Origin of the sequence: Haloarchaeobius amylolyticus, from assembly GCF_026616195.1 — an archaeon.
GTDB classification, from domain to species: Archaea; Halobacteriota; Halobacteria; order Halobacteriales; family Natrialbaceae; genus Haloarchaeobius; species Haloarchaeobius amylolyticus.
In genome coordinates this window covers 880,878-1,766,422 of sequence record NZ_JANHDH010000001.1, presented here as the reverse complement: position 1 = coordinate 1,766,422, position 885,545 = coordinate 880,878, and the positions used below count along the sequence as shown (strand labels likewise).

Sequence of the window (885,545 nt, the reverse complement as noted above, 5' to 3'; positions counted from 1 at the left end):
GGCACCGCTTCGCCGGCGCGGGACCCGGGCCGCCGGCGAGATACGGACCGGCGAGGGCGGCGCGGGGCTCACCTTCCACGCGACCCGCGAGTACCGCCGCGGCGACCCCCTGTCGCGCATCGACTGGCGGCGCTGGGCCCGGACCGGCGAGTTGGCGACCGTCGAGTTCGAGCGCGACCGGGCCGCGACCGTCGTCTTCGTCGTCGACACCCGCGCCGCGAACTACGTCGCGCCCACTCCGGGCGACGAGCACGCGGTCGACCGGTCGCTCGCCGCCGTCGCGTCGCTCTCGCCCGCCCTCACGGCCGCGGGGAACCGCGTCGGCCTGACGGCCGTCAGTACGACCGACTGCTGGGTGCCGCCGGGGCTCGGCCGGGACCACCGCGTCCGCCTGCGCGAGACGCTGGCGACGCACCCGGCGCTCACCGCGGCGGGGCAGGGGGAGAACCTCGCGGCCCGCCGGGCCATCGAGCGCCTCCACCGCCGGCTCCCGACCGGGGCGCAGGTCGTGCTGGTCTCCCCGCTCTGTGACGACTACGCGGCCGAGGTGGCCCGCCGGTTCGAGGTCGGCGGGCACCCGACGACCGTCGTCAGCCCGGACCCGACGACGACCGACTCGCCCGCTCGGACGCTCGCCAGAGTCGCCCGCCGGAACCGCGTCCACGACCTGCGCGAGGCGGGCGTCCGGGTCGTCGACTGGCGGTGGGACGAGCCCCTGCCGACCGCCCTCCAGCGGGGTGACGGCCGATGCTAGAGTCGCGGCCCTCCCGAACTGAGGCGTGGGCCAGTCTGCTCGCCGGCGGGCTGGCGCTCGTTGTCGCGGCCGCGGCGAGCTGGCCGAGCACCCTCCTCGCGGGCGCCGGGTTCGCGCTTCTGGGGTGGGGTATCTGGCGCGGGGACTCGCGGGGCATCACCGGTGGCGCGGTCGGCCTGTTCGCCGGGGTCGCCCTCGCGGGGACGACCCTGTCGGTTCTCCCGACGCTGCTCGGCGGTATCGGGGCGCTGCTGGCGTGGGACGCCGGTCACCACGCTCGCGGGCTGGGGCGGCAACTCGGTCGCGGCGCGACGACTCGCAGTGTCGAACTCGGGCACGTCGGCGCCTCGCTGGCGGTCGGGGTCGGGACGGCGGGGGTTGCGTACGTTGGGTACCTGCTGGTGGTCGGTCAGCTCGGCGGTACCGGGGTGGCAGCCGGGGCCGCGGCGGTCGGCGTCCTGCTGGTGTACCTCGCGTTCGGGTCTGGGCGGTGAGGGCGGGGCAGGATGGTCGGTTCCAGGTCGCGCTACACGTCGCGCTCGACCAGCGCCTCGCGCGTCTCCCGGATGACCCGGGCGACCCGGGTCACGTCGGTCCCCTCCTCGGCGATGTACTCCGCCAGCGACTCGGTCGCCGTCAGGAGCCAGGCCGCGCGTTCGGCGATGCGGCGCACGTCGCCGGGGCCGACCCCGTAGCGTTCCGCGACCGTGTCGGCGTCCGCGCCGTCGGCCCAGTCGGCGAGCATCCGGGCGGTCTTGAACACGTCCAGCCACGCCTGGAAGTCGCCGTCGAAGTCCATGACGGACTTCGTGAGTTCGTTCTCGCGGCGCATCGCCTCGTCGGTGAGCCGGCCGGCCTCGTCGTTCCGGGTGTAGAGCTCCGGCATGTCGGTGGTGTCACAGACGAGTTCGAGCACCGTGAGCGAGGTGAGCCGCGGGTTGTCGGCGGCCCGCCCGAGCGCGTCGATGACGGAGGCGCCGGTGACGGGGTCGACGTAGACCCGGGAGACGAGCGAGCCGAGCTTCGTGGCCCGGAGGCCGTCGCTGCGGTCGAGCATCGCTGCACTCTCGAGGTAGGCGAGCACGTCGTCGACGACGGTCCCGAGGTCGCTGCCGGCGCGCTGGTGGCCGTAGAAGGTCTCGTCCAGCAGTTCGAGGACGGCGGCGCGGGAGTCCGCGAAGCCCGAGGCGACCGTCGAGAGGACGTGGGTCCGCAGGGACACCTCGCTGTCGAGCTTGGAGGTGACGCGCTCGGGGTCGGCCCCGATGTAGCGCTCGCGGAGCGTGTCGGCCTCGCCCTCGCGGGCGACCAGCATCGCCTCGCCGTAGGGGTCGAGGTGGGGGCGCCCGGCCCGGCCGAACATCTGGTGGACCTCGAGGACGGGCAGGGGCTCCATCCCGGTCCCGTCGTAGCGTTCGTGGTCGCGGACGACGACCCGGCGGGCGGGGACGTTCACGCCCGCGGCGAGCGTGGGCGTGGCGACGATGACCTTCAGGTCGCGGTCGCGGAACGCGGTCTCGACCAGCCGGCGGTGTTCGGCGGAGAGGCCGGCGTGGTGGAAGGCGACCGCGTTCGCGGCACACCGGGCGAGTTCCATCCCGGTGTCGGTGGTGGCGCTGACGCGCAGCTCCTCGGCGACCTCGGGGGCGGTGTCGAACCACTCGTCCACGAGGTCGGTCGCGAGGCCCTGGGCGGCCCGGCGCGAGGAGACGAAGACGAGACACTGCCCGCCGTCCTCGACCGCGTCGCGGGCGAGTGCGACCGCGGCGGGGTCGCCGCCGGTCTCGACCTCGCGCGCCTCGCCGTCGTCGAAACTGATGGTCTCGTCGGCGTACACCCCGGTCTTCAGCTCGACCGGGCGCCAGGTGGAGTGGACCAGTTCGGCGTCGAGCCAGTCGGCGATCTCCGCAGCGTTGCCGACCGTCGCGGAGAGCCCGACGAGCTGGATATCCGGGGTGAGGCGACGGAGCTTGGCGATGGTCACCTCCAGCGTGGGCCCGCGGCCGTCGGCGTCGAGCAGGTGTATCTCGTCGACGACGGCGCAGTCGATGGCCTCGACCCACGACGCCCCGTTCCGGATGGCCGAGTCGACCTTCTCGGAGGTGGCGACGACGATGTCGTGGTCGGCGAGGTCCTCGTCGGTCGCGTCGAAGTCGCCGGTCGAGATGCCCACGGAGACGTCCGGCAGTTCGCAGAACTCGTCGTACTTCTCGGTCGCGAGCGCCCGGAGGGGGACGACGTACAGCGCGGGGCCGTCGCTGGTGAGCATGGCCAGCTGGGCGACGAAGGTCTTCCCGGAGGCGGTCGGGACCGCCGCGACGACGCGCTCGCCCTCGCAGACGCCGGCCTCGACCGCCGCGACCTGTGGCGGGTAGAGGTCCTCGACGCCCTTCGCGTGAAAGTGGTCGACGAATCGGTCCGCGAGGGGCAGGGCCGCGACATCCATTGCCATGACGTTGTGCGTCCCGGTATAAAAATTGGCGTAGTGATAGGGGGCTGATGTTTCGCGGGACGGCTGCGGGGTTCGACCGTCTGCAGGCTCGGTCTCCCGCACCGAGACGGACCGACGTCCAGACGTGGGACGTCGAACCGAAGTGACAGGTGGGTGACCGACGGCCGGCAACCGTCTCCCACGGGCGGTGCTGTGGCGGCCGGCGCCACCGCGACAGGGCCTCTCGACTTTCGGAACAGAGAACGGTGAAAATATACAAGAACGTGGTTATTTTGCGGCTGAATTTCCGAAAGGCTTTAATTTACAAATTCTGTGGTTGGTCGTACGTGCATTATGGGTTCAAGTGAGAGCACGGCCAACCAGACCCAGTCCACGGGTGGGGACAGCTGGTTCGCCGACTACTTCGGCTTCGCGGAGCACGGGACAGACCTCAAGACAGAGATCGTGGCGGGCATCACGACGTTCCTGACGATGAGCTACATCGTCGCCGTCAACCCCGCCATCATGAGCAACGCGGTGCAGATTCCGGGGTACTCCCAGGGACAGGTCATCCAGATGCTGGCGGTCGTGACCATCCTGGCGAGCGTCGTCGCCACGACGGTCATGGCGTTCTACGCGAACAGACCGTTCGCGCAGGCACCCGGACTCGGCCTGAACGCGTTCTTCGCGTTCACCGTCGTCCTCGGGCTCGGTATCCCGTGGCAGACCGCCCTCGCCGCGGTCTTCGTGGAGGGGCTTCTCTTCATCTTCCTCACCGCCATCGGCGCGCGTGAGTACGTCGTCGGGCTCATCCCCGAGCCCGTGAAGTTCTCGGTCGGGACGGGTATCGGCCTGTTCCTCGGCATCATCGGGCTGCAGGCGATGGGCGTCGTCGCCGCCGACGAGGCGACGATGATCACGCTCGGGTCGCTCGCACAGAACCCGGTCGCCATCGTCTCCATCCTCGGGCTCTTCCTCACCATGGGCCTCTACGCCCGCGGCGTGAAGGGCTCCATCATCGTCGGCATCGCGCTGACGACCGTCGCCGGTTTCGTCCTCTCGTACCTCGGCTACGCGCCGGAGGCGCTCTCGGGCGCGTTCATCACGGAGGGCGCGTTCGTCGCGTCGAAGCTCCCCGCGGCGACCTACGACATCTCGCCGCTGGTCGGGGCGTTCCTCTCCGGCTTCGGCAACGTCGAGGGCTTCACCTTCGCGCTCGTCGTGTTCACGTTCTTCTTCGTCGACTTCTTCGACACCGCCGGCACGCTGGTCGGCGTCGGGCAGGCGGGTGACTTCCTCGACGAGGAGGGTGAACTCCCCGACATCGACAAGCCGCTGATGGCCGACGCGGTCGGCACGACCGCGGGCGGCATCCTCGGCACGTCGACGGTCACGACGTACATCGAGTCCGCGACGGGCGTCGAGGAGGGCGGGCGCACCGGCATGACGGCGCTGGTCGTCGCGGTGCTGTTCCTGCTCTCGCTCGCGTTCGTCCCCCTCGCGGCGGCGATTCCGATGTACGCCTCGCACCTCGCGCTGGTCGTCATCGCGGTCCTGATGATGCGCAACGTGGTCGAGGTCCAGTGGGACGACATCACGCACGCGGTGCCGGCCGGCCTGACCATCATGGTCATGCCGTTCACCTACTCCATCGCGTACGGTATCGCGGCGGGCATCCTCAGCTACCCGCTCGTGAAGGCGGCGGCGGGCGAACTCGACGACATCTCGGTCGGGCAGTGGGTGCTCGCCGGGGCCTTCCTCGTCTACTTCGTCGTCCGCACCGGCGGCATCGTCGGCTGAGTCCGCGAACAACTCACGTTCGCTGCGGCACACATCGCGGTCTCGTTCACCGCGTAGATGGTCACGGCCCCGCTCTCGTGGGCGACCGTGACCCCCGGTTTCTTCTCGAAGTTCACGAGCTGCCGGTTCGGCTGTGAGAACGTCGGGTCGTCGTACCGGTCGCGCTCGTCGGGGCCGACGTAGACGTACTCGACGTCGTACGCCGCGAGCAGGGGGGCCGCCTCGCTCCAGTTCCCGGTGTACATCGTCGCGGTGTCGTTCACGCGCTTCTCGTAGGGTTCCAGCCCGCGGTAGCCGGCCTCGTGCTTCCAGCCGACGACCGTCGGGAGGGCGGTCAGCGTCGCCGGCGCGGAGTGCCACTGGTACGTCTCGTCACCTGCCTGCGTGAGGATGGTCGGTGTGCCCTCGCGCTCGTCCAGCCAGTCGATGGCCGCGGCCTCGTCGCCGTAGTAGTCCTCGACGTACCGGATCGCGTCGAGCGAGAGGGCCGCCTCGTCGGGGTTCGAGACGGCCGGGCCGACCTGGTCGTCGTAGACGAGCGCCGGGAACGCGCCGGCGGAGACCAGCAGCGAGACGAGCAGGACGCTCGTCAGTGCGGTCCGCGAGGGCGCGGCGGGGAGGTCACGGTCGCGGCCGAGCGCCCGGAGCGACCGGTCCAGGCGGTCGTGCCACCGGCCGAGGACGATTCCCAGCCCGACGCCCCACAGGACCCAGACCTGCATGGATACCTTGTACACGGTGTTCCAGCGCTCCGGGCCGCCGACGGGCCAGACCCGGGCGTAGGCGAGTTCGACGATGCACAGCAGGCCCGCCCCGGCCAGCACCAGCACGGCCGTGAAGTCGGCGCGGGCCCGCGAGACGACCCAGCCGGCGAGCAGGAGCGGCCCGAGCACCGCGAGCGCCGCGAAGTCGACCGCGAGGCCGGCCACCGACGCCACGAGGGCGACACCGACGAGCGCGGCACGACGGCGCGAGCCGGTCACCCACGACCGAACCCGTGGGAGCAGGGCAGCCGCGAACGGAATCGCGAACAGGCCCCAGGCGATGAGGAAGGGGACCAGCGCGCTCCGGGGCGGGAAGAGGCCGACGCCGCGGCTCACCGGGGTGTGGTCGAGCAGGAACGGGGCCGCGACGAGCGCGCCGCCGAGGCCGACGGCGACGGCACTGACACCTGCCGAGAGGTGTCGGGTGACCTCCCGCCGCCAGCGTGGACCGTGGTCCAGCCCGGGGAACGGGTGCTCGCCGGCGCAGGCGACCGTGAGGGCGACGAGGCCGCAGGCGGTCGGGACACTCCAGAGGTTCGTCAGGCTGAGCAGCCCCACGACCGGCGCCACGGCCAGCAGGCGCAGCCAGCGCCGCGGGTCGGTCCGGGGCGTGCGCCACCAGGCGAAACACAGCGCCGCGACCAGCAGCAGGAACGGCGGCGCCATCATGTGGGCGTGGAGGTCGCCGTTGACGTACTCCCACGAGGGCGAGACGACGAGCGTCCCGTCGAGGACGTACCGGGTGTACCAGTAGCCCCAGTTCGAGGCGCCGATGACGCTCTGGAAGGCCTGGTCGGTCGGTGCCCTGATACCTGCGACGGCGGCCCGCCCGTACTCGGCCACGAGCGAGTCCGGCAGGTAGCCGAGGAGGATCCTGACGACGGGCGCGAGGTTGTTCCCGAACGCGACCACGACGGCCGCGGCCAGCCCGGCGGCCCGGGGCGACCGGTCGCGCCAGTCGGCGACGCTGCCGGCGAGGCCGTAGGCGCCCGTGGCGATGCAGGCGAAGAACGTGGCTATCGAGAGGTTGTAGGCGTACCTCGCCTCGACGCCGGAGAGCGTCGCGACGACGCCGGCGGTCAGGTGGCCGCCGTAGTAGTAGCGCAGGCGCTTCCCGGCGAACCAGAAGTCCTCGGGCGGGAGCCGGTCCGCGCGCAGGACGGCCCGGAGCAGGCCGTAGTCGAGGAACTTCTCGCCGCCCTGCGGGATGGCGCCGGGGTCGACGAGCCGGAGCGCGAGCATGGCGCCGAAGGCGACCGCGAACACCGCGGCTGTCTCGAGGGCGGCACGACGGGGGATCGGTGGTGCGACTCGACTCGCGAGCACGCTCAGCCCGGCGAGCAGCACGACCGCTCCGGCGACCGTGATGGTTCCGAAACTGACCTGTCCGACCCAGTAGGTGAACAGGGTCACCACGACCAGTGCGATGGGGAGGGCGAACGCGACGCCGCGGTCGTGAGACCGGGGGAGGGCGGCGGCCGCGAGCGGGGTGCCGACGGCGGCGAGCAGGGCGAGTACGATGAGCCACACCACGAGTGGGCTCACCAGCACGTAACTGATATATCACGGGATGGGACGTAAGTGTCTTGTGCACTGGCGGGCCAGCCGCCGTCGGTGGTCTGGCGGCAGGGACACACACGACCGTCGACCTCTTTATATGCGGCGCCGTAGAACCCGCCAGCCATGACGACCCTCGAACTGTACGAGTTGCCTGGTTGCCCCTACTGCGCGAAGGTGAAGTCCAAGCTCGCCGACCTCGACCTCGAGTACGAGTCCCACGAGGTACCGCGCTCGCATTCCGAGCGGACCGAGGTCGAGGAGATCAGCGGCCAGACGGGCGTGCCCGTGCTGGTCGACACGGAACACGGCGTCGACGGGATGCCGGAATCGGACGACATCGTCGCCTACCTCGAGAAGACGTACGGCGACGGCGCCGGGGCCTGAACCGGTCGCTGGGCTGGTCGCTGCTTCTACTGCACAGACGAGAATCTGGTCGAGTAGCAGCCGCTCAGGCCGGCTCCTCTTCGAGGTCGGTCCGCTCGCGGATGAGGTCGCGCAGGTCGTCGGCGTCGCGCATCTGCTCGACCTCCTCGCGCTCGATGATGGCGGTCCCGTCGACGGACTCGCGCTTCGAGCGGTCCACGAAGTAGACCGACCGGGTGCGGGTGACCGACCCGATGGAGCTCATGATGCGGGCGCGTTTCTTCGCGGCCTCCGTGAACTCCGAGTGGCCGGTCAGCAGCGTGTGCTCGCGGACCTCGCGGTGGGAGACCGGTCCCTCGTCCTCGGCCTCGTTGTCCTCGCTGACGGCCTTGAACGGCGAGCGAAGCGTCGGATGGACGTCGTAGCCGACCCGGGTCATCACGGTGACGATGGGTTCGTCGTCGGGGTCGGCCTGGGGGTCATCCGGCGTCGGCTCGGCGTCGCGCACCTCGTCGGCCCCGTCCATCACGTCGACCGGGGCGGTCAGGGGCGCGTCGAACATCTCCTCCAGGCGCATCGCCACGTCGACGGAGGCGTTCATCCCGTCCTCGTACTTCGAGACGGTGCGCCGGGAGACGCCGAGTTCGCTCGCGAGCTGACCGAGGCTCATGTTCTGCTGTTCGCGCTCGTCGGCCAGCAACTCGCCGTCGATGTTGACGTACAGGCCGCCGGGGGCCGCGTAGATGAGCGGCGGCACGTCCTCGACGAACAGCGTCATCGCGGTGTCGGGTGCCATGACCGGCACGCCGTGGCGGAAGTACACCACGTCCGGCTTCAGGTCCTCGTCACGGGTCCGGAGACCGATGACCAGTGGCGTCGCGTCCAGGTACATCCCGAGTCGTCGCATCTCCGCGCCGGTCGCCGCGTCGAAGGCGTCGATGTTCGAGAGGATCTTGACGAGGACGAGGTCCTCGCCCCGGCGGGCAGCGAGGTCGAAGCTCTTCGGACGGATGACGCACCGGTCGCTCACCCGGAACCCTGCGTCCTGCAGCATGGCGGTGAGGTTCTCGACCAGTGCATCCCGAGACATACCGACACGTAAGCTTTTCCTCGCATATATGTGTTGTGTCGTCCTCAAGGCTTCTGAGGCGGGCGATTAGGGGCATCTGGGCGTCGCGGGAAGGGCCGCGACCGACGACCGGTTTATACCACGGGGGCGGACCGCCTGCTGGCAGTCCCCGGACGGGCCCGTGGTGGACCGAACCTTGAAATGCGTCCTGCTCCCCGGTTCGACCAGCATGAGCGAGGTCGGGTCGTCCCAGAAGAACGTCCTCGGGACCGCCGACAGGCTGGAGTACTCGGTGCTCGGCATGGCCGTCCTGCTCGCCGCGGTCGCGAACCGGCTCGGCTGGGGCGGTTCGCATCACGTCGTCGTCGCGCTGGTCGTCGTCGCCGGCAGGGGGCTCGTCGTCTCCGTGGTCCGGCGGGTCCTCCACGACCGCGCGAGCGAGCACGCCGCGGCGGTCGTCAGCGGCGTCGTCCTCGCCGCGCTGGTCGTCCTGCTCTCGGGCTACCGCGCCCGGTCGCTCCTGATGGCGGCGGTCCTGCTCGCGGGGCTGGGCTACTGGGCCTACGACGACCTGCTGCGCGACCCGGAGTCGCCCGTCTCGCGGCTCCACGACGGCGACCTCCGCGGCGCGGCCGCGGCGCTCTCGGCCGACCTGCTGGGCGTCTCGATGGTGGTCGGCGGGCTCGGCGGCGCGCTGGTGTTGCTCGCGCTCGCGCTGGCCTGAGTCGAAACCCCGATAGCCGTCGCCCCGCTCTGCTCACACGATGACGGTCATCGGGCTGGACGACACGGACTCCCGGACCCGCGGGATGTGCACGACCTACGTCGCGAACCGGGTCGCGTCGCGGCTCCGGGAGTCGGGTGCGACGGTCGAGCGCCTGCTCCTCGTCCGGCTCAACCCCGCGGTCGAGTTCAAGACCCGCGGGAACGCCGCCCTCGCGATTCACACCGATGCCGACCCGGAGACGGTCCTCGCGCTCGCCCGCGAGGAACTCGCCGGGGCGGCCGAGACCGACGACCCGATGACCAACCCCGGCCTCGTCGTCGCTTCTGGGAACCCCGCCGAGGTGCCCGACGCAGTCGCCACCTTCGCCCGCGACGCCCTGCGCGAGATCATCCCGGTCGCCCGCGCCCGGGAACTGGCCGACGATTGCGAGTACGCCCGCGCCGGCTGGAAGAACGCCCAGGGGCTGGTCGGCGCGCTCGCCGCCGTCGGTTCCTGGGCCGCCTTCGACGACTGGACCGCAGAGCACATCAGCTACCGCGAGCCCGACCGCTGGGGCACCGAGCGCGCGGTCGACTACGACTCGCTCTTCGCCGCGGCCGACGAGTACTACCCCCGCGCCTGGGACACCGTGGACCGCGTCGAGGGCGAGGCGGTCTGTGTGCCCCATACGCCGTGTCCCATCCTGTACGGCATCCGCGGCGACGACCCCGAGGCCTGCCGGGCACTGGCCGGAGCCATCGACTCGGAGCCCGTCTTCGACGCCGCGACCTTCGTGACGAACCAGGGCACCGACGCCCACCTCGCGCCGGGTGACATCGGGTCGCTCCGGGAGTACCGGGCCTACCGCGTCTCGGGTGTCGTGACCTCGGAGCCGGAGACGAGACGCGGGGGGCACGTCTTCTTCGAGTTTTCAGCACCCGACCGCGACGCCGCCATCCAGTGCGCCGCCTTCGAGCCCACGAAACGCTTCCGCGACCGGGTGCGGGCACTTCGGGAGGGCGACCGCCTCACGGTCTGTGGCGAGGTCACCGGCGGGACGCTCAAACTGGAGAAGTTCGCGGTCCGCGAGCTGAACCGGACCGCCTTCCAGACGCCGCGCTGTGACGGCTGTGGCAACACGATGAAATCGGCGGGTCGGAACCAGGGCTACCGGTGCCGGGACTGCGGGACGAGCGCGCCCGGGAAGGTCGAGGTCGAGATAGAGCGCGAGTTGGAGCAGGGCTGGTACGAGGTCCCGCCCTGTGCCCGGCGACACGTGGCGAAACCGCTCGTGAGAGGGGGGTTCGACGCCGAGACGCATCCCGAGAGATGAGGCAGTAATGCTGGCCGTGTCTGTCTCTCGCTCGCCGGACGGGGCTGGTTCGACCTCGAAGACTATCGCTGGCGTCGATGACCGCGACCGCACCACAGCCTCCCCAGCCGACTCCCGCCGTTCCACTCCGCGTTGCTTCGTTTCACTCCGGTCGTCCCTCGCACGGTCCGACGGACACCTCGCTATCGCTCGGTGACCGTCTCCATCGCGCGCCGCCCGCCGCCGCGAGAGGGGAACCCCTCTGCTTCCACTCCACCCTGACTACCCAAACCGTTCCCACGCGAACCGCAGGCGCTGGGCGTGGTCCTCGTGCAGGACCGCGTCGCTGGCGGCGACCGACTCGGGCGTGAACCAGCCCACGTCGAGGACCTCGTTCAGGGGCTCGGGCTCGCCCGTCGTCTCCTCGGCGCGGACCGCGAACCCGATGGAGACGATGTACTTCCCGGCGAACGGCCCGGTCGTGAACGTCTCGAGGAGGGTCAGCGCGTCCGGGTCGACGCTGACGCCGGTCTCCTCTTCGAGTTCGCGGGCGGCGGCCTCCTCGGGGGTCTCGTCGGCCTCCATGTGGCCGCCGGGGACGCCCCACTCGCCGACGCCGGGTGCGACGGCGCGCTGACCGAGCAGCACACCCTCGTCGCCGACCACGGCGACGCCCGCGGTCGGGATGGGATTGTGCCAGACCACCTGCTCGCAGGCGGGACAGAACCGGCGGTCGCGACCGTCGACGTGGCGGCTGGTGGTCGCGGTCCCGCAGTCCGGGCAGAAGGCGGCGGGCTGCCTCGTCACGGCTCAGAGCGTCGTGAGGCCGCTCCCGGTGAGGGGAACGACCACGTCGTCGTCATCGTCGACGACGCCCATCTCGCGGTACTTCGTGAGCGCGGCGGGCGCGGTCGCACAGGTCGGTTCGACGTAGAAGCCGTTGCGGTGCAGGGCGTCCAGCGTGTTCTCGACGATGTTCTCGCCGAGGGCGATGCAGTCGCCGCCGGTGGCCTCGAGGGCGTCGACGAGCTGGTCCGTGCGGGCGGGCTCGCGGATCTGGATGCCGTCGGCCATCTCGTTGGGGTGGTCGTCCTCGGCCTCCACGTCGGCGTGGAAGTGGTCGGCGATGGGGGCGTAGCCGGCGGCCTGGGCGCCGAGCAGCCGGGGCATCGAGTCGATGATGCCGGCGCGTTCGAGCACGTCGAAGCCGCGGTAGGCCCCCAGCAGGAGGGTGCCGTGACCGACCGGGGTGACGACGGCGTCGGGGGCGCTCCAGTCGCGCTGGGCGGCGAGTTCGATGGCGAACGTCATCGTGCCGGCGTAGAACGCGGGGTTCCAGGCGTGGCTGGCGTACCAGCCCTCGCCGTTCTCGACGGCGTCGATGGCCGCCTTCGTCACGTCCTCGCGGGTGCCCTCGACCCGGACCGGGCGGGCGCCCGAGCGCTGGATGGCCATGAGCTTCGACTGCTTCACGTCGGCCGGGACGTACACGTCGGCCTCGATGCCGGCGCGGGCCGCGTAGGTCGCGATGGCCGAGCCGGCGTTACCCGAGGAGTCCTCGATGACCTTCTCGACGCCGAGGCCGGCCGCCCGCGAGAGCGTCGTCGTCGCGCCGCGGTCCTTGAACGAGCCGGTGGGCGAGACGTACTCCAGTTTGAACTCGGCGTCCCAGTCGGGCGCGTCGACGAGGGGCGTGAAGCCCTCGCCGAGGGTGACGCGCTGTTCGACCGGGATGAACTCGTGGAAGGTCCAGAGGCCGCGGCGGGTGTCCAGCTGGCTGACGGGCAGTGGGTTCCCGTCCGGGAGCGGGGGTGTCTCGAGGTCGAGCGCGTGGCCGTCGCGGGGACAGCGCCACGGTTCGTCGGGGCTCGCTTCGTGTTCGGTGCCACACTCGGGGCAGTAGAGGTGCTGCATGGGAATCAGTAGGAGTCGATGTCGGTGCCGACGGAACAGACGTACTCGCCGGTCGCGACCTGCGGGAGCCGGCGGGCGCGCCAGAAGATACCGGTCGAGTCGGCGGTCACTTCGGCCTTCAGCTGGCCGAACGGGTCGGTGACGGTGAAGAGGACGTCGCCGCGGTCGACCTCCTCGCCGAGGTCGTGCTCGAACCGGACGAGGCCGCCCGCGGGCGAGCCGTACTGGTCGAATCCCTTCGCGCGGGTCTGGGTCTCGGTCGTCGCCTCCTCGTCGAGGAAGTCGTAGTACTTCAGCACGTTGAACACGCCCTCGACGCCGATGCGGATGCTCTCGTGGTCGAAGCCGACGGTCCCGCCCAACTCGGGGTCGATGGTCGGGATGCCCTCGTCGGGGCCGGCGCGTGCCAGCTGGCCGTCGGGGCCCTTCTGGTCGAGGATGTGGCCGGCGCCGAACACCTTCGCGAGTTCGAGGCACTTCTGGTGCAGGCGGTGGCGGCGGCCACAGCGCACCCGCGTCTCGTTTATCATCCGGCTGTCCGACCCCTGGTGGAGGTCGAGGATGAGGTCGGCGTCGCGGGCCGCGTCGAACGTCGCGGCGGCGATGCGCTCGGAGGAGGTGCCGTCGTGGTCGCCGGGGTAGGTGCGGTTGAGCTTCGTGTCGTCGATGGGGTTGCGGTGGGAGTCGATCTGGAAGCCGTGGTAGTTCACGATACCGACGACGCGTATCTCGCCGGCCAGGGCCGCGGGGTCCAGCTGGGGGAACACCTCGCGCACCACGCCGACGCCGTTCAACTCGTTCCCGTCGCTCACGGCCTGCATGTAGAGGGTCCGGCCGTCCCGCTCGCCGTTGACCACGGCGACGGGGAGGCCGACCGGGCTGCCGTCGCGGGTCTCCCCGACGGTCAGGCGACCGGTGTCGACCTCGCCGGGGGCCGCGCTCGCGGTTCCCAGGGTCGTCATTGCCCTACAGAAAGGTCGGTCGCCCTTTAGGTGTTCGGTATGTGAACCGACACGCGGCGGCGCCACCCGCGGGTTTCCGGCTCATCGGGTCCGGCTCACCTGAGCTCGCGGTTGACGTACTGTGCGCCGTTGAGCATCATCGAGACGCCGGTGCGGCTCCCGAACTCGCGGGTCGCGCTGGCGTCGTCGGCCTCGCCGAAGGTCATGGCCAGCCGCCCGTTCTCCACCCACACGTCGAGTCGGCCACCCGTCCCGATGGCCTGCGGGAGGCGCTCGAAGCCGAGGTGGCCCGTCTGGTCGTACATCGAGAGTTCGGCACCGGCCGGGACCGGGTCGCCGCCCTCGTGGGTGACGGTGACGACGCGGCGGTCCTCGCCCATCGAAATCTGCAGTTTCGGGCTGCGTTCGCGGGCCTCGGCTGCCCACGACGGCTCCGAGACGCTGGTCGCGCCGACCTCGCTGGTCTCGAGGCGGGCGAGCAGGGACTGCTCGGTGTCGTCGTACTCGGAGTCGAACGCGAACTCGGCGACGAGTTCGTCGACGATACCGCGCTCGTCGACGGTCAGGTCCGCACCGAAGGTGTTCACGCTGGTCGCGCCGAATCGCTGTTCGAGGGGGCCGGGGTCGGCCAGTGCCTCGGCCTCCAGGTCCCACGTCACCACGTCGCCGCCGGTGTCGGGGGCCGCAGGCGGGCCGAAGTCGCCGGCCCGGAACAACTTCTGGAGGAGGCGGTAGCCGGTGAACTCGCGGCGGGGGAGCGATATCGGGTTCGCGCCGAAGCGCACGCTGCCCTGGTGGGTCTGGCGCCAGACGACGCCGCGGCTGCTGTGGTACTTCTCGACCTCGGTGTTGAACTGGGTCGTCACTCGCGCCGTGCCGTCGCTGGCGACCCGGTAGAGGTCGTTCTCCCACGTCCCGCCGTGGTTCTGGTCGACGATGCGCCGGCGGAGCGTGAACGACTCACCGGAGAGGGCGCTGCTGTGCGTGTCGGCGAGGTAGGGCTTCAGGCCGTCCTCGTCGACGCCCGCGGGGTAATCTGGGACCGCGGCGGCCGCGTCGGTCTCGCCGGCGGTGTCCGACTCGGTCGCCGTCGAGGTCTCGGTCGTGCTCACGGTGGTCGCGGCACCCGCGTCACCCCCGTCCTGGCCGGTGCTCGCGGCTGCGGAGTCCTCCAGTCGGAGACAGCCCGCGGTCCCGGCGAGGACGGCGAGGGCGCCGAGGACGTGTCGGCGTTGCATACCGACTGTCTGCGTAGCGACCCGAGTAAACGTATCGGCCGTTTCAGGTGTCGAGTCGAGGGCCGAGTGCCGGACGGCGCCGGTCTTTCCCCACCGCTGTCACTTCGGCAGCTCGATGTTGCCGAAGTACTCCGCGCCCTCGCGGTGCATCCAGAAGCCGTACCGGCCGTCGAGGGTCGTCGGGTTCGCGTCGCCCGGTCTGCTCCCGCGGTTCCAGCGGAACTCGCCGTCCTCCATCCAGAGGTAGAGCGTGGTCCCGGCCTCGACCGGCCGGTCGAGGTCCCGGTAGCCCCAGTTGCCGCGGTCCTGCTCGCCGCGGCCGTAGAGGACGACGGCGGTCCCGGGCAGGATCGCGGTGCCCCCGGCGTGTTCCATCCGGATGAAGTTCCCGTCGTCGGTGATGCGGGCGGACACGTCGGGTGCCTGCTCGACCGCGGTCCCGTACCAGTCGGGCTTCGAGGCGTCGGTCGACCCCACGTCGGTCGTCAGGTAGTCGACCCGGACCTTGAACAGACGCTCGCCCTCGTCGTCCTGGCGGAGGTACGAGAACTCGGCGGCCAGTTCGGCGATGATGCCGCTCTCGAGGACCTTCCCCTCGGCTGCGTAGGACTTCAGCTCCGAGCCCTCGTACTCGTCCAGGAGCGCCTGGGGTTCGCCGATGCCGTCTGCCGTTATCTCGAAGGCGCGGTCGTCGGTCTCCTCGGGGGCGTCCCACTGCCCCGCGAGGATGAGCGTCCGGAGGTCGCGCGCCCGGATGAGGTCCTGCCGGTCGAAGGCGTACCGGTGGTGGCCGTAGGTCGACCGGCCGCCGACGTTCTGGCGCCAGTACGAGCCGTCGGCGGTGCGGTACATGTCGATGGCGCTGCCGTCCTGCCAGCGTTCGAGCGCGCCCGCCTCGCCGACCATGGCCTTCCGGGCCTCGTTCGTCTCGCCGCGGGTCAGGTTGGTCGAGCGGAACGAGACGGTGAAGGAGGTCCGCGAGAGGGCGTTGACGTGCGAGTCCGCGAGGTAGACCGCGACCCCGTCGCCCTGCAGCCCCGGTGGCCGGTCCAGCGGCTCGGTGGTCCCCGAATCGGTCTCGGCGCTGGTCCGCGTCCCGGTGTCGGTCACCTCGAGCGTCGGCGGTCGCGTCGTCTCGGATCCTCCCCCGCTGAGTCGGAGACAGCCGGCGGAGCCGACCAGTGCCCCCACCGTTCCCAGTAGTCGGCGTCGTCTCATGTTGCTGAACGGTTGGGAGGACACCATATAAGTAGCATGGCCAGTCAGGGCGTTCGATATGCCTCGATAGCACACAGTAGGGACCGACCGAACCGGTTTTGTCGGATTCGCGCGCACCACGACCTACGTGTGACAGAAAGAGACACGCCGGGGGCACTCACGTACTTCCGCCAGTTCTTCGCGCTGGAGCGCGACGTGTTCGTGCTCTCGGTGGCGATGTTCGCGTTCAGCCTCGGCTTCCAGATGACGGGCCGGTACATGGGCGAGTACATCGTCGCACTCGGCGGGACCTCGGTCGTCGTCGGCCTGTACGGGAGCTTCGGGAACCTCATCGGGGCGGTGTATCCCTACCCCGGCGGGGCCATCTCGGACCGTATCGGCTCACGGACCGCCCTGACCGTCTTCGGGTTCGCCTCCGCGGTCGGCTTCGCCCTGTGGCTGTTCGCCGAGCAACTGGCCGTCGGCCCGGTGCCGGCGTGGGCGTGGATCTTCGTCGGCCTCGTCTTCGCGCAGGCGTGGAAGTCCTTCGGCCTCGGTGCGACGTTCGCCATCGTGAAGCAGTCGGTGCCGAACGACCGGCTCGCCACCGGCTTCGCCAGCACCGAGACCTTCCGGCGCGTGGCGTTCCTCGTCGGCCCCCTCGTCGCGGCGGGGCTCGTCGCCGCCTACGGGTTCGACCTCGGCTTCCGGTACGTCATCGGGGTCGCGCTGGCCGCGGCGGTCGTCGCGACCGTGGCACAGCACATCCTCTACGAGGCCGAGGGCGACTCCTTCGGCAAGGAGTTCGCGGGCGTCGCCCAGATACGCGAGGACCTCGCGAGCCTGCCCGACCCACTGCGCCCCCTGCTCGTCGGGGACACCCTCGTCCGGTTCGCCAACGGGATGGTGTACGTGTTCGCGGTGCTGGTCGTCACCAGAGAACTCCGGACCACGGCGACGATATTCGGCGTCTTCCTCGCCCCCGAGGCGCTGTTCGGGGTGTTCCTCGCGGTCGAGATGGCGGTGGCGCTGCTGACGATGGTCCCCGTGGCGAAGTTGACCCAGCGCTCCGGGCTGGTCCCCGCTGTCGGCCTCGGCTTCCTCGTCTACTCCGTCTTCCCGGTGCTGCTCGTGAACGCGCCCGAGGGCGGCCTGACCGTCGCCGGCGTCGCCCTCTCCGAGGCGGTCGTCGTCGGCGCCATCTGGGCGTTCTCCGGGCTCCGGTTCGCCGGCCTCCCGGCGCACAAGGCGCTCATCGTCGGCCCCGCCGAGAAGGACGCCGGCGGGCGCGTCACGGGGTCGTACTATCTCGTCCGCAACGCCATCACCATCCCGAGTGCCGCGGTCGGCGGCTGGCTCTACAGCACCGGTGGGCTCGCGCTGGCTGGCCTCGCCCTCTCCGGACCGCAACTCGCGTTCACCCTCGCCACCGGGGTCGGCCTGCTCGGGACGGCGTACTTCCTGCTCCGTGGCGAGGAGTTCGAGGCGTACGCCTGAGGGACCCGTCGGCTCACCGAGACCGACGCGGATTTGTGCCCAAGTTCCCAAGAGTCGGGCGTGAGCGAGAACACCGACACCGGCGAGGACCGCCCGGGCCGGCCGCCGATGGTCCAGTTCTTCGCGGCGCTGGGCGCCGGCCGGAACGTGAAGATCGGCGTCGCGAGCGGCCTCGTCCTCGCGTTCGCCCTGTTCGCCTTCTTCGTCGCCCTCCCGGGGCTCATGGCGGACGTCCGCCCCCGGACCGGCTCGCCGCTCCTGTACGTGGTGCTCGGGTTCGTCGTCTTCGTCTCGACCGCGATGTTCGTCGCGACCGTGCTCACGGCGCGGAACGCCGTCGGCGCGGTCATGTCGCCGCCGAAGTGGGTGCGCCGGGGCGGGACCGTCGGCGCGCTGGGCGGCCTCGTCTGGCTCGCCCTCACCGACCTCGCGGTGCTCGCCGAGACGACCTCGCTGGTCGGCGCGGCCCCCTCGGCCGCGACGCTGTCGGCCGCCTCGCTGTTGCTCCTGCCGGGTATCTGGGCGGTCTACACGAAGGTGAAGTTCGTCGCCGGCGACCTCGGTCGGCTCGCCGCCGTCGTCTCGGTCGTCGGCCTGTTGACGGTCCACGTCGGCGCGCTGTTGACCCCGGAGCCGGTGCTGGCGACGACCCGGACGCCGATCGCGACCCCGTTCGCCATCGGCCTCGGCATCCTGCTCGCGGGGACGGGCCTGTTCGGGCTCGCGGCCCGCGACGAACTCGGCGGCATCGCGCTGGTCGCGGCCGCCGCACTGCCCGTCTCCGCGGTCGGGTTCGCCGCCGTCGCGGTCGCGTCGCCCCCGGCCATCGTGGGCCTGTTGACGGTGCCACCGCTCGGGCTCGCCTGGGTACTGCTCGGGAAAGCGTGCCGTGACGCCCCGACGCCCGCCGGCTGGGAGCCGGCCGACGACGAGGAACTATTCGAAGTCCTCGAGTGAGTCGTCGCCGACGAGTTCGGCCAGCCGGGTCGCGCCGGTGCGGGTCCCCTTCGCCATGAACACGTCGCCGACCCGGAGCTCCGTCTGTGGGCCGGGCATGATCTCCCAGTCGTTCCCGGCGTCGTCGCGGTGTCGGACCGCGATGACGCGCATGCCAGTGTCGGTCCGGACGGTCTGCTCGCCGAGCGTGGTGCCCGCGAGCTGGCTGCCGGCGGCGACCGTGAGCCGGACGATGACCTCGTCGGACTCGAAGACCGCCTCGGCCACGACCGGGTGCGTGCCCATCCCGCGGAGCACGCCCTCGGAGATCTCGAGTGCGGCGTCGCTGATGACCTCGGTCGCGCCCGCGAGGTGCATCAGTCCGCGCAGGTCGACCGGGTCGTCGACCCGTTCGGCGGCCTGCAGGACCCACGCCTCGAAGCGCGATTCGAGCGCGTCGACCTCCGCCTCGAGTTCGGCGACCTCCTCGGCCAGCGCCTCGCTCCCGTACAGCACCGAGCCGTAGGCCACGTCGACCGCGAGTTCGCTCATGTTCTTCATGAGGACGATTGAGTCGACGGCGCGTTCGAGGTCGTCGATGCCCTCCTCGACGGCCTCCGGCGGGACGAACTCGCCGCCGGTGACCGTGGCGTACACCGCCGCGACGTTCTCCTCGGCGCCGCGGAGCAACAGCACGTCGCTCGTCTGGAGGACGGTGTCCTTCCCCGGGCTCAGGAGCCAGTCGCCGCCGCGGCGCATGGCGATGACCCGGACGCCCGTCTCGGTCTCCAGGTTCAACTCGCCGAGGCGCTGCCCGGTGAACCGGGAGTCGGCGGTCAGGCGCGCCCGCACGACCGTCTCGACGGCCTCCGGCAGCGTCGTCCGGATGGCGTCCGGAAGGCCGATCTCCTCGAGGACGACCTTCGCGATGTCGCCGGTCGCGTCGCTGATCTTCTCGGTCGCACCGACCATCCCGAGGACGGGCGCGAGTTCCTCGGCGTCCTCGGGCGAGCGCGCCGCCATCATCAGGCTCATGCGCGCCCGCATCTGCAGCACGTCCATCCGGTCCTCGAGTTCGAGCACCTCCTCGGCGACCTCGCTGCTCCCCAGCAGGACCGCGGAGAACGAGAGGTCGATCATCAACTCGGCGGTGTCCTTCATCTCCGCGAGCACCTCCTTGACGCTCACGGGCTCGTACTCGACGTCACCGGCGTCCATGGCCCGACGTTGGCCCGGCCGCGAGAAAAGCGTTGCCCGGGGCCACCGACTGGGCGGTTCGCTGCCCAGAACCCACAGTTTCATGTCGTGTAGGGAGGCTGTCGGTGGTATTCACCATATCGCCGGTGTCTCCATCGCGGTCGCGCTCGTAATCTTGTGGACCACCTGCCGCGGTGTCCCGACCGGTCCTTTATCTACGGGTGCCGTCCCGACGTCGTGCGTCGAATATCATGGAAAACGATGCAGATAGCGCGTCTCGACGCCGACTTCGCGGTTCTCGCGTTCCGGCGAGGCGCCCGCGTTGGGCACTCTTCCAGCAGTAACGGCGTAAACGACAATACTTTTCGGGGGGCGTGCGCAAGCCTCAACGTATGTCTGACGACCTCAAGAAAGGGCTGGAGGGCGTTCTGGTCGCCGAATCGGAACTGAGCTTCATCGACGGTGACGAAGGGCGTCTCATCTATCGCGGGTACGCCATCGAGGACCTGGCCCGCGACGCCAGCTACGAGGAGGTCCTCTACCTCCTCTGGCACGGGACACTTCCCAATCGCGAGGAACTCGACGACTTCACGGCGCAGATGGCCGCCGAGCGCCACGTCGACGACGGCGTGCTGTCGACGGTCCGCGAACTCGCCGAGCAGGACGAGGAGCCGATGGCCGCGCTCCGGACCGCCGTCTCGCAGCTCTCCGCGTACGACCCCGACGCCGAGGCCGACCCCACCGACGAGGCCGCGAACCTCCGCAAGGGTCGCCGCATCACGGCGAAGATCCCGACCATCCTCGCCGCGTTCGTCCGCATCCGCGACGGCGAGGAGCCGGTCGAGCCGCGCGACGACCTGAGCCACGCCGCGAACTTCCTCTACATGCTGAACGGCGAGGAGCCCGACGACGTGCTCGCCGAGACGTTCGACATGGCGCTGGTGCTCCACGCCGACCACGGCCTGAACGCCTCGACGTTCACCACGATGGTCATCTCCTCGACGCTCGCGGACGTCCACTCCACGATTCCGGGGGGCATCGGCGCCCTCTCGGGGAGCCTGCACGGCGGCGCGAACCAGGACGTGATGGAGGCGCTGCTCGAACTCGACGAGTCCGGGAAGGACCCCGTCGAGTGGGTCGAGGACCGCCTCGACGCCGGCGAGCGCGTCCCCGGGTTCGGCCACCGCGTCTACAACGTCAAGGACCCCCGCGCGAAGATCCTCTCGGAGAAGTCCGCGGAACTCGGCGAGGCCGCCGGGACGCCCCAGTGGCACGACTACTCGGTCGCCATCGAGGAGTACCTCACCGAGGAGAAGGGCCTCGCGCCGAACGTCGACTTCTACTCCGCCTCGACGTACTACCAGATGGGCATCCCCATCGACATCTACACGCCTATCTTCGTGATGAGCCGCGTCGGCGGCTGGATCGCCCACGTGCTGGAGCAGTACGACGACAACCGGCTCATCCGGCCGCGTGCGCGGTACACGGGCCCGATGGACGAGGAGTTCGTCGACGTCGACGAGCGGTAACGTTCGACCACAGAATCGTTTTCTGGCTTCTTCGAGGTCGTCGCAGTTCCCGGAGCCGTGCCGCCAGCACCGCACCGCAGGAACCCCTCGGCCAGTCACGAGTTCCCCCTTTTGCCAATCGTGCCTATTCTCTGTGTATGCGTGCCAGACGACAGTTCCTCGCGGGCCTGGCGACCGCCGGCCTCGCCGCGCTCGCGGGCTGTACGAACCTCGGCCTCGGCGGCGGTGGCGGCGGTGTCGCCTGTTCGAGCCGGGGCTCGATTCCGAAGCCGGGCCCCATCGGGATGGTCCGGGCGATGGCCGACGGCTCGCGGGTCCTGTTCGTCGTCGCGGTCAAGAGCGAGGCGGTCGAGAACGAGGCGGTGGTCCGCCTCGGCGTCTTCGACCAGGAGGATGGGCTCGTCACGGACGTGCCCGTGATGGACAACCGCGAGGAGAACGACCTGACGGTGACCGGGCTGGACCCGGGCATGGTGCCCTACGCCATCGACCTCGGGCGGGCGCCCGTCCACGGCTGGTACCGGGTCGTCGCCTACGACGGGGAGGGCGCGGTCGTCGGGGAGGCCGTCGAGAAGTTCAACTGCTTCGTGGGCGGGACCGTCTGAAGTCGCGTCGCCAGGGCAGTCGACGCCGGTTCTGGCCGCGCTGCCCGGTCAGTCCCCGGTCAGTTCGCGGGTGAGCCGGACGATGCCGGCGAGCGAGAGCGCCAGCAGCACCAGCGCGAAGGCGGCCTGCACGAGCGGGACGAACTCGTCGGCGACCCAGAGGCCGATGAACCGCGAGGCGTTCGCGTAGAACACGCCGAGCATGAACAGCGCGACGAGCGTGAGCACGCCGAGCGCGAGCCAGTACAGTTTCGTGCGCACGCCGTTCTCTCGGTCGTCGTCGGAGCTCGCCGGGCGGTTCGCCCCGGCGGCTTCGCGGGTATCGGCCGGGGGTTCGGTGCTACCGTCGTCGGTGTCGGAGTCGGTGGCCATGGTCTCGGTCGTGGGATGGTCGCTGTCGGTCGGTCGCTCGTCGCGCTCCTCGTCGCCGGAATCGCCCGGTGGCGTCTCGCGGCTCATCGGCCGACCCTCCACGCGAGCAGGCCGGTCCCGAGCAGGGCGGCGACCGCGGCGGACAGGCCGAAGCCGGGTTGCCCGCCGGCGTCGGCGCCACCCTCGGGTTCGGTCGGCGGGGCGCCGCCGTCGTCGGCGCCGTCACCGGTCTCGAAGTCGCCGGTCTGGAAGCCCGCCTCCGACCGGGTCCAGTTGACCGTCAGCCCCTCGCCGGGGGCGAGGTTGGCGACGGACCGTTCGGTCCCGACGATGGTGTCGCCCTTCCAGAGGATGGCGTCGAGGTAGTAGTTGTAACCGTCGGGGACCGTCAGGTCGGCCGTCGGCGTGACGGTCTGGCCGGGCGCGACCGAGCCGACCTGGACCGTGGTCTGGTCGGCGACCACGTTCGAGCCGTTCTGGCGGGCCTTCAGCACGAACCGGAGGTCGTCGGCGGGTTCGTCGCCGGTGTTCGTCAGGTAGGTCGAGACGGCGAGGGTCGCCCGGTCGTCCTGGACCGAGTCGACCCGGTACTCGATGACGGGGAGGTCGGCCGCCTCGAACTCGTGGAAGCCGACGGGGGTCCGGGCGTACTCGGGGGTGAGGCTGCCGACGCCCTCGACGGTCCGGGTCCCGACCGTCATGCGCTGGCCGTCGCGGTAGAGGATGGCCTCGACGCGGTAGCCGCCCTCGCGCGGGACCGAGAGGGCGGCGGTCCGGTTCAGCTCCGTCTCGTTCCGGAGGTCGCCGAAGGCCAGCCGGTCGGTCGCGGTGACGAGGCCGGAGTCGGTGTCGACCGCGCGGAGCACGACGGTCACGTTCGGGGCGACGTTACCGCGGTGCTCGACGTAGGGCGTCACCTGCAGGGTCGCACTCCCGCCGGAGACCGCGCCGGCCGAGATGGTCATCTCGGTGAGGGCGACCCGGCCGGGGCGTTCGACCGGCTCCTCGTCGGGTGGCGGCTGGAGGGCCCCCGGGACGGCGGCGACGACGGCGGCGGTGACCAGGAGCGTGACGACGACGAGTGCACCCAGTCCCGTCTCTGGTTTCATACAATCTGATACCATCGGTTTTATTAAATGTCTTGTGCAGGGAGGGGTCGCGGTTCGGGGGCCGAAACCACTTTGTCGACCAGTCACATGGATGCTGGTAGTTATCGGACCATCAGATTCGTGATGAGAGCGCACGACACTCCCGCCGTCTCCGTCCTCTACGTCGATGGGGACGCGGACCGTCGCCGGGCCGTCGTGGGGAGCCTGGCGGGGACACCGCACGAGACCGAGACGCAGACGGTGGAGACAGCGGCGGCCGCCCGGGACCGGGTCTCGGACCCGGCCGACCGGCCGGACTGCGTCCTCCTGGCGACCGACCGTGCCGACGCGACGGGCGTCGAGAGCGTCGAACTCGTCCGGGAGGCCGACGCGACGGTCCCGATCGTGGTCGGCACGGACGACCGGGCCGGTGTCGCCCCGGCCGCTCTGGACGCGGGTGCGACGGACGTGGTCGAGTGGAGCGATGGAGTGGGCCGGCGGCTGGCCGCCCGGCGGGCCGTGGCAGCCGCCCGACAGTTCCGCGCCGAGACCGGTCGCTCGGCCGACGCCCGGGTCGCGACCCTGTTCGAGAACACCAGCGACGCCATCGTCGAGGCACGGGTCGAGGGGGACCGGGCCCACGTCGTCCGGGTGAACGAGTCCTTCAGCGAGGTGTTCGGGTACGACGCCGAGGAGATGGTCGGTCGGGACCTCGACGAGGTGATACACTCGCCGGACCGCCGGGACATCGGCCGCGAGTACAACCAGCGGGTCGCCGCCGGCGAGTCCTTCGAGGCCGAGGGGGCCCGGATGACCGCCGACGGCCCCCGCGAGTTCCTGATGCAGAGCGTCCGCGTCGGCGACGGGAGCGACCGGGCGTACTTCGTCTACACCGACATCACGGAGCGCAAGCAGCGCGAGAAGGTCCTGCGGATGATGCACGACGCCACCCGCGAGATGATGCTCGCCGAGACGAAGGCGGACGTGGCGGACCAGACGGTCGCGACGGGGGTGAACGTCCTCGGCCTCCCGCAGACCACCGTCTTCCTCGTCGAGGGGGACGTGCTCGAACCGGCGGCGACGACCGCCATCGAGGGCGTCGACCCCATTCCGCTGGACCGGGAGAGCGAGCCGGGCGAACTGTACACCACCGGCGAGACCGGGACCTGCACGCTGCCGGGGCCCGACGACGCGACCGTCCTCGCGGTTCCACTGGGGGCCCACGGGGTGTTGACGGCGGGGCCCCTGCCGGCGGATTCGGTCGACCGCACGACCCTGCAGGTCGCGGAACTCCTGGCGACGAACGTCGTCTCCGCGCTGGACCGGGCCGAGCGCGAGGACCTGCTCCGGGAACGCGAGGCAGAACTGAAGGAGCAGCGCGACCGGTTCGCGGCGCTGTTCGAGAACGTCCCGGACCCGGCGGTGTCGTACGTCTTCGACGCCTCGGGCACCATGCAGGTCCGGGCGGTCAACTCGGCGTTCGAGGACGTGATGGGATACGACGAGGCGACGGTCGTCGGCGAGGACCTCGACGAGTTCATCATCCCGCCCGCGCAGGCACGGGAGGCGGCCGACTTCAACGAGGAGCTCATGGCCGGGAACTCGTTGCACACCGAGGTCCGCCGCGAGACCGCCAACGGCGTCCAGGACTTCCTGCTCCACGGGGTCCCGGTCGCCCTCGGCGAGCGCAGCGTCTTCGGCTTCGCCATCTACACCGACACGACCGAGCAGAAGGAACGCGAGCGACAGCTCCGCCGGCAGAACGAGCGCCTCGACGAGTTCGCCGGCATCGTCAGCCACGACCTGCGCAACCCGCTGACGGTCGCCCGCGGGCACTGCGACCTGCTGGCGGCGGAGTACGAGCACGAGTCGCTCGAGGACCTGGAGTGGGCGCTCGACCGGATGGAGGCGCTCATCGACGACGTGCTCACGCTCGCCCGGAAGGGCAAGAGCGTCGAGGACCCCGAGCCGGTGCGGTTCGACCGCGTCGTCAGGAGCGCCTGGGCCGGCTGTGACACCCCCCGGTCGGACCTGGTGCTGGCCGAGGCGTTCCCGCCGGTGCTGGCCGACGGGGAGCGCCTGCGGGCCCTCTTCGAGAACCTCTTCCGGAACGCGATGGAGCACGCCGTCACCGACGAGCGCGACGGCGTCACCGTGACGGTCCAGCAGCATCCCCGTGGTTTCGCCGTCGCGGACGACGGGCCGGGCATCGACCAGGCAGACGTCGACGTGGTGTTCGAGCAGGGCTACACCACGGCCGCGGACGGGACCGGGTTCGGCCTCGCCATCGTCGAGGACATCGTGGAGGCCCACGACTGGTCGGTCTGCATCGACGAGGCCGCCGACGGGGCCCGGTTCGTCTTCTCCGGCGTCGAGTGGTGCGACCCCGAGCAGGTCGGCGAGGACGTGGGGCGCCCGGTCTGACTAGTCGGCGGCGCTCCCCCGGTCGGCCATCATCTTCGCGGCCCGCGTCGCCCAGTCCCCGCGCCAGAAGCCGACGGCCACGAGCACCGCGGCGAGCCCGTAGTAGCCGACGATGCCGCCGTAGGCCCCGAGGACGCCGTAGCCCAGCGTCACGCCGACGACGTAGCTGAAGCCGAGGAAGAACACGACCAGCCCGAGGAGTCGGGCGACGAACGGGGTGCGCGTCTCGCTGCCGCCCTGCAGGCTCCCCGAGAACACGACGAAGCTCACGAGCGCGGGCGCGGCCAGCCCGTAGGCGCGGGCGAAGCCGACCGCGTAGTCGACGGTCGCGGGGTCGCGGGTGAAAATCCGGACGAACAGGGGGGCGCCGGCGACCAGCGCGAGGCCGATGGTCCCGACCGTCACCAGGCCGAGCGCGGCGGTCGCGATGCCGTTCTCCTTCGCGCGCTCGGGCTCGCCCTCGCCGAGGGCCTGCCCGACGACCACGCTTGCGGCGACGCTCAGCCCCCGCGAGAGCGGCCCGGTCACCTGCTGGTAGAGCCGGCGGCCGACCTGGAAGGCGGCGTTGACCTCGGTGCCGAAGCCGAGCAGCAGGGCGTTGAACGGGAACTCGGCGAGGGTGTCGGCGAAGCCCTCGACGACCCGCGGGGCCGAGACGACGACGAGCTGGCGGGCGATGACCGGGTTCGACGGGACCGCGAAGCCGGCACTGGTCGCGCCGACCCACATCACCGCACAGAGGACGACCGCGGTGAACACGTTGCTGCCGGCGGTCGCGAGGCCGACGCCGACGATCTCGTAGCGGGGGACCCCGAACAGGCCGAGGCCGAGGACGACGCTCCCGACGATGTTCAGCCCGTTCGAGACGACGTTGACGTACATCGGGGTCCGGGTGTCACCGGTCCCCTGGAGGGAGCGAGCCGCGATGAGCGACACCTGTCTCGCGGGGGCGGTCGCGAAGACGATGGCGAGGTAGGTGCCTCCGAGGGTGGCGACGCTGTCGGACGCGCCGAGGAGCGCGATGGCCTCCCGGCCGAACAGCAGGCCGAAGACGACGAAGGGGACGCCCGCGACCAGCCCGAGGAGGATCGCCTGCGTGACGGCCTCGTCGCGGTTCGCCTGGGCGCCGGCGCCGGTGTCCTGGCTGGAGAGCGCGATGGCGCCGCCGCCGAGGCCGAGGCCGATCCGCAGGGGGAAGCGGGCGTAGAGGTCCGCGAGGCCGATGGCGGCGATGGCGGCCGGCGAGAACAGCCCGGTGACGATGATGTCGGTGGTGCGCATCGCGGTGCGGAACGTCTGCTCGACCATCACGGGCCACGAGAGGCCGAGGACGCGCCGCCACACCGACAGCAGCCGACCGCGATTCATGGTCGGCCTTCCCGTCCTCGGGTCTTTTAGGCGTCGGAAGCGGAAGCACCGACATGGACTGCTTCGTCTACGGGACGCTCACCGACCCCGACCGGGTCGCCGAGGTGCTCGACGACTGGACGTTCGGCCCCGACGCGGTCCTCCGGGGCGTCCACCGGGTCGCGGGCGAGTACCCGACGCTCGCCCCCGGTGGGAGAACGACCGGTCGTATCCTCCGGACCGACGCGGTCGACACGCTGGACCGGTACGAGGGCGTCGACCGCGGGCTGTACGTCCGGGTACCGGTCGCGTGGGACGACGAGGCCGCGGCGGCGGCCGACACCGGTGCCGATGCGGTGCAGGTGTACGTCGGCGACCCGGCGGAACTCGAGGTCGACGCGCCCGTCGCGTGGCCCGGCACCGGCTCCTTCGAGGAGCGCGTCGGTCGGTACGTGGCCCAGGAGTGTACGGTGAGTCTGCGCGACGACTGAGCGGGGGGCTGCTGTCGCGCACCCCCGGCGACGGAGACGACGTGTGGCGGACGCGCCGCCGACGCGTGTCACACACCTGCGTCAGACGCCTGCCGCACGATTCCGGATGACGGCCGGCAGACGACCGTCTGACGCCCATCGAAACCCGCCGCAGTCTGGCGATTACACTTTCAGTCCGCTTGGCTGGCGTTTATATGTATCCCGCCCACTTCTCCACCTGCACGTCACACGCGTGCTCCCCCCGTATTCCCCTTTCAGACCAACACCCCGGAGCCGTCGGCTCGGCGAACCGGCGACGGTCGCGCTGGCCTGTCGCAGCTGGCGACCCTGTCGCCGGCTGGCGGTCGCGTCGCACCGCCGGAATCCCGGTGCGAAAACCATTAACAACGGGCGCTCCGAGTTTCGGGTATGCTCGAACTCGACGACGTGTTGGACGCGCTGCCCCGTGTCCGCGAGACATCGCGGCACACACCGATCGAGTACTCCCACACCTTCTCCGATATGACGGGAGCCGCGGTCCACCTGAAGATGGAGAACTTCCAGCGGACGGGGTCGTTCAAGATCAGAGGCGCGACCAATCGAATCATGACGCTTTCGGATGACGAGAAATCTGCCGGCGTGGTCACCGCGAGCGCCGGGAACCACGCCCAGGGCGTCGCCCTCGCCGCGACCCGCTCCGGCGTCGACGCGAAGATCGTCATGCCCGAGTACGCGCCCATCTCGAAGATCAAGGCCACCCAGAGCTACGGGGCCGAGGTCGTCCTCCACGGCGCCGACTACGACGAGGCCGCCGAGAAGGCCCACGAACTGGAAGAGGAGGAGGGCCGGACCTACGTCCACGCCTTCGACGACCCCTACGTCATGGCCGGACAGGGCACCATCGGGCTGGAGATCCTCGACGACCTCCCGGAGGTCGAGACCGTCGTGGTCCCCATCGGCGGCGGCGGGCTCATCTCCGGTATCGCGACCGCCATCAAGGCCAAGAGCCCCGAGACGCGCATCGTCGGCGTGCAGGCCGAGGGGGCCTCAAGCGTCGCCCAGTCCCTCCAGAAGGGCGAACGCTACGAACTCGACACCGTCGATACCATCGCGGACGGTATCGCGGTCCGCGGGCCCGGCACGCAGACCTTCGAGGTCATCAAGGAGCGCGTCGACGAGGTCGTCACCGTCTCCGACCCGGAGATAGCCATGGCGCTGACCTACGTCCTCGAACGCGGGAAGACGCTGGTCGAGGGCGCGGGTGCGGCCCCCCTCGCGGCCATCCTGTTCAACAAGTTCGACTACGACGAGGGCGAGGTCATCGTCCCGGCGATGTGCGGGGGCAACATCGACCTGAACATGCTCACGACGGTCGTCATGCGCGGCCTCGTCGCCACCGGCCGGTACGTGAAGATCAAGACCGTCCTCCGGGACCGCCCCGGCTCGCTCGAGGAACTGCTGCACATCATCGCCGAGAAGAAGGCGAACATCTACGCCATCCAGCACGACCGCACCTCCCGGCAGATCGGCATGGCCGACACCGAGGTCGAGGTCGACCTCGAGACGAGAGGGCACGACCACGTCGAGGAACTGCTGGAGGCGATCCGCGACGCGGGCTACGAGGTCGAGGTGCTGGTCTGAGCCGCGAACAGGCGACCCCCACCCCGTCTCCTGGCGTACGCCTGTCCTGACGCGGCTTCGACCTGACTGTGCAAGCCCATCAGGAGGAATTCTTAATCGTGATTCGAACGAACTACTAGCATGAGTTCCCCCGTCCTGTCGCGGGCTTCAGTACTGACAGTCTTCGACAGCCTCGACCCACCAGGGACCCCGGTCTCGGTCGGGGAACTTTCGAGCGAGCTGGACTGTGCAGAGCCGGCGCTCTTCGACGTGCTCGCCGACCTGGTCGAAGCGGGCGAACTACAGACGAAGACGGTCGAGTCGGGGGACCAGCTCTGGTGGCGGCCACCGGGGCGGCACCGCCAGCCGACGGATTCCGTCGCGGCACCGCGACTCGACATCTCGATGTTCCGCCAGCTGTTCGAGACCGGGCCCGAACTCGCGCTGGTCGTCGAACCCGACGACTACGAGGTCGTCGAACCCGACGACTACGAGGTCGTCGAACCCGACGACTACGAGGTCGTCGAACCCGACGACTACGAGGTCGTCGAACCCGACGACTACGAGGTCGTCGAGGCGAGCGATGCGTACCTGGAGGCGACCGCGGCCGAGCGCGACCACGTCGTCAGGCGGTCGCTCCCGGTGGTCATCGACGCCGCACTCGAGGTGGGCGACCCGGAGAACCTCCACCGCATCCTGGCGTCGCTCGACCGGGTGACGACCAGCCGGCAGGCCGACGTGCTGCCGGCGATGCGCATCCGGCTCCCGCCGAACGAGTTCACCGACGACGAGGCGACCGAGCGCTGGTGGTGTCTGCTCTGTACGCCCCTGTTCGGGCCGAGCGGGGACATCGACTACATCGTCCTCCGGTTCGAGGACGTCACCGCGGTCGTGTCCTACGTCCGGTCCGAGGAGGGGTCGGACCTGCTCGAACGCTTCGGGCTCGAGGAGAAGTACAGCCCCGGGAACATCGCGTTCCGGGGCCGGGAGCTCTACCGGGCGAAGGAGTACGCCTACGACCGCCTCCGGGAGAGCGAGGAGCGCTATCGCACGCTCTTCCAGTCGATCGAGCAGGGCTACTGCATCGTCGAGATGCTGTTCGACGAGCACGAGGAACCGGTGGACTACCGCTTCCTCCTGACGAACCCGGCGTTCGAGGAGGAGTCCGGGCTCGTCGACGTCGAGGGGAAGCGCATGCGGGAACTCGAACCACTGCACGAGGAGTTCTGGTTCGAGATCTACGGCGAGGTGGCCCTGACCGGGAAGTCGCGGCGGTTCACGAGACAGGCGAGGTACCTCGACGAGCGCTGGTTCGACGTCTACGCGGTCCGGGTCGGTGACCCCGACGAGCACAAGGTCGCGATCCTCTTCGAGGACGTCACCGACCGGAAACAGACCGAGGCCGAGAACCGGGCGCTCCGGGACCAGCTGGCGACCGAACTGTCGGCGATGACGCGACTGCACGAGTTGACGATGCGACTCGTCGAGACGGACGACGTCCAGGAGATGCTGGAGGAGATCCTCGACGCGACCATCGCACTCCAGAACGCGGACTACGGGAACGTCCAGCTCTACGACGCCACGCACCAGACGCTGACGATAGCCGCCCAGCGCGGCTTCCCGCAGGAGTTCCTCGACCACTTCGCGGTCGTGCAGACGTCCGACACGTCCATCTGTGGACGGGCCCTGCGAGGGGGCGAACGCGTCGTCGTCGAAGACGTCATGGCCGACGAGGCGTTCCGCCCGCACCGCGAGGTCGCCGCCAGCGTCCCGTATCGCGCCGTCCAGTCGACCCCGATAGTCGACAGCTCCGGCACCCTCCTCGGGATGCTGTCGACGCACTTCAGGAACCCCCACCGGCCCTCGGAACGCGAGCTCAAGCTCACGGACCTCTACATCCGACTGGCCGCGGGACTGCTCGAACGCGTCGAACGCGAGCGCGAACTCGAACGCAACGTCGAACGGCTGGACCGGTTCGCGAGCGTGCTCAGCCACGACCTGCGGAACCCCCTCGGCGTCGCGAAGACGAGTCTCGAACTCGCGAGGGAGGACGCTCCCGGGGCCGCGGAGAACCACGACCGCATCGCCCGGGCCCTCGACCGCATCGACGACCTGGTGTCGTCGCTGCTGACGCTGGCCCGCGAAGGGGAGATGGTCAGCGAGTACCAGACGGTCGAACTCGCCGCGGTCGCCGAGGACGCGTGGCAGTCCATCGACGCCCCGGACGCGACCCTCGTCGTCGAGGCGGACGACGTGACGCTGGAGTGCGACCCGGAGCGACTGCGCACGCTGTTCGAGAACCTGTTCCGCAACAGCGTCGAGCACGGCTCGACGAGCGAGCAGACAGCAGAGAATCCCGGCGACAGCGTCGAAGACGGTGGGTCCGGGGTGACCATCCGCGTCGGGGTCGAAGACGGCCTGTTCTTCGTCGCGGACGACGGCCCCGGCATCCCGCCCGAAGAGCGAGACTGCGTCTTCGAGCACGGGTACTCGACGACCGGAGACGGCACCGGCTTCGGGCTCAGTATCGTCGAGAGCATCGCTGCCGCCCACGACTGGGAGGTGTCGGTCGAGGAGAGCGAGGAGGGCGGTGCACGGTTCGAGTTCGCGCCACGCTCCGAGATAGAGTGACCGGTCCCGCTGACCCGGTCTCCCCTCCCGGCTCGTGGGGTAGCCTCACTCGATGGTCAGGTCGCCGCCGTCGCTCCCGTCCTCGTCCCACTCCAGTTCGAACTCGAGTTCGATTTCCGCGGACCCGCCCGACTTCGAGGTCTCGCGTTCGACCTCGACCTCGAACTCGATGCGCCCCGCCGGCGCGAGCGTCACCGACTCACCGCCGGATTCGAGGGTGAACTCGTCGCCGGATTCGAGGTGGTCCGCGACCGTCCGGAGGTAGCGTGCGACCTCGCTCGTGCTCATGTCCCGCTCGAACTCGAACAGCGTCTCTTCTGGCATTCGTCCCGCTACGACACGCATGGTATTGACTCTGCGTGTCGGCGCAACTGGTGCAGGGGTCGACCGGGCAGCAGCCGCTGCCCTGGGTCACTCCCGGGCGTCGCTCGCTGCCACCGCGGCGTACCTGACCGTCAGGAACTGTCGGCCGGCCAGCCACATCTCGTGGGTCGCGACGACGGTCGCGTCTCCGACCCCGGTTTCGGGTGACTCGGGCGCGTCCGGCGCCCCGGCGACGTCTGCCGGCCACACCCGGAACCGCTGTCGCATGGGTAGTTCGACGGTTCCCAGGGGTGTCACGAGGTAGAGCCCCGGGTCGCCCGGGGCGTCGGTCGTGAGCTCGACCGCGCCCGACTCGCCGAGCTGCCGGAGCGACAGCACCGTCGAGAGGTTCGCGAAGGGCAGGGGGACGCCGATGTTGACGAATCGCTCGCCGTCGTCCTCGTGGGCGGCGTACATCGCGGTGAACACGCCTTCGCCGGTGTCGCGGTCGGTCCGGACCCAGGCCCGGGCACCCTCGCGGGGGTCGGCGGCCGGGTCGAGGCGCTCGAAACGGCTCGTCAGGTGGCGGACCCGCGAGTCACCGGGCGCGGGCAGGTTCAACTGTTCGAGGTAGGTCGTCAGGCGACTCGCCAGCCACGCCCCGGTCCGGAAGGGGCGGTGCCACTCGGCGGTCAGGGCGAGGTCGTACCGGGCGGTCTGCTCGTAGAACCGTCGGACCGCGGGTGCGACCAGCCCGGGGTCGAAGTCGGGGCGGGCGAAGGCGTCGAGGTCGTCCATCTCCCCGGGCAGGGCCTCGCCGGTGCCGACCCCGGTGCGGACGACCCAGTCCGGGCCGACCCGGCCCCGGGCCGTGAGGGGACAGAGGGGAACGTCGGTGACGCGCGCCGCGGCCAGCCGGGCGACAGCGACCGCCAGCCCGGCCGCGAGCGCGAGCATCGCCACGGCTCTGCGGCGGGACGACGGGGAGGAGTCCATCACGAGAACACGTTCGGGGGAACACTGAAAACCCCGCCGGTTCCCGGGGTCCGGGAATCGCCCCGGCGGTTGTAAGTCGGGTGTCCATAGGGGTGAACAGCGACCGGTTCGCCCTCCACCCGGTCGGTGAGACCGCCCATGGTAGACCCCGTACTCGCAAGTCGCCTCCAGTTCGCACTGACGACCATCGTCCACATCATCTTCCCCGTGATGTCGATGGGCCTCGCGCCCTTCCTCGTCTACTTCACGTGGAAATCCATCCGGAGCGACGACCGGCTCTGGGAGCAGCAACGCCGGTTCTGGACGAAGATTTTCGCCGTCTCGTTCGTCGTCGGGACCGTGACGGGCATCGTCCTCGAGTTCGAGTTCGGGACGAACTTCGCGGCGTTCTCGACCGTCGCCGGGGAGCTGTTCGGCGGCCCGCTCGCGGTCGAGGGGATGATGGCGTTCTTCCTCGAGGCGACGTTCCTCGGGGTGTTCGTCTTCGGCCGCGAGAAGGTCGGCGACGCCCTCTACATGGTCTCTGCCGTCGCGGTCGGCGCCGGGACGTGGCTCTCGGCGGTCTGGATCCTCATCGCCAACTCCTGGATGCAGACACCCCGCGGGTTCGAGATGGTCCAGCAGAGCGGCCAGTCCATCGTGACGCTGGTCGACCCCTGGGCGGCCTACCTCAACCCGCGGTTCCCGTGGATGTTCGTCCACATGCAGTCGGCGGCGGTCATCTCGGTGTCGCTGTTCATGCTCGGCGTCGCGGGCTACCACCTCTGGCGCCACCGCGACACCCGGTTCTGGCGCGTGACGATGAAGCTCGCGCTGGTGATGCTGGTCGTGATGGCGCCCTTCCAGGTGGTCCACGGCGACTCCTATGCCCGCCACGTCGCCGAGACCCAGCCCCAGAAGTTCGCCGCGATGGAGGCCCAGTACGAGACCGAGGCGCCCGCGGCGCTGCACGTCATCGCCATCCCGACCGACCCCGCGGCGTTCACCGACCCCCGCGCGGAGAACCTCTGGACGGTCGACATCCCGGCCCTCGCGTCCGTCCTCGCCAGCGGAGGTGACCCGACATACGAGGTGATGGGCCTCGGCGAGTTCGAGGACTCGCCGCCCGTCGCCATCGTGTTCTGGGCGTTCCGGCTGATGGTGCTGCTCGGGCTCTGGTTCGTCGCGCTCGCGCTGTGGGGTGCGGTCCGGTGGCGCCAGGGCCGGCTCTTCGAGGACACCCGGCTCCACCAGGCGATGGTCGGCTCGTCCCTGCTCGGCATCGCCACGACCGAACTCGGCTGGCTGGTCACCGAGGTCGGCCGCCAGCCCTGGGTCATCCAGGGCGTCCTCAGGACCGAGGATGGCGTCTCACCGGGGCTCACCGGCTTCGAGGCGACGCTGACGCTGGTCGGGTTCGCGCTGGTCTACACCGGCCTGCTCGCGCTCTACAGCTACGTCGTCTGGCGAATCATCCGGAGGGGTCCGCCCGAGGTCGGCGTCGCCGAGGACGAGCCGCGGCCGAGCGACCGGCCCGAGATACCGGTCGCGGAGGTGCCCGCGGATGACTGAGTACCTCCTCGGGCTTCCGCTGCCGGCCATCTGGGTCGGCGTCGTGTTCGCCTTCCTCGGGACGTTCCTGTTCCTCGACGGCTTCGACTTCGGGGCCGGCGCACTGTTCGCGACCCGCGAGGCCGAGGAAGAGCGCGAGCACGTCCTCGCGGCCATCGGGCCGTTCTGGGACGGCAACGAGGTCTGGCTGGTCGTCTTCGGCGGGGGTCTGTTCGCCGCCTTCCCCCGCATCTACGCCACCCTGTTCAGTCGGCACTACCTGCTGCTGTTCGGGGTGCTCGGGACGCTCATCCTGCGCGGGCTCGCCCCCGAGATGTACGAACAGCGCGAGGACGCCGCCTGGAAACGCTGGTGGGGCCGCGCCTTCGTGGTCGGCTCCATCGGCTCCCCGTTCCTGCTCGGGGTCTTCACCGGGAACTGGCTGCTCGGGACGACCTTCGCGCCCGAGGCGCTCGTCGTCGGCCTCGCGGTGGTCGCGCTGACGGTCGTGACGGGCGCGGCGTTCCTCGCGATGAAGGTCGGCCGACCCGCGCCCGGAATGGCGGCCGAGCTGCGTCGGTGGGGCCTGCGGGCGGTCGTCGTCTACCTCGGCCTCGTGGTCGTGACCCTCGGCGGGTTGCTCCTGCGCCCCGCGGTCCGCGAGGCCCTGCTGGCGCCCGTGCCCATCGCGCTGGTCGTCGGCTCGGTGCTCCTCGCGGGGGCGTACGCGATGACCATACGAACCGAACGCGACCTGCTCGCGTTCCTCTCGGCCGGAGGGCTCACCTACGCGCTGGTCGCCCTCGTCGGCGTCCTGCTCTGGCCCGTGCTCGACCCGGCGACCGGTCTCACCGCCCGCGAGGCCGCCGTCTCGCCGCTGTCGATGAACATCCTCACCGGCGCCTCGGCGTTCTTGCTCCCCCTCGTCCTGACCTACTTCGGCGTGCTCTACGCGACGTTCGCCGGCCCGGTCGAGGAGGGCGGGTACGGGCACTGACTGTCGGTCGCGCCGGTTCGATGCCGGTGCGGACAGCTATTTCTCGCCGGCCCGCGACTCGGGGCACGTGAACGAGGAGCACTTCCGGAAGCTCGAACGCATGTACGACGCGGCACCGGTCAACGACCACTACGACCCGGAGCTGACCGTCCGCGAGGGCGAGGCCGAACTCGTGACGCCCGTCGACGAATCCCACTTCCACGCCCTCGGTGGGGTCCACGGGTCGGTGTACTTCAAGGTGCTCGACGACGCCGCCTTCTTCGCCGCGAGTTCGCTGGTCGAGGACGTCTCGGTGCTGACGACGGAGTTCAACATCTACCTCGAACGACCCGTCTCGGAGGGCGAGATACGCGCGGTCGGCGAGGTGGTCAACGACAACCCGCGCCAGCTCATCGCGGAGGCAGTAGCGTGGGACGGCGAGGGCAACGAGATCGCCCGCGGGAGCGGGACGTTCCAGCGCAGCAGCATCGAGTTGACGCCCGAGGTCGGCTACGAGTGAGTGCGCTGTCGCGACCCGAAACGTTGCGGGAAGTCGAGGGTTTTTAAGACGGCGGCGGTCGTCGCCCCGAGTATGAAGCGCGTCATCAGCACGGACGAGGCACCGGCCGCGGTCGGGGCGTACAGTCAGGCGACGACCAACGGCGACATCGTGTTCACCGCCGGCCAGATTCCCATGACACCCGAGGGCGAGTTGCTGGACGAGGAGTCCATCACGGTCCAGACCCGGCAGGCACTGGAGAACGTCACCGCCATCCTCGAGGAGGAGGGCTGCACCATGGAGGACGTGCTCAAGGTGACGGTGTTCATGGACGACATCGAGGACTTCGACGAGATGAACGACGCCTACAAGGAGTACTTCATCGACAACCCGCCGGCCCGCTCGGCGGTCGAGGTCGCGAACCTCCCGAAGGGCGTGGGCGTCGAGATCGAGGCCATCGCGTCCAGCGAGTGAGGGTGGACGAGCGAACGAAGTCGGCCCTGCTGTGGGGCGCCGTCGGCGTGTTCGCGTTCCTCGTGCTCTACCAGGGGTACGTGCTGTTCGGGAACGACAGCGTCGGCTTCCTGCCCGCGTTCGGGGTCGCGCTCGTCGTCGGCGCTGGCGTCGCCGCGGCGGCCTACGTCGCCGAGATACGGCTGCTCGGCCGTGGCCGCTAGCCCTTCGCACACTCCCCGACGAAACAAAGCCGTTAAATGCAACACCCGGTAACTCTCGGGTGAAGCCAGGATGGCCGAACGGTAAGGCGCACGCCTGGAAAGCGTGTTCCCTTTCGGGATTCAGGGTTCAAATCCCTGTCCTGGCGCTCCTGCGAGCCACGGACGCTGTTCCTTCCGCTGATTCACTCACCGCCGAGCACCGCGACCCCCCAACCCCTTCGTTTCCACTGCAGGTTGAACAGTCAGGCCGGAATCTCGTCCGTCCTCCTCGCCACCTTGCGGCCGCTTTTGTGGTTCCCACGCGTACGCAGGCGCATGTGTGGTCGCTACAGTCTCTTCGTGACGCCCGACGAGTTGCAGGAACGCTTCGGCGTCTCCGTCCCCGACGACTACGGGCCGCGGTACAACGCGGCGCCGCGGCAGGACCTGCCGGTCGTCCGGGCCGACACCGACGACGAGCTGACCCGGGCGAACTGGGGGTTCGTCCCGTCGTGGACCGACGACCCCGACGACGCGCCCCGGCCGATCAACGCGCGGTCGGAGACCGTCCAGGAGAAGCCGATGTTCCGGACCGCGTTCGCCTCGGCCGGGCCGGGGGCCGACCTCGCGACGGCCGGGCGGTGTCTCGTCCCGGCGGACGGGTTCTACGAGTGGAAACAGGAGGGTGACGGCAAGCAGCCCTACCGCGTGACGCTGACCGACGAGGCGCCGTTCGCGATGGCCGGGCTGTACGCGGTCTGGGAGGGCATCGAACAGCAGACCGGCCTCGACGCCTTCGCGGGCGGCGAGGCGGCGGAACCCGCGACGAAACGAATCGTCTCCTTCACGGTCTGTACGACCGAGCCGAACGACCTCGTCGCCGACCTGCACCACCGGATGGCGGTCATCGTCCCCGAGGGCGAGGAGGAGACGTGGCTGCACGGTGACACCGACGAGGCGGTCGGGCTGTGCGAGCCGTACCCGGCCGACGAGATGCGGGCGTACCCGGTGTCGACGGCGGTGAACGACCCGGCGAACGACTCGCCGGCGGTGGTCGAGGAACTCGGCGCGAACTGAGCTGGTCGGGGCGAGGAAGGGGGTCGCCGCGAGGTGCCGACGGGAGTCGATTCGTCGTATATAAATGCGTGTGTTCGGCGACCAGATTGCCGGCTCGTGGTTTGGTACGGATGCGCATGATTCCGGCGGTGTCGTGCCACTGTATTGCGATTATGCGTGTCGTCTGCTGGTGTGTCCGTGTCACCGGCTGCGACCTAGAACCAAATTTTTATATAGAAGCACAATCAATGCCTCGTCTGTACATGAGCCAGCGAATGCAGCAAGGTCAGCCGATGATCGTGATGTCCGAGGAGTCCCAGCGCGTCAAGGACCGTGACGCGCAGGAGTACAACATCCAGGCGGCTCGCGCAGTCGCCGAGGCCGTGCGTTCCACACTCGGCCCGAAAGGGATGGACAAGATGCTCGTCGACTCGATGGGTGACGTCACCATCACGAACGACGGCGTAACCATCCTGAAGGAGATGGACATCGACAACCCGACGGCCGAGATGATCATCGAGGTCGCCGAGACGCAGGAGGACGAGGCCGGTGACGGCACGACGACCGCCGTCGCCATCGCGGGCGAACTCCTGAAGAACGCCGAGGACCTCCTCGAGCAGGACATCCACCCGAGCGCCATCATCAAGGGCTTCCACCTCGCGAGCAAGCAGGCTCGCGAAGAGGTCGACGACATCGCGGAGAACGTCGACGCCGACGACGAGGAGCTCCTGCGCAAGGTCGCCGAGACCTCCATGACGGGCAAGGGCGCCGAACTCGACAAGGAGCACCTCGCAGAGCTCATCGTCGAGGCCGTCCAGTCCGTCACCGTCGAGGGGCAGGTCGACATGGAGTACCTCAAGATCGAGACCCAGACCGGCCAGCCCGCCTCCGCCTCCGAGCTCCTGAAGGGCGCGGTCATCGACAAGGACCCGGTCCACGACGACATGCCGAAGTCGGTCGACGACGCGAAGATCCTCCTCCTCAACGAGGCCATCGAGGTCGAGGAGGCCAACGTCGACACCGAGGTCAACGTCACCGACCCGAGCCAGCTCCAGCAGTTCCTCGACCAGGAGGAGAAGCAGCTCAAGGACAAGGTCCAGTCCATCGTCGACTCCGGTGCCGACGTCGTCTTCTGCCAGAAGGGCATCGACGACCTCGCCCAGCACTACCTCGCGAAGGAGGGCATCCTCGCCGTCCGCCGCGTGAAGAAGTCCGACGTCCGGTTCCTGCGTGAGATCCTCGGCGCGTCCGTCGTCTCCGACCTCGACGACTTCGACGCCTCCGACCTCGGCGCTGGCTCCATCAGCCGCGACGCCGAGGACGAGCTGTTCTACGTCGAGGGTGCCGAGAACGCCCACGGCGTCACGCTCACCCTCCGTGGCTCCACCGACCACGTCGTCGACGAGCTCGAGCGCGGCGTCACCGACGCCCTCGACGTCGTCGCCCAGACCGTCTCCGACGGCCGCGTCGTCGCCGGTGGCGGCGCCATCGAGGTCGAGGTCGCCTCGCGCCTCCGCGACTACGCCGACTCCGTCGAGGGTCGCGAGCAGCTCGCCGTCGAGGCGTTCGCCGACTCGCTGGAACTCGTGCCGCGCGTCCTCGCCGAGAACGCCGGTCTCGACTCCATCGACATCCTCGTCAACCTCCGCTCCGAGCACGAGAGCGGCAACAAGCGCGCCGGTCTGAACGTCTTCTCCGGCCAGATCGAGGACACCTTCGACGCTGGCGTCGTCGAGCCGGCCCACTCCAAGGAGCAGGCGTACACGTCTGCCACCGAGGCCGCGAACCTCGTCCTCAAGATCGACGACATCATCTCCGCCGGTGACCTGAGCACCGACAAGGGCGACGACGAAGGTGGCCCCGGCGGTGCTGGCGGCATGGGCGGTATGGGCGGCATGGGCGGCGCTATGTAAAATCGGGCGAAGACCGATTTTCATAGGCCGTCAGACGGAGTCTGACGAAGCCGATGTAGATTTCGAGGAACGAGAAATCTCATCGCACGGCCGAGGTTTCCTCGGCCAAGGCTATGTGAAGTTCGGCGTAGAAGAACTTCCATAACTTCACCCCCCGAACCGCTCCCGAAGCCGTATTCGGTCGAAGAACCGTTTTCTGCTGCGCAGGTCGCACAGCTCCTGCTCTTCGTTCCCCTTACGGCTTCGCCGCGTCCGCGGAGTGCTCGCGTGCCTTCTCGACAGCCGAGACGCGGTCGGCGGCGTGCAGTTCGCGTTCCGGGTCGTCGTCGAGCTCGAACGAGGTGACGATGCGGCCGTCGCCGGCCGCCTCGTGGGCGGCCTGGACGGCGGCGAAGGCCTCGGCCGCGGTCTCGGCCTCGACGATGGTGTCCATCGCGGTCGTCTCGTAGGTGACGCCGAGGTCGTCCAGCGCGTCGAGCGCGCGGGCGATGGACTCGGACATGTGCTGTTCTCCGACGGGCAGTATCTCGAATCGGGCGATGACTGACATGGCTGTGGTGTGGCGGGTCGTTCGGGCGAACGATTCGAGCTAGCATACACCACGGCCGCGAAAATGGTTTTCTTGGGCTATCGAGACGCCTCACCGACGTGGAGTATCTGGGCGCCGACGATGTCGCTGCCGCGACGGTGTCGCCGTCGCTGGCCACCGCGGGCGCTCGTGCTCGTGGGTGGTGCGTTACTCGATGTCGAGTTCGAACTGCTCGTTCTCGCAGACCGGGTTCAGGACGACCGAGGTGTTCGACTCCTTGATCTCCGGGTCGGTGAGCAGGCGCTTGATCTGGGTGTTCATGCCGTCGGTGTCCTCGAACTTCCCGATGGCGATGACGTCGTAGTCGCCGGTGACCTCGTACACCGACACCATCTGCTTCTCCTCGCGGAGGCGTTCGGTCACGTCGGGCAGGGCGCTCCCCTCGACCTTGAGCTGGACGACGGCGGTGACGTCGTAGCCGAGCTGGTCGTAGTCGATCTTCGGCGTGTACCCGCGGATGACCCCTTCGTCCTCCAGCGCGGAGACGTGGTTCGAGACGGTCGTCACGGACACGTCGAGTTGTTCTGCCAGACTGCGAAGACTCGCGTCGCCGTTGTCCAGAAGTGCATTCACCAACTTCGCGTCGAGATTTTCGTACGTCATTACGTCCAACCTCCGTCTCCAGCCATTAGAATTTTACGAATATCCACTTCGGGTGTGGTGAGGGCAGAATTGCGTATAACAGTAGGGTTTTTGTAGTGGGGATAGTTGGATTACTCGACCAGAAAGATGACAAGCGGAAACCTGTCTGCAGAAGAGGAAGCGGTCATCGAGCAGATCGAAGAACAGAACGTGGACTTCCTGCGCCTGCAGTTCACCGACATCCTCGGGACCGTCAAGAACGTCTCCGTCCCGGCCAGTCAGGCCGAGAAGGCGTTCACCGAGGGCATCTACTTCGACGGGTCGTCCATCGACGGCTTCGTCCGCATCCAGGAGTCCGACATGCGCCTGGAGCCGGACCCGACGACGTTCGCCGTCCTGCCGTGGCGCAAGACCGAGGAGAGCGCGGCCGCACGTCTCATCTGTGACGTGATGGACACCTCGACCGGCGAGCCGTTCCCGGGCGACCCGCGTGGCGTCCTCAAGCGCGCCATCGACCGCGCGGACGAGATGGGCTACGAGATCAACGCCGCGCCCGAGCCGGAGTTCTTCCTGTTCGAGGAGGACGAGGAGGGGCGTGCGACGACGAAGACCAACGACGCCGGTGGCTACTTCGACCTCGCGCCGAAGGACCTCGCCTCGGACGTGCGCCGTGACATCATCTACGGCCTCGAGTCCATGGGCTTCGACATCGAAGCCTCCCACCACGAGGTCGCCGAGGGCCAGCACGAGATCAACTTCACCTACGACGACGCGCTGTCGACGGCCGACAACGTCGCGACGTTCCGCTCCGTCGTCCGTGCCATCGCGGCCGAGCACGACCTGCACGCGACGTTCATGCCCAAGCCCATCCCGCGCATCAACGGGTCGGGCATGCACACGCACATCTCGCTGTTCCAGAACGGCGAGAACGCGTTCCACGACGACGACGACGAGTTCAACCTGAGCGAGACGGCCAAGCAGTTCACCGCGGGTATCCTCGAGCACGCGCCGGCCATCACGGCGGTCTCGAACCCGACCGTGAACTCCTACAAGCGCCTGGTGCCCGGCTACGAGGCACCCGTCTACGTGGCGTGGTCCGACCGCAACCGCTCCGCGCTCATCCGGAAGCCGGCCGCCCGCGTCCCGGCCGCGAGCCGCATCGAGGCACGCTTCCCCGACCCGTCCTGTAACCCGTACCTCGCGTTCGCCGCGCTCATCCACGCGGGTCTCGACGGGATCGAGCAGGGCCTCGACTGCCCGGACCCGGTCCGCGAGAACATCTACGAGTTCGACGAGCAGAAGCGCGAGGAGTACGGCATCGACACGCTGCCGACCAACCTCGGCGAGGCCGTCGACGCCCTCGAGGAGGACGAGGTCATCGCGAACGCACTCGGCGAACACGTCTACGAGAAGTTCATCGAGGCCAAGCGCGCCGAGTTCAAGGACTACCTCGTGGACGTCTCCGACTGGGAGATCGACCGGTACCTCGAGAAGTTCTAGGCGCAGGAGACCTGTGGCCGACTGCGGTCCTTTTTCGCGGGCGACGGTCGAGGTCGCGTAGGCTGCTCGCTGGCCAGCCCACCGACCCACCCTGCGGCCGTTCGTCACCGACGGTACCGTCGCCAGACAGCCGCGACGACGAGCAGGTAGCTCGCCCCGAGCGCCACGCCCGCGACCACGTCGACCGCGACGTGTGCGCCGAGGAACACCCGCGACCAGGCGACGAGGCCGACGACCGTGGCTGCCAGCCCGATGCGGGCCCGGCGGGCCGCGAGCGCGGCGCGGAGTCGGTCCTTCCCGGGCCGGGTCCCGACCGCGCCGGGCCACGCCAGCTGGAGCCAGACGACGGTCGCGGCGACGACGTGGCCACTGGGCAGCGCGTAGCCGTCGCTCGCGGCCTCGCGCTCGTACAGTGGTCGGAGGAGCGACGGCAGGGACTCGGCCGCGACCGGCGGCGCTGTCGCGGTCCGGGCAGGGACCGCGAGTGCCGTCTCGACACCGAGGGTGAGCGCGTAGCCGCCGAGGGTCACCGCGAGGACCGGGACCCAGCGCTCGCGGTCGAGTACTGTGAGACCGGTGACGAGCGCGAGCAGCAGGGACGGGTCGCCGAGCAGCGAGACGAGCGTCGCGAAGACGGTGAGAACGAGGGTGGCGTCCCTGCCGAGCGTCGCACCGGCTACGACCGCCATTCCTGGACGCGGTCGCGGAGGCGGCCGGGGACGCCGAGGACGCTGAAGGTGACGCCGACGATGACGAACAGGACGTAGAGGCCGAGGACCGAGAGCCAGATGACGATCATGGCGAAGACGACCCAGAAGTCGCCGTCCATCTTCGGGGCGTAGAGCAGCCCGAGGGTCATGGCGGTCCCGTAGAGCAGGACGAGGTAGGGACCCCAGCCGCGGGCGTGGCCGCGCCGGAGCTTGCGCCGGACGTAGCGCTTCAGGTCGGACTCGACCTCGTCGCGGTCGACGGTCCGGGACTCGACGTCGTCCTCGAAGGATTCGAGTTCCTCGCGCAACTCGGCGACCGACGCCTTGCTCGCACGCTGGCCCTCGACCTCGTCCTCGAGTTCGGCGAGGCGTTCGTAGAGCCGCTCGATCTCGGCCTCGCTCACGTCGGTCGGGTCGCCGGCGGCGTCGGGCGCCGGGTCGTCGTCGGACGGCTGGTCGGTGCCGTCGGGCGAGGCGTCCGGGCCGCCTGCCGGGTCGGGCTGGTCGCCACTGTCGGCAGGCTCACGTTCCCCTTCGTCGGGCCGGTCGTCGTCCGCCGGCGGCTCGTCCTCAGACATCGTCCTCTGTCGCTTCTTCCTGTCGCAGCCCCGCGCTTTGAAGGTGCCGGTCCACGGTGGCTGACAGGTCCGGGTCGAGGTTGGTCGTCCGCCCCGCCAGCACCGCGTTGAGAGCCGCCCCGAGCAACAGCACCAGCGCCCCGAGGTAGAGCCACGTCACGAGCAGGAGGATGGCCCCGAAGAACCCGTAGAGGGAGGTCGCACCGGCGTACCCGGCGTAGAGGTTGAACGCGACGCTCATCACGGTCCAGCCGGTGGCCGCGAACAGCGCGCCGGGGACCGCCTCGCGCCACTCGACGGTCTCGTCGGGGAAGAGGTAGTAGAGCGGATAGAACGCGAACGCGAGCGCGAGCAGGCTGAACACCGCCCCGAGCAGCTCCTCGAAGGGCAGGTCGACGAGCTGGACGACGGTGATGGCGGCGAGGGCGACGAGCGCGGCCGCACCGACGGCGGCCAGCCCGAGCGCGGCGTCGGTGAGCTGGTCGACGATGGAGTCGCCGTTCCCGTTGCCGTACACCTCCGAGAAGGCCTGGTCCATGCCGCGGAACACCTTGAGGCCACTCCACAGCAGGACGACGAGGCCGACGACCGTCGTGGCCGACCGGCCCTCGGTCGCGGTGAGCACGTCCGTCAGCACGTCCTGGCTGGCCGGCGTGAGCACGTCCCCGGCGGCCTCGGCGACCGCCGTGGCGAGCGCCTCGCCGCCGAGGCTGGTGGCGACGGCGACCGCGAGGAGCACGAGCGGGACCAGCGAGACGAACGCGTAGTACGCGATGGCGGCCGAGAGGAACGTGAGCTGTTCGTCCCGCGCGAGCGCCACGACGGCGAGGAGGACCGACTTCGCACGCTGGAGCCGGGGTGGCAGCGACTCGACTGGTGGCTGGGACACGGGTGTCGCTACGCCGAGTAGCTACAAAAAGACCAGCCGACGGTCGATTGGTGGGGTGGGAGTCGGTCGCCGGTGGGCCCTTCGGGGGGTCGGTCGCCGGCGTGCCCGGCCCGGCTCGCTCAGTCGCTGGTCGCGTCGTGCATCTCGGGGATCGACGCGTCGGTCTTGAACGTGGTCCCGCCGTAGTGGGCGCGCTCGGCCGCGTGGCCCGCCTCGCGGAGGCGGTCGAGGAACTCGTCCATGCCGCTCGCGCCGCGGCCCCAGAGCTTGCAGAGCTTGTGCTGGTCGTAGTGGGTCGGCTCGTCGAGTTCGTCCTCGACGGTGGTACAGAGGTCGCGGGCCGTCTCGGCGGTGCCCATGTCGTCGGTGACGTGTGCGCGCACGTCGGCGGTGAAATCGCGGTCGCGGTAGGGGCCGAGCCAGACCGGTCCGGCCTCCAGCAGGCGGTTCGAGTCGCACTCGGGACACGTCTCGGGCGGGTGGGCGATGAGGCCGGACTCGGCCTCCCGGAACAGGCAGTCCTCGCAGTGGTAGAGGTAGCCCAGTTCCTCGAGGCTCCGGTTCGCCGCGCTCGGCTTGTGGGTCAGGTCGAGGTAGGTGCGGACGTAGTGGCTCGTCGCGTGCGTGAACAGCGGTTCGATGCCCACGTCGAAGCGGGCCGCGCTCCGGGCGAGCGCGCCGAGCAGGACCCGGACGCCCATCTCGGCGTGGTACTCCGTGTTCCGGGGAATCGCGCCGTAGGAGCGTACGCCGGACTGGAAGTGTGCGCCACACAGCGGCGCGGTGTCGGTCGCCGTGATGCAGGCGAGGTCGCGGGTGTTCGCGAACACCGCGTCCGCGAAGGGCATCGGCGTCCCGAACGGGTCGAGGTCGGTCACGTCGACGTACTCGTCCCAGAGGTAGGCGTTCGCGTCGCGGTGCAGGACCGAGGCATCGCAGTCGTTGCGCGCGAGGTTCTCGCGGGCGAGGTCGACCGCCTCTGCCTCGACGTCGCACATGGTGACGTCCCAGCCGTCGGCGGCGGCCCGCACGCCCCGGATGCCCGAGGCGGTCATCGCGTCGAGGTAGGTTTCGGCGCGCTCGTCGTGGTCGCGGTAGGCGCGCAGGACGGCGATGGTGAGGTCGCGATTCAGTTCCTGTTTCGGGTTGAAGAAGACCGACTCCGTCTTGCCCGACCCGTCCTGCTCGGGCACCGCGACGGTGACCTGGCCCTCCGTGACGTCCATACTCCCCAGTCGCCGAGGGAAGCCGTTAAACCGCTCGATACGTCGGGGCGCGCTCTTTATCGATGCACGGCACCTCCCCTTAAATAGGGTATGGCAGCGAGCAGCGAGGGGCAAACACGGCGAATCGCGATGGTCCACGTCGACGACGAGCCGTCGTTCGGCGAGGTCTCGAAGGAGTTCCTCGAACAGGTCGGGGACGGGTTCGAGGTGCTGTCCGTGACCGCGGGAGCGGACGCACTCGACCTCGTCGCGACGGGCGTCGACTGCGTCGTCAGTGACTACGACATGCCGGGGATGGACGGACTGGAACTGCTCGCGAAGGTACGCGAGATAGACCCGGACCTCCCGTTCATCCTCTTCACCGGGAAGGGGTCGGAGGAGATCGCCAGCCGGGCCATCTCGGAGGGCGTCTCCGACTACATCCAGAAGGGCCGGGGGACCGACCAGTACACCATCCTCGCGAACCGCATCGAGAACCTGGTCGGGCGGTACCGGACCGAGCGCACCCTCGTCCGGCGCCTGCAGGCCATCGAGACGGCGAACGAGGGCATCGCCATCATCGACGCGGACGGCGTCTACACCTACATGAACCGCGCCTACGCGGCGGTGTACGGCCTCGACCCGTCGGAGATCGTCGGGGAACACTGGCGGATGCTGTACGACGCGGACGAGGTCGACCGCTTCGAGACCGAGATCCTGCCGCGGATGGAGGAGGAGGGGTCCTGGCACGGCGAGGCGGTGGGGAAACGGGCCGACGGGTCGACGGTCCCCGAGACGGTCTCGCTGGCCCGACTGGACGACGGCGGCCACGTCTGCGTCGTCCGCGACCTGACCGAGCGGCGGGAGCTCGACGCGTCGCTGCAACAGGAGCGCGACCTGCTGGACCGGCTCTTCGAGACCAGTCCGGTCGGTATCGTCCTCGTCGACGCGTCCGGGACCATCGTCCGGGCCAACGACCGGGCGGCGTCGCTGCTCCGGCGGGACCTCGAGGACATCGTCGGAACCACCTACGACGACCCCGGGTGGGGACTGTCCACGATGGACGACGGTCGAACCTACCCCATCGAACACCATCCGACGTTCCGGGCGCTGGACACCGCCGAACAGGTCGTCGGGGAGCGCATGGTCGTCACCCGCGGGGACGGCGACCAGTTCGAGTGCCAGGTCAACGCCGCGCCCCTGACCGGGTCGGACGGGACGGTCGAACACGTCGTCGTGATGTTCGAGGACATCACCGAGTTCGAGACGACCCGTCGGGCGCTCGTGGCCGTCCTGGACCAGCTGACGGACGCGGTCGCGCTGCTCGACGACGAGGTCTCGCCCGGTCTCGCCGTCGCCCAGAGCCACCTGCAGCGGGCCCTCGACGACGACGCCGGGCGCGACCACGTCCGCGCGGCGAAGGGGGCGGTCGAGCACCTGCTCCCGGTGGTCGAGGACCTGCACGACCTGCTCGACTCGGCGGAGGAGGCGGTCGTCGACGAGGAAGAACCGCTGCCCGGACAGGACTGAGTCCCGACCCGTCACGGGAGAACAGTCGAACCTGTTTTCACGGGGCCGTCCGTACGTCCGCCAGTGATTCCGGTGTCCGGGCCCAGGTGGTGGGCGTGAGCGGGGAGGACGCGGTCGCCGAGTGGCACCGCCTGCTGGAGGAGGCCGAGAGCCTCACGCCCGACGCGGTCCAGCGCATCATGCAGGTCCACGGCGACCGTGGCCACCACGCCATCGAGGCCGTCTCCGAGCGCCGGGTGAAGCAGTACCGGGACTTCACCGTCGTCGTCGGCTACGAGGACGAGTACATCGTCGAGGCCGGCGGCTGCAACTGCAAGGACGCCGAGTACAACCTCGACCCGGACGACCCGACCGAGCAGTGCTGGCACGCGCTCGCGGTCGCCATCGCGGAACGGGTCGGCGCGGTCGACCACCACGACATGTGGTACTCCGAGGTCCGGGAGTTCCTCTGATTCTGTCGGGCGACCGCGGACACTTTTACCCCCGCCCGCGTAGTGTCACGTATGGACCAGTTCCGACACCTCGGCGGCGCGCTGGTACTGGCGGCACTGGGCAACCTCGTGCTGGGTGTGGCGACCCTGGTGGCGGGCGACGGGACGTTGCTGTTCGTCGTCTCGCAGTTCGCCGGGGCGGTCCTGCTCGCGGTCATCGGGCTGTCCGTGGCGACCGGGGACAACCATCGCGACTGGGCGCGGACCCCACTCGGGTCGCACGGGCCCGAACTCATCGCGGTCGTGACCGGGGTCGTGGGCGTGGTGTTGCTGGCGACCGGGGTCTCGAAACTGCTGGCGGTGCTGTAGGTCTCGCGACCGCGGCCGGTCGCCTTCTTTTATATTCCAGGCGGGTGCACCCTTCGTCCATGTCGTCCCTGTCCACCCCCGCGAAGATCGTCGCGTTCGGTATCCAGCTGACTGTGCTCGGGGCGTTCCTCGCCGCGTTCGGCGGGCCCCCCGCGGTCGCGAGCTTCCCGCTCGCCGTGTTCGGGACGGTCGTGGTCCTCTACGGGCTCTTCCTCTGAGGCAGGAAGACGAGTGTGCCGACTACTGCTCGGCGCAGATGTCGACGAAGTTCCGGAGGATCTGCAGGCCGGTCTCGCCGCTCTTCTCCGGGTGGAACTGCGTCCCGAAGACGTTGCCTTCCTCGTTGGCGACGATGGAGGGGAACTCGACGCCGTACTCGGTCGTCGCGACCGTCGCGTGCTCGTCGTCGGGCGCCGCGTAGTAGGAGTGGACGAAGTAGGCGTACTGTCCGTCGACACCCTCGACGAGGGGGTGCTCGCGCTGCACGTCGAGGTCGTTCCAGCCCATGTGCGGGACCTTCTGGCCCTCCGCGAACCGGAGGTTCGTCCCCGATATCAGGTCGAGGCCGCGCACGTCGCCCTGACCCTCGCGTTCGGCCTCCTCGCTCGAGGTCAGGAGCATCTGCATGCCGAGACAGATGCCGAACAGGGGCTGGCCGCGGTCGGCCACGGCGACGAGTTCGTCGCGCACCGACTCGGCGTTCTCCATCCCCTCGCCGAAGGCACCGACGCCGGGGAGGACGACGCCGTCGGCGGCCTCGAAGTCGGCCGGGTCGTCCGATATCTCCACGTCGGCGCCGGCGCGTTCGAGCCCCCGCGTCACGCTCCGGAGGTTCCCGAGCCCGTAGTCCACGACGACGACCGAGGCGAGCGTCTCGCGCTCGTCGGTGACGGACTGCTGTGTCATGTCTCACCATCGTTCCTCCGGTGGCAAGTCGGTTTCCTTTCCGGCCATCCAGCAGGTTCCCGCGGCCACGGCCAGCGCCTCCGAGCAGCGTACCGACCTCGCGACCGCCGACCTCTCCGGCGCGCGAGCGGTCGTCGTGGCGACACCTTCGCGTTCGTCCATCAGTGCCGAGGTCACGGCGCTCTCGGAGTCCGCCGCCGGGGGTGGTGCGGTCGTCCAGTGGGGCGCCTGACCGGGGGCCGCGTCCGCCCTGAACGACCTCGCCAGCGAGCTTGGAACCGACCCCCGGCTCGGTGCCGCGGTGCGCCACAGCACGGACATCCTGGCCGCCGACGAGCTCGTCCCGACCACGAGCGCGTTCGACGGTTCGGCCGGGCTCCCGGGACCGTACAGTTAACGCCGGCCACAAACTTTATTTTCCGTAATGATTTTTGATTTTTTCGCCATCGAATTACTAATGTAATCTAAATAGTCTCACGTAGACAGATTAGGAACTTTTAAGGTCGGCATCAAGAACTATGAATTGATTCGCTATGGAAAGTCGACGCGATTTCCTCAAGGCAGCAGGTGTGGCGGGGGCAGCAGCCCTCACCGGAACAGCAGGGTGTCTCGGTTCCTTCGGCGAGCAGGCGTACGGTGACGGGACGGTCCAGTTCATGATGTCCCCGTCCGAGCCGCAGAACTACATGATGAAACAGTACGGCCCGATGCGGGACTACCTCGACAAGGAACTGGGCGACACGGCCGACGTGAAGCTCCAGTACGCCGCGGACTACTCCGCGGTCCTGCAGGGCCTCGGCAGTGGCTCCGCCGACATCGCGGAGACCGGCCCGTTCGCGGCCGCACTCGGTGTCAAGGCCGACAAGGCCGAGATCGCGCTCCAGCGCCACGCCTACGGCTCCTGGACGTACACCAGCGTCATCGTGACGCGCAAGGACAGCGACATCAGTTCGCTGTCGGACCTCGAGGGCAAACGCATCGCCTTCGCGGACATGACCTCCGCGAGCGGTTCGCTCTACCCGCTGTACATGCTGAAGGACGCCGGCCTCGAGATCGGCGAGGCGCCGGTCAGCGACAACGGCGCGGACTTCACCGGCACCTGGTCCGGCCACGCCGAGGCGTTCAAGGCGCTGCAGGACGGCCAGGTCGAGGCCGCCGGCGTTGGCAAGTTCATCACGCAGGGTGACGACGGCTACGTCGAGGGCATCGAGCCCATCATGGACTACAAGAAGGAGTACGGCAAGGGCATCCCGCGCGCACCGATGGTCGTCAGCCCCGAACTCTCCGAGTCCGAGAAGGAGGACGTCGTCAACGCGCTCAAGGACGCCCCGGACAAGGCGTACCTCGGCGAGAACGGCAAGCCCAACTCCGAGACCAACGCCGACAAGGAAGGCGTCGTCGAGGACGACCTCTGGTTCGACGGTGTCCGCCCGGCCAAGCTCGAGGACTACCAGCCGGTCATCGACGTCGCGAACCAGCTCAACCTGAGCACCGACCTGCTCGACTCGGCATAGGCGGCGATTTCCGACGCAGTCGAGTCCGAAACAAACTAACCTTCCTTCACGAATTATCTGGTAATGACAGCGATACAGGTGGAGAATCTCACGAAACGATACGGCGACACGGTCGCGCTCGACGACGTGTCGTTCACGATCCCCGACGGGGAGTTCGTCGTGCTGCTCGGGCCCTCGGGCGCCGGCAAATCGACACTCCTGCGGCTCCTCAACGGGCTCGCAGAGCCCACGGAGGGCAGCGTCTACATCGGTGATTCGAAGGTCACCGGCCGGCGCAGTGACATCGGGATGGTGTTCCAGATGCACTACCTCGTCGAGGCGATGAACGCCTACAAGAACGCGCTCACCGGTGCGCTCTCCCGGGAGGACCTCATCGGGAGCCTCCTGACGCGGTACGACCGCGAGGACAAGGTGAACGCACTCGAGGCGCTCGACACCGTCGGGCTGCTCGACGAGGCCAGCCAGCGCGCCGGCTCGATGTCCGGCGGGCAGAAACAGCGCGTCGGCATCGCCCGCGCGCTCGTCCAGCAACCGTCCCTGCTCCTGGCCGACGAGCCCGTCGCCAGCCTCGACCCGAAGGCGGCCGAGGAGGTCATGGGCTACATGCGCCAGGCGGCCGACGAGCGGAACCTGACCACCATCGCCAGCCTCCACCAGGTCGGCCTCGCCCGCGAGTTCGGCGAGCGCTACATCGGCCTGCGCGACGGTAAGAAGGTGTTCGACGGCGGCAAGGAGGACCTGACGATGGACATCGTCGACGATATCTACTACAGCGAGGGCGGAGAGATGTCGGCCGCCACGGCCGGGGAGGTCACCCAATGAGCGACGACCGGACCGCAACCGACGGCGGCACCGTCTCCGGGACCGACCCGCGCATCGAGGAACGCCTCGAGATCATCGAGCGCCAGCAGCTCATCCGGCGCGGGCTGTTCGCCGGACTGATCGTCGCGGTACTCGCGCTCACGGGCGTCGGCCTCACCTACCTCAACTTCACCGTCGCGGCGGTCGTCCGGCAGGGGCCGGAGTTCATCTCCAACCTGCTGACGTTCCTCAGCCCCGACTTCTACTTCTTCACGCTGTACTCCCAGGACCAGGGCCTGCACGGCTGGGAGGCCTTCTTCGGCAGTCTGACCCACCCCGGCTCGTTCGTCGAGGCCGTCCTCCAGCGCGAGCAGGCGACCTCCATCGTCGGCGCCAGCGTCGTCACCATCGTCGTCGGCGCGACCGGGACCATCGTCGGGTTCCCCCTCGCGCTGTTCTTCGGTGTGCTCGGCTCCGAGCGCGTGACGCCGTTCCCGTTCAACTTCATCTTCCGTGGCACGATGAGCACCATCCGGGCCATCCCGGCCATCGTCTGGGTGCTCTTCTACATCCCGGTGTTCGGCCCGACGCCGCTGTCGGCGATGTTCGCCATCGCGACCGACACCATCGGGAACATGGGTCGGCTGTTCACGGACGAACTCGAGGAGGTCGAGGACGGCCCCATCGAGGCCATCTCCTCGACGGGTGCCGACCGCTCGCAGGTCATCACCTTCGGGATGCTGAGCCAGGTGTTCTCCTCGTTCATCGCCTGGGCGCTGTACATCCTCGAGATCAACGTCCGCATCGCCATCTCGCTCGGTGTCGTCGGTGCCGGTGGCCTCGGCCAGTTCATCAAGGGCCAGCTCGCCCAGCTCGCGTTCCGCCACGCGGCCGCGGGCATCTTCATGGTCATCGTCATCGTCATCTCCGTCGAGCTGTTCTCCTCCCGGCTGCGCTCGCGCCTGCGCCCGGACGAGGAGGTCTCCGAGGGCTTCTTCGAGAAGATCCGTGGACTCGCCGACGGGAACAAGTGGATGGGCCGCAGCGGGAACTAGAAGTCGCCTAACCGCGACTGCCCACCTTCTCCACCGTTGTCGCGCACGCCGGCGAGCGACGCGGCTTCGGCGAGCGTCTCCGCGAACGGGTCGCGCTGGCTCCGGTCGTACAGCGTCGCGGCCGGGTGCAGACAGAGCATGACCCGGCGCGGCTCGCCCGCGATGCGGACCTCCTCGACGCTGCCCGTCTCCTTCGTCACGGCGACCGACCGGTCGAGCAGGTGTTCGGCCGGAACCTTCCCGAGCGTGACGACGACCGCGGGGTCGACGAGGTCGATCTCGCGTTCGAGGTACGACCGGCAGTTCGCCAGCTCCTCCTTGTAGGGGTCGCGGTTGTCCGGCGGCCGGCAGCGCACGCAGTTGGTGATGCGGACCGTCTCGCGGTCGAGCCCGACGTTCCGGAGTTCCTCGGTCAGCACGTCGCCCGACCGGCCGACGAAGGGCTCGCCCTCCTCGTCCTCCTGTGCGCCGGGCGCCTCGCCGAGGAAGAGCACGTCGGCGTCGTCGGGGCCGACGCCGTTGACGATGCGGCTGCGCGACTCGCACAGCTCGGGGCAGCGCTCGCAGGCCGTCACCACGAGCCCGTCCATGTTCTCGGGGCCGTCGTTCTCCATGTCGGGAGGGGCGCGCCGGGCGTACCTAATCCCTGCGGAGCGCGTCCCCCGCCCGGGCAGCCATGCGGGCCACCCGAAGTGGCTCGGGTCGGCCACCTTCGGGCGTGAACGCCCGGACCACGTCGCGCGCCTCGGCGTCCTCCACGCCGACGGCCCGGACGTACACCGTCTCGCCGTTGACCTCGACTGGCGTGCGGGCGGGCTGTGCCCGGTAGGTCGTCAGGCGTTCCTCGCGCGCGTCGCCCTCGAACGCCTCGCGGATGGCGTCGTCGAGGCCGTCGCTCGCCTCGTAGGTCACCGAGAGGACCGGCCGGCCGGTCTCGTCGGCGAGCCGGTGCATGTCGAGGACGTTGTACCACGCCAGCGCGATGCCGGAGACCAGCACGTACCGGACGTCCTCGCGGCCGAGGCGGTCGTACAGGCCGGCCACCGCGCCGGTCACGTCGCTCCCGCCGACGGTACAGGTCCCAAAAGAGAAGCCGTCTACCACGCGATTCGCCCTGACGACCACGCCCGCGAGTGTGCTCTCGTCGTCCCTGAACGACTCTGCGACACCCAGCGCCCGCACTCCGGGTTTCACTCGTCGCTACTCCGTGGATTTGATGTCTTTCAGTCGGTCGATGAGTTCGTCGTTCGATGCCCCGTTCTCGAACTCGATGCTACCCTCGTGGTTGGTCTCTCGTGTGTTCACAGACTCGTTCTCGTCGAGGTCTGTGTCGATGCTCTGGTTCTCCTGTTCCGATTCGTCGTAGCTCCCGAAGCCCATGCGTTTGGGTATAATCGTTAAGGACTCAAAAAAATCACGGCCTTGCCTTGGAATACCAACCCGTTCGGGGCCCGGAACCTCGCCTTGCCTGCCCCGTCACCGTTTTCAGGTGTGGCCGCGAGGCTCCGAACATGAACGTGACGCACGTGACGGCGGACGCCGACGTGTTCACCTGTAACGCCTACCTGGTCACCGGGGCCCGGACGACACTCGTCGACGCCGGCGCCATGACGGGCGTCGTCGACGTGGTCCGCGAGCACGTCGACCACCTCGATCAGGTGGTCCTCACGCACCAGCACGGCGACCACGTCGCCCAGCTCGACGCCGTCCTCGACGCGTTCGGCTGTGACTGCTACGCCTACGCCGAGCACCCGCGCCGGACCCACGAGGTCGACGACGGCGACTTCGTCAAGATCGGCGACGAGACCTTCGAGGTCGTCTACACACCCGGGCACGCCGCCGACCACGTCGCCTTCGTCAGCGAGTCGACGCTGTTCTCGGGCGACGTGGTGGTCCACAACGACGCCGCCTTCGACTACGGTAGCTTCGGCCGGACCGACATGGACGGCCAGTCCCGCGAACGACTCATCGAGAGCATCAAGGACCTGCTCGACCGGATGCCGGACTCCGTCGAGCACATGTACGCCGGCCACGGCGACGAGTTCCACGGCGACGTCCGGGACGTGGTCGAGACCGCGCTCGCGCGGGCCGAGCGCCGCGAGCCGAAGTACCCCGACGAGTAGCGACAGTCGGCACTACGGACAGGAAGACGGCGGGAAGAAAGACCGGGTCGATTACGCCGCGCGCTTCTCCTTCGCCTTCGGGCGAAGCTTCGAGTAGCCGCACTTGCGGCACTTCTCTGCGCGCTTGGCGTTGCGGGCGTTACATCGCATGCAGATCATCTTCTCGAGCGTCCGGTCGACCGCAGCGTCGAATTTAGCCATATCGTGACTTCATGCGGGTGCGGATAAAAGCGTTTCCGAGTCACCTCGCCGTCCTCGCGAGCCGACGCCGGTGCCTGCACGACGGTTCAAGTACGATACCGCGGCCACCCTCGCCATGTCCTGACCAGCCACCGCGCGAGGGGCAGCGGGTGTACGGCACACCGCTCGCGCGTATCGGGTTCGTGCCGTCTGTTCGCCATTCCAGCCGAAGGCCGGCCTACTCCTCGTCGTCGGCGAGGTAGTCGTCCTGCACCGCGACGACCTCGCTCGAGTCCGCGCACTCACTGTAGCGTCGCAGCGGCTCCTCGTTCATCGTCAGGAAGGTCTCGCCCCAGGTGAACTTCGCGAGGATCTCCTCGGCGTGGTCGCGCTCGCCGAGGATGCACAGCGCCGCCGCCAGCGCCTCGACCGTCGTCAGTTTGAACGGCCGGCCGTAGTTCACCGGGTTCGCCGCCACGAGGAACGGGAGCGCCCGGTGCTCGCCGGCCATCTCGAACATCGCGGCCTCGGCGGTCTCCCACGAGCAGTCCAGCGCGACGAGGTTCGTCGCGTCCGCGTCCGCCGGCGAGAGCGCCTGCTCCGCGTGGGGGTTGAGGACGACGCCGTAGGGCGTGGCCCGGTTCGAGCGGTGCAACTCGGCGAGGTCGAACCGCGCGAGCTTGCGCGCCGTGCACTTCTTCGGGTCGTCGTCGCCCTCGTAGCGGACGTGGAGGTTCACGGGAGGGGGTTCCCTGCCGAGGGAGAAAAGCGCCTCGCTACCCGAGCTGGTCGCGGAGGTCGTGGAGGTCGACCAGCACCTCGTCCCGGTCGAGGATGGTGTCGATGTGGGCCTCGCGGTCGCCGACGGTCTGGTCGTCCAGCCGCCCGAACACCTCGGCGAGGAACGGCTCCATCGCATCGCGGAGCTCCGGGTACGTCGTCTCGACCCGGGCCGCCTGGAAGTCGAGGGTGATGCCGTTCGGTCCCTCGTGGACGTCGTAGCCGAGGAACCGCGGGTGGCGCGGTTGCTCAAGTCGGGCGAGGTCGTACAGGCGGAGCAGGGAGTGCATCGAGCCGTAGGTGTGCAACACGGGCGAGCCGTCGGTCTCGACGCCGAACTCGACGTGGTCCGACGGCCCGGTGACGGCCGCCTCCCAGCCACCGTAGACGCCGTGGACTTCGAAGCGCAGCATGTGCTGGTGCAGGTCCCCGGCGGGCAAAAGCTATCGGTCGTCACGTCACCACCCGGGCCACCCACGGCGTCACCGACGCCTCGACGACGGCCGCCACCGCGAGCAACGCCAGGACGAGCACGACCCAGCCCACGCTCTCGCCGGCGAGGGTCACGAGACCGGTTTCGTGGCGGTCGCCCCGGGCGGTGCGCCAGACCACGTGCGTCCACCGCAGCCCGACCGCGCCGGCCAGCCAGAGCGCCGACAGCTCGACGACGCCGTGTGGTGCGAGCAGGGCGACCGTCTCGACCAGTCCTCTCGCGTCGACGATCCCGGCCGTCACGCTCCCGAGCACGAAGCCGTTGAACGAGAGCAGTCCGACGACGGGGAGGCCGAACAGCAGACCGCCGGCCGCCATCGCGAGGGCGATGGTCGCGTTGTGGACGAAGAGGGCGTCCGCCGCGACCGCCGTCAGGCCGTGCTCGCGGACCGGGAAGAACGGCGTCCCGCCGGGGCTCACGCTCGCGGCCCAGCCGAGGAGGAAGCCGGCACCGAACAGGCCGACGGCCGCGAGCCAGTACGGGGCCAGTCCCCGTATCGCCCCCCGGAGGCGCGTCCTCACTGCGCGAGGATGGCGAGCCCGAGCATGACCGATGGGATGAGCGAGAACACCACGAAGCCACCCATGAACAGCAACACCAGCAGGTTCAGGAAGAAGATGGTGGCGAACGCGATGACCTTCTGCTTTAGTGACATCATGCACGCCATTTCTCGGGAATCCGACAAAACAGTTTCGGCCCGTTCACTCCGCCTCGTGGACCGCCTCGCCGCGCAGGAGCCGTGCGGCGATGGTGAACGTCTGCTCGGCCTCGCGGCGGGTCGGGAAGTGGGCGGCCATGTACCGGGCGACCGCAATCATCGCGACCCGGGCGCGGTGGTCGTCGTCGGCGAGGTCGAACTGTCGGAAGCCCGCTTCGAGCGCCTGCAGGGTGTGGAAGCCCGCGTCCTCCCGCAGGAGGAAGTGCCCGAGCGTCCGCTTCAGGGCGGCGGGGTCGCCGCCGCAGTCGAGGAACTCGCCGACGAGTTCGCCGGCTGCGTTCACCCGGCCCTCCTCGTCGAACGTCTCGCGGAGGTCGGCGAGCACCGTCTCGGGGTCGCGGTCGCTGTCGCCGGGGTCGGGAATCGGCGCGGGCGGCGTGTTCAGGAACCGGTCGAGGTAGACGTTGGCCGCCGCGTCGAAGACGCCGCGGTAGAGTTCGGTCGCGTCGACGCGTCTGGTCGCCTGGTGGACCGCGTTCGCGTAGGTGAACGTGTGATGCACCGTGTTCCAGTCCGAGAACTCGTTCGCGGTGCCGAACCGGGCGACCCGGGTCGCGGCGGCGTGGGCGACCGAGTGTGCGAGTTCCTCGGGCGTCGCGCCGTTCTCGATGGCGTCACAGAGCGTGTCGACGATGGCTTCGGGGTCGTCCGAGCGGATCGTCTCCTGGAAGTCCTCGGGTTCGGTCCAGGAGTCGCCCTCGCCTGCGGCGGCCAGCTCGTCGAGGTCGTCGAAGGCGTCGTCCAGCATGCCGGCGAGGTCGACGGGCTGGCGCCACGAGGACAGCTCCTCGCTGCGCTGGGCCTCGGTCAACCGCCGGACCAGACTCGCGAGCGTTTCGTCCGCCGCGTCCCAGCCGACGTGGTCGAGCGTCTCGATCGCCTTGTTGACGAAGTCGAACGAGTGCCCCGCGTCGAGGTAGCGGTGGTCGGTCGCGGCCGCGAACAGCATCGTCTCGATTTGCTCGCGGTCGCAGGTCTCGACCGCGGTCCGGAGCACGCGCTCGGCGCCGTCGGCGTCGCGGACCTCGACGTTCTCGCGGAACCACGATTCGAGGCGGTCGGGCGAGACCTCACGGGTCGAGAACGACGGCTGGTCGAAGTTCGGGGCCTGTCCCGCACAGTCCGAGGCGACGTGGCGCAGCCCGGTGTAGAGCGCGCGCTTGCGGTCCTCGTCGTCGAGTTCGGGGAGGACGTTCGCCATCGCGGCGAGGATGGTGAGTCCCGAGGACCAGCCCTGCTCGCGGTACCGGGTCCCGAACCGGACCCCCTGTGCGAGGGGCTCGCCCGGGTCGACGCCCTCGTTCAGCAGGCCGATGGTGGCCTTGGCGACGACCAGCCGCAGGTTCTCCTCCAGGCCGGTGTCCAGTCGGTCGGCCCAGTGGTCGGCGGGGTCGGTCTCCAGCGGCGGGTCAGGGTCGACGTACACCTCCCCGTCGCGGACCTCGACCGGGTAGGTCTGGACGTCGTCGGCCCACGGGTCGAAGGTGTCGCCACAGGAGAGCTCGAACCGGGCGTGGTGCCAGTGACACGTCAGGACGCCGTCGTCCACGGTCCCGTCTGCGAGGGGAAAGCCCATGTGCGGGCAGCGGTTGTCGACCGCCCGGACCTCGCCCTCGTGGTAGAAGACGGCGATGGCGTGTCCCTGCGGGGTGACGAGCTTGCGCCCGTCCGCCTCGAGTTCGGCGAGCGATGCGACCGGGACGAACGAGTCGTCGGTTGTTGCCATGTCTCACGGTTCTGCCGCGTGGCCCAAAACCGTTCCCTGAAGCGCGTTCCTGTAGCCGAGCTGACTCGCCGGCCGGCGGCCAGAGCTAAGTTCTGTGGCACACAACGGAGGGCTATGCTATCGGTAGGCTCGCACGCGCCGGACTTCGCGCTCCCCGGCGTCGAGAACGGCGAGATGGACGAGTTCTCGCTGTCGGCGGCGCTCCGCGAGGACGTGGTGGTCCTCGCGTTCTACCCCGCGGACTTCAGTCCGACGTGTACCTCCTCGCTGTGTACGATGCAGGACTTCGACCTCCTGAACCTCGACGCCGACGTGACGCTGTTCGGCATCTCGGGTGACTCCGTGTTCAGCCACCGGCGCTTCGCCGAGGAGAACAACATCACGTACCCACTGCTCACGGACTCCATCGGGGAGGTCGCCGCGGAGTACGACGTCTGCATGGAGGACTGGCGGGGTCACCGGAACATCCCCCAGCGCTCGGTGTTCGTCGTCGACGACCGCCAGCGCGTCCGGTACGCCTGGACGACCGAGGACCAGACGGTGGTCCCCGAACTCGGCGAGATCCGGGCCGCGATCGACGACGTGCGCGACGACCGGACCGCCATCCAGCGCTACGCGCGGGGGTTCGAACACCACGACGGCGGTCGCGACCGGTTCGGCACGGCGTGGTCGCTGTACGAGATGGAGGCGTGGGAGGGCGCGGTCGAGCAGTTCGACGAGGCGGTCGCCTACTTCGACGCGGCCGGCGAGAGCTTCCGCTCCGCGAAGCGCTTCTCGGAGTCCGAGGAGGTCGAGGCGGCGGCCGAGGCGGCGCGCACCCGGAGCGACGACTACCGGCGGGCCGCGAAGTGGTACGCGAAGGCAGCCGAGCACTTCGACGCGGACGAGCCCGACCTCGCGGAAGAGTACCTCGCGGACGCCCAGCGCCACCACGAGCAGGTCAGCACGGCCGACGAGTTACGGAAGCCGAGCACGCTCTTCTCGGAGCGTGCGTGAGCACGACGGACCTTTCTATCATCGGGGCGAAGCGCGGGTATGGACCTCGCCGAGCCAGTCGCCACGTACTATCGCGCCCTGGACGAGCACGAGTACGAGTCGCTGCAGGCGGTGCTCGCGCCGGGATTCGTCCAGTACCGACCGGACCGCACCTTCGAGGACCGCGCGTCGTTCGTCCGGTTCATGCGCGAGGACCGGCCACGGACCGACACGACCCACGCCCTCGACGCGGTCCACGAGGACGGGACCGAGACGACGGTCCGGGGGCGCGTCCTCGCCGACGACGGCGAGGTGCTCGTCAGGTTCGTCGACGTGTTCGAGCTCGCCGACGGCGAGATCACCGCCCTGCGGACCTACACGAACTAGTCGAGTTTTCCACCGAGGACCTTCGCGGCGGTGAGCACCGGGTCCCAGACCGGCGAGAACGGCGGTGCGTACGCCAGGTCGAGCCCCTCGACCTCGCCGACGGTCATGCCCGCGTGGAGGGCGGTCGCGACCGTGTCGATGCGCTTTGCGACCCCCTCGCGGCCGACCATCGACGCCCCGAGGAGCTTCCCGGATTCGCGGTCGCCGACCATGTGTATCTCCAGTTCCTGTGCGTCGGGGTAGTAGTGCGCCCGTGAGGACCCGGTGATGGTCACCGAGACCGGGTCGAAGCCGTGCTCGCGGGCCTCGTCCTCGTCGACGATGCCGGTCCGGGCGACCGCGAGGTCGAACACCTTCACGACCGCCGTGCCGACGATGTCGCCGACGGGCTCGGGGTCACCCGTGACGGTCTGGCCGATGGCGCGGCCCGCCCGGTTCGCCGTGAGTGCGAGGGGTACGTGGTCGGGTTCGCCGGTGACGGCGTGGCGGGACTCGGCGCAGTCTCCGGCCGCGTAGACGTGCTCGACGTTCGTCCGGCCGTACTCGTCGGTAGCGACCGCGCCGGACTCGCCGACCGCGATGCCGGCGTCGGCCGCGAGGTCGCTGTTCGGCGCGACGCCGACGCCGAGCAACACGAGGTCCACGTCGTACTCCTCGCCGTCGGCGTCGAGGCTCACCACGTGCCCGTTCGCGCCGTGGAACCGGTCGACGGCGGTGTCGAGGTGGAGGTGGACGCCCTGCTCGCGCAGGTGCTCCTCGACGGTGGGGGCGACCGCCTCCCCGAACGGCTGGAGGACGTGCGGAAGCATCTCGAACAGGTGCACGTCGAGGCCACGGGCACGGAACGCCTCGGCCATCTCCAGGCCGACGTAGCCCCCGCCGACGACCGCGACGGTCTCGACGTGGTCTGCGTAGCTATCGGCCTCCGAGCCGTAGCCGGCGTGTTCCTCGGGGACCCGGCCGTCCACGATGCCGCGGAGTTCCTCGGCGCTGTCGAGGTCGTGGAGCGTGTAGACCCCGTCGAGGTCCCGGCCCTCGAACGGTGGGACGATGGCGTGGGCACCGGTCGCGACGAGCAGGTCGTCGTACGGCTGCTCGAACGTCCCGTCCGGGCCCTCGACCGTGACGGTCTGGGCGTCGGTGTCGATGGCGACGACCTCGTGGTTCGTCCGGAGGTCGATGTCGCGCTCCTCGCGGAACGCGTCCGGGGTGACCTGCACGAGGTCGTCGATGGTCTCGATCTCGCCCTTGATGTAGTAGGGCATCCCGCAGGCGGCATAAGAGACCCACGCACCCTTCTCGAAGACGACGACGTCCATGTCGGGGTCCTCGCGCTTTGCCTTGCTCGCGGCACTCATCCCCGCAGCGTCCCCGCCGACGATGACGAACGTGGTCATACGTGACCGTTGGCGGCGCAGCGAGATAATAGTATTGCAAGAAGAAAACAATACTACTGCGTTCCCGTCCCGTCAGGCGGCGCAGTTGTTCGGCCCGAGTTCGAGGTCGACCGCGCGCTCCTCGTCGTCGACGGTGGCCTTCCCGCGGTTCACGTCGATGATCGTCTCGTAGTTCGGGGGTTTCTCGGGCAGGTTCTCGACCTGGGTCTCGACGAAGGACGCCTCGTCTACGTCGAGCACGTCGATGGCGTCCTTGGCACCGCCGATGGTGGTCGTGACCGCCTCGCCCGGGACGCCGGAGGCGAAGGTCCCGTCCTCCTCGACGGTGACGTGTCCCGGCAGGACGGTGACGTCGTCGGGGAGGGTGAGGAGCACGTCCGAGAGTGACTCGTAGAGCTGTCGGGCGCCCTCCCGACCGGCGTCCGCGTCGAACTCCAGTTCGGTCCGGCCGGTCGAGTCGACGAACAGGGTGTCGGCGGTCATGACCGCCTCGTCCTCGACACGGTAGCTGAGCAGTTCGGACGTGTGCCCGGGCGTGTGCAGCGCCTCGATGGTGGTGTCGCCGACGGTGATGGTGTCGCCGTGGTCCAGTGGCTCGTACTCGTACTCGACCCCGCGTTCCTGCGCCCCCGAACCGAGGTGGTAGGGCACGCCGAGTTCGTCGGCGAGGTCGCGGCCGCCGGAGAGGTGGTCGGCGTGGACGTGGGTGTCGAGGACGTGGGTGACCTCGAGGCCGGCGTTCTCCGCGACGGTCCGGAAGACCTCGGTGTTCCGGGTGGGGTCGACGACTGCGGCCTCGCCGTCGGAGCCGACGACGTAGCCGAGACAGCCCTTCGCGCGGCGCTGGACCTGGTATATCTCGGGGTCGCCGGTCCGGACCGGCGCCACGTCGTACACCTGGCTCCAGCCGCGCATGCCGTCCTCGACCGCGTACACGTCGTCGAAGGCGTCCGTGTCGTCCAGTTCCTCGGCCAGTGTCTCGGAGGTGATACCCTTCGCGCAGATGGTGACCGCGGTGTCCGTGTCGGTCGTCTTCCGGTCGAGTTCCCGACGCTCCGCCTCCTCGAGGTCCTCGTCGGGCCCGAACGGGTGGTTCACCGCGCCCGGAACGTGCCACGACTCGTAGCTCTCCGGACCGCGGGTGTCGATGAGCGCGTAGGTGTTCTCGGAGTCCTGCATGTCGCGGAACGTCTCGGGGGAGAGGTGCTGGATCATGACTCGTCTGGCGGTAACGGCGTCCCGCAGAAAAATGTCCAGCCTTGGCAATATTGTGCTCGGCCGTGGGGTGAGCGAGCCGGCGGCGGGTACAGGGAGCAGGCAGAAGCGTGGAGTCCTCAGTCCCGGCCCTCGTCGACCAGCACGTCGCGGCGCTCCTCGTACTCCTCGCGGTCGATCTCCCCGCGGGCGTACTCCTCCCGGAGCGCTTCGAGTGCGGAGTCCTCGTTCGCCCCGGTCAGCACTTCGCGGCCGAGCCCGGCCGCGATGAGGACGAGGACGGCCGGGAGGCCGAACACGAGGAGGATGACCAGTATCTCCGGACCGCCGATACCACCCACGAACAGGGGGCCGGCCGCGGCGAGGGTGTCGAGTGCGAGGACCATCGGTAGGTTGCACTTCGGCCTCCTGCCGAATCAACTTTCTGTGGGGTCAGCGCCGGTCCTGTTCGAGCACGTGCAGGCGCTCCTCGTACTCGCTCCGGGAGAGGTCGCCCCTTGCGTAGGCGAGCCGGAGCGATTCGAGCGCGGGGTCCTGTCGCCGGCCGCCGGTGAGGCCACGAATGGCGACGACCAGTGCGAGGACGATACCCACCGGGAGCGCGACCAGCAGGAGCAACACGAGGAGTTCGGGGGCGCCGATGCCGCCGAGGAACGCGGGCGACAACCCGGCGCCGTGACTGGCCAGGGCAGGGGACATACCCAGAGAACGGGCCGCAACGGGAAAGGCGGACGCCCGGAGTGCTCAGGGACCTACTCGCCCGTGCCGAGGGCGCTCTCGCCGACCTTCTCGTGGCCCTCGATGACCTCGGTGCCGCCCATGTACGGGCGCAGGGCCTCGGGGACGGTGACGGTGCCGTCCTCGTTCTGGTAGTACTCGAGGATAGCGACCATCACGCGGCCGACCGCGGTGCCCGAGGCGTTGAGCGTGTGGAGGTACTCCGCGCTCTCGTGGTGCTCGCGGCGGTAGCGGATGCCGGCCCGCCGCGCCTGGAAGTCCTCGAAGTTCGACGCGCTCGACACCTCGAGCCAGCGCCCACCGAGGTCCTCCGGGCCCTCGTCGCTGTCGGTGCCGGGGGCCCACACCTCGAGGTCGTAGGTCTTCGCGCTGGCGAAGGTGAGGTCGCCGGTGCAGAGGTTCAACACGCGGTACGGGAGTCCGAGGCGTTCGAGCACCTCGGCGGCCTCGTCGACCAGCGTCTCGAGCCGGTCGTAGCTCCCCTCCGGCTCGACGAAGTTGACGAGTTCGACCTTGTTGAACTGGTGGACGCGGACGATGCCGCGGGTCTCGGTCCCGTGCTCGCCGGCCTCGCGCCGGAAGTTCGGCGTGTACGCCTGGTGCTTGAGGGGAAGGTCCTCGCGCAGGAGGATGTCGTCGCGGTACATGTTCGTCACCGGGACCTCCGCGGTGGGACAGAGCCAGAGGTCGTCGTCGTCGTAGTCGTCGAACTCGTCGCCGCCGATGCGGTAGGCGTCCTCGTTGAACTTCGGCAGCTGGCCGGTGCCACGCATCGAGGTCGACTTCACCGGGACCGGCGGGAACACGTCGACGTAGTCCTGCTCGCGGTGGACGTCGAGCATGAACTGGATGAGCGCGTGCTCGAGGCGTGCCCCGTCGCCCTTGAGGAAGTAGAAGCCGGCGCCGGTGGTCTTCGCACCGCGCGCCTCGTCGATGATGTCGAGGTCCTCGCCGAGGTCGTAGTGCGGCGTGACCTCCGCGGGCAGGTCGCGCAGGTCGTCGAAGCCCCAGCGCTCCTCCTCGACGTTGTCGGCCTCGTCCTCGCCGACGGGGACCGACTCGTGGGGGACCTGGGGAATCTCGAGCAGGCGCTCGTCGAGTTCCGCGTCGAGTTCGTCGGCGCGGTCTTCGATGTCCTCGAGCTCCTCCTTGAGTTCGCTCGAGCGCTCGATGGCCTCCTGAGCCTCCTCGTCCTTCCCCTCCTGTTTGAGCTGGCCGATCTTCTGGCTCACCGTGTTGCGCTCGTGGCGGAGTTCGTCGCCCCTGGCCTTCAGTTCGCGCCACTCCTCGTCCATATCGAGGATCTCGTCGAGGTCGACGTCGTAGCCTCGCTGGTCGAGACTCTCGCGGACCTCCTCCGGATTCTCTCGGATGTACCGGCGGTCAAGCATTTGCCGAATCCTTCACGAGGGGCCGGGAAAACCGTATCGGAACCGTGGTCAGGCGTGGCACAGGGACGGTACCGAACCACACTGCTTGCCCCTCCCGACTGAATCTTTTTGCCCGTACCGCGCGCGTCTCTACACATGGCTCCAGGCGACCCTCGAGAAGTCACGACAGGAGAGTGTACAGACCTCTACTACGTCGATACGGGGATGTACGACACCGACGAGTACGGCGCCGTCTACATCCTCGACGCCGAGCAGGTGGCCATCGTGGACACCGGCATCGGGACGAACTACGAGCGCATCCTCGACGCGCTCGACGCGCTGGACATCGCGCCGGGCGACGTGGAGTACCTCGTGCCCACGCACGTCCACCTCGACCACGCGGGCGGGGCGGGCTACCTCGCCGAGGCGTGCCCGAACGCGACCGTCGCCGTCCACGAGCGCGGCGCCCGCCACATCGTCGACCCGTCCAGGCTCTGGGAGGGGACGAAGGGCGCGGTCGGCGACCAGATCAAGTGGTACACCGAACCGAAACCGGTGCCCGAGGACCGGGTGCGGGAACTCGCCGACGGCGACGTCGTCAGGCTCGGCGACCACTCGCTGCACGCGACCCACGCCCCCGGTCACGCCCCGCACCAGCACGTCTTCTACGACCCGACCAACGACGCGGTGTTCACCGCGGACGCGGCCGGTATCTACGTACCGACGTTCGACAGCGTCCGCGAGACCACGCCGCCGCCGCAGTTCGACCTCGAACAGGCCATCGACGACGTGGAGAAGCTCCGCGCCATCGACCCGTCGACCCTGCTGTACCCGCACTTCGGCCCGGCCCCGACCGAGAGCCGGCTCACCGAGTACGAGGCCCAGCTGGAGGCGTGGGTCGCCAGCGTCGCGGAGATGCGCGAGGAACTCGAGGACGACGAGGCGGTCGTCGCGCACTTCGTCGAGGACACCGAGATGGGCGAGGTGTGGGGCGAGGAGAAGGCCCGCGGTGAGACGGCGATGAACGTCCGGGGCGTGTTGCAGTACCTGGACAGGACTGGCAACTGACCGGCAGCAGTAGTTCCTGTACTGGTCGACTCTGTTTTCGAGATATCCACCACCAGACCAGTTCTCTCTCCGTCACCCTTTGGCCTTGTTTGATTGCTATTCGAACCGAAGATTATATCTGATATAGTTAGGAGACTTACAGCAGAGTTTCAACTCACTAACGTATGCGATGGGATGCACGACGGCTGCGACCGGGGCTCGCAGCCGTACTGACGGTGATGGTAGTGCTCGGGATGGTCGCCGCACCACTCGCGGTCGGCGCCCAGCCCGAATCGAGTTCTGTTGCCCAGTCGGCGACGGGTCTCTCTGCTTCGACGAGTTCGCCGACGCAGCATGGTGGGGACACTGCCGGTCTGGCGGCGGCACCGGCGAACGAGTCGTCGACGCCGACGGATACGGCACCGGCCCAGTCGAGTGCAACGGCGAACGAGACAGCCGTGACGCTGGTGACCGGGCAGACGGTCCACGTGACCGAGCGCAACGGCACCCGACAGTACCGCGTCTCGGGTGACCAGCCGGTCCAGACGGTCCGGACGCCACAGGGGACGTACGTCCTCCCGACTGGGGTGGACTACTCCCGGTTCGACATGGACCTGTTCAACGTCGACCTGCTCCTCTCGCAGGGACTCGACGACGCGAACACGTCCTCGCTCCCGGTCATCGTCGAGACCGAACCGGTCGAGTTCCGGCCGGGCCAGACCAGCACCGGCGACGTCCTCGCCAGCACCTCGGCGGTCACGACGACCGAGACGCTTTCGACGCCGTCGATGCAGTCCGCGACCGTCGCCAAGGACGGCGCGGGCGCAGCCTACACCGACCTCGCGTCGGCCGACAGCGTCGAGCGCGTCTCGCTGGACGTGCGCTACGACCTCGCGCTCGACGAGGCCGCGAACCGGACGAACGCGGCGAGCGCTCGCCAGCAGTTCGACGTCTCCGGCGAGGGCGTACGGGTGGCGGTGCTCGACACGGGTATCAACGAGTCACACCCGGACATCGACCAGGTCGCCCTGGAGAAGAACTTCACCGCCGCTTCCGAGGAGGACCCGGACGGCCACGGGACCCACGTCGCCGGCATCATCGCCGGTGACGGGACCAGCAACAGCAGCTACGTCGGGATGGCCCCGAACGTCACGCTGCTCGACGGCCGCGTCTGTGACACCGGTTGTCCCTCCTCCGCCATCATCAGCGGCATCAAGTGGGCGACCGACAACGACGCCGACGTCATCAGTATCAGTATCGGCGGTCCGAACTACCAGGTTCGCTCGAACGACATCTACCGCGACGCGGTCCAGTACGCGGTGAACAACGGGACGATGGTCGTCATCTCGGCCGGCAACGATGGCCGGGTCGGGTACGGGACCGTCGGGAGTCCGGGCACGCTCGACGACGCGTTCACCGTCGGTTCGACCGACAAGACCGGCAACCTGAGCGCCTTCTCCTCGCTCGGGCCGACCAACGGCGGCTTCTTCCTGAAGCCCGACGTGGTCGCGCCGGGTTCGAACGTGATGAGCGCGAACACCAACTGGAAGTCCGAAGCGGATTACCACTCGCTCTCCGGGACCAGCATGTCGACGCCGGTCGTCTCCGGCATCGCCGCGCTCGTCGAGGAGAACAACGCGAACTACTCGGTCGAGCGCCTGCGAAGCGTCATCGGCTCGACCGCGGACCCACTCGACCCCGCCGACCACGACAACGTCTACGGGCAGGGGACCGGCCTGGTCAACGCGACCGACGCGGTCGACCCCGGTGCGGTCGTCACGCCCAGCACGGTCGACTTCGGCGCCTACAGCGAGAACACGACGGTCACCCGGACGGTCACGGTCACCAACTTCGGTGACCAGTCGGAGACGTTCAACGTCACCGCGAGCGCGACCGGCGTCCGGACCGGGACCGACGCGAACGCATCGGTCTGGACGAACGTCTCGAACCCCCTGACGCTCGGCCCGAACGAGTCCGCTGACATCGAGCTCACGGTCGATACGAGCCTCCCGGCCGACCTCTACTCCGGTCGGCTCTCGCTCGACGACAACGAGTACACCGCGGCGTTCGGGTTCGTCCGGGCGTACAACGTCACCGTCGAGAAGCAGGGGCTCGGCGGGAGCAATGTCACAGGCGACGCTCTGTGGCTGTTCACCAACGAGAGCCACCAGCTCCAGCATCGCTTCCAGATGGGGCTGACCACGCTCACCAGCGACAGTCACTCCTACGGCATCGTCGAACCGGGCGAGTACAACCTCATGACGACCGGTGTCGACGAGGATACCGGGCAACCCATCGTGGTCGTCCGCGAGGTGACTATCGACGGAAGCACGACCATCACGCTCGACGAGGCCAACACGACGACGCTCTCGCTGAACACCTCGGCGATTCCGGACGCGGACAAGCCGCTGGTGAAGCGGATGATCCACGTCGAGGCGGTGAAGAAGGCACCGCTCTACTACGGGACGAGTGGATACTCTCGCTCCTGGGCAACCTACGGCTATCCGATGTCCATCACGGGGGTGTCCGGGAGCGACAGTGTGCCCGGTCCCGATACCACGACGGTGCGGGTCAGTACGAACGACGACGTGAACGTCACCGTCGACCACCTGCTGTACCCCGACTCCGGTGCGGGCAACGAGACGCTGGACGTCCCGCGCGTCTACCGGCTGCTCAACCAGGTCCAGGGCATCTCCGGCCCCGTCGAGTTCGACGTGAATCTGACGCGACTGCACGAACAGGAGTTCCGGTACCGCCGGACCGAGTCGACGCGGAACTTCACCATCGAGCATCAGGCGGAGTACGAGGCGGGCTACTTCACCAGCAACGTCGTACACTCCGGGGACGTCGGTGACCGCCTCCGCCAGACCTTCTACCTCTCGCCGCTGCTCGAACAGTACCACGTCACCGTCTCGGAGAGCGGCGACGGGAACTGGACGCTCGAGCGGTCGCTGTACCCACGTGAATCCGACTACACGCACGCGGGCCTCGTGAACGAGCACCCGTACACGACCCGGTTCTATCCGGATATCGACGGCGGCGAGCTCGAGGTGTGGGCGAGGACGCAACTGGGCGGGTCCCTGCTGCGGTACAACGACACGGCCGCCGACAACATGACGATCTCGGTCGACGGAAGCACCGTCTGGACCGCCGAGGAGCCCGCTTCAGACTTCTCCACCGCGGTCCCCATCGGTCCGGGTGACCCGTACGAGATCAGCATCGTCGCCCGGAACGAGCAGATGACCCAGTCGACGAAGACCGTCGCGTCGGTCTCGGCGACGAACCAGTCCGACACGACACCCCCGGAGATTCCAGACATCTGGTTCGGTAACCAGACGCCGAACAGCACCGTCGGTGCGGGGACCATCGAGGTCCTCGCCCACGCGTACGACATCGGCGGCGAGAGCAACGTGACCGAGGTTCGCATCTTCCTCGCCAACGACTCCGTCGACACGGTACCGTTCACCGAGAACGGCATCAACCCGAACGGTGAGTGGGTCGAGGCGTCGCCCGACACGAAGTGGACCGACTACATCTACTCTGCCAACTTCACCGCGGAGGCCGGGACCCGGCTCGGGTCGAAGGGCCCCATCCACGTCGCCGTCCGGGCCGAGACCGACAACGGTAGCGTCGCGAAGACGACCGTGTTCAACGCCACGGTCGTCACCGACACCCCGCCGACGGCAGACTTCTTCACCGTCCCGCGGTACGACGACAGCCCGACGGTGCAGGTCGGCCAGCCCATCGAGTTCAACGGGACGTCCTCCTCGGACAACTTCGGGCTGGACGACTTCCAGTGGTCCGTCAACGGGACGAGTTACAGCGCCCGGACCGTCGAGCACACCTTCGACGAACTGGGCGAGTACACCGCCTCGCTGACCGTCACGGACAGCGCGGGCCAGACCGACACGGTGACGAAGACCGTCACGGTCGTCGACCGGAAGGCTCCGAGCGTCTCGGTGACCGTCAACCGGAGCCAGGCAGAACTGAACGTCACGACCGTGGACTTCGACGCCTCGAACACCACCGACGAGTACGGCATCGCCTACTACGAGTGGGACTACGACGGTGACGGCACCTACGAGGCGAACACCACCGCAGCGACGACCACCCACGTCTTCGAGACGACCGGGAACCTGACGCCGGTGGTCCGGGTCGTCGACGACGCCGGGAACGCGAGGACGGTCGACCTCGCGACCATCGACGTCTCCGACACGCGCGCCCCGGCGGCGGCCGTCTTCGCCAACCGGACGACGGTGAACGTCTCCGGGTCGGTTCAGGTCGACGCAGCGAACTCGACCGACGAGGGTGGCATCGTCTCCTATACCTGGAACGTCACCGGCGAGGACGGTGACACCGAGGGCGTCTCGCAGGTCGTCACGTTCGACACACTCGGGACCCACACCGTCGCCGTCACCGCCGTCGACGCCGCCGGAAACGAGGGCACCGACGCGGTCGACGTGACGGTCGTCGACCAGATCGACCCGACCGCCACACTCGGCGTCAGCGACACGACGCCCGAGGTGAACGCGACCACGGTCGCCTTCGACGCCGGTGGCGCGAGCGACAACCACGAGATCGTCTACTACGAGTGGGACGTCGATGGCGACGGCACGGTCGAGGCGAACACGACCGACGCGACGACCACCTACACGTACGAGACCCTCGGCGCGATGACGCCGACGGTGACGGTGACCGACCCGTCCGGGAACAACGCGACCGCCAGCACGAGCCTGACGGTCGAGGACACGACGGCGCCGACGACGAGCCTGACCGCCAACGCGACGACGCTCGAACTCGGCGACGCGACGGTGGCACTCGACGCCTCGGGGACCACCGACAACGACGAGGTGGCGACGTTCCACTGGGACGTCGACGGTGACGGCACCGTCGAGTCCACGACGAGCAGTCCGACCACCACGCACACGTACACCGCGCTCGGCACGCACACCGTCGAGGTGACCGCCGAGGACGCGAGCGGGAACAACGCGAGTGCGACCCTCGACGTGACCGTCGAGGACACGACGGCCCCGGCGGCCGCACTCACGGCGAACCGGACGGACGTGACGCTCTCGGACGCGACGGTCGCGTTCGACGCCACGAAGACGACCGACGCCGGCACCATCGTCTCCATCCTGTGGGACTGGGACGGCGACGGAACGGCGGAGGCGAACACGACCGACGCGACGCAGAACCACACGTTCACCGCGCCCGCGAACCGGACCGTGACGGTCACGGCCGTCGACGCCAGCGGGAACGAAGACACCGCGACGCTCCGGGTCAACGTGACCGACGCGGTCGCACCGACCGCGGCTCTCTCGGTGAGTCCGAACGGGTCCGCGACGGACCTGAAGGCGACCGACACGGTCGAGTTCAACGCCTCGAACGCCACCGACAACGACCAGCTCGCCGAGTTCCGGTGGGACTGGGACGGTGACGGTAGCGTCGACGCGACCACGACCAACGCGACGGTCAACCGCACCCCGCCCGTCGACGGCACCTACACCGTGACGGTCACGGTCGTGGACCGCGGCGGTAACACCGACCAGGCGACGACGACCCTGAACGTCTCCAACAGCCTGCCGGTCGCCGACGCCGGGGCGAACCAGACCGTCACGGAGGGCGACACGGTGACGCTCCTCGGGAACAACTCCGACGACCCCGACAACGACACGCTCCAGTACAACTGGACGCGGACCGCGGGGCTCAACGTCACGCTCTCTGACCGGAACGTGTCCATGCCGACGTTCACCGCACCGAGCGTCTCCTCGGCGGAGACGGTCACCTTCCGCCTCGACGTGACCGACGACGACCCGACGCTCGCGACCGACACGGTGACGGTCACGGTCGAACCGGAGCAGACCAACACCGGCGGCGGTGGTGCTGGCGGTGGTGGCGGTGTCGGCCAGGGCGACGGCCCGGCCGGCACCGTCAAAATCAGCGACTGGTCGCTCTCGGAGTCGACGGTCGCGCCCGGCGAGCAGGTGACGATGACGGTCACCGTCTCGAACACGGCCGACGAGACGAAGACCATCACGCCGGCGCTGTACGTCGACGGCGACCTCGTCGAGGGCAAGCGGCTGGCGGTGCTGCAGGGGACCGAACGGACCGTCCAGTTCACCTACCGGTTCGAGGAGACCGGCACGCACCGGGTGAGCCCCGACACGATCGAGTCCAGGACGGTGACCGTCGCGAAGAACGGCGGAGCGACCACGACGAGTCACTCCACGACGACCGCGACGACCGACGACCAGCCGCCGACCACCACGGCGGCGGCCGACCCGTCCGAGACGACCACGACTGCGGCGGGGGCGACCCCGACCGCGAGTGGTGGCGACGGCGAGGATGACAGCGACGCCATCCCCGGCTTCGGACCGGTCGCCGCGCTGCTGGCGGTCGTGTTCACGGTCGTGCTCGCACGGCGGCGAGCCTGAGGCGCTCGCGACCCGGCAGCGAGGTCAGCCCTGCCGCCCTCCGGGCGACAGGGTTGAAACCGACCGAAAGTTCATAGGTTTTTATTCTCTTTGGCCTGCTTGGGTGTGATATGAACTGGCAGGACGCGGAGCGGGAGTACGACGACGAGGTCATCGGGCGAACGAACCTCGCCCGGATGTTCGAGGAGGCCGCCGACCGGTACGACGACCGGCCGGCACAGCTCTACAAGGGTGGCGTGTACGACCGGTCGCTGACGCGGTCGGTGCTCCCGGAGGTCCCCGACGAGGAGTTCCGGGCCATCAGCTACACCGACATGCAGTCCATCGTCCGCAACCTCGCGGCGGGGTTCCGCGACCTCGGCGTCGGCCCGGGCGACCGCGTGGGGCTGTTCGCGAACACACGGATGGAGTGGGCGCAGTGTGACTTCGCGCTGCTGGCGGCCGGTGCGGTCGTGACGACCGTCTACTCGGGGTCGTCGAAGGAGCAGGTCCGGTACCTGCTCGACGACCCGGACGCCGAGGGAGTGGTCGTCGAGAACGCCGACGCGATGAACCGGGTGCTGGAGGTCGAGGACGACCTCGACCTGGAGTTCATCGTGGTGATGGACTGGATCGAGGGGTTCCACGACCGCGAGGACATCTACACGCTGAACGAGGTCCACGACCGCGGCGCGGAGGTGTTCGACGTGGACGCCTACCAGGAGTGGGTCGACGAGCGCGGGTGGGACGACCTCGCGAGCCTCATCTACACCTCCGGGACCACGGGCCAGCCCAAGGGCGTCCAGCTCACCCACGGGAACTTCCGGGCGAACGTGAACCAGATCCGCAAGCGGTACGGCCCGCGCCCGGACAAGGGCGATACCCCGGTCATCGACGAGAACACGCGTAGCGTCTCGTACCTCCCACTGGCGCACGTCTTCGAGCGCACCGCGGGGCACTTCATCATGTTCGCCTCGGGGGCGGCGGTCGGGTACGCCGAGAGCCCCGACACCCTGCGCGCCGACTTCGCGCTCGTCAGGCCCAACGCGGCGACCAGCGTCCCGCGGGTGTACGAGAAGATATACGACGCCATCCGCGAGCAGGCCTCCGAGTCGGAGTTCCGCCTGAAGATCTTCGAGTGGGCGACCGACGTGGGCAAGGAGTACCACGAGACGGAGAACCCGGGCGTGGCGCTCCGGGCGAAGGCGGCCGTCGCCGACCGCCTCGTGTTCAAGAAGGTGCGCGACGCCCTCGGCGGGAACGTCGACTACCTCCTCAGCGGCGGTGGGTCGCTCTCGGCCGAACTCTGTTCGCTCTACCACGGGATGGGCCTGCCCATCCTCGAGGGATACGGGCTCACGGAGACCTCGCCGGTCGTCAGCGTCAACCCGCCGGAGGAGCCGAAGATCGGCACCATCGGGCCGCCGCTGCCGGGCGTCGAGGTGAAGGTGGACGAGAGCGCCATCGACCAGGAGCCGTTCGCGGACGACCCCGGCACGGTCGGCGAGTTGCTCGTCAAGGGCGAGACGGTGACGCAGGGCTACTGGGAGAAACCCGGCGAGACGCGCCGGGCGTTCGTCGAGGACGACGACGGCGAGCGCTGGTTCCGCACCGGCGACATCGTCCACCAGCGCGAGGACGGCTACCTCGAGTTCCGCGAGCGCTCGAAGCAGTTGCTCGTGCTCTCGACGGGGAAGAACGTCGCGCCGGCGCCCATCGAGGACGCCTTCGCGTCGTCGCAGGTCGTCGAGCAGTGCATGGTCGTCGGCGACGGCGAGAAGTTCGTCGGGGCCATCATCGTCCCGAACTCCGAGCGACTCCGGACGCTCGCCGCGGAGGCGGACGTCGACCTGCCGGAGAACCCCGGCGCGATGTGCGCCCACGAGTTCGTCCGGGAGACCATCCAAGAGGAGGTCGACCGGCTCAACCAGAACTTCGAGAGGCACGAGCAGATCAAGGACTTCCGGCTCGTCCCCGAGGAGTTCACCGAGGAGAACGACATGCTGACGCCGACGATGAAGAAGAAGCGTCGGAACATCATGGAGCGCTACGAGGACGAGATCGCGGCCCTCTACGCCGAGGACTGACCGACCCGATAAACCGGTGTAAACACACGAATCTGCCATAAACTATTATGGTGTGTACCGTGTGTATGGTGCCAGACTATGGATTGGCGGGAGGCAGAACGGGAGTTCTCGGACGAGGTACTCGTCGAGAACACCCTGCCACGGATGTTCGAGGAGAGCGCAGGGCGACACGCAGAGAGGTCGGCACAGCAGTACAAGGGCGGGGTCCACGACCGGGCCCTGGCGACGACCGACGCCATCGACCCGGCACCAGACGGTGAGTTCGCGACGCTGACGTACGGCGAGATGCGGGACATCGTCCGGCGCCTGGCGGCCGGGTTCCGGGCGCTCGGCCTGCAACACGGCCAGCGTGTCGGGATGTTCTCCGACACACGGATGGAGTGGGCGCAGTGTGACTTCGCGCTGCTGGCCGCCGGCGCGACCGTGACGACGGTGTACAAGTCGTCCTCGCCGGAGCAGATACAGTACCTGCTGGGCGACCCCGGCGCGACCGGCGTGGTCGTCCAGAACGAGGCGCTCCTGGAGCGCGTCCTCGAGGTCGTCGACGCGCTCGACACCCGGTTCATCATCTCGATGGACTCGCTCTCGGCGGAGTACGCGGACCGCGACGGCATCTACACGCTCGCGGACGTGTACGAGCAGGGCAAGCAGCGCTTCGACGAGGACGAGTACCAGGGGTGGATCGACGACGTCGCGATGGACGACCTCGCGAGCCTGGTGTACACCTCCGGGACCACGGGCCAGCCCAAGGGCGTCAAGCTCACCCACCGGAACTTCCGGACGAACGTCAACCAGTGCTACCGACGCTACGGGCCGCGACCGGGCAAGCCGGCCAGCGCGCCGATGGTCGACGAGAGCACCCAGACCGTCTCGTACCTGCCCCTGGCACACGTCTTCGAGCGCCTGACCGGGCACTTCCTGCAGTTCGGTGCCGGCGCCTGCGTCGCCTACGCCGAGAGCGTCGACACCCTCAAGGACGACTTCCAGGCCGTCGAGCCGACCACGGCGACGAGCGTCCCGCGGGTGTACGAGAAGATATACGACGCCATCCGCGAGCAGGCCGAGGAGTCGTCGTTCAAAGAGCGCGTGTTCAACTGGGCGACCGAGGTCAGCCGCGACTACTACCGCGCGGACCGCCCCGGCGCCCTGCTGAAGGCCCGCTACTGGCTCGCGGACAGACTCGTGTTCAGCGACGTGCGCCAGGCCCTCGGCGGCAACATCGACTTCCTCATCAGTGGCGGTGGCACGCTCTCCGACGAACTGTGTACCCTCTACCACGGGATGGGCCTGCCCATCTACGAGGGGTACGGCCTCACCGAGGCGGCCCCGGTCGTCTCGACCAACCCGCCGGAGGAGCCGAAGATCGGCACCATCGGGCCGGTCGTCCACGACATGGAGACGGAGATCGACACGACGGTCGTCCCCGAGGGCAAGTTCACCGACGCGCTCGGCACCTTCGGCGAGTTGCTCATCAAGGGGCCGAACGTCACCGACGGCTACTGGAACAAGCCCGAGGAGACCGAGAAGGCGTTCACCGACGACGGCTACTTCCGGACCGGCGACATCGTCCAGAAGCGGCCCGACGGCTACCTCGTCTTCCGCGAGCGCGCCAAGCAGCTGCTCGTGCTCTCGACCGGGAAGAACGTCGCGCCGGCGCCCATCGAGGACGCCTTCGCCTCGGTCCGTATCATCGAGCAGGTGCTCGTCCTCGGTGACGGTGAGAAGTTCATCTCGGCGCTCGTCGTCCCGAACTTCGAGGCGCTGCGCGAGGCGGTCGACACCGACCTGCCCGACGACCTGAAGGCGGTCTGTCGCCAGCCCGAGGTCCGCGACCTGGTCCAGGCGGAGGTCGACCGGGTCAACGAGCGCTTCGAGCCCCACGAGCAGATCAAGGAGTTCCGCCTCGTTCCCGAGGAGTTCACCGAGGAGAACGGCATGCTGACGCCGACGATGAAGAAGAAACGCGGTGCGATCCGGGAGCGCTACGAGGACTTCGTCTTCGATATCTACGAGGAGGCAAAAGCGGCCGGAACGTCTCGTTCGGACGACTGACTGGCGGAACCGACCGACCGCAAACGGGTCGTTTATACTACAGGCGTTCTTCGTCCCGTCCACATGGCGGACACCCGAGGTGACGTGTCGTGGTAGCCCTTGCAGCGGCTGCAGGCGGGAGCAGCAGCCTGCTCGCACTCGTCGCACTGATTCTCGCACTGGGCGTCGTCGCCCAGGTCCTCGGCGACCGGTTCCGCGTGCCGAGCGTCCTGTTCCTCATCATCACCGGCATCCTCGTCGGCCCGGAGGTGCTGGGACTGGTCGAGTTAGAGACGTTCGGTGGGCCGACCCCCCTGTCGGCCATCGTCGGCTTCGCGGTCGCCATCATCGTCTTCGAGGGCGCGTTCCACCTCAAACTCGACAAGCTCGGCGAGGCGCCGTCGGCGACGTTCCGGCTCGTCACCCTCGGCGCGGCCATCTCGTTCGTCGGCACGGCCATCTCCGTCCACTACCTGCTCGACGCGTCGTGGGGCATCTCGTTCCTCGTCGGGTCACTGCTGGTCGCGACCGGGCCGACGGTCGTCACGCCCATCCTCGAGGTGGTCGCGGTGCGCGACCGCGTCGAGGCGGTCCTCGAGACCGAGGGTATCGTCAACGACGTGACCGCGGCCATCCTCGCGGTCGTCATCTTCGAGACGTTCCGGGTGCAGGAACCGGGCGTCTCCGAGTACGTCCGGCTGTTCGCCGAGCGACTCGGGACCGGCGTGCTCGTCGGGCTCATCGTCGCGGGGGTGGTCTGGTACCTGCTCCGGCACGTCGACCTCTCGCCGGACAACGCCCCACAGAACGCGCGACTGCTCACCCTGGCGGGGGCTGTCGTCGCGTTCGCGGTCGCGAACAGCATCTACTCCGAGGCGGGCGTCGCGGCGACGGCGACCGCCGGCATCCTCCTCGGCAACGCCGACCTGCCCTACGAGGAGCAGATAGAGTCGTTCAAGGGCGACGTGACGCTGCTGGTGCTCTCGTTCGTCTTCATCGCCCTCGCCGCGTTGCTCGAGTTCGAGAAACTGCTCGACCTCGGCTGGCAGGGCATCGCGCTGGTGCTGGTCGTCGCGCTCGTGCTCCGACCGGCGCTCGTCTTCCTCAGCACGACCGGGGACCGGTTCACCTCGGCGGAACGCTGGTTCATCAGCCTGGTCGGCCCCCGCGGTATCATCCCGGCGTCGGTCGCGACCCTGTTCGCGCTCGAACTCTCGAACGTCGACTCGCCCATCTACAACGAGGCCGGTGCCAACGTGCTCGTCGGCACCGTCTTCCTCGTCATCCTGATGACGGTCGTCTTCGAGGCCGGACTCGCCAGACAGATAGCAGAAGCACTCGACGTGATTCCAATGCGTGTACTCGTGATCGGAGGCGGCAAGGTGGGCCGACAGCTCGCCGCCCGCCTCGACGACCGAGGGGAGAACGTCGTCATCATCGAGAAGGACCCCGAGATCGTCGAAATCGCTCGTGAGGCCGGCTACACGGTCCACATGGGCGACGGCACCGACACGGACGTGTTACGTTCGGCGGGTGCCGGCAACGCGAAGATCCTCGTGGCAGCCACCGGTGACGACGACGCGAACCTCCTCGCGGCACAGCTCGCCAACAGCAAGTTCGACATCGACACCATCATCGCCCGGGCGAACAACCCGGACAACGTCGAGGCCTTCGAGGACCTCGGCGTGCGGACCATCTCCTCGGCGATGGCGACCGCGTGGGCCATCGACAACGAGATCGAACGCCCCGCGCTCGCGAACTGGATGACCCACATCGGGCGCACCGGTGACGTCCAGGAGATCCAGATCACCTCCGACCAGTTCGTCGGGCGGACCGTCCGCGAGATCGGCCCGGAACTGCCGGAGGGCTGTCTCATCGCGCTGGTCAGTCGCAACGGGGAGACGCAGGTCCCCGACGCGGACTTCACGCTGCAGGATGGTGACCGCATCACCCTGCTGGGTCGCCGCGAGGGCGTCCGCGAGGCGATGGACCTCTGTAACCCGAGCGGCTGATCCGTTCTCTCCACTTTCACTCCGGCGTCAGACGTCGCGCCTGCTGGCGGGTTCTGCAACAACGTTTATCGGGAGTAGCCCGTAATCTGGGAACATGAACCACGCAGTCGGTCCACTGCTCACGGTCGACGTCGGTACCCGCGAGACGCGGACGACCGACGTCGACGACGTCCTCGAATCCTTCATCGGCGGCCGGGGGGTGGGGACGAAACTCGCCCACGACCGCGTCCCGTTCGACGTGGACCCGTTCGCCCCGGAGAACTCGCTGTTCTTCGCGACGGGGCCGATGCAGCTGTCCCAGATGTCGTTCACCGGCCGGATGAGCTGTACCGGCGTCTCGCCGCTGACCGGCGGGTTGCTCTCTTCGAACGCGGGTGGCTTCATGTCCCGGAACTTCGCCGGGGCCGGCTACGCCGCGGTCGAGGTGACAGGCCAGAGCGACGAGTTGCTGGCCATCCACGTGACCGACGAGGGCGTCGAGTTCGAGGAGGTCTCGAGCCTCGAAGGCGCGACGACCTCCGAGGTCTCGGCGTACATGCAAGACACCCACGACCTCGAGGAGGACCAGATCGCCTGCATCGGTCCGGCCGGCGAGAACCTGGTGCGCTTTGCGTCCATCATGACGACGGAGACGCGTGCCTTCGGCCGTGGTGGCCTCGGTGCCGTCCTCGGGTCGAAGCACGTGAAGGCAATCACCTTCGGCGGGGACGCCTCGCCCGAGGTGACCATCCCGGACGTGCAGATGGACGTCCACCGCGAGGCCGCGACCAGCGACCACATCATGCGCCGGCAGGGGACGACCAGCGTCACCTCCTACGCGAACCACGTCGAGGCACTGCCGACGCGGTACTTCTCCGAACTCTCGTTCGAGGGGGCCGACGGCATCGGCGGCGACGCCGTCGAGGAGAAGAAGTACAAGAAGGGCACCTGTTCGGCCTGTGCGTTCGCCTGCAAGCTCCCGACGAAGGACGAGGAGTCCGGGCTGGAGACCGAGGGGCCCGAGTACGAGACCGTGATGGCGTTCGGCTCGAACGCGGGCATCGACGACGTGGTCGACGTGATGCAGTCGAACGAGCTGTGTGACGAGTACGGGATGGACACCATCTCCTGTGGCGACGTGGTCTCGGCGTACCTCGCCAGCGAGAACGAGTTCGGGAACGCCGAGCTGGTCCACGAGACGGTCGAGAAGATAGCGATGCGCGAGGGCATCGGCGACACGCTCGCGGAGGGGGTCGCGCGCTGTCACGAGGAGCTGGGCGTCGAGAACTGGTCGGTCAAGGGGATGGAGTTCTCCGCGCACGACGGTCGCACCCTGAACGGGCAGGGGCTCGCGTTCGCCACGTCGAACCGCGGCGCCGACCACATGTACGCGGAGTTCTACGCGCTGGAGTACCCCCTCGTCGGCAAGGACCAGGCGCTTCCGAAGGAGGGGCTGGAGGGCAAGGGCCCGAAGGTCGCCGAGAAGGAGAACCACAACGCGGTGCTCGACTCCGCCGTCATCTGCAAGTTCTCGCGTGACTTCGTCGACGACGAGACGCTCGCGGCACTGCTGGCGGCGGACTACGACGACCTGCTCGCCATCGGTGCCCGCATCGTCGAACTGGAACGGCACTTCAACAACCAGCGCGGCTTCGACCGCGAGGACGACACCCTGCCGTACGACCTGCCCGACTTCGACACCGCGCTCTCGGAGTACTACGAGGCCCGCGGCTGGAACGACGACGGCACCGTCCCCGACGACCACGTCGCCGGGCACACCCCCGCGGACGACTAGATGAACTCCGCGGTCATCTCCACGCTGCCGGACGACCACCACCAGCGCGTCCTCGACATCTGGGACGAGTTGCACGCCGAGTTCGGCATCGACCCCGCCGGCGAACTGCCGCCGCCGCACATCTCCTACCACGTCGCGGAGCGGTACGACAAGACGACCGTCGAGTCGCGCCTGCACTCGGTGACCCCGGAGGTCGACCCCTTCACCGTCCACACCGGCGGTATCGGCGTGTTCACGGCCGCGCCGGTCGTCTACCTCCCACTGGCGCGGTCGCCGAAACTGGCCGCGTTGCACGACCGCGTCTGGACGAGTCTCACCGACTTCGCCGACCACGCCGACCACTACTACCACCCCGACCGGTGGTTCCCGCACATCACGCTGGCGTACTACAGCCTCGACGCGGAACTGGTCGGCGACGTGGTGTCGTACCTGTCCGAGCGGTCGTTCGACTGGGAGATGCGCGTCGAGGACATCGCCCACCTGGAGTCGAACGACGGCGAGACGCGCATCTGCTCGCGCGTGGAGTTCTGAGACGGGTCAGTCCGCCGGCGTCTCCTCGACCTCGGTGGTGACCTCGAGGAACACCTCTTCGAGGCTCCGGCCTTCGCCCGACTCGGCGCGGCGTTTCAGCTCCTCGGGCGCGCCCTCGGCGACGAGGCGGCCGTCGTGGAGGACGCCGATCGTATCGGCGAGTTCGTCGACCACGGGGAGGATGTGCGTCGAGAGGAAGACGGTCATGCGCTGGTCGGCGAGGTCGGCGATGGTGTCGCGCATCGTCCGGGCGGCGCGGGGGTCCAGCCCCGAGGTTGGTTCGTCGAGGAACACCACGTCGGGCCGGTGGAGCACGGCCTGGATGACGCCGGTCTTCTGGCGCATCCCCTTCGAGTAGGCGGAGATGCGCTTGTTCGCGTCCTCGTGGAGGTCGAACCGGTGGAGCAGAGAGTCGATGCGCTCTGCGGCCTCGTCGTCGGGGATGTCCCGCAGGCCGGCCATGTAGTGCAACTGCTCGCGGCCGGTCAACTCGTCGTACAGCGGCGGTTCCTCGGGGAGGTAGCCGATGTCGGGCGTGACGGCGTCGCGGTCGGTGACGGGCGTGCCGGCGACCCGGGCGGTGCCCGCGGTCGGCCGGATGAGCGTCGTCAGCATCCGCATGGTCGTCGTCTTGCCCGCGCCGTTCGGGCCGAGGAACCCGTACACCGCCCCGGCCTCGATGGAGAGGTCGAGGTCGGCGACGGCGGTCTCCCCGTCGTAGCGCTTGGTGAGCCCGTCGGTCTCGATGGCGGGGACTGCCATACGCCCGGATTCACCCGGCGGTGTCAAGAAACTTCGCGGAATCGGTTCGAAAAGGTGGCCGGTCGTCTGTCCGTGGCCGCGTCTCAGTCCGCGACCAGCACGCGGTCCTCGGACGCGAGTGCTTCGAGCTCGTCCAGCCGTTCGGTGACGCTGACCGCGGCCGACCCCTGTCCGTGGGGGACGACCCACAGCAACTCCCCGTCGGCGTCGTACGACGCCAGCGCGACGAGCGGGAGCACCTGCATCGTCACCGGGTCACCACCCCGGGTGAGCACGGCGGTCCGCGAGAACGCGTGGAGTTCGACGTCCGCGTCCCGGGCCCACTCGCGGTACTCGGCGAGTCGCTCGCTCGCCTTTCGCTCGGACTCGGTACTGGCGTCTGCGGGGTCGATGGGCGCGTACTTGCCCCACTGCTCTACCTGGACCTCGTCGACGACGCCAGCGTCCGCGAGTCCCTTCGTACACTCGACGAGGCCCTTCTCGTGTCTGCACATCCATTCGCACGACGGCCGGAGCCAGAGCTCCAGCCGAGTCCCGGTCGGAAATTCCCCGGTCATGCCTGTACCAACGGGACGGACGAACCTAAGGTGTATGGGTGTGTGTCACAAACTAACACAGTCCGTGGCTGACACGTTCTCCTGAACGGTCGCCGGGGGAGGTCGACGCAGGCTATCGGTTTCGCCGGTCCTGTCACCGACGCTGGAGGTGGACCTCTCGGAACCTCGTCCACATCTAACGAGACGTTGGCCCCGGCCGAAACGGTCCGCCCGCGTGATTACTCGCATCCGTCGGAACAGCCCGCAGATACGTCAGTCGGCTGTCTGCTGGTGCGCTATCACCGACAGGTGCGGAAACAGGACCAGTTACAGGGGTGAGCTATCTGCCCACCATCCTGTTCTTTGCCAATCGTGTCTGCGGGGCGCACACCCTGCAATCTTCGACTTTCTGGAAGTGTGGAAGACGGTCTTCAGAGCGGCCTGGAAGGCGTTTTGCGGCCCCTCCTCGTTCGTGCGCAATCACAGACCAATCAGGCCCTCGTCCAGTCTGTTATCTGACTATTTCGCGCCTCTTCACCGAATCCATCGCTGGGAAGCCATCTCGCAGCCAGGGACGGACCACGGACACATCAGGGAACGTGATTGTCACGGGAACAGACACGATTCGCCGGGAACTGTCTCCGCACTGAACTCACTCGTCGCTCGCAAATGCTGGGAAGAGAAGTGACCGCGAACGCCCTTACTCGCCTTCGACTTCGAACTCGATGGCGGCACCCTGACCGAAGCCGACACACAGCGTCGCCAGCCCGCGGCCGCCGCCGCGCTTTCTGAGCTCGTGGATGAGCGTCACGGGCAGGCGGGCGCCGGAGGCACCCAGCGGGTGGCCGATGGCGATGGCGCCGCCGTTGACGTTGAAGATGTCGTTGTCGATGCCGAGTTCGTCGCGGGCGTAGACGGTCTGGGAGGCGAACGCCTCGTTCAGTTCGACGAGGTCGTAGTCCTCGATGTCACGGCCGTTGCGCTCGAGCAGGCCGCGGGTGGCCGGGACCGGGCCGATGCCCATGACGGTCGGGTCGACGCCGGCGACGTTGTTCATGCCGACCTCGGCGAGGATCTCGAGGTCGTGCTCCTCGGCGAACTCCTTCGAGGTGACGAGCGTCGCGGCTGCACCGTCGGAGATCTGGCTGGAGTTCCCGGCGGTCACGTCCTCCATGAACACGGTCGGGAGGCCCTGGAGGGTCTCGAAGTCGGTGCCGGGCCGGATGCCCTCGTCCTCGGAGACGGTCCCCTCGGGCGTCTCGATGGGGATGATCTCGTCGTCGAAGCGGCCCTCCTCGGTGGCGGCCGCGGCGCGCTGGTGGCTCTGGACGGCGTAGCGGTCCTGGGCCTCGCGCGAGATGTCGTACTCCCGGGCGACCTTCTCGGCGGTCATGCCCATCTGGAGTTCGATCATGTTGTACATGTCCTGGAAGTCGGGGTGGAAGCTCCGACCGTCCATCCCGCCCTCCATCGGCACGTTGGTCATGTGCTCGAAGCCGCCCGCGATGACGCAGTCGCGGTTGCCCGCGGCGACGGCGTCGCTGGCGGAGATGACGGACTGCATCGAGGAAGCACACCAGCGGTTGATGGTGGTCGCCGGGACGGTCTCGCCGAGTTCGGACATGAGGGCGATGACGCGGGCGACGTTGTTGTCCTGGTGGCCGCGCTGCTGGGCGCAGCCCCACATGAGGTCGTCGACGTCCTCGCCGCTGAGACCGGTGTCCGCGAGGATCTCGTCGATGAGGGGGACGGCGAGGTCCTCGCCGCGGATCTCCGAGTAGACCCCATCCTTCTTCCCCTGCGGTGTCCGGTACGCTGCCGCGATGACGGGCGTGTTCGCTGCCATGATGAGTACCTCGTGGTCCTGCCCCTTAAATCACCGTAGAACCCCGAGTAATCTGGCCAGGAGTTTACTCCCGCTGGGGGCAGTGGCGCGGCGGCCCCTCTCGCGGGCTATCGCGTGAGGTTTCGACGTGCGTTCCGGGCGGCTGCCCGGTTTCAACCCTGCAAAAGTTGCATCGTTTCGACGGTCGTCGGGTGGCTGCGACGCGGTGAGAACGGGTGCCGCCCGGGGGCGGCGTGGTGCGCCGGGTCAGGCGCTGAAGTCGTTGCAGACCGGGATGCCCATGGTGTCGTAGTCGCTCATCGCGGCGAGCTCGTCGGGCACCTGGTGGATGTCGATGGTCTTCTCGACCAGCTCGGTCGGGTCGAGCTTCCCGCTGTCGATCATCCGGAGCATCTCCGGGTAGCGCGAAGGCTGGAGTCCGAGCGAACCGACGAACTGGATCTCCTTGGCGACGAACTCGTCGGTCGGGAGCGCCACCTCGCCGGCCTCCTCGGAGGTGGTCAGCCCGACCTGCACGTGGCGGCCGCCCTTCCGGAGACTGTCGACCGCGTTCCGGCAGGTGGTCGCGATGCCGAGCGCGTCGACCGAGACGTCGGCGCCCCCGTCGGTGATGTCGTGGACCTCCTGTACCGGGTCGGTCGCCTCGGCGTTGACCGTCGCCACCGCCCCCAGTGACTTCGCCTTCTCCAGTTTCTCGTCCATGATGTCGACCGCGATGGGGTGTGCCCCCAGCGCGTCGGCGATGTGGATGGCCGAGAGGCCGATGCCGCCACAGCCGTGGACGACGACGTACTCGCCGTCGCCGACGTCGCCCTGGTGGGCCATCGCGTGGTAGGAGGTCATGAACCGACAGCCGATGCCGGCGGCGGTGTCGGTGGCGATACCGTCCGGCAGCGGGACGGCGTTGATGTCCGCGTTCGGGACGTGGACCTCCTCGGCGAAGGCACCCGGTGCCTCGTTCATGAAGCCGAGGCCGACGTGGTTCTCGCAGATGTTCTCTCGCCCGTTACGACAGAGGGTGCACTTCCCGCACGCGAAGTTGAACGGGATGGCGATGCGGTCGCCCTCGGCGACGGACTCGACGTCCTCGCCGACCTCGACGACGGTTCCGCATGGTTCGTGGCCGAGGATGTGGGGCGGGTCCGGCCGGTAGCCGAACCAGTCCCAGTCCCCCTGCCAGCAATGCCAGTCGCTCCGGCAGACGCCACAACCGTCGACCCTGGCGACGATGCCCTCCGGTGTCACCTCGGGCCGGTCGACATCCTGCACCTGGAGCGGTTCCTTGAATGCCTCGAGTACGACTGCCTGCATGGCAACATGGTATTTGTTTGCACACCACACGATTCTTTACCCTGTCTACGCAAGCACCGCCCCGCGAGCGGCCCGGAACCGGCCGCCAGCCGAACCCAAAAAGCGTATACCCGCCGTGTTACTCTGCGCCACTAATGTCAGACGAGTCCCCGCACTCGCCAGACCGTCCGTCGGCCGACGCCCCCCAGGCCGACGGCGGCGCCAGCGGGAGCGCCGAGTCGGTCGACGAACCGGGGCGGCCGGCCGCCGACGAGTCCGCGGCCGCGGCCGTCGCGGACGAGCAGTCGCCCGCGGACGAGTCCACCGCCGATGGAGCAGCCGAGCAGACCAGCCGCCGGGACAGCCTCGTCCCCTTCGCCTCCACCGATAAGGCACTCGGCGCGCTGGTCGTCTTCGCCGTCCTCGGGCTGGTCGCCAGACTGGTGTGGCTCGGCCAACGCGTCGCCCACCAGGACGAGGGTCGCGTCGCGTACTGGATCCTCAGGTACCTCGAGAGCGGCGTCTGGGAGTACCGACCAATCGTCCACGGACCGTTCCTCTTCCACGTCAACAAGTACGTCTTCCAGTTCCTCGGGCCCTCGGACTTCACGTCCAGACTCGTGCCCGCCATCCTCGGCGCGTCCATGCCGCTGGCGGCGTGGCTCTACCGCAAGCACCTGCGCGACACCGAGGTCGTCGCGCTCGGCCTGCTGTTCGCGTTCAACCCCGTGTTGCTGTACTACTCGCGGTTCATGCGCGAGGACATCCCGCTGGTCGTGTTCACGGCGTTCGCACTCGGGTTCTTCCTGCGCTACGCCGACGACCGCCGGCGCTGGCACCTCGCGGCCGGGGTCGGCGTCTTCGCGCTCGCCATGACGACGAAGGAGAACGTGCTGCTCTACCCGGTGTGCTGGCTCGGCGCGGCCGCGCTCTTGCTCGACCACCGGCTGTTCCGGGCACCGGCCCGCGGCGAGTCCACCCTCACCGTCCTCGTCGACTACCTCGACTGGCTGGCGCCGTTCGACCTGCGCGGGAGCTGGGCCGAGCTCCGGCGCGCCAACGGCGGCGCCCTCGTCGACCGCCACCTCGGCTGGTGGCGCGGCAACTGGCAGTCGGTCGGCTTCGCGTTCTCGCTGGTCGTCGAGTTCGTCGCCATCATCGTGCTGTTCTACGCGCCACGGGGCGGCGGCTTCACCGAGGAGGGCGTGGCCGGCTGGCCAGGCCCCGAGCAGGCCGGCATGGACATCGGCCTCTGGCACGCCATCGGGACCGCCGACGTGGGCATGTTCGGCGCCATCGTCTGGGAGTCCCTCGTCGGCTCCTGGAACGAGTTCCTGGGCACCTGGGGCGGCGGCCACGGCAACCCGTTCCTCCAGTTCTTCGAGCACTACGTGACGGTCATGCTGGACGGCGCACTCGTCGTCCTGCTGTTCGCCATCATCGGGTTCATCGTGGACCGGTACTCCAACCACGGCCCGCGTGACTTCGTCGCGCTGTGTGCGTACTGGGGCTTCGTCAGCATCCTCGGCTACCCCATCGCGACCGACATCCGCGCCGGCTGGGCGACCACCCACGCCATCTTCCCGCTGGCCATCCCGGCCGCGGTCGGCCTCGCCATCGTCTTCCGGTGGGGCATCGACGCCTTCACCGACGACGACGCCGTCGGCGTCGCGCTCTCGGCCGTGGTCGTCCTCGTGGTCCTCATGTTCATCGCCGTCCCGGCCGGCAACCTCGTCTACGCCCAGCCACAGGACCCCGACAACTCGCTCATCCAGTACGCCCAGTCCTCCAGTACCGACCTGAAGCCGACGCTCGCCGACGTCGAACGGGTCGGCTACCAGCACGGCGGCCCCGACGAGACCGACGTGATGTTCTACGGGAACAAGTACTACGTCTCGAACGAGTCCGAGAACCTGCAACCACACGCCGGCGGCGGCTACTTCGAACGCCGGACGTTGATGTGGTACATGGAGATGTACCAGCATCGGGCGCTCGACGACCCCGACGCCGCGTTCAACTGGGACTCGACGCTGTCGCTGAGCACGCTCAACGAGACCCAGCCCCCGGTCATCATCGCCATCGGGAACGGCAACAACAGCCAGGACGCCGAGGAGATACACGACTGGGCGCTGGAGAACGGCTACGAGGCCCGCGAGTTCCAGCGGTTCCTGACCACCAACCGGACCGACGAGGGCTACGGGCCCGGGACGCCGTTCATGATCTACATCGACGAGTCGGCGCTGAACGAGTCCGCGAGCGATTCGGCGGACCCAGACCGGTCCGCATCGCTCGCGCCCCCGTCGAGTGACCTCACAGCTATCGAGCCTGCTGCGGTCGCCCCCGGCCGGACGGTCGAACCGGTTCGCGGACCGGTCGCAGCAGGGCCGCGGTTCGCGGGCTGAGGTCGCGTCGTCGATTCCTCCTGGCTGTTCTTCGCCCCTCGTGTGACCCTGGTTCGACGGCCTGCTATCGCTCGCACCGGGGCAGCACGCGCCAGACCGGTTCTCTCGACGCCAGCGCCGCGTAGCGCGGCGCTCCCCTGTCACGTGCTCTCGCCCCACGAGAAGCGCGGATACCGCGGAGTTCGACGGTCTTAAGCGCGTGTGGCAAGTACGCTACGGGGAATGAGTACCGCGGCGCTATCGGTCGTCGAGTTCCTGTTGACAGCCCACGTGTACACGAACGACCGTGCGCTGGACGAGAACGACCTTCCCCCTCGCTATCGCCGGGTTTTCTACACCGACGGGACGGTCGAGCGTCCGCTCACGGTCACGAACAAGACGGCGCGCGCGGCCACGGGTATCGACCACCCGTGGGACGCCGTCTCCGACCTGATGTTCACCGACCGCGACGAGTTCTCCGGGAAACTGAACCTCACGCAGCCGGAGATGGCCGAGCGCTGGTTCAAGGAGCGCGCGGACGACGCGATGCTCCTCCAGAACCCCGTGCTCGCGTCCGCCTTCGAGGACGACGAGGACGTCGACGTGAGCTACGGGTCGGCCCGGGATGCCAACCGGCCCATCCAGGCCGACCGCGTCTGGATCGACTCGCTGCTCGACGAGATGTTCGAGGACGAGGAGGACGAGGAGATGCTCGACCTCGTGGACATCCGGGCACCCGAGGAGATCGACCAGACGCTGGACGACATCGTCCTCACCACCGAGCAGGAGGAGGAGATCCAGAAGGTCGTCAAGGCCATCGAGCACCGCGACTACCTCGCGGAGATCGGCCTGCGCGAGATCGGCAAACTGCTGTTCGTCGGCCCGCCGGGGACGGGGAAGACCTCCGCCGCGAAGGGGCTGGCGTACGAACTCGACCTGCCCTTCGTCGAGGTGAAGCTCTCGATGATCACGAGCCAGTACCTCGGCGAGACGGCCAAGAACGTCGAGAAGACCTTCGAGGTCGCCAAGCGGCTCTCGCCGTGTATCCTGTTCATGGACGAGTTCGACTTCGTCGCGAAGACCCGCGGCGGGGACGAGCACAACGCCATCAAGCGCGCAGTCAACACCCTGCTGAAGAGCATCGACGACGTCTCGCTCATCCAGGACGACGTGCTCCTCATCGGCGCGACCAACCACCCGGACCAGCTCGACGCGGCGGCCTGGCGGCGCTTCGACGAGATCGTCAACTTCCCGAAGCCGGACCACGGGATGCGCGCGGACATCCTCCGCATCATCACCCGGGCGATGGACATCGAGGAGTTCGACCCCGAGGCCATCGCCGACATCACGGAGGGGCTGACCGGCAGCGACCTCCGGCTCGTCATGCGCGAGGCCGTACTCGACGCCCTCACCGAGGAGCGGACGACGCTCACGCAGGAGGACCTGGAGGAGGCCGTCGCCGACTTCGAGGAGCGTGACAACCTGAAGAACCTCGACATGATGGACGACAGCGACGCGCTCGTCGCCGGTGACGGGAGCGGACACGACCACGACCACGACCACGACCACGACGACCACGACCACTGAGCATGGAGGTGACGCTGCTCGGGACCGGCGACACCACGGGGACGCCCACCGTCGGCTGCGACTGCGACACCTGCGAGGAGGCGCGGCGCCGCGACGTGGAACGCACCCGGTTCTCGGTGCACGTCTACAACGAGCGGACCGACGAGTCGCTGCTCGTGGACGCGAGCCCGGACTTCCGGTACCAGTTCCTCCGCGAGGGCGTCTCCCTGCCGGACACGATGGTCATCTCGCACATCCACTTCGACCACCTCGACGGTCTCGGGAACGCCTACCGGCTGTTCGACGAACTCGACGTGTACGCCGCGAACGAGACCGACCCCGTCACCGAGGAGAGCGTCGCCGACACCGTCTCGCGGAAGTACGACTACCTCGACGCCGTCACCGTCCACCCGCAGGCCCCCCTCGAGACGTTCGAGACGTGCGGGTTCGAGGTGACGCTGGTCCCGGTCGACCACCCGCCGCTGGTCTGTTACGGGCTCAGCATCGAGGACCCGGAGACCGGTGCGAAGCTCTCGCTGTCCGGTGACACGAGCTACGGCCTGCCCGCGGAGGCACGCGAGGTGCTCGCCGACCCGGACCTGCTGCTCGCCGACGGCATCGTCCCGAGCGAACTCTGCAAGTACCATCCCCTCGGCGGGAAGCACGAGCACGACGACGTCTACTACACCTTCGGCACGAAGCACATGACGAGAGAGGGCGCACTCGCTCTCGCGGACGACCTCGACGCCAGCGAGACGCGCATCGTCCACGCGGCGCACTACTACCCGGTCGAGCAGGCGTTCGCGGACCCCATCGCGGTCGACGGCGAGACCTTCTCGCTCTGACGAAAGACGTTTCTCGGTCCCACCCGCCAGCCGACACATGTCCATCGCCCCCGCGGCACTCGTCCTCCCCGCGTTCGTCCACGACGCCGACGTGCTCGACGAGCGCGAACCGTGGCTCGACCGCTACGACCTCGCCCGCGAGTACGACCTGCCGGGTGCGCCCGACCCGCTCCGGTACACCGACACCGACAGCGACAGCGCCGGCCTCGCTCTGCTCCCGACCGGGATGGGCAAGGCGAACACCGCGACCACGCTCGCCGCGGCGCTCGCCAGCCCCGACCTCGACCTCTCGGACACGCTCTTCCTCTCGGTCGGCGTCGCGGGCGGCCCACCAACCGACACCACCATCGGGTCGGTCGTCCTCGCCGAGGCCATCGTCGACTGGGACGTGAAGGTCCGCTGGGACGCCGCCGAGGGCGAGGGTGGCGTCCCCCTCCAGTTGAACCCGTACCGCGAGGCCGACCACGTCCACCGGCCCGACCCCGACCTGCTCGACTGGGCGGTCGCCCGTGCCGACGACACCGACCTCGCGGACGACCCGGCGGTCAGGACACACCGGGAACAGTACGAGGGCCGGGGTGCCCACGCGGACCCGCGCCTCCTCGTCGGTACCAACGTCTGCGGCGACGAGTTCTGGCACGGCCGCGTCCTCGCCGAGCGCGTCCAGTGGCTCTGCGACAGGTACGACGCCGGGACCTACTGTGCGACCGAGATGGAGGATGCTGCCGCAGCGAGCGCACTCGCCAGGTTCGACAGACTCGACGACTACCTGAGCGTCCGGGGCATCGCGAACTTCGACCGGCCGAAGCCGGGGCAGTCCGTCGAAGACAGCCTCGCGGACGAGGACTTCGAGGTCGGATTCGAACTGGGGCTGGAGAACGCGGTCCGGGTCGCGAGCACGCTGGTCGACGCACGACTCGACTGACGGTTCAAGTACGAGGCCGCGGCCATGCGCGGTGTGCCCTGATTCATCGACGCGGACGGGTCCGCGGTTGCACGGCGACCCCGTTCGCGCCACCCCGCCATCGTCGTCTGTTCGCCCTACGTGAACCGGTCGAGTCCCGACTGTCGCCGCGCCTGCCCCTCGGGGTCGGCGACCCAGGGCGTCCGCCGGTCGCGCTCTGCCTCCCCGTCGACGACCGGCGGGTCCGCCGCCTCGTACCCGGGACAGTCCGGCCCGCACTCGTTCCCGGGGTCGACGACCCGGCCCTTCCACTCGCAGTAGGGGACGCCGCCACCGCCGGCGACGGTCGTCTCCGCGGCCGCGGCACAGCCCGGGAAGTCGTAGCTCCGCCAGCCCTTGCCGTAGGCGCGCTCGGCGAGCCGGCGGCGCGCCCGCGCCTTCTGCCCGGGGTCGGCGATGCGGACCTCGGTCCAGCCCGCGTGCTCGTCCAGTAGCTCGACGCCGTGCTCGCCCGGCTCCAGCGCCGTCGGCTCGCGGACCACCTCGCGCGAGAGCGTCTCGGGGTCGAAGCGCCACACGCCGACCGCCTCCGGAATCCGGTTGAGGTGCGCGCCCGTGACGTGGCTCTCGGTCGCGAGCACCACCTCGTCGACCAGCCCGAGGCGCACGTCCTTGCGGAGCTGCGTCTCCAGGTCGCCGGGCGCGCCGAGGTCGGGCTTGTTCTCGATGGCCGTGATGCGCCCGAACCAGTCGTCCGGGTAGCGGCAGGTCTGGCGGACGTAGTCCCGGCCGTTGCGACGTTCCGTCTCGAAGAACCCGATGTCGGTCGCCCACTCCACGACGTGGCGCGCCCGGTCGGGGCGGCAGTCGAACCCGTCGCGGTAGTACCGTGCCCTGCCGGGGCCGATGTCGCTCTCGATGGCGAGGGCGGGGATGCGCTCGGCGGTGATGGCCGCGCGGTCGTCGAAGGCCGGCCCGGGTTCGACGCAGACCACGTCGAGGACGCGCCTGCTGCCGTGGACGCCGCCGCCGAGCTGGCGGGCGAGGACGGCGTCTCGCTCGCGTTCGAGGAACGCACAGAGGTGGAGTTCGAACCCGAATTCGCGCACGTCACTCGCTCGGGTGGCCGTGGCCTAAAACCTCGCGCCGAGACGGGGAGAGAACAGCCGGGGTGGTCGTGTGTCGCTGCTTATAGCGCCTCGCCGATGGCCTGGACCGCGAACACCGGCAGCGCGACGAGGCCGCCGATGAGGGCGACCCAGACCGCGATGCCGAGTGGGAGCGCCAGCGCCGGGACGGCCGCGAGGGCCGCGAAGACGACGCCGACCGCCAGCAGGACGGCGGCGACAGCCAGGGCGCTCTTCCCGGCCACGGCGGCCAGCGAGAGGTCGTTCGAGGGTGCGATGCGGTTCCGGTGTGAGTTCTCGTTCATCATCGACTGAACGTAGCACCCCGACCACAAATAGGTAATCTGAATTACATTTCTGTAACCCGTCGGACTGAAATCCGTTTCAGTCAGTCGATGGCCTCGCCGAAGTACTGGACGGCGAGGATCGGCAGGCCGATGGCGAGCCCGAGGACGGCGACCCAGGCCACGATGGCGAACAGGAGGCCGAAGCGCGGGATGAGCCACACCAGCATCATCAACGTGCCGGCGAGTACCAGCACGGCCAGTACCGCGACGTTGGCCAGGTCGATGGGGTCGGTCCGGCGCGACCGCCGCCGGGAGATGGCGGCTTTCAGACTCGTGACAGTGCGACGCATGTCACTCTCTAGGTCGCGGACGAGCAAAGTGCTGATTCACGCCGAGAATTCGTTTCTCCGTGAGGGAACCGGGACGGGGCCCGTCGCCCTGTCCGGGTTACCGCTCGCGCTGGCGCTGGACCCGCGTCGCGTCGAGGGACTCGTCGAAGGTGACCTGCAGCGTCTCGTCGTCGAGCGTCACCGAGACGACGACCTCCCACGGGTCCTCGGAGACCACCTCGTTGGAGTGGTCGCTCACGCACCACGGCAGGTCCCAGTAGGGGGTGTCGTTCAGGTCGATGCCGTGGTCGCGGTGGAAGGTGACGGCGTCGGACTGGTCGAGCAGGAGGAGGCCGAACGCCGAGCACAGCGAGTGGCCACACTGCTGGCAGGTGTGCTCGACGCGGAGGTCGAGGCCGATGCAGCAGTCGCCGCCGCGTTCGATCTCGCTCTCCATCCGGCCCGCACACTCGGGACAGACGCCGTCGGCGGCGAGGCAGTGGAGGTGCCGGACGCGCTCGTCGAAGGCCTGCATCACCTCCTCTTTCGTCCGGTCCTTGAGGCCGCCCGGCGGGAAGGGGTACTCGCCGTGGGCGTGGCCGCAGTCGGGGCACTCGATGCTGATGTTCTCGTTCGCGTACTCGGCGACGAGGGTGGTCCCGCAGCTGACGCAGGTCCCGTCTATCTCGAAGGGGTCCCAGTACGGGTCCTCGGTGAACTCGCCGGCGAGCAGCGCCCGGACGACCTTCTCGCCGGCGTACCGGAGGTCGTAGCCGTCGTCGGTCTGGACGACGAACTGGCCGAGCAGCTGCTGGAGGTGGTAGTTGAACTGTGCGGAGTCGCGCATCCCGACCGCGTCGTGCAGTCGGGAGAACCGGACGGGCCGCTCCGGGGTCCGCCACAGCGCTTCGAGGATGGACAGGCGCGTCTCGTTGCCGATCACCGAGAAGGCCTCTGCGGGCTCGACGCAGTCCTCGCAGTCGGTGATGCTCGCCTTGCTCATACGAGACGTATCTCGCTACTGTGATAAAGTAGTTCGCTGAAACGAGTTTTGGTAAGAGAACTGATACGGTACGTGGGTAGTTATTTTTCGGAGACGCGAGTACGGCGACCTATGGTCCCCCCGCCCACCACCGAGATGCTCGTGGTGTTCGCCGTCACCCTCGTGACGCTGGTGCTGTTCGTCTCCGAGGTGGTCTCGCCCGACGTGACGGCACTGGGGGTCCTCGTCTCGCTCGTCGTCCTCGAACCGTGGACCGAGGTCGCCGCGGACACGGCCATCCTCGGGTTCGCCAGCTCGGCCACCATCACCATCATGGCGATGTACATGCTCAGCGAGGGCGTCCAGCGGACCGGCGTGGTCGACCTGCTCGGGGTGTACCTCGCCCGGCTGACCCACGGCGACGAGAAGCGGGTGCTCGCGGCGACGGTCGGGACGACGGGGCCGCTGGCCGGCATCGTGAACAACACGCCGGTCGTCGCCGTCTTCATCCCGATGATAACCGACCTCGCCGAGGACAGCCACCTCTCGCCGTCGAAACTGCTGTTGCCACTCTCCTACGCGGCGATGCTCGGCGGCACGCTGACGCTCATCGGGACCGCGACGAACATCGTCGCCTCGGACCTCGCGGGCGACCTCATCGCGGGGCGTACCGGCATCGGGATGTTCGAGTTCACTCCGCTCGGGCTCGTGGTGTTGCTCGTCGGGAGCGTCTACCTGCTGACGGTCGCGCCGCGGCTCATCCCCGAGCGCATCGAGGCCGTCCTCGACATCACCGACACCTACGAGGTCAGCGACTACCTCGCGCAGGTCCGGGTCCGCGAGACCTCGGGGCTGGCGGGCCAGCGCCTCGACGACGCCTTCCGCGAACTCGGGCGGGACCTCGACGCCCTCCAGCTCATCCGCGAGGACGAGGTGTTCATCGCGCCGAAGACCGACCGCGAGATACTGCCGGGCGACGTGCTGACGCTCCGGGCGAACCTCCAGGAGATCAACCGGTTCGCCGAGGAGTACGACCTCCGCCAGCTCCCCCGCGAGGAGGTCACGGGCGACAGCCTGAGCGCGCCCTGGATCCGCGGCGAACTCGTCGAGGTGGTGTTGCCACCGAGTGCCGCGTTCGCCGGCGAGACGCTCCGGGAACTCAGCTTCCGGGAACGGTTCGACGCGAGCGTGATGGCAATCAGGCGCGGAAGCTCCGTCATCCACGAGGAACTCGCCGATACGACCCTCGAGGCCGGTGACACGCTGTTGCTGTACTGCCGCACCGAGGCCGTCCCCCTGCTGGAGGCCGACGGCGAACTCGTCATCACCCGGATGGCGACGGACGACGGCCCGGCCGACGCGCCCGAGCTCAGTGCCAGGACGCCACTGGCGGTCAGCATCATGCTCGGCGTCGTGCTGGCCGCCGCGTTCACCCGGTTCCCCATCGTCATCACGGCGCTGGCGGGCGTGGTCGCGATGGTCGTCACCGATTGCCTCGACACGAGCGAGGCCTACGACGCCGTCTCGTGGGACGTCATCTTCCTGCTGGCGGGTATCCTCCCGCTGTCGACCGCGCTCCAGGCGACCGGGGCGGCCGAGTACATCGCCGACCTCGTGGTGTCGGTCGCGGCCTCGGCGGTGCCGGTGCTCGGGCTGGTCGCGCTGTTCTACCTGCTCACGAGCCTGCTGGCGAACGTCATCACGCCGGTCGCGAGCGTCGCGTTGATGGTGCCCGTCGCGGTCGGGACGGCCCAGCAACTGCCGGGGACCGTGGACCCCTTCTCGTTCGTCCTGGCGTGTACCTTCGCCGGGTCGACCGCCTTCATGACACCCATCGGGTACCAGACGAACCTGATGGTGTACGGGCCGGGGGGCTACCGGTTCACGGACTACCTGCGGGTCGGGGGACCCCTGCAACTCGTGTTGCTCGTCGTGACGACACTCGGCATCGGGGTCCTCTGGCCGCCACTGGGCTGAGTGTGAACCTCCGGCGACGGGCCCCTCCGCGCGCGAGAACGGTGGGTTTATCAGGCGCACAGGGGTAGTCGTAGCCAAGATTACTCTCGATATGGCAGGAAACCACCAACAACCGGAGGTGAACATCGGCCTCGTCGGTCACGTCGACCACGGGAAGACCACGCTCGTGCAGGCCCTGAGTGGCGAGTGGACGGACCAGCACTCCGAGGAGATGAAGCGTGGTATCTCCATCCGCCTCGGCTACGCCGACGCCACCTTCCGGCGGTGTCCGGACTGTGACGAGCCCGAATGTTACACCGTCGAAGACACGTGTTCGGACCACGGCACCGAGACGGAGGTCGTCCGGACGGTCTCGTTCGTCGACGCGCCCGGTCACGAGACGCTGATGGCGACGATGCTCTCGGGTGCGGCCATCATGGACGGCGCCGTCCTCGTCGTGAGCGCGACCGAGGACGTCCCGCAGGCCCAGACGGAAGAGCACCTGATGGCGCTCGACATCATCGGCATCGACAACATCGTCATCGCCCAGAACAAGGTCGACCTCGTCGACGCGGAGCAGGCCCGCGCGAACTACCAGCAGATCCAGGAGTTCGTCGAGGGCACCGTCGCCGAGGACGCCCCGGTCATCCCGGTCAGCGCCGGCCAGAACGTCAACATGGACGTGCTGATGGACGCCATCGAGCAGCGCATCCCGACGCCGGACCGCGACCCCGACGCGGACGCGCGACTGCACGTGGCGCGCTCGTTCGACATCAACCGTCCCGGCACGACCTGGGAGAACCTCATGGGCGGCGTCATCGGTGGCTCGCTCGTGCAGGGTCGCCTTCGCCCCGAGGACGACCTCGAGGTCCGCCCCGGCCGCGAGGTCGAGGAGGGCGGCCAGACCGAGTACCAGCCCATCACGACGTCCATCCGGTCCATCCAGGCCGGCGGCCAGTCCGTCGAGGAAGCCTCGCCGGGCGGCCTGCTGGGTGTCGGGACCGGACTCGACCCCTCCTACACGAAGGGTGACGCCCTCGCCGGCCAGATTGCCGGTCCGCCGGGGTCGCTCCCGCCGACGTGGGAGTCGTTCACGATGTCGGTCGACCTGCTCGACCGCGTCGTCGGCGAGGACATGGAGGAGGTCGAGGAGATCAGCACCGGCGAGCCGCTGATGCTCACGGTCGGCACGGCCACCACGGTCGGTGCAGTCACGTCCGCCCGGAGCGGCGAGTGCGAGGTCAACCTCAAGCGCCCGGTCTGTGCGGACGAGGGCGCGAAGATCGCCATCAACCGCCGCGTCGGCGCTCGCTGGCGACTCATCGGCGTCGGGACGCTCACGGGATAGATGACGAACCGGGTCGCGCTCGATACGAGTTCGCTCATGATGCCCGTCGAACTCGACGTGCGCCTGTTCGACGAACTCGACCGTCTCGTCGAGGCGGCCGACCCCGTCACGCCACAGGCCGTCGTCGAGGAACTGCGCCGCCTCTCCGAGAAGGGCGGCCAGGAGGGCACCGCCGCGAACGTCGGGCACGACCTGGCGACCGAACGCTGTCTCATCGTCGATACCGAGGAATCGTACGCCGACGACGCTCTGGTCGAGCTGGCCCGGGAGGGACAGGTGGACTACGTCGTCACGAACGACCTGCCCCTGCGAGACCGGGTGCTCGATACGGGTATTCCGGTAATAGCTTTACGCGGCAGGAACAAACTCGCAATCACTCAACCATAACAGATGTACAAGCGCGTCAGGCTCAAGGACACGGTCGAGGTGCCGCCGGAGGAACTCGGGGACGTCTCCCCCGAACTCGTGAAGAAACTGCTGCAGGACAAGCTCGAAGGGCGGATGGACGAGGACGTCGGCAGCGTCGTCTCCGTCACGAAGGTCCACGACATCGGCGAGGGCGCGGTCCTCCCGAACCGTCCGGGCGTCTACTACGAGGCGGACTTCGACGCCGTCACGTTCGACCCCCAGATGCAGGAGGTCGTCGACGGGACGGTCGTCGAGGTCGTCGAGTTCGGTGCCTTCGTCGGCATCGGGCCGGTCGACGGACTGCTCCACGTCTCCCAGATCTCCGACGAGTACCTCGCGTTCGACCCGGAGAACCAGCAACTCGCCTCCAACGAGTCCAACCGCACGCTCGGCGTCGACGACGCCGTCCGCACGCGCATCGTCACCAAGAGCATCGACGAGCGCAACCCGCGGGACTCGAAGATCGGGCTCACGGCGAAACAGCCCGGCCTCGGCAAGCACGGCTGGCTCGAGGACGAGCGCAACAGTCGCGAAGCACAGGCGGGTGATTAGATGGCGAAGAAACGAGTCGTCTGTCGGGACTGCCACCGCGTGAACGAGCCGGATCTGGACTCGTGCCAGGGCTGTGGCTCGACCTCGCTGACCGAGGACTGGGCGGGCTACGTCATCATCGCCCACCCCGAGGAGTCGGAGATCGCCCGCGAGATGGAGGTCACGGAGCCGGGCAAGTACGCCCTCAAGGTCCGCTAGCGTGTCCGCCGAGGACTCCGACCCCGACGCCGGCGTCCTGCTCACCCTGCCCGAGTCGCTCCGGCACGCGTTCAAGGACCCGCTGGGCCCGGTCGAGACCGACGCCGAGACCCTTCTCCGTGACGTCGACGGCCCGCTCGTGGCCGTCGGCGACATCGTCACCTTCCACCTCCTGCGGGCGGGCCGGCGGCCCGACGTGGCGCTGGTCGACGAGAAGACGAAACGCGACCGCGTCGACGACGAGGTCCACGAGACGGTCGTCGACCCGGACGTGACGGTCGCGAACCCCGCGGGCGTGCTCACCGAGGCCCTCGTCGTCGCCCTCACCGACGCGCTGGCGGCCGACGAGCCGACTACCATCCTCGTCGACGGCGAGGAGGACCTGGCGACCCTGCCCGCCATCCTCGCGGCACCGGTGGGTGCGAGCGTGGTCTACGGCCAGCCGGACGAGGGGATGGTTCACGTCCGCGTGACGGAGGCCATCCAGTCCGACATCCGCGAACTGGTCGAGCAGATGGACGGCGACCACGACCGCTTCTGGGCCCTGTTCTGAGCCGGCACGGCGCCGCGCCGGGTCGTGCTCTCGGTCTGGAAAACGGACACGAGACCCTTCACTTCGAAATCCTTTTACCCGCTACGAGGGGAAGTAACTGGTAACTGGATACCATGGACATCGACATAATCTCTGAAGAAGAGAACCCCATGTTGCACCGTACGGACGTCACGTTCGAGATGGTCCACGAGGAAGCCACGCCGTCGCGCCTCTCCGTCCGAGACTCTCTCGCGGCCAAGTTGAACAAGGACGCGGACGAGGTCGTCGTGCGCAAGCTCGACACCAAGTTCGGCATGCGCAAGACCGTCGGCTACGCCAAGGTCTACGACTCCGCCGCCCGCGCACAGGAGGTCGAGCAGGAGCACATGCTCGAGCGCAACAAGATCACCGGCGCCGAAGAGGGCGAGGAGGCCTAAACCATGGCGCGCTACGAATACTACGACGACGACGGCAACCCGACGAAGGAGCAGTGCCCGCGCTGTGGTGACTCCTTCATGGGTGACTACGGCGACCGCAAGCACTGCGGGAAGTGCTCCTACACCGAGTGGGAATAGATGCGCGTCCTCGGTATCGAGGGCACCGCGTGGTGTGCGAGCGCCGCGCTGTACGATACCGGGGCCGCTGACGACGCGGACGCGATTTTTATCGAATCGGACGCCTACCTGCCGGAGAGCGGCGGCATCCATCCGCGCGAGGCCGCCGAGCACATGCACGAGGCCATCCCCGCGGTCGTCGCGACGGTCCTCGAAGAAGCCGACGGCGACGTCGACGCGGTCGCGTTCTCTCGCGGCCCCGGCCTCGGCCCCTGTCTCCGGACCGTCGGCACCGCCGCCCGGGCGCTCGCCCAGACGCTCGACGTGCCACTCGTCGGCGTCAATCACATGGTGGCCCACCTCGAGATCGGTCGCCAGCAATCGGGGTTCGACTCGCCCGTCTGCCTGAACGCCAGCGGCGCGAACGCCCATCTCCTGGGGTATCGCAACGGCCGGTACCGGGTGCTCGGCGAGACGATGGACACCGGCGTCGGCAACGCCATCGACAAGTTCACGCGCCACGTCGGCTGGTCCCACCCCGGCGGACCGAAGGTCGAACAGCACGCCGCAGACGGCGAGTTCTGCGAGTTGCCCTACGTCGTCAAGGGGATGGACTTCTCGTTCTCGGGCATCATGAGCGCGGCCAAGCAGGCGTACGACCAGGGCACACCTGTCGAGGACGTCTGCTTCGCGCTGCAAGAGCACATCTTCGCGATGCTCACCGAGGTCTCAGAGCGCGCGCTCTCGCTGACCGGGAGCGACGAGCTGGTCCTCGGCGGCGGCGTGGGCCAGAACGCCCGCCTGCGCGAGATGCTCGAATCGATGTGCGAGGAACGCGGCGCCGAGTTCTACGCGCCCGAACCACGGTTCCTCCGGGACAACGCCGGGATGATAGCGGTCCTCGGCGCGAAGATGGCCCGGGCCGGGGACACCCTCGTCATCGACGACTCCGCGGTCGACCCGAACTTCCGGCCCGACCAGGTCCCGGTGACGTGGCGCGGCCCGGACGAGGACGTCCACGTCAGCCCCGAGGCCGGCGTGACGGTCCGGGGCGCCGAGGCCGTCGTCGAGTTCGAGGACGACCGGGTCGTCAAGCGGCGCGTCCCGAAGGGCTACCGCCACCCCATCCTCGACGAGAAACTGCGGCGCGACCGGACCGTCCTCGAGGCGCGACTGACGAGCCAGGCCCGCCGGGTCGGCGTCCCGACCCCCGTGGTCCGGGACCTCGACCCCACGTCGTCGACCATCGTCTTCGAGTACGTCGGCGACCGCGACCTGCGCGAGGCCCCGACCGAGGCGGGGGTCAGGGACGTGGGCCGCCACCTCGCGGCCATCCACGACGCCGGCTTCGTCCACGGCGACCCGACCACCCGGAACGTCCGGGTCGACTCGCGGACCTACCTCATCGACTTCGGGCTGGGCTACCACACCGACCACGTCGAGGACTACGCGATGGACCTCCACGTCTTCGACCAGAGCCTGGTCGGGACGGCCGACGACCCCGAGCCGCTCCGCGAGGCGTTCCGGGCCGCCTACCGCGACGCCAGCGCACAGGCCGACGACGTGCTCGGCCGGCTCGCGGCCGTCGAGGGGCGCGGTCGCTACCAGTCCTGACGGTTCTCCCGCCCCGGGAACCGGGGTGGCACTGAAGGGGCTGCCCGGAGAACCGACAGGTAGCGATGCCTCCGATACGACGGCTGGTCCTGGACGTACTGAAGCCACACGAACCCGATACGGTCCGCTACGCCCGCGAGGTGGCCCGGATCGAGGGCGTCGACGGCGTCAACGTGGCGCTGGTCGAGACGGACCGGCAGGTCCAGACGGTGAAGCTCACCATCGAGGGGACCAACGTCCCCTTCGATTCGGTCCGCGAGCACGTCGAGGACCTCGGTGGGTCCCTGCACTCCATCGACGAGGTGGCCTGCGGGAAGCGACTCGTCGAGCAAGGCGAGACGCCACAGGATTAGATGGGCCGCATCGAAGCCCTGCGGGCCGCGCTCCGCCGGCCCGCGGTCCGGTCCATCTCCCGGCGCTACTTCGTCTCGAACGGGTTCGACGGGACCCTCACCAGCATCGGCGTCGCCACCGGTGCGTACCTCTCGGGCGTGCCCGACGGCCGGACGGTCGTGCTCGTGGGCGTCGGCGGCGCGGTCGGGCTGTGCACCTCCGGGGTGTGGAGCGTCTGGGAGATCGAGCGCGCCGAGAAGATCAACCAGCGCCGCGACCTCGAACGCGCCATGCTCCGGGACCTGGCGGACACCCACATCCAGCGCGAGGACCGCGCGGGCCGGGCGGTGAACGCCATCGCCAGTGGGCTCGGGCCGCTGGTCGGCACGCTGCTCCCGCTGGTCCCCTTCCTGCTGGAGGGCTGGCTGGTGTCGCTCCTGGAGGCGACGCTGCTGTCGGTGGCGGTCGGGGTCGGCCTCCTGTTCACCTTCGGGGCGTACATGGGCTCCATCGCCGAGTTGAACTGGACCGTGACGGGCATCCGGATGGCACTCGCGGGGATACTCGTGGCCGTCGTCAACGTCCTGTTACCCGGGTAATAGGAGGTACGTTTTTACCGCCGACGGGCGTAAAATTCAGTATGGCAGACAAACCGAGTTCCGGAGAGATTCTTGGCGTCCCGTACAACTTCGAACGACCCAGCCTGAGCCGCATGCTGTCGTCGTACTGGAAGCCCGGCAAGGGCATGCTCGTCGAGAAGCCCTTCGGCATCGGCTACACCCTGAACCTCGCCAACTGGCGGTCGTGGATCGTCCTCGGCGTCGCCGGCGCGATGCTCTGGATGGAGCGGGGCGGCAAGAAGGGCGACGACGAGGCCGAGGACGAACCCGTCGAGGTCGTCGTCGAGGACTGAGCCCGGGCGTCAGCGGTCGACTTCTCCCATTATCGTATCGAGGCTCCCCAGCGTCGCGACCAGGTCGGGCACGTACTCGCCCTCGGCCATGGTCGGGAGGGCCGAGAGGTTCGCGAAGCACGGACTCCGAATCTTGAACCGCGCGGGCGTGTCGGTGCCGTCGGCGCGGATGTAGATGCCGAGTTCGCCCTTCGCGCCCTCGACGGCGCGGTAGGTCTCGGTGTCGTCAGCGGGTTTCAGGGTGCGGGGGACGTTGGACTGGATGGTGCGCTCGTCCTCGGGCCAGTCCTCGAGGACGTCGACGCACTGCTCGATGATCTTGGCGGACTCCTCGACCTCCTGCAGCCGGACGAGGACGCGAGCGAAGTTGTCGCCCTCCGGGCGGGTCGCGACCGCCCAGTCGAGCTCGTCGTAGTAGCCGTAGGAGTCGTCGCGACGGAGGTCGTAGTCGATGCCCGACCCGCGGGCGACCGGGCCGGTACAGCCGTGCTGTTTCGCGGCCTCTGGCGAGAGGTAGCCCGTGTCGACACAGCGGAGCTGGAAGATCTCGTTCCGGGTGAGGAGGTCGTGGTACTCCTCCAGCACGGTCGGGAAGGTGTCGAGCACGTCACGGACCCGCTCGAAGTACTCCTCGCGGGGCTCGGGGAGGTCCCACGCGACGCCACCGAGGCGGAGGTAGTTGAACATCATGCGCTGGCCGGTGAGGGCCTCGAGCAGGTCCAGGAGCTTCTCGCGGTCGCGGATGCCGTACTGGAAGGCGGCGGTGAACTCCCCGAAGACGTCGAGCGCGTAGGTCGCGATGGCGAGCATGTGCGAGGCGATGCGGCACATCTCACCGCCCATCGTCCGGATGACCTGTGCGTACTCGGGCACCTCGATGTCCGCGAGGTCCTCGGCCGCGCGGGCGTACGCCCACTCGTTCAGCAGGCCGGCGGACGCCCAGTCCCAGCGGTCCGGGTAGGGCATGATCTGGTGGCGGTAGGTGCCCTGCTGGCACAGCTGCTCCTCGCAGCGGTGGATGAAGCCGATGTCCGGGTCCACGTCGGCCACGACCTCGCCGTCGAGCACGGTCCGGACGTGGAGGACGCCGTGGGTCGACGGGTGGTGCGGACCGATGTTGAGGAACATCGTGTCCTGCTCGCGCTGATCGTCCTGCAGGGGGTTCGCGTGCGCCTCCAGGGGCACGATCTGTGGCTGGTTCTGGTCGTAATCGTCCGAGAGAGGATGGCCCTGCCAGGTCCGGGGCAGGAGGATGCGCCGGAGGTCGGGGTGGTCCTCGTACTCGATGCCGATGAGGTCGTAGGCCTCGCGCTCGTGCCAGTTCGCGGTCTCGTAGACCGGCGCGGCGGACTCGCTGCGAGGCTCGCTGGCACTCGTCGGCACCACCACGCTCAGCTCGTCGGTCGGGTCGGCGTAGGACCTCAGGTGGTAGATGGTCTCGTAGCGGTCGGCGTACTGCTGGGCGGTCACGCACGAGCAGTGGTCGTAACCGGCCTCGTCGCGGAGGGCCGAGAGGACGGCCTGCACCTCGTCGGGCCGGACGACGATGGCCGGCGCGTTCAGGTGCTGCTCGCGGTCGAGGACGTACGCACCGGCCAGGTCGTCGATGGCGTCGGTGGCGTCGGTCGGTCGCGCTGTCAGTTCCTGCTGGCTCACGGTCGCCCACCCCCGGTGGATGGCGAAGACGTCGGTCGCATGCGTTCGAACCGTCGCCGCGTATCGGCTCGATTCTTCTGTGGCAGTCACTAGGTGATTTAAGTGACAGCCGCGACCGATGGCGAGTATGAAGTACCTCTCCGTCACGCTCCGGCACTCGGACGAGACGATTCACCCGATGCACGCCTTCGTCAGCGAGCACGGGGGGTACAGCGACTACCGGCTCGTCCACTGGAGCTTCGCCAACGACGAGGCGAACGCCCTCCTGTTCCACGTCCGCGGCGACCGGGCGGCCTACGAGGACCGACTCGTCGAGGTCGAGTCGGTCCGGTCCTACGAGGTCGCTCCCCTCGACGAGGACCGCTTCTACGTCTACGTCCTCGACGAACCGGACGAGACCAGCCAGCAGATGCTCTCGGCCTTCTCGAAGCTCAGCCTCGTGCCGGTCCCGCCGCTCTCGTACCACACCGACCGGTCGGTCTCGTTCGGCATCCTCGGCGAACCCGACGCCCTGCAGGCCGCACTGGACGCGACGCCCGAGGGCATCGACGTCTCGGTCGACCGCCTCGGGAGCTACGACGCCGACCCCACGGCCGCCGGCGTGCCCCTCACGCCCCGCCAGCGCGAGGCCGTCCAGGCGGCCCAGCGACTCGGCTACTACGACGTGCCCCGGGACGCCGCGGTCGCCGACGTGGCCGACGAGTTGGGCTGTGCGACCGGGACCGCCGCCGAACACCTCCGGAAGGCGGAGTCGACGCTGCTGGGCGACCTCGACTGCTGACGGTCCGGCGGAACCGACGCCTCTTTGCCCGCCGCCCGCCGCCACTCGCACATGACGATCCGCTTCGTGACGAGCAACGAGGGGAAGGTGCGCGAGGCACGCGAGTACCTCGGCGACGACGAGGTCGAGCAGGTGAACTACGACTACCTCGAGGTCCAGAGCGACGACCTCGCCGACATCGCGGCCCACGGGGCCCGCGAGGCCTACGAGCAGCTCGACAGCGACGAGCCGGTCCTCGTCGACGACGCCGGCCTGTTCGTGGAGGCCTTCGACGGCTTCCCGGGCCCGTACTCCGCCTACGTCGAGGGGACCGTCGGCGTTGAGCGCGTCTACGAACTCACCGACCTCCAGGACGACGACCGCGCGTACTTCCGGACCGTCCTCGCGTACTACGACGGCGAGGAGACCCAGACCTTCGAGGGCGCCGTCCCGGGTCGCATCGTCGCCCCGCGTGGCGACGGCGGCTTCGGCTACGACCCCATCTTCGAACACGACGGCAAGACGATGGCCGAGATGACCACCGAGGAGAAGAACGCCATCAGCCACCGCGGGCGCGCCCTCGCGAAGTTCGCCGACTGGCTCGCGACGGAGCCGGCCGAGCGCAAGGGCCCACGCTGACCTTCTTGTCGGAAGCCGGGACCAGACCCGGTGTGTCCTGACCCCCGCCGCCCGGCGGCCGAGGCTGGTGCGTGGCGCACCGCCGGGCCGGTCCCCAGCGCCGCCTGTCCGCCATCCTCCCCCGACCCACCGGCCGGAATCCGAACCGGTTTCCCGCGCCGGCCCGCCCGTCCCGGTATGAACCGCGACACCGCACTCGTCACCGGTGCCTCCTCCGGAATCGGCCGCGAACTCGCGCGCCAGTTCGCCCGCCACGGCCACGACCTCGTCCTCGTCGCCCGCCGCGAGGCCGAACTCGCCGCCGTCGCCGACGACCTCGAGTCCCGGCACGGCATCGCGGCCACGACCATCCCGATGGACCTCGACGACGAAGCCGCCCCACAGGAACTCTACGACGCGGTCCACGACCACGACCTCGACGTGGGCATCCTCGTCAACAACGTCGGTATCGGTACCTACGGCCCCTTCGCGGAGTCCGACCTCGACGAAGAGCAGACCCAGCTCCGGCTCAACGTCACCACGCTGGTCACGCTCACCCGCCTCTTCCTCGACGACTTCACCGAGCGCGGTACCGGCAAGGTCCTCAACGTCGGCTCCGTCGCCGGCTTCCAGCCCGGGCCGTTCATGGCCGGCTACTACGCCAGCAAGGCCTACGTCAACTCCTTCACCGAGGCCATCGCCGAGGAGCTGCGCGGGACCGGCGTGAGCGCGACCGTGCTCTGTCCGGGCCCGGTCGACACCGAGTTCCAGGACCGCGCCGGCATGGGGAACTCCGCGGTCGGCTCGACCTACATGCAGCCGGTCGAGGACGTGGCACAGGCCGGGTACAGGGGTCTGATGAGTGGCGAGACCGTCGTCGTCCCGGGGCTGCCGATGAAACTGCTCACGACGCTCGCCCGCATCACGCCGCGGCCCATCCTCCGGCGGGTCGCCCGCCGGGTGAACAGCGACCGCTGAGTGGCCTGCCGGACCCGGCCGACACCGGACCGGGCTACAGGTACGCCGGGTCCCAGTTGTCTGCCCGGTGGGTGTTCCCGCACTCGGTGCACTCGAGGCGGCCGTTCCCGTCGGCGGTCACGTCGGTGGTCCCGCACTGCGAGCAGAAGAAGCCGAGGTGTCTGTCCGTCCCGCCCGCGTCCGAGAGCGGGTAGAACGGCGCGACGGTGCCGCTGACGGCCGAGTCGCGCTCGACGCGACCGGTCCACCCGTCGACGGAGATCTCGTCGGGGACGGCGACGACCGGTTCGCTCGTGTTCATCGAGTTGCCCTGGGTCGTGTAGACCGTCTCGTCGAACCGGCTGTCACCGACGACGACGGACTCGTTCTCGGTCGGGTAGAGCCCGAACTGCTCGAGGAACTGCGTTCCCTCCCGCGCACTGTCGAGCAGCCTGGCGGTGAGGGGCGTCGACTGTCTCCCGAGGTGGTCCTGGGCGTGCTCGACCAGCGCCGTGCCCACGCCGCGGCCGCGAGCGTGCGGGTGCACGTGGAGCCACCGGAGCGTGCCCTCCCCGTCGAGTTCGAGGAAGCCCGAGAGGTCCGGCGCCGGGTCCTCGACCCCTTCCTCCGCCAGGAACAGGTCGCCGCCACCCGATTCGACGCGCTCCTCGACGGCCGTCGCCGAGAAGAAGCCGTCGGTGAGCCGGTCGATGTCGCGGGGACTGAGCGAGTACGACGCACGGAACGAGCGTGTCGCTGTCTCTTCGAGTCGGCCGTAGTCGCCTGTCGTGGCTGGACTGATGTCCATACCATGACCACGGTCGTCCGAGGGTTGGGTTGCCGCCTTGCGAGTGGCAAGGCACCGGCGTCCGCCGAAGGACCCGACCCCGCCGCGGGTGGGCCGACGGTCCCGGGACGACAGCGTCGGCTCACCACCGGGCGAAACAGCCGTCCTCGAAGGTCTCGGCCTGCATCCGCAGGTACGCCCGCTGGGTGTCCTCGACCGCGCGCTCGAAGGAGAGCCCGGCGTCGAGCCCGTGCTCGACCCGGTCGAGCTTCCAGTCCGCGGGGGTCCGGTCGCGCGTCACCCGGGATTCGAGCGGTGCGAGGACCCTGTCCGCCTCGTCGTCCTCGAAGCCCGCCATCGAGAGCCCCTGCCGGGCGCACGCGAACAGGTCGTCGTAGCAGTCGGCGACCGAGTCGGTGCGGTCGCCCTCCCGGTCGAGCCACTCCAGGTCCGCGTCGAGTCCATCCGCGGCGGCGCCGTAGAAGTTGTCGCGCGCCGTCGCCCAGTCGAGTTCGGCGACGGGATGGTCCATCCGGGGGAGCGCCGTCAGCAGGCCCGAGAACAGGCCGACGAAGGCGACGCTGTCGCGGATGGTCGGCTGGCCGGGGATCGGCCGGAACTCGATGCGGACGTTCGAGGTCCCGTCGCTCCGCTCGTCGAAGACCGGGCGGATCCACCGCCAGTAGCAGCCGTGCTTGTGGCTGAAGTGCGTCAGGTCGTCGCGCTCGTCGAACTGCATCGGGAGGATGGTCGGGTCCTCGACCACCGAGCTGACGGCGTCGCCGACGGAGTCGACGTCCGCGGGGAACGTGGCCTTCGGTGCCTCGTCCTCCGCGTTCATCACCGACTCGAAGACGCCGATGCGGTTCTCCATGCGACAGTCCGTGAGCACGGCACGCGGGGCTGCCTCGGCCTCGTACAGGTCGGGCGGGAACAGCGGCGAGTTGACCCCGAGCGCGAGCAGGGGGCCGGCGACCCGGAGCGCGTACCGGTGGTACCGGGGCAGCTCGGTTGCCTCCGGGACCACGTGGTGGGGCTGTATCGAGGTCGTCAGGCTGTTCAGCAGCGCCGTCTCGCCCTCGTGGGTGACGTGCGGTGCGTCGATGCGCGTCGCCGCCCCGTGGCCCTGCGCGTGGTACCGGACGGTGTCGACCATGTTCGTGGCGAGCGGTACGTCGTGGGAGCCGTCGGACTCCGTGAGGTACTCCAGGGCCCCCTTGTCGGTCGGTGGGATGGTCCACATCCCGCCGCTGGCGAGTTGGCCCCCGTGGGCTGCGAGTGCCTCGTTCGCGGCCTCGAAGCGAGCCCGGACTTCGGACTCGATGGCCTCGAGCCCGGCGGCCGAGAACGGCTGGGGGCTGACCTGCAACTCGACCTGGTGGCGGCCGATCTCCTTCTCCATGCCCGGTCGGTCGATGACGGCCTGTGGCATCGTCAGGAGACTGCCCTCGTCGTCGACGCCGTAGCACTCGTACTCGAGCCCGACGGTCGTGTGCGAACTGTCGAACTCCCCGTTGACGATGGCCGAGAGGAGCCAGCGCGCCTCGTCGCGAACCCGCTCGTCGAACGACGCGGAATCGCGGGTCGAGACCGCCGCGACCTCCGTGGCCAGTTCCGATCTGTTCACACTCGGTCAAGCGCCTCACCCACGGAAAGGGGACGGCTTGCAGACGCCGTGAGCCACGTGTCAGATGGTGATGGGGCCGGCAGAGGCCGTCCGCTTGGCGACGGTGGCGACCCGGATCATGTACGCCGTGAGTACCACGAAGGGAGCCAGCGAGACGGTGAACACGAACGAGACGAACGTCAGGAGCGGCGGAAGACCGAACAGCCAGATGTCGGGCAGGAGGTGGGCCTCGATGGCGAGCGTGGCGGTCGCGATGATGAGGATGGCCGGCAGCGAGATGACCAGCAACACGCGCGAGAGCTTCGAGATCTCCTGGGTGTAGTAGAGCGTCTTGAAGTACTCCTTGCCCGTCGCGAACAGCTCGAACGCCCTGACCAGCTCCTGGAAGCGCTCCCGGCCGGTCTCCGAGAAGCTCTCCTCGTAGACGATGGTGAGCCGGTCCGAGCGGTTGAGGTGCCGGCCGTAGTCTATCTCGAGGCCCTGCCAGAGCGCGGTGAAGTCACCCTGGGTTCGCGTGTGGTCGTCCAGCGAGCTGTCGAGCGACTCGACGGTCTGCATCACCCCCTCGGTGTAGTCCTGGAGGTCCTCGGCGAACTCGTCGTCGGCCTGTCGTGAGTCCTCCGCGAGGCTCTCGGCCCGCTTCTGGATGGTGGCGGTCATCAGTTTCAGGAACGTCTGGGGGTCCGTGGGGCTCTCCTCGACGTCGGTGAGGCGGTCGATGTCCCGCCGGAAGTCCAGTGCCGCGTCGATGCGGTCCTCCTGGGCGTCGAGGGACGTGATGTCGTAGGAGAGGACGATGGCGCTGATGGAGACGACGATGGAGACGAGCAGGATGATACCGCTCAACAGCGTGTTGAGCAGGGACTGCACCGCCGAGGTCTCCGTGAGCAACTGCTGCATCTCGAAGGTCCAGACCGTGCCGACGCCGAGGATGGTCGTGAAGACGAACAGCAGCAGCGCGAGGATGACGCTGTACCGGTTCCCCTCCAGCAACAGCCAGCGCTTGGGCGTGAACCCGTCCGAACTGAAGGGCAACCACCGGTCCCCGATGTAGGGGAGTTCCGAGGCCGAACTCATCGGTGCCGCACCGCCCGTTCGTCGACGATCGCATCATCGGTGAGTCGCTTCGAATCGACCATATCGGATGCAACGCCGTTTCGGGAATGAGCCTGCGGCTTGCAGAGGACCTCCCGTGAGCCGTGGTTGGTGCAGTCCGAGTGGCTGTTCGGGCACCCGTCTGTACGGATTCGACAACAGTCCCGACACCGGGATAGAACCGGTTAGAGAGTGCGTAAGACCGCCAAACGGTGCAATCGAGTGCTGAATTTATACCACCTGCTGGCCTTGTGCCCGCTATGGCGACGATCGTCATCGGCTCCGTGCCCGCGGACGAGTTCGCACTGAATCACACACTCGATGAGTTCCCCGAGATGCGGTTCGAGAGCGAACAGATAATCAAATCCGGCGACGAGGCCGTCATGCCGCTCCTCTGGGCTCGCAACACCAGCGGCCAGGACCTCCAGTGCGTCCTCGAATCGGACCCGACCGTCGGCGACGTGACCAGCCTCGCGGCCTTCGACGACGAGGTCCTCTACCGGATGGAGTGGACGGGACACATCCGCCTGCTGTTGCAGATGTTGACGAACTCGGAGGGGACCATCCTCGACGCGTACGGGCGGGACGACGAGTGGCGCCTCCGCGTCCTGTTCCCGACCCGCGACCGGTTCTCGAGCACCCACGACTTCTGCGAGGAACACGGGCTGACCTTCGAGATCGACTCCATCAGGGAGATGGAGGGCCAGCCTTCCGGCCGGTACGGCCTCACCGACGGCCAGTACGAGGCACTCGTGACGGCCACCCGGCAGGGGTACTACGACATCCCGCAGGAGAAGACGCTGGAGGAACTCGCGGACGAACTCGGCGTCTCCCACCAGGCGCTGTCGGAGCAGCTCCGCCGCGGCAATCGGTCGCTCATCGAGGACACGCTGCTGGTCGGGGCGCCCCACGACCTGCGGTAGGGTCGGTCCGGGAGCGTGACTGCGGGCGTGGAGCGGGCACACCTGCCGGTCCGGCGACGCCGGAACCCGAACGATTATGTTGGAGAGGGGAGGGCGTGAAACTATGTCGGAAGAGACGTTCGTCCACCGCGTCGGTCCGAAGCGACTCGCGCTGTTCGTCGCTGCCGGCGGTGCCATGGTCCTCGCTGCGACGACGCTGTTCCTCGACCCCGGCTCGCTGGTGTACTACCTCGTGCTCGCGATGGTCCCGGTCGACCTGCTGGTCGTCTACGTCGTCCTCTCGCGGACGTTCCAGCAGGCCATCGAGGGGTAGGCGCCGGCGCCTACCCCCGCGGGTCCACGTCGGGTCCCGGGTACTCGTCGCCGACCACGGCCTCGTAGAGGCTCGCCGGGTCGAACAGCCGCGCGAACGCGTCCGGCGGCCGGACGCTCAGCGACATGTGCCTGTTCATGCCCGCGCCCGCCTTCGCGCTGCCGAGGTCGCGGTCGTAGCTGAGCAGGTGGGCGGCCTCGCCGCGGTAGGCGGAGGCCAGCCCGGGGTGGTCCTGGGGCGGGTGCTCGACCAGTTCGGCCGCCTCCTCGACGCGCTCGCGCCAGGCCGCCGCCAGCTCGGCGTCGGCCAGTTCGGCGATGACGACCTCGGCGTCGTCGAGGAGGGGCTCGCTCGCGACCAGCGTCATCCACGAGTGCGCGCGGACGTGGTCGAGCGCCTCCCGGCTCGGGCCGCCACAGAGCAGGTCCGCGGCCAGCACGTCCGCGTCGGCGACGACGCGGGTGCTCGCCTCAGTCATCGTCGCCCTCGCGGTGGCGGCGAAGCGTCTCTCGAACCGTCTCCTCGTCCACCTCGGCGGCGGCGGCGCGCTCGAACAGCTCGGCCCAGGTCATGGTCGAGTGCAGGCGGGCCGCCGTGAAAAGGGACTCGTCGCCGGCACTCAGGGCGACCACAGGTCGGTGGCGTGGACCGTCGCCAGCGCGTGTATCGGGCCGACGGCGGCCGTCGCGAGCAGCGTCCCGACCGCGAGCGGGAGGTCGACGCCGAGCAGTGGGACCGCACTCGCGAGCAGGTGCGCACAGAGCCCGAGGACGGTCACGAGGCCGAAGGTGAACAGGTTGTGGCCGGCCGTGAGTTCGACCGAGCGCCCGAGGGCGTCGGGTATCGACCGCCCCCGGAGGAGCAACGCGGGCATCGGGTAGGTCCGCATCGCGACGCCGAGCAATCCGAGGACGACGAGTGCGGTCGCGGGGAAGCCGACCCAGAGCGACAGCCAGCCGAAGGCGCTCCCGAGCGCCCCGACGGCGAGCGCGTAGGCGAACAGCCGGCCGACCCGCCGCCAGTCCCGGCTCGCCTTCGGGTCGAGCCGGGTCACCACCAGCGCCAGCGCGGCGACGCCACAGGCGACGGCGAGGACGTTCGCGGCGAGCGTGCTCAGGAGGTACGTCGGTTCGAGCCCGGGGAGACTCCCCGGCCATGACTGGACGACCCGGACCACGCCCGGGAACGGCCGTATCCGCACGTGGACCAGCCCACTCGTGCCGGTGGTCTGTACGTCGACCGGGACGGGGTCCGCGAGCCGGAGCGTGTCGACGACCGCGGTCAGCAGGCCGGCGGCGAGGTACGGGAGGAACAACACCGGGTCATCCAGCCCGTCCTCGATGGCGTCGCCGATGACCGTGAACGTGCCCTGTGATTGCGCCTGCTGGTCCCCGCGGCCGGCCGGGTCGTGGCCGGTGCTCATCGGGGCACCTCCAGCGCGACGAACTCGCGGAGCGACGAGACGTAGAGCCGTCCCTCGCCGGGCGTCGGGACCGAGACCTCGTCCCCGGTCGGGTTCGTCCAGCGCCAGCGCGGGCGGCCGTCGGCCACGTCACGGGCGACGATGGTGTCGTAATCGACCTGGTAGACGGTCCCGCCGGCGACGACCGGCGGCCGGTCGTGCGAACTCCCGGGGACCGACCACTTCGTCGTCCCCGTCGCGGCGTCGAGCGCGACCAGTTCCTCGGCGTCGTTCTCGTCGGTCGAGACACCGACGACGAGGGTGCCGTCGGCGAGTGCGGGGCGGCTCCCGTGGCGGGCTGGAAGCGGCCGGCTCCACACCTCCTCGCCGGTGGTCGTGTCGAGGGCGGCGACATGCTCGCTGCGCGCGAGGTAGAGGCGCTCGTCGTCGGCCACGAACCGGTTCCAGTCGACGACCTCGATGTCCCGACGCCGTCGCCAGCGTTCCGTCCCGTCGCGCTCGACCGCGACGACCACGTCGCCGAAGTTGCCCGCGAACACCGCGCCGTCGGCGGCGACGGGTTCGTGAAGACCGTTCTCGGCGGTGACCTGCCAGCGCTTCCGGCCGCTGCTGGCGTCGAGTGCGACGAGGGAGCCCTCGCCCGAGACGTGTCCCGACCAGTACACCGTCCCGTCCGTGACGACGGGGCCGGGGTCGTCAGTGCCCGTGGTGAGCGACGGGAACGTCGAGCCGTCCGGCGGACCGGGGAACCGCCAGCGTCGGCGGAGTCTTGCCGGGACGCTCCCGGACGGGTTGACACCCGTGACGGTCGGGGGACCACCCAGCACGAGCATCTCGTTCTCGTAGGCTGCTGTCGGCACGACGACCGGGGCGCGGTACGCCTGTGCCGCCCCGCGAGCGCGCACGCTTCCGTCGGCCGCGTCGACCGCGACGAAGCCGTCGTCGGGGTAGTACAGCGTCCCGCCGAACAACGTCGCAGTGGCGTTCGGTGGGCGGACCCGTTCGAGGTCTCGCCGCCAGGCGACTCGCGGGTGCTCGCGGAGGTCACCGACCGGGCTGTGGCCGGTCCTGGCGGCGTCGCCCCGGGGATGGGTCCAGTCCGCGGGGTCGGGTGCTGGCGGGTCGGGCTGGAGGGCGCTGCACCCGCTCAGCCCCACCGTCGCACAGCCGAGGAGGAAGTGGCGTCGGGAGGGGGACCAGTCGGTCATCGTCCCGATACTCTCGACAAACAGATATATTTCCGTCGGTGGTGGCGGTCGGGCCGGCTACCCGTCGAGCGGGGTGACGTGTGCCGACGGCAGGGCCACCGCGACCGAGTCGCCGACGGCCGGCGGTCCCTGCACCAGCGCCTCGACCGTGGCCCCGTCCACGTCGAGCGTCACCCGGGTCGCGGCCTCCTCGCGGGCGGCGCGCTCGACCGTGCCGGTGTACTCGCCCTCGCCGAGGCGGACGTGTTCCGGGCGGATGGCGACCGCGTCCGTCCTCGCGCCGACGAGGCGCCCGGGGAGGACGTTCGCGCCGACGAACCGGGCCACGAACGCGGTGGCCGGCTCCTCGAACACCGCGTCTGGCGTGCCGACCTGGACGACCTGTCCGTCGCGCATGACGGCCACGCGGTCGGCCAGCGCCCGGGCGGTCGTCCGGTCGTGCGTGACGTACAGCGCCGTGACCTCGGCGAGCACGTCGGCGAGGTCGCCCCGGAGCCCCCGGCGGGTCGGCGCGTCGAGCGCCGACAGCGGCTCGTCGAGCAGCAACACGTCGGGGTCGATGGCGAGGGCGCGCGCGAGGGCGACGCGCTGTTGCTCGCCGCCCGAGAGGGTGTCCGGGTACCGGGCCGCGAGGTCGCCCACGTCGAGGTCGGCGAGGAGTTCGTCCGGGTCGCCAACCTCGTCGTGGTACTTCGCCCCGAAGGCGACGTTCTCGCGGGCGGTCATGTGCGGGAACAGCGCGTAGTCCTGGAAGACGAAGCCGAAGTCGCGGCCCTCGGGCGGGGTGTCGCTCAGGTCCCGGCCGTGGCTCGCGACGTGGCCGGTGTGGGCGTGGTGGCCGCCGACGCATTCGAGCAGCAGGGTCTTCCCGCTCCCGCTGGGGCCGAGGACGACCAGCGTCTCCCCGGTCTCGACCGCGAGGTCGGCGTCGACCGTGAACGGCTCGGCGCCAGGGGCGGTGAACCGCGACTGGACCGCGAAGTCGAGGCTCACGAGGCACCACCCAGCCGGCCGAAGCCGAGCCACCGGACGAGCAGGAAGATGAGCAGCGACAGCACGAGCAGGACGAACGCGACCGCGCCGGACTCGTCGAGCCCGGACTGGTTGTACTGCTGGAAGATGTACACCGGGGCGTGGGTGCCGGGCACCGTGTCGAGCGCGGGCGGGTAGAAGAACTGGACCGTGTAGGCGACGATGGCGACCGCGCCGAACTCGCTGACGCCGCGGGCCCACGCCAGCACGCCGCCGGTCGCGATGCCGCGTTTCGCCAGCGGGAGGCTCACCCGGCGGAACGTGTCGGCCTGGCTCGCGCCGTGGCTCCGGGCGGCGTACTCCAGTCGCGGGTCGACCGCCTCGAAGGCGTCGCGGGCCGCATTGACCGCGAAGGGCGCGGCGACGAACGCGAGCGCGAGCACCATCCCGGCCATCGTCCCGAGGACCGAGACGCCCGGGAGGACCCCGCGGCGGCCGAACCCGAACAGGATGAGGATGCCGGCGACCGAGTGCGGGACCACCAGCGGGAGGTCGACGAGCGCCGCGACGACCGCGTCGCCGGGGAACCCTCTGGCGAGGAGGTACGCCAGCGGGACGCCGAACAGCAGGGCGGCGACCGCGGCGACCAGCGGCGCGTAGATGGTCAGGTAGAGCATCTGGTGGACCGCCGGGTCGGTGAGCGCGTCGGCGACCAGCCCCGGCTTCTGGCGGGCGACGAACAGCCCGAGTGGCAGGGCGAGCGCGAGCAACAGGACGGTCCCGAGGCTGGCGGTCGCCAGCCCGAACCACCCCCGGTCGCTCGCGTACCCCAGGGCGGCGGCGCTGGCGAGCGCGAACGGGACGTACAGCGTCGGCCTGTCGAGCGCGATCAGGCCGGCGAAGACCGCGAGCTGGACCGTGGCGACCGCGACGGCGAGCGAGCCGCGTCCGAGCGTTTCGCTCATCGGGGTGCGTCCGGTCGCCGTCTGTCCTTCCATCGCCATCGAACAGGGAGTGTGGGGTGAAGAACCCCGCGCTACAGCTCGAGCGGTCCGAGGCTCGAGCGCGCCTCGGCCTTGCCCATCACGTTCTCCGGCACGTTGCCCTTCCCGCTCTCGGGGACGACCAGCGGCGAGACCGGCGAGAACCCGTTGTCCTCTAAGATGCCCTTGCCCTCCTCGCTGGCCATGAACTCGACCCACTGCGCGCCGAGGTCGGGGTTCTCGGCCACGCCGGGGACCGTGAGTCCGTAGGCGATGGGGGCGCCGGTGTAGGTGTTCCCGCCGGCCTCGACCGTCGCCTTCGCGTAGTGTCTGGCGTGTTTCTGGTCCGCCACGGCGAGGTTGACCGCCGGCTGGAGCTCGATGACGTTCACGTCGTGGCTCGCGCCCGCGGACGTGTACTGCCACGCGTAGTCGAGTTCGCCGGATTCGAGCTGGGCGATGAGTTCCGTCTCGGTGCCCGAGGGGATGTTCGACTGCTCGATGAGGGCGTCGCGGGTCGATCCGTCGTAGAGACGCTCGCCCTCGAACTCGATGGCGCCGAGTTTCATCGCCATCCGGGACCGGTAGCCGTTCGGGTCGACCGCCGGGTCGCTGTGGGCGAAGGTCACGTCGTCCCGGGTCAGGACCTCCCACCAGGTCTCGGTCGAGAACTCGTCGGCACCCGTCGACTCGTCGGTGTAGGCGATGGCCATCGAGTTGGTCGCGAAGATGCTGTACCACTCGCCGTAGTCGGGCAGCACCATGTCCCGGATGAGCCGGAAGTCGGAGACGCCGAGGACCTCCGCGGACTTGCCCTGCTCGGTGATCTTCCGGGTCGACCCGACCGAGCCCTTCGCCTCGCGGACCACGTCGGCGTCCTGTTGCTCCTCGAACGGTTCCTCGGCGTCACCGAAGGGTGCCGCGAGACTGCCCGCGTGGAAGATGGTCGCGGTGTTGCCGCCACCGCCCCCCGTGAACGAGGAGAGACAGCCAGCCAGTGCTGCGGTTCCCGTCGCCGCCGCGCCGGCGAGGAAGGACCGGCGCGAGGAGCGTTGTTTCGACATAGATACAACGGTGTTCCGGCCGCCGTGACATAACGGTTTTGCCGACGGCTCGCGGACGGTCGGGCATGGAGGGCGACTTCGAGGCCGGCCTGCGCGCGGGCGACGTGACCTTCGGCGCCGAGGACGCGCGGCTGCTGCGGGCCATCGACGACGCCGGTTCGCTCAACCGCGCGGCCGACGACCTCGGGCGCTCGTACGCCCGGTCGCTCGCCCGGTTGCAGTCGCTGGAGGAGGCGTTCGGCTCGCTGGTCGAGCGCACTCGCGGCGGCTCGGGCGGCGGCGGCAGCCAGCTCACGCCCCGGGCCCGCGACCTGCTCGCGCGCTTCCAGCGTCTCAGCGCCGAGTTCGCCGGTGTCGCGGAGGCCGAGCAGACGGTCCTCGACGGCCGGGTCGTCGCCCGTGACGGCGAACTCGGCACGGTCGAGACGGCGGTCGGGCAGGTACGGGCGCTGGTCCCGCCGGGGGCGACCGACGTGCAGGTGTGGCTCCGGGCGGACGCGGTGACGCTGCACGAACCCGCCGACGCGCCACCGGCCGGCGGCACGAGCGCCCGGAACCGCTTCGAGGGGACCGTCGAGCACGTCGAGGCGGGCGAGGCGGTCGCGACGGTCACGGTCGACGTGGGGGCGGACGCGCCGCTGTCGGCGCTGGTGACGATGGACAGCGTGGACCGACTGGGCCTCGAACCCGGGGCCGCGGTCGTCGTGACCGCGAAGGCGACCGCGACGCGGGCGGTGGCCGTGGAGTCGGCGGCTACCGCAGGCTCAGACGTCGGCGTCGAGGGCGGCGTCGACGAGTGAGGCGAGTTCGGCTTCCGCGTCGGCAGCGACCGGTTCGAAGGGTCGCCGGGTCCGGCCCGCGGGTTGGCCGCGGTGGCGCATCGCGGCCTTCAGCCCGGGCACCCCGTACCCGGCGGTCACGGCACGGTTGAGTTCGACCAGCGACTGGTTCAGGGCGCGGCCCCCGTCGGTGTCGCCCGACTCGTGGCGCGCGTACACCTCGCTGGCGAGGTCGGGCACGACGTTCGCCAGCGCCAGCACGCCGCCCGAGGCGCCGTACTCCAGCCCCGCGGCGTAGATGCTCCCGCTCCCGACGAGCACGTCGAAGTCCGCCTCCTCCGTCCGGTCGACGGTTCGCTGGAGCGCCTCGAGGCTCCCGCTGGAGTCCTTGATGCCGTGGACGTTCGGGTGCGTGGCGAGGTCGCCGACCGTCTCCGGGTCGAGCGCGGTGTCGGTGTACTTCGGGACGCTGTAGAGGTACACGGGGATGGCACTCTCGTCGGCCACGTCGCGGTAGTAGCTGGCCAGCGCGGCCTGGTCGTGCTGGTGGTAGAAGGGCGTCACGACGAGCGCGGCGTCCGCGCCGGCGGCCGCGTCCGCGGTCGTCTGCTCCAGTGTCCCGTGCAGGCCGGGGTGGCCGGTCCCGGCGAGGACGGGCAGGTCTGTCTCGTCGGCGACGACCTCGACGACGCGGGTCCGTTCGGTCGGCGTGAGCATCGCGGCCTCGCTGTTCGACCCGCAGGGGACGACGAAGTCCACGCCGGCGTCGTCGACCCAGCCGACGAGGTCCCGGAGGGCGGGCTCGTCGATGGTCTCGTCGTCGGTGAAGGGCGTCACGAGTGGTAGTCCGGTGCCTCGCATGGTCGCCCCGACTCGCGCGGGCGGGAAAAGCGTGGCCGCCCCGGCAGCCCTCGGCACGCACTGGTGGCACCGGAACGGCCCCGGCCGTCGTAGATACCGGCACTCGCTGCTGGAACCATCGGCGTTCATACGGGCGGCTGACGCGGTCTGACGGGTGTCTGACGAGGTTTTATACGCTCTCCGCGGAATCTCCCGACCGGGTGCGCGGTCCGACGGCCTCTCGATCCCATCCTCACTCGGCGCGCACCCCGGCACACCGCTGTCTCTCCCACACATCGCTCCCCCCTTCCCCCCTCTCGACAGGTCGAAGATAGCTGTCGCTGTCCCGTTCGACGACCCCGAAGAAGCGCCGCCGGTATCAGGCCGCCAGTGCGTCGCGCACGTCGTCGACACGCTCGGTCTCGACGACGACGGCGAGCTGGTCACCGGCCTCGATGCTCGTGGTCGGCATCGGGATGGTCAGCGACTCGTTGGCGTGGCCGTGCGCGTAGATGCGAGCCTTCTCCGGGAGGTCGACCTCGACGACGCGCTTGCCGACGAGCGGGGAGTCCGCCGGGATCTCGAAGACGGAGAACTGGAGCTTCTCGGTGATGTCGGCGAGGACGTTGAAGTCGCCGCCGAGCATGGCGGTCTTCGCGCCCGCGGCGCCGAGGCGCTCGGGGTAGATGACCTCGTCCACGTCGTTCGCGTACTTCTCGTAGATGTCCTCGCGGTAGTCCTCGTCGATGCGGAGGACGGTGCGGGCACCGTGATGTTTCCCGACCATGCAGGCCGTGAAGTTCACGTTCAGGTCTGGCGTGAGCGCGGCGATGGCGTCGGCGTCGGTGATGCCGGCCTCCTCGAGCACGTCCTCGTCCTCGCCGTCGCCCTCGACGACGGTGAACCCCTCCTCACGTGCGCGTTCGACCTTGTCGTAGTCGTTGTCGACGACGATGACCTCGTGTCCCTCCTCCGCGAGGATGCGGCAGGTTCGGGTTCCGACTCGACCGTAGCCCACGATAACGAACTTCATGGGGTGTGCTACGCAACCGGGGGGTAAAAAAGTGCGTTCGCCGCGGCGGGGGCGCCCCGTGCGGTTCCACCCTGCCGCCGTGCGGTTCGAGCGGGCTCGTCGCCGTCGGTACCGGGCCCGACGCTCCTCGACGCGGGCCCGTTCGGGGAACCGGCACAGAGTTTGGTACTTTGCGGCAAACTAGCACTTCGATTTAACAGAATTGATTATTCCAGTACTGTACCGTTAATTCAATGGCAGGTATGTGGGATGCTACCATAGGTGCTTATAGCACCGGGTTTGAAATTGGTTGGCATGGGTGGCACCAATAATCGTGGCACGGGAACGAGTAGACGCACTGCACTGAAGACGCTCGGCGCGGCCGGGGCGGCCGGCCTCACCGGACTCGCGGGCTGTCTCGGGGGACTGGGCGGTGGTGGCGGCGGCACCGACTCGCTCACCGTCGGGTACACCACGTCCCTGTCGGGACCGTTCGCCGTCTTCGGACAGTCGGCGCTCGACGGCGCGAAACTGGCCGTCGAGGACCTGAAGGACGAACTCGGCGTCGACATCGACGTCGTCACCGCGGACACGAAGCTCGAACCGAGCACCGGCGTCAGCCGGATGAAGAAACTGGTCACGGAGGACGAGGCGGACTTCACCATGGGGGCGGTCTCCTCCAGCGTGGCCCTGAAGATGGGCGAGTGGGCGTCCCAGAACGAGGTCGTCTACTTCCCGACCGGGGCGCACTCCGACGCGCTCACCGGGAGCGGCTGTGGGAAGTACGTCTTCCGGCCGACGACCTCGAACTCGATGCTCGCGGCGACCATCGGCGAGGAGATGGCGGGCCAGGCGGACAACTGGTACCTGCTGTACTCCGATTACTCGTGGGGCCAGACCGCCCAGGAGGCGGTGACGCGCATCCTCGAGAACCAGGGCAAGACCGTCGTCGGGAAGTCCGCGACGCCGTTCCCCAACGACGACTACGCGCCCTACCTCAACGAGGCGAAGTCCGCCGACGCCGACGGCATCGGGATGCTCGTCGCCGGCCTCGACCTCCGCAAGGCGACCAACCAGCTCGTCGCCAAGGGTATGCAGGAGAACCACGTCCTCGCGATGCACCAGCTCGAGGACGCGGTGTACAACGACAAGCAGGCCGCCAGCGTGCTCGACGCGGCCGGGCAGGTCTGGGGTCCCGGCGTGGACAACAGCGCGAGCAACGACTTCGCGACCCGCGTCGCGGAGAACTCCGAGACCAGCCCCTACGTCCGGCACTACCTCGGCTACGTCGCGATGGACCAGGCGGTCCGGGCGGCGGTCCGGGCCGACTCCTCGGGCGCCGAGGACATGCGCTCGGCCCTCGAGGGGCACGAGGTCTCCTCGCCCGCGAAGGACATCAAGGGCGGCGGGAAGATGTACTGGCGCGAGGGCGACCACCAGCTCGTCCAGCCGACGTTCAGCATGGAGGCGCTCCCGCGGGACGACATGCAGGACGACCCCTACAAGCGCTGGTTCACCGCGACGAAGACGTTCGCGGGGGACGACGTGGCGCGGTCCGTGGCCGACACCGGGTGTTCGTTCTGACCATCGATGAGCACGAGCACCTTCACACGTGAGCGTCTCGTGGCCGTCTCGCCCGTCTGGTGGGCGGTCGGCGTCGTGACGCTCGTCCTGCTTGGCATCACGGCGGCGGTCGACCCGGGGCTGTTCATCGACCAGGCCATCGGCGGCCTCGTCTACGGGATGGTCCTGGTGCTCATCACGCTCGGGCTGTCGCTCATCCTCGGGCTGATGGGCATCGTGAACTTCGCCCACGGGGCGTTCTTCATGCTGGGTGCGTACGCCTCCTACTCGGTCGTCGTCACGTTCGGCCTGCCGTTCTGGGCGGCGCTCGTGCTCGTCCCCGTCTTCGTCGGGGTCGTCGGCGTGTTGCTGGAGATGACGGTCCTGCGCTACCTGTACGACCAGGACCCCATCGTCAGCCTGCTGGCGACGTTCGGCCTGACGATGATGATCGAACAGGTCATCGAGAGCCACTGGGGCACGCAGCCACTCGGCTACGACAAGCCGGGGTTGCTCGCGGCGAGCGTCGACCTCGGCCCGACGCAGGTGGGCGCGTTCCGCCTGTTCATCGTCGCGGTCGCGGTCGTGACCGTCGTCGCCGTCTACGCGCTCATCTCGAAGACGGACTACGGCCTGACGGTCCGGGCCGGGGTGCAGGACGGCGAGATGACCGAGTTCGTCGGCGTGAACCTCCCGTTCCGCTTCACCACGATGTTCTTCGTGGGGGCGGCCATCGCCGGCCTCGCCGGGGCGCTCTACGCGCCGGAGTACACGATGAACACGACGATGGGCGAGACGTTCGTCATCCTCGCGTTCGTCGTGGTCGTCGTCGGCGGCGTCGGCAGCCTGTTCGGGAGCGTCGTCAGCGGCCTGCTCATCGGTGAGGCACGCTTCCTCGTGCCGGCCGTGGGTGACGCGCTGGCCGAGGTCACCGGCATCGGCGTCCTCGGCGCGGACATCGGCGGCATCGTCCCGTATCTCGTGATGGTGCTCATCCTGCTGGTCAGACCACGCGGCCTGTTCGGCGAGGAGGGGTTCCTCGAATGAGTGGCGAGACCGCACACGGCGAGGCGGAACGCGAGGCCGACGGCCTCGCCACGGTGAAGGCGTTCGTCCGGCGCTACCGCATTCCACTCGGCCTGGTCGCACTCGTGGTGCTGCTCAAGCCACTGGTGTCGCTCCCGTTCCTGCTCGGGTTCGAGGCCATCGCGGCCACGATGCTCATCTGGATGCTGTACGTCGCGGCGTTCAACCTGCTGTTCGGCTATACGGGATTACTCTCGTTCGGGCACGCCATGTTCCTCGGCATCGGGATGTACGCCGCCGCACTGGGCGTCTCCGGGCACGCGGGCTTCCCGGTCCTCGGGTTCCCCATCGCGACGCTGCTCGGGATGGTGCTCGCGGCCGGCCTCGGCTACGGCATCGGCCGGCTCACGGTCCAGAAGGGCGAGATATACTTCGCCTTCCTGACGCTGGCGGTCGCCCAGGCCATCCACTTCACGGCGAACAAGAACCCGGGCGAACTCACCGGCGGCTCGAACGGCATCTCGCAGGGCGTCCTCCCGGCGTTCGTCGAGACCACGCGGGGGCGGCTCTCGTTGCCCCTCCCGTTCGAGGTCGCGGGCTTCGACGCGCTGGACTGGTACTGGTTCGTCGCGCTGGTGTTCCTCGCCGCGATGCTCGCGCTCTGGCAGGTCACGCGCTCGCCCTTCGGGCGGTCGCTGGTCGCCATCCGCGAGAACGAGGACCTCGCCCGCGCGATGGGCGTGAACACCACGCGGTACAAGGTGCAGTCGTTCACCCTGAGCGCGATGTTCTCCGCACTCGCGGGGGCGTTGCTCTCCATCAACGACTTCGGGGCGTCCCTGGAGACGCTCTCGGTCACCACGAGCGGTGACACCGTCCTGATGGCGGTCCTCGGCGGGGTCCGGTACTACTTCGGCCCCATCGCCGGGGTGTTCCTCTGGCAGTTCGCCGAGGAGTTCCTCACCGACTTCGGGGTGCTCGACCTCGGTGTCCTGAGCCTCGACCTCGCCGCGGACTGGCCGTTCTTCCTCGGCGGCATCTTCGTCGTCGTGGTCGTGGCGGCACCCCTCGAGGGCGTCTGGGGCTTCCTCACGGGCCGCATCTCGCGGCTCGTCACGCGGATTCGGGGTGATGCCGAATGAGCAGCGAGCCACGTGACGAGCCGGTCGAGGTCGACCGGGCGGTCCCGAAATCCGAGGCCGCCCTCGCCACCGACGGGCTCCGCAAGACCTTCGGCGAGGTGACGGCGGTCGACGACGTCTCCCTCGGCATCGAGCCGGGCGAACTCCGGGCCATCATCGGCCCGAACGGGGCCGGCAAGACGACCCTGTTCAACACCGTCATGGGGACGCTCTCGCCCACCGAGGGCCGCATCTTCCTCGACGGTACCGACATCACCGACGACCCGGAGTACGACCGCCCCCACCGCGGGCTGGCGCGGTCGTTCCAGTCCAACGAGCTGTTCGCCGACCAGACCGTCCTGGAGAACGTCCGCGTGGTCGTCCAGACCACCGAGCGCGGCGACTTCAGCTGGGACCTGTTCCGCGACCACCGCGAGGTCGGCGACGACACGGCCCGCGAGCACCTCCGGCGCGTCGGCCTCGACGCCGACCCGGACACGCTCGCGAAGAACCTGAGCCACGGCGACCAGCGCCGCCTCGGCATCGCGATGGCGCTGGCGACCGACCCCGACGTGTTGCTGCTGGACGAACCGACCTCGGGCATGAGCCCGGACGCGACGAACGCGACCGCGGAACTCGTCCAGTCGCTGCAGTCCGAGCTGGGGCTCACGCTGGTCCTCATCGAGCACGACATGGACGTCGTGCTCTCCATCAGCGACCGCATCAGCGTGCTCGACCGCGGGTCGATCATCGCGACCGGCACGCCCGAGGACGTCCAGGCCGACGAACGGGTCCAGGACGCCTACCTGGGCGGCATGAGGGAGGAACTATGAGTTCTGACGCACCCACACCACGCGACGAATCGGACGCAGCGAGCGACCCGGGCGGGAGCGACGCGACCAGCACCGGGGGCGCGGCGGCCGATGCACCGTCCGTCCTCGAGGTCGACGGTCTCGAAGCCGGGTACGAGACGGGGCAGGTCCTGTTCGGCGTGGACCTCTCCATCCACGAGGGCGAACTGGTCTCGTTGCTCGGCCGGAACGGCGCGGGCAAGACCACGACCATCCGCGCCATCATGGGTGGCGACGTGCCCGAGGTGACCGACGGCGACGTGCGCTACCGGGGCGAGTCCGTCCTCGGGCTGGAGTCCTACCAGCGCGCGAACCGCGGCATCGCCATCGTCCCCGAGAAGCGACGCTGCTTCCCGCGGCTGTCGGTGGTCGAGAACATCCAGCTGGCGGTGAACACCGTCGAGGACTCGCTCTCGGTCGACGCCGTCCTCGAGTTCTTCCCCGAACTCGACGACATGCGGGAGAAACACGCCCGGAACATGAGCGGGGGCGAACAGCAGATGCTCGCCATCGCGCGCGCCCTCGCCGCGAACCCGGACCTGATGCTGCTGGACGAACCGTTCGAGGGGCTCGCGCCCTACATCGTCCGGCGCATCGAGGACATCATCGCGGACATCAACGACGAGAAGGGTGTGACCGTCTTCTTCGTCGAGCAGAACGTCGCGGCCGCACTCGCCATCGGGTCGCGCCACTACATCCTCGACGAGGGACAGGTCGTCGCCGAGGTCAGCACGGAGCGACTCCGAAAAGACGACGCCCTTCGACAGCGCTACCTCGGTGTATGAGCACGAACGTCACAGACGCGTTCACCGACTCGGTCGCCGACACGGGTGCGACCGTCGAGGTGGTCCCGGCGGCGGCCGCCGAGGACGCCATCGCGGCGGCCCTGGACTCGCCCGCGGTCGGGACCGCACTCCCGTTCGAGGGCGTCGAGTTGCCCGAGACGGTGACGACCGAGCCGGGGCCCGCAGAACTCGCCGACGCGAGCACTGGCGTCACGCCGGCGCGACTCGGCGTCGCCGCGCTCGGGAGCATCCTCATCCACTCCTCGCCCGAGGGCGACGAACCGGTCAGCCTCTACCCGAACCGCCACGTCGCGGTCGTCGCGGCCAGCGCCCTCGTCGAGGGGACGCGGGACGCGGTCGACTGGCTCGCCGACGAGTTCGACGCCGGCCGGGACTCCTACGTCTTCGCGACCGGCCCGTCCGCGACGGCCGACATGGGCGGCCTCGTCGAGGGCGTCCACGGCCCGAACGAAGTACACGTCGTCGTCCTCAAGGACAGATGAGCGCGGACAGACGACGCAAGGCGGCGGAGATCCGCTACCTGCTCGACGCCGAGGGGCCGAACATCGGCCCGAGCGTCCGGGACAAGAACGAGAAGCGCTACGACGCCATCGCCCGGTTCGACGACTGGGAGGACAGCCGCGAGCAGGCCCGAGCCATCAAGGAGGACGCCATCGCGAACCTCGACCACCTCGTCGACACGGTCCGGGAGTCGGTCGAGGCCAACGGCGGGACGGTCTACCTCGCCGAGGACGCCGCGGACGCGAACCGCTATGTCAGAGAGGTCTGCGAGGACGAATCGGCGGAGACGCTGGTGAAGTCGAAGTCGATGACGACCGAGGAGATCGAGCTGAACGACGCCCTCGCCGACGCCGGGGTCGACGTGTACGAGACCGACCTCGGCGAGTTCGTCATCCAGCTCGCCGAGGAGTCCCCGAGCCACCTCGTCGGGCCGGCGCTGCACAAGTCCCGCGAGGAGATCGCCGACCTGCTCAACGAGGTGTTCGACCCCGAGGCGGAACTGGAGACCGCGGAGGAGATGACCCGCTTCGCCCGGGACTACCTCGGCGAACGAATCAAAGAAGCGGACGTGGGCGTCACGGGCGCGAACTTCGTCATGGCCGAATCTGGCACCATCGCGCTCGTGACGAACGAGGGCAACGCCCGCAAGTGCGCGGTCACGCCCGACACGCACGTCGCGGTCGCCGGGGTGGAGAAGCTCGTCCCCTCCATCCGCGAACTCGGCCCCTTCGTCGACATCATCTCGAAGGCGGCCACCGGCCAGGACATCTCGCAGTACATCTCGCTGTTCACGCCCCCGACGGACTCGCCGACCTTCGACTTCGAGGCCGACGAGCGCGGCACGGGCGAGGACCGCGAGTTCCACCTCGTGCTGCTCGACAACGGCCGGATGGAGATGCGCGAGGACGAGCACCTGCGCGAGACCCTCTACTGCATCCGGTGTGGCGCCTGCTCGAACTCGTGTGCGAACTTCCAGGCCGTCGGCGGCCACGGCTTCGGCGGCGAGACCTACTCGGGCGGCATCGGGACCGGCTGGGAGGCCGGCGTCCACGGCCTCGACAGCGCCGCGGAGTTCAACGACATGTGCACCGGCTGCACCCGGTGCGTGAACGCCTGCCCGGTGAAGATCGACATCCCGTGGATCAACACGGTCGTCCGGGACCGGGTGAACCGCGGCGCAGACCCCGACACGTTCGACCACCTCGTCGACGGCCTGACGCCCGACGAGGAACCCGCGGGACTGGACCTCGGTAAGCGCCTGTTCGGGAACTTCGATACCGTCGCCCGGCTGGCCAGCGCGACCGCGCCGGTCTCGAACTGGCTCGCCGGAACCGACCCCGTCCGGGCGGGGATGGACCGGTTCCTCGGCATCGACCGCCGGCGCGACCTCCCCGAGTTCCGGCGCGAGACACTCGTCTCGTGGTTCGATTCGCGCGGCCCGACCGTCTCGGCCGACCGGGCCGACCGGGAGGTCGTGCTCTATCCCGACCTCTACACGAACCACGTCCTGGTCGACCGCGGGAAGGCCGCGGTCCGGGCGCTCGAAGCCCTGAACGTCCACGTGCAGGTCCCGAAGATGGCCTCGTCGGGGCGCGCGCCGCTCTCGCAGGGCATGGTTTCGACTGCAGAGGACCACGCCCACGACGTGTACGCGAGCCTCGCCGAGCACATCGACGCGGGCCGGGACGTGGTCGTGGTCGAACCCTCGGACCTCGCGATGTTCGACCGCGAGTACGAGAAGTTCCTCGCGCCGACGGCCCACGAGCGCCTCGGCGACGCGAGCTACGAGGTGATGGAGTACCTCTACGGCCTGCTGGAGAACGGGGCCGATGCCGACGCCCTGGCATCGCCCCCTGCCGAGGTGGCCTACCACAGCCACTGCCAGCAGCGCACCCTCGGGCTGGAACCGTACACCGTCGCGGTGCTGGAGGACTGCGGCGCCACGGTCCGGACCTCCGACACCGAGTGCTGCGGGATGGCCGGGAGCTTCGGCTACAAGTCCGAGTACTACGAGATGAGCATGGCCGTCGGCGAACCGCTGGCCGAGCAGTTCGAAGAGGAGGCGACCGTCGTCGCCTCGGGCACCTCCTGCACCGAGCAACTGGGGGACCTGCTCTCCCGGGGCATCCGGCACCCGGTCGAGTTGCTGGTCCGGTAGTCGTCGCTGCCGGGCCGCAACCTTCAGGCAGTCGCGTTCGCCGCCCCGTCGTGGATGCCCGACAGCGTCGAGGGCGCCGGCCCGTTCACGATGGTCACCCGTTTCCCGTCGACCGTCACCCGGAAGGCGTCCGCGAAGGGCCCCTCGAGGATGAGGAACGTGTTCTCGTCGACCTGTTCCGCGTCGTGATAGCCGAGCAGTCGCTCGTAGGCGTCGGCGAACTGCCGGGCGTCGCCCCGCGTCTCCCACGTCGTGTGCCAGACGTAGCCCGTCTGGTCGCCGTTCCGGTAGGTGTAGAGGGTGTCGCCGGCCCAGCCGTCGCTCTCGGGCAGGCCGTAGTCCAGCGGGTTCGTGCTGTTCACGCTCCCGTCCGGCCCGGTGTTGAGGAAGTCATCGCGCGAGACCAGCGACGCGTTCCGGTCGTCGTAGATGGTGTACGCGAACATGGTGGCGATGCCGGCCTCGCCGACGGTCCGGCCGGGCGGCCCCGAGTCGACGCGCTCCCAGGCGGCCGAACTCCGGTCGGGCGCCTGCACCAGCGACGAGTCCGAGTCGAGGTCCTGCTCGATGACCTGCGCGCTCGACAGCGGCGGCGCCTCGTACAGCCGGTCTACCCCCTCCCAGCCGGACTCGGCGTAGGTGTCCTGTATCAGCTCCTCGCCCTCGGCGTAGGGGAAGTACGAGAGCAGGTAGAGGCCCATATGGATCGAGGGGGTGGAGTCGTCGCCGGTGCTGGCGGCACCTTCACCGCCCTCGTCGCCGGCTTGTCTGGCGTCCTCGTCGCGCAGGCACTCCCACGACGCCTCGCACTGCTGTTCGTACAGCCGGTCGACGAAGTTCGCGTCGCCCTCGACCAGCGAGAGGACGCCGCGGACCTGGTCGTCGTTCATGTTCCGGGGGACCGGCGTCGAGGCGAGCACCTGCCGGAACTGGTAGGCGTGGTAGAGCTCCTGGGCGAGGGTCACCTCGTTCGGTCGCGGCGGGTCGTTCTTCGAGACGATGACGATGCGGTCCTGTCGCGTGTCGTAGTAGCCCTGGACCGTCGAGCCGCGGTTCTCGGACTGCTGCTGGCCGGCGTCGCCCGCCTCGCCGACGAGGAACAGCGCCTCGAACTGGGCGGCCTGCTCGGCGGCCGCGGCCTGCTGGGTCGCCGACGCGCTGCCGTCACCGCTGCTGGCGCCGGCTCCCGACATCGTGGAGTTCCGGTACTCGCTCCGGGTGACGAGTTCGACCGGGACCGGCCGCTCGAACTCGACGCCGCGGACGTGCTCGACCCGGGCCATCGCGCGGGCGACGACCGCGTCGAGTTCGGAGTCGTTCAGCCCGTCCGCGGTCGTGATGGCGAGCGATTCGTCGTACCAGAAGCCGCGTTCCCAGCCCTGTCGGTCGGTGCCGGGGTCGGTGACGCTCGCGTTCGCCGCCAGCGAGTCGTTCGCGGCGACGCTGCCGCCGACCTCCTGTGCGCCGATGGGGACCGCGTTGCAGCCGGCGAGGAGGACGAGGGCACCGAGGAGGAGGACGAGGGGGAGCGGGCCGGGCTGTCGCATTCCTCAGACGATTGGGAGGCGGTGGGTAAAAGCGGTGTGCCCCGCGCTGTCTTCGCCGGCAACCCGGACTCAGGCGTCCGGGTCGGGGTGGCCGAACACCGCGTCGAGTTCGAACAGCGGGACGATGTCGCCCGTGGCGTACTCCCGGAGGAGCCGTTCCAGCTCCCGGAAGGTGGCGGTCCCGGCGAGGCCGTTCTCGACGCCCTCGACGTAGGCCGCGCCGAGGGCGGTCCCGATGTGTCGCCCCTGCACCACGTCCTCCGTGATGCCCAGCCCGGCGAGGTAGGCCTCGTCGAGGTCGTACTCCGCGTACCGGACCTCGCCGGTGTCGATGCCCTCCCAGCGACAGAGCTTCTCGAGTTTGGGGAAGGTCGCCCGGCCGCGGAGCCGGTCCTGGTACGCCTCGCCGGCGTGTTCGGCGAGGTCGATGTGGCCGGAGAAGAGCCGGTCGAACTCGCTATCGGCGGCGGGCCACTCGCCCGACTCCGCAAGCGCGGCCGCCCAGTTCCGCAGGTGGACCTCGTCGAAGTTGGTCCCGTTGTAGGTCAGGGTGCGGTCGACCGGGCGGTCGCCGACCCAGTCGACCACGTCCCGGAGGACGGCCGCGGTGTGGGCCGGGTCCCAGCCGCCCTCTCTGAGAAAGACGGTCGTCTCGGGCTCGTCGTCGGGCGAGGCCGCGTACCCGGCCGCGACCGCCACGAGTTCGAAGTAGTCGGTGTCCGTGAACTCCGGCGGCTTCCCGTGGGGGCTCGCGGTCTCGATGTCCAGTGCCAGCGTTCCCATACCGCCCCGCAGTGCGCCGAGGCACAAAGCCGTGCTGTCTCCCGGTTTCGCCTACCCGGACCGCGACGGTCCCGAGGAGACCCCGCCGTCGTAGTCGCTCTCGACCGACCCGAGGGCCTCGATGACCGTCTCCTCCGCATCGCGGGAGGGCCCGAGGTCGGTTCCGTCCCTGTCCGAGTCGAGATGCTCCGCGACGGTCGTCTCGTAGGCAGCCGCGAGGGGCGTCGAGTCCCAGCCCAGCGCGGCCAGTTTCCCGGTCGAGACGAGCATCGGCTCGTCGGTGAACAGCGGGAAGTCGCCGGGCGAGCGGTCGTTCGCGGCGAGTTCGCGCTCGCTGGCGTAGACGAGGTCGACCTCGGTGACCAGTTCGTCGGCCGCGAGGTCGAGCCAGCCCGAGAGCGTCGTCGCCTCGCGGTCCGCGACGTTGTACGCCTCGCCGGGGTCGCCGCGCTCGGCGACGATGCGGAGGGCACGGGCCACGTCCTCGACGTAGGCCCGGTGGAGCAGGCTGTCGCCGTCGCCAGGCACGAGCACCCGGTCGTACTCGGCCAGGCGGTGCAGCCAGTAGTCGGTCCGCTCGGTGTAGTCGTGGGGGCCGTACACCAGCATCGGGCGGACCGACATCGCGTGGACGCCGCGGTCGGCGGCCGCGAACACCTCGCGGTCGCACTCGGCCTTCCGGGGGCCGTAACTCGCCATCGACTCGTCGGTGGCCTGCTCGGGCGTGCACTCACAGAGGGGCGTCTCGTCCTCGCGCATGGGAATCGGCTGCTCGCCGTAGGTCGACCCGGAGGAGACGAACACGTAGGCGTCCACGTCGGCGAACACCTCGGTCGCGGTCGCGACCTGCTCCGGGAACAGCCCCACGAAGTCCACGACGATGTCGGGGTCGACCGCGTCGCGGGCGGCTTCGAGGGCGGCGCGGTCGTTCCGGTCGCCCTGGTAGTTGTCGACTCCCTCGGTGTCCGCGAAGGGGTCCTCGGACTCGCCCCGGGTGAACGTCGTCACGTGGTAGTCGTGTGCGAGCAGTTCCGCGACAGTGTGGCGGCCGATGAAGCGGGTGCCGCCGACGAGCAGGGCGCGTGGCATACGGTATCTCGGGCCGGAGACACGATAATCGTGGTGCCGGGTGGCGGCGACCGACCCTGCCGTCTCCGGCAGAAGAGACTTACCGGATTGTTGTCTCGTTCCGGTATGGCCCGCCCAGCCCTCCCGCTGCTCGCACTGGCCGCGGTCGTCGTCCTCGCCGGCTGTCTCGGTGGCTTCACCGCCGGGACGGAGACGAGCACCACGACGACCGAGCCGCCGACCACCGACCCGACCGACACCCGAACCGACACCACGACGGACCCGGCGACGCCGACCACCACCGGAACACCAACCTACCGCACCGCAGACTGCCCCTACATCCTCTCCGTCGAGCCGGCGACGGTGGACCAGCGAGAGGAGGCCGACACCATCCGGCAGTTCGAGAACCGCACCGAGCGCGAGCAGGAACTGTTCGCGCAGGCGCTGGAGAACGGCAGCGTCGAGTCCGACACGCTACCCGACCTGTGGAGCAGCCCGGGCGTCGTCGAGTACCAGAACGAGACCTACTACGTCGTCGCGGCGGTCTGCTGAAAGAAGGGGGACGACAGACGATGTTCGTGGCTACTGCGTACCCACCGGCACGAACGGCAGCGTCGCGCGCTCGGTGTCGCTGTAGGCGAGCGCCTCGGTCTGGCTCACGCCGTCGGGCGTGACCAGGTCCATGACGAGGGGCGCGTTGTCGACCGCCCCTGGTTTCGCGCCGCCGAAGACGTAGCCGCCGGCCGTCTCCTGCACGGGCCGGAGTGCGCCGAAGTTCTCGGACTGGACCATCGCGACCAGCTCCAGCGAACCCGCGTCGACCCCGTCGAGGGCCTCGCGGTCGAGGCTCAGGGTGACGGTCCCGGCGTCGTCGTCGACGCTCTCGCGCACCGTGACGGTGTTCCCGTCGGCGTCGGTGAGCGCCGCGCCGGTCGAATCGACCGCGCTCTTGGTGAAGCCGCTGACCTCGAGGCGGTAGTGCCAGGCATCGGCGAAGTCGACGTTCGCGCCGAGGTCGTCGAGGCTGTCGGTCGCGCCACCGGCCTTGTCCGGGTCGCGCAGCCAGCAGACGAACATGTGCGGCGAGAAGCCCCGACTGCTCCCGAAGGCGTTGTTCAGCGTCTCGACCTCGAAGCGGAACTGGTGGATGCTCGGGGTCTGCTCGACCGTGACCGAGGTCAGGTCGAACGCGCCCGCGGGGAAGGCGTCGGCGGTCGGGTAGGTGTAGCCGCCGGGGCCGGAATCGTCGCCGGTCGGGTCGCCGATGGTCGCGACCGTCTCGGGCGGTTTGACGGTGACCGTCTCGCTCGCCAGCGTCTCCCCGTCGGTGGTCTGGACGACCACGTCGTAGGTGCCGCGCGTGTCGATGGCGTAGGAGAACTGGTAGGACTGGTCGGTGGAGTTCGGCGGGAAGCGGACGTTCGCGCTCGCCGCGACCGTGCCGTCGACGACGAGTTCGACGGTCGTGCCGCCGATGTAGGCGCCAGCGTTCGACCCGGTGGCGCTGATGAACGGCTCCTGGACGAACGTCTCCTCGCGGATGGCCACGTCGAGGTCCTGCTCGGGGTACTCGTACGCGGGGAGGTCGGCCACGTCCGTCCAGTCGGCCGGGCGGAGACGGACCGCGGTCCCACCGGACTCGATGGTCGAGGCGAGCAGGGTGGTGTCGGCGGTGACGATGGCCTCGTCGACGCGCACGTCGGTCAGGTTCTCGTCGAACCGGGCGTCGATGCCGTCGGAGTAGATCTCGGCGACGTACTTGCCCTTCGTGTGGCCCTTCCCCTCGCCGTTCTCGGTGCCGTTTCCGTTGCCATTCCCGCCGCCGTGGCCCTTCCCCTTGCCCTCGTCGTGGCCCTTGCGTTTTCCGGGGGCCGAGTCGAGGAAGTCGAGGGGGACGTCGAGGGCGCGGCCGTTCTCGTCGGTCATGGCGCCGACGAACCACTCGTCGTCCTGCTTGCGTGCCGTGACCATGTACGAGCCGATGTCGGCATCGACGACGCGGGTGTCGTCCCAGCCGGCGGCCGGCACGTCCTCGATGAAGTCGAAGGCCTCGACCGTGGGCCCGAGCGTCGGGTCCGTCTCGGGTGCGGGCATCGACTGGCCGGGTTCCGTGACCGCGACCGAATCGAGGTTCAGGCCGCCGGTGTCGCTCTCGGCGAGCGTGAGTTCGAGGTCGTTCTCGCCCGAGTCGAGGGTGACCGTCGCCGAGACGGTGGCCCACTCGTCCCAGTAGTCGGTGGTCGGGAAGGTGACCTGTGTGGAATCCCCGCCGGCGACGAGGGTCGCGGTCCGGTCGGTGTCGGCCGGGACCGCGTTGTTCTCGGCGTCGCTGGCGTAGCGCAGGTGGACGGTGTACTCGCCGGCCTCGGGCACGTCCTCGACGGTCCAGGCGACGGAGGCGCCCGTCTCGACCGTGTTCGGGTCGACCGGGACGTACCGGCCGCCCTGGGCGCCGGCCCAGCGGGCCTTCGCGGTGAACCCGTCGAGGTCGCCGAACTCGGCCTGTGCGACCTCGCCGACCGAAGCGACGGCGGGCTGGTCGGCGAGGTAGGAACTCGGCAGGTCCGCGACCATGTGGAGGCCGCTGAGGTACGTCGGGTACATCGCGAGCTGTTTCGCCCGCGTGGTCTCGATACCGCCGGACCCGGAGTCCATGTCGAAGATGCCGGGGGTGTACTCGACTGGGCCGCCGAGCATCCGGGTGAACGGGAACGTGACGTGGTGCGAGGGCGAGACGTAGCCGAAGGAGTCGTACTCCTGGCCGAGGACGCCCTCGCGGGTCATCACGTTCGGGTAGGTCCGGCGCTCGCCCGTCGGCTTGACGGGTTCGTGGACCTCCAGCATCTGGCGGTTCTTCGCGGCCTCGCGGTACACCAGATGGTGGTGGTTCACCAGCGCCTGGCAGTGGTGGTTGTACGTCGTCCCGTCGATGGAGACGCCGCCGTCGGCGACGTAGCCCGTCTTGATGGAGTTGATGCCGAGGTCGTCGTAGTCGGCGAACGGGTTCGGGTCGTTCTCGAGTTGGGCCTCGTAGTTCGAGACGTTCCCCGCCGTCTCGTTGTGGGCCGTCATCGCGACCGGCGGGTCGAGCTGGGCGCCGTAGTCGGTGACCGCCTCGATGTCGAAGTCGGGGTAGGTGTCGTCGAAGTCCATCGTGCTCCCGTCGCCGGGGTAGGAGTCCCAGCCCTCGTTCCACCCCTCGACGAGCACGCTGTCGATGCCGTGCTCGCTGGCGAAGTCCATGTACCGTTGCATCCGCCGGGTCTGGGCGCCGTGGTTCCCGGTCTCTGGGCCCCGGTACTGCCAGTCGGCACGCCCGGTGATCATCAGCCACCAGACGCCCATGAACTTCTGTGGCTCGATCCAGTCGGTCCCGTGCGGGAACTCCTCGGGGTCCAGCGGGTCGTTCAGGTTGAGCACGAGGCTGGACTCGACGAGGTCGCCCGGGCGCTCGCCGACCTGTATCGTGCGCCACGGCGTCCGGTGCGGGGCCGCCGCAGACACCTTCGTCCCGTCCGGCAGCGGGGCCAGCGTCGACTCGAACGTCGTCGCGCCCGCAGAAACGGGCTCGACCGCCATCGCGGCGTAGTCGACCAGGTTCGCCTCGTGGACGCTGAGGTAGCGCCCGCCGTCGGTCTCCATCGTGATGGGGGTGTGTGCGCCGTCGTAGGGCGTCCCCGAGCCGACCTCGCTCAGGGGCGTCTCCTTGTACGCGTACTCGTAGCTGTTGAAGTCGTTCTCGACCCACCAGCTCGTGTGGTCGCCGGGGAAGGCGAACTCGGTCCGTTCGTCGGTGACGACGAACTCGCCGAAGCCGCTCTCGTCGGGGAAGACGTACCGGAATCCGACCCCGTCGTCGAACGCCCGGACCTCGAGCGTGAGGTTGCGGCCCGGGGGACTCTCCTCGACCAGCCCGAGGCGCAACTCGTGGTAGTGCTCGCGGATCTCGTCGTACTGGTCCCAGACGGGCGTCCAGGTCGTGTCGGTGGTGGCGCGTTCGCTCCCCGTCACCGCGACACCTTCGCCGAAGGCGGGCTGGTCCTGGAACTCGAACCCGAGTCGCGAGTCGGCCACGACCGTCTCCCCGCCGTGACTGACGCTGTAGCTCGGGACCCCGTCCGACACGTCGACCGTCACCGCGACGCTCCCGTCCGGCGACGTGACCGTCTGTGTGGCTGCGTCGTCCCCTGCCGTGACCTTCGCGGCCGTCTCGTCGGCGACCGACAGCGAGAACGCCGACGCCGCGACCAGCGAGGCCAGCCCACCCACGAACTCGCGGCGGTCCATGGATGAGAACGTGTGATTACCTTGTTCGTCAAACATCGACTAGCATGGCAGAGGCACACACAATAAGCGTAACTATCTTTTCTGACACGTGTATTTCTCGCAACTGATTCCGTTGCGTATCGAGGTGCAGTACAGCGGGTGTGGTTGGAGATTCCGGCGGCCACCTTCTGTCCTAACAGTACTCTGTAACAACTGAAAACGCGAGCCGAGTGGCCCGGCGGCCCTAGAGGCCCGGTCGTTCGACCCCGGTGATCTCGAAGCGGACACCGCCCTGTGTGCCCTCCGCGAGTTCGACCTCCCATCCGTGGGCAGCGACGATCTGCGCCACGATGTCGAGACCGAGGCCCGTCCCGTCGGGTCGCGTCGAGTACCCGGATTCGAACACCCGCTGTCGCTGCGCCGGCGGGATGCCCACCCCGTCGTCCTCGACGTAGAAGCCCGTCTCGAGGTCACCCACGGTTATCGTCAGCGCCTCGGCGCTAGCATCGGTCCCTGTCTGGTCGCTGGTCGAGCCGTGTTCCACGCTGTTGCGCAACAGGTTCTCCAGCACCTGCGAGAGCCGGGTCTCGTCGGCGACCACGACGCGGTCGGTCTCGACGCACAACTCGGCGTCGTCGGCGTCGACGTTCCGCCAGCAGCGTTCGACCAGGGTCGCGAGACAGACCGGCTCCAGGTCGGTTATCGACCGGTTCGTCCGGGCCAGCGTCAGCAGGTCGTCTATCAGGGCCCGCATCCGCCGGTGTGCCCAGGCCACCTCCGCCAGCGCCTCGTCGTCGGTGCGCTCGCGGGCCACCTCCAGGTAGCCCTCGGCGACGTTCATCGGGTTCCGGAGGTCGTGTGAGACCATGCTGGCGAACTGGTCGAGGCGGTCCCGGTGGCGTTCGAGGTCCAGTTCGTACTCCTTGCGCTCCGAGACGTCCCTGACGACCCAGAGCCGGGCCCGGCGGCCGTCCGTCCCGACCGTCACCGGGGTCGAGTAGAGGTCGACCCAGCGTCCGTCCTCGAGGCGGAACTCGTCGCGACTCTCCTCCGTCGGATGCCCGTGGAGGTGCTCCACACGGTCACGGAACCGGTCGGTGTCCGCGATCCGCCGGGCCAGCCGGTCCGCGAGCATCCGACCGTCGGGAGTGCCCTCGCTCGTGGGCGTGTCGACGTCGAGGATGTCGAAGAAGCGGTCGTTGGTCCGGAGGACCGTCCCGTCGCCGGCGACCAGCACCAGCCCGTCGATGGTGCCCTCGGCCTGCGCCTGCAGTTCGGCCACCTGCTGCTGGAGTTCCTGCACCCGGGCGTCGCTGGACCCCGCGGATGGGGACCCGTCCCCGGGTCGCTCCCGGTCCTGTGGCGGACTGGCATCCGGCTGATCGCTGGTCATGCGTCCTCCTCCGTGGTAGTCGGGAGCGTGACCGTCACGGTCGTTCCGTCCCCGTTGGTGATCTCGACGTCCCCGCCGAGCAGGGTGAGGGCCCAGTGGACCAGCCACAGGCCGAGGCCGTCGCCGTGGTGCAGGGGCGTCTCCTCGCCCTCCCGGTACACGTCGACGAGGTCCTCGTCGATGCCGGGGCCGTTGTCGACGATGCGGACCTGGACGCGACCCGGGGTCTTCGGGGCGGGCCCGACCGTCACGGTGACGACCGGGTCGACCGCGTCGTTGTGCCGGACCGCGTTCTCGAAGAGTTCGGGGAGCACGTCCACGAGACAGCCCCCGTTGACGTACCAGGGCCCGTCCTCGACCTCGACGGTCACGTCGACCCCGGCGTAGGTCTTCCGGGTCCGTTCGGCGAGGTCGGCGAGGACCTCACCGAGGTCGATGGTGTCGTCGAACGACCGGCACCACTCCAGGGTCCGCTCGATGTGCCGGACGCTTCGCCCGAGTCGCTGCAACTCCTCTGCGGAGCCCTGTATCTCGCCGGCCGAGGCCGCCACCGCCGGGTCCTCCGCCGTCTCGACCAGCATGTCGGCGTACCCGGCGACGACGTTGATGTCGTTCGAGAGGTTGTGTCGCATCACCCGGTTGAGGACGCTCAGGCGCTGCTCGCGGACCTTCTCGTCGGTCACGTCCGTCTGGAACCCGATGAAGTTCACCAGCTCGCCCGTCTCGTCGTGGACCGGCGCGATGGCGACCCGGTTCCAGAAGCGCGTGCCGTCGGCCCGGTAGTTGACCAGCGTCGTCGCCACCCGCTCCTCGTCGGCGATGGCCTCCCGGAGGGTCCGGACGGCCGTCTCGTCGGTCGCCGGCCCCTGCAGGAGGCGCATGTTCTCGCCGAGGAGCTCGGTCTCGTCGTAGCCCGTGATCTGCTCGAAGGCGTCGTTCGCGTAGATCAGCGGGTTGTCCGGCCGGCCGGGGTCCGTGATGGTTATCCCGATGGGTGCGGCGTCCATCGCCCGTTCCTTCCGGCGCAACTCCGCCACCGTCAGCTCCAGCTCGCGCTCTCGGCTCGCCAGCCGCGTCGAGGTCCGGCGGCGCCGGAGCAGGTTCGACAGTCGCGCCTCCAGTTCGGCCTTCTTCACCGGCGCCTCGATGACGTCGTCGGCGTACTCCCACACGCCGGGGTCCGAACAGAGGTCGCTCCCGGGGGGCGCGATGAGCAGGACCGGCGAGAAGACCGTGTCGCTCCGGTCCCGGTACGCCTCGATTGCGTCGGTCCGGTGCCGGAAGCGCTCCTCGTCGACGATGCAGAGGTCGACGGTCCTGTCAAGCGCGTCACCCTCGGTCCCCGACGTGACGTCGTATTTGTCGCCGAGGAGGTCGGCGAGCAACTGTCGGTTCCGTCCCGGCTCCAGCAGCAGGTGGACGTGGGCCCACTCGTCGTCCCCGGACGGGCGCTCCGGCGGAACAGAGCCAGGGTCGGTGGTCATGAGCCGCGGACTCACCGCCTGGTGTCCTCGCCCGCGGGTGGATTCGGGCTGTCGACGAAGGTCGGCGTCCCGCTCAGGATGCCACGGAGGGCCGAGAGGGGTTCCCCCACCTTGATGCCGTGCTGGGTGATCTCGAACTCCCGCATCGTCCGCTCGAAGTCGCTCATCCGCTTCTTCAGGATGCCGATGGCCTTCCGGAGCTCGCCGTTCATCTCCAGGTAGCGGAGGAAGACGATGTTGTCCGCAAGGTAGCTGACGCCGCTGTTCGTCGGCTGGAACTCCCCCGTGACGCTCTCGGCGGTGTCGACCAGGATGACCGCGACGCCCATGTTCTTCAGGTAGCGACCGAGCGCGTTCAGCTCCCGTTCGAGGTCGCCCTCGTTCCCCTGGAGCGAGAGGCGGTACCCGTCGATGCCGTCTATCATGACTATCTTCGCGTCCTGCCGTTCGACCTCCTCGCGGACCATCGACGCGAACTCGGGTGGGCTCTTCTCGAGTGGTTCGACGGTCTCGACCGCCAGCGTGCCACGGTCGACCATCTCCTTGACGGGGATGTTCACGTTCTGTGAACGTTCGAGCAGCGTCTTCTCCGATTCCTCGAACTGGTAGACGATGGAGCGCTCGCCCCGCCCGGCGGCCTCCTTCATGAACTGGACGCCGAGCGTGGTCTTGCCGACCCCGGTCGGGCCGGACAGGATGGTCACCGTCCCCCGTTCGAGCCCACCGTGGAGGAGTTCGTCTATCTCGGGCACGCCGGAGGGGATCTTGTCGGTCGTGAACTCGCGACCGTGCGAACTCGGCGTCAGGACCGGGTAGACGACCATCCCGTCGCCGGTGATGCGCAGCGAGTGCGACCCGGAGTCGAAGTCGGAGCCGCGGAACTTCCTGACCGCGAGCGACCGGCCGCGCTCGCCGTGTCGCAGTTCGACCGTCCCGTCGCTGACGAACTGCAGGTCCTCGTCCGGACTCGTCTCGGTCGCCTGCGAGGTGAACACGACCGTCGCGTCCTGTGCCCGCACCAGCTGGACGAAGCCGTTGACCTGTTTGCGGAACTGGTAGTCGTCGGGAGCGAGGTTCCGGAGCTGCGTGAGCGGGTCGACGAACACCCGGTCGGGGTCGACGCGGCGGACCTCCTCCCCGATGCGGTCGACGACACCGGGCGATTCCACCTCGTCCGGCGCGAACACGTAGTACTGGTCGTTCTCGGTGAAGGCGTCGGCCGTCGGCGAGAGGTCGAGGAACTCGACCCCCGATAGGTCGAACCCGAGGGCGGCCGCGTTGGCCCGGATGTCCGCGGTCGACTCCTCCAGGTTGATGTAGAGACACGACTCGTCGGCCGCGAGGCCGGCGGTCAGGTAGTGCAGCCCGAGGATCGTCTTGCCAGTCCCGGGGCGGCCCGTGACCATGTAGCTCCGTTGCGGGATGAGGCCACCGTGGAGGACCTCGTCGAGCCCGTCGACGCCGGTGGTGATGCGGGAGCGGTCGTCCACCGTCACGGCTCTCTCCCGCCCGGCTGCCGTGGCCGATGGGTGCGAGTCGCCGACGGACGAGAGTCTGAGACCGTCACGCGGTCGGTCGGTGTGCCTGGCGAACTGTCGGCTCCGAATCGAACTCGCGAACGTTGCGACGACCGGCTGGCGCTCCTGTCGTGGGCGGACCGCTGGACAGGACGGGTGGGGGACGCGGACATGGTGATTTTCGATATGCAATACCGGACTCGACCGAGTAGTGGTTCTGCCTCACTCTATTGGGCCACTTCCGGCCCGACCTCAACGATTAGGGGGTGACAGTGTCGGGCTCTGGGTGGCGGTGGTATCGCCGGGTGACAGGCCCCTCGAAACCGCCCGTCGTCGCTCGATTCTCCAGTCGAGGGGACGAGGTCAGGGAATCACAGGAGAACGAGAGCAGGGGCTCGGGAGGTTGATTCCAGAGAAAGCCTAGGCCGGGATTTGAACCCGGGCTCTCGTCCTTACCAAGGACGCGCTTTACCGCTAAGCTACCCAGGCACCGTGTCGCGTTCGGCGCATTTCACAGTTGCTCGCTGGTATCTTTAAGGGCTTCGATTCGTCGTCACGAATCCGTCGCCGGCTGGCGGACGTGGTCGTCGGCGCCTGCCGCGTCGCCGGCGGTCGCGCCGGTCTGGAGTTCGGTCGGGCCCGGGAGGGACTCGGCCGCCCCGTCGAGGCCGATACCGGCGGCGACGGCGAGGTCGTCGACCTGCGCGAAGAGTTCGGTCGTGGGGGTGGCGTCGACGGCGGTGACGCCGGCGGTCGCGGCCAGCTCGAACACGTCGCGTTCGAGGGTCACGTCGAGGCCGGCGGTGTCGGCGTCGGGGGCGCGGCGGCTGGTCTGGTCGCGGCCGAACCGGCGGACGGTGGCGACCGCCTTGCTGGCGGCGTCGGTCCGGGCGAGCAGGTAGAAGCCGCGGGAGACGAGGACGGTCGCGGCGAGGGAGTCGAGGTTGGGCTGGGTATGGTCGTCGCTATCGGCCCAGGGTTCGTCGTGGGCGAGCGACCGGGTGAGTCGGAGCCCCTCGTAGATGAGCTGGACACCGGCGGCCCGCTGGGCGACGGACGTTGGGTCGACGGCGTCGTCAACGGCGCGGGCACAGCGAATCGTCAGCACTCCGGGTGCCATCGACGCCGACTCGAGGCGGGCCTCCAGGTCGTCCCGGAGGCGGTCCGGGTAGATGTCCTGGATGGCCTCGATGGCGGCACGGCGGCACGTAGCGGCCTCGTCCATTGGCAGTCGCTAGCGGTGGGAAAGGCAAAGACCTTTGGAAAACCCGACACACGCACTGACATGATTCGTACCGAGGTCACCGGGGACGTGACGACGGTCACGCTGGACCGGCCGTCGCGCCGGAACGCGCTGACGCGGGCGGGGCTCTCCGACCTGCAGGCCGCGGTCGAGGCCGCCGACACGCCGGTGGTCTACCTGACCGGCGCCGGTGGGGCGTTCTCCGCCGGGGCGGACTTCGACGAGGTGGCACAGCTCGACCACGATTCCGCCAGGGAGTTCGTCCGGCAGGGCCAGCGGGTCGCCCGGACCATCGAGACCGCCGAGAGCGTCGTCGTGGCGGGCATCGACGGCCCGGCTCGCGGTGGCGGGGTGGAACTCGCGCTGGCGTGCGACCTGCGGGTGGCGACCCCCGACGCGACGTTCGCCGAGACGGGCGTGCAACTCGGGCTGTTCGGGGCGTGGGGCGGCACGGTCAGGCTGCCCCGGGTGCTCGGCGAGGGCGAGGCGATGGACCTCGCGCTCTCCGGGCGGGTCGTGGACGCGGCCGAGGCGAAGCAGATGGGGCTGGTCTCGCGGGTGGTCGAGGACCCGCGGGCGGTCGCGGAGGCGGTCGCCGACACCAACCACGACGCGCTGGCGGTGCTGAAACGCCGGATGCGCGACGATGCGGACCGGCCGGTGCAGGAGGCGCGCGAGGCCGAGACCTTCGCCGACCTCGTCGTCGAGCACGCGGCCGAGCTGGAGCGGTAGCCCGCGCCGGACCGCCGATTGGACAGGCCTGTCCACTGGTGGGGCACCGGACGTTCAGGGAAGCATTCATATCGGTCCGATACTCCACTGGGCGTGTGTACGACTGCGACCACTGTGGGGGTTCCTTCGATGAGGAGGCGGCGTACCTGCGCCACCTCCGGGACGAACACCACGACGAACTGGGTCGGATCGAACGACGGCGGGTCGACGGCCTCGACGACGGGGGCGGCCCTCCGACCAGCACCATCGCGCTGGGGGTGGCCGGCGTCCTCTTCGCGCTCATCGTCGGCGGCCTGCTCGTGAGCCTCGGGAGCGGGAACTCCAGCGCCGGCGCGGCCACCACCTTCGTCGACGACAGCGTCCGCCAGCCCGCCAGCCTCGGGACGGTCCACGAGCACGGCCCGATGACGGTGACCGTCGACGGGCGGTCACTGGACTTCAGCCAGAACAAGTACCAGCTCCAGGACGACTTCTTCCACTACGAGAACGGCGACGGCAGTACGTGGCACGTCCACGGGCAGGGCGTCACGCTGGAGTACGCGCTGGAGTCGCTCGGGATGGGCGTGACCCAGAACGGCTTCGCCTTCGGTGACGAGGTCTACCGGGCGAGCGAGGGCTCGACGGTCGTCTACGAGGTGAACGGCCAGCCGGTCGACCCCGAGCGCTACGTCCTCCAGGACGGCGACCGGGTCCGGGTGGTCGCCGACGACCCGGTCGAGTCGAGCGACGAGTGAGGCGTCGTTCGCTTCGTCAGAGCCGCAGTTCCGACGGTGCGGGCGGCATGTTGCGCTTGTGCTCGCTCACCTCGTACAGCTCCCGCACGCGCTCGACGTCGGCCTCGTCGATGCCGAGCTCGCGCGCCGTCGCCGTGGTCGACGCCCCGCCCTCGATGTGGAGCGCGATGACCGCGTCGACCGTGTCGTAGCCGACGCCCATCTCCTGTTCGTCGGTCTGGTCCGCCCACAGCTCCGCGGTCGCCTCCTTCTCCGCGAGGTCGTCTGGTGCGCCGAGGTAGGCCGCGAGCTGGCGGACCTGCTGCTTGTAGAGGTTCCCGATGGGGTTGCAGTCGACCGCCTGGTCGCCGTACTTCGTGAAGTAGCCAGTCAGCGCCTCGGCCCTGTTCCCGGTCCCGAGGACCACGCGGCCCTCCTCGTTGGCGACGTAGTAGTTGACCACCCCGCGGACCCGCGCCCGCGCGTTGCCCACGGCCACGGTGTCGCCCTCGGCACCCGGAATCGCGTCGACCAGCGCGTCGACGATGGGCCCGATCTCGATGGTGTCGTACTCGATGCCGAGCGTCTCCGCCACTCGCTCGGCGTCGCTCATGTTCTCCTCGCTGGAGACCGTCGCCGGCAGCACCAGTCCGCGCACGTTCTCCTTCCCGAGGGCTTCGACGGCGAGGTAGGCCGTCGTCGTGCTGTCGACGCCCCCCGAGAGCCCGAGGACGGCGCCGTCGGCACCCGCTGCGTCGACTGTTTCCTGGATGAACGAGACGATGTGGTCGCGCTGGGCGGCCAGCTCTTCCTCCGAGAAGCGAAGGTCCAACATTAGGCGGGTCTTGCATCTGCACCCGTTAATACGTTGCTCGACGGGGTCGGAACCTGGACGTTCGTCCACCCGCGGCCGGCCGAGCCGGGGCCGCGCCGGTGGTCGATTCGGTTCGGGAAAACGCTACGTTGAAGTACGGTCGTGCAGAACGTTGAGATAGAACGTTACGGGAACACCGTTGTCCCCGCGCACGATGTGCGTGTGGGGCGGTGCGAACGGACGTGGCGGTCGAGCACCGTTGTCCCCGCGCACGATGTGCGTGTGGGGCGGTGCGAACGGACGTGGCGGTCGAGCACCGTTGTCCCCGCGCACGATGTGCGTGTGGGGCGGTGCGAACGGACGTAGCGGTCGAGCACCGTTGTCCCCACGAACGAAGTGAGTGGGGGCTCGGTGCGAACGAACGTAGTGAGTGAGCACCGTTGGTCCAGTGGTAGGACATTAGCTTCCCAAGCTAATAGCCCGGGTTCAATTCCCGGACGGTGCATTCCTGCGACGAACGACAGTGAGGAGCGGTAGCGCTGGGGAATCGGACCCTGCGAGTCGCAGCCTGCGACGCGGGGAGCAGGACCGTCTCGCTCTGGTTCGATTCCCGGACGGTGCATTCCTCCCGAAGTCGCCCGAGTAGTTCCGGGTGGGTGCCTGGGCCGACCTTTCACCGTCCAGCAGTAGCATCACCATACCCGTTCGCGCCACTGGATTACGGGTTCTCTACCGGCCGCGTAACGCACGATTAGCTATGATACTTCTGGCCGATTGACGGGATAGGGAGTTGGGAACTCGTGAGCTACGACGTCAGAACCGACGGGAGTGCATCGAGCGGGACCGCCATGGACCACCTCGAGGAGCTGCTTGGCATCTACGACGAGAGCGCCAGCGAGCGCTGGCCACAGCTGGCCAGGGGGTACGGTGAGAACGACTTCACCACGGTCCGTGCGTCGGTCGCGGGGGAGTGGCAGGCCATCGACCACGAGGACCTCCACGTCGACCCGGAGGACTGCCTCCGGCTCTGTGAGGAGTGAGCCATGCGGTTTCCGACGCTGGTCAGGCTCCTCGTCGGGGCGCTGGTCGTGGGTGGAAGCCTCGTGGCGGTGCTGGTGATGGCGAACGCGGAGTACCTGCTCTGGACGGCCGCGGTGTTGCTGGGCTGTCTCGCCGCGATGATGCTGGTTCTGGAGCCGGAGTTGCGCGGGTCGTACTACTGACGACGGGGGCTTCTCCGTCGGCGGGACAACCGTCTTGTCGCTGGTCCGAGTAGCGCCGGCCATGGTCCGGAAGGTGAACGACTCCGAGTGCGAGTGGACCGAGGTGACCGAGGGCGAGACGCGCTTCCGGCGCAAGCAACTGGGGGCGGCGGCCGACGCCGAGCAACTGGGCGCGAGCCTGTACGAACTGCCGGCGGGGAACCGCTCGTGGCCGTACCACTACCACACCGCGAACGAGGAGGCCATCTACGTCCTCGCCGGCTCGGGGACGCTCCGGGCGGCAGACGGGGAGCACCCCCTCGAGGCGGGTGATTTCGTGGCCCTGCCGACGGGCGAGGACGGCGCACATCGCGTCGTCAACACGGGCGAGGAGCCGCTTCGCTACCTCTGTGTGTCGACGATGCAGGAGCCGGACGTGACGGTGTATCCGGATTCGGAGAAGATCGGGGTCTTCGCCGGCTCGCCCCCCGGCGGGGAGTCGGGGGAGCGAACCGTGGCGGGCTACTATCCCAGCGAGGCGGCGGTGGACTACTGGGAGGGGGAGGAGCGGTAGTCGGACTCGGTGACCGAAACCGTCGTGTCGGACTCGATCCAGGCGTCGAGGTTCTCGCGGTCGTAGATGATGAGTCCGTTGACGGTCTCGCGGCCGACGTAGCGCTCTTCTTCGGTATCGGTCGTGTTCATTCGACTCGATACTGGCTTCTGCGCGGGCCGGTATATGTTTGCTGGCCAAGGTGGGCCAAAACGGCTAATAGGGGGGCTCTAACGGCCGAAACGGTTATGTGCCAGAGAGCGAGCCGGCGCAGTTCCGGCAGTACCGGAACGCGGCGTCCAGCTCGTTCGGCGTCCCGCAGTGCGGGCAGTGGCGCGTGTCGCCGTCGGTGGATTCCCGGCGCCGCGGCGCGGGTGCGCTCGTCACGCGCTCGTCGAACCCGACGCCGTCTCCCTCGGGGACGGCGCGGGAGGCCCCACTGTCGGTCTGGCGGCGGTAGTAGAGGTACACTGCCAGCTGGAGCGCCGCGAACACGAGCAGGTAGCCGATGGCCCAGTCCCAGACCTCTGCCATACTGTGGTATAGTATAGCACGACACTTCACTGTTGGCACTTCGGCGGCCGGATGACGAAATCCGTCAGAGTTAGGCGTCGTCGCCTGCAGGCACGCGTATGGAACGACGGTCCCGAATGCTCGCGGTCTGCGCCCTCCTCCTCCTCGTCACGGCGTATCTCGGCCTGCAGGCGGCGCTCGGCGCGCCCGCGGCCGCCGCGGCGCCGGCGGTGAACGACAGCAACGCGACGAACGAGACGGAGACGGTCCGCGAACAGCACGCCGGCAACACGCTCATCGGCATCCAGAGCTACGGCGACGCCTACGAGGGTCGCGCCATCGAGGTGACGCCCGACGGCGAGGTGGTCTGGGAGTACACGCCGGATAACTCCCGGGTGTTCGACGTCGAGATGCTGGAGAACGGGAACATCCTCGCCTCGGTCGCGACGAAGCGGCCGGCGAGCGCCTGCCCCGACGAGTTCGCGAAGGACGGCTGTGTCCACAACCGCGTCGTCGAGCTGGACTACGAGACCAAAGAGGAGGTCTGGAACCACTCGTGGTACGACGTCTACGTCCACAACCACGAGGTCCACGACGCCGACCGGCTCCCCAGCGGCGAGACCGCCATCATCGACATGGGGAACAACCGGGCGTTCACCGTGAACCAGGAGGGCGACATCACCTGGGAGTGGCACGCCCGTGAGCACCTCGGCGAGGGCACCGAGTTCGACGAGGAGTACGACAGCCCCGCGTACACCGGCCCGGAGAAGGACTGGACCCACATGAACGACATCGACCTGCTCCGGAACGGGAACTTCCAGATGAGCATCCGGAACTTCGACGTGGTCATCGAGGTGAACCGGACCACCAAGGACGTGGTGAACGTCGTCGGCGAACCCGGTGCGCACGACGACCTCTACGAGCAGCACAACCCGATGCGGCTCAACGGGACGGTGCTCGTGGCCGACAGCGAGAACGACCGGGTCGTCGAGTACGACGTCGAGACCGGCGAGAAGGTCTGGGAGTACAGCCAGGGCATCCTCTGGCCGCGCGACGCCGACCGCCTGGAGAACGGCCACACCCTCGTCGTGGACACGTTCAACAACCGCGTCATCGAGCTGAACAAGGAGGGCGAGGTCGTCTGGCAGTACGGTGGCGTCATGATGCCGTACGCGGCCGACCGGCTCGGCCAGCCCGAGGAGGGTGGCGTCGACGCGACGGGTGAGAACCTGACGAGCAAGGTCGAGGGCGAGGGCGTCGAGAAGCAGGTCGGCACCTACGTCGCCTGGGCCCGGTTCGTCTTCCCGGGCTGGGTCTCCTTCGAGGAGTTCGCGGCGGCCGCCCTCGGGGCGGTGCTGTCGCTCGTCCTCGTGTTCGACCTCGCGCTCCTCGGCGTGTCCCGGGCCCGGGCCCGGGCCCGCTGAGAACCTGCGTCGGCTGGGTCGGCTGTCTCTTCTGCGTTCGCGCTTACGGCGGTAGCACCCGGAACACGGCGTCGTCCGTCGGCTCCGGGTCGCCCTGCCCGTCCTGGTCGCTGGTCGTGAGGTAGAGGTGGCCGTCCGGGCCGGTGAACGTCGTCCGGATGCGCCCGAGGTCGCCGAAGAAGGACCCCTGCGAGACGGGTTCGCCGCCGTCGATGACGACCCGGCGCAGGTGCTCGCCGGTGAGCGCGCCGACGAAGAAGCTATCCTGCCAGCGCTCGATGCCGCCCCGGTAGTACGCCAGGCTCGCGGGCGAGATGCGGGCGTCCCAGGTCACCAGCGGGTCGACGGACTGGCTCGACTGGGCGGGGCCGGCGACGGCCGGCCAGCCGTAGTCGCCGCCCGGTTCGACCCGGTTGAGTTCGTCGTTCGCGTCGGGGCCGTGGTCGCAGACGTAGCACTCGCCGTCGACGAACGTGATGCCGAGTGGGTTCCGGAAGCCGTAGCTGTACACCGCGTTGTCGAACGGGTTGTCGGGGTGGGGGTCACCGTCGCGGGTGAGCCGGAGGACCTTGCCGGCAAGCGAGTCGGTGTCGCGGGCGCGCTCCGGCTCGCCCACGTCGCCGGTGGTCACGTAGAGTGCGTCCTCCGGGCCGATGGCGAGCCGGCCGCCGTTGTTGACCTCGGCCGCGGGGATCCTGTCGAAGAGGACGCCGGAGACGGCGAAGGCGCGGTCGACGGCGAGTTCGAGGACCCGGTTCCAGAGTCCGGACGCGCGCTGGTAGGTCTGGAACGCGAACGCGCGGGTCGGGTCGGCGGGGTCGAACGCCAGCCCGTGGAGGCCGGTCTCGCCCCGTTCGACGGTCTCGACGGTCAGGTCGCGGACCAGTCCCGCGTCGCGGCCGGTCGCCTGCTGGATGCGGCCGGGGCGTTCCGTGACGTAGAGTTCGCCGGTGCGCGGGTGGAAGGCGGCACCCCACGGCGTGTCCAGGCGCATCCGCACGCGCTCGAGGCGGAGCGGGCGCTCCTCGGTGGTCGTGTGCGTGCGCTCGTCGTCGTCGGGGCCCAGACAGCCCGCGCCGGCGACGGTGGGGAGGGTGGCGGTGGCGGCGAGGAACCGGCGGCGTCGCATGGTCGCGCGGTTCGGACCGACTGGGTAAAAATCTGTTACTTCGGGGGCGACAGGTCCCGCTCGAACTCGTCGAACACGTCGAGGTCCTCGGGGAGGTCGTAGGGGATCTCGCGCTCGGCCTGGCGGTTCACGTTGCCCTCGTCGACCGGCTCGGCCACGTCCTCCCAGCCGGGCTTGACCTTCACGCTCTTGGCGGGCTGGCCGACCGCGATGTGGTGGGCGGGGATGTCGGACTGGACGACCCCGCGGGCGCCGACGACCGCGTTCTCGCCGACCTTGCAGCCGGCGCGGACCATCACGTCGAAGGTGAGGCGCACGTCGTCCTCGACGATGGTGTGGAAGTTCTCGACGGCGGTCTGGTCGACGACGTCGTGGTCGTGGCTGTAGATGTGGACGCCGTCGGAGATGGAACAGCGGTCGCCGATGGTGAGCTTGCCGCGGTCGTCGAGGTGGACGTCGTCGTGGACGACCACGTTGTCGCCGATGGAGATGTTGTGCCCGTAGGTGAAGGTGATGCCCTTGAAGAAGCGGCAGTTCTCCCCGACCTCGTCGAAGAGGTGTTCGGCGAGCATCTGGCGGAAGCGCAGCGCGAACTCGACGTTGTCGGCCATCGGTGTCGCGTCGAACTGGCGCCAGAGCCACTGGAGGTGCTTCGAGCGCTCGAAGGCCTCCTCGTCCTTCTCGGCGTAGTACTCGGACTCGAGCGTGGTGTTACAGGGGTCGTACCCCTGCAGGCGGACCTGCTCGGCGGGCGAGACGTCCTCGCCGTTCTGCCAGCGCTCGTAGGCCTCGCGGTCGCCGTGGAGGTCCACGAGCACGTCCTCGACCACGCTGCAGGTGCTCTCGTCGGAGGAGAGGCGCTGGTCTACCTCCTCGATGAACGCACGGACGCCGGCCTCCGCGCTGTCCGGCAACGAGACGTGTCGCTTCGTCATGCACGGTCGTTCGACGCCGAGACTTATGGTGGTTCGGTTGTGCGAACCCTGTACCACCGGGCGCACGCCGTGCCGGCTTCCTGCGGTCACGGCGACCCCCAGGCACCATCTGCCGCAAATGGGTACGTCTATTCACTCGGAGTCGAGTAGTAGCTGTATGCACGACGAGACGCCCGGGTCCGACACCCCCGCCTGGACCCGCGAGCACGCAGCCGGTATCACGCGGCGCGACGACGCGACAGCCCCCGTCATCTACCCGCCGGAGACGAACACCGACCCCGACTACCACGTCTGGGACACCTGGCTGCTCCGCGAGCGCGACGGCAGCATCGCCACCCCCGGCGGTTACCGCGTCATCTTCTGTCTCTCCGCGCCCGCCGAGTTGCTCCCCGGCAAGCGCCACGACGTGGCGACCATCCGGTACTTCTACTCGACGGACGGCGAGGAGTGGTACCGCGGCGGCGTGGCGGTCGACCCCGACGCCGCCTTCGGCTCGCGCCAGTGGGCCGGCTCCGCGCTGCTGGACGACGACGGCACCTGCTACCTCTACTACACCGCGGCCGGGCAGTCCGGCGAGGAGGACCTGACCTACACCCAGCGCCTGGCCTGTGCCGCCGGCGGCACGGTCGAGACGGGCGGGCAGGGCCTCAGCCTCCAGGGGCCGTGGGAGCACGAGATCCTCGCCGAGCCCGACGGCGACTGGTACGAGACCGAGGACCAGTCCCGCGGGATGATCTACACCTTCCGGGACCCGTGGTTCTTCGAGGACCCCGCCGACGGGGAGACGTACCTCCTGTTCGAGGCGAACACGCCCGTCCCCGAGGGCTCACCGGCCTGCGGCGGCGACGCGGCCCAGCAGGAGTTCAACGGGAGCATCGGCATCGCGCACTCGCCCTCGGGCGACCCGACCGACTGGACCCTCCAGGGGCCCCTGCTCGACGCGGTGGGCGTCAACCAGGAACTGGAGCGCCCGCACATCGTGGTCGACGACGGGCGGTACTACCTGTTCACCGCGAGCCACGTCCACACGTTCGCGCCCGGCCTCTCCGGGTACGACGCCCTCTACGGCTTCGTCGCGGACGACCTGCGCGGGGACTACCAGCCCCTCAACGACTCCGGGCTGGTGCTGACGAACCCGAAGAACGCGCCGTTCCAGGCGTACTCGTGGATGGTGTACAAGCACCGGAACGAGCTGCTCGTGACGAGCTTCTTCAACTACTACGACTTCGACCGGCCCTCGCTGGACGACGTGGCCCTGCTCCCCGAGGACGAGCAGATGCGTCGCTTCGGCGGGACGCTCGCGCCGACGGTCCGGCTGGGCTTCGGCGACGGCGAGACGTGGCTCCGCGGCGTGCTGAAACACGGCCACCTGCCGACCGAGGACGAGGACTTACCGCCGGCGGACTTCGCGGAGCGGTACGGGACCCGGGACGCGGAGGAGTCGGGGTACCTGTATCGCTGAGGTGGAGTTCGTGGGTTCCCGGACGCTGGGTTGCTGTCGATGATCGCTGACCCGGGACTGGGGGCTGTCGACTGGCCGGCAGTGACACCGGGCAGTTCACTCGCGCTGGCGTCGTGACCGCACCACGCCCTCCCCAGCCGACTCCTTCCACTCCGCGTCGCTCCGTTCCAGTCGTCCCTCGCGCGACCCCGTGCCGGGGGCTCACTGACGGTCGACATCCGGCACGGCACGCGCCACCGTGTTCGTGACGCTCCAGAAAACAGCCGGTCCTCCCCGCTCTCACCGCCCAGCGGGCCAGACGCTCTCCAGTTCCCACGCCTCGACGTCCACGTCAACCGGCCCGCCGCGGGCGCTGACCGAGACGCCGGTCGCGTCCGCTCTCGTGGGGTACACCCGGCTCGTCAGGCAGCGATGCTCGTTCGCGAAGATCTCGACGACGCTCCCGTCGACGAAGACGTGGAGGTCGACCTGCCCGTCGCCGTCGACCGGCATGTGCTGTTCGCCGGAGTCGGCGGCGGGGTCGAGACTGCTCTCGGCACGGTCGACGACGACCGACTCGCCGTCGTACCGGATGGCGGTCCGTTCCGAGAGCGCGGGCGACTCGCAGACGCCCAGTTCGAAGGTGCCGCCCGGCGTGACGTCGACCGAGAGGCGGAGTTCGGCCGCGCCCCCGTCGACGTCGAGGCAGCGATGGTCGTCGGTCGGGAGGCCGAGTTCGCGCGAGTCGGCGTGGCGCCCGCGGAGGGAGGCCACCTCGGCGGCGGGACGCTGGCGGAGACAGCCGTCCTCGCCGATGTCGAGTTCGCGGGGGAGGGACATGAGCCCGGACCAGCCGGCCTCCCACTGGGCCTCCATGCCGCGGGCCTCGGGGAGCCAGCCGAAGGTGAGTTCCCGGCCGTCGCCCGTGGTGAGCGACTGCGGGGCGTAGAAGCCGCCGTAGTCGAGCTTACCCTCGTGTTCGACGGTGAACGCGGGTTCCGAGAGGTCGGCCTCGCCGAGGAAGTACCTGACCTCGTCGTAGTTCGAGACGTGCAGGAGTTGCTTCTCGCCGAAGTCGAGCAGTTCCGGGCACTCCCAGACCGTCCCGTGGCCGTCGTCGCCGGTCAGGAGCGGGCCGACGTACTCCCACTCCCGGAGGCTCGTGCCGCGGTAGAGCAGGGCGGTGCCACCGATTTCGCTGACGCCGGAGCCGATGAGCTGGTACCAGTACCCGTCCTCGCGCCAGACGCAGTGGTCGCGGAACTCGGCCTCCCAGTCGTCGGTCGAGAGGATGTCGACGTCGGTCGGGGCCTCCTCGATGATGGGGTTGCCGCGGTGTTTCGTCCACGACCGCAGGCCGTCGTCGCTGGTGGCGAGACACGGCAACTGCACGTGGCCCTCGCCGCCCGTGTAGAGCAGGGTCGGGACGCCGTCCTCGTCGACGACCGCACAGCCCGACCAGCAGCCGTCGTGGTCCGGGCCGCCGGGTGTGGGCGCCAGCGCGACCGGTTCGTCGCGCCAGTGGACCAGGTCCTCGCTGACGGCGTGGCCCCAGTGGATGGAGCCGTGGAAGGGGCCACTCGGGTTGTACTGGTAGAAGACGTGGTACTCGCCGTCGTATTCGATGAGGCCGTTCGGGTCGTTGAGCCAGTTCGCCGGCGGCGAGAGGTGGTACGCCGGGCGGTGGTGGTCGTCGGCGAGTCGCTCGCGCAGGCGGGTGAAGCCCTCGGTCGTGGCGGGGCGTCCCGTCACGTCGGGCACGCGGTCGCTGGCCAGCGTGGCCAGCAGGTTCCGCACGAACTGCTCGTGGCGCATCGCGTCCTCGTAGTCGCCGGGGTCGCGGAAGCCGAGCGCCGAGCCGGCCCCGATGACCCGGCCGGCGCCGGGCGTCCACTCGACGAGGGTGCGGTGGCCGACGAGGTCGGCGTCGCCCCTGACCGAGCACGCCAGCACGTCGCCCGCCTCGGGAACGACGCGCTCGTACCGGGCGAACGCCTGCTCGCGGTCGGGCGCGCGGGTGAAGACCCGGCGGCCATCGAACGTCTCGAACGCCGGATGGTCGTCGTGGAGCGAGCGCCGGAGCACGCCGGCCCGGCCGGTGATGTCCTCGACGCCGGCGGCGTCGGGCGCGACGGGGTCGATGCCGAGCTGGGAGATGGCCTCCATGGCCCGCAGGCTGAGCAGGAGCCCGCCGCCGTCCTCGACGTAGGCCCGCAATCGCTCGCCGGCGACCTGTACGTCCTCGCCGTCGAGGGGGCTGTCGCGGTGCCACCAGACGGCGTCGTACGCCGCGAGGTCGACGGCACCGTCGGCGACCACGTCCAGCGAGATGCGGTCCGCCCGGGCGGCCGTCTCGGCGCACCAGTCGTAGGCGGCCCGCTGTTCGCTGGTCAGTTCGGCCACGTAGAGACACGCGACGCGAACCGGAATTCCGTCCATTGGCAGGTTTTAACTCGGCACCGAATGAAAAGCGTTGCCTATCGGGCATCGGTCGCGGGCGACCCCCGGCGCCCGCCGTCGATTCGCGAGGAACGGCTTCCTCGTCTCTCACTTCTCAGGGGTCGGGAACGAAGCACACCCGCTAAGTAATCCCGTTCCCAAGGGCCGGATATGCATTACCGCGAACTCGGCGACTCCGGTCTCGAGGTATCCGAAATCGGGTTCGGCGCGTGGGTCGTCGGCACCGACTGGTGGGGCGACCGCACAGAGGAGCAGGCCAAGGAGATGGTCCGGTACGCACTCGACCAGGGTATCAACTACTTCGACACCGGCGACGTGTACGGGCACGGCCGCAGCGAGGAGCTCATCGGCGAGGCGCTGGGCGACCGACGCGACGAGGTCGTCGTCGCGACCAAGGTCGGCTACGACTTCTACAACAACCCGCAGGCCGGCCACGGCGAACTCCCCAAGGAGATCACGCCCGAGTGGATCCGCACCGCAACCGAGCGCAGCCTCGACCGCCTCGGCTTCGACACCATCGACGTGCTCCAGCTCCACAACGCCAACGTCGACGAGGTCGACGCGGACGTGCTGGAGACCCTCGACGAGTTGAAGGAGGAAGGGCTCGTGAACGCCGTCGGCTGGGCGCTCGGCCCCTCCATCGGCTGGCTGGCCGAGGGCGACAGGGCCATCACCGAGGAGTTCGACTCCCTCCAGCTCGTCTGGAACATGCTCGAACAGGAGGTCGGCAACCACTTCCTCGAGACCATCGCGGAGACCGGCTCGAACACGAGCCTCATCCCCCGCGTCCCGCACTCCTCGGGCGTCCTGAACGAGCAGGTCACCCGCGACACCGAACTGGACGACGACGACCACCGCTCGTACCGGCCCGACGCCTGGTACGAGACGGGCTGGGACAAGCTCGACGCGGTCCGGTTCCTCGAACGCGACGGCGAGCGCACCATGTCACAGGCGAGCCTCCAGTGGCTCCTCTACCACGATTCCGTGGCGACGGTCACGCCGACGTTCCGCACCCGCGAGGACATCGACGAGTGGGCCGCCGCCAGCGACGTGCCGCCGCTCAGCGACGAGGAGTTCCAGCAGGTCCAGTCGCTCTACGCCGACGGCTTCGGCGTCGACCGCGACGACGGGATGGACGTGCTCCGGTCGTCCGTCGGCGGCGAGGACATAGAAACGGCCGGGATAGACAAGCGTGTCGCTTAAATACGAAACGACCGATTAGCTATACCCTCGGACGCACTATTTATATATGCCCTTCTCGCGAGAGCGATTTCCGTTCCCGCGAGGAGTGTGCAACGACGTTCGCCACCGACCGGGACACGGGGCAGAGTGCGCTGGTATCCGTCTCGGTCGGCGCACGACCGCGTGAGCGACCCCGGTCTCGACAGCGTGTCGAAATGCATCGGTCGCGATCGCACTCTCGTGCGACGCGGTGCACCGTCCCGGTTGCCCCGGACAACCCCCCCACACCGGGCAGCCGGGGCCATCTGCCACCGACGGGCCGCAGCCCCCCGCGGCCCCGGCAGGTGAGGGCACGAACGACCACGACCGTCCGTTACGACCGTCCGTTCCACGACCGCCCCTCCCGGGTGGGTTCGTGGCGCCCCATTCCCGACGCTCCCTTTCCCCCCATCCGATTCGGCCCCCGACGAGCAGCGGGGCTGTTCACGGCTTCTCCCCCGACAAAAGAACTGGTTCCGACCGACGCGGCCGACTACGCCAGGAAGACGTGGCGCGGGCGGTCCGCGAGCACGTCGCGGCCCCAGTCGACGGTGTCCGAGAAGGCGTCCGACCGGAAGAACGCCATCGCGTCGTCCTTGGACTCCCAGCGCGAGGCGATGAACATGTCGTCCTCGTTCTCGCGGTTCGACAGCAGGTCGGTCTGGATGTGGCCGTCCATGCCTTCGAGCACCTCGCCGACGGTCCCGAACTTCTCGACGAAGTCGTCGCGATGCTCGGGCTTGACGGTGTAGAACATCCCCATCGTGCCCCAGGTGTCGCTGTCGGCGTCGTCGCCGGCCTGCCGGACGATGCCGGGCAGGTCGGTGAGGAAGCCGCTGGCGGTGTCCGCCGCCGACTCGGTCTCCCAGACGCTCGCGATGGCCGCCGGGGCGTCGCCCTCGGCCTCGTACACCGCGGTCTTCACGTGGGAGTCGTAGTGGTCGAAGTTCTTGCGCAGTCCCTCGACCTCCTCGAACAGCTCCTCGGTGTCGGCCTCGGAGTAGAGGACGACCGCGTACACGTCCTCGCCGTGTGGCTTGCCGCCGTAGACGCCGCGGTCCTCGAGTTCCTCGCGGACGTCGGCGCCGTGGTCCGTCGGCGGGCGGCCCTCCTCGTCGCCGTGGCCGTGCTCGTGTGTCTCGCCGCTGTGCGGGTGGTCACCCTCACCGTGGCCGTGACCGCCCCCGTGGGCGTGCCCTGCGCCGCCGTGGTCGGACGCGCCGTGGGGGTGCCCCGCGGAGTCACTGTGGGGAGCCCCGTCCTCGGCCGGCACGGCCTCGCCGGCCATGAAGGCCCCGAGGTCGGCCGCCTCGAACCGGCGGCCGAAGTAGAACGTGCCGAACTCGGCGAACCGGCTGGACGAGGGGTCGAAGCGCATCTCGTACAGCAGGTCCTTGATCTCGGTCGGGTCGTCCGACCAGAGGGTGACGCCCCACTCGTGGTCGTCGAAGCCGACGCTGGAGGTGATCATCTGCTGGACCTTCCCGGCGTAATCGCGGCCGATGTCGCCGTGGCTCGCCATGTGCTCGGCGCGCTCCTCGTGGGGCAGGTCGTACCAGTTGTCCTCGGCCGTGCGACGCTTGTCCATCGGGTAGAACGAGACGTACTCCATGTCCGGGATGTCCGGGTGGAGCCGGGACCGGATGTACTGCGCGAGCCCGGAGTCCTCGTCGACCTCGCCCTCGAAGTACTCCCGGGCGCGCTCGGTGTAGCCAGACGCCTCAGTGACGGAGACGTACGAACCGGACTGCTCGGTGTACCCCGCGAACGCGGTCTGCTCGAAGCTCCGTTCGAGCCGGTCGAGGTCCGCCATCGACGGGCGCAGGTGCAGGACCATCAGGTCCGCCTTGTGGCCGACGATGGAGAAGACGGCCGTCCCGCCCGTCTCCGGGTCGTCGTGGGCGTCGAAGAACGACCGGGCGTCGGCCAGGGCGCGTTCGCGTTCGCGCTCGGGGGCGTCGCGCCACGCGTCCCAGTCGACCGTTCGGAAGTCGTGCAGTGCGTACCAGCCCTCCTCCGTCATCGGAGGTTCGCGTCGCTCCATGTCGTCGGCTTGGGAGACCGAGAGTAAGGACGTGTTGGTTCGCGTTCTCCGAGGTGCTGGCAATCGCTCGGGTGTATCGAAACCCTATTACTACCACCGGGGAAAGGCTCACGCGATGCGGAAAAGCGGCCCGCCGAAAGGACTCATCGCGTACCTCGTGCTGGAACTCCTGGAGGAGAAACCGCGGTACGGGTACGAGATACTCAAGGAGATTCGGGACATCAGCGGCGGCCACTGGGAGCCATCCTACGGCTCGGTCTACCCTATCCTCTACAAGTTCGAGGACAAGGGCTGGGCCGAGCGTATCGAGCGCGAGGACGAACCCGACCGCAAGTACTTCGAGCTGACCGACGCGGGCCGCGAGGAACTCGCCGACCGCCGGGAGGACAGCGCGACGAAGGCCCGCGAGTTCGCCGACGTCATCCTCGGTTTCTACCACGTCTACGTGGCCTTCGCGACCGACGAGCGCTTCGACGTCCCCGAGATGGAGGGCGAGTGGCGCTTCGACGACGAGTTCTCGGGCTGGATCGTCGAGCAGATGATCCGCCACCACGAGCACTACTTCGCCGACGACTTCGACCGGATCGAGGACACGCCCGAGGAGTTCTACGAGCGACACGACATCGACGAAGACGAGGACTGAAGCAGCCGGAAAACGGGCGGACTCTTCTCGCAGCCGTCAGGCCAGCAGCCGCGGCCCCAGGATGAGCACGAGGAAGCTCACCAGCATGGTGAGCCCCACGGTCGTCGTGACCAGCCGGACGCGCCGGCGGGTCGCCTGGATGGGCAGCCGGGACATGACGGCCTCGGTCGAGGTCCGCAGGATGTGCCCGCCGTCGAGCGGGAACGCGGGGATGCAGTTGAAGAAGCCGAGCTGGATGTTGATCCAGCCGGTCCAGAACAGCAGGTTCGCGAGCAGGAACAGGCCCCCACCGAGGAACCCGAGTGGCCCGGTGGCGACGAAGAAGTTGTTTATCTCGCCGGTGAAGCCCGCGAAGTTGTACGGGAGTACCCCGGTGGCCCCGGAGACCACGCCGACGACCGGCAGGATGAGCACGAACAGCATCTTGCCGAAGAACGACGAGGCGAACGCGTTCAGGCTGCTCTGGTCGCCCCCGCCGAGGATGGCGAGGTAGCGGTCGGCCGGGTAGAACTGCACGCCGAGGTCGGTCACCTCCAGCCCGGTCGTGCCGAACGAGCCGGCGAAGACGCCGAGCTGGGCGTCGCTCCCGCTGCCACCCATGGTCACGTTGTAGACCGCCCGCTGGCCGTCGTCGTAGGCGACGACCTCGACGGGCTGGCCCGGTTCGGTCGTCTCGATGGCCTCGGAGAGGTCCGACCAGGTGACGATGCGCTCGCCGGCGAACTGCGTGACGACGAGGTTCGTCTCGGGCTCGGGGCCTTCCGCGGCGAGGGCACCGTCCTCGGCGACGCGGACGTAGGCGCCGGCGACGAAGGTGGTCGTCACGTTCTCACCGTCGGCCGTGGTGGCCCGGAGTTCGACCGGGCCGGGGGTCGCGGCGACGGCCTCCCGGAACTCCGAGACGGTGTGGACGTCCGTCCCGTTCACCGAGTGGATGGTCGCGCCCGAGTCGAGGCCGGTCGGTCCGTCGACCAGCGACTGCTGCACCAGGACGGCGCGCTCGAGCGACCGGGTCTCCTCGCCGTTGACCGTTATGTCGACGGTCGTCGAGTTGCTCGCGTCGAGCAGGTCGACGAAGTGGGAGTTGTTCTGCACCGCCGTCCCGTCGACCGCGGTGACGCGGTCGCCGCCGTCCAGCCCGGCCTGTGCGGCGGGCGAGCCCTGTGCGACACCGCCGACGAGTGCCCCGTCGGCGACCGCGATGGAGCCCGCGACCGGCCCGAACAGCAGGGCGAACGCGACGATGGTGATGGCGAAGTTGTTCGTCACGCCGGCGGCGAACATCCGGGTCTGGGCGCCGCGAGACGCCTTCCGGCGGGCCTTCTCGTTCGGTTCGACGAACGCCGCGATGGGCAGGATGGCCAGCAGGCCGATACCCATCGACTCGATGTCGATGTTCTCGACCCGGCAGAGCAGGCCGTGGCCGCCCTCGTGGACGATGAGGCCGACGGCGAGCCCGAACAGTATCTCCGGCGCCACCGACAGCGGCAGGAAGTCGTTCACCCCGGGGATGACCAGCACGTTCTTCGGCTGGTTCACCGCGGTCGGCGGCGGCGGGTTCTGGATGGTCGAGAGCGCGGCATCCAGCAGGAAGACGAACGCCCCGAACATCACGACGAGTGCGATACCCACACCGACGTTCGCCCAGGCCCGCCAGAAGCGCCGCGGCCCGGCGGCCCAGTCGAGGAAGTCCCGCCCACGCTTCGTATGGACCAGGAGAATCGGTCCCTGCGTGGAGACGTACGAGGGAAGGAACCCCGCTCGCTTGACCGCCAGCACGGCCATCCAGTAGACGGCGAAGCCGGCGAACACCAACTGCAGAGTGGAGACCATTACCGATGACTCGGGCAGGGACGGGCAAAGGAGTTTGGTTTAGGGGAGGGTACGTGGTGTTCTCGTGGGTGGTTTCGGCGGTGGTGGGAAGTGGGCTGTGTGGCTCGGTAGTCTGTGGCGGCGAGCAAGTGACTCGCGCCGATGGAGATGGAGACTGCACCACGGCCTCCCCGGCCGACTGCGGTCCTCGCTACGCTGCGGTCCTCATCCCTCGCGTGACGCCGGCTCGCGGCCTCGTTTCACTCGACCCGCTCGCCAGCACGCGCCGGGGTGTACTTTCAGGTATCGACGGCAGCAGCAGGATTTTCAGGCATCGGCGCCAGCAGCGGGACAGACACCAGGCGCGTGCGGTCGGTGGTCCGAACGAAGTGAGGCCACCGGTGATACCGCGCGAGGGATGCGGAACGGACCGGAGCGTAGCGGAGGGAGTACCGCAATCGGCTGGGGAGGGTGTGGTGCGGTCACGACGCCAGCGATAGTCGTCTCCACGTCGCCACCAGTAGCCCACGTCGCCAGCTACGGTCACGTCGCCAGCTACGGTCACGTCACCAGCTACGGTCACGTCACCGACACGGCCAACCGCCAGAAACGCGAACCGAAGAGAAACCGCAGAAACAGTCAGAACCCGAAACTCAGGCCTCTCGCCGCAGCCGCTTCACGACGAACTCGCGCTCAAGCTTCGACAGGAACGGCCCGAGTTGCGGGCCCTGGTCCTGCCCGAAGAAGAGCTGGTAGCCGGCCCCGAAGAACGAGCCCATGTCGAGGTCGCGACGCTTGGCGGACTCGTAGATCTCACCCTGTATCGCCTCGCCGTCGTGGCCTTCTTCGACGAAGTCGGCGAGCTGGTCGAGGGCGGCCGCGGTCTCCTCGTCGAAGTCCACGTCGGGCAGCTCCTCGAGCACGGTGTAGTTGTACTCGTTGTCGGTGCGCTCGGCCCAGTTGGCGGCGCGCTCGACGCGCTCGAAGGCGGCCTCGATGGTCGCGTCGTCGGCGTCCCCGGGGATGTGGCCCTGCTTCTTCGCGTGGTCGATGCGGGTCTGCTCGTCGGGGAACATCGAGAGGACCGCCGCGAAGGTGTACGGGAGGCGGACCCGGTCCTCGTCGACGTCCTCGACGACGAAGGGGTAGACGCGTTCGGCCTTCGCGACCTCGTCCTCGGTGCCCTCGACCTCGCCGAAGTAGAGCTGCTCGAAGCGGTCGAACTCGTCGACGAGCTGGTCGAGGCGCTCGATGGAGAAGTCACGCGCTTTCTTCGGGTCCTTCGCGAAGAAGTACCGGACGACCTCGGGTTCGAGGAGTTCGAGCACCTCGCTGACGAGGATGATGTTGCCCTCCGAGGAGGAGAAGGGCTTCCCGTCGAGGGTGAACCACTCGTACACCATCGGGACCGGGGGCTGGATGCCGAGGACGTTCCGGGCGATGTCGTCGCCGGAGGGCCACGAGCCCTCGGCGTGGTCCTTGCCGAAGGGCTCGAAGTCAACACCGAGCACCTGCCACTGGGCGGGCCACTCGAAGCGCCAGGGAAGCTTGCCCTCGCGGAAGGTGGCGGTGCCCTCGTGGCCACAGCCGGAGATGGTGTTGTCGCCGGCCTCCATGTCGGTGCAGACGTAGTCGACGGTGCCGGCCTCGGTGTCGATGGCGGTCACCGTCTCGGTTATCTTCCCGCACTCCGCACAGATTGGGTTGAAGGGGACGTAGTCCTCGTCGACCTTGTCCTGGTAGTGCGAGAGGACCTCGCGGGCCTCGTCGGCGTGCTCCAGGACGAATTCGACCACGTCGTCGAACCGACCGTCCTCGTACATCGCGGTGTTGGACTCGATGTCGAACTCCACGTCGAGCAGTTCCGCGCTGCGGGTGATGAGGTTCGAGAAGTGCGCGCCGTAGGAGTCACAGCAGCCGAACGGGTCCGGGATGTCGGTGTAGGGATGCCCGAGGTTCCGCCCGAGGGCGCCGGCGTTCACGTCGCCGAGGTCGACGATGTCGCCGTCGAGGTTCGCGAGCTTCCGGGGGAGCTTGCGCAGGGGGTCGCGGTCGTCGGCGGTGAACACCTGCCGGACCTCGTGGCCGCGCTCGCGGAGCACCTCGGCCACGAAGTAGCCGCGCATGATCTCGTTGACGTTGCCGAGGTGCGGGACACCCGAGGGCGAGATGCCGCCCTTGATGATGATCGGCTCGTCGGGCTCGCGGTCCTCGACGACGTCGGCGATGCGGTCCGCCCAGAAGACGTGGCGGGCCGACTCGCCGTCTCGCTCGTCGTCGCCCGAGAGGGTGTACGGACTGGTGCCGTCGTCCGCGCGGCTCACCGGTCGCTCACCTCGAATCCTGTCGGTCGGCGCCGTGGCCGAACGCGTATCGGTCGCATGGAAGAGCGTACCGCTGTCGCGCTCTTAAGGGTTGTCAAGCAGTGGAAACGGGTCGCAGGGAGGGTGGCGGGCGCGTTCCGGCCGGGTCACTCCGCCCAGTAGGTGAGTTCGTCGCCGGTGCCCGCGGGGATGATGTCGGTGCCCTCGTGCTTGCCGTGACGGACGGCCTCCAGCACGCGGGTCGGATCGTTCCCGTCGAGGACGATGGTGCGCATGCCCGAGCGCTGGATGATCTTCGCGGCGAGGAGGTCGACCGGGGCCGACGAACCGGCGTTCATCTCGAGGCCGGCGATGACCTCGACGAGTTCCTCGGCGGAGAGCTGGTCGTACTTCTCGGCGTCCTCGTCCTCGTTCGGGTCGGCCGAGAAGACGCCGGGGACGGAGGTGGCGTACACCAGCAGGTCCGCGCCGACGTACTCCGCGACCGCGGCGCCGACGGCGTCGGTCGTCTGGGCCGGGGCGACGCCGCCCATGACGCAGACGTCGCCGTTGCGCATGACCTCGCCGGCCTCCTCGTAGTTCTTCGCGGGCGCGGTGACGACGTTCTCGCCGAGTGCCGCGATGAGCAGGCGGGCGTTCAGCCGCGTCACGTCGATGCCGAGCTGGTCGAGCTCGATCTCGTTGGCACCCAGCTCGCGTGCGGTCCCGATGTAGTCCCGGGCGACGCCGCCGCCGCCGACGACGGCTGCCACCTGGCACCCGTCGCTGACGAGTTCGTTGATGACGTCGGCGAACGCCGAGACGCGGTCCGCGTCGAGTTCCGGCGCGAGGACGCTCCCGCCGACGGAGACGACTACCTTCATTGTCGCCGTGTAGCCCACTGCATCTCTTAAGGATTGCCAAGTCGCGAGCCGGTCGGCCGGGACACGGTCGGCCGGCGCACGGAGACCCTACCGCACGCCGGCGGCGAGGTGGCGTGTCATGATATCGCACTGATTTCCGTGCCGACACCTCGTCACGGGGCGGGAACCGCCTGCCGGTAGGCTCAGACTGTTACCTGCACAAACGCCGATAACCGGCGACTCGACCGTTCGAAACGCCTGTTTCCGGGTGAACCAACCGTCCCCCTTTTATGACAACGTCGCGTATACTAGGCCATGCTCGGAGCGCTCATCGCGATACTCGTCGGCGTCGGCTGCTGTGCCGTCCTCGGGTACGCGGTGGGGCGCTACCGCACGGGCGCGCTCTCGACGACGGACCTGCGGCGGGTCACCGGACCGACCTTCGGGTCGCTCGCGCTGGTCGTCCTCGCGTTCGGCGAGGAGGCCGGCCAGCCGACGTTCGGTCGTGCGGGTGGCATCCTCCTGCTCTTCCTGACGCTCGTCGTGGCCAAGGACTCGCTCTTCGAGGGGGTCCGCTGGCTGTTCCGGCTCCCGCCCGAACCCTGATTCTCTCCCGTCGCGGCGACACCTACAAGCGCGTCCCGGCGCTTCGAACGGATATGTACGTACTGGGTGTCGTCGGTCCGTCGGACTCGGGCAAGACGACGCTGGTCGGCCGACTGGTGGCACAGCTCGGTGAGCGTGGGCGCGTCGCGACGGTGAAACACTGCACCGTCGATCCGGACATCGACACCGAGGGCCGGGACACGGCCCGACATCGCGAGGCCGGGGCGGACGTGACCTACGGTATCGCCGAGGGGTCGTGGTTCGCGACCGGCGACGACCGGACGCTGGACGAGACGCTGGCGGACCTCGCGCCCGACTACGACATCTGTGTGCTGGAGGGCTACCACTGGGCGGACGTCCCGCAGGTCGTCCTCGGCGGCCGCGAGCACGCCGGCGAGGCGCTTGCGACCGGCGAGACCGCGGCCGACGTGGACGTCGAGGCGGTCTGTGACGCGCTGTTCGAGACGGACCCCTACGAGTGCCTCGACTCGCTGGTGGCACGCGCGAAACGGTCTCCCGAGGCCCCGAAGGCCGGCGCCATCGCGACCTTCACGGGCCGGGTTCGGGCGAAGGACCACGACGAGGACGCCGTCACCGAGTCCCTGGAGTTCGAGAAGTACGAGGGCGTGGCCGAGGAGCGCATGGCGGCCCTCGGCGCCGAACTGGAGGAGCGCGAGGGAGTCCACGAGGTGCTCATGCACCACCGGACCGGCGTCATCGAGTACGGCGAGGACATCGTCTTCGTGGTCGTCCTCGCCGGCCACCGCGAGGAGGCCTTCCGGACCGTCGAGGACGGCATCAACAGGCTCAAGGACGAGGTCCCGATATTCAAGAAGGAAGTGACGACCGACGAGGAGTTCTGGGTCCACGAGCGCAGTTGAGCCGGCGCGCGCGGCGGCAACCACCGCCAGAAACCGGCAATGGGTGCCGGTTGCTGTCGCTCAAAGCGAACGAACGCCGGCCGATTCCGGAAGCGGCTTCGAAGCGTTAGCGGCTATTGTAAAACGTCTAAGCGTCTCTCGTGCCTTCGTTAAAGGTAATAAAACGAATACAATGGGGCGAAACGCGTCGATTTGACTCGAAACGACCCGAAGCATCTCCCCTTTATAACATCTCCCGGGAGATAGGATTGGTCGAGGCGAAACAGAATGAGCGCCACTCAGAACCCCTCCACTGACAGCGAGCCCGTGAGCAAAGAGACACGTCTTGCCGACTACCTGCGCGAGAAGGCGAACGACGGCGAGATGTACTTCAAGTCGAAGTTCATCGCGGACGACGTCGGCCTCTCCCCGAAGGAGATCGGCGCACTCATGGTCAAGCTCAGAGACTCTGCCACGGACCTCGAGATCGAGAAGTGGTCGTACACGAGTGCGACCACGTGGCGCGTCGCACAGGCCTGACCCCGCGACCGGCCTCCCACACCACCGGTCGCGACGGTCCCCGTGCCTCGCACCTCGAGTCGTCCTGAACCACCCCGTCCCCGCATCGCCCGCAGACCGCTCCCGCACCGCCCGCGACCGCCCCACCACGGTCGCGAACCACTGTCACCCCACTCCCGCCACCGCCGCAGGGCACCCACACCCCTGCGAGCACACACTCCCGCTGGGCCCGTGTCGCCCTGACGCGGCCCCAGTTCCTCGCGTTCACCAGCCGGTGAGCGACAGCTACGCTACCGCGCTTCGGCCCACCACCACCGCGGTCTTTCCCCTGGCGGCCGACCACAGAATCGGCTCTGTTCTCCCGGTTTCGTCCGACGCTCCCGCATCGTCCCGTCACTCCCGGCGTGCGGGCGTCACCCCAACCTGACGGCGCCGTGGGTTTTTACGGCCCCGAGCCGTATTCCCGGTAGATGTCTGCCAGCGACCTGTCGCCAGACGCCGGCCCACCCCTCGCCGCGTTCGACGACGAGTTCTACGTCGAGGAGGTGCAACGCGACGGCGACACGCTGTACTACTACGGGATGCCACTCCGGCAGCCCGACGTGGTCATGCAGAACGTCTGGCAGGCCTTCCGCGACGCCGGGTACGAGCCACAGCTCACCACCCGGGGCGGCCGGTACGTCATCGTGGCCGAGCCCGCCGGGGCCAGCATCGACGGGATTCCCTGGAAGAACGTCCTGCTGTTCCTCGCGACCGTGGTCTCCACCCTGTTCGTGGGTGCGCAGTGGTTCTTCATCGACCCCTTCGCGAACCCCTGGGAGGCCGTGACGACCGCGTGGCCGTTCTCCGCGGCCATCCTGGTCGTCCTCGGCACGCACGAACTCGGCCACTACGTCATGAGCCGCTACCACGACGTGGACGCCTCGTTACCCTATTTCATCCCGTTCCCGACGCTCATCGGCACCATGGGAGCCGTCATCCGCATGCGCGGGCGCATGCCCGACCGCAAGGCGCTGTTCGACATCGGCGCGGCCGGCCCACTGGCCGGGCTGGTCGCGACCGTCGCCGTCACCGTGGTCGGCCTGTACCTCCCGCCGGTCCAGGCGCCACCGGGGTTCGACCCCGGGCCGAACGCGGTGACCATCCAGCTGGCGTTCCCGCCACTCATCCGCATCCTCGCGGGAGTGACGGGCCAGCCGCTGACCTACACCGACCCGACGGTGAACATCCACCCGGTCGTCATCGGCGGCTGGGCGGGCTGTTTCGTCACGCTGCTCAACCTCATCCCGGTCGGCCAGCTCGACGGCGGGCACATCATGCGCGCCATGTTCGGCGAGCGCCAGGAGGCGGTCGCGACGGTCGTGCCGGTCGTGCTGTTCGCCCTCGCCGGCTTCCTGCACTTCGTCGAGCACTACTCGCTCAACAACGTCTTCATCTGGATCTTCTGGGGCGGGCTCGCGGCGTTCGTGGCGGCCGCGGGGTCGGCCCGGCCGGTGAGCGAGGAGGAGGACCTCGACGTGCGCCGGAAGGCACTCGGCGTGCTGACGTTCGCGCTGGGTATCCTCTGCTTCATGCCGGTGCCCGTCGCTATCGTCGGGTAGATCGGCTGTTTTCGGGCGGTTTCGAGGGGTGTCCCTTGAGTCCCGTGACTGTGGCCTGATAGCTGGATTCTGCTCCGCACAGCACCGCGACCGCACCACAGCCTCCCCAGCCGACTGGGCGCTTCCTTCCGCTTCGCTCCAGTCCAGTGCTCGCCCCTCGCGCGACGTGGGTTCGCGGCTTCGCTGGCGCTCCGCACGCTCGCCAGCGCACGCCAGTCGGGAATCCAGCTATCGTCGAGAAGCGGGGATATCGTCGAGAAGGGAGCGCACTCACTCCCCGTGCGTGAATCCACGGTCGGGGAGCGCCGCGCCGTCCATCGTGATCTCCTCGTCGGCGTCGGTGACCCGCCCGATGACCGAGATGGGCGTCGGCGAGGCCTCACGGGCGGGTTCGAGGGCGTCCTCGGGGAGCGTGAACACGAGTTCGAAGTCCTCGCCGAAGAAGCAGGAGAGTTCGCGCTCGTCCGTCTCGTCCTCGGCTACCTCGCGGACCACGTCGGCGACCGGCACGTCGGCGTAGTCGACGGCGAACCCGCAGTCGCTGGCCTCGGCGAGCTGGTGGAGCGAGCGCGCCAGGCCGTCCGAGGAGTCCATCATCGCGGTCGCGTGCGGGGTGAGGGCGCGCCCGGCGGCGACCCGGGGTTCGAACCGGAACAGGTCGTTGGCGCGGTCGGTCGCGCCCTGCTCGAACAGCCGGAGGGCGGCCGCAGAGCGCCCCATCGTCCCGGTGACACAGACCAGGTCGCCGGGGGTCGCGCCGTCGCGGGGGACCGGATCGTCTGTCGTCCCCAGGGCCGTGGTGGCGACGGTGAACTCCGAGTGCGAGTCGAGGTCGCCGCCGACGTACTCGGCGCCGACGACCTCGCAGACCTCGCGGGCGCCCCGGACGAAGTCCAGCAGGTCGGCCTCCGCGAACTCGGGGGCGGCGTACACCGCGACCGCGGCGGTCGCCTCGGCGCCCATGGCCGCCACGTCCGAGAGGGAGGCGCCGACGGCGCGCCAGCCGGCTGTGTACCGGGTGGTCCCGGCCGGGAAGTCCGTCCGCTCGTGGAGCATGTCGGTCGTGACGACCTGCCCGTCCACGACGGCCGCGTCGTCGCCGGCGCGGCCGACGACGCCACCGAGCAGGTCCAGGGCGGCCCGTTCGTCCATGTCGTTGCCGTTTCGCCCGGGTGCCAAAAAACGGACCGGTCCCGGGCGCGCGGGACCGGCCCACACCTGTACGGAGTCGGTGGGTTCAAGCGCCCCACGGTCGACGGGAGTCGCATGGCCGGAGACTGGGACGTTCGCCCCATCGTGGCCGGGTTCGTCGGGGCGCTGGTCGTACTGGCCGTGTTGCTGTGGTTCGTCGGCGTCGAGGCCGTCGTCGCCCAGCTCACGGCCGCCGACCCGACGGTCTACGCGTTCGTCTTCCTCGCCGCCCTCGGCTGGCTGCTCGCCTGGGGGCTCGCGCTCCGGTCGGTCCTGCGCATCCTCGGCATCGAGTTCTCGGTCCGGGACGCCTTCCTCGTCTATGCGGCGGCGACGTTCGCCAACAACGTCACGCCGTTCGGGCAGGCCGGTGGCGAGCCCTTCAGCGCCCTGCTCATCTCGCGGGTCGCCGACAGCGAGTACGAGACGGGACTCGCGGCCATCGCGAGCGTCGACGCCATCAACTTCGTCCCCTCGGTCGGGTTCGCGCTGATGGCCCTCGGCTACTACGCCGTGACGGTCACCCTGACCGACCGGCTCGCGAACGCCGCGGTCGTGGTCGTCCTGCTGACGGTCGTGCTCGCCGTCGCCGCCTATCTCGCCTGGCAGCACCGCTACCGGGTCGAGGAGGCCGTCGTCCGCGTCGTCTCGCCGCTGGTCTGTCGCGTCGGTCGGGTCGTCCCCCGGGTGAACCCGCCGGGGCCGGCGGCCATCCGGGGCCGCATCGAGGGGTTCTTCGCCACCATCGAGCGCGTCGCCAGCGACCGGCTCTCGCTGCTCGCGACCCTCTCGTACTCCGCGTTCGGCTGGCTCATGCTCGTGGTCTGCCTGTGGCTCTCGCTGTACGCCCTCGGGTTCCGGGGCCCGGACCTGTTCGTGGCGGCGATGCTCGCGGTCCCCCTCGGGAGCGTGGCGAGCGTCACCCCGCTTCCCGGCGGCCTCGGCGGCATCGAGACGGTCCTGCTGATGGTGCTGCCGACCGTCACGGGCATCGAAGCCGCCTCCGTTAGTGCCGCCATCCTGCTCCACCGCCTCGCGACCTACTGGTTCCCGGTGTTCGTCGGGGGGAGCGCCATGGCGGCACTGGGGGCGTCCGAGCAGGCCTAAGACGATGGTCTTTTAACCCGCGCGAGGGAACCAAGTTGCAATGACAACGATGTACGACGTGCCGGCGGACGCCCTCATCGAGGCGCTCGCCGAGGACCTCGAGGACCGACTCGAAGAGCCCGAATGGATGCAGTTCACGAAGACCGGCGTGAACAAGGAGCTCCCGCCGGAGCAGGAGAACTTCTGGGCCATCCGCGCCGCCTCGCTCCTCCGCAAGGTCGCCGACAGCGGCCCCGTCGGCGTCGAGCGCCTCGCAACCGAGTACGGCGGTGGCAAGGGCGGTTCCAACCGCTACCGCGTCGCCACGACGAAGCGCTCCTCCGGCTCGAAGAAGGTCATCCGCACCCTGCTCCAGCAGCTCGAGGACGAGGATCTCGTCCAGACCCAGAAGGGCGCCGGCCGCAGCGTCACCGACGAGGGTCGCAGCCTCCTCGACAACACGGCCGACGAGGTCATGCAGGACCTCGACCGCCCCGAACTCGAACGCTACGCGTAAGCGCTGATTCTCGCGGTTTTCGACCGTCTCGGAAGCGGCGGCGCTCTCGCGCAGTCGAAACGATTTTCCTGCGCAATCCACAACAGAGATGTATGAGCGGCAGCCCCAACGACGAAGACGAGCTCGAAAAGCTTCGACAGGAGAAGATGGAGAAACTCCGCGAGCAACAGCAGGGCCAGGGTCAGGCCGACGCAGAGACCCAGGAGGCCATGCAGGAGCAGGCCGAGGCCCAGAAGAAGGCGCTGCTCCGGCAGTACCTCACCGACGGCGCGCGCCAGCGCCTCAACTCGGTGAAGATGTCCAAGCCACAGTTCGGTGAACAGGTCGAACAGCAGATCATCGCACTGGCACGCTCCGGGCGCGTCCAGGGCAAGATCGACGAGGAGAAGATGAAGAGCCTCCTCCGCGAACTCAAGCCCGACTCGAAGAGCTTCAACATCCGTCGCTGATGCGGCTGGGCCTGCTCTACAGTGGCGGGAAGGACTCGACGTTGGCCGCGCTTCTGTGTGCCGAGTTCTACGACGTGACGCTCGTGACCGGGAGCTTCGGCATCACCGACGACTGGCAACACGCCCGGGACGCGGCCGAGTCGGTCGGGTTCGAGCACGAGCGCCTCGACCTCGAGCGCGAGGTCGCCGAGGAGGCCGTGGACCGGCTGGTCGCCGACGGCTTCCCACGGAACGCCATCCAGCACGTCCACGAGCACGCGCTCGAACAGCTCGCAGCGTCGGGCTTCGACGCCATCGCGGACGGGACGCGCCGTGACGACCGGGTGCCGACGGTCTCGCGGGCGCAGGCACAGAGCCTCGAGGACCGCCACGACGTGGACTACATCGCGCCCCTGTCCGGGTTCGGTCGCGGGGCGGTCGACCGGCTCGTCGAGGCCGAACTCGACGTGACCATCGGCCCGAGCGAGGAGATCCGCCGGGCCGACTACGAGGCCGAACTCCGGGCGCTGCTGGCGGAACAGCGCGGCACGGACGCCATCGAGGAGGTCTTCCCGGCGCACGACCAGACGTACGTCACCGGGGTCCGGTGACGGCACGGGTCCTGTTCTCGGCGCGTCTTCGACCCGTGAGCGAGCCGTCGGTGTCGTGACCAGAGCCGACTGGAGTGGTACCGAGACGTCGGTAGCTCTCCGTTGTTATTGGTTACCTTTCATATCTCGATGTCGGGTACCCGCCGCCGAGCCGACTCTCGCGCTCGGCGTCTGAACCCCCCTGTTTCGGGTGGAGAAACGAATAAACAGATTCTTGGTTTCTTCCCGTTCACACTCGACTTTCGGGTGTATTATTGAAGAAGTGATACACCACGGTCTTCGTCCCGGCCCGTCTCGGGTCGGGTGCCGCGTCTCACGTCTCGAAGACGAACCGGGCGCCGCCCTCGCGACCGTCCTCGACGTGGACCGACCAGCCGTGGGCGTCGGCGATGGACTCGACGATGGCCAGCCCGAGGCCGGAGCCGTCGGCGCCGGTGTGGCCGCGCTCGAAGACCTGCTCGCGGGCGTCCTCGGGGATGCCGGGGCCGTCGTCGGCGACCGAGAACCCCTCGGGCGTCTGCTCGACCGTGACGGTCACGTCCTCGCGGCCGTGCTCGACCGCGTTGCGGAAGAGGTTCTCCAGCAGCTCCACGAGCCGGGCGCGGTCGGCGTCGAGGGTCCCGCCGTAGTCCACCCGCAGGGTGGCGTCGCCGGTCTGGACGCCGTCCCAGGCCGCGGTCGCGGCCCCGTCGAGCGCGACGGGTTCGCGGGCGCCGACCACCCGGCCCTGCCGGGCGAGGTCGAGCGAGTCCTGGATGCGGTCGTCCATGCGGTCCAGCGACCGCTTGACGTCCTTGAGGTGGGCCGGGTCGCCGGTTCGGAAGGTCTCCTCGAGTTCCGCCTGGGCGACCGACAGCGGGTTCCGCAGGTCGTGGCTGACGACGCTGGCGAACTCGTCGAGCCGGGCGCGCTGGCGTTCGGCCTCGCGGGCCGCGATGTGCTCTCTGACCTTCCCCGTCCCGGCCACGGCGCCGGCACCGACCCCGATGGTCCCGGCGGTGAGCGTGAGATAGAGCGGGTCGGGGACGGCGCCGACCCCGTCGGTGAGCAGGATGAGCAGGTGCAACGAGGTGACCATGGCGGCCGCGAGGAACCCGAACAGGCCGTAGGAGAACACCGTGAGCCGGTCCCGGGCACCGACCCCCTCGCGGACGAGCTGGCGGTCGACGACGACCACCGCGACACAGGCGGTGAAGGGCAGCGCCCCCTGGATGACGTCCCGGAGGACCGGGTTGGCGTCGGCCACGGCCCGGACCATGATGACACCGCCGAGCAGCGTCCCGAGCGCGGAGAGCGGCGAGACCGGCAGGCTCGTCGCCAGCTCGTCGACCCACGGCCGTTGCTCGCCTCGGTCCGCCCCGGGCATCTTGGCAGCGATACCGGTCGCGAGACCATAACTCTCGGGGCCGGATGAAAGGTTTCAAGCGCGCTGTGACCCAACCGCGGCGTATGTACGACGGACTCAAGGGCTTCCGTGATATCTACCCGGCGGAGATGGCCGCCTACCGGGCGGTCATCGACACCGTCGAGGACACGGCCCGCCGCTACGGGTTCCGCGAGATCGCCACCCCCGCGATGGAGCGAACCCAGATGTACGTGGACAAGTCGGGCGAGGAGATCGTCGAGGAACTGTACGCCTTCGAGGACAAGGGCGGCCGCGAGGTCTCGCTCACGCCGGAGCTGACGCCGACGGTCGCCCGGATGGTCGTCGCGAAGCAACAGGAGCTCTCGAAGCCAATCAAGTGGTTCTCGACGCGGCCGTTCTGGCGCTACGAGCAGGTCCAGCAGGGCCGCTTCCGCGAGTTCTACCAGACCAACGTCGACATCTTCGGGTCCTCGGAACCCGAGGCCGACGCCGAGATTCTCGCCTACGGCGCCGACATGCTCACCAACTTCGGGCTCGACGGCGACGACTTCGAGCTGCGCGTCTCCCACCGCGACATCCTCGGCGGCCTGCTGCGGGAGTTCGACACCGACGAGCCGGTCGACGTCCGCAACGCCATCCGCGCGGTCGACAAGCGCGCGAAGGTCGAGGAGAACGAGTACCTCGACCTGCTGTACGAGGCCGGGCTGAGCTACGACCAGGCCCGCGAGTTCGACGACCTGCTGCTCGCCGGCGACGACGACCTCGACGAACTCACCGCGTGGTCCGACAGCGAACAGGTCCACGACGCCGTCGCGAACCTCCAGAACGTCCTCGCCGCGACCGAGGACTTCGGCGTGCGCGAGTTCTGCGAGGTCTCGCTGACGACCGCCCGCGGGTTCGACTACTACACGGGCGTCGTCTTCGAGTGCTTCGACTCCACCGGCGAGGTCTCCCGCGCCGTCTTCGGCGGCGGCCGCTACGACGACCTCATCGAGGACTTCGGCGGCCAGCCCACGCCCGCGGTCGGCGTCGCCCCCGGCGTCGTCAACTCGACGCTCCCGCTGCTCCTCCAGCGCGCCGGCGTCTGGCCCGACGAGGCCGTCTCGACCGACTACTACGTCCTGCAGGTCGGCGACACCCGCCCCGTCGCGGCCCGCGTCGCCCGCGACCTGCGCGAATCGGGCAACGTCGTCGAGACCGACGTCTCCGGTCGCTCGTTCGGCGCCCAGATGAACTACGCCGACTCCATCAACGCCGAGACCGTCGTCATCGTCGGCGAGCAGGACCTGGAGAACGACGAGGTCACCGTCAAGGACATGGCATCGGGCGACCAGACAACCGCCCCCGTCGACGACTTCCCCGGCGACCGCGCGCACCCGACGCTGGCGGACTTCGAGTAGGGGGCAGTGGTTCACGGCGGTTGTCACCCGCTCACACCCCAGCCGAACCACTTTATTGCCGTGGCGAGTTGCCCGATGTGATGTTCGTCATCCAGACGACGATTCCGGTCGACCCGGCTCATCGTGACGAGTTCGTTCGGCTCGCCGAGGCGCTCGTCGAGCGCTCGCGCGAGCAGGATGGGACGGTCGACTACAATGCGGCAGCCGACCTGACCGAACCGAATACGTTCCGGTTCTTCGAGCGGTACCGGGACGAGGCCGCGGTCGACGCGCACGCACGAACCGAAGAGTACCGGGAGTTCATCGAGGCACTCCCCGAGGTGACGGATGGGAAACTGCGGAACGTCCAGTTCGAGGTGGACGAAGCACCCGACGAGGTCGAGTTCGAGGCCGAGGCGGCGATTCCGGACGAGTGGGAGTAGCGGGGTCCGTCCCGGCTGCTACAGCGCGTCGACTTCGCGCTTCGTCCGGTCGATGACCGCGGCCTGCACCATCGCGCCGGGGGTGGTGAACTCGGTGGTCCGGGAGAGGAAGGAACTGGTCGTGGTGGCCGGGCCGTCGGGCTCGCCCGCGTCGCGGGCGGCGAAGGCCGCGCCGATGTTCTCGTCCCAGGGGCTGGCGGCCTGGAACGCCTCGAAGTCGTCGAACTCGGTGTGGGCCGCGAGGAACGCCGGCGAGAACAGCCGCGTCAACTGCGAGGTGTCGCCCTCGCCGACGGCCTCCGCGATGGCGGTGCTCTCGGCGAGCGTCTTGGTCAGCGCGTCCACCTGGCCTTTCGTGAACTCCTGGCCCCTGATGCCGAGGGCGGCGGCCAACTTCGGGCCGATGAGGTCGGCGACCTCGGCGCCCGAGAACGTCTCCGCCGCGTCGGACTCGTCCGTCTCGTCGGTCATACCCGGTTCCTCGTGCTCCGGCCGTCTAAGCGTACCGGGTGCCGGCCCGACCGAGGCAATCTCTTTGTCACCACCCCGTCACATTCGAGGTATGGTCCTCGCACACGAGACGACCGCCCTCCTCGTCCGACTGTTGCACCTGCTGGCGGTGACGGTCCTCGTCGGCGGCGCGGTCGTCGTGTGGCTGCAGTTCCGGCGTGAGGGCGGGGGCGCGAGCAGCGACTCCGACCCACGTCTCGCGACAGCGGCGAGCTACGAGTGGCTGTTCTGGGGCGCCCTCGGCGTGGTCGTGATGACCGGTGTCGGGAACCTCGGCGCGCTCGCGCCCGGCGTCCCCGAGCCGGACACGCGCTGGGGGGCGGTCCTCGCGCTGAAACTCGGCGTACTGCTCGCCTTCGTGCTGTTCTCGGTCGCCCGGTCGCTCGTCCTCGTGCGGGTGCGCCGGCTCGCCCCGGCCGGTGCGGGTGGGGTCCTCCGGCGGGCCTACGGGCTGACCGCGGGCGTGCTGGTGCTCCTGCTCACGCTGGCGGAGGTGCTGGCGCATGGCTGATACGGGGTTCCTCGCCGGCGAACAGCCGACGCTCCCGGCGTGGTGCCTCGGGACGTTCCACACCGCGGCGCTGACTGCGGCCGGCGTCACTGGATTGCACCTCTCGGGCGCGGTCGGCGACCTGCTCGGCGGCCTGAACACGTTCGTCGGCTTCGCGGCGTTCGGCTACCTCTGGGCGGTGACGCTGTGGACGACGACGCGGGTGTGCCGCGAGGTCGACCTGTTCGGTCCGGACCGGCCGGCCACGACCAGCCTCCTCGCGGCGGGCGCGAAGTGGGGCGCGGTGAACGGGCTGGTCTTCCTGCTCGGAATCCTGCTCGCGGTCTCGGTCACGTTCCTCGGCGAGGCGCTCGCGCTGCTGCTGTTCTTCGGCATCGGCGGGGCGTTCGCCCTCGCCATCGGCGCGGTCATCGGCGTCGGCTTCGCGCTGCTGGACGCCGGCATGCTGGTGCTCGCCCGGTGGGCGGTGCCCGCGGGCGAGGCCCCGGCGCCGGAGTGAGGTGCCGGCGCGAACGCGCCAGCTACAAAGCACGCCGCAGCCAATCCCCGCCAATGCGCGCGTTCCGCATCGCCTACGACGGCCGGCCGTACCACGGCTTCCAGCGCCAGCCCGACCTGCCGACCGTCGAGTCCGCGCTGTTCGAGGCCCTCTGCGAGCTGGGCGTCGTCGACGGCCCCGACGCGGTCCCGCCGGGGTACGCCGCCGCCGGCCGGACCGACGCGGGCGTCTCGGCGGTCGCCCAGTCCGTCGCCTTCGAGTGCCCGGAGTGGCTGACCCCGCGGGCGTTCAACGGTCAGCTCCCAGCCCACGTGCGGGCGTGGGCCAGCGCCGACGTGCCCGCGGACTTCCACGCGACCTACGACGCGACCAGCCGGGCGTACGAGTACCACCTCTACGCGCCGGGGGCCGACCCCGACCTCGCCGCCGAGGCGATGGCGCGACTCGAGGGTACCCACGACTTCGCGAACCTGACGGCGGCCTCGGTGGACGACACCGTCCGGACCCTGCAGACGGCCCGGGTCGAGCAGGCCGGCGACTTCCTCGTGTTCTCGGTCCGGGCCGACGGCTTCCTCTGGGAACTCGTCCGGCGCCTCGGCTCGCTGGTGCGGGCGGTCGCCACGGGCGAGGCACCGATCGGGAAGGTCGACCGCGTGCTCGACCCGGCGCCCGTGCCGGGCCACGAGGGCGTCCCGCCGGCCGCGCCGACCGGGCTGGTGCTCGTGGACGCGACCTACCCCGGCGTGACGTTCGAGTCCGACGCCCGCGGCGTCGCGAGCGTCCGCGAGGTCTTCGAGACCAAGCGTGCGGAGGCGGCGACGGTAGCCAGGGCTAGCGGCTGTGTGGAGAACTGGGTCGGCAGAACGCATGAGACGGACGTAAAATGACGTACGGAGACGACAGCGACCGCGACGGGCCGGTCTCCCGGAGGTGGGTCACCCGGACAGCAGTCGAGTGTCCCGAATGGCAGACTGGCTTGTGGGTTCCGGCCCATCGAGGCCACGGTCGGACGACGGGCCGACCGTGGCCCGACCGGTCGTCAGGTCAGGCTAGTAGATGCCACGCCGCATGGTGCTCTTGCGGCGCATGCCCTTCTTCGAGGTCTTCTGGAGACCACCGGCGCACGGGTCGGCGACCGCACAGGGGTCGACGGGCGCGCACGGGTCCACGTCCGCGCAGGGGTCGACCGCACAGGGGTCGACGGGCGCGCACGGGTCGATATCGGCACACGGGTCGGCACACGGGTCGACCTCGGCGCACGGGTCGGGCGCCTCCATCGTGATGGTGATGGTCCCGACGACCTCGTCGAAGCCGTGCTTGACGCAGTCGAGGTCGCCCCAGCCCGCGATGCCCGGGTGGTAGTCGACGACGCCCTCGGCGTTGCAGGTGAGGTCCTGCTCCGAGGTGGCCTGGCTGCCACTGGAGACGACGTCGGTGAACAGGAACGCCTCCTGCACGAGGTCGGCTGCCTTCTCGCTGTTGCACTCCACACCCGCGTCGTACGCGAAGATGGGTGCGGTGACGACCTCACCCGGCCCGCGGGGCAGGCGGAGCGCGTCGACGCCGGCGAACCCGTCGTTCGTGGCGAGCATCATCGCCGCCATCGAGAGGACCGAGTAGCGCGCGGGCGCCTCGATCGCGATGGTGGTCTTGTTCGACAGCCCGGTGTTGAGCGGGTCGGTGGTCGACATGACCACGTCGTCGCCCAGCTCGAAGGCGAAGATGTCGACGCCGTCCTCGACGCTGGTGCTCAGCGTGTTGATCATCGGGCCGAGGTCCGCGTTCTTCGCGAGCGCGGCGAGTTCGGGGCACGCCTCGGTGCCCACCTGGAACAGCTTGGCGAAGCGGCTGTGGACGGCCAGCGCGGGCGGCGTCCAGGCCTGCCCGCACGTGTTGTTGCAGATGTCCACGATGTAGGTCACCGTGGGCTCGCACACGGGTTCGGGCTCGCACAGCGGTTCACACACGGGCGCTGGGGCACAGGTGCCACAGGGGTCCGCGGTGGGACCGTAGAAGCCGCGGCGGTAGCCACCGCGCGCGGAGGCGGTCCCGACACCGCCGACCAGCATCGCCCCCCCGATTCCGAGTGTCGTCAGAACAGTACGTCTGTTTACAGCGTTGGTGTGTTTGCTCATTATATGTGTCGCGCTGTCGTGTATCGACAACGCATTACCGTGCACCCCCCTGCACGTGGGCAAGTTGTCGTTTCGCACCAGTAACTACGGCGGGGTTAGATAGTAAGGATAACTTAACAGACCTGTGTGGTTGTTGTAAGTCGTCAAGTAGATAAACGATAAAAACCTTGAGGGGATTCGCAGAAAGTGCATGAGGGGTCGGTAGGTTACTGTCTCGCGCGCAGTAACGTAACCAACCAGAAACCGACTTACTGCGGCCAGATGCCTGCCGCCCGCATGCCGGGTTCGAAGGACTGCTCCCGGAGGGACTCGAGCAGGGTGTCGGTCCCCAGTCGACTGAAGTTTCGACACGCCAGGGAACGTACAAGTAAGCAGGTGAGCATGGCGTGCTCCCGTAACGTTCGGGAATCTGCCTTGTCTCTCGTGTCGGCTCGCGTGTGGGTGACGCCCCGGCCACGTTCCCCGCTGTCCGAGTGGAGTTGCAGGGATGGCACACCAGCGCGCAAGAACGGCCAGTGGTCGCTCCAGGGGTGCGGGTCGGGCCGGACGTGGACCGGGTGGTCGGCCTCGGCCGCGAGGTCGGCTGCGACGTCCGCCAGTTCCTCGTGTGCGTGGGTGTAGGCGACGAGGTCGCGGTGGCGACCCGCCCCGTCGACGTTGACCACGGCCTCGATGCGGTCGGTGTCGAGGTCGGCGGCGAGCGCCTCGCTCCCGAGCAGGCCGACCTCCTCGCCGCCGACGCCGGCGACCCGGACCCGGCGGTCGAGGTCCACGTCGGCCAGCGCCCGGGCGAGCGCGACCACGACCGCGATGCCACAGCCGTTGTCGAGCGCGCCCTCGCCCACGTCGTGGGCGTCGAAGTGTGCGAGCACCAGCAGTTCCTCGTCGGTGTCGGGGCCGACGGTGCCGTGGACGACGTGGGTCTCGCCGGGTTGGGTCGTCGCGTCGACCGAGAGGGACACCGTGCCGTCGCGCTCGGCGTACTCGCGGAGCCACTCGCCGGTCTCGTAGGAGACGCCGACGCCCGGGATGGCGCCCGCCTCGTCGAACCGCAGCGAGCCGGTCGGGGGCAGCTGGCCGGGCTTGTGGTTGGCGAAGACGAACGCCTCGGCGCCCGCGTCCAGCGCGTGGCCGTACTTCTCCATCCGGTGGACGAAGCGCTGGTCGCCGGGGGTGTCCGTGCTCGCCAGCGCGACCGCCCCGTCGAGGTCGGCCTCGGCGATCTCGTCGGGCGTCCCGTGGCCCACGTCGACCAGCCGGGCCTCGGCCTCGCCCGCGGGGGAGTACGGGAGCGCGACCGCCTCGAACCCGCGGGTGACGGGGTCGACCACGCGGAGCCTCGTGTCGCCCCGGGACCAGCGCGTGATGGGCGCGGTCTCGTGGGCGAGGTCGTTCACACCCGCCGTCTCGAAGGCGTCAGCGACGAGGTCGGCGGCACGGGCCTCGCCGGGATGGCCCGCGAGTCTGTCCTCCAGTTCACAGAGCGCGGTCAGGAACTCCCAGGGGGTGTCGTCCCGCCAGAGCCGCCCGAGGGTCGCGTCGAGCTGGGTCATGGCTGGTGGTGCGCGGGCCGACGGGAAAACTGTGGGTGTCGGTCCCGTGAACCGAGTGGAGAAACTGGAACTGTCGGGAGAACGTATGGGAAATTCGGGACGTTCAAAACAGGCGTAGACGGTTGCTACCTGCTGTTCGGGTGCGTGAAAGGGAATGCAACAGTGGTTGACAACCCAGCGTAACTGCATGAACTCCGCGAACGGATTCGGGGGTTCATACTCCCCCAGCCCACATGGATAGACGTGGCATGATGACCGTACTCCAGTCCCTGAAGACCGCGTTCGCGTCCGACACCGAGGAGCGCCACTACCACTACGACTGTCGGGTCTGCGGGACCAGTTTCGAGTCCGACGAGCCCACCGTCGACACGCTCAGCTGTCCCGAGTGCGGAATCCGGTCCTGGTTCGAGAGCAGCTGACATCGCGTCATCCCACCGTGCGACTCACTCACGCACATCCGACCCCTCACCCACCACCCACCACCACCCACCACCCACCCACCCCCACCCAGCACCCCACTGTCGAGCAGAGGCACCCACTCCCGAACCCCACCATTCGCTCTCGACACCAGTTCCGTTCGGCGTCGTAGCAGGCAGGACCCACGCGGTCGATGCGGCATCGTGCCACGTCGGCGCTCCGCCCCCGACCCCCTCTTCGTAGCTTCGTCCGGTCGACCCGACCACCCCCGTCAGTGACCGGTGTGTGCTGCCCAGTTGGCAAGGCTTACCTCGATTCGATTCGAAGCCCGTGCCATGAGTTCAGTCCCCGAACGGTCCGAGATAGACACAGAGTACACGTGGGACCTCGAGTCTATCTACGCGACCGACGAGGAGTGGGAGGAGGCGTTCGAGACGGTGCAGGACCGGCTCGCGGACCTCGAGCAGTACGAAGGGCAGGTCACCGACGACGGCGAGACGCTGCTGTCGGTCCTCCAGTTGCGCGACGAGATCATGCGCGAGGTGTCCATGGTGTACTCCTACGCCCGCATGCGCAAGGACGAGGACACCACGAACCAGCAGTACCAGGCGTTCACCGCCCGCGCCCAGTCGCTCTCCTCGGACGCCTCCAGCGCCGCCTCGTTCATCGACCCCGAGATCCAGGCCGCGAGCCGTGACGAGATCTGGGCGATGGTCGAGGAGACCGAGGGGCTCGAGACCTACGAGCACTACCTCGACGACGTGCTCCGGATGAAAGAACACACGCGCTCGGCCGAGGTCGAGGAGCTGCTCGCCGACCTCAGCGAGGTCACCGGCGGCACCAGCGAGGTGTACAACATGCTCGCCAACGCCGACATGGAGTTCCCGACCGTCGAGAAGCCCGACGGGAGCTCGGTCCAGATCACCCAGAACAACTTCACGACCCTGCTGAAGAACCAGGACCGCGAGTTCCGCCAGACCGTCCACGAGTCCTTCTACGAGGACTGGGCGGACGTGCGCAACACGGTCGCCGCGGCGTACAAGAACGCGGTGAAGGCCGACGTGAAGACGGCGCAGGCCCGCCACTACGACACCGCCCGGGAGGCCGCCCTCGACGGCCCGAACGTCCCGGTCGAGGTGTACGACAACCTCCTCGAATCGGTGCGCGAGAACCTCGACAAGCTCCACCGCCACACCGAGCTGAAGGGCGAGGCCCTCGGCGTCGACGAGGTCGAGATGTGGGACCTCTACATGCCGATGACCGAGACCGAGAGCCCCGACGTCTCCTACGAGCAGGCGTGTGAGTGGACCGTCGAGGCCCTCGGCGCCCTCGGCGAGGAGTACCAGCAGCGCGTCCAGGAAGGGCTCGACTCCCGCTGGGTCGACGTCTACGAGAACAAGGGCAAGCAGTCCGGTGCGTACTCCGGCGGCACCTACGACACCCAGCCGTTCATCCTGATGAACTGGCAGGACGACATCTCCTCGATGTTCACCCTCGCCCACGAGCTGGGCCACTCCATGCACAGCCAGTACACCAAGCAGGAACAGCCCTACGTCTACTCCGGCTACGAGATCTTCGTGGCGGAGGTGGCCAGCACGGTCAACGAGGCGCTGCTCACCCAGCACCTGCTCGACACCGTCGAGGACGAGAAATTCCGCCGGCACGTCCTCAACGAGTACCTCGAACGCTTCCGGTCGACGCTGTACCGCCAGACCATGTTCGCGGACTTCGAGCACCAGACCCACAGGCTGGTCGAGGAGGGCGAGGCGCTCACCCCCGACGCGGTCGACCAGGTGTACGGCGACCTCAAGCGCGAGTTCTACGAGCCCGCGAACGTCGACGAGCACATAACCCGCGAGTGGATGCGCATCCCGCACTTCTACTACAACTTCTACGTGTACCAGTACGCCACTGGCATCTCCGCGGCCGTCGCGCTCAGCCAGCAGATCCTCGACCCCGACGCCGAGGACGCCGAGGACCGGTACCTCGAGTTCCTCTCGAAGGGCTCGCGCGAGTACCCGCTCGAACTGCTGCAGGGTGCCGGCGTCGACATGAGCACGAAGGAACCCGTCCAGACCGCCCTCGACGTGTACGACGAGTACCTCGACGAGATGGCCGAGCTGATATAGGGCGGTCGCCTTCCGACTCCAGTTTCCTCCGCGTTCGTCGTTATTCAGTGATATCCCTCGCCGGTCGTGCTGAATCGAGGCGAATCGCTTGCACGAGGTTCCGGGGGCTACTCGCTTCACTGGTCCCGTTTCGAGTAGCCCGTCGAATCAGTTTCTGGGGGTGAATATTTATACGAGTCCCGTTGTAATCGAGTGTACAGGAACGATGAACGGCTGCTTCTGACCGGATCTTTCTGATCCGCTGCTCTCGACGGGGCTATCCCATCGGGAGCAACTTCTGAAGACCCATTCTGCCAGACCGAACAGGGACGCCCTCAGCGTACCTGTGTCCGGGACGGGAGAGACGCATCGAAGAGCAGTCAACCACGCAGCCGATACGATAATGACCGCACCAGACAGAACGATTCCGCGCGAAACGATCGAACAGATGGTTCACGCCATCGACCCGAACTGGACGCTCTGCGACCACGAACTGGCGACGGGAGGTTACCTCGCCGTGTACCACCTCTCGGTCGACACCGAAACTGGAACACAGAGAGTCGTCCTCAAGGCCAGCCCCGACGGTGACAGCCACGGTATCGACACCGAGGCTCGACTGCTTCGGATTCTGGACGCTCACACCTCGATTCCAGTCCCCACCGTCTACGGGGCCGTCGATACACACGACCACCTCTCTGCCCCGTTCTACATCATGGAGCACGTCCCTGGACGCACCGTCGAACGAACGGAGTTGGACACTGTCTCGCTGGAGACACTCGAGACCGTCGCCCGCACTTCAGGGCGATACCTCGCCGAATTGCACGGGTTAGACGCCGTCGACAGCTATGGGTTCCTCACGCGGAACCCGGAGACCACACTTCGAGGGGAGCAGCCGCCTGCTAGCTTCGACCAGATCGTCGTCGCCGAACCGGAGTCCTCGTGGCCAGTACAGGTTCGGAACTGGGCAGACGACGCACTCCGGAAAGGGCGCGACACCCGGTTTGCAGACCTCGTGCCCGAACTTCGGCCGGTACTCGACGAGCACCTCGACGAGCTGGATGGGACGTTCGAACCAGTCCTCTGCCACATCGACAACTCGCTGGAGAACGTGCTCCACGACCCGGAAACTGGCGAGGTCACTGCGATGCTGGACTGGGCGTTCACCCTCGCTGCGACGCCAGCGTACGACCTCGTGTTGATCGAAGAGAGTTTGAACGGTGGCCAGTGGCAGTTCGTCCCGTCGGCTCCGGACAACGCCGAGTTGATCCGGAACGCACTGCTCGACGGGTACTCGCAAGCAGGGTCGTCTGACGTCCTCGACCAACTCGAGGAGAACCGAGAACTCTACGAACTTCTCTCGCGCTGTCGGTCGATGCATCTGCTACAGATGTGGCCTGAAGTCAAAGACGCATCACCGGAACAGGTCGAAGGTGCTGCCGCTGCGATTCGAACAGACCTCGAATCGTATCTCTGAACGTCCCCGCAACCTATCTTTTCCAGCGTCTACCGGGCTCCGTCCTCCTGTCGAACGGCGGTGAGTACCGTGAGCTCACCGTGCATTCCCGCAGGCGTTCGATTCGTAATCTCGTAGCCTCGCGCCTCCAGTATCGGTGCGACGTCTTCCGGTGGGACCCCGATCGGTTCGTGTGTTTCGACGATGACCACCCTCGGGCGGCAGTTCATCCCTTCGAGGATTTCGATCTCGCTTCCCTCACAATCGAGCTCCAACACATCACACGAAGGGAGGGCGGACGGGTCCAGCCGTTCACCATCGCCCGGCCCGAACGTGGACTCGGCCTGTTCGGAGATGGGGCCGACGGCGGCGTGTTCGAGCGTCACGGAATCGGCGACACGGTTCACCCGAACCGTCCGTCGAAGCGTCTCCAGCATCTCGGAGTTCGCCTCGAACGTCGTGACAGACCCGTCTGACTGTGTCATCCGTGCACCGACGACAGTCGTGATCCCTCTCCCACCGCCGACCACGACGACGTCGTCACCTCGACGCACCTCGCGCCGTAACTCCCCACTCGTCCCCTCCTCGAACGCCGGCCGGTAGTCGCGTCCTTCCTCGGGAGCGGTGGTCGGAACAGCAACACCGTTGTAGACGACGGTTCGTGGGTCGCTGTCGTCTTCTCTCGGCGACATACTGGTGTGCCTCTCAGCAAGCGATAAAATACTGTGGGCGGTACTATATCGCCGGTATCACTCGGGAGAAAGACCCTGCTGAGGGCTACAACAGGGTCGCGTTGCGGGTTCCGTGGGCTGACCTTCGTGGCAGTCGATCGTGGGTACCTGGCTGGCGAGCATATCGCTCGCGCCGATGCAGATGGAACCCGCTCCGCACAGCACCGCACTCGCATCTTCCCTCGGCCGACTCCGCCGCGCGCCACACGGCTCGCCGGGTTGTGAGAACTGAAATCGAGGGGTGGTGACCTCACCCACTACCGAACGACCGCCGACCCCACACCACCAGCAGACGAACGAAAATCAACCTTTTGGACAGCGGACTCTCCCCAACCCAAAGGCTATTTTACGCGCCACGCATACGACCGATAACTCATGTCCCGGAGTCCTTCGTTGCCCGACCGCCCCCGGCTCGACCTCGACCCGGAGATGTCGGACGACGAGCGTCTGATGGCTCTCAAGAAGCACCTCGCCGAGGTGTCGCAGGTGCACGAGCAACTCTCCTCCCAGCTCGATTCGGCGCACAGCCGTCGGGAGGACCTCAAGGAGGAGGTCGACCAGACCGAGCGCGAGAACGAGGCGCTGAAGACCTCGTCGCTCTACATCGCGACGGTCGAGGAGCTCGAAGAGGACGACCAGGAGGCGGTCGTCAAGCAGCACGGAAACAATCAGGAGGTCCTCACGGACGTCTCGCGGCGCATGGCCGAGGAGCTGCAGGCCGGCGACCGCGTGGCCGTGAACGACTCGTTCTCCATCCAGACCATCCTCGACAACGAGACCGACGCGCGGGCGCAGGCGATGGAGGTCGACGCCAGCCCGGACGTCGTCTACGACGACATCGGCGGCATCGACGAGCAGGTGCGCGAGGTGCGCGAGGCCGTCGAGGAGCCGCTGATCGACCCCGAGAAGTTCGCCGAGGTCGGCATCGAGCCGCCGTCGGGCGTGCTGCTCTACGGGCCGCCGGGCACCGGGAAGACGATGCTCGCGAAGGCGGTCGCCAACGAGACCGACGCGACGTTCATCAAGATGGCCGGCTCCGAACTCGTCCGGAAGTTCATCGGCGAGGGGTCCCGGCTGGTCCGTGACCTGTTCGAACTCGCGAACGAGCGCGAGCCCGCCATCATCTTCATCGACGAGATCGACGCCATCGCGAGCAAGCGCACCGAGTCCAAGACCTCCGGCGACGCCGAGGTCCAGCGCACGATGATGCAGCTGCTCTCCGAGATGGACGGCTTCGAGGCGCGCGGGAACATCCGCATCATCGCGGCGACGAACCGCTACGACATGCTCGACCGCGCTATCCTCCGGCCGGGCCGGTTCGACCGCCTCATCGAGGTGCCCGAGCCGAACGGCGAGGGCCGCGAGCAGATCTTCGCCATCCACACGCGGCACATGAACGTCGCCGACGACGTGGACTTCGGGGCGCTCGCGGACCGCACCAGCGGCTACTCCGGTGCGGAGATCGAGAGCGTCTGCACCGAGGCCGGGATGTTCGCCATCCGCGAGGGCCGCACCGAGGTCCGCGAGGTGGACTTCCAGGAGGCGCTCGACAAGATCGAGCGCGACGACGGCAGCGAGTACGTCCCGTCGGCCGGGCACGCGACGTACCACTACTGACCAGAGGACTCCGACCGCGCAATCGCAATCCCCTTTTCTGCGTAGCGTTTCCCCCCAGCCATGGAGCCGATCCGCATCGTCTGGGGCCACGCGACCGGCCCGACCGAGATGTCCTCCTACGACGCGGCGCTCGCCGATGCCGGCGTGGAGAACTACAATCTGGTCGCCGTCTCCTCGGTGATTCCGCGGGACGCCGAGGTCGAGATCGTCGGCACCGCGGCCGACCTCGGACCGGTGGGCGAGCGCCTGACCGTCGTGCAGGCCCGGGCGACGTCGACCGAACCCGGCCACGTGAGCGCGGGCCTGGGCTGGGCGCAGTCGCCCGAGGGCGGGCTGTTCTACGAGGCGTCGGGCGACACCGACGCCGCGGACGTGGACGAGCGCGTCCGCCGCGGCCTCGCGGCCGGGCAGGCACTGCGCGACTGGGACTTCGGCGACCCACACGTCAAGGTCGAGAGCGCGTCGGTCGAACCGGGGACCTACACGACGGCGGTCGTGCTGGCGGTCTACGGCGGGAGCGAGCCGCTGCTCTGAGCGGGAGGTACGGTAGCCGAACCCTTTTTATCCGTTCTACCACTACGGACGGTAGCGACTTCTTATGAACGGAAACAACCCGTACGCCGGACTCCCGGGCAGTACGCAGGCCGGGAAACGCGCAGACGCGGACGTCCCGGAGCTCTCTCCCGACCAGACACGGGCCCTTCGCCGTGACGTGACGGCCATCGCGGCCCAGACCCGGGCGTTCCTCCCGGACGAGTACGTCGTCAACGGCGACGTGACCCAGGGCGTCGGCGGGCCGCAGGCGACGGTGGCGGTCCGGCCGCCGGCGGGCCACCCCGTCAGCGCCGGCTTCACGCCGAACCTCGAGGAGGCGGGAGACGACTACTGCATCGACCCCGACGAGCAGGCGGAGGTCGCCCGGGGGCTCGCGGCCTCTGCGGCCCTGCAGGTCAAGCAGGCCGTCCAGGACTCCGTCACGCCCACGGCGCGATAGTCGGCCTTTCCCGGACCTCTCGGCGAACCGATTCACTTCGACGTTAGGTCGCGTTCTCGGCTCTCGAAGTGTCCTCACCCTCGCGTAGCAACGTGTAGGAGCATATGGACTATTTCTGCCCGTCGCTAGTCTCTGGGTATGATACGGGGGGATGAGCAACTGGCGATAGCAGCGTCCGGCCTCCGGAAGGTGTACGGGTCGGTCGTCGCCGTCGAGGGGCTCGACCTCGCCGTGCCCCGGGGGACCGTCTACGGGTTCCTCGGGCCGAACGGGGCGGGCAAGACCACGACGATGGGGATGTTGACCACGCTGGTCCCGCCGACGGCGGGGACGGCCTCGATCGCCGGCGTGTCCATCGCGGACCGCGAGGGTGTCAAACCGCACGTCGGCTACCTGCCGGACGAGCCGCCGCTGTACGACGAGTTCACGGCCCGGGAGCAACTCGGGTTCGTGGCGGACCTGCGCCAGCTGGAGCCGGCGGCGGCCGCGACGCGCATCGACGCGCTGCTCGACCAGGTCGGGCTGGCGGACGTGGCCGACGAGCGCATCGAGTCCTACTCGCGGGGGACGCGCCAGAAGGTCGGGCTGGTGCAGGCGATGCTGCACGAGCCCAACGTGCTGTTCCTCGACGAGCCGACCAGCGGGCTGGACCCGCGGGCGGCCCGCGAGGTGCTCGACCTCATCGACGGGCTGGCCGACGGCGGGACCACCGTCTTCCTCTCCTCGCACGCCCTCTCGGTCGTCGAGGAGCTGGCGGACGTGGTCGGCGTACTCCACCAGGGGCGACTGGTCGCCGAGGGGACGCCGGCAGAGCTGACCCAGCGCGTCGCCGACGGCGAGCGCTCGCTGGAACGCGTCTTCCTCGACCTGACGGCGGACCAGTCGGAGGCACCGGTATGACGCCGCGGGAGGCGGTGGGATGAGCGTCCGCGGTCGGCGGGTGGCGGGCGTCGCCTGGCGTATCGCTGGCGCGGAGGTCCGCCGGCACGGCCGCCGGTACGTCGGGAGTCGCCACCACGAGGCGCTGCTCGTGCTCGCGCTCGTGCTGCTCGCGCCGGTGTTCGTCCTGTTCGTGCAGGGCGCCATGGCGGTCGGGCGGTCGCTGGCGGCCGGCGACCCGGCGACGGTCAGCGCCGCCCGGTACTACCTGCCCGGCGTGGTCGTCTTCGTGGTCGTGCTGGGCGCCATCCAGGCCGGGCGGCGGGTGCTCTCGCTCGACGCCAGAGAGATGATGCTGACCGCGGTCCCGGTGCGGACGCTCGTCCGCGGGCTCCTGCTCGCCGACCTGTTCGAGTGGACCGTGGTCTTCCTCGTGCCGGCGACGGTGCTGGTGCTGGCGGTCGCCGTCGGCGCCGGGTCGCCGGTCCTCGCCGTCGTCGGGACGGTCGCGGTCGCGGTGCTGTTCGTCGCGGCCATCCTGTTCGGCTACGCGCTGGGCCTGCTGGTCCGGCTGGGCCTGCGCCACGTCCCGTTGCCGACCACCTTCCGGTCCCTGCTGGGCGCACTGGGCGGCGTGACCGCGGCGGTCGTCGCGGGCGGCCTCGTCGCGTTCGCCGGCAGCATCGCGGTCCACGGTCCGGCCCCGACCGCCACCGCCGGCAGCGGGGGCGGCGAGACCTTCGCACCGGTCTCCATCCCCGTCGCGACGCTGCCCGCGGGCGACCCACTCTCGCGGCTCTCGTGGTACGCCGACCTGCTGTTCGTGGGCACGCCCGCGGTGGAGACCCTGACGACCGCGACGCTGGTCGCGGCCGTGGCCGTCGTGCTGACCATCCCCGGCAGCCTGACGGTCATCTCGGTGTTCTCGCCGAGCTTCTGGTACGGTGACGCGCCGCTGTCGGGCGACACCCGGACGCGTGCCGGTTCGCAGTCGGTGACGGCGGCCTCTCCCACCCGGCGGGTCGCAACCCGGCTCTGGTGGCGCGCCGTCCGCGCCCCGCACCGCCACGGGTTCGTGTTCTACTACCTGTTCGCGCTCGGGACGCTGGTCGTCCCGGCCGTGGTGTACCCGTCGCTCGCGCTGGCGCTCGTGGGCGCGTCGTTCGTCCTCCTCGGGGTCTGGCTCGCCGGGGCGCTGTTCTGCCTGAACCCCCTCGGCGAGGAGGAGGAGATGCTCGCCCAGCACCTGCTGGCGACGCTGCCGACCGCGGTCGTCCTCCGGGCGCGGCTGCTCCTCGGCGTGGTCGTCGGGGTCCCCCTCGTGCTGGTCGGGACGCTGTTGCTCGCGCTGGGGCCGCTGTCGCTGGTCGACGCCGCGGCGCTCGGGGGCTACTGGCTGGCGCTCACGCTCGCCAGCGCGGCCTTCGCCCTCGGCGTCGGGTCGCTCGCGCCCCGGTACACCCCGGTCCGGCTGTTCGCCCGGGTCGAGAGCGTCGCGCCCTCGGTGACCGCCATCGTCTACCACCTCGTCGTCACGACGGTGCTCGTCGCGGCCGGCCCGGCGCTGGTGCTCACCGGCTTCGACCTGCTGCTCGTCGGCGGCTTCCTGCTCGGCCTGCTGGTGCTCGTGACCGACGGTTCGTACCGCTACGCCCTCGAATCGTTCGAGGCCACCGGCCGCGACCCCGGGCGCGTCCGCTGGTCGCGCCGGCTCGCGGTCCACCTCGCGGTCGGCGTCGCGGTCATCGGGTCGCTTGTCTCCTCGGCGGTCGGACTGGCCGTCCTCGTCCTCCTGCCCGGGCAGGCCGTCACCGACCTCGTCCTGCTGTTCGTCGCGGGCTACCTCGGCTACCTGCTCGTCGCGCTCTTGATCCTCGAGGGGTTCGGCGACGGCATCCGCGGGATGGACCTCTACTGGCTCTCGGACTCGGACATCAGGCACGTCATCCTCGGCATCGCGGCGACCGGGACCGTCGAGATGGGCGTGGTCGCGATGGCGTGGTACTTCGAGCTCCCGGTGGCCGAGGAGACGCTGACCGCCTACGCCGCCGTCGGCGGCACCGGCCTCCTGCTCTCCATCCTCCCGCTGGTGTTGCTCGTCAACGGTCCCATCGAGGAGCTGATGTTCCGCGGCGTCATCCAGCGCAACCTCGACCGTTCGTTCACCACGGCCGGCGCGGTGATGGTCGGCTCGGCCGTCTTCGCGCTCGCGCACCTGCCGATGTACTCCGGGACCCCCGCCGCCGTCGGGATGGCGCTCGCCCAGCTCTTCGCCATCTCCATCGTCTGGGGGACGGTGTACGCCCGCACCCACAACCTCGCGGTGCCGATGCTCTGTCACGGCGTGAGCAACGCGCTCGCGGTCGCCCTGCTGTTGCTGTGAACTCCTCGTGTGGGGTGGTACGTACCATCAAACACACTTAATGTAACGCAACTCCGTACCATCTGGTATGACAGACGATACGGAAACTGTCGACCCAGGCGAATCGACCCCGGACGACCCGATGACACGCGGGCACATCGAGCGCACCATCCTGCACTGCATGGTGGGCGAAACCCCCGAACGATACGTTCCGACGACCGTCGGTGGGGTGCTCGACCCGCTCACCGCCGTCATCGAGCGCGGGAACTACGGGAACGTCGGACCCCGTGCTGGCGACGCTGGCCCGCTGGTCCAGCAATCGTCCATCCGGCGGACGTTCTCACAGCTCGCCGAGAAGGGACTGATCCAGCGCGTCGCCGACCTCACCCCGGCACAACTCCGGGACCCACGGTACGACCTCGGGACGCTGGCCGACGACGGCGACCCGACCGACCCGGGCGACTACTCTCGCACGTCCGACGACGCCCGCGTCACCGACTGGATCCTCACCGACGCGGGCCGCAGGGAGGTCGAACGGCTCGACGCGGCGTTCGCGCGAGAACTCGACGAACTCGCGGCCCGGTACGGCCGACCCCGCGGCGAGACGACGGACCGTATCGACTGCTGACGGGCGGGAGACGCGCGCGACACCTGATAAAGACCAGTACAGCGAAAGCCGATAGCGGATACGGGGACGGTCACAAGCCCCACGTAGGTCGCAACGGGTCGGCTGCGCCGCCTCTGGGGGGAGTGCATCGGCCGTCACCTATCTGCGACCTCGTGGGTCGTCCCACGTGCCGGGGAAGAGACAGCGCGGAATCGTGTCGGCCCGAGGGGGCTACTTGCCCCAGAACGGGTCGACCTTGCGGCGTTTCTCGAGGTAGAACGAGAGCGCCTCGCGCTCGTCCATCGGGATCTCCTCTTTGAGCTCCTGCTCCAGGATCTTCGCGTGCTTCTCGGGGAGTTCGATCCACAGTTCGTCGTTCTCCTCGATCTGCCGGCCGACGGTGGGGCCGTCGATGGCGACCGAGACGCGGTTGCCCGCGCGGGCCTCGTCGACGTCCTCGCCCTGCTCCTGGATGCCCTTGACCTCGCCGACGCGCTTCGGCTCGTTGCCCTCGAACTTCACGACGTTCTGGTTCTTGCGGAGGGTGCCCGAGAGGATCTCGACGCCGACGACGGCCGGGTTGTTCTGGCGGAACGTGTGGTCCGGCAGGATCTGGAACCGGCACGGCCGGGCGATGTTCTGGAGGACGGTGTCCTGCTGGGCCTGCTTCGTGCTCTCGACGTACTCCTCGTACTCCTCGATGAGCTGGTAGATGACGTCGTCCGTGTAGATGCGCACGTCGTCGATGTCGGCGCGGTTCTCGGCGTCCTTCAGCACGTCGACGTTGAAGCCGAGGATGGTCCGGTGGAGGTCGTCGTCCGCCGTGGAGGCGACGCTCACGTCGCGCGGGGCGATGTCGCCGACCTCGGCGCGGACGATGGGAATCTCGGCCTCCTCGAGGGCGTTCGCCATGGCCTCGAGCGAGCCGAGGGTGTCGGCCTTGACGACCACGCCCTCCTCGCCGGTGGAGACGGCCACGTCGGCGAGTTCGGCCTGCACCTCGGCGATGACGTCGTCGAGGTCGCGGTCGCGGACGACCCGGACCGGCGCGCCGGCCATCGCCTCGTCGAGGTCGGGTGCGGCGACCTTGATACCCGCCGCGGCCTTCACCTCGTCGACGCGCTCGAAGCGCGACTCGGTGCGTATCTCGGCGAGGGGTCGGGGCTGCAGGAGCGCCCGGACCTCGGTGACGATGGGTTCGTTCTCGCCGCCGACGACGATGGTGTCGTCCTCGCGGACGATGCCGTCGTAGAGGACGAGGTCGATGGTCGCGCCGAAGCCGCGTTCCTCCTTGACCTCGAGGACGGTCCCGACGCCGGGGCCGGTCACGTCGATGGCCATGGCCTCCTTCATGTAGCGCTGGGAGAGGCCCATCATCACGGCCAGGAGGTCCGGGATGCCCTCGCCGGTCATCGCCGAGACGGGGACGACGCCGACGTTCTTCTGGAAGTCCTGGACCCGCCAGTACATGTCGGCGGAGAAGCCGTTGTCCGAGAGTTCGCCGATGATGGAGTAGAGCCGTTCGTCGAGGTCGCCGCGGACGCGGTCGGACTGGGCCTCGTAGGTCTGCTGGATGGGCGCGTTCTCGTTGGCGTTCCAGCCGGGGACGGTGTCGACCTTGTTGGCGGCGACGATGAACGGGGTCTGGGTGTTCTGCAGGATGTCGATGGCCTCCAGCGTCTGGGGCTGGAAGCCGTCGTTCACGTCCACGACGAGGACGGCGATGTCGGCCAGCGCACCACCGCGCGAGCGAAGCGTGGTGAACGAGTGGTGCCCGGGCGTGTCGATGAACAGCAGGCCGGGGAGGTCGAAGTCGTCGGGGTCGACGAGCGAGCCGGCCATGCGCGAGACGACGTCGAGGGGAACCGCGGTCGCGCCGATGTGCTGGGTGATGGCGCCCGCCTCGCCCTCGATGACGGCGGAGCCGCGGATCTTGTCGAGGAGGCTGGTCTTGCCGTGGTCCACGTGGCCGAGGACAGCCACGATGGGTGTCCTGAGCGTGTTGGATGCTGAGTCGGTTTCGGAAGAATCTGTATCAGACATGGCGAACACCCTAGAAGGTTCTTATCTGAGAGTACTCAGGACGGCATTTAATTCCATCGTCACGGTCGTCAAGCCTCTGTGAACAGGGGTCACGGTACACGAGCTATCTGGCAGTTGTCGCTTCCGTTCCCCTGCCCACGGTCGCATCGGCTGGTCCCCGTGGCGTTTATTAGCACCCGTCGGGAAGAAGGTGGTATGTCCGACATACTCGCGGAGAACCTCTCGGGGAAGTCCGTCATGGGGTCTGACGGAACGGAACTCGGGATGCTGTACAACATCACGATGGACCTGAAGAGCGGCCGACTGAACGACCTCGTCGTCGAGCCGGGCGAGGAGACACCGACCCGCGCCATCGACTACGACCGCGACGAGAGCGGGCGCTTTCGCGTCCCCGTCGACCGTGTGCAGGCCGTGAAGGATTACATCGTCGTCCAGCGGTAAATGTACGTTCTCGACTCCTCCGCGTTCATCAACGAGTATCACACGTCCAACGACACCGCCACCATCCCCATGGTCCGGGAGGAACTCCAGGACGAGAGCGTCTACCGGTACGACGCCATGGAGGGCGCCGGGATGCACGTCCACATCCCGGACGAGGAGACCACGGAGCGCGTGCGCCGGGCCGCCCGGGAGACCGGCGACCTCGACGTACTCTCGGACACCGACGTTCGGCTCGTCGCCGCGACGTTCGAACTCGACGGGACGCTCGTCACCGACGACTACGCCATGCAGAACGTCGCCGAGAAGCTCAACCTCGCCGTCGAGGTCATCGCCCGCGAGGGCATCGACGAGCGCCGCGACTGGCGCTTCCAGTGTGCCGGCTGTGGCCGCGAATTCGACGAGAACAAGGACCGGTGCCCCATCTGCGGGAGCGAACTGTCCCGCAAGAACCCCTCGAACTGACCGCCCTCGAACCGCCCCCTAGTTCTCGACCTGTTCGAGGCCGCGCTCGATGAGCTGTCGGAGCACCGCCTGCTCGGTGAGGTCGTACTCCCGGGCGAGAGCCTCGATCTGGTCGCTCACGTCCTCACCGCAGACGACGGAGTACCGCTTCGTCATACACCAGTACGTAACGGAGTGAACGTCGAAAAAGGTTCGTCAGACGGCCGTAAGACGGAGAACTCCTCAGACCAGCGTCGCGAGGGTGACGATGGCGTTCTCGACCGGCGTGTTCGTGAGGTCGACGTAGGTGGCGGCGAACGACAGCGCGTTGTAGGCGCCGTGGATGAACGCCGGGACGAGCACGTTGTCGGTCCGGGCGTAGACCCCGCCGAGCACCAGCGCGAGCACGAAGATGACCGCGAGCGAGGTCGCCATCGCCCCGACACCGCCGCCGGTCGCGTAGGCCGGGATGTGGACCAGCGCGAAGATGGCGCTGGCGACGACGACCGCGCCGACCCGGCTGAAGTGGTCGTACAGCGACTTCTGGATGACGTTGCGGTAGAGCAGTTCCTCGCCCGGCCCGATGACGAGCAGCGAGAGCGGGATGAGCGGGAGCAACAGCGCGGGGTCGCCCTGCTGGGCCTGCTGGGCGGTGCTGTGCTGGGCGGTCGAGAGCCCGAGCGCGTTGATGAGCGAGGTGATGGCGACGAACCCGAGCAGCAGGATGACGAACCCACCGAGGGCCCAGCCCACGTCACGGAGCGTCGGGAACCGGAGGTCGACGAACGACCACTCCCGGTCGGAGTACTTCAGGTAGGCGACGGCCAGCGTGAGCGTCCCGAGGCCGAGGCTGAGCACGGAGATGATCTGTGCCCGCGGCCCGGTCGTCGGGATGGGGCCGAACACGGAGACGGCGCCCACGTAGAGCACCAGCTGGTACGCGACGAGGACCGGCAGGGAGGCGAACCCGAGCAGGGCGAACCGGAACACGGTCTTCGCCGTCATGGCCGGCGTCACCTTCGGTGGCGAGGGGGACCCGGAGCGGTCGACGAGCGAATCGTCCATACCGGTGGTAGCGAACGGAGAACTATAGGCTCTCTGCTATGGTGGATAGGCCGCACAGGGCCGAATCTGGGGCCGAGACAGCCCTCACTCGATGCGCAGTTCGGTCTTCGCGGCGACGGCGTCGGCTTCCTCGAAGTCGCCGCCCCCGAGCAGGCCGCGGGCGGCCTTCTTGCCCCACTCGACGGCGGGCTGGACGAACGTGTCGACGCCGTAGAGTTCGCCGGCCATGACGCAGGCGGCCTCCATGCCGTACAGGAGCGACCCGACGCCGCGTTCGTCCACGCGGTCGAGTTCGACCCGGACGTTCGGGCGGCCCGCGGCGGCGAGGCTGGCCTCGGTGGCCTCGAACTCGGCGTCGAGCAGGGTGCCGAGGCCCTTCCCGCCGAGGTACGCGAGGTCGTCGAACTCGGTCTCGGGGATGGTGGTGTCGTCGTACTCGCGGGGGCGGACGAGGGTCACCATCTTGTCGCGGGGGCCGGCGCGGTAGAGCTGGAGCTGGGAGTGCTGGTCGGTCGCGCCGAGCGCCCGGGCTGGCGTCTGTCCGAGGCCGTCCTTGCCCAGGCTCTCGGCCCACAGCTGGGCGAACCACTCGGCGTAGGTCTCCAGCGACTCGGCGTAGGGCATCATCGCGTTGACCGACGCGCCCCGGACGTCCAGGGCGTAGGAGATGGCGCCGTAGGCGTAGGCGGGCGAGTCGAACAGCGAGCCCGAGAGCTTCGCCTGCTGGTCGGCGGCACCGGCGACGAGCGCGTCCAGGTCGTGGCCCTGGATGGCCGCACAGGCCAGCCCGACCGTCGAGAGTGCCGAGAACCGCCCCGGAACGCCGTCCGGGACAGGGAGCGAGGGCAGGTCGTGGCGGTCCGAGAGCGTCCGGAGGGGCCCCGACTCGCCGGTCGTGACGAAGGTCCGGTCGGTCCAGTCCACGCCCGCGGACTCCATCGCGTCCTGCACGACGAGGAAGTTCGCCAGCGTCTCCGCGGTGGTGCCCGAGCGGGAGACGACGTTCACGGTCGTCTTCTCGAGGGGCAGGTCCGCCAGCAGCGCCGAGACGTGCTCGGGGTCGACGTTGTCGAGGAAGTAGGCGTCCACGTCGCTCTCCAGGGCGTCGGCGACGGTCGCCGCGCCGAGCGCGCTCCCGCCGATGCCGACGTTCAGGACCGCCTCGCTGTCGTCGAAGGGCGCGACCGCGTTCTCGATGGCGTCGGTGTCCACGGTCCGGGGCAGGTCGAGCGCGGCGTACCCGTGCTCGTGGTCCGCGATGCCTGCCTCGATTCGCTCGTGCGCCGCGGCGACCTGTGTGTCCAGGCGCTCCAGCGCGTCCCGGGAGATACCCGGCGACGCCTCCTCGGCCAGCGCGTTCCCGATGTCGACGTACATATCGAGTCTCGCTCGGGGCAACGACAAAACGCTGGTGATGGGTGCCGACTCGGTCGCGCGCCCGCCGGGAACCGACCGTGGACCGCGCCGCTTTTGCCCCTCTCGGCCCAAGTCCACCCGATGACAGCCGACGGCGAGAACACCTACGACGGGGTCATCGGGGCCTTCCCGTACGCCCTCCGGGCCAGCGACTCGCGACTGTTCAAGCTCTACGCGCTCCTCGGTGGCCTGCTCGGCGTCGTCCTCACGTTCTACTTCGGGGCCGCACTGGCCGTCCAGGTCGCGAACACCCTCGGCACGGCCGGCGGGACGTTCACCTTCCTGCGGTCGTTCTACATCTTCTTCGGCCTGCTGGTGGTCGCGCCCATCCTCGCGCCGGTCCTGTTCGTCGCCCGTCGCCACCGCCGCGAGGGCGGCGACACCCGGTACGACCTGCTGATGGCCGTGACCGGCTTCGTCTTCCTGCTCTCGCTCTACCTCGCGCTGGTCATCTCGATGCCGGCCGAGTTCACCCTCGACGGCGAGACGGTCACCCGGCCCACCCCCAGCGGCCTGTTCGCGCCCGTCGTCAGCCTCCTCTACGAGATGCCGCCGCTCTCCAGTCCGCTCCCGCCGCTGGTCGTCGGCGTCGTGATGCTGCTGCTCGGGCGACGACGAAACCCGGAAAAGGCCTGACCGCTAGCCTCGGCACATGAGCGAGAAGACCGCGACGTTCCTCGTGACCGAAGCCGACGAGGGGTCGGTCGTCCTGCGCGACGTGGACACCGGCCAGATACACACCATCGACGAGAACGACGGCTACGAGCGCCACCAGGTCGTCGGCGCGACCATCGCGCCCGTCCCGCCGATGGAGGTCGTCTGGGAGGTCGTCGAGGAGGACTTCCGCCGGACCGTCGAACTGGTCGACAGCGACCTCTCCCCGACCACGCAGGCGATGGACATCGCCGCGGACCAGTCGGTCGGCGAGGTCGAACGCGTCGAGCGCGCCGGGACCGGCGAGATCCACGTGCTCTCGGTCCCGCCGGAGGACACCGAGCAGGCCGCCGCCGACGTCCTGGAGGACCCGGAGACCATCGCCCGCGCGGCGCGCGTGCAGGCCGTCCGGGTCGAGGTCCGGCGCTCCGTCGAGGAGGGCGTGTTGAACGTGCGCTACCTGCCGGACTGAGTCACTCCTTATTCCGTCGCACGCTGGTCACTCCGTCGCCGGCCCGGCCTGACTCTGGACCTCCCAGCCGCCGCCGATGTCACACTGCTCGCGCACCGTGTACTCGATGTCGGTGTCGGGCCCCATCGCTGCGCCGCCCTCGACCGCCTCGACCTTGAGGGGCACGTCGTAGGTGCTGCCACAGCAGCCAACGTCGACGAACTCCTCCCAGATGTCGCCGACGGTGGCGGTCTCGCGGGTCCGGCGCAGCCACGCCCTGAAGTGCGACGTGGCGACCTGGTCGCGGCTCCAGCTCGACAGGTCGGCGGGGTACGAGAGCACGACTCGGGTGGCGTACTGGCTCATATCGGGGGATACGGTGCCACCGCCCAAAAGGGTCCCCCGTGAGTGCGTGGATTCTACACGTCCCGGGGGCGGAGATAAGAAGGCTTAGGTGGGCCGATACCGGACCGCCCTCCATGAGCAAGTTCGAGGTACCGGAAGTAGACTACACCCGGTACTCGAACCGCCAGCTGGCGGCAGTTCCCCTCGCGTTACTCGCCGTCGCCCTGGTGGTCATACTCGGGTGGTACGTCATGTTCGGGACACCGGTCGGTCTGAGCACCGACTTCACCGGTGGGACCGAACTCACGGTACAGACGGATACGCCGCGGAGCGAACTCGACGCGGCCTTCGAGGAGGACATCATCTCGAAACAGCGGGTGCAGGGCCCGTCCATCACGGAGCCGACCTACATCCTGACGTTCGGCCCCGAGAGCGAAGGGACCGACCTCGCCGACCAGGCGCAGGCCAACCTGCAGGCCACCTGTTCGAACCCCGACGAGTGCGAGATAATCCAGTCGCGCCAGACGACCTCGCCGAGCTTCGGTAGCAGCGCCCGGACGACCGCCGCACAGGGCCTGTTCGCTGCGTTCCTCGGCATGAGCATCCTGGCGTTCGTCTTCTTCCGCTCGTTCATCCCGTCCATCGCCATCGTCGTCTCGGCGTTCTCGGACATCGTCATCCCGCTGGCCGCGATGAACCTCCTCGGCATCAAGCTCTCGCTGGGGACGGTCGCGGCACTCCTGATGCTCATCGGGTACTCGGTGGACTCGGACATCCTGCTGAACAACCACGTCCTCCGGCGCTCCGGTGGGTTCTACGACAGCGTCAACCGCGCGATGCAGACCGGTGTGACGATGACCATCACCTCCATGGCCGCGATGGCCGTGATGACCGTCGTCGCGACGCTGTTCGGTATCGAGCTGATGGCCTCCATCGGCCTCGTGCTCGTCCTCGGCCTCGCGGCGGACCTCGTCAACACCTACATGCTCAACCTCAGCCTGCTTCGCTGGTACAAGCTCGGGGAGGTGAACCCGCAATGAACGTCCGCGAGAACTGGCGTGTCATCGCGCTCGTCGTGTTGCTCGTCGGGAGCGGGACGGTGCTGTTCACGCCCGGCCTCATCGCCGGCGCGACCGGTCCCTCGAACCTCCAGTACGGTCTCGAACTCGACGGCGGGACGCGCATCCGCGCCCCGGTCGTCGGGATGACCGCCGAGGACGTGAGCTACGAGAACTTCGGCCAGTCGAGCGAGATCAGCCAGGCTCGCCAGGGGATCGCGGACGACCTCGGCGTCCCGCTGCGTGACGTCTACCTGCGCCCCGGCGCCGGGACCGCGGAGGTCTTCAACCGGTCCGTCGGCGAGTCGGAGTTCGTCTCCGCGCTCAACCAGAACGGCATCCAGGCGGCCGGCGGCGGCCAGGTGACGGCCGACGACGTGCGCGAGGGCGTCACGGAGGCGACCCGGAACCAGATCACCCGCGTCCTGGAGCGCAAGCTCGAGGCGACCGGGCTGACGGCCGGGTCCGTGACGACCGCGACGACCGTCGACGGGACGAACTACATCGTCGTCGAGGCGCCGAACCAGGAGCCCGAGGAGCTGCGCGAGCTCATCAGCGACCGTGGTGTCGTGACCGTCTACGCCCGCTATCCCGGCCCGAACGGGACGATGCAGGAGCAGGCGGTCATCACCTACGAGGACCTGAAGAACGTCGGCGCGCCCGAGCAGCCGGACCCTGCCACCACCAGCGGCTCGGCGGACACCTGGCAGGTGCCGGTCGTCCTGAACCAGCAGGGCGCCCAGCAGTTCGCCCGCGTCATGCAGGAGACCGGCTTCACCGGTGAGGGCGCCGGGTCGCGGGCCTGTGGCGGCGACCAGCGCAACCAGGAGGGCCACTGTCTGGTCCTCGTCTCCGAGGGCAACGTGACCAGTACGTTCTCGGTCGCCCCGAGCCTCGCGAACACCATCGAGTCGGGGCAGTTCGCCGAGGACCCGCGGTTCGTCATGACCACGGGTGCCGGTCCGGACGCCCGCGAGAAGGCCCGCGAGGTCTCGGTCGACCTGCAGGCCGGTGCGCTCCGTGCCCCGCTCGACTTCCAGGAGTCCCAGGTGTTCACGCTCGAACCGGCACTGGCCGAGCGCTTCAAGCTCAACTCGCTGCTGACCGGTATCGTGGCGGTGCTGGCGGTCAGCGGCGTCGTCTACCTGCGCTACGGTGACCCGAAGGTCGCACTGCCGATGATACTCACCGCGCTCGCCGAGGTCGTGCTGTTGCTCGGCTTCGTCGCGGCGGTGCGGCTCCCGCTCGACCTCTCGCACATCGCCGGGTTCATCGCGGTCATCGGGACCGGGGTGGACGACCTCATCATCATCGCCGACGAGGTGATGGACGAGGGCGGGGTGAGTTCCACCCGCGTCTTCCAGTCGCGCTTCCGCAAGGCGTTCTGGGTCATCGGCGCGGCCGCGGCGACGACCATCATCGCGATGTCGCCGCTGGCGGTGCTCTCGCTCGGTGACCTGCGCGGGTTCGCCATCGTGACCATCCTCGGCGTGCTCATCGGGGTGCTCATCACGCGGCCGGCGTACGGTGACATCCTCCGGTCGCTGACGACCGGCGAGCACTGACCGCGGCACGCCTTTCGTGCTCGACGATTAGGCCGGGACCCCTTCTGCGTGGCAGTCGTCGTGTCTCTCGATGCGCAGTGACATCTCTCGTCGACACCTCGCGGGCGTGCTCGCGACCGCGGCGCTCCCCGTGCTCGGTGGCTGTCTCACGACGGGGCTCTCGGTCAGCACCGATGGCGTCGCCCAGTCGAAGGTGTTCACCGGGGTCAGCCGGACCGAATCGTGGGCGACCTCCAGCACGCGCGTCGACGTCTCGCTGACGGAGCGGGCGACCCGGAAGCTCGGCGTGTCGAAACTGGTCGTGCTGACCGACGGGAGCGGCTACGACGCGGCCACGCTGCAGCCCCACGCGACGACCGCGACGCTGGCGATGCCGACCACCGGCTCGGTGGCGATACTCGCGACCGACGGGAGCGGGACGGTCGTCGACAGGATCCCCGTCACGGTGACGGGGACGCGGCTCCCCTGAGTCAGAAGTCGCCGAGGCCGGCCTGTTCGTGTGCCGCCAGCACGTCCGCACAGGTCGACCAGGAGGCGCGGGCGAACGGCGGTAACTCGCCAGTGTCGGCGACGTAGTCCGCGAGGAACTCGCGGGTCGTCGGGTCGCTGGGGTAGCCGGAGCCGACCGACCCGTACTCCTCACCGAGGCGGGTCATCTGGTCGTCGCGGGCGACCTTGGCGACGATGCTGGCGGCCGCGACGACCGGGTAGGTCTCGTCGGCGCCGTGTTCGGCCGTCACGTCGACCTCGCAGGGACAGTGGTCGGTGACGCGGCGGGCGAAGCGGTCCTCGCTGGTGTCGCCGGCGTCGACGTACCCCGCGAGGCCGTCGACGCCCGCGTCGGAGAGCGCCTCGGCGTGGGCGCAGACGGTGAGGGTGTTCATGTCCGTCTCGGGGGCGTCGATGCGGTCGGGGGTGATCTCGGCGACCCCGAGGCGGACCCGGTCGTCGGCACGGAGGGCGGCCGCCAGTTCCTCGCGGCGGGCGGGCTGGACCCGCTTCGAGTCGTCCACGTCGTCGGGGAGCACGTCGTCGTCGGGGACCACGACGGCCGCGGCCCACATCGACCCGAGCACCGGTCCCTTCCCCGCCTCGTCCACGCCGAAGTGCATGTTCGATTCCTTCTCCACAGGCCGACTTCTACCTTGGTGGTCCGGCCCGCACCGATTTTTACCCTTACACGTTGGGCTAATTTTTTAGAGACTGAAGACGATAGCCAACAGTAATGGCCATCCTCGATACAGTGTACACCTCGTCGGTCAGGCAGGCCGTCCTGCGTACCCTGCGAGACGACCCCCAGACACGACGACACATCCTCGACGAGGTCGACGCGAGCAAGTCGGCGGTGTACAACGCGCTGAACGAGCTGCGCGACCGGCGGCTCGTGGCCGAGCGCGACGACCGGGTCTGGGAGACGACCGGGCTGGGCGACCTCGTGGCCGACCAGGTCGACGACCGCGAGCGCACGGCACGGGTCCTCGACGACCACGGCGACTACTTCGCGAGCCACGACGCCGCGGCGCTCCCCCGGTGGTTCCGCCAGTCGCTGGGCGCGCTCGCCGGCTGCGAGCACCTGACCGCGCCGTCGTCGGACCCCTACCGGGTGGTCCGGCGGACGGCGACCGTCATCGAGGAGGCGGAGTCGCTCGACGTGCTCACGCCCATCTACCACGACCGCTACGCCGACGCCATCCGCTCGGTGACCGACCGGACACAGATACGGCTGGGGCTCGACGCCTCCATCCTCTCCGAGGTCGAGTCACAGGAGGCCGACGACTGGGACCACGAGAACCCCACGGTCCGCATCCACGACCACGACTTCGCGCTGACCGTGACCCACGACGCCGTGATGCTCTCGCTCCCCCGCGAGGACGGGAGCTACGACGCCCAGACGAAACTCGTCGCACGGAGCGACGCGGCACTGGCGTGGGGCCGGCGGCTGTTCGAGTCGTGCTGGGGGGCGGCCACCCCCATCGGCGAGTTCGCGCCCCACCTCCGCGAGGACGACGGGGCGGAGGGTGCGCCACAGGCCGTCTCGGACACGTCAGGGTGACCGCGACAGCGGTCGCTGGCGGTCGGTGAACCGGTCGAAAGAACGTCGAAGGTGTACTCAGTCGTCGGCTGGCGGTTCGGCGAGTTCCGGCTCGTCGTCGACCTCGTGCTCGTCCGCCGTGTCGTCCTCTGCCTCGAGTTCGTGGGTGGTGTTCTCTCCTGCTACATGATGACACATGGGGTATCCCCTCGACACGTGTTGACGTACCCCACGATGAAAAGCGTGGCGCGTCTCGGCTGCCCGAGATGTCTGTCAGCGAAGGTAGTCCGGGTCGTCGAAGGCCTCGTCCTCGCCCTCGACCGCCAGCACGTCGAGCGCGGTCACGGTCGCCGTGGTCCCGAGCAGGCCCGCCAGCGAGGGCTCGGTCCGGCCGTCGTCGCCGCTGATGAGCTCCTTGATGTAGAGGCCGCCCTCGCCGTGGATCTCGACGGTCGCGTGGCGCGCGTCAGCCCGGTCGGCCGAGATGTCGTAGACGGTGCGGGTCCGGTCGAGGCTGGCGCGCCGGTGGTCGACGCGCTGGGGCGTGTGCTGCGTGACGGTGGTGCCCCGGAGTTCGTCGACCGCGGCCGCGAGCGACTCCTCGCTCACGTCGTCGCCGAACTCGACCTCGGCGCGGTAGGTCTTCGAGGCGTCGAGTTCCTTGACGCGCTCGACCATCTCGTGGGTGGCGAGGCGCAGGTCCTCCACCTCGACCGAGCCGTCGGCGGCCGCGTTGATGTCGGCCTCCAGTGCCTCGACGTCGGGTGCGCGCACCTGCGGGTCCTTCACCTCGACGACGAAGGGCCGCCCCGTCCCGAGCATCAGGGCGTCGACGTCCTCGCGGCCGGCCCCGTGGAACACCGCCTCGGAGCCGTCCATCGCCTCGAGGACGTGCGGGGCGACGAAGCCCTCGACGCTGTCGTCGTAGAGGTAGCCCGAGCCGCCGCAGTAGTCACAGGGTTCCTCGCCCTCGTCGGTCGAGAGCTGGACGCCGGTGCCGCCGCACTCGCGGCAGGGCCACTCCGTCTGGGGGATGTCGCGTTCGAGCTTGCGGTAGTGCCCGAAGACGAACGCGGGGTTGACCTGCACGTCGACCGCGTGGGTCGAGGGGTCCTCGCCGGCGCGTTCGAGGTCGATGACCGCGAGCACGTCCGGCCGGTCGAAGTCCACGTCGGTGTCGGTGAGGCGGCCGACGCGCTTGCCGACCTCGCGGTTGAACTCCGACTTGAAGAGTTCGCCCGCGTCGGGCGCCATCCCGGCGTCCTCGCGGAACAGCATCTCGTTCTCCTCGACCAGCGGTGGGGCACGGGTGCCGACCTGGTAGGTCTCGAAACTGACGCCTGCCAGCCCCTCGGCGATGAGTTCGGCGTAGGTGTCGAAGCGGGCGGTGTGGCCCTCGCACACCCAGCAGTCCTCGCGCTCGGGCGACTCGTAGGGCTCGTCGTCTTCGAGGGCGATGCTGACGCGCAGGGCCTTCCCGCGCTCGGCGTTGGTCAGGCCGAAGCTCCGGTCGGCGAAGGGGCGACCGAGACAGGGGTCGCAGACGGGCCCGGTGGCGACCAGCTTCCGGGCGGTGTCGAGTACGTCCATTACCGGTTGCCAGACGCCGGCCGGCTTAGTGCCTTGCCATCTCGGCGTCTCGCCCAGACGCCCGCGATGACGCCGCCGAGGACGTGGCCGACGAGCGCCAGCGCGAGCAGGAGCCAGCCGTCGAGGCCGGGCCGCGGGGCGAGGAAGGCGTAGGCACCCATCCGGGGCCAGAGCGAGGCGGCCGTCAGCAGGGTGCCCAGACCGACCCGGAGCCGCGGCAGGATGGTGAGGACCGCCACGAAGGCGGCCGTGGCGGCCAGCCGGGCGTCGCCGTCGCGCCAGGCCGCTCCGAACACGACGAGTGCCGTCAGGGTCACGGCGGCCCAGAGGCGGCTCTGGAGGAGGAGTCCGACCACCGCGCCGCCGCCGGTGAGGACGGCGAGCGCGGCCCCGTTCCTGGTGGCGACCTGGAGCGAGTCCACCCGCCCCGGACCGTCCCACTCGCGGAGCCCCCACCACCCGGCGGCCAGTCCGCCAAGCACCGGGGCGAGCCGGGCCGGACTCGCGGGCTGGTAGAACCCCGGGAGCCCGACCGCTGTCACGAGCAGGACCAGCACGAGGACGGCGACCACCTCCACGAGGGTACCGGCGACCAGAGCCCGCCACGAGACCATGTCGTTCCCGACGGTGGCTGTGGATTTCAAGATGGCGTCATATCGAGGGCCACTGGCCGCCTCGACGCGCCGTGGACAGACGACGGGTTCAGGGCGAACTCGACGGGTCGCCCGCCGCCGGGGCCTCTCCCGCGAGCCCGTAGTTCGACGCGTCTTTATCCGCCACGGACGACCATCTCGTATGCGCCAGTTCATCGTCCTCGGCCACGAGGTCCCGACGACGGCCGACTTCTCGCTCGACGCGCTCGCCAGCGAGGCCGGCCGCATGGACCTGCTCGCCCGCTCGCTGAACGCTGCCTTCCTCGCCAGCCACGGCCTCCGGGAGGACGTGCGCGTCCACCTCGTGCTCGGCGACGAGTACACCGTCACCGTCGACGGGAGCGAGGTCCGGAACCTCCACCCCGACGAGCGCTCCATCGCCGCCCTCGTCCGGAACGCCCTCGACCACCGCGAGGACGCCATCGGCCACATGCCCGCCGAGTCCTCGCCCGGCGTCTCCATCCGGCGGTTCGGCTTCGAGACCATCCTCGAGGAGTGCGCCCGCGACGGTACCGTCGTCCAGCTCCACGAGGACGGCGAGCCGGCGGGCGACGCCGACCTCCCCGAGAACCCCGTCTTCGTGCTCTCGGACCACACCGACTTCACCGACGACGAGGTGTCCCTCCTCGCCGACGCGGCCGACCTGCGCCTGCGCCTCGGCCCGACGGTCCTCCACGCCGACCACGCCATCACGGTCGCCCACCACTGGCTCGACACTCAGGGATACCAACACTTCTGACCCGAAACTAACGGTCGAAATTAAGTGGCCGGCGGGGGAGGTGAGAGACGATGACCGAACGCGATTCCCTCCAGACCTGTACCTTCTGCGAGCGGCCCGTCTCCCGAGACGACCTGCACTCGCTGTGTCACCGCCGCGTCGACCTCGCGACCGACGCCGACGCCGTCACCGAGCGCCTCGCCTGCGAGCACTGCTTCGGCGAGATAACGGAACTCACGGACGACATGACCGCCCACGACGTGGACGTGACCGACCCCGACTCCCTCGCGGGGGTCGAGGCCTGTAGCTTCTGCACCGACGCCTTCGGCGACGACGACAGCCTCGAACTGCTGGCCGTCGACGACACCTGCTACCTGCTGTGTGCGGACTGCGCCGGCGTCTTCGACCAGTTCGTGGCGAACGTCCCAGAGACCGAACCCGAACCGGCAACCGACGTGGCGACGCCCGTCCCGGCCGGCGACGGTGGCGACGTCGACCCCATCGAGGCGGTCGACGACGCCGACGCCGAGGACCCCGGCGCGGACGCGGGTGAGGAAGCCGACCCGGCCGAGGACGTGACCGTCGGAGCCACCGCCGGGGGCGACGACGGGTCGGACGCGACAGACGAGACCACCTCCGAGGTCGACGCCACGGCCGAGATGGACGACGACGGCCCCGAGGCCCTCCACGACGCCGGGCAGGCCGCCGAGGCGGTCGCGGCCGCCGACGGCTCCGACCTGAAGAACGTCCTCGACTCCGGGCTGGACGACGTTGCGGAGGGCGACGAGATCCGCTTCGACATCCGGCGGGAGTCCCGCGACGGCGACGCCGAGATATCGACCGTCGACGGCGTCGTCACCCGCGCCGAGACCAGCTACATCGGCGGCTCCACCGCCTACGTCCACGGCGACGACGGCGCGGAGTACCGCCTCGAATCCAGTTTCTCCTCGGAGGCCGTCCGCGTCTCGACGGTCGACGGCCACGACCTCGAGTTCCGCGGTCACCTCGACGCCCTCGTCCGACTGGCGTGAGAACGGTCGGCGTACCGTCGTCCGATTCGGAAGCGTTAAAAGTAATCGCGGCGTTGTTTGGCATGCGGGCCGGTGGGGTAGCTTGGTATCCTTCGGCCTTCGGGTGGCCGTAACCGCGATTCAAATTCGCGCCGGCCCACTTCTCCCGCACTCAACCCGGTGAGCACCGCGTAGCGTGTGCGAACGACGTCCGAGTGCGGCACATGGAGGACGCGGGAATTTGAATCCAGCAAGTCGCAGCACCGAGCGGAGCGAGGTGACCGTCTTGCGACGATTCAGTATTCGCGCCGGCCCACTTCTCCCGCATTTCACGCTTCGTGAGCACCTGCTCTCGGCACGCAGTCCGGTCACTTATCACTCGGCCCCGTATACGGCGAGGCATGATTCCCCTCCAGCTGTTCGGAATCAATCCGCTCATCGAGCTGGCACTGATCCTGGTGGTGTCGGTGCTGACGGTCGCGTTCGGGACGTACATGGGCGTCCTCATGGCGCTCCGGTCGTTCTTCGGAGCCCAGTCGGGGGAGGTCGCTCTGGGCTCCGAGACGGAGTAAGGCCGACCCGAGTGCAGTCGGGGGACCGAATCGGTGGCACCAGCACGACATGCCACCCCTTATCCTCTCCCGGTCCCTCGCACCACCAATGACCGAGGAACTCGACTTCGACCTTCTCTCTGCCGACGAGACCACCAGACGACGCGACGAGGTGGTCGCCGCGGTGAAGGACCACGCCGGCCAGATCGCCCGCGAACTCGCGCTCCTGCAGGGCGGCGACTACGGGCAGGAGACGTTCTCCACGAGGAAGGGCAAGTGGACGCTGAAGTACGAGGGTGGCGGGTTGCAGTACCTCCGCTTCAAGGGGAAGTCGGGCGGCGAGATATACGTCGTCTCGACCAAGCAGCCGCCCGAGCCGGGCGACCTGGCGACCGCGATGCGGGACTACGACGCCTTCGTCGAATCCTACAACGAGCACGTCCGGTCCCTCGACGGGGTGCTGGACGACGTGGAGACGGACTTCCCGGCCGTCGAGACGACGGAGTCGGTGGTGGCCGAGCGCGACCGCATCCTCGGACGCATCCGCGAGGTGTGTGACACCATCTGCGGCGAGTTGCACCGCTACGACGGGACCGACTACGGGACCTTCCGGGCGACCGTCTCGGGGACGCGCTGGGAACTCAAGCGCGAGGAGCACCGGGCGTCGTACCTCCGGGTGGGCGGCGAGGGCGGTATCTACCTGCTGTCGCAGTACGAGGCGCCGTCGGCCCCGGACGTGCGGGAGCTGACCGAGGCGTTCGTCGGGTTCGTGGAGGCGTACAACGAGCACGTCGCGGACCTGGAGGCGAACCTGTCGCAGGTGTCGCTGGACGGGAGCGACTGACCGGGGCGCCCGCCGGCCGCGACCTGTTTTCCGTAGATTCATGTCGGGGACGGACCACGGTGAAGGCAACCAGTGATGGCTCGGACACCAGGGCGCGGTCGAGACACGGGGCCGCACCGACGGCGACCGGCGGTGGAGACATGCTAGCGGTGGTCTGTGGCCTGCCCGGTGCAGGCAAGACGACGGTGGCGGAGGACGTGGCCGACCGGACCGGCGGCACCCTCCTCCGGACCGACGTGGTGCGCAAGGACCTGCTCGAGGACCCGGACTACACCGAGGTCGAGTCCTACATGGTGTACGAGGGGCTGTTCGAGCGGGCGAAGGCGCTGCTGGACGAGGGCGAGACGGTCGTCCTCGACGGGACGTTCCAGCGCCGGGGCGACCGCGTCCGGGCGAAGGCCATCGCCCGGCTGGTCGGCGCTCGCTTCGAACTGGTCCGGGTCGTGTGCGACGAGGCGGTCGTCCGGGAGCGCATCGCCGCCCGCGAGGGCGACGAGAGCGACGCCGACTTCGAGGTGCACCAGCACTTCCGCGAGGTCTTCGACGAGGTGACGATGGACCACGCGAGGGTCGACAACTCGGGGTCGCTCGCGGCGACCGAGGACCAGGTCGACGCGGTGTTCGCGGCGCGGTTCACGCCCGCGGTTGAGCCGTAGGACGGGTCGCGACCCTGGCACCGGCCGCTGCTGAAAATCGAGTTCTCGGGGACGGTTCAGAGCAGTCCATCCAGCGGCGACTCCGGTTCGTCCGCCGGTTCGGGTGCTGCCGTCTCCGGCGTTATCGCCAGCGTGTTGAGGAACATGCTGGCGGCGGCCGCGTCGCGGTCGTCGACGATGGTGACGGCGGCTGCGACCGTCCCCGGCGCGTTCGCCGGCTTCGCGATGAACTTCAGGACGAGGTCGTCCGTCCCGCCGCAGTTCCCGTGGATGGTGACGACGCCCGCGAGCCCCTGGTCGTTGGTGAACGGGATCTGCTCCCCGGAGAGCTGACAGTTCAGCGGGTAGTCACCGAGTTGCTGGCTGAGCTGTGCCGGGTCGACCTCGGTGGTCGGCATGTACAGGACGACGGCCCCTGGCTTCGTGATCTGGGACTGTGCCGATTCGAAGGACGCGGAGAACGTCGCGAGCTCGGACGAGACGACGAGGCTCAACTCGGTGTCCGGGCTCCCGACGGTCACCGCCTGCCCCCACTCTGTCGGGACCTGCGCGCTGATGACGCCGTGGTCGTCGGAGACCGTCTGGAAGCCGGTGTACGCCGAGGGCTCTTCGCTGGCACCGGTCGGCGGTGTCCCGTACTGCGATATCGGGGCGGCACGGGCGAGCGGCGCGTGCAGGATGGCTGCACCGAGTGCGGCTACGCCCGCGAGGACGGTGCGACGGCCACAGGACCGGCGGTTGTCGGTCGCGGCGTGGCGGCGGTCGGCTTCGGCATGACGGCTGTGTGGCGACGATTCTGGCGCGGTGGTGTCGGTCGGTGTCATTGACTCTCCCCCAGGTGTGCTAGTTACTAGCAGGGAAGGTAGGCCAGCCACCGGCATAACGCGCCCCCTGATTTCCGGCACCCGTCGCCGACCTGACCCCTCGAACCGGTGGGTGGTTGGGCGCCGTCGTGCCCGGTCGGCGGGGGGCTTCCCGTAACGCTTTGCCCGGCGCGGCACGAACCTGCCGTATGGACATCTCGTCAGCGTACCCGGTCAGGGTCCACTTCCGGGACGGGACCGTCGAGGAGTTCCTGGTGGTCGTCCGCGTCGCCGGCGCGGACTGGCTGGCGGCGTTCCGTGCCGAGTCGGACCACGACGACCTCGACCGACCGACGAAGTTCGTCGTCGGTGCGGACGCCGTGAAGTACATCGAGGCGACCGACGCCCGGCGCCACCACGGGTACGACGCCCACGTCTACCACCAGCAGGACATCGAGGACGTGGGGACGTACGTCGAACTCGCCTGCGAGGACCTCGTCAGCGACGGGACGGGTTGACGACGAACTCGAAGCGGGCACCCGAGGTGGCGGGCGAGTCCGTCGCCCCGGTGTCCGTGACCGTGACCGTCCAGCCGTGGGCCTCGGCGACCTTCTCGACGATGGCCAGCCCGAGGCCCGTGCCGTTGCCGCCGGAGTAGCCAGAGTCGAACACCGACTCGCGCTCGTCGGCGGGGATGCCAGCACCGTCGTCCTCGACGTAGAACCCGGCGAACCGACCGGTCCCCGCCGTGTCTCCGTCCCCTCCGTCTCCCCCATCCCCGTCCGTCAGCGCCCGTGAGAGGGAGCCGACCCGGACGGTGACGGGGCCGTCGTTGTGCTCGACGGCGTTGCGGAAGAGGTTCTCGAACAGTTGCTGGAGTCGCTGGCGGTCCGCCCGGATGGTCCCGGCCGGCTCGACCTCGACGGTGGAGTCGCCGGTGTCGACGACGGCCCAGGCGTCGGTCGCCACCCCGTCGAGGGCGACGGGTCGAATCGCGCCGGTGTTCGCACCCTCCCGGGCGAGCGTGAGCAGGTCGTCGACGATGCGTTCCATCCGGTCGTGGGACTCCTCGATGGCGACGAAGTGCTCGTCGTCGCCGGTCTCCCGGGCGAGTTCCAGCCGGCCGCTGGCGACGTTCAGCGGGTTGCGCAGGTCGTGACTGACGACGCTCGCGAACTCGTCGAGGCGGTCGTTGGTCCGCTGGAGCTCGGCGTTCGCCCGTTCGAGGTCGCGCTCGCGCGCCTTCTGCCGGGTGATGTCGTGGAACATCGCGATGGTCCCCACCGGCTGGCCCCGGCCGCCGGTGAGCCCGGAGAGTCGGAGCGCGAAGTGGCGGCGCTCGCCGTCCGTGTCGAGTTCGACCTCGCCGACCCGGCCGTCGCGGTTGGCCTCCCCGACCAGGCGCTCGTACCCGGGGAAGACGTCGGTGACGGCCGCACCGATGAGGGCGGCGTCCTCGCGCCCGAACAGGTCGTGGGCCGCGTCGTTCGCGTCCACGATGCGCTCACCCCGGTCGACGACCAGTACGGCATCGTCGAGGTTCGCCACGACCCGGTCGTGGGCGACGGGTACCAGGTCGAGCAGCCGGAAGCGGTAGAGCCCGGCCGTGAACGCGACCCCTGTGAGCACGAACGCCAGTGGCGTCAGGTCGAGCGGCGTCACCGAGAACAGCGCGAGGACGTTCGTGACCCAGGGGAGGCCGACGCCGACAAGCACCACGAACCCCTGGAGGCGGTACAGCGACCGGGTCTGGAGCAGGAGCTGGACGAGCAGGACGGTCCCGACGAACAGGAGCGCGTAACTGAACAGTGCGTGGGCGAACGCGCCGGCGTGCGGGGTCGCGGTCGCGACGGTCATCGGTGCCAGCCCGAGGACCTCGACCGAGACGAGCCGTGGCTCGCCCCAGAGGAGCTCGTGGCTCCGGTTCGTCACGAGCAGGAGCATGGCGAGCAGCGGTTCGAGCAGCAGGGCGGCGAGGACCCGCTGGGTCCGGTCGTCGTCCCGGCCGGTGAACTCCAGGGCGAACGCGAGCCACGCGACCGGGATGACGACGACGCCGAGCCACTGGAGGTCCGCCCAGAGGAGTTTCCGCCATCCGACGGTCGCCTCGACCTCCAGCGCGTGGAAGACCAGCCACTCGGTCACCCCGGTCATCATCACCGCCAGTGGGGTCGCACCCGCCGCTGGTCGGTACTGCCAGGCACGGACCGCGACGCCGGCGGCTGCCACTGCTCCGAGGACGAGGGCGAGCGTGTACGGGTGTAACTCGATGACCATCGTGGGTCTGTCTCTCTCTCCCCCTCTCGACGCGACGTTTATGACACAGGGCTTTATCTCTCATGGCTGTATCGCAACACCTCGGCCGGCCGGACTGTCGGGCGCGCGAGTACGTCGCCGGATGCAACACCCTTAACCGGCGACTCGGCCGACCCTTCACCGATGACACACGCCATCGAGGTCACCGACCTCGTGAAGGAGTACGGGTCGTTGCGCGCCCTCGACGGCCTCTCCCTGCAGGTCGAGGAGGGTGAGTTCTTCGGGCTGCTCGGGCCGAACGGGGCCGGCAAGACCACGTTCATCAACATCCTCGTCGGCCTCGCCCGGAAGACCTCGGGCGAGGCGCGGGTGTTCGGCTACGACGTGGTCGAGGACTACCGGCAGGCCCGCGACGCCATCGGGCTGGCTCCACAGGAGTTCAACGTCGACCGCTTCTTCCCCATCGAGGAGGTGCTGGTCCACAAGGCGGGCTACCACGGCATCCCCGAGGACGAGGCGCTCGACCGGGCCCACGAGGCCCTGAAGCGGGTCGGCATCTACGACAAGCGCAAGGAGCGCTTCGACTGGCTCTCGGGCGGGATGAAGCGCCGGCTGTTGCTCGCCCGGGCGCTCGTCACCGACCCGGACCTGCTCATCCTCGACGAGCCGACGGCCGGGGTCGACGTGCAGTTGCGCCACGACCTCTGGGAGGTCGTCTCCGAGCTGAACGACAACGGGACGACCGTCCTGCTGACGACCCACTACATCGAGGAGGCCGAACGCCTCTGTGACCGGGTCGCCATCGTCAACGAGGGCTCGAAGGTCGAGGTGTCGACGCCGGACGAACTCATGCGCCGGGGGACCGACACCATCACCGTCACGCTGCGTGACCCGCCCGCGGTGGCTCCAGAACTCAACGGGACGCTCGACCGCGTCGAGTCCGTGGAACTGGACGGCGACCGGCTGCTCGTCCGGGCCACCAACGGCGGCGCCGTGACACCCGCCCTGCTGAACGAACTGGAGGCGATGGGCCACGACATCGTGAACCTCGACATCTCGCGGACCTCGCTGGAGGAGATCTTCGTCGAGATGACCGGAGAGGGGCGCGAACGCGGCAGGGGCGACCGCGAATCGGCCGACGCCGCCACGGGTGATGCCCGATGATCGGCCTCGAAACCGGGACGTGGGCGCTCACGAAGCGCGAGATCCTCCGGTACGTCCGCCGGCCGCGCAACACGTTCCTCCCGCCCTTCATCAACAACGTGCTCTACTTCGCGGTGTTCGGGGTCATCCTCGGCAGTCGCATCGGCGAGTACGCCGGCGGTATCCCCTACATCACGTTCGTCCTGCCGGGGCTGGTCGTGCTCGGGGCCATCTCGAACGGCTTCGAGAACGCCTCGTTCAGCATCTTCCACGGGCGCTGGAACGAGTACATCCACGAGGTGCTGACCTCACCACTCTCGTACAGACAACTGGCGTTCGCCTACGTCGCCGCCAGCGCTCTCCGCGGCGTCCTCGTCGGCGTCATCATCGCCGTCATCGGCGTCGTGTTCACCATCGCGAATCCGAACTACGGGATGGTCACGGTCGCCCACCCGGCCTACCTCGTGGTCTCCCTCATCACGGTTGCCGCACTGTTCGCCTGCTTCGGCATCCTCGGCGGGCTCTGGGCGCGTGACTTCGACTACCTCACCGTCCTCAACCAGTTCATCATCCGGCCGCTGGTGTTCTTCGGCGGCGTCTTCTACCCGCTCGCCGCGCTGGAGGGGACCGGCATCTGGTACGACCTCTCGTTCCTGAACCCGATGGTCTACATGGTGAACGCGGTCCGCTTCGGCTTCCTCGACTTCGCCGAGGTCGACCCCGCCCTCTCGCTCGGCGTCCTGCTGGCCATCACGGCCGTCGTCTTCACGGTCGACGTGCTGTTGCTCAAGCGCGGGTACGGCCTGATGGACTAGCGGGCACGGTCGGGGTCGCTGCCCGCTAGCTGGCTGTGAGCGACAGGGAGAGCAGCCACGTCGTGAGGGCCACCACGAGTACCCCCAGTCCGAGCATGACGTACGCGAGGACGCCCCGCGCCCGCCTGACGAAGGGGTTCAGTGCCGGTTCCCGGGTCCGCCAGTGTCGCCACACGATGCCCGCGAAGACCGGCGACAGACCGACGAAGAGCAGTCCGACGGAGAGCATGCCGGTCTGGTCTGCCGCTAGCAGGACGCTCAGGCCGGCGAAGAGGAGGCTGACGGCGATACAGACCCCGGCCGCGGTCTCGAGCTGGCTCGTCTTCACGGTCTCCTTCTTGAAAGATTGCTGTCTGGTAGCGGATGAATCTACCGGTGGTGGTGGCGCCGTCTTACCGGCCGGGACCGGGCGTGTGTACCACCCGACTTTTCTTCCGCCCGGCGTCAGTCCACCGTATGACCGCCGACTGGACCCACGGCCAGACCATCGTGAACGACGTGCGCCTCCACTACGTCGAAGCCGGGGACCCCGCCGACCCGACCGTCGTCCTCGTCCACGGCTTCCCCGAGTTCTGGTACTCTTGGCGCAACCAGCTCCCCGCGCTCGCCGAGGCGGGCTACCACGTCGTCGCGCCGGACATGCGGGGCTACAACCGCTCGGAGAAGCCCCATGGCGTGGCGGCCTACCGCATCACCGAACTCTCGGCCGACGTCGCCGACCTCTGCCGCGAGTTCGACGCGCCGGTCCACCTCGTCGGCCACGACTGGGGCGGTGGCGTGGTCTGGGACGTGGCGGCCCGGACGCCCGAGGTCGTCGAGACGCTGACCGTGATGAACGCCCCGCACCCGGCCCGGTTCGAGGAGGTCCTTCGCAGCAGTGCGGACCAGCGCAAGCGCTCGTGGTACATGCTCTTCTTCCAGCTCCCGTGGCTCCCCGAGCGGGTCGTGACCGCGCTGAACTGCCGGCCCATCGACCGGATGCTCCGCGAGGGGACCGTCACGCCCGGCGCGTTCACCGAGGAGGACGTGGCCCGGTACAGGGAGGCGTTCCAGCGTCCCGGCGCCGCGACCTCGGCCATCAACTACTACCGGTCGGTGTTCCGCGAGGGCGCGAAGGACAGGATTCCGTTCGTCTCCGCAGCGACCGCCGAGGCGGACGTGGACGTGCCGACCCTGCTGCTCTGGGGGGAGCAGGACGCCGCACTGGCACTCGAACTGACCGAGGGGCTGGAACGCTGGGTTCCCGACCTCGAGGTCGTCCGGCTCCCCGACGCGAGCCACTGGGTGCAGTTCGACGCCCCAGAGCGCGTCACCGAGGAACTCCTCGGATTCATCGGGGCACATCGCTAAACGCGACGCGGCCCTAGAGAGGGTATGGCACGCCACAACCGCTGCAACATCTGTGGGAAGGACTTCGACGAGGGCGGGAGCCTCAAGGAGCACGTGAAGCGCCGCCATCCCAAGGAGGACGTCCACTGGTGGGTCGTCGCCGAGAACCCGGAGAAGGAACTCCAGTTCGAGGGCCGATAGGGGACTTTTTCTACGCCACGGCCGAGCACTCGGGCATGAGCGACGAGCACGACGAGCGCGCCGACGACACAGAGCGCGACGACCCGCTGGCCTGGGAGACCACCGACTCCCGGGTCGGCTACGAATGTCCCGGCTTCGACATCGTCCACGACGAGGTCCGACTCCCCGACGGCACCGAGACGGACTTCGACTACCTCGACGAACCCCACGCCGTGGTCGTCCTGCCCTTCACCCGTGACGGCGACGTGGTCGTCATCGAGGAGTGGCGTCACGCCGTCGGCCGGGTCAACCGCGGCCTGCCAGCCGGCGGGGTCGAGGACCACGACGACGACCTCGCGCTCGCGGCCCACCGAGAACTCACCGAGGAGACCGGCTACGAGGCCGACCGGGTCGAACACCTCACGACGGTCGAGCCGGCCAACGGCATCGCCAACTCGGTCCACCACTACTACGTCGCCCACGGCTGCGAGGACGTCGACGGGCAGGACCTCGACTTCAACGAGTCCATCCGGGTCGACACGACGAGCTACGACGACCTGCTGGCGGCGGTCCAGGACGGCGACCTCCGCGACGGCCGCGCCGTCACCGCCCTCTGTTACTACGAACTGTTCGGCGACGACGCGTAGGCAGGGTTCAAATACGAGAGGGCGGCCAGCCCCGGCGTGGTCTGACCCTCGCCACCGGGCGGTCCGCGGGTGTGCGACGCCCCGCCCGGTGCCCTCACCTTCGAGCCTCGCGTCGCCTGTTCGCCAGCAATCCGGCCGACACCGTGGTAGCCGGTGGCACAGTGGTTATGTCGCCCCGGCGCCTAGACCTGCTCGTGACCGACTCGTTCCTCTCGTTCCGCCAGCAGGCCACCATCCGGTTCCTCGGCTTCCTCGTCCTGCTCGGCTACGGCTTCGTCGCCGGGGGCGGCCTCTGGTTCGCGGTCGCCGCCGCGGCGTCGGTCTACCTCGAGATGCGCCGGCCCGGCGTCCTCTGGCCCGGCCGCGACGAGCGACGGCGTCGGTGAGTCGGCGGTCTGTACTCCCGGAGAGCCGCGGCTAAACGACACCCTTACCCGAACTCCCCGGGTAGCCGGCCCCAATGAGAGAGCACTTCGAGCTTCGGGACGCCGACGCGGGCGGCCGCATCGGGGAGTTGACCGTCCCCCGGGCGGGCGTCACCGTCGAGACGCCGGCGCTGTTGCCGGTCATCAACCCGAACATCATCACCATCTCGCCGAAGCGGCTCGAGGAGGAGTTCGGCGCGGAGATCCTCATCACCAACTCCTACATCATCAAGACGACCGAGGACATCCGCGAGCAGGCGCTGGAGGACGGCCTGCACGACCTGCTGGACTTCGACGGTGCCATCATGACCGACTCGGGGAGCTTCCAGCTCGCCGAGTACGGCGAGATCGACACCACGACCGAGGAGATCCTCCAGTTCCAGCACGACATCGGGAGCGACATCGGGACGCCCGTGGACATCCCGACGCCGCCGGATGTCTCCCGCGAGCGGGCCGAAGAGGAACTCGCGACCACGCAGGAGCGCCTCGAGATCGCGGAGTCGGTCGAGGTGGGCGACATGCTCGTCAACGCGCCGGTACAGGGGTCGACCTACCCCGACCTGCGCGAGCAGGCGGGTGAGCACGCCGCCGCGACCGACCTCGACGTGTTCCCGGTCGGCGCGGTCGTCCCCCTGATGAACGACTACCGCTACGGCGACATGGTCGACGTGGTCGCCGGGGCGAAGCGCGGCCTCGACCAGGACTGTCCGGTCCACCTGTTCGGCGCCGGCCACCCGATGATGTTCGCGCTCGCGGTCGCCATGGGCTGTGACCTCTTCGACAGCGCCGCCTACGCGCTGTACGCCCGCGACGGTCGCTACCTCACGGTCCGGGGCACCGAACATCTGGCAGACCTCGACTACTTCCCGTGCTCCTGCCCGGTGTGTACCGAGTACACGCCGGCCGACCTGCGCGACCTGCCCGAGCGCGAGCAGGAGGAGGAACTCGCCGCGCACAACCTGCACGTCACCTTCGAGGAGATCCGCCGCATCAAGCAGGCCATCCGGCAGGGGAACCTGCTCGAACTCGTCGAGGAGCGCGCCCGGCCGCACCCGGCGATGCTCGACGGGCTGCGGGCGATGACCGACCACGCCGCGCAACTGGAGGAGACCGACCCGGTGTCGAAGGGCGCGTTCTTCTACCTCTCGAACGAGAGCGCCTACCGGCCCGAGGTGCTGCGTCACCAGGAGCGCCTGGACCGGCTCTCGCCCGCGGACGAGGTGCTCCTGACGACCGGCGAGCACTCGACGGCCTTCGACGAGTCCTGGAAGGTCGTGGCGCCGTTCGGACCGTTCCCGAAGGCGTTGCGCAACACCTACCCGCTGACCGCGGAGATCCCGGACCGGCTCGACCGCGACGCCTACGAGCAGGCCGCGAGGGGCGTGGCTCGGCTCGTGGACCTGAACCCGGACACCGACTTCACCCTCGCGCACGACGACTGGCCAGAGTCGGCGCTGGAGCTGGTGCCTGCGTCTGTCGAGACGCTCGACACCACGACCGAGCGACTGCCGTAGGAACCGTCAGGTATCGAAAGAAGGGGGAGTGGTTCGCGAAAGGGGGAGGGGGAATCGAGGAGTGGAGGGCCGACGCCCAGCGTCGACCCACCGGCGAGGGAATCAGCCAGCCTGCGAGCGTGCCAACGATGTCGTCTGTGGGAGTGCCCTCTGTCGTGGCCGCCAGCGACCAGCAGTCGTCGCCCGGGGTGCATCCATCCCGCTTGCACCCATCACGTCCTATCCGGGGGAGGGGAATCAGGTGTCACCTTCAGCCAGCCACCCTTTACGTAGGGACGGAAGGCAAGACTGTAGTCCGCCGGTCTCCGAGAACGTCCCATGACCGAGTACTTCGAGGTTCACGAGCGCGACGGGGCGGCCCGACGGGCGGAGCTCCGCCTGTCCGAGCCGGTCACGACGCCGGCGCTCGTGGACGACGTGGTCGCGGACGCCGGGAGCCTCTGGCCCGGCGAGCGCGAGCTGCCGGAGGGCGACGAGTCGACACTGACCATCCTGCCACACCGCGGCCTGCCGGCGGGGACCGCCGACGAGGTCCAGGACTCGTTCAAGGTGGACTACCCTGAAGTCGACTTCCCGAGCGCGGTCGTCGTCTCGACCGACACGGCCGAGGACCACGGCGCGGACGTGTACGTCCTCTCCGACGCCCAGGGGTCGGTCGGCCACGGGAAGGGCATGAAAGACGCCATCCTGGCCGTCAAGGACGCGATTCCGGACGATACCGGCCTCTACCTCTCCGGCGTCGCCACGCCCCGGAACGTCGCCGTCCTGGCCTACGCTGGCGTGGACATGTTCGACGAGAAGCAGGCCCGCGCGAAGGGCCTGAAGGGCGAGTACCTGACGACCGACGACCGGTACTTCCTCGAGGACCTCGACGAACTCCCCTGTGCCTGCCCGGCGTGTCAGACCACCCGCGAGGAGTTCGACCGGGCCGCCTGCGCCGAGCACAACGCGAACGCGCTCGCGGCCGAACTCTCGCGGGTCCGCCGGCGCATCCGCGACGGTCGCCTGCGCGACTACGTCGAGGGGCAGGCCCGCCAGGACCAGTGGCTCACGGCGCTGTTCCGCGAACTCGACCAGCAGTACGGCTACCTCGAGGCGCGCACGCCCATCTACCGCGAGGCCGACCTCGACGCGACCACCGAGGACACGCTCAAGCGCGTCGAGATCCAGCGCTTCGCGGACCGCGTGACCTCCCGGTACACCAACCGCTTCGACGGGCACCCGCTCGTGCTCGTGCCGTGTTCGGCCCGCAAGCCCTACAGCGAGTCCCAGAGCCACCGCCAGTACATGGAGGCGGTGAACTTCCGCGGGCACATGGTGTCGATGACCTCGCCCATCGGCGTCGTCCCGCAGGAACTGGAGACGACCTACCCGGCCCAGCACTACGACTCGGTCGTGACCGGGTCGTGGACCGCCGGCGAGCGCGAGTTCGTCTCGGCGGTCCTCCGCCGGTACCTCCAGCGCAACGACTACCCGCGGGTCGTCGCCCACCTGCCCGAGGACTACCGCCCCATCGTCGAGGCCGTCGAGGACGACGTGGAGCTGGACATCGAGTACACCGTCGAGGACCATCCGACCACGTCCGCGAGCCTCTCGAACCTGCGCGACGCCCTGGACGGGGAGCTCAAGTACTCCAAGCGCGAGCGTGAGCACAACACGGTCCGGGCCATCGCGGACTACCAGTTCGGCGACGGCGCGGGCGACACCGTGTTCGGCGACTTCCAGACGACGAGTCGCTACCCGAAGATCCAGGTCCGCGACCCGGAGGGGACCCAGCTCGCCACGCAGGTCCCGAACTACGGGACCCTGTCGCTGACGCTCGAAGGTGCGAAGCGCTGGGACGAGTCGGACGTGCCGACGAAGCGCGTCGAGATCGACGGCTTCGTGCCCCACGGGAGCGTCCTCGCGCCCGGCGTTATCGACGCCGACGAGGACATCCGCGTCGGCGACGAGGTCGTCATCGAGGGCCCGAAGGCCTTCGGCATCGGCCGCGCCCAGATGCACGGCGAGGCGATGGTCGAGAGCACGCGCGGCGAGGCGAGTTCGGTCCGCCACGTCGAGGAGACGTAACCCGTCGCTGTCGTCTCGCGGCGTGCCTTTTTGCCCGTCCACCCCGTTCCCCGCGGTATGGACCACGTGTCACTGGGTGTCCCACAGCAGATCCTCGACTCGCTCCCCGAAGACGGCGAACCCGCGTCCTCCGACATGCAGCGGGCAGTCGCCACCTGGGAGCAGCGCATCAACCGGGCCATCGACGAGGCCGAGACGGAGCGCGAGGCGGCGGCGTTCGTCGCCGACGCGGTCGAGCGCATGGAGGACCGTGTCGAGCGCTTCGACGACTTCGTGCCGGAGTTGCGCGCCTGGGGGCAGTCGCCGATCTACGCCATCGCCTGGCGGAACCTGAACGCCGACCTCATCCAGCAGCTGTACGAGCACGACGACGTGGCCGAGAACCTCGACCGCGAGCGCAACGCCCGGCTTGTCGAGGACGGTATCCGGCTCAGCGACCGGTAGGGCTCAGTCGCAGGCCGCCTCGACGACGGCCTGGGCTCGTTCTCGTCCCGTCTCCAGCGCGTGTTTGGCGGCGCCACCGGCCTCGCGAGCGGTCGCGCCGTGGCCGACGCCGACGCGCCAGCGGGTCCCGGTCCGTTCCAGCACCCGGTCGATGGTCGCCGAGAAGTCGGTCGTCCCGGGCGGACAGACCGCGATGGCGTTGTCGCCGCCGACGAAGAAGGTGAGCGCGTCGTGGCGGTCGTACATGTCGTCGGCCAGCGCGTCACAGCCCTGGCGGATGGCCCGATGCGCCGAGTAGGCGTCGTACCGGTCGGTGTAGTCGCCGGTCGCGTCGACCACGTCGAAGTGGGCGACGGTCAGGTCGCCGGTGTCGTCGCCGAACGAGCCACGGAGGGCCTCGCGGCGCTCGCCCTGTGCGCTCCCGGCGGCCTGGAGGGCCGTCGTCGCGTCGGCGATGGCGTCGGCGGGCGTCTCGGCGACGCCGACGCCACAGCTGAGGCTGACGGGGAAGCGGTTGCGAACGCGGGTCTGGAGGCGTTCGTGGCCCTCGCGGTCGAGGCCGTTCGTGACCGCGAGCATGTTGTCCCAGCGCGTCGGGAAGACGTAGCCGTCGACCGCATCGACGGCGCCGGCGACGGTCGCGTAGACGCGGGACTGGAGCGCCTGGAGGTCCATCTCGCGGCGGGGCTGGGGCGTGGTCGTCCACGGCCCGTAGTCGTCGAGCTGGAAGAGCGTCCACTGCATCTCAGGCCACCGCCTCCTGTCTGGCGACGTACTTCGCGACCGGGTCGGCTTCGAGGTTGACGGTGTCGCCGGGGCGGGTGTCACCCAGCGTCGTCCGCTCGGCGGTCGCCGGAATCACGGCGATGGTGACCGTGTCCGCGGTCGACTCGGCCACGGTCAGGCTCACGCCGTCGACGGTGATGGGCCCCTCGGTGACGAGGTAGCCCGCGAAGTCGGCCGGGACCGCGAGGGTGTAGCGCCACCCGGCGCCCGTCGACTCGACGCCGAGCACCTCGGTCGTCGTCTCCACGCACCCCCTGACGAGGTGGCCGTCGAGCGCGTCGCCGGCGCCCACGGGCGACTCCAGGTTCACCGCGTCGCCCGGGTCGAGGTCCCCGAGGGTGGTCTTCGCGAGCGTCGTCTCGGAACAGAACGCCTCGAACCAGCCGTCGCCGACGCGGTCGGCGGTGAGGCAGACGCCCTGCACGGCCACGCTGTCGCCCGGGTCGGGCGCGACGTGGCCGTCCGTCTCGATTCGTAGTCGATACCCCTCACGTTCGGGTCCGGCGGCGAGCACCGTCCCGGTACCCGCGACGAGTCCTGTGTACACGACGGCTGACACTCGCCACGCCTGTCAAGAATACGTTATGGTTCTCATTTCTGGAAAGGCCGGTCGTGCGGGGGCGAACTGGTTGCGGCGTGGTTTTATACGCGCTCGGGGACTCCTACCCATAATGAACGTCGAGTTGCGGTTCTTCGCTAACTTCCGCGAGGCGGTCGGCCAGAAGACCATCGCGCGGAGGTACGACGAATCCGACACCGTCGGTGACGTGCTGGCCGCGCTCGAAGCCGAGTTCGGGGGGCTGGAAGGCGAGCTCCTCGAGGACGGCGAGATTCGCCCACAGCTCAGCGTCCTGAAGAACGGGCGGGACGTGGTCCACATGGATGGCCCGGCGACCACCCTCGCGGACGGGGACACACTGTCCGTCTTCCCGCCGGTCGCAGGTGGCTGATGGTCCGAGAACGCGCGTGGCGCGGCATCTCCAAGCGCCTCGCCATCCACTACCTCACGAACCTGGGTGGCGAGCAGGTCGACGACGACATCGTCGCGGCCGACGACTGGCGTGCCAGCATCGCCAGCGACACGGTCGGCGTCGGGCCGACGCTCGAGATAACCGAGGTGACCGTCCGGTTCGAGGGCGACGACGACGTGCTCGACCCCCTCATCGAGCGCTTCGCCCAGAAAGCCATGCGGGCTGGTGGGTGAGATGGGAGGCTTCCCGATCGAGGGCCAGGTGCTCCTGGTCACGGCCGCCAAGGCGAGCGTCCCACCGAACCGGCTCCCCGAGCTGGTCGACCTCGTGCAGGCCGACCTGCGCCTGCGGGTCGACGACTACCGCGTCAGCTACGAGTGCATCCACGACTGCGACGAGTACGCGGCGTTCTTCGTCGAGTCCGGTCACTGGGACGACATCGGCGAGCGCCTCGGCTTCGACCGCCGGGACTACGAGGCGGTCCAGCGCGCCCACACCGAACAGCTGATGCGCCTCGGCCGGGAGACCGACCGCCGCGAGGAGTTCGACGCCGCCCTCGACATCCGGGAGTGCGTGCTCATCGGGAAGGACGGGCCGAGGTCGGGCGAGACGCTGGAGACGGCGACCGCCGAGGGCCCCGTCGAGGTGACCGAGCAGGCCGGTCACTCGACCGAGTCGTGAGCCGCCTGCACCTGCGTCTCGAGTGCGCGCCGGTCGGCGGCGCTCGCGAGGTGTGACTCGCAGTCGCAGTCCGAACAGCCGAACCCGGGAACCACGGCGTCGAGGCGTCGCGCGACCGCACACTCCACGTCGGCGTCGACCGACCGCACGTCGCCCCGGAGCGACACCGCCGGGTGGCCGAGCAGGTAGTCGACGTGCCAGTGTCGGGTGTCGCGCTCGCCGGTCGCGAGTTCGTAGTGGCGGTCGACCCGCGAGAACCCGCCGGGACCGAACGCACTGCCGGTGTAGGCGTACCAGCCCGCGTCGAGGGCGACCGGGCCGAGCGCGCCCACCTCGACGGTCACGTCGCGGGCCAGTTCGAGCAGGAGCGTGTAGGTGCCGCCGGTGCTGTCGCTCATTCGTACGGCTGGGTTGTCGCGGTGACGGGAAAACAGGTCCGAAGGCTCCGCCGTCTCGATTCGCGGTCGGGTCGTCGGGCTGGGTCAGTTCTTCGGTTCGGTCGTCACGCCGTCGGCCGTGATGGTGACGACCGTCTCGCCGTCGAACTTCGTGAACGTGAACCCCGGGAAGTCCGGGTAGTCGTCGCTGTAGCTCCGGGCCCGGTCGAGCAGGCTGGCGATGGCGATGTTCTCCCCGAGTTCGTACCCCCCTGTCGCGTCGGTCCGGTAGTGGATACCGGCCCAGTTGCGCCCGATGGCGATGTTGTCCGTGAGCTTGTTGAGTTCGCCGCCGACCGTCAGGGGCTCGGCGGTGTAGGGTTCGAGGGTCGATCCGTCCGGGCTGTACACCGGCGCGGGCAGGTGGCCGGAGCCGAACGTCGCGTCCTCGTCGAAGTACGCCTTCAGCACCGTGACACAGGCGGCGGCGAAGGTCGAGTGCCCGGCGGGGTAGGCCGGGTGGGTCGGCGACCCCTCCGGGAAGGCCTGGGACAGCAGGTACGTGTCGTGTGGCGACTCGTTTCGGGCGACCAGCAGCGCGACCGAGTTCAGCACGTCCTCGTGGAGCGGGTAGTCGGCCGTGCTCACCACGCCCTGCTTGAGCGCGTTGACGACGCCGCCGACGTACTCGGGTCGCGGGCGCCGGTGGACGTGCCACTTCTGCACCCACGCCGCGTGGAGCGCGGGTCGCGAGACCGAGGCGACCATCTCCAGGACGTCGCCGACGCCGAAGTCGACGAACCCCTCCTCGCCGGGGTTCAGCGCGGCACGGAGGTTCTCGTGGAGGGGGCCGGACAGGTTCTCGCCGAGGAGGACCAGTGCCGCGGCGTGGGGCAGTTCGTAGATGGCGTCGAAGTGGACCGCCGTCGACAGCCCGCGCCCGTCGTGGATGTAGCCCCGTGGCCGACCCTGGAGCGACGGGATGGTCGGCAGGTCGCCCTGCTGGACCGCGAGCCAGTCCGACACCGACTGCATGTAGTCGATCTCCGGCGCGAGGCGGTACTTCTGGTCCTGCAGGAGCCCTCGCGTCCGCGGGACCGGCTGGAGCAGGAACTGCGAGACGTGCGGGCCGACGGTGCTGCCCGGGAGCGTCCCCCGGAACAGGCGCGACCGGTCCCCGACGAGGCCGGTCGGGCCGCGATACCCCGACAGGCTGTCGAGCTCGGCCGCGGCCGTCTCCAGCAGGTCCTTCACGTCGCCGTCGGCCAGCGACTCGTCGTCGTAGACCGCGAAGGGGACGTCACGCAGGAGCGACTGCCAGTAGAGTTCGACCAGCTCCGCGGCCGTCTCGTCGCCGGTCATCGAGGGAGCCGGCGGGATGGTGACGTCGAACCAGTCCGCACCCTCCAGCCCGTACGACGTGGCGGACGCGGGGTTCACCTGTCCCCTGACACCACCCAGGGAGAAGGCGTACTCCTCGCCGCCGGTCGTCTGCTCGATCATGGTCGTCTGGGCGTCCCGGTCCGGGAACCACATGATGCCGCTTCCACTGCCCGACGGGGTGTCGTGGAGCAGCCCCTTCCCGTACACCGCCCAGGACCCGAGTTCGTGGTCGCCGTTGTTCACCTGCGCCGGCGGCTGCGGCGGCATGATGTCGTCGTGGGCCGTCTGCTGGCGGAACTGGTAGACCTTCGTCAACCGCTGTTTCAACGTGTTCTGTGCGATGGCGGTCGTCGTGGTGGTCCCCCCACCACCCCCGACCGCGCCTGCGTTCTTCGAACCGTTCGATTTCCCCGGTTTCGCACCGACGACTCCGCCGAGGAGGGTCAGCGCCCCGAGCCCCGCGAGCACGGTCCGCCGCCCGACACCGGGCGCCGTCGATGTCCTCTCAGTACGTCTGGATGAACTCATGATTCCGATGAGGTGGGCGATGGCCCACCTACCTGTCACTGAAGAGGCGAGGTTGGGATATAACAGAAACACAGGGTTACGGCACAGAAACGCCTCACTGTGGCGGTTTCACCGTCGTAACGGAAAGTGTCATATTCGCACCCGGGGCCGGACCGGGTCGGGGCGGCTCAGGCAGCCGTGATACCGTCCGGGCCGACGCGGACCGGTTCCCCGTCGAAGGTGGTCAGCCTGAACCCGTCGAACCCGTAGCGCTCGTCGTAGGTCTTCGCGCGGTCGACGAGGAAGCCGAGGGCGACCGCCTCGCCGAGGCGGTAGCCGTCGTCGGCGTCGGAGCGGTAGTGGATGCCGGCCCAGTTGCGCCCGATGGCCATGTTGTCCGCGAGCTTGTGCAACTCGCCGCGGACCGTGAGGGCGGGGCCGCCCGCCGGGCTCGCGTCGGCGTAGGGGACCGGCGCGTCCTCGTCGAAGTACGCCTTCAGCACCGTGACGCAGGCACCCGCCAGGACCGCGTGCCCGGCCGGGTAGGAGGGGTGCGTCGGGGAGCCCTCGGGGTACGCCTGCGAGAGCAGGTAGGTGCCGTGTTCCGCGGCCGAGGCGGCGAGGCCGGCCGAGTCGAGCAGGGCCGCTGGCAGGCCGTGAGCCGCCCCACGGGCGAGCTGGTCGTGGACCCGCCCGCCGTAGGTCTCGGGGCGGAGCCGGCGGCTCACGAGCCACTTCTGGACCCAGGCCGCGTGCAGGGCCGGGTGGCTCACCGCGACGACCGCGTCGAGCACGTCGGCGATGCCGAAGTCGACGAAGTAGCCCGAGGTCGGCGAGGTCGGGAACGCCGGCCCGAGGGGGACCCCGAGGCCGAGCAGGACGAGCGCGGCGTCCTGGTACGCCTGGTAGACGTAGTCCCGGTGGACGTAGGTCGCGAGGTCGCGCCCGGTCTGGAGCGCCCGCGGGGCGTCCTCGTACTGGTCGCCGGTGGCGGGGGCGCGCCCGCGCTGGATGGCCAGCCACGACGCCCAGTCGGTCATGTAGTCGGTCCCCTCCTTCGCCACCCGGTAGACCTGCGGCTGGGAGAGCCCGTCACCGCGGGGCACGTCGTGGTAGAGGAACTGCGAGAGGTGCGGGCCGACCTCGCTCCCGGTGAGCGTCCCCCGGAACAGCAGGTCGGTCGAGACGCCCCCCTCGGCGTCGGTCGGTCCCGGGTAGCCCGGGAGCGTCGAGAGTTCGGCCGCGGCGGCCTGGGCGACCGGGTCGGTCCCGTAGTCGGCGAAGGGCAGGTCGCGAAGCAACGACTGCCAGTAGAGTTCGACCATCTCTGCGGCCGTCTCGTCGCTGGCGAACGCCGGCGCGGGCGGCATCGCCAGCGCGTGCGAGTCCGGGCCGGTGATGTCGTACGACCCCGCCGCGACCGGGTTCGCTAGCTTCCGGTCGGCCCCCGGTGCGAGTGGTACGTCGGCCAGCGACTCGAACCCGAAGAGCGCGTCGACGAGCGTCACGTACGCGTCCGGGTCACCGATGCCGTCCGCGTCGTGCGGGAGCGCCTTGGTGAAACAGGCGAGCGTCCCGAAGTGCGCCTCGTCGTCGTTCTGGTTCCACTCGGACGGTTTCCCGACCAGACAGTGGTCCCTGGCGGCGTCCTTCCGGAGCCGGTAGGTCGCCATCATCCGGTCGTGTTTCGAGCCCGGCGTGTGGACCGGCCGGTGGCCGGTGTCGCCGTCTCGCCCGTGGGGCAGCGCCGCTGCTGCCGTTCCGGTGCCGCTCAGTACCCCTGCCGCGCCGAGCCCGGCCAGGACGGTCCGGCGCGATATCCCCCGTGAATCGTCTCCCTGTGAATGCATGGTCCCCCAGTGCGTGCCATCGTGGTGACACGCCTACTGGACGTACTCGATACGACGGATTACTTATGACTCCCATCGTGCCACCCGAACGAGGGATTAGCCCGGTGGCAGGGCCCGACTGTCGGTGGCCCCAGAACGACCGTCTCACCGGGGTTACCAGTCGGTAAGCTCCCCTTACCGGGGTGACAACGTTCAAAAAACGTCGATCGGTGGCGGGTGGTCGCCGTCGCCTGCTCAGTCGTCCGCCGGGGCCGGCGAGTCGCCCGCACTGACGCCGGTGCCCGGGCCGATGTCGATGCCGAGTTGGTCGAGCTTCTCGTCCGGGACGACGCCGTCGACCCAGCCGCGGTGCTCGTAGTACTCGGCCTTCATCTCCTCGAGCTCGCAGTACTCGCCCTCGCTGGCGCCCTGGCCGCGGACGCCGTCCTCGAGGAACCGGTCCGGCAGCGAGTCGTCGTCGCCATCGAAGCCGGCGAGGTTGTTGTAGTAGCGTTCGAGGTTGTAGATGCGCTCGCCGGCCTCGAGCAGGTCGTCCTCGGTCCACTCGAGCCCGGTGATGCCGTTCCACTGCAGGACGTACTCCTCGATGCCCTCCGCGAAGGCGTTGAACTTGCAGATGTCGAAGGAGTCCGAGATGCAGTGCAGGTCCTGGAAGGTGGCGGTGAGTTCGCCCTTGCCCTCCCACTCGTAGGGGTCGACCTTCTCGGGCACGCCGAGGATCTCGGCCGACGGCGTGTAGCCACGCAGGTGGCAGGCGCCGCGGTTCGAGGTCGCGTAGCCGATGCCCATGCCCTTCATGCAGCGCGGGTCGTAGGCCGGGATGGTCTCGCCCTTGACCGCCAGCGAGTTCTCGTGGGCGTCCATCTCCTCGGCGACGTGGTTCGCGCCGCCGGCGAGCAGGTCCGCGAGGTCGCCGTCGCGGCGGGCGATGTCGGTGATGAGGTCGATCATCGCCTCCTTGTCGCCCCACTCGACGCCCTCGCCGAGGTCGTCGAGCTTGCCCTCCTCGGTCATCTCCATCGCCATCGCGATCATGTTCCCCGTCTCGATGGTGTCGATGCCGTGCTGGTTGCAGAGGTCGATCATCACGGCGATGGAGTCGCGGTCGTCGTTCATCGAGTTCGGGCCGAGCGCGAACGCCGACTCGTACTCGTAGGACTCACCGCGGACGTTCATGTCCTGACCCTTGTGCGAGTACGAGACCTCGACCTCCTTCTTGCACGCGACCGGGCAGGAGTGACACGTCGGTTCGTCGACGAGGATGTTCTCGCGGACGTTCTCGCCCGAGACCTTCTCCGAGTCGATGTTCGGTTCGCTCGGGTCCGCCTCGGCCTCGGAACTCGTCGAGGTGTATCTCCCGTTTCTCGTCGGAAGCCCGTCCATCTCCTCGGTGATGTTCATCAGGACGTTGGTCCCGTACATCGAGAGTCCGCCCTCGTTCGGGGCGGTCACGTCGGACTCCTGGATGGCCTGCATGGCCTGCTGGTGACCCTGCTGGAAGGTCTCGGGGTCCTTCGGCTTGGGCATCTTCGTGCCCGACTTGATGAGGATGGCCTTGAGGTTCTTGTTGCCCATCACGCAGCCGGTGCCGCCACGGCCCGAGGCGCGGTCGTCCTCGTTGATGATGCAGGCGTAGCGCACCTCGTTCTCGCCGCCTTCCCCGATGGCCATGATGGACATGTTCTTGCCGTAGCTCCCCTCGTGGCGCTCCTCGAGGACGTCGCGCGTCTCGTGGGTCGTCTTGCCCCAGAGGTCGCCGGCGTCGTGGAGTTCGAGTTCGCCGTCCTCGACGACGGCGTACACTGGTTCGTCGGCCTGCCCCTCGAACAGGAGGCCGTCGAAGCCGGCCCACTTGAGGCGTGCGCCCGACCAGCCGCCGTGGTGGCTGTCGGTGACGGTGTTCGTCAGCGGCGATTTCGTACAGACGGCGATGCGGCCGCTCATCACCGTCTGTGTTCCCGTCAGGGGGCCGTTCATGAACGCGAGCAGGTTGTCCGGCCCGAGCGGGTCCACGTCCGGTCCTTGTTCGAAGACGTACTTGACACCGAGGCCGCGGGCCCCGATGTACTTCTTGGCGTCTTCGTCGTCGATACCCTCGTAGTTCACCTCTCCCGAGGACAGGTCGACCCGTGCGACGTGGTCCTGGAAGCCACCGATGTCTGTCATTGTAATCCCGTATAGTTATCTACGGACGGAACTCTGTTAGTCGTTGGCAAACCGGGTGTAACTGGTTCCGGTTACCTCGTCGCTGGCTGGCGGTCTCTCACCCGGACCCGAGCTGCGCCCCGACCACCCCGGCGTAGCGGTCCGCGAACCGGGTCAGGACCGGCCGGAGGTCCCGCGGACGCAGGGTGACGAGGTCGCTGGTCGGCCGGAGCCTGCTCTCCCAGTGCAGCAGTGCCGCGAACTCGTGGGCGTCGACCTTCAGGCAGACGGTGCCGGTCAGGCCGCCGTAGTCGCCCTCGCCCGCCAGGTCGAGGGAGACGTGGGGGTACTCACGCGTCGTGACGCTCGCGGTCGCGTCGACCAGCGTCACCGCGGCTTCGAGGTCCGCCGGGTCGCCGACCGCCTCCCAGAGCGCGTCCGGCGAGACGCCCGCGAACCGCCGGGTGGCGACGACGGCGACCGGCTCGGCCGGCGTGGCGGCTCCCCGGGACATGGACGGTCGTACGTCCCGGCGCACTATCAGTTCTCGGAGCCACGGGTTTTAGTCGCCGCCACGACGAGGACGGGTATGGAACCTCGGCGGACCCCGGAGCCGAGACGCTGGCTCGTCCCCCTCGTCTGGGCCGGCGTCGTGCTGCTCGCGTCGGTCGTCGACCCCGGCGGTGGCGGGGCGGCGTCGGGAGGGAGCACCGCCAGCAGCCTCCTCGCCTCCGACAAGCTCCTTCACGGCATCGGGTACGGAATCCTCGCTGTCCTCGCGGCCCGGGCGGTCGATTCCAGGGAGCTGGCCGCGGCACTCCTCGTCGTCCTGACGGTGGCCCTGTTCGGCTTCGGCGTCGAGGTCGTCCAGTGGCCGCTCCCGTACCGGGCGTTCAGCCTCGCCGACGCCGCGGTGAACGCGCTGGGCGCGGTGGTCGGGGTCGCGGCGTGGGCTGGCTACGCTCGGGTGCTCGCCGACCCGTCGTCCTGATTCTCCGACAGGGCCCGCGCGAACACCACGGTCGGCACGACCTCGCCGCCGACATCGCCGGCCCGACGCTCGCGGACGGTGAACCCCCGGCTCTCGTAGAAGGAGCGACCGATATCGTTCCCGGCCGGCGTGGCGAGCACGAGGCTGGTCCGGTCGGCCGGAACCGCCGCCTCGGCCGCCGCGAGCAGCCGGGTGCCGATGCCCTGGCCCCAGTGGTCGGGGTGGACGTACAGCTCGACGAGTTCGGCCTCGTCGTCGTCGACGAACCGCGAGGTGTCGGTCCAGGCGGCGTAGGCGTAGCCGACCACGTCGTCGCCTTCCGTCGCGACCACGAAGCCCGGATGGTCGCGGACCACCGCGTACCGGGAGCGGATGTAGGGCTCGCTGGCGGCGGCCCCGCCGGTCGCGAGCACGTGGGGCGAGAACACGTCGGCGAAGGCGGTGCGCCAGGCCGCCCGGTTCACGTCCTCGGCGGCCCAGACGTCCTCGACGGACTCGACCCCCCTGACAGCGGTCGTCATCGGGGGACCGGAGGTGACAGGGGAAGATAGGTCTTCTCTCTCGACGGAAAACCCGAACCGATTTTACGTCAGAGGGTCGAGTTCTGCCCTGTGAAGATGCGCGACCCGCCCGGGAAGGACGAGCCCGAGTTCCAGGCGGTCGTCGAAGCCCTCGACGACGAGGACTGTCACGACATCATCGAGTCGCTCACCGAGGCGATGACGGCGAGCGAGATCTCGGAGACGTGTGACATCCCGCTGTCGACGACCTACCGGAAGCTGGACCTCCTCACGGAGGCATCGCTGCTGAAAGAGGAGACACAGCTCCGCTCGGACGGTCGCCACACCTCGATGTACCGGGTCGACTTCGAGAACGTTGCTATCATGCTCACAGAGGAACACACACTGGACCTGCGGATCGAACGGCCACCGGAGAAACCGGAAGAACGCCTCGCCTCGATGTGGAAGGAGGTGCGCAAGGAGACATGAGCGAGGTCACCCCACTCGTCGTCGCGTTCAAGACGCTCACGCTGGTCATGGGCGGCCTCATCACCTACCTCGCCACGAAGGCGTACCGCCGGACCGGTTCGAAGGCGCTCCGGGCGCTCGCGCTCGGGTTCGGTATCGTCACGACCGGCGCGCTCATCGCGGGGGCGCTGGACCAGTTCGTGGCGGCCGGCGACCAGTCGGTCGCCCTGGCCATCGAGAGCGCCCTGACGACCGTCGGCTTCGGCGTCATCCTCTACTCGCTGTACGCCGACTGACCCGCGTCTCCGGCGACCCGGTACTGCGTTCCCACGCGATTGGAACCGTCGTGGGCGACTTTTTTGCCGACCCCCTATCCTCACCTGCATGTCAACGCACGGGGCATCGCGTTCGACGGAACCGCTCTCGACAGTCGCCATCGCACTGCTGCTGACGGGGGCCGTCGCGGCCGCCATCGTCCTGCTGGGTGGGACACCCGAGGCCGGGTACGCGCCGCCCATCACGACGAACACGGGGACGCTCGCGCTCGGCCTGCTCTCGCCGTTCCTCCTCCCCTTCGGCCTGCTCGTCGACGAGCTGCGCGACCTGCGGTGAACCGCGGCGTCGGCCGTTCTCGACCCGAAGGCGATTTACGCGCCGACCCGCTGGTTCCTTCCAATGAGCAAGCCCACGCCCGAGGTCTACGAGGAGGGCAAGGGGATGGACGCGCACAACAAGGTGATGCGCGACATCCGCGCCAAGAAGGACAAGACGTACGACCCGCACGAGCCGACACGGGTCTGGCTGGACGAGGACAACACGCCCAGTGGCGTCTACCAGTCGCTGACCATCATCCTCAACACCGGCGGCTGCCGGTGGGCCCGCGCCGGTGGCTGCACGATGTGTGGCTACGTCGCGGAGTCGGTCGAGGGCGGCTCCGTCTCCCACGAGGCGCTGATGGACCAGATTCAGGTCTGTCTCGACCACGAGGCCGAGGAGGCAGACGAGCAGTCCGGCCTCATCAAGATCTACACCTCCGGGTCGTTCCTCGACGAGCGCGAGGTGCCCGCCGAGACGCGCCAGGCCATCGCCGAGACCTTCGGGGACCGCGAGCGCATCGTCGTCGAGTCGCTGCCGGACTTCGTCACGCAGGCCAAGCTCGAGGAGTTCGTCGAGCAGGGCCTCGACACCGACGTGGCCGTCGGGCTGGAGACCGCGACCGACCGCGTCCGTCACGACTGCGTGAACAAGTACTTCGACTTCGCGGACTTCGAGGACGCCTGCGCCGAGGCCATCGCCGCCGGGGCGGGCGTGAAGGCGTACCTCCTGATGAAGCCGCCGTTCCTCTCGGAGCCCGAGGCACTCGCGGACATGAAAGCCTCCGTCCGGCGCTGTGCCGCCGTCGAGGGCTGTCACACCGTCTCGATGAACCCCTGCAACGTCCAGCGCTACACCATGGTCGACGACCTGTTCTTCCGCGGTGGCTACCGGCCGCCGTGGCTCTGGTCGGTCGCCGAGGTGCTCGAATCGACCGCCGACGAGGACGTCATCGTCGTCTCGGACCCGGTGGGCCACGGCTCCGAGCGCGGCCCGCACAACTGCGGCGAGTGCGACGACCGGGTGCAGAAGGCGATCAAGGACTTCGACCTGCGCCAGGACCCGAGCGTGTTCGAGCAGGTCTCCTGCGAGTGCGAGGCGACGTGGGAGCACGTGCTCGAACACGAGACCACGTACAACATGCCGCTGGTCGAGTAGGCGCCCGACGAGTCAGTCGTCCGCCTCCGCCTGCACGGCCTCCTCACCGACCGCGAGCGGGACCATCATCGTGACGATGCTCCCGCGTGGCTCGTTCTCCTCGAACTCGATCCTGCCGCCACACTGCGTGACGACCCAGTTGACCAGCCAGAGGCCGAGCCCGCTGGCGTGTCTGAGCTGCGTTATCTCCTGTTCCTCGGCGATGAGCGCCTGCTCCTCCTCGGGGATGCCCGGGCCGTCGTCGGCCACCGACACCCGCAGGAACTGCGCTTGCTCGTCCCGCGTCGCCGTCACGTGGACCTGGGGCTCGTCGCTGTCGTTGTGGACGAGCGCGTTCTCCATGACGTGGAAGATGGCCGTCCGGAGCAGGTCGTCGGCGCGGACCGCGGCGTCGTCGGGGAGGTCGACCGTGATGGTCGCGCCGGGGTACTCCCGCGAGAGTCTGGCCCTCGCGGTCCGGACGCACTCCTCGAGGTCGACCGGGCCGGTCGCGGCCTGGTCGCGGTCGAGCGTGCGCTCGACGGCGCGGGTCTTCTCCGCGAGGCTGACCAGTTCGTCGGCCCGGCCGAGGATGGTCTCGGCGTAGCCGACGGCGGTGGTCCCCTCGACCACGTCCGCGAGCATCTCCGCGGACCCGCGGATGATGTTCATCCCGTTGCGCAGGTCGTGCCTGAGCACGCGGTTCAGTATCTCCAGGCGCTTCTGGCGCTCCTTGCGCTCGGTGATGTCGGTGTAGACGCCGAAGGTGCGGGGGTTCTGCTCGCCGCACTCGACGGGGACGACCGTCATCAGGAAGTCCCGGAGGCCGTCGGTCGTCCGACGTTTCACCTCCCGCTCGACGACCTCACCCGCCTGCGACCGGGTGTTGATGTCGGTCGCCTCCCCGCGACGGTCCGGCGGGACGATGAGGTCGTCCAGCCGGTCGCCCCGCACCTCGGACTCCTCGTAGCCGAAGACGCGTTCGAACTCCGCGTTCACCTCGACGATGACCGGTTCGTCCGCCTCGTGGACCGCGTAGACCACGGGTTCCGGGACGTTCTCGAAGAGGGCCGCGAAGCGGTCGCGTTCGTTCATGAGCTGTTCCTCGAACGCGAGGCGGTCGAGCGCGTCCGCGACGTGGCTCAACAGCAACTCCGCGAGTTCGAGGTCGGACTCGTCGAAGGCGCCGACCTCGTCCGAGACGGCCTGGAACACGCCGCGGTCGTCGATGGGGATCGAGAGCAGGGACCGGTAGGTCCGGTCCTCCGGGGTCGCGTCGTTGTCCCCGCGGATGTCGTCGATGAGGAACGACCGACCGGTCCGGTGGGTCTTGCCCGCGATACCGTCGGAGACGTGCGAGCGCTCTTTGTACCCCTGTGGCTCGATCTCCGAGGAGATGCCCGCCGAGACGAGGTACTCGCCCTCGATACGGTCGACACAGCAGGCGTCGAAGTCGAGGATGCCCTCGGCGGCCTCGACGGTCAGGTACCAGATTTCGGCCTCCGTCTCGCAGTCCTCGAGCGTGGAGGCGACCCCGTGGAGGTTCTCTATCGTGCGCTTCTGTTCGACCAGCTCGTCCGCCATGCGCTTGCGCTCGGTGATGTCGCGCAGGACGACCGCGGTCCCGTCGAAACTGGAGTCGGCGGGCAACAGGGCGATGGTCGCCTCGCAGGGCACCCGCGTCCCGTCGGCGGTCTGTATCTCTATCTCGAAGGTCGTCGAGTCCGTCGTCCCGTCGGCGACGAGGTCGCGTAACTCGTCACGACCGCGTTCGAGGTACTCGGCGTCGAGGACCGCCGAGGCGGGCATGTCGAGGAGCGTCTCCCTGTCGTAGCCGACCAGGTCCACCATCGCGTCGTTGACCGTCCGGAAGCGAGCGTCCTCGTCGAGCGCGAAGACGGCGTCACCGGCGGCCTCGACGATGGTCTGCTGGCGGCGCAGTTCCTCCTCCTGTGCACTCCGGTCGAGCGCGGCGGTCGTGGTCGAGGCGAGGATGCTGGCGAGGTGTGCCGTCGTCTCGTCGTACTCGCCCGCGTCGGCGGCGGCGAACCCGAGCACCCCGTGGTCGCCCAACGGGACGACGAGGGTGCTCTCCATGCCCGAGTCGTCGGGCAGCAGGGTCCGCCCGGCCGCGTTCTCGTCGAGGAGGGTCGCCTCGCCGGACCGGAAGACCTCCCAGGTGAGGCTCTGTTCGCCGGTGAACTCGTCGGCCCGTGCCAGCATGGCCGAGGCCTCGTCCGTCGACGCGACCGGGACCAGCGCGTCTGCGTCCTCGTCGTACAGCAGGGCCGCGGTGTGGGTCTGGCCGAGGACGTTCCGGGCGGCCTCGACGGCGAACTCGGCGACGCGGTCGCGTTCCTCGATGCGGATGAGTTCGCGGGACATCGCCTGCAGCTCCTCGACCGTCTCGCGCCGGTCGACGCGGTCGGTCACGTCCTGGACGAACGAGAGCGACCCGACGACGCGCCCGTCGTCGTCGGTCAGGGGCGTGTTGTACCACTCGCAGGTGAGGCGGTCGCCGTCCCTGGTCACGTTCGCGTTCACGTTCACGTCGATGCCCCCCTCCGAGAGGTTGCGCTCGCAGACCGCCCGCACGGTCGCCCGTTCGTCGGGTGGGACGACCAGGTCGACGAGGTCCTCGCCGGTCGCCTCCTCGTCCGTGTAGCCGAACAGGTCGGCCGCGCCGTCGTTCCAGGCCGCGATGTCGCCCGCGGGGTCGGATTCGACGATGGCGAGCGGTGCCTGCTCGTAGACCAGTTCGAGGCGGTCGCGGTCGATGGGGGTCGCCTCCGTATCGACGGCCGCCTCGACCCGGGTGGCGAGCGTCTCGACGCCGTCGCTGGCGGGGACGTAGCCGTCCATCCCTGCCGCGAGTGCCCGCCCGGCGACGGACTCGTCGCCGTCGGCGGTGTAACAGAAGAACGCGACCCGGCCGTCGCGGTCGCCGACCGCGTCGTGCAGCGCGAAGGCGTCGCCGTCCGGCAACTCGACCTCGCTGACGACGCAGTCGACGCCCTCGTCGATGGCCTCGAGCGCGCCAGCCACGTCCGTCGCCGTGACGACGGTTCCAGGCAGTGTCGCCGTCAACTCGTCCGCCGTGTGGGGAGGCACGCCGACCGTGACGACTGTGGGTTCACGCTCCGTCATTCGAATGTTTCACGGGGGAGGCCCCGCAGTATCACCTCAACCCTTGCGACGCACGCTCTTATATCTTTGAGCCGTTACGAGTGGTGAGTTCGCATGGCAGGTCGCCAGAGAAGTCGCTGTCGAGGTGGTCTCTGCCGTCGGCTACTCCGCGGCGCGGGCGAACCCGCGGAGGAGCGGCCGGCCGTCGACGCCGCCGATGTCCGCCAGTGCGGCGCGCTCGGGGTGGGGCATCAGGACGGCGACGGAGTCGCGCTCGCCGAGGATGCCGGCGACGTTGTGCTTCGAGCCGTTCGGGTTGGCGTCCTCGGTCAGGTCGCCGTCCTCGTCGCAGTACCGGAAGAGGACGCGGTCCTCGGTCTCGAGCTGGGTGAGGCGGTCGTCGTCGACCTCGTAGCGTCCCTCGCCGTGGGCGATGGGCAACTGGATGACCTCGCCCGCCTCGTAGCCGGCGGTCCAGGGCGTGTCGGCGCGCTCGACGCGGAGGTAGACCTGCTCGCACTGGAAGCGGGCGCTGGCGTTGGTGGTGAACGCGCCGTCGGTGAGGCCCGACTCGCAGCCGATCTGGGCGCCGTTGCAGACGCCGAGGACGGGGACGCCCTCGGCGGCGAGGTCGCGGACCTCGTCCATGATGGGCGACCGGGCGGCCATCGCGCCGGCGCGGAGGTAGTCGCCGTAGGAGAAGCCGCCGGGGAGCATGATGCCCGTCGTGTCCTCCGGGAGGCCGTCCTCGTGCCAGACGATCTCGGCGTCGACGTCGAGGTCGGTGAGGGCGCCCAGCGCGTCGCGGTCGCAGTTCGACCCGCCGAACCGGATGATGGCGACGGTCATCCCTGCTCTGTGACCTCCACGTCGTAGTCGTGGATGGTCGGGTTGGCGAGCAGTCGCTCGGCCATCTCCTCGGCACGCTCGCGGGCGGCCTCGTCGCTCTCGGCAGCCAGGTCCACCTCGAAGCGGTCGGCCGACCGGAGGGCCTGCAGGTCGAAGCCGAGGCGTTCGAGCGCGCGCTTGGTCGTCTCGGCCTCGGGGTCGAGGACCCCCTGCTTGAGTCGGACGGTCACCGTGGCGGTGTAGCCAGTCATCGGTCGATGGTGCGTGGTCATGCATGATAGGGGTTTTGGAAGCTCTCGGATGAACACGAACGTGGATATGCGGCTGTGGCACCCACGACGCGTTCGGCACGTTGGTTATGTCCTCTCGCCGCCATTCTCCGGTATGAACCGTCGCACACTCTACGCCGGACTCGGCGCCATCGCGGGCGCACTCGGGCTCTGGACCGCCTGGGGCCTGTACGTGGACTACACCACGGAACGCGTCCAGTACGACCGGGTCGCCCACTTCGACGGCATCGAGTTGCGCCGGTACCCCGCGACCATCGCGGTCACGACGACCGCCAGTTCGGGCAACGAGGCGTTCCGCCGGTTGTTCCGGTACATCTCCGGGACCAACACGCTGGGCGAGACGGTCTCGATGACCACGCCCGTCGCCATGACCGGCGAGCAGATACCCATGACCGCGCCGGTCACCTCGACCCAGGTGCCCGAGGGCGTCACGATGTCGTTCTACCTCCCCGCGGACTACGACTACGACGACGCCCCCGAGCCGACCGACCCCCTCGTCTCGCTCGAACTGGTCGGCCCGCGCAACCTCGCCGTGCTCGAGTTCTCGGGCTGGGCGCGCAGCGCGACGGTCGACGAGAAGGAGGCCGAACTGCTCCAGACCCTGGAGCGCCACGGCATCGAGCCCGCGGGCGAGCCGTTCTTCATGGGCTACGACGACCCGTGGACGCCGCCGTTCATGCGCCGGAACGAGGTCGCCGTCCCCGTCTCGTGACGGGCCTTCCGGCGGTTCCGGCGCAACTGACGGACGCCGAACCGTAACCTTCGCGTGGATACGAACGCTTTTGCCCCCCAGTCGCCTGAGCATAGCGTGATGTCTCTTCCGAACAGCACCAGGAGGTGGTGTCGATGACGACTGACTTGACCGAAATCACGGTGATCGGAGGAGACAAGACCGGACTCATCGCACGCGTCACCTCGTTGCTGTTCGAACGCGGTATCAACATCGAGGACCTCGACCAGGCGGTCCGCGACGACATCTTCCGGATGACCATGCACGTCGACACGACGGACATGGTCTGCAAGCCGGAGACCCTGCGCGACGACCTCCACGACCTCGGCGACGAGCTGGGCGTGGACGTGCAGGTCCGGTTCCCGAGCGACCGGGAGACCCAGCAGATCGCCGTCCTCGCCACGAAGGAGAGCCACTGCCTCGAACGCCTCTTCCAGGCGTGGGCCAGCGGCGACCTCGGCGCGGACATCTCGGTGGTCATCGCGAACCACGACGACCTCGAACCCCTCGCCGAGAAGTACGATATCCCCTTCCACGACGTCGGTGACGGGAAGGGCACCCCCGACGAGGACGAGATACTCGACCTGCTCAACGAGTACGACGCGGACCTCATCGTCCTCGCGCGGTACATGCGCATCCTCAGCCCGGACGTCGTCTTCCGGTTCGAGGACCGTATCATCAACATCCACCCGAGCCTGCTCCCGGCGTTCCCGGGCGCGAAGGCCTACCGGCAGGCACTCGAGGAGGGCGTCCGCATCGCGGGCGTGACCGCCCACTACGTGACGACGGACCTCGACCAGGGGCCCATCATCACCCAGCGCGCCTTCGACGTGCCCGACGACGCGTCCATCGACGACCTCAAGGAGCGCGGCCAGCCCCTCGAGGCCGAGGCCCTGCTCGAGGCGGTGCGCCTGCACCTCAACGGCGACGTGTCGGTCCACCGCGGCCGGACCCGACTCCGCGAGGCGCGCGAGGAGAACTACCAGCTCGGCCTCTCGCCCGAGGCCAGCAGCGCCAACCCGGACCGGCCGGTCGACGGCCTCGGTGACATCGTCGCCGGTGACGGCGGCGAGGAAGCGGACGACTAGGCGCACGGACCCACAGTTCTTCGAAGAGTTCCGTCCTGCAGTGGCTACACCGTCGGTGTTCGCACCGACCGATGGCATGGACCCTCACGGTCGTTCGTATCATATTAAAAATATAATCTCCTTCTAGCTCCTTCCATCCTTCCGGTATCACCGGATGACCTGTGAAGTCTCGTTACTGTCAACACTTGATTAGTGCTAATCGATATAAGTGGTCGTTTGGACTGCAAAGACGAAAATGGCTGAAGAAGCTTCGCTTGCGGAACGGGTGTGTGCGTGACGATGGCACACAAGAAAGAGGACGTGAAAGGCGAGCTGTACGGCGATGCGGTCCGCGAGAAGATCGAGGAGTTCGCGGCGCGTGGTTTCGCGTCCATCCCGGAGGACGAGCGCGAGGAGTGGTTCACGCGCTTCAAGTTCTGGGGCGTGTTCCACCAGCGCTCCGGACAGGAGTCGTACTTCATGATGCGCCTGACGAACTGCGGCGGTATCCTGGAGCCGGACCAGCTCCGGGCCATCGGCGAGGTCGCCCGGGACTACGCGACGGGCCCCGCCGAGAACCCCGAGTTCGGCAACGGCTGGGTCGACTTCACGACCCGCCAGTCCATCCAGCTCCACTGGCTGACGCTCGAGGACATCCCGGAGATCTGGGAGAAACTCGAGGCCGTCGGCGTCTCCTCGCGCTCGGCGGGCGGCGACACCATGCGCAACATCTCCGGCTGTCCGGTCGCCGGGAAGGCCGACGAGTACGTCGATTCCCGGGCCATCCTCGACGAGATCCAGGAGACCATCCGCGAGGACGACGAACTGAACAACATGCCCCGGAAGTTCAACATCTCGGTGACCGGCTGTCGCCAGGGGTGTGCACAGGACTCCATCAACGACGTGGGGCTGGAGCCGGCACACAGGTTCATCGACGGGGAGGAGGTAGAGGGCTTCAACGTCCGCGTCGGCGGCGGCCTCGGTGGCCGTGAACCGCGGCCAGCCCGCCCGCTGGACCTGTTCGTCCGGCCCGAGCACGCGGTCGAGACGGTCCGGGCGTTCGTCGAGCTGTACCACGAGGAGGGCAACCGACAGAACCGCGCGAAGAACCGCGCCCGGTTCTTCGTCGACGACTGGGGCACCGACGCCATCCGCGAAGAACTGGACGAACGTCTGGATTTCGACCTGGAGCGTGCGGGCACCGACTTCCGCGGCGAGTACACCTACAACGCCGGGAAGCCCGCCGAGCGCGGCGCCCACGACCACGTCGGCGTCTACGACCAGCGCGACGGGAAGAACTACGTCGGCCTGAACGTCCCGGTGGGGCGGATGACCGCCGAGGAGACCATCGAGCTGGCCGACATCGCGGACGAGTACGGCTCCGGCGAGGTCCGGCTGACCCGGCGCCAGAACCCGGTCGTCGTGGACGTTCCCGACGCGGCCCTCGACGCGCTGCTGGCCGAATCCCTACTCGAGAAACACAGACCGGAGCCGAACCCGTTCGTCCGCGGTGCGATGGCCTGTACGGGCACCGAGTTCTGCTCGCTCGCACTCACCGAGACGAAGGCCCGGATGGCCATCATGCTGCGGTGGCTGCGCGACAACGTCGAGTTGCCCGACGACGTCGACCGCATCAAGGTCCACTTCTCGGGCTGTACCGCCGATTGCGGACAGGCGATGACCGCCGACATCGGCCTGCAGGGGATGCGCGCCCGCAAGGACGGCGAGATGGTCGAGGCGATGGACGTCGGCGTCGGCGGCGGCATCGGCGAGGAACCGACCTTCATCGAGTGGGTGCGCCAGCGCGTCCCCGCCGACGAGGTCCCTGGATTACTCAAGAACCTGGTGGAGGCCTACGCCGCCCTGCGTCAGGACGGCCAGACCTTCCGCGAGTGGGTGAACGCGACGGGACAGGAGACGCTCATCGAACTCGCCGAGCCGGAGGAGGTCGAGGGGTACGAGGACCCCTGTCTCACCGACGCGAAGCAGTCGTGGTACCCCTTCGTGGACGAGGACACGCCGGCACCCGCAGAACAGGTGGCGACGGTCGAGGAGGGAGAATGACCGACTGGGTCTCGACCACCTGCATGCGCTGTGCGGTCGGTTGTGGCCACGTCCAGCGCGGCGTCGACGTCGGCTACGGGCTGGATAGCGTTCGCGGCGACGCGATGCACCCGGTCAACCGCGGCCTCGCGTGCCAGCGCGGCGTGAGCGAGACGGCCGACCCCGAGGGCGAGTGGCTCACCCAGCCGCTCGTCCGCACGGACGGGACGCTCCAGAAGACGACGTGGGACGTCGCCCTCGACCGCGTCGTCACCGAGTTCGGCGAGGCGATGGCACGCGACCGCGACAGCATCGCCGTCCTCGGGAGCGGTCAGCAGACCAACGAGGCCGCCTACGCCCTCGGGAAACTGGCCCGGGGCGGCATCGGCACCCGGTACTACGACGCCAACACCACGCTGTGCATGGCCAGCGCGGTGACGGCCTACTACGACGCCTTCGGGAGCGACGCGCCCCCGCCGACCTACGACGACATCCCCGGGGCGGACCGCCACGTCGTCTGGGGGGCGAACCCCGCCGTGGCGCACCCGGTCATGTTCCGGTGGATCACCAACAGTGCGGGCGAGGGCGATGGCGAACTCGTCGTCGTGGACCCGGTCCGGACCGAGTCTGCCGGGGCCGCGGACCGGCACGTCAGCCCGGAGCCGGGCGGCGACCTCGCCCTCGCGCGGGCCGTGCTCGCCCAGGTCTGCGAGACGGGTCGCGTGGACCGCGAGTTCGTCGAGGAGTCGACCGTCGGCTTCGACGAGCTGAAGAAGGACCTGCCCGACCCCGAGGCGGCCGCCGAGCGCGCCGGCGTTCCCCTCGCGGACGTGAAAGCCCTCGCGGCCGCGTTCGACAACGACGCCCTCGTCTACTGGGGGATGGGCGTCAACCAGAGCGTCCAGGGGACCGAGACCTCGGGTGCGCTCATCGACATCTGTCTGGCGACGGGCTCGATGGGCCCCGGCAACGGCCCGTTCTCGCTGACCGGCCAGGCCAACTCGATGGGCACCCGCGTCTGCTCCTCGAAGGGCTCGTGGCCCGGTCAGCGCGACTTCGACGACCCATACGAACGCGAACTCGTCGCCGCCGAGTGGGACGTGCCCGTGGACCGGCTTCCCGACGACACGGGCCCCGGGCCGGTCGGGACGATGGACGCCATCGCTGATGGACCGGTCGAGGCCGTCTACGCGGTCGCCACGAACCCGGTCGCGGGGATGCCCGACGCGAACGAGGTGGCCGAGACACTCGAGGACGCCTTCGTGGTCGTCCAGGACGCCTTCCACACCGAGACCGTCGAGTACGCCGACGTGGTGCTCCCCGCCGCGACCTGGGGGGAATCGGATGGGACCGCCATCAACATGGAGCGCACCGTCTCGCGCGTCCGGCCCGCGACCGGCGTGCCTAGCGGGGTGCGAACCGACCTCGACATCATCACGAGCATCGGGGACGCGCTCGCGGACGGGCTGTTCGGCGCCGACACCAGCCCGAAGTCGCTGTTCCGCGAGTTCGCCGACCTCACCGCGGGGAGCCTCGCTGACTGCTCGGGCATCAGCTACGAGCGTCTGGAGGCGGAGTACGCGGTCCGGTGGCCCGCCCCCGACCCGACGGCCAGCGGCGGCTACCGGTACTGCGACGACGACGGCGAGGCGTGGTCGTTCCCGACGCCTTCGGGCCGGGCGCGCTTCGCCGGTGGCACCGGCCGCGAGCTGCCCGAGCCCACGGGCGAGGAGTACCCACTGACGCTCACGACGGGCCGGGAGGCCGACGGCTACAACACCGGTATCCGGTCGCGCGGCTCGACCGCCGACCCCGGGCCGGTCCGGGCGCGGGTCCATCCCGCGACGCTCGACGCGCGCGCCGACCGGCTCGAACCGGTCGATGGGGACGACGAGCAGGTGACCCTGGAGACCAGGCGCGGGAGCGTCACGGCCCGGGTCGACCCCGACGAGGCCGTCCCCGAGGGGCTGGTCTGGCTGCCGATCCACCACCCGGCGACGAACGAGCTGACGATTCCGGCGACGGACCCGCGCTCGGCCGAACCGAACCTCAAGCAGTGTGCGGTGCGGCTCGTCGCGCCACAGCCCGAGGTCGTGGTGGTGGGAGGTGAGCGCGTATGATATCCCGCAAGGTCGAGCAACTGCTCATCGCGACGCTCGGCTTCTTCACCGCGTTCCTGCTGTGGTTCTCGACCGCCGCGTTCAGCCCGAGCATCGGGCAGGCGTTCTCGCTCAGCATGGCCGAACTGGGGCTGCTGGCGAGTTCGGCCATCTGGCTCGCGCCGCCGGGCCGGGTCGCCGCCGGCTGGGCGGCCGACCGCCTCGGCGCGCACAACGTCTTCGCCATCATCCTCGGCTACGCTGGCGTCGTGAGCATCATGTCGGCGTTCGCGAGCAGCTACGAGGTGCTGTTCGTCCAGCGGCTCGTCGTCGCCTCCGCCGGCATCAGTTTCGTCGTCGGCATCCAGCACGTCGCCCAGTGGTTCGACGAGCACGAGATAGGGACTGCCGAGGGCCTCTACGCCGGGACCGGGAACGTCGGTGCCGGCGTCGGTGCACTCCTGCTCCCGCGCATCTACGGGACCAACTACACCGACGCGTTCCTGCATCTCGGTGTCGCCGCCCTCGTGGTCGCGGTCGTCTACAAGTGGCGCGGCGAACCCGCCAGGGACGCCGCGACCGCCGAGGTCGCGAAGCAGAACACCTCGTTCGGGGACACGATGTACGTCTGGACGCGCTACGCCGCCATCGCGCTGATGCTGGCGTACGCGATGACGTTCGGGCTGGAGATCGCGATGAACTCCTGGCTCCCGAGCTACTACACCGAGGGCTTCGGGTCGTCAATCCGTGACCTCGGGTTCACCGACGTGGCGGCCATCCAGACCGCCGCCGGGACGTTCGCGGCGGTCCAGTCGTTCAACGCGTCGCTGTTCCGGCCGTTCTCGGGCTACATGTCCGACCTCTGGCAGCGCAAGGACTGGACGCCGTACCCGGTCCTCTCGACCGAGCAGGCGTACGCGCCCCGGGTCCACTGGCTGCTGACGGCGCTGTTGCTGGTCACGCTGATGATGCTACTCCTGACGGTCGTCGGCCTCGCCGGCCTGCTGCCGGCGTCGGTCGTCGTCCTCGCGATGTTCGGCATCGCGGTGAGCTTCGGGACCGGCGGCGTCTTCGCCATCGTCCCGCTCATGTTCCCGGACCGTCCCGGGACCGCCTCGGGCTTCATCGGTGGCATCTCCACGTCCGGCGGCATCGTCTACCCGCTGGTGTTCGGGTTCGTCCCGAACATCCACATGGGCTACGCGGCCGTCGCGCTGGTGTTCTTCGTGCCCATCGTCCTGTTCTACCTGTGGGCGATGCGGAGCGGGAGCGGCGTCGAGGCCCACGGTATCGGGACGCGTGAACGCTGGCTCGACGACGGGGCCGGCAGTGCGACGGCCGCCCCAGGGGGTGATGACTGATGGCCGAGACCGACCCGGCGTACGACCCATGGTATAAGTGGGGCAAGGTCGCCCTCTACGCCGAGATGGGCATCGCCATCCTCGTGACCGTGTTCTCGCTCTACCTCGCGTTCACCGGACAGACGGGGTTCATCGCGTGACGGGGTCCCGAGACGACGCCCCGGCCCGCGGCGCGGTCGTCCTCGCGGGCGGTCACTCGACCCGCTTCGGCGGCCCCGACAAGGCGCTGGCCGAACTGGACGGGGTGGCGATGGTCCGCCACGTCGTCGACCGGCTCGCGGCAGTGGTGGATTCGGTCGTGGTGCCCTGTCGCGAGCCACAGGTCGCCGGCATCCGGCGGGCACTGGTAGGTTCTCCTGTCGAGACGGCGGTCGTGGTCGACGACGTGCCCGACCGGGGGCCGGTCGGGGGGCTGCTGACCGGGGTCCGGGCCACGGACGCACCGATGGTCGCGGTCGCGGGCTGTGACATGCCGCGGCTGGACCCGGAGTTCGTGGACTGGCTGTTCGCCGAGTCGGCGGGTGCGACGGGCGCCGTGCCGGTGTTCGACGGCGAGCGACAACCACTCTGTGCTGTCTACCGGTCCACGGTCACCGGGGCGACGTGTCTGCGGTCGCTCGCGGCCGGCAAGCGGCGCCTGCGCGACGTGGTCGCAAGCGTGGGCCCGGCAGTGGTCCCCGAGGAGACGGTGCGCGACCGGACGACGGCGGCGACGTTCGAGAACGTGAACTCGCAGGCCGACCTGACGGTCGTAGAAGGGCAGGTCACGGCGGACTGAACCGGGGTGCGTCGTGGGCGGGCTCGGTCACTCGTCCGCGCCGTCCCACTCGTCGAGACAGTCGTCGTCGCAGAAGTGTCGGTGTTCGACGTTGCCATCCTCGACCCACGAGCGCACGCGATGTTCGTCCCCGGTCACCGCCGCACCGCAGACCGCACAGGCGGGCGCCTCGTCGGGGTCGACGTCGCCCAGATCTGAAGTCGGGTCAACCATACTGTCTACGTGAACGACCCGCAGGGCTTCAAGCCCGACGACGCTGGCAATTATTCCACGGCCTCGGCCGGGCCGTCTCGGACCTTCACGCCCTTCGAGGCGAGGTGGCGGAGCTGGCGCTGGGCGAAGTCCTCCTCGGTGGTGCCCCGGGTCGCCAGCACGTACATCAGGGCGTTGCCCTCGGGGCGCATGGTCCGGCCGGCGCGCTGGGCACCCTGCCGGCGCGACCCGCCCAGCCCGGAGGCGACGATGGCCAACTCGGCGTCGGGCAGGTCGATGCCCTCGTCGCCGACCCGGGAGATGACGAGCACACGACGCTCGCCCCGGCGGAACTCGTCGAGCAGTCTGCGGCGCTCGGAGTGGCGCATCTCGCCGGAGATGAACGGGGCGTCCAGCGCCTCCGCGAGCAGTTCGCCCTGGTCGAGGTACTCCACGAAGACGAGCGCCTTCTTCTCGGGATGCTTCTCGAGCAGGTGGCGCGTCTCCTCGACCTTCGCGGGGTTCATCGACGCCAGCATGCGCTTCTCGTGGCCGGGGTCGGCGCTCGAATGCTCGTTCTTGGCGTCGTCGTCGGCCCACGGGACGTAGTGGATGTACACCTCGGGTTCCTGCACGTAGCCCGCCTCGAACAGGGCGTCCCAGTCGGTGCCGATGGGCGGGCCGATGAGCGTGAAGATGTCCTCCTCCCTGTCGTCCTCGCGGACCGGGGTCGCGGTCAGCCCGAGGCGATGCCGGGACTGGAGGTCCGCCGAGCGCCGGAACACCCGGCTCGGGACGTGGTGCACCTCGTCGTAGATGATGAGCCCCCACCGGCGCTGGTCGAACAGCTGGCGGTGGCGGTCCATCCCGGCCGTCTGGTAGGTCGCGATGGTCACGGGGCGGATCTGCTTCTCGCCGCCGTGGTACTCGCCGATCTGGTCCGCGGTCAGGGTGGTGTGGGTCTGTAGCTCCTCGCGCCACTGGCTGGCGAGTTCGCGCGAGGGGACGAGGATGAGGGTCTCGCCCTGCACCGCCGCCATCGCGCCCATCGCGGCGACCGTCTTCCCGCTACCGGGCGGCCCGACCATGATGCCGGCCTTCTGCTCTGCGAAGCGGTCGACCCAGGTCTGCTGGTAGTCCCGCAACGTCAGCAGCAACTCGACGGGCAACTCGTCGCCGGTCTCCAGGTCGCGCTCGTCCCTGACGGGGTAGCCCGCCTCGTACAGGATGCGCTTGATCTCGGCGACCTTCTCGTCGGCCACCCACGAGGTCGTGTCGTCGATGGGCGCCCGGAGGTGGGTCTCGTCGAGCTTCTGGCGGGCGACGTTGCCCATCAGGTTCTCACTGGCGGCTTCGAGGACGGTGTAGCCCTCCTCGTGGGTCGCGAGCACGAACTGGTTCGCGCGCTTCCACTGGTCCTCGACCCACTCCTCGAAGTGGGGGGACCGCTCCGGGATGACCTGCCGGATGGTCCGCATGAGCTTCTCGAAGTCGTCGTAGGGGGCCTGCCAGATGTCCTCCTGGCGGATCTCGTAGAGGTACCCACCGGACCGCGTCGTGTCGACGAGGTGGGCGAACTGCGAGCACTGCGCCCGGGTGAACTGCGTCGGCTGGTCCACGACGAGCCGGCGGCGGTTCGGGAAGAAGACGACGCGCTCGCGGTCGACCATCTCGGCCCAGTCGGTCGCGTACCACACCGTCGGGTCCGTCTCGACCGACTGGTGGGCCACGTCGCCCCGGCGCTCCAGCTGTTCGAGCGCCCGCAGGGCACGCTCCTGGGTGGTGTCGAGCTTGCGGGCGAGCTGGGTCGCCGTGATGACCGGCTGGCCGTGGGCCTCGAGGGCGTCGTAGAACCGGTTCACCGGCAGGTCGTCCGACCCGTCGGTCGGTTCCTCTCCGTCCGCTGGCTCCTCGGCCGGCGGAGACTCGTCCTCGGGCGGGGATGTGTCGGACTCGTCGGCTGTCACTGTCCCGTCGTTGTCGCCGGAGGGAGAAGGTGGTTTCGTCGTCGTCGTGCTCCCGACGAATCACCGGGGCCACGACGACCCGCGCCGCGGGCGCGTGGTCGTCGCCGGGGAAGGGCAGGCTGCGGTGCTGTGCGGTCGCGGTGCTGTGCGGTCGCGGTGCTGTGCGGTGGGTGGGGCCTTCTGGATGTCGTCGTCGCGAGGGTCGTCTGTGACGCTCACAGAGCCGATAAAACCGCCGACACACGTCTCACCGACTACTCCTCGTGCGTATCGATGTGATGGACTGCCTCCGGCGAGAGGAGCCGGCCGGTCGGTAACTCGACCCAGCCGTCGCCCCGTATCCGGACCGCGCCCTCGTGCAGGACGACCTCGCTCTCGCGGTCGGCGTACACGACGGCGTCGTCGTAGCGATGCTCGAACAGCTCCCGGAGACCGTCGAGGATGGGTTGCGCCGGGCCCATGGGGAATGCCATAGCGCCAGTTGTGCGCGATTGGTGATAGGTGTGGTGTCTGGAACGGTCGGCGGGGGCAGCCACGGAGGCCCAACCGATTTAGTGCCAGCAGCCGAACACGAACCATGGACTCCAACAGCCTCCCGATGGCCCTCGACCTCGACGTGTTCCCGAGGCTCCTCCGCCTGCTGTTCGTCGGCGTGGTCGTGCTGTTCGTCGCCCTCGTGGTCCTGTCGCTCATCATCGGTCTGCTGAGTGTCTGAAAAGCGGAATACGGACTCAGAACGGGCCGACTCAGAGCCGGCGGACGGCCCCGATGGCCGAGTCGATGGGCGGCGCGTCGAACAGTTCCAGCCCGGTGTAGGCGTTCGCGCCCGCGGTGTACATGTCGCTGGCGACCTGCAGCACGTCCTCGTCGAGGTGCTCGGGCTGGACCTCACAGAGTTCACGCCAGTCCGCGATGTTCTCGGCCTTCGCCCGCGCCTTCGCCTCGCCCACGGCTTCGACCCACTCGGGCTGGGTGCGCTTGTGGTACTGGCGGATGACCTCCTTGGATATCTGGGTGCCCTCGTAGCTGAAGCGGTTCTCGTCGAAGGTGCCGACCACGTCGGCGACGCGGACCTCGCCGTCGAAGTAGAGGCACTCTATCTTCCCGTCCTCGTGGGTGAGGCCGCCGGCGTCGGCCTGCTCCGTGACGATGCGGTTGACCTCGCGCGCGACCGATTCGAGGGCCTCGATGTCGGCGACGCCGGCGATCTCGTCGGCCTCCGCGCGGGTGAGGTAGCGGTCGGACTCCTCGTACTTCGTGGAGAACTCGACGATGGGCTCGTCGAGGTCGACGGGCTCGTCCGGCCAGCTCTCGAGGTCGAGGCCGTGGTCGGCCGGGTCGCTCCGGTCGCGCAGGCTGGAGCCGACGGGGACGCGGTTCCGGAAGACGATCTCCAGCGGGACGAGGTAGTTCTCGCCCGCCTCGGCGTGGAACGCGTCGTAGTCGTAGTCCCGGCCCTCGTGGGGCAGGTCGGGGACCTGCGTGAGGTCGATGGCCATCTCCCACGGCGGGCGCGAGGCCTCGCGCAGGGGGATTATCTCGCCGTCCTCGACGACGCCGCGGTAGTGCGTCGGGACGCCCTCCTCCTCGAGCAGTTCGAAGTTGAACGCGCCCATCGAACAGAGCGAGGCGCCCTTCTGTGGGATCTGGTCGGGCATCTTGCCCCAGTCGAAGACGGAGTAGTCGTCGGTGAAGACGAACGCGCCGAGGCCGAGTTCGTCGGCCGACGCCGGCTCCTCGATGCGGAACTCCTTGACGGACGTCACGGGGGACACCCCCGCACGCGAGTGCTCATGTTCGAACCCGCGAAGTGCGCCACCAAGAAGGTTTCACTACGCGCTCGCGACGGTGGGGTGGACCGACCCCGCGCCTCGCGTCGGCCCTTGCGGTACCGGCGCGTCCTTGCACGTCCCGCGACGTTTTTACGCCTCGAACGGGACCTTTAGGGATAATGACCAACCGGGGAACCTCTGCGGCCGACCTCCCGTCGGACGGGTTCGACTTCGCCCACGTGCCCGAGACGGACCAGTCGTTCGAGAACGCGCTGGCGACGGCCCGCGACGGCGAGCGACTGACGGTCGCAGACGGTATCGAACTCATCACGACGGGGACCGACGTCGACGGCATCGACCCGGTCCGCAAGGAGAAGGTCCTGCAGGCCGCCGACGAGCGCCGGCAGGACGTGGTCGGGGAGGAGGTCACCTTCGTCGCGAACCTGAACAACAACGTCACGACGGCCTGCAACACCGGCTGCCTGTTCTGCAACTTCAAGGACACTGCCCACACCTTCGAGGAGGACTACGACGGCCCGACCGGCGGCTTCACGAAGACGCCCGCCGAGTCCAGACAGGTCGTCGCGGACGCGGTCGACCGCGGCATCTACGAGGTCACCTCCGTCTCCGGCCTCCACCCGGCGTTCGCCCTCGACGCGGAGCACCACGAGATACTCCGCCAGTCGGACTGGAAAGAGACGAACTACAAGCCGCCCGAGCGCTACCGCACCGACCCCGGCACCTACGTCGAGCAGATGCGGGCCATGTCGGTCGACGACGTGCACCTGCACTCGATGACGCCGGAGGAGGCCTACCACGCCAGGCGCGGGACGGACTGGAGCTACGAGGACGTGTACCGGAAGCTCAAGGACGCAGGGCTCGACTCGGTGCCGGGAACCGCCGCCGAGATACTGGTCGACGAGGTGCGCGAGGTCATCTGCCCCGGGAAGATCGGCACCGACGACTGGCTGGAGGCGATGGAGGCCGCCGCCAACGTCGGCCTCGGGCTCACCGCGACCATCATGTACGGCCACGTCGACAACGCGGCCCACCGCGTCATGCACCTGAAGGAACTGCGCGACCTCCAGGAGCGCGTCGACGGCGCCATCACCGAGTTCGTCCCGCTCTCGTTCGTCCACGAGAACACGCCCCTGTACGAACACGGCGTCGTCACCGAGGGGGCGAGCCGGGCCGAGGACGAACTGATGATCGCGGTCGGGCGCCTCTTCCTCGACAACATCGAACACGTCCAGTCCTCGTGGGTGAAGTACGGCGACGAGCACGGGATGAAGATGCTCAACTGCGGCGCCGACGACTTCATGGGCACCATCCTCTCCGAGGAGATAACCAAGCGCGCCGGCGGCCAGTACGGCGAGTTCCGCACCTTCGACCGCTACGTCGAGATGGTCCGCGCCATCGGGCGGGTCCCGGTCGAGCGCTCGACCGACTACGAGCAGCGCCGCGTCATCGAGGGTGACGGCCCCTTCGGCCCCGAACTCGGGCCGCAGGCCGACGGGAGTCCCCTGCTCGCACCCGGCGAACTCCCCGAGACGGCCGGCGACGTGGCGAGTGCAGACGACTGACTTTTCCCGCGTGTCGCCCAAGGGTCGGGCATGAATACGCTCGCGCCGACCGACGCCGAAGACCAGTGGCGACTCCCCCGGCACGCCCACATCGTGGTCTACGAGCGCGAGGGCGGGCGCGGGTTGCTCACCATCTACGACTGCGCCGCGGCCCAGAAGCCGCCGTCGGCGCAGTTGCTCGGCGACCTCGGCAGCGTCCGGGCGGCCCACGAGGTCCAGCAGAACCCGACCGGCTACGTCGTCCGGATGCGCGAGGAGGCGGTGCTCGTCAGGCAGGGCGAGGACCACTGGGTCGTCAGGCTCGAACCCTCCGACTGAGGAATCTCGGCCGAAATCAAGGCTCGCCTCTTACGCCCAGACCGGTAATCTCGACGTGACCATGCAGTTCAGCGAGTTCCTCGGACAGGTACAGCATCGACTCTCACTCCCGGGCGAGGGCGAGGCGCTCCGGGCGACGCGGGCGACGCTCACCACGCTCGGCGAGCGCCTGCAGGCCGGCGAGGCGAACGACCTCGCCGCCTCGCTCCCGATGGAGATCGACCGCTTCCTGACGGCGGCCGAGCCGGGCCAGCGCTTCGACTTCGCGGAGTTCGTGACGCGGGTCGCCGAGCGCAGCGACACCGAGCCACAGGACGCCGTCTACCAGGCGAAGCAGGTCGTCGCGCTGGTGGCCGAGTCGGTCGCGCCCGGCGAACTGGCACAGGTCCGCGGCCAGCTCCCCGACGACTACGACCCGCTGTTCGAGTTCGTCGAACAGGAGCCGCCGAGCGCCTGACCTACTCGGAGTACCCCTCCTGGACGAACCGTGTGCTCTCGTAGATGTTGAGCAGCTCCTCGATGAGCTCCTGGTGGGTCTCGCCCTCCTCGAGGTGGTCGTCGAGGCGCGCTTTCAGTTCGTCGGAGAGTTCGATGGTGTGGGGCATGGTAGCCACTCACAGCTACGTCGCCGCCATGCAAGAAACGTCGGGATGATTTTCAGCGACCGGGGTCGCCGACCCGAACCGGCTCCCGGTCACGAAGCAGCACGCGAAGGCGCTGTTCGCCCTTGCTCGTGATGCTGTAGGTCTCCCCGTCGCGCGCCCGGACGAACCCGGCGCGTTCGAGGTGGTCGCACTGGTGGTCGAGTGGACCGGGGTCGCCACCGAGTGCGTAACACAGTTCGGCCACGTGCATCGACGAGACGGCGTCGAGCGCGCTCAGAATGGCTTTCTCGCTCGGGACGTTCGTCGTTGTACCTTCTCCCATCCCAGTCCGACATACGTGACCATCGGACATGAATCCGACTAGGAGTGCTATCGAGCGCTCGATAGCCCGGCAGGCAGTCGTCTCGCCACGCCGTCTCTCGGTCAGACGGTCGTCTCTCCATGCAGAACGGCCCGGTAGCGCCGACCCGCCGGCGTGTCGCCGGTCAGCGCCGCCCGGATGGGTTCGGAGAGCCAGCCGTCGCCGGGGGCCGGCTCGCCGTCGAAGTCGGCGGAGCGCAGGTCGGCCGGGAGGTAGCGTTCGTACACCGGGAGGCGCTCGCGCAGGGGCACCCCGGCCTCGTCGGCGATGTCGCGCAGTTCCCGCAGGGCCGGCCACTCGTAGTCCGGGTTGATGTAGTCGTCCGTCACCGGGGAGACGCCACCGAGGTCGTCGACACCACAGTCGAGCAGCTCGCGGGTCGGCGAGAGGTTCGGCGGCACCTGCACCGACACCTCCTCGGGCAGGGCGTACCGCGCCATCGCGACCACCCGGCGCATCGTCTCGACGTCGGGGCGCTCGTACCGCGAGCGCTCGTTCGGCACGACGTTCTGGACGATGACCTCCTGGATGTGGCCGTAGCGCTCGTGCAGGTCGCGGATGGCCAGCAGGCTCTCCGCGCGGTCGCGCCAGGCCTCGCCGATGCCGACGAGGATGCCGGTCGTGAAGGGGACCTGCAGTTCCCCGGCGTTCCGGAGCGTGTTCAGGCGCTGGCCCGGTTCCTTCACCCGCGGGCCCGCGTGGGCGTCCACGTCCGCGGTCGTCTCCAGCATCACACCCATGCTGGCGTTGTAGGGCGCGACCAGCGCCATCTGCTCGCGGGTCTGGTCGCCGGGGTTCGAGTGGGGCAACAGGCCCCTGTCGAGGGTGTGCTTACAGACCGCCCGCAGGTAGTCGTGGATGGAGTCGTAGCCCCAGGCGTCCAGTTGTGCGTGGATCTCCTCGTAGCGGTCGTCGGGGTCGTCGCCGAAGGTGAACAGCGCCTCGGTGCAACCGGCGTCCGCGCCGGTGTCCAGGGTCCCGTTCACGTCCTCGTCGTCCATCAGCGTCGCCTGTCCGGGCGGGTCGAAGAACGTACAGTAGGTGCAGGTGTACCGGCAGGCGGTCGTCAGCGGCAGGAAGACGTTGCGGGCGAAGGTGAGTTCGTCCGCGGGCTCGACGTCGGCGGGCGTGACCGAGAGCAACTCGGCTACCGCGTCCTCGTCGAACTGGAGGTCGATGTCGTACTCGGCGGCGCCCCGTATCACGACTGGGCGTGCGTGTTCGACCGAGAAAAACGTGTCTCAACCGGACCACGTCGAGAAAGCCAGAAGGGAGGTTTGGTGGATCGTCCCTACACGAGGCCTCGTGTACTCCAGACGACGAGCGCCCCGACTAAAGTGGTTCGGACGTCTTCAGTCGTCGACTCGGCTCACGTTCACCCGGCCGTTTCCGCGCTCGATTCGAAACCCGTGCTCGCGGAGCCAGCGCCGGGTCCGGCCGTCGCCGTGGACCAGCACCTCGACGAGGTCCCCCGGCTCGTCGACGTCGGTCGCGAGCCGGTGCGAGTCGACGACGGCCACCTCGGCCCCGACCTCGCTCGCGGCCTCGCGATGGTCGAGGTACGACGCGCCGTGGTAGTCGACCCGGAAGTCCGGGTGTCTGGCGACGAAGGCGTTCGTCCCGCCACCGCGTCCCGGCGCCAGCACCACGTCGCCGTCGGCCGCGAAGAGCCGGTCGAGACTGTCGGGCGTCGCCAGTGCGAGGTCTGCCATCACGACCGCGACCGACTCCTCGGTCTCGGCGAGCGCCGCGTTGACCGCCTCGGTCAGGGGCCGGTCGTCGACCGTCACGGGCACGGCCGCGTCGACCGGTTCGGTCGCGAGCAGTTCCGGCTCACGCCCCGTCTCGCGGAGGGTTGCGAGCACGTCCTCGCACATCACCCGGGCGAAGGCGCGCCGCTCCGCGTCGCTGAGTACTGGTGAGAGACGAGTCTTCGGCTGGTCGGGTGCGAACGGCACGAGAAGGCGCATGGCGACTCAGCCCAGGCGGCTGTAGTCGTCCTGTTGCTGCCGGTACCAGTAGAAGCCCCCACCGACGACCAGCAGCACGACGATGGCCGCACCGCCGTACAGCAGGAGCTGGTTGCGGCTCTCGGCCGACTCGGCGGCCTGCTCGGCGTTCTCGGCCTTGGAGACGGCGTTCTCGGCCTGCGAGACCGCGTTGTCGAAGCTCCCCTCGTTGTAGAACGCGACGGCCGTGTCGTAGTTCTCCTGTGCAGCCGAGACGTCGCCACCGGCGCTCTCCGCCTGGTCGATGGCGTCCTCGGCGCTCGCGATCGCCTCGCGTGCCTCCTTGCTACCCTCGGTGTAGTGGTGAGAGGTCTTCGTGGCGATCTCGTTCGAGGTGCCGCCCTCGCGGACCTGCGTCAGCTCCGCGACGACGAACGTCTCCTCCTCGGCGTAGCTGAAGTTCTCGACGTCGGGGACGGTCCCGGTCACCTCGACGGTGACCTGGTTGGCGTCGTTGGCCTCGGCGTCGATGTTCGAGTAGTTGAACGACTGCCCGTCGAAGGACTGGCTGTCGATCTGGTTCCCGGTGTCGGTGTCCGTGGTCGTCACGGTCCACGTGACGTCCTGCAGTTCCGTCTCACCGCGGAGGGTCCACGACGTGTAGTCGGGATTCTGGTACAGTTCCCCGAGCGTCACCGTCGCGGTGTAGTCGGAATCGACCTGACCCTCCGCCGGCACGTCCTCGCTGGCGACCTGCACAGCCGTGACTGTGCCGACCGCCGCGAGCGCGAGGATGGCCACTACCGCGAGCGTTGCCCACCTAGAAGAGTGGCTCGAGTTCATCCTCGTCATCTTCGACCAAGTTCTGTAAGTTCTCTTCGCTTTCCTCTCGGATGGAGTCGATGTTGTCCTGTGCCTCGATTGCGACCTGCTGGAGCTCCTTGATACGCGGGACGTTGTTCACGCCCGACAGGAGGATACAGGCCGCGACCTGCGGCTCGTTGAGCGGGTAGTCCCCGCCACGAACCTCCATCGAGCCGGTCTGCTCCTCGAGCCACTTCCGCCCGCGCTCGATGCCTTTGCGGTTGAGGTGCTTGGTCGGTCCCGCCATCACGAGGAGCGCACGCTCTGCGCCCTCGATCTCGCAGGGGAGGGTGAGTCGCCCGAGCGCGGCCTTGCGCACGAGCGAGGTGATACGGTTGGTCGTGTGTGCGGTGTCGACCTGGTCCTCCTCGCCGCCGGTGAAGCGCGAGAGGAGGCCACCGTTGTCCTCCATCTCGACCTCCTCGGTCGCGTAGCCCACGGTCGAGACGCCGCCGCCGGCGAGGGTGTTGATGATCTCGGAGGAGTCGACGACGCTCTCACCGACCTCGTCGCCGGCGCCGATCTCGCCGGCGCCGAAGAGGACGCCGAAGCGTCGGACGATCTCCTCGTTGATCTCGTCGTAGCCGCCCTCGACGGACTCGCCGGCCTTGCGCCAGGCGTCGTTGTCGAAGACGAGCAGGTTGTCTACCTCTCGGACGAAGGTCTGGAAGGAGCGCGCAGCGTTCAGCGTGTAGATGCCACCCTCGTCGGAGCCGGGCAGGACGCCCAGCCCGTAGACGGGGATGGTGTAGATACGCTTCAGGTGCTTCGCGAGGACGGGTGCGCCACCGCTACCGGTCCCACCGCCCATCCCGGCGACCACGAGGAAGGCGTCTACCTCGTGTGTCGGGATGGAGTCGATGGCACCCTGTACCTCGTCGATGTCCTCCTCGGCTACCTCCGCGCCGAGTTCGTTGTCGGCGCCCACGCCGTGCCCTTTGACGCGGGACTGACCGATGAGTACACGGTTCTCGTTCGGAATGTTGTCAAGGCCCATCAGGTCGGCTTTCGCCGTGTTGACAGCGATTGCGGCACGTATGATGCCGCTGTTCGTCCGTTCGTCGTACTCGACGAACCTGTCGACGATTTTCCCACCGGCCTGACCGAATCCTATCATCGCCAGTTTCATGGAAGGGGGTCTCCGTTGGATGAGAAGAATGGTATTATGGATATAAGCCTTTGGATGGTCTGATTCTCCAACAGATGTCACGAGCGGTCGAAAAAACGCCAGAGGTCGCTTCTCTACCCCGAACTAGTCGGCGAACCGTAATCCATTATTCAGTGACACTTCGGCGTTCTATTTAAGCGTGTGAGGCCGGAGCGTCGGTGGTCTGGGCCAGCCCGAGGTACTGCCGCAGGGTCCGCAACTCGGACGGGTCGACATCGAACGCGGTCACGTCGTTGTCGGAGACCGTATTGTCCATCTTCAGAGAGCGCGCCTGGTCCGGCCCGAAGGGAACGAAGGGGACCGGGCCGGCCACGGTCAGGCCCACCTTGGCCATCGCCATCGGGATGGGGAGGATGGTGATGGACTTGCCCTCGGCCTCGTAGGCGAGTTCGGTCACGTCCGCCAGCGTCAGCACGTCAGGGCCGCCGAGTTCGTAGGTCTGCCCGACGTGTTTCTCGTCCTCGACGGCGTCGGCCAGCATCGGGACGAGGTCGCCGACCCAGATGGGCTGGAACCGCGTCTTCCCGCCACCCGGGAGGCCGGTGACCACGGGCGTCGTGAGCTTCTTCGTGAACGAGATGAACTCGCCGCCGTCGCCGAAGACGACCGACGGCCGGAAGATGACGTACTCCAGCTCGGCGGACGTGACGATCTCCTCGGCCTGGCCCTTCGCCCGGATGTACGCCGTGGTCCCGTTCGGGTCGGCACCGAGTGCCGACATCTGGACGAGCTTGCCCACGTCGTGCTCCTCGCAGGCGCGCACGACATTCTCGGTCCCCTGTCGGTGGACGGAGTCGTGGCTCACGTTGCCCGATGGTTTGAACAGCGGCGAGAGTGCGACCAGGTTCACGGCCACGTCCTGTCCCTCGAAGGCGTCGACGATGGACTCGTAGGCGCTCACGTCGCCCATCACCGTGTTCACCGTGTTCGGCAGTCCCGCCTCGTCGGGGTGCCGGGCCAGCGCCGTCACCTCGTGACCGCGGTCGACGAGTTCTTCGCAGAGGCGCTGCCCGATGAAGCCGGTCCCACCAGCGACGATTACTTTCATATCTGATAGATGGTCCGGGGGTCGGATAAAGGCATCCCCAAACGGGGGCGGGCGTCGGGTGGCGAGGGGAGCGTGGACCGAAGAAGACCGGACCCACCACGTGGCGCGCGCTGGCGAGCGTGTCGAGTGAGGCACTTCGTGCCTCGAAGCGAACGGCGCAGCCGTGAGCAGACCGCGAGCCAGCGTCGTGCGAGGGGCGAGACGCACAGTGAAGCGGAGCAGCGCGGAGCGGAACGAGCATCGAAGTCGGCTGGGGAGGGCGTGGTGCGGGGCCGCGCTGTGCGGGCGGTTGCGGTCATCGACGCCAGCGGTATCGAACTGTCGTCTGGCGAACCACGGCCACACGACCATTCAAGTACCAGACGGCGGCCAGACCCGGCGTGCCCTGACGAGTCACCACGCGAGGCCCAGCGGTTGTACGGGCCAGCCTCGCGTCCCATCCCTTCTCCTGTTCCCACACGACGGTCCCGTCTGTCCGCCATCTACCCGCCTCCAGAGCCCCGACCGTCACCCCGCCCGGAGACGACAGACAGAAACCCCCTGCGCGGAAAGCCGTGGGTATGCTCGTCACGCTCGAGGGCCTCGACGGGAGCGGCAAGACGACCGTCTGGGAGGCGCTCCACGACACCTACCCCGACGCCACGTTCACACGCGAACCGACCACCTCGTGGTACGGTGAGTCGGTCGACCGCGCCATCGAGGACGACGACGCCGACCCGCTGGCCGAACTCTTCCTGTTCATCGCCGACCACGCCGACCACCTCTCTCGCGTCGTCCGGCCCGCACTCGCCGACGGCGACCTCGTCATCTCCGACCGGTTCTCCGACTCGCGGTACGCCTACCAGGGTGCGACTCTGGAGGGCGAGATCAAGCGCCCGATGGAGTACATCCGCGGCATCCACCAGCCGTTCACCGTCGAACCCGACGTGACCATCTACCTCGACGTCGACCCCCACACCGCCATGCAGCGCTCCGGCGCGACCAACAAGTTCGAGCAGTCGAAGTACCTCTCGAAGGTCCAGCAGAACTACGAGCAGCTCATCGAGTACCAGCCCGAGCGGTTCGTCCAGGTCGACGCGACCCGCTCGCCCGAGGAGGTCCTGGAGTCCGTCGAGGAGGTCTTCGAGGCGATTCTCGAGGAGGAGTAGTCGCTCTCGCACACGCCCGCAGCCGACTGCTCGCACTCTGGCCGCGCCCTGAATCCGGTGGGAAGTGTTAGATTTCTATCTGCTGTCGTGGAGGTGTTGTCTTGCTGACTGGATGGGCGATGGACCGCCCCTAACTGGTTCTGTAGTTGTGGGCTGACCGAGGACTCCCTCGGCCTGATTCACCTGCTTCACGCCTCGAACCGGTGTTCTGGTTGGATTCCTATCACTCTCTGTGCAGCAACCGCACCCGGTACCTGACTGGTTAGGGAATCAGTTCAATTCGGTGAGGTTCTCAGTGTGGGTTGGGTTAACATGACAGGAACCTCCCGTCGGTCTGTCCTGCAAGGTATCGGTGCTGGAACAGCGCTGCTCGTCGGTGGCACCACGGCCGCGATGGCGGACGACCACCCGGCTGCCGAGGGTGGTGACGAGGCCGGCCTACGGGTCGCACACGCCTCCCCGGACGCGCCCGCGGTGGACGTGCTCGTGGACGGCGCGGTCGCGGTCCCGGGACTGGCGTTCGGCATGGTGACTGACTACCTGGAGGTCCCCGCTGGCGAGTACGAGGTGGCGGTCAACGTCGCCGACACGGACACGACGGTGTTCGGGCCGGTCACGCTCGAACTCGGGGCGGAGGACTACACCGCCGTGGCCAACGGCGAGGTCACGAGCGACGACACCGAGTTCACCGTCTCCGTCTTCGAGGACACGAACGGCGCCAACATCGGCGACGACGAGGTACGCCTCCGGGCGGTCCACGCCTCGCCCGACGCGCCGACCGTCGACGTGACGGTCGACGACGGCGCGCTGACGGTCTTCGACGACGTCTCCTTCGGCGAGTCCAGCGGGTACACCGTCGTTCCCGCCGGGACGTACGAGGTCGAGGTCCGGCCGGGCGACGGGAGCGCTCCGGTGTTCGAGGTTCCCGGCGTCGAGCTCGCCGGCGGAAGCACCTACACCGCCTTCGCGGTCGGCTACCTGACCCCGGACGACGAGCCGACCGACGAAGCGTTCACGCTGCTCCTGATCGAGGACGCGAGTGCGCCCCCGCGCGGCGGCCCCGGTCGGGGTTCTGGTCCTGGCCGTGGTCGCGGCCGCGGCCGTGGCGGGCCCGGTAACTGACCGGGCTCGGACGGTCGCCGCCGACGCTGTCGGTCCTGCCGCCGAATCCACGGGTATCACGCCGAGCCGTCACCCTCACCTCCCGTGGGCTGTTCCATCTCCTGCAACCGACCGACGACCCGCCGAGCGTCCGCCACCTTCTCGCGGCCCCGCCGCTGCAGGTTGTCGACGTTCGACGGCGTGGTCTCCATCGCGTCGGCAGCCAGCTGCCGGTCGACACCCACCACGTCCCGGAGGAGATACGCGAGTGCCTGTCGCTCGGTGAGTGTCTCGCCGGCGAGCGCATCGGCGACGTCCTCGGCGGCGTCGACCAGCGACTCCGGGGCCGCGAACTGGACGGTCCAGTCCCCGCAGTTGAGGCAGGTCGCCCGGACCTCGTCTTGCAGTTTCTCGACCTCGTACGTCGTCGCGTACCCGCAGAGGGAGCAGGTGAACGACCGCTCGACACGCTCTGTGAACGGCTCCGAGGGGCCCTCGTCTGTGGTCGATTCTGGTGCGTCCTCGGACATTGCATCTGAACTGATGCAAGCCAGCTGCGTAAGTGTTTGCACAGGATTCGGTGCAACTCCCGTCTCGACGGGAGCCTACTCGACGAGGATGTGCTCTGGTCCTGTCTCCCGGGCGGTCACCGCATCGTATCCGGCAACTCCATCTCGTCCGGCGCCGGCATCCAGAAGAAGTCGACGGTGACGCCGAGGACGAGGGGGAGCGCGATGCTCACGAGGAGGGCGAGCTGCGTCGACCCGAGGTTCGTGCCGAGCTGGAGGACGCCGGAGATGAGCAGCGTCGTCCCGAACAGGAGGACGGGCGTGATGAGCGCGACGTAGACGATCGGGCCCCAGTCGGTGTCCAGGCGCTGCCGGAAGAACCGTGTCGAGACGGCCGCGATGGCCGTGTTGACCAGCACGAGCACCAGGAGACCGATGACGCCCACGAGTGAGACCATACGCCCCCTAGGGAACCGACGGCCTTTGACGTATCGGAACGGCTTTCAAGTGGGCAAGTTTTGCACAGCACATGCATCGAGTCATCGGAGAACGCGACCTCTCGGACACCCCCTTCTCCCCCGACGAGGCTCGCGCACTCTACCGCGACATGGTTCGTGCCCGTCGCTTCGACGAGCGAGCACTGGCGCTCCAGCGCCGCGGGTGGATGAGTGGCTACCCGCCGTACAAGGGCCAGGAGGCCTCGCAGGTCGGTGCCGCCCACGCGATGGCGGCCGAGGACTGGCTGTTCCCGACCTACCGCTCGAACGCCATGCAGATCGCCCGTGGCGTCCCGATGAGCGACATCCTGCGGTTCCGCCGCGGCCAGCCGGAGTACACGTCGGACCACGACGTGCCGAACTTCCCGCAGGCGGTCCCCATCGCGACCCAGATCCCCCACGCCACGGGGGCGGGCATGGCGATGAACTACGAGGACGACGACGGTGCCGTCCTCTGTTACTTCGGCGACGGCGCGACCTCCGAGGGCGACTTCCACGAGGGCCTGAACTTCGCCGGCGTGTTCGAGACGCCGACGGTCTTCTTCTGCGAGAACAACAACTGGGCCATCTCGCTCCCCCGGCGCAGGCAGACCGCGGCGGCCTCCATCGCCGACCGCGCCGAGGCCTACGGGTTCAACGGCGGGCAGGTCGACGGGAACGACCCGCTGGCGGTCAGGGAGTTCGTCCAGAGCGCACTCGCCTCCGCCCGCGAGGGGAACCCGGTGCTGGTCGAGAGCCTGACCTACCGGCAGGGCGCGCACACGACCAGCGACGACCCCTCGCGCTACCGCGAGGACGAGGACGAGGACCTGCCCGAGTGGCGGACCCGCGACCCGCTGGAGCGCTACGAGGAGTACCTCCGCGAGCAGGAGGTCATCACGGACGAGTACGTCGAGACCATCGCCGACGAGGTCGAGGAGGAACTCTCGGAGGCGGTCGAGCGGGCCGAATCCGGTGAGCCGGCGGACCCCGACGAGGTCTTCGACTCGGTGTACGCGGAGATGCCCGAGAAACTCGAGCGACAGCGCGACTGGCTGCGCGCGTTCACCGCCGAGTACGACGTGCAGGAACTGGAGCACTGAGACCGGCCGGTGGCCGGAGCCCCGGTCACTGCAGACAGATGTAGGTCTTCGTATCGGCGATGCCGTCTAGCTTCTGTAGCTCGCCGACGACCGTGTGGAGGACGTCGTAGACCTCCTCCGTGTCCACCTCGGTGATGATGTCGAAGTTGCCGGCGACGATGTGCGCCTCGCCGACCGCCCCGAGGCTGCGGATCGAGTCGAGGAGTTCTTCGGACTTTCCGGCGGCCGTCTTGACCATGATGAACGCGTGAACCATTCGTGCTGTGGTACTCTCTGTCATGGCAAAAACTTTGCCCTGTTTCACCCCCGATTTCGACGGAAGACGTGGCGGTGCGCCCGGTTCAGCCGCGCAGCAGGTTCATCACTTCGTCGGCCACGTCGGGTTCGACCGCGACGATGTAGCGCTTGCCCGGCGTGAGGGTGGTGTCCGGGCGTGCGACGCTGTCCCCGTCGTCGTTCGAGATGACCAGCGTCCCGGACGGGAACCGGACGTTCTCGAGCTGTTTCCCGGCTGCCGGCGCGCCCTCGACGACCCGGATCTGCATGATGTCGAGGGTCCCTGTGACGTCGGCCAGGGTCTGGACGTCGCTCCCGAGTATCTCGTTGACGGCGGTCCGGGCCCCCGCTCGCTCGGGGAAGGTGATCGCGTCGACGAACCGGGTGTAGGACTCCTTCTCGGCGCTGTCGATGCGTGATACGGTGCGGATGCCGGGCGACAGTTCCTTGGCCTCCATGCAGACGGCGAGGTTCAGCCCCGCCTCCCCGGTCAGGCCGGCGACCACGTCGGCCCTGTCGACGCCGGCCTGTTCGAGGACCGACGGGTTCGCGGCGTCGCCGCTGATGACGGTCGCGAGGTACTCCTCGGACAGGGCGTCACATACCGCCTGGTCGCGTTCGATGATGGTGACGTCGTGTCCGTGGTCGTGGAGCATCCTGGCTGTCTGTAGGCCGACGCGTCCGCCGCCCGCGACGATTACGGTGAGTTTCTCTGTCATGTCTCAGTCGTCCTCCGGAGTGACCGTCTCGGTGTCGGTCGATGCCGACCGGGTGCGCCGGTCGGTCCGCAGTGAGTTCAGCACGAGGTAGGCGAGGCCGCCGGCGACGAGCCAGCCGACGCTGAGCACGAGCGCCAGTGGGTCGGTCCGGACGAGGTACTCGACCAGGACCCCGGTGAGCAGCAGGTTCAGCACGATGCCCAGGAGGGGCGGGATTGGGTAGTACGGGAGTTCGTAGGGGCGGTTCATGTCCGGGCGCTCCCGCCGGAGCCGGATGACCGAGGCGTTGACCACCACGAACGAGAGCAGGAAGAACAGGCTCGACATGTTCCCCGCGCTCTTGGTCGGGAGCGCCACGGACCCGAGCATCACCACGGCGCTGGCGAGGATGGCGACGAACGGCGTCCCGAACCGGTAGTGCAGGTGCCCGACCGACCGGAGCAACTGCCCCTCCCGACCCATCGAGAACGCCACCCGCGAGGAGGCGATGACGACCGCGTTCAGCGCCGTCAGCGTCGAGAAGACGGCCCCGAAGACGATGATGGCGCCACCGTTCCTGATGACGGGCAGTCCCGTGGGCATGAACTGGGTCGCCGCCTCCGCGATGCCGGCCTCGCCGGCCGCCGCCAGCCCGTTCGCGCCGAGGGTCCCGACCGCGACGCCGACGACGGCGAGGTACACCACGACGGTCGCGGCCAGGCTGAGGAAGATGGCCTTCGGGATGTTCTCGCGGGGGTTCTGGACCTCCTCGGTGACGGTCGTGATGAGGTCGTACCCCTCGAAGGCGATGAACGTGAGCCCCATCGCGGGCAGGATGTCGAGGGCCGTCCGGCCGCCGGGGAACAGCGGCTGGAACTCGGCGGTCGCGAACATCGGCGAGGTCGCCCCGAAGCCGACGAAGACGAGCAGGATGGTGACCTTCGTGATGGTGAAGATCGTCTCGACGCTCCCGCTGGCGGCGGTCGAGACGGCGTTCAGGCTGACGAGCGCGAGGACTGCGAGGAACGCCAGTCCGACGGCCGCGGGGACCTCCACCCCGACCACCGGGAGCGAGACCGCCCCGACCGCGTCCGGCGGCGGGACGATGCCGTAGACGTGCAGGAGTTCGAGGAAGTTCGGCGCGAACCCGAGCGCGTACAGGCCGCCAGCGATCATGTACGCGAACCAGAGCATCCACCCCATCAGGAACGACGGGAGGTCGCTGAACACCTCCCGGACGAAGGCGTAGCCGCCCCCGCTCTTCGGGATGGACGAGGCGAGTTCGGCGTAGGACAGCCCGGTGAAGGCCGTCACGGCGCCGTTCAGTGCGAACACGACGATGGCGGCGGGGCCGGCGATCTCGGCGGCCAGCCCCGTGAGCACGAAGATGCCTGCCCCGATCATCGCACCCATCCCTATCATCGTCGCGTCGAGCAGTCCGAGTTCGGCCTCAGGTGCGCGTTCGCCGTGACTACTCATCGGTGGTGGTTCCCCCCCGCCGACGCTGGCGCCGCGACCCGGTATCGCGTGCCCCGCCGACGGTGTTCACGTATCGACCCGGTTGCTGTCGGAACGATATCATCTCGAATGGTGGACTGCCACAAAAACCCACGGGGTCGTCACAACACCGCTGGAATCCGGTCGGTGGCTGCGGCCAGCACCAGCGCCCGGAGGAGTCTCCACGCCGCACGGCGTTCTGGAGCGGGCACCGGGGTAAGTTATTCAAGGGGGGTGAGCGTACACAGTGATATGCGGTTCGTTATCATAGGCGCAGGTCGAGTCGGACTCCGTACGGCTCGTGTCCTTCGCGACGAAGGACACGAGGTGACGCTCATCGAGCCCGACGAGCGGAAGGTCAAGCGCGCCCGCGACCAGGACTTCACGGTCGTCGAGGGCGACGGGTCCCGCGAGGACGTCCTCGAGGAGGCGGGCGTCGCCGACGCCGACGCGGTCGGCGCACTCACGGGGGACCTCAACACGAACTTCGCGGCGTGCATGATCGCCGACCACCACGGGGCCCGGACGGTCATGCGCATCGACGAGGACTACCGCGAGGACATCTACCGGAAGTACGCCGAGGCGGTCGACGAGGTCGTCTACCCCGAACGGCTGGGGGCCATCGGTGCGAAGAACGCGATGCTCGGGGGCGATACCCGGGCGATCGCCGACATCGCCCAGAACCTCCAGCTGGTCGAACTCACCGTCACGGAGGAGTCCCCGATGAAGGGCTACTCCATCGCCGAGGTGGAACTGCCGAAGACGGCCACCATGATCGCCTTCGGCAAGCAGGGAGAGCCCATGGAGATCCCCGACCCGGACCAGTCGCTCGAACTCGGGGACCGCGTCGTCGTCCTCGCGGACTTCGACGTGCTCGGCGACGTCCGGCAACTCATCGTGGGTGACGCGAGCCGCGCCGCACCCGCAGGAGGTATCTGACGATGGCAGTCACAGCCTACATCATGATCAAGGCGAACACGGGCGAGGCGGACAGGCTCAGAGACAACATCCAGAGCATCGAGGGCGTCGAATCCGCCTACATCGTCGCCGGCGACGTCGACGTCATCGCGAAGGTCCACGTCGAGACACCCGGCGAGGTCAAGGACATCGCGGCCACCCAGATACAGGGCATCCGCGGCGTCGAGGACACCCAGACCTACATCGCGATGGACTGACCGGCCGAGCCTTCGGAGATTACAGCGGTGGCCCGCCGCTCGACCCACCGCCGTTCGCTGCGTTCTCACCGTTCTGCACCGCCGCCTGCATCAGCTCCGCCGCCGGGCCGTGGTACTCGTAGCCCGGGACGATGCCCTGTGCGTAGGTCCCCTCGACGAACTCGACGAGTGCCTTCGCGTCCTCGACGCCCTGGCTGGCGTTCCAGGCGACGTAGGAGAGTTCGACGACGACCTCGTCGTCGGTGCGGGTGACTGTCGGCGGGTCGTGCGTGCTCGTGCTGGCGATGTCGAACGTGTCCTCGAGGCGGAGTTCGAGCGTCTCGAACCAGCCTTCCTCGACGACCTCGTGGACCGTCTCGCCGGTGACCGCGGCGTCGAGCGTCGGGACCCGGACGATGACGGTGAACTCGCCGTCGCGCTTTCCCTCGGCGCTGCTCGCGGTCACGTGTGCCTCGAACACGGTCGTGTCGAGTGTGTAGCCCGAATCGACCGCAGTGAAGGCGTCGTGCCGGGAGAGCTGGCGGTCGACGGGGTCGGGAATCTCGCTCATCTGGCGCGGGTAGGGCGCCAGCCGGGAAGGGCGTTGCGCTCTCTCAGTGCTCGTGGTCCTCGAGGACGCCCTTGGCCGCCATCGCCAGTTCGTCGAAGTTCGACAGGGTCAGGCCGTCGGTCGTGACGAAGACGCCGCCGCTGTCGGTGGTCATCCGGACGAGGAAGCCGTTCTCGAACTTCCGGATGGTGTACTCGTACTCGCCCAGCTCGGAGGTCTCGTACGCGGCCTGTGTCGTCTTGAACTCCCGCCACTCGTGACCCACGAACGTCGAGAGGTCGGCGTCGCGCTCTAAATCGCTGCGCAGGTAGAGCTGCTCGAAGTCGTCGCGGGTGAAGTACGTGATCGAGCGGAGGCTGTCACCGACCGTCGTTCGACACGCGCTCACCAGTCTGTCCTCCTCGCGCTCGGTCAGCAGGGTGGCCATGCTCTTACTCCTCCACCCATGCTCATAAGAGCGATGTTGTCTCGGAGGGTCCCGCCCCGCCCAGTATTTGTCGTGAACCGATATGTTTACCAACTATACCTGTAGAGAAAGTGAATGGTTCCTGCACACGCGGGAGCCACCGACCTGGACGACGTCTGTCATGACATCCGTTCGCGTCGGTTCCGGGCGACTACCGCGCTGCCATGCCCGGGTAGTCGCCTGTCGCGTACATCGCGTGGTTTTAACTCCGCTGTCCGGGTAGGTTCCGCGGATGGAAGGCGTCCTCTGGCACCTGCTGGCGAGTTCGCGGGGTGCCGAGACCCGCGTCCGTATACTCCGTGCCATCGAGGACCGCCCACGCAACGCCAACGAACTCGCGACCGCACTCGACCTCGACTACACCACTATCCGTCACCACACCGAGATACTGCTGGAGAACAACGTCCTCCGGCGGACCGACGACGACTACGCGGCGGTGTACCTGTTCACCGACCAGCTCCGGGCGAACTGGGACGTGGTCGAGGAGATACTCGCGGTCGTCGACACCGAGGAGGAGTCATGATTCCGGACGAATTTTGGACAGCACCTATATCGGCCGCGACGCAACTGCAGACGATGACCCTGTGGCTCGAGGCCGCCCGCATCGCCGCGGGGGCGAACGCCGTGCTCCTGCTCGCCCTCGGGTGGGTCTGGCTCGGGAACTACCGCCGCCACGGCGCCCGCCACACCCTCGGCTACCTCGTGTTCGCCGCGTTCCTCCTCGTCGAGAACGCGCTCTGGCTCTACTTCTACCTCCTCCACCCCGACTTCATCGGCTGGTTCCGGGCCGCGGGAACCGACGTGCAGGTCGGCGTGACCCTGCTCTGTGCCCTCGAACTGGTCGCGCTCGCGTTCATCGCCAACCTCACGCTGCGATAGCCCAAGAGACGCGGGCGATTCGGGACGAATTTTGGACGCAGTTCGGAAAACCACTTTTCCGTCACTGGTCCTTTCCCTGCGTATGGTTCGCACACGACGGTCCCTGCTCGCCGCGTCCGCCTCCGCACTGGCACTCGCCGGCTGCCTCGGCGACGACGCCGGTGCCGGCACCGACACGGACACGCAGACCGACACGCAGACCACGACCGATACCCAGACAGCCACCGACACCGGGACGTCGATGATGGGCCCGACCGTCCAGGTCCGCTCCCACCCGGACCTCGGCGACATCCTCGTCGGCCCCGAGGGTATGACCCTCTACATGTTCGACCAGGACAGCAAGGGCAGCGGCGAGAGCGCCTGCTCCGGCGGCTGTGCCAGCGCGTGGCCGCCCCTCACCGTCGACGGCGAGGCCACGGCCGGCGACGGCGTCTCCGCCAGCCTCTCGACGTTCGACCGCGGCGACGGCACGATGCAGGTCGCCGCCGCCGGCTGGCCGCTGTACTACTACGCCAACGACGGCTCCCCCGGCGACGCCACCGGCCAGGCCGTCAACGACGTGTGGTGGGTCCTGCGTCCCGACGGGACGCCGGTTCGCGGGGGCGGGACCGACACCACGACCGGCGGCGGTGAGGAGACGACGACGGACGGCTACTACTGAGGGCTGTTGCTTCTCGCGGTGGTTTTCTTGGTGGTTGCGTGTTCGTAGGTGTGTCTCTCGCTGGTGTCGCTCGAGACGACTCCCGGTTCACGCAGGCGGGCAGGATTCGAACCACGGTCGCAGCGAAGCTGCTCCCTGGTTCGAATCCTTTGCTCGCATATACGTCTCTCACTGGCGTTCGCGGCACCAGAATCCGCCTGCGGGGCAGGATTCGAACCACGGTCGGACGTGCTCGCTTCGCTGCGCGCGACCTCCCTGGTTCGAATCCTCCCGTGTCGCATACACGTCTCTCACTGGCGTTCGAGACGGTATGCGAGGGGCAGGATTCGAACCCGCGAACCTCTACAGGAGCGGATCTTAAGTCCGCCGCTTTTGGCCAGGCTCAGCCACCCTCGCGCAGTCAGTCGGTTGTCGACCCCGTATGAAATCGGTTTCGCTTACGAGCCGAGTGCCCTCACCCGCGTGAACTACCCAGTTCGATTCTCGATTCGAGACGACTGTCGGGCGCAGGCGAAAAAATCGCTTTCAGTGCCCATCGCCTAGCACTCGCATGACGTACACACGTCGGTCGGTACTGCTCGCGAGCGCTGCATCGCTCGGTGTCACCGGACTCGCCAGCGTCGCGGCCGCCAGGACGTCCCAGCTGGCGTCCGGCACCTCGACGCTCCAGACCGGGACCGTCGCGGGTATCGGCGAGCCGGTCCTCGTCGACGGTGACGGGATGACCCTCTACATGTTCGAGGCGGACACGCAGGGAAGCGGCGAGAGCGCCTGTACCGGCGGGTGTACGGATGCCTGGCCGCCGCTGACCGTCGCGGGCGAGGCCAGCGTCTCGGTGGCCTCGACGGTCACCGCCAGCGTCGCGACCATCGAACGCGCCGACGGCCAGACGCAGGTGACCGCCGAGGGGTGGCCGCTCTACCGCTTCGCTGGGGACGAGGAACCCGGTGACGCGAACGGGCAGGGTATCGACGATGCGTGGTGGGTCCTCTGTCGCTGCGGCAGACCCATCCGCACATAGGTGGGGCGCCACGCCCCGAGAACAGTCCTGTCTACCAGTCGACCGAGAGCGTCCCGTCCCCGTGGGGGTTCGGGGCGAGTTCCTCGTCGGTCCGCCGGTCGACGACGTGGATGATGCCCTCGCCCTTCTTCGCCGGGCAGGCCTCCGCGGCCCTGATGTTGTGTTCGAGGTCGTCCTCGCCGAAGAAGTACGTCTTCGGGCGCGCGAGGGCGGTCGAGATGTCCATCTCCCAGTTGCCCGAGACCTCGGCGCACTTGCCCGCGCCGAAGCACTTGTTGGCCTCGAAGATGATCTTGTAGGGTTTCTCCTCGACGGGCGGGGCGTTCGCCTCGCCGATCTCGCTGGGGGCGTGGGCGTCGTCGGCGTCGCTCATGCCCGATTGTTCGGGGAGCGAGTGACTTTCGTGTGTCGGTCTCGGGTCGTACCTGACTCCCCGCCTTCCCGGACAAGACTTATGCCGCGATTCTGATAACTATCTGGTATGTCCCCACGGCCCTCTCGCCGAGCCCTCCTCGGCAGTCTCGGCGCCTCCATCGCGGCACTCGCGGGCTGTACCGCCTCGCCCGACGACCCGCCCGCAGCCGGTGTCGACGCGATGCCGGACCCCGACGACCACATCTTCGGTGCGGACGGGGAGTGGGGGAGCTTCGGGAGCGACGCCAGCAACACCCGGCAGGTCAGCGACGGGAAGGCCCCCATCGACGGCGTCTCGGAGCAGTGGCGCGTCGAGGTCCCGCAGCTGTCCCGGCGGGTGGAACCGCTGGTCGCGAACGACACCGTCTACCACGTCCACGGCGATTCGCTGCACGCGCTCGAGGCGAGCGACGGGAGCCGTCGCTGGTCGCTCCCGGACGTCGGCGAACTCCCCCTCGTCTTCGGTGACACGGCGTACGTCCCACAGAGCGACCGCCTCGTGGCCGTCGATTCGGCGACCGGCGAGCGACACTGGGAGCGACCCATCGACGCGTGGGGCGGGGTCGGGACCCCGGCGACCTACGCCGGCGACCGGCTGTACGTGCCGGCCGGTGAGCGACTCTTCCAGCTCGACCCGGCGACGGGCGAGACGGAGTGGTCGCGGCGGCTGTTCGGGCGACTGTTCGGTCAGCCGGCGATACACAATGGCCACACCATCGCGGTCGTCACGGAGGCCCGCAAACTGTTCCTGCTCGGGCCCGACGGCGTCGGCCGCGGCGAGTGGACCTTCCCGGCCATGGTCCAGGCACCGCCCAGCACCGGTACCGACGGCATCTACTGCAACTTCCTCGACGGGAAGACACGGGGCATCCGGACCGGGTACACGCCACGCGGCGAGGTCGACTGGACGGTCGAGACCGGCTGGAACAACGGCGTGCTCGCGGTGGGGCAGTACCTCTACGCGGCCGGCACCAGGGGGCTGTCCGCCATCGACCCGAAGACGGGTGACCGGCGGTGGACCTACGACACCGGCGACTGGCGCCACACCGCACCCGTCCTCGCCCGTGACACCGTGTTCGTCGGCGGCGACAAACTGTACGCGCTGGACCCGACGCCGAACACGACCGCCTTCGGGGAGGACGGCCCGGCCACCCGGTGGGAGCGGTCGTTCCACGGTCGCGTCGGGCCCGGCCCGGTCATCGACGACGGCGTCATCTACGTCGTGGCCCAGACGGGCGAGCAGTCGTTCCACCTGTTGGCGCTGGCGTGACTCAGTAGGTCACCACGGCCGCCAGGATGCCGGCGGTCTGGCCGATGCCGACGAGTGCGAACCCGGGCAGGGCGGTGTCTATGCCGCCCGCCACGGCCGGCGCGAGGTAGAGTATCGCGCCGAGGAGGCTGAGCCCTGCCCCGGCGAGGTAGACCTGTGGCTGGCGGTCGACGTGCAGACCGGTGTAGACGTAGCCCGCGGCCGGGACGAGCATCCAGCCGACGACCGTCACGGCGGCCAGCGTCGTGTTCACGGGGTCGGCGAAGAGCGCGACCGTCCCGAGCAGGTTCAGGGCGGTCCCGACGACGAGGACCGTCTTCCAGGCGAGCAACACGCCCGCCTGCATGTCCTGCCACGACAGCACGGTGAACGCGACGAGCAGGACGTCCATGACGACCATCCCGACCCGGACGGTGTGGGTGCTGGCGGCCTCGAGGTGGGCGAATGTCGCGAACGTCCACGCGAGGGGGACGAGCAACGCGGGGCCGGTCTCTCGCAGGCGACGGAGCATACCCCGAACCTCGCGGCCCCGGAAGTAAACGCTACCCCCGACGAGTGCCGGCGGGGAGAGCGCTGTCGCTGGCGAGGCGGCGTCGAAAGAAGTGGTGGGTCGAAACTGCTTACTCGTCGTGGACGTCGACGGACTCGATGACGACGTCCTCCATCGGGCGGTCCTGTGCGTCGGTCGGCAGGGAGCCGATCTCCTCGACGACGTCCATGCCGTCGACGACCTTCCCGAAGACGGAGTGCTTGCCGTCGAGGTGCGGCGTGGCGTCGAGCGTGATGAAGAACTGCGAGCCGTTCGTGTTCGGGCCGGCGTTGGCCATCGAGAGGATGCCGGCGTCGTCGTGGTTCAGCTCGTCGTGGAACTCGTCGTCGAACTCGTAGCCGGGGCCGCCGCGGCCGGTCCCGGTCGGGTCGCCGCCCTGGATCATGAAGCCCTCGATGACGCGGTGGAAGACGACGTCCTCGTACAGCGGCTCGCCCTCGACCGTCTCCCCGGTCTCGGGGTCCGTCCAGGCCTTCTCGCCTGTGGCGAGGCCGACGAAGTTGTCGACGGTGCGCGGGGCGCGCTCGTCGTACAGTTCGACCTCGATGTCGCCGCGGTTCGTGTGGATGGTGGCAGTCAGGTCGCTCATGCTCTGACCGACGACCGCCCGGGGGAAAACGTTGTGGATTGTCGGCACGCTTACGCTCCAGTCGCCCCTCTCTAGCCCATGGTCGATACGACCTTTCTCCGGGGGGACCGGCTCGCGCTCCGGTCGGTCGAGCCCTCGGACCTCGACTTCCTGCGCCATCACCAGAACGACCCGGCCATGCGCGGCTCGCTGACGCGGTCGTTCCCACAGACCATCGCGGACGCCGAGTCCTTCCTCGACTCGGTGACGGTCCGCGAGAACCTCGCGTTCGTCGCGATACACGCGGGCGAGCGCGTCGGCTTCGTCGCCCTGTTCGACGTCGAGCACGTCCCCGGCCGGGCCCGCCTCGGCTACTGGGTCGTCCCCGAGCACCAGGGCGAGGGGTACGCGACCGAGATGGTCGACCTCGTCGTCGAGTACGCCTTCGACGAGTTGCGCCTGCACAAGGTGACCGCGGACACCCTCGCGGCCAACGAGGCGTCCCAGCGCGTCCTCGAGAAACTCGGGTTCGACCGCGAGGGCGTCCTCCGCGAGCACGAGTACATCGACGGCTCGTTCGTCGACAGCCACCTCTACGCCATCCTGCGGTCTGACGCGTAGTGCGTGGATTCAATAGCCAGCCGCCCGAACCACAGGAGCGAATGACCCGCTCGGCTCGCCATCGCAGAGAGCGCGTGACACTGGCCAGGCTCCCCTCCGGCGTCGAGGTCACGACCACGGTCCACAGCTACGAGGGCCCGGCGGAAGGGCCGACGGTGTACGTCCAGGCCGCCCAGCACGGCCGCGAGATCAACGGGACCGAGGTGTGTCGCCGGCTCCACGACGAGTTGCCGACGACGGAGCTCCGCGGGCGCGTCGTCGTGGTCCCCGTCGCGAACCCGCTCACCTTCGACCGCATCTCCTACACCACGCCCGAGGTGCTGGACTCGGTGAACCCGAACATGAACCGCGTCTGGCCGGGGACCCCGACCGGGAGCGTCCACCAGCGCATGGCGGCGGCGCTCTGGGAGTACGCGGGCGAGGCCGATGCCATCGTCGACCTGCACACCGGCAGCCCGGACATGCAGACCCACACCGTCTTCATGGAGGGCGACCCCGCCTCGCGCGACCTCGCGGAGGTGTTCGGGACCGACCTGCTGCTCGCCGAGCAGGCCGGCGACGGTGCCCCGGAGTCGTGGCATCGACGCGGATTCGACGGGAAACTGCGGGTGGTCGCGGCCCGCGAGGACATCCCCGCCATCACGCCCGAACTCGCCCACAACAAGCAGATCGTCGAGGACGCCGTCAGGACCGGGGTCCGGGGCGTCCTGAACGTGCTCCGGTCGCTCGACGTGCTCGACGGACAGGTGATCCCGACGGGCGAGCCACGCGTGGCTCGCAACCATCTCGGCCGGGTGGACGCGAAAGAGTCGGGGTTGTTCCGGCCGGCCGAGGGGCTCGCCCTCGGCCAGACCATCGCCGAGGGCGACCACCTCGGCGTCGTCTACGACCCGACGACCTACGAGGTCCTCCAGCGCGCCGAGTCGACTCGCGACGGCATCCTCTACGCGATAACGCGAGAGGCGACGGTGAAAGGTGGCGACCGGCTCGCGAGCGTGGCCGTGCCCCTCGAGGAGTGAGTCAGCGACCGGGCAGCAGTTCCGTGATGCTCGCCTTCCGCACGTCCCCGTCGTCCATGACGATGACGTCGAGTTCCACGTCGTAGTCGTACAGCAGTTCCCGGCAGACGCCACAGGCCGGTGTCACGGCCGGGTCGTTCTCCGGGTCGCCGTCGGGGTAGTACACGGCCACGGAACAGTCGAAGCGGGTGTGGCCGTCCCGGAGCGCGTTCGCGAGGTTCACCGGCTCGGCGTGGACGCTGGCGTTCCCGATGCGCGAGTTCACGTTGATGGCGGTGTAGACCTCGCCGGATTCGGTCCGGAGCGCGGCGGCGACGTCGTGTCGCTCTGGGTGGAAGTGTTCGTCGAGACAGGTCTCTGCCTCGCGGATGAGGTCGTAATCTGCAGCGTAAAGTGACCGAGAGTCCATGCGGTTGCTTCGCCCGAGGTGAGGAAAAGGTTACTGGAAAGATGGGGAGGAATCCTTGCCCAGTAAAGGTGTCCTCCGTGTCAGCTGTTCTCAGAACTCGCGGAGGTCTTCGAGCACCGCGGCCGCGTCGCCCGATTCGATGACCTCGCGGGCCGCTTCGAGCCCCTCGTCGAGGTCGGCCACGTCGTCGCGGGCGTACATCCGGAACGCAGCGTTCAGGGCGATGGCGTCGGCGAACTGGTCGTCGCGCTCGCCGTCGAGCACCTCCTCGGTGATGGTCGCGGACTCTTCGGCGACGTTCTCGACCTGCAGGTCCTCGCCCTCGAAGTCCATGCCGAAGTTCGCGGTCTCGATCTCGTAGTCGGAGAGTTCCTCCCCGTCCCATTCGGCCACCTTCGTGTAGCCGGGGCGGATGTCGTCGTAGCCCTCCATCCCCTGGAACATGACGACCTTGTCCACGTCGCTCTCGCGGCTCTCTGCGAAGGTGTCACACACCTTCTTCGCGAACGCGAGGTGATAGAACGAGCCGAGGTGGACCGACGCGTTCGCCGGGTTCGCGAGCGTCTCGATGGTGTTGACGAACGAGCGCACGCCGAGTTTGTCGCGTTGCTCCCAGAGGGCGTGGACCTTCGGGTTGAACTCGGGCTGGTAGTAGAAGCCGAAGCCGGTCTCGTCGACCATGTCGGCGGACTCCTCGACCGAGAGCTCGGTGCGGACGCCGAGTTCGTCGAGCACGTGCTTGTAGGCGTCCTGCTTCTGGGTGGGGACGCGGTCGCCGGAGTGGGCGACGACCGGCGTGCCGGCGGCCGCGGCGACGACGCCCGCGCCGACGCCGAAGATGGCCGAGCGCCCCTTGCCGTCGTAGTTCGCGCCGCAGTCGACGGGGTCGCAGTCGGGTTCGGCCGTGACGACGCTCTCCTCGCGCATCACGTCGGTGTAGGCGCCGAGCTCCTCCGGGTTGTTGCGCTTCCAGCGGTTCGCCAGCCAGAACCCGCCGAGCGTGAGGTCGTCGGGTTCGCCGCCGAGGATGCGCTGGAACGCCTCCCGGGCCTGCTCGCGTGTCAGGTCCTCTGCGGACTTCGGACCGGAGCCACACACTTCCGTCATCAGCCGTTTCAGCGGCCACTCGCCGTACTCCTGGGTCGTCTTCGACATGGGCATGCGTTGGGACGGTCCGGCCAAAAGTCGCCCGGTCCGTTCTCAGGAATCTGGAGTCGGGACGTGGTCGACCCCCTCGGCGGTCACCCGCACCCGGACCGACTCCTCGCCGAACCGGACCACGACCGTCGAAGAGGGTGGGTCCGTGCCGGAAGCCACGGTCTCCGCGTTGCCCAGTGCGGTCAGCAGTTCCGAGAACCCGGCCCGCGGGTTCGCACCGTGGCGCGCACAGAACGCCGCGGCAGCCGGTTCGACCAGGGCGGCGGCCGGCGCCGACAGCCGGAACAGCACGCCACAGGAGCGACAGTTGCCGGCGTAGGCGTGACTCGCCCACCCGGTGTCGGCGTCCGTCTCCGTGAGGGCGAGCGACACGGGGCCGTCACAGAAGGTGCAGACGCCAGAGAGCGCCGCCTCGGCGTCCTGCAGCAGGCCCAGGGCGGCCACGTCGAGCAGGTCCGAGAGGTCCCGGTCGGTCGTGGCCGCGGGCGGCAGGAAGTTCTGTGGCACGACGTGCCCGTCGGGGCACGACACCGTCAGGATGCAGTCCTCGTAGGTCGCGGTCATCCCCTGTCCGCAGATGGGGCAGTCGGCGTCGAGTTCCGCCGGGCCGATGGTGTCGTGGGGGGCGTACGTTCCGGCCGCAAGCCGGCCGTAGGCGACCATCCCGAGGTACGTGAGCCGGTAGCCGTCCTCGGTCGACTCGACGAACCGGTCGCGCAACCGCTTGAGGTGGTAGTTGAAGTTCCCAGCGTCCCGGCGGCCGACGCGCTTTCGCAACTCGGCGAAGGGCAGCGCCCGTGAATCGGGGTGCTCGCGCTGGTGCTCCGCGAGTTCGCGCAGGATGGCGAACCGGGTGTCCTCGCCGAGCAGGTCGAGGCCGGCGGTCGGGTCGTGGTCGGACATCGCCTCGGGACACACGTCACACCGAACTGTCTTATTCGTTATAGTATCGCGGTACTGGAATCGCCTTTGTGACTGGCAGCCGTGGCTCCTCTCATGGCCTCCCTGAATGGCATCCTCCGGAACGACGCGGGGACGGTGCGGGCGGGCTGGCGACTCCTCCTCGGGCTGGTCGTCGGCCTCCCCGCCGTCCTCGTCCTGTCCACACTCGCGAACCGTGCGCTCACCCTGCCGTGGTCCGCGACCGCGGCGAACGCGGCTGCGACGGTCGCAGCCCTCGGCGTGGTCGTCGGCCTCAGCCGGCTCGACGGCCGGTCCCTCACCGACTACGGCCTCGGCTTCGAACCGGGCTGGCGCGGCGACCTCCTCGTCGGCGTCGCGGTCGGCGGCCTCATCCAGGTGGTCGCCTTCGCCGTCCTGCTCGCGGCCGGCTGGGCCAGCATCACCGGCTGGTTCGTCGCCGGCACCGGCGGGCTGCTCCAGGCCTTCGTGGCCTTCGCGCTCGCGTTCTGCCTCGTCGGCGTCTGGGAGGAGACGTACTTCCGCGGGTTCCTGCTGACGACCCTCGCCGAGGCCCTCCCCGGCTCCGACCGGACCGCGGTCTGGGCCGCCACGCTCCTCAGTGGCACCTTCTTCGGCCTCCTCCACCTCTCGCAGTCGGGCCTCGGCCTCTCCATCCTGTTCTGGGTGGAACTCGGCGTCGTCCTCGGCGCGCTGTACGTCCTCACCGGCCGGCTCGCGCTCGCCATCGGCTTCCACGCCGGCGTCGACGTGCTGACGAACCTCGGCATCGGTCGCTACGGCGAGACGCCGGCCTCGGTGGTCGTCGCCGCCGACGTGACCGGCCCCGCCTGGGCCACGGGCATCGCGGGCGCGGTGAACGTCGTGGTCACGACCCTCGGCGCGGCCGTCGTGCTGTGGTGGGCCATTCGACGCGAAGAGGACGAGTGGGGGATAGGGCGGCCGGAGCCGACCGCCGACGCGACCGCGGACTGAGGGCGCTCACCCCTCCCGCTGGTAGCTCGCGGTCCGCCCCCACGAACTCTTCTTGCCCCACAGGCCCGAGCGCATGCACTCCAGCTCCACTATCTGTGAGTTGTCGACGAACAGGTTCACGTTCGGGCCGAAGTTCTTGATGTACCACTCGAACACCGGCGGGTCGGCGGCCTCGAACACGCAGTGCTCGATGCCGACCTCGTTGGCGATCTCGAAGGCCACGTCGGTCCGCCACTCCCGCACCCGTTCGGTGATGCCCTCCGACTCGACCATTATCTTGTACGCGCCGGCGTCGAGGTGGCGCTCGGCCTCCCGGATGGCGCTCGCCGGGTCGATGGCCGCCTCGGATTCCAGCTCCTCGACGCTGGAGGCGCCACCGGCGCCGAACTGGACGTTTATCTCGGGTTTCGGTTTCAGGCCATGGTCGGCGACCGTCTCGGTCAACGCGACGAGGTCGTCGGTGTCGATGGCGAGGAAGCCCGAGGATATCTCGACGATGTCGAAGCCGAGGTTCCCCGCTTCTTCGATGTAGCGGTCGACGAGGTCGTTGTCCCGGACGAGGACGTTCTCGACGAACCCCCCGGTCGAGACCATGACGTCGAACTCGTGGCAGGTGTCGATGAGGTCTCTGACCGCCTCCTCGGGCATCAGGGCGAACGACCCGCCCGAGAACTTGTAGATGTCCACGTACTCACCCATCGTCTCGAGGATGTCCCGCAACTCGCGGGGCCCCATCGGGTCGTAGTACGGGCCGCGGATCTCGGTGATGCCGCGGTCGCGTGGCTTCTCGGGTCGGTCGTTGACGTGCAGGAAGTCGAAGGCGCGAGCCATGCAGGGACTTCGCCCGCGAGGCTGTTAGCCGAGTGGCTTGGTAACACAAGCCACGACAGGCGCTCAGAGTCGTTCGTCGAGGAACGCCCCGAGCAGCTCGAAGGTGCGTATCTTCTGCTCCTGGTCGCCCGAGCCGTGGCCCTCCTCGTCGAGTTCGTTGTACTCGAACTCCTCGCCGGCGGTCCAGCCGCGTTCGTCCTCCAGCGCCTCCCTGAACAGCCGGGACTGCGAGATGGGACAGCGCGGGTCGTTCACCCCGTGGATGATGCACAGGGGCGCCTCGGCGTGTTCGACGTGTTCGACCGGGGAGCGGTCCCGCCAGAGGTCGTGGTTCTCCTCGGGGTCGCCCATCTGCTGCTGGAGGATGGTCTTGAAGTGGGGCATGTCCTCCTCGTAGAGGGCGTGCAGGTCGGTGATGCCGACCCGGGCCACGACGGTGTCCCAGAGGTCCGGGTACTGCACGAGCTGCGAGTACGCCGAGTAGCCGCCGTAGGACGCGCCGGCGACCGCGATGCGGTCCGCGTCGACGCCCTCGCGGGCCGCGAGCCAGCGCCCGGCCGCCGCGATGTCGGCCTGTTCCATCCCGCCCCAGTCGCCACGGACGGCCAGTTTGAACTCGCGCCCGCGGCCGGTGGAGCCGCGGTAGTTCGGCCGGAAGACGGTGTAGCCCTGCGTCGCGAGGAACTGGACGACGACGTTGAACCGGCGCATCGACTGCCAGTGCGGCCCGCCGTGGACGTCCACGATGGCGGGGGCTGGCTCGTCGCCGTCGCGGTCGGGTTCGTACAGCAGCCCGCCGATCTCGAGGCCGTCCTCGGACTCGTAGGTGTGGTACGTCGCCTCGACGAAGGTGTCCGGGTCGAGGTCGCCGTAGGCGGCCGGGTGGACCGTCTCGGCGGTGTCGGTCGCGAGGTCGTACCGGACCACCTCGGGGCGGGCCGCGGCGGTCTGGTGCGTGAGGACCAGTTCGTCGTCGTCCACGAAGGGGTCACAGAGGCTCATGAGCGCCCCGGGGCGGGTGACGCCGAGCGGGAGGTCGAACTCGCGGCTCTCTCCCTCGGCGAGGTCGTAGACGACCGGGACGATGGCGGCGTCGCGCTTCCGTATCGCGACGACCCGGGTCCCGTCGGGGGTGAACGCGACCGCGTGCTCGGGACGGTCGCCCGCGGAGAGCCACCTGACCGAGTCGTCGTCGAGGGCGAAGACGCCGACGCGGCTCTTCCCGGTCGCGTCGTCCTCCACCAGTACGCGGTCGCCCTCGGGGTGCCAGTCCTCGACCATGGTCTCCGAATCCACGTCACCGAGGTCGAGCTGCCGGGCGTCGCCGCCGTCACGGGCCGAGACGACGGCCTCGTACCCGTCGAGGCTCTCGTCGCTGACCTGGTAGGCCGCGAGACGGTCGCCGTCGGGCGAGACCGACGCCCCGAACACCGGGCGCTCCCGGTCGGTCACCTGCTCGGTCTCGCCGGTCTCGCCGCGGTACCAGTGCAGGTTCATCTGGCCGCTGGCGGTCGACGTGAACAGCAGGTCGTCCCCGTAGGTGTCGAGCAGTCGGTTCTGCCCGTCGAGGGTGACCAGCGTCTCGTGGGTCCCCTCGCGGTCGGCCGCACAGAGGTCGTACTGCTCGTCGCCGCCCTCGTCGCGGTGGTAGTAGACGCGCTCGCCGTCGGGCGACCAGAGCAGTGGGAGCGCGGCGCTCCGGGGCAGTTCCCCGTCGCTGATCTGTGTCACCTCGTCGGTGGCGAGGTCGCGCAGGTAGAGTTCGTTCCGCCCCGTCTCGTCCCAGATGAACGCGAGTGCGTCGCCACTCGGCGAGGGCGTCGGCTGGGAGACCGTCGGCAGGCGGGCGATGGCTTCGAGGAGGTCCGAGTCGGTCATGTGCTAGCAGTCGAGGCCCGCGCCACAAATTTCTACGGGGTGACACGAACGCCCCGCCGCTCGCGGCAACCTAACCGTCTGTGCCAAGCCGTTACCCGTCTGGCGCCCCTCGTCCCGGGTATGACCGACAGAGAACTCGGCGAGGCAGTCATCGTGTACGACGACCCCGACGGCGAGACCGTCGAGAAGACGGTCGCGAACGAGCACATCGCGTACTTCCAGGACCACTGGATACTGAAGACCGGCGAGGAGGAGGACCGCGACCTCGTGCGACGCATCCCCATCCAGCGCGTCCACTACGTCGAGCGGTCGGTCGAGCAGTTCGAGCGCGAGGTCAGCACGCTCCGCGACCAGGTCCAGTCGGTCGCGGACGACCTGCGCTCGAAGCTCCTCGGCGGTGAGGGCACGGGCAGTCGCGACAGTCGCGACGACGAACCCGTCCACATCGACGTGAGCGAGGGCGACGGCGACGACCGGCGCTGACCACCCAGCAGACACCTCGTTCTCGCGCGCGACGCTTATCGACCGCCTAGGTGCGGGTCAGTCCCGCATCTCCCGGCTTAGCAGGCGCGTAGCAAGGGGTCCCGGGGTCCAAGCCGGTCGTGATGGGTTCGAACCGAACGCGCCGCCAGCTCCTCGGTGTCGTCGGCACGGGTGCGACCCTCCTGCTCGCCGGCTGTACCGACGCCGGACTGGTCGGGACCGAGCCGCCGACAGGCACCCGGACCGCGACGGGGACCGACGCGGCGACCGAGACGCCCACCGAGACCACCGAGGAGACCACCGCCGAACCCGAGGAACCAGCCATGAGTACCGTCTTCCACTTCTCGAAACCCCCCGAAGAACAGCGCCACGCCGTCGCGAACGTCGCCAACCTGCTCGCCGACGACACGACGCCCGTCGACCAGACCGTCCTCGTCGCCAACGGCAAGGGCATCTACCTGCTCACCGAGACCGACTCGCAGTACCCCGAGAAGGTCCGCGAGCTCGCCGAGCAGGGCGTCTCCTTCCGCGCCTGCCAGAACTCGATGGCGGCCCTCGACGTGGCCGAGTCCGACCTGCTCGACGTGGTCGAGACCGTCCCCGCGGGCGTCGGCGAGCTCACGAAGCTCCAGGCCCGCGAGGGCTTCGCGTACATCGAGACGCCGTAGCCCGAGAGTCGTGCGCCGCCGTCCTGCTCTCCAGCTACTTCAGCAGCGCCACCAGGTCGTCCACGTCGTGTCGTTCGAGTTGCAGGACCGTCTCGACGAGCTTCTCGCGGTGGTCCTCGTCGTACCGCCCGCGGGTGTTCTCGTGGAACTTCGCCTCGACGTGCTCCCAGTCCATCGGGTCGCTGGGGTGGCCCTGGAAGGCCGCCTTCTCCACCTCGTAGGTGGTGCCGTCCTTGAGCGTGACGTGGATGAGGGCGGGCATCTCGCCGCCCTCGAAGCGCCGCGTCAGCTCGTCGTCCTCGCTGACCTCGACCGTCCGGAGCAGCGTCTGCACGTCCTCGCGGGCGATGCGCTCGGGCTCGTAGGCGTCGATGCCGAGTTCGCGGTCGGCCAGCGCGGCCGCCAGCATGTACGGCAGCGAGTGGTCGGCCTGGGCCTTCGTCTCGACCTCGTAGCGGCTGCCCTCGCCGCCGCCGATGATGAGCTTCGCGCCCGCGAAGGTATCGAGGTGGATGCGCTCGACGTCCGCGGGGTCGATGTCCTCGGACTCGGCGAGCTGGACGATGCCCTCGACGGCGGACTGGGCGTAGGTCTCGGCGACGTAGCGCTTGGTCATGGTGTCGAAGACGCGCTCGCAGGCCGGGTCGAGGTCGACCGTGAAGTCGCCCGAGACGACCTGCTGCCAGCCCTTCTGGCCCTCGAAGAGGTTCGTCGGGCCGTCCATCCCGTGCCGGGCGAGTCTGACCGAGTAGACCGCGTTCCGGGCGGCGTTCGCGCTCGCGACGCCCTTCCACTCGTTGATGCCGCCGGTGCGGGTCACCCGGAGGGCGTTGTGGGCCGTGCCGGCGATGCCGATGGCGTTGGCCAGCTGGTCGGCGTCGAGCCCGTAGGCCTTCCCGGCGGCACACGCCGCCGAGACGACCGTGTGGGTGACGTGGTCCCAGCCGCGGTCCCGGACCGGGGCGTTCCACGCCAGTTCGCCCTGCACCTCGTAGGCGACCCCGATGGCTTCGAGCAGGTCCTCGCCGGAGCGGTTCGCGTCCTCGCAGCAGGCGATGGCCGCGGCGATGTTGTCGCTCGGGTGGGGCGTCTCCCCGGGCGCTAGGAACGAGTCCATGAAGTCGAGGTAGCGCACCAGAGTCGTGTTGTGCATCGCGGCCTCGTCGGGCGTCGCCCGCGAGTGATGGCCCCAGAGCCGACAGGGGCCGTCGGTGCCGTACTCGGTGACGGTGCTGTAGACGGTGTCGGTCGTCTCGGCGTCGAGAGCGGCGACGGCGATGCCGAGCGAGTCGAGCACGCGTTTCTTCAACTCGTCGACCACGTCGTCGGGCAGGGCGTCGTAGCTGACGCGCGGGACGAACTCGGCGAACGTCTGTGTTTCGACCATGCTAGAAAATGTAACGCACACTGGCAAAGGACCGACCCACGAGTGCTCAAGCCGAACGTCGTCTCCGTCGTCGAACCAGCCGTGAGCGCCGCTTCACGCGATGCTGTACCCGAAGTCGACGCCCTCGTCGTCGACCGCCACCGAGAGCCGACCGCCGGCAGGGCGCTCCTGCAGGTCCCAGGTGTACGAGCCGCTGGCACCGGAGTCCGTGCGCACCGCGACCCGGTACACCCCGGTCGCACGGTGGCCGAACAGGTCGATGTACCGGTGTTTCCCCGGACGGAGCTCGAAGGTCTCGTCGAACGGTACCTCCTCCGAGGATTCGGCCGACACGCGGACCTCGATGCGCCGGGTTTCCGCCGTCCCGTTCGCCACCCACAGGTCGACCGGGTCGTCGCCGGTACCCACGTCGGTCGGGTACGTCTGGTCGAAGGTGGGCGTGCCGGTCTCGGTCGCCGGCCCAGGGGGCGTGGTCGTGTCGGCTCCGGTCGCCGGCCCGGTCGAGGTGGGCCTCCCGCCTCCCGAGCCGGCGAGACACCCGGCCGACGCCAGTGCGAGTCCGCTCGCCAGTGTCCGCGTCACGAACCGCCGACGGTGCAGGTCGGTGGAGGGCATCGGTTCGGTCGTCTCAGCCCGCCGGGTTCTACCTGCTCCCTGAGGCGTCAGGCCGGCCGAGCGGGCCGCGTGCCTGTCTGGCTTCGAAACACCTACCCTCTCGAACTCCCTAGCGCCGACGATGAACACGCAGTCGGGCGACTGGCGAGCGAGTCTCGACGACGTGGACGCTCGCCTCATCGACGAGTACCAGTCGAACTTCCCGGTCCAGGCGGACCCCTTCGAGGCCGTGGGCGAGGACCTCGGGGTCGGCGCGGCCGAGGCCTTCGAACGCGTGACGCGACTCCGCGAGGAGGGCGTCTTCCGGCGGTTCGGCGCCGTGCTGAACCCGCCCGTCATCGGCTCCTCGACATTGGCCGCGGTGCAGGCCCCTGAGGACCGCTTCGACGAGGTCGCCGAGGTCATCAACGGCTACCGGCAGGTGAACCACAACTACCGCCGCGAGCACGAGTGGAACATGTGGTTCGTCGTGACCGCCGGGTCGCGCGAGACCCGCGACCGCATCCTGCGCGAGATCGAGGACCGGACCGGCTGTGCGGTCCTGACCCTCCCGATGCTCACCGACTACTACATCGACCTCGAGTTCCCGGTCGTGAACTCCGACCGGTTCGCCCGCGAGAGTCTGGAGTCGACCGAGGTCTCGGCGACCCGCATCTCCGAGAACGCGACGGGCGACCTCTCGCCCTTCGAGGCCGACCTGTTGCTCGCCATCCAGGACGGCTTCCCGCTCTCGCAGACGCCCTACCGCGACCTCGCGGCCGACCTCGACGCCGAGGTCGACGACGTACTCGCGGCCATCGAGCGCCTCAAGGAGAACGGCTGCATCAAGCGCATCGGCTGCATCGTCAACCACGTCGTCACCGGTTTCTCGAACAACTGCATGGTCGTCTGGAACGTGCCCGACGACGAACTCGACGACCGCGGGATGGCGGTCGGCGAGCTCCCCTACGTGACGCTGTGTTACCACCGGCCGCGCCGCCCCGAGCAGGACTGGCAGTACAACCTGTTCACGATGATACACGGGCGCGAGGCCGAGGCGGTCGACGAGAAGGTGGACGAGCTGGCGAGCGAGTACCTGCCGTTCGAGCACGAACGGCTCTACTCGACGGAGACGTTGAAACAGACGGGAGCGCAGTACGACGAGCTCGTCTAGCGGTTCTACCGGGAGCTGACCAGTACCATCGGGCCGAGGATGAGCAGGCCGAGGCCGAGGAACGTGAACTCGACCGGTGCCATACTCGCGGGCGTCAGCACGAAGATGGCACCGAACAGGACGATGTTGATGCCGATAACCTTGGCCGACTTGAGCGGGAGCGCCGCGACGATGGAGAGAATGAACGCTGCCAGGAGCGCCTGCCCGACGTTGTACTGGAGCAAGAAGTTGTCGATGATCTGGAGTGGGAGCGCGGTCATCCTTGGTAGGAACTCCCCACGAAGCGGCCTTAATGCTAACGAATCGTGCCTACTCCGGCCCGGTGAGATCGAGGGGGCGGATGAACCGGAACCAGAACGCGAGTGCGACGCCGCCGAAACCACAGGCCCAGGCGACCGTCCCCAGGAACGAGTAGCCGGCCGCGGTCAGCATGTACTTCAGGATACCGGGGAAGATGACGCCGGAGGCGACCATCAGCCCGGCGAGCACCGTCTCGTCGCGGTCGGTGGCGGTCGTCGATTGTTCTCCCATACACGACCCTACGGCTGGGCAGGCGTGAAACTCACGGTTCGCGGTGCGAAGGGGATGGACGCACTGGGTCACCATGGAGCGTGTGCTGTGCGTCCACACATGTCTACCACGCAGAGCAGTAAAAGTGTCACTGGGAACGTGACAGGCGTACAATACTGCTCGGTCGGACACGACGGGTGGACAGAAAGAGTGTGGAACCGGGTGATGGGATGACGGGAAGCGGGCCGCGCGGGTCAGACCCCGAGGTAGCGCTGGCGGAGCTCCTCGTCCTCGCGCAGCGCCTCGGTCGTCACCTCCTCGACGATGTGGCCCTCGTCCAGGATGTAGTGGCGGTCCGCGACCGCCATCGCCATCCCGACGTTCTGTTCGACGAAGAGGACGGTGATGCCCTCCTCCTCGTTGATGCGCTGGATGATGTCCTCGATGCGCCGGACGATGTAGGGTGCGAGCCCCTCCGACGGTTCGTCGAGCAGCATCATCTGTGGGTTCGACGCGAGCGCCCGGGCGATGGCGAGCATCTGCTGTTCGCCCCCGCTCATGTTCCGGGCGTGTTTCGTCCGCATGTCGTCCAGCTCCGGGAAGGAGTCCAGTATCTCCTCGCGGCCGCGCGGGTTCGGCGCGTGGTTGATGGCCATCTGGATGTTCTCCTCGACGCTGAGCGCCGGGAAGCACCGGCGGTCCTCCGGCACGAGGCTGACGCCGGTCGCGGCCACCTCGTAGGGGGCCTTCCCGACGAGGTCCTCGCCGGCGAACCGGATGGACCCCGACCGGACCTCGGGCACCTCGGTCCCGATGACCGACCGCATCGTGGTGGTCTTCCCGGCGCCGTTCCGGCCGAGCAGCGAGACGCGTTCGCCGTCGTACACCTCCATGTCGACGCCGAAGAGGACCTGGCCGGTCTCGTAGCCGGCCTCCAGCGAGTCGATGCTGAGCAGTGGGTCCTCGCCGGGCCGGCGCTCGGTCGCGTCGATGGGGTCGGCGGGCGTGTCCGCGCTCATAGTTCCTCCCGGACGCCGCCGAGGTAGGCGTCCTGGACGGCCTGGTTCGCCTGGATCTCCGCGGGCGTCCCGGTCGCGAGTTCCTCGCCGCGGTTCAACACGGTGACCCTGTCGCTGATGGAGAGGACGACGTCCATGTCGTGCTCGATGAGCAGCATCGTCAGGTCGAACTCCTCGTGGACGTTCCGGATGAGTTCGGCCGTCTCGGTCGTCGCGCTCGGGCTCATGCCCGAGGTCGGCTCGTCCAGTAGCAACACGTCGGGGTCGGTCGCCAGCGCCATCGCCATGCCGAGCAGGCGCTGGTCGCCGTGGCTCAGGTTCTTCGCCTTGGTCTCGGCGACGTGGTCGAGGCCGAGCCGGCGCAACAGCGAGACGGCCCGCCTCCGACCGACCGACTGCCCGCGGCCGAGCAGGTCGAGGCTGAACTCGCCCGCCTCGGCCGTCTGGACGACGATGCGGACGTTCTCCAGCACGGTCGCGTCCGTGAACAGCTGGTTCGACTGGAACGACCGGGCCATGCCGACGTGGGCGCGGCGGTGCTCCGGGAGGCCCGTGATGTCCTCACCGTAGAGTTCCACCGACCCGCTGGTGGGTTCGAGCACGCCCATGACCTGGTTGAAGAAGGTCGTCTTCCCGGCCCCGTTCGGGCCGATGATGGCGCGCAACTCGCCCTCGGGGATGGCCAGCGAGACGTCCTCGTTGGCGTACAGCTCCCCGAACGCCTTCGTCAGCGCTTCGGTCCGCAGGGCGATGGTCTCGGGCGATTCGGCGGTCGCGTCGGTCGTGGAATCGGATTCTGTGCTCATTCGGTGTCACCTCCGGTGAGCCGGCTCGCGAGACGGCCGCCCGCGCCCTTCAGGCCACCCCACAGCCCCTCGCGGGGCGAGGAGAGGATGATGAGCACGAACAGCAGGCCGAGCAGGAACTTCCAGTGCTCCATGTACGGTTCGACGTTCACGCTGACGAGCGCGAACTCCGAGAGGGGGAGGTGGAGCAACTCGAAGTCGGTCAGGTAGTCCTCGCTCCCCAGCCAGACGAACACGCCGGCGAACGGCCCGGCGAAGTAGTTCATCCCGCCGAGGACCGACATCAGGACGGCGTCGCCGGAGGTCGTCCAGTGGAACGTCTCCAGCACCGCGCCCTGGTCGTTGATCTCGAGCAGCGAGCCCGCCAGCGAGGCGAACAGCGCCGAGATGGTGAACGCGTACACCTTGTACCGGGTCGTGTCGATGCCCATGGCGCGGGCGAGTTCCTCGTTCTCGCGGACCGCCCGGAGCGTCCGGCCGAACGGCGAACGAAGCAGCTGCCACAGCGCGATGGTCGCCACGAGGAAGAACGCCGAGACGAGGACGTACCAGTCGAAGTCGGGCAGGCCGACGAACGAGACGAACTTGTCGCCCCGGTCGGTGAGGATCCACGCCGGCAGCGTGTTGCTCGAGATGCCGTCCGAGCCCTCGGTGAGCCCGCCCGGGTTCTGGTTGACGACGTAGTAGAACGCCTCCCCGAACGCGATGGTGAGCATCGCGAAGTATATCTCGCCCTTCTCGGCGATGACCGTCCCGATGCCGAAGGCGACGGCACCGGTCGCGGCCAGCCCGATGGCGGTCCCGAGGAACCACGGGAGGCCGAACTTCGAGAGGCCGATGGCCGCCGAGTACATCCCGATGCCGAGGAACATGGCGTGCCCGAACGAGAGCACGCCGGTGAACCCGAGCAGCAGGTTGAACCCGGCGACGAAGATCATCCAGATGAGGATGGTCGTCGCGATGTTGTCGTAGCCGAGCACCCACTCGTGGGCGACGACGGGCCGGAGGACGAACACCAGCGCGACGAGCGCGAGCGGGACGCGGAACTCCCAGAGGAGGTCCTTGCCGGTCATCTCGCCGAGGCCCGTGCCGTAGCCCTCGCCGTCGCCGGCGAGGTCGGGGGTGTCGTCGCTCATTCGAGGAACCCCTCCGTGCCGAACAGGCCGCGGGGTCTGGCGAGCAACACGACGATCATCACGAGGAACGGGACGAGCCCGCCGATGGACGGGATGACGAGCCACTCGGGCCCGAGCCCGGCCGCCCCGACGAGCGGGTGGGTCACCTCACTCAGTCCCTTGAGGACGGGCTTGGTGAGGTAGATGGCCCAGCCGATGAGCAGCCCGGCGACGACGCTCCCGAAGATGGAGCCGACGCCGCCCACCACCACGACGATGAACGTCATGATGATGAACGAGATGCCCATGTCGGGCTGGAGGCCGACCTCCGCGCCCCGCAGCACGCCCCCGAGGCCGGCGATGCCGGCGCCGAGGACGAACGTCGCGGTGAAGCGGATGGGCAGGTTCGCGCCGAGGATCTCGGTCATCTCGGCGTCCTGCACGCCGGCCCGGACGGTCAGTCCGAAGTCGGTGTTCGTCACGAGGTAGTAGACGAACGCGATGGCGACCGCCGAGACCGCCACCGTGAACAGCCGGAACGTGCTGACGCTCGTGACGCCGAGGTTGGTGGTCGTCGACAGCCACGCCGGGATGTCGAACGACAGGGGGGTCGAGCCCCACTGGTAGCGGATCCACTCCTGCAGCATCAGCGTCAGCCCGAACGTCGCCAGCAGGCCGACGATGGGTTCCTGCCCGTAGAGTCGGCGAAGCGCGAGCAGCTCGATGGCCGCCCCGACGAGGCCGACCAGCAGTGGGGCGATGACCAGCGCCGCGAAGAACGGGAGGTTCATCATGGCGACGAGCTGGTAGGCGAGGTAGGCCCCGAGCATGAACAGCGCCCCGTGGGCGAAGTTCACGACGTTCATCAGCCCGAGGATGAGCGACAGCCCCAGCGCGATGAGGATGAGGATCATCCCGTAGACGAGGCCGCTGATGGCCTGGTCGACGAACAGGCCGGGGTTGGTCACGAACGCGATTCCGAGGAGGACCGCCAGCACGGCCGCTGTCGCGGCGAGCCGGGGCGAGGCGGCTGCCTCCTCCCTGAGGCGTTCGACGGCACCTGATTGTGGTGTTTCGGTCATTCCTGCGTACTCGTTGAAGATAGTGTGGTTGCGGGTGGTGCCTCGACGTTACAGGCTGCAGCCCGTCTCGCTCGGGTCGCGGGCGACCTCGTCGCCGGCCGTCTTGCTGGTGTGTTCGAACCAGCTCTTGTAGGGGTCGTCCTGCATGTTCGACTGCGCCTTCGCCTCGACGGTCGACACCGGCTGGATGAGCTGGTGGTCGTCGGCGCGGAAGTACATCTTCCCCTGCTTGAGCTTGTGTTCGAGTTCGTGGCCCTCGAGTTCGCCGCGGATGTCGGCGGCGTCCTTCGAGCCGGCGCGGATGGCGGCCCGGGTGAGCTGGTCCATCGAGGTGTAGCCCATGAAGTGCCGGGAGAACGGCGAGGCGCCGAACTCGCTGGCGACGCGCTGTTTCACGCTCTCGCCGAGGTCGGTCGCGGGCGAGGAGGCGGCCCACGGCGTCGCCCACAGGCCGGCCGCCGAGGCGGCCTCCTTGCCGATGCCCCAGAAGACGGACTCCTCGAACAGCGGCCCGGCCATCTTCATGTCCTGGTCGAGGCCCTTGTTGAGGAACTGCTTGGTGACGATGCGCTGGTCGGTGCCAGCGATGACGACCGCGAGGCCGTCGGCGCCGGAGTTCGCCGCCTCGTTGAGGTACTGCGTGTAGTCCTGCGAGGGGAACGGCGTGCCGACCTCGCCCTTGATCTCCGCCCCGTTGGCCTTCAGCGCGCCCTTGATGGCCTTCGCACCGGTCTGGCCCCAGGTGTAGTCGGCGAACATGACGAACCACGAGTCGGCGTAGTCCGCCATCTGGGTGCCGAGCGCGTTCGCCAGCATGGAGTTCGAACACGTCGGTCGGAACATGTTGGCGGCGCACTTCCCACCCGTGGTCGCGTCGGAGTGCGACCCGGCCGCCATGTAGGCCACGCCGTTGTCGGAGGCCCAGTTCCCCATCTTGATGGCGACCGACGAGGAGACGCCCCCGAGCGTGAAGTCGACCTGGTCCTCGTTGACGAGCCGCTTCATGCGTTCGAGACCGGTCCCTGGGTCGGTCTCGGTGTCCGCGGTGACGAGCTCGATGTCGACGCCGTACTCCTCTTCGAGGTCGGCCTTCGCGAGCTTGGCGCCCTGGACCTCACCCTTGCCGAGGAAGGAGTACGAGCCGGACTGCGAGGTGATCACACCCACCTTGAACGACATGTCCTCGCCGCTGGACTGCGTACCACCCTGCGTGCCGCCGTTGTTGCCGTTGCCGCCACCACCGCCACCGCCGCTGGTGTCCGGATCGCTGGTGTCTGCGCAGCCGGCGAACGCCGCGACTGCCCCCGTGCCGAGTGCCTGCAGGTACCGCCGCCTGTGAACCGTGCTACCACTGTTCTTGCCGTGTTCTGGCATGGAACAAGCATGCGAATAGAGGTATAAATAGATTTCCCAAGTAGTAAGCGATATTATTGTTTAAGGGCATATAGAAACGTCCATTTCTGCTGTTTTGAGGGTCTGAAGAGGGCTTTTGCGGCCTGTTGTACCCTGTTTCAATCGGTTCTGTGACCATTGCTATACTCCATCGCACGCGGGCCGACCCCGTCCGAGCGGTGGTTCAGACGACTGAATCTTCGATTCACACGAATGAATCGGCTACGTCCGGTGATTTTGCCGGAAATCACCGACGCGAACGCGACGAAAACGCGGCAGTATTTACGTGTGAGGTGGTACCACGAACCGTGTTCGCACGTGTGAAGCGACCGATTCACACGACTGCACCCGGAGTTCACTCGTGTGTAAAGGCTTATACGGGGGTAGCTAACATGGTAGTCCATGGCAACCGAGGGTGGCGCGCGCGAGCGCGACCGGGACGACGACGGTCAGTTCGCCGACCGCATCCCACTCGAGGCCGCACTCGCCGTGTTCGAGCGACAGGAGGACCGGGCGCGCCCACTCACCGCGAGCGACGTGCTCGAGGAGCTGGACTGCTCGCGCCGGACGGTCCACAACAAGCTCAACGACCTCGTCGAGCGCGGCGACCTGGAGACGCGGAAGGTGGGGGCCCGGGGCCGGGTCTGGTGGCGACCGCTCCCGGTCGAGGCGGTCGACGACCCGATCACAGACGCGCGACACGACGACTCGTTCTCCGAGGGGGCCACACCGGTCTCCGACGACGAGCTGGCGGCGTATCCTCCGGCGGTCCGCCAGGCGATCACCGAGGTCGACATCCCCGGGACCGGCAGCACCGCGACGGCCCGGCGCGAGGCCGTCCTGGCGGCGTACGACTACCTCACGGAGAACCCGAGCGCGAAGAAGGGCGACTTCCTGCAGGACGTCTTCCCCGAGCACCCGGCGGAGTTCCAGACCGCCGACGGCTGGTGGAACGCCATCCAGCCCGCGCTCAAACAGCTCCCGGGTGTGGACCCGCCCGAAGAGCGCGGGCACATCTGGCACTTCCTCGGCGGATAGGCAGCCCGAGGCGTGGCTCTCTCCGGCAGTGACGGATAGATATAAACCGCCGGCATCCACTCTACTGGGTAGACACGACACGTGGTAGCAGCTATCCGGTGCCGGTGGGGGCACAGGACAGAGTGGGTATCTGATACATGGCGATAGAACGCGAGCACGAGCAGGTCGACGACGCCGAGACGGAGCCGGAGGTGTACGCCTCGGCCGAGGAGGGGCGCGAGTACCGGACCTCGGCGTACGCCCCGACCGCCTACGACAACCTCGAGCTCGCCGCCGAGGACGAGGAACACCCCGACCGCGGGAACGGGGACGCCTACCGGGAGGTCGACCTCCCCCGCGTCCCGAAACTGAGTCACGTTCTCGGCCCGAGCGCCATCATGCTCGGCGCCTCCCTCGGCAGCGGCGAGACCATCTTCTGGCCGCTGCTGGTCGCCCAGAACGGCTGGAGCGTCTACTGGGCGTTCTGGGTCGGCGTGCTGACGCACTTCGTCATCAACACGGAGATCCAGCGCTGGACGCTCGCGACCGGCGAGAGCATCTTCCGGGCGTTCGAGCGCGTCCACCGCGCCTGGCCCGTGCTCTTTCTGGTACTCGGCTTCGTGAGCTTCGGCTGGCCGGGGTGGGCCGCGACGGCCGCGAAGGTCGGCGCGACGGGGCTCGGCATCGAATCGACGTTCACGGTGCTTGGCTACCAGTTCCTCGGCTGGAAGGCCTACGGCATCCTGTTGATGTTGCTCATCTGGGCCTCCTACCAGCTCACACCGCTGATGTACAACGTGGTCGAGCGCGTCACGGCGGTCCTCGTCGCCTCCTCGGCGCTCTGTGCCATCGCCCTGTTCGTGCTGGTCGGCGACCCGGCCGAGCTGGCGAACATCCCGGTCGGGGCGGCGAGCATCGGGACCCTGCCCGGCGACGAGGACGTGGCGGTGTTCCTCGGCGGGCTCGCGTACGCGGGCGCGGGAGGATATCTCAACCTCTCGCAGTCGCTGTGGATCCGCGAGAAGGGCTACGGCATGGGCCGCTACCAGGGCCGGGTCCTGAACCCCATCGTCGGCGACGAACCCGAGATCGTCCACCGCGACGGCTTCTCATTCGAGGCGACGGTCGAGAACATGCGACGCTGGCGTGGCTGGTGGCGACTCGCCCAGCTGGAACACCTCGTGACGTTCGTGCTCGGCGTCTTCGTGACCGCGACGGCGATGATGGCCATCGCGGCGACCTACGTCACCGCGACCGACCCCGGCGGCGTGGAGATGTGGCTCACAGGCGTCGCGCCGGACCTCTCGCCGCTGGCCGGGGCGTTGCTGTACGGCGTGCTCTTCCTCGCGCTGTTCACCACCGAGTACGCCATCGTCGAATCGGTCGTCCGGAACAGTGCGGACGTCATCTACGAGGCCGTCGGCCGCGAGCGCGGCTGGAGCCTCCCGCGCATCTTCTGGTACCTGCTCACCGCGTTCGCGGGCTGGGGCATCCTCATCCTCACCCTGCCCATCCCCATCGAGCAGCCCTTCGGCCTGCTGTTGACGGCGGCCGCGATGTCCGGCGCGATGATGTGGCCCTACACCGCGCTCACGCTGCTCATCAACACGCGACGACTCCCCGAGCACACCCAGCCCGGCTGGCCGCGCATCTTCGCGATGTGGTGGGCGACGGCGTTCTTCGGGTACTTCTCGGTGCTGCTGGTCGGGAACACGTTCGAGCAACTGCTGGGACTGGACGCGTTCCGCGTGACCATCGGGGTCGCTGGCAGCGCCCCCGGCGGGTTCCTGCTGTTCGTCGTCCTCGCGGCGACGCAGGTGTACGTCATGTCCGCGTCGGCCAAGGCGAAGTGGCGCGCCGAGGAGACCGTCCCCGACGCCGAGGAGGCGGACGGGCTGTTCTCGTGACGATGGCCGCAATGGGCGACCGACTCGACGCGCTCGCACACCGACTCACCGGTCTCCGGCTCGTCCTCTACCTCGTCGGGCTCGTCGGGGTCGTCCTCGCCAGGGGCCTCACCGACCCGCTTGGAACCGTCCTCGTGGCGCTCGCACTCGCGGTCATGATCGCCACCTACGCCGCCGAGTCCTACGTCGGCGAGGGGGCGAATGGACTGCGGACGACCGGCTCCCGGCTCCTGTTCCTCGCCGGCCTCCTCGGAATGGGCGCCGGGGGCTACGTCGTCCTCGCGGGGAACCAGGTCGCCGGCGCGCTGTTCGTCGCGGGTGGCGCGCTCGTCCTCCGCCGGGCGGTCGCGGGTGACGGGCGATGACGACCGTCCACGCCCACGTCCACCACTGCATGACCGGGACCACGCCCCTCCGCATCGCAGACGTGCTGTTCACCGACGACGCCGTCGAGATAGGCGAGTACGCGACCGTCACACCGATGTTCGGCATCGTCACCGGCGGCCACCGCGAGCGCGCCGCGGAGATGGCGGCCCGGTGTGCCGAGGCGGGGCCCACGGCGGTCCTCGATGCGGCCGAGCGTCACGTCTCGATTCCCTACGCCGAGGTCGAGACGATTCGACTGTACGAAGGTGGTCGGTTCGGCCGGCCGAAGCTCGCCATCGACACCGGTGAGGGCCCGCCATACGGCTACCGGATCCACGCGCCGGTCGAGGTCGCGGCGCTCCGGGACGTGCTCACCGACCTCGGGGAGGAGAAGGGATTCGACGTCGAACTGGTCGCCGGCGTCGGGTTCAGCCCGCGAGAGAGCCTGCGGCGGTTCCTCGTGGACCGCTGAGCCCCTAGGCCAGCGCCTGCTCGACCAGCTGGATGGGCGTCGGCGGCTCCTCGCTCTCGGTCGCGTCGCCCAGCGTGTCGCGGTCCTCGAGCTGGGTCCGGCAGGAGGCGCCGGGGGCGACGACGGTGTCGCCCTCGCTCTCGTCGATCTGGTCGTAGAGGATGTTCGCGATGGCCTCGGTCATCCCGCGGTGTTCGGCCTCGTAGCCGAAGCTCCCGGCCATCCCACAGCAGGTGGAGTCGAGGGGGTCGACCCGGTAGCCGGCCCGGCGCAGCACACCGACGGCGTGGTGGTCCTTCTTCGTCGACTTCTGGTGGCAGTGTCCGTGGTAGGTCAGGTGCTCGTCGGGGGCGGCGAAGTCGATGGCCTCGTCGAGCCCGAAGGCGTCGAGGTACTCACAGACCCCGTAGGTGTTCGCGGCGACCTGCTCGACCGAGTCGCCGGAGAGGAGGTCGCGGTAGTCGCTCTGGAACATCACGGCGTTCGAGGGCTCGACGAGCACCACGTCCCAGCCGTCGCGGACCTGCGGGGCCAGCGCGGCCACGTTCTCGCGCGCCTCCTCGCGTGCCCGGTCGAGGAGCCCCTTCGAGTGGGCGGGTCGGCCCGTGTCGCCGAGGTCCGGCACGTCGACGTGGACGCCGGCCGCTTCGAGCACCTTGACGGCGGCCTTCCCGGAGTCGGGGTCGTTGAAGTTGGTGTGGGTGTCCGGGAACAGCAGCACGTTCCGGGTGGCACTGGACTTCGGTACGGTCGAGCCGCCGCGTGCCTCGAACCAGTCGCGGAAGGTCTCGCGCCGGAACTTCGGGAGGCTGCGGTCCGCGGAGATGCCGACCAACTTCTCGCCGAGCTTCCGGGCGGGCCCGAAGTCCGCCATCCAGTTCGCGATGGGCGCGGTCATGCTCCCGAGCTTCGAGAGCTGGTGGATGTTCGCGAAGACGCGGTTGCGCAGGTCGACGCCCTCGCGCTGCTGGCGCTCGTGTTCGACCTCGACCTTGAGCTTGGCGAGGTCGACCCCGCTGGGGCAGTCGTTCTTGCAGCCCTTGCAGCCGATACAGAGGTCGAGCACCTCGTGTTTGAACTCCTCGGAGAACTGCTCCTCCTCGCTCAGGTCGCCGCTCATCGCCTGCCGGAGCATGTTCGCCCGGCCGCGGGTGGCGGTGATCTCCTCACCCGAAGCGCGGTAGGTCGGGCACATCACGCCGCCGGTGGTGTCCTGGTCGCCGCGACAGCCACCGCAGCCGTGGCAGAGTTCGACCATGCCCTGCATCCCGTTCTCGTTGTCCCAGTTCAGCGTCGGGTCGAACCCGAGGTCGAAGTCGTACTCCGGGCCGGAACGCAGGTTCTCGGTCATGTCCACGTCGCCACAGACCTGCCCGGGGTTGAGCAGCCAGTCCGGGTCGAAGGCGCTCTTGAGGTCTCGGAAGACGGTCCAGAGGTGCTCGCCGTAGAGTTTCTTGTTCCACTCGGTGCGGGCGCGGCCGTCGCCGTGCTCGCCGGAGACCGAGCCGTCGTACTTCACGACGAGGTCGGTCACCTCGTCGGCGATGTCGAACATCGTCTGGACGCCCTCGACCGTCTTCGTGTTCACCAGCGGCCGGATGTGGAGCACGCCGGGGCCGGCGTGGGCGTAGAAACTCGCGAAGGTGTCGTGGTCGTCGAGGATGTCCTGGAAGTCAGAGACGTAGGCGCCGAGGTTCTCCGGCGGGATGGCGGTGTCCTCGATGAACGCGATGTGCTTCGCGTCGCCGGTGCGCGAGAGCAAGATCGGGAGGCCGGACTTGCGAAGCTTCCAGATCTTCGCCATCTGCTCGGCGTCGTAGGCCTCGAGCGCGTCGAAGGCGCGGGCGGGCTCGTCGACGCTGACGGCCGCGCCGCCGTCGGTCGCCTCGCCATCCTCGCCGGCACTGGTCGGCTCGCCCTCGGGTTCGTGGCCCGGCAGGCGGTCGGCGAGGAGGTCGGCGACCTGCTCGCGCCCGTGCTCGGCGTCCTCCGCGTAGAACTCCACGAGCAGGGTCGCCTCGGTGCCGGCGGGCAACTGCTCGGCGACCTGCTCGAACTCGGGGCGCTCCCGGGCGAGGTCGAGCAACACGTCGTCGACGAGTTCGACCGCGGCCGCGTCGTGTTCGAGGATGGCCGGCAGGTCGTCCATCGCCGCGACGAGGTCGTCGTAACACAGCATCGTCAGCGCCGTCGTCTCGGGGACGGGTTCGAGCGACACCTCGGCCTCGGTGACGACCGCGAGGGTACCCTCGCTCCCGGCGAGTAGCTTCGAGAGGTTGACGACGCCCTCTTCTTCGGCCTGGTCGAGCAGGTAGTTGAGGTTGTACCCCGAGACGTTCCGCTTCAGGTCGGGGAACTTCTCGCGGATCTCGTCGGCCTCCTCGTCCAGCACGCGCTGCACCGCGGCGTAGATGCGTCCCTCGAGGTCGCCCTCGGGGTCGGCGTACTCGTCCAGTTCCTCGACCGGGACGTCCGCGAACTCCGTGACCGTCCCGTCGGCGAGGACGACCTCGCAGGCCTCGACGTAGGCGTCTGTCTTGCCGTACTTCAGCGAGTGCGCGCCCGTCGAGTTGTTGCCGATGGCCCCCCCGAGCACCGACTTGTCGCCCCACGCCGGGTCCGGCGCGAACTTCAGGTCGTGTTCCGACAGGACGGTGTTCAGCCGGCCGAGCTTCACGCCGGGCTGGGCGCGGGCGGTCTGGCCCTCGGGGTCGACCGACTCCACGCCGTCCATGTGCCGCGAGAAGTCGAGGACGACCGCCTCGTTCACGGTCTGTCCGGCCAGCGAGGTCCCGCCACCCCGGGGCAGGACCGGGACGCCCTCCTCGGCGCAGTACGACACGACGGCAGCCACGTCGTCGGTCGAGCGCGGGAAGACCACGCCGATGGGCGTCTGCTCGTAGATGCTGGCGTCCGTCGCGTACAGCTGTCGCGAGTACGTGTCGAACCGGACGTCCCCGTCGATTCGCCTGTCGAGTGCCGCCTGCAACGGCGTCTCCGGTACCTCCTCGCTCCGGTAGTCGAAGACACTCCGTCGGTCGGCAGCCGGGTCCGTGCCAGACCCTTCACTCCGTGCCATGGAGAGAGATAGCCCCCAGCAGGACAAAAAAGGCGGAGAAGGTGGCCAGATTCTCGGAACGACGGTGCCGGGCCGGGACGTGACTTAACCTCGTTGGCGCCGAAGTGAACGACATGCAACAGGTCAGTCGCCGCCGGTTCCTGCTCGGCGCCGGTGCCGCCGCCAGCGTCGGCCTCGCCGGCTGTTCGGGGACCCGCGTCGGCGAGCAGGGGGTCACGCAGTCGGAGCAGTCGGTCGGGGAGGTCGGGGACCAGCCGGTCCAGGAGGACGAGACCGCCAGTTACGTCGACGTGTACGAGGCGGCCATCCCGTCGGTCGTCCTCGTCCAGGCGTTCCTCCCGACCGGCCAGAGCCAGGGGTCGGGCTGGGTGTACGACGACACCCACGTCGTGACGAACCACCACGTGGTCGCCGACGCCGAGGCGGTCGACGTACAGTTCTCCAACGGGGACTGGGCCGAGGCTACCGTCGTCGGGAGCGACCGCTTCAGCGACCTCGCGGTACTGGAGGTCGCCGGGAAACCGGCCGCCGCGGAGCCACTGCCCCTGATGACGGGCGACCCGCCGGTCGGCCGCCGTGTCGTCGCCATCGGGAACCCCTACGGGCTGGAGGGGTCGATGTCGGAGGGCATCGTCTCGGGGGTGAACCGCCTGCTCCCGAACATCAACGGGGTGCAGATTGCGGACACCATCCAGACCGACGTGGCGGTGAACCCGGGGAACTCCGGGGGCCCACTGCTCCGGCTGGACGGGACGGTCGTGGGCTGTATCAACGCCGGCGGCGGCGAGAACCTCGGATTCGCCATCTCCGCGGCGATGATCCGGCGGGTCGTCCCGACGCTCGTCGAGCACGGGGACTACCAGCACGCCGCGATGGGCATCAGCATGACCAACGTCACGCCGACGGTGGCGCGGGTGAACGACCTGGACGGGGTCTCCGGGGTGATGGTCGTCACGGTGGCCGACAGCGGTCCCGCGGCCGGCCTGCTCCAGCCCGCGACCGGGACGACCACGGTCGGTGGGGTCCGGGTGCCCGTCGGCGGCGACGTGCTGGTCGCCATCGACGACACCCGCATCGCCAGCCAGCAGGCGTACGCGACCTACCTCGCGCTGCGGACCCGCCCCGGGGACGTGGTGCAGGCGACCATCCTCCGGGACGGCGAACTCGTCGACCGGACCCTCACGCTCGGGACGCGCGGCGGAGGCGCCTGAGGCCGGCAGTTCGGGGCGACGTGTCGGTCCTCCCGGCCGGTCAGTCGGCGCGGCGGGCCTCCCGGCGCCGACGCCGGGCCAGCCCGAGCAGTTCGAGGCCCGCCCGTTCCAGGGCGTCGTAGTCGTCGCTGGCGACCGCGAGCCGGGCAGCGTCGAGTGCCTCCTGTGCCTTCTCGTCCATGGTCACCGGTTCGTGCCACGGGTACTAAACCGCGAGCCACGCGTGGTGAAAGTGAAACTGCTCGCCCTGTGCGTGCTGGACCCACATTTCGGCGGTGTGTGTCACTGCACTCGCGGTGTCCATCCGGACCCCTGCTCATGAAGAACCGATAGGGTTGTCCCGCTCCGGACCCCACCTCACGCCGATGGCTCAGCCACGGGTGCTGCTCACGAACGACGACGGCATCGACGCGGTCGGCCTGCACGCGCTCCACGACGGCCTCGGCGAGGTCGCCGACGTGACGGTCGTCGCCCCCACCGAGGACCGGAGCGGGGCGGGCCGCCGGAAGTCCCACGCCGTCTCCGCCCACGAGCACGAGCGCGGGACCGCCATCGACGGCACCCCCGTCGACTGCGTGGCCATCGGGCGCTACCAGTGCCAGCCCGACCTCGTCGTCGCCGGCTGCAACCCCGGCCCCAACATCGGCGCGCACAAGCTCAGCCAGTCCGGCACCGTCAGCGCCGCCATGGAGGCCGCGTTCCTCGGCATCCCCGGCATCGCCGTCTCGGCCTACGACCCCGAGCGCGGCATGCTCGCCGAGCCCACCCGCGAGGACTTCGCGGAGGCGGTCCGGGTCACCCGCTTCCTGGTCTCGCGCCTCCACGACGCGGACTGGCTCGGCCCCGACTGGTACTTCAACGTCACCGTCCCGACCGAACGCTCCCGCGGCGACGAACTCCGGCTCACCCGCCCCGCCCGCGGCTTCGACCGCCGGGTCGTCGAGGGCGAGGACGACCGCGAGTTCACCTTCGACAACCGCTTCTACGACCCCGTCGTCCCCGAGCGCGACGCCCCCGCACCCGACCCCGACACCGACCTCGGCGCCTGCGCGGACCACGTCACCAGCGTCTCCCCGCTCCACGTCGGCGTCGAGACCATCGAAGACGACCGGCTCGTCGAAGCCTTCGCCGGGTTCGGGGACGACGGATAGCCGCGGCTCGCCGTCGGTGACTCACCGGTGGAGAATCCTGTCCCCGCCTACAGCGGCACCCACTCCTTCTCCTCCATCGACTGCGGCACCGTCAGCACCGACCGCGTCACGATGCCCCGCTCCGTCGTGATGACCAGCACCGCCCGGTCCTGGGCGCCCAGCCCGGCCGTCGCCGCCTCGCTCCCGGCCCGGATATCCTCCACCGCGACGACGACGTGGAACACGTCCGTCTCGCTGTTCAGCACCGGCGCGGACCCGTCGTGGTCGATGGGGCTCACGACCGAGAAGTTCGTCGCGTTCGCCTCCGCCGCCGTGAAGTTCAGCGTCCGGTTCACGTGCTCGCCCCGGTAGTGGATGGTCGCGTTCGACAGGTCGGTCCGGTTCATGCCCGCGCCGAGTTTCACGGTCAGCCGGGCCGTCCCGACGCTCCCGTCCGCGGCGTCGACCTTCCCGACCTCGTTCACGACCAGCACGCCCCCGGAGATGTCCTCGAACGCCGCCGCCGTCTCGTTCTCGGCCTCGGCGCTCAACTGGCCCGCCCCGCTGAGCAGCGTGCCCCCCGCGATGGCCGCCACCGCCACCATCGCGATGAACAGGAAGATGATCCCGACGGACACCTGGGCACGCTGGTCCATACTACGCTCTGGTCGTGTTGGCAGAGTCATAGTTCTGTCGGGGGTGAATGTTTGATTGTCGAAGCAATCTAGACAGAACCGTTGACAAACACGACGGTAGACGACTAGGTTTGCTACTTTGTAACTTGAGATTCTCCTCAATTATCGAAACGGGATTTGGGTAATTGATATACTCGAAGCGGACGAAAAATGTCAGTATGAAATCCGCTCCGGATTCTCCAGACGGGTTCTCCGAACCGGAACCGTACGGAGAGGATTCTGTCTACAAGCGTGTTTCAAGCGCAGCAGTTGGGCTCACAGCATTCGGGTTGCTGGTGATTTTCTATCCCGTTCAAGAGATCGCCTCCAGCGCCATCGCTGATTCAATAGGAGAAGCCACGCCATTGATAGATTCTCTGTTTGTCGTTCTCACTATTCCATCTGGGCTGATGTTGACCGTATTTGTCCACGAGAACATCCACTATGCGGCTTCACGACTCATGGGTTATGACCCTGAAATTAGCTATCTACCACCAAGAGTTACAAATGACTATCAGTTCATGAGGCGACGAGATAGCATGATATCGCTGATATCCCCGTTCATACTCGTAAACCTCGCAGCAGGATTGATTATCTGGCTTGAATCGGGCTCCCTTGTTTCCTTGACAGCCATGGTGTGTTTCGTAGTCAATACCAGCTCATCTGGTTCGGATATCTTCGGGTTTTTCAGTCTTCTACGTCGACCCAAAGGGACAGTTGTGAAGACTGTAGTTCAGGAGGGAGCTAGGGAGTCGTTCGTCTTCGAACCGAAGTAAGACCACTTGAATGCCTAGAAAATCCGGTGCCACACTCAATCACGGTGGAGATGAGTCTGAATGAGCTAACGTCCGCGGAAAAGTAGTGGGCCGACTCGGATTTGAACCGAGAGCCTCCACCTTATCAGAGTGGCGCTCAACCTGATTGAGCTATCGGCCCGCCGTCGTTCGCATTTCCGAGTTGTGCGGTGGGAAGTATAAGGGTTTCTTTCTCGCAGAGCTTAGACAGGGGTTCTCACTCGTCGTCTTCGAACTCGATGTCGTAGGCGTCGTCGCCGAGGTTGTAGGTGTCGTCGCCGCTGTTGCCGCCGGAATTTCCGGTGCCGGAGCCGCTGGAGCCGCCGCCCATGCCACCGGAACCGCCACCCATGCCGCCGAAGCCGCCCATCTGGCCGCTGCCGTCGGCGTCGCCCTGCGGGAAGCCGAACGTCCAGACGTTCCCGGAGGCCATGCCGCCGGTCTGCTTGTCGAGGTACGGCGTGACGACGTACTTCTTCAGCACCGTGCGGATGGGGATGCGGGTCAGGGGGATCGTCAGCAGCAGGGCGACGAAGTCCGTGACCAGCCCGGGCGTGAGGAAGAACGCGCCGGCCGCGATGAGCAGCCCGCCGTCCATGACCTCGTTCGTGGGCGGTTCGCCCTCGACGAGCTGGCGCTGTATCTTGCGGATGGTGCGCCGGCCCTCGGCGCGCACGAGCAGGAGGCCGACGAACGCGGTCAGGACGACCAGCGCGGCCGCGATGACCACGGTCACCTCGGGTGCGAAGAGCGTGATGAGCAACAGCAAGGCGGCATCGAGCGTGGGGATGACGAGCAACAGCCCGATGAGCCGGAGTGTTCGCATGGTCGGGGGTAACGGGCCAGGGGTCAAAGCCCTTTTTCCATCGCTGGTCGGGTCGGCGGGCTGTGGCCATCGCCGAGTTCATACGCCCGCGCACCCGAAGCCCTCCACATGGACGAGTCCGCAGCCCAGACACGGGTGGAGTGGCACGAGTGGGGACCGGACGCCTTCGACCTCGCGGCGGAGACCGGCAGACCGATTCTCCTCTCGCTGTCGGCGACGTGGTGTTCGCACTGCCACGAGATGGACCGCGAGACCTACGACGAGCCGCGCATCGCGGCGAACGTGAACGACGGGTTCGTGCCGGTGCGGGTGGACGTGGACCGCAATCCCCGGGTGCGAGACCGGTACAACATGGGCGGGTTCCCCTCGAACGTGTTCCTCACGCCCGACGGCGAGGTGCTGACGGGGTCGGGCTACCTCGGCGAGGACGGCATGCGCCAGGTCATCGACTCGGTGCGCCAGATGTGGGACGAGAAGGGGACCGCCGCGGGGCGCATCCCCCGGTCGGTGCAGGGCAACGACACGCCCGCGGGCGAGCTGACCGAGGACATCGAGGCCCAGCTCGTCGGCCAGCTCCGCGAGAGCTACGACGAGCGAAACGGCGGCTGGGGCAACGCGGAGAAGTTCCCGATGCCCCGGAGCATCGAGTTCGCGCTGAAGCGCGAGCGCGAGCAGGCACTCCGGAGCCTGAACGCGGTGAGCGCGAACCTGCTCGACGACTACGCGGGCGGCTTTTTCAGATTTGCCGCGAACGCGGACTGGAGCGACACCCACCACGAGAAACTGCTGGACACGAACGCCTCCCTGCTGCGCGCGTTCGCCAACGCCTACCTCTACACCGGCAAGGACGAGTACCGCCAGCCCGCCCAGGCGACCCTCGACTACCTGACGGGGACGCTCTGGACCGGCGAGGCCTTCGGCGGGAGCCAGGCCGCCGGCGCGGGCCGGAGCTACTACGCCGCAGAGCCCAGCGACCGCGAGGCCGCCGAGACGCCCCCGGTCGACGAGACGGCCTTCGCGGACTGGAACGCGCTGGCGGTCGACGCCCTGCTCACCTACCACGCCTACACCGACGACGAGACCGCCCGGCGATACGCCGAGCGCACCCTCGACTACCTCACCGAGAACCTCGTCGCGGACGGCGTCGTCACCCACTTCCGTGACGACGACGGGACGGAAGGCGAGGCCGGCCTGCTGGTCGACCACGCCCGCGTCGTGAGCGCCCTGACCCGCGCCCGCGAGGTCCTCGGCGCGGACACCCTCGACACCGCCCAGGCGGTCGCCGACCACGCCATCGACACCCTGCTCGTCGGCGACTCCTTCGTCGACGGCCCGCGCGAGGGCCTCGGGCTGCTCGACCGGCCGCTCCGCCCCCTCGACGGGAACGTGGAGTTCGCCGACGCGCTGCTCGACCTCGCGCTGCTCACGGGCGAGGACCGGTACGAGGAGATCGCCGCCGACGCGCTGGGGGCCTTCGCGGGCGCCGCGGACCGCTTCGGCGTCCGCATCGCGGCCTACGGCTCGGCCGTCTCGCGCCTGCTCTACGACCCGCTCGTCATCGCGGTCACCGACGAGGCCGGCAGCGACCTCCACCGCGCCGCCCTGCGGATGGCCGACCACGAGAAGGTCGTCGTCCCGGACGCCAGCGGCTACGACGAGGCCGGCGCGGCCTACGTGGTCCGGGGCGAGTCCGTCGCCGAGCCGGCCCACGACCCCGAAACACTCAGCCGGCGAGTTTCCGACGCGATGGAGTGACGCCGCGACTGCTCGCGGAAACTACCGTTGTGTTTATGGTTCTCCACTCTGTTTGGGTTTATTATGGCGAGTCTCAGGGACCTCGGGTTGTCGGAGTACGAAGCGAGAGCATACCGCGCGCTGTTGAACACCGGACCGACAACCGCGAAGGAGTTGTCCCGGGCCAGCGACGTGCCCATGGGCCGTATCTACGACGTGCTGAACAGCATCGAGCAGTACAACCTCGTCCGCAGCCAGACCGCGAGCCGGCCGAAGAAGTACGTGGCCGTCGAGCCCGCGACCGCGCTGGACCGCCTCCTCGACGACAAGAAGCGCGAACTCGAGGAGAAGGCCGAACAGTACGAGAACATCGTCGAGGAGCTCTCGGACGAACTCGACGCGGCCGAACCCGTCGAGGAGCAGTTCTGGACCGCCGCCGTCGGGCAGGAGGAGACCACCGACCTCCTGCTCGAACGCCTCACCGCGGCCGACCGCCGCATCATCATGGTCGCCTCGGCCCAGACCCCCCAGTTCGACGTGACCGATATCGGCGACCAGATAGTCGAACAGCTGGAGGACGCCCTCGACCGTGGCGTCAAGATCGACGTGTTGCTCACCCGTGAGGTCGTCGACACCCTCTCGGAGGAGGTCGGCCGGCGCTACCGCGAACGTCTCTCGCCCAACCCCGACTTCGAGGTCCGCACCAGCGAGGACGTCACGGGCACGTTCAACCTGCTCGACGACGTGGAGTGCGTCATCCAGGTGCCCAACCCGCTGGGCTCCTCCGGCGAGACCTTCGCGATGATCGACCTCAAGGACCCCGAGTTCGCGACCGAGGTGTACGAGGAGTTCCAGCCGACGTGGGAGAACGCGGAACCGCTGCACTTCTGAGCCAGCCGTCCTGACCCGCTTCGGTTCGACCGCAGCCGTCCGTCCGAACGAGTCGTTCGGGGAGTTCTGGGGTCACCTTTCGCCCGGCTTAAGCCGGGCTTCTACGCGAGGAACGGTCGAATAGAGAACTGCTAGCTGTGTATACATAACCCCCCGCCACGCAGAGATGGGACCGGTACGTTACCGGCCGGAAACCGGCTCTAAAGACCTCCCAGGAAACAGGCGCCGGTACCACCCGGCTGGTGACGTGTCACAGATACCATGACAACGAAGCAAGATATCGGACTGTCTCGTCGGCAGGTGCTGGCCGGGCTCGGAACCATCGGCGTCGCAAGCGCGGGTGCCGGACTCGGCACGACCGCGTTCTACAGCGACCGCGAATCGCTCGAGGGCTGGTACGAGGCGGGCCGCGTCGACCTGTTGCTCGACTATCGGTCGACGTACCGGCCGTGGGAGCGCTACGACCTGCAGAACGTCCCGGAGGACCAGCGACCCCCGGTGGTCGTGGGAACAGAGGGGATGACATACGAGGTCGGCGCCGCGCCCGCGGTCCGGAACGCGGACGGAGACGCCATCAGCCACGAGGACTGGGGCGCGTTCCAGACGGGGACAGACGTCTGCGTGCTGCCCGTCCCGACCGACCTCGCCGACGAGGCTAACCCAGACGTACTGGGCGGCCTCACCGTCGAGGACGACCCCGGCAACCAGTTCCTCCCCGGCCTGGTCGATGGGACCCGCGGGATGTTCATCGACCTCGTCGACATCAAGCCGTACGACGAGGGTGAGACCACCTTCAGTTTCCACCTCTGTGGCAACCCGTCGTACATCTACGCGGAACTCCTCGACGAGGACAGCGAGGGCGGGCCGCTTCCCCGGAGCGACGAGGACTACCGCGAGGGTGTCACCGACCCCATCGAGCCCGAGCGCGAGGCGGGCGAGCTAATCGACGACCCCCGGTTCGAGGGCGGGGAACTCTGCGATTACCTCTACGTGGTCATCGCGGCCGACCCTGACTGTGACAACATCATCGAGGTCGACGAGAACGGGGCCACGGACGGCGAGAGCCCCACGGCGCCCGCAGCCCAGGAGGTCGAGACGGCCGCCGTCACGGCCGCGGACGCGTTCTCGGTCACCGACCTGACCGATGGGAGTCTCACCGCGGAGGACCTCGCGGCGTCGCTGGTCTCCACCCAGGGTGGCGTCACCATCGACCCGGCGAGCGTCACCTACACCGGCAACGACGCCTCGGCCGGCATGTTCCAGGGTGGGATGGACCCACTCGGCATCGAGAGCGGCATCATCCTCAGCTCAGGGGCTGCGGCCGACGTGGCCGGGCCGAACGACGAGGACGGGACGACCACCGCGTTCGATAACCCCGGCGACAGCGACCTCGACACGCTCTCGAACGCCACGACCGAGGACGCGACGGTCCTCGAGTTCGACTTCACGGTCCCACAGGACGCCAACAAGGTCTACTTCAACTACGTGTTCGGCTCCGAGGAGTACAACGAGTACGTCGATGCCGGGTACAACGACGTCTTCGGCTTCTTCCTGAACGGGCAGAACCTCGCCGTCGTTCCGGACCCGAACGACTCCAGCGAGACGGTCCCCGCAGCCATCGACAACGTCAACGAGGACGTCAACGACCAGCTGTACAACAACAACGACCCGTCGGAGATGGACGACGGGCAGATGGCCGACACCGAGATGGACGGGTTCACCGTCGTCCTCGACGTAGAAGGTGACGTCGTTCCCGGGGAGCCGAACACGCTCCGGCTGGCCATCGCCGACGCCGGTGACGCCTCGCTGGACTCGTGGGTGCTCATCGAGGGCGGCAGCCTCTCCACCGAGGACCCCACAGAGATCGTCGAGCCGACCGGCGACGTCCTCTACGCCGGGTCGATGAGTGGCTGGCTCGAACAGTTCGGCCCGGAGTTCGACGGCCGCATCCGGATTCCTCCGGTCGTGAAGGCCGACGGGTCGGGCGTCGCCGGTGACCCCGACGTCGACGCGTTCTGTTTCGAACCGGGCGTCCACTGCTACGTCATGCAGTGGTTCCTGCCGTGCAAGGCGAACGACTCGAACGGGAACGGTTTCACCGACCTCCCGCTCGTGAACAACCCGGTCGCGTCGGGGACCTTCGACGACGAACTCCGTGCTCGCGGGTACGTCGACGAGAACGACGCCACCATCGACGTCAACATCACGCAGACGGACACCTGCCACGTCGGCCTCCAGTTCACGGCCGAACAGTGCCGGCACAACACCGGGTCGGACGAGATGGCCTGAGCGTGCTCGGCCGACCGGTTCCACCCCTGAGTCGTCCGGCCCAGCATGGTCGCCCGGTGTCGTTCACCCTGATATGACAAAATCGTTCTTTTGTACGAGGGACACGACCCATCAACGACAGATGCTGGGGGACGGGGGTTCGACCAGCGGCGACGGCCACGGGGAGCGACGCGTCACACGCGACGACGTACTCGAGGCCCTGGGCAACGAGCGGCGCCGGTTCGCGCTCTACGCGCTCTGTCGGGCCGGCGAGCAGGTGACCCTCCGCGACCTCGCCGAGACGGTCGCGAGTTGGGAGAACGAGAAACCGCCCGACGAACTGCACTCCCAGGAACTCCGCCGGGTGAAGAACGCGCTTCGACAGTTCCACCTGCCCAAACTGGCGAGCAGTGGTATCGTCGAGTTCGACGAGCGTCGTGGGACGGTCGCGGTGACACCGGAAGCAACCGAGTGTGACCTCCTCACGACCGTCCTCTTCGAGCGACGGTTCCCCTGGACCCGGTACCTGCTCACCCTGGTCGGCGTCGGAACGCTGTGTGCAGTCGGTGGCGCGTTCGAGATCACCCCCTTCGACGCGCTCCCACCAGAGACGTGGCTGCTGATGTCCCTCGCCGCGGTGCTGGTCGCCCTGGTGCGGTACTGCTACGAGCACTACTACCGCCCCCGGCGGGGTCCGCGAGGGCCACCCATCGAACTCCGGCACCAGTGAAAGCGGCCGGACTCGGGAGCCAGCTGCCACAGACGGATGGACTGTCCTCCTCTCCCGTTCCGTCCCGCCCCGCACCGAGCCGACTCGCGGGAGACGAGGAAAGCGTCGGTCGACGGGGCCGGACCGGTCAGTCCTCCGCCTGCCCGGTGTCGTCCCAGGTCGGCGGCTCCTCCGACGTGGTGACGGGTTCGAGCGGGTCCGGCCAGTCGTCGGCGCCCGCGTCCGGGCCGGCCGGCTCCTCCTCGGCGTCAGCCGTGTCGTCCATCGCCACGGCTCCCGGCTCGTCCGGCGTCTCTGTCGGCGGTCGGTAGACGTACAGGTAGTCACCGTGGACGACGTAGAACGCCTCCTCGTCGGGGTCCTCGACGACCGCGTTGTCCGTGTCGATGGCGAAGTCGACGAGGGCCTGCAGCGACTCGGCCTCGGCCGCCGGGCGGTCGAAGGCGTCCTCTGGCAGGCGGATCTCCGAGATCCACTCGTCGAACTCGCCGCGTTCGCCCTCGAAGGCCAGTCGCTCGCGCTCGGCCTCGGAGACGGTGAAGAGGTCGCGTCGGTTCCCGACCGCGAGCACGCCGAGGCCAGCGAGCCCGACGAACAGCAGTCCCGGGCCGCCGAAGCGTCCCAGTGGGCCGGCCTGTGCCGGGACGGCGACCTGCCGCGCCTCGTCGAAGGACTCGGTCTGTGCGGTGGCCCCGGAGACGCTGTAGGTGCTCCCGTCGACCGAGAGCGAGAGGGGGTCCGTCTGCCGGTGGGTCACCTGCTCCCCGTCGACGGTCCCCTGCACCGTCACGGTCGTCCGGATGGACACCGACGGCTCGCCCGAGCTGCCGAGCTGCTCGGAGATGTTCGCGGCACGCTGGTCGGCCGCGATGGCGTCGAGCGAGAAGGGAACCTGCACGCGGTCACCGGGCGAGAGCGACGAGAAGCTATCGTTCGCGAGGACGCGTTCCTTCCGCCAGTGGACCGTCGCGGGCTCCTCACCGGAGCCGCCTTCGGTCCCGGTGAAGACCAGCACGACCGAGACGTTCCCCGCGAGGTCGCCCGACTGCCGGGCGTCGTACTGGAAGACGTAGCTCCCGTCGAGCCGTGGCGCGATACGACCCAGGTATGTCGACCGGTCGTCCAGCGTGGTGCCTGTCTCGTAGACGTCGTTCTCCTCGGTGACGGTCGCGGAGTGGTTGTACCAGCCGGTCGTCGACCAGGCCTCCTGCTGGACCGTCCGGGTGGACTCCCCGGGGTCGGCGTAGGCCCCGTAGGCGAGCCAGCCGCCGGCCAGCACGCAGGCGACGAGCGCGAGCGCGACCACGGTCTGGTTGTCGCCGACGACAGCACGCAGTTTCGTGTGGTCGTCGGTCATGCGACCACCCGGTGTTCGCCATCGGTCGTGGTCTCGTCGCTGGTGGTGCTCTCGTTCGTCTCCTCGTCTGGTTCCTCCACTCCGTCGTCGGCCGGCGTCGGCAGACAGCGCACCTCGAAGGTCCGCGCCTCGCCGTCGAGGGTCGCGTCGATCCCCTCGCCGTGGACCGCGACGGTGATGCTGACGTCGGCGGTGGTCTCGTTCGCGCACGTGACCTGCCCGAAGACGACGCCACGCTTGCCGGCCCCGACCGACCCCGGGCCGGAGACGCTGGTGACCTCGACGCCGGGCCCGTGTTCGATGCGCACGACCTCGACGGTCACCGGCACCGGCGTCCGGTCGGTCACCGTCACGAGTCGCGTCGTCGTCCCGGCGGTAACCGTCCGGTCAGCCGCGTGGTAGCCGACGAGGGCCTGCTCGTCGCCGACGACCGACACCTCGACGCCGCGCTCCGCCGACACCGACGAGTAGCCGACGGTCCCGTAGACCAGCGCTGTGGCTGCCGCGAGCGCGAGCACGATACTCACCGCCTTGAGGCGTGTCATCTATCGAGTTCCGGTGGTTCCTCCGTCGACCCGAGCTCCAGTTCGGTCACGTAGTAGCGATGCGCCAGCGCCGAGCAGGCGAACGCGATGACGACCGCGACGAGCCACGAGAAGTCAGAGAACGCGGTGAACGGCCAGAGGTCCGCGCCGACGACGGCCGTGAGCGCCACGGCCACGCCGGAGAGACCGAGATAGTACTCGTTCCAGGGCATCTCCTTCCCGCGGACCACGTCAAGGTACAGGTCGACGTCCGCCAGCGCGGCGGTCGGTTCGACGACCCCCCGGTCCTTGTCGAACTCGACGACCCCCGCCTCGTCCATCCGCGGCAGGTGCTGCTGCTGGAGCGCGGTGTAGACCCGCTTGCGCTCGGAGTAATCGACCTGGGACAGCTCGACGTCGTTCTCCCACGCGGCGATCTGTCGCGCCATCGGCCCGATGTCGATGGCCGCCTGTTCCTCCTGTTTCAGGACGTGCACCGCGTAGCGTCGTCGCTGGTTCGAGAGCACGTCGAACAGTTCGTCCTCGGAGACCGGTGTCGATACCTCGGCCTCCTCGTTCCCCCGCTGTTTCGCGACCCCCATGAGACGGGTAGTCATTGACAGGTCAGTATAAAAAACGGTTCGACCTTTCAGATACCATTAGTAACGTAAACGGTCGGTTACCGGGTGGTTACCGGACGGGGTGTGGCGGTTATCGAGAGGATACCGCCACAGAGAACGGCTGTGATGGCGGTCTGTCTTCCATCGGTCGGACTCGGCTGGTCTGGTCGAGTATCCATCACTTACCGGTCGGCCAGTAGGTATTTGTCGCATCGCAGAGCGACTCTGCGGGTTCTCTGAGAAAGCCTGCCACGAATCGCCCGAATTATAATCGACGTGTCACCGATTCGCAGGGGCCTCAATACAGTACGGGTATCTCCCATTGGGTTCGAGTGAAGCGATTCGGTGCGAGGCGGCGTCCCGCGGTCGGACGCCGGCTCGTGCGGGGTCGTGCTCGCAACACGGTGAATACAGGACAATGGAACGACGCAAGTTCTTGATCGGACTCGGATCGGTCGCTGCCGGCGGGGCAGCTGCAATGGGTACTGGTGCGTTCTCGAGTGTGAGTGCTGATCGTAGTGTCAGTATCAGCACTGCTAACGACTCGAACGCCCTCCTCGCGTTCCAGTCGAATAGTAATACGAACAGTGAATACGTCAATATCGATGGGAACGGAGGTAAAGTCGAAATCACAACCTCCAACAACGATGCAAACGGGCTTAATGCAGACTCACTCACCCGGATTCTCGATATGGTCGATGTTGTGAACCAAGGGACCCAGGCCGCAGTCGTTTACGTCGATGGAGACAGTATCCCGAACAACAAGAGGACGACGAGCAGTGGGTTTGGCGTAGACCCGCAGGTGACCAACCGCCCCAACGGGGACTACAACCCTGAAAACGACCTCCCAGCCGATAATCCGGGTGCTAACCTACAGGGTGAAGTTAGCCTGACCGGGATTTACAATCTTCCGGACTTCAACAGCTACGCTGCAGAGAAGGGAGACTTCGTTCTCGAGCCCGGTGAGAGTTTCAGTCTCGGACTCTACATCAAGAACCCGGGTGATGCAGACATTGACGTGTCGATGACCATGGTCGCTGACACCTCTATCGTCCCTGATTCCTACGTGGGAAAAGGGGATTGATTAGAAGAACATATAAATGAACCGTCGCACCCTCATTGCTGGCTTGGGAGGTCTCGCAATGAGTGGCGCGTTCGCCATCGGAACAGAGGCATTCACCAACGTCAGTACGAATCGAAACATAAATATCCAAACAACAGACGATTACGTTGCGGTTTTTACTCTGACCCAGCAAGGAACGGGCAGACGTTCGCTACTTGACGGGAACCCATCAGAACTTCAATTTGATATTCCCAGCCCAGATGAGGGGAACTATCCAGCCGGCAATCCAACTGACCCAGAAGGGCTCGGAATCGACTCTGTCTACCGCTTTGGCGAAGACGCTGCTCACGACGAACCGGGTCTGTTCGGTGTCAAGAACCAGGGTACACAGCCCGTCGAGGTCTACAGCACACAGGAGACGACCGCGGGCGTCCCGTCGGTGACGATGTACGATGTCGAAACGGGGAACCTGCTCACGGAGAGCAGTCCGTCGGGACCACTCGCTGTCGGTGAACAGCTAATCTGCGGGCTGGAGATCGATACCCATGGGGTTCCTGTCCAAGAGGAAGAGTATGACGTGACGCTGACTATCAACGCGGTCGCTACGGACTGACCACACCAGAAACGCCAGAGGAAGCGCTGTCGGACGACTACGACTCGGTTGGGGATTCGACCCACTCTGGCATTCGGCGGTTCGATTCCGCCGGTGGGTCTTCGCGGGGGGACAGAGGATGGGAACGCTGACCAACAGCAGCCAGCACAGAGGCCGGTAGCCGTGCACCGAGCAACGAAACTCCTCCTCACGGCCGTCGCCACCATCACCATCGCCCTCGCGCTCCTCCAGGGCACCGGCGCGTTCCTCACCACCCAGTCCGACACCATCGGACAGGGAATCCACCTCACCCCGCACCCGGGTGACAACGGCGACTTCGCCTACTACGACGAGGACGGCGAGCTGACGGTCGACCTGACCGCCGAGAACCCGAACCTCGAGGGCGAGGGCGTCTCCATCGACGCGGGAACCACCGTCCGGGACATCTTCACCGTCACGAACACGAACCCGGAGCCGGCCCGGGTGTGGCTCGACCTCGACCAGCCATTTCTGACCTTCGTCGCCCGGGGTGAGTCCATCGAGGGCAAGGGGAACGCGGTCGTGCTCGGGCAGAACGAGAGCGTCGCGGTCGGGCTGCGGGTCGACACGACCGAGGACGTGACGGTCGACATCGTGCGGGACCAGTTCGAGGTGAACGCGGTCCCGGCGGAGGCCGCCACCGATTCGACCCAGGGAACGGACGCGGACATCCAGACCGCGAGCGTCCCGGCGGTGTCGGTGGCGAAGCCGGCACCGAACGAGCGCCGGGTCACCCTCTGGCACGTCACGGGGTCGAAGACGGCCGACCTCGACCGGATGCACGTCGCGGGGGCGAACGTGACCCTCGACCGCGTCGCGCTCGCACCCACGCGGGAGGACGTGGTGCGGGTGGACATCGTGGGCAGCCCGGAGCCGGTCGGCGGGGTGGGGGCGCTCCCGGCCGGTCGTGACGCCCAGCCGGACGGGTACCTCGACCTCCGGCAGGCCATCGGAACCGGCGGGTTCGAGACGGTGCGGCTGTACGTCAGCGTCGACCGGGACTACCTCGACTGGCGGGGAACCGACCCGGCCGACGTGACCCTCCTCGAGTACGGAGACGGCAACTGGACCGAACTCGACGCCCGGCTGGTCGAGCACGGCGAGCGAATGCACTACGTCGCGACGACCGACGCGCTCGGGACGGTCGTCGTGGCGAGCGGGCAGCCCGACATCCAGGTCGCTGGCGTGCGCGTCGCGGACCGAGACGTGGTTCCCGGTGAGACCGTGACGGTCCGTGCCTCGGTCGAGAACGACGGCATGGCCGATGGTCGCCGGGAACTGGCGGTCGCGGTCGACGACGCGGCGGTCGAGCGCGAACCGGTCGCACTGGACCCGGACGAGCGTGCGGTCGTCCGGTACGAGCTCACGTTCGAGGAGCCGGGGACGCACTCGCTCCAGGTCGGGACTGTCGACGCCGGGGAGGTCGTCGTCAGTCGGGCGGCCGGCGCCGACCAGACGACCGGCGTCGGCGACGGCTCCGCCGGCACGGGCGACAGCCAGGGAACCGGCGCCGAGCAGGAGGCGACCGACGCGGGCGCACCCGGGCTGTCCACCCAGGGTGGCGAGGCCGACCCGGGGGCCGTCGTCGCGGTCGTCGTCGGTGCTGCCAGCGTACTGGTCTCGGTGGTGGTGCTCCGCCGACTCACGAGCGTCTGAGTGCGGCCCCGCCCGGCAGCCCCGTGCAGGATATATCAACCCGGGGCATTTCCTGTCGGGCGACGAACCGATTGCTACTGGGGGGACCACCAGATGGGGGCACGCCGTCTGCTATCGCTCGCAGCCTCGGCAGCGGTCGCGCTGGTCCTCGTCTCGCTGCTCGCGGGGGCGCTGCTCGGCCAGCCTATCCTCCTGAGCTACGTCGAGACCGGCAGCATGCAGCCGACGATGGACCCCGGCGACGGCTTCGTGGCGATCCCGACCGCCATCGGCGGGGACGTCTCCGAGGGCGACGTCATCGTCTTCCAGGCCGAACACCTCCACGGCGGCGGGCTCACGACCCACCGGGTCGTCGCGGAGACGGACCGCGGGTACGTCACCCGCGGAGATGCGAATCCCTTCACCGACCAGGACGGCGAGGAGCCACCGGTGAAGGACGCCCAGGTCGTCGCGAAAGCGCTGACCGTGGGCGATTCCGTGCTGGTCATCCCGTACCTCGGGACGGTCGTGATGAGCATCCAGGACGCGCTCGAATGGACCCAGCTCCGGCTCGCCCAGACCCTCGGCATGCGGTCGCTGCTCGGGTCACAGGGCGTCGCCATGGTGCTGTTCGGGCTGTCGGTCGTCGGCTACGTGCTGGACTGGTACCTCACGGACCCGGCGGCCGAGAAGCGCCAGCGGTCACGGAGCCGCGACGACGGGACATCACTGCGGCTGGTGCTCGCGGGACTGGCGTTGCTCGTGGTGGTCGCGGCGACCGCGGCGATGGTCGTCCCCGCCGGCACGCAGGAGTTCGGCGTCGTCAGCGCGGAGTTCGAGTCCGAGAACCCGACCGTCATCGAGCAGGGAACCACGAGCGACCTGCCCTACCGCGTCGCCAACGCCGGGCTGGTCCCGGTGCACGTCTACCTCGAACCGGCGAGCGAGGGGGTGGCGGTGACGCCGCGACACCTCGTGGTCGACGGCCAGAGTCGCACGAACGCGACCCTGACGCTCGCGGCGGCGGACGACACGGGGTACTACCGGCGGTTCCTCACGCAACATCGGTACCTCGCGGTGCTGCCGGGGCCGGTCATCGACGGGCTGTACCGGGTGCATCCCTGGCTCCCGCTGGTCGCCATCGACGGGCTGCTCGGGTCGACGGTCTACCTCGCCGGGGCGGTGACGCTGAAGCAGGGGCGGCTCCGCAACCGGGAGCGAGAGAACCCGGGTCGGTCGGTCACGGAGCGGGTGCTCGGGTGGTTCTGAACCGACGGCCACGAACAGTGCGCTGACGGGCGCGAATAGTGTCTTGAGAACCGCGACGAACAGAGAGACGGCGCGAACTCAGGCGGTCCCGTTCAGTTCCTCGCGCAGCTGGCCCATCTCGACGAGACGCTCGGCGTGGGCGTTGTGCTGGTGGATGGACTCGTCGTTGGACTGCTCCATGTGGATCACGGCGTCGTCCGGCAGGTGGTCGAACGTCTCGACGACGCCCTCGGCCATGGCACGCACGCAGTCCTCGACGAACTTGGCGTCGGCGTGGGCCTCGTAGGTCATGTGGTCCTCGTCGGGGCGCTTCGCGAGGTTGTAGATGCGCGCCGACATGGAGTCGCGGGCGACCTCGACGATGTCCATGAGGTCCACGTCGGGGGTGCCCTCGCTCTCGATGGTGATGGTGGCGTGGCCGCGCTGGCTGTGGCCGGGCTGGGGCACCCGGTCGAGGAACTCCTCGGTGGTCTCGTCGTCGATCCCGAGGTCGGCGAGCACGGAGCGGGCGCGGGCGGCGGACATCCCCTGCGAGCAGGGACAGACGGTCATGCCGACGACGTGGGCGCCAATCTCCTCGCGGGTGCCCTCGTCGGTGGCGGTCGCGCTGGCGATGATGTCGACGACGCTCTGGGTCTCCAGGCCGGAGGCAGGGGTCTCCTCGCGGGTGACGAGTTCGGCCTCCATCTTCACGACGGCCTTGCTGGTGTAGTCGTGTTTGGCCAGCAGGCGCTCTGCGGCGTCGCCACAGACGTCCTCGACGCGGAGGGCCTCCTCGCGGGTCGCGGCCTCCAGCGTCTCGTCGATGACCTGCATGTTCCGGGACATGTCGGCGCCCTTGCGCCACGACGGCAGGTCGACGAACACCTCGAACTCGGCCATCAGGACGATCGGTCGCTTGTCGTCGCGGTGGAGCTTCACGAGCTTCTCGACACCCGTGACCCCCACCTGACTCAGCCCGACGGTGACGTCCGGGCTGGACGCCTGGACGTCCGGCAGTTGCTCACTCATTAGGTGCAGGAAGGGTCAGGACTTGCTAAGGGCTTTCGAAAGTCGGGGGGATTGCCCGTACTCCGGTCATACTGTCGGACGTAATCCCATGGAGGATTTTCGTCACTCGGGGTGTCGGATATCTTCCCGAAGTTACGTCCGACAGTATCAGTCGAGTTTGTTCAGCGCCTTGAAGAACTCGCCCGGCGGCCCGGCCATCCGGACCGGCCGGTCGGCGCGTTCGATGGTGACGGTCTCCGGCGGTTCGATGACCTGCTGGTTGCGCCCGTCGCTGATGACGAAGCCGGAGTCGGCGTCGTCGACCCGGACGGTGACGGTGCTGTCGGCCGCACTGACGAGCGACGGCATCGGCTCGGAGGCGCACATCTCGGTGACGACGACGGCGTCGACCTCGGGGCGGATGAACGGGCCGCCCTCGCTGAGGTTGTAGGCGGTGCTGCCCGCCGGTGTCGCGACGAGGACGCCGTCACCCTGGCTGCCGGTGTACAGCTCGCCGTCGATGCGCACCTCGAAGGAGGCCCCGCCGCCGTGGCCGCGCTGGGGGCCCTGGACGACGATCTCGTTCATGCCGGGGTCGAGCGTCCACCCCTCGCCCCGGGCCTGCAGGCGCATCATCTCGCGGACGTGGGGAGACCCGGTGTCGCGGATGTGTTCGACCTCGGCCTGGACCGCCTCGAGGGCGTCGTCCGGCGAGACTGCGTTCAGGAACCCGACCTCGCCGAGGTTGACGCCCATGATGGGGGCGGTGCCGGCACCGCGGGCGGTGTAGAGGAACGTCCCGTCGCCGCCGATGCTCACGACCAGCGCGCAGTCCTGCATGGCCTCGGGCGAGACGCCGTCGCTGCCGAGGGCCTCGGCTGTTGCCGTGTCGACTACTACCGTCACGTCGTGCTCGCGGAGCGTCTCGCGGAGTCTCTCCGCCAGATGCGCCGCGCGAGCGTTGTCCTTCTGGGCGACCAGCCCCACCTTCATGCCCGAGCCTACCGGCCACGAGGCTAAAAACCCCACCGACAGCAACAAGGTTAAAGCCTGCGCAGGGCGTGGCCTCGGGTGTACGAACGACGTGGTCGAGGAGTGACAGACTCGGCCCGTCGACACGCAAGCAATGTCCCCCTCCGAACAGGTTCGCGCCGGCTACGTCGCGTCGACGGTTCAGGCGGCCGGCAAGAGACGACTGCTGGCCCGACGAGAGCGACGGTGGTCGCGATGAGCGAGGAGGACTGGTTCGAGCGAGCCATCCGCGAACGCGACGGGCAGGCGGCCGACGACGAGCAACAGTCGCCCGACGACGGGGACGACGCCGGATTCGACGGCGAGAACGACACCGCGGACGCCGGCTCGCCCGACCCGGCCGACTCGGAAGAGACCGACGGCGCTCGCGACACCGGCGCGGACTGGGACGCTGCCTTCTCCGACGACGATACCGCCGAACCAGCCGCTGGCGAGGCCGCCGAGGACACCGGCGAGGACCTCGGATTCGCGGACGACTCGCCCGACGAGAGCGGCGGGCGTCACGTCGACGACGACGCCGGCCAGGGCACCGACGCCGGTTCGGACTCCGACCCAGACTTCGGCGACCAGCCCGACGATTCGTCGGGGTCGCTGTTCGACGACGACTTCGGCGCGGCCATGGGGAACGTCCAGATGCCGGACGTCGACGACGGTGCTGGCGGCGGTGCCGGTGGCGACGTCGACGACGGCTTCGACGTCGAGGGCAATCCGTTCGACGTGGGGAACGGCGAGTTCGACATGGCCTCCGACGACTTCGGCATGGGCGGCGGTGGCTTCGACACCGGCGGCGGGTTCGGGACGACCGACTTCGACGCCGACGAGTTCGAGTCAGAACTCCCCCGCATCAACCTCGGCATCAAGGGCCTCGACGAGATGATCATGGGCGGGGTCCCCGAGCGCTCGCTGATGGTCGCGGTCGGGTCGGCCGGGACCGGGAAGACCACCTTCGGCCTGCAGTTCCTCGACCACGGGATGCGACAGGGCGAACGTGGCATCTTCATCACGCTGGAGGAGAACCGCGACCGCGTCATCAACTCCGCCACCGAGAAGGGGATGCCCTTCGACGAGTACGTCGAGGACGGCCTGCTCGCGGTCGTCGACATCGACCCCATCGAGATGGCCAACAGCCTCGGGTCCATCCGGTCCGAACTCCCCCGGCTCATCAGCCAGTTCGGCGCGAGCCGGCTGGTGCTGGACTCGGTGTCGCTGCTGGAGATGATGTACGACGACCGCGCCAAGCGTCGCAACGAGATCTACGACTTCACGAAGAGCCTGAAGGAGGCCGGTATCACGACGATGATGACCTCCGAGGCCAGCGAGGACTCGCCCTACGCCTCCCGTCACGGCATCGTCGAGTACCTCACCGACGCCGTGTTCATCCTGCAGTACGTCCGGCCGTCGGACTTCCGGGAGACGCGTCTCGCCGTCGAGATACAGAAGATACGTGACGCGAACCACTCCCGGGAGACCAAGCCCTACGAGATAACCGAGGACGGCATCTCGGTCCACCGGCAGGCGAACATCTTCTGACGCCTAGTTCGGCGTCGCCTGACCCCGTCTGGACGGGTTCGAGGTCCCCGTGTCGAGGGGGTCCTCGAGGTCGCCCATGACCGCCTCGAGCGCGTCGGTCGCGGTGACTAGCCCGACGATGTCCCCGTCGGCGAGTATCAGGGCCAGCTCCTGACTCTCGGCCTGGAACCGGTCGATGGCGTCGCTGACGGAGGTCTCGGCCGACATGGTCATCGGCGGGGCGGCGATGTCCGCGAACGTCATGCTACCGTCGCGCAACGCGTCGATGTTCTCGACGACCTGCGGGACGTAGACGATGCCGACCGCCTCCTTCGGCGCGTCGCCGACCAGTGGGTACCGGGTGTGCTGTGACTCGGAGACGCGTCGCAGGTTCTCCTCGGGGGTCGCCTCGGTCGAGAGGAACACGACGTCGGACTCGGGGACCATCACGTTCCGGACCTCCATCGTCCCGGCGTCGAGCGCGCTCAGCACCTCGTCGTGGCGCTCACCCTCGATGTCACCCTGCTCCAGCAGGGAACTCACGCGGTTGCGGAGCTGGCTCCGGGACTCGATGGCGTCCTCTTCCGTCTCGAGCCACGCGCCGGACATCTCGATGCCGAACATCCGGAGCGTCCACTTCGCGACCCAGTCGCCGAGCTTGATGACCGGCGAGATGACCACGTAGAACCAGTGGAGGGGCGCGGCGCCGTACCGGCAGACCAGTCGGGAGCGCTCGACGCCGAGGTAGGTCGGCGTCTGCTCGCCGTGGGTCAGGTGGATGAGGTTGATGATGAAGTACGCGATGAACGCACCGGCCCCGATGCCGGCGAGCGGCGTGTTCCCGAACAGCGGCTTGAAGATGGCCGCCAGCGCCGGCTCGGCGACGATACCGACGGCGATGCTCGAGGCCGTGATACCGACCTGGCACGTCGTCAGGTACAGTTCGAGGTCGTTGGTCATCTTCCACGCGCGTTCCAGCCGTGAGTCCCCGTCGACGAACTCCTCTTCGGTGAACTGTCGGGCACGCGTCAGGGCGAACTCGATGGCGACGAAGAAGCCGTTCGCGAGGATGAGCAACACGCCCGCGAACAGGCGGATGAAGATCTCGAGGGTGTTCATTGTCGTCCGTGCTCCCGATTCCCGCTCGGGACGGGAAAATGTGTCGGACTGTCCTGTAGTTTAAATACGTAGTTGGCGAAAAACGAGAAAATCTGCTGCTCGGTGTTGTTCTGACAAGCCACTTTGGCCACGTTTTTACTTACCCAGCCGAAGAGGGTAGTCAAATGGCGATTCGAGAACTGGACGACCTCGACCGACGCATCCTCCACGAACTCCAGTCGGAGGCCCGGCATACGTCTTCCAGCGACATCGCGGCCGACCTCGACGTCTCCGCGAGTACCGTCCGGAACCGCATCCAGCGGCTCGAAGACGACGGGGTGCTCCAGGGGTATCACGCCGACGTGGACTACGAGCGCGCCGGCTACCAGCTCTTCACCCTCATCGTGTGTACGGCGCCGATTCCGACCCGTGAGGAACTCGCCGAGGCGGCGGCCGACGTGGACGGTGTCGTCGAGGTGCAGGAGGTGATGACCGGTGAGGGGAACGTCCTCGTCCGGGCCGTCGGGGCCGACGGCGACGACCTGACCCGCATCGGCGAGAAACTGGACGAACTCGGGCTCAAGGTCTCCGACGAGGACCTCGTCCGGAACACGCACCGCAGTTCGTACTCGGGATTCGAGGCCATCCGCGAGGAGTGAGTCGCGGGAGCGCGGACCGGGTGCGGGTCAGCGCACCACCGTCACCGGACAGTCCGCGTGCCTGATGACGGCCTCGGCGACGCTCCCGAGCAGGATCCGGGAGACGCCGGACCGGCCGTGGCTCCCGGTGACGATGTGGTCCACGTCGTGCTCGTTCGCGTAGTCGACGATGCGCCGGGCGGGCCGCCCCACGACGATGTCCGTCTCGGCGTCGACGCCGACCTGGGCGGCGGCGCGCTGGGCGGTCCCGAGGCGTTCGGTCGCGGCCGTCTTGCGCTGTTCGTACCACTCCTCGGGGAGGCTCGGGATGGCGAGGTTCCGGCTGTAGCCCGCGTCTGCGGGGTCGATGATGGTGAGGAGCGTCATCCGTCCCGCGTCGTCGAACTCGGTGAGTGCCAGCCGCAGGGCGTGGTCGGCCTGCGGCGAGTCGTCGTAGGCGACGAGGACGTGCTGTGCCATTGGTATAGACTAGCACGGTCTGTCGCATAAATCCCCCTCCCGTCGGCGGTATCGCGGTGTCGTGGCTGGAACCCGGGTCGATACGTCGGGCGGTTTCCGTCCGTCGCCCTCAGCGCCCGTGACTCGTCACACACGTCGAGAGCCCGATGCACTCGACCGGTTCTGAGTTGTCCGGCGAGTAGACGACCATCTGGCCCTTCTCCATGTAGGGGACCTTCGACTCCAGGTTCGCGGGGATGTTGACGCTCTTGATGGCGTCCTCGTCGCCGAGGTTCAGGACGACCGTCGTGTTCACCTGCTTGAACACCGGGTCGGCGATGTCCTGTGGGTCCTGCGTGATGAGGAACAGGCCGAGGCGCTCCTTGCGGCCCTGTTTGGCGGCCTCGGTGAACTTCGTGATGACCTTGCGGGCCTGGACGGTGTCGGCGTCGGTGAGGAAGTTGTGCGCCTCGTCCATCCCGAGGACCATGGGCGTCTCCTTGATGCGGTCGAAGTCGGGGTCGTTCGAGAGCTTCTGGTCGACCAGCAGGCTCGCCAGCGCGAGGACGACGGTCGTGGTCGTCCGCGAGTCGTTGACGTGGTAGGTCGGGACCACCGAGAGCCCGCCCGGGCGGACGAACTCGTGGACGAGGTCGGTGATGGGCTTCGCGCTCTGGTCGAACACGTCGCCGAAGCCGTAGGTCCGGCGCTTGACCGCGTCGAAGGTCGCCTCGTGGATGCGCCCGGACTCGTGCAGTTCCTCCTTGAGTGCGGGGTCGTCGAGGAACGACCGGAACTGCGAGTAGGTGCCGCCGTTGCCGTACTGGTCGAAGAAGCGCCGGAGCAGCTGCTTGAGGGCGGGATACTGGTTGTCGTTGAGGCCGCCACTGGCGACGAGCCAGGGGCGCGAGCGAACCATCGAGAACGGGATGGTGAACTCGACCTGCTCGGCGCGGTGGTGGTCGGCGGCGTAGCTGGCCTGCCCGACCTTCGGGACGAACGCGGTGGTGTCGTCGATGCCGCCGTGGGCGATGTCCTCGCGTTCGAGCCGGCGGGCGAACTCGTCGGTCATCCCGGGGTTGTCGTCGTGCATCTGGGCGTACTCGTCCTGCGGGTCGAAGACGACCATCGCGGGGCGCACGTCGCGGCCGCCCTCCATCGGGTAGGTGCGGTCCTCGGCGAGGTACTGCCGGAGGATGTTCTTCGCGCCGTGGGTCTTCCCGGACCCGGTGCCACCCGCGACGAGGGTGTGCCGGAAGACGAGGGGGTCGCCGGCCTCGTAGTCGTCCTTCAGCCGGTAGTCGATGGTCGGCGGCTCCGCGTTGGTGCGGACCTTCTCGCCGCCGACGGAGAGGTGGCCCAGGAACACGCCCTCCTCGGGCATCTTCAGGCCGGTCTTGATCTCCGTGGTGTCGGTCGCCTCCCGGACGATGGTCTCCGGCTTGGGGACGCGGTCGACCATCCGTCGTTTGAGTTCACCCTCGTCGTCGAAGAGGACGGCCATCGGCTCCAGCGTCGCCATGAACTTGTAGTCGGCCTCGTCGATGCCGTCGCGGCGCATCGCCCGCCGGGCGTGGATCTCGGTCGCGTCGTCGGCGTGGAACGCCTGGGCGTACTCCAGGCCGGTGATGCGGGCGAACAGTTTCTCGCCGTCGGGGTACGGCGCGAGCAGGTACGAGCCGATGCGGACGTTCGGCCGGTTGCCCGTCGTCACGTACGCCCGCAACTGGGTGTCCTCCTCGCGTTCGGCGATGCGCAGGCCCTCCGAGACCGCGATGGTCCCGATGCCGCGGTCGCGGCCACTGGGCGTCACGTCCATGCGCTGGAAGTCGTCGGCCTGCTGGTCGCTCGCCGGCTGGTCGTCGCCACGTTGCGGGGCGTCGTCCCCCGTGGACTCCTCGGCCAGCGCGTCGTCACCGGCCGACTCGTCGTCGACGTCGAAGTCCCCGAAGTCACCGAGGTCGGTCATACCCCAACGCAAGGAATCGCGGCGTGAAACCGGTTTCCCTCGGTCGCCTGTGCGCCGGTGGCGATGTGAAGCCATGGTCTTATGCGAGTCCGTCGCCTATTCTCTGGGCATGTTGCTAGTACGCGGGAGTGCGGCCGGGACCGACCTGACCGGCACCATCTACGAGCGGGGGGAGGACGCGCCGGAGTTCCGCGGCGCGCCCGACGAGGACGCTCCCTACGTCTGGGTGTGCGACGAGTTCTACGAGGTCGAGAGCGGGGGGACGGTCCAGGAGGTCGACGGCGAGGAGATCCACATCGCCTTCGAGTCGCCGATGCCCCGCGGGTTCGACACCAAGGACCAGGCGCTGACCGCGGCCAAGGAGCACATCCGGACGCAGTTCGCCCGCGTCGGCGTGGACCCCGACGTGGTCGACATCTCGGTGCAGAAGGCGGAGACGGCCTGAGTCGGGTCTTTCTCTCTCGGTTTCTTGTCTCGTCCTACTCAGTCCCAGCGCGTGTCGTCGTAGTCCCGCATCCGGCGGGCCTCGAACGTCTCCTCGAGCGTCGCGGTGAGCGCGCGCTTCTCGTCGCGGCTGATGCGCGCGAGTTCGTCGGCCTTCGCGACGGCCAGGGGCGGCCCGTTCCGGGCGGCGATCTCCTGCAGCGCGAACAGTCGCAGGTCCTCGCGGGTCGCCGCGTCCTTCGTGAAGGCGTAGGGTGCCTCGAGCCGGTAGACGAGGTCGTTCCGTGGGTCGTAGATGGCACAGAAGGTGGGTTCGTAGTCCTCGTCGTCGAGGCGGCGCTCCACGCCGAGGGCGTCCCCGTCCGTCGAGAGCGGGTGGTCGGCGCCGCCGCGGGAGGCGAACCAGTTCGTGCAGGTGAGGTGGTTCGTGTCGCGCTCCCACTGCTCGGTGTCGGGGTCGAACCCGCCGCGTTCGAGGACGCGGGTGAAGAAGGCGGTGTCGTCGACCCAGGGGGCGTGTGCACCCTTCTTCTGGACGGTCCGGGTGATGACCTTCGTCGCGGGGTTCTTCACGAAGCCGACGAGGGGGACGTCCCGGGTGACGAAGCGCTCGACGAGTTCGACGTAGTTCGAGACGACCTCGCGCACCCGGTCGTCCTCGTCCAGCAGGGCCGCCAGCTCGGGGTGGCGGTCGGCCCACTTGAACAGCCCCTTCGGGTAGAGCGGCCCGTCGAGGACGAGCAGGTCGTCGACCACCTCGGCCTGCGTGAGGGCGTGTTTCGACTCCGCGAGGTAGAGCGCCAGCGCGTGGACGACACCCTCGGCGAAGCGGTCGACGCGCGGGGCTTGCCGAATCTGCGACCGGATGTAGCCCTCGTCGCCCATCTCCCAGTCGGACTCGGAGACGTCGACGGTCCGGTCGTTCGTGTGGACCGTCATCACGAGGGTGCGCGCCCGGTGGAGTTCGAGGTCCGAGGGCGTCGCGGACATGGCAGCCTGGGCGATGTCGAGCACCAGCCCGTTGGTGAAGGTGGTCGGGTTGATGGTGCCCGAGTCAAGCCCGTGGACTGTCTCGAAGGGCTCGTCGGTCAGCGCCACGTCCTCGATGGGCGCGGAGTGGCGGCCCTGTTCGCCCAGCGGTTCGAGGACCGTCCGGCCGTCGTCGACCAGCGGGTCGAGGAACTCGGCCCACACCGTCCGGGCGAAGTCGCGGTGGTCGTCCTCGCCCACGTCGTACCTGATGCGGCGGGCCAGCTGCGCGATGCCCTCGAAGTGCACCGGGTCCAGCGTCATATCCCACCGGACCCGCCCTGCCGTACTAAAGCCGACGGTCGGGAGAGCGTTAACTCGATTCCGTGTTCAAATTTATCAAGAGATTTATATGAATGGGTCGGCGAGTTCGAGGTGATGACGGAGCGAACCGCGAAAGCGGTCACCGAGGACGACCCGGCCTACGACTGGACGCGGACCGACGGCGGCGTCCGCATCTACGACCCGGAGAACCCGGACGCGTGGGTCGAGATGGAGTTCGAGGCCGGCGTCCCGCCGGAGAAGCGCCTGTTCATGGTCTGCGACGAGTGCGGGGCCGTCGCACCCCAGCCGACCCGCCCCGGCAACTGCTCGGTCTGTGGCGAGTGCCAGACCGAGTTCGCGACCGAGTGAGCAGGACCCGCCGAGGCCAGTTTCTTGTCCCGCCAGTGTGTAGTACGGTCGCATGCCGAATACCCTGGAGCCGCCGGACTATCCGCGCATCGCCGTCGTGAACCGGGACCGGCCGGAGCTGTGGGTCCGGGCGACCGTCCACGACGAGGCCGGCAAGCTGGTGGCCACCTACGAGGGTCGGCTCTACCCACACCGGCTGGCGACGCTGGCGTGGGTCCCCCCGACCGGGGCCTACCGCATCGCGCTCGAGTACGACGACGAGCGCCACGAGACCGAGTGGCAGCCGGGGCCCCAGCAGCAGTCCTCCGGGGAGACCTGTCTGGTGCAGGTCCGCGACGGCGAGTTCGAGTGTCTCACGCCGCGCTACGGGTGACGAGTCGGTCTGTGGGTGGCTGGATTCGCGCGTCTCACTGTCGGTCGTCGGTTTCGAGTTCTTCGCTGGGCCGGGTTCGTGTTGTTCACTGGGCCGGACCGGGTTGGAGTTGCTCACAGGGTCAGGTTCGACGCGCAGGTCACTCGCACTGGCGGCATGGTGACCGCCACCGCACAGCACCGCAGCCACACTCTCCCCAGCCGACTTCGATGCTCGGCTTCGCCTGCGCGTCTCGTCCCTCGCGCGAGTTCTGCTCGCGGTCTTCGACACGCTCACCAGCGCGCGCCACCCGGCTGGCCAGTCGAGCGTCTGCACTCGGCCACCCGGTCTGGCGTGTGCAGGCGGGCGGTTCTCGTCCGCCCGCCAACGCGCGAGGGACGACTGGAGCGAAGTGAAACGAAGCGAAGGGAGTCGGCTGGGGAGGCTGTGGTGCGGTCTCCATGCCGCCAGCGCGAGCTGGTTGCTCGTCGTAACCGACCGTCTCGACGCGAGCTCCCGCCCGAAACCCACCACCGATAGCGACACGCGAACCCTCACCATCTCACTGTCGCGAACGAACCTTTCTTTGTACCGACCCGCGACCCCTCTGACATGGACGCGGCACTCATCATCCTCGACGGCTGGGGGCTCAACGACGACCCCGGCGACCATCGCGACGCGGTCGCAGCAGCGCACACACCCGTCTTCGACCGGCTCAGGCGAACCGGGGCGTACGGCCGGCTGTCGGTCGCGGGCCGGCGGGTCGGCCTCCCCGACGGCCAGATGGGCAACTCCGAGGTCGGCCACCTCAACATCGGGGCGGGCCGGGTCGTCATGCAGGAGTACACCCGCATCGAGGACGCCATCGACGACGGCTCCTTCTTCGACAACGAGGCGCTGGCCTCGGCGTTCGAGTACGCCGACGATAACGGGGGCCGGGTCCACCTCATGGGCCTCGTCAGCGACGGCGGCGTCCACTCCTCGCAGCGCCACCTCCACGCGCTCATCGAGATGGCGACCGAGCGCGAGGTCCCGGCGGTCACCCACGCCTTCACGGACGGCCGCGACACCGCACCCCAGGGGGGCGAGTCCTACCTCGCCGACCTGGAAGCACACGTCCAGCAGTACGGCACGGGGAACGTCGCGACGGTCTGCGGGCGCTACTACGCGATGGACCGCGACCAGAACTGGGAGCGCACCCGCATGGCCTACGACGCCATCGTGGAGCGCGAGGCACCCCACCACGCCGACAGCGCGGTCGAGGCGGTGCAGGAGAGCTACGAGCGCGGCGACACCGACGAGTTCGTGGAGGCGACGACGGTGGGCGGGCACGCCGGTCTGGAGGACGGTGATGCGGTCATCTTCTTCAACTTCCGGTCGGACCGCGCCCGCCAGCTCGTCCGGATGCTCCAGGCGGTCGAGCCCGAGGAGGACTGGCCCGAACCGCCGGAGACGCGCCTCGTCACGATGACGGAGTACGACCAGACGTTCGAGTTCCCGGTCGCGTTCGAGCCCCACGAGCCCGAGGACGTGCTCGGCGAGGTGCTCTCGAACGCGGGCAAGACTCAGCTCCGGATGGCCGAGTCGGAGAAGTACGCCCACGTCACCTACTTCCTGAACGGCGGCCGCGAGGTCGCCTTCGAGGGCGAGAGCCGCGAGATCATCGAGAGCCCGGACGTGCCGACCTACGACGCGACGCCGGCGATGAGCGCCGACGAACTCACCGAGACCGCGGTCCGGCGCATCGCGACGACCGACCCGGACGTGCTCGTGCTGAACTACGCGAACCCCGACATGGTCGGGCACACGGGCGACTACCGCGCCGCCGTCGAGGCGGTCGAGGCTGTCGACGTGCAACTCGGGCGGCTGGAGGCCGCGGTCCGGGCCGCGGGCGGGCACGTGCTCGTCACGGCCGACCACGGCAACGCCGACGACATGGGCACCGAGGAGGACCCGCACACGGCTCACACCTACAACGACGTGCCCTTCATCTACACCACGCCGGGCGGCGACGGCGGCGGGAAGCAGGTGCGCGAGGGCGGGTCGCTCTGTGACATCGCACCCACGTTGCTCTCGCTGGTCGGCGTCCAGCAACCGGCCGCGATGACCGGCGAGAGCCTGCTCGTCCCCGAGCAGTCCGGGCGCCCGGCCGACCGGCAGCGACAGCAGGCCGACCTGCTCGACGACGAGTAGGCGAGTCGCTGGCGTCCGCCAGTTCTCCTCTCAGTCGGCCTCCTGGGCCGCGCGAACGTCGGTCACGCTCCCCGCGAGCCGCAGCGACGCGACCCCCGCGAGCAGCACCAGCGCGAGGCCGGCCAGCCCGAGCGAGAGGTACTGCGAGGCGTCGGCGACCCGGCCGACGGCCACCCCGAAGGGGATGGCGACCACGGCGTTCACCATCGAGACGCCAGAGAGGACCGTCGCCCGGCCCGCGGTCTCGATGCGGTCGTTGACGTACTGGGTGGCGAGGGTGCTCGTCGGCGCCTTGACCGCCCGGAGGAGCACGAACGCGGGCAGGGCGGCGACCGGCGCCACCAGCACCACCGCCAGCGTGACCCCGAGCACGGCGGGCGCGACGGTCACCCAGCCCAGCAGGCCGAAGCGCTCCCGAATCCAGCCGGCCCGGTAGCTGGCGCCGGCGGCGAGTAGCGTGAACCCGCCGTAGAGCCAGCCGAGCCACGCCTGTGGGACGCCGAGGTCGACCGCGACCGGCTGGGTGAGGCGGCTGGTCGCGCTCGCGACGGCGAGCACGACCGCGACCCAGAGGACGAACCCGCGCAACTCGACCGAGAGCAGGCGCTCGCGCAGGACCGGGATGGCGTCGGCGGCGGTGATGCGGTCGTCGTCGTCGACCGAGACGCTGGGGAACGTCAGCAGGACGAGCACGCCGAGTGTCCAGAGCACGCCGGTCGCGTAGAAGGGCCAGCGCAGGCTCACCTCGCCGAGGTAGCCGCCCGCGACCGCGCCGGCCGCGCCGAAGGCCAGCGTCAGCGACTGTCCGCGCCCCCGGATGCCGGTGAAGTCGTCGGTGTCGCCGTCATCGCCGCGGTCGAGCACCTCGTAGAGCCAGGCGTCGGTGCTGCCGGACTGGAGGGTCGACCCGAGCGCCCACAGCAGGTAGATGCCCGCGAGCGCCCAGAAGGTGCCCGAGGCTCCCATCGCGACGACGGCGACAGCCCGGAGGGCGTTGCCGACGACGAGGCTGTTCTTCCAGCCGATGCGGTCGCCGACCCAGCCCGTGGGGACCTCGCCCAGCGTGATGCCGACCCACCAGATGGCGTCGAGCACCATGATCTCGGTGAAGCTCAGGCCGTTGGCGCGGAGGAACAGCACCCAGACCGGGATGGAGAGCCCCACCGAGGCCGTCGCCTTGTAGGCGTAGTACTTGAACACGGGGCGGGAGGGGCGGGGCGGGGACACGCCGAAGCATCGTCGTGGCAGCCCCTAAACCGTTTTCTGAAACCGATTCTTGTATATGTTCTGTCAGGGCTCCTCAGTCCGGAACGAGTAGTCCCGAGTCGCCGCGGAGTGCGTCGGCGACCCCATCGAGATGACGTCGACGCCGGTCGTAGCACAGTCGGGAAGGGTCGCCAGTGTGATGCCACCGGATTCCTCGGCGAACCGTTCCCATCCGAGGGCGAGGGATAGCCCGTCAGACGGGCTCGACGGTTCTGGCGGCCTCCTCGAACCCCTCGGCGACGGTGGCGACGGCCCGCGTCTGTTCGGCCAGCATGTCCGCGTCGAGGACCGCCCCTTTCGTCTCGATGCCGGCCGACGACTCGCCGCCGGGGAGCGACTGCATGGCTCGCTTCGCCACGGCGCCCAGGAGCACGCTGTCCTCCTCGGCCACCAGCTGCTGCACCAGCCCGCCGGCGTCGCCCACGTACACGCCACCGACGGAGTCGGCCTCTCCGAGGGTGTCGACGACGGCCGGCGTGAGGACCGCCCGGGCGAACTCCGCCGACGGTCCCATGGCGAGCACGCCGTCGACGGTGGCGGCCGGGAGCTGGAGGTCCCGCAGCGCCTCGTCGCCGGCACTCGCGTCGCCGTGGGGGTAGACCAGACAGCCAGTCCTGGCCGGTTCGTCCAGGTCGGCCTCGACGCGGGTGTACGTCGTCTTGCTACTCGACTCCCCGCTCCCGGTCGACCGGCTGAGCGTGTACGCCCGGACGGGTCGGCCGTCGACCTCGCCCGCGAGGTCGGGCGTCCGGAGTGGCAGCGCGAGCTCCTGGGTCGAGAGGTCCGCACCCCGACCCGCCCGGACCCAGGCTCTCCCCCTGAAGAACTGGATGACCGCCAGCCCGGCGAGCCCCACGCCGACTCCGCCCCCGAAGGCGACGGCCCGACTGGGGACCAGCGACGCGGGGACGGTCGGCTCGAGCATCCCGAGCCCCACCGCGATGAACCCCACCATGGACCCGAAGAACCAGAGCACCGACGCCACCCGGTAGTAGGTACGTTTACGAACCATCGCTCGCCCCTCCCGTGACTCCGAGGACTGCCCTCGGCCCTCCCCATTCAGACACCATGCCCATAGGTACCACTGCACTGTTCAAAAAACTGGGGTGTTCCGTGTGCGATGCCCTGGATCCCCGTGGAGTACCCGGCCGTGCTGGCCGTCCCGACCTCACTCGCCGGTCCGGAACGAGTAGTCCAGACTCGCCGCGGAGTGGGTCAGCGACCCCATCGAGATTACGTCGACGCCGGTCGTGGCGTAGTCGGGAACGGTCGCCAGCGTGATGCCACCGGAGGCCTCGGCGAGGACCCCCCCGGGCAGCAGGTCGACGGCCTCGGTCGTCGTCTCGGGGCGCATGTTGTCGAGCAGGACGATGTCGGCGCCGGCCTCGGCGGCCGTCGGCGCGTCCTCGGGTTCCTCGACCTCGACCTCGATCTTCGTCGCGAACGAGACGCGGTCGCGGAAGTGCGCGATGGCACCTTCCAGGCCCATCTCGGCGACGTGGTTGTCCTTCACCATGACCATGTGCGAGAGGTCGAGCCGGTGGGTGTCGCCCCCGCCGGCGACGACGGCGCGCTTCTCGATGCCGCGCAGACCGGGTGTGGTCTTGCGGGTCGCCGCGATTCGCACCTCGTCGTCGACCTCGCGGGCCGCGTCGACCGCCTTGCGGGTGCGGCTCGCGACGCCGGAGGCGTGTCCGACGACGTTGACGGCGATGCGCTCGGCGCGGAGGACGGCCTTCGCCGGGCCCGAAACGCGAAGCACCACGTCGCCCGACTCGATTCGAGTGCCGTCTTCTGTCGTCTCCAGCACGTCGACGCCGACGTAGTCGAAGACCCGCTCGGCGGCGGCCATCCCGGCGACGACGCCGGGCTCCTTGGCGACGAGTCTCCCCGTCGTCTCGCCGGGCACCTCGTTCGTCACGTCGTGGTGGCCGAGGTCCTCCCGGAACCACTGCTCTATCTGGGAGTCGTGGATCATCTGTCTCACTCGCCTCCCATCAGTCGTCCGCGGTCGCGGTGGCTTCCTCGTCGGCCGCCTCGACGACGTAGTGACAGCCGACGCTCTCCTCGTTGTCGGCGGCCGCCCGGGCGACGAGCAGGGCCGTGACGCTCGCGTTCCGGAGCTCGTAGAGGTCTCGCGCGGTGCGGGTCCGGATGTAGGCGTCGACCTCGCCCTTGAGCCGGCGGAGCACACCCTGGGCGCGGGCCATGTCTGCCGGGTCGCGCCGGAGGCCGAGATACTCGTCCATCACGTGCCGGAGGCGGTGGAACTTCTCGGCGGCGAACCGGGGTGGAAGGTCCGGGTCGCGGTCGAGCAGGTCCGGGGCCTCGACCGGCTCCGGCTCCACGCCGACCGCGTCCTCGCCGGCGCGCAGCCCCCAGACGAGCCCTTCGAGCAGGCTCGTGCTGGCGAGGCGGTTCGCGCCGTGGACGCCGGTCCGGGCGCACTCCCCGACGGCGTAGAGCCGGTCGAGGGTGGTCTGCCCACGGTCGTCAACGTCGACGCCCCCGCAGAGGAAGTGCTCGCAGGGGGCGACGGGGATGCCGGATTCCCAGTCCACGTCGTGCTCCTCGCACTTCGCGGCGAGGTCGGGGAACGCCTCCGCGAAGGGTTCCTCGAGGGTGGACACGTCGAGGGTCACCTCGCCCGTGGCGTCTATCTCGTCCTGGACCGCCCGGGCGACCACGTCGCGCGGCGCGAGTTCGGCGTCCGGGTGGTAGTCGGGCATGAAGCGCTCTCCTTCTGCATTCCGGAGGAGGCCGCCCTCCCCGCGGACCGCTTCCGAGAGCAGGAACGGCTCCTCCCCTGCGAAGGCCGTCGGGTGGAACTGCACGAACTCCATGTCGGCCACGTCGGCGCCCGCGAGGGCGGCCATCGCGATGCCGTCACCGGTCGAACCGGCGGGGTTCGTGCTGCGCGCGAACAGGTCGCCGATGCCGCCGGTGGCGAGGACGGTGGTGCCTGCGAAGACGGGCTCACCCGTCGTCTCGGTGTCCAGCATGGCGCCGTGGACCCGGCCCTCGTGGGTGATGAGCTGGAGGGCCGCGGTGTCCTCCAGTATCTCGACGTTCTCGTGGTCGTCGAGGTAGCGGAGGAACGGCCGGAGGATGTGCTTGCCCGTGGAGGCGTCGACATGGAGGATGCGCTCCTCGGAGTGGGCCGCCTCGCGGGTGTAGTCGAACTCGTCGGTCTCGGCGTCGAGGTCGAACTCCACGCCGAGGGTGTCGACCAGCACGTCCTCGACTGCGTCGTCCGCGTTCTCGACCAGCACGTCGACCGCGGCCTCGTCGGCGGTGTCCGCGCTGGCCGCAAGGATGTCCTGTTTGAACCGCTCGGGGTCGGTGCCCGTGGTCGAGATGCCGCCCTGCGCCCAGTCCGAGGAGGCGTCCTCGGGGCGCTCCGCCTTGGTGACGACGAGGACGTTCGCGCCCTCGCGGGCCGCGCCGAGGGCGGCGGCACAGCCCGCGATGCCGGTGCCGACGACGAGGACTTCTGTCTGTCTCATATCGCTACACCTCCAGCATCCGGTCCAGCGCCACCTTCGCCAGTTCCTTCTCCTCCGGGGCGACCTCGATGACGTTGCGCTCGCGGCCCGCGACCAGTTCCTCCAGCACCCACGTCAGGTAGTTCGGGTCGATCTGGCGCATCGCGTTGCAGTCCATGCAGGCGTCGCCACAGAGGGGAAGCACGTTCACCTCTGGGTGCCAGCGCTGGAGGTGGTTCGTGAGGTGTATCTCCGTGCCGATGGCCCACGTCTCGCCGGGGTCGGCGTTCTCGACCGTCTCCGTGATAGTCGCCGTGCTCCCCGACTTGTCGGCGGCCTCGACGACCTCGCGGCGGCACTCGGGGTGGACGATGACCTTCGCGTCCGGGTGGTCCTCGCGCACCTGCTCGATGTGGTCGACGCGGAAGCGCTCGTGGACCTGGCAGTAGCCGTCCCAGAGGATGATGTCCGACTTCGCGACCTGCTCGGCGTCCTTGCCCTCGGGGTCCCACGGGTCCCACTCGGCCATGTTGTCCTGCATGCCGAGCCGGTGGGCCGTGTTCTCGCCGAGGTGCTTGTCCGGCAGGAACAGCACCTTGTCGCCGCGCTCGAAGGCCCACTCGAAGGCGCGGTGGGCGTTCGAGGACGTACAGACCAGCCCGCCCTGCTCGGCGCAGAACGCCTTCAGGTCGGCGTAGCTGTTCATGTACGTGATGGGGATGATGTCGGCGTCGGGCGCCGCACTCGTGATCTCCTCCCAGGCGGCGTCGACCTGCAGCGCCTCGGCCATCCCGGCCATCGGGCAGGAGGCCTCCATGCTCGGCAGGATGACGGTCTGGCCGTCGTCGGTGATGATGTCGGCCGACTCCGCCATGAACGTCACACCCCCGAAGACGACGTACTTCGCGTCGGCGTTGGCCGCCTCGACGCTCAGCTGGTAGGAGTCACCGATGAAGTCCGAGTGGTCGACGATCTCGCGGCGCTGGTAGTTGTGGCCGAGGATGACCACGTCGTCGCCGAGTTCGGCCTTCGCGGCCTCGATGCGTTCGGTCCGTTCGTCTTCCGTGAGTTCGCGGTACTCCGGCGGGAGCTGTTCGAGATTGTCGTACTTGAAGAGACTCAGCTCCGTCTCGAAGTTCGCAGTTTCCATCTTTGGCACGGTCTGGACACCTGTGGTTACCTAGCCCGTCAGAGGCCCGTATTGAAGAAATTTTCTCTTCGATAGTCTGGTATGGGGGATTACCACCACTTGATAGTGCTATCAGAGTGCATACTGTCGGGTACACCCCGTCGCGTGAGGAATAAACTACAGACCGAGTGAACGATGAGAACCAACCCGGTTCACCGGGTTTCTATGACGAATCGACTTCGGTGGTCACTGCTCGGCGTGGTCGAGCTGGACCGTGAACGCGAAGACCGTCGCGAGGCCGGCGACCGCAATCGCGGTCGACAGCGCCTCTGCGAGGGGCTCGCCACCGGTCGTGACGAGGTCGACCAGGACGATCAGGGCGAACACCCGGAGGACGCCCCTGCCGAAGTCCTGCTCCTGCAGGGAGAGCCGGTGGCCGTGGTACAGCAGGTAGTAGGCGGTGCCGCCGACACCGACGAGGAGCGGGACCAGCAGGGTGGATTCGCCGAGCGTGACGAACGCCCCGGCTGCGGCGCAGAGTCCGAGCGAGACCGAGAGGGCCAGCGCGGCGAACCGTCGCTCGCGCAGGCTGGTGAGGAGGGCGGAGGGCATGCTCGACGGTTCTGCCAACCGACAGAAAACGGTGGCGGTGGGGCCGGTGTGTGGCGACTACCGCCCGTCGTGGACGACCTCGCCGCCCACGACCGTCATCGACACGTCGATGTCGCGAATCGACTCCTCGTGCTCCCACGGCGATTCGTCCAGAATAGTGAAGTCAGCCTGCTTGCCCACCTCGATGGTCCCGCGTCGGTCCTCGGCGAAGCCCGCGTACGCGCCCCCGAGAGTGTACGCGCGGAGTGCTTCAGTCACAGTCAACCGCTGGCTCTCGGCGGGTGCGTTCACCGCGTAGTCGACGCCGAGTAGCGGGTCCATCGGCATCACGTCGCTGGAAAAGGCGAGGTGGACGCCAGCGTCGAGCAGGTCGCGGTAGCGGTTCGACTGCTCGCGGCGCTCGGTCCCTAACCGGGACTGGTACAGCCCGTCCTCGCCGGCCCACTGGAGGAAGTTCGGCTGGCAGGAGGCGACCACGTCGAGCTCGGCGAACCGCTCGATGTGCTCGTCGGTGACCAGTTCGACGTGCTCGACGCGGTGGCGGGCCTCGCCCGGGTCTTCCGTATCCTCGAAGGCGTCCAGCGTGACCGTGATGGCCTCGTCGCCGATGGCGTGGACGGTCAGCTGGAGGTCCGCTTCGTCTGCCTGTCGAGCGATGTCGTGGAGGTCGTCGGGCTCGACGACCCAGGTACCGGTCTCGTCCCCGGCGTCGGCGTAGGGTTCGGAGAGCTTCGCGGTCCGGCCGCCGAAGCTCCCGTCGGTGAAGGACTTGATGGCGCCCGTCTCGACCTTCTCGCTGCCGTGGTTCGTCCGCAGGCCGACCTCCTGAACCGCGTCGAGGTGGTCGCTCCAGTAGTTGATGCGCACCCGTATGTCCAGCTCGCCCGCCTGCTCCAGTTCGCGGTAGGCCCGCGGCGCGTGGCTCTGGCGGACCATGTCGTGTACCCCCGTCACGCCGCGTTCGACCGCGTACTGCTGGGCGGCCCGCAGGAGTTCTCGCGTCTCGGCGGGGTCGGGGTCGATGGCGTCCCACACCGGCTCGATGGCGTCCTCGACGACCACGCCGGTCGGCTCGCCGTCCTCGTCGGTCCGGACGTCCTCTTCCGGCATCTCGCCGCGCAGGCGGTCCAGCGCGACCGAGTTCAGCGCCGCGGTGTGCATGTCGACTCTGACCGCGGCGACCGGGCGCTCCTCGCTCACGGAATCGAGGTCCTCACGGGTGAGATAGCGGTCCTCGCTCCAGCCGGACTCGTCCCAGCCGAAGCCGAGGATCCACTCGCGGTCGTCGTGGGCCTCGCTGGCGAGCAGGTCGACCGCGTGCCCGGGCGAGTCGACCTCGCCCAGGTCGGCGTGGACCTGGTACTGGCCGAGCTGTTGCATGTGCGTGTGGGCGTCGACGAACCCGGGGAGGACGACCCGGCCGTCGCAGTCGACGACCTCGGTGTCGACGCCGACGAGGAAGTCGACCTCGTAGGCGTCGGCGACGCGGACGATGCGGCCGTCGCGGACCGCGACCGCCTCGGCGGTCTCGTCCGGTTCCGTCAGGGTGTGGACCTCCGCGTTCGTCAGCACGAGGTCCGCGGCGTCTGTCATAGTTCAGGGGGCGACGCGCTGGTGGGTAAACGTTTGGATGCCGTGGCTTCACGCGGGCCGGGCGGACCGCCAGAAGGCGACGCCGGCCAGCACCACGACCACGCCGAGGAAGGCGAGGCCGCCCGCCAGCGCGTCTCCGGGCAGGCCGCTGCCGAAGGCGCTCGCCACGACGAGGTCGCTGGCGTAGTGGCCGGGCATGTACGGGGCGAGGTCGTGAGCCTCAGCCGTCAGCGGGTTCTGGAACAGGAAGGCGTCGAGCGTCGGCGCGAACAGCATGAGGTAGACGCCCGGCAGCCGGTCGAGGACGATGCCGGCGAGGACGCCGACCATGCCGTAGGTCAGGCCGCCGAGCAGGATGGCCGCCCAGACGCCGAGCAGGTGGTCGGGCGCGGTGAACGCGAGCAGGACCGCGGTCGTCACGGCGGCCTCGACCACCGCGACCACGGCCAGCAGGCCGAACCGCGAGAGGACGACCTCGGCGGTGCCGGCGCCCGCGATGACCAGCCGGCGGTCGGTCTGCTGGGCGCTCCGCATCAGGAACAGCCCGGAGATGCCGACGACGAGGGCGCCGACGACGGGCGCCATCAGGACGGCCATCGTCTCGTCCATCGGGAGGGTGGCGGTCCCGCCCCCGGGGAGGTGGACCGGGACCGCGTCGGCCGGCGCGACCGAGGCGAACACGGCCACGAAGTACACCGGGAGGAAGGCGAACAGGGCGAGCAGGACCGGCGTCCGGGCGTACTCGCGCAGCCCCATCGCCAGCGTGGTGCCGACGGTTCGGAGGTGGGAACCGCCCGCCCCACCGCGCCCCGACCCGGTCCGGCTCACGCCGCACCACCCCGGGTGAGCCGGGCGTACGCGATGGTGGCGAGGACGGCCAGGACCGCGGTGTAGGCGAGGGCGAGCCCGGCGTCCGCCGTCGGAACCGACGAGTCCAGAACGGCGGCCTCGAACACCGCGTGGACGTGGTGCAGCGGGAGGAACCGGGCGACGCTCTCGACGCCCTCGACCAGCCCCGAGGAGAGCGCGGCGTCGACGTCCGCGGCGAACACCAGTACCAGCGACCCCTCCAGTTCCCGGGGGAGCACGGAGCCGACGAGCACGCCGAGCAGGCCGTAGCTCAGGCCGGCGAGGACGAGCGCCCCGAACGCCAGCAGTGGCTGCTCGGGCTCGACGCCGTACCAGAGCGCGGCCAGCGAGACGGTGGCCCCGGCGACGCCGACCCCGGCGACGGTGAGTAACCGCCCCGCGAGCAGGCCACGCCTGGAGAAGCCGGCGAGGGCCAGCCTGCCGTCGGCCCTGCGGGCGCTGATGACCTGGAACAGGCCGACGACGCCAGCGAGGAAGGCCGCGGCGAACAGTGCACCGCTGACCCGGCCGAGCGTGGCCGGCGGGGCCGTCACCCCCGGTAGCACCGGGAACACCGCCATCGCCTCGGCGTAGCCCACGACCACGGCCGGCGGCAGGACCGCGAGTAGCACGAGGTTCAGGGGCTTGCGGACGAACTCGCGGCCGCTGGCGACCACGGCGGTCCGGACCTCAGGCACGACCCTGCACCTCCTGCTCGTCGTCGCTCTGGGCCGCCTGCTCGGCCGCGTCCTGCAGCGACAGCGTCCCGTCTCGCAACTCGTAGATGCGGTCGAAGCGCTCGTGCTCGTTGAGCAGGTGCGAGATGATGCCGATGCCGGTGCCGCGCTCGGTCAGCTCCTCGGTGAGGTCCCAGAACGCCTGGTAGGTCTCCCAGTCGAAGCCGGTGTAGGGTTCGTCCAGCAGCAGGATGTCGGGGTCGTGCAGCAGGGAGACGGCGAGGTTCACCTTCTGGCGGTTGCCGCCCGAGAGGTGGTCGACGCGGTAGTCGAGGAAGCGCTCGAAGTCGAGCGTCTCGGCGAGGCGGTCGCGGGCGTCCCGGATGGCCTCGTCGCGCATGTCGTACGCCCGGCCGAACAGGGTGAACGTCTCGCGGACGGTCAGGCGGTCGTACAGGAGCGTCTCCTGCGGGCACCAGCCGACGGTCGCGTTCCGGACGACCTCGCCGGCATCGGGTTCCAGTGCCCCGACGAGGACCTTCATCAGCGTCGACTTCCCCGAGCCGTTCTCGCCGACGATGCCGACGATCTCGCCGGCCCGGAGCTCGATGCTCGCCCCGGTCAGCACCTCGACCGTGCGGGTGAACGGGAGCCGCGAGCCGTAGGCCTTCTCGATGTTCTCGGCGCGCAGCGTCGCGCCGGCGTCGCTGCTGTCGGTTCCGGACTGATTCTGTATATTCGGCATCTACCGAATATTCTGAACCAACTGATTTATCTTTTCTGGTGGGCAAGTCCGAGTATGCCAAGCGACGACGTCGAGCGGGCACGCGAGGAGGTCATCGACGCGCTCGCGCGCTCCGCCGAGATATACGGGCTCAACCGGAGCTACGGGCGACTGTACGGCATCCTCTACTTCGCGGACGACCCGCTCTCGCTGGACGACCTGGTCGAGGAGTCGGGGTACGCGAAGTCCACGGTCAGCACCGCGATGGGGACCCTGCAGTCCTACCAGATGGTCCACCGCCAGTCCCTCCCCGGCGAGGGCAAACGGGCCTTCTTCGAGGCCGAGCGGGACTTCTGGTACATCGCACGCGAGTTTCTCCGCCAGAAGGCCCAGCGCGAGGTCGACGTGATGCTCCGGGCGCTGGAGAGCGCCGAGACCGCGCTCGAGGACGCCGAGAGCGAGCAGGCCGAGCGCGACCTGGAGAAGATACGGACGCTGAAGCAGGTCTACCGCCAGAGCGACCGGCTCATCTCGCTGCTCGCGGGGACCTCCATCGACCGACTCATCGACGTGCTCTCCCGGCTCCGGGGCGACTCGCGGTCGTGACGGCCGGGGCACGTCCGCCGACACACCCCGGCTGAAAGGGTAACCGGTATCAACCGCCCCCGAACACCTTCTTCTATGACCGACCCGGCGACGCTCGCGGAGCGGGTCCGCGAGGGGGACCTCCGACTGCACGAACTCGAAGACCACGCCGACCACGACACGGCCGTCGCGGCCCGTCGCCTGCTCGTCGAGGAGTCGACCGACGCCGACCTCGACACCGTGGGCCAGTACGCCTTCGACGCCGAGGTGGCCGACTCGGCCATCGAGAACATGATCGGCGCGGCCCAGATTCCCATGGGCATCGTCGGCCCCGTCACGGTGAACGGCGGCGCGGCCGACGGCGAGTACCACCTCCCGCTCGCGACGACCGAGGGCGCGCTGCTGGCCAGCGTGAACCGCGGCCTCTCCGTCATCGAATCCTCGGGCGGCGCCGACGCCCGCGTCACCAAGAACGGGATGACCCGCGCGCCCGTCTTCCGCGTCTCCGGCGTCGTCGAGGCCGCCGAGACCGTCGAGTGGGTGCGCGAGCACACCGACCGGCTCCGGGAGGCCGCCGAGTCAACCACGAGCCACGGCGAACTGCTCGACGTGACGCCCTACGTCGTCGGCGACTCGGTGTACCTGCGCTTCCGCTACGACACGAAGGACGCGATGGGGATGAACATGGCCACCATCGCGACGGGCGAGGCCTGCGACGTGGTCGAGACGGAGACGCCGGCGTCGCTGGTCGCGCTCTCGGGCAACCTCTGTTCGGACAAGAAGCCGGCCGCCGTGAACGCGGTCGAGGGCCGCGGGCGCTCCGTGACCGCCGACGTGGTCATCCCGGGCGACGTGGTCGAAGCGCGCCTGCACACCACGCCCGGCGCCATCGCCGAGGCGAACACCCGCAAGAACCTCATCGGGAGCGCCAAGGCGGGGAGTCTGGGCTTCAACGCCCACGCCGCCAACGTCGTCGCGGCGGCCTTCCTCGCCACCGGGCAGGACGCCGCCCAGGTCGTCGAGGGTGCGAACACCATCACCACGGTCGAGGAGCGCGACGGCGACCTCTACGCCTCCGTCTCGCTGGCCTCGCTCGAACTCGGGACCGTCGGCGGCGGCACCAAACTCCCGACCCAGTCCGAGGCGCTCGACGTGCTGGGCCTGCGCGGCGGCGGCGACCCGGCCGGCTCGAACGCCGACGCCCTCGCGGAGATCATCGCGACGGGCGCGCTGGCCGGCGAACTCTCGCTGCTCGCCGCGCTCGCCTCGCGCCACCTCTCCTCGGCGCACGAGGAACTGGGCCGGTAGGCCACGGTCGCGGGCCCGGTACCGACCGTAGATTTAGGTGGTCACCGGCTGTCGACCCGGTATGGAACACGTCCCGAACGATTCCGTGGAGTCGACCGAGGCGGTCGACGGTACCCACCTCTCGATGCTCGCCGGCGGAGAGAAGATGAACGTCCAGCACTTCTTCATCGAGCCCGACTCGACCGTCCCCGAGCACAGCCACCCCCACGAGCAGGCGGGCTTCATCTACGAGGGGACGCTCACCTTCCTCGTCGACGGCGAGGAGTACCACGTCTCCGCGGGCGACTCGTACTCGATTCCGGGCGACGAGCCCCACGCCGCCGAGAACCGCGGTGACGTGCCCGTCAAGGGCCTCGACATCTTCAGCCCGCCGCGGGAGAACCCGGCGTGGCAGGACGACGACTGAGACGGTCGAACGACCGCCCACCGGCGGAAGATTGAAATAATTCTGTTATGAACGTGGGCGTATGAATCTCGCCGCCCTCAAGCCGTACGTCCTCCGGTACACGCTGCTCGCGGGGCCGGTCGTCGCCGCGCTCGTCCTCGGCACCAGCGCCCTCGGCGGGGTGTCCCTCCCCACGGCCTCGTTCTTCTTCGGGGTCGCGATGCTGGTGTGTGCCCCGCTGCCGTTCGCGGCGAGCGACGCCGGGCTGGACACGACCTCGGCGGGCGTCCAGGGCGGCTTCGACGTCACCGACCCGAGCTCCCTGCAGCCACAGGGCATCCCCGGCCGGCTCGGCCTGGCGTTCACCGCCCTCGGCGCGGGGCTGACCTCCATCGCCGTCTTCCTCGCGACCAGCGGCGTGCTGGGATGAGAGCCCCCGCACCCGGCCGACTCAGAGCCGGCGGTAGCGCCCGCGACTCTCGCTGACCTCGCCACGACGGACGAGCTTCTGCAGTGCCGTCTCGACGTAGTCCGCCGGGACGCCGTGCTCGGCGGCGTACTCGACCACCTCGTCCTCGGTGGGCTGGTCGAGCTCCCGGAGCGCGGCCTCGACCGTCTCCTTGCGGTTCATCGACCCGCCACCGCCACTGCTCGCGCGTTCGCCGGCGTCCGCCACCTCGTCGACGTCGAGCCCCGAGGCGTCGAGGAACGCGTCGTCGTCGATGACGCCGTCGGCGACCGCGTCGTCCAGCTCGGCGAACGACTCCACCGCCGCGAACGCTTCGCCCTCGCCCTGGCGGTTCGCCAGCATGGACGCCCGGACCTCGCGGGCGTGGTCGAGGTCCTCGGTCGACAGGAACGAGCGCACCTTCGAGAACTGCCGTCGTTTGCCACAGCGACCGCACTGCGTCGTCTCGGGGCGACCCTCGACGATGCGCAGGGCGCTGCAGTCGCTACACCCGACCACGTGGTACATACCCGACGGTGGTGCGGCCACGTGTTTGAACCTTCGCTTGATTGGGCGATACGCTCAAGACACCGGGTACCCACGTTCCGACAATGACACGCTCGAGCGGCACGCGGCCGGCCGACCACCGGAAGGAATCGGCCAGTTCGCCGGTCGCGGTCCTCCTCGTCGCGAGCGACGACGACCCCGTCGGCCTCGACGAGGACGGTGGCCTCGACGTCACCCGCGTCTCGACCGCCGCCGTCGACGACGCACTGACCGACCCCCCAGTGCCGGTCGACTGCGTGGTCTTCGCCGGCGACGCGTCCGCGGCGGAGACGACGCTCGAGACCGTCCGCTCGGTCCGGGAGACGCCGTTCGTCCTGTACGCTGCAGACCCCGACCCCGCTACCCTCGACGGCGTCCTCTCTGCAGAGTGGACCGAGTTCGTCCCCCGGTTCGACGGCGCGGACGGGAGCCTCCTCGCGACCCGGGTCACCCGGCTCGTCGAGCGACTCCGGCGCGAACGCGACCACCAGCTGAAGGACCGCGCCCTCGACCAGGCCGGCGTCGGCATCACCATCGCCGGCCCGGACGAATCGCTCATCTACGTGAACGAGGGGTTCGAGCAGCTGACGGGCTACGACGAGCGCGAGGTCCTCGGCGAGAACTGTCGGTTCCTGCAGGGGCCCGACACCGACCCCGAGAAGGTGGCGGCCATCCGGGCCGCGATCGACGCCGAGGAGCCCATCTCCATCGTCCTCCGGAACTACGACGCCGACGGAGAGCTGTTCTGGAACCAGCTCGACATCTCGCCCGTGTTCGACGAGACGGGCGAGGTCACGCACTACTTCGGCTTCCAGAAGGACGTCACCGAGCGCGAGCAACTCGCACGCGAACTCGGCCGCCAGAACGAGCGCCTCGACGAGTTCGCCTCCGTCGTGAGCCACGACATCCGCGGCCCACTCAGCATCGCGACGGGCCACGTCGAGATGGCCGTCGCCGAGGAGTCCACCGACGGCCTCGACGCGGCCCTCGAGGCCCTCGAACGCATCGAGCGCATGGTCGACGACGTGTTGACCCTCGCGCGCGAGGGCGAGGCCGTCGACGAGCCGGCGCCCGTCTCACTTGAGTCCATCGTGACGAAGGCCTGGCAGACCGGCGAGACCGGCGACCTCGACATCGAGGTCGTCGACGACCTCGGCATGGTCGAGGCCGACGCCAGCAGGCTGCAGACGCTGTTCGAGAACCTGTTCCGGAACGCGGTCGACCACGCCACCGGCGCCACCACCGTCACCATCGGCCGGCTCGGCACCGAGCCCGGCGACGACGCCGGCTTCTACGTCGCCGACGACGGGCCGGGAATCGACCCGGCGGAACGCGAGTCCATCTTCGAGCAGGGCTTCACCACCGACTCGGAGGGAACCGGCTTCGGGCTGGCCATCGTCGAGACCATCGCGCAGGCCCACGGCTGGTCGGTGGCGGTCGAAGCGAGCGAGGCCGGCGGTGCCCGGTTCGTCGTCTCGGGCGTGGAGCCGTTATAGGACGGCCGGAAAACGGTCAGACGGTGTAGCCGTTGTCACGCAGCAGGGCGACGATCCGGTCGACCTGATCGCCCTGTATCTCGATCCTGTCGTCGTGGACGGTCCCGCCGGCACCGGCCGCCCGCTTCAACGTCGACGCGAGCGCGTCGAGGTCGGTATCCTCGGGGAACCCCTCCACGATGGTCACCGGCTTCCCGTAGCGTCGCTTCTCCGTGCGGACCGTGAGTTCGGCCTCGGCGCGGTCGAGGTCGCCGAGCAGGTCGATGTCGAGGTCGTCGAACGTGTTCGAGTCGTGTACCACGAGGAATCTAGGCCGTCAGCGGCTAAAGCCGTTACCGGGGCTCACCCGACGGGGCTGTACTCGGTCGCGTCGACCGGGATACCGGCCCGCGTGCACGCCGCGAAGAACGACTCGAAGCGACCCTCGTCGGGGAACCGGACGAAGAAGTGCCACTCGTCGGTCCCGCGCCCGTCCAGTATCGCCCCCTGGTGCCGGTGGATGGTGCTGACGAGCGTGGTCGCCTCCGGCCGCCACCAGACCCGATACAGCCGCCGCCCCGGATGGGACTCCACGAGCGAGAGCCGTTCGACCTGCTCGAGCGCCCCGGCCGAGCGCTCGAAGCCGGTGAGGTCGCGGCCGACCGCCCAGAACAGCGGTACGATGACCCCGTCGATGGGGACGACCCGGACGAGTTCGATGGCGGTCGCCGGCGTCTCGGCGGTGAGGGCACCGACCGGGAAACCGGTCGCCGGAACCGCGACGTCGACGAGTACCATCCCTACCGGAGGTAGCCACTCCACGGGCTTGGCGGTACACCCGGTCACCACAACCTGCTTAAGTCGGACCGGCACACGCCGTGGAGTCGTCGGGCCACCAGTCGCCGGTCAGGCCGCCTCGTCGGCCAGCACGACCACGTTCGCGAGCTTGTCCATCGCCCGCCGCAGGCGCTCCCCGGTGGCCTGCTCGCTGATGTCGAGCTTCGCCGAGACGTCCGCCAGCGTCGCCCGTTTCGGGACCTTGTAGTAGCCGAGGCGCACCGCGATCTCCAGCGCCTCGCGCTGTTCGTCGGTGAGCCCGAAGTCGTACGACTGGCCCTGCACGTCCGCGAGGGAGTGCAGGCGCCGCAGCTCGAACGGGACCTCGTTCTCGGCACACCAGCTGCTGAACGCCGAGAGGTCGCCGTGGTCACGGAACCGCAACCGGAACAGCCACTTGTGGTTGCCGTGTGCCTCGAGGATGGTCGCCCCGAGGTCGGCGATGACCGAGACGAAGCTCACCACGTCCTCGCCCCACGTGACGCGGTACAGCACCGCGTCGTCCAGCCTGTCCAGTACGGTCAACCTGTCGACCGATTCGAGTTCGCCCGCCCGTCGTTCGAACGCCTCGAAGTCGCCCCCCTGCGCCCAGAAGAACGGGATGACCGTGTCGTCGGTCGGCACTACCCGTTCGAGTTCGATCCGCATCCCTGGTTCCTCCAGCGTCAGCTGCCCCAGCGGGAACGCATCCGAGGCGATCGTCACCTCCGCGATGATCGCCATGCCCGGAGAGAGGGCTGCTACCACGATAACTCTACGTACGACCCGGCGCTGGAGGGGTCGGGACGACTACGGAGTGGACGGGCGCGTGGTCGCGACGACGCGCGCGAAAGAAGAACGGAACGTGGTGGTTCGAGGACTCGCTTACGCGAGCTTTTCGATGTTGCCGGGCGAAGCCCGGCAGACCCACGACTCGCTTTACGCGAGGTCGTGAATGTTCTCGATGACGGTGTCGGCGAACTCGGTCGTGGAGACCTTCTCGGCGTCCTCGAGGTTGCGCTCGAGGTCGTAGGTGACGGTGCCGGAGGAGATGGTCTCCTCGACGGCGTCACGGACGAGCTCGGCGGCGTCCTTCCAGCCCATGTAGTCGAACATCAGGCGGCCGGAGAGGATGAGTGCGGTCGGGTTCGCCTGGTCCTGGCCGGCGCGCTTGGGCGCGGAGCCGTGGACCGGCTCGGCGAGCACGCGGGCGTCACCGAAGTTCGCGCCGGGCGCGATGCCGAGGCCACCGATCTGGGCGCCGGCGGCGTCGGAGAGGTAGTCACCGTTGAGGTTCGGCATGGCGAGCACGTCGAACTCGTCGGTGCGCAGCTGCATCCACTGGAGCATCGCGTCGGCGAGGCGCTCCTCGACCATGACGGCGCCCTCGGGGATGTCGATGTCGTCCTGGGTCTCCCAGAGGGAGTCGGGTGCGGCGAAGACCTCGTCGTCGGGGTACTCCTCCTCGGCGACCTCCATGCCCCACTCCGAGAACTGCCCCTCGGTGAACTTCATGATGTTCCCCTTGTGGACGAGCGTGACCTTGTCGCGGTCGTGCTCGATGGCGTAGTCGATGGCCTTGCGGACGAGGCGCTTGCTGCCCTTCTCGGTGATGGGCTTGATGCCGATGCCGATGGGACCATCGTGCATCGTCTCGTCGAAGCCCATCTCCTCCTCGACGAAGTTGCGGACCTTCTCGACGTCCTCGGTGCCCTGCTCCCACTCGATGCCGGCGTAGACGTCCTCCGTGTTCTCACGGAAGGTGACCATGTTCATGTCCTCGGGCTTCTTCATGGGGGACGGGACGCCGTCGAGGTAGTAGGTCGGGCGGACGTTCGCGTAGAAGTCGAGCGTCTGGCGGAGGGCGACGTTGAGGCTGCGGAAGCCGGCGCCGACGGGCGTCGTGAGCGGGCCCTTGATGGCGACGCGGAACTCGTCGATGGCGTTGACGGTGTCGTCCGGCAGGTTCTCGCCGTCGTATCGCTCGCGAGCGGACTCACCGGCGTAGACACGCATCCACGCGATGTCGCGTCCGGTGGCCTCGGCGGCCGCGCTCAGGACCTTCTGGGCGGCCGGGCCGACGTCCTTGCCGATACCGTCCCCGTGGATGATGGGGACGATGGGTGTCTCGGGGATGTCGAGTTCGTCGTTCTCCTCGTCGACGACCTGGACCGGCTCACCATCGGCCGGGACGTCCACTTTGTCGTAGTCGTAGCTCATGTCGTCTAGAGCCTCGGCAGAGGTGCCTAAAAGACCTGCCATTCGCCGCTCGTGGCAATTTTTGCAGCATCTCGACTGCTGTATGCTGACGAGGCACAAACTGGGAACGCTCGGGGAGTTTCCGACGGTTTGTCAGTCCCGCACCGCCCCGAGCATCGCGCGTACCTGTGCCGGCCCGCGCGTGAGTAGTCCGCGCGGGAGGCGGCGGCGGGCACCGGCGAGGGCGTCCTGCAGGGCGGCGTCGGCGTCCTCGAACACGCCGGTCCCGTGGCCGACGAGGATGCGGTCGGGGTGCCAGTCGGCGAACGCCGCCCGGGGCGGGAAGAACCGCGCGAACAGGAAGAGGCCGATGCGCTCGTCGCCGACGCAGGACTTCATCGCCGTGCTCAGCACGTCCGGGACGTAGAGGGTCCGGTCCGACGCTCGGAAGCAGACGGCCTCCTGCCAGCCCGGGAGGGGGTCGACCCGGCGGACCGCGAAGCCCGAGGTGCCGAGTTCGCCCTCGTAGCGTTCGATGGGCGCGTCGAGCAGGTCGCCCACCCGCCCCAGCCACGTCGGGGCGTACACCGGCACGTCGTGGCGTCGGGCGAAGGTGGCGGCGTCGCGGGCGTGCCAGCTCGAGCAGACGGCGACGCCCGCCACCTCGCCGAGGTCGGCGTACACGTCCTCGATACCCTCGGCGTCGATGGGGTCGAACAGCCAGACGCGCCCGTCGTCGCCGCGGATCGCGTGGCTGGTACGTTTGCCTTCTTCGTCGGGGTGGGCGAGCCAGCCGACGCCGCCGTCGAACTCGTCGACGACCGCGTAGTCGGTCGCGTGGCCTCGGTCGTACACCGGCATACGAGGACTGTCAGCGAGCCGCAAAAAAGAGGTTCCCGTTCGGTTGCGGGGCTACTGCTGTCCCTGCGACTGCGACTCCTGCGTCGCGCCTGGCGGGCCAGCCACGTCGAACGTCCCGACGACGCGTGGGTCCGACACCGACCACTCCTCGGAGCGAACGTCGTAGGGAGCCGCCTGCCCGTGTTCCTCCAGGATCTTCAGCTCCGCGTCGGAGACGTTGCCGAAGCCGGGAATCAGCGTGGCCTTGTTCGCGTCCCAGTTGTAGCGGTCACAGACCTGGCAGGTCCACGAGAGCACCTCGACGGTCCAGCCGTCGGCGAGGTCCTGGCCGGCCAGCTGGGCGCGTAGCTCGACCTCGGAGTGGACCGTGACGCCGCCGAAGGCGTAGAACAGCTCGTCGCTCAGGGTGACGGATTCGTCCCAGTACAGCGTCGCCCGCCCGACGTTCGCGGGCTTCGTCGTCTTCAGCGTGTTCGGGGCTGGCCCGACCTGCATGTCGCCACAGAGCAGGTCGAACCGCTGTTTCGGGAACTTCTCGTCCACGCTGCCGTGGAGGCGCTTCCGGGCACCCTCGACGATCTTGGGTCGGTGTTCCGAGACGAGCGCCTGCTGGATGTCCGGGGAGGTCTTGAAATGTGCCGCGGGGACCGTCTTCGTCCCGTTCGCGTAGGTCTCTTCGAGCCAGTCCTCGAGGTTCTGGGCGGCGAGGTCGTAACCGTTCGCGCGGCCGCCCTCGATGAGCGCCTCGACCTTCTGGCGGACGCGTTCCACGCGTTGCTTCGTGCTCGCGGTCGACGCCGACGCGTCCGCAGAACCGGCGTCGGCGGTCCCGGTGTCGCCGGTGTAGGGGGTGAACCCGGTGTCGCTCGTGGCGTCGTCGTGGGTCACCGCGTCCTCGTTCCGGCGAGCGTTCTGGGCGAGGAGTCGGCGCCGGTTGCCGAAGAGGCCGTCAGTCATCGTCCGTGCGCCGCTCTATCGGCTCCGCCTCGGCCTCGTCCTCGTCCTCTTCCTCCTCGGCGAACACCTTGTGGTAGACGGCCGCGCCCTCGTTGTCGTCGTTCTCGACGAGTTCCATGCCGAGTTCGGCCCGGTCGATCTCGGTCGCGAGCAGGTCGTTGTTCAGGTCGCGCGCCCGGACGGCCTCGGACTGGAGCGCCTGCGAGTAGTCGTCCAGCGCCTCGCCGCGGCCGAGCAGGGCCTCCACGATGACGCCGTCGGTCCGGATGGCGTTGACCGTGCCCGAGAGCACGACGCCGGGGACCGTCTTGCTCAGTCCGGTCGCCTCGTCCTCGAACGTCGTCTCCAGGTCCTCGTTGACCCGCCAGTAGCTGTGGTCGCCGCGCTCGACCTGTTCGACGAAGTCGTCGTGGGCCTCGCCGCGGTAGTCGTAGATGCGCGAGAGCTCCTCGAGGATGCCCTGCTTGACCGCGGCCTGGTCGTCGTCGGTCACCACGTCGTCGACCAGCTGGTCGAGTTCGTACAGCGGTGCCTCCCGGTAGCTGCCGGGGAAGCCGTTCGAGAACGCGATGCGAACGTCGGTGAGGTGGAACAGCGTGAGGTACTGCTGGTTCAGCTGCCGGAAGACGAGGTTGAGCGTCCGGCTCACGTTGATGTTCTCGATCTTGCGCTCGATGAGCCGCTCCTCGCCCGTCTCGACGGACTCCTTCGCCTCGCTGTTGACCTCGACCTCGCGCTTGGCGGAGGCCTTCGCGGCGTGCCGCGAGGAGGCGCTTGCGACCGACCGGGCCGTGTGCTCGCGCACGGCGGTCGAACTCCCGCCACCGCCGCCGCCGCCACCGACCTTGAAGATGCCGAGGTTGAGTTCGGCCTTGCCGCCGGCCTTCCAGTTGCGTTTCTTCGTCTCCTTGACGCTGGAGGTGGTCTCGGTCTGGAGCTCGCGCTCGAACTCGTAGGCGGCCTCGCGCGAACTCGACTCGAAGATGCTCGCGGCCTCCTGCCGGGAGCGTTTCTCGTTGCGGTACGTCTTCAGGGTGATGGTGGTCTCCTCGCCGGGGAACAGCGAGAACGTCTTCAGCGTCCGCCCGGCGCCGTAGTTCCCGAGGAAGTTCGAGATGCGGTAGCGCTCGACGATGGCGAACTGCGGCTCGGGCTCGACCGGCTCCGGGGCGAACCCCGGCACCACGTCGCCGTGGAGCGTCGACCGGAGGTACATGAACTGGCCGTCCTTCACCCGTCGGGCGACCTGCTCCGGTGTCAGGGAGGCGACCGGCCGGAAGTAGTTCTTCACGGAGAGGTAGTCGTCGTAGTCGAACTCGCCGAGGGACTCCTGCTCGATGGCGCCTGCGGCCGCCGCGGCCGCGCCCCCGTCGGTCCGTACGTTCTGGAGGTCGCGCAGTCTGATGTGTTCGGCGAGCGCGTCCATGGCCGCCGGGGACTCGACGATCTCCCGGACCGTGTCGCTCATCTCCGACCGGTCGATGGCCCCGCCGCGGGCACCGTCGCCGCCCCACGGGGCGGGGTCGACGGGCTGCGGGCCGCCGGGCTGGACCGGGGACTCCTGTCCGATGTCGATGTGCTCGAACAGGATCGGGTCGTAGAACCCCTCTCGCATCGCCTGTGCGACCCGGTCGCGGATGTCCTCGATGGGTCGGTCCGCGAGGTCGTCGCGGATGGTGCTGCCCGGTTTCTCGTCGGCGTGCGAGCGGAAGTACGACGACGGGAAGTCGAGTTCGACGATGCTGCGACACCCGTAGGACGTGGGCAGTGGGATGTTGTAGTTGATGACCGATGCCTGGCCGCCGGACTCGTACTGCACGAGTGGGTCTTCACCACTCATATAGTGAGAATTAATCTGATATTACTACAATCTTTATGCAAGTGTAAATGCGCTAGAACTCTGTCTCTGGGCGCTAAAGCGCCATATATCGCAATCGGTAATGAAAGAGCTTACTGAATCTTTACTGGTCATGCCAGCAGCTATACTGCTGGCGACCGTGTTGGTGATTCCCATGGGTTCCCGGGACGGGCCGCGGTCGCGACCTTTAATTGGAGCGGTGCCGACGACCGACCCATGCACGTCATCGTCCACGGGGGCGCGGGTGCGAACCCCGACGACCCGGAGACACGACAGGGAGTACTCGACGAGGCCGCCGGGGCCGGTGCCGCCGCCGAGACGCCGGTCGACGCGGTCGAACAGGCCATCCACGTCCTCGAGTCGTCGCCCCGGTTCAACGCGGGCTTCGGCGGGGCCGTGCAGTCCGACGGCGTGGTCCGCACCGACGCGGGCGTCATGACCGACGACCGCGAGACCGGCGCGGCCTGCTCCATGCCGGGCGTCGAACACGCCGTCAGCGTCGCCCGCACCGTCATGGAGGAGACGCCGCACATCTGCGTCTCGGGCGAGCACGCCGTCGCCCTCGCCGAGGACTTCGGCGTCGAGACCGGCGTCGACCTGTTCAGCGACCGCACCCGGGAGCGCTGGGCCGAGGAGGACGTCCCGGAGGGCGGGGCCAAAGAGCACCTCGCCTACCTGGAAGAGCGGTTCGGGACGACGGACCCGGACGGCAACCCGGCGGAGTTCGATCACGACACGGTCGGCGCGGTCGCCTTCGACGGCGACTCCTTCGCCGCCGCGACCTCGACCGGCGGGCGCTGGCTCGCGCTCGCGGGCCGGGTCGGCGACGTGCCCCAGGTCGGTAACGGCTTCTACTGCTCCCCGGCCGGCGGCGCCTCCGCCACGGGCGCCGGCGAGGACATCGCCCGGGTCACCCTCTCCCGGCGGGCGGTCCGCCACCTCGAATCGGGCCACTCCGCACAGGCCGCGGCCGACCTCGCCATCGACGAGTTCGGCGAACTCACCGGCTCGAACGCGGGCATCATCGTCCTCGACCGCGACGGGAGTGCCGGCAGCGCGTTCAACTCCGACGCGATGCAGACTGCCGTCTCGCGCTAGCTTTTCCCTCGACCCGCCGTAGTATCTGCGTGGAATCGTTCCTCCCGCTGCTCTCGCTGTTGAGCTACGTGGCCATCGTCGCCGGTGCCGCCCCCGCGGTCGGGCTGGCGTTCCTGCTGGCGCGGTGGCTCCCGTTCCAGCGAGCGCTCTCGCTCGTGGTCGGTGGGGCCGTCCTCGCCGGTATCCTCGGCGTGCTGGTCCTCGGCGGCCCGGTCGCGGCGCTCGTCGTCGCGGCGACCGCGCTGGTCCTCGTCGTGGGCCCGCTCCTCGTGGGCGTCGCACTGGTTTCGACGCGTGCCGATGGGAACGTCCCGTTAGCGCTGCGCCGCGTCGCCCTCGCGTGGCCGGTCGCCCTGCTGGCGAGTGCCCTGGTGTTCTTCCTGCCGGGCGGGCTCTCCCGGTACAACGTCACGTTCCTCGACCAGCTGGTCGGCCTGCTTGCCCTCGGTTTCGTGGTCGCCATCGCGCTCGTCGGGCCGGGGGTCATCGGGGTGCTGTCGCTGCGCTGGCGTGGGACGCGGTAGCACGAAATTTACGACATATGTCGAAGTGAATATTTAATGCCGTCGAAATCCTCGGTTCACCTATGCTCGAGCAGACCCAGCACGGTGACACACGCCGGTGCCCCGAGTGCGAGGAAGAGACCGTGAACGTCCAGGGTGTCGACGCCTGCCCGCAGTGTGCGTGGGTCGACGGCCGCGACGCCCCGAACTGACCCGCGAGGCCGAGAGTCGGGCGGTGTGGAACCGGGCGGCCGGAACTGCTTCTTATGCGGTGTTAGGCTCGGGCGGGGTGACGATTTTCGACGACTTGCGGCCCTTACCCTCGCGGTCGAGGGGGACGGTGATGTACTCGTCGGCCCAGTAGTCGTAGGCGGTCAGCTCCCCGCCGTAGACGCAGCCGGTGTCGAGGCCGATGGCGTACTCGCGGTCGACCGGCTCGGCGAGGACGGTGTGGCCGAAGAAGACGGTCGGCGTCTCGGCGTGCCGTTCGAACCAGAAGGGGCGGTCGTAGCTCCCGTCGGGGGCGAGCGAGCGCATGTTCTGGACGTCGTCGACGCTGTGGTCGGCGAGCGGCTTGCGCGGGTCGATGCCGCCGTGGACGACCAGCGCCTCGTCGAAGGAGATGGCGACCGGCATCGAGGCGATGTACTCCATGTCGACCGCGCTCAGCTCGTCGAGCTCCTTCTCGCCGCGGAGCAGTTTCTCCTCGTTGTTCCCACGGACCGACAGCATGTTGGGCGACTCGCGGACCAGCTGGACCACGCCGCGGCTGTTCGGGCCCTTGCGGACGAGGTCACCGACGAAGACGACGAGGTCGTCCTCGCCCGGGTCGATTCGCTGGAGGAGTCGCTGCAGCGCGTCGAAGCACCCGTGCACGTCGCCGACGACGTAGATGTCGTCCCAGTCGTCCGCGTCGACGGTCTGATGCCAGGCGGCCGGTGTCTCGGAGAAGGATGGTTCTGGTGCGCTCATCGGAGTGACTTACGATAGCCAGGCAGTCACCGGCATAAACAGTTTCTAAGATAGCTATATAGCCCAATGTACGCCAATTCCTCGCGTACGCCACTCGCTCGCACGTCCGCCATGCGCAACCTCTTTTTCCACCGTGGGCGAACCACCTGCCATGAGCGAGACCGAGGTCGACCTGGACGCAGAGAAGTACGAGAAACACCGTGAGGCCGGTCGCATCCTCGCCGAGGTCCGCGACGAGGCCGCAGAGATGGTCGAGGTCGGCACCAGCCACCTCGAGGTCGCCGAGTGGGCCGAAGAGCGCATCCGCGAACTCGGCGGCCAGCCCGCGTTCCCCGTCAACATCTCCATCGACGAGGAGGCCGCCCATGCGACGCCGAGCATCGACGACGACGCGGTCTTCGGCGAGGAGATGGTCAACCTCGACATCGGGGTCTGCATCGACGGCTGGCTGGCCGACACCGCCGTCACGGTCGACCTCTCGGGGAACCCGGAACTCGCGGAGGCGTCCGAGCAGGCGCTGGAGGCGGCCCTGGACGTCGTCGAACCGGGCGTCGACACCGGCACCATCGGTGCCGAGATCGAGGACGTCATCAAGGGCTACGGCTTCAACCCGGTCGTCAACCTCTCCGGGCACGGCCTGGGCCACTGGGAGCAGCACACCGAACCGAACATCCCGAACCGCGCCGTCTCGCAGGGGACGACGCTCGAGGTCGGCGACGTGGTCGCCATCGAGCCCTTCGCGACCGACGGGAGCGGGAAGGTCTCCGAGGGCGCCGACGAGGAGATCTTCGCGCTGGAGCGCGAGGCGTCGGTCCGGGACCGCAACGCCCGGCAGGCCCTCGAGCAGATCACGGAGGAGTTCCGGACGCTCCCCTTCGCGACCCGCTGGCTGGACATCGCCCGCCCGGAGATGGCACTGCGCCGGCTCAAGATGAACGACATCGTCCACGGCTACCCGGTCCTCAAGGAGGACGACGGGAAACTCGTCAGTCAGAAGGAACACACCATCATCGTCACGGAGGACGGCTGTGAAGTGACCACTCGGTCACGCTGACCGCCTTCGTGCAAGCAAATCGCGGAACTGCCTTTCCCTTGGTTCTGTGCCGGTACGTGCGTGAACCCTGCTGAATCCCCCACCTACGCGTTGTTCATGCGCTGGCTCGCCCGCTCCCCACACCGCTGGCACTCCGTCACCCGGTAGGGTTCGCGCGAGAACTGGGAGTTCTCCTGCTTGGTGCTCTCGGTCACCAGCTGCACCGACACGCTGTGCAGCGTGTCCGTCCCACAGTTGTCACAGTGTTCGTTTCGCCCATTGATCGAGTTGTCAGTCGTCGCCATCCACTCGGTTAGATGAGGGATACCAGCATAAAAAGAACAGACCGTTTAATCGGTTGAATGGACTGTTCGTGGCATTCTCTAGCAAAATATGACCGATGTGCCGTTTTCTGCGGTTTCGAAACGTCTACATCCTGAATGAGGGGTGCTTGTAACAGGGATGTTGCCTCTTGAAACAGGGATAGCACCCCTTTCGTATCTGATTCTGGAGGGGTTCTGTGACGTGGGATTGAAATCATCGGCCCCCCGAGTGCAGGTATGGACCAGGTGTTCGCGCCGTGGCGCATCGAGTGGGTGGAACGCGACGACAAGAACGAGGACATCGAGGGGTGTGTCTTCTGTGAACTCCCGACGCGGGAGTCGGACCGCGAGTACCGCATCGTCGCCCGGAGCGACCACGCGTTCGTGATGCTGAACAACTACCCGTACAACCCGGGCCACGCGATGGTCATCCCGAACCAGCACACCGGCGACTACGGTGAGCTCACCGACGAGACGCTGCTCGACCACGCAAGACTGAAGCAACGGACCTTCGCCGCACTCCGCGAGGCGATGGGGCCAGACGGTTTCAATGCCGGCTTGAACCTGGGTGGCGGGGCCGCAGGGGGGTCCATCGACGACCATCTCCACACGCACGTCGTTCCCCGTTGGAACGGTGACACGAACTTCATGCCCGTCGTCTCCGACACGAAGGTCATCGTCGAGGCGCTCGCGGACACCTACGACCGTCTCCACGAGGCGTTCGCGGCCCAGGACGGCGCGACGGCGGTCGATTCGGACACCGCGGTTCGGCTCTCGTTCGACTGACAGACGGGTGGTCGCGGTCGCCGCCGCGCGCGCCACGGCCCGTCCGGGTCGCGGGGCCCTACACACGACCGGCAACTCGTTTTAGGGAAACCAAAAATCTATTTTCTGAATGACAAGCGTTATTGCACTGCTCCAGCAATTCTCTACCAAGCGATGGCACTACTGGAGAACCTGGTGCTGGTGTTCGTGGCCGGGCTCATCACCGCGCTGGCGACCGGCGTCGGGGCACTGCCGTTCTTCGTCCTCGACGACATCAGCGACCGCTGGAACGTCGTGCTCTGGGGGCTCGCCTCGGGTATCATGGTCTCCGCGTCGGTGTTCGGCCTCATCTTCGAGGGGGCCGCAGCGGGGCGACTCGTCGCCGTCGGCGTCGGCATGCTCGCGGGCGTCGTCCTCGTCGTCGTCGCCCACGAACTCATCGAGGACTACGAGCCGGACCCCGGCGAGTACGCCGAGGCGGACTTCAAGAAGCTCCTGCTCATCCTCGGCATCCTCACCGTCCACTCGTTCCCGGAGGGCGTCGCCGTCGGCGTCTCCTTCGCCGAGTTGAACCTCCCCGGGCTCCAGGACGGCATCTCGTTCCTCGGCTTCGGCGTCCCGGTCGTCGCCGTGTTCATCACGGTCGCCATCGCCATCCACAACGTCCCCGAGGGCGTGGCCATCTCCATCCCGCTGCGGACGATGGGCGTCAGCGAGTTCAAGATGGTCTGGTGGGCGATTTTCTCCAGTCTCCCCCAGCCCATCGGGGCGGTCGTCGCCTTCGCGTTCGTCCGGTACGCACAGGAGTTCCTGCCCTACGGGTACGGCTTCGCGGCCGGCGCGATGATCTTCCTCGTCGCGACGGAGTTCATCCCGGAGGCGCTTGAACTCGGCGAGCACGTCGAGGGTGGCGGCCGGCTCGAACTCGTCTCCGGCGTCGCCCTCGGCTTCGCCGTGATGCTCCCGCTCGCGTTCATCTGAGGGGACACGACAAGCCCTTTTACTCCCCTCTCGTATTCGGCACACGAATGGGACGCGGGAGTACCGTCCGGCGGGTCGGTGCCATCATCGTGGCCGCCAACGTCCTGCTCGCGGTGACGAAGGGGGCCGTCTACTGGCAGTCCGGCAGCCTGGCGGTCGGCTCCGAGGCCGTCAACAGCCTCTCGGACTCCGCGTACAGCCTCATCGTCTTCCTCGGGCTCTATCTCACCACGCAACCGCCGGACTTCGAGCATCCCCACGGGCACGAGCGCATCGAACCGTTCGTCTCGCTGTTCGTCGCCGTCGGCGTCTTCGCCGCCGGCGGGTTCGTCCTCTGGCAGTCGGTGACGACGCTGCTGGCGGGCGAGTTCGTCGTCCGCTACTCGCTCTCGGCGGTCGCCGTCCTCGTCGGCTCCGCGGCCGTGAAACTCGCCCTCTACCGCTACTGCCTGCGTGAGGGCGAGGTCAACAACTCGCCGGCGCTGGTCGCGACCGCGCTCGACAACCGCAACGACGTCCTCACCGCCGTGGCCGCCCTCGTCGGCGTCGTCGGCTCCGGCGTCGGATTCCCGGTGCTGGACCCACTCGCGGCCGGGGTCGTCTCGCTGGCCATCCTCTGGACCGGCGTGGAGATCGTCCGCGACAACGTGAACTACCTCGTCGGCGCCGCGCCGCCGGAGGACCTGCGCGCCGAGATCGTCGCGCGCGCCCTCGACCACCCGGAGGTCCACGGGGTCCACGACGTGGTCGCCCACTACGTCGGCCCGGAGATCGACGTCTCGTTGCACATCGAGGTCGAGGGCGACCACACGCTGTTCGAGGCCCACGACATCGAGTCCGACGTGGTCCAGGCCATCCGCGCCATCCCCGAGGTCGACGACGTGTTCGTCCACGTCGACCCGAAGGAACTCGGCGAGTGGAAGGAGGACCGGGAGACCGAGGAGCTGTTACGGAAGTCCGGCGGGGAGTGAGCGACTTCCTTTCACTTCCACACGTCTGCGAATAGTTATAACAGGTCGCCGGACATTCGAAACCGCATGTCACACGATACCGCAGCACTCAGCAAGCGTAGCCCGCCGAAGATTCTCCTGTTCACCATCGTCACGCTCGGCCTCTACTGGCTGTACTACGTCCACAGCCTGAACACGTCGTTCAAACAGTACCTCGACGCGGGGTACAACCCGCTGGTCCGAACCCTCATGTTCCTCGTCCCGTTCGTGAACCTCTATGCGGCCTGGCAGGTCGGCCAGACGGCGACCGAGGTGACCGACGACCTCTCGACGGGACTCACAGCCATCGGAGTCCTCGTCCCGATACTCGGCGCGTTCGTCATCCAGCCGCCGATCAACGACCTCGTCGACGGCGAGTAGAAGCGTCGTCGTTCGCCGGGCCGGTCAGACCGGCTCGCCGAACGCGTACACCGTGTTCTGCCCGGTCACTTCGAGGTCGACGAAGTCACCGGGTTCGAGCCCGTGCTCGGAGGCGTTCTGGACGATGATCTGTCGGTAGGCCGCGTCGCGGCACTTCACGGAGTCCCCGGTCCCCTCCTGGACGACGAGCGCGTCCGCCATCGTCTCGCCGACCATCGCCTCGTAGGCCTCGCCGACGACGTCCATCTTCAGTTCGGACATCTCCTTCGAGCGCTCCTTCTTCAGGGTGCCACCGAGGCCCTTCATGTCGGCGGCGTCGGTGCCGGGGCGCTTCGAGAACCGGGTGACGTTGATCTTCTCGGGGCGCGTCTCCCGCAGGAGTGCGAGGCTCTGCTGGTGGTCCTCGTCGGTCTCGGTCGGGAAGCCGACGATGAAGTCGGTGCTCAGGGTCCAGTAGTCGAGCGCGTCGTCGAACGCCTCGACGACCTCGACGTACTCCGAGACCTGGTGCTGGCGGCGCATGTCCCCCAGCACGTCGTTCGAGCCGGACTGGACCGGCGCGTGCAGGAAGTTGTAGAGTTCGTCGTGCTTCGCGAACACGGCCGCGAGGTCGTCGCGGATGCCGTGGACGCCCTTCGGGTTCGCCATGCCAACGCGCACGCGGAAGTCGCCCTCTATCTCGGTACAGATGCGGTCGAGCAGCGTGTGGAGTTTGCGCTCGCCCTGCTCCCAGCCGTAGACGCCGGTGTCCTGCCCGGTGATGCGAATCTCCTTCGCCCCCGCGTGGACGAGTGCGCGGGCCTTCTCCAGGTTCTCCTCGACCGACGGGCTGTCGATCTTCCCGGTGGCGTGCTTCGTGATGCAGTACGAGCAGTCGCTCATGCAGCCACGGGCGATGGGGAGGATGCCGACGACGCCGTCCAGCACGGGTTCGACGCCCGGGCCGGGGGTCGGGCACTCGCCGTTCGTGACGGCCTGGGGCACGTCGTCCCAGTGGAGTATCTGGGCGTCGATGTCCTCGTCCTCGAACTCCTCGCTCTGTGCGAGGGCCATGCAGCCGGTGATGATGAGGTCGGCCGTCTCGGCCTCCAGTTCCTTGGCCCGGCGGAGCATGTTGCGCTCCGTCTTCTCGACGACGGTACAGCTGTTCATGATGGCGACGTCTGCTGCCTCGGGACCGTCGACGCGGTAGTGGCCGGCGTCCCGGAGCGCCGACTCGATCTGCCGGCTCTCCCCGCGGTTGGAGGTACAGCCGTAGGTTTCGATGTGATACCGGGCCATGCTATCGGTCTTTGCCCGTGCGCGGGCAAAAGCGCCACGAAAGCGAGTCACCGTGCGAGCCGTCGGCACCGGGTCGCCGGTCGGCGTTCTATAATATGTGTGGCACTAACTCGCGTGGCCGCAGGGCTGCCGCGACTTCTACCAGCGTTCGGGCCGGAGGGACGGTCTACCACGACCATGCGGGCCCTCGGCCGGACCCCTATCCAGCAGAGAAATATAATTCCGATTTCAACGGAAGCGGGAGAATTATTAGGTTGGCTAGAAGATACACCACCGAATGCGTTCGACAAAACAGACAGTGTTCGTTCTCGCCGTCACCGCACTCCTCCTCGTGAGTTCCGTCGGGAGTGTGGCGACGGTGGGAGCGGCCCCCGCTGGTGAGGACTCGGCAGCCGCCGTCGGGTCACTCGCCCAGGACGATTCGCTCGAACCGGCAGACGAGATATACGTCAAGGAGAACGGTGACGCCGTCCTCGTCTACGACACAGCCAGCCCGTCGGCCTCCTCGTCGACCACCGGCCACTACGGCATCGACCTCTCGAAGGGACTGATGCACATGATGGTCGAGGACGAGATGACCGGCCAGACCAACGTCACCGGCAACGGGACGCTGGCGATGACGCCCGACTCCCTCTCCGGAGAGGGCGACTTCCAGATGCCGACGCCCGACTCGGTGGAGGACCTGACCTTCGACGCCTCCGTCACCCAGAACAAGCAGAACGCGAAGGCGTCGGCCTCCTTCGACGGCACCTTCACCAGCGAGTCCGGCACCGTCGGGCAGGGCACCTCAATGCTCGAATCCGTCTCCACCGAGGGGACGATGACGACGACGGCCAGCACGTTCACGACGAGCGGCTCGGTCGACGTCGCCTTCGAGCAGAAGCCCGGCACCCTCGCCAACCAGCACCACGAGTTCACGCTGGAGGAGACCGAGGACGGTTACACCCTGACCGCGGCCCAGGACTACGAGGTCAGCCAGTACTCGGCCGACGCCTGGAGCACGCGTGCCAAGGCGAAACAGCAGCTCGAGGCACAGGTCGGCGCCCTCACCCGGCAGCTCGACGGTGAGGCCACGGTGACCATCGACTCGTACTCCTTCGACTCCTCGACGTACCGGCTGGACATCGCCTACAGCGTCGAGCTCACCGGCGTCGACGAGGCCATCTCGACGCAGCTGGCGAGCGCGATGGCGTCCTCCCAGCAGCTCGACCTCTCCCAGAGCGAGGCCGAGGAACTCGCCCAGCGCATCCAGAAACTGGAGGTCAGCAAGGTCTCCGCGACCGTCGACGTGACCGACACGAACGCGAAGGCGTCGTGGGACGTCGAGCTCGACCAGTACGACGAGGCGGTGACCGCGATGTTCGACGTCGCCGCGGCCTCGGAGATGCAGGACGAGGACGCCGAGGCGCTCGAACAGGCACGGGCCGCGTTCGAGGCCCAGCAGGCAGCCGACCTCCAGCAGACGGTCAGCTGGAGCGGCGAGCTGACCTCGCCGGACCAGAACAGCGCCCGTCTCAAGTTCGACGCGAACTACGAGACGAAGAACTGGGGCGCGTTCGTCTCCGAGATGCAGTCCCGGACCGACAAGAACTTCGGCTCGTTCACGGCGGAGTTCCACGCGGAGACGAACGACGGCCAGCTCGAGACGACGATGTCGGCCGAGATGGAACAGCAGGACTTCCTCAAGAGCAGCGTCGACAGCATCATCGAGTCGGCCCAGGGCAGCGAGATGGACCCGCAGGCCAGGAAGTTCCTCGAGGCGTTCAAGCGCTCGGGCTTCGAGAAGGCCAAGATGGACGTCTCGATGCAGGAGGGGACCGTCTCGATGGAGGCCGGTGCCTCCTTCGAGAACCTCTCGGCGTTCGAGGACGTGATGGAAGAGGAGTACGGTGACCTCTCCGTCACGAGCGCCTACGGCAACCTCGGCGAGGACGGCAAGACCTACGTCCGCCTGAAGGGCGCCGTCTCCGAGGGCGCGAGCGAGTCCGAGGTCCGGGAGCTGGCCGTCGTGGACAGCGAGACGACGGTCCACATGCCCGGCGACTGGAACCCCGACGAGAAGACCTTCCCCGAGATGGACGAGGAGGAGGTCCGTGACTTCGTCGACGTGCAGGCGAACAGTGGCGGCGTCCTCGGCGGCATGCCCGGCTTCGGTGTCGGCACCGCCATCGCCGCCGTCCTCGGGCTGAGCCTCGTCGCGCTCCGCCGGCACGACTGACGGCCCACGCACCGACGACCGCCCTCCATTCTTTCGCGACCCCCACCGACGAGCGACCGCCGTGGCCGACGATATCATAATCTTTCTGACCGGTTCTGGTCTGTAGAGAGGGACGTGGCTCCCCGAACTCGTTGTTAGCCCGGCCGAGTCGTCGTGTTCGTTACCGCTGGCTCACCGTGCTGGAGACTCCCAAATAGTGTCAGATTATACGAGAGTCTTATCGAACCGAGCGCCCAATGTCACTCGTAATGCCTTCCAAGTTCGCGACAGCGCTCGTCGTCGCTGTCACACTCATGCTCGTCACGAGCCCGGGCGTCGCGGGGGCGGCGTTCGGGGACGCGACGAGCCCGGACATGCACGAGGCGTCGGTCGAGGCGGCCGACGAGATATGGGTATTCGAGAACGGTGACGCCGTCCTCGTCTATCACGGCACGAGCGAGGCAGCGACCGCCTCCGGGCACGCCGCCATCGACGTGGCGAACGGCCTCGCGGCCATCTTCCTGACCGATGCCATCGACCCCGAGGTCAGCGGGCAGGGGACGGTGGTCCTGACCCCCGACATGCTCGACGCGACGGGCGCGGTGGCGGTGCCGGCGCCCGAGTCGCTGACCGACCTGACGGTCGACCTCAGCACGACCACCGACGAGACCGAGAGCACCGGCTCGCTCGCCATCGACGCGACGTTCGCGGCCGACCCGGCGATGACCGGTGACCTCCCGGTGCAGTCGACCGAGGAGATCCTCGCGACCGAGGGCATCGTCACGGTCGGCTCGTCGCTCGCCATGCAGGGGTACGTGTTCGTGGGTGAGGTCGGCGAGCCGGCGAGCGAGGCGGAGAACGCCGACGCGCCCGCCGAACCCGACGTGACCGACGTCGAGCGCGAACTCTACGAGCTCTCCCTCGTGGAGACCGACGACGGCTTCGTCCTCACCGGCTACCAGTCCATGCAGGTGAGCGAGTTCGCCACCGACAGCTGGAAGACCAGCGAGGCCGCCGAGGAGACGCTCCTGATGACCGTCGGTAGCGTCGCGGAGATGCTCGAGGGCGAGGCGACCGTCACGGTCGACGAACACGTCTTCGACGAGGAGACCGGCCAGCTCACGATGGCCTACACGGTGCTGTTCACCGACGTCGAGCCGGCCCTCTCGAACATGCTCGCCGACGCCATGGCCGACAGCCAGGACGTCGAGTTGACCGACGAGGAGCGCGAGATCATCGCCGGGCACATCGCCGCGGCGACGCTGTCCGACCTCTCGGTCGCCTACGAGAAGACCGAGCAGTCGACCGTCTTCGTCTGGAACGTCCAGCTCGACGGCATCGACGAGCTGATGACCGCCAACATCGAGCTGATGGCCCTCGCGGGCCAGGACGAGGCGACCATCGACACCGCCACGTCGAAGCTCGCGGCCAAGCAGACCGCGGACCTGTCGACCACGCTGACCTGGCGCGGGCTGGTCTCGGCCGCCGAGGCGGACACCCTGACGAACCGGCTCCAGCTCGAGGCGGCCATGGCGACCGAGAACTGGGACGCGTTCGTGACGGAACTCGACGCGCGTGACATCGACGTCGGGACCTCGACCGTCGACATCGCCGCCGGCATCGAGGACGGCGTCCTCTCGACCGACATCGCCGTGACGGTGAGCCAGAAGGACCTCGTCGACATGGCGGTGGCCCAGCTCACGCAACAGAAGTTGGCCGACGAGATGGACCCGAAGTCCGCGAAGCTCGTGGACGCGCTGAAGCAGGGCGACTTCGAGAAGGCCAAGCTCACGGCGAACATGCAGGAGGGGACCATCACCGTGGAGGCGGCCGCGAAGTTCGCGGACCTCTCGAAGCTCGGTGCCCTGCTCGACGAGGAGTTCCAGGGCCTGCACGTCCAGGCGCTCTACAGCGAACTCGACGCGGGCGAGACCACGACCTACGTGAAGGTCGTCGGTGCCACGACCGCGGACCCGACCATCGACGACGTCCAGCTCCTGCCCGAGGTCGGCGTGGACACCGTCGTCCACATGCCGGGCGAGTGGGACCCGATGACCACCACCTTCCCCGAGATGGACGTCATCGAGACGACCGCGTTCCTCGAGGAGGAGACGGCGGACGACCCCGCCCCGGCCGGTGACGACGACCTGCCAGTCGCCGGCGAGGAACAGCCCGAGCCCATCGCGGCCGGCGTCTCCGGCAGCACCGTCGGTCTGGCACTCGTCGCCCTCCTCGGGGCGGCGCTGCTCGCACGCAGATACCGGTTCTGACCGGCCTGTCTGACCGGGCTGTCAGCCGACGAAACCCCGTTTTTCGGACTACTCCTCGTTCGCGACGTAGTCCTCGACGATCGCGACGCCACTGGACGCGCCGATGCGGACCGCACCGGCGTCGAACATCGCCGCCGCGTCGGCCCACGAGCCGACACCGCCGCTGGCCTTGACGGGGAGGTACTCGCTCATGAGTTCGACGTCCGCGACCACGGCCCCGCCGTCGGCGAAGCCGGTCGAGGTCTTGACCATGTCCGCGTCCGCGTTCTTCGCGGCCTCGCAGGCGGCGTGTTTCTCCGGCTCGGTGAGCAGGGCGGTCTCGATGATGACCTTCACCGGGATGGGGACCGCGGCGACGAGGTCGGCGAGTTCCTCCTCGACCGCGGTGGCGTCGCCGGCCTTCAGCCGCCCGATGTTGATGACCACGTCGAGTTCGTCGGCGCCGTCGTCCCACGCCTTGACGCCCTCCTCGCGCTTGAGTTCGGGGGCGTGCTGGCCGTGGGGGAAGCCGACGACGGTCGCCAGCGTCACGTCGGGGGCGTACTCGGCGGCCTCGGCGACGTAACACGGCGGGATGCAGGCGTTCATGCCGTACTCGGCGGCCTCGTCGAGGACTGTCTTCACGTCGTCGAGGGTGGTCTCCGGGCCGAGGACGGTGTGGTCGATGCTCGCGGCGAGTTCCTCGCGGTTCATGGCCCGGTGTTGTCGCGCCGGATTAAAATACGGGGCGTTCCGCCGTCGGCGCCTGGGTCGGCTGTCGGGCACTTTTTATCCGGTGCGGATAGAGTTGTAGCTATGACCTCCACATCCGTCCATCCCGACGTAGCCGAGACGGCCGACGCCATCGCCACCATGGAGATCCGCGGGGCGGCGGCCATCGCCGACGCGGCTGCCGGCGCGCTCGCGGCGCAGGCCAGAGAGAGCGACGCGGACACGCCGGAAGCCCTCAGGGCGGAACTTCGCGAGGCGGCGCGGGTCCTCTACGAGACCCGCCCGACCGCGGTCAGCCTGCCGAACGCCCTCCGGTTCGTGATGGCCGACGTCGAGGGGGACGACGTGGAGGACCTGCGCCAGTCGGTGCTTGCCAGCGCCGAATCCTTCCAGCGCGACCTCGACCAGGCCCAGGGCCGCCTCGGCGAGATCGGCGCGAACCGCCTGCGCGACGGCGACACCGTGATGACGCACTGTCACTCGACCGACGCGCTCTCCTGCGTGAAGGCGGCGCTCGACCAGGGCAAGCACATCGAGGCCATCGTCAAAGAGACCCGCCCGCGCAAGCAGGGTCACATCACCGCCGAACAGCTCCGCGAGTGGGACGTCCCGGTCACCCTCGTCGTCGACAGCGCGGCCCGGCGCTACCTCAACGACGTGGACCACGTGCTCGTCGGGGCGGACTCCATCGCGGCCGACGGGAGCGTCATCAACAAGATCGGCACGTCCGGGCTGGCGGTCAACGCCCGCGACCGCGGGACGCCGGTGATGGTCGCGGCCCAGACGCTGAAGCTCCACCCCGACACCCTCACCGGGCACACCGTCGAGATAGAGATGCGCGACGAGACGGAGGTCATCACCGACGAGGAGCGCGCCGAGATACAGGGTGACCCCGACGGGTTCGACGTGGTCAACCCGGCGTTCGACGTGACGCCGCCGCGATACGTCGACGCCATCGTCACCGAGCGTGGCCAGTTCCCGCCGGAGAGTGTCGTCGTGCTGATGCGTGAGCTGTTCGGCTCGGAAACCAAGCGCCCGTGGGAGGCCTGACACTCGGTACCGGAACCTTCTTTCTGTTCGCCCTCACGATATCGGACATGTTACCTGTAGGGGCAGAACTCCCCCCGCTCGTCTATCTCGTCCCGCTGGTACTGGCGTTCGTCGGGGTGGCCGCCCTGACCTGGGCGGTCCACCCGCCGGTCACCGACTGGACACCGGTGGCGTTCGCCCCGTGGATGCTGACCGGGGCAGTCCTCCACGTGCTCTACCAGCTCGATGCCTATCCCGACGCCATCGCGCCCCTGTTCGGCACCATCACCGTCTACATCACCGTCGCGACCTTCACCGGGCTCGTCTGGATACTGATGACGTTCCTGGCGGCCATCCGCCAGCACTTCCACGTCGACCGGGCCGTCGGCACCGCCGGGACCGGCTTCGGCGTCATGTTCCTCATCTTCGCGATCTTGCTCGCGGTCGACGCCGGCAACTTCACCCCGTTCTGGTCGGTCATCGGCGGCGTCATCGCCGGCATCGTGACGGCGGTCGCCTGGTTGCTGTTCAGCCTGAAGTGGACCGAGGTCGCCGCCCACGTGGGCAAGACCGGCGCCTTCGTCGTCTTCGCACACACCCTCGACGGCATCACGACCGCCATCGGCTACGACGTGCTCGGGAGCGAAGAGCGCGTCGCGCTCTCGCGGTACGTGCTGGAGGCCGGCGACCGCCTGCCGACCGCCGAGGTCATCGGCGCCGGCTGGCTGTTCGTCCTCGTGAAGATAGTCCTCGCGCTCGTCATCGTGGCGGCGTTCAAGGAGTACGTCGACGAGGAGCCCCGCCAGGCACGGCTCCTGCTCACGTTCGTTGCCGCGGTCGGCTTCGGCCCCGGCGTCCACAACCTCGTGTTGTTCACCGTCTCCGGGCAGGGGGCGGTTTCGAGCCTCCCGTTCGTGATGACGCTCCTCCCGGTGGTGGCCTGAGATGGTGCGCGTCCTCACCGCGGGCCACGTCAACTGGGACGTGACCCTCCGCGTGGACCGGCTCCCCGAACCCGACGGCGAGTCACGCATCGACTCCCAGCAGGCCTCCGGCGGCGGGAGTGCCGCCAACGTCGCGGTCGCGCTCTCGAACCTGGCCGTCGACGCCGAGTTGCTCGGCAGCGTCGGCGACGACGAACACGGCCTGCTCGCCCGCCGCGAACTCGAGGCCGCCGACGTGGACCTCGGGTCCCTGCTCGTCGCCGAGGACGCCGAGACCACCGTCAAGTACCTGCTCGTCGACCAGGAGGGCGAGGTCGCGGTGCTCGGCAACGACGGCGCGAACGAGGCCGTCTCCCCCGACGACGTGGACCCGGAGGCGGTCCGGGCGGCCGACCACGTCCACCTGACCAGCCAGCGCCCCGACACCGCGGCCAGGATCGCCGAGGTGGCGGCCGAGGCGGGCATCTCCGTCAGTTTCGACCCGGGCCGGCGACTGGCCGACCGTGACTTCTCCGATGCCCTCGCTGACTCGGACATCGTCTTCCTGAACGACAGGGAGGCCCGGACGGTGCTGGAGGACGAGTACACCGAGTCCGCGTTCGCGGACCGCACTCTGGTCATCAAGCGCGGCGCCGACGGCGCGGTCGTCCACACCCCCGACGCGACCTACGAACACCCCGGCTTCGGCATCGACCCGGTCGACACGACCGGGGCCGGCGACGCCTTCGCCGCGGGCTTCCTCTCGGCGCTCCTGACGACCGACGACCACGAGCGCGCCCTGGAGCGTGGGAACGCCTGCGGCGCCATCACGGCCGCCGAGGAGGGCGCCCGTGCCGCCCCGTCGGTCGAAGCGGTCGAGGCGTTCCTCGACGAGCAGTTCTGAACCGGTCGGTACTCGGTGGGGGCCCCTGGCCACCGCCGCCACCCGATGACTTTTCTCGGCGTCGTCCCATCGTGCGGGTATGTCCGCGGTCGATACGCTGCTCGTCTGTGCGCTGGCCGGCCTCGTCGCTGCGGTCGTGATGGACCTCCCGATGTTCCTCATGCCGGAGGGGTTCACGCCGGCCTCCGTCGCCGCCGCGAAGCTCACCCGCCAGCCCATCGAGGCGGTGTCGCAGGTCGCGGCGCAGGTCGTCCACCACGGCACCGGCCTCGTGGGCGGACTCGGCCTCGGTGCCGCCGTGGTCGTCCTCGAACCCCAGCTCGGGCTCTGGTCGACGGTCATCCTCGCGACCACGGTCCTCACCGTCTTCATCATCAACTTCTTCGGGTTCGTGGTGCTCCCACGGGCCGGGTTCGACGCCGAGCGCCGCGAGACCGTCTTCCAGCAGTGGCTGTTCTCCGCGGTGGTGTACGGCGTCGTCGTCGCCGCCGTCACGCTCCTCTTGCTCCCCTCGTGAGAGCGGGACGTCCACCGGAGAACGGTCCTTTTTTGCTGTGCTTGCGCGAAGCCGCCCACATGACGCAACCGCATCTCCTCGTGGACGAGGGCGACGTGAACGACATCGCGCTGATTCCGGGCGACCCGGGCCGCGTCGACCGCATCGCCGGCCACTGCGACGATAGCGAGGTCGTCGCGGAGAACCGCGAGTACAAGGTCGTCAACGCCACCTACGAGGGTGTCGACCTGACCATCTGCTCGACCGGCATCGGCTGTCCCTCCGCCGCCATCGCGGTCGAGGAACTCTCGAACGTCGGCGTCGAGACGTTCATCCGCGTCGGCACCACCGGCGCGCTGCAGGAGGACGTCGAGATCGGCGACATGATCGTCGCGACCGGCGCGGCCAAGAACGAGGGCACCAGCAAACGGTACGAGGCCGTCGAGTACCCCGCCGTCCCGGACTTCGACGTGATGAACGCGCTGGTCGCCGGCGCCGAGGCCAACGACGAGGACATCCACGTCGGCCCCATCGCCTCCGACGACGCCTACTACGCCGAGACCGACGAGTACGTCGAGGACTGGAACGACGCCGGCATCCTGAGCGTCGAGATGGAGGCCGCGACCGTGTTCACGCTGGCCCGGCGCAAGGGCCTCGCCGCGGGCGCCATCTGCACCGTCGACGGGAACCTCGTGCTCGGCACGCAGAAGGGCACCGACACCGAGGACGACGAACTGCCGGAGAAGGCGAAGAACAACGTCGGCCGCGCCATCGACATCTCGCTGGAAGCGGTGCGAGCGCTGGCCGAATAACCGGATTTCGGGTCTTCGTTCTCGTGTTGCTGGGCGTTCGAGACCGTTCTGAGTGGTGAGTCCGTCGTTTCTGCTGTTCGTGGTGACGGGCAGCCGACTCGCGGCCTCGCATTGCGAGGCGACAGAGTCGCCTCGTGCTCGGCACGCGAGTCAGCGCGCGCCAGGCAACTGACTCTCCACCGTGGCGTGCGCGGTTGGTGGTCCGAGCGAAGCGAGGCCACCGACGACACCGCGCGAGGGATGAGAAGCGCAGGCGAAGCCGAGCATCGAAATCGGCTGGGGAGGCTGTGGTGCGGTCATGGACGCCAGCGTGAGTCACCTACTCGTCGACGAACGCGGCACTACGACCGCCTATCGCCCCGCCTCACGCCTCCAGGTCGGTGTAGGCCCCGAGCTTCAGAGACCAGTCGTACTCCGAATACGCGACCTTCGGGCTCGCGTCGGCCGGCACCACGTCGTACTCCTGCAGGAACCGCACGATGCCGGTCTTCCCGCCGAAGTCGCCCCGGTACCACGAGAACAGTTTCGGCACGTGGACCACGCGCTCCGCCGGGTCGTACTCGCACTCGGTCTGGAGGAACGACTCGGTCGCGAGGTCCAGCTCCGCGTCGATACCCTGCGCGGTGTACTCCGCCACTGGCGGGCAGGACGCGGCCCCGCAGTTCAGCGCGAAGTGGATGCGCGGGTCCACCGATTCGACGCGGTGCATGCGCTCGAACGACCCGGCGGTCAGCCGGGGGACGTACCCGAGCCCCCACGTGGTCTTCGACCGCCGGAGGAGGCCGTGTTCGATGTCGTCGAGACTCAACTCGTGGCCGGCGACGGTCACGAGGTCGTCGGTGAAGATGGGCCGGGTCGGCAGGATGGTACCCTTCTGCCAGAGCGACGGGTCCGCCTGCAGCAGGTGCTGGGCGAAGCCGTTGTAGACGTTCAGCCAGAACGCCCGCTTCGCGTCGTCGTCGGAGACCTGCTGGCGCAGGACGCGCCGGTCCAGCCGGGCGAGGTCGCGGCGGTACTCGCTCTCGTCCTCGCCGGTCCTGACCGCCCGGAGGAACCGCCCGGAGAGGGCGACCGGGTCCGGTGCCGCGCGGGTACTCATGGGCCATCCTAGCGACCGTATCTGCATAAACCGCAGGCAACCAGTCGGTAACCGGGAGAAACCTCCTTCCGGAGCGGGAACCCGGCGCAGGCGGCGATTCGTCGCGTTGTGGGACGAGCGAACCGCTTTACTGCGTGGCGGGGGAACCGGGGGACGTGTTCGAGGAGTTGCGGGCGCGCTATCACGCCATCGTCAGCCGGCTTCGCCGGGCCGAGCGGCGCGAATGGCGGGAGTTCCGCCGGTGGGTCGAGGACACGGGCAACCTCGTCCACCTCTCCGTGCTCGTCTTCGTCCCGCTGCTCATCGCGGGCGTGACCGCCATCGCGAACGCCGAGGACCTCCTCCCCTTCGTGCTGTTCCCACCCCTCGCGTCGGGGACGTACTCGCTGTTCGCCGACCCCGAGGGGAAGTACGCCTCACCGGCGACGTTCGTCGGCGGACTCACCGCGGGGGCGCTCTGTGGGACCGCGGCCATCTTCGTCGCGGCCAACACCGGGCTGATGAACCCCCTGACCGCCGAGGCGTTCGTCGTCTCGCCGGTGACGGCCGCCATCGCGGTCTTCCTGACCAGCGCGGTGACGTGGGCCGGGGGCGTCGAGCAGCCTTCGGCGTTCTCGACGGCCCTGCTGGCGCTCATCGCGCCGGCGTTCACCGACACGCAGAGCGTCGTCACCTTCCTGTTGCAGTACGCCGGGTCGGTGTTCGCCGCCTCGGGGCTGGTCGCGGGCGCCTTCTACCTCTGGAAGCGGAACTTCTACCAGCAGCGTGCCCGGTACCTCTATCAGACCACGAAGGGCGACGACCACGTGCTGGTGCCGGTCCGCGGCGAGTCGCCCGAGGAGACGGCGATGTTCGCCGGCCGCATCGCGGGGGCGCACGACGCCGGGAAGGTGGTCCTGCTGGACATCGTCAGCGACGAGGCGATCGCGTCGGCGGCCGACGCCATCCTGGAGCGCGAGGCGGCCGCCCCACTGGCCGAGTCTGCGGACCCGGCCGACCGCGAGGTGGCAGTCGAGGGCGACGTGCTGGGCGAGGCCGAGGGGATGGCCGGGAACGAGGCGGCGGTCGAGAGCGAGGCCGAGGACCGGGTCGCCGGGCAGGCTGCGATGCGACTGGAGCGCCTCGCCGGGCGCATCCGGACCAAGCTCGGCGTCCCCTGCGAGGTGGTCGTCGCCTCGGAGACGGGCAGCCCCTCGGCGGTCACGCTCCGGACCGCCCGCGAGGTGAACTGCGACCTCGTCGTCACGCCCTACGAGGAGGAACACGGGAGCCTCTCCCCGTTCGTCAAGCAGCTGTTCGACGACCCGCTGGACGTCATCGCGTTCCGGTCGTGCTCCGAGCAGACCCGCTGGCGGCGGGCGCTCGTCGCGGTCGCCCGGGCGGGACAGAACGCCCACGCGATGCTCGACTTCGCCCAGCGCGTCACGGGGCGGGCGGGCGAGTTGAGCGTCTGTACCTGTATCGACCACGAGAGCCAGCGTCGCAGCGCCGAGTCGATGCTGCTCGACCTCGTCGACCCCTTCGACGCGACGTTCGAGACGCGCGTCTCGCGGTCGTCCATCCGCCGGTTCCTCACCGCGAACGCGCCCCAGTACGACCTCGTCGTCGTCGGCGCGAGCACCGACCGGACCGCCGCCTCGCGCTTCATCGCCCCGCCGACGTTCGAGAAGATCCGCGACATCGACTGCGACGTGGCCATCGTCCACCGGGGCTCGTGACCCCCCCCGTCCGGGAACCTTCTCGGCCCCGCACCTGACAGGGTCGTGCTCATATCCGTGCGGGGCGTAGTACTCCCATGAAGACGCCCACCACACTCGACGAGGAGATCGTCGCTGCCTGCCGAACCGGGCTCGGCGACACCCTCCGGTCGGTCATCACGTTCACCCCCGACGACTGGGAGGTCTCGTACATCCGGAAGGACCTCGAAGCCGACGAATCGGAACTTCGCGAGGTCAAGGCACTCATGGTGGCGAACGAACGTATGGGGTTCACCTCACAGGAGACGTACGACTCCCTCGCCCGACGCGAGGGCCCGAGCAGTTCGCTCGGCGGGTACCGGCTCACCATCCGCGTCTTCGACCACGGCTACCTCGGCCGGGTCATCGTCGGCGACCGCGGCGTCGTCGTGACGACCGACGAGATGAACATCGACGCCTTCGAGGACATCGAGCGGACCGTCGGCAAACTGCTCGCGGCCTAGGCCCCGGGTCCGGACTCCTGTTCGACGTCGTCTTTCTCTTTCGTCTCCAGTATCTCGTCGGCGATGCGCTCCGTGTCCTTCCCGCTGAGGGCGGACTCGACGAGCAGGTGGCCGCCGATGCTCGCCGGGCTGATGACGGTGTCCGCGCCGGCGCGCCGGAGCTTGCCCGCGTTCTCGTCGTCGGTCGCCGCGGCGACGATGCGCACGTCTGGCCGGAGCTGGCGGGCGGTCAGGACCGCCAGGGCGTCCTCCGCGTCGTTGTTGGTCGCGGCGACGACCGCCGTCGCGTCCTTCAACTGGGCGCGCTGGAGCGGTTCCTCGTCGCTCGGGTCGGCCGTGAGGACGTTCATGTCCCGCTCCGAGAGTTCGGCCGCCCGCGACGGGTCCGGCGTGATGACGACGAACGGGACGTTGCTGGCGGTGAGTTCTTCGAGGATCGGTTCCGTCAGGTCACCGTAGCCGAGCACGATGACGTGGTCTTCGAGGAGTTCGAGCTGTGTTTCAGTCATTCTACCGAGTGCGCGTGCGAACCGTGCTTCGATGATGGGTGAGAACAGGGCACCGAGGGCGACCGCGAAGCTCGCGGTGCCGAGGACGACGACCGAGATGGCGAACAGTTCGCCCCGGAAGGTACCGGGTGTGACGTCGCCGTAGCCGACGGTGCTGGCGGTGACGATGGTGAAGTAGAAGGCGTCGATGAGGCCCTCCGAGCCCTCGGCGACGGCGGGGAACTCGTCGCGGAGCGCGAACGCCCCGATGGTCCCGTACAGCTGGACGCCGACGAGGGCCAGTCCGGCGGCCTTCTGGGTCGCGTTGAGTTCGACCTCGCGGTCGAACCGCCGCCGGTTCAGGAAGAGCGCCGGCATGCTCAGCAGCGAGAGGACGATGAGGGGGTAGGAGTACTGGCTCCCCTGGATGACGCCCTGGGCGGCCGTCACCGGGAACAGGACCAGCGAGATGTACCACGAGACCCGGAGCCCGCGCCGGAGTCCCCAGGCGCTCACCAGCATGACGAACCCGGTGAGTGCCCCGGTGAAGCCGGCGGTCTCCTGGACCGCTTCGGGGAAGAACGTGCCCAGGAAGACGGGCGTCGTGTCCACCCCGATGTTGGTGAGTCCCGTGACGATGGAGAGCACCGCGACCGCCATCGTCAGCAGGACGGGGGCGCGGGCACCGAACAGCCGCTTCGTCGACACCATACTCCCTCGTGTCTCGTTCGGCCGGTCTGATAAAGAACGCTATCCCGGACAGGGACGGGGGCGGCGATACTGGTTTATCGTCGGCGGCTGATTCGTCCGCCATGGCGTCACTTCCGGTCGAGATCCTCTTCGGGGTCTACCTCGGGTTGCTCGCGGGCATCATCCCCGCGCTCGTCTCGGGAAGCCTCGGCTTCATCTTCAAGTACTTCACAGGGGTGACGGTCCCCGGGCTCGGGGTCGTCGTCCTCGCGACTGCCATCGCCGGCATCAACGGCGGCCTGATGGGCCTGCTCGACGAGAGCGTGAAGAGCTCGCCCCGCATCCTGACCGCCGCCGTGGTCGTGATGATGCTCTCGCTGTGGGCGCACAGCCAGGGCGACAAGCTCGGGGCGAACCTGCCGCGGCGGTTCTCGCTCTCCGGGCTCAGAAAGCGGACCCTCTCGGCGGACGTGGTCGACTTCGTCGGCGGCGTCGGCAAGGTCACCATCGAACCCTCGGGGCCCATCCGCGACATGGAGGGCTACCCGGCGCTGCCGGCGGACCTCCGCCAGACGCTCTCGGAGGGGTCGTGGGCGCTGCCGGCGGACCTCCCGCTCTCGGAACTCGAGGCGCGACTCACCGAGCGCCTCAAGACCGAGTACGACCTCGCCGACGTGGCGGTCTCGCTCGACTCGCGGGCCCGCGCGACCATCACGGCGGCACCCCCGTCCAGCGGGCTCTCGCGGCGCGTGCCGACGGGCAGACGCGCCGTGTCGGTCCAGACGCTCGTGCCGACCGGCTGTGCCCGCGGCGACGACCTGACCCTGCACACCGAGGCCGGCACCACGACGGGCACGCTCCTCAGCGCGGCCTCGGGCGCCGGGAAGACGAAGGACGACGGCAAGGCGAAAGCGGACGACAAGCCGGCCGCGACCGACGGCGGGACCGACGAGGACACCCCGGCGGCACCGACGACCGCCCCGACCACGACCGGTGGCGAGGGCCGGCTGACCGCCGCCGTCCCCCGGACAGCCGCCGCCGACCTGCTCGGTGTCGACCGTGCCCGCGTGGCCATCCGGTCGCGCGGGACCCGCCGCGAGTTCGAACTCGTCTCGCTCCTGCGGCGCTCGGGCAAGCGGTTCCGGAAGCTCACGGCCCGGGCCGACGGCCCCCTCGACGGCGTGACCATCGGCGAGGCGAGTATCCGCGACAGCTACGAGGTGGCCGTGATGGCGGTCCGTCGGGCACCCGGTGACGACGTGTCCGAGCAGGAGCGTCGGTGGGTGTTCGCCCCCCGCGGTACCACGGGGCTGCGCGCCGGCGACGAACTGTTCGTCGTCGGGCGTCGCCAGGCCCTCGACTCGTTCACGGAGGCGGTCGCGTGATGCTGGACGCCCCCAGCGCCGCCCAGGTCGTCGTTCCCGGCGTCACCACCAGCGAGCTGTTCGTCGCCGTCATCGAGGTGCTCGGCCTCGGTGTCCTGGCGGCGGCCGTGGGTGCCGGCGTCGCGGTCCTCTACCGCTGGTACACCCGTGAGGCGGTCCCCGACGGGGTCGCCATCCTGCTCGGCATCGGGGTCGTCGCGCTCCTGCTCAACACCGAGGAGGCGCTGTCGACCACCACCTTCGAGGAGGTCGCGGCCGCGACGACCATCGCCAGCATCGTCGTCAGTGGCATCGGCTCGGACCTCGGCCGCAGGGGCGGCGACGCCTTCGCAGCCAGCGCCTTCGCGGTCACCGGCACGGCCAGGCTCGACCGCGAGGTCTCCCAGTTCGTCCGGGCGGTCGGCCGCGTGGTCACCGTCACCCTCCCCGAGGACATCGAGGACATCGACGGCTACGACCCGGTCGACCCGAAGACGAAGGAGGCCCTCGCCGAGACCACGTTCGTCTTCCCGCGGCGCATCACCGTCGCGGAACTGCGCGACCGCGTGGTCGGCCGGCTGAAGGACGACTACGGCGTCGGCCACGTCGACATCGAGATTGCCGAGGACGGGAGCGTCCCCTACCTCGCGGTGGGGTCGCGCGCCGCCGGCCTCGGGCCCACCCTCGCGCCCGGAACCGTCGCCGTCGCCATCAAAGCCGACCCCGCGAACGCGGCCAGCCCCGGCGACGTGGTGCAGGTCTGGGAGCGCACCGAGGAGGGCCTCCAGCGCCGCGCGACCGGCGAACTCCGGGCCACCCAGGGCGACGTGGTCACCCTCGCGGTCGACGAGACCGACGCCGAGGCGCTCTCGGACACGACCGAGTACCGCCTCGTCACCCTGCCGGCCGAACCCAGCGCCGACCGCGAGTTCGCCTCCCTGCTCCGGGTCGCCGACGAGACCATGGGCGCGGTCGCCATCGACGAGGGCTCCGCGCTCGCCGGCCTCACCGTCGGCGCGCTCGACGTCACCGTCGCCGCCATCCGCAGTCCCGACGGCGCCGTCACGGCCACGCCCCCGCGGACCACGCCGCTCCCGGCCGGGACGACGGTCTACGTCATCGCCCGGCCCGACGCCCTCCGGACCTTCGAGGCCGCCGCGCGGGGTGACGCCGACGCCGCCGCGGTCGCTGCCGAGGCAGAAACGCTTTCGTGACTCCGTCGGTGAGTTCCGGTATGCACTGGAAGCTCTTCGCCGACCTCGCCGAGGTCGCCGGGTCGAAGGAGGTCGACGTCGCGGTCGCGGCCGCCGAGCCCACGGTGGGTGACGCACTCGACGCGCTCTTCGACGCCCACCCCGGCCTCCGCGACCGCGTCCTCGACGACGCGGGCGACGTCGCCCCGCAGATAAACATCCTCAAGAACGGCTCGAACGTCCAGATGGAGGGCGACGGGCTGGCCGAACCCGTGGACGAGACGGACGAGTTGGCACTGTTCCCGCCCGTGAGTGGTGGCTGAAGGCTCGCTGACCGACGTTATCGGATTTTCCAGAACGTTTTGTCCTGCTCTGTCCACAGCGAGAAATCGAATATCCAGTACAGTGGAGACAGCCCAGCCTCCACCTCGTACGCGAGGCGTCCCCGTCTGGTCTCACCGTCGGCCAAGGGACTTCCCTGTTCGTAGTTCCGGTCCAGAGAAGATGTGGCCATCAGGTCCTCCTGGTAACTGAATCCCTCTCCGTCTTTCAACAGCATCTGTACGATGGTCGAGATTGTCTGCTTCTCCCCGGTCTCGTTCGTAGTCGAGATATCGATGACGACGAACTCCTTCCCGGAATCTGCCTCTGTGAACTCCCCGAGGCTCTCGGTCGTACTTACGTCGTTGACCGCCACTTTGGTTCCCTTGTACTCGACCGTGTCGCCGACTGCGTATGTTTCCACCTTGAGATTCTGTTCCAGATTTGCGACGGACGATGCTTCCGAGTCGAGGTTCACGATTGCTCGCTCGAGATTGAAGAGTGAGATTCCTGAAAAGTCGAACTGCAGTGTGAGCCCATCTGCGTCTGTCGGGACCTCGTACACCATGTCACCGCGGGCGACTTCACCAGGCGCTATCTGTCCTCCTCGAAGATTCTGGCCAGTCGATGCGAACGCCTGTTGGTAGGTGTACCCCTCGGAATCTTTGAGACGAGTCTGCAGAAGTCCACTGAATCCCACGAACTCGTCGCTGCTCGTGTTCTTGATTGCAAGTTCCACGACGACGAATTCGTTCCCAGAATCTGCCTCCTGGAATTGGTCGAGTTCCTTGGTCGTCGTCTTTGATCGAACGACCATGGAGAGTTGCTTACCGGTAATCTCCTCACCGACGATGAATTCGCCAGTTCCTCCGGTTTCCTCGTTCGTCGTTTCTTGTTCTGTAGAGTCACCCGTGTCGGTATCACCGGCAGCCGTATCGGTTCCTCCCTGGGTTGCTTGCCCGTTGGAGCTCGTAACCTTCTGTGGTGTTTCGGTTTCACTACACCCTGCGATGGTGCTGAGCAGCCCGCTTCCGAGTATCAGGTAGCGGCGTCTGTCCATAGTTAGAATATTTTCCCATGGTGGATTTTTCATTGGCTTGAATATACATATGATGTGAAATTATCTGTTGGGTGTTGGGAATGTAGCGAAACCCACAATATCTCTACAGTCTCCTATCCGAACTTCTCCCGGTAATCGGCCGTCAGATCCGCAGCCATCACGAAGTCGGGTTCGTCCGAGATGCCGGCCCGGAGCAACGATGCATCCGACACGTACGCCACTGTCTCGGGGATGAGGACGCGGACGTGGTCGGCGTCGAGCGAGGCGGCATCGCGCTGGATGGTCGCGACCAGTTCGCGGGCCGCGTCGAGGTCGTCCCAGCCGGCGACGCCGTACTCGACCCACGTCTTCTCCTCGCCTTCCTCGTTCTCGCGCTCGTAGTCCCGCACCCGGTACGTGACGCCGCGAACGCCCGAATCGCTCGTGACGGCGGCGAGCATCGTGTTCTCGGCGGCGCGCTCGAACAGCTCGGGGCGCAGCTCGACGACGGCCCAGGACTCGTCCATGGCGAGGCCGAGGCCGCGGAGGTGGTCGCGGGCGTCGCAGTCGGTCCAGTAGTTCCACGCGACGTTCGGGTCGGCGGTTGTCGCGAGGGGCCCCTCGGCCGCCGGGTCCGGGTCGGGGTGCATCCAGCGGAACTCGGTCGCGGGGCCGAAGCCGACGCCGCGGGAGTGGCCCAGCCCCATCGTGTTCCACGAGAACACCATGTTCCGGGCGACGGTGGCGCCCTGCTCGCGGGCCCAGTCCCACATCTCGTGGGTGAGCTCCAGGCCGATGTTCATGCCCCGGTAGTCGGGGTCGGTGCGCATGCCCTGGCACCAGGCTTCTCGCCCGGAGAGCAGGACGGTCTGGGCGATGGAGACGACCGTCCCGTCGACCTCGGCGACGCAGGTGTACTGCTGGTCGTACTCGTCCTCGTCTTCCAGCCAGTCGTGGTAGACCCGCGGGATGTAGTCGCTCCCGTCGCGGTCCGCCCAGGTGTCGCTGGTGAACGCGACCACGTCGTCGTAGTCGTCGTGGGTCGCGCGCCGGTAGGTCACGTCCCCGCTCATCTCGCCTGCCATCTACGCGTCCCAGGGGCGGGACTGCTCGGTTATCTCGCCGGCCAGCGGTTCGCGCATGGTCTTTGCGACTTCGGCGTCGTCGCGGTTCGCGAGCGTCCACATGAGCTTGACCTTCGCGACGGCGGGGAGCATGTCCTCGCCCTCGACGACGCCGGCGTCGAGCAGGTCGCGGCCGGTGTCGTATACGCGGTCGCAGACCCGGCCCTCGAGGCACTGGCTGGTCATGACGACGTGGGTGCCGTCCTCGACCAGTTCCTCGATGGTCGGGATGAAGTCGGTGTGGACGTGACCGAGGCCGGTCCCCTCGATGATGACGCCCGCCTTGCCCGCACAGACCTCGAAGAAGCCGGGGTCCATGCCGGGCGTGAACTTCACGAGTTCGACCTCGGACTCGAGGTCCGGGTGGATGGCGAGGTCGGCCTCGCCGCGCGGTTCGTACTCGCCGTGGAACTCGACGCTCTCGGCGTCGTAGTCGACGATGCCGAGGGGTTCGCCGCCGATGGTCTCGAAGGCGTCACGCCGGGAGGTGTGGTTCTTGCGGACGCGGGTGCCGCGGTGGAGCGCACAGAAGTCGTCGCTCTCGGAGCCGTGCATGCAGACCATGACCTCGGCGGCGTCGGCCTTCGCGGCCTCGACCGCACAGACCGCGTTCATGACGTTGTCCGAGGAGGGGCGGTCCGCCGAGCGCTGGCTGCCGGTGAAGACGATGGGGACCGGCGAGTCGAGCATGAACGAGAGCGCGGAGGCGGAGTACTGCATCGTGTCGGTGCCGTGCATGACGACGACGCCGTCGGCCCCGTTCTCGATCTCCTCGTGGACGGCCTCGGCGAGGTCCTGCCAGATGGGGACCTCCATGTTCTCCGAGAGGATGTTCGCGACGACGCGGCCGCGGTAGTTCGCCCGGCCCGCGAGGTCCGGGACCGCCCGGAGCACGTCCTCGGCGTCGAACTGGGCCGTGACGGCGCCGGTGCGGTAGTCGACGGTCGAGGCGATGGTGCCCCCGGTCGAGATGAGCGCGATGGTCGGGAGGTCCTCGTCGAACTCCACGGTGGAGGTGTCGCCGTCGTCCTTCTGTGCGCTCTCTATCTGGTAGACGTCGGACTCCAGCACCTCGACGTCGCTGTCCTCGCGGTCGATGCCGACGTTGTAGCCACCGTCGAGCTTGACCACGAGCTGCTCGGCTGTCGAGGAGGGGAGCAGGACGCCCTCGTACTCGCTGTCCGCCCGCGTGACACGGACGCGGTCGCCTGGGTTCATGCGAGGCGCTTCGCTACGCCTGCACCTAAAGGCATCCTTCTGGGCCACTCCCGCGCGAATCGACGGTCGGTGAAGTCGTCACTGGACCCACGAAAAGGCTCTTGTCAGTTCCAGCACTACTTCTGGATATGTCCGACCGCGGTGACGAGAAGACGGTCGAGAAACCCCCGGAGAAGTCCACCGAGGACCTCCTCGCCGAGACCGACGAACTGCTCTCGAACCTCGAGGGCGGCGAGAGCGACGGCGCCGGCGGGGAGGGCGGCCGCGACCGCCAGAAGCGCGACCGTCGCGCCAGCTCCGAGGAGGCCAACATGGACCTCGACCTCGGCCTCGACGACGAGCCCGCCGCGCCCCAGCAGTCGGCCGGCAGCGGCGACGAGGGCTGGACGCGGTACTTCAACCCGAAGTCGTTCCTGCTCGTCAGCGTCCTCCTGACCGTCGGGTTCGTCGCCGCGGGGTTCACCCCGCTGCTCGGCGGTATCGCGAGCTTCGTCGGGATGGTCGCCGCGGCCTTCGTCTACGGCCTCGGGACCTCGACCCGGCGCTACGCAGAGACCGCCCTCGCCGGCCTCGGCGTCGGCCTCGGCACCTCGCTGCTCAGCAACGTCCGGTTCGCGTTCCTCCCCGGCGGCGAGTGGCTGCTCGCCTTCGGCGCGGGCCTCGGGCTGGTCGGCGCGCTCGTCGGGTACTACTTCGGCCGCGACCTCCGGAACGGGCTCACCGCCGACCCGGACGACTTCGAGGACGACCTGTCCTGGTGAGAATCCGCGCGGTCAGTCGCCCAGCGACCAGCCCTCGCCCGTGTACCGCACCAGACCGTTCTCCTGTAGGTCCGCCAGCACCTCCTCGACCATCGCGGGCGGCGCGTCCACCGAGTTCGCGATCTCGACGACCGACTTCGGCTCCGAGCGCACCGCGAGCAGGATGTCCGCGTAGAGCCGCGAGTCGGAGCCCGCACCGACCGTCTCCGTGATGCGGTCGAGCACGTCCGTCATCCGGCCCTGGACCCATCGCTGGGCCATCGAGAGTTCGTTCTCCAGCTCCTCGAGCCGGGAGAGGTCCGCGATGAGGTCCTTGGGCTCGTGCTCGTCCTCGGAGTACTGCACGTCGAGCTTGAGGTGGCGACACGTCGTCATGTCGAGGCTCTTCGACGCCGGGTAGGCGCTCTTGGTGGCGAACCCGTACGGTGAGACGTTCACCTCCAGGCGGAGGTTCCGGGCGATGTGGAAGTACTTGCGACGCTGGTCGTCGGTGTGGCTCTCGATGAGCCCCGCGTCCTCCAGTTTGCGGAGGTGTTCGATGACCGCCTTCGGGCTGACACCGAGGTACTCGCTGATCTCGGTCACGTAACACGGTTTGCGTGCCAGCAGACGGAGTATCCGCCTGCGGTTCTCGTTCCCGAGCAGGTCTAGCAGCGCCGCTGAATCCATCTGTCACAACCTTGGCGAGGGGTGCGTAAAAGAATGTCTGTGCTTACCGCCGTGCCGCGATGTGGTCCGTGACGACCGAGGGAGCGTTGCCGCCGCCCTTGTCGCCGCCGTTGCCGCCGTTCCCGCCGTCGTTGCCGTTGCCGCCGCCGCTCCCGCCGTCGTTACCGGGGTCGTCCGGCGGACCGTTGTTGCCGCCAGTCTCGTTCCCCGTGGCGGTCTTGTTGGAGTTTCCCGGGGTCTCCTCCGGCGGGCCGCCGTTCCCGTTACCGCTCCCGTTGCCGTTCGTCTCGTTGTCGTTGCCCTTGTCCGGGCCCAGTCCGGGGACGTCCTCGGGCGGGCCGCCACCGGCGAGTTCGCGCGCCATCTCGGCGACCTCGGGGCCGGTCAGGTTACTGGCGTTCGCCCGGAGTTCGTCGAGCCGGGTCGTGTTCACGCCGGCCTCGGTCGCCCGCGTCTCGGTCTCGTTGATGGCGTCCGAGAGCGCCATCAGCTGGCTCGTGATGGCCGCGAGCTGTGCCCGGTACGCGACCGGGTTCATCTCGTCCTTGCGCTCTTTCAGGCGCGCCTTCTTCTTCTCGAGCGCGGTCAGCCGCGCGTCGATGGAGTTCACGCGCTGGTCGACCAGTTTCGCCTTCGATTCGTTCGCCGAGCCGTTCCAGGCCGCGTTCCACATGCCGGATTCGACCGACGCGTTGGCCTCTGTCGCGCTCGACTGCATGAACGTCGATATCTGCGAGCCCATCGACGAGTTCGCTGTCGTGTTGTTCTCCTGTAGCTGCACGTCCCCGTCTGCGTCACCCGATGCCAGGGAGATCCCCGGCCCGGTCCCCGTCGCCGCGACGGAGACCGCCCCTGTGATGAGCGAGAGACTGAGCACCACGGCGAGTATGCTCCGCATCACCTACTGATAGACCACCCACCACTAAAAAGTCGGGACACCGTTCGGACCGTTCAGGTGGGTCTTCACGTCGGTTTCGAATCCGTTCAGAACCGTTTTTCACGCCGTTTCACGGTCGAATTGTGGGTCGATATAAGTACTCTGGACAACCCTTTTGAGTGTCAATGACATGCACACAGGCGTACAGCATGTTCGAGGAATTCTCTCGCAGCTACTATCTCGGTCGACTCTACGTCACCCCGGCCGACCAGGACGGTGCAGTCATGGCGCGCGACCAGCACGAGCGCGTCACCGAACAACTCTACCACGACGGGTCCGGCATCACGCGACTCGACAGCCCGCTCGTGATGAAACTCGACACGGCACACCTCGCCGTCCACGGCGACGACGGCGTCCCCTCGGATACACTCGCGGTCCCGGGCCGCCTGTTCGACCGGCTCGACCTCGACAGCCCGCCCGCCCTCACGGAGGTCTTCCTGGCGAAGGCCGACCGCGCCAGCCAGCTCCTCCAGTTCACCGGCTACGGCGAGGACCTGTTCGGTGACGACGGGGACGACCCCGGCGACGGTGGCGGCCCCAGCGCCGGCTGGTCGCTCGGTCCCGGCGGTCCCGGCGCCGGAACGTAGAAGTGGCCGGCTCGCCCGCTTCTATTCGATGCTCGACGAGTTGCTCGGCCGCGCCGAACTGAAGACGCGCATCGAGGAGCTGGAGGCGGAGAAGGAGAGCCTCCAGAACCAGCTCGAGGCCGAACAGGAGCGACGCGCCGACGCCGCGACCGCGAGACAGGACGCCGAAGAGCGGGTGAACCGCCTGGAGGACCGCATCGCCCAGCTGGAGGGCGAACTCGACCGGGTCGAGGGCGAAGAGGCCGCCCTCGAGTACCGGGGCCAGGAGGACCTCCGCGGGGACCGCCTCTCGGCCGTCCTCTCCCGGCTCGAGAGCGTCGCGGCCGGCCCCGAGGGCGCGCTCTCGGCGATGGTGACCGACGACGTCCCCGAGCCCGCCGCGGACCAGCTCGGCCAGCGCGCGGCCCTGCTCGAACGCGCCGCCCCCTGCCTCTGCTACGCCGACGACGCCGGGCTGGTGCAGGCCGCCATCGAGCCCACCGTCGCCCCCGACGCGTTCTGCGAGTGGGACGACGCCTTCCGGCTCGACCGCGCGTGGTTCGAGCCCACGGGCCGGTTCTCGCTGGCGCTCGTCCGCGCCGACCTGTTCGCGCTCGGCACCTACGAGGGCGACGAGCGCGTCGCCGTCTCCGGGTTCGAGAGCGACGTGAAGGGCAAGCACTCGAAGGGTGGCTTCTCGCAGTCGCGCTTCGAGCGCATCCGCGACGAACAGATCGAGAACCACCTCGACGACTGTCGGGCCGCCATCGCCGACCGCGACGCGGACCGGCTCGTCGTCGTCGGTGACCGCCGGCTCGTCCGGGAGTTCGCCGACGAGGCGGTCGCGACCGCGGCGGTCGACGCCACGGGCGACCCAGAGGAGGCGCTCGCGGACGCCTTCCGCGAGTTCTTCACCATCCGCCTACACCTGCTGTAGGTCGTCTCCGGGCCGCGCGGTCACTTTTCGGGGGCCTCGCACCCGTCGGCGCAGGGGACGGTGACCGTGACGACCGTCCCGTCGTCGTCGGTGTCGAAGGTCACGTCCCCGCCGACCGACTGGGTCCCCCAGTTGACGACCCACAGCCCGAGCCCGCTCCCGTGGTCCAGTGGCGTCTCCGCCTCGTTCGAGAGGGGCGCGCGCTCGGAGTCCGGGATGCCGGGCCCGTCGTCGGCGACGACGACGAGCAGGTCCTCGCCGTCGTGTTCGGCGGTCAGGGAGATGCGCTGGTCCTCGCCCTCGTTGTGTTCGGCGGCGTTGACGAGCAGGTTCTCGACGACCGTCTCGCAGACGCCGGGACGGGGGACCACCGCGCGCGCCGGCAGGTCGGTGTCGATGGCCACCGCGGGGTACCGGGACCTGACCCCCGAGACGGTCGTCGTCAGCCTGCTGGCGAGGTCGCCCACGCGCTCCCCGTCCGCGTCGAGGACGAGCTGGAGCTCCCGCGCCCGCCTGGAGATACCGACGATGTCCGTCGCCACGTCGCGGATGTCGTTCGCGACCGCCGAGAGGTCCTCGTCGCCGGCCTGGTCCGCGATGAGCTGGGCGTAGCCGTCGACGATGGTCACGTCGTTGCGGACGTTGTGCCGGAGGACGCGGTTGAGCACCGACAGGCGCTTGTCGCGGCGGTGGCGCTCGGTCACGTCGGTCAGCACGAGCACCCGGCCGAGTTCCCGGTCCCGGTGGTCGGTCACCGGGGAGGCCTTCACCTCGTACACCCGGTCGTCGACCTCGGTCTGGTGCTGGGTGGTCCCACCGTCGGGGCGGGCGGCGACGGCGGGGAGCACGTCGCGGAGCTGTTCGCCGGTCACGTCCCGCCCGCCGGAGAAGAGTCGCTCGCGAGCCGCCGGGTTCACGTCGACGACGCGGTCGTCGTGGTCGACGAGGACGACGGCCTCGGTCATGTTCTCGACCATCGCCTGCTGGCCGAGCCGGCGCGAGGCCGGGACCCACTCGAAGCCCTCGTGGCGGAAGATGGCGACGCCGAACGCCAGCCCGGTGACCGCGAAGGCGTACGGCGTCAGGTCGAGCCCCTGGTAGGGGGCGTACCCGAATATCGAGAGCAGGTTGGCCGCGGCGGGGACGCCGGCACCGACGACGAACGCGGCGGTCTGGTCCCGGTAGACCTCGTCGGCGACGATGCCGTGGCGGACGAGCAGGCCGGTGCCGGTGAGCATGAGGACGAGTTCGTAGACGTACATCGTCCAGAACAGTGGCGTGTACTCCTGGTCGACGAGTGTGAGGCCGTTCCGGCTGACGACGTCGTAGCTGCGCCAGAGCGTCGGGACCGGGTCCACCCAGAGGACGAGGAGGCCCGCGACCGGGACGATGCAGACCACCGCGAGGAGGCGCCGGTCCAGCCACCGTTCGTGCCCGGTGTACTCGACCGCGAAGACGAACCATGTGACGGGGATGACCGCGATACCGAACCACATGACGCGCTCCCAGAACACGCGGGCGGTCGGGGCCGTCACCGGCGTCGAGAGGGCGACGGCGTACGTCGCGGTGTAGAAGGCGATAGCGAGCGTGAGGGCGCCGAAGGCGGCCGTTCCCGGGGCGTCCCGGCGCCGGAAGGCGAGGGCCCCGAGTGCGACCATCGCCACGGCACAGCCGCCGAGAATCGTCACTGGCGCGGCGAAGAGGGCACCCGGGAGCATGCCAGTATCTGTCAGGCCCGCTGGTTAATTTCTTTCGGCCATCCCTCCCCCCTGAAACAGCCAAGAGGAATCGACCCGTAGGGGTAGTATGGGTCGTAGTGCCACGGGAGGGGGACGATGACCATCGAGGTCGTCGAGTCGGTGGTCGGGTCCTGGGACGGTGTCGAATCCGGGCGGATGTTCGGGTTGCCCTCCTTCACGGTCGAGGACCGCCTGTTCGCGCTCGTCGACGCGGACCGCCTCGTCATCACGAACCTCACCGAGGCCGGGCGCGAGGAACTCGCCTCGCGGGCGCCGGTCGAACCCTTCGTCACCGACGGCCTCACCGTGGCCCGGTGGGCGGTCGTCTCGCTGGCCGACCTCGACGTGGCCGAGCCGTACCTGCGGCGGAGCTACGAGGCGGCCCGGAGGAGGTAGCCTTTTTTCCCCGCACGGGGAACCGGCGGGCATGCGTATCGCCATCCTCGCCCACGAGAAGTTCCCCGACCGCGCGAAGACCGCACTCGGGCTGTTGCGCTATTCGGACGACGAGGTCGTCGCCGTCCTCGACCGCGACGAGGCCGGCTCGCGGGTCTCTGACTTCGTCGACGACGTCCAGGACGCCCCCATCGTCGCCTCGATGGCCGACGCACCCGACTGCGACGCGCTGGTCATCGGTATCGCCCCCATCGGCGGTGGCTTCGACGAGACGTGGCGCGACGACGTCCGGACCGCGCTCTCGCGTGGCTGCGACCTCGTCTCGGGCCTGCACTACTTCCTCGAAAACGACGAGGAGTTCGCGAGCCTCGCGGCCGAACACGACTGTGACATCTGGGACGTGCGCAAGCCCGACCCGGACCTGACGGTCGCCCAGGGCGTCGCCGGCGAGGTCGACGCCGAGGTCGTCCTCACGGTCGGCTCGGACTGCTCGGTCGGGAAGATGACCGCGACGATGGAACTCTGCGAGGCCGCCCGCGCGGCCGGTCACGACGCGGCCGTCATCCCGACGGGTCAGACCGGCATCATGATCGAGGGGTGGGGCAACCCCGTCGACCGCGTCGTCAGCGACTTCACCGCGGGCGCGGTCGAGGAGATGATACTCGAGAAGGGCGACGACCACGACTACCTGTTCGTCGAGGGCCAGGGCGCCATCACGCACCCGGCGTACTCCGCCGTCACCTGCGGCATCCTCCACGGCGCGCAGGCCGACAAACTCGTCCTCTGTCACGACGCCGGGCGCGAGGTCGTCCACGGCTACGAGGACTATCCCCTGCAGGCCCTCGACACCTACGTCGACCTCTACGAGTCGCTCGCCGCGCCGGTCCACGAGACCGAGGTCGTCGGTGGCGCACTCAACACGTCGAGCATCGACTCCGACGAGGACGCCAGCGAGGCCCTCGCCGACTTCGCCGACGCCATCGACGCGCCCGCGGCCGACCTCGTCCGGTTCGACGCCGACGACCTGCTGGAGGCGATTCTATGAACGTCGCCATCGAGCGCGTCTCCCTGCCACTCGCGGAGACGTTCACCATCTCCCGTGGCTCGCAGGACGAAGCCGAGAACGTGGTCGTCCGGCTCTCTGACGGGGAACACGAAGGGGTCGGCGCGGCCGCCCCCTCGCGCCACTACGGCGAGACGGCCGACACGGTCGAGGCGGTGCTCTCGGGCCTGCGACCCGACCTCGAAGCCATCGACGACCCGTTCCGGGTCGCGGCCATCGAGCGCGACCTCCGCGAGGCCATCCGGGGGAACCCCGCCGCCCGGACCGCCGTCTCCATCGCGCTGCACGACCTCGTCGGCAAGCAGACCGACCTGCCCCTGTGGCGCTACTGGGGCCTCGACCCGGCCGCCGCACCCGAGACCTCCTACACGGTCGGTATCGCCGACCCCGAGACGATGGGGGAGAAGGCAGCCAGGGCCGCCGATTCGGGGTACGGCATCCTGAAGGTGAAGGTCGGGACCGACGACGACCGCGCCCGCATCGCCGCCGTGGCCGATGCCGCGCCCGAGGCGACCATCCGGGTGGACGCGAACGAGGCGTGGACGCCGAAGGAGGCGGTCGAGAACGCCGGCTGGCTCGCCGACTACGACGTGGAGTTCGTCGAGCAGCCGGTCCCCGCCGAGGACCCCGAGGGCCTGCGCTACGTCTACGAGCACTCGCCCCTGCCCATCGCGGTCGACGAGTCCTGTGTCGACCTCGCCGACGTACCACAGGTCGCGGACCGTGCCGACGTGGTCGTCCTCAAACTGATGAAGTGCGGCGGGCTGGTCGAGGCGAAGCGGATGATCCACACCGCCCGCGCTCACGGCCTCGAGGTCATGCTCGGCTGCATGATCGAGTCGGACGCGGCCATCTCCGCGGGCGGCCAGCTCGCGCCACTCTGTGACTACGTGGACCTCGACGGTTCCCTCCTGCTCGCCGACGACGCCGACCCCTACGACGGGCCGGTCCGCGCCGGTGGCACCATCGACCTCGACGACCAGCCCGGAATCGGGCTACGGTAGGCCCTGCCGCGAGACGAACCGGGGCAACGACCAGTCGACCGCCGGCACGTCCGCGAGTTCGTCACGGACGCGCCCGGCCAGTTCACTGACGGTCAACACCGTCTCGCGGCCGGTCGCCCGAACCTGCACCTTCAGCGGCGCACCGTCGACCTCGCGGTCCCCGACGACCACGACGTAGGGGACCCAGTCCGCCTCCGCGTCGGCGAGGCGACGCCCGACCGTATCGGCGGTCCGGTCGTCGACGTCGACCCGGCCGCCACCGGCGGCGACCCGGTCCGCCAGTTCCACGCAGTACGCGACGTGCTCGCCCTCGATGGGGACGAACCGGACCTGCGTGGGCGAGAGCCACGTCGGGAGCCGTGGGTGGGCCCTCGCCGCACCACGCGCCAGCAGGGCGGCCATCGCGGCGTCGAGGCTCCCGACCGGCTCGCAGTGAACCACGGTGGATTCGCCGTCGGCCTCGTCCTCCGACAGCGATTCGAGTTTCACCGACCCCGTCGGGACCGGTGCGCGCTCCCCCGCCACGACCGCGAGGTCGAGGCGCACCAGCCACCCGGGCCCGTCGCCGTCGTGCAGGTCGAGGAGGACGGGCTGGTCGAGGCTCGCCGCGAGGGAGCCGAACCAGTCCGCGTGGGCGTCGTGAACGGTCCGGCTGGTGCGGACCGTGGCGACCGGCGCGAGGTCGAGGCTCTCGTGGGCCGCGACGGCGCGGCCGGCGTGTGCGACGAACACGTCTCTGGCCGCGGCGTCGTCGCTGGTCGCGCTGGTGAGCGTCGGTATCGTCGCGCCACGCTGGCCGCGGAAGGGCCGGTGGCTGGCCGCCGCCGGCTCGTCGGTCCGCGTCTCGAACAGGTGCCGGGGCTCCGGACCCGGCGTCCAGTTCCGAAGGGCCGCGGCGGCGGCTCGGTCCCCGGAACCGGCTGGGGTCGCACTCCCACCGGCCGACTCGACCGGGGTCGCACCGACGGCCGCCGCGAGGTCGTCGACGACGGCGCGGATCGACTCCCTGACGAGGGTGCCGGCCGGCGAGTAGTGGAGCGATTCCGGCTCCTCCCCGGCGGTGTCTCCCGCCGCGAACCCCCGGTCGCGCAGGAGGTCGTCGAGGGACGGCTCCCCGGCGGCGGCCGGTTCCTCGCCCTCGATATCGTGTCGGACGAGTGCGGCCAGCGATGCCGGGAGCTGATTCTGGTCGCCCACCGGGTCGAGTCGCTGGCCGTCGGGCGTCAGCACGGTCCACTCGCGCTCGCCCCGGCCGGCGTCGGGGGGCACGTCGGCCGGCGTGACGTGGACCGACCGGACTGCGTGGGGGTGGCCCTTCGACGCCAGGTCGAGCGCGAGGAACCAGTCGGTCGGGGCGCGGGTGACCGAGTGGTCGGTGGCGAGGGCGTCCGCCACGGCGGCCAGCACCTCGTCGACGGCCTCGCCGGCGGCCGGCGCGTCGCTCAGGTGCTCGGTCGGGAGGAGGGCGAGGGAGTCCGTGTTCAGCCGGGCGGCCGTCTGCCGTATCTCGGCGGCGGCCTCGGCGGCCACCCCTACGGCCTCGTCGCCGGGTTCGACGGTCAGGGAGACGACGAGACAGTCCGACAGGTCGGCGGGCGCCGGCGGCCCGCGGGCCTTCGCGGCCTCGGTGGCCGGCGCGCCCCCCTCGAACCCGAGGCGGGCGGCGTGGATGCACAGCAGGCGCATGTCGACACCTTGCCGGGCCGGGGCAAAAGGGTGCCGACGACGGGTTTTGGAGGCTCGGGCGCGTACCGGGTACATGCGCTTCCCGTCGGTGTCGGGCGAGAACCTGGAGGGGGACCACTTCGAGCTACCGGCGGACTTCGCGGGGGACCCGACGCTCGCCGTCGTCTCCTTCCAGCGCTGGCACCAGCCCGCCGTCGAGTCGTGGCTGCGGGCGGCGAAACAGCTCCAGGGGCGGTATCCCGGGTTCGAGTACTACGAACTGCCCACGCTCTCGCACCGGCACCGGCTGGTGAAGTCGGTCCTGCCGGGCGGGCTCTCGGAGGGCGTCCCCGACGCCACCCAGCGCGCCCGCACCATCCGCCTCTACGTCGACGTGTCGCGCTTCCGGCAGGCACTCGGCATCCGGAGCGTCGACACCGTCCACGCGCTGTTGCTCGCCCCCGACGGGACGGTCCGGTGGCGCGCCCGTGGCTCGTGTACAAGAGAGCGGGCGAACGAACTCCGGCGGGCGGTGCGGCGCGCGAGCGCCTGAGGGCTACTTGTCGGTGTCCGGTTCGGTCGACCGGTCGGTCTCGCGCAGGATGAACGGACCGATGGAGAGCGTCCGCTTCGTCACCGTCGCGATGCGGGCCACGTACGAGAGCATGAGCGCGAACGGGACCACCGAGATGGCCACCGCCACCGCCAGCACGAGCAGGACGTTGCTCACGCCGAGGGTCTGGCCCGCGAACAGCGCCGCGTCGGCGTCGAAGAAGACGAGCATCGCGGTCGTGTTGACCAGCGCGGGGATGGCGGCGTACGTGATGGCCCGCGAGAGGTCGACCAGCTCCCACTGGAAGTAGAGCGTCTTCACGTGCTCGCGGGCGGGACCGTACAGCGAGAGCACGTTCTCCAGGGCGTCGAGCCGCTCCAGTGCCTCCTCGGAGAGTTCGTCGCCGTGTTCGGCACGGAGGCGCCGTGCGACGTGGATCTTCCACGAGTAGTTGTAGTCGAGCGCCGCGAACACCACGTCGAACTCGCCGAAGGTCGACCCTTCGAGGTCGCTCGCGACGTCCTCTGCGTTCTGGATGAGGCTGTCGGTGAGTTCGTCGACCATGTCGCGCACCGCCTCCTCGTCGTCGTCCGCGATGGCGTCCCGGAGGTCCTGGGCGTGGTCGCGCGAGGTCAGCACCAGCGTCCGGAGGAGTGCCGATGGCTCGGCCGGCGCGACCGGCTCCGTGACGACCTCGCGGACGTCCTCGCGGAAGGTCATCGCGCCCTCCATCCGGTCGCGCTGGTCACCCACCGCCCCGAGTTCCTGCGAGAGGACCAGCTGGTTGAGCGTCAGCACCAGGGTGACGCCGGTGATGATGGCGGTGACGAACGCCTGGAACAGTGTCTCGGTGGGGTCGCCGTCGGAGAGCAACGCGGCGGCGTCTGTCGGATGTGCGATACCGACGACCACGATGGACACGAAGACGAAGCCGACGAGCCCGGCGGCGACGACCAGCCGGTCGGCGTCCATGAGCAACCGGAGCTTCAGGGTGCTCTCGTCGACGCGGCGGCGAAGTTTGTCACTCGGCTGCGGGTCGCTGTCTCCGTCGTCTGTGCCAGACACGACCGGCAGTGGGGCAGCCGGCGGGAAAAATCGGGGGGCTAACCGGGTGCGGTCACGGGCCGGCCGCGTCCTCGACCGGGGCGTCGTCCCCGGTCGCGTCGGCTCCGTCGTCGCCTTCCTCGTCGTCGCCGCCGTCGCTTGCGTGCCGGATGTCGCGAGGTGCCGTCTCCTCTGGTTCGTCGTCACCCGGCTCGCCCTCGACGTCGTCGGCCGACGGGAGGTCGCCCCCGTTCGCGAACTCCACGTCCGTCACCTCGAACCGGACGCCACCCGTCTCGCTCTCGCCGAGGTCGACCTGCCAGCCGTGTGCCTCGGCGATGGACCGGACGATGGCGAGCCCGAAGCCGGTCCCCTCCTCGGAGGTGCTGTACCCGTACTCGAAGACCTTCTCGCGCTCCTTCTCGGGGATGCCCTGGCCGTCGTCCGCGACGTAGAAGCCGAACCTGTCGATGGGGCCGACCGTGACCGTCACGGTCCCGTCGCCGTGCTCGACCGAGTTCCGGAACAGGTTCATCAGCATGTCGTGCAGCCGGGAGTCGTCCGCCATGAGGAGCAACTGGCCGTCGGCGACCTCCAGGGTGGCCCCGTCGGTCTGCACGCTCGACCAGGCGGTCTCGGCGGCGGTCCGGAGCGACACCGGCTCGGCCTCGCCGACGACCTGCCCTTTCCGGGCGAGCGCGAGCACGTCCTCGATGAGGTCGTTCATCCGGGTGAGGGCGCGTTCGACCTTCTCGAAGTACTCGTCGTCGCCCGTCTCGCGCCCCAGGTCGAGGTTGAGGTTCGCGACCGTCAGCGGGTTCCGGAGGTCGTGACTGACGATGCTGGCGAAGCGTTCGAGGCGCTCGTTCTGGCGGGCCAGTTCGCGTCGGACCGCCCGGTCGGTCACGTCCCGCCCGACCCCGACGATGCCCAGGCACTCGCCGTCCGGGTCGGTGAGCCGGGCCGCGGTGAACTCGTAGGGGACCTCGCTCCCGTCCTCGGTCACCAGCGTCGACTCGACGCGGACGGTGCCGCCGCCGACGAGGACCGTCTCGAACGCGTTCTCCAGCGCTTCACGGTCGTCCTCGACGACGAGGTCGGTCAGGTCGAACCCGTCGAGTTCGTCGCTGGAGTGGCCGGCCACGGCCGCCAGCCGGTCGTTCCACCGCATGAGTTCGAGGTCGGTGTCGAACACGTAGAAGATGTCCGGCATGGCCCGCAGGGCGCTCTCGGTGAACGCGTGGGCCGTGCCGACCTCGTGCTCGCGGAGTTCCTGCAGTTCGAGCGACTGCCAGCGGGCGGTCAACAGCGTGCTCACCCGCGCGCCGAGTTCGGCCTGGCTCGTGGGGATGATGACCCGGTCGTCGATGAGGTCCCAGATGTCGTCGGAGAGTTGCGAGCGTTCGCGCTCTCGCATCACCATCAGGTACGGGAGGAAGACGGGCGTCGACTCTGCCTTGCGGCGTTCGAGTTCGCCGTGGTACTTCCGGAGCGTGACGAGGTCGAACAGGCAGAGGTCGAACGAGTCCGGGAGGGCGCCGTCGGTCGGGGTCTCGACCGTGAAGTGCCGGGAGAGCCACTCGGACAGCAGTTCGCGGTTTCGCTGGTGGACCAGCAACAGGACGACCGTCTCGCCCTTCTGGTCCGCCTCGGAGAGGACCGGCGACATCAGTCGAGTTCCTCCAGGCTCGGGATGTCACGCTCGTACCACATCGGCGTCCCGCTGAGGATGCCGTGGAGGTTGTCCAGTTCCTTCCCGACCGTGATGCCGTCGTCGCCGATGGAGAACGCGTGGATGGCGTGGTCGAACCCGCTGGCGCGCTTCTTCAGGACGCCGATGGAGCGGTGCAGGCGCGACCCCAGTTCGAAGTAGCCTAGGAAGATGATGTTGTCCGCGAGGTAGCTCGCCCGCCGCGAGGTCGGCCGGAACTGGCCGGTGATGGTCTCCATCTCGCTGGTCAGGAACGTCGTCACGCCCACGTTGCGCAGGTAGGCGACGACCGCGTGCAGCCGGGAGATGAGGTCGCGTTCCTCCCCGCTGATGGAGGCGACGTAGCCGTCGATGCCGTCGATGAGGACGTGCCGGGTGTCGCCGTCCTCGACCTCCCGGCGGACCTGCCGGGAGAACTGCTCGGCGGAGTGTTCGTGGGCGTCGACCTGCATCACCGAGATCATGTCCTGCTCGGCGAGCGCCTTGATGGGCATCCCCAGCGACTCCGCCCGGAGGACGAACGTGTTCTCTGACTCCTCGAAGAGGTAGATGACGCCGCGCTCGCCGCGTTCGGCCGCCGACAGCAGGAACTGCATGGCGACGGTGGTCTTCCCGACGCCGGTCGGACCGCTGATGAGCGTCGTCGTCCCGCGCTCGACGCCGCCGTTGAGCAACGCGTCGAGGTTCTCGTTGCCCGAGGAGATGGGGACCGGCTCGTAGTCGAGCTTGAACCGGCCGGGGCGCAACAGGGGGAAGACCTGCATGCCGCCATTGCGGATCTCGACGGTCTGGGGGCCCTTCTCGAACTCGCTGCCGCGCATCTTCGTCACCTCGACGTGGTGCAGGACGCGGCCGTAGTAGAGGTGGACGTTCCCGTCGCTGACGAACTGGAGGTCGTCGTCGGGGAAGTGCTGGGTCGACTGCGAGCTGAACAGGGTCGTACACCCGTTCTCCTTGAGGTACTGCAGGAACGACAGCACCTCCTCGCGGAACTGGAACTCGTCGGGCGAGAGATAGCGGAACTGCGTCAGGGGGTCGACGAAGACGCGCTCCGGCGCGTACCGCTCGACCGCGTCGGAGATGACGGCGGTGAACTCGCCGCGTTCGACCTCCGGGGAGGTGAAGATGTCGTACATCTTGTTCTCGACGAAGAAGTCCGAGGCGGGGCTCAGGTCGAGGATGTCGACGCCGTCGAGGTCCAGGCCCAGTCCCTCGGCGTCGGCCCGGATGTCGGCCTCCGGCGCGCCCAGGTTGATGAAGAGGGCGTTCTCGCCCTGGGTCACGCCCTCTATCAGGAAGTGGAGCCCGAGCAAGGTCTTCCCGACCCCCGGTTCTCCCCGGACCAGGTAGCTCCGGTTCCTGATGTACCCCCCGTGCAGGACCTCGTCGAGACCCTGGATTCCTGTCGAGACCCGCGCTGCCATAATACTCCATGTACGTGGGCAGGTAGGATGATTGTTTCTAGCGGGGGACGACAGGTGTGATTGAGGAGACAGGTACGGAAACGAGCGAGAAAACGGCCGTAACGGGTGGTGGGCGGGGACGAACGGGTCGTTACTTCTCCGATTCCTGCTCCTCTTCGACCTCGTCGAGTTCCGCTTCGACGTCGGTGCTGCCACCGCCCGAGCCGCCGGCGTTCGCCGCCTCGGCCGCCTCCATCTCCTGTTCGAGTTCGTCGAGTTCGGCCGAGACGTCCTCGTCGCTCACGTCGGCCTCGACGTCCTCGCCGCCGCCACCGGAGCCGCCCTTGCCCATCTCGGCCTTGAGCGTGTCGAGCTCGGCGTCGACCTCGCTGGAGGAGCCGAGCTGTTCGAGTTCGCGGTCGATGGAGTCCTTGTCACTGAGCGCGTCGTCGAACGCACCCTCGTCGTACAGTTCGTCCATGGCGGCCGCGCGGGCCTCCATGTCCTCGGTGCGCTCCTCGGCGCGCTCGATGGCCATGCCGACGTCCTCCATCTCGTCGCCGACGCCGGTCATCGCCTCGGAGACGCGGTTGCTCGCCTCGGCCGCCTCGTAGCGCGCCTTCATCGTCTCCTTCTTCGTCCGGAACTCCTCGATGCGGTTCTGGAGCTTCTCCTTCTTCTCTAAGAGCTGGTCCTGTGTGTTCTGGAGCTGCTCGATCTGGCCCTCGAGTTGCTCCATCTGGGTCATCTTCGTCTTCTTCTTCTCCAGGGCGCGCCGGGCGAGGTCCTCGCGGTCCTGGCGGACGGCCTCGCGCGCCTGGCGGTTGTGCTTCTCGACGTCCTCCTCGAGGCGTCGCTTCTGCATCTCCAGACGCTTCTTCTGCGTGGTGAGGTCCGCGATGCCGCGCTTGACCTGCTGGAGCTGGTCTCGCATCTGCTCGTACGAGTAATCGAGCGTCTCCGTCGGGTCCTCGGCCCGGTTCAGTATGGAGTTGATCTTGGACTTGATGACGTAGGAGGCGCGCGAGAGTATTCCCATACCCGTTTATTTCATCCCACGAACTTAAAAACGTCACTGTGCGAATGTATCTACATGTCCGACGAACTGCTGGTACCTGGCGCACGTGACGTCCGGGCGACACTCGACTCGGCCGGTGCGGACGCGACCACCTGCGTCGTCGCCTGTCCACCCCACCCACAGCACGGCGGGAACCGGAGCGACCGCCGGCTCGTGGCGGTCGGCGAGGTCCTGACGCACCACGGTATCGACTGCCTGCGCATCGACTACGGCGACTGGGACGAGGGCTACGGCGAGCGCGAGGACGTCCGCAACGCCTTGCGCTGGGCCGCCGACGAGTACGAGTCGGTCGGCCTGTTCGGCTACAGTTTCGGCGGCTGCGAGGCGCTGCTGGCGGCGGCCACCGTCGACGTGCCCGTCGCCGCCGTGTCGGTGCTCGCGCCGGCCGACCGGCTGGCCGACGACCTCGATGCGGTCGCCGCCCTCGAGGACATCGACTGCCCGGTGCAGGTGTGCTACGGCGAGCGCGACGACCTCGTGAACTGGGCGCCGGTCGTCGAGCGCGCCGAGGAACTGGGCCACGAGACGGTCGCCTACGGCGCCGACCACCACTTCGTCGGCCAGCACGAGAAGGTCGCGAACGCGGTCGGCTCGTTCCTCGTGGGCCGGCTGTAGGGCGTCGGCGGGTCCGGCGGCCACCCGCCCCCGAGGTGCGTGCTACCGCGAACCAAACTCTTTCACGGTGGCCGCCCACGTCCCGCGTATGCATCGGGGGGTCGGCGTGCTGGCGGTCGCGCTGTTGCTCGCCACCGCCGGGTGCGGGTCGCTCGTCGAGGCTCCCGACGCGACCACGCGCGAGCCCTTCGCGGTCGAGGAGACGGTGCGGGACGGCCCGCAGTCGGGTCCCGAGGTCGTCCCCGGCCTGACCTGGCGCGCCGTGACAGACGCCGAGGCGCTCGCGGAGAGCCATCGCTCGGTCGTCGCGGGCGAGTCCCGCGTCCTCCGGCGGGAACACGTCGTCCGGACCGACGACGGGTCGGTTCGCGCCCGGGCGGTCGGCGTGCTCCGGGTCGGCGAGGACGGACAGGTCGTCTACACATTCCGGTCCAGCGGCGCGAACCTCGGTGTGTTCGGCCTCCGGGCGACGAACTACTCGGTCTGGACCAACGGCTCCGTGACGGTGGTCCGGGTCCAGCGAGCGACGGGCGTCGCGTACGAGGTGCTGGATGGACGGCGTCGCCTCCCCGCCGATTCGACCGGCGCCGAGCGCGTCCGGGTCCTGTTCGAACGGGCCACCGTCCAGAACGTCACCACCCGGTACTGGAACGGCGACACCTACTACCGGGTCGAGGCGACGGTCGCACCCGGCGACATCAGCGGCTTCGCCGACCCCGACCTGTACCGGCTCTCCGCGAACGTGGTCAACAGCGGGGCCGTCGCGCGCCTGACCTTCCGGTACCCGTTCGTCCGCGGGGACGAACGATTCCTCCGCGAGCAGGACTGGTCGGTGGGGGCGGTCGGCAGTACCGTCGTGGAGCGCCCCGACTGGGTGGCGACCGCGCTCGACGGCGCGGCGAACCGGAGTCGGCCACGTTGAGGTGTCGGCGTCCCCGGCCCGCACCCGGTTCGCCCCGGCGACAGTAGCAACGCCTTTCCCGGCCCCCCGAGAACCGCCGGCCATGTCCGGACTCGTTCGCCGATGGACGCCCGAACTGGGCTGGTCGGCGCTCCTCGTGGGCGTCGTCGTCTCGCTCTGGGCGGTGTTCGCCCCCGGCGTCGGCTGTCGGCAGCACGCGCTCGGGTCGTGGCAAGGTCGCTTCGCCGTCTCCGGGACCGACCTGCTGCTCCTGCGGTGTGGCTCCCAGCCGTGGACCCTCGACCTGCGGCTCGTCGCCGGCGGCCTCGGCCTCCTCGTCCTCGGCACCCTGCTGGTGCTGCTGGCACGCCGGCTGTAGCACGGACAGCAACCGTTAGGCCGCTCCGGCCCGAACCTTCGACGGATGGCCAGAGATATCGACGACGCGGTGAACGAACTCGCCGACGTCACGGCCGGCCGCGACCTCGATTCGGTCCCCATCGTCGCGGTCACGGAGACGCCGACGACAGTCGAGGTCACCATCGGGCTCCCGTCGGGCAACGAGTTCACCGACACCTTCGACCGCCCGCCGGTCTGGGGCGCGAACTGCGACCTGAAGCGCTTCCTCGACGCGATGGGCGTCGCGCCCGACGACCTCGACGACCTCGTGGGGCGGGACGTACCGGCCTCTCGGCGGGTCGGGAAGGCAGGGCTGGAGTTCAGTATCGACCGCGAGCGCGTCTTCGAGGACGCGTAGTCGGGTGGTGCGTTCCGGTCAGGTCGTGACGGTCAGGTCGTCGAGCCGGGACGCGGTGTAGCCGAAGACGTCCTCGTAGCCGTCGGTCGAGAGGAGTACGGGGTAGAAGTCGCCCTCGGCGACCTGTTCGTGGCCGTCGACGGCCGCGTACGCCGTCCCGGAGTCGACCCGCTGGAAGTTCTCGACGAAGACCTCGTAGCGCTCGGCGGGTGCCTTCGGGATGCGTTCGTGGAGCCGGAAGCGCGGGATGGCGTTCGCCGGCACGTTCCCGGGGAGGACGCCGGTCGCCGTGAGGAACGCCCGCGTCAGCCGGTCGGCGTTCTCGGCGGCGGCCTCGGACCCCTGCAGGCCGGCCTCGACCTCGATGACGTCGACCGAGGTCTGGAGCCGCCCCTCGACGGAGTCGCCGGTCTCGACGACGGCGGCGACCGGGAGCCGCGGGATGATCTGCCTGACGTACTCGGTCAGCACGTCGTAGACGGCGAAAGGGTCGTCGTACGAGCGCGTCGAGTGGATGGAGAAGGTGAGACAATCCTCGACCTCGGCCTGTACTGCCGCGGCGAGTCGTTCCTCGTGGGTGTCGGCGTCGGGGTCGCCGGGGAAGACGCGGTTCATGTCCGCCTCGAGGTAGCGCACGCCCTGTTCCAGCGCCTCCTCGTTGGCGACGACGAGCTTGACGGGCCGACGGACGGTCGGCTCGTCGTCGAGCAACCGTTCGACGGCACGGACGCCACACGGCTCGTCGCCGTGGATGCCTGCGACGACGGCGATCTCGGGGTCGCCATCGCCCAACTGTTCGACGAGCATTCGTCAGACACCACCCGTCCTGGGCGCAAAAACGATGCGATTCACCAACCCGCGGAGCCGTCGCGTGTCGACTCAGCGACCGGAGTCGGGGTCGAGGTCGGAGAGACGGCCGACCCGTCTCGCGGCGAAGCCCACGATGTCGTCGTACCCGTCGGTCGACATGAGGACCGGGTAGAAGCAGTCGGGCCGGGTGAGCTCCTCGTCGCCCCGGCGGGCGAAGGGTTGGCCGGGCGGGACCGCCGCGAAGTTCTCCCCGAGGAACTCGTAGCCCGCGCCCTCGACGCGTTCTGTGACCGCGAATACCTCCGGGTCGCGCAGCGAGGCGGGGGCGTCGATGACGCCGTTGCCGGCGAGGAACCCGCGGAGGATGCGCTCGGCGGCGTCGACCGCGGCCTCGCTGCCCTTGAGCCCGCACTCGACCGCCGCACCGTCGCAGTAGCCGACGAGGCCGCCGGGGACGTGACTGATGTCGACGGCCCGGTCGACGCCGGCCCGCGCGAGGACGTGGAACGTCCCGGGCGTGGCCCGCTGGTAGAGCGCGAACGGCTCGGGCGAGGAGTGCGTCGAGTGCAGGTCGAGGACGCGCAGCCCCGCGAGTTCCTCCAGGAGTTCGGCGGCCAGTCGCCCCTCGTGGGTGTCGGCGTCGGGGTCGCCGGGGAACGCCCGGTTCAGGTCCTCGTCGACGAACCGGCTGCCCGCATCGAGCGCCCGTTCGTTCGCGACGACGAACTTCACGGGGGCCTCGACGGTCGGGTCGGCGTCCAGAAACCGGTCGAGTGCCCGCTTTCCACAGAGTTCGTCGCCGTGGATGCAGACCACGACCGCCACCTCGGGGTCTCCCGTGCCGAGCGAGACGACGCGCATGGCACCTCCCGGGCTCTCATCTGTCATAAATAATTCGCTTTGTGCTCCCGGGGTCGGCCGGGGTTCCGGGTGAACCGCCTTCAGACGCCCTGATAGCATAATATTTCGTACGGATACCGCATGATTTGTGGCCGCCTGTAGGGGGGTTTTATATGGTCGTGATGGGTAATACCGTCCCATGTCACGGAAGACCACCGACCGACGTGGATTCTTGAAGTATGCTGGTGCGACTGCGATCGCGGCCTCCGCCGCCGGCTGTATCGGCGGCGGGGACGGAGAGGGGACCGACGAGCCGACCGACGGGGGCGGCGACGGGAACGGTGACGGGGGCGGCACCGAGACCGACACCGACGGCGGCGACGACTCGATGGGGACCTTCGAGGTGTCCATCACGCAGGGGAACATGCCGTCCGGCCTCGACCCCCACGACCACCGTGAGACGCCGACCGACGTCGTCATGCTGCACGCCTACGAGGGCCTGCTCACCCGCGACGCCAGCGGGAAGATGGTCGAGGGGCTCGCGACGGGCTACTCCCGCGTCGACGGCGAACCCGCCGTCGAGTTCGAGCTGCGCTCGGACGTGACGTTCCACAACGGCGACGACTTCACCGCCGAGGACGCGGCCTACAGCATCAACCGCATCGTCGACGAGGAGGTCGGCTTCGCCAGCCCGCAGAGCGACCAGCTCGCGGGCGTCACCGGCGCGGAGGCCGGCGACGGGACGGTCCGGGTCAACACCGACGGGGTCAACCCCATCGTCTTCTCCGAGTTCGCGACCTACTGCGACATCGTCCAGAAGTCCTGGATCGAGGCGCGCTCGAAGCAGGAGATCGCCCAGGACATGAACGGGACCGGCCCGTTCAAGCTCGAGGACTACACCGAGGACCAGTCCGTCGTCCTCGTCCGTAACGAGGACTACTGGAACGACCCCGCCGCGGTGTCGAAACTGACGTTCACCGCGGCCAGCGAGTCCAGTACGCGCGTCAACCAGCTCGTCGCGGGCGAGACCGACATCGTCGTCAACGTCCCGCCACAGCAGGTCTCGAAGGTCAACAACAACGACGGCACCTCCATCAAGGCCTCGCCGAGTACGCGTATCATCTACAACGCGCTTCGCTACGACGTGGAACCGTTCTCCTCCAAGAAGTTCCGGCAGGCGCTGAACTACGCCATCGACCTGGAGAGCATCGTCTCGAACGTCCTCGGCGGCTTCGGTGCCCCGACCGGGCAGCCGACCCTCGAGAACTTCGTCGGGCACAACCCCGACGTCGAGCCGTACCCCTACGACCCCGACCAGGCCGAGACGCTGGTCGACGAGAGTGGCCACGCCGGCGTGGAGATCGAACTCCACACGCCCGCGGGACGCTACCTGAAGGACCTCGAGATCGCCCAGGCGGTCGCCGGCTACATCGACGAACTCCCGAACGTCTCCGCGACGGTCAGACAGCGGGACTTCGGGTCGCTCGTCGACGAACTGCTCACCGGCAACATCGAGGACAAGCCGAAGTGGTACCTCATCGGCTGGGGTGAGGCGACCTTCGAGGGCGCGCTCGTCATGCGGGCGCTGCTCGCCACCAACGGCGCACTCACCACCTGGAGCAACGACGAGTTCGACTCGCTGCTCGACAAGGCGGCCAACCAGACCGGCGACGCCCGCGTGCAGACGCTGCAGGAGGCGAACGCCCTCGCCCACGAGGAGGCGCCGTGGATCTTCCTCAACCGGCAGTTCAGCGTCTACGGCGTGGCCGACCGCGTCGACTGGCAGCCCCGCTCCGACGAGCGCATCGACGCCTACGCGATGAGCCCGAAGTAGACTCCACATGTCCCTCGCCCGGTTCCTCGTCAAACGAATACTGCAGGGCCTGCTCGTCGTCTGGGGGGTCGTGACGGTCGTCTTCGGGCTCCGGGTCATCGCACCCGGGAACCCGGCGAACGTCCTGTTGCCCCCGGACGTCGCGCCGGAGGTCCGCCAGCAGGTCGTCCGCGAGCTCGGGCTGGACCAGCCGATACACATCCAGTACCTCGAGTTCCTCGCAGGAATCCCCTTCGGCGACCTCGGCACGTCGCTCACGAACAACACCGCCGTCACGTCACGCGTGGCGCGGACGCTGCCCGCGACGCTCGAGCTGGCCATCGCCGCGACGTTCGTCGCGGTCGTCCTCGCCATCCCGCTCGGCGTCATCAGCGCGACCCGCCGGCACGAGCCGCCGGACTACGCCGCGACGCTGTTCTCGCTGGCGGGCATCTCGACGCCGAACTTCTGGCTCGGCGTGATGCTGGTCATCGTGATGGCCGTCGAGTTCAACCTGTTCCCGACGAGCCAGCGTGGCATCGGCTTCCCGGCCGTCGTCGAACTCCTGTTCAGCGGGCAGTTCGAGGCGGCGACCGACGGGTTCGTCACGTGGCTGAGCTACATCACGCTCCCCGCCATCACGCTGGGGACGTACTTCACGGCGCTCATCACGCGGCTGACCAGAAGCGGGATGCTCGACGAGCTCGGGAAGTCCTACGTCCGCGCCTCGCGGGCGAAGGGGCTCCCGGAGGTGCTGGTGCGCTACCGGCACGTCCTGCGGAACACGCTCATCCCCATCGTGACGGTCGTCGGGCTCCAGCTCGGCACCCTCATCGGTGGGGCGGTCATCACGGAGGCCGTCTTCGACTGGCCCGGCCTCGGACAGCTGCTCATCAGCAGCATCCGGGCGCGTGACTGGCCGGTCGTGCAGGGCTCGCTCATCGTCATCGCCGTCGGCTTCGTCGTCGTGAACATCCTCGTCGACACGCTGTACGCCTACATCAACCCACGGGTGGGATTCGACTGATGCCATTGCTCGATTCACTGTTGAAACTGTTGCGTGGTGTGACGCTCTCGCCGCGAACGCTCCGGAACCTGAAGAAGGAACTGCGGCGCAACTGGCTGGCGAAGATCGGCATCGGCATCGTGGTGCTGGTCGTCCTCGTCGCGGTGTTCGCGCCGTTCGTCGCCCCGGACCGACCGACCAAGCAGAACCTGGAGGAGGCACGCTCGCCCCCCATCGGGTTCTCCACGCAGTCGGTCCAGGAGGTGACGAAGAAGGAGAACGGCAGCGTCGTCTTCGAGGACGGCGAGATCGTGACCGAGAACCGGACCGTCTACGAGAACGCGACCTGGTCGCATCCGCTGGGGACCGACGGGAACGGTCGCGACATCCTCTCCCGGCTGATATACGGGGCACGGGTGTCGCTGCTCGTCGGCGTCCTCGGCACGTCGCTGGCGACGCTCATCGGCGTCACCGTCGGCCTCTCGGCGGGCTACTACCGCGGGAAGGTCGACGACGCGCTGATGCGTGCGGCCGACGTGATGCTGGCGTTCCCGTCGCTCGTGCTGGCCATCGCGCTGGTCGGCGTCTGGGGACAGGCCAAACTGCCCATCCCCGACCCGTTCGTCCAGACGGGGCTGGCGGGAGCCTTCCGCGGCGCGGTCGGTCTCCCCGGGCCGATGCCCGAGAAGACGGTGCTCCCGGGGACGGTCATCGTGGTCGTCGCGCTCGTCAACTGGGTGTGGTTCGCCCGCGTCGCCCGCGGGGAGGCACTCAGCCTGCGCGAGGAGTCCTACGTCAAGGCGGCCCGGTCGATGGGCGCGAGCGACGCGACCATCCTGCTCCGGCACATCCTGCCCAACGCCGTGACGCCCATCCTCGTGCTGGCGACCATCCAGGTCGCGGCCATCATCCTGCTGGAGAGCGCACTGTCGTTCCTCGGCTTCTCGGCCGCGAACGTCTCCTGGGGCTTCGACATCGCCCTGGGACGCGAGTACCAGACCACGGCGTGGTGGATCGCCGCCATGCCCGGCCTGGCCATCGTCGTCACCGTCGTCGGGTTGAACCTCGTCGGTGACTGGCTCAGGGACGCTCTCGACCCCGGTATCGAGGGGGAGGGTGGTGTCTGATGAGCCGGGCACGCGAGGACCTGCTCCGCGTCGAGGACCTCTCGACGCGCTTCTTCACCGAGGAGGGGCAGGTCAACGCCTGCGAGCGCGTCTCGTTCGACGTGCGCGAGAACGAGATCCTCGGCATCGTCGGCGAGTCCGGCTCGGGCAAGTCCGTCACCGCGCTGTCGGTCATCGACCTGGTGGAGTCGCCGGGCCGGGTGACCGACGGCGAGGTGTGGCTGCGCGACGACGAACTCGCCGAGGAGTTCCGGTCGAAGAAGCCCGCCGCGGTCGACGGCGACTTCGTCGACCTCCGGCAGCTCCCGAAGGGGGTGCGCCGGTCCCTGCGCGGGCCGACGTTCAGCACCATCTTCCAGGACCCGATGTCGAGCTTCAACCCGTCGCTCACCGTCGGCGAGCAGATCGCCGAGGCGGTCGAGGTCCAGCGCCGGACCACCGCCAACCCCCGGAAGACGCGGTCGCGGAGCCAGGGGTACGGTCTCGGGAACCTCATCGTGGACAGCCTCGTCCCGGACCGGGACTACACCAGCGAGGAGAGCCACGCCCGGGCGGTCGAACTGCTCGACCAGGTCGGCATCCCGGACGCGGCCGAGCGCGCCGACCAGCACCCCCACGAGTTCTCCGGGGGGATGCTCCAGCGCGCCATGGTCGCCCAGGCACTCGCCGGCGAACCGGACGTGCTCATCGCGGACGAGCCGACGACCGCGCTGGACGTGACCATCCAGGCCCAGATTCTGGACCTGCTGCGTGACATCCAGGAGGAGCGCGGGATGAGCATCGTGCTCATCACGCACGACCTCGGCGTCGTCGCGCGGATGTGCGAGCGCGTCGCGGTCATGTACGCGGGCGAGGTGGTCGAGCGCGGGTCGCTCGACGCCGTCTTCGACAGCCCGACGCACCCCTACACGCAGGGGCTGCTCGGCTCGCTGCCGGACCTCGACGACCCCGAACCGCGCCTCGACCCCATCGAGGGGAACGTCCCGAGCCTGCTCGACAGCGAGATGGGCGACCGGTGTTACTTCGCCGAGCGCTGTCCGAAGGCCATGGAGTCCTGTCTCTCCCATCCGGCCCACCGACGGGTCGGCGACGACCCGGACCACGAGGCCCGGTGCGTGCTCGCAGACGGCGAGTTCGACCCCGGACAGGCCCTGCCCGAGGACTACTTCGAGCGAGGTGAGACCGATGAGTGAGCCACTGCTGCGCGTGACCGACCTGGAGAAGTACTACTACGAGAACGACACGTTCCTCGACCGCGTGCTCGGCAAGGAGCGCCAGAGCGTCAAGGCCGTCGACGGGGTTTCCTTCGAGGTCCACGAGGGCGAGACGCTCGGGCTCGTCGGCGAGTCCGGCTGCGGGAAGTCCACGACCAGCGAGACGGTCCTCCGGCTCCGCGAGGCCACCGGCGGCACCGTGGAGTTCGACGGCGACGACGTCTTCTCGATGGACAGGGAGGAACTGAAGGCGTTCCGCCGGGACGCCCAGATCGTCTTCCAGGACCCCTTCTCCAGTCTCGACCCCCGGATGACCATCGGGGACATCGTCACCGAGAGCCTGCGCATCCACGGTATCGCGGGGCGCGAGGAGCGCATGGACCGCGCCGCGGAACTGCTCGACCGCGTCGGCCTCTCGCCGAATCACGTCGACCGGTACCCCCACGAGTTCTCGGGCGGTCAGCGCCAGCGCGTCGGCATCGCCCGCGCCATCGCGCTCGACCCCGAGTTCATCGTGCTGGACGAACCGGTGTCGGCGCTGGACGTCTCCGTGCAGGCGCAGGTGCTCAACCTGCTCGCGGACCTGCAGGAGGAGTTCGGCCTGACCTACCTGTTCGTCGCCCACGACCTCTCCGTGGTCCGGCACATCTCCGACCGCGTCGCCGTGATGTACCTCGGCGAGATCGTGGAGACGGGGCCGGTCGACGAGATATTCGAGAACCCCCAGCACCCCTACACCGAGGCGCTGCTGGAGAGCGTCCCGCGGCCCTCGACCGACGAGTACGGCCGCCGGGGCGACGTCCTCAGGGGCGACGTGCCCTCGCCGCGGAACCCGCCCTCGGGCTGCCGGTTCCACACCCGGTGCCCGTACGCCACCGAGGCCTGCAAGATGGAGACGCCGCCGGCCTACGAGCACGGCCCCCAGCACGAGGCGACGTGCTTCCGGCTCGACGGCGACCACGACTACTGGGACAGCGACCCGCTCTCACACGCCGCGGAATCGGTGCCAGAAGAGTCGGCGGTGCGCACCGACGACTGACTCACTGCACCCGGACGGTCTCTTTCAGGCGGTACTCGAACTCGACGCCGTAGTCCTGCCCGACCCGCTTTCGCTCGACGTAGCCCGCCCGGTTCACGTCGGCGAGCATGCTGGAGGCGCTCTCGGCGGAGTACTCGGTCAGACTGGCCACGTCGTGACAGTCCATCCAGTCGTCTGTGGCGAGTGCGCCGCATACTCTACCCCGGTGTGAGTCCGCACGGACTGTGGGCATAATACGCGGTACGGTAGCAAGGCGCATAACTTTCCGTCCTAATAATTCAGGGTCCAGTACCCGGGGACACGACAGGGATTGGTTCGTGGAAGACACGGGGCGTCCGTCCTACTCCTCGTGGGCGATGAAGACCCGGACGACGGTTCCACCGCTGTCGGGTCAGGCCTGCCCGGTGGGGACTGCTCGCAGGTCCGGATGGTCGCTACCCGCCGAGTCCCCCGCGGCGACCTGCTCCCGCCTCGCCTGCCACTGCTCGTGCCGGCAGAGCACGAGGACCGGAATCTCGTCGACACCCAGGATGTCCGCCAGCATGAACCGCGTGTAGCCCTCGTACCAGAGAACCTCGCCGTCGCGGCCGATGGCCACCAGTGGGTCGAGGCTGCTGGCGTACTCGGTCCAGTCCTCTGGGTCGTGGTCCGTCTCGACGTTCGGCTGCCAGCCGTCGTCCTCGATGGACCGGGCGAGGGCGTCCACATCGGCCAGTCGCTCGTTCTCGAACGTCTCGAAGTCGGGGTAGCCCCGTGGGTTCTCGCCCGCCTCGAACCGCGCTTGCACGTCCTCGTAGTAGTCGGTGGCTACCCAGTCGCGGCCCTCCTCGAACCGCTGGTGGAGTCCTCGGAATTTCGTGTTGTCGCGGATGGCCTGGCAGTGGCGGTCGCGGTCCCAGTCGCCGGTCTGGACGCGTCCGAGCCCCCACGGGAGTTCGAGGCCGGTGGTGAACCGCTCGACCTCGGCGGGGTCGACGTGGACGAACGACCAGGGGTCGGTCGGGGCGTCGGACAGCAGCCGGTTGCGCAGGCCGTGGAGGTGGGTGTACAGTTCGAACTGGTCGGCGATGGGGATGGGCGGGTGGCGGAGCAGCCGGGTCCGGAGGCGGTCGGCGAGGGCGGGCCGGACCGACCCCGCGAGGGAGCTGACGACGCCCTGTCGGAGGACCGATGGCGCGAGGAGTTCGTGCGGGGGCACGGCTCAGTCGAGGTCCTTCACGTACTCGGCCCGGGGCACGTCGAACTGCTCGTCCGTGGTCGTCTCGACGTGCTCGAACCCGACCGACTCGTAGAAGGCCACGCCCACGTCGTTGTCCGCGAGGACGGAGACGAACAGACGCTCGACGCCCGCGTCGGCGAAGTGGCGTTCCAGTCGGTCGAGCAGGGCGCTCCCGACGCCGTCGCCCCAGTGGTCGGGGTGGACGTAGATGCGGTAGAGGTCGGCGGTCCGGGCGTCCTCGCGGATGCCCTCGGCGAAGCCGACGACGGTCCCGTCGACCGCGGCGACGAAGAAGGGGCGCCCCTCCGGTTCGATGTCGTCCGCGACGAGGCGCTCGGGGTCGTACCAGTTCCGGACGATGTCGTCGGTGACGCCCTCGCCGAGGATGTCGTCGTACACTGCGTGGCAGGCGGCGTCGGCGACGCGCTGGACGGCCCGGGCGTCGGCTTCGGTCGTTTCGCGGAGGGTGACAGGGTCGGACACTCGCGGGAGTTCCGGGGCCGCGACCGAAAAACTACGGGTGGCGTTTCGGTCGCTGCGACGACGCCCCCGGTTCCTTTCGCCGGACTGAAAGACACGGCGTGACACGTCGCGCCTGCTCCGAAACCGTTTAGGGGGACTCTCGCGCACAGTCAGTATGCCGACCGATTCCGAAACGGGGTACGACCCCACACTCGGGAACAAATTCATCTTCGTGACAGGCGGCGTGATGTCCGGACTGGGCAAGGGTATCACGGCCGCGAGTACAGGGCGTCTTCTCAAGAACGCCGGCTTCGACGTGACCGCGGTCAAGGTCGACCCGTATCTCAACGTCGACGCCGGGACGATGAACCCGTTCCAGCACGGCGAGGTGTACGTGCTGAAAGACGGTGGCGAGGTCGACCTCGACCTGGGGAACTACGAGCGCTTCCTCGACGTCGACATGACCTCGGACCACAACATCACCACGGGGAAGACGTACAAGCACGTCATCGAGAAGGAGCGTGCCGGCGACTACCTCGGGAAGACGGTCCAGGTCATCCCGCACATCACCGACGACATCAAGCGACGCATCCGCGAGGCCGCCCGCGGAACCGACGTGTGCATCGTCGAGATCGGCGGGACCGTCGGCGACATCGAGGGCATGCCCTACCTCGAGGCCCTGCGCCAGTTCGCCCACGAGGAGTCCGAGGACGACCTGCTGTTCGTCCACGTCACGCTGGTCCCGTACTCCAAGAACGGCGAGCAGAAGACGAAGCCGACCCAGCACTCCGTGAAGGAGCTGCGCAGCATCGGCCTCCAGCCCGACGTGCTCGTCGGGCGCGCCGACGACAAGCTCGACGCCGAGACGAAGGAGAAGATCGCGCTGTTCTGTGACGTGCCGACGAAGGCCGTCTTCTCGAACCCCGACGTCGAGGACATCTACCACGTCCCGCTGATGGTCGAGGAGGAGGGCCTCGACGAGTACGTGATGGACCAGCTCGGGCTCTTCTCCCGGGCGCTCCCGAAGCGCGAGCGCGACAACACCTGGCGGAACATCGTCACCCGCGAGCGCGAGGGCGAGGTCGACATCGCACTGGTCGGCAAGTACGACCTCGAGGACGCCTACATGTCGGTCCACGAGTCGCTCAAACACGCCGGGCTGGACCAGCGCGTCGACGTGAACGTGGTGTGGGTCGACGCGGACGAACTCGCCGCCGACGGCGAGGATAGCGTCCACTACCGGCGGCTCCGCGAGGCGGACGGCGTGGTCGTCCCCGGCGGGTTCGGTGCCCGCGGGACCGAGGGCAAGATCGCGGCCATCGAGTACGCCCGCGAGCACGACGTACCCTTCCTCGGCCTCTGTCTGGGCTTCCAGATGGCGGTCGTCGAGTACGCCCGGAACGTGCTGGGCTTCGAGGGCGCACACTCCGCCGAGATGGACGAGGACACCCCGCACCCGGTCATCGACATCCTGCCCGAGCAGTACGAGGTCGAGGACATGGGCGGGACGATGCGCCTCGGTGCCCACGAGACCGACATCGAACCCGGCACCCTCGCGGCCGACCTCTACGGCGGCGACTCCTGCACGGAGCGCCACCGCCACCGCTACGAGGTCAACCCCGAGTACTTCGAGGACTTCGAGGACTCCGCGATGGTGTTCTCGGGCACCGCGGGCAACCGGATGGAGATACTGGAACTCGACGGCCACCCGTACTTCGTCGGCACCCAGTTCCACCCCGAGTTCCGGAGCCGCCCCGGTCGAGCATCGCCCCCGTTCGTCGGCCTCGTCGAGGCCGTCGTCGAGCAACAGCGTGCGGACGACGAGACAGAGGAGACCGAAGAGGTCGAAGCATAATGGTAGACACAGACGAGTTCATCCCCGAAGCAGTCGCAGAGATACAGGAGGAAATCGGCGATTCGAAGGCCATCATCGCCCTCTCGGGCGGTGTGGACTCCTCGGTCGCGGCCGCGCTGGCCTACGAGGCCATCGGCGACAACCTCGTGCCCATCTACGTGGACACGGGCCTGATGCGCAAGGGCGAGACCGAGCAGATCCGCGAGACGTTCGACTACATGCACTCGCTGGACATCGTCGAGGCACAGGACCGCTTCCTCGACGCGCTGGAGGGCGTCACCGACCCCGAGGAGAAGCGCGAGATCATCGGCGAGCAGTTCATCCGCGAGTTCGAGCGCGAGGCGAAGGCGGTCGACGCGGAGTACCTCGTGCAGGGGACCATCTACCCCGACCGTATCGAGTCCGAGGGCGGCATCAAGTCCCACCACAACGTCGGCGGGCTGCCCGAGGTCATGGACTTCGAGGGCATCGTCGAGCCGGTCCGCGACCTCTACAAGGACGAGGTCCGCGAGGTCGCCCGCGCGATGGGCCTCGAGGAGGTCGTCTCCGAGCGCATGCCGTTCCCCGGCCCCGGCCTCGCCGTGCGCGTCATCGGCGAGATCACCGAGGAGAAACTGGAGGTCGCCCGCGAGTCGAACCACATCATCGAGGAGGAACTCGAGGAGTACGACCCGTGGCAGGCCCTCGCGGCCGTCATCGGCAAGGCGACCGGCGTCAAGGGCGACAACCGCGTCCACGGCTGGGTCGTCTCGGTCCGCTCCGTGGAGTCCCGCGACGGCATGACCGCCCGCGCCCAGAACATCGACTGGGAGACGCTCCAGCGCATCCAGTCCCGCATCACCGGGACGAACGACAACGTCGCCCGCGTGGTCTACGACGTAACGCACAAACCGCCGGCGACCATCGAGTACGAGTGAGACGATGACGAAGGCCATCTTCGCCGGGACGGACGAGCACGCGCTCGTCGCCGCCCTGGAAGCCGAAGGTATCGAGGTGACGGTGATCCCGGACGTGGCGAACCGCCCCGCGCTCGAAGAGGCGGGCATCCACGACGCGGACCTGTTCGTCCTCACGGACGTCGGACAGGCGACCGCCATCCCCATCGCGAAGACGATGAACGCGGACGTCCGCATCGTGGTGTTCACCGACGACTCCCTGCCGGAGTTCGTCAGCGGGCAGGAGGTGCTCGCCGTGGACCCGGCGCTGCTGGACGCCGAGACGGTGGCCGAGGAACTCGCGTCCTCGTAGCCACACGCCGTTCTCACGCCGCTCCTCTCGCCGCACTGGGGGAAGTAACCGGTACACCGCACAGCTACCTGGGAGGAGTAACCGACCCTTCCCCCAGTTACCGTAAGTAATCGCTATTCTTGCAGGACCCGTGCTAGTCAGTCGCGATGACTACACGCAGAACCGTGCTCAAGACGGTCGGTATCGTCGGGGGGACAGCGGCACTCGGGGGGTGGCCCGTCGCGGCACAGGCCGACGACGACCAGTTCCCGTTCGATGACGACGACGTTGCCACCGCGGCGGCCGACCCTGTCGCTGCCCGCGTGTTCCACGCCGTCCCGGACGGCCCCGCACTCGACCTGCTCGTCAACGACTACGAGGTGCTGGAGGGGTTCGGCTACGGCCGGATCACCCCCTACGCGGAACTCCGACCCGGGCTGTTCGACTTTCGGACGATCCTAGACGTCCAGACGTTCGCGCCCGGTATCGTGGAGGGGCCGGAGGACACCCTGCGACTGCGCGAGGGTGACTACACCATCGTCGTCGCCGGCCCGAGCCTGCCGAGCGACGACGCGCAACTGCTCGTCTTCGAGGACGACAACACGCCCGTCCCGCGGAACCGGGCGCGGGTCCGAATCGTCCACGTCTCGCCCGACGCGGGCGCGGTGAACGTCGGGGCACAGGGCGTCGGCCGGCTGGCCCGCCGCCTCGAGTTCGGGGAGGCGACCGACTACGAGACGGTCCCCGCGGGCATGCTCGAACTCACGCTGCGCAAGCCCGGCGGGCAGGGCTCACTCGACGTGTTGCTGGCGCTCGCCGGCGGCGCGACCTACACCGTCTTCGCCCACGGGTTCCTCTTCGACGAGACGGGCGCGCTCTCCATCGGCGGCGACCGCGGCTTCAAACTGCTGCCCGTGGCGGACGACCTCACCGCCAGCCAGCGCGTCTCGCTCACGAGCATCCCGCCGCTGCGCCGCCGCCGTCGCCGGCCGCCGTGGTACGGTCGGGGCGGGTACGGCCGCGGTGGCTACTGGCGGGGCGGCTACTGGCGCGGTGACGACGGCCGCGGCGGCTACTGGGGCGACGACTTCTGGGACGACTACTGGTCCGGCGGGTACGGGGGTGGCGGTGGCGGCTGGCAACGCCGTCGCCGCCGTGGCGTCCACAGCCCGCGCGGCCGCGGGCCCGCCCCCGGCGACGACTTCCAGTCGCCGTGGCAGACGGGGGACACGTAGGCCGCCGGGAGCCTCGTCGTCGACCCGCTGACGCCGCGCCCACAACGCCTTTCGCGTGGCCGACCCATCACCCGACCGTGACGACTAGCGGCCCAATCGAGACGTTCGAGGCGGACCCGCGTCCGCTGCTGGTGACGCCCGGCGCGTACCTGCTCGGCGGGTTCCTCGCCGTCGCCTTCGCGGTCGTCGGCGGGCGGTACCTGACACCGGTCCTCGGCCCGAGCGCGGGACTCGTGGTCGGTGCGGCGGTGTTCGCGCTGGTCTGGGGGTACTTCGTCCTGCCGGGGGTGTACGAGGCGCGCTCGACCGAGATACGGCTCTACGAGGACCGGCTGGAGCGGACCCGCGGGGGCGTCGACAGCACCAGCGACGTGGTCCCCTACGACACCGTCGAGCTGGTCGCGGTCGAGCGCGGGCGGATCGACGCGTGGTTCGGCACCGCCACGCTGGTCTGCTTCCGGCCGGGCCACGGCGACCTCCGCCTGTGGTTCGTCGGCGACGCGGACCGGCTGGTCGCGGCCCTCGAAGAGCGGCTCCAGGTCGCCCACGACGGGCAGGGCCGCGCGACCGACGCCCTCGCGGGTGTCGGCGTCGACCCCGCCGGCCTCCCGGCGGATCGGTACGTGTTGCCCGTCGGGTCCATCCCGGGGTACACCGGCGGCGGGTTCGCCGGGGGCGATGGGCCGCGATGAATCATCCGCGAACCGTCGTATCAGGAATCGGGATGATATCGAAGTTTCCCGATTGCGAATGCATTCGAGTACGCTGATTTCTCCCCCGGCAAAAATATGTCGGGTTCTGAGTTGTTTCTCCCGACGAGTGAACGGGCGCTTACCTAACCGGGTTCCTCACCTCAGTACGGGTGCTATGGTAGCAACCAGACGCACTGTTCTACAGTCGGTCGGTATCGTCGGCGGGACACTCGCTCTCGGGGGGTTGGGGACCGTCGTCGTCCGCGCGGACTATCACGAGTCTACGGAGGAGGAGGCCGCTGCGGGGATGACCGAGCTGCGCGTCATCCACGCGTCGCCAGACGCGCCGGACGTCGACGTGCTCGTCGACGGTGACCTCGTGCTCTCGAACGTCCCGTTCGGGACCGTGAGCGAGTACCTCGCACTCGAGACCGGCGAGCACGACGTCGAGATCACGAAGGCCGGCGAGCCCGACACCGTGGTCTTCAGCGAGACAATCGACCTCGCGGAGGGCAAGTTCACCATCATGGCCCTCGGCGAGATCGGCGCCGCGACCTTCCAGCCGCAGGCGTTCGAGGACATGGCGACGGCCCCGATGGAGGACGAGGTCGCCATCCGTCTCATCCACGCGTCACCCGACGCGCCCGAGGTCGACGTGGTCCTCGTCGCCCTCAAGGAGGAGATCACGCCCGACGACATCCAGGTCGTCGAGCAACTGTCGTTCGGCTCCGCCAGCGAGTACCTGACGAGCCAGCCCGGCCCGCACGCCATCGAGGTGTACCCGGCCATCGACCCCGAGTCGCCACCCGAGGCGCCGCCGGAGCCGGTCGCGACCGCCGAGGTCGACCTGCAGGGCGGCAAGGCCTACAGTGGCATCGCGCTCGGCTACCTCGAGGCCGAGGGTGACCAGCCGATGCTCGAACTCCAGCTCGTGACGGACGCGACGCTGGACGACCAGGCGGCCGAGGACGAGGAGCCCATCGAGGAGGAAGAGGAGGAGTTCCCGGTCGAGGAGGACGAGGAGATACTCTGCCCGACCGACGAGCCGGCCCCGCCCATCGAGGTCGACTGGATCAAGTCGGAGGGGGCCTTCGACCCGTGCACGAGCTGCTTCGGCCAGCGCGCCCGCCAGCCCGTCCCGCGGGGCTACTTCCCCGTCCGCCAGCGCCCGTTCACGTTCCGGCCGACCTGGGGGCTCCGGCGCCGCTACTACTGAGCGGGTTCGGTCGTCCCTGCTCACCCGTGTCGCGCTTTTTCTTCGACCACCATCGCTAAGAGCGGTGCCGCCGCAGAATCGACCATGGCGCTTGACCGCTATCCGGACCTCGACCCCGACGCGGGCGAGGTGCTCGACGCAGAGGTCGTCGTCGCCGACGACGTGCTCGTGAAGGCATTCGCACTCGGCCCCGGCGCGACGCTCGAACCGCACGAACACGGCTCGTCGGCCAACGTCTTCCACGTCGTCGAGGGGACCGTGACCGTCATCCAGGACGACACCGAGGAGACCGTCTCCGCACCCGGCGTGGTGTTCCACGACCGGGGCGTCGCCCACGGGGCGCGCAACGACGGGGACGAGGCGGCCGTCCTGACCGCGACGCTCGCACCGTTCCCGGGCTGATTACTCCTCTTCCTCGTCCTCGTCGGGGATGGCACGCTGTGCCAGCCCGGCGAGGTGGGGCGCCTCGGGGAGGATTATCTCCTCGATGCCGAGTTCGACGGCCGGGCGACTCCCCGGCAGGCAGAACACCGGACAGCCCTGCGAGATGCCCGCGGTGGCCCGGGTCGCGACCACGGTCGTCCCGATGTCGTCGTAGGAGAGCCGCCGGAACAGCTCGCCGAAGCCCGGCAACTCCTTGCGGAACAGCTGTCTCGCGGCCTCGACGGTCACGTCGTCCGGCGTGACGCCGGTCCCGCCGGTCGTGACCACCACGTCGACGTCCTTGCGCTCGGTGAGCCGCGAGACGGCCCCCTGGACGTTGTCGAACTCGTCGGCGACCAGTTCGCGCACCGTCACCTCGTGGCCCTCGTCCTCGATGGCGGCCTCGAGGGCGTCGCCCGCCGCGTCCTCCTCCAGCGTCCGCGAGGACGAGACGGTCACGACGCCGAAGCCGAGGGAGGTGATGTCGTGGTGATGGTGGTGGTCGTGGTCGTGTCCTCCGTCCCCGTCGTGGCCGTGGTGGTCGTGGTCGTCGTGGCCGTGCCCGTCCGCATCCCCGTGGTCGTGGTCGCTCATGGCCGCGGTTTCGGGTGCCGGGCACAAAACCGGCCGTGGTTCGACGATAGTCGAACAAGAGGTAAGACATCGGACGAACACACAGGGTTTTTAATGAGCGACTGGACGGTCAGACCATGGAAGCCGTCCAGTTCAGCGAGCACGGCGAGTCGGACGTCATCGAGTACGGAGAGTTCCCGGACCCCGAGCCGGGGAGCGAGGAGGTCCTGGTCGACATCAAGGCCGGGGCGCTCAACCACCTCGACGTGTGGACCCGGCGGGGCCTGCCCGGCGTCGACCTCGAGATGCCCCACATCCCGGGCAGCGACGCCGCGGGCGTCGTCGAGTCGGTCGGCGAGGACGTCACCCGATTCGAGCCGGGTGACCGCGTCGCCCTGCTCGCGGGCGTCCACTGCGGGAAGTGCGAGTTCTGCCGCACCGGCGACACCGCGCTCTGCGTGCACTACCACGTCATCGGGGAGCACGTCCGCGGGGTCCACGCCGAGTACGCCGCCATCCCCGAGGAGAACCTCACGCCGGTCCCCGAGCACGTCGACTGGGAGACGGCCGCGGCGGCGCCGCTGGTCTTCCAGACCGCCTGGCGCATGCTCGTCGAGCGCGGCGAACTGCAGCAGGGCGAGTCCGTCCTCGTCCTCGGTGCGTCCGGCGGCGTCGGCCACGCCGCGGTCCAGATCGCCGCCCACGCCGGCGCGGAGGTGTACGCCACGGCCTCCAGCGAGGAGAAGCTCGAACACGCGAAGGAGTGCGGCGCCGACCACGTCATCGACTACGAGGACGAGGACTTCGCGGCGAAGATCCGCGAGATGACGGGGAAGCGCGGCGTCGACATGGTCGTCGACCACGTCGGGGAGGCCACCTGGGACAACTCGCTGAAGTCCCTCGCGAAGGACGGCCGCATCGTCACCTGCGGCGCGACGACCGGCCCCCGGCCGAAGACCAACATCAACCGCATCTTCTGGAACCAGCTGAATATCATCGGGTCGACGATGGCGACCCACGGCGAGGCCGAGAAGGCGCTCTCGCTGGTCTGGGACGGGACGTTCGAGCCGAAGATCCGCGACACGCTCCCGATGAGCGAGTCCCAGCGCGCCCACGAGATGCTGGAGAACCGTGAGGGCTTTGGCAAGGTGGTCGTAATCCCAGATAGTGAGCTCTGAGGAGAACGAGGGCGGCTACGTCCATCGGCCCGGTCAGGCCAGAGACGACGCGGCGGACGACGGGAACGACGATAGTCGCACGGCCGGCGACCACGGTGACGGCGTCGTCCACCCGGACGCGGTCGACCGCGAGTTCGACTACCGGGGCTGGACGCTGGTCGGCGTCATCGTCTTCGCGTTCCTCGTCGCGCCCATCGTCGTCTACCTCCGGCCGCCCGCGCTCCCCTACTGGGTCGCGCTGCTCGCGTTCCCGATGCTGCCGGCGCTCTTCCTCGGCCTGATGGCGGTGTGGGCGACGACGCGGCCCTGACGCTAGGACTCCAGCATCGGCGGCGAGCCGAACGTCTCCTCGATGCGGTGCACGATGGCCATCGCCATCGCCACGTCGGTGTCCGGCGTCTCCGCCCGCTCGGCGTGTGCCAGGAGGGCCTCCCGGAGGCGCCACGCCTCGTATGTGGTGAATGTCGTGGTGCCGTTCTCGAGCTTCCGCACGATGTCCAGTGCCCACCACGGCTCCTCGCCGTCGTGGTCCTCGCGCGTCAGCTGTTCGACCATCACGTGATGGACGACCCACGCCTCTGCCCTGCCGAGCCCGAACTCGCACTCGGGCCCGGGATGGTGCGTTGCTGCCATTGGCTCGTCACGGGAACTTCCCGTGGTGGACTACGCAGGTCGGGGTATAGAAGGTTGTGGCGTGTTAGCACACGCCATTTTTCGTCCGTCCGGTCGCGTTCCAGCCCCCGCAGAGCCCGTCGAGCGTGGCTACGACGGTCTCAGTCGAAGTCGCGGCGCATCGCGATCTCGAACCAGGGACAGAGACGGAGCTGGCGGTAGTACTCGGGGTGGTCGTGGAGGCGCTCGTAGGGCACCCACATCAGCCCCTCGACCTCCTCCGGGTCGGGGTCGAGGCTGGTGTCGGTCAGCGTGAGCTTCAGGACGGCACAGACCTCGTGTTCGACGCCCGCGTTCTCGAAGTAGCGCTTGTACTCGAAGCGGTCGGTCAGCTGGAGGTTCTCGTACTGGTCCGGCGTGATGCCGAGTTCCTCCTCGAGGCGTTCGCGGGTCGCGGCCTCCTGGGACTGGCCCTCGACCGGGTGCGAGGCGACGGTGCCGTCCCACCAGGTCCCCCAGAGGCGCTTGTCGGCGGCGCGCTGGGCGAGCAGGATGTTGTCGTCCTCGTCGAAGACGAGCGAGGTGAACGCGCGGTGGCGGATGCCCTCGCCGGTGTGGGCGTCGAGACGGTTCACGAGTCCCTGTTCGTTGTCGTCGGCGTCGACGGCGATGACCTCCTGGGACGCGTTCTTGTGCGGGAGTTCCTCGGAGGCGGTCTCCGAATCCTCGGGTGTGCTCATGCGTCAACAATCGACGACCCCGTAAAAAGGAACTTCGACTTGCCACGGCCGGGGCCGGCCGGCGTGACCACTCGAGCGTTCGTGAGACAGCGACCGGAGGACGACGGGTGTGTGCCGTGTACCAGTGTAGACGCCAGTCGTGTGCTGGTCGGCTGCCAGTCGATTGCCAGTCGTGTGTGTGTCGTCCGGTCCGGCCGCCGGGTTCCAGTCCGCCCCGTCGGTCGGCCTGCAGTCGCTTCGTTCCCCTCTGTGGCCACCCAACCCCGTTTCGTGTTCGTGTGCCAGTACTGCTCGCTTACGCGCCGGTCTCGACGGTCTGCTGCATGAGGGTCTTGATACCCCCGTAGAGGCCGAGCACCGCGGCACCGGTGAAGAACCCACCGATGGCGGACATCAGCCGGACGTCCTGTGGAATCCCGAAGGCGGTCGGCCAGAGCGTGATCCAGAACGTGAACAGCAAGACCATCTGCGCCAGCATCAGCATCACGAAGGCAGCGCCGGTGTCGACGCTGGCCTCTAGCGTGACTTCGTCGTCGCCGAATCGCTTGCTCGGGGTGGCCATGTGAACCGATTGAGGGTTCCGTCGGTTATCTCATATAGTTATTTATTCCTTTCTAACCAGTTCGATATCGGTACAAAGATTTTGTGGCTGGCCTGTCGCGGAGAACCGCGCGACTGCGGCGGGTTCTAACCGAGGGTTACCGACCGGTTAATCGAGGATTACCCGCGGTACGTTCCGGCCTGCCAACGTGTCGCCGCCCCGTCGACCGCCGTCCGTCGGCGCGGCGGCCCTAGCCGAGCCGTTCGTCGAGGATGAGCCGCGTCTTCGTCGAGACGACCTCCTCCAGCTCGCGCGCCTGCGTGATGAGTTTGTTGACCCCCTGCGTGTCCGCGCAGTCGACCACCAGCACGACGTCCTCCTCGCCGGAGACCTGCCAGACGAAGTCGACCTCCTCCCACTCGGCCATCCGCCCGGAGATGTCGGTGGTGTCGACGTCGACCGCAACACCTACCTCTATCATCGCCTTGACGTTCCCGGTCCGCGTCGCAACGGTGAACCGTTCGATGACGTCCTCTTCGGTCATCCGCTCGACGCGGTTCCGGACGGTGCCCTCGCTGGTGCCGACCTGTTCGGCGATCTCGGTGTAGGGTGTTCGGGCGTCCCGTCGGAGGATGTTCAGTATCTGGCGGTCGAGTTCGTCCATGGAGGTCGAACACTACCGGGCGGCAAGACTTGACCGTTACGAAATTCGTAGTCTGATTTCGAAAGCAAGACTTATTTGGGTTGGTCGATACGTATCTCGTAATGACGGACGCCTACGTAGCGCTGGAGGGTGGCCACGTCGTCGAGGCGCGTGGTCGTGCTCCAGGGACAGCCCGTGGCGAACTGGTTTTCACAACAGCCTACACCGGATACGAAGAGAGTCTCACCGACCCCTCCTACGAGGAGCAGGTCCTCACCTTCGCGTACCCGCTGATCGGGAACTACGGCGTCCGACCCGAACGCTTCGAGTCCGACCGCGTCCACCCCCGCGCGGTCGTCGCTCGTGAACTCACCGACGACGTGGCCGACTGGCTGACCGCCGAGGGCGTGCCGGCCGTCGACCACCTCGACACCCGCGACCTCGTCACCGACATCCGCGAGGGCGGCGCGATGAAGTGCGGTATCGCCGTCGGCGACGACGTGACCCCCGAGGACGCGCTCGCCGAGCTCGAGGAGTGCAAGACGATGAGCGAGCACACCGACATCGGCGCGCAGGTCTCGGTCGACGAGCCCGAGGTCTACAACCAGACCGGCGACGGCGCGACCGTCGCGCTCGTCGACTGCGGCGCCAAGAAGTCCATCATCGACTCGCTCACCGAGCGCGACGCGACCGTCCACGTCCTGCCCTACGACACGACGCCCGAGGAGGTCACCGCGCTCGCGCCGGACATCCTGTTCATCTCGAACGGCCCCGGCGACCCTGCGAATTTCGAAGCGGCCGTCTCGCTCGTCGAGTCCTTCACGGGCGAACTCCCCATCGCGGGCATCTGCCTCGGCCAGCAGATCGTCGCCCGCGCGCTCGGTGGCACCACCGAGAAGATGGACTTCGGTCACCGCGGCGTCAACCAGCCCGTCATCGACGAGGCGACCGGTCGCGTCGTCATGACCACGCAGAACCACGGCTACACCGTCGCCGACCCCGGCGACAAGCTCACCGTCACCCAGCGCAACGTCAACGACGACACCCCCGAGGGCCTCGACAGCGAAGAGCTGAGCATCATCACGCGCCAGTACCACCCCGAGGCCAACCCCGGTCCGCACGACTCCCTCGACTTCTTCGACGACGTGCTCGACATGGTCGGTGCCTCCAGCGACCGTCGAGCGGTCGTCGCCGACGACTGACCGCCACAGCCAGCGCGGCCGTCTCTTTATCTCTCGTACCCACCTACTAGCAGGTAGCACGGAGTATGGGGGGACGCAGTCGCCGGGCCGTTCTCGGTGCGCTCGCAGCCACGAGCAGTGGCGTCGCCGCCGGCTGTTTCGGGGCCGGTGACCGGCGCCGGCCACCCACGACGACCGACACGTCGGAGCGCGGGAACCCCGTGTTGCGCGACCGCCTCGGCCTCTCGCTGCCCGAGTACGACATCGAGGACGAGTTGCGCATCTTCCAGTGGCACGACTACTGGCCCCGGGAGACCATCCGGCACTTCGCCGACGCGTTCGGCGTCGACGTCACCGTCGACTACTACAACTCGAACGAGACGATGTACCGGGCGCTGCAGGACCCGACAGCGCCCTCGTACGACCTGGTCTTCCCCAGTGGCTACTACGTGACGCTCCTCGTGGACGAGGAACGCATCGCGCCCCTGGACCGCTCGAAGCTCACGAACTGGTCGAACCTCGCGCCGCGGTGGCGGACCCAGCCGACCTACGACCCCGGGCCCGGCCGGCACTCCGTCCCGTTCCAGTGGGGCACGTCCGGCATCGCCTGGAACCGCGACCGGACGGACATCCCACTGCCGGTGTCGTGGGACGTGCTCTGGGACGACGCGTACGCGGGCCAGGTCACGATGCTGAACGACGTGCGCGAGAGCGTCGGCGTCGCGCTCAAGCGACTCGGCTACTCCATCAACACGACCGACGAGAGTCAGGTCCGCGAGGCCGGTGAGCTGTTGCGCGAGCAGCGCCCGCTGGTGCTCGCGTACGATTCGACCCACATCGTCTCGAACCTCGTCGACCAGCGCGCCTCGCCCGTCCACACCTGGTCCGGGGAGGCGTTCATCGCCTACTGGCAGCTGTTCGAGAACGGCGACTCGCCCATCGAGTACCACATCCCGACGGAGGGCGGCGTGATGTGGGTCGACGCGGCCGCGATTCCGGTCACGGCCGCCCACCCGAACGCGGCCCACGCCTTCGTCGACTACCTGCTGGACCCACGGGTGAGCGCGACCATCTCGAACTACAATTTCTACGCCTCGCCGAACGAGGCGGCGCTCCCGTACATCGACGACTGGGTGCGCCAGAACCCCAGCATCTACCCGCCCCCGGACCGCCTGGAGGCGCTCGAGTACGTCCGCGACGTGGGGGCCGCCATCGAGACCTACGCCGCGGTCTGGGAGGCGGTGACCGGCCGGACGGTCGACGACGGCGCCGAACTTCTGCCGGCGCGCGAGTCCGGGGGCCGATGACGATGCGGGACTGGCCGCGGCGCTTCCTCCCTGCCGCAGTCCGGGGGAGCTACCTCGCGAAGTTGACCATCGCGCTCTTGCTCGTGGTCGTCGTGGTCGCCGGGGTCGGCGTGAACGCGTACCTCCAGGCCGACGCGGAGCTGGACGCGTCCGTCGAGGCCGACTCGCTGACGGTGGCCCGCCTCGAGGCGGACCGGGTCGGCGACTGGGACGACCGGAACGTCCGCATCGTCCGGATGCTCTCGAAGTACCAGGACCTCCAGCACGACGAACCCCGCGCTGTCGAGCTGTTCTTGCAGCGCGAGGCCTGGTTCCTGCCCGACACGGTCAGGGCGGTCCACGTCGTCGACGCGGACACGACGACGGTCATCGCCAGCACGGCCAGCTGGCGGACCCACGACGGGACCGACTTCGCGGCCGAGGGCGCCCCCTGGGCGGTGACGCCGCCGTCGTTCGGCGGGGGCGCGCAGGTCCACACGTCGTCGGTCTACACGTCGCTCGGGGAGCCGGTGGTGGCGTACGTCACGCCGGTCCCGCGGCGACCCGACCAGTGGCTGGTCCTCGTCGCCACCATCCCGTCCTTCGAGTCCAGCGCCGAGACGGGGGTCGAGACGGGGACCGTCCAGCTCGTCGACGGCGAGGGGACGGTCTTCTACGACGGGTTCGGCGGCGCGGTGCCACACCGGCTGGGCGAGAGCGAGGCCGGCGAACCCCCGGACTTCATCCGGGGCGGCCCGGACCGCGAGGCCGGGTTCCTCGGCCGCGGCGAGGTCCAGCCGCCGCTTCGCCCGGGCTACGTCCTCGGCTACGCGCCGGTCCCGGACAGCGAGTGGACGGTGCTGGTGTACACGCCGACCGCCGATGCCTACCAGGCGGAGCGCTCCATCACGACGCTGGTGTCGAGCATCACGGTCGTCTCGCTGGTCGGGCTGCTGGTCATCGCGGCGACCATCGGCCGGAACACGGTCCGGACGCTCCGGGGACTGGCCGAGAAGGCGGAGCGCCTGGAGCGCGGTGACCTCGACGTCGACCTGTCGACCGGGCGGGCCGACGAGTTCGGCGAACTCGCGGCGGCCTTCGACAGCCTGCAGCAGTCGCTCCGGCGCCAGATCGAGGCGGCCGAGGCGGCCCGTGCCGACGCGGTCGCGGCCGCCGAGGACCTCGCCGAGACGAACGAGGCGCTGGCCGAGCAACGCGAGATGATACTGGTCCTGCACCGCCTGCTCAGGCACAACCTCCGGAACGACCTGAGCGCCATCACCTGGAACGCCCAGAACCTCCGGGACGCCGACCTCGACGCCGACGAGGCGGCGGCGCTCGACGCCCTGCTGGAGACGGCAGAGCGCCTGGAGGAGCAGACCCGGAAGGCCCAGCAGATAGAGGACATCGCGGGCCGGGACGGGGGCGACGTCCACGAGGTCGACCTCGCGGCGGCGGTCGAGCACGCGGTCGCGGCGATGCGAGACGAGCACCCCCACGCGTCCATCACCGTGGACGTCCCCGAGCACGCGTTCGTCCGGTCGCTGCTCTCCATCCAGTCCGTCGTCGAGTACCTCGTCGACAACGCCATCCGGCACAACGACCGGGCCGAGCCGACCGTCGCGGTGTCGGTGACGCCGGCGAGCGACCCCGACGGGATGGTCGAGTTGCGCGTCAGCGACGACGGTCCCGGCATCCCGGAGACGGAGATCGAACCCATCCTGGAGGGGCGCGAACAGCCGCTCCGCCACGGCAGCGGCATCGGCCTCTGGCTCGTCGTCTGGACCGTCCGCAAGTCCGGCGGCCGGGTGTCGTTCGCGGACCGCGAGCCCCGCGGGACGACCGTGCTGGTCGAGTTCGAACCGGTCGGCCGGGAGGCCGCGGGCGAGGACGACGAGGAACCGACGGGACTCGCCGGTGGTCGTGCGTCCGCCGAGCCGGCTCTGGACCCCGACCTGTCCGGCCCGGACGGGGGGCGGTCGGGAGAGCGGCGGCCGGAACAGGACTGACCGGAGGGCGCCGGGATCTCCGCGGGGACTGGAATCCGGCGGGAGATTCCACGCCCGGTGTAGAACTTTCCTCCCGTACCGTTTTGCTTAATCCGAATCTCTGGATGGTTGTATGAAACGACGCGACTTCCTGTCCTCCGGGACGAGCGTGCTCGCGACCGGCGCGCTCCTCTCGGGCGCCGACGCGGCCACGGCAGCGACCAAGCCAGCGATGGAGTGGGACCCGGCCCACTACAGCAACTACAGCGACGCGAGCCGCACCGCCGGGGACATCCGGTGGGTCGTCCTGCACACCATCGAGGGCTCGGCGAGTGCGGGCATCAGCTGGTTCAAGAACCCGGACTCGGACGTGAGTTCGCACTTCGTGGTCGACGCCGGCGGCGCCATCACGAAGATGGTGAACGTCGAGGACGTGGCGTGGACGAACGGGAACGGCCCGTACAACGACACGGCCATCAACATCGAGATGGCCGGCTACGCGGGCGAGACGGACTTCTCGGAGGGGCTGTACCAGGGCGTCGCCGACCTCGTCGCGTACCTCTGTGACACCTACGGGGTCGCGGTGCGCCACCCCACCTACGACATCGCGCCCTGCTCGGCCTACGACGGTGACGGCGGCATCATCGGGCACGAGCAGATTCCCTCGCCCTACGACTGTTCTGCGGTCACCGGGGGCAAGACCGACCCCGGCAGCACGTGGAACTGGGACTATCTCGTACAGAAGGTCGGCGGCCCGACGACGGCACCGACGTTCAGCATCGGTGAGGACGTTGTCTCGACCGCGAGCGTCAACGTCCGCTCCAGCGCCGAGGTCGCGGACAACGTGAAACACACCCAGCCCGCCGACGAGCTGGGGACCGTCGCGAGCGGCTACGTCACCAACGACGGCTTCACCTGGTGGTGGGTCGAGTGGGCCAACGGCGTCGGCGGCTGGTCCGTCGAGGAGTACCTCGGGTCGGCACAGGGCGAGGAGAGCGACGCGGCCTTCCTCATCGGCGAGGAGGTCCACCCGACGACGGACCTGAACGTCAGGACGGGCGCCAGCACCAGCCACGACGTGGTCGGCGTCGTCTCGAGCACGGACGCCGGCTTCGTCAAGGACGGCTACGTCACCGCCGACGGCTACACCTGGTGGGAGGTCGACTGGCAGGACGGCCCGCGGGGCTGGTCGGCCGAGGCGTACCTCGCGGCCGACACCGGGACGGGCGGGAGTGGTCGCGAACCGAGCACGGACTTCACCATCGAGACGGACCTGACCCAGCCCGTGGACGTGACCGGCGCCGAGATCGACGACGCCATCGCGGCCGAGCGACCGGACAGTCCCCTCGTCGGGCTCGGGGACACCTTCGTCGCCGTTCAGGAGGAGTACTCGGTCAACGCGGTGTACCAGGCCGCCCACGCCATCCACGAGTCGGCGTGGGGGACGAGCACCATCGCGCAGGACAAGCAGAACCTCTTCGGCTGGGGGGCGGTCGACTCCGACCCCTACGACGGCGCGAAGTACTTCGACACCTTCGCGGACTGCGTCTGGTACGTCATGGGCGAGGTCGCGGACCGCTACCTCGAGCCGGGCAACTGGCGCTACAACGGCCCGCACCTCGAGGGGATGAACGTCTACTACGCGACGGACGAACGCTGGGCGGAGAAGATAGCCGACCACTACCGGACGCTGGCGAGTACCATCTAGGCGTCACAGGGGAATCGAGTAGTCAGAGCGCGTGGCGACGAGGCCGGTCTCGGGGCCGCGCCAGTCGAACTCGACCACGTCCTCGACGCCGCCGGGGGCGCTCTCGGGGCCGACGACCTCGAAGGTACGGTTGCGGGCCTCCGGCGTGGTCAGGGCGGCGACCATCAGCCAGGCCACGTCGGCCCGGCGGACGCTCCCGGACACCGTGGCACCGCCCTCGGCGACGACGAGGTCCTGTGTCATCTCGCCCTCGCGCAACCGGCCGGGTCGGATGATGGTGTGTGGGAGTTCGGACTCGCGGAGGTACTTCTCCGTCTCGTGCTTCGCGCGGAGGACGCGGTAGCGGAGCAGGCGCTCGGGGAGCGAGAGACCGCCCTTCGAGTCGCCGACGCCGAGGGCCGACTCGAAGACGAAGTACGACACGTCGTGGTGCAACGCGGCGTCGACGAGTCGCTGGACGCCGTCGCCGTCGACCGGCCGCCCGTAGAGGAACCGTCGCCGCGGGGACCCGACGGCACAGAGCACGCCGTCGACCCCGTCGACCGCGCGCAGGGCGTCGTCCCGGTCGAAGAGGTCGCCGACGACGACCTCGTCCGCCCCGTGGCGCCGTAACCGCGACTCGTTCTCCCCGTGGCGTGTCATGGCGCGAGCGGTGTAGTCGGTCTCTGCGAGGTAGTCCAGAATGTCGATGCCGGTCTCCCCACTCGCGCCCGCGACGAGGAGCCGGTAGCTATCGTGTGTCACTGTACCATGCTACGGACTGGTGTATGTTAACCGTTCCGCGCCCGGCACACTCGGCCGAAAGAACCGCCCGACTGCATCCGGAATCGGGGCGCAGAACCGGGTCAGCCGCCGGCTCCGCGGCGGCCCTGGCGCGGCGGGTTGACGAACAGCGCGTCGAGGAGCGCGAGCAGACAGACGACGCCGGCCATGCCGACGGTGGTGGTCGTCGACGCGTCGGTGACGGCCGACCAGCCCGCCGCCGCGACGAACGAGAGCGGTATCACCGCGAGGACGAGGTCGTACCGCGACACCGCGGCGGCGAGGTCGCGTGTGGTCGTCAGCGATGCACGGTCATGCCTGTACGCGGTTTCGTCGCGCTGCATCGTCACTCACCATCGGGTACTATGGGTGCAGTCCACAAAAATTTGAGGGTTCGAGAGACACTCGATGGTGCTCTAGTCGGCGCTAACTGCGTTACTCTGGTTCTCGGCCGCCACCTCGTCGTAGGCGTCGCGGTAGCGAGAGAGCTTCCGGTAGAGGAAGTACCCGACGAGGCCGTCGAACGCGAGCACGAAGGCGACGAAGCCGATGCCGCCACCGAGGGCGTCGTACGGGAGGTTCGAGACGAGCGAGTTGTACGTCGCGTGGATGCCGGCGGCCAGCAGCAGGCCCTTGACCACGATGGGGCCGCGGTCGTCCGGGTTGAACTTCGCCAGCCCGAGGTAGTAGCCCGCGATGGCCGAGTACAGCACGTGGCCCGGTCCGACGAAGGCGCGCTGGGTCGCGGCCGACAGCATCTGCTCGAAGCCGCCGCTCATGGCGAGCGTGCCGGACTCGAACAGCCCCTTCGAGATGTACAGCGCGTTCTCGATGGTGGCGAAGCCGAGGCCGGCGACCGCCCCGTACACCGCCCCGTCGATGACCGCGTCGAAGTCGTCGCTCCGGTAGGCGTGCAGGCGAACCGAGAGCCACTTCACCGTCTCCTCGATGGGGCCGACCACGAGGAAGAAGAACACGACCATGCCGACGAACGGCAGGGCCGTCACGACCGGTTGCAACGCGCCGTTCAGGGTGGCCGCGAAGCTCGCGAACAGCACGGACAGCAGGAACGTCACCGAGAGCGGCCAGATGGGCTCTCGCATCGTCGGGTTCCCGTACCAGATGGCGCCCGCGAGCAGGAACGCGGGGACCACCGAGAGGACGGTCAACAGCCCGAGCGTGGGTCGGTAGACGAGCGCCGAGGCGACCAGCCCCAGCTGGGCGACGAACGTCACCACGGCGAGCAGGATGACGGCCCACCTGGCGCTGCGCTGGAGGCCGCCGTGGACCGTCTCCGCGACCGCGTCGAGCCTGGTCCGGGACTCCCACCCGGTCACCTCGTACCTGTCGGGTCCGCCGTTCGATTCGATCGGGTCGTGTTGTCTGTCGCTCCCCGCCATTCACGCCCAGATTCGACGTTCTGCGGCGTAGTAGCCCGGCCAAGACAGTTACCCTGCGCAGGGGGCACAGCAATGGCGGAGTACCCGGCTCACAGGCTCGGCTGTTCGACGGTCCGTCTCCAGTACCCGGGGTCGAGATAGCGCGCGTCGACGGCCTGCCGGCCCATCGCTCTCGCGAGGCGTCCCACGGTCGCCCAGAGGAAGCGCTGGACGGCGACGGGACCCATGTCGATACGTGTCCCGTCGCTGATGTACTCCGAGAACAGCAGTCCCTGGAAGAGGTCCGGTTCGGCGTAGGAGCCGTCGCGGCTGAAGACCCCCTCGTGGTCCATCCCGAAGAACGAGAACTGGACCTCGACCGTCTCGAACCACGGGGGCTCCACGTAGAACGAGACGTAGCCGTCGGTGTCGTTCCGGAAGTAGTGCTCGCGCCCCGGGTCGACCGTGATGTCCTCGCCCGGGCCGAGGCGGTGTTCCTCGCCATCGACGACGAGTGTCACCGGTCCCTCGAGCGCCCGGAAGTACTCGGAGCCGTTGCTGTGGGCGTGTGGCGGGAGTTCGAGCGCGTCGGGGCCGAGCCACACGAGCATGGCGGGTACGTCCGACCCGTCACGGGCGGGGTGCTGCGCGATGGCCGACCACATCTCTGCGGCCGGACTCGACGCGAGTGGATACGGCGACTCGGCGAACGCCGTCGCCGCCGGTCCGTCGGGGTCCATCTGGAGGGCTGGGCCATCGACCGGCGTGCCGTCCTCGTCGAGTGGACGGCCGGTCGTGATAGTTCCCATACAGAACGACAGCCAGAGAAGTGGTATAACTCCGGTGGGTGATATCTCACCGACAGGAGAGCGTCGGTCGGGCCGTCGTCAGTTCTGCTCGGGGGTGCCCCACTTGCCGACGGTGCGCGGGCGGTCCTGGACCGCCATCACCTCGAGGTCGCCGTCCTTCGCGGCGAGGCCGTCGAGGTAGGCCTCGGCGCTGGCGACCGTCGTGATGTAGGGGACGTCCTCCTCGACCGCGGTCTGGAGCGACTCGAGGTCGTCGCTGACCAGCAGGTCGACCTTGCCCTCCATGAGTGCCCGCTCGCGGTCGTCGAACGCTGCGACCTCGAAGAACTCCTCGTAGCCGTCCACGTCGAGGTCGACCACGGCGGTGCCCTCCTCGACCGCGTTCGAAGCGGCCTGCTGGGACTTCCAGTAGGCCATCCCGAAGTCGCTCGCGGTGCCCATGACCTCCCCCGTGGACTTCATCTCGGGGCCCAGCCGCGGGTCCGAGTTCGGCAGGCGGTCGAACGGCAGGACGACCTCCTTGATGCTGGTGTGCTCGGGGATCTGCTCTTCGGCCTCGAGGTCCTCGATGGACTGGCCGGCCATGACCTTCGCGGCGAGCTTGGCGATGGGGACGCCGGTCGCCTTCGAGACGTAGGGCACGGTGCGCGAGGAGCGCGGGTTGGCTTCGAGCACGTAGACCTCCCCATCCTTCACAGCCAGCTGGACGTTCATGAGGCCGACCGTCTCGAGTGCCGTCGCGAGGTCCTCCGTGACCTGCCGGACGCGGCCGAGCGTCTCCTCGTCGAGCGAGCGCGGCGGAATCATACACGCGGAGTCGCCGGAGTGGACGCCGGCGGTCTCGACGTGCTCCATGATGCCGCCGATGAGGACGTCCTCGCCATCCGAGACGGCGTCGACGTCGAGTTCGACGGCGTCCTCGAGGAAGTCGTCGATGAGGATGGGCTTGTCCGGGGAGACGCGGACCGCCTCCTCCATGTAGGTCGTCAGCTCCTCGTCGTCGTAGACCACGTCCATCGCACGGCCACCGAGGACGTAGCTCGGGCGGACCAGCACCGGGTAGCCGATGTCGTGGGCGAGGTCGATGGCCTCGGCCTCGCTGGTCGCGGAACCACCCTCGGGCTGGGCGATGCCGAGTTCGTCCATGAGGCGGTTGAAGCGGTCGCGGTCCTCGGCGAGGTCCATCGCCTCGACGGAGGTCCCGACGATATCGCAGTCGAGGCCGCGGCGGTCGATCTCCGCCTGGAGGGGCTCACCGATGTCGACGGAGGTCTGCCCGCCGAACTGGATCATCACGCCGTCGGCGCCGACCGCCTCGATGACGTCGGCGACCTCCTCGGCGTTGATGGGTTCGAAGAACAGCCCGTCGGAGGTGTCGTAGTCCGTCGAGACCGTCTCCGGGTTGTTGTTGACGACGTGGGCGTCGATGCCCATCTCGCGCAGGGCGCGGACCGCGTGGACCGAACAGTAGTCGAACTCGACCCCCTGCCCGATGCGGATGGGGCCACCGCCGACCACCACGACGCTCTCGACGTCGTGGTCGACCTTCAGCTCGCCCGCGGCCGCCTCGCCCTCGTACGGCCCGGTGTACCACTCGGGCTTGCGCGCGGAGTAGTAGTACGGCGTCTGGGCCTCGAACTCGCCGGCACAGGTGTCGACCTGCTTGTAGGTGCGCCCGGGGACGTTCTGTTCGATGGTGTCGACGGTCTCGCCGGTCGCGGCGGCGATCTGGGCGTTGGTGTGGCCGGTGATGGCGGCGGCGGTGAAGTCGCCCTCGGCCGCGGCGTCGTAGGAGTCGGCGACCTTCTTGAAGCGCTCGACGTACCACTCCTCGATGTCGGTCAGCTCGATGACCTTCTCGACGGTGTAGCCGCGGTGGAACGCCTCGAACATGGCGTAGGGGCGGTCCGGGCTGGGCCGTTCGAGGTACTCGGTCTCGAGTTCGTCGTCGGAGACGTCGGCCCACTCCACGTCGGGGTCGTACTCCGAGGAGCGCAGCGCCTTGAGCAGGCTCTCCTCGAAGGTGCGCCCGATGGCCATCGCTTCTCCAGTACTCTTCATCGCCGTGCTGAGCGTGAAGTCCGTCTCGGGGAACTTGTCCTTGGGCCAGCGCGGGACCTTCGTGACGACGTAGTCGATCGCCGGCTCGAAGGCGGCCGTGGTCTGGCCGGTGATCTCGTTGGTGATCTCGTGGAGGCGCTTGCCCAGTGCGACCTTCGCCGTGACGCGGGCGATGGGGTAGCCGGTCGCCTTCGAGGCGAGCGCGGAGGAGCGGGATACGCGGGGGTTCACCTCGACGACGCGGTACTCGCCGCCGGGGGTGCCGTCGTCGCGCCAGGCGTGCTGGATGTTACAGCCGCCCTCGATGCCGAGTTCGCGGATGACCTTCAGCGCGGAGTCGCGCATCGCCTGGTGGCCCTCGTCGGGGATGACCTGGCTGGGCGTGACGACCGTGGACTCGCCGGTGTGGATGCCCATCGGGTCGATGTTCTCCATGTTGCAGATGATGATACACGAGTCGTCGGCGTCGCGCATCACCTCGTACTCGAGTTCGACCCAGCCGGAGATGGACTCGGTGATGAGGACCTCGCTGTTGCGCGAGAGGCGCAGGCCCTTGCGGACGCGGCGCTTGAGTTCGTCCATGTCCTCGACGACGCCGGAGCCGCTGCCGCCGAGGGTGTAGGTGGTCCGCGAGATGACGGGGAGGCCGCCGACCTCCTCGACCGCCGCCTCGACGCGGTCCGCGATGGCCTCTTCCGAGAGTTCGGCGACCGTCTCGCCCTCCTCGAGGGTGATGGTCGTCGACTTCGGCACGGGCTCGCCGATCTTCTCCATGCGCTGGCGGAAGAGGTCGCGGTCCTCCGTCGCGTAGATGGTGTCGAGCGGCGTGCCCATGACGTCCACGTCGTACTCGTCGAGGACGCCCTCCTCGGACAGCTCGGCCGTGACGTTCAGGCCGGTCTGGCCGCCGAGGCCGGCGATGACCCCGTCGGGGCGTTCCTTCTCGATGATCTCCGCGATGGCCTCCGTCGTGATAGGCTCGATGTAGACCCGGTCCGCCATGTCCGGGTCCGTCATGATGGTCGCGGGGTTCGAGTTGACGAGGACGACTCGGGCCCCCTCCTCCTGGAGTGCGCGACAGGCCTGCGCGCCGGAGTAGTCGAACTCCGCCGCCTGGCCGATCTGTATCGGGCCGCTGCCGATCAGGAGGATAGTACGTCCGTCGTCGGTGTCGTCCGGTGTCCCGCCGGTCATGGTTATCTTGTTCACTGCAAATTCGTACATCGTAATAAGCCCCACGATAGACTACGAGAAACGTAACGGCTTTTCGAAATTCGAACTTGCGAGTCGTTCGCACGGTCCGGCCCGGTCGTCCGGGGCGCCCACGCGGCCGAACCGGGCCACGCGCGCACTGCGCTCGCGAAGACACAGTACGAGAACGGACACCACGCTGTCGGTGGCGGCAGTACTGGCGCGCCAGCAGCGAAGACCGTCGGCTGCCGGGCACGGAGCAGTCGGCGCGGGAGAACCAGTCAGGGCGTCAGTCCGATGGGTCCGGTTCCTGTTCGTCGAGGAGACGGTACTGGTAGGGCTGGTCGCGGATGACCTCCACCTCCCCTCGTTCGGCGTACCGGCCGAGGATGGTCGCGACGCGGTGGGCACTCTCGATGTCCTCGCCGTGTTCCTCGAGAAGCGCGACGATCTGCCGCGCCGACAGCGGTTCGTCGGCGTCCGCCTCCGCGAGAACGGCCCTGATCCGTTCGAACTCGCTCCGGCGGGATGACATACGAGACGACAGTACGTCCATCAGCATAAAACGCGGGCAGGACAATGCTGGCTAGTGACACACTCACGGGGGCGAGCGCCCGCTACAGCGCCGAATCGTGCTCGCTCGTGAACTCGCGCTGGGCGCGGTACTGCTCGACGAACTCGGCCACGTCGAACTCCAGCATCTGGCGTTCGAAGTCGCTGACCGCGTCGTCGTCGTCGGCGTGGCTGATGGCGTGTTCCATCAGCTCGACGACCAGCTCGACGATTATCTCGTGGAGGCGGCGCGAGTCGAACTCGGTGAGCCATATCATCGAACAGCCGATGGTGCCGTCGTCAGAGACGTCGGCGCTCGCGACCTTCTCCGGGAACTCTTCCATCACGATGCCCATCAGGTGAGGCGTCCCGAACTCGCCGAAGTCGTCGGCTGTCTCGACCGTCTCCTGTAACACCGCGACCAGCGACTCCGGGAAGAACCGCGACGGCGGGTGGACGTCCATCACGACCGCGTAGCGTTCACCGTCCTCGACGTACTCTCGCATCCCGAGGTCGATGTCGCTCGCGGCCACGGTCGGCCCGTCGGGGAGCGACAGTTCGGTTCCGGACCCACCCGGAACGCGTGGTTCAGCCATGCCTGTCCCTCCGGGACCGGCAGTGAAAAGTGCCGCGCTCTCGGGAGAGCGCGTCGGTCGGGTCCGACCGGCCACCTACTCGTAGATGGGGCCGTCGTCGTACTCCTCCTCGAGTTCGGGGTCGTCGCTCGCCTCCGCGAACCGTCTCGCGGCCTCGTCCTCGTCGTCGATGTCCTCGTCATCGCCGGCTGCCCCGTGGTCGCCCGCCTCACGACCTGTCTCGTCTTCCGCATCGTCGCCGGCCGCCTCGCCGTCGTCGGCCGTCTCGGCTTCCTCGGATTCGTGCCCGTCGTCCTCCCCGTCGACCTCGACCTCGACGTCGACCTCTATCTCGACGCCACCGACGCTCAGCTCCGCCTCGGCCTCTTTCACGTCGCCGGCCTCGATCTCCAGTTCGTCGGAGTCGACCTCGACTTCGACCTCAACGTCCACCGTGACCTCGGTGTCCTCGGACATAGCTGGACCCACTCACGACGGTGACAAAAGTCCACGCCCTGCAGAACACCGCCCCGCGACCCGGCCCCGGCTCAGGGGAGCAACTCGGGGTCGACGTCCGCGAGGTCGTCCGCGGGCCCCTGCCCGGCCGCAGTCGCCCGGAACTGGTCGAACACGGCCGCGGTGAGTGCGACCGTGAAGACGGTCGCGATGCTGGTGACGCCGACGCCGGCGACCCGGGCGAGCGGCGAGATGGTCGCGACCCGCATCACGAGGTCGGTCTGGTCCGCGGACTGTGCGAGGAGGCTGCTGACCGCGGTCGCGGTGATGGATGCCGCGACGGCCACCGCCGCGAGCACCAGGACGAACAGGAAGGCGTCGAGGCGGTTGCCGGCCGTCAGCGACCAGCTCCGGCGCAGCCCCGCGAGCACGTCGTCGCCCTCGATTGCGATGGCCGCGGTGACGAAGTACAGGCCCAGCGCGAGGACGACACCCGGGAGAACGAACAGCACCAGCCCGCCGGCGACGAGCACGGTGAACAGCACCGAGCCGACCACCGCGTGGGCGGTCCGGGTCGGCAGGCCGGCGACCGCGGTCCGGGGCACGGCCTCGGTGAACGAGCCGCTGAACGTCCGCAGGCCGACGACCGTGACCGCGATGCCGAGGACCGCTGCGGCCAGCGCGAGCACGGCCCCGACCCAGTGCGGGACTGCTTCGGAGAGTCCGAGCGCCCCCCGCGAGACCGCCAGCTGTCCCCCGTCGAGCAGCGTCGCCGGGGTCGTCTCGAGCGCGTCGGCGAGGCCGCGCCGGAGCCGTCGCTGCAGGAACGCTCGTTCGGTGTCGAAACCGACCGCGGAGAGCAACTGGACGAGGAACGTACAGCACGCGAGCGTGGCGCCAGCACGGGTCGCGGTGCGCTCGACGGCCGTCACGACCGCGTCTTCGAGGTCGATACCCATCGCCGCCGAGTAGCGTGACCGGCGAGAAATAGCTACCTGTCTACGGCCAGTCGTCGCGGGTCGCTTCCTCGGTCTCTGCCTCCTCGTCCTCGTCGGAAAGCTCCCAGCCGGCCGCCTCGGCCGCGTCCTCGACGGGCAGGTACTCCCAGCCGGCGCGGTCGGCCAGGTCGGCGTCCTCCTGGGTCGTGCTGACGAAGACGTGGCGGTCGGTGTCGAACTGCTCGCCGACGCTCTCGAGGCTCTCCTCTTTCCCACGGGGGCCGGAGAAGAAGTCCTGTCTGATGCGGTTCTTGCGGGTGAAGTTGGTCACGACGTACGTCGGCTTGTCGGAGACGACTCCCACGTACTTGCTCCAGCGCCGGGCGTCGTCGAAGACGTGCTCGGGGTCCGCGAGCGCCTGCAGTGCAGACAGCTCGAACGCCAACGTCATCGTTCCATCGTTGCCGCCGTTCATGCCAGAGGGTCACCTCGGCGGGCGGAAAACGGTATCGGAAAACGTCCCGGCGTGGGCCGGCGGCCTCTCGGGTAGGGGTACCTCTGGTCCGTCTCAGCGACGCTCGACCCGCAGGTAGTCAGTGAACACGATGATCTCGCCGTCGGCGAGATCGGGTGCTGGCGGCCCCTGGAGCGCATTCGGTCCGTCGTCGTCGACGAGTTGTATCACCTGGTCGTACGCGTCCTCCGACAGCTGATCGACGTGTCGGACCGTCGCGTCCGCGGGAACCGATTCGACTTCCGTGAGGCGGAGGATGCCCTCCGCGGTTTCACTGACTGCCATGGGCCATGGTATGGTATGGCACACATGGGCTTAAAGATTCCTCTGCCTGTCGTGAATCTCCGGGACGGCGAGAAGACGAGTCGGGGTCCGCGGCTACTGTTCCTGCGCCGGCGCCTCGAGCATCTCGGCGTCGAAGTCCTCCTCCAGCAGGACCTCCTTCTGCCCGGTCAGGTCGCGCTCCTCGCGGATGATGCGCTTGAACGTCGACTGGAGCTTGAGGTCGCCGATGAGGACGCCACCGATGAGCTTGCCGTTCTTGAAGGTGAGGCGGCGCCACTCGGTGTCGGAGTACTTGCGCTCGGCGTCGTCGTCGCCCAGGGTCGGGTGGCCGAACGAGACGAACGGGAGGTCCTTGAAGTGCGAGATGGAGTACGAGGAGACGTGGCGGAACTCCTCGGCGCCGTGGCCGTTGACCATGTTCTTGGCGGCGACGGCACCCTGCTTCTTCGCGGAGTCCCAGGAGCCGTTCTGGGCGTGTTCCTCGAGGATGACGTCGTAGAACTTGGTGATGTCACCGGCCGCGTACACGTCCTCGACGTTGGTCTGCATGAACTCGTCGACGACGATGCCGTTGTCCGTCTCGATGCCGGAGCCGCGGAGGAACTCGGTGTTGAAGTTCAGGCCGATGGCGACGCCGACGAAGTCGCCCTCGTACTCCTCGCCGTTGGGGTCGACCGCGCCTGTGACGACGCCGTCGTCGTCGGTGACGAAGTGGTCGACGCCGGACTGGAAGACCGGCTCGACGCCCATGTCGCGCAGGGCCTCGTGGATGATCTCGCCGCCGTCCTCGCTGAGGGCGTAGCGCCACCAGCAGTCACCGCGCATCAGGTACTTCGCGTCGATGCCGCGGGCACCACAGACCGCCGCGAAGTCGATACCGAGGAGGCCGGCGCCGACGACGATACCGGTCGCGGACTCGGACGAGTGGTCCGCGATACCGCGTGCGTCCTGGAACGTCCAGAAGTGGTGGACGCCCTCGGCGTCGGAGTTGTCGACGGGGAGCTGGGTCGGCGTCCCACCGGTCGCGACCAGCAGTTTGTCGTACTCGTAGTCGTCGCTCTCGTGGGTCCGGACGACCTTCTCGTCGGTGTCGACCGTCGTGACGTGGGTGTTGAGCTCGAGGTCGATGTCGCGCTCTTCGTACCACTCCTCGTCGTGGAGGAACAGGGGGTCCTCCATCGGAATCTTGCCTTTCGCGTACTCCTTGATGAGGATGCGGTTGTACAGTGGTTCGCCCTCGTCCGTCAGGACGGCGATGTCAGCGTCGGGCGACTCCTCCCGAAGTGTTTTGGCCGCGGAGCCACCGGCGATACCGTCGCCGATGATGACGTACGACTCACTCATACGCGCAGGCTTCGGTGCGGGGGTTAAAGTCGGTTGCCATTCGAGCGAATCTGCTGACGGGTCCGTCCGTCCACTGTCAGGCGATAACACGCCTGAGCCCGGGGAACTCCGGCCGTCGTGCCGGCGGCGGGACGTTCTTACCCTTCCACTCCCAACCCCCGCCCACGCATGAAGATACGCCAGAACGTCAAGCACTTCGCGTTCAAGACCGCACTCACGGCCCCGGTCATCAGCGACGTGGCCAACGAGAAGCTCGTCGACATGCACACGAGCATCTTCCTGAAGAAGGCCGACGAGGCGCACCGCGAGGACCGCCGCGACCACCTCGACGACTTCTTCGACGCGACGATGGACACCTACGTCGCCGCGCTGGACTACATGCCCGAGGCCGAGGCCCGGGAGATCACCCACATCCAGGCGAACTTCGACTTCTTCAACCACGGCTGGACCGAGATGATGGAGTTCCCCAGCGACGAACTCGACCAGCACTACGACCGCTACGAGTCGTTCTTCCAGGCCTACGGCATCACCATCGACGACCCGCTGGGCGACTTCCACCCCGAAGACGGCATCGCCGACGCCCCCTCGACGCCCGAGAAACTCGACGACCCGGAGCACCCCTACGCCGAGGGTGGCTTCGCGGACGACGTGTACGTCGAGACCGCAGACGGCGACCTGGTCGTCGGCGGCCAGGAGAAGCCCGAGGACGTGGACATCGCGGATGCACCCGGGATGGCGGACGCGGTCGAGGACGAGGAGTGAGCTGCAGGCACCGGGTTCTCCTCAACCGGTTTTGGTCTCAGGACCATGTGCCTTGGTAACGTACAAAATCTTTATCTGCTCCCCACCCCTACGTTAGGATGCCCACCGGGAATCACGGGGGCGCACCGGACGCTTCACGTCCAGATCGAACCGGCCTCATAAGGGTCGGACGAGACGGGCGGAAGTAGGGGTCAACACCAAAGAATCCGTAACAGGATAACGAGGTCACGACTCCGAAGGAGAACCGTACCGGACCAGTGTTCGGCCGCCATGGCGGTCGAAGGTGAAGGCCAAGTATCGGAGTACCTGTAAAGGGACTTCGGGAATATCTCGGCATGCAGGCGAAAACCCTGCCGAAGTCGGCTTCGGTCGACCGAGTCGGTGAAAGTCCGACGAAAGCCAGCTATGGCCGTGTGGTCCGGGGACAACGTTTCCCGTTCGGGTCCAAGCCGTGTTTCTCGGTTTCTACGGAACCTACTCCGCGAGCGACGCCTGTTCCTCGCTCGCGCGTTCCCGCTCCCTGATAGCCGCCGCGTTGCCCGCGATGCGGTCGGCACACGCGTAGCCAGCGACGATACCGCCGTTCAGGCTGCGCTCCGGGTACTGGGCGCGCGAGGCCATCCCGGCGTAGTAGACGCCCTCGGCGACCTCGTCGGCGAGGTCGTAGGGGACGACCATGTCGAGGTAGCCGCGCTCGTACACCGGGGCGGTCCGCGGGTTGCGGGCGGTCTGGACCCAGTTCACCATCTCGGGGTCGAAGTGCGGGAACAGGTCCTGGATGCCGTCCTGCCAGTGCTGTTCGACTTCTTCGTCGCTCATCTGCCAGAGGTCCTCGCTCGGGTCCTGGATGTAGCTCGCGGTGTAGTAGAGGTGCTCACCGCCGTAGCGTTCCTCCGGGATGAAGTTCGTGTGCTCGATGAGCACGCCGAAGGGGGCCTCGTCCTTGATGTTGAGCCAGTACGTGTCCGTGATGGACTCGTCCATGCTCCAGACCGAACAGACCGTGCCCTGGAAGTCGATGTCGCAGGTGTACCCCGTCAGGTCCTCGAGGACGTTCGGCATCGCCGCCACCACGACCGCGTCCACGTCGTGGCTCTCGGTGCCGGCGTCGGTCTCGACGGTCAGCGAGGACACCTGTCCGCCGGCCGTGTCGACCTCGCTCACGCGGGCGCCCGTGGTGACGTTCTCCCGGCCGACCGCCTCGACCAGCGCGTCGATGAGTACGGCGAAGGAGCCGTCGAAGTAGCCCAGTTGCTCGCCCTTGAGCAGGTCGCGCTCGCCGCGGAACTTGATGCGTCCGAGCAGCCACGCCGCCGAGACGTCCTCCTTGCGGCTGCCGAACTTCGCGTCGAGCAGCGGCTCGAAGAAGCTCTCGTAGACGTTCCGGGTGGTGTGCTCGACGACGAAGTCCCTGATGGGGACGTGCTCGAAGTCCTCCAGCCGGTCGTAGGTGTCGAAGGAGGGGATGCCGCCGCGCAGGTCGACCTCCATCGTGAGCATGCCGAGGCGGAACTTGTCGTAGAACGAGAGGTGGGGGTACGCCGCGATCTCCCAGGCCTTGTCCATGGGGTGGACGACGCCGTCGACGTAGTAGGCGTCGGACTTGTAGGGCCACTCCAGCCGGTCGCCGACGCCGAGCTCCTCGGCGAGTTCGACGATGGTCTCCTCGGACTTCGAGAGGTGATGGTAGAACTTCTCGATGGGCTGGCCCGCCGTCTCGTAGACGGCCGCGAGTCCGCCGATGTCCTCGCTCGCTTCGAATATCTGGGCCTCGTAGCCCGCCTGCTGGAGCCGGTAGGCCGCCGCGAGTCCGGCGATGCCGCCGCCGACGATGCCGACAGTCATTACTCCGCCCTCGGAGACGAGTACGAATGTTTCTTTTGGATGCCCCTCAGCCCCGAAGATAGTAGCGAATCCGAACACGTCCGGGTCGGATTTGTGGACACGTACCGACTCACGAGCGCGAATGACCCTCGGTGCAGGCAGGCGGTTCTGGGGTGATTTCGGGGGCTGTCGGGACGACGTCTGGACGAGGAGACCCCGGTCCCCCGGAGCCGCACCCAATCTTGTGCAGTCCGCTAGTTTTTTAGACGGACTGAGCCAAGTCGGGTGCATGCTTACCGTCCGCGCACCGGCGACGAGCGCGAACCTCGGCAGCGGGTTCGACGTGTTCGGCCTGGCCCTCGACGCACCCGCCGACGTGGTTCGCGTGGAGCGGGCCGACAGGACCTCCATCGAGGTGACCGGTGCCGGCAGCCAGTACATCCCCGAGGACCCGGCCCAGAACACGGCCGGCGTCGTCGCCGAGGAACTCGACGCCCCGGCGCGCATCCTCATCGACAAGGGCGTCAGGCCCGCGTCCGGCCTCGGGTCGTCCGCCGCCAGCGCCGCCGCCGCCGCCGTCGCGCTCAACGAGCTGTACGACCGTGGCTACTCCCGCGAGGAGCTCGTCCACATCGCGGCCGAGGGCGAGGCGGTGGTGTCGGGCGCGGCCCACGCCGACAACGTCGCCCCCTCCATCCTCGGCGGCTTCACCATCGCGCGGGACGACGGCGTGACGCAGGTCGACGCGTCGCTCCCGCTGGTCGCCTGCCTGCCGGACCTCGTCGTCTCGACCCGGGACGCCCGCCGCGTCGTCCCGGAACAGGTCACGATGGAGGAACTGGTCGAGACCGTCGGGAGCGCCGCCACCCTCACGGCCGGGATGCACCGCGAGGACCCCGACCTGGTCGGGCGCGGCCTGGCCGAGACGGTCGTCACCCCCGCCCGAGCCGGGCTCATCGAGGGGTACGAAGCCGCAAAGGAGGCCGCACTCGAGGCTGGTGCGACCGGCGTCACGGTCAGCGGCGCGGGGCCCGGCGTGCTGGCCATCTGCCGGTCCGAGGGCGACCGCCGGCAGGTCGCGAGTGCGCTGCTCGACGCGTTCGACGACGCCGGCGTGGACGCCCGTGCCTACCAGACCCGGATCGGCGGCGGTGCGCGCGTCTTCAGGTAGCACCCGAGGTTTATCACGGTCGACCACGTTAGAAAGTGACATGGCAGCTCGTCGTCCGCCGTTCCGGGCCACGGTCGAGCACCGGCCGGTCGAGCGACTCGGCAGGGTCGCCGAGCGCGGGGGTGCGGTCGTCGCACTCCTCGCCGGCATCGTCGCGTTCACCAGCGGTGGCATCCTTCTGACGACGACCGCCGCCGGCCTCGGGCAGCTCCTGGCGGCGGCGCTCGCCCCGGCCGCGACGCTCGGCGGCCTCGCACTGGTCTTCCACTGGGCCGCCGTCGGGGTGGCCGTCGGCGGCTGGTTCCTCGGCCTCGGCTTTATCGTAACCGGCGTCCTGGAATGAGGTGATGGAAGAGGACGCGGCCATCGCCGACGACGCCGCGCTCGCAGCCGTGGCGCTCGCGCTCGCCGTAGCCGCGGGCTTCGCCGTGAGCGTCGACGTCTCGACGACGCTGTTCCTCGCTGCGGCGCTCCTCGCTGTCGTCCTCGAGGTGCTCCTCTCCTCGCGGGCCGAGGCCGTCCGCGGGCTGTGGACGCGACGGGGCGTCCGCAGTGGGGCGCTCGCACTGGTCGTCCTCGTCAGTCTGGTCGGGGCGATGCTCGCGCCGAGGGTCGTCTTCTCGGTGCTCTGGGGCGGGCTCTCGGGCTACCTCGCGCTCGCGGCGCTGGTCCTCGCGGGCTACCTGCCACCGTCGACCGAGTGGTTCGGGAGCTAACCGGCGCTTCGAGCAGGGACAGTGCTGGCGAACAGGCGGAACCTCGCTGGCACCGGGAGTCGTTCCGCGCACCCGCTTTCCTCCCGGTGGTGGTTCGTCAGGGCACGCCGGGGGTGGCCGCCTCCTGCGATATGAACCTTCGTACCGACAGACGCGTCACTCGGCGGTGCCTGTGGGTTCGAGAAACGAGACGAGAACGGTGGTGAGACCTGTCTAGACGCCGCGGCCCTGCATCTTCTCCTCCTCGGGCAGGTCGACGTTGGCGTCGCCCTTCATGCCCTTGCCGATGTTGGAGGAGATCTCGGCGAGTTCCTCGGGGTCGTCCCAGTTGTTGACGGCCTGGACGACGGCGGTGCCCATTGCCTCGGGGTCCTCGGCGCCGAAGATACCGGAGCCGACGAAGATGCCGTCGCACTCGTGGTGCATCATGAGCGCGGCGTCGGCGGGCGTCGCGATGCCGCCGGCCGCGAAGTTGACGACCGGGAGACGGCCCATCTCGGCGGTCTCGTGGACGAGGTCGGCGGGCGCCTCGTGCTCGCGGGCCCACTTCTCGCGCTCCTCCCAGTTCATGCCCTCGAGCTGGCGGATGGCGCCCTTGATGGTGCGCTGGTGGTGGACGGCCTGGTTCACGTCGCCGGTACCGGCCTCGCCCTTGGTGCGGATCATGGCGGCACCCTCGTCGATGCGGCGCAGGGCCTCGCCGAGGTTGCGTGCGCCACAGACGAACGGCGCGGTGAACTCGCGCTTGTCGATGTGGTAGGCGTCGTCGGCCGGGGTGAGGACCTCGGACTCGTCGATCATGTCGACACCGATGGCCTCGAGGATCTCGGCCTCCTTCCGGTGGCCGATGCGGGACTTACCCATGACGGGGATGGAGACCGCGTCGATGATCTCCTTGACGTCGGCGGGGTCGGCCATGCGGGCCACGCCGCCGCGCTTGCGGATGTCCGCCGGGACGGCCTCCAGGGCCATCACGGCGACCGCGCCGCACTCCTCTGCGATCTTCGCCTGCTCGGCGTTCACCACGTCCATGATGACGCCGCCCTTCTGCATTCGCGCGAACCCGCGCTTGACGAGCTCGGTCCCACGCTTGAGGTCTTCGAGGTCTGTCTCCTCAGACATGGCCGCGGCTTAGGTCCGGCTCCACTTAATCAGGTCGGTACGTCCGTCCAACTTGCCGATAGCTTCGCCGTGTCACACACAGCCACCCGTCGACTGGTACCGTCGCACGTGATTGTCGGGGGGTGAGAATCAGCGCACCGGTATACCTGTCGAGATGACGATATAGAGATATGAGTCTCGCCCCTGATTCCGATGCGGCACCGGTCACCGACCACATCCACTACACCTCCTGGTCCGCGAACCTCGAGGCCCCCCAGCACGCCGAGGACCGCGAACTCGTCGTGGCACAGGCCGTCGAGGCGGTCACGTTCACCGCCTCGGGGACGTTCGTCAACCTCGTCACCCACGCGAACCACGGCCACCCCTCGGGCTACCTGTTCGAGGAGCTCGACGCCGTCTTCGGGGACGACATCATCACCGGGTACGTCGACCAGTGCGGCTGCGGTGGCCACGTCACCCGGGTCGTGGTGAAGTAGCGGCCGACGGGACGGGTCGACGACCGGTACCCGGAACCGTCACCGCTATGCGACCCCCGCCCATCGTCCCTGACGATGCGTGGGTTCGACGACGAACTGCCCGACCGTGACTCGCTCCCCTGGTACGTCGCCCCGGTCCCGAAGGTGGTCGAGGACCTCGGACTCCGGCTCGTCTGGCTGGTCGTCGGTATCAACGTCCTCGGGACGGCCTTCGGCTTCTACTACTACGGGCTCGACCCCACCGCGCCGGGCTTCGTCGCGGAACTGAGCCAGTTCGCGCTCGAACCCGTCGCGGCGTGGCCGGTCGTCCCCGACAGCCCCGTCGCCACGCTGTTCATCGCGCTGGCGTTCGGCGCGTGGGCGCTCGGGCGACAGAACGACTACCTGACGGCCCTCGCCTTCTTCGGCTGCCTGAAACTCGGCGCGTGGACGCCGTTCGTCCTGCTGGCGTTCAAGGGCGACTTCTCGTACCTCCACTGGGCGATGTACAACTTCCTGTTCTGGAGCCACCTCGCGATGGTGCTGGAGGGGTTCGTCCTCCACCGCCTCTCCGACTTCCCGGTGCGGGCGGTCGCGGTCGCCCTGCTCTGGTACGGCTTCAACGACATCGTGGACTACTTCGTGCCCATCGTCGGCACCCCACACCACACGCTGATTCCGGCCGAGGAGATCACGAGTTCCGGCGTCGTCCACACCCCCGGGCCGCACCGGGTCGCGGCCGCCGGCGCGGTCGTCCTGACGCTGCTCGCGACGTTCCTCTCGCTGTCGACGCGGGTGAAGAAGCTAGAACTGCGGCTCGACCGCGAGTAATCACTCCTCTCTGTCGTCGCCGATACCTGCCTCCTTGACCTGTCGCTCCGACTGGAGTCGCTCGGCGTCGACGACCCGGCGCGTCTCCCGGTACTCGGGCTCGCGGCCGGCGAGGGAGCGCTCCCGGTCGATGGCGAGGTCGGCCAGCGCGTTCAGGAGACACGGGTCGGTCTCGCAGCGCCGGACCGAGAGCGTATCGCCGGCGACCGGGAGGGACTCCTCGTGAAGCGGTGTATCGTGGACCGCGCAGCACCCACGAGGCTGCTCCCCAGCGTCGCCCGAATCGTCGACCAGCTCGGCTGCTCGTCGCCGCAGCTCGATGGCCGACAGGTCCGCGACGGCGTCGACGCCGAGGACGGCCGCGACCCGTTCACGCTCTGCGTCGGGGAGAGAGCGAACGCGCTCGTCGAACCAGTGTCGCATGGGCTCGACTTCGCGTGCGACGGTGAAAAAGTCGCCTTCGGTCAGGATGGACGCGGGAGAACGAGGACGGCCGACCTACGCGACGATGACGAGCGTGTCCTCGGTCTCGAGCATCTCGCCCTCGCCGGAGTAGGTGCGCTCCTCGCGGACCTCGAACTCGTCGGCGGCCAGCTCCTCGCCGGCGACGCGCATCACGTCACCGTCGAGTTCGTACTCGCCGGCCGCGATGGCCTGGTCGAACTCGCCGACCTTGCCGCCGTACTTCGGGCCGAGCGTCGAGTACTCCAGGCTGATGTCGGCGATCTCGGTCGTGATCTCGGGCGCCTCCGCGAGCAGTTCGAGCTCGCCGACGTGCATGACGCCGCGGATGGCGTCCGCGAAGCCGCCGATGTCGCCGTAGACCTTGACGTGGTCGAGCTCGGCGTTGAGGGGCAGCTGGTGCTCGGACTTGTAGCGCCGGAGCGCGCCGATGACGGCCATCGCGTTCTCGCCGGCGGTGAGGTTCGCCTCGTAGCCCTGCGGTTCGGGCCACTCCTGCAGGTGGACGCTCTCCTCGCCGTGCATGTCGTGCCAGAGTTCCTCCGTGATGTGGGGCATCAGCGGCGCGAACAGTTTCAGGAACGTCTGGTGGGCGGTCCGGAGCGCGTACTTCGTGGACTGGCTGTCTTCCTCGTCCAGCCGTTGCTTGGCGATCTCGAGGTAGTCGTCACAGAACGTGTTCCAGAAGAACGTCCGGAGGGTGTCCCGTGCCTTCGCGAACTCGTACTCGACGAAGTGGTCGGTCAGCGTCTCGACCGTGTCGTCGAGTTCGGCCAGGATCCACTCGTCGAGGTCGTCCAGCTCGTCGGGCTCGGCGACGGCCTCGGGCGCGAGGTGGTCGATGAGCTTCGAGGCGTTCCAGAGCTTGCGCAGGAGCTTCTCGCCCGCGACGATGTCCTTCTCCTTGAACGGGAAGTCGTCGCCGACCGCGGTCGAGGCGGCCCAGTAGCGGATGGCGTCGATGGGGAAGTCCGCGACGACGCGGGCCGGGTCGACGACGTTGCCCTTCGACTTCGACATCTTCTCGCGGTTCTCGTCGAGGACGTGCCCGTTGATCATGACCGCGTCGAAGGGCACCTCGCCGGTGTGCTCGTAGCACTTGACGACGGTGTGGAACAGCCAGAAACTGATGATGTCGTGGCCCTGGGGGCGCAGGTCGGCCGGGTAGAGTTCGGGGTTCGCGAAGGTGAACTCCTCGTTCTCACCATCCCAGTCCCAGCCGGCGTTGACCAGCGGGGTCAGGCTGGAGGTCGCCCACGTGTCGAGGACGTCCTCCTCGGGTTCGAACGCGTCGTGGCCGCACTCGGGACACGAGTCGACCGGCGGGTCGTCCGAGAGCGGGTCGACCGGCAGGCTCTCGCGCTCGGCGACGACCTCGTGGCCGCAGTCGTCGCAGTACCAGACCGGGAACGGAATCCCCGAATCGCGCTGGCGCGAGATGAGCCAGTCCCACTCCAGCCCCTCGATCCAGTGCTTGTACCGGGTGAACATCTTCTCGGGGTACCAGTCCATCTCCTCGCCGGCCTCGAGGTACTCGTCCTTGTGGTCGAGGATCTCGATGTACCACTGCTTGGAGACGCGGAACTCGACGTCGGTCTCACAGCGCTCGTGGACCTGGACCGTGTGCGTGAGGTCCTCGCGCCCCTCGAGGTAGCCCTCGTCGTCGAGGTCCTCGACGATGGCCTCGCGGGCCTCGTGCGTGCTCATGCCCTCGTACTCGCCCGCGAGGTCGGTCATCGTCGCGGACTCGTCGATGGCGACGCGAAGCGGCAGGTCGTGGGCCTGGTACCACTCGATGTCCTTCTGGTCGCCGAAGGTACAGCACATGACGACGCCGGTGCCCTTCTCGAGGTCGACGCGGTCGTCCTCGATGATGGGGACCTCGTGGCCGAAGATGGGGACCTCGGCGGTCTCGCCGACGAGGTCCTGGTTGTCCTCGTCGTCGGGGTGGACGAAGACGCTGACACACGCCGGGAGCAGTTCCGGGCGCGTCGTCCCGATGACGAAGCTCTCGCGCCCGTCGTCGGTCGGCTCGGCGAGGTCGAACCGGATGTCGTTGAAGTGGGTGTGGCGCTCGGCGTCCTCCTGTTCGACCTGCGAGATGGCGGTCTCACACTCGGGACACCAGATGGCGGGCGCCTTCTTGCGGTACTCGCGGCCCTGCTCGTAGAGGTCGAGGAACGAGAGCTGGGAGATGCGCTGGACCCGCGGCTCGATGGTCTTGTAGGTGCGGTCCCAGTCGATGCTCATGCCGAGGTTCTGCATCTTCTCGGTGAACTCGGCCTCGTACTGCTCGCAGACCTCGCGGCACTTCTGCTGGAACTCGCGGCGCTCGTAGTCCTGGTGCTTGATGCCCAGGTCGGACTCGGTCAGTCGCTCGGAGGCGATGCCGTTGTCGTCGTAGCCGAACGGGAACATGACGTCGCCGTCGTGCATCCGCTGGAAGCGGGCCGCGAAGTCCTGCAGCGTGTGGCCGTACAGGTGGCCCATGTGCAGGCTCCCGGACACCGTCGGCGGCGGCGTGTCGATGGCGAACACGGTGTTCGGGTCGACTTCCTCGTCCTCGGGCTGGTACGCGTAGGTCTTCTCGTCGACCCATCGGTTCTGCCACTCCTCCTCTGTCGCCTGGGGGTCGTAGTCTCCTTCTGGCATAGGTGAATCTCGTTGTGCGGTCAGTCGTCCATTCGCCGTTTAATACAATCGATGCAGTCGCGCCTGTGCGATGCGTTCTCTGGTGCGGCTGCTACGCGAAACGGTGGTCGCGCGAGAATCGCCGGGCACCGCTGGCTGGCCTTACGGACGTACTACGGCGGCAGCAGGGTGCTCCATAGGAGAGCATGGTCGACGGTGGGATAAAAAGTCAGCGGTGGCGTGTCGCGGCGTCACGCGACCCGGTCGACGACCATCCAGACGAGCACCATCACGAGGAACGCGAGCCACGTCGCGGTGGTGTCCCCGGTGAGGACGAGGACCAGCAGCATGACCGGCGCGGTGGTCAGCAGGTAGTACTTCCGGTACGCCGGGTTGTTCCAGCCGAAGAGCGAACCCAGACCCATGGCCCGACCGACTGTTTCCCCCGCCAAAGTGTTGGTGGCCCGAGAGCTGGCGGCAGGAGACGAGAGGACAGTACCGGAGCCCGGAATCACTCCTCGCCGGAGTGCGCCCGCACCCACAGCTCGCCGATTCGGGACAGTCGCGTCCGGTAGGACTTCCCGACCTCCTCCTGCTCGATGTAGCCCTTCCCGCCCGGGCCGAGCCGGTCGACGTTGTAGATGACCTTCGACCGGAAGGAGTCGGTGTACTCCTCGTTGAGCTCCTTCGCCAGTGCCTCGGCGAGTTCCGAGACGGAGTCGAACTCGCCCTCCTCGCCGAGTTTGAACAGGATGACCTCCTCGAACGGTTTGACGTTCGAGAACGACGCCACCGGCAGTTCCACGATGTGGCTGCCGCCGATCTCCTTCGCGCCGATGGTCGTCCCGCGCTCGTCGAACTCCTCCAGCAGGCCGGTCGCGGTGTCGAGGCGCTCCTCGACGCGGTCGTCCTCGACCCCGTCGTCGAGCAGGTCCTGCAGCAGGTCGCGCTGTTCGCGCAGTTCCTCTGCGAGTTCCGTCTCGAGGTACTTCTCCGGCGCGGTGTAGTAGGTGTGGATGTGCTGGCGGTCCTCCTGGCGCTCGACCATCAGGGAGTGCGCCGCGGTCGCGAACGCGAACGAGACGGTCCGGGGCATCGCCGCGATGTTGACCCACACCGAGTTCCCGCGGTCGAGTTCGTCGTTGATGAGGTCGTAGGCCTGCTCGAACGCGGCGTCGTAGTCGTACACGTCCGCGAGGACGAGGCGCTCGGTCTCGGCGCCGAGCAGGTTCTGGAAGTCTTTTTCGAGCTTCTTCGAGAGGTTCTGGGAGTACTCGACGTTGGCCTCGCTCCCCACCGCCCCCTCGAGCAGGATGACCCGGTCCACGTCGAACTGGTCGCGGACCAGGGGTGCGATGAGCCGGTCGTAGTCGAACCCGACCGGGACGATGTGTGTCTGCATACGAGTCCGTTCGGCAGAGGGGCGCTTGAATCTGATTACTCGGGGTGTGGTCGTGGATTCGTGGGGTGTGGGTCGGGCGACCGGTCGCGGCTGGCGAGTGAACCGCGTCTCTTTCCAGTGGTGGTGGTGACGAGCAGTTCACTCGCGCCGATTGCGGTGGAACCGCCACCGCAACCGCACCGCACCACAGCCTCCCCAGCCGATTGCGTTCCTCGCTCCGTTCCGCTATCGCTTCACTCCGCTCCGGTACTCATCCCTCGCGCGGTTCGGCGGGCGGACAGGACCGCCCGCCTGCACGCGCCACCCGTCAGTTACCTAAACCATCGAATACACTCGGACGCCCCATCGCCAGAACCGAAGAGAATCCGTCTTCGATACTGGCAATCGACAGCCAGATTCCTCTTGATTTAAGTACGTACACGAGTAGTCCCCGTGGTAAGTGAGTCACTGACGCATGGCAGACGACACGGTCTCCGTCTCGCAGGTACTCGACCGCATCCCGGTCGGGGCGTTCCACCGCCGGCTGCTGGCCATCTGTGGAAGCGCCTGGGCCTTCGACGGGATGGAGGTCATCATCATCAGTTTCACCCTCCCGGTCCTCGTGGGGGCGTGGGAACTCTCCGGCCTCACCGCCGGTCTGCTGGGCTCTGCGAGCCTCATGGGCATGATAGTGGGCAACTGGGGCTGGGGCTGGTACGCCGACCGCTACGGGAGAATCGACGCCTTCCAGTGGACCGTGCTGACCTACTCGGTGTTCGCCGGGTTGACCGCCCTCGCGGTCGGGTTCTACAGCGGCTTCGCCCTGCGCTTTCTGACGGGTATCGGCCTCGGCGGGGCGCTCGCGGTCGACACCTCGTACCTCTCCGAGCACCTGCCGACCAACAGGCGCGGCCGGTATCTGGTGTACCTCGACGCGTTCTGGCCCATCGGGAACCTGCTCGCCGTGCTGCTGGCGTGGCTGTTCCTCTCGGTGCTGACGACGGGTGGGACCATCGCTGTCCCCGTGGTCGGCGATGTCGCGGGCTGGCGGCTGCTGTTCGTGAGTTCGGCGTTCCCGGCCCTGCTCGTGTTCGTCATCCGGTCCCAGCTCAGGGAGACACCGTACTTCCTCGCCCGAAAGGGCGACATCGAGGGGGCGAACGAGCGCATCAGGGCCATCGCGGAGGAGAACGGCGAGGAGTTCACGCCCATCACGGCCGACCGCGTCGAGACCGCGCCCTCGGCGGACTTCTCGCGGCTGTTCGAGGGCGACCTGCGCCAGCAGACGGTCATGATAGCGACGGCCTGGTTCGCCATCAACTTCGGCTACTACGGGGTGTTCATCTGGCTGCCACAGACCGTCGGGGCCGCGGGCGTGGTCGAGAGCATCACCCTCGCCGGGTTGACGGTCGAGGGCATCTACGTCTACTTCGTCCTCATCGCCCTCGTCCAGATTCCGGGCTACCTCAGCGCGGCCTACCTCGTGGAGGTCGTCGGGAGACGGGCGACGCTGGGGTCGTACCTGCTGCTCTCGGGCGTGTTCACCTTCGTCTTCGCGGCATCGATGCCCGACGTGGCGCTGTTCGGCCTCGGCTTCTCGGGCTTCTGGCCGTTCTTCGGGGGCCTGCTCGCGGCGAGCTTCTTCACGCTCGGCGCGTGGGGCGCCATCTACGCCTACACGCCGGAACTGTTCCCGACCGAGGCGCGAGCCACCGGGAACGGCTTCGCCGGCGGCGTCGGGAAGATCGCCGCCGTCATCGGCCCCATCCTCGCCGGCATCCTCGTGGAGACTGGCTACCTGGTCGCGCTCGTGCCCCTCGCGGTCGCGTTCGCCATCGGCGGGGCCGTCGTCCTCGCCTTCGGCCGGGAGACGATGGGCGAACCGCTGTTCTGAGTTCGGCTTCGACGTGCGGTTCTCGACTCGCGGCTTTTTGTCCGTCCCCCGCGAACCGGGACGCCATGTCCTCCGAGAAGGAGAAGATGCTCGCCGGCGAGCCCTACGACCCCAGCGACCCGATACTCGTGGAGGAACGCCACCGCGCCCGCCGACTGTGCGACCGCCTGAACGACGCCGACGTCGACGAGGTGGGCGAACGCCGGGCCATCCTCAACGACCTGTTCGGGTCGCTCGGGGCCGACGTGACCGTCGAACCGACCTTCCGGTGTGACTACGGCTACAACGTCCATTTGGGCGACGACTTCTTCGCCAACTACGACTGCACGTTCCTCGACGTCTGCCCCATCGAGTTCGGCGACGAGTGCATGCTCGGCCCGAGCGTCCACGTCTACACCGCGACCCATCCGCTCGACGCCACAGAACGAACCAGTGGCCTCGAATCCGGCAAGCCGGTCACGGTGGGCGACCGGGTCTGGGTCGGTGGGCAGGCCGTCATCAACCCCGGCGTGACTGTCGGCGACGACGCCGTCATCGCCGCCGGCGCAGTGGTCACCGACGACGTGCCGGCGAACGTGGTGGTGGGCGGGAACCCGGCCAGGGTGGTGAAGGAACTGGAGTGACCGTCTCGACGAGCGTGACCGTCACGGCGGCCGACCATTGATACGGCTCGGTGTGCCTGTGATACGCATGTACGACGCGGTCGTCTTCGACATGGACGGCGTGTTGTTGCGACGACACCCAGATTACCCGGACGTGTACCGCGAGGCCGTCCACCGGGCGTTCGAGTCCTTCGACGTGAATCCGCCCGAGTCGGACCTGCAGGCGTTCTACGGCGAGTCGAGCAAGTCGCTCGAGGAGATGCGGTCGGTCTGCGAGCGCCACGGTCTCGCCTTCGAGTCGTTCTGGCAGGAACGCGAACATCAGTCGGCGACGCTGCAGGCGAGGATGCTGGAGCGAAACGAGCGCGTGCTGTACGACGACGCGGCGGTGGTGGAGACGCTGGCTACGTCGCACGACCTCGGGGTGGTCTCCAACAACCAGCACGCCACGGTCGAGTCCGTCGTCGCCCACTTCGACCTCGACGAGTACTTCCAGACGATCCACGGGCGCGACCCGACCGTCGAGGGCTACCGGCGGACCAAACCCGACCCCCACTACCTCGAACGGGCACTGGACGACCTCGGAACGCGGTCGGCCCTCTACATCGGTGACGGTGCGAGCGATGTCGTCGCGGCCCACCGGGCCGGACTCGACTCGGTGTTCGTCCGGCGGCCACACCGGCGGGGTGACGACCTCCAGAGGGAACCGACGGCAGCAGTCGAAGAACTGCGGTCGCTCCCCGAGCTGCTGCGATGAGTCCAGGTGGAGTCGGCCGACACTCGCCGTCGCGGCGTCTCTCCGCGACTCGACGACTCACTCCACCAGCCGCATCGCCTCGAACACCCGCTCCCGGTCGTGCTCCGGGTCCGGATGCACCTTCGCGTCGGTCGCCAGCCGCGCCCCTGACGCCTGCCTGAGAACCGCCTCCTCGACCTCCTCCAGTGGGTACATCCCGCCGGCCATGGCGTAGGCGCCCTCGGTCGGCCAGAGCCCGGCCCACAGCTCCGATTCGAGGACGAACTGGCCGTCGACCACGTCCTGTTCGATGACGTCGTCGTGGAGGGGGAACTTGACCTCGTAGCCGAAGGCCCGGGCCGGCCCGCCGCCGGGGCGGTCGAACTCGCGGGCGTCGATCTTCCGGACCTCGGTCAGGCCGTCGGCCTCGACGCTCTTCTTGAACTCCTTCCTGGCGTGTCTGGTGGCGATGCCGAACACGGAGGCGGGGTCGACCCCGAACTTCGACAGGGGCGGCCTGAACTGCAGGTCGGTCGTGAAGAACGCGCGGCCGCCGATGGTGACCCGCGGGTCGGCGATGGCGTCGTAGGCGGCGATGCTGGCACTGTCCTCGTAGATTGCGTTGTGGGCAGTGATGGAGAAGAACGGGAGCGTGAGAGCGTCGTCCGTCTCGGTCTCCGTCAGCTCCCAGCCGTAGTCCGCGAGCAACTCCTCTGAGAGGCGGGGGGCGCTCATCGACCGACTCTACACACCGGACGGACTTCGGCGTGCCGGTCGGGGCACCCCTCACCCCCGCCACGCCGGTCGGTGAGAGAGTGGTTTCACCGACGACCGCCACGCCGAAATCGCGGTTTCACCTTCGGACCTCTCGGCGGAGCGAGTGATACTGTCCGAAACGGCCCGACAGAACGAATCGCAAGACTGCGCCGGGGTCCGGTAGCTCAAAACGGTGTTTCAGCTTGCGAAACCCGTTTACTTACGGGGAAAGAAAGGTGGAGTACGATGTCGCGGCTCCTCCCGTTCCGGTCGGACGACGCACCGACACCCGGCGAGCAGGCGCCCCGGGTGGTCGAGCTCGAAGGCGACGACGCCGACAAGGTGTTCGGCGCGCTCTCGTCCGACACAGCCCGCCAGATATACACCTGCCTGCACGAGGAGCCGCGCACCCCGAGCGACGTGGCCGACGAGATCGACTCCTCCATCCAGAACGTCCGCTACCACCTCGAGAAACTGGAGGACGCCGGCCTCATCGACGTGGTCGACGTGTGGTACTCCTCGCGGGGCAACGAGATGAACGTCTACGCCCCGCAGTCCGGCCCCCTCGTCATCTCGGGCGACGAACAGCGCGCCTCCCGGCTCAAGGGCGCGCTGGCCCGGTTCATCGGCGGAATCGGCGTCGTCGCGGCCGGGAGCCTGTTCGTCCAGTACGGCCTCCCGCGGCTGCTGGGGGGCATCCCGAGCCCGACCAGTGGTTCCGGGGCCGGCGGGACCGACGGCGGCGAGGCCGCGGGCGGTGCCGACGTCACCTACCAGAACGCCAGCGGGACGGAGAAGGCGACCGAGACGGCCGCAGATTCCGGTGGCGATGGCGGCGGCGTCTCCGTCCAGGAGGTCACCGAGACGACCACGGAGACCGCCGAGGGGACCAGTACGGCCCAGCCGATGACCACGGAGGCCGCGACCCAGACCGAGACGGCCGCCCCGACCGAAACCGCCGCCGCATACGACACGACCACTGCGACCGAGAGCCCGCAGCTCGTGACCGACGGCGGAGCCGAAGCGACCACCACCGCCGCGGACGCAGCAACCTCCGGCGCCGACGCCGCCCTGTCGTCCATCCCGCCCGGGGCGGCGTTCTTCGCGGGCGGCCTGCTCGTCCTCACGCTCGTGGTCGCCATCTGGTACGTCCGGGACGGCCAGCTGTGACCTGACAGCTCCCGTACCGTTCTTCGATTCCGTGGCCCGGTTTCCCGTTTCCTCCGACGATAACAACAAGTATCCGCGACGAACCCCTAGAGAGTGATGCAGTCCATGAGTCCAATCATGGCATCATCAGCATTCGCCCCCACCGCGGGGCAGATTCATCAATGGACGATACATCCAAATACCTCATTCACGCGAACATCACGGCCGACGGGGTGGTCGAACGCAGCGACGTCGTCGGTGCGATATTCGGCCAGACGGAGGGCCTCCTCGGCGACGAGCTGGACCTCCGGGACCTCCAGCAGTCCTCGAAGGTCGGGCGCATCGACGTCGAGATCCAGTCCGAAGCCGGGCGCTCGTTCGGCGAGGTCACCATCGCGACCAGTATCGACAAGGTGGCGACCGCCACCCTGGCGGCGGCGCTGGAGACCATCACACGCGTCGGGCCCTGCGCCGCCCGCATCGAGATCCAGGACATAGAGGACGTCCGGGCGGCCAAGCGCCGCGAGGTCGTCGAGCGCGCCAAGGAGCTGCTGGCGACCTCGTTCGACGACTCCATCATGTCCTCCGAGGAGATCCTCCGGGAGGTCCGCCAGCACGTCCGCGTCGAGGACATCACCGAGTACGAGGGGCTCCCGGCGGGCCCGCACGTCGAGGACAGCGACGCCATCGTGGTCGTCGAGGGTCGCGCCGACGTGCTCCAGCTCCTCAAGTACGGCATCAAGAACGCCATCGCGGTCGAGGGGACGAACGTCCCGGAGGCGGTCGCGGACCTCACCCAGGAGAAGACCGTCACCGCCTTCCTCGACGGGGACCGCGGCGGCGACCTCATCCTGAAGGAGCTCTCGCAGGTCGGCGAGGTCGACTACGTCGCGTTCGCGCCCGAGGGCAAGTCCGTCGAGGACATGCTCCACCACGAGGTGTTCGAGGCGCTGCGCGAGAAGGTACCCTTCGAGGTCGTCGCGGAGAAGAGCGACCCCCACGTCGCCATCGCGGCGACAGACGGCAGTAGCGTCCCGGCACCCGACCAGGGAAACGCTGACGCGGGCGGGGACGCGGCCTCGCCCGAGTCACCAGACGACCCCACGACCGCCGGCGAGAGCACCGCGAGCACCGCCAGCGCCGAGTCCGCGACGGCCGGGACGACCGCGGGCGGGAGCGACCGAGCCACCGAAGCCGCGGGCGACGCCGCGGCCACTCAGTCGACGGCCGAGACGAGTGGCGCGACGGGTACGACCGAGGCGCCGGTCGACTCCGCCGACGCGGCCGCCAGCACTGCAGAAACGGCGGCAGGCACGGACTCGGCTGCCGAGGCCGAGACCGCAGCCGCCGAGGAGAGCGACGACGAGGCCGGCGAAACTGCCGGCGTCGAGACCCTCCGCGGGCACGTCGCCGCGGTCCTCGGCGACACGACCGACGAGGTCCGCCTGCTCGACGACGAGTTCGGGGTGCTGGCCGCGGCGAGCGCGGACGAGACGTTCGACCTCGTCCGGGACGCCGAGGAGGTCCCCTACGCGGTTGTCCTCGACGGGGAACTCTCCCAGCGCGTCCTCGACGTGGCCGCCCAGCGCGGCGTCGAGCACGTCGTCGCCCGCGAGTTCGGCGAGTTCGTCAAGCGCCCGACCTCGGTCCGCATCCGGACCGGCGACCAGTTGCTCGACCAGAACTGACCGCCTCGACCCTGTTCTCGCCGCGATTCCGACTCACTCGCGACTGGTCCTCTGTCCACGACGCCGATGTCGACATCAGGTGTGACGACTTCCCTGCCGGGACCGTACCGTCTGGCACCATGGCTTCCCAGGCGTGGCAGAGAGAGCTGCTGACACCCGAGAACTGCGTCGTCGCGTTCGTCGACCACCAGCCACTGATGGCCTTCGGCGTCAACTCCCACGACGCCGAGACGGTCCGGAACAACACCGTCGCGCTGGCGAAGGCCGCCCGGACCTTCGACGTCCCCATCGTCTTCACCTCCATCAATCCCGATTCTGGGGGGGACATCTGGCCCGAGTTGACCGGGGTCGCCCCGGACGAGGGCGAGAACGAGGTCGTCCGGACCACGATGAACGCGTGGGAGGACGACGACTTCGTCGCGGCCGTCGAGGCGACCGGTCGGAACAAACTCGTGCTCTCCGGCCTCTGGACCGAGGTCTGTGTCACGTTCCCGGCACTCGACGCCCTGACGGCCGGCTACGAGGTGTACGTCGTCACGGACACCTGCGGTGGTACGACCACCGAGGCCCACGAGATGGCGGTCGACCGGATGGTCCAGGCCGGGGTCGTCCCCGTGACGTGGCAGCAGGTCATGTGCGAACTGCAGCGCGACTGGGTCCGCTCGGAGACGGCGGACCAGACGCTCGACATCGCCTCACAGCACAGTGGCGCCTACGGCATGGGCGTCGACTACGTTCGCGCGATGACGGGCGGGTCGGAGGCCCAGGAGCCGGCGCCGCAGTGATATCGACGGCTGGTGCCGGTACAGTCCGTCCCGTCAGAGCCGACGCCGGAGGAAGTCGGCGGTCCGGTCCATCGTCTCCGCGACCGCCCAGGTGCTGAACAGGAACTCGTGGCCGCCGCTCTCGGGGAAGAACGTCGTGACCGGCCTACCCTCCGCCTGCACCGCGTCCACCAGTTGCTCGGAGGCGCTCACGGGGACGATACCGTCGTCGCGGGCGTGGGCGAGGAGTAGCGGCGGCGTCTCCGGACCGACGTGGGTGACGGGTGAGACCGCTGCTGCCCGACGTTCGCGTGCACTGCCTGTTCCACCGATGATGTCGAGGCCGTCGTCGCCGCCGCCCTCGGACGCTTCGGTGCCGCCCCGGAGGTCGTACACGCCACTGAAGCCGACAGCCGCGGCCACCTCTGGGGACGCCTCGATGCCGTCCGGGACCGTCTCGTCGCGGTCCGGCGTCGTCGCCGCGAGGACGGCGAGGTGGGCACCCGCGGAGTGGCCCGCGACCGCGATCCGGTCCGGGTCGATGTCCCACTCCGCCGCGTTCGCCCGGACCCAGGCGATGGCGGTCTTCACGTCGGTAGCCATCCCCCGGAGGGTCGTCTCGTCGGCGAGCCGGTAGGTCGGTTCGATGCAGACGTAGCCGCGGTCCGCGAAGGAGACGGCCCACCGGGCGAACCGGCCCTTCTGGCCGCCGCGCCACTCGCCGCCGTAGAGGAACACGATTGCGGGGCGGTCGGTTCCGTCGGTCGGTTCGTACACGTCGAGCGCGAGCGACCCGGCGTCCGTCTCGCGGAAGGTGACGTCACGGGTGATGGACACGTCGGGAGCCATTCGGGGTCTGCTCGCCTCGTCGCGGCGCGTCCCCCTAAAACCAGTCTCCGCCTACAGCGGGCGCCGCATCCGGAGCGCGTCCCCGCCGTCCTCGAAGTAGCCGGGCACACGCTCTGCGACCGCGAACCCGAGGTCCTCGTACAGTTCTCGTGCCTGCTCGTTCCCGGGCTTGACCGTCAGGGTCACCGACCGACAGCCGGCCCGCCTGAGGTGGACGAACAGCGTCTGGAACAGCCCTCGTGCCCGGCCCTCGCGGCGGTGCGCCGGTGCGACGGCCACCTCGGTCGCGAAGGCGGCGTCGCCGGTGAAGGCGTGGATGTAGCCGACCGCGACCCCGTCGGCGGTCGAGACCAGCGTCACGCCCGGCGGGAGCGAGTCGAACAGGTCCGAGGCCGGTTCCGGGAGACAGGTCTGGAGCGCGCGGATCGCGGGCAGGTCGTGGGCCTCCGCGGGGCGGATGGTGGTCGTCACAGCAGGACCACGAACAGCCCGACAGCGACGATGGCACCCGAGAGCGTCGCGAGGAAGTTCACCCCCTGGTTCCCGACGACGCCGCCCTCGATGGTCGCGCCGAGGAGGCTGTCGACCGTCATGCCCGCCACGCCGGCGAGCAGGACGACGCCGCCGCCGGTCGGGGTGACGGTCATGCTCGGGTCGGCGCCGGGGAACACCGCGACCGCGATGGTCGCGATGGCGACCGCGCCGGCGATTCCGGCGAGTTCGCCCTGCCAGGTGACCGCGCCGTCGGTCCCGGGTTCGACGCGCTGCCAGGTCGTCACGAGCCGGGGGTCGTCGAAGACGGCGCCGATCTCGCTGGAGAGGGTGTCGCTCAGCGCGGTCGAGAGCGAGCCGGCGAACGCGAACAGGAAGTAGGTCGGGTCGACGGTGAGGAGGTCGACGCTGGCGGCGGCGAACCCGAGGACGGCGACGAGGGCCACCGCGGCGTTCCCGAGGACGTTCCCCGTGCCGCGGGCGCCCTCGTTCTCCTCGGCGACGCCGCGCGCTTTCTTGGTGTCGTACTTGAACTTCGTGGCGAGGGCGCCGACGCCGAAGAAGGTGATGAGGAGCGCGAACCAGCCGAGGCCGCCGAGTACGATGGTGAGGACCGAGAGGAGGATGCCGGTGAGCATCCCCTCGACGGAGGCGGTCTGGAGGGCGTAGGAGACGTAGCCGAGCGCGAGTGTGACGGCGATGGCGGCCGCGACGTCCTGGTAGTGGACGGCGGGCGCGAGTTCGAAGAGCAACCAGAGGAGCAGGCCGACGGAGAAGAGCACGACCGAATCGTCTCGTTCGAACAGGGCGGCTCGGAGGAGCGCCCCGAGGAACGCCCCGCTCGCGGCGAGGAAGGCGAACTTCGGCAGTGTCGCGGTCGGGATTGCGGCGGTCGTCAACCAGACCGAGAGTGCCTGGCCGGCGACGCCCGCGACGAACCCGCCGAGGACGAAGCCGGTGCTGGCGGCGAAGGGGCCGGTCCGGTAGCGTTTGACGACCTCGGAGGTGAGGTTCCCGTAGACGAGCAGGAGGACCGTCCCGACGTAGACCGACACGGGGAGCTGGGGGACGTCCCCGGTCGAGAGGAGCGAGGGTGTGGTCAGGAGGCCGAGGCCGGTGATCGAGAGGACGAAGCCGAGGAGGCCGTACAGACGGCTCTCCTTCCGGTCGCCCGGACGGGCGAACAGCTCGAACAGTGGGCCATCGGTGACGAAGGCCGCTCCCGCGAGGGCGGCGAGGGCGAGGGGCGCGGCGACGGCGACCCCGAAGGCGGGGACCACCAGTACGAGCGTCCCGACGGCCGCGAAGGCGCCTGCTCTCCGGACTGCTGTAGTCACGCGAGTCTCCCTTTTTCCGGGGCGTACTTACCGTTTCCGAAGCCATCGGTCGCCCGCGAGGCGACAGGTTCAGGGGCCAGCACCCGGAACCGGGTGGTGTGGGACTGTACGACAGCTACCTCGCGATGCGCGTCCGGATGGACCGGACCGAACTCCCCGAGCACGTGGCACTCGTCATCACTGAGCGCGACCTGCTGGAACAGGGCGCCTACGAGACGCTGTCTCGCTTCTTCTCGTGGGCGTTCGAGTTCGGCGCCGAGCGCATCACCGTCTACGTCAGCGTCCTCGACGCGGCCGCGGCCGAGACCCTGGTCAGGGAGTTCGACCGCATCGACGCCCCCGCCGAGGTCGCTGTCCGGGGCCCGGACGACGCCGAGCGCGCCGACGCCCCCATCCAGGTGAGCATCGGCCTCGGCGGCAAGCACGAGTTCACGACCGCGGTCCGCAGCGTCGCCGGCGAGGTGGCCGACGGCGACCTCGAGCCCGACGACATCGACGAGTCGGACATCGAGGAGCGGCTCGTGTTCCCCGCGGAGCCGGACCTCGTCATCAAGACGGGGGCCGAGCGCCTCTCGGACTTCATGATCTGGCAGTCCGTCTACTCAGAGCTCTACTTCACCGACGTGAACTGGCGGGACTTCCGCCGCCGGGACTTCCTGCGGGCGCTCCGGGAGTACCAGGACCGCAACCGGCGGTTCGGTCGGTAGCCGCCCGCGGGTACCGACTCACTCCTGGACCCGGTAGCCCTCGGCCTCCAACGCGGTGGTGACCCGCTGGTCGAGCTTCGTCGCGAGGGCGGCGGGGAGCTTGCTCACCGCGAGGTCCTGCCGCCAGAGGGTGACGTTCTCGTCGTCCTCGCGCGAGACGAAGTGGTAGCGCCGGCCGTACTTCTCGCCGTTGTTGCCGTAGGCGAGCACCATCACGTAGGGGTCGCCGACGTAGGTGTGTTCGGCGTGTTCGACCGCGTCGAGGCCCCAGCGCCCGAACTGGTGGACGGTGACGCGTTCGAAGTCGGTGAGGTTGGTCGCGTAGGTCTGGGTGACGAGCTTGCGCTCGAACTCCGCCCGGTCCCACTCGCGGATGTCGACCTCCCCGTCGTCGACGCGCTCGGCGACGACCGTCTCCGGCGTGATGTCTGTCACGGTCCACTGCTTGATGAGGGGGGATTCGACGTCCCGGTCGGCGTCCTTGACGACGTCGCCCTCGGCGACGTGGAAGTACGCGGGCCGGGTCGGTCGCCACTCGATGAAGACCTCGTCCGGCGACTGCCAGACGTGTGCGGGCTGTCCGAGAATGGTCCGGGTCTCGATCTCTCCCTCTCGACCCGAGAGTGTCTCTGCCATACGTTACCAGACGGTACCAGCGGGATTAACGCTCTCGTCAGTTCACCGCGACGAACGGGTCGTTAGACCGGTCAGACGGCCAGAACGAGCCGCCGCTGTCGGCCTGTAGGCTGCCACCCACGCCGGATTCGCCCCGGCACAGGTTTGGTTCCAGACACGAACTCGGCCAGATTTAAACGGGTCTGCGATGATGCTCCGAACGTGACACGACACGCCCTCCACGCGGTCGTGGTCGCGGTCCTCGTCGTCCTCGCACTCGGCGTCGCGGCCGGGTCACTGGCCGGCATCGACGGGACCGGCGCAGGAGCCCACGACGCGCCGCCCGCGTCGACGACCGACCTGCCCCAGTCAGCCAGTGCAGGCCCGGGCGGGCCACAGCCACCGACCGGCGGCGGCATGGGGCAGGATACCTACCTGCGGTTCCTGCTCGTCCTCGGCGTCGGGGCCATCGCAGTCGCCTACGCCGCGGTCCCCTCGCGTCGGCGCGCCATCGGTCTCACGGGGGTCGCCCTCGGGGTCGCCGTCGCCGGCTTCGTGGCGTATCGCCCGGACGCGACCGTCCGGGTCCCGACGCTCGGCACGAGTCCGGTCTCCGGGGCCGCCGGCGTCGTCGCCCTCGCCGGCGTCCTCGCCGCCGGCTGGTACGTCTTCCGGGGCGGCGACGGCCCGGCGGTGGCCGCCCCGTCCTCCGACGCCGGCCAGTCGCCAGACACGGACACGACGACCGGGCGACCACATCCCGCCGACTTGCCCGCGACCGACCCGGTGACCCGCGCCTGGCAGCAGATGGTCGGCGACCTCGACCTGCCCCGGCCCGCATCGCGGACCCCCGGCGAGTTCGCCCGGGCGGCCATCGACGCCGGCCGTGACGCCGCCGCCGTCCGGCAGTTGACCCGGCTGTACGAGCAGGTCCGCTACGGCGGCGCCGACCCGACCGACCACGCCGAGACGGCGGCCGACCTCGCCAGCACCGCGGAGGCAGAGCGATGAGACGGTGGCTGCTGCTTCCGGGCGCCGCCTGCATCGTGGCCGGCCTTGCGACCGTCGTCGCGCCGGGCCTCGACACCGGCCCCGGGTTCGCGGTCGCCGTCCTCGTGGTCGGTGGCGTCGCCGCGGCCGGTGCTGCACTCGCACTCGGCTACCGCGACCGCGACACAGCAAACCAGCACGTCGATGCCCCCGGCGGTCCGACGCCGACCGACCCGGGTGCCGCGATGGACGCCCTGCTCGACGACGTGACCGCAGCAGGCCGCCGCCGGGGTGACGACGCCCGCGAGGAGGTCGCGGCCCGGCTGGAGGCCGTCGCGGTCGACGTGCTCGTCGCCCGGTACGACTGCACCGCGGCGACCGCCCGCGAGTGGCTGGCGACCGGCGAGTGGACGGACGACCCGGTCGCGGCGGCCTTCTTCACCGATGGGCTCCGGCCCTCGTACTCGCTGGGAGACCACCTCCGGACCGTCCGGACCGGCGACCCACCCCTCCGTCGCCGGGCCCGCCGGGCTCTGGCCGAACTGACCGCCATCGAGGAGGGACGCGATGGGTGAGGAACAGGTCCCGGAGTCGGGCCCGGAACTGGACGCCGGCTGGCAGGTCGTCGAGACGGGTCGCTGGCGCGGTATCGTCCCCCTCGCGCTCGCCGTCGTCGCGCTCGGGACGCTCTCCGCGAACCCGGCGGTCCTCCTCGCGGGCGTGGTCTGCGTCGGGCTGGCGGTCGCCCGCGCCGCCACCAGCGCGCCCGACCCGTCGCTGGCCTGTTCCAGAACGGTGAGCGACCCGGCGCCCGCGGCCGGCGACAGGGTGTCGGTCGCCCTCCGCGTCGAGAACACCGGCGAGGCGACCCTCCCCGACGTTCGCGTGGCGGACCGGATGCCGACCGGCCTCGAGGTCGTCGATGGAACACCCGAGACTGTGGGCTCCCTGCGCCCCGGCGAGTCGCTCTCTGTCACCTACACCGTCACGGCGACCCCCGGCAGATACCGGTTCGAGTCGCCCCGCGTCGTCTGCACGGACCGGCTCGGGGACGTGTCGGTCGTGGGAGAACCGGCCGTGGACGAGACGCCGATCCGGTGCGCTGCTGCCCTGCCCGCAGCCCCCGGCATCCACCTGCGCCCACCCCGCGGTGGCCTGCCCGGGCGGGTCACCGGCACCGGTAGCGGCGACGGGGCCTCGTTCTTCGGGGTCCGGGAGTACCGCCGCGGGGACCCGCTGGCCCGGGTCGACTGGGCGCGGCTGGCCCGCGACGGCCGCCTCACGACGGTCACCTTCCGCGAGGAGCGCGCCCCGACCGTCGTCCTCGTCGTGGACGGGCGCGCCGCGGCGTTCCTGCAGTCGCCGGGCGAGCCGCCGGACGCACGGCGGCGGTGTCTCGACGCGGCCCGGACGCTCGTCGCCGGCCTCGACGAGGCACAGGTCGGGCTCGCGGTGCTCGGGGACGGCCTCGACTGGACGCGCCCCGGGACCGGGCGGACCCATCACGTGCGGCTCCGGCAGGCCATCGACGACACGGCCGGGGCGCCAGGGGAGTCGGCCGACCTGGACCTGGCGGCCGCCGAGACGACGCTCCGGTCGCGGCTCCCGGCGGGGGCGCAGGTCTGCCTGCTGACGCCGCTGTGTGACGACGAGGTGGCAGCGCTGGCGCGTCGGCTCGACGTGAGTGGGACGCCGGTGTCGGTGGTCGCGCCCGACCCGACCGCGACCGCCACCGCGGGGCAACGACTGGCCCACCTCGAACGGCGGACCCGAGTCCGTGACCTGCGCCGGGCCGGCATCCCGGTCCTCGACTGGGAATCGGGCGACGCGACGGCCGCGTTCCGCCGCGGGGGGTGGGTCAGATGAGTGCCGCCGAAGCCGGGGGTGATTCGACGCCCCGTCCCGGTGTCTGGGTCGCCCTCGCGGCCGCGCTGGTCGTGACGTTCCTCGCCGCCGTCTCGCTCGCCGGGACCGTCCTCGCCGTCGCCGGGACGGGCCTGCTCGGTGCGGGCGCCATCCACGACTCACGGCGCGGGCGTCGCCTCGGCGCGCTCGCGCTGCTTTCGGCCGTCCTGCTCGGCGCCTACGGCGGCCTGCCGGTTCGGGTGGTGCTCCTCGGCGTCGTCGGGGTGTTCGTCGCGTACGACGCGGCCGCGCGGGCGACCTCCCTCGACCGGCTGGTCCCGGCCGCGGAGACGGCCCGGTTCGAACTCCTCGCGAGCGGTCGCATCGCGGTCGTCGCCGGGGCCGTGGCCGGGGTGGGCTACGCGGCCTACCGGCTCTCGGTCGGGAGTGTCCCGCCGACGGGGGTCGCGCTGCTCGTGGTCGGGTCGTTCCTGTCGATACTGGCGCTGCGGTGAGCCGAGGACTCAGTCCGCGGGCTGTGGCTCCTCGGTCACCCGGTTCGCCTCGTCGCGTTCCTCGCCCGAGAGCGAGTCCCGGAAGCGGTCGACGACGGTCCGCGCCTCCTCCAGTTCGGCCGTCCCGAACGCCCGGAGCAGGGCGAGGGCGCGCCGGGCGCGGGTCTGGCGCCAGGAGTGCTCGCGGTTCTCGTAGGTCCGGATGGCCCGCAGGAAGTCCACCTTCGAGAACTCCGGCCAGTACGGCGCACAGAAGAAGACCGCGGCCTCGTTCCCGTTGGCGTGCCACGGCAGGAAGTTCGAGGTGCGCTCGTCGCCGCCGGTCCGGATGATGAGGTCGACGTCGCGGACCGACTGGCCGTACAGGCGCTCCTCGATGGTCGCCACGTCGATGTCGGTGGGGTCCAGTTCGCCCGCGTCGACCGACTCGGCGACGGTCCGGGCCGCGGTGAGCAACTCGTTGCGGCCGCCGTACGCCAGCGCGATGTTCAGCACGAACTGGTCGTACTCGCGGGTCTGCTCGTCGGCGTAGCGGACCGCCGACCGGACGCGCTCGGGCAGCATCGAGGTGTCGCCGATGGCCCGGATGCGGACCTCGTTCTCGTGGACCTTCTCGTTGTCCGCGAACTCGCGGAGCTTGCGCGCCAGCAGGTCGAACAGCGGGTCGAGTTCCTCCTGTGGGCGCTCGAAGTTCTCGGTCGAGAACGCGTAGAGGGTCAGTTCCTCGATGTCGAGGTCCTGGCACCACTGGAGCACCTGCTCGGTCGTCTGGGCGCCCTCGCGGTGGCCGTCCGGCGCGTCTTCGCCCTGTTTCCGGGCGTACCGGCGGTTCCCGTCCTGGATGACCGCGACGTGGGTGGGCGTACCCGATATCTCCCGGCGAAGCAGTCGCTCGTACCCGGATCGCCACTGTCGCCTGAGCCAGGAGCGCATTTGACGGTGATAACAGCCATGGCGCTAATGTGTCTTGTGTTCCGGGCCTAACCACCTGTGGCGGCCACGGACCGTGAGTGCTATCTGTGGGGCGAGACGAGTCCCGCGCATGTCCGACACCGTCGACGACGACCTGAAGCGCCGCACGAAGGCCCTGCTCGAACCGGGCGAGATCCAGCTCAACGGGGCCATCGTCCACACCGAGTACGCCGGACAGGAGGACGTCCAGATGATGCAGGCGACGCTCGACGTCGGCGACATCATCGCCGAGCACGCGGGCCACGACCCGAAGGACGTCTACGTGAACTCCGGCAACGACGACCCCAACTTCTCCTCGAACCAGCACCAGGGCCTCACCCTCGACGGCGAGGAGTTCGTCTGGGAGTGCCAGCAGCTCCTCCGGAACGGGAGCTTCGACATCGTCATCTACTACGAGGCGGCCGCGGACCACGAGGCCATCCTCGCCGACATCGAGGAGCTGGGCTACGACGTGACGGGCGTTCGCGGGTCGTAGGACCCGCGAGCTCGATGGACGCTGGGCCCGGACTCTCTCCGATGGGGACGGCCTCCCACGACTGAAACTTTTGTACGCGGATGCGGTACTTTCTCCTATGCCGACACGATCAGGGGCGTCACACGCCGCCTCGGCGTTCGTGATGCTACTCGGGGGGACGTATCTCAAGGACTACCTGAAGTTGTTCGTCGATGCAGAGGACATCGCCAGGACGGTCGAATCGCTGGCACAGACCATCGCAGCGAACCCGGACATCGTCGCCACGGCCGATACGGTCTCCATCGTCCTGTCCGGGGTCGTCGTGGCAGTGCTGGCGTTCGTCTGGGGCGTCGCGTTCCACGTGAAGGTGCTCTGACCGACGGCAGGCCGAGGTCCTTATACATACCCGACACCGAGGCAGGCACATGGGAAGGGTGGTCGACTACGAGATGGACAGCACAGACCGCGCCATCGTCAACGCGTTCCAGGGCGGATTCCCGGTGGTGGCGCGACCGTTCGACCCCGCCGCGGCCGCGCTCCGCGACCGCGGCATCGACCTCACGGAGGCGGACCTCGTCGAGCGGGTCCGCCACCTCGACGAGGAGGGCGTACTCACCCGGTTCGGGCCGCTCATCAACGCCCAGGAGATCGGCGGGACGGCCACGCTCGTGGCCATGCACGCCCCCGAGGACCGCTTCGAGGCGGTCGCCGAGCAGGTGAACGCACACCGCGAGGTCGCACACAACTACGAGCGCGAGCATCCACACCTCAACATGTGGTTCGTGGTGAGCGTCGCCGATTCGGACCGCGTCGAGGAGGTGCTCGCCGAGATAGAGGCGGAGACCGGCCAGCCGACGTACAACCTGCCGAAACAGCAGGAGTTCCGCGTCGAGGCGAAGTTCTACGTCGACGCCGCCATCGAGGGCGGCGAGATAGACCTCACGGGCCTCGGGCCGAACGAGGAGCCGTCGGGGCGTACCACGCTCACGCCGCAGGAGCGCGACCTCGTCCTCGAGATACAGGACGGGTTCGAGGTGACGGCGACGCCGTACGCGGACGTGGCAGAGGCCATCGGTGCCGACCTCGACTGGGTGCTCTCGACCATCCGGCGGTTCGAGCGCGAGGGGAAGATCCGCCGCATCGGCGTCATCCCGAACCACTACGCGCTGGGCTACACCGAGAACGGGATGACCGTCTGGAACGTCCCCGACGACGTCGTCGACGAGGTCGGTCCCGAGGTGGCGAGCCTCGACTTCGTCACGCACTGTTACGAGCGCCCCCGGCACGAGGGCGTCTGGCCGTACAACTTCTTCGCGATGACCCACGGGCGGAGCGAGGAGGAGAGCCAGCAGCGCATCCAGCAGGTGCGCGAGAAGATGGCCGAGTTCTGGGACGTTGACGAAGACGACTGGGACTCGCTGTTCTCGACGCGCATCCTGAAGAAGACGGGCATCCGGATGGCCGAACGCGCGGCGGCGAACACGGAGTCCGAGTGACCGCCGAACCGACTGCTGTCGGTGGATTCGAACGTGTCTGGTTCGATTCCTACGCCGTGAGAGCGGACGCTACCCTTTTACGTGCCTCGTCCAATCCACGACACGAGACAGTGTCGTTCGACCAACAGAGGTGGGACCCGTGATACCGTTGCTCCACGACTTCGAGGGCGAGACGGTGCTCGTGGTCGGTGGCGGCCGCGTCGGGGCGCGGAAGGCACGACGGTTCGCCCGCGAGGCGCGGGTGGTGGTCGTCAGTCCCGACTTCGCCGAGGCCGACTTCGGCGGCGCCGAGCGCGTCCGGGCAGCCATGGAACCAGCAGACGTCGGCGACTGGCTCGACCGGCTGGACCCGATGCTCGTCGTCGCCGCGACCGACGACGGCGACTTGAACGCCGCCATCGAGGAGACGGCGAGAGACCGGGGCGTGCTCGTCAACCGGACCGACCAGCACGGGAGCCGCGACCGCGGGAGCGTCGTGGTCCCGGCGACGGTCCGGGACGACCCGGTCGTCGTCTCCATCTCGACCGGCGGCGCGTCGCCCGCGCTCTCGAAGTACCTCCGGGAGCGACTCGAGGACGAACTGGCCGGCGCAGGTGCCATGGCCGAGCTGACCGGCCACCTGCGCGACGAACTCCAGTCGCGGGGCGTCGACCCGGCCGACCGCCGGGCCGTCGTGCGGGACGTCGTCCGAGAGGACGACGTTTGGACAGTTTTACGTACTGGTAACACCAAGCCCCGTCAGATAGCGCGTGAGGTCCTTCGGGACCGCGCACTCACCGAGAAATGAACGGAGGAACAGGCGTCATCACGGGTGTTCGTGTCTCGCATTCTGTGGCCAGTGTCGACGACATCGCGGCCGCCAGTGGCGAGTCCCAGCGAGCCGTGGTCGCCACGCTCCGGGCCCGTGAGGGCGTCAGGGAGGCGTACTGCCTCCAGACGTGCAACCGGGCGGAGGCCTACGTCGTCACCGACGACCCCGTCACCGGCCGGGCCGTCCTCGACGAGTACGCCGAGCCGGTCGACGACGACGTCGTCGAGTTCATGGGCCACGAGGAGAGCCTGCGCCACCTGCTGCGCGTGGCGGCCGGCCTCGACTCGCTCGTGCTGGGCGAGGACCAGATCCTCGGGCAGGTCCGCACCGCCTACGAGGATTCGCGTGCCGAGGACGGCATCGGCGAGATGCTCGACGACGCCGTGTTGAAGGCCATCCACGTGGGCGAGCGCGTCCGCACCGAGACGGACATCAACGAGGGCGTCGTCTCGCTGGGCTCAGCGGCGGCCGAACTCGTCGCGACGAAGCGCGACCTCGACGGCGCGACCGGGCTGGTCGTCGGCGCCGGCGAGATGGCCACCCTGGCCGCCCGGTCGCTCGCCGACCGCGGCGTCTCCCACCTCGTCGTCGCGAACCGCACGCTCCCCCACGCCGAACACCTCGCCGAGCAGGTCGACGTCGACACCGAGGCGGTCACGCTGGCCGCGCTCGACGCCGTCGTCGACCAGGCCGACGTGGTCGTCACGGCGACCGGGAGCGACGAGCCGGTGCTCACCGCGAGCGACCTCGACGACGGCAACGAGCACGTCGTCGTCGACCTCGCCCAGCCGCGCGACGTGGCGACCGAAGCACGCGACCTCGACCACGTGACGGTGTACGACCTCGACACGCTGGAGGAGGTCACCGAGGAGACACGCGAGCAGCGCCGCGAGGCCGCCGAGGCGGTCGAGACGCTCATCGACGAGGAGTTCGAACTCCTGCTCGACCAGTACAAGCGAAAGCGCGCCGACGAGGTCATCGCCGCGATGTACGAGTCGGCCGACCGCATGAAACAGCGCGAGGTCGAGACGGCCATGTCGAAGCTCGACCTCGACGAGGACGAGCGCGAGGTCGTCGAGTCGATGGCCGACGCGCTCGTCGGCCAGTTGCTCTCCGCGCCGACGAAGAGCCTGCGCGAGGCCGCCGCCGAGGACGACTGGACGACCATCAACACCGCGCTCCAGTTGTTCGACCCCGACTTCGGGTCCGACGCGCCGCCAATCGCGAAGTTCGCGGCGATGGGCGAGATGCCCGACGAGATCCCGGAGGGCGTGGCCGAGGACCTGCCCTCGGACGCCCCGGTCGGCGCGCTCACCGACGACGACTGAGTTCTCCCAGCCCGTAACTTCCGAGCCCGAGCCCCGCCAGCGCCGCCAGTGCGCCGAAACCGGGACTGCCGCCGGAGTTACCCGAGCCGCCGTTCTCGTCGTCGGCGGTCGTGCTACCGTCTCCGTCGGTGCCAGCCGAAGCCGTGGTCCCGTCGGTCGTCTCCCCGTCGCCAGCGCCCGGATTCCCGTCGCCGTCCGCCGAGGCGAGCCGGTAGACGACGCCGGAGTCCCCCGAGAGGGTCGCACTCTTCGTCGTCCCGAGGTAGAGTTCGCCGTCGTGGTCCTCGCCGAACGAGAGCAACAGCGAGTCGAGGACCGCGCCCTGGCCGGCGACCGACACGCTCGACATGGGCCACTGGCCGTCGGCTGCCGGGTCGGCGACGTAGAGCCGGCCGCCCGAGCCGCCGCGCCAGTCGCCGAAGACGTAGCGGTCCTGGAGGGCGGGCACCGCCGACCCCTCGTAGACGTACCCGCCGACGACAGCGATGCCGAGGGTCTCGCCGTCGCGCTCGTGGGGGTACTCGACCACCGGGTCGACGAGGGGGTCACCATCGGGCGTCTCGGTCGGACAGGAGTCCGCCGCGTAGCAGTGCGTGCCCTCGCGGACGTTCCAGCCGTAGTTCCCGCCCGCCCGCACCAGGCTGACCTCCTCGAAGCGGTTCTGTCCCACGTCGGCGACGAGCAGGTCCTCGCCCGAGAACGACATCCGCCACGGGTTCCGGAACCCCCAGGCGTAGTGCTCGTCGAGGCCCTCGCGGCCGACCAGCGGGTTGTCGCCGGGGATGGCGTAGTTCCGCCCGTCGGCCTCGCCATCGACGTCGATGCGGAGGACGCTCCCCAGCAGGTTCTCGGTCACGTCCTGCCCGTTCCCGCCCGAGACCGTCTCGTACCAGTCCGCGACGTGGCCGGTGCCGCGGTCGCCCGACCCGCCGCCGTCGCCGGTCGCGACGTAGAGGGAGCCGTCCGGGCCGAAGACGAGGGCGCCGGCGTTGTGGTTCGACTGCGGCTGCGGGAGTTCCATGACGGTCCGTTCCGTGCCCGGGTCGACCGACTCCCCGTCGGCGGTGAACTCGGCGAGGACGAACGTGTGCGAGTAGTTCGAGGGCGTCCCTTCGCGGCGCGGCGCGCTGTACCGGACGAAGACGCGCCCGTTGGACTCGTACTCGGGGTGGAAGGCGAGGCCGAGGAGGCCGCGCTCCTCGTACCCGCTCAGGGAGACGAGCCGGTCGCGCACGTCGAGGAACCGGCTGCGCTCGCCGTCCTCGACCACGTCGACGTACCCGGTCTGGTCGACCACGTAGGGCCGGTCGTCGCCGGGCGCGAACTCGACCGCGAGGGGGGCGGTGAAGCCCTCGGCGACGGGTTCGAGCGCGACGGTCGGACCGGCCGCGGCACTGCCGGCGCCCCCGATTCGTCCGGTCACGCAGCCCGCACCGGCCGCGACGCCGGTCACGGCGGCGGCGCCGACGAGGAACTGTCTGCGGGTGCTGCGGGTGGAGCCAGGGGGGCGAGACGAGCGAGCCGAGTCCGGGGACGAACTGCCTGTCATACCCGCGGCTAGGGAGGCCAGCAGGAAAGGTGGTTCGCGCGTCGCGGTGGGGCTGTTCGGGGCCGGGTCGCCCGGCGCCCCGCCCAGTCAGCGCAGGTGGGTCCGGACGAACCGGCTGGTCGCCCGCAGGGTCGCCTCGCTCAGCTGCCAGGTGTGCTCCCAGCGCCGGGGACGCAGTTCGAGCCCGTCGTGCCGGGAGAACGACCCGTGGTTGTAACAGCCCGAGCCGTGCCAGCGCGTTTCGCCGCCGTACACCGTGTCGTCGGCGTAGGCGGTCGCCAGCGGCGTGACGAGGACGGTCCCGAGTTCGCGCATCACGACCGCGCCGAGGTCGTGCTCGCACCGGGAGCCGACCTGTGCCTCGACGGCGTCCCCGTCGACCACGGTGTGGAGCCACTCGTGGACCGCGATGTTCTCGGAGACGGCGCGGCCGTCCCAGGTGTTCGTCGCGCCGACGTTGGCGAACGCGACCGCGCCGTCGCCCGTGACGTTCCCGTTCGCGCCGCCGTAGCCGAGCGCCTGGTTGAACGGTTCGTCGGGGAGGTAGAGGTGACACGCCCCGGGGTCGTAGGCGTCCTCGTCGCGCAGCCACTCCTCCACGTCGGCGAACAGCTGCTGGTACGAACTCGTCGCGACCGCGGTCTCCGGGATGGGGGCGCCGCGGGTGACCGATATCTCGACGGGCACGTCGTGGCCGTGTTCGAGGCGGTAGGCGACCTGCTCGACGCCGGTCCGGACGGCCCCGGCGACAGCCCGGGTCAGGTCGGACCAGCCGAGCCGACCGTCGGGGTGGACCTGGACCGCGAGGCGAACGGGGTCGGGGGAGGGGGACCGCTCGCGGGCGGTGGCGGGACGGCCGGGGCGGCCGACCGTGCCGAGGCCCAGTGCGGCGAGGACCGCTCTGCGGGTGGTGGCGGGCACGCGACTGGATTCGCCCGCCGGTGGCATGACGTTTCCGCCGGCGCCGGCGTCTCCCGATTCTCCTGCCCCCAACGATTATCTGAATCGGCGTCGATGATTCGTCCATGGCCGACGTGCTGTCAACCGACGAAATCGAGGAGCAACTCCCCGAGGGGTGGTCGCTCGAGGACGACGAGATCGTCCGGACATTCGAGTTCGACGACTACATGAAGGGCGTGAACTTCGCCCAGCTGACCGGTGAGATCGCCGAGGCGCAGTTCCACCACCCGGAGATGATCATCCGGTACAAGGAGGTGGAGGTCCGCTTCACCAGCCACGAGGAGGGCGGCGTCACGGAGAAGGACATCGAGATGGCCGAGTTCCTGAACAGGGAAGTGTAGGGATGCACGCCGAGTACGTCTTTGCGGTCCGGTTCCGCCTCGAACCGACCACCGGAGACGTCTCGGTGTCGCCGAACGAGTTCGAGACGACGCTTCTGCGCGCAGCCGACGACCCCGGGACCGACGGGTGGCTCTTCTTCCGGGACAACCTCTGGCGCGGCGAGGTGAACGACCCGACCCACGTCCGGGAGCTAGCGACCGACGCGCTGGGCGTCCCGGTCCTCTCCGTCGAGTTCCGCGGCCTGCGGACCGATTCCGAGTACTTCGCGGCGCTGAAGGAGACCATCGGCGAGAACCTCGACCTGTTCCGGGCCGATTCGGTCCACGAGGTGCTGAACAAGTACCTCGGGAGTTCGATACAGGTCGAGGACGACGACTGACCGGGCTTCATCCGGACTGGCGCAGCCGCTCGACCCGCGCCGCCGTACTCGGATGCGTGCCGGGCAGCCGGTTCGTGAGCTGGATACGCACCTTCTCGAAGCCCCAGCCGTAGGGTTTCCGCGTGCCCTCCGGGCCGAGCATGACGTCCGGTTCCGGGTCTTCGGGCGGTGGCGGGACGATGGAGAACGCCTCGACGCCGTCTGCGGCCCGGCGGTCGAGGGCCGGCGCCCCGGCGAACCGTTCGTCGAGGCTCGCCAGGGCGCTCGCGAGGGCACCGGGGTCGCCCGTCACCGTGACGGCGGTCCGGTCCGCGGCGAGTTCGCGCTGGCGCGAGAACAGCAGGAGGAGGCCGCGCCCGACCGCGAGGAAGCAGCCCCCGACCGCGACCGAGAGGCCGGCGGCGACCAGTTGCAGGAGGTTCCCGTCCTGCTGGAACATGTCGTCGCTCCCGAGCCGGCCGAGCCCCCACTCGAACAGGTCGTCGGCGACGAACACCGGTATCGCACACAGGCTCGTGAGCGTCACGTCGCGGTTCGCCACGTGGGCGAGTTCGTGGGCGACGACGGCGGCCAGTTCGTCGGGCCCGAGCGTGTCGGTGACCGCGGTCGAGAGCACCAGTGTCGCCTCCCGTCGGCGCAGGCCGGTGACCATCGCCAGGGGCGTCTCGCTCTCGACGAGGCGGACCGTCGGGGCCGGCACATCGAGTTGCTGACTGGTCGTGGTGACGAGTCGTGTCAGCCCGCCGGGCACGTCCGTCCGGTGGCGGCCGATGTCGTGCAGGGGCGAGTCGCCGAGTTCCCGGCGCACCGACCAGCCCATGAGCCCGAGTGTGGCGGCCAACCCGACGACGGCTGCGGGTGCGAGGGCGCTCCCCGTGCTCGACCCGGTAAGGCCGAGCACGAACAGGGTCGCACCGGCGAAGACGGCGAAGAGAATGCTCCCGAGCGCCAGCGTGACGGCGAGCAGGCCGACCAGGGCGACCAGCAGCCGGAGGGAGAGCGCGAGGGTGCGGGACATACCAGAGCACCCGGGGCCGCGGCCGATAATTCTTCTGTCGTGTCACGAAAGCCGGAAAGCATTTACACGAATATTGCCTACTCTTCGTTCCTCATGCGACCTGCGGACTACGACTTCTGGCTGTTCGACCTCGACGGCACGCTCATCGACGTCGACTGGTCGTACACCCGCGAGGTGTTCGACGACGTCGGCGCTATCCTCGGCCGGGAGTTCACAGACCGCGAGGCACACATCATCTGGAACGGGCTGACGGGCAAGCGCGACGACCAGCTCCGGGCGTGGGGCATCGACCCCGCCGAGTTCTGGCCCGCGTTCCACTCCATCGAGAACCCGGAGGTCCGGGCCGAACGGACGTTCCTGCACCCGGACGCCGAGTTCGTCGGCGAGCTCGACGCGCCCGTCGGGCTCGTGACCCACTGCCAGCAGTTCCTCACCGACCCGGTCATCGACCACCTCGACATCCGCGACTGGTTCGACACCATCGTCTGCTGTACGGACGACACCGGCTGGAAGCCCGACCCGGACCCGGTGTACCGCGCCCTCGCGGACATGGACGTCGAGTACCGGCGCGTGGCCTCCGACGGCGGGGTCGGCTCCGTCGCGGACGGCGTCCTCGCCGGCGACGGCAGCTGTGACGTTGGTGCGGCCTGGAACGCCGGCCTCGACGCCATCCACGTCGAGCGCCACGGCCACGAGAAGCGTGGCCACTGCGTCATGGGCGACTACCGCGTCTCGACCTTCGAGGACCTGTGGGAGCAGGTGGATTCCGGTACCGCGAGCGACTGACGCCGGCTATTCCGTCAGCGCGTCCAGATAGTCTCCGTACTCTCTGAGCCCCGTCGCCACCACGCCACCGTCCCTGACCGAGAGGTCCAGGCGCCCGAGCAGGTCCATCGCGTACTCGCTCGACCCGGCCCGCAGGAAGTCCCGGTAGGCCCCGGGCGCGAGGTCCCCGTCGAGCAGGCGCCGGGCCGTCGCCAGCCCGCCCGCGGAGCCGAGCAGGTACCAGTAGGCGTGACAGGGCTCGCGGTCGAGGTTCTGGCTCATCCAGAGCGTCGCGTCCGCCTCCTCGAAGCTCACGTCCGGGTAGAACCGCCGCATCGTCTCCAGGTTCCGGGCGTCGATGTGGTCCGCGGTGAGCGTCTCGCCGGCCTCGATGTCGGCGAACAGTTGGCGGACGAACGTCATCCCGCGGGCGGCCGCGAGCATCGGGAGCTTCCGGGTGAAGGTGTCGAGGAGGTGCAGCCGGTCGCGCTCGTCCGCGAACGTGTCGAGCAGGTGTCGCACCAGCAGCGCCTCGTGGCAGAAGCTCGCGATCTCGGCGACGTGGTCGGGGTAGGACTGGTAGGTCGTCGGCTGGGCCGCGTCGAAGTGCTCTTTGTGCATCACGTGGCCGAGTTCGTGCGCGAAGAACAGCAGCGACCACAGGTCGTCGGCGTAGTTCAGGTGGACGAACGAGCCGACCTCGTAGCTGCCGAAGGCGGCCGCGACGATGCCGCGTTTCTCCTGGGTCTCGTACACGTCGACCCGGCGCTGGTCCAGTATCTCGGCGAGGCGGTCGCGGTAGTCGCTGCCGAGGGGTTCGACCGCCGCGAGGACGTGTTCGACGCCCTCCTCGTACGGAATCTCGGGCCCCTCGCCCGCCACGAGAGGCGCCGCCCGGTCCCAGTTGTGGAGGTCGTCCCCGTCGAGGTCCTGGCGGATGTACTCGAGCCGGCGCTCGAAGGGCTCGTAGTGCTCCAGGACCGCCTCCGAGAGCGCCTCGTGGACCTCGGTCGGGAGGTCGTCGGTCGCCATGTCGATTGCCGAGTCGTAGTTCCGGACGCCGGCGCGGGCGTCGGCCGCCCGGAGGTGTTCGGCGTAGGCCTGCGCGGTGGCGACGCGATGCTCGGCGAGGGCGCCGCGGTAGGCGTGGTGGACCCGCTTTCGCACCTCGCGGCCGGGGTGGCTCAGGAGCCTGCCGAAGGACTGACCGGTGACGGTCACCTCGTCGCCCTCGACCGTCACGGTCCGGGGCTCGACCGCGGTCGAGTCGATGCGTTCGAGGACCCGCGAGGGGGCATCGAGCGTCTCGTCGAGGTCGGCGAGCAGGCTCTCCTCGGCGGGTGAGAGGGTGTGGTCGGCCTGCCGGAGCACGTCGTCGAGGAAGTGCTCGTAGGGCGCCAGTCCGGGCGTCTCGGCGACGAGTCCTTCGATACGCTCGCGGCCGGCCTGCTGGATGGCGGGCTCCAGCCCGCTGAACAGCCCGTCGATGCGCCCCCGGAGGTCGCGGGCGCGCTGGCGACGTGACTCGGCGGCCTCGTCGTCGGTGTCGACGAGCAACCGGAGCTGGGGGTAGAGCCAGAGCGGCCCACGCTCGCGGAGGAGTTCTTCGCGCAGGTCGAGTGCGTCGCGGAGGGTCTGGCCGTCGGAGACGACGGAGTCGTCGACCGGTTCGGTGGACTCGACGCGCGCGTCGAGCGCCTCGAACGCCGATTCCCACGCGTCGTCGTCCGCGAACACGAGCGAGCGGTCCCATCGGTACTCGGGTGCGATGTCGGAGCGGGCGGGCAGCGAACTCATTGGTCCGGCTTCGCCCGACCGTCAGAAAGATGTTGGGCCCCGGACAGGTGTATCGGCGCCGCGAGTGGTCGGGGGCCTACGCCTCCTCGTAGCCCGCGAGTATCGCCAGGTCCTCGTCGATGGCCCCCAGCACCGCCTCCAGCACCTGCATCCCGGACTTCTCCACTCTCTCGGGGTTCGCGAGCACCTGCACCTGCTGGTGGCCGAGGGAGACGAAGTCCACGTCGAGCTTCACGGCGGTCGACCGCAGGCCCAGGCCGGCGTCGGCCGTCCCGGCGAGGACCTTCCGGGCCGGGCTCTCGTGGGCCCGCAGGGAGAGGTCGAAGCCGTCGATGGCCGAGACCACGTCGTGGCGGTCCTCGCCCCGTTCTTCGGCCAGGTCCGCGACCGCGTTCCCGAGGCTGGTCCGCAGTCCGGAGTCGGTCGTCCGGTTGACGAACCGGAGGTCGCGGTCGGCGAGGTCGGCCAGCCCCTCGACGTTCCGGGGGTTCCCGTCGGGGACGACGAGCCCCCACTCGCGGGTCCACGCGCCGACGACCTCGGCATCGACCTCGCGGTCGAGTGGGCCGGCGGCGACCGCGAAGTCGGGGACGCCGGAGCGCAGTCGCCGCAGGCCCTGCCGGGTCCCGACCGAGAGGTATCGCGGGGAGTCCACGCGGTCGAGCACCCGGGAGAGGAGCGGGTCGTCCTCGCCGACGCCGAAGACGCTCGGCGGGCGCACGTCGGGCGAGAACAGCTGGACCTGTACCCCCTCTCCCTCGTCGAGGTACTCGGTGTCGGGGGGCACCTCGACCACGCCGTCGGCCTCGACGAGGCTGGTGGTCGCGCCCGAGCCCTTGTCGACGGGGTAGACCAGCGTGTTCCCGTCCTCGTCCTCGACCAGTCCGGCGGGCATCAGCCGCATCCGGCCCTCCGCGTAGCGTTCCTGGACGGCCATCTCGCCCTCGACGGTGGCGGTCCGTGGCTCCGGGAGCCCGGCGGCCCGGCGGATGGCGGGCGCGACGAACGCCCGGAAGATGGTCAGCGCGGAGACCGGGTAGCCGGGGAGGCCGACGTAGGCAGAGTCCTCGAGCCGGCCGATGAGCATCGGTTTGCCGGGTTTCACGGCCACGCCGTGGAGCAGGAGTTCGCCCTGGTCCTCGATGACCTGGTAGATGACGTCGACCGCGCTGGCGCTGGTGCTCCCCGAGGAGAGCACGAGGTCGCACTCCTCGCTCGCCTCGACGAGGATGCGCTCCATCTCGTCGTAGTCGTCGCCGGCGTGGGGGTAGAGCTTCGGGACCCCGCCCGCTTCCTCGACGGCGGTGGCGGTCGTGTAGCTGTTCACGTCGTATATCTGGCCGCGCTCGCTGTGGAGGTCCGCACCGGGGCGGACGAGTTCGTCGCCGGTCGAGACGATGCCGACCACCGGTTTCCCCCTGACCGGGACCGCCTCGACGCCGAGCGCCGAGAGCAGGCCGATCTCGCGCGAGGTGAGCCGGGTGCCCGGCCCGAGGGCGCGCTCGCCCGCGGCCACGTCGGCGCCGGCGAACATCACGCCGTCGCCGGGGGCGACCGCGGAGTAGACGTCGACGTGCTCGCCGTCGGCCGATTCGTCGGTCTTCTCGACCATGACCATCGCGTCCGCGCCGTCGGGCATCACGGCGCCCGTGGATATCTCGACGCACTCGCCGACGCCGACCTCCACGTCGGGTTCGGTCCCGGCGTGGACCTCGCCGACGAGGTCCAGCACCGCGGGGTCGGCCTCGTCCGCGCCGAAGGTGTCCTTCGCCCGGAGCGCGTAGCCGTCGAGTTTCGCCCGGTCGAACCCGGGCACGTCGATGGTCGCGTCGATGCGCTCGGCGAGGACGCGACCGCGGGCGTCCTGCAGCGGGACCGTCTCCGCCTCGGGTTCGAGGTCGAGGCTGGCGATGGCCTCGTGCGCCTCCTCCGGCGGGGCCAGGTCGCGGAACTCCTTCCTCATGCGGACCACTCCCAGTTCTGGACCGCGATGAGGTCACCTTCGGGCAGTCCCTCGATGCCCTCGCGTATCTCGACCCAGCCGTCGGCCAGTGCGACAGAGGAGAGCACGCCCGAGCCGCCGGCTCGTACCGGGACCGCCACGCGCTGGCCGTCCTTCGAGTCGAACCGAACCCGGGCGTAGGTCCGCACGCCGGGTTCGCTCGGTATCTTCCGGTCGAGCATGGCCGGGTTCGTCGGGGGTTCCTCGACGGGGAGCTCGCCGGTCCACTTCACGGCGTGCCGGAGGAACTGCACCGCGTTCACGATGCAGGCGACGGGGTAGCCCGGCAGCATCACGACGGGCGTGTCCTCGACGATGCCGAGGGCGACCGGGTGTCCCGGTTTCAGGGCGACCCCGTGGACGAACACCTCGCCCAGTTCGTCGACGACCTCGGGGACGAGGTCGCGCTCGCCGACCGAGGAGCCGCCGGTCGTCGCGACCACGTCGTGCTCCTCGCAGGCAGCAGCGATGGCCGTCTCGAGGTCGTCCGGGTCGTCGGTGACCACGTCGTACCGGGTCGCGTCGCCGCCCCATCGGTCCACGAGCCGCGAGACGGTCAGCGAGTTCGTCTCGATGACCTCGCCCGGGCCGGGGTCCGCCTCGACGAGTTCCTCGCCCGTCGGGATGACGCCCACGCTCGGGGGCTCGAACACGGACACCGACTCGATGCCGACCGACCGGAGCAGGCCCAGGTCCGACGGCCGGAGCCGGTGGCCGGGGTCGTAGAGGTGCTGGCCCTCGCGGACGTCCTCGCCCACGGGCGCGACGTTCTCACCCTCGGCCAGTGCGTCGAACACCTCGACCTCGTCGCCGAACCGGTCCGTGTGCTCGATCATGACGACGGCGTCGGCCCCGTCCGGGAGCGCGCTCCCGGTGTGGACCCGGACCGCCTCGCCCGGCATCGGGTCGTCCTCGACCACGCGCAGCACCTCCGGGGAGCGGTCGCTCGCCCCGAAGGTGTCGCTCGCCTGGACCGCGAAGCCGTCCATCGCCGCCCGCGAGTAGTCGGGCACGTTCCGGTCGGACTCCACCGGCTCGGCCAGCACCCGCGCGTCGGCCTCGGGCACCGCGACCGTCTCCGTCCGGTCGAGTTGCGTCACCCGGTCGGCCAGCGCCTCCCGCGCGTCGTCGACCCGCGTCCGCTCCTTGAACCCGGATTCCTTCCTGTCCTCGTCCATGCACGGAACTCTGCCCGGAAGTGGCAAAAGCCTGCGGGAGCAGGATTAAGTGATGGCGGTTTGATATGCGGCCATGGCTGGACTCCTCGCGAGCGTCGTCATCGTCCTCCTGATGAGCCCGCTGGTCGTCTTCGGCCTCGCCTCGGCGGCCGAGGGCGTCGGCCAGCTCCGGGCGGTCCGTCACGCACTCACCCGCGAGCCGGCAGACCTCCTGACTGGAAACCCGACCGGCGAGTACGTCGCCGTCGTGGGCGAGGCCGAGACCTACGAGGAGACGCTGCAGGCGCCCATCACGGCCACCGAGTGCCTCACCTACGAGGTGGACGTACTGCAGGAGAAGACGACCGACTACATCCCGATACTCGACGAGTACCAGCGGGCCAGGCGCGAGACGGTCCCCGCCCCGTTCCTCGTCCGGACCGAACAGGGCCAGCGCCTGCTCGTGGACCCGACCGACGCCGACTGCCGGCTCGACGGCGAGTCGGTGCCGCTCCCCTCCGGGCGGGAGCCACCGGCCCGCATCGCCTCGTTCCTCGAAGAGCAGGACCTCTCCGACGAGTCCGAGGTCGACCTCGCCGGCTACGAGATGGACGCCGAGACCTACGGGCTCGACCGCAAGTTCCACGAGAAGCGTCTCGACGTGGGCGAGCAGGTGCTCGTCCTCGGCCGGCTCGACCGCGAGGGCGGCACTGGCGCGGTCTCGGGCACCATCACGGACGGTGGCGACGACCGGTTCGTCGTCGCGGACACGTCCCAGCGGTGGGCGGCGATGCGGCTGGCGAAGACGGCCGTGTTCTACACCCTCGGTGGCCTGCTGCTGGCCCTCGCGGCGGCATGGACCGCGGCGTACCTGCTGGTTCCGGGGCTGGTGCCGCCGTGAGTCGGCGCATCGACACCGGCCGGGCCGGCGCAGGCAGACGTGACAGTTATCGGGAACGCTGCTGAAGGGCCGGTATGGTCCTCGGTCTCTCCACGTTCGGTCTCCTCGCATCCCTCGCCGGGTTCGCCCTCGTCGGGTACGGCGGGCTCGCGGCCCGCGACGCCTACCGCATCCACGCCAACGACCCGAAATCGGCCTACGAGGCGCGCAACAGCGGCCCCTTCGAGATAGAGGGGACGGCGAAACCGCACGAGGAGTACGTCCGGTCGCCGTTCACCGACACGCAGTGTCTGGCCTGTCGCTGGAAGGTCGAGGAGTACCGCACCAGCGGGAAGAACAGCCACTGGGCGACCGTCGACGAGGGGACCTGGTGGCGACCGTTCCGGGTCGAGGACGACACCGGGCAGGTGCTCGTCGACCCGCAGGGCGCCCGGTTCTCGCTCGAGGAATCGAGTCGTATCGAGGTGGACGGCGGGACGATGCCGCCCGAGCAGGTCCAGCAATTCATCGACGCCAACGAGGCGGTCGACTCCGAGAACACGTCGGTCGACCTCAAGTTGTTCAGGCTCAAGACGGGCAACGACCGGCGCTACGTCGAGGAACGGCTCGACGTCGGCGAGACGGTCCACGTCCTCGGGCACAGCCGACCCGACCCTGACCGCGAGTTCGGGTCGCGGCTGTACGCCATCGTCGGCGCCCCGCAGCGACTCGACAGCGGGCCGCTGGGGAACCTGCTCGCGCGACTGCTGGAGCCGCCGTTCCTCGTCTCCGACACCACCGAGCGCGGGGCGGTCCGCCGACTGGCGTTCCGCGCCGTGGTCCCGCTCGCCATCGGGGTCGCCTGCCTCGGCTTCGCGCTCGTCCTGTTGTGAGACCGTCTCACGGCCGGGCGGCCATGCGGTACCGCATCCGCGGCCTTTTTCGCCCCCCGAATCCAAGGGTCGCCCATGTCAGCGCTGCGTGACGCGTTACGGGAGCTTCCGGACGCGGTGTTCGCCGACTTCCTCGAATCCGACGAGGCGTATCTGCTGGTCATCGACCTGCCGGGCGTCACCGCCGACACGCTCGACGTCTCCGTGAAGAGCGGCCGCCTCACCATCGAGGCACGCCGGGAGAAGGACGTCCCGCCGGAGTTCCGCTACGACCGGGAGGACCGGTCGATGTTCCTCGACGCCGAACTCCCCCTGCCGCCGGACGCCACCCCCGAGGGGGCCGAGGCGACCGTCGAACGCGGCGTCCTCCGGCTCACACTCCCCAAACGCGGGGCCGCCGAGGAGACCACCATCGAGATAACGGACGCCGAGTAAGCCCGGGTGGTCACGCTGGTCTCCCTCCGCGCCTACTGGCGCTTCTTCGTCGTCGCGCGCCAGTTCCTCCCGTTGCTGCTCGCCTACGCCCGCGACCGCCGCAAGTACCTGCTCTTCGGCGGGAAGCGACAGGTCGACCGAGAGACGCGCGTCTACCGCGCCGAGCGACTGCTCGACTCCCTGCTCACGCTCGGGCCGACCTTCATCAAACTCGGACAGCTGCTCTCGACCCGCCCCGACATCCTGCCCCCGGAGTACATCGACGTGCTCTCCTCGCTCCAGGACGACGTGCCCGCCGCACCCTGGGAGGAGGCACGGGTCGTCATCGAGGACGAACTCGGCCCCGTCGACGAGGTGTACGACGAGTTCGACAACGACCCCATCAGCGGGGCGAGCCTCGGGCAGGTGTACCGCGCCCGGGTCGACGGCGAGGAGGTCGCCGTCAAGATCCGCCGGCCGGGCATCGAGTCGCTGGTGAACGCTGACCTCACCGTCATCAAGTGGTCGCTCCCGTTCCTCATGCGCTTCGTGGGCGAGGCCCGGGCGTTCTCGCTGGAGAACCTCGCCGACGAGTTCGCGAAGACCATCCGCGAGGAGATGGACTACCAGCGCGAGGCCCGGATGCTCAACGAGATCCGGAGCAACTTCGCCGAGGACGACGACATCGTCATCCCGGAGGTGCTCGCGGGCTACTCCGGGCCGCGCGTGCTCACGATGCACTACGTCACGGGGACGAAGATCAACGACATCGACGACCTCGACGAGAAGGGCATCGACCGGAGCGAGGTCGCCGAGACGCTCCAGCGCGCCTACCTGAAGATGATCATCGAGGACGGCGTCTTCCACGCCGACCCGCACCCGGGGAACCTCGCGGTCCAGGACGACGGCTCCATCATCTTCTACGACTTCGGCATGTCGGGCCGGGTCGACTCGTTCGTCCAGGAGAAGATCGTCGAGTTCTACATCGCCGTCGCCAACCAGGACATCGACGGCATCCTCGACTCCCTCATCGCCATCGGGACGCTCTCGCCCAGCGCCGACCGCCAGGTCATGGGCGAGGTGATGGAACTCGCCATCGCGGACGCCCGCGGTGACGACATCGAGCAGTACCGCGTCAACCAGATCATCGCCCAGATCGAGGACTCCATCTACGAGTTCCCGTTCCGGCTGCCCGCCAACCTCGCGCTGGTCCTGCGCGTCGCGACCGTCGTGGAGGGCGTCTGTGTCACCCTCGACTCCGACTTCGACTTCATCAGCACTGCCACGGAGTACCTCACCGAGCAGGGCTACCGCGAGGAGTCCATCAAGCAGTTCGTCGGGGACACCCGCGACCAGGCCTGGGAGTCCGCCCAGTCGATGCTGCGGGTCCCGCCGAAACTGGAGAACACGCTCGACCGCGCCCAGCGCGGGAACCTCACGGTACAGATCGAGCTGAACGACTCGGCGGGGACACTCGACAAACTGGCGAAACGGCTGGTCTACGCCCTGTTCTTCGCGTTCGGGCTGGTCTCCTCGTCGGTGCTGTACGCCGCCGGCGGCGTCTGGGAGGTCCGGGCTGCCGCCGTCATCGCGGTGTTCTCGCTGTTCACCCTCGTCGGCCTCTACCTCTCGTTCCGGACGAAGAAGGGCATCCGGGCGCAGCCGCAGTTCACCCGACAGAACCTGCGCGAGCGCCGCGGGAACGAGTAGCCGACCAGCATGTGGCACCTCTACCACCGGGTCGACCGGTGGCTCCGGGGGCTCCCTCGATACCAGTACGCACTGTTCTTCGGGCTGTCGGGCGGTGTGGGCGTCCTTCTGGCCGGTCTGCTGGTGAGCGACGAGTTCCTGATTCTGCAGGCCGGCACGATGGCGCTCGTCATGTTCGGACTGGAGGCGGTGTTCGGCCTGCACCAGACGGGCGAGGGCTGAGCGAGCCGGCGCGACCGCCCTGCTCTCGTCCCCCGCACCGGGCCCGGGTTCGCACGCCGCCAGCGCCGACGCCGGGACCCAACGACATTTCTACCAGCCCCACCCACGACCACGCATGGACATCGAGCCCTTCGGCCTCGAACGGTGGTTCGGGCAGTACGAACACGGCGCCGACATCATGCTCGCCGAATCCGGCATCCGCCCGCTCGAGCCCTCGCGCTTCGACACGGACCCGGGGACGCTGAACTACGTCATCCCGACCGACGGCGACCCCGAGTTCCGGGCCGAGGTCGGGGAGCGGTACGGCCGCGGTGCCGACGAGGTGTGTTTCACCTGCGGGACACAGGAGGCGAACCTGCTCGTCTTCCTCTCGCTGCTGGACGAGGGCGACCACGCGGTCGTCGTCACACCGACCTACCAGGCGCTCCGGTCGGTGCCCGAGGCCGTCGGCGAGGTCAGCACCGTCTCGCTGGAGCCCCCCGAATGGGAACTCGACGTGGACGCGGTCGCCGACGCGATGCGCGAGGAGACGAGGCTCGTCGTGTTGAACAACCCGAACAACCCGACCGGGCGGTACCACGACGAGGCCAGGGTCAGGGAGCTGTACGACCTCGCGGCCGAACACGAGGCCTACCTGCTCTGCGACGAGGTGTACCGGCTGCTCGCCGAGGACCCGCTTCCGCCGGTGGCCAGCATGGGCGAGTGGGGCATCTCGACGACCAGCCTGACGAAGGCGTACGGACTGGCAGGGCTGCGATTCGGGTGGATCGCCGGCCCCGAGGACGTGGTCCAGCAGGCCGTCGAGTGGAAGGATTACACCACCATCTCGCCACCCATCTTCGGCCAGCACGTCGCCCGGCAGGCCCTCGGCGAGCAGGAAGCGGAGATACTGGCGGAGAACCGCGAACTGGCGCAGACGAACCGCGACATCGTCCGCGAGTTCGTGGTGGAACACGACCTCGACTGGTACGACCCGGTGGGGGTGAACGGGTTCGTCTCCGTGCCCGAGGGGTTCGCGGACGCCCGGGAGTTCTGTGTCGCCGTCGTCGAGGAGGAGAGCGTCGTGCTCGCGCCGGGCGACCTGTTCGGATTCGACGGGTACTGGCGGCTCGGGTTCGGGCTACCGACCGACGAACTGGAAGAGGGACTCGACCGCGTGAGCCGGGTCATCGAGCACGGCGGCGACTGACCTCGCCGCACTCAGTCCGCCACCGACGGCCGTTTCTCCCCGACGCTCCCGGCGCCCGAGGCCGACCGGACCGGCGAGACCGCCACCCACAGCACCCCTGCGCCGAGGGCGACCACGACGCCGGCGAGGGCGATGGTCCGGACCGCACCGGTGCCCTCGGCGACGGCGCCACCGCCGAGCTTGGCCAGCCCGGAGGCGAGCGAGAGCGCCATCGAGGCGCCCGAGAGAACCGTCGCCCGGCCCACGTCCGTGAGCCGGTCGTTGAGGTACTGGTTCCGGACCGGCTGGAGGATGGTGTGGACCGCCCGGTTCAGGAACAGCACCGGGACGACCAGCACGGGCAGGACCAGCGCGCCGGCGTAGAACACGCCGACGACGGGTGCGACGAGGAGGAAGACCCCGGCGACGCCGAGGTGGTCCTCGAACCACCCGGTCGAGGCGGCCACACCCGCGGAGACGAGCTTGAACGCGGCGTACAGCGCGCCGAAGGCCGGGAGGGGGACGCCGACGGCCGCGGCGGCGGGCTGCTCGAACGAGCGCGTCAGCCCGAACAGGCCGGCGAACAGCGCGGCGTAGACGAGGAACCACCGGACCGAGGGGCGACCGAGCTGGAGTCGCAGGGTCCAGACGGCGTCCCGGACCGTGAACAGCTCGTCGTCGGGCGCGTTCTCGGGGGCGTCCTCGGGCGCCTCGTCCGCGTCCGCCGAATCCGCCTCGACCGCCGCGTCCGCGGTCGCCGGGAGCGTCAGCAGCAGCGGGATTCCCGACGCCGCCAGCGCGGCGTTCGCGAAGAACGGGATGGTCCAGTCGACCGTGGCCAGCACGCCCGAGAGGAGGGCCGTGCCCGCGGAGACCACGAGCAACACGGTGCTGGCCCGGCCGCGGTAGCGGGCGAAGTCGTCCGCGGCGCCGCGACTCGCGAGGAGTTCGTACAGCCACGCGTCGACCGTGCCGGACCGGAAGGCCCAGCCGGTCGCCCAGACCACGTTGAGCAGCATGTACTCGACCGGCGTGTCGACGAAGACGTACGCGACCAGCGAGAGCGCGGAGAGGCCGTTCCCGAGCGCGAGACTGGCCCGGCGGCCGATGCGGTCGCCGAGGTAGCCCGTGGGTATCTCGGCGGCGACGAGGGCGAACGAGAAGACGGCCTTGATGGCCCCGATCTCGGCCAGCCCGAACTGGCGGACCTCCAGCAGGTAGAGCACGCTGACCGGGAGGTAGAGCCCGTAGGAGTTCGTGAGGTAGTAGAGGTAGAACCGTCGAACGAGCGGGCGAACGTCGGTCATCACGTGTGGAGGTACGGATACCACGGAAAAGTGACTTTTCGGAAATACGTTTCTGTAATCTATCTGTTTGGTCTGTCGCTCGGCCCCAGTTCCGGCGAGATTCGGCGCGTCAGATGTGGCGAACGGCACGGATGCGGACGTGTAAGAAACCATACTGTAATTCGTCTCAGCGAGCGCTTTTGTGGGTCTCCCGGGTAGGTGTGCGTACAACACGATGTCCGCCGACCCACACGTCCTCGCCATCTGTGGCAGTCTCCGCGAGCACAGCAAGACCAGAACCGCCCTCCGCGAGGCCCTCGACGCGGCGGCCGAATCCGGCGCAACGACCGAACTTCTCGACCTCCGCGAGTACGACCTGCCGCCGGTGAACGCCGACGACATGGCCGCCGGCGACGCCGACGCCCTGCGCGAGCGTGTCGCCGCGGCCGACGCGGTCCTCCTCGGGACGCCGAACTACCACGGTTCCTACGCCGCCCCGCTGAAGAACGCGCTCGATTACTGCAAGCGCGACCAGTTCGGCGGGACGACCGTCGGCCTGCTGGAGGTCGCCGGCGGAAGCTACCCGAAGCCCGCACTGGCGCACCTCCGCGGGGTCGCCCGGACCCTGAACGCCTGGACGCTCCCCCACGAGGTCGGCATCCCGGATTCCCACGAGACGGTCGGCCGGGACGGCATCACCGACCCGGCTATCGAGCGCCGGGTCCGGGAACTCGGCGAGCAACTCGTCGAGTACGCCGGCGTCGACCGCTATCCCGAGATGGCCGAAGAGCGCGGCGACCAGCCGGCGGAGGCCACGGGGCGAGCCTGACCATGGAGGCGACTGGCTATCTCCGGCGCATCGGGCTCGAACCCGACAGCATCTACGAGCCGGACCTGGCGACCCTCGCCCGCATCCAGCAGGCACACGTCACGAGCGTCCCGTTCGAGACGCTCTCGATCACGGGCCACCCGCACCGCGAGGACGCCGGCGAGGGCGTCTCGCTCTCCCTCCCCGACCTGTACGAGAAGATCGTCGACCGTCGCCGCGGAGGGTTCTGCTTCGAACTCAACGGCCTGTTCGGCTGGCTGCTGGCCGAACTCGGCTACGAGCGCGACCGCGTCGCCTCCATGATGCTGAGCGACGACGGCGACCCGAGCCCACCCGCGAACCACCACACGAACGTCGTGACGCTGGACGGGCGGCGCTACGTCGTCGACGTTGGCATGGGGATTCCGGTGCTCAGACGGCCGCTTCCTCTCGACGGCGAGGAGCTGACGGACGAGGTCGGCGTCGACTGGCGCGTCGGCGAGAGCGACCGCCCCGACGCGGACTACGTCACGCAGTACCGCAAACCGGGCGAGGACGACTGGTCGAACCGGTACGTCTTCCGGGACGTGCCCCGGGAGCTGTCGTACTTCGAGGCGACCTGCGAGTACCTCGCGACCGCCCCGGAGTCGACGTTCACCGGCGACCCCGTCGTCTCCATCGCGACCGGGACGGGCCACCGCAAGCTCACGAGGGAGACGGTGACCCGGTCGTGGGGTGCGGAACTGGAAGAAGAGGCGGTCTCCGAGACGGACTGGGACGAGGTACTGCAGAACGAATTCGGTATCGCGCTCGACCGCGAGCCCGGCCTCAGAGCGGGAGCAGGTGGATGAACTCCTCGATCTCCACGTCGTCGACGCCGTAGGCGGTGACGCGGCGGCCGTTGTGCGAGAACTGCGTGTACGTCGGCGACATCACGCCGACGACGCGGTCGATGGGGATGGAGACGTAGTCGTAGTCGTCGGTGTTGACCTGGTCGAACCCGACCACCCAGTCCCAGTCCTCGATGACGAAGGCGGCGTCGACCTGTGCGGGCTGGTCGTCGGCGTAGTAGATCTTCGCGACGGAGCTGGCGTCCGGGTGGGGCATCGTCGTGCTCATGGGGTTCCTGACGCCGCGAGAGGATTTATAGGCGTATTGAGACGTGCTCGCAGTCGGGTCGCGAACGCGTCTCCGGGGGACTCGCGGCCCCGATAGACTCTCTGGAACACGGACATATCGTGGTAACCTCTATGTAGGATGGCAGTCACCTTTCCAGTGTGTACGGGACCTGCCGTGGGACCCGGACCGGCTCCCAAGCCATGACAGACCCAACGATCAGACGGGGTGACGGCGTGACGGGTATCACGGACAGGTCCGACCTCGACACGCTGGCGGCGGTGCTCGACCCGGACTGCCAGCGCATCCTCGCGACGCTCGGCACCGCTGCACGGACCGCACCGGAACTGGCCGACGCGTGCGACCTCCCGACGTCGACGACGTACCGGAAGCTCGACAAACTGTGCGACGCGGGCGTCGTCGAAGAAGGTGTCCGGGTTCGGACGGCCGGCAAGCCGGCGAGCGAGTACCAGCTCACGCCGACCGACGTGTGCGTCAGCGTGACCAGCGACGGCGACATCGTCGTCGACAGGCAGTCCGACTGAGACTGCCTCGCCGTCGCGGTCGTGCCTGCCCGGTCAGCCGAGCAGGTACGTCATCCAGCGGTTCTGCTCGACGAACTCGGTGTCCTCGAGCCACGCGTCGACGCCGAGGATGCGACCCGCACCGAACGCACCCAGCCCGAACAGGAGCATCGCGTAGACCACGTGGTCGTCGATGATGAACGAGTGCTGGAGCGGGAAGCTCGCCAGCCAGTAGAACAGCATCATGATGGCCGCCCAGAAGGCGCTCCAGCGCACGAACGCCCCGATGAGCAGGGCGAGCCCGGTGAGTGTGAGCCCCCACATGTTGAGTGGGTCGATGAGCCAGAGCCAGTCCGCGGCCAGGGCCTCCCAGAAGCCCGCCATGAAGTTCTCGCCGGAGGCGGCACCCATCAGGTAGCCCTGTGCGGACCAGTCGCCGGCGAGGACCTTGTCGATGCCCGCGTAGAACAGTACCCAGCCCATGGTGAGCCGCATACCGAGCAGGGCGTACCCCACCCACGTCTCCGAATACTCGAAGCCTGTCTGTCTGCCGAACAGTTCCATCTCGGGTTCTCTCGTCGCCATCTGTGAATCACCCATGGTACCATACACCATTCGAAGACTTATATCGAGACGAGACTTCCAGCGCCGTGAGAAAAAGCCCCAGTCGGGCGTCTCTGGCTCGCGAACAGCCCTCGGGACCGGTCCCCGTCGCTGGGGCGTTCCAAACCGTTTATACCAGTACGGGAGGAACGCTGGAACATGGCTAAAGAGCAAAAGGAAGTTCGTGACCTCCAAGAGGGTAGCTACGTGATGATCGACGACGCCGCGTGTAAGATCAACCACTACTCCACGGCCAAACCGGGCAAGCACGGCAGTGCGAAGGCCCGCGTCGAGGCCGTCGGCGTCTTCGACGGCAAGAAGCGCTCGATGTCCCAGCCGGTCGACGCGAAGTGCTGGGTCCCCATCATCGAGCGAAAGCAGGGCCAGATCGTCTCCGTCGAGTCCGACACCGTCGCCCAGGTCATGGACCTCGAGACGTACGAGACGTTCTCGATGTCCATCCCGGCGGACCTCGACGTCTCGCCCGACGACGAACTCGAGTACCTCGAACTCGACGCCCAGCGCAAGATCGTCTAGATGTTCCCGGGAGCCCGCGCCGACCGCGACGATTCGGACTACGTGGTCGTCGGGGCTCCACTCGACGTCTCGACGACCTTCCAACCGGGGACGCGGTTCGGACCGGACCGCGTCCGTCGTTTTGCCGAAACGTACGACGACTACGACCACCGGACGGACCAGTACTTCTCGGACCTGCACGTCCACGACCACGGCGACGTCCGCGCCTGGGACGACGCCGAAGAGTACCTCGACTACCTCGAGGGCGTCTGCCGGGACGCGGTCTGGGACGACGCGATACCCCTCCTGCTCGGGGGTGAGCACACCATCACGCTCGCGAACGTCCGGGCGGTCGAACCCGAGGTGTTCGTCTGTCTCGACGCCCACCTCGACCTCCGCGCCGAGTACGACGGCAACGAGTTGAGCCACGCGACCGTGACCAGGCACGTCCTCGACATCGCCGAGGAGGCCATCGTCCTCGGTGCCAGAACGGGCTCCGAGGCGGAGTGGAACCGCGCCGCCGAGGCCGACGTGACGGTCGTCCCACCCGAAGACGTGGCCGACTGGGAACCCGACCTCGGCGACCGCGAGGTCTACCTCTCGGTCGACATCGACGGGGCCGACCCCGGGTTCGCGCCGGGGACCGGGACGATGGAGCCCTTCGGCCTCGCCCCGCGGGAGATGCGGGACGTTATCCGCGCACTCGGCGAGTCCGGACAGGTCACCGGTTTCGACGTGGTCGAGGTCAACGACCGCGACGACGGCCAGGCCGCGGCACTCGGCGGGAAGCTCCTCCGCGAGTTCGTCTACGCCGACGCTGCCTCGCGCTGAGTACCGTTCGTCACTGCCGGAGAGAAGTCGACGGCACGACCGGCCGACGGGGCGTCACGTCCCCTACGTCAGCCGTTTCAGTTTCCGCTTGATTCGTCGCCTGACGCGTCGCGGCAACCGCCGCCACGCTCGCATCGCCTTGCTGAGTTTTCCCATGCTGTCTCACCTCGGTTCGGTCCGGTGTGGAACACGACAGGCTACGCCGCCCGCCCAGTTGAGGGGCGGCCCACGACACTGAGGGTGGCAGGGAACCGCCGCGTACAAGCCGCCGGCGGTCGTTGGTCCGCTATGGAGCTCACCGAGTTCTGCGACCGACTCGACGAGGAACTACGGACCGAGGACTGGGCGAGCCTCGACGCCAGCGCGAACGGCCTGCAGGTCGGCCCCGCCGAGGCCGATGTCGAGCGGGTCGCGTTCTGCACCGACGGGGTCGAGGAGACGTTCCACATGGCCGCGGAGTGGGACGCCGACGCGATGGTCGTCCACCACGGCATCTCCTGGGGCGGCATCGAGCGCGTCACCGGCCGCCACTACGGCCGCATCGCGCCCCTCGTGGAGAACGACGTGGCGCTGTACGTCTCGCACCTGCCCCTCGACGGTCACCCGGACCTCGGGAACGCGGCCGGCGTCGCCGACCTGCTCGACCTCGCGAACCGGGCCCCCTTCGGCGAGGTCGGCCCGGAACACGCCGGCCAGCAGGGTCGCCTCCCCGAGCCACAGAGCGCCGAGGAGCTGTGCAAGACGCTCGAGGTCGAGCTCTCGACCGGCGGCCAGCCCGTGCAGGTGCTCGACTTCGGCCCCGACGAACTGGAGCACGTCGCCATCGTCACCGGCGACGGCTCGGACTACATCGACGAGGCCGCCGCCAGGGGGGTCGACGCCGTCGTGATGGGCGAGGGGAAACAGAAGACGTACCACGAGGCCCAGGAGGCCGGGCTCACGGTCGTCCTCGCCGGCCACTACGCCACGGAGACCTTCGGCGTGCGCAACCTCCAGTCGTGGGTCGAGGAGTGGGACGAGGACCTGGAGACGACCTTCTTCGACGTGCCGACCGGGCTCTGAGGCGTCGGCGTCACTCCCGGCTCCGGCTCCGACGCTGACGCTGACTCAGCGAGACGTGTGGACGCCGTCGCCCGGACCGCCGGGTGAGAGGTAGTCGAACTCGTTCGTCGGGAGCGTCCCGGTCGTCCACACCATCTCTCCGTTCTTCTGTACCTCGAGACCGTCGTAGGGCTCGAAACGGTCGGCCGAGACGCGGGACGCCAGTTGCTCGGTGCTGGCCTGTTCGGCCTCGGCGTAGGTGTACGCGCAGGTCAACTCGGTCGTCTCCGACCCGAAGGTCCACGACCTGAGCCTGCCGGAACGCCCGTCGGCCCACCGGGTCGTCGACCCGTCCATCGCCTCCGGGTAGCACGTCAGCGCGTGCGGGTCGTCGACCAGGCCGAGCAACGCCCCGACGTAGCTGTTCGCGTCGGCGTACCGGTCCGTCTCGCCGGCCTTCGCGTCGAGGATGGCCTCGACGAAGGCCCGTTTCTCCTCCTCGGGCGTGTAGCCCGTCGTCACGATGGCGTCCGCGGAGACGGCGAGGACGGGCCCCGTGTCGTAGAGGTCGAACCCGCGGTAGCGGTCGAGGTGGGTGCCGGTGTGTTCCTCGCCGTCGTCGTACGTCCCCCTGACGCCCGTGAGCTGGTCCCGTACGGCGCCGGTGTCGAACGAGCCGAGGACGACCTGCATACCGGGGAGACCGAACCGCATCGCGGCATCGACCGGCCCGAGGTCGTAGTCGTCGAGCGCCTTGACCCGGCTGGCACGCGACGCCTCGGTCAGCAGGCGCTCGTGGGCGTTCTCGTGGAGGACCTCCTTCTGGGCCTCGATGGCGGCGAGGTCGTGGTACGCGACGCCGTAGCCGTCGTGGTACGGTGAGTCGGCCGGCGAGGGGAGCCACTGCGCCAGCGCGGGTGGCGTCCCGGTCGACCCGGGTCGGTCCGACGCGTCGGTCGTCGTGTCGGTTGCCGTCCCGGTATCGGTCGAGGGGTCGTCGGTCGTGCCGCCCCCGTCGGAGGTGAACGACTCACCGATGCACCCGCTCAGTGACGCGAGGGCGCCACCAGCGAGGGAGAGCCCGGTCGTCCGGAGGAGGGACCGTCGGCTGCAGGGCATGTCCAGAGGTCCGCCGACCAGTCACATAAGTTTTGTCCACCAGTCGATATGTCTGTGTGTTTCAAAACAGGTGGAGGGGCTCGTGCTGACCGTCGAAGGCGGTAGAATCGAACGACAGGATGGGGGATACCGCTTACTTTCAGCCGGCAACCTACCCCCACTGGATAGTATCGGTTTCGGTATGATACGCCGGTCCGGGGCGTCAGGGAATGCAGCAGACCGCCGGCGTCCAGCACGGCCAGTCGTGGGTCGGGAGAGGAAGCGAAGAACTGGCGGACTCAGACCGTGTCGTCGGGGTCGTGTCGCTCGGCCATCCGGTCGGCCTCGGTGGCGTACCGCTGTTGCGTCTCCGGGTCGTCGACCGGGACGAGGTCGTCTGTCGGCACCTCCCTGGCGGCCGTCACCTCGGGCGCGCGACCGGTCCCGAACCGGTTGAACGCCCACTCCTTCTGGAGGTACTGGCTCCCGTCGGGTGTCGCGTAGACGATGACGAGGATGTTCGGGGAGTCGGCCGAGTACGTCCGTTCGACCATCCACACCTGCGTCGTCTCGCGTTGCGTCGTGCCGATGGTTCCTGTCATAGGTGCGGCTACGCGGCCGTCGCTCGTCAACGGTGCTGCCGATTCCCAGCGACGGAGAACGAGACCGGTCCCTTACAGCGGTTCGGGGGTGTTCCGCGCGTTCTCGACCTCCTGGTCGGAGGTCGCCCGGACGAGGTCCTCGGCGTTGTACTCGGCGACCTCGCCGGTCGCCAGCTCGGTGACGTGGACCTCGGTGCCTTCGTCGTTCCACGCGGCGCGGTAGCCGTCGCGCTCGACGGCGTCGAAATCTGTCTGGCTCAGCTCGTAGGCGAGCACGTCGGCGTCGGTCTCCCCGAGGGGCATACGTCGCCTATCACCCCCGACCGCGGAAGGTCTTTCGCTCTCCGGGGGGAGCACCCACGGTACTAAGAGCGTCCGCCGTGCAGTGTCGGCCGATGCTGCAGATCCGTTCGCCGGAGGCGGTGCTGACCGAGTTCGCGACCGTCCTGCAGGACGCCGCGGTCTTCGTCGCCGTCGCGGCCGTCATCTTCCTGCCGGGGCGGTACCTCGTGGTGCCGGGGGCGCGCTGGCTCATGGACGCCGCGAACGTCGACGACACGCTCGAACTGCCGCTGCTCAAGGTCCTCGACGCCGGGTTCGCGCTGTTCGCGGTGTTCACCGCCATCACCGTCTCCGGCGTGGCGAGCTTCCTCGCGACCAAGGAGGCCATCACGGCCGGGGCGACCATCGCCATCGGGTTCGCCTCCCAGGACGTGCTCGGCAACCTCGTCAGCGGCGTCTTCATCGTCCTGGACCCGACGTACAACATCGGCGACTGGATCCAGTGGAAGGACAAGGAGGGCATCATCGAGGACATCAGTTTCCGGGTGACGCGCATCCACACCTTCGACAACGAACTCGTGACGGTGCCGAACTCGGAGCTGACGAAGAACACCATCACGAACCCGGTCGCGAAGGAGCGCCTCCGGGTGACGTTCCCCTTCGGCGTGGGCTACGAGGACGACCTCGAACGCGCCCAGGCCATCATCGTGGAGGCGGCGCTGGCCCACGACGAGATCCTGGACCGCCCCGGCCCGAGCGTCCGCATCCAGGAACTCGGCGACTCGGCGGTGATACTCGAGTCCCGCTTCTGGATCGACACGCCCGCCCGGACCGACTTCATCCGCATCCGGTCGGAGTTCGTCGAGAACGTCAAGGCGCAGTACGACGCCGAGGGCATCTCCCTGCCCGCGCCACAGCGCGAACTCTCGGGCTCCATCGAGACCACCGAACAGGTCGTCGGGAACGGCGCCTGAGGACGACGCCGGCAGTGCATCCCGACCGTCGGACCGCAGCCGGTTTATATCGGCCGCCGGAGAACCTCGCGACGTGACCCGAGTCGACCCGAAGTGGCGGATGCTCGCCCTGCTGGCGACGGCCGAACTGCTCGCGATGACGCTCTGGTTCTCGGCGTCGGCGGTCGGCCCCGAGCTGGCCGCGGCGTGGGACCTGTCGCCGGCGCAGACGGCGTGGCTGACGAACGCGGTGCAACTTGGCTTCGTCGCCGGGGCGTTGCTCTCGGCGGGGCTGACGCTCTCGGATACCGTCCCGCCCCGGTACCTCTTCGCCGGCTCGTCGCTGCTCGGGGCGCTGGCGACCGCCGTCATCGCCGGCGTCGTCGGCTCCTTCCTCCCGGCCGTGGCGCTCCGGTTCCTGACGGGCGCGGCCCTCGCCGGGGTCTACCCGCCGGGGATGAAGCTCATCGCGGGCTGGTTCGACACCGGGCGCGGCTTCGCCATCGGGACGCTCGTCGGCGCGCTCTCGGTCGGGTCGGCCATGCCCCACCTGCTCCGGGCCGCCGGCGGTGTCGGCGACCCGCGGGCCGTCCTCTACGGGGCGGCCGCCCTCGGCGCCGTCGGTGGCCTGCTCGCGCTCGCGGCCAGACCGGGCCCGCACCAGGCGCCGGCGGCCCCCTTCGACCCGGGTGCCATCGGCCGCATCCTCCGGGACCGCCCGACCATGCTGGCCAACGGCGGCTACTTCGGCCACATGTGGGAACTCTACGCGGTCTGGACGTGGATTCCGCTCTACCTCACCGCCGGCTTCTCGGAGTCGGCCGGGGCCGACACCGTCGCGCTCCTCGCGTTCGCGACCATCGCGGTCGGCGGGCTCGGCGCCGCGGCCGCGGGCCGGGTCGCCGACGTGGTCGGCCGGACCACCCTCACGAGCGCCAGCATGGTCGTCAGTGGCGCGTGCTGTCTGCTCGCGGTCCCGCTGTTCGGCGCGCCGCTGTGGCTGCTCGTCCCCTTCCTGCTCGTCTGGGGCGTGGCCATCGTCGCGGACTCGGCGCAGTTCTCGGCGGCGGTGTCCGAACTCGCGGCCCCGAGCTACGTCGGGAGCGCGCTGACGCTCCAGACCGCGGTCGGCTTCCTGCTGACGACGGCCTCCATCCAGCTGACGCCGGTCGTGGCCGACGCGGTCGGCTGGCAGTACGCCTTCGTCCCGCTGGCGGTCGGGCCGCTGGTGGGCACGCTCTCGATGCTCCGGCTCCGGGCGCGGCCCGAGGCGGCAGACCTCGCCGGGGGTCGGGGATAGATTATTGCCTCGGCCGTCTGAACCGTCGCACGATGTCGCTGCTAGTTCCCTTCGACGGTTCCGACCTCTCGACGACCGCGCTGCGGCGCGCCACGGAGTTCGCGGACTTCTCGGACGCCTCGCTCGTGGTGCTCACGCTCGTCCCGGACGACCCCGAGTACGCCCGCGAGCGCGGCTGGCTCGACCCGGAGGACACGTTCGACGTGGGCGTCATCGAGCGCAAACTCCGCCAGCGCGTCCACGACATCGCGCCGAACGCCGAGTTCCGCTGTGAACTGGTCGAGGAGAACGCAGACCCCGTCGCGACGCTCCCGATGGACGTGGCCCGGCGCATCCGGCAGATCGCCGCCGACGTCGACGCGGAGATCCTCTTCGTCGGCAGCGAGAACGCCGGCCGCGTGTCGACGCCGCTGACCAGCGTCGGCTCGCCCATCTCGGAGGACCCGCAGTACGACGTCCACATCGTCCGGCACCCGGAGTGACGCCCGGCCGTCATCTGGCACACCCGCGAACGCCCCCGACCCGGACACGGTCGGGTCCCTGTTTTTGACCCTCGCACGTGTACTCTCCTGCATGAACCCCCCGCGCTTCGGCGCCGCCGTCTCCCGCCAGCACCGCCGGGTCGACACCGAAGGTCGTGACGTCTACGTCGTGGGGGACGTCCATGGCTGTCTCCAGCCGCTGGAGGAACTGCTCGACACCCTCGGGGTCGACGAGGACGACCTCGTGGTCTTCGTCGGGGACCTGGTGACCCGCGGCCCCGACAGCGCGGGCGTGGTCGACCTCGTCCGCAACTCGCCGAACATGCTCTCGGTGCGGGGGAACAACGAGCAGAAGGTGGTCGACGGCGCCGTCGACCTGCCGGCCCTCTCGGGGCGCCAGCGCCAGTGGCTCGCGTCGCTCCCGGTGGCGCTCTCGTGGGAGGACGTGCTGGTCGTCCACGGCGGCATCGACCCGCGCAAACCACTGGCGTCGCACGTCCCGGAGGACCTGCTGAACGTCGGGTCGCTCACGGATTCGGGCTACGGCCGGCCGTACTGGTGGGAGTTCTACCACGGCCCCTTCCGCGTCTTCTTCGGCCACCGGGTGTTCGCCGCGCCCTTCGTCAGCGAGCACGCGGTCGGGCTGGACACCGGCTGCGTGTACGGGAACCAGCTCTCGGGCTTCGACTGCCAGACCGGCGAGGCCGTGAGCGTCCCGGCCCCGGAGGCGTACCGGGAGCGCGACCCCGACGACTACATCGACCCGGGCGTGTTCGCCTGAGGTCGCCAGAGTCAGCCCGCCCGGTCACTCGAAGGTCGCGTCGAGGCGCCTCGCAAGTCCATCAAGCGCATCCCGCCCCTGTGCCTCGCCGTCGAGCACCGGGAGCGTGCAGAGCTCGCGGTCCGGGAATCGCTCGCGGATGTCCGCGAGGCGCTCTTCGTGCAATTGCCGTCTGGTCGTACACCGGTGGCAGTCGCAGTCGTCGGCCTCGAGCACGCGGTTGACGACGATGGTCCCGACGGGGACCTCGGCCGCCGCGAGCTGGTCGACCAGTCGCTCGGTCTCCGCGATGGCCATCGCCTCCGGGACGAGGACGGGCCGGAACTCGGTCCGTTCGGGGTCCCTGAGCACCTCGCTCACGTCGTCGAGCCGGTCGCGCAGGTCGGCCACGGCGTCGGGTGCGTCGCGGTCGCGACCGAAGAACGCGGCCGGCCCGAACATCGCGCTGCGGGCCGAGTCGACCAGTCGGCGGACCTGTCCCCGCACCTCGCCGGCCGCACCCAGCGTGCTCGCGAGGACCTCGGGGAGGTCGAGCAGCCGGAGCGTGTGTCCGGTCGGGGCGGTGTCGAGGACCACGTGGTCCCAGTCGTCGCTCGCGGCGTAGTCGGCGATGTGTTCGAGCGCGGCGACCTCGTCGGCGCCGGGGACCAGCCCGGCCGCGAACAGCTCCTCGAGCGTCTCCTCGTCGATGCGGAGGCCGGCCTCGCGGAAGTCGGCGACCAGCGCCTCGACCACGCGCCGGTAGGCCGCCTGTCCCGTCTCGGGCGACACCTCGACGCCCCAGCAACCGTCGGCGAGTTCGCGGGGCTCGCCGCCGACGGTGGTGTCGAAGGCGTCGCCCAGCGAGTGCGCCGGGTCGGTCGAGACGACCAGCACGCGGTGGCCGCGCCCGGCCAGCGCCAGCCCGGTCGCCGCCGCACAGGTGGTCTTCCCGACGCCCCCTTTCCCGCCGTAACAGACGAATCGCGTCACGCCAGTCGCTACGGGTTCGACCGCGAAAAAGCAGTGGCCTGCCGGGTCTTGCCTCGCTACTCCTCCCGCTCCGACCGCGAGACGGCCGACTCGCCGACGACGCCGGCCGGCTGCTCACGGACCTCGAACCGGGCGCCGCCGGACTCGCTCTCGGTCGCCCGGATCTGCCACTTGTGGGCCTCGACGATGTCACGGACGATGGAGAGGCCGAAGCCGGTCCCGGCCTCGGAGGTCGTGTGCCCGTGGTCGAACACCCGGTCGCGCTGTCCCGGCGGGATACCGACGCCGTCGTCCTCGACGAAGAACCCGTGCTCGGTGTCGAGCGGCCCGACGCGGATGGACAGGGTGTCCCCGGCTGCCTGCTGGCCGCCGTCGGGGTTCCTGTCCTCGGTGACGCCCGGACGGGCGGCCTCGAGCCCCCCGGCGTCGGACCCGATGCCGTGCTCCACCGAGTTCCGGAAGAGGTTCTCGAACACCTGCAGGAGCCGGGGTTCGTCGGCGGCGAGTTCGCCGAGGCCGGGCTCGACCGACAGGGTCGCCGCGGCCGTGTCGACGTTCTCCCAGGCCCGCCGGGCGACCGCTTCGACGTCGACCACGCTCGTCTCCCCGACGACCTTGCCCTGCCGGGTCAGCTCCAGCAGGTCGTCGATGAGCTCGTTCATGCGGACCGTCGCCCGCTCGATGGCGTCGAGGCGCGAGAGGTCGCCGTCCTGGCGCAGGAGTTCGAGCGTGATGGCGATTATGTCGAGCGGGTTCCGCAGGTCGTGGCTGACGATGCTCGCGAAGTCCTCCAGCCGGTCGTTCTCGCGCTCCAGCTGGCGTTCGTACTCGGCGCGTTCGAGTTCGAAGCGGATCCACTGCGCGACGAGCGCGACGAACGAGCGCTCGGCGTCGGTCAGGGGGTCGCGGGGGTCGCAGTCGACGAAACAGAGCGTCCCGTAGACCTCGCCGTTGGCGACGACGGGCGTGCCGACGTAGGTCGCGAACGGGCTCTCGTCGGCGTCCCCGAGGTGGACGCAGATGGTCTCGCCCGCGTCGATGGTGTCCGCACAGAACGTCTCCGAGAGGGGCATCACCGCGCCCTCGGTGACGTGTGCGTGGTCGTCGCTGACGGCGAGTATCTCCCGCAGGTCGGACTGCTGCTGGACCCGGGTGAGGTGGCCGTTCTCCACGTCGAGACGGTCGCAGCCGATGGCGAGTATCCTCGGGAGCTTCTCCTCGAAGGTCAGGTCGACGCTGGAGGCGACGTCCGTGAGTTCGCGCAGCGCCTGCTCGCCGGCGCGGACCTCCTGTTCCATGCGGTGGCGCTCGGTCACGTCGGTGATGAACCCCTCCAGGGCCTCGAGCCGGCCGTCCTCGTCGAAGACGCCCTCACCCTGCTCCCAGGCCCAGCGGACCTCGCCGTCTCTGGTCACGATGCGGTAGTTGAGTTCGAACGGTTCGTGGGCGCACAGGGCGGTCTGGACCGTCTCCCACACGTCGTCGCGGTCCTCGGGGTGGATGACGTCGCCGCCCCAGGAGACCTCCCCCGACTCGAACGCCTCGCGGGGGTAGCCCGTCAGGGGTAGACAGCCCTCGCTGATGAACTCGGTCGGCCAGTCGGGCCGGTTCGCACACCGGTAGGCCGTCCCCGGCAGGTTCGACAGCAGCGTCGAGAACTTCCGGCGGCTCTCGCGGAGTTCGCGCTCGATGCGGACGCGCTCGGTGATGTCCCTGGCCTCGGGGATGAGCAGGACGACCGCACCGTCGTCGTCGGTGACCGGCTTGATGGAGAAGTCGGTGACGGCCACGTCCTCGGGACCGTGGACGTCCATCTCGCACCTGACGAACTCGCCGGCGGCCGCCCGCTCGACCAGCCCGCGGAGCCGTTCCTGGGTGTCCTCGTCGTCGGCGAACCAGGCGGTCTCCCACATCTTCTGCCCGACGACGTCCGCCCGGTCGAGGCCGCCGAACTCCAGGGCGGTCTCGTTGGCCTCCAGCATGGTCCCGTCCGGGTCGAGCAGCCCGGTGAACTGGTAGGTCTGGTTGAAGATGGCCTCGTACCGCCGCTGGCGCTCCTTGCGCTCGGAGATGTCGCGGACGATGCCGACGGTCCCACGCAACTCGCCGTGGGGGCCGAGCGGCAGGACGGTCAGGTTGAGTTCGCAGGGGACGGTGTGGCCGTCGCGGTGCCTGATGTCTATCTCGTAGCGCTTGACCCGTTCCTCGCCGACGGTCAGCAGCTCGTGGATGCCGCGTTCGCAGCGCCCGATGTCGGCGTCGTTCATGACGATGGAGACGTGCTCGCCGACGAGTTCCTCGCGGTCGTAACCGCTGATGTCCTCGGCGGCCCGGTTGCAGTCCGTGATGCGGCCCTCGAGGTCGAGCTTGTAGACGCCGTCGCCCATCGCCTCGAAGATGCGCTGGTAGCGTTCGAGCTCCTGCTGGCGCTCGGCGTGGTCGGTCACGTCGATGAGCGACCCCATCACCGCCGGCTGGCCCTCGTACTCGATGTAGTTCCCGTGGACCTCGACGAGGACGTGCTCGCCGTCCTTCCGGACGGCCTCGAAGCGGTACTCGATGCCCTGCAGTCGCTCCTCGATGCGGCGCTGGAGCCGGTCCGCGACCTCCTCGCGGTACTCCTCGGCGACGAGGTCGAGGGGGTCCGTGCCGTGGAGTTCGTCGGGGTCGTAGCCGAATATCTCTGCCAGTCGCGGGTTGACGTACGCGAAGACGCCGTCCTGGATGACGTAGATGCCGACGAGGTTCTGCTCGACGAGTTGCTGGTAGCGCTCCTCGGCGAGGGTGAGCTGCGTCTCGCGCTCGCGCTCTCGCGTCCGGTCCCGCGTCAGCGCCTCGAACCTGGCCTGGCCGTCGCCGACCTGGAGCTTGCTGATGACGACGTTGGCCCAGAAGCGCGAGCCGTCGCGACGGACGCGCCAGCCCTCGTCCTCGGACCGCCCCTCGCGTGCTGCCTCCGCCAGCAGCCGGGTGGGCAGGTCCTTCTGGGCGTCCTCCTCGGTGTAGAGCAGCGACAGGTGGGTGCCGATGGCCTCCTCGGTCGAGAACCCGGTGATGCGGGCGGCCGTGTCGTTCCACGAGGTGATGTAGCCCTCCGGGTCCAGTTCGCAGATGGCGTAGTCCTCGACGTTCGAGACGACCAGCTGGTAGCGCTCTTCTGCCTCCTCGAGTTCCTGCTCGCGCCGTCTGAGTTCGTGCTCTCGGAACTTCCGGTCGGAGATGTCCCGGAGCAGGGCGAGCACCCGCTCCCTGCCGCCGAGGCGGGTCGGGTTGAACTGCATCTCCGTCCAGACGAGGTCGCCGGACCCGTCGACGACCTGCCACTCGAACTTCTGGGAGCCCTCGTCGACGGTGCGCTCGAGCCACTTCGCCAGCGTCTCCGGGGTGTGTGGCTCGTAGTCCGGGCTCAGGTCGCCGAGCGCTCGCCCGACCAGTTCGTGGGCGTCGCGCCGCAGCAACTCGCAGGCACCCGGGTTGGCGTCGAGGACGATGCCGGTCCCGGGGTCGACGATGAGGATGCCCTCGGCGGTCGCCCGGAATATCTCGCGGTAGTTCGTCTCGGCCCGGACCTTCGAGACGGCCTCCCGTATCATGTTGGCGAGGACGGTGAACTGCCCGGTCCCGCCCTCCTTGCGGATGTAGCCGTTCGCGCCGGCCGACACCGCCTTCGCGGCGATTTCCTCCGAGCCCTTCCCGGTGAACAGGATGAACGGGAGGGTCTCGTATCGCTCCCTGAGCCGTTCGAGGAACGTCAGCCCGTCCATCTCGGGCATCTCGTAGTCACTGACGATGCAGTCGATACCGTCGTCGAGTCGAGCGAGCGCCTGTTCGGGGTCGGTCTCGGTGACGACGTCCAGGTCGTCGTCGATCTTCGCGAGGAAGGCTGCGGTCGCCTCGCCGAGGTCCCGGTCGTCGTCGACGTGGAGGACCCGGATGTCGGCGGTGGCCGACAGGGGCCGCGTCATGACGCTCTCCAGCCCGCTCTCGGCCCGGTGGTGCTCGTACTCGTAGTCCCTGTCGCTCATCGAGGGCGGGGGCTCAGGCGTCCTTGTTCACCGCGTTCCTGATGGAGTCGACGAGCCTGTCGTAGCCCTCCGGACTCGTCTCCTTCTGGAGGTAGTCGCTGACCCCGATGGCGACCGCCTCGCCGGCCGTGTTCTCGCTGCCCTTGTTGGTGAACATGATGAACGAGACGTCGGGGTACTCGTCGCGGACGGCGTCGAGGAACTCCAGCCCGTCGATGGCCGGCATCTTGTAGTCGCTGACGATGCAGTCGACGGGTTCGTTCTTCAGTACGGTGAACGCGTCGGGCGCGCTCGTGGCGGTCATGATGTCGAGGTCGTCGTGTTCACGTTCGAGCAGGTCGGCGACGGCGCTCACGAAGTCCGGGGCGTCGTCGACGAGCAGTACCCTGATGTCCTCGGTCGTCTGTTTCTGTTCGGTATCGTTTGTCATGTCTTCTTTCACGTCTCGCTGTACCGCGAGGTCGAGCCAGTCACCGATGTCCTCTGGGTCCGCGAGTAGTTCGACTCGCTCCTGGTCCTCGTCGACACCTACCAGTCCGAGCGATTCGAGCATCGGGAGGTGGTCGTCGAGGAGTGCATCGCGAACGTCGGCCGCCTCGTCGTCCGTCTCGGCCGCGACGACGGTGAGTTCGTCGATGGTCGCGAGTCCGTTCTGCCGGAGATGGAACAGCACTTTCCGCCGATACTGGTCCGAGAGCGCCTCGAAGAGGTCGTCGCTCGGGATGTGTGCTGCGTCACCGGTCGTGTCTGTCTCTTTGGTCATGGTCCATACTGCACCGGAATGACGTGTCGGTCCTGGTCACCGGCACTTGCCCAGTGCCGCCACAGTGCCGCCAGCGACCCGTCTCTCGTTGCAGAGATATGTCCTCCCAACCCCATTCCGTGTACAGTCGTACAATTCTCGCCCTGGCGTATTAACGAGATGGTTACCTTTCCGGACTTTTATTCACGGAAGAATCGCTCTCCTCCGGGTTTTGAGGCGTTTCGTGCGAGTAACCGCCGTCCTGACCAATCTCGAAAACCGGTAGATGTTGCCGCCCTGGGTCGGTTACTCGTCCCGCTGCATTGCGTCGTCACCGACGGCCGAGCGCAGCGCACGAAGATACCGGTCGTCCTCGGCGACCCGACGTGTCTGTTCTTCGTACACGTCGGCGAACATCGACTGCGGGTCGGGGTCGACCGCCATGGCCGCGTCGACGGCCTCGGCCAGCGTCTCGGTCACCTCGGCCTCGATGGCCTCGACGCGTTCGTCGTCGAGCAGGCCGCGCCCGCGCAGGAACGCCTCCAGTCGCGCGATGGGGTCCTTCTCCCGCCAGGCGTCGACCTCGGCCTCGTCGCGGTACTTCGTCGGGTCGTCGGCGGTGGTGTGCGCGCCGAAGCGGTACTGGACGGCCTCGACGAGCGTCGGCCGGGACTCGTCCTCGCCCGGGTCCTTCGCCGTCGCCAGCGCGTCGCGGGTCACCTCGTACATCGCCAGCGGGTCCATCCCGTCGACGCGGACACCCTCGAAACCGTACGCGTCGGCCTTCTGGGCGAACGTCGCGCTCGCGGTCTGCCTCTCGGCCGGAATCGAGATTGCCCACTGGTTGTTGTTGCAGACGAAGACGGCGGGGACGTCGAAGACGCCGGCGAAGTTCAGGCCCTCGTGGAAGTCCCCCTCCGAGGTCGCGCCGTCGCCGAAGTGACAGACGACGGCCGCGTCGTCGCCGCGGAGCTTCATGGCCCACGCGAACCCGGTCGCGTGGGGGATGTGGGACCCGATGGAGATGTTCAGGGGGTGGATGTTGTGGTCCACCAGCGCCGCGTTCCCTTCCTCGTACCCCATCCAGTACCGGATGTAGGGCGCGAGACAGTCGCGGACGATGGGGCCGGCGTGCTCGCGATACTGGTAGCTCAGCCAGTCCGCGTCGTCCATCGCGTACATGGCGCCGAACTGCGAGCCCTCCTGCCCGGCCAGCGAGGCGTAGGTGCCCATCCGGCCCTGTCGCTGGAGGCTGATCATCCGGTCGTCGAAGCGCCGCCCGAGCCGCATGTCCCGGTAGAGGTCGACGAGACGGTCGTCGGCGAGCGGTGGCTCGTACCCGTCCTCGACCGGTGTCCCGTCCTCGTCGAGTCGCCGGACCAGCTCGGCCGAACCGGCCGTGTCTGTCATGCCAGCGCGTACCGTGGCGGGGGAGAAAGACCTGTGCCTGCCGGCGAAACTTCTCTCGGCAACACCGATACCAACATGAACATTTATGATAGATTGGCTCGCAGGTGGTGATACGATGCTTCACGTACTCGCAGCACGCGCGGTCCGACCCCCGACAGAACGCCAGTACCCGACCACACCACCCACACGACGCATCACATGAGCACACGTCCCGACGCCACGCCCGAGACCCGACGCACGAACCCACGAATCGACGAGCCGACCGACTTCTCCCGGCCCGAGCCCACGACCACCACCGGCAGTGAGTCGCCGCCCACCGACGTCTCCTGGACCGCGCTCTGCCAGCAGCAGTTCGACACCACCGACAGCGGTCGCCTCAAGAACCTCACCGACGACGAGAACGAGGCGATGCACGACGGTCTCTGACCCGGCCAGCCGGACTTCTCCCGCGCCGATACCGGCCGTCGCTGGTGATTACCTCGACTGGATGGACCTGGAACCGGAAGGATTGTCAGCACTACATAACGTTTATGGCCAGATACTTGTAACGTTGTGTCATGGTACATCGTACCAGACGAGACGTTCTCAAGGTAAGCGGGGCACTGCTCGGGGGAATCGCGGTCGGAACCACGGTCACGGCGGCGTCCTCGACCGACCGGTTCATCGTCCGAACACGGGGCCGAGGCGTCCCGAAGGGCGTGGACGTGGTCCACGAGATGCCGGGGACCGACCTCGCGGTGGTCGCCGGTGACGAAGGGGCCCTCCAGTCGGCGAGGGGTGTCAAGGAGTACGCGCCCGACATCGAGATGGAACTCGACGACCCGCCGGTGAACGCCGACGCGCCGAGGGTGGGGGAGACGAGTGTTACAGACGAGCCATTTTACGGCCTCCAGTGGGACAAGCAGGACCTGGATGTCCCGACAGCCCACGAGACGACGAAGGGCGAGGGGACGCGGGTCACCATCATCGACACCGGCGTAGCTGCCGGCCACCCGGACCTGAATGTGAACGAGGACCTGTCTAAGAACTTCACCGGCGACGGTCTCGGGTCAGCCAACCCGGCGGGCGGCTACCACGGTACCCACGTCGGCGGTATCGTTGCTGCGCGTACGGACAATGAGACGGGTGTTGCGGGGACCGCCCCTGACACCGACCTCGTGGACTGCCGCGTGTTCTCACCGAACTCACTCGCTTCCTTCGGCGACATACTCGCGGCGGTCGTCTACAGCGCGAGCATCGACGCCGACGTGGCGAACCTCTCGCTGGGTGCGTACCCTGTCCCCCGCCAAGGAATGGGCTCGTTCTACGGCAAGGTACTCAACAGTGCGATGACCTACGCAAACAGCCAGGGAACCCTGCTCGTCATCGCGGCCGGCAACGACGCAGCCGACCTCCAGCACGACGGGCGTGTCTGCATGGACTTCGACGACGATGGGGAGACCGAGTGCAACCCGGTCATCAGCCTCCCTAACGAGGGCGCACAGGCGCTGTCGGTCTCGGCGACTGGCCCGGTCGGTTTCAACTGGGGCGACGAGGGTGTCAAACAGCCTGCCCACAGTCCAGCGCGGTACACCAACTACGGTACCAACGCCGTCGACCTCGGTGCGCCAGGTGGGAACTACGACCCGGCCTTCCCGGAAGGCTGGTACTACGATCTCGTATTCAACACCATCGCGGAACCCAATTTCGACGACGACGGCAATTACTTGGGCGCGTCCTATAGCTACGCTTGGCTCGCCGGCACCTCCATGGCCGCACCCAACGTCGCCGGCGCCGCCGCACTGGTCAAGAGCGCGAACCCGGACTACAACGCCAACCAGGTCGAGGCTGCACTCAAGCAAGCCGCCGACGTGCCCGAGGGCTACGACAAGACGTACTACGGGAGTGGCTACCTGAACATCCTCGACGCGCTGTAGGCCGACACCCGGTCAGGAGTGTCCTGACCGCATGAACGTTCTCTCGGCAGCCGAGTGAGAACGCTCTTTTCGGCCCGCGGCGTAGCTGTCGATGGCCGATGACGAAGGCACCGCTCCGAGCCGGGGTGGCTCCCGGTGGTGACGAGCCCTATGAGTGCCGAGGCCGACCTTCTCTCCAGCGGACTTCGAAAAAAGTGAAATAACGTCAAAAATTGGTGCTTTCCCGCTCTGAGAGAAGGAATTTATCAGCCGGAGTTGAATAAAGCGTACTCTGAGTAGCCACATCAGTCTATAAATTGACAGTCTCTTGTCTTATGAATAGATAGACTTCGTTAATTGACCGTGGATATGCTCTCAAACCGACGTTGCCCAAAGAACTAACAGAGAATCCGTAGATGACAGATGTATGCAAACCCGTACTGAAACGGTCGCATCCTTGTACCAGGATGGGTTTTTTGACATCCCCTCATATCAACGTAGCTATTCGTGGGAGAAATCCCAGTTAGCAGACCTTGTCGACGACCTCCAATATCTACCCGAGGAATCCAACCACTTCTTCGGAAACATCATCCTCGACAAAAAAGACCAACAGTACCAAACCGACAGAGGAAGGCGCTTCGACGTGTATGATGTGGTTGACGGTCAACAACGATTGACGACCGCGCTTATCTTCCTTCACGTCGCCACACAATTCGATGATGTGGTTGACGAAACCGTCTCAGAAGATAATCTGATTTTCCCCATCGAGGAGCGCCCCCGGCTAATGCCGCAGGATCAAGACGGTGAATTCTTCCGTGACAGCCTATTCGGGAATGCAAGTTTAGAGTGCGAAACTCCATCACAGGAACGTCTCGAATACGCGAAGGAGTATTTCCAGACGGAATTTGAAGACCTGCCTGTTCGAGAGATATCCGAGCGCCTGCGCTACGACTGCAAAATCAACGTCGTAGAGATAGACAGCGACTCGGAGGCGGCATCGATTTTCGAGAGTCTAAACGACCGCGGGAAGCCGCTGTCTTCGCTCGACAAAACGAAGAGCTTCCTGATGTATATGGACGACCGCTCCAGCAACCAGGGTGCTCTTGAGACAAAAATCAAGCAGCGATTCGGGAGCATCTACCGTGAGCTGTTCGTCCTCTCAAACGGGCATGACAGAGTGAGTGATTTCGACGAAGACAGTGTGCAACGGTTCCACTGGGGAATCTACGACGGATACGATTCTGACGAGTATTTCAACAGTCTCGATACGCTCAAAGACAGGCTCCGAGAGCAGTACCGGAACGGGGAGTACGATGCCGTTCAGGACGAAATTGACGAATACACCCTGAATCTTCGTGAAGCAGCGTCAGCGTTCGCTGCGCTGTTCAATCCCTCACAGCGTCCAGATGAAGTCGGTTCCGCACTGAAACGCCTGCTCATACTCGGCAGGGTTGCGAACGTTCTCCCCGTCCTGATGGCGGCACAGATGGAGTACGGTGACGATGAACCGGACAAGATGGCGGAGATCATTCGCGGCTGCGAGACGCTCGTCTTCCGCGTCTATGCAACCGATGGCAGGCGGGCCGATACGGGACGAGGCAGATTAGTGCGCCTCGCTCATTCGATTCATGCAGACGACTCGTATCTGTTTGAAGACGTGGTCAATCGTCTCGACTCGATTACCCGCATCTACACCGACGATGACCGCTTTGAGCGCAATCTTCGTGACCCTGACTTCTACGAGTCGATGTCGAGTCAGGACATTCGGTACTTGTTCTACCACTACGGACAGAACCTAGACATCGAGATACGCGAAGACGTACAGCGTGACCTCGAACAGATCCTCTCTACCTCGTTCGAGGTCGAACACATCCTCGCCCGGAAACTCCCCGAGGAACATATCCCAGAAAACCTGCACGAGGAGTTCGATGACCACGTTCACCGTCTCGGGAATCTCACCGTTGCGAGCGAGTACTGGAACAAGAACTACGGCAACCTGCCCTTCGAGCAAAAGAAGATTGCCCCCGAAGGGCGTGAAGCGGAATACAAATCCTCGAACCTGCGAGTGCAGCAGAGCCTCGCTGACTATGACGAGTTCGGACGCGACGAGATTGAGGAACGGGAACAGAAGATAGTCGACTTTGCACTCGAAGAGTGGGGGATTGCGTCTGAACCGCAGACGTCGGGCGGGTCGAGTATCGACGAAGGCTCTGATGATATAGAGTACGAGAGTCTCCCAGATAGTTTCTTCCGCCGGTTAACGAACCGACAGGAGGCGTTCATTCGAATCCTGCTCGATAACGGTGGTTGGATGCTGAACGAGGATGTCCGTCAGCGGATGGAGGACGAGTATGACCTTTCGACGGGCGGTGGTCAAGCGATATCCGGCATCCTCTCGGGGTTCACCCGGAAATACAGTGAGGACTTCACGTACCGTCTCATCGATTACGAATGGATGGGAGACCAGATGCAGTATCGACTACATCCCGACTCGGGATACATTGACGAACTGCGTGACCGACTGGTACGCTCCGTTGAGGAGCCATGATTCAAGCACAGATTGGCGAGCTAATTGTCGGGGCATACCTTCGAGTCATCAGCGACTGTGAACTCGTCTCGTACAATCAGCGGTCGAAAGAAGCGGGAAGACAGACGGAACTCGACGTGCTTGGCGTCAAATCAACAAACGGGGAACAGACGGTCTATGCCTGCGAGATCGTTACGCACATTCGAGGGTCACTATATTCAGGCTCCCCCGACGAGGAGGGATGGTGGAGTAAATATGGAAACAAGAGCTATCAGCACTCGCTCGAACGTATCTTCCACAAATTCGAGGAAGACTACGAGTTAGTCACGGGCGTTTTTGACGATGCTGAGGAGTACAGGTTTCAGTTCTGGTCGCCGTATGTGTCCGAGGGTCATCTGACGGACGGGTTAGAAGAGATGACACAACAGTTTGAGAGAGACTACGACGAGTCGATAGAACTCGTAATCAACGATGAGTACACCGAACGGGTGCGTGAACTCCGTGAGCGGGCATCAGAGACGAAGAAGAGTTTCGATGAACCCGCATTTCGATTCTTCCAGATTCTAGAGCACATGCGCGAGGAGTAGCAAGAGAGTGAACGGATTACGGATTGAACGGCGTCTATAGCTCCACTAAACACATTCACTATGGATAGATCGTGAGTCGTGAGTGCCGAGGCCAGTTCTCTCTCGGACCGTCCTGCAGGTCCGTGTCGACGTACTCCACCGTACTCCGCTTCGACGACAGATACCGTGGCGGACCTTTCGCTGGCAAGTAATTATTTATTAGTTGACCTCTACTGGCACATGTATGTCTGACACACCACAGGTGACGAACCCTTCCGCATTCTCGACGGGGTCGCTCGGAATGCAGGTCGTTCTGACCGTGATCACGTTCGGTCTGTACCCGGTATACTGGACCTACAAGACAGCGAAGATGCTCGACGAGGGGACCGACCAGAGTCTGAGTCCGATTCTGGCCATCATCCCGTTCGCGAACATCATCGTTCTCTGGCAGATCTCCGAAGCAGCAGAGCCGATGACGGAGAAAGACCCGATGCCGGTCTTCCTCCTGTTCCTCTTCTTCGGGGTCATCTCCTGGTACTGGGTCCAGAGTGGCATCAACTCGTTCGCGTCGCAGTAATCGTACCCAGCGATACTCCTCGCGAACTCACCAGTCGAGCACTCGACCAGCCACGGAACCGAGCGACGGGGACGACCGTCCGGTCCCGCGGACCCTCGACGAGGCGCTGTCGGGGGGCTGCACCCGGGTCACCGCTTCCAGAGAGGCTATCTGTGGGGCCCGACAGCATGTCGATGATGGACGAGTCGACCACCGCGGCGGTCGCCGACTGGGCTGGCTGCAGCGTCACGACCGTGACCGAACTCGATGGCGGGCAGGTCGGGAGCGTCCACCGCGTCGACCTCGCCGACGGGCGCCGCGTCGTCGTCAAGACCGCCGAGACCGACCTGCGGACGGAGGCGAAGATGCTCGCGCACCTGCGGTCGGTGGGTGAGCTCCGCGTTCCCGAGGTCTATCACGTCACGCCGGACCTGCTGGTGCTGGAGTTCGTCGCGGGCGGCTCGACGATATCCCCGGCAGTCGAACGCGACCTGGCCGAGCGACTCGCCGCCCTCCACGCCACCGACGCCGACCGGTTCGGTTTCCCGTTCGACACGCTGACGGGGGCGTACTGCCAGCCCAACCCCTGGCGGGACGACTGGGCGACGTTCTTCGGCGAGGAGCGACTCTCCCACGCGGCGACCCGCGCTCGCGAGGAGGGCGTGTTACCGGCCCATCTCGGTGAGCGACTCACCACCCTCGGCGACGACCTCCCGGGGATGCTGGCCCACGACCCCACGCCGTCGCTCGTCCACGGCGACGTCTGGTCGGCGAACCTGCTGACCGACGGCGAGACCGTCCGGGCGTTCCTCGACCCGGCGTGTTACTACGCCGACCCCGAGGTCGAACTGGCCTACGCCGAGTGGACCGGGGTGGCCGGCGACGCGTTCTTCGAGCGCTACCGTGCGGTGGCCGGGGTCGCCCCGGGCTACGACGAGCGACGGCACGTCTACCGGCTCTACCCGTTGCTGACCCACGTTCGACACTTCGGCGAGGCGTACCTGGAACCCCTCGACGAGACGCTCGAAACGCTCGGGTACTGACCGCCCCCGCCCGACCTGTCCCCGAACCCACAGATACGGTTATGTCTGCGAATCTCCTAAACCAGTTGATAAGATGGGTGTTAACAGTCGACAGCTGGGAGGGGCGGGGACGATCCGCAGGCGGGAACTGCTCGCCGCGGCCGGTGCCGTGGGGATGGCGGGGCTGAGCGGGTGCATCGGGGATATCCGGGGTCGGCTCGGGGACGAGGTCGCCGGGCGAGTCGTCTCGGCGACGGTGGCGAGTCCGTCGTTCTTCTACGCCGGCGGCGAGAACCGGACCGGTGAGCGCCAGCAGGTCGAGGCCGAGTACACGATGGAGTTCGTCCCCATCGTCGCCAGGGGCGAGTTCGAGGGCGTCTCCAGGTCGGTCGAACTCGAGGGCATCTACACCGACTCGAAGATGGCGGCGCAGGACTACAACAGCAGCCGGTCGAACAGACCGCGCACCGATATCGACTTCGACAGTGACGGCGACGGGCTGGACGACGGAACGATGGAACGACTCTTCGAGTACCTCGCGGCCGAGCCGACGGTCGCCCAGCGGTTCGTCGTCGTGGTGCCCGACGCCAGCGTGACGGGCCGCGAGGAGTCGCTCGCGGACGTGCTCACGCCGGAGATCCTGCTCGACCAGCTCTCCGCCGAGCCGACGCGTCTCGCCAACGACGAGGGGATGTTCGTCTGGGGGCGGGCGACGGCGGGAGCCGACGACGACCGGCTGGAATGCTGGCACGCCGATTCCGACGGGGCCGGCGGGGCGAGTGGCGACGAGAAGGCGGCCTGTCGCCCGGCCCACCTCGACGTCGATACCGGCGGCAGCAGCCGGGGCGTCGCCGTCGAACGCATGGGAGCCGGCGTCGTCGTCTCGACCGTCGCCGGCGAGGAGAAGGAGCCTTCGTGGCGGTTCGTCGCCGACTCGGGCGACGGCGACAGCGACGACGACGGCCTGTCGACGGTCCCGTCGAACTGGGGCGGAGAGACGACCGTCGGGAGGGCCGCGATGACCCCATGGCTCGTCGGGGCGGTCACGGTCCAGCCGCCGGGGTGTCCCTGCCCGCTGCCGGCGCTGTTCCACGCCCGGCGCATCCGTCGCGGCGACCAGTTGCTCTACGTCGGCGGCTGGCACCTTGACGACGGTGCACTCTACGAGAACAGCGCGACGATGCTGGTCGCCGACGGCCCGACCGATGTCGTCGAGGTCGAACACGGCGACGACCTCGCCGCGATGCGGACGGCGGCGGAGTCGGGGTTCACCCGCGAGCGAGGCCGGTTCGGGTCGGTCTCCTACGACGGCGCTCTCGACCGCGAGTCGCTCGCGTACCTGCCGCGGGACTTCCACGAGGGGGAGGGACCACAGCGCCTCGCGGCCATCAGCAAACGCTCGGCCCGGACCGGCCGAGCAGCCGAGAAACCCCAGGGGAGCGACGACGGACAGCAAGACGGAGGGGAGCGCCTGCGGGTTCCCCTCGTCGACGGGGAGGGCGAGGGAACGGTCGTGCAATCGTTCGTCGCCGCACTCGACGCCCCGGTCGTGCAGGTCGACGCGGCGGAGCCGTGCCACAACGGCTGCTGTTGCCCCTCGAAGGACTGTACCTGTAACTGGCTCCCGGCGATGAACGGCCAGCTGCCGCGGTGAGCGAGGACGGGCCGCAGCCAGCGCTCCGGACAGGACGGTGTCCCCGGGCCAGTCCACGTTTTGTGCCACCTTTACCGGCCAGCCAGCGCCAGTCTCGCCCATGCCGGACTACGAACTCCACGGCGTCTCCTACGCTGGAACGACCACTGCGGACTGGGATGCACCGCGGCAACACGACTTCGACACGGACGACCTCTCGACCATCGACGACCACTTCCTGCTCTCTGCGACCGGGTTCCCGCCGGAGGACTTCGGCGACCTCCAGCTCCCGGTCGTCGGCCCCGACGGGGACCTGAACCTGCACGCCCTGGAGACGGCCTACGCCGGCGGCCACAGCGTCGAGGCGGTCGAGGGCATCGACGACCAGACGGTCGGGCAGGCGAAGGGCATCCTGCAGTCGCTGGCCGAGCGCGAGTTCGACCACCACATCGGGTAGGGCCGGGGACCTGCGGTTCCGTCAGTCCCCCGCGGCCAGCTCGCCGGTCCCGGCGGCTTCGACGGGCATCGACTCCTCGCGCGTCTCGAAGTCGAGCGTCCGGCGGGAGAGGTACGGGGCGAGGGTGTCGACCGACAGCAGCCCGCAGTAGGTCTCGTCGACGACCGGGAGGTACTCCACGCCGGTCGCCCGCATGGTGTCGGCGGCGTCGTGGAGGGTCGCCGCCGGCGAGATCGTGACCGGCATCGACATGACGTACTCGACGGTGCGGCGCTCACCGGTCTCGGCGACCATCGCGACGATGTCGGCCTCGGTGACGGTCCCGACGACGGTGTCACCGTCGACGACCGTCAGTGCCGGGGTCGACGGGCAGCGGAGGCGTTCGGCGGCATCACGGACCGGGGTGTCGGGCGTGACGGTATCGAGCGAGTGGAGTGCCAGCGAGTCGACCGTGGTCTCTATCATAACTGGTGCATGCTAGCGAGACACACTATTTAGTGTCTGTGGACATACGTGGTATAGGTCCTAGAATAGTTACCAGAGTTTCCCGCAGAAACCGTGATTACTGGCCGATTCAGTCTACAAACGCGATTTACTGTGGCACGTGTCTGGAGCCCCTCGCGGTGAGGCGAGGCGGGCTGGTGACCCACGGGAACTGTCGATACCACAGGGGCAGTCGTTCGTTCCGACGGTCCGGTCACTATATCCACGGGAAACCGACATTGTATGGTCGAATGTACTCGATTCTGGCGATAACGACGATGTGTGTTTCTCAAAACCCAGAATTTACGGACAGATGACAACCCTTATCCGTGTGCCCCGGCTGGGTCTATTCGCAATGGTAAACGGCAACGTTGATTTCTTCAACGACACTGGCGGCTACGGTTTCATCGCGACCGAGGACTCTGACGAGGACGTTTTCTTCCACATGGAGGACGTCGGCGGCGAGGACCTGACGGAAGGCACCGAGATCGAATTCGACATCGAGGACGCTCCCAAGGGTCCCCGCGCGAAGAACGTCGTTCGCACTAACTAACTCGATTCTACCGCACGGTCGCCAGCTGGCGGCGTAGCGTGACTTCGTTTCTCTCGTGACCCAGCGCCGAGCGACTGCCGGGTCTGACGTAGTACCACGACACACCACAGTCCGCCGAGCTACGGCAGCCGCGACGCCGAGTCAGTCGACCCGCGCTGACGAGCTATCGCTCCGATGTGTGGGTCGTCGCCACTGGGAACTGTGGATTCGGCGGAAGTACGGGGACGTTCTGTCGAACCGGGCACCCACACTGTCTAGAACCCGATGGTCGTGGATGCTCGTTCAGCATTCTCATCGTTTCAGCAATGCATGTGTACCGATACCTCGATTTCACAGACGAATGCCAACCCTTATCCGTGTGCCCCGGCTCGGTCTATTTGCAATGGCAAACGGTAAGGTTGATTTCTTCAACGACACAGGCGGCTACGGTTTCATCGCGACTGAGGATGCTGACGAGGACGTTTTCTTCCACATGGAGGACGTCGGTGGCGAGGACCTGACGGAAGGTACTGAGATCGAATTCGATATCGAGGACGCTCCCAAGGGTCCCCGCGCGAAGAACGTCGTTCGCGTATAATTCGGATTTCTAGAGACTAGTCGCCACCGGGGCGACAGAGCGTATCAACGCTTCTTTCGACGACTACTCCTCCAGAGCGCCAGCGCCCGGTCACGACGCGCTCCAGCTCGCCGAGTGGCGACACCGGTTTCGAATCGAGACGCATAACCCACTGGCGCCACAGGATTCACCCAGTGCGTACTCGTCTCGTCGTCGGGCTGTTCGCCCTGCTGGCCACGCTGTGGGGGCTCTCGTTCCCCGCCATCACGGTCGGGCTGGAGTCGCTCGACCCGGTGCTGTTCGCCTCGTTCCGGTACGACATCGCGGCCGTGTTGCTCGTCGGCTACGGGGTCGTCCGGACCGCGGACTGGTACCCGACCGCCCGGAACGACCTCGCGGCGGTCGTCGCCGGCGGCGTCTTCCTCGTCGCGGGGAACGCCCTGCTGTTCGTCGGCCAGCAGACGGTGCCCTCGGGGGTGGCCGCCGTCATGCAGAGCCTCGTCCCCATCGCGACGACGCTGTGGGCGCTCGGTATCCTCCCCGAGGAGCGGGTGTCCGCGGTCGGCGCCGTCGGCATCCTGCTCGGCTTCCTCGGCGTCGCCCTCATCGTCAGGCCCGACCCGGACAACCTCCTCGCCACGGGCACCCTCGGCCGGTTGCTGGTGCTCGGGCAGGTCGCGTCGGTCGCGCTCGGGGGCGTCCTCGTCCAGCGCTCGCGGCCCACGCTCGACCGGGCCGCCCTCTCGGGCTGGTCGATGGCCGTCGGGGCGGTGCTGTTGCACGGCACCAGCGTCGCCCTCGGCGAACCGTTCACCCTCCCGGCCGCCCCGACGGCGGTCGGCGCGGTCGTCTACCTCGGCGTGTTCGCGACCGCGGTCGCCTTCTTCATCTACTACACACTGCTGGAGGTCCAGGGCGCGCTGGAGACCAGCCTCGTCGCCTACCTCGTTCCCGTGGTCGCCACGGTCGCGGGCGTCTTCATCCTCGACGAACAGATCACCGCGCTGACGCTCGCCGGGTTCGGCGTGGTGTTCCTCGGCTTCGTCCTCCTCAAGCGGCGCGCGCTGGCGGAACTGGTCCTCGAATCGAGCGAACCGGCGGTGGGCGACTGATGGCCCACGACCGCATCCACGCCCGGGAGCCGACTCACGACCGCGAGCGCTGGCGGACGGGCACCATCGACCGCCTCGAGGAACGCGACGGGCACTGCGTGGTCACCGTCACGGACACCGACGACGGCGAGCAGGTCGAACTCGTGGTCACGGTCGCCATCCGCGACCTGTTCACCCGGCGGCTCGACCTCGACCCGGGCGAGTCGCCGGTCGGCGAACAGGTCTGGTTCCGGAAGCACGGCGGGCGATAGGCAGAGGGCTCGTCACTCGAACGCCGCGGTGAATCCCGCCGTGGCGTCGCGCCAGGTGCTCACGAGCCGGTCGTCGTTCTCGCTGTCCCACGGCTCTATCTCGTCGTGTTCGTCCAGCCACGCCACCGTCCGGCGCACGCCGTCCTCGAAGGAGACTGTCTGCTCGAAGTCGAGGTCGCGCCGGGCTTTCGCGTTGTCGAAGACGGTGCTGTACTGGAAGTGGTCCCGGAGCATCCCCGTGCGGTCGGGGACGGCCTCGGTGAGCGCGTCGGTCGGGATGTGGACGAGGTCGGGGGCGGGAGCGTCGAGTGCGCGGGCGACCGTCTCGTGGTACTGGTTCCACGTCAGTACCGACTCGCTGGTGACGTGGTACGCCTCGCCGCGGGCGGCCTCGTTCCCGACGGCGGCGACGAACGCGCGGGCCACGTCGTCGCGGTGGCAGGGGCCCCAGAGCGAGGTACCGTCGCCGTGGACGACGATGGGCTTCCCCTCGCGGATGCGGTCGACGTAGTAGGTGCCCGTGCCGAGGGTGTGCAGGACCGGCCCGCCCTCGCCGTAGGTGCTCCACGGCCGGATGACCGTCGTCGCGAAGGCGTCCCCGTGGGCGTCGAAGAACACGTCCTCCGCGGCGGCCTTGTTCCGGCCGTACTCGCTGACGCCGGGTTCGCGGGCGGCGTCCTCGGTGCTCGGGACGCTGGCGGTCGGCCGGTGGTACACGTCGACCGTCGAGCAGAACACGTACTGGTCGACGCCGGCGAAGGCCGCGACCGCCTCGCGCGCCTGCTCGGGGTCGAAGCACACCATGTCGACGACGCAGTCGGGGGCGACCGCCTCGGCCACCGTCCGGAGGCGGGCGGCGTCGTTCCGGTCGCAGGTGACGTATTCGACGGCCGCGGGCAGGTCGGCGTCGGTCTCGCCCCGCGTCGCGATGGTCACGTCGTGGCCGGCGTCGACCAGCTGGCGGGTGATGGCCGTGCTGATGAGCCCGGTCCCGCCGATGAGGAGTACGTCCATACGCGACCCGCGACCGCCAGGCGGAAAGGGCTACTGCGTCAGGCGCCCCGCGGCCCCGTGCGCGTTACGCCCCCTGGGCGCGTCTGTACACACGAGACCATGCAATCGACACGGGCCGTCTCCGTCGTCCCACTGGACGACGGCGGGGACGGCCAGCAGACGACGGTCTTCGAGACCGGGGACGTGGCGCTGACGAGGACGAGGCTCGCCCCCGGTGAAGCCACCGACTGGGACACTCGGGGTGACCGCGATGCCTACGGCTACGTCCTCGCGGGGCAGCTCCGGCTGGTCACCACCGACGGCGGCGAGGATGCAGTCGCCGCCGCGGCGGGAGCGTTCGTCCACGCGCCGGCGGCTGTCGGGCGTTGGGTCGAGAACCCCGGGCCCGACGAGCTGGTCGTGCTGACCGCGTTCGTCGAATCGGCGCGCGCACAGTCGGCCGCCAGCCCCCGCGTCGCTGGCCCGGACGACCTCGTGCCGACCGCGCCCCTGAAGAACCTGACCCGGCTGATGCCCTTCCCGGAGGCTCCGGTCCAGCAGGTCCGCGGGCACGCCGAGGGCCGCATCGAGTCGGACTGGCACCACCACGGCGACAACGACGTGTTCGGGTACGTCGTCGCCGGCGAGGGGTACGTCGAGTGGGGGACCGGTCCCGACGACCGCGCGCTGGCCCGTGCCGGGGAGTGCTTCCACGTCCCGGCCGGCCTCGTCCACCGCGACGTGAACCCCAGCGACGACGAGCAGGACTACGTGCTCTGGCTCACCGGCTCGGACCCGCGGGTCGTCCGTGTGGACGGCCCCGAGAGTGCGTGAGTCGGGAACCTGTAAGTCCGCGGTCGGACGGTACCGGAGAATCGATAGAAGGGTCTCTCGTCGGTCACTGTGTCGTACACGCGACAGCGTCACCACTCGCCGTACCAGCCAGCGGTCGGGCTGTGACGGACCTGCCTGCAGACTCTCGCCTGCCGGTCAGAACTGTAGAATTACTGGATGTGGCCTTCGCGGCGGAGCTGGTCGGCGTCCTGGCCGGTGTAGCGCCACTCGATGTTCGCCTTCTCGTCCTGCCAGTCCCACGGTTCGACGAGGACGACGTCGCCCTCGTTGATCCACGTGCGGTACTTCATTCGGCCGGGGATTCGGCCCATTCGGCTGACACCGTCCTCGCACTGGACGCGGACGTGGTTGCCGCCGTTGTGTTCTGTGACTACCGCGAAAAGCTCGTCTTTGTTGGGCATGCGGAGGTTCCGCCGCTCCTGTGTTTCTTCGCTCACACGTAGTATATGTGGGGTACACGTTTAAATCATGGGAGGGACAGTGGTATCGCGGCACATGGTGACTCTTCGGGCTGGCACCACCGCCGACCCGACGACCGCTAGCGATTCCGTCGACCCCCCGTGAGCCCACAGTCGAACATGAACTTTTATTATGGATTGGTGTCGAGTGACTGGTACCGATGCTCGTACGGGTACACCGCTGACTCGTTCTCCGTCCCAGCGCCGCTCTCCGACCACCCGACCGCCGACCGTCGACACGACCCGTATGAGAACCGATACACACGCCGCGACCCAGCAGTACCGCCCCACGGCAGACCAGCCGACGAACACACCTGACAGCGCGCCGGCCGCCACGGAACCGGAAGAGCGCGACGGGAGGGCCGACGCGACCCCCAGCGACGACCCGGGCGACTGGGTCGCGCGCTGCCAGCGGAGCTTCGACCGGACCGGGACGGACCGGCTCACGAACACCACGGACGAGGCGAACCAGGCGATGCCGTCCGGCCGGTAGGCCACCGATCCTGCTGGCTGGCGCCCCGGTGTGTCCGAGCGCACGGGCTTTGTGCTGTGGCTTCCTACTCTCCTACCAGCATGGGGGCCGCAACCACGGGGAGAGCAGGCATCAGCGTCCTCTACGTCGACGACGACGAGGCGCTGCTGGAGGCCACAGAGACGTACCTCGAGACGCGATTCGCCGACATCACCGTCGAGACCACGGCGTCGCCAGCGGACGCGCTCGACCGACTCGCGACGGAACTCTTCGACATCGTCGTCTCGGACTACCAGATGCCCGAGATGGACGGGCTCGAGTTCCTCAAACGACTGCGAGAGGACCGCGACGAGGCCATCCCGTTCATCATCTTCACCGGGAAGGGCCGCGAGGAGGTGGCGATGGAGGCGCTCAACCTGGGCGCGAACCGCTACCTGCAGAAGGGCGGCGACCCCACGGCGCAGTACGGGTTGCTGGCCCAGACCATCGAGCAGGAGGCCCAGCACCACCGGACGCGGTCGGCCCTGAGCCAGCGCGAGACCGACCTCCGAATCACGCTCGACTCCATCGGCGACGGCGTCATCGCGACCGACACCGCGGGGACCGTCGAACGCATGAACGTGGTCGCCGAGGAACTGACGGGCTGGGACCGCGAGGACGCCGTCGGTCGGCCCCTCGCGGAGGTGTTCCACGTCGAAGACGCCCGGACCAGCGGGCCGGTGCGTGACCCCGTCGAGCAGGTCATCGAAGCCGAGAGCACGCTCGAACTCGAGGAGGACCTCGTCCTCCACGCCCGCGACGGGACCGAACGCTACGTCTCGGACAGCGCGGCCCCCATCACGGACGACGTCGGCGACGTGGTCGGCGTGGTCCTCATCTTCCGGGACATCACCGACCGGTACGTCCGGGCCAGACGGCAGGAGCGCCAGCGCGATGCCGTCGTCGAACTCGCGACCGACGAGCTGCTCGCGAAGGGCCGACTCGAGACGGCGGCCCGACGCATCACGGAGACGAGCGCCGAGACGCTCGACGTGGACCGGTCGTCGATCTGGCTGTTCAGCGACGACCGCGAGACGCTCCGGTGTCTCGACTGCTACGACCGGAACGGCCGCGACCACGAGTCCGGGACGACGCTCGTGGTCGACGACTACCCGAACTACTTCGAGGCACTCGTCGAACACCGGGCGATTCCGGCGACCGACGCCCAGTCCGACCCCCGGACCGGCGAACTCTGTGCGTCCTACCTCGAACCGCTCGGCATCACCTCGATGCTCGACGCGACCATCAGGCGCGGTGGGAAGGTCGTCGGCGTCCTGTGCAACGAATCCGGCGGCGCACCCCGCGAGTGGGCGGAAGACGAGGTCCGGTTCGCCGGCGAACTCGCCGACCAGGCCGTCATCGCGCTCCACAACCGCGACCGTCGCTGCCGGAAGGAGGTGTTAGAGCGGGCGAACCAGCGCCTCCAGTACCTCTTCCGCCAGTCGCCGATGGCGGTCATCGAGTGGACGCTCGACTTCGAGGTCGCCCGGTGGAACGCCGCCGCCGAGGAGCTGTTCGGCTACACCACCGCGGAGGCGACCGGCCGGCACGCCGAGTTCATCGTCCCGCACTCGTCGCGGGACGCGGTCGACGAGGTGTGGGAGGAGCTCGTCACGGAGGGCACGGCCCAGCACATCGTCAACCGGAACGTGACCCGGAGCGGCGCCGAGGTCGACTGCGAGTGGCACAACTGCGCCATCCTCGACGAGGACGGCGAGACGGTGAGCGTGCTCTCGTTCGTCCAGGACATCACCGAACGACGCCGCCAGACGTGGCAGCTCCAGGCCATCGCCGAGCGCACCCAGGACGCCATCTACATCAAGGACCGCGAGGGGCGCTACGAGTTCATCAACGAGGCCGGGGCACGCTATTTCGACTGCTCGCCGCAGGCGGTCGTCGGGCGGGTCGACCGCGAACTGTTCGACACCGACGAGGACATGCTGCCCATCGACCGCTGGGTCCTCGAACACGAGGAACCCCGCATGGAGGAGGAGCGCCACGTCATCGACGGTCGTGAGCGCGTCTTCATGAGCGAGAAGTATCCACACTACGACGACGCCGGCCGGCTCGTCGGCATCGTCGGCATCAGCAGGGACGTGACGGACCAGGCTGCCATCGCCGACCTCCTCGACGAGTTCCACGAGTTGCTGACGGACTCGTCGCTCACGGCGACCGAGCGCATCGAACGCCCACTCGAGACGCTCCGCGAATCGCTCGAGGTGAGCAACGCACAGCTCTGCCGGGTCGACGTGGCCGACGAGGTCCACGAGATCGTCGTCTCCACCGGCGAGACGACCGGCCGGTCGGCCGGGACGGTGAGCCCCCTCCAGGAGACCGTCTGCCAGCGCGTCGTCGAGGAGGAGGACGTGGTGGCGACCTACGGGCGCAACCTCGCCGACACCGACGGTGGGTCGGTGGTCGCGGACGCCCCGTTCGGGTCCTACATCGGTGCGCCCGTGTTCGTCGAGGAGACCCTCTGGGGCGTCATCTGCTTCGTGGACGACGACGAGACGCCGATGGAGCTCACGGCGAACCGGAACGCGATGGTCGAACTGCTCGCGGACTGGCTCGGCCACGAACTCACCGAGTGGCGCTACGAGGCCGAACTCCGCCGGCGCGATGCGGTCGTCGACGACCTCACCACGCTCCTGGCCACCGACCTCCGGCCGGCGCTGCGGGAGGCCCTGGCCTACGCCGGGGCGGACACCGCGCCGGCAGCCGACGACCAGACGGCCGACGACCAGACGGCCGCCGTGGCACTCCGGGAGGCGCTCGAATCGTCGCTGTCGTCTCTCGAGGAAGCGATCGCGCTGGCCGAGCAGGCGACCGGGTCACCGGGCGAGACGGCTCCCGACGACGACGGCCGGGACACGGAGACCGACCTGCTGCCGCCCCGCTGACGCCCCGCCACCGCGGCGATGGGGCTCGGTGCGCTGACACCGTGGTGCGCCCGGCCGGAACCCACGGGCTACATGTGCCCGACGCTCCCGTGTGCCAGTATGCAGAACCGCGACGTGCGCCCCCCGGACGGCGGGCCGCGGGAGCTGGTCGAGTTCTACCTGCTGGACCACCGGACGACCCTCGGGAAGGTCATCGACATCGCGCTCATGGCGCTGAACCTCTGCTTCGTCGGCATCTTCGTCTTCGAGACCTACTCGGTCTCGGCGGAGACGCGCCAGCTCCTGTGGGCCGCCGAGGTCGCCATCGCCTGCGTCTTCGCGCTCGAGTACGTCCTCCGGCTGTACGGGGCACCCGACCGGTTCGAGGAGGCAACCGACGTCTACACCGTCGTCGACCTGCTCGCCATCCTCCCGACGTTCGCCTTCCTTTTGGTGCCCGGGCTGTCGGTGTTCGCGCTCGACATCGGCTTCCTGCGGGCGCTTCGTGTCGTCCGATTCATGCGGTTCTACCGGTTCACCCGGGACGAGGAGTTCTTCTTCGGCTCCATCTCGGTCCACGAGCTCCGGGTCCTGAAACTGTTGCTGACGGTCCTGACGATCTTCTTCGTCTCGGCCGGCGTGTTCTACGCGGCCGAACACGTCGCGAACCCGGAGGTGGCGAACTTCGGCGACGCGTTCTACTTCACGGTCGTCACGCTCACGACGGTCGGGTTCGGCGACATCGTCCCGCTGACGGCGGGGGGCCGCATCGTGACGACCGGGGCCATCATCTCCGGGGTCGTGCTCATCCCCTGGCAGGCGAGTCGCATCGTCCGCGAGTGGACGACCGACAAGGTGTCGGTCACCTGCGAGTCCTGCGGCCTCGCCTACCACGACCCGGACGCCTCGCACTGCAAGGCCTGCGGCCACGTCATCTACCAGGAGTACGACTCGCGGTGAGTCGCCCGAACACCCCGCAACGCTGGAAGCTCCGCGGTAGACTTGTGCCCGTCCGTCGCCTCTAGGGGACCATCGGGGGACCGCGTTCCCCGGGGAGAGCTATGAAGGCGATAACCAAGAGCGGCGTATCCATCCCGTGCGAGAACTTCAAGGCCATCGAGGAGGGCGTCCTCCTCTTCGACGACGAGAAACGCAAGCAGCTGGTGGGGTTCGTCCCACACGCCGACCTGCAGTTCGTGGTGCCCGACGATGTCGCGGCGAGCCTCGACGTCGGAGAGCCGGAACCGGCGCCGGTCGTGGGCGGACACGCCTCGCGAGACGACGAGATCGCCTGGGGCGAGGCCACCGGCGAGGGCATCGGCATCGAGGTCGACCACGGTCCGGTCGCGTCCCCGGTCGAGGTCGACGAGCCCGCCACGACAGAGAACGAGTCGGACCTGCCCGTCGAGCAGCGCCGGGCCCGGGCGATGTCGGAGCTGACCGAGATACACGGGCTCGGCCCGACCTACGCCGACCGGCTGCGGTCTGCCGGCATCACGACGCTCGGCGGCCTCTCGATGGCCAGGCCGGACCACGTCGCGTCCGCGGTCGGCGTCTCGAAGCGCCGGGCCGAGATCTGGATCGACCGGGCCACGGAGATGCAGTCGCAGGCCGAACCGGAGCAGCACCGACAGGGCGCCGACGAGGCGTCGGTCGCGAACCGCCCGGACTCGTGGACCTGGACCTGAGCCCGGGACGGGAGTCGGCCGACGACCGGCCATGGGCCGGGTGGGACAGGCGACCCACGACAGCCCGTGACCCGCGAGGCGTGCGAACGCGGCGGCCGGGACAAACTATCAGACACGGGACAAGCTTATGCCGGATGGTAGCTGTTAGAGTTGTAATGACGCGTGATTCGTGTTCCACCTGTCGCGGAATCGTCCACCAACCGTACCTCGATCGCTGCCCGGCATGCGGGTACGTCCCGCCCCACGGCGCCGACTGACCGACCGGGGCGTCGCGCCCCGCCGACGATATCTTATTGTTCTTTCCGTGAGATGATTTACCCATGTTCGTCGTCGCCAACCGCATCCCGGTCGCCGAAGGGCACGAAGACGCGTTCGAGGCACGATTCGAGGCTCGCGCCGAGAAGGTCGACCAGCGCGAGGGGTTCGTCCGCATGGAGGTCCTGCGCCCGGTCGAGGCCGACCGCTACGTCGTCCTGACCTACTGGGAGTCCGAGGACGCCTTCGACGCGTGGACAGAGAGCGAGGAGTTCCGCGAGGCCCATCGCGACCGCCCGCCGAAGGAGATGTTCTCGGGGAAGAGCGAGATGGAATCTCACGAGGTCTTCATCTCGGCCGAAAAGTAACGTCTCGTCGGCAGCACCGCGCCGCCACTCCGACTCCCCCTGATTCGGACACCCCCGCTGTCGGGTGTTCGCCCGATCGTCTCTCCCCTCACGCGTTCGTCGGCTGGTGCGACAGGCGCCCCTCGCCGACCGACGTACCCGTCCCCCTGGTTCTCCCCAGAACCGATTGTATGTTGGTCACTTACGGGGATAAAGGTATCTACGACTTCACTTCTAACTGGGGGTTAGAACAGCTGAAAGCGTGGTCATCGGCGCCTGCATCGAAGGTATGTCGGTGGGCGCTCACTCCTCGTCGTCGAACTCCAGCGCCACCGAGTTGATACAGAACCGCTTGCCAGTTGGCGCCGGTCCATCGTCGAAGACGTGACCCAGGTGGCTCTCGCAGTTCGCACACACGACCTCGATTCGGTGCATGCCATGGCTGTGGTCTTCGCGCTTCTCGATCTTCCCGTCGTCCGCGGCGTAGAACGACGGCCAGCCACAGCCGTGGTCGAACTTCGTCTCCGAATCGAACAGGACCTCGCCACAGCCCTTGCAGCGGTACTTCCCGTCCTCGAAGTGGTCGACGTACTCGCCGGAGAAGCGGGCCTCGGTGCCCTGTTCGCGCAGCACGTTGTAGGACTCGTCGTCCAGGCGCTCGCGCCACTCGGCCTCGGTCTCGGGGACGTCTCGTCTCGTCTCGGAGGAACTGTCGCTCATGTCCATCGATAGGCGCGCGAAGGGCAAAGAGGCCGTGGTCGCGGCGGCCCAGAGAACCGCACGGAGCTCCCATCGCCGACCCGCGCCGTGACTCAGACGATTCGGTTCCGGAGGTCCGTCTCTCCGGCCGCGAGCTTCCGGTAGTTCTCGGCCAGTATCTCGGTCCAGCGGTCGAGCTTGTGCGGGCTCGACCCGGCCATGTGCGGCGTGATGACGACGTTCGAGAGGTCCCACAGCGGCGAGTCGTCGGGCAAGGGCTCCGCCTCGAACACGTCGAGGGCGGCCCCGCCGATGGTGTGGTAGGTGAGCGCCCTGACGAGCGCGTCCTGGTCGACGACCCCGCCGCGGGCGACGTTCACGAGGACGGCTTCGTCGCCGAGTAGCGTGAGTTCCTCGCGGCCGATGAGGCCCTCGGTCTCGTCGGTGAGCGGACACGCGAGCAGCAGGTAGTCGACCCGTGGGAGCAGGTCGTGGAGGCCCTCGGGGCCGGCCAGCTCGTCCACCCCGTCGGGGACCTCGCTGGTGTCCCGCTTGATGCTGAGTACCTCCATCCCGAGCGCGCTGGCGAGTTCGGCTGTCCGGCCGCCGATGGCACCGACGCCGACGATGCCGAGGGTTTTCCCGCGTATCTCCCCGCCCTCGAAGCGCTCCCAGTGGCCCGCGGCCTGCTGGCGCTGGCCGACGTGCATGTCGCGCTCGAAGGTCAGCAGGTACCAGAGCACCTGCTCGGCGATGGGTTCGGCGTGGATGCCGGAGGAGTTCGTCAGCACGACGCCCTCCTCGGCGAGCGCATCGAGGTCGTAGTGGTCGACGCCGGCGCTCAGGCAGTGGATCCAGCGGAGGTTCGCGGCCCGGGACCGGGCCTCGGCGTCGAGGTGGTACCCGACGTAGCCCGCGGCCTCGGGGAGCAGGTCGGCCGTCTCTGCGGGTGTCGTGGTCGCGCGAACCGTCGCATCGGGAACTGCCTCCACCAGCGCGTCGCGGAGCGCGACGGCCCGGTCGGGTCCGACGCTGTGGGGGACGAGGACGAGGGGCAAGGTCATGTTCCGTCAACGGACCGCGGGGCGCTTAGCCGTTGGGCCATCGGAAAGCCCCCAGGAGTCGGGTGCCCGGCCGGGGTCCATCTCCCCGGTATGCGGCCGCATACCACTGCAGGAGCGGATTTCAAGCCTTATGCCGCCCGCCGGCCTCGACGATTCCAATGAGCTACAAGATCGGTCTCGTGGGCAAGCCCTCCGTGGGCAAGTCCACCTTCTTCAACGCGGCGACGATGAACGACGTGCCGGAGGGCGCGTACCCGTTCACGACCATCGACCCCTCCGTCGGCGAGGCGTACGTCCGGGTCGACTGTGCGGCCCCGGAGTTCGACGAGTCGTGTACACCCGACACGGGCTACTGCCAGGAGGGCACACGCTACGTCCCGACGAAACTCGTGGACGTGGCCGGGCTCGTCCCCGGTGCCCACGAGGGCCGCGGCCTCGGGAACCAGTTCCTCACCGACCTGAACGAGGCCGACGTGCTGGTCCACGTCGTCGACTTCTCGGGCACCACCGACATCGAGGGCGAGAACACCGAGGGCCACGACCCCCGCGAGGACATCGACTTCCTCGAGAACGAACTCGACCAGTGGTACGTCGGCATCCTCCAGAAGGGCATCGAGAAGTTCCAGAACCGCTACCAGGGCCAGGACGAACTCGCCATCGAGGTCGAACTCGCCGAGCAGATGTCCGCCTTCGGCATCAACAAGGACGAGGTCAAGAAGCTCATCCTCCGACTGGACCTCGGCTTCGAACCCGGGGCGTGGGACGAACAGGACCGCGAGGACCTCGCCCGGGAGATCCGCCAGTACACCAAGCCGATGGTCATCGCGGCGAACAAGATGGACACCCCGGCCGCCCAGGCGAACTGGGACGAGATCACCAGCGACCCCGACTACGACCATCTCACCTTCGTCCCGGCCAGCGCTCACGCCGAGAAGGCCCTCAAGAACGCGGCCGAGCAGGGTGTCGTGGACTACCATGCCGGCGACGAGGACTTCGACATCGTCGCCGACGTCTCCGAAGAGCAGGAGCAGGGCCTCGAACAGATCCGCGAGTTCGTCACCGAGTACGGCGGTACCGGCGTCCAGCAGGCCATCGAGACCGCGCTGTTCGACGAACTCGGTGTCATCGCCGTCTTCCCCGGCGGTGCCGAGGCCATGGGCGACGAGCAGGGTCGGGTCATGCGCGACTGCTTCCTCCTGCCCGAGGGCGCGACCACCTCCGACTTCGCGTACCACCTCCACTCCGACATCGGCGACGGCCTGCTCCACGGCCTGAACTGCAGGACCAAGCGCCAGATCGGCGGCGACACCGAACTCGACCACCGCGAGGTCGTCGAACTCGTCACCACCAGCTGAGGATTCAAATACGAAGCCGCGGCCACCCCTGGCATGAGCTGACCATCGCCGGCGACGGTCCCGCGGTTGCGCGACACACCCGTCTCCGTTCTCTCCTGTGCGTGTCGCCTGTTCGCCACACTTATCCTGATTCGCACCACTCCTGACCCGGTTCTCACCTCACCGACCGCGACAGGTCCGGCCGGTCGTAGCCGGTCGCCCGGAGCACCGCCGGCATCAGCAGACCCTGGGCGACCACGCTGACGATGGCCACGCCGAACACCATCGTCTGGACCACCTCGCGTTCGGGCACTCCCGGCGGGAGCGACAGCGCCAGCCCGACCGGCACCACGGTGTGCAGGCCACCCCACACCATGATGTGCTGGGCCCGCAGGGGAAGCGGGTCCTCGAGCACCCGGTTCGTCGCCGTCACCAGCGGGTAGATGGTCAGCGCCCGGACGAGCACCACCAGCACCGCGGCCAGCACGACGAACTCGCCGTACTGGACGAACTGCGCCACGTCGACGGCGGCGCCGATGAGCACGTAGAGCACCGTGCTCACGAGGAAGGCGGCGACGTGCCAGACCTGCTGGACGAACGACTCCGGGGCAGACATGTGCTCGTGGGTCTGTTCGTGCGCCCCCATCAGGAGCCCGGCCCCGACGGTCGCGAGGATGCCCGAGACCCCGAGCGCCCACTCCGCGAGCAGGAAGCTCCCGTAGGCGACGACGACCGTCAGGAGCATCACCGCCAGCCTGTCTCGCAGTCGGCGCGCCCCCAGGTGTGCCACGTAGCCGACCACGGCTCCGACGGCGAAGCCGCCGCCACCGACGAGTGCCACGTCGAACACGAACCACGCCGCCTCGTCGGCGGTCGCCAGCGACGCGACTGCTCCGCCCGCACCGTCTGCCTGCTGGAACGCCGCGACCAGCGTCGAGAAGACGACGATGGCGACGCCGTCGTTCAGCAGGCTCTCGCCCTCGATGGTCACCGACAGGCGGTCCCCCACGTCGAACTGCTCGAACAGCGAGAGCACCGCCGCCGGGTCGGTCGGCAGGACGACCGCCGCGAACAGCAGGGCGACGAGGAGCGAGAAACCGAAGGCGACCGTCCCGAGGAGCCCGAGGAGTGCGACCCCCAGTGGGAGACCGACGACCGCGAGGACGACGATCAGCACCGCGTTCCGCCGGAGCTCGCGGACGTCCAGTCCCGTCGTCCCCTCGAAGACGATGGTCGGGAGCAACACCGCGAGGATGAGGTCCGCGGACAGTTCGAGCCCGAAGTCGACTCCCAGCACGGAGACGAGGAGGCCGACCGCGACCAGTACGCTCGCGTACGAGAGGTCGCTCCGGCGGTCGACCAGGCGTCGCACGACGAACGCGATGGCGAAGATGGCCACGACGCTCGCGAGCAGGGGCTCGATTCCGCGCATCTACCTCCGAAGAGGGCGCCGACCCGCTTAACACTCGTTCCGCGGGTGGTTCCCCGGTGACCTCCCGGTAAGCCCCTCGGGGAGCGCGGTGGTTTTTCCCCTGTAGGTCCCACTGTCTCGCATGACACGAACGGTCGCTGTCGTCGGTGCCGGCGTCGCCGGCGTCGGCGTCGCGGACGCGCTCCGGGAGACCGACGCCGCGGTGACGCTGTTCGACAAGGGCAGAGGCATCTCCGGCCGGGCCGCGACCCGCCGCAAGCACGGCTGTCGCTACGACCACGGCGCGAACTACATCAAGCCGGGCGAGGACGCGTGGGTCGACGACCTGCTCGACGAGCTCGGGACAGACGGACTGGCGGACATCGAAGAACCCGTGTGGACTCACGACGCCGACGGGACCATCGCGGAGGGTCGCGACGACGAGTCGCACAAGTGGACCTACGTGCAGGGAATCACCCAGTTCGCCAAGCGCGTCCGGGAGCGAGCAGACGCCCCCGTCCACAAGTCGACCCGCGTCGAGTCCATCGACCGCGACGAGGATGGCTGGCACCTCACCGACACCGACGGCGAGGATTACGGCCCCTTCGACGTGCTCGTGCTCACGCCACCCGCCCCACAGACCGCCGACCTCCTCGCCGACACGGACTGGGCCGACGACCGGCTCGCGCGGCTCCACGACGCTGTCGACGCCGTCCCCTACCGGACCATCCGGACGCTCGTGTTGCACTACCCGTTCGAACTCGACCGGCCGTGGTACGCGCTGGTCAACCCGGACCGCGAGCACCCCGTGGGCTGGCTCTCGCGCGAGGAGTGCAAGCCCGGGCACGTCCCCGACGGCGAGAGCCTGCTCGTCGCCCAGATGAGCCCCGGGTGGTCGGTCGACCACTACGACGACCCGGCCGAGGACGCGGCCGCAGCAGCCGCCGACCTCGTGGCGACCCTGCTGGACGACGACCGGCTGACCGAGCCGGACTGGGTCGACTCGCAGGGCTGGCGATACGCGCTCCCCGACGCCGCTGTCGACGCCGAGGCCGCCCGCTGTGCCGAGGATGCGGGCCTGTTCGTCGCGGGTGACTGGGTTGTCGGCGAGGGCCGCGTCCACCGCGCGTTCGAGAACGGCCGGACGGTCGGCGCCCGCGTCGCCGACCACCTCGCCTGACTCCTTCGCCGGAACCGGTAGTCTCACCATACCCCGTCTCATTCCCCTCTGCGTGACCGGCGAACTGCTCGTCCCCGGACTGGCGATCGCGGCGGCCGCCATCTGGGCGCTCTCGATGACACTCCAGAAACGCGGCCTCGCCGACGGTGGCACGGTCCTGCAGGGCTCGCTCGTCGTCGCGGTGATGGACGCGGTCTGCTACTGGACCGTCATCGGCGGCGTCGCGGCCACGAGCGGCCATACCCCGCCAATCACGCCGTTCATCCTCGGCATCTTCTTCGTCTCCGGGACGGTCGGGACCGCCATCGCGCGCCTCTCCTCGTTCGTCGGCATCGACCGGGTCGGCGCGAGCGTGAACTCCGCCGGCATCTCGACGCGGCCGCTGTTCGCCGCCGCCCTCGCGTTCCTGTTCATCGGCGAGGTGGTCAACGAGGTGACGGTGGCGGGCATCGTCGTCCTCGTGGTCGGCCTCGTCGTCCTCACCCTCTCGAAGGGCGGCGACCTCTCGGGCTGGCAGCCCTGGGAGCTCGTCTTCCCCATCTTCGCGGCCATCGCCTACGGCGGCAGCGACGTGGTCCGGCGCTTCGGCCTCACCGAGACGCCCGTCACTGCGCTGGAGGCGGTCGCCCTGCACGAGACGTGGGGCGTGCTCTGGCTCGTCGCCATCATCGGCGGGCGCGTCGGCTGGGACGCCGTCGACATCCCGCGGCGTGCCCTCGGCTACTTCTTCGTCGCCGGGCTGCTCAACGCGAGCTCGCTGTTCCTGTTCTTCGCCGCGCTCGACCGCGGGAACGTCGCCATCGTCTCCTCGCTGGTCGGGACCGCCCCCCTGTTCGTCGCGGTGTTCACGGCCCTGCTGCTGGGCGACCTGGAGCGGGTGACCCGCGGCCTGGCGGCGGGCGCGCTGCTGGTGGTCGTGGGTGCGACGCTCATCACGTTCGCGTGAACTGCGTGGCGTTGTGGATGTGAGTGTGCGGCGAGCCGCGCCGCTCTCCCTATGACAAGAGCTGTGCCTCTTCGCGTCGGCCGTGCCAGCCCCACCTGGGAACAGCCGAACTGGGGTCGTTATCGCCCTGTGAGCACGTCTAGTGGGTGGTGTGCAGGGTGGTTAATATTCACGAGTAACTCAGATTTCGAAACGGGGGCCGACTCGATGCGCGTCTCAGACGTACGACGGGACGAAGTACACCGCCGTCTCCCCGTCGTCGAACGTCAGCGAGACGACGAAGAAGTCGTCGGAGTTCGACGCGCTGTACGCGGTCGTCGCTCCCGCGTCGGTGTAGAAGTTCACGCGCAACGTCGCGGTGGCGCCGTCTCCGAAGGTCGGCCTGTCGGCCGTGGGAATCTCGACGTACTTCCCACCGACGGCGACGGTCGCGTAGGTGGTCGACCCGGTCGCGTCGGTCAACTCCGCGGAGATGGGCCGGGGGTTGTTGTTCCCGGGCTTGCCCTGGATGTACATGTTGATCCGGACCTCGCTGATGGTCCGTTCCGTCCCGTTGTTGGTGAACTCCATCTCGACGGTCTCACCGCCAGCACCGCCGACGCGCGAGGCGGTCTCGAGGCGGAAGCTCCCTTCGCTGGAGTCCGGGTTGATGGTGTCGCCGAGGTCGACCTCGGGCTTGTCACCGACGGTGATGCCGTAGGTGGTCGACTTCACCGGGTCGGCCGCGTTGCTGCCGAACCAGACCGTGACGGTCGCGCTCCCGTTGTCCATCCCCGGGTCGTACTGGAAGGTCGCCTCGCCGTCCTCGTCGGTCTGCTCGGCGGTGGTCACGAGCGACCCCTTACCGCTGACGGAGGCGTTGACCACGACGCCACTGACGGGGTTGTTGTAGGCGTCTCTGACCTGCACGGTGAGGGGCTCTGACGCACCCACCGTGAGGTAGCGGTCGCCACCCGACTGCTTGACGAGGTACGTCGCGTCGAGGGAGGGCGTCGCGACGGTCTCCTCGATGCCGATACCGGCCAGTCGGAGGTCGTAGACCTGCCCCGAGGCGAGCGTCACGACCAGCGTGTTGTAGTTCGTGCCGGTTGTGTAGGTGTACGCGACGACCTTGCCGCCGTTGGCGACCTGCTGGTCGGCGAGGATCTCGTCCCACCGGGCCTCGGGCAGGGTCGTCTTGACCCGGAGCGTGAGGGTGTCACCGGTGGTGTTGGTCACCGCGATGCCCTGGGCGGGCGCGCTCACCGGGTGGACGGTCAACTGCTTGGAGCCGACCTGCTGTTCACTGATGTCGGCGGCGACGGCGACCAGCGTGATGCGGTTCCCGTCGATGAACCCCTCGTCGGCGACGAGGGTGGTCGCCGCGTTCCCGAAGCGGTTGTAGACGACGCCGTACTCGTACGCCGTCGCGGGTGCCGTCGTGTACTGGTTGTACCGCGGCTGGTACACCAGCGAGCTGGTGTTCACGTCGAGCGTGTCTCCCAGCGACTGGAGGTATTCCCGGGTGTCGGCGTCGAGTGCCGACACGTTCTCGATGGTGACGCCGAGCTGGTCACTGGTGAGCGACCCCGAGGCCGGCGCCGGGTTCACGAGGAACATCCGGGCCGGGTACCGGGTGCCGAGCTGGATGCTGGTCGACTCCGGCGCGCCGGTACTGGCGACGCGGTACGTACTGCTGTGGAGCGCCTCGAAGTCGTCCTGGACGCCCTGGTTGTGTTCGAATTCGACGTTCCCGTTCATCGCCGGCACGAGACTGACCTGCGTCAGCGCGAGCAGGGCGAGCACGAGCCCGAAGATGAGGATACCCCCGAGCACCGGCGAGACGCCGCGCTCGTCACCCCCGATTCTGAATGTCTTGTTGGTGTGTTGCATTGATTCTCCCCCGTTCCTTCAGACCAGGACGAACGTCGCGACCGCGACGAGCGTCAGGCCGATACTGTACTTCAACCCCGACAGGGTGTCGTTGTCCGAGAGTTTGCCCGCGAGCATGCCACTTCCCACCGCCATGATGATGACGGAGTGGAAGAACAGCGCCCGGTAGGTGTCCAGCGGGACGTTGCTCAGCGAGGCGAACCCGGCCGCCTGTGCCTCCGCGAGGTTCTCCGTCTGGGCGGTCGTCTGGGCGATGGCACCGAAGTAGCTCGCGTCGATGAGCACGATGACCATCAGGTACACGAGGAACCCGATGACCACGATGGCGATGTACGACGACATCGCGCGCTGGCGGGCCCGGTCGATGCGGTGGCGGTTGCGGGTGTCCTCGGCCGCGATGGCGAGGATCTTCGACATGTCGCCGGAGGACTTCCCGCCTTCCGCGATGAGCTTGATGGTGCGGGTCAGGTGGGGCACCTTCAGCCGGTTGCCGAGCCCGACGAGCGCTGCCGTGAGGTCGTGGTTCCAGTGGATGTCGTTGCGGACGAGTCGTAACTCGTCGGCGAGGACGCCCTTCGACCAGCGAGCGATCATGTCGAGCGCGTCGATGAGCGGGATGCCCATGTAGTTCGCACTCGACAGCACGTTCAGCGTGTCGGGGAAGCGCTCGGCGAGGACCTTCTCGCGGCGGCGCTTGCGTTCGTGGAAGAACGACAGCGGCACGGAGACGATGAGCAGCGGCAGGACGACCAGCAGGGTGGTCGCCACGACCGGGGCGGCCTCGAAGCCGGCCACCGAGGGGGTCGCGAACTCCTGGACGACGACCGCGGCGGTGAACGCCAGTGCGGCCGGGACCGTGAACACGAGCGACAGGTACGGGGTCGCCTTGACCACGGCCAGCGGGTCGCGTGCGAGTTCGACGAGGCGCTCGTGGCGCTGTTCCTTGCGGTAGGCCTCGAAGCGCTCGTCGTCCGCGACGTCGTCGGTGTCGATGGGTTCGGTGCGCTTCTCCGCGAGGGTCACGCCCCCGCTCTGGACGAACGGGGCCGAGAGCACGTCGATGAGCAACAGGAAGCCCACCATCCCCAGCGGGAGGCCGACGTAGATGAGCGTCGCCATCCCGGTCAGCGTCGAGCCGCCGAGGAAACTGATGACCATCAGCGTCACGATGATGAACAGCGGCGCGGCGACGAACGCGACGATGAATATCTCCGAGAGCACCGAGAGCGTCTCCAGGAACTCCTCCTGTTCGTCCTTGGCGGTCTCGGCGTAGTGGCCGGACTGGTCCTCGAAGAACGAGGTAACGTCCCCACCGGAGTCGAGCACGCTCACGAGGTCGTCGAGGAACTGTTCGAGGTTGTCACTCGGCGTGAGGTTCCGGGCGTTCCGGAGCGCGGTGAACAGGTCGTTCCCGAACAGCTCCATGTCCCGGACGATCATGTCGAACTCGTCGGCCACGTCGCCGTAGGTGTCCCGGGAGTCCGCGAGCGCCCGGAACACCTCGACGAGGTTCATCCCGCCGTAGCTCATCGCGTACATGTACGTGATGGCGTGGGGCAGGACGACGTTGATGGCGCGTTCGCGGTTCGAGACGACGTTGCGCGGGTAGTAGTAGCGGAAGGCCCATATCGAGCCCCCGACCGTCCCGCCGAGCAGGAGCGCCGAGGCGCCCCCGGCGAACAGGAACCGGTTCGAGGACACCAGCGACGTGATGCCGCCAGGTGCCGACACCGGCGAGGTGAGGCCGCCGAGGATGCCCATGTTGGCCAGCCAGAACGTCAGCAGGACGCCGGTGACGGCACCGACCGCCCCGCCGACCATCGCGAGGATGGCGCTGTGGGTGAGGTAGATGTCGTAGGTCGTCCCGATGCGCGCCTGGTTCAGCCAGCGCTGGACGTCGCGGTACTTGCCCGGGCGGGCCTTGAAGTACGTGCGGACGACCCCGTACTGGTCGCGCAGTTCGCGCCGTTCCTCGGGGGTCATGTCCCGCGACCGCGGGAAGTACTGGCTGACCTCGTAGTCGGGCAGCGGCGTCTGGCCCTCGCTCAGGGGGGTGTCGATGCCACTCCCCTCGCGGGTGCTCATCGCGCCTCCGCACGGACGACGTCGTCCAGGCGGTCGGCCCGGATGGCCTCCAGGACCTCGTCACGGTCGCGCTGGAAGGTGTGGATGGTCCGGGTGACGTCGTGGTAGTCCGTGATGTCGTTGTCGACGAGGTACTCGAGGACCTCGGTCCGGACCGACAGTTCGCGCTCGAGTTCCTCGGTGGTCCAGCCGCGCTCGCTCGCGATCTCCGCGAGCAGCCGCGAGTCGCCGGTGTGTTCGTACTCGTCGCTGCGCGGGTCCCACCGGAACACCTCGTCGGTCTCGATGGCGGTGAGGTCGTCGCTGGCGTGTATCTCCGCGACGACCTGGTTGCGGCGGACGCGGGTGTCGTCGGTGAATATCTGCTTCTGGATGGCCAGCACGTCGAGGTCCTGTATCATCTGGACCGGGACCGACAGCGGCGCGTTCTCCAGGCGTGCGAGTGCGCCCTCGACGGAGTCGGCGTGGATGGTCGTGTACGAGGTGTGGCCGGTCGCGATGGCGTTGAAGAACGTCAGGGCGACGCGCTGTTCGGTGCGGACCTCGCCGACGAGCAGGTACTCGGGGCGCTGCCGGAGCGACGCCTGGAGCAGTTCGTACATCGAGACCTCGCCGCGGCCACCGTCGGTGACGGCGGGGCGCGAGACGGACTGGATCCAGTTGTCGTGGGGCAGCGTGATCTCGCGGGTGTCCTCGATGGAGACGACCTTCGAGTTCGGCGGGATGAAGAACCCGATGGCGTTCATCGAGGTCGTCTTCCCTGAACCCGTACCGCCCGCGAACACGAGCGACTTGTTGTTCTCGATGGCGAGCCAGAAGTACGCCATCTGGTCGACGTCGAACGTGTTCCACTTGATGAGGTCGACCGGGGTGTACGGCACCTCCGCGAACTTGCGGATGGTGAAGTTCGACCCGCGGGTCGCGATGTCCGACCCCAGCGTCAGCTGGATGCGCGAGCCGTCCGGCAGGCTCGCGTCGATGAGCGGGTCGGAGACGGAGATGTGCTTGCCGGCGCGCTGGGCGAGCCTGACCGTAAAGGAGTTCAGGCGGTCCTTGTCGAAGACGACGTTCGAGCGCAGGTCGCGGTAGTCGCCGTGGTAGACGAACACCGGGACGTCGATGCCGTCACACGAGATGTCCTCCAGGTTCTCGTCGCGCATCATCGCGTCTATCTTCCCGAAGTCGAGGAAGTCACGCAGCAGGTAGTACAGCAGTTTGTAGATGCTGCCGTCCTCGACCGTGGCGGCGTGTTCCGCGATGATCTCCTTGGCCTTCTCCTCGAAGACGAACTCGCGGCCGCGCTCGGACTCGATGTCGTGGTACATCAGACTGTTGCGCAGGATGCGCGTGAGGTCCTCACGGACGTAGCGCTCGAAGCCGTCGAGGTCGACCTCGGTGACCTCGTAGCGGAACTCCTTGGCCGCCCGGTCGAACATGATGGAGACGTACGCGTAGGGGCGGTTGACCCAGTAACGTTCGACCTCGACGAGGTCCTCGAGGTACGAGAAGTCGAACCAGCGCTCCTCGATGAACTCGTCGGTTGGTCGCTCGGCGAAGCCGGTGTCGAGCGTGACCGAGGCGTAGTACGCCTTCACGTCGTCCAGTATCTCCTTGACGATGTCCCGGGGCGCCGCGGTCTGGCGCTGTTCGACCCACAGCACGAGGTCGTCGGGCCCGAACTCGGTCGGGTCCTCGTCGTCGTCCTCGTCGGTCTCCGGGTCCTCCTCGCGGAGGACCAGCTCCTCGGAGGGTGCGTCGGTCGCCTCGTCGGTCTCCGGGTCCTCCTCGCGGCGGACGAGTTCTTCGGACGCGGCCCCCTCGGCGTCCTCCTCGTCCGTCTCGCCGTCCTCGAAGATGGTCGAGACCCCGCGGTGTCGCTCCAGCTCCTCGTCGGTCTCCTCCGAGGGCACGAGTGATTCGCTCTCGGTCGCCGCCCCGGCTTCGGTCTCGGTCGTCGACTCGGCAGCGTCTGTCTCGTCGCTGTCGGTCTCCTCGGCGTCCACTGCCTCCTCGGCCGTGGCTGCCTCGGCGACCTGTGGGCCGTATTCCGGGCCTGCTGCGGCCTCGTCTCCCCCGGTCTCCGTCTCGGCCGACTCACCCGTCGACGTCGACTCGACATCGGTCACCGCCCAACCCCCGTCGGTGGTGTCCGTGCGGTCCTCCCCCTCGTCGGTTTTCTCGTAGGAATTCATCAATATATGTTGATAGGATACGCGGTGTGGTGACGTAAAGCTTTGCGAGATTGTTACGTTAGGATGCTCTAATGCGAGAAAATCAGGGAAAACCAGATACGTTGGTGGCGGAACGTTCTATGTTTCTGAAGTTAAAATTGCTGGTTGTTACCAATTACCAGTAGCGCGCGTGAGAACGACCCGAGTGCCCGGTTCGGGCGCTTCCACGACCGATTGAACCGGCGAACGTGTCGTTACCGGCGGACCGGTGCCACGACGACCCCAGCCTCGACCCGCGCAGACCCCGGTTCGGGATGGGGCGAGGAACCGGCAGCGGCGGCGCCGGCAGACCGTCGAAACCGGGGCCATCGTGCGGTCGATGTCGGTCAGGGAAACGGTTTTCAGCGTGGCGCGTGTCGCCATGCACCATGGTAGACCGTCGCCACTACGAGTTCGAAGGAGAGGCCCCCAGAATCCACGACTCGGCGTTCGTCGCCCGGGACGCGACGCTCGTCGGCGACGTCACGGTGGAGGCGGACGCCAGCGTCTGGCCGGGCGTCGTCCTCCGGGGCGACATCGGGCCCGTCCGCATCGGCGAGAGCTCGCACGTCGGCGACACGGCGGTCCTGCACGACTCCCGCATCCAGGAGCGCGTGATGATCGGCCACGGGGCCGTCCTGAACGACGCCGACGTGGCGACGGGCTCGCTGGTCGGCATCAACGCCACGCTCAACTCCGACGTGTCGGTCGGCGAGCGGACCATCGTCGCGTCGGGGACCGTCGTCCCGGACGGCTTCACCATCCCCGCAGAGTCGTTCGTCCGGGGTGTCCCGGCCGAGGTGGTCCCGCTGTCGGAGACGACGGTCGACCCCGAGGAGATCGCAGACGCGTACTCCTCAGGTGCCTACACGGACCTCGCGTCCCGGCACGAGGAACTGTTCGAGTAGGCGACGAGCGGGTCAGAGAGAAGAGAACAGGTCGAAGACGGAACGCCGCGGCGGCCTCAGCCTCGCTTCTGCAGCACGAGCAGACTCCCGAGCAGCGCGACGAGAGCGACGCCGATACCGAAGCCGGGCGTCGCGCCACCGCCGCCGCCGTCCTCACCCGTGGTCTCGGTGCCGGGTGCGGTCGTCGCCGTGGTCTGGTCGGTCGTGTCCGCGGTCGTGGTTCCATCGGAAGAATCGGTCGCGGGCTGGACGCCCTCGATGGTCACCACGTCCGAGGTCACGGAGCCGTTCGCCGCCGAGAGTTCGACCTCGCCTGCGGAGGTTATCTCGACGGTCGCACCGCCGTCGGCGCCGGTCGTGGCCTTCGAACTCCCGTCGACACGGACGTCGACGCCCTCGGCGGGCTCACCGTACTCGTCGGTCACCGTCACGCGGAGGTTCTGGCCGACGACGACCTGCGTGTTCGCCGGTTCGAGCGAGAGTGCCGGCTCGCGCGTGAGCTCGTAGGTGACCGTCTTCGCGGACTCTCCGACGGTGAAGGTGCCGCTGTAGCTCTGGTAGCCGTCCTTCGTGACCGTCACGGGGTACTCCGTGTTCACGCCGAGGCTCACGGTGCGGTTGCCGTTCTTGTCGGTCTGGAACGTCCCGACGCCGTCGATGGCGATGGACGCCTGGAGCGGTCGCGACTCGTTGAAGTACGGGTCGACCACGCCGAACTCGACGTTCACGCTGCCCTCGCGTATGGAGACGGTCTCCGTGGTCGAGTCACCCGCGACGATGGTGGTCTGCTCCCGGTAGTACCCCGACTTGGCGATGGTCACGGTGTACTCCCCGGCCTCTATCTCACCCGTCTCGAACGCCCCGTCGCTGCCCGTGGTACCGGTCGCCGCGGGGCGCTGGTCGCTCTTCTTGACGGTCACCTTCGCGTCGGCGACCGCCCCGTCACGGTCCTCGACGCTGAGGGTCGCACTCGCGCTCTCGTACATCTTCACGGTCAACTCGTCGCCGTCCTGGACGTTCGCCAGCGACGTGGGGTGATTGCGGACCAGCGATGGGTGGTCGACCTCCACGCCGACGTCAGCACCTTCCGGGACGTCGAACAGGACCTCGCCGTTCGAGACGGTCTCGCGCGTCTTCTGCTCGTCGCCGTACGTGATGGTCACGTTGGCGTTGCCGACGGGGTCACCCGTCTCGGAGACGACGGTGATCCGGAGGGCGACGTCGGGTGTGGAGCCGTCGGCAGCCGCGACACCTGTGAGCGGTGCGAGCAGCAGGACGAGGCCGAGTACGATGGCTGTCAAGCGCATTGGTTGAGCATCCCGGGCGTGCTTACTTAAATTTCGCTGGTTCCTCTCACGTCCTGTTACTGTCTTTCCGGGCGTAAGGAAGGTATTCGTCGGACCGTTCTGGTCGTGTCCCCGGGTCGCACGAGCCACGGGACCGCCGCGGGGACGGCGAGGCCCGTACCTCGTCTCTGCGGCCGACACGTCGACCACGTTCTGGTTCCCCTGGCTGGCGTTCCATCACGGGACGACGGTGTACGGGTGGGAGTGACCGTTCAGCCCCAGAGGACTACCACCTCCCAAACACTTACCCCGTCTCCGTCCCCGGTTGTGGTATGGACCGACGCAACTTCCTCTTCGTCTCCATCGATGGACTCATCGGAGACGTGGCCTGGCGCGTCCGCCAGCAGGGCCACGACGTCCGGTACTTCATCGAGAGCGAATCCGAGCGCGAGATCGCGAACGGGTTCGTCGAGAAGACGGAGGACTGGGAGGCCGAGGTCGAGTGGGCCGACGTCGTCGTCTTCGACGACGTGTTCGGCCACGGCACCCACGCGGAACACCTCCGCGAGGAAGGCCACGCGGTCGTCGGCGGGACCGAGTACACCGACAGGCTGGAGGAGGACAAGGGGTTCGGACAGGAGGAACTGGCCGACCACGGCGTGAACATCCTGCCCCGTCGCCGGTTCACCGACTTCGACGAGGCCGTCTCGTTCGTCCAGGACAACCCCGACCGCTACGTCATCAAACCCTCCGGCGAGGTCCAGAACGTCAAGCGACTGGTGTACGTCGGCGAGGACGACGACGGCGGCGACGTGGTCGACGTGCTCCGGGCGTACAAGAAGGCCTGGGGCCACCGCATGCAGTCGTTCGAACTCCAGCGCCGCGCCGACGGCGTCGAGGTCGCCATCGGAGCGTTCTTCGACGGCACCGCGTTCGTCGAACCGGTCAACGTCAACTTCGAGCACAAGAAGCTCTTCCCCGGCAACGTCGGCCCGCCGACCGGGGAGATGGGCACCTCGATGTTCTGGACCGAGCCGACGAGCCTGTTCGAACGCACCCTCCGGCCGCTGGAGGAGACGCTCGCCGAGGAGGGGTACGTCGGCTACATCGACCTGAACTGCATCGTCAACGGGCGGGGTATCTACCCGCTCGAGTTCACGCCGCGGTTCGGCTACCCGGGCATCTTCATCCAGGAAGAGGGGATGAAGACACCCATCTCGCAGTTCCTGTACGACCTCGCACACGGGACCGACCCCGACCTCGAGGTCCACCGCGGCTTCCAGGTGGGCGTCCGCGTCTGCCTCCCCCCGTTCCCGTTCAACGACGAGGCCACCTTCGACGAGAACTCGAAGAACGCGGCCATCGTCTTCCGGGAGGCCTTCGAGGGCGAGCGCCCGCCCGGAGTCCACATCGAGGACGCAAAGCGCGTCGGCCCCGACGGGACTGCCGAGGGCGTCACCCCGGCCAACGGCCAGTGGCGCGTCTCCGGCTCCTCCGGCATCCCACTGGTCGTCACCGGCGCTGGCACCTCGATGCGAGCGGCCCAGAAGCAGGTGTACGACCGTATCCAGGACATCATCCTCCCGAACATGTACTACCGTGACGACATCGGCGACCGCTGGGTGAACGACGGCGACAGACTCCTCTCGTGGGGGTACCTGCGATGAGCAGAACCACCAGCACGCGACGGGAGCCTAACTGGTTACCGACGCAGGCTATTCCCGTCGATGCCGTAACCATTACCACGGAAGCACGCTCTCACGGGTCTTTCGAACACCGAAGCTACATATGAAGAAAACACAGGTCAACGCGGGGAAGGCCATCCAGCGCAAGACTGGAAAGACGTTCCACATCGCGACCCGGCTCCTCCCCCAGCGCATCCGCCATCCGACGTACGTCCTCTACGGGTTCTTCCGTATCGCCGACGAGGTCGTCGACGACCCGGACGGCACGTCGCCCGACGAACAGGCCGCCCGCCTCGAAACCCTCCGTGCACAGGCGCTCGGCGAAGAACCGACCGACGATCCGGTCATGCAGGCCTTCTGCGAGCTGTGCGACGAGCACGACATCGACGACGAGTGGGTGAACGAGTTCGTCGACGCGATGGCCGCCGACATCGACACCGACCGGTACGAGACGTACCAGGAACTCGAGGACTACATGCGCGGCTCCGCGGCCGCCGTCGGCGTGATGATGACCGACATCATGGACCTCTCGGAGGAGGAGTACGAGCGCGCGCTCCCCCACGCCGTCAAGCTCGGGGAAGCGTTCCAGCTCTCGAACTTCCTCCGGGACGTCCGCGAGGACGTGGTCGACCGTGACCGCGTCTACCTGCCCATCGAGACCCTGGAGCGCCACGACGTCGACGTCGAGGAGGTCCTGAACCTCGAATCGTCGCCCGAGTTCCGCGACGCCGTCCGCGAGGAGGTCTCCCGCGCCGAGGACCTCTACCGCGAGGGCGTCGCCGGCATCCGCTACCTCCCCGAGGACTGCCAGTTCGCGGTCCTGCTCGCCGCGGTGCTCTACGCCGAACACCACCGCGCCATCCGGGCGGTCGACTACAACACCATCGACCACGAGCCCGACCTCTCGCTGGCCCGCAAGCTCTCGCTCGTGGCGAAGACCCGCTGGCACTGGCTCTGGAACAAGGACCCGGAAGCCATCTTCCACCGCGTGAGCGCGGTGCCCGCCAGCGAGGACACGAGCCACCACGAACACGGCCGGGGCTGGACGCGCTGGCTGCCGACGCGGTAGGGCGCCCGCCGTTCTCTCGGTGTTCCCCGTTCTCTGCCGGTTCTCCACTTCCGAGAAGCATCACGGCGGTGATTGTCTCGCGCGGCGTATGGGCGGTATCATGGACCACGCTGCGACCCGACGGGTCGTCGTCCTCACCGGTGCGAACGAGGGTATCGGCCACCACATGCTGCGGACGCTCCTCGACGACGGCTATCGCGTCGCGGGGCTGGATATCGACGTGTCGAACCTCGAACCGCTACAGGACGCCCACCCCGACAGCCTGCGATACCACGAGTGCGACGTGACCAGCGACGCGGACGTCCAGGCGGCCGTCGACGCCGTCCTCGACGAGTGGGGTCGGATAGACATCCTCGTCAACAACGCCGCGATACTGCACTTCGGCTTCTTCGAGGACCAGACGCTCGACGACGCGAATACGGTCTTCGACGTGAACGTCTTCGGCTACCTGCGGACAATCCACGCCGTGTTGCCCCACATGCGGGCCCGGAACGTGGGCATCATCCACAACGTGAGTTCCGGCGTCGGTCTGGTCGGCAACCCGGGCCTGACGGGGTACGGCGCGAGCAAGGGCGCCATCGAGGCGTTCACGAAGTCGCTCCGGCTCGAACTGCAGGACACGGGCGTCGCCGTGACCGTGATGCACCCCCGGCTGGCAGCCACCCGGTCCGCACTCGACCTCGGCTACCCCGACTCGCAGCTGCGCGACCCGACCGACGTGGGGCGGAAACTGGCCCGCAAGATCGAGTCGCGCAAGCCGGTCGTCTTCACCGACCGGGTCACCAGACTCGGGCTGTGGGCGGCCCAGCGGTTCCCGTTCCTCGTGCGGCGCGGGACCCGGCGGTTCGTGGAGGAACACGAGGCAGCACCGCCGGCAGACGCCCGCTGAACCGGCGGTCGTCGCCCGGTCCCTCACCCGCCTGATAGAGAGGCTATCCGAGATGGTCGCGAACTAGCAGGTATGAACTCGTCCCGCTTGCAGCGCCACGTCCTCCTCGCGGCGACCCTCGTCGCGACCGTCGCGACGGTGGGGAGCCTCTACTTCCGGTACGGTATGGGGCTGTTCCCGTGTGAACTCTGCTGGTACCAGCGCATCCTCATGTACCCGCTGGTGGTCGTCCTCGGCATCGCGGCCATCGAGAACCGGGCCGCGGTGTACCGGACCGCGCTGCCCCTCGCCGCGGTCGGGTGGGTCGTCGCGGCCTACCACTCCTACGCGCAGGTCGCGGGGGACACGCTGATGTGCTCGTCGTTCTGTGCCTCGATCCAGTACCAGCTGTTCGGGGTGTTGACCATCCCGAACCTCTCGCTCATCGCGTTCACCGCCATCCTCGTGCTGGTCGGGACGCTCGCGTACGGGGCTCGCCGACCCGTGACCGGGCCGACCGACGCAGAACAGGTTCGCTGTGACTGACGCGTCTCGTGACCCCGGAGGCTGGGCGCATCGGTGCCCCGACTGTTTTGATTGTGTGAGTAAAATTAGGGCTTTTCAGTCTCCAGGCGCGTGATACGGTAGATGTCGGAGACAGAGGAGTCGACCCCGTACCGGTGCGGTGTGGAATGCGAAGACGGGACCCCGTGCGGCAGGGAGGTCAGCAGCCCCGAGAGGACCTGCTGGCAGCACGTCGACTACGAGGCACTGTCGGAGTGACTCAGAACGCCCGTCTCACGACCTGGACCAGCGCGCTGTCGCCGACCTCGAAGTCGAAGCGGTCGGTCTGGAGGAGGCCGATGCCGAACCCGACGGCCAGGAACGCGGGGATCCAGTTGGCGTAGAACGCGTTGATGCTGCCCCACAGGACCACGAAACTGACGAGGTCGTCGAGCATGAACTCACAGGAGTCCAGCCGCCCGCGCAGGTCGGTGCCCTCGAACGCGACGTCGAACAGCACGACGGCGACCGTCGCGGAGAGTACCCACCCCAGGTAGTTCGAGGCCGGGACGCCGTAGTAGCCGCCGACGCCGTCGGGGTGGGCCGCGTACTCCCAGAAGTTCACCGCGACCGCGCCCGGGTCGAGAACGAGGTCGATGGCGAGGACGGCCGCGATGGTCGCGAGCAGGCGGACCGCCCGGTTCTTCGCGTAGTCCTCGAGCAGCAGGATGGTGAGCAGGTAGGCGTTCAGCACCAGGGGGAAGAAGAACACCGGGAGCCCGATGGGTATCTCCCCGAACAGCATCGGCCCGAGCGATATCTCGTACTCGAAGTGCCCATAGGGCCAGCCGGTGCGGACCCCTATCAGCTCGATACCGTAGGCGTAGAGCGTCAGCAGGCCGATGCTGGCGAGGCCCTTCTTCCCGAGGACGGGCAGGACGCCCGCGATGAGGGGCAGGCGCATGACGACCACGCCGAACATGATGAACAGCGCGTTGTAGGCCATGAACTCGGGCAGGAGCCCCTCGGCACTGGCGACCAGCGAGACGGCGCCGACCGCGGGGAACACGACCGCGATGGTGAAGCGGTGCTCCCGCACGAGGGCGTCGAAACGCGCCTCGAGACGCCGGCGGTCGAACCCGCCGCCACCGCCCAGCCTATCCATGCACCATCACCCACAGCGCACCCATCGTCATCAGCATCCCGACGACCGTGTTCACGAACGGGAACCACCAGTAGGCGCGGTCGACGGCCACGTCCGAGAGGGCGATACCGGCGACGAACACCGGGTAGACGCCGAGCAAGAGGCCGAGGCGCCAGTCGACGAGGGCGAACGCGCCCGCGGCGGCGAGCCACGTCAGCCCGCAGTAGAGGTAGGTCCGGGCCTCGCCGAGGAACGTCGCGGTGGTGCGGATGCCGGCCTCGCGGTCGGGCTCGATGTCCGGGATGGCCGAGAACGTGTGCATCCCCATCGTCCAGAGCCAGCCGCCGGCGACCGCCAGCAGGGGCGGGAACTCGCCCGCGAGCGCGGCGTAGGCGACCACGCCGGGCAGGACGTACAGGCCGTTCGACAGCGAGTCGAACAGGGGCTTCGTCTTGAACCGGAAGGGTGGCGCGCTGTACTGCACCGCGAGGACGTAGTACGCGGCCATGGCGATGCCAGCCTCCTGCGAGAGCACGAAGACGAACGGGAGCCCGACGACGCCCGACGCGAGTATCAGGACGTTCACGGTCGGGCTGTCGCGGTACCGGACCTCCTTGCCCTCCTTCTTCGGGTTGTACTCGTCGACGTCGCGGTCGAACACGTCGTTGACGCCGTAGAGGAAGACGTTCGCGGGGAACGTGAAGTACAGGAACAGCGCGACCGCGACGGGCGCGAACAGCTCGGCCGAGGAGCCGGCGGCGTAGGCGACGCCCACGACCACCGGGCCGGCGAGGTAGAACCAGAACCGCGGCCTCGAGAGCCGGAGGAGGTAGCCCGGGAGCGTCTCCTCGGAGGGGACCGCCGATGCGAGTCGGGTCGCCACGTCCGTCATCAGTTCGCGTGGTCCTCCAGGATGCAGTCGGCCGTCAGGTCACCCGAGATGAGGCACATCGGGACGCCGATGCCGGGCGTGGTGTACGAGCCGGTGAAGTACAGGCCGTCGACCTTCTTCGAGCGGTGTGGCGGCCGGAACAGTGCGGTCTGGCGCAGCGTGTGTGCCATCCCGAGTGCGGTCCCCTGCATCGAGTTGTAGCGCTCGCCGAACTCCGAGACGGAGAACATCTCCTCGACGACGAGGCGGTCGCGCAGGTCGACGCCGGTGTTCTGTGCGATGTCGTCGAGGACGAGGTCGCGGTACCACTGGCGCGTCTCCTCGTCGTCGTCCAGCCCCGGCGCGATGGGCACGAGCACGAACAGGTTGCTGTGGCCCTCGGGGGCCACGGAATCGTCGGTCTCGGAGGGGACACAGAGGTAGTACGCGGGGTCCTCGGGCCACTCGGGGTCCTCGAATATCTTGTCGAAGTGCTCCTCCCAGTCGGTCGGGAGGACGAGGGTGTGGTGAGCGAGTTCGTCCACGTCGCCCTCGACGCCCATGTACATGAGGAACGCCGAGGGGGCGTAGGTCCGCGAGTCCCAGTACTCCGCGTCGTACTGGCGCTTCTCCTCGGGCAGGAGCTCCTGCTCGGTGTGGGCGTAGTCGGCGTCGGAGACCACGAGGTCGGCCGGGTACTTGTGGCCGTGGGCCGTCTCGACGAGGAAGCCGCCGCCGCGGCCCTTGATGGCCGTCACGGGTTCGTCGACGTAGAACTCGACGCCCAGTTCCTCGGCCATCTCGACGATACCGTCGACCACGCCGCCCAGCCCGTTCTCGGGGTACCAGACGCCGAGGTTGAAGTCGACGTGGCTCATGAGGTTGTACAGCGCCGGCGTGTTCTTCGGCGAGCCGCCGAGGAAGACCAGCGTGTACTGCATGATCTGCTGGAGCTTCGGGTGGTCGAAGTACTTCTCGACGTGGTCCTGCATCGACCCCAGCAGCGAGAGGCCGCGGGCCTGCCGCGCCACGTCGATGTCGATGAAGTCCCGGAGCGAGGAGCGGTCCTCGTAGACGAAGTGCTCCATCCCGACGTCGTAGTTCTCCTCGGACTTGTCGAGGTAGCGTTCGAGCGCCTCGCCCGCGCCCGCCTCGTAGGACTCGAAGACCTGCTTGGTCCGCTCGATGTCGGCGGTGATGTCGACCTCGTCGCCGTCCTTGAAGAAGATGCGGTAGTGGGGGTCGAGCCGTTCGAGGCCGTAGTAGTCCGTGGGGGTGCGGTCGAAGTGCCCGAAGAAGCGCTCGAACACGTCGGGCATCAGGTACCACGACGGGCCCATGTCGAAGCGGAAGCCGTCTTTCTCCAGCACGGAGGCGCGGCCGCCGAGCTGTTCGTTCTTCTCGAGGACCGTGACGTCGGCACCGGCGTCAGCGAGATAGCAGGCAGTCGAGAGGCCGCCGAACCCGGAGCCGACGACGACCACCGACGTTCCAGAGAGGGAAGTCATGTGTTCCTGTAGTAATGAGACGGGCATAAACCCGGTGCCAGACTCGTTCGGGGATGTCGCGCCGGGACGGTGCCGCGACCGATGCTTTCCTGCGGATACAGTGCCAACCGGGTGGTATGAACGACCTCACAGCAGTCGTCACCGGCGCGAGCCGTGGCATCGGCGCGGCAATCGCACACGAGTTCGCGGACCGGGGCGCACACGTGGTCCTGTGCGCTCGCAGTGCCGAGGACGCCGACGCCGTCGCCGACGACATCGAGTCGGCGGGCGGGGCGGCGACTGCGATGCGGGCCGACGTCCGCGACGAGTACGACGTGGAGCGCCTGCTGGAGACCGCCTCCCGGGTCGGCGGCGGTATCGACGTGGTCGTCGCCAACGCGGGCGTCTACCACGGCACGCCGGGCGAGACGCCCATCCAGGACGAGTCGTACTCGGGGTTCGACGACCACCTCCGGACCAACGTCCGCGGCGTGTTCGCCACGCTATCCGAGGCGGTCCCGCACCTGAACGAGGGCGCACGACTGCTGGTGCCGACGGGGAAGATCGCCCGCGACGCCAAGCCCGGCATCGGCTCCTACGCCGTCTCGAAGGCGGCCGCCGAGGCGGTCGCCCGGCAGTTCGCCGCCGACACCGACTACGTCGCCGGCTGTGTCGACCCCGGACAGGTCGCGACCGACCTGTCGGGCCCCGGCGGGCGCGACCCGGCCGACGTGGCCCCGATGTTCGCCTGGGCGGCCACCGAGTGCCCGGCCGAGGACCTCGCCGGCAAGGTGGTCGGACTCCGCGAGTGGAAGACGGCGACGCGCTAGCCCGGACCGGTTCACGGCGCCCCGACGGCTGCGACTCGGTCAATCGAACGTGTTATTAATCGGTTCGCACTAGCTAGTAATACCATGGGCAGTACGCAGTCTCTCGTCTCCAGGGCCGGGCGGACCGGCGCGTCGGTCGGCCTCGGCGCTGTCGGTCTCCTCCTCGCCTTCTCCGTCGCCGCAGTCGTGCTTTCTGACTCCACGGCCGCGCTCAAGCCGGTCGGCATCGGCTGGGTCGCCTTCTTCGCGATGGCGCTCGCCATCCCGCTGGGCGTCCGTGCGAAGAACCAGCACGCGAAGACGCTGGTCTGGGGCTACGGCCTCGCCTCCGGCGCGATGGTCGTCAGCGCCGCGATGTTCCTCCTCCCGCAGGCGTTCGGGCTCGCACAGGGCGCCGCGAACCCGGCGGTCGGGATGAAGTATGCCGGCGTCGGCGTCGCGGCCGGCCTCCTCACCGGCTTCGGCTCGCACACCATCGCGCACCGCTTTGGCCACCTCGACCTCGGCTTCGACCACACCGCGGTCGAACTCTCCGCACACGCCCTCGCGGCCGGCGTCATCATCGGCATCGTCTACGGGACCATGCCGGCCATCGGCATCGGCCTCGGGCTCGCCATCGTCTCGCACAAGGGGCCCGCCGGCTACGCCGCGGCCCGCCGCCTCGCCGCGAACGGGAAGTCCCCGACGGTCCTGCTGCTGCCGGCGACCGGCGTCGGCCTGACGGCCATCCCGGCGAGCTTCCTCGACCTCTCCGGTGACCCGCTGATCACCGCGGCCGTCTTCGGCTTCGCCGCGGGTGTGTTCCTCCACGTCGCGATGGACTTCCTGCCGAAGTGCGAGATCGGCGGCGAGGTGTACGAGGTCGCGCAGGTCTCGGAGAACGCACACCACCTGCTCGACGAACTCCGGTACCACGCGGTCGGCAGCACGCTGCTCGGCGGCGGCGTCGTCTTCGTGGCGTGGCTGCTCGTCGGCTGAGTCGGTTGGTTAGCTCTCTTCGTCGTCCGATTCCAGATGTTCCTCTGCCCACTCGCTCAGCGAGTCCCAGCCCGTCGTCTCGCCGATGGACTCGATGGCGTCGGCCAGCGTCTCCTGCGGCTGGAGCTCGCGCTCCGAGCCCTCGACGAAGGTGTGTTCCTCCCGCTCCTCGTCGAGTTCCGTGTGGAAGAACATCGAGGTGCCGGACTCGTAGAAGACGTTCGTGCCCTTCTCGAGGATACCGACGTGTTCGACGTCCTCGCGCGGGTGGTCCTCCGGCCAGTCGTAGGCGGTCGTGAGCGTCTCCGCGGTCTGGGTGTCGTCGGTGTCTCGCGCCATGTGCGAAGCCAGTCCCGCGAGCCCGAAGGGAGTCCTGCCTAGACAGGATGGCCTACAGCGCCACGTCGCTGGTCGGGTCGTCGATCTCCCACAGGACCTCGGGCAGGAAGGCGTCGAGGTTGTCGATGACCTTCCGCTCGGAGACGTCCAGCCCCTCGCAGTGCTCGTGGGCCGAGTCGCGGATGTCGACGTGCAGGCCGTCGTCCTCGACGGTCACCGCGAGGGGGAACACCGAACAGCGCGCGGGCTTCCAGTCGTGCTCGAGGTGGAGCGAGCAGAGCCCGTCCTCGCGCAGGAAGTAGCAGGCGCGGCCGTCCTCGTCGACGTGCTCCTCGCGGTCTTTCTCCTCGGTCGGGACGAAGTCGTGGCCGCGGAAGTCGGTGGTCGCCTCGCTGAGGTCGGCGTGTTTCGCCAGCTCGAAGAAGTCCGGCTCGTACAGCAGGACGCCGTGGGTGCAACACCACGTGCAGTCGTCGACGCACTCGAAGGTCAACTCGGGGTCGAAGTCGACGACGACCTCGCAGCCGGGGTGGACCTCGACGCGCCGGGAATCGCTCATCGTCGGTGGTGGGGGCTCGCCACTCAAAGAGTCGGCGGTCTCGCCCGCCCCAAGGTGTATAGGCTGTGGTAACTGGGGGAAGCAGTAACAAACAGGTGACAACTGGGGAAGTCAATGACACAGGGTGATGCTCCAGACGACGGGTCCGCGGGTGGGGAAACGACCGTACTCGTCGTCGACGACGACGAAGACCTCGCCGAAACCTACGCGCTCTGGCTCGGGAGTGACTACGACGTCAGGGTCGCGAACGACGGCGAGACCGCCCTCGAACGCTACGACCCGGCGGTCGACGTGGTGCTGCTCGACCGGCGGATGCCATCGGTCTCGGGCGACGAGGTCGCCCGGGAACTCCGGACACGGGACTCATCGTGTCTCATCGCCATCGTCACGGCGGTCGGCCCGGCGTTCGACCTCCTCGACGTCCCGTTCGACGAGTACCTGCTGAAGCCGGTCGACCGCGAGGGCGTGCTGGAGACGGTCGAGCGACTCGCCGCCCTCGCCGACGTCGGCGTGGAGCCCCTCCGCGAGTACTACGCCCTCCAGTCGACGCTGTCCATCCTTGAGCGACTGGAGTACCGCGACGCCGAGGCGAACGACCAGCTGGAGCGGTTGCGCGGCCGACTCGGTCGCAAGCGCGAGGCGGTCTGCGAGGCGGTCGACGAGGCCGAGCTCGCGGCCCTGCCCATCGACCTGCCCCCGTGCGAACTCGAACAGTGAGTCCCGGGTGCTCGCGACGCCGAGAAGACGGTCGAATGCCGGCGAGAGGCGTCCGCTGAAACCGCCGTAGAGCCGGTCGTGTGGGCCGCTCCCGAACACCTCCGGGCGCGATGCATTTAACAGGTTATAGGCCCCAGTACCGCCCACGAAATGCCGAGCGAGTTCAGCGTCCTCTTCCTGACGAACGGGGGTGCACCGTCGTCCCCTGCGCCCGGCGGCGGGCACCCACTCTCGGTGGTCACCGAAGACTCGATTCCGGCGGTGACCGAGCGACTCCGGTCCGAGGAGTTCGACTGCGTCATCGCCGACGTCGGGGCGACCGACACCGGCGACCCGTCGGTCCTCGACGCGGTCCGCGACGAGTTCGGCGACGTCCCGTTCATCCTCCTCTCGGACGGGAGCGACTCCGTGCCGACCGACGCCTTCGCCGACAGCATCGTCCACACGGTCGAACCGGACCAGCAGGTCCCCTTCCGCGAACTCGCCACGTACGTCTCGGCGACGAGCGACCTCGAGGGGGCGGTCGACGAGGGCACCACGGCCGACCGGTTCGGCGTCTTCGCCCGGCACTCACGGGACGCCGTCGTCACCGCCGACGAGGACGGCCACATCTCGGACGTGAACCCCGCCGCCTCGACGCTGTTCGGGTACGAGAGCGAGGAACTGGTCGGGGAACCGCTCTCGCTCGTGTTCGCCGAGTCGGACGCCACCGACGCCGTCCTGTCGCCCATGACCGACGAGGCGTCGACGCCGTCGCTCCAGTGGCAGACCGTCCAGCTCGACGTGGCACACGCCGAGGGCCACGAGGTGCCGGTCCTCGCCACGTTCGGCACCTTCAGCGACGCGGACGGCCGGTACTACACCGGAATCATCCGCGACATCTCCGAGCGCAAGCGGCTCGAGACCGAACTCGAATCGCACTTCGAGCGCGTGACGGACGCGTTCTTCGCGCTGGACACGGACTTCGACTTCCGGTACGTCAACGACCACGCCGCTGAACTCCTCGGCGTCCATCCCGAGACGGTGGTCGGCGACAACGTCTGGGACCGGTTCCCCGGGGCGGTCAACTCCACCTTCCAGGAACAGTACGAGAAGGCGATGGAGACGCAGGAGTCGGTGTCGTTCGAGGAGTACTTCCCGCCGCTGGAGACGTGGTTCTCGGTGCGGGCGTACCCGTCCGAGACGGGGCTCTCGGTGTACTTCCAGGACGTCACCGAGCGCAAGGAGCGCGAACAGGAACTGCGCCAGCGCCGGGCCGAACTGGAGAGCGTCGCCCAGCTCAACCGGGTCGTCCACGGCATCAACGAGGCGCTGGTCGAGGCGGCCAGCCACGAGGCGGTCGAACGACTCGTCTGCGAGGAGCTGGCCGAGTCGCCCCAGTTCGACTACGTCTGGCTCGGCCGGACCCGCCAACCGCGGCGGGGCATCGACCCGGTCGCGGCCGCGGGTGACGGGCCGGCGCCGGCGGACATCGCCGTCGAGTCGGACCCCTCGTCGGGTGCCGAGACGCCGGCCGCGGTCGCCGCCGAGACGCAGACGCTCCAGGTCGTCGACGACATCGACGCCGCCGACGCGTTCGACCCGTGCTGTGGCGCGGTCCGCGATGCGGACTTCACCTCCGCGGCCGCGATTCCGCTCGTCTACAAGGACACCCTCTTCGGCGTCCTCAACATCTACGCGGAGAGTCCCGGCGCGTTCACCGAGGGGGTCGTCGACGCGCTCTCGCAGCTCCGGAACGTCGTCGGTCTCGCCTTCAGCGCGACCGAGCGCCGGGCCGCCCTCATCGCCGACCAGACCATCGAACTCGAACTCGAACTCGTCGGGGACTCGGCGTTCTTCGACGCCGTCGCCGACGCGGACGCCCGCCTCGAACTCGACGGGGCCAGCGCCGTCGACGACCACACCTTCGTCGAGTACTTCACCGTGACCAGCGGCGACGCCGACCTCCTCCGGGAGCAGGCGACGGCGGCCGACGCCATCGAGGACGTCTCCATCGTCACCGAGCAGGGGGACGAGACGCTGCTCACGCTCACCATCGTCGACCCACCCATCTCGACGCTGCTCGCCGACCACGGCGGGACGTTGCGGACGCTGGAGATCGACGGCGAGACGGCGCGGCTGGTCGCCGAACTCCCCCAGTCGGCCTCCATCCGCTCCATCGTCCAGTCGCTCGACGAGCTGTTCGAGCGTGCCGACATGCGGGCGAAACGTGAGCACCAGCGCCCGGAACGCCGCGTCGCGGAACTCCGGTCGGCGCTGGAGAACGAACTCACCGACCGCCAGCGCGAGGCGATCGAGACCGCCCTCTACGCGGGCTACTTCGAGTGGCCCCGCCGGAGCGACGCCGAGGACATCGCCGAGGCGCTCGGTATCTCCTCGCCGACGTTCCACGAACACCTTCGGACGGCCGAACAGAAACTGCTCACCGACCTCTTCGATGGCGACACCGAGTACGTGCAGGACGTCCAGGACGTCGAGTGACACGCCCTAACGCGTCAGGGGCCGTCGCCTTGCGCTCGCGACGTGTAGCCGGAGATACCGGGACGACCCGTCCTGGTTCCAGGCACCCTATTCCCCCCATGCCGGGCGGCCGGTCGGTACGGCCGCCTGCCGTTCTCTCTTCTCGAGCCGCCGCTACCGGTCCCAGGGGGACACGAATCGTGTCGGTGTGGTCACTCGTCGAACAGCAGCGCGCGTGACCGGGTGAGAACGCCTGCGACGGGAATCCCAGTCAGTCGGCCTCTACCCAGTGGTCGCGACAGGTCTGGCCACAGAAGGAGACGATGACCACGTCGCCGTCCGGGGTCGTCTCAGTCGTCGCCGGATGCCATTCGGTCGTCGCCACTGGATCACCACAGACTGCACACGCGTTCGCAGCCTGCTGCTGTGATTCCGCCGTGGTTGCATCCGTCTGTTGCATGGGTCCTTCGATTCCGACTTCTCGACGGGCACTTGTAAGGGTTGTACCTACGATTCGAGCGAACGGAGGTGTCGACCGGCCGCTCGGCCGGGGCTCACCCGGTGTTCTTCATCCCGGCGGCGATGCCCTTCACCGTGAGCCGCAGGGTCTGTTCTTCCTCCTCGGTCCGGTGGGTCTGGCGGAGCAGCCGGGTCTGGAGCATGTTCAGCGGGTCGACGTAGGGATTCCGGCGCTCCAGGCTCTCGCCGAACCACTCGCGGGCGTACAGCTCGTCGCGGTCCGCGATGGTCGTCACGAGGTCGGTCGCGCGTTCGTACTCGCCACTGAGGCGCGGGAAGAACCGCTCGCGCAGCTCGGGGTCGGCGAGTTCGGCGTAGTGTTCCGTGATGTCGAGGTCGGTCCGGGCGAGCGCGAGCGCCGCGTTGTCGAGCATCGACCGGAAGAACGGCCAGGAGTCGTACATCTCCTGGAGCGTCTCGACGTCGCCGCCGTCGTCGAGGTAGGCGTCCAGCCCGGTCGCGAGCGAGTACCAGCCCGGCAGGATACACCGGGACTGGGTCCACGAGAACACCCACGGGATGGCCCGGAGGTCCTCAACGGTGCGCTCGCCCGAGCGCGAGGCCGGCCGGGAGCCGAGGTTGAGGTCCTCGATGACCGTGATGGGTGTCGCCTGCTCGAAGTACTGGACGAAGCCGTCCGTCTCGAGGAGCCCGCGGTACTCGTCGCGGGCCGCGTCGGCCATCGTCTCCATGGCGTCGAGCCACTCCTCGGGGATGGACTCCTCGGGGTTCTCGATGGCGTTCTTGCGCGCCCGGAGCTGGGCGTTGAGCATCTGCTCGATGTTGCGCTTTGCGACCCGGCGGTTGGCGTACTTCTCGGCGATGGCCTCGCCCTGCTCGGTGAACTTCACCTGGCCGGTGATGGTGCGGTTCGGCAGCGCGAGCAGCGCCTCGTTCATCGGGCCGCCGCCGCGGGAGATGGAGCCCCCGCGCCCGTGGAACAGCCGCAGCGTCACGTCGAACTCCTCACAGATGTCGGCGAGGCGGCGCTGGTTCTTGTACAGCGACCAGTTCGCCGCGAGGAAGCCGTTCTCCTTGTTCGAGTCGGAGTACCCGAGCATGATCTCCTGCGTTCCGCCGCGGGCGTCGAGCACCTGCTCGTAGGCCTCGTTCTCGTACAGGGTGCCCATGATGCGGCGGGCCCCCGAGAGGGCGCGCTCGGTCTCCAGCAGGGGGACGATGTCGAGCCCGCAGTACTCGGGGAGCTGGACGACGCCCGCCTGGTCGGCGAGGAACAGCACCTCGAGGACGTGTGAAGGCTCGTCCGTCATCGAGATGGCGTAGGTGTCGATGGCGTGGGTACCGTACTCGTCCTGCCAGTCGGCGAGGCAGTCGAACCGGCGCAGGACGCGCTCGGTGGTCTCGGAGACGTCCTCGCGGTCGGTCACGTCGACGATGGGGTCGTCCTGCAGGACGGCCTCGGTGAGCAGCTCGACGCGCTCGTCCTCGCTCTTCTCGCGGTAGTCGATGCCACTGCGGGAGAGGGCCTCGGCGACCGCCTCGGTGTGGTTCTCCTGGTGGTCGCGCAGGTCCAGGCTGGCCAGCGAGAAGCCGAACGTCGCGACCTGCCGGCGGACCGGTTCGAGGTGGGAGCCGACGACCGAGTCCGCGCCGTTGGCCTCCAGGCTCTCGACGAGCACGTCGAGGTCGGCCGCGAGTCCATCGGCGGAGTCGTAGCCGCCGGGGCGGACGTCGGTCACCCGGTCGAGCTTCTCGCGCATGAGCTTCAGTTTCTGGCGGTAGGGCTCGTTCGGGTAGCGCTCCTCGGCCGTGTCGGCGACGCCGGGGAGGCGCTCGCGGTCGGCCTCGAGGGACTCGGTGAACTGCTCGCCGACCTCGACGCGGGCGCCGTCCTGGCTCAGGATACCCGAGAGGGACTTCAGCTCGCGCCGGTAGCGGTCGAGGACGACGCGGCGCTGGCGCTCCAGCGTCTCGGTCGTGACCTCGGGCGTGACGAAGGGATTGCCGTCGCGGTCGCTCCCGGCCCACGAGCGGAACTCGAACAACTTGTCCACGTCGAGGTCCTCGAACTCCTCGCCGAGGGCCTCCTCGAGGTCGTCGTACACCTCGCCGACCACGTCGAACAGCGTGTTCTCGAGGTACCACTGGACGTTCCGGGCCTCGTCGGTCGGGTGCGGGCGGCGCTTGCGGACCTGCGGCGTCTGCCAGAGGCTCGTCACCTCGGCCTCGAGGTCGCGCTCGACGCGCTCTTTCCCGTCGTCGGTGAGTCGGCGCTCGTCGAGCGTCTCGAGGTGGCCCGCGACCGAGCGGAGCTTCGCCTTCACCGTCTTCCGGCGGGCCTCGGTCGGGTGGGCGGTGAACGTCGGCTCGATGAGCACGTCGTCGAGCACCTGCTGGACCGTCTCCGGGTCGGCCTCGGCCAGCTGTTCGACGGCGTGTTCGACGCCGTCGGCGGGGATGCCGTCCTGGCTGGCCCGGCGGACGGCGCGGACGCGCTCGCGTTCCTCCGCGAGGTTGATGAGTTCGAAGTAGGTCGTGAACGCGCGGGCGACGACGCTCTCGAGTTCGGGGGTGAGCGTGTCGAGCTGGCGCTGCAGTTCGTCGCGGCTGTCGAGTTCGCCGCGTCGGTAGTCGATGGCGTCCTCGCGGATCGATTCGACGGTCTCGAACGCACCGCGGGAGGCCTGCGTCTCGAGTACGTCGCCGAGGAGGGCCCCGAGCTCCCTGACGTCCTGTCGCACGTCCCTGTCGTGCAAGGTCATATCACGCTATTCGTGACCACGCCCTATAATGGTCCAGTCAGAAGAGAAAATTGCCACTCGAAGTGGAGTAAAAATTCGTGATGTTCGCGGACAGTCAGTTGTACCCGCGCCACTTCTTCCCGCACTCGGTGCACTTGAAGAAGCGCGTCGGCGGCTCGTCGGCGGAGGCGGTCTGCTGGATGTAGTACCACGCCTTCTGGGTGCCGCAGTTGTCACAGGTCACGTCGGTCGCGGTCGGCTTCCCCTCGAACTCGGCGTTCTCCTCGGTCTCGATGACCTCGCTGTCGGTCTGTGCTTCGGTCGTGACCATATCGGCCTCGTCGTCGCGGTCGCGCGCCTCGGTGGCGCCACAGCTCGAACAGACCCATTCGTCGCCCTGTGCCTTCATCATCGAACCGCAGTCGTCACAGAATTGCATGGTTTCAGACGTTCTCGAGACGCTCGTCTTCGAGAATCTTCGGGCAGTCCACCACTTCAAAGTGTTCCATGTCCGCCTCCTTGCGGATGGTGGTCCCGTCGTGGTGGCACGCGACCTCCGGCGGCTCCGCGAAGTACTCACAGCGCTGGCAGTACTTGCTCTTCTTGATGGTCCGGACCTCCTCCTGGTGCGGTTCCGCGTCGACGCTCGGGCCCTCGGCGTCGACCTGCTCCCAGAGTTCGTCCGGGTCGACCTCGCCGACGTCGACCGACTCGAACAGGTCGTCGTCCTCGGGCGTCACGTCGCGCTGGCGGTCGTCGAGGTCGTCGGCCATGTCGCTGAGCGGCCCCGACCGGACCCCCGGGCCGTCGTCGTCGCTGCCGAGGGTGTCGCCCGGAATCGCCGGAACCGCGTCGTCCTCGCCGTCACCGACGAGTTCGGGGGGGAGTTCGGTGTCGTCTCCGGAGCCGTCGTCGGACTCCGAATCTGCACCCGTCTCTCGGTCCCCGACCTCGTCGGCGAGGTCGGCCAGGGGGACGCCGTCGTCGCCATCGCCGTCGTCACTCATCGTGGTCACCCCCGGTCTGGAACGCGGGGGCGCTCTCGCCCTCGTCGTCGAAGAAGTCCTCGGGGAGGTCGTCGTCGATGGTCGGCGTGTCGCTCTCGGGGAGCGCGGGCGGGTCGCCCGTCAGCAACGTGTGCGAGCCGAAGGGGCCGAACGACCCCTTGCGCTCCACGTCGCTGAACGAACTCGCACAGTGGGGACACGCCGGCTCGGTCAGGAGCGAGATGGTCACCGAGGAGTCGCACTCCTCGCAGACCGCCTGCTTGATGCCCTCGCGGTTGGCCGCGAGCTTGAGCGCCTCGACCTCCGCCCGGCGCGATTCGGCCGCCGCGAGCCGGCTGACCTCCTCGCGGACGTCGACGGTCACGCGGGCCAGTTTCAGGAGCTTCCCGTCGATGTCGTCGGTCGTCGCGACGAGGTACTCCAGGATGTCCTCGTAGTTCTCGAAGCCGGCGTCGAGGTCCTCGCGGACCGCCTCGACGCGCTCGTCCAGGGCCTCGACGGTCCCGGCGAGGTCGTCGAGCCGGGCGAGTGACTCCTCGAGTTCCGGGTGAGCGTGGTCGGCCGGCGCCTTCTCGTCGGTCTCGTGTTTGACCTGGATGACCCGCTCGCGGACGTCCTGGATGAGCTCCATGAAGTCCTCGTGCTGGGCCTCGAAGCGGGCGTCGAGTTCCTCGCTGTGGGCGTCGAGGAGTTCGGGCAGGTCGTACGACGGTCGCTCGTCGTCGAGCTCCGACACGGTCCGGTACGCAGACAGCAACTGCTGGAGGAGTTCGTTCGGGTCGGCGTCGTGCTCGGCAGCCTGTTCGTGCAACCACTCACCCAGTTCCGGCGGCAGCTGCACGGAGAGGTCGACCTGCTCCTCGCTCGCCATTCAGCCGGACTTGGGTGGGGATACTCTTAAGGATTGTCGCCGACGAAACCATGTCCTCACCGGATTTTGCGGACGTCGCTGATGTCGAAACCGCCGTCGTGTATCTCGGTCTCGAACTGGATGATGTTCTCGTCCTCCAGCCGGGAGAGCACGCCCCGGAACTGCTTGACGACGAGGGTCCGGGCACGCTCCGAGCCGCCCGACTCCCACCGGAACACGAGCGACCCGTCGACGGCGTCCATCAGCCGGCCGAGCTGGTGCTCGGAGAGGGCCTCGATGTTGACCAGCAGCAGGATGAGCCCGCCCCACCGATAGGAGGCCTTCTTCAGGCCCTTCATCAGCAGGGTGATCTCGTTCCAGTCCATGTGCTCTTCGGCCGCGCTCAGCAGGTCCGTGACGGAGTCGATGACGACCAGGCTCCCGGCGGCGTTCCGGTTGAGGTACTCGCCGACCGCGTCGAGCGTGTTCCGGCGGTCGCGGTCGCCGAGGGACGTGATGTCCGTCGTCGCGTCCGAGTACCACTCCCGGGGCACCTGTGAGAGCTGGAAGTAGTGCTGGGAGAGGTCCACGAACTCGACCGGCCGGGTCCCCGACGCGACGAGTTCCTCGTCCATCGTGAACCCCATCTCCTCGACGAGGGCGTCCTCCCCGGCGGTGAACGAGACGTAGTGGATGTCCCGCGGGACCGTCGCGTTGCTGTGCAGGCTCCCGTAGTAGAGGTCGAACAGCTCTGCGTCCGACTGGGCGAGCCCGTTCATCGCGATGCTCGTGTACACGAACTCGCGGGCGCCAGCCCCGACCTCACCCGCGAGAAGGACGACGCTCCCCGGGGGTGCGCCCCCGCCTATCATCGAATCCAGCCGCGAGATGCCCATCGGCAGCCGCTCCATACCCCGGCAGTCGTGACGGGTACAAGTAACGGTTACGGCGGGTTGGATGGCGGTGCTGTCCCGCGTCCATCCGGGTGGCGCGCGCGGCCGAGCGAGCCGAACGCCAGTGAGGCTGCGAGGCGGAACCGTGCGAGGGATGAGGACCGGAGCGGAGTGGAGCAGCGCGGAACGGAGCGAGGACCGGAATCGGCTGGGGAGGGCGTGGTGCGGTGCTGTGGCGGTGGCGGTGCTGTGCGGGGCCGTCTCCATGCCGCCAGCGCGAGTGAATCGTTCCTCGACACCAGCGATCAGTGAACCGCTTCTCGACACCAGCCATCACGACATCGCTGACGCGGCCGACCTCCCAGTTCGATGACCACCTCACCGTTCAAGTAGAAGAACGAGACCAGACCCGCCATGCTCTGACGAACCATCGTGCGACGGTCCGCGGTTGTACGGCGACCCCTCGCACGAACCCAGCGCGCCGTCTGTTCGCTATCCAGCACGCCGCCGCGAGACCACCGTCACCGCAACCCGGTGTCGACGCGCCTCCCGGCGTCGACCCACGCCCCGGCGTTGCCGGGCCGACAGACCAGCACCCGCCCCTCCACGTCGGCCACCGAGAGCGCCTGCGCTGCGGCCTCGCGAGCCTCGTCGACCCGCGAGCTGTCCGTCAGGCCGTAGACCGTCGGCCCCCACGACGACTGGCCGGCGCCGGCGAACGCGTCCGACGCCGCGAGTTCGCCGACGATGGTCCCGACCGGCGGGCGGAACACGCCGCCCTGCTCGTCGGCGTACCACGCGCCGTTGAGGCGGCCGATCTCGGCGACCGCCGCGCCGAAGTCGTCGAGTCGGCCCTCCGCGACCGCCGGGAGCAGCCGCCGCGTGACGATGCCGGCGATGTCGTCGGCGACCCCGGCGTCGGCGCGCTCGACCACGGACCGCATGCTCTCCTCCTCGCGCGAGCCGCTGCGCCCGGCCGGCACGTCCGGAACCGTCAGGACGAACCGCCAGTCCTCCGGGAGGGCGTGCCGGGCCGCGACGGCGGGCACCTCCCACTCGCCGTCGGCCGGCGGTGCGGTCGTGAACCGCGTCGTCGGGTGCCCGGCGTCGGCCACGAAGCCGCCAGCCTCGAACGTCGCCACGCCGACCCCGGAGCGCCCGCCACGCCCGAGCTGTGGCGCAAGCGCACGGACGTCGACCTCGCGGCCGTACGCCTCGGCGATCGCGACCAGCGTCGCCAGCGCGAGTTGGGTCCCGCTCCCGAGGCCGACGTGCCGGGGGAGCCGGTCCTCGACGCTGACGTCTGCGCCGGGGAGGTCGAGTACGTCGAGCACCCGTGTCGCGTAGCGCTCGACGTCCGGGTCCGCACACCGGAGGTCGTCTGCGCGTGTCGCCTCGATGCGTGCCCGCGGCTCCGCGAGGCCGACGCCCAGTCCCCCGTAGAGGCGCTCGTGCGCCAGCGAGAGGTTCTGGAAGCCGAAGTGGAGACGCGCACCGGTCGAGACGACTGCCATACCCACACCTACGAGGGGACGTGAGAAACGGTTGCGGCGGTGGCAACGGTATCCGGTGTCGGCACGGCGGGTCGGGGAGGTGAGTCCTGCCTGCTCAGAGCGCCCGGATGATCCGCTCGGCGGCGAGGTCGTCGCCGTTCTCGAACTCCGGCTCCTCGGGTGGCTGTCGAACCGCCCGCGCCACGTGGGGGATGGAGTGTTCGACCTGGAAGCCCGCGACGCCGGTCTTCTCGATGACGCGGGAGACGCCGTGTTGCTCGTCGGTGAACGGCCAGATGACACACGGCGTGCCGGCGACGGCAGCCTCCATCACGGTCGAGTAGCCCGAGCAGACGACCACGTCGGCGGCCTCGAGGTACGGGAGCATCGCCGGGACGGGCTCCCAGTCGTCGTCGCCGACGCGGGTCACGTCGTGGCCCGCCTCGGCGAGCGTCCGCTCCAGCGCGTCGAACCCGTGGGAGTAGTGACTGGGGACGAGGATGGCGTCCATCGGGTCGGGGTCGGCCTCGCCGTTCCCCTCCAGCGCGATGGGCGGGATGTGCGTGACGCCCTTCGGGTCGGCGGCGCAGGCCGGCCAGACCGACGGGTAGAGGAACTGCTCGCCGGTGCCGAGCTGGTACTTCGTCAGCAGCCAGGTGAACACCTCCTCGACGACGGCGTCGTAGAAGTGCGGCGAGTTGTGCGTGAGCACGTGGAGGGGCGTGCCGGTCATGGTGGCGGCCATCGCCGCGAACATGTCGTCGGTGACGATGGCGTCCGGTTCGAGCCGGCGGAGCCAGCGGACGTAGTCGAGGACGCGCTTCCCGCTCATGGGGACGCTGTGGGTGCAGACGCGGAGGAGGTTGCCACCGTCCTGGTAGTCACCGATGTAGTCGACGGTCGCGGGGACGAACTCGTCGTAGCCCTGGGCCTCGACGAACTTCTGCCCGGGGCCGCCTCCGGCGAGGTGGACGGTTGCACCCCGGGCTTCGAGGGCCTGTGCCACGGCGAGCATGCGTGTGGCGTGGCCCGCTCCTTCGGGGTAGTGGGCGACGGCGACGACGGGGTCCATAGCAGTTCGTCCACTAGCGCCGCGCAAGAAGGTTTTGAAATCCGAGAGGAACGGGGCGAAACAGCGAGCGCCGACGTGAGTCGATACGGGGGGCGGTGGTCGCGGTAGCCCGGTCGTGGCTGTCGACCGCCGTCCGACAGCAACATCTGTCCCGTCGGCGGGACTTAAGACGCCTCGTGGCTACCACCCGAGCATGAACGACCGACCGGAGAAACCAGAGCACCTCCGCAGCCGCGAGGTCACGGAGGGACCGGAGCGCGCCCCGCACCGGGCGATGTTCCGCGCGATGGGGTACGACGACGCCGACCTCTCCTCCCCGATGGTGGGCGTCGCGAACCCCGCCGCCGACATCACACCCTGTAACGTCCACTTAGACGACGTGGCCGACGCCGCCATCGAGGGCGTCGAGAACGCCGAGGGTATGCCCATCGAGTTCGGCACCATCACCATCTCGGACGCCATCTCGATGGGGACCGAGGGCATGAAGGCCTCGCTCATCTCCCGCGAGGTCATCGCCGACTCCGTCGAGCTGGTCAGTTTCGGCGAGCGCATGGACGCGCTCGTCACCGTCGCGGGCTGCGACAAGAACCTCCCCGGGATGCTGATGGCCTCCATCCGGACCGACCTGCCCTCCGTCTTCCTCTACGGCGGCTCCATCATGCCCGGCCAGCACGAGGGCCGCGAGGTGACCATCCAGAACGTCTTCGAGGGCGTCGGCGCGGTCGCCGAGGGCTCGATGACCGAGGACGAACTCGACGACCTCGAACGCCACGCCTGCCCCGGCGCGGGCTCCTGTGGTGGGATGTTCACCGCGAACACGATGGCCTCCATCTCCGAGGCGCTCGGGATGGCCCCCCTCGGCTCGGCCAGTCCGCCCGCCGAGGACGAAGAGCGCTACGCGGTCGCCCGCCGCGCCGGCGAACTCGCCCTCGAAGTGGTCGAGGAAGACCGCCGCCCCTCCGACATCCTCACGAAGGAATCCTTCGAGAATGCCATCGCGCTGCAGGTCGCCATCGGCGGCTCCACCAACGCCGTGCTCCACCTGCTCGCACTCGCCGCGGAGGCCGGTGTCGACCTCTCCATCGAGGAGTTCGACGAGATAAGCAAGCGGACGCCGAAGATCGCCGACCTCCAGCCCGGCGGCACGAAGGTCATGAACGACCTCCACGAGGTCGGTGGCGTCCCGGTCGTGCTCCGCCGCCTGCTCGACGGTGGCTACCTCCACGGCGACGCCATGACCGTCACCGGCCGCACCATGGCCGAGGAGATCTCGCACCTCGAAGAGCAGGGCGACCTCCCCGCCGACGAGAACATCGACGTGGACTTCCTCTACCCTGTCGACGACCCGCTCCACGAGGAGGGTGCCATCAAGATCCTGACCGGGAACCTCGCCCCCGACGGCGCGGTCCTGAAGGTCACCGGCGAGGACAACTTCTACCACGAGGGCCCGGTCCGCGTCTTCGAGAACGAGGAGGACGCGATGCAGTACGTCCAGGAGGGCCACATCGAATCGGGCGACGTCATCGCCATCCGGAACGAGGGCCCGCAGGGCGGCCCCGGCATGCGCGAGATGCTCGGCGTCACCGCGGCCGTCGTCGGCGCCGGCCACGAGGACGACGTGGCGCTCCTGACCGACGGTCGGTTCTCCGGCGCGACCCGGGGCCCGATGATCGGCCACGTCGCGCCCGAGTCCTACGCCGGCGGCCCCATCGGCGCGCTCCAAGACGGCGACGTCGTCACCGTCGACATCCCCGAGCGCGAGCTGTCGGTGGATGTCTCCGACGAGGAACTGCAGGAGCGCCTCGACGCGCGCGAGGAGCCGGAACCGTCGTACACGACCGGCGTGCTCGCGAAGTACTGCCGTGACTTCGGCTCTGCCGCGAACGGCGCGGTGAGCAACCCCGGCGCGAAGCGGGAGTAACTGCTCTCCCCGTTCTTTCGCCCACGACATATCAAGTAGCTAGTTTATTCTCGTTCTCGGCCTCCAGAGGGGCACGATGCGGCCGATTTCTCGACGTATTCTCCTCAGGAGTGTCTCGGCAGGGGTGGCCAGTGCGGTGGCTGGCTGCCTTGGCGGTGAACCGTCAAACCCACCCTACCGACTGGTTTCCGTGGTTGTGGAAAACGAGGACCCGTCCGGTGAGCCTCACACGTACCATCTCGAACTGTGGCGAGATGGGGACCTGCAGTTCGAGGAGTCGATTCCGATCCGCGGTCGGACCGACCAGCGGGCGTACAACGCGCTCGTCTCACCGCCCGATTTCGAGTCGGTCGTCGGCGACTGGCTCGTCAGGGTTCGGGTCGATGATGAATCGAACGTCCACGAAGTGGACTGCTCGCGGCTCCTGCCGAGGGATGGCTGTCTCAATCTGGGGGTCGGCCACTCCTACACCGGCCGACTCTCGTTCGCGCAGGTCTTCTACCAGGACCACTGCAACGTGCTCGCCCCGTTCAGAGACGACGCCTAACGACGCTCCTCCCAGTCGACCACCCGCCCCGCCAGCCACACGCTCCCGACGCCGAGCACGATACCGGCCGCCACGTCGGTCGCCCAGTGGATGCCGAGGTACATCGTCGCGAGACAGACGCTGGCGGCCCCCCAGACCGCGATGGGCGTCCACTTCGGGTAGGCGTCGTGGTGCCGGACCGCCAGCGTCGCGGCCGACACCGACAGCGAGGCGTGCAGCGACGGGAACACGTTCGAGTTCGAGTTCACCTCGCCGGTGAGGACCTGCGTGTCGGGGTAGGTCGAGTAGAGCAGGGGCTCGACGGCCTCGGGGAGCAGGTTCCGCGGGCCGTATGAAATGAACAGGATGTAACACACCAGCCCGAGCGAGTAGTTCAGCGTGAACGTCAGTATCGTCTCCTTCAGGGGGCGGGGGTCCCGGGCGACGACGTACAGCACGGGCGGGAACGTCAGAAGGAAGACGTAGCCCGGCAGGTAGATGAACGAGAAGTACCGGGTCAGGAGGGGATGCTGGACGGTCTGGATGGTCGCGACCAGCGTCCCCTCGATGGCGTACAGCTCGTCGGTGAGGTTCCAGCCGATGACGTACGAGAGGTCCGGCCCCGCCTCGCGGGCGACCCGGTTGACCAGCAGGACCCCGCCCAGGACGACGACGTAGGGGACGACCTCGCGCAGGCGCGACCCGATGTGGCCGCGGGCACGGGCCAGTGCGGGCCGGTCGAACAGCACGACGCCGGCGACGGTGAACAGCAGCAGGTCGATGACGAGGACGCTGCTGGCGACGGCGACGACGCCCATCTCAGCGACCCTCCGTGCCGGTCATCGTGCGAGGAGTTCGCCGTCGTCGCTGTAGCGGTACCCGGCGTCGACGAACGCCTGTCTCGCGCGGTCGACGGCCAGTTCGCCGTCCGACCCGGGGAACGGGAACAGCGGGTCCTCGCCCGACCACTGCAGTTTCGCCGGGACGCTCCCGGTCGCCGCCAGCGGGCTCACCGCGGGGCGGGCGAACTCGTCGAGGAACTCGTCGACGATGTGCGTACGGTCGAGCAGCTGGGCGACGGCCTGCCGGAACCGGCCGTTGCTGAGCGGCGCGGACCGGACGTCGAACCCGACGTGGTACGGCGAGTGCGACTCCTGGACGTGCAGGGTGACCTCGTTCGACTCGCCGACCGGCCGGACCGCGTCGGGCGAGAGGGGACTGGCCGAGAGGTCGGCCTCGCCGTCGAGGACGAGGTCGCGGGCGACGGCGCCCGACGGGACCACCCGGAACCGGAGCGCGTCCACGTCGAAGCCGTCGACCGCGGTCGGCAGGCCGCCGGTGTCCCCGCGGTGGAGGAAGTGCTCGTCGTTGCGGACCAGCGTCAGGGAGTTCCGGATCTTCCGGGACTCGTAGCGCAGCGGGCCGCTCCCGACCGGGGGGAAGTTGTCCCGGACGAGCGCCCTGGTCACCGGGCCGTTCTGCACGCCGGGGACGTTCGCCTGCTCGCTGCTGTCCTCCCAGTCGTGCCGGGGCAGGATGGGCACGGTCAGTGCCCGGCGGGCGACCCGCCGGCTGGCCGGCACGAACGAGAGGCGGACGCGCCGGTCGTCCAGCGGCATCGCCGAGTCGACGAGCGTCGTCCGGCCGCGGAACGCCGGCGCGGGGAGCGGGCTCTCCATCCTACCGAGCGAGGTGTCCGAGAGGAAGCGGTAGGTGAACGCCACGTCGTCGGCCGTGACCGGGGTACCGTCGTGCCAGGTGCAGCCCTCGCGGAGGGTCAGCGTCGCGACCGGGCCGCCGTCGCCCGCGTCGCTGTGCCAGTCGACGTACCGGGCCAGCCACGGCCGGAGCCGACCGCCGACGGCCCGCGCGAGCGGGTCGTACAGCAGTTCCGGGATGGTCCAGTCGTCGCGGTACTCCGTCGCGAGGGGGTTCAGACTCTCGGTCTGGCGCGCGTCGCTGAGCGTCGCGGTCAGCGTCCGCCGGTCGGACTCGGTCGTGGTCTCCGGTTCGGCCGCGCCGGTCGTCGCGTCGGGGTCGGTCGCGTCGAGGCGACAGTAACTCAGCGGCGAGTGGAGCGAGGGGTCCCCGACGTGGGCGACCGCGTCGTTCCGGACCGCCCGGACCTCGCTCGGGAACGCGATGGTGACGAACGGGAGCGTCCGGGCGACCTGCCGCTGGAGCGTCGCGAGGACGCGCTGGCGGCGCGACCCGGGCAGCCGGCGCTGGCGGGTCAGCAGGTCGTCGACGCCGAGGTTGGCGTACCCGAACGGGTTCTGCCAGCCCGGCTCGACCGCGAACCGGGAGTGCAGCAGCGACCGGAGCCGGTCGGGGTCTGACAGGTCGGGCAGGCGCCACACGTACAGGTCGAACGACTGCTTGAACAGCACGTCGATGAGGAGGTCCTCGCGCCGGAGCAGCTGCACCGACGCGTCGATGCCGACCTGCTGGAGTCTGGTCACGAGGTAGCGCGCGATGCGGGTCGCGACCGGGTCGTCGTCGGCGGGGACGGTCTTCACCGAGAGCGACACCTGCTCGGGCGTCGGTCGGTTCAGCATCGAGTGGGCCTTCTTCGCACAGCCGGCTGTCGCGGCCATGCCGGCGCTCGCCAGCCCGCCGAGTAGCGTCCGGCGGTCGAGGGTCGGCCGCGTCTCGCGGGGGTGGTCCTGGTCGCGTGTCGATTCGGCTGTCGGAGGCGGGTCGGGCGGGTCTGTCATGGTCTCAGAGGAGGTCGAGCAGGGGCCACGCCACGGCGATGGCCCAGCAGGCGACGCCGAGGGCGAGGAGTTCGTTCTCGCGCCACCGCCGCTCGTGCCGGACGGTCCCGGCGGCGGCGACGACGGCGATGGCACCGAGCAGGAGGGCGCGCTGGACGAGCACGTACCGCGGGATGACCTCGATGCCGAGGTAGGTGTACTCCGCGACGACGCCGGTCAGGAGCCCGAGGACGGCGACGAGGGCGCTCTCGGCGAACCCGAGCCGGGTCGCGAAGCGATACGCACAGAGGGGCAGGCCGCAGACGAGCAGGGGGTAGAAGACGGCCGCGACGAGCTTCGGGTTCGCCACGACGCCGAGGCGTTCGACGGCGACGCTCCCGGCGCGGACGGCGACCGGGATGGTCGCGAGGCTCCCGAACAGCAGGAGGTGTCCCCGCGTCACGTCGAGGTCCGACCGGAACTCGGCGAGGGCGTCGGCGGCCTCCCGGCGCACCTCGTCGATCTCGTCCTCGGCGAACCCGCCGGCGATGGCGACCAGGCCGCCGAGCGTCGCAGCCGCCATCACGAGGCTCGCGGGCGTACTGCCGCCGCCGACGCCCTCGGGCGGCAGCGCCGGTCGCTCGCGGACGTCGACCACCGTCGCCCAGCCGTCGGCGTCGAGGATGCCCCCGTTCGCGTAGCGCTCGCGGCTCACCTCCTCGACGGTGGGGACGCCGTAGAACTGGCGTTCGAGGTAGGTCTGGCCCGCGGCCGTGCTCCCCACGGTGTGGCGCAGGCGGAACCAGTCCCAGTGCTCGCGGTGGGCCTGGATCGCGGTCGCTCGCCCGTCCTCGCCGGGGACGGCGTACAGCCGGACGTGCTGGCGGCTGCCGAGGTAGGTCCCGACGTGCAACTGGGCGTACTCGGTCTGCCAGGACCCCTCGTCGGTGCGCCGGTCGTGGACGTAGGTGTAGCGGGTCGCGCCGTGGGTCCGGCCCCACACGTCGCCGCCGAGGTCGGGCAGCACGCGCTGTTCGCCGTCGCGGTCGAGCGAGCCCGAGCCGTCGGTCGCCTCGCGCGTCAGCATCGCCCGGACGACCGCCGGGTCCTCCCGGACGACGACGTTGATGGGGAGCGTGAGCGTCTCGAAGCGCGTCGCCCGGCTCGTGAAGGGCCACAGGGCGGTGGACCCGTTCTCCTCGACCGGCTGGAGCTTCACCTCCGCCGGAGACTTCGCGCTCTCCGTGGCCGGGTCCGACCGGGGCCGGGCGTCGAAACCCAGCGCCGCGACCGCGGCCACGAGGGCGAGCGCGAGCACGAGCCGGCTGCGCGAGACGCGTCCCATTCGTCGGTCCCGTTCTCCGGGCGTGGGGATTATTATGAACGGTTTAAGCGGGACGGGACGGGGACCCGCCGGTCGAGCCCAACTGTTCAGGACGGTTTCTGTGTGTCCACGTCCCGCGGTTACCGGCTCTATAGTAAACCCCCTCACTCCCCACGTCCCGGTAGATGCTCACGAGACGAGGGTGCCGTGTCGCGCTCGGAGTCGTCGTCCTGCTCTCCGTCCTGACGCTCACGTTCGGCCTGGTCACGGCCGACCGGACGAGCGACTTCGCCGACACCGGTTCGCACACCCAGGCCGCCCCGCCCCGCGACGGAATCACCGTCATCGCGACCGACTCGAACACGTTCCTCGGCTCGGCCCAGGAGGGGCCGCGCTCGAACGCCGAGCTCGTCGCGTTCGCCGAAGACGGGAGTACGCTGTACTACAACGACTCCCATACCCGCTACTGGGACGTCGACCCGGTCGAGGGCACGAACGCGACCGTCGAGTACCTCTACGCCGACCACCTGCCGGCCGAGGAGTGCAACAGCGACTCGGTCTGTACCCGGAACGGTATCGAACGCGTCAACCTCACGACCGGGAACGTCACCGACGTCTACTCCCGGGTCACGCCGGGCAAGCACTCGACGCGGTGGCACGACGGCGACCGCCTGAACGACACCCGGTACGTCGTCGCCGACATCGCCCAGGACCGCGTGTTCGTCGTGAACACCAGCACCGAGCTGGTCGAGTGGTCGTGGGACGCCCAGGCCGCCTATCCGCGCACCAGCGGCGGCCCCTACCCGGAGGACTGGACCCACGTCAACGACGTCGAGGTCGTCCAGGACGGCCGGATCATGGCCAGCCTGCGCAACCAGGACCAGGTCGTCTTCCTCGACCGCGAGACCGGCCTCGTCGAGAACTGGACGCTGGGCGAGGACGGGGACCACGACACCATCTACGAGCAGCACAACCCGGACTACATCCCGGCGGAGAACGGCGGCCCGGCCGTGCTGGTCGCCGACTCCGAGAACAACCGCATCGTCGAGTACCAGCGGACCGACGGGAACTGGACCCGGTCGTGGACGTGGAGCGACGCCCGCGCCCAGTGGCCCCGCGACGCCGACCGCCTCCCGAACGGGAACACGCTCATCACCGACTCCAACGGGAACAGGGTCTTCGAGGTGAACCCGCAGGGCGAGGTCGTCTGGAGCGTCGACGTGGCGTTCCCCTACGAGGCCGAGCGCCTCGGGACCGGTGACGAGAGTACCGGCGGCCAGAGCATGCAGGCCATCGGTGGCGAATCCAGTACCGGCGACGACGACTCGGCCACGAACGGCTCGGCCGGTGACGGCGGTGCTGGTCCCGGCGCGGGCGACGACGACGGTGCCGGGTCGACCGGCAACACCGACAGCGCCGGCCTCCTCGGGAGCCTCTGGCTCGCGTTCAAGGGCCTCCTGCCGGGCAAGGTGTTCAACGCCCTGATGTACGTCAAACCGATCTGGATGGGCGCGCTGGAGGTCGCGGCCCTCGTCGTCGGGACCGTCTCGCTGCTCGTCTGGGCCGTCCTCGAACTCCGCTGGACCCCCTACTCCGTCTCGGTCCAGCAGCCGCTCGAACTGCACCGCGACTGACTCACCACCCCCACACCACCCCCGCACTACCCACGCACCGTCACTCATGGGACATTCTACCACGCGAGACTCGACCTCGACATCTCTCACGACCCGTATCGCGACACGACTGGCCACGAGCCGGTTCGGCGAGAAACCGTGGCTCGGCCTCGCGCTGGTCGCGGGCCTGCTGGTCTACGCCAGCTACCTCGTCACGCACCGGTACCCCGCCTTCGGGGCCGGCCTGTACGTCCAGATCGCCGACACCATCAGCGCCCACGGCTACGGGCTCCCACCCACGGTACCCGGCTACACCGCCGAGGGCGTCCCCCTGGCGTACCCACCCCTCATGTTCTACGTGGTCGGGGTCATCCGCGACCTGACCGGGGTCGACGCCTTCCTGCTGAGTCGGCTGCTCCCCGGCCTCGTCGTGCTCGCGACCGTCGTCCCGTACTTCTACGTGGCACGTGAGTTCCTCGGGTCGCCCCGCCGGGCCGCCTTCGCCTCGCTGGTGTTCGCGGTCGCCCCGCCGGTGCTGCAGTGGCACCTCTCGGCGGGCGGTATCAACCGGGCGCCCGCGTTCCTCTTCGTCGTCGCCGGGGTGTTCGCCGGCCTCCGGCTGTTCCGCGACGGCGACCGTCGCTGGCTCGCCCCCGGGCTGGTGCTGTTCGCGCTGACCATCCTCACGCACCCGCTCTACGCGGTTAGCTTCGGGCTGAACTTCCTGTTGCTCTACGCCGCGTTCGACCGGTCCCCCGTCGGGCTGGTCCACGGGGCGATAGTGGCCGTCGGCGGCGTCCTCCTCACCGCACCGTGGTGGCTGACCGTCGCCTCGCACCACGGCTTCGACGTGTTCTTCGGCGCCGCGGGGACCCACTCCGGCCTCGGCGGCGGGACCGGCCGGCTCTACGACGAGTTCGTCCAGCCCCTCGCCGTCGCGGACGCGGTCACGCCCTTCTTCGTCGCGACCTACCTGGCGGGGCTGTACGCGCTCTGGAAGCGCCGGTTCCTCCTGCCGACGTGGCTGTTCGTGTCGGCGTGGGTCCTCGGGAAGACCCGCTTCCAGTTCCTCGCGGGCGGCATCCTCGTCGCCCAGTTCGTCTTCGAGGTCGTCCCGGCCCTCGCGGACCGCCTCGACGACGGGACCGTCCCGGGCTGGCGACAGACCGCGTCGTTCCTCACCATCGCGCTGCTGTCGCTCTCGGCGGTCGCGGTCGGCGTCACCTACGCCGGCGGCGTGGTCGACACCCACCACGGCGACCCGTCACAGCCCGCGTTCGTCGACGAGCACGACGTCGAGGCGATGGAGTGGGCCGAGGCGAACACCGCCGCGTCGGCCGACTTCGTGGTGCTCGGCGACGCCGCGGAGTGGTTCCCCCAGCAGTCCGGGCGGAGCATCCTCCTCGGGCCCTGGGGCGTCGAGTGGACCACCCCCGCCCAGTACGAACACCACCTCTCGACCTACCGGGACATCTCGACGTGTGAGGACGCCAGTTGCATCACGGCCACGCTGGAGCAGTACGACTACGCGCCGGAGTACGTCTACGTCCCGAAACAGGGCTACACCGTCCGCGGGATGCTCGAGCACCAGTCCCCCGAGATGCGCGAGTCGCTGGTCGAGAGCGAGCGCTACACCATCGCGTACGAGAACGAGGAGGTGGTGGTGGTCGCGGTCACAGGCGACGACACCGGAGAAGACAGGGCTGGCGCCGGCTCACCGGTTCCGGCTGTCGACCGGGTCGGACCGCACCGGGACCGGCTGGAGCCACTCGATGTCGAACCCGACACGGCGGTACATCCGGACGGACTCCGGTGAGAGCTCCGACTCGGTCTCCAGCCTGACGTTCACGGTGTCGGCCGGGTCGAAGGTCACGTCCTCGCCGCCGAGGCGGACCCGGACCTCGCCGTCTCGCTCGAACTGGTCGGCGAGGATGCGGAGACACGCGGCGATCTCCGCCCGTGTCTTCTGTTCTTCTGTCTCGATTTCGACCATGTAATCACCTAGGCGAGACTCCCTGATAAGGCGAAGCGTCCCTCAACGCGCCGATTCGACGGGCCGAATCGACAGCCGAGCGTCCGTCAGTCTGCCTCGGCGCCGGGGGCGGTCCCGACGTCGGGGAGGCGGACCCAGCCGTCGGCCGCTCCCGCGATGCCGACACAGCGCACCTCTCGGGTCCCGTCCCGGCGTCGAACCCGTATCATCCCGTCGAAGAGGTGTTTGAGGCGCTCGAAGTCGGTCCCGTCGGTGACGTTCGTGTAGATGGGGAACACCGACATCGCGTCGGTGGCGTCCGCGAGCAGGAGGAGCTGGTGGGCGTACCGGGTGACGGTCTCGGAGTCGGTCGACATGAGCAGGTTCGACAGCGAGTCGAACACCAGGTGTCGGTCCCCGGCGCCCTGCTCACCCAGCGTCTCCATGCAGTCGTGGACCGCCATGCTCGTCCCGGTCAGGTCGACCGGCGAGGGGACGCTCCAGTAGCGCTCCCGGGGGCTCGCCCGGACCTCGTCGTGGCTCGGCGTGCAGTCGACGACGCCGGTCCGCTCGCGCGCCAGTGCGGGCACGTCGCGGACCAGCCGGTCGACCATCGTACGGGCGGCGGTGCGGGTCGTGACGGCGGTGAGGCCGTCATCGGGGGCGACCGTGCTGGCGAGGATGCGACTCGGTACCGGCCAGACGGTCTCGCGACTCGGGCCGGCGACGAGCAGGTCGCGGTGCCGGGAGAGCACTGCGGGCGGGAGAACGTCGGTGAATGTACCAGACACGGTGGTCCCCGTTCGAAGTCATAGAATAGACGGACACTGACAGACTTAGGACTGTCGGTGTCCCTGACCGTCACTCGCGCTGGAAGGACACCACGGCGACCCCGACGTCGTCGTGGACCTTGAACCGCGGGTGGGTCTCGCAGTCCGCGTCGGCTCGCTCGAACTCCCGGAGGTGCGAGACGGCCGCAGCGGGCCCGCGCTCGTGGACGAAACTGGTCGCCTCGGCCCAGTCGCCGAACACCTCGTAGGCGTCGACCAGGGGCTCGAACCCGTCGGTGAAGAGGGTGGCGCCGGCGACGTTCTCGACGGCGCCGGTCGTCGCGTGGTCGGTCGCGGCCGGGTCGAGGCTCAGCGCCCAGTACCCCCCGGGCGTGTTCTTCGCGGCCCGGACCTCGCGCAACCGGGGCAACAGTGCCTCGAACGCCTCGTCGTGGGTCAGGCCCTCCTCGCGCTTCAGCCGGACGAGTTCGTCGATGGCGGCGGCGTCCTGGTCGCGCGGGCCGTGGCCGTGGACCGTCTCCACCTCGCCGCTCGGGAACCGGAACACCACGCTCGCGTCGCCCAGGACCGCGTACTCGACCGGGCCGTCGGCGTCGTCCTCGGGCCAGCGCGCTATCGCGACGGCGGCCGAGGGTTCGTTCGCCGGGTCCACGTCGGCATCGCCGACGAGGGTCGCGAACGCCGCGGCGACCGACTCGACGCAGTTCCGAAGGACGGTCTCGAGGGGGACGTCGTCGTGGACGTGCTCGCGGAGGTAGCTGTCCACCCGGTCGACGTACCAGGTCGCGTCGGTCGCCCCCGGCGTGTGGCTCTCGCCGCCGAGGCCGGTCGCCCCGTCGATGGCCCACGCCGCACCGCGGGTCACCGTCGCCACGTCCTCGTTGACGCCGACGCCCGCGTCGATGTGGGCCGTCGCGCAGTCTGCTCGCATACGTGTACGGTCACGCGCTGCGTGCAAGTAGCTGGTGCCGGGCGAGTCCGGGGCGAGTTCGCCCAGTCTCGCGGTCCCGCAGTCGGAACCTTTGTCGTCACGGAGTGACACAGAGACGACATGGACACTGGTGGCGACGACCGATGGCGCTGTGCCAACTGTGGGCACATCCACGAGTCGCACAACCCGCCCTGCCTGCGCTGTGCCGGCGAGAACCTCGTCCGGGTCGGGGCGGCAGACGAGGGTGGTGGCGAGCGCGAGGCTGCCGACGAGACGGAACCTGGTGGCGCGACCGACGCGACGCCCGCGGACGACCGGAGCGACGGCTTCGAGTGGGCCGATACCGGGACCGCAGAGCCGGAGGATACCGGTTCCGACTCCGACCACTGGATCGACGACGACTGGGGCGACCCCGGGGACGACCGCGGTTCCACGTCCGGGGGCCGGACCGCGACCGGCCAGCAGCAGGCGACCGCCCAGTCGGTCGAACACCTCTGCAAGGCCTGCGGGGCGCGCTATCCGACCGAGAAGGACAGCTGCCCGAACTGCGGCGGCACCGACCTCGCACCCATCCGGGAGGTCCGCGAGGCCGCCGACGCCTGGGCGGACGAGTGGGAGGACCCGGCGACCACGAGTTCTTCCCGCGGGCTGTTCGGGACCCTCTCGACCGTCGTCGCGTGGGGCTTCGGCCTCGTCGCCCTGCTCTCCGGCGTGGGCGTCCTCCTCATCGCGTTCTCGACGCTCAACCCCGGCGTGTTCCTCTCGGGCATCCTCGCGACCGGTTCGGGGCTGTTCTCGGTCCCGCCGACGCGTCGGCGACTGCTCCGCCGGGTCGGGCTCGACCTCTCGCACGCCCAGCTCGTCGGGCTCATCGTCCTGCTCTGGATGGGCGGGAACCTGACGTTGCTCGCGACCGGGACGGTCCCGGCGGGCACGATGTAGGAGACGAGAGAATTCGTCTCGCTCGCGGTGACTGACCGCCCGGAAATCACGTCACGTCGGGAAACTCGGTGGTTGCCCGGTTACGTCGACTTCGCCGCGAGCCTATTCCCGCCAATCACGTCGATTCTGGTGAGGGGGACGATACCTGCCTCACCAACCATGAGAGGATCACGAAGCGGGGTGACGAGGCGAGACCTCGTCCGAACGATCGGCGTCGGGAGCATCGGTCTCGGCCTCGGGAGCGGCGCCGCCGCGGCGGCACACCGGGGCCGGGGGAGCGGTCGCCCGGCACAGTACGACGACCGCGACCGCGACGAGCGCGGGCGATACAGCCTGCAGGGCTGTATCTACAGCTCCCGGCTCGACGCGTACATCTGCCAGGAACGGCCGATAACCACCGGGCTCATCCGGTGTCGATACATCGAGCAGTACAACGTCTACCTCTGCCGGCGGGTCGACGACGACTCCGACCGGCCGGGGCCCGGTCCGCGCGACTGCCAGTACGACTCCCGGATCGAGGCGTACGTCTGCCAGCGACCGCCACGGAGCCCGCGGTTCCAGTGCCGGTACAGCCCCCGTCGCCAGGCGTTCATCTGCCGGGAGCGCGACGACGACGGCGGGGATGGCGGGAACGGCGGCGGCCCGCAGTTCTGCCGGTACAGCCGCCGGTTCGACGCCTACATCTGCAGCCGTCGTCCGCGCGGCTACTGGGCGCGCCGGCTCCAGTGCCGGTACAGCCCGCGGCTGAACGCCTACGTCTGCCGGCGTGGCTACCGCCCGCGGCCCTGGCCGTTCGACGACGACGATGACGACGGCTTCCGGCCACGCCCCCGGCCCGACCCGTTCCCACGACCGCGGCCGTACCCGTGGGGGAGCAACGGCGGGGGGCCGGGTAGCCGGTTCGGGCGGACCGACGACTCGGACCAGTCGTAACCGAACCATCGGGCCGGGGTCGGCCCGGCCCGACCAGCCGGTGTCGCGGCAGTTCTTCACCGACTACTCGAGGAGCACCTTCGCGCCGGTGACCACCCTGGCCACCCCGGGGAGGAGGCTCCCGACGACCACGCCCGTCGCGTGCGCGACCACGTTCGTCACGCCACCCTCGGTGACCACGTCCGAGGGGAACAGCAGGTAGACCACCACCAGCGACATCCCGACCGTGTAGCCGAGGACGAGCAGCGTCGTCGAGTGCGCGCGAAGGCTCGCCAGCCCGTGGCGCTCGGCCCTGACCAGTCCCGTTATCGAGAGGAGCAATCCCACACCGACCAGCCCCGCGTGGAGCGGTTCGAGCCGGCCGACCAACCCGACGAGGATGACCCCGCCCGCCGCGAGGACGACCGCCTGCGCCAGCCAGTACGCCCGGCGGAGGCCGTACACCTCCGCGACGAAGGCGACCACCGACGCGAGCCCCATCCCCGCGAACGCGCCGACGACGCCGGAGAACCCCCGGGAGACGGTCCCGTCGGCCACCCCCTGCGACGTGAAGTACACGTTGCTCCCGAGGTTGACGACGGGTGGGACGACGAGGAGCGCGAGCAGGATACTGTGCCAGAAGAGCCGCCTGCGGTCCCAGTGCACGTAGAGCAGGTACGTCGGCACGACCGCGAGGAAGTACCCGGTGAGGTTCGAGAGCAGGTGCTGGCTGTCGACGTGGACGAACGCCGAGGACCAGACGGTCACCAGCGTCAGGTCGTCGTGGGACAGCGCGAGGGTGTGGCGGGCGGTCGGGATGGCGATGTGGATCGCCGCCAGGACGACGGGGACGAGGGTGAGCGCGACGAGTTCGAGGAGGGGGCCGGTGGGGTCGTCGCGAGGCACTGTCGGTCGAGTACGGACTATCCGGAGGTAAATGCTGGTGTGGCGGCCACCCGGGTCCGGGTCCTCACCACTCCCGACGACCGTGACTCCTCGCGCGTGTGAGGGGTCAGTCCGGGGACGACCGACCCCGGAAGGTGTTCTCAGAACCAGTGACCACTGTGATATGTTTAAGCACGTGTCCGTCGAGGTGTGCGGTAGGCGGGGGTCGTCACGCTCGCCTACGGTATCCCACACCGGGGCCGGAGTTCCTTTCTCCGGGTCCGTTTCTGAACTGAATAGCCAATGGTGACCTGTCGGAGAGCGCGCGCGAGCGATTCCGGCACGGCGACCGGGCTCTTATAAATAAGTCTATCGGCCGACACCGGTTCGTTCTCCGAATCTGACCTTTTACTCCCGGGAGCGTTATCGGTTCTGATATTCGGTCGGTATCTGCAGGTATGAACTATCTCTCTGGATTTCAATGGAGGCTTGACGGATTACAGCCCCCCACTGAAAGCCCTTCCTAAGCACTCATTAGTACCAGAATGTTTTCATTACGAGTTACCTTTATCCCACAGAAGAGAGGTGAATCAGCCAACACCAGACGGCTCCGGTGAGCACGGGACCTGCCCCTCCCCTGGCAGGCGCTCGCCGGCGCACGGACGGTGTGGGATACAACACGCAATCATGGAACTGAAAAATCTCTTCACAGACGACGACGCGGTCTCGCCGGTCATCGGGGTTATCCTGATGGTCGCGATTACCGTGATTCTCGCAGCAGTGATCGGCGCATTCGTACTGAACATCGGTGGAAGTCAGGAAGCTGCACCGCAGGCGCAGTTCAGCTGGGCGAACGAATCAGCCGGCGTCCAGGCCACCCATCAGGGTGGTGACGACATCGACGCGACAACGCTCAGCGTGACTATCGACGGCAATGCTGGCGTTAACGCAACTCCGTTTGATGTCGGCAGTGACGACGTGTGGAGCGCAGGTGAAACCACCACGCTCACCGACAACACGCAGACCCCTGGGGATAAGATCAGCGTCGTGTGGGAAGCCTCCAGCGGCGACAAGTCGAACATCATCGCGGAGTACACGGTCTAACATGGATTTGAAGAAACTCTTCACGGACGAGGACGCAGTGTCACCTGTTATTGGGGTGATACTCATGGTTGCCATCACCGTGATTCTCGCAGCAGTTATCGGCGCGTTCGTGCTGAACATCGGTGGCTCGCAGGAAGCGGCTCCGCAGGCGAACCTCGCGTTCAGCTACGACGATGGCGGGGACGGTTGGAGCGACACCCAAACCGAGAACTTCACCATCACGCACGAGGGTGGTGACGACATCGACGCATCCGCGCTGACGGTGCGCTTCTCCAACCAAGCGAACACGTCAATGACCGACACCTGGAGTGCTGGACAGTCGAAAACGTTCGAGCTGAACAGCAGCACGTACTGGGGCGGCACCGAGCCGTCTGGGTATGCTTCCGGCGATAAAATCCAGGTCGTGTGGGAGTCCTCTAGCGGCGACAAGTCGAACATCATCGCGACCGGCCAGCTACCCTGACGCTTAGGTAGCATTCGGACGGTCCATTCTTTCACACTAATTCTTCGGATAGCGCTAGCTACTCCGATTGGATGTCGTTCTGCCGTTCTAAAAATGGATGTAGGAGACAGCGTTATGTGGCGAGAAAACCGCTTGCGGATATAACCGGTTAGCAGTTCGAGAATGGGACCTCGGTCGCTCGCTACGCTCGCAACCTGCTCCCATTTTCTTCCACTACACTCCGCTATCGCTCCGTTTCGTTGCAGAAAATGGGACCGCAGTCGCTCACTACGTTCGCGACTTGGACCATTTTGCTTCGCAAAAAGTGGGACCGCCGAGAATTGAACTCGGGTCCTACGGACCCCATCCGCAGAGGATACCACTACCCCACGGTCCCTGTATTCAGAACCATGCCCGTCTGCCGTTTAAGGGTGTCGTTTCGTCTGCACTGTGAGAGGTACAGGCACTCAGACGAGCACCCGCTCTAACTCGACGACGACACCGGTTTCGGCATCCACATCACCCACGAAGTGACCGAGACAGATGGCCGTCCCTTGCGGTGCGAAGCAGGCAACCAGAGCACCCTCCTCGGGCTCGCCCTCGACGTCGATGACGCCGGGGGCGTAGACGGGTGCGCCGTTGGCGACCTGCTCGGCGGCGTTCGGTGCGATGGTCACCGTCGGGAGATGCGTCAGCGCGCGCTCGGCGGGCTGGACGACCTCGCGGAGCCAGGAGTCGTCGTCCTCCTCGCGGTAGAACGCGAGGGCGTCCCAGAGGTCCTCCAGCGTCACGAGCGTCGCGTCGTCGAAGGGGTCGGTCGCGGTGCGCCGGAGGTGGCCCATGTGGGCGCCGGTGCCGGCCGCGAGGCCGATGTCGTGGCAGAGCTTGCGGATGTAGGTGCCGGCCTCGCACTCGACGCGGAGGAGGGCCTTGCGGTCCTCGATCTCGAGTACGTCGAGGTCGTACACCTCGCGCACGCGGAGGCGCCGCGAGACCGCGCTCTTGCGGGGCGGCTTCTGGTAGATCGGTGCCTCGAACTCGGCGACGGTGGCCGCGAGGTCGCCCGGGGCGGTCCCGTGGAGTTCGAGGACGCTGACGTACTCCTTCGAGCCCTCGAGGAACACCTGGGCCATGCGGGTGGCGTCGCCGAGCAGCATCGGCAGACAGCCCGTGACCTTCGGGTCGAGCGTGCCCGAGTGGGCGGCCTGCTCGACGCCGGCCTCGTCGCGGACCCACGCCGCGACCTGGTGGGCCGACGGGCCGGGCGGTTTGTCGAGGTTGACGACGCCGAACTCGAGGAGTTCCTCGGGCGTGCGGTCGTCTGGCGGTGCGCGCAGACTCATCTCAGAACTCGTAGTCGAACTCGGCGGGGTACTTGCCCTCGTCGAGGTCCCCGTCGTAGGCGTCGACGGCGCGGACGAGGATGTCGACGACCGTCTCGGCGTCCCAGCGGGCGGTGTTGACACAGAGGTCGTAGATGGAGCGGTCGCCGATGTCGATACCGTAGTACTCCTCGTAGCGCTTGGCCTCGCTGGCCTCGCGGGCCTGGGTCTCCTCGGCGGCGACCTCGGGCGACTTCTCCTCGCGGTCGGCGATGCGCTCGCCGCGGACCGAGAGCGGGGCGTCGAGCCAGAAGCGGAAGTCCGCGGCGTCGCCGGCCAGCCAGCCGGCGAGGCGGGATTCGAGGACGACCCCGTCGCGCTCGTGGGCGATCTCGCGGAGGCGTCGGTCGAGGTCGATGTCTATCTGCTCGTCCTCCTCGGCGAGCTTGTTGAACTCGAGGGGGGTCATGTCCCGCTCGGCGGCCAGCTCGCGGAAGATGTCGCCGCCCGAGATGTGCTCCAGGTCGAACGCGTCTGCCAGTCCGGCAGCTGTCGTGCTCTTCCCGGTGCCCGGCGGGCCGGAGACGGTGAGTAACATATCCATCCTCCGAGCGTGCCGGTAAAAGATATTGTGACTTCGGGCGGGCACGCGGTGGCGTGTCACGCCCAGTTGCGGTGGTTCGCGGTGTGGAACGGCCGCGGGCGAGGCCTACGTCGGCGTCGCGTCGAGGTCCAGCGTCTTCCGGATGAGCTGGGTGAAGCCCATCGAGCACAGGAAGTACCAGACGATCCACGCCGGCATCGGGCCGACGCCCTCCTGCCAGCCGTGTTCGCCGAAGATGGGCATCACCATGCCGCCCTCGATGGCCGTGTCGAGGTGGCCGTCGCGGATCATCCAGTACATCCAGAGGAACGCGGGGATGGTCAGGAGCATGATCCACGCCATCGGGCGGAAGTTCTCCTTCATCATCTCGCCCTGGTCGCCCAGTGCGTCCATCTTCTCCTCCTGGATCTTCTCGAGGGCGTCGTCGTCGCCGCGCTCCTTGGCGGCCTTCTCGCGCTCGTTGATGTTCTGCATCTTCTGCTGGATGCCCTTGACCTTGCTCTGGTCGACCATGTTCGCCTGCAGGAGCGTCGAGTACAGGCCGGTGAGCAGGGCGATCGCGAGGATGACCGCGTAGAACGGGAGCACGTTGTTCAGGGGCTGGAACACCACGTCGATGGTGCTGCCGACGACGCTCCGGATGGGGGTGAAGTAGTACCCGGCCATCATCGCGAGCGCGACCACGCCGGCGACCTTGTCCTCGGTCCGCCAGCTCGACCCGCTACTGGCATCGTCGAGGTCGACGCTACTGGAACTGACCGTGAGGTCGCCCTCGAGCGCCTTCTCGACCGCCTCGGGGTCGGCGATCTTGAACCCGTCGTCGCTGTCGACGAGCAGGTCGGTCTGGATGAGGCGGCCCCACCGGCCGCTGTCCACACCGTTCTTGTCCTTGACGTCCTTCCACTCGAGGGCCTTCTCGCCGTCGTCGCTCGCGTCCATGAGGACGGTGAGCGCCTCGGCCATCTCGGGGTTGTCCTCGATGAAGGAGGCCACTTTGTCCGCTGTCCACGCCATATGGATTGCTGTTAGAAACGAGTAGGTAAGAAGCTTTTACTCTGCGCGCGCGTCGATGGCGGCCTTCACGTCTTCCCAGACGGCGTCGGGGGCCTGGTTGCCGTCGATGGCGGCGAACTCGTCGCGGCCCTCGTAGAACTCGATGACGGGGACGGTGTTCTCCTCGAACACGTCGAGGCGGTTGGCGACGGCTTCCTCGGTGTCGTCGTCGCGCTGGTGGAGTTCGCCACCGCACTCGTCACAGACGCCCGCCTCCTCGGGCTGGTTGTACTTGACGTGGTAGTTCGTCCCGCACTCCGTGCAGACGCGGCGGCCGGTGAGGCGGTCGGTGAGTTCGTCGCGGTCCACGTCGAGGTGGAGGATGACGTCGAGGTCGGTCATCTCGGCGAGTTCCTCGGCCTGCTCGATGTTGCGCGGGTAGCCGTCGAGGACGTAGCCGTCGGCACTGGAGAGCGCCTCCTCGACGATGGCGTTGACGACCTCGTCGGGGACCAGGTCGCCCTGCTCCATGTACGCTCGCGGCGTGTCGTACTCCGTGTCCATGTCGCTGATGTCCATGTCCTTGTTCGAGCGCAGCGCGTCACCCGTGGTGACGTGCTCGACGCCGAACGTCTCGACGATGTGCTTGGACTGTGTGCCCTTGCCTGCCCCGGGTGCGCCGAGGATGAGGATATGCGGCTTGCTCATGTGCGGGGCATCACGGTGACGACGTAAAGAGTTAAAGAAACGAGCGAGCGCTGCCGGACCGGCGGCCGGTCCGGCGAACAGGTGGCAGGGAGTGTGTCGTGGGTCCCGTCGCGGGCGCCTGCCGGGCGTGTGGTGGCAGGGAGTGTGTCGGCAGGGTGAATGCCGGGAGTGTGTCGATGGTGGTCTGCCGACAGGCGGTCGTCGACGGGAGTGGGGGTCGGCCGTGGGGTGGGTGTGGCGCCTGTCTTACTGGTACTCCGTGATGGTCAGGGTGTAGCTGCCGGAGCCGGAGTACGAGTCCACGTCGATCTGCATGTCGGTGGAGTCGTCGGGGTTGTCGATGGTGATGGACTCCTGGCTGTCGGTGCTCGTCGAGGCGTAGTCGTAGTTCGACGGACTGGCGTTCGTCGTCGTCCCGGTGTTGATGTAGAGGTCGAAGTCGGCGTCGCTCGGCCCGTCGAGTTCGACGACGACCTGGCTCGGGTCGCTGTACTCCCACGCCCAGGTGTAGTCGTCGTAGTCCCAGTAGCCGTCGAGGGTGCCGCTGACGCTGCCGGAGGTGGAATCGCCGTCACCGCCGCCACCACCGCCGTCGCCGGACGGGTCGGTCGTGACCGCGGCGTAGGCGTCGACCTGGCCGCTGCCCTGCTCCTGGGAGGAGAGGCCGATGTCCTCGGCCGTGTTCTTCAGGTGGCTCCGGAGTTCGTTGTTGGCGAGGCTCGACCACTTCGCGAGGGTGAGCCCGGCCACGCCGGAGGTGACCGGCGTCGCCATCGAGGTACCCGAGAGCTTCTCGTAGCTCCCGCGGGTCTCGGTCGTCGTCGAGAGGACGTCCACGCCGGGGGCACAGAGCTCGACGCTGTCGCCGTACTGGCTGAAGCTCGCGAGGTTCTCGTTGTCGTCGACCGCGGAGATGGCCATACACTCGCTGTAGGCCGCCGGGTACGACACCGAGCCGGAGCCGTCGTTGCCCGCCGCACAGATGATGAGCGAGCCGTTGTTCTGCGCGTAGCTGACGGCGTTCTTCATGGTGTCCGTGTAGCCGCCGCCACCGAGGGACATGTTGATGACGTCCGCGCCCTGGTCTGCCGCCCACTGGACGGCGTCCGCGATGTCGCTGGTGGACCCGCTGCCGTTCTCGTCGAGGGCACGCCCGTTGATGAGCGAGGAGTTGCCCTGCCCGGCGACGCCGGTGCCGTTGTCGACGACGGCCGCGGCACACCCGGAGACGTGGGTGCCGTGGTACTCGTCGGACGGGACGTCCGGATACGGGTCGGAGTCGTTGTCGACGAAGTCCTTGCCGGGGTCGGACTTGAAGTTGCCCTGCAGGTCGGGGTGGTCGTACTGTGCGCCCGTGTCGACGATGGCGATGGTGACCGCGGAGTCACCGAACGTGGTGTCCCACGCCTGGTCGGACCCGACCTGCTGTGGGGCGTACTGCTGGTCGAACTTGGGGTCGCTCGGGGTCGCCGAGGTGCTGTGCGTCGTGTTCTTCTCGGCGTACTTCACGCCGTCTTGCTTCGTGACCGCCTCGATGAAGTTCTCGCGGGCCCTGTCGCTGGCCGTGCTCGGGAACTTCACCGAGACGTAGCCGAGTGTGTCGTTCTCGTGGACGATCTCGGCGTTGCCGGGGACCGCCTGTGCGACCGTCGCCCGTCGGTCGGCGACGCTCGCGGAGACACCGACGAGGACCTCGTCCTCCTTCGGACCCGGTTTGCGTCCCGGGGTCGCACTGGCGACGCCGCCGAGTGCGGCTGCACCTGCGACTGCGCCGGTTGCCTTCACGAACTGTCGCCGCCCGAACTGTGGGGTGTCATCATTTGGCATGAGACGAGATAGCGGTCCGCGAGATACTATTAAACAGTTACGAAACGGCTGCAACAAATGTCTAATTTCCGATGGCTATTTCCAATCGCTATAAAAATGTAACGCTGGTCTCGCGAGGACAGAACCTAGTTCTTATGATTCAGAGCGTTGGTTTTATCGAGTGAGTCCAGAAATCTCTCCGGGTCGGGCCAGCGCGCACCCCCCACTCGATTCCCGCTCGACGCCCGCTCGAAACCGCCATCGCTTTGGCCGGGAGCAAGATACTCTGGACCATGAACGAGCGGTTCAGACGGCTCCTGCCCGGCACCGAACCCCATCCCAGGCCCCGGGTGGGGGTGTTCGTGGACGGGCCGAACGTGCTCCGCGACGAGTTCGACGTCGACCTCGACGACGTGCGCGAGGCAGCACGCGTGGAGGGCGACCTCGTCGTGACGCGACTCTACCTCGACGAACACGCGACGCCGGGCCTCATCCAGGCCGCCGAGGCGCGGGGGTTCGAGGTCGTGGTGACCAGCGGCGACGTCGACGTGAAACTCGCCATCGACGCGACCGAGACGGCCGTGAGCGAGGCTATCGACACGCTCGCGGTCGTCTCCCGCGACACCGACTTCAAGCCCGTCCTCGAGACCGCGGGCCGCCACGGCGTCCGGACGATCGCCATCGCGCCCGGCGAGTACGGGCGCTCGGACGCGCTCCAGAACGCCGCGAACGACGCCACCGTCCTGTAGATTCGAGATGGCCGTCGCTGGGGTCGAGTGACGGCGACAGAAACGAGCAACGAGAGTGCGGTCGTCGGGGGAGACGACCGCGGCCGTGGTCGCTGACGGGGGTGAGGGAGCTTACTTGCCGAGTTCTTCGACCTCGACGGTGTAGCTGCCGGAGCCGGAGTAGGAGTCGACGAGGATGCCGATGCTCTGGCCGGCCTCGACGGCCTCGATGACGATCTGTTCGTTGCTGTCCTGCGTGATGGAGCGCCTGTCGTAGTCGTACGTGCTCGGGGTGCGCCCGTCGGTCGTCACGTACAGGTCGAAGTCGGCCCAGTCGCCGCCGGACAGGGTGACGGTGACCTGACACGGGTCGGCGAGGTCGAGGCCGTACGTGTAGGAGGCCGAGTCGTAGTAGCCGTAGAGGTAGCCCTCGGCGGAGCCGCCGGAGGAGGCGTCCCCGCAGGAGCCACCGCTGCTGGACTCGACGGTGATGGCGACCGAGTCCGAGGAGGTCGCGCCGTCGTCGTCGGTGACGGTGAGCGTCGCGGTGTAGTCGCCCGCGCTGCTGTAGGCGTGGGTGACGGTCGCACCCGTCGCGGTCGCGCCGTCGCCGAAGTCCCACTCGTAGGAACTGATGGACCCGTCGGAGTCGGAGGAGCCGGAGCCGTCGAAGGTGACGTCCTGGCCGACCGTCACGGTCGCCGAGGAGGCGCTGATGTCGACGGTCGGGGCCGTGTTGTCGTCGCCACCGCCACCACCGCCGCCACTGCCGACGAGGTTCGCGGCGTCGACGCGACCGGCACCCTGCTGGTCGGCGGACAGGCCGATGTCGACCGCGGTCTCCTTGAGCTTCGACCGGAGCTTGGTGTTCGACCAGTCGGGGTTCGCGGCGAGGCCGAGCGCGGCGACACCGGCGGCGGCCGGACAGGCCATGGAAGTGCCGGAGATCTGGTTGTACTTACCGCCGTAGGAACTCTTGTACTCGGTCCACGCCGAGAGGATGTCGACGCCGGGGGCGACGACGCCCTGCTTGCTGCCGTAGTTCGAGAAGCTCGCGAGGTCCTCGTTCTCGTCGACCGCACCCACGGCGATACACTCGTCGTAGGCGGCCGGGTACGAGACCGAGCTGGCGCCGTCGTTACCCGAGGCGCAGATGAGGGTGACGCCCGCGTTCGCGGCGTAGCTGACGGCGTTCTTCATGGTGTCCGTGTAGCCGCCGCCACCGAGGGACATGTTGACGATGTCTGCGCCCTGGTCTGCGGCCCACTTCACGGCGTCCGCGATGTCGGCGGTCGACCCGGAGCCTTCCTCGCTCAGCGCGCGACCCGAGAGCAGGGAGGCGTTCGAGATGCCCGCGATGCCCGTGCTGTTGTCGGTGGTTCCCGCACAGATGCCGGCGACGTGGGTGCCGTGGTACTCGCTCGACATCGAGTCCGGGTACGGGTCGGAGTCGGAGTCGACGAAGTCCTTGCCCTCGTTCGAGCCGAACTGGGCGGAGAGGTCGGGGTGGTCGTACATGACGCCCTGGTCGACGACCGCGATGGTGACGCCCTCGCCCGTGGCCGTGTCCCACGCGTCGGGAGCACGGACCTGCTGCGGTGCGTACTGCTGGTCGAACTTGGGGTCGTTCGGGGTCGCCAGCGCGTAGTGCGTCTTGTTCTCCTCGACGTACTTCACGCCCGATCTCTTCTTCATCGCCTCCGCGACGGCGGAGTTGGCCTGCGCCGACGCCTGGTCGGGGAGCCGGACCGCCATGTAGCCGAGGTCCGAGTTCTGGTGGACGACGCGTGCGTTGGCCGGGATGGCCTCCTCGACGCGTGCCTGTGCGGTCGACATGCTGGTCGACGCCGAGACACCGACGAGGAGTTCGTTCTCCTTCGGTCCGGGGTTCCGGCCCGGGGTCGCCGAGGTGATACCGGCGAGCGCGGCAGCACCAGCCGCTGCGCCCGTCGTCTTCAGGAACGTACGTCGTGCCCACGATTGACTGTTGTCGCCTGTCATGACACAGGCCACCAGATGTACCACCACTACTTATATTTTTACAAAATTGGCCTAAATTTATAGTAGACTGAGGCTAGTTCCGAGATATACTGGACAAAATTGTGTTCTGCTACAGATAGAAACGATACTGAAATCGCGGGCTGTTCTCCGGTATCCGGGGCTGCAGCGCCTCGCTTCGTGATTGTGAGGGACACCCACGGGACGTCCCGTCGTGTACGAGCAGCGATACTGCGACGAGCGAACGAAAGCAGGGAAGCCGGCAGTGGACAGATGGGTCGGCCCGCGGGCGTCGATAGGGCCCGGGCGACCCGTGTCTAGACCGGCGAGCCGGGACCGCAGGGCAGGGGTGCCTTACGTGCCGAGTTCCTCGACGGAGACGGTGTAGCTACCGGAGCCGGAGTACGAATCGACGAGGATGCCGAAGTCCTGCCCGGAACTCACGGTGTCGACGACGATCTGCTCGTTGCTGTCCTGCGTGATGGAGCGCACGTCGTAGTCCGAGGTCGAGGGCGTGCGCCCGTCGGTCGTCACGTACAGGTCGAAGTCGGCGCCAGCCGGCCCGTCGAGGGTCACCGTAATCTGGCACGGGTCGGCGAGCTCGGCGGTGTAGGTGTAGCTGTCGCCGTCCCAGTAGCCCGAGAGCGAGCCGTCCGCGGAGCCGCCGGACGTGGTGTCACCACAGGAGCCACCGCCGCTGCCGGACTCGACCGTCACGGTCACCGCGGCCGACGAGGTCGCGCCGTCGTCGTCGGTGACGGTCAGCGTGACCGTGTAGTCGCCCGCACTGCCGTAGGCGTGCGAGGCCGTCGCGCCGGTCGCGGTCGCACCGTCGCCGAAGTCCCACTCGTAGCTGGTGATGGAGCCGTCGGAGTCGCCCGAGCCGGAGCCGTCGAAGGAGACGGTCTCGTCGACCGAGACGGTGCGCGAGCCGCCCGCGATGTCGGCGACCGGGTCACTGTTCCCGTCGCCACCGCCGACGAGATTCGCCGCGTCGACCCGGCCGGCGCCCTGCTTATCTGAGGACAGGCCGATGTCGACGGCCGTGTTCTTCAACTTCGAGCGGAGTTCCGAGACCGAGAGGCCCGGGTCGGCGGCGAGGCCGAGTGCCGCGACGCCCGCCGCGGCGGGACAGGCCATCGACGTGCCGGAGATCTCGTTGTACTTGCCGCCGTAGGCGCTCTTGTACTCGGTCCACGCCGAGAGGATGTCCACGCCGGGAGCCGCGACGTCGATCTTGCTGCCGTAGTTCGAGAAGCTCGCGAGGTCCTCGTTCTCGTCGACCGCGGAGACCGCGACACACTCGTTGTACGCGGCAGGGTAGTCGACGGAGCCCTCGCCCGCGTTCCCGGCGGCACAGATGGGCAGCGCACCGTTGTCGACGGCGTAGCTGACGGCGTTCTTCATGGTGTCCGTGTAGCCGCCGCCACCGAGGGACATGTTGATGATGTCCGCGCCCTGGTCTGCGGCCCACTGGACCGCGTCGGCGATGTCCGCCGTCGAGCCGGAGCCCTCCTCGCTGAGGGCGCGCCCGGAGAGGAGCGTGGAGTTCGACATCCCGGCGATACCGGTGTCGTTGTCGATGGTGCCCGCACAGATGCCGGCGACGTGGGTGCCGTGGTACTCGTCGGCCATCGAGTCCGGGTACGGGTCCGAGTCGCTGTCGACGAAGTCCTGGCCCTCGTCGGCGCCGAAGCGGGCCGAGAGGTCGGGGTGGTCGTACATGACGCCCTGGTCGACGACCGCGATGGTCACGTCGGCACTCCCCGTCGTCGTGTCCCAGGCGCTCGGGGCACGGACCTGCTGGGGCGCGTACTGGCTGTCGAGCTTCGGGTCGTTCGGTGTCGCCATCGCGTAGTGCGTCGTGTTCTGCTCGACGTACTTCACGTGGGACTTCGACTCCAGCGTGGCCTTCACCGAGGCCATCGTCGAGGGCCCGTCGCGCTCTGCGACCGCGACCGCCATGTAGCCGAGGTCACGGTTCTCGTGGACGACGTTCGCGTTGGCCGGGAGGTCGTTCGTGACGGCCGCCTTCGCGTCGGCGACGCTCGCGCTCGCGGAGACCCCGACGAGCAGTTCGTTCTCCTTCGGGCCGGGCGACCGGCCGGGGGTCGCCGCGGCCAGTCCGGGGACTGCCGCCGCGCCTGCGGCGAGACCGGTTGCTTGGAGGAAGGTACGTCGGCTTGGGGACGGCTGGTTGCTATCGTCTGCCATGCCATCTGCATCGAATGGTGATTACCACTTATATTTTGCCAATCTGGGCGCTAAACCAAATGTAACAGACACTAGTTTTCAGAACAGATGATGTAGAAAATCGTCGGTGGCGCAGTGGCGCGCGCAGTCGGTCCCGGTGCGCGAGCCGACGGCAGGAACAGGTTTTTGACTCGCGCTCGCGCACGCACGACCAGCAAGATGACCGAACTCGATACGCCGGTGCTCGACAACCACCTGCACCTCGACCCGGCACACGGGCGTGGCATCGAGGCCGTGAAGGACTTCGCACGCGTCGGCGGCACCCACCTCCTCGTGGTGAACAAGCCGTCGTGGTACCTCGGCGACCTCCCCGGCGAGCGCGCCGACTTCCGGCACGTCTTCGAGACCACCATCGACGTGGTCGAGGACGCCACCGCCGAACTCCCCGGGCGCGCCTGGCCGGTCCTCGGCGTCCACCCCGCCCTCGTCTCCCAGCTGGTCGACGCCGGCCACTCTCCCGGGGCAGCCCGCGACATCATGCAGGCCGGCCTCGACCTCGCCGCCGAGTACGTCGACGACGGGATGGCCCTCGCGCTCAAGTCCGGGCGCCCGCACTACGACGTGTCCGACGCGGTCTGGGAGGCCTCGAACGAGGTGATGCGCCACGCCTTCCGACTCGGCGCGCGCGAGAAGTGCGCCGTCCAGCTCCACACCGAGGGTACCGACGACCTCTCTGAGGTCGCCGAGTGGGCCGAGGAGGCCGGCCTCGACCGCACGCACGTGGTGAAGCACTACTCGGGCGGGACGCTCGCCGGCCCGGTCCCGAGCGTGATGAGCGAGAAGGACCGCCTCGAGGTCGCCGCCGAACGCGACGACCCCTTCCTGATGGAGACCGACTTCGTCGACGACCCCGACCGCCCGGGCGCGGTCCTGGGCCCGAAGACCGTCCCGCGGCGCGTCCGCTGGCTGCTGGACGAGGGCCACGACGAGGCGGTTCGTCGCGCGCACGTCGAGACCCCCGCGATGGTCTACGATATCGACACCGAAGCGACGCTCTGACGGTCCGGCCACCCCGTTCGTCGCCGGCGAGACGGATGTGCACCGTCCCCACGGGGGCCAGGTAGAGAAAGGCATTTGACTACGCCGGGGTAGGTTGACGTATGAGCACGCCCCCGACCGAGTACTACTCGGCCGAACGTTGGCAGAACTGGGTGGACCGCATCCGCGACGAAGAGATCGACGCCGAGGACGAGGACTCCATGCGCGTCTTCGACCTCATGCAGGACGACGCCGCCATCGCCGCCGCGAAGATCGTCTCCAGCTACGACGACGGCGAACTCGACGAGGACGAGGCGTCCGAGAAGATCAACGAGATCGGCGACATCGTCTTCTCCGAGCCCGACTTCGACGACGAGGACAAGGTCTTCCTCGTCGGGTCGGTCCAGGAGAGCCTGAGCATCGTCCTCCACTCCTGCATGGAGTACATCCACGCCGGCGCCGCCGAGGAGGCGACCATCGAGGACTACGTCGCGGCCGCCGCCGACGCCGAGGAGGAAGAGGACATCGAGAGCGCCCGCGGCTTCCTCGTGAAGGCCGGGACCCTCATCATCGACGGCCAGAACCTCTCGCCGGAACTCGGCAAGGACCTCGAGTACGGCCCCGTCGCCGAGTGGCTCAACGGCCTCGCCAGCCTCCAGTCTGCCATGGAGGACCCCGAAGTCGTCGAGGAAGACGACGAGTAGTGCGGATTTGGCAACAAGGTCTTTAGTCTCACACTGGATAGGAGTCACAAATGGATAGCTGCGGGGACGAGCGCGCCGTGACCGTGCAGGTAGGCGCAGTCATCCTTCTCGCGTTCGTCGTCATCGCCATCGCGACCTACCAGGCCCAGGTCGTCCCCCAGCAGAACTCGCAGGTCGAGTACAACCACAACCAGCAGGTCCAGCAACAGCTCCAGGAGGTCCGTAACAGCATCGTCACGGCGGCAACGACGGGGAGCTCGCCGCCACAGACGGTGAGTCTCGGCACGACCTATCCCTCCCGGACCATCTTCGTGAATCCATCACAACCATCCGGGTCCTTGCGGACGGTGGGAACACAGAACGCTAGTATCAACGTCTCCGTCGCGAACGCCAGTGCGGTCGACGGGGACATCGACGACTACTGGGACGGCACGGCCCGGAACTTCTCGACGGGCGCGCTCGTCTACCGTCCGAACTACAACGTCTACCAGAACGGGCCGACGACGGTGTACGAGAACACGATGCTGTACAACGTCTACCGGTCGGCGAACATCACTGTCACCGGGCAGACCATGGTCGACGGCAAGGAGATCTCGCTGATCACCCTCGGTGGCGAGTTGCAGGCGAACTCCGGTGGGAGCAGGACCGTCGACGTCTCCAGCCTGAGCACCTCCTCGAACACCATCGCGGTGACCAACCAGACCGGGTCGAACCTCACGATAACCATCCCCACGTACCTCAACGAGAGCCAGTGGCGTGACGCGATGGAAGACGAGGTTGATGGGGCCGGTAACAGCTCCAACGACGCGTACATCCACGCCGTCACATACCAGCCGGTGCCCGGCCAGCAGTTCAACCTCGTCACGCTGGAGTTCGAACGAGACACCACGTACGAACTCAAGATGGCACGCGTCGGTGTCGGGGAGACGAACGGCGCCGACAAGACGAACGCGACGTACCTCACCGTGGTCGGTGACCCGCGGATTGGTGAGGGTGAGACGGACACGGTGACGTTCGAGGTCCGCGACCAGTACAACAACCCCGTGAGTGGTGTCACGGTGAATGCGAGTGCGTCGCGTGGTACCATCACCAGTTCGAACCCGCAGACGACCGGGCCGGACGGCAAAGTCTCGTTCTCCTACCAGGCACCGGGTGACGTGGACGGCACCGACAACACGGACACCGTCGACGCGAGTTTCACGGTGAACACCTCGACGACGAGCATCAACGCGAGCAAACCCGAGAACGTCTCCGCGACCGTGGAGATACGCAATCTCGACGGCAGTGGTGGCGGTGGCGCAGGCAACTACGACATGATGTGGGACTTCGACTACATCGAGACCCAGAACACGTACACGACGTGCTATGCCGCCAACGAGACCTGCGTCTACAATATCAGCCAGACGAGTTCCGACAACCTCGACATGCGTGTCAACACGACGCCGTCGACCTCCGAGGTGTTCGTCGACTTCGGCCACAACGACAGCACCATCGTGAAGGCTTTCAACCCGTCCGAGGGTGCGACCGACGGGAGCGGCAACCGCACGACCACGCTGTCGTTCGAGAACGGCGACCCGACGGGGACGCTTCGGCTGCTCGCCTCGGCGGTCGAGGACCCCGAGACGATGACGCTGAAGGTCATCGGGGGCGGCGGTGGTGGTGGGAACAATGCGCCGACGGCAGCCGCCGGTGGTCCGTACTCAGTGGACGAAGGCAGTACTGTCACTCTCAACGGCAGTGGGAGCAGTGACAGCGACGGGACGATAGCCACCTACGACTGGGAGGTCATCAGCGGTTCCGGGAGCATCACGGATGCCGATAACACGACCCCGAACGCGACCTACAATGCCCCCGCCAACGTCGGTGCAGATACGGATATGACGGTTCAGTTAACGGTCACCGACGACCAGGGTGCGACGAGCACGGACACCGCGACGGTGACGGTTCGGGACACGGGGAGTGCCGATACCACGCCGCCGAATATCCAGAATTTCAGTGGTCTCATCGCCGACTCGAAGGCGAACCCGGACTACGTAGAGATTGGGACGTTGGACATCAACGACGGAAATACGGGTCTGAGTGAGGTAACCGTCACCGTGTCCGACAGCGATGGGAACCAGATTGGATCGAGACAGTTCACCGGTCTAGGGGGCCAGAACAGTTTCAGCAGAAACAACCTGCGTATCGACCTGACCAGTGACGTGGGGAACAACGAGGTTCTAACGGTTACGGTGACCGCCACCGATCAGGCAGGGAACACTGCGACTCAATCGAAGACGGTCACCACCCAAAACAATCCGATGATTCTCAGCTATCCTCACAATGAGAGAGGGGCCGCCGTACAGTCTTCAAGACAGGTCGACCGTTCCGGTGAAATTGTCGCTCGTGTCTTGAACCGCTGATGCTGAACGCACCGTGTTCCGAACTTTAGAGAGCGATTTCGACCACCTCTACACCGTAATATTTCTTCTTGACCTGTTCTATCCTCGAAAAATCGGCAATAAGCGTTATTTGCATGAATAATAAAGCAACCACTAATGGCGCAGCCCTGGAGCGAGCGTGCCGTCACGGTGCAGGTCGGCGCGGTCATCCTCCTCGCGTTCATCGTCATCTCGCTGTCGATGTACCAGGCGGAGGTGGTACCCGACCAGAACGCGGAGGTCGAGTACAACCACAATCAGGAGGTGCAACAGCAGCTCCAGGAGGTTCGCAACGGTCTCGTCACCGCAGCAAAGACCGGTGACGAGGGGGCCGAAACGGTGCGGCTCGGGACGACCTACCCATCCCGGACGCTCTTCGTGAACCCCCCGCCGCCGTCCGGATCGTTCCGTACGGTGGGAACCCGCAACGCGAGCATCAACGTCTCCATCGAAAATGGGACTGCACTCGCTGACGACATCGACGACTACTGGGATGGGAGCGCCCACAACCTCTCGACGGGTGCGCTTGTCTATCGGCCGACGTACCACGTCTACCAGAACGGGCCGACGACGGTGTACGAGAACACCCTGCTGTACAACGTCTATCGGTCGGCCAATATCACGGTCGCCGGCCAGGGCATGGTCGATGGCAGGGAGATAACGCTCGTCGCCCTCGGTGGCGAACTGGAGGCGAACGCCGGCGGGACGACGACGGTCGACGTAGCCAGCCTGAGCGCCTCCTCGAACACCATCGCGGTGACCAACGAAACCGGGTCGAACCTGACACTCACTATTCCGACGTACCTCAACGAGACGCAGTGGCGCGACGCGATGGGCGCCGAAATCGACGGGACCGGGAACGCCGGAAACGACGCTTACGTCCACGGCGTCACGTACCAGTCGGTCTCTGGACAGCAGTTCAACCTCGTCACGCTGGAGTTCGAACAGTCCGTCACCTACGAACTCGATCTGGCCCGGGTCGGTGTCGGCGAGACGGAGGGCATCGACGAACCGAACGCCACGTATCTGACCACGATACAGGGTGACGGCGCCACCGTCGCCGAGGGGCAGAACCAGTCGCTCGTCCTCGAGGTCAGGGACCAGTACAACAACCCGGTCGGCGGCGAGTCCGTCAACGTGAGTGCCGACCGGGGGACCGTCACCCCAGCCGCCGCGGAGACCGGGACCGATGGCAGGGTCACGGTCACGTACCAGGCCCCGAGCGTCAGCGGCACCGGGAACACCGACACCATCAACGCCAGTTTCGACTCGGCCGTCGGTAGCGGCGTCGACGAGAACGCCCCGGAGAACGTCTCGTTCACCGTCCAGATAGCCAACACCGACGGAAGTGGAACCGGTGGTGGCGGAGGTGGTGGGAGCGCATACACGATCAACTGGAACGACCCAGACGGCGACAACCCCAGTGGTCCGCTAACGAATTGCGACGACGTCTCCTGTGAGTGGAACGTCTCCGCGGACTCGGACGACCAACTCGACCTCAGCGCGGGCCTGAACGTCAGTATCGACGGCTTCACGGTCGAGTTCGGTGTGAACGACACCGGCGTCGGCACGGTCTCACCAAGTTCGGACTCGACGGACGGGTCCGGGACTGCGCAGACGACGCTGACCGCGGCCGCCAACGGGACCGTCGGCGTCTACGCTGCGAGCGGCGGTTCGAGCGACCGGCTACTCGTCGAGGTGACGAACGTGGGAGCCGGTGGAGGCGGTGGGACGGATTCACCACCGTCTGCGGATTTCAGCTATAGTCCCACGTCTCCGCGGACAGCCGAGAGCATCACGTTCGACGCCTCAGTTTCGAGTGACGACAACGGCATCACCAGTTACGAGTGGGACATCGACGACGATGGCAACTACGAGAAGAGTGGACAGACAACCACCCACAGCTACGGTGACAACGGTCAAAAGCAGGTCACACTACGTGTGACGGACGGCGCGGGGCAGACCGACACTATCGCCAAGACTGTCACGGTCACCAACCGTCCGCCGTCGGCAGCCTTCGACTGGGACTGCACGGGGACGACCTGCTCGTTCGATGGACGCGGCTCGTCCGATGTGGATGGCTCGATAGCGTCGTACTCGTGGGACTTCGGCGATGGTGGGAGTGACCCCGGACAGACGACGAGTCACACGTACACGCCGCCAGGGACCTACTCGGTGACCCTGACCGTGACCGACGACGACGGGGATACGAGCAGCATCACGAAGGAAATCCACACTGGCGGTGGTATCTCGTACGGACAGACTGACACGTGGTTATCGAGTAACTCCGACATCCAACAGGAGTTCCAGAGCACTCGGAACGACGATGTCACAATCATCGCCGTGAAGGTAAACGAAACGTCGAACCAGGTGGACCTGCTCAATGGCGATAACACCGCGTATGCCGAGGTCGAAATCTACAATTCCTCGGGGCTGGTCGGCGGTGCCGACACCACCGGTGGTTACGTGCTTCCGGCGAACATGAGCCTCGAATCCGATGGACAGTCTGCGCCGCTTCCATCGGGGGCACAACAGACGCTGTACCTGACCGAGTTCTTCAACGAGCGTGGGAGCAGCGGAAGCTACCAACGCGTGGATATGACGGGGAGACAGGTCACGATTACCATCTACTTCCGTGTCGACGATGTGGTCTACGGGGTTACTCAGACGGTGACAGTTCAGTAGCGGACGCCGAGTATTCGACACTCGTCGAACTCGCAGTCGACAATATCATATAGAACCGACACGCACATTCTCCTATCATGACCACCGTCGGCATCGACGCCATGGAGATCTGGACAGGGAAGCTCAAACTGGACCTGCCCAACACGTTCGCGCCGGAGAAGGGTGAGGACCCCGAGAAGTACACGAAGGGCCTCGGCCTGAACGCCTCGTCGTTCCCGGACTCCTACGAGGACATCGTGACGATGGGGGCGAACGCCGCGAAGAAGTTGATGGACCGAAAGGGGCTGGAGCCGGACGACATCGGTCGAATCGACGTGGCCACGGAGTCCAGTTTCGACAACTCCAAGCCCATCTCGACGTACATCGCGGGGTGTCTCGAGCAGGTGTACGAGGGTGACTTCCATCACGCGAACAAGGGCGAGCGCAAGTTCGCCTGCATCGCGGGGACGCAGTCCATCGACGACGCCTACAACTGGATTCGCGCAGGCCGGAACCGCGGGCGCGCGGCGCTCGTCATCGCGACCGACACGGCGCTGTACGCTCGTGGTGACGCCGGCGAGGCGACCCAGGGTGCGGGCGCGGTCGCGATGCTCATCGACGAGGACCCGGACCTCGTCGAGCTGTCGATGGAGCAGGGCTACGGCTCGGCCGACGAGACGGACTTCCTGAAGCCGAACCAGCAGTTCCCCAGCGTGGACGGGAAGCGCTCGGTGAAGGTCTACCTCGCCCGGATGCGCGAGGCGCTGGAGGACTTCGAGTCCGTCGCGGGCAAGATCCACCCCGACGACTTCGCCTACGGGCCGTTCCACACGCCGTTCCCGGGCATGGTCCGCAAGGCCGCGCTGCTGGCGTACCGCCACATCATCCGCGACACCGAGGTCGAGGAGGAACTCGCCGAGGAGATCGGCCGCCAGCCCCGGCAGGAGGCCTTCGACGACGACGAGGCGTTCACCGAGGCGCTTCGCGAGTACATGGACGCGCTGAAGGGCACCGAGCAGTACCAGGACTGGTACGGCCGCACCATCGAGCCGACGCTCGGCATCTCCCGCGACGTCGGGAACTGGTACACCGGGTCGGTCCACATCGCCCGCCTCTCCGCGCTGATGCACGCCGCAGAGCAGGGCGAGGACCTCGCCGGCCAGCGGCTCCTCGTCGGGTCCTACGGCTCGGGTGCGCAGGCCGAGATCCACGCCGAGACCGTCTGTGACAACTGGCTGGAGGAGGTCGAGGCGCTCGACGTGCAGGAGCAGATCGACGCCCGTTACGACCTCTCCTGGGCGGAGTACGAGGAGGTCCACGACCGCCACAACCACGAGAAGGACAAGGAACTCGAGGAGTTCACGGCGCCCGAGAACGAGTTCGCCTTCGACGGCTGGGGCCGCATGGGCGAGCGCAAGTACCGGTACGTGGAATAACACGAGCCGTCTTTTTCTTCCGCGACCGGCCGGACTGATACCATACGCAACCTATACCGATACCCCTGCGCAAACTCGGGCAGATGGTGGCTCGACCGACGCGGCGAGGTCTGGGTGTCCTCGTCGCCGTCGCTTTGCTGGTGGGTGTACTGACGAGTGTGACGGTCGTGGTCGTCGCGGACGACGACGAGGGAGGCCTGCTCGAAGACGGCAAGGACCTCGCGAGAGACCTCGGACTGGTCGGGAGCGAGACGATGACGACGATTCGCGACGGCCTGTTCCTGGGCGACGGGGCGGCCGGGTCACCCGAACGCCCCTCCCCTGACCGCGACGGCGACCTGCTCGCGGACTCGTGGGAGCGCGCCGGCGAAATGCCCGACGGGACGCCACTGCCGGGCGCCGACCCGGACCAGAAGGACATCTACGTGCACGTCAGCTACGGCTCGAACGTCGAACGCCTGACCCAGGGCGAGAAGGTCCGACTGAAACGCATCTGGGCGGAGATGCCGGTGGCGAACCCGGACGGGACCACGGGCATCGACCTGCACATCGTCGAGACCGAGCGGCTGGACCACGCGGTGACGGTCGAGACGGTCGACGCCGAGGCGGTCCGGGGCGGGTACACCCGCGAGCGACTCGGTGGCGGCCTGTGCACCTACTACGGCGTGACGGTCGGCGAACTCGACGCGGGGCGGTACCTCGGGCTCGGGGACGCGCCGGGGTACGCCAGCGTCGTCCACCGCGACGCGCCGTGGTACGCTCACAACGGAACCGGCGTGGCGGGCGTCATCACGCACGAACTGCTCCACAACGTCGTCGGCCGGGTCGGCGAGGACGGCCACACCAGCGAGGGCTGGCTGGCCGGCGACCACGGCGGGCCGCGGGACTTCCTCTCGGAGCCGACCCGCACCCGGCTGAACGAGACGGGCTTCACCTTCCCGGACGCGAACCACGGCTACTACTACCGGCTCTGTACCGGCCAGAACACGACCGAGAACTGAGCTACTCCCGCCGGTCCGCCGCCGAAGAGGACTCGCGGAGCACCGATTCTCGTACCTGCACCGTGACGGCGGTGTCGGCACCGGACACCACGAACCGGGAGTCGGCGGTGTAGCCCTCGGGCACCGGGAACGCGCGGGCGTCGTCCGGGAGGGAGAGCGTCATGCGACAGTCACAGGCCGTCACGTCGATGGTCGCCGAGTCGGCTCCGACGAGGGTGACCCGGCTCTCCACGACGGAGAGGCTGGCATCGTCGGTCACCCGGTGGACGGTCGTGCCGGTCCGGTCGGAGAGGTTCCGGAGGGTGACGGTCGCGTCGTCGGTGTAGGTGAACGAGGTCCCCGACTCGGCGACGACCGCGACCGTGTCGGCCGTGAGGGTGCCTTGCCCGCGGACGGTGACGGCGAAATCAGAACTCGTGTTCCCCAAAGCGTCGAACTCGAGGACGGAATCGTCGAGCACGAGTGACCCGCCGTCTTCGACGAGCACCTGCCCGGTGACGACGAGCCGGACCGACTCGAAGCGGACCCGGTCCGTGACGACGAGGTCGCCCTCGTGGCGGACGGTCCGGGTGGGCTCGGGCGTGGCGGCGGGGCCGACCGGGTGCGGGGGTGCTGCTGTGCTCCCGGCGTCAGCCGGCGTCGCGGTGAGACGGACCGGCTCCTCCTGGACCGGGTCGATGGACTCGGTCGGGGTGGGCGTCGGCCCGACAGCGAAACTCGTCGCACTGCACCCCGCGAGCACGACCAGCACGGCGACGGTCAACAGGAGGGTCGGTCGGCCACGCATCTCGTCTTCGAATCGTCTGGACGGCGACGTAAACACTACGGCCGGCCCGGACGTTCGTACATACCTCTATCGGCCGATTTCTCGGGCTCCTGGGGTTTCTTTCCTCAGATAGCGAGGATAGCACAAATGCTCCTGTGGTGCGTCTCTCCGGGTATGTCCACAGTGACCGGACGACTCGGGCTGGACCGGCTGTCGAACGCGGACGTGAGCGTCCTCTCGCTCCGGGTCGGGGTCGGGCTCATCATGCTCGTCCACGGGCTCGGCAAGCTCACCGGGGCCGGTCCCGCAGGCTCCGGCATCGACGGGTTCGCGTTCGCCCTGGCCGGTCTGGGGGTGCCCGCGCCCATCCTGACGGCGTGGCTGGTCGGGTTCGCCGAGACCATCGGCGGCCTGCTGGTGCTCGTCGGCCTGTTCAGCCGGGTCGGGGCGGCGGCCATCGCGGTCGTGATGACGGGCGCCATCCTGCTGGTCCACCTGCCGAACGGGTTCGTCGTCTCGAACGGGGGCTACGAGTTCGCCCTGCTGTTGCTGCTCGTGTCGGTCTCGCTCGTGTTCACCGACCCCGGGCGGTACTCGGTCGCGCACTGGCTCGCCGACCGCGAGGCAGAGAAGACGGCGCGGCCCGCGGCCTGATTCTCGGTCCGGAATCCCCCGGCTAGGGGAGTTCGCGCAGCGCGTCGACCATCTCCTCGGCCGGCTTCTGCGTCACCGCGAGCGAGAAGCCGTCGGCACGCGCGAGCTTGGGCGCGTGCTCCCAGAGTTCGTCGGCCTCGATACCGTGCAGGACCACCGCGTTCGGGGTCGGGGTGACGACGCGCATCGCGACCAGCGGGGACTCCCCGCGGGTTATCTCGGTGAAGATGAGCGCCCGCGAGGTGGACTGCCCGTAGAGCCGGTAGAACTCCTCCGAGGAGAGCCGGGTGATGGCCGCGATGGAGTTGATGACGGTGTGGCCCGAGATGTGGCGCTCCTCGGCGGCGTGGACCTCGGTGGCGTCGATGGCGTCGTAGAAGCGCGACAGCGGGATGGTCGTCGGGTACTCCCGGAGGTCGCGGACGATGTCGCTCTCGAACCCGGCCGAGAGGACGCGGGCGTACTGCCGGATGTGGTCGCCACCGCGGCTCTCGTCGATGTCGAGCAGCGCGTTCACCATGCGGCTCACGACCCCGATGCCGGGGTTCTCGCGGCGTCCGCTCTCGTAGTCGGAGACGACCGACGAGGAGACGTCGAGGTGGGCCGCGAGGTCGGTCTGGCTCACCCCGAAGTCGGTGCGCCACTTCCGGAGCGTCGCGCCGGGGTCCTCCGAGAGGGTCACCTCGCCGGCGATCTTCGTCGCGAGGCTGCGCCGTGGACTGTCGCTCATGGTCGTGCAGTGGAGTGACACGCGGCAAAAACGTATCGAAACTCGGGTTCGACGGACGACGAACCACGAGAGATTTCCTTGTGGGTTTCGATACCATCCCGTATGCCCTCGACCGTCGTCCACGTCGCCCTCGCCGCCATCGTCGCCTGCGCCCTCCTCGGGCCCGCGTTCTCGGGGCGCGCGCTCGTCGCGGTGCTGGCCCTGACCGCGTTCGTCGACCTCGACGTGTTCGTCGGGTTCGTCCTCGTGGGCGCGCATCGGGCGGCGTTCCACACCCTCCTCTTCCCGGCCGTCCTCGGTGCTGCCCTCGCGTTCGACCTGTACGCCGACCGCCCCTCGAGGCTCGTCGCGCGGTTCGGCCCCCACGCGCCCCGGGTCGCCGCCGTGGCCATCGTCGCGGTCGTCTTCGGCGCCATCGGGCCCGACCTGATGACCAACGGCGTGAACGTCCTCTGGCCCCTGCACGACCAGTTCTACGCGCTCACGGGGAAGCTCCACCTCTCGGACCAGCGCGGCGTCGTCCAGACGTTCGTGGAGTTCGAGAACGGCGAGCCGACGAGGAAGGTCGCGAAGGGCTCGACGAAGGAGGTCCAGTACTACACCGGCGTCGACACCAACCCGGACCGGTCGGGCGAGCCGGTCACCCGCGAGCGCATCTTCCCGCTGGTCGACTCCGGCATCCAGCTCCTCATCGTCCTGACGGCGGGCGTCGTCTCGGCGGTGCGGCTGTGGGACGAGCGCTGATTCGAATACCGGTGCCCCTGCCGACCTGCCCGCGAACGAAACCGTGAGGACGCCCCCGGCTGAAGCGGGTGTATGACCCGACCCTACGATTCCGACACCGACGCGGAGGCGCTCTGGGAACTCAAGCGCGGCTTCGAACTCGGCCTCGGCTCGGGCACCGGCGGCGACGAGAAGCAGGCGAAGTACGAGGGGAAACTCGACGACGACTACCGGACGGACTGGCTGGAGTGGGTGGACCGATGCGTGGCCGACGACGAGCGCTGCGTGACGGTCGCGACGGCTGGCGACGGTGACGAACATGAACTCGCCGGCTACGTGTTCGTTCTTCCGGAACGCCTCGCGTTCATCTGGGACGCGGCCGTCCTCAACGAGATCTACGTCCGCCCGGAGTACCGCGGAACTGGCGTGGCTGACGACCTGATGGCCGCTGCCGTCTCGCTCGCCCGGGACCAGGCCCTCCCGCTGGACCGGCTGGTGCTGGACGTGGACCGTGAGAACGAGCGCGCGACGGCGTTCTACGACCGCCACGGGTTCGCCCACTGGGGCGAGATGGTGGCGCGAGAACTCTGATCAGTCGGCCAGGTGCGCGACGACGCCGCCGAGGCCACCGCAGATGACGGGGTAGACGACGCCCGCGACGACGACCGCGTTCACCAGCGGGACCGACAGGGAACTCCCGTCGCCGGAGGCCGAGAACACGAGCGAGCCGATGGCCGCGACCACGAGGTAGCCCACCGCGACGAGCGCGCCGGCGACGGCCGAGTCGGCGAGGTCGGCGGTCACGCCACCCGTGCGCGCCGCGAGGAAGCCGGCTACCACCAGCGCCAGGGGGACCACGACGTAGGTCAGCTGGACGAGGCCGCCACCGGCGAGGTCGATGAGGTTGAACGACCCGCTGGAGAGCTGGCCCTCGTAGGAGAGCTGGACGAAGTGGCCGTTGAACAGCACCATCCCGGCGGCCTTCCACGTCGCCACGGAGTCGCGGACCGCGGAGACGATGACCTGTTCGAGCGCCTGCCCGATGGAGTCGGGCTGGGGTAACTCGGACTGGGTCCACAGGACGAACGTGAGCACGTAGCTCGCGAGGAAGGCGCCGACACCGGCGACCGCGCTCCTCGCGGCGGTCGTCGCGTCGAGTGTGGCACCCTCGTCGCCGAAGGTCGTGGACAGACTATTGTCGGTCGACATGACAGTTCTGGATTCGCACCGATTCGGTAAAGACGTTGTGTAAACGCCGATTTCGTTGTAATCTATCGATTACATTTATCAGAAACAAGATAAACTACGTAGGGTCGCCGTTCAAGTGTGGGTGGCGCGAACCACCGAGGTCTGGTCCGGCGACGACATATCGGATATTCTACTTTAATGCGCTTCAGATTACGTATAACAGGTCCCGGCCCCTCGGTTCGAACGTCGCATGACCGACTACGAACTGCCGCCACTCCCGTACGATTACGACGCACTCGAACCGCACATCTCCGAACAGGTGCTCCGCTGGCACCACGACACCCACCACCAGGGCTACGTCGACGGGTGGAACTCGGCCGAGGAGACGCTCGCCGCGAACCGCGACGCGGGCGAGTTCGGCGACTCCCCGGGCGCCATCCGGAACGTCACGCACAACGGCTCCGGGCACGTCCTCCACGACCTGTTCTGGCAGAACATGAGCCCCGAGGGCGGCGACGAGCCCGCGGGCGACCTGCGAGCGCGCATCGAGGCCGACTTCGGCTCCTACGACGCCTGGGAGGGCGAGTTCCGCGCCGCCGCCGGGAACGCCGGAGGCTGGGCGCTGCTCGTCTACGACTCCTTCAGCAACCAGCTCCGGAACGTCGTGGTGGACAAGCACGACCAGGGCGCGCTGTGGGGTGCTCATCCCATCCTCGCGCTCGACGTCTGGGAGCACTCGTACTACCACGACTACGGCCCGGCCCGCGGCGACTTCGTGGACTCGTTCTTCGAGGTCGTCGACTGGCGCGAGCCGGCCAGTCGCTACGAGGACGCCGTCGCCGCCTTCGAATAGGTCCCCGGCTTCGGCCTTCCGAGCACGCTCTCCGGGGCCCCCGCGGCGGTCGCGCGACCGTGGGCATCACGCGCGACCTGCCGTGACGGCTGGCCGCCCGGCCGCCGTCCCGGACTGTCATCCCTCCTGCTGTTCCTGTCGGTACTGCACCCGCGAGACCGTGTAGCGGTACACGTCGTGAGCGCCCTGCGAATCCGTCTCGTCGTTTCGGGCGACTGCGTCGCGCTGGCCGCCGAAGCGGTCGAGGTACCGCTCGATGGCGCGCTGGGAGTTCTCGTTGCCGACCCGGGTCGTCACCTCGACCAGCTCGAGGTCGAGGTGGTCGAACGCGAGTTCGAGGAACGCTCCGGCGCGCTCGCCGGAGTAGCCCCGCCCCCAGAAGTCGGTGCCGAGCATGACGCCGACCTCGGCACTCTTGCGGCCCCAGACGGGCCGGAACGACGCGATACCGGCGAAGCGCCCCGCGTCGGGTTCACCGTCTGCCGGCCGGAGGACGTAGGCTGCGGCGGTCCCCTCGCGCCCCTGCTCGGCGAAGCTCCGGAGCAGGTCGTGCGAGCGTTTCGGCGTCGAGACGAACGTCGGCGAGACGTACGCGAACACGCGCTCGGGGTCGGCCTCGCGGGAGAACGCCCGGTAGAACTCGAGTGGGTCGGTGTCGGCGTCGACGCGCGTCATGACGAGACGGTCGGTCTCGATGCGGGCCGGGAACAGGCCGTCGTCCCAGGAGAACTCGGGCATCGTGCTCACCCGTGGAACGTCACGTCCGGCCCGTGGTCGGTCGCCTCGTAGTCCTCGCGGGTGATGCTGTACTGGACCACGTCGCGTGGTTCGCCGTCGATGACGTGGCCGTTCCGGAGGGTGGCGTCGCGCTGGCCGTTCCAGCGATCGACGTACCTCTCGATGGCCCGGCGCGAGTTCTCGTTCGCGACGGTGTGGCTCACCGAGACCACGCCGAGGTCGAGGCGCTCGAAGGTGCAGACGACGAAGGCGTCGGCGCGCTCGCCGGAGTAGCCCCGCCCCCAGAACGGTCGCCGCAGGCCGAAGGTGAAGTACGCGGTCCGGCGGTCCCAGATGGCGAACAGTTCGGCCTCGCCCGCCGGTTCCCCGGCACCGTCCTCGCCGTCCTTCGGCCGGACGACGTAGGTCCCGGCGTTCCCGCCGTCCCAGCGGTCGGTCCGCGAGGCGAGGAACTCGCGGGCCTCCTGTGGATGCTCGAACGGCTCGATGGGGATGTGCTCGAACGCGGCCGGGTCGGCGTGCCCGGCACGCATCGGCTCGTACCGCTCGAACACGTCGGTCTCCCCGGGTGACTCGTGGACGAGGTTCAGGCGTTCCGTCTCGATGCGGTCGGGGAAGCGGTCAGGCACGGATGGTCACCTCGTCGGGGGTCCCGCCGGCCGCGCGCCACTGCTGCTGGCTGATGGTGTACCGGACCAGGTCCGCGGGCTCGCCGTCCTCGGTCGGCTCCCAGTTCCGGAGCAGGCAGTCGCGCTGGCCACCCCAGCGGTCGACGTACTTCCGGATGGCGCGTTTCGACTGCTCGTTGTCCACCATGTGCGCCGGCGAGACGTAGTCGAGGTCGAGGCGGTCGAAGGCGACCGCGAGGGTCGCCCCGGCGCGTTCACCGGAGTAGCCCCGCCCCCAGAAGGGCCGGTGGATGGTGACGCCGGTGAACGCCTGGCGCTTCCCCCACTCGACGTGCAGGCTCGCTCTGCCGACGTGCAGCTGGTCGTCGTCGGGGACGACCGCGGCGTCGGGCGCTGGTTCGTCCTCGCGGGCGAAGATGGCCCACGTGGCGGCCTCGCCGGCCTCCCACTGCTCGCGGGCGTCGGCCAGCCAGTCCGCGCTGCCCTTCGGGTGCTGGTGCGGGTTCGAGTGCAGGTGCTCGTGCTCGGCCACCGCACGCTCGCGGTGCGCACCCATCTTCTCGTACACGCTGTCGGGGTCCAGCGCCCGGTCGGCGCGTTCGAGCCGGAGGCGCTCGGTCTCGACGTGTGCGGGGAAGAGGTCGGTCATGGCCGGTCGTGGATGGTCAGGTCGACCGTCACGTCCGCGGCCTCGTACTGCTCGCGGGTGATGCTGTAGCGATGGACGCTCGCGGGCTCGTCGCCGTGGGTGTCGAGGTTCGGGAAGTAGCCGTCGTGCTGGCCGCCCCACCGACCCACGTACTTCTCGATGGCCCGTTTCGACTGGTCGTTCTCGTCGAGTACCGTCACGGCCACGAGGTCGAGGTCGAGGCGGTCGAACGCCAGCGTGACGAAGGCGTCGGCGCGTTCGCCCGAGTAGCCACGCCCCCAGAAGGGCTTGCGGAGCCACATCCCGAAGGTGACGCTCCGCTGGTCCCAGTCGGGGTGGAGGCCCGCGGTGCCGGCGAACTCGCCCGCGCCGGGTACCTCGGTCCCGTCCTCGCCGGCTTTCGGGTACAGGGCGTACAGTTTCCCGTCGCCGGCCTCGGCCTGCTCGCCGACGGCCCGGACGAACTCCCACGTCTCTTCTGGAACCTGGTGGGGCTCCCACGTCATGTACCGGGTCGCCTGCTCGATGCCCGCCTCGGTGGAGTAGTAGGGGTAGACGTCGAGGGTGTCGACGGTGTCGAGGCCGACACGCTCGAAGCGCAGGCGCGCCGTCTCGAAGCGCTCGGGGAAGAGGTCGCTCATCACTCGAACCCGTCCTCGTGGACCGTCAGGCCGACCGGCACGTCGGCCTCGTCGTACTGCTCGCGGGTGATGGTGTAGCGATGCAGGTCCCGCGGCTCGTCGTCGAGGACGACCCAGTTCCGGAGGATGCCGTCGTACTGGCCGCCCCAGCGGTCGACGTACTTCTCGATGGCGCGCTTCGAGGCCTCGTTCTCGTCGGTGTGGGCCGCCGCGACGAGTTCGAGGTCGAGGCGGTCGAAGGCGAGGTCCACGAGGGCGTCGGCGCGCTCGCCCGAGTAGCCGCGTCCCCAGAACGGCTCGCGGAGCCAGACGCCGAGGCGGGCCGTCCGGCGGTCCCACAGCGGGATGAGCGACGCGACGCCGGCGAACTCGCCGGCCCCGTCCTCGCCCGCTTTCGGGATCATCGCCCAGTTCGCGCGGTCGGCCTCCTCCCACTTCTCGGCGCTCTCTGCGAGGTAGTCGAAGGTGTCTTTCGGCGTGTCGTGCTGTGATTTCGAGATGTGCTCGACCGTGTCCGCGAACCCCTCCTGGCTCATCACGTCGTAGAGTTCGAACACGTCGACGGTCTCGTCGAGGCGCTCGTAGCGGAGACGCTCGGTCTCGAACGCGGTGGGGAACAGGTGCATGGCTGGCGGCTTCGCCCGGGAGTACAAAAAGCGTTCTCGGGGTGTGACACGGTCTGACTCGCCCGGTGTTCAGGTTACGAACAGCCGGTCCCGCGCCGTCTCGCAGGCCGTCCGGAGCGCGTCGTCGCGGGCGCAGGCGTCCACCCAGTCCACGAAGTCGAGTTCGCCCGGGCCGCCGAGGTGGCCGAGCGCGTACACCGCCTCCCGGACGGTCCGGCGGTCGTGGCGGGTCGGGTCGGCGTACCACCGGACCCCGGCGGCCGGGTCCGCAAGCGGGTCCGGGACCGGCTCTGGTGCCGATTCAGCGGTCTCGGCGGCGGTCTGGAGTGGCGCCTGCACGTCGTACCCGGCCTGGTCGAGGTAGTACAGCCCGGCGAGTCCGGCGAGTGCCTCCGGGCCGGTGGTGCAGGCGAGGCGCTCGAACCGGTTCGCCCGGCGGGCACCCAGTTCCGGCGAGGCGAGCGTGAGGTTCGCGAGCGTGATACCGGCGAGGAACCGGCTCGGACTCCCGGCGTCACCGTCGAGCACGTCGGTCACCCGGCTGGTGTAGGGGTCGACCACGTGGGGGTGCGACCGGGCGAACTCCCGCAGCGCCGAGAGCGCCAGCGCCCGGGAGTCGGGGTCGTCCTCGTCGAGCATGGTGACGAGCCGGGGGACGACCACGCCCTCCTCGACCGACAGCAGGGCGTCGGGTCGCTCCCACGCCAGCGAGGCGATGGCGGCCGCACTCGCCTGCCGGATGGGGGCGTCCTCGTCGGCGAGCGAGGCGACGAAGCGCTCGCGGACCCGGCCGTCGATGGTCCCGAGGTGGGTCAGCGCGGTCGTCACCGGGTGGAGGAAGTCCCGGGAGACGACGACGGCCCCGCGCTGGGACTCGAACGCCCGGAGCAGGCTCTCCGCGACGGGACGGATGATGTGGGGGTCGTACGCGCCGATCTCGGCGAGGCGCTGGGCCGCGGCGGTCGGCAACTCCTCGGCGTCGAGGCGCTCGGCGAGGTCGAACGGTTCGTCGGGGTCGGGCTGTGCGGGCTCGGTCCGCGTCGCCTCGACGAAGCGCTGCATGGCCTCGCGGTGGTGGCCCTCGCAGACGTGGAACGCGGTCGCCTCGCCCGAGACGACCGAGATGTCGCGACGCTCGCAGTGCTCGCAGTCCGGCACGGTCGATTCGACCCACTCGCGGGTGGCGTCGTGGGCCCAGTAGTCCGGGCGCGTCGACGGCCGGAGGTCGGCACCAGCCCTGGCGTAGGCCTGCACGACGCGGGTGAGGGCCGTCAGTTCGTCGGCGCCGACCGGGTGGTCGTACCGGGCGTAGTCGGGCCGCCACGAGAGCGTCTTCAGGCGGTTCGCGATGCGGTGGAGCGCGTCGTTGTCGAGGTCGCGCTCGACGTCGGTCGCCAGCTCGCGACGGAAGAAGTCGGCGTAGGCGTCGCGGAAGGCGTCGGCGTCGTGTACACCGATGGCTGCTGCCGGCGGGTCGAACGACACGGCGGTCGTCGCCGGGAGGTCCCAGCCGGTGTCGAGTGGCATACCGGCGGATTCCGCCCGCCGGTGCTTAACGTCTCCGTCCGAGGCCGGGGTCGGCCGGCTCACGTCCCCCCGGAACCGCTCAGCTCTCGGTGTGTGCTTCCTGCTTCCCGGCGAGGTCGTACGGCTGCATCCGGTAGAACTCGAAGCTCAGCTCCTGTGGGTCGCGGTCGAAGGTGTCGACCAGCGGGATGTGGATGTGGCGCATCCGGTCGAGTATCTCGGTGCCGACCGCGCCCTCGGTTATCGACGCGAGCTGGCCGCGGGCGACGACGCTCTTCCAGCCCTCACCGGTCTGCTCGAAGGTGACGAACGAGACGTGGGTGTCCCGGTCGAGCAGGTCAGCCTTCGTGCTGTCGGCCCCGAACGCCAGCCGGAAGTAGAACGTCTCCTCCTCGGCGTCGAAGCCGTACGAGACGGGGATGGAGTACGGCGCCTGGTCGGCGTCGGTCGACAGCGAGATGACGCCTGTCCCGCCCCGTCCGAGGAACTCGTTTCGCGTCTCGTCGTCCATCTGTACGGAACGGATGTCTTCCATGAGGAATGGTAGCACTGCTGGAGACAAAAGCGTTCGTCGGATTCCCGAGACGTGGGACGCCCGTGGCGCCGCCGAAGGCGACCGCGGTGGCGGTCCACCGGCTCAGACCGGATCTGTCGGCAGGTCGTACGGTTCCGGCTGGCTCCCGTCGGTGTCGGTGAAGTCGTACTCGCGGGCGAGGTCGCCGACCTTGAAGATGCCACCGGTCCTCGTGAACACGTCCTCGTCAGCCGCGAGCGCGACGACCGCCCGGCCGACGAACTCCGGCGAGTGCGCGCTCTCGGGGAGGTCGTCGCCGACCGACTCGAACGCGGCGACCACGCGCTCGGTCCGGGTGAACCCAGGGTAGACCACCAGCGAGGTCACCCCGTCCGGTTCGAGTTCGTACGCCATCCCCTGGTGGAGGCGGTCGACCGCGGTCTTCGCGGTGTCGTACGGGACACTGCCGCGGAACTTCTCGCCGTCACCGGCCGAGATACCGACGATGAGGCCTCCCTGCTGGGCGCGCATCATCGGTGCCACGAGCCGGCTGGTCGTGAAGTGCGCCCGGACGCCGGCGTCGAACATCCGGTCCCAGCGGTCGATGGGCTGCTTCCAGAACGGGAACCCGAAGGTCTCGTCGTGGCCCTCGTAGCCGCCCCAGACGTTGTTGACGAGGAGGTCGAGCCGGCCATGCTCGTCCTCGATGCGGTCGACCAGCGCCGCGACCTGCTCGTCGTCGGTGTGGTCGCACGCGACCGCGATGCCCTCGCCGCCGGCCTCGGTGACGAGTTCCGCCGTCTCCGTCACGGTGCCGGGCACGCCCTCGGTGGTGTCGTCGTCGACGCTCCGACCGGTGACGTACACTGTCGCGCCTGCCGTGCCGAGTTCCACCGCGATGCCTCGCCCGACGCCGCGACTCGCCCCCGTGACGAGTGCGACGGTCTCCGAGAGGTCTCTCATGGGCTGTGTACGGCGCGAGCAGGCAAAAGGTCGTCTCGGGGACGTTACCGCGGGCTCAGTGGCCGACGCGTGTCAGTCCCCGCCTGCGCCTGCGGTCACCGTCGCGGCTCGGTCGGCCTCGGCGTCCCGGCCGATGGCGCGGATGAACCAGCCGGTCACGAGCAGTCCCGCGACGCTCAGGACGCCGAAGATGACGATCTGTGGCGCCGGGACCGCCTGCCCGTCCCGGAGCATCACGGCGACCATCGTCAGGACCGCGAGCCCGAGCGTCGTCGCCTTCACGAGCAGGACGGCGGTGAAGGCGTACCCCCAGGCGCGGCCCTGCCACAGCCAGTACGCCGAGAGCGCGAACGCGGGCAGGAGCACCGCGAGGTCGAGCGACTGGATGACGGGCGTGACCAGTCCCGTGTTCTCGATGGCCGCCGGGGTGGTCCCCGAGAGGCTCGCGGGCACCACGTCGGCCAGCCAGAGGACGCCGACCAGCAGCGCCACGACGAGCTGGTAGGCGATTGCCGCCCGGACCGGGCCGTCGCCGACCTGCCGGCGGAGGACGGCCGGGTCCAGCCGGACGAGCCCGGCGACGAGCGTGAACAGCGTCAGGCCGAACAGCGCGACGTAGACGAGATAGAGCGGGTTGAACGCCGTCATGACCGCGTAGGATGCGTAGGTGTACAGCAGGTAGCCCGTGACGCCGAGCCAGGCCACGTAGGCCCGGCGCGACCCGCGGCTCGCCAGACACAGCGTCAGGGCGAGCGCGGGGACCGCGACCGAGAGCGTCAGGAGGTCCTGCCCGTACAGTTGCGGGAGCAGCGGGTCGGCGTCGCGGTAGAGCGTCGGCACGAGCAGGCCAACACCGGCCGCGACGGCCGTCAGGAGGAGCGTCACGAGCGAGGCGGCGAACAGCCGCCGCGGCAGCGTGACGCGGGCGGTCGTCATCGACCTACCTCGGGGTGGCCGCGTCGGGTTCGTCGGCGCCTAGCTCCGTCTCCACGTACTCGGCGAAGCCGACGGCGAAGTCGTCGACCGCGTGCCAGTCGGTGTACTCGTAGTCCCGCGAGGTGTCGGTGTCGCCGGTCGCCTCCTTCGCGATCTTCTTCATCATGACCCGCTTGAGCATGCCGTACTCGGAGTACCGGATGGCTCCCGCGAAGCTTGCGACCCGGTCCGGGTGCCAGTCGGTCCGCTCGACGAACGCCTCGATGTAGCGGGCAGCCTCCAGCTGGCGCTCCTCGTCCTCGACGGCGCTGGAGAGGCACACCTGGAAGAACCCCGACGGGCGCGCGGCGAGTGCCTGCCGGTTGTCCCGGACGAACGCCGCGACGTGGTCCTGATGGGTGCCCATGTGGATTGACGCGCCGACGAGGACGGCGTCGAAGTCGGCCACGTCGAGGGCCGGCGGCACCTCGGTCAGGTCGACCGTCGTGACCGCGTGTCCCCGCGCCGCGAGGTCCTCCCGGATCGCCCCGGCTACCTTCGCTGTCTGTCCCTCACCGGTCCCGTAGCACACGAGGATGTCGGCCATGTATCTGTCACCATATGAGAATACGCTGGCCGGGGGATAACCGCTGTCGCTGGTTCTCTCGTGCTGAGAACAGTGTCACACCTGTAGCGTGGGTGATACCCACTCAGCGGGCGCCCACGAACCCGAGTCCGCCGACCGCGGCTGCCAGCAGGTAGCCCCCGATGGCGACGAGGACGATCGTCCCCCCGGCGGCGATGCCGTAGGTGTACGAGAGCGTCGTCCCCGAGAGCACCGCGACCTGCGCGGCGACGATGGCGACCAGCAGCGACTGCCGGAAGCTCCCGGCAATCTGCATGGCGGTCGCGACGGGGACGACCAGCAACGCGGCGACGAGGATGACACCCATCATCTGCATCGCGCCGACGACCACCAGCGCGGTGAGGACGACGAGCAGCCGGTTCAGCCAGTCGACGCGCATCCCCGCGGTGTGGGCGGCCGCCTCGTCGAAGGTGACGTAGAGCAGCTGCCGGTACGCGAGGGCGACCACGAGCGCGACGACCGCGCTGAGGACCACCAGCCGCTCCACGTCGGGGCGCGTCAGCGTCGACAGGCTCCCGAACAGGTACTGGCTGATGCCGACCGCGATACCGCCGCTCGTGAGGCTGATGAGGACGGTCCCGAGGGCGAACCCGCCGGTGAGGACGATGGCCATCGACACGTCGTTGTACACCTCGGTGTGCTCCGAGAGGAGCTGGACGAGCAACGCGGCGAGGACGGCGACCACGAGCGCGGTGAGGTACGGCGAGACGCCGAGGCCGACCGTCTCGCCGAGGAACAGGCCGACGGCGACCCCGGCGAAGGCGGTGTGTGCGAGCGTGTCGCCGATCATCGAGAGCTGGCGGTGGACGAGGAACGACCCGACCAGCGGCGCGACGACGGCGATACAGACCCCCGCGATGAACGCGCGCTGCATGAAGGGGTAGCCGAGCATCTCGGCGAAGAACCCGAGGAAGGTGGGCTGGAAGAGGGCCGTGGTGGGGAGGGAGAGCGTGGAAAGAGTCGGTGTGAGCATGGTCAGTGGTGGTGATGGTGGTCGAGCAGTCGCTGGTTCGCCCCGTAGGCGTCCGCGAGGGCGTCGCTCTCGGAGAAGTCGAGCGAGTCCCCGTGGAAGAACAGCTCCCGGTTGATGCAGGCGACCGTCGAGGTGTAGGCCGTGACGACGCCGATGTCGTGCTCGACGAGGACGATGGTGAGGCCCTCGGCGTTCAGGTCCCCGAGCAGGTCGTAGAACTCCTCGCGGGATTCCGCGTCGACCCCGACGGTCGGTTCGTCCAGCGCGAGCAGGTCTGCCTCGGCGGCGAGCGCCCGGGCGATGAACACCCGCTGGCGCTGGCCGCCCGAGAGCGCCGAGATGCGCCGGTCCTGCAGGTCGGTGACGCCGACGCGCGCCATGGCCTCGGCGACCGCCTCGCGGTCGTCGCGCCCGAACCGCCCGAGGCCGACGTGGGGGTACCGGCCCATCCTGACGACCTCGTGGACCGTGATGGGCATCCCGCTCGCGGTCCCGGTCGTCTCCTGGGCGACGTAGCCGACCTTCGTCCCGTCGGCGAACCGGTGTGCCGGCTCGCCGAAGAGCCGGACCTCGCCGCTGTCGGGGCGGACCAGCCCCAGCAACAGCCGGAGCAGGGTGGTCTTCCCCGACCCGTTCGGGCCGACGAGCCCGAGGAAGTCGCCCGCCTCCACGGTCAGGGAGACGTCTTCGACCGCGGGCTGGCCGCCGTATCCGAAGGTCACGTCGCTGAGTTCGACGACGCTCATTCGGCTCCCAGCGCCTTCGCCAGCGACGGCAGGTTCACGTTCTCCATCACGTCGACGTAGCCCCAGCCCTGCTCGTGCCACTCGTCGGTGAGGCTCGGGACCGGCGTCAGGGGCAGGACATCGGTCGCGTCGGTCTCGGCGACGAGCTGGGTCGCGGCCCGGTCGGACTCGAACACCGGCGCGAGCACGTACTCGATGTCGTGCTCGTCGATGACGGCCTGCGTCCGCGTGATGTCCTTCGGCGTGGGCGTCGCGTCCGGCGCGAGCCCGGTCAACGCCTCGACGTGGAAGTCGTAGCGGTCCCCGAGGTACCGGAAGGAGTTGTGGCCCGCGACGAGGACGGTGTCGGTCGTCCGGTCGGCCAGTCGCTCCTCGAAGGTCGCGTCCATGGCCGCGAGGCGGTCCGCCAGGACGTCCGCGTTCTCGGCGTAGGTGGCCTCGTTCTCCGGGTCGACGCGGGCGAGGCCGTCGGCGATGGTCCGGACCGCCTTCGTCGCCCGGTCCGCGTCGAGCCAGAAGTGGGGGTCCATCGAGCCGTGGTCGTGGTCGTCGTGTTCCTCCTCGTCGTGGTGTGCGTCCTCGTGCCCTGCGTCGTGGTCGTCGTGGGTCGTCTCCTCGCCGTGGTGCTCGTCGTCGTGGTGGTCACCGTCGTGAGTCGTCTCCTCGTCGTGGTGCCCCTCGTCGTGACCGTCGTCGTGGTGTTCTTCCTCGTGCCCGCCGTCGGCCGGGAGCAGGTCGATACCCTCCCAGGCCTCGATGACGTCCACGTCCGCCCCGTCGTCGCGGACGTTCCGCACGAGTTTGTCGGCCCAGGGCTGGAACCCCTCGCCGACGTAGACGAAACCGTCGGCCCCGAGGACCTTCCGCTGGACGTCGGGCCCCGGTTCCCAGCCGTGGCCGTGCTGGCCGAAGGGGACCAGGTTGTTCACGGCGAGGCCGTCCCCCGCCACGGTGCTCGCGAAGTCCGAGACCACGAAGAACGAGGACTGGACCGTCGTCTCGCCCTCGCCGCCCTCGGACCCGGTCGTCATGGACCCGAGACAGCCGGCGAGTGCTGCTGTCGCTGCCGCGCTCCCGAGAAGGACGCCCCGGCGCGTCGTTCGTTGCATGTTGCTAACGAAAACGCGCTGGTTAATATGTCTTGTTAATCTCAGAGTGGTTGTTAATAATACTGGTCGCGGGGGCCGGGCGACGCGATGGCCGCTCCGCAACCACTAAACGCGGCTCACACCAACCACCGTGCAATGGCTGACTGGACCGAAAAGTACCGCCCGACGACCCTGTCGGAGGTCCGGGGGAACGACAAGGCCCGCAAGAGTCTGAAGCAGTGGGCCGAGACGTGGGACGACCACCGGCAGGCCGCCATCGTCCACGGCTCGCCGGGGGTCGGGAAGACCTCGGCGGCGCACGCGCTGGCCAACGACATGGGCTGGCCGGTGATGGAGCTGAACGCGAGCGACTCCCGCACCGCGGACGACATCAAGCGCTTCGCCGGGCGCGCCTCGCAGAACCAGACGCTCGGCGGGGGCAGCGGCGGCCGCCAGCTGCTCATCGTGGACGAGGCCGACAACTTCCACGGGAACAGCGACTACGGCGGCTCGCGCGAGGTGACCCGCATCGTCAAGGAGGCGAACCAGCCCATCGTGCTCATCGCGAACGAGTTCTACGACATGAGCAACAGCCTCCGGAACGCCTGCGAGGAGATCCAGTTCCGCGACGTCTCGAAGCGTTCCATCGTGCCCGTGCTGCGGGACCTCTGCCGCAAGGAGGGCATCGAGTACGAGCAGGAGGCCCTGGAGAAGATCGCCGAGAACACCAGTGGCGACCTGCGCTCTGCGGTCAACGACCTGCAGGCGCTCGCCGAGGAGGCGGAGCGCCTGACCGTCGACGACGTGGTGATGGGCGAGCGCGACAAGACGGAGGGCATCTTCGACTTCCTCGACGACGTCATCAAGAACAAGGGCGCCGAGGAGTCGCTCTACGCGGCCTACGACGTGGACGAGACGCCCGACGACCTGCTGAACTGGGTCGAGGACAACGTCCCGAAGGATTATCGAGGAGATGAACTCGCCGACGCCTACGGCTACCTCGCCCGCGGCGACACCTGGCTCGGGCGGGTGCGCTCGACGCAGGACTACTCGTTCTGGCGCTACGTCACCGACAACGTCGCCGCGGGAGTCGCGGCTTCGCGCCGGCACGACCACAGTGGCTGGACTCGGTACGGCCCGCCGAGCTACTGGTCGAAGCTCGGGCGCTCGAAGGGCACCCGGAAGAAGCGCGACGCCATCGCCCGGAAGATCGCCGAGAAGGGCGGCTTCAGCATCGCGACGGCGCGACGCGACGTGATGCCGTTCCTCGCGACGATGACCCACCACTGCAAGCCCCGCGACCTCACCGTCCGGATGGCCGCGGTGTACGAACTCGACGCGGCCGAGGTGTCGTTCGTCACGGGCAGTGGCGAGGACACCAACAAGGTGCAGGACATCGTCGCCGACGCCGAGGAACTGCGCGAGACCGAGGCCGTCGAGCACTCCGGCGGCGCGTTCGAGGGCTTCGCGAGCGACTCGACCCGCGGCGAGGAGGCGGCGGCCAACGGTGGCGAACCGGCGGACGACCCGGACGACGACGGCCAGCAGACCCTCGGCGGGGAGGACACGGCTGACACGGCCGAGTCGGCCGAGGACCCCGCAGACGAGGAGGCGGAGACCGACGACGGCCAGTCCGGACTGGACGACTGGATGTGACGTTCACACAAAGTTAAACTTCTTACCTGTTCCTGCGTGAAAAAATATCGCAAGGCTCAAGTCTCGGGACTCCTGTCTTTCGTGTAGTTTTCCGATGAAACGCCCGCTTCTCGCGCTGACGTTGGCCCTCATGCTCCTGCTGGCAGGCTGTAACACCGGCACCCAGGGGACCTCGACGACCGTCGAGGACACGGAGGCGCCGACGACGGCACCCACGACCGCACAGACCGAGACCGCGACCCAGACTGCGACAGAGACGACCACGTCCGAACCCGCCAAGGAGTCCTGTCAGTACTCCGGGCAGGGCGACGACGACATCGTCCAGGAGTCCGGCGTCTGTCTCGGCTTCGACGCCGACCAGGTCTACCGGAACATCCTGGAGATGACCGGCTCGAACGTCACGAAGGGCCCCTCGCTCCAGTCGAAGAGCCCCGAGCAGACGAACCCGTACACCTTCGACCAGTTCGGCTTCAGCAACGACTCCTTCCAGGCCGTCATGGGCATCGCCCCGCAGGGCACGCCCAGCGTCTACGTCGCCGGCTACGCCCAGCCCCAGACCAGCCCCGACGGGAACGTCGAGGTGAACGTCGTGCTGCGCTACATCGCGAAGCAGGACGGCGCGCCGGCACCGGGTCGCACCCAGAACGCCTCCGAGGCCGAGATCACGGCCGCCCACGAGTTCCTGCACGCGGTGCAGTTCTACCAGGGTAGCCAGGACCGCCTCGCCTCCAACCTCCGCACCGACGGCGTCAACCTCGCCAAGGTCGAGACCTCCCTCATCGAGGGCAGCGCGGTCTACTTCGAGAGCGAGTACCAGGAGCAGTACATGGGCCGCGAGGCCGTCTCGCGCTCGGTCTCGCAGTGGTCGAACTCCTCGGCGTTCTCCATGTACACGCTCGGCCCGTACGTGATGGGCGAGCGCTACACCAAGTTCCGGGTGAACTCCACCGCCGAGTTCGAGAAGCTCTACGACAACCCCGCGGTCTCGATGGAGCAGATCATGCACAACAAGATGCCCTCCGAGGACCTCCCGAAGGACCTGACCGTCGAGCAGGGCGACGACTCCGTCTGGAACCAGTACAAGAAGACCACGAAGGGCGAGCTGTTCCTGCGTTCCTCGCTGCGCGCCGAGGTCTCCGGTGACCTCGCCGCCGCCGGGGCCGAGGGCTGGGGCGCCGACCGCGTGATGGTCTTCCAGAACACCAGCTACGCCGACGACTACAAGTACGGCTACGGCTGGACGGTCCGCTTCGACGACACCGCCGAGAAGCAGGAGTTCGTCGACATCTACCAGCAGTGGCTCGACGCCCGCGGCACCGAGCAGAACGGCATGTACGTCATGGACACCGAACACACCTACCGCATGGTGGACATCGACAGCGAGACGGTCGTCGTCCTCGCCGGCCACGAGCAGTTCGTGAGCCAGGCGACCGCGACGGGGAACAACTCCGACGTGACCATCACGATGACCGACTCGAAGCAGGCCGGTAGCGTGCAGGCCGACGACGACCGCGAGGACAGCCGCGTCGTCGCAGCCCAGCAGGCGCCGACCCGCGTCGTCGCGTAAGCACGTCGCGGCCCCATCCCGACCCGGCGATTCTTCTCACCGTCTCTCTCGACGTAATTCGCAGGACAGAACAGGACAGCCCTCAGCCGTCGAGCGCCGGCAGTATCTCCGGGGGCAATGCGTCCGCGGGCAGGTGCTCCCTGACACCTGCCACCGCGTCCGCCGGCCCGTCGAGTCCGAGTTCCGGCAGCGTGTACACCGGCAGCCCGGTCATGCGTTCGAGTTCCGCCGGGTTGGTCCGCTCGGCGACCGTCTCGCCCGCGTACTCGTTCAGGACGATGCAGTGGACCGGGACGCCCCTGTCGCGGAGCGCGTCGACCGACAGTGCGGTGTGATTCAGCGTCCCCAGCCCCGACCGAGCCACGAGAATCGTGGTCGGGCCGAGGTCGGCCACGAGGTCCAGAATCTCGTGCTCACCTGCGAGCGGGACCCGGAGACCGCCGACGCCTTCGAGGATGCCGACCGCGGGGTCGTCCAGCGCTGCGGCGGCCCGGTCCAGGACGTCGGCGTAGTCGAGGTCGGCGCCCTCGCGCTCGGCCGCGACGCGGGGGGCGAGCGGCGGCTCCAAGCGGTCGAGACAGGTCGCGGCCCCGGAATCCCCGCAGGCGTCCTGCACGAACCCGGCGTCGTCGTCCGGCGGGTAGCCGGTCTGGCAGGGCTTGACGGCCCGGGCATCGACGCCTTCCTCGCGGAGCCAGCCCGTCAGGCCGGCGGTGACGACCGTCTTCCCGACGCCCGTGTCCGTCCCGACGACGGCGAGGCGCCGGGTCGGTCCGGGGGCCGGCCCGGGGTCGCTCACAGCAGCCCCACCTCCTCGCCGGCGACCCGGAACGCCTCGATGCAGTCCTCGATGTCGCTCCGGGAGTGGGTCGCCATCGGGACGACCCGGAGGCGGCTCGTCCCGTCGGGGACCGTCGGCGGCCGGATGGCCGGCGCGACGACGCCCTGCTCGCGGACCGCCTCGGCGAGGTCGAGGGCGGTCGCGCGGTCGCCGACCACCACAGGGAGGATCTGGGAGTCGCCCCACACCTCGTAGCCGAGGTCCTCGAGCCCGGTCCGGAGCTGGGCGACGTTGCACCAGAGACGGTCGCGACACTCGCCGTGGCGGGCGATGTGCAACGCCTCGCTGGCGGCCGCGGCGGCCGGCGGGGCCAGGCCGGTCGAGAAGACGAACGACCGGGCGGTGTTGACGAGGTACTCGACGAGGGATTCGCTGCCGGCGACGTAGCCGCCCTGGCTCGCGAGCGCCTTCGAGAGCGTCCCCAGCTGGACGTGGACGCGGTCTTCGAGGCCCTCGCGCTGGACGACGCCGCCGCCGTAGTCGTACAGGCCGGTCGCGTGCGCCTCGTCGACCAGCAGCCACGCGCCGAACGCCTCGACCACGTCGCAGATGTCGGCGAGGGGCGCGACCGTCCCGTCCATGCTGAACACGCTGTCGGTCAGCACGAGCCACGACTCGTCGCCGGCGTGGGTCTCGGCGCGGTGGGTCATCTCCTCGCGCAGCGACGCGGGGTCACAGTGGTCGTAGATGACGGTGTCGGCGCCGGAGAGCCGGCAGCCGTCGACGATGCTCGCGTGGTTGAACTCGTCGGAGAAGACGACGTCGGGCGAGAGTGCCGCGATGGTCCCGACGTTGGCGGCGTAGCCCGAGGAGAACGCGAGGGCGCGCTCGGTGTCTTTCACCTCGGCGAGTTGCATCTCGAGGTCGCGGTGTGCGAGCGTGTCGCCGGTCACGAGCCGGCTCGCGCCCGCCCCCGTCCCGACGACCTCGGCCGCGTCCCTCGCGGCCTGCTGGACGCGGTCGTCCTGGGTCAGCCCGAGGTAGTTGTTCGAGCCGAACACGAGGTGCTGCCTGCCGTCGAGGACCGGCAGGCCGGCGCCCGGGTCGGGAGCGAAGTAGCTCCGTTCTGCCACCCGGTCGACCGGGGCGAGGTCCCGGTAGAGGTCGCGGTCGCGGCGGGCGGCGACGCGTTCGTCGAGGTCGAACCCACGGTTGCTCATCTGGTTCAGTGTTTGCACATCCCACCTTGAACGGTTCGGAATCTCGATACAGGTGGGCCCGAACCAGAGTAATCACTCCAGTGATGGCTTCCCCGGCGGGTCCGCGTACCCTCAGAAGCCGGGCATGACCTCCGCCGGACCGACGACCCCGTAGCGCCCCTCGCGGTTCATCCGGACGCCGGCCTTCATGTAGCCGAGTGCGGGGCCGTTCACGTTCGCCGCCATGCTCGTGCAGTCGTCGAGCTGGAAGGTGTTCGTGCCCGTCTCGCCGTCGAAGGTCGTCCCGGTGACGCTGACGGTCGTCGTCGTCGGCTTCTCGTCCTGGCGCACGTCGAGGACGCCGCCGACGGTCACGTCCTCGGCGTCGCAGATACCGGCGCGTTCGAGCAGCACGTCGTCGGCGTGCTCCATGTCGTGGAACTCCAGGACGCCGTCGTGCTCGTCGATGAGTTCCTCGATCTCGTCTTCGGTCATGTCGCGGGCGGTCTCGATGTCGTAGCCGTCGAGGTGCGCGATGTCCTCGCGGACGGTGCCGCGGTTGTCCTCGTAGCCCGACCTGAGGCCGACGCCCCACCAGATCTCGACCTCGTCGACCTCGACGAACGACTGGGCGGCGAGGGCGGCCGCGCCGGTCAGGAAGCCGGGGGTCGCGCCCGCGCCACAGACGAAGGTCATGCCACAGTCCTCGAAGGTCTCCTCGCGCTCGTCGAGCATACCGATGACCCGCGAGCGCTTGAGCACGTCCACGAGGACGCCGTCGTAGCCGGCCTCGGCGAAGCGGTCGGCGGTCTGGGGGATGAAGTCGTGCGTGAGGTTCGGGAGCGCCACGAGGACCGCGTCGACGTCCTCCGCGACGGCCTCGTCGATGACGTCCCGGATGGGCGTCTCGGTCGGCTCGCCCTGTGCGGAGGCGACGACGCCGGCGTCCTCGCCGTGCTGTTTGACGGACTGGGCGCCGCCGTCGGTCAGCACGTCGTCGTCTCCCGCGTCGTCTTCGCCCTCGTCCGGGCCGCTCGCGATGTTGCCCTCGGTCGCGTCGAGGAGTTCCGTGACGTCGAGGCCGTCGTGGTCGACCGCGATACCGTTGCGGTCGCAGGCCGCGACCGGGGTCACGCCGTCCTTGTGCTGTGCCACGTCGAGTGTTCGTCGGCCGATGCCGCCGGTGCCGAGTACGGCGAAGGTGATGTCGTCCATAGCTGGGGCTGGAAGTCAGTCGTCGGTCGTCTGGCTGGCGGTACTGGTCGCGGACCCGGCGGCGGTGCCGAGGTCGGAGTCCTCGTCGGAGGCCGACTTCACCGCCTCCGCGTCGAACTCGTTCGTCTCCATGTTCGGCTCCAGGCCTGCCTCCTCGATGATGCGGATGTCGTCGCCGGGGCTCTGTCCCTCGGTCGTGAGGTAGTCGCCGGTGAGGATGCCGTCGGCGCCCGCCTCGAAGGGCAGGTGTTGCTCGTCCATCGCGAGGTTGACCTCGCGCCCGCCGGTCAGGCGCACCCGGGCGTGCGGGTGGAGCAACCGGTAGACGGCGATGGTCTTCAGTATCTCCTCGGTGGTGATGTCGGCCGACTCCGACCCGCCGAGCTCGGTGCCGGCGACCGGGTTGAGGATGTTCACCGGGAGCGAGGAGACGCCGATGTCCTGCAGGGCGATGGCCGCGTCGACCCGGTCGGTCGGCGTCTCGCCCATCCCGAGGATGACGCCCGCACAGAGGTCCATGCCGGCGTCCCTGGCCACCTCGAGCGTGTGCACGCGGTCCGCGAAGTCGTGGGTGCCCACGATCTCGGGGAAGTACCGCGGCGAGGTCTCGATGTTGTGGTTGTAGTGCTCGATGCCCTCCTCGGCGAGGATGGCGGCCTCCTCCTCGGTGAGGATGCCCAGCGAGGCGTCCACGTCGAGGTCGCACTCGTCGCGGACGAGGCGGATGGCCTCGATGACCTCCGCCCACTCCCCGGGGCGCTCCGCCTTCGAGACGCCGCGTTCGGCCACCACGATGCCGAAGCGCTGGGCACCGTCGCGTTCGGCGCGCTTGGCGGCCTCGAGCACCTTCTCGGGGCCGAGGAAGCCGTAGTTCTCGATGCCCGTGTCGAAGTGGACCGACTGGGCGCAGAAGCCGCAGTCCTCGGCGCAGTTCCCGGCCTTCGCGTTCACGATGGAGCAGGCGTCGACGGTGTCGTCGCCGAACTCTGAACGGATGTAGTCCGCGGCCGGCGCGAGGTCCTCGACCGGCTGGGCGACGAGCGCGAGCCCGTCGGTCCGGTCCAGCGTCTCGCCCGCGACCACGCGCTCGACCGCGTCGTCAACCGTCCTGTTTCCTGTCTCGTAAACCACGCTAGCTAGCGCGGTTGACGAGTCCATAATGGTTGGGGTTCGACCGACGAGGCACCCCACGGGTAAGCGACGGTCATCGCGGTCGGTTGCACCCCTGTATCCGGATGATAGACGACCCACATCGATTTCGTAGGTACAGTCATATCTGCTATTATTTCGATGCCCAACGGTAATTCAGCAACCGAAGTAGAAAATATTAAGTCTCGGTGCTCGTCGATAAGTGACATGGTGAAGCACACCAGACGTGACGTTCTCAAGCTCAGTGGGGGAGTACTCGGCGGTATCGCGGTCGGCTCGACCGTGACAGCGGCCGAGTCCACGGACCGGTTCATCGTCAAGGCGGACGCCGACGAACTCGGCGGCGACCTCTCGGTCGTCCACGCGATGGACCCCGTCGACTTCACGGTCGTCGAGGGCCCCGAATCGGCGCTCGACGCCGCGGGCGTCGACTACGCGCCCGACGTCGAGATCGAACTCGACAGACCCGAGATGAAACAGGACGTCGGCGCCGAACTCGAGGACGAGCCGCTCTACCCCCTCCAGTGGGGCAAGGAGGCCCAGAACGTCCCCGAAGCACACGAGGTCACCCGCGGCGAGGGCACCCGCGTCGCCATCGTCGACACCGGGGTCGCCGCCGGCCACCCGGACCTCGAACACGCCGTGAACGAGGACCTCTCGCAGGACTTCACCGGCGACGGCTACGGCGCCGCCGGCCCTTACGGCGGCTACCACGGCACCCACGTCGCCGGCATCGTCGCCGCGAACGACAAGAACGAGGCCGGCGTCGCGGGCACCGCCCCGGCGACCGAGATCGTCGACTGCCGGGTCTTCTCGCCGAGCGCGCTGGCGAGCTTCGCCGACATCGTGGCCGCCGCGGTGTACGCCGCCGAGATCGGCTGTGACGTGGCCAACATGAGCATCGGCGCCTACCCCGTCTCCCGGAAGGGTATCGGCTCGTTCTACGGGAAGGTGCTCAACGCGACGATGGCGTACGGGCGCCGCCAGGGCACCCTGTACGTCGTCTCGGCGGGCAACGACGCCGCCGACCTCCAGCACGACGGGCGCGTCTGCGTCGAGAACGACGACGGAACGACCGACTGCTTCCCGGCCATCAGCCTCCCGAACGAGGCCGCGAACGTGATGAGCATCTCCGCGACTGGCCCCATCGGCTTCGGCTGGGGCGACGACGGTCTCGAGGAGCCGCCGACCACGCCCGCCAACTACACGAACTACGGGACCAACGCCATCGACGTGAGCGCCCCCGGCGGCAACTACGACCCCGAAGCCGCGGCGAACGACGTCCCCGGCTGGTACTACGACCTGGTGCTCAACACGGTCGCTATCCCGTCGTTCGACGACGACGGGAACTATCTGGGTGCCGACTACAGTTACAGCTGGGTCGCCGGCACCTCGATGGCCGCCCCGAACGTCGCCGGCGCCGCCGCGCTCGTCGCCAGCCAGCAGGAGAAGACCAGCGCCAACAAGGTCCGCAACGTCCTCCGGCGCACCGCCCGTGACGTCGGCGACAAGCCGTACCACGGTTCCGGCTTCGTCGACGTCGAGGCCGCCGTCACGGACTGACGACCAGCACCACCCCGACGGTTCTCGTCGCCAGGTTCGCATCCGGCCGTTCTCCCGTCTTCGATGCCCGGTGAGCCGACGGCTCGCCGGTCGTACGAGACGTGTGAGAAGGTGAGGTGCGGGCCGTCAGCGTCCCTCGGACTGGCCGAGTCCCGGAATCGCGACCCGCGTCTCGACGTGGCTCATGAGCTTCGTCGCGGTCAGCACGATGCCGATGTACATCAGCGCGACGACGGTGAACATCGCGGTGTACCGGAACGTGTCCGAGGCGATGGCGTCGGCCTCGCGGAACAGCTCGGAGACCGTGATGAACGTCGCCAGCGACGAGTACTTGATGAGGTAGACGAGCTCGTTCGTCCAGCCCGGAATCCCGTAGCGCAGCGTCTGTGGCAGGACGACGTGGCGGATACCCTCGCGCTGGGTGAGCCCGACCGCGCGGGCCGCGGTGAGCTGTTGCGGGTCGACGCTCTCGATGGCGGCCCGGATGTACTCGGCCTGGTAGGCCGCGCTGCTGATGGTGAAGCCGACGAGGGCGACCCACAGCGCCGGGTCGAGTTCGATGGGGCCGATGGTCGCCAGTCCACGGAAGTACTGCGAGAGGTTCAGCCCGTAGTACAGCACGTAGAGCTGGGCGATGAGGGGCGTCCCGCGGACGAGTTCGGTGAACCCGAGCGAGACGTACTTGCCGAGGTTCCCGTAGACGCGGAACACCGCGAGCGGGACCGCGATGACCAGTCCAGCCGCGATGGCGACGACCGTGATGACGACCGTGATGTACGCGCCCTCCGCGAGGCTCGGCAGGGAGCCGATGGCGACCGTCCAGCCCGGTCCGAGGCCGAGCGCGGCCGGGTCGACCAGCGGCTCGCCGGGCGTCCCGAACGGGACCCAGTTCCACTCGATGAGCCACCGGGTGACGAGGTAGCCCCAGAACAGCACGCCGGCGACGAGCAGGGTGCCGCCGCCGAGGGACACGTCGCCGACCTGGCGCCGGGTCCAGTCCGCGGTGCTCACGGCGTGCCACCACCGTGCATGGTCGTGAGGCGTTCGAGGAACTGCCGGGTCCGGGGCTGCTCCGGCGACTCGAACAGCTGCCTCGGCGGCCCGCGCTCGACCAGTTTCCCGTCCGCGAGGAACATCATCCGCGAGGCGGCCTCGCGGGCGAAGCCCATCTCGTGGGTGACGACGAGCATCGTCATGCCCTCGTCCGCGAGGTCGCGCATGACCGAGGTGACCTCGCCGACGAGTTCGGGGTCGAGCGCGCTGGTCGGCTCGTCGAACAGCATGAGCTTCGGGTCCATCGCGAGCGCCCGGGCGATACCGACGCGCTGTTTCTGGCCGCCGGAGAGCTCCGCCGGGTAGGAGTCGGCCTGGTCCGCGAGGCCGACCTCCTTCAGGTGGTCCATCGCCCGGTCGCGGGCCTCCGCCTTCGGGACGCCCTTGACCCGGCGCAGCCCGAGCGTGATGTTCTCCAGCGCCGTCAGGTGCAAGAACAGGTTGAAGTCCTGGAACACCATGCCGACCTGCTTGCGCAGTTCGTTCACGTCGGTGTCCGGGCCGGAGACCAGTTCACCGTCGAGGTAGATCTCCCCCGAGTCGATCTCCGTGAGCCGGTTCACACAGCGCAGGAGCGTGGACTTGCCCGAGCCGCTCGGCCCGGCCAGCACCTCCACGTCGCCGCGGTCCAGCTCGAAACTGATGCCGTTCAGAACCTCTTCGTCACCGTAGCTCTTGTGCACGTCTTCGACGCGCAGTAGTGGGTCACTCATGCGTTCTCACCCGAGGGGACGCCGAAGTACTCGCCGGCGTAGTCGAGGCCGCGGTTCGTCACGAACGTCAGCACGAAGTAGATGGCACTCGCCGCGAGGATGAGCTCCAGTGCCGCGCCCGTCCGGTTCTCCTGCAGGAACAGGTCCTCGGTGACGCCGAGCAACTCGGTGACGCCGAGGATGATGATGATACTCGTGTCCTTCAGGACGATGGTGAACTCGTTCTGGAAGCCCGGAATCGAGCGCCGGAGCGCCTGGGGCACGACGACGTGCCGGATGGCCTGGAGCTTCGACATCCCGACCGACCGGGCGGCCTCCATCTGGCCCTCGCTGACGCTCTGGAGCGTCCCGCGGAAGATCTGTGCCTGGTACGCTCCACTGCGGAGCCCGAGGGCGATGATGCCCGCCAGCACCGGGTCGCTCGACACCGAGAACACGTAGTACATGAAGATGAGGATGACGAGCAGGGGCACGGCCCGGAGCACCACGCCGACGGCCTCGACGGGCCGCCGGAGCCACGGGCTGCCGTACACCTCGACGATGCCCGCAGGCAGGCCGACCGCGAACCCGAGGAGGATGGAGAAGACGGTGAGGACCACCGTCAGTCGTGCTCCCTCGAAGACGAGCACGTCGAGGTTCTCGAGGACGTAGGCCCAGTCGGAGCTCTGCAGGACGACGTCCGGCTGTACGATGTCGAAGACCATGGGTCTCGATTACTGGAACCAGTCCTTGGTTATCTGCTCGTAGGTCCCGTTGTCGCGGACCGCCTGCAGCCCCTCGTTCAGGGCCTCCTGGAGGTCGTCGTCGTCGGTGCGGACGCCGAAGCCGTACTGCTCGCCGGTCTCGTGGGTGAACGCGACCTCGACGTCGCGCTCGGAGGCGAAGGAGGCGGCGACGGGTTCGTCGAGGATGACCGCGTCGATGTTGTCGTTCTCCAGGTCGGTGACGGCGAGGACGTAGGTGTCGTAGCCCTTGTAGTTGGACTCCTTGAAGTCGCCGTCCTCGATCATGCCGGTGATGATGCCTTCACCGGTGGTCCCCTTCTGGGAGCCGACCTTGTTGCCGGGGAGGTCCTCGAGCGAGCCGGGCTGGAAGTCGCTGCCGGCCTTGACGAGCACGGACTGGTTCGCGCTGTAGTACGGGTCCGAGAAGTCGATGGTCTGGTCGCGGTCCTCGGTGATGGTCATCGCGGCGGCGATGACGTCGATCTTGTTCGAGGTGAGCGACGGGATGAGCGAGTCGAACGAGTCGAGGTCGTCCCACTGCTCCAGCGTGTAGTCGGTCTCCTCGACGACGGCCTCGAGCAGGTCGATGTCGAAGCCCTGCAGTTCGCCGTCCTTCTTCAGCTCGAACGGCGGGAAGCCGGACGCCGTCCCGGCGACGATGGTCTTGTCGTCGCCGTCGCCACCGCCCCCACCCGAGAGCGAGTCGAGACAACCCGAGAGGGTCATGCCCACGATTGCTGCACCGCTACCCTTGAGGTAACTACGTCTATCCATGCCATGCGGGTTCGTCCCGTCGCTATTAAACGGTTCGATGAGGGCCCCCGGTTTAGTCCCGCCGCGCGGCGAAATTTGCGGGTTCCGGTCAGTACGGGATGACCTGGAACCCCTCCGGGACGGTCAGACCGGCGATGACGAGCAGGAGGGCCGTGATGCCCGCGGTCAGCAGCGCGTAGGGTATCTGGGTCCGGACGTGGACCATGTGGTCGGAGCCGCTGGTCGAGGAGGCCAGCACGGTCGTGTCCGAGATGGGCGAGGTGTGGTCGCCGAAGATACCGCCGGAGAACACTGCGCCGATGACGATGGGCAGGTTCGCGCCGGTGGTCAGCGCGACCGGGATGGCGATGGGGAACATGATGCCGTAGGTCGACCACGAGGAGCCGTCCGAGAAGCTCACGAACGCGGTCACGAGGAACACGATGAGGGGGACGATGTACGCCGGGACGCCCTGGAACCACTGCGTGACGAACGCGGCGATGCCGAGGGTCGTCACGGCGTTCTGGATGCTGGAGGCCATCATGAGGATGGCCGCGGCGAGGAAGATGCCCTTGAACCCGCGGACCATGGCGTTCGCCGCGTCGTCGTTCGAGGGGATGTCACCGGTGAGCCGGTACAGGACGAACGCGAGCACGAGCGCGGTCGTCGCCGCGAGCCCGAGTTCGAACGACCCGGGCGCGAAGCCCCACTCCCCGCCGGCGGGCAGGAGCAGGCTGTAGCCGAAGACGCTGAACACCGTGTCGTACTGGTCGGCGGTGACGAACGGCGAGGCGGTCCAGAACATCGAGCCGAGGGCGACGAGGATCATCGCGCCGATGGGGATGGCGAAGTTGACCCAGTTCGGGTCGGCCGCCTCGGCCATCTCGTACTCGTCCATCTCCCGGGAGAGCATGGGGTCGTGGTCCTCGCCGACGACCTTGCCCTCCTCGCGGGCACGCTTCTCCTCGCGGGCCATGGGCCCGAAGTTCGGGACGACCTGCCACGCGACCAGCGCCGCGATGACGAGGGCGACCCACGAGTAGAAGCCCGTGAAGATGGTGTTCAGGAAGAGCGGCCACACCTCGCTGGTGACGGCACTCGCGTTCTCGCCGGAGCCGGTGACCATCTCGCTCATGCCCGGCGGGAGCGTCCCCTGGGTCTTCGCCGCGGTGAGGCCCGCGCCGATGAACCCGATGAGGGCGACCCCCCACGTGGAGTAGAAGGCGAGCCGAGCCGCCGGGGAGCCGGCGCTGTCGACGTAGTACGCCAGTTTCGCCCGCGAGACGTTGTACCGGTCCGTCAGCGGGCGCATCATCGAGCCGACCACGAGGCAGTTGAAGTAGTCGTCGATGTGGATGGCGATGCCCGCCAGGAACGCCGCCTTCTCGGCGTCGCCCGCGTCCTCCGCCCGCGACGCGAGGGCCTGCAGGACACCCTGCAACGCCCCGGCGCGTATCATCAACCCGATGGTCCCACCGATGGCGAACAACGCGAGGAGGACGTTCTTGATGTACCACTCGCTGCCGAACAGCGGGGCGGTCGCCACCAGCGTCGGGATGGTCTTCAGTCCGAAGAACGTCCCGAGCAGCGACCCGAGGGCCGGCGAGCCACTCGCGATGTCCGCGGGGACGCCCACGGCCGCCGGCTTCATGGCTCCGTAGATGAGCCCTGTCGTGAGCACGCCGAGGAACAGCCCGATGAGTGCCTCACGGCTGTACCACGCCGCCGAGATGGCGACGAGCGCCGGGACGACCGACCACGCACCTGCGTCTATCTGCTCGAGTGCCATGTCCCCGAGTGGCACGCTACTATCGGAAGAAACTTATGACTGGTTTCTAACAGTTCAGAGCCGCTGGCGATCGCCGACCCGCACTCAGTCGTCGGCGTTGACGCCGTGGCCGGTCGTGCTGGCGGACCCGTGGCGCGTCTCCGAGCCGTCGAACATCCACGCGGTCGCGCTGACGAAGCCACCGAAGATGACGAGGGCGGCGCCGTGGTGGAGCGTCTGGACGAGTGCGGTGTAGGTGACGACCGTCTCGCGGCCGAGCAGGATCTGCACGGGCAGGACGAGGATGGCGACCGCGAGCGCGAGGTGGATGCGGCGCTGGTCGAAGACCTTCCACGCGCCGTAGGCCGTCCCGAGGATGAAGAAGCCGGTGATGGAGGCGACGAAGCGGTGGGCCCACTCGGGGATGGAGGCGTAGTTCGGTGGGAGCAGGCCGAACAGGGGCCCGCCACACAGCGGCCAGCGACCCTGGCACGTCAGACCAGTGCCTGTGGCTGCGGTGTAGACCCCGAGCAGGATGAGCAGTCCCGTCATGACGGTCGTGACGACGGCGAGGATGCGGACGCCGCGCCTGCTGAGCGCTTGCATGGTTTGTGTCTCAGGAATCGTCGCATATGAAGTGTGCGGAAGCGCCCGGCACGTGGGAACTGGCCGCCGTTTCCGCAGGCGCCCGACCACGCTCCGCAGGTTTCAAGCCCCGACGGGAGAGCCCTCAAGCCATGATTACGACCCGCCTCGACGGCCTCCTCGACCGGGAGGGACACGACGAACTGTGGTTCTGCACCCCCGCGAACGTCGCGTGGCTCACGGGCGCCGAGACCCGCATCGACGCCAGCGCGACCCTGGGCATCGCGGCCGCGAAGTACGACGGTGAGGGCGTCACCGTCCTCGCCGGCCCGGACGCCGACCGGCTCCGGACCGAGGAACTCGCCGACGACGCGTCGGTCGAGACGTTCGCGTGGTACGAGTCGTCCCTCGAAGAGGCGGTCGCGGCCCGCGCCAGCGAGCACGCAGCCGCGGACGTGGCCATCGACGGGCTGGCGCGAATCGACGCGGCCGCGGTCCGCCAGCCACTGGTCGACCGCGACGTGGAGACCTACGACCAGCTCGGGCAGGACGTGGCGAGCGCGGTCGAGGCGGTCTGTCGCGAACTCCAGTCCGGCGACTCCGAGCACGAGGTCGGCTCGGCGGTCCGCATCGCGCTGGCGGCCCGCGACATCGAACCGGTGAGCATCTTCGTCGGCGGGGCCGAGCGCGCCCAGCGGTTCGTCCGGCCGACGCCGACCGCGCTCGCGCTGGGCGACTACGTCGTCGTCTCCGTCACGGGGCGGCGCGACGGCCTGCACGCGGGCTGTACCCGGACGGTCGCGTTCGACGCCCCGGACTGGCTCGAGGCACGCCACGAGGCCGCGGCGCGGGTCGAGGCGACGGCGCACGCGGTGACCGCGACGGGGGTCTCGGGGGCGGGGGCCGCGACGGCGGGCGAGGTCTTCGACGCCATCCAGTCGGCCTACGACGCGGTCGGGTCGCCCGACCGGTGGCAGGCCGACCCGCAGGGTGGGGCGACGGGATACGCCCGGCGTGAGTGGCTGGCGACGCCCGGCTCGGAGACGCTCCTGCAGGGGCCGATGGCCTACGCCTGGACGCCCTCGCTGCCGGGGGTCCGCCGGGCGGACACGGTCCTGGTCACGGCCGACGGGATGGTCGACCGCCTGACCGACACCGGCGGCTGGCCGATCCAGCGCGTCTCGGCGGTCGGCCACGACGAGACGTACTCGATTCCCGCGGTGCTGTCGGCCTGACTTCGACGACTGTCGTACTGTCCTTTCGATTAGCTTTTTGTCCCACCCCGTGGTGGGTCCGAGTATGGGAATCGACGAGGATTCACTCGAGTATCACGCGGAGGAGCCACCCGGCAAACTGGAGATTTCGACGACGAAGCCGACGAACACACAGCGGGACCTCTCGCTGGCGTACTCGCCGGGCGTCGCCGCCCCCTGTAACGAGATCGCGGCGAACCCCGACGACGCCTACAAGTACACCGCGAAGGGCAACCTCGTCGGCGTCGTCTCCAACGGCTCGGCGGTGCTCGGCCTCGGCGACATCGGCGCGCAGGCCTCGAAGCCGGTCATGGAGGGCAAGGGCGTCCTGTTCAAGCGCTTCGCCGACATCGACGTGTTCGACGTCGAACTCGACGAGGACGACCCGCAGAAGATCATCGACTCCGTCCGGTCGATGGAGCCCACCTTCGGCGGCATCAACCTGGAGGACATCTCCGCGCCGGCGTGTTTCACCATCGAGGAGACGCTCCGCGAGGAGATGGACATCCCCGTCTTCCACGACGACCAGCACGGCACCGCCATCATCTCGGGTGCCGCCCTCGTCAACGCCTGCGAGATCGCCCAGAAGGACATCGAAGAGCTCGACATCGTCTTCTCCGGTGCCGGGGCGTCCGCCCTCGCGACCGCCCGCTTCTACGTCTCTCTGGGTGCCTCGAGGGAGAACATCACGATGTGTGACTCCTCGGGCATCATCACGCAGGAGCGCGCCGACGCCGGCGACGTGAACAAGTACAAACAGGAGTTCGCCCGCGACGTGCCCGGTGGCGACCTCGCCGACGCCATGGAGGACGCCGACGTCTTCGTCGGCCTCTCCATCGGCGGCCTCGTCTCCCAGGAGATGGTCCGGTCGATGGCCGAGAACCCCATCGTCTTCGCGATGGCCAACCCCGACCCCGAGATCGGCTACGAGGAGGCCAAGGAGGCCCGCGACGACACCGTCATCATGGCGACCGGACGCTCCGACTACCCGAACCAGGTCAACAACGTCCTCGGGTTCCCGTTCATCTTCCGCGGTGCGCTCGACGTGCGCGCGACCGAGATCAACGAGGAGATGAAGGTCGCCGCCGCGAAGGCGCTCGCCGACCTCGCGAAGCAGGACGTGCCGGACGCGGTCGTCAAGGCCTACGGCGACCAGCCGCTCCAGTTCGGCCCGGACTACATCATCCCGAAGCCGCTGGACCCCCGCGTGCTGTTCGAGGTCGCTCCCGCCGTCGCCGACGCCGCGATGGACTCCGGCTGCGCCCGTAAAGAACTCGACCTCGAGGCGTACGAGGAGCGCCTGGAGGCCCGCCTCGGGAAGTCCCGCGAGATGATGCGGGTCGTCCTGAACAAGGCCAAGTCCGACCCCAAGCGCATCGCGCTCGCGGAGGGGAACGACGAGAAGATGATCCGCGCCGCCTACCAGCTCGAAGAGCAGGGTATCGCCGAACCCATCCTCATCGGCAACCCGAGCCGCATCGAGAAGACGAAAGAGCGCCTCGGCCTGGAGTTCGACCCCGAGATCGCCAACCCGCGCGAGGCCGACGGCGAGTACGAGGACTACGCCGACCGGCTCTACAAGATCCGCAAGCGCAAGGGCCTCACCAAGAGCGAGGCGGTCGACATGATCCGCCGGGACACCAACTACTTCGGCAGCGTGATGGTCGAGTGCGGCGACGCCGACGCGATGCTGACCGGGCTGACCCACCACTACCCGTCGGCGCTGCGCCCGCCACTGCAGGTCATCGGCACCCGCGAGGACGCCAACTACGCGGCCGGCGTCTACATGCTGACGTTCAAGAACCGCGTCATCTTCTGTGCCGACACGACGGTCAACCAGGACCCCGACGCGAAGGTACTGGCCGAGGTCGCCGAACACACCGCCGACCTCGCCCGCCGGTTCAACGTCGACCCGCGCGTCGCGATGCTCTCGTACTCCAACTTCGGCTCGGTCGACAACCCCGGCACGCGCAAGCCCCGCCGGGCCGCCCGGATGCTCCGGGACGACCCGAAGGTCGAGTTCCCGGTCGACGGCGAGATGCAGGCCGACACCGCGGTCGTCGAGGAGATCCTCGAGGGGACCTACGAGTTCGCCGAGTTCGACGAACCCGCGAACGTGCTGGTCTTCCCGAACCTCGAGGCCGGGAACATCGGCTACAAGCTCCTCCAGCGCCTCGGCGGCGCAGAGGCCATCGGCCCGATGCTCGTCGGCATGGACAAGCCGGTCCACGTGCTCCAGCGCGGTGACGAGGTCAAGGACATCGTGAACCTGGCTGGCGTGGCGGTCGTGGACGCCCAGCAGAACGAGTAGCGCCCGGCCTCCTGCCCGTCGTTCTTTTCGAACGTGTTAGACTGATTTCCCAGCGCAGTATCTCAAACGACTGTTTGTGTTTTCTGTGTCCTTTTACGGTCCCGGACCTAGCATCGGGTATGAACCGTCGCCGGTTCCTCACGCTGACCGCGGCCGCCGGGACCACCGGGTTCGTCGGCCGCACCCTCCACGAGACCCGTGCCGACCCCGAGGCACGGGACCCGCTCACCGCGCCGGCCGACGAGACCGACACCGCGGACCCGGACGCCACCGACGACTCCCCGCCGACCGCGACCGCCGCGCCCCCGGAACCGGCGCCCGAACTGGAGGTCATCTCGACCGCCTCCGGCCTGCTCGACGTCTCGGTCCGGCTGACCCGGCTCGAGGACCTCACGACCATCTACAACCGCGAGCGCGAGCTCAGCTACGCGGAACGCATCTACCTGAGTGGTCAGTTCGACCGCGACACCGACTACCTCGTCGACATCTCCATCGACGGCGACCTCGTCTACGAGGACGAACTCGTCGCCGGCGAACGCGTCGTCCTCGGCGTCCGGGACGCCGAGACGGTGGTCGTCGTCGAGCGGCGGACGCTCGACGACTGACGGACCCGACCCTGTTCTGTCCGGCAAGACGAAGGTGAGAAACCAGTTCTCGAGAGCGAGAGCCGTCCCTGGAACCGCACTCGAACACCCGGAACGCCGGAACCGGACCGTGCTAGCCGGTCAGTCCGAGGCGTGGCGGTCGGCGCGCGACGGCGGCGGGTACTGCGGGCCCGCGGTCTCGGCCGGCCCGAGCGGTTCGGGCAGGACGCAGCGTTCCGGTTCGTCGTTGACGTGGGCGTAGCGGTCCGGCGCGTTCGCCAGCGGGTGCGCCGGGTTGTCGTCGGAGTGGATGCGCGCGGCACGCACCTCGCCGAAGCCACAGAGGCGGGCGCGGATGCCCCGCCAGTGGTTCTCGCTGGCCCGCGGGACGACGAACGGTTTGGTCGGTTGCCAGTCCGGGTGTCGAGTCGCGAGCACCGCGTTGTTGACGTTCGCCGCGAGGTCGTCGTGGTCCACGAGGATGCCGACGCGGGCATCCGCGGGCGCACGGGCGGCGAGCACGTCGAGTCCGAGGTGCAGTGCCCGGTACTCGGCGACGTTGTTGTCCGGGGGCGAGTCGCCGGTCGACAGGCGCGTGACGCGCGTGCCGTCTCGGGCCTCGATGACGACACCGAGTCCACCCGCACCCGACTCTCTGTAGGAGCCGTCTGTGGCGACGTAGAAATCGCGGTGGTGAGTCGTAGGCGGGTGTGCGATGTGCGGCGTCGGCGACTCGTCGAACAGATCCCGCAGCGCGGGACGGCCATGAGCGGCCATACCTCTGGTAACGCGAGCACGAATATAAACGGTACGCCCCGGAGTGAAAGTGAACGACGGGAGTCCTCCGGGCGGGTCCGGACGGGTATATAGGCGACCCGAACCGGCGGGCTGGGCCGGGATAGAAAGTTTCCTTAGCGTCCCTCGACTCGTCTTCTCCGTGACCAGATACCGGAACGTCTCGCTCTTTCTCGTCCTCGCGGCCGTCTGGGGGAGCGCCTTCATGGCCATCAAGGCGGGTGTCGCCGACATCCCGCCGGTGCTGTTCGCCGCCCTCCGGTACGACATCGCGGGCGTCCTGATGCTCGGCTACGCCATCTACGCGGTCGACGACTGGCTGCCCCGCTCCCGGGCCGCCTGGCTGGAGGTCGCCATCGGCGGCGTGTTCATGATCGCCGCCTACCACGCGCTGCTGTTCGTCGGCGAGACCGGTCCCGTCACCAGCGGGGCCGCGGCGGTCCTCGTCGCGCTCTCGCCGGTCCTGACGACCGCGTTCGCCCGACTGCTGCTGCCGAACGAACCGGTGACGCCCGGCACGTGGCTCGGGATGCTCCTCGCCCTCGTCGGCGTGGCCGTCCTCGTCCACCCGGACCCGGACGCGTTGCTCTCGGACGCCGTCGTCTCCAAGTTGCTCGTGTTCGGGGCCGCGGCGGCCTTCGCGCTGGGGAGCGTGCTCACCCGGCGGGTCGAGAGCGACATCTCCATCGAGGCGATGGAGGCGTGGTCGATGCTGCTGGGGGCACTGCTGATGCACGCCCTGAGCGTCGCCATGCCCAGCGAATCGTTCGCCCTCATCGAGTGGACGCCACGGGCCATCGCGTCGCTGGTGTACCTCTCCATCTTCGCCAGCGCCCTCGGCTTCCTCATCTACTTCGACCTGCTGGACCGGCTCGGCCCGGTCGAAATCAACATGGTCTCCTACGTCGCGCCGGTGTTCGCCGCCATCTCGGGCTGGCTGGTCCTCGGTGACACCGTGGACGTCTACACCGTCGTCGGGTTCGTCGTCATCTTCGCCGGCTTCGCGGTCGTCAAGCGCCGGGCACTCGCCGCCGAGCTGGAGAGCGTGCGGACTGCGCGGCGGCAGGAATCGTAGGGCAGAAGGGTGTGGTCGGAGGGCAGCGTAGAACCGACTGCGGCGTGTCTTTTCAGGGCTGGTAGGTGTGCCCGACGGCGAGCGCGACCAGGTTGAGCAGCAACAGCGCGACGAACAGCGCCGACTTCGTCGGTGTATCGAGCCCGACGGTCAGGAGGGCGACGTTCAGGAACGGGAGCGAGACGGCTGCCCAGAAGCCCATCATCCGGACGGGCTGGAACCGGCTCCCACCGGCGGCGCGATTCGTGAGCTGTTCGAGCGAGGAACTTGCCATGCGACGTACAGTAGTACGCCACCGAGGGTCTTATAGGGAGACGAGCGTTCGTTTTATTTCTCGACGTTTCACAGAAATATACGGGTGGCCTAATCGTTTCAGCACGCCACGAGAGAACTCGAGACGTTTTATCGACTCGTCTGGGGCGGTCTAACCGAGCGATGGAGGCGCGATGGATGGTGAACCGTACCACGGCCTGAACAGTGGATTCGGTGGGTGTAACGACCGGTTCGGTGGACCTGTCATGTCTACGCGAGGCCGGGACGGTCGCGGTTCAGGCCGCCGTGGTCTGGGTCGTCGCGGCCCGGGCCGTCTCGGTCCGTGTCGTCACGACCTAGGTCGCCTCGGTCTGGTTCCCCGTGACCGTCAGGGTCGCGTCGACGCTCGCGTCGTCGACGACGACCGACTGGGTGTACTCGCCCGCAGGCAGGTCGACCGCGTCGACGGTGAGCCTGACCGCGGTCGATTCACCGGGGTCCAGCGACACGGTCGTCGTCGCCAGCGTCTCGTCCCCGACGCGGTAGGTCACCTGCTCGGTCGCACCCGTGTTCCCTTCGTTGGCGACGCGAGCCGTCACGGTCACCGAGTCGTTCCGCTGGACGGACCCGGGCGCGTCGAGGGCCGTGACCGTCCAGTCTGGGCCGAGGATGGTTAGATCCCGGCTCGCGGGGACGAACCGGGTCCGGGGCGTCTGCGAGGTGTTCCCGACCGCGGTGACGGTGCCGGGGGTCTGGAAGGCGACCCGGAGGCGGCCCTCGTCGGTCGTCAGGTAGGGCGTCCCGTAGAGGTCGACCGTGCCCGCGACGCGCTCGCCGGTGTCGGCCCGGCGGAGCGCGAACGTCACGCGTTCGCCCGCCTGGATGGAGGTGCGGTCGACGGCCAGTTCCAGGTCGACCACCTGCCGCTTCACCGTCATCCCGGTGGTCGTGTTCCTGAATCGGACCGCGGCCGTCTGCGACGCCGCGGCGGAGACGGTGTACTCGCCGGCCGTCGACAGGGAGACGTTGGTCTGGCCGTCCGTGCCGGTCGTGGTCGTCACGTTCCCGACCGTGACCGTCGCGTTCACGGGCGCGCCGGTGTCGGCCCGGCTCACCCGGACCGGAACCTGCTCGTCGACCTGCGGGTCGCTCGTCCCGAGGCCGAGGTCCAGGTTCACGACCCGGCGCTGGACTTGGACGGTCGTCTCGGCGGGGACGAAGCGCTCCTGCCCGGTCTTGGGTGCCCGGACCGTGACGGTGTGGCTGCCCGCGGTCTCGAAGGTCACGTTCGCCCGGCCGTCCGCGCCTGTCTGGACCGTCTGACCACCGGCGACCACCGTCCCGGCGATGGCCGCCCCCGTGTCGGCCCGGGTGAGTTCGACGGTCACTGGCTGGCCGGTGACCGGTTTCGCCGGGCTCGTCGCGGCCGCGAGGTCGACCTCGTAGCGCCGGACCGTGACGGTCACGCGCTCGGTGGACGTGTCCTCGCCCGTCGTCGGTGCCAGCACGACCTGGTAGCGCCCCGGCTCGGCGAAGGTCAGGACCGCGGTCCCGTTCCGGTCCGTCTTCTCGCTCCGGTCACCGCCCGACAGCGTGACGTTGGCGACGGGTTTGTCCTTCGCGCGCACCGAGAACGTGACCGCCTGCCCGGGGTCGATGGTCGTCCGGTTCGCGGTGAGCGAGAGCGCCTCGGCTTCCGGTCGCTCCTCGCCGTCGTAGTCGAACACCGGGAAGACGGGGCCAGAGGATTCGTTGTCGTCGCCGAACGGGGGGCCGGTCCCGAGCCCGCCCGCCATCACCGCGAACGTCCCGAGGACGATGAGGACCAGCAGGATGACCTGCGGGTCGCGGAAGGGCCGGTAGGAGCCATCGCTCCTCGTCGAGGCGGGTTCCGGCGATGGCGGGCCAGGTGGCGGGTCCGACGGCATCTGCTGTTCGAGTTGAGGTGTAACCCGCACGGACTTAAAAGCGTTCGCCGGTGGGGACGGGGACGGTCCGGGCGCCGTCCCGGAGATAGCGGCCTACTGGAAGCCGATACGACTGCTCTGGCGGTCGCGGCCCACGTCGGCCGTGCCGCCCTTGAAGTCCTCTTTCATCTGCTCGTAGTAGTCGAGGATGTCCTCGGTGATGGTCGGCCGGACCGACTCCATCGCCTTGCGGAAGTGGCGCATCTCGACCATCTCGGCGTCGTCGTCCTCGCGCAGGGCCTCGATGGCAGCCTCACGCGCGATGGACTCGAGGTCGGAGCCGACGTAGCCGTCCGTGAGCTCGGCGAGTTCGCGCAGGCTCACGTCGGTCGCCATCGGGATGTTCTCCGTGTGGATCTTCAGGATCTGCTCGCGACCCTCCACGTCGGGCTGGCCGATCATGACCAGGCGGTCGAACCGGCCCGAGCGGATGAGCGCCGGGTCGATCATGTCCGGGCGGTTGGTCGCGCCGATGACCATCACGTCGCCCATCTCCTCCAGCCCGTCGAGTTCGGTCAGGAGCTGGTTGACGACGCGCTCGGAGACGTTCGAGCCCATCTCGCCGCCACGGCCGGGCGCCAGCGAGTCGAGCTCGTCGAAGAAGATGACCGTCGGGGCCACCTGCCGGGCCTTCCGGAACGTCTGCCGGATGGCCTTCTCGGACTCGCCGACCCACTTCGAGAGCAGCTGCGGGCCGCGGACCGAGATGAAGTTCGCGTTCGTCTCGTTGGCGACCGCCTTCGCCATCAGCGTCTTCCCGGTGCCGGGCGGGCCGTAGAGCAACACGCCAGACGGCGGGTCGATGCCCATGCGGTCGAACTTCTCGGGGTTGTTCAGCGGCCACTCGATGGACTCCTGGATGTTCTGCTTGGCCGTCTCGAGGCCACCGACGTCGTCCCAGGATATCTTCGGGAGTTCGACGAGGACCTCGCGCATCGCGCTCGGTTCGACCTCGTTGAGCGCGCCGTTGAAGTCCTCGCGCTTGACGATCATCCGGTCGATGAGGCTCGGCGGGATGTCCTCCTCGTCGAGGTCTATCTCGGGGAGGTACCGGCGCAGCGCCTTCATCGCGGCCTCCTTGGTGAGGCTCTCGATGTCGGCACCGACGAAGCCGTGGGTCTCGTGGGCGAGGTGGTCCAGGCTCACGTCGTCCGACAGCGGCATGCCGCGGGTGTGGATCTGGAGGATCTCCTCGCGGCCCTCCTCGTCGGGGACGCCGATCTCGATCTCGCGGTCGAAGCGGCCGGGGCGGCGCAGTGCCGGGTCGACCGAGTCGACGCGGTTCGTCGCCGCGATGACGATGACCTGTCCGCGGGCCTCGAGCCCGTCCATCATCGTCAGCAACTGGGCGACGACGCGGCGTTCGACCTCGCCGGTCACGTCCTCACGCTTGGGCGCGATGGAGTCGAGTTCGTCGATGAAGATGATGGCGGGAGACTCCTCGCTCGCGTCCTCGAATATCTCGCGGAGCTGCTGTTCGGACTCACCGTAGTACTTGGAGATGATCTCGGGACCGGCGATAGAGAAGAAACTCGCAGAGGTCTCGTTGGCGACCGCCTTCGCCAGCAGGGTCTTCCCCGTGCCCGGCGGGCCGTGCAGGAGGACACCCTGTGGCGGCTCGATGCCGAGCTTCTTGAAGATCTGCGGGTGCTTCATCGGCAGCTCGACCATCTCGCGGACCCGCTGGATCTCGCCCTGGAGCCCTCCGATGTCCTCGTAGGTGATGCCGCCACCGGTCTTCTCGAAGCCCGAGATGGGCTCCTCGCGGAGCTCGACCTCGGTGTCCTCGGTGATGAGCACGACGCCCTCGGGCTGGGTCTCGACCGCGATGAGCGGGATGGCCTGGCCCGGCGAGCGCATGAACGGGTGGTTCGTGCTCGACATGACCGGGACGATGTCGCGTTCGACGACCGGCCGCTTGAGGATCTGTCGCTTCACCATGCCGGCGGCGTCGGAGCCGAACTGGACCGACGCCTCCTCGGGGGGTGCGAGGACGAGCTTGTCGGCCTTGGTGGCCTCTGCTTTCCTGATGGTCACCCGTTCGCCGATGCCCACGTCGGCGTTCTGGCGGGTGAAGCCGTCGATGCGGACGGTGTCCGTGTTCCAGTCCTGCCTGTCCGCGCGCCACACCTTGGCGGCGGTCGTATCTGCACCTTCTATCTCGATGATATCGCCCGGGCTGAGCTTCAGATGTAACAGCGTATCCGGGTCGAGCCTGGCGATACCGCGTCCCGAGTCGTTCGGGTACGCCTTGGCGACCTCTAGTTGAACTTCGTTCATGATTGTTGGGCTACGGGGATGGTCTGAAATGCGTCTCGCGTCCCGATAGGGCTTTTGGTCCCGGGGGTCGGCGGTCGATTCACCGTCAGTTCCATGTTGTATGTTAACATGTTTGATTGGGCCGACGGCTACAAAGGCCTACCGGCTTGCAGCAGTGTTCGGTGGCGTCTTCGCCGTGATTCCGGCGTTCACCGTGGGTCGTCGGCCCGGAACCCATGGGTATGTACCTCACACGTATGTAGAACTGGCGAGATACTAAGTCACTCGTAGGTCCTACACCAGTAAGGAATTTGTCCTAATATAATATTAAGACGCCTTGGTCAAGGATACACATCAGCACCTAGCCTTATATGCTATGCGGCCGATGTTTCCGGTAGCGACCGAGGATGACTGCCACCAACACAACCCCTGGGGAGGAGAGTGCCAGCACGGACGACGAGCCATCCGAATCGTTCTACGACGACCATCCGTTCACCTTCGGCATGTGGCGCCACGCCGAGCCCGTGGCCGACGAGCCCGAACCGACCGAGACCGAGGAGACGGCCGACGAACCCGAGAAGCAGAAGGTCGTCGCCGACGGCGGCGTCGCGGTCACGATGGCGTGTCCCAGCTGCGACGGCTCGCTCGTCAACGTGCAGGGCGTCCCGGCCTGCACCGAGTGCGACTGGGCCGCGCGATAAGCGCCACCGTCGAGACACCTGAACACGTCGCGACACGTCTCGACACGCGAACCGACGTTCTTCTGTACGGTGCCCGTTTTCGGCTGCCCTGACGGTACTTCTGCGGCTATTCTTCGTCGTCGTCCGCTGTGACCGCGTCGTCCTCACCGCGATGGAGCGCCAGCGCTTCCTCGATGCTCAACTCACCGGCAGCGACACGGCGTGCCAGGTCCTCGTCGATGGCCCGGTTCTCCGCGGACTGCTCGCGTGACCGGTTCTTGATGACCTGAAGTTCGCCCGGCGTCGGCTCGATGTCGCGGTTCTCGACCACCTCGCCCTCGAGTCGGGCGATGTTCACCGCCGCCAGCACGTCGCCCATCCCCCGCGCGCCGGTGCCGAGGTACGGCGTCGTCCCCGTCTCGTCGACGAGTTCGACCCGGACGTCCTCGAGGGCGTTCACGATGCTCGCCCCCTCCAGCCGGGCCCCGTCGCCGATGCGGACGACCGGGTCGACCGCGTCTGCCACCTCGCGCTCGATGACCGCGACCACGTCGTCGGCCGGGACCTGGAACGCTGCGACCACCGTGTCGCCCGCGAGCACCGCGATACCGGGGCGGCGGCCCGGGTCGACCCCCACGATGGTCCGGCCACCCTCACCGCGGAGGTAGACCAGCGCCTCGTCGACGGCTCGCCGCGGGTCGTCGGGTTCGGCCTGCACGACCCGTGGCCCCTCGACCTCCTCGTCCGGACCGGTGATGACGACCTCCGTGTGCTCGGGCAACTCCTCGTCGGGTTCGATGGTCGTGAACGTCACACCACGGTCGCGTAGCTCGTTGACGACGCCGTGGTAGACCTCGAAGTCGGCGGTGGCGACGACTATCACTCCCTGAGGTTTCGCGCCGACCGGCTTAAAACGCAACCTCCCCCCGCATTCCGAGATTTTTTATCCGGGTCCGACACAGGGGGGAACGTGCAAGGGAACATCGAGACGGGGTGTGCCGAGTTCGACGAGCTCCTCGGGGGCGGGTTCGAGCGTGGCACCGTCACGCAGGTGTACGGGCCGCCGGCGGCCGGGAAGACCAACGTCGCGCTCGTCTCCGCCGTCGAGACCGCCGCCCGCGGGGGGACCGTCGTCTACATCGACACCGAGGGGCTGTCGCTCGACCGCTTCGAGCAGATCGCGAACGCGCGGGCCTCTCGCACGGAGGAGTCCGTCGAGGACATCACGGGCCGCATCATCGTCGAGGAGGCACTCGACTTCCAGGAGCAGGAGGAGGCGGTGCGTGACGTCGACGGGTTCGCCGACCGGGCCGACCTCGTCGTCGTCGACTCCGCGACCGGCTTCTACCGGCTCGAACGCGGGGAGGACTCGAAGGGCGGCGAGGCGCTGCGCAAGGTCGGCCGACAGGTCACCCACCTGCTCTCGCTCGCCCGCAAGCACGACTTCGCCGTCTTGCTCACCAACCAGGTGTTCTCCGACATCGACAGCGACCGGACGCGGGCACTCGGCGGGAACACGCTGGAGCACTGGATGGGCAGCGTCGTCCGCATCGACCGGTTCCGGGGCGGGAACCGTCGTGCGACGCTGGAGAAACATCGGGCGAAGCCGGCCGGCGACTCGGTCCAGTTCACCATCACCGACTCGGGTATCGCGGCAGCCGACGTCTGAGAACCGGATGCGGCGCCGGGACGGTGGGCATCCCATCCGTGGTGGTCGTCCTGCTTACAGCTCGTCGAGCTTGCGCAGGAGCTGGCCGCGGTACTCCTCGTCGGACTGGTAGTTCTTCATCTCGAGGACGTTGCGCTCGAGCTTGTCCAGCGCGACGCGGAAGGCGGACTCGGCACCGTAGCCCTCGCCGGAGCCGGCGACCTGACCGTTGGTCGTCCGGACGCGGATCTGGCTGTAGATGAGCGGGGTGCCACGGAGCTTCTCCTTGTGCTCCTGGAAGCGGACGTGCACGTGCAGGACGTCCATCTTCTGGTACTTCTCGGTGACCTCCTCCAGCGACTGGCGGATCTCCTCGCGGGAGAGGGTGTCGAGCAGGTTGATGTTGGTGATCTGGACGTCCATGTGCTCCTCCTCGGTGAAGGTCAGCGCGCGGAGCACGTCGGTCTTGGTGACGACGCCGGTGACGAGGCGCTCGTCGTCCTCGTTGACGACGATGAGGCCCCCGAGGTCGTTCTCCAGCATGGAGGCGACGGCCGCCTCGACGGTGTCGTCGACGGTCGCGGTCCGCACCGGGCTGTTCATGATGTCGTAGACCGGCATGTCCAGCACGCGGTCGGTGTCGCCCGCGCGCTCGCCCGTGGTCGCCTTGTCCATGTCGCGGATGACCACGTCGGCGATGTCGTGCCGGGTCACGACGCCGGAGAGGTAGCCCTCCTCGTTGACGACCGGCAGTCGCGAGATACCGTGCTCGCGGAGCAGGTTGATGACCTTCCCGAGGGTGTCCTGTTCGCCGATGGTGACGGGGTCGTCGGAGTAGATCTGCTCGACGACGAGCGCGTCGAGGTTGTCCAGGACCGCCTCGAGGATGTCGTCGGCCGTGACGATGCCCCAGAGGTTGTCACCCTCGAACACGGGCGCGACCTTCACCCCACCCTCGACGAGGACGCGCGCCGTCTCCCTGACGTCCTCGTGTCGGTCGACCTTCGGCGCCGGCGCGTTCCGGCTGGGTTTGACCAACGCCTGGACCTTGGCGTCGTCCTCGACGTGCGACTGGAGCAACACACGCTCTGAGAGTACTGCCTCGTACTCGCCGTCCCGGGTCACGATGATGCCCTTCGGGTTCGAGTTCTCGAACACCGAGCGGACCTTCCCGAGACGCTCGCCGACATCGACTTCGATGAACTCCGTAGTCGCGATATCAGAAATATCCATAGTACAACGTGGAACTTCTCGTGCATCGCTCTTCAAGATACCGCCAATCCTGGTCCAGTAGGACTTTGCGAAACCCGTGCCAACCACGGGACGTGCTCCCGGACATCACCGTGCTCGGGCCCTGGACCTACCTCGTGACCGAGGTCGTCTTCGGGACCGCGGCCTTCATCCTGCTCTGGCGTGCCGACGCGCTGCACCGGGCCGGCAAGACCGTCCTCGTGCTCTACCCCGTCGCCTACGTCTGGGACTGGTACACCCTCGAGGTCGGCGTCTTCGCCATCCCGATGCGGACCGGCGTCGAGTTGCTCGGCATCCCCATCGAGGAACACATCTTCATGGTCGTCGTGCCGTCGCTGGTCATCGGCGTCCACGAACTCCTGCACGGGCCGCCGACGAACCGCCGACGAGGCGAGGACCCCGAGCGAGACGCGACCGACGAGAGGCACAAGACGTAATCCATCCCGCGGCGAACCACCGCGCCATGGCACGACGGTTCTCGACGGGGATGGACACCCTGGACCGGCTCCACGACGGCGGCATCCCGGCCGGCAGCCTCCTCGCGCTGGTGGCACCGCCGGACAGCCAGAGCGAGTTGCTCCTCGACCAGCTCGTCGCCCAACACCCCGCGCTGTACCTCTCGACGACACGCCCCGCGGACGTGGTCGAGCGCGGCCTCGGCACCGCCGCCGAGAACACGGAGGTCGTGTTCCTCGGCCCCGACCCGTCCCCGGAGGACCTCACCAACGCCCTCCCGCACGTCCCCGAGAACTGCGTGGTCGTCCTCGACCAGCCGAACCCCCTCGAAGCGGCCCCCCGGCGGGCCTACGTCGCGATGCTCAACCAGCTCTCGCGCCGGCTCGCCGAGACCGACAGCATCGGCTTCTTCCACTGCACCGGCGACCGCGAGACGACGCCACAGCGCGGGACCACCCTCGCGGCCGCCGACGTGGTCTGGAACCTCGACCTCCGGGTGAGCACCTACGCCATCGAGAACCGCCTCGCGGTCACCAAGTTCCGCGGCGGCAGGGCCCTGCGCGAACCCGTCAAACTCCAGTTGACCGACGACGTGCGGGTCGATACCAGCCGGGACATCGCCTAGAAACCGGGCCGTTTTTCGCGTCGCTCGGTCAGAGGCCACGTATGGACGCGCTTCGACGCTCGATTCACGAGGCCCCCCTCATCGAGGACGACGGCTACCACTACCTCGTCCACCCCATCAGCAACGGTATCCCGACGCTCGACCCTCACCTCATGCGCGAGGTCGTCAACGGCATCTGCCGGGTCGCCGACCTCGCCGACGTGGACGTCATCGTCACCCCCGTCACCATGGGCGTCCACGTCTCCACCGCCGTCTCGCTCGTCGCCGACATCCCCCTCGTCGTCATCCGGAACCGCGAGTACGGCTTCGACGACGAGGTGCCCTTCGACCTCGACGGCGAGGAGTACTACGTCAACGACGTGAGCCCCGACGACAACGTGCTCGTCCTCGACGACCTGACGAACACCGGCGTCTCCATCGCGGCCATCACCGAGGCCCTCGACGACATCGGCGCGACCGTCGTCGACGTGGTGACCGTCATCCGCCGCATGGAGTCCGAGACGGTGCCGATGGACTACGAGGTCACGAGCCTCGTCGACGTCGAAGTGTCGGCCGAGGGCGTCGAGATTCTGGACTAGCGGGCTTCGAGTCTGGACTGGTTCTCCACGGTTGGCTGGCTCTACCTCCGCACCGTCACCGCCAGCCAGACCGCACCGACGCAGACGGACTTTCTTCACCCACCCCGTCGACCCTGCCACCATGGACACCATCGTCTGGACCAGCGCCGCCACAGTCGCCGTCCTGCTCGCCTGTAGCGCTTTCTTCTCCAGCAGTGAGACGGCCATCTTCTCGCTCCCCGTCGCGACCATCGAGGCCGACGAGGCGACCGGCGACCGGAAATCTGCCCGGCTCGCCGAACTCCGGGACGACCCACACCGGCTGCTGGTCACGCTGCTCGTCGGGAACAACATCGTGAACATGGCCATCTCCAGCGTCATCACGGTCGCGCTGGTCGAGACGGTCTCCGCGGGTGCCGCCGTCACGGTCGCCACGCTGGTCGCCAGTTCGGTCGTGCTCGTCTTCGGCGAGATCGTCCCGAAGTCCTACGGGCTGGGCAACGCCCGGTCGTGGGCGCGCCGGGTCGCCCGCCCGCTCTACCTCGTCGAGCTGGTACTCCTCCCGCTCGTGGTCCTGTTCGACGTGCTGACCCGGCGGCTCAGCGGGGTGCTGGGCGGCGAGACCGCGCTGGAGGAACAGTTCGACGACGACCCGAACACGCCGTGAGTCCGCGGTAGAATCGGTCGCCTACTCGTCCCCGACGTCTTCGATGTTCGCGCGGATCGAGTCGGTGGCCTGTGCGTCGAGTTCGAGGTCCGGGTGGTCCCGCGTGATGTGCGTCTCGACCTGTGCGAGCACCTGCTCCTCGGTCAGGCCGTCGATAGTGGCGTCGCAACCGGGGATGATACACTGGAGTCGCTTGGGCATTCCTGACTCTGGGTCGCGGCTGGACGGCAAAGAACGTGTGGAGTCGTGGTCGGTCCCGGCTACGCCGTCTCGATCATCACTTCGGTCGCCTTCACCACGGCGTCGACCTCGTCCCCCGCGGCGATGCCGAGACGCTCTACCGACCCGCTGGTGATGATGGCCGTGACGGTCTGTCCGTCCGGTGTCTCGACGACGACCTCGGCCATCAGGCCCGATGTCTCGACTGTCCTGACGGTCCCGTGGATGCGGTTGCGTGCACTGAGTGCCATGCCGACGGTAGTACTCGTGTGACGATAGGTTCGTCGGCGGCGGAGGAAGAAGTGGGTTGGGGCAGATTTGAACCCCACTCGCACCGCTTCACGGTGCTCGCTGGTTCGAATCTCCCCGTGTTCCATTTTACGAAACACGAACTTCTCGCTCGCTACGCTCACGGCTCCGCCGTTCGCAGTCGAGGTCGCTCTGCGACCTCGCGCCGCTCGAAGGTGTTGTGTTCCGAAGAAGCGGAGTTGGGGCAGATTTGAACTTTGGTCACTCCGCTCACTCCGTTCGCTTCGCTCCCGAGTTCAAACTGCCAGACAGAACGAGTTTGCGCCTCACGGTGTAGTTCGGCGCAAAATTAGTGGGTTGGGGCAGATTTGAACTGCCGGCCTCCTCCATGTCAAGGAGGTGTCATAACCAGACTAGACCACCAACCCGGTGGCGTTCCGGTCTTCGTCTGCCTGCATTCCCTCGTTGGCCGGTGGTATAAAAAAGGGTTTCGAATCGACAGCGGTGTGGCGATTCCAACCACGGGGGCCGGGTGCACGATTCGGGGCGGGCGGCGGGACGTCTCGGCCACCCGTCGAACCGTGGCAGAGACTCACACGAAATTCCCCAGCCGCGACGACAATCTTAAGTCGATGTACGGATTTGTACATCGTAAGACGAAACAATACATTGGTGTTCACAATGCAGGACTACATCGAGCGTGTCACCGACGGCGGTGACCTCACACAGGCGGAGGCGAGGGACGCGGCACGGATGATCTTCGAGGAGGCGACCGAGGCACAGATCGGTGCCCTGCTCACGGCGCTCCGGGCGAAGGGCGAGACGGAGGCCGAGATCGCCGGGTTCGCACAGGGGATGCGCGACGCGGCACGCCGCATCGACCCCGGTCGGCGACCGCTGGTGGACACCTGCGGGACCGGCGGCGACGACTACGACACGATCAACGTCTCGACCACGAGCGCGATGGTCGCGGCGGGGGCCGGCATCGCGGTCGCCAAGCACGGCAACTACTCCGTCTCTTCTTCTTCCGGGAGTGCCGACGTGCTGGAGGTCGCGGGCGTCCAGGTCGACGCCGAACCGCCGGCGGTCGAGGCCCGCATCGAGGACGACGGCATCGGGTTCATGCTCGCGACGGTGTTCCACCCCGCGATGAAGGCCGTCATCGGCCCGCGCAAGGAACTTGGCATGCGGACGCTGTTCAACGTGCTCGGCCCGCTGACGAACCCGGCCGGGGCCGACGCACAGGTCGTCGGCGTCTACGACCCCGACCTCGTTCCCGTACTCGCCCGCGCACTCGCACGCATGGAGGTCGAACGCGCCCTCGTCGTCCACGGCTCCGGCATGGACGAGATATGCATCCACGGCGAGACGGTCGTCGCGGAGGTCGACGGCGACGAGATAACGGAGTACACGCTCACGCCCGAGGACCTCGGGCTGGAGCGCGCTCCCGTCGAAGACGTGGCGGGCGGGACCCCCGAGGAGAACGCCGAAGACATGACGGGCATCCTCCGGGGCGAGGTCACGGGCGCGAAACGAGACATCATCCTCGCCAACGCGGGCGCGGCCATCTACATCGCGGGCGGCGCCGACACCCTGCAGGCAGGCGTCGCGAAGGCCCGCGAGGCCATCGACTCCGGCGCGGCCGCCGACAAACTGGCCGACCTCAGCTCGGTACCCGCGCGATGACGCGGGTGAAGATCTGCGGCCTGACCAGCGAGGAGGACGTCGACGCCGCGGTCGCGGCCGGGGCGGACGCGCTCGGGTTCGTCGTGGACGTGCCCGTGGACACCCCGCGGGAGGTCACGGTCGAACGCGCCGCCGAACTCGTCGCACACGTGCCGCCGTTCGTGACGACCGTCCTCGTGACGATGCCGGAGATGCCCGGCGACGCCATCGAACTCGTCCGTGAGGTCGCCCCCGACGCGCTCCAGATCCACAGCGACCTCGCCCCCGGCGACGTGGCGTACGTCAGGGCGACCATCGACGTGACCGTCCTGAAGCACGTCGACGCCGCGAACCCGGCCGAGGCACGGCGGTACGCCGACGTGGCCGACGCGGTGCTCGTCGACTCGGTGGACGAGCAGGGTGCGGGCGGGACCGGCCGGACCCACGACTGGACGAAGACCCGCGAGGCACTGGCGGACATCGACGTGCCGGTCGTCCTCGCCGGCGGGCTCACCCCCGAGAACGTCGCCGAGGCCGTCGCGACGGTCGACCCCTTCGCGGTCGACGTGGCCTCCGGCGTCGAATCGAGTGGCGGCGTCAAGGACCACGACGCCATGCGGCGGTTCGTCGCCGCCGCGACCGAGCGCCGGAGGTCGCTGGAAGCATGAGCGACGAGGCAGAATCGTCGGCGACCGAGCCGACGCTGGCACCCGACCGGGAGACGTTCGTCCAGCTCGTCGAGGACGCGACCGAACCGGACCGCCCCGCCGTGGTCCGCGTCGAGGCCACGCTCGACCTCGACGAGACGACGACGCCGCTGGGCGCGTACGCCGCGCTCTCCGGTGCGACCGACTCCGACCACGCCTTCCTGCTGGAGAGTGCGGAGAAGACCGCCTCCAGCGACCCGGCCGGGGCCTTCAGCGCCGGTACCGACGCCGACCGCCACGCGCGGTACTCCTTCGTCGGCTACGACCCCGCCGCGGTCGTCACGGTCGGCCCCGAGGGGGCGTCGGTCGAGGTCTGTGACGACCGGTACAAGGGGCTGGTCGACCCGGTGGAGGGCGACACCCTCGACACGCTCCGGTCGGCCATGCCCGACGCGACCCCGGTGGGCTTCCCCGAGACGGGCCGCCAGCACCTCGACGGCGGGCTGGTCGGGTTCCTCTGCTACGACGCGGTGTACGACCTGTTCCTCGACGAGGTCGGCGTCGACCGGCCCGACTCGCGGTTCCCCGACGCCGAGTTCGTGCTGGCGACGAAGACGCTGGTCTTCGACCACCACGCCGACGAACTCTCGCTCGTGTTCACCCCGGTCGTCCGCGACGGCGAGGACGCCGGTGCGGTGTACGACGTGCTCGTCGGCGAGGCCGCCCGCGTCGAGGCCCTGCTCTCGGACGCGGCCGACCCCGAGCCCGGTGGCTTCGTCCGCGAGTCCGAGACGGCCGGCTCGCAAGAGGACTACGAGGACGCGGTCGCCCGGACCAAGGAGCACGTCCTCGACGGCGACATCTACCAGGGCGTCATCTCGCGGACCCGCGAACTCGTCGGCGACTGCGACCCGATGGGCCTGTACGCGGCCCTGCGCGAGGTCAACCCCTCGCCGTACATGTACCTGCTCCAGCACGGCGACTTCCACGTCGTCGGCGCGAGCCCCGAGACGCTCGTCTCCGTCAGCGGCCAGCGCGTCGTCTCGAACCCCATCGCGGGGACCTGCCCTCGCGGGGACAGCCCCGTCGAAGACCGCCGGCTGGCCGGCGAGATGCTCGCCGACGAGAAGGAGCGCGCCGAGCACACCATGCTGGTCGACCTCGCGCGCAACGACGTGCGCCGGGTGTCCGAGCCGGGCAGCGTCCGCGTCGAGGAGTTCATGAACGTCCTCAAGTACAGCCACGTCCAGCACATCGAGTCGACCGTCACCGGCACCATGGCCGCCGAGTACGACGCCTTCGACGCGACCCGCGCCGCCTTCCCGGCCGGGACGCTCACCGGCGCCCCGAAGATCCGCGCCATGGAGATCATCGACGACCTGGAGGACGAGCCCCGGGGCCTCTACGGCGGCGGAGTCGGCTACTACTCCTGGACCGGCGACGCCGACGTCGCCATCGTCATCCGGACCGCGACGGTCGAGAAGGGCGCGGTCGCGGGTGGCAGCGATAGGGTCACCGTGCGCGCCGGCGCGGGCATCGTGGCCGACAGCGACCCGACCAGCGAGTACGAGGAGACCGAGAAGAAGATGGACGGCGTGCTGGAGGCGCTCCGCCGCGTCGAACAGCAGGCGGCCGCACCCTCACAGGAGGTGTCCAGATGACCCGCATCCTCTTCGTCGACAACTTCGACTCGTTCACGTACAACCTCGTCGAGTACGTCGAGTCGTCGCTCATCGAGAGCGGGCACGACCCCGAGACGAAGGTCGTTCGGAACACGGCCAGTCTGGACGACATCCGCGAGTTCGACCCGGACGCCATCGTCGTGTCGCCGGGACCGGGCCACCCGGCGAACCCCCGCGACGTGGGCGTCACCCTCGACGTGTTCCGCGAGCTGAGTACAGAGATTCCGACCCTCGGCGTCTGCCTCGGCCTCGAGGCCGCAGTGTACGCCTACGGCGGCGAGATCGGCCGGGCGCCCGAGCCGGTTCACGGCAAGGCGTGGCCCATCGACCACGACGGCCGCGGCGTCTTCGCGGGCATCGAACAGGGCTTCTCGGCGGGCCGGTACCACTCGCTCGTGGCGACCACGGTGCCCGAGTGCTTCGAGGTCTCGGCCACGGCCGACCACGCGGTCGGCGCCGCCAGCGTCGACACCGCGGCGACCGACGGCGGGGCCGAACCGCTCGTCATGGGCGTGCGCCACCGCGAGTACCCCATCGAGTGCGTGCAGTTCCACCCGGAGTCGGTGCTCACGGCGTGTGGGCACGACATCGTCGACAACTTCCTCGCCTCGCTCGGGTAGACGTGCGGGGCCAGACGCGCCGGCTGTCCGTCTAACTCAGCCGTACTGTTCGTACTGGTTCGCCGCCAGCGAGACGACTCGCTTCCTCGGCAGTACCCGCTTGAGCTGTGCGAGGGCCTGCATCCGCCGGGACGGGACGACGACGCGGTCGCCGTCTTTGAGCCCCTGGTAGCCCGCACGGGCGACGGACTCGGGGTCGTTCAGGTCGCTGTTGTCGATGTCGGAGTCCGCCATCCCTTCCTTGGCGATGAGTTCGGTATCGACCGGTCCCGGGCAGAGCGCGGTGACCGTGACGCCGTCGTCCTCGAGTTCGTGCGCGAGTGCTTCCGAGAACGACAGCACGTAGGACTTCGTCGCGGCGTAGACCGCGGTGTTCGGGGTCGGGGCCATCCCGGCCATCGACGCGGTGTTCAGTATCTCGCCGTGACCGCGCTCGACCATCCCGTCGAGGACCCGGTGGGTGAGGTCCGTCAGCGAGGCGAGGTTGACCTGTATCATGTCCTGTGCGGTCGCGCGGTCGGACCCGGCGAAGGGCCCGTACGTCGAGAAGCCGGCGTTGTTGACCAGCGCGTCGACCTGCACGTCCCTGTCGCGTAGCTCTGCGAGGAGTTCTGCGGGCGCGTCGGGCTCGGCGAGGTCGGCCGTGACCACGTGGGTCTCGACGCCGTACTCGGCTTCGAGGCGGTCCGCGTGCGCTTCGAGTCTGTCGCGACGGCGCGCCGTCAGCGCAACGTCGTAGCCGTCCGCGGCGAACTCGGCCGCGAGCTTCTCACCGATACCACTGGACGCCCCTGTCACGAGGGCGGTTCGTGATTCTGTCGTCGTCATCGTACCCTGACTTTACTTTCTGGAGTGATAAACCGTCGAGACCCGATTCCTGGAGTAACTCCGGGCTTCTGGAGTATTGGCCGAGAATCCACGAACGAAAGTGTTTCAACTCCAGCACCTGGAGTTCACGTATGGACGACGCCAGCCCGCTGCACGAAGCGAACCAGGAGTGCGGCCACCTCACCGAGTTCGACTCGGAGGCGGTCATCCCCGAGGTCCTCTCACTGTTCGGGAAGCGCCACACCCTCGCCATCATGTACGAGTTCGCGTTCAGCGAGGAGCCGCTCCGGTTCTCGGACCTCGAGGAGCGCCTCGCCATCTCCTCGACGACCCTCTCGAACCGGCTCTCCGAGCTGACCGAGCGTGGGTACGTCGTCAGGCGGTCCTACGACGAGATTCCGCCCCGCGTCGAGTACGAGGCGACCGAGAAGACCCACGCGCTGACGCCGATATTCGAGGACCTCTACGACTGGGCGCGGGAGTACGAGGCGGACGCGCCGCCCGAGAAAACAGCAACGACGGAGTGAGCAGTCGATTCTACCGGGCCAGGGCCGTATCTACGGGGACCGCCAGCGTCCCCGGGAACGGCAGTCCGAGCGGGTTGAACCCGACGAGCGAGAGTGCCCAGAGCACGACGAGCCCGGCAGCCGCGACGACGAGCACCTTCACCGCGATGCTGAACGCGAGGTTGATGACCTTGTACACGACCACGAGGGCGACCACGAGGAGGACGATGCCTCCGATGGTCTCCACGCCGAGTTGCATCGGGACCAGCCCCGGAAGTTCGAACATGCTATCTATGGCGCACGATGGGGGGATAAGCCTGTGGGCGAAACTGCTTGGGACGGAACCGGAACTGAACCGGACGGGCGTCTCCCCTGGATAGCGTTTTCGCAGTTACACTTTCACTCCGGTTTGAGTGGGGTTATGTGCGCCCATCTATTACGGACGTGGTGGAGACTCGCCCCGTACATCACGGGTTCGTGATACGTTCAGAAAGTGGCAACGCTACAGAACAACTCAGGTTGAAGTAATCCAAGAAATCCGTAACCCGTCCATTTATGAAGGACGATAGAGTAACCAACCTTCGCTACTACCGATGACATCGACACGACGCTTCGACGACGAAATCGCCCGCCAGCGGCCGCCTGCGGGCGAGGAGGGGACCGCATGAGCGAACCGCAACTGACCGCCGACGAACTGGAACTGCCCATCAAGCGGACCGAGGGGGAGACGCTGGAGGAGCGCCTCACGGGCAACGCCTACCACAACATCCTGCCCGCGCGCTACCTCCGCAAGGACGCCGACGGCGAACTCGTCGAGTCCCAGGAGGACCTCTTCGAGCGCGTCGGGAAGAACATCGCGCTCGCCGAGGCCGTCTACGAGGCCGAGAAGCAGGACGTCTCGGTCACGGTCACGCCCGACCAGCTCAAACCCGACCACCCGCGCCGCGACGAACTCGCCGACGAGGTCTTCGGGAAGGGGACCGCCGTCGACGACGACGCCGAGACCGAACTCAGCATCTACAACGTCAACAAGTTCGCGTACGACACCGTCGTCCCGGAACTGCCCGGTGACATCCGCGACCACGTCGAGGACGTCGCCGACGAGTTCGAGTCGATGATGTCGAACCTCGACTTCATGCCGAACTCGCCGACGCTGATGAACGCCGGCGACGAACTCCAGCAGCTCTCGGCGTGTTTCGTCGACTCGCCCGACGACGACATCGACGACATCCACCAGACCGCCAAGGAGGCCGCACAGGTCTTCCAGTCCGGCGGTGGCATGGGCTACGCCTTCTGGCGCCTCCGCCCCTACGGTGACGCCGTGGGTAGTACGGGAGGCATCGCCTCCGGCCCCATCACCTTCATGCGCACCTTCGACCAGATGTGCGAGACCATCGCGCAGGGTGGCGCGCGACGCGGCGCACAGATGGGCGTCATGCGCATCTCGCACCCCGACGTCATCCAGTTCATCCACGCCAAGAACAAGGACGTCTCGCTCGCCCAGACCCTCCGCCTGAACGACCCGGACGACTACACGCACACCTCCTTCGCCGATGCCTTGGAGGAGGCCCGCGAACTCATCGACGACGAGGGCAAGGTGCCCAAGCACCTCCGTAACGCCGTCGAGGGCCACCTCTCGAACTTCAACATCTCCGTCGGTGTCACGGATGACTTCATGGAGGCGCTCCAGAACGGCGAGGAGTTCACCTTCACCAACCCGCGCACCGAGGAGCCCCACGTCGCCACGCCCGAGACCAAGGAACTGTACGAGATGTTCGGCCTCGGCGAGTACGTCGAGGTCGGCGAGGTCCTCTCGATGCCCGCCGAGGTCGTCTGGGAGGACATCGTCGAGGGTGCCCACGAGAACGGAGAACCCGGCGTCATCTACCTGGAGCGCGTGAACAAGCAGCACTCCTTCGACGTGGAGGAGCACCCCGACCACCGCATCCTCGCGACCAACCCCTGCGGCGAGCAGCCCCTCGAGGAGTACGAGGCCTGCAACCTCGGGCACATCAACCTCTCGACGCTGGCCGACCTCGACGCGCCCGACTGGCGCGTCTGGTCCGCCCAGAACGCCGACGAGTACGAGTCCCACGAGGCGGCCGTCTCGGCGTTCCTCGACGAGGCCATCGACTTCGAGGAGTTCGACTACCGCATCGACCGCGGCACCCGCTTCCTCGAGAACGTCGTGACGATGTCGGACTTCCCGGTCGAGAAGATCGAACAGAAGGTCCGGGACATGCGCAAGATCGGCCTCGGCGTCATGGGCCTCGCCCAGCTCTACATCCAGCTCGGTATCGAGTACGGCTCCGAGGAGGGCAACGAGGTCGCCCGCCAGCTGATGCGTCACATCAACCACGAGTCGAAGTGGACCTCCCACGAACTCGCGGAGGAACGCGGCGCGTTCAACGACTGGGACGACTCGAAGTACGCGAACCCGACGGAGTACCCCGAGTGGTTCGAGCACCACACCGGCCTCGACGCCGAGGAGTGGGCCGACGGCTTCCCCATCCGCAACCACAACACGACCACCATCGCCCCGACCGGGACGACCTCGATGGTCGGCAACACCACGGGTGGCTGTGAGCCAATCTACAACGTCGCGTACTACAAGAACGTCTCCGACGACGTGCAGGGCGACGAGATGCTCGTCGAGTTCGACGACTACTTCCTGCGCACGCTGGAGGCCAACGACATCGACGTCGAGGCCGTCAAGCAGGAGGCACAGGAGCAGATGGCCGCCAACGAGTTCGACGGCGTCGAGGGGCTCGACACCGTCCCGGACGCCATCGGCGAACTGTTCGTCGTGACCCAGGACCTGACCGGCAAGCAACACGCCGCCGTCCAGTGCGCCTGCCAGGAGGGCGTCGACTCCGCCATCTCGAAGACCTGCAACTTCCCGAACGACGCCTCCATGGAGGACATGGACGAGGTCTACCGCTACATCTACGAGAACGGCGGGAAGGGCGTCACCGTCTACCGCGACGGCACGCGCTCGAAGCAGGTCCTGACGACCCGCGCCGACAACGCCGACTTCGCCGACGAAGGTGAGGCGGCCGAGGTCATCCTCGAGCAGATCGAGGCCGCCTTCGGCGGCATCGAGGGCTTCCTCGACAGCGAGGACGTCCGCGCGAAGCTCGAGGCCGACGTGACCGACATCGTCGGTGGCGGCGGCGAGCGAACCTACGCCAAGAAGAAGGAGCGCCCGGACCAGCTCCACGGCGTCACCCAGCGCATCGACACCGGCTACGGCAAGCTCTACGTGACCATCAACGAGGACCCCGAGACGGCCGAACCGTTCGAGCTGTTCGCCAACACGGGCCACTCCGGTGGCTTCACGAACTCCTTCACCGACGCGCTCGCGAAGACCATCTCCATCGCGCTGCGCTCCGGTGTCGACCCGAGCGAGATCGTCGACAAGCTCCAGGGCATCCGGTCGCCGAAGGTCGCCTGGGACAAGGGCGAGCAGATCAACTCCATCCCGGACGCCTTCGGGACCGCCCTCCGGCGCTACCTCGACGACGAGATCGACCGTACCTACCCGCAGCAGAAGACGCTCGACGAGACGGCCGAGGAGGCCGCCGAGCGTCGCCGTGCCGAGGCACGTGAGACCGACGGCGGGTCCGCGGCCGCGGAGACGCCCGAGCCCGACCAGGGCGGGACCTCCGACGCCGTCGACGACCTCATCGCGGCCGGCGAGAGCCCCGAGTGCCCCGACTGTGGCTCGCTCTCGCTGTACTACTCCGAGGGCTGCAAGACCTGCGAGTCCTGCGGCTGGTCGGAGTGCTGAACGGCCCGGATAGCCGACGCTGACCCTCTCTCCGTTCTTCTCCTCTCGCGACCGTATGAGCGACAGCTGGGGCGATTCGACGGACCAGACCACGACCGACCACGCCGACGACGTGCTCGTCCGCCCGAAGGGCTACGTCGAGCCGTTCCCCGTCGTCCGGCGCATCGGCGACCGCGAGTGCTACATCGGGAACGAGGCCGCGGCCGACGGGACGGGCCACGACCGTCGGTTCGAGTTCGTGCTGTCGGTGAGCACGGACGCACACTCGCTGACGACCCACCATCGTCCGCTCCGGGACGGACCGGGCAACGAGTGGGAAGCCTTCGAGCAGGCCGTCGACACCGCCAGAGAACTCTTCCGGCGGGACGGGTCGCTGCTCGTCAACTGCAGGGCCGGTATCTCGCGGAGCAGCACGGTGCTGGCGACGATGCTGGCAGCAGAAGAGGGACGGCGGTTCCGCGACGCGATCGGGCGCGTCCAGCAGGCGCGGCCGGCCGCGATGCCACACCCGGCACTCCACGAACTCGCCGTGGTGTACCTCGCGGCGACGGCGTGACTACTCGACCTGGACCTCGACCGCGTCGCCGGACAGCCCGGAGCGGTCGTGCTCGTAGCCGCCGATCTGGTAGTAGAGCTGGTAGAGCACGTCGATGACGGTGCTCGCGAGGAGCGCCCCCAGCAGGCCGCGGTCGAGTTCACGGTCGCGGACGAGGCGGCCGACGAGCAGCCCGAGGAGGACGAGACGGAGCGCGTTGTACGCGCGCTGGTTGCTCCGCCGGATGATGGCGATGGTGCGGTCGTCGAGGTCGGCTGGTGCTCGGTCGTCGTCCATATCGAAGACACGTCGGCCACCGTGAAATATTCTCCCTCGACACCGTTAGGAGGGTCGACGCGCAAGGCGAGGTATGGCCGAGGAGGACGCGGAGTCGAGCGCGGGTGGGGGTGGCGACACCCCGCGGGACGACGACAGCCGGGCCGACCACGGTGGCCGGCCCTGCCCGATGTGTGGCGAACCGCTGTACAAGCGCCACTGCAAGTACGTCTGTGAGCAACACGGCGTGGTCTACGACTGTTCTGACCCGTTCAACTGACCGGGCGGCACCGTCCGGCCGGGGTGGCCGAAAACGATAGGATAGCACGGCGCATGCATCCGAAGAGTACCCTGGTCACGCATGCAGCAACCGACGATACTCGTGGTCGACGACGAGCACCGCCTCGCCGACCTCTACGCGACGTGGATCGGCGAGGAGTACGAGACGCTGACCGCCTACGACGGCCGTGGCGCCGTCGAGACCATCGACGAGACGGTCGACATCGTGCTGCTCGACCGGCACATGCCCGGCCTCTCGGGTGACGAGGTCCTCGAACACATCCGGGCCGACGGGCACGACTGCTGGGTCGTCATGGTCACCGCGGTCGACCCCGGCCTCGACATCGTCCAGATGGACATCCACGACTACCTCACGAAGCCGGTCACACAGTGCCAGCTCATGCGACTCATCGAGTCGCTGCGGGTGAAGAACCGCTTCGACGGGAGCCGCCGCGAACACGACGAGCTGACGAACAAGATGGCGACGCTGGACGACGAACTCGACTTCGACGACCTCTCGAACACCGACGAGTACCAGCACCTCGAGGACCGGCTGAAGACGGTCAGCGACGAACTCGCCGCCGAGGCCGAGGAGGCCGAGGCGAAACTCTCCGACCTCTACTCCGAGGAGTGAGCGAACGTCTCGTAGGCCGGGCCTGCCAAGAGGACCGCCGCGGAGACGACCATCGCGACCGCGAGTGGCAGCCCGATAGCGCCCAGCCCGTGGGTCGTGAGCGTGTTCGCGGAACTGCCGACGACCACGGCCGCGACCGTCCACGGAAGTTCGCCGACGAGCGTGCCGGCGACGAAGTGTCTCAGTCGGACCCCGCTGACCGAGGCGGTACAGGTGACCGCGTCGGCCGGGATGGGGGCCAGTCGCGCCGCCGTCACGCCCCGCACGCCGCCCGCGGTGTCGAAGTACCGCTCCGCGGAGGTCCGGAACCGGCCGACCGCCGAGAGCCGGTCGAGGACCGGAATCGGTCCGCCGTCGTCGACCCACCGGGCCGCGAAGAACGGCGGCATCGACGTGTACACCGCGCCGGCGAGGCCGATGGGGACGCCGAGTGCGACCCCGTAGCCGTAGCCGACGACGACGGCGACGAGCGTGGTCGGCCACGCGACCAGCGGCCGGACCGAGTAGAGGACGACCAGTGCCGCCCCGAACAGCAGCGGGTCGGCCGCCAGCGCCTCGACGTGGACGAGCACCGCGTCCGGCGAGGTGAGCAGGCTCGCGGCCACGACGAGGGCGACGAGGGCGGCGCCCGCGAGGGCTCGCGGGGACAGGTCGGCTCGCATCGTCCCCACGTCGCCGGCGAGACGGTAACGGTCTTTCGGTGCGGTGGGCGGCCGCGGCTCCCACTCGGCCGCGCGCGCAAGGCTTAATCGAGTGGCGGGAGGAGGGGACACCGATGGACGGCCAGGACGAGCGCATCGAACTCGGCGTGGAACTCCTCTCGAAACTGGAAGACCCCGAGCTGTCGCTGGCCGACGCGATGGACCGCATCGAGGTCGTCACCCGCGACCCGGCGACGGTCCGCGAGATACTCGACACGGCGGTCATGCGCGGCGTCATCGAGCGCGAGGACGGCGTCGTCCAGACCACCGGCAGCGGCTTCGTCAGCCAGACCAGCGACGTGGTCACCCGGGAGGGCGACTACGAGTGCCGGCGCTGTGGCACGGGCATCTCGACGGGACACTTCATCGAGCTGGAGGCGGGAGAACTGGGGCCGTTCGGGTCGTCGTGTGTGCGGAAGGTGACGGGGAGAGAGTAGCGCTATCGGTTCCGGCTGAGTTCGTCGACGAGCTGCTGGATGAGCGCGCCCTGGCGCTCGATGAGTTCGTTCTGCTTCTGGACCTGCTCCTCGAGCCTGTCGAGCCGTTCCAGCACCGCCTCGTCGGTCGCGTCGGCGGTCGCGGGCTGGAACCCGGCCGCCTCGAACGGCGAGGCAGCGTCGTCCTCGTCGTCCGCGACCTCGGGTTCGGCGCCGGGTTCCGGTTCGGTGCCGGCGGCCTGGCCGGTCTGTGACGGGTCGGGCTCATGCTGGTCGGGGGCCACCGGCTCCTGCTGGTGGTCTGCCTGCTCGGACTGGTGGGTGGCTGCCGGTTCTGGCTCGGGCTCGACCTCTGGCTGTGCCTCCGCCGCCTCCGGCGGGGACTCCACCTGCGAGTGCGTCCGGGACTCTCGGGGTTCCGACTGGGACCGGGACGCGGCTGGCTGCCGGTCGTCCTGGGGCGAACTCCGGTCGTCCTGTCGAGGCGGCTGCTGGTCCTGTTGTGGCTGCTCACCGCGTGCCGACTGCTGGTCGTGCTGTGGCGGCTGCTGGTGCTGTTCCCGGGACTGCTGGTCGGGTTGTGCCGACTGCTGGTCCTGCTGTCGGCCCGGCTGGTCGGCCTCCGCCGTCGTCCCGGTGCCGGGTCCACCCGCCAGCGGGTCGGCCTGCTGGGGGGCCTGGCCTCCCTGCCCCGCCGCGTGCTGGTCCTGGCCTGCGGCGTGCTGGGGCTGGCCGGACTCTTCCGGCAGGTCCGCGTCGGCCTCGTCTGGCTGGACCGTGTTGCCCGCGTCGAGTGGGTCGACGCCCTCGCCGAAGTCGATGGGGGAGGGGCGCTCCTCCTCGTCGACGTCGGCCGGCCGCACCGCGTCGTTGAGTGCGTCCAGCGAGTTCACGTCGTAGTACGCGAACAGGGACTGCTGGAGGTACTCCTTGACCTCGGCGGCCCGGTCGTTGGCGACCTTGATGCGCTCGGGACGACCGTCGACCTCGAGGACGACCTGCGTCGCGACGCTGCCGTCCTCGAAACTGAGGCCGGTCACGTCCGCGAAGTGGTACTCCTCGTAGTCCTCGTCCCAGACGGCACCGCCGACGTGCTTGACGAGGCGCTCGGAGGTGATGACGACCGTGAGCTCCGAGAACCGGAACGTCTGTGTCACCGTCTCGCCGGGGTTCGTGACCCCGCTGGCGTTGAGCACGCCCGCGAGGACCGGGTGGATGACCGACTCGGAGACGTTGGCCGGGACGGTGAAGTCCCGCTCGCCATCCAGCGAGTACGTCAGCGTGATGCGGGTCTTGCGCCGGCCCTCCTTGACGGTCATTCGCTCTGCTTCGTGTGGGTACTCGTCGACGGATTCGTCGCTCAGGAAGCCCTCCGACTGGTAGATGAGGGTCCGCGTCGGCGTGACGTAGAGCACGTTCTCCCCGCCCAGGGAGACTTCGGCCGCGACGTCTTCGCCTGCGAGTGTCGTCTCTACGATGCCCGGAACGTCCATGCTCACTGCTTTACTACCCCACGGTATAAATCCGTGGGGCCGGCCGAACGACGGTCGACATAGGGGTGAGACTCCCAGACAGGGCCGGGACAGTTGAGAAGGTTTAAGTTTCACACTGGACAAGCGATGAGTGAGGCCGGGTGGCTTAGCTGGACATAGCGCCGCACTCATAGGGTTTAGAGATTCGGTGCGGTAACTGCCTGGGAAGGCTCATGCATGCCCCACGGGACCCGCCAAGTCTCGAACCTGGGTCATGCGGAGATCGCGGGTTCGGAGCCCGCCCCGGCCACTACTTCCTGACGAAGTCACGAACGACAGTGAGTGACGAGTCCAACCGTCGTGGCGGGTGCGGGTGGAGAACCCGCTCGCGGCTCCCGCGAACGCAGTGAGCGGGAGGCTGACGGAGCTTGTCTCCGTCAGAAGTTCGGAGCCCGCCCCGGCCACTACTTCCTGACTCGTTCAGTAATCCTCAAATCCGCGAAGAAGCCAGCAGCGACAGCGAGACGGACGTGATTACTCGGTCGGGTCGATGAGTTTCGGGCCGTCCTGTGCGACGAGGCCCTTCTCGATGGCCGCGTCGACGATGGCGCGACACTCCTCTGGGTCGACGTCGTAGGCGCCGGCGGCGACGGACTCGATCTGGGCGCGTTCGATGGGGAAGTCGCGGTTCTGGAGGAGGCGCATCACCTTGTTGTAGGTCCGGGGCGAGGGGGTCGGCTGGTCGCCGGCTGTCCGGTCGGTCTCGGCGTCCTGGACGACCGGTTCGGCCGTCGCGTCCGTGGTCTCGCGCATCGGGTCCTCGAAGGTGACGCCGTTCAGGCCGTCGGCGTCGGCTGTCTGTCCGATTCCCGCACTGTCTCCGTCGTCGGTGGTCGTCGACCCCTCGTCGGCCGTCTCGGCGAAGATGGACTCGCCGGCCTGCTGGTCGTGGCCGTCGGTCGCTGGCTCGGCGTCGGCGTCGAATATCGACTCGTCGGAGTCGGGGCCGACGGCGTCGCCGAAGGGGTCGTCGTCCGCGTCGCTGTCATCGGCGTCGTCGAAGGAGATCGCGCCGAAGCCGTCGGCCGGTGTGTCGTCGCCGTCGGTGTCGAACGCCGGCGCGACCGTCCCGCCCTCGGCGTCGGCGATGGAGGGGTTCGACTCGTCGTCTCTCGCGCCGATACCGGGTTCGGCGTCGGACTCGGCCGGCTCGGCGCCGTCCTCGGACTCGTACTCTATCTCGAGCCGGACCGAGGTCACCTGCGAGAAGTCCACAGGCGCGGCCTCGAACAGTTCGAGGACGTTCTCGTAGGCCGTCGCCGGGTCGTCGACCTCGATTGTTATCGAACTCATCGACACACACCCCGTTCGCCTGTCAGGACCACTACCCGTGGCCATCGCCCACGTCGGCTCGAAGTCGTCATCGGGCTAAATCACGGGTTCACCCTATCTAAAACTTAGTAAACAACACCGATATATGTCTTTTATTGTAACAGGTCTGTCGGGGAACAATGATGTGCGTGCGATGCGAAGAGGGTGGTATGGGTGCGAACGAGACGCGGTCGATGCTGCAGGAGGGGGAGAGCGTTCCCGCCGTGCTGGTGCTCGAACAGCTGGCGGTCGGGGAACCGGGGACGACGGCGGAACTCGCGGACGCGGTCGGTCTCGACGAGGCGACCACGCGGTCGCTGTGTGCGGACCTCGTCGAGCGCGGCGACCTGCGCCGGAAGGAACTCCGGTCGCAGGAGGCGACCATGACGGTCTGGTACCGGCCCGCCGAGGGAGCCGACTCGTCGCCGGAGGCACGGGCCGAGCGCGTCATCGCGTCGCTGTCGGTTCCGGGCGCCAGCGAGATGATGCGGGACTGGCGCCGGGACGCGGTCCGCGCGGCCTACGAGTTCCTCCGCGAGGAGGGCGAGGCGACCACCGAGAACCTCGTCTCGTCGGTGTACCCCGCCCACTCCGCGGGCTACAACGACGAGGAACCGTGGTGGGCGATGGTCGCAGAGCGCCTCGCGTGCCTCCCCGGCGTGTCACCGCCGGCGACGGACGAGGATACCGAAGACGAGACCTGGACGTTCGACGCTCAGTAGAGGAGTTCGTCGTCGTTCTCGACCATGTAGAGGGTGCGCGCCGCGACGTTCACGGCGTGGTCCCCGACGCGTTCGAGGTCCCGGACCGTCAGGAGCAACCGCGAGACGGCGTCAAGCGCCACGTCGATGTCCGGCTGTTCGGCGGCGTCGGACTCGATGAGGTCGCGGACGACGACCTGGCTCGCGTGCTCGCACATCGCGTCGACCTCGTCGTCGTGGGCCGCGATGTCGTAGCAGGCCTCGACGTCGTGCCCCGCGTAGGCCTCCATCGCCTGCTCGACCATCGCCACCGTCTCGCTCCCGATGTCCTGGACGTCGACCTCCGGGTAGGCGTCCCTGTCCGCGTCGATGGTGTACTGCGCGAGGTTCGTCGCGAGGTCGCCGACGCGTTCGAGGTCGGTGACTATCTTGAACGAGGCGGCGATGAAGCGCAGGTCGCCCGCGACCGGTTGCTGGAGCGTGAGCAGGTCGATGCACTGCTGTTCGATGTCGAGGTAGAGCTGGTTCACCTCGCCGTCTCCCCTGACGACCTGCCAGGCGACGGACTCGTCTCCGGCCTCCATCGCCGAGAGCGCCGTCCTGAGGCGGTCGACGACGATGTCGCTCATGTACAGGACCTCCGACTCCAGCGAATCGAGTTTCCGCTGGAAGCTCTCGCGGGGCATGCTCGAACGTTTCGCCTACTGACCTATCGGTGTTGCGTCCGGTCAGGTCAGGGCCATCGGCGGCCGCCCGGGGCGGCGACGAAAGGAGCTGTGGGAGCTACAGGATGAGTTCGTCGTCGTTCTCGATCATGTAGAGCGCACGGGCGGCGATGTTGACGCCGTGGTCGCCGACGCGCTCCAGGTCACGGATGGTGAGCAGGAGCCGGGAGACGTCGCTGAGGACGTCCTCGATGGGTGCGTCGTGCTCGCCCTCGATGAGGTCGCGGACGACCAGTTCGCTCGCCCGCGTACACCGTTCGTCGACCTCGTCGTCGCGGGCCGCGACCTCGTAGCAGGCCTCGGTGTCCCACTCGGCGTAGGCGTCGAGGGCGTCCTCGATCATCGCGATGGTCTGGGCGCCGATCTCCTGGATGTCGACCTCGGGGAAGACGTCGCGTTCCGCGTCGAGCGTGTACTGCCCGAGGTTGGTCGCGAGGTCGGCGACGCGTTCGAGGTCGGTGATAATCTTGAACGAGGCGGCGATGAAGCGCAGGTCGCCCGCGACCGGCTGCTGGAGCGCGAACAGGTCGATGCACTGCTGTTCGATGTCCAGGTAGAGCTGGTTGACCTCGTCGTCGGTCTCGATGATGCGTTCGGCGGTCTCTTCGTCCTTGTTCTCGAGTGCGACCAGCGTGTCGCGCAGTCGGTCGAGAACGACCTCCCCCATGTAGAGGACGTCCTCTTCGAGGGAGTCGAGTTTCTCTTGATAGCTCTCGCGTGCCATTGGTTCAGTGGAATCAGGGGGCGTTTGAAACGGTTTCGTCTATCGGTTGCTGGACAGGACTACCCGAACTTGCCGGTGATGTAGTCCTCGACCCGCTGGTTGTCGGGGTTCTCGAAGATCTGCTTGGTGTCCCCGAACTCGACGAGTTCGCCGCCGGTCAGGAAGACGGCGGTCTTGTCGGAGATACGGGCCGCCTGCTGCATGTTGTGCGTGACGATGATGACCGTGTAGTCCTCGGCCAGTTCGTCGATGAGGTCCTCGATCTGCGAGGTCGCGACCGGGTCGAGCGCGGACGCCGGCTCGTCCATGAGCAGGACCTCCGGGTCGGGCGCGATGGCGCGGGCGATACAGAGCCGCTGTTGCTGGCCACCGGAGAGTTCGAGGCCGGACTCGTCGAGGCGGTCCTTGACCTCGTCCCACAGCGCCGCACGCTTGAGCGACTCCTCGACGATCTCGTCGTAGTCGCCCTCCTTGTTCTGGATCTCCAGGCCGTAGGCGACGTTGTCGTAGATGCTCTTGGGGAACGGGTTCGGCTTCTGGAACACCATCCCGACGCGGCGACGGAGCGCGACCGGGTCGACGTCGTCGTCGTAGACGTTCTTGTCGCCGAGGTAGAGTTCGCCCTCGACGCGGGCCGCGTCGATGAGGTCGTTCATGCGGTTGATGCAGCGCAGGAACGTCGACTTCCCACAGCCCGAGGGGCCGATCATCGCGGTGACCTTGTTCTCGGGGACCTGCAACGAGATGTCCTGGAGCGCCTGGTCGTCGTTGTACCAGACGTTGACGTTCTGGGCCTCGACGATGGTCTGTGCCGTCCCGGCGCTCCCGGCCTCGTCGTCGTCGAGGCCCGCGGTCACGTCGGTCTCGAGGACCGAACCGTCGTCGTCGACGGGGTCGGTGGTCGTGGTCGATTCAGCCTGTTCGTTGCTCATCTCTTGTGTCATTGGTCACGCTTCTCGCTGATACCTGTTGCGCAGTACGATTGCGATGCCGTTCATCGTGAGCAGCACGACGAGGGACACCACGACACCCGCCGCGAGCGCGGTGGTGTAGAACTCCTCGCTGGCGAACAGCGACGCCCACGAGTACAGCTGCATGGGCATCGCGCTCCCCTTGCCGAGGAAGCCGCCCGGCACCGGCGCCACGGCCGCGAGCCCCACGAAGATGAGGGGCGCGGTCTCGCCGATGGCGCGGCCGAGTGCGAGGATGGTCCCCGTCAGGATGCCCGGCATGGCCTGGGGCAGCACGATACGGCGGACGGTCTGCCACTTCGTCCCGCCGAGGCCGTAGGAGGCCTGGCGGGTCGAGTCGGGGACGGACCGGATGGACTCCTGTGCGGAGATGATGACGATGGGCAGGATGAGCAGCGACAGCGTCATCCCGGCCACCAGCACCGACCCGACGGGCAGGTTCATCGTGTTGATGAACACGCCGTAGCCGAGCAGGCCGTAGACGACCGAGGGCACGCCTGCGAGGTTGGAGATGTTCACCTGGATGATGCGGGTGAGCTGGTTGTCCGGCGCGTACTCCTCGAGGTAGACGGCCGCGCCGATACCGACCGGGAACGACATCAGCGTCACGACCAGCATCAGCAGCACGGAGCCGACGATGGCCGGGTAGAGCCCGGCGTCGGCCGCGGTGTTCGAGTGGGCGCTGGTCAGGAACTGCCAGTCGACCCAGGACTCCGGCCCGGCGAGGCCGAGCACGGGCGCGAGGTACCGGATACCGAGCACGCCGAGGATGAACGCCCCGGCGACCACGAGTCCCGGTACCTGCGTCGGTCGGTCGCGGACGACGACGAAGGCGTACGCCGTCGTCGGAATCACGACGAACGTCGCGAGCACGACGCTCGGCATCGGGAAGAACCACAGGTAGGGGCCGACGAACGCGGCCAGCAGCCCGAGGGCGGCGGCCGCGCCACCGGCGATGCGGCCGGTCCGCTGGTCCTCGAGCTGGCCGCCGACGAACCAGGTGACGCCGGCCGCCATCGGCAGGGTGAACGTCACCCACATGATGGACCACGGGAGCAGGTAGAAGGGGAACGCGGCGACGAGCCGGGGGACGACGGCGACGAAGAGGGCGAAGGCGACGATGCCGACGACGACCTCCTCGAGGAAGCCCGCCCGGCGCTGCCGGCGGTAGAGCGCGAGGCTCCCACCAGCCAGCACCAGCGCGAGCCAGTAGCCGAGCCAGGCCGTCGGGGCGAACACGTCGAGGAACAGCATGACGATGGCCGCCCCGAGGAAGAGGCCGCCGAAGGGGATGCCGAGGCCACCGAGGACGGTCGGGACGGCGTGTCTGTGGTTGTACCAGACCCACGCCCCGGTGCCGAGGGTCGGCAGGACGAACGTGGCCGCGAAGAAGACGTACCACGCGGGGTCGGCGGTGAACGGCTGGACCGCCTGGACGCCGACGTAGGCGAGCAGGACGCCCAGCGAGACGATTCCGATGAGCGTCGAGGCGAGCAGCAGGTACCGGAAGACGGTGCCGACGGTCCGGCTGACCTCGCCGAAGCTCTCGATGTGCTTGCGGTCGACCGCCATTACTCGTACTCCTCCCGGTAGCGGCTGGCGATGAGGTCACTGATCACGTTCATCACGAGCGTCATCGCGAACAGGGTGAACCCGACCGCGAACAGGCTGTGGTAGGTCACGCCGCTGGTCGGCATGTCACCGGTCGCGATGTTGACCATCGCGGAGGTCATCGGCATGACCGGCTCGAAGTAGATGGCGAGGGTGCCGAGGTTCGGGTACGGGATCTGCGTGCCGAACAGCGTGAGCTGGCCGAACGACGGCATCGTCGGGGTCGACCCGGCGGCCATCGCGACGATCATCGTCTCCCCGATTGCGCGCGAGAGCGCGAGGATGAACGACGAGGCGATGCCCGAGACGGCGGCGGGGACGACAACGCCGACGGAGACGTCGAACTTCGTCGCGCCCATCCCGTAGCTGGCGCGCCGGAGGTCGTCCGGGACCGCGCTCATGGCGTCCTCGCTGATGGAGGAGACCATCGGGATGATCATGATGCCGACGATGATGCTGGCGGACAGGGCGTTGAACGTCCCCAGTTCGGGGAAGTTGAACACGGTCCCCGAGAGCCCGGGCACGCCGTTGTTGAGGAAACTGAACACCCCGTCGAGGAACGGCGTGACGTACACGAGCGCGAAGAACCCGTAGATGACCGTCGGGATGCCTGCCAGTATCTCGAGTGCGGGCTTGAGGATGGCGCGCTTTCGCTTGCTCGCGTACTCGCTCAGGTAGATGGCGGTCGCCAGCCCGAGCGGCATCGCCACGATGGCGGCGCCGATGGTGATGACGAGCGTGTCGAGTATCAGGGGAATCACGCCGAAGGCGTAGGGTTTGAACCCGGCCGCCCAGTTGGTTCCGAGGAAGAACTCACCGAGCGAGGTCGTCTCGCCGGCGTAGCCCACCAGTCCTGCCGTCAGCCCGAAGAACTTCACCGTCTCCGAGGCCAGCAGGAGAACGATACTTACCGTCGTGATCACCGAGAGCAGCGCACACGCGAAGAAGAAGGCGTTCATCACCTTCTCCTCCGGCGTGTCGCTGGCGGTCTCCGTGATGTCCTGTGTCACCCTGTCCGTGCTCATGCGATTGGGTCTATGTAGGGAACTATTTAGAGAGGCCGAAAAACGCTTCTACTCTGCGCCGGGGCGGGTTACTCCTCGAGGTACTCCGAGAGCTTGTCCATCTGTGCCTGCATCTCCTCCTCGGAGTTGGGCACGTAGCCGACCTTGTCGGCGACAAGGGACCGCTCGGCGGACTGCTCGACGAAGTACTCGGCGAACGCGCGGACCTGCGGTTCCTCCTGCATGGACTGCACGCGCGGGTACGTGAACAGTGGGCGCGAGAGCGGCTTGTACTCGCCGCTCTTTGCGGTCTCGATGGACGGCTTGACGCACTTCCCGTCGCCGTTGTCGACGGCGAGCGCCTTGACCTCGTCCGTGTTCTCGGAGTAGTACGCGAAGCCGAGGTAGCCCATCGCGGTCGAGGAGCCCTTGACGCCGGTGATGATCTGGCGGTCCTGCTCGGTCGCGGAGTAGTCCTGTCGGTGGCTGTCCTCCTCGCCGATGACCGCCTCGGTGAAGTAGTCGAAGGTGCCGGATGCCGAGGTCGGGCCGTACAGGTCGAGTTCCTTGTCGGGCCACTCCGAGCGGACGTCGCTCCACTTCTGGGCGCCGTCGGGCTCCCAGATCTGTTTGAGTTCGTCGACGGTGATGCAGTCGACCCAGTCGGCCTCCTTGTTCACGATGACCGTGAGGGCGTCGGTGGCGACCTTGAGTTCAACCCAGTCGACGTCGTTGCTCTTGCACTTCTGCTTCTCGCTGTCCTTGATGGGGCGCGAGGCGTTGTTGAAGTCGGCGTCGCCCTTGCAGAAGTAGTTGGAGAACCCGCCACCGGATCCGGTCGAACTGATGGACACCTTCACCTTGGAGTGCTCGTCCTCGAAGCCCTCCTTGACCGCCGTCGCGAGCGGGAAGACCGTCGAGCTCCCGTAGATATCGATGTTCCCGGTGAGCTCGTCGCCACCACCGCCGCCACCGTTGGTGGTGTCACCGCCGGACGCTCCACGCTTGGCACAACCCGCGAGACCGGCGAGACCCGCGGCGCCGGCAGCTGTCACGAACTTCCGCCTGGAGATCGCATCGGTACCTGTCTCGGTGTTCTCCGTCATCGAGTGGAAGACATGCTGATACGAATAAATACCTCGCTATGATAGCTATATATTCGTAAATAACGCAATAGAATCTCGAGGTTCGTGGTGGCAAGTAGCACGATTCGGCGGTAGCGACGGTCGAAATGCGGTGGTTCCATGAGTGGTCATGTTAGAATAAACTGTCTGGGGCCGTCGAACGCCTCGATTCCCCGGGACGGTCGTCGGTCGGGCCACCTCTCTCCCGGTTGGAGCTTCCTTTCTTCCGGTAGACGGGGCTGCTATATAGAAACACGTACATTTATTTTCTACCTGTCCGCATTCCCCAGTATGGAAACGCGAAAGGTGCAAGTGACGGGTGGGTCCACCTACACCGTCTCGCTGCCGAAGTCGTGGGCGACAGACAACGGCGTCTCGGCCGGGACGACCGTCGAGTTCTATCCGGAGGAGGACTCGCTGTTGCTCACTCCCAAGAGCGAGACCAATCGAACCGAGGGCACGCTCGACGTCTCCGACCTCGATGGGCAGCGACTCACGCGCGCGGTGATGACGATGTACGTCTCCGGGTTCGACATCATCTCGCTGGAGGCCAACCGCATCACCACCGACCAGCGCCGCGCCATCCGGTCGGCGACCCAGAGCCTCGTCGGCGTCGAGGTGTTAGAGGAGACGAGCGACAGCGTCGTCATCCAGGACCTGCTCGACTCCTCGGAGCTCAGCATCCACAACGCCGTCACCCGGATGCGCCTCATCGCGCAGTCGATGCTCAACGACGCGCTCACCGCGTTGCTGGAGAACGACGAGGACATGGCCCGCGACGTGCGCGAGCGCGACGACGACGTGGACCGCCTCTGGTACGTCGTCTCCCGTATCTTCCGGGCGACCCTGCGCTCGCCCCGCGCCGCCGAGGAACTCGGCGTCCCCCGCGAGGTCTGCTTCGACTACCACTCCAGCGCCCGCCAGCTCGAACGCATCGGCGACCACGCCGCCAAGATCGCCAACATCGCGGTCGAACTCGGCGAGATAGACGACGACGTGGGCGAGGCGCTCCGCGAGCTCCACGAGGACTCCGCCGAGGTTCTGGAGAAGGCGATGGACGCCCTCTTCGCGGACGACCCGGACGAGGCGACCCAGCTCGCCAACGCGGCCCGCGAGTCGGTCCGCAACATCGACGAACACACCCGCACCATCGACGAACTCCTTCGCGAGCGCGAACCGCAGGCGGCCCAGTCCCTCGGGCTGGTCGTCGACTCGCTCTCCCGGAGCGCCGACTACGCCGGCAATATCGCCGAGACGGCACTCCAGAAGGCGGCACCGAGTCCGTAGGACAGCCGACCGTCTCGACCCGTTTCGTTTCCGCCGCTCCTCTCCTTCAGTTGCTCCCGGTCGTCACCGCCGACAGTGCCATCGCTACCTGTCGAGACGCGCGGCGTCGCGACTGTCCGGTCCGTGAGAACGCAGAGGGAGAAGGTGGTTACTCGTCGTCGACGAGGACGGCGTTGACCTGCCCGTTCTGGCCGGGACGGGAGGTGACGCGGGCCGTGCCGGCGTCCGTCTCGATGAGGGCGCCCTTCGTGATGATGTTCCGGCGCACGTAGTTCGGGTTGGCGTCGTTCTCGACGACGTCCTCGATGGTCGCGTGGACCGTCTCGCCGCCCTTGTTCACGTTCGCGACGTCGGTCGCGAGGGCACGGGTCTTCGTCGTGTTGCCGCGCGTCTCGATGACGCGGAAGCGCGGTTCGCCGACCTGGGTCTCCGTGGGGAGACGGCCGAGCTGGTGCTTCTTTCGGTTCCGGATCGGACGGAGTCGCCCGCCGGTACGCTTGCGCGTGGAGCGTCCCTGGTCTTGCATACCCGGAAGCAGTTCCAGCAGCTACTTGAATCGCTCGACTTGAACCGGGGTCGGCACGCCCGTCTCGTGCGCGACAGGGGCCACGTGGCGTGCGACCGGGGCGCACCACGGACGACCCACGGACGAGCACATCGTAGCGTTTAGGCCGTCGTCGGCCGACCGACCTGCATATGAGTCTACGTGTCGCCGTCGCCGCGCCGTTCCGCCAGCGCGGGAAGCGCGAACTCGAACAGAACGAGTTCGTCGTCGCGCTCTCGCTCGACCGCGACTGGTTCTCGCCGGACCAGGCCAAGCGGCTGGTCGACGTCGCGACCGGCGAGGGGCTGCTCGAGCAGGACGGCACCGACCTCCGGTGTACCTTCGACCCGAACGAGGTCCAGATACCCGAGGACTTCGTCCCCGCGGACGACGTGCTCCAGGAGCGTTCGGCGTTCGAACAGGTGCTCGACGACCTCGTCGCGTCGGGCCACGAGAAGCACGAGGCCGTCGGGGCCATCAACCAGCTCCAGCAGGAACTCGACGTGACCATCGCGGCCGCCGCGCTGGTGTACGCGCGACAGCAGGGCCTCGACGTCTCGGAGGCCCGGACGAAGGCCCGCGGCGAACTCCTGGAGGTCTGAGATGGTCGAAGACCGCACCACCGACGGCGTCCGACTCGCACAGTTACTCTCCTCGGAACTCGACGGACGCGAGGACGGCGAGTTCGCCCGCTTCGCGGTCGAGAACGCCGACCGCGACGTGGAACCGACCGACGACGGCACCCGCGCCTACGACGTGACCCGGGACGGCGAGCCCTTCGCGGCCGTGTTCGTCCAGCCCGACCGCATCCGTCTCGAACTGGCCCAGGGGCTCGACGCGGCCGTCGAGGAGGCGAAGCGGGTCGGCCTGCGCGTCCGGCCGAAGGCGACCCAGCCGCCGAAGACGCTGGTCTTCGTCGAGGACGGGGCCGAGGTCAAGCGCGCGACCGACGTGGTCGACGCGGCGAGTCAGGCGGCCGACGACGAGTGAGGCCGGGTCATCGCGACCCGACTCAGGTACCCGGCGTCGGCTCGGAGCTGGACTCCGAGACCACGTACTTCTCCAGCAGGGGCGAGGCCCGCATCAGGCCCGTCCCGAGCACGCTCATCACGAGGACGTAGCCGACGGCGAACGCCGGAATCACGTCTGCGAGCGCGCCGGTCCCGACCGAGGTCGCCAGCGCCGCGAGCACCAGCGAGAACTCCCCGCGGGCGACCAGCCCGACGGCGACCCGGAGCGACCGCCGCTGGCTCAGGCCGTAGCGTTGCCCGCTCAGGTAGCCACTGGCGAGCTTGCTCACCGTGGTCAGGACGACCGCGGCGACGAGGAGCACGAGCGCGGTCCCCTGGAGCTGGCTCACGTCGGTCTGGAGCCCGATGGCGAAGAAGAACGCCGCCGCGAACAGGTCCCGGGCCGGCGTCAGCACGCGCTCGACCCGGTGGACCGCGTCGGTCTCGCTGACCGCGGTACCGACGAAGAACGCCGCGACGGCCTCGCTGACGCCGAGGTCGAGCGCGACCGCGGCGACGACCGTCGTCACGCCGAGCAAGCCGAGCAGGAGCAGTTCGTCGGAGTCGATGGCGAGGGCGCGCTGGAGCAGCGGCGTCCCGAACCGGGCGAAGACGACGAGGGCGGTGAGCACCGCGAGCGCGATGCCGACGGACTGGACCGCGGCGAAGCCGCCGTCGCCGATGGCGACCGCCGAGAGCAGCGCGAGGTACACCGCGATGACGATGTCCTCGACGACGAGGGTGCCGAGGACGACCTCGCTCTCGGGGTCGGCGACCCAGCCGAGGTCGATGAGCGTCTTCGTGATGATGGCCGACGAGGAGATGTAGACGATACCGACGACGAAGGCGGTCTCCAGCGGCGAGAAGCCGAACGCCACCCCGAGCAGGACGCCGACCCCGGCGTTCACCACGAGGTCGATGCCGCCGATGACGCTGAGCTTGTCACGGCGGGCCAGCAACTGGTCGACGCTGAACTCCATCCCGATGAAGAAGAGCAGGAGGACGATGCCGAGTTCCGCGAACAGGTCGACGAACGCCTCGTTCTCGATGAGCTTCAGCGAGAACCCGTCGGCGATGGGCGCGTTGGGCCCGATGAGCAGCCCGGCGACGATGTAGGCGGGGATGACCGACAGCCGGAGCTGGCGGGCCAGCACGCCGCCGACGGCCAGCACTGTCAGGGTGATACCGGCCTCCAGCAGTAGTCCGGCCATCGTCAGTCCTTGTGGACGAAGTCGCGGAACGCCTGCTGCTCCTCGCGGGTCCCGAGGGCGACGAGGATGTCCTCGGCCTGTAGCTCGAAGTCCGGGTTGGGGTTCGCGACGGTCTCCTCGTCGCGCTGGATCGCGATGACGGAGACGCCGGTCTCGGTCCGGACGCCACAGGCCTCCAGGGTCTGCCCCGCGAGCGTGGAGTCCGCGTCGATGGTCACCCACTCGATGATGGCGTCACCCAGCGGGACCTCCGGTTGCTGGAGTTCGACCGGCTGGAAGTACGCGCCGCCGAGGATGGCCCCGAGCTGGCGGGCCTGCTCGCCGGAGAGGCTGGCGATGCGGCTGCTGTCCGCCTCCGGGTCCGCCCGGTGGAACAGTTCGCGGCGCCCGTCGTGGTGGATGAGCACCACCAGTCGACCGCCGCCGTCGAGTTCGACCTCGAACTTCCGCCCGACACCGGGCACGTCCGTCTCGTACACCGTCATACCCGAAGATGGCGGGCGGCTGTGACATAAAGGGTCGTCACGCGGTGGCGGGCACCCCGACCTCACGTCAGGCCAGCGACGACGGGGTCGTCTCGCCAGAGGGGCCGGGCGTGCCGGGGTCGACCCAGGACCGTTCGCCTGCCACGTAGACGACCTCCAGGCGGAACTCGCGGCCGTACTTCGCCTCGAGTCGGTCGGCGAGTTCGTGCGCGAGGCCCGGCGGCGGGGTCGTGTCGACGTGGTAGCCCAGTATCACGCGGGCTCTGACGGGTTTTCCGAGGAAGTGGTCGACCGGCAGGTACTCGACGTCCGAGTCCAGGTAGGCCATCCGACCGTACTCGCCGGCGTCGAACGTCTCTTCGAGGTCCGCGATCATCGACTTCTCCAGCGACTGCACCTCGTGGGTGGTGACGGTGACGACCCCGAGGAGCACCGTCAGGACGGCGATGGCCACGACGAGTTTCGCGGTCCGCATCCTGACAGCGGCTCTCGCCCGTTCCGCCTCCAGCCGGTGCTCGGGCCGGTAACCGGCGACCCAGAAGAGGACGAGCGCCGAGAGGTTGATGGCGAGCAGGTTGACGACGACCAGGGCGGTACCGCCCAGTGCCAGGAGCGGTTCGCCGTAGGCGAGGGCGATACCAGCGGTCGCAGCTGGCGGGACGAGCGCCACCGCGATGGCGACCCCGACGAGCGTCGACCCGGACCCCCGCATGATACTGATTGCGCCGGCGGCACCTGAACCGAGGGCGAGGACCAGCGACAGGATTCCCGGCCGCACCCGCTCCATGATCTGCGGAACGTCCCTGATGGCGAGGTCCGGTTCGACGAGGACGGTCTGCTGGACGACGACGCCCACCAGGAAGCCGAGTGCGATGGCTCCGACGAGACCCGTGACCTGCAGGAACAGCCCGCGGCTCCCGAGCTCGGCGTCTTCGAGAACGGCCCCGACACTTGCCGCGATGGCCGGCCCCATCAGCGGGGCGACCACCATCGCGCCGATGATGGTCGCCGCCGAGTTCTGGAGCAGCCCCGTCGCGGCGATGAGGGTACTCAGGAACAGCATCGGGAAGAACGTCTCGTCGACCGGGGCGAGGTCGTACGCCCGGGAGCTGAGTTCTTCTCGCGAGACGCGGAGCCCGGCGTACTTCTCGCGGAGCGCCTCGAACCGACGCGAGATGACCAGTTCGACGGGCAGGACGATGGTGTAGGAGTCGTCCCTGATACCCGCGATGCGGAGCTTCTTCAGGACGGGTTCGAGGCCGTTCGTCGGGACCGGGAACTGGACCATCGCCTCGAAGTCTCCGCGGCCTGTCTCTTCGAAGAGTGCGTAGTCGATGCCCTCCCGTTCGAGAACGGTGAGGACGCTGTCGCGCTTGCCCTCCGGGATGAGCGCTTGAACCAGTCGCATGCAGAGAATAGGTCGGTCGGCCGATTAAGCCGATATTCGAGCCGCTGATACCTCACGGTCACGGTCCGACGACCGGCGATAGCAACCCTCTTAATCGGCCCAGTCCCACGCCAATCAAATGAGCTTCTTCGAGCGTCTCGGCGCGCGGATTCGGGAGCAGGACACCGTCGTCTCGGTCGGGCTGGACCCCGACCCGGACCGCATCCCCGAGTTCCTCGCGGACCACGACCTGCCCCGGTGGGCGTTCAACCGCCGCATCATCGACGCGACACACGAACACGCGGCCTGCTTCAAGCCGAACGCGGCGTTCTACGAGGACGGCGACGGCTGGGCGGCCCTGCGCGAGACCATCGCCTACGCCCACGGGAAGGACGTCCCCGTCCTGCTCGACGCCAAGCGCGCCGACATCGGGAACACGACCCGGCAGTACGCCGAGTTGCTCGACCACGCCGACGCCATCACGGTGAACCCGTACATGGGCCGGGACTCGCTGGACCCGTTCCTCTCGCGGGCCGACAAGGGCGTGTTCATCCTCTGTCGCACCTCGAACCCCGGCGGCGCCGACCTGCAGGACCTCGAACTCGCCTCCGGCGAGCCCCTCTACGAGCGCGTCGCGGCCCTCGCGGACCTCTGGAACGAGCACGGGAACGTCGGACTGGTCGTCGGTGCGACGACGCCGGACGAACTCGAGGAGCTGCGCGAACAGGTACCGGACCTGCCGTTCCTCGTCCCCGGCGTCGGCGCACAGGGTGGCGACGCCGAGGCCGCGGTCGAGTACGGCCTCGCCGACGGGGTCGGCCTCGTCAACTCCTCGCGGGGCATCATCTTCGCGGGTGAGAACGCCCACGACGAGAAGGGGTTCTTCCAGGCCGCCGGCCAGTCGGCGAAGCGGCTCAAGACCCGGCTGAACCGGTACCGCGACTGAACCGGACGGTCCCGCGACCGCCCACCCGGCCCCCCGGCCCCCGGCCCCGCTTCTTCGCCGGACTCAGAACTGGTAGGTGTCTGCGCCCTCGTCGACGCCACGGGGGTCGGCCCGGCTCGCACAGTCGAGGCACATGCCGTGGTCGCGGTCGAAGTGGTTCTCACAGACCATCGCCCCACAGCGGTTGCAGTGCTGGCGGGCTCTGGCGTCCTCGCATATCTGGCAGAGGCCTGCGACGCTCATGCGAGAGAGTAGCACGCCGCAGGCCTTAGGTTCCCGCCCTGCACCCGCCACCTGCACTCCCACCCTCCATCCGCCACCCTGTACCTGCTGCCCGCCTACTTCCGAACCGTGCCCCCCAGCGCACCGAGTCGTTTAGGGTCGCGTGGCACGTATCGTCACAGCGTGCGAGATTCGCCACTCCTGTTCGGACTGGCAGCCGTCTTCGCCGGGCTGACGACGGTCCTCGCGGTCGTCGCCATCGTGACCCGCGAGTTCGTCGTCCTCGGCGTCGCGCTCCCGTTCGCCGCCACGACGTACTTCATGTGGTTCCAGGCGAGCGGCAAGCTCCGCGAGCGCGTCGCGGCCGCGACACACGCCGACGGGTTCGGGGAGCGCCGCCGGACCGCCCAGCAGAAGGCCCAGGAAGGGGCCCGCGGCGGCCGGAGCCGGTTCGCCCGCGAGGCCCGCCGCGCCGCCGAGGAGCGCCGCCGCCGGGCACGGTTCCAGCAGGCGGGCCGCGTCTCCGACGAGCGTCGCCGACGCCAGCGACAGCGCCGCACCGTCCAGATGTCGGACGGCCCGACGCGCAAGCAGGCGCTCTCCCGGCTCGGCCTGCGGCCGGACGCCGACGAGGACGCCATCCGGGCGGCGTACCGGGAGAAGGTCAAGGACGTCCACCCGGACCGCCCCGACGGCGACGAGGAGGCGTTCAAGCGGGTGAACGCGGCCTACGAGCGGCTCAAGGACGACTGGTGATGCACGCCGGAAAGACTACTCACGGGGCCGGGGTGTCCCCCGCGACCCCTCAGAACGTATTGTGATAACAATTGTCATAAGACGAGAAGTCTTTTGCCACCTGTCTCCTAACCCGGAGATATGAGCCCTGACCGGGCCGTGTTGGAGCGAGCCCTCGAGCGCGGTGAACAGGAGGGCGGTAACGTCGAATTCAAGGAGCGACTCTCGAAGGACGTCCACCTCGCCGACGGCCGGCGGGAGAGTCTGGCGGCGCAACTGCGCCACCGCGTCCTCTCGGGCGACGGCGAAGCGATGTACGTCGTCGGCGTCACGGACGATGGCGGCCTCGCCGGTATCGAACCCGACGTCTTCTCGGAGACCATGGACGTGCTGAGCCTGCTGGCCGAAGAGGCGGGTGCACACATCGAGAACGTCCAGACGTGGGGCGTCAGCGACTCCGGTGTCCACCGCGGGACCACCGAGGATGCAGAGGCCACCAGAGGCATCGTCGGCGTCGCCGAGATCCGCGAGGGCGGCGTGCTGGAGACCGACGACGAGCACATCGTGGTCGGGACAGCGGGCCACGTCGACCACGGGAAGTCCACACTCGTCGGCTCGCTGGTCACCGGCCAGGCCGACGACGGCGACGGGGCGACCCGCGGCTACCTCGACGTGAAGCCGCACGAGGTCGAACGCGGCCTCTCGGCGGACCTCTCCTACGCCGTCTACGGCTTCAACGACGACGGCCCGGTCCACATGAACAACCCGCACCGCAAGCAGGACCGTGCCCGCATCGTCACGGAGTCCGACCGGCTGGTCTCGTTCGTCGACACGGTCGGCCACGAGCCGTGGCTCCGCACCACGATCCGGGGGCTGGTCGGCCAGAAACTGGACTACGGCCTGCTGACGGTCGCGGCCGACGACGGCCCGACGAAGACGACCCGGGAACACCTCGGCGTCCTGCTGGCGACCGACCTGCCCACGATGGTCGTCCTCACGAAGAAGGACATCGTGGACGAGGAGCGTCTGGAGGAGGTCGAACGCGAGGTCGAGCGCCTGCTCCGCGACGTGGGCAAGACGCCCCTGCGGGTCGACCGCCACGGGGTCGACGCCGCCGTCGAGGAGATCAGCGACACGGTCGTCCCCATCCTCACGACCAGTTCGGTCACGATGGACGGCCTCGACACCCTCGACGAGCTGTTCGAGCGCCTGCCCAAGACCGCCGGGACCGAGGGCGACTTCCGGATGTACATCGACCGGACCTACTCCGTCACCGGGGTCGGCGCGGTCGCCTCCGGCACCATCATGTCCGGCGAGGTCGAGGCCGGCGACGAACTCCTGCTCGGCCCGATGCCCGACGGCTCCTGGCGCGAGGTGGAGGCCCGGTCCATCGAGATGCACTACCACCGCGTCGACGAGGCCAAGGCCGGCCGCATCGTCGGCATCGCGCTCAAGGGCGTCGCCGAGAACGAGATCGAGCGTGGAATGGCGCTCGTCCCCCGCGAGAGCGACCCCGCGACCGTCCGTGAGTTCGAGGCCGAGGTGATGGTGCTCAACCACCCGACCCGCATCGGCGAGGGATACGAGCCCGTCGTCCACCTGGAGACCATCAGCGAGGCGTCGGTCTTCACGCCCGAGGAGGGTCGGCTCCTGCCCGGCGACAAGGGTCGCACCCGCGTCCGGTTCAAGTTCAAGCCCTACATGGTCGAGGAGGGCCAGCGCTTCGTCTTCCGCGAGGGCCAGTCCAAGGGCGTCGGGACGGTCACCAACGTCTACCGGGAGTGACCACCTGCCGTCACACTGCAACCGGGGGACACGGTCGCCCGACACACGTTTTTTGCTGGCGGTCGAACAGGTAGCACAGATGGATAGTCGCTCGTCCGCGGTCCGCCTCTCCATGGCGGTGACCGGGCTGGTCCTCGTCGGCTGCTACCTGCTGGTCGGGTCGCTGCTGGCCGAGGTCGCGGCGTCGCTCTGGGCCAGTCGGCCCGACCCGGTCCTGTTCGTCGCCGCGATGCTCGCGTCCGCGCTCCTGTTCGGCTACGCGAGCTACCGCGGCGGGACCGCCCGCATCCTGCGGTCGCTGGACGCCGTCGACCTGCCCCGGGAGCGAGCCCCGCAGCTCCACGCCCGGGTCGACCGCCTGAGCGAGCAACTGGACGTCGAGCGCCCGCAGTTGCTCGTCGCCCGGATGCACGCCCCGAACGCGCTCGCGCTCGGCGGTCGCAAGCGTGGGGTGGTCGTCCTCGACGCGAGCCTCTTCCGCATCCTCTCGCTGGACGAACTGGAGACCATCGTCGCCCACGAACTCGCCCACCTGGAGAGCCGCGACAGCCTCGTCCAGACGCTCGGGTTCAGCGTCGCCCAGACCGTCAGCGGGTTCGTCTTCCTCCTGTTGCTCCCGGTCGGGCTCCTCGTGGCCGGGTTCCGGCGGTCGCTGCGGTGGATCCGTGGCGAGCGCCCCCGGCCCTTCGGCGAGCACCTCCGCCGGACCCACGCGCAGGTCGCCTCCGCGGTGGTCGTCGTGATGCTGGTGCTGACGCTGGCACTGCGGGCGCACTCGCGCCGCCGGGAGATCGCGGCCGACGACCGGGCGGTCGAACTCACCGGCAGCCCGATGACGCTGGCCCGGGCGCTCGCCCGTATCCAGCGCGCCTCCGAGCCGCCGGGTGGACTGCTGTCGTCGCTGTACATCCACGGCTCCGAGGAGGGGACGCTCACCCGACTGCTGGCGACCCATCCCCCGATGCAGGAACGTATCGAGCGCCTGGTCGAGGAGGCGGAGTCCGCCTGGCAGCGCATCGAGATACAGTAACCCGGCTTTTCTCGCCGGTTCACGGTTCGTTCGCCGGTCACCAGGGCGGGTCGGTCAACTCGCCCAGGGATTCGAGGACGTACTCGGGGGTCGGTTCGTCCGTTCCCGGGTGCTGTCCAGCCTCGCCGGCGAGCCACGCTGCCCGGACGCCGGCAGCCTGGGCCCCCGCCACGTCCGAGCGCAGCGAGTTCCCGACGTGGACCGTCCTCGCAGAATCGCTCCCGAGCAGGTCGAGGACGTGGTGGAAGGCGTCGGGGGCCGGCTTCGCTGGCGTGTCGTACCCGGCGTGGACGACGTGCTCGAAGGCGTCGGCGAACGGGAGGGCCGAAAGCTTCTGGCCCTGCATCTCCGGCGCGCCGTTCGTGACGACCGCGAGCCGGTGGTCACCCGCGAGCGCCTCGACCGCCGAACCGGCGCCCGGGAGTGGCTCGACGTTCCCGTGGTCGCGTTCGTCGGCGTAGGCCGCCGCGAGTTCCCGGCCGAGGTCGGGGTCGTACCCCGTCTCCTCGGCGAGGCTGGCGAAGCAGGTCGCACGGAGTTCGCGCATCCCCGAGCAGTCGTCGACGAACCGGTCGTAGCGCTCGTAGTAGTCCGGGGCCGCGAAGAAGGGGTCGACGCCGACGGCCTCGAAGGCGACGTCGAGCATCTCCGGGACCGACCGGCGGTAGGTACAGAGGGTGTCGTCGAGGTCGAACAGGACGGTGTCGACGGGGGCAGTCATCGGGCGAGAGTGGGCCGTCCAGCGAGATAAATCACAGGGCAGGGGTGAGACGGTGTCCCGAGCCTCGTCGCCCCGGACTGGGGCCGTCCCGGTCTGGGGCCGTCCCGGACTCAGGCCGCCCGGTACCCGTCGTCGGTCCGCTCCGCGAGGTCGAGCAGGGCGAGCCAGCCGAGTTCGAACTCGACCTTCTCGGACCAGACCTCCTCCCACGTGTTCGGGTTCTTGTGGCGCTCCCACTGGGGTACCTGCTCGCGGTAGCGCTCGAACACGGCGTCGGCGGTGAGGGGCTCGTCCGCCTCGCGGAGGATGGTGAGCACGTCTTCGGCGCCGAAGACGCCCGCAAGGAACGCCTCCTGGAGGTGTTCACGCGTCGGCTCCTGCCGGATGCGGCTGAAGCCACTCGGCCCCTCCTCGGCGAGGCCGACCGCCCGGAGGAACGTCAGCCACGTCGCGGCCTGGTCGCGCGAGACGAGGTCGGTGCGCTGGAGCATGCGGGCACAGCAGTCGTCCTCGCTGCCGGGGACGAGGGGGACCGCGCGCTGGGCGGTCTCGACGAAGTCGAGCGAGTCGGGCGCTGGGGGGACGTGCTTGAACTTCACAGTCCGAACGACTCGGCGAGCAGTTCCTCGTCGGTCTCGCCGTAGACGTGGGTCGGGCCGCCCAGTACGTCGACCGTTATCTGTGCCGGCGCGAACACGCTCTCGTCGAGCTCGTGGAAGTCCCAGTCGATGGTCTCGAAGATGTCGGCGAAGGGCTCGCCGTACTGGTCGTTCGCGCTGGAGACGACCTCGTCGAAGCGGTCGAAGTCCTCCTCGACCGTGAGGGTGACCTGCCCGCCGTAGGCCAGCGCGTCGTTGGTCCGCGCCATCGCCTCCTCCTCCGAGGGGGCGACCGGGGCGACAGGGGCGGTGCCCGAGACCGAGACGAGGTTCAGCGGGTCGTAGCCCAGTTCCGAGAGTCGGAACGCCGCCAGTTCGGCGGCGCGGGCACCGATGCTGATGCTGCCGGCGAGGCTCGCGGTGTGGAAGCCGGCGAGGAAGACGCTCGAGGTGTTCGTCTCTGTCATCTCGGCGACGTGCTCGGCGACGGCCTCGCCCGGGAGGGCGTCGGACTCGATGGTCAGGACGGTGAGGTCGAAGGCGTCGTGGTAGCCGACGCGCTGGAACACGTCCTCGGCGCCGACGAGGGCGCGGGCGGGACCACTGCCGAGCCCCTCGAAGTCCTCGACGCTGACCTCCCAGCCGGCCTTCTGCGAGCACAGCAGGGCGAGTTCTGGGTGGTCGCTCGTCACGTCGACGTAGCGCATCGGCGCGCCCGCCACCTCGCCCATGCGGGACTGGACGGTCGCGAGGCCGCCGGTCTGTATCTCGGCGAGGAGGACGCCGGCCTCGACGCCCCCGTGGAAGTCCACGCCGAAGTCGAGGACCGTCGCCTCGTTCTCCAGTTCGTACGCCCCGATATCGAGTACCTCCGCGAAGTCGATGGCCTCGTCGACGAGCTCGATGGCCATCCGGTTGAGACTCTCCATGCGCGAGGGTTGTGCGCCTCCGGATAAATGGCTTCAGTTCTCGTCGCAGTGCCAGCTGAATCCGAAGGAGTCGAGGACCGCGTCGTCGGTCCCGTACGCCGTCACGGTCAGACTGCCGGTCCAGTCGGGGTCGCCGAGTCGCTGGTGGTAGACCGGTCCGTCGACGGGGAAGCGACTCGCCCCACCCGTCGTCGTCTCGGTCTTCGGTTCGACCGGGACCGTGGCACGTTCACCGTCCCACTCGACGACGAGCCGTGAGACCTCGTCGATGCGGTCGCCCGGGATGGGGACGAGGACCGCCGCGTGGTCGTCGACGTCGGCGACCTGGACACCACCGTCGAGCAGGTCGCCCGCACCGTGTGTCACGTTGTCGCTCGAACACCGTCTCACGCCGGGGTCGTTACTGGACGCGCTGCCGGAACAGCCGGCGAGGAGGGCGAGACCGGTACCGGGGAGGGCTGCGAGCAGGGACCGTCTGCGCATACTCCCCCGACGACCCGACAGGTCAAAAGTCTGGTTACTCGTCCGGGTCGCTCCGGGCGGGCCGTCCGAGGTGTCCCTCGACCGCGGCGACCTTGTCGTCCGCCGTGGTCGTCTTCGTCCGCTTGTCGTCGATCTTCAGGAACGTCGAGACGCGGTCGCCGTCGACCGCCTCGTGGGCGGCCTGGGCGGCGGCGAACACCGTCGCCACGTCGTCGGCCTCGATGGTCGTCCCCATCGGGGTCGTCTCGTAGGTCACGTCGAAGTCCTCGAGGGCGGCGACCGCCTTCGCGACCTCGCCGGCCATGCTCCCCTCGACGACGGGGGCGACCGAGAGGAAGGCGACGACCGTCATTCCTCCTCGTGGAGCTGGACGGTCACCCGCCCGTCGAAATTGAGGAGGATGCGCTGGGTCAGGTCACCGAACAGGGCCTTCCCGCTCGGGGACCGGCGGCGTCCCGAGATGAAGAGGTGGTCGCACTCCAGTTCCTCGGCGACGTCGAGGATGGCGTGCTCCTCGCGGCCGACGGTCCCCAGTACCTCGTACTCGATGTCGACGTTCTCCAGGGCCCTGTGGCCGACCTGTGTCGCGAAGTGCTCGGCCTCCATCTCGGCCTCGTCGAGGGGGAAGCTCTTCCCCTTGGTCTCCAGTCGCGAGGACATGATCTCCTCGTACTCCTCCTCCGGCAGGACGTGGAGCAGGGAGAGGTCGGCGTCGACCCCGGCGGCGAGTTCGCCGGCCTCTCGGATGAGGGACTGGGTCTGTTCGGAGTCGTTCCGGATGACGGCAAGTGCGCGTTCCATATCCACCGATGTTCGACAGGGGGTGAAAAAAAGGTTGCCCGAGGGACACAGTGTCACTCCCACCCCGGCCACGGCTTGCGGTCGAGGGGCACCAGCGTCGATGCCCGACGGACGACGCGTGCGTCAGAACCGGCGCTCGACCGACCGGTAGGTCGCCGCGAACCCGCTCGTCCCCGAGAGCGCGCCGTCGGCGATCTGGAAGACGTTCAGGGTCACGTCGGTCTCCTCACCGGTGAGCACGACCGCCCAGGCCCCGCTCTCCGGTTTCCGCCACTCGCCCTCGGTCTGGCGCAGCAGCGTCTCCCCGAAGTAGCTCCCCAGCGAGAGCACGTGCTGCTTGTCGTTCGCCCCCTCGTCGGCGAGCTCTGCGGCGACCTCGTCCAGTCGCTCCAGCGACGCCGGCGAGTAGTCCAGGTCGGCCTCGGGCCACGCCGCGACACAGGCGGCCGCCTGCTCGCGGAACACCTCGGTCCGGTCGCGCGGCTCCGGGTCGGCCTCGTCGGCGTCCGCCTCGTGGCCGGCGTCGTCGTCCGCCTGCGTCGGTTCGGTCTCGTCAGCAGGCTCCGGCGCCGCCTCAGCGCCCGTGTCGGCCGCCGCTGCTGTGTCGGAGGGAGACGACGGTGTCGCCGCCTGTTCGGTCGCGGCGTCCGGCGACTGACCCCCGTCTTCGCTTCCGAAGAGTCCGGTGAGTCGTTGGAGCAGTTTCACAGTCTTTCAGACTCGCGGGCTTCGATAAAAAGCCCCACCCCGGAGTGAATGTGAAAACCCGGAAAACCTTGCACAGGGCTGTTAGCGGGCCTATAGGTCCATCGTGGAGAGTGTCACGGATGGTAACAGGAACTGGATATCGGTGGCTGCATTCTTGATTCGACTGGCTGGGATTTGAACCTCACTCGCTCCGCTGGCGCTTCGCTCGCGGGTTCAAATCACAGTGTGACATCCACCGAAACTCGACCGTTCTCGCGACACGCAAAGCGGTCGCTCGTGGGTGTGAGTTTCGGAGAAATGCACTGGCTGGGATTTGAACCCAGGTTGTGACCATGGCAAGGTCACGTGATACCACTACACTACCAGTGCGCTTCGACTACACCTCAACCGATGGGCCGAGCCTTCTAATACCCTACGATATGACTCGGCGACGGCGGGGTGGTCAAGCGTCGAGCAGGTCGACGACGCCGTCGGGATAGAGGGTCGCCGAGCCCTCGACGAACCGCGAGACAGGCTCCCAGCTCGCGGTGAACGTCCCCGACCCGTCGTCCTCGACGCCCTCGAACGTCTCCTGCTCGTAGGCGCCGTCGTCGGCGAACTCGGCCTCGAAGACGAACACCACCTCGTGGCCCGGCGTCCCCTCGAAGGTGAAGACGTTCTCCAGCACCCCGACGCGGTCCCGGGGGACGACCTCCCGGTCGAGTTCCTCGTGGAACTCCCGGACCAGCGCGTCCCGTGCCTGCTCGCCGAACTCCAGCCCGCCGCCGAGTGGCCGGTAGAACGTCTCGGCCGCGTCGTACCGCTGGAGCAACAGCTCGTCGTCGCGCCAGATGAGGCCCAGGGCTGTCGGTCTGATGTCGCGCCAGGACATGCCCGTTCCGACTCGGGAGGACGGTAAAAAGCCTGTGTCAGCGTGCCGAGCCGGCCCGGTCCGTCAGGTCGGTCACCACCCGGGAGGACGCGACCACGACGGTCGCGACCAGCAGCAGCTCGAGGACGAACACCACCCCGGCGACCACCTCGAACCACAGGCCGTCCGGCAGGCCCAGCTGTAACTGGACCAGGTCCGCGGCGACGATGCCGAAGTACCACGCGAAGAACGTGACGGGGACGAACAGGGCGAGACCGAGCAGGATGGCCGTCAGCCGCAGGACCGATGCGGCGAACGAGCGCGAGTGGGAGGACGTCTCGTGCATACCGTCCCGTACTCGTCCCACAGCTAAAGCCAGCGCCATGCTATACCGTGCAGTCACCCGGCCGACGACGGCGGCGACCGGAACAGTCGGCGGAGGCGACGCTTGACCAGTGCGAGGCCCGTCGCGGCGATCAGCGCCTCGACGAAGAGGAACCCGCCGACGAGCAGGTACATCTCGATGCCGTCCCCGAGGCCGGTGAGGAACATGTCCCGGGTGACCCGGGCGGCCAGCACCGCGACGTAGGTCAGCGTGTTGTAGCCGGCGAAGGTGACGCTGACGAGAACCAACACGGCGAAGATGAGCAGGAGGTCCCTGACGAACGGTCGCCACCCCCCCGCGAACAGCGCGCTCATGACAGGTAGAGAGAGGAGAGAATCGTTGATACGGGTTACCGAAGCGAAACGAGGAGTCGGGTGGCTGGGTGGGCCGGGATTGTGAACCGGCTGGCTGGGATTCGAACCTCACTCGCTCCGCTGGCGCTTCGCTCGCTGGTTCAAATTCCAGCGTCACGCATCCACCGAAACTCGACCATGCTCGCGACACGCAAAGCGGTCGCTCTTGGGTGTGAGTTTCGGAGAAATGCACTGGCTGGGATTTGAACCCAGGTTGTGACCATGGCAAGGTCACGTGATACCACTACACTACCAGTGCGCTTCGTCTGCATTCAAACGTAACTGCTGGACGTAATATAAGGCTTCTGAATCGGACGGTCCGTGGGAGAGAGAAACCACCAGACTGCGGCCGCCTCACCACCAGTAGTATCTTGATTCCCGCACGTACGCGAGCATGACAGCCCATGTGAACGCTAAACACCCTCATTGGGGCGTGAGTCGCCGTCACAACCGGAATTCCAATCCGGCACCCTTTTACGATGGGCCAGAATAAATTCGGCACAGTCTAGTGGCGAGGCGTCGAAGCGTCACGGCATGACCACCAGCGTGCTCGTGCCGTCATCCCTCGTCCGGGAAGCCGAAGACAAACGCGAGGCAACTCGCAAGGTCGGCTACGTCGCCCGTGCGGCGACGGTCTTCCGGGCAGACAGGCTGGTCGTCTTCCCCGACGAAGACGGCGAGACCAGATGGGGTGGCGGGTTCGTCAGCACCGTACTCGAATACGCGACGACACCCCCCTACCTCCGAAAGGAGGCGTGGGGGCATCGAAGCGAACTGGAGTACGCCGGTATCTTGCCGCCGCTCCGCGCCTCGTCGCAGACCGGCTCCGAATCAGACGGTTCGGGGTCGTTAAGACAGGGAATCGTGACCGAGGTCGGACCTGACAGGCGCGTCCGGGTCAATTGCGGACTGCAACACCCGATCTCGCTCGTCGCACCACCCGATATGGAGGTGCCCGACGAGGGAGAACGCGTAACCGTCAGGGTATCTTCGCGACGTCCGGTCCGTGCGCGACTCGCCGACGAGCCCATCGAGGGCCTCGTCGTCGAACGCACGGGCCTCCAGGCAGCGCTCGGGCGTGAAGACGCCGGGCTATGCATCGCGACCTCGCGCCACGGTGAAGAACTCACCGTGGGGCGACTCGCGAGCCTGACCGGGCAGATCCGGCACGACGGGATGACCGTCGTGTTCGGGTCGCCGGGCAGAGGGCTGCCTGAAATACTCGGCATCGACGTGGCCGATGTACAGGCCGCTCGAAACGAGGACGCCACCGAACCCAACGCCGGAGGGTTCGACCTTTGGCTGAACTCGATTCCGAACCAGGGCAGCAAGGTCGTCAGAACGGAGGAAGCTCTGTTCGCGACGCTTGCCTGCCTGACACTCAACGAGTGATACAATGCCACAACCTAGCAGACCACGCAAAGGCTCGCTCGGGTTCGGCCCGCGCAAGCGTGCGACCTCCGAGGTCCCGCGCTTCAACTCGTGGCCGGACGACGACGGACAGCCGACGCTGCAGGGTTTCGCTGGCTACAAAGCCGGCATGACCCACGTGGTGATGATCAACGACGAGTCCGACTCCCCCCGTGAAGGGATGGAGGAGACCGTCCCCGTCACCATCGTGGAGACCCCGCCCATGCGGGCGGTCGCCCTGCGAGCGTACGAAGACACACCGTACGGGAAGAAGCCCCTCACCGAGGTCTGGACCGGCGAGTTCCACGACGAACTCGACCGCGTTCTGGACCTCCCCGAGGACGCCAGCCCCGAGGCCGACGCGGAGGAACTCCGCGACGCCGTCGAGGCAGGCAAGGTCGCGGACGTTCGTGCAATCACGCACACCGTCCCCAGCGACGTCCCGTCGGTACCGAAGAAGAAGCCCGACGTGATGGAGACCCGCATCGGCGGTGGCTCCCTCGCGGACCGCGTCGACTACGGCCTCGAGCTCATCGAGGACGGCGGCGTGCACGAGATGAAAGACACCTTCCGCGCCGGCGAGTACACCGACGTCTCCGGCGTCACGAAGGGGAAGGGCACCCAGGGCCCGGTCAAGCGCTGGGGCGTCCAGAAGCGCAAGGGCAAGCACGCCCGCCAGGGATGGCGGCGTCGCATCGGTAACCTCGGCCCGTGGAACCCGAGCCGCGTTCGCTCGACCGTTCCCCAGCAGGGCCAGATGGGGTACCACCAGCGCACGGAACTCAACAAGCGCGTCATCCGCATCGGCGACGGTGAGGACGTCGAGGACGTGAACGTCGACGGCGGTCTCGTCAACTACGGCGAGGTCGGCGGTCCGTTCACCCTCGTCAAGGGCTCGCTTCCCGGTCCGGACAAGCGCCTCCTGCGCTTCCGCCCGGCTATCCGACCGAACGACCAGCCGCGCCTCGACCCCGAGGTGCGCTACGTGTCCACAGCATCGAACCAGGGATAAACCATGCAGGCAACAATCTACGACCTGGACGGCTCCGAGGCCGACACGCTCGACCTCCCCGAGGTCTTCGAGACGGCCTTCCGTCCGGACCTCATCACGCGTGCGGTCCGCGCCGCCCAGGCCAACCGAAAACAGCCGTACGGTGCCGACGACTACGCCGGCATGCGTACGTCCGGCGAATCGATGGGTTCGGGCCGCGGCATGGCACACGTGCCGCGCTCGAACGGCCAGGGTGTTCGCGTCCCGCAGACCGTCGGTGGTCGCAAGGCGCACCCGCCGAAAGAAGAGAAGGACCTCGGCGAGCAGATCAACAAGAAGGAGCGCAAGCTTGCGTTCCGCAGTGCGCTCGCCGCGACCGTCGACGCCGAACGCGTCGCCGAGCGCGGTCACGCGTTCGACGACGACGTCGACCTGCCGCTCGTCGTCTCCGACGACTTCGAGGAGCTGCTGAAGACCAAGGAGGTCGTCAGTTTCCTCGAGGCCGTCGGCGCACACGACGACATCGACCGTGCAGACGAGGGCAAGACGGTCCGTGCCGGTCGCGGGACCACCCGTGGCCGCAAGTACAAGCAGCCCAAGTCCATCCTGTTCGTCACCTCCAGCGAGGCCGGCCCGTCGAAGGCCGCACGCAACCTCGCCGGCGCCGACGTGGCGACGGCAGACAACGTGAACGTCGAGGACCTCGCGCCCGGCGCACAGGGTGGTCGACTGACCGTGTTCACCGAGTCCGCGATCGCGGAGGTGGCTGACCGATGAGCGTCATCCAGTACCCGCTCGTGACGGAGAAGGCGATGAACGACATGGACTTCGAGAACAAGCTCCAGTTCGTCGTCGACCTCGACGCGGCCAAGCCGGACGTCCGGGAGGCCGTCGAGGAGCAGTTCGACGTCAGCGTCGAGAAGGTGAACACACAGGTCACCATGAAGGGCCAGAAGAAGGCCATCGTCCGCCTCTCCGAGGAGGACGACGCACAGGAAGTCGCCTCTCGCATCGGGGTGTTCTAAGAATGGGACGAAGAATCCAGGGCCAGCGACGTGGTCGTGGTGGGCCGACGTTCCGTGCCCCCTCGCACCGCTACAAGGCTGAGCTCTCGCACAAGACGCCTGAGGAATCGGACGTCGTCAGCGGTACCGTCGTCGACATCGAACACGACCCCGCCCGGTCCGCACCGGTCGTGGCCGTCGAGTTCGAGGACGGCGACCAGCGCCTCGTGCTCGCGCCCGAGGGCATCACCGTGGGCGACGAGATACAGGTCGGTGTCTCCGCCGAAATCGCACCGGGTAACACGCTCCCGCTCGCCGAGATCCCCGAGGGGGTCCCGGTGTGCAACATCGAGCGCCAGCCCGGTGACGGCGGCAAGTTCGCCCGCGCATCCGGGACGAGCGCCGACCTCATCACCCACGACCGCAAGGCTGCGGTCGTCCAGCTGCCCAGCGGCGAGATGAAGCGCCTCGACCCGCAGTGCCGCGCCACCGTCGGCGTGGTCGCGGGTGGTGGGCGTACGGAGAAGCCGTTCGTGAAGGCAGGGAACAAGTATCACAAGATGAAGGCTCGCGGCACCAAGTGGCCGAACGTGCGTGGCGTGGCGATGAACGCCGTCGACCACCCGTTCGGTGGTGGTGGCCGCCAGCACCCGGGCCGACCGAAGTCCGTCTCCCGCGACGCACCGCCGGGACGGAAGGTCGGTGACATCGCGTCTCGGCGTACCGGCCGAGGTGGTAACAAATGACCCAGACCGACTACAGAACCGGCCGCGACGACGACGAGGAGTTCACCTACCGCGGCTACACGCTCGACGAGCTGCAGGAGATGGACCTCGAAGAGGTCGCAGAACAGCTGCCCGCACGCCAGCGGCGAAGCATCAAGCGTGGTCTCTCCGTCGAGAAGCAGAAGCTTCTCGAGAAGGCCCGTGAGTACGACGAACAACAGAGCGCGAACGACCCGATCCGCACGCACCTGCGCGACATGCCGGTGCTGCCGGAGTTCGTCGACCTGACGTTCGCCGTCTACACCGGTCAGGAGTTCGAACGCGTCAAGGTCAAGCCCGAGATGATCGGCCACTACCTCGGCGAGTTCCAGCTCACACGCTCGTCCGTCACCCACGGACAGGCAGGTATCGGTGCGACGCGCTCCTCGAAGTTCGTGCCCCTGAAGTGATCGAAACCATGGGAATCAACTACAGCGTCGACGCGGACCCGGAGAAGACGGCCAAGGCCATGCTCCGGGAGCGTCACATGAGCAACAAGCACAGCAAGGCCATCGCCCGAGAGATCAAGGGCAAGACCGTCGGCGAGGCACAGGAGTACCTCGACGCGGTCATCAAGGGCGAGCGGTCCGTTCCGTTCAAGCAGCACAACAGCGGCGTCGGCCACAAGGGCGACATCGACGGCTGGGACGCCGGCCGCTACCCCGAGAAGGCCAGCAAGGCGTTCCTCGACCTGCTGGAGAACGTCGCAGCCAACGCCGACCACCAGGGCTTCGACGGCGAGACGATGGAGATCGTCCACGTCGCCGCCCACAAGGTCGGCGAGTCGCCGGGTCGCAAGCCCCGCGCGATGGGGCGTGCCACGGCGTGGAACACGCCGCAGGTCGACGTCGAGATCATCGTCGAGGAGGTCGAGAACTAATGGCAGACGAACATCAGTTCATCCGAGACGGCATGCAGCGGTCCCAGATCGACGAGTTCTTCGCAGAGGAACTCGGTCGAGCTGGCTACGGCGGCATGGAGGTCGCGAAGACGCCCATGGGCACACAGATCGTGCTCAAGGCCGAGAAGCCCGGTATGGTCATCGGCAAGGGCGGTGAGAACATCCGGAAGGTCACGACGATGCTCGAGGAGAAGTTCAACCTCGAGGACCCCCAGATCGACGTGCAGGAGGTCGAAGAACCCGACCTCAACGCACGCATCGTCGCCGACCGTCTGGCGAACGCGCTCGAGCGCGGCTGGTACTTCCGCAAGGCCGGCCACACGACGCTCGAACGCATCATGGACGCCGGCGCCCTCGGTGCCGAGATCGTCCTCTCCGGGAAGGTCACCGGCGCGCGCTCGCGCGTCGAGAAGTTCAACGACGGCTACATCAAGCACAACGGCGAACCCGCAGAGGAGATCGTCGACGAAGGCCAGGGTGTCGCCGTCATGAAGCTCGGTACCATCGGCGTCACGGTGAAGATCATCCCGCCGGAGGCCGAGCTCCCCGACGACTTCGAGATCTACGAGGGCGAGGACGTCAACGAGGTCGCCCCCGAGGCCGTCGAGGCCAACGAGGCCGTCGAGGAACTGCTCGAGGAGCCCGACGAAGAGGAACTCGACGAGATCGTCGAGGAAGCCCAGGAGGGCGAGCCCAGCGAGGCCGCCGAACCGGGCGCTCCCGAGGAGGAAGAGGTCGTCGAGGAGGTCCTCGACGAGGACGCCACCGAGGACTTCGACGACGTCGAGGTCCCGGAGGGCGACGAGGACATCGAAGACGAACTGGAAGAACTCGACGAGGCCGTCGAAGAGGAGGCGGCCGCGATGGTCGAGGAGATGGACGACGAAGACGAGGAGGAGTAGATCATGGCGATTCTCCACCCCGACGAAGTCCGCGAGCTCACCCCGCGTGAGCGCGAAGAAGAGCTCGAAGAACTGGAGACCGAACTCCTGAACGCGAAGGCCGTGCAGGCCGCTGGTGGTGCCCCGGAGAACCCGGGTCGCATCGGCGAGCTGCGCAAGACCATCGCGCGGATCAAGACGATCCAGCAGGAAGAAGGCGACTTCGAGACAGACGAAGAATAAATCACATGGCGCTGACACCCGAGACGCTCCCACGACACGAACTCAACGGCCTCTACGTGGAGGTCGTCGACGCCGCGAACCCCGACCTCGTCGGGATAGCGGGTCGCATCGTCATCGAGACGATGCAGACCCTCCACGTGGAGGACCGTGTCGATGGGGACTCTCGGGTGCGCCAGGTGCCGAAGCAAGGCACGGTATTCGAGTTCCGACTCACAGATGAAACCGCCGACCCCGCGAAGGGGTCGGGGACGACGTCGAAACCGGGCATCCCTACCGGCGACGACGTCGCCTACGTTACGGTGGATGGAGTCAGACTGCTCTCACGACCCGCCCTTCGCACCGAAACCACAGGTGATTCGAAATGGCGATAGGACTGAACGTACCCGAACCGGAGGGTACCTGTTCCGACGACGACTGTCCGTTCCACGGCGAGCTCGCCGTGCGCGGCCAGACACTCGAAGGGACGGTAGCCTCCACAGACATGGACAAAACCGTCATCGTCGAACGTGAGTACGACGTCCGGGTTCCCAAGTACGACCGCTACATGAAGCGGCGTTCGCGGGTCCCGGCCCATGCACCGACGTGCATGGACCTCACGGTTGGCGATACGGTTCGCATCGCAGAGACACGACCACTTTCGAAGACGAAAGCCCACGTCGTCGTCGAGCAGCTCGCTCACGACGACACCTACCAGCCCCGAGGAGGTGAGGAGTGATGGAGGCCCTCAAAGCCGACGTCACCCAGGGCCTCGAGAAGGGCTCGCTGCTGACGTGTTCCGACAACACCGGCGCGCGTGAGGTGAAGATCATCTCCATCGCCGGCTACCACGGAACCAAGAACCGACACCCCAAGGGGGGTATCGGTGACAAGGTGACCGTCTCCGTGACCAAGGGGACGCCCGAAGAGCGTCGCCAGGTCAAGGAAGCCGTCATCATCCGGCAGCGCAAGCCGATCCGTCGTCCCGACGGAACGCGCGTGAAGTTCGAAGACAACGCGGCCGTCCTCATCAACGAGAACGAGGAACCGCAGGGCTCGGAGATCAAGGGCCCCATCGCGCGTGAAGTGGCAGAGCGATTCGGAAGCATCGCATCCACGGCTACGATGATAGTATGACACGACAACCACGCAAACAGCGCAACCAGGCAGCACGCGCCCCCCTGCACAAGAAGCAGAAGCAGGTCCGCTCGACGCTGTCCGAGGACCTCCGTGAGGAGTACGGCCGTCGTCGCGCCCGCGTCAACGAGGGCGACACGGTCGAGGTCATGCGCGGCGACTTCGCCGGCGAAGAGGGCGAAGTCCTCGACGTCGACCTCAAGTCCACGACCATCTCGGTCGAGGGCGTCACGCTCGAGAAGGCCGACGGCGAGGAGGTTCCCCGCCGTCTGGAGCCCTCGAACGTCCGCATCACGGAGGTCGACCTCGACGACGAGCGTCGGCAGGCGCGTCTGGAAGGTGATGCAGAATGACGAAGCACCAGAAGCGACTCTCCGTTCCGAAGTCCTGGCCCGTCGAGCGTAAGACCGAGACGTTCACCGTGAAGGCCGACGCCGGCCCGCACGGCGAGGAGGGTGTCCCGCTGGTCATCCTGCTCCGCGACGTCCTCGGTTACGTCGACTCGAAGAAGGAGGCCCGCTACGCCCTCAACCAGGGCACCGTCCTGGTCAACGGCAAGGCGGTCTCCGACGAACAGCGCCCCATCGGCATGTTCGACATCGTCGCGTTCACCGAGCGTGACGAGTACTACCGCGTCTTCCCGGACGAGGGCGGCCGACTGGCCCTCTCGCCCATCGACGAGGACGCGGCGGACTCGAAGCTCGGCAAGATCGTCGACAAGCAGCAGGTCACCGGTGGCGAGACGCAGGTCTCGCTCCACGACGGTCAGAACCTGCAGCTCGCGGACGCCAGCGAGTACAGCACGAAGGACTCCGTCGTCATCGACAACGAGACCAACGAGATCGTCGCCCACTTCCCGTACGAGGAAGGCGCGCTCGTGACCGCCGTCAAGGGCAGTCACGCGGGCGAGGTCGGCGAGATCTCCGAGATCCAGGTGACGATGGGCTCCGGGAACAACACCGTCGTCGTCGAGCAGGACGACGGCTCGTTCGAGACCATCGAGGAGTACGTCGTCGTCATCGACGAGAACTTCACGGGTGATGACGAATGAGCGAGGCCGAGATGCACGAGATGCGCACACCCACCATCGAGAAGGTCGTCGTCCACATGGGCGTCGGCGAAGGTGGCCGCGCACTCCAGAACGCTGAAGGCATCCTCGAGGAGGTCACCGGGCAGGAGTCCGTTCGCACGCAGGCGAAGGAGACCCTCCCGGACTTCGGCATCCGCCAGGGCGACCCCATCGGCGCGAAGGTCACCCTTCGCGGCGACGACGCGGTCGAGTTCCTCGAGACGGCGCTGCCCCTCGCGGAGATCTCCGCGACGCAGTTCGACCAGACCGGGAACTTCAGTTTCGGTGTCGAAGAGCACACCGAGTTCCCGTCCCAGGAGTACGACCCGAACGTCGGTATCTTCGGGCTGGACGTGACGGTCAACCTCGTCCGCCCGGGCTACCGCGTGACGAAGCGTGACAAGCGCTCGCGGCAGATCCCGTCGGGCCATCGCCTCACCCCCGAGGACGCCATCGCGTTCCTCGAATCCGAGTTCGACGTCGAGGTGAACACAGATGAGTGAAAGCGAACAAGAAGAGACCGGTGAGCAGGCTGCCAAACGCACCGGCCAGTACGAGGAGTGCCAGCGCTGTGGCCGCAAGCAGGGCCTCGTTGGCAAGTACGACATCTGGCTGTGTCGGCAGTGCTTCCGGGAGATCGCCCGTGAGATGGGCTTCAAAAAGTACCGATAATCCATGACAGCGAACGACCCATTCAGCAACGCGCTCTCCGGTGTGAACAACGCCGAGAGTGTCGGGCATCTCACACACACGGTAAAGCCCGCTTCGAACCAGATCGGCTCCGTCCTCGAGGTCTTCTACGACCACGGGTACATCGACGGCTTCGAGTACGTCGACGACGGCAAGTCCGGTCGGTTCGAGGTCGAACTGAAAGGCGCGATCAACGAATGCGGCCCCGTCAAGCCTCGTTACTCCGTCGCGGCAGACGAGTACGAGAAGTGGGAGAAGCGATACCTCCCCGCGCGTGACTACGGTGCGCTCATCGTGACGACCAGTCAGGGCGTCATGAGCCACTACGAAGCACGCGAGCAGGGCGTTGGCGGCCAGGTGATCGCATACGTCTACTAGAACAATGCGAGTAGAACTGGACATTCCGGACGAAGTAAGCGCCGAGGTGGACCATCTCGATCTCACCGTCGAGGGTCCCGAGGGGTCGGTCACACGACGCCTCTGGTACCCCGACATCACCGTGAGCGTCGAGGACGACCAGGTGGTCATCGAGTCCGAGGTCGAGAACGCGAAGACGAACTCGACCGTCGGGACCTTCGAGAGCCACGTCACGAACATGTTCCACGGCGTCACCGAGGGATGGGAGTACGAGATGGAAGTCTTCTACTCTCACTTCCCGATGCAGGTGAACGTCGAGGGCAGCGAGGTCGTCATCGAGAACTTCCTCGGTGAGCGCGCACCGCGACGAACGAACATCCACGGCGACACGCAGGTCCAGGTGGACGGCGAGGAGCTGACCCTGAGCGGCCCCAGCAAGGAGGACGTCGGGCAGACCGCCGCCGACATCGAGCAGCTGACACGCGTCAGCGGCAAGGACACGCGTGTCTTCCAGGACGGCGTGTACATCACGCAGAAGCCTCGCAAGGGAGGTGCCTAACGCATGGCAGACGAACCCCAGGAACTCGAAGACATCAGCGGCGTCGGCGAGACGAAGGCGGAAGCCCTTCGCGACGCCGGCTTCGAGACCGTCGAAGACATCAAGAAGGCCTCCCAGTCCGACCTCGCAGAGGTCGAAGGCATCGGGAACGCGCTCGCTGCGCGTATCAAGGCCGACGTCGGCGACCTCGAAGTCACCGAGGAGACCGAAGCAGAGATCGAAGGCGACGAGGAAGACGAGGCCGAGGCCGAGGAGGCCGAGGACGTCGAGACCGAACTGCAGCCCCGCGGGCTGGCCGACAAGACGCCCGAACTCGACGACGAGACGGAGCGCCTGCTCCAGAAGCGTCGCAAGGACGGCAAGCCGCAGTTCAACCGCCAGGACTACCACAAGAAGAAGCGCACCCCGACCTCGTGGCGCAAGCCCCGCGGCGGCCTGTCCAAGCAGCGCCGTGGCATCAAGGGCAAGGGCCCGAAGGTCGAGGCCGGCTACCGCACGCCGACCGAGGTTCGCGGCAAGCACCCGTCGGGCTTCGAGGAGGTCCGTGTCCACAACACGGACGACCTCGAGGGCGTCGACGGCGACACCCAGGCCGTGCGCATCGCCTCGACCGTCGGCGCTCGCAAGCGCGAGCGCATCGAGGAACAGGCAGAGGACGAGGAGATCCGGGTGCTGAACCCGACATACGTGGAAGTCGAGGTGGAACAGGATGACTGATCTGTCCGCCCAGAAGCGACTGGCCGCGGACGTCCTCGACTGCGGGAAGAACCGCGTCTGGTTCGACCCCGAGTCCCAGGGTGACATCGCGGAAGCGATCACCCGGGAGGACATCCGCGAGCTCGTCGACGAGGGCTCGATCCGAGCGGAAGAGAAGAAAGGCAACTCCAAGGGGCGCTCCCGCGAGCGCAAGGCCAAGCGTGCCTACGGCCACCAGAAGGGCCCGGGCAAGCGCAAGGGCAAGAAAGGCGGGCGCTCCGACTCCAAGAAGGAGTGGCAACAGCGGATTCGCGCGCAGCGAAAGAAGCTCAACGAACTCCGCGGCAACGGGGAGATCACGCGTACGCAGTACCGTGAACTCTACAACAAGGCCCGTGGCGGGGAGTTCCGCAGCGTCCAGTACCTGCTGAACTACATCGACAACAACTACGGTGACGAATAAATGGCGACAGGACCACGATACAAGGTTCCGATGCGGCGTCGCCGCGAGGTCCGGACCGACTACCATCAGAGGTTGCGCCTGCTGAAATCCGGGAAACCCCGGCTCGTTGCTCGCAAGAGCAACAAGCACATGACGGCGCAGCTGGTCACCCCCGGCCCTGACGGCGACAACACACTCGCGAGTGCGCACTCCGAGGACCTGGCAGAGTACGGCTGGGAGGCTCCCACGGGGAACCTTCCGGCGGCGTACCTGACCGGACTCCTCGCGGGCAAGCGCGCCATCGACGCAGGTCTCGAAGAAGCCGTGCTCGACATCGGCCTCAACACGGCGACGCCCGGTTCGAAGGTGTTCGCCGTCCAGGAGGGCGCTATCGACGCCGGTCTCGAGATCCCGCACAACGATGCCGTGCTGGCTGACTGGCCGCGTAACCGCGGCGAGCACATCGCGGAGTACGCAGAGCAACTCGACGAGCCGCTGTACAGCGGCGACTTCGACGCAACAGACCTCCCCGCGCACTTCGACGACGTGCGCGAGACCCTCATGGAGCTCTAACCGATGAGTCGAAACAACAGCTACAACGACGGCTGGGAGCCCGTCACACGACTCGGCAAGAAGGTACAGGAGGGCGACATCGATTCGATGGAAGCCGCCCTCAACTCGGGTCTCCCGCTGAAGGAGCCCGAGGTCGTCGACCAGCTCCTTCCCGGACTGGACGACGAGGTGCTGGACATCAACATGGTCCAGCGCATGACCGACTCTGGCCGCCGTGTGAAGTTCCGCTGCGTCGTCGCCATCGGCAACCGCGACGGGTACGTCGGGTACGCCGAAGGCCGTGACGACCAGGTCGGGGCTGCCATCCAGAAGGCCATCAGCATCGCGAAACTGAACATCATCGACGTCCCCCGCGGCTCCGGTTCGTGGGAGGACCGTTCCACGAAGCCGCACTCGCTCACCCACCGGACGTCCGGCAAGGCCGGGTCCGTCGAGGTCGAGCTCATCCCCGCCCCGCTCGGGCTGGGTCTGGCGGCCAGTGACACGGTCCGCAAGGTGCTGGAACTCGCCGGCATCGAGGACGCCTGGACCAAGAGCTACGGGAACACGCGCACGACGGTCAACTTCGCCAAGGCGACGTTCAACGCCCTGGAGAACGCGTCGCAGTCGCGCCGTGCCCGCACGCAGAACGAGCCCGAGGAGGTGGCCGAATAATGCAGGCAGTCGTCCAGCTCCGCGGTGAGGTCGACATGTCCGGCGACATCCACGACACGCTGAAGATGCTCAACATCCACCGTGTCAACCACGCCACCCTCGTTCCCGAGGAGCCCACCTACCGTGGGATGCTCACGAAGGTGAACGACTACGTCGCGATGGGCGAGCCGAGCCAGGCGGTCCTCGAGACCGTGCTGGCCAAGCGCGCCGAGCCCCTCGAGGGCGACGCCGACGTGGACGACGAGTGGCTCGCCGAGAACACAGAGTACGACGACATCGCCAGTCTCGCCGAGGCGCTGCTGGCCGAGGAGACGACGCTGCGCGAGCAGGGTCTCTCCCCGGTGCTGCGCCTGCACCCGCCGCGGAAGGGGCACGACGGCATCAAGCACCCGACCAAGGAGGGTGGCGAGCTCGGCAAGCACACGACCGAGGAGATCGACAAGCTCCTCAAGGCAATGCGATAACCATGACGAGCAAGAAACGACGCCAGCGCGGCTCGCGCACACACGGCGGCGGCACCCACAAGAACCGACGTGGTGCCGGTCACCGTGGTGGCCGCGGTCGTGCTGGCCGTGACAAGCACGAGTTCCACAACTACGAACCGCTCGGCAAGCACGGGTTCAAGCGCCCGCAGGACGTCCAGGACGAGGTCCTCGAGATCAACGTCCAGAAACTGGACGAGGACATCGCCCTGTACGTCGCCGATGGCGTCGCAGAGGAGAACGGCGACAGCTACGTCGTCGACGCTCGCGACGTCGTCGAGGACGGTCACGAGGCCGACGTCGTGAAGGTCCTCGGTGGCGGCCAGGTGCGCAACGAGCTCGAAGTCCACGCGGACGCGTTCACGGCTGGCGCCCGCGGCCTCATCGAGGAGGCCGGCGGCGAGGCCGTCCTGACCGACCGCGCCGAGGAGCCCGAACCGGAAGACACTCAAGACGACGCATCCGACGAGGAATAAGCCATGGGATGGAAGGAGGCTGCCGAACCGGTCCTGACGCGGATGCCCGCAGTGCAGCGACCAGAAGGCCACGTCCCGTTCAAGCGTAAGCTTGGCTGGACGGGTGGCGTGCTGGTGCTGTACTTCTTCCTCACCACCGTGACCGTCTTCGGGACGGTCCCGGTCGGTGCGGGAGGAGGCGGCGACGCGTTCGGCCAGTTCCGCTCGATACTGGCGGGCGCGAATCGCTCGATACTGCACCTCGGTATCGGTCCGATCGTCACGGCGAGCATCGTCCTGCAACTGCTCGGCGGTGCGAACCTGCTCGGACTCGACACCAACGATCCGCGTGACCAGGTGCTCTACCAGGGCCTCCAGAAGCTGCTGGTGCTGGTGATGATCTGCCTGACCGGCCTCCCGATGGTGTTCCTCTCGAACGCCATCCTGCCGGTCGAGCAGGCGGCGGCGACGACGATGGCCGGCATCGTCGGACAGGCGAACGCCGGACTCGCCGTCCAGTTGCTCATCTTCGCGCAGATCCTCGTCGGCGGCGTCCTCGTCCTCTTCATGGACGAGATCGTCAGCAAGTGGGGCGTCGGCTCCGGTATCGGCCTGTTCATCGTGGCAGGCGTGAGCCAGAGCCTCGTCACCGGCTTCTTCGACATGTTCGGCCGATGGTTCGCCATCGTCGCCGGCAACGTCGACTTCAACGTCCTGACGGCGGACGGCTTCGCGCGGCTGCTCGGGCCGGAGGGCCAGCTCATCGCCCTCGCGACGACGATACTCATCTTCACCATCGTCGTCTACGCCGAGTCCGTGCGGGTCGAGATCCCGCTCAGCCACGCCAGGGTCAAGGGCGCACGCGGTCGCTTCCCCGTGAAGCTCATCTACGCGAGCGTCCTGCCGATGATCCTGGTCCGCGCCCTGCAGGCGAACATCCAGTTCCTGGGGCGCGGCCTGAACAGCACGGTCGGCCTCCCGGGCTGGGCAGCCCAGTACAGTGGTGGACAGGCCACCGGTGGCCTGTTCTACTACCTCGCGCCCATCCAGTCGCCCGGTGACTGGATGTGGTGGGGGACCGGGCAGGCGGCCAGCATGGAGATCTGGCAGGTGCTCCTCCGGGTCGGCGTCGACCTGACGTTCATGATCGCGGGCGGTGCGGTGTTCGCGATCTTCTGGGTCGAGACGACCGACATGGGCCCGAAGGCCACCGCGAAGCAGATCCAGAACTCCGGGATGCAGATCCCCGGCTTCCGCCAGAACGTCGGCGTCATCGAGAAGGTGATGGAGCGGTACATCCCGCAGGTCACCGTCATCGGTGGTGCCCTGGTCGGGCTGCTGGCGGTGCTGGCGAACATGCTCGGCACCGTCGGTGGCGTCACCGGGACCGGGCTGCTGCTGACGGTCTCCATCACGTACAAACTGTACGAGGAGATCGCCGAGGAGCAGCTCATGGAGATGCATCCGATGATGCGCCAGATGTTCGGCAACTAGCCGGCACTGGTACCCTCGCGGCCACACCGGCCGCTCGGCGGTTTTTCTTTCGAGTCACGTCGCGAGTGGCGACACCGAAATCCGGTGGGGGGAGGGAACGGTGATCGGGAGTGGTGGGATACCAGGGACACGCACGGTCGACCGGTTACGTATCGACCCTGCCGTCCCGTTCCAGCCTACAGCCTTGATGGCCATAGCTATGGACCCGTTATCGCGGTGGTACCCATGGCAGCGAGAGGTTACCCGGTACTGTCAGTGGTCGGTGACGGTAGCGTGGCCCGTTCCGGCCGGGGCGTCGATGGGGGAGTTCGGGACCGGTCGAGCCCCGTGAGACCACGGGAGGGCATCGTATGAAGAACGACTACATCACGAATCATAATGCTTATTCGTGGGCGACCAATCGCCATTGGTATGCGGGACACTGACACGGCTGGGCATGACAGACACGCAGCCTCGGACGACCGCGACGGGCGGAGCAGGCGGTCGTTCCTGACGGGACTCGCGGGCGCGGTCGCGGCGTACTCGCTGGCCGTCCCCGAGGAGGTCGCGGCACAGGTGACCTCCGGCGACGATTCGGCGGTCCAGCGGGTCACCTCGCCCGACGGCAGCATCGAGGTGACGGTCGACGTCTCCTCGGGCGTGCCGACCTACGGCGTCGCGGCGAACGGGACGACCTACGTCGACCCCTCCCCCCTGGGGTTCGACTTCGCGGACCAGGCGGCCTTCGGGACGGCCGTCAGCGGGTCCGGTCCGGAGGTCACGGTCACGGGGAACGACAGTGGCGTCGCGACCGAGACGTGGGACCCCGAGTGGGGCGACGTGGCGTCGGTCGCCGAGGACTACGGCTACCTGACCGTCGGGCTGGAGGAGACCGCCAGCCCGGGTCGCTCGGCGAACCTGCAGGTGCGCGTCTTCGACGACGGGTTCGGCTTTCGCTGGGTGTTCGACGACGAGTTCGGCGACTTCGCCATCACCTCGGAGAACACCGAGTTCAACTTCAGCGAGGACTACACCGCGTGGTGGATCCGCAACGAGTTCGTCAACCCGCGCTTCGAGCAGGAGTACCGCGAGACGAACCTGAGCGAGGTGCCGGCCGGGTCGCGGACCATCCGGCCGAACGACAACACCATCCGCGACGGTGCGCACACGCCACTGACCATGCGGGCGAGCGACGGGACCTACCTGAGCGTCCACGAGTCCAACCTCGACGACTACGCCTCGATGTCGGTGGCCGCGAAGTCCGACGCCGGCAGCGAGCAGATGGCGGTTGAACTCGCACCGCTCCCCGACGGGACGAAGGTGCAGGCGTCGGCGCCCCACATGACCCCCTGGCGGACCATCCAGATCGGGACAAGTCCGGGCGACCTCCTCGAGTCACAGCTGGTCCCGCTGCTGGCCCCCGAGCGTGACGACTCGGTCCTGCCGGGCGACGGGAACGGCGGGGTCGACACCTCCTGGATCACGCCCCGGAAGTACGTCGGCATCTGGTGGATGATGATCGCGGGCAACGCCAACTGGGAGTACCGGACGGACGCGGCGATCTCGGACGACGGCGGCGACCCTGCGAAGCACGTCCACGGCGCCCGCACCGAGCGGATGCAACGCCACATGGCGTTCGCGAGCGAGCACGGCATCGACAGCGTCCTCGTCGAGGGCTGGAACGAGGGCTGGGACACCTACCCGGGCGACGGGACGGGCCTGGAGATGGGCGTCGCCGACTCCTACCCGGACTTCGACGTGCCGACCGTCACCGAGTACGGTGCGAACCTCTCCCCGGCCGTCGAGATGACCATCCACAACGAGACGGCCGGGAACGTCGTCAACTACGAGGACGAGGTCCAGGACAACGACATCTTCCAGGGCTACGAGGCCCAGGGCATCCGCTCCATCAAGAACGGCTACGTCTCCGACCCGGGACTCGGCTTCGAGGGAGACGGGTCGTACGCGACCCACAACCAGCACTGCCAGCGCGCGGTCAACCACCACCGCTACGTCATCCGGGAGGCGGCGCGCCACCGGCAGATGCTCGAGATACACGAGGGTATCAAGCCGACCGGCGAGATGCGGACCTACCCCAACGTCGCGGCCCGCGAGGTCGTCAAGGCACAGGAGTACGACGGGTTCGGCGAACTCGGCTCGGACGTCGGGCGCGACCACCACGTCACCCTCCCGTTCACCCGCAACCTCGCGGGGCCGACGAGCTACCAGCCCGGGACCTTCGACATCACGTTCAACGACGACTCGCCGGACCGCATCCAGACGACCCGGGCCAAGCAACTGGCGATGTACCCCATCTACCTCGGCGGGCTCCAGATGGCCGCCGACCGCATCGAGGCGTACGTCGACCCGACGGTCGGCGTCGACGAGTTCGTCCACGCCGCCGCCGGCGAACTCGACGGGATGATCACCGCGGACACCTGGCGCGACGCCTACGGGGCGCACTACGTCCCGGTCGACACGAACCGCGAGCCCGAGGGGGCGACGGTCACCTTCACCGTCACGGACGTCCCGAGCGCGGGGACCTACGACGTCCACCTGCGCTACGCCAGCGACGGGAGCGACAACACGCAGGCGGTCGTCGACAACGGCAACCCGGAGGCCACCCTCGTCGTGAACGGGTCGGCGCGCCAGCTCACCCCGTCGTTCACCGACTACTGGGACGACTGGGCCGTCCACACGGTCTCGGTCGACCTCGACGCCGGCGACAACACGGTCGCGGTCCGGCTCGGCGCCGACGACGTCGGCGGGTTCAACCTGAACGCGCTCGGCATCAGCGAGGCGGGCGCCGGCTCGCCCGTCCCGGCCGCCTTCGGCGACGTCGACCCGGCCAGAGAGAACTACGACACGGTCCCGGAGTTCGACTTCGTCGAGAACGTCCCCGGCAGCTGGGACGAGACCCACGTGCTCGAGGCGGCCATCGGCGAGTACCTCGTCGTGGCGAAACGCAGCGGGAACGAGTGGTACCTCGGCGCGATGACCGACGACACGGCCCGGGAGCTGACCGTCTCGCTCGACTTCCTGGCCAGCACGGCCGACGGCTGGACGGTCACGGAGTACGCGGACGCCACCGATTCGGACGTCGACACCGACCCCACCGCGGTCACCGTCAGCGAGTACGACGTGACCAGCGGTGACGCGGTCGACGTCTCGATGGGCGCCAGCGGTGGTGCCGCGATGCGCATCGTCCCGGCCGGCGACGGCGTCTCGAGCGTCGTCTCCGGCGAGACCTACGTCGTCAGGAACGTGAACAGTGGCAAGGTCCTCGACGTCGAGAACGTCTCGACCAGCGACGGGGCGAACGTCCACCAGTGGGCGGACGTCGGCGGCGACAACCAGCAGTGGGTCGTCACCGAGGTCGAGGACGGCTACTACACCCTCGAGGCGGTCCACAGCGGGAAGGTCCTCGACGTCGAGAACGCCGCGACCGCGGACGGCGCGAACGTCCACCAGTGGGGCTACGTCGGCGCGGCCAACCAGCAGTGGGCGGTCACCGAGAACGACGACGGGACGTTCCGGGTCGTCGCCCGGCACAGCGGGAAGGCCCTCACCGTCGCGGACGAGGCGACGACCGACGGCGCGAACGTCGAGCAGTCGGACTACGTCGCCGCCGACAGCCAGCAGTGGACCTTCGAACAGCTGTAGCCCCGAGTGCCGGAGTCCTCACCCGGCGACGGTGATCGTCACCTCGTCGACCAGCGGCGTCGCGAGGTGGGTCCCGTTCCCGACCTGGCAGACGAGCCGGTGCTCGCCCGGGGAGAGGTCCAGCGTCGCCTCGTCCTCGCCGCCGCCGTAGTGGAGGTGCTTCGGGCCGGCAGGGATGAGTCTGCCCACCGGAAGCGGGTCGGTGTCGACGAGGAGGTGGGCGTGGCCGGCGTTCTGCCTGACCTGGCCGGCGGGTTCGAGCCGGACCTTCTCCGTGGCCCAGCGCACGACGAACGGGTTCGTGACGGTCGCGCCGTCGGCGGGCTCGACGATGCTGATGCTCGCCCCGCCGACGACGGTGACGGTAACCGTGTCGGTGATGGCGGTCGCGCGGTGGTCGCCGTCGCCGAGCTGGCAGACGAGCCGGTGCTGCCCGGGGTCGAGGGCGAGGACGGTCTCGGACGACCCCTCACCGAGGTGGAAGTGCCGCGCGTCGTCGGGGATCATCTCACCGGGAGTGACCGGGTCCGTATCGACGAGCAGGTGCAGATGCCCAGCCCCGGCCCTGGCCCGTCCGGCGGGTTCGAGCCGGACGTTCTCGGCCGCGAGGACGACCGAGACGTAGCCGGCGACGACTGCGCCGTCGGTGGGCGTGACGAACCGGACGCTGGCGTCGGGTGGGTACGGGGTCTCGCCGGCCGGGGCGGGGTCACCCACGGGCTCCTGGGGCCGGCGGGTGAGACAGCCTGCGGTGGCGAGGACTCCCGAACTCCCGAGCGCGAGGAGTACCGCGCGCCTGTCGACCCGTCGTGGTCGGACCGGTTCGATGCGTTTCGGCGTGTCGCGGGCTGTCGGGTCCGCGGCCCCCGACTGGGACGTGTACCGGGGTTCGTCGCTCATGGTGCGTGTTAGTACGACCCGTGGTCGAATGGGCACTCCGCCAGCGAGAAACGAAGTTCGGCTGTCGAGTCCGGTGTCCGGGGACGACGGTCAGGCGTGTCGGCCGTCGGTGCTCGCGGGTCGCTCACCCACCGCGTTCTCGAGGTACATCGTGCCGAACAGGGCGACGACGAGCGCCCCGACCGTGTCGTAGACGAGGTCGGAGACGGTGTCGTCCAGCCCGGACTGGACGAGTGGCGTCGGCTGGCCGAGTTCGACCGCGGCGAGCGTGACGCCGTACTCCAGCAGCTCCCAGAGGACGCCGGCGGCCATGACGAACAGCAGCAGGTAGCCGAAGGTGAACCACGGCGTGAGCCGGAGCTGTTCGCTGTGGACGTCGAGCGACCGGGCGGCGGCGTAGCCGACCGCGGCGACGACCGACGCCGAGGTCGCGTGGGTCAGGTTGTCGAACCAGGGGACGGTCTGGTAGGGCCCGAGCGTCCCGGCCGCGTGGAGCAGGACCGCCCCGGTGACCCAGAGCGTCAGCGAGACGTGCATGGTAAAGCGGCGGTCGCGCCTGAGGACCGCCGGCAGGAACGTGATGCCGAGCGCCCCGAGCGCGTTCACGACGATGCCGAGGTCGGTCGCCTCGATGCCGACGTACGCGATGGCCAGCAACGCCAGTTGCATCACCCGGACCAGCAGGCCGGCGGCGCGTTCGACCGGGCCGAGCAGGCTCACTGGTGGTCACCTCCGGCGCCGCCGTCGGTCAGCAGCGAGGGCTGGGGTTGCGTCCGCTCTCGCGGGCGCGCTCGACAGAAGTACGGGCCGAAGAAGACGGCGACGAGGAAGCCGGCGAGGCTGGCGGCGGCGAACTCGTGCATCAGCGTCTCGTTCGTGGCGACGAAGGTGACGCCGAGGGCGTCGGCGCCGGCCCACCGGACGACCGCCCAGAAGCCGGTCAGTCCCATGGTCACCACGAGGACGAACAGCATCCCGAAACCGGTGGTCATGCGCAGGCTCGTGAACCCCTGGAGCATGGCGACCGCGAGCAACGCGATGGCCGCCAGGGCCGCGGCGTCGGCGAACGTCCCGACCGTCTCGAACCCCTGCCCCACGAGCGCGGGCGTGACCAGCCACGCGAGGTCGAGGCCGAGGTCGCCGGCCATCGCGAGGCCGCTGGCGGTCGCGTCTCCCGCGGTCGAACCGAGCGTCTCCGGGCCGACCGTCCGGGTCGCCAGCGGCACGCCCGCGATGACGAGCAGGGGCCACGGCGGGACCCGGGTCGCGGACCGGCCGAGCAGCGCGGGCACGACGGCGAGCAGCGCGACGACCCCCGCCAGCCCGGCCCAGAGCACGCTCTCCTGTCGATAGGCGACGACCGCGAGCACGACGAGGCCGGCGACGAGCAGCCACGTGAGCAGCGCGTTCGTCGACCGACGAAGCCCGCTCATCCGAACCTCCGGTCGGCGTGTTCACTGGCGATGCTTCTCCCCCTGCTGGTGCTGTGGCTCTCGTGCAAGTCTCCTCCCCCCTTGCTAGTGACACGTAGTCGTCCCAGTCTCTTGAGAGTAGCGCGTACCCCGCGGTAAGTGGGGTTCAAGGCGTGCTCACGCCGAGCGTTCGTCGGTCGGTCGCCGGTCCTCTGCATCCGTGTCGGTCAGGTGGACCGACCCGAACAGCGCCACGACGACGCCACCGATGGAGTCGTAGATGAGGTCGGAGACGGTGTCGTCGAGCCCCGACTGGACGAGTGGAGCGGGCTGGCCGGCGCGCTCGGCAGCGAACATGACGGCGAACTCCAGTAGCTCCCAGAGGACGCCGGCGGCCATGACGAACAGCAGCAGGTAGACGAAGGTGAACCACGGCGTGAGCCGGAGCTGGTCGCTGTGGGCCTCCAGCGACCGGGCCGTGGCGTAGCCGACCGCGGCGACGACCGACGCCGAGAGCGTGTGCGCGAGGTCGTCGTACCAGACGATGTCGCCGTAGGGGCCGAGCGTCCCGGCCGCGTGGAACAGGACTGCCGCGGTCAGCCAGAACGTCAGGTAGACGTGCATCGTGAACCGTCGGTCCCGACCGAGGACCGCCGGCAGGAAGGTGACGGCGAACGCGCCGAGGGCGTTGACGACGATGCCGAGGCTCTGCTGGTGGTACCCGACGTAGGCGATGGTCAGCAACGTGAGTTGCATGAACCGGACGAGCATGCCGGCCGCGTACTCGGTCACGCGTGGCGCGGGCGGGGATGCCCGGCCAGTCTCGGCTACCGGTCGGTTTCCCCCGTCGCCACCGTCGGTCGCGACCGTCGCCGGGGCCGGCGTGTCGGCACGCTCCTCGGGCCGCGTCCGGCAGATGTACCGGGCGAACAGCACGGCGACGAGGACGCCGGCGAGGCTGGCGATGGCGAACTCCCACATGAGCGCGTCGTTGGTCGTCACCAGCGCCACGCCGAAGGCGTCGGTCGCGAACCAGCGCACGATGCCCCACCAGCCGGTCAGCCCCATCGTCGCGACGGCGACGAACAGCCGGCCGAAACTCGCCGTCATGCGCAGGCTCGTGAACTGCTGGAGCAGGGCCACCCCGAGCAGGGCGACCGCCGCCAGCGTGGCCGCGTCGACGAAGACGAACACCGGTTCGAACCCGCTGTTCGCGGCGCTCTCCAGCAGGTACGCCACGAACTCGGCCGACAGGTAGTACGAGAGGTCGACACCGACGCGGTCGCCCACGGCGAGCACCCACACTCTGGCGTCACGGGCGGTCCAGACGAGCCCGTCGAGGCCGGACTCGGGGGCGGTCGCGAGGACCCACAGTTTGAGGGTTCGTCCGGCCGCGACGACGGCCTCCGGCCCGAACGCCCGGGTGGCCAGTGGCACGCAGGCGATGCCGACGAGTGGCCACGGGGCGACCTGCACCGGCGACCCGCGGGTGAGCGCCGGCCCCACGGCCAGCACGGCCAGCACGGCGGCGAGTCCGGCCACCACGACGGTGTCGCGGGTGTACGCGAACCCCGCCAGCGCGAGGAGCGCGAACACCAGCGTCCAGGTCAGGACCGCGTTCGCCGACCGGAGGACGTCTCTCATGGCCGTCTCCGGCGGTCGGTGGCGGCGGTGCGACCGCTCCCGGTGCCCCTACTGCTTGTCTCGTCCACGTCTCCCCCTCCTTCGGATAGTGACACATAGTCGTCACAGACGTTTGAGCGGGGCAGGCACCGGCCCGTAACGGGCTGATGGGGCCGACAGCGAGAAGAACGACCGGGTGTGCGCCTACCGCCGGCCGAACAGGCGCTCGCGGATGCTCGTCTTGCGTTGCTTCTCGGCGAGCAGGACCGAACAGTCCACGTCGTCGATGACGTCCATCACGAGCGAGCCACGGAGCAGGCGCGAGAGCAGGCCGCGCTCGGTCGCGCCGACGACGAGCATCGACGCGTCGCGGGCGTGGCGCTCGATGGCCGCCTCGACGTCGCCGCCGTCGTCGACGATGAAGGTCGCGTCCGACAGGTCGTGGTCGGTGGCCCAGTCCTGAAGGAAAGATTCGGCCTCCTCCTGGGTCTCCTCGTCGGGTCGGCGGACGTACAGCAACTCGATCTCGGAGCCGTACTGTGCCTGCAGCGACTGGGCGACCTCGGCGGAGAGGTCGGAGTCCGGGCCGCCCGCGGTGGGCACCAGGATACGCTCCGGGTCGAAGCCGCGGTCCTTCAGCACGAGGAAGTCACAGGGCACGTCCTGGGTGAGCTCGTCGACCCGGCTCTCGGCGCGGCCGTGGGAGTGTGGCCCCCAGCCCATCACGACGAGGTCCGCCTTGTGGTCGCGGGCCGCGTCGAACACCTCCTCGAACGAGCGGTGCGAGAGGATGGTGTGGGTCTCGACCGGGACGTCGAAGGCCTCGGCGTCGGCGCGGGCGGAGTCGAGCAACTCCCTGTTGTCCGGGTCCATCTCGTCGACGTGGTCCTTCGCGTACGCCAGCGAGGTCTGGTCGGGGACCTGCACGATGTGGGTCGCCACGACCGTCCCGCCGCGCTGTTTCGCGATGGCGGCCGCGAGCGAGACGAGGTCCTTCTCGTGTTCGGGGTTCGCCAGCGGGACCATCACCCGGAACTGGCCGCCGTCGGGGGCGACCGTGTTCGCGGCGTTGACCGCGGAGTCCGGCATCTCGTCCGAGCGCGAGAGGATCCACTCGGAGAGCTCGCCGCCCTCGGTCGTCCGGGAGCGCGCGTACCCGAGGTACCACAGGCCGGCGAAGACGACGAACCCGACGCTCAGGAGGATGATGGTCGGGTCGATGAACGCGATGAGCGCGAACGAGACGAACGCGCCCACGATGGGCGTGATGGGGTAGAGGGGGACACGGTACGACGGGTCGTACTCGGGCACCTCGGCCTCGCGCATCACGATGAGGGCGAGGTTGAGCAGCCCGTAGATGATGAGGTGGAGCACGCTGCCCATCGTCGCCAGCGTCTCGATGGGGGCGATGACGATGAACGTCAGGATGAGCGCCCCGGTGATGCCGATGGCGCGATACGGCGTGCCGTACCGGTTGTGTATCTCGTTGAGTTCCGGCGTGACGATGCGGTCACGCCCCATCGCGAAGTTGATGCGCGAGGACGCGAGGATGCTCGCGTTCGCGCTGGAGGCGGTCGCCAGCAGGCCACCGATGAGCATCGCGATGGCGCCAGCGGGCCCGAGCAGGAGTCGGGCGACCTCCACGACGGCGATCTTGTCGGTGCCGCGTGCGAGGTCCGCGATGAACCCCTTCTCGACGGCCATGCTCATCACGACGAGGACGAGCGCGTAGATGGCCGTCACGATGAGGACGCTCCCGATGACCGCCCGCGGGAGGTTCCGGTCGGGGTCCTTGATCTCCTCGGCGACGCTCGTGATCTGGACGAAGCCGAGGTAGGAGACGAAGATGAGCCCGGTCGTCGTCATCATCGGCCCGAAGCCCTTGCTCTCCGGGAGGTTGGCCGGGTCGGCCCGCATCGCGCCGACGATGGTGAACACGGTCAGGATGGCGACGAGGATGACGACGATGATGTTCTGCAGGCGCCCCGTCTCCTTCGCCCCGATGTAGTTCACGAGGACGAACAGGGCCGCCCCCGCGAGCGCGACGATCTTCACCGACGGGATGGTGAGGCCGGCCAGCGCGTAGCCGTCGGCCAGCCCGAAGATGTTGCTGACGTACTGGCCGAAGCCGACCATGTAGAACGCGGAGGCGAACGCCAGCCCCATCCAGTTCGCCCAGCCGGCGACGGAACCGAACAGTGGCCCGAGCGCCCGGTTGACGTAGTAGTACGCGCCGCCGGACTTCGGCATCGCGGTGCCGAGTTCGGACGCCGACAGGGCCGTCAGCAACGCGATGGCCCCACCGATGACGAACGAGACGACCGCCAGCGAGCCGGCCTGGAGGATGGCGTCGCCGGGCAGGACGAAGATACCCGCACCGATCATCGTCCCGACCCCGATGGTCAGGGCCGCGAGTGGGCCGAGGTCTTTCGCGAGTTCCTCGTCTGTCATCCGTCACCCCCGGGAAGCGCGATGACCGGCAGTTCGGCCTCCGTCACGAGGTCCAGCGTCGTGTCGCCGGTGATGAACCGCAGGAGGCGACTCCCCTTCCGCGGGACGAACGCGACCGCGGTCGCGTCGACCTCCGTCGCGGCGTCGAAGATGGCCTTCGAGACGTTCCGGCCGTAGGCCAGTCTCGTCTCGTACTCGATACCGGCCTCCTCGCAGTGCTCGGCCGCGGCGTCGAAGGCCTCCTGGGCGTACTCCTCGCGCTGTTCGACGGAGGCCTTGTCGGGCGCGCCGCCGGCCTTCTCGACGACGTGGACGATGGTCAGCCGCGATTCCTCGGTGAGGTACGGGAGAAGTGCGTCGAGCGTCGCGTGGGCGTCCTTCTCGCCCGCGACGGGGACGACCGGGTGGGAGAGCAGGTCCGACTCCATCACCCACCACCCCCGTCCGCGATCGAATGGTCGCACCGGCGCTCCGGCTTGGCGATAGTCTTGCCTCTCAGGGTATGTCTCATGGTCGGGCCTAGAAGCCCACCGACCAAATAGTTCTCTGTCTTCGAGTCAAATTTCAGCGACCCACAGCCGGTACCCCTCGGACCTGTCGAACACTTCCCGGAACACACGGTCGACGAACTGACCGATCCGTTCGTCGTCAGTTCGGGCCGTCACCCGGGCGTGGGTCCCCTCGGCCTCCTCGGGCGTGACCAGCTCGTCGATGCTGAACGACGGGAAGTCGTCGAGCAACTTCTTCAGCTGCTCCAGTTCGTAGTCGGTGCAGTCCAGCGCGACCGTCCCCTCGAAGTACTGGATCCACGGCGCCCCGTGGCCGATCTCGCGGTCCGCGTCGGTCGGCTCGACCGTCAGCGTCGTCGCGGCACTGCCGCGCTCGCGGTGAGCCGCGATGGCGTCGGCGACCAGTTCGATGCGGGTCGGCTCCGTCGTCGCGTCGAAGCGTGTCATGCGTGGTCTTGCTGTGGGGTTGGTGGTGCGGTCCTGTAGTGGGTTCTGATTCCGGTCGGTGTCGGGTTCCCCTGCGGCCACCCGCACCCGGTGGGGTCGGTGACCCGGATACCCCACCGATTCACGCCGGAACACCTCGGAACGAACGGAAGAACCGGTGACCGGTCGGCCGGGATACGAAAACATTACTTGCCGGCGAGAGTGGGTGCCGATATGGCCCTGAGGACACCCCCGTTGCGCGAGCAACACGACGCGGCCGGCGCGACGTTCACCGAGTTCGGCGGCTGGGACATGCCCGTCGAGTTCGCGGGCATCCGCGCCGAACACGAGGCCGTTCGCACCAGTGTCGGCATCTTCGACGTGTCGCACATGGGCGAGATAGAAGTGTCCGGGCCGGACGCGACCCGGCTGATGCAGCGGTTGACCACCAACGACGTCGAGCGACTCGGTCCCGGCGACTCGCAGTACGCCTGTATCTGCCGCGAGGACGGGGTCATCCTCGACGACACGGTCCTGTACCGTTACCCGGACGAGGCTGACGACGAGGACCCGACGTACCTGTTCGTCCCGAACGCGGGCCACGAACAGGAGATGCTGTCGCGGTGGACCGACCACCGCGACGAGTGGGACCTCGACGCGACGGTCACCGACCGGACCGAGGACTACGCGATGTTCGCGGTCCAGGGGCCGGACGCGGTCGACCACGTCGCGGAGGCGGCCGCCGACAGCGTGGCCGACCTCTCGCGCTTCTCGGCCCGCTACACAGACGTGGCGGGCGCGGAGTGCCTGGTCGCCCGGACGGGGTACACCGGCGAGGACGGGTTCGAACTGGTCGTCCCGTGGGACGACGCCGTCGACGTGTGGGAGACGTTCGACGACGTCCAGCCCTGCGGGCTCGGGGCGCGTGACACCCTCCGGCTGGAGGCCGGCCTGCTCCTCTCGGGGCAGGACTTCCACCCGGAGGACCAGCCCCGGAACCCCTACGAGGCCGGTATCGGCTTCACCGTCAAACTCGACACCGAGTTCGTCGGCCGTGACGCCCTCGAGGCCGCCAGGGAGGACGGCGTCGAGGAGGAACTCGTCGGTTTCCGGCTCGTCGACCGCGGCGTCCCCCGCCACGGCTACGACATCGCCGACACGGACGACACCGTCATCGGGACCGTCACCAGCGGGACGATGAGTCCGACGCTGGACGAACCCATCGGCCTCGGCTACGTACCGACCGACTTCGCCGACCCCGAGACCCGGCTGCATATCATGGTCCGCGGCCGGGCCAAGAAGGCAGTCGTCGAACCACTCCCCTTCTACGAACGCAACCAATGAGCTTCGAGACACCTGACGACCGGAAGTACGAGGAATCGCACGAATGGGCACTGCGCGACGGCGACACCGTCCGCATCGGCATCACGGACTTCGCACAGGACGAACTGGGCGACGTGGTGTTCGTCGAACTCCCCGAGGCGGGCGACGAGATCGAACAGGGCGAGGCGTTCGGCGTCATCGAGTCCATCAAGGCGGTCTCGGACCTCTACGCGCCGGTTTCCGGCGAAGTCACCGAGGTCAACGAGGAGCTGTTCGACGCGCCGGAACTCGTCAACGACGACCCCTTCGGCGACGGCTGGATGCTCGAGGTCGCCCTCGCGGACGAGTCCGAACTGGCGGACCTGCTGAGCGCGGACGAGTACGCCGACCAGGTCGCCTGACCGACGGACCGCTCTCGCACGGTCCTGCCGACCGCACCGGTCGCGAGTCGTGAAAATCTTGCCGGTGAGTGTGCAGGAACGAGCGTATCTCTTCGAGGACTGGCCCTTACTTATCCACTAACGTGCACACACTCGCGGGGCGAACCACGGCAATCATATGCCAGTAGTCCCAAGCGCGCTATTGTGAATCGAAACATCGGTCGCTGGACGCTCACGCGGGGCACCAGCGGGCGAGTACGCGCACACCGTAGCACACCAGTGACACCATGAGTGGACACGACACGACACAGGGCAGCCCATTCGCGCCGCACACCCGGGCGGACACCGAGGCGATGCTCGATGCCATCGGCGTCGACAGCGAGGACGACCTCTTCGACATCCCGGAGAGCGTCCTGTTCGACGGCGAGTTCGGTATCGAGGCACGCGACGAACGGACCGTTCGGGCCGAAGTAGCAGCGACACTCGACCGCAACGAGGACCTGACCGAACTCCTGGGGCGGGGCCACTACGGCCACTACGTCCCGTCGGTGGTCGACCACCTCTCGCTTCGCTCGGAGTTCCTCACCTCCTACACGCAGTACCAGCCGGAGATCACGCAGGGGTTCCTGCAGGCGCTGTTCGAGTACCAGTCGATGCTGGTCGAGTTGACCGGCCTCGGTGTCGCGAACTGTTCCATGTACGACGCCGCGACCGCGCTCGGCGAGGCGGCGACGCTCGCCGACCGCCTGCGCCAGACTTCGGGGACGCAGGTGCTGGTCCCCGACCAGCTCGCGGAGGGCCGACGCGAGGTGCTGGCCAACTACGTCGCCGGCACCGACCTCGTCGTCGAGTCGTACCCGATGGCCGACGGGAACGTCGACCTCGACGCCCTCGCAGAGCGCGTCGGCGACGACACGGTCATGGTGTACGCCGAGAACCCGACGGTCCGGGGCTGCGTGGAGGAGCACCTCGCGGCCATCGGCGACCTGACCGACGAGAACGACGCGCTGTTCACCCTCGGCTCGGATCCGGTCGCGCTCGCCCTGCTCCAGGAACCGGCGAGCGTCGGCGCGGACGTGGTCGTCGGCGCGGCCGACGTGCTCGGGATGCCCACCAGCTACGGGATGGGCCTCGGGCTGTTCGCCACCCGCGAGGACTACGTCCGGCAGGTGCCGGGCCGCCTCGTCGGCGCCAGCGAGGACGCCGACGGCAAGCGGACCTACACCCTCACGCTCCAGACCCGCGAACAGCACATCCGCCGGGAGCGTGCGACCTCGAACATCTGTACGAACCAGGCGTGGGTCGCCCTCCGGGCGGCCATGCACGCGGCCGTCCTCGGCCCCGACGGGCTGGCCGACCTCGCGAACGAGTCGGTCACCCGCGCCGAGGAACTCGCGTCCCGCGTCTCGGACATCGTCGGCGTGAAGGCGCCGGTCCACGACCGGCATCACTTCCGGGAGTTCGTCGCCCACACCGACCAGCCCGCGAAGGCTATCGCGGAGGACCTCGAAGCGGAGGGCTTCGCGGTCCACGTCGTCGGCGAACACGAGATTCAGGTGTGTGTCACGGGCGCGACCGACGCGCAACTGGATGCCTTCGTCGAGACCCTCGCGGAGGTGGCACGATGAAGTTCGACCAGGCGCGCTGGACCCACGACGAGGAGCGCTACGAACCGCTGCTCTCGGAGAAGCACACCAGCGAGGCAGACCTCGACGACTCGCCGCTGCCCGACGACCTGACCCGGGACTCGCTCGAACTCCCAGTCCTCTCCGAACCCGAGATCGCCCGGCACTACACCCGGCTCTCGGAGATGAACTACGGCGTCGAGTCCGGGCCGTACCCCCTCGGGTCCTGTACGATGAAGTACAACCCGAAGTTCACCGAGGACGTGGCGGCCCTCGACTCGGGCGCGGTCCACCCGGACCGCTCGGAGGGGAGCATCCAGGGCACCCTGGAGATCCTCTACGACCTGCAGGACTACCTCGGCCGTATCGGCGGGATGGACGCGGTGACGCTCCAGCCGCCCGCGGGCGCGGCCGGTGAGTTCACCGGCGTCCTCGTCGCGAAGGCCTACCACGAGCACAACGGCGAGGACCGCTCGGAGATCATCGTCCCCGAGAGCGCACACGGGACGAACTTCGCCAGCGCCGCCCTCGCCGGCTTCGACGTGGTCGAACTCCCCGGCGGCGACGACGGCCGGGTCGACCTCGAGGCGCTCGAGGCCGCGCTCTCGGAGGACACCGCCCTGCTCATGCTCACCAACCCGAACACCCTCGGGCTGTTCGAGCGCGACATCGAGACCATCGCGGAGATGGTCCACGACGCGGGCGGGCTCCTCTACTACGACGGCGCGAACCTCAACGCCCTGCTCGGCCGGGCCCGCCCCGGCGACATGGGCTTCGACATCATGCACTACAACGTCCACAAGACGTTCGCGACGCCCCACGGCGGCGGTGGCCCCGGCGCCGGCCCGGTCGGTGTGGTCGACGACCTCGCGCCGTTCCTCCCGCGGCCGCAGGTCGCGCGAAACGACGGCACCTACGAACTCGTCGACCCCGAGCACTCCGTCGGGAAGGTCCACGGCTACCTCGGCAACTGGCTCGTCCTGCTCAAGACGTACGCCTACATCGCCCGGCTGGGCGACCCCGGCCTGCGTGACGCCAGCGCGAAGGCGGTGCTGAACGCCAACTACCTGGCGACCCAGGTGGACTACGAGGTCCCCTACGGGCCGTTCCACCACGAGTTCGTCGCGAGCGCGGGCGACCAGGACGCCGCCGACGTGGCAAAGCGCATGCTGGACTACGGCGTCCACCCGCCGACGACGAAGTGGCCCGAGATCGTCAGCGAGGCGCTGATGACCGAGCCGACCGAGATCGAGAACAAGGGGACGCTCGACCAGCTCGCCCACGCGTTCAACGCGGTCGCGGCCGAGGACGACGAGACGCTGGCGGCGGCCCCCGAGCGCACCACGGCCCGCCGTATCGACCAGACCTCGGCGGCCCGCGACCTGCGCCTCTCCTGGCAGTCGCTGCCCGACGAGTAAGCCCACTCGCACCCCGTCCGGTTCGTTCTCGTCGTTCCTGTTCCGTTCAGCTGGCCCTGTTCTCGAGCCGTAGCGACGCGTTTCACCACGGAGAGCGCTTCTCGACCCGGTTCTCTGGAGCCTCCGCGTTCACTCGGAACCCGGATTTGCTATCGCAGTATGCGGTTTATATCTGGCTGCTGTAGGGTGTGATAGCTCACTACGCCACTGTAACCCCTTATCGCTGACCGACACGTTACTACAGGTATGACGAAGCAGACCTCACGACGATGGCTCCTCCGGGGACTCGGCGTCGGCGCGGCCACCGCGCTCGCCGGCTGTACGGGCAATCTGACGAACGGCTCGGCCCCGGCCGCGGATGGACCGACAGGTGACACACAGGGCGCCGAGACACCCGGGTCCGGCGAGGCGTCGCTGCTCGCGGAACCGACCCTCGGTGACCTGGACGCCCCGGTCGTCATCGAGGCCTACACCGACTACATGTGCGGCCACTGCAGCACCTTCCACCTCGACACGCTCCCGAAGGTCGAGGAGAAGTACCTCTCGACGGGCGACGTCTACTACATCCACCGCGACTTCCCGATTCCGCTGAACGAGTGGTCCTGGAACGTCGCGATGGCCGGCCGCAGCGTGCAGGCGAGCGAGGGGATGGACGCCTTCTTCGCGTTCTCGAAGGCGGCCTACGAGCGCCAATCGGCGATGAGCTGGAAGACTATCGAGGACGCCGCCCGCACGGTCGGGGCAGACCCGAAGGCGGTCGTCGCCGAGGCGAAAGCCGGCACACACCGCCCGACCGTGACGGCGGACCGGCAGTCCGGCATCGACCGGGGCGTCCGGGGGACGCCGACGTTCTTCGTGAACGGGCAGGAACTCGTCCCCGAGAAGTCCTGGTGGTACACCGTCGACACCGGGCTGCAGGCGGCGCTGGAGGAGTAGCACTCTCGTTTTCCGGTGGGAAGATGCCGGTGTACCGACGTAGACCCCGGCTTCGACGGCAGAAGATGACGGTTCAGGCTTCGCTGGTGTCGACGTTCGCGCCGATCTTGACGAACCCGTAGTCGCACTCTGTGCAGTGCCACTTCACCTTCTCGCCGAGGTGCATCTCGGTGCTCGCGGCGCGGTAGAAGGTCTCGTCGTCCTCGCAGTCGGGACAGTAGTGGTCGATCTCAAGACTCATACGGTGCGCTCGGACGCCGTGGAACTTTATGGATTCGGTCCGCGGCGCTCACGAGAAGAGTTCGTCGAGGTCGAGCTCCTCGGCCGGGTCCGCCTCGGGGCCGGCGACCGCCACGGGTTCGTCTCGCTGTTCGTCCGCGAGGAAGCCCTCGAACTCGTCCGACTCGACGGCTGTCGTGCCAGGGGTATCGTCCTCGTCCGCGAGCGCGATCACCTCCGCGACGGTGTCCTCGGCGAACGACTCGAAGACCTCCTCCGGCGAGACGCGGGCGTTCGGGAGTGCCATAGCATTGTCTGTGATTGCCATGCATATCAATTTACGTCAGACGATTGGCAGACGATACACAGCGGGCGTCTCCCGGGCGTACTCTCGTATGGTGGGATTCGCGCCGGTTTCGTCCTCGCGACCAGATTAAACCGCATGCCACGATACCAAATCTCCTTCCGGTGTCCAGCAGGGGTCTCGACGAACGGGCAACGGCTTCCGTCGCGTCCCAAGTTAAGTGCCGGCCGGCCGAAGGCACGGACATGAAGATATACACCGGCCGTGGCGACGACGGCATGACCGACCTCCGAGACATGTCGCGCATCTCGAAGACGAGCCCGCGCATCGAGGCCTACGGGACCGTCGACGAGCTGAACGCGCTCATCGGGACGGTCCGCCCGACCGGCCACGACGACGTCGACGAGAAGTTAGAGGGCATCCAGAACCACCTCCACATCGTCCAGGCGGACTTCGCGAACCCCGACCCCGACGAGGACGACCCCGTCATCGAGGAGGAGCACGTCGACCAGGTCGAGGACTGGATCGACGCCTACGACGACGAGCTGGAGCCACTCCAGTCGTTCATCCTCCCGACCGGCTCGGAGAAGGGGTCGCGGCTCCACCACGCCCGGGCGGTCTGTCGGCGCGCCGAGCGCCGGGCGGTCGCGATGGCCGCCAACGACCCGGTCAACGAGGAGGCCATCCAGTACCTCAACCGGCTCTCGGACGGGCTGTTCGTCTGGGCGCGCGTCGTCAACCAACGTGACGGCGTTCCCGAGGAGAACCCGACTTACTGACGCCGTAGGGCGCTACTGCGGCCCCAGCGCGCGCTTATTCGGCGCGGTCGCCTCCGTTCTCACGTGAGTTCACTGGCCAGACTCCTGCTCGTCCTGTCCATCGGCGCCTTCGTCCTGGCGCTGAACCCGTCGCTCGTCCCCGTCGAGGCACAGTATGCGCCACCACCGGAGACGCCCGCGGAACTGGATAGCGCGGCCATCGAGGCGGCCATCCACGCCCAGGTGAACGACGTCCGTGCCGAGCGCGGGCTCCGGCCGCTCGTCTTCGACTCGTCACTGGCCGAGGTGAGCCGCTACCACAGCGGCGACATGGCCGAGAACGACTACGTCGGTCACGTCTCGCCCGCGGGCGAGAGCGTCCTCGACCGGTACCTCGAGTTCCGGTACGACTGCCGCATCCGTGCCGACGGTGAGAGCGTCGTCTACGGCGGCGAGAACGTCTTCTACGTCTCCTTTACGGGCGTGAACTACAGCGACGAGGACATCGCGACCCGCGCCGTCGAGGGCTGGATGAACTCGACCGGCCACCGCGAGAACCTCCTCTCCGACTACTGGTACCGCGAGGGCGTCGGCGTGGTCGTCGAGGTCGACGAGACGATGGGCAACACCTCGGTCTACGTCACGCAGAACTTCTGTTGAGTGGGCCGGTCGCCCGGGTCAGGCCTGTTCGTACACGACCATCCCGCCCTGTTCGCGTCGGGTGACGTCCCCGCGGGCTTCGAGCACGTCCAGATGGCCGACGGCCTCGCTCATCCCCGAGAACTGCTCGGTGACGGGCAGGTCCTCGAAGAGGCCGTGCATCACGTCGACCGCGGTCGTCGGGCCCTCGACCAGCGCCGCCACGTCCTGCGTGCGAGCCTCGTGGGCGGTCAGTATCTCCTCGATGCGACCGGCGGGGTCGGTGATGGCCTCGCGATGGCCGGGCAGGAGCCGGTCGTAGCCCGCGTCGCGCTGGCGCTCCAGTGCGGCGTTGTACCGCGGGAGGACCCGCGGTCGCTCGGCGCCCGGCTCCGGCGGCGGCTGGAGGAACGGATTCGGCGTGATGTCGGGCAGGACGTTGTCGCCGACGACTGCGGCGTACTCGCCGTCGCGCTCGTAGGAGAACGTCAGCTCGCCCGCGGCGTGCCCCTCGACGCTCGCCACCTCGACCAGCGTGTCGTCGACGGTCATGTCGTCGCCGTCGGCGATGACGGCGTCCGCCTCGACGTCGGGTGCGTACCGCAGGAACACCTCCGGGAGGTCGGTCACCGACTCGGCGGTCGAGGCCGCCATCCCGTTGCGCTCGAAGAAGTCGACGAAGAACTCGCGTTCGTACTCCCAGCGCCCCTCGAAGTCCCCGATGATATCCGCGCACTGCTCGCTGGCGTAGACGTCCGCGCCGAGGTCACGGAACCTGTGGGCCAGCCCGAAGTGGTCGGGGTGTGGGTGCGTGATGAGCACGCGCTCTACGTCCTCCGGCGTGAGCTCACGCGTCTCCAGTGCAGACAGGAGCGTCGACCAGGCCTCCTCGCTGTCGGGGCCCGGGTCGACCAGCGTCCGGCCGGCGAGGTAGGCGTTGACCGGACCGACCTGAAACGGCGTCGGGATAGCGAACCGCTCGAACATACCTCCCCAGTTGGACCGCCCTCTGGTAAATCCTTGGCTTAGCTCCGGAAGCAGGCGGCCGGCGAGAAGCAGGACAGGGGGACCACCGAGATGATGCCCACGGTAGTCGCGGCGCGTCGCACCTTCATCGACGCGCTTGTCTGGCTCGCTATGGGAGTGTGGCGCCGGCCGTGGTTTTAGGTCTGCCTAACAATTAGAAAAAGGCTGTGGTTTTGGTTGGCCTAAAAGCGGGGTGGGGCAGGGATATAGTATAAGATATCCAAGGTGTGGTCGACCCCGGGAGGGGAAAGGGTTAAACTCTTATCATGCGTATTGATGTGTATGAACAAGCATTTTAAAGACGCCCAGTACTACCTCAAGCGAGCAGGCGAGCACACCAAAGAGGGCGCCAAAGAGGAGTTCGAGGCCCTCCAGCAGAAGTTCGACGACCTCCGCGGCAAGGAGGCCGAACCCGAGCCCTCCCGCGTCGAGAAGTTCCAGAAGGACCTGAAGTCCTACGAGAAGAAGGCCGAGGGCAAGGTCAAGGAGAACGTGCGCGAAGCCCGCAAGAAACTCGAGGGCTACCGCAAGCAGGAAGCGTAGTCACGGAAAGCAACTCTTAAGTTTGACAACCGGGTAGCCGAGAGTGCGAACCCGGGTTGGTGGTCTAGTCCGGTTATGACACCTCCTTCACACGGAGGAAGTCGGCAGTTCAAATCTGCCCCAACCCACTTTTACGAAACACAATCCCTTCGAGCGAAGCGTAGCGAGCGAGAAGTTCGTGTTTCGTAAGATGGAACACGGGGAGATTTGGACCTCACTCGCACCGCTTCGCGGTGCTCGCTGGTTCAAATCTGCCCAATCTATCCGTTATAGTCGAAGACGGATCTCCCAGTAGACACGTCTCCAGACCCAGACCGAGTAACGCGATCTTCGCAAATCCACCGCTATCGCTCGGGAACTTGCTTCGTGAGAAGTGGTCGTCGGGATTCGAACTCACTCGCTCCGTGTTGCTCACGGCTACGCCGTTCGCCTCGCGGTTCTCGTTTCACTTCGAACCGCGCACCGCTCACTGCTCGAATCCCTGCTTCCGCATTGACAGCATCAGACACGACTCGCTATCGCTCGTCGGTCTGAGTTCGAGAGAAGTGCTCCGTCAGGGATTCGAACCCTGGTCCTTGCCGTGAGAGGGCAAGATGATTGGCCGGACTACACCAACGGAGCTTGCATCCGCCTGCTCGCGTCTGAGCGGTGCGTTCTTCGCATTACTTCGTTTAGCAGGGATACTAAAAACCCTTGCGTTTCGACGCCGCCCTGTGGCGGTTTACCGTTCGCCACCCTCGTCGTTCTCGTCCTCGAACGGCGAGCCGGCGGCGTCGGGTTCGTGGCCGGCGAGGCTGACGATGTTCTCGCGGCCGACGCGGAGTTTGCTGATGTCGCCCTCCTCTTCCATGTCCGAGAGGAGCATGCTGACCTTGGACTTCGACCAGTCGGTCTCGTCGACGATGTTGGACTGGCGCATGCGGCCGCCGTGGTCCTCGAGGAGCTTGCGGACGCGGTCCTCGTCGGTGAGCAGTTCCTCGTCGCTGACGGCGGGTTCGGGCGCGGGTTCGGTGTCGGTCGCGGGGTCGGGTTCTGCGGGGGCGCCGCCGCTCATCTGGGGCGACTCGGGTTCGGCGGGGCGGTCGGTCGTGGTCGGGCCGGCGGTCGAGTCGCCGGTGACGCCCTCCTCGCGGGCGCGCCACCAGACGACGACGCCGCCGACGCCGACCAGCGCGACCACGAGCAGGATGGGCATCAGGGGGAGGCCGCTGTCTGCCCCGTCGCCACCCTGCCCGGGCGCGGTGGTTCCACCGTCACCGTCGCCGCCGCCGGCGGTCGTGCCGCCAGCCGTCCCCTTCGGGACGAGTTCGATGCGGGGGCGTTCGTCCGAGAACTGCTTCTCGCCCTGCCAGGTGACGGAGTCGCTGGTCGCCAGCGAGTCGCCGGAGACGGTGCCCTCGGGTGTGACCGCGGCGAACGTGACGTTCGGGCCGGTCTGGACGACGAGCGACTGGCTGGGGCCGATGTAGAGGCCGCCCTCGAAGACGTCGCCGACGACGACGCGGTCGCCGGACTCACTGGCGAAGCCGGTCCAGAGGAACGACATCTCGACGACGCCGATGTCGTTGAAACCGGTCTGGATGTTGGCGCGCCGCTGGAAGGCGGTCGCCGTCATCTCGCGCCCGGTCTGGTTCTGCCCGTTGGCGACGAGGCTCTGGGCGCGACGCTGGAAGTCCGTCCAGAGCTCCGTCTCGTTGTTCTCGAAGCGTTCGGCGAACTCCTCGAACTGCGAGCGCTCGGACTCGTTGAGGTTGCGCTCGTAGTGGATGGCGAAGCGCGCCGACCCGTTCTCGTATAGCTGTATCTGGAACTGTGTGCGGTCGAACTGCTGCGCGCCTGCGAGATCTCCCCGTGGGCCGTCTACCGACGGGGTCGGGGCCTGCGCGACGTCCGTGTTCGGGCCCGTACCTGCCAGTATGGTCGCGCCCACGACGAGGAGGACCAGTGTTCCGACACCAAGTGACCGACGCATTCGCCTACCCATTCTCGGGGAGGGGTAAAGAACGCTAGGCCATGTTACTGACGAATCGGCCGCGCGCCACGACACGGTCCGGGTGTCGCCACGCGGTCACGTCGTCCGTCGGGTCGGCTGACAGGACGACGAGGTCGGCCGCGAGGCCGGGCGCGATGCGGCCGGCGTCGACGCCCAGAAGGTCCGCGGCGTTGCGCGTCGCGGCCGTAAGTGCCTCTGCGGGCGTCAGACCGTACTCGACGAGCAGTTCGAGTTCCTGCGGGATGTCCGCGAACCGGTTGTACGGGGTGCCGGCGTCGGTGCCCATCGCGACGGTGACGCCGGCCGCGAGCGCGTGCTCGAAGGCCTCCGCGAACGCCTCGAGGGCGTGCTCGCCCTTCTCGACGGCCCACTCGGGGATGGTCCCCGCGTCCGCGTTGTCGACGATGCCGTGGACCGCGCTGGCCGTGGGAACCCAGTAGGTGCCCGCGTCGGCCATCATCTGGGCCGCGTTCTCGTCCATGTAGGTGCCGTGTTCGACGCTGGTGATGCCGGCGGCGACGGCGTTCTCGATGCCCCGGGTGCCGTGGGCGTGGGCGGCGGTCGGGACGTTCTTCGCGCTCGCGGCGTCGACCAGCGCGGCGAGTTCGTCGGGCGTGAGTTCGGGCGCGCCGGTCTGGGCGCCCTCGGTCAGGACGCCGCCGGTCGCCATGCACTTGACGACGTCCGCGCCGGCCTTGAGCTGCTCGCGGACGGCCTTGCGTACCTCGGCGGGGCCGTCGGCCTCGCGGCCGAACCAGTGGCCGTGCCCGCCGGTCATGACGACGTTCTGGCCGCAGGCGTGGACCCGCGGGCCGGCGACGGTCCCGTCGGCGACCGCGGCCCGGGCGTCGAGTGCGATCCCGTCGGGGGCACCGAGGTCCCGGACGGTGGTGACGCCCGCCTCGACCGCGTCGCGGAGGTTGCGGGTCGCCTGGTAGGTGAGGCTGGCCGTCGAGGCGTCGACGTTCGCGGCGGGGTCGGGGCCGGCGTCCATCATGAGGTGGACGTGTGCGTCCACGAGGCCGGGCGCGAGGTAGGCCCCGTCGAGGTGGTGGACCTCGGCGCCGTCGGGGTCGAGGTCGTCGCCGTGGCCGGTATCGCTGTCGACCGGGGCGACCTGCGTGATGCGGTCGTCCTCGACGACGACGGTGGCTTCGCGCGCGCCGTCAGCGTCGACGACGACGCCGCCGCGGAAGACGTGCGTGGTCATCGACGACCCTCCGTGGGGTTCGGGGCGGGGGCGTCGCTGGGCGGCTGGTGCCGCTGGCGGGCGGTGCTCGGCTGCGAGAGTGTGCCGTGGACCGGGGTCATGCCTGTCCGGTTCACGGAGGAACACGAAAAAACCGACCCGTGTAGGATGACGACTCACACGGTCGGACCAACCGTCGCATGGGTGGGTGCGGGTGGGTTGGTGTGCTGTGGTGGTCTGGTTCGGGTAGTCTGGGTGGTTCGGGTGGGTGGGTGTGTGCCTCTGACGGGGCAGTGATGGGGGGGTGGGTGGGGGTCGTCCAGTCAGGGTGTCGGCAACGTGGGTGGTGCTGCCGTCACACCCTGTCGCACACTTGTTGCGCGACCACCATAAAATCACCGGTGCCGATTACTAATGGCCATCGAACCGTGAAATTGCCATTAGATAGAAATAAAAGGAGCGCCCAAGTAGTATATACAACGGCTCAGCCGGGAGTGTGTATACAGTGAGACTACGCCAACCAACCGACTTCCTGATACTGGAAGCACTACAGGCACAGGGGAGAAACGTCGCGACCAACCTCGCCCACCACACGGGCAAGAGTCGCAAGAACATCAACAGCCGGCTACCGGTCCTCGCGGACTACGGTCTCGTCGAGAAGATCGGGCCGGCAGAGCGGTCCGGTCTCTACGAGATCACGAAGAAGGGCAAGATCGCCCTGATGTACCAGGACCAGTACGACGAGGTCGACGACTTCGGCTCCCTCATCGAAGGGCCGCACGCCAGCGACCCGCAGGCCGGGTCGCAGGCCTAGGGCCAGATGGTCCGTGGCGGTGACGACGACGACGAGAACGAAGACGACGACTGATTAGCGTTCGATACCGGCCAGCGTTCGGGTCTGGCTCTGGTTTCGCGCTGTTTCTTCGACGCAGGTCACACACCAGACGCCAGGGGCACCCTCGCCCCCGCCGTCGGTGACGAGCGCCGACGCCGCGTGTCGAGACTGGACGCGGCCGCAGCCGTCACAGCGGAAGGACCGTGCCGGAACGTCCTGCTGGTCGATTGCCTGTGCTATCTCCCGGTATTCGCGTCGGCGGCGGCGGACCCGCGGGTGTAGCCCCGCGACCGCCTCCACGACGTCTCCCCAGATCTCCCCCATCTCGAGAGAGTATTCACCCTACTGACTCATTAGTAAGTGCCCATTGTCACGTGGTACCGTTCAGAACGTTCACGGAACCGGCGGTTCGAACCGCGCTAACACGCGGTTATGTCTCTCAGTTCCGAACTGTTCACGGCCGTCACGTCTCTCGAATCGGCAGTGGTACGCGCGGATGGTCGTGCCTGAAGCCTTCAAGCCGACCTTGCACACGCAAGCGTCGCGGCTCAGGGGGCGAGCCGGTTCTTCCGGTTGCGCATGTTCTCCTCGTAGTACTCGAAGGTGATGGGACACCACTCCGCCGCGAGGTCGAGGACCTCCTCGGTGAGCTGGCGGATCTCCCACTGGGCGTCCGCCGCCGCGCGCATGTCGGCGACGTGCATCAGCATCCGGGCGTTCATCGACATGACCATGTTCACCTTCGTCCCGATGGGCAGGACGAAGCGGGCGTCCTCCGGCGGCATGCCGAGGTCGAGCAGGCGCTGGTACTCCTCGACGCTCCGGCTGACGGACTCCCGGAAGACCTCCTCGCGCTCCGCGACGACGTCCTCGTCGACCGCACCGGTCTTCTGGTTCCGCCCGACCCAGTCCGGGTCCGACGCCGAGGGCGGCGTCACGACCAATTCGCCCTCGCGCACGTCGTCGGGGTCCACGTCGTCGAAGGAGACGTAGCGCATCGACTGCACGTCGAAGCTCACGTGGCGGTGGCGGGTGATCTGGGCCATGCAGGAGCGGCTGATGCCCTTGACGGCGAACGTCGCCTGCGGGTGCTCGAACGGCCCGTAGTGGCCGTGGGCGAGCAGGTGGCCGATGAGGGTCTCCTGCTTGTCCTCGATGGTGTCGCCGTCGATGCTCCCCATCACCGTCTCGAAGTCGTCCTCGCCCACGAAGTCGCTGTAGTAGTCGTTGCGCGCGGCCTTGCAGATGAGTTCCTCCGGGTCCTCCGTCGCCTCGAGTAGTTCGACCTTCATGTGTGCCTCGTTGGATGCGTCGTCTCGTTGCTGGTCTATAATCTATCTGGTCGGGGTCGGCCAGTGAAGAAGGTGCGAACGGCTAGCCGGGCGGGCCTACTTCCGGTCCAGTCGCTGCAGGCCGTGCCAGATGGCGTCGACCATCTTCTGTTCGCCCTCGCCGTCGGCCTCGTCCCAGCCCCGCGCCAGGGCGTCTTCGAGCACCGCGAGGTCGTGGTTCTCGAAGTTGTTCATGCCGCGGAAGTCCTCCAGGGCCTCGCGTTCGGCCTCGCCGAACGCCTCGCCCGGGTCCTCGTCGTAGAACCCCATCTCCGAGAGGGTCGCACAGACCTCGCGGGCCACGTCGCCGTCCAGGTCCCGCGTCTCCTCGGGCTCCTCGCGTGCGAGGAGGGTGATGTCGTAGAGCCGGAAGACGCGCTCCAGCTCGTCGATGGGGTGGTCGTGGTCGTCGACGCGCACGTCGACCCAGCGGTCGTTCCCGCCGTCGTAGCCGCCCTCGGGCTTGGCGATGTAGAGCGCGGCGGACTGCTCGCCGCGGGAGTCGCCGCCGGCGTCGTTCCCGGCGTGCAGGGCCGCGATGAGCTTCTCGGGGAGGCCGCCCTCGGCCGACTCGAAGGTGTCGGCCATCGCGGTGAGCGTCTCCTCGTTCTCGAGGATGTTCCCCTGGACGGTGTAGTGCTCGCCCTGGACGTCGCCGCAGACGTCGAAGCACTCCTCGCCGGTGAAGGCGTCGACGGAGCCGTCCTGCCCGACCACGCCGATCTGGCGGCGCGGGGCCTCGGGGTCGGCCGCGGTGAGTTCGTCGATGACTTCCTCGGCCGACCTGCCCTCACGGAGCAGGTCGAGGCCGTCGGGGCCGTAGGCGACGTTCGCGAAGCTCTGCGTGGCGATGGCGCCCGCGTCGGCGCTGGCGAAGGGCACCACGGAGCCGACGCTGATGAACTTCGACTGGACCGCGATGCCGACCGCGTCGGAGTCGGGGTCGCGGGCGACGATGGAGAACGTCATGCCCGACCACCCTGCCCCGCCGCATGCGACTGGTACTGCTGCATGTGTGTCGTCTCGGCAGGGGTCGGCAAAAGGGTACGCCACCCGGCAGGCTACCCGGGCGAGCGCGGTCGGCGATCCGGGACTCGCTCAGTCCGCGGGCGACACCTCCACCAGCCCGACCGGCCGTGGCCCGGTCGAGTCGTGTTCCGCGTCCGCGGTCTCGCCGTCGCGCTTCGCCACGGTCAGTGGCTGGCGCGAGACGAGCTCGCAGTCGAACTCGGGATGCTCGGCGTAGTGCCACACCAGCATGTGCCGGCGGCCGCCGGTGAGCCCGGTGCGGCCCACGTCCTCCGCGGTGAACTCGTCGGGCAGGCGCCCGAACAGGCGCACGCAGGCCTCGAAGGAGTCGAACACCTTCCGGTGGCCGGCGGAGTTCGCGCCGCGGCGCTCGACCACGTAGCTGCCGTCCTCGCGGTGGGTGCAGGTGGTGTGGACGAACTCGTGTGTCTGTGTCACCGCGTCGGCCAGCTGGTCGCGTAGCTCCAGGGCGTCGTCGCGGGAAAGCTCGTACGTCTCGTCGCCGACAGCGAGTAACAGGCCGTGGCTGTCGGCTGTAACCGTGAGTTCAGGCTCGTCTGCGGAGAATTTCTCGATCAGCCGCGTCGAGGCGACTTCCTCTATCCTCCGGCGTCTGTGTAGACATCGGTGTCGGTCACTATGCGAGAGCAATCCATAAGCGTGGTGGTCGTACAGGTCGGGGTGTCGGACCGGCGACGGCGCCGGTCACGCCGCGAGCGGGACCACGTCCACGTTCCCGACCGCGGTCGAGACGAGGAGCCGGGGTCCGGCGTCGCCCCAGCCGAGCACGTCGTCGAGGCTGCCGGCACCCTCGACGTGGACGCCGTCGTGGAACCGGACCCGGCCGACGGTCGCCTCGACGAAGGCGGGGCCGCGCAGGTCCTCGGGGACGCGGACGGTGACGTCGCCCGTCTTCGTCTCGATGACGGTCCGGTCGTCGAGGCGGCGCAGTCCCACGTCGATGGACCCGGAGAGGGTCTCGACGCGCTGGACCGTCACGGCCTCGGGGATGCGGATGTCGAGGTCGCACTAGGCCTTCACGGTGGTCAGTAGCCCGTCGGTCCGGACGCGGGGTTCGACCGTCAGGACCCCGTCGGCGTGGTCGACGTGGAGGGTGATCTTCTCCAGTTCGCGCCGGGCCTTCCGGGTCCGGACGGTCGCGGTGACGTGGACCGCGTCGTCCTCGCTGTCGGTGATGCGGATGCCCCGGAACGAGTCGTCGTCGGCCTGTTCGCGCGGGCCGAGACCGGCCAGCGACCCGAGTTCGTTGGTCACGACGAGGCGGGTGTCCGCGGGGACGCGCACGTCCTCCGTGACGGTCACGGTGTGTTCGTCGGCGGCCCTGATGCTGAACGGCGTCCTGCCGGTGATACAGCCGGCGAGGCCGGCGGCGACTGCGGTCGCGCCGAGTGCGAGGAAGTGGCGTCTGGACGGGCGAGCAGCGGATTCGGTGGTGTGTTTCGCGGTCATCGGTTCTCACCCCTCTGTAGGCGCCAGTGGACGATATATGATTGCAGAATGATACTTCTGTCTGCCCGCCGACCGAAGAATCCTTCACCGGCGACCGTCGGTCCTTTCACGCCGCCCGCCGTACCCCGGGATATGGAGATACGCGGCGAGCGCGAGTGCAAGGAGTGCGGGACGCGGTGGTCGTACTACGACACGGGCAGCGTCGCCTGTCCCGAGTGCGAGAGCCTCCACAGCGTCGGCGTCGACGAGGACCGGAAGCTCCACACGGCGACCACCGTCGAGCTCGACCTCAGCGAGGCCGTCTCCCGGCTCGACGAGGCGCCCGAGGACGAGGCCCTGGAGAGCGTCAAGTCCGCCTGCCGGGAGTTCCAGCGCAAGTACGGGTTCGTCCACGGCGGGGAGTTGCGGGACCTCGACGACACCTACCTCGTCGCCGGCGAACTGCTGCAGGTCGCGGACGTGGTGGGGCGGTCGCTCGGCCGGGACGACGAGGAGGAGTACTACCTGCTCTCGCTCCTGCGGGGCGACGAGGCGGACAGGCCCGCGCCGGACGAGGTCCCCCGGTCGCTCCGCGAGGGGCGCGGCCTCGCCTACGCGGAGGCGGTGCGCGAGTACCGCCGCGAGTTCCGAGAGTGGGCCGACGCCAGCGACGTGACCATCGACCGCCCCGCGACCGAGGTCCTGGCGGCCATCGAGGAGCACGCGAAGCGGGTCCGGGCGCTGGAGGGCGACGTGCCGGCCCGCGACGCCGAGCGACTCGTGACCGCGATGCGCGAGGTCGTCCGCTACGTCAGGGACGACGACGAGGCGGCGCTGGCACAGGCGGAGAACCGGGTGGCGGCGCTGGACGAGTCCTGAGACTCAGTACGATTCCAGTCCCAGGGCAGCGACGGCCGCCCGGTCGACCGTGGCGACGACCGCGAAGATGGCCGCGAGCGTCGGTTCGCCGGCGAGCACCAGCGCGACGGCGGCGCTGGCGAACACCGCGGCCTCGACGGCGAGACGCGCCGTCCCGCGCAGCCGCAGCCGGGCCTTCGGTGCGACGAACGTCCCCCAGACGAGCGCGGCCACTGCCGGGGCGCCGAGCCCGAGGCCGTAGCTCGCGAGCGTCGAGTCTCCGGTCCTGAACCCCCAGTAGCCGAGCGCGGCCAGTGCGGCCAGTTCGAGGAGGAAGCGCGTCCCGACGACGAGGAGGCCGAGGCCACCGAGTCGGTCGGCGTGGGTCGCGGGTTCGGTCATCAGGCCGTCAGCGACGACGCGCTCGCCTCGGCCCGGGCCTTCACGGCCGCGTTGACGCCCTCGAAGTTCTCGCGGGTCTGCTCGCCGAAGAACCGCAGGAGAAGCCCCGCGAGGACGCCGGAGAACGACTCCGACTGGGTGAGTCTGGTGCGCCCGTCACCGATGTCCTCGACCTGGAAGCGGTGTTCGCCGTCGAACAGGCCGCGGACGAACAGGTGGCCGAGCCACGCGAACTCGCGGCCCTCCTCGACGGTCACGACCGTCGGGGTGAACGTCGGCATCCGCCCGGCGTCCGGCCCCGGTTCGACGCGCAGCGTCTCACCCTCGGCGAGGGTGCCAGCGACGAGCGAGTGACGGTTCCACTCGGGGTAGCTGTCGAAGTCGGTGAGGACGGCCCAGACCGCCGCTGTCGGGGCGTCGATGTCGATTGTCGTGACGAGTGGGTTCATGCAACTACATCTCACGCCGAGGAGATGAACGTTGCGTGATACGAAGCGCCACGACAGGAGGAAAAGCGGTGTCGGTGCCTTACAGGTCCACGTCGACGCCCGACTCCAGACTGGCGGCCCGGACCGTGTTGTACAGTAGCATCGCGATGGTCATCGGGCCGACGCCGCCGGGCGAGGGCGAGATGACCGACGCCTTCTCCTTCGCGCTCTCGAACTCGACGTCGCCGGTGAGTTCGTAGCCCTTCTCGTTGTCCGCGTCGACGCGGTTCGTGCCCACGTCGATGACCACGACGCCCTCGGAGAGCATGTCGCCGGTGAGCATCTCGGGGACGCCGACCGCGGCGATGACGACGTCGGCGTTCCGGGTCTTCTCCGCGAGGTCCTTCGTGCGCGAGTGGCAGACGGTGACGGTCGCGTTCCCGCCGTCGGCCTTCTGCAGGAGCAGGTTCGCCATCGGCTTGCCGACGATGTCCGAGCGACCCATGACGACCACGTCCTTGCCCTCCATCTCGACGTCGGCCGAGTCCAGCAACTTCTGGATGCCGTGGGGGGTACAGGGCTTGAACCGCGGGTTGCCCGCGACCAGGCGACCGACGTTCTCGGGGTGGAAGCCGTCGACGTCCTTCATCGGGTCCACGCGGCGGAGGACCTCGCGCTTGTCGACGTGGTCCGGGACCGGCATCTGGACGAGGATGCCGTGGATGGCGGGGTCCTCGTTCAGCTCGTCGATGGTGTCGTACAGCTCCTGTGCGGGCGCGTCGGGGTCGATCTCGACGGTCGTGCCGTCGATGCCGACCTCCTCGCAGGCGCGCTGTTTCATCGAGACGTAGGTCTGGGAGCCGCCGTCGTCGCTCATCAGGACCGTGGCGAGGCCGGGCGTCACGCCCTCGGCCTCCAGCGTGTCGATGGCGTCGGCGACGTCCGCGCGAACATCCTCGGCGACCGCGTTGCCGTCGATGACGTGTGTCATTACGTCCGGCTTGGCGGACGTGCCCCTTCAACTCTCGGATTCGTGCTCATCTCTCCGCCGAAGACGCCGAGAAAATACACGTTCTTGCACATTTTCGGTGGGTCGGGGGCATCGGCTGCCCACCTTCCGACCAGTCCTCGCCATCGAGCCCGCCCTGCTCAGTCGTCGCCCGGGACAGCGGTCCCGCCGGGGGACCCGGACGCGTCGAACTGTTCGAGCAGGCCACAGAGGTCCTTCGAGCGCCGTTCGAGCAGGTCGTTCGTGCGCTGGACCGTGGTGACCGCGGCGAGCTGGGCGTCGGCCGCGTCGGCCACGTCCTCGGTCGCCCGGGTCGTCCCGCGGCTGATGGCGGCCACGTCGGTCGTCTTCGTCCTGACCGACTGGGTCCGGGCGGCCTGCTGGGTCATCGCGCCCGCGATGTTCTGGACGCCCTCGTCGACGCGCTCGACGTGGTCGTCGACGGCCGCGAGCGCGTCGAGCGTCTCGTCGACCGCCTGGAGCCCCGCGCCCACGTCCGAGGTCATCTGTTGCATGTCCGCCACGACGGCCTGCGTGTCCGACTTGATGCCGTCGACGAGCTGGCTGATCTCGGTCGAGCGCTGCTTCGCGTCGGCCGAGAGCTCCTTGACCTGCTGGGCGATGACGCCGAAGCCGTCGTTCGAGCCCGGGTTGCTCGTCGCCTTCGACGCCTCGATGTTGGCGTTCAGCGCGAGCATGTTCGTCTCCGAGGCGATGTCCGTGATGGCGCTCGACATCTCGTCGACGCGGTCGATGCGGTCGTGCAGGGACTTGACGTCCGTGACGACCTGCTGGGTGCTCTCTCTGATGTCGCGCATGGCCCGTGCCGTGTCGGCGACGGCCTCGCGGCCCTCCGCGTTCGCCGCGACTGCCCGTTCGGACCGGTTCGCGACCGTCTCCGCCGTGGCCGACATCTCGTCGATGGTGTCCGCCAGTTCGGCCATCGACTCGCTCACCGCGGTTATCTTCTCGGTCTGTGCCTGTGCGCCGCGCTCGATGCGGTCGATGGTCTGGTGGACGTCCTCGCTGCGCTCACCGACCTCGGTCATCTGCTCGGAGGCGTTCACGCTCGCCTGCGCGACCGTCTGGGCGAACGACTGCGCCTCGGCGTGGGCGGGTTCGAGCTCGTCGAGCATGTCGTTGAACGACCGGGCGACCGACCGCATCGCCTCGTTGTCGGTCTCCTCGGTCGGTAGTCGCCGCGAGAGGTCGCCGTCGGCGCAAGCCGCCATCTCGCGCCCGTAGCGTTCGGCGGTGCGCTCGAGGTGGTCGTTCATGACCCGCAGGTCCTGCTGGGCCGCCTCGGCCTCCTGGCGCGCCTGCTCGGCCTCCTGGAGCGAGTGCTGCATCCGGTCGCGCATGCCCGCGATGGCCTGTGAGAGTTCGCCGATCTCGTCCGACCGGTCGGTCGCGAGTTCGACGTCGAAGTCGCCGTCCTCGACGGCCTTCGCCTTCTCCGTGAGCGCCCGGACCTCCACGAACTGCGAGAGCGACCCGAACCCGAGCGCGCTCATGATGGCGACGGTCGTCGCCAGCCCGAGCACGAACAGCGGGTAGTTCGCCGTCTCGAAGAACAGGTACACCGAGACCGACCCCCCGATCAGTCCGATGAGCCCGACGCCGACCGTCAGCTGTAGCTCGAGGCTGTTCCTGAAATGGTCGGTGAGCGATACCGCTGGTAGCCGCTGTTGCAGACCCCCTAACATCTCCCCGACGGAATACATGAACCCCACGTGCATAAGTGTATGTGCATTAACAGCAATGGCCACTGTTTCCGGTTGCAGGCCGTCAGGGGTCTGCTACAGGGTCGTTCAGCCGATGGCTGGAAATGACGGGAGTGTTAGTAAAAAGGAGATATCGACCGGCTCGTTCGGGGGTAGCCGGTGACCCGGCGTGGTGATTACTGCTGCTTACTCGTACAGCGGGTTCGCCGCACAGAGGTCCTGGACGGTCTCGGCCACGTCGGCCTTGACGTCCTCGTCGTCCGGGTGGTCGATGACCTTCGCGATGCACTCGGCGACCACGCGCATGTCGTCCTCGTCGAAGCCGCGGGTTGTCAGCGCGGGGGTGCCGGCGCGGATGCCCGATGGGTTGAACGCCGAGCGGGTCTCGCCGGGGACCGTGTTCGCGTTCAGGACGATACCGGTCTCCTCGAGGGCCTCCTCGGCCTCACCACCGGTCGTGTCCGGGTGCGAGGGGCGCAGGTCGACGAGGACGAGGTGGTTGTCCGTGCCGCCGGAGACGAGCTCGAAGCCGTGGTCCTGCAGTTCCTCGGCGAGCACCTTCGCGTTCGCGACGGTCTGCTCGGAGTACTCGGTGAACGCGGGCTGGAGCGCCTCCCTGAACCCGACGGCCTTGCCGGCGATGTTGTGCATGAGGGGGCCGCCCTGTGCGCCCGGGAAGACCGCCTTGTCGATGTCGTCGGCGTACTCCTCGTCGCACATGATGATGCCACCGCGGCCGGCGCGGATGGTCTTGTGCGTGCTGCCCGTGACGAAGTCGGCGACGCCGACCGGGGACTCGTGGACGCCGGCGGCGACGAGGCCGGTGATGTGGGCGATGTCGGCGAGGTGGTAGGCGTCGACCGCGTCGGCGGCCGCCTGGATCTGCTCCCACTCGACCTCGCGCGGGTACGCGGAGTAACCGGAGACGATGATGTCCGGCTCGAACGCCTCGGCGTGCTCGCGGACCGCGTCGTAGTCGATGTAGCCCGTCTCCGGGTCGACCTCGTACTGCTCGACCTCGTAGGTCTGGCCCGTGAAGTTCGCCGGGTGGCCGTGGCTCAGGTGGCCGCCGTGGGTCAGGTCCAGCGAGAGGATCTTGTCGCCGGGCGAGAGCATGGCGAGATAGACGCCCATGTTGGCCGACGAGCCGGAGTGCGGCTGGACGTTGACGTGCTCTGCGCCCCACAGCTCCTTCGCGTACTCGATGGCCTTCTCCTCGACCACGTCGGCGTACTCACAGCCACCGTAGTAGCGCTTGCCGGGGTAGCCCTCGGCGTACTTGTTCGTCAGGACGGAACTCTGTGCCTCCAGCACCGCCTCCGAGACGTGGTTCTCGCTGGCGATCATCGCCAGTGTGTCGTTCTGGCGCTCCTCCTCGCCCTCGAGGGCGTCTGCGATAGCGGGGTCGACCTCGCGAACGTGCTCGTAGTCCATGTACGAATCGGCGGTCGGTCGTTCCATAAGTGTACCTTCTTCGGGGCATCTTGACGGGGCCGCGCGCGAGGGTCGCAGTGGTCGCGTTGCACACCCGATACATCTAACTGTCACTAGTGATATTCTCCAATCCGCATGATAGAGTGGGAGGTGACGACGGACGGCCTCCGGGTGGTCGACCCGGGGAACGCCGAACTCACCGTCCACGGCTCGGGCCTCCGGACCGCGGACCCGGGCTCCCCGCTCCCACGCCCGGTCGACACCACGGTCGACTGCGCCGCCGCCGAACTCCGGTTCCCCATCTCGGTCGTCTACGTCGCCTCCCAGTCGAGCGACGCGACCTACGAACTGGAGAACGACACCGGCCCCCTCGAACTCCCACCCGGAGAGTACATCGTCGACCTCGACACCCACATCAAGACGTACCTGCGCGCGGACGGCCCCCTCAACATCTCGAAGACGCCGGACTTCGAGGAGGTCGTCGTGTCGTTCCCCGGCCCGACCCGGTGCACGCTCGGGTTCCGGAGCCGAAGCGAGTGTCCGCCGGGGACCCTCGTCGTGCCCCCGACGCCGACGGGGATGGCGACCGCGCTCACCCACCTCTCGGCGTCGCACAAGACCACGGCACCGGACCGGACCTACCCGACCCTGCGAGGGCACCCTCCACTGGTCGAGACCGGCGAGTCCGTGGAGGTCCCGGCCGCCATCGCCGACGCGACGCCCGACGTGGGCATCGAGTTGCTCGTCCCGCCCTCGTTCGGCGACCTGTTCGTGACCGCCCCGCTCGCGTACTACCTGCAGGCCGACGTGGAGGTCGTCGATTCCCTCGACGCCCCGATGCTGTGTGCCCCCAGCGCGGGCATCCGCCACGGCCTCGGGACCGGGGCGACGCTGGAACGGAACACCACCGAGGTGCTCCGCAAGGTGTTCTTCCTGGACTGCCTGGTCCGGAACGCCGGCCCCTACGGGACCAACCTCGCCGAGGAGAGCCTGCTCGACGCGCTCGGGCTCCCGCGTCAGGACCTCTACCACGGGACGCCGGTCGACCGGCTGGAGACGTACCTCGACGTGCCCTACGCGGCCATCGAACACCGGCTCCCCGACTGGCACCTCGCGATGTACGTCGACCCGGGGGCCGCGATGCTGGAGACGGTCCCGTTCCTGTTGCACACCCTGAGCATGCTCTACCTGCCCCGGACCTCGGAACTGGAGGGGGCGGAGCTGGTCGAGCGCTCGCTCGACGACTTCTACCGCGGGGGTGACCCTCGCACGGGCCCGGGCGAGGTGGCCTCGGTCGACATCGTCAAGCCCGAACTCAGGGGCGGCCGGGTCCACGGCTGGCTGGCCGAGGGCGTCCCAATCGACGTGTTCAAGTCGACCCCGGCGGCGTACCGCAACCGCCAGAAGTACCTCGAACGCGACGCCGAGGCGGCCCGGGTGACCGTCGTCCTGAACGACGAGAAGATGGACGCCGAACACGCCGACGTGGCGGCCATCTACCGGGAGCGGGCCGAGGACCTGCCGCTGTCGGTCGACGTGCAGGAACACCTCACGACCGGGGAACTCGCGCGCGTGTTCGAGTCCGAGAACGACTTCGTCCACTACATCGGCCACTGCGAGGAGGGCGGCCTGCGCTGTCCGGACGGCTACCTGCCCGCCGACAGCCTGGCGACCTGTAACACCCAGACGTTCTTCCTGAACGCCTGTGGCTCGTTCCACGAGGGGATGGCCCTGGTCGAGCAGGGCGCGGTCGCCGGCGCGGTCACGTTCACCCAGGTGCTCAACGACCACGCGGTCAAGGTGGGTTCCGCGTTCGCCCGCCTGCTCATCCACGGGTTCTCCTTCGAGCGCGCCCTGCGCATCGCCCGGCGACGCATCATGATGGGCAAGGACTACGCCGTCGTCGGCGACGGGACCCACACGCTCACGCAGACGACCAACCGGCTCCCCACGACCGCGGAACTCGAACGGCTCGGCGAGGACCAGTTCTTCCTCACGTTCGACCAGTTCTCGCTCCAGCACGCCGGGAGCTACTACCATCCCTACGTCGAGGGCAACGAGTACTCCTACCTCTGTGGCAACGAGTCGGAGTTCGCGCTCTCGCGGGCGGCCGCCCTCGAGTTCCTCGACCGTGCCGACACCTCTGTCATCTACGATGGCGAGTTCTACTGGTCGGACGAGCTGGCGAGTCGGTTGCGAGAAGGGACGTGACCGACGAGTGGGGCTACGGTCCGGTGTAGGGGCTGCTCCCACCGTCGAGCCGGCGGGGTCGGCCACTGGTCCGCTGCACGTCTGGGGGGGTGGGTTGCTGTCCCATGCGTGAACAGTCCCATAGTGCAACAGTTGGTGGCTTATAATTTTGGGCGACGGGGGTGACGGCGTTGTGGTCAGCCCACCCACGCCGGATTCAACCATGAATAGGCAAGATTTGAGTCCACTGAGGCCAATAAAATTAAGTATCCATACGACGTTTTGTTGTGTATAGGCATGACTTCGAATTTACTCGATAGACAAATTGACGATATACTCGGGAGCGTGCTGGAAGATGCCACGGGGGACGTTCTCGTGGTCAATCCGTCGGCCGATGCCATCGAGGAGTTCGTCCGCGTGGCGACCCGCTTCGAGGGCGACCTGCCGTCGGTCCACATGCTGGCCGACGAACGCACCCTCAAGGACGTCATGGACGACTTCATCGTCGCCTCGAACGCCGCCGACCTCATCGAGCAGGACGCACTCGAACTCCGCACGGTCGAGGAGACCCCGGAGAACTCCCTGCTCGTCACCGAGGACAGCGTGGTCGCGCTCGTCACCGCCGGCAACCGCGTCGGTGGCCTGACGACCGACGACGACGAGTTCGTCGCGACGGCCTACGACGCCTACATGGCCGCCTGGGACGAGGCGTCCGAGTTCAAGCTCCGCACCCCGCCGATCAGCCGCGTGCGCGAGACGCTCGAGACCGACATCAGCCCCGAGGCCGAGGACGACTTCACGAGCATCCTCGACTCGCTGGAGACCGCGCGTGGCGACGGCGAGGGCCTCGACGAGGTCACCATCTCGCTGCTCGTCGCGGCGAAGAACGAGGCCCTGCTGTACGACATCAGCAAGTGGGGCGAGGACGTCGGCATCGCCTCGAAGGCGACGTTCTCCCGCACGAAGACCAAGCTCGAGGACATGGGTCTCATCGACACCGAGAAGGTGCCCATCGACGTCGGTCGCCCGCGCCTGCGCCTGAAGATCGGCGACGACCGCCTGCGTGACGCCGACAACGGCCAGCTGGCGACCGTCGCCCAGTCCATCCTCAACTGAGACGTTCGACTCCCGTTTTCGCGCCGCCACATTCACCAGTGGTGACACCGGTCTGCTGGGTGGGTGAACCACCCGAGATACAGGGTCTGAGGTCGGCGCCGTCTGCTATTCTGACCTCGCGCACAAGACCGATGATTCGCCGCGGTCGGTACCTTTAAGATACTCCGGTGGCATGAGTCAAGTGACGCTTCGCTTGGAGGGCCGAAGCGTCAGCGGGGACCAATTCAGGGCGGCAAGCGGCCACGCGAGCTTTTATCTCGCGTGGCCTGCTTTCCTGTTTCGTACTACATTCGACGAGCAACAGCTGTCGCACGCGTTCTCGGGCGATCGCCTCGTACCCCCGACTGCCGGGTCGCTGTCTGTCGCGCGCCCGAGTCAGGTCCGTTCTGCGTTCCCGGGTTGCGCGCGTGCGGTGTACTATCCGGACTGTGGCGCTACTTGCCCACCGAGGGCTACTGCTGGTCCACGTGCGTCGAGAGAAAGAGCCGTGAGCGAGCGTCCGTGCCTACTCGATGCTGAGCTCGCCGTCGTCGGTGGCGCGCTCGTCCCACTCGAGCTCGAACTCGATGCTGAGTTCGCCCTCGGTCGCGCCCGTCGAGGTCTCGCGCTCGGCCTTGACCTCGAAGGTCGGCCGGGTCGGCGGGTCGAGCGTCACCGACTGCTGGCCCGCGGTGAGGGTGATGGGGTCGCCGGCGTCGAGCTTGTCCGCCACGTCGCGCAGCATGGCCGCGATGTCGCTCCGGGTCTGCTGTGACTCTGACTTGAACAGGACTTCTTCTGGCATGCCCGACACTACGCGAGCCGTCGTCTTAAATATCTCTGGATAGACAACACATCCCACGGACATAATGTCAATCATTTTTGTGTATCACGATACACAATATGTACGACTTCTTATCTAACTTCCAGTATGGCCGTATTATCAGGCCAAGTCTTTATGCAATCTGGGGGCGTCTGGCCGACATATTTATACTATCTGCTGTGCAAGAGTCTCCTGTACCTTTCCAATGCACGACCTGACAGGATTCCAGCGAGACCTGTTGTATGTAATCGCTGGGAAAGAAGAACCACACGGACTGGCGATCAAAGAAGAACTCGAGCAGTACTACGAGAAGGAGATCCATCACGGTCGACTCTACCCCAATCTCGACACGCTCGTCGACAAGGGCCTCATCGAGAAGGGCCAGCGTGACCGGCGGACGAACTACTACGTCCTGACCCGGCGCGGGCGCCGTGAGATCGAGGCACGGAGCGACTGGGAAGGCCAGTACGTCGAAGCTGAAGCCTGAAACTACCGGCTGGAGCCGCTGAGGGGTTCGGCCCATGGTGGGTCGAACCCCTTCGGGGTGGTACAGCCGGCAGTATGAACAGTCGACAGGGGCACCCCTGCGTGTCTCGGAACGATTTTCTGCGCACCAGTACGTACGACCAGCCGTATGGACCGACGATTCCTCGTCGCGGCCGGCGGGCTGCTCGCGAGCCTCGCGCTCTCCGTGTTCCTCTGGTGGCGCTTCGAGACCCTCGCGGTCTTCCTGTTCCTGCCGTTCGTCCCGTTCCTGTTCCGGCGCGGTGGCGACACCACCGACCCGGACCGGCGGACCTGCCCGCGCTGTGGCTTCGAGACGAGCGACCCACGGAACGAGTACTGTCCGCGCGACGGCGAACGCCTGGAGTGACTACTCCTCGCTCGCGTCGTCCCCGTCGTCGACGGGCTCCGCCGGGTCCTCGGGTTCGGGGTGGCCGCCGTCGGTCGGCGTGGCGTCGGTGTCCGACGAGTGCCGCGTCGTGGCCTCCACGTCCTCGACGGCGGCCTCGTCGGCGGGCGTGAAGTACGTCGGGTCGACCGCGTAGGGCTGGAGTTTCTCCGAGTGCAGGAGTTCCGGGAGCACCAGTTTCGCGAAGTGCACCGACAGCACCAGCAGCATCGGCCCGAGGAAGATGCCGTACCAGCCGAACAGGAGCGGGCCGAAGATGTACGCGAACATCACCGACCCCACGTGCAGGTTGCGCCCGGAGACGTACGGCCGGAGGACGAGGTCCGGGATGACGTCGACGATGACGAACGAGACCGCGACGAACAGGATGGGGAACCAGAGCAGCCCCGACTGGTCGGTCGAGAACGCCTGGTAGAACAGCCACCCGGAGACCGGGAAGTAGACGAGTTTCATCCCGACGACGGGGATGAGGCTGGCCGCGCCCGCGAGCAGCCCGATGAGGGCGGCGTAGGGGATGGTCAACTCGGTCGTGGGCGCGTACACGTTCAACACGCTGTAGGAGAGCGCACCGATGACGCCGGTCAGGAAGGCGTTCAGGATGTTCCCGAAGAAGATGTTCCGGAAGTCGCGGTCGACCGCCGAGAGGTACGACCGGAGGACGCCCCGGTCGTCCCCGAACGTCGAGAGGAACCACCGTGAGAGCTTGTGGCCGTCGCGCAGGAGGTAGAACGCCAGTGCGATCATGATGAACAGGTGCAGCGCACCCGTGCCGACGATGCCCACGAACTGCTGGCTGCTGTTGAGGACGTCCGTGAGGACGCTCAGTCCCTCCTGGTTGGTCAGCAGGTCCTGCGGGTTCTGGACGTCGTTCGCGAGGGTGATGTAGGGGTCGAGGATCTTCTGGAGTTCGCTCACCTCGCCGCCGTTCGTCTGCTGTTCCTGCAGTGACTTCGTGAACGCGTCGACCTCCTGCAGGGCGATGGCCATGGTGTACGCCAGCAGGAGCATGAACGGAAGGGCGAGCGTGAAGATGGCGACCGTCGCCGCGAGGCTCGGCGGACGGACGCGGCGCTTGAGCCGCCGGTAGACCGGGCGCGTGGCGTAGTAGATGAAGACACCGAAGACGAAGGTCCCGACGAACGAGTAGACGACGAACAGCAGGGCCACCCCGAGGAAGAGGGCGATACCCCACCATGGAGCGCGGGACCGACCGATGTCGAAACCGCCGAACATGTTGTCCACGGCGTTGCGAGCCGGTAAAAACCTGTCGTGGTTCTGGAACCCCAGGGTGAGGAAATAAGTCCCCGGTGTGTGAAGGGGAGGAAGTGGACTTCCTCCTGCAACAGTCACCGACCGCGACGCTCGAGAGTCACGTCGTCCGGCTCGTCCTGGCCGGGGCGCTGGGGCTGTTCCTCGGGCTGGAACGAGAGTGGTCACAGAAATCTGCGGGTATCCGGACCTTCTCGCTCATCAGCCTCGCGGGCGCGGTCTTCACGCTGCTGGCGGCGGAGACGCCCTACGGGACGGCGCTCCTGTTCGTCGGCGGCCTGCTCGTCATCATCCAGGGCGCGGTCCTCGCGGTTCGCGGCCTGCTCTCCGGCGGTGAGAACGGCCTCGCGTTGACCACCTCGATGTCGATGCTCGTCGCCTACGGGGTCGGTGCGCTCGTCGCGACCGGGTTCGTCCTCGAGGGCGTCGCCGTCGCGGTCCTCTCGTCGCTGGTGCTCGTGCTCAAGCGCGAGTTGCACTCGTTCGCGGAGAACCTCTCGCGCGAGGAGGTCCGCTCCGGTGCGGAGTTCGCCATCATCGCCTTCGTCGTCTACCCGCTGCTCCCGGCCGGGGAACAGCAGTACAGCGTCCCACTCCTCGGTATCGAGGACCTCACCATCGAGCCCCAGGTCGTCTGGCTGATGGTCGTCACGGTCGCGGGTATCGGCATCCTCAACTACGTCATCGTCCAGCTCTACGGCGGTCGGGGCATCGCCATCACGGGCTTCTTCGGCGGGCTGGTCTCCTCGACCGCGGTCGTGGGCACCATGCTCGACCACGTGCGCCAGAACACCGAGGCGGCCTCCTACGCGGCGGCGGCCATCCTCCTCGCGGACGCGGCGATGGCGCTGCGGAACCTGCTCATCGTCCTCGCGTTCACACTCTCGCGGGGGCTCCTCGTCTCCGCGACCCTCCCCCTCGTGGCCGTCATCCTCGCCGCCGTCGCGGTCGCGGCGCTCACCGCCGACTGGACCGAGAACGTCGACATCTCGCTCGGCAGTCCCTTCTCGCTCCGGTACGCGCTCGGGTTCGGCGGGATGTTCATGGCGGTGCTCGTGGTCGGGTCGGTCGCCAACGAGCAGTTCGGCGCGGCCGGGTTCCTCGCGACCGCGGTCGCCTCCGGGCTGGTCTCCAGTGCCGGCGCGACGACCTCCGCGGTCCTGCTCTTCCGCGGTGGCACCCTGAGCGCGGAGACGACGGTCCTGTCGGTCCTGCTGGCGACCGCCTCCTCTATCGTCGTGAAGGCCGGCCTGACGGCGGTCAGCCCCAACCGGTCGTTCTCCCGGCTCGTCGCCGGCTACAGCGGGGTACTTGTTATCGTGGGTGCGGTCGCGACCGTCCTCGTGCTCACCGCCTAGCCCTCTCCCAGTTCGGGGCCGACGATAATTGCGCCAAACAACGAACCTATTTAATAGAACCTTTCCTTACAGGGGAGCATGGACCGAGACACGGCCGAGCCCCGGGTGGACCACATGCCCGGTTCGAAGGCACAGGAGTGGGTGGAGTACCACCATCAGTTCTCAGCGCCGAGTACCTACGTCTACGACTTCGTCTGGGACATCACCGAGGACGCCGAGGGTCCCTTCTGTACCGACATCGACGGCAACGTGCTCATGGACTTCACCAGCCACGTGGCCGCGGCCCCGCTCGGGTACAACAACCCGAAGGTCATGGACCGCCTGGCCGAGTTCGAACTCATCGACCCCGTGAAGATCGCGGGCCAGGACTTCTACGCCAGCGGTGGCTGGCCGCCCCAGGACCCCGAGATTCCGTCGCCGACCCAGCTCATGGACCGGCTCATCGACGCGACGGACCACTACGACATGGACCGCGTCTTCCTCTCGAACTCCGGCGCGGAGGCCGTCGAGAACGCCATCAAGATCTGCTACAACCGCCGCGGCCACCGCGGCGTCTGCTTCGACGGCGCGTTCCACGGCCGCACCCTCGGCGCGCTCTCGCTGAACCGCTCGAAGACCGTCCACCGCAAGGGCTACCCCGAGGTGCCGGGCATCGTCTCGGTCCCGTACATCTCGACGGAGAAAGCCTACCGCGAGAAGTGGCAGACCGACGGCCCCGGCGGGAACGTCCTCGCCGACAAGCTCGACCCCGACGCGGGCGTCATCGACCCCGACGAGGTCGCCTATCTCATCCTCGAGCCCGTCCAGGGCGAGGGTGGCTACCGCGTCCCCCACGACGAGTTCATCCGCGACCTCGAACAGATCCGCCACGACCACGGCATCTACGTCATCGTCGACGAGATACAGGCCGGGCTGGGTCGGACCGGCAAGATGTGGGGTGTCGACCACATCGACCTCACACCGGACGTCATCACGAGCGCGAAGGGCCTGCGCGTCGGCGCGACCATCTCCCGCTCCGACGTGTTCCCCGAGAACAAGGGTCGCCTCTCCTCGACGTGGGGCGCCGGCGACGTGCTCTCGGCCGCACAGGGCGTGGCCACCATCGACGCCATCCACGAGTACGACCTGCTCGACAACGCGACCGAGCGCGGTCGCCAGCTCTGGGAGACCATCGCGGACGCCGACATGGAGTCCATCGTCGACATCCGCGGGCGCGGCCTGATGTTCGCGGTCGAGTTCGACACCAAGGACCGCCGCGAGGAGGTCATCAAGCAGGCACTCGGCCGCGGGCTGCTCACCCTCGGCTGTGGCTACAAGAGCCTGCGCCTGCTCCCGCCGCTCGACGTGACCGAGCGCGAGATCGACCTCGGCGCGAACGTCTTCCTGGAGGCCGTCGAGGCCGCCGAACACTCGGCCCCGACCACGACGGCCGGCTCCGGCGACGCCTCGTAAAGACCCTGTCTCATCCCGGCTAGCTGGTTTTCTCCGCTGGACGCCTCTGCATGCGGCATGAGTGTCGTCCTCGTCGACGGTGCGCGAACGCCCCACGGTGACTACCTCGGCGCGCTGGCTGCCGTCTCCGCCATCGACCTCGGCGCGACCGCCGTCTCGGGCCTCGTCGACCGCACAGGTGTCGACCCCGGAACGCTCGACTGGGTCGTCCTCGGGAACGCGATACAGGCCGGGCTCGGGCAGGTCCCCGGCCGGCAGGTCGCCCTCGCCGCGGGCCTCCCGGCAGCGGTCCCCGTGACCACCGTGAACGAGGCTTCGGGCTCCGGCCTGCGGGCCATCGCGCACGGCTTCGACCACATCACGGCCGGCCGGGGCGACCTCGTCGTCGCCGGCGGGTTCGAGTCGATGTCGAACGCGCCACACACCCTGTCGGGCCTGCGGACCGGCACCCGGCTGGGCGACGCGACGCTGGTCGACTCGATGATCCGCGACGCCCTCTGGGACGAGACCGAGGACGCCCACATGGGGGTCCTGACCGAGCGACTGGTCGACCGCTTCGACGTCCCGCGGTCGGCCCAGGAGGAGTACGCCCTGGAGAGCCATCGCCGGGCCGCCGCGGCGGTCGAGTCCGGACTGTTCGACGCGGAACTCGTCCCGGTCGAGACGCCAGACGGGCCGGTCGCACGGGACCACGGTCCCCGGGCCGACACCTCGCTGGACGCACTCGCGGACCTCCCGCCGGCCTTCGGCGGCACCATCACCGCGGGGACCGCCTCGGACCTGAGTGACGGCGCGGGCGTCGTCCTGCTCGCCAGCGAGGCGGCCGCCGCGGGCCTCGGCGAACCCCTCGCCCGGGTCGTCGACTACGCGGTCGCCTACCGCGAACCCGAGTGGTTCGGCATGGCGGTGGCGGACGCCGTCGAGACCCTCCTGACGGGCAACGGCCTCACACCAGCGGACGTGGCCCACCTCGAACTCAACGAGGCGTTCGCCGCCCAGATGCTGTACGTCCGCGACCGCCTCGACCTCTCGCCCGAACAGCTCAACCCCCGCGGCGGGGCCATCGCGCTGGGCCACCCCATCGGCGCCTCCGGCGGGATGCTGGCGACCAGCCTCGCCCACGCCCTCTACGACGCCGGGGAGCGCTACGGCGTGGTCGGCATGAGCATCGGTGGGGGCGGCGGTATCGCGATGCTGCTCGAACGCTAGGGCTCCCCCGAATCGCCGGACTGCATCCGGCTGCGAGCACGAGCCACGGCACATTGATGTGTTCACGAAGCGATACTAGCTGCATGACGCTCTCGCGCCGCCATCTCCTGCGGGCCGCAGCCGTTCCACTCGCGGCCGGGCTCGCGGGCTGTACCTTCTCCGGCACCCTGAACGGGACGCCCGCCGGGACCCTCTTCGTCGAGGTGACCAACCAGACCGACGACACGGTGTCCGTGACCGTGGAACTCCGCGAGGGCGGGCAACTCCTCGACGAGGTCGCGGAGACGGTCCCCGCGAGCACCAGCGACACCACCCGGTTCGACAACACCGGCGGCCCCTACGAGGTCCGGGTCGTCGGTGAGGGCTGGGAGACGAGCTACCGCTGGGAACTCTCGGGCTGCAACGAGAAACGGTTCCGGACGCTCCTGGCGACCGGCGAGGGCGGCGTCCCGGTCGTCGAGAACACCGGCGACGGCTGCGTGGAGTGAGCCGTCACCGCGGCGGGCTCGGCCCGGTCACGCGAAGTGCCGGTCGAACCACGACATCGCCAGTGCGGTGACCTCCTCCAGTTGCCCGGGGCCCTGGAAGAGGTGACCCGCCTTCGGCACCACGGCCAGTTCCTTGTCGCAGTCCAGTTGCTCGAATATCTCCTGGTTGAGCCGGTGGACCTGCTCGTCCTCGCCCCCCACGATGAGCAGGGTCGGCGCGGTCACGTCCGGGACGGCCTCCGCCGCCATGTCGACCCGGCCGCCGCGGGAGACGATTGCGGCGACCTCGGGACGCCGGGCGGCCGCCCGGAGCGCCGCCGCCGCGCCGGTGCTCGACCCGAAGTAGCCGACGGGGAGGCCGCCCGCGTCGTCGTGGTCGGCCAGCCAGTCGGTCGTCGCGACCAGCCGGTCCGTCAGCAACGCGATGTCGAAGCGGGCCTCGTTGTCGATGTCCTCCTCGGGCGTGAGCAGGTCGAACAGGAGCGTGCCCAGCCCGTGCTCGCGGAGCTTGTCCGCGACCGCGTTGTTGCGGGGACTCCGGCGGCTGCTGCCGCTCCCGTGGGCGAACACGACCAGCCCGGTCGCGTCGTCCGGAATCCGAAGCTCTCCCGGCAGTTTCACGTCGCCGACGGGTATCTCCACCAGCCGGCGTGGTTCGATGGCCATACGGCTAGTTCGACGGATACGCGGATGAAATCGGACCTTGGGGTGTCCACCTCGTCTTGAGGGGGTGGGTCCGCCTCAGAACTGGTAGCGACGGTCGTCGTCGGGCTGTTGCGGGAAGGCGTTCTGGCCCGTCATCTCGTCGAAGGTCATCCCGCTCAGGTACTCGTCGTAGGTCACGTCGTACTCCGAGCGCAGGTGGAAGTCGAGCTTGCCGGTGTCGACGGTCGACTGGAACAGCATGTGGACCGCGCGCTGGAGCAGGTCCTCGGGCTGGCCGGTGCCGAGGGCGGTCTGGAGCATCGCCAGCTCCGTCCGCGTCTCGCGGTCGAAGTCCAGCTCGAGGTCGTCGAGGTCGTCGTAGGCCGCCGAGACGTCCATCTGCAGTTTCTCGAGGTCGCTCATCGGGTGGTTTCTGGGGCCGGGGACGGAAGCCCGTTTCGTGTTCTGTCGGAGCACCTCCATGCGACGCCGACCGGGCCCGGCACCGCGACCGGCGTCGGCGTCAGCACCGCCCACCACGACCGGAACCAGCACCGATAAACCCGCCAGTTCCCAAGCGACCCACGACAGATGACCGAGTCCGACGACTGGTCGTTCCCGGCCGACGTGAGCCTCGAAGCCGTCCAGCGCGACCTCATCGAGTGGTACGAGGCGGACCACCGCCAGTTCCCCTGGCGCGAGACCGACGACGCCTACGCGATCCTCGTCTCCGAGGTGATGAGCCAGCAGACGCAACTGGAGCGCGTCGAGGCCGCCTGGCACGACTTCCTCGACGAGTGGCCGACCGTCGAGGCGCTGGCCACGGCCGACCGCGCCGACGTGGTCGGCTTCTGGACCGACCACTCCCTCGGCTACAACAACCGCGCGAAGTACCTCCACGAGGCCGCCCAGCAGGTGGTCACGGAGTACGACGGCGCCTTCCCGGAGTCCCCCGGCGAACTGCAGGAGCTGATGGGCGTCGGCCCCTACACCGCCAACGCGGTCGCCTCCTTCGCGTTCAACAACGGCGACGCGGTCGTCGACACGAACGTCAAACGCGTGCTGTACCGCGCCTTCGACGCGCCGGACGACGATTCGGTCTTCGAGTGGGCTGCCTCGGCACTCATGCCCGCTGGCGAGTCGCGGGTGTGGAACAACGCCATCATGGAACTCGGCGGCGTCGCCTGCGAGAAGACGCCCAAATGCGACGAGGCGGGCTGTCCCTGGCGGGCGGTGTGTCACGCCTACGAGACGAACGACTTCACCGCCCCCGACGTGCCGACACAGCCGAGCTTCGAGGGTTCCCGCCGGCAGTTCCGCGGGCGCATCGTCTCCGCCCTGCGCGAACACGGCGAACTCGAGTTCGACACGCTCGGCCACCGGGTTCGGGTGGACTACTCGGCCAACGGGGAGTACGGCCGGGAGTGGCTGCGCGGTCTGCTCTCGGACCTCGCCGACGACGGCCTCGTCTCGGTCGACGACGAGGCGGAACGCGTCGACCTCCAGCGCTGACCGTCGGCCGGCAATCGTGGCCGCTATTGGCCACCATGTACCATAATAGGTATGTCAATCGCCCTACTCTGGGGGGATATGGGTGGGTCATCGGTGTCGGACGTGATGACGATGCTCTCGAAGCGGCGGCGCTTCGTCGCCTCGCTGCACGACGCGCCCAGGGAGAAGCCGGCGCTGGCAGAGGACTGCGACGTGGCCCGGTCGACCGTCGACCGGGCGGTCCGCGAACTCGAGGTCGCCGGCCTCGTCGAGCGTGGCTGTGACGGCTACGAACTGACGACCGTCGGCGAGTTGCTGTACGAGCAGTTCCGCGAGTTCGAACGCAAGGCAGACGCCATCTGTTCGGCCGAGGAGATCCTGGCGATGCTGCCCGACGGCGACCTCGTCGACCCGGCGATGCTGGTCGGCGGCGACCTCACCACCGCGGACATCCACGCCCCGGACCGGCCGATGCAGGAGACCGTCGACATGGTCTCCGACGCGGTCCGGGTCCGGGGCGTCTCGCCGGCGGCCCACGGCGCCTACGTCGAGGTCTTCGACGAGCGCATCCACGACTCCGGCATGGCCGTCGAGCTGATCTTCACGCCGGACGTGTACATGGAACTCGCGACGACCTACGCGGAGTACATGGACCGCGAGGTCCCCGAGTACGTCACCTTCTACCAGATCGACGAACTGCCGCCACACGGTATCCTCGTCGTCGAACACGAGGACGGCACCGAGGAGGCGAGCTTCGGGGCCTACACCGACAGCGGCCTGCAGGCGATGGTCCGCAACACCAGCGAGGAGGCGGTCCGGTGGGCGGAGTCCCGGTTCGAGCACTTCCGCGAGCAGGCGACCGCGTTCCAGCTCTAGCTGTAGCTATTTATCCGCCCAGTCCGTGGGTCGGCGCATGTCCACCGACACGCACGTCATCGCCATCTGTGGCAGCCTCAGAGACGGGAGTTACACGCGCAAGGCACTCCGGTACGTCCTCGATTCGGCCGAGGACCGCGGCGCCTCGACCGAACTGGTCGACCTCCGGGAGTACGACCTGCCGGTGTACGACGCCGACGCGGACGACGTGGGCGACGCCGAGAGGCTCGCGGCGACGGTGCGGGACGCCGACGCGGTCGTCCTCGGGACGCCGATGTACCACGGCTCGTACTCCTCGCCGCTGAAGACGGCCCTGGACTACTGTGGCTTCGACGAGTTCGAGGACAAGACGGTGGGCCTGCTCGCGGTCGCGGGCGGGAGCTTCCCGGTGACGGCCCTGGAGCACCTCCGGTCGGTCTGCCGGGCGCTGAACGCGTGGGTCATCCCCCACCAGGCCGTCATCCCGAGCGCCCACAGCGCCTTCGCGGAGGACGAACTGCTCGACGAGGGTCTGGAGCGGCGGGTCCGCACGCTCGGGGAGCGGGCGGTGCAGTACGCGAACATCGAGCCGGACCCGGCCTCTTTCGAGAGCCAGGAGAACGTCGGCGCGGAGTGAGCAGTCAGTCCGACCCCGACTCCAGCGACTCCAGGACGGCCTGCCGGACCGACTTCTCCCCGGGTGCCTGTCGGAGCCCGAACCGCAGTGCGATGGTATGCTCGAGCAGCAGGAAGAGCGCGAGGACCGCCAGCCCGACCACCGCGAGGTAGTCGAGCAGGAGCGCGGGCATGGCGGTCTGGACGGCCACCGGGACCTTCGCCAGCGCGGCCTCGGGTTCGAGGACGAAGACGAGCCAGATGGTCGCACCGACCGCCTCGACGAGGCTGAAGCTCACTGTCCCGACCGCGAAGAGGCGCGAGAGGACGCCCTTCCCCCGGAGCACGTTGTCCTCGACGGTGTGCTGTGGCACGAAGACGACGGCGAGGAAGACACCCGCGAGCGCGATACCCTGCACCCCGCCGACTGTCTGGGCGATGCGGAGCCAGACGACCCAGATGACCGCCTCCGTTATCGAGAACAGCGCGAGCCGGTGGACCGGGATGCGGAGTCGGATACCGTTGACCGTGAGGTCGTTGACGAACCCTTCGAGGAACAGCCCGACGACGAGGGCGGCCCCGGCGAGGATGGCCGGGTCGGGCGCGGTCGCCGGCAGCCGGTCGACGAGCAGCGGTTCTTCGAGCACGAGCGCGAGCCAGAGGCCGAGCGCGACGACCTCGACGACCGTGAACGTGAACAGTCCCCCCAGTAGCCTGAGTGCACGGAATACCCCCATTTCACTGATGAGTACGCCGCGAGCGATGGTAACTATTGACTCTACGTTAGGACGTAACGGCCCCGAAACCCTGGAATTCGCCCGGCTCCGGGAGTCCGGGGCCCCGCCGTCGTTCCGGGAATCAGCAACCCTTTTCCGCCCCCGACCCGGGCACATCACCTATGCACGCCATCACGAACAGTGGGTGGGTGGAGGTCATCACGGGGAGCATGTTCTCCGGGAAGACGGAGGAGATGCTCCGTCGCCTCCGACGCGCCGAGATCGCTGGACAGGAGGTCGCCGTCTTCACACCGGCGCTCGACGACCGCTACGGCGAGGACACCGTCGGCTCGCACGAGGGCCGGTCCTGGGAGGCTATCGCCATCGACTCCGAGGGCGAGGCCGTCTGGGACCTCCTCGACCACCTCAACGGCGAGCAGGTCGTCGCCATCGACGAGGCGAACTTCTTCGATTCCACCCTCGTCGACGTCTGCGAGTACCTCGCCGACGACGGCCGGCGAGTCCTCGTCTCGGGGCTCGACCAGACCTACCGCGGCGAGCCCTTCGACCCCGTGCCCCAGCTGATGGCGATGGCCGAGTACGTCGAGAAGTTCCAGGCCATCTGTGCGAAGTGTGGCGAGCCGGCCACCCGGAACCAGCGACTCGTCGACGGGGACCCGGCCCACGAGGACGACCCCACCATCCTCGTCGGTGCCGACGAGTCCTACGAGGCGCGCTGTCGGAACTGCCACGTCCTCCGGAGCGACTAGATGACGCAGTGGACCGAGAACCCGGAAGGCGGGCGTGACCGCGGACCGGTCGCCCTGGCGCGGGCCTGGGTCGAGGTCGTGGTCCGGCCGACGCGCTTCTTCGAGACGGGCGTCGCCCCCGGCGACCAGGCCCCGGGGCTGGTGTTCGCCATGGTCGTCGTCCTCTTCGAGGAGGCCATCCGGTTCGCGCTGGTCCCCGACGCCTACCCCGTCGTCGCCGGGAGCGAGGCGCTGTCGGCCACGCTCTGGCTGGCGCTCGCCGTGTTGCTGGTGACGCCCGCGGCGCTGCACCTTATCGCGGCGCTGCAGACGCTCATCCTGATGCCACTCGCGAGCAGGCGTGCGGGCGTCAGCGAGACGGTCCAGGTCGTCGGCTACGCCAGCGCGCCCTGCCTGTTCGCCGGGGTTCCGGACCCGCGCCTGCGGGCCCTACTCGGCATCTGGGCGGGGACGCTGCTGGTGCTCGGTCTGATGGTGCGACACGACCTGCACTGGAAGCGCGCCGCGCTCGCCGGTGCGATTCCGGCCAGTCTGGCGTTCGGGCTCGGCTTCCGGGCCTTCGACGCCATCGGCGTGCTGTTGCGGCAGTGGTACATCATCTGAGGCCGCGACCCGAACCGCCGGCTATCGCGGTTCGTGGGTGACGCGGTAGCCCGATGCCGTCTCCTCGACGTCCTCGACCTCGTAGAAGCGTATCTCCTTCTCCTGTTTCGTCACGACCGGGAAGTCGTAGTGTTCGGCCTCGTAGCCGGGCTCGTCGCCGGCGTCGCGGCGTTCGTCGACGAACTCGCGGTGGGCCGTCAGCCGGCGGTCGACGACCGCGGCCGACCGTTCCGGCAGGCCCGTCAGGCGGTCGTCGAACGCGGCCGCCATCCCGGGGTCGAGTTCGTACCCGATGGAGTCCCGGCCGGCGAGCATCGCGGCGAGCGTCGTCGTGCCGGTCCCCCAGAACGGGTCCAGCACGGTGTCGCCGTAGATGGAGTACATGTTGACGAGCCGGTACGGGATGGCCAGGGGATAGGCCGCAGAGCGGTCCCGGACCGCGTCGTCGACGTGGCGGGTCTGGACGGTCCCGGCGATGTCGGTCCAGACGTCGGAGAACCACTCGTTGCGCTCCTCCCAGAAGTACGCGCTCTCGTAGCGGCGCTCGCTGCCGGGTTCGAACCGCCGGGTGTCCTCGCCCTTGCGGAAGACGAGGACGTACTCGTGTTCGAGGGTGACGTAGGCGTTGGTCGGGAGCATCCCCGAGCCCATGAACTTGCTCGCCTTGTTCGTCGGCTTGCGCCAGAGGACGTCCGGCAGGGGGCGAAAGCCGCGGTCCGTGAGGTGTTCGACGATGCGGGCGTGGTTCGGGTACTGCGAGAAGTGGCCGTCGACGCTCCGGGTGGCGTCGCCGACGTTGATGCAGACGATGCCGCCCGGCCGGACGACCCGCGCCAGTTCGTCCCAGACGGCTGCCAGTTCCGCGTGCATCAGGTCGAACGCCCGGTCGCCGTCGCCCGCCGCGAGCGCCTCGCCGATGGCTGGGTTCAGGTCGGCGAAGGCGTCGTCCCACAGCTCTATCATCGGGTAGGGCGGCGACGTGACCACGAGGTCGACCGCTTCGTCGTCGACCGCGGCCATCTCGCGGGCGTCGCCGACCGTACAGACGTGTTGGCTCTCCATCGCGTGGGTCATCTCGCGGTTACACGGTCCGCGACGTAAAGGTGTGCATCCCGACACGGCGCGGGGACGCGTCGGGGTGGAACCGGTATCGGCCGTCGCCGTGCTCCCGGTTCGGGTCACCTACCGGGAGCATCCGTCACGTTAGCGAACAGGCAGGAAAGCTATCATATACCCAATATGCTTATCTCCTCTGCCGGCGTATCTGAGGGTGATAGGATTATGACAATACCGCTGTTTATCGGGGGGATCGGCGGCCCTGAGCTCATCGTCGTCTTCCTGCTCGTGATACTCCTCTTCGGGGCGGACAAGCTTCCGAAGCTGGCGCGCGCGAGCGGTGAGGCAATGGGCGAGTTCCAGAAGGGTCGCGAGGAGATCGAGCGAGAGCTCGAAGAGAGCAAATCGAAGGCCATGGGGACGGAGACGGAGACCGCCGAGGTCGAGACCGAGGACGTCGAGAAAGAGACCGAGACCGACTCGGACGCGTCCCCGGCCTGATTCGAGACGAGCGCTTTTTCGGACGGTATCCGGGACCGGGTATCACCGCACGACTGTATACCAACTCGTCGGTACACGGACGGATGTCACATACTAGAAAGCGACAGGAGCGACCGTCGAGCCTCGTGGTCGAGGACTTCGAGCAGGTGCTCCAGACCTCGCGGACCGCCGACCGGACACCGGGAACCGCGCTGCGGTGGCCCGCGTCGGGCCCCGGCGGTAGGCTCACCGTGTCAGTGCCACTGCTCGCCGTCGGTCCGGACGACCCGGTCGCTCAGTGGTGAGAAGAGTGGCAGGTCCATCGCGTACGCGTCGAGTTCGACGGTGTCGTCGTCGGGTTCCCACGCGATGAGGTCTGCCTTCGCGAGTTCGGGGAGGTGGACCCAGCGAAGCTCGGTGTAGGTGTCGTGGACCCCCCACAGGTTCGACTCCGGCCCTGTCGTGTGCTTGGCGACGTACTCGGCCAGTTCGTCGAGGTCGACCGGCTCCCGGGCCTGTTCGAGATAGGACAGCACGCGTCGTCGCGCCGGCGAGTCGAGCGCGTGCTCGACCGCTTCCCATTCGGCTTCGAGTCCCCCCTCCGTCGACCTGTCCAGCGTCGGCATGCCTCTTCGTTCCGGGCGAATCTGCATTCACACGGTGCTTTGTATGTACAGGCAGCCAAGTGGTACGTGCTAACTACTCACGGGGCTGTGGGGACGTGGGTCAGGCGAGCAGCTCCTCGCCCGCCGCCACGAGCATGTCCGCGACCTCGACGACCTCGTCGGTGTAGACGAACTCGCCGGCGCCGTGGATGTTCTCGCCGTCGGGGCCGACGATGACGGTCGGGAGGTCGGCCCGGTCGCCGAGGTAGTTGAAGTCCCCGACGCTGGCGAAGTAGCCGATCTCGGGGTCCTCGCCGGTCACGTCCCGGGACGCCTGCTGGAGCGCCCCCACGAGGGGGTGGTCCTCGTCGGTCACGTAGGGGCCGTACGTGATGCCGGGGTCGGGTGCCTCGCGGAAGTTCACCTCGACCTCGCTCTCGATGTCGAGGGCCGCGATGGCGTCCTCGGCGTCGGCCCGCACGTCCTCCTCGGTCTCGCCGACGACCACGTGCCTGTCGACCATCAGCCGGGCCTGCTCGGGCACCGAGAGGGTCTGGCTGCCGCCGTCGAGCAGCAGCGGGCAGGTCGAGCCCTCGCCGAGTTTCGGGTGCGAGCCGACCGCCAGGTCGTTCAGCGCGTCGGCGACCTTCCCGGCGTCGACGACCGCGTTCGTGCCCTTGTAGGGCTGCGAGCCGTGGGCGGCCGTGCCCGTGACCGTCACGTCGTAGAGGAACCGGCCGCGGGCCCCGAGCAGGAGTGCCGGGTTCGAGAGGTCCTCCTGGGCGAGGATGGGGCCGGGTTCGGTGACGACCGCCATGTCCACGTCGTCGGTGTAGCCGTCGCGGATGAGCCGGTCGGTCCCGAGGCCGTAGGGGCCCTCCTCGTCCACGACCGCCGTGAGCAACACGTCGCCTTTCAGGTCGCGCTCGGCGAGTTCGGCGAAGGCGACCATGACGGCCGCGAGGCCGCCCTTCATGTCGCACGAGCCCTGGCCGTACAGTCTCCCGTCCTCGATGCGGCCCGAGCAGGGGTCCTCCTCCCACGCCTCGACGAGTTTCACCGTGTCCATGTGGGCGTTGAGCAGGAGCGTCGGGGCCTCGGGGTCACTGCCCTCTAACCGGGCGACGACGTTGTCGCCCTCGTACTCGGTGATGTCCGGCTCCGAGACGTGGTGGTACTCGGGCTCCAGCCCGCGCTCGTCGAGCCACCCGTGGACGAACTCGGCGCACTCGTGCTCCTCGAAGTACGGACTGGGGATCTGCACGAGGTCCTGCAGCAGGTCGATGGTCTCCCCGGGGTCGACGGACGCCTCAGTCATCGGTCACCCCGCTGACGTTCGGGTCGTGCTCCTTCGACGGGACGCCCGGCAGCGTGTCGAGGATGGCCTCGACGTCGGTGTCGTCCGCCTGTCCGCGGGAGTAGTAGTAGTAGAAGATGGCACCACCGACGAGCATCCACGGGACGTAGACGGTCATCGAGCCCTTGTACGCCTGGGTGATGAGCGCGCCAGCCCCGAGGGAGGCCAGCAGCCCGCTGGCGTACAGCCCGAGACCGAGGTCGAAGCCGGCCTCCTCGGCGAGGTCGGGCCGCTTCGCCAGCACGTACAGCATCGTGATGGAGACGGTACAGTACGCGATGAGGTAGCTGAACGTCGCGATGGCGAGCGCCTGGCTCAGCCCCGTGCTCCAGAACGTCAGGGCCGAGGCGACGACGTACAGCGTGAACAGCGAGTAGTGCGGCGTCCCGAACCGGTCGCTGGTGGCGACGAACTGCTTCGGGAACACCTCGTCCCACGCCCAGGAGTACGGCATCTTGATGCCGGCGGCCATGACGGCGTGGACGCTGGAGGCGGTCGCGAGCAGCCCACCGAAGGCGACGACCGCGGTCCCGATGTCACCGAGGAACGCCTCGGCGGCGGTCGCCAGGGGGCGCTCGGAGCCCGCGAGGACGGTGTAGTCGCCGACGACGCCGTAGATGACGGCGGCGGTCCAGACGTACAGCACGATGAGGATGGCCGTCCCGCCGGCCATCGCGAGCGGGAGGTTCCGGGACGGGTTCTTCACCTCGGCGCCCATCTGGCCCGCGACCGCGATGCCGATGTACGCGTAGAACAGCGGGACCGCGGCGGCGACGAACCCGTCGAAGCCGCCGGTGAAGAACGGCTGGTAGTTCGTCGCGTCGACGCTCGCCGACCCGGGGACGACGAGCACGAGGATGGACAGCATCAGGACGCCGAAGATGACGTTCTGGGAGACGCTGTACCCCTTCGAGCCGACGAGGTTGACGAGGAACAGGACGGTGAGCAGGCCGAACCCGGCGAGTGCGGGGTCGACCGCCGGGTAGAACACCTGCAGGTACGACCCGAACCCGATGGCGAGGACGGCGTCGGCTGCCATGTACCCGAGCCACTTCGACCACGTCACCAGGAAGCCCGGCAGCCGACTGTCGAACGTCCGCGAGATGTAGGCGTAGGACCCGGCGGCGCCCGGGAAGATGGTCGCCATCCAGGAGTAGTTCGTCGCGATGCTCATCGCGAGGATGCCGGAGACGATGACGACGAGGACGACGCTCGGCCCGGTCGTCTTCGACGCGGTGCCGAGCGTGACGAACAGGCCGGCGCCGAGTGTGCCGGCCACGACGGTGCTTATCGCCCCGAACAATCCGATGTCGCGCGAGAGACTGTTGTCGTCTCGCTGCTGTGCGGATGACATACACTGTCATGTGGTAATATTCGGCATATGCCCGGTACCTAGGATGAGAGGGGCGCCCCGGACGGCGACCCACGACCCGGCTGCCCGGCCGGCAGCTGCGCCGGTTCAGCCGCCCAGGAGCTTCGCCTCGGCCTTGCGCAGGTGTTCGAGCAGTGTCGCCTTCGACACGTCGAGTTCGTCGGCGAGGTCGCCGGCGCTGACCTCGCGCGGCCAGCTGTAGTACCCCTCGGTACGGGCGAGTTCGTACACCTCGCGCTGGCGCTCGGAGAGGTCGTCCGTCTGGAACATGCCCGTCCCCGACGAGGGGGCGGTGATGAGTTCGACGCGCACGTCGGCGTCCATCGCCTCGCGGACCTCCTCGATGCGCTCGTGGACGGTCGCGCGGGACTCGTTCACCAGGACGGTCCAGTACTCGCGCCCGTCGAACATCCGGACCGGCTCGTCCGGGATGAACCCGCGGGCCACGAGCGCGTCGTTGATGCTGTTCTCGATGTCGTACTCGACGACGATGCCCCGGCTGGCGTTCCCGTCCACGAGGTCGGGGTACGACCCGTGGGCGTCGGTCTCCCAGACCGAGTCCGTGAGGTCGTTGGCGTCGATCGCGGCGAGCAACTCGTCGACCGCCGCGGTCGTGTCGCCGTAGGCCGTGAACCGGCCGGTCGCCTGCCCCTCGATGGTGTGGACCCCGTGGCCGAGGAGCCCACCGTCTGTCGCGTCGGTCACCTGGAGCGTCCAGCACCGCGGATGCCAGATGTCCAGTGTCACCCGGACACCGGTGTCGTTCCCTGCCGCTGCCTCCGACCCTCGACTGCCCATGTGTCCAGTGCTCTCTGTGCAACGGGAAAAGGCTACCTTCCATGAGAGGGAGGGGTGCTAAGCGGGGCGAAACTGTCACCCAGTCGCATGGACTTACGGAGCGACTTCGACGTGCCGGCCCCGGCCATCGTGCTCGCCGAGGGCGAGTTCGGCACGCCGCACGGCAAGACGGCCAACGGGGTCGTCATGCACAGCGAACTGTTCGATGCCCGGGTCGTCGTGGACTCGACGCGCGCCGGCCAGCAGACCGGCGAGGTCCTCGGGCGTGACGACGTGCCAGAGGTCCCCATCGTCGCCTCGGTCGAAGACGCCCTGGAGCACGCCCCGGAGGCTGGCGCACTCGTCATCGGCGTCGCGCCGGCCGGCGGGCAACTGCCGGAGGCGTGGGTCGACGACATCGAGGACGCCATCCGCGCGGGCTGTGACGTGGTCTCCGGCCTGCACACGTTCCTCTCGGACGACCCCGACTGGCAGGCCCTCGCCGAGGACCACGGCGTCTCGCTCTACGACGTGCGCAAGTCCCCGCCCGCCTCGGACCTGCGCGTCGGTGACGGCAGGGTCGACGACGTGGACGCCGACGTGGTGCTCACGATGGGGACCGACTGCGCCGTCGGCAAGCGCACGACGACCTTCGAACTGTACCGGGCGGCCCGCGAGGCGGGCCTGGACGCGGGCTGGGTCGCGACGGGCCAGACCGGCGTCATGGTCGGCGCCCACCGCGGCGTCGTCGTCGACCGCGTGCCCGCGGACTTCACCTCCGGCGTCGTCGAGGACATGGTCTGTGCGGTCGCCGCGGACCACGACCTCGTCTTCGTCGAGGGCCAGGCCGCGCTCTCCCATCGCGCCTACGCCGGCGTCACGATGGGGCTACTGCAGGGCGCGTGGCCCGACGCCGTCGTCCTCGTGGACGAGCCGGCCCGCGAGCGCCGCGAGGACTTCGAGCAGTTCCCGGTCCCGTCGGTCGCTGACGAGGCCGAGCGCATCGAGTCGCTGTCGGACGCGACCGTCGCCGCCGTCTCGACGTGGGGCGACCCGGCCGAGCTCGACTACGCGGTCCCGGCTGCGAACGTCTACCACGAGGGCGGCCCGAAGGCCCTTCTCGACGCCGTGCGAGAGGTCCTGTGATGCGAATCGAACGCGTCTCCGTCGAACCGCTGGACCTGCCCCTCCGCGAGCCCTTCGAGATCGCCCTGGGAACCCAGCACGCGGCGGAGAACGTCGCGGTCTTCGTGGAGACGGAGAACTGCGTCGTCGGCGTCGGCGACTGCAACCCGGACCCACACGTCACCGGGGAGACCCGCGAGGCCGCCCTCGCGACGGCCCGGGCCGCGGGCGACCTCGTCGAGGGCGAGTCCGTCGCCGACTACCGGACCCTCGTCTCTCGGATTCGCCGGACGTTCCCCGGCATGGTCTCGGCCACGTTCGCGCTGGAGACCGCCATCCTCGACGCCTACTGCCGCGAACGCGAGCTACCCCTGTCTGAACTGCTCGGCGGCGCGCCCGGGGCGGTCCAGACCGACCTGACCATCGGCATCTGCGAGCCCGACGAGGCCGGGCGCCGGGCCGCGAGAGCGGTCACGGAGGGGTTCTCGGCGCTGAAGGTGAAGGTCGGGACCGACGTCCACCGGGACGTCGAGCGCGTCGTCGCTGTCGCCGACGAGGCCCCAGGGGCGACGCTCACGGTCGACGCCAACCAGGGCTGGACGCCGAAGGAGTCGGCCCGCTTCGTCGACCGCCTCGGAGAGCGCGGCGTCACCATCGACCTGGTCGAACAGCCCGTCCCGGCCGACGACGTGGCCGGACTGGCGCGCACCCGCGACCGGCTCCCGGTCCCGGTCGCCGCCGACGAGAGCCTCTTCTCGCCCGCCGACGCGGTCCGGCTCGTCCGCGAGGAGGCGGCCGACGTGTTCACCGTGAAACTGGGCAAGTCGGGCGTCCTCGGGGCCGCCGACATCGCCGGCATCGCCAGGGCCGCGAACGTGGACCTGATGGTCGGCTGTATGCTCGAGAGCGCGGTCGGCATCCGGACGAGCGCCCACGTCGTCTCGGGGTTCGGCGGCTTCTCGCACGTCGACCTCGACGGGAACCAGTTGCTGGAGACGGACGTGGTCGAGCGCGACCGCGGCCCCGAGATTCCGGTGACCGGCCCGGGCCACGGTGTGGACCCGGCCAGCGTCCAGTAACCTACTCGACCAGTTCGAACCCCTCGACCGTCCGGTCCCCGTCGCGGAACTGCTCCAGGTAGTACCGGACCCCCGGCTGGTGGGCTGCACCGACCACCAGCCGGACCTCCGTCGCCTCCTCGTTGTGGTAGACCGCGTAGTCGGCCATGCGCTCGTTGCGGGCGTGGGTCACCAGCTCCAGCTCCGGGTCGTGCCGGCGCAACCACTCGCGTTCGAGAGGCTGTGGGAGGAACGCCGTCTCGTAGTAGCGCTGGAGGTCGGCGAGCCGGGTCGGGTCCGTCGCGGCCTGCCGGTTCTTCCGGAACGCCTCGAACCCCGCTCCCGTCCCGAGGTCCTCGTGGCTCAAGAGGAACTCGGAGGCCACGTCGCCGAGCGCCCGCCGGAAGTCAGCCCCGTCCCGCCCCCCGTGGTCGTGGATGAGTTCGAACGTCGCCGCCCGGAACCGGTCCGCCAGCGACTGGAGTTCGGCCCGCACCCGGTCGAACGTGAGGGGCAGGAGGTCGTCCGCGTGGGAGTCGAGGCCGCGGGCGGCGCACTCGGCCATCGCCCACCGGTAGTCGTCCATCTCGCAGACGCCGAGGTCGGCGAAGTAGAGCTGGCGGACGCCCTGCTCGCAGTAGACGACCGCGCCGTCCTCGACCGCCGGGGCGATGTGCTCGCGCAGGTAGGCCCGTTCCGCCTCCGTCCCGGCGTGGGTGATGCCGTGGACGTGGAAGTCGTGGCCGGCGACCGTGACGCGGGTCCCGGGCAGCCCCGACGACCCCTCGCGGGTCGCCAGTTCGCGTGCCCGGAGGGTCGTCCACTCGTCCTTCGCCGCGAAGTACGCCTCGTGTTCGTCGGCTGCGCCGGTGAGCCGTCGGAGGTCGGCGAGGCTGTCACAGCCGCGGATCGCCGCCAGTCGCTCCCGGTCGCGTGGGCCGAGGCGCGGCTCGGTGCCGTCGTCGCTCCCCTGGGCCATCAGCGTCTCTAGCGGGCAGGTGCTCTTAACCGTGTGGGTGTCTGGCACGGTGGGTGCCGGGGTACACTCGCCACCGCGTCGCCGGGCGTTTCTTGACCCCACCGGTCGTAGCCGAGCTGGAAGATGTCCGTCGGGTCCCCCACACAGTTGAGCGAACCGGTCGTGCTCTCGCACGCGAAGCGGTCGCTGTTCCCCGAGCGCGAGGAGGCCGAGGCCTACGCCGTCGTCGACACCCAGTTCACGATGGACGCGTGGCGCGAGGACGAACCGGTCGACCCAGCCACCCGCGACGCCCTCTCGCCGTTCAACCACGTGCGCGTCGGCTCGGGCTATCCCGACCTCGTCGGCGTCGGCCCACTGGACGAGGCGCTCGTCTCCGGCCTCGACGACGAGACGCGGACGCCCCTGGTCGCGGTCGAGGCGAAGGGCTACCGCGGCGACGGCCGGGTCGACACCGAGCGCGGCGTCGTCCAGGCGCACGACCGCCTGACCGACGCGAACGTGGCCTACCTCGCGGCCCCGACCGCGGCCATCACCACGGGGACCCAGATGCTCGCCCGCGACCTCAACGTCGGCGTGCTCGGGGTCGACGCCGACGGGAACGTCACCCCGCTGGAGGTGCCCCACGTCGTCGGCGCGCAGTCGACCAGTGCCACGACCGCCCTGCGGTTCCAGGCGACCGCCCAGGGCGTCGCCGACCAGTCCTTCGACCTCAACCACCCGAAGAACTACCTCGCGTACCCGCTGGCGGTCCACCTCGACGGCCCGACAGACGACCTGGTGGCCGAACACGTCGTCGGCGCCACCGACGGGGCACGCCGGGGCGCCGCGTTCCTCGGACTGGTCGAGCAACCTGCTGGCGCGCCAGAGCCGGAGCTGACACCGCTCGGCGCGGAGGTCGTCCGGTTCGCCATGCGGGAGTACGGCGACGTGGGTGACGCACTCCGGGCCTTCGCCGACTGGAAGCGCTCGCGCAAGCGGTTCACCGCGGTCGCTCCGCGCTGGGCCCAGCTCGCCCGCCAGGTCGTCTTCGAGTACCCGGCGACGAGCCTGCTCGTCACCGAACTCCAGCGGCTGCACGACGACGGTGTCCGGAAGCCGACGCTCCGCCAGCTCGTGCGCGACGTGTACGAGCGACACCCCTCCTTCGCAGTCGAACTGTTCGTGAGCAGCCGGGACGAGGCGCGCCGCCGCGTCCTCCGCGACGACGGGACGCTGGTCGAGGACGCCCTCGCCGACGGCTCGGTCTACCAGTCCGGCACGACCTTCCAGCTGAAGGCGATGCTCTATCACGCCGGTATCGTCACCGAGCGTGGGACCGAACCGTGCAACCTCGACCCGACCGCGGACGTGTGGGCGCTGGCCAACCCGCTCTGAGTGACTCACCCTCGACACGTTGCCGAAACGTATATTCGTGCAAGCCCACACTTCCACCCATGAGTGATGCGTCGGGGCTCGCAGTCGGCGACACGGCCCCCGAGTTCGTCGCCCCCCTCGTCCGACCCGGCGGCGGGACCGAACAGACCCGCCTCTCGACCCTCCTGGACGAGGCACCCGTACTGCTGTGTTTCTACACGAACGACTTCACGCCGGACTGCACCGGCGAGTGGTGCGAGTTCCGCGACTACGACTGGTTCGACGACGCCGAGGGCAACGTCCAGATCGTCGGCGCGAGCAAGTCCCGCCCGCTGACGCACAAGACCTTCATGTCGACGTTCGGGCTGGACTTCCCCCTCATCTCCGACCCCGAACTCGACCTCGCCGAGGCGTTCGACGTGAAGTACCGCACGTTCAAACTGTTCCCCCGGTCGAAACGGTCGTGCTTCCTCATCGACCGCGACCGTACCGTCCGCTACAAGTGGGTCGGCGAGCACCCGCTGGACCCGACGATGGACACTCCCCCGGTCGAGGAGGTCTACCGGGCGGTCCGGCAGGAACTGGAGGACGCCGAGTTGCAGCCGCGACCCGCCGAGGAACGCGAGGGCTTCGGCGACGACGACTGGAGTTTCTGAGCCGCCGGCCGACCGAAAGTGGGTCGGATTCGGGTAACAGTTAGGCAAACTATATTTATGGTTCGCTAACTCGATAGGAAGTAATGAGCGCACAGCCGACCGTCACCGTCGAGGTCACCCCACGTCAGGACGTGGTCCTCAAGACCATGTTCTCGGGACTCATCGCCGGCCTGCTCCTCGTGCTCGCACCGTTCGTGCTCTCGCTGTCGCCACTCGCCATCGGCACGAGCCTCGAACTCACCACCGCCGTCTCGAACCCGTGGGTCTGGCACCTGGTGTTCTCCGCCCTGTTCGGCGGCGTCTTCGGCGTCCTCGTCCACTCGCGCCCGCTGTGGCACTACGGTCGCGGCTTCCTCGGCCCCGTGGTCGGCCTGGTCTTCGGCGTCCTCTCCTGGGGCGCGGCGTACGCCCTCATCGAACCCCTCTGGCTCGTCAGTCACGGTGTGACGTCGATGGCCATCTTCCCGGTGTACAGCGAGCTCTCGCTGGTGACCTACGCGGTCTGGGGGACGCTCGTCGGGCTGGTGTCGAACGTCGTTCCCTGACCGCCGTCCTGCTGCCGCTGTCGCTCTCTCTGTCTCCACCCGGCACGGCGCTACCGAACGTACAGTACCGACGCGTTCGTCGTCGTGGTGTTCGTCTGTGCGGTCGTGGTCGTCGCAGTTGTCGTAGTTGTCGTGGTAGTCTGGGCAGTTGTCGACTGCGTGGTGGTGTTCTGTGTGGTGGTGTTCTGCGTGGTGGTCGTCTGTGTAGTGGTCGACTGCGTGGTGGTGTTCTGTGTGGTGGTGTTCTGCGTGGTGGTCGTCTGTGTAGTGGTCGTCTGCGTGGTGGTGTTCTGTGTGGTGGTCGTCTGCGTGGTGGTGTTCTGTGTGGTGGTCGTCTGCGTGGTGGTGTTCTGCGTGGTGGTCGTCTGGGAGGTGGTCACGTTCGTCGTCGTGTCTGTCGCGTTCCCGGTCGTCGAGGTGGTCTCGTCCTCTGCGGATGCCCCCTCGATGGAGACGTTCACCGAGACCGGTTCGGAGTCGCTCAGCGCCCCGTAGGTCTGGTAGCCGCCGACGAGTGCGAGGCCGAGGAGCGCCACCAGGAGCAGGGCTATCCGGACCTGTCGGGGTGGTGTTCGGTCCGTCATCGACCATCCACCTCGCTGGGGTCGGGCGACCCGTCTGAACCACGCGGTTCCCAGAGGTCCCCCGGGTCGTCGGTGGGGCCATTGCCGTTCGGACTGGACCACTGCGGCTCTGGCCAGTCGATGTCGGGTGCCTGCCCGGGCTCCCAGGCGACCGGTTCGAGTCCGGTGTCGAACTCGAACTCCGTGGCGCGCTCGCCAAGGTCGACCCGGGCGGGCGGCAGGGTCGGGTCCTCGTCGTCCCCGTCCCCCGCCGTCGCGGTCCCGTCGTCGTCGGACCCACCCGTCACCACGACGAAGCCCGCGAACAGGAGGCCGGCGGCCGACGCGACCGCGAGGGCGACCGAGACCGGGTCCAGTCGCTGGTAGGCCATCCAGCCGCTGTAGGGTGCATAGAGTGCGAACAGGAGCAGGCTCAGGCGGAAGTCCCGCTGGCTCAGCGTGATCGTCGCTGGCCCGTCATCAGCGTCGTCGTCTGGCTCCTCCCGTGGCCCGCCCATCGCTCCGGGTTCGTTCTCCTGCCCCACCGACTCGGCGTCGGACGCTACAGCGTCGGGCTCCTCCGTCCCGCCCTCGTCGTCGGGTCCGTCACGTATCGCGGCCGCCGCGGTCCAGAGCTCGGTGACGACCAGCAGTGCGAGCGGCCCGGCCACCAGGAGGCCGAAGCCGGTCGTCGTGTTCGCGAAGCCGACCACGTGCCCCACGTACGGGAGGACGTACTCGACCTCCCCGACGATCTGCTCGGCCTGTACCGGTGCCCTGTCAGGGTCCTCGTTCGCATCGCCCTTCGTCAGGAACTGCAGACCATCCTCGCGGGGCTGGACCTCGACGATGCGGTGCGTTGTCGGCGTCCCGTTCTGGCCGAAGGTGATCACGTCGCCGGACTCGAGGCGCTCGGGGTCGACCTCGGTCACGACCACGGCATCGCCCGGACTCATCGTCGGCTCCATGCTCCCCGAGAGGACGACGAAACTGTGGTCCGCGCCCACGACCTGCGGGACGCTGTAGACGACGAACGGCACCAGTACGGCCAGGACGACGAGGAAGGCGAGGATTCGCAGCGCCCGGAGCCACCGTGGACGGCTCATGGCTGTCCCCTCCGGTCGGATCGCTGTGTCAGTCGGTACATTGTCGTGCGGTGAATTCGAGGGTCATCGTCTGTGAGTCGGTCGGCGCGTCCGGTGGAACCGACAGGGTGAGTTCGGTCATCCGAGGCCGGTCGGTCGGACCGCATCGCCCGAGGTCGAGCGTCGTCGGCAGGGCCGTCGCCTCCAACTGCTTCGCGATGGTCTCCAGTCCGTCTGCCTTCGGTCCCCGGTGTCGGACCTCGATGGTCGCCCCGGTCTCGGCCATCGCGTCGCCACGAACCTCGAGGCCGGTCTCGGCCGCCATGTTCGTCTGGAGCGCGACCGTGAGGGTGCGCTCGGTCCCGGCGGTGACCGTCAGCGACGGGTCGACCGTCCCGGCGTCGGCGTAGGTCGAGGGGAACGGGCCGTCGGTCTGCGGTGGGTCGACCTCGCCGGCGTCGGTCCGACAGGCGACCTGCAGGTCGAGTTCGCTGGCCTGGATGAGGTTCCCCTCGAAGCTCTCGTCGTCGGTCAGCAGGGCGTGCGTCCCGGCACCGCCGACCAGACCGACGGTGCAGAGCACGCCCGCTGCGCCGAGCAACTGGCGGCGTGAGAGCTCCTCACCGGTCATCACGAACCCACCCCCGTCGATCCGTGTCGTCGCGTCGGTCGGACGGTCCCCTGAGCATCGTCAGGTCGTTCGAACGGCAGCCCCATAACTAGCCCTCGCATACCACACATCGGGGCCCACACGGGCCAGAGACGGTGGCATGCGGCCGTTCCCTGCGAGACGACGGTCGATAACCGGTGGCTATAAACTGTTTTCACCCACGTTTCCAGTTGTCGAGCCTGGTCGGCGCCGGGTCGGTGGGTTCGCTGTGGGTGCGGGTGCAGCCGGTGCGGTCGGTGTGAGGTCACGGACGGGCGAGAGCGGTTCCTCCCGGTGGTCGGTGGCGGGTCCGTGCCCCGCCGGTGTGTCGAACTGGATCGCATACGTCGCTACTCCCACCGGCGGAATCGAACCGCCGCTACCCCTGCCGGTCGGGGTGGGGCCGCTGGCCACCGTGGGTATCGTTCCCCACTTCGCTGTCGTGGGCTGCTGGTCGTCGCGGCCGGTCGAGCGGCTGCGGACCGTCGGGCTCGCCCGGGAGTCTCACCCGTTGGTCCCGCTGGTCGTCGTGGCCATACCACTCCCGTCGTTGTGGCGGCACTGCTCCGTGTAGAACCCGAGGTCGAACGACACGCCGTCTGTCTGGACCTCGTCTCCCGTATCGGCCGGCAACCACCACTCGAAGCCGATGTAGGCCGTCGTCGAGTTCTGGAAGCACTCCCGTCCGGGGTCACCTTCCGGGGTCGGGACGGTATCCGTGGTACAGCAGACCCCGAGGTTGCTGATACCGGCCGGCTGGCCGGATGCGGTATCGGGTGTCGAGAAGACGACCTCGTCGAGGACGACGCCCGGGGCCGGCCAGACGTACAGTTTCTCGCCCTGGTTCCCACCCTTGAGGCTCACGATGCGGACCGGGAAGTCCGACGAGAGGGTGATCGAGCCCGCGCCGATGTCCACGCTGTCGACGGTCAACGACCCACCACAGGCCGGATACTCGGTCTTGCTCGCGAGGGTGTCGGCCTCGATAGACGTCCCGACCAGGTCGTCGATGTCCAGGGTCTCCGCGTAGTCCGCACAGGTCAGGTTCCGGGCACCCTTGGTCGCGAACGGTTCCTCGGTGGTCAGGTACGTCGTCGCACCGTCGTCGGTCGAGACGACCGTCGCACCCGCGGGGGCCGTCGGCTCCGTCCCGGTGCTGTCCGTGACGGGTTCGGCGTCGAGTGGGTACATCCCCGCTTCAAGGAGGGTGAGAACGTTGCGGAGCGACCCGGTCAACGGGAGCACCTGCTCGCCATCCTGGAGCCGGTTGTCGCCCTCGCCAGCATCCTTGTCTTCGAAGTCGGCGCCGTAGACCCCGTCTGGGCCCGTGTCGTACCACATCGCTGCCCGGAGTTCGTCCAGGAGTTCGACCGTATCCGAGGCGCTGTCCTCTGAGGCGGGCCGTGCCTCGGTCTCCTCCTCGCCGTCGGCCGCCGCCTCGGGCTCTGTCACTCCGTTCTCTGCTGCGTCCCGGAGTGTGCCGGTCAGCCAGACGTACCCCGGATTGCCACAGAGGTGCAGACTGAAGGTCACCTCACCGAAGTCGCCGGGCTTGACGTCCGAGACGTTCACCAGTGGGTCGCCGGCGGCCGTGGTCTGTGGGTTCGGTTCCTCCCCGAAGGTTCCCCGCGTCCGGAACGGGTGGGCGAGAACGCCCTCGCCGCCGTCCAGGTCGGCCGGCAGGTCACACAGCGTGCTGTCGTCCGCCAGCTCGGCCTGCCGGGCGTCGTACGCCTCGGCCGTCGAGAGCACGTCCGGGAACGCCTCGATGGCCGTGTTCGCGAGGAGCTGGTCCGGGTCGCTGACGAACACCGACTGCTCGGCCGGCGGCGCCGCCGACGGGAATCCGACCAGCCCGTCCCCGGGTTCCGACGCGACGGTGTCGATACCCTCGCCCTCGTCCGCCGACCAGTCCGAGTAGTGCTCCGTCCAGTCGACCTTGAGGTCCAGCTCGCCGGCGACCAGCCGGTTCGCCTCGTACGATTCCCTGTCGCTGAAGTAGGCGCTCGTCCCGAAGCCGACGCCTACCGACGCGACACCGGCCGTCCCGAGTGCCGCGAGCGCTTTCCGTCGTGAAAGTTCGAGGTCCTCCCCTGACATCGTTCTCCCCCTCCCCGGGGATGACCCACCGGCGGAATCGAACCGCCGAGACGCGTCTGCCGCGCCGCGAGTCCCGGACGGGCCGGGCGTTCGCGTGCCGTCGTGGGCCGCTAGCTGCCGACCTGTTCCTCACTCGACGACCACGTCGAAGGCGACGTCCTCGTCGCCGCCCGGGAAGTCACCCTGTAGCGAGACCGTCGTGGTCCCGCTGTACTCGAAGGACTGACTCCCGTCGAAGCCGGGGTCGATGGAGAGGTAGCGGATCTCCCGCCCCGTGCCGTCGTTCGTGGCGGTGACACCGTCTGGCACCGGCGAATCCGGGGCCCCGCCGTCGACGCTCAGCGACAGGTCGTCGATCTCGACTGTCGCCTCGTCGGCCTTGCCCTGGACCGCGATGCGGCCGCTCGGTTCGCTCGACAGCGTCTGCGAGATGGTGTTGCCGTCGAACGTGAAGCTCAGCTCGTCGCTGCTGTCGTCGTAGGAGACCATCCAGTCGACGGTCTTGCCACTGGTCCAGCTGTACTCGCCCTGGCTGAAGTTCGAACTGCCGGGTGCGTCGCCGACCGCGAGCTCCCACGTGTTCTGTCCACCGAAGCGCGCCCGGGCGCCGCCGGAGATGGTCTGGTCGCCGTTGTAGTTCTCCTGAACCTTGGCGAAACCGTTGCCCCGCTTGCCGGAGATCTGGAGGTTGGTGCCGGACTGCCCGGAGCCGTCGTTGTGCCGGCACTGCTCGGTGTAGAAGCCGAGGTTGAACACGACGGAGTCGGTCTGGATCTCGTTGGCGTGGTCGACCGGCAGGTACCACGCGAAGCCGATGTAGTGGGTCTCGCTGGCGGCGAAGCACTCGCGTTCGCCCAGCTCGGGGTCGGTCTCGTTGCCGATGCCGCCGATCTCGTCGTAGTCGGTCGAGAGGTCACCGTCGAGCGGGATACCGTCGTCCGTCGAGAGTGCCTCGAGGTCAGAGCCGAGGGTCCCACGGCGGAACACCTGCTCGCCCGTCTGCTGGACGATGATGTCCCCGATGTCGTCGAAGACGTCGTCGATGTCGGTGATCTCGCCGACAAAGGCGTTCTCGTCGGCGTCGTCGATCGTCCCGTCGTCGACCTTATCGGGACTTGAGATGTCCTCCATGAGATTCTGGTCGGCCCCGCTGCCGTAGGCGATGGAGATGATGTGGATGCCAGCGTCCTTGGCGGCGGTCGCATTACCCCGGGCGTCACCACCCGTATTCTGCACGCCGTTGCTCAGCACGACCATGTACTGGTTGTCACCGGACCCCCCGGCGAGTTCGCTCTGAGCGTCGCTGATGGCGTCCGCGATATTCGTCGTCCCGCCGGCACTCAGTCCATCGATACTGTCTTTGACGTCCTGCCGGGCGGAACCGAGAGGCTCGTCCACGGTTCCCTGATCGCTGAAGGACACGAGGCCGACCTGAGCGCCTGGACCAAGTGCATCGACCAGCGACTTCGCCCCGTCCTTGGCGTTCTGGAACTTGTTGGGCTCGCCCTGCGGGTCCATCGACCCGGACCGGTCAAGGACAATCATCACGTCCGCCGTCTCGCCCTCCTGTTCGACGGTCCCCTCGTCGATGACGTTGTCGCCGTCCTCGTCGTACCACCAGACGGTCTGGATGGCGTCGAGCAGTTCCACGCCCGGCCCCTCGTCGGGGTCTTTCGACTCCGGCTCTGAGAGCCCGTTCTCGCTGGCGGCGACGTTCGAACCCTGGAGCCACACGTACCCGTCGTTGTCACAGAGGTGGAAGCTCAGGGTGAGCTCGCCGAAGTCGCCGGGCTTGACGTCCTCGAGGCTGACGAGCGGCTTGGGCTCGTCATCCTCGTCCAACGTGTCGTCGTTGCTGGTCCGGAGCCCGTTCGCCGGATTGAGATCCTCGGGCGTGTCCGCGCCGTCGACGCAGATGTCGCCGACATTACCCTCGCCGAAGGAGTCCTGGACCCCGTCGTCGTTCGTGTCCGGGTAGGCCTCGACGGCCGTGTTGTCCATGAACTGCCCGAGGTCGTCGGTGTGGACCCAGATGAGTGGGTTCATCGGGTCCGGCAGGCCGACGTAGTTCGAGGTGTCGTCCGGTTCGGACATCAGGACCTCGTTATCCAGATTCTTGCTCTCGTCATCGGACCAGTCGGAGTAGTGCTCCTCCCAGTCGACCTTGAGGTCCAGCTCGCCCGCGGTGAGGGTGTTGCCCTCGAACCGCTCGGAGTCGCTGAAGAACGCCGACGTTCCGAGGCCCGCCCCCGCCGACGCCGCGCCGATTGTTCCCAGTGCGGCCAGTGCTTTCCGCCGTGAGATCTCGAAGTTCTCACCTGACATAGTCGTTCATCCCCCGTATCGGGGAGGCTCACCGGCGGAGTCGAGCCGCCGAGAGTACGGCCGTCACCCCGTGGCCGCGCCCTGATCCCCCGTGAGCACCTCGTGCCAACGACTGTCACCCACCCACTTACTTAATTGCCAGAATTGTGTCAAAACGGCTGTTTAATCGACTATACGGACGGGCTACTGCGTCGGTTCGAACGCGCACCACCGAGAGAATCGGGGGATGGGAGAGCGACCACGGCGGGACGCTCACGGGAGTGCGGTTGTCACAGCTATCGTCGTCACACAGGCCGCCAAACGCCTCTATGCGCAACCTACTTCTCACGCCCACATCGATATCCGCCGCCTATCCTCGGGACGTGACGGCAAATGCGTCCTTAGCTATCCAAGCGTGGATTAATTCTCTGGAAATCGAGGTAAGTACAGTATAGCTAATTACATACCAGCACACGTGTGTCCCATGTTAGACTCTAGCAGGCTGGGTGGGTCGACGTTCGGCGACCGGGGAGAGGCGATCTGTGAGACACAGATACACGACCTGCTGAGCAACGACCGTCGCCGTCGTGTCATCGAACAGCTGAAGGAGGAGCGTCCCTGGATGACGTTGCGCCAGCTCGCGGACCACATCGCCGAACTCGAGGCCGACGAATCGCCGGCACCGAGCAACCTCCGGGACAGCGTCTACGTCTCGCTCCACCAGGGACACCTCCCGAAACTCGACGAGGCCGGCATCGTCGACTACGACAAGGACCGGAAGGAGGTGACGCTGCAGGAGACCGCACGCCAGGTGGACGTGTACATGGAGGTCGTCAACCGCTGGGGGGTCACGCAGGCGACGTACTACCGGGTGCTGGCGACGGTGAGTCTCCTCACGGTCGTCCTCGCGGAGATCGGGACCCTGTCGTCGCTCCCGGGGAACACGGTGCTGTACGCGAGCGTGTTCCTGGCCATCGTGGCGGTGTCGACGGCCCACCAGCTCTGGCAGCGTCGCTGGTTCCTCCTCCGGCGTCTGCTCGAATCGAACACCGACTGAGCGAGCCGCGTCAACTCGTCCCGCCGTGCCCGGTACCGCCGGGGCAGGTCGGTGGGGCCTCGGTGCCCGGCAGGGACGTTTTTGCCGTCCTCTCCCGTGTGGCTACGTATGACGACAGCGAGAGACGACCGCGCAGCCGGCACGCTCCTCGGCCTCGCCTGCGGCGACGCCCTCGGCCGCCCGGTGGAGTTCCGGTCGCCGGCCAGCATCGAGTCGACGCACGGCCGCCTCGACGAGATGGTCGGCCACGGGACGCACGACCAGCCGGCCGGGACCGTCACCGACGACACCGACATGATGCTGTGTATCGCCCGGAGCCTCGCAGAGCGTGGCGAGTTCGACGGCGAAGACGTCGCCGAGCGCTTCGTGGGCTGGTACGAGTCGGGTCCGTTCGACATCGGCATCATGACCGGCCAGTCCATCCGGGCGTTCCGGGACGGCGTGGCGTGGGACGAGGCGGGCCGGCAGGTCTGGGAGGCCAGCGCCGAGGGGTCGAACGCCGGGAACGGGAGCGTGATGCGCTGTGTGCCGCACGCGCTGGCCTTCGGGGACGACCCCGACGAACTCGTCGCGGTGAGCCGCGAATCCTCGGCCATCACGCACGCGGACCCGCGGTGTACCTGGGGCTGTGCGCTGGTCAACCTCGTCGTGGCGAGCCTCCTCGACGGCGCGGAGCCGATGGATGCGCTCGACGCCGGACTCGACCGTGTGCGCGACGAGGCCCCGGCCGAACTCGTGACGGCGGCCGAGGCGGTCCCGACGATGGCGCCGGACGACCTGCAGAACTCGGGGTACGTCGTGACGACGGTGCAGGCCGGCTTCTTCCACGGACTCCGGGCCGACACGGCGGCGGACGCCATCGTCGAGGCGGTCGCGATGGGTGGCGACGCCGACACCATCGGCGCGGTCGCGGGGGCCGTCGCCGGGGCGCGGTTCGGGGCGAGCGCGCTCCCGGAGGACTGGCTCGACGCGGTCGACGTCACAGAGGAGTGCCGGGACCTGGCCGGCGACCTGCTCGCGCTCCGCGATAGCTGAGACTACGACGACGGCTCGCGCCGCCCCCAGACGACCTTCTCGCGGTCGAGTCGGATCTCGATATCGTCGGTCACGGTGAGCTGGCAGGAGAGCCGCGGGTAGCCAAAGCGGGCCGCGAGGTCGTCGTGCCAGTGTTCGGGCGCCTGCTCGTCCAGCAGCCGGACGCCGCAGGTCGCACAGAGGCCGCGGCCGCCGCAGTTCGCCCGCCGGGTCAGCCGCGAGTGCGGTGACAGGTCGTTGCGCAACAGCACGTCCCGGAGCGCCTCGCCGGCCGCTGCGACCAGCAGCCGCGTCTCTGCGCCGTCGTGCACGGTCACGTAGGCGATCTGCTGGCGGTCGCCACCGTTCCGTCTCCGGGTTTCGGACACGACTATCACTACGTGTCGGGCGAACAAAAGTAGACTCAAACCGGCATTTTAGCTTGCGGCAGTTAATTGCAACCCGGGTCCCTATCCGGTAGTGTGCCCCGTGACGACCCGGCACCAGCCGGCGAGTCGCGCCCCTCGGTCGCCGACACCGACGCGTCGGCCGTTGCCCGCGGCCCTGTCGGTCGTCGCCATCCACGACACCGGCGAAAGGCACATCCCCGCTGACGTTCGACCCTCCCCACGTGACACGCGATGCCCGCGGCGCTGCCGCCCTCCCATCCACCGCCCTCCCACTCGACGCCGCGGCCAGTCGCGAGGTCGACACCGCGACGTTCGGCCTCGGCTGTTTCTGGGGACCGGACGCCCGCCTGGGCGTCCGTCCCGGTGTCGTCCGGACCCGCGTCGGCTACGCCGGCGGGTCCACCCCGTCCCCGACCTACCGCGACCTCGGCGACCACACCGAGGTCGTCCAGGTCGACTTCGACCCCACCGAGACCAGCTACCGCGACCTGCTGGACTGGTTCGTCCGCGCGCACAACCCCCGGGCCAACTCGCCCATCCGCCAGTACGACAACGTCGTCCTCTGGCACGACGTGGGCCAGCGCGAAGCGGTCGAGGACGTCATCGCGGAACAGGAGACCCGCCACGGCCACGTCAACACCCGCGCCGAACCGCTCGACGCCTTCACCGTCGCCGAGGACTACCACCAGAAGTACCGGCTGCGCAGCGCGCCGGACCTGTTCGACGCGCTCGCGGCCCGCTACGACGACGCGGCCGTCCGGGAGTCGACAGTCGCGGCCCGGCTCAACGGGTTCGTCGCCGGGTACGGCTCGGCGGCCCTGCTGGCCGACGAAGGTGCGGCGTACGGCCTGCCCGACGAGCTGCTGGCGACGCTCCGCGAGCGCGTGGCGTGACGGCCTCGTTTCGCACCCGCGTCGGCGCCTGCCGTGCCCCCGGTTGATACGTGGGCGGCCCCTCTCTCCGGTATGGACGTTCCACTCCACGATGACCTGGACGGACAGGTCGCGCTGGTCACCGGCGCGAACCGCGGTCTCGGCGCCCGCATCGCGGCCGACCTCGCCGACCTCGGCGCGGTCGTCTACGCCGGGGTCCGCGACGCCGACTACGAGGCGCCCGGCGACCAGCGGGTGGTCGAACTCGACGTGACCGACGAGGAGAGCATCCGCGCCGCCGTCTCCTGCATCGAGGTCGAGGCCGACCGCCTCGACGTACTGGTGAACAACGCGGGTATCACGGACCCGTCCGGCAACACCCTCGTCGACGACTCGGTCGACGACGTCGACGCCGTCCTCCAGACCAACCTCCGGGGGCCGATGCTGCTGGCGAAGTTCGCGCTCCCGCTCCTCCTGCGCCGACCCGGCGGTCGCGTGGTCAACCTCTCCAGCGGGATGGGCGCCCTCGGCGAGGAGATGACCGGCGGCGCGCCCGCCTACCGCGTCTCGAAGACCGGGCTCAACGGATTGACGGCGTACCTCCACGGGGAGTACCGCGACGACGGGCTCCTCGCCAACTCGGTCTGTCCCGGGTGGGTCCGCACCGACATGGGCGGCGAGAGTGCGCCCCGGAGCGTGGCGGCGGGTGCCGACACCCCGGTCTGGCTGTCCCGGTTCGCGCCCGACGCGCCCGGCGGGCGGTTCTGGCGCGACCGCGAGGTCGTGGACTGGTAGCGGTCCGGGGGGCGTAACGACCCGTTACTCGGGACACACGGGCGATTAGCCATGGCCTGCGCTATCGTACGGCACGTTATGACGAAACGAATCCTCGTGGTCGGCGCGACCGGGTTGCAGAGTGGCGCGGTCGTCGACGCGCTCCTCTCCGGGGTGTACGGCGACTTCGGCGTCTACGCGATGACTAGCGACGTCAAGAGCGACGACGCCGTCGACCTCCGTCGACTCGGTGCCCGCATCGTCCCGGGCGACCTCGACCGACCCGGCTCGTACCGTCCCTACTTCGAGCAGGTAGACGGGGCGTTCCTCGTCACCGACAGCACCGACGCCGACTACGACCGCGAGGTGCGCCGGGGCTACGACTTCGTCGACGCCGCGGCCAGGGCCGGCCTCGACCACCTCGTGTTCGCGTCCGCCATGGGCGCGGACTTCTACGCCGACGTCGACATGCTCGACGCCAAACTCGCCATCGAGCGCCGCATCCGCGACCGCGGCGTCCCCGCGACCGTCGTCCGCCCCGGCGTGTTCGTCCAGCACTTCGAGGCCGAGCGCGCGGCCGTCAGGGACGGTGAACTCGCCTGGCCCGTCTCGCCGACCACCCTCCTCCCGCTGGTCGACGCCCACGACGTGGGCGCGGTGGCCGCGATGGCCTTCGCGCACCCGGAGCGGTTCGTCGGCGAGGACGTCGACCTCGCGGGCGACCTGCTCACCCTGCCCGAGATGGCCGAGGCGTTCAGCGCCACCATCCAGCGCGAGGTCGACCCGGTCCACCTCTCGCGCGAGGAGGCCGGCGAGCGCTTCGGCGAGCAGACCGTCGCGTACCTGCACTGGATCGACGGCATGGGCGGGCTGAAGTTCGACGCCACCCACCTCGCAGAACTGGACATCCAGCCGCGCTCGCTGCGGGAGGCACTCGACGCTGGCGACTGGAAGCCCACGCCCGCACTGCCCTGAGAGAAGTGGTTCTCCGGTTCTCCGGCCCTATTCGAGGACGACGAGCACGTCGCCCATGTCGACGCTCTGGCCCTCGGCGATGGCCACCTGCGTGACCGTCCCGCCGCGGGAGGCGACGATGTCGTTCTCCATCTTCATCGCCTCGAGCACGCAGAGCACGTCGCCGGAGGCGACCTCGTCGCCCTCGCCGACCTCGACGGAGAGGATGGTGCCCTGCATCTCGGCCTCGACGACCTCGCCGTCGCCCTCGACCTCGACGCCGCCGCCGGAACCGCCACCCGAGCTGCTGCCGCCCGAGTCACCGCCGCTGCCGCCGCGCTTCGGGCCCGCGGAGCCACCCTGCCCACCGAGGGGCATCGCGCCGCGTTCCTCCAGGTTGACCTCGAAGCGCTTGCCGTTGACCTCGACGGTGAACTCGCGCTCGACGACCTCGTCGTCCTCCTCGGCCGAGCCGCTGCCGCCACTGCCCCACTGCTCCTGGGCCTCGGCGATGCGGTCGTGGTCGAGGTGTTCGTCGAGGTACTTCGTCGTGTGCGTGCCGAGGACGAACGCCTCGTCCGAGAGCATCAGCCGGTGGAACGGGATGATGGTCGTGACGCCCTCGATCTCGTACTCGCGGAGCGCGCGCAGCGAGCGCTCGATACACTCGTCGCGGTCGCTCCCGTGGACGATGAGCTTCGCGATCATCGAGTCGTAGTCGGTGACGATCTGGTCGCCCTGGCGGAGCGCGTCGTCCATCCGGACGCCGATGCCACCCGGCGGGTCGTACGTCGCGAGCTTGCCACCCGGCGCGGGGGCGAACTCGTTGGCGGCGTTCTCGGCGTTGATGCGGAACTCCATCGCGTGGCCGGAGAGGTCGACGTCGTCCTGCGAGAAGGTGATCTCCTCGTCGGCGGCGACTCTGAGCTGCCACTTCACGATGTCGATGCCCGTCAGCTCCTCGGTGACGGTGTGCTCGACCTGGATGCGGGTGTTGACCTCGAGGAAGTAGAAGTTCGCGTCCGGACCGAGGACCTCGCCCGATTCGGCGTCGCGGTCTTCCTCCTCGACGAGGAACTCGAAGGTCCCGGCGTTGTAGTAGCCGGCCGAGTCCGCGCCGCGGCGGGCCGCCGCACCGATCTTCTCGCGGAGTTCGTCCGAGAGCGCCGGGCTCGGACCCTCCTCGATGACCTTCTGGTGGCGGCGCTGGAGCGAGCAGTCGCGCTCGCCGAGGTGGCGGACGTTGCCGTGGTGGTCCGCGAGGATCTGCACCTCGATGTGGCGCGGGTTCTCGAGGTAGCGCTCGAGGTAGACGTTGTCGTTGTCGAAGTAGGCCTCGCCCTCGCGCTTGGCGCTCTGGAGCTGGTCGGCGGCCTCGTCGGGGCTCTCGACGATCTTCATGCCGCGCCCACCACCGCCACCCTCCGCCTTGATGGCGATGGGGTAGCCGTGCTCTTCGCCGAACTCCGTGACCTCCTCGGGGTCCTCGACGGGGTCGGTCGTCCCGGGGACGATGGGCACGTCGGCCTCGCGCATCGTCTTGCGGGCCTTCGTCTTCTCCCCGAGTTGCTCCATCGAGTCGGCGGCCGGGCCGACCCAGGTGATGCCCTCCTCGGCCTCGACCTTGCTCGCGAACTCCGCGTTCTCCGCGAGGAAGCCGTAGCCGGGGTGGATGGCGTCGGCGTCGGCCTTCCGGGCGGCCTCGATGACCGCCTCGTGGTCGAGGTACGAGTCGGCCGCGCGGGCGGGGCCGACGTTGTACGCCTCGTCGGCGTAGCGGACGTGGCCGGAGTTCTTGTCCGCCTCGCTGTAGACGGCGACCGTGGAGATGTTGAGTTCCTCGCAGGCGCGCATGACTCGCACTGCGATCTCACCTCGGTTCGCGACGAGAACCTTCCTGAACATTCTTGAGCGAACCCACTCACGAAGGCCACCTTACTTTGTCGGTTCGCAAGACCTGCCGGAAAGCAACAACGACGGATGGGGAGAAACGCCACGGAGCGGGTGTTGACGGGTTCTGACGGGTGTTTGGGGTCGGCTCTCCCTGCGACTCAGTCGGGTCCGTCGCTCTCGACGAGTCGGCGCATGACCGCCGCCTCCGCCTTCCTGAGGTGGTTCGAGGCGGTCGAGGGGGCACACTCGAGCGTCTCGGCGACCGCCGCGAGCGACCCGGACCGGGGGACGTCGTAGTAGCCGACCTCGACGGCGACGGCGACGGCCTCGCGCTGTCTGGCGGTCATCGCGCCGGCGAGGCGCTGGTGCCGGGAGTCGAACTCGCCGATCTCGTTGACCGTCACGTCGATGGCCTCGGGGAGTTCGTCGAGCATGGTCTGGAGGTCCTCGGAGGACCCGATGACCGTCATCCGCATGGCGGCGTCGGTGTCGTAGATGATGGGCGGGAACACGAGGAGGTTCAGTGCGACGAAGGCTTCGCGCCACTCCATGTCGACGTCGCGGATCTCCTGGCAGGCGTAGACGTAGAACGACTCGTCGTCGATGGGCGTGAGGTCGTACCACCGGATGGAGTCGACGCCGTCGATGACCGGTTCGTAGCGTTCGCGGTCGGCTTCGACGTAGAACAGTTCGTACTCGATGCCGTGCTCGGGCTGGACGTTCCACGTCAGGAGCTCCTCGTACCGGACGACGTCCTCGTGCCGGATGAACGACTGCATCGGGTGGAGCATCCAGTCGGGCTGCCGGATGCGGACGTCGAGGTACCGCATGGGTCGTCTCGTACTGTCGGACGCGAGCCCAAAACAGTGCCGGGGGCGTATAAAAGGAGGCTAGCCCTTTCGACAGAATCGGCTTGCCAGCCTGCGGTGTATCTCCACCCGTGATGGCGCACACGAGTTCACGAGAACGGGACGCACCCGCCGACAGCGCCGACAGCGACGGCCTCCCGCCCGGCCCCGACGGCCTCCCGGTCCTCGGGAACACCCTCCAGCTGGCGTCCGACCCCGCCTCGTTCTACGACGAGCTGGCGTCCTACGGCGACCTGGTCGCCTACCGCGCCGGCGGCATGCAGTTCTGTACGCTCCTCCACCCGGACTACGTCGAGCAGGTGCTCGTGACCGACGCCGACCGGTTCGGCAAGTGGGGGCTGACCGACTTCGGCGTGGACTTCGCGGCCGAGGGCATCCTGTTCACCGAGGGCGAGACGTGGAAGCGCCAGCGGACCATGGCCCAGCCGGCGTTCCAGCTCGACCGCATCCGCGGGTACGGCGACAGCATGCAGGCCTTCGCCGCGGCCCTGGCCGACGGCTGGGACGACGGCGACGTCGTCGCGGCGACCGACACCTTCTCCGACCTGACGCTTCGCATCCTCACGAAGTCGCTGTTCGACCTGGACCTCGACGAGAGCGACCGGGGCGCGGTCGTCACCCGCGCCGCGACCGAGTTCAACCGGTGGGCCGAGCCCTCGCTCTCGACGTTCGTCCTCCCGAACTGGGTCCCGACGCCCCGGCGCCGCCGGCTCGACCGGGCGATGGGCGACTTCGAGGCCCTGGTCGACGACCTCATCGCGGAGCGCGCGGCCGCCGAGGGCGACCACGACGACCTGCTCGCGATGCTCCTCTCGGCCCGGGGCGAGGACGGGGACATCTCCGACCGGGAGCTCCGGGACACGATGATGACCTTCCTCTTCGCCGGCCACGAGACCACGTCGCTCGCGCTCACCTACACCTGCTACCTGCTCGCGACCCACCCCGACGTTGCCGACCGCCTTCGCGCCGAGGTGGACGAGGTGGTCGGCGAGGACCCCGTCGACGTGCTCGACCTGCCCGCCCTCTCCTTCCTCGACCGGGTCGTCACGGAGTCGATGCGTCTCTACCCGCCGGCGTTCATCCTCTTCCGGAAGGCCCGCGAGGACGTGACACTCGGCGGCTACACCATCCCCGAGGGCACGAAGCTCACCCTCCCGCTGTTCCGCATCCACCGTGACGACCGGTGGTACGACGACCCCGATAGCTTCCGCCCGGACCGCTGGACCGACGACTTCGAGGACTTCCTGCCGGAGTACGCCTACTTCCCGTTCGGGGGCGGGCCGCGCCACTGTATCGGGATGCGCTTCGCCCGGATGGAGCTGAAACTGGTGCTCGCGACGCTGGTCCAGCGGTGCCGGTTCGAGTACCTCGGCGAGGAACCGCCACAGCCCCGGATGGGCGCGACCTACCAGCCCGACCGCCCGATGGAGCTCCGGGTCGAGAAACGCTGAGAGCCTACTCGCCCGGTGGAACGTCCCCCAGCGTCGCCTCGACCATCGCCCGCTCCGCCTTCCGGAGCAGCGTCGAGGCCGCACTCTCCGAACAGTCGAGCGCCTCGGCGACCGCCGCGAGCGTCCCTTCCCGTGGTACGTCGTAGTAGCCCAGCCGGTAGGCCGCCTCCATCGCCTGGAACTGCCGGGTCGTGAGCCGCCCCGCCAGCGACCCCGGGCGGTGGCGGTGTTCGCCGACGCGTTCGATCTCGAACTCGATGTCGTCGGGGAACCCGGCGACGACCTCGCGGAGTTCGGCCGGGTCGCCGAGGACGGTCAACTGGACGTCGCCGTAGGGCGTGAACACGATGGGCGGGACGAGGACGATGTCGTGGCCCGCCAGTGCCGTGGTCCAGACCCGCGAACTCGGGTCGGGCGCCATCTCGACGTAGGCGTAGAACGTCTCGTCGTCGACGGGTGTCACGTCGACCGCGTTGACCATCGGGAGCGACTCGAGCGCCGCCCGGCAGGCGTCGCGGTCGCCGACGACGAGCGAGAGGAAGTGGTCGACGCCGCGCTCCTCGTCGGTGTGCCACGCCAGCACCTCCTCGCGGACGAAGTCCTCGCCGAGGGCGAGGTCGTCGGGCACCGGCAGCCGGTACTCCGGCGGCAGGTGGACGGTCACGTCGAGGGATTGCACGGGTAGACGAGCCGCCGGCTCTTATAAAAAGGTTGCACCGTTCACGGCAAGGACGAGGGTCCCCTCGCGCCTCCTTCCAGACATGGCAGAGCAACACTCGCTGCAGGAGTCCGGACGTCGGGACGCCCCGGCCCAGGGGACCGCTCGCTCGCCGCCCACCCTCGACGGCCTCCCGGTGCTGGACCACACGCTCTCGCTCCTCCGCGGCGGTGTCGAGTTCGGCGATTCGGTGGCCGCCCACGGCGACGTGGTCCGGTTCGACGCGATGGGCATGCCCTTCGTCGCGGTGTACGACCCCGAGCTGGTCCAGCAGGTCCTCGTCGACCGGAACGACGAGTTCCGCAAGGGCGACTACGAGACCTCGCTGGGCGAGCTGGTCGCGCCTCGCGGACTCGCGTTCACCGAGGGCGAGCAGTGGCGCCGGGACCGCCAGCTCCTCCAGCCCGCGTTCACGCCCCGGCACGTCCAGTCGTTCGCGGACACGATGGTCGCCCGGACCGCGAGCGCGGCCGACGACTGGGCCGCCGAGGGGACCGTCGACCTCCGGGAATCGGCCTCGGCGCTCACGCTGGACATCCTCGTCGGGACGCTGTTCGACATCGACCTCGACGCCGAGCGCGGGCAGGTGGTCCGCGAGGCGATGAGCGCACTCGCCGACCGCATCAGTGGCGCCTCGACGATGGTGCCGGAGTGGCTACCGACGCCCGCGAAGCGCCGGTTCGACCGCCGGATGGCCGCCCTCGACGAGATGGTCGAGGCACTGGTTCGAGAGCGACGCGCTGGCGACGGGCCGGGGTCCCGCGACGACCTGCTCGACACGCTGCTCGCCGCCGAGTACCCCGACGGGTCCACGATGGACGCCGAGCACGTCCGCGACCAGCTCGTCACCTTCCTGATGGCCGGCCACGAGACGACCGCGGTCGCGCTCACCTACATCCTCTGGCTGCTGGCCGGCGACTCGACGGTCCGCGACCGCCTCGACGCCGAGATCGCCACGGTCTGTGGCGGTTCGGACCCGACGTTCGCCGACCTCCCGGCCCTCGAGGTCGCCGAGGCCGTCGTGAACGAGGCGCTCCGGCTCTACCCGCCGGTGTACGCCATCTACCGCCAGCCGGTCGCGGATACGGTCCTCGGCGGGTACGAGTTGCAGGAGGACCAGACGCTCATCCTCGGCACCTACCAGATCCACCGGGACGACCGGTGGTGGGACGACCCAGAGCGCTTCCGCCCCGAGCGCTGGCTCGACGCGGGAGGGGGCGAGGACGAGGACGGCGAGGACGAGAATGGCGAGGCGGCGGACGCGGAGGACCGCCCCGAGTACGCCTACTTCCCGTTCGGGGGCGGGCCGCGCCACTGCATCGGCATGCGCTTCGCCCGGATGGAACTCCAGCTCGCGCTGGTGACGCTGGCGCGCCGGCTCGACTTCGAGCGCGTCACCGAGACCGTCGAGCCGTCGGCGAAGGTGACGCTCGACCCCGGGACGGTCCGGCTGCGGGTGCGGGACCGGCGGTGAACCGGGCACCGACTTGAACTGCCTAGCCAGTGCGCCGGCAGGCCCACCGCCCCGCGGCTCCCTCCTTCGCCCATGGACGACCCACTGCTGTGGGGGCTGTTCGCCCTCGGGCTGGTCGGCAGCATCGGGAACCTCACCGGCTTCCTCGTCACGCTCACCACGGGCCGCCGGTACTGGCCGCCCGGCGAGCGCGACTGGCGGTACTACCTCCACTGGACGCTCTCGAACCTGCTGAACGTCGCCTTCGTCGGCCTCGCCTACCTCGACTGGAACACCCTCGGCCTGCCCCGGCCGGTCAGCCTCTACGCCGGCCTCGCGCTGTTCGTGCCGTTCTACCTCGCCGCCCTCGCGGCGGGGTTCGACCTCGGCTCCGAGGAGACGATGGGGCTCTCCGGCGACCTCCGGACCGGCGGCTGGTACCGCCTCTCGCGCAACCCGCAGTACGTCTGCTACCTGGTCGCGACGGTCGGGTTCGTGCTGCTCGTGAACTCGGCGCTCGTGACGGTCCTCGCCACGATATTCGCCTCGTGGTGGCTGCTCCTCCCGTTCGTGGAGGAGCCGTGGCTCCGCGAGCAGTACGGCGAGGCGTACGAGCGCTATGCGGCGCGAGTCCCGCGGTTCGTCGGCACGGGGACGGTCCGGGCCCTGGTCGAGGCGGACCACGATGCCCGGTGAGGACCCGACCGGGACGCGGGTGACCGACCGGCACGACACCACCGCATCTTTGGCACCCGCTTTTTGCGCCTGGTTCTGGCACTAGCTGTATGCTACCGAACCCCCGGACCATCTACAACGAGGTTCGGAACCACTGGTCGCTCCTCGAGACCGAGCGGGAGACAGCCGACCAGTACGAGCGGTCGCTCCCGAGGAGACTGTGGCTCTGGCGGCACGGCTTCCTCAGCCGGTCCGACGTCATCTACGACCTCGACCGACACTCGGTCGAGGACTACCTCTCTGATTACGAGCGGTTCGTCCGGAGCAAGGATATCAACGACGACTGGGGACGGTTGCTCGACCACAAGCTCGCGTTCCACTGGATGCTCTCGGGCTTCGTCGAGCACCGGCCCACCCTCCACGGGTTACTCCGTGACGGGCGCTTCCTCCCGGCCGCCGCACTCCACGAACGCGACGGCGAGGTGACCCTGGCATCCGAGGGCTCCGCTGCGGACGCGGCCGACCGCGTCCTCGACCTGCTCGACCGCGAGCAGCGACTGGTGCTGAAGTGGATCCGTGGCGGGGGCGGGAACAACGTCCTCATCTGCCGGGCGACCCGGGACGGCGCGGTCGAGGTCGACGGTGAGACCGAGTCCCGCGACCGCTTCGCCCGCCGGGTGCGCGAGCTGGACGACTACCTCGTCAGCGAGTTCGTCGAGCAGGCCCCGTTCCAGGAGCGGCTCTACCCCGACACGCCGAACACCATCCGGATGATAACGATGGTCGACGAGGACGGGCCGTTCGTCCCGCTGGTCGTCCAGCGCATGGGCTCGGACCGGTCGTACCCGATGGACAACTTCTCGCAGGGCGGCCTGAACGCCGAGATAGACCCCGAGACGGGCGAACTCTCCCGGGCGACCCAGCTCCCGGAATCGGGGTCTCCGGTCTGGTACGAGGACCACCCTGACACGGGTACCCGCATCGCCGGCGAGCGGATCCCGAACTGGGACCACATCCGCGACCGGATGCTCGAGATCGCCGCCCACTGCCAGCACGTCCCCTACGTCGGCTGGGATGTCCTCCCGACCGACGACGAGGGGCGCTTCGTCGTCGTGGAGGGCAACAGCTACCCCGGCATGAAGGCGATGCAGATACACCGCCCCATCCTCGCGGACGACCGGGCCAGACGGTTCTACGAGCGACACGGCGTACTCGTCGACTGGCTGTAAGCAACGGAAACGGTGTCGCGCCCGGTCAGAACCGGTCCGCGCGCCCGCTGGCCGCCCACGCGTTCGTGGGTGCGCCGTCGGGGACGCGACCGCTGTGGCCCTGCGTGTTGCGGAGCCGGCCGGCGAACGCCCACTTCTTGCCCTGCCAGGTCTCTTCTTCCTCCTCCTGCTGGGCCTGGCGCTCCCGGTCGCGCAGGTGGGCGCCGATGACGGCCGCGATGGCCGCGGCCTCCTCCGAGTCGGCGTCGTCCGGGATGTCGAGTCGCTCGAGCAGTTCCTGACTCATCTCAGAGCGGGATGTTGCCGTGTTTCTTGTCGGGCTGGTCCTCGCGCTTGGACTTCAGCATGTGCAGGTCGTCGATGAGCCGCGAGCGCGTCTCCGTCGGCTCGATGACGTCGTCGAGGAAGCCCTTGTCCGTCGCGGTGTAGGGGTTCGCGAACTCCTCGCGGTACTCCTCGATGAGTTCGTCGCGCAGGGCGTCGGGGTCGTCGGCCTCCGCGAGTTCCTCGCGGTAGAGCAGGTTGACCGCGCCCTGCGGGCCCATGACGGCGATCTCGGCGGTCGGCCACGCGTAGTTCACGTCCGAGCCGAGGTTCTTCGACGCCATGACGCAGTAGGCGCCACCGTACGCCTTCCGGGTGATGACGGTGAGAAGCGGCACCGTCGCCTCGGAGTAGGCGTACAGCAGTTTCGCGCCGTGGCGGATGATACCGCGGTGTTCCTGGTCGGTGCCGGGCATGTAGCCGGGCACGTCGACGAACGTGACGATGGGGATGTTGAACGAGTCACAGAAGCGGACGAACCGCGAGCCCTTCATCGAGGCGTCGACGGTCAGCGTCCCGGCGTTGTTCCTGGGCTGGTTGCCGACGATGCCGACGGTGTGCCCGTCGAGGCGGCCGAAGCCGACGACGATGTTCTTCGCGAAGTCCTCCTGCACCTCGAAGAACGAGCCCTCGTCGACCACGGAGTCGACGACGTTCGTCATGTCGTAGGGCTTCTGCGGGCTGTCGGGGACGATGTCCTCCAGCGCATCGTCCTCGCGGTCCGGGTCGTCCCACGGCTCGACCCGCGGCGGGTCCTCCATGTTGTTGCTCGGGAGGTACGACAGCAGCGTCTTGATCTGGTCGAGGGCGTCCTCGTCGGACTCGCAGGCGAACTCGGCCACGCCGGTCTTGTTCGCGTGGGTGACCGCGCCGCCGAGTTCCTCGTGGGTCACGTCCTCGCCGGTGACGGTCTTCGTGACGCCGGGCCCGGTGATGTACATGTAGCTGGTGTCCTTCACCATGAAGATGAAGTCGGTGATGGACGGGGAGTACACCGCGCCGCCGGCACACGGGCCCATGATGCACGATATCTGGGGGACGACGCCGGAGGCCATCTGGTTCCGGTGGAAGATCTCGGTGAACCCGGCCAGGGACTTCACGCCCTCCTGGATGCGGGCGCCGGCGGAGTCGTTGAGCCCGATGATGGGGGCGCCGACCTCCATGGCCATGTCCATGACCTTGGTGATCTTCTCGGCGAACACCTCGCCGAGCGAGCCACCGAAGACGGTGAAGTCGTGTGCGAAGACGAACACCTTCCGGCCGTCGACCTCGCCGTAGCCGGTGACGACCCCGTCGCCGAGGATCTTCTTCTCCTCCATCCCGAAGTTGTGGGAGTTGTGGGTCCGGAGCTGGTCGAACTCGTGGAACGTGCCGTCGTCGAGGAAGTAGTCGATGCGCTCGCGGGCCGTCATCTTGCCCTTCTCGTGCTGGGACTCGATGCGGTCCTCGCCGCCGCCCTTGAGGGCCTCCGCTCGCAGCTCTTCGAGTTCCTCGATGCGGTCCTCCATCGTCATGGTGACCACCCTGCAATCATTGCTCGAAACCACTCGCACCGGCGTCAAAAGGTTTCCCCAACGAGGTGGGGGCTGGTCGTGCGTTCCGGCGACGGCCACGTGCCGGCGGGACGGTGGCCCTCCCGGCGAGAAACGGTCCCGTGGTCAGGCCGGTGCCTCGGCCTGTGCGGTCGTGCCGACGCGCCGGACCCCGGTCACCACCAGTGCAGCGACCAGCACCGCGGCGACGGCGACGTACTCCGCGCCGACCTGCATCCCGAGGTAGCCGAGGATGCCGTTGAACAGCGTGAACAGCAGGAACGGCGGGAGCGCGATACCGATGAGGAGGCGCCAGGCGTCGCCGAGCCCGGTCGAGAACCGGGTCCCGAGGGCGAACTCCTCGACGGCGTCGCCGCCGAGCACCCACGCCGCGAAGACGACGAAGGCGAACAGGCCGGTCGTCAGGAGCACGTCGACGACCGGGCCGGCGAGGATGCCGAACACTTCCGCGTTGAACGCGCTCGCGGTCCCGGTGACGAGGACGAAGCCGGCGAGGCCCGCGGTCGCGACCTTGCGCTCGATGCCGTGTTCGTCGACGAGGTACGCGACGGGGATCTCCAGCATCGAGATGGACGAGGAGAGGGCCGCGAGGGCGACGACGGCGAAGAAGGCGAGCGCGAGGACCCGCCCGCCGGGGAGTTCGCCGAAGGCGGTCGCGACGCCGACGAACAGCGCGCCGGGGCCGCTGGTCGCGGGGTCGACGTTCGGCGTCGAGAACAGCAGCGGGAGCACGACGAAGCCCGCGAGGACGCCGACGCCGGTGTTGAGCAGGGCGATGATGCTCCCGTCGGCCGGGAGCGACCGGTCCTCGCCGATGTAGGAGGCGTAGGTGATCATCGTCCCCGCGCCGACCGAGAGCGTGAACAGCGCCTGCCCCGACGCCGACAGCAGGATGTCGAGCGCGTTCGCCTGCACGTAGCTCGCGTCGAACGTCAGGTAGAACTCGTAGGCGTCGGCTGCCCCCGAGAGGCCGCCTGCCCAGACGGCGAGCGCGCCGAGCATCAGGATGACGATGGGCATCATGACCGTCGTGGCGCGCTCGATGCCCCCGCGGATGCCACTCGCGACGATGCCGGCCGTGATGCCGAGGAACAGGACGTGAAAGCCCGCCGCGGCGAGGCCGTAGTCGATGCTCGCGAAGTACTCTCCGGGTGCGGCGAAGTACGCCCCGGTCGCACTCGCGAAGAAGTACCGGAGGATCCAGCCCCCGACGACGCTGTAGAACGACAGCAGGACGAGGCCGGCGAGGACCGTGATGAGGCCGACCTTGCCCCAGTGCTTCGAGCCGGAGAGCGATTCGAGCGCGCCGACCGGGCTCTTGCCCGCCCGCCGGCCGATGGCGAACTCGGCCAGCAGGCCCGGGACGCCGACCGCCAGGACGATGGCCAGGTACAGTACCAGGAACGCGCTACCCCCGTTCTCTGCGGTCATCCACGGGAACCGCCAGATGTTCCCGAGGCCGACGGCGCTCCCGACGGCAGCGAGGATGAACCCGATTCTCGATGTCCACGATTCACGTGCCATTGTTGCCCACTGCCAGACTCTCCGTTATAGTGGTTGCGGACCGTCGAATCGTCAACTCGCCGGTAGCACGTCTTATGGTCGGTCTAAGGGCGGTTTCCGCGTCGTCTCTCAGCGAAAGATAGCGGACGACCGAGAAATCGTAATCGGGTTACTTCGTGCCGTGGGTGTCGTCACCACGGCCCGTGAGAGGGTGTCTGGGTGTGAGCAGCCCTACACCGCGACGACGGGGTCGGCCAGCACCTTCGCGGCGACGAGCAGGTCCTGCACGCCGAGGAACAGGGTCACGACGACCGCGACGATGACGACGGTCCGCATCGCCCAGATCCAGGTCCCGGCCGTGTCGCGGCCGAGTGCGGTCCCCTTCGTGAGTTCCTCGGTCGCGTGGTCGTCGCGGAGCCAGCCGACGAAGACGAGCACGCCGAGGACGGAGATGGGGAGCAGGAGGTTGTACGCGAGGTCGTTGTACCACGTGAGTGCGCCGGTGCCGGCGTAGGTCAGGGAGGCGCTGAAGGCGGTCGGGATGCCGAGCAGGAAGACGGCGAGGCCGAAGACGCCGGCGGCGGGCTTGCGGTCCCAGCCGGTGTTCCGGGTGACGAAGGAGACGACGACCTCCAGCAGCGAGATGGCCGAGGAGAGCGCGGCCAGCAGGAGGACGCCGAAGAAGACGACGCCGAGGACGCGCCCGGCGGGGAGCTGGCCGAACGCCTCGGCCAGCGAGATGAACACGGCGCCGGCGCCGCTGGTCTCGCGGATGGCCTCGACGGAGACCTGCGTCGCCAGGATGGGGATGACGACGAGGCCCGCGAGCAGGCCGACGAGCGTGTTCAGGCCGACGATGAGCCCGCCGTCGACCGGCAGGGAGTCGTCGTCACCGAGGTAGGAGGCGTAGGTGACCATCGCGCCCATCCCGAGCGAGAGCGTGAAGAAGGCCTGGCCGACGGCGGCCGGGAGGACGCTCCCGATGTTGTCGGCGAGCGTGTTCAGGTCGGGCGAGAGGTAGTAGGCGTAGCCGGCCGCGGCCCCGTCGAGGGTCGCGACCCAGGCGCCGAGGCCGAGCAGCAGGACGACGATGGCCGGGACCATCAGTTTCGTCCCCATCTCGATGCCGTCCTCGACGCCGAGCGCGACGACGCCGACGACGAGCGCCATGAAGACGGCGTGGAGCGCCAGCGCGCCGGGGCCACTGGAGATGGCGCCGAAGTAGCCGCCGGGGTCCGCGAAGTACGCGCCCTGAGCGCTCCCGAGGATGTACCGGATGACCCAGCCGCCGACGACGCTGTAGAACGAGAGGATCCAGAAGGCGGCGAAGACGCCGAGTGCGCCGACGACGGACCACGAGTTCCCGCCGAGTTCGCGGAACGCGTCGATGGGGTTGCGTTCGGTGCTGCGCCCGACGACGAACTCCGCGAGCATCGCCGGGAAGCCGATGCACAGGACGGCGGCGAGGTAGACGACGACGAACGCCGCCCCGCCGTTACTCGCGGCCTGGAACGGGAACTGCCAGATGTTCCCCAGGCCGACTGCACTGCCGACCGCGGCGAGGATGAACCCCGCTCGCGTGCTCCATGTTTCACGTTCGCTCATGTGCGTGGATGCCAGTCTCTGGTTGTGACTGATAAACTGCCTGTTCGCCGCGTACAGTTCATGATTAGTCGATACAGATGCGTGTTGACAGTACAGGAGCCAAAAACGACGGCCAAATTGCCTTCGAAATGAAAACTAGGGGGTTCTCAGTCGTCCGTCGGCGAGGCGTCGACCGCGCCCTGGCCGCGCACGTCCGCGCCGCGCCAGGTCCCCCGGCGGAACCACGCGAAGGCGATGACGGCACCGAGCGTGTTCGAGACGACGAACGAGGTCCAGATGCCGGCCTGCCCGGTCGCGAAGGGCAGCAGGGAGGCGACCGGGTCGATACCCCGCGACAGCACGTACGCGATGGGCAGGCGGATGATGCCGAGCATCGTGATGGCGATGGCCGCCGAGACCATCGTCTTGCCCGACCCGCGGAACGCGCCGTTGTACGAGCGCATCACACCGATGAAGCCGAAGGTGGGCGCGACGACCCGGAGGAAGGTCACGGCGATGTCGGTGACCTCCTGGTTCGGGGAGAGGGGTGCGACGATGGGTTCGGTGAACGCGAAGACGATGACGGCGAGCACCGAGAGCGCGCCGAACATCCCGACGGCGGCGGTGTCGGCGGTGCGCTGGGCGCGGTCGTACTTGCCCGCGCCGATGTTCTGGCCGACCATCGTCTCGACGCCCTGGCCGACCGCGATGGCCGGCAGGAAGATGACGCTGAAGATGCGGATGCCGACGCCGAACGCGGCCACGAAGCCGGAGGAGAAGATGGCGACGACGACGAGCATCAGGTTCACCGAGACCGACCGACCCGTCCCCTCGATGGAGGCCGGGACGCCGATGCCGAGCATCTTCTTGAAGAACTGGAGGTCCGGCGCCATCTGCGAGAGGCGGATCTGGACGCCGCGCTTGCCCCGGAACATGATGGCCAGGCCGACCGCGGTCGCGACGAACCGGGAGATGACGGTCGCGATGGCGGCGCCCTGCACGCCGAGACCGTCCGGGATGGGTCCGAAGCCGAAGATGAACAGCGGGTCGATGACGACGTTGAGGACGACCGTCCCGAACATGACGAGCATCGGCGTCACGGTGTCGCCGTACCCCCGCATCAGCGAGATGAACACGAAGAAGCCGAAGAGGAACGGCATCCCGAGCGCGATGACCTCCATGTACTGGGTGGCCTCGCGCAGGACCGCGCCGCGGGCACCGAGTAGCCACAGGACCGTGTCGACCGCGAAGTAGCCGACGATACCGAGGATGGTGGACGCGACGAACGCGAACATCACCGTCTGGGAGGCGGCGTACTCGGCCTCGCGCGGCTCCTCGGCCCCGGTGTGCTGGGCGACGAGGACGCTCCCGGCGACCGAGAGCCCCATCCCGAGCGAGATGAGCAGGAACACCATCGGGAAGCCGAACGTGATGGCCGCCAGCGCGACCTCGTTCACCCTCGCCAGCCAGAACGTGTCCGCGAGGTTGTACGCGGTCTGGAGCAGGTTCGTGATGACGATGGGGAGCGAGAGGAAGAACAGGGGCCGGGCGATGTCCCCCGACGTGAGGTCCATCTCCTCCTTGCCCTTGAACAGGTCCGAGATACCCATCAGCGCTCACCTCCCCGGAGGCGGCGGTCCACGTAGGCGTCGAGTTCGGCCCGCGCCGCCGGGACGCTCCCGTCGTCGTCGCGGGTGACGCGCTGGTGGCGGATGCCGTTCACGAGCGTCAGCAGGAAGTCCGCGGTCGCGGCCGGGTCCACGTCGGCGAAGGTGCCGTCCTCGATGCCGTCCCGGAGGATGTCGGCGAAGCGGTCCCGCAGGGCCCGGTCGTGTTCGGTGAACTGCTCGCGGTAGGCCGGGTCGTGCGGCGCCTGCGCCCGGAGTTCGATCATGGCGGCCGTGAACGCCTGCTTCTCGGGGTCGATGTCGACCGGAACGACCCGGTCGAGCAGGTGGTCGAGCCGGTCGCCCGGGTCCGAACAGCCGGCACAGGTCGTCTCCTGCTCGAAGTGCTCGACCATGTACTGCAGGAAGTCCACGAGGAGGTCGTCCTTGCCGTCGTAGTGATGATAGAGGAGGGACTTCGACTTCTCGAACTCGTCCGCGATTCGCTGTATCGTCAGGTTCGCGTACCCGTGACTGGTGAGGGCCTCGTAGGTCGCCCGCATGATGGCGGCCCGGGTGTCCTCGGGGGCAGCCGCGAACAGCTGCGTCTCTCCCATCGTTGACTGAACGTTCATTCAGCCAGCTACTTCAAACACGCTTCCTCCCGCGTCGATTGCCGGTTCGAGTGTGCTACCACGGCCCGCGAGAAGGAGTTCCAACCGCGAGCGGGCGCAGCCTCAGTCGGCCGTCGGCGCGTCGTCGCCGGCCGGCCCTTCGCTGCCCGCGTCGCCGCCCTCGCCCATCGCCTCGATGTAGCGGATGCGCTCGGGAATCGGCGGGTGGTCGTAGTGGAACGTCTCGTACAGCGGGTGCGGGAACGGGTTCGACATGTTCTCGCTGGCGAGGTTCGCGAGGGCGTCGGCCATCGGCCGCGAGCCCATCGTCTCGACCGCGAAGGTGTCCGCCTCGCGCTCGTAGGCCAGCGAGAAGTAGTTCTGGATGGGCGAGGTCAGCTGCATGACCGGCCCGACGAACAGCAGCGCGACGAACAGCCCGGCGTACTCGACCTGTGGCAGGCCGAACATCGTGTAGAGCCACGACTGGCCGACGAGGTAACCGAGCACGCCGAAGACGACCGCGAACTGGACCGCCGCGAGCGCGACGAACTTCCAGATGTGCCCGCGCTTCCAGTGGGCGAGCTCGTGCGCGAGGACGGCCTGAATCTCGTCGACGTCCATCTGGTCGACCAGCGTGTCGAACAGCACGACGCGCTTGGTCCGGCCGAAGCCGGTGAAGTAGGCGTTCGAGTGCCCCGACCGCTTGCTCGCGTCCATCTCGTACACCTGGTCACAGCGGAAGCCGGCCCGCTCGAACACCTCGTCGACCGCGTCGCGCAGGTCCGACTCCTCGACCGGCGTGAAGTCGTTGAATATCGGGTCGATGACCCGCGGCTTGATGACCAGCATCGCGAGCGAGAACCCGACCACCAGCGCCCACGCCGCGGCCGGCCAGTAGGTGGGCAGCGCGCTCACGAACCAGAGGACCGCCCCGGCCAGCAGCGAGACGATGAGCGTGCTCACGACCAGTCCCAGCACGAAGTCCTTCACCCAGAGCGTCGGCGACTGGTTGTTGAAGCCGAACTGCTCCTCGACCACGAACGTCGAGTAGAGGTCGAAGGGGACGTTGACGAGCTGGCCCGCGACCAGCAGCAGGGCGACGAAGACGACGCCCTGGGCGAGTTCGGGTAGCCCAGTCGCGGCCAGGAACTCGACCACGTCGGTGACGAGGCCCGTGTAGAGCGCGACGAGCAGGAACCCCAGTGCCACCCACGTCGAGACCAGCGAGAGCCCGGTCCGGGCGCGCTGGTAGTCCAGCACCGCGTCCAGGTCGTCGACGCCGAGCGTCTCGTGCATCCACTCCGACTCGGCGCGCGCGGTCTGTGCGCCGTACCGCACGTTCAACACCGAGAGGAGGGTGAAGAAGGCCTCCGTCCCGACCAGCAACACGACGAACAGGACGTGATACTCGAGCATCAGGAGTCCTCTAGGACGCCCGTGGAAAAAACGGCGTTGCTCGGCACCGTCGATGTGAGTCTAGTGAAACCACTGATTCCGGATAGTCGGTTGTGGTCGTGCTGAATATAGGGCGCGTATCGGGATTTGGCCACTCGCCATCTCGGGCACGGCTGGTTCGGTTGATTCAGAGGTCTCGGTCTGTCATCTACCTCGGATGGAAGTTGACGGCGACAGATAATCCAGTCAGAAAGCATTTAACTTCTGATTTCTGATATAGGTCATGCCCCGCACTCGACGCAACGTCCTCCGACTCTGTGGAGTCTCTGCCGCTCTTGGGACCGCAGGTTGTCTCGGTGAATCTTCAATCGGTTCTGGTTCGGCCGCTACTTCAGAAACGGCTACTACTGAAGGAAAAAGTAACTCAGAGAGTGACCCCAGTACGACCACGGATGAGTGTGGGTGGCCCCAGTTTTGTAAGGGGTCAAAGATTGTAGAAGTAATAGTTAGTTCTAATTTTTCTGGAGAGGTTGTACTGGAAGCAGGGTGTAGAGATGAGGACTTTGAGATACAACCGGGTGAATCGAAAACCATCATAAGACAGGTTGACGCAGAAACCTGCAACATCACCCTTTATATCGATGACCAAGAAGCGTACACCGAGGGCATTGCTGACTCCGAAACATATACGCTGGAAGTCGACTCAGATGGCGAAGTCCACGCCAGCGGTTCAGTGTTGTAGACTCGCACTCGCGGTCTGTCAGCGCATTCAGCGACTCGAAGTCGAAACAAACGAGGGCCGCTTGCTGACTGTCTTCTCTGCATTCGGCATGCCACGGTTGTCGGAATCTGATAGTCTCGACAGTTCTGTCGATGTCGGTCCGCCAGCAGCCCCGTTGGACACAACGGCCAAGTACCGGGACTGACTTGTTCGAGTATCGTGTTCGGGGTGTCGTGGCCGGTCGCCGGGTCAGTCGTCGCCGGGGTCGCGAACCTCGCGTTCCTGTGGTACCTCTGGGACTTCCGCGACAAGCCCGGCGCGCGGTGGTTCTTCGCGGTCATCCTCGGACAGGTCGTCCTCTGTTTCTCGCAGGCGGTGGCGATGCTTGTGTTCGAGCCACTGTGGCTCCGGGTCGCACTGGAGATGCTGTTCTGGCTGGCCGGGAGCGTCGTCGTCGTGGGCTACCTCGGGTTCGCGGCGGCGTACACCGGCCGCGGGCACCTGCTCCGGACGCCGTGGTTCGGCGCCGTGGCGCTGTTCGGCCTCGGCTTCGACCTGCTCGTGGTGACGAACCCGTGGCACCACCTCGTCTGGCAGGACTTCCGGCTCGACCCGATCTTCGGCGCCGCGACCGTCTCCTACGTCCACTCCCCACTCATCCGGTTCCAGTACGTCGGCATCGTCCTCGTCTCGGTGGTCGGGATGGCGCTGCTGCTCGACACCGTCCTGAGCTTCGGCCCACTGTACCGCAAGCAGGCCGCGGCGGTCGCCCTGACGCCGATTCCGCCGGTCGCCGCGTTCACCCTCTGGACGTTCGACCTCGGGCCCGCGCCACAGCTCAACCTCGTCCCCCTCATGTTCCTGCCCCACATCGCGCTCGACACCTACGCGCTCTTCCGGAGCGACATGTTCGAGTTCAGCCCGACGACGCGGCGGACCGGCGAGCGCGCCGCCCTCGACGACCTCGGGAGTCCCATCGTCGTCGTGGACGAGAAGGGCCGTATCGTCACGCTGAACGCGCCCGCCGAGGCCGCCTTGGGCGTCGAGAAACAGGCCGCACTCACCGAGCGACTCGTGGACTACCTCGGGGTCGCGGACCTCGACCTCGCCGAGTCCGACCAGACCCTCTCGCTCCGGACCGACGGGGTGACGACGACCTACAAACTCGTCACCTCCCCGCTCCGCGACGTGGCCGGAACCCACGTCGGCTACACCGTCCTCCTGCAGGACGTGACCGAGGAGAGACGGCGCAAGCAACGCCTGACGGTCCTCAACCGGGTGCTCAGGCACAACCTGCGTAACGACCTGACCGTCGTGCAGGGCTACCTCGACGGGGCGGTCGACATGGTCGACGACGAGGAGGTCGAGTGGATGCTCTCGACCGCCGCCGACGAGACGCGCGGGCTGGTCGCGCTCGGCGAGAAGGCCCGGACCATCGAGCAGACGATGGGTGGGGACGTGACGGTCCGCGAGGGGGTGGCGATGGCGGCCCTGCTCGGGGACGTCGCGGACCGGCTCGGAGCCGAGTTCCCCGACGGGCGAATAACGGTCGACGTGCCGGCGGGCCTCGAACTCACGACCGACCCCGACGTCGCCGCGGTCGTCTTCGCGAACCTGCTGGAGAACGGACTGGAACACGACGACGGCCCGGACCCCCACGTCACGGTCTCGCTGGCCGGCGTCGAGGACGACGAGACCGCCGTCTTCACCGTGAGCGACGATGGCCCGGGCATCCCGGCCCACGAGCGCGAGGTCGTCGACGCGGGCGAGGAGACCGCCCTCGCCCACGGGAGCGGGCTGGGGCTGTGGCTGGTCAGCTGGGGCGTCACGGCGCTGGGTGGCACCGTCTCGTTCGAGCCCAGCGAGGAGGACGATACCGGAGCCGCAGGAGACGACGGGACGACCGTCGTCGTGCGACTACCTGGCGCCGAGCAGGTTCCAGCAGAGCAGGCCGAACCGGCCTCTCAGGCCTCGCCGTAGACCGGGACCGCGGCCCCGCTGGTCACGCTGGCGGCGTCCGAGCAGAGGAACAGCATCGTCCGCGCCACGTCGGCGGGGTCGACCCAGTCGTCGCTCGGCTCCATCATCTCGCGGTTCATCGGCGTGTCGAGCACGGAGGGCATCACGCAGTTCGCCCGCACCGTGCCGAGGTTCTCCTCGGCGAGCGTCTCCGTCAGGATGCGGATGCCCGCCTTGGTGATGCGGTACGGCCCGTCGCCCTCGCCACCCTCCAGCGAGGAGCGCGCCGAGACGGAGACGATGGCACCCGCCTGCTCGCGGAGGTGGGGCAGGGCGTGCTTCGAGGCGAGGAACGCCGACTTCAGGTTGACGTTCACGAGGAACTCGAACTCCCCGAGGTCGGTCTCCTCGATGGGCTGGCCGCCGCGCCAGGTACCGGCGACGTTGCAGAGGCAGTCGATGCGGCCGTGGCCCGAGACGACGTTCTCCATCAGCGTCTCGACCGCACTCTCGTCGGTCAGGTCGGCCTCGTAGAAGTGGGTGTCGTCGTCGGTGTCCAGCAGCGAGTCCTCGTCGTCCGGCGGGACGATGTCGACGGCACAGACGGTCGCGCCCGCCTCGCGGAAGGCGGCGACGACGGCGCTCCCGAGGGCGCCCGAGGCACCTGTCACGATGGCGACGCGGTCGGAGAAGTCGAAGGTTACCGACATGGCTAGAGAGAGACACCCAGGGCGTATAAAGGTCGCCGCGGCGAGCGATTCGCAGCCTCGCTGGCTCACCCGTCGAGCAGCGATCGCACCACCCGCGCCTCGGCCCGGCGCAGGAGCTCGTTGGCCGTACTCGGCGAGCACTCGAGCGCCTCGCCGATATCCGCGAACGACGCCCGCCGCGGCGTCTCGTAGAACCCGAGCGCGTGGGCCGCCTCAAGCGCCTCGCGCTGGCGGTCGGTCAGCCGCGTGAGGGCTGCCGGCTCACCCGGTCGATAGCCGCCGGTCCACTCCACCTCGATGGGGACGTCCACCTCGGTCACGTCCGCGAAGGCCGCCTGCAGGGCGTCGCCGTCACCGGCCACCGTCACGCAGAGCCCGTCGTCGGTCACCCGGAGGGGCGGGTCGAGCAGCAAGCGATGCTCATCGAGGACCCGGAGCAACGCACTGACGGACTCCTGCTCCGCCACGTTGACGAACACGTAGCACTGGTCTGCTCCCGCCGCGACCACGTCGTACTGCAACACCTCCTCGTGGTCCGTGAGCACCTCGCCGATGGCCGCCCCGTCACCGCCCGAGACGCGGTACAGCATCGCGTAGGTCCCGTCGGCCAGCCACTCCAGGTGCTGGATGCCCTCGCGGGTCACGCCCGGAATCCCCGCGAGCGCCTCGTCCACGCCCGGGAACGCGCCCTCGGCCGGTCGGAGTCGCAGCCCTACGGACTTCATGGCAGTACTTGGCGTCGTAATCGGTTAAAAAATCGGGGTCGGTCTCCCGCCAGCGCGGTCAGTACTCGAACTCGGTGTCGATCTCCGAGGCGTTCTCGGTCATGACGACCGCCGCGTTGGAGTACTGCAGCACCTTCTGCATGTCACCGTCGAGGTCGAACTTCCCGCCCATCATGCCCTCGATGGCGTCGGTGTCGCCGTGGACGAGGTCCTTCCAGTCGGCGTAACTCCCGCGGAAGGCGAAGCCCCAGTCCACGTCGTCCTCGCTGGCGACCTGCCTCGCCTCGGTGCACTCGCCGTCTTCGAGGTCGACGTAGAGGTACACCGGGTCGCCGTCGTAGGTGCCGTCGGGCTCGATGACGAACAGGAACGAGCCGTTGAACCCGACGCCCCAGCCCGAGCCGACCTCGCTGTATCGCTCGGACTCGTTGAGCTTGTCCTGCCACGCGTCGATCCATGCACCCGCCTCGCTGGGCATCGCGATAGCCATGCTCGCGTCTTCTCTCGGATTCCTCTTACTCGTTCCGCCGGATGGAGTCGTGTCTTTATGCCCCTGCGTCCCCCCGACCGGCCGCCTGCGTCGGTCGTCGCTGGACGGGTCGTCGGGAGGACCGGCGGCTACATCGAGGCTGTCAGGCCACCATCGACCCGGATGTTCTGCCCCGTGATGTAGCTCGAGTCGGCGGAGAGCAGGTACGCGACCGTGTCTGCGATCTCTGCGGTCCGAGCCGGGCGTTCCATCGGGATCCGCTGCCTCGTCTCTGCATCCACCTCGTAACTGTCGACGAACCCCGGCTGGACGGTGTTCATCCGGATGCCGGACGACGCGTATCGGTCGGCGTAGAGTTTGGTGAAACTCCCGAGTCCAGCGCGAAGCACCGACGAGACGGGGAAGTCGCTCGACGGCTCGAACGCCGAGAAGGTCGAGATGTTCACGATGGCCCCGTGCCCCTGGTCCTGCATGATGGGGGTGACGAGTCGCGCCATCCGGACCGTATTCAACAGTACGAGGTCGAGCCCGTCGTGCCACGCTTCGTCGGAGATATCGAGAAGGTCGCCCGTCGCCGGGTGGCCCGTGTTGTTCACCACCGCGTCGATTCGACCGTAGCGCTCGTACGTCGTCTCGACGAGGGTCGCCAGGTCAGCAGGGTCGGTCACCGAGCCTTCGAACCCGTCTCCACCGAGTTCGTCCGCGACCTCGACGGCGCTCCCCGACGGTGACAGGAGAATCGGCGTGTACCCGTCCTCGTGAAGTCGCCGCGCACAGGCTTCGCCGATACCACTCCCGGCCGCTGTCACTATCGCTACCTTCTCTGTCGGCATAGACCGCTCTACTCGGGACTGCGCTTTATGGATTTGCACCGGTCTGGTACCCGGGGTAACCGGCGAGGGGACGACCGGTTCGAGCCCTTTCTCTACACCAGACGAAGAAGAGTGCGAGCGCGGGAGCGCCCTCGACGACCCGCCTCTGGGTGCGGACTCCCCGCACCGCCTCCAGGTATCGCCCGCCGCGACTCAGAACGTATCGCAGACGGGAATCCCGACCGTGTCGTAGTCCCCCAGGTTCTCGACGACGCCGGGCACCTCGTCGAGCGAGATGCGCTCTGACACGATGCGGCCGGGCTCTAGCTTCCCCGTCTCCATCATCCGGAATATCTCGTCGTACTCGTTCGGCGGCGTCCCGAACGAGCCGTAGAACTCGCGCTCGTCGGTGACCATGGTGTCCACCGGGAGCGACACCTGCCCACCTTCGTCGCTCGTCGTCATCCCGATCTGGAGGTGCTGGCCGCCCTTCCCGAGCGAGTTCATCGCGTTCTGGCAGGTCTCGGCGATGCCCAGTGCGTCGACCGCGACGTCGGCACCTCGCGACGACTCGGTGTGCTTCTTCACTGCCTGCGGCACGTCCTGTACCTCGTTGACGTTCACGAGGCGGTCTGCACCCAGTTCCTGGGCACGCTCCAGTTTCTCCTCCGCGAGGTCGACCGCGATGACGTTCGCGCCGAGGGCGTCGGCGATGTGGACCGCCGAGAGGCCGACGCCGCCGCAGCCGTGGACCGCGACCCAGTCGCCGGGGGTCACGTCGACCCGGTGGACCAGCCCGTGGAAGGCGGTCGCGAACCGGCAGCCGAGGCCGGCCACGTCGACGGGGTCCACGCCATCGGGGAGTTTCACGACGTTGTGGTCGGCGTTCCTGACGGGGTAGTACTCGGCGAAGGCGCCGCCCTGGATGGGGAGGAAGCCCATCGGGACCGAGCGCTCGCAGATGTTTCCGCGGCCGCTCCGGCAGTGGTGACAGGAGCCACAGCCGAGGTTGAACGGGTTCGTGACGCGGTCGCCGGGCCGGAACCGGTCGACGTTCTCGCCGACCTCGACGACGGTGCCGGCGGGTTCGTGGCCGAAGACGAGGCCGGGCGTGGGCATCATCCCGATCCACTGCCAGTCGCCCTGCCAGGCGTGCCAGTCGCTCCGGCACACTCCGCAGGCCTCGGTCTCGACGACGATGCCGTCCTCGTCGCACTCGGGTCGGTCGACCTCCTCGACCGACAGCGGTTCGCCAGTTCCCTGGAAGACGACTGCGCGCATGGGTATGGAGAATACTTCAGGCCGCGGTAGCTTAAATGTAATGATTAAATATTATAAAACTGGCGGGTGCTGTCGCTCGGGAACCGCAGAAACGCGGGAGAGCCCGGACTCACCCCAGGTTCGGGATGTCGCCGAAGCTCATCTTCACCGTCTTCGTCTGCTGGTAGGCCGCCATCGCCTCGACCGCGAGTTCGCGGCCGATGCCGGACTGCTTGTACCCGCCGTACGGTGCGGGCTCGAACATGTCGTTGTAGGTGTTCACCCAGACCATCCCGGCTTCGAGGTCGCGCGAGACCTCGTGGGCCGTGTTCAGGTCCGAGGTCCAGACGCCCGCGGCGAGGCCGTACTCGGTGTCGTTGGCGCGCTCGACGACCTCGTCCTGGCTCTCGAACTCGAACACGGCGAGCACCGGCCCGAACACCTCGTCACAGGACAGCTGCGAGTCGTCGGCCACGTCGCCGAAGACGACGGGTGGTACGAAGGGCGCCTCGGCCAGCTCGTCGGGGACCGGCTTCTCCAGCAGGACGCTCGCGCCCTCGGACGTCGCGGTCTCGACGTGGTCCTCGACCTCGGCGCGGTGGTCCGAGTCGACCATCGGCCCGATGTCCGTCAGTGGCGAGAGGGGGTCGCCGACGGTCAGTTCCTCGACGCGGGCGGCGAACCGCTCCAGGAACTCCTCCCTGACGTCCTCGTGGAGGAACAGGCGCGAGCCGGCGGTACACTGCTGGCCCTGGTTGAAGAAGATGCTCACGAGCGTCCCCTCGACGGCCTCCTCGAGGTCCGCGTCGGGGAAGACGATGTTCGGGCTCTTCCCGCCGAGTTCCAGCGAGACGGGGTGGATGTGCTCGGCCGCGTTCCGCATCGCGGCCTGCCCGGCGGCTGTGCTACCAGTCAGACTCACCTTCCCGACGCCCTCGTGGCCGGTGATGGCGTCGCCGACGACGCTCCCCGCGCCGGTCACGACGTTCAGGGCGCCCGGCGGGAGCACCCGGTCGACGATCTTGGCGATCTCCAGGGTCGAGAGCACCGCCCGCGAAGACGGCTTGTACACCACGCTGTTCCCCGCCGCGAGCGCCGGGCCGAGCTTCCAGGCGACGAACATCGCCGGGAAGTTCCACGCGCTGATGCAGCCGACGACGCCGTAGGGCTCCTGTCGGGTGTGGATGAGCTTGTCGTCGCCCGACGGCGGCACCCGACCCTCGTCGGCGGTCCGGGCGAGGCTCGCGAAGTGGCGGAACTGGTCGATGAGGATGGTCGTGTCCACGAACAGCGAGTGCTTGTTCGGCTTCCCCACCTCGAGGCTGTCCAGCCGGGCGATGCGGGTCTTCTCGGCCTCGAGTTCGTCGGCGATCTCGTGGAGCAACTCGGCGCGCTGCTGGGGCGTCTTCTCGCCCCACGAGCCCTCGAAGGCGTCCTGTGCCGCCGCCACGGCGCGGTTCACGTCCTCTTTCGAGCCCTGCTGGAACCGCGCGAGTTCCTCGCCCGTGGTCGCGTCGGTCGTCGCAGCCGTCTCGCCCGACTCGCTCGCGACCCACTCGCCGCCGACGAGGTGGCCGTACTCGTCCTCGGGAATCGCCTCCGCGGCGACGGTCCGGTGCTTCTCCAGCACGTCCTCGGGGAGGCTCATTCCGGAAGCACCTCCCGGTCGAGCGAGACGCCGAGCCCCGGTCCGTCGGGGGGCGTCACGTAGCCGTCCTCGTGGTCGAGGGTCTCCGTCAGCAGGAAGTCCCGTACCTCGGGAGTCCACGGCGGCTCCATCGGGAACTCGCACCACGGCGACCCGGCGACGGCCATCACGTGCAGGTTCGCCGCGAAACCGATACCGTTGGTCCACGTGTGGGGCACGAACTCGACGCCGTGGTCCGCGGCCCGCGAGGCGACGCCGACCCCGCCGCGAATCCCGGTCGCCAGCGCGGCGTCGGGCTGGACCACGTCGAGGGCGTCCCGGGACAGGAACTCGTGGAAGTGGTGGGGGCCGTTGTTGAACTCGCCGCCCGCGATGGGCACGTCGGTCGCGGCCCGCAACCGGGCGTAGTTCTCGTACTCGTGGCGTGGCAGGGGTTCCTCCAGCCACTCGATGCCGCCCACGTCCTCCAGCTCGCGGGCGAATCGCAGGGCGTCCTTGTACGACCACCGCACCTCCTCCTCCATGACCCGGACCGCCCAGCCCTTGTTGGCGTCGACCATCAGGGGCAGGTCCGGGAACGCGTCGCGGACCGCCCGGACCAGCTCGATGTCCTCGGTCCGGGTGACCCGGAGCTTCACCGCCTGGAACCCCTCGTCGACGCGGTCCTGGACGTATTCGATGCGCTCGGCAGCGTCCTGCACCTCCCCGGTGCTGGCGTAGCACGGGATGGGGTCGTCGCTCCCGCCGAGTATCTCGTAGACCGGCTTGTCGGCGGCCTTCCCGACGATGTCCCAGAGCGCGAGTTCGATGTGCCACGGCCGGGGGCCGATGAGGTCGATGCTCTGGAGCTTGCGGCGGATCGCGTCCACGTCGTGGGGGTCCTCACCGGTGAGAAAGAGCGACAGGGGTGTCTCGTACGTCAGCCCGCCCGCGAAACTGGGGCTGGCCGTGATGCCCGTGATGCCCTCGTCCGTCTCGACCTCGAACAGTTCCACCTCGTGGCTCGACTGTGGATAGCCCGGAATCCACGTCGGCTCGAACGACCCGTCGAGCGGGTGGCTCAGGTGGTGCTGGGTGACGCCGGTTATCTGCATATGCCACTAGCTCACAGGGCAGTCACCTAAGGATTCAGACGGATGGGTGGGGCTGTTTAAGAGTGATGGGCCCTCGAAATCCAGGCCTGTCCGGCTCTCGCGCCCACCGAGTCACGTCCGGAACTCGAATCGCGCGCCTCCCTGCTCGCTCTCGAGGAGGAGGACCTCCCAGCCGTGGGCCTCCGCCACGGCCGCGACGATGGCGAGCCCGAACCCGGTCCCGTCTGCCGAGCCCGTGACACCCCGCTGGAACACCGCCTCGCGCCGGTCGGGCGGGATGCCGATCCCGTCGTCCTCCACGAAGAACCCGCTGTCGGGGGCGTCGAGGCGACCGATACGGACGGTGAGTAGGGTGGGCTGGTCGTTCTCGGGATGGGAACCGTGCTCCACACTGTTCCGGAACAGGTTCTCGAAGAGCTGGTGCAACCGGACCGCGTCGGCGTCGACCGTCCCGAGGTCGTCGGCCAGTTCGAGCGTGGCGTCGCCGGTGTCGACGACCCGCCAGGAGACGGTGGCCGTGGCCGCGAGGTCGACCGGCTCGGTCTCGCCGAGCACCCGCCCCTGCCTGGCGAGCGCGAGCACGTCGGTCACGAGGTCGTCCATGCGGTCGAGCGCCTCCCGGATCTCCGGCGTGAAGTCGGCGTCCCCGTCGTCGCTCTCGGCGAGCGAGAGGTACGTCCGGGCGACCGAGAGGGGGTTCCGGAGGTCGTGGCTGACGACCGACGCGAACTCGTCGAGGCGCTCGTTCTGGCGGGCGAGTTCCGTCTCGCGGTCCCGGAGCGCCTGCAGGCGGTCGAGCCGGTTCAACACCGCCTCGATGGACCCCGCGAGGACCTTCGCGAGTGCCTCGTCCCCCGGCGCGAGCGTCTCGTCGGTGGTCCCGACGACCACCACGCCGTGCCGGCCGAGTGGGAGGACGAAGTCGCCCCAGGGGACCCGGTCGCCGTCGGCGGTTATCTCGGTCACCTCGGTCCGGGCCTCGTCGCTGACGAACGACTCCCACGCCGCGCCCCCGTCGCGCGGGATGGCTCCGGGGTCGCCGGCGACGGCTGCCAGCTCCTCTGACCACGCCTGTGGCGCGAGTTCGTCGCGCTCCGGGTCGAAGGTGTAGACGCACGTCAGCCGGTAGTCGAGCACGTCCGCGAACAGCTCGACCGCCAGCTCGGCCACGTCCCCCGGCGTCTCCTCGAGCAGCAGGCGCTCGGTCCCGTGGTAGAGCGCCGAGAGGTGCTCGACGTGGCGGCGGTCGTCGGTCACGTCCATGGCGACGTTGATGACGCCCTCGACCGCGCCCGTCTCGTCGAACAGCGGTGCGTGTGTCACCTCGTACAGCCGGGGCACCCCGTCGACCGCGACCGTGACCTCGTCGGTGACGGGTTCGCCGGACGCCATGACCGCCTGGTCGTTCGCCCAGGCCGTCTCTGCGGCCTCGCTGTCGACGATATCGGTGAGGTGGTTGCCGAGGATCTCCTCGCGCCCGGGGCCGTCGGCGGCCTCGACGGCCTCGTTGACGAACACGTGCAGGCCCGCGGCGTCCTTGATGGTCACGAGCTGTGGCATCGAATCGACGACCGCCCGGAGGTGGCGTGCGGACCGCCGCAGGTCGGTCTCGCGGTGAATCCGTGCCAGCGCGTGGCCGACGACCCGGCCGAGTGCGTCGAGCCGGTCGACCGCGGTCCGGACCCCGCAGAGCCCGAGGAGCCCATACAGGTCGCCGTCGTGGGTGAGCGCGACGAGGACCTCGCCCGAACTCGATTCCGTGCCGGTCCCGCGGGCCGACGACCCGGCCTCGGCTGACGCCGCCGCGAGGCGCTCGGTGGTGTTCTCCGGCGGCGCCGTGACCGTGCCCGCCGCCGCGCTCGCGCTCTCGTCGGCGAGGACGGCCCAGGCACCGTCGCACAGGTCAGACTCGACGAGCGCCCCGGTCGTGCCCTCGAGGGCGGCCATCGCGGTCCGCGCGTCGACCAGTGCCGTCGCGGCCGTGCCGACCGGGTCCAGCGTCGGCTCGCCGGCTGCGGTGGGTTTTGCGGCCCTGTGGGTGTCGCCCGGGCCCGCCGGGCGCGCCTCGGCGGGTGTGGTGTGGCGGACAACTCGCTTCACCAGCACGTCGGGGTCGTCCGTGACGGTCCTCGCGGCGAGTACCTCGCTGACGTCCCGGACCAGTGCCTCGCGGGCGACCGCGTCGTCGTCGGCCAGGAAGAGGCACACCGTGCCGGCCGACGTGGTGTCCGACGTGTCGGCGACCGCGTCCAGCAGGTCGACGCCGTCGTCGCCGTCGAGGGTCGTCCCGACGACGAGGCAGTGCACCTGCTCGTCGAGTGCCGACAGCGTCTCCGACAGTGTCGTCGTCACGACCACGTCGTAGTGACCGTGGTCCGCGAGGCCGGCCGAGACGTGCCTCGGCCAGTCCTTCCCGGACCCGTCAGCGAGACAGACCCGGACGGTCTCCATGCGGTAGGGTTGGCGTGGAACCTACAAGACCATTGCTAGCGGGTGGCACCAGCCGCCGGCGGCAGCCATCGACACCTCGGGTCGCGGCGGTCGCTCGCTCCCAGGAGAAACGCGTAAACCACTCGCCGCCGAGGTCTCACCCGTGCGACTGATCGCCCACCGCGGCTTCGCCGACGAAGCCCCCGAGAACACCGTTCCGGCCGTCGAACACGCCGTCGCCGCCGGGGCGGACGTCGTCGAGGTGGACGTGCGCCGGTGCGCCTCCGGCGAGGTCGTCGTCCACCACGACGAGACGGTCGACCGCGTGACCGACGGGTCCGGCCCGGTCGGGGCCCACACCTTCGACGGCCTGCAGGCGCTGGACGTGCTCGACTCCGGCGCGGGCGTCCCGTCGCTGGCGCAGGTGCTCGACGCGATTCCACCCGAGGTCGCCGTCAACGTCGAACTCAAGGAGACGGGTGTGGCGGCCGACGTGGCGGCCCTGCTCGCCGACCACGAGGGCGAGGCGATGGTCTCCTCGTTCGACCAGCAGGCACTCCGCGAGATGCGCGAGGCCGATGCTGCCGTGCCGACCGCGTTCCTCACCGACCGGTTCCGCGACCGGCCCGTCGCGACCGCCCGGGACCTCGGCTGTTCGTACGTCCACCCCCACTACCGGCTCTGTCTCCTCTCGCGGCTGGTCGAGCGCGCCCACGACGCCGGCATCGAGGTGAACGTCTGGACCATCCGCCACGCCGCCATCGCCCGGCTGCTCGCCCTCCGGGGGGTGGACGGCGTCACCTCGGACCGCAGCGGGATTCTCGACTGACGACGGTTCGCTCGTTCTCGGCCCCCTTCCTTCTCGGCCCTGTTCCGTCCCAGGTCAGTTCCGCCTCAGGTCCGTTCCAGCCGGACCATCGGCTCCGGGTAGTCCGTCCCGAGTTCCAGCCCGTGGTCGCGCCGCCGGTGCCGGGGGATGGTCCACGGTTCGTGTGCCTCCTCGGCCGAGAACGGTTCGAGCGCCGGGATCCAGCGCTTGACGTACGCGGCGTCCGGGTCGTACCGGTTCGCCTGCCAGACGATGTCGAACTGCCTGTCCCGGGAGTCGTTGCCCACGCCCGCGATGTACGCCCAGTTCCCGTAGTTCGAGCAGGGGTCGTAGTCCAGTAGCTTCGTCTCGAAGTAGGCCGCGCCGTGGCGCCAGTCCAGACGCAGGTTGTTCGCGAGGAAGGAGGCGGCGTTCTGTCGGGCGCGATTGCTCACGTACCCCGTCTCGTTCAGCTCGCGCATGGCGGCGTCGACGAACGGGATGCCGGTCTGGCCGGTCGCCCACAGCCGGAAGCGCCGGTCGTCCCAGAGCCAGGTCACGTCGGTCCGGTTCCGGATGCCCTCGCGACGGAAGTGCTGGTTCCCGTGTTTGACGAACTGGAACTGGAAGAAGTCCCGCCAGCACAGCTCGAACAGCAGCCAGTAGGTGGAGTCGTTGGCGACGCGCTCGGCCTCGTACCGCCGCACCTCGTCGTGGACGTACCGCGGGGAGAGACAGCCCAGTGCGAGCCACGGCGAGAACTTCGACGAGTAGTCCGCACCGACGAGGCCGTTGCGCGTCTCCTTGTACTCGCGGAGGTGGTCGCCCTCCCAGATGTACTCCTCGACGCGGTCGATGGCCCGACCCTCACCGCCCGCGAAGGGGAGTGCTCCGCGGTCGTCGGCGGTGGCCGGGTCGGTCCCGAACGGCGCGGTCGGCACCTCGCCGGTGTCGTCACCGACCGAGACGGGCAACGGCGGCAGGGCCGGCTCCGGGAGCGGGTCGCGGACCGTCGACTCCGCCTCGACCGCCTTCCGGAACGGGGTGAACGTGTCGTCGATGACCCGCGGGTCGGTCGGCAGGTCGTCGACGTGGTAGAGCGTGTGTCCCCAGTGGGACTGCACCTCGACCCCCTCGTCCGAGAGCGCGGCCGTGACCGCCGATTCGACGTCCTTCTCCTCGCTGGTCGGGTACGTCGAACAGTGGAGTTCGTCGGCGTCGTGGGCCGCCGCGAGTTCGGGCAGCACGTCCTCGGGTTTCCCCTCGCGGACCAGCAGGTCGCACCCGTGCTCGCGAAGCCGCTCACGGAGGTCGGCGACGCTCTCGGTCAGGAACCGCGTTCGATGGCCACCCGTCTTCTCGAAGGAGAACGAGTTCGGCCCCCCGTACTCGCGCTTGCCGAACGCTCGTGGGTCGAAACAGTAGACGGGGAGCAGTTCGTCCGCCTCGGCCGCCGCCGCGAGCGTCGGATTGTCGTGGCAGCGCAGGTCCCGGCGGAACCAGACGAGAGCCGTCCGTGTCATGCGAACGGTTCGCTCCGGACCGGCTTGTACCGAGTCCCCGACTAGTTAGCCCCTGTGACAGCGACCACCACGTTCCGGGTCCGGGGACCGTCGCACTCGACCAGCAACACGGCCTGCCACGTCCCCAGCATCGGCTCCCCGTCGTCGACCGGGATGGACACGTCCGACCCCAGCAGCGTCGCCCGGAGGTGCGAGTCCGCGTTGTCGTCGATGCGGTCGTGTTGCCAGCCCTCGTCCGGGACGAGGTCGTCGACGAAGGTCGCGATGTCCTCCCGGAGCCGCGATTCCGGTTCCTGTACGACGACGCCCGCGGTCGTGTGCTGGACGTAGACCGTACAGACCCCGCTCGCCCCGTCCGGAATCGCGTCCCGGACCTGGTCGGTCACGTCCACCGTGGTCGTGTGCGCGTCCGTCTCGACGCTGAATCGCTCGCTGTGCATACCTGCCCTTGGCCCGCCCGGCGCAAGAGGGTTGGCCGGGTCAGCCTGCCAACCGGGCAGGCTCCCGCTCTCATATTCACGGGAACGCGAACCTTTTACGTCGGACACCACTCTCTCCCCGATAGCGCAGATGCGGTTGCGACTGACAGCCACGGTAGTCCTCGCGCTCGCCTGCTGTCTGGCGCCGCTAGCTGGCGTCACGACGGCCTCGACCGGCGGGACCGGTGCGATGGACGCACAGGCGTCGACGACCCCCTGGAGCGTCCCGGACCGCATCGTCGACCAGCCCGGCGACCCCGTCGTGGTGCCGGTCCGCCTCGGCGAGAACGAGACCACGGCGACGGTCACCATCGCCAACGACTCCATCGGCTACCGACTCACGGCCACGGTCACGGACCAGAACGGCGACGGCCGGGTCTTCCTCGTCTGGAACACCTACCACGCCGGCGTGGCCCCCGAGTCGTCGCTCGACCGGGTCGTCTCGGCGGGTCTGGACCGGGTGACGAACGCGACCCGGTCCTCGGCCCGGCGCGAGGCGCACCTGCCGGAGGGTCGCTACGACGTCACCGTCACCCACGACGACCAGCAGGTCGCGGCGGGGGCGGTCGTCCTCGACATCGACCCGCTCCGGTCGCAGTCGATGCGGGTCCTCGAGGGACCGCCGGAGGCGAACGCGACCACCGCGCTCGCCCAGTCGTCGCTCTCCAGCGCGGTCGAACTCGACGAGTGGCTGTTCATCGAGGTGAACGACTCCAGCATCCACGGCTACGTCACCGGCGTCGCCGGCCTCACCGGCCGGGGGACCGAGGGCGTCACCATGCACATCCAGCAGAAGAACGGCGGCCCGGCGGTCGACCTGTCCGAGGCCGAGTTCGTCCACCGGCCACAACGGGACGTGTTCGTGCTGGCGTTCCCGCCGAACACGAGTTCGTTCGAGGCGGACGCGACCTACCGCGCGACGTTCACGGTCGCCGAGTCCAACCCCTACGCCGTCACCCAGGAACGGGTCATCCAGGACTTCCGGGTACTCCCCGCCGGCGCCGAGCAGGACGGCTCGAACATCGAGGTCGTCGAGGTCGACGCACAGGAGTCGGTCATCGAGGGCAAGGACGCGATGTTCACCGTGACGCTGCTCAACTCCGGCGAGCGGACCGGGACGGCCACGCTCAACGTCTCCCTCGACCACGTGTCGACGACCCGGGAGATAACGCTCTCGCCGCAGACCCGGACCACCGTCACGGTGCCCGTGAACACCGAACCGCTCACCGAGGGGACCATCCCGTACCGGGTGTCCGTCGAGGGCGGCGAGCGAACCCTGACCGGGGACCTGAACGTCACGCTGACGGGCGACCCGCCGAACACGAACCCGACGCTGGCACCCCGGACCGAGGAGGGACAGCCCGGGTTCGGGCTGGTCGCCGGGGTGGTCGCGGTCCTCCTGCTGGTGGGAGCCGCCCGCCACCGCGTCTGAACTCACAGAAAACTTATCAGTCAGTTCGACACCTAGTCACAGAGAGAGTCATGCCCTCCACTCGCCAGACGGCCGGCGTCCTCGCGCTGGTCGTCGCCCTCGCTCTCGTCCCCGTATCGACCCCCGCGACGGCCGCGGGCGGAACAGGAACACCGAGCGCGACCTGTCCGGCCGGCACACCGTTCGACAGCGCCGACACCACCCCGCGCCAGAACGAGTCCGGGAACGTCTCGATCCTGGCATATGCGGTGGGCCCGGACGTCTCCCTCGACGAGGTCCCGGACGCGAGCACCGACGCGAACACGGTTCCCCTCGGCGGCCACCTCGTGGTCCGGGTGACCGCCCCGGACATCGCGACCCGGGCCGACAACGTGAGCTACTTCGGCGACCCCGAACCGACGCTCACGCTCCAGTGGCCGTGTTTCCTCTACGAGTCGACCGAGGGCGCACGACTCGTCCACGGCGACTCCGACGACGTGGTGTACCTCGTCTTCGGCGACGGCCGGGAGCTTCCCATCCCGGCCGGCGAACAGCGCGGGAAACAGGCCGAGTTGCGCGTCTCGGAGTCCTTCCCCGGCATCGGCGAGGACACCCACATCGAGGACGAGTTCGACGTCGAGTCCCCGACGCTCTTCACCGACTTCCGGAACGGTACCCACGTCCGGCCCGGCTCGGTCACCCTGACGGGCGAGTCGGACCTCGCCGCCGGCGAATCGGGCGCGGTGACGCTCTTGCGGAACGGGACCGTGATTCACCGGTCGACCTTCACAGCTGACGGGGCCGGTGGCTGGAGCACCACCGTCGACCTGTCCGACGTCCCCAACGGGACCCACCTGCGTTACGAACTGTCCAGTGACGGCGCCCTGCACGACGCCGGCACCCTCGTCGTGGACGAGTCGCCGGTCGAGCTGACGACCGTCCGCGTCCTCGAAGACATCAAGACGGACATGGACCTCTCGGTCGGCGTCGAGATACGCAACAGTGGCCTGACGACGGTCGACCGACCCGTCACCGTCAGCGTCGTCGACGCCGAGACCGGCGACGTCGTGAACTCCCGGGAGTACGGGACTCTGGTCGAGGGCAATCGAGATGTCGACCGCGAACTCGCCCTGTCCGCACCCGACCCGGGGAGCTACGAGGTCGTCGTCGAGTACGGGACCGAGACCGTCCGGCGGAACCTGACCGTCCACGGGACCGAGACGACGACACCGCCGGGGACCACGACCCAGCCGCCGACCTCGACCGTCCCGGCCAGCGACCTCACCTTCGCCGAGGACCCGGGGACCAGCGAGCTCCCCGGCTTCGGCGTGCTGGCCACCCTCACTGCCCTCGCACTGCTCGCACTTCGCCGGAACTAGTCACTCCTCGGCCGCACACCGGTTCGGCCCGAGTTCGAGTTCCACCGCCTCCTTCTCGTCGTCCAGCGACTCTCGCCCCGTGTTCACGGCGATGACGCGCTCGTAGTTCGGTGGCTTCTCCGGCAGGTCGGCGGTTATCTCGCGCACGAACTCGTCACGGTCGGCCTGCAACAGCCCCCCGGACTGCCGGCGTTCGCCCACCGTCGCCGCCACCGGTTCGCCCGGCGTGATGGACGTCGAGCCGTCGTCCGCGACCGGGAAGTGCCCCGGACAGACCGTCACGGAGTCCGGTTCGGCGAGGAGCGTCCCGTGGAGGGTCTCGTACAGTGACTCCGCGCCGCCGACCGCTTCCTCGCCCGAGAACTGGAGTTCGGTCCGCCCCACGGACTCCACGAACAGCGTGTCGCCGGTCAGGACCGCCGCGGCGTTCACGAGGTAGCTCACCGACTCGGAGGTATGCCCGTGCGTGTACAGCGCCTTCAGGGCGACCTCGCCCACGGTGACGACCTCGTTCCGCGACAGTGGCTCGTAGTCGTAGCCGACCTCGCGGTCTGCGGCGGCGCGCTCGCCGAGGTAGTACGGGACGCCGAGGTCGTCGGCGAGGGCGCGGCCGCCGGAGACGTGGTCGGCGTGGACGTGCGTGTCGAAGACGGCGACGACCTCGTACCCGAACCCCTCGGCGGCCTCGCGGAACTCGTCGGTCTGGCGGGTCGCGTCGACGATGGCGGCCTGCTTCGTCTCCCGGCACCCCACCACGTAGCCCAGACAGCCCTTGGCGCGGCGCTGGAGCTGGACGATATCGACCGACTCGTCGGGCGTCGGGACCCTCGCGAGGTCGTATACCCCGCTGTAGGCCGCCATGCCGCCCTCGACGACCGCCACGTCGTCGTACCCCAGGTCAGAGAGCGCCTCGGCGAAGGCGTAGGAGGACTTCCCGATGGCGCAGATGGTGACGATGGCGTCGTCCGACGCCGCGCCGGTCGCGGCCTGGAACTCCTCTTTCGTGACCGTCTCGCCCGGTTTGTACGGGAAGTTCACGGAGTCGGGCAGGCGCCAGCCCGCAAAGCTCTCTGCGCCCCGGGTGTCGACAACGACGACGTCCTCGTCCTGGCGGCGCTCGCGGAACCTCTCGACGGAGATGGATTCGGTCATACCTCTCGTAGGCGACCGAGCGCGAAAAATGGTGGACGCGGAATCAGGCCAGCCACTCTTCGGGCTTGGTGTCGTAGTCCACGTCGTCGGCGGAGAGGTGTTCGACCTCCTCCCACGCGAGGTCGGTCTCCTCGAACTTCTCGCCGTCGAACCGGATGAGCTTGCCCTGTTCGGTGGGCTTGGGCTCGCGGTTGCGCCGGCGGGCGACCTCGCGGTCGTGGTCGGAGATCTCCTTGACGATGGTCATGAGGTTCACCGGCCGACCCCACAGCTCGAAGACGCGTTCGAGCGTCTGTCTGGCCTGCTTGACGTCCAGCATGACGCCGTTGTACTGGTGGCCGAGCAGCAACTCGTTGCGGTTGTTGTAGTTGCCGTCGTACACCGCGATGGTCGGCTTGCCGAAGTTCGTGAAGTTCAACAGCAACTTCTTCTTCACGTCGCCGGCGTCCTGGCTGGCGACGCGGTACTGGCCGGTCGCGTGCGAGTACTCGTAGGTGAAGTACTCGTTCTCGTCGATGAACTCCTGGGTGAGGAACTCGTCGATGAACGTCACGTCGTTGTGGCTCCGGCGGACCTCCCGCATGCGGTCCCAGCCGCGGGAGAAGTCCACGTCCGCGAGGGCCTCCTCGACGCTGTCGTACACCTGGTCGTCGAACAGGTAGCGCCCGATGCGCTCCAGCTCGGACTGGGTGATGCGCTCGACGAACCCGCGGTTCTGGCGCTTGACCAGCGAGTAGTGCCGGTGGCACAGCCCCTCGTAGGTCAGCACCTTCCACGGGTACTTCTGGACGTCTATCTCGCCGGCCTTCGCCTGCTCGACGGCGTCCCAGTCCACGTAGGACGCGGGCAGCTCCTCGAGGGCGTCGAGGTTCTCCGGGTCGATGGCCGACAGCGCCTCGTGGGGCGTGAGCAGCTCGCGGACCTGCGCGAAGTCGACCACGTCGCCGAAGTTGCGCCAGGTGATGCCCTTCGTCCGGAGCAGGCGCTCGACGACCTCCTTGCGGTTCGTCGAGTTCTCGATGTACTCCCACAGCTCCTTGCCGAGCTTGTAGGGGTTCAGCCCCGGCGACCCGAGGACGGCGGCCTGGTGTTCGGCGTAGTTGATGAACTCGTCGTCGCCGGCGAAGCGCTCGTCGCCCATCATGAGCGACTCCCAGTACGCCGCCCAGCCCTCGTTCATGACCTTCGTCATCTTCTGGGGGGCGAAGTAGTACGCCTCGGCGCGCATCATGTCGAGCACGTCCCGTTGCCACTCCTCCATCTCGACGCCCTTCTCGGCGTCGTCGTCGTACTGCTTGCCGTACTTGCGGATGAACGCCAGCAGGTCCTTCTCGGGTTCCTCCGGGAAGGTCGCCGGGCCGTCCTCGGCCTCCTGTCGTTCGAGCCACTCCTCGTCGAAGACCTCGCGGCGGACCTCCTCGGAGAGGTCGAGTTCGTCGAGTTTGTCCTCGATGTCGGCGAGGTCGATGTCCTCGCGCTCGGCCTCCCGGCTCTCGGAGCTGACCGGTTTGTAGCGCCGGTGCTGGTCGATGTTGTCCTCGAGCGCGAGCGTGTGGTCGATCCACTTCTCGACCTCGGCGCGCTCGATGTCCGGGCGCTGCATGTACTCCGTGATGGCGCGGGCGTGGCGCTCCAGCATCGCGGCCGCGTTCGGCGTGCCGCCGGAGAACAGCTGGAACCACTCGTTCTTCGCGAAGAAGTCGGAGTGGGCCTCGACGTGGGTGATGACCGCCTTCTGGTCGGCCAGCGTGTTCGACTCCTGCAGGAACGCGTGGGCGGGGTTGTCGTTGTTGACGATCTCGAACGCCTTCCCGCCGCTGTACTGACCCTGCTTCTGCTGGCGGTCGTACTGCATGCCCCAGCGCCAGTGCGGGTAGCGGTGCTGGAAGCCGCCGTAGGCGATGAGCTCGTTCATCTCGTCGTAGTCGACGATCCAGTAGTTGACCTCGTACGGCGAGAGCCCGAGCTTCTGGGCGAGGTTGCGCGCCTCCTCGACGGGTTCGCGCAGGCCGCCCGCGATGCGTTGCTTGTTGAATCTGTCTGACTCGCTCATTGTGACCACCTGCGTTCACTCATCTGAATCACCCTCGGTGGAGAGGATGGTGTAGATCGCGTCGGTCACGTCCTCCGGGCTGGAGACGTACGCGACGGCGACGTTGTCGCTGCCGGCGAAGTGCGATTCGACCTCCTCGGCGTGGGTCGCGTTGATGGCCGTCCCGGTCGGCTGGGTCTCCACGTAGGCGTGGAGGTTCGCGTCGATCTGTTCCATCATCGGGATGACCCGCTCTTCGGTGTCGTTGCTGGAGTTCTCGGAGTCACCGGCCGCGAACACGTACCGGTTCCACTCGCTCCAGGGGTACTCCTCCAGCAGTGCGGCGGCGAGTTCGTACGCGCTGGATATCTTCGTCCCACCGCCCGAGCGGATGCCGAAGAACTCCTCGCGGTCGACCTCCCAGGCCTCCGCGTCGTGGGCGATGTAGATGAACTCCGCGTTGTCGTACTTCCCGGTGAGGTACCAGTCAAGCGGCGTGAACACGCGCTCGACCAGCTCGCGCTTCTTCTCGCGCATCGAGCCGGAGACGTCGCGGATGTTCACCACGACGACGTTCTTCTCGCGCTCCTCGATGATCTCGGGGTGGCGGTAGCGCTCGTCCTCGCGGCGGAACGGGACGTGCTTGATCCCCTCGCGGCGGATCTTCTGGTAGGTCGTCTCGCGCTCGACGTTCTCCTCGACCTCCTCGATGGAGCCCCAGGTGGTCTTCTCGTCGTCGGGGATGTTGCTGTAGGTGTCCTCCAGCCACGCCTTCGAGACGGGGATTGACTGGCTGCGGGCCCACTCGTAGGCCTTCTGCGGGCCCCAGCCCTCTATCTTCAGGACCTCCGTCAGGAAGTTCTCGTCGAAGTCCATCGCGAGCTTGCGCTTGAGGCCCTCCTTGAACATGCGCTCGAAGTCGAGGGTGGAGTCGGGCCCGGTCCGGGTGATGTCCGTGAACGGTCCCTCCTTCTCCTCGATGACGCGCTTGCCCTTCGGTTCGAGGTCGAGCCCGAGTTCCTCGTCGAGTTCCTGGGCGAACTCCTCGGGGTCCATCTCGTAGTACTCGTGCTCGCCGCCCTCCTCGCCGGGGTCGCCCTCCTCGCCCTCGCCGGGCTGTGGCTGGGGCTGGCCGACGGGGTCGCCGACCTCGGCGTCGCCCTGACCGACGCCACCCTGGTCGAGGCGGTCGTACTCGAAGCTCGGGAGGTCGACGATCTTGATGGGGATGCGGACCTCGTCCGGGCCACTGCGGCCGAGTTCACCGTACTGGATGAACTCCTTGAGGTCTTCGCGGCGCTCCTCACCGACTTCGCGGAACCGTTCGATGTCGTCTTTCAGTCCCATCTGTATGCCACCTGTCCCATGACGTGTCTGCTGGTCAGTTCGGCCGAGGCCTCCGAGTAGCCGAGCAGGTCGACCATCGCGTCGATGGTCTTGCGCTTGAGGCTGGCCGTCTCGGTGCCACTCGGCGGGTCGTCCCACTGGCGCGGGTCGAAGTCGTCGTAGACCCGGCGCACGTCGTCCCAGTCGTTCGACTCGAGGACGGTCTTGATGACCGGGATGGCCGTCAGGTCGACGTTCTCGATGGTGAAGTCCTCGTCGCGGTGCTCCCACGCGTGGCGGTTGAGCGCCGTGATGATCTTCTCGCGGCGGAACGACTGCACCTCGGGGCTGGGCTGGTCGCCGCTGTAGTCGGACTCCTCGAACCGCCCGAGGTGCTCGACCTCGAAGATCTTCATCTTCAGCGGGTCGGGCTCCTCGCGCTCGCCGCGCTCGTTGATGATGGGTTCGTCCGTCTCCCAGGCGTACACCTGCTCGACGTACTCGGCGACGGTCGCCTCGTCGACCTTGCGGTCGTGCATCATCGCGTCGATGACGTCCTGCTCTTGCTCGCCGAAGATGTGGTTCTTCACCTCGGCGACGCGGCCCTCGAACTCGGTGCGCTCGCCGGTGGAGAACACCGGGGCGTCGACGAGTCCGTCGGCCATCGCGTTCAGCACGTCACGTGGCATGATGATGCGTTCGACCGTGAGGTCGGGGTGATGCCGGTCGGTCTCCTCGTGGAGCAGGTCCGCGAGGATGTCCCGCGTGTAGGTGACCGGAATCCCGTGGGTGCCGTCGGCGGCCTCGCCGTCGAAGTCGAAGTCCTCCTTGTACTGTCTGGTGTCGCCCTCCTGGAGGTAGCCACGGTCGAAGATGAGGGCCTTGTCCACGAGGTCCAGGTCCGTCGGCAGGTTCTCGTCGTCGAGGCGGGTGACCACGCTGTAGAGCGCGGCGGCCTCGATGGCGTGTGGGGCGAACTCCCTGTCCACGAGCTCGCCCGAGGCCTGCTTGACGGAGACCAGCACCGGCTGGCGGATCTTCTCTGCCAGCTCGTCGTAGGACTCGGCCGTCCAGACCGTGTGCTCGCCGGTGAGTTCCCGGCGGATGAGTTCGGTCTCCAGCGAGAGGTTCGTCAGGTACGCGAACTCGTGCTTGTCGAGCCGGCGCTTGAGCGCCTTCAGCGGGTCCATGCCCTGCCGTTCCGCGTGCTGGTTGAGCTGTGCCTCCAGGTCCGGGTTCGAGATGATGAGCAACTGGGTGTCGATGTCCATCCCGATGCCCTTGTCGAGCTTGACCGTCCCCTCGTCGGGAACGTTCAGCAGTTTCTGGAGCAGGTCGGCGTGCTGGGCCGCGTCCTCGACGATGGTCAGCAGGCCGTTGCCCTGGCTGAGGACGCCGTCGTAGCTGAACGCCTGCGGGTTCTTGCGCCCGCGGGAGTCGAGCTTCTGGAGCATCCCGTGCATCCAGGAGCCGACGAGGCGCTCCTTGGGCGTGCCGTCGTCCTCCGAGTGGAGGACGCCGACGCCCTTGCCGACGTCGACGACGTAGTTCTTCACCCGGAGGTGGCGACTGTCGGCGATGGCCGAGAAGAGGTCCTTGCGACCCTTCCGGCGGTACATCTCCTCCAGGTAGTCGTAGGCTTCGCGGCTGAACGGGTCGAGACGCTGGGTCACGTTGATGGGCACGTCGGAGTCGAGCGACTCGTTGACCTGTGCGACGAGGTCCGCGCGGACCTCCGGCGGGAACACCGTCAGCGGGTTCGACTGGACGGGCGACTCGTACCAGTTCGTCTCGTCGTCGCCCCCGAGGTCGTCGCCGTAGCTCAGCCCACGGCCACCGCCACCGGCGGCGATGTTCCACTCGACCGTGTAGCGCCGGCCCTCCGGCGTCTTCGAGTACTCCCGGAGGCCGTTGATGAGACAGCGCTTCAGCTCGGACTTGCCCGTCGCGGTGGGCCCGTCGAACCAGAGGATCTTCTCGTGTTTGCCGCGGCCGGACGCGATGGACCGGAGGTCGTCCACGAAGGAGTTGAGCACCTCCGTGTTGCCGAGGACGGCGTGTTCACCGTCGTTGTGGGGGTCGTCGAAGAAGCGGTAGCGCTCCTTCTCCTCGCCCTCCTCGATGACGGTCCGGGTCCCTGCGGCCTCGATGGCCTGCAGGAGGTACTTCGAGGCGTGGCTCGCGATGCTCGGCTGCTCGAACACCCGGTCGACGTACTCGGCGAGCGACATCGGTCCCTCGTAGGTCTCCTCGAGGGCGCGGTCGCCGGCCGTGACGAAGTCGTCTCCCCTGCTCATCAGTCTTCCATCTCTGCTTTGGCGACCTCCGCGCCAGCGAACTCGAGCACCTCTTTCGCGCCGTCACGCGAGTAGCCCTGGTCGATGAGTGCGTCGACCCAGGAGTTCCGTTCGTCGTCGTCCGTCTCGTTGGCCGAGACGAGCGCGCTGAAGTTGATGTTGTGCTTCTTGTCCTCCCAGAGCTTGCGCTCGAGTGCGCGGCGGAGGCGTTCGTTGTCCTGCGGGTTGAACGTCGTGCCCTCGCGGGCGCGCCGGCTGACCCAGTTCGAGACCTCCTGGCGGAAGTCGTCCTTGCGGTCCTCGGGGATGTCGAGGTTCTCCTCGATGGAGCGCATGAACTTCTCGTCGGGTTCCTGGTCGCGGCCGGTGATGTCGTCCTCGATGGTGTCGTCGTCGATGTAGGCCATGACGTGGTCCATGTACTTCTCGCCCTGGCGCTGGATCTCGTCGATGTCGTACGCCAGCGCGTGGCGGACGTCCTCGATGGCGCGGGCCTTGTACTCCTCGCGGACCATCTCGAGGTATCTGTAGTACGTCTCGAAGTTCTCCTCCGGGATGGAGCCGTGGTGCTCCAGGTTCTCCTCGAAGAAGTTGAAGATGGTCAGCGGCGAGAGGAACTGGCGGCCGCGGTGCTTCGAGTCCATGATGGCCTCGGCGATCTCGTCGCCGATGAAGCGGGGCGAGACGCCCTCCATGCCCTCGCCGATCTCGGCCTTGGACTCGGCCTCCTCGCGCAGTTTCTTCACGTCGATGTCGTCGCCGTCGTCGATCTCGCCGTTGTAGGCCTTCGCCTTCTGGATCATCTCGACGGTCTCGGTGTCGGGCTCCTCGATGCGGGTGAGGACGGCGAACAGGCCGGCCATCTCCAGCGCGTGGGGCTCGACGTGGATGTCGGGCACGTCCGCGTTGTTCAGCATCTTGCGGTAGATGTCCGACTCCTCCTCGTAGCCGAGGACGTACGGGAAGTCGATGCGCTTGGTGCGGTCGTTGAACGCCTCCATCTTCTCGTCGCCCTTCTTGTCCTTGTACTCGGGCATGTTGGTGCGCCCGACGATGACCTGGTCGATGTCGATCCGCGGGTTGTTCTTCGGCTTGATGGTCATCTCCTGCGTCGCGTGCAGGAAGTCGTACAGGAACTCGCGCTGGAGCTTCAACAGCTCCTCGCCGCTGAAGATGCCGCGGTTGGCGTTACAGAACGCGCCGGAGTAGTCGAACGCCCGCGGGTCGGACTCGCCGTAGATGGCGATCTTCGAGTAGTTGACGTCGCCCGTGAGTTCGGTCTCGTCCTGGTTCTTCTTGTCCTTGGGCTCGAAGGTCTCCAGACACTGGCGCTTGTTCTCGTCGGCGATGAGCCGGACGATCTCGATGTGGTTCTCGAGCACCGACTGGAGGTCGTCCTCGTAGTACTCGAGGAGTCTGTCCATGTAGAACTCGGACTCGGGGTCGAGCGCCTGCTCGTTGCGGATGGTGTAGGGCGCGTCGTGGAGCTCGTTCAGTTCGTCGAGGACGCGCTGGCGCTGGCGCTGCGGGATGAGGACCAGCGGGTCCTGGTTCATCGGGGACCGGACCACGTCGTCGGCGGGGTCCTGGTCGTCGACGATGTCACAGAGGTTCGTCCACCGGAAGGTGTACATCCGGCCCTCGTCGCGGAGGGTGTAGTCCTCGAAGTACTTCCGGCACATCCGGTCGAAGTGGGACTTCCCGGAGCCGACCGGCCCGAGCAGCAGTTTGATACGCCGCTCGGGGCCGAGGCCGCGGGCACCCGACTTGATCTTGTTGACGAACTCGTGGATGCTCTGGTGGATGACCTTCCCGTAGAAGGTGTTCTCCCCGTCGTGGAGGGGGTCCTCCGTGGCGAGTTTGTACTTGACGATACCCTCGTGCTCGTCGTACTCGGTGCCGTAGAAGTCGAACATGTCGGCGACGCGCTGGTGCGCGTTCCGCGCGATGAGCGGGTCCTCGTACACCTCGTTGAGGTACCAGTCGAAGGACTTCGTCTCGCGCAGGTCCGACGGCATCGACTCCTTGTATTCGTTGCTCAGTTCCGCGAGTGATTCTCTGGTTTCGGTCATGCTATCATGGACAGGTTCGACGGCCGCCGCGTGCCGGGCACGCCTCCCGGTCGCGCGCGATGCGCGTGAGACGGCGGTCGTCTGTCTCGGAAGCCCTCCGACGTGTCGGTCGTTCGGGTCGGCACGGCACCCCCGCGTCGCCACTCGAACGACGCCACCGTCAGGTGCGTCTGCCGCCTCGCGGCGACGAAACTTCGTGCCATATGTGAACTTTCACCACCCTGCGACGTGTGGCCGGGCCTCCCACGCGAGTGGATTGTCGAGGGGGCTCGGAAAGTGCAGGGCGGTCACGTCGGTAGGCGCTACCGAGGAGTGTATACAACTCGGATTCCGAGCCGCATAAGTTTGACCCCAACAAATATTTACCAGTACGAAAACTCCCTTTAAGAGAATCGGTTCCTGTCCGTAAGAACGTTATACGTTGTTCTCCCGACACGGGGTCGAGGCCCCGTCCTTTATATACTCTCGGGGTGGGGGCCGACGCAGCCTCCCGATTCCTCGTTTCTCCAGGGCTCCGAGGGGTCGCCGACGACTCCCCGGTTGCGAGGGGTGTCGACCGCGGTGGCGGCCCGGGCCGACCCGTCGCGAATGAGCCACTTTTTACGCGTCTGCACCTAGGGTCCGGCAATGAGCACCCTCGAGGACCTGCCGGCGGGCTGGACGGTGTGGAACGAGGAACCGGACGGGCGCTGCATCCTCGCGTACCGCCCGGACGTGTTCGACTCCGAGCAGTTCCCGGCACCGTGCCTCCCGACGCTGTACGTGACCCGCGGTCGCCGGAACCACCGACGCCCCGGCGTCTCCCGGGAGGACGCGACGACCGGCGCCTGGTACGCCACGCTGTACTTCGAGCCCGACGTGCAGTTGCAGGAGACGAACCGGTTCGACACCCGCGAGGCAGCCATCACGGGCGCGGTGGAGCTGGCGGGGCGCTTCGCCGACGGCGAGATCGACCCGCGCGACGTCTACCAGGTGCCCCGCGAGGAGTACTTCGAGAAGCTCGACGAGCTGACCGGCCGGGCCCCGGAGTGACGATGGCCGAAGACCCGCCCGAGTGATGCGATATCGGAGCGGTCCCGCCATTTTAGTTCTTCGAGGACCGAACTGATATTATGAGTCAGGAACCGCTGACCGAATGTCCGTTCTGCGAGTTCGAACCGGACGTGCCACACGCCGACCCGAAGACGGCGCCCGAGAAGTCCCAGCACCGGGTCCACCGGCACGTCGAGCAGGAACACCCGGACCGGACCGACGAACTCTCGACCTACACGAGCCACCTGTAGGCCGGCCCGTGACCATCGACACGTCTTCGACTGCCCGGCATGGCGCGCCGGAGAGCGACCCGAGAGGAACCTCGTCGAGAACTTTTTTCCGCGGATGGCTACCAGTCCCGGACGTGTAACCGATGACCTCCGACGAGCCAGACACACCCCCCGAGCCACAGCAGCACTCCTCACACGGCGCGCCAGCGGTCGGGTCGGCCATCGAGGACCGGTTCGAGACCCACGAGGTGTTCCAGCGCATCATCGTCGCCGCGGACGAGGAGGCGACGACGAGCACCCGCGAACTGTTCTTCAGCGGCCTCGCGGCCGGCTTCGCCATCACGGTCACGTACCTGCTGTACGCCTCGCTCACCGCGGCGACCGGCAAGGACCCCATCCTGAGCGCCTTGCTGTACCCGCTGGGGTTCATCTACATCGTGCTCGGCGGGTACCAGCTCTACACCGAGAACACGCTGCCGCCGGTGGTGCTCGTGCTCGAACGGCTGGCGAGCGTCCCGCGACTGCTGCGCATCTGGGGCGTCGTGTTGCTCGGCAACTTCGCCGGTGGGACCGTCGGCGGCGTCGTGCTCGCGCTGACCGGCGTGCTCTCGCCGGAGGCCGCAGCCGCAGCCACCGACATCGCGTTGAAGGGCGTCGAGACGCCGTTCTGGTCGCTGTTCTTCAAGGCGTGCTTCGCCGGCCTCATCGTCGCCGGCGTGGTCTGGCTCGATTACTCCGTCAGGGACTCCATCTCCCGCCTGATACTCGTCTACATCGCGTTCCTCGCCATCCCCTTCGGCAACCTCTTCCACGTCGTCGTCTCCTTCACCGAGGTCGTCTACCTCGTGGCCGCCGGGCAGGCCTCGCTCGTCGGGCCCCTGACCGGGTTCGTCTTCCCGGTGTTGCTCGGGAACACCGCCGGGGGCGTCCTGCTGGTGACGGTCGTGAACTACTTCCAGACGACCGCCGAACGCCGGGAACTCGCACGCGACAGCGCTCCCGACGAACGACTGTCCACCCGCGCCTGGCTGTTCGGCCGCGACGCCGGGCAGTCGTACATCTCCTCGGAGGACGGTGGCGATGACTGAGCAGCAGCGGCCGAGCGTGGACGTACCCGCCCCGGGCACACGACAGCCCCCGCTGTCGCACGGGCGAGGCCGATGAACGGACTCGCCCTCTGGCTGGTCGTCGCGGTCGTGTCCACGGGCGTCATCTGGAAGGGGAGCGACCTCCTCGAACGGTCCGCCGAACAGCTCAGCCGGTACTACGGGCTCCCCGTCGCGGTCCACGGGGCGGTCGTCGTCGCGGTCGGGTCGAGCTTCCCCGAACTCAGCTCCGTCGTGGTCAGCACGGCGGTCCACGGCGAGTTCTCGCTGGGGCTCGGCGCCATCGTCGGGAGCGCGGTGTTCAACCTGCTCGTCATCCCGGCGCTGGCCGCGATGCAGAACGAATCGCTGGAGACGACCCGCGACATCGTCCACAAGGACGCCCAGTTCTACATCATCAGCATCCTGCTCCTGTTCCTGGTGTTCGCCCTCGGCGCGACGTACGTCCCGGGCGGCACGAACCAGGCGGCCATCGTGACGACTCCGCTCGCGCTGCTGTTGCTCCTGACCTACGGGGTGTACGTCTTCCTGCACCAGCAGGACACGAGCGAGCACGCCTCGACCGACGCGGTGGACGTGTCGCCGCGGCGCGAGTGGGGACGGCTCGCGGTCTCGCTCGTGGTCATCGCCGTGGGCGTCGAGGGCATCGTGCGGGCCGCACTCGCGTTCGGGTCGATCTTCGAGACGCCGAGTTTCCTCTGGGGGCTGACCGTCATCGCTATCGGGACGAGCCTCCCGGACGCGTTCGTCAGCATCCGGGCGGCGGCCAACGACGACAGCGTCACCAGCCTGACAAACGTCCTCGGGAGCAACACGTTCAACCTCCTCGTCGCGCTCCCGGTCGGGGTCCTCATCGCCGGGTCGGCGACCATCGACTTCCTGGTCGCCGTCCCTCTGCTCGGGTACCTGACCGGGGCGACGCTGATATTCATCGTGTTCACGCGGACCGGCCTCGAGCTGAGCGAACGGGAGGCCTACTTCTTCCTGCTGCTCTACCTCGTCTTCCTCTGCTGGGTGGGGCTGGAGACGGTCGGACGCGTGGACATCGTCCGCGGGCTCTAGGCGGGCGGCCGAGCGTCACCCGGGTCCCCGGTTCCGGGCCGACTCTCGACCGGGTGTTGACCCCCTCCTGTGCGCCCAGTCAGAGCATGCCGACGACCCACCGCGCGAGTTCGGAGGCGGTGAAGACGGCACCTTCGACCCGCGAGAGGACGCGCTCCGTCCAGAGCGCGGCGACGACCAGTCCGACGACCACGACCAGCCACGCCAGCGTCGAGAACACCGAGCCACTCACTGCTATCGGCTGGATCACCGCCGCGAGACCCATGATGCCCGTGATGTTGAGGACGTTGCTGCCGACGACGTTCCCGACCGAGACGCCGAGGCTCCGCTGTCTGATGGCGACCAGCGAGACGGCGAACTCCGGGGTCGACGTCCCGGCGGCGACGATGGTCCCGCCGATGACCCACTCGGAGATGCCGGCCCCGCGGGCAAGCGCCGAGGCAGCCAGCACCATGTAGTCGCCACTCACCAGGACCAGTGCGAGACCGGCGACGAGGAACACGACATCGCGGCCGGGGACCGAGACACGTTCGGTCACCGGCCGGGTCACGCCGCCGTCACCGAGTGGTCGTTCTGCCGACCCGGTGACCTCTGACTGGTCGCGGGTCAGGAGGAACGCCGTGTAGGCGACGAACAGTCCGACCAGCAGGACCCCTTCGAGTCTCGAGAGGTGGCTGTCGAACAGGACGAGGCCGCCCACGAGCGTACTCGCCAGCAGGACGACGCCCTCGCGTCGGAGGACCGAGTCCGCGACCGGAACCGCCCGAAGCAGGGCGATGACGCCGAGGACGAACGCGAGGTTGTAGATGTTCGAGCCGAGGACGTTCGCGACCGCGATGTCGCCCAGCCCCTTGCGTGCGGCGTCGACCGCGACGGCGAGTTCCGGGGTCGAGGTGCCGACGGCGACGATGGTCAGCCCGATGGTGAGTTCCGAGAGGCCGAATCGCCGGGCCGAGCGAACCGCGGCATCGACGAGGAGTCGCGCGCCGACCCAGAGGCCGAGCACCGAGAGGACGATAACACCGATCTGGACGACGGGGCCACCCGAGACCATTCTACAGGTGTCTGACTCGTCACCGGGTGAAAAGTCGTGTGCCAAGCCCGGCCCGTCCCTGCCGGCCGCGAGCGCGAAGCCCCCCAATCGACGGGAAGGGCTTAACCGCGGTGGTGGTGTACGACGCGACATGTCCAAAGTCACGCTCATCGGGGCCCGCATCGCCCAGTCCGGCCAGGAGTTCGTCTACCACGGCGAGTCCAGTCTCTGCGAGGGCTGTCCCTATCGGGGGCAGTGCCTCAACCTCACCGAGGGGGTGAAGTACCGGGTCGTCGAGCCCCGGGAGAACGCCCAGACGCTGGAGTGTGCGGTCCACGACGAGGGCGTCCGGGCGGTCGAGGTCGAACCCGTCTCCGTCACCGCCAACGTCCCCTCGAAGCACGCCTACGCCGGGAGCAAGGTCTCGCTGGCGGGGCCGTGCCCCCACACCGAGTGCCCGAGCCACGAGTACTGCGTCCCCGACGGCGCGGACTTCGACGAGGAGTACCGCATCAGCGAGGTCGTCGGCGACCCGCCCCACGACTACTGCTACCTCGACAGGGACCTCACGATGGTCGAGTTCGACGCGCCGGACGAATGACGGGGGAGCACGACCCCGATGAGGAGGCCGATACCCGGGACGAGACCGACGAACAGGACGACACCGCCGCCGGAGCCGAGCCGCCGACCGAGGGTGCCGACGCCGACTTCGACGCCGAGGCCGACCCTACCGACGCCGAGGCCGACCCCACTGACCTCGACGAGCGTGACATCGACGACGTGGCGGCGGAACTCGCCGCGCAGGAGCCGGTCCCGGCCGTCACCGTCCTCGCCGAGGGGCTCCGCCCGATGCTCGACCTCGCGACCAGTGCGAGCGGGAGCGTCGGCCTGCCGGAGCCGGCCGTCCTCGCCGACGACGTGCTCTCGCTCCCGCCCGAGGAGCGCTTCCGCGAGTCGGCGAGCCGGTACGCGAACCGCTTCGGGCTCGCGGGGCTGACCGACCCCGACAGCCTCGACGCGCTGGCGGCCGACCTGCCCGTCGCCGACCCGGTCCAGACCGGCGTCCGGACCGTGGTCCGGAACGCGGGTCGCTGGCAGGGGACCCTGCTCGCACAGCTCCTCGCCGACCCCGACGAGCCGGGACCGTACCTCGCGCTCGTGGTGCTGCTCGAACGCCTCGAACGGACCGCGCTGGCGGTCCAGACGCGCCGGGAGACCGGCGGCGACGAGGATGGTGCCGAGGACTTCCAGTACCTGCTCTCGACCACGCTCGCCATCCTCGCCCGGCTCGTCCGCCTCGGCACCGACGAGGCGGCGAGCGTCGACGAGGACGTGTACCTCGACGCGGTGCTCGCGAGCTATCATCTGGAGGCGGCGACCGGGAGCCCGCCGGCGAGCGACCCGCGCGAGAAGTCGGCCGCGGAGCGTCGTCGCATCGTCCACCTGCAGGGGACGCTGCTGGCCGCCGATACGCTCGACCTGCCGGCCGACGAGGCCGCCCGGTTGACGGGGGTCGACCCGTCACTGGTGGTCGCGGCGGTCGGTCGGCGCGAAAACGTCGGTCACCGCGGGGCCGACGACGACACCTGACCGACCCGGCCCACCTGTTCGGCGGAGTACCCGAACACGTCGTCGTAGCCATAGGCCGACAGCAGGACCGGGTAGAAGGCCTCTTCTGCGATCTGTGACTCGCCGTCGACCGCGGCGAAGGGTTCGCCGGATTCGACGCGCTCGAAGTTCGGCACCAGCACCTCGTACTCCTCGGCCTCGGCCTTCGGGACCCGTGCCGTCAGCCGGTAGATGGGGGTCTCCCGCGCCGGGAGCGTGCCGGGCAGGACGCCCGTCGCGATGAGGAACGCCTCGACGAGGTGGACCGCGTTCCGGCTCGCGTCCGCGGTCCCCTGGAGCCCGCACTCGACCTCGATGGTTCCCGGCACCGAGTTGAACACCCGGCCCTCGACGTACCGGCCGGTCTCGACGACGGCCGTGATGGGGAGCCGTGGGCACACCTCGCGGACGAGGTCGTCCACCCCGTCGACCACCGCGAAGGGTTCGGCGTGGGACTGCGTGGAGTGCAGCGCGAGGACCCGACAGCCCGTGAGCTCGTGGGCCAGGTCGTACGCCAGCCGCTTCTCGTGTGTGTCGGCGTCCGGGTAGCCCGGGAACGCGCGGTTCAGGTCCTCCTCTGTGTACCGGACGCCCCGTTCGAGGGCCTCCTCGTTGGCGACGACCACCTTCACGGGGCGGCGCACGTCGGGACGTCGCTCGAGGAGGTGTTCGACCGCGTGCACCCCACAGGGCTCGTCCCCGTGGATGGCGGCGACGACCGCCACCTCGGGGTCACCCTCTCCCAGCACTGACACTCTCATCGGCTTGCGTGGTCGGTGCCCGCGCTCCAAAAGCGTTCGGACTCCCGCGCTCCCCGCCGGTTCGGCCCGGGGGATTCCCTGACACACCTCTATACACCCCCGGAACGTAGTCTCACGTACGACAGCCGACGCCATGTCCCTCTCCCAGATACTCGAACAGATGCGGTCGCGTCGGAAGACGATGACCGTCTACGCCCCCGACCCCATCGACGACCTCGACCTCGCGTTCGAGGCCCGGAACGTGAGCATCCGCTACGAACCGCTGCCGCCCGGCGACCAGGAGGGGTTCATCGTCGTGAGCGACGAGGACGGGTACATCGGCAGCGTCGGGCTGGGCGCCGTCTCGGAACTGATCTCGCCCGACTGCGGCCGGGGACTCGAATCGAGACACCGCAACGCCGCGTTCCAGTGCCTGCTGGAACTGCTCGACGACACCGTGTTCCGGGCGCTCGAGAAGCGCCAGCTGCTCGCCGCGTCGCGGGAGATCGAGGACCGGGCGTGGCGGGTGGGCCGGGGGGAACTCCACACCGGGTTCCAGGACCTCAGCGCGATGAAGGCCCAGAAGCCGGTCTACGAGCAACTGGGCGAGCGCGGCGACCTGTCGGTCCACGTCTACGGCCGGCCGGACTGGATGCCGGATTCGATGCGGGACGTGTGGTTCTACCCGGTCGAGAGCGAGGAGATCGGGCACTTCTGGTTCGTGGTCTACGACGGCGGCGGGGACGACCTGAACGCCTGTGCCCTGCTCGCGGAGGAGACCGCCCCCGACGAGTTCGAGGGCTTCTGGACCTACGACCCCGCCGTCGTCGCGGACATCAGGCGGTACGTCAGCCAGACGTACGGGCCGGCGAAGTACTCCTGACCGGAATAGTTGGGAGTCGGACAGGAACGCCGAAGCCGGGACGTGACCGCGGAACCTGACCCGGGTCCAACCTTTATTAAGCAAGTCGATGAGGTGTAATCCGAGATGGATGTGACGACTGTTCCGGAGGGCTGCGGAGATGTCACGTGAGAACAAAGACGGTGGGTTCGACGCCGGGGAGGGGGACGGCGTCGGTGGGGAAATCGCCGACCGCGCCGCGGCCGTGGGGGAGGCCGCGAGCGACCTCGCACCGACCCGACGACTGTTGCTCGCCACGCTGGGCGCGGGCACCGCCGGGGCCGCACTGGGCAAGTTCGGTGTCCCCGGTATCGGGGCCGTCGTGGCCGGCAGCGTCGAGGTCCCGCCACCGGCCGCCGGGGCGAGTCCACCGGAGCACCACGACCACAGCGACATCGAGGCGCTGGTCACCGAGGAGCAGGTCACGCACCGGGCGACGCGGGACGGCGCGTGGCACGACCCGGCGACCTGGGGCGGGTCGGTCCCGGACGACTTCGCCCGGGCGCAGATTCCGACCGACGTGACCGTCACGCTCGCGGGGGGCTCGACCGCCCGGATGAAGACCCTGCGGGTGGACGGCGCGCTGGCGGTCCACCCAGAGAAGGACAGCCACCTCCGCACCGAGACGCTGGTCACGATGCCCGACAGCGTCCTGCAACTCGGTCGCGAGTCCCGCCCCATCGCCCGCGACTCGGAGGCCCGCGTCACCTTCGTCGACCTCGGACCCATCGACGAGGACTGGGACCCGGAGCGCCTGAGCACCGGCCTGCTCGCACTGGGCGAGGTCCGGGTCCACGGCGCCGAGAAGACGACGTGGTCCGACCTGGCGAGCGCCCCGACGCCCGGTGACGAAACGCTCGAACTGCCCGAGGCGCCGACGAACTGGGACGAGGGCGACCGGCTCGTCGTCGCCGGGATGGACCCGATGGCGAACGAGGACGAGGAGGTGTTCGTGACCGGCGTGTCGGGCTCGAGGGTCGAACTCGACCGTGCCCTGAGACACGACCACAGCCCGCCGAAGGACGACCTCTCGGCGTACGTCCAGAACCTCGACCGGAACGTCCGGTTCGTCTCAGAGAACGAGGCGATTCCCCGGCGCGGGCACACGATGTTCATGTCCCGGCGGGTGGCGGTCCACTACGCCGGGCTGTACGGGCTCGGCCGGACCGACAAGTCCTACGCCTTCACGAACCCCATCCACGGGGAACCGCCGGAGGACGTCGAGCCGAACCCCCGGGCCCGGTACGCCCTGCACTTCCACAAGACCGGCATCGACACCGCGGAACCGCACACCGTCAGGGGCGTCGCGGTCCGGGGCAGTCCCGGCTGGGGCGTCGTCAACCACCACAGCTACGCCGAGGTCACGGACTCGGTCACCTACGACGTGTTCGGGGCGGGGTTCGTCGCCGAGGCCGGGAACGAGCGTGGGTCGTTCGAACGGAACTTCGCCCTGCGTTCCGAGGGCAGCGGCGACCTGCCGGACTCCCGCGACTTCGACATGGGCGACGACGACCCGGGCGACGTGGACGACTTCGGTCACGGCGGCCACGGCTTCTGGTTCCAGGGGCCCGCCCTGACCATCGAGGACAACGTCGCGGCCGGCCACCGTCACCACGGCTTCGTCTTCTGGAACCGACCCCTCATCGACCGCGAACTCCGCCCCGGCGAGGAGATCCACGACCGGCGCGGGACGGTCGCGAACTTCCCACTGGACCACGTCGACGAGGAGCGCATGCCCCACCTCGTGGAGTCCGACCACGTCTACGACGGCAAGGTCTCCTCGGCGTACGTCCCCATCGAATCGTTCCGGAACAACACGACGTTCGCCTCCGGCGGCGGCCTCGACATCTCCCGGCACCAGTTCGGCTGGGACCACCAGCGCTTCGAGGACTACAGCGTCGTCGAGGGCTTCACCGCGTTCAACGTCGGGCCCCTCGTCCGGTCGTGGGGCCGCGTCGCCGCGCCCGACCACGGGAACGCCGAGGGCGGCAACAACGGCCTCTCCATCAGGTACAGCCACAACCTGCGGGTCGAGGACGCCCGGCTGGTCTGGGGCCGCGGCCGCGAGGCGACGAAACGCGTCGTCGACGACGAGCAGGCGGAGAAGCACCCCGAATCCCTCGACAGCGTCGGCATCAACCGCAACACGCCATATCCATTCCACGTGGTCTTCGAGGGCCTCGACGTGGAGGGCTGGAAGGTGGGCGCGAAGCCCCTGCCCCGGGGTATCACGATCTACCGCGACAGCCGGTTCGCCAACGACGTGAACGTCAGCGTCGAGGACGGCCATCCGCACCCCTCCCGGCGCATCAAACTGGAGAACTGCACCTTCGAGCGTGGTGGCGAGGGCCACCTGAACCTCGGTCTGGACGAACCCGAGGACCGCAGCGCCGACGAGGTGTTCGACGACGACGGCGGCGTCGTCGTGGACGGGCGGCCGGTGTACTACGAGCAACAGCGCCCCGGGCACGTCCCGATACCGGACCAGAAGACGGTGAAGCAACTCGGGGCCGAGGACCTGAAGGAGCTGGCCGGGACCGACGCCAACAACCTCGTCGGGAAGACGAACCGGCAGCTCTACGACCAGTACGGCATCGCCGTGAAGGGCCGCCCGATGCCCGACGACGCGGTCGACGACGAGCGCATCTCCGGCGGTGCCCTCGCCTCGCCACCACCGGACCCGCCCCGGGAGGTCTGGTTCGAGGCCGAGGACACGACGGTCCGGGCGCCCTTCGAGACGAAGCCCGACCCGAACGCCTCCGGCGACAGCTACGTCGTGGCCGGTGGCGTCGACAGCAGCCACGAACCGCCCAGCGAGGGCCTCCTCACATACGAGTTCGAGGTGCAGGGGGGCGAGTACGAGGTCTACGCCCGGGCCCACCGCCCCAGCGACGACGACGACTCCTTCTGGGTCCGCATGGACGACGGCGACTGGATCCGCTGGGGCGGCATCGGCGGCGACCGCGACTACGACTGGGAGCGCGTCCCCGAGCCGGAGACCGACGACTGGTCCGACCACCGCAGGTTCTCGCTCTCGGAAGGCAGCCACACCTTCACCGTGGGCTTCCGCGAGGACGGCGCACAGCTGGACAAACTGCTCGTGACGAGTACGGGCCGGACACCTATCGGCTACGGCGAGTAGGGAACGGAAGCGGCTGCGCCGGGCTCACGGCCCGTGTTCGGTCAACTTGGCGTACTCGTAATCCGCCTCGGTCGCCTCGGGACGCGCCCCGTCGAGGCGGATCTTCCAGCCGTCGAGTTCCGACGGGTCCTGCAGGGCGTTCGTGAGGACGGTCCGGATCTCCCGCAGGTCCACGCCGTAGTAGTCGCCGGGCAGGCCGTGGAAGTACTGGAGGGCAGTGCGAAACAGCGAGCGCATGCCGTCGTCGTCCTCGAAGTCGTAGTGCTTGTACGCGCCGGCGGCGACCTGCACCATCCCGTGGAGGAACATGCTCTCGGCGTTCCCGCGCCCGTAGTTGTACCACTCGTCCTCGAAGCAGTCGTGGGACTCGTGGAACGCGCCGGCGTTGTAGAGGCGCACCCCGTGGACCAGGGCGCGCCGGAGCGTGTCGTGCTCCCAGCGACCCTCGTCCGGAAGCCAGCCCGTCGGGGTGCCCCGGTCCGGGGGCGCGACCGTCGCGTCGGTCGTGTGGTCGTCCATCTGCCATCCGGTTCGGCCGGCAGGCTGGTCAATCCATCGCTGCCCCGACCCGGCCGTGAATCCTGCCTGCACGTCTCACGAGCCAGATATCTCGGCTGGCGGCGTCTGCAGCGACATGACCCACGCCATCGTCACCACGCTCTCGGGGGAGCACGCCGAGGAGGTCCAGCGTCTCTGGCGCGATCTCCACGACCGCTTCGGGGTCGCCAAATGTGCGCCCGTCCCCCCGCACGTCTCCTACCACGGCGCCGCGAGCTACGGCGACGACCTCGACCAGAACCTCGCCTCTGTCGCCGATGGATTCGAGCCCTTCGTCGTCCAGACCGCCGGGCTCGGCGTGTTCCCGGGCGAATCACCCGTCGTCCACTGCCCGGTCGTCCGGACCGACGCCCTCTCACTGCTCCAGCAGACCGTCTACGACGTGGCCATCGGAGCGGCCGAGGCTCCCAACACCTACTACCGTCCCGAGGTGTGGCAACCCCACGTCACCCTCGTTCATGGCGACCTCACGCCCGCGCAACTCGGCCCCGTCGTCACGTTCCTCAACGACCGCGCTCCCTCCCTCTCGGTCGTGGTCGACGAACTGGCCGTGGTCGACACCGACGAATCCGGCGACTGCGTCGTGGCTCGCTTCCCCCTCGGCGGATAATCGGGGGTCGGTTCGCAACGTTTTAACGCCCCGACAGCACAGATACGGGTGCGTGCGAGGGTAGCCAAGCCTGGAAACGGCGGCGGACTCAAGATCCGCTCCTGTAGAGGTCCAAGGGTTCAAATCCCTTCCCTCGCATGTCTGGCGCGACCGGACGGGAGCGCCTGACTGCGAACGGAGGGGTTTGAATCAGGGAGCAGGTTTCCTGCGACCGAGGTTCCGATTCCCTGCGAATCGGAAGCCCGTGACAGCTGTGCTGGCACGGTGGTTCAAATCCCTTCCCTCGCATGGCTGCGGGAGACCGCAGGACATGCGCGGCAAGACGGAGCGTCTTGCCCTCGCGAACTTCTGATAGTAAAAACCCGAACAGCGACGGCCTCAGAACCCGCGTTGCTCGTCGTCGTCGTCACCGACGAACGGGTTGTTCTCGGAGTGGCTGGGGCCGTCCTCGGTCGTCCCGCCGAACTTCCAGCGGAGGGCGAGCATGAAGACCACGGCGAGGGCGAAGAGCCCGATCTGGACGAGTTCGACCATACCCGGAGATGGCCGGGCGAGGAGCAAAAGCGTTGTTCTGTCGCGGGCAGGTGGGGTCAGTCCCGGCGGAGTCGCTCGGCGAGGGTGGTCCGGCCGTCGCCGTCGGCGTCGTCCGGGCCGGGGGCCATGCCGCCCTGGTCGGTGTACTCGACTGCGGGGTCGGCTGGCTCCCCCTGGTTCATCTCCCGGAGGCGGCGCCAGAGGACCGTCAGGAGCCCGACCAGACAGAGCAGGAAGAACAACTCGGCGTAGCCCTCGACCATGGTTATTACCCGGTGTTCGGGGTGATAAAGTTTCGTTCCGGATACACGAAACCGGAGAGTATTTTCGTCCGCGTACCCGGAGTGTGGGCATGACCGAGTACGCAGACCGTGTTCGCGTGGCCGAGGCGGCCGCGCGAGCCGGTGCCGCGGTGGCGGCCGAGGGCTTCCGGACCGGCATCGCCATCGAGGAGAAGGGCCAGAAGACGGACGTGGTGACCCAGGCCGACCGGGACGCCCAGCGGGCCGTCATCGAGCGGATCAGGGAGGCGTTCCCGGACGATGCCATCGTCGGCGAGGAGGACGACGAGCTGAAGGCGGTCCCGGCGTCTGGGCCGGCGTGGGTCATCGACCCCATCGACGGGACGAACAACTACGTCCGGGACATCCCGGTGTGGGCGACCAGCGTCGCGGCCGTGGTCGACGGCGAGCCCGTGGCCGCGGCGAACGTCATGCCGGCGCTTTCCGACTGCTACACCGCGGGACCTGACGGGGCACGGCTGAACGGTTCCGAGCTGTCGGTCAGCGAGGCCGACGACCCCGACCGGTTCGTCATCTGCCCGACCATCTGGTGGGACTTCGACCGCCGGGACGAGTACGCCCGGGCCTGTGAGGTCATCGTCGAGCGCTTCGGCGACATGCGCCGCTTCGGCTGCGCGCAGGCCGTCCTCGGGATGGTGGCCGCGGGCTCGCTGGAGGCGACCATCACGAACGTCGACCCGAACCCCTGGGATACGGTCGCCGGGGTGTACCTGGTTCGGCAGGCCGGCGGGACCGTGACCGACCTCGAGGGCGAGCGCTGGACCCACGAGAGCCAGGGCCTCGTGGCGTCGAACGGGACGCGACACGACGAGGTGCTGGCGGCGGCGCGGGACGTCGAGAAGATTCGGATGTCGTAGGTCGCCGGCGGTCAGCACCCTCGCCGGCACGCGCCACCGCCCAGAGCAGTCACGCGAATTCGCCGCAAGTACGGTCCCTTATGAGCCTGGGGCGTGTCCCCACGCGCATGGAACTCGACGAGACGGACCGTCACATCCTCCGCATCCTCCAGGAGAACGCACGGACCACCTTCAGCGAGATCGCCCGACGCATCGACATGTCGAGCGCGACCGTCCACGACCGGGTCGGGCGGCTGGAGGAGGCCGGCGTCATCGAGGGTTACCACGCCAAACTGGACCCGAAGGCCGTCGGGTACGGTATCTCGGCCATCATCGGCCTGCGCGTCGAGCAGGGCCGGGAGAAGGACACGCTCCAGCGCCTGCAGGACATCGAGGGGGTCCAGGAGGTCCACCTCACGACGGGCGAGTGGGACGTGATGGCCCGGGTCTACGCGGCCGACGCCGACGCCCTCCGGGAGCTGATGTTCGACCGCATCGCCCAGATGGACGGGTTCGCGCGGTCCCAGACCATGGTCATCCTCGGGACGCCCCACGAGTCCGAGGAGCTGCCGGTCTGAGCAGGCCGCCCTGGGCCGGTTTCGCTGGCGTCCTCGCGGCGCACGAGACCAGAAGGGTAATGCCGAATCGCGCCCGCGGTGGGCATATGAGTGACCTGATAGAGCGTATCGGCATCGGGCGCGCGTGGGCAGCCGGGGTCGCACTGCTCGCGCTGGTGTTCGGGCTCGGGTCGGTACTGTTCACGAGGACGGTGTACGCCAACTTCGTCTGGCACTACTTCTGGGGGCCCGTCTACGCCGACGCGAAGGGCTGGAGCTGTGCGGCGTGGGCCAACGGCGAGCAGATACAGCCCCAGAGCTGTACCAACGTGCCGGCAGGGATGGGGCCGGTCGCGGAGCCGGGCTACACCGTCGTCTCCGAGATCGGCTACGCCGTCATCCTGCTGGTGATGCTGGTCGGCGTCGCGCTGCTCCTCAAACAACTTCGCGTCGAGCGCTACCGGGCGATGTTCTACGGCCTCTTCCCGTTCATGTTCTTCGGCGGGGCGCTCCGCGTCGTCGAGGACGTGAACAACCGCGCGGCCGAGGTCCGCGCCGAGCAACTCGCCAGTGGGGTCCCGCCGGCCGAGGCGACCGGCGTCCTCATCGACTACCCGCTGAACGCGTTCCTCATCAGTCCCATCATCTACTTCACCGTCTTCTTCGTCGCCCTCGGCGCGCTCGTGGCGGCGGTCTACCTCTCCCGGCACGTCATCAGCCAGTCCTACGAGTACCCGCTGTTCGCCATCGCGAGCGCGATACTGGTGGTGACGCTGGGCTATCTCGGCTGGGCCTCTGCGACCAAGGAGTTCGTCTACTTCTACCCGCAGGTGCTCGTGGCGGTGCTGGTCGGCGCGACCATCTGTACCGCCGGCGTCTGGTACCTCATCGAGAACGTCAAGCCCGCCATCAACCGCGGGACCGGCCTGATGGGTCTGGTCATCCTCTGGGCGCACTCCATCGACGGCGTGGCGAACGTGGTCGGCCTCGACTGGATGACCTACCTGACCGGCCGCGCGAACCTGACGGGCAAGCACCCGGTCAACCGCTTCATCGTCGACGTCTCGGGTGGCGTCCTGCCGGCGTACCTCGACGCGTTCCCGTTCCTCATCGTGAAACTGGTCGCCGCGACCTTCGTCATCTACGTCTTCGACGAGGTGGTGTTCGAGGACAGTCCGCGCTTCACCGTGATGTTGCTCGTGGCGATCGTCGCCGTCGGTCTCGGGCCCGGGACCCGTGACATGCTCCGGGCGACGCTCTACGTCTGACCTTCTCTCCCCGTTCTACAGCGCGTCCAGCGTGTTCCGCGGGAAGTACCGGCTCCCGCAGTTCGCGCACTCCGCGACGACGAGTGGCCCGGCGGACTCCACGCCCACCGTCTCGGCCGGTACCTGCGACCGTGTCAGGGACCCGCCGCAGGTCGCACAGTTGAGATCGAACTCGGAGACGATGCCTCCCCCATCCTCTGATAGCTCTGTCATGGTAGTAATTGGCACACCACTCGAACCCACGGTTCGGGCCCGCTTAAAACTACGCTTCGTCCCGGAATCGAGACCGTCGGTCAGGGATACGGGTGGTGGCGCCGGTTCAGCCGGGACTCGAATCCGAGGGACTCGGGCACCGTCTCGGCGCGCTCGCCGAAGGCCGGGTCGCCGGTGAACAGCGGCTGGGCTCCGGGCACGACGACCCGGACCGCCTCGAAGCCGGCCTGGGCCACGTCGGGCGTGGTGAGCCGGGCGGCGTAGGGCGTCAGGCCCGCGTCGGTGACCCGCGAGACGAGGTCGTCGACCGCGGCCGCCCCCGTCGCGGGGTCGTCGGGGCCGACGCTCGCGGCGGGGACCGGGCCGCCCGCGTCGAGGAAGTCGGCGGCGGCCGACGGGAAGTCGGCGAACGCGGCGATGGCGCCCGGTTCGTCGGTCGCCTGCGAGCGCCCCATCGACCGCAGCTCCATCCAGTTCTGGAGCGCCTCGGCCAGCCCCGAGCGCGCCGCGTCGACCGGGTCCAGCGCCGCCCCGGAGCCGACCGCGAAGGCGGGCCAGTCGTCGTCCTCGCGGTGGACCGCGACCGCGACGACCGGCACGTCCACGTCCTGGGTCACGAGCAGGGCCGTGGTCCGCAGCCCCTCCGAGCGGGCGCGCCGGGCGAGCGTCTGGTACTCCTCGTCGTCGACGCGGAGTTCGAGGGGTTCGAACGTCGAGTACCACGCGAGCATGGTCGCGTCGCGCTCGACGACCTCGGTCAGGCCGGAGACGAGCGCGTCGGCCCCGGAGGTGCCGAGGCCGAGCCCCGTCGTGATGGCGTCGGTGTAGCGCTCCTCCGGCGGCGGGAACTGCACGACCTCTGCGGGAAGCGGTGCCTCCTCGCCGGTCGCGAGGTTCTCGCCCACCACCCACGGAATCGGCTCCTCGGGGTCGACCGCGGGGGCGTCGTCGCGCCGGACCACGTCGTCGGGGCGGACCCCCTCGTCGACCATCGCCGGCGGCATCGCCCGGAACTCGCTCTCGCGGTAGACCGCCGACGAGTAGCGTTCCAGCGCCTCCCCGACGGCCTTCATGAAGGCGGCGTTCCAGTCGTCGGCGACGCCCGCGGCCTGCTTCGGCGCGCTGGCGTCGCTGAAGACGCTCGTCTCGGAGTTCGTCGCGAGGTAGTACGGCGCCGGGAAGGACTCGACCTCGCCGATGTCGCTGACCAGGCCGACCCGCGGGTCCAGCGCCTGCTCGGCCCGGGCGACGGCGTCGTCGAGGCTCACCGCCTCGTGGTCGTGTCGGACCGTGCGGTCACGGCTCGTACAGCACCCCGGCACCGGGAGGAACGAGCGGTTCTGGTGCGGGAGTTCGTGGACCGCCCCGACAACGTCGCCCTCCCCGGTGAGGAAGCCGACCGCCTGCCGGCCCGCGACCGCCCCGGCGAGTCTGGCGGTCGGGTTGTCGACCGTGCCCTCGTCGGTCTCGCGGGCGTTCGCCGCGACCCGCGCCCGGAGACAGTCGTAGCAGCCGCGCCCCGATTCGAGGCCGGTGACCGACGCGTCGACCCCGGCGACGGCCGCGCCGCCGATACCCCCGAGTTCGACCGCGAGCCACGGCCCGTCCGCGACCTCGTTCGCCGTCTCGAACGCCTCGTCACCGACCGGCCCGACGACCACGCCGAGGTCGGTCCCGGCGATGTCGGCCGCTTCGACACGCTCCGACGTGGCGTCCGCGTCGGCCAGGGCCGCCACCACGGCCTCGGCCGCCGGTCCGTCACCTGCGATACGTACGTCCATGCCACAGCGTGCTCGGGGTGGGGGGAAAAGTGCGACGCTCTCGGGGCCCGGCAGTCAGATGTGCTCCTCTTCGAGCACCCACCCGAGCGCCCGCTTGTAGTACGTGAACATCTGCTTGACACCCTCGTGTTTCATGTCCTCGTCGTCGAGTTGCTCCTTGAGGAACTCGTACTGCTCGCGGATCTCGGCTTCGTCGCGCATACGCGCACCTCGGCGTTCCGGCCGGAAGTGTGTTTCTTCCGTCACCCGCCGCGCGGAACCGCTGGGCCACCATGGGTCGTCCCGCCAGGGTTTGATACGCGTGGCGTCCGACGTGTCGCCCATGAGCTACACCAAGACGAGCACCGCGGACGTGGACTCGGTCATCGACGAGGAGTACGGCGGGATGTGGTTCCTGCGCGACGCACTCGAGACCGAACACGTCGGCGTGACCATCATGGAACTCGAACCGGGCAGCAAGGGCAAGGAGCACGACCACTCGCACGACGGCCAGGAGGAGGTGTACGTCGTGGTCGCGGGCACCGTCGACGTGGAACTCGAGGACGAGACGGTGCCCCTCGCCGAGGACGAGGCGCTCCGCCTCTCCGCCGACGAGACGCGCCAGCTGAAGAACCCCTACGACGAGGTCGCGAAACTGGTGCTCGTCGGGGCCGGCGGCGACTGACGGAACCGCTTCCCCGCTTCGACCGCGAGCGGAACCGTCAAACGCCTCGCTCCTGTAGCCTCGGCCATGATATCCAACCTCGCCGCAGGCGTGCAGGCGTTCACGAGCAACGTCTTCCTGGTGTCGGGTGACCGCCGCGTGCTGGTCGACGCGGGCGCGAACTTCGACGTGGCCTCGAAGATAGAGGAGCGCGGCGGCATCGACGCCGTCGTGATGACGCACACTCACCCCGACCACGTCGGGAACCTCTCCGAGGTGAAGGAGGCCTTCGGGGTCGAGGCGTGGGGCTTCGACACCGACCAGCCCGGCGTCGACCACGCCATCGCCGACGGCGGGTGGGTCCAGCTCGGCGACCACGAGTACGAGGCGCTGCACACGCCGGGACACAAGAACGACCACCTCTGCTTCTACAGCGACGACGCGGGCGTCCTGTTCGCCGGCGACCTCGTCTTCCAGAACGGGAGCTTCGGCCGGACCGACCTCGAGGAGGGCGACCACGACGCGCTCATCGAGAGCATCGAGCGCGTCAGAGACCGGGTCGACGAGGACTTCCGCGAGATGCACGTCGGCCACGGGCCCTCCGTGACGAACGAGCCGTTCGGGCACGTCGAGGCTGCCCTGGAGATGGCCTCGTCGGCGTTCCGGCGGTAGCGAACCGGTCAGGAACAGGCGACGGTCGGGAGACCGCAGAATCAGGAGAGCGCCGCCGTCACGACCGCCTCGTAGGCGACCTCGTACGCTTCGGCGACCACGTCGGGGTCGCGTCGCTTCTCGCCGCCGAGTGCGGGCAGGCCCACCTCGGCCAGCGGGTCACAGTGCGATATCACGTCCGAGACGCGCTCTTCGAGTTGCCCCTCGTGGGTGCTCCCGCCGACGACCTCGCGGGCCCTGGCGTACCGGTCGGCGTTGTACACCCGGGCGCGGCCGGGGTCGACCACCGCCACGGCGTCGAACTCGACCTGCTGGATGGGGACCGCGATGTCGCTGTAGGACTCGACGACCGCCCGGTCGCGGGCGAGGATCGCTTCCCGGACCGACTCGAGTACCGTGGTGTGGCGGTCCGCCATCACCGCGTTCAGTTCCGCCAGCGTCTCGACGGTCGTCGCCTGCTCCAGGGGCAGGTGCTCGCGGGCGCTCTCGGGCAGGTCGGCGTTCGCGTTCACGACGAACGCGTCGCCGACGCGGTCGCAGACGAACCGGCGGTGGCTCGCGCCGATGATGCCGGCGTCGGCGCCGGGCGACGGCCGCCAGAGCCGGTGCAGTGGGTTGATGTCCTCTGGTTCGACGGCCTCGGGGCTCGCCGCCGCGAGACGTTTCGCGTCCTTCCCGTAGAGTCGCCCCGCCGAGACGGCGCGCTCGTAGTCGTCGTGGTCGAACCAGTAGTCGTTGCCGGCACGCGGTTTGAAGCCGGTGGCACCGGCGTACGCACAGAGGCCGGTCGAGAACGTCGTCTTCCCGGCGTCGACGCGGTCGCCGCCGGCGACGAGCAGCCTCATTCCGCGAGACCGTAGTACCCCGGTTCGTCGTCGCTCCGCGGGGTCGCTACCACGAGGTCGTCGGCGTTGCGCATGACCCACGGGATGGCCCAGTCGAGCAGGATGTCCTCGGTCTCGCGGTCGATGTCGGCCTCGGCGTCGAGGCCCTGCAGGAGTCGGGCGATCTCGTAGACGGTGTACATCTGGTCGTCCTCGAGCAGTTCCTCGGGGGTGTAGAAGTCACACGGATGTAGTTTCTCGAACTCGGACTTCGGGACGGGCATGTGCTCGCGTAGGACGGTCCCACTCCTAAACGGTCCGGTTGCGGGAGGCCGTCGCCGGCGGACGCGTCGGACGCGTCGCTGGTTCGGTGTCTCGGAAGGGTGGTTATGAAGGGTGGGCGGGAGGCCCTGCCGGGCCGGTCGGGCCCCACACCGGGTCAGCCGACGCCGTGACACGGGACAGTGGGATGACAGAGTGCGCGTGCAGTGGTCTGTGTTCGTGTGGCAGTGTGGCAGTGTCTGGCTCGTCGGCATGTAGGATGCTCTGGCGCCACCCCATAAACTTGTCGAGAAGAATATATTTTGGGCCATAGACGACGGGGGACGGGTACCCGCGTCAACGTTTCACACTGTACTCGCTCGTCCGGCGTCTCTGGCCCTCTCTGGTGGCCTCCGTCCAGCCGGCGACACTGCTACGTACCGGCTGGTGGCTGCCGACCCTGCGGGACCACAGCCGTCGCTCTGTACTGTCACGAACGCGGCGCTACCGCGTCGGTGGACGCCCGAAAAAACGTGTGTGGTTGTACGACTCGTCGCTTATTCGAAGTGCTCGGTGCACTTCGCGTACTCGTCGGCGACCTTGTCCCAGTTCACGACGTCGAAGAAGCCCTCGATGAAGGAACCGCGGTCCGGGCCGTAGTCGTAGTAGTAGGAGTGCTCCCAGACGTCGCAGGCGAGGATGGGGTGTGCGCCCCAGAGCGCGCCCTGGTCGTGCTTGTCGACCTTGACGTTGCGGAGCTGCTTGGCGACCGGGTCGTAGACGAGCAGCGCCCAGCCACCGGCGGCCGAGGCGGCTGCCTCGAACTCGCCCTTCCAGCCCTCGTAGGAGCCGAAGTCGGCCTCGATGCGGTCGCGGAGGTCGCCCTCCGGCTCACCGCCGCCGTTCGGGGACATGTTCTCCCAGAACAGCGTGTGGAGGTAGTGGCCACAGCCGTTGTGCGTGACGTTGCCGAGCGCACCGGCCGTGGAACCGTAGTCGCCGGACTCGCGGTTCTCGGCGAGTGTCTCTTCGGCCGCGTTCAGTCCGTTCACGTAGCCCTGGTGGTGCGTGTCGTGATGCCACGTGAGGACCTGCTCGGAGATCGCGGGCTCGAGCGCGTCGTAGTCGTACGGAAGCGGCGGAAGTTCGGCGTTGGATTTCTCTGCCATTTGTATCACCCAGTGGGATACTTCGCGCGACTGCTGTTTAAAAGTATGGAAGCCGGGTGCTAGCTGTCGACATCGGCCGGGTGCTCGTCCCGCGGGACCGACTCGACGACGGGGACGTGGACGGTGACCGCGTTCCCCGTCTCGCGGTGGGATTCGAAGTCGAGGCTGCCGCCCATCGCGCGGGTCCCCCACACGACCAGCCAGAGGTCGAGGCCGCTCGCGTGGTCCAGCGGGGTCTCGGTCCCGGTCTCCAGGACGGCCCGCTCGGCCGCGGAGATGGGTGGGCCGTCGTCGGCGACGGTGATGGAGACGTGGTCCTCGCTGTCGGCGTGGACGAAGACCTGCACCTGCGGGTTCGCCGGCGCGCCGGTCGAGGCCGCCGCGGTCAGGAGGTGTTGCAGCACCGGTTTGATGGGCCGGCGACAGTAGATGGCCGAGGAGGGGTTCCACTGCAGCGTGAAGACGGCTCCCGGGTACGAGGACCCGGCGCGGTCGAGCAACTGGTCGAGCACCGGCCGCAGGTCGACCGTCGGCGCGTTCTCGGGCGAGTCGAGCATGTCCTCTATCTCGCGGGCGGTGTCGCCGAGGGAGGCGACCTCCCGGGCGGACTCGTGGATGGTCCGTGCGAGGCTGATGTCGGTCTCGTCGTCGAGGCGGCCCTCCAGTTCCTCCGCGCAGCCGGAGACGACCTGCATCTCGTTGCGGAGGTTGTGCCGGAGGACGCGGTTGAGGACGTTCAGGCGCTGCTCGTCGTGCTCGCGCTTGGTCACGTCGCGCATCGTCACCACCTGGCCGAGCCGACGGTCGTGGGTGTCCTCGATGGCCGAGACGCGCACGTCGAAGTGCCGGACGCGGCCCTCGGGTGAGACGGTGACAGTCTCGCCGTCGCCCGTGCCCGCGGGGAAGCCGGGGACGGTGTCGGTCGCGTCGCGGCCCAGCGCCGTCTCGATGGAGAACCCGACGACGGACTCCGCGGCGGGGTTCATGTCGACGATGCGGTCGCGGTTGTCCACGACGACGACGGGGTCGTACATCCCGTCGACGACGAAGTCGCGGGCGATGCGGTCGGGGACCGGGACCGCCTCGAAGAGTTCGAGCTGTTGCAGGGCGAGGTAGCTGGCGATGCCGGTGACGAGGAACGCGACGGGCGTCGGGTCCACGTTGACCGGGAGTCTGACGTCGAAGACGTAGACGAGGTTGCTGACCCACGGCGCGACGATGGCGACCAGCAGCGCGAGCGACTGCTGTCGGTGCGTCGGGCTCCGCCCCACGAGCAGGGCGACGAACACCGCCGACCCGACGAGCGTGAGCAGGTAGGAGTAGCCGATACCGAGGTAGAAGACCGGCCCGAACACGTGCTCGACGGCGTAGAGGTCGCCGGCCGGGACGAGGTCGACGGACTGGTAGAGCAGGTCGTGATGCTCGAAGGTGAAGACGAAGCCGGCGACGATCGTCGGCACGACGAGGAGCGAGGCGGCCGTCCGCCGGCTCACCCACTGGTCACGGCCGGTGTACTCCAGTGCGAACAGGACCCAGAAGACGGGGATGGTGAGGCTCCCGAGCCACTGGAGTTTCATGAACGGTCGCCGGGCCGCCAGTGGCGCGACCGGGAGTTCGACCGCGTAGAAGGCGGCCCACCAGGCGACGCCGGCCAGGAGCAACGTCAACCAGGTCGCGCCGGGCTTCGGGCGTTGCTTGTGAGCACAGAACGCAGCGAAGGCGGCGAGTACTGCTGTCACGAGGAGCAGACTCATAGTTGAGAGGACATACGCCATCTTGCGACCTGTGCGTGTGAGAGTGGTTTCCGTCCCATCGAACTTAACTCGACTGGTGATATCGAGTGCTGAGTTCCGGTCACAGGACCAACAGGACCCCGGCGAGCATGATGGGGTACTCGAGGTCGCGCCACGCACTCAGCCGCGAGAGGTCCACGTCGCGGCCGACGAGCGCGGTCACCAGGAGGGAGTAGGCGACCGCGGGGAGGAGGGCGAGCACCGCACTCTCGCCGAGCGTGCCGGCCACGCCGGCGCCAACCAGCAGCACAATCGTGAGCCCGTCGAGGCCGTAGAGGACGGTCTGGGCGCGGTCGACGCCGAGACGCGTCGGGAGCGTGCTGACGCCCTCCTGGCGGTCACCGACCACGTCACGGGCGTTGAGCACCTCGCCGGCGACGACCGTCTGGAGGAAGAAGAACGCACAGATGGTGAGCGCCGAGGCACCGATACCCTGGCCCGCGTAGGCGACCGGGATGAAGGTGATGTAGACGGCCCAGGCGGCCGCGACCAGCGTCGTGTTCAGCAGGAAGACGTCCTTGACCCGGGTGCCACCGTCGTAGGGGACCCACTCGGTGCTGTAGAGGACCGCCGCGGCGGCGGGCACCAGCGTCAGGCCGACCGCCATCGGCCCCTCCAGCGCCGCGAGCACGAGGGCGAGGCCGTAGCCGCCGACCGTCGCGAGCGCGAGCACGGGCCGGTACCGGGAGACGAACGCGGCCCGGTCCGGGCAGTTGACGGCGTCCTCGGCGTCGACGAGCTTGTTCGACCCGTAGACGCCGAAGGTGACGAGGAAGGCGAGCGCGACGGCCGGCGAGAGCGACACCGACAGGAGCGCGCTGACGACGACGACCTTCGTCGCCGCCACCGCCCCGTCGAGCAGCGAGGTGTGGACCGCGGCGGCGACGACCGACCGGACCCCCTCGGTGGGGTCGGGGAGCCGGTGGACGAGCGACTGGGTGGTGAACCGGTCGTTGGATTGACTCATCTATAGCCATGAGCTATTCCCAAAGGTAATAAATTTCGGGGTACACGAAGGTTCGGCCTCCGATACGGTTCTGGGCGGTCAGCGTAGCTGTCGAAGGCGGTGACGACTAGCCGGGAGAATCACACGAGAAAAGCAGTCGTTTCGGCTACAGACCAGGACAGCAGCAGCCGGTCACTGCTGGTCGTCCACGAGGGGGAGCCGGAGGTCGACGCGCGAGGACCCCTCGGGGACCGCGACGGCGCCGCCGAGGTGGTCGACGCCCCAGTGGACCAGCCACAGCGAGAGCGTCGACGCGTCGGAGTCGTCGGTCTCGGTCGGGACGACACCGTCACACAGGACGGCGAGGTCCGAGTCGGGGCGGGCCGGGCCGCTGTCGGCCACGCTGACGGTCACCTCGCCGGCCCCCTCGTCGACCCGGACGTCCACGGCGACCTGCGGGTCAGAGCCGGTTGCGCGGCTCGCGGCGTCGTTCACCAGCGCCCGGAACACGGGCTCGAACAGGGCGCCGCAGTAGGCCCACTCGCCGAGGGGGGCGTCGAGGGTCACGTCGACGCCGGGGTGGCGCTCGCGGACCCGGTCCAGTTCCTCGCCGACGATGGGGACGATGTCGGCCGGCGGGTCCGACACCGAGTCCCCGAGCAGGGGTTCGAACTCCTCGGCGACCGTGCCGACCTCGAGCGCGTCCTGTGCGTGCTCCTGGAGGTCCGCCACTACCTCGTCGTCCTCGCGCATCTCCCCGGCGTGGCTGTACACCGCGTCCATCTCCTCGCGCAGGGTCCGGCGCAGCACCCGGGTCAGCGTCTCGGTGCGGCGCTCGCGCCGACGCCGGTCGGTCACGTCGTGGAAGTTCACGACCCAGCCCGTCACCGCGCCGCGCCTGTCGCGCAACGCGCTGGCTGTCGTGTCGTAGTACCGCGGGTCGCCGTCGAGCTGGCGCTCGACCGTCGGGACCTCGCCGGCCGTCCCCCCGTCGGCCAGTGCGTCGAGGTCGAGTTCACCGGGGAGGACGGTCTCGGCGTCGTGGCCGACGACGCCCGGCCCGAGCAGCGTCTCCGCCGCCGGGTTGGCGTCGACGACCGTCCGGTTCCCGTCGAGGACGACGACCGCGTCGTCGAGGCGCTCGATGACCCGGTCGGGCGCGACCTGCGAGGCCACCGGGTCCGATTCGAGGAAGCCGAACCGGCCGACGGCGGCCATCCCGATGGCGGCCGAGCCGATGAACGCGAACGGGGTCAGGTTCACCCGCGGCACCGGGCCGGGATGGGTGTGATACAGCACCTGCATGACGAACGGGATGGTCACGGCGAGCACGAGCGCGGCCGCCTGTCGCCGGTACCGCGAACTGCTGTCGAGCGCGAGCATGAGCAGCATCGTCGCGCCGACCCCGAGCAGCAGGTACGAGTACACGGTGAACAGCCAGAAGCCGAGGGCGAACGAGCCCTCGAACTGGGCGACCCCGGCGACCGTCTCGACCCAGCGGTCGTGCCACATCAGGCCGAACTCGGGGTTCGTCCAGACGCCGAGGACCGCCAGCGCGGGGACGACCGAGACCGCGGCGATCGACCCCCGCGTGACGTACTCGTCGCGGCCGGTGTACTCCAGCGCGAAGAGGAGCCAGGCGGGCGGGACGACCGCGAGCCCGGGGTACTGGAGCCTGACCAGCAGGTAGTGCATCTGTTCGTTCGTCGTCCACATCCCGGCCGCGGCCGTCGCCACCCACCAGGTGACACCCACGAGCAAGGCGAGGAACGGTCGCGCCCCCGGTCGGTCGCGGTAGCGCCACGCGAGGACGGTGAAGGCGGCCGAGAGGACGACGCTACACAGCGCCACGTACTGCATGAGCGTACCCGGTGTCATGGTTCCGCCACGGCTGTCCGTACCGGCGTCGGCGGTTCCCAGCCGTCGACACCGACTGCATTGTTTCCCACCATCGATGCCCTCAATTTGTCTGCTTCCTAACTTAACTCTACTCGCCGTGGGTCACTCCTCCCCACGGGCAGATTTGAACATCGAGAGCGCCTGTTCCCGGCGGTCACCGTGGTCGACGATGGGGGCCGGATACTCGGGTGCGCCCTGGTCGCGCATCATCTGGGAGGCCTCGTGCCAGCCGTGGATGAGCGACGGGTCGGCGTCGCGCAACTCGGGAACGTACGCCTTGATGTACTCGGCGTCGGGGTCGTAGCGCTCGCCCTGGGTCATCGGGTTGAAGATGCGGAAGTACGGCTGGGCGTCGGTCCCGGTCGAGGCGGCCCACTGCCAGCCACCGTTGTCGTTGGCGGTGTCGTGGTCGACCAGTTTCTGTCTGTACCAGTCGTACCCCTCCCGCCAGTCGACGAGCAGGTCCTTCGTGAGGAAGGACGCGACGATCATCCGGACGCGGTTGTGGACGTAGCCCTCCTCGCGGAGCTGGCGCATGCCGGCGTCGACGATGGGGTAGCCGGTCTCGCCGTCCTTCCACGCCTGCAGCTCCTCGGGGTCGTTCCGCCACGCGATGTCGTACTCGTAGTCCCTGTAGTTCTGCGAGACCACCTCGGGGTTGAAGTAGAGCACGTGGTGGTAGAACTCCCGCCATGCCAGCTGGGACTGGAACTCCCGGACGGACTCGAGGGCGTCCTCGTCGTCGGCGAGGTCGGCGGCGGCCTCGGTCTCCTCGTACACCTCGCGGACGCCGATGGTCCCCCACTTCAGGTCCGCGGAGAGCCGGGAGGTGCACTGGTCGGCTGGGTAGTCCCGGCGCTCGTCGTACTCGTAGATGTCCCCCTCGCAGAACGCGGTGAGGCGCTCGCGGGCCGCGTCGGTCCCTGCGGACTGGATGGTCGCCTCGGGGTCGTCGAACCCGAGGTCGGCCAGCGTCGGTAACTCGTCGCCGGTCACGTCGGCGAGTGCGGCCTCGGCCGGGGCGTCGTAGGGGTCCGCTTTCGGCCGGTCGCGCCACTTCTTCCAGAAGTAGGTGTAGACGGAGTAGGGGTCGCCGTCGTTGGTCGTGATGGACCCCGGTTCGTGGTGGAGCGCGTCCTCGAAGGACTCGCGGGCCACGTCGGCGTCGTTCAGCGCCTGCCGGACCGCGGCGTCTCGCTCCCGGGCGAGCCCGGAGTAGCCCCTGTTCCAGACGACGCGCTCGGCGTCGAGTTCGTCGGCCAGCGCCGGGAGCACCTCGCGAGGGTCGCCGTGACGGACCAGCAGGTCGCTGCCGTGGTCGCGGTACCACTCCCGCAGTTGCGCGAGCGCATCGAGCATGAAGGCGACCCGGGGCGGTGACCCGTGTGTCAGCACGGCGTCGTCGAAGACGAACACGGGACAGACCGGGCCGAGGTCGTCGGCACTCGTCGTGGCGGCCGCCAGTGCCCGGTTGTCGCTGGCGCGCAGGTCGTCGCGATGCCAGTGGAGTTGCATACGCGAACCCACGCAGGTCAGTCATAAGTAGCGCGTGCCAACGGTCAAGCCGCCGGCCCGCGTAGGTGGAACCATGTCCGTGGGCTACAGTCACATCCTCGTCCCGGTCGACGGCAGCGACGCGTCCGAGGCGGCGGCCGAACACGCCATCGACCTCGCGACCCGGTACGACGCCGGCGTGACGGTGATGCACGTCGTCGACGACGACCTGCTTCCCCTCGACGCCCGGAGCCAGCAACTGGTCGAGCGTCTCGAGGCGGAGGCCGCAGACATCGTCACCGAGGTGGTCGAGTGGGCCACCGAGGCGGGCGTCATGCCCATCGAACGACGCATCGTCCGCGGTTCGCCCGCCGATGAGATCCTCACCGCCATCGACGAGAAGGACGTCGACCTCGTCGTGCTGGGCAGTCACGGCCGCAGTGGCATCGACAAGTTCATCATGGGCAGCGTCTCCGAGCGCGTGGTCCGGCAGTCGCCGGTACCCGTCCTCACGGTCCGGTCCTGACGCGACCGACCAGTCTCAGAACGTTACCTCGAAGCGGGCGCCACCCTCGTCGCTCGCCCCCGCCTCGACCGCCCAGCCGTGGGCCTCGACGATGTCCCGGACGATGGCCAGCCCGAACCCGGTTCCGCAGCGACTGGTGGTGAACCCGGGTTCGAAGAGGTCGGCGGTAGCCACGTCGCCGAGCCCAGAGCCCGTGTCCTCGACGAAGAAGCCGGTCGGTTCGGTGCCGGTGTCGGCGCCGCCGTCGCCGACCGGAGCTGGCGTCTCGGCGGTTGCCCGGTCGGTCGTCAGCGAGCCCACCCTGACCGTCAGGTCGCGGTCGTCGCCACCGTGTTCGATACAGTTCCGGAACAGGTTCTCGAACGCCTGCTGGAGGCGGTCGGGGTCGGCCTCGACCACGGTGTCGGTGAGCAGGTCGAGGCCGGCGGCCTTCGAGTCGACGTTCGCCCAGGCACGGGTCGCGACCCGGTCGAGCCGGACGCGCTCGCACTCGCCGATCTGTCGCCCGTTCCGGGCCAGCGTCAGGACGTCCTCGATGATGGCGGCCATCCGGTCGTGGGCGGTCGCCACGTCCGACAGGTTCTCGTGGTCGACGTCCTCCCTGACGACCTCGAGGTAGCCCTGTGCGACCGACAGCGGGCTCTTGAGGTCGTGGCTGACCAGTCGCGCGAACTCGTCGAGGCGCTCCTTCTGGCGTTCGAGTTCCGCCTCGCGCTGTTTCACCTCGGTGATGTCGGTCGAGATGCCACAGACGCCGGTCGGCTCGTCGCCGGCGCCGTAGAGCGGGACCTTGACCGAGTAGTAGACGGACTCGCCCTCGGCGAAGGCGGCCTGCTCCTCGGCCTCGACCGGCCCGCCCCGCTCCATCGCCGTCAGGTCGTTCTCCCGGATGGCCTCGGCGTGTTCGGTGGCCTGTAACTCGAAGTCGGTCTTCCCGACGATGTCCTCCTTGGGGAGGCCGAGCCGGTCGGCGAACGTCTCGTTGACGAGCTGGTAGCGGCCCTCGCGGTCCTTCGTGTAGATGTGGGCGGTGGTGTTGCGCAGGATGGCCTGCAACCGCTCGTTGGTCCGGCGCAGGTCGCGTTCGAACGCGAGCCGGTCGAGGGCGTGGGAGACGTGGGTCACGAGCAACTCGGCGAGGTCGCGCTCGACCGCCGAGAAGGCGTCCGGCTCCCGCGCGATGGCCTGGAACACGCCGTAGTCCGGGATGGGGATGCTGAGCGCCGAGCGGAACCGCGACCTGTCGGGCGACGCGACCGCGTTCTCGTCGACGTCCGGGACGTGGAAGCTCCGGTCCTCGCGGTAGGTCTTCCCCAGGATACCGTCGTCGACGGTCGGCGTCTCCTCGGGGACGTAGCTCCGGTCGGTCACCGGCTCGAACCGGCCGTCGTCGTCGACCCGGTAGACGCCACAGACGTCGAACTCGAGGATGCGTTCGGCGGCGAGGAGCGCGCGGTCGACGACCGCGTCGACGTCGCCCGCCGCGGCGATGTCGATGGCGCACTCGTGGAGGCGCGCGAGTTGCCGGCGGGACTGGTGGAGTTCGGTCTCGGCCCGGTGCGTCGAGACGGCCGCGTCGATGCGGTCGGCGAGGTGGGCCAGGCTCGCTCCGTCGGTCCGCTGGACGTAGTCGGTCACCCCGGCCGAGATGGCGTCGCTGGCGACGGACTCCGAGCCGTCGGCGGTGAACAGGACGACCGGGAGGTCCGGCGAATCCTCGCGGACCGCACGCAGCAGGTCGAGGCCGGTCTCCGTCGCGAGGTCGTACTCGCTGACCACGCAGTCGACGTGGTATCGGTCCAGCAGGTCGAGTGCATCGGCGACGGACGTCGCTGTCAGGCAGTCGAAACTGGCGCGCTCGCCCGCCAGCCGGCGGGCCGTCGTTCGACAGTCCTCGCGGTCGCCGTCGACGTAGAGGACGAGTGCGCCAGGCATGTGTGTCAGGCAAACCCGCGCAGGCCACTGTCATGATTCTTGCGTTTCACAAACGAGTGGCACGACCCCGTGATACGGCGGCTACACCGACTCGAGGAACCGGTCGGGCAGCGCCTCGATCTCGCCGGCCTGCACCCGCCAGAGGGTCGCGTACAGGCCGTCCACGGTGAGCAACTCGTCGTGGGTCCCGCGCTCGACGACGGCCCCGTCTTCGAGGACGAGAATCGTGTCGGCATCCTTCACCGTCGAGAGTCGATGGGCGATGACGAAGGTGGTCCGGTCCGCGCTGACGGCGTCCATGCTGCGCTGGATGAGGACCTCGGTCTCGGTGTCGACGCTGGAGGTCGCCTCGTCCAGCACGAGGACCGCCGGGTCCTGCAGGACGACGCGGGCGATGGCGAGGCGCTGGCGTTGCCCCCCGGAGAGCTTCACCCCGCGCTCGCCGACACGGGTGTCGTAGCCCTCGGGCAGGTCCGCGATGAACTCGTGGGCCTCGGCGGCTCTCGCGGCGTCGCGGACCGCCTCGTCGCTCGCGTCGAACTGCCCGTACCGGATGTTCTCGGCGATGGTCCCGTCGAACAGGAACGGGTCCTGCGAGACGTAGCCGATGGCCGAGCGCAGGGACGGAATGGTCACGTCTCGCACGTCCGTCCCGTCGATGCGGATGGCTCCCTCGTCCACGTCGTAGAGGCGCATGAGCAACTTCATCACGGTCGACTTGCCGGCCCCGGTCGGGCCGACGAGCCCGACCGTCTCGCCCGGCGCCACCTCGAAGTCCACGTCGCGCAGGACCGGCTCCTCGTCGTAGCCGAAGGTCACGTCGTCGTACTCGACGCGCCCGTCGACGCCCGATAGCGAGTCGGCGTCGTCGGCCTCGACGACGTGGGGCGGCACGTCCATCAGGCCGAAGACGCGCTCGCCGGAGGCCTTCGCGTTCTCGTACCAGTCGACGATGTTCGAGGCCTGCGAGAGCGGCTCGACGAAGCGCTGGGTCAGGAAGACGAAGGTGACGAACTCCCCGACGCTGAGCTCGCCCGAGAGCCCGAGCGGCGGGCCCTGGAACAGCCAGAGGCCGCCGACGATGAACGTCGCGGCGAACGAGAGCCCCGCCAGGAGCTCCATCCCGGGCCGGTAGAAGTAGCTCAGGGTGAGCACGGCCATGTTGGACTCGTAGAGGTCGTTCGAGGCCTCGCGCACCCGCCCGGTCTCGTAGTCCTCCGTCCCGGTCGTCTTGACCAGTTCGACGCCCGAGAGCGCGTTCTCCAGCCGGGTGTTCAGGCTCCCCACGTCGCTGCGGACCTGCTTGTACAGCGGTTCGACCTGCCGCATGAACCACCACGTGAACAGCCCCATCGCGGGCACGAGCACGAGCGTCACGGCCGCCAGCTGGCGATTGAGGTGGATGAGGATGCCAGCGATGCCGAGGATCATCACGACGATTCGCAGCCCCTCGCTGAGGGCGTCGTCGAGGAACGTCTCCAGGTTCGAGGCGTCGTTGTTCAGCACCGACATCACCTCCCCGGTCTGCTTGTCGTCGAAGAACGCCATGTCCAGCGCCTGCATCGCGGCGAAGGTGTCGGTCCGGACCGCGTGCATCACGCCGTGGGCGAACCGGTTCATCGTCACCCCCCAGAGGAACGTCCCGGCGGCGGTGAGGAGGAACCCCCCGAGGATGAGCCCGACCGAGAGCCAGAACTGCTCGACCTGCCCGGTCGGGAACCACGTCTCCGGCACCAGCGGCAGCCCGTAGGTCCCGTCGCCGATGAAGATGGCGTCGATGGCCGTCCCGAGCACCAGTGGCGGCAGCAGGCTCGCGCCACGACCGACGAGGTTCGCCAGGTTGCCCGCGACGAACCAGCGCAGTCGGGGCAGGCCGTACTCCCGGAACAGGCGGAGCAACGGGCGGTCGACGTCGGCGCGGTACTGGTCGAACGGCGTGTCCTCGGTCGAAGCCATCGAGTTATCACTGGCGTGGGGGACCGAGCCTATCTACCCATCGATGCACGGCGAAGAAGCAGGACCTCCTCGTGCCGGCGACGCGAACTCAGGCCGCCGAGACCGTGTCGCCCTCCTCGTCGAAGTCCTCGAGCAGGTCGGCGATGCTGTACTCCTCCTCTTCGTCCGGCGAGAGCACCATCTCCTCGAGTTCCTCGTCGAGGTCGTCGACGCTGGCCTGCTCGGTCTCGGCCTTCAGCTCCGCGAAGGTGGCCATCGAGTCCTGCGGGTGGTCGTCGGTCTCGCCCTCGACTGGCCCGGGCTCGTCCTCGGCCGGCTCGTCGGTCGCCACCGTGCTCGACCCGTCACCGGCGTCGTCGGCCGACTCGACCGACGCCGGCTCGAAGCCACCGAACCCGTCGTCGGTGGCTGTCTCGCCCGCCTCCTCGTCCGGATCGACCTCGGCCAGGGCGGCCTCGACCTCGTCGTCTTCCGCTTCGGACTCGGGCTCGACCGGGTCGGCGAACTCGAAGCCACCGGCGTCGTCGTCGCTGGCCAGGTCGCTGGTCTCTGCCGGGACATCGACCGACTCGGCGGGCTCGTCCGATTCGTCGGCACCCTCGGGCTCCGAGACGTGCCCGAAGAGCACTGTCGAGGCCAGCTCGTCGTCTGCCGGTGCAGTGCCCGACTCGTCGGGCGGCCGTGGCTCCGGTCGCGGGTTCCCGGTCGACACCCCGCTCTCGACCGCGCCCGTCAGCTCCGTCACCAGCAACCCGGCGACGCGGTGGTCGTCGCCGAGCGCGGTGACGATACGTTCGGCCTGCCAGTTCGTCCCGATGACCACGTCGAGGACCCGCCAGGCACCGTCGTCGCGGTCGTCCGCGTCGGCGTACAGCACGGACAGGGCGTTCGTCAGGTCCTCCAGCAGGGAGACCTCGCGGTCGCCGCGGCCGGCGGTCTCGACGGACAGCCGGAGGTGGTAGTACCGGTCGTGGGCGGTCACGTCGGTCGCGTTCGTGACGGCCGCGACGACCTCGTCGACGGCCGCCCGGCTCGGGGCGGTGAGGTCTGCGCCGGCATCTGGGAGGTCGCTCCAGCGCGGGAGCCCGCCTTCGCCCCGGAGTGCTTCGTCGGGGACCGTCGCCTCGACGGCGGTCTTGAGGGCGGTGTCTCCTGCGTCCGGTCTCGCGACGAACGACTCGTCGAGGACGCGCGGCTCGGTGTCGTCTGCGACCGCCCGGATGGCCTCGACGCTCGGCGACGTGAGCAACGAGCGCGCCCGGTCCGGCGAATCCAGCCAGACGCCGAAGACGGTCTGGACGTGCTCGCCGGGCGCCAGTCGGCCGCGCCAGACGAGTTCACCCCCGTCGTAGCAGGACCAGCCCTCGGCGCCGAAGCCCGGATGGAACCCGAGCCGGTCGACGTCGACGTCGGCCGGTAGCTGTTCGACCAGTGTCACCTCGACCGGTCGGTCCCTGTCAGAGACGATATCGAACGAGACCGCCGGGAGCGGCATCGACTGCACGTCGAGGCGCTTCTCGACGATGACGCCGTCTCTCGCGACGGTCATACCGTGCTGTCTGGACCCCCGTCCCCTGTGTGTCATGCGCTCCCCCGTAGTTGTAATCTATCTAAAATTTCGGCGCATATATCACTACTGGCCGCTTGACAGTCCACGGTCGCGAGTGTGGTCGGCCCACAACTTCCGGCCCGGCGTGTGGGGTTCGTTCACTTTTAACTCGCTCCCCGTACACTCTCCGAGAGTATGCAAGTTCACAGCACGGAGGGCGGACGATGACGACCGAACAGTTCCACGTCGACGGCGACGTCGCCATCGTCACCGGCTCGTCCAGCGGTATCGGGAAGGTTATCGCGGAGCGGTTCGCCGACGACGGCGTCGACGTCGTCGTCTGCTCGCGGGACATGGAGAACGTCGAACCGGTCGCCGAGGGCATCGAAGAGAGCGACCGGCCCGGCGACGCCCACGCGGTCGAGTGCGACGTGACAGACCGCGAGGCGGTCGAGGCGCTGGTCGAGGCGACCGTCGAGGAGTTCGGCGGTATCGACGTGCTGGTGAACAACGCCGGCGCGTCGTTCATGGCGAACTTCGACGACATCTCGCCGAACGGCTGGTCGACCATCGTGGACATCAACCTCACCGGGACGTACCACTGCGTGCAGGCCGCCGCGGAGCACCTGAAGGAGTCGAACGGGACCGTCATCAACCTCTCCAGCGTCGCCGGCCAGCAGGGCGCCCCGTGGATGAGTCACTACGCCGCCGCCAAGGCAGCCGTCGAGAACCTCACGAAGACGCTCGCCTACGAGTGGGCCGACGACGACGTCCGGGTCAACTGCATCGCGCCCGGCTTCGTCGCCACTCCCGGCGTCGCCAGCCAGATGGGCGTCACCGCCGACGAGATCGACCGCGACGAGGTCGAACGCCGCATCGGGCTGAGCGAGGAGATCGCCGACATCGCACAGTTCCTGGCGTCGCCCGCGTCGTCGTACGTCGTCGGGCAGACCATCACCGCGGCTGGCCTGCCCGACATCATGGAGTCCCCGGACGTCTGAGCGAGCCGGGAGTGAACTGGGGCCAGTAGCAAACCGCGTTCAACGACAGACAACTTCCATCCCTCTTTTTGTTGTTGGGGTGGCATCCATTCACAGAGAATGACCGAACGGCACGTCCACCTGCCAGTCGCTGCACAGGAGAGCGTCCAGGACTTCGTCGACCAGGCCGTAAAGGCCGAGGAACTGGGCTACGACTTCGTCTGGCTCCCCGAGACGTGGGGCCGCGACGCGGTCACCATCATGACGAGCATCGCCCACGCGACCGAGGAGATCGGCATCGGCTCCTCCATCATGAACGTCTACTCGCGGTCCCCGGCGCTGCTCGCGCAGACGGCCGCGACGCTCCAGGAGGTCTCCGACGGGCGCTTCCGCCTCGGCATCGGGCCCTCCGGCCCGGCCGTCATCGGCGGCTGGCACGGCGAGGACTTCGGGAACCCGCTGCGACGCACCCGCGAGTACGTCGACATCATCAAGATGGTGCTGGCGGGCGAGGAACTCGACTACAACGGCGAGTACTTCAACGTCTCCGGGTTCCGCCTGCGCTGTGACCCGCCCGAGCCCGCGCCGGACGTGGACGTGGCCGGCATGGGCCCGAAGGCGGTCGAACTGGCGGGCCGGTTCGCCGACGGCTGGCACGCCATCCTCTTCACGCCGGAGACGATGCGCGACCGGCTGGAGGACTTCGAGCGCGGCGGCGAGATGGGCGACCGCGACCGGAGCGAGCAGCAGTGCACGCTGTCGCTGACGTGCTGTGCGCTCGAGGACGGCGAGGAGGCCCGGGAGCTGACCCGGCAGCACTCCGCGTTCTACGTCGGCGCGATGGGCACGTACTACCGCGACTCGCTGGCGCGGCAGGGCTACGAGGACGAGGCCCACGCCATCGCCGCGAACTGGATGAACGGCGACCGCGAGGAGGCACTGGAGATCTTCACCGACGAGATGCTGGACGACTTCACGGCGGCCGGGACGCCCGAGCGCGCCCGCGACGAACTCCAGAAGTTCGCGGACATCGAGGGGGTCGACGCCGTCAGCGTCGGCTTCCCGCGTGCGGCGACCCAGGAGCAGATCCACGCGACGCTCGAGGCGCTCGCACCCGGCGCGGAATAGCGGTACTGCGGCACCTTCTCTGGCGAACAGGCGACACGGAGTCAGGGCACGAGACGGCCGTGTCGCACACCCGCGACGCGTCCCGTGATGGTTCTCAGCGCACGCCGGGGCTGGCCGCGGCTTCCTCCTTGAACGCTCGGTGGTGGCGCACACCTTGCCGATATCTATGACAGCGTTCGCGCCGCGAGGAGGCGACGGCCTCGGGTGACACCGTTATCGAGGCCACGAGACGCCCGAAATCGACTGGTTCGCCGCTTCCGTCCTCCGTGTCCCTGACGACGAAACGAGGTCAGTGTTGTGGGTGTCGGTAGGTTAAGGCGGTCCCTGAAAGGAGTATGCTGCATGGCAGACGACGAATCTCACGGCTTCGCAACGAACAGCGTCCACGCCGGCCAGGAACCCGACCCGACGACCGGCTCGCGCGCCCCGCCGCTGTACCAGACGACCTCCTACGTCTTCGACGACGCCGAGCACGCCGCCAGCCTGTTCGCGCTGGAGGAGGCGGGCAACATCTACAGCCGCATCATGAACCCGACCAACGCGGTGCTCGAACAGCGCCTCGCCGCGCTGGAGAACGGCGTGGCGGCCGTCGCCACCTCCTCCGGGATGGCCGCGCTCGACCTCGCGACGTTCGTGCTCGCGGGCGAGGGCGACAACATCGTCACCGCGTCGTCGCTCTACGGCGGCACCTACACCTACTTCACGCACACCGCGCCGCGCCGCGGGGTCGAGGCCCGCTTCGTCGAGACACTGGACTACGACGCCTACGCCGAGGCCATCGACGAGGACACCGCCTACGTCCACCTCGAGACCATCGGGAACCCGGCGCTCGTGACGCCGGACATCCAGCGCATCGCCGACATCGCCCATGAGCACGGCGCGCCCCTGTTCGTCGACAACACGTTCGCGACGCCGTACCTCTGCAACCCGCTCGACCATGGCGCCGACCTCGTCTGGCACTCCACCACGAAGTGGATCCACGGGTCTGGCACCTCCATCGGCGGGGTCCTCATCGACGGCGGTTCGTTCGACTGGACCGCCGAGGACTACCCCGAGGTCGCCGGCGACAACCCGGCGTACCACGGCGTCAACTTCCAGGAGCGCTTCGGCGACATGGCCTTCGCGATGGCCGCCCGCGCCCGGGGCCTGCGCGACCTCGGCGACCAGCAGTCTCCCTTCGACGCCTGGGTCACCCTCCAGAAGCTCGAGACGCTGCCCCTGCGCGTCGAGCGCCACTCCGAGAACGCCCTCGAGGTCGCCCGGTTCCTCGAGGACCACGAGAAGGTCGAGTGGGTCACCTACCCCGGCCTCGAGAGCCACGAGACCCACGAGACGGCCAGCGAGTACCTCGACGGCGGCTACGGCGGCATGATCACCTTCGGGCTCGAGGGCGGCTACGAGGCCGGCCGCGCCGTCACCGAGGAGACCGAACTCCTGAGCCTGCTCGCCAACGTCGGCGACGCCAAGTCGCTCATCATCCACCCCGGCAGCACCACCCACCAGCAGCTCACCGAGGAGGAGCAGATGGCGAGCGGTGTCACCCCGGACCTCGTCCGGCTCTCGGTCGGTATCGAGGAGGTCGACGACATCATCGCCGACCTCGACCAGGCCATCGAGCGGGCGCACTGAGACGGGTACGACAGTCTGCGACGCTTCTTCTCTTTCTGTCTGGCGCGCGCAGCCGCCGGTCCCGAGCGATAGCGAGGGCCAGCGGCAGCAGCGCGCGAGGGATGAGAAGCGCAGCGAAACGCAGTGGAGCGAGCATCGGAATCGGCTGGGGAGGGCGTGGTGCGGAGCGGTGCGGTTGCGGTTGCGGTTTCCACTGCCATCGGCGCGAGTTCGATGCTCGGCGGAACCAGTCCCTTCGAGTTCCACCGCTGAACCGACCACGACAGCAGCACTCGAGACCACCGGCAGCCGAATCGTTTTGTGACCACCACCCGACACTCATCTCATGACACAATCTCGCACTGGTGCACAGTTGTTCGTCGACGCCCTCGACGAGTACGGTGTCGAGTACGTCTTCGGCAACCCGGGCACGACCGAACTCCCGGTCGTGAACGCCATCGCCGAGTCCGAGGTCGAGTACGTACTCGGCCTCCACGAGGACGTGGCGGTCGGGGCGGCCGCGGGCTACGCCAGCGTCAGGCGCCAGTACGCCGACGAGGACGAGGGGCTCCCGGCGGGTGTCGTCAACCTGCACGTCGCGCCGGGGATGGCCCACGGGCTCGGGAACCTCTACGGTGCCTACATGGCCGGTGCGCCGCTGGTCGTGACGGCGGGGAACCACGAGCGCCACTTCCGCCACGAGGAGCCCATCCTCTCGGGCGACCTCGTCGAACTGACCGAGCAGTACACCAAGTGGTCCGACGAGGTGCTGTCCGTGGAGGCGCTGCCGACGATGCTCCGCCGGGCCTTCCGGGTTGCGTGCACGCCGCCGACCGGCCCGGTCTTCCTGGCGCTCCCGCTGGACGTGATGACCGACGAGACCGAACAGGAGCCCGAACCGATGGGTGGGACCATCCCGAACCCGGGGCGGGGCGACCCGGCGGCGCTCGACGACGCGGCCGACGCGCTGGCCGAGGCCGAGAACCCGGTGCTCGTCGTGGGTGACCACGTGGGTCGCCACCGCGCCTGGTCCGGCGTCGACCCGGTTGAGGCGGCGGTCGACCTCGCGGAGGCCGCGGGCGCGCGGGTCCACGGCGAGATACTGGGTTACGAGGTGAACTTCCCGACCGACCACGAGCAGTGGGTGAGCCACGTCCCGCCGAACGAGCAACTGGCGCAGACGCTCTTTCACACCGACACGCTCGTCTTCGCGGGCTGTTCGACCAACACGACGCTGTGGGCCCACGAGAACCCGCTCGTGCCCGACGACGCGACCATCGTCGACCTGACCGACCAGCCGTGGCAGGGCGCGAAGAATCACCCCGCGACGGTCGTCACGGGCGACATGGGCCACGTCATGGCCGACCTCGCGGAGCGCGTGGCCGACCGCGTCGACGACGAGACGCGCGAGGAACGGCTGGTGCAGGTCGACGCGATGAAGCAACTCGCCAGCCAGCAGATGAACGAGATGGGCGAGGACGAGACGGCCGAGGACGCGGTCTCGAAGGCCGACCTCGTGGACGCGATGCAGGCGGTCGCGCCGGACGCGTTCGTCATGGACGAGGGCGTGACGGCTCGCTACGCCCTGCTCACGCGCTGGGACTTCCAGCCGGGGCACATCATGGGCAACAAGGGCGGCGGCCTGGGGTACGGCCTGCCGGCGGCGGTTGGCGCAGCACTCGCCGAGCGGGACCGCGGAGGGTCCCGGACGGTGTACGGCTTCGTCGGCGACGGCTCGTACCTCTACTACCCGAACGCGCTCTACACCGCGGCCAGACACGACCTCGACCTGACCGTCGTGGTCCCGGACAACCGGAACTACCGCATCCTGAAGGACAACACGGTGAGCATGTTCGGCGGCGAGGAGGCGGACTACGAGTTCGTCGGGATGGACTTCGACCCGCCCGTGGACATCCCGAAGAACGCCGAGAGCAACGGTGCCTCGGGCCACCTCGTGGACTCGCTGCCCGACCTCGAGGACACGCTCGCCGAGGCAGTCGCGGAGTCCGGGCCATCGGTCGTGGACGTGCTCATCGAGGACTGATTCGACCGGGGCCGTGGGTGCCTGTGCCATCCGAGTCGAAAACGATATTTTCCCTCACGGGACTGGTACGAACATGCCCGACGACCGGCGCGGCGAGGTCGACTTCGACCCGACCCATCAGGACGCGGACCTCTTCGACAAGCTCCCCGCACTCATCGTCTTCGGCACGCTCGCGGCCGTCATCCTCCTCGGGGTGATGGGCTTCGGCAGCATCGCCGGGCTCGTCGCCGCCCTCGGGTTCATCGTCGTCCTCCCGCTGAGCGCCATCCTGAACGACGAACTCCGGTCGCTGTTCGGTGGCAGTCGTGACCGCAACCAGGTGTCGCACTCGTCCCGCGCACCGAGCGAGGCCGACGACGCCCTCGAGGAACTCAAACGACGCTACGCCGCCGGCGAGCTCTCGGAGACGGAGTTCGAGGAACGGACCGAGAAACTGCTCGAGAACGAGCGCCTGGAGGACGTACAGGCCAGAGTCGAGAACGGTCGCGAGCGGGCCCCGGAGGACGAGACGTTCGAGTTCGAGCGCTGAACCGCCCGCCCCCGGGAGACCCTTCTACGCGTCCTCGTCCCTGACCCGCCCCCCGTCGACGGTCTCCGGGAACATCTTCCCGGGATTCAGCGTGTCGGTGGGGTCGAGCGCGCGCTTGACCTTCCGCATGGCCTCGACGGTCGCCTCGCCGTGTTCGCGTTCGAGGTACTCGCGCTTGCCGAGGCCGATGCCGTGCTCGCCGGTGCAGGTGCCGCCGCAGTCGATGGCGTACTCGACGATCTCGCTGTAGACCTCCTCGCCGGCCTCGACCTGTTCGGGGTCGTCCTCGTCCACGAGCACCGAGTAGTGGACGTTCCCGTCGCCGGCGTGGCCGAAGCAGGGGACGAGCACGTCGTGTTCCGCGGCGAGTTCCTTGGCGTAGCGGATGACGTCGGCGTACTTCGAGATGGGCACCGTGATGTCGCCGGGATGGAGCGGCGTCAGGTCGGGGTCGTAGGACTGCATCGCGTACGCCATGTCCTTGCGGGCCTGCCAGAGGTCGGCCATCCCCTCGTCGGCCGCGGCGACCTCGAACCGGGTCGCGCCGTGGTGCTCGAAGATGGACCGGCAGAACTCGACCTCGCGTTCGATGCCGTGGTTGCGGTGGAACTCGAGGAAGACGAGGGGGCTGTCGGGCAGGTCGGTGCCGGAGTAGGCGTTGGCCATCATCGCGCTCTCGGCGTCGACGAGTTCGATCTTCGCCACGTCGACCCCGGACTGGACGGTGTCCTCGACCGCGGCCGCCGCGCCGTCCAGCGTCTCGAAGACGGCCCGGCCGCCGCGGATCTGTTCGGGGCGGCCCGCGAGGCGCAGGGTGGCCTCCGTGATGACCGCGAGGGTGCCCTCGCTCCCGATGAGCAGGTCGCGGAGGTTGTACCCGGCGGAGGTCTTCACCGCCTTCGAGCCGGCGGAGATGACCGAGCCGTCGGCGAGGACGGCCTCGACCTCCAGCACCCAGTCGGCCACCTCGCCGTACTTCACGGTCTGCATCCCGCTGGCGGCGTTGGCGAGCATCCCGCCGATAGTGGAGATGTCGCCCGAGGAGGGCAGCGGCGGGAAGAACAGCCCGGCCTCGCCGGCCCGGTCGTCGATGGCCGACCCCATCACGCCCGCTTGCACGTCTATCTGGAAGTCCTCGGGCCGGAAGTCGGTGATGTCGTTCAGCCGCATCAGGTCCATGCTGATGCCGGCGAAGGCCGGGACCGCGTTGCCCTCCAGGCTCGTCCCGGCGGCGTAGGGCGTGACCGGCACGTCGTGGTCGGTGGCGGCCGCGAGGATGGCCGACACGTCCTCGGTCGATTCGGGGTACACCACGGCGTCGGGCACGACCTCCTTGCCGTCCGGGGTCCCCCAGTCCGAGGCGTGGCTCTCGCGTGTCGCCTCGACGGTCGTGACCTGGTCGTCGGCGAGCGCGAGGTCGTCGAGGAACGCGACGTCATGTGTCATGTGCTCTCGTGGGGCGACCGTCGGATTAAAACTGCCCCCCGCGACGGTGCTCGGCCGCGGTTGCGTCGCCCCAGACAACGCAAAACTCGTGGACGGTTTCGCCGGTTCTCTCGGACCTTTATGTACTGAGTGAGTACTCAGTCGCGATGCAGATGCAAGCCATCGAGGTCACCGAGTACGGCGACACCGAGACGATGCGGGTGGTCGAGGAGGACGTTCCCGAACCAGGTCCCGGGCAGGTCCGCATCGAGGTCGCGGCGGCGGGCATCAACTTCGCCGACATCATGCAACGACGCGGGCACTACCCGGGCGGCCCCGACGCCCCCTTCGTGCCCGGCTTCGAGGCCGCGGGGACCATCGACGCGGTCGGCGAGGACGTGGCCTACGAGGGCGGCGAGCGCGTCGTCGGCCTCGTCGGACAGGGTGGCTACGCGGAGTACGTCCTGGCGGACGCCGAGAGCCTGTTCCCCATCCCGGAGGGGATGTCATTCGCGGAGGCCGCCGGCTTCCCCGTCCAGTTCCTGACCGCCCACAACTGCCTGTTCGGCTGGGGCGGCCTCGAGGAGGGCGAGTCCGTCCTCATCCAGGCTGCCGCCGGTGGCGTCGGCACGGCCGCGGTCCAGCTCGCCGACCGCGCCGGGGCAGAGGTCTTCGGCACGGCGAGCACGCAGGAGAAGCTCGACCTCGCGGCCGACCTCGGCTGTGACCACCCCATCAACTACACCGAGGAAGAATTCCGGGAGGTCGTGCTGGACGAGACCGACGGCGTGGGCGTCGACCTCGCCCTCGACGGCGTCGGCGACGAGGTGTTCGCCGAGTCGGTCCGCGCGACCAAGGACTTCGGCCGTATCGTGCCCTACGGCGCCGCCAGCGGCGTCCCCGGCACCGTCGACACCAGCGAGATGTTCTTCCGGAACCAGTCGATCATCGGCTACCACCTCGGGAAGGCGATGCAGCGCAAGCCCGAGCGCGTCCTCGAAGCCGTCCCGGAGCTCACGCAGGGGCTCGAGTCCGGCGAACTCGAGGTCGTCGTCGGCGAGACGTTCGCCCTCGAGGACGCCGCCGAGGCCCACCAGTACATCGAGGACCGCAAGTCCTCGGGCAAGGTCGTCCTCGAACCCTGAGCCAGGTCGACCGCCAGCCGATTCTCTCCCCAGAACGCGGGCTTAGGGGAGTTCTAAGCCGTCACGACGCCCGTCGAGCACGTCGAACGTCACCCCGCGGCGCTGTTCCAGCCAGTAGAGCAACCGCGCCGCCCACTCCAGTTTCTGCCGTTTCAGCTCGCCCACCGACGGGTCGTCGAAGTCCCAGCCCGGGAAGACCAGTTCGCCGGCCCCGACGTGGTCCGCGAGGAAGGCCGCCCGGTCCCCGTCGGTGAACCCGCCGTAGTTCCGCACGTGAGCGACGGGTGCGGCCTGCGTCGTGGGCAGGACGTGCTCCTGTGTGAGCGTCGGCACCAGCTCCCGGACTGCGTCCACGTTGTCCCCGTGCGCGTGGACGACGGTCGGAATCCCCTCGGCGCTCAATACCCCAGCGAGTTCGGGCTCGGCGTCGAGGTCGGTCACGTACACGTCGATATCGAGGCCGTGGTCCCGACAGACCGCGGCCGCCGAGGAGACGGCGACGATGCGGTCCGCGTCGAGGCTCGCGAGGTCGTCCGCCAGCGACGGGGCCGCCCCGCAGATGGCCACGCGTTCGCGGGCCAGCGACGAGAGTCGTGACTCGTCGAACGAGGTCGTCAGTTCGCGCAGAACGTCTCGGGCGCGCTCGTCGCCTTCGCGGTCGAAGCCGAAGTCTCGGAGGATGCGCTCGTAGACGGATTCGAACTCGCTGAAGTCCATACCAGTGGCTATCGGGTTGTGTCCAAGATAACCGTTGGTGTGGGCCGGAATTGCCTCTTACAAGGTACCCCTACCCGAGAGGCCCTTCCGGCTTCCACCCGTTCGTTCATACTGCCGTGGTATAAGTTTTCTCTCTTTCCTCCGTCGTTATCGGGTCGAAACCAGGGTGATACCCGGGTTCGTCTCTACCTTTCGACCATTCTTGCGCTCGAAGATTCGCTGGATAACACGGCCTTATACACCTCGAAACAACGTTTTCACCGCCTGAGAATCGCCGGACGACGACGCGATGACGGGATTACGGGCTGTCGGCCGTCCAACGGGTGGCAGCCGGCGTCGCTCAGCCGACGAGCGATTCTACCTCGTCGGTGACAGCCGACAGCTCGCCGTCCTCAGGGGCTGTCGCGGCCAGTCTCCGCAAGCAACGGTAACTGCCGACGAGCAGGCCACCCCGGCCGTCGCCCGCGCCGGTCGCGAAGACCGCGCCCGCGTCAGACGCGGCCGCAGCCAGCGATTCCGCCTGGGCCGTGGTGAGCCCGGACACCTCGAGCACGGCCCGGGTCGCGTCCGCCGCCACGTCGTCGGTGTCGAGACGCTCGACGTGGCGGGCCACGTCATCCTCGGTCTGGACGTCGAGTTCCTCGACGGTCACGTCCCCGGAGCCGCCGCGGAGCCGGTCGGGCGTGAAGGCGTCGCCGACGGCGCAGGCGTCGACCGTCTCGCGCACGTCGTGGGTCCGGACGACGTGTGCGCCGCGCTCGATGGCCATCGAGGTCGCGGCCAGCGAGACCGCGAGCGCCTGCTCGGTGTCGCGGCCGGTCAGCTCGCGCAGGAAGTTCTTCCGGTTGATGGAGACGAGGATGGGCTGGCCCAGCCCGCGGAACTCTCGGAGCCGTCGAAGGGTCTCGCGGTCCTGCTCGGTCGTCTGGGCCTCCGACCAGCCGCCGAAGGCCGGGTCGACGATGGTCTTGTCCGTCAGACCGTGCTGCTTCAGCGCCTCGTACACCTGGTCGACGTAGTCCGCGGACTCGGCCCACTCGGCGCCCTTGCGCTCGGCCCACGGCGTCTCCTCGACCGCCCCCGGTCGTGTCAGGTCCGGTGGGCTCGCCATCTTCCCCACTGCCACGTCGTACTCCTCACAGACGCGGGGCATCTCGGGGTCGGCGAAGCCGGCGATGTCGTTCACCATGTCGAAGCCGCCCTCGATGGCGGCCTCGGCGACCTCGTGGTAGCGCGTCTCGATGGACCAGACCGCGTCGCCCGACGTTGACTCGATGGTCTCGAGGGCGACGTCCAGCCGGTCGAGTTCCTGCTCGGCGGAGAGCACGTCGAACTTCTTGTTCGCGGACTCGAGACCCACGTCCACGATGTCCGCGCCCTCGCCGATGAGTTCCTCGTCCACGTACGCGGCCGCGTCGCCCGCATCGTCGAAGACGCTCGGCTTGTACGGTGATTCCGAACTCACGTTCAGCACCCCCATGACCCGGGTCGGGTAGCCGTCCCCGATACCGAGCCCGGCGGCGTCTACGTCTCTCATTACCAGAGATGGGGGGCTGAATCGTGAAAAACGGCCTGTTCCCCGCGCTGGCTGCCGGGAGTTCTGGTGGTGTTCGGTGGTCTGGTCGGCTGGGGGAGGTCGTCGTGCCGTCGGAATCCGTGGCAGCGTCCAGACCGACATCAGAACGTCCTGCCCCGACCCACCACACCGGAAGACGCGTCGTTTTTACCCACAGACCCGATACCACCGGGTATGAGCAAGATAAGCATCGGTCTCCGGGGGTGGCGCTTCGACGAGGACGAGGTGTTCACCGCGGAGGGCGAGGTCCGGCCCTTCGACGAGATGGACGAGGACACGAAGCGACGCCTCGTGCGCCTCGGCGTCATCTACAACGGGCCGTGTGACGCCTGCTGGCTGATCCACGGCGACGAGCACGTCGACGAGTGCAACATCGCGACCGTGGTCTACGGGGAGCCCCTGGCCGAGGTCGTCCTCTGTGACGAGCACGAGCCGGACTTCCTCTACTGGTTCCGCGAGGAGGGCGGCGTCGAGTACGCCGAGACCGACCGCTTCGAGGACGAGTTCCACGAGTGGTTCGCAGACGGCGGCCGGGCCCCCGAGGACTACGGCGGCATCGAGCACGTCGAGACGGACCCGATGGCCCTCCCGAAGCCGGACCTGCCGGACCCGTCGGACCTCGACGAGTACGACCACGCGGGCGTCGACGACGACGAGCCGAAAGAGCGCATCGACATCCGCAACATGGACATCTCGAAGGAGTACCCGACGGGCGATAAGTGATGAGCACGCCAGCAGTCGCCGTCGTCGACAGCAAGACGCCGGGCAACGTCGGCACCATCGCCCGGGCGATGAAGAACTTCGGGCTCTCCGAGTTGCTGCTCGTCGACCCGCCGGCGGGCGTCATGGAGGAACACGGCGAGGCCTGGGGCTTCGCCGGGCGCGCCCGCGAGGACGTCCTCGCGAACGCGCAGGTCGTCGACTTCGACGACATCGTCGAGAACTACTACACGGTGGGGCTGACCGCCACGACCAACGAGGACTGCCGCAAGCACGTCCGGTTCCCCTTCTTCACGCCGGACGAACTCGCGGAGGACCTCGCCGGCCTGGAGGCCGACAGCTGTCTCGTCTTCGGGCGCGAGGCCGACGGCCTGACCAACGAGGAGCTCTCGAAGCTCGACGCCGTCTGCTCGATCCCGGCCAGCGACGACTACCCGGTCCTCAACCTCGGGCAGGCCGCGACCATCACGCTCTACGAGCTGCGCGGGCTGACCGTCGAGGAGACCCAGCTGCCGGACCGCGAGCACGAGCGCGCCGAGGAGGCGATGCTCGACCGACTGTACGACCAGTTCGACGACCTGCTCGACAGCATCGACCACCCCGAGGAGAAGCGCGCGAAGACCCTCCGGATGGCCCGGCGCGTCTTCGGCCGGGCGCACCCGACCCAGCGCGAGGCGCGCTCCCTGCTCGGCATCTTCCGGCGCGCGACGAACCACCCCGAACTCGCCGGCGTCCCGCGTGACCCCGCAGACCGCGAAGACGGGAGCGAAACGGCAGACGATGCCGCGAGCGAGACCGCGACCGACCGGCCGGCACAGGACGACTGACCACGCCGGCCCTGAAGAATTTACAGAAAGGATTTATTTCCTCCCGGACTATTATTGCGGGAGTCCCCGCATGCGACAGCCCCGCCCACCCGGAGATTGCGCTCTCCGGACCGAAACTATGATACAACGACGGTACAGTATCGGTATATAGACATATGGAGCAGCTACTGCCCTCCCTCACCCACGGCACCCTGTTCAGCCTCCTCGTAGCGGTGCCCACGCTGCTCGTCTTCGCCCTCGGGTTCCGCCTGTTCGTCCCTGGCGTCAGCCTCCGGTCGTTCGCCGGCGGCCTGGTCCGGACGGACTGGAAGTACCTCGGCGTCGCCTGGACCGTCACCTTCGGCGTGAACACGCTCGCGCACAACTTCTACGCCGGCCGGACCTACACCTCGGTCATCTACGGCCTCGAGGGGACGACCGTCATGCTGTTCCAGGCGGTGACGTGGGTGCCCCTGACGTACGCGATGACGTTCGTCTACCTCATCGGCTTCCCGTTCGTGACGCTGTTCACCTACTGGAAACTGAAGGCCCACGACCCCGAGCAGGCCAGACGCTACTGCGCGGGCTACGCCCTGCTCGTGCTGATGGCGCTGCCGTACTTCCTGGCGTTCCCGGTCGCGGTCACCTCGGAGTACCTCGGCCACACGGCCTCCGGCGGCACCGGCATGGAGGCCCTGATGTACGACCTCCACCCCATCATCACCGAGGGCATCACCTCGACCGACACGCTCGTGAAGGCGTTCCCGAGCCTGCACACCGGCATCTCCGCGCTCGCCGCGGTCTACGCCCGGTACAGCACGAAGCACTACGCCAGACTTGCGACCGGCCTCACCGTCGCCATCGTGTTCTCGACGTTCTACCTCGGCGTCCACTGGCTGACGGACGCCGCGTTCGCGCTGGTGCTCGTGGGACTCTCGTTCTACATCTCACAGCGCATCGCGGACCCGGCGACCTACGAGGAACGGCTCAAGAAGGCGCTGCGCGACCAGAGCAGTTCCGACGGCGGCTACGGACGCAGCGCGGACTGACCGATTACGCCGGTTTCAACACCTCGAATCAGGAAGCAGTGTGTGTAACCACGACATCGACAGCGGTGGTCCCATCGGGTCGAATCGTCACTTCGAGTGCCTCCTCGTGACGGTCGTCGTCGCCACCCTCGCCTCGCCAGATGTCCACGGTGTGGCGTCCAATCTGGGTGCCATCCACGGCGACGACCACCTCGGTTTGACCACTGACGAAGAACCGTGATCTCCGAACCGTCTCGCTCGGCTCGATGGTCTGTTGAAACCGTCTGTTCGCTGCAGGCTTTCCCTCGTGGACGAGATGGTCGTTCGTGGCGGTGATCGACACGGTATGCGGACGGTCGTTCTGGTTCGCGACGACGAGTTCACCGGACGGTTGTTCGACGAACAGGGTCTGCAGACAGCCAGTAAGTGACGCGAGGGTGACTGCTCCAATCGTCCCGAAAAGCCGACGCTTGGAGCCATCGATCGTCATTCACCTATCCTGTATGTCGGCTATCGAGAAGAGTATTGTGTGGACGAAAGAGTCGAGAGCCAGACTCCGACGGGCGGTTCGCAGAAAGGGGTCAGGCGCGCTTCTGGATCTCCTCGCGGAGCACGGCGCTCACGGTGTCGCCACCGGCCTTGCCGCGGAGCGCACCCATGCACTCGCCCATGAGCGCGGAGAACGCGCCCATACCCTCCTCTTCGACCTGTTCGGAATTGCGTTCGACGACCTCCGCGACGGCCTCGCGGACCTCGTCCTCGGAGACCCCACCGAGGTCCTCGGCCTCGACGGCCTCCTCAGCAGTGAGACTCGGATCCTCGGCGAGCGCGGTCAGCAGGTCGTTCATACCCTCGTTGGGCACCTCGCCGTCGTCGACGAGCGCCAGCGCGTCGCGCAGGTGCTCGTCGGTGAGGTTCGCGACGGGCACGTCGTCACGCCGCAACTCGGTCAGCGTGGACTCGAGGGTACCCGCGGCGAGGGTCGCGTCGATGCCGTCGGCGACGACCGACTCGAACAGGGGCATGCGCTGACCGTAGGCGACCTGCTCGGCCAGCCCCGCGTCGAGGCCGTACTCGTCCTGGTAGCGCTCGACTTTTTCAGTCAGGAGTTCGGGTGTGTCGACCTCGCTGGGGTCGAGGTCGACCGGCGGCACGTCCGTCTCGGGGTACATCCGGGCCGCGCCGGGGAGCGGGCGCAGGTACCGGGTCGTGCCGTCCTCGTTCGCGCCGCGGGTCTCCTCCGGGACGCCCTCCAGTGCGGTCTCGGCGCGCGTCGCGGCGGCCTCGATGGCCTTGTCGGCGACCTCGGCGCCCGCGGCGACGATGGCCACGGCGTCGTCCTCGCCGGCGTCGACGGCCTCGCGCAGGGCGGCGACCTCGTCCTCGGTGACGCCGTAGGCCGGGAGCTCGTCGGTGTGGAAGATGCCGCCGGCACCGTGGCGCTTGGCGTGGTCGGAGAACTCGGTCCCCAGACGACGGTCGGGCTGTATCTCGCGGCCGACCAGTCCGTCGAACCCGAACAGAGGAACTGCGGTGACCTTCCCGCCGGAATCGAGCGCGTCGCGGATGACGCCGGAGTCCGAATCCTCGAAGACGCTCGTGACGTCCTGCACCTCGCCGACGCTCGCGCCGCGCTCGGCGAGTTCGTCGCGGATTGCGAGAAGTTCGACCTGCCGGCCGGCCTCGTTCCGGACGATGTCGTCGATGTCGTCGAGGCTCTGGACGCCCTTGACCTCGACGCGGGCGCCCTCGGCGATGGAGATGTTCACGTCCTGGCGGATGGTGCCGAGGCCGCGCTTGACGTGGCCGGTCGAGCGGAGCAACATCCCGATGCGCTCTGCGGCCTCGCGGGCCTGCTCGGGCGAGGAGATGTCCGGTTTCGTGCCGATTTCGACCAGCGGGATGCCGAGGCGGTCGAGGCTGAACGTGACGCCGTCCTCGTGCTCCTCGACGCGCTGGCAGGACTCCTCCTCCAGCATCAGGTCGGCGACGCGGACCGGGCCGTCGTCGGTCGATATCTCGCCGTCGGTGGCGATCTGGGTCGAGCGCTGGAAGCCCGAGGTGTTCGAGCCGTCGACGACGATCTTGCGCATGACGTGGGCGGTGTCGACGGGCGTCATGTCCAGCAACTGTGCGATCTCCAGGGCGACCTCGCGCGCCTCGTCGTCCAGCCGGTGGGGCGGTTCGTCGTCCTCCTCGACGAGACAGGTCGAGTCGTAGGCGAGGTAGGTGAACTCGCGTTCGACCTGGCTCTCCTCCAGTGCGGCCTCGTCCAGTTCCCCGAGTTCGGACTTCGTCGGGTGCAGGTAGCGCGTGAACTCGCGTGCTGCCTCCTCGGGTTCCCGGAGGTCGGTCGGGCAGGCACAGAACAGCTTGCTCGCCGTGTCGAGCTGCTGGTGGATCTCCAGCCCGGCGACCAGTCCCAGCTCCTCGTAGTCGTGGTCGGTCATTGCGAGAGGGTCCGAGTCGGAGGGGTAAAAAACCGTCCAGTTGCGGCGACCCTGGCCAGGGGCCGTGTGCCAGCGGATCCGTCACCTGTCGCGGTGCTCGCCCGGCAGGACCGCGTGCCGGGGCTCTGGGGTGTGGTTGAACCGGAGAAGCGTCTGGTGTTCGTTACTGCGTCGCCGCGCGAATATTGTCGATCTGAAGAATGTCCTCGCCCAGTCCCTGTCCGTCGCATTCGTCGTTCGGGCATCGATAGTGCCAGCCATCCCGTGTCGCTACACGCTCGGAGAACCGGTCACCACATTGTTCGCAGAAGAGCTGTCCTTTCTCACATGTGTCGAGGTGCATCTCTAGAGCGAGCTCGGTGCTGAACGATTGGTTGCAGTTGCGACAGGTGTGCATGGTAGAAATATGGACTGCAACCACCATAACACCCGTGGATTGTTCGGGTTCGTGCCGTCTGTCGATAACGTTCGGTAACTTTCCGCAGTCTCCCGATTATTTCACTTCCACCCCGAGCATTACTCGGTAATAAACGTTGCCCTTGATATCCTCACACGTGGTGAGTGGTGTCAACAACCGGACTCCTGTCGGGGCGAGAAAACGTCGTGGTGCGCGGTCGGCCGGGCGGGGGCGGTCGGGGTGCTCAGTCGTCCTGGCCGAGGATGCCGCGGTGGGTCATCGCCTCGGGGTCGATGATCTCGTCGGCCTCCTCCTCGGTCAGGTAGCCCTTTTCGACGACGACCTGCCGGACGGTCTTGCCCTCCTTGAGCGCGGTCTTGGCGGCCTCGCTGGCCCTGTCGTACCCGATGTGCGGGTTGAGCGCGGTCGCGAGCGCCATCGACTGCTCGACCTGCTCCTCGCAGTGCGCCTCGTTGGCCTCGAGCTTCGCGACGAACTTCCGGGCGAACACCGTGCTCCCGTTCGCGATGAGCTCGGCGGACTGCAGGAAGTTGTACGCACACACCGGCTTGTACAGGTTGAGGTCGATCTGGCCCTCGGCGGCGCCGGCGGAGACGGCGGCGTCGTTGCCGACGACCTGCTTGTGGAGCTGGTTGACGGCCTCGGCGACGACCGGGTTGATCTTGCCGGGCATGATGGACGAGCCGGGCTGGTTCTCGGGCTGTTCGAGTTCACCGAGCCCGTTGCGCGGGCCCGACGCGAGCAGGCGAAGGTCGTTCGCGATCTTGTTCAGGCTGCCGGCGACGGTCCGCAGGGCGCCGTGGGCCTCGGACATCGCGTCGTGGGCGGCCTGGGCCTCGAAGTGGTCGTCGGCCTCGCGGAACTGGACGCCGGTCTCCTTCGTGATGTACTCGGCGGCGCGCTCGGGGAACTCCGGGTGGGTGTTCAGTCCCGTGCCGACCGCGGTGCCGCCGAGGGCGAGTTCGGCGAGGTGCTCGCGCGTGTTGTCGACGCGGACGAGCCCCTTCTCGACCTGGGTCCTGTAGCCGCCGAACTCCTGGCCGAGCCGGACCGGGGTGGCGTCCTGCAGGTGGGTGCGGCCGGTCTTGACGATGCCGTCGAACTCCTCTGTCTTCTGCTCGAGTTCCTCGCGGAGGGTGTCGAGCGCCGGGATGACGTCCTTCTCGACGGCCTCCAGCGCGGCGACGTGCATCGCGGTCGGGATGACGTCGTTCGAGGACTGCCCGAAGTTGACGTGGTCGTTCGGGTGGATCTCGCGGCTGCCGATCTCCCCGCCGTAGAGCTCGGTCGCGCGGTTCGCGATGACCTCGTTGGCGTTCATGTTCGAGGAGGTGCCCGAGCCGGTCTGGAACACGTCGACCGGGAACTGGTCGTCGTGCTCGCCGGCGATGACCTCGTCGGCGGCCTCGATGATGCATTCGGCCTTGTCCTCGGGGATCATCTCGAGGTCGCGGTTGGCCTGGGCCGCAGCCTTCTTCACCACGCCGAGTGCACGCACGAACCGACGCCCGAACGTGAGGCCGGAGATGGGGAAGTTCTCCACCGCGCGCTGGGTCTGTGCCCCCCAGTAGGCGTCGGCCGGTACCTGCATCTCGCCGAGGCTGTCCCGCTCGGTGCGGTAGTCGTCGGACATACCTGAACGGTCGACCGGCCGGTGCGTAAAACCCACCGAATCCGTTCGCTGGAGGGCGGTGCCAGCCCGGATACATATCACTGCCGAGAGGGGAGAAGGGTGGCCAGAATCCAACAACAGCCGTTGTACCTCTGCAGAATTCACTCAGAACTGAATTAATTTGAGAAAGTGTTAAGTGTGGGCATCCGCAATGCCTGCGTAGGTCTCACATAGTGGGACACGTGGTGGCATGACAGGAAACGATTCGACTCACGATGTTTCGCGGCGCAGTGTGCTGAAGACAGCCGGCGCAGCTGGCGCGGCCGGTCTGACAGGTCTCGCCGGATGTGTCGGTGGCCTGACCGGCGGCGGTGGCGGTCAGGAACCGATCGAACTCCTCCACGCGTGGAGCAGTGGTGACGGCTCCGACGCCATCGCGGCACTCCTCGACGGGTTCCAGGAGGAACACCCCGACGTGGAGTTCGCGGAAGAGCCGGTCAACGGGGCCGCCCGGAAGAACCTCGGGACGGTCATCCAGAACCGGATGAAGAACAACAACCCGCCGAGCACGTGGCAGGCGTGGCCCGGCAAGAACCTCACCAAGTTCGAGGGCGCCTACGGCGACCTCGAGGGTGACGTCTGGGACGACGACATGAAGAGCAACTACCTGCCGGGGCCGAAGAAGCAGGCCCAGGTCGGTGGCACGTTCGTCACCGTCCCGCTCAACATCCACCGCATCAACAACCTCTTCTACAACAAGTCGGTCGTCGAGGAGGCGGGCGTCGACCCGTCCAGCATCTCGACGCCGGACGACCTCACGGCCGCCTTCCAGAAGGTCGCCGACAACACGGACGCGACCCCGTTCGCCCAGCAGACCAGTTCCAACTGGTCGACCGTGCAGCTCTGGGCCACCGTGCTGCTCGGGCAGGCCGGCCAGTCCGGCTACAACGCCTTCGTCAACGGCAACGGGAAGGAAGCACAGATCAAGAAGGCGCTCCAGACGGTCAAGGACTACTCCGAGTTCTACCCCGACGACGCCGCCTCCATCACGTTCACCGAGGCGAACAACCGCGTCATGAGCGGGAAGGCCGCGTTCATCCACCAGGGCGACTGGGCGGCCGGCGCCTACAGCGGCAACGACGAGTTCAACTACGGCGAGGACTGGGGCCACGTCCCGTTCCCGGGCACCGACGGCTACTACGCCCTCAACATGGACTCGTTCCCGTTCCCGTCGAACAACCCGTCGCCCGAGGCGACGAAGACGTTCCTCAGCTACTGTGGCACGACGGACGCCCAGATCCGCTTCAACAAGAAGAAGGGCTCCATCCCGCCGCGTAAGGACGCCGACCCGTCCAAACTGAACAAGTTCCAGCAGGACCAGTTCGACGACTTCACCAGCTCGGACGCGCAGCCGCCGTCCATCCAGCACGGTCTCGCGCTCGCACCGGCCATCCGGACGAACGTCCTCGACGCGTTCAGTGGCTTCATCGAGTCCTACGACGTGGACAAGACGACGACGCAGCTGGTCGGGTCGTTCAGCTAACACGGCACCGCCGTACCACATTTTATGCGCAAGAAACTAACAGAACTCGTACAGGCGCTCGCAAACCGTCAGCGCGAGGTACGCACCGACGGTGGCACGGCGCAGGAGGAACGGTCGCTTCTGGACCGCGACAGCGTCCAGTCCGCGCCGTTCTGGCTGCCGCCGTTCCTGCTCGTCGGGCTGTTCGTCTACGGGGCCATCCTCTGGAACGTCGTCATCTCGCTGACGGACCTGGCGGGCTTCACGGCGTCGCCGGACTACACCAGCCTGGACCTCGAGAACTACGTCATCGCGTTCACCGGCGGGACGCCGTCGTGGTCGAACCTCTCGGTGGAACCCATCTGGAACTCGGCGACGAACACGTTGATACTGATGGTCGCGTTCACCGCGGTCTGCCTGGTCATCGGCCTGCTGATGGCCATCCTCGTCGACCAGGAGATCCGCTACGAGAACACCTTCCGGACCATCTACCTGCTCCCGATGAGCCTCTCGTTCGTCGTGACCGCGAAGTTCTGGCTGTTCATGTACAACCAGGAGTCCGGCCTCGTCAACGCCGTCATCACGACGCTCGGGTTCGACTCGGTCGGCATCGTGCAGAACCCACAGCTGAAGCTCGCGGCGGTCGTGTTCGCGCTCATCTGGCAGTTCAGCGGCTACGCGATGGTCGTCTACCTTGCCGGCCTGCGCGCCATCCCGAACGAGCACTTCGAGGCCGCCCGCGTCGACGGCGCGAGTTCGGTCCGCATGTACTGGCGGGTCATCATCCCGCAGCTGCGGACCGCGACCATCAGCGCGTCGGTCGTGCTGGTCGTGTTCGCGCTGAAGGCGTTCGACTTCCTCTACGCGATGTACGGTGGCTACCAGCCCGGTCCGTCCGCCGACATCCTCGCGACGCGGATGGTCCGTGAGGCGTACAGCAACGGGAACTGGGCGTACGGCTCGGCCATCGCCGTCATCCTGTTCCTGATGGCACTCGCCATCGTCGCACCGTACCTCTACACGCAGTACCAGCGGGGGCAACTATGAGTCAGGCGACCGCGACCGAGACCCAGACCGAACAGCAGACCGGCTTCCCGTTCCGGCGCGTGGGACTCTACCTCACGCTCCTCGGCATGGCGGTGTTCTACCTCATCCCCATCGAGACGGGGCTGATGACCTCCATCAAGACGCTTTCGTACTACGGGACCGGCGTCCCGTTCCTCCCGCCCACCCCGGACGGGCTCAGTTTCGCGATGTGGGTCGAGGCGTTCGAACAGCTCTCGAGCGGGCTGTTCAACAGCCTCCTGCTGACCATCCCGGCGACCATCCTGTCGGCCGCGTTCGGGAGCATGGCCGCCTACGGCCTGACCAGCGTCGACTGGAAGTACCAGGTCGGCATCTACACCCTGTTCGTCGCGGGCATCTTCATCCCGTACCAGGCCGTGCTGGTGCCGCTCTCGCAGTTCTGGTACAACATCGTCCCGCTGCGGACGATGTTCGAGCCGTGGGCCTACCTGCTGCCCGTCATCGAGACGTACCACTGGAAGATCCTCGCGCTCATCATCACGCACACGGCGTACGGTATCCCCATCTGTACGTTGCTGTTCCGGTCGTACTACAAGGACCTCTCCGGGGAGATGGTCGAGGCGGCACGGCTCGACGGTGCCTCGGTGTACAAGATCTACCGGCGCATCATCCTGCCGCTCTCGATCCCGATGTTCGCGGTGACGTTCATCTACCAGTTCACCCAGATCTGGAACGACCTGCTGTTCGCGCTCATCATCGTCCAGTCCGGCGACGCGTCGGTCGTGACGATGTCGCTGTCGGGGCTCGGCGTCTCCCAGTCGGGGACGAACTTCCCGCTCCAGATGGCCGGCGCGTTCGTCACCGCCCTGCCGACGCTGCTGGTGTACATCTTCTTCGGAGAACAGTTCGCGAAAGGAGTAACCGCCTAAGATGATTCACAACGAGACAACGGAGGAAGACACATGGCTGAACTGACCCTCGACGGCATCACCAAGGTGTTCGTCGAAGACGACGGAAACGAGATCGTGGCCGTCGACGACGTGAACGTCGACATCGAGGACGGCGAGTTCCTCGTGCTGGTCGGCCCCTCGGGGTGTGGGAAGTCCACCACCCTGCGGATGATCGCGGGGCTGGAGACCGTCACCGATGGCGAACTCCGCCTCGGGGGCGGCCTCATCAACCACAAACAGCCCGCCGACCGCGACATCGCGATGGTGTTCCAGTCCTACGCGCTGTACCCGCACATGACCGTCGCCGAGAACATGAGCTTCGGGCTGGAGGAGTCGACGGACATGCCGGACGACGAGATACAGGAGAAGGTCACCGCCGCCGCGGAGATGATGGGCATCGGCGACCTGCTCGACCGCAAGCCCCGGGAACTCTCCGGTGGCCAGCAACAGCGCGTCGCCCTGGGTCGCGCCATCGTCCGCGACCCCGAGGTGTTCCTGATGGACGAGCCGCTGTCGAACCTCGACGCCAAGCTCCGCGCGAAGATGCGCACCGAACTCCAGCGCATCCAGGAGGACCTCGGCGTCTCCACCGTCTACGTCACGCACGACCAGACGGAGGCGATGACGATGGGCGACCGCATCGCCATCCTCGACGACGGCGTCCTCCAGCAGGTCGGCACGCCACTGGAGTGCTACCACGAACCGAACAACGAGTTCGTCGCGGACTTCATCGGCGAGCCCTCGATGAACTTCTTCGACGTGGAGGTCCAGGGCGACCGCCTGCGCGCCGAGAAGTTCTCCTACCCCGTCTCCCAGGAGACGCTCGATGCCGTCGGCGACGCGACGAACCTCACCATGGGCATCCGGCCCGAGGACATCGAGATCCGTTCCGACGCCGCGGGCGACCACGACTTCGAGACCGTCGTGGACGTGGTCGAGCCGACCGGCGACGAGAACAACCTCTACCTGACCTTCGACCCGGAGGAGGCCGACCCGGAGACGTTCATCGTCACCATCGGTGGGATGCAACGCGTCGAGGCCGGCCAGCCGGTCGTCGCGCACGTCCCCGAGGACGCCGTCCACCTGTTCGACGCGAACACCGGGAAGGCGCTGAAGAACCGGTCGCTGGAGAACGTCGAGGCGCTCGGCCAGCCGGTCTGACCGTCGGGGCTTCTCTTCTGTCGGTATCGTCCCTCGGCGAGGCGCTGGCGGACCGACCGGTGACTCACAGCCCCAGCCCGGTACTGTACTCCAGCGTTCCGAATCCGGTTCCCAGTGACTCTGCGTCGATCGACGTGCCGCCGACGTGTCCGGCGAGCCCGGTCATCCGGAACATGAACTCGTTGTAACTCCAGTGAGACGTGAGCCGCCCACCGAGCCTCGGGCGGTCGAGCCAGTTTCGCGCGTGGCCATAGGTCCGGGCGACGAACCGCACGTAATCGCCCGCCTCGTTCTCGACGCGAACGTCGAAGTCGGGGTGCTCGCCGGTGCCCAGCAGTGGTTCGACGGTGATCCTGTCGAACTCGACGTGCCCCGCTTTCGAGCCCCAGTTCCAGAACCCGTTCTGTCGAAGGGGTATCGTCAGGCGTTCGAGTCTGTCCGAGGAGAAGAACTGGTAGCCCTTTCGGAACAGGTGTGGCCCGATGAACGGAACCAGTACCGAGAACGAGGTCCCGTCCGGGAATATCGCCCAGACCCACTTCCAGGGCATCAGCGGCATGTCGAAACACACGCGCTGGAAGTAACACGAGCCGGAGAGCGTCTCGGGGCCGTCGGGCAGGTCGAACTCGCCCTCGAACTGCATCTGGCGCCAGGCCACGACCTCGGCGCCACCCAGCGGGGTGTCGATGTCCAGCGAGTGGTGTGGTGCGGTCATCTTCGAGTCGAGGTCGCCCCACGCCTCGAACTCCGCCTCCGCGTCGTCACCGATGACGTGGGCTCGCAGACCGAGCGGACGGTCCGAGAGCGCTGTTATCTCGCTGCCGCGTCTGGTACCGTCCTCGCGGTCTGCCCAGGCCTCGAGACGCTGGTCCTCGCGAGAGAGCACCGCCTCGGCTGGTTGCCTGACGACGTGGTCGTGGACCACGTCCTCGTCGCCGGCCCAGCCGACCGTCGTCGCGTCGAATCTGTCCACACCGTCTTCGACGGGGCGGTCAGCGTCCATCCCCCGGGGCGGGAGGTCGTTCACCCGGGACTGGTCACCCACACAGGCAGCTACCGAGAACATCAGTTGACGCGGACCGTAGCCCTCCTCGCCCTCCGGGAACAGGAGAAAGAACCACCAGGACGATGACGTCGCGTTCTGTCGCTCGGGGTTCTGCCACCATATCTTCTCGAAGACACGCCGGTGCTCGGCGAGGGTCCTGTCCGCGAAGGTGTCGGTCATTGGTCTACCTCCCGCTGGGCCACTCAAATAAGCCGTGCATCGGTCGCTGGTCGTCAATGGAGTGCGCAACAGACAGGGAGATGTCGGCCGCTGCTGGGTACGATGCTCCCTCGCCCCCGGTGACTGAACGCCTCTCCGACCGGGCGTCCCTCACGCCCCGTGCAGGCTCGCCTGCAACCGCTCCCTGAGGCTCGACTGCAACTCGTCCACGGTCGACTCGTCGAGGTCGAACGCGGTCGGACTGCCGCCGAGCAGGGTCGCGGAACTCGCCGTGTCGGCGACCAGGGTCGCGAGGTCGAGGCGGCGCTGGAAGACCGTCGCCTCGCTGACGACCGTCTGGATGCGGTAGTAGGGCACGACGCGGGTCGTCCGGTTCCAGAAGCCGTCGCGGATGAGCAGGTGGTCCTCGCCGACGGCGAAGCCGCGGTTCGCCCACTTCAGGTGGGCAGCGAAGGGGACCGCGACGAACGCCGCGGCAGGCAGGTACCACGGGATGGGCGTGACCATCGCCGAGACGGCGTAGGCGACCGCGAGCAGCAGGACGATGGGGATGCTGTACCGGACCGCGTAGCGTCGGCGGGCACGTTTCGGCGGGCGCGTGAACTCGAGGTCGGGGAAGTCCTCCAGTTCCCGGGCGAGTTCGAGCGTCCGGTCCAGTTTCGCGATGGGGACCGCGGCCTGGCTGCCCTGGCTGGCGCGGCTCCCGGCGTAGCCCGCGGTCTCGACGGTGAGCCCGGCGAACCCGAGCGGGCGCATCAGGAACGTCTCGGTCAGGCTGATGGTCTGGACCTTCTCGCGGGGGATGGAGCCGCTGTAGCGCTGGAGCAGGCCGCGCTCGTAGACGAGGTCGTCGCCCTCGCGGCCGAGTTCGAAGTCGTAGAACTCCAGCGTGGAGAGGACGACGCTGGTGAGGATGGACGCGAGCAGGATGAGCGGCGGCCCGACGAGCCCGACGGCGAGCAGCTCCTGTCTGGTCATCACCCCGGGGTCGAGGGCGGCCGGCCCGCCCAGGGGGGCGGCCGCGTCGAGCAGGAGCCGGATGGCGAAGTCCTCCACGAACGGGATGGCGACCACGAGCAGGACCACGGAGCGGAACCGGAACCGGGTCACCGCGAGCGCGAGCAACTCGACGGGTCTGAGCTCGAAGAGCACCTCGCTGGTCGGGGCGTGGGTGGTGGTCGGCTTCCCGGCGGTGGCTTCGTCGACGTACTCGCCGGGATGCTGCTCGCCGCCGGCCGCCTGGCCGGGCGGTGCCCTCGCCGGGTCGGCGGGCTGGCCAGCAGTCGTGTCGGTGGACGCGTCAGCAGTCGCCCCGGTGGCCGAGTCAGAAGCCGCGTCGGTCGGCGCGGCCTCGCCCGTCTCCCGTGCCTCGGCCTCGCCGGTGACCTTCGCGCGGCGCTCGCGGATCTCCCGGCGCAACCGGCTCGCCTCCGCCTCGGCGACGACCGAGAGGGTCGCCTCGGTCCCGCCGCCACCGGCCGTCTCGATGCGGACGACGGCGACGCCGAACAGCCGGTGGAAGACGTTCTGGGAGACGTCGACGTTCTGGATGCGCCGGAGGGGAATCTCGCGTTCGGTCCGGCCGATGACGCCTTGGGCCACGTCGAAGGTGTCCTCGCTGAGGGCGTAGTCGTAGCGCAGGTACGTCATCACGCCGTAGGTGACGCCGACGACGAGGCCGACCGGGGCCACGAGGAACAGCCAGTCGATGGAGCCGATACCGGCCGCACTCAGCATCGCCACGAGGAAGAACGGGATGGACAGCCCGTTGACGCCGTAGCGGAGCGCCCGGCTGACCGCGGAGATGGGATGGAGTCGCATCGCTACACCGCGTCCTCCGGTTCGGACTCGACCGCGAGGTCCCGGAGTTCGTTACGCAGGCGGCGGGCACGCTCGGGGGTCAGCCCCGGTACCGACACGTCGGCGCCCCGCGAACCCGCGGTGTAGACCACCACCCGGGAGAGGCCGAGCGCGCGGTCGATGGGGTTGCGCTGGGTGTCGACGTGCTGGACGCGGACGTAGGGGACCGCCGTCTCGACCCGGGTGACGACGCCGCGTTCGAGGTAGAGGGAGTCCGGTTCGAGGTCGAACCGCCAGTCACGGTAGAGCAGTATCGCGTGTCCGACGCCGATGGCGACGATGAGCACGGCCAGGGCGGCCGGGACCGCCGGCCCGAGCCCCAGCTGGGCGACCCGGTCGATGCCGAAGACGACCCCGCCGAGGACGACCGCCGTGACGACCGTCTGGAGCGCCCACTCGACGCGAACGCGACCGTGAAGGGTTTCCATACTGACACGGTGGCTCGCTGGCGTAAAAAAGCCGTGCTCGCCGGACGGCTGTGGGGCGCCGGCGGCTACAGGTCGGCGTACTCCGCGGGCGTGTAGGTCTTCAGCTCCAGCGCGTGGATGTCCGTCGTCATGTGCTCGCCGAGCGCGTCGTAGACGAGCTGGTGTTGCTGGACCAGCGGCTTGCCCTCGAAGGCGGGCGAGACGACGATGGCGCGCAGGTGGTCGTCGTCGTGTTCGCCACGGGCGCGCTCGACGGTCGCCTCGGCGTCGTCGAGGTTCGCTTCGATCATGTCGGCGACTTCCTCGGGTGTCATCTGGGCTCGTCGTCGCCTACGTCGGTCCAGCGTTTAGGGATTGCGTCCGGGGCAGCCGGTCCCGGGGTCCTCGCCGGCTCAGTCCCGGTCCTTCGTCGAGACGGTCACGGCGACGGTGTCGGTCGCGCCGTCGTCGTCGGTGACCCGGACCTTGACCTCGGCGGTGCCACACTCGTTGAACGTGAGTTCGGCCGTGGCGTCGCCCTCCCGGAACGACTCGCCGTCGAGCGACCACTCGTAGGTGGCGACCTCACCGTCGGGGTCGCTGGACCGCGAGGCGTCGAAGGTGACGGTGTCACCGCGCTCGAAGTCGACGCTCTCGGCGTCGGCGGGCATGGTCTCGAGGACCGCCACGGGTGGTTCGTTCTCCGGTTCGGGCTCCTCCCCGTCCTCCCCTTCCCCGTCCGCGATGACCAGTCCCGAGAGGAGGACCCGGACGAGCGCGGTCTGCCAGGCCACCTGCGTCTCGAGTGCGAGGTCCTCGTCCGTGACCTCGACCAGCAGGCTGTCGCTGTCGAGGGCCGTCGCCGCCTTCGTGGCGAGCAGTCCCGACGGCTCCATCTCGAAGTCGAACATCGCCGTCAGGAAGTCGTACCGCGGCCGGGAGTCGGGCACGACGTTCTCGTTCACCTGTGCCGCCATCTCCGTGGCGTACCCGCCGGCGTTGCCGCCACTGTGGAAGATGGCCTGCCCGACGTCCTTCTCGGGGCCCTCCTGCCCGGGCGTGTAGATGCTGTCGGCCTGGTGCAGGTCGACCAGCACGTCGGGGTCGTACTCCGTGATGACCGACCAGATGGCCCGCGCGAGCTCGCTGGTCGGTTCCTCGCCGGCCGGGAACTGCCGGTTGAGGTCGCCGATGCCGCCTGTCCGGGTCCCGGACTCGACGGCCGGCTGGTTCGCCCGCGGGAGGACGACGAGCTGGCCGGCGTCGACCTCCCACTCGGTCACGGCGTCGGCCGTCCTGTACCCGGATTCCTCGTCGCCGTGGACGCCACCGACCACGAACACGGTCGGGCCGTCGGCCTCGGCCGTTCGGACGTACACGGTCGTCTGCAGGTCGGTCCCCTCGAGGATATCGAACTGCTGTCGGTTCGCTGTCTGTGCTGCCGCGTCGGCGACACCGCCACCGGCTGCGTCTCCGCCGGTGGTGCTACCGCCGTTCTCGGGTGCTGTCCCGCCACCCACCCCGGCGACGCCGGCAGTGGCCGCGACCAGTCCAGTCACCGTTCCAAGCACTCCGCGTCGAGTCGTGAACTTCGACATGCAGTGCTTCCCTGTCCATGCACCCCGTTTATTGCGAGCAGGGTAATCCCGTTCGGCAACGTTTCCAACGGTCGAAACGGTGTCTGACGCCGGCCTCACCACGGTTCTGGCGGCGCTGCCGTGGCTGGGACGTCGGCTGAAGGCGGTGAACGGAAAAGTGACGGCTCGACAGTTCAGGTCCAGTTGTCCAGTCCGGTCTGGGTCAGCCCCTCCTCCATGCGCTCGAAGCCGCGGCGGACCTCGTCGGGGTCGACCTCCCACTCCTCGACGACGTACTCGCGGGCCGCGTCCACGTCGGGCGAGATGCTGGTGTCGAACTCGTAGTCGTCGGTGACGTTCGGGTCGCGGAACAGGGCGCGGACGAGGTCGGCGTTCTCGACGTACACGTCCTCCTTCTCGAAGACGGTCCAGAGGTCGCCGTGCTCCCTGACCTTCTTCAGGGCGGTCTTGGGCCCGTAGCCGTGGACGCCCTCGTTGAAGTCGGTGCCACAGAGGATGGCGATGTCGATGAGCTGTTCGAGGGTCACGTCGAGGTCGTCGAGCGTCTGCTGGAGGTCCATGCGCTCGGGGTCGCCCTTGCTGGTCAACTGGCGGAGCGTGACGGGCGCGCCGAACAGCAGGGCGTCGTAGTCCTCGGTCCCGACGTAATCCGAATCGCCGCGCTTGGCGATGTGGGCGCACTGGGCCTCCCCCTCGGCAGGGGCCTCGACCACCGGCACGTCGAGCAGGCGCAGGAGTTCCCGGCTGGTCTCCTGGATAACAGGAGTAAGACGCTGGGTGGCGGAGTCGAGGCGGGCGACCTCGGCGGTGTCACCGCGCTCGCGGGCCTCTTCGAGGCGTTCTTCCATCTGCTTGCGCTGCTCGCGGCGGGACTCGATCTCGTCGGTCTTCAGCTCGGAGGGCCCGCCGTCGAACACCATCACGGGCGTCAGGTCGTGCTCGAAGAACTTCGGGAGCCCCTGGACGATGCCGATGAGGTTCGCCACCTCGTCGCCGCCCTCGGTGGTGTAGCGGTGGTCGCTGGTCCAGCGGACGGTCGTCGTCAGGTAGCGGTAGAGCCAGTTGTGGGCGTCGACCGCCACCACGCCGCCGCCGAGTTCGTCGAAGGGGACCTCCTCGATGTGCGCGAGGTCCCGAAGGTCTGCGTTTCCCATCTTGGGCTGGCTACGGGGCGCAGGGTTTCAATACTGGTGATTCCAGGTCCGGATTCGAGGGCTGTCCCGGGTCAGCGCGGCGGGGGCCCGCGCTCGCGCTTCTCGGCGACGAACTCGCGCTCGGCGGCGGAGAGGTCCTCGCGGTCGGTGAAGGCGCCCAGCCCCTCGCGGTACCGGGACGGTTCGTCCGCGTCCGCGGCGGGGTCGGGGTTCTCGAGGACCAGCTCCGCGAGCCCGGTCTGGCGGCCGGTGTAGCCGAAGCCAGCGCGGTAGAGCGCCTCGTAGGAGTAGGGGTTGTTGACCGCGATGCGGGCCCGGTCGTACCCGTCCTCGCGGGCCCGGTCGACCACGAACCCGACGAGGTCGGGGCCGATGCCCTCGCCGCGGTGGTCCTCGCGGACCGTGACGTACCGGAGCCAGAGGGTGCCGGCGTCGGTCCGGTCCTCGTTGAACGCGACGGCGGCCAGCACGTCCCGGTCGTACTCGCCGGCGTCGGGTCGGGAGTCGTCGATGGCGTGTGCTGGCCCCCGGACGACGGCCTTGCCCGTACTCGTCATGACGAACTTCCCGGCGTAGCTGAACCGCCGGTAGTCGAGCCGGAGCGTCGGCTCGTCGGCGGGCCAGCCGAGGAACTCGCACGAACGCCGGGCGTCGTCTGACACGGGTCGAGAGAGGGCGCGGGGACAGTAGGGGCTTTCGGGGTCGCACCGCCGGCGGTCGGGGGGCCTTCGCCGACGGTTCCCCGCCACTCCCCTGCCACGACGGAGAGCCCACGAGAATCGGTTTCACCCCGGTTACGTCGTTGCGTTTCGGTCGCTGCGACCTTATCCGCGCTCGTCTCGATTCTCTGGATAGTATGTCGGTCGGACACGCGTGGCGGGTCGACGGGTCGCCCCTCGCCCAGGCCGTCGCCGGGGTGGTCAGGCTGGTGCTCGCGGCATTACTGGTCGGGTTCGCGCTGACCTCCGACTCGCTCCACGACTACCCGCACTACGCCGCCCTCATCCTGTTCCACCCGTACATCGTCCGGCAGGCACTCGGCGTCGAGCTGGCTCCCTTCCACGTCGTCTGGGTCAGCATCGCGCTCTTCTTGCACCCACTCGGCGGCATCTTCGGCCTGTACGACACCGTCTGGTGGTGGGACCACCTCACGCACCTCGCGTCGGCGACGCTGGTCGCCGGCCCGACCTACCTGCTCGCGCGGGCCTACTACCTCAACGGCGAGACGCCCTTCGTCCCGGGGTGGACGGTCCCCGCGGCCGTCCTGACGACCACGCTCGCCCTCGGACTGGTCTGGGAGGGTATCGAACTCGTCCACCCGTGGCTCGTGGTCTACAGCGACGAGGACACCGCCTACGACGCCGTGTTCAACGTGCTCGGGGCGCTGGCGACGATCGCAGCCGCGCCACGACTGCTCGGCGGGCTGGTCGCCCAGACCCTCCCGGTCTGGCCGGCTGGTCGTGACGGGGGCGGCGACGACAGCAGCGACGGCGAGGACGGTGACCACCACCCCGAGTTCGAGACGGTGGGGGACTGATGCCGGGGTCGACGAGCCGGCCCAGAGTGCCGCGAGTGCAGTCACTAAGACTGTTCGTCCCCTATCTACGGTAGAGTCCCGATGCCCCTGTCACGCACCGCGTTCGAGGAACGGGTCGCGGACCTCCCACCCGCGGCGTTCCGCGAATTCGTGGCGGCACTCCTCGCAGTCGAGGCCGAGTCGCTGGTGCGGAAGGACGGCGGGAAGGACTCGGGGACCGTCTTCGTAAGGGATGGAGAGCATTACCGGGTGGTCACCGGGGACGCCAGCGACGAGGATGGCGGGGACGAGGACGAGCAGGGGACGGAGTCCGACAGAGGCGACCGCGATTCGACCGCGGCCGACCGACTCGTCTACCACCCGGCGGTCGCTCCGCCCGACCCGCCCGGGCAGGTCCTCGACCTCTACTCCTTCGCGTGCTATGGGCTCGACCGCGCTTCGGTCGACGAGGTCTGTACCGAGTACCTCGGGACCCGGATGACCCGGGACGCCGGGGTCTCGATGCCAGCATCATCGACCGCGACAGCGACAGTCGATTCCGCCGAGGAGGGTGGCGACACATCCGAACTGGCGGGAGCCGCGGGGGACGACGAGGAGGAGTCAGACGGGGACGGCTCGCGGTTCGCGAAACGACCCGACGGGCTCGCCGCCTCGCCCGAGTTCCTCCGGTACGGGGCTGCCCCAGCAGCAAGCGACGAAGATGTGGGTGACGGAGCGACCGACCAGAACCCCGGCGAGGACCAGACTGCCGACGCCGGCTACGATGCCACCGACGGCTGGCGGCCGAACTGGCTCACCTCGACACCTCGGCTGGTCGTCCTCGGGCTGGTGGTCGTCGCCGTCCTCCTCGCCGGTGGTGGCCTCGCGCTCGGCCTGCTCCCCGGAGACGACGGGGGCGCGGGGGCGGACGGCGTGCCGGGGTCCGACACCAGCATCGCCGCCGAGGACCCCGAGTTCCGGCTGGACGAGAGCGACACCTATCCCGGCGACTTCGGGGGCGATACCCTCGCCGACCCGACCCCGAACGACGGCCGGCCGCCGGGGCTCGGGGCCTACGGCGTCACCGACGCTTCGACCCTCGCACAGGCACACGCGAACGCCCTCGCCGGGGAGTCCTACCGGTGGACGCTGGAGTTCGGCGCGACCGCCGACCCCTCGACCGACGGCCCGGTCTGGCGCGTCGCCAGGGAGGTGGTCACCGTCGAGAACCGGACCGTCTACTCGTCGGAACTGACCGGCGTCACCATCGACGGCGAGGCCATCGAGCAGACCGGGTCGGCCGACGGCGAGACCCGCGAGGTCGTCACGAAGAAGGGGAACACGTACGCCATCAACCGCGAACCGGTGATGGTCCGGTACGGGGAGGGCTACCACGAGGACCGCGCCGAGCGATTCGTCGAACTGTACCTCGATACCCCGCGGAGCATCCGGAGCGGCTCCTACAGCGTCGACGGCCTGACGTACCACCGGGTCGTCGGCTGGAACGCCCCGCCGGGGCTCTCGAACGTCACGGACTACCGGTTCGTCGCGGTCGTGACCGAGGACGGCCTCGTCACGGACCTCACGGTGAAATACGAACGGTCGACGCCGGCCGGGGACCAGACCGTGACCGTGTCGTTCCACTACGACGACGTCGGTGAACCGGGAATCGACGCCGGCGTGAACGGGACCACGACGGGTGAGCCGACGACGAGCGAACCCACGACTGCCGACCCGACCACGACCGACTCGACGACGAGTCGGCCGCTCACTCGATGACCTCCTCCAGGAGCGTCCGGCCGCCGCCGGGTTTCGACTCCCACTCCCACTCGTCCTCGACGCGGACGCGCCCGTCGTCCAGCAGCGTCACCTCGCCGATGGAGTGGCCGGTCGCCGTCTCGCCGTCCTCGGTCAACTGGACGTACCGGACGTCCCACCGCTCCCCGTCGAAGGTCCCCACCAGGTACCCCTCGACGATGGACCCCCCGGCGTAGTCGGCGCTGATGCGCTGTCCCTCCTGCCGGAAGTGCAGACTCGTGTCGCTCGATACCTCGCCGCCTTCGTTCTGCCGGGCGGTGAGCGTCCGCCCGTCGAGCGAGATAGCTGTCGCCATGGTTGGAGTACGCGGCGAGCGAGAGTAAAGGTACGTACTACTGTGGGACGCCCGCCGGGCTGTCCTCGTCGAACACCTGCCCGTCGACCACGATGGGTTCCGAGCCTGCGGCGTCCCGTGGTTCGCCGACCGTACAGATCATCGTGCGGTCCTGCGCGAACGCGAGCTGGTGGTTCAACAGGACCTTGCTCTGGTCCTTGCGGACCTGTCTGGTCTGTCCGGTCCAGTAGCCGTTCTCGGGGATGGACTCCACCACCCCGTGCATGTGCTCGATGTCGGCGTCGGTCTCGTACAGCAGCGACCAGTGCTCGCCGACCAGCTCGTCGGGCTCGTACCCGAAGCACGTCGCGTAGGCGTCGTTGGCGAAGACGAACTCGCCAGCCGGGTTCAGCAGGCTGACGCCCTGGCCGACCGACTCGATGGCGGCCATCAACTGCCGACTCCGGCGTTCGGCGTGGTACTTCTCGACCAGGTTCCGGACGCGGTTCGCGAGTATCTCGTACTTCTCGAGCCCACCCGACTTCTGGAGGTAGTCGGACACCCCGGCGGAGATGGCCTCGCTGGCCACCTCCTCGGAGCCCTTGCCCGTGAACAGCACGAACGGTATCTCGGCCTCACGCTCCCTGACCTCGCGTAACAGTGCCAGCCCGTTCATCTCCGGCATGTCGTAGTCGCTGACGATGCAGTCGGGACTGTCCTCCTCGAGCATCGACAGTGCACTCGTCGGCGACGTCACCGACGTAATCTCCAGACTGTCGTCGGTCTTCTCGAGGACAGTACCGACCAGCTCGGTGAATGCAGGGTCGTCGTCGACGTGCAGGAGACGGACCGTCGGGCGGCTCATCGTACCTCTACGAGCGTTCGAGTAAGCTTAACCGTTCCTGCCAGTTGTCATAGAGAGGACGTGTCACTGTGCCGGGTACCCCTCCTCGTAAACTATCGAGGAGCAGAGGGTAAACGCAAAGAAATGCATGCAGCGTTCATTTTAAGTTCCCGGTTACCCACACTATGGGCGTGGCGCTGAGTGAACCCCGCAGTACAGAGACCGACGAGCCGAGATGTGGCCGCGTCTGTACCGATGGGACTACCTGTGACAGGACGGTACAGGACGAAGGACGAGCCTGCTGGCAGCACCGAGACTTGACCAAGATCGACCAGCAACTGCGCAACTGAGGCCGTGGTCGAGGGGGATGGAAACCCGATTCACCTCCAACTAATCTGTTATTTCTGACATTCGTCTCGGAGCCCGGGGCTCACGGATTCGGTCGCCACAGGAATGCGCGGACCGGGATTCGAACCACGGTCAGACGTGCTCGCTGCGCTGCGCGCGACCTCCCTGATTCGAATCCCTCCGTTACGACCGTCTTCGCTCCACATGACTCGGAGCCTGTGGCTCCTCGTCTGGTTCCGCTCAGAAAGTGCGCGGACCGGGATTCGAACCCGGGCCATGAGCTTGGAAGGCTCAGGTCCTACCACTAGACCATCCGCGCGTCGGGAGTACACTCCGACGTTCGCCCCGAGGGACACAAAACACTTCGGAATTGCATCGACGGGGACGTCGCTGTCGGGCGTTGTGTCCGAAGTACCCGCAGCAGTTCGTGCACGAGGCACGAACCTGGCGACGCAGGGCGCGTCGCTGCGGTCGCCCGGGCGAGCCGTGCGCGAGGGCCCACCGGGGCACGCGAATCCCACACCAACGGGTGTGCGCATCTGACGTTTCTCGGTGACGCCTTATGGTCTTTACCCTTTCGAACCGGCCACCGTCGCGTAGCAGTTCCCGGAGGAGACCTCGCTGGCATGGACAGTCAGGTCGCTGGCCGCGAGGTCGGCGTCGAACTCCGCGGGCGAGTAGATGTGGTAGAATCTCGGGACGGTGACGCCGCCGGGCAGGGTCCAGTCGACCTCGGTGTCGAAGGAGTCCTCGCGGTCGAAAGTGTCGTGGGCGGTCGACCACGCGGAGACGAGGGCGCGGCCGCCGGGGGCGAGCACGCGGGCGAGTTCGTCGAGGCTGGCCCGGCGCGCGTCCCCGGTCGGCAGGTGGTGGAGGGTCGCGACGTAGACCGCGAGGTCGACCGTGGCATCCCGGAGGGGGAGTCGGGCAGCGTCGGCCTGTACGAGGTCGACCGCGAAGCCGTGGTCGGCGGCGCGCTCGCGTCCGGTCTCCAGCAGGCCGCGGGAGAGGTCGAGACCGACCACGCTGTCGCAGTTGCCGGCCAGCAACTCGGCGTGGCGGCAGTTGCCACAGCCGAGGTCGAGCCCCCGGCCGCCCTCGGGCGCGTCCGCGACGAAGGACTCGACCTCCGGCCAGGCGTACTCCCGGGTCTTCGCGAAGTGGGCCGCGATGCGGTCGTAGGTGTCGCGGGTGTTCGACGGGGAGCGGTCCATGGCGGAGTTCTCGCGGGCGACCGAGGTAAGGGATTGGATTCCGGCTCAGGGCCCGGGGATGAGGACGATGAACGTCGCGTAGGCCATCGCGATGAGGATGGCCGCGTGCTTGGCCCCGGTCCGGATGTCGCCCGAGGAGAGCTGGCCGGCGACGAGGCCCGAGAGCAGCCCCTGGATGATGGTCGTGTGGAAGAACACGAGGATGTACTCGTCCTTGTCGATGCTGCCGGTCTGGCCGACTCCACCCACCGCGGGGACGTTCTGGGCGCTTGCGGTCCCGCCGCCGGTCGCGTTCATCGCCGCGGTCGTGCCACCCTCCGGGAGGCTCGGGATGAGCACGATGGAGAGGACCACCACGATGAACAGGAAGACGAAGAACGCGAGGTAGACGACGACCATGTAGGTCACCATCTCCTGGCGACGGGCGCGCTTCAGCCGGCGGTCGGCCTTCGCCTGGTTCGCGGCGATGCGCAGCACCGTCGCGAGGTCGCCGCTGGCGTTCATCGCCTTCGTCGTGATGGTGACGACGCGCGAGATGATCTGGGTCCGCATGCGCGCCTCGAACCGGCGCAGCGCGGTCTCGATGTCGGCGCCCCATCGGATGTCGGCCCAGACGCGGTCGAGTTCGGTGTCGAGCGCCCCGAGTTCGGACCGGCGGACGCGCTCGATGGACTCGACGACGGTCATCCCGGCTTCGTTGACGCTGGCGAGGCGGTCGAGCAGGTCCGGGACGGCGGCCTCGATGGCCTCGGCGCGGCGTCGGTGGACCTCGTAGGCGATGGCGAAGGTACCGATGACGAACAGGGCCGCCTGGATGAGGAGGTCGTCGAACTCGCGGATGTTCAGGCCACCGGCGTCGACGACGCCGGGGAGCCGGAGGAGGACGATGAGGAGAGCGAGCGGAACCGTCACCCACAGGAGCGCGAGGGGTTTCTCGACCACGGTCCGGAACGGGTTCCCCAGGATGGACCGCAGGGACCGGAACTGCCGGTACGCCTTCAGGCGCGCGACGTTCCCGGCGTCGTCGTACCCGTCGTAGCCACCGTCGGTCTGGGGCGCGTTCGCCCGGCGGACGCCCGAGAGGCCGTCGACGGGCGCCTCGACGTTCTCGTACCCGCGGCTCGTGGCGATGGTGTCGGTCGCCGAGAGCAGGTAGAGGATGAAGATGAGGTTCGCACAGGGGAGGATGACGTAGACAAACACGCGAAGCGGGTCGAGGGTGTCACCGACCGCGATGCCGAGGACGACGAGGATGGTGATGAGGAAGAGCGGCCCGGCGACGAGGACGGTGACGTAGGCCTCCGCGAGCGTCGCAAGCAGGTCGAGCAACTTCTCCTGCTGAGACTCGGCCTCCTCCTGGAAGTCGCGGTACTGCTGGTGGAGGAACTCCGAGAGCGACCGCCCGGACTGGAGGACGCTGGCGAGGTTCTCCGCGAACTCCTTGAACTGCGAACTCGGCGAGCGCCGCGCCATCGTGTGGATGGCGGTGATCATGTCCTGGCCGAACATGTCCATGTTCCGCACCGCGACGTGGACCTCCTCGGCGGACTCGCCGTAGATGTGCTGGTTCTCGGCGAGGATGCGCATGACCTTCGGGAACTCCATGCCAGACCGCGAGAGCGCGTAGATGAACGCGATGGTGCGGGGCAGCGACGCCTCGATGCGCCGCTCGCGCTCGTCCCCGCGGTAGTCCGGGTACCACCAGCGGTACCAGTACGTCATCCCGGCGAAGGAGGCGCCCAGCGTGAGGCTGGTCACGGCCATGAGCGCGAACAGCTCGAAGACGGAGATGGTCGGGAGGCCGACGAAGTTCGCGAGGAAGTGCAACTCCGGGGGGAACACCGCCCGGATGGTCTCCGCGTCGATGGCGAGGATGATGAGCCCGAGCCAGATGAAGTACATCCCGAGGATGGAGCCGACGAGGGCCGCGGCGGCGGTGTAGAGCGCCGTCTTGGAGGCGTATGTCCGGTACGTGGTCGGGATGTGCGCCGCCCGGAGGAGCTGTTTGCGACGGTTGCGCTTGCGCCCGCGCTGGCTGATGTACTTCCCGAAGATGATGAGCGAGAACCGGGTGACGATGCGGTCGGCGTAGACGCTGACGGGCGAGAGCACCACCGGGAGCGCGATGCAGATGGCGAGGACCAGCGGGACGTAGTTCGCCCAGGACATCTCAGTCGCTCTCGGCCTCGGCTTCGGCCGGTTCGGGCTCCTCCTCGGTCGGTTCTATCTGGGCCATGGCGCGCTCGGCGTCGGCGTAGTACTCGTTTATCATCGCCGTGAACCGCCGGTAGTCCGTGATGTCCTTCTCCCAGAGGTACTCGAGGAACCGACGCCGGTTCCGGAGTTCGCTCAGCATCTCCTGCTGTGACCAGCCGCGCTCGTCGCGGATCTCGTCGAGCACCTCCGAGCCCGAGGAGGTGAAGGTGTCGTCGTTCGCGTTCCAGGTGAACGCGGTCGAGTAGTCGAGTTCGCCGGTCCGCTGGTCGATGCCCTCGATCTCGGCGATGGTCTTGTTCCGGCGGACGCGCTCGCCCTCGAGGCGGGTCAGCGTCTGCACGCAGAGCACGTCGAGGCTCTGGACCATCGACCGGGGGACGTTGATGGGTTCGTTCTCGAGGCGGTTGATGACGGTGCGGACCGAGTCGGCGTGCATCGTCGAGTAGGTCGTGTGCCCGGTGTTCATCGCCTGGAACAGCGTGATGGCCTCTTCACCGCGGACCTCGCCGACGATGATGTACTCGGGGCGGTGCCGGAGTGCCGAGCGCAGCAGGTCGTACATCGTCACGTCGGTCCCCTCGTGGAGGCGTTCCCTGGTCACGGAGGAGAGCCAGTTGTCGTGGTACAGCGTGAGTTCGCGGGTGTCCTCGATGGTCAGCACCTTCGACCGGGGCGGGATGAACATCGAGATAGCGTTCATGCTCGTGGTCTTCCCGGATGCCGTCCCACCGGCGAAGATGAGCGACTTGTTGTTCTCGATGGCGAGCCAGAGGAACGCCATCTGGTCGATGTTGAACGTCCCGTAGTCGAGCAGGTCGATGGGCGTGAACGGCTCCTCGGCGTACTTGCGGATGGTGAACGCCGACCCGCGCGGGGTGACCTCCTCCCCGAGAGCGAGTTCGGCACGCGAGCCGTCGGGCAGCGTCGTCTCGACCATCGGGTCGCCGATGGAGATGTGCCGGCCGGAGTGCTGGGCCAGCCGGACGACGAAGTTGTCCAGTTCCTCGGCCGCGAACGAGACGTTGGTCTCGATGTCGGTGTAGTCGTCGTGGTAGACGAACAGCGGGAGGTCGTACCCGTCACAGGAGATGTCCTCCACGTGCGGGTCGTGCATCACCGGGTCGAGCTTGCCGTACCCGCGGAAGGCCCGCCAGAGGTAGTACAGTAGCTTGTGGTAGGTCCGCATGTCCACGTCGGCGCCGTACCGCTCGAGGTGTTCGAGCAGGGCGTCGTCGAGCACCTGCTCGCTGTCCTTCTCGTCGAGGTCGCGCCGGTAGACTAGCGGGTCCCGGATGTCCTCGAACAGGGTCTCCAGCAGGGCGTGCTCGTAGTCGTCGAGCTCCGGTTCGACGACGTAGTAGAGCGACTCGTTTGCGTTCGGGTCGTGGTTGATGGACACGAAGGCGTAGGGCGCGTTCACCCAGTAGCGGTCCACCTCCTCGTAGCCGTCGAGGCCGTCGAACGTCACCAGCGACCCGTGTTCGTCGGGGTAGTACGGCTCCCTGGAGATGGTCGTGCCGCGGAGCATCTGCAGGGTCCGCTTGATGCGTTCCGTCAGGGAGGACGCCGTCGAGGTGGCCGCGAGGCTCGCGGCGCTGTCGCTGACCCCATCGGACTGGAGACTGGACGGTGCATCCGACCGTTGCTCGTTCTGATGTGACATGTGATGCCGGTCGGTCGGCGCGAAGCCCAGACGCCGGAGGGGCCGACCGTGCGTTGTGAGGCAGATAAGCGAGGCCGTCACTTAAATCAGGCGGCCAAAACGGTCGGTACGGGCCCTAAGTGCGCTGTGCGAACAGGTTCAGCGCACCGAAGACGACGAGGATGAGCGTCCCGACGAGCCCGACCGGGACGAACTGCTGGATGCCGATTATCTTGGTGTTCTGCGTCGCGTTGAGCCGGAGCGCCGCCCAGAGGTAGATGCCGGCGAGGGCCAGCATGAGGGCGCCGACGACGTAGACGCCGCGGCCGGGGAGCTTCGCGACGACCTCGTCGACCTCCATGTACATCAGGACGCTCACGGCGAGCAACAGCGCGAGGATGCCGAGCGAGACCGTCCAGCCCATGTGGGCGGCCGCCTGGGCCGGCAGCTGCCCGGACGTCTCGTTGAAGAACCCGAGCGGCGTCTTCAGGGTCGTCCCGTCGATGAACCCCGAACCGAGGACGTACCGGATGCCGAAGAAGGGGAACCGGAAGATGATGACCGTCGTCTCCTTCGTGGCGTCGCCGACCAGCGAGGCGCGGCCGTAGACGACCGACCACGGGAGCAGCATCGAGAGCCACGCCGTCAGGACGGCGAACTCCTCGGTGTACTCCGAGTTTATCCAGACCATACAGCGAAGCCCTCGCCGACGGTGATAAAAGCTATCGAAGACGGCCGCGTCGGGGCCCGGGCGGTCAGGCCACTCGCCGGGAGACTCGGAACCGACAGGCGTGGTTTCGCCCAGCGTGGAAACCGGCCGATTCCGCGGGAGCCATCGCCCGAATCCGGGCGAACGCGCCTGTCGGGGCGTTACGTTCTTACCTCGTGAGTGCCAACCCGCCAGCGTGGAATGAGGCGCGACTACTTCACGCTGCAGGTCAGCAACGTCGACTGGGTCGAGGAGGACGAGGGCACCCCCGCGAAACCGACCGTAACCATCGAGTTCGAGGGGCCAGTCTCGACGCTCCGAGAGCGCCTCACAGGCACCGACGGCGAACCGCTCGAGGCCGCAGAGACCGACGTGGCGTTCCGGCTCCAGGACTCGCTCGACGGCGAGGCCCCCCGCGGCGTCGTGAGCGTCACGAACCGCGTCACGGGCGACTTCATCCTCGAACTCAACGAGGACGCCGACGACGTGCTCACGTTCATCAAGGCGGCCCGTCGCTACGGCGAGTCCGCCGATGGCGAGGGCGAGTACACCGTCGAGGTGTCTCTCGAAGGCGAGTCGTTCGTCACCTACGACAAGAGCACGTTCCTCGTCTACAACGAGGAGGGCGGGCTCCTCCGGAGTCAGAGCCTGATCCCGAGCGGCGTCGAACTCTAGAAGGCGGTCCACGCCGTCGGCTCGCCGCCGAGGCCGACGACACGCAGTTCTCTTCCGTCCTCTCCGGTCCGCGTCTGTACCATCCCGTCGAAGAGCTGGCGCACCGTGTTGACGGTCTGTTCGTCGTGTGCGCTCTCGTCCAGCGTGGCGAAGCCGATGCTCTGGGCGGCGCTGATGCGCCCGGTCAGGATGTGGAGGAACCGGAACACGGTCTTGACGTCGGCGTACATCAGGAGCTGGGAGATGGAGTCGAGGGCCACGCGGGTCCGGTCGTTGCGCTGGGCGAACTCCTCGAGCAGCCGCGATGACGCCATCCCGATACCGGTGAACTCGCCGGGCGAGGAGACGAACCGGTTCAGGTCGTGGTCCGGTGGGTCGACCCCTCGCTCCTTCGAGACGCAGTCGACGATGCCGAGAGTCGGCGTGTCGGTGTCGGGCCCGCGGACCGCCTCCCGGACCGACCCGGCGTCGTTCTGCGTCGTCACGACCAGCGCACCGTCCCCGAGTTCGAGGCCGTCCCGCAGCAGTGCACAGCAGAGGTCGTACTTCCCGGACATCGCCGGTCCCGTCACGAGCACGTTCGTGCCCGGCCGAAGCTCCCCGACGGGGAGCCGCCCGCTCACGTCGTACATACCCCCTCCGTCGGCCGACTCCCCTCGTCCCATCGCGTCTCTGCCCGTGACCGATACATCGCACGCAGGTTTCGTGCACGCCTGCTTAAATGCGTGGTGTCCCCACCGCGGATGCCAACACATACGTAGCGCCCCACAGAATCCCCGCGCATGACACTGTTCGGGACAGCTGGAATCCGCGGTCCGGTCGCGGAGGTAGTGACGCCGGAGCTGGCGCTCGCGGTCGGCCGCGCCGCGGGCCTCGACGGCGAGACGTTCGTGGTCGGGCGAGACGGCCGGGAGACGGGGTCGGCCCTCGCGGCCGCGATGGAGGCCGGACTGGAGAGTTCGGGTGCCGACGTGTACCGGGTGGGGCAGGTGCCGACGCCGGCGCTGGCGTTCGCCTCGCAGGGTCGCCGTGGCGTCATGATCACGGCCAGCCACAACCCGCCGGCCGACAACGGCATCAAGATGCTCGCGGACGGGGTGGAGTACGACCGCGACGCCGAGGTACGGCTGGAGGACCGCGTCGAGACCGGGACGCCCCGCGTCGAGTGGGACGAGTGGGGGACCGGCCACCGGGAGGCCGTCCTCGAGAAGTACCGCGACGCCGTCGCCGAGTACGCCCGTGACATCGGTGGTCGCGAGGAGTCGCCGCTGTCGGGCCTTCGCGTCGCCGTCGACTGCGGCACCGGGATGGCGAGCCTGGCGACCCCGCAGGTGCTCAAGCGTCTCGGGGCCGAGGTCGTCGCACTCAACGCCAACGTCGATGGGCACTTCCCCGCCCGCGAGTCGAAACCGACGCCGGAGACCCTGACCGACCTCATCGCCTTCCTCGATGAGGGCGACTTCGACCTCGGCATCGCCCACGACGGCGACGCCGACCGCATCGTCGTCGTTGCTCCCGACGGCGAGGTCGTCCACGAGGACACCGTGCTGGCGATGCTGGCCGGCCACTACACGGCGGAAGCTGACGTGACCGACCCCGTCGTGGTGACCACGCCGAACGCCTCGGCACGCATCGACGAGCAGGTCGAGGCCGCCGGCGGCCGGGTCGAACGGGTCCGGCTCGGGGCACTGCACGAAGGTATCGCCCGCGAGCGCGAGGCCGGCACCGACGAGACGAGCGTGGTCTTCGCCGCCGAACCCTGGAAGCACATCCACTCCGCCTTCGGCGGCTGGATCGACGGCGTCGTCAGCGCCGCGGTCATCTCCCGACTGGTCGCCGAACACGACGGCCTGGCCGCCCTCCGTGCCCCCATCACGGAGCGCCCGTACCGGAAGGTGAGCGTCGACTGTCCCGACGACGCGAAGGCGGACACGATGGAGTTGCTCGCGACCACCCTCCCGGAGACGTTCCCCGAGGGGTCGGTCGACACCGACTACGGGGTCCGCATCGACCGCCCGGACGGCTCGTGGGTGCTCGTCCGCCCGAGTGGTACCGAACCGTACGTCCGGGTCTACGCCGAGAGCGAGGACGTCGATGCACTGGTCGAGACCGCCGTGACGACCGTCGAGGACGCGGTCGACAGCGTCCAGTAGCGTCGTCTCCCACCACGGGATTCTCCACCCGGATACCGGGGACCCTCCCCGGCAGTCGACAGGTCCCACGACCCGGCCGTGCGCGTCGACACCTTGCACAGTCAACCTCGTCGTCCGTATATATTTCCGCGGTGGATTCCGTACGACCGGTTTGGTTTCGTACCGTTCGGGCGAAAATATTACTCACGGTGGGCTGCCGCTTCGAGGGCGGTCCGACGGGTTTAAATCACGGTCGTTCATGGTACAACGACATATGAAGGGTGACAGACGAACGTTTCTGAAGAGTGCTGGTGTGGCAGGCACCATCGCTCTGGCAGGATGTATCAGCAGCACAGACGATTCTGGTTCGACCGAGACGACCACTGAAGGCTCCACCGACGAGTCGGGTGGCGACGGGACCGAGACCCAGACCGAACAGACCACCTCGGGTGGCGAGATGGCTGCAAACATCGGGATGGTGTACGCGACCGGTGGCCTCGGCGACAAGTCGTTCAACGACATGGCCCAGCGCGGCGCTCAGGAAGCCAAGGACGAACTCGGCATCTCGTTCAGCCAGGCCCAGCCGGAGACCAACTCCGACTTCAAGCCCGCACAGCGCCAGTTCGCCCAGTCGACCGACCCGAACTACGACCTCGTCTGCTGTATCGGGTTCGCCCAGACGGACGCCCTGAAGGAGAACGCGAGCCGCTACTCCGACCAGCACTTCATGCTGGTCGACTCCGTCGTCGAGGCGGACAACGTCGCGAACTACGTCTTCAAGGAGCACGAGGGCTCGTTCCAGGTCGGCCACCTCGCCGGCCTACTCACGTCCCAGCAGTTCTCGACCGCGAAGGCGGAGACGAGCGGTGACTCCACGACGCTCGGCTTCGTCGGCGGCGTGAAGGCGCCCCTCATCGAGAAGTTCCAGGCCGGCTTCGAGGCCGGTGCGAAGTACGCCAACGAGGACATCGACGTGCAGTCCTCCTACGTCGGCTCGTTCAACGACCCGACCGCCGGGAAGGAGGCAGCCGCCTCGATGTACGACTCCGGCGCGGACATCGTCTACCACGCCTCCGGTGCGACCGGCCTCGGCGTCTTCCAGGCCGCCAAGGAGAAGGGCAAGTTCGCCATCGGCGTCGACGCCGACCAGTCCAAGAGCGACCCGGACTTCAAGGAGTACATCCTCGCGAGCATGGTCAAGCGCGTGAACACGGCCGTCTTCGAGGCCATCGAGTCCGAGGTCAACGGCAACTTCAAGGGTGGCAACGTCGTCACGCTCGGTCTCGAGCGCAACGGTGTCGAGTGCGTCTACGGCCAGACGCTCGGCTCCGAGATCCCGCAGTCCGTCAAGGACAAAGTGTCGAAGTCCCGCGAGGCCATCATCAACGGAGAGATCTCCGTCCCGTCCAAGCCGTAGATAGGTGGTGCCACAATGGGCCACGAGCGGGGGGATAAGAGATGAGTGACGCGATCCGCCTCGAGGGCATCACCAAGCGGTTCCCCGGTGTCGTCGCCAACGACGACGTGAACCTCACCGTCGAGAAGGGCAGCGTCCACGCCCTCCTCGGCGAGAACGGTGCGGGGAAGACCACGCTGATGAACGTCCTCTACGGGCTGTTGGAACCGAACGAGGGTGATATCTACGTCGACGGCGAGCGGCGCGACTTCGATTCGCCGCGGGATGCCATCGACGCCGGCATCGGGATGATTCACCAGCACTTCATGCTGGTCGACCCGATGACCGTCACCGAGAACATCGTCCTCGGCAACGAGCCGCGCAAGTACTTCGACCTCGTCGTCGACAAGGAACGCGCCCGCCGGGAGGTCCGCGAGTTGAGCCAGCGCTACGGCTTCGACGTGGACCCGACCGCGACCGTCGAGGACGTCAGCGTCGGCGTCCAGCAACGCGTCGAGATCCTGAAGGCGCTGTACCGCGGTGCGGAGGTGCTCATCCTCGACGAGCCGACGGCGGTGCTGACGCCACAGGAGGTCGAGGACCTCTTCGCGGTCATCGACGAGCTGACCGACCAGGGGAAGACGGTCATCTTCATCACGCACAAGCTCGGCGAGGCGATGCACTCCGCCGACGAGATCACCGTCCTCCGCGACGGGAAGACCATCGGGACGATACCGGCCGACGGCGTCACCCGCGAGGAACTCGCCGAGAAGATGGTCGGCCGCGAGGTCCTCCTCGAGGTCGACGCGCCGGCCCAGGAACCGGGCGCGACCAGCCTCGACGTGCAGAACGTCACCGTCACCAACGACGACGGCATCGACGAGGTCAGCGACGTATCCTTCCAGATCCGCGAAGGCGAGATATTCGGCATCGCGGGCGTCGACGGCAACGGACAGGCCCAGCTCGTCGAGGCCATCACCGGCCTCCGGTTCCCCGCGGCGGGGACCATCTCGGTCGAGGGCGAGGACATCACCGAGAAGTCCCGGCGCGACCGCATCGACGACGGGATGGCGTACATCCCCGAGGACCGCCACGAGCGCGGTCTCGTGATGGACTTCGACCTCGTCGAGAACGGCCTGCTCGGGAGCCAGCACAGCGCGCCCTACGCGGAGAACGGGCGCATCGACTGGGACAGAACCCGCGAGCACGCCGAGGACATCATCGAGACGTACGACGTCCGCCCGCCGAACCCGGACGCCGAAGCACACTCGCTCTCCGGCGGGAACCAGCAGAAGTTCATCGTCGGCCGCGAGTTCGCCCGCGACCCGCAGGTCGTCGTCGCCACCCACCCGACGCGTGGGGTCGACATCGGCTCGACGGAGTTCATCCACGAGCAGATCCTCGAACTCCGCAAGCAGGGCCGGGCCATCCTGCTGGTCTCGTCGAAGCTCGACGAGGTACGCCAGCTCTCGGACCGACTCGGTGTGATGTACGAAGGAGAGATCATGGACGTCGTCGACCCGGACGAAGCGACAGAAGAGGACATCGGCCTGCTGATGGCCGGTGAGCAACCGGACGGACTCGAGACGGTCCGCACCGAGGGGGTACGATGAGCCGGCTGTCGGACCTCGTCGACCGGTTCACGAACCACTCCGGCACGGAACGACTGTTCATCAGCGTGGCCGCGCTGGCGCTGTCCATCGTGGTCGGTGGCTTCCTCGTGTTCTTCTCCGGGCTCGCCGCGTCCTGTGGCCAGCCGACGCAGTTCCACCTCGCGATTCCGCTCCCCGGTGCCTTCGAGATACTCCTGTTCGACGGGACCATCTCGCTGTTCGGGGCGACCGCCTGCTACGACCCCATCGCGGTGTACGGGAAACTGTTCATCGGCGCCATCGGTGGCTTCCCCTGGGAGCAGGGCTGGTCCGCGACGAACTTCTCGATGGAGGTCCTCCTCCAGCGAGCCACCCTGCTGCTGTTCACCGGGCTCTCGGTGGCCGTCGCGTTCCGCGCCGGCATGTTCAACATCGGGACCCAGGGCCAGCTCGTCCTCGGCGCACTCGCCTCGGCGGTGGTCCTCATCGCCGCGGGGAACGTCGTCCCCGGCGGCATCGCCGGGACGGTCGTCCTCGTCCCGCTCGCACTCGTCACGGGTGCCATCTTCGGCGGCATCTGGGGTGCCATCCCCGGTGCGCTGAAGGCGTACGCGGAGGCCAACGAGGTCATCACGACCATCATGCTGAACTTCGTCGCGCTGTACCTCGCGACCCTCCTCACGAAGGAGTTCTTCCAGGACCCCGGCGCCGGCATCACGCAGACGCGGTCGGTGCCGACGAACGCGCTGTTCCCGAGCCTCCCGTTCGGGTTCACCGAGGGGACCTTCTCGCTGCTGGTGTTCATCCTCGCGCTGGCACTCGCCGGCGGCGTCTACGTCCTGCTCTGGCAGACCTCCTTCGGGTTCGACGTCCGGACGAGCGGGCTCCAGCCGGAGGCCGCGACCTACGGCGGCGTCGACGCCGAACGGACGATGGTCGCGAGCATGGCGCTCTCGGGCGCCCTCGGCGGCATCGGCGGCGCGGCGTGGGTGCTCACCTCGACCGGCCGGTTCCTGAGTTCGGTCCCGTCGCTCGGCTTCGACGGCATCACCGTCTCGGTGCTCGCCGGGAACAACCCCATCGGCGTCATCTTCAGTTCGCTGCTGTTCGGCGTCCTCAAGAGCGGTGGTAACGCGCTCAACTTCGAGACCGACGTGCCGCCGGAGCTGACCGCGGTCCTCTCCGGACTCATCATCCTGTTCGTCGCGATGCCGGAGTTCTTCCGCATGCTCGGGCGTCGCTTCCCGCAACTGGGCGGTGGCGACGACCAGGCTGCCGTCGCGACCGACGGAGGTGAGGACGATGGCTGAGACGATGACCGAGACCATCACCGACACCATCGACGAGGTCGGCGGACGCCGGCTGGCCGCCTACACGACGGCCGTCTTCATCGCCGTGTTCTCGCTGTGGGGGCTCGTCGCCCCCGAGTCGACGGCGGGGAAGATCCTCTCGACGGCGGTCAGCCAGAGCACCATCGAGTCGTCGCTGCGACTCGCGGTGCCCATCGCGCTGACCGCGGTCGGCGGCATCTACGCCGAGAAGAGCGGCGTCATCAACATCGGGCTGGAGGGGCTGCTCATCGTCTCCGCGTTCGTGAGCGTCCTCGTCACCGACCGCCTCGGCGCCGGTGGCGCGACCGGCCTCCCGCCGGTCATCCACCTCGACGTCGGGAGCACCGTCTACCACCTCGACCCCGGCTACCAGGTGCTCATCCCGAACATCTGGGTCGGCTTCCTCGCGGGTGTCCTGACCAGCGTGCTGTTCGCACTGCTGTTCGCGGTCATCTGCATCGAGTTCGAGGCCGACCAGATCATCGCCGGGCTCGCGGTCTGGCTCGTGGCGCTCGGGCTCGCACCCTTCGCCGCGAAGGTGTTCTACGACCGTCCCTCGACCCCCCAGGTCGGGACGGTCGGCAACTGGTCGATCCCGCTGCTGTCGGACATCCCGTTCCTCGGGCCCATCTTCTTCGATGCGAGCCCGATGGTGTTCATGATGCTCATCGCGGTCCCCGGGTCGTGGTACGTCATGAACCGGACGAGCTTCGGCTACTGGGTCCGCGCCAGCGGTGAGAACCCGAAGGCGCTCGACACGGTGGGCGTGAACGTCCACCGCGTCCGCTACGCCGCAGTGGTGCTCTCGGGCATCTTCGCCGGTATCGGCGGCACCGCGCTCTCGATCGGGAACATCGGGCAGTTCTCCGGCGCCGGCCAGACCATGGTCGACGGCCGTGGCTTCATCGCCATCGCCGCCTATCTGTTCGGGAACTACAACCCCATCGGGGCGTTCGGGGCGTCGTACCTGTTCTCCAGCCTGCAGGCCATCCAGCTGCGCCTGCAGGGGGTCCAGATCGACATCCCGACGGAGATCTTCCTCATGCTCCCGTACGTGGTCGTCGTCATCGTGCTCGTGCTGGTCGGGAAGACCCGCACGCCTGCGGCCGCCGGCGAGCACTACGACTCGAACGAGGACTGACCCGGGGGACTCCCCGACTACGCTTCCGTTTCGTTCGCCGACTTCGACCGACAGCGCTTCCCTTTGAGCGCCAGCAGGACGAACACGAGTCCCTCCACCCGTGCCACCGTGAGGACCCACGGCTTGACCTCGAACTCCTCGGGCGTCGTGTAGGCACGCTTCGTCATGAAGTCGATGACCTGTTTCGGGAACAGGAACTCGAGCAGGCCGAACAGGAGGAGGACGGTTCGTAGCATACCAGACAGTACGCGACCCGCGAACAAGAGTCGATATTCAGCGTGGCGGACGGTCCAGATAGCTGAGGCTGGTGCCGGTCGTCGAGTCTCGGTGGGTACTTGGGAGCGGTCCGCCTACGAGGTGGCATGGACGACGACGCCCTCATCGGCGCCGCCCGCGACATGCTCGAGCAGGCGTACGCCCCCTACTCGGAGTACACGGTCGGCGCTGCCATCGAGACCGCCGACGGCACCGTCTACACCGGCTGCAACATCGAGAACGCGAACTACTCGAACAGCCTGCACGCCGAGGAGGTGGCCATCTCCCACGCCATCAAGGAGGGGCACACCGAGTTCACGAAACTCGCGGTCGCCTCGGGCAAGCGCGACGGCGTGACCCCCTGTGGGATGTGCCGGCAGACGCTCGCGGAGTTCTGCGACGACGACTTCGTCGTGCTCTGTGACGCCGAGGACGGCTATGCGGCCTACGAACTCGGCGAGTTGCTCCCGGACACCATCACGGCGGAGATGGTCGCCCGGGACGACGGGTGAGCGACCACGAGTGAACAGACCTATTTTCCTGCCGGCGTAACGCGGTTCCATGACTCAACCCAGCGAAGACCCCAACGCCGACGAGCAGTACCACATCGAGGTCGGCCCCGAGGA

The 885,545-nt window shown here is 68.5% G+C and carries 897 protein-coding genes, 15 tRNA genes and 3 pseudogenes (2 of these 915 cut by a window edge); 468 read left to right on the top strand and 447 right to left on the bottom strand.

Features of this window, described 5'->3' with window-relative positions; translation table 11 throughout:
* On the top strand, positions 1-754 hold the end of the coding sequence (locus tag NOV86_RS09100; RefSeq protein ID WP_267641027.1) for a DUF58 domain-containing protein. The gene continues 1,172 nt to the left of window position 1, outside the view; the window shows 754 of its 1,926 coding nt (coding positions 1,173-1,926); its start codon lies beyond the left edge, outside the window; it ends in the stop codon at positions 752-754.
* Positions 748-1,248, top strand: a complete 501-nt coding sequence (locus NOV86_RS09095; RefSeq protein ID WP_267641026.1) for a DUF7519 family protein — start codon at positions 748-750, stop codon at positions 1,246-1,248. Before NOV86_RS09100 ends, NOV86_RS09095 begins: the two co-directional genes overlap by 7 nt.
* Positions 1,249-1,280: 32 nt before the next feature.
* Here the strand turns inward: NOV86_RS09095 and NOV86_RS09090 are convergent, their stop codons facing one another.
* Positions 1,281-3,200: a DEAD/DEAH box helicase gene (locus NOV86_RS09090; protein WP_267641025.1), complete on the bottom strand. Its 1,920-nt coding sequence runs from the start codon at positions 3,198-3,200 to the stop codon at positions 1,281-1,283.
* Positions 3,201-3,539: 339 nt separating this feature from the next.
* On the opposite strand from NOV86_RS09090, the gene NOV86_RS09085 reads away from it, so the two are divergent.
* On the top strand, positions 3,540-4,985 hold the full coding sequence (locus tag NOV86_RS09085) for an NCS2 family permease (protein ID WP_267641024.1): 1,446 nt from the start codon (positions 3,540-3,542) through the stop codon (positions 4,983-4,985).
* Here the strand turns inward: NOV86_RS09085 and NOV86_RS09080 are convergent.
* Positions 4,949-7,300, bottom strand: a complete 2,352-nt coding sequence (locus NOV86_RS09080) for a DUF2298 domain-containing protein (protein ID WP_267641023.1) — start codon at positions 7,298-7,300, stop codon at positions 4,949-4,951. The two genes, NOV86_RS09085 and NOV86_RS09080, sit on opposite strands and share 37 nt — an antisense overlap.
* Before the next feature lie 132 nt (positions 7,301-7,432).
* Between NOV86_RS09080 and NOV86_RS09075 the strand changes: the two genes are divergently transcribed.
* The gene (locus NOV86_RS09075; protein WP_267641022.1) at positions 7,433-7,693 is read left to right on the top strand and encodes a glutathione S-transferase N-terminal domain-containing protein; all 261 of its coding nucleotides are present in this window, start codon (positions 7,433-7,435) and stop codon (positions 7,691-7,693) included.
* Positions 7,694-7,757: 64 nt separating this feature from the next.
* Here the strand turns inward: NOV86_RS09075 and NOV86_RS09070 are convergent, their stop codons facing one another.
* Positions 7,758-8,762, bottom strand: coding sequence for a transcriptional regulator (locus tag NOV86_RS09070; RefSeq protein WP_267641021.1), 1,005 nt, complete (start codon positions 8,760-8,762; stop codon positions 7,758-7,760).
* A gap of 208 nt (positions 8,763-8,970) precedes the next feature.
* Between NOV86_RS09070 and NOV86_RS09065 the strand changes: the two genes are divergently transcribed.
* The gene (locus tag NOV86_RS09065) at positions 8,971-9,465 is read left to right on the top strand and encodes a hypothetical protein (RefSeq protein ID WP_267641020.1); all 495 of its coding nucleotides are present in this window, start codon (positions 8,971-8,973) and stop codon (positions 9,463-9,465) included.
* Positions 9,466-9,505: 40 nt separating this feature from the next.
* Positions 9,506-10,780, top strand: coding sequence for a tRNA(Ile)(2)-agmatinylcytidine synthase (locus NOV86_RS09060; RefSeq protein WP_267641019.1), 1,275 nt, complete (start codon positions 9,506-9,508; stop codon positions 10,778-10,780).
* Positions 10,781-11,041: 261 nt separating this feature from the next.
* Here the strand turns inward: NOV86_RS09060 and NOV86_RS09055 are convergent, their stop codons facing one another.
* The 5 genes from NOV86_RS09055 to NOV86_RS09035 all read right to left on the bottom strand — a co-directional run bounded on the left by NOV86_RS09055 (position 11,042) and on the right by NOV86_RS09035 (position 16,091).
* Positions 11,042-11,566, bottom strand: a complete 525-nt coding sequence (locus tag NOV86_RS09055; protein ID WP_368408734.1) for an NUDIX domain-containing protein — start codon at positions 11,564-11,566, stop codon at positions 11,042-11,044.
* 3 nt (positions 11,567-11,569) lie between these two features.
* Positions 11,570-12,673 (bottom strand): threonine synthase, encoded by a 1,104-nt coding sequence (locus NOV86_RS09050; RefSeq protein ID WP_267641018.1) that lies wholly within the window; start codon positions 12,671-12,673, stop codon positions 11,570-11,572.
* Positions 12,674-12,678: 5 nt separating this feature from the next.
* Positions 12,679-13,635 (bottom strand): succinylglutamate desuccinylase/aspartoacylase family protein, encoded by a 957-nt coding sequence (locus NOV86_RS09045; RefSeq protein WP_267641017.1) that lies wholly within the window; start codon positions 13,633-13,635, stop codon positions 12,679-12,681.
* Between the two features lie 95 nt (positions 13,636-13,730).
* Positions 13,731-14,873 (bottom strand): hypothetical protein, encoded by a 1,143-nt coding sequence (locus NOV86_RS09040; protein WP_267641016.1) that lies wholly within the window; start codon positions 14,871-14,873, stop codon positions 13,731-13,733.
* A 99-nt stretch (positions 14,874-14,972) separates the two neighbouring features.
* On the bottom strand, positions 14,973-16,091 hold the full coding sequence (locus tag NOV86_RS09035; protein WP_267641015.1) for a hypothetical protein: 1,119 nt from the start codon (positions 16,089-16,091) through the stop codon (positions 14,973-14,975).
* 129 nt (positions 16,092-16,220) lie between these two features.
* Here NOV86_RS09035 and NOV86_RS09030 point away from each other — a divergent pair, with 129 nt between their 5' ends.
* Positions 16,221-17,567 carry an MFS transporter gene (locus tag NOV86_RS09030; protein WP_267641014.1) on the top strand — a complete coding sequence of 449 codons (1,347 nt, stop codon included), beginning with the start codon at positions 16,221-16,223 and terminating at the stop codon, positions 17,565-17,567.
* Positions 17,568-17,627: 60 nt separating this feature from the next.
* Positions 17,628-18,524: a DUF7536 family protein gene (locus NOV86_RS09025; protein ID WP_267641013.1), complete on the top strand. Its 897-nt coding sequence runs from the start codon at positions 17,628-17,630 to the stop codon at positions 18,522-18,524.
* Here the strand turns inward: NOV86_RS09025 and NOV86_RS09020 are convergent.
* Positions 18,504-19,721, bottom strand: a complete 1,218-nt coding sequence (locus NOV86_RS09020) for a potassium channel family protein (protein ID WP_267641012.1) — start codon at positions 19,719-19,721, stop codon at positions 18,504-18,506. The genes NOV86_RS09025 and NOV86_RS09020 overlap by 21 nt on opposite strands.
* Positions 19,722-20,092: 371 nt before the next feature.
* Between NOV86_RS09020 and citZ the strand changes: the two genes are divergently transcribed.
* Both citZ and NOV86_RS09010 read left to right on the top strand, forming a co-directional pair.
* The gene (citZ, locus tag NOV86_RS09015; protein WP_267641011.1) at positions 20,093-21,229 is read left to right on the top strand and encodes a citrate synthase; all 1,137 of its coding nucleotides are present in this window, start codon (positions 20,093-20,095) and stop codon (positions 21,227-21,229) included.
* A 137-nt stretch (positions 21,230-21,366) separates the two neighbouring features.
* The gene (locus NOV86_RS09010; RefSeq protein ID WP_267641010.1) at positions 21,367-21,834 is read left to right on the top strand and encodes a hypothetical protein; all 468 of its coding nucleotides are present in this window, start codon (positions 21,367-21,369) and stop codon (positions 21,832-21,834) included.
* A gap of 48 nt (positions 21,835-21,882) precedes the next feature.
* On the opposite strand, the gene NOV86_RS09005 is transcribed toward NOV86_RS09010, so the two are convergent.
* The gene (locus NOV86_RS09005; protein ID WP_267641009.1) at positions 21,883-22,293 is read right to left on the bottom strand and encodes a DUF8060 family membrane protein; all 411 of its coding nucleotides are present in this window, start codon (positions 22,291-22,293) and stop codon (positions 21,883-21,885) included.
* On the bottom strand, positions 22,290-23,315 hold the full coding sequence (locus NOV86_RS09000; RefSeq protein WP_267641008.1) for a DUF7490 domain-containing protein: 1,026 nt from the start codon (positions 23,313-23,315) through the stop codon (positions 22,290-22,292). The genes NOV86_RS09005 and NOV86_RS09000 overlap by 4 nt, the downstream gene beginning before the upstream one ends.
* A gap of 123 nt (positions 23,316-23,438) precedes the next feature.
* Here NOV86_RS09000 and NOV86_RS08995 point away from each other — a divergent pair, with 123 nt between their 5' ends.
* A complete protein-coding gene (locus NOV86_RS08995; protein WP_267641007.1) occupies positions 23,439-25,718 on the top strand; it encodes a PAS domain S-box protein in 2,280 nt (759 codons plus the stop codon).
* On the opposite strand, the gene NOV86_RS08990 is transcribed toward NOV86_RS08995, so the two are convergent.
* The gene (locus tag NOV86_RS08990; RefSeq protein ID WP_267641006.1) at positions 25,719-27,086 is read right to left on the bottom strand and encodes an MATE family efflux transporter; all 1,368 of its coding nucleotides are present in this window, start codon (positions 27,084-27,086) and stop codon (positions 25,719-25,721) included.
* 53 nt (positions 27,087-27,139) lie between these two features.
* Here NOV86_RS08990 and NOV86_RS08985 point away from each other — a divergent pair, with 53 nt between their 5' ends.
* The 3 genes from NOV86_RS08985 to NOV86_RS08975 all read left to right on the top strand — a co-directional run bounded on the left by NOV86_RS08985 (position 27,140) and on the right by NOV86_RS08975 (position 31,786).
* On the top strand, positions 27,140-27,556 hold the full coding sequence (locus tag NOV86_RS08985; RefSeq protein ID WP_267641005.1) for a gamma-glutamylcyclotransferase family protein: 417 nt from the start codon (positions 27,140-27,142) through the stop codon (positions 27,554-27,556).
* Between the two features lie 408 nt (positions 27,557-27,964).
* Complete coding sequence (gene ilvA / locus NOV86_RS08980; RefSeq protein WP_267641004.1) at positions 27,965-29,176, top strand: threonine ammonia-lyase; 1,212 nt, start codon at positions 27,965-27,967, stop codon at positions 29,174-29,176.
* Between the two features lie 120 nt (positions 29,177-29,296).
* Positions 29,297-31,786, top strand: coding sequence for an ATP-binding protein (locus NOV86_RS08975; protein ID WP_267641003.1), 2,490 nt, complete (start codon positions 29,297-29,299; stop codon positions 31,784-31,786).
* Positions 31,787-31,831: 45 nt separating this feature from the next.
* Here the strand turns inward: NOV86_RS08975 and NOV86_RS08970 are convergent, their stop codons facing one another.
* Together NOV86_RS08970 and NOV86_RS08965 are read right to left on the bottom strand one after the other, a co-directional pair.
* Positions 31,832-32,110 carry an amphi-Trp domain-containing protein gene (locus NOV86_RS08970; RefSeq protein WP_267641002.1) on the bottom strand — a complete coding sequence of 93 codons (279 nt, stop codon included), beginning with the start codon at positions 32,108-32,110 and terminating at the stop codon, positions 31,832-31,834.
* A gap of 87 nt (positions 32,111-32,197) precedes the next feature.
* Positions 32,198-33,085: a hypothetical protein gene (locus NOV86_RS08965; RefSeq protein ID WP_267641001.1), complete on the bottom strand. Its 888-nt coding sequence runs from the start codon at positions 33,083-33,085 to the stop codon at positions 32,198-32,200.
* Positions 33,086-33,223: 138 nt separating this feature from the next.
* On the opposite strand from NOV86_RS08965, the gene NOV86_RS08960 reads away from it, so the two are divergent.
* From NOV86_RS08960 to thsB, 8 genes are all read left to right on the top strand, one after another.
* Positions 33,224-34,636, top strand: a complete 1,413-nt coding sequence (locus NOV86_RS08960; protein ID WP_267641000.1) for a cytochrome ubiquinol oxidase subunit I — start codon at positions 33,224-33,226, stop codon at positions 34,634-34,636.
* Positions 34,629-35,612: a cytochrome d ubiquinol oxidase subunit II gene (locus NOV86_RS08955; protein ID WP_267640999.1), complete on the top strand. Its 984-nt coding sequence runs from the start codon at positions 34,629-34,631 to the stop codon at positions 35,610-35,612. The genes NOV86_RS08960 and NOV86_RS08955 overlap by 8 nt, the downstream gene beginning before the upstream one ends.
* Before the next feature lie 67 nt (positions 35,613-35,679).
* Positions 35,680-36,111, top strand: a complete 432-nt coding sequence (locus NOV86_RS08950) for a PaaI family thioesterase (RefSeq protein ID WP_267640998.1) — start codon at positions 35,680-35,682, stop codon at positions 36,109-36,111.
* Positions 36,112-36,183: 72 nt separating this feature from the next.
* Positions 36,184-36,564 (top strand): Rid family detoxifying hydrolase, encoded by a 381-nt coding sequence (locus tag NOV86_RS08945; RefSeq protein WP_267640997.1) that lies wholly within the window; start codon positions 36,184-36,186, stop codon positions 36,562-36,564.
* A 2-nt stretch (positions 36,565-36,566) separates the two neighbouring features.
* On the top strand, positions 36,567-36,767 hold the full coding sequence (locus NOV86_RS08940) for a DUF7981 family protein (RefSeq protein WP_267640996.1): 201 nt from the start codon (positions 36,567-36,569) through the stop codon (positions 36,765-36,767).
* A 64-nt stretch (positions 36,768-36,831) separates the two neighbouring features.
* Positions 36,832-36,913, top strand: a tRNA-Ser gene (locus NOV86_RS08935).
* A gap of 169 nt (positions 36,914-37,082) precedes the next feature.
* Positions 37,083-37,823 (top strand): SOS response-associated peptidase, encoded by a 741-nt coding sequence (locus tag NOV86_RS08930; RefSeq protein ID WP_267640995.1) that lies wholly within the window; start codon positions 37,083-37,085, stop codon positions 37,821-37,823.
* 254 nt (positions 37,824-38,077) lie between these two features.
* A complete protein-coding gene (thsB, locus tag NOV86_RS08925; RefSeq protein WP_368408763.1) occupies positions 38,078-39,715 on the top strand; it encodes a thermosome subunit beta in 1,638 nt (545 codons plus the stop codon).
* A gap of 235 nt (positions 39,716-39,950) precedes the next feature.
* Here thsB and NOV86_RS08920 read toward each other — a convergent pair whose 3' ends face one another.
* Together NOV86_RS08920 and lrp are read right to left on the bottom strand one after the other, a co-directional pair.
* A complete protein-coding gene (locus NOV86_RS08920) occupies positions 39,951-40,265 on the bottom strand; it encodes a thiamine-binding protein (protein ID WP_267640994.1) in 315 nt (104 codons plus the stop codon).
* 186 nt (positions 40,266-40,451) lie between these two features.
* Positions 40,452-40,907, bottom strand: coding sequence for an HTH-type transcriptional regulator Lrp (gene lrp / locus NOV86_RS08915; protein ID WP_267640993.1), 456 nt, complete (start codon positions 40,905-40,907; stop codon positions 40,452-40,454).
* A 126-nt stretch (positions 40,908-41,033) separates the two neighbouring features.
* On the opposite strand from lrp, the gene glnA reads away from it, so the two are divergent.
* On the top strand, positions 41,034-42,386 hold the full coding sequence (glnA, locus tag NOV86_RS08910; protein WP_267640992.1) for a type I glutamate--ammonia ligase: 1,353 nt from the start codon (positions 41,034-41,036) through the stop codon (positions 42,384-42,386).
* Between the two features lie 104 nt (positions 42,387-42,490).
* Here glnA and NOV86_RS08905 read toward each other — a convergent pair whose 3' ends face one another.
* The 4 genes from NOV86_RS08905 to NOV86_RS08890 all read right to left on the bottom strand — a co-directional run bounded on the left by NOV86_RS08905 (position 42,491) and on the right by NOV86_RS08890 (position 45,789).
* Entirely contained in the window at positions 42,491-43,075 is a 585-nt protein-coding gene (locus NOV86_RS08905; RefSeq protein ID WP_267640991.1) for a phosphatase PAP2 family protein, read from the bottom strand.
* On the bottom strand, positions 43,063-43,674 hold the full coding sequence (locus tag NOV86_RS08900) for a ribonuclease BN (RefSeq protein ID WP_267640990.1): 612 nt from the start codon (positions 43,672-43,674) through the stop codon (positions 43,063-43,065). The genes NOV86_RS08905 and NOV86_RS08900 overlap by 13 nt, the downstream gene beginning before the upstream one ends.
* Positions 43,667-44,563 carry a YihY/virulence factor BrkB family protein gene (locus NOV86_RS08895; protein ID WP_267640989.1) on the bottom strand — a complete coding sequence of 299 codons (897 nt, stop codon included), beginning with the start codon at positions 44,561-44,563 and terminating at the stop codon, positions 43,667-43,669. Before NOV86_RS08895 ends, NOV86_RS08900 begins: the two co-directional genes overlap by 8 nt.
* Positions 44,564-44,682: 119 nt before the next feature.
* Positions 44,683-45,789 carry a tRNA (guanine(26)-N(2))-dimethyltransferase gene (locus NOV86_RS08890; RefSeq protein WP_267640988.1) on the bottom strand — a complete coding sequence of 369 codons (1,107 nt, stop codon included), beginning with the start codon at positions 45,787-45,789 and terminating at the stop codon, positions 44,683-44,685.
* A gap of 90 nt (positions 45,790-45,879) precedes the next feature.
* On the opposite strand from NOV86_RS08890, the gene NOV86_RS08885 reads away from it, so the two are divergent.
* The 4 genes from NOV86_RS08885 to NOV86_RS08870 all read left to right on the top strand — a co-directional run bounded on the left by NOV86_RS08885 (position 45,880) and on the right by NOV86_RS08870 (position 48,316).
* Entirely contained in the window at positions 45,880-47,298 is a 1,419-nt protein-coding gene (locus NOV86_RS08885) for a PAS domain-containing response regulator (protein WP_267640987.1), read from the top strand.
* 95 nt (positions 47,299-47,393) lie between these two features.
* Positions 47,394-47,750: a hypothetical protein gene (locus NOV86_RS08880; protein ID WP_267640986.1), complete on the top strand. Its 357-nt coding sequence runs from the start codon at positions 47,394-47,396 to the stop codon at positions 47,748-47,750.
* Positions 47,751-47,801: 51 nt separating this feature from the next.
* The gene (locus tag NOV86_RS08875; protein WP_267640985.1) at positions 47,802-48,098 is read left to right on the top strand and encodes a hypothetical protein; all 297 of its coding nucleotides are present in this window, start codon (positions 47,802-47,804) and stop codon (positions 48,096-48,098) included.
* Positions 48,099-48,157: 59 nt separating this feature from the next.
* The gene (locus NOV86_RS08870) at positions 48,158-48,316 is read left to right on the top strand and encodes a hypothetical protein (RefSeq protein ID WP_267640984.1); all 159 of its coding nucleotides are present in this window, start codon (positions 48,158-48,160) and stop codon (positions 48,314-48,316) included.
* Positions 48,317-48,338: 22 nt separating this feature from the next.
* Here NOV86_RS08870 and hisH read toward each other — a convergent pair whose 3' ends face one another.
* The gene (gene hisH / locus NOV86_RS08865; RefSeq protein WP_267640983.1) at positions 48,339-49,004 is read right to left on the bottom strand and encodes an imidazole glycerol phosphate synthase subunit HisH; all 666 of its coding nucleotides are present in this window, start codon (positions 49,002-49,004) and stop codon (positions 48,339-48,341) included.
* On the opposite strand from hisH, the gene NOV86_RS08860 reads away from it, so the two are divergent.
* The 4 genes from NOV86_RS08860 to NOV86_RS08845 all read left to right on the top strand — a co-directional run bounded on the left by NOV86_RS08860 (position 49,003) and on the right by NOV86_RS08845 (position 52,374).
* Positions 49,003-49,236 carry a hypothetical protein gene (locus tag NOV86_RS08860; RefSeq protein ID WP_267640982.1) on the top strand — a complete coding sequence of 78 codons (234 nt, stop codon included), beginning with the start codon at positions 49,003-49,005 and terminating at the stop codon, positions 49,234-49,236. The two genes, hisH and NOV86_RS08860, sit on opposite strands and share 2 nt — an antisense overlap.
* A gap of 301 nt (positions 49,237-49,537) precedes the next feature.
* Entirely contained in the window at positions 49,538-50,518 is a 981-nt protein-coding gene (locus NOV86_RS08855) for a phosphate/phosphite/phosphonate ABC transporter substrate-binding protein (protein ID WP_267640981.1), read from the top strand.
* A 63-nt stretch (positions 50,519-50,581) separates the two neighbouring features.
* Positions 50,582-51,340, top strand: coding sequence for a phosphonate ABC transporter ATP-binding protein (locus NOV86_RS08850; protein WP_267640980.1), 759 nt, complete (start codon positions 50,582-50,584; stop codon positions 51,338-51,340).
* Complete coding sequence (locus NOV86_RS08845; RefSeq protein WP_267640979.1) at positions 51,337-52,374, top strand: PhnE/PtxC family ABC transporter permease; 1,038 nt, start codon at positions 51,337-51,339, stop codon at positions 52,372-52,374. The genes NOV86_RS08850 and NOV86_RS08845 overlap by 4 nt, the downstream gene beginning before the upstream one ends.
* Here the strand turns inward: NOV86_RS08845 and NOV86_RS08840 are convergent.
* The 3 genes from NOV86_RS08840 to NOV86_RS08830 are packed head-to-tail and all read right to left on the bottom strand — an operon-like array spanning position 52,371 to position 53,754.
* Positions 52,371-52,988: a uracil-DNA glycosylase gene (locus tag NOV86_RS08840; protein ID WP_267640978.1), complete on the bottom strand. Its 618-nt coding sequence runs from the start codon at positions 52,986-52,988 to the stop codon at positions 52,371-52,373. The genes NOV86_RS08845 and NOV86_RS08840 overlap by 4 nt on opposite strands.
* A gap of 25 nt (positions 52,989-53,013) precedes the next feature.
* Positions 53,014-53,568 (bottom strand): endonuclease dU, encoded by a 555-nt coding sequence (locus NOV86_RS08835; RefSeq protein WP_267640977.1) that lies wholly within the window; start codon positions 53,566-53,568, stop codon positions 53,014-53,016.
* Between the two features lie 6 nt (positions 53,569-53,574).
* Positions 53,575-53,754 carry a DUF5786 family protein gene (locus NOV86_RS08830; protein WP_267640976.1) on the bottom strand — a complete coding sequence of 60 codons (180 nt, stop codon included), beginning with the start codon at positions 53,752-53,754 and terminating at the stop codon, positions 53,575-53,577.
* Between the two features lie 131 nt (positions 53,755-53,885).
* Between NOV86_RS08830 and NOV86_RS08825 the strand changes: the two genes are divergently transcribed.
* Positions 53,886-54,497: an MBL fold metallo-hydrolase gene (locus NOV86_RS08825; RefSeq protein ID WP_267640975.1), complete on the top strand. Its 612-nt coding sequence runs from the start codon at positions 53,886-53,888 to the stop codon at positions 54,495-54,497.
* A gap of 51 nt (positions 54,498-54,548) precedes the next feature.
* Here NOV86_RS08825 and NOV86_RS08820 read toward each other — a convergent pair whose 3' ends face one another.
* The 6 genes from NOV86_RS08820 to NOV86_RS08795 form a co-directional block, all read right to left on the bottom strand.
* Positions 54,549-54,698: a 50S ribosomal protein L40e gene (locus NOV86_RS08820; RefSeq protein WP_267640974.1), complete on the bottom strand. Its 150-nt coding sequence runs from the start codon at positions 54,696-54,698 to the stop codon at positions 54,549-54,551.
* Between the two features lie 217 nt (positions 54,699-54,915).
* Positions 54,916-55,416: a DUF367 family protein gene (locus NOV86_RS08815; RefSeq protein WP_267640973.1), complete on the bottom strand. Its 501-nt coding sequence runs from the start codon at positions 55,414-55,416 to the stop codon at positions 54,916-54,918.
* A 37-nt stretch (positions 55,417-55,453) separates the two neighbouring features.
* A complete protein-coding gene (locus tag NOV86_RS08810) occupies positions 55,454-55,870 on the bottom strand; it encodes a hypothetical protein (RefSeq protein ID WP_267640972.1) in 417 nt (138 codons plus the stop codon).
* 40 nt (positions 55,871-55,910) lie between these two features.
* Positions 55,911-56,471: a stage II sporulation protein M gene (locus tag NOV86_RS08805; protein WP_267640971.1), complete on the bottom strand. Its 561-nt coding sequence runs from the start codon at positions 56,469-56,471 to the stop codon at positions 55,911-55,913.
* Positions 56,468-56,608 carry a hypothetical protein gene (locus NOV86_RS08800; RefSeq protein WP_267640970.1) on the bottom strand — a complete coding sequence of 47 codons (141 nt, stop codon included), beginning with the start codon at positions 56,606-56,608 and terminating at the stop codon, positions 56,468-56,470. Before NOV86_RS08800 ends, NOV86_RS08805 begins: the two co-directional genes overlap by 4 nt.
* Positions 56,609-56,651: 43 nt before the next feature.
* Positions 56,652-58,394 (bottom strand): Rieske (2Fe-2S) protein, encoded by a 1,743-nt coding sequence (locus tag NOV86_RS08795; protein ID WP_267640969.1) that lies wholly within the window; start codon positions 58,392-58,394, stop codon positions 56,652-56,654.
* 114 nt (positions 58,395-58,508) lie between these two features.
* Here NOV86_RS08795 and NOV86_RS08790 point away from each other — a divergent pair, with 114 nt between their 5' ends.
* Positions 58,509-59,390 (top strand): redoxin domain-containing protein, encoded by an 882-nt coding sequence (locus NOV86_RS08790; protein WP_267640968.1) that lies wholly within the window; start codon positions 58,509-58,511, stop codon positions 59,388-59,390.
* 39 nt (positions 59,391-59,429) lie between these two features.
* A complete protein-coding gene (locus tag NOV86_RS08785) occupies positions 59,430-59,756 on the top strand; it encodes a nuclear transport factor 2 family protein (protein WP_267640967.1) in 327 nt (108 codons plus the stop codon).
* Here NOV86_RS08785 and NOV86_RS08780 read toward each other — a convergent pair.
* The 5 genes from NOV86_RS08780 to serS all read right to left on the bottom strand — a co-directional run bounded on the left by NOV86_RS08780 (position 59,753) and on the right by serS (position 64,497).
* Positions 59,753-61,153 carry an FAD-dependent oxidoreductase gene (locus NOV86_RS08780; RefSeq protein WP_267640966.1) on the bottom strand — a complete coding sequence of 467 codons (1,401 nt, stop codon included), beginning with the start codon at positions 61,151-61,153 and terminating at the stop codon, positions 59,753-59,755. The two genes, NOV86_RS08785 and NOV86_RS08780, sit on opposite strands and share 4 nt — an antisense overlap.
* Before the next feature lie 72 nt (positions 61,154-61,225).
* Complete coding sequence (locus NOV86_RS08775; protein ID WP_267640965.1) at positions 61,226-62,368, bottom strand: MBL fold metallo-hydrolase; 1,143 nt, start codon at positions 62,366-62,368, stop codon at positions 61,226-61,228.
* A 119-nt stretch (positions 62,369-62,487) separates the two neighbouring features.
* The gene (locus tag NOV86_RS08770) at positions 62,488-62,754 is read right to left on the bottom strand and encodes an SHOCT domain-containing protein (protein WP_267640964.1); all 267 of its coding nucleotides are present in this window, start codon (positions 62,752-62,754) and stop codon (positions 62,488-62,490) included.
* Positions 62,755-62,800: 46 nt separating this feature from the next.
* On the bottom strand, positions 62,801-63,067 hold the full coding sequence (locus NOV86_RS08765) for an SHOCT domain-containing protein (RefSeq protein WP_267640963.1): 267 nt from the start codon (positions 63,065-63,067) through the stop codon (positions 62,801-62,803).
* Positions 63,068-63,120: 53 nt separating this feature from the next.
* Positions 63,121-64,497 (bottom strand): serine--tRNA ligase, encoded by a 1,377-nt coding sequence (gene serS / locus NOV86_RS08760; protein WP_267640962.1) that lies wholly within the window; start codon positions 64,495-64,497, stop codon positions 63,121-63,123.
* Positions 64,498-64,632: 135 nt separating this feature from the next.
* Here serS and NOV86_RS08755 point away from each other — a divergent pair, with 135 nt between their 5' ends.
* From NOV86_RS08755 to NOV86_RS08725, 7 genes are all read left to right on the top strand, one after another.
* Entirely contained in the window at positions 64,633-65,544 is a 912-nt protein-coding gene (locus NOV86_RS08755; RefSeq protein WP_267640961.1) for an MBL fold metallo-hydrolase, read from the top strand.
* A 164-nt stretch (positions 65,545-65,708) separates the two neighbouring features.
* Positions 65,709-71,957, top strand: a complete 6,249-nt coding sequence (locus tag NOV86_RS08750; protein ID WP_267640960.1) for a PKD domain-containing protein — start codon at positions 65,709-65,711, stop codon at positions 71,955-71,957.
* A 110-nt stretch (positions 71,958-72,067) separates the two neighbouring features.
* Positions 72,068-74,023 (top strand): AMP-dependent synthetase/ligase, encoded by a 1,956-nt coding sequence (locus NOV86_RS08745; protein ID WP_267640959.1) that lies wholly within the window; start codon positions 72,068-72,070, stop codon positions 74,021-74,023.
* Between the two features lie 78 nt (positions 74,024-74,101).
* A complete protein-coding gene (locus tag NOV86_RS08740; RefSeq protein WP_267640958.1) occupies positions 74,102-76,075 on the top strand; it encodes an AMP-dependent synthetase/ligase in 1,974 nt (657 codons plus the stop codon).
* 89 nt (positions 76,076-76,164) lie between these two features.
* On the top strand, positions 76,165-78,066 hold the full coding sequence (locus tag NOV86_RS08735; protein ID WP_267640957.1) for a cation:proton antiporter domain-containing protein: 1,902 nt from the start codon (positions 76,165-76,167) through the stop codon (positions 78,064-78,066).
* Positions 78,067-78,160: 94 nt separating this feature from the next.
* On the top strand, positions 78,161-79,840 hold the full coding sequence (locus tag NOV86_RS08730; RefSeq protein ID WP_267640956.1) for an aldehyde ferredoxin oxidoreductase family protein: 1,680 nt from the start codon (positions 78,161-78,163) through the stop codon (positions 79,838-79,840).
* A complete protein-coding gene (locus tag NOV86_RS08725) occupies positions 79,841-80,371 on the top strand; it encodes a 2'-5' RNA ligase family protein (RefSeq protein WP_267640955.1) in 531 nt (176 codons plus the stop codon).
* Positions 80,372-80,377: 6 nt separating this feature from the next.
* Here the strand turns inward: NOV86_RS08725 and NOV86_RS08720 are convergent, their stop codons facing one another.
* The 4 genes from NOV86_RS08720 to NOV86_RS08705 all read right to left on the bottom strand — a co-directional run bounded on the left by NOV86_RS08720 (position 80,378) and on the right by NOV86_RS08705 (position 84,826).
* Positions 80,378-81,133 carry an ABC transporter ATP-binding protein gene (locus NOV86_RS08720; RefSeq protein WP_267640954.1) on the bottom strand — a complete coding sequence of 252 codons (756 nt, stop codon included), beginning with the start codon at positions 81,131-81,133 and terminating at the stop codon, positions 80,378-80,380.
* Between the two features lie 83 nt (positions 81,134-81,216).
* The gene (locus NOV86_RS08715; protein ID WP_368408733.1) at positions 81,217-81,690 is read right to left on the bottom strand and encodes an HTH domain-containing protein; all 474 of its coding nucleotides are present in this window, start codon (positions 81,688-81,690) and stop codon (positions 81,217-81,219) included.
* A 679-nt stretch (positions 81,691-82,369) separates the two neighbouring features.
* Positions 82,370-83,515 carry a thiolase family protein gene (locus tag NOV86_RS08710; protein WP_267640952.1) on the bottom strand — a complete coding sequence of 382 codons (1,146 nt, stop codon included), beginning with the start codon at positions 83,513-83,515 and terminating at the stop codon, positions 82,370-82,372.
* Positions 83,516-83,761: 246 nt separating this feature from the next.
* A complete protein-coding gene (locus NOV86_RS08705; RefSeq protein WP_267640951.1) occupies positions 83,762-84,826 on the bottom strand; it encodes a zinc-dependent alcohol dehydrogenase family protein in 1,065 nt (354 codons plus the stop codon).
* A gap of 134 nt (positions 84,827-84,960) precedes the next feature.
* Between NOV86_RS08705 and NOV86_RS08700 the strand changes: the two genes are divergently transcribed.
* The 4 genes from NOV86_RS08700 to NOV86_RS08685 all read left to right on the top strand — a co-directional run bounded on the left by NOV86_RS08700 (position 84,961) and on the right by NOV86_RS08685 (position 90,522).
* A complete protein-coding gene (locus tag NOV86_RS08700; protein ID WP_267640950.1) occupies positions 84,961-87,207 on the top strand; it encodes a flippase activity-associated protein Agl23 in 2,247 nt (748 codons plus the stop codon).
* A gap of 222 nt (positions 87,208-87,429) precedes the next feature.
* Positions 87,430-88,773 (top strand): ATP-binding protein, encoded by a 1,344-nt coding sequence (locus NOV86_RS08695; protein ID WP_267640949.1) that lies wholly within the window; start codon positions 87,430-87,432, stop codon positions 88,771-88,773.
* 2 nt (positions 88,774-88,775) lie between these two features.
* Complete coding sequence (locus NOV86_RS08690) at positions 88,776-89,597, top strand: MBL fold metallo-hydrolase (protein WP_267640948.1); 822 nt, start codon at positions 88,776-88,778, stop codon at positions 89,595-89,597.
* A 37-nt stretch (positions 89,598-89,634) separates the two neighbouring features.
* Entirely contained in the window at positions 89,635-90,522 is an 888-nt protein-coding gene (locus NOV86_RS08685; protein ID WP_267640947.1) for a phosphorylase family protein, read from the top strand.
* 116 nt (positions 90,523-90,638) lie between these two features.
* Here NOV86_RS08685 and NOV86_RS08680 read toward each other — a convergent pair whose 3' ends face one another.
* The 4 genes from NOV86_RS08680 to NOV86_RS08665 form a co-directional block, all read right to left on the bottom strand.
* Positions 90,639-91,610, bottom strand: coding sequence for a DUF5787 family protein (locus NOV86_RS08680; RefSeq protein WP_267640946.1), 972 nt, complete (start codon positions 91,608-91,610; stop codon positions 90,639-90,641).
* Positions 91,611-91,690: 80 nt separating this feature from the next.
* A complete protein-coding gene (locus NOV86_RS08675; RefSeq protein ID WP_267640945.1) occupies positions 91,691-91,936 on the bottom strand; it encodes a hypothetical protein in 246 nt (81 codons plus the stop codon).
* Positions 91,937-92,016: 80 nt separating this feature from the next.
* Positions 92,017-92,265: a hypothetical protein gene (locus NOV86_RS08670; protein WP_267640944.1), complete on the bottom strand. Its 249-nt coding sequence runs from the start codon at positions 92,263-92,265 to the stop codon at positions 92,017-92,019.
* Positions 92,266-92,362: 97 nt separating this feature from the next.
* Entirely contained in the window at positions 92,363-93,247 is an 885-nt protein-coding gene (locus NOV86_RS08665) for a winged helix-turn-helix domain-containing protein (RefSeq protein ID WP_267640943.1), read from the bottom strand.
* Positions 93,248-93,358: 111 nt separating this feature from the next.
* Here NOV86_RS08665 and NOV86_RS08660 point away from each other — a divergent pair, with 111 nt between their 5' ends.
* From NOV86_RS08660 to NOV86_RS08605, 12 genes are all read left to right on the top strand, one after another.
* Positions 93,359-95,203, top strand: coding sequence for an SLC13 family permease (locus NOV86_RS08660; RefSeq protein ID WP_267640942.1), 1,845 nt, complete (start codon positions 93,359-93,361; stop codon positions 95,201-95,203).
* Between the two features lie 91 nt (positions 95,204-95,294).
* Complete coding sequence (locus NOV86_RS08655) at positions 95,295-96,530, top strand: translation initiation factor IF-2 subunit gamma (protein WP_267640941.1); 1,236 nt, start codon at positions 95,295-95,297, stop codon at positions 96,528-96,530.
* The gene (locus tag NOV86_RS08650; RefSeq protein ID WP_267640940.1) at positions 96,531-96,917 is read left to right on the top strand and encodes a type II toxin-antitoxin system VapC family toxin; all 387 of its coding nucleotides are present in this window, start codon (positions 96,531-96,533) and stop codon (positions 96,915-96,917) included.
* Positions 96,918-96,920: 3 nt separating this feature from the next.
* Positions 96,921-97,490, top strand: coding sequence for a DNA-directed RNA polymerase (locus NOV86_RS08645; protein ID WP_261648587.1), 570 nt, complete (start codon positions 96,921-96,923; stop codon positions 97,488-97,490).
* Positions 97,491-97,688, top strand: a complete 198-nt coding sequence (gene spt4, locus NOV86_RS08640; RefSeq protein WP_267640939.1) for a transcription elongation factor subunit Spt4 — start codon at positions 97,491-97,493, stop codon at positions 97,686-97,688.
* 1 nt (position 97,689) lies between these two features.
* Positions 97,690-98,241 carry a GTP-dependent dephospho-CoA kinase family protein gene (locus tag NOV86_RS08635; RefSeq protein WP_267640938.1) on the top strand — a complete coding sequence of 184 codons (552 nt, stop codon included), beginning with the start codon at positions 97,690-97,692 and terminating at the stop codon, positions 98,239-98,241.
* Between the two features lie 113 nt (positions 98,242-98,354).
* Entirely contained in the window at positions 98,355-98,657 is a 303-nt protein-coding gene (locus NOV86_RS08630) for a 30S ribosomal protein S24e (protein ID WP_267640937.1), read from the top strand.
* Positions 98,658-98,660: 3 nt separating this feature from the next.
* On the top strand, positions 98,661-98,795 hold the full coding sequence (locus NOV86_RS08625; RefSeq protein WP_267640936.1) for a 30S ribosomal protein S27ae: 135 nt from the start codon (positions 98,661-98,663) through the stop codon (positions 98,793-98,795).
* Positions 98,796-100,388: a bifunctional N(6)-L-threonylcarbamoyladenine synthase/serine/threonine protein kinase gene (locus NOV86_RS08620; RefSeq protein WP_267640935.1), complete on the top strand. Its 1,593-nt coding sequence runs from the start codon at positions 98,796-98,798 to the stop codon at positions 100,386-100,388.
* 65 nt (positions 100,389-100,453) lie between these two features.
* The gene (locus NOV86_RS08615) at positions 100,454-100,741 is read left to right on the top strand and encodes a DUF211 domain-containing protein (protein ID WP_267640934.1); all 288 of its coding nucleotides are present in this window, start codon (positions 100,454-100,456) and stop codon (positions 100,739-100,741) included.
* A complete protein-coding gene (locus tag NOV86_RS08610) occupies positions 100,742-101,320 on the top strand; it encodes a VIT1/CCC1 transporter family protein (RefSeq protein WP_267640933.1) in 579 nt (192 codons plus the stop codon). It abuts the gene before it with no gap.
* Between the two features lie 41 nt (positions 101,321-101,361).
* Positions 101,362-101,634 carry a DUF5808 domain-containing protein gene (locus tag NOV86_RS08605; RefSeq protein WP_267640932.1) on the top strand — a complete coding sequence of 91 codons (273 nt, stop codon included), beginning with the start codon at positions 101,362-101,364 and terminating at the stop codon, positions 101,632-101,634.
* 9 nt (positions 101,635-101,643) lie between these two features.
* Here NOV86_RS08605 and NOV86_RS08600 read toward each other — a convergent pair whose 3' ends face one another.
* Complete coding sequence (locus NOV86_RS08600) at positions 101,644-103,242, bottom strand: NADH-quinone oxidoreductase subunit D (RefSeq protein ID WP_438266717.1); 1,599 nt, start codon at positions 103,240-103,242, stop codon at positions 101,644-101,646.
* A 175-nt stretch (positions 103,243-103,417) separates the two neighbouring features.
* Between NOV86_RS08600 and NOV86_RS08595 the strand changes: the two genes are divergently transcribed.
* The 3 genes from NOV86_RS08595 (at position 103,418) to NOV86_RS08585 (ending at position 105,646) form a co-directional block, all read left to right on the top strand.
* Entirely contained in the window at positions 103,418-104,071 is a 654-nt protein-coding gene (locus NOV86_RS08595; RefSeq protein ID WP_267640931.1) for a helix-turn-helix domain-containing protein, read from the top strand.
* Positions 104,072-104,122: 51 nt separating this feature from the next.
* On the top strand, positions 104,123-104,689 hold the full coding sequence (locus NOV86_RS08590; RefSeq protein WP_267640930.1) for an XTP/dITP diphosphatase: 567 nt from the start codon (positions 104,123-104,125) through the stop codon (positions 104,687-104,689).
* 177 nt (positions 104,690-104,866) lie between these two features.
* Complete coding sequence (locus NOV86_RS08585; RefSeq protein ID WP_267640929.1) at positions 104,867-105,646, top strand: SDR family NAD(P)-dependent oxidoreductase; 780 nt, start codon at positions 104,867-104,869, stop codon at positions 105,644-105,646.
* 34 nt (positions 105,647-105,680) lie between these two features.
* Here the strand turns inward: NOV86_RS08585 and NOV86_RS08580 are convergent, their stop codons facing one another.
* From NOV86_RS08580 to NOV86_RS08570, 3 genes are all read right to left on the bottom strand, one after another.
* Entirely contained in the window at positions 105,681-106,433 is a 753-nt protein-coding gene (locus NOV86_RS08580; RefSeq protein WP_267640928.1) for a GNAT family N-acetyltransferase, read from the bottom strand.
* 121 nt (positions 106,434-106,554) lie between these two features.
* Positions 106,555-108,039 carry a glutamate-cysteine ligase family protein gene (locus tag NOV86_RS08575; RefSeq protein ID WP_267640927.1) on the bottom strand — a complete coding sequence of 495 codons (1,485 nt, stop codon included), beginning with the start codon at positions 108,037-108,039 and terminating at the stop codon, positions 106,555-106,557.
* Between the two features lie 60 nt (positions 108,040-108,099).
* Positions 108,100-109,116, bottom strand: a complete 1,017-nt coding sequence (locus NOV86_RS08570; protein ID WP_267640926.1) for a DUF7972 family membrane protein — start codon at positions 109,114-109,116, stop codon at positions 108,100-108,102.
* 278 nt (positions 109,117-109,394) lie between these two features.
* Here NOV86_RS08570 and NOV86_RS08565 point away from each other — a divergent pair, with 278 nt between their 5' ends.
* The gene (locus NOV86_RS08565; RefSeq protein WP_267640925.1) at positions 109,395-110,057 is read left to right on the top strand and encodes a helix-turn-helix domain-containing protein; all 663 of its coding nucleotides are present in this window, start codon (positions 109,395-109,397) and stop codon (positions 110,055-110,057) included.
* Positions 110,058-110,160: 103 nt separating this feature from the next.
* Positions 110,161-110,370, top strand: coding sequence for a hypothetical protein (locus NOV86_RS08560; protein ID WP_267640924.1), 210 nt, complete (start codon positions 110,161-110,163; stop codon positions 110,368-110,370).
* Positions 110,371-110,380: 10 nt separating this feature from the next.
* Here NOV86_RS08560 and NOV86_RS08555 read toward each other — a convergent pair whose 3' ends face one another.
* The 6 genes from NOV86_RS08555 to NOV86_RS08530 form a co-directional block, all read right to left on the bottom strand.
* Positions 110,381-110,848, bottom strand: a complete 468-nt coding sequence (locus tag NOV86_RS08555) for a DUF7384 family protein (protein WP_267640923.1) — start codon at positions 110,846-110,848, stop codon at positions 110,381-110,383.
* 141 nt (positions 110,849-110,989) lie between these two features.
* Positions 110,990-111,793, bottom strand: coding sequence for a hypothetical protein (locus tag NOV86_RS08550; protein ID WP_267640922.1), 804 nt, complete (start codon positions 111,791-111,793; stop codon positions 110,990-110,992).
* Positions 111,790-113,001: a PQQ-binding-like beta-propeller repeat protein gene (locus NOV86_RS08545; protein WP_267640921.1), complete on the bottom strand. Its 1,212-nt coding sequence runs from the start codon at positions 112,999-113,001 to the stop codon at positions 111,790-111,792. Before NOV86_RS08545 ends, NOV86_RS08550 begins: the two co-directional genes overlap by 4 nt.
* A gap of 57 nt (positions 113,002-113,058) precedes the next feature.
* A complete protein-coding gene (locus tag NOV86_RS23205; protein ID WP_267640920.1) occupies positions 113,059-113,994 on the bottom strand; it encodes an ABC transporter ATP-binding protein in 936 nt (311 codons plus the stop codon).
* A complete protein-coding gene (locus NOV86_RS08535) occupies positions 113,991-114,938 on the bottom strand; it encodes an ABC transporter permease (protein ID WP_267640919.1) in 948 nt (315 codons plus the stop codon). The genes NOV86_RS23205 and NOV86_RS08535 overlap by 4 nt, the downstream gene beginning before the upstream one ends.
* A 71-nt stretch (positions 114,939-115,009) precedes the next feature.
* Entirely contained in the window at positions 115,010-116,020 is a 1,011-nt protein-coding gene (locus NOV86_RS08530; protein WP_267640918.1) for an extracellular solute-binding protein, read from the bottom strand.
* A gap of 65 nt (positions 116,021-116,085) precedes the next feature.
* Here NOV86_RS08530 and NOV86_RS08525 point away from each other — a divergent pair, with 65 nt between their 5' ends.
* Positions 116,086-116,820 (top strand): TOBE domain-containing protein, encoded by a 735-nt coding sequence (locus NOV86_RS08525; RefSeq protein ID WP_267640917.1) that lies wholly within the window; start codon positions 116,086-116,088, stop codon positions 116,818-116,820.
* Here the strand turns inward: NOV86_RS08525 and NOV86_RS08520 are convergent.
* Positions 116,785-117,660, bottom strand: coding sequence for a dihydrodipicolinate synthase family protein (locus tag NOV86_RS08520; RefSeq protein WP_267640916.1), 876 nt, complete (start codon positions 117,658-117,660; stop codon positions 116,785-116,787). The genes NOV86_RS08525 and NOV86_RS08520 overlap by 36 nt on opposite strands.
* Before the next feature lie 358 nt (positions 117,661-118,018).
* A complete protein-coding gene (locus NOV86_RS08515) occupies positions 118,019-118,672 on the bottom strand; it encodes a potassium channel family protein (RefSeq protein WP_267640915.1) in 654 nt (217 codons plus the stop codon).
* 294 nt (positions 118,673-118,966) lie between these two features.
* Between NOV86_RS08515 and NOV86_RS08510 the strand changes: the two genes are divergently transcribed.
* From NOV86_RS08510 to NOV86_RS08480, 7 genes are read left to right on the top strand one after another with little or no spacing between them, the layout of a single operon-like run.
* A complete protein-coding gene (locus tag NOV86_RS08510; RefSeq protein WP_267640914.1) occupies positions 118,967-120,235 on the top strand; it encodes an ABC transporter substrate-binding protein in 1,269 nt (422 codons plus the stop codon).
* A 6-nt stretch (positions 120,236-120,241) separates the two neighbouring features.
* A complete protein-coding gene (locus NOV86_RS08505; protein ID WP_267640913.1) occupies positions 120,242-121,261 on the top strand; it encodes a branched-chain amino acid ABC transporter permease in 1,020 nt (339 codons plus the stop codon).
* Positions 121,258-122,382 carry a branched-chain amino acid ABC transporter permease gene (locus tag NOV86_RS08500; protein WP_267640912.1) on the top strand — a complete coding sequence of 375 codons (1,125 nt, stop codon included), beginning with the start codon at positions 121,258-121,260 and terminating at the stop codon, positions 122,380-122,382. Before NOV86_RS08505 ends, NOV86_RS08500 begins: the two co-directional genes overlap by 4 nt.
* Complete coding sequence (locus NOV86_RS08495; RefSeq protein WP_267640911.1) at positions 122,379-123,194, top strand: ABC transporter ATP-binding protein; 816 nt, start codon at positions 122,379-122,381, stop codon at positions 123,192-123,194. The genes NOV86_RS08500 and NOV86_RS08495 overlap by 4 nt, the downstream gene beginning before the upstream one ends.
* Positions 123,191-123,997, top strand: a complete 807-nt coding sequence (locus NOV86_RS08490) for an ABC transporter ATP-binding protein (RefSeq protein ID WP_267640910.1) — start codon at positions 123,191-123,193, stop codon at positions 123,995-123,997. The genes NOV86_RS08495 and NOV86_RS08490 overlap by 4 nt, the downstream gene beginning before the upstream one ends.
* A complete protein-coding gene (locus tag NOV86_RS08485) occupies positions 123,994-124,500 on the top strand; it encodes an LUD domain-containing protein (RefSeq protein ID WP_267640909.1) in 507 nt (168 codons plus the stop codon). The genes NOV86_RS08490 and NOV86_RS08485 overlap by 4 nt, the downstream gene beginning before the upstream one ends.
* Positions 124,497-126,677, top strand: a complete 2,181-nt coding sequence (locus tag NOV86_RS08480) for an LUD domain-containing protein (protein ID WP_267640908.1) — start codon at positions 124,497-124,499, stop codon at positions 126,675-126,677. The genes NOV86_RS08485 and NOV86_RS08480 overlap by 4 nt, the downstream gene beginning before the upstream one ends.
* 23 nt (positions 126,678-126,700) lie before the next feature.
* Here NOV86_RS08480 and NOV86_RS08475 read toward each other — a convergent pair whose 3' ends face one another.
* The 3 genes from NOV86_RS08475 to NOV86_RS08465 all read right to left on the bottom strand — a co-directional run bounded on the left by NOV86_RS08475 (position 126,701) and on the right by NOV86_RS08465 (position 130,096).
* Complete coding sequence (locus NOV86_RS08475; RefSeq protein WP_267640907.1) at positions 126,701-128,224, bottom strand: Hvo_1808 family surface protein; 1,524 nt, start codon at positions 128,222-128,224, stop codon at positions 126,701-126,703.
* Between the two features lie 69 nt (positions 128,225-128,293).
* Positions 128,294-129,007, bottom strand: coding sequence for a hypothetical protein (locus tag NOV86_RS08470; RefSeq protein ID WP_267640906.1), 714 nt, complete (start codon positions 129,005-129,007; stop codon positions 128,294-128,296).
* A 51-nt stretch (positions 129,008-129,058) separates the two neighbouring features.
* Complete coding sequence (locus NOV86_RS08465; protein ID WP_267640905.1) at positions 129,059-130,096, bottom strand: NAD-dependent epimerase/dehydratase family protein; 1,038 nt, start codon at positions 130,094-130,096, stop codon at positions 129,059-129,061.
* Between the two features lie 105 nt (positions 130,097-130,201).
* Between NOV86_RS08465 and NOV86_RS08460 the strand changes: the two genes are divergently transcribed.
* The gene (locus NOV86_RS08460; RefSeq protein WP_267640904.1) at positions 130,202-130,627 is read left to right on the top strand and encodes a DUF7979 domain-containing protein; all 426 of its coding nucleotides are present in this window, start codon (positions 130,202-130,204) and stop codon (positions 130,625-130,627) included.
* 30 nt (positions 130,628-130,657) lie between these two features.
* On the opposite strand, the gene NOV86_RS08455 is transcribed toward NOV86_RS08460, so the two are convergent.
* The 6 genes from NOV86_RS08455 to NOV86_RS08430 form a co-directional block, all read right to left on the bottom strand.
* Entirely contained in the window at positions 130,658-134,398 is a 3,741-nt protein-coding gene (locus tag NOV86_RS08455; protein ID WP_368408732.1) for a glycoside hydrolase family 97 N-terminal domain-containing protein, read from the bottom strand.
* 187 nt (positions 134,399-134,585) lie between these two features.
* Positions 134,586-135,734: a sensor histidine kinase gene (locus NOV86_RS08450; protein ID WP_267640902.1), complete on the bottom strand. Its 1,149-nt coding sequence runs from the start codon at positions 135,732-135,734 to the stop codon at positions 134,586-134,588.
* A complete protein-coding gene (locus NOV86_RS08445; protein ID WP_267640901.1) occupies positions 135,731-137,218 on the bottom strand; it encodes a PAS domain-containing protein in 1,488 nt (495 codons plus the stop codon). Before NOV86_RS08445 ends, NOV86_RS08450 begins: the two co-directional genes overlap by 4 nt.
* An 11-nt stretch (positions 137,219-137,229) precedes the next feature.
* Positions 137,230-138,714, bottom strand: a complete 1,485-nt coding sequence (locus NOV86_RS08440; protein WP_267640900.1) for an ATPase domain-containing protein — start codon at positions 138,712-138,714, stop codon at positions 137,230-137,232.
* A 438-nt stretch (positions 138,715-139,152) separates the two neighbouring features.
* Positions 139,153-139,224, bottom strand: a tRNA-Thr gene (locus tag NOV86_RS08435).
* Between the two features lie 64 nt (positions 139,225-139,288).
* On the bottom strand, positions 139,289-139,960 hold the full coding sequence (locus NOV86_RS08430; RefSeq protein ID WP_267640899.1) for a DUF7114 family protein: 672 nt from the start codon (positions 139,958-139,960) through the stop codon (positions 139,289-139,291).
* A gap of 60 nt (positions 139,961-140,020) precedes the next feature.
* Here NOV86_RS08430 and NOV86_RS08425 point away from each other — a divergent pair, with 60 nt between their 5' ends.
* Both NOV86_RS08425 and NOV86_RS08420 read left to right on the top strand, forming a co-directional pair.
* Complete coding sequence (locus tag NOV86_RS08425) at positions 140,021-140,710, top strand: enoyl-CoA hydratase/isomerase family protein (protein WP_267640898.1); 690 nt, start codon at positions 140,021-140,023, stop codon at positions 140,708-140,710.
* A 95-nt stretch (positions 140,711-140,805) separates the two neighbouring features.
* Positions 140,806-141,444 (top strand): EGFR-like transmembrane domain-containing protein, encoded by a 639-nt coding sequence (locus tag NOV86_RS08420; RefSeq protein WP_267640897.1) that lies wholly within the window; start codon positions 140,806-140,808, stop codon positions 141,442-141,444.
* Between the two features lie 16 nt (positions 141,445-141,460).
* Here NOV86_RS08420 and NOV86_RS08415 read toward each other — a convergent pair whose 3' ends face one another.
* Positions 141,461-142,258, bottom strand: a complete 798-nt coding sequence (locus NOV86_RS08415; RefSeq protein WP_267640896.1) for an NAD+ synthase — start codon at positions 142,256-142,258, stop codon at positions 141,461-141,463.
* A gap of 413 nt (positions 142,259-142,671) precedes the next feature.
* On the opposite strand from NOV86_RS08415, the gene NOV86_RS08410 reads away from it, so the two are divergent.
* The 4 genes from NOV86_RS08410 to NOV86_RS08395 all read left to right on the top strand — a co-directional run bounded on the left by NOV86_RS08410 (position 142,672) and on the right by NOV86_RS08395 (position 144,013).
* Positions 142,672-142,742 (top strand) — tRNA-Gly (locus NOV86_RS08410).
* A gap of 295 nt (positions 142,743-143,037) precedes the next feature.
* Positions 143,038-143,277, top strand: coding sequence for a hypothetical protein (locus NOV86_RS08405; protein WP_267640895.1), 240 nt, complete (start codon positions 143,038-143,040; stop codon positions 143,275-143,277).
* A 3-nt stretch (positions 143,278-143,280) separates the two neighbouring features.
* Positions 143,281-143,460 carry a hypothetical protein gene (locus NOV86_RS08400; protein WP_267640894.1) on the top strand — a complete coding sequence of 60 codons (180 nt, stop codon included), beginning with the start codon at positions 143,281-143,283 and terminating at the stop codon, positions 143,458-143,460.
* A 61-nt stretch (positions 143,461-143,521) separates the two neighbouring features.
* The gene (locus NOV86_RS08395) at positions 143,522-144,013 is read left to right on the top strand and encodes a cupin domain-containing protein (protein WP_267640893.1); all 492 of its coding nucleotides are present in this window, start codon (positions 143,522-143,524) and stop codon (positions 144,011-144,013) included.
* Here NOV86_RS08395 and NOV86_RS08390 read toward each other — a convergent pair.
* Both NOV86_RS08390 and NOV86_RS08385 read right to left on the bottom strand, forming a co-directional pair.
* Positions 143,989-144,144 (bottom strand): DUF7331 family protein, encoded by a 156-nt coding sequence (locus NOV86_RS08390; protein ID WP_267640892.1) that lies wholly within the window; start codon positions 144,142-144,144, stop codon positions 143,989-143,991. The two genes, NOV86_RS08395 and NOV86_RS08390, sit on opposite strands and share 25 nt — an antisense overlap.
* A gap of 94 nt (positions 144,145-144,238) precedes the next feature.
* Positions 144,239-144,526, bottom strand: coding sequence for a DUF7577 domain-containing protein (locus tag NOV86_RS08385; RefSeq protein WP_267640891.1), 288 nt, complete (start codon positions 144,524-144,526; stop codon positions 144,239-144,241).
* 98 nt (positions 144,527-144,624) lie between these two features.
* Between NOV86_RS08385 and NOV86_RS08380 the strand changes: the two genes are divergently transcribed.
* On the top strand, positions 144,625-145,929 hold the full coding sequence (locus tag NOV86_RS08380; RefSeq protein ID WP_267640890.1) for an aryl-sulfate sulfotransferase: 1,305 nt from the start codon (positions 144,625-144,627) through the stop codon (positions 145,927-145,929).
* Between the two features lie 43 nt (positions 145,930-145,972).
* On the opposite strand, the gene NOV86_RS08375 is transcribed toward NOV86_RS08380, so the two are convergent.
* Both NOV86_RS08375 and NOV86_RS08370 read right to left on the bottom strand, forming a co-directional pair.
* The gene (locus tag NOV86_RS08375; protein ID WP_267640889.1) at positions 145,973-147,058 is read right to left on the bottom strand and encodes a PQQ-dependent sugar dehydrogenase; all 1,086 of its coding nucleotides are present in this window, start codon (positions 147,056-147,058) and stop codon (positions 145,973-145,975) included.
* 35 nt (positions 147,059-147,093) lie between these two features.
* The gene (locus NOV86_RS08370) at positions 147,094-147,993 is read right to left on the bottom strand and encodes an acyltransferase (RefSeq protein ID WP_267640888.1); all 900 of its coding nucleotides are present in this window, start codon (positions 147,991-147,993) and stop codon (positions 147,094-147,096) included.
* A gap of 157 nt (positions 147,994-148,150) precedes the next feature.
* Here NOV86_RS08370 and NOV86_RS08365 point away from each other — a divergent pair, with 157 nt between their 5' ends.
* Positions 148,151-149,455, top strand: coding sequence for a glycoside hydrolase family 68 protein (locus NOV86_RS08365; RefSeq protein ID WP_267640887.1), 1,305 nt, complete (start codon positions 148,151-148,153; stop codon positions 149,453-149,455).
* A gap of 279 nt (positions 149,456-149,734) precedes the next feature.
* Here the strand turns inward: NOV86_RS08365 and NOV86_RS08360 are convergent, their stop codons facing one another.
* Positions 149,735-151,873, bottom strand: coding sequence for a GH32 C-terminal domain-containing protein (locus NOV86_RS08360; RefSeq protein WP_267640886.1), 2,139 nt, complete (start codon positions 151,871-151,873; stop codon positions 149,735-149,737).
* Positions 151,874-152,044: 171 nt separating this feature from the next.
* Between NOV86_RS08360 and NOV86_RS08355 the strand changes: the two genes are divergently transcribed.
* Positions 152,045-153,097, top strand: a complete 1,053-nt coding sequence (locus tag NOV86_RS08355) for an aldo/keto reductase (RefSeq protein WP_267640885.1) — start codon at positions 152,045-152,047, stop codon at positions 153,095-153,097.
* 511 nt (positions 153,098-153,608) lie between these two features.
* Here NOV86_RS08355 and NOV86_RS08350 read toward each other — a convergent pair.
* The gene (locus NOV86_RS08350) at positions 153,609-155,159 is read right to left on the bottom strand and encodes a heme-binding protein (RefSeq protein WP_267640884.1); all 1,551 of its coding nucleotides are present in this window, start codon (positions 155,157-155,159) and stop codon (positions 153,609-153,611) included.
* Between the two features lie 115 nt (positions 155,160-155,274).
* On the opposite strand from NOV86_RS08350, the gene NOV86_RS08345 reads away from it, so the two are divergent.
* Positions 155,275-155,802 carry a PadR family transcriptional regulator gene (locus NOV86_RS08345; RefSeq protein ID WP_267640883.1) on the top strand — a complete coding sequence of 176 codons (528 nt, stop codon included), beginning with the start codon at positions 155,275-155,277 and terminating at the stop codon, positions 155,800-155,802.
* Positions 155,803-155,838: 36 nt separating this feature from the next.
* On the opposite strand, the gene NOV86_RS08340 is transcribed toward NOV86_RS08345, so the two are convergent.
* From NOV86_RS08340 to pyrH, 3 genes are all read right to left on the bottom strand, one after another.
* Complete coding sequence (locus tag NOV86_RS08340; protein WP_267640882.1) at positions 155,839-157,635, bottom strand: site-2 protease family protein; 1,797 nt, start codon at positions 157,633-157,635, stop codon at positions 155,839-155,841.
* Positions 157,636-158,267: 632 nt separating this feature from the next.
* Entirely contained in the window at positions 158,268-159,938 is a 1,671-nt protein-coding gene (lysS, locus tag NOV86_RS08335; RefSeq protein ID WP_267640881.1) for a lysine--tRNA ligase, read from the bottom strand.
* A 146-nt stretch (positions 159,939-160,084) separates the two neighbouring features.
* Positions 160,085-160,801, bottom strand: coding sequence for a UMP kinase (gene pyrH, locus NOV86_RS08330; protein WP_267640880.1), 717 nt, complete (start codon positions 160,799-160,801; stop codon positions 160,085-160,087).
* Positions 160,802-161,095: 294 nt separating this feature from the next.
* Between pyrH and NOV86_RS08325 the strand changes: the two genes are divergently transcribed.
* The 4 genes from NOV86_RS08325 to NOV86_RS08310 all read left to right on the top strand — a co-directional run bounded on the left by NOV86_RS08325 (position 161,096) and on the right by NOV86_RS08310 (position 164,366).
* Positions 161,096-161,386 carry a hypothetical protein gene (locus tag NOV86_RS08325; RefSeq protein ID WP_267640879.1) on the top strand — a complete coding sequence of 97 codons (291 nt, stop codon included), beginning with the start codon at positions 161,096-161,098 and terminating at the stop codon, positions 161,384-161,386.
* A gap of 53 nt (positions 161,387-161,439) precedes the next feature.
* A complete protein-coding gene (locus NOV86_RS08320) occupies positions 161,440-162,267 on the top strand; it encodes a molybdopterin synthase (RefSeq protein ID WP_267640878.1) in 828 nt (275 codons plus the stop codon).
* Positions 162,268-162,534: 267 nt separating this feature from the next.
* The gene (locus NOV86_RS08315) at positions 162,535-162,786 is read left to right on the top strand and encodes a DUF7123 family protein (protein ID WP_267640877.1); all 252 of its coding nucleotides are present in this window, start codon (positions 162,535-162,537) and stop codon (positions 162,784-162,786) included.
* Positions 162,787-163,235: 449 nt separating this feature from the next.
* Complete coding sequence (locus NOV86_RS08310; protein ID WP_267640876.1) at positions 163,236-164,366, top strand: site-2 protease family protein; 1,131 nt, start codon at positions 163,236-163,238, stop codon at positions 164,364-164,366.
* Positions 164,367-164,636: 270 nt separating this feature from the next.
* On the opposite strand, the gene thiL is transcribed toward NOV86_RS08310, so the two are convergent.
* Positions 164,637-165,518, bottom strand: coding sequence for a thiamine-phosphate kinase (gene thiL, locus NOV86_RS08305; protein WP_267640875.1), 882 nt, complete (start codon positions 165,516-165,518; stop codon positions 164,637-164,639).
* Positions 165,519-165,632: 114 nt separating this feature from the next.
* Here thiL and NOV86_RS08300 point away from each other — a divergent pair, with 114 nt between their 5' ends.
* The 4 genes from NOV86_RS08300 (at position 165,633) to NOV86_RS08285 (ending at position 168,199) form a co-directional block, all read left to right on the top strand.
* A complete protein-coding gene (locus NOV86_RS08300) occupies positions 165,633-166,664 on the top strand; it encodes a lysylphosphatidylglycerol synthase transmembrane domain-containing protein (protein ID WP_267640874.1) in 1,032 nt (343 codons plus the stop codon).
* Positions 166,665-166,704: 40 nt separating this feature from the next.
* A complete protein-coding gene (locus NOV86_RS08295; protein WP_267640873.1) occupies positions 166,705-167,160 on the top strand; it encodes a 30S ribosomal protein S19e in 456 nt (151 codons plus the stop codon).
* 92 nt (positions 167,161-167,252) lie between these two features.
* Positions 167,253-167,609, top strand: a complete 357-nt coding sequence (locus NOV86_RS08290) for a DNA-binding protein (protein WP_267640872.1) — start codon at positions 167,253-167,255, stop codon at positions 167,607-167,609.
* On the top strand, positions 167,609-168,199 hold the full coding sequence (locus tag NOV86_RS08285; protein ID WP_267640871.1) for a DUF7411 family protein: 591 nt from the start codon (positions 167,609-167,611) through the stop codon (positions 168,197-168,199). Before NOV86_RS08290 ends, NOV86_RS08285 begins: the two co-directional genes overlap by 1 nt.
* A gap of 313 nt (positions 168,200-168,512) precedes the next feature.
* On the opposite strand, the gene NOV86_RS08280 is transcribed toward NOV86_RS08285, so the two are convergent.
* Positions 168,513-169,565 carry a sensor histidine kinase gene (locus NOV86_RS08280; protein ID WP_267640870.1) on the bottom strand — a complete coding sequence of 351 codons (1,053 nt, stop codon included), beginning with the start codon at positions 169,563-169,565 and terminating at the stop codon, positions 168,513-168,515.
* Between the two features lie 83 nt (positions 169,566-169,648).
* Between NOV86_RS08280 and hisS the strand changes: the two genes are divergently transcribed.
* Positions 169,649-170,965, top strand: a complete 1,317-nt coding sequence (hisS, locus tag NOV86_RS08275) for a histidine--tRNA ligase (protein WP_267640869.1) — start codon at positions 169,649-169,651, stop codon at positions 170,963-170,965.
* An 80-nt stretch (positions 170,966-171,045) separates the two neighbouring features.
* Positions 171,046-171,387: a putative quinol monooxygenase gene (locus tag NOV86_RS08270; protein WP_267640868.1), complete on the top strand. Its 342-nt coding sequence runs from the start codon at positions 171,046-171,048 to the stop codon at positions 171,385-171,387.
* Between the two features lie 18 nt (positions 171,388-171,405).
* Here the strand turns inward: NOV86_RS08270 and NOV86_RS08265 are convergent, their stop codons facing one another.
* Positions 171,406-171,858, bottom strand: a complete 453-nt coding sequence (locus NOV86_RS08265; RefSeq protein WP_267640867.1) for a hypothetical protein — start codon at positions 171,856-171,858, stop codon at positions 171,406-171,408.
* Positions 171,859-171,949: 91 nt separating this feature from the next.
* On the opposite strand from NOV86_RS08265, the gene NOV86_RS08260 reads away from it, so the two are divergent.
* Genes NOV86_RS08260 through truA form a run of 3 tightly spaced genes read left to right on the top strand, consistent with a single transcriptional unit; the run spans position 171,950 to position 173,794 of the window.
* On the top strand, positions 171,950-172,408 hold the full coding sequence (locus NOV86_RS08260; protein WP_267640866.1) for a CopD family protein: 459 nt from the start codon (positions 171,950-171,952) through the stop codon (positions 172,406-172,408).
* On the top strand, positions 172,401-172,907 hold the full coding sequence (locus tag NOV86_RS08255; protein ID WP_267640865.1) for a DUF7965 family protein: 507 nt from the start codon (positions 172,401-172,403) through the stop codon (positions 172,905-172,907). Before NOV86_RS08260 ends, NOV86_RS08255 begins: the two co-directional genes overlap by 8 nt.
* Before the next feature lie 53 nt (positions 172,908-172,960).
* Positions 172,961-173,794: a tRNA pseudouridine(38-40) synthase TruA gene (truA, locus tag NOV86_RS08250; protein WP_267640864.1), complete on the top strand. Its 834-nt coding sequence runs from the start codon at positions 172,961-172,963 to the stop codon at positions 173,792-173,794.
* Between the two features lie 162 nt (positions 173,795-173,956).
* Here the strand turns inward: truA and NOV86_RS08245 are convergent, their stop codons facing one another.
* Entirely contained in the window at positions 173,957-175,042 is a 1,086-nt protein-coding gene (locus NOV86_RS08245; RefSeq protein WP_267640863.1) for a spondin domain-containing protein, read from the bottom strand.
* A 248-nt stretch (positions 175,043-175,290) separates the two neighbouring features.
* Positions 175,291-176,595 carry a M28 family peptidase gene (locus NOV86_RS08240; RefSeq protein ID WP_267640862.1) on the bottom strand — a complete coding sequence of 435 codons (1,305 nt, stop codon included), beginning with the start codon at positions 176,593-176,595 and terminating at the stop codon, positions 175,291-175,293.
* Positions 176,596-176,828: 233 nt separating this feature from the next.
* On the opposite strand from NOV86_RS08240, the gene NOV86_RS08235 reads away from it, so the two are divergent.
* The 3 genes from NOV86_RS08235 (at position 176,829) to NOV86_RS08225 (ending at position 180,594) form a co-directional block, all read left to right on the top strand.
* Entirely contained in the window at positions 176,829-177,014 is a 186-nt protein-coding gene (locus NOV86_RS08235; RefSeq protein ID WP_267640861.1) for a zinc ribbon domain-containing protein, read from the top strand.
* Between the two features lie 333 nt (positions 177,015-177,347).
* Positions 177,348-179,141, top strand: a complete 1,794-nt coding sequence (gene pepF / locus NOV86_RS08230) for an oligoendopeptidase F (RefSeq protein ID WP_267640860.1) — start codon at positions 177,348-177,350, stop codon at positions 179,139-179,141.
* Positions 179,142-179,466: 325 nt separating this feature from the next.
* Positions 179,467-180,594, top strand: coding sequence for a phosphotransferase family protein (locus NOV86_RS08225; RefSeq protein WP_267640859.1), 1,128 nt, complete (start codon positions 179,467-179,469; stop codon positions 180,592-180,594).
* A 29-nt stretch (positions 180,595-180,623) separates the two neighbouring features.
* Here NOV86_RS08225 and NOV86_RS08220 read toward each other — a convergent pair whose 3' ends face one another.
* Positions 180,624-181,265: an FkbM family methyltransferase gene (locus NOV86_RS08220; protein WP_267640858.1), complete on the bottom strand. Its 642-nt coding sequence runs from the start codon at positions 181,263-181,265 to the stop codon at positions 180,624-180,626.
* Positions 181,266-181,679: 414 nt separating this feature from the next.
* On the opposite strand from NOV86_RS08220, the gene pan2 reads away from it, so the two are divergent.
* From pan2 to NOV86_RS08190, 6 genes are all read left to right on the top strand, one after another.
* On the top strand, positions 181,680-182,921 hold the full coding sequence (gene pan2, locus NOV86_RS08215) for a proteasome-activating nucleotidase Pan2 (RefSeq protein WP_267640857.1): 1,242 nt from the start codon (positions 181,680-181,682) through the stop codon (positions 182,919-182,921).
* 60 nt (positions 182,922-182,981) lie between these two features.
* Complete coding sequence (locus NOV86_RS08210; RefSeq protein ID WP_267640856.1) at positions 182,982-183,455, top strand: pyruvoyl-dependent arginine decarboxylase; 474 nt, start codon at positions 182,982-182,984, stop codon at positions 183,453-183,455.
* Positions 183,456-183,519: 64 nt separating this feature from the next.
* On the top strand, positions 183,520-183,915 hold the full coding sequence (locus tag NOV86_RS08205) for a DUF5811 family protein (RefSeq protein ID WP_267640855.1): 396 nt from the start codon (positions 183,520-183,522) through the stop codon (positions 183,913-183,915).
* Positions 183,916-184,053: 138 nt separating this feature from the next.
* On the top strand, positions 184,054-184,815 hold the full coding sequence (locus NOV86_RS08200; RefSeq protein WP_267640854.1) for an ABC transporter ATP-binding protein: 762 nt from the start codon (positions 184,054-184,056) through the stop codon (positions 184,813-184,815).
* A gap of 19 nt (positions 184,816-184,834) precedes the next feature.
* Positions 184,835-187,177, top strand: coding sequence for a CPBP family intramembrane glutamic endopeptidase (locus NOV86_RS08195; protein ID WP_267640853.1), 2,343 nt, complete (start codon positions 184,835-184,837; stop codon positions 187,175-187,177).
* A gap of 67 nt (positions 187,178-187,244) precedes the next feature.
* Positions 187,245-187,784, top strand: coding sequence for a hypothetical protein (locus NOV86_RS08190; RefSeq protein WP_267640852.1), 540 nt, complete (start codon positions 187,245-187,247; stop codon positions 187,782-187,784).
* 210 nt (positions 187,785-187,994) lie between these two features.
* On the opposite strand, the gene infB is transcribed toward NOV86_RS08190, so the two are convergent.
* Positions 187,995-189,806, bottom strand: coding sequence for a translation initiation factor IF-2 (gene infB, locus NOV86_RS08185; protein WP_267640851.1), 1,812 nt, complete (start codon positions 189,804-189,806; stop codon positions 187,995-187,997).
* 195 nt (positions 189,807-190,001) lie between these two features.
* On the opposite strand from infB, the gene NOV86_RS08180 reads away from it, so the two are divergent.
* Complete coding sequence (locus NOV86_RS08180) at positions 190,002-190,247, top strand: PRC-barrel domain-containing protein (RefSeq protein ID WP_267640850.1); 246 nt, start codon at positions 190,002-190,004, stop codon at positions 190,245-190,247.
* Entirely contained in the window at positions 190,248-190,709 is a 462-nt protein-coding gene (locus NOV86_RS08175) for an NOB1 family endonuclease (RefSeq protein ID WP_267640849.1), read from the top strand.
* Between the two features lie 18 nt (positions 190,710-190,727).
* Here NOV86_RS08175 and NOV86_RS08170 read toward each other — a convergent pair whose 3' ends face one another.
* The 3 genes from NOV86_RS08170 to NOV86_RS08160 form a co-directional block, all read right to left on the bottom strand.
* On the bottom strand, positions 190,728-190,865 hold the full coding sequence (locus NOV86_RS08170) for a CopG family transcriptional regulator (RefSeq protein WP_267640848.1): 138 nt from the start codon (positions 190,863-190,865) through the stop codon (positions 190,728-190,730).
* A gap of 66 nt (positions 190,866-190,931) precedes the next feature.
* Positions 190,932-191,753, bottom strand: a complete 822-nt coding sequence (locus NOV86_RS08165) for a CPBP family intramembrane glutamic endopeptidase (RefSeq protein WP_267640847.1) — start codon at positions 191,751-191,753, stop codon at positions 190,932-190,934.
* 84 nt (positions 191,754-191,837) lie between these two features.
* Positions 191,838-193,130, bottom strand: a complete 1,293-nt coding sequence (locus NOV86_RS08160) for a phosphoglucose isomerase-related protein (protein WP_267640846.1) — start codon at positions 193,128-193,130, stop codon at positions 191,838-191,840.
* A gap of 120 nt (positions 193,131-193,250) precedes the next feature.
* Here NOV86_RS08160 and NOV86_RS08155 point away from each other — a divergent pair, with 120 nt between their 5' ends.
* Positions 193,251-193,805, top strand: coding sequence for a DUF8056 family protein (locus NOV86_RS08155; protein WP_267640845.1), 555 nt, complete (start codon positions 193,251-193,253; stop codon positions 193,803-193,805).
* A gap of 16 nt (positions 193,806-193,821) precedes the next feature.
* Entirely contained in the window at positions 193,822-194,295 is a 474-nt protein-coding gene (locus NOV86_RS08150) for a DUF5812 family protein (RefSeq protein WP_267640844.1), read from the top strand.
* 27 nt (positions 194,296-194,322) lie between these two features.
* Here the strand turns inward: NOV86_RS08150 and NOV86_RS08145 are convergent, their stop codons facing one another.
* On the bottom strand, positions 194,323-194,640 hold the full coding sequence (locus NOV86_RS08145) for a DUF7968 family protein (protein WP_267640843.1): 318 nt from the start codon (positions 194,638-194,640) through the stop codon (positions 194,323-194,325).
* A gap of 113 nt (positions 194,641-194,753) precedes the next feature.
* On the opposite strand from NOV86_RS08145, the gene secF reads away from it, so the two are divergent.
* The 3 genes from secF to NOV86_RS08130 all read left to right on the top strand — a co-directional run bounded on the left by secF (position 194,754) and on the right by NOV86_RS08130 (position 197,711).
* A complete protein-coding gene (secF, locus tag NOV86_RS08140) occupies positions 194,754-195,659 on the top strand; it encodes a protein translocase subunit SecF (protein WP_267640842.1) in 906 nt (301 codons plus the stop codon).
* Positions 195,656-197,242, top strand: coding sequence for a preprotein translocase subunit SecD (locus NOV86_RS08135; protein ID WP_267640841.1), 1,587 nt, complete (start codon positions 195,656-195,658; stop codon positions 197,240-197,242). Before secF ends, NOV86_RS08135 begins: the two co-directional genes overlap by 4 nt.
* A gap of 70 nt (positions 197,243-197,312) precedes the next feature.
* Positions 197,313-197,711 carry a hypothetical protein gene (locus tag NOV86_RS08130; protein ID WP_267640840.1) on the top strand — a complete coding sequence of 133 codons (399 nt, stop codon included), beginning with the start codon at positions 197,313-197,315 and terminating at the stop codon, positions 197,709-197,711.
* A gap of 1 nt (position 197,712) precedes the next feature.
* Here NOV86_RS08130 and rnhB read toward each other — a convergent pair whose 3' ends face one another.
* Positions 197,713-198,354 carry a ribonuclease HII gene (gene rnhB, locus NOV86_RS08125; RefSeq protein ID WP_267641718.1) on the bottom strand — a complete coding sequence of 214 codons (642 nt, stop codon included), beginning with the start codon at positions 198,352-198,354 and terminating at the stop codon, positions 197,713-197,715.
* 113 nt (positions 198,355-198,467) lie between these two features.
* On the opposite strand from rnhB, the gene NOV86_RS08120 reads away from it, so the two are divergent.
* Positions 198,468-199,295, top strand: coding sequence for a helix-turn-helix transcriptional regulator (locus NOV86_RS08120; protein ID WP_267640839.1), 828 nt, complete (start codon positions 198,468-198,470; stop codon positions 199,293-199,295).
* Positions 199,296-199,547: 252 nt separating this feature from the next.
* Here NOV86_RS08120 and NOV86_RS08115 read toward each other — a convergent pair whose 3' ends face one another.
* Together NOV86_RS08115 and NOV86_RS08110 are read right to left on the bottom strand one after the other, a co-directional pair.
* Complete coding sequence (locus NOV86_RS08115) at positions 199,548-200,864, bottom strand: tRNA pseudouridine(54/55) synthase Pus10 (protein ID WP_267640838.1); 1,317 nt, start codon at positions 200,862-200,864, stop codon at positions 199,548-199,550.
* Positions 200,864-201,478: a hypothetical protein gene (locus tag NOV86_RS08110; RefSeq protein ID WP_267640837.1), complete on the bottom strand. Its 615-nt coding sequence runs from the start codon at positions 201,476-201,478 to the stop codon at positions 200,864-200,866. Before NOV86_RS08110 ends, NOV86_RS08115 begins: the two co-directional genes overlap by 1 nt.
* A 181-nt stretch (positions 201,479-201,659) precedes the next feature.
* Here NOV86_RS08110 and trmY point away from each other — a divergent pair, with 181 nt between their 5' ends.
* The 6 genes from trmY (at position 201,660) to NOV86_RS08080 (ending at position 205,296) form a co-directional block, all read left to right on the top strand.
* Positions 201,660-202,256 (top strand): tRNA (pseudouridine(54)-N(1))-methyltransferase TrmY, encoded by a 597-nt coding sequence (gene trmY / locus NOV86_RS08105; RefSeq protein WP_267640836.1) that lies wholly within the window; start codon positions 201,660-201,662, stop codon positions 202,254-202,256.
* A gap of 50 nt (positions 202,257-202,306) precedes the next feature.
* The gene (locus NOV86_RS08100) at positions 202,307-203,266 is read left to right on the top strand and encodes a hypothetical protein (protein ID WP_267640835.1); all 960 of its coding nucleotides are present in this window, start codon (positions 202,307-202,309) and stop codon (positions 203,264-203,266) included.
* Between the two features lie 66 nt (positions 203,267-203,332).
* Positions 203,333-203,405, top strand: a tRNA-Pro gene (locus NOV86_RS08095).
* Between the two features lie 241 nt (positions 203,406-203,646).
* Positions 203,647-203,817: a hypothetical protein gene (locus NOV86_RS08090; protein ID WP_267640834.1), complete on the top strand. Its 171-nt coding sequence runs from the start codon at positions 203,647-203,649 to the stop codon at positions 203,815-203,817.
* 88 nt (positions 203,818-203,905) lie between these two features.
* Positions 203,906-204,640, top strand: coding sequence for a profilin-fold protein (locus NOV86_RS08085; RefSeq protein WP_267640833.1), 735 nt, complete (start codon positions 203,906-203,908; stop codon positions 204,638-204,640).
* 140 nt (positions 204,641-204,780) lie between these two features.
* On the top strand, positions 204,781-205,296 hold the full coding sequence (locus tag NOV86_RS08080; RefSeq protein ID WP_267640832.1) for a P-loop nucleotide/nucleoside kinase family protein: 516 nt from the start codon (positions 204,781-204,783) through the stop codon (positions 205,294-205,296).
* A 56-nt stretch (positions 205,297-205,352) separates the two neighbouring features.
* Here NOV86_RS08080 and NOV86_RS08075 read toward each other — a convergent pair whose 3' ends face one another.
* Positions 205,353-206,120: a hypothetical protein gene (locus tag NOV86_RS08075; RefSeq protein ID WP_267640831.1), complete on the bottom strand. Its 768-nt coding sequence runs from the start codon at positions 206,118-206,120 to the stop codon at positions 205,353-205,355.
* 188 nt (positions 206,121-206,308) lie between these two features.
* On the opposite strand from NOV86_RS08075, the gene NOV86_RS08070 reads away from it, so the two are divergent.
* The gene (locus NOV86_RS08070; RefSeq protein WP_267640830.1) at positions 206,309-206,617 is read left to right on the top strand and encodes a hypothetical protein; all 309 of its coding nucleotides are present in this window, start codon (positions 206,309-206,311) and stop codon (positions 206,615-206,617) included.
* On the opposite strand, the gene NOV86_RS08065 is transcribed toward NOV86_RS08070, so the two are convergent.
* The gene (locus tag NOV86_RS08065; RefSeq protein WP_267640829.1) at positions 206,598-208,376 is read right to left on the bottom strand and encodes a histidine kinase N-terminal 7TM domain-containing protein; all 1,779 of its coding nucleotides are present in this window, start codon (positions 208,374-208,376) and stop codon (positions 206,598-206,600) included. The two genes, NOV86_RS08070 and NOV86_RS08065, sit on opposite strands and share 20 nt — an antisense overlap.
* Positions 208,377-208,538: 162 nt before the next feature.
* Here NOV86_RS08065 and NOV86_RS08060 point away from each other — a divergent pair, with 162 nt between their 5' ends.
* Positions 208,539-209,519 carry an ABC transporter ATP-binding protein gene (locus NOV86_RS08060; protein WP_267640828.1) on the top strand — a complete coding sequence of 327 codons (981 nt, stop codon included), beginning with the start codon at positions 208,539-208,541 and terminating at the stop codon, positions 209,517-209,519.
* A complete protein-coding gene (locus NOV86_RS08055; RefSeq protein WP_267640827.1) occupies positions 209,516-210,313 on the top strand; it encodes an ABC transporter permease in 798 nt (265 codons plus the stop codon). Before NOV86_RS08060 ends, NOV86_RS08055 begins: the two co-directional genes overlap by 4 nt.
* Positions 210,314-210,338: 25 nt before the next feature.
* On the opposite strand, the gene NOV86_RS08050 is transcribed toward NOV86_RS08055, so the two are convergent.
* Positions 210,339-210,641: a hypothetical protein gene (locus NOV86_RS08050; RefSeq protein ID WP_267640826.1), complete on the bottom strand. Its 303-nt coding sequence runs from the start codon at positions 210,639-210,641 to the stop codon at positions 210,339-210,341.
* 128 nt (positions 210,642-210,769) lie between these two features.
* Between NOV86_RS08050 and NOV86_RS08045 the strand changes: the two genes are divergently transcribed.
* From NOV86_RS08045 to NOV86_RS08015, 7 genes are all read left to right on the top strand, one after another.
* Positions 210,770-211,663 carry an alpha/beta fold hydrolase gene (locus NOV86_RS08045; protein WP_267640825.1) on the top strand — a complete coding sequence of 298 codons (894 nt, stop codon included), beginning with the start codon at positions 210,770-210,772 and terminating at the stop codon, positions 211,661-211,663.
* A 24-nt stretch (positions 211,664-211,687) separates the two neighbouring features.
* Positions 211,688-211,843 carry a C2H2-type zinc finger protein gene (locus NOV86_RS08040; RefSeq protein ID WP_267640824.1) on the top strand — a complete coding sequence of 52 codons (156 nt, stop codon included), beginning with the start codon at positions 211,688-211,690 and terminating at the stop codon, positions 211,841-211,843.
* A 35-nt stretch (positions 211,844-211,878) separates the two neighbouring features.
* The gene (locus NOV86_RS08035) at positions 211,879-212,469 is read left to right on the top strand and encodes an NUDIX hydrolase (RefSeq protein ID WP_267640823.1); all 591 of its coding nucleotides are present in this window, start codon (positions 211,879-211,881) and stop codon (positions 212,467-212,469) included.
* 194 nt (positions 212,470-212,663) lie between these two features.
* Positions 212,664-212,855: a hypothetical protein gene (locus NOV86_RS08030; RefSeq protein WP_267640822.1), complete on the top strand. Its 192-nt coding sequence runs from the start codon at positions 212,664-212,666 to the stop codon at positions 212,853-212,855.
* 74 nt (positions 212,856-212,929) lie between these two features.
* The gene (gene tgtA, locus NOV86_RS08025; protein ID WP_267640821.1) at positions 212,930-214,408 is read left to right on the top strand and encodes a tRNA guanosine(15) transglycosylase TgtA; all 1,479 of its coding nucleotides are present in this window, start codon (positions 212,930-212,932) and stop codon (positions 214,406-214,408) included.
* Between the two features lie 318 nt (positions 214,409-214,726).
* Positions 214,727-216,478: an archaeosine synthase subunit alpha gene (gene arcS, locus NOV86_RS08020; protein WP_267640820.1), complete on the top strand. Its 1,752-nt coding sequence runs from the start codon at positions 214,727-214,729 to the stop codon at positions 216,476-216,478.
* Positions 216,479-216,535: 57 nt separating this feature from the next.
* Positions 216,536-216,922: a DUF7971 family protein gene (locus tag NOV86_RS08015; RefSeq protein ID WP_267640819.1), complete on the top strand. Its 387-nt coding sequence runs from the start codon at positions 216,536-216,538 to the stop codon at positions 216,920-216,922.
* Positions 216,923-216,925: 3 nt separating this feature from the next.
* Here the strand turns inward: NOV86_RS08015 and NOV86_RS08010 are convergent, their stop codons facing one another.
* Both NOV86_RS08010 and NOV86_RS08005 read right to left on the bottom strand, forming a co-directional pair.
* A complete protein-coding gene (locus NOV86_RS08010; RefSeq protein WP_267640818.1) occupies positions 216,926-217,666 on the bottom strand; it encodes a GTP cyclohydrolase IIa in 741 nt (246 codons plus the stop codon).
* A 1-nt stretch (position 217,667) separates the two neighbouring features.
* Positions 217,668-218,255 (bottom strand): riboflavin synthase, encoded by a 588-nt coding sequence (locus NOV86_RS08005; protein ID WP_267640817.1) that lies wholly within the window; start codon positions 218,253-218,255, stop codon positions 217,668-217,670.
* A gap of 124 nt (positions 218,256-218,379) precedes the next feature.
* On the opposite strand from NOV86_RS08005, the gene NOV86_RS08000 reads away from it, so the two are divergent.
* Genes NOV86_RS08000 through NOV86_RS07990 form a run of 3 tightly spaced genes read left to right on the top strand, consistent with a single transcriptional unit; the run spans position 218,380 to position 219,360 of the window.
* A complete protein-coding gene (locus NOV86_RS08000) occupies positions 218,380-218,658 on the top strand; it encodes a ubiquitin-like small modifier protein 1 (protein ID WP_267640816.1) in 279 nt (92 codons plus the stop codon).
* Positions 218,658-218,912, top strand: coding sequence for a MoaD-like domain-containing protein (locus NOV86_RS07995; protein WP_267640815.1), 255 nt, complete (start codon positions 218,658-218,660; stop codon positions 218,910-218,912). The genes NOV86_RS08000 and NOV86_RS07995 overlap by 1 nt, the downstream gene beginning before the upstream one ends.
* Before the next feature lies 1 nt (position 218,913).
* Positions 218,914-219,360, top strand: a complete 447-nt coding sequence (locus NOV86_RS07990) for a DUF8048 family protein (protein WP_267640814.1) — start codon at positions 218,914-218,916, stop codon at positions 219,358-219,360.
* On the opposite strand, the gene NOV86_RS07985 is transcribed toward NOV86_RS07990, so the two are convergent.
* The 5 genes from NOV86_RS07985 to NOV86_RS07965 all read right to left on the bottom strand — a co-directional run bounded on the left by NOV86_RS07985 (position 219,342) and on the right by NOV86_RS07965 (position 226,136).
* On the bottom strand, positions 219,342-219,758 hold the full coding sequence (locus NOV86_RS07985) for a GIY-YIG nuclease family protein (protein ID WP_267640813.1): 417 nt from the start codon (positions 219,756-219,758) through the stop codon (positions 219,342-219,344). The two genes, NOV86_RS07990 and NOV86_RS07985, sit on opposite strands and share 19 nt — an antisense overlap.
* An 84-nt stretch (positions 219,759-219,842) precedes the next feature.
* Positions 219,843-221,648 carry a vanadium-dependent haloperoxidase gene (locus NOV86_RS07980; protein ID WP_267640812.1) on the bottom strand — a complete coding sequence of 602 codons (1,806 nt, stop codon included), beginning with the start codon at positions 221,646-221,648 and terminating at the stop codon, positions 219,843-219,845.
* A 167-nt stretch (positions 221,649-221,815) separates the two neighbouring features.
* The gene (locus NOV86_RS07975; protein ID WP_267640811.1) at positions 221,816-223,477 is read right to left on the bottom strand and encodes a vanadium-dependent haloperoxidase; all 1,662 of its coding nucleotides are present in this window, start codon (positions 223,475-223,477) and stop codon (positions 221,816-221,818) included.
* Between the two features lie 234 nt (positions 223,478-223,711).
* The gene (locus NOV86_RS07970; protein WP_267640810.1) at positions 223,712-225,643 is read right to left on the bottom strand and encodes an aldehyde ferredoxin oxidoreductase family protein; all 1,932 of its coding nucleotides are present in this window, start codon (positions 225,641-225,643) and stop codon (positions 223,712-223,714) included.
* A 97-nt stretch (positions 225,644-225,740) separates the two neighbouring features.
* Positions 225,741-226,136, bottom strand: a complete 396-nt coding sequence (locus tag NOV86_RS07965) for a hypothetical protein (RefSeq protein WP_267640809.1) — start codon at positions 226,134-226,136, stop codon at positions 225,741-225,743.
* A gap of 75 nt (positions 226,137-226,211) precedes the next feature.
* Here NOV86_RS07965 and NOV86_RS07960 point away from each other — a divergent pair, with 75 nt between their 5' ends.
* On the top strand, positions 226,212-226,613 hold the full coding sequence (locus NOV86_RS07960) for a VanZ family protein (RefSeq protein WP_267640808.1): 402 nt from the start codon (positions 226,212-226,214) through the stop codon (positions 226,611-226,613).
* Here NOV86_RS07960 and NOV86_RS07955 read toward each other — a convergent pair.
* A complete protein-coding gene (locus NOV86_RS07955; protein ID WP_267640807.1) occupies positions 226,580-227,134 on the bottom strand; it encodes a GNAT family N-acetyltransferase in 555 nt (184 codons plus the stop codon). The two genes, NOV86_RS07960 and NOV86_RS07955, sit on opposite strands and share 34 nt — an antisense overlap.
* Positions 227,135-227,230: 96 nt before the next feature.
* Here NOV86_RS07955 and NOV86_RS07950 point away from each other — a divergent pair, with 96 nt between their 5' ends.
* The 4 genes from NOV86_RS07950 (at position 227,231) to NOV86_RS07935 (ending at position 229,333) form a co-directional block, all read left to right on the top strand.
* Positions 227,231-227,602, top strand: a complete 372-nt coding sequence (locus tag NOV86_RS07950) for a winged helix-turn-helix domain-containing protein (protein ID WP_267641717.1) — start codon at positions 227,231-227,233, stop codon at positions 227,600-227,602.
* Positions 227,599-227,877, top strand: coding sequence for a DUF7521 family protein (locus tag NOV86_RS07945; RefSeq protein ID WP_267640806.1), 279 nt, complete (start codon positions 227,599-227,601; stop codon positions 227,875-227,877). The genes NOV86_RS07950 and NOV86_RS07945 overlap by 4 nt, the downstream gene beginning before the upstream one ends.
* An 88-nt stretch (positions 227,878-227,965) precedes the next feature.
* Entirely contained in the window at positions 227,966-228,193 is a 228-nt protein-coding gene (locus NOV86_RS07940) for a hypothetical protein (protein WP_267640805.1), read from the top strand.
* A 63-nt stretch (positions 228,194-228,256) separates the two neighbouring features.
* Positions 228,257-229,333 carry an archaeosine biosynthesis radical SAM protein RaSEA gene (locus tag NOV86_RS07935; protein WP_267640804.1) on the top strand — a complete coding sequence of 359 codons (1,077 nt, stop codon included), beginning with the start codon at positions 228,257-228,259 and terminating at the stop codon, positions 229,331-229,333.
* 12 nt (positions 229,334-229,345) lie between these two features.
* On the opposite strand, the gene NOV86_RS07930 is transcribed toward NOV86_RS07935, so the two are convergent.
* The 3 genes from NOV86_RS07930 to purS form a co-directional block, all read right to left on the bottom strand.
* A complete protein-coding gene (locus NOV86_RS07930) occupies positions 229,346-232,459 on the bottom strand; it encodes a PAS domain S-box protein (protein WP_267640803.1) in 3,114 nt (1,037 codons plus the stop codon).
* A 141-nt stretch (positions 232,460-232,600) separates the two neighbouring features.
* Positions 232,601-233,287: a phosphoribosylformylglycinamidine synthase I gene (gene purQ, locus NOV86_RS07925; protein ID WP_267640802.1), complete on the bottom strand. Its 687-nt coding sequence runs from the start codon at positions 233,285-233,287 to the stop codon at positions 232,601-232,603.
* Positions 233,284-233,538 carry a phosphoribosylformylglycinamidine synthase subunit PurS gene (purS, locus tag NOV86_RS07920; RefSeq protein ID WP_267640801.1) on the bottom strand — a complete coding sequence of 85 codons (255 nt, stop codon included), beginning with the start codon at positions 233,536-233,538 and terminating at the stop codon, positions 233,284-233,286. The genes purQ and purS overlap by 4 nt, the downstream gene beginning before the upstream one ends.
* Positions 233,539-233,671: 133 nt before the next feature.
* Here purS and NOV86_RS07915 point away from each other — a divergent pair, with 133 nt between their 5' ends.
* The 7 genes from NOV86_RS07915 (at position 233,672) to NOV86_RS07885 (ending at position 241,655) form a co-directional block, all read left to right on the top strand.
* On the top strand, positions 233,672-234,289 hold the full coding sequence (locus tag NOV86_RS07915) for an SOUL family heme-binding protein (RefSeq protein ID WP_267640800.1): 618 nt from the start codon (positions 233,672-233,674) through the stop codon (positions 234,287-234,289).
* Between the two features lie 134 nt (positions 234,290-234,423).
* Positions 234,424-235,395, top strand: a complete 972-nt coding sequence (locus NOV86_RS07910; protein WP_303647491.1) for a formyltetrahydrofolate deformylase — start codon at positions 234,424-234,426, stop codon at positions 235,393-235,395.
* A gap of 279 nt (positions 235,396-235,674) precedes the next feature.
* On the top strand, positions 235,675-237,438 hold the full coding sequence (locus NOV86_RS07905) for a nitrite/sulfite reductase (protein ID WP_267640798.1): 1,764 nt from the start codon (positions 235,675-235,677) through the stop codon (positions 237,436-237,438).
* Positions 237,435-239,537: an assimilatory nitrate reductase NasA gene (nasA, locus tag NOV86_RS07900; RefSeq protein WP_267640797.1), complete on the top strand. Its 2,103-nt coding sequence runs from the start codon at positions 237,435-237,437 to the stop codon at positions 239,535-239,537. Before NOV86_RS07905 ends, nasA begins: the two co-directional genes overlap by 4 nt.
* A complete protein-coding gene (locus NOV86_RS07895; protein WP_267640796.1) occupies positions 239,534-240,877 on the top strand; it encodes an MFS transporter in 1,344 nt (447 codons plus the stop codon). Before nasA ends, NOV86_RS07895 begins: the two co-directional genes overlap by 4 nt.
* On the top strand, positions 240,877-241,017 hold the full coding sequence (locus NOV86_RS07890) for a hypothetical protein (protein ID WP_267640795.1): 141 nt from the start codon (positions 240,877-240,879) through the stop codon (positions 241,015-241,017). Before NOV86_RS07895 ends, NOV86_RS07890 begins: the two co-directional genes overlap by 1 nt.
* Positions 241,014-241,655, top strand: coding sequence for a molybdenum cofactor guanylyltransferase (locus NOV86_RS07885; RefSeq protein WP_267640794.1), 642 nt, complete (start codon positions 241,014-241,016; stop codon positions 241,653-241,655). The genes NOV86_RS07890 and NOV86_RS07885 overlap by 4 nt, the downstream gene beginning before the upstream one ends.
* Positions 241,656-241,682: 27 nt before the next feature.
* Here NOV86_RS07885 and NOV86_RS07880 read toward each other — a convergent pair whose 3' ends face one another.
* The 3 genes from NOV86_RS07880 to NOV86_RS07870 all read right to left on the bottom strand — a co-directional run bounded on the left by NOV86_RS07880 (position 241,683) and on the right by NOV86_RS07870 (position 244,287).
* On the bottom strand, positions 241,683-241,868 hold the full coding sequence (locus NOV86_RS07880; RefSeq protein ID WP_267640793.1) for a DUF7576 family protein: 186 nt from the start codon (positions 241,866-241,868) through the stop codon (positions 241,683-241,685).
* 50 nt (positions 241,869-241,918) lie between these two features.
* Positions 241,919-243,814, bottom strand: a complete 1,896-nt coding sequence (locus tag NOV86_RS07875; protein WP_368408731.1) for a DEAD/DEAH box helicase family protein — start codon at positions 243,812-243,814, stop codon at positions 241,919-241,921.
* Between the two features lie 254 nt (positions 243,815-244,068).
* On the bottom strand, positions 244,069-244,287 hold the full coding sequence (locus NOV86_RS07870; protein ID WP_438266708.1) for a hypothetical protein: 219 nt from the start codon (positions 244,285-244,287) through the stop codon (positions 244,069-244,071).
* Positions 244,288-244,391: 104 nt separating this feature from the next.
* Here NOV86_RS07870 and NOV86_RS07865 point away from each other — a divergent pair, with 104 nt between their 5' ends.
* On the top strand, positions 244,392-244,529 hold the full coding sequence (locus NOV86_RS07865) for a hypothetical protein (protein ID WP_267640792.1): 138 nt from the start codon (positions 244,392-244,394) through the stop codon (positions 244,527-244,529).
* Between the two features lie 31 nt (positions 244,530-244,560).
* Here NOV86_RS07865 and NOV86_RS07860 read toward each other — a convergent pair whose 3' ends face one another.
* On the bottom strand, positions 244,561-245,580 hold the full coding sequence (locus NOV86_RS07860) for a phosphoribosylaminoimidazolesuccinocarboxamide synthase (protein ID WP_267640791.1): 1,020 nt from the start codon (positions 245,578-245,580) through the stop codon (positions 244,561-244,563).
* A gap of 185 nt (positions 245,581-245,765) precedes the next feature.
* Here NOV86_RS07860 and cofH point away from each other — a divergent pair, with 185 nt between their 5' ends.
* The 3 genes from cofH (at position 245,766) to NOV86_RS07845 (ending at position 247,944) form a co-directional block, all read left to right on the top strand.
* On the top strand, positions 245,766-247,169 hold the full coding sequence (gene cofH, locus NOV86_RS07855; protein WP_267640790.1) for a 7,8-didemethyl-8-hydroxy-5-deazariboflavin synthase subunit CofH: 1,404 nt from the start codon (positions 245,766-245,768) through the stop codon (positions 247,167-247,169).
* 30 nt (positions 247,170-247,199) lie between these two features.
* Positions 247,200-247,487, top strand: coding sequence for a hypothetical protein (locus NOV86_RS07850; protein WP_267640789.1), 288 nt, complete (start codon positions 247,200-247,202; stop codon positions 247,485-247,487).
* A gap of 61 nt (positions 247,488-247,548) precedes the next feature.
* Positions 247,549-247,944, top strand: coding sequence for a DUF2267 domain-containing protein (locus tag NOV86_RS07845; protein WP_267640788.1), 396 nt, complete (start codon positions 247,549-247,551; stop codon positions 247,942-247,944).
* Between the two features lies 1 nt (position 247,945).
* Here NOV86_RS07845 and NOV86_RS07840 read toward each other — a convergent pair whose 3' ends face one another.
* The 7 genes from NOV86_RS07840 to NOV86_RS07810 form a co-directional block, all read right to left on the bottom strand.
* Positions 247,946-248,092, bottom strand: coding sequence for a DUF7557 family protein (locus NOV86_RS07840; RefSeq protein WP_267640787.1), 147 nt, complete (start codon positions 248,090-248,092; stop codon positions 247,946-247,948).
* Between the two features lie 52 nt (positions 248,093-248,144).
* Positions 248,145-248,414 carry a winged helix DNA-binding protein gene (locus NOV86_RS07835; protein ID WP_267640786.1) on the bottom strand — a complete coding sequence of 90 codons (270 nt, stop codon included), beginning with the start codon at positions 248,412-248,414 and terminating at the stop codon, positions 248,145-248,147.
* 101 nt (positions 248,415-248,515) lie between these two features.
* Entirely contained in the window at positions 248,516-249,658 is a 1,143-nt protein-coding gene (gene cofG, locus NOV86_RS07830; RefSeq protein ID WP_267640785.1) for a 7,8-didemethyl-8-hydroxy-5-deazariboflavin synthase subunit CofG, read from the bottom strand.
* Positions 249,659-249,805: 147 nt separating this feature from the next.
* Entirely contained in the window at positions 249,806-250,423 is a 618-nt protein-coding gene (gene cofC, locus NOV86_RS07825) for a 2-phospho-L-lactate guanylyltransferase (RefSeq protein ID WP_267640784.1), read from the bottom strand.
* A 6-nt stretch (positions 250,424-250,429) separates the two neighbouring features.
* Positions 250,430-251,245, bottom strand: coding sequence for a DUF4398 domain-containing protein (locus NOV86_RS07820; RefSeq protein ID WP_267640783.1), 816 nt, complete (start codon positions 251,243-251,245; stop codon positions 250,430-250,432).
* Positions 251,223-252,395, bottom strand: a complete 1,173-nt coding sequence (locus NOV86_RS07815) for a tubulin/FtsZ family protein (RefSeq protein ID WP_267640782.1) — start codon at positions 252,393-252,395, stop codon at positions 251,223-251,225. Before NOV86_RS07815 ends, NOV86_RS07820 begins: the two co-directional genes overlap by 23 nt.
* Positions 252,396-252,567: 172 nt before the next feature.
* Entirely contained in the window at positions 252,568-253,482 is a 915-nt protein-coding gene (locus NOV86_RS07810; protein WP_267640781.1) for a complex I NDUFA9 subunit family protein, read from the bottom strand.
* A gap of 560 nt (positions 253,483-254,042) precedes the next feature.
* Here NOV86_RS07810 and tmk point away from each other — a divergent pair.
* Complete coding sequence (tmk, locus tag NOV86_RS07805) at positions 254,043-254,630, top strand: dTMP kinase (RefSeq protein WP_267640780.1); 588 nt, start codon at positions 254,043-254,045, stop codon at positions 254,628-254,630.
* Between the two features lie 312 nt (positions 254,631-254,942).
* A complete protein-coding gene (locus tag NOV86_RS07800) occupies positions 254,943-255,752 on the top strand; it encodes a DUF4397 domain-containing protein (RefSeq protein WP_267640779.1) in 810 nt (269 codons plus the stop codon).
* 56 nt (positions 255,753-255,808) lie between these two features.
* On the opposite strand, the gene NOV86_RS07795 is transcribed toward NOV86_RS07800, so the two are convergent.
* Entirely contained in the window at positions 255,809-256,261 is a 453-nt protein-coding gene (locus NOV86_RS07795; RefSeq protein ID WP_267640778.1) for a sigma-70 family RNA polymerase sigma factor family protein, read from the bottom strand.
* Positions 256,262-256,377: 116 nt separating this feature from the next.
* Positions 256,378-256,698, bottom strand: a complete 321-nt coding sequence (locus tag NOV86_RS07790; protein ID WP_267640777.1) for a DUF7991 family protein — start codon at positions 256,696-256,698, stop codon at positions 256,378-256,380.
* A 71-nt stretch (positions 256,699-256,769) separates the two neighbouring features.
* Here NOV86_RS07790 and pdhA (NOV86_RS07785) point away from each other — a divergent pair, with 71 nt between their 5' ends.
* A complete protein-coding gene (gene pdhA / locus NOV86_RS07785; RefSeq protein ID WP_267640776.1) occupies positions 256,770-257,819 on the top strand; it encodes a pyruvate dehydrogenase (acetyl-transferring) E1 component subunit alpha in 1,050 nt (349 codons plus the stop codon).
* A 25-nt stretch (positions 257,820-257,844) separates the two neighbouring features.
* On the opposite strand, the gene NOV86_RS07780 is transcribed toward pdhA (NOV86_RS07785), so the two are convergent.
* The 3 genes from NOV86_RS07780 to NOV86_RS07770 form a co-directional block, all read right to left on the bottom strand.
* Entirely contained in the window at positions 257,845-258,075 is a 231-nt protein-coding gene (locus NOV86_RS07780) for an Lrp/AsnC ligand binding domain-containing protein (RefSeq protein WP_267640775.1), read from the bottom strand.
* 85 nt (positions 258,076-258,160) lie between these two features.
* Positions 258,161-258,814 (bottom strand): potassium channel family protein, encoded by a 654-nt coding sequence (locus NOV86_RS07775; RefSeq protein WP_267640774.1) that lies wholly within the window; start codon positions 258,812-258,814, stop codon positions 258,161-258,163.
* A gap of 3 nt (positions 258,815-258,817) precedes the next feature.
* Positions 258,818-260,272 carry an APC family permease gene (locus tag NOV86_RS07770; RefSeq protein ID WP_267640773.1) on the bottom strand — a complete coding sequence of 485 codons (1,455 nt, stop codon included), beginning with the start codon at positions 260,270-260,272 and terminating at the stop codon, positions 258,818-258,820.
* A 270-nt stretch (positions 260,273-260,542) separates the two neighbouring features.
* On the opposite strand from NOV86_RS07770, the gene NOV86_RS07765 reads away from it, so the two are divergent.
* Together NOV86_RS07765 and NOV86_RS07760 are read left to right on the top strand one after the other, a co-directional pair.
* Positions 260,543-261,229, top strand: a complete 687-nt coding sequence (locus NOV86_RS07765) for a potassium channel family protein (RefSeq protein ID WP_267640772.1) — start codon at positions 260,543-260,545, stop codon at positions 261,227-261,229.
* Between the two features lie 2 nt (positions 261,230-261,231).
* Positions 261,232-261,465 carry an Lrp/AsnC family transcriptional regulator gene (locus NOV86_RS07760; protein WP_267640771.1) on the top strand — a complete coding sequence of 78 codons (234 nt, stop codon included), beginning with the start codon at positions 261,232-261,234 and terminating at the stop codon, positions 261,463-261,465.
* 19 nt (positions 261,466-261,484) lie between these two features.
* Here the strand turns inward: NOV86_RS07760 and NOV86_RS07755 are convergent, their stop codons facing one another.
* Entirely contained in the window at positions 261,485-262,015 is a 531-nt protein-coding gene (locus NOV86_RS07755; RefSeq protein ID WP_267640770.1) for a DUF5813 family protein, read from the bottom strand.
* Between the two features lie 43 nt (positions 262,016-262,058).
* Positions 262,059-262,442 (bottom strand): DUF7522 family protein, encoded by a 384-nt coding sequence (locus tag NOV86_RS07750; RefSeq protein ID WP_267640769.1) that lies wholly within the window; start codon positions 262,440-262,442, stop codon positions 262,059-262,061.
* Between the two features lie 271 nt (positions 262,443-262,713).
* Here NOV86_RS07750 and NOV86_RS07745 point away from each other — a divergent pair, with 271 nt between their 5' ends.
* The 3 genes from NOV86_RS07745 to NOV86_RS07735 all read left to right on the top strand — a co-directional run bounded on the left by NOV86_RS07745 (position 262,714) and on the right by NOV86_RS07735 (position 264,021).
* Entirely contained in the window at positions 262,714-263,004 is a 291-nt protein-coding gene (locus NOV86_RS07745) for a winged helix-turn-helix domain-containing protein (protein ID WP_267640768.1), read from the top strand.
* Between the two features lie 53 nt (positions 263,005-263,057).
* Positions 263,058-263,360, top strand: coding sequence for a DUF8036 family membrane protein (locus tag NOV86_RS07740; RefSeq protein ID WP_267640767.1), 303 nt, complete (start codon positions 263,058-263,060; stop codon positions 263,358-263,360).
* Positions 263,361-263,442: 82 nt separating this feature from the next.
* A complete protein-coding gene (locus NOV86_RS07735) occupies positions 263,443-264,021 on the top strand; it encodes a COG4315 family predicted lipoprotein (RefSeq protein ID WP_267640766.1) in 579 nt (192 codons plus the stop codon).
* A 311-nt stretch (positions 264,022-264,332) separates the two neighbouring features.
* Here the strand turns inward: NOV86_RS07735 and NOV86_RS07730 are convergent.
* A tRNA-Leu gene (locus NOV86_RS07730) sits at positions 264,333-264,417 on the bottom strand.
* 154 nt (positions 264,418-264,571) lie between these two features.
* Here NOV86_RS07730 and NOV86_RS07725 point away from each other — a divergent pair.
* Positions 264,572-265,042, top strand: a complete 471-nt coding sequence (locus NOV86_RS07725; protein ID WP_267640765.1) for a COG4315 family predicted lipoprotein — start codon at positions 264,572-264,574, stop codon at positions 265,040-265,042.
* A 31-nt stretch (positions 265,043-265,073) separates the two neighbouring features.
* Here NOV86_RS07725 and NOV86_RS07720 read toward each other — a convergent pair whose 3' ends face one another.
* Entirely contained in the window at positions 265,074-265,415 is a 342-nt protein-coding gene (locus NOV86_RS07720; RefSeq protein ID WP_267640764.1) for a ferredoxin, read from the bottom strand.
* A 108-nt stretch (positions 265,416-265,523) separates the two neighbouring features.
* Here NOV86_RS07720 and NOV86_RS07715 point away from each other — a divergent pair, with 108 nt between their 5' ends.
* On the top strand, positions 265,524-266,726 hold the full coding sequence (locus NOV86_RS07715; protein ID WP_267640763.1) for an outer membrane protein assembly factor BamB family protein: 1,203 nt from the start codon (positions 265,524-265,526) through the stop codon (positions 266,724-266,726).
* A 1-nt stretch (position 266,727) separates the two neighbouring features.
* Here NOV86_RS07715 and NOV86_RS07710 read toward each other — a convergent pair whose 3' ends face one another.
* Both NOV86_RS07710 and NOV86_RS07705 read right to left on the bottom strand, forming a co-directional pair.
* Positions 266,728-267,237: a hypothetical protein gene (locus tag NOV86_RS07710; protein WP_267640762.1), complete on the bottom strand. Its 510-nt coding sequence runs from the start codon at positions 267,235-267,237 to the stop codon at positions 266,728-266,730.
* 109 nt (positions 267,238-267,346) lie between these two features.
* On the bottom strand, positions 267,347-267,865 hold the full coding sequence (locus tag NOV86_RS07705) for a peptidylprolyl isomerase (RefSeq protein ID WP_267640761.1): 519 nt from the start codon (positions 267,863-267,865) through the stop codon (positions 267,347-267,349).
* 78 nt (positions 267,866-267,943) lie between these two features.
* Here NOV86_RS07705 and NOV86_RS07700 point away from each other — a divergent pair, with 78 nt between their 5' ends.
* The gene (locus NOV86_RS07700; protein WP_267640760.1) at positions 267,944-268,465 is read left to right on the top strand and encodes a GNAT family N-acetyltransferase; all 522 of its coding nucleotides are present in this window, start codon (positions 267,944-267,946) and stop codon (positions 268,463-268,465) included.
* A 41-nt stretch (positions 268,466-268,506) separates the two neighbouring features.
* A complete protein-coding gene (locus tag NOV86_RS07695) occupies positions 268,507-269,484 on the top strand; it encodes a succinylglutamate desuccinylase/aspartoacylase family protein (protein ID WP_267640759.1) in 978 nt (325 codons plus the stop codon).
* A gap of 1 nt (position 269,485) precedes the next feature.
* On the opposite strand, the gene NOV86_RS07690 is transcribed toward NOV86_RS07695, so the two are convergent.
* The 3 genes from NOV86_RS07690 to NOV86_RS07680 all read right to left on the bottom strand — a co-directional run bounded on the left by NOV86_RS07690 (position 269,486) and on the right by NOV86_RS07680 (position 271,954).
* Positions 269,486-269,893, bottom strand: coding sequence for a cytidine/deoxycytidylate deaminase family protein (locus NOV86_RS07690; RefSeq protein WP_267640758.1), 408 nt, complete (start codon positions 269,891-269,893; stop codon positions 269,486-269,488).
* Between the two features lie 90 nt (positions 269,894-269,983).
* The gene (locus NOV86_RS07685) at positions 269,984-271,048 is read right to left on the bottom strand and encodes an anthranilate phosphoribosyltransferase (protein WP_267640757.1); all 1,065 of its coding nucleotides are present in this window, start codon (positions 271,046-271,048) and stop codon (positions 269,984-269,986) included.
* A 45-nt stretch (positions 271,049-271,093) separates the two neighbouring features.
* Positions 271,094-271,954 carry a winged helix-turn-helix domain-containing protein gene (locus tag NOV86_RS07680; RefSeq protein ID WP_267640756.1) on the bottom strand — a complete coding sequence of 287 codons (861 nt, stop codon included), beginning with the start codon at positions 271,952-271,954 and terminating at the stop codon, positions 271,094-271,096.
* 93 nt (positions 271,955-272,047) lie between these two features.
* Here NOV86_RS07680 and NOV86_RS07675 point away from each other — a divergent pair, with 93 nt between their 5' ends.
* Complete coding sequence (locus tag NOV86_RS07675) at positions 272,048-272,947, top strand: CPBP family intramembrane glutamic endopeptidase (protein ID WP_267640755.1); 900 nt, start codon at positions 272,048-272,050, stop codon at positions 272,945-272,947.
* A 6-nt stretch (positions 272,948-272,953) separates the two neighbouring features.
* On the opposite strand, the gene NOV86_RS07670 is transcribed toward NOV86_RS07675, so the two are convergent.
* Together NOV86_RS07670 and NOV86_RS07665 are read right to left on the bottom strand one after the other, a co-directional pair.
* The gene (locus NOV86_RS07670) at positions 272,954-273,778 is read right to left on the bottom strand and encodes a phosphosulfolactate synthase (RefSeq protein ID WP_267640754.1); all 825 of its coding nucleotides are present in this window, start codon (positions 273,776-273,778) and stop codon (positions 272,954-272,956) included.
* 63 nt (positions 273,779-273,841) lie between these two features.
* Complete coding sequence (locus NOV86_RS07665; RefSeq protein WP_267640753.1) at positions 273,842-275,656, bottom strand: S9 family peptidase; 1,815 nt, start codon at positions 275,654-275,656, stop codon at positions 273,842-273,844.
* A gap of 120 nt (positions 275,657-275,776) precedes the next feature.
* Between NOV86_RS07665 and NOV86_RS07660 the strand changes: the two genes are divergently transcribed.
* Both NOV86_RS07660 and NOV86_RS07655 read left to right on the top strand, forming a co-directional pair.
* A complete protein-coding gene (locus NOV86_RS07660; RefSeq protein ID WP_267640752.1) occupies positions 275,777-276,139 on the top strand; it encodes a hypothetical protein in 363 nt (120 codons plus the stop codon).
* 122 nt (positions 276,140-276,261) lie between these two features.
* The gene (locus tag NOV86_RS07655) at positions 276,262-276,807 is read left to right on the top strand and encodes a DsrE family protein (protein WP_267640751.1); all 546 of its coding nucleotides are present in this window, start codon (positions 276,262-276,264) and stop codon (positions 276,805-276,807) included.
* A gap of 34 nt (positions 276,808-276,841) precedes the next feature.
* Here the strand turns inward: NOV86_RS07655 and NOV86_RS07650 are convergent, their stop codons facing one another.
* Both NOV86_RS07650 and NOV86_RS07645 read right to left on the bottom strand, forming a co-directional pair.
* Positions 276,842-278,194 (bottom strand): MmgE/PrpD family protein, encoded by a 1,353-nt coding sequence (locus NOV86_RS07650; RefSeq protein ID WP_267640750.1) that lies wholly within the window; start codon positions 278,192-278,194, stop codon positions 276,842-276,844.
* 93 nt (positions 278,195-278,287) lie between these two features.
* A complete protein-coding gene (locus tag NOV86_RS07645) occupies positions 278,288-278,809 on the bottom strand; it encodes an Ig-like domain-containing protein (RefSeq protein WP_267640749.1) in 522 nt (173 codons plus the stop codon).
* A gap of 121 nt (positions 278,810-278,930) precedes the next feature.
* Between NOV86_RS07645 and ahbB (NOV86_RS07640) the strand changes: the two genes are divergently transcribed.
* Positions 278,931-279,962, top strand: a complete 1,032-nt coding sequence (ahbB, locus tag NOV86_RS07640; RefSeq protein WP_267640748.1) for a siroheme decarboxylase subunit beta — start codon at positions 278,931-278,933, stop codon at positions 279,960-279,962.
* Positions 279,963-279,967: 5 nt separating this feature from the next.
* On the opposite strand, the gene NOV86_RS07635 is transcribed toward ahbB (NOV86_RS07640), so the two are convergent.
* The 7 genes from NOV86_RS07635 to NOV86_RS07605 all read right to left on the bottom strand — a co-directional run bounded on the left by NOV86_RS07635 (position 279,968) and on the right by NOV86_RS07605 (position 285,868).
* Positions 279,968-280,222: a DUF8006 family protein gene (locus tag NOV86_RS07635; protein ID WP_267640747.1), complete on the bottom strand. Its 255-nt coding sequence runs from the start codon at positions 280,220-280,222 to the stop codon at positions 279,968-279,970.
* 49 nt (positions 280,223-280,271) lie between these two features.
* Positions 280,272-280,493, bottom strand: coding sequence for a DUF7996 family protein (locus NOV86_RS07630; RefSeq protein WP_267640746.1), 222 nt, complete (start codon positions 280,491-280,493; stop codon positions 280,272-280,274).
* Between the two features lie 233 nt (positions 280,494-280,726).
* Positions 280,727-281,491, bottom strand: coding sequence for an ABC transporter ATP-binding protein (locus NOV86_RS07625; protein ID WP_267640745.1), 765 nt, complete (start codon positions 281,489-281,491; stop codon positions 280,727-280,729).
* Positions 281,488-282,297: an ABC transporter ATP-binding protein gene (locus tag NOV86_RS07620; protein ID WP_267640744.1), complete on the bottom strand. Its 810-nt coding sequence runs from the start codon at positions 282,295-282,297 to the stop codon at positions 281,488-281,490. The genes NOV86_RS07625 and NOV86_RS07620 overlap by 4 nt, the downstream gene beginning before the upstream one ends.
* Positions 282,294-283,433, bottom strand: coding sequence for a branched-chain amino acid ABC transporter permease (locus tag NOV86_RS07615; RefSeq protein WP_267640743.1), 1,140 nt, complete (start codon positions 283,431-283,433; stop codon positions 282,294-282,296). Before NOV86_RS07615 ends, NOV86_RS07620 begins: the two co-directional genes overlap by 4 nt.
* Complete coding sequence (locus NOV86_RS07610; protein WP_267640742.1) at positions 283,430-284,494, bottom strand: branched-chain amino acid ABC transporter permease; 1,065 nt, start codon at positions 284,492-284,494, stop codon at positions 283,430-283,432. Before NOV86_RS07610 ends, NOV86_RS07615 begins: the two co-directional genes overlap by 4 nt.
* Before the next feature lie 48 nt (positions 284,495-284,542).
* Positions 284,543-285,868, bottom strand: a complete 1,326-nt coding sequence (locus NOV86_RS07605; RefSeq protein WP_267640741.1) for an ABC transporter substrate-binding protein — start codon at positions 285,866-285,868, stop codon at positions 284,543-284,545.
* 420 nt (positions 285,869-286,288) lie between these two features.
* Here NOV86_RS07605 and NOV86_RS07600 point away from each other — a divergent pair, with 420 nt between their 5' ends.
* The 4 genes from NOV86_RS07600 (at position 286,289) to NOV86_RS07585 (ending at position 289,648) form a co-directional block, all read left to right on the top strand.
* Positions 286,289-286,924, top strand: a complete 636-nt coding sequence (locus tag NOV86_RS07600; RefSeq protein WP_267640740.1) for a Fic family protein — start codon at positions 286,289-286,291, stop codon at positions 286,922-286,924.
* Positions 286,925-287,061: 137 nt separating this feature from the next.
* Positions 287,062-288,810, top strand: coding sequence for an Nramp family divalent metal transporter (locus NOV86_RS07595; RefSeq protein ID WP_267640739.1), 1,749 nt, complete (start codon positions 287,062-287,064; stop codon positions 288,808-288,810).
* Positions 288,807-289,175, top strand: coding sequence for a hypothetical protein (locus NOV86_RS07590; protein ID WP_267640738.1), 369 nt, complete (start codon positions 288,807-288,809; stop codon positions 289,173-289,175). Before NOV86_RS07595 ends, NOV86_RS07590 begins: the two co-directional genes overlap by 4 nt.
* Positions 289,172-289,648 (top strand): hypothetical protein, encoded by a 477-nt coding sequence (locus NOV86_RS07585; protein ID WP_267640737.1) that lies wholly within the window; start codon positions 289,172-289,174, stop codon positions 289,646-289,648. The genes NOV86_RS07590 and NOV86_RS07585 overlap by 4 nt, the downstream gene beginning before the upstream one ends.
* 4 nt (positions 289,649-289,652) lie before the next feature.
* On the opposite strand, the gene NOV86_RS07580 is transcribed toward NOV86_RS07585, so the two are convergent.
* Positions 289,653-292,727 (bottom strand): FAD-binding and (Fe-S)-binding domain-containing protein, encoded by a 3,075-nt coding sequence (locus tag NOV86_RS07580; RefSeq protein WP_267640736.1) that lies wholly within the window; start codon positions 292,725-292,727, stop codon positions 289,653-289,655.
* Positions 292,728-292,840: 113 nt separating this feature from the next.
* On the opposite strand from NOV86_RS07580, the gene NOV86_RS07575 reads away from it, so the two are divergent.
* Positions 292,841-293,938, top strand: coding sequence for a S1C family serine protease (locus tag NOV86_RS07575; RefSeq protein ID WP_267640735.1), 1,098 nt, complete (start codon positions 292,841-292,843; stop codon positions 293,936-293,938).
* Between the two features lie 40 nt (positions 293,939-293,978).
* Here NOV86_RS07575 and NOV86_RS07570 read toward each other — a convergent pair whose 3' ends face one another.
* Positions 293,979-294,119: a hypothetical protein gene (locus tag NOV86_RS07570; protein ID WP_267640734.1), complete on the bottom strand. Its 141-nt coding sequence runs from the start codon at positions 294,117-294,119 to the stop codon at positions 293,979-293,981.
* Between the two features lie 184 nt (positions 294,120-294,303).
* On the opposite strand from NOV86_RS07570, the gene surE reads away from it, so the two are divergent.
* Positions 294,304-295,089, top strand: a complete 786-nt coding sequence (gene surE / locus NOV86_RS07565) for a 5'/3'-nucleotidase SurE (RefSeq protein ID WP_267640733.1) — start codon at positions 294,304-294,306, stop codon at positions 295,087-295,089.
* A gap of 47 nt (positions 295,090-295,136) precedes the next feature.
* Here the strand turns inward: surE and NOV86_RS07560 are convergent, their stop codons facing one another.
* The gene (locus NOV86_RS07560) at positions 295,137-295,724 is read right to left on the bottom strand and encodes a hypothetical protein (protein WP_267640732.1); all 588 of its coding nucleotides are present in this window, start codon (positions 295,722-295,724) and stop codon (positions 295,137-295,139) included.
* Between the two features lie 197 nt (positions 295,725-295,921).
* On the opposite strand from NOV86_RS07560, the gene NOV86_RS07555 reads away from it, so the two are divergent.
* Positions 295,922-296,518, top strand: a complete 597-nt coding sequence (locus NOV86_RS07555) for a DUF3267 domain-containing protein (protein WP_267640731.1) — start codon at positions 295,922-295,924, stop codon at positions 296,516-296,518.
* 86 nt (positions 296,519-296,604) lie between these two features.
* Here the strand turns inward: NOV86_RS07555 and NOV86_RS07550 are convergent.
* Together NOV86_RS07550 and NOV86_RS07545 are read right to left on the bottom strand one after the other, a co-directional pair.
* Positions 296,605-296,678: transfer RNA gene (locus NOV86_RS07550), tRNA-Ile, on the bottom strand.
* A 75-nt stretch (positions 296,679-296,753) separates the two neighbouring features.
* Positions 296,754-297,362: an FxsA family protein gene (locus tag NOV86_RS07545; protein WP_267640730.1), complete on the bottom strand. Its 609-nt coding sequence runs from the start codon at positions 297,360-297,362 to the stop codon at positions 296,754-296,756.
* A 108-nt stretch (positions 297,363-297,470) separates the two neighbouring features.
* On the opposite strand from NOV86_RS07545, the gene NOV86_RS07540 reads away from it, so the two are divergent.
* The 4 genes from NOV86_RS07540 to NOV86_RS07525 all read left to right on the top strand — a co-directional run bounded on the left by NOV86_RS07540 (position 297,471) and on the right by NOV86_RS07525 (position 302,985).
* Positions 297,471-299,117 (top strand): DUF255 domain-containing protein, encoded by a 1,647-nt coding sequence (locus tag NOV86_RS07540; protein ID WP_267640729.1) that lies wholly within the window; start codon positions 297,471-297,473, stop codon positions 299,115-299,117.
* A 63-nt stretch (positions 299,118-299,180) separates the two neighbouring features.
* Positions 299,181-299,987, top strand: a complete 807-nt coding sequence (locus NOV86_RS07535) for a TrmB family transcriptional regulator (RefSeq protein WP_267640728.1) — start codon at positions 299,181-299,183, stop codon at positions 299,985-299,987.
* Between the two features lie 261 nt (positions 299,988-300,248).
* Positions 300,249-302,276 carry a choice-of-anchor L domain-containing protein gene (locus NOV86_RS07530; protein ID WP_267640727.1) on the top strand — a complete coding sequence of 676 codons (2,028 nt, stop codon included), beginning with the start codon at positions 300,249-300,251 and terminating at the stop codon, positions 302,274-302,276.
* Between the two features lie 121 nt (positions 302,277-302,397).
* A complete protein-coding gene (locus tag NOV86_RS07525) occupies positions 302,398-302,985 on the top strand; it encodes a DUF7344 domain-containing protein (RefSeq protein ID WP_267640726.1) in 588 nt (195 codons plus the stop codon).
* 127 nt (positions 302,986-303,112) lie between these two features.
* On the opposite strand, the gene NOV86_RS07520 is transcribed toward NOV86_RS07525, so the two are convergent.
* The 3 genes from NOV86_RS07520 to NOV86_RS07510 are packed head-to-tail and all read right to left on the bottom strand — an operon-like array spanning position 303,113 to position 305,468.
* Positions 303,113-304,342 (bottom strand): DUF5305 domain-containing protein, encoded by a 1,230-nt coding sequence (locus NOV86_RS07520; RefSeq protein ID WP_267640725.1) that lies wholly within the window; start codon positions 304,340-304,342, stop codon positions 303,113-303,115.
* Positions 304,339-304,887 (bottom strand): hypothetical protein, encoded by a 549-nt coding sequence (locus NOV86_RS07515; protein WP_267640724.1) that lies wholly within the window; start codon positions 304,885-304,887, stop codon positions 304,339-304,341. The genes NOV86_RS07520 and NOV86_RS07515 overlap by 4 nt, the downstream gene beginning before the upstream one ends.
* Complete coding sequence (locus tag NOV86_RS07510; RefSeq protein WP_267640723.1) at positions 304,884-305,468, bottom strand: DUF7344 domain-containing protein; 585 nt, start codon at positions 305,466-305,468, stop codon at positions 304,884-304,886. Before NOV86_RS07510 ends, NOV86_RS07515 begins: the two co-directional genes overlap by 4 nt.
* A 436-nt stretch (positions 305,469-305,904) precedes the next feature.
* Between NOV86_RS07510 and NOV86_RS07505 the strand changes: the two genes are divergently transcribed.
* The 4 genes from NOV86_RS07505 to NOV86_RS07490 all read left to right on the top strand — a co-directional run bounded on the left by NOV86_RS07505 (position 305,905) and on the right by NOV86_RS07490 (position 310,084).
* The gene (locus tag NOV86_RS07505; protein WP_267640722.1) at positions 305,905-306,570 is read left to right on the top strand and encodes a hypothetical protein; all 666 of its coding nucleotides are present in this window, start codon (positions 305,905-305,907) and stop codon (positions 306,568-306,570) included.
* A 58-nt stretch (positions 306,571-306,628) separates the two neighbouring features.
* Complete coding sequence (locus NOV86_RS07500) at positions 306,629-307,162, top strand: hypothetical protein (protein WP_267640721.1); 534 nt, start codon at positions 306,629-306,631, stop codon at positions 307,160-307,162.
* A 162-nt stretch (positions 307,163-307,324) separates the two neighbouring features.
* Positions 307,325-308,836 (top strand): CARDB domain-containing protein, encoded by a 1,512-nt coding sequence (locus NOV86_RS07495; protein ID WP_267640720.1) that lies wholly within the window; start codon positions 307,325-307,327, stop codon positions 308,834-308,836.
* Between the two features lie 93 nt (positions 308,837-308,929).
* Positions 308,930-310,084: a signal peptidase I gene (locus NOV86_RS07490; protein ID WP_267640719.1), complete on the top strand. Its 1,155-nt coding sequence runs from the start codon at positions 308,930-308,932 to the stop codon at positions 310,082-310,084.
* A 78-nt stretch (positions 310,085-310,162) separates the two neighbouring features.
* On the opposite strand, the gene mptA is transcribed toward NOV86_RS07490, so the two are convergent.
* Positions 310,163-311,095, bottom strand: coding sequence for a GTP cyclohydrolase MptA (mptA, locus tag NOV86_RS07485; protein ID WP_267640718.1), 933 nt, complete (start codon positions 311,093-311,095; stop codon positions 310,163-310,165).
* 147 nt (positions 311,096-311,242) lie between these two features.
* Positions 311,243-312,067, bottom strand: coding sequence for an NAD(+)/NADH kinase (locus NOV86_RS07480; RefSeq protein ID WP_267640717.1), 825 nt, complete (start codon positions 312,065-312,067; stop codon positions 311,243-311,245).
* 234 nt (positions 312,068-312,301) lie between these two features.
* On the opposite strand from NOV86_RS07480, the gene NOV86_RS07475 reads away from it, so the two are divergent.
* Positions 312,302-313,636: a KaiC domain-containing protein gene (locus NOV86_RS07475; RefSeq protein WP_267640716.1), complete on the top strand. Its 1,335-nt coding sequence runs from the start codon at positions 312,302-312,304 to the stop codon at positions 313,634-313,636.
* A 3-nt stretch (positions 313,637-313,639) separates the two neighbouring features.
* Here the strand turns inward: NOV86_RS07475 and NOV86_RS07470 are convergent, their stop codons facing one another.
* A complete protein-coding gene (locus NOV86_RS07470) occupies positions 313,640-314,734 on the bottom strand; it encodes a hemolysin family protein (RefSeq protein WP_267640715.1) in 1,095 nt (364 codons plus the stop codon).
* A gap of 164 nt (positions 314,735-314,898) precedes the next feature.
* Between NOV86_RS07470 and NOV86_RS07465 the strand changes: the two genes are divergently transcribed.
* On the top strand, positions 314,899-315,372 hold the full coding sequence (locus tag NOV86_RS07465) for an Lrp/AsnC family transcriptional regulator (RefSeq protein ID WP_267640714.1): 474 nt from the start codon (positions 314,899-314,901) through the stop codon (positions 315,370-315,372).
* A gap of 27 nt (positions 315,373-315,399) precedes the next feature.
* Here the strand turns inward: NOV86_RS07465 and NOV86_RS07460 are convergent, their stop codons facing one another.
* On the bottom strand, positions 315,400-315,831 hold the full coding sequence (locus NOV86_RS07460) for a universal stress protein (protein WP_267640713.1): 432 nt from the start codon (positions 315,829-315,831) through the stop codon (positions 315,400-315,402).
* Positions 315,832-315,940: 109 nt separating this feature from the next.
* A complete protein-coding gene (locus tag NOV86_RS07455) occupies positions 315,941-317,779 on the bottom strand; it encodes an ATP-binding protein (protein WP_267640712.1) in 1,839 nt (612 codons plus the stop codon).
* A gap of 109 nt (positions 317,780-317,888) precedes the next feature.
* On the opposite strand from NOV86_RS07455, the gene NOV86_RS07450 reads away from it, so the two are divergent.
* Entirely contained in the window at positions 317,889-318,224 is a 336-nt protein-coding gene (locus tag NOV86_RS07450) for a DUF7113 family protein (protein ID WP_267640711.1), read from the top strand.
* Positions 318,225-318,262: 38 nt separating this feature from the next.
* Here NOV86_RS07450 and NOV86_RS07445 read toward each other — a convergent pair whose 3' ends face one another.
* Positions 318,263-319,516: a DNA double-strand break repair nuclease NurA gene (locus tag NOV86_RS07445; protein WP_267640710.1), complete on the bottom strand. Its 1,254-nt coding sequence runs from the start codon at positions 319,514-319,516 to the stop codon at positions 318,263-318,265.
* A 114-nt stretch (positions 319,517-319,630) separates the two neighbouring features.
* Here NOV86_RS07445 and NOV86_RS07440 point away from each other — a divergent pair, with 114 nt between their 5' ends.
* The 3 genes from NOV86_RS07440 to gpmI all read left to right on the top strand — a co-directional run bounded on the left by NOV86_RS07440 (position 319,631) and on the right by gpmI (position 322,430).
* The gene (locus NOV86_RS07440) at positions 319,631-319,885 is read left to right on the top strand and encodes a hypothetical protein (protein WP_267640709.1); all 255 of its coding nucleotides are present in this window, start codon (positions 319,631-319,633) and stop codon (positions 319,883-319,885) included.
* 52 nt (positions 319,886-319,937) lie between these two features.
* Positions 319,938-320,258 (top strand): hypothetical protein, encoded by a 321-nt coding sequence (locus tag NOV86_RS07435; protein ID WP_267640708.1) that lies wholly within the window; start codon positions 319,938-319,940, stop codon positions 320,256-320,258.
* Positions 320,259-320,849: 591 nt separating this feature from the next.
* Positions 320,850-322,430: a 2,3-bisphosphoglycerate-independent phosphoglycerate mutase gene (gene gpmI / locus NOV86_RS07430; protein ID WP_267640707.1), complete on the top strand. Its 1,581-nt coding sequence runs from the start codon at positions 320,850-320,852 to the stop codon at positions 322,428-322,430.
* Between the two features lie 30 nt (positions 322,431-322,460).
* Here gpmI and NOV86_RS07425 read toward each other — a convergent pair whose 3' ends face one another.
* The 11 genes and pseudogenes from NOV86_RS07425 to NOV86_RS07375 form a co-directional block, all read right to left on the bottom strand.
* Entirely contained in the window at positions 322,461-323,657 is a 1,197-nt protein-coding gene (locus tag NOV86_RS07425) for an MFS transporter (RefSeq protein WP_267640706.1), read from the bottom strand.
* 63 nt (positions 323,658-323,720) lie between these two features.
* Positions 323,721-323,855: pseudogene (locus NOV86_RS07420) on the bottom strand (carboxylating nicotinate-nucleotide diphosphorylase); the annotation flags it as partial.
* Positions 323,856-323,889: 34 nt separating this feature from the next.
* Positions 323,890-324,708, bottom strand: a complete 819-nt coding sequence (locus NOV86_RS07415) for a hypothetical protein (protein WP_267640705.1) — start codon at positions 324,706-324,708, stop codon at positions 323,890-323,892.
* A gap of 156 nt (positions 324,709-324,864) precedes the next feature.
* Positions 324,865-325,674 carry a carboxylating nicotinate-nucleotide diphosphorylase gene (gene nadC, locus NOV86_RS07410; protein WP_267640704.1) on the bottom strand — a complete coding sequence of 270 codons (810 nt, stop codon included), beginning with the start codon at positions 325,672-325,674 and terminating at the stop codon, positions 324,865-324,867.
* 19 nt (positions 325,675-325,693) lie between these two features.
* Positions 325,694-327,202 (bottom strand): L-aspartate oxidase, encoded by a 1,509-nt coding sequence (locus tag NOV86_RS07405; RefSeq protein ID WP_267640703.1) that lies wholly within the window; start codon positions 327,200-327,202, stop codon positions 325,694-325,696.
* A gap of 4 nt (positions 327,203-327,206) precedes the next feature.
* A complete protein-coding gene (gene nadA / locus NOV86_RS07400; RefSeq protein ID WP_368408730.1) occupies positions 327,207-328,340 on the bottom strand; it encodes a quinolinate synthase NadA in 1,134 nt (377 codons plus the stop codon).
* A gap of 216 nt (positions 328,341-328,556) precedes the next feature.
* Entirely contained in the window at positions 328,557-328,922 is a 366-nt protein-coding gene (locus tag NOV86_RS07395; protein WP_267640701.1) for a hypothetical protein, read from the bottom strand.
* 57 nt (positions 328,923-328,979) lie between these two features.
* On the bottom strand, positions 328,980-330,515 hold the full coding sequence (locus NOV86_RS07390) for an amidohydrolase (protein WP_267640700.1): 1,536 nt from the start codon (positions 330,513-330,515) through the stop codon (positions 328,980-328,982).
* Positions 330,516-330,563: 48 nt separating this feature from the next.
* Complete coding sequence (locus NOV86_RS07385) at positions 330,564-331,343, bottom strand: hypothetical protein (protein WP_267640699.1); 780 nt, start codon at positions 331,341-331,343, stop codon at positions 330,564-330,566.
* A complete protein-coding gene (locus NOV86_RS07380; RefSeq protein WP_267640698.1) occupies positions 331,340-332,062 on the bottom strand; it encodes an ABC transporter permease in 723 nt (240 codons plus the stop codon). Before NOV86_RS07380 ends, NOV86_RS07385 begins: the two co-directional genes overlap by 4 nt.
* On the bottom strand, positions 332,055-332,786 hold the full coding sequence (locus tag NOV86_RS07375; RefSeq protein WP_267640697.1) for an ABC transporter ATP-binding protein: 732 nt from the start codon (positions 332,784-332,786) through the stop codon (positions 332,055-332,057). The genes NOV86_RS07380 and NOV86_RS07375 overlap by 8 nt, the downstream gene beginning before the upstream one ends.
* Positions 332,787-332,840: 54 nt before the next feature.
* Between NOV86_RS07375 and NOV86_RS07370 the strand changes: the two genes are divergently transcribed.
* The 4 genes from NOV86_RS07370 to NOV86_RS07355 all read left to right on the top strand — a co-directional run bounded on the left by NOV86_RS07370 (position 332,841) and on the right by NOV86_RS07355 (position 335,473).
* Positions 332,841-333,371, top strand: coding sequence for a GbsR/MarR family transcriptional regulator (locus NOV86_RS07370; RefSeq protein ID WP_267640696.1), 531 nt, complete (start codon positions 332,841-332,843; stop codon positions 333,369-333,371).
* A 75-nt stretch (positions 333,372-333,446) separates the two neighbouring features.
* Positions 333,447-334,658: a hydroxymethylglutaryl-CoA reductase (NADPH) gene (hmgA, locus tag NOV86_RS07365; protein ID WP_267640695.1), complete on the top strand. Its 1,212-nt coding sequence runs from the start codon at positions 333,447-333,449 to the stop codon at positions 334,656-334,658.
* A gap of 61 nt (positions 334,659-334,719) precedes the next feature.
* A complete protein-coding gene (locus NOV86_RS07360; RefSeq protein ID WP_267640694.1) occupies positions 334,720-335,064 on the top strand; it encodes a cupin domain-containing protein in 345 nt (114 codons plus the stop codon).
* A gap of 61 nt (positions 335,065-335,125) precedes the next feature.
* Entirely contained in the window at positions 335,126-335,473 is a 348-nt protein-coding gene (locus NOV86_RS07355) for a hypothetical protein (protein ID WP_267640693.1), read from the top strand.
* A gap of 21 nt (positions 335,474-335,494) precedes the next feature.
* On the opposite strand, the gene NOV86_RS07350 is transcribed toward NOV86_RS07355, so the two are convergent.
* Positions 335,495-336,019, bottom strand: coding sequence for a DUF5817 domain-containing protein (locus NOV86_RS07350; protein WP_267640692.1), 525 nt, complete (start codon positions 336,017-336,019; stop codon positions 335,495-335,497).
* Between the two features lie 83 nt (positions 336,020-336,102).
* On the opposite strand from NOV86_RS07350, the gene NOV86_RS07345 reads away from it, so the two are divergent.
* A complete protein-coding gene (locus tag NOV86_RS07345; protein WP_267640691.1) occupies positions 336,103-337,533 on the top strand; it encodes an ATP-binding protein in 1,431 nt (476 codons plus the stop codon).
* Positions 337,534-337,549: 16 nt separating this feature from the next.
* Here NOV86_RS07345 and NOV86_RS07340 read toward each other — a convergent pair whose 3' ends face one another.
* The 7 genes from NOV86_RS07340 to NOV86_RS07310 all read right to left on the bottom strand — a co-directional run bounded on the left by NOV86_RS07340 (position 337,550) and on the right by NOV86_RS07310 (position 344,185).
* Positions 337,550-337,834: a translation initiation factor gene (locus tag NOV86_RS07340; RefSeq protein ID WP_267640690.1), complete on the bottom strand. Its 285-nt coding sequence runs from the start codon at positions 337,832-337,834 to the stop codon at positions 337,550-337,552.
* Positions 337,835-337,875: 41 nt separating this feature from the next.
* On the bottom strand, positions 337,876-338,310 hold the full coding sequence (locus NOV86_RS07335) for a bacterio-opsin activator domain-containing protein (RefSeq protein ID WP_267640689.1): 435 nt from the start codon (positions 338,308-338,310) through the stop codon (positions 337,876-337,878).
* 108 nt (positions 338,311-338,418) lie between these two features.
* Positions 338,419-339,072 carry a helix-turn-helix domain-containing protein gene (locus tag NOV86_RS07330; RefSeq protein WP_267640688.1) on the bottom strand — a complete coding sequence of 218 codons (654 nt, stop codon included), beginning with the start codon at positions 339,070-339,072 and terminating at the stop codon, positions 338,419-338,421.
* Positions 339,073-339,267: 195 nt separating this feature from the next.
* Positions 339,268-340,548 (bottom strand): isocitrate dehydrogenase (NADP(+)), encoded by a 1,281-nt coding sequence (icd, locus tag NOV86_RS07325; protein WP_267640687.1) that lies wholly within the window; start codon positions 340,546-340,548, stop codon positions 339,268-339,270.
* A 132-nt stretch (positions 340,549-340,680) separates the two neighbouring features.
* Positions 340,681-341,388: a hypothetical protein gene (locus NOV86_RS07320; protein WP_267640686.1), complete on the bottom strand. Its 708-nt coding sequence runs from the start codon at positions 341,386-341,388 to the stop codon at positions 340,681-340,683.
* 51 nt (positions 341,389-341,439) lie between these two features.
* Positions 341,440-342,345, bottom strand: a complete 906-nt coding sequence (locus NOV86_RS07315; RefSeq protein WP_267640685.1) for a hypothetical protein — start codon at positions 342,343-342,345, stop codon at positions 341,440-341,442.
* Complete coding sequence (locus tag NOV86_RS07310) at positions 342,338-344,185, bottom strand: hypothetical protein (protein WP_267640684.1); 1,848 nt, start codon at positions 344,183-344,185, stop codon at positions 342,338-342,340. Before NOV86_RS07310 ends, NOV86_RS07315 begins: the two co-directional genes overlap by 8 nt.
* 234 nt (positions 344,186-344,419) lie before the next feature.
* On the opposite strand from NOV86_RS07310, the gene NOV86_RS07305 reads away from it, so the two are divergent.
* From NOV86_RS07305 to NOV86_RS07295, 3 genes are all read left to right on the top strand, one after another.
* Positions 344,420-345,301, top strand: a complete 882-nt coding sequence (locus NOV86_RS07305) for an isoaspartyl peptidase/L-asparaginase (RefSeq protein ID WP_267640683.1) — start codon at positions 344,420-344,422, stop codon at positions 345,299-345,301.
* A gap of 29 nt (positions 345,302-345,330) precedes the next feature.
* On the top strand, positions 345,331-345,825 hold the full coding sequence (locus NOV86_RS07300; protein ID WP_267640682.1) for a hypothetical protein: 495 nt from the start codon (positions 345,331-345,333) through the stop codon (positions 345,823-345,825).
* Between the two features lie 62 nt (positions 345,826-345,887).
* Positions 345,888-346,016 (top strand): hypothetical protein, encoded by a 129-nt coding sequence (locus NOV86_RS07295; RefSeq protein ID WP_267640681.1) that lies wholly within the window; start codon positions 345,888-345,890, stop codon positions 346,014-346,016.
* A gap of 52 nt (positions 346,017-346,068) precedes the next feature.
* On the opposite strand, the gene NOV86_RS07290 is transcribed toward NOV86_RS07295, so the two are convergent.
* Positions 346,069-346,776 (bottom strand): metallophosphoesterase family protein, encoded by a 708-nt coding sequence (locus NOV86_RS07290; RefSeq protein ID WP_267640680.1) that lies wholly within the window; start codon positions 346,774-346,776, stop codon positions 346,069-346,071.
* Between the two features lie 151 nt (positions 346,777-346,927).
* On the opposite strand from NOV86_RS07290, the gene map reads away from it, so the two are divergent.
* Positions 346,928-347,830: a type II methionyl aminopeptidase gene (gene map, locus NOV86_RS07285; protein WP_267640679.1), complete on the top strand. Its 903-nt coding sequence runs from the start codon at positions 346,928-346,930 to the stop codon at positions 347,828-347,830.
* A gap of 83 nt (positions 347,831-347,913) precedes the next feature.
* Here the strand turns inward: map and NOV86_RS07280 are convergent, their stop codons facing one another.
* Complete coding sequence (locus tag NOV86_RS07280) at positions 347,914-348,114, bottom strand: DUF7835 family putative zinc beta-ribbon protein (RefSeq protein WP_267640678.1); 201 nt, start codon at positions 348,112-348,114, stop codon at positions 347,914-347,916.
* Positions 348,115-348,369: 255 nt separating this feature from the next.
* Here NOV86_RS07280 and NOV86_RS07275 point away from each other — a divergent pair, with 255 nt between their 5' ends.
* From NOV86_RS07275 to NOV86_RS07260, 4 genes are all read left to right on the top strand, one after another.
* Positions 348,370-348,918: an HIT family protein gene (locus tag NOV86_RS07275; RefSeq protein ID WP_267640677.1), complete on the top strand. Its 549-nt coding sequence runs from the start codon at positions 348,370-348,372 to the stop codon at positions 348,916-348,918.
* Positions 348,919-349,071: 153 nt separating this feature from the next.
* Positions 349,072-349,878 carry a ZIP family metal transporter gene (locus NOV86_RS07270; RefSeq protein ID WP_267640676.1) on the top strand — a complete coding sequence of 269 codons (807 nt, stop codon included), beginning with the start codon at positions 349,072-349,074 and terminating at the stop codon, positions 349,876-349,878.
* A 47-nt stretch (positions 349,879-349,925) separates the two neighbouring features.
* Complete coding sequence (locus NOV86_RS07265; protein WP_267640675.1) at positions 349,926-350,849, top strand: cation diffusion facilitator family transporter; 924 nt, start codon at positions 349,926-349,928, stop codon at positions 350,847-350,849.
* 66 nt (positions 350,850-350,915) lie between these two features.
* Complete coding sequence (locus tag NOV86_RS07260; protein ID WP_267640674.1) at positions 350,916-351,248, top strand: DUF4234 domain-containing protein; 333 nt, start codon at positions 350,916-350,918, stop codon at positions 351,246-351,248.
* A 24-nt stretch (positions 351,249-351,272) separates the two neighbouring features.
* Here NOV86_RS07260 and NOV86_RS07255 read toward each other — a convergent pair whose 3' ends face one another.
* Entirely contained in the window at positions 351,273-352,529 is a 1,257-nt protein-coding gene (locus NOV86_RS07255; protein ID WP_267640673.1) for a tRNA (N(6)-L-threonylcarbamoyladenosine(37)-C(2))-methylthiotransferase, read from the bottom strand.
* A 277-nt stretch (positions 352,530-352,806) separates the two neighbouring features.
* On the opposite strand from NOV86_RS07255, the gene NOV86_RS07250 reads away from it, so the two are divergent.
* Both NOV86_RS07250 and NOV86_RS07245 read left to right on the top strand, forming a co-directional pair.
* Positions 352,807-354,747, top strand: coding sequence for a hypothetical protein (locus tag NOV86_RS07250; RefSeq protein ID WP_267640672.1), 1,941 nt, complete (start codon positions 352,807-352,809; stop codon positions 354,745-354,747).
* A 248-nt stretch (positions 354,748-354,995) separates the two neighbouring features.
* A complete protein-coding gene (locus tag NOV86_RS07245; RefSeq protein WP_267640671.1) occupies positions 354,996-356,996 on the top strand; it encodes a hypothetical protein in 2,001 nt (666 codons plus the stop codon).
* A gap of 48 nt (positions 356,997-357,044) precedes the next feature.
* Here NOV86_RS07245 and deoC read toward each other — a convergent pair whose 3' ends face one another.
* Positions 357,045-357,689 carry a deoxyribose-phosphate aldolase gene (deoC, locus tag NOV86_RS07240; protein WP_267640670.1) on the bottom strand — a complete coding sequence of 215 codons (645 nt, stop codon included), beginning with the start codon at positions 357,687-357,689 and terminating at the stop codon, positions 357,045-357,047.
* A 102-nt stretch (positions 357,690-357,791) separates the two neighbouring features.
* Between deoC and NOV86_RS07235 the strand changes: the two genes are divergently transcribed.
* The 5 genes from NOV86_RS07235 to NOV86_RS07215 all read left to right on the top strand — a co-directional run bounded on the left by NOV86_RS07235 (position 357,792) and on the right by NOV86_RS07215 (position 361,871).
* Complete coding sequence (locus tag NOV86_RS07235; protein ID WP_267640669.1) at positions 357,792-358,757, top strand: ribose 1,5-bisphosphate isomerase; 966 nt, start codon at positions 357,792-357,794, stop codon at positions 358,755-358,757.
* A 47-nt stretch (positions 358,758-358,804) separates the two neighbouring features.
* Positions 358,805-359,680, top strand: coding sequence for a DUF63 family protein (locus tag NOV86_RS07230; RefSeq protein WP_267640668.1), 876 nt, complete (start codon positions 358,805-358,807; stop codon positions 359,678-359,680).
* 1 nt (position 359,681) lies between these two features.
* The gene (locus NOV86_RS07225; RefSeq protein WP_267640667.1) at positions 359,682-360,563 is read left to right on the top strand and encodes an ATP-dependent ribose-1-phosphate kinase; all 882 of its coding nucleotides are present in this window, start codon (positions 359,682-359,684) and stop codon (positions 360,561-360,563) included.
* A 79-nt stretch (positions 360,564-360,642) separates the two neighbouring features.
* Complete coding sequence (locus NOV86_RS07220) at positions 360,643-361,080, top strand: hypothetical protein (protein WP_267640666.1); 438 nt, start codon at positions 360,643-360,645, stop codon at positions 361,078-361,080.
* Between the two features lie 59 nt (positions 361,081-361,139).
* On the top strand, positions 361,140-361,871 hold the full coding sequence (locus tag NOV86_RS07215) for a guanosine phosphorylase (protein WP_267640665.1): 732 nt from the start codon (positions 361,140-361,142) through the stop codon (positions 361,869-361,871).
* A gap of 364 nt (positions 361,872-362,235) precedes the next feature.
* Here NOV86_RS07215 and NOV86_RS07210 read toward each other — a convergent pair whose 3' ends face one another.
* The gene (locus tag NOV86_RS07210; RefSeq protein WP_267640664.1) at positions 362,236-362,970 is read right to left on the bottom strand and encodes a DUF547 domain-containing protein; all 735 of its coding nucleotides are present in this window, start codon (positions 362,968-362,970) and stop codon (positions 362,236-362,238) included.
* Positions 362,971-363,104: 134 nt separating this feature from the next.
* Here NOV86_RS07210 and NOV86_RS07205 point away from each other — a divergent pair, with 134 nt between their 5' ends.
* On the top strand, positions 363,105-364,688 hold the full coding sequence (locus NOV86_RS07205; RefSeq protein ID WP_368408727.1) for an HPP family protein: 1,584 nt from the start codon (positions 363,105-363,107) through the stop codon (positions 364,686-364,688).
* Between the two features lie 77 nt (positions 364,689-364,765).
* Positions 364,766-365,170, top strand: a complete 405-nt coding sequence (locus NOV86_RS07200; RefSeq protein WP_267640663.1) for a DUF7522 family protein — start codon at positions 364,766-364,768, stop codon at positions 365,168-365,170.
* Here the strand turns inward: NOV86_RS07200 and NOV86_RS07195 are convergent.
* On the bottom strand, positions 365,167-366,369 hold the full coding sequence (locus tag NOV86_RS07195; RefSeq protein ID WP_267640662.1) for an NAD-binding protein: 1,203 nt from the start codon (positions 366,367-366,369) through the stop codon (positions 365,167-365,169). The two genes, NOV86_RS07200 and NOV86_RS07195, sit on opposite strands and share 4 nt — an antisense overlap.
* A 101-nt stretch (positions 366,370-366,470) precedes the next feature.
* Between NOV86_RS07195 and NOV86_RS07190 the strand changes: the two genes are divergently transcribed.
* Genes NOV86_RS07190 through NOV86_RS07180 form a run of 3 tightly spaced genes read left to right on the top strand, consistent with a single transcriptional unit; the run spans position 366,471 to position 369,228 of the window.
* Positions 366,471-367,733, top strand: a complete 1,263-nt coding sequence (locus tag NOV86_RS07190) for a potassium channel family protein (protein WP_267640661.1) — start codon at positions 366,471-366,473, stop codon at positions 367,731-367,733.
* Positions 367,733-368,926, top strand: coding sequence for a TrkA C-terminal domain-containing protein (locus tag NOV86_RS07185; RefSeq protein WP_267640660.1), 1,194 nt, complete (start codon positions 367,733-367,735; stop codon positions 368,924-368,926). The genes NOV86_RS07190 and NOV86_RS07185 overlap by 1 nt, the downstream gene beginning before the upstream one ends.
* A gap of 20 nt (positions 368,927-368,946) precedes the next feature.
* Entirely contained in the window at positions 368,947-369,228 is a 282-nt protein-coding gene (locus NOV86_RS07180; RefSeq protein ID WP_267640659.1) for a ubiquitin-like small modifier protein 1, read from the top strand.
* A gap of 17 nt (positions 369,229-369,245) precedes the next feature.
* Here the strand turns inward: NOV86_RS07180 and NOV86_RS07175 are convergent, their stop codons facing one another.
* From NOV86_RS07175 to gatD, 3 genes are all read right to left on the bottom strand, one after another.
* Entirely contained in the window at positions 369,246-370,286 is a 1,041-nt protein-coding gene (locus tag NOV86_RS07175) for a DUF4352 domain-containing protein (RefSeq protein ID WP_267640658.1), read from the bottom strand.
* 113 nt (positions 370,287-370,399) lie between these two features.
* Positions 370,400-371,350, bottom strand: coding sequence for a GNAT family N-acetyltransferase (locus tag NOV86_RS07170; RefSeq protein WP_267640657.1), 951 nt, complete (start codon positions 371,348-371,350; stop codon positions 370,400-370,402).
* Entirely contained in the window at positions 371,351-372,607 is a 1,257-nt protein-coding gene (gatD, locus tag NOV86_RS07165; protein WP_267640656.1) for a Glu-tRNA(Gln) amidotransferase subunit GatD, read from the bottom strand.
* A gap of 128 nt (positions 372,608-372,735) precedes the next feature.
* Here gatD and NOV86_RS07160 point away from each other — a divergent pair, with 128 nt between their 5' ends.
* Positions 372,736-373,368 (top strand): DUF8526 domain-containing protein, encoded by a 633-nt coding sequence (locus NOV86_RS07160; RefSeq protein ID WP_267640655.1) that lies wholly within the window; start codon positions 372,736-372,738, stop codon positions 373,366-373,368.
* 12 nt (positions 373,369-373,380) lie between these two features.
* Here NOV86_RS07160 and NOV86_RS07155 read toward each other — a convergent pair whose 3' ends face one another.
* Both NOV86_RS07155 and NOV86_RS07150 read right to left on the bottom strand, forming a co-directional pair.
* Positions 373,381-374,037 carry a metalloregulator ArsR/SmtB family transcription factor gene (locus tag NOV86_RS07155; protein ID WP_267640654.1) on the bottom strand — a complete coding sequence of 219 codons (657 nt, stop codon included), beginning with the start codon at positions 374,035-374,037 and terminating at the stop codon, positions 373,381-373,383.
* A 43-nt stretch (positions 374,038-374,080) separates the two neighbouring features.
* Positions 374,081-374,935: a hypothetical protein gene (locus NOV86_RS07150; protein WP_267640653.1), complete on the bottom strand. Its 855-nt coding sequence runs from the start codon at positions 374,933-374,935 to the stop codon at positions 374,081-374,083.
* 188 nt (positions 374,936-375,123) lie between these two features.
* On the opposite strand from NOV86_RS07150, the gene NOV86_RS07145 reads away from it, so the two are divergent.
* The gene (locus tag NOV86_RS07145; protein WP_368408761.1) at positions 375,124-375,561 is read left to right on the top strand and encodes a DUF5802 family protein; all 438 of its coding nucleotides are present in this window, start codon (positions 375,124-375,126) and stop codon (positions 375,559-375,561) included.
* A 28-nt stretch (positions 375,562-375,589) separates the two neighbouring features.
* Positions 375,590-376,477, top strand: a complete 888-nt coding sequence (locus tag NOV86_RS07140; RefSeq protein ID WP_267640652.1) for a Vms1/Ankzf1 family peptidyl-tRNA hydrolase — start codon at positions 375,590-375,592, stop codon at positions 376,475-376,477.
* 20 nt (positions 376,478-376,497) lie between these two features.
* On the opposite strand, the gene NOV86_RS07135 is transcribed toward NOV86_RS07140, so the two are convergent.
* The gene (locus NOV86_RS07135) at positions 376,498-378,195 is read right to left on the bottom strand and encodes a sensor histidine kinase (protein WP_267640651.1); all 1,698 of its coding nucleotides are present in this window, start codon (positions 378,193-378,195) and stop codon (positions 376,498-376,500) included.
* A 117-nt stretch (positions 378,196-378,312) separates the two neighbouring features.
* Between NOV86_RS07135 and NOV86_RS07130 the strand changes: the two genes are divergently transcribed.
* The 3 genes from NOV86_RS07130 to NOV86_RS07120 are packed head-to-tail and all read left to right on the top strand — an operon-like array spanning position 378,313 to position 380,679.
* Entirely contained in the window at positions 378,313-378,612 is a 300-nt protein-coding gene (locus NOV86_RS07130) for a hypothetical protein (protein WP_267640650.1), read from the top strand.
* A gap of 31 nt (positions 378,613-378,643) precedes the next feature.
* Positions 378,644-379,657: an N-acetyltransferase DgcN family protein gene (locus tag NOV86_RS07125; RefSeq protein WP_267640649.1), complete on the top strand. Its 1,014-nt coding sequence runs from the start codon at positions 378,644-378,646 to the stop codon at positions 379,655-379,657.
* On the top strand, positions 379,654-380,679 hold the full coding sequence (locus tag NOV86_RS07120; protein WP_267640648.1) for a dipeptide epimerase: 1,026 nt from the start codon (positions 379,654-379,656) through the stop codon (positions 380,677-380,679). The genes NOV86_RS07125 and NOV86_RS07120 overlap by 4 nt, the downstream gene beginning before the upstream one ends.
* On the opposite strand, the gene NOV86_RS07115 is transcribed toward NOV86_RS07120, so the two are convergent.
* Positions 380,671-382,365: a threonyl-tRNA synthetase editing domain-containing protein gene (locus NOV86_RS07115; protein WP_267640647.1), complete on the bottom strand. Its 1,695-nt coding sequence runs from the start codon at positions 382,363-382,365 to the stop codon at positions 380,671-380,673. The two genes, NOV86_RS07120 and NOV86_RS07115, sit on opposite strands and share 9 nt — an antisense overlap.
* A gap of 73 nt (positions 382,366-382,438) precedes the next feature.
* Between NOV86_RS07115 and NOV86_RS07110 the strand changes: the two genes are divergently transcribed.
* The gene (locus tag NOV86_RS07110; protein WP_267640646.1) at positions 382,439-382,897 is read left to right on the top strand and encodes a hypothetical protein; all 459 of its coding nucleotides are present in this window, start codon (positions 382,439-382,441) and stop codon (positions 382,895-382,897) included.
* A gap of 3 nt (positions 382,898-382,900) precedes the next feature.
* Here NOV86_RS07110 and NOV86_RS07105 read toward each other — a convergent pair whose 3' ends face one another.
* The 4 genes from NOV86_RS07105 to NOV86_RS07090 all read right to left on the bottom strand — a co-directional run bounded on the left by NOV86_RS07105 (position 382,901) and on the right by NOV86_RS07090 (position 388,094).
* Positions 382,901-383,962: a DUF7972 family membrane protein gene (locus NOV86_RS07105; RefSeq protein ID WP_267640645.1), complete on the bottom strand. Its 1,062-nt coding sequence runs from the start codon at positions 383,960-383,962 to the stop codon at positions 382,901-382,903.
* Between the two features lie 52 nt (positions 383,963-384,014).
* A complete protein-coding gene (locus tag NOV86_RS07100) occupies positions 384,015-385,610 on the bottom strand; it encodes a two-component system sensor histidine kinase NtrB (protein WP_267640644.1) in 1,596 nt (531 codons plus the stop codon).
* A complete protein-coding gene (locus tag NOV86_RS07095; RefSeq protein WP_267640643.1) occupies positions 385,610-387,076 on the bottom strand; it encodes an ATPase domain-containing protein in 1,467 nt (488 codons plus the stop codon). The genes NOV86_RS07100 and NOV86_RS07095 overlap by 1 nt, the downstream gene beginning before the upstream one ends.
* Before the next feature lie 130 nt (positions 387,077-387,206).
* The gene (locus NOV86_RS07090; RefSeq protein WP_267640642.1) at positions 387,207-388,094 is read right to left on the bottom strand and encodes a PspA/IM30 family protein; all 888 of its coding nucleotides are present in this window, start codon (positions 388,092-388,094) and stop codon (positions 387,207-387,209) included.
* A 54-nt stretch (positions 388,095-388,148) separates the two neighbouring features.
* On the opposite strand from NOV86_RS07090, the gene NOV86_RS07085 reads away from it, so the two are divergent.
* From NOV86_RS07085 to NOV86_RS07070, 4 genes are all read left to right on the top strand, one after another.
* Positions 388,149-388,748 carry an alpha/beta hydrolase gene (locus tag NOV86_RS07085; protein ID WP_267640641.1) on the top strand — a complete coding sequence of 200 codons (600 nt, stop codon included), beginning with the start codon at positions 388,149-388,151 and terminating at the stop codon, positions 388,746-388,748.
* 88 nt (positions 388,749-388,836) lie between these two features.
* The gene (locus tag NOV86_RS07080; RefSeq protein ID WP_267640640.1) at positions 388,837-389,670 is read left to right on the top strand and encodes a hypothetical protein; all 834 of its coding nucleotides are present in this window, start codon (positions 388,837-388,839) and stop codon (positions 389,668-389,670) included.
* 82 nt (positions 389,671-389,752) lie between these two features.
* On the top strand, positions 389,753-390,028 hold the full coding sequence (locus NOV86_RS07075) for a hypothetical protein (RefSeq protein WP_267640639.1): 276 nt from the start codon (positions 389,753-389,755) through the stop codon (positions 390,026-390,028).
* A 45-nt stretch (positions 390,029-390,073) separates the two neighbouring features.
* On the top strand, positions 390,074-390,406 hold the full coding sequence (locus NOV86_RS07070; RefSeq protein ID WP_267640638.1) for a hypothetical protein: 333 nt from the start codon (positions 390,074-390,076) through the stop codon (positions 390,404-390,406).
* A gap of 18 nt (positions 390,407-390,424) precedes the next feature.
* On the opposite strand, the gene NOV86_RS07065 is transcribed toward NOV86_RS07070, so the two are convergent.
* Together NOV86_RS07065 and NOV86_RS07060 are read right to left on the bottom strand one after the other, a co-directional pair.
* Entirely contained in the window at positions 390,425-391,213 is a 789-nt protein-coding gene (locus NOV86_RS07065) for a M14 family metallopeptidase (protein WP_267640637.1), read from the bottom strand.
* A 72-nt stretch (positions 391,214-391,285) separates the two neighbouring features.
* Positions 391,286-392,077 carry a M14 family metallopeptidase gene (locus NOV86_RS07060; protein WP_267640636.1) on the bottom strand — a complete coding sequence of 264 codons (792 nt, stop codon included), beginning with the start codon at positions 392,075-392,077 and terminating at the stop codon, positions 391,286-391,288.
* 178 nt (positions 392,078-392,255) lie between these two features.
* Between NOV86_RS07060 and NOV86_RS07055 the strand changes: the two genes are divergently transcribed.
* From NOV86_RS07055 to NOV86_RS07035, 5 genes are read left to right on the top strand one after another with little or no spacing between them, the layout of a single operon-like run.
* Positions 392,256-393,890, top strand: coding sequence for an ABC transporter substrate-binding protein (locus NOV86_RS07055; protein ID WP_267640635.1), 1,635 nt, complete (start codon positions 392,256-392,258; stop codon positions 393,888-393,890).
* A gap of 7 nt (positions 393,891-393,897) precedes the next feature.
* Positions 393,898-394,896, top strand: coding sequence for an ABC transporter permease (locus NOV86_RS07050; protein ID WP_267640634.1), 999 nt, complete (start codon positions 393,898-393,900; stop codon positions 394,894-394,896).
* Positions 394,896-396,002 (top strand): ABC transporter permease, encoded by a 1,107-nt coding sequence (locus tag NOV86_RS07045; RefSeq protein ID WP_267640633.1) that lies wholly within the window; start codon positions 394,896-394,898, stop codon positions 396,000-396,002. The genes NOV86_RS07050 and NOV86_RS07045 overlap by 1 nt, the downstream gene beginning before the upstream one ends.
* The gene (locus NOV86_RS07040; protein WP_267640632.1) at positions 396,002-397,195 is read left to right on the top strand and encodes an ABC transporter ATP-binding protein; all 1,194 of its coding nucleotides are present in this window, start codon (positions 396,002-396,004) and stop codon (positions 397,193-397,195) included. Before NOV86_RS07045 ends, NOV86_RS07040 begins: the two co-directional genes overlap by 1 nt.
* A complete protein-coding gene (locus NOV86_RS07035) occupies positions 397,188-398,255 on the top strand; it encodes an oligopeptide/dipeptide ABC transporter ATP-binding protein (protein WP_368408726.1) in 1,068 nt (355 codons plus the stop codon). The genes NOV86_RS07040 and NOV86_RS07035 overlap by 8 nt, the downstream gene beginning before the upstream one ends.
* 1 nt (position 398,256) lies before the next feature.
* Here the strand turns inward: NOV86_RS07035 and NOV86_RS07030 are convergent, their stop codons facing one another.
* The 3 genes from NOV86_RS07030 to NOV86_RS07020 all read right to left on the bottom strand — a co-directional run bounded on the left by NOV86_RS07030 (position 398,257) and on the right by NOV86_RS07020 (position 399,957).
* Entirely contained in the window at positions 398,257-398,487 is a 231-nt protein-coding gene (locus tag NOV86_RS07030) for a hypothetical protein (RefSeq protein WP_267640631.1), read from the bottom strand.
* Between the two features lie 159 nt (positions 398,488-398,646).
* Positions 398,647-399,453, bottom strand: coding sequence for a hypothetical protein (locus NOV86_RS07025; RefSeq protein ID WP_267640630.1), 807 nt, complete (start codon positions 399,451-399,453; stop codon positions 398,647-398,649).
* Between the two features lie 3 nt (positions 399,454-399,456).
* Complete coding sequence (locus NOV86_RS07020) at positions 399,457-399,957, bottom strand: GNAT family N-acetyltransferase (protein ID WP_267640629.1); 501 nt, start codon at positions 399,955-399,957, stop codon at positions 399,457-399,459.
* Positions 399,958-400,111: 154 nt separating this feature from the next.
* Here NOV86_RS07020 and pyrG point away from each other — a divergent pair, with 154 nt between their 5' ends.
* From pyrG to NOV86_RS06985, 7 genes are all read left to right on the top strand, one after another.
* Entirely contained in the window at positions 400,112-401,791 is a 1,680-nt protein-coding gene (pyrG, locus tag NOV86_RS07015; protein WP_267640628.1) for a CTP synthase, read from the top strand.
* Entirely contained in the window at positions 401,791-402,708 is a 918-nt protein-coding gene (gene guaA / locus NOV86_RS07010) for a glutamine-hydrolyzing GMP synthase (protein WP_267640627.1), read from the top strand. The genes pyrG and guaA overlap by 1 nt, the downstream gene beginning before the upstream one ends.
* A gap of 4 nt (positions 402,709-402,712) precedes the next feature.
* Positions 402,713-403,039, top strand: coding sequence for a DUF7126 family protein (locus NOV86_RS07005; RefSeq protein ID WP_267640626.1), 327 nt, complete (start codon positions 402,713-402,715; stop codon positions 403,037-403,039).
* A 146-nt stretch (positions 403,040-403,185) separates the two neighbouring features.
* Positions 403,186-404,253, top strand: a complete 1,068-nt coding sequence (locus NOV86_RS07000) for a DUF4397 domain-containing protein (RefSeq protein ID WP_267640625.1) — start codon at positions 403,186-403,188, stop codon at positions 404,251-404,253.
* A gap of 77 nt (positions 404,254-404,330) precedes the next feature.
* Entirely contained in the window at positions 404,331-404,945 is a 615-nt protein-coding gene (locus tag NOV86_RS06995) for a PH domain-containing protein (RefSeq protein WP_267640624.1), read from the top strand.
* A gap of 175 nt (positions 404,946-405,120) precedes the next feature.
* Complete coding sequence (locus NOV86_RS06990) at positions 405,121-406,161, top strand: DUF4397 domain-containing protein (RefSeq protein WP_267640623.1); 1,041 nt, start codon at positions 405,121-405,123, stop codon at positions 406,159-406,161.
* Between the two features lie 84 nt (positions 406,162-406,245).
* Entirely contained in the window at positions 406,246-406,563 is a 318-nt protein-coding gene (locus NOV86_RS06985) for a cupin domain-containing protein (RefSeq protein WP_267640622.1), read from the top strand.
* On the opposite strand, the gene NOV86_RS06980 is transcribed toward NOV86_RS06985, so the two are convergent.
* The gene (locus NOV86_RS06980) at positions 406,564-407,178 is read right to left on the bottom strand and encodes a MogA/MoaB family molybdenum cofactor biosynthesis protein (RefSeq protein WP_267640621.1); all 615 of its coding nucleotides are present in this window, start codon (positions 407,176-407,178) and stop codon (positions 406,564-406,566) included. It abuts the gene before it with no gap.
* A 116-nt stretch (positions 407,179-407,294) separates the two neighbouring features.
* Between NOV86_RS06980 and NOV86_RS06975 the strand changes: the two genes are divergently transcribed.
* The gene (locus tag NOV86_RS06975; protein ID WP_267640620.1) at positions 407,295-408,335 is read left to right on the top strand and encodes a zinc-binding dehydrogenase; all 1,041 of its coding nucleotides are present in this window, start codon (positions 407,295-407,297) and stop codon (positions 408,333-408,335) included.
* Positions 408,325-408,645 (top strand): DUF7977 family protein, encoded by a 321-nt coding sequence (locus tag NOV86_RS06970; RefSeq protein ID WP_267640619.1) that lies wholly within the window; start codon positions 408,325-408,327, stop codon positions 408,643-408,645. The genes NOV86_RS06975 and NOV86_RS06970 overlap by 11 nt, the downstream gene beginning before the upstream one ends.
* 2 nt (positions 408,646-408,647) lie before the next feature.
* Here NOV86_RS06970 and NOV86_RS06965 read toward each other — a convergent pair whose 3' ends face one another.
* The 4 genes from NOV86_RS06965 to NOV86_RS06950 form a co-directional block, all read right to left on the bottom strand.
* On the bottom strand, positions 408,648-408,968 hold the full coding sequence (locus NOV86_RS06965; RefSeq protein WP_267640618.1) for a DUF7853 family protein: 321 nt from the start codon (positions 408,966-408,968) through the stop codon (positions 408,648-408,650).
* Positions 408,969-409,108: 140 nt separating this feature from the next.
* On the bottom strand, positions 409,109-409,687 hold the full coding sequence (locus tag NOV86_RS06960) for an NUDIX hydrolase (protein ID WP_267640617.1): 579 nt from the start codon (positions 409,685-409,687) through the stop codon (positions 409,109-409,111).
* A gap of 295 nt (positions 409,688-409,982) precedes the next feature.
* Positions 409,983-410,249, bottom strand: a complete 267-nt coding sequence (locus NOV86_RS06955; RefSeq protein WP_267640616.1) for a hypothetical protein — start codon at positions 410,247-410,249, stop codon at positions 409,983-409,985.
* 229 nt (positions 410,250-410,478) lie between these two features.
* Positions 410,479-410,892 (bottom strand): Lrp/AsnC family transcriptional regulator, encoded by a 414-nt coding sequence (locus NOV86_RS06950; protein WP_267640615.1) that lies wholly within the window; start codon positions 410,890-410,892, stop codon positions 410,479-410,481.
* 101 nt (positions 410,893-410,993) lie between these two features.
* Here NOV86_RS06950 and carA point away from each other — a divergent pair, with 101 nt between their 5' ends.
* The 4 genes from carA to NOV86_RS06930 all read left to right on the top strand — a co-directional run bounded on the left by carA (position 410,994) and on the right by NOV86_RS06930 (position 417,034).
* A complete protein-coding gene (carA, locus tag NOV86_RS06945; protein WP_267640614.1) occupies positions 410,994-412,073 on the top strand; it encodes a glutamine-hydrolyzing carbamoyl-phosphate synthase small subunit in 1,080 nt (359 codons plus the stop codon).
* A 65-nt stretch (positions 412,074-412,138) separates the two neighbouring features.
* Complete coding sequence (locus NOV86_RS06940) at positions 412,139-413,359, top strand: polyamine ABC transporter substrate-binding protein (protein WP_267640613.1); 1,221 nt, start codon at positions 412,139-412,141, stop codon at positions 413,357-413,359.
* Entirely contained in the window at positions 413,356-415,347 is a 1,992-nt protein-coding gene (locus NOV86_RS06935) for a sensor histidine kinase (protein WP_267640612.1), read from the top strand. The genes NOV86_RS06940 and NOV86_RS06935 overlap by 4 nt, the downstream gene beginning before the upstream one ends.
* A gap of 112 nt (positions 415,348-415,459) precedes the next feature.
* Positions 415,460-417,034, top strand: a complete 1,575-nt coding sequence (locus tag NOV86_RS06930) for an N-acetylmuramoyl-L-alanine amidase (protein WP_267640611.1) — start codon at positions 415,460-415,462, stop codon at positions 417,032-417,034.
* A gap of 3 nt (positions 417,035-417,037) precedes the next feature.
* Here NOV86_RS06930 and NOV86_RS06925 read toward each other — a convergent pair whose 3' ends face one another.
* From NOV86_RS06925 to NOV86_RS06870, 12 genes are all read right to left on the bottom strand, one after another.
* A complete protein-coding gene (locus tag NOV86_RS06925) occupies positions 417,038-417,778 on the bottom strand; it encodes an SDR family oxidoreductase (RefSeq protein ID WP_267640610.1) in 741 nt (246 codons plus the stop codon).
* Positions 417,779-417,879: 101 nt separating this feature from the next.
* Positions 417,880-418,140: a DUF8015 family protein gene (locus tag NOV86_RS06920; RefSeq protein ID WP_267640609.1), complete on the bottom strand. Its 261-nt coding sequence runs from the start codon at positions 418,138-418,140 to the stop codon at positions 417,880-417,882.
* 72 nt (positions 418,141-418,212) lie between these two features.
* Positions 418,213-419,196: a PrsW family intramembrane metalloprotease gene (locus tag NOV86_RS06915; RefSeq protein WP_267640608.1), complete on the bottom strand. Its 984-nt coding sequence runs from the start codon at positions 419,194-419,196 to the stop codon at positions 418,213-418,215.
* An 89-nt stretch (positions 419,197-419,285) separates the two neighbouring features.
* Complete coding sequence (locus NOV86_RS06910) at positions 419,286-419,984, bottom strand: cupin domain-containing protein (protein ID WP_267640607.1); 699 nt, start codon at positions 419,982-419,984, stop codon at positions 419,286-419,288.
* Between the two features lie 78 nt (positions 419,985-420,062).
* Positions 420,063-423,269: a carbamoyl-phosphate synthase large subunit gene (gene carB, locus NOV86_RS06905; protein WP_438266707.1), complete on the bottom strand. Its 3,207-nt coding sequence runs from the start codon at positions 423,267-423,269 to the stop codon at positions 420,063-420,065.
* A 256-nt stretch (positions 423,270-423,525) separates the two neighbouring features.
* A complete protein-coding gene (locus NOV86_RS06900; RefSeq protein WP_267640606.1) occupies positions 423,526-423,771 on the bottom strand; it encodes a hypothetical protein in 246 nt (81 codons plus the stop codon).
* A gap of 82 nt (positions 423,772-423,853) precedes the next feature.
* The gene (locus NOV86_RS06895) at positions 423,854-424,384 is read right to left on the bottom strand and encodes a DUF5815 family protein (RefSeq protein WP_267640605.1); all 531 of its coding nucleotides are present in this window, start codon (positions 424,382-424,384) and stop codon (positions 423,854-423,856) included.
* A 75-nt stretch (positions 424,385-424,459) separates the two neighbouring features.
* On the bottom strand, positions 424,460-424,840 hold the full coding sequence (locus NOV86_RS06890) for a hypothetical protein (RefSeq protein WP_267640604.1): 381 nt from the start codon (positions 424,838-424,840) through the stop codon (positions 424,460-424,462).
* Positions 424,841-424,911: 71 nt separating this feature from the next.
* Positions 424,912-425,778 carry a DUF7847 domain-containing protein gene (locus NOV86_RS06885; protein WP_267640603.1) on the bottom strand — a complete coding sequence of 289 codons (867 nt, stop codon included), beginning with the start codon at positions 425,776-425,778 and terminating at the stop codon, positions 424,912-424,914.
* A gap of 40 nt (positions 425,779-425,818) precedes the next feature.
* Complete coding sequence (locus NOV86_RS06880; RefSeq protein ID WP_267640602.1) at positions 425,819-426,232, bottom strand: DUF7124 domain-containing protein; 414 nt, start codon at positions 426,230-426,232, stop codon at positions 425,819-425,821.
* Positions 426,233-426,325: 93 nt separating this feature from the next.
* The gene (locus NOV86_RS06875) at positions 426,326-426,556 is read right to left on the bottom strand and encodes a DUF7979 domain-containing protein (protein WP_267640601.1); all 231 of its coding nucleotides are present in this window, start codon (positions 426,554-426,556) and stop codon (positions 426,326-426,328) included.
* A 93-nt stretch (positions 426,557-426,649) separates the two neighbouring features.
* The gene (locus NOV86_RS06870) at positions 426,650-427,900 is read right to left on the bottom strand and encodes an NAD(P)/FAD-dependent oxidoreductase (RefSeq protein WP_267640600.1); all 1,251 of its coding nucleotides are present in this window, start codon (positions 427,898-427,900) and stop codon (positions 426,650-426,652) included.
* A gap of 168 nt (positions 427,901-428,068) precedes the next feature.
* Between NOV86_RS06870 and NOV86_RS06865 the strand changes: the two genes are divergently transcribed.
* On the top strand, positions 428,069-428,662 hold the full coding sequence (locus tag NOV86_RS06865; protein ID WP_267640599.1) for a DUF6149 family protein: 594 nt from the start codon (positions 428,069-428,071) through the stop codon (positions 428,660-428,662).
* Between the two features lie 474 nt (positions 428,663-429,136).
* Here NOV86_RS06865 and NOV86_RS06860 read toward each other — a convergent pair whose 3' ends face one another.
* Entirely contained in the window at positions 429,137-430,507 is a 1,371-nt protein-coding gene (locus tag NOV86_RS06860; protein WP_267640598.1) for an NAD(P)/FAD-dependent oxidoreductase, read from the bottom strand.
* Positions 430,508-430,775: 268 nt separating this feature from the next.
* Here NOV86_RS06860 and NOV86_RS06855 point away from each other — a divergent pair, with 268 nt between their 5' ends.
* The 3 genes from NOV86_RS06855 to NOV86_RS06845 are packed head-to-tail and all read left to right on the top strand — an operon-like array spanning position 430,776 to position 432,373.
* A complete protein-coding gene (locus NOV86_RS06855; RefSeq protein ID WP_267640597.1) occupies positions 430,776-431,657 on the top strand; it encodes a homoserine kinase in 882 nt (293 codons plus the stop codon).
* Between the two features lie 40 nt (positions 431,658-431,697).
* On the top strand, positions 431,698-432,000 hold the full coding sequence (locus tag NOV86_RS06850; RefSeq protein WP_267640596.1) for a hypothetical protein: 303 nt from the start codon (positions 431,698-431,700) through the stop codon (positions 431,998-432,000).
* A 4-nt stretch (positions 432,001-432,004) separates the two neighbouring features.
* Entirely contained in the window at positions 432,005-432,373 is a 369-nt protein-coding gene (locus NOV86_RS06845; RefSeq protein ID WP_267640595.1) for a hypothetical protein, read from the top strand.
* Between the two features lie 213 nt (positions 432,374-432,586).
* On the opposite strand, the gene pdxS is transcribed toward NOV86_RS06845, so the two are convergent.
* On the bottom strand, positions 432,587-433,495 hold the full coding sequence (gene pdxS / locus NOV86_RS06840) for a pyridoxal 5'-phosphate synthase lyase subunit PdxS (RefSeq protein ID WP_267640594.1): 909 nt from the start codon (positions 433,493-433,495) through the stop codon (positions 432,587-432,589).
* 170 nt (positions 433,496-433,665) lie between these two features.
* On the opposite strand from pdxS, the gene NOV86_RS06835 reads away from it, so the two are divergent.
* Both NOV86_RS06835 and NOV86_RS06830 read left to right on the top strand, forming a co-directional pair.
* A complete protein-coding gene (locus tag NOV86_RS06835) occupies positions 433,666-433,971 on the top strand; it encodes a CGCGG family putative rSAM-modified RiPP protein (protein WP_267640593.1) in 306 nt (101 codons plus the stop codon).
* Between the two features lie 75 nt (positions 433,972-434,046).
* Positions 434,047-434,781 carry a DUF1405 domain-containing protein gene (locus NOV86_RS06830; protein ID WP_267640592.1) on the top strand — a complete coding sequence of 245 codons (735 nt, stop codon included), beginning with the start codon at positions 434,047-434,049 and terminating at the stop codon, positions 434,779-434,781.
* Here NOV86_RS06830 and NOV86_RS06825 read toward each other — a convergent pair whose 3' ends face one another.
* From NOV86_RS06825 to NOV86_RS06810, 4 genes are all read right to left on the bottom strand, one after another.
* A complete protein-coding gene (locus NOV86_RS06825) occupies positions 434,782-435,204 on the bottom strand; it encodes a hypothetical protein (RefSeq protein ID WP_267640591.1) in 423 nt (140 codons plus the stop codon).
* A 75-nt stretch (positions 435,205-435,279) separates the two neighbouring features.
* A complete protein-coding gene (locus tag NOV86_RS06820; RefSeq protein WP_267640590.1) occupies positions 435,280-437,895 on the bottom strand; it encodes a valine--tRNA ligase in 2,616 nt (871 codons plus the stop codon).
* A 230-nt stretch (positions 437,896-438,125) separates the two neighbouring features.
* Positions 438,126-438,299, bottom strand: coding sequence for a hypothetical protein (locus NOV86_RS06815; protein ID WP_267640589.1), 174 nt, complete (start codon positions 438,297-438,299; stop codon positions 438,126-438,128).
* Positions 438,300-438,385: 86 nt separating this feature from the next.
* Complete coding sequence (locus NOV86_RS06810) at positions 438,386-439,276, bottom strand: HFX_2341 family transcriptional regulator (protein ID WP_267640588.1); 891 nt, start codon at positions 439,274-439,276, stop codon at positions 438,386-438,388.
* Positions 439,277-439,730: 454 nt separating this feature from the next.
* Between NOV86_RS06810 and NOV86_RS06805 the strand changes: the two genes are divergently transcribed.
* The 3 genes from NOV86_RS06805 (at position 439,731) to NOV86_RS06795 (ending at position 442,508) form a co-directional block, all read left to right on the top strand.
* Positions 439,731-441,149 (top strand): MFS transporter, encoded by a 1,419-nt coding sequence (locus NOV86_RS06805; protein ID WP_267640587.1) that lies wholly within the window; start codon positions 439,731-439,733, stop codon positions 441,147-441,149.
* A 65-nt stretch (positions 441,150-441,214) separates the two neighbouring features.
* Positions 441,215-441,772, top strand: a complete 558-nt coding sequence (locus NOV86_RS06800) for a maltose acetyltransferase domain-containing protein (RefSeq protein WP_267640586.1) — start codon at positions 441,215-441,217, stop codon at positions 441,770-441,772.
* A gap of 67 nt (positions 441,773-441,839) precedes the next feature.
* A complete protein-coding gene (locus tag NOV86_RS06795) occupies positions 441,840-442,508 on the top strand; it encodes an HAD family hydrolase (protein WP_267640585.1) in 669 nt (222 codons plus the stop codon).
* A gap of 57 nt (positions 442,509-442,565) precedes the next feature.
* Here NOV86_RS06795 and NOV86_RS06790 read toward each other — a convergent pair whose 3' ends face one another.
* Positions 442,566-443,222, bottom strand: a complete 657-nt coding sequence (locus NOV86_RS06790; protein ID WP_267640584.1) for a DUF6517 family protein — start codon at positions 443,220-443,222, stop codon at positions 442,566-442,568.
* 267 nt (positions 443,223-443,489) lie between these two features.
* On the opposite strand from NOV86_RS06790, the gene NOV86_RS06785 reads away from it, so the two are divergent.
* The 3 genes from NOV86_RS06785 (at position 443,490) to NOV86_RS06775 (ending at position 446,865) form a co-directional block, all read left to right on the top strand.
* Positions 443,490-444,413, top strand: a complete 924-nt coding sequence (locus NOV86_RS06785) for an ArsR/SmtB family transcription factor (RefSeq protein ID WP_267640583.1) — start codon at positions 443,490-443,492, stop codon at positions 444,411-444,413.
* Between the two features lie 161 nt (positions 444,414-444,574).
* On the top strand, positions 444,575-446,080 hold the full coding sequence (gene dnaG, locus NOV86_RS06780) for a DNA primase DnaG (protein ID WP_267640582.1): 1,506 nt from the start codon (positions 444,575-444,577) through the stop codon (positions 446,078-446,080).
* A 119-nt stretch (positions 446,081-446,199) separates the two neighbouring features.
* Positions 446,200-446,865 (top strand): hydrolase, encoded by a 666-nt coding sequence (locus tag NOV86_RS06775; RefSeq protein WP_267640581.1) that lies wholly within the window; start codon positions 446,200-446,202, stop codon positions 446,863-446,865.
* A gap of 33 nt (positions 446,866-446,898) precedes the next feature.
* Here NOV86_RS06775 and NOV86_RS06770 read toward each other — a convergent pair whose 3' ends face one another.
* From NOV86_RS06770 to NOV86_RS06760, 3 genes are read right to left on the bottom strand one after another with little or no spacing between them, the layout of a single operon-like run.
* A complete protein-coding gene (locus tag NOV86_RS06770) occupies positions 446,899-447,693 on the bottom strand; it encodes an alpha/beta hydrolase (RefSeq protein ID WP_267640580.1) in 795 nt (264 codons plus the stop codon).
* Positions 447,694-447,744: 51 nt separating this feature from the next.
* A complete protein-coding gene (locus NOV86_RS06765; protein ID WP_267640579.1) occupies positions 447,745-448,164 on the bottom strand; it encodes a GNAT family N-acetyltransferase in 420 nt (139 codons plus the stop codon).
* On the bottom strand, positions 448,161-449,522 hold the full coding sequence (locus NOV86_RS06760) for a DUF92 domain-containing protein (RefSeq protein WP_267640578.1): 1,362 nt from the start codon (positions 449,520-449,522) through the stop codon (positions 448,161-448,163). The genes NOV86_RS06765 and NOV86_RS06760 overlap by 4 nt, the downstream gene beginning before the upstream one ends.
* 98 nt (positions 449,523-449,620) lie before the next feature.
* Between NOV86_RS06760 and NOV86_RS06755 the strand changes: the two genes are divergently transcribed.
* Positions 449,621-450,229 (top strand): undecaprenyl diphosphate synthase family protein, encoded by a 609-nt coding sequence (locus tag NOV86_RS06755; protein WP_267640577.1) that lies wholly within the window; start codon positions 449,621-449,623, stop codon positions 450,227-450,229.
* An 18-nt stretch (positions 450,230-450,247) separates the two neighbouring features.
* Here NOV86_RS06755 and NOV86_RS06750 read toward each other — a convergent pair whose 3' ends face one another.
* On the bottom strand, positions 450,248-450,865 hold the full coding sequence (locus tag NOV86_RS06750) for a hypothetical protein (protein WP_267640576.1): 618 nt from the start codon (positions 450,863-450,865) through the stop codon (positions 450,248-450,250).
* 201 nt (positions 450,866-451,066) lie between these two features.
* Between NOV86_RS06750 and NOV86_RS06745 the strand changes: the two genes are divergently transcribed.
* From NOV86_RS06745 to NOV86_RS06730, 4 genes are read left to right on the top strand one after another with little or no spacing between them, the layout of a single operon-like run.
* Positions 451,067-451,855 (top strand): DUF4129 domain-containing protein, encoded by a 789-nt coding sequence (locus NOV86_RS06745; protein WP_267640575.1) that lies wholly within the window; start codon positions 451,067-451,069, stop codon positions 451,853-451,855.
* Positions 451,852-452,409, top strand: a complete 558-nt coding sequence (locus NOV86_RS06740; RefSeq protein ID WP_267640574.1) for a DUF7269 family protein — start codon at positions 451,852-451,854, stop codon at positions 452,407-452,409. The genes NOV86_RS06745 and NOV86_RS06740 overlap by 4 nt, the downstream gene beginning before the upstream one ends.
* A complete protein-coding gene (locus tag NOV86_RS06735) occupies positions 452,402-453,700 on the top strand; it encodes a DUF58 domain-containing protein (protein ID WP_267640573.1) in 1,299 nt (432 codons plus the stop codon). The genes NOV86_RS06740 and NOV86_RS06735 overlap by 8 nt, the downstream gene beginning before the upstream one ends.
* The gene (locus NOV86_RS06730) at positions 453,697-454,194 is read left to right on the top strand and encodes a DUF7519 family protein (RefSeq protein WP_267640572.1); all 498 of its coding nucleotides are present in this window, start codon (positions 453,697-453,699) and stop codon (positions 454,192-454,194) included. The genes NOV86_RS06735 and NOV86_RS06730 overlap by 4 nt, the downstream gene beginning before the upstream one ends.
* A gap of 9 nt (positions 454,195-454,203) precedes the next feature.
* On the opposite strand, the gene uppS is transcribed toward NOV86_RS06730, so the two are convergent.
* Positions 454,204-455,127 carry a polyprenyl diphosphate synthase gene (uppS, locus tag NOV86_RS06725; protein ID WP_267640571.1) on the bottom strand — a complete coding sequence of 308 codons (924 nt, stop codon included), beginning with the start codon at positions 455,125-455,127 and terminating at the stop codon, positions 454,204-454,206.
* Positions 455,128-455,236: 109 nt separating this feature from the next.
* Between uppS and NOV86_RS06720 the strand changes: the two genes are divergently transcribed.
* The 5 genes from NOV86_RS06720 (at position 455,237) to hemA (ending at position 459,255) form a co-directional block, all read left to right on the top strand.
* Positions 455,237-455,641, top strand: a complete 405-nt coding sequence (locus tag NOV86_RS06720) for a DUF5778 family protein (protein ID WP_267640570.1) — start codon at positions 455,237-455,239, stop codon at positions 455,639-455,641.
* Positions 455,642-455,738: 97 nt separating this feature from the next.
* A complete protein-coding gene (locus NOV86_RS06715; protein ID WP_267640569.1) occupies positions 455,739-455,996 on the top strand; it encodes a hypothetical protein in 258 nt (85 codons plus the stop codon).
* 49 nt (positions 455,997-456,045) lie between these two features.
* Positions 456,046-457,116: a siroheme decarboxylase subunit beta gene (gene ahbB / locus NOV86_RS06710; RefSeq protein ID WP_267640568.1), complete on the top strand. Its 1,071-nt coding sequence runs from the start codon at positions 456,046-456,048 to the stop codon at positions 457,114-457,116.
* 139 nt (positions 457,117-457,255) lie between these two features.
* Positions 457,256-457,903 (top strand): precorrin-2 dehydrogenase/sirohydrochlorin ferrochelatase family protein, encoded by a 648-nt coding sequence (locus NOV86_RS06705; RefSeq protein WP_267640567.1) that lies wholly within the window; start codon positions 457,256-457,258, stop codon positions 457,901-457,903.
* Positions 457,900-459,255: a glutamyl-tRNA reductase gene (gene hemA / locus NOV86_RS06700; RefSeq protein WP_267640566.1), complete on the top strand. Its 1,356-nt coding sequence runs from the start codon at positions 457,900-457,902 to the stop codon at positions 459,253-459,255. The genes NOV86_RS06705 and hemA overlap by 4 nt, the downstream gene beginning before the upstream one ends.
* Here hemA and NOV86_RS06695 read toward each other — a convergent pair.
* Together NOV86_RS06695 and NOV86_RS06690 are read right to left on the bottom strand one after the other, a co-directional pair.
* Positions 459,239-460,804 carry a PQQ-dependent sugar dehydrogenase gene (locus tag NOV86_RS06695; RefSeq protein WP_267640565.1) on the bottom strand — a complete coding sequence of 522 codons (1,566 nt, stop codon included), beginning with the start codon at positions 460,802-460,804 and terminating at the stop codon, positions 459,239-459,241. The two genes, hemA and NOV86_RS06695, sit on opposite strands and share 17 nt — an antisense overlap.
* 87 nt (positions 460,805-460,891) lie before the next feature.
* A complete protein-coding gene (locus NOV86_RS06690; RefSeq protein ID WP_267640564.1) occupies positions 460,892-461,725 on the bottom strand; it encodes a hypothetical protein in 834 nt (277 codons plus the stop codon).
* A 104-nt stretch (positions 461,726-461,829) separates the two neighbouring features.
* Between NOV86_RS06690 and NOV86_RS06685 the strand changes: the two genes are divergently transcribed.
* Both NOV86_RS06685 and lwrS read left to right on the top strand, forming a co-directional pair.
* Positions 461,830-462,105, top strand: a complete 276-nt coding sequence (locus NOV86_RS06685; protein ID WP_267640563.1) for a 4a-hydroxytetrahydrobiopterin dehydratase — start codon at positions 461,830-461,832, stop codon at positions 462,103-462,105.
* A 2-nt stretch (positions 462,106-462,107) separates the two neighbouring features.
* Entirely contained in the window at positions 462,108-462,485 is a 378-nt protein-coding gene (lwrS, locus tag NOV86_RS06680) for an LWR-salt protein (RefSeq protein ID WP_267640562.1), read from the top strand.
* 7 nt (positions 462,486-462,492) lie between these two features.
* Here lwrS and NOV86_RS06675 read toward each other — a convergent pair whose 3' ends face one another.
* Positions 462,493-463,503 carry a M48 family metallopeptidase gene (locus tag NOV86_RS06675; protein WP_267640561.1) on the bottom strand — a complete coding sequence of 337 codons (1,011 nt, stop codon included), beginning with the start codon at positions 463,501-463,503 and terminating at the stop codon, positions 462,493-462,495.
* A 93-nt stretch (positions 463,504-463,596) separates the two neighbouring features.
* Between NOV86_RS06675 and NOV86_RS06670 the strand changes: the two genes are divergently transcribed.
* Positions 463,597-464,289, top strand: coding sequence for an HAD family hydrolase (locus tag NOV86_RS06670; protein ID WP_267640560.1), 693 nt, complete (start codon positions 463,597-463,599; stop codon positions 464,287-464,289).
* 6 nt (positions 464,290-464,295) lie between these two features.
* Here NOV86_RS06670 and NOV86_RS06665 read toward each other — a convergent pair whose 3' ends face one another.
* The 3 genes from NOV86_RS06665 to NOV86_RS06655 all read right to left on the bottom strand — a co-directional run bounded on the left by NOV86_RS06665 (position 464,296) and on the right by NOV86_RS06655 (position 469,245).
* Positions 464,296-466,065 carry a M3 family oligoendopeptidase gene (locus NOV86_RS06665; protein WP_267640559.1) on the bottom strand — a complete coding sequence of 590 codons (1,770 nt, stop codon included), beginning with the start codon at positions 466,063-466,065 and terminating at the stop codon, positions 464,296-464,298.
* Between the two features lie 76 nt (positions 466,066-466,141).
* Positions 466,142-468,028: a molybdopterin biosynthesis protein gene (locus NOV86_RS06660; protein WP_267640558.1), complete on the bottom strand. Its 1,887-nt coding sequence runs from the start codon at positions 468,026-468,028 to the stop codon at positions 466,142-466,144.
* Entirely contained in the window at positions 468,025-469,245 is a 1,221-nt protein-coding gene (locus NOV86_RS06655; protein ID WP_267640557.1) for a molybdopterin molybdotransferase MoeA, read from the bottom strand. Before NOV86_RS06655 ends, NOV86_RS06660 begins: the two co-directional genes overlap by 4 nt.
* 73 nt (positions 469,246-469,318) lie before the next feature.
* Between NOV86_RS06655 and NOV86_RS06650 the strand changes: the two genes are divergently transcribed.
* From NOV86_RS06650 to NOV86_RS06625, 6 genes are all read left to right on the top strand, one after another.
* Positions 469,319-470,125, top strand: coding sequence for a hypothetical protein (locus tag NOV86_RS06650; RefSeq protein WP_267640556.1), 807 nt, complete (start codon positions 469,319-469,321; stop codon positions 470,123-470,125).
* Between the two features lie 74 nt (positions 470,126-470,199).
* Positions 470,200-470,997 (top strand): GIDE domain-containing protein, encoded by a 798-nt coding sequence (locus tag NOV86_RS06645; protein WP_267640555.1) that lies wholly within the window; start codon positions 470,200-470,202, stop codon positions 470,995-470,997.
* Between the two features lie 75 nt (positions 470,998-471,072).
* Positions 471,073-471,432, top strand: a complete 360-nt coding sequence (locus NOV86_RS06640; protein WP_267640554.1) for an Hsp20/alpha crystallin family protein — start codon at positions 471,073-471,075, stop codon at positions 471,430-471,432.
* Positions 471,433-471,438: 6 nt separating this feature from the next.
* Positions 471,439-473,121 carry an AarF/UbiB family protein gene (locus NOV86_RS06635; RefSeq protein WP_368408723.1) on the top strand — a complete coding sequence of 561 codons (1,683 nt, stop codon included), beginning with the start codon at positions 471,439-471,441 and terminating at the stop codon, positions 473,119-473,121.
* A 9-nt stretch (positions 473,122-473,130) separates the two neighbouring features.
* Positions 473,131-473,343 carry a hypothetical protein gene (locus tag NOV86_RS06630; protein ID WP_267640553.1) on the top strand — a complete coding sequence of 71 codons (213 nt, stop codon included), beginning with the start codon at positions 473,131-473,133 and terminating at the stop codon, positions 473,341-473,343.
* A 115-nt stretch (positions 473,344-473,458) separates the two neighbouring features.
* Positions 473,459-474,532 carry an aminotransferase class I/II-fold pyridoxal phosphate-dependent enzyme gene (locus NOV86_RS06625; RefSeq protein ID WP_267640552.1) on the top strand — a complete coding sequence of 358 codons (1,074 nt, stop codon included), beginning with the start codon at positions 473,459-473,461 and terminating at the stop codon, positions 474,530-474,532.
* Between the two features lie 11 nt (positions 474,533-474,543).
* Here NOV86_RS06625 and NOV86_RS06620 read toward each other — a convergent pair whose 3' ends face one another.
* Positions 474,544-475,818 carry an MFS transporter gene (locus NOV86_RS06620; protein WP_267640551.1) on the bottom strand — a complete coding sequence of 425 codons (1,275 nt, stop codon included), beginning with the start codon at positions 475,816-475,818 and terminating at the stop codon, positions 474,544-474,546.
* A gap of 214 nt (positions 475,819-476,032) precedes the next feature.
* On the opposite strand from NOV86_RS06620, the gene NOV86_RS06615 reads away from it, so the two are divergent.
* Positions 476,033-476,626, top strand: coding sequence for an NADPH-dependent FMN reductase (locus tag NOV86_RS06615; RefSeq protein WP_267640550.1), 594 nt, complete (start codon positions 476,033-476,035; stop codon positions 476,624-476,626).
* 2 nt (positions 476,627-476,628) lie between these two features.
* The gene (locus tag NOV86_RS06610; RefSeq protein WP_267640549.1) at positions 476,629-477,456 is read left to right on the top strand and encodes an arylamine N-acetyltransferase family protein; all 828 of its coding nucleotides are present in this window, start codon (positions 476,629-476,631) and stop codon (positions 477,454-477,456) included.
* On the opposite strand, the gene NOV86_RS06605 is transcribed toward NOV86_RS06610, so the two are convergent.
* Positions 477,434-477,724 (bottom strand): hypothetical protein, encoded by a 291-nt coding sequence (locus tag NOV86_RS06605; protein WP_267640548.1) that lies wholly within the window; start codon positions 477,722-477,724, stop codon positions 477,434-477,436. The genes NOV86_RS06610 and NOV86_RS06605 overlap by 23 nt on opposite strands.
* 200 nt (positions 477,725-477,924) lie before the next feature.
* Between NOV86_RS06605 and NOV86_RS06600 the strand changes: the two genes are divergently transcribed.
* Positions 477,925-478,266 (top strand): ArsR/SmtB family transcription factor, encoded by a 342-nt coding sequence (locus tag NOV86_RS06600; RefSeq protein WP_267640547.1) that lies wholly within the window; start codon positions 477,925-477,927, stop codon positions 478,264-478,266.
* Positions 478,267-478,299: 33 nt separating this feature from the next.
* Here NOV86_RS06600 and NOV86_RS06595 read toward each other — a convergent pair whose 3' ends face one another.
* Positions 478,300-478,830: a DoxX family membrane protein gene (locus NOV86_RS06595; RefSeq protein WP_267640546.1), complete on the bottom strand. Its 531-nt coding sequence runs from the start codon at positions 478,828-478,830 to the stop codon at positions 478,300-478,302.
* 177 nt (positions 478,831-479,007) lie between these two features.
* On the opposite strand from NOV86_RS06595, the gene NOV86_RS06590 reads away from it, so the two are divergent.
* The 3 genes from NOV86_RS06590 to NOV86_RS06580 all read left to right on the top strand — a co-directional run bounded on the left by NOV86_RS06590 (position 479,008) and on the right by NOV86_RS06580 (position 481,257).
* Positions 479,008-479,385: a translation initiation factor IF-5A gene (locus NOV86_RS06590; RefSeq protein ID WP_267640545.1), complete on the top strand. Its 378-nt coding sequence runs from the start codon at positions 479,008-479,010 to the stop codon at positions 479,383-479,385.
* Complete coding sequence (speB, locus tag NOV86_RS06585) at positions 479,386-480,195, top strand: agmatinase (RefSeq protein ID WP_267640544.1); 810 nt, start codon at positions 479,386-479,388, stop codon at positions 480,193-480,195. It begins immediately after the preceding gene.
* 288 nt (positions 480,196-480,483) lie between these two features.
* Entirely contained in the window at positions 480,484-481,257 is a 774-nt protein-coding gene (locus NOV86_RS06580; RefSeq protein ID WP_267640543.1) for a Nif3-like dinuclear metal center hexameric protein, read from the top strand.
* Positions 481,258-481,302: 45 nt separating this feature from the next.
* On the opposite strand, the gene NOV86_RS06575 is transcribed toward NOV86_RS06580, so the two are convergent.
* The 3 genes from NOV86_RS06575 to NOV86_RS06565 all read right to left on the bottom strand — a co-directional run bounded on the left by NOV86_RS06575 (position 481,303) and on the right by NOV86_RS06565 (position 483,239).
* Complete coding sequence (locus tag NOV86_RS06575; protein ID WP_267640542.1) at positions 481,303-482,355, bottom strand: hypothetical protein; 1,053 nt, start codon at positions 482,353-482,355, stop codon at positions 481,303-481,305.
* 278 nt (positions 482,356-482,633) lie between these two features.
* Entirely contained in the window at positions 482,634-482,936 is a 303-nt protein-coding gene (locus NOV86_RS06570) for a DUF7967 family protein (RefSeq protein ID WP_267640541.1), read from the bottom strand.
* Between the two features lie 72 nt (positions 482,937-483,008).
* Positions 483,009-483,239, bottom strand: a complete 231-nt coding sequence (locus tag NOV86_RS06565; protein ID WP_267640540.1) for a hypothetical protein — start codon at positions 483,237-483,239, stop codon at positions 483,009-483,011.
* A gap of 92 nt (positions 483,240-483,331) precedes the next feature.
* On the opposite strand from NOV86_RS06565, the gene NOV86_RS06560 reads away from it, so the two are divergent.
* The 4 genes from NOV86_RS06560 to NOV86_RS06545 all read left to right on the top strand — a co-directional run bounded on the left by NOV86_RS06560 (position 483,332) and on the right by NOV86_RS06545 (position 486,734).
* Complete coding sequence (locus tag NOV86_RS06560) at positions 483,332-484,192, top strand: mechanosensitive ion channel family protein (protein WP_267640539.1); 861 nt, start codon at positions 483,332-483,334, stop codon at positions 484,190-484,192.
* A 100-nt stretch (positions 484,193-484,292) separates the two neighbouring features.
* On the top strand, positions 484,293-485,471 hold the full coding sequence (locus tag NOV86_RS06555) for an MFS transporter (RefSeq protein WP_303647568.1): 1,179 nt from the start codon (positions 484,293-484,295) through the stop codon (positions 485,469-485,471).
* 32 nt (positions 485,472-485,503) lie between these two features.
* The gene (locus tag NOV86_RS06550) at positions 485,504-485,953 is read left to right on the top strand and encodes a universal stress protein (protein ID WP_267640537.1); all 450 of its coding nucleotides are present in this window, start codon (positions 485,504-485,506) and stop codon (positions 485,951-485,953) included.
* A gap of 91 nt (positions 485,954-486,044) precedes the next feature.
* Positions 486,045-486,734, top strand: a complete 690-nt coding sequence (locus NOV86_RS06545; RefSeq protein WP_267640536.1) for a metallophosphoesterase family protein — start codon at positions 486,045-486,047, stop codon at positions 486,732-486,734.
* Between the two features lie 24 nt (positions 486,735-486,758).
* On the opposite strand, the gene NOV86_RS06540 is transcribed toward NOV86_RS06545, so the two are convergent.
* The 4 genes from NOV86_RS06540 to pdhA (NOV86_RS06525) all read right to left on the bottom strand — a co-directional run bounded on the left by NOV86_RS06540 (position 486,759) and on the right by pdhA (NOV86_RS06525) (position 493,883).
* On the bottom strand, positions 486,759-487,706 hold the full coding sequence (locus NOV86_RS06540; protein ID WP_267640535.1) for an ArsA family ATPase: 948 nt from the start codon (positions 487,704-487,706) through the stop codon (positions 486,759-486,761).
* 56 nt (positions 487,707-487,762) lie between these two features.
* On the bottom strand, positions 487,763-491,731 hold the full coding sequence (locus NOV86_RS06535; protein WP_267640534.1) for a PAS domain S-box protein: 3,969 nt from the start codon (positions 491,729-491,731) through the stop codon (positions 487,763-487,765).
* 13 nt (positions 491,732-491,744) lie between these two features.
* Positions 491,745-492,494 (bottom strand): response regulator, encoded by a 750-nt coding sequence (locus NOV86_RS06530; protein ID WP_267640533.1) that lies wholly within the window; start codon positions 492,492-492,494, stop codon positions 491,745-491,747.
* Positions 492,495-492,779: 285 nt separating this feature from the next.
* Positions 492,780-493,883, bottom strand: coding sequence for a pyruvate dehydrogenase (acetyl-transferring) E1 component subunit alpha (gene pdhA / locus NOV86_RS06525; RefSeq protein ID WP_267640532.1), 1,104 nt, complete (start codon positions 493,881-493,883; stop codon positions 492,780-492,782).
* A 198-nt stretch (positions 493,884-494,081) separates the two neighbouring features.
* On the opposite strand from pdhA (NOV86_RS06525), the gene NOV86_RS06520 reads away from it, so the two are divergent.
* The 8 genes from NOV86_RS06520 to NOV86_RS06485 all read left to right on the top strand — a co-directional run bounded on the left by NOV86_RS06520 (position 494,082) and on the right by NOV86_RS06485 (position 502,539).
* Positions 494,082-494,309 (top strand): hypothetical protein, encoded by a 228-nt coding sequence (locus NOV86_RS06520; RefSeq protein ID WP_267640531.1) that lies wholly within the window; start codon positions 494,082-494,084, stop codon positions 494,307-494,309.
* A 131-nt stretch (positions 494,310-494,440) separates the two neighbouring features.
* A complete protein-coding gene (locus NOV86_RS06515; protein WP_267640530.1) occupies positions 494,441-495,799 on the top strand; it encodes a S8 family serine peptidase in 1,359 nt (452 codons plus the stop codon).
* A gap of 406 nt (positions 495,800-496,205) precedes the next feature.
* Entirely contained in the window at positions 496,206-498,326 is a 2,121-nt protein-coding gene (locus tag NOV86_RS06510) for a DUF262 domain-containing protein (RefSeq protein ID WP_267640529.1), read from the top strand.
* The gene (locus NOV86_RS06505; protein WP_267640528.1) at positions 498,323-498,892 is read left to right on the top strand and encodes a hypothetical protein; all 570 of its coding nucleotides are present in this window, start codon (positions 498,323-498,325) and stop codon (positions 498,890-498,892) included. The genes NOV86_RS06510 and NOV86_RS06505 overlap by 4 nt, the downstream gene beginning before the upstream one ends.
* A gap of 223 nt (positions 498,893-499,115) precedes the next feature.
* The gene (locus tag NOV86_RS06500) at positions 499,116-499,448 is read left to right on the top strand and encodes a DUF4234 domain-containing protein (RefSeq protein WP_267640527.1); all 333 of its coding nucleotides are present in this window, start codon (positions 499,116-499,118) and stop codon (positions 499,446-499,448) included.
* A gap of 176 nt (positions 499,449-499,624) precedes the next feature.
* Entirely contained in the window at positions 499,625-500,470 is an 846-nt protein-coding gene (locus NOV86_RS06495; protein ID WP_267640526.1) for a fructosamine kinase family protein, read from the top strand.
* Between the two features lie 73 nt (positions 500,471-500,543).
* Positions 500,544-502,103, top strand: a complete 1,560-nt coding sequence (locus NOV86_RS06490; RefSeq protein WP_267640525.1) for a hypothetical protein — start codon at positions 500,544-500,546, stop codon at positions 502,101-502,103.
* Between the two features lie 100 nt (positions 502,104-502,203).
* Complete coding sequence (locus NOV86_RS06485; RefSeq protein WP_267640524.1) at positions 502,204-502,539, top strand: hypothetical protein; 336 nt, start codon at positions 502,204-502,206, stop codon at positions 502,537-502,539.
* A gap of 21 nt (positions 502,540-502,560) precedes the next feature.
* Here the strand turns inward: NOV86_RS06485 and NOV86_RS06480 are convergent, their stop codons facing one another.
* Positions 502,561-503,004 (bottom strand): CBS domain-containing protein, encoded by a 444-nt coding sequence (locus tag NOV86_RS06480; RefSeq protein ID WP_267640523.1) that lies wholly within the window; start codon positions 503,002-503,004, stop codon positions 502,561-502,563.
* A gap of 373 nt (positions 503,005-503,377) precedes the next feature.
* Between NOV86_RS06480 and NOV86_RS06475 the strand changes: the two genes are divergently transcribed.
* The 4 genes from NOV86_RS06475 to NOV86_RS06460 all read left to right on the top strand — a co-directional run bounded on the left by NOV86_RS06475 (position 503,378) and on the right by NOV86_RS06460 (position 505,494).
* Positions 503,378-503,575 carry a cold-shock protein gene (locus tag NOV86_RS06475; RefSeq protein WP_261652218.1) on the top strand — a complete coding sequence of 66 codons (198 nt, stop codon included), beginning with the start codon at positions 503,378-503,380 and terminating at the stop codon, positions 503,573-503,575.
* A 382-nt stretch (positions 503,576-503,957) separates the two neighbouring features.
* Positions 503,958-504,152: a cold-shock protein gene (locus tag NOV86_RS06470; RefSeq protein ID WP_261652217.1), complete on the top strand. Its 195-nt coding sequence runs from the start codon at positions 503,958-503,960 to the stop codon at positions 504,150-504,152.
* A gap of 173 nt (positions 504,153-504,325) precedes the next feature.
* Entirely contained in the window at positions 504,326-505,243 is a 918-nt protein-coding gene (locus NOV86_RS06465; RefSeq protein ID WP_267640522.1) for a DMT family transporter, read from the top strand.
* Positions 505,243-505,494: a DUF7861 family protein gene (locus tag NOV86_RS06460; protein WP_267640521.1), complete on the top strand. Its 252-nt coding sequence runs from the start codon at positions 505,243-505,245 to the stop codon at positions 505,492-505,494. Before NOV86_RS06465 ends, NOV86_RS06460 begins: the two co-directional genes overlap by 1 nt.
* Before the next feature lie 12 nt (positions 505,495-505,506).
* Here the strand turns inward: NOV86_RS06460 and NOV86_RS06455 are convergent, their stop codons facing one another.
* Positions 505,507-506,508, bottom strand: a complete 1,002-nt coding sequence (locus NOV86_RS06455) for an NAD-dependent epimerase/dehydratase family protein (RefSeq protein WP_267640520.1) — start codon at positions 506,506-506,508, stop codon at positions 505,507-505,509.
* A gap of 99 nt (positions 506,509-506,607) precedes the next feature.
* On the opposite strand from NOV86_RS06455, the gene NOV86_RS06450 reads away from it, so the two are divergent.
* Positions 506,608-507,321 carry a cupin domain-containing protein gene (locus tag NOV86_RS06450; RefSeq protein ID WP_267640519.1) on the top strand — a complete coding sequence of 238 codons (714 nt, stop codon included), beginning with the start codon at positions 506,608-506,610 and terminating at the stop codon, positions 507,319-507,321.
* Positions 507,322-507,491: 170 nt separating this feature from the next.
* On the opposite strand, the gene eif1A is transcribed toward NOV86_RS06450, so the two are convergent.
* Positions 507,492-507,779: a translation initiation factor eIF-1A gene (gene eif1A / locus NOV86_RS06445; protein ID WP_267640518.1), complete on the bottom strand. Its 288-nt coding sequence runs from the start codon at positions 507,777-507,779 to the stop codon at positions 507,492-507,494.
* A 268-nt stretch (positions 507,780-508,047) separates the two neighbouring features.
* Between eif1A and NOV86_RS06440 the strand changes: the two genes are divergently transcribed.
* From NOV86_RS06440 to NOV86_RS06420, 5 genes are all read left to right on the top strand, one after another.
* On the top strand, positions 508,048-508,293 hold the full coding sequence (locus NOV86_RS06440; protein ID WP_267640516.1) for a hypothetical protein: 246 nt from the start codon (positions 508,048-508,050) through the stop codon (positions 508,291-508,293).
* 80 nt (positions 508,294-508,373) lie between these two features.
* Complete coding sequence (locus NOV86_RS06435) at positions 508,374-511,211, top strand: PAS domain-containing protein (RefSeq protein WP_267640514.1); 2,838 nt, start codon at positions 508,374-508,376, stop codon at positions 511,209-511,211.
* A gap of 99 nt (positions 511,212-511,310) precedes the next feature.
* Positions 511,311-512,150, top strand: coding sequence for an ion transporter (locus NOV86_RS06430; RefSeq protein WP_267640513.1), 840 nt, complete (start codon positions 511,311-511,313; stop codon positions 512,148-512,150).
* Between the two features lie 101 nt (positions 512,151-512,251).
* The gene (locus tag NOV86_RS06425; protein WP_267640511.1) at positions 512,252-512,878 is read left to right on the top strand and encodes a helix-hairpin-helix domain-containing protein; all 627 of its coding nucleotides are present in this window, start codon (positions 512,252-512,254) and stop codon (positions 512,876-512,878) included.
* A 320-nt stretch (positions 512,879-513,198) separates the two neighbouring features.
* Positions 513,199-513,501 (top strand): antibiotic biosynthesis monooxygenase family protein, encoded by a 303-nt coding sequence (locus tag NOV86_RS06420; protein ID WP_267640509.1) that lies wholly within the window; start codon positions 513,199-513,201, stop codon positions 513,499-513,501.
* A 282-nt stretch (positions 513,502-513,783) separates the two neighbouring features.
* Here the strand turns inward: NOV86_RS06420 and msrB are convergent, their stop codons facing one another.
* Together msrB and NOV86_RS06410 are read right to left on the bottom strand one after the other, a co-directional pair.
* The gene (gene msrB, locus NOV86_RS06415) at positions 513,784-514,200 is read right to left on the bottom strand and encodes a peptide-methionine (R)-S-oxide reductase MsrB (RefSeq protein ID WP_267640507.1); all 417 of its coding nucleotides are present in this window, start codon (positions 514,198-514,200) and stop codon (positions 513,784-513,786) included.
* Between the two features lie 92 nt (positions 514,201-514,292).
* Positions 514,293-515,243: a D-2-hydroxyacid dehydrogenase gene (locus NOV86_RS06410; protein WP_267640505.1), complete on the bottom strand. Its 951-nt coding sequence runs from the start codon at positions 515,241-515,243 to the stop codon at positions 514,293-514,295.
* A gap of 158 nt (positions 515,244-515,401) precedes the next feature.
* Here NOV86_RS06410 and NOV86_RS06405 point away from each other — a divergent pair, with 158 nt between their 5' ends.
* Positions 515,402-516,598, top strand: coding sequence for a redox-regulated ATPase YchF (locus NOV86_RS06405; RefSeq protein ID WP_267640504.1), 1,197 nt, complete (start codon positions 515,402-515,404; stop codon positions 516,596-516,598).
* 154 nt (positions 516,599-516,752) lie between these two features.
* On the opposite strand, the gene NOV86_RS06400 is transcribed toward NOV86_RS06405, so the two are convergent.
* Positions 516,753-518,009: a cation:proton antiporter gene (locus NOV86_RS06400; RefSeq protein ID WP_267640502.1), complete on the bottom strand. Its 1,257-nt coding sequence runs from the start codon at positions 518,007-518,009 to the stop codon at positions 516,753-516,755.
* A 121-nt stretch (positions 518,010-518,130) separates the two neighbouring features.
* Here NOV86_RS06400 and NOV86_RS06395 point away from each other — a divergent pair, with 121 nt between their 5' ends.
* Together NOV86_RS06395 and NOV86_RS06390 are read left to right on the top strand one after the other, a co-directional pair.
* Positions 518,131-519,168, top strand: coding sequence for an NAD(P)/FAD-dependent oxidoreductase (locus tag NOV86_RS06395; RefSeq protein WP_267640500.1), 1,038 nt, complete (start codon positions 518,131-518,133; stop codon positions 519,166-519,168).
* 52 nt (positions 519,169-519,220) lie between these two features.
* Positions 519,221-520,114, top strand: a complete 894-nt coding sequence (locus NOV86_RS06390) for an EamA family transporter (protein ID WP_267640499.1) — start codon at positions 519,221-519,223, stop codon at positions 520,112-520,114.
* A 216-nt stretch (positions 520,115-520,330) separates the two neighbouring features.
* On the opposite strand, the gene NOV86_RS06385 is transcribed toward NOV86_RS06390, so the two are convergent.
* The 3 genes from NOV86_RS06385 to NOV86_RS06375 are packed head-to-tail and all read right to left on the bottom strand — an operon-like array spanning position 520,331 to position 526,263.
* Positions 520,331-521,986, bottom strand: coding sequence for an Ig-like domain-containing protein (locus tag NOV86_RS06385; RefSeq protein ID WP_267640498.1), 1,656 nt, complete (start codon positions 521,984-521,986; stop codon positions 520,331-520,333).
* A gap of 18 nt (positions 521,987-522,004) precedes the next feature.
* Positions 522,005-524,071 carry a type II secretion system F family protein gene (locus NOV86_RS06380; RefSeq protein ID WP_267640496.1) on the bottom strand — a complete coding sequence of 689 codons (2,067 nt, stop codon included), beginning with the start codon at positions 524,069-524,071 and terminating at the stop codon, positions 522,005-522,007.
* On the bottom strand, positions 524,068-526,263 hold the full coding sequence (locus tag NOV86_RS06375) for a type II/IV secretion system ATPase subunit (protein WP_267640494.1): 2,196 nt from the start codon (positions 526,261-526,263) through the stop codon (positions 524,068-524,070). Before NOV86_RS06375 ends, NOV86_RS06380 begins: the two co-directional genes overlap by 4 nt.
* Before the next feature lie 407 nt (positions 526,264-526,670).
* Between NOV86_RS06375 and NOV86_RS06370 the strand changes: the two genes are divergently transcribed.
* A complete protein-coding gene (locus tag NOV86_RS06370) occupies positions 526,671-527,189 on the top strand; it encodes a gamma carbonic anhydrase family protein (protein WP_267640492.1) in 519 nt (172 codons plus the stop codon).
* A gap of 56 nt (positions 527,190-527,245) precedes the next feature.
* Here the strand turns inward: NOV86_RS06370 and NOV86_RS06365 are convergent, their stop codons facing one another.
* Positions 527,246-528,496, bottom strand: coding sequence for a carboxypeptidase-like regulatory domain-containing protein (locus NOV86_RS06365; RefSeq protein ID WP_267640491.1), 1,251 nt, complete (start codon positions 528,494-528,496; stop codon positions 527,246-527,248).
* A gap of 311 nt (positions 528,497-528,807) precedes the next feature.
* On the opposite strand from NOV86_RS06365, the gene NOV86_RS06360 reads away from it, so the two are divergent.
* From NOV86_RS06360 to NOV86_RS06345, 4 genes are all read left to right on the top strand, one after another.
* Positions 528,808-530,142 carry a phosphoribosylamine--glycine ligase gene (locus NOV86_RS06360; RefSeq protein ID WP_267640489.1) on the top strand — a complete coding sequence of 445 codons (1,335 nt, stop codon included), beginning with the start codon at positions 528,808-528,810 and terminating at the stop codon, positions 530,140-530,142.
* Between the two features lie 121 nt (positions 530,143-530,263).
* The gene (locus NOV86_RS06355) at positions 530,264-531,229 is read left to right on the top strand and encodes a phytoene/squalene synthase family protein (RefSeq protein WP_267640488.1); all 966 of its coding nucleotides are present in this window, start codon (positions 530,264-530,266) and stop codon (positions 531,227-531,229) included.
* Positions 531,230-531,317: 88 nt separating this feature from the next.
* On the top strand, positions 531,318-532,118 hold the full coding sequence (locus NOV86_RS06350; protein WP_267640487.1) for an SDR family NAD(P)-dependent oxidoreductase: 801 nt from the start codon (positions 531,318-531,320) through the stop codon (positions 532,116-532,118).
* Positions 532,119-532,190: 72 nt separating this feature from the next.
* Positions 532,191-532,643: a disulfide bond formation protein B gene (locus NOV86_RS06345; protein WP_267640486.1), complete on the top strand. Its 453-nt coding sequence runs from the start codon at positions 532,191-532,193 to the stop codon at positions 532,641-532,643.
* A gap of 238 nt (positions 532,644-532,881) precedes the next feature.
* Here NOV86_RS06345 and cruF read toward each other — a convergent pair whose 3' ends face one another.
* Genes cruF through crtID form a run of 3 tightly spaced genes read right to left on the bottom strand, consistent with a single transcriptional unit; the run spans position 532,882 to position 536,124 of the window.
* Positions 532,882-533,766, bottom strand: coding sequence for a bisanhydrobacterioruberin hydratase (gene cruF / locus NOV86_RS06340; RefSeq protein WP_267640484.1), 885 nt, complete (start codon positions 533,764-533,766; stop codon positions 532,882-532,884).
* Positions 533,759-534,637, bottom strand: coding sequence for a prenyltransferase (locus tag NOV86_RS06335; RefSeq protein ID WP_267640482.1), 879 nt, complete (start codon positions 534,635-534,637; stop codon positions 533,759-533,761). The genes cruF and NOV86_RS06335 overlap by 8 nt, the downstream gene beginning before the upstream one ends.
* On the bottom strand, positions 534,637-536,124 hold the full coding sequence (crtID, locus tag NOV86_RS06330; protein ID WP_267640481.1) for a bifunctional phytoene desaturase/3,4-desaturase: 1,488 nt from the start codon (positions 536,122-536,124) through the stop codon (positions 534,637-534,639). Before crtID ends, NOV86_RS06335 begins: the two co-directional genes overlap by 1 nt.
* Positions 536,125-536,240: 116 nt before the next feature.
* Here crtID and NOV86_RS06325 point away from each other — a divergent pair, with 116 nt between their 5' ends.
* Together NOV86_RS06325 and NOV86_RS06320 are read left to right on the top strand one after the other, a co-directional pair.
* Positions 536,241-536,933 (top strand): SDR family NAD(P)-dependent oxidoreductase, encoded by a 693-nt coding sequence (locus tag NOV86_RS06325; RefSeq protein WP_267640480.1) that lies wholly within the window; start codon positions 536,241-536,243, stop codon positions 536,931-536,933.
* An 84-nt stretch (positions 536,934-537,017) separates the two neighbouring features.
* Positions 537,018-537,911 carry a ZIP family metal transporter gene (locus NOV86_RS06320; RefSeq protein WP_267640479.1) on the top strand — a complete coding sequence of 298 codons (894 nt, stop codon included), beginning with the start codon at positions 537,018-537,020 and terminating at the stop codon, positions 537,909-537,911.
* A 9-nt stretch (positions 537,912-537,920) separates the two neighbouring features.
* Here NOV86_RS06320 and NOV86_RS06315 read toward each other — a convergent pair whose 3' ends face one another.
* The gene (locus tag NOV86_RS06315; protein ID WP_267640478.1) at positions 537,921-538,250 is read right to left on the bottom strand and encodes a hypothetical protein; all 330 of its coding nucleotides are present in this window, start codon (positions 538,248-538,250) and stop codon (positions 537,921-537,923) included.
* A 52-nt stretch (positions 538,251-538,302) separates the two neighbouring features.
* The gene (locus NOV86_RS06310) at positions 538,303-538,809 is read right to left on the bottom strand and encodes a YkgJ family cysteine cluster protein (RefSeq protein ID WP_267640477.1); all 507 of its coding nucleotides are present in this window, start codon (positions 538,807-538,809) and stop codon (positions 538,303-538,305) included.
* Positions 538,810-538,923: 114 nt separating this feature from the next.
* On the opposite strand from NOV86_RS06310, the gene NOV86_RS06305 reads away from it, so the two are divergent.
* On the top strand, positions 538,924-539,526 hold the full coding sequence (locus NOV86_RS06305; RefSeq protein ID WP_267640475.1) for a response regulator transcription factor: 603 nt from the start codon (positions 538,924-538,926) through the stop codon (positions 539,524-539,526).
* 150 nt (positions 539,527-539,676) lie between these two features.
* Positions 539,677-542,007, top strand: a complete 2,331-nt coding sequence (locus NOV86_RS06300; protein ID WP_267640473.1) for a bacterio-opsin activator domain-containing protein — start codon at positions 539,677-539,679, stop codon at positions 542,005-542,007.
* Positions 542,008-542,257: 250 nt separating this feature from the next.
* Here NOV86_RS06300 and NOV86_RS23390 read toward each other — a convergent pair whose 3' ends face one another.
* The 8 genes from NOV86_RS23390 to NOV86_RS06265 all read right to left on the bottom strand — a co-directional run bounded on the left by NOV86_RS23390 (position 542,258) and on the right by NOV86_RS06265 (position 550,522).
* Positions 542,258-542,446 carry a DUF7576 family protein gene (locus tag NOV86_RS23390; protein ID WP_438266706.1) on the bottom strand — a complete coding sequence of 63 codons (189 nt, stop codon included), beginning with the start codon at positions 542,444-542,446 and terminating at the stop codon, positions 542,258-542,260.
* A 94-nt stretch (positions 542,447-542,540) separates the two neighbouring features.
* Positions 542,541-545,228 carry a phosphoenolpyruvate carboxylase gene (ppc, locus tag NOV86_RS06295; protein WP_267640471.1) on the bottom strand — a complete coding sequence of 896 codons (2,688 nt, stop codon included), beginning with the start codon at positions 545,226-545,228 and terminating at the stop codon, positions 542,541-542,543.
* 94 nt (positions 545,229-545,322) lie between these two features.
* Positions 545,323-545,646 (bottom strand): transcription factor S, encoded by a 324-nt coding sequence (locus tag NOV86_RS06290; protein ID WP_267640469.1) that lies wholly within the window; start codon positions 545,644-545,646, stop codon positions 545,323-545,325.
* A 4-nt stretch (positions 545,647-545,650) separates the two neighbouring features.
* Positions 545,651-546,214, bottom strand: coding sequence for a DUF8135 domain-containing protein (locus tag NOV86_RS06285; protein WP_267640467.1), 564 nt, complete (start codon positions 546,212-546,214; stop codon positions 545,651-545,653).
* Entirely contained in the window at positions 546,207-547,085 is an 879-nt protein-coding gene (locus NOV86_RS06280) for a hypothetical protein (protein WP_267640466.1), read from the bottom strand. Before NOV86_RS06280 ends, NOV86_RS06285 begins: the two co-directional genes overlap by 8 nt.
* A 56-nt stretch (positions 547,086-547,141) precedes the next feature.
* Positions 547,142-547,975 carry an RAD55 family ATPase gene (locus tag NOV86_RS06275; protein WP_267640464.1) on the bottom strand — a complete coding sequence of 278 codons (834 nt, stop codon included), beginning with the start codon at positions 547,973-547,975 and terminating at the stop codon, positions 547,142-547,144.
* Positions 547,976-548,478: 503 nt separating this feature from the next.
* On the bottom strand, positions 548,479-549,471 hold the full coding sequence (locus NOV86_RS06270; protein WP_267640462.1) for a beta-ribofuranosylaminobenzene 5'-phosphate synthase family protein: 993 nt from the start codon (positions 549,469-549,471) through the stop codon (positions 548,479-548,481).
* A 94-nt stretch (positions 549,472-549,565) separates the two neighbouring features.
* Positions 549,566-550,522, bottom strand: coding sequence for a glycosyltransferase (locus NOV86_RS06265; RefSeq protein WP_267640461.1), 957 nt, complete (start codon positions 550,520-550,522; stop codon positions 549,566-549,568).
* Positions 550,523-550,715: 193 nt separating this feature from the next.
* Here NOV86_RS06265 and ilvD point away from each other — a divergent pair, with 193 nt between their 5' ends.
* Both ilvD and NOV86_RS06255 read left to right on the top strand, forming a co-directional pair.
* Positions 550,716-552,443: a dihydroxy-acid dehydratase gene (gene ilvD, locus NOV86_RS06260; RefSeq protein ID WP_267640459.1), complete on the top strand. Its 1,728-nt coding sequence runs from the start codon at positions 550,716-550,718 to the stop codon at positions 552,441-552,443.
* Positions 552,444-552,639: 196 nt separating this feature from the next.
* Positions 552,640-552,990 carry a hypothetical protein gene (locus tag NOV86_RS06255; RefSeq protein ID WP_267640457.1) on the top strand — a complete coding sequence of 117 codons (351 nt, stop codon included), beginning with the start codon at positions 552,640-552,642 and terminating at the stop codon, positions 552,988-552,990.
* Here NOV86_RS06255 and NOV86_RS06250 read toward each other — a convergent pair.
* From NOV86_RS06250 to NOV86_RS06240, 3 genes are read right to left on the bottom strand one after another with little or no spacing between them, the layout of a single operon-like run.
* Positions 552,987-553,787: a phosphatase PAP2 family protein gene (locus NOV86_RS06250; protein ID WP_267640455.1), complete on the bottom strand. Its 801-nt coding sequence runs from the start codon at positions 553,785-553,787 to the stop codon at positions 552,987-552,989. The two genes, NOV86_RS06255 and NOV86_RS06250, sit on opposite strands and share 4 nt — an antisense overlap.
* A 21-nt stretch (positions 553,788-553,808) precedes the next feature.
* Complete coding sequence (locus NOV86_RS06245) at positions 553,809-555,686, bottom strand: ABC transporter substrate-binding protein (RefSeq protein WP_267640453.1); 1,878 nt, start codon at positions 555,684-555,686, stop codon at positions 553,809-553,811.
* A 4-nt stretch (positions 555,687-555,690) separates the two neighbouring features.
* Positions 555,691-557,010: a hypothetical protein gene (locus tag NOV86_RS06240; RefSeq protein ID WP_267640451.1), complete on the bottom strand. Its 1,320-nt coding sequence runs from the start codon at positions 557,008-557,010 to the stop codon at positions 555,691-555,693.
* A gap of 164 nt (positions 557,011-557,174) precedes the next feature.
* On the opposite strand from NOV86_RS06240, the gene NOV86_RS06235 reads away from it, so the two are divergent.
* Positions 557,175-558,623: an aryl-sulfate sulfotransferase gene (locus tag NOV86_RS06235; protein ID WP_267640449.1), complete on the top strand. Its 1,449-nt coding sequence runs from the start codon at positions 557,175-557,177 to the stop codon at positions 558,621-558,623.
* A 46-nt stretch (positions 558,624-558,669) separates the two neighbouring features.
* The gene (locus NOV86_RS06230; RefSeq protein ID WP_267640448.1) at positions 558,670-560,418 is read left to right on the top strand and encodes a putative glycosyltransferase family protein; all 1,749 of its coding nucleotides are present in this window, start codon (positions 558,670-558,672) and stop codon (positions 560,416-560,418) included.
* Here the strand turns inward: NOV86_RS06230 and NOV86_RS06225 are convergent.
* The 3 genes from NOV86_RS06225 to NOV86_RS06215 form a co-directional block, all read right to left on the bottom strand.
* Positions 560,317-560,595 carry an amphi-Trp domain-containing protein gene (locus NOV86_RS06225; RefSeq protein ID WP_267640446.1) on the bottom strand — a complete coding sequence of 93 codons (279 nt, stop codon included), beginning with the start codon at positions 560,593-560,595 and terminating at the stop codon, positions 560,317-560,319. The two genes, NOV86_RS06230 and NOV86_RS06225, sit on opposite strands and share 102 nt — an antisense overlap.
* Positions 560,596-560,681: 86 nt before the next feature.
* A complete protein-coding gene (locus NOV86_RS06220; RefSeq protein WP_267640445.1) occupies positions 560,682-561,365 on the bottom strand; it encodes a DUF7504 family protein in 684 nt (227 codons plus the stop codon).
* Between the two features lie 70 nt (positions 561,366-561,435).
* Positions 561,436-562,296, bottom strand: coding sequence for a protein phosphatase 2C domain-containing protein (locus NOV86_RS06215; RefSeq protein WP_267640443.1), 861 nt, complete (start codon positions 562,294-562,296; stop codon positions 561,436-561,438).
* Between the two features lie 120 nt (positions 562,297-562,416).
* Between NOV86_RS06215 and NOV86_RS06210 the strand changes: the two genes are divergently transcribed.
* Both NOV86_RS06210 and NOV86_RS06205 read left to right on the top strand, forming a co-directional pair.
* Positions 562,417-563,238: a hypothetical protein gene (locus tag NOV86_RS06210; protein ID WP_267640441.1), complete on the top strand. Its 822-nt coding sequence runs from the start codon at positions 562,417-562,419 to the stop codon at positions 563,236-563,238.
* Positions 563,239-563,397: 159 nt separating this feature from the next.
* Positions 563,398-564,171, top strand: coding sequence for a hypothetical protein (locus NOV86_RS06205; RefSeq protein ID WP_267640439.1), 774 nt, complete (start codon positions 563,398-563,400; stop codon positions 564,169-564,171).
* Between the two features lie 63 nt (positions 564,172-564,234).
* On the opposite strand, the gene NOV86_RS06200 is transcribed toward NOV86_RS06205, so the two are convergent.
* Positions 564,235-565,056 carry a hypothetical protein gene (locus NOV86_RS06200; protein ID WP_267640437.1) on the bottom strand — a complete coding sequence of 274 codons (822 nt, stop codon included), beginning with the start codon at positions 565,054-565,056 and terminating at the stop codon, positions 564,235-564,237.
* A gap of 666 nt (positions 565,057-565,722) precedes the next feature.
* Here NOV86_RS06200 and NOV86_RS06195 point away from each other — a divergent pair.
* Both NOV86_RS06195 and NOV86_RS06190 read left to right on the top strand, forming a co-directional pair.
* The gene (locus NOV86_RS06195) at positions 565,723-566,139 is read left to right on the top strand and encodes a type IV pilin domain-containing protein (protein WP_267640436.1); all 417 of its coding nucleotides are present in this window, start codon (positions 565,723-565,725) and stop codon (positions 566,137-566,139) included.
* A 1-nt stretch (position 566,140) separates the two neighbouring features.
* A complete protein-coding gene (locus tag NOV86_RS06190) occupies positions 566,141-566,602 on the top strand; it encodes a type IV pilin domain-containing protein (RefSeq protein ID WP_267640435.1) in 462 nt (153 codons plus the stop codon).
* Positions 566,603-566,907: 305 nt separating this feature from the next.
* Here the strand turns inward: NOV86_RS06190 and NOV86_RS06185 are convergent.
* The 6 genes from NOV86_RS06185 to NOV86_RS06160 form a co-directional block, all read right to left on the bottom strand.
* A tRNA-Pro gene (locus NOV86_RS06185) sits at positions 566,908-566,978 on the bottom strand.
* Between the two features lie 70 nt (positions 566,979-567,048).
* Positions 567,049-567,924, bottom strand: a complete 876-nt coding sequence (locus tag NOV86_RS06180) for an RNA-guided pseudouridylation complex pseudouridine synthase subunit Cbf5 (protein WP_267640433.1) — start codon at positions 567,922-567,924, stop codon at positions 567,049-567,051.
* A gap of 1 nt (position 567,925) precedes the next feature.
* Positions 567,926-568,501 carry a (d)CMP kinase gene (gene cmk / locus NOV86_RS06175; RefSeq protein WP_267640432.1) on the bottom strand — a complete coding sequence of 192 codons (576 nt, stop codon included), beginning with the start codon at positions 568,499-568,501 and terminating at the stop codon, positions 567,926-567,928.
* Between the two features lie 111 nt (positions 568,502-568,612).
* Positions 568,613-569,521 (bottom strand): DUF106 domain-containing protein, encoded by a 909-nt coding sequence (locus NOV86_RS06170; RefSeq protein ID WP_267640431.1) that lies wholly within the window; start codon positions 569,519-569,521, stop codon positions 568,613-568,615.
* 36 nt (positions 569,522-569,557) lie between these two features.
* A complete protein-coding gene (locus tag NOV86_RS06165; RefSeq protein ID WP_267640429.1) occupies positions 569,558-570,208 on the bottom strand; it encodes an adenylate kinase in 651 nt (216 codons plus the stop codon).
* A gap of 246 nt (positions 570,209-570,454) precedes the next feature.
* The gene (locus NOV86_RS06160; RefSeq protein WP_267640427.1) at positions 570,455-572,035 is read right to left on the bottom strand and encodes a S8 family serine peptidase; all 1,581 of its coding nucleotides are present in this window, start codon (positions 572,033-572,035) and stop codon (positions 570,455-570,457) included.
* A gap of 272 nt (positions 572,036-572,307) precedes the next feature.
* Here NOV86_RS06160 and NOV86_RS06155 point away from each other — a divergent pair, with 272 nt between their 5' ends.
* Positions 572,308-572,763 (top strand): NYN domain-containing protein, encoded by a 456-nt coding sequence (locus tag NOV86_RS06155; RefSeq protein WP_267640426.1) that lies wholly within the window; start codon positions 572,308-572,310, stop codon positions 572,761-572,763.
* A gap of 111 nt (positions 572,764-572,874) precedes the next feature.
* Here the strand turns inward: NOV86_RS06155 and NOV86_RS06150 are convergent, their stop codons facing one another.
* Both NOV86_RS06150 and NOV86_RS06145 read right to left on the bottom strand, forming a co-directional pair.
* Complete coding sequence (locus tag NOV86_RS06150) at positions 572,875-574,743, bottom strand: S8 family serine peptidase (protein ID WP_267640424.1); 1,869 nt, start codon at positions 574,741-574,743, stop codon at positions 572,875-572,877.
* 351 nt (positions 574,744-575,094) lie between these two features.
* The gene (locus tag NOV86_RS06145; RefSeq protein WP_267640423.1) at positions 575,095-576,954 is read right to left on the bottom strand and encodes a S8 family serine peptidase; all 1,860 of its coding nucleotides are present in this window, start codon (positions 576,952-576,954) and stop codon (positions 575,095-575,097) included.
* 198 nt (positions 576,955-577,152) lie between these two features.
* Between NOV86_RS06145 and NOV86_RS06140 the strand changes: the two genes are divergently transcribed.
* From NOV86_RS06140 to NOV86_RS06115, 6 genes are all read left to right on the top strand, one after another.
* Positions 577,153-577,992 (top strand): TatD family hydrolase, encoded by an 840-nt coding sequence (locus NOV86_RS06140; protein WP_267640422.1) that lies wholly within the window; start codon positions 577,153-577,155, stop codon positions 577,990-577,992.
* 101 nt (positions 577,993-578,093) lie between these two features.
* The gene (locus tag NOV86_RS06135; protein ID WP_267640420.1) at positions 578,094-578,675 is read left to right on the top strand and encodes a DUF2150 family protein; all 582 of its coding nucleotides are present in this window, start codon (positions 578,094-578,096) and stop codon (positions 578,673-578,675) included.
* Between the two features lie 50 nt (positions 578,676-578,725).
* Positions 578,726-581,077, top strand: coding sequence for an Ig-like domain-containing protein (locus NOV86_RS06130; RefSeq protein ID WP_267640419.1), 2,352 nt, complete (start codon positions 578,726-578,728; stop codon positions 581,075-581,077).
* Positions 581,078-581,212: 135 nt separating this feature from the next.
* Positions 581,213-583,780, top strand: a complete 2,568-nt coding sequence (locus NOV86_RS06125; RefSeq protein ID WP_267640417.1) for a PKD domain-containing protein — start codon at positions 581,213-581,215, stop codon at positions 583,778-583,780.
* A gap of 77 nt (positions 583,781-583,857) precedes the next feature.
* Positions 583,858-585,195 carry a hydroxymethylglutaryl-CoA synthase gene (gene hmgB / locus NOV86_RS06120; protein WP_267640416.1) on the top strand — a complete coding sequence of 446 codons (1,338 nt, stop codon included), beginning with the start codon at positions 583,858-583,860 and terminating at the stop codon, positions 585,193-585,195.
* Between the two features lie 158 nt (positions 585,196-585,353).
* Positions 585,354-586,196 carry a hypothetical protein gene (locus tag NOV86_RS06115; protein WP_267640415.1) on the top strand — a complete coding sequence of 281 codons (843 nt, stop codon included), beginning with the start codon at positions 585,354-585,356 and terminating at the stop codon, positions 586,194-586,196.
* 1 nt (position 586,197) lies between these two features.
* Here the strand turns inward: NOV86_RS06115 and NOV86_RS06110 are convergent, their stop codons facing one another.
* Complete coding sequence (locus NOV86_RS06110) at positions 586,198-586,983, bottom strand: hypothetical protein (RefSeq protein ID WP_267640414.1); 786 nt, start codon at positions 586,981-586,983, stop codon at positions 586,198-586,200.
* Between the two features lie 153 nt (positions 586,984-587,136).
* On the opposite strand from NOV86_RS06110, the gene NOV86_RS06105 reads away from it, so the two are divergent.
* Entirely contained in the window at positions 587,137-587,616 is a 480-nt protein-coding gene (locus NOV86_RS06105) for a DoxX family protein (protein ID WP_267640413.1), read from the top strand.
* A gap of 22 nt (positions 587,617-587,638) precedes the next feature.
* Here NOV86_RS06105 and NOV86_RS06100 read toward each other — a convergent pair whose 3' ends face one another.
* Entirely contained in the window at positions 587,639-588,346 is a 708-nt protein-coding gene (locus NOV86_RS06100) for a helix-turn-helix domain-containing protein (RefSeq protein WP_267640412.1), read from the bottom strand.
* 102 nt (positions 588,347-588,448) lie between these two features.
* On the opposite strand from NOV86_RS06100, the gene NOV86_RS06095 reads away from it, so the two are divergent.
* Positions 588,449-589,090, top strand: a complete 642-nt coding sequence (locus tag NOV86_RS06095; RefSeq protein ID WP_267640411.1) for a metal-dependent hydrolase — start codon at positions 588,449-588,451, stop codon at positions 589,088-589,090.
* Between the two features lie 72 nt (positions 589,091-589,162).
* Complete coding sequence (locus NOV86_RS06090) at positions 589,163-589,660, top strand: GNAT family N-acetyltransferase (RefSeq protein WP_267640410.1); 498 nt, start codon at positions 589,163-589,165, stop codon at positions 589,658-589,660.
* Here the strand turns inward: NOV86_RS06090 and NOV86_RS06085 are convergent, their stop codons facing one another.
* Positions 589,661-590,278 carry a DUF7978 family protein gene (locus NOV86_RS06085; RefSeq protein ID WP_267640409.1) on the bottom strand — a complete coding sequence of 206 codons (618 nt, stop codon included), beginning with the start codon at positions 590,276-590,278 and terminating at the stop codon, positions 589,661-589,663.
* A 229-nt stretch (positions 590,279-590,507) separates the two neighbouring features.
* On the opposite strand from NOV86_RS06085, the gene sod (NOV86_RS06080) reads away from it, so the two are divergent.
* On the top strand, positions 590,508-591,110 hold the full coding sequence (gene sod, locus NOV86_RS06080; RefSeq protein ID WP_267640408.1) for a superoxide dismutase [Mn]: 603 nt from the start codon (positions 590,508-590,510) through the stop codon (positions 591,108-591,110).
* A 117-nt stretch (positions 591,111-591,227) separates the two neighbouring features.
* Here sod (NOV86_RS06080) and NOV86_RS06075 read toward each other — a convergent pair whose 3' ends face one another.
* The 13 genes from NOV86_RS06075 to NOV86_RS06015 all read right to left on the bottom strand — a co-directional run bounded on the left by NOV86_RS06075 (position 591,228) and on the right by NOV86_RS06015 (position 601,786).
* Positions 591,228-591,848, bottom strand: coding sequence for a GNAT family N-acetyltransferase (locus tag NOV86_RS06075; protein ID WP_267640407.1), 621 nt, complete (start codon positions 591,846-591,848; stop codon positions 591,228-591,230).
* Between the two features lie 5 nt (positions 591,849-591,853).
* A complete protein-coding gene (locus tag NOV86_RS06070) occupies positions 591,854-592,477 on the bottom strand; it encodes a GNAT family N-acetyltransferase (protein WP_267640406.1) in 624 nt (207 codons plus the stop codon).
* On the bottom strand, positions 592,470-593,126 hold the full coding sequence (locus NOV86_RS06065; RefSeq protein ID WP_267640404.1) for a GNAT family N-acetyltransferase: 657 nt from the start codon (positions 593,124-593,126) through the stop codon (positions 592,470-592,472). Before NOV86_RS06065 ends, NOV86_RS06070 begins: the two co-directional genes overlap by 8 nt.
* Entirely contained in the window at positions 593,123-593,767 is a 645-nt protein-coding gene (locus NOV86_RS06060) for a GNAT family N-acetyltransferase (protein WP_267640402.1), read from the bottom strand. Before NOV86_RS06060 ends, NOV86_RS06065 begins: the two co-directional genes overlap by 4 nt.
* Complete coding sequence (locus NOV86_RS06055) at positions 593,767-594,393, bottom strand: GNAT family N-acetyltransferase (protein WP_267640400.1); 627 nt, start codon at positions 594,391-594,393, stop codon at positions 593,767-593,769. Before NOV86_RS06055 ends, NOV86_RS06060 begins: the two co-directional genes overlap by 1 nt.
* Positions 594,394-594,462: 69 nt before the next feature.
* The gene (locus tag NOV86_RS06050) at positions 594,463-595,920 is read right to left on the bottom strand and encodes a hypothetical protein (protein ID WP_267640398.1); all 1,458 of its coding nucleotides are present in this window, start codon (positions 595,918-595,920) and stop codon (positions 594,463-594,465) included.
* A gap of 79 nt (positions 595,921-595,999) precedes the next feature.
* On the bottom strand, positions 596,000-596,455 hold the full coding sequence (locus NOV86_RS06045) for a pyridoxamine 5'-phosphate oxidase family protein (protein WP_267640397.1): 456 nt from the start codon (positions 596,453-596,455) through the stop codon (positions 596,000-596,002).
* 102 nt (positions 596,456-596,557) lie between these two features.
* Positions 596,558-597,397, bottom strand: coding sequence for an SDR family NAD(P)-dependent oxidoreductase (locus tag NOV86_RS06040; protein WP_267640396.1), 840 nt, complete (start codon positions 597,395-597,397; stop codon positions 596,558-596,560).
* A 72-nt stretch (positions 597,398-597,469) separates the two neighbouring features.
* Entirely contained in the window at positions 597,470-598,333 is an 864-nt protein-coding gene (locus tag NOV86_RS06035; protein ID WP_267640394.1) for a hypothetical protein, read from the bottom strand.
* Positions 598,334-598,337: 4 nt separating this feature from the next.
* Complete coding sequence (locus NOV86_RS06030) at positions 598,338-598,919, bottom strand: flavodoxin domain-containing protein (protein ID WP_267640393.1); 582 nt, start codon at positions 598,917-598,919, stop codon at positions 598,338-598,340.
* A gap of 103 nt (positions 598,920-599,022) precedes the next feature.
* Positions 599,023-599,931 (bottom strand): metal ABC transporter permease, encoded by a 909-nt coding sequence (locus NOV86_RS06025; protein WP_267640391.1) that lies wholly within the window; start codon positions 599,929-599,931, stop codon positions 599,023-599,025.
* Positions 599,932-599,933: 2 nt separating this feature from the next.
* On the bottom strand, positions 599,934-600,677 hold the full coding sequence (locus NOV86_RS06020) for a metal ABC transporter ATP-binding protein (protein ID WP_267640389.1): 744 nt from the start codon (positions 600,675-600,677) through the stop codon (positions 599,934-599,936).
* A complete protein-coding gene (locus NOV86_RS06015; RefSeq protein WP_267640388.1) occupies positions 600,674-601,786 on the bottom strand; it encodes a metal ABC transporter substrate-binding protein in 1,113 nt (370 codons plus the stop codon). The genes NOV86_RS06020 and NOV86_RS06015 overlap by 4 nt, the downstream gene beginning before the upstream one ends.
* Positions 601,787-601,921: 135 nt before the next feature.
* Here NOV86_RS06015 and NOV86_RS06010 point away from each other — a divergent pair, with 135 nt between their 5' ends.
* Both NOV86_RS06010 and NOV86_RS06005 read left to right on the top strand, forming a co-directional pair.
* Positions 601,922-603,421, top strand: coding sequence for a replication factor C large subunit (locus NOV86_RS06010; protein WP_267640386.1), 1,500 nt, complete (start codon positions 601,922-601,924; stop codon positions 603,419-603,421).
* A gap of 94 nt (positions 603,422-603,515) precedes the next feature.
* Positions 603,516-604,988, top strand: coding sequence for a hypothetical protein (locus NOV86_RS06005; RefSeq protein WP_267640385.1), 1,473 nt, complete (start codon positions 603,516-603,518; stop codon positions 604,986-604,988).
* Positions 604,989-605,070: 82 nt separating this feature from the next.
* On the opposite strand, the gene bioD is transcribed toward NOV86_RS06005, so the two are convergent.
* The 4 genes from bioD to bioB form a co-directional block, all read right to left on the bottom strand.
* Positions 605,071-605,787 (bottom strand): dethiobiotin synthase, encoded by a 717-nt coding sequence (gene bioD / locus NOV86_RS06000; RefSeq protein ID WP_267640384.1) that lies wholly within the window; start codon positions 605,785-605,787, stop codon positions 605,071-605,073.
* The gene (locus NOV86_RS05995) at positions 605,784-606,989 is read right to left on the bottom strand and encodes an aminotransferase class I/II-fold pyridoxal phosphate-dependent enzyme (RefSeq protein ID WP_267640382.1); all 1,206 of its coding nucleotides are present in this window, start codon (positions 606,987-606,989) and stop codon (positions 605,784-605,786) included. Before NOV86_RS05995 ends, bioD begins: the two co-directional genes overlap by 4 nt.
* 111 nt (positions 606,990-607,100) lie before the next feature.
* Positions 607,101-608,183, bottom strand: coding sequence for a (S)-8-amino-7-oxononanoate synthase BioU (gene bioU / locus NOV86_RS05990; protein ID WP_267640381.1), 1,083 nt, complete (start codon positions 608,181-608,183; stop codon positions 607,101-607,103).
* A gap of 15 nt (positions 608,184-608,198) precedes the next feature.
* Positions 608,199-609,314, bottom strand: a complete 1,116-nt coding sequence (gene bioB, locus NOV86_RS05985; RefSeq protein ID WP_267640380.1) for a biotin synthase BioB — start codon at positions 609,312-609,314, stop codon at positions 608,199-608,201.
* 225 nt (positions 609,315-609,539) lie between these two features.
* Between bioB and NOV86_RS05980 the strand changes: the two genes are divergently transcribed.
* On the top strand, positions 609,540-610,895 hold the full coding sequence (locus NOV86_RS05980) for a S8 family serine peptidase (RefSeq protein WP_267640379.1): 1,356 nt from the start codon (positions 609,540-609,542) through the stop codon (positions 610,893-610,895).
* A 126-nt stretch (positions 610,896-611,021) separates the two neighbouring features.
* Here NOV86_RS05980 and NOV86_RS05975 read toward each other — a convergent pair whose 3' ends face one another.
* The 6 genes from NOV86_RS05975 to NOV86_RS05950 all read right to left on the bottom strand — a co-directional run bounded on the left by NOV86_RS05975 (position 611,022) and on the right by NOV86_RS05950 (position 616,513).
* Positions 611,022-611,906 carry an amino acid ABC transporter permease gene (locus NOV86_RS05975; protein WP_267640378.1) on the bottom strand — a complete coding sequence of 295 codons (885 nt, stop codon included), beginning with the start codon at positions 611,904-611,906 and terminating at the stop codon, positions 611,022-611,024.
* Positions 611,903-612,661: an amino acid ABC transporter ATP-binding protein gene (locus tag NOV86_RS05970; protein WP_267640376.1), complete on the bottom strand. Its 759-nt coding sequence runs from the start codon at positions 612,659-612,661 to the stop codon at positions 611,903-611,905. The genes NOV86_RS05975 and NOV86_RS05970 overlap by 4 nt, the downstream gene beginning before the upstream one ends.
* Complete coding sequence (locus tag NOV86_RS05965; protein ID WP_267640374.1) at positions 612,658-613,365, bottom strand: amino acid ABC transporter permease; 708 nt, start codon at positions 613,363-613,365, stop codon at positions 612,658-612,660. The genes NOV86_RS05970 and NOV86_RS05965 overlap by 4 nt, the downstream gene beginning before the upstream one ends.
* Positions 613,366-613,374: 9 nt before the next feature.
* On the bottom strand, positions 613,375-614,160 hold the full coding sequence (locus NOV86_RS05960; RefSeq protein WP_267640372.1) for a transporter substrate-binding domain-containing protein: 786 nt from the start codon (positions 614,158-614,160) through the stop codon (positions 613,375-613,377).
* An 88-nt stretch (positions 614,161-614,248) separates the two neighbouring features.
* Complete coding sequence (locus tag NOV86_RS05955) at positions 614,249-615,928, bottom strand: Na+/H+ antiporter NhaC family protein (RefSeq protein WP_267640371.1); 1,680 nt, start codon at positions 615,926-615,928, stop codon at positions 614,249-614,251.
* A gap of 84 nt (positions 615,929-616,012) precedes the next feature.
* Positions 616,013-616,513: a COX15/CtaA family protein gene (locus NOV86_RS05950; protein ID WP_267640370.1), complete on the bottom strand. Its 501-nt coding sequence runs from the start codon at positions 616,511-616,513 to the stop codon at positions 616,013-616,015.
* Between the two features lie 131 nt (positions 616,514-616,644).
* Between NOV86_RS05950 and NOV86_RS05945 the strand changes: the two genes are divergently transcribed.
* The 3 genes from NOV86_RS05945 to NOV86_RS05935 all read left to right on the top strand — a co-directional run bounded on the left by NOV86_RS05945 (position 616,645) and on the right by NOV86_RS05935 (position 620,661).
* Positions 616,645-617,727 carry a M24 family metallopeptidase gene (locus NOV86_RS05945; RefSeq protein WP_267640369.1) on the top strand — a complete coding sequence of 361 codons (1,083 nt, stop codon included), beginning with the start codon at positions 616,645-616,647 and terminating at the stop codon, positions 617,725-617,727.
* Positions 617,728-617,791: 64 nt separating this feature from the next.
* Complete coding sequence (locus tag NOV86_RS05940; protein WP_267640368.1) at positions 617,792-620,056, top strand: NADP-dependent malic enzyme; 2,265 nt, start codon at positions 617,792-617,794, stop codon at positions 620,054-620,056.
* A 119-nt stretch (positions 620,057-620,175) separates the two neighbouring features.
* Positions 620,176-620,661: a hypothetical protein gene (locus NOV86_RS05935; protein WP_267640367.1), complete on the top strand. Its 486-nt coding sequence runs from the start codon at positions 620,176-620,178 to the stop codon at positions 620,659-620,661.
* A 120-nt stretch (positions 620,662-620,781) separates the two neighbouring features.
* Here the strand turns inward: NOV86_RS05935 and NOV86_RS05930 are convergent, their stop codons facing one another.
* On the bottom strand, positions 620,782-621,417 hold the full coding sequence (locus tag NOV86_RS05930; protein WP_267640365.1) for a ribonuclease H family protein: 636 nt from the start codon (positions 621,415-621,417) through the stop codon (positions 620,782-620,784).
* A 160-nt stretch (positions 621,418-621,577) separates the two neighbouring features.
* On the opposite strand from NOV86_RS05930, the gene NOV86_RS05925 reads away from it, so the two are divergent.
* The gene (locus NOV86_RS05925; protein ID WP_267640363.1) at positions 621,578-622,510 is read left to right on the top strand and encodes a DMT family transporter; all 933 of its coding nucleotides are present in this window, start codon (positions 621,578-621,580) and stop codon (positions 622,508-622,510) included.
* 52 nt (positions 622,511-622,562) lie between these two features.
* Here the strand turns inward: NOV86_RS05925 and NOV86_RS05920 are convergent, their stop codons facing one another.
* From NOV86_RS05920 to NOV86_RS05910, 3 genes are all read right to left on the bottom strand, one after another.
* Positions 622,563-622,784, bottom strand: a complete 222-nt coding sequence (locus NOV86_RS05920) for a DUF8028 family protein (protein WP_267640362.1) — start codon at positions 622,782-622,784, stop codon at positions 622,563-622,565.
* Positions 622,785-623,118: 334 nt separating this feature from the next.
* The gene (locus NOV86_RS23200; RefSeq protein ID WP_267640361.1) at positions 623,119-624,720 is read right to left on the bottom strand and encodes a CARDB domain-containing protein; all 1,602 of its coding nucleotides are present in this window, start codon (positions 624,718-624,720) and stop codon (positions 623,119-623,121) included.
* A 63-nt stretch (positions 624,721-624,783) separates the two neighbouring features.
* Positions 624,784-627,009, bottom strand: coding sequence for a CDC48 family AAA ATPase (locus tag NOV86_RS05910; protein WP_267640360.1), 2,226 nt, complete (start codon positions 627,007-627,009; stop codon positions 624,784-624,786).
* Between the two features lie 386 nt (positions 627,010-627,395).
* Between NOV86_RS05910 and NOV86_RS05905 the strand changes: the two genes are divergently transcribed.
* Positions 627,396-627,689, top strand: coding sequence for a hypothetical protein (locus tag NOV86_RS05905; RefSeq protein ID WP_267640359.1), 294 nt, complete (start codon positions 627,396-627,398; stop codon positions 627,687-627,689).
* A gap of 106 nt (positions 627,690-627,795) precedes the next feature.
* Here the strand turns inward: NOV86_RS05905 and NOV86_RS05900 are convergent, their stop codons facing one another.
* The gene (locus NOV86_RS05900) at positions 627,796-628,551 is read right to left on the bottom strand and encodes a hypothetical protein (RefSeq protein ID WP_267640358.1); all 756 of its coding nucleotides are present in this window, start codon (positions 628,549-628,551) and stop codon (positions 627,796-627,798) included.
* Positions 628,552-628,638: 87 nt separating this feature from the next.
* Between NOV86_RS05900 and radB the strand changes: the two genes are divergently transcribed.
* On the top strand, positions 628,639-629,337 hold the full coding sequence (radB, locus tag NOV86_RS05895) for a DNA repair and recombination protein RadB (RefSeq protein WP_267640357.1): 699 nt from the start codon (positions 628,639-628,641) through the stop codon (positions 629,335-629,337).
* Between the two features lie 54 nt (positions 629,338-629,391).
* Here radB and NOV86_RS05890 read toward each other — a convergent pair whose 3' ends face one another.
* Entirely contained in the window at positions 629,392-630,549 is a 1,158-nt protein-coding gene (locus NOV86_RS05890) for a CBS domain-containing protein (protein WP_267640356.1), read from the bottom strand.
* Between the two features lie 92 nt (positions 630,550-630,641).
* On the opposite strand from NOV86_RS05890, the gene NOV86_RS05885 reads away from it, so the two are divergent.
* The 4 genes from NOV86_RS05885 to NOV86_RS05870 all read left to right on the top strand — a co-directional run bounded on the left by NOV86_RS05885 (position 630,642) and on the right by NOV86_RS05870 (position 632,872).
* A complete protein-coding gene (locus NOV86_RS05885) occupies positions 630,642-631,004 on the top strand; it encodes a lycopene cyclase domain-containing protein (RefSeq protein WP_267640355.1) in 363 nt (120 codons plus the stop codon).
* A 26-nt stretch (positions 631,005-631,030) separates the two neighbouring features.
* Positions 631,031-631,648, top strand: coding sequence for an RAD55 family ATPase (locus NOV86_RS05880; protein ID WP_267640354.1), 618 nt, complete (start codon positions 631,031-631,033; stop codon positions 631,646-631,648).
* 41 nt (positions 631,649-631,689) lie between these two features.
* Positions 631,690-632,226, top strand: coding sequence for an adenine phosphoribosyltransferase (locus NOV86_RS05875; RefSeq protein ID WP_267640353.1), 537 nt, complete (start codon positions 631,690-631,692; stop codon positions 632,224-632,226).
* Between the two features lie 121 nt (positions 632,227-632,347).
* Positions 632,348-632,872, top strand: a complete 525-nt coding sequence (locus NOV86_RS05870) for a CNNM domain-containing protein (RefSeq protein ID WP_267640352.1) — start codon at positions 632,348-632,350, stop codon at positions 632,870-632,872.
* A 21-nt stretch (positions 632,873-632,893) separates the two neighbouring features.
* Here the strand turns inward: NOV86_RS05870 and NOV86_RS05865 are convergent, their stop codons facing one another.
* The 3 genes from NOV86_RS05865 to NOV86_RS05855 form a co-directional block, all read right to left on the bottom strand.
* Entirely contained in the window at positions 632,894-633,073 is a 180-nt protein-coding gene (locus NOV86_RS05865) for a DUF1059 domain-containing protein (RefSeq protein WP_267640351.1), read from the bottom strand.
* 59 nt (positions 633,074-633,132) lie between these two features.
* Entirely contained in the window at positions 633,133-633,342 is a 210-nt protein-coding gene (locus NOV86_RS05860) for a TOBE domain-containing protein (protein WP_267640350.1), read from the bottom strand.
* 351 nt (positions 633,343-633,693) lie between these two features.
* Positions 633,694-633,768: transfer RNA gene (locus NOV86_RS05855), tRNA-Val, on the bottom strand.
* Positions 633,769-634,021: 253 nt separating this feature from the next.
* On the opposite strand from NOV86_RS05855, the gene trpD reads away from it, so the two are divergent.
* The 4 genes from trpD to trpG are packed head-to-tail and all read left to right on the top strand — an operon-like array spanning position 634,022 to position 637,954.
* Positions 634,022-635,026 (top strand): anthranilate phosphoribosyltransferase, encoded by a 1,005-nt coding sequence (trpD, locus tag NOV86_RS05850; RefSeq protein WP_267640349.1) that lies wholly within the window; start codon positions 634,022-634,024, stop codon positions 635,024-635,026.
* Positions 635,023-635,673, top strand: coding sequence for a phosphoribosylanthranilate isomerase (locus NOV86_RS05845; RefSeq protein ID WP_267640348.1), 651 nt, complete (start codon positions 635,023-635,025; stop codon positions 635,671-635,673). Before trpD ends, NOV86_RS05845 begins: the two co-directional genes overlap by 4 nt.
* Complete coding sequence (gene trpE, locus NOV86_RS05840) at positions 635,670-637,313, top strand: anthranilate synthase component I (protein WP_267640346.1); 1,644 nt, start codon at positions 635,670-635,672, stop codon at positions 637,311-637,313. Before NOV86_RS05845 ends, trpE begins: the two co-directional genes overlap by 4 nt.
* Positions 637,310-637,954, top strand: coding sequence for an anthranilate synthase component II (gene trpG, locus NOV86_RS05835; protein ID WP_267640344.1), 645 nt, complete (start codon positions 637,310-637,312; stop codon positions 637,952-637,954). The genes trpE and trpG overlap by 4 nt, the downstream gene beginning before the upstream one ends.
* 36 nt (positions 637,955-637,990) lie before the next feature.
* Here trpG and NOV86_RS05830 read toward each other — a convergent pair whose 3' ends face one another.
* Complete coding sequence (locus tag NOV86_RS05830; protein ID WP_267640343.1) at positions 637,991-638,782, bottom strand: SDR family NAD(P)-dependent oxidoreductase; 792 nt, start codon at positions 638,780-638,782, stop codon at positions 637,991-637,993.
* Between the two features lie 131 nt (positions 638,783-638,913).
* On the opposite strand from NOV86_RS05830, the gene NOV86_RS05825 reads away from it, so the two are divergent.
* Positions 638,914-639,309, top strand: a complete 396-nt coding sequence (locus NOV86_RS05825) for a winged helix-turn-helix transcriptional regulator (RefSeq protein ID WP_267640341.1) — start codon at positions 638,914-638,916, stop codon at positions 639,307-639,309.
* A 10-nt stretch (positions 639,310-639,319) separates the two neighbouring features.
* Here the strand turns inward: NOV86_RS05825 and NOV86_RS05820 are convergent, their stop codons facing one another.
* Positions 639,320-639,574, bottom strand: a complete 255-nt coding sequence (locus tag NOV86_RS05820; protein ID WP_267640339.1) for a hypothetical protein — start codon at positions 639,572-639,574, stop codon at positions 639,320-639,322.
* A 378-nt stretch (positions 639,575-639,952) separates the two neighbouring features.
* Here NOV86_RS05820 and NOV86_RS05815 point away from each other — a divergent pair, with 378 nt between their 5' ends.
* Entirely contained in the window at positions 639,953-643,078 is a 3,126-nt protein-coding gene (locus NOV86_RS05815) for an adenosylcobalamin-dependent ribonucleoside-diphosphate reductase (RefSeq protein WP_267640337.1), read from the top strand.
* A 55-nt stretch (positions 643,079-643,133) separates the two neighbouring features.
* Positions 643,134-643,634 carry a protein-tyrosine phosphatase family protein gene (locus tag NOV86_RS05810; protein WP_267640336.1) on the top strand — a complete coding sequence of 167 codons (501 nt, stop codon included), beginning with the start codon at positions 643,134-643,136 and terminating at the stop codon, positions 643,632-643,634.
* Here NOV86_RS05810 and NOV86_RS05805 read toward each other — a convergent pair whose 3' ends face one another.
* Positions 643,635-643,910 (bottom strand): hypothetical protein, encoded by a 276-nt coding sequence (locus tag NOV86_RS05805; protein ID WP_267640335.1) that lies wholly within the window; start codon positions 643,908-643,910, stop codon positions 643,635-643,637.
* A 73-nt stretch (positions 643,911-643,983) separates the two neighbouring features.
* On the opposite strand from NOV86_RS05805, the gene NOV86_RS23195 reads away from it, so the two are divergent.
* A complete protein-coding gene (locus NOV86_RS23195; RefSeq protein WP_267641731.1) occupies positions 643,984-644,169 on the top strand; it encodes an HVO_2523 family zinc finger protein in 186 nt (61 codons plus the stop codon).
* Positions 644,170-644,250: 81 nt separating this feature from the next.
* The gene (locus tag NOV86_RS05795; protein ID WP_267640334.1) at positions 644,251-644,802 is read left to right on the top strand and encodes a response regulator transcription factor; all 552 of its coding nucleotides are present in this window, start codon (positions 644,251-644,253) and stop codon (positions 644,800-644,802) included.
* Here the strand turns inward: NOV86_RS05795 and NOV86_RS05790 are convergent.
* The gene (locus NOV86_RS05790; protein WP_267640332.1) at positions 644,787-645,464 is read right to left on the bottom strand and encodes a TVP38/TMEM64 family protein; all 678 of its coding nucleotides are present in this window, start codon (positions 645,462-645,464) and stop codon (positions 644,787-644,789) included. The genes NOV86_RS05795 and NOV86_RS05790 overlap by 16 nt on opposite strands.
* A 113-nt stretch (positions 645,465-645,577) precedes the next feature.
* On the opposite strand from NOV86_RS05790, the gene NOV86_RS05785 reads away from it, so the two are divergent.
* Positions 645,578-645,940, top strand: a complete 363-nt coding sequence (locus NOV86_RS05785) for a DUF5830 family protein (protein WP_267640330.1) — start codon at positions 645,578-645,580, stop codon at positions 645,938-645,940.
* 2 nt (positions 645,941-645,942) lie between these two features.
* On the opposite strand, the gene NOV86_RS05780 is transcribed toward NOV86_RS05785, so the two are convergent.
* Positions 645,943-647,433 (bottom strand): DUF7115 domain-containing protein, encoded by a 1,491-nt coding sequence (locus tag NOV86_RS05780; protein WP_267640329.1) that lies wholly within the window; start codon positions 647,431-647,433, stop codon positions 645,943-645,945.
* Positions 647,434-647,567: 134 nt separating this feature from the next.
* Between NOV86_RS05780 and NOV86_RS05775 the strand changes: the two genes are divergently transcribed.
* A tRNA-Met gene (locus tag NOV86_RS05775) sits at positions 647,568-647,722 on the top strand.
* Positions 647,723-647,946: 224 nt separating this feature from the next.
* On the opposite strand, the gene NOV86_RS05770 is transcribed toward NOV86_RS05775, so the two are convergent.
* Positions 647,947-648,765, bottom strand: a complete 819-nt coding sequence (locus tag NOV86_RS05770) for a hypothetical protein (RefSeq protein WP_267640327.1) — start codon at positions 648,763-648,765, stop codon at positions 647,947-647,949.
* 188 nt (positions 648,766-648,953) lie between these two features.
* Between NOV86_RS05770 and NOV86_RS05765 the strand changes: the two genes are divergently transcribed.
* Positions 648,954-649,505 (top strand): helix-turn-helix domain-containing protein, encoded by a 552-nt coding sequence (locus NOV86_RS05765; protein ID WP_267640326.1) that lies wholly within the window; start codon positions 648,954-648,956, stop codon positions 649,503-649,505.
* On the opposite strand, the gene phoU (NOV86_RS05760) is transcribed toward NOV86_RS05765, so the two are convergent.
* The 6 genes from phoU (NOV86_RS05760) to NOV86_RS05735 form a co-directional block, all read right to left on the bottom strand.
* Positions 649,499-650,170, bottom strand: a complete 672-nt coding sequence (phoU, locus tag NOV86_RS05760) for a phosphate signaling complex protein PhoU (protein WP_267640324.1) — start codon at positions 650,168-650,170, stop codon at positions 649,499-649,501. The two genes, NOV86_RS05765 and phoU (NOV86_RS05760), sit on opposite strands and share 7 nt — an antisense overlap.
* A 97-nt stretch (positions 650,171-650,267) precedes the next feature.
* Positions 650,268-650,933, bottom strand: coding sequence for a phosphate signaling complex protein PhoU (gene phoU / locus NOV86_RS05755; RefSeq protein ID WP_267640322.1), 666 nt, complete (start codon positions 650,931-650,933; stop codon positions 650,268-650,270).
* Positions 650,934-650,992: 59 nt separating this feature from the next.
* The gene (gene pstB, locus NOV86_RS05750; protein ID WP_368408720.1) at positions 650,993-651,865 is read right to left on the bottom strand and encodes a phosphate ABC transporter ATP-binding protein PstB; all 873 of its coding nucleotides are present in this window, start codon (positions 651,863-651,865) and stop codon (positions 650,993-650,995) included.
* 15 nt (positions 651,866-651,880) lie between these two features.
* Positions 651,881-653,476 (bottom strand): phosphate ABC transporter permease PstA, encoded by a 1,596-nt coding sequence (pstA, locus tag NOV86_RS05745; protein WP_267640320.1) that lies wholly within the window; start codon positions 653,474-653,476, stop codon positions 651,881-651,883.
* Entirely contained in the window at positions 653,476-654,540 is a 1,065-nt protein-coding gene (pstC, locus tag NOV86_RS05740; RefSeq protein WP_267640319.1) for a phosphate ABC transporter permease subunit PstC, read from the bottom strand. Before pstC ends, pstA begins: the two co-directional genes overlap by 1 nt.
* Before the next feature lie 68 nt (positions 654,541-654,608).
* Entirely contained in the window at positions 654,609-655,625 is a 1,017-nt protein-coding gene (locus NOV86_RS05735; protein ID WP_267640318.1) for a PstS family phosphate ABC transporter substrate-binding protein, read from the bottom strand.
* 309 nt (positions 655,626-655,934) lie between these two features.
* On the opposite strand from NOV86_RS05735, the gene NOV86_RS05730 reads away from it, so the two are divergent.
* Positions 655,935-656,930 (top strand): phosphate signaling complex PhoU family protein, encoded by a 996-nt coding sequence (locus tag NOV86_RS05730; RefSeq protein WP_267640317.1) that lies wholly within the window; start codon positions 655,935-655,937, stop codon positions 656,928-656,930.
* Between the two features lie 148 nt (positions 656,931-657,078).
* Here NOV86_RS05730 and NOV86_RS05725 read toward each other — a convergent pair whose 3' ends face one another.
* Complete coding sequence (locus tag NOV86_RS05725; protein ID WP_267640316.1) at positions 657,079-657,456, bottom strand: 30S ribosomal protein S8e; 378 nt, start codon at positions 657,454-657,456, stop codon at positions 657,079-657,081.
* A gap of 170 nt (positions 657,457-657,626) precedes the next feature.
* Between NOV86_RS05725 and NOV86_RS05720 the strand changes: the two genes are divergently transcribed.
* Positions 657,627-658,076: a DUF2240 family protein gene (locus NOV86_RS05720; protein ID WP_267640315.1), complete on the top strand. Its 450-nt coding sequence runs from the start codon at positions 657,627-657,629 to the stop codon at positions 658,074-658,076.
* Position 658,077: 1 nt separating this feature from the next.
* The gene (locus tag NOV86_RS05715; RefSeq protein ID WP_267640314.1) at positions 658,078-658,464 is read left to right on the top strand and encodes a DUF7993 family protein; all 387 of its coding nucleotides are present in this window, start codon (positions 658,078-658,080) and stop codon (positions 658,462-658,464) included.
* 22 nt (positions 658,465-658,486) lie between these two features.
* On the opposite strand, the gene NOV86_RS05710 is transcribed toward NOV86_RS05715, so the two are convergent.
* From NOV86_RS05710 to NOV86_RS05700, 3 genes are all read right to left on the bottom strand, one after another.
* The gene (locus tag NOV86_RS05710; RefSeq protein WP_267640313.1) at positions 658,487-659,695 is read right to left on the bottom strand and encodes a cation:proton antiporter; all 1,209 of its coding nucleotides are present in this window, start codon (positions 659,693-659,695) and stop codon (positions 658,487-658,489) included.
* Between the two features lie 2 nt (positions 659,696-659,697).
* Positions 659,698-660,180, bottom strand: coding sequence for a cation:proton antiporter regulatory subunit (locus NOV86_RS05705; RefSeq protein ID WP_267640312.1), 483 nt, complete (start codon positions 660,178-660,180; stop codon positions 659,698-659,700).
* A 67-nt stretch (positions 660,181-660,247) separates the two neighbouring features.
* A complete protein-coding gene (locus NOV86_RS05700) occupies positions 660,248-661,588 on the bottom strand; it encodes a TIGR00341 family protein (RefSeq protein ID WP_267640311.1) in 1,341 nt (446 codons plus the stop codon).
* 118 nt (positions 661,589-661,706) lie between these two features.
* Between NOV86_RS05700 and pyrF the strand changes: the two genes are divergently transcribed.
* Positions 661,707-662,513, top strand: a complete 807-nt coding sequence (gene pyrF / locus NOV86_RS05695; RefSeq protein ID WP_267640310.1) for an orotidine-5'-phosphate decarboxylase — start codon at positions 661,707-661,709, stop codon at positions 662,511-662,513.
* A gap of 63 nt (positions 662,514-662,576) precedes the next feature.
* On the opposite strand, the gene NOV86_RS05690 is transcribed toward pyrF, so the two are convergent.
* The gene (locus NOV86_RS05690) at positions 662,577-662,756 is read right to left on the bottom strand and encodes a hypothetical protein (RefSeq protein ID WP_267640309.1); all 180 of its coding nucleotides are present in this window, start codon (positions 662,754-662,756) and stop codon (positions 662,577-662,579) included.
* 162 nt (positions 662,757-662,918) lie between these two features.
* Between NOV86_RS05690 and NOV86_RS05685 the strand changes: the two genes are divergently transcribed.
* The 3 genes from NOV86_RS05685 (at position 662,919) to NOV86_RS05675 (ending at position 666,285) form a co-directional block, all read left to right on the top strand.
* Complete coding sequence (locus NOV86_RS05685; protein ID WP_267640308.1) at positions 662,919-663,491, top strand: J domain-containing protein; 573 nt, start codon at positions 662,919-662,921, stop codon at positions 663,489-663,491.
* Positions 663,492-663,611: 120 nt separating this feature from the next.
* Complete coding sequence (locus tag NOV86_RS05680; RefSeq protein WP_267640307.1) at positions 663,612-665,255, top strand: GTPBP1 family GTP-binding protein; 1,644 nt, start codon at positions 663,612-663,614, stop codon at positions 665,253-665,255.
* A gap of 79 nt (positions 665,256-665,334) precedes the next feature.
* Positions 665,335-666,285: a M48 family metalloprotease gene (locus NOV86_RS05675; protein ID WP_267640306.1), complete on the top strand. Its 951-nt coding sequence runs from the start codon at positions 665,335-665,337 to the stop codon at positions 666,283-666,285.
* A gap of 37 nt (positions 666,286-666,322) precedes the next feature.
* On the opposite strand, the gene NOV86_RS05670 is transcribed toward NOV86_RS05675, so the two are convergent.
* From NOV86_RS05670 to NOV86_RS05615, 12 genes are all read right to left on the bottom strand, one after another.
* Positions 666,323-667,006, bottom strand: a complete 684-nt coding sequence (locus NOV86_RS05670) for an HAD family hydrolase (RefSeq protein WP_267640305.1) — start codon at positions 667,004-667,006, stop codon at positions 666,323-666,325.
* A 110-nt stretch (positions 667,007-667,116) separates the two neighbouring features.
* Positions 667,117-667,605, bottom strand: a complete 489-nt coding sequence (locus NOV86_RS05665) for a double winged helix-containing putative transcriptional regulator (RefSeq protein ID WP_267640304.1) — start codon at positions 667,603-667,605, stop codon at positions 667,117-667,119.
* Positions 667,602-668,534 carry a methenyltetrahydromethanopterin cyclohydrolase gene (mch, locus tag NOV86_RS05660; protein WP_267640303.1) on the bottom strand — a complete coding sequence of 311 codons (933 nt, stop codon included), beginning with the start codon at positions 668,532-668,534 and terminating at the stop codon, positions 667,602-667,604. Before mch ends, NOV86_RS05665 begins: the two co-directional genes overlap by 4 nt.
* A 33-nt stretch (positions 668,535-668,567) precedes the next feature.
* Positions 668,568-669,017 carry an ABC transporter substrate-binding protein gene (locus NOV86_RS05655; RefSeq protein WP_267640301.1) on the bottom strand — a complete coding sequence of 150 codons (450 nt, stop codon included), beginning with the start codon at positions 669,015-669,017 and terminating at the stop codon, positions 668,568-668,570.
* A 34-nt stretch (positions 669,018-669,051) separates the two neighbouring features.
* Positions 669,052-669,369, bottom strand: a complete 318-nt coding sequence (locus NOV86_RS05650; protein WP_267640299.1) for an MTH1187 family thiamine-binding protein — start codon at positions 669,367-669,369, stop codon at positions 669,052-669,054.
* Positions 669,366-669,818 carry a universal stress protein gene (locus NOV86_RS05645; RefSeq protein ID WP_267640298.1) on the bottom strand — a complete coding sequence of 151 codons (453 nt, stop codon included), beginning with the start codon at positions 669,816-669,818 and terminating at the stop codon, positions 669,366-669,368. Before NOV86_RS05645 ends, NOV86_RS05650 begins: the two co-directional genes overlap by 4 nt.
* Positions 669,819-669,941: 123 nt before the next feature.
* Positions 669,942-670,526, bottom strand: a complete 585-nt coding sequence (locus NOV86_RS05640; RefSeq protein ID WP_267640296.1) for a hypothetical protein — start codon at positions 670,524-670,526, stop codon at positions 669,942-669,944.
* Between the two features lie 298 nt (positions 670,527-670,824).
* Positions 670,825-670,895, bottom strand: a tRNA-Gly gene (locus NOV86_RS05635).
* Between the two features lie 73 nt (positions 670,896-670,968).
* Positions 670,969-671,397 (bottom strand): NUDIX hydrolase, encoded by a 429-nt coding sequence (locus NOV86_RS05630; RefSeq protein ID WP_267640295.1) that lies wholly within the window; start codon positions 671,395-671,397, stop codon positions 670,969-670,971.
* A gap of 37 nt (positions 671,398-671,434) precedes the next feature.
* Positions 671,435-671,722 carry a hypothetical protein gene (locus NOV86_RS05625; RefSeq protein ID WP_267640294.1) on the bottom strand — a complete coding sequence of 96 codons (288 nt, stop codon included), beginning with the start codon at positions 671,720-671,722 and terminating at the stop codon, positions 671,435-671,437.
* A gap of 53 nt (positions 671,723-671,775) precedes the next feature.
* Positions 671,776-672,075, bottom strand: coding sequence for a hypothetical protein (locus tag NOV86_RS05620; RefSeq protein ID WP_267640292.1), 300 nt, complete (start codon positions 672,073-672,075; stop codon positions 671,776-671,778).
* 227 nt (positions 672,076-672,302) lie between these two features.
* Positions 672,303-672,373: transfer RNA gene (locus NOV86_RS05615), tRNA-Gly, on the bottom strand.
* A gap of 275 nt (positions 672,374-672,648) precedes the next feature.
* On the opposite strand from NOV86_RS05615, the gene NOV86_RS05610 reads away from it, so the two are divergent.
* The 26 genes from NOV86_RS05610 (at position 672,649) to NOV86_RS05485 (ending at position 690,534) form a co-directional block, all read left to right on the top strand.
* Entirely contained in the window at positions 672,649-673,506 is an 858-nt protein-coding gene (locus NOV86_RS05610; RefSeq protein ID WP_267640291.1) for a putative RNA uridine N3 methyltransferase, read from the top strand.
* 4 nt (positions 673,507-673,510) lie between these two features.
* Positions 673,511-674,536: a 50S ribosomal protein L3 gene (locus NOV86_RS05605; protein ID WP_267640289.1), complete on the top strand. Its 1,026-nt coding sequence runs from the start codon at positions 673,511-673,513 to the stop codon at positions 674,534-674,536.
* Positions 674,537-674,539: 3 nt separating this feature from the next.
* Positions 674,540-675,292 (top strand): 50S ribosomal protein L4, encoded by a 753-nt coding sequence (gene rpl4p / locus NOV86_RS05600; RefSeq protein WP_267640287.1) that lies wholly within the window; start codon positions 674,540-674,542, stop codon positions 675,290-675,292.
* Positions 675,289-675,540, top strand: a complete 252-nt coding sequence (locus tag NOV86_RS05595; RefSeq protein WP_267640286.1) for a 50S ribosomal protein L23 — start codon at positions 675,289-675,291, stop codon at positions 675,538-675,540. The genes rpl4p and NOV86_RS05595 overlap by 4 nt, the downstream gene beginning before the upstream one ends.
* A gap of 2 nt (positions 675,541-675,542) precedes the next feature.
* The gene (locus NOV86_RS05590) at positions 675,543-676,265 is read left to right on the top strand and encodes a 50S ribosomal protein L2 (RefSeq protein WP_267640285.1); all 723 of its coding nucleotides are present in this window, start codon (positions 675,543-675,545) and stop codon (positions 676,263-676,265) included.
* Positions 676,262-676,693, top strand: coding sequence for a 30S ribosomal protein S19 (locus NOV86_RS05585; RefSeq protein WP_267640284.1), 432 nt, complete (start codon positions 676,262-676,264; stop codon positions 676,691-676,693). Before NOV86_RS05590 ends, NOV86_RS05585 begins: the two co-directional genes overlap by 4 nt.
* Positions 676,694-676,701: 8 nt before the next feature.
* On the top strand, positions 676,702-677,163 hold the full coding sequence (locus tag NOV86_RS05580) for a 50S ribosomal protein L22 (protein WP_267640283.1): 462 nt from the start codon (positions 676,702-676,704) through the stop codon (positions 677,161-677,163).
* Complete coding sequence (locus NOV86_RS05575; RefSeq protein ID WP_267640282.1) at positions 677,163-678,086, top strand: 30S ribosomal protein S3; 924 nt, start codon at positions 677,163-677,165, stop codon at positions 678,084-678,086. Before NOV86_RS05580 ends, NOV86_RS05575 begins: the two co-directional genes overlap by 1 nt.
* A 3-nt stretch (positions 678,087-678,089) precedes the next feature.
* On the top strand, positions 678,090-678,308 hold the full coding sequence (gene rpmC, locus NOV86_RS05570; RefSeq protein WP_267640281.1) for a 50S ribosomal protein L29: 219 nt from the start codon (positions 678,090-678,092) through the stop codon (positions 678,306-678,308).
* 5 nt (positions 678,309-678,313) lie between these two features.
* Complete coding sequence (locus NOV86_RS05565; RefSeq protein WP_267640280.1) at positions 678,314-678,679, top strand: ribonuclease P protein component 1; 366 nt, start codon at positions 678,314-678,316, stop codon at positions 678,677-678,679.
* Positions 678,670-679,023 (top strand): 30S ribosomal protein S17, encoded by a 354-nt coding sequence (locus NOV86_RS05560; RefSeq protein ID WP_267640279.1) that lies wholly within the window; start codon positions 678,670-678,672, stop codon positions 679,021-679,023. Before NOV86_RS05565 ends, NOV86_RS05560 begins: the two co-directional genes overlap by 10 nt.
* Positions 679,023-679,421 carry a 50S ribosomal protein L14 gene (locus tag NOV86_RS05555; RefSeq protein WP_261652022.1) on the top strand — a complete coding sequence of 133 codons (399 nt, stop codon included), beginning with the start codon at positions 679,023-679,025 and terminating at the stop codon, positions 679,419-679,421. The genes NOV86_RS05560 and NOV86_RS05555 overlap by 1 nt, the downstream gene beginning before the upstream one ends.
* The gene (gene rplX, locus NOV86_RS05550; RefSeq protein ID WP_267640278.1) at positions 679,418-679,774 is read left to right on the top strand and encodes a 50S ribosomal protein L24; all 357 of its coding nucleotides are present in this window, start codon (positions 679,418-679,420) and stop codon (positions 679,772-679,774) included. The genes NOV86_RS05555 and rplX overlap by 4 nt, the downstream gene beginning before the upstream one ends.
* Positions 679,771-680,472, top strand: coding sequence for a 30S ribosomal protein S4e (locus NOV86_RS05545; RefSeq protein WP_267640277.1), 702 nt, complete (start codon positions 679,771-679,773; stop codon positions 680,470-680,472). The genes rplX and NOV86_RS05545 overlap by 4 nt, the downstream gene beginning before the upstream one ends.
* Positions 680,469-680,993 (top strand): 50S ribosomal protein L5, encoded by a 525-nt coding sequence (locus NOV86_RS05540; RefSeq protein WP_267640276.1) that lies wholly within the window; start codon positions 680,469-680,471, stop codon positions 680,991-680,993. Before NOV86_RS05545 ends, NOV86_RS05540 begins: the two co-directional genes overlap by 4 nt.
* Positions 680,986-681,162: a 30S ribosomal protein S14 gene (locus NOV86_RS05535; RefSeq protein WP_267640275.1), complete on the top strand. Its 177-nt coding sequence runs from the start codon at positions 680,986-680,988 to the stop codon at positions 681,160-681,162. Before NOV86_RS05540 ends, NOV86_RS05535 begins: the two co-directional genes overlap by 8 nt.
* 3 nt (positions 681,163-681,165) lie before the next feature.
* Positions 681,166-681,558, top strand: a complete 393-nt coding sequence (locus tag NOV86_RS05530) for a 30S ribosomal protein S8 (RefSeq protein WP_267640274.1) — start codon at positions 681,166-681,168, stop codon at positions 681,556-681,558.
* Positions 681,559-681,562: 4 nt separating this feature from the next.
* On the top strand, positions 681,563-682,096 hold the full coding sequence (locus NOV86_RS05525; RefSeq protein ID WP_267640273.1) for a 50S ribosomal protein L6: 534 nt from the start codon (positions 681,563-681,565) through the stop codon (positions 682,094-682,096).
* Between the two features lie 3 nt (positions 682,097-682,099).
* Positions 682,100-682,813: a 50S ribosomal protein L32e gene (locus NOV86_RS05520; protein ID WP_267640272.1), complete on the top strand. Its 714-nt coding sequence runs from the start codon at positions 682,100-682,102 to the stop codon at positions 682,811-682,813.
* Positions 682,806-683,255: a 50S ribosomal protein L19e gene (locus NOV86_RS05515; protein WP_267640271.1), complete on the top strand. Its 450-nt coding sequence runs from the start codon at positions 682,806-682,808 to the stop codon at positions 683,253-683,255. The genes NOV86_RS05520 and NOV86_RS05515 overlap by 8 nt, the downstream gene beginning before the upstream one ends.
* Positions 683,256-683,807 carry a 50S ribosomal protein L18 gene (locus tag NOV86_RS05510; RefSeq protein ID WP_267640269.1) on the top strand — a complete coding sequence of 184 codons (552 nt, stop codon included), beginning with the start codon at positions 683,256-683,258 and terminating at the stop codon, positions 683,805-683,807.
* A 3-nt stretch (positions 683,808-683,810) separates the two neighbouring features.
* Positions 683,811-684,461, top strand: a complete 651-nt coding sequence (locus NOV86_RS05505; RefSeq protein WP_267640268.1) for a 30S ribosomal protein S5 — start codon at positions 683,811-683,813, stop codon at positions 684,459-684,461.
* Positions 684,461-684,925: a 50S ribosomal protein L30 gene (rpmD, locus tag NOV86_RS05500; RefSeq protein ID WP_267640267.1), complete on the top strand. Its 465-nt coding sequence runs from the start codon at positions 684,461-684,463 to the stop codon at positions 684,923-684,925. The genes NOV86_RS05505 and rpmD overlap by 1 nt, the downstream gene beginning before the upstream one ends.
* A gap of 2 nt (positions 684,926-684,927) precedes the next feature.
* Entirely contained in the window at positions 684,928-685,419 is a 492-nt protein-coding gene (locus NOV86_RS05495; protein WP_267640266.1) for an uL15m family ribosomal protein, read from the top strand.
* 3 nt (positions 685,420-685,422) lie between these two features.
* A complete protein-coding gene (gene secY, locus NOV86_RS05490) occupies positions 685,423-686,892 on the top strand; it encodes a preprotein translocase subunit SecY (RefSeq protein ID WP_267640264.1) in 1,470 nt (489 codons plus the stop codon).
* 411 nt (positions 686,893-687,303) lie between these two features.
* Positions 687,304-690,534 carry a glycoside hydrolase family 97 N-terminal domain-containing protein gene (locus tag NOV86_RS05485; RefSeq protein ID WP_267640263.1) on the top strand — a complete coding sequence of 1,077 codons (3,231 nt, stop codon included), beginning with the start codon at positions 687,304-687,306 and terminating at the stop codon, positions 690,532-690,534.
* A gap of 18 nt (positions 690,535-690,552) precedes the next feature.
* Here NOV86_RS05485 and NOV86_RS05480 read toward each other — a convergent pair whose 3' ends face one another.
* From NOV86_RS05480 to NOV86_RS05450, 7 genes are all read right to left on the bottom strand, one after another.
* The gene (locus tag NOV86_RS05480) at positions 690,553-691,434 is read right to left on the bottom strand and encodes a DUF4399 domain-containing protein (protein ID WP_267640262.1); all 882 of its coding nucleotides are present in this window, start codon (positions 691,432-691,434) and stop codon (positions 690,553-690,555) included.
* Between the two features lie 90 nt (positions 691,435-691,524).
* Positions 691,525-692,103, bottom strand: a complete 579-nt coding sequence (locus tag NOV86_RS05475; protein WP_303647560.1) for a DUF2238 domain-containing protein — start codon at positions 692,101-692,103, stop codon at positions 691,525-691,527.
* A 47-nt stretch (positions 692,104-692,150) separates the two neighbouring features.
* Entirely contained in the window at positions 692,151-692,867 is a 717-nt protein-coding gene (locus tag NOV86_RS05470; protein ID WP_267640260.1) for a hypothetical protein, read from the bottom strand.
* 156 nt (positions 692,868-693,023) lie between these two features.
* Positions 693,024-694,490 (bottom strand): DUF2238 domain-containing protein, encoded by a 1,467-nt coding sequence (locus NOV86_RS05465; protein ID WP_267640259.1) that lies wholly within the window; start codon positions 694,488-694,490, stop codon positions 693,024-693,026.
* A gap of 183 nt (positions 694,491-694,673) precedes the next feature.
* The gene (locus NOV86_RS05460) at positions 694,674-696,920 is read right to left on the bottom strand and encodes an amino acid permease (RefSeq protein ID WP_267640258.1); all 2,247 of its coding nucleotides are present in this window, start codon (positions 696,918-696,920) and stop codon (positions 694,674-694,676) included.
* Positions 696,917-697,348, bottom strand: coding sequence for a universal stress protein (locus tag NOV86_RS05455; protein ID WP_267640257.1), 432 nt, complete (start codon positions 697,346-697,348; stop codon positions 696,917-696,919). Before NOV86_RS05455 ends, NOV86_RS05460 begins: the two co-directional genes overlap by 4 nt.
* Positions 697,349-697,477: 129 nt before the next feature.
* Positions 697,478-697,876, bottom strand: coding sequence for a DUF7975 family protein (locus NOV86_RS05450; protein WP_267640256.1), 399 nt, complete (start codon positions 697,874-697,876; stop codon positions 697,478-697,480).
* Between the two features lie 213 nt (positions 697,877-698,089).
* Here NOV86_RS05450 and gcvT point away from each other — a divergent pair, with 213 nt between their 5' ends.
* The 5 genes from gcvT (at position 698,090) to NOV86_RS05425 (ending at position 703,537) form a co-directional block, all read left to right on the top strand.
* A complete protein-coding gene (gene gcvT, locus NOV86_RS05445) occupies positions 698,090-699,199 on the top strand; it encodes a glycine cleavage system aminomethyltransferase GcvT (RefSeq protein WP_267640254.1) in 1,110 nt (369 codons plus the stop codon).
* The gene (gcvH, locus tag NOV86_RS05440) at positions 699,196-699,579 is read left to right on the top strand and encodes a glycine cleavage system protein GcvH (RefSeq protein WP_267640253.1); all 384 of its coding nucleotides are present in this window, start codon (positions 699,196-699,198) and stop codon (positions 699,577-699,579) included. The genes gcvT and gcvH overlap by 4 nt, the downstream gene beginning before the upstream one ends.
* 266 nt (positions 699,580-699,845) lie before the next feature.
* On the top strand, positions 699,846-701,186 hold the full coding sequence (gene gcvPA, locus NOV86_RS05435) for an aminomethyl-transferring glycine dehydrogenase subunit GcvPA (protein WP_267640251.1): 1,341 nt from the start codon (positions 699,846-699,848) through the stop codon (positions 701,184-701,186).
* Positions 701,183-702,601, top strand: a complete 1,419-nt coding sequence (gene gcvPB / locus NOV86_RS05430) for an aminomethyl-transferring glycine dehydrogenase subunit GcvPB (RefSeq protein ID WP_267640250.1) — start codon at positions 701,183-701,185, stop codon at positions 702,599-702,601. Before gcvPA ends, gcvPB begins: the two co-directional genes overlap by 4 nt.
* A 246-nt stretch (positions 702,602-702,847) precedes the next feature.
* On the top strand, positions 702,848-703,537 hold the full coding sequence (locus NOV86_RS05425; RefSeq protein WP_267640248.1) for a DsbA family protein: 690 nt from the start codon (positions 702,848-702,850) through the stop codon (positions 703,535-703,537).
* A gap of 73 nt (positions 703,538-703,610) precedes the next feature.
* On the opposite strand, the gene NOV86_RS05420 is transcribed toward NOV86_RS05425, so the two are convergent.
* Positions 703,611-703,778, bottom strand: coding sequence for a DUF7838 family putative zinc beta-ribbon protein (locus NOV86_RS05420; protein ID WP_267640247.1), 168 nt, complete (start codon positions 703,776-703,778; stop codon positions 703,611-703,613).
* 48 nt (positions 703,779-703,826) lie between these two features.
* Entirely contained in the window at positions 703,827-704,063 is a 237-nt protein-coding gene (locus NOV86_RS05415; RefSeq protein ID WP_267640246.1) for a hypothetical protein, read from the bottom strand.
* A 242-nt stretch (positions 704,064-704,305) separates the two neighbouring features.
* On the opposite strand from NOV86_RS05415, the gene NOV86_RS05410 reads away from it, so the two are divergent.
* Both NOV86_RS05410 and NOV86_RS05405 read left to right on the top strand, forming a co-directional pair.
* Positions 704,306-704,839 carry a cob(I)yrinic acid a,c-diamide adenosyltransferase gene (locus NOV86_RS05410; RefSeq protein WP_267640245.1) on the top strand — a complete coding sequence of 178 codons (534 nt, stop codon included), beginning with the start codon at positions 704,306-704,308 and terminating at the stop codon, positions 704,837-704,839.
* A gap of 63 nt (positions 704,840-704,902) precedes the next feature.
* Positions 704,903-705,478 carry a CAP domain-containing protein gene (locus tag NOV86_RS05405; protein WP_267640244.1) on the top strand — a complete coding sequence of 192 codons (576 nt, stop codon included), beginning with the start codon at positions 704,903-704,905 and terminating at the stop codon, positions 705,476-705,478.
* 18 nt (positions 705,479-705,496) lie between these two features.
* Here NOV86_RS05405 and NOV86_RS05400 read toward each other — a convergent pair whose 3' ends face one another.
* Positions 705,497-706,444, bottom strand: a complete 948-nt coding sequence (locus tag NOV86_RS05400) for an MBL fold metallo-hydrolase (RefSeq protein WP_267640242.1) — start codon at positions 706,442-706,444, stop codon at positions 705,497-705,499.
* Positions 706,445-706,765: 321 nt separating this feature from the next.
* Here NOV86_RS05400 and NOV86_RS05395 point away from each other — a divergent pair, with 321 nt between their 5' ends.
* Both NOV86_RS05395 and NOV86_RS05390 read left to right on the top strand, forming a co-directional pair.
* Positions 706,766-707,026 (top strand): DUF7553 family protein, encoded by a 261-nt coding sequence (locus tag NOV86_RS05395; protein WP_267640241.1) that lies wholly within the window; start codon positions 706,766-706,768, stop codon positions 707,024-707,026.
* A gap of 53 nt (positions 707,027-707,079) precedes the next feature.
* Positions 707,080-707,154 (top strand) — tRNA-Val (locus NOV86_RS05390).
* Between the two features lie 418 nt (positions 707,155-707,572).
* On the opposite strand, the gene NOV86_RS05385 is transcribed toward NOV86_RS05390, so the two are convergent.
* The 3 genes from NOV86_RS05385 to NOV86_RS05375 form a co-directional block, all read right to left on the bottom strand.
* A tRNA-Glu gene (locus NOV86_RS05385) sits at positions 707,573-707,647 on the bottom strand.
* Positions 707,648-707,747: 100 nt separating this feature from the next.
* Positions 707,748-708,998: a helix-turn-helix transcriptional regulator gene (locus NOV86_RS05380; protein ID WP_267640240.1), complete on the bottom strand. Its 1,251-nt coding sequence runs from the start codon at positions 708,996-708,998 to the stop codon at positions 707,748-707,750.
* 34 nt (positions 708,999-709,032) lie between these two features.
* Complete coding sequence (locus tag NOV86_RS05375) at positions 709,033-710,229, bottom strand: metal-dependent hydrolase family protein (RefSeq protein ID WP_267640239.1); 1,197 nt, start codon at positions 710,227-710,229, stop codon at positions 709,033-709,035.
* A gap of 484 nt (positions 710,230-710,713) precedes the next feature.
* Between NOV86_RS05375 and NOV86_RS05370 the strand changes: the two genes are divergently transcribed.
* The gene (locus NOV86_RS05370) at positions 710,714-711,022 is read left to right on the top strand and encodes a winged helix-turn-helix transcriptional regulator (RefSeq protein WP_267640238.1); all 309 of its coding nucleotides are present in this window, start codon (positions 710,714-710,716) and stop codon (positions 711,020-711,022) included.
* Positions 711,023-711,076: 54 nt separating this feature from the next.
* Here the strand turns inward: NOV86_RS05370 and NOV86_RS05365 are convergent, their stop codons facing one another.
* The 6 genes from NOV86_RS05365 to NOV86_RS05340 all read right to left on the bottom strand — a co-directional run bounded on the left by NOV86_RS05365 (position 711,077) and on the right by NOV86_RS05340 (position 714,873).
* Positions 711,077-711,367 (bottom strand): hypothetical protein, encoded by a 291-nt coding sequence (locus tag NOV86_RS05365; RefSeq protein WP_267640236.1) that lies wholly within the window; start codon positions 711,365-711,367, stop codon positions 711,077-711,079.
* A gap of 224 nt (positions 711,368-711,591) precedes the next feature.
* Positions 711,592-712,335 carry an FAD-dependent thymidylate synthase gene (gene thyX / locus NOV86_RS05360; protein ID WP_267640235.1) on the bottom strand — a complete coding sequence of 248 codons (744 nt, stop codon included), beginning with the start codon at positions 712,333-712,335 and terminating at the stop codon, positions 711,592-711,594.
* 96 nt (positions 712,336-712,431) lie between these two features.
* On the bottom strand, positions 712,432-713,343 hold the full coding sequence (locus NOV86_RS05355) for a DUF1028 domain-containing protein (protein ID WP_267640234.1): 912 nt from the start codon (positions 713,341-713,343) through the stop codon (positions 712,432-712,434).
* Positions 713,344-713,472: 129 nt separating this feature from the next.
* Entirely contained in the window at positions 713,473-713,922 is a 450-nt protein-coding gene (locus NOV86_RS05350) for a DUF7528 family protein (protein ID WP_438266716.1), read from the bottom strand.
* A 186-nt stretch (positions 713,923-714,108) separates the two neighbouring features.
* The gene (locus tag NOV86_RS05345; RefSeq protein ID WP_267640232.1) at positions 714,109-714,402 is read right to left on the bottom strand and encodes a hypothetical protein; all 294 of its coding nucleotides are present in this window, start codon (positions 714,400-714,402) and stop codon (positions 714,109-714,111) included.
* A 30-nt stretch (positions 714,403-714,432) separates the two neighbouring features.
* The gene (locus tag NOV86_RS05340) at positions 714,433-714,873 is read right to left on the bottom strand and encodes a hypothetical protein (protein ID WP_267640231.1); all 441 of its coding nucleotides are present in this window, start codon (positions 714,871-714,873) and stop codon (positions 714,433-714,435) included.
* 132 nt (positions 714,874-715,005) lie between these two features.
* Here NOV86_RS05340 and NOV86_RS05335 point away from each other — a divergent pair, with 132 nt between their 5' ends.
* Complete coding sequence (locus tag NOV86_RS05335) at positions 715,006-715,731, top strand: DUF7117 family protein (RefSeq protein ID WP_267640230.1); 726 nt, start codon at positions 715,006-715,008, stop codon at positions 715,729-715,731.
* Positions 715,732-715,734: 3 nt separating this feature from the next.
* Here the strand turns inward: NOV86_RS05335 and NOV86_RS05330 are convergent, their stop codons facing one another.
* The 5 genes from NOV86_RS05330 to glyA form a co-directional block, all read right to left on the bottom strand.
* Positions 715,735-716,112 carry a YrdB family protein gene (locus tag NOV86_RS05330; protein ID WP_267640229.1) on the bottom strand — a complete coding sequence of 126 codons (378 nt, stop codon included), beginning with the start codon at positions 716,110-716,112 and terminating at the stop codon, positions 715,735-715,737.
* Positions 716,112-716,561 carry an SRPBCC domain-containing protein gene (locus NOV86_RS05325; RefSeq protein WP_267640228.1) on the bottom strand — a complete coding sequence of 150 codons (450 nt, stop codon included), beginning with the start codon at positions 716,559-716,561 and terminating at the stop codon, positions 716,112-716,114. Before NOV86_RS05325 ends, NOV86_RS05330 begins: the two co-directional genes overlap by 1 nt.
* Positions 716,562-716,640: 79 nt before the next feature.
* Positions 716,641-717,531: a bifunctional methylenetetrahydrofolate dehydrogenase/methenyltetrahydrofolate cyclohydrolase gene (locus NOV86_RS05320; RefSeq protein ID WP_267640226.1), complete on the bottom strand. Its 891-nt coding sequence runs from the start codon at positions 717,529-717,531 to the stop codon at positions 716,641-716,643.
* Between the two features lie 158 nt (positions 717,532-717,689).
* On the bottom strand, positions 717,690-719,273 hold the full coding sequence (locus tag NOV86_RS05315; protein WP_267640225.1) for a methyl-accepting chemotaxis protein: 1,584 nt from the start codon (positions 719,271-719,273) through the stop codon (positions 717,690-717,692).
* Between the two features lie 186 nt (positions 719,274-719,459).
* Positions 719,460-720,707, bottom strand: coding sequence for a serine hydroxymethyltransferase (glyA, locus tag NOV86_RS05310; RefSeq protein WP_267641710.1), 1,248 nt, complete (start codon positions 720,705-720,707; stop codon positions 719,460-719,462).
* Between the two features lie 135 nt (positions 720,708-720,842).
* Between glyA and NOV86_RS05305 the strand changes: the two genes are divergently transcribed.
* Positions 720,843-722,918, top strand: a complete 2,076-nt coding sequence (locus NOV86_RS05305) for a hypothetical protein (protein ID WP_267640224.1) — start codon at positions 720,843-720,845, stop codon at positions 722,916-722,918.
* A gap of 276 nt (positions 722,919-723,194) precedes the next feature.
* A complete protein-coding gene (gene tbsP, locus NOV86_RS05300; RefSeq protein ID WP_267640222.1) occupies positions 723,195-724,013 on the top strand; it encodes a transcriptional regulator TbsP in 819 nt (272 codons plus the stop codon).
* A gap of 505 nt (positions 724,014-724,518) precedes the next feature.
* Here the strand turns inward: tbsP and NOV86_RS05295 are convergent.
* Positions 724,519-724,797, bottom strand: a complete 279-nt coding sequence (locus NOV86_RS05295) for an amphi-Trp domain-containing protein (protein ID WP_267640221.1) — start codon at positions 724,795-724,797, stop codon at positions 724,519-724,521.
* 223 nt (positions 724,798-725,020) lie between these two features.
* Between NOV86_RS05295 and NOV86_RS05290 the strand changes: the two genes are divergently transcribed.
* Positions 725,021-725,302 carry a PadR family transcriptional regulator gene (locus NOV86_RS05290; RefSeq protein ID WP_261651974.1) on the top strand — a complete coding sequence of 94 codons (282 nt, stop codon included), beginning with the start codon at positions 725,021-725,023 and terminating at the stop codon, positions 725,300-725,302.
* Between the two features lie 147 nt (positions 725,303-725,449).
* Positions 725,450-725,689: a hypothetical protein gene (locus NOV86_RS05285; protein WP_267640220.1), complete on the top strand. Its 240-nt coding sequence runs from the start codon at positions 725,450-725,452 to the stop codon at positions 725,687-725,689.
* On the opposite strand, the gene NOV86_RS05280 is transcribed toward NOV86_RS05285, so the two are convergent.
* Positions 725,690-726,961 carry an AI-2E family transporter gene (locus NOV86_RS05280; RefSeq protein ID WP_267640219.1) on the bottom strand — a complete coding sequence of 424 codons (1,272 nt, stop codon included), beginning with the start codon at positions 726,959-726,961 and terminating at the stop codon, positions 725,690-725,692.
* 92 nt (positions 726,962-727,053) lie between these two features.
* Between NOV86_RS05280 and NOV86_RS05275 the strand changes: the two genes are divergently transcribed.
* From NOV86_RS05275 to NOV86_RS05260, 4 genes are all read left to right on the top strand, one after another.
* Positions 727,054-728,355, top strand: coding sequence for an MgtC/SapB family protein (locus tag NOV86_RS05275; protein WP_267640218.1), 1,302 nt, complete (start codon positions 727,054-727,056; stop codon positions 728,353-728,355).
* 78 nt (positions 728,356-728,433) lie between these two features.
* Positions 728,434-729,807, top strand: a complete 1,374-nt coding sequence (locus tag NOV86_RS05270) for an aminotransferase class III-fold pyridoxal phosphate-dependent enzyme (protein ID WP_267640217.1) — start codon at positions 728,434-728,436, stop codon at positions 729,805-729,807.
* Between the two features lie 57 nt (positions 729,808-729,864).
* Positions 729,865-731,016, top strand: a complete 1,152-nt coding sequence (locus tag NOV86_RS05265) for a thiolase family protein (RefSeq protein ID WP_267640215.1) — start codon at positions 729,865-729,867, stop codon at positions 731,014-731,016.
* Between the two features lie 83 nt (positions 731,017-731,099).
* Positions 731,100-731,504 (top strand): hypothetical protein, encoded by a 405-nt coding sequence (locus NOV86_RS05260; RefSeq protein WP_267640214.1) that lies wholly within the window; start codon positions 731,100-731,102, stop codon positions 731,502-731,504.
* A 27-nt stretch (positions 731,505-731,531) separates the two neighbouring features.
* Here NOV86_RS05260 and NOV86_RS05255 read toward each other — a convergent pair whose 3' ends face one another.
* On the bottom strand, positions 731,532-732,170 hold the full coding sequence (locus NOV86_RS05255; protein ID WP_267640213.1) for a dienelactone hydrolase family protein: 639 nt from the start codon (positions 732,168-732,170) through the stop codon (positions 731,532-731,534).
* 75 nt (positions 732,171-732,245) lie between these two features.
* Positions 732,246-732,572, bottom strand: a complete 327-nt coding sequence (locus tag NOV86_RS05250; RefSeq protein ID WP_267640212.1) for a ribbon-helix-helix protein — start codon at positions 732,570-732,572, stop codon at positions 732,246-732,248.
* A 168-nt stretch (positions 732,573-732,740) separates the two neighbouring features.
* On the opposite strand from NOV86_RS05250, the gene NOV86_RS05245 reads away from it, so the two are divergent.
* The 3 genes from NOV86_RS05245 (at position 732,741) to NOV86_RS05235 (ending at position 735,132) form a co-directional block, all read left to right on the top strand.
* Positions 732,741-733,661, top strand: coding sequence for an HhH-GPD family protein (locus NOV86_RS05245; protein ID WP_267640211.1), 921 nt, complete (start codon positions 732,741-732,743; stop codon positions 733,659-733,661).
* Between the two features lie 78 nt (positions 733,662-733,739).
* Entirely contained in the window at positions 733,740-734,516 is a 777-nt protein-coding gene (locus NOV86_RS05240) for a helix-turn-helix transcriptional regulator (RefSeq protein ID WP_267640209.1), read from the top strand.
* A gap of 37 nt (positions 734,517-734,553) precedes the next feature.
* Positions 734,554-735,132 (top strand): NADPH-dependent FMN reductase, encoded by a 579-nt coding sequence (locus NOV86_RS05235; protein WP_267640208.1) that lies wholly within the window; start codon positions 734,554-734,556, stop codon positions 735,130-735,132.
* 4 nt (positions 735,133-735,136) lie between these two features.
* On the opposite strand, the gene NOV86_RS05230 is transcribed toward NOV86_RS05235, so the two are convergent.
* Complete coding sequence (locus NOV86_RS05230) at positions 735,137-735,847, bottom strand: hypothetical protein (protein ID WP_267640206.1); 711 nt, start codon at positions 735,845-735,847, stop codon at positions 735,137-735,139.
* Positions 735,848-736,008: 161 nt separating this feature from the next.
* Here NOV86_RS05230 and NOV86_RS05225 point away from each other — a divergent pair, with 161 nt between their 5' ends.
* Both NOV86_RS05225 and NOV86_RS05220 read left to right on the top strand, forming a co-directional pair.
* On the top strand, positions 736,009-736,596 hold the full coding sequence (locus NOV86_RS05225) for a thymidine kinase (protein ID WP_267640205.1): 588 nt from the start codon (positions 736,009-736,011) through the stop codon (positions 736,594-736,596).
* Positions 736,597-737,199 (top strand): YIP1 family protein, encoded by a 603-nt coding sequence (locus NOV86_RS05220; RefSeq protein WP_267640204.1) that lies wholly within the window; start codon positions 736,597-736,599, stop codon positions 737,197-737,199.
* 21 nt (positions 737,200-737,220) lie between these two features.
* Here NOV86_RS05220 and NOV86_RS05215 read toward each other — a convergent pair whose 3' ends face one another.
* Positions 737,221-738,261 carry a DNA-methyltransferase gene (locus NOV86_RS05215; RefSeq protein ID WP_267641709.1) on the bottom strand — a complete coding sequence of 347 codons (1,041 nt, stop codon included), beginning with the start codon at positions 738,259-738,261 and terminating at the stop codon, positions 737,221-737,223.
* Between the two features lie 219 nt (positions 738,262-738,480).
* Here NOV86_RS05215 and NOV86_RS05210 point away from each other — a divergent pair, with 219 nt between their 5' ends.
* Positions 738,481-738,756: a Sec-independent protein translocase subunit TatA/TatB gene (locus NOV86_RS05210; RefSeq protein WP_267640203.1), complete on the top strand. Its 276-nt coding sequence runs from the start codon at positions 738,481-738,483 to the stop codon at positions 738,754-738,756.
* Positions 738,757-738,989: 233 nt separating this feature from the next.
* Here the strand turns inward: NOV86_RS05210 and NOV86_RS05205 are convergent, their stop codons facing one another.
* The 4 genes from NOV86_RS05205 to NOV86_RS05190 form a co-directional block, all read right to left on the bottom strand.
* Positions 738,990-739,361: a DUF7344 domain-containing protein gene (locus tag NOV86_RS05205; RefSeq protein ID WP_267640201.1), complete on the bottom strand. Its 372-nt coding sequence runs from the start codon at positions 739,359-739,361 to the stop codon at positions 738,990-738,992.
* A gap of 100 nt (positions 739,362-739,461) precedes the next feature.
* Complete coding sequence (locus NOV86_RS05200) at positions 739,462-740,658, bottom strand: M20 family metallopeptidase (protein WP_267640200.1); 1,197 nt, start codon at positions 740,656-740,658, stop codon at positions 739,462-739,464.
* Positions 740,651-742,051 (bottom strand): APC family permease, encoded by a 1,401-nt coding sequence (locus tag NOV86_RS05195; RefSeq protein ID WP_267640199.1) that lies wholly within the window; start codon positions 742,049-742,051, stop codon positions 740,651-740,653. Before NOV86_RS05195 ends, NOV86_RS05200 begins: the two co-directional genes overlap by 8 nt.
* A 105-nt stretch (positions 742,052-742,156) precedes the next feature.
* Positions 742,157-742,867: a helix-turn-helix domain-containing protein gene (locus NOV86_RS05190; protein ID WP_267640198.1), complete on the bottom strand. Its 711-nt coding sequence runs from the start codon at positions 742,865-742,867 to the stop codon at positions 742,157-742,159.
* Between the two features lie 87 nt (positions 742,868-742,954).
* Here NOV86_RS05190 and NOV86_RS05185 point away from each other — a divergent pair, with 87 nt between their 5' ends.
* Entirely contained in the window at positions 742,955-743,992 is a 1,038-nt protein-coding gene (locus NOV86_RS05185) for an N-acetyltransferase DgcN family protein (RefSeq protein ID WP_267640197.1), read from the top strand.
* Positions 743,992-745,050 (top strand): dipeptide epimerase, encoded by a 1,059-nt coding sequence (locus tag NOV86_RS05180; RefSeq protein ID WP_267640196.1) that lies wholly within the window; start codon positions 743,992-743,994, stop codon positions 745,048-745,050. The genes NOV86_RS05185 and NOV86_RS05180 overlap by 1 nt, the downstream gene beginning before the upstream one ends.
* Before the next feature lies 1 nt (position 745,051).
* Here the strand turns inward: NOV86_RS05180 and NOV86_RS05175 are convergent, their stop codons facing one another.
* Positions 745,052-746,008, bottom strand: a complete 957-nt coding sequence (locus tag NOV86_RS05175; protein WP_267640195.1) for a hypothetical protein — start codon at positions 746,006-746,008, stop codon at positions 745,052-745,054.
* Positions 746,009-746,131: 123 nt separating this feature from the next.
* Between NOV86_RS05175 and NOV86_RS05170 the strand changes: the two genes are divergently transcribed.
* The 4 genes from NOV86_RS05170 to NOV86_RS05155 all read left to right on the top strand — a co-directional run bounded on the left by NOV86_RS05170 (position 746,132) and on the right by NOV86_RS05155 (position 749,060).
* Positions 746,132-747,385: a hypothetical protein gene (locus tag NOV86_RS05170; protein ID WP_267640194.1), complete on the top strand. Its 1,254-nt coding sequence runs from the start codon at positions 746,132-746,134 to the stop codon at positions 747,383-747,385.
* Positions 747,386-747,444: 59 nt separating this feature from the next.
* A complete protein-coding gene (locus NOV86_RS05165) occupies positions 747,445-748,020 on the top strand; it encodes a peroxiredoxin (RefSeq protein ID WP_267640192.1) in 576 nt (191 codons plus the stop codon).
* Positions 748,021-748,103: 83 nt separating this feature from the next.
* On the top strand, positions 748,104-748,565 hold the full coding sequence (locus tag NOV86_RS05160) for a hypothetical protein (protein WP_267640191.1): 462 nt from the start codon (positions 748,104-748,106) through the stop codon (positions 748,563-748,565).
* Positions 748,566-748,649: 84 nt separating this feature from the next.
* Positions 748,650-749,060: a hypothetical protein gene (locus NOV86_RS05155; protein ID WP_267640190.1), complete on the top strand. Its 411-nt coding sequence runs from the start codon at positions 748,650-748,652 to the stop codon at positions 749,058-749,060.
* Positions 749,061-749,145: 85 nt separating this feature from the next.
* Here NOV86_RS05155 and NOV86_RS05150 read toward each other — a convergent pair whose 3' ends face one another.
* The 5 genes and pseudogenes from NOV86_RS05150 to NOV86_RS23380 all read right to left on the bottom strand — a co-directional run.
* Positions 749,146-750,234 carry a signal peptidase I gene (locus NOV86_RS05150; protein ID WP_267640189.1) on the bottom strand — a complete coding sequence of 363 codons (1,089 nt, stop codon included), beginning with the start codon at positions 750,232-750,234 and terminating at the stop codon, positions 749,146-749,148.
* 28 nt (positions 750,235-750,262) lie between these two features.
* Positions 750,263-750,844, bottom strand: a complete 582-nt coding sequence (locus NOV86_RS05145; protein WP_267640188.1) for a SipW-dependent-type signal peptide-containing protein — start codon at positions 750,842-750,844, stop codon at positions 750,263-750,265.
* Positions 750,845-751,366: 522 nt separating this feature from the next.
* The gene (locus tag NOV86_RS05140; protein ID WP_267640187.1) at positions 751,367-752,962 is read right to left on the bottom strand and encodes a SipW-dependent-type signal peptide-containing protein; all 1,596 of its coding nucleotides are present in this window, start codon (positions 752,960-752,962) and stop codon (positions 751,367-751,369) included.
* Positions 752,963-753,091: 129 nt separating this feature from the next.
* Positions 753,092-754,507, bottom strand: a complete 1,416-nt coding sequence (locus NOV86_RS23385) for a vWA domain-containing protein (protein WP_438266715.1) — start codon at positions 754,505-754,507, stop codon at positions 753,092-753,094.
* A gap of 597 nt (positions 754,508-755,104) precedes the next feature.
* A pseudogene (locus NOV86_RS23380) lies at positions 755,105-755,287 on the bottom strand (SipW-dependent-type signal peptide-containing protein); the annotation flags it as partial.
* A 463-nt stretch (positions 755,288-755,750) separates the two neighbouring features.
* Between NOV86_RS23380 and NOV86_RS05130 the strand changes: the two are divergent.
* Entirely contained in the window at positions 755,751-756,323 is a 573-nt protein-coding gene (locus NOV86_RS05130; protein WP_267640185.1) for a DUF7344 domain-containing protein, read from the top strand.
* Positions 756,324-756,431: 108 nt separating this feature from the next.
* On the top strand, positions 756,432-757,358 hold the full coding sequence (locus NOV86_RS05125) for an ADP-ribosylglycohydrolase family protein (RefSeq protein ID WP_267640184.1): 927 nt from the start codon (positions 756,432-756,434) through the stop codon (positions 757,356-757,358).
* Between the two features lie 2 nt (positions 757,359-757,360).
* Here NOV86_RS05125 and NOV86_RS05120 read toward each other — a convergent pair whose 3' ends face one another.
* The gene (locus NOV86_RS05120) at positions 757,361-757,726 is read right to left on the bottom strand and encodes a 2Fe-2S iron-sulfur cluster-binding protein (RefSeq protein ID WP_438266705.1); all 366 of its coding nucleotides are present in this window, start codon (positions 757,724-757,726) and stop codon (positions 757,361-757,363) included.
* Positions 757,727-757,968: 242 nt separating this feature from the next.
* Here NOV86_RS05120 and NOV86_RS05115 point away from each other — a divergent pair, with 242 nt between their 5' ends.
* The 3 genes from NOV86_RS05115 to NOV86_RS05105 all read left to right on the top strand — a co-directional run bounded on the left by NOV86_RS05115 (position 757,969) and on the right by NOV86_RS05105 (position 760,368).
* Positions 757,969-758,640, top strand: coding sequence for a peptide-methionine (S)-S-oxide reductase MsrA (locus NOV86_RS05115; RefSeq protein ID WP_267640183.1), 672 nt, complete (start codon positions 757,969-757,971; stop codon positions 758,638-758,640).
* A gap of 72 nt (positions 758,641-758,712) precedes the next feature.
* Positions 758,713-759,414, top strand: coding sequence for an SDR family NAD(P)-dependent oxidoreductase (locus NOV86_RS05110; RefSeq protein WP_267640182.1), 702 nt, complete (start codon positions 758,713-758,715; stop codon positions 759,412-759,414).
* A 78-nt stretch (positions 759,415-759,492) separates the two neighbouring features.
* Positions 759,493-760,368, top strand: a complete 876-nt coding sequence (locus NOV86_RS05105) for an NmrA/HSCARG family protein (protein WP_267640181.1) — start codon at positions 759,493-759,495, stop codon at positions 760,366-760,368.
* A gap of 27 nt (positions 760,369-760,395) precedes the next feature.
* Here the strand turns inward: NOV86_RS05105 and NOV86_RS05100 are convergent, their stop codons facing one another.
* A complete protein-coding gene (locus tag NOV86_RS05100; protein ID WP_267640180.1) occupies positions 760,396-762,252 on the bottom strand; it encodes an acetyl-CoA carboxylase biotin carboxylase subunit in 1,857 nt (618 codons plus the stop codon).
* A 146-nt stretch (positions 762,253-762,398) separates the two neighbouring features.
* Complete coding sequence (locus NOV86_RS05095) at positions 762,399-763,070, bottom strand: helix-turn-helix domain-containing protein (protein WP_267640179.1); 672 nt, start codon at positions 763,068-763,070, stop codon at positions 762,399-762,401.
* A 113-nt stretch (positions 763,071-763,183) separates the two neighbouring features.
* On the opposite strand from NOV86_RS05095, the gene NOV86_RS05090 reads away from it, so the two are divergent.
* Entirely contained in the window at positions 763,184-764,560 is a 1,377-nt protein-coding gene (locus NOV86_RS05090; RefSeq protein WP_267640178.1) for a cytochrome P450, read from the top strand.
* A 4-nt stretch (positions 764,561-764,564) separates the two neighbouring features.
* Here NOV86_RS05090 and NOV86_RS23190 read toward each other — a convergent pair whose 3' ends face one another.
* Positions 764,565-765,239 (bottom strand): helix-turn-helix domain-containing protein, encoded by a 675-nt coding sequence (locus tag NOV86_RS23190; protein WP_267640177.1) that lies wholly within the window; start codon positions 765,237-765,239, stop codon positions 764,565-764,567.
* Between the two features lie 82 nt (positions 765,240-765,321).
* On the opposite strand from NOV86_RS23190, the gene NOV86_RS05080 reads away from it, so the two are divergent.
* The 3 genes from NOV86_RS05080 to NOV86_RS05070 all read left to right on the top strand — a co-directional run bounded on the left by NOV86_RS05080 (position 765,322) and on the right by NOV86_RS05070 (position 768,635).
* Entirely contained in the window at positions 765,322-766,752 is a 1,431-nt protein-coding gene (locus tag NOV86_RS05080; protein ID WP_267640175.1) for a cytochrome P450, read from the top strand.
* 72 nt (positions 766,753-766,824) lie between these two features.
* A complete protein-coding gene (locus NOV86_RS05075) occupies positions 766,825-767,427 on the top strand; it encodes a methyltransferase family protein (protein WP_267640174.1) in 603 nt (200 codons plus the stop codon).
* An 89-nt stretch (positions 767,428-767,516) separates the two neighbouring features.
* Complete coding sequence (locus NOV86_RS05070; RefSeq protein ID WP_267640173.1) at positions 767,517-768,635, top strand: sugar-transfer associated ATP-grasp domain-containing protein; 1,119 nt, start codon at positions 767,517-767,519, stop codon at positions 768,633-768,635.
* A gap of 25 nt (positions 768,636-768,660) precedes the next feature.
* On the opposite strand, the gene NOV86_RS05065 is transcribed toward NOV86_RS05070, so the two are convergent.
* The 7 genes from NOV86_RS05065 to NOV86_RS05035 form a co-directional block, all read right to left on the bottom strand.
* Positions 768,661-768,921 (bottom strand): DUF8022 family protein, encoded by a 261-nt coding sequence (locus NOV86_RS05065; RefSeq protein WP_267640172.1) that lies wholly within the window; start codon positions 768,919-768,921, stop codon positions 768,661-768,663.
* Position 768,922: 1 nt separating this feature from the next.
* On the bottom strand, positions 768,923-770,467 hold the full coding sequence (locus tag NOV86_RS05060) for an acyl-CoA carboxylase subunit beta (RefSeq protein WP_368408758.1): 1,545 nt from the start codon (positions 770,465-770,467) through the stop codon (positions 768,923-768,925).
* A 150-nt stretch (positions 770,468-770,617) separates the two neighbouring features.
* Positions 770,618-772,036, bottom strand: coding sequence for a sodium-dependent transporter (locus tag NOV86_RS05055; RefSeq protein WP_267640169.1), 1,419 nt, complete (start codon positions 772,034-772,036; stop codon positions 770,618-770,620).
* Between the two features lie 210 nt (positions 772,037-772,246).
* Positions 772,247-773,620: a sodium-dependent transporter gene (locus NOV86_RS05050; protein WP_267640168.1), complete on the bottom strand. Its 1,374-nt coding sequence runs from the start codon at positions 773,618-773,620 to the stop codon at positions 772,247-772,249.
* Positions 773,621-773,766: 146 nt separating this feature from the next.
* Entirely contained in the window at positions 773,767-775,209 is a 1,443-nt protein-coding gene (locus tag NOV86_RS05045; RefSeq protein WP_267640167.1) for an MATE family efflux transporter, read from the bottom strand.
* On the bottom strand, positions 775,209-775,823 hold the full coding sequence (locus NOV86_RS05040) for a TetR/AcrR family transcriptional regulator (protein ID WP_267640166.1): 615 nt from the start codon (positions 775,821-775,823) through the stop codon (positions 775,209-775,211). The genes NOV86_RS05045 and NOV86_RS05040 overlap by 1 nt, the downstream gene beginning before the upstream one ends.
* Before the next feature lie 120 nt (positions 775,824-775,943).
* A complete protein-coding gene (locus tag NOV86_RS05035) occupies positions 775,944-777,239 on the bottom strand; it encodes a M48 family metallopeptidase (protein ID WP_267640165.1) in 1,296 nt (431 codons plus the stop codon).
* Between the two features lie 919 nt (positions 777,240-778,158).
* Between NOV86_RS05035 and NOV86_RS05030 the strand changes: the two genes are divergently transcribed.
* Positions 778,159-779,919, top strand: coding sequence for a sensor histidine kinase (locus NOV86_RS05030; RefSeq protein WP_267640164.1), 1,761 nt, complete (start codon positions 778,159-778,161; stop codon positions 779,917-779,919).
* Here the strand turns inward: NOV86_RS05030 and NOV86_RS05025 are convergent.
* From NOV86_RS05025 to NOV86_RS04990, 8 genes are all read right to left on the bottom strand, one after another.
* Positions 779,904-780,608, bottom strand: coding sequence for an SDR family oxidoreductase (locus NOV86_RS05025; RefSeq protein WP_267640162.1), 705 nt, complete (start codon positions 780,606-780,608; stop codon positions 779,904-779,906). The two genes, NOV86_RS05030 and NOV86_RS05025, sit on opposite strands and share 16 nt — an antisense overlap.
* Before the next feature lie 65 nt (positions 780,609-780,673).
* Positions 780,674-781,333: a helix-turn-helix domain-containing protein gene (locus tag NOV86_RS05020; protein ID WP_267640161.1), complete on the bottom strand. Its 660-nt coding sequence runs from the start codon at positions 781,331-781,333 to the stop codon at positions 780,674-780,676.
* A 58-nt stretch (positions 781,334-781,391) separates the two neighbouring features.
* Positions 781,392-781,823, bottom strand: coding sequence for an SCP2 sterol-binding domain-containing protein (locus tag NOV86_RS05015; RefSeq protein ID WP_267640160.1), 432 nt, complete (start codon positions 781,821-781,823; stop codon positions 781,392-781,394).
* A gap of 128 nt (positions 781,824-781,951) precedes the next feature.
* Positions 781,952-782,656 (bottom strand): SDR family oxidoreductase, encoded by a 705-nt coding sequence (locus tag NOV86_RS05010; protein WP_267640158.1) that lies wholly within the window; start codon positions 782,654-782,656, stop codon positions 781,952-781,954.
* Between the two features lie 192 nt (positions 782,657-782,848).
* Positions 782,849-783,916, bottom strand: a complete 1,068-nt coding sequence (locus NOV86_RS05005) for a zinc-dependent alcohol dehydrogenase family protein (RefSeq protein ID WP_267640157.1) — start codon at positions 783,914-783,916, stop codon at positions 782,849-782,851.
* Between the two features lie 109 nt (positions 783,917-784,025).
* Complete coding sequence (locus tag NOV86_RS05000) at positions 784,026-785,543, bottom strand: aldehyde dehydrogenase family protein (RefSeq protein ID WP_267640156.1); 1,518 nt, start codon at positions 785,541-785,543, stop codon at positions 784,026-784,028.
* On the bottom strand, positions 785,540-786,637 hold the full coding sequence (locus tag NOV86_RS04995) for a mandelate racemase/muconate lactonizing enzyme family protein (protein ID WP_267640155.1): 1,098 nt from the start codon (positions 786,635-786,637) through the stop codon (positions 785,540-785,542). The genes NOV86_RS05000 and NOV86_RS04995 overlap by 4 nt, the downstream gene beginning before the upstream one ends.
* 111 nt (positions 786,638-786,748) lie before the next feature.
* Positions 786,749-789,088, bottom strand: coding sequence for a sensor histidine kinase (locus tag NOV86_RS04990; protein ID WP_267640154.1), 2,340 nt, complete (start codon positions 789,086-789,088; stop codon positions 786,749-786,751).
* A gap of 142 nt (positions 789,089-789,230) precedes the next feature.
* Here NOV86_RS04990 and NOV86_RS04985 point away from each other — a divergent pair, with 142 nt between their 5' ends.
* Positions 789,231-789,896: a glycerophosphodiester phosphodiesterase gene (locus tag NOV86_RS04985; protein ID WP_267640153.1), complete on the top strand. Its 666-nt coding sequence runs from the start codon at positions 789,231-789,233 to the stop codon at positions 789,894-789,896.
* A gap of 65 nt (positions 789,897-789,961) precedes the next feature.
* Here the strand turns inward: NOV86_RS04985 and NOV86_RS04980 are convergent, their stop codons facing one another.
* Together NOV86_RS04980 and NOV86_RS04975 are read right to left on the bottom strand one after the other, a co-directional pair.
* A complete protein-coding gene (locus NOV86_RS04980) occupies positions 789,962-791,398 on the bottom strand; it encodes a DASH family cryptochrome (RefSeq protein ID WP_267640152.1) in 1,437 nt (478 codons plus the stop codon).
* Between the two features lie 41 nt (positions 791,399-791,439).
* Positions 791,440-791,838 (bottom strand): secondary thiamine-phosphate synthase enzyme YjbQ, encoded by a 399-nt coding sequence (locus tag NOV86_RS04975; protein WP_267640151.1) that lies wholly within the window; start codon positions 791,836-791,838, stop codon positions 791,440-791,442.
* 130 nt (positions 791,839-791,968) lie between these two features.
* On the opposite strand from NOV86_RS04975, the gene NOV86_RS04970 reads away from it, so the two are divergent.
* Complete coding sequence (locus NOV86_RS04970) at positions 791,969-793,309, top strand: DUF7827 domain-containing protein (protein ID WP_267640150.1); 1,341 nt, start codon at positions 791,969-791,971, stop codon at positions 793,307-793,309.
* 50 nt (positions 793,310-793,359) lie between these two features.
* Positions 793,360-794,667, top strand: a complete 1,308-nt coding sequence (locus tag NOV86_RS04965) for a hypothetical protein (RefSeq protein ID WP_267640149.1) — start codon at positions 793,360-793,362, stop codon at positions 794,665-794,667.
* On the opposite strand, the gene NOV86_RS04960 is transcribed toward NOV86_RS04965, so the two are convergent.
* From NOV86_RS04960 to NOV86_RS04940, 5 genes are read right to left on the bottom strand one after another with little or no spacing between them, the layout of a single operon-like run.
* Entirely contained in the window at positions 794,668-795,819 is a 1,152-nt protein-coding gene (locus NOV86_RS04960; RefSeq protein WP_267640148.1) for an MBL fold metallo-hydrolase, read from the bottom strand.
* 43 nt (positions 795,820-795,862) lie between these two features.
* Entirely contained in the window at positions 795,863-797,872 is a 2,010-nt protein-coding gene (locus tag NOV86_RS04955) for a SpoVR family protein (RefSeq protein ID WP_267640147.1), read from the bottom strand.
* Positions 797,873-797,887: 15 nt separating this feature from the next.
* Positions 797,888-799,198, bottom strand: a complete 1,311-nt coding sequence (locus tag NOV86_RS04950) for a YeaH/YhbH family protein (protein ID WP_267640146.1) — start codon at positions 799,196-799,198, stop codon at positions 797,888-797,890.
* Positions 799,189-801,474 carry a PrkA family serine protein kinase gene (locus NOV86_RS04945; RefSeq protein WP_267640145.1) on the bottom strand — a complete coding sequence of 762 codons (2,286 nt, stop codon included), beginning with the start codon at positions 801,472-801,474 and terminating at the stop codon, positions 799,189-799,191. Before NOV86_RS04945 ends, NOV86_RS04950 begins: the two co-directional genes overlap by 10 nt.
* Positions 801,474-803,546: a PrkA family serine protein kinase gene (locus tag NOV86_RS04940; protein WP_267640144.1), complete on the bottom strand. Its 2,073-nt coding sequence runs from the start codon at positions 803,544-803,546 to the stop codon at positions 801,474-801,476. Before NOV86_RS04940 ends, NOV86_RS04945 begins: the two co-directional genes overlap by 1 nt.
* Positions 803,547-804,173: 627 nt before the next feature.
* On the opposite strand from NOV86_RS04940, the gene NOV86_RS04935 reads away from it, so the two are divergent.
* The 4 genes and pseudogenes from NOV86_RS04935 (at position 804,174) to NOV86_RS04920 (ending at position 806,976) form a co-directional block, all read left to right on the top strand.
* Positions 804,174-804,578 carry a DUF5820 family protein gene (locus NOV86_RS04935; RefSeq protein WP_267640143.1) on the top strand — a complete coding sequence of 135 codons (405 nt, stop codon included), beginning with the start codon at positions 804,174-804,176 and terminating at the stop codon, positions 804,576-804,578.
* 80 nt (positions 804,579-804,658) lie between these two features.
* Positions 804,659-804,829 carry a hypothetical protein gene (locus NOV86_RS04930; RefSeq protein ID WP_267640142.1) on the top strand — a complete coding sequence of 57 codons (171 nt, stop codon included), beginning with the start codon at positions 804,659-804,661 and terminating at the stop codon, positions 804,827-804,829.
* A 122-nt stretch (positions 804,830-804,951) separates the two neighbouring features.
* Positions 804,952-805,893: pseudogene (locus NOV86_RS04925) on the top strand (formate/nitrite transporter family protein); the annotation flags it as partial.
* A 75-nt stretch (positions 805,894-805,968) separates the two neighbouring features.
* Positions 805,969-806,976 carry a sodium:calcium antiporter gene (locus NOV86_RS04920; protein ID WP_267640140.1) on the top strand — a complete coding sequence of 336 codons (1,008 nt, stop codon included), beginning with the start codon at positions 805,969-805,971 and terminating at the stop codon, positions 806,974-806,976.
* A 79-nt stretch (positions 806,977-807,055) separates the two neighbouring features.
* Here the strand turns inward: NOV86_RS04920 and NOV86_RS04915 are convergent, their stop codons facing one another.
* Positions 807,056-808,030, bottom strand: a complete 975-nt coding sequence (locus tag NOV86_RS04915; RefSeq protein WP_267640139.1) for a sodium:calcium antiporter — start codon at positions 808,028-808,030, stop codon at positions 807,056-807,058.
* Positions 808,031-808,160: 130 nt separating this feature from the next.
* On the opposite strand from NOV86_RS04915, the gene NOV86_RS04910 reads away from it, so the two are divergent.
* Complete coding sequence (locus tag NOV86_RS04910; protein ID WP_267640138.1) at positions 808,161-808,610, top strand: UPF0179 family protein; 450 nt, start codon at positions 808,161-808,163, stop codon at positions 808,608-808,610.
* A complete protein-coding gene (locus tag NOV86_RS04905) occupies positions 808,607-809,599 on the top strand; it encodes a hypothetical protein (RefSeq protein ID WP_267640137.1) in 993 nt (330 codons plus the stop codon). The genes NOV86_RS04910 and NOV86_RS04905 overlap by 4 nt, the downstream gene beginning before the upstream one ends.
* Here the strand turns inward: NOV86_RS04905 and NOV86_RS04900 are convergent.
* The gene (locus tag NOV86_RS04900) at positions 809,572-810,378 is read right to left on the bottom strand and encodes a M14 family metallopeptidase (protein WP_267640136.1); all 807 of its coding nucleotides are present in this window, start codon (positions 810,376-810,378) and stop codon (positions 809,572-809,574) included. The two genes, NOV86_RS04905 and NOV86_RS04900, sit on opposite strands and share 28 nt — an antisense overlap.
* Before the next feature lie 133 nt (positions 810,379-810,511).
* On the opposite strand from NOV86_RS04900, the gene NOV86_RS04895 reads away from it, so the two are divergent.
* Positions 810,512-811,240: a DICT sensory domain-containing protein gene (locus NOV86_RS04895; protein ID WP_267640135.1), complete on the top strand. Its 729-nt coding sequence runs from the start codon at positions 810,512-810,514 to the stop codon at positions 811,238-811,240.
* 139 nt (positions 811,241-811,379) lie between these two features.
* Entirely contained in the window at positions 811,380-814,400 is a 3,021-nt protein-coding gene (locus NOV86_RS04890; protein ID WP_267640134.1) for a G8 domain-containing protein, read from the top strand.
* Positions 814,401-814,424: 24 nt separating this feature from the next.
* On the opposite strand, the gene NOV86_RS04885 is transcribed toward NOV86_RS04890, so the two are convergent.
* Complete coding sequence (locus NOV86_RS04885; protein ID WP_267640133.1) at positions 814,425-814,919, bottom strand: DUF309 domain-containing protein; 495 nt, start codon at positions 814,917-814,919, stop codon at positions 814,425-814,427.
* Positions 814,920-815,034: 115 nt separating this feature from the next.
* On the opposite strand from NOV86_RS04885, the gene NOV86_RS04880 reads away from it, so the two are divergent.
* Together NOV86_RS04880 and NOV86_RS04875 are read left to right on the top strand one after the other, a co-directional pair.
* Complete coding sequence (locus NOV86_RS04880) at positions 815,035-815,568, top strand: 2'-5' RNA ligase family protein (RefSeq protein ID WP_267640132.1); 534 nt, start codon at positions 815,035-815,037, stop codon at positions 815,566-815,568.
* Between the two features lie 54 nt (positions 815,569-815,622).
* A tRNA-Leu gene (locus tag NOV86_RS04875) sits at positions 815,623-815,706 on the top strand.
* Positions 815,707-815,946: 240 nt separating this feature from the next.
* Here NOV86_RS04875 and NOV86_RS04870 read toward each other — a convergent pair.
* Together NOV86_RS04870 and NOV86_RS04865 are read right to left on the bottom strand one after the other, a co-directional pair.
* Positions 815,947-816,102, bottom strand: a complete 156-nt coding sequence (locus NOV86_RS04870; RefSeq protein ID WP_267640131.1) for a hypothetical protein — start codon at positions 816,100-816,102, stop codon at positions 815,947-815,949.
* A 56-nt stretch (positions 816,103-816,158) separates the two neighbouring features.
* Positions 816,159-816,365 (bottom strand): hypothetical protein, encoded by a 207-nt coding sequence (locus NOV86_RS04865; RefSeq protein ID WP_267640130.1) that lies wholly within the window; start codon positions 816,363-816,365, stop codon positions 816,159-816,161.
* An 89-nt stretch (positions 816,366-816,454) separates the two neighbouring features.
* Here NOV86_RS04865 and NOV86_RS04860 point away from each other — a divergent pair, with 89 nt between their 5' ends.
* From NOV86_RS04860 to NOV86_RS04850, 3 genes are all read left to right on the top strand, one after another.
* A complete protein-coding gene (locus NOV86_RS04860; RefSeq protein WP_267640129.1) occupies positions 816,455-817,261 on the top strand; it encodes an inositol monophosphatase family protein in 807 nt (268 codons plus the stop codon).
* A gap of 107 nt (positions 817,262-817,368) precedes the next feature.
* Positions 817,369-817,818, top strand: coding sequence for an Lrp/AsnC family transcriptional regulator (locus NOV86_RS04855; RefSeq protein WP_267640128.1), 450 nt, complete (start codon positions 817,369-817,371; stop codon positions 817,816-817,818).
* 86 nt (positions 817,819-817,904) lie between these two features.
* Complete coding sequence (locus NOV86_RS04850) at positions 817,905-819,065, top strand: DUF63 family protein (protein ID WP_267640127.1); 1,161 nt, start codon at positions 817,905-817,907, stop codon at positions 819,063-819,065.
* A 15-nt stretch (positions 819,066-819,080) separates the two neighbouring features.
* Here NOV86_RS04850 and NOV86_RS04845 read toward each other — a convergent pair whose 3' ends face one another.
* The 3 genes from NOV86_RS04845 to NOV86_RS04835 all read right to left on the bottom strand — a co-directional run bounded on the left by NOV86_RS04845 (position 819,081) and on the right by NOV86_RS04835 (position 821,260).
* Positions 819,081-819,278, bottom strand: a complete 198-nt coding sequence (locus NOV86_RS04845) for a hypothetical protein (RefSeq protein WP_267640126.1) — start codon at positions 819,276-819,278, stop codon at positions 819,081-819,083.
* An 80-nt stretch (positions 819,279-819,358) separates the two neighbouring features.
* Positions 819,359-821,059, bottom strand: coding sequence for a YcaO-like family protein (locus NOV86_RS04840; protein WP_267640125.1), 1,701 nt, complete (start codon positions 821,057-821,059; stop codon positions 819,359-819,361).
* Between the two features lie 54 nt (positions 821,060-821,113).
* Positions 821,114-821,260, bottom strand: a complete 147-nt coding sequence (locus NOV86_RS04835) for a DUF8555 family protein (protein WP_267640124.1) — start codon at positions 821,258-821,260, stop codon at positions 821,114-821,116.
* A gap of 121 nt (positions 821,261-821,381) precedes the next feature.
* Between NOV86_RS04835 and NOV86_RS04830 the strand changes: the two genes are divergently transcribed.
* Both NOV86_RS04830 and NOV86_RS04825 read left to right on the top strand, forming a co-directional pair.
* Positions 821,382-821,723, top strand: a complete 342-nt coding sequence (locus NOV86_RS04830; RefSeq protein WP_267640123.1) for a cupin domain-containing protein — start codon at positions 821,382-821,384, stop codon at positions 821,721-821,723.
* Positions 821,724-821,789: 66 nt separating this feature from the next.
* Positions 821,790-822,374: an MBL fold metallo-hydrolase gene (locus NOV86_RS04825; RefSeq protein ID WP_267640122.1), complete on the top strand. Its 585-nt coding sequence runs from the start codon at positions 821,790-821,792 to the stop codon at positions 822,372-822,374.
* A gap of 41 nt (positions 822,375-822,415) precedes the next feature.
* Here the strand turns inward: NOV86_RS04825 and NOV86_RS04820 are convergent, their stop codons facing one another.
* From NOV86_RS04820 to NOV86_RS04790, 7 genes are all read right to left on the bottom strand, one after another.
* On the bottom strand, positions 822,416-823,219 hold the full coding sequence (locus tag NOV86_RS04820) for an ATPase (RefSeq protein ID WP_267640121.1): 804 nt from the start codon (positions 823,217-823,219) through the stop codon (positions 822,416-822,418).
* Entirely contained in the window at positions 823,216-823,482 is a 267-nt protein-coding gene (locus NOV86_RS04815) for a DUF5827 family protein (RefSeq protein WP_267640120.1), read from the bottom strand. Before NOV86_RS04815 ends, NOV86_RS04820 begins: the two co-directional genes overlap by 4 nt.
* Positions 823,483-824,016: 534 nt before the next feature.
* Positions 824,017-824,628: a superoxide dismutase [Mn] gene (gene sod / locus NOV86_RS04810; RefSeq protein WP_267640119.1), complete on the bottom strand. Its 612-nt coding sequence runs from the start codon at positions 824,626-824,628 to the stop codon at positions 824,017-824,019.
* 59 nt (positions 824,629-824,687) lie between these two features.
* Positions 824,688-826,382 (bottom strand): sensor histidine kinase, encoded by a 1,695-nt coding sequence (locus NOV86_RS04805; RefSeq protein ID WP_267640118.1) that lies wholly within the window; start codon positions 826,380-826,382, stop codon positions 824,688-824,690.
* 100 nt (positions 826,383-826,482) lie between these two features.
* Positions 826,483-827,388 carry a UbiA family prenyltransferase gene (locus tag NOV86_RS04800; RefSeq protein ID WP_267640117.1) on the bottom strand — a complete coding sequence of 302 codons (906 nt, stop codon included), beginning with the start codon at positions 827,386-827,388 and terminating at the stop codon, positions 826,483-826,485.
* Positions 827,389-827,559: 171 nt separating this feature from the next.
* Positions 827,560-829,245: a histidine kinase N-terminal 7TM domain-containing protein gene (locus NOV86_RS04795; protein WP_267640116.1), complete on the bottom strand. Its 1,686-nt coding sequence runs from the start codon at positions 829,243-829,245 to the stop codon at positions 827,560-827,562.
* Between the two features lie 123 nt (positions 829,246-829,368).
* Positions 829,369-830,781, bottom strand: a complete 1,413-nt coding sequence (locus NOV86_RS04790) for a cryptochrome/photolyase family protein (RefSeq protein WP_267640115.1) — start codon at positions 830,779-830,781, stop codon at positions 829,369-829,371.
* 73 nt (positions 830,782-830,854) lie between these two features.
* Here NOV86_RS04790 and NOV86_RS04785 point away from each other — a divergent pair, with 73 nt between their 5' ends.
* Positions 830,855-831,286 (top strand): universal stress protein, encoded by a 432-nt coding sequence (locus tag NOV86_RS04785; protein WP_267640114.1) that lies wholly within the window; start codon positions 830,855-830,857, stop codon positions 831,284-831,286.
* A 15-nt stretch (positions 831,287-831,301) separates the two neighbouring features.
* Here the strand turns inward: NOV86_RS04785 and NOV86_RS04780 are convergent, their stop codons facing one another.
* The 3 genes from NOV86_RS04780 to NOV86_RS04770 all read right to left on the bottom strand — a co-directional run bounded on the left by NOV86_RS04780 (position 831,302) and on the right by NOV86_RS04770 (position 836,726).
* Positions 831,302-833,221 carry a hybrid sensor histidine kinase/response regulator gene (locus tag NOV86_RS04780; RefSeq protein WP_267640113.1) on the bottom strand — a complete coding sequence of 640 codons (1,920 nt, stop codon included), beginning with the start codon at positions 833,219-833,221 and terminating at the stop codon, positions 831,302-831,304.
* A gap of 81 nt (positions 833,222-833,302) precedes the next feature.
* Positions 833,303-835,177, bottom strand: coding sequence for an ABC transporter ATP-binding protein (locus tag NOV86_RS04775; RefSeq protein ID WP_267640112.1), 1,875 nt, complete (start codon positions 835,175-835,177; stop codon positions 833,303-833,305).
* 88 nt (positions 835,178-835,265) lie between these two features.
* Positions 835,266-836,726 carry an ICP22 family protein gene (locus NOV86_RS04770; RefSeq protein WP_267640111.1) on the bottom strand — a complete coding sequence of 487 codons (1,461 nt, stop codon included), beginning with the start codon at positions 836,724-836,726 and terminating at the stop codon, positions 835,266-835,268.
* Between the two features lie 224 nt (positions 836,727-836,950).
* Between NOV86_RS04770 and NOV86_RS04765 the strand changes: the two genes are divergently transcribed.
* The 5 genes from NOV86_RS04765 (at position 836,951) to NOV86_RS04745 (ending at position 843,015) form a co-directional block, all read left to right on the top strand.
* Complete coding sequence (locus NOV86_RS04765) at positions 836,951-837,727, top strand: SDR family NAD(P)-dependent oxidoreductase (RefSeq protein WP_267640110.1); 777 nt, start codon at positions 836,951-836,953, stop codon at positions 837,725-837,727.
* 99 nt (positions 837,728-837,826) lie between these two features.
* Positions 837,827-838,834 (top strand): TIGR04024 family LLM class F420-dependent oxidoreductase, encoded by a 1,008-nt coding sequence (locus tag NOV86_RS04760; RefSeq protein ID WP_267640109.1) that lies wholly within the window; start codon positions 837,827-837,829, stop codon positions 838,832-838,834.
* Positions 838,835-839,176: 342 nt separating this feature from the next.
* A complete protein-coding gene (locus NOV86_RS04755) occupies positions 839,177-840,463 on the top strand; it encodes an O-acetylhomoserine aminocarboxypropyltransferase/cysteine synthase family protein (RefSeq protein ID WP_267640108.1) in 1,287 nt (428 codons plus the stop codon).
* Between the two features lie 325 nt (positions 840,464-840,788).
* The gene (locus tag NOV86_RS04750) at positions 840,789-842,486 is read left to right on the top strand and encodes a thiamine pyrophosphate-binding protein (RefSeq protein WP_267640107.1); all 1,698 of its coding nucleotides are present in this window, start codon (positions 840,789-840,791) and stop codon (positions 842,484-842,486) included.
* A 73-nt stretch (positions 842,487-842,559) separates the two neighbouring features.
* Positions 842,560-843,015, top strand: a complete 456-nt coding sequence (locus NOV86_RS04745; RefSeq protein WP_267640106.1) for an SHOCT domain-containing protein — start codon at positions 842,560-842,562, stop codon at positions 843,013-843,015.
* A gap of 24 nt (positions 843,016-843,039) precedes the next feature.
* Here the strand turns inward: NOV86_RS04745 and NOV86_RS04740 are convergent, their stop codons facing one another.
* Positions 843,040-844,461, bottom strand: a complete 1,422-nt coding sequence (locus NOV86_RS04740; protein WP_267640105.1) for an FAD-binding oxidoreductase — start codon at positions 844,459-844,461, stop codon at positions 843,040-843,042.
* Positions 844,462-844,613: 152 nt separating this feature from the next.
* On the opposite strand from NOV86_RS04740, the gene NOV86_RS04735 reads away from it, so the two are divergent.
* Positions 844,614-845,585: a quinone oxidoreductase family protein gene (locus tag NOV86_RS04735; RefSeq protein ID WP_267641707.1), complete on the top strand. Its 972-nt coding sequence runs from the start codon at positions 844,614-844,616 to the stop codon at positions 845,583-845,585.
* Between the two features lie 42 nt (positions 845,586-845,627).
* Here NOV86_RS04735 and NOV86_RS04730 read toward each other — a convergent pair whose 3' ends face one another.
* Both NOV86_RS04730 and folP read right to left on the bottom strand, forming a co-directional pair.
* A complete protein-coding gene (locus tag NOV86_RS04730; protein WP_267640104.1) occupies positions 845,628-846,302 on the bottom strand; it encodes a 6-hydroxymethylpterin diphosphokinase MptE-like protein in 675 nt (224 codons plus the stop codon).
* A 340-nt stretch (positions 846,303-846,642) separates the two neighbouring features.
* Positions 846,643-847,839 (bottom strand): dihydropteroate synthase, encoded by a 1,197-nt coding sequence (folP, locus tag NOV86_RS04725; RefSeq protein ID WP_267640103.1) that lies wholly within the window; start codon positions 847,837-847,839, stop codon positions 846,643-846,645.
* Positions 847,840-848,052: 213 nt separating this feature from the next.
* On the opposite strand from folP, the gene NOV86_RS04720 reads away from it, so the two are divergent.
* From NOV86_RS04720 to NOV86_RS04710, 3 genes are all read left to right on the top strand, one after another.
* Positions 848,053-848,601 (top strand): DUF8114 family protein, encoded by a 549-nt coding sequence (locus NOV86_RS04720; RefSeq protein WP_267640102.1) that lies wholly within the window; start codon positions 848,053-848,055, stop codon positions 848,599-848,601.
* Positions 848,601-849,425, top strand: coding sequence for an RNA methyltransferase (locus NOV86_RS04715; protein WP_267640101.1), 825 nt, complete (start codon positions 848,601-848,603; stop codon positions 849,423-849,425). Before NOV86_RS04720 ends, NOV86_RS04715 begins: the two co-directional genes overlap by 1 nt.
* Positions 849,426-849,580: 155 nt before the next feature.
* Positions 849,581-850,453: a phosphatase PAP2 family protein gene (locus NOV86_RS04710; RefSeq protein WP_267640100.1), complete on the top strand. Its 873-nt coding sequence runs from the start codon at positions 849,581-849,583 to the stop codon at positions 850,451-850,453.
* A 28-nt stretch (positions 850,454-850,481) separates the two neighbouring features.
* On the opposite strand, the gene NOV86_RS04705 is transcribed toward NOV86_RS04710, so the two are convergent.
* The 4 genes from NOV86_RS04705 to NOV86_RS04690 all read right to left on the bottom strand — a co-directional run bounded on the left by NOV86_RS04705 (position 850,482) and on the right by NOV86_RS04690 (position 854,933).
* A complete protein-coding gene (locus NOV86_RS04705; protein WP_267640099.1) occupies positions 850,482-850,922 on the bottom strand; it encodes a hypothetical protein in 441 nt (146 codons plus the stop codon).
* 91 nt (positions 850,923-851,013) lie between these two features.
* Positions 851,014-852,882, bottom strand: coding sequence for a Glu-tRNA(Gln) amidotransferase subunit GatE (gene gatE, locus NOV86_RS04700; RefSeq protein WP_267640098.1), 1,869 nt, complete (start codon positions 852,880-852,882; stop codon positions 851,014-851,016).
* 163 nt (positions 852,883-853,045) lie between these two features.
* Positions 853,046-853,279: an HVO_2901 family zinc finger protein gene (locus NOV86_RS04695; protein ID WP_267640097.1), complete on the bottom strand. Its 234-nt coding sequence runs from the start codon at positions 853,277-853,279 to the stop codon at positions 853,046-853,048.
* Between the two features lie 244 nt (positions 853,280-853,523).
* Positions 853,524-854,933: a class II fumarate hydratase gene (locus NOV86_RS04690; RefSeq protein WP_267640096.1), complete on the bottom strand. Its 1,410-nt coding sequence runs from the start codon at positions 854,931-854,933 to the stop codon at positions 853,524-853,526.
* Positions 854,934-855,162: 229 nt separating this feature from the next.
* Between NOV86_RS04690 and NOV86_RS04685 the strand changes: the two genes are divergently transcribed.
* Genes NOV86_RS04685 through NOV86_RS04670 form a run of 4 tightly spaced genes read left to right on the top strand, consistent with a single transcriptional unit; the run spans position 855,163 to position 859,571 of the window.
* Positions 855,163-856,455, top strand: coding sequence for an ABC transporter substrate-binding protein (locus NOV86_RS04685; protein WP_368408719.1), 1,293 nt, complete (start codon positions 855,163-855,165; stop codon positions 856,453-856,455).
* Positions 856,456-856,479: 24 nt separating this feature from the next.
* A complete protein-coding gene (locus NOV86_RS04680; RefSeq protein ID WP_267640094.1) occupies positions 856,480-857,481 on the top strand; it encodes a carbohydrate ABC transporter permease in 1,002 nt (333 codons plus the stop codon).
* Complete coding sequence (locus NOV86_RS04675) at positions 857,478-858,389, top strand: carbohydrate ABC transporter permease (RefSeq protein ID WP_267640093.1); 912 nt, start codon at positions 857,478-857,480, stop codon at positions 858,387-858,389. The genes NOV86_RS04680 and NOV86_RS04675 overlap by 4 nt, the downstream gene beginning before the upstream one ends.
* Before the next feature lie 33 nt (positions 858,390-858,422).
* Entirely contained in the window at positions 858,423-859,571 is a 1,149-nt protein-coding gene (locus NOV86_RS04670) for an ABC transporter ATP-binding protein (protein ID WP_267640092.1), read from the top strand.
* A gap of 64 nt (positions 859,572-859,635) precedes the next feature.
* Here NOV86_RS04670 and NOV86_RS04665 read toward each other — a convergent pair whose 3' ends face one another.
* From NOV86_RS04665 to NOV86_RS04635, 7 genes are all read right to left on the bottom strand, one after another.
* Positions 859,636-860,796, bottom strand: a complete 1,161-nt coding sequence (locus tag NOV86_RS04665) for a hypothetical protein (protein ID WP_267640091.1) — start codon at positions 860,794-860,796, stop codon at positions 859,636-859,638.
* A 150-nt stretch (positions 860,797-860,946) separates the two neighbouring features.
* The gene (locus tag NOV86_RS04660) at positions 860,947-862,617 is read right to left on the bottom strand and encodes a PH domain-containing protein (RefSeq protein WP_267640090.1); all 1,671 of its coding nucleotides are present in this window, start codon (positions 862,615-862,617) and stop codon (positions 860,947-860,949) included.
* Between the two features lie 2 nt (positions 862,618-862,619).
* On the bottom strand, positions 862,620-863,084 hold the full coding sequence (locus NOV86_RS04655) for a PH domain-containing protein (protein WP_267640089.1): 465 nt from the start codon (positions 863,082-863,084) through the stop codon (positions 862,620-862,622).
* Between the two features lie 65 nt (positions 863,085-863,149).
* Positions 863,150-863,398: a BolA family protein gene (locus NOV86_RS04650; protein WP_267640088.1), complete on the bottom strand. Its 249-nt coding sequence runs from the start codon at positions 863,396-863,398 to the stop codon at positions 863,150-863,152.
* Between the two features lie 78 nt (positions 863,399-863,476).
* Positions 863,477-864,622 carry a PKD domain-containing protein gene (locus NOV86_RS04645; RefSeq protein ID WP_267640087.1) on the bottom strand — a complete coding sequence of 382 codons (1,146 nt, stop codon included), beginning with the start codon at positions 864,620-864,622 and terminating at the stop codon, positions 863,477-863,479.
* Positions 864,623-864,834: 212 nt separating this feature from the next.
* A complete protein-coding gene (gene fen / locus NOV86_RS04640) occupies positions 864,835-865,815 on the bottom strand; it encodes a flap endonuclease-1 (RefSeq protein WP_267640086.1) in 981 nt (326 codons plus the stop codon).
* Between the two features lie 71 nt (positions 865,816-865,886).
* Positions 865,887-866,477, bottom strand: a complete 591-nt coding sequence (locus tag NOV86_RS04635; protein WP_267640085.1) for a GNAT family N-acetyltransferase — start codon at positions 866,475-866,477, stop codon at positions 865,887-865,889.
* A 194-nt stretch (positions 866,478-866,671) separates the two neighbouring features.
* Here NOV86_RS04635 and NOV86_RS04630 point away from each other — a divergent pair, with 194 nt between their 5' ends.
* Entirely contained in the window at positions 866,672-867,352 is a 681-nt protein-coding gene (locus NOV86_RS04630) for a DUF2238 domain-containing protein (RefSeq protein ID WP_267640084.1), read from the top strand.
* 81 nt (positions 867,353-867,433) lie between these two features.
* Complete coding sequence (locus NOV86_RS04625) at positions 867,434-869,110, top strand: hypothetical protein (RefSeq protein WP_267640083.1); 1,677 nt, start codon at positions 867,434-867,436, stop codon at positions 869,108-869,110.
* On the opposite strand, the gene NOV86_RS04620 is transcribed toward NOV86_RS04625, so the two are convergent.
* From NOV86_RS04620 to NOV86_RS04590, 7 genes are all read right to left on the bottom strand, one after another.
* Entirely contained in the window at positions 869,100-869,444 is a 345-nt protein-coding gene (locus NOV86_RS04620; RefSeq protein ID WP_267640082.1) for an avidin-fold protein, read from the bottom strand. The two genes, NOV86_RS04625 and NOV86_RS04620, sit on opposite strands and share 11 nt — an antisense overlap.
* A 37-nt stretch (positions 869,445-869,481) precedes the next feature.
* Positions 869,482-870,288, bottom strand: coding sequence for a response regulator (locus tag NOV86_RS04615; RefSeq protein WP_267640081.1), 807 nt, complete (start codon positions 870,286-870,288; stop codon positions 869,482-869,484).
* A gap of 575 nt (positions 870,289-870,863) precedes the next feature.
* Positions 870,864-870,934: transfer RNA gene (locus NOV86_RS04610), tRNA-Gly, on the bottom strand.
* A 250-nt stretch (positions 870,935-871,184) separates the two neighbouring features.
* Positions 871,185-871,829, bottom strand: coding sequence for a class I SAM-dependent methyltransferase (locus NOV86_RS04605; RefSeq protein ID WP_267640080.1), 645 nt, complete (start codon positions 871,827-871,829; stop codon positions 871,185-871,187).
* Between the two features lie 45 nt (positions 871,830-871,874).
* Complete coding sequence (locus tag NOV86_RS04600; RefSeq protein ID WP_267640079.1) at positions 871,875-873,998, bottom strand: type II secretion system F family protein; 2,124 nt, start codon at positions 873,996-873,998, stop codon at positions 871,875-871,877.
* Position 873,999: 1 nt separating this feature from the next.
* Positions 874,000-875,709, bottom strand: coding sequence for a type II/IV secretion system ATPase subunit (locus NOV86_RS04595; RefSeq protein ID WP_267640078.1), 1,710 nt, complete (start codon positions 875,707-875,709; stop codon positions 874,000-874,002).
* Between the two features lie 115 nt (positions 875,710-875,824).
* The gene (locus NOV86_RS04590) at positions 875,825-876,379 is read right to left on the bottom strand and encodes a DUF7549 family protein (protein WP_267640077.1); all 555 of its coding nucleotides are present in this window, start codon (positions 876,377-876,379) and stop codon (positions 875,825-875,827) included.
* Between the two features lie 219 nt (positions 876,380-876,598).
* Between NOV86_RS04590 and NOV86_RS04585 the strand changes: the two genes are divergently transcribed.
* Positions 876,599-877,072 (top strand): DUF5793 family protein, encoded by a 474-nt coding sequence (locus NOV86_RS04585; protein WP_267640076.1) that lies wholly within the window; start codon positions 876,599-876,601, stop codon positions 877,070-877,072.
* Here the strand turns inward: NOV86_RS04585 and NOV86_RS04580 are convergent.
* On the bottom strand, positions 877,069-877,704 hold the full coding sequence (locus NOV86_RS04580; RefSeq protein WP_267640075.1) for an RAD55 family ATPase: 636 nt from the start codon (positions 877,702-877,704) through the stop codon (positions 877,069-877,071). The genes NOV86_RS04585 and NOV86_RS04580 overlap by 4 nt on opposite strands.
* Positions 877,705-877,854: 150 nt before the next feature.
* Between NOV86_RS04580 and NOV86_RS04575 the strand changes: the two genes are divergently transcribed.
* The 5 genes from NOV86_RS04575 to NOV86_RS04555 all read left to right on the top strand — a co-directional run bounded on the left by NOV86_RS04575 (position 877,855) and on the right by NOV86_RS04555 (position 884,664).
* Complete coding sequence (locus NOV86_RS04575; protein ID WP_267640074.1) at positions 877,855-879,225, top strand: phosphopentomutase/phosphoglucosamine mutase; 1,371 nt, start codon at positions 877,855-877,857, stop codon at positions 879,223-879,225.
* 253 nt (positions 879,226-879,478) lie between these two features.
* Complete coding sequence (locus NOV86_RS04570; protein ID WP_267640073.1) at positions 879,479-880,621, top strand: BMP family lipoprotein; 1,143 nt, start codon at positions 879,479-879,481, stop codon at positions 880,619-880,621.
* Between the two features lie 41 nt (positions 880,622-880,662).
* Positions 880,663-882,213: an ABC transporter ATP-binding protein gene (locus NOV86_RS04565; RefSeq protein ID WP_267640072.1), complete on the top strand. Its 1,551-nt coding sequence runs from the start codon at positions 880,663-880,665 to the stop codon at positions 882,211-882,213.
* Positions 882,210-883,502: an ABC transporter permease gene (locus tag NOV86_RS04560; RefSeq protein ID WP_267640071.1), complete on the top strand. Its 1,293-nt coding sequence runs from the start codon at positions 882,210-882,212 to the stop codon at positions 883,500-883,502. Before NOV86_RS04565 ends, NOV86_RS04560 begins: the two co-directional genes overlap by 4 nt.
* On the top strand, positions 883,495-884,664 hold the full coding sequence (locus tag NOV86_RS04555) for an ABC transporter permease (RefSeq protein ID WP_267640070.1): 1,170 nt from the start codon (positions 883,495-883,497) through the stop codon (positions 884,662-884,664). The genes NOV86_RS04560 and NOV86_RS04555 overlap by 8 nt, the downstream gene beginning before the upstream one ends.
* A gap of 17 nt (positions 884,665-884,681) precedes the next feature.
* Here NOV86_RS04555 and NOV86_RS04550 read toward each other — a convergent pair whose 3' ends face one another.
* A complete protein-coding gene (locus NOV86_RS04550; protein ID WP_267640069.1) occupies positions 884,682-884,900 on the bottom strand; it encodes a hypothetical protein in 219 nt (72 codons plus the stop codon).
* Positions 884,901-885,026: 126 nt separating this feature from the next.
* On the opposite strand from NOV86_RS04550, the gene cdd reads away from it, so the two are divergent.
* Together cdd and NOV86_RS04540 are read left to right on the top strand one after the other, a co-directional pair.
* On the top strand, positions 885,027-885,431 hold the full coding sequence (cdd, locus tag NOV86_RS04545) for a cytidine deaminase (RefSeq protein ID WP_267640068.1): 405 nt from the start codon (positions 885,027-885,029) through the stop codon (positions 885,429-885,431).
* A 49-nt stretch (positions 885,432-885,480) separates the two neighbouring features.
* On the top strand, positions 885,481-885,545 hold the 5' end (the start) of the coding sequence (locus NOV86_RS04540) for a nucleoside phosphorylase (protein WP_267640067.1). 757 nt of this gene lie beyond the right edge of the window; only the first 65 of its 822 coding nucleotides appear in the window; the start codon lies at positions 885,481-885,483; its stop codon lies off the right edge, out of view.

Excerpts from the sequence above, each read along its gene's own strand:
- NOV86_RS06595 (WP_267640546.1), bottom strand. The coding sequence starts at position 478,830 with ATGGCGACGAGAGAACCCGAGATGGAACTGTTCGGCAGACAGACAGGC.
- NOV86_RS06470 (WP_261652217.1), top strand. The coding sequence starts at position 503,958 with ATGGCAAACGGTAAGGTTGATTTCTTCAACGACACAGGCGGCTACGGT.
- NOV86_RS06135 (WP_267640420.1), top strand. The coding sequence starts at position 578,094 with ATGAGCACGCCCCCGACCGAGTACTACTCGGCCGAACGTTGGCAGAAC.
- NOV86_RS07225 (WP_267640667.1), top strand. The coding sequence starts at position 359,682 with ATGGTGCGCGTCCTCACCGCGGGCCACGTCAACTGGGACGTGACCCTC.
- NOV86_RS08645 (WP_261648587.1), top strand. The coding sequence starts at position 96,921 with ATGTACAAGCGCGTCAGGCTCAAGGACACGGTCGAGGTGCCGCCGGAG.
- NOV86_RS07775 (WP_267640774.1), bottom strand. The coding sequence starts at position 258,814 with ATGACAGAGAAACTCACCGTAATCGTCGCGGGCGGCGGACGCGTCGGC.
- NOV86_RS04815 (WP_267640120.1), bottom strand. The coding sequence starts at position 823,482 with ATGCCCGTCCCGAAGTCCGAGTTCGAGAAACTACATCCGTGTGACTTC.
- NOV86_RS06125 (WP_267640417.1), top strand. The coding sequence starts at position 581,213 with ATGGCGCAGCCCTGGAGCGAGCGTGCCGTCACGGTGCAGGTCGGCGCG.
- NOV86_RS05020 (WP_267640161.1), bottom strand. The coding sequence starts at position 781,333 with ATGAAGTCCGTAGGGCTGCGACTCCGACCGGCCGAGGGCGCGTTCCCG.
- NOV86_RS07535 (WP_267640728.1), top strand. The coding sequence starts at position 299,181 with ATGGCGAGTCTCAGGGACCTCGGGTTGTCGGAGTACGAAGCGAGAGCA.
- NOV86_RS04715 (WP_267640101.1), top strand. The coding sequence starts at position 848,601 with ATGAGCACGCCAGCAGTCGCCGTCGTCGACAGCAAGACGCCGGGCAAC.
- NOV86_RS06215 (WP_267640443.1), bottom strand. The coding sequence starts at position 562,296 with ATGCGAGCAGACTGCGCGACGGCCCACATCGACGCGGGCGTCGGCGTC.
- NOV86_RS05130 (WP_267640185.1), top strand. The coding sequence starts at position 755,751 with ATGTTAGACTCTAGCAGGCTGGGTGGGTCGACGTTCGGCGACCGGGGA.
- NOV86_RS05770 (WP_267640327.1), bottom strand. The coding sequence starts at position 648,765 with ATGAGTTCGATAACAATCGAGGTCGACGACCCGGCGACGGCCTACGAG.
- NOV86_RS07555 (WP_267640731.1), top strand. The coding sequence starts at position 295,922 with ATGAAATCCGCTCCGGATTCTCCAGACGGGTTCTCCGAACCGGAACCG.
- NOV86_RS04860 (WP_267640129.1), top strand. The coding sequence starts at position 816,455 with ATGACCGAGTACGCAGACCGTGTTCGCGTGGCCGAGGCGGCCGCGCGA.
- NOV86_RS07435 (WP_267640708.1), top strand. The coding sequence starts at position 319,938 with ATGCCGAATACCCTGGAGCCGCCGGACTATCCGCGCATCGCCGTCGTG.
- phoU (WP_267640324.1), bottom strand. The coding sequence starts at position 650,170 with ATGCCCCGCGAGAGCTTCCAGCGGAAACTCGATTCGCTGGAGTCGGAG.
- NOV86_RS05145 (WP_267640188.1), bottom strand. The coding sequence starts at position 750,844 with ATGACCGGTGAGGAGCTCTCACGCCGCCAGTTGCTCGGCGCAGCGGGC.
- NOV86_RS08350 (WP_267640884.1), bottom strand. The coding sequence starts at position 155,159 with ATGGAGCGACGCGAACCTCCGATGACGGAGGAGGGCTGGTACGCACTG.
- cofC (WP_267640784.1), bottom strand. The coding sequence starts at position 250,423 with ATGCGCCTTCTCGTGCCGTTCGCACCCGACCAGCCGAAGACTCGTCTC.
- NOV86_RS05090 (WP_267640178.1), top strand. The coding sequence starts at position 763,184 with ATGGCGCACACGAGTTCACGAGAACGGGACGCACCCGCCGACAGCGCC.
- NOV86_RS05525 (WP_267640273.1), top strand. The coding sequence starts at position 681,563 with ATGCGAGTAGAACTGGACATTCCGGACGAAGTAAGCGCCGAGGTGGAC.
- NOV86_RS05425 (WP_267640248.1), top strand. The coding sequence starts at position 702,848 with ATGACGAAGCAGACCTCACGACGATGGCTCCTCCGGGGACTCGGCGTC.
- NOV86_RS05960 (WP_267640372.1), bottom strand. The coding sequence starts at position 614,160 with ATGGATAGACGTAGTTACCTCAAGGGTAGCGGTGCAGCAATCGTGGGC.
- NOV86_RS05260 (WP_267640214.1), top strand. The coding sequence starts at position 731,100 with ATGACGCTCTCGCGCCGCCATCTCCTGCGGGCCGCAGCCGTTCCACTC.
- tmk (WP_267640780.1), top strand. The coding sequence starts at position 254,043 with ATGCTCGTCACGCTCGAGGGCCTCGACGGGAGCGGCAAGACGACCGTC.
- NOV86_RS08495 (WP_267640911.1), top strand. The coding sequence starts at position 122,379 with ATGAGCAGCGAGCCACGTGACGAGCCGGTCGAGGTCGACCGGGCGGTC.
- NOV86_RS08400 (WP_267640894.1), top strand. The coding sequence starts at position 143,281 with ATGCGGTTTCCGACGCTGGTCAGGCTCCTCGTCGGGGCGCTGGTCGTG.
- NOV86_RS06270 (WP_267640462.1), bottom strand. The coding sequence starts at position 549,471 with ATGGCAGTCGTCTCGACCGGTGCGCGTCTCCACTTCGGCTTCCAGAAC.
- NOV86_RS05785 (WP_267640330.1), top strand. The coding sequence starts at position 645,578 with ATGGACGGCCAGGACGAGCGCATCGAACTCGGCGTGGAACTCCTCTCG.
- NOV86_RS05815 (WP_267640337.1), top strand. The coding sequence starts at position 639,953 with ATGAGCGAACCGCAACTGACCGCCGACGAACTGGAACTGCCCATCAAG.
- NOV86_RS06920 (WP_267640609.1), bottom strand. The coding sequence starts at position 418,140 with ATGCAGCGCGACGAAACCGCGTACAGGCATGACCGTGCATCGCTGACG.
- NOV86_RS04915 (WP_267640139.1), bottom strand. The coding sequence starts at position 808,030 with ATGGTCTCGGGTGGCCCCGTCGTCCAGATCGGTGTTATCGTCCTCTCG.
- NOV86_RS05480 (WP_267640262.1), bottom strand. The coding sequence starts at position 691,434 with ATGAGCGACGAACCCCGGTACACGTCCCAGTCGGGGGCCGCGGACCCG.
- gcvPB (WP_267640250.1), top strand. The coding sequence starts at position 701,183 with ATGAAGTTCGACCAGGCGCGCTGGACCCACGACGAGGAGCGCTACGAA.
- NOV86_RS04760 (WP_267640109.1), top strand. The coding sequence starts at position 837,827 with ATGACCGAACGGCACGTCCACCTGCCAGTCGCTGCACAGGAGAGCGTC.
- NOV86_RS07235 (WP_267640669.1), top strand. The coding sequence starts at position 357,792 with ATGACCTCCACATCCGTCCATCCCGACGTAGCCGAGACGGCCGACGCC.
- NOV86_RS08235 (WP_267640861.1), top strand. The coding sequence starts at position 176,829 with ATGGATAGACGTGGCATGATGACCGTACTCCAGTCCCTGAAGACCGCG.
- NOV86_RS05205 (WP_267640201.1), bottom strand. The coding sequence starts at position 739,361 with ATGCCGACGCTGGACAGGTCGACGGAGGGGGGACTCGAAGCCGAATGG.
- NOV86_RS07330 (WP_267640688.1), bottom strand. The coding sequence starts at position 339,072 with ATGGCGATCATCGCGGAGGTGACGATCGCCTCGGATGCGTTCCCGCTG.
- thiL (WP_267640875.1), bottom strand. The coding sequence starts at position 165,518 with ATGGACGAACGGGCCGCCCTGGACCTGCTCGGTGGCGTCGTCGGCCGC.
- NOV86_RS06315 (WP_267640478.1), bottom strand. The coding sequence starts at position 538,250 with ATGGCGCGAGACACCGACGACACCCAGACCGCGGAGACGCTCACGACC.
- NOV86_RS08180 (WP_267640850.1), top strand. The coding sequence starts at position 190,002 with ATGTCCGACATACTCGCGGAGAACCTCTCGGGGAAGTCCGTCATGGGG.
- NOV86_RS05730 (WP_267640317.1), top strand. The coding sequence starts at position 655,935 with ATGGAAACGCGAAAGGTGCAAGTGACGGGTGGGTCCACCTACACCGTC.
- NOV86_RS07005 (WP_267640626.1), top strand. The coding sequence starts at position 402,713 with ATGACGAAGGCCATCTTCGCCGGGACGGACGAGCACGCGCTCGTCGCC.
- NOV86_RS05710 (WP_267640313.1), bottom strand. The coding sequence starts at position 659,695 with ATGGCCGGACTACTGCTGGAGGCCGGTATCACCCTGACAGTGCTGGCC.
- NOV86_RS04770 (WP_267640111.1), bottom strand. The coding sequence starts at position 836,726 with ATGACCGTCGCGAGAGACGGCGTCATCGTCGAGAAGCGCCTCGACGTG.
- NOV86_RS04750 (WP_267640107.1), top strand. The coding sequence starts at position 840,789 with ATGACACAATCTCGCACTGGTGCACAGTTGTTCGTCGACGCCCTCGAC.
- NOV86_RS07145 (WP_368408761.1), top strand. The coding sequence starts at position 375,124 with ATGTTCGAGGAATTCTCTCGCAGCTACTATCTCGGTCGACTCTACGTC.
- cmk (WP_267640432.1), bottom strand. The coding sequence starts at position 568,501 with ATGTTACTCACCGTCTCCGGCCCGCCGGGCACCGGGAAGAGCACGACA.
- NOV86_RS06630 (WP_267640553.1), top strand. The coding sequence starts at position 473,131 with ATGTGGCACCTCTACCACCGGGTCGACCGGTGGCTCCGGGGGCTCCCT.
- NOV86_RS07490 (WP_267640719.1), top strand. The coding sequence starts at position 308,930 with ATGGGGGCACGCCGTCTGCTATCGCTCGCAGCCTCGGCAGCGGTCGCG.
- NOV86_RS07525 (WP_267640726.1), top strand. The coding sequence starts at position 302,398 with ATGCTGGGGGACGGGGGTTCGACCAGCGGCGACGGCCACGGGGAGCGA.
- NOV86_RS08885 (WP_267640987.1), top strand. The coding sequence starts at position 45,880 with ATGGCAGCGAGCAGCGAGGGGCAAACACGGCGAATCGCGATGGTCCAC.
- NOV86_RS04745 (WP_267640106.1), top strand. The coding sequence starts at position 842,560 with ATGCCCGACGACCGGCGCGGCGAGGTCGACTTCGACCCGACCCATCAG.
- NOV86_RS07635 (WP_267640747.1), bottom strand. The coding sequence starts at position 280,222 with ATGACCGCGCTCCCACTCCAGATCATCGACAACTTCTTGCTCCAGTAC.
- NOV86_RS04605 (WP_267640080.1), bottom strand. The coding sequence starts at position 871,829 with ATGGACCGCTCCCCGTCGAACACCCGCGACACCTACGACCGCATCGCG.
- NOV86_RS07095 (WP_267640643.1), bottom strand. The coding sequence starts at position 387,076 with ATGGCAGCGCGGGTCTCGACAGGAATCCAGGGTCTCGACGAGGTCCTG.
- NOV86_RS07850 (WP_267640789.1), top strand. The coding sequence starts at position 247,200 with ATGAATACGCTCGCGCCGACCGACGCCGAAGACCAGTGGCGACTCCCC.
- NOV86_RS07625 (WP_267640745.1), bottom strand. The coding sequence starts at position 281,491 with ATGAGCGCGGACACGCCCGCCGACCCCATCGACGCGACCGAGCGCCGG.
- gcvH (WP_267640253.1), top strand. The coding sequence starts at position 699,196 with ATGAGCTTCGAGACACCTGACGACCGGAAGTACGAGGAATCGCACGAA.
- NOV86_RS07030 (WP_267640631.1), bottom strand. The coding sequence starts at position 398,487 with ATGCCCACAGTCCGTGCGGACTCACACCGGGGTAGAGTATGCGGCGCA.
- NOV86_RS05240 (WP_267640209.1), top strand. The coding sequence starts at position 733,740 with ATGGGTGGGTCATCGGTGTCGGACGTGATGACGATGCTCTCGAAGCGG.
- msrB (WP_267640507.1), bottom strand. The coding sequence starts at position 514,200 with ATGAGCGACAGTTCCTCCGAGACGAGACGAGACGTCCCCGAGACCGAG.
- NOV86_RS04930 (WP_267640142.1), top strand. The coding sequence starts at position 804,659 with ATGAGTCAGGAACCGCTGACCGAATGTCCGTTCTGCGAGTTCGAACCG.
- NOV86_RS06870 (WP_267640600.1), bottom strand. The coding sequence starts at position 427,900 with ATGAGTGAGTCGTACGTCATCATCGGCGACGGTATCGCCGGTGGCTCC.
- NOV86_RS08965 (WP_267641001.1), bottom strand. The coding sequence starts at position 33,085 with ATGGACTCCTCCCCGTCGTCCCGCCGCAGAGCCGTGGCGATGCTCGCG.
- NOV86_RS07045 (WP_267640633.1), top strand. The coding sequence starts at position 394,896 with ATGCCATTGCTCGATTCACTGTTGAAACTGTTGCGTGGTGTGACGCTC.
- NOV86_RS06800 (WP_267640586.1), top strand. The coding sequence starts at position 441,215 with ATGTCCTCCGAGAAGGAGAAGATGCTCGCCGGCGAGCCCTACGACCCC.
- trpD (WP_267640349.1), top strand. The coding sequence starts at position 634,022 with ATGCAGGACTACATCGAGCGTGTCACCGACGGCGGTGACCTCACACAG.
- NOV86_RS06380 (WP_267640496.1), bottom strand. The coding sequence starts at position 524,071 with ATGAGCACCCGCGAGGGGAGTGGCATCGACACCCCCCTGAGCGAGGGC.
- NOV86_RS06820 (WP_267640590.1), bottom strand. The coding sequence starts at position 437,895 with ATGCCAGAAGGAGACTACGACCCCCAGGCGACAGAGGAGGAGTGGCAG.
- bioU (WP_267640381.1), bottom strand. The coding sequence starts at position 608,183 with ATGGACGACATCACCTTCGCCGTACTCGGCACCGGCGGCATCGGCCGA.
- NOV86_RS08200 (WP_267640854.1), top strand. The coding sequence starts at position 184,054 with ATGATACGGGGGGATGAGCAACTGGCGATAGCAGCGTCCGGCCTCCGG.
- NOV86_RS06810 (WP_267640588.1), bottom strand. The coding sequence starts at position 439,276 with ATGCAGACACACATCGTCCCGGTCGGGTTCGACTACGACCGGCTCATC.
- NOV86_RS07520 (WP_267640725.1), bottom strand. The coding sequence starts at position 304,342 with ATGACCGACGACCACACGAAACTGCGTGCTGTCGTCGGCGACAACCAG.
- NOV86_RS08945 (WP_267640997.1), top strand. The coding sequence starts at position 36,184 with ATGAAGCGCGTCATCAGCACGGACGAGGCACCGGCCGCGGTCGGGGCG.
- NOV86_RS07985 (WP_267640813.1), bottom strand. The coding sequence starts at position 219,758 with ATGAGCGACAGCACCGGCGGCACCTACACGCTCCTGCTCGAACTGGCC.
- NOV86_RS08310 (WP_267640876.1), top strand. The coding sequence starts at position 163,236 with ATGTCTGCCAGCGACCTGTCGCCAGACGCCGGCCCACCCCTCGCCGCG.
- NOV86_RS06720 (WP_267640570.1), top strand. The coding sequence starts at position 455,237 with ATGTCCGACACCGTCGACGACGACCTGAAGCGCCGCACGAAGGCCCTG.
- NOV86_RS05285 (WP_267640220.1), top strand. The coding sequence starts at position 725,450 with ATGGACCGACGATTCCTCGTCGCGGCCGGCGGGCTGCTCGCGAGCCTC.
- carA (WP_267640614.1), top strand. The coding sequence starts at position 410,994 with ATGACGGACGCCTACGTAGCGCTGGAGGGTGGCCACGTCGTCGAGGCG.
- NOV86_RS08450 (WP_267640902.1), bottom strand. The coding sequence starts at position 135,734 with ATGACCAGCGATCAGCCGGATGCCAGTCCGCCACAGGACCGGGAGCGA.
- NOV86_RS08770 (WP_267640964.1), bottom strand. The coding sequence starts at position 62,754 with ATGGTCCTCGCACTCGACACCCTCGCCGCGGCCGGCCCCCTGTTCGTG.
- NOV86_RS09010 (WP_267641010.1), top strand. The coding sequence starts at position 21,367 with ATGCGTGCCAGACGACAGTTCCTCGCGGGCCTGGCGACCGCCGGCCTC.
- NOV86_RS09050 (WP_267641018.1), bottom strand. The coding sequence starts at position 12,673 with ATGCAGCACCTCTACTGCCCCGAGTGTGGCACCGAACACGAAGCGAGC.
- NOV86_RS08290 (WP_267640872.1), top strand. The coding sequence starts at position 167,253 with ATGAGCGGCAGCCCCAACGACGAAGACGAGCTCGAAAAGCTTCGACAG.
- NOV86_RS05235 (WP_267640208.1), top strand. The coding sequence starts at position 734,554 with ATGTCCACCGACACGCACGTCATCGCCATCTGTGGCAGCCTCAGAGAC.
- NOV86_RS06510 (WP_267640529.1), top strand. The coding sequence starts at position 496,206 with ATGCAAACCCGTACTGAAACGGTCGCATCCTTGTACCAGGATGGGTTT.
- NOV86_RS05930 (WP_267640365.1), bottom strand. The coding sequence starts at position 621,417 with ATGGCCGCTCATGGCCGTCCCGCGCTGCGGGATCTGTTCGACGAGTCG.
- NOV86_RS06615 (WP_267640550.1), top strand. The coding sequence starts at position 476,033 with ATGTCCGCCGACCCACACGTCCTCGCCATCTGTGGCAGTCTCCGCGAG.
- NOV86_RS08285 (WP_267640871.1), top strand. The coding sequence starts at position 167,609 with ATGCGGCTGGGCCTGCTCTACAGTGGCGGGAAGGACTCGACGTTGGCC.
- NOV86_RS05860 (WP_267640350.1), bottom strand. The coding sequence starts at position 633,342 with ATGGCACTCAGTGCACGCAACCGCATCCACGGGACCGTCAGGACAGTC.
- NOV86_RS06015 (WP_267640388.1), bottom strand. The coding sequence starts at position 601,786 with ATGCAACGAACGACGCGCCGGGGCGTCCTTCTCGGGAGCGCGGCAGCG.
- NOV86_RS06930 (WP_267640611.1), top strand. The coding sequence starts at position 415,460 with ATGAAACGACGCGACTTCCTGTCCTCCGGGACGAGCGTGCTCGCGACC.
- NOV86_RS08710 (WP_267640952.1), bottom strand. The coding sequence starts at position 83,515 with ATGGCAGCGAACACGCCCGTCATCGCGGCAGCGTACCGGACACCGCAG.
- infB (WP_267640851.1), bottom strand. The coding sequence starts at position 189,806 with ATGTCTGATACAGATTCTTCCGAAACCGACTCAGCATCCAACACGCTC.
- NOV86_RS07760 (WP_267640771.1), top strand. The coding sequence starts at position 261,232 with ATGGCAGTCACAGCCTACATCATGATCAAGGCGAACACGGGCGAGGCG.
- NOV86_RS07175 (WP_267640658.1), bottom strand. The coding sequence starts at position 370,286 with ATGGACAGACGCCGCTACCTGATACTCGGAAGCGGGCTGCTCAGCACC.
- NOV86_RS06335 (WP_267640482.1), bottom strand. The coding sequence starts at position 534,637 with ATGACGGACGTGGCGACCCGACTCGCATCGGCGGTCCCCTCCGAGGAG.
- NOV86_RS08505 (WP_267640913.1), top strand. The coding sequence starts at position 120,242 with ATGAGCACGAGCACCTTCACACGTGAGCGTCTCGTGGCCGTCTCGCCC.
- NOV86_RS07375 (WP_267640697.1), bottom strand. The coding sequence starts at position 332,786 with ATGCCGAATATACAGAATCAGTCCGGAACCGACAGCAGCGACGCCGGC.
- NOV86_RS05505 (WP_267640268.1), top strand. The coding sequence starts at position 683,811 with ATGAGTCGAAACAACAGCTACAACGACGGCTGGGAGCCCGTCACACGA.
- NOV86_RS08165 (WP_267640847.1), bottom strand. The coding sequence starts at position 191,753 with ATGGACGATTCGCTCGTCGACCGCTCCGGGTCCCCCTCGCCACCGAAG.
- secY (WP_267640264.1), top strand. The coding sequence starts at position 685,423 with ATGGGATGGAAGGAGGCTGCCGAACCGGTCCTGACGCGGATGCCCGCA.
- NOV86_RS07480 (WP_267640717.1), bottom strand. The coding sequence starts at position 312,067 with ATGAAGGTGGGGCTGGTCGCCCAGAAGGACAACGCTCGCGCGGCGCAT.
- pyrH (WP_267640880.1), bottom strand. The coding sequence starts at position 160,801 with ATGAAGGTAGTCGTCTCCGTCGGCGGGAGCGTCCTCGCGCCGGAACTC.
- NOV86_RS07345 (WP_267640691.1), top strand. The coding sequence starts at position 336,103 with ATGACACGCTCGAGCGGCACGCGGCCGGCCGACCACCGGAAGGAATCG.
- citZ (WP_267641011.1), top strand. The coding sequence starts at position 20,093 with ATGTCTGACGACCTCAAGAAAGGGCTGGAGGGCGTTCTGGTCGCCGAA.
- NOV86_RS08555 (WP_267640923.1), bottom strand. The coding sequence starts at position 110,848 with ATGACTGAGGCGAGCACCCGCGTCGTCGCCGACGCGGACGTGCTGGCC.
- NOV86_RS07110 (WP_267640646.1), top strand. The coding sequence starts at position 382,439 with ATGCGCTTCCCGTCGGTGTCGGGCGAGAACCTGGAGGGGGACCACTTC.
- pstC (WP_267640319.1), bottom strand. The coding sequence starts at position 654,540 with ATGAGCACGGACAGGGTGACACAGGACATCACGGAGACCGCCAGCGAC.
- NOV86_RS08515 (WP_267640915.1), bottom strand. The coding sequence starts at position 118,672 with ATGAAGTTCGTTATCGTGGGCTACGGTCGAGTCGGAACCCGAACCTGC.
- NOV86_RS05950 (WP_267640370.1), bottom strand. The coding sequence starts at position 616,513 with ATGCAAGCGCTCAGCAGGCGCGGCGTCCGCATCCTCGCCGTCGTCACG.
- NOV86_RS06130 (WP_267640419.1), top strand. The coding sequence starts at position 578,726 with ATGGATAGCTGCGGGGACGAGCGCGCCGTGACCGTGCAGGTAGGCGCA.
- NOV86_RS08960 (WP_267641000.1), top strand. The coding sequence starts at position 33,224 with ATGGTAGACCCCGTACTCGCAAGTCGCCTCCAGTTCGCACTGACGACC.
- NOV86_RS08905 (WP_267640991.1), bottom strand. The coding sequence starts at position 43,075 with ATGGCGGTCGTAGCCGGTGCGACGCTCGGCAGGGACGCCACCCTCGTT.
- NOV86_RS06010 (WP_267640386.1), top strand. The coding sequence starts at position 601,922 with ATGGCTGACTGGACCGAAAAGTACCGCCCGACGACCCTGTCGGAGGTC.
- NOV86_RS08795 (WP_267640969.1), bottom strand. The coding sequence starts at position 58,394 with ATGGCAACAACCGACGACTCGTTCGTCCCGGTCGCATCGCTCGCCGAA.
- NOV86_RS06900 (WP_267640606.1), bottom strand. The coding sequence starts at position 423,771 with ATGTCATCCCGCCGGAGCGAGTTCGAACGGATCAGGGCCGTTCTCGCG.
- NOV86_RS05865 (WP_267640351.1), bottom strand. The coding sequence starts at position 633,073 with ATGCCCAAGCGACTCCAGTGTATCATCCCCGGTTGCGACGCCACTATC.
- NOV86_RS04575 (WP_267640074.1), top strand. The coding sequence starts at position 877,855 with ATGACACTGTTCGGGACAGCTGGAATCCGCGGTCCGGTCGCGGAGGTA.
- NOV86_RS06250 (WP_267640455.1), bottom strand. The coding sequence starts at position 553,787 with ATGGGCGTCGTCGCCGTCGCCAGCAGCGTCCTCGTCATCGACCTGCTG.
- NOV86_RS06495 (WP_267640526.1), top strand. The coding sequence starts at position 499,625 with ATGGACGAGTCGACCACCGCGGCGGTCGCCGACTGGGCTGGCTGCAGC.
- NOV86_RS07940 (WP_267640805.1), top strand. The coding sequence starts at position 227,966 with ATGTCAACGCACGGGGCATCGCGTTCGACGGAACCGCTCTCGACAGTC.
- NOV86_RS07905 (WP_267640798.1), top strand. The coding sequence starts at position 235,675 with ATGGCACACAAGAAAGAGGACGTGAAAGGCGAGCTGTACGGCGATGCG.
- NOV86_RS07780 (WP_267640775.1), bottom strand. The coding sequence starts at position 258,075 with ATGGTTCACGCGTTCATCATGGTCAAGACGGCCGCCGGAAAGTCCGAA.
- NOV86_RS04590 (WP_267640077.1), bottom strand. The coding sequence starts at position 876,379 with ATGGTCTGGATAAACTCGGAGTACACCGAGGAGTTCGCCGTCCTGACG.
- NOV86_RS06365 (WP_267640491.1), bottom strand. The coding sequence starts at position 528,496 with ATGCGCTTGACAGCCATCGTACTCGGCCTCGTCCTGCTGCTCGCACCG.
- NOV86_RS07515 (WP_267640724.1), bottom strand. The coding sequence starts at position 304,887 with ATGACACGCCTCAAGGCGGTGAGTATCGTGCTCGCGCTCGCGGCAGCC.
- NOV86_RS05400 (WP_267640242.1), bottom strand. The coding sequence starts at position 706,444 with ATGTTCGAGCGGTTCGCTATCCCGACGCCGTTTCAGGTCGGTCCGGTC.
- NOV86_RS06730 (WP_267640572.1), top strand. The coding sequence starts at position 453,697 with ATGAGTGCCGCCGAAGCCGGGGGTGATTCGACGCCCCGTCCCGGTGTC.
- NOV86_RS07255 (WP_267640673.1), bottom strand. The coding sequence starts at position 352,529 with ATGGCCCGGTATCACATCGAAACCTACGGCTGTACCTCCAACCGCGGG.
- NOV86_RS04625 (WP_267640083.1), top strand. The coding sequence starts at position 867,434 with ATGCCCCTGTCACGCACCGCGTTCGAGGAACGGGTCGCGGACCTCCCA.
- hmgA (WP_267640695.1), top strand. The coding sequence starts at position 333,447 with ATGACCGACCCGGCGACGCTCGCGGAGCGGGTCCGCGAGGGGGACCTC.
- NOV86_RS08315 (WP_267640877.1), top strand. The coding sequence starts at position 162,535 with ATGAGCGCCACTCAGAACCCCTCCACTGACAGCGAGCCCGTGAGCAAA.
- NOV86_RS08070 (WP_267640830.1), top strand. The coding sequence starts at position 206,309 with ATGGACATCTCGTCAGCGTACCCGGTCAGGGTCCACTTCCGGGACGGG.
- NOV86_RS04970 (WP_267640150.1), top strand. The coding sequence starts at position 791,969 with ATGCGGTTGCGACTGACAGCCACGGTAGTCCTCGCGCTCGCCTGCTGT.
- NOV86_RS06645 (WP_267640555.1), top strand. The coding sequence starts at position 470,200 with ATGGTCCTCGGTCTCTCCACGTTCGGTCTCCTCGCATCCCTCGCCGGG.
- NOV86_RS08255 (WP_267640865.1), top strand. The coding sequence starts at position 172,401 with ATGGCTGATACGGGGTTCCTCGCCGGCGAACAGCCGACGCTCCCGGCG.
- NOV86_RS05170 (WP_267640194.1), top strand. The coding sequence starts at position 746,132 with ATGTCCGTCGGGTCCCCCACACAGTTGAGCGAACCGGTCGTGCTCTCG.
- NOV86_RS06785 (WP_267640583.1), top strand. The coding sequence starts at position 443,490 with ATGTCGCGGCTCCTCCCGTTCCGGTCGGACGACGCACCGACACCCGGC.
- NOV86_RS07265 (WP_267640675.1), top strand. The coding sequence starts at position 349,926 with ATGGGACGCGGGAGTACCGTCCGGCGGGTCGGTGCCATCATCGTGGCC.
- NOV86_RS06230 (WP_267640448.1), top strand. The coding sequence starts at position 558,670 with ATGGGACATTCTACCACGCGAGACTCGACCTCGACATCTCTCACGACC.
- NOV86_RS06815 (WP_267640589.1), bottom strand. The coding sequence starts at position 438,299 with ATGGGTCTGGGTTCGCTCTTCGGCTGGAACAACCCGGCGTACCGGAAG.
- purS (WP_267640801.1), bottom strand. The coding sequence starts at position 233,538 with ATGACTGGCTACACCGCCACGGTGACCGTCCGACTCAAGCAGGGGGTC.
- NOV86_RS07415 (WP_267640705.1), bottom strand. The coding sequence starts at position 324,708 with ATGGTTCGTAAACGTACCTACTACCGGGTGGCGTCGGTGCTCTGGTTC.
- NOV86_RS07660 (WP_267640752.1), top strand. The coding sequence starts at position 275,777 with ATGACCGACAGAGAACTCGGCGAGGCAGTCATCGTGTACGACGACCCC.
- NOV86_RS08485 (WP_267640909.1), top strand. The coding sequence starts at position 123,994 with ATGAGCACGAACGTCACAGACGCGTTCACCGACTCGGTCGCCGACACG.
- NOV86_RS04995 (WP_267640155.1), bottom strand. The coding sequence starts at position 786,637 with ATGCAGATAACCGGCGTCACCCAGCACCACCTGAGCCACCCGCTCGAC.
- NOV86_RS06825 (WP_267640591.1), bottom strand. The coding sequence starts at position 435,204 with ATGCGACACTGGTTCGACGAGCGCGTTCGCTCTCTCCCCGACGCAGAG.
- NOV86_RS08385 (WP_267640891.1), bottom strand. The coding sequence starts at position 144,526 with ATGGCAGAGGTCTGGGACTGGGCCATCGGCTACCTGCTCGTGTTCGCG.
- NOV86_RS07970 (WP_267640810.1), bottom strand. The coding sequence starts at position 225,643 with ATGACAGACATCGGTGGCTTCCAGGACCACGTCGCACGGGTCGACCTG.
- NOV86_RS04800 (WP_267640117.1), bottom strand. The coding sequence starts at position 827,388 with ATGAGTCAATCCAACGACCGGTTCACCACCCAGTCGCTCGTCCACCGG.
- NOV86_RS06975 (WP_267640620.1), top strand. The coding sequence starts at position 407,295 with ATGGAAGCCGTCCAGTTCAGCGAGCACGGCGAGTCGGACGTCATCGAG.
- NOV86_RS08675 (WP_267640945.1), bottom strand. The coding sequence starts at position 91,936 with ATGATGAACGAGAACTCACACCGGAACCGCATCGCACCCTCGAACGAC.
- NOV86_RS06575 (WP_267640542.1), bottom strand. The coding sequence starts at position 482,355 with ATGCCCTGCAGCCGACGGTCCCTCCTCCGGACGACCGGGCTCTCCCTC.
- speB (WP_267640544.1), top strand. The coding sequence starts at position 479,386 with ATGTTCCCGGGAGCCCGCGCCGACCGCGACGATTCGGACTACGTGGTC.
- NOV86_RS06885 (WP_267640603.1), bottom strand. The coding sequence starts at position 425,778 with ATGGGTATCGACCTCGAAGACGCGGTCGTGACGGCCGTCGAGCGCACC.
- NOV86_RS08745 (WP_267640959.1), top strand. The coding sequence starts at position 72,068 with ATGAACTGGCAGGACGCGGAGCGGGAGTACGACGACGAGGTCATCGGG.
- rnhB (WP_267641718.1), bottom strand. The coding sequence starts at position 198,354 with ATGCACTTCGGCGTGGACGAGGCGGGGAAGGGACCGGTGCTCGGGTCG.
- NOV86_RS07950 (WP_267641717.1), top strand. The coding sequence starts at position 227,231 with ATGCGCGACCCGCCCGGGAAGGACGAGCCCGAGTTCCAGGCGGTCGTC.
- gatD (WP_267640656.1), bottom strand. The coding sequence starts at position 372,607 with ATGAACCCAGGCGACCGCGTCCGTGTCACGCGGGCGGACAGCGAGTAC.
- NOV86_RS05680 (WP_267640307.1), top strand. The coding sequence starts at position 663,612 with ATGAGCCCTGACCGGGCCGTGTTGGAGCGAGCCCTCGAGCGCGGTGAA.
- NOV86_RS04755 (WP_267640108.1), top strand. The coding sequence starts at position 839,177 with ATGGCAGACGACGAATCTCACGGCTTCGCAACGAACAGCGTCCACGCC.
- NOV86_RS04920 (WP_267640140.1), top strand. The coding sequence starts at position 805,969 with ATGAACGGACTCGCCCTCTGGCTGGTCGTCGCGGTCGTGTCCACGGGC.
- NOV86_RS08650 (WP_267640940.1), top strand. The coding sequence starts at position 96,531 with ATGACGAACCGGGTCGCGCTCGATACGAGTTCGCTCATGATGCCCGTC.
- NOV86_RS08145 (WP_267640843.1), bottom strand. The coding sequence starts at position 194,640 with ATGAGCCAGTACGCCACCCGAGTCGTGCTCTCGTACCCCGCCGACCTG.
- NOV86_RS08790 (WP_267640968.1), top strand. The coding sequence starts at position 58,509 with ATGCTATCGGTAGGCTCGCACGCGCCGGACTTCGCGCTCCCCGGCGTC.
- NOV86_RS05690 (WP_267640309.1), bottom strand. The coding sequence starts at position 662,756 with ATGAGCGTCGCAGGCCTCTGCCAGATATGCGAGGACGCCAGAGCCCGC.
- NOV86_RS08690 (WP_267640948.1), top strand. The coding sequence starts at position 88,776 with ATGGAGGTGACGCTGCTCGGGACCGGCGACACCACGGGGACGCCCACC.
- NOV86_RS06290 (WP_267640469.1), bottom strand. The coding sequence starts at position 545,646 with ATGCAATTCTGTGACGACTGCGGTTCGATGATGAAGGCACAGGGCGAC.
- gcvT (WP_267640254.1), top strand. The coding sequence starts at position 698,090 with ATGGCCCTGAGGACACCCCCGTTGCGCGAGCAACACGACGCGGCCGGC.
- NOV86_RS04580 (WP_267640075.1), bottom strand. The coding sequence starts at position 877,704 with ATGTACGACGTGAGCGGGCGGCTCCCCGTCGGGGAGCTTCGGCCGGGC.
- NOV86_RS05555 (WP_261652022.1), top strand. The coding sequence starts at position 679,023 with ATGGAGGCCCTCAAAGCCGACGTCACCCAGGGCCTCGAGAAGGGCTCG.
- NOV86_RS06280 (WP_267640466.1), bottom strand. The coding sequence starts at position 547,085 with ATGGCGAGCGAGGAGCAGGTCGACCTCTCCGTGCAGCTGCCGCCGGAA.
- NOV86_RS05065 (WP_267640172.1), bottom strand. The coding sequence starts at position 768,921 with ATGAGTCAGGAACTGCTCGAGCGACTCGACATCCCGGACGACGCCGAC.
- NOV86_RS08035 (WP_267640823.1), top strand. The coding sequence starts at position 211,879 with ATGAGCGACGAGCACGACGAGCGCGCCGACGACACAGAGCGCGACGAC.
- NOV86_RS08010 (WP_267640818.1), bottom strand. The coding sequence starts at position 217,666 with ATGCAGTGGACGCTCTTCCAGCTCGACGACTACGGGCCGTGGACGACC.
- NOV86_RS05280 (WP_267640219.1), bottom strand. The coding sequence starts at position 726,961 with ATGTTCGGCGGTTTCGACATCGGTCGGTCCCGCGCTCCATGGTGGGGT.
- NOV86_RS04775 (WP_267640112.1), bottom strand. The coding sequence starts at position 835,177 with ATGGCTTCGACCGAGGACACGCCGTTCGACCAGTACCGCGCCGACGTC.
- NOV86_RS07260 (WP_267640674.1), top strand. The coding sequence starts at position 350,916 with ATGTCACACGATACCGCAGCACTCAGCAAGCGTAGCCCGCCGAAGATT.
- NOV86_RS06770 (WP_267640580.1), bottom strand. The coding sequence starts at position 447,693 with ATGGCTCCCGACGTGTCCATCACCCGTGACGTCACCTTCCGCGAGACG.
- NOV86_RS08300 (WP_267640874.1), top strand. The coding sequence starts at position 165,633 with ATGGCCGGAGACTGGGACGTTCGCCCCATCGTGGCCGGGTTCGTCGGG.
- NOV86_RS07710 (WP_267640762.1), bottom strand. The coding sequence starts at position 267,237 with ATGCTCCGTCGCCTGCGAGAGACCGGCCCCGCGTTGCTCGTCCCCCTC.
- NOV86_RS07310 (WP_267640684.1), bottom strand. The coding sequence starts at position 344,185 with ATGAGTGGTGAAGACCCACTCGTGCAGTACGAGTCCGGCGGCCAGGCA.
- NOV86_RS06685 (WP_267640563.1), top strand. The coding sequence starts at position 461,830 with ATGGCCGACGTGCTGTCAACCGACGAAATCGAGGAGCAACTCCCCGAG.
- NOV86_RS07270 (WP_267640676.1), top strand. The coding sequence starts at position 349,072 with ATGGCACTACTGGAGAACCTGGTGCTGGTGTTCGTGGCCGGGCTCATC.
- NOV86_RS08970 (WP_267641002.1), bottom strand. The coding sequence starts at position 32,110 with ATGCCAGAAGAGACGCTGTTCGAGTTCGAGCGGGACATGAGCACGAGC.
- NOV86_RS06440 (WP_267640516.1), top strand. The coding sequence starts at position 508,048 with ATGAGAACCGATACACACGCCGCGACCCAGCAGTACCGCCCCACGGCA.
- NOV86_RS07620 (WP_267640744.1), bottom strand. The coding sequence starts at position 282,297 with ATGAGCACAGAATCCGATTCCACGACCGACGCGACCGCCGAATCGCCC.
- NOV86_RS06955 (WP_267640616.1), bottom strand. The coding sequence starts at position 410,249 with ATGGCCACCCCGAGCAAGCGATTCGGCGACGACGAAGTCACGCTAGAG.
- NOV86_RS08265 (WP_267640867.1), bottom strand. The coding sequence starts at position 171,858 with ATGACCGACGAGACGGACGAGTCCGACGCGGCGGAGACGTTCTCGGGC.
- NOV86_RS07530 (WP_267640727.1), top strand. The coding sequence starts at position 300,249 with ATGACAACGAAGCAAGATATCGGACTGTCTCGTCGGCAGGTGCTGGCC.
- NOV86_RS07315 (WP_267640685.1), bottom strand. The coding sequence starts at position 342,345 with ATGACTGACGGCCTCTTCGGCAACCGGCGCCGACTCCTCGCCCAGAAC.
- NOV86_RS05075 (WP_267640174.1), top strand. The coding sequence starts at position 766,825 with ATGGACGACCCACTGCTGTGGGGGCTGTTCGCCCTCGGGCTGGTCGGC.
- NOV86_RS04975 (WP_267640151.1), bottom strand. The coding sequence starts at position 791,838 with ATGCACAGCGAGCGATTCAGCGTCGAGACGGACGCGCACACGACCACG.
- NOV86_RS07735 (WP_267640766.1), top strand. The coding sequence starts at position 263,443 with ATGGTTCGCACACGACGGTCCCTGCTCGCCGCGTCCGCCTCCGCACTG.
- NOV86_RS05010 (WP_267640158.1), bottom strand. The coding sequence starts at position 782,656 with ATGCCGACAGAGAAGGTAGCGATAGTGACAGCGGCCGGGAGTGGTATC.
- NOV86_RS08260 (WP_267640866.1), top strand. The coding sequence starts at position 171,950 with ATGGTCCTCGCACACGAGACGACCGCCCTCCTCGTCCGACTGTTGCAC.
- NOV86_RS04945 (WP_267640145.1), bottom strand. The coding sequence starts at position 801,474 with ATGAGCAGGGGAGACGACTTCGTCACGGCCGGCGACCGCGCCCTCGAG.
- NOV86_RS05220 (WP_267640204.1), top strand. The coding sequence starts at position 736,597 with ATGACGCAGTGGACCGAGAACCCGGAAGGCGGGCGTGACCGCGGACCG.
- NOV86_RS06460 (WP_267640521.1), top strand. The coding sequence starts at position 505,243 with ATGGCCCACGACCGCATCCACGCCCGGGAGCCGACTCACGACCGCGAG.
- NOV86_RS05870 (WP_267640352.1), top strand. The coding sequence starts at position 632,348 with ATGGACACCATCGTCTGGACCAGCGCCGCCACAGTCGCCGTCCTGCTC.
- NOV86_RS07765 (WP_267640772.1), top strand. The coding sequence starts at position 260,543 with ATGCGGTTCGTTATCATAGGCGCAGGTCGAGTCGGACTCCGTACGGCT.
- NOV86_RS04880 (WP_267640132.1), top strand. The coding sequence starts at position 815,035 with ATGACCCACGCCATCGTCACCACGCTCTCGGGGGAGCACGCCGAGGAG.
- NOV86_RS09000 (WP_267641008.1), bottom strand. The coding sequence starts at position 23,315 with ATGAAACCAGAGACGGGACTGGGTGCACTCGTCGTCGTCACGCTCCTG.
- mch (WP_267640303.1), bottom strand. The coding sequence starts at position 668,534 with ATGGAGAGTCTCAACCGGATGGCCATCGAGCTCGTCGACGAGGCCATC.
- NOV86_RS05365 (WP_267640236.1), bottom strand. The coding sequence starts at position 711,367 with ATGGGGGAGATCTGGGGAGACGTCGTGGAGGCGGTCGCGGGGCTACAC.
- NOV86_RS08380 (WP_267640890.1), top strand. The coding sequence starts at position 144,625 with ATGGAACGACGGTCCCGAATGCTCGCGGTCTGCGCCCTCCTCCTCCTC.
- NOV86_RS06455 (WP_267640520.1), bottom strand. The coding sequence starts at position 506,508 with ATGGACGTACTCCTCATCGGCGGGACCGGGCTCATCAGCACGGCCATC.
- NOV86_RS07725 (WP_267640765.1), top strand. The coding sequence starts at position 264,572 with ATGACGTACACACGTCGGTCGGTACTGCTCGCGAGCGCTGCATCGCTC.
- NOV86_RS07295 (WP_267640681.1), top strand. The coding sequence starts at position 345,888 with ATGCTCGAGCAGACCCAGCACGGTGACACACGCCGGTGCCCCGAGTGC.
- NOV86_RS06845 (WP_267640595.1), top strand. The coding sequence starts at position 432,005 with ATGGAAGAGGACGCGGCCATCGCCGACGACGCCGCGCTCGCAGCCGTG.
- NOV86_RS05905 (WP_267640359.1), top strand. The coding sequence starts at position 627,396 with ATGACTGCCACCAACACAACCCCTGGGGAGGAGAGTGCCAGCACGGAC.
- NOV86_RS07090 (WP_267640642.1), bottom strand. The coding sequence starts at position 388,094 with ATGGGAATACTCTCGCGCGCCTCCTACGTCATCAAGTCCAAGATCAAC.
- NOV86_RS06515 (WP_267640530.1), top strand. The coding sequence starts at position 494,441 with ATGGTACATCGTACCAGACGAGACGTTCTCAAGGTAAGCGGGGCACTG.
- NOV86_RS06580 (WP_267640543.1), top strand. The coding sequence starts at position 480,484 with ATGGAGCTCACCGAGTTCTGCGACCGACTCGACGAGGAACTACGGACC.
- NOV86_RS07895 (WP_267640796.1), top strand. The coding sequence starts at position 239,534 with ATGATATCCCGCAAGGTCGAGCAACTGCTCATCGCGACGCTCGGCTTC.
- NOV86_RS08825 (WP_267640975.1), top strand. The coding sequence starts at position 53,886 with ATGAACGTGACGCACGTGACGGCGGACGCCGACGTGTTCACCTGTAAC.
- NOV86_RS06545 (WP_267640536.1), top strand. The coding sequence starts at position 486,045 with ATGAACCCCCCGCGCTTCGGCGCCGCCGTCTCCCGCCAGCACCGCCGG.
- NOV86_RS06605 (WP_267640548.1), bottom strand. The coding sequence starts at position 477,724 with ATGAGCACGACGATGCCCCACCCGGACGCCAGCTCCGTCGCGAAGATC.
- NOV86_RS06650 (WP_267640556.1), top strand. The coding sequence starts at position 469,319 with ATGGCTGGACTCCTCGCGAGCGTCGTCATCGTCCTCCTGATGAGCCCG.
- NOV86_RS08800 (WP_267640970.1), bottom strand. The coding sequence starts at position 56,608 with ATGATGTCACTAAAGCAGAAGGTCATCGCGTTCGCCACCATCTTCTTC.
- NOV86_RS07335 (WP_267640689.1), bottom strand. The coding sequence starts at position 338,310 with ATGGTACTCGTCGACGTCGCGGTTCCGGCGACCGGTTTCCCGGTCGGT.
- NOV86_RS07100 (WP_267640644.1), bottom strand. The coding sequence starts at position 385,610 with ATGTCGCCGGTCCTCTCCGAGGCGGACCAGAAGGGCGAGACGGTCGTC.
- NOV86_RS08370 (WP_267640888.1), bottom strand. The coding sequence starts at position 147,993 with ATGACGAAGCGACACGTCTCGTTGCCGGACAGCGCGGAGGCCGGCGTC.
- NOV86_RS07675 (WP_267640755.1), top strand. The coding sequence starts at position 272,048 with ATGGCCTCCCTGAATGGCATCCTCCGGAACGACGCGGGGACGGTGCGG.
- guaA (WP_267640627.1), top strand. The coding sequence starts at position 401,791 with ATGGTAGACACAGACGAGTTCATCCCCGAAGCAGTCGCAGAGATACAG.
- pdhA (WP_267640532.1), bottom strand. The coding sequence starts at position 493,883 with ATGACAGACACGGCCGGTTCGGCCGAGCTGGTCCGGCGACTCGACGAG.
- NOV86_RS08570 (WP_267640926.1), bottom strand. The coding sequence starts at position 109,116 with ATGAGTTCGGCCTCGGAACTCCCCTACATCGGGGACCGGTGGTTGCCC.
- hisS (WP_267640869.1), top strand. The coding sequence starts at position 169,649 with ATGTACGACGGACTCAAGGGCTTCCGTGATATCTACCCGGCGGAGATG.
- NOV86_RS07795 (WP_267640778.1), bottom strand. The coding sequence starts at position 256,261 with ATGTCCGAGGACGCACCAGAATCGACCACAGACGAGGGCCCCTCGGAG.
- NOV86_RS08620 (WP_267640935.1), top strand. The coding sequence starts at position 98,796 with ATGCGCGTCCTCGGTATCGAGGGCACCGCGTGGTGTGCGAGCGCCGCG.
- rpmC (WP_267640281.1), top strand. The coding sequence starts at position 678,090 with ATGGCGATTCTCCACCCCGACGAAGTCCGCGAGCTCACCCCGCGTGAG.
- NOV86_RS07355 (WP_267640693.1), top strand. The coding sequence starts at position 335,126 with ATGAATCTCGCCGCCCTCAAGCCGTACGTCCTCCGGTACACGCTGCTC.
- NOV86_RS08090 (WP_267640834.1), top strand. The coding sequence starts at position 203,647 with ATGATTCCCCTCCAGCTGTTCGGAATCAATCCGCTCATCGAGCTGGCA.
- NOV86_RS07975 (WP_267640811.1), bottom strand. The coding sequence starts at position 223,477 with ATGCATTCACAGGGAGACGATTCACGGGGGATATCGCGCCGGACCGTC.
- NOV86_RS08560 (WP_267640924.1), top strand. The coding sequence starts at position 110,161 with ATGTCGGAAGAGACGTTCGTCCACCGCGTCGGTCCGAAGCGACTCGCG.
- NOV86_RS06165 (WP_267640429.1), bottom strand. The coding sequence starts at position 570,208 with ATGAGCAAGCCGCATATCCTCATCCTCGGCGCACCCGGGGCAGGCAAG.
- NOV86_RS07185 (WP_267640660.1), top strand. The coding sequence starts at position 367,733 with ATGCTGGACGCCCCCAGCGCCGCCCAGGTCGTCGTTCCCGGCGTCACC.
- surE (WP_267640733.1), top strand. The coding sequence starts at position 294,304 with ATGGCTCAGCCACGGGTGCTGCTCACGAACGACGACGGCATCGACGCG.
- NOV86_RS06985 (WP_267640622.1), top strand. The coding sequence starts at position 406,246 with ATGGCGCTTGACCGCTATCCGGACCTCGACCCCGACGCGGGCGAGGTG.
- NOV86_RS04675 (WP_267640093.1), top strand. The coding sequence starts at position 857,478 with ATGAGTCAGGCGACCGCGACCGAGACCCAGACCGAACAGCAGACCGGC.
- NOV86_RS05320 (WP_267640226.1), bottom strand. The coding sequence starts at position 717,531 with ATGACACACGTCATCGACGGCAACGCGGTCGCCGAGGATGTTCGCGCG.
- NOV86_RS04655 (WP_267640089.1), bottom strand. The coding sequence starts at position 863,084 with ATGGAAACCCTTCACGGTCGCGTTCGCGTCGAGTGGGCGCTCCAGACG.
- NOV86_RS07370 (WP_267640696.1), top strand. The coding sequence starts at position 332,841 with ATGCCAAGCGACGACGTCGAGCGGGCACGCGAGGAGGTCATCGACGCG.
- NOV86_RS06910 (WP_267640607.1), bottom strand. The coding sequence starts at position 419,984 with ATGGGAACTATCACGACCGGCCGTCCACTCGACGAGGACGGCACGCCG.
- NOV86_RS07455 (WP_267640712.1), bottom strand. The coding sequence starts at position 317,779 with ATGACCGACCTCGGTGACTTCGGGGACTTCGACGTCGACGACGAGTCG.
- NOV86_RS04560 (WP_267640071.1), top strand. The coding sequence starts at position 882,210 with ATGAGCCGGCTGTCGGACCTCGTCGACCGGTTCACGAACCACTCCGGC.
- NOV86_RS08375 (WP_267640889.1), bottom strand. The coding sequence starts at position 147,058 with ATGCGACGCCGCCGGTTCCTCGCCGCCACCGCCACCCTCCCCACCGTC.
- NOV86_RS08715 (WP_368408733.1), bottom strand. The coding sequence starts at position 81,690 with ATGACCGGGGAATTTCCGACCGGGACTCGGCTGGAGCTCTGGCTCCGG.
- NOV86_RS08480 (WP_267640908.1), top strand. The coding sequence starts at position 124,497 with ATGAGCGCGGACAGACGACGCAAGGCGGCGGAGATCCGCTACCTGCTC.
- NOV86_RS05255 (WP_267640213.1), bottom strand. The coding sequence starts at position 732,170 with ATGGCCATCGAACCACGCCGGCTGGTGGAGATACCCGTCGGCGACGTG.
- NOV86_RS06895 (WP_267640605.1), bottom strand. The coding sequence starts at position 424,384 with ATGGCTGAACCACGCGTTCCGGGTGGGTCCGGAACCGAACTGTCGCTC.
- NOV86_RS04650 (WP_267640088.1), bottom strand. The coding sequence starts at position 863,398 with ATGACACCCGAGGAAGTCGCCGACATGATCGAAGCGAACCTCGACGAC.
- NOV86_RS05585 (WP_267640284.1), top strand. The coding sequence starts at position 676,262 with ATGACCCAGACCGACTACAGAACCGGCCGCGACGACGACGAGGAGTTC.
- NOV86_RS05805 (WP_267640335.1), bottom strand. The coding sequence starts at position 643,910 with ATGGACGACGACCGAGCACCAGCCGACCTCGACGACCGCACCATCGCC.
- NOV86_RS07990 (WP_267640814.1), top strand. The coding sequence starts at position 218,914 with ATGGGAGGCTTCCCGATCGAGGGCCAGGTGCTCCTGGTCACGGCCGCC.
- NOV86_RS05955 (WP_267640371.1), bottom strand. The coding sequence starts at position 615,928 with ATGGCACTCGAGCAGATAGACGCAGGTGCGTGGTCGGTCGTCCCGGCG.
- icd (WP_267640687.1), bottom strand. The coding sequence starts at position 340,548 with ATGAGCTACGACTACGACAAAGTGGACGTCCCGGCCGATGGTGAGCCG.
- NOV86_RS09035 (WP_267641015.1), bottom strand. The coding sequence starts at position 16,091 with ATGAGACGACGCCGACTACTGGGAACGGTGGGGGCACTGGTCGGCTCC.
- NOV86_RS07085 (WP_267640641.1), top strand. The coding sequence starts at position 388,149 with ATGTCCGACGAACTGCTGGTACCTGGCGCACGTGACGTCCGGGCGACA.
- NOV86_RS07135 (WP_267640651.1), bottom strand. The coding sequence starts at position 378,195 with ATGCTCCCGGGTGCCCTCTTCGCCGCGCCAGTGACGATTCTCGGCGGC.
- NOV86_RS07715 (WP_267640763.1), top strand. The coding sequence starts at position 265,524 with ATGTCCCCACGGCCCTCTCGCCGAGCCCTCCTCGGCAGTCTCGGCGCC.
- NOV86_RS05025 (WP_267640162.1), bottom strand. The coding sequence starts at position 780,608 with ATGTCGGTAACCTTCGACTTCTCCGACCGCGTCGCCATCGTGACAGGT.
- NOV86_RS08205 (WP_267640855.1), top strand. The coding sequence starts at position 183,520 with ATGAACGGAAACAACCCGTACGCCGGACTCCCGGGCAGTACGCAGGCC.
- NOV86_RS04965 (WP_267640149.1), top strand. The coding sequence starts at position 793,360 with ATGCCCTCCACTCGCCAGACGGCCGGCGTCCTCGCGCTGGTCGTCGCC.
- NOV86_RS08150 (WP_267640844.1), top strand. The coding sequence starts at position 193,822 with ATGAGCGAGAAGACCGCGACGTTCCTCGTGACCGAAGCCGACGAGGGG.
- NOV86_RS08685 (WP_267640947.1), top strand. The coding sequence starts at position 89,635 with ATGTCCATCGCCCCCGCGGCACTCGTCCTCCCCGCGTTCGTCCACGAC.
- NOV86_RS05625 (WP_267640294.1), bottom strand. The coding sequence starts at position 671,722 with ATGCACGAGACGTCCTCCCACTCGCGCTCGTTCGCCGCATCGGTCCTG.
- truA (WP_267640864.1), top strand. The coding sequence starts at position 172,961 with ATGCGCGCGTTCCGCATCGCCTACGACGGCCGGCCGTACCACGGCTTC.
- NOV86_RS05450 (WP_267640256.1), bottom strand. The coding sequence starts at position 697,876 with ATGACACGCTTCGACGCGACGACGGAGCCGACCCGCATCGAACTGGTC.
- NOV86_RS04730 (WP_267640104.1), bottom strand. The coding sequence starts at position 846,302 with ATGGACTTCAGCGAGTTCGAATCCGTCTACGAGCGCATCCTCCGAGAC.
- NOV86_RS05540 (WP_267640276.1), top strand. The coding sequence starts at position 680,469 with ATGAGCGAGGCCGAGATGCACGAGATGCGCACACCCACCATCGAGAAG.
- NOV86_RS05595 (WP_267640286.1), top strand. The coding sequence starts at position 675,289 with ATGAGCGTCATCCAGTACCCGCTCGTGACGGAGAAGGCGATGAACGAC.
- NOV86_RS06020 (WP_267640389.1), bottom strand. The coding sequence starts at position 600,677 with ATGAGCGTCGTCGAACTCAGCGACGTGACCTTCGGATACGGCGGCCAG.
- NOV86_RS05795 (WP_267640334.1), top strand. The coding sequence starts at position 644,251 with ATGCAGCAACCGACGATACTCGTGGTCGACGACGAGCACCGCCTCGCC.
- NOV86_RS07275 (WP_267640677.1), top strand. The coding sequence starts at position 348,370 with ATGGACCAGGTGTTCGCGCCGTGGCGCATCGAGTGGGTGGAACGCGAC.
- NOV86_RS06750 (WP_267640576.1), bottom strand. The coding sequence starts at position 450,865 with ATGGCAGAGACACTCTCGGGTCGAGAGGGAGAGATCGAGACCCGGACC.
- NOV86_RS07695 (WP_267640759.1), top strand. The coding sequence starts at position 268,507 with ATGACCCGCTCGGCTCGCCATCGCAGAGAGCGCGTGACACTGGCCAGG.
- NOV86_RS08445 (WP_267640901.1), bottom strand. The coding sequence starts at position 137,218 with ATGACCACCGACCCTGGCTCTGTTCCGCCGGAGCGCCCGTCCGGGGAC.
- NOV86_RS05295 (WP_267640221.1), bottom strand. The coding sequence starts at position 724,797 with ATGCCAGAAGAAGTCCTGTTCAAGTCAGAGTCACAGCAGACCCGGAGC.
- NOV86_RS08240 (WP_267640862.1), bottom strand. The coding sequence starts at position 176,595 with ATGACCCAGCTCGACGCGACCCTCGGGCGGCTCTGGCGGGACGACACC.
- NOV86_RS06310 (WP_267640477.1), bottom strand. The coding sequence starts at position 538,809 with ATGAGCGATTCCCGGCGCGTCGAGGTCCACCCCGGCTGCGAGGTCGTC.
- NOV86_RS06965 (WP_267640618.1), bottom strand. The coding sequence starts at position 408,968 with ATGGCAGCAACGCACCATCCCGGGCCCGAGTGCGAGTTCGGGCTCGGC.
- NOV86_RS05415 (WP_267640246.1), bottom strand. The coding sequence starts at position 704,063 with ATGGCACTCCCGAACGCCCGCGTCTCGCCGGAGGAGGTCTTCGAGTCG.
- cofH (WP_267640790.1), top strand. The coding sequence starts at position 245,766 with ATGACCAACCGGGGAACCTCTGCGGCCGACCTCCCGTCGGACGGGTTC.
- lwrS (WP_267640562.1), top strand. The coding sequence starts at position 462,108 with ATGCACGCCGAGTACGTCTTTGCGGTCCGGTTCCGCCTCGAACCGACC.
- sod (WP_267640408.1), top strand. The coding sequence starts at position 590,508 with ATGACCGACTACGAACTGCCGCCACTCCCGTACGATTACGACGCACTC.
- NOV86_RS08100 (WP_267640835.1), top strand. The coding sequence starts at position 202,307 with ATGACCGAACGCGATTCCCTCCAGACCTGTACCTTCTGCGAGCGGCCC.
- NOV86_RS06140 (WP_267640422.1), top strand. The coding sequence starts at position 577,153 with ATGACCGAACTCGATACGCCGGTGCTCGACAACCACCTGCACCTCGAC.
- NOV86_RS06030 (WP_267640393.1), bottom strand. The coding sequence starts at position 598,919 with ATGGCCGACATCCTCGTGTGCTACGGGACCGGTGAGGGACAGACAGCG.
- NOV86_RS06205 (WP_267640439.1), top strand. The coding sequence starts at position 563,398 with ATGAGAGGATCACGAAGCGGGGTGACGAGGCGAGACCTCGTCCGAACG.
- NOV86_RS07250 (WP_267640672.1), top strand. The coding sequence starts at position 352,807 with ATGCGTTCGACAAAACAGACAGTGTTCGTTCTCGCCGTCACCGCACTC.
- NOV86_RS07560 (WP_267640732.1), bottom strand. The coding sequence starts at position 295,724 with ATGGACCAGCGTGCCCAGGTGTCCGTCGGGATCATCTTCCTGTTCATC.
- NOV86_RS05910 (WP_267640360.1), bottom strand. The coding sequence starts at position 627,009 with ATGAACGAAGTTCAACTAGAGGTCGCCAAGGCGTACCCGAACGACTCG.
- NOV86_RS07040 (WP_267640632.1), top strand. The coding sequence starts at position 396,002 with ATGAGCCGGGCACGCGAGGACCTGCTCCGCGTCGAGGACCTCTCGACG.
- NOV86_RS07200 (WP_267640663.1), top strand. The coding sequence starts at position 364,766 with ATGAAGACGCCCACCACACTCGACGAGGAGATCGTCGCTGCCTGCCGA.
- folP (WP_267640103.1), bottom strand. The coding sequence starts at position 847,839 with ATGAGAGACGTAGACGCCGCCGGGCTCGGTATCGGGGACGGCTACCCG.
- NOV86_RS06305 (WP_267640475.1), top strand. The coding sequence starts at position 538,924 with ATGACACAGGGTGATGCTCCAGACGACGGGTCCGCGGGTGGGGAAACG.
- NOV86_RS08920 (WP_267640994.1), bottom strand. The coding sequence starts at position 40,265 with ATGTCAGTCATCGCCCGATTCGAGATACTGCCCGTCGGAGAACAGCAC.
- NOV86_RS05395 (WP_267640241.1), top strand. The coding sequence starts at position 706,766 with ATGAACAAGCATTTTAAAGACGCCCAGTACTACCTCAAGCGAGCAGGC.
- NOV86_RS04845 (WP_267640126.1), bottom strand. The coding sequence starts at position 819,278 with ATGACAGAGCTATCAGAGGATGGGGGAGGCATCGTCTCCGAGTTCGAT.
- NOV86_RS05670 (WP_267640305.1), bottom strand. The coding sequence starts at position 667,006 with ATGACTGCCCCCGTCGACACCGTCCTGTTCGACCTCGACGACACCCTC.
- NOV86_RS05980 (WP_267640379.1), top strand. The coding sequence starts at position 609,540 with ATGGTGAAGCACACCAGACGTGACGTTCTCAAGCTCAGTGGGGGAGTA.
- NOV86_RS08655 (WP_267640941.1), top strand. The coding sequence starts at position 95,295 with ATGGCAGGAAACCACCAACAACCGGAGGTGAACATCGGCCTCGTCGGT.
- NOV86_RS06555 (WP_303647568.1), top strand. The coding sequence starts at position 484,293 with ATGCTCGCCCTGCTGGCGACGGCCGAACTGCTCGCGATGACGCTCTGG.
- NOV86_RS23385 (WP_438266715.1), bottom strand. The coding sequence starts at position 754,507 with ATGATTGTCCTTGACCGGTCCGGGTCGATGGACCCGCAGGGCGAGCCC.
- NOV86_RS06660 (WP_267640558.1), bottom strand. The coding sequence starts at position 468,028 with ATGAGGAAGGAGTTCCGCGACCTGGCCCCGCCGGAGGAGGCGCACGAG.
- NOV86_RS09085 (WP_267641024.1), top strand. The coding sequence starts at position 3,540 with ATGGGTTCAAGTGAGAGCACGGCCAACCAGACCCAGTCCACGGGTGGG.
- NOV86_RS07600 (WP_267640740.1), top strand. The coding sequence starts at position 286,289 with ATGGCAACCGAGGGTGGCGCGCGCGAGCGCGACCGGGACGACGACGGT.
- NOV86_RS06360 (WP_267640489.1), top strand. The coding sequence starts at position 528,808 with ATGGACCGACGCAACTTCCTCTTCGTCTCCATCGATGGACTCATCGGA.
- NOV86_RS08610 (WP_267640933.1), top strand. The coding sequence starts at position 100,742 with ATGGGCCGCATCGAAGCCCTGCGGGCCGCGCTCCGCCGGCCCGCGGTC.
- NOV86_RS07170 (WP_267640657.1), bottom strand. The coding sequence starts at position 371,350 with ATGGCAGGCGAGATGAGCGGGGACGTGACCTACCGGCGCGCGACCCAC.
- NOV86_RS06300 (WP_267640473.1), top strand. The coding sequence starts at position 539,677 with ATGCCGAGCGAGTTCAGCGTCCTCTTCCTGACGAACGGGGGTGCACCG.
- NOV86_RS06875 (WP_267640601.1), bottom strand. The coding sequence starts at position 426,556 with ATGGCAGTCAGTGAAACCGCGGAGGGCATCCTCCGCCTCACGGAAGTC.
- NOV86_RS06155 (WP_267640426.1), top strand. The coding sequence starts at position 572,308 with ATGAACGAGCGGTTCAGACGGCTCCTGCCCGGCACCGAACCCCATCCC.
- NOV86_RS05515 (WP_267640271.1), top strand. The coding sequence starts at position 682,806 with ATGACTGATCTGTCCGCCCAGAAGCGACTGGCCGCGGACGTCCTCGAC.
- NOV86_RS07320 (WP_267640686.1), bottom strand. The coding sequence starts at position 341,388 with ATGCCGGTGTACGACCGAGGCCACGCGACCGACTACGCGGTCGTCGAC.
- NOV86_RS07220 (WP_267640666.1), top strand. The coding sequence starts at position 360,643 with ATGTCCGCGGTCGATACGCTGCTCGTCTGTGCGCTGGCCGGCCTCGTC.
- NOV86_RS07190 (WP_267640661.1), top strand. The coding sequence starts at position 366,471 with ATGGCGTCACTTCCGGTCGAGATCCTCTTCGGGGTCTACCTCGGGTTG.
- NOV86_RS07665 (WP_267640753.1), bottom strand. The coding sequence starts at position 275,656 with ATGACCGACTCGGACCTCCTCGAAGCCATCGCCCGCCTGCCGACGGTC.
- gcvPA (WP_267640251.1), top strand. The coding sequence starts at position 699,846 with ATGAGTGGACACGACACGACACAGGGCAGCCCATTCGCGCCGCACACC.
- NOV86_RS07870 (WP_438266708.1), bottom strand. The coding sequence starts at position 244,287 with ATGGCATTCCCCATGGGCCCGGCGCAACCCATCCTCGACGGTCTCCGG.
- NOV86_RS05325 (WP_267640228.1), bottom strand. The coding sequence starts at position 716,561 with ATGAACCCACTCGTCACGACAATCGACATCGACGCCCCGACAGCGGCG.
- NOV86_RS06060 (WP_267640402.1), bottom strand. The coding sequence starts at position 593,767 with ATGAGCGACCTCTTCCCCGAGCGCTTCGAGACGGCGCGCCTGCGCTTC.
- dnaG (WP_267640582.1), top strand. The coding sequence starts at position 444,575 with ATGGACGATACATCCAAATACCTCATTCACGCGAACATCACGGCCGAC.
- pdhA (WP_267640776.1), top strand. The coding sequence starts at position 256,770 with ATGCATCGAGTCATCGGAGAACGCGACCTCTCGGACACCCCCTTCTCC.
- pstA (WP_267640320.1), bottom strand. The coding sequence starts at position 653,476 with ATGGCGGTCGACCGCAAGCACATCGAGAGCTTCGGCGAGGTCAGCCGG.
- NOV86_RS07605 (WP_267640741.1), bottom strand. The coding sequence starts at position 285,868 with ATGCCAGAACACGGCAAGAACAGTGGTAGCACGGTTCACAGGCGGCGG.
- NOV86_RS23390 (WP_438266706.1), bottom strand. The coding sequence starts at position 542,446 with ATGCAACAGACGGATGCAACCACGGCGGAATCACAGCAGCAGGCTGCG.
- NOV86_RS08890 (WP_267640988.1), bottom strand. The coding sequence starts at position 45,789 with ATGGACGTCACGGAGGGCCAGGTCACCGTCGCGGTGCCCGAGCAGGAC.
- NOV86_RS04780 (WP_267640113.1), bottom strand. The coding sequence starts at position 833,221 with ATGCCTGGCGCACTCGTCCTCTACGTCGACGGCGACCGCGAGGACTGT.
- NOV86_RS05935 (WP_267640367.1), top strand. The coding sequence starts at position 620,176 with ATGAACCGTCGCCGGTTCCTCACGCTGACCGCGGCCGCCGGGACCACC.
- NOV86_RS05265 (WP_267640215.1), top strand. The coding sequence starts at position 729,865 with ATGAGTGTCGTCCTCGTCGACGGTGCGCGAACGCCCCACGGTGACTAC.
- NOV86_RS06980 (WP_267640621.1), bottom strand. The coding sequence starts at position 407,178 with ATGAGCGACCACGACCACGGGGATGCGGACGGGCACGGCCACGACGAC.
- NOV86_RS06085 (WP_267640409.1), bottom strand. The coding sequence starts at position 590,278 with ATGTCGACCGACAATAGTCTGTCCACGACCTTCGGCGACGAGGGTGCC.
- NOV86_RS05315 (WP_267640225.1), bottom strand. The coding sequence starts at position 719,273 with ATGTATTCCGTCGGGGAGATGTTAGGGGGTCTGCAACAGCGGCTACCA.
- NOV86_RS06500 (WP_267640527.1), top strand. The coding sequence starts at position 499,116 with ATGTCTGACACACCACAGGTGACGAACCCTTCCGCATTCTCGACGGGG.
- NOV86_RS06520 (WP_267640531.1), top strand. The coding sequence starts at position 494,082 with ATGAGCACACGTCCCGACGCCACGCCCGAGACCCGACGCACGAACCCA.
- NOV86_RS05050 (WP_267640168.1), bottom strand. The coding sequence starts at position 773,620 with ATGAGCGAACGTGAAACATGGAGCACGCGAGCGGGGTTCATCCTCGCC.
- NOV86_RS08245 (WP_267640863.1), bottom strand. The coding sequence starts at position 175,042 with ATGAGCAAACACACCAACGCTGTAAACAGACGTACTGTTCTGACGACA.
- NOV86_RS08490 (WP_267640910.1), top strand. The coding sequence starts at position 123,191 with ATGAGTTCTGACGCACCCACACCACGCGACGAATCGGACGCAGCGAGC.
- NOV86_RS08360 (WP_267640886.1), bottom strand. The coding sequence starts at position 151,873 with ATGGACGGAATTCCGGTTCGCGTCGCGTGTCTCTACGTGGCCGAACTG.
- gatE (WP_267640098.1), bottom strand. The coding sequence starts at position 852,882 with ATGACCGACCACGACTACGAGGAGCTGGGACTGGTCGCCGGGCTGGAG.
- NOV86_RS08065 (WP_267640829.1), bottom strand. The coding sequence starts at position 208,376 with ATGGTCATCGAGTTACACCCGTACACGCTCGCCCTCGTCCTCGGAGCA.
- NOV86_RS09045 (WP_267641017.1), bottom strand. The coding sequence starts at position 13,635 with ATGACGACCCTGGGAACCGCGAGCGCGGCCCCCGGCGAGGTCGACACC.
- NOV86_RS05605 (WP_267640289.1), top strand. The coding sequence starts at position 673,511 with ATGCCACAACCTAGCAGACCACGCAAAGGCTCGCTCGGGTTCGGCCCG.
- NOV86_RS05705 (WP_267640312.1), bottom strand. The coding sequence starts at position 660,180 with ATGACGGTGTACGAGACGGACGTGCCCGGTGTCGGGCGGAAGTTCGAG.
- NOV86_RS07245 (WP_267640671.1), top strand. The coding sequence starts at position 354,996 with ATGCCTTCCAAGTTCGCGACAGCGCTCGTCGTCGCTGTCACACTCATG.
- NOV86_RS06640 (WP_267640554.1), top strand. The coding sequence starts at position 471,073 with ATGTCAGCGCTGCGTGACGCGTTACGGGAGCTTCCGGACGCGGTGTTC.
- NOV86_RS04720 (WP_267640102.1), top strand. The coding sequence starts at position 848,053 with ATGAGCAAGATAAGCATCGGTCTCCGGGGGTGGCGCTTCGACGAGGAC.
- NOV86_RS05560 (WP_267640279.1), top strand. The coding sequence starts at position 678,670 with ATGGCGATAGGACTGAACGTACCCGAACCGGAGGGTACCTGTTCCGAC.
- NOV86_RS05175 (WP_267640195.1), bottom strand. The coding sequence starts at position 746,008 with ATGGCCCAGGGGAGCGACGACGGCACCGAGCCGCGCCTCGGCCCACGC.
- NOV86_RS04835 (WP_267640124.1), bottom strand. The coding sequence starts at position 821,260 with ATGCGCGACGAAGCCGAGATCCGCGAGCAGTACGAGTTCCTCAAGGAG.
- serS (WP_267640962.1), bottom strand. The coding sequence starts at position 64,497 with ATGCTTGACCGCCGGTACATCCGAGAGAATCCGGAGGAGGTCCGCGAG.
- NOV86_RS05610 (WP_267640291.1), top strand. The coding sequence starts at position 672,649 with ATGACCACCAGCGTGCTCGTGCCGTCATCCCTCGTCCGGGAAGCCGAA.
- NOV86_RS07700 (WP_267640760.1), top strand. The coding sequence starts at position 267,944 with ATGGTCGATACGACCTTTCTCCGGGGGGACCGGCTCGCGCTCCGGTCG.
- NOV86_RS07955 (WP_267640807.1), bottom strand. The coding sequence starts at position 227,134 with ATGACGACCGCTGTCAGGGGGGTCGAGTCCGTCGAGGACGTCTGGGCC.
- NOV86_RS04660 (WP_267640090.1), bottom strand. The coding sequence starts at position 862,617 with ATGCGACTCCATCCCATCTCCGCGGTCAGCCGGGCGCTCCGCTACGGC.
- NOV86_RS08955 (WP_267640999.1), top strand. The coding sequence starts at position 34,629 with ATGACTGAGTACCTCCTCGGGCTTCCGCTGCCGGCCATCTGGGTCGGC.
- NOV86_RS04940 (WP_267640144.1), bottom strand. The coding sequence starts at position 803,546 with ATGACCGAAACCAGAGAATCACTCGCGGAACTGAGCAACGAATACAAG.
- NOV86_RS08810 (WP_267640972.1), bottom strand. The coding sequence starts at position 55,870 with ATGCTGCGCTTCGAAGTCCACGGCGTCTACGGTGGCTGGGAGGCGGCC.
- NOV86_RS07650 (WP_267640750.1), bottom strand. The coding sequence starts at position 278,194 with ATGGTCGAAACACAGACGTTCGCCGAGTTCGTCCCGCGCGTCAGCTAC.
- NOV86_RS07545 (WP_267640730.1), bottom strand. The coding sequence starts at position 297,362 with ATGCGAACACTCCGGCTCATCGGGCTGTTGCTCGTCATCCCCACGCTC.
- NOV86_RS07915 (WP_267640800.1), top strand. The coding sequence starts at position 233,672 with ATGAACCGTCGCACACTCTACGCCGGACTCGGCGCCATCGCGGGCGCA.
- NOV86_RS07180 (WP_267640659.1), top strand. The coding sequence starts at position 368,947 with ATGCACTGGAAGCTCTTCGCCGACCTCGCCGAGGTCGCCGGGTCGAAG.
- NOV86_RS06625 (WP_267640552.1), top strand. The coding sequence starts at position 473,459 with ATGGACATCGAGCCCTTCGGCCTCGAACGGTGGTTCGGGCAGTACGAA.
- NOV86_RS06410 (WP_267640505.1), bottom strand. The coding sequence starts at position 515,243 with ATGACCTTGCCCCTCGTCCTCGTCCCCCACAGCGTCGGACCCGACCGG.
- NOV86_RS06790 (WP_267640584.1), bottom strand. The coding sequence starts at position 443,222 with ATGAGCGCCCCCCGCCTCTCAGAGGAGTTGCTCGCGGACTACGGCTGG.
- NOV86_RS06665 (WP_267640559.1), bottom strand. The coding sequence starts at position 466,065 with ATGAGTTCGCTGCCCGCCCGCTCCGACATCGCACCCGAGTACCGATGG.
- NOV86_RS05715 (WP_267640314.1), top strand. The coding sequence starts at position 658,078 with ATGGTCGAAGACCGCACCACCGACGGCGTCCGACTCGCACAGTTACTC.
- NOV86_RS07995 (WP_267640815.1), top strand. The coding sequence starts at position 218,658 with ATGGTCCGAGAACGCGCGTGGCGCGGCATCTCCAAGCGCCTCGCCATC.
- NOV86_RS07910 (WP_303647491.1), top strand. The coding sequence starts at position 234,424 with ATGACGACTGACTTGACCGAAATCACGGTGATCGGAGGAGACAAGACC.
- NOV86_RS07450 (WP_267640711.1), top strand. The coding sequence starts at position 317,889 with ATGTTGCTAGTACGCGGGAGTGCGGCCGGGACCGACCTGACCGGCACC.
- NOV86_RS06245 (WP_267640453.1), bottom strand. The coding sequence starts at position 555,686 with ATGACAGACCCGCCCGACCCGCCTCCGACAGCCGAATCGACACGCGAC.
- NOV86_RS08170 (WP_267640848.1), bottom strand. The coding sequence starts at position 190,865 with ATGACGAAGCGGTACTCCGTCGTCTGCGGTGAGGACGTGAGCGACCAG.
- NOV86_RS08270 (WP_267640868.1), top strand. The coding sequence starts at position 171,046 with ATGTTCGTCATCCAGACGACGATTCCGGTCGACCCGGCTCATCGTGAC.
- NOV86_RS05575 (WP_267640282.1), top strand. The coding sequence starts at position 677,163 with ATGGCAGACGAACATCAGTTCATCCGAGACGGCATGCAGCGGTCCCAG.
- NOV86_RS06055 (WP_267640400.1), bottom strand. The coding sequence starts at position 594,393 with ATGCACCTGTTCCCCACCGCGTTCGAGACCGAGCGTCTCCGCTACGAG.
- NOV86_RS08840 (WP_267640978.1), bottom strand. The coding sequence starts at position 52,988 with ATGGAGAACGACGGCCCCGAGAACATGGACGGGCTCGTGGTGACGGCC.
- NOV86_RS05100 (WP_267640180.1), bottom strand. The coding sequence starts at position 762,252 with ATGTTCAGGAAGGTTCTCGTCGCGAACCGAGGTGAGATCGCAGTGCGA.
- NOV86_RS04565 (WP_267640072.1), top strand. The coding sequence starts at position 880,663 with ATGAGTGACGCGATCCGCCTCGAGGGCATCACCAAGCGGTTCCCCGGT.
- NOV86_RS07080 (WP_267640640.1), top strand. The coding sequence starts at position 388,837 with ATGCATCGGGGGGTCGGCGTGCTGGCGGTCGCGCTGTTGCTCGCCACC.
- NOV86_RS07195 (WP_267640662.1), bottom strand. The coding sequence starts at position 366,369 with ATGGTGTCGACGAAGCGGCTGTTCGGTGCCCGCGCCCCCGTCCTGCTG.
- NOV86_RS05005 (WP_267640157.1), bottom strand. The coding sequence starts at position 783,916 with ATGCGCGCAGTCGTCTTCCAGGGAACTGGCGAACCGCTGTCGGTCGAG.
- NOV86_RS06405 (WP_267640504.1), top strand. The coding sequence starts at position 515,402 with ATGAGCTACAAGATCGGTCTCGTGGGCAAGCCCTCCGTGGGCAAGTCC.
- NOV86_RS09095 (WP_267641026.1), top strand. The coding sequence starts at position 748 with ATGCTAGAGTCGCGGCCCTCCCGAACTGAGGCGTGGGCCAGTCTGCTC.
- cruF (WP_267640484.1), bottom strand. The coding sequence starts at position 533,766 with ATGGATAGGCTGGGCGGTGGCGGCGGGTTCGACCGCCGGCGTCTCGAG.
- NOV86_RS05150 (WP_267640189.1), bottom strand. The coding sequence starts at position 750,234 with ATGAGCCGTCCACGGTGGCTCCGGGCGCTGCGAATCCTCGCCTTCCTC.
- NOV86_RS06370 (WP_267640492.1), top strand. The coding sequence starts at position 526,671 with ATGGTAGACCGTCGCCACTACGAGTTCGAAGGAGAGGCCCCCAGAATC.
- NOV86_RS08860 (WP_267640982.1), top strand. The coding sequence starts at position 49,003 with ATGTCTCACCATCGTTCCTCCGGTGGCAAGTCGGTTTCCTTTCCGGCC.
- NOV86_RS06235 (WP_267640449.1), top strand. The coding sequence starts at position 557,175 with ATGCTCACGAGACGAGGGTGCCGTGTCGCGCTCGGAGTCGTCGTCCTG.
- fen (WP_267640086.1), bottom strand. The coding sequence starts at position 865,815 with ATGGGAAACGCAGACCTTCGGGACCTCGCGCACATCGAGGAGGTCCCC.
- NOV86_RS07880 (WP_267640793.1), bottom strand. The coding sequence starts at position 241,868 with ATGGTTGACCCGACTTCAGATCTGGGCGACGTCGACCCCGACGAGGCG.
- NOV86_RS06570 (WP_267640541.1), bottom strand. The coding sequence starts at position 482,936 with ATGACAGGAACCATCGGCACGACGCAACGCGAGACGACGCAGGTGTGG.
- NOV86_RS08475 (WP_267640907.1), bottom strand. The coding sequence starts at position 128,224 with ATGCGACAGCCCGGCCCGCTCCCCCTCGTCCTCCTCCTCGGTGCCCTC.
- NOV86_RS05945 (WP_267640369.1), top strand. The coding sequence starts at position 616,645 with ATGATTACGACCCGCCTCGACGGCCTCCTCGACCGGGAGGGACACGAC.
- NOV86_RS08625 (WP_267640936.1), top strand. The coding sequence starts at position 98,661 with ATGGCGCGCTACGAATACTACGACGACGACGGCAACCCGACGAAGGAG.
- NOV86_RS08160 (WP_267640846.1), bottom strand. The coding sequence starts at position 193,130 with ATGTACGTCGACATCGGGAACGCGCTGGCCGAGGAGGCGTCGCCGGGT.
- NOV86_RS05060 (WP_368408758.1), bottom strand. The coding sequence starts at position 770,467 with ATGGAGGACCGCATCGAGGAACTCGAAGAGCTGCGAGCGGAGGCCCTC.
- NOV86_RS04980 (WP_267640152.1), bottom strand. The coding sequence starts at position 791,398 with ATGACACGGACGGCTCTCGTCTGGTTCCGCCGGGACCTGCGCTGCCAC.
- NOV86_RS07645 (WP_267640749.1), bottom strand. The coding sequence starts at position 278,809 with ATGCCCTCCACCGACCTGCACCGTCGGCGGTTCGTGACGCGGACACTG.
- map (WP_267640679.1), top strand. The coding sequence starts at position 346,928 with ATGAGCGAGACCGAGGTCGACCTGGACGCAGAGAAGTACGAGAAACAC.
- NOV86_RS07075 (WP_267640639.1), top strand. The coding sequence starts at position 389,753 with ATGTCCGGACTCGTTCGCCGATGGACGCCCGAACTGGGCTGGTCGGCG.
- NOV86_RS07755 (WP_267640770.1), bottom strand. The coding sequence starts at position 262,015 with ATGAGCGAGATTCCCGACCCCGTCGACCGCCAGCTCTCCCGGCACGAC.
- NOV86_RS04900 (WP_267640136.1), bottom strand. The coding sequence starts at position 810,378 with ATGAGAGTGTCAGTGCTGGGAGAGGGTGACCCCGAGGTGGCGGTCGTC.
- NOV86_RS05580 (WP_267640283.1), top strand. The coding sequence starts at position 676,702 with ATGGGAATCAACTACAGCGTCGACGCGGACCCGGAGAAGACGGCCAAG.
- NOV86_RS04855 (WP_267640128.1), top strand. The coding sequence starts at position 817,369 with ATGGAACTCGACGAGACGGACCGTCACATCCTCCGCATCCTCCAGGAG.
- NOV86_RS05195 (WP_267640199.1), bottom strand. The coding sequence starts at position 742,051 with ATGTCATCCGCACAGCAGCGAGACGACAACAGTCTCTCGCGCGACATC.
- NOV86_RS08870 (WP_267640984.1), top strand. The coding sequence starts at position 48,158 with ATGTCGTCCCTGTCCACCCCCGCGAAGATCGTCGCGTTCGGTATCCAG.
- NOV86_RS07770 (WP_267640773.1), bottom strand. The coding sequence starts at position 260,272 with ATGAGTAGTCACGGCGAACGCGCACCTGAGGCCGAACTCGGACTGCTC.
- NOV86_RS06005 (WP_267640385.1), top strand. The coding sequence starts at position 603,516 with ATGAAACGCCCGCTTCTCGCGCTGACGTTGGCCCTCATGCTCCTGCTG.
- spt4 (WP_267640939.1), top strand. The coding sequence starts at position 97,491 with ATGGCGAAGAAACGAGTCGTCTGTCGGGACTGCCACCGCGTGAACGAG.
- NOV86_RS07070 (WP_267640638.1), top strand. The coding sequence starts at position 390,074 with ATGGCCAGAGATATCGACGACGCGGTGAACGAACTCGCCGACGTCACG.
- NOV86_RS08110 (WP_267640837.1), bottom strand. The coding sequence starts at position 201,478 with ATGGTCTCGTGGCGGGCTCTGGTCGCCGGTACCCTCGTGGAGGTGGTC.
- NOV86_RS08130 (WP_267640840.1), top strand. The coding sequence starts at position 197,313 with ATGCGCAGTGACATCTCTCGTCGACACCTCGCGGGCGTGCTCGCGACC.
- NOV86_RS04695 (WP_267640097.1), bottom strand. The coding sequence starts at position 853,279 with ATGCACACCTGTCGCAACTGCAACCAATCGTTCAGCACCGAGCTCGCT.
- NOV86_RS04865 (WP_267640130.1), bottom strand. The coding sequence starts at position 816,365 with ATGGTCGAGGGCTACGCCGAGTTGTTCTTCCTGCTCTGTCTGGTCGGG.
- NOV86_RS07055 (WP_267640635.1), top strand. The coding sequence starts at position 392,256 with ATGTCACGGAAGACCACCGACCGACGTGGATTCTTGAAGTATGCTGGT.
- NOV86_RS06420 (WP_267640509.1), top strand. The coding sequence starts at position 513,199 with ATGTTCGTCGTCGCCAACCGCATCCCGGTCGCCGAAGGGCACGAAGAC.
- NOV86_RS06935 (WP_267640612.1), top strand. The coding sequence starts at position 413,356 with ATGACGATGCGGGACTGGCCGCGGCGCTTCCTCCCTGCCGCAGTCCGG.
- NOV86_RS06865 (WP_267640599.1), top strand. The coding sequence starts at position 428,069 with ATGAAGATACGCCAGAACGTCAAGCACTTCGCGTTCAAGACCGCACTC.
- NOV86_RS05210 (WP_267640203.1), top strand. The coding sequence starts at position 738,481 with ATGACAATACCGCTGTTTATCGGGGGGATCGGCGGCCCTGAGCTCATC.
- NOV86_RS07465 (WP_267640714.1), top strand. The coding sequence starts at position 314,899 with ATGGCGATTCGAGAACTGGACGACCTCGACCGACGCATCCTCCACGAA.
- NOV86_RS07815 (WP_267640782.1), bottom strand. The coding sequence starts at position 252,395 with ATGAAACTGGCGATGATAGGATTCGGTCAGGCCGGTGGGAAAATCGTC.
- NOV86_RS06050 (WP_267640398.1), bottom strand. The coding sequence starts at position 595,920 with ATGCCACTCGACACCGGCTGGGACCTCCCGGCGACGACCGCCGTGTCG.
- NOV86_RS07890 (WP_267640795.1), top strand. The coding sequence starts at position 240,877 with ATGGCCGAGACCGACCCGGCGTACGACCCATGGTATAAGTGGGGCAAG.
- NOV86_RS05040 (WP_267640166.1), bottom strand. The coding sequence starts at position 775,823 with ATGGGAGAGACGCAGCTGTTCGCGGCTGCCCCCGAGGACACCCGGGCC.
- NOV86_RS05780 (WP_267640329.1), bottom strand. The coding sequence starts at position 647,433 with ATGGACGTTCCGGGCATCGTAGAGACGACACTCGCAGGCGAAGACGTC.
- NOV86_RS07390 (WP_267640700.1), bottom strand. The coding sequence starts at position 330,515 with ATGACAGACGCCGCGGACCTCGTGCTGACGAACGCGGAGGTCCACACC.
- NOV86_RS05070 (WP_267640173.1), top strand. The coding sequence starts at position 767,517 with ATGCTACCGAACCCCCGGACCATCTACAACGAGGTTCGGAACCACTGG.
- NOV86_RS08045 (WP_267640825.1), top strand. The coding sequence starts at position 210,770 with ATGACCGCCGACTGGACCCACGGCCAGACCATCGTGAACGACGTGCGC.
- NOV86_RS07820 (WP_267640783.1), bottom strand. The coding sequence starts at position 251,245 with ATGAACTCGAGCCACTCTTCTAGGTGGGCAACGCTCGCGGTAGTGGCC.
- NOV86_RS05655 (WP_267640301.1), bottom strand. The coding sequence starts at position 669,017 with ATGCGCAGACGGTCCCTGCTCGCAGCCCTCCCCGGTACCGGTCTCGCC.
- sod (WP_267640119.1), bottom strand. The coding sequence starts at position 824,628 with ATGGCAGAGAAATCCAACGCCGAACTTCCGCCGCTTCCGTACGACTAC.
- NOV86_RS08115 (WP_267640838.1), bottom strand. The coding sequence starts at position 200,864 with ATGGACGTACTCGACACCGCCCGGAAGCTGGTCGCCACCGGGCCCGTC.
- NOV86_RS05735 (WP_267640318.1), bottom strand. The coding sequence starts at position 655,625 with ATGACGGAGAACACCGAGACAGGTACCGATGCGATCTCCAGGCGGAAG.
- ilvA (WP_267641004.1), top strand. The coding sequence starts at position 27,965 with ATGCTCGAACTCGACGACGTGTTGGACGCGCTGCCCCGTGTCCGCGAG.
- NOV86_RS08345 (WP_267640883.1), top strand. The coding sequence starts at position 155,275 with ATGCGGAAAAGCGGCCCGCCGAAAGGACTCATCGCGTACCTCGTGCTG.
- NOV86_RS07460 (WP_267640713.1), bottom strand. The coding sequence starts at position 315,831 with ATGGCACAGCACGTCCTCGTCGCCTACGACGACTCGCCGCAGGCCGAC.
- NOV86_RS04705 (WP_267640099.1), bottom strand. The coding sequence starts at position 850,922 with ATGACGATCGATGGCTCCAAGCGTCGGCTTTTCGGGACGATTGGAGCA.
- NOV86_RS08500 (WP_267640912.1), top strand. The coding sequence starts at position 121,258 with ATGAGTGGCGAGACCGCACACGGCGAGGCGGAACGCGAGGCCGACGGC.
- NOV86_RS07800 (WP_267640779.1), top strand. The coding sequence starts at position 254,943 with ATGACAGGAACCTCCCGTCGGTCTGTCCTGCAAGGTATCGGTGCTGGA.
- NOV86_RS08320 (WP_267640878.1), top strand. The coding sequence starts at position 161,440 with ATGTACGTACTGGGTGTCGTCGGTCCGTCGGACTCGGGCAAGACGACG.
- NOV86_RS04680 (WP_267640094.1), top strand. The coding sequence starts at position 856,480 with ATGCGCAAGAAACTAACAGAACTCGTACAGGCGCTCGCAAACCGTCAG.
- NOV86_RS06670 (WP_267640560.1), top strand. The coding sequence starts at position 463,597 with ATGCGACCTGCGGACTACGACTTCTGGCTGTTCGACCTCGACGGCACG.
- NOV86_RS08985 (WP_267641005.1), top strand. The coding sequence starts at position 27,140 with ATGGACTGCTTCGTCTACGGGACGCTCACCGACCCCGACCGGGTCGCC.
- NOV86_RS07945 (WP_267640806.1), top strand. The coding sequence starts at position 227,599 with ATGAGCGAGGTCACCCCACTCGTCGTCGCGTTCAAGACGCTCACGCTG.
- NOV86_RS06675 (WP_267640561.1), bottom strand. The coding sequence starts at position 463,503 with ATGTCCCGCACCCTCGCGCTCTCCCTCCGGCTGCTGGTCGCCCTGGTC.
- pepF (WP_267640860.1), top strand. The coding sequence starts at position 177,348 with ATGAGTTCAGTCCCCGAACGGTCCGAGATAGACACAGAGTACACGTGG.
- NOV86_RS06035 (WP_267640394.1), bottom strand. The coding sequence starts at position 598,333 with ATGACGACCGCCCGCGTCACGCTGCCGCGGCGGCTGTTCGCCGCCTCG.
- NOV86_RS08670 (WP_267640944.1), bottom strand. The coding sequence starts at position 92,265 with ATGCGTCGCACTGTCACGAGTCTGAAAGCCGCCATCTCCCGGCGGCGG.
- NOV86_RS05630 (WP_267640295.1), bottom strand. The coding sequence starts at position 671,397 with ATGTCCTGGCGCGACATCAGACCGACAGCCCTGGGCCTCATCTGGCGC.
- NOV86_RS04870 (WP_267640131.1), bottom strand. The coding sequence starts at position 816,102 with ATGGTCGAACTCGTCCAGATCGGGCTCTTCGCCCTCGCCGTGGTCTTC.
- NOV86_RS06385 (WP_267640498.1), bottom strand. The coding sequence starts at position 521,986 with ATGCAACACACCAACAAGACATTCAGAATCGGGGGTGACGAGCGCGGC.
- NOV86_RS04595 (WP_267640078.1), bottom strand. The coding sequence starts at position 875,709 with ATGTCACATCAGAACGAGCAACGGTCGGATGCACCGTCCAGTCTCCAG.
- NOV86_RS06550 (WP_267640537.1), top strand. The coding sequence starts at position 485,504 with ATGTCGCTGCTAGTTCCCTTCGACGGTTCCGACCTCTCGACGACCGCG.
- NOV86_RS08545 (WP_267640921.1), bottom strand. The coding sequence starts at position 113,001 with ATGACCGACTGGTCCCCCTCCCGACGCCACTTCCTCCTCGGCTGTGCG.
- NOV86_RS07360 (WP_267640694.1), top strand. The coding sequence starts at position 334,720 with ATGGAACACGTCCCGAACGATTCCGTGGAGTCGACCGAGGCGGTCGAC.
- NOV86_RS08000 (WP_267640816.1), top strand. The coding sequence starts at position 218,380 with ATGAACGTCGAGTTGCGGTTCTTCGCTAACTTCCGCGAGGCGGTCGGC.
- NOV86_RS07000 (WP_267640625.1), top strand. The coding sequence starts at position 403,186 with ATGACTACACGCAGAACCGTGCTCAAGACGGTCGGTATCGTCGGGGGG.
- NOV86_RS04615 (WP_267640081.1), bottom strand. The coding sequence starts at position 870,288 with ATGAGCCGCCCGACGGTCCGTCTCCTGCACGTCGACGACGACCCTGCA.
- NOV86_RS06560 (WP_267640539.1), top strand. The coding sequence starts at position 483,332 with ATGCTGCAGATCCGTTCGCCGGAGGCGGTGCTGACCGAGTTCGCGACC.
- NOV86_RS08425 (WP_267640898.1), top strand. The coding sequence starts at position 140,021 with ATGATTCGTACCGAGGTCACCGGGGACGTGACGACGGTCACGCTGGAC.
- NOV86_RS08695 (WP_267640949.1), top strand. The coding sequence starts at position 87,430 with ATGAGTACCGCGGCGCTATCGGTCGTCGAGTTCCTGTTGACAGCCCAC.
- NOV86_RS06600 (WP_267640547.1), top strand. The coding sequence starts at position 477,925 with ATGACAGACCCAACGATCAGACGGGGTGACGGCGTGACGGGTATCACG.
- NOV86_RS04955 (WP_267640147.1), bottom strand. The coding sequence starts at position 797,872 with ATGAGCGAGTCAGACAGATTCAACAAGCAACGCATCGCGGGCGGCCTG.
- NOV86_RS09040 (WP_267641016.1), bottom strand. The coding sequence starts at position 14,873 with ATGCAACGCCGACACGTCCTCGGCGCCCTCGCCGTCCTCGCCGGGACC.
- NOV86_RS07840 (WP_267640787.1), bottom strand. The coding sequence starts at position 248,092 with ATGCCCCACACCATCGAACTCTCCGACGAACTGAAAGCGCGCCTCGAC.
- NOV86_RS06435 (WP_267640514.1), top strand. The coding sequence starts at position 508,374 with ATGGGGGCCGCAACCACGGGGAGAGCAGGCATCAGCGTCCTCTACGTC.
- NOV86_RS06325 (WP_267640480.1), top strand. The coding sequence starts at position 536,241 with ATGAACGACCTCACAGCAGTCGTCACCGGCGCGAGCCGTGGCATCGGC.
- NOV86_RS07500 (WP_267640721.1), top strand. The coding sequence starts at position 306,629 with ATGAGTGGCGCGTTCGCCATCGGAACAGAGGCATTCACCAACGTCAGT.
- NOV86_RS07475 (WP_267640716.1), top strand. The coding sequence starts at position 312,302 with ATGAGCGAGGAGGACTGGTTCGAGCGAGCCATCCGCGAACGCGACGGG.
- NOV86_RS08510 (WP_267640914.1), top strand. The coding sequence starts at position 118,967 with ATGGGTGGCACCAATAATCGTGGCACGGGAACGAGTAGACGCACTGCA.
- rpmD (WP_267640267.1), top strand. The coding sequence starts at position 684,461 with ATGCAGGCAGTCGTCCAGCTCCGCGGTGAGGTCGACATGTCCGGCGAC.
- NOV86_RS05545 (WP_267640277.1), top strand. The coding sequence starts at position 679,771 with ATGACGAAGCACCAGAAGCGACTCTCCGTTCCGAAGTCCTGGCCCGTC.
- NOV86_RS04950 (WP_267640146.1), bottom strand. The coding sequence starts at position 799,198 with ATGGGACTGAAAGACGACATCGAACGGTTCCGCGAAGTCGGTGAGGAG.
- NOV86_RS06145 (WP_267640423.1), bottom strand. The coding sequence starts at position 576,954 with ATGGCAGACGATAGCAACCAGCCGTCCCCAAGCCGACGTACCTTCCTC.
- NOV86_RS06170 (WP_267640431.1), bottom strand. The coding sequence starts at position 569,521 with ATGGCGTGGACAGCGGACAAAGTGGCCTCCTTCATCGAGGACAACCCC.
- NOV86_RS07440 (WP_267640709.1), top strand. The coding sequence starts at position 319,631 with ATGACGGAGCGAACCGCGAAAGCGGTCACCGAGGACGACCCGGCCTAC.
- thsB (WP_368408763.1), top strand. The coding sequence starts at position 38,078 with ATGCAGCAAGGTCAGCCGATGATCGTGATGTCCGAGGAGTCCCAGCGC.
- NOV86_RS04790 (WP_267640115.1), bottom strand. The coding sequence starts at position 830,781 with ATGCAACTCCACTGGCATCGCGACGACCTGCGCGCCAGCGACAACCGG.
- NOV86_RS06375 (WP_267640494.1), bottom strand. The coding sequence starts at position 526,263 with ATGAATTCCTACGAGAAAACCGACGAGGGGGAGGACCGCACGGACACC.
- NOV86_RS09020 (WP_267641012.1), bottom strand. The coding sequence starts at position 19,721 with ATGGACGCCGGTGACGTCGAGTACGAGCCCGTGAGCGTCAAGGAGGTG.
- NOV86_RS07930 (WP_267640803.1), bottom strand. The coding sequence starts at position 232,459 with ATGACGGAGCGTGAACCCACAGTCGTCACGGTCGGCGTGCCTCCCCAC.
- NOV86_RS05190 (WP_267640198.1), bottom strand. The coding sequence starts at position 742,867 with ATGGGCAGTCGAGGGTCGGAGGCAGCGGCAGGGAACGACACCGGTGTC.
- NOV86_RS05410 (WP_267640245.1), top strand. The coding sequence starts at position 704,306 with ATGAAGATATACACCGGCCGTGGCGACGACGGCATGACCGACCTCCGA.
- trpE (WP_267640346.1), top strand. The coding sequence starts at position 635,670 with ATGAGCGACGAGGCAGAATCGTCGGCGACCGAGCCGACGCTGGCACCC.
- NOV86_RS08975 (WP_267641003.1), top strand. The coding sequence starts at position 29,297 with ATGAGTTCCCCCGTCCTGTCGCGGGCTTCAGTACTGACAGTCTTCGAC.
- NOV86_RS06400 (WP_267640502.1), bottom strand. The coding sequence starts at position 518,009 with ATGCGCGGAATCGAGCCCCTGCTCGCGAGCGTCGTGGCCATCTTCGCC.
- NOV86_RS07150 (WP_267640653.1), bottom strand. The coding sequence starts at position 374,935 with ATGCGGAGCATACTCGCCGTGGTGCTCAGTCTCTCGCTCATCACAGGG.
- NOV86_RS07680 (WP_267640756.1), bottom strand. The coding sequence starts at position 271,954 with ATGTCCGACCACGACCCGACCGCCGGCCTCGACCTGCTCGGCGAGGAC.
- NOV86_RS05475 (WP_303647560.1), bottom strand. The coding sequence starts at position 692,103 with ATGCAACTGGCGTTGCTGGCCATCGCGTACGTCGGCATCGAGGCGACC.
- NOV86_RS08900 (WP_267640990.1), bottom strand. The coding sequence starts at position 43,674 with ATGTCTGAGGACGAGCCGCCGGCGGACGACGACCGGCCCGACGAAGGG.
- NOV86_RS07595 (WP_267640739.1), top strand. The coding sequence starts at position 287,062 with ATGGCGATAGAACGCGAGCACGAGCAGGTCGACGACGCCGAGACGGAG.
- NOV86_RS05825 (WP_267640341.1), top strand. The coding sequence starts at position 638,914 with ATGGACGACGCCAGCCCGCTGCACGAAGCGAACCAGGAGTGCGGCCAC.
- NOV86_RS05845 (WP_267640348.1), top strand. The coding sequence starts at position 635,023 with ATGACGCGGGTGAAGATCTGCGGCCTGACCAGCGAGGAGGACGTCGAC.
- NOV86_RS08355 (WP_267640885.1), top strand. The coding sequence starts at position 152,045 with ATGCATTACCGCGAACTCGGCGACTCCGGTCTCGAGGTATCCGAAATC.
- NOV86_RS06860 (WP_267640598.1), bottom strand. The coding sequence starts at position 430,507 with ATGACTGTCGGCATCGTCGGCGGCGGCATCGCCGGACTCGCGGCGGCC.
- trmY (WP_267640836.1), top strand. The coding sequence starts at position 201,660 with ATGCGCCAGTTCATCGTCCTCGGCCACGAGGTCCCGACGACGGCCGAC.
- NOV86_RS07210 (WP_267640664.1), bottom strand. The coding sequence starts at position 362,970 with ATGAGTACCCGCGCGGCACCGGACCCGGTCGCCCTCTCCGGGCGGTTC.
- NOV86_RS06095 (WP_267640411.1), top strand. The coding sequence starts at position 588,449 with ATGCCCTCGACCGTCGTCCACGTCGCCCTCGCCGCCATCGTCGCCTGC.
- NOV86_RS07980 (WP_267640812.1), bottom strand. The coding sequence starts at position 221,648 with ATGAGTTCATCCAGACGTACTGAGAGGACATCGACGGCGCCCGGTGTC.
- NOV86_RS06345 (WP_267640486.1), top strand. The coding sequence starts at position 532,191 with ATGAACTCGTCCCGCTTGCAGCGCCACGTCCTCCTCGCGGCGACCCTC.
- thyX (WP_267640235.1), bottom strand. The coding sequence starts at position 712,335 with ATGAAGGTCGAACTACTCGAGGCGACGGAGGACCCGGAGGAACTCATC.
- NOV86_RS08705 (WP_267640951.1), bottom strand. The coding sequence starts at position 84,826 with ATGCAGGCAGTCGTACTCGAGGCATTCAAGGAACCGCTCCAGGTGCAG.
- rpl4p (WP_267640287.1), top strand. The coding sequence starts at position 674,540 with ATGCAGGCAACAATCTACGACCTGGACGGCTCCGAGGCCGACACGCTC.
- NOV86_RS04890 (WP_267640134.1), top strand. The coding sequence starts at position 811,380 with ATGTCACGTGAGAACAAAGACGGTGGGTTCGACGCCGGGGAGGGGGAC.
- nasA (WP_267640797.1), top strand. The coding sequence starts at position 237,435 with ATGACCGACTGGGTCTCGACCACCTGCATGCGCTGTGCGGTCGGTTGT.
- NOV86_RS08565 (WP_267640925.1), top strand. The coding sequence starts at position 109,395 with ATGGCGACGATCGTCATCGGCTCCGTGCCCGCGGACGAGTTCGCACTG.
- NOV86_RS04830 (WP_267640123.1), top strand. The coding sequence starts at position 821,382 with ATGAGCTACACCAAGACGAGCACCGCGGACGTGGACTCGGTCATCGAC.
- NOV86_RS04620 (WP_267640082.1), bottom strand. The coding sequence starts at position 869,444 with ATGGCGACAGCTATCTCGCTCGACGGGCGGACGCTCACCGCCCGGCAG.
- NOV86_RS08520 (WP_267640916.1), bottom strand. The coding sequence starts at position 117,660 with ATGCGAGGCACCGGACTACCACTCGTGACGCCCTTCACCGACGACGAG.
- NOV86_RS06285 (WP_267640467.1), bottom strand. The coding sequence starts at position 546,214 with ATGAGTGACGACGGCGATGGCGACGACGGCGTCCCCCTGGCCGACCTC.
- NOV86_RS07630 (WP_267640746.1), bottom strand. The coding sequence starts at position 280,493 with ATGGGAGAACAATCGACGACCGCCACCGACCGCGACGAGACGGTGCTC.
- NOV86_RS05765 (WP_267640326.1), top strand. The coding sequence starts at position 648,954 with ATGGGTGCGAACGAGACGCGGTCGATGCTGCAGGAGGGGGAGAGCGTT.
- NOV86_RS08195 (WP_267640853.1), top strand. The coding sequence starts at position 184,835 with ATGAGCGTCCGCGGTCGGCGGGTGGCGGGCGTCGCCTGGCGTATCGCT.
- NOV86_RS05105 (WP_267640181.1), top strand. The coding sequence starts at position 759,493 with ATGACGAAACGAATCCTCGTGGTCGGCGCGACCGGGTTGCAGAGTGGC.
- NOV86_RS05675 (WP_267640306.1), top strand. The coding sequence starts at position 665,335 with ATGGATAGTCGCTCGTCCGCGGTCCGCCTCTCCATGGCGGTGACCGGG.
- NOV86_RS08060 (WP_267640828.1), top strand. The coding sequence starts at position 208,539 with ATGACACACGCCATCGAGGTCACCGACCTCGTGAAGGAGTACGGGTCG.
- NOV86_RS05305 (WP_267640224.1), top strand. The coding sequence starts at position 720,843 with ATGATAGAGTGGGAGGTGACGACGGACGGCCTCCGGGTGGTCGACCCG.
- NOV86_RS04885 (WP_267640133.1), bottom strand. The coding sequence starts at position 814,919 with ATGGACGACCACACGACCGACGCGACGGTCGCGCCCCCGGACCGGGGC.
- NOV86_RS05725 (WP_267640316.1), bottom strand. The coding sequence starts at position 657,456 with ATGCAAGACCAGGGACGCTCCACGCGCAAGCGTACCGGCGGGCGACTC.
- NOV86_RS05355 (WP_267640234.1), bottom strand. The coding sequence starts at position 713,343 with ATGACGTTCTCCATCGTCGCCCGCGACCCCGACTCCGACGCGGTCGGC.
- NOV86_RS08525 (WP_267640917.1), top strand. The coding sequence starts at position 116,086 with ATGGAGGGCGACTTCGAGGCCGGCCTGCGCGCGGGCGACGTGACCTTC.
- NOV86_RS08530 (WP_267640918.1), bottom strand. The coding sequence starts at position 116,020 with ATGTCGAAACAACGCTCCTCGCGCCGGTCCTTCCTCGCCGGCGCGGCG.
- NOV86_RS08280 (WP_267640870.1), bottom strand. The coding sequence starts at position 169,565 with ATGCCCGGGGCGGACCGAGGCGAGCAACGGCCGTGGGTCGACGAGCTG.
- NOV86_RS05820 (WP_267640339.1), bottom strand. The coding sequence starts at position 639,574 with ATGTTCGAACTTCCGGGGCTGGTCCCGATGCAACTCGGCGTGGAGACC.
- NOV86_RS05215 (WP_267641709.1), bottom strand. The coding sequence starts at position 738,261 with ATGGAGAGCCAACACGTCTGTACGGTCGGCGACGCCCGCGAGATGGCC.
- NOV86_RS08590 (WP_267640930.1), top strand. The coding sequence starts at position 104,123 with ATGACGATCCGCTTCGTGACGAGCAACGAGGGGAAGGTGCGCGAGGCA.
- NOV86_RS06535 (WP_267640534.1), bottom strand. The coding sequence starts at position 491,731 with ATGAGCGACAGGGACTACGAGTACGAGCACCACCGGGCCGAGAGCGGG.
- NOV86_RS07125 (WP_267640649.1), top strand. The coding sequence starts at position 378,644 with ATGCGTATCGCCATCCTCGCCCACGAGAAGTTCCCCGACCGCGCGAAG.
- NOV86_RS05970 (WP_267640376.1), bottom strand. The coding sequence starts at position 612,661 with ATGAGTGACCCACTACTGCGCGTCGAAGACGTGCACAAGAGCTACGGT.
- NOV86_RS04585 (WP_267640076.1), top strand. The coding sequence starts at position 876,599 with ATGAGGCGCGACTACTTCACGCTGCAGGTCAGCAACGTCGACTGGGTC.
- NOV86_RS05510 (WP_267640269.1), top strand. The coding sequence starts at position 683,256 with ATGGCGACAGGACCACGATACAAGGTTCCGATGCGGCGTCGCCGCGAG.
- NOV86_RS04960 (WP_267640148.1), bottom strand. The coding sequence starts at position 795,819 with ATGACCGAATCCATCTCCGTCGAGAGGTTCCGCGAGCGCCGCCAGGAC.
- NOV86_RS06610 (WP_267640549.1), top strand. The coding sequence starts at position 476,629 with ATGGAGGCGACTGGCTATCTCCGGCGCATCGGGCTCGAACCCGACAGC.
- NOV86_RS06065 (WP_267640404.1), bottom strand. The coding sequence starts at position 593,126 with ATGACCGACCTCTTCCCCGCACACGTCGAGACCGAGCGCCTCCGGCTC.
- gpmI (WP_267640707.1), top strand. The coding sequence starts at position 320,850 with ATGGACGCGGCACTCATCATCCTCGACGGCTGGGGGCTCAACGACGAC.
- NOV86_RS07705 (WP_267640761.1), bottom strand. The coding sequence starts at position 267,865 with ATGAGCGACCTGACTGCCACCATCCACACGAACCGCGGCGACATCGAG.
- NOV86_RS08120 (WP_267640839.1), top strand. The coding sequence starts at position 198,468 with ATGGCCATCCTCGATACAGTGTACACCTCGTCGGTCAGGCAGGCCGTC.
- NOV86_RS07540 (WP_267640729.1), top strand. The coding sequence starts at position 297,471 with ATGGACGAGTCCGCAGCCCAGACACGGGTGGAGTGGCACGAGTGGGGA.
- NOV86_RS07280 (WP_267640678.1), bottom strand. The coding sequence starts at position 348,114 with ATGGCGACGACTGACAACTCGATCAATGGGCGAAACGAACACTGTGAC.
- deoC (WP_267640670.1), bottom strand. The coding sequence starts at position 357,689 with ATGAACCGCGAGGAACTCGCCGCGAGCATCGACCACACCGTCCTCGGC.
- NOV86_RS09065 (WP_267641020.1), top strand. The coding sequence starts at position 8,971 with ATGAGCGAGGTCGGGTCGTCCCAGAAGAACGTCCTCGGGACCGCCGAC.
- NOV86_RS05460 (WP_267640258.1), bottom strand. The coding sequence starts at position 696,920 with ATGACAGACGAGGAACTCGCGAAAGACCTCGGCCCACTCGCGGCCCTG.
- NOV86_RS04740 (WP_267640105.1), bottom strand. The coding sequence starts at position 844,461 with ATGACACATGACGTCGCGTTCCTCGACGACCTCGCGCTCGCCGACGAC.
- NOV86_RS08605 (WP_267640932.1), top strand. The coding sequence starts at position 101,362 with ATGGCAGACAAACCGAGTTCCGGAGAGATTCTTGGCGTCCCGTACAAC.
- NOV86_RS07290 (WP_267640680.1), bottom strand. The coding sequence starts at position 346,776 with ATGAGCGCACCAGAACCATCCTTCTCCGAGACACCGGCCGCCTGGCAT.
- NOV86_RS08040 (WP_267640824.1), top strand. The coding sequence starts at position 211,688 with ATGGCACGCCACAACCGCTGCAACATCTGTGGGAAGGACTTCGACGAG.
- NOV86_RS07230 (WP_267640668.1), top strand. The coding sequence starts at position 358,805 with ATGTTACCTGTAGGGGCAGAACTCCCCCCGCTCGTCTATCTCGTCCCG.
- NOV86_RS05330 (WP_267640229.1), bottom strand. The coding sequence starts at position 716,112 with ATGACCGAACCCGCGACCCACGCCGACCGACTCGGTGGCCTCGGCCTC.
- NOV86_RS05455 (WP_267640257.1), bottom strand. The coding sequence starts at position 697,348 with ATGGAGTCGGACCTGCTCTCCCACCCGGTCGTCCCCGTCGCGGGCGAG.
- tbsP (WP_267640222.1), top strand. The coding sequence starts at position 723,195 with ATGACTTCGAATTTACTCGATAGACAAATTGACGATATACTCGGGAGC.
- NOV86_RS07745 (WP_267640768.1), top strand. The coding sequence starts at position 262,714 with ATGGAAGGCGTCCTCTGGCACCTGCTGGCGAGTTCGCGGGGTGCCGAG.
- NOV86_RS05380 (WP_267640240.1), bottom strand. The coding sequence starts at position 708,998 with ATGCGTCGGTCACTTGGTGTCGGAACACTGGTCCTCCTCGTCGTGGGC.
- NOV86_RS07685 (WP_267640757.1), bottom strand. The coding sequence starts at position 271,048 with ATGTCGAAGACGACCCAGGAGTACGGCGAGTGGCCGCTGAAACGGCTG.
- NOV86_RS06830 (WP_267640592.1), top strand. The coding sequence starts at position 434,047 with ATGCGTGGGTTCGACGACGAACTGCCCGACCGTGACTCGCTCCCCTGG.
- NOV86_RS04850 (WP_267640127.1), top strand. The coding sequence starts at position 817,905 with ATGAGTGACCTGATAGAGCGTATCGGCATCGGGCGCGCGTGGGCAGCC.
- NOV86_RS07405 (WP_267640703.1), bottom strand. The coding sequence starts at position 327,202 with ATGAGACAGACAGAAGTCCTCGTCGTCGGCACCGGCATCGCGGGCTGT.
- NOV86_RS07470 (WP_267640715.1), bottom strand. The coding sequence starts at position 314,734 with ATGAACACCCTCGAGATCTTCATCCGCCTGTTCGCGGGCGTGTTGCTC.
- NOV86_RS07575 (WP_267640735.1), top strand. The coding sequence starts at position 292,841 with ATGCAACAGGTCAGTCGCCGCCGGTTCCTGCTCGGCGCCGGTGCCGCC.
- NOV86_RS07060 (WP_267640636.1), bottom strand. The coding sequence starts at position 392,077 with ATGCGCGTCGTCTCGCTCGGCACGGGAGACCCCGAGGTGGCGGTCGTG.
- NOV86_RS06655 (WP_267640557.1), bottom strand. The coding sequence starts at position 469,245 with ATGGACGAGGACAGGAAGGAATCCGGGTTCAAGGAGCGGACGCGGGTC.
- NOV86_RS05940 (WP_267640368.1), top strand. The coding sequence starts at position 617,792 with ATGGGAATCGACGAGGATTCACTCGAGTATCACGCGGAGGAGCCACCC.
- NOV86_RS07215 (WP_267640665.1), top strand. The coding sequence starts at position 361,140 with ATGACGCAACCGCATCTCCTCGTGGACGAGGGCGACGTGAACGACATC.
- NOV86_RS05185 (WP_267640197.1), top strand. The coding sequence starts at position 742,955 with ATGGACTTACGGAGCGACTTCGACGTGCCGGCCCCGGCCATCGTGCTC.
- uppS (WP_267640571.1), bottom strand. The coding sequence starts at position 455,127 with ATGCGCTCCTGGCTCAGGCGACAGTGGCGATCCGGGTACGAGCGACTG.
- pyrG (WP_267640628.1), top strand. The coding sequence starts at position 400,112 with ATGCCGACCGATTCCGAAACGGGGTACGACCCCACACTCGGGAACAAA.
- NOV86_RS05125 (WP_267640184.1), top strand. The coding sequence starts at position 756,432 with ATGACGACAGCGAGAGACGACCGCGCAGCCGGCACGCTCCTCGGCCTC.
- NOV86_RS05890 (WP_267640356.1), bottom strand. The coding sequence starts at position 630,549 with ATGGATATTTCTGATATCGCGACTACGGAGTTCATCGAAGTCGATGTC.
- NOV86_RS08630 (WP_267640937.1), top strand. The coding sequence starts at position 98,355 with ATGGACATCGACATAATCTCTGAAGAAGAGAACCCCATGTTGCACCGT.
- NOV86_RS08665 (WP_267640943.1), bottom strand. The coding sequence starts at position 93,247 with ATGAGCAAGGCGAGCATCACCGACTGCGAGGACTGCGTCGAGCCCGCA.
- NOV86_RS06795 (WP_267640585.1), top strand. The coding sequence starts at position 441,840 with ATGTACGACGCGGTCGTCTTCGACATGGACGGCGTGTTGTTGCGACGA.
- trpG (WP_267640344.1), top strand. The coding sequence starts at position 637,310 with ATGACCCGCATCCTCTTCGTCGACAACTTCGACTCGTTCACGTACAAC.
- NOV86_RS08660 (WP_267640942.1), top strand. The coding sequence starts at position 93,359 with ATGGTCCCCCCGCCCACCACCGAGATGCTCGTGGTGTTCGCCGTCACC.
- glyA (WP_267641710.1), bottom strand. The coding sequence starts at position 720,707 with ATGGACTACGAGCACGTTCGCGAGGTCGACCCCGCTATCGCAGACGCC.
- cdd (WP_267640068.1), top strand. The coding sequence starts at position 885,027 with ATGGACGACGACGCCCTCATCGGCGCCGCCCGCGACATGCTCGAGCAG.
- NOV86_RS07570 (WP_267640734.1), bottom strand. The coding sequence starts at position 294,119 with ATGGACGAGAAGGCACAGGAGGCACTCGACGCTGCCCGGCTCGCGGTC.
- NOV86_RS05230 (WP_267640206.1), bottom strand. The coding sequence starts at position 735,847 with ATGGGGGTATTCCGTGCACTCAGGCTACTGGGGGGACTGTTCACGTTC.
- NOV86_RS06530 (WP_267640533.1), bottom strand. The coding sequence starts at position 492,494 with ATGACCAAAGAGACAGACACGACCGGTGACGCAGCACACATCCCGAGC.
- NOV86_RS08430 (WP_267640899.1), bottom strand. The coding sequence starts at position 139,960 with ATGGACGAGGCCGCTACGTGCCGCCGTGCCGCCATCGAGGCCATCCAG.
- NOV86_RS05180 (WP_267640196.1), top strand. The coding sequence starts at position 743,992 with ATGCGAATCGAACGCGTCTCCGTCGAACCGCTGGACCTGCCCCTCCGC.
- NOV86_RS04550 (WP_267640069.1), bottom strand. The coding sequence starts at position 884,900 with ATGCTACGAACCGTCCTCCTCCTGTTCGGCCTGCTCGAGTTCCTGTTC.
- NOV86_RS06355 (WP_267640488.1), top strand. The coding sequence starts at position 530,264 with ATGAAGAAAACACAGGTCAACGCGGGGAAGGCCATCCAGCGCAAGACT.
- ahbB (WP_267640748.1), top strand. The coding sequence starts at position 278,931 with ATGAACACGCAGTCGGGCGACTGGCGAGCGAGTCTCGACGACGTGGAC.
- NOV86_RS07750 (WP_267640769.1), bottom strand. The coding sequence starts at position 262,442 with ATGGCCACCCTGCTGACCGAGCGCGAGGAGGACAGACTGGTGAGCGCG.
- NOV86_RS05495 (WP_267640266.1), top strand. The coding sequence starts at position 684,928 with ATGACGAGCAAGAAACGACGCCAGCGCGGCTCGCGCACACACGGCGGC.
- NOV86_RS06950 (WP_267640615.1), bottom strand. The coding sequence starts at position 410,892 with ATGGACGAACTCGACCGCCAGATACTGAACATCCTCCGACGGGACGCC.
- NOV86_RS08995 (WP_267641007.1), top strand. The coding sequence starts at position 23,439 with ATGAGAGCGCACGACACTCCCGCCGTCTCCGTCCTCTACGTCGATGGG.
- NOV86_RS08135 (WP_267640841.1), top strand. The coding sequence starts at position 195,656 with ATGAACGTCCGCGAGAACTGGCGTGTCATCGCGCTCGTCGTGTTGCTC.
- NOV86_RS09075 (WP_267641022.1), top strand. The coding sequence starts at position 7,433 with ATGACGACCCTCGAACTGTACGAGTTGCCTGGTTGCCCCTACTGCGCG.
- NOV86_RS06395 (WP_267640500.1), top strand. The coding sequence starts at position 518,131 with ATGACACGAACGGTCGCTGTCGTCGGTGCCGGCGTCGCCGGCGTCGGC.
- NOV86_RS05250 (WP_267640212.1), bottom strand. The coding sequence starts at position 732,572 with ATGAGCGACCTCGAGAAACTGCAGATGGACGTCTCGGCGGCCTACGAC.
- NOV86_RS09070 (WP_267641021.1), bottom strand. The coding sequence starts at position 8,762 with ATGTCTCGGGATGCACTGGTCGAGAACCTCACCGCCATGCTGCAGGAC.
- NOV86_RS05055 (WP_267640169.1), bottom strand. The coding sequence starts at position 772,036 with ATGGCACGTGAATCGTGGACATCGAGAATCGGGTTCATCCTCGCTGCC.
- NOV86_RS04670 (WP_267640092.1), top strand. The coding sequence starts at position 858,423 with ATGGCTGAACTGACCCTCGACGGCATCACCAAGGTGTTCGTCGAAGAC.
- NOV86_RS07965 (WP_267640809.1), bottom strand. The coding sequence starts at position 226,136 with ATGTCCCGGGGAGCCGCCACGCCGGCCGAGCCGGTCGCCGTCGTCGCC.
- NOV86_RS04785 (WP_267640114.1), top strand. The coding sequence starts at position 830,855 with ATGTCCGTGGGCTACAGTCACATCCTCGTCCCGGTCGACGGCAGCGAC.
- NOV86_RS08015 (WP_267640819.1), top strand. The coding sequence starts at position 216,536 with ATGGACCACGTGTCACTGGGTGTCCCACAGCAGATCCTCGACTCGCTC.
- NOV86_RS08615 (WP_267640934.1), top strand. The coding sequence starts at position 100,454 with ATGCCTCCGATACGACGGCTGGTCCTGGACGTACTGAAGCCACACGAA.
- NOV86_RS05485 (WP_267640263.1), top strand. The coding sequence starts at position 687,304 with ATGCGGGACACTGACACGGCTGGGCATGACAGACACGCAGCCTCGGAC.
- pan2 (WP_267640857.1), top strand. The coding sequence starts at position 181,680 with ATGTCCCGGAGTCCTTCGTTGCCCGACCGCCCCCGGCTCGACCTCGAC.
- NOV86_RS06775 (WP_267640581.1), top strand. The coding sequence starts at position 446,200 with ATGGCTTCCCAGGCGTGGCAGAGAGAGCTGCTGACACCCGAGAACTGC.
- NOV86_RS04905 (WP_267640137.1), top strand. The coding sequence starts at position 808,607 with ATGACGGGGGAGCACGACCCCGATGAGGAGGCCGATACCCGGGACGAG.
- NOV86_RS05340 (WP_267640231.1), bottom strand. The coding sequence starts at position 714,873 with ATGACCGCGAAACACACCACCGAATCCGCTGCTCGCCCGTCCAGACGC.
- NOV86_RS05290 (WP_261651974.1), top strand. The coding sequence starts at position 725,021 with ATGCACGACCTGACAGGATTCCAGCGAGACCTGTTGTATGTAATCGCT.
- NOV86_RS05420 (WP_267640247.1), bottom strand. The coding sequence starts at position 703,778 with ATGAGTCTTGAGATCGACCACTACTGTCCCGACTGCGAGGACGACGAG.
- NOV86_RS06195 (WP_267640436.1), top strand. The coding sequence starts at position 565,723 with ATGGAACTGAAAAATCTCTTCACAGACGACGACGCGGTCTCGCCGGTC.
- NOV86_RS05790 (WP_267640332.1), bottom strand. The coding sequence starts at position 645,464 with ATGCGAGCCGACCTGTCCCCGCGAGCCCTCGCGGGCGCCGCCCTCGTC.
- NOV86_RS23195 (WP_267641731.1), top strand. The coding sequence starts at position 643,984 with ATGGCCGAGGAGGACGCGGAGTCGAGCGCGGGTGGGGGTGGCGACACC.
- NOV86_RS08595 (WP_267640931.1), top strand. The coding sequence starts at position 103,418 with ATGAAGTACCTCTCCGTCACGCTCCGGCACTCGGACGAGACGATTCAC.
- NOV86_RS07720 (WP_267640764.1), bottom strand. The coding sequence starts at position 265,415 with ATGAGCGACGCCGACGACGCCCACGCCCCCAGCGAGATCGGCGAGGCG.
- NOV86_RS08295 (WP_267640873.1), top strand. The coding sequence starts at position 166,705 with ATGACAACGATGTACGACGTGCCGGCGGACGCCCTCATCGAGGCGCTC.
- NOV86_RS08455 (WP_368408732.1), bottom strand. The coding sequence starts at position 134,398 with ATGTTTGACGAACAAGGTAATCACACGTTCTCATCCATGGACCGCCGC.
- NOV86_RS06695 (WP_267640565.1), bottom strand. The coding sequence starts at position 460,804 with ATGACAGGCAGTTCGTCCCCGGACTCGGCTCGCTCGTCTCGCCCCCCT.
- NOV86_RS05245 (WP_267640211.1), top strand. The coding sequence starts at position 732,741 with ATGACCGAGTCCGACGACTGGTCGTTCCCGGCCGACGTGAGCCTCGAA.
- nadC (WP_267640704.1), bottom strand. The coding sequence starts at position 325,674 with ATGATCCACGACTCCCAGATAGAGCAGTGGTTCCGGGAGGACCTCGGC.
- NOV86_RS06715 (WP_267640569.1), top strand. The coding sequence starts at position 455,739 with ATGCCGACACGATCAGGGGCGTCACACGCCGCCTCGGCGTTCGTGATG.
- NOV86_RS06045 (WP_267640397.1), bottom strand. The coding sequence starts at position 596,455 with ATGGAAGACATCCGTTCCGTACAGATGGACGACGAGACGCGAAACGAG.
- NOV86_RS08845 (WP_267640979.1), top strand. The coding sequence starts at position 51,337 with ATGAGCGACGACCGGACCGCAACCGACGGCGGCACCGTCTCCGGGACC.
- NOV86_RS08750 (WP_267640960.1), top strand. The coding sequence starts at position 65,709 with ATGCGATGGGATGCACGACGGCTGCGACCGGGGCTCGCAGCCGTACTG.
- NOV86_RS04690 (WP_267640096.1), bottom strand. The coding sequence starts at position 854,933 with ATGTCCGACGACTACCGCACCGAGCGGGACAGCCTCGGCGAGATGCAG.
- NOV86_RS06620 (WP_267640551.1), bottom strand. The coding sequence starts at position 475,818 with ATGACCGACGTTCGCCCGCTCGTTCGACGGTTCTACCTCTACTACCTC.
- NOV86_RS08220 (WP_267640858.1), bottom strand. The coding sequence starts at position 181,265 with ATGTCGCCGAGAGAAGACGACAGCGACCCACGAACCGTCGTCTACAAC.
- NOV86_RS07670 (WP_267640754.1), bottom strand. The coding sequence starts at position 273,778 with ATGGCTCGCGCCTTCGACTTCCTGCACGTCAACGACCGACCCGAGAAG.
- NOV86_RS05045 (WP_267640167.1), bottom strand. The coding sequence starts at position 775,209 with ATGGGTATCTCGGACCTGTTCAAGGGCAAGGAGGAGATGGACCTCACG.
- NOV86_RS08075 (WP_267640831.1), bottom strand. The coding sequence starts at position 206,120 with ATGACACCGACCGACACCACCGCGCCAGAATCGTCGCCACACAGCCGT.
- NOV86_RS07140 (WP_267640652.1), top strand. The coding sequence starts at position 375,590 with ATGCTCGACGAGTTGCTCGGCCGCGCCGAACTGAAGACGCGCATCGAG.
- NOV86_RS08470 (WP_267640906.1), bottom strand. The coding sequence starts at position 129,007 with ATGGGAACGCTGGCACTGGACATCGAGACCGCGAGCCCCCACGGGAAG.
- NOV86_RS05160 (WP_267640191.1), top strand. The coding sequence starts at position 748,104 with ATGAGCGCACAGCCGACCGTCACCGTCGAGGTCACCCCACGTCAGGAC.
- NOV86_RS05590 (WP_267640285.1), top strand. The coding sequence starts at position 675,543 with ATGGGACGAAGAATCCAGGGCCAGCGACGTGGTCGTGGTGGGCCGACG.
- NOV86_RS07610 (WP_267640742.1), bottom strand. The coding sequence starts at position 284,494 with ATGACCGAAACACCACAATCAGGTGCCGTCGAACGCCTCAGGGAGGAG.
- NOV86_RS04600 (WP_267640079.1), bottom strand. The coding sequence starts at position 873,998 with ATGTCCTGGGCGAACTACGTCCCGCTGGTCCTCGCCATCTGCATCGCG.
- NOV86_RS05875 (WP_267640353.1), top strand. The coding sequence starts at position 631,690 with ATGGACGCGCTTCGACGCTCGATTCACGAGGCCCCCCTCATCGAGGAC.
- NOV86_RS08465 (WP_267640905.1), bottom strand. The coding sequence starts at position 130,096 with ATGCCACGCGCCCTGCTCGTCGGCGGCACCCGCTTCATCGGCCGCCAC.
- NOV86_RS04910 (WP_267640138.1), top strand. The coding sequence starts at position 808,161 with ATGTCCAAAGTCACGCTCATCGGGGCCCGCATCGCCCAGTCCGGCCAG.
- NOV86_RS08755 (WP_267640961.1), top strand. The coding sequence starts at position 64,633 with ATGGCTCCAGGCGACCCTCGAGAAGTCACGACAGGAGAGTGTACAGAC.
- NOV86_RS06850 (WP_267640596.1), top strand. The coding sequence starts at position 431,698 with ATGGCAGCTCGTCGTCCGCCGTTCCGGGCCACGGTCGAGCACCGGCCG.
- pyrF (WP_267640310.1), top strand. The coding sequence starts at position 661,707 with ATGAGCTTCTTCGAGCGTCTCGGCGCGCGGATTCGGGAGCAGGACACC.
- NOV86_RS07050 (WP_267640634.1), top strand. The coding sequence starts at position 393,898 with ATGTCCCTCGCCCGGTTCCTCGTCAAACGAATACTGCAGGGCCTGCTC.
- NOV86_RS08765 (WP_267640963.1), bottom strand. The coding sequence starts at position 63,067 with ATGTCCCCTGCCCTGGCCAGTCACGGCGCCGGGTTGTCGCCCGCGTTC.
- hemA (WP_267640566.1), top strand. The coding sequence starts at position 457,900 with ATGAACGGAGGAACAGGCGTCATCACGGGTGTTCGTGTCTCGCATTCT.
- NOV86_RS05335 (WP_267640230.1), top strand. The coding sequence starts at position 715,006 with ATGGAGATACGCGGCGAGCGCGAGTGCAAGGAGTGCGGGACGCGGTGG.
- NOV86_RS05565 (WP_267640280.1), top strand. The coding sequence starts at position 678,314 with ATGGCGCTGACACCCGAGACGCTCCCACGACACGAACTCAACGGCCTC.
- NOV86_RS07740 (WP_267640767.1), top strand. The coding sequence starts at position 263,058 with ATGACCCTGTGGCTCGAGGCCGCCCGCATCGCCGCGGGGGCGAACGCC.
- carB (WP_438266707.1), bottom strand. The coding sequence starts at position 423,269 with ATGTACGAATTTGCAGTGAACAAGATAACCATGACCGGCGGGACACCG.
- NOV86_RS05830 (WP_267640343.1), bottom strand. The coding sequence starts at position 638,782 with ATGACGACGACAGAATCACGAACCGCCCTCGTGACAGGGGCGTCCAGT.
- NOV86_RS05720 (WP_267640315.1), top strand. The coding sequence starts at position 657,627 with ATGAGTCTACGTGTCGCCGTCGCCGCGCCGTTCCGCCAGCGCGGGAAG.
- lrp (WP_267640993.1), bottom strand. The coding sequence starts at position 40,907 with ATGACGTACGAAAATCTCGACGCGAAGTTGGTGAATGCACTTCTGGAC.
- NOV86_RS05535 (WP_267640275.1), top strand. The coding sequence starts at position 680,986 with ATGAGTGAAAGCGAACAAGAAGAGACCGGTGAGCAGGCTGCCAAACGC.
- NOV86_RS04555 (WP_267640070.1), top strand. The coding sequence starts at position 883,495 with ATGGCTGAGACGATGACCGAGACCATCACCGACACCATCGACGAGGTC.
- NOV86_RS09090 (WP_267641025.1), bottom strand. The coding sequence starts at position 3,200 with ATGGATGTCGCGGCCCTGCCCCTCGCGGACCGATTCGTCGACCACTTT.
- NOV86_RS08390 (WP_267640892.1), bottom strand. The coding sequence starts at position 144,144 with ATGAACACGACCGATACCGAAGAAGAGCGCTACGTCGGCCGCGAGACC.
- NOV86_RS04990 (WP_267640154.1), bottom strand. The coding sequence starts at position 789,088 with ATGGAGACCGTCCGGGTCTGTCTCGCTGACGGGTCCGGGAAGGACTGG.
- NOV86_RS06025 (WP_267640391.1), bottom strand. The coding sequence starts at position 599,931 with ATGCTCACACCGACTCTTTCCACGCTCTCCCTCCCCACCACGGCCCTC.
- NOV86_RS06110 (WP_267640414.1), bottom strand. The coding sequence starts at position 586,983 with ATGCGTGGCCGACCGACCCTCCTGTTGACCGTCGCCGTGCTGGTCGTG.
- NOV86_RS07810 (WP_267640781.1), bottom strand. The coding sequence starts at position 253,482 with ATGAAAGTAATCGTCGCTGGTGGGACCGGCTTCATCGGGCAGCGCCTC.
- NOV86_RS08875 (WP_267640985.1), top strand. The coding sequence starts at position 47,802 with ATGGACCAGTTCCGACACCTCGGCGGCGCGCTGGTACTGGCGGCACTG.
- NOV86_RS07790 (WP_267640777.1), bottom strand. The coding sequence starts at position 256,698 with ATGGTCTCACTCGTGGGCGTCATCGGTCTCCTGGTGCTCGTGCTGGTC.
- NOV86_RS06210 (WP_267640441.1), top strand. The coding sequence starts at position 562,417 with ATGGACACTGGTGGCGACGACCGATGGCGCTGTGCCAACTGTGGGCAC.
- NOV86_RS07160 (WP_267640655.1), top strand. The coding sequence starts at position 372,736 with ATGTCCGACCGCGGTGACGAGAAGACGGTCGAGAAACCCCCGGAGAAG.
- secF (WP_267640842.1), top strand. The coding sequence starts at position 194,754 with ATGAGCAAGTTCGAGGTACCGGAAGTAGACTACACCCGGTACTCGAAC.
- NOV86_RS06565 (WP_267640540.1), bottom strand. The coding sequence starts at position 483,239 with ATGCCCCTCGGGGAGACCGACGCCGACGTGCTCGCCTACGAGCTGAGC.
- NOV86_RS05965 (WP_267640374.1), bottom strand. The coding sequence starts at position 613,365 with ATGGTCTTCGACATCGTACAGCCGGACGTCGTCCTGCAGAGCTCCGAC.
- NOV86_RS08550 (WP_267640922.1), bottom strand. The coding sequence starts at position 111,793 with ATGAGCACCGGCCACGACCCGGCCGGCCGCGGGGACCAGCAGGCGCAA.
- mptA (WP_267640718.1), bottom strand. The coding sequence starts at position 311,095 with ATGAGTGAGCAACTGCCGGACGTCCAGGCGTCCAGCCCGGACGTCACC.
- glnA (WP_267640992.1), top strand. The coding sequence starts at position 41,034 with ATGACAAGCGGAAACCTGTCTGCAGAAGAGGAAGCGGTCATCGAGCAG.
- NOV86_RS08730 (WP_267640956.1), top strand. The coding sequence starts at position 78,161 with ATGAACCACGCAGTCGGTCCACTGCTCACGGTCGACGTCGGTACCCGC.
- NOV86_RS05530 (WP_267640274.1), top strand. The coding sequence starts at position 681,166 with ATGACAGCGAACGACCCATTCAGCAACGCGCTCTCCGGTGTGAACAAC.
- NOV86_RS04805 (WP_267640118.1), bottom strand. The coding sequence starts at position 826,382 with ATGAGTCTGCTCCTCGTGACAGCAGTACTCGCCGCCTTCGCTGCGTTC.
- NOV86_RS07865 (WP_267640792.1), top strand. The coding sequence starts at position 244,392 with ATGGACTCCAACAGCCTCCCGATGGCCCTCGACCTCGACGTGTTCCCG.
- NOV86_RS06075 (WP_267640407.1), bottom strand. The coding sequence starts at position 591,848 with ATGCCCGAGTTCTCCTGGGACGACGGCCTGTTCCCGGCCCGCATCGAG.
- NOV86_RS08080 (WP_267640832.1), top strand. The coding sequence starts at position 204,781 with ATGCTAGCGGTGGTCTGTGGCCTGCCCGGTGCAGGCAAGACGACGGTG.
- NOV86_RS07510 (WP_267640723.1), bottom strand. The coding sequence starts at position 305,468 with ATGGGGGTCGCGAAACAGCGGGGGAACGAGGAGGCCGAGGTATCGACA.
- hmgB (WP_267640416.1), top strand. The coding sequence starts at position 583,858 with ATGACCACCGTCGGCATCGACGCCATGGAGATCTGGACAGGGAAGCTC.
- NOV86_RS06150 (WP_267640424.1), bottom strand. The coding sequence starts at position 574,743 with ATGACAGGCGACAACAGTCAATCGTGGGCACGACGTACGTTCCTGAAG.
- NOV86_RS06960 (WP_267640617.1), bottom strand. The coding sequence starts at position 409,687 with ATGAGCACACCCGAGGATTCGGAGACCGCCTCCGAGGAACTCCCGCAC.
- NOV86_RS04825 (WP_267640122.1), top strand. The coding sequence starts at position 821,790 with ATGATATCCAACCTCGCCGCAGGCGTGCAGGCGTTCACGAGCAACGTC.
- NOV86_RS07395 (WP_267640701.1), bottom strand. The coding sequence starts at position 328,922 with ATGCCCTCCGCCCTCCTCACCAGCCTGCGCGAGCGACGGTTCGCCGCG.
- NOV86_RS08700 (WP_267640950.1), top strand. The coding sequence starts at position 84,961 with ATGTCAGACGAGTCCCCGCACTCGCCAGACCGTCCGTCGGCCGACGCC.
- NOV86_RS05140 (WP_267640187.1), bottom strand. The coding sequence starts at position 752,962 with ATGTCAGGGGAGGACCTCGAACTTTCACGACGGAAAGCGCTCGCGGCA.
- NOV86_RS08740 (WP_267640958.1), top strand. The coding sequence starts at position 74,102 with ATGGATTGGCGGGAGGCAGAACGGGAGTTCTCGGACGAGGTACTCGTC.
- NOV86_RS05920 (WP_267640362.1), bottom strand. The coding sequence starts at position 622,784 with ATGGCAAGTTCCTCGCTCGAACAGCTCACGAATCGCGCCGCCGGTGGG.
- NOV86_RS04820 (WP_267640121.1), bottom strand. The coding sequence starts at position 823,219 with ATGAGGCTGCTCGTCGCCGGCGGCGACCGCGTCGACGCCGGGAAGACG.
- NOV86_RS07935 (WP_267640804.1), top strand. The coding sequence starts at position 228,257 with ATGAGCAAGCCCACGCCCGAGGTCTACGAGGAGGGCAAGGGGATGGAC.
- hisH (WP_267640983.1), bottom strand. The coding sequence starts at position 49,004 with ATGACACAGCAGTCCGTCACCGACGAGCGCGAGACGCTCGCCTCGGTC.
- NOV86_RS06040 (WP_267640396.1), bottom strand. The coding sequence starts at position 597,397 with ATGAGAGACCTCTCGGAGACCGTCGCACTCGTCACGGGGGCGAGTCGC.
- NOV86_RS06180 (WP_267640433.1), bottom strand. The coding sequence starts at position 567,924 with ATGAGTCTGCGCGCACCGCCAGACGACCGCACGCCCGAGGAACTCCTC.
- NOV86_RS09060 (WP_267641019.1), top strand. The coding sequence starts at position 9,506 with ATGACGGTCATCGGGCTGGACGACACGGACTCCCGGACCCGCGGGATG.
- NOV86_RS06425 (WP_267640511.1), top strand. The coding sequence starts at position 512,252 with ATGAAGGCGATAACCAAGAGCGGCGTATCCATCCCGTGCGAGAACTTC.
- NOV86_RS04935 (WP_267640143.1), top strand. The coding sequence starts at position 804,174 with ATGAGCACCCTCGAGGACCTGCCGGCGGGCTGGACGGTGTGGAACGAG.
- NOV86_RS05700 (WP_267640311.1), bottom strand. The coding sequence starts at position 661,588 with ATGCGACTGGTTCAAGCGCTCATCCCGGAGGGCAAGCGCGACAGCGTC.
- NOV86_RS06735 (WP_267640573.1), top strand. The coding sequence starts at position 452,402 with ATGGGTGAGGAACAGGTCCCGGAGTCGGGCCCGGAACTGGACGCCGGC.
- NOV86_RS06430 (WP_267640513.1), top strand. The coding sequence starts at position 511,311 with ATGCAGAACCGCGACGTGCGCCCCCCGGACGGCGGGCCGCGGGAGCTG.
- ahbB (WP_267640568.1), top strand. The coding sequence starts at position 456,046 with ATGGGAAGGGTGGTCGACTACGAGATGGACAGCACAGACCGCGCCATC.
- NOV86_RS07350 (WP_267640692.1), bottom strand. The coding sequence starts at position 336,019 with ATGTACCACGTGGTCGGGTGTAGCGACTGCAGCGCCCTGCGCATCGTC.
- NOV86_RS08725 (WP_267640955.1), top strand. The coding sequence starts at position 79,841 with ATGAACTCCGCGGTCATCTCCACGCTGCCGGACGACCACCACCAGCGC.
- NOV86_RS08365 (WP_267640887.1), top strand. The coding sequence starts at position 148,151 with ATGCACGACGAGACGCCCGGGTCCGACACCCCCGCCTGGACCCGCGAG.
- NOV86_RS07845 (WP_267640788.1), top strand. The coding sequence starts at position 247,549 with ATGCAGTTCAGCGAGTTCCTCGGACAGGTACAGCATCGACTCTCACTC.
- NOV86_RS06225 (WP_267640446.1), bottom strand. The coding sequence starts at position 560,595 with ATGGTCGAAATCGAGACAGAAGAACAGAAGACACGGGCGGAGATCGCC.
- NOV86_RS08720 (WP_267640954.1), bottom strand. The coding sequence starts at position 81,133 with ATGGCAGTCCCCGCCATCGAGACCGACGGGCTCACCAAGCGCTACGAC.
- rplX (WP_267640278.1), top strand. The coding sequence starts at position 679,418 with ATGACACGACAACCACGCAAACAGCGCAACCAGGCAGCACGCGCCCCC.
- NOV86_RS08535 (WP_267640919.1), bottom strand. The coding sequence starts at position 114,938 with ATGAGCGAAACGCTCGGACGCGGCTCGCTCGCCGTCGCGGTCGCCACG.
- tgtA (WP_267640821.1), top strand. The coding sequence starts at position 212,930 with ATGAGAGAGCACTTCGAGCTTCGGGACGCCGACGCGGGCGGCCGCATC.
- NOV86_RS06450 (WP_267640519.1), top strand. The coding sequence starts at position 506,608 with ATGCAATCGACACGGGCCGTCTCCGTCGTCCCACTGGACGACGGCGGG.
- NOV86_RS06105 (WP_267640413.1), top strand. The coding sequence starts at position 587,137 with ATGTCCACAGTGACCGGACGACTCGGGCTGGACCGGCTGTCGAACGCG.
- NOV86_RS05000 (WP_267640156.1), bottom strand. The coding sequence starts at position 785,543 with ATGAGCCTCCCCGAGGACGTGCTGGAGAAGCACCGGACCGTCGCCGCG.
- purQ (WP_267640802.1), bottom strand. The coding sequence starts at position 233,287 with ATGACCGTCGCCATCATCCGGTTCGGCGGGTCGAACTGCGACCGCGAC.
- NOV86_RS07035 (WP_368408726.1), top strand. The coding sequence starts at position 397,188 with ATGAGTGAGCCACTGCTGCGCGTGACCGACCTGGAGAAGTACTACTAC.
- NOV86_RS05200 (WP_267640200.1), bottom strand. The coding sequence starts at position 740,658 with ATGACTGAGGCGTCCGTCGACCCCGGGGAGACCATCGACCTGCTGCAG.
- NOV86_RS08785 (WP_267640967.1), top strand. The coding sequence starts at position 59,430 with ATGGACCTCGCCGAGCCAGTCGCCACGTACTATCGCGCCCTGGACGAG.
- NOV86_RS04765 (WP_267640110.1), top strand. The coding sequence starts at position 836,951 with ATGACGACCGAACAGTTCCACGTCGACGGCGACGTCGCCATCGTCACC.
- NOV86_RS08990 (WP_267641006.1), bottom strand. The coding sequence starts at position 27,086 with ATGAATCGCGGTCGGCTGCTGTCGGTGTGGCGGCGCGTCCTCGGCCTC.
- NOV86_RS07115 (WP_267640647.1), bottom strand. The coding sequence starts at position 382,365 with ATGCGCCTGCTGTGCATCCACGCCGCCCGCCTCGGGTTCGAGGGGGGC.
- NOV86_RS06160 (WP_267640427.1), bottom strand. The coding sequence starts at position 572,035 with ATGCCAAATGATGACACCCCACAGTTCGGGCGGCGACAGTTCGTGAAG.
- NOV86_RS05165 (WP_267640192.1), top strand. The coding sequence starts at position 747,445 with ATGAGTGATGCGTCGGGGCTCGCAGTCGGCGACACGGCCCCCGAGTTC.
- NOV86_RS06190 (WP_267640435.1), top strand. The coding sequence starts at position 566,141 with ATGGATTTGAAGAAACTCTTCACGGACGAGGACGCAGTGTCACCTGTT.
- NOV86_RS07155 (WP_267640654.1), bottom strand. The coding sequence starts at position 374,037 with ATGGATTCAGCGGCGCTGCTAGACCTGCTCGGGAACGAGAACCGCAGG.
- NOV86_RS08395 (WP_267640893.1), top strand. The coding sequence starts at position 143,522 with ATGGTCCGGAAGGTGAACGACTCCGAGTGCGAGTGGACCGAGGTGACC.
- ilvD (WP_267640459.1), top strand. The coding sequence starts at position 550,716 with ATGAACGACCGACCGGAGAAACCAGAGCACCTCCGCAGCCGCGAGGTC.
- NOV86_RS08930 (WP_267640995.1), top strand. The coding sequence starts at position 37,083 with ATGTGTGGTCGCTACAGTCTCTTCGTGACGCCCGACGAGTTGCAGGAA.
- NOV86_RS08155 (WP_267640845.1), top strand. The coding sequence starts at position 193,251 with ATGACAGCCGACGGCGAGAACACCTACGACGGGGTCATCGGGGCCTTC.
- NOV86_RS08585 (WP_267640929.1), top strand. The coding sequence starts at position 104,867 with ATGAACCGCGACACCGCACTCGTCACCGGTGCCTCCTCCGGAATCGGC.
- arcS (WP_267640820.1), top strand. The coding sequence starts at position 214,727 with ATGACCGAGTACTTCGAGGTTCACGAGCGCGACGGGGCGGCCCGACGG.
- NOV86_RS05650 (WP_267640299.1), bottom strand. The coding sequence starts at position 669,369 with ATGACGGTCGTCGCCTTCCTCTCGGTCGCCCCCGTCGTCGAGGGGAGC.
- NOV86_RS05270 (WP_267640217.1), top strand. The coding sequence starts at position 728,434 with ATGGACCGAGACACGGCCGAGCCCCGGGTGGACCACATGCCCGGTTCG.
- NOV86_RS05095 (WP_267640179.1), bottom strand. The coding sequence starts at position 763,070 with ATGCGGTACCTCGACGTCCGCATCCGGCAGCCCGACTGGATGCTCCAC.
- NOV86_RS05520 (WP_267640272.1), top strand. The coding sequence starts at position 682,100 with ATGGCAGACGAACCCCAGGAACTCGAAGACATCAGCGGCGTCGGCGAG.
- NOV86_RS08340 (WP_267640882.1), bottom strand. The coding sequence starts at position 157,635 with ATGGTCTCCACTCTGCAGTTGGTGTTCGCCGGCTTCGCCGTCTACTGG.
- NOV86_RS08775 (WP_267640965.1), bottom strand. The coding sequence starts at position 62,368 with ATGATCCAGCACCTCTCCCCCGAGACGTTCCGCGACATGCAGGACTCC.
- NOV86_RS06855 (WP_267640597.1), top strand. The coding sequence starts at position 430,776 with ATGCTTACCGTCCGCGCACCGGCGACGAGCGCGAACCTCGGCAGCGGG.
- NOV86_RS07960 (WP_267640808.1), top strand. The coding sequence starts at position 226,212 with ATGGAACCTCGGCGGACCCCGGAGCCGAGACGCTGGCTCGTCCCCCTC.
- NOV86_RS06090 (WP_267640410.1), top strand. The coding sequence starts at position 589,163 with ATGACCCGACCCTACGATTCCGACACCGACGCGGAGGCGCTCTGGGAA.
- NOV86_RS06805 (WP_267640587.1), top strand. The coding sequence starts at position 439,731 with ATGGCAGACGACACGGTCTCCGTCTCGCAGGTACTCGACCGCATCCCG.
- NOV86_RS05375 (WP_267640239.1), bottom strand. The coding sequence starts at position 710,229 with ATGACCACGCACGTCTTCCGCGGCGGCGTCGTCGTCGACGCTGACGGC.
- NOV86_RS06490 (WP_267640525.1), top strand. The coding sequence starts at position 500,544 with ATGGGTGTTAACAGTCGACAGCTGGGAGGGGCGGGGACGATCCGCAGG.
- NOV86_RS08085 (WP_267640833.1), top strand. The coding sequence starts at position 203,906 with ATGACCGAGGAACTCGACTTCGACCTTCTCTCTGCCGACGAGACCACC.
- NOV86_RS08210 (WP_267640856.1), top strand. The coding sequence starts at position 182,982 with ATGGAGCCGATCCGCATCGTCTGGGGCCACGCGACCGGCCCGACCGAG.
- crtID (WP_267640481.1), bottom strand. The coding sequence starts at position 536,124 with ATGACTTCCCTCTCTGGAACGTCGGTGGTCGTCGTCGGCTCCGGGTTC.
- NOV86_RS07445 (WP_267640710.1), bottom strand. The coding sequence starts at position 319,516 with ATGACGCTGGACCCGGTGCACTTCGAGGGCATCGCGCAGCTGGCCCGC.
- NOV86_RS06350 (WP_267640487.1), top strand. The coding sequence starts at position 531,318 with ATGGGCGGTATCATGGACCACGCTGCGACCCGACGGGTCGTCGTCCTC.
- pstB (WP_368408720.1), bottom strand. The coding sequence starts at position 651,865 with ATGAGCAACGAACAGGCTGAATCGACCACGACCACCGACCCCGTCGAC.
- NOV86_RS07585 (WP_267640737.1), top strand. The coding sequence starts at position 289,172 with ATGACGACCGTCCACGCCCACGTCCACCACTGCATGACCGGGACCACG.
- NOV86_RS06590 (WP_267640545.1), top strand. The coding sequence starts at position 479,008 with ATGGCTAAAGAGCAAAAGGAAGTTCGTGACCTCCAAGAGGGTAGCTAC.
- NOV86_RS08855 (WP_267640981.1), top strand. The coding sequence starts at position 49,538 with ATGGAAAGTCGACGCGATTTCCTCAAGGCAGCAGGTGTGGCGGGGGCA.
- NOV86_RS07505 (WP_267640722.1), top strand. The coding sequence starts at position 305,905 with ATGGAACGACGCAAGTTCTTGATCGGACTCGGATCGGTCGCTGCCGGC.
- NOV86_RS08190 (WP_267640852.1), top strand. The coding sequence starts at position 187,245 with ATGACAGACGATACGGAAACTGTCGACCCAGGCGAATCGACCCCGGAC.
- NOV86_RS06485 (WP_267640524.1), top strand. The coding sequence starts at position 502,204 with ATGCCGGACTACGAACTCCACGGCGTCTCCTACGCTGGAACGACCACT.
- NOV86_RS05035 (WP_267640165.1), bottom strand. The coding sequence starts at position 777,239 with ATGCTCGAGTATCACGTCCTGTTCGTCGTGTTGCTGGTCGGGACGGAG.
- pdxS (WP_267640594.1), bottom strand. The coding sequence starts at position 433,495 with ATGTCTGAGGAGACAGACCTCGAAGACCTCAAGCGTGGGACCGAGCTC.
- NOV86_RS07655 (WP_267640751.1), top strand. The coding sequence starts at position 276,262 with ATGGGTTCGAACCGAACGCGCCGCCAGCTCCTCGGTGTCGTCGGCACG.
- NOV86_RS06940 (WP_267640613.1), top strand. The coding sequence starts at position 412,139 with ATGGGGGGACGCAGTCGCCGGGCCGTTCTCGGTGCGCTCGCAGCCACG.
- NOV86_RS05465 (WP_267640259.1), bottom strand. The coding sequence starts at position 694,490 with ATGAGAGACGTCCTCCGGTCGGCGAACGCGGTCCTGACCTGGACGCTG.
- NOV86_RS08055 (WP_267640827.1), top strand. The coding sequence starts at position 209,516 with ATGATCGGCCTCGAAACCGGGACGTGGGCGCTCACGAAGCGCGAGATC.
- NOV86_RS04795 (WP_267640116.1), bottom strand. The coding sequence starts at position 829,245 with ATGACACCGGGTACGCTCATGCAGTACGTGGCGCTGTGTAGCGTCGTC.
- NOV86_RS05995 (WP_267640382.1), bottom strand. The coding sequence starts at position 606,989 with ATGAGCAACCGTGGGTTCGACCTCGACGAACGCGTCGCCGCCCGCCGC.
- NOV86_RS08175 (WP_267640849.1), top strand. The coding sequence starts at position 190,248 with ATGTACGTTCTCGACTCCTCCGCGTTCATCAACGAGTATCACACGTCC.
- NOV86_RS06890 (WP_267640604.1), bottom strand. The coding sequence starts at position 424,840 with ATGTCCGAGGACACCGAGGTCACGGTGGACGTTGAGGTCGAAGTCGAG.
- NOV86_RS04840 (WP_267640125.1), bottom strand. The coding sequence starts at position 821,059 with ATGGACGTACGTATCGCAGGTGACGGACCGGCGGCCGAGGCCGTGGTG.
- NOV86_RS08830 (WP_267640976.1), bottom strand. The coding sequence starts at position 53,754 with ATGGGCTTCGGGAGCTACGACGAATCGGAACAGGAGAACCAGAGCATC.
- NOV86_RS08580 (WP_267640928.1), bottom strand. The coding sequence starts at position 106,433 with ATGGACATCAGTCCAGCCACGACAGGCGACTACGGCCGACTCGAAGAG.
- NOV86_RS06100 (WP_267640412.1), bottom strand. The coding sequence starts at position 588,346 with ATGAGCGACAGTCCACGGCGCAGCCTCGCGACGAAGATCGCCGGCGAG.
- NOV86_RS08820 (WP_267640974.1), bottom strand. The coding sequence starts at position 54,698 with ATGGCTAAATTCGACGCTGCGGTCGACCGGACGCTCGAGAAGATGATC.
- NOV86_RS06915 (WP_267640608.1), bottom strand. The coding sequence starts at position 419,196 with ATGGCGGGGAGCGACAGACAACACGACCCGATCGAATCGAACGGCGGA.
- NOV86_RS06505 (WP_267640528.1), top strand. The coding sequence starts at position 498,323 with ATGATTCAAGCACAGATTGGCGAGCTAATTGTCGGGGCATACCTTCGA.
- NOV86_RS04630 (WP_267640084.1), top strand. The coding sequence starts at position 866,672 with ATGTCGGTCGGACACGCGTGGCGGGTCGACGGGTCGCCCCTCGCCCAG.
- NOV86_RS07305 (WP_267640683.1), top strand. The coding sequence starts at position 344,420 with ATGCACGTCATCGTCCACGGGGGCGCGGGTGCGAACCCCGACGACCCG.
- NOV86_RS08780 (WP_267640966.1), bottom strand. The coding sequence starts at position 61,153 with ATGACCACGTTCGTCATCGTCGGCGGGGACGCTGCGGGGATGAGTGCC.
- NOV86_RS05110 (WP_267640182.1), top strand. The coding sequence starts at position 758,713 with ATGGACGTTCCACTCCACGATGACCTGGACGGACAGGTCGCGCTGGTC.
- NOV86_RS05810 (WP_267640336.1), top strand. The coding sequence starts at position 643,134 with ATGAGCGACAGCTGGGGCGATTCGACGGACCAGACCACGACCGACCAC.
- NOV86_RS07065 (WP_267640637.1), bottom strand. The coding sequence starts at position 391,213 with ATGCTCGTCGAACAGTTGGGCGATGGCGACCCCGAGATCGCCGTCGTC.
- NOV86_RS06740 (WP_267640574.1), top strand. The coding sequence starts at position 451,852 with ATGAGACGGTGGCTGCTGCTTCCGGGCGCCGCCTGCATCGTGGCCGGC.
- ppc (WP_267640471.1), bottom strand. The coding sequence starts at position 545,228 with ATGACCTTGCACGACAGGGACGTGCGACAGGACGTCAGGGAGCTCGGG.
- NOV86_RS08325 (WP_267640879.1), top strand. The coding sequence starts at position 161,096 with ATGCTCGGAGCGCTCATCGCGATACTCGTCGGCGTCGGCTGCTGTGCC.
- NOV86_RS06240 (WP_267640451.1), bottom strand. The coding sequence starts at position 557,010 with ATGGGACGCGTCTCGCGCAGCCGGCTCGTGCTCGCGCTCGCCCTCGTG.
- NOV86_RS08415 (WP_267640896.1), bottom strand. The coding sequence starts at position 142,258 with ATGTTGGACCTTCGCTTCTCGGAGGAAGAGCTGGCCGCCCAGCGCGAC.
- NOV86_RS05645 (WP_267640298.1), bottom strand. The coding sequence starts at position 669,818 with ATGGAACGCGCACTTGCCGTCATCCGGAACGACTCCGAACAGACCCAG.
- NOV86_RS04710 (WP_267640100.1), top strand. The coding sequence starts at position 849,581 with ATGGAGCAGCTACTGCCCTCCCTCACCCACGGCACCCTGTTCAGCCTC.
- NOV86_RS05620 (WP_267640292.1), bottom strand. The coding sequence starts at position 672,075 with ATGAGCGCGCTGTTCGCGGGGGGGTGGCGACCGTTCGTCAGGGACCTC.
- NOV86_RS07130 (WP_267640650.1), top strand. The coding sequence starts at position 378,313 with ATGACCATCGAGGTCGTCGAGTCGGTGGTCGGGTCCTGGGACGGTGTC.
- NOV86_RS07690 (WP_267640758.1), bottom strand. The coding sequence starts at position 269,893 with ATGGACTCTCGGTCACTTTACGCTGCAGATTACGACCTCATCCGCGAG.
- NOV86_RS06475 (WP_261652218.1), top strand. The coding sequence starts at position 503,378 with ATGGTAAACGGCAACGTTGATTTCTTCAACGACACTGGCGGCTACGGT.
- phoU (WP_267640322.1), bottom strand. The coding sequence starts at position 650,933 with ATGGCACGCGAGAGCTATCAAGAGAAACTCGACTCCCTCGAAGAGGAC.
- NOV86_RS07580 (WP_267640736.1), bottom strand. The coding sequence starts at position 292,727 with ATGGCACGGAGTGAAGGGTCTGGCACGGACCCGGCTGCCGACCGACGG.
- NOV86_RS06990 (WP_267640623.1), top strand. The coding sequence starts at position 405,121 with ATGGTAGCAACCAGACGCACTGTTCTACAGTCGGTCGGTATCGTCGGC.
- NOV86_RS06480 (WP_267640523.1), bottom strand. The coding sequence starts at position 503,004 with ATGATAGAGACCACGGTCGACTCGCTGGCACTCCACTCGCTCGATACC.
- NOV86_RS06275 (WP_267640464.1), bottom strand. The coding sequence starts at position 547,975 with ATGGAGCGGCTGCCGATGGGCATCTCGCGGCTGGATTCGATGATAGGC.
- NOV86_RS06320 (WP_267640479.1), top strand. The coding sequence starts at position 537,018 with ATGGGCAGTACGCAGTCTCTCGTCTCCAGGGCCGGGCGGACCGGCGCG.
- NOV86_RS04570 (WP_267640073.1), top strand. The coding sequence starts at position 879,479 with ATGAAGGGTGACAGACGAACGTTTCTGAAGAGTGCTGGTGTGGCAGGC.
- NOV86_RS07120 (WP_267640648.1), top strand. The coding sequence starts at position 379,654 with ATGAACGTCGCCATCGAGCGCGTCTCCCTGCCACTCGCGGAGACGTTC.
- NOV86_RS08850 (WP_267640980.1), top strand. The coding sequence starts at position 50,582 with ATGACAGCGATACAGGTGGAGAATCTCACGAAACGATACGGCGACACG.
- NOV86_RS05470 (WP_267640260.1), bottom strand. The coding sequence starts at position 692,867 with ATGAGCGGGCTTCGTCGGTCGACGAACGCGCTGCTCACGTGGCTGCTC.
- NOV86_RS04895 (WP_267640135.1), top strand. The coding sequence starts at position 810,512 with ATGTCCCTCTCCCAGATACTCGAACAGATGCGGTCGCGTCGGAAGACG.
- NOV86_RS05225 (WP_267640205.1), top strand. The coding sequence starts at position 736,009 with ATGCACGCCATCACGAACAGTGGGTGGGTGGAGGTCATCACGGGGAGC.
- NOV86_RS05880 (WP_267640354.1), top strand. The coding sequence starts at position 631,031 with ATGGCACGACGGTTCTCGACGGGGATGGACACCCTGGACCGGCTCCAC.
- NOV86_RS07835 (WP_267640786.1), bottom strand. The coding sequence starts at position 248,414 with ATGGGAGAAGGTACAACGACGAACGTCCCGAGCGAGAAAGCCATTCTG.
- NOV86_RS06835 (WP_267640593.1), top strand. The coding sequence starts at position 433,666 with ATGAGTCTCGCCCCTGATTCCGATGCGGCACCGGTCACCGACCACATC.
- NOV86_RS04665 (WP_267640091.1), bottom strand. The coding sequence starts at position 860,796 with ATGACCGACACCTTCGCGGACAGGACCCTCGCCGAGCACCGGCGTGTC.
- NOV86_RS04685 (WP_368408719.1), top strand. The coding sequence starts at position 855,163 with ATGACAGGAAACGATTCGACTCACGATGTTTCGCGGCGCAGTGTGCTG.
- NOV86_RS04735 (WP_267641707.1), top strand. The coding sequence starts at position 844,614 with ATGCAAGCCATCGAGGTCACCGAGTACGGCGACACCGAGACGATGCGG.
- NOV86_RS06265 (WP_267640461.1), bottom strand. The coding sequence starts at position 550,522 with ATGGACCCCGTCGTCGCCGTCGCCCACTACCCCGAAGGAGCGGGCCAC.
- NOV86_RS06880 (WP_267640602.1), bottom strand. The coding sequence starts at position 426,232 with ATGAACGGCGGCAACGATGGAACGATGACGTTGGCGTTCGAGCTGTCT.
- NOV86_RS07615 (WP_267640743.1), bottom strand. The coding sequence starts at position 283,433 with ATGAGCGACGACACCCCCGACCTCGCCGGCGACGGCGAGGGCTACGGC.
- NOV86_RS05015 (WP_267640160.1), bottom strand. The coding sequence starts at position 781,823 with ATGGCTATCGCGATGCCCAGCGAGGCGGGTGCATGGATCGACGCGTGG.
- NOV86_RS08460 (WP_267640904.1), top strand. The coding sequence starts at position 130,202 with ATGGCCCGCCCAGCCCTCCCGCTGCTCGCACTGGCCGCGGTCGTCGTC.
- NOV86_RS09005 (WP_267641009.1), bottom strand. The coding sequence starts at position 22,293 with ATGAGCCGCGAGACGCCACCGGGCGATTCCGGCGACGAGGAGCGCGAC.
- NOV86_RS05080 (WP_267640175.1), top strand. The coding sequence starts at position 765,322 with ATGGCAGAGCAACACTCGCTGCAGGAGTCCGGACGTCGGGACGCCCCG.